The organism is Streptomyces sp. Ag109_G2-15 (assembly GCF_900215565.1).
Lineage (GTDB): Bacteria > Actinomycetota > Actinomycetes > Streptomycetales > Streptomycetaceae > Streptomyces > Streptomyces diastatochromogenes.
This window is the reverse complement of sequence record NZ_OCNI01000001.1, coordinates 6,504,336-7,419,299: the sequence shown is the minus strand read 5'-3', so window position 1 is coordinate 7,419,299 and position 914,964 is coordinate 6,504,336. Positions and strand designations below refer to the sequence as shown.

General features: G+C 71.5%; 779 protein-coding genes and 38 pseudogenes (2 of these 817 running past the window's edge). 397 read left to right on the top strand and 420 right to left on the bottom strand.

Annotated elements, in window-relative coordinates; genetic code table 11:
• Positions 1-1,295, bottom strand: the 5' portion of a protein-coding gene (gene pgm / locus CRP49_RS33435; RefSeq protein ID WP_097256712.1) for a phosphoglucomutase (alpha-D-glucose-1,6-bisphosphate-dependent). 346 nt of this gene lie to the left of the window's left edge; 1,295 of the gene's 1,641 nt are visible here — the first part of the coding sequence; it begins with the start codon at positions 1,293-1,295; its stop codon lies off the left edge, out of view.
• Positions 1,296-1,480: 185 nt separating this feature from the next.
• On the opposite strand from pgm, the gene CRP49_RS33430 reads away from it, so the two are divergent.
• Positions 1,481-2,092, top strand: coding sequence for a DUF4328 domain-containing protein (locus tag CRP49_RS33430; protein WP_097256711.1), 612 nt, complete (start codon positions 1,481-1,483; stop codon positions 2,090-2,092).
• Positions 2,093-2,096: 4 nt separating this feature from the next.
• On the opposite strand, the gene CRP49_RS33425 is transcribed toward CRP49_RS33430, so the two are convergent.
• Positions 2,097-2,936: a chitosanase gene (locus CRP49_RS33425; protein ID WP_097256710.1), complete on the bottom strand. Its 840-nt coding sequence runs from the start codon at positions 2,934-2,936 to the stop codon at positions 2,097-2,099.
• 269 nt (positions 2,937-3,205) lie between these two features.
• Between CRP49_RS33425 and mgrA (CRP49_RS33420) the strand changes: the two genes are divergently transcribed.
• From mgrA (CRP49_RS33420) to sph, 5 genes are all read left to right on the top strand, one after another.
• Positions 3,206-4,249, top strand: a complete 1,044-nt coding sequence (gene mgrA, locus CRP49_RS33420; RefSeq protein ID WP_097256709.1) for an L-glyceraldehyde 3-phosphate reductase — start codon at positions 3,206-3,208, stop codon at positions 4,247-4,249.
• A gap of 122 nt (positions 4,250-4,371) precedes the next feature.
• Positions 4,372-4,554, top strand: a complete 183-nt coding sequence (locus CRP49_RS33415) for a hypothetical protein (RefSeq protein WP_097256708.1) — start codon at positions 4,372-4,374, stop codon at positions 4,552-4,554.
• A gap of 118 nt (positions 4,555-4,672) precedes the next feature.
• Positions 4,673-5,158, top strand: coding sequence for a cation:proton antiporter regulatory subunit (locus tag CRP49_RS33410; RefSeq protein WP_097256707.1), 486 nt, complete (start codon positions 4,673-4,675; stop codon positions 5,156-5,158).
• A gap of 5 nt (positions 5,159-5,163) precedes the next feature.
• Positions 5,164-6,396, top strand: a complete 1,233-nt coding sequence (locus CRP49_RS33405) for a cation:proton antiporter (protein WP_097256706.1) — start codon at positions 5,164-5,166, stop codon at positions 6,394-6,396.
• A 145-nt stretch (positions 6,397-6,541) separates the two neighbouring features.
• Positions 6,542-7,525 carry a sphingomyelin phosphodiesterase gene (gene sph / locus CRP49_RS33400; RefSeq protein WP_097256705.1) on the top strand — a complete coding sequence of 328 codons (984 nt, stop codon included), beginning with the start codon at positions 6,542-6,544 and terminating at the stop codon, positions 7,523-7,525.
• On the opposite strand, the gene CRP49_RS33395 is transcribed toward sph, so the two are convergent.
• The 5 genes from CRP49_RS33395 to CRP49_RS33375 all read right to left on the bottom strand — a co-directional run bounded on the left by CRP49_RS33395 (position 7,498) and on the right by CRP49_RS33375 (position 12,283).
• Positions 7,498-9,135 (bottom strand): MFS transporter, encoded by a 1,638-nt coding sequence (locus tag CRP49_RS33395; protein WP_257033711.1) that lies wholly within the window; start codon positions 9,133-9,135, stop codon positions 7,498-7,500. The two genes, sph and CRP49_RS33395, sit on opposite strands and share 28 nt — an antisense overlap.
• Before the next feature lie 155 nt (positions 9,136-9,290).
• A complete protein-coding gene (locus CRP49_RS33390; RefSeq protein WP_257033570.1) occupies positions 9,291-9,719 on the bottom strand; it encodes a MarR family winged helix-turn-helix transcriptional regulator in 429 nt (142 codons plus the stop codon).
• Positions 9,720-9,814: 95 nt separating this feature from the next.
• On the bottom strand, positions 9,815-10,813 hold the full coding sequence (locus tag CRP49_RS33385; RefSeq protein WP_097256703.1) for an MASE1 domain-containing protein: 999 nt from the start codon (positions 10,811-10,813) through the stop codon (positions 9,815-9,817).
• 59 nt (positions 10,814-10,872) lie between these two features.
• Entirely contained in the window at positions 10,873-11,742 is an 870-nt protein-coding gene (locus tag CRP49_RS33380; protein WP_097256702.1) for a PP2C family protein-serine/threonine phosphatase, read from the bottom strand.
• 103 nt (positions 11,743-11,845) lie between these two features.
• Entirely contained in the window at positions 11,846-12,283 is a 438-nt protein-coding gene (locus CRP49_RS33375) for a DUF998 domain-containing protein (protein WP_143670045.1), read from the bottom strand.
• Positions 12,284-12,489: 206 nt separating this feature from the next.
• Between CRP49_RS33375 and CRP49_RS33370 the strand changes: the two genes are divergently transcribed.
• The 3 genes and pseudogenes from CRP49_RS33370 to CRP49_RS33360 all read left to right on the top strand — a co-directional run bounded on the left by CRP49_RS33370 (position 12,490) and on the right by CRP49_RS33360 (position 15,222).
• Entirely contained in the window at positions 12,490-13,197 is a 708-nt protein-coding gene (locus CRP49_RS33370; RefSeq protein WP_143670044.1) for a hypothetical protein, read from the top strand.
• Between the two features lie 109 nt (positions 13,198-13,306).
• Entirely contained in the window at positions 13,307-13,861 is a 555-nt protein-coding gene (locus tag CRP49_RS33365) for an AAA family ATPase (protein WP_097256699.1), read from the top strand.
• 121 nt (positions 13,862-13,982) lie between these two features.
• A pseudogene (locus tag CRP49_RS33360) lies at positions 13,983-15,222 on the top strand (IS701 family transposase).
• Positions 15,223-15,328: 106 nt separating this feature from the next.
• Here the strand turns inward: CRP49_RS33360 and CRP49_RS33355 are convergent.
• Together CRP49_RS33355 and CRP49_RS33350 are read right to left on the bottom strand one after the other, a co-directional pair.
• Positions 15,329-16,020 (bottom strand): annotated as a pseudogene (locus CRP49_RS33355) (alpha/beta fold hydrolase).
• Between the two features lie 110 nt (positions 16,021-16,130).
• A complete protein-coding gene (locus tag CRP49_RS33350; RefSeq protein WP_097256698.1) occupies positions 16,131-17,339 on the bottom strand; it encodes a hypothetical protein in 1,209 nt (402 codons plus the stop codon).
• A gap of 144 nt (positions 17,340-17,483) precedes the next feature.
• On the opposite strand from CRP49_RS33350, the gene CRP49_RS33345 reads away from it, so the two are divergent.
• Complete coding sequence (locus tag CRP49_RS33345; protein ID WP_097256697.1) at positions 17,484-18,929, top strand: glyceraldehyde-3-phosphate dehydrogenase; 1,446 nt, start codon at positions 17,484-17,486, stop codon at positions 18,927-18,929.
• A 76-nt stretch (positions 18,930-19,005) separates the two neighbouring features.
• On the opposite strand, the gene CRP49_RS33340 is transcribed toward CRP49_RS33345, so the two are convergent.
• From CRP49_RS33340 to CRP49_RS33330, 3 genes are all read right to left on the bottom strand, one after another.
• Complete coding sequence (locus CRP49_RS33340; protein ID WP_097256696.1) at positions 19,006-20,943, bottom strand: collagenase; 1,938 nt, start codon at positions 20,941-20,943, stop codon at positions 19,006-19,008.
• 148 nt (positions 20,944-21,091) lie between these two features.
• Positions 21,092-22,045, bottom strand: a complete 954-nt coding sequence (locus CRP49_RS33335; protein ID WP_097256695.1) for a LysR family transcriptional regulator — start codon at positions 22,043-22,045, stop codon at positions 21,092-21,094.
• Between the two features lie 189 nt (positions 22,046-22,234).
• Positions 22,235-23,122, bottom strand: coding sequence for an NAD(P)-dependent oxidoreductase (locus CRP49_RS33330; protein WP_097256694.1), 888 nt, complete (start codon positions 23,120-23,122; stop codon positions 22,235-22,237).
• 67 nt (positions 23,123-23,189) lie between these two features.
• Here CRP49_RS33330 and CRP49_RS33325 point away from each other — a divergent pair, with 67 nt between their 5' ends.
• The 6 genes from CRP49_RS33325 (at position 23,190) to CRP49_RS33300 (ending at position 29,448) form a co-directional block, all read left to right on the top strand.
• A complete protein-coding gene (locus tag CRP49_RS33325) occupies positions 23,190-23,540 on the top strand; it encodes a helix-turn-helix domain-containing protein (protein ID WP_097256693.1) in 351 nt (116 codons plus the stop codon).
• A 234-nt stretch (positions 23,541-23,774) separates the two neighbouring features.
• The gene (locus CRP49_RS33320) at positions 23,775-25,301 is read left to right on the top strand and encodes an alpha-N-arabinofuranosidase (RefSeq protein WP_097256692.1); all 1,527 of its coding nucleotides are present in this window, start codon (positions 23,775-23,777) and stop codon (positions 25,299-25,301) included.
• A gap of 12 nt (positions 25,302-25,313) precedes the next feature.
• A complete protein-coding gene (locus CRP49_RS33315) occupies positions 25,314-26,606 on the top strand; it encodes a glycoside hydrolase family 27 protein (protein WP_257033569.1) in 1,293 nt (430 codons plus the stop codon).
• Between the two features lie 2 nt (positions 26,607-26,608).
• Complete coding sequence (locus CRP49_RS33310; protein WP_097256691.1) at positions 26,609-27,616, top strand: LacI family DNA-binding transcriptional regulator; 1,008 nt, start codon at positions 26,609-26,611, stop codon at positions 27,614-27,616.
• Between the two features lie 71 nt (positions 27,617-27,687).
• On the top strand, positions 27,688-28,257 hold the full coding sequence (locus CRP49_RS33305; protein ID WP_094222125.1) for a TetR/AcrR family transcriptional regulator: 570 nt from the start codon (positions 27,688-27,690) through the stop codon (positions 28,255-28,257).
• Positions 28,258-28,281: 24 nt separating this feature from the next.
• Positions 28,282-29,448, top strand: coding sequence for a GDSL-type esterase/lipase family protein (locus CRP49_RS33300; protein WP_097257674.1), 1,167 nt, complete (start codon positions 28,282-28,284; stop codon positions 29,446-29,448).
• A 22-nt stretch (positions 29,449-29,470) separates the two neighbouring features.
• On the opposite strand, the gene CRP49_RS33295 is transcribed toward CRP49_RS33300, so the two are convergent.
• The 3 genes from CRP49_RS33295 to CRP49_RS33285 form a co-directional block, all read right to left on the bottom strand.
• Positions 29,471-30,142, bottom strand: a complete 672-nt coding sequence (locus CRP49_RS33295; protein WP_097256690.1) for a class F sortase — start codon at positions 30,140-30,142, stop codon at positions 29,471-29,473.
• 118 nt (positions 30,143-30,260) lie between these two features.
• A complete protein-coding gene (locus CRP49_RS33290) occupies positions 30,261-30,920 on the bottom strand; it encodes a hypothetical protein (RefSeq protein WP_097256689.1) in 660 nt (219 codons plus the stop codon).
• A 212-nt stretch (positions 30,921-31,132) separates the two neighbouring features.
• On the bottom strand, positions 31,133-32,536 hold the full coding sequence (locus CRP49_RS33285) for a glycoside hydrolase family 43 protein (protein WP_097256688.1): 1,404 nt from the start codon (positions 32,534-32,536) through the stop codon (positions 31,133-31,135).
• Positions 32,537-32,767: 231 nt separating this feature from the next.
• Here CRP49_RS33285 and CRP49_RS33280 point away from each other — a divergent pair, with 231 nt between their 5' ends.
• Positions 32,768-33,643 (top strand): hypothetical protein, encoded by an 876-nt coding sequence (locus CRP49_RS33280; RefSeq protein ID WP_097256687.1) that lies wholly within the window; start codon positions 32,768-32,770, stop codon positions 33,641-33,643.
• Between the two features lie 41 nt (positions 33,644-33,684).
• Complete coding sequence (locus tag CRP49_RS33275; protein WP_097256686.1) at positions 33,685-34,173, top strand: hypothetical protein; 489 nt, start codon at positions 33,685-33,687, stop codon at positions 34,171-34,173.
• On the opposite strand, the gene CRP49_RS33270 is transcribed toward CRP49_RS33275, so the two are convergent.
• Both CRP49_RS33270 and CRP49_RS33265 read right to left on the bottom strand, forming a co-directional pair.
• Complete coding sequence (locus tag CRP49_RS33270; RefSeq protein WP_097256685.1) at positions 34,110-35,318, bottom strand: cytochrome P450; 1,209 nt, start codon at positions 35,316-35,318, stop codon at positions 34,110-34,112. The genes CRP49_RS33275 and CRP49_RS33270 overlap by 64 nt on opposite strands.
• Positions 35,315-36,025: a tRNA-dependent cyclodipeptide synthase gene (locus CRP49_RS33265; protein WP_257033568.1), complete on the bottom strand. Its 711-nt coding sequence runs from the start codon at positions 36,023-36,025 to the stop codon at positions 35,315-35,317. Before CRP49_RS33265 ends, CRP49_RS33270 begins: the two co-directional genes overlap by 4 nt.
• Positions 36,026-36,213: 188 nt before the next feature.
• On the opposite strand from CRP49_RS33265, the gene CRP49_RS33260 reads away from it, so the two are divergent.
• The 4 genes from CRP49_RS33260 to CRP49_RS33245 all read left to right on the top strand — a co-directional run bounded on the left by CRP49_RS33260 (position 36,214) and on the right by CRP49_RS33245 (position 39,398).
• Positions 36,214-37,089 carry a fructosamine kinase family protein gene (locus tag CRP49_RS33260; protein ID WP_097256683.1) on the top strand — a complete coding sequence of 292 codons (876 nt, stop codon included), beginning with the start codon at positions 36,214-36,216 and terminating at the stop codon, positions 37,087-37,089.
• 169 nt (positions 37,090-37,258) lie between these two features.
• Complete coding sequence (gene tgmA, locus CRP49_RS33255) at positions 37,259-37,450, top strand: putative ATP-grasp-modified RiPP (protein ID WP_014670659.1); 192 nt, start codon at positions 37,259-37,261, stop codon at positions 37,448-37,450.
• 17 nt (positions 37,451-37,467) lie between these two features.
• On the top strand, positions 37,468-38,451 hold the full coding sequence (gene tgmB / locus CRP49_RS33250; protein WP_097256682.1) for an ATP-grasp ribosomal peptide maturase: 984 nt from the start codon (positions 37,468-37,470) through the stop codon (positions 38,449-38,451).
• A gap of 35 nt (positions 38,452-38,486) precedes the next feature.
• Positions 38,487-39,398: a Gfo/Idh/MocA family protein gene (locus CRP49_RS33245; RefSeq protein WP_097256681.1), complete on the top strand. Its 912-nt coding sequence runs from the start codon at positions 38,487-38,489 to the stop codon at positions 39,396-39,398.
• A gap of 24 nt (positions 39,399-39,422) precedes the next feature.
• On the opposite strand, the gene CRP49_RS33240 is transcribed toward CRP49_RS33245, so the two are convergent.
• Together CRP49_RS33240 and CRP49_RS33235 are read right to left on the bottom strand one after the other, a co-directional pair.
• A complete protein-coding gene (locus CRP49_RS33240; protein ID WP_097256680.1) occupies positions 39,423-39,743 on the bottom strand; it encodes a hypothetical protein in 321 nt (106 codons plus the stop codon).
• A 44-nt stretch (positions 39,744-39,787) separates the two neighbouring features.
• A complete protein-coding gene (locus tag CRP49_RS33235; RefSeq protein ID WP_097256679.1) occupies positions 39,788-40,696 on the bottom strand; it encodes a GNAT family N-acetyltransferase in 909 nt (302 codons plus the stop codon).
• A 247-nt stretch (positions 40,697-40,943) separates the two neighbouring features.
• Here CRP49_RS33235 and CRP49_RS33230 point away from each other — a divergent pair, with 247 nt between their 5' ends.
• A complete protein-coding gene (locus CRP49_RS33230) occupies positions 40,944-42,050 on the top strand; it encodes a PP2C family protein-serine/threonine phosphatase (protein WP_097256678.1) in 1,107 nt (368 codons plus the stop codon).
• Positions 42,051-42,082: 32 nt separating this feature from the next.
• Here CRP49_RS33230 and CRP49_RS33225 read toward each other — a convergent pair whose 3' ends face one another.
• Together CRP49_RS33225 and CRP49_RS33220 are read right to left on the bottom strand one after the other, a co-directional pair.
• Positions 42,083-42,523 (bottom strand): Lrp/AsnC family transcriptional regulator, encoded by a 441-nt coding sequence (locus tag CRP49_RS33225; RefSeq protein WP_097256677.1) that lies wholly within the window; start codon positions 42,521-42,523, stop codon positions 42,083-42,085.
• Between the two features lie 38 nt (positions 42,524-42,561).
• On the bottom strand, positions 42,562-43,911 hold the full coding sequence (locus tag CRP49_RS33220) for a transaminase (protein WP_097256676.1): 1,350 nt from the start codon (positions 43,909-43,911) through the stop codon (positions 42,562-42,564).
• Between the two features lie 279 nt (positions 43,912-44,190).
• Here CRP49_RS33220 and CRP49_RS33215 point away from each other — a divergent pair, with 279 nt between their 5' ends.
• Positions 44,191-44,658 carry a hypothetical protein gene (locus CRP49_RS33215; RefSeq protein ID WP_097256675.1) on the top strand — a complete coding sequence of 156 codons (468 nt, stop codon included), beginning with the start codon at positions 44,191-44,193 and terminating at the stop codon, positions 44,656-44,658.
• Positions 44,659-44,662: 4 nt separating this feature from the next.
• Here CRP49_RS33215 and CRP49_RS33210 read toward each other — a convergent pair whose 3' ends face one another.
• Positions 44,663-44,872 carry a hypothetical protein gene (locus CRP49_RS33210; RefSeq protein WP_257033567.1) on the bottom strand — a complete coding sequence of 70 codons (210 nt, stop codon included), beginning with the start codon at positions 44,870-44,872 and terminating at the stop codon, positions 44,663-44,665.
• 242 nt (positions 44,873-45,114) lie between these two features.
• Between CRP49_RS33210 and CRP49_RS33205 the strand changes: the two genes are divergently transcribed.
• Entirely contained in the window at positions 45,115-46,365 is a 1,251-nt protein-coding gene (locus CRP49_RS33205; protein WP_097256674.1) for a serine hydrolase, read from the top strand.
• Positions 46,366-46,480: 115 nt separating this feature from the next.
• Positions 46,481-47,713, top strand: a complete 1,233-nt coding sequence (locus CRP49_RS33200) for a cytochrome P450 (protein ID WP_097256673.1) — start codon at positions 46,481-46,483, stop codon at positions 47,711-47,713.
• Positions 47,714-47,830: 117 nt separating this feature from the next.
• Here CRP49_RS33200 and CRP49_RS33195 read toward each other — a convergent pair whose 3' ends face one another.
• Positions 47,831-49,369, bottom strand: coding sequence for a helix-turn-helix domain-containing protein (locus tag CRP49_RS33195; protein WP_097256672.1), 1,539 nt, complete (start codon positions 49,367-49,369; stop codon positions 47,831-47,833).
• 158 nt (positions 49,370-49,527) lie between these two features.
• On the opposite strand from CRP49_RS33195, the gene CRP49_RS33190 reads away from it, so the two are divergent.
• From CRP49_RS33190 to CRP49_RS33180, 3 genes are all read left to right on the top strand, one after another.
• A complete protein-coding gene (locus CRP49_RS33190) occupies positions 49,528-50,148 on the top strand; it encodes an L-threonylcarbamoyladenylate synthase (RefSeq protein ID WP_179851828.1) in 621 nt (206 codons plus the stop codon).
• A 111-nt stretch (positions 50,149-50,259) separates the two neighbouring features.
• On the top strand, positions 50,260-51,015 hold the full coding sequence (locus CRP49_RS33185; protein ID WP_097256671.1) for a dienelactone hydrolase family protein: 756 nt from the start codon (positions 50,260-50,262) through the stop codon (positions 51,013-51,015).
• Between the two features lie 162 nt (positions 51,016-51,177).
• Entirely contained in the window at positions 51,178-52,377 is a 1,200-nt protein-coding gene (locus CRP49_RS33180) for a glycoside hydrolase family 64 protein (protein WP_097256670.1), read from the top strand.
• A gap of 48 nt (positions 52,378-52,425) precedes the next feature.
• On the opposite strand, the gene CRP49_RS33175 is transcribed toward CRP49_RS33180, so the two are convergent.
• From CRP49_RS33175 to CRP49_RS33165, 3 genes are all read right to left on the bottom strand, one after another.
• The gene (locus CRP49_RS33175) at positions 52,426-54,819 is read right to left on the bottom strand and encodes a M4 family metallopeptidase (RefSeq protein ID WP_097256669.1); all 2,394 of its coding nucleotides are present in this window, start codon (positions 54,817-54,819) and stop codon (positions 52,426-52,428) included.
• 193 nt (positions 54,820-55,012) lie between these two features.
• Positions 55,013-55,240, bottom strand: coding sequence for an alpha/beta hydrolase family protein (locus tag CRP49_RS33170; protein WP_373560404.1), 228 nt, complete (start codon positions 55,238-55,240; stop codon positions 55,013-55,015).
• Positions 55,241-55,304: 64 nt separating this feature from the next.
• A complete protein-coding gene (locus tag CRP49_RS33165; RefSeq protein WP_107487124.1) occupies positions 55,305-56,132 on the bottom strand; it encodes an NAD(P)/FAD-dependent oxidoreductase in 828 nt (275 codons plus the stop codon).
• Between CRP49_RS33165 and CRP49_RS33160 the strand changes: the two genes are divergently transcribed.
• From CRP49_RS33160 to CRP49_RS33150, 3 genes are all read left to right on the top strand, one after another.
• Positions 56,131-57,189: an NADP-dependent oxidoreductase gene (locus CRP49_RS33160; protein WP_097256666.1), complete on the top strand. Its 1,059-nt coding sequence runs from the start codon at positions 56,131-56,133 to the stop codon at positions 57,187-57,189. The genes CRP49_RS33165 and CRP49_RS33160 overlap by 2 nt on opposite strands.
• Positions 57,190-57,228: 39 nt before the next feature.
• Entirely contained in the window at positions 57,229-57,621 is a 393-nt protein-coding gene (locus CRP49_RS33155; RefSeq protein WP_097256665.1) for a MerR family transcriptional regulator, read from the top strand.
• A 150-nt stretch (positions 57,622-57,771) separates the two neighbouring features.
• The gene (locus CRP49_RS33150; protein WP_097256664.1) at positions 57,772-59,574 is read left to right on the top strand and encodes an alkaline phosphatase family protein; all 1,803 of its coding nucleotides are present in this window, start codon (positions 57,772-57,774) and stop codon (positions 59,572-59,574) included.
• A gap of 89 nt (positions 59,575-59,663) precedes the next feature.
• Here CRP49_RS33150 and CRP49_RS33145 read toward each other — a convergent pair whose 3' ends face one another.
• Positions 59,664-59,957: a hypothetical protein gene (locus tag CRP49_RS33145; protein ID WP_097256663.1), complete on the bottom strand. Its 294-nt coding sequence runs from the start codon at positions 59,955-59,957 to the stop codon at positions 59,664-59,666.
• A gap of 154 nt (positions 59,958-60,111) precedes the next feature.
• Between CRP49_RS33145 and CRP49_RS33140 the strand changes: the two genes are divergently transcribed.
• Together CRP49_RS33140 and CRP49_RS33135 are read left to right on the top strand one after the other, a co-directional pair.
• Complete coding sequence (locus CRP49_RS33140; RefSeq protein WP_097257671.1) at positions 60,112-61,614, top strand: metallophosphoesterase; 1,503 nt, start codon at positions 60,112-60,114, stop codon at positions 61,612-61,614.
• A gap of 67 nt (positions 61,615-61,681) precedes the next feature.
• Positions 61,682-62,710: an LLM class flavin-dependent oxidoreductase gene (locus tag CRP49_RS33135; RefSeq protein WP_097257670.1), complete on the top strand. Its 1,029-nt coding sequence runs from the start codon at positions 61,682-61,684 to the stop codon at positions 62,708-62,710.
• Positions 62,711-62,717: 7 nt separating this feature from the next.
• Here the strand turns inward: CRP49_RS33135 and CRP49_RS33130 are convergent, their stop codons facing one another.
• A complete protein-coding gene (locus tag CRP49_RS33130; RefSeq protein ID WP_097256662.1) occupies positions 62,718-63,692 on the bottom strand; it encodes a TauD/TfdA family dioxygenase in 975 nt (324 codons plus the stop codon).
• A gap of 55 nt (positions 63,693-63,747) precedes the next feature.
• Positions 63,748-65,304 carry a GH32 C-terminal domain-containing protein gene (locus tag CRP49_RS33125; protein ID WP_097256661.1) on the bottom strand — a complete coding sequence of 519 codons (1,557 nt, stop codon included), beginning with the start codon at positions 65,302-65,304 and terminating at the stop codon, positions 63,748-63,750.
• Between the two features lie 150 nt (positions 65,305-65,454).
• On the opposite strand from CRP49_RS33125, the gene CRP49_RS33120 reads away from it, so the two are divergent.
• The 4 genes from CRP49_RS33120 to CRP49_RS33105 are packed head-to-tail and all read left to right on the top strand — an operon-like array spanning position 65,455 to position 70,077.
• Positions 65,455-66,864: an extracellular solute-binding protein gene (locus CRP49_RS33120; protein ID WP_097256660.1), complete on the top strand. Its 1,410-nt coding sequence runs from the start codon at positions 65,455-65,457 to the stop codon at positions 66,862-66,864.
• Positions 66,861-67,811 (top strand): carbohydrate ABC transporter permease, encoded by a 951-nt coding sequence (locus CRP49_RS33115; RefSeq protein ID WP_097256659.1) that lies wholly within the window; start codon positions 66,861-66,863, stop codon positions 67,809-67,811. The genes CRP49_RS33120 and CRP49_RS33115 overlap by 4 nt, the downstream gene beginning before the upstream one ends.
• 14 nt (positions 67,812-67,825) lie before the next feature.
• Complete coding sequence (locus CRP49_RS33110; protein ID WP_097256658.1) at positions 67,826-68,680, top strand: carbohydrate ABC transporter permease; 855 nt, start codon at positions 67,826-67,828, stop codon at positions 68,678-68,680.
• A complete protein-coding gene (locus CRP49_RS33105; RefSeq protein ID WP_097256657.1) occupies positions 68,677-70,077 on the top strand; it encodes a glycoside hydrolase family 32 protein in 1,401 nt (466 codons plus the stop codon). The genes CRP49_RS33110 and CRP49_RS33105 overlap by 4 nt, the downstream gene beginning before the upstream one ends.
• Here CRP49_RS33105 and CRP49_RS33100 read toward each other — a convergent pair.
• Positions 70,040-71,122, bottom strand: a complete 1,083-nt coding sequence (locus CRP49_RS33100) for a LacI family DNA-binding transcriptional regulator (protein ID WP_097256656.1) — start codon at positions 71,120-71,122, stop codon at positions 70,040-70,042. The genes CRP49_RS33105 and CRP49_RS33100 overlap by 38 nt on opposite strands.
• 222 nt (positions 71,123-71,344) lie before the next feature.
• Here CRP49_RS33100 and CRP49_RS33095 point away from each other — a divergent pair, with 222 nt between their 5' ends.
• Positions 71,345-72,073, top strand: a complete 729-nt coding sequence (locus CRP49_RS33095) for a YoaK family protein (protein WP_179851827.1) — start codon at positions 71,345-71,347, stop codon at positions 72,071-72,073.
• 1 nt (position 72,074) lies between these two features.
• Here the strand turns inward: CRP49_RS33095 and CRP49_RS33090 are convergent, their stop codons facing one another.
• Positions 72,075-72,935 (bottom strand): helix-turn-helix domain-containing protein, encoded by an 861-nt coding sequence (locus CRP49_RS33090; RefSeq protein WP_097256654.1) that lies wholly within the window; start codon positions 72,933-72,935, stop codon positions 72,075-72,077.
• Between the two features lie 149 nt (positions 72,936-73,084).
• Here CRP49_RS33090 and CRP49_RS33085 point away from each other — a divergent pair, with 149 nt between their 5' ends.
• Together CRP49_RS33085 and CRP49_RS33080 are read left to right on the top strand one after the other, a co-directional pair.
• The gene (locus CRP49_RS33085) at positions 73,085-73,948 is read left to right on the top strand and encodes an oxidoreductase (RefSeq protein ID WP_097257669.1); all 864 of its coding nucleotides are present in this window, start codon (positions 73,085-73,087) and stop codon (positions 73,946-73,948) included.
• Between the two features lie 55 nt (positions 73,949-74,003).
• Positions 74,004-74,615: a DNA polymerase ligase N-terminal domain-containing protein gene (locus CRP49_RS33080; protein WP_097256653.1), complete on the top strand. Its 612-nt coding sequence runs from the start codon at positions 74,004-74,006 to the stop codon at positions 74,613-74,615.
• 19 nt (positions 74,616-74,634) lie between these two features.
• On the opposite strand, the gene CRP49_RS33075 is transcribed toward CRP49_RS33080, so the two are convergent.
• From CRP49_RS33075 to CRP49_RS33065, 3 genes are read right to left on the bottom strand one after another with little or no spacing between them, the layout of a single operon-like run.
• The gene (locus CRP49_RS33075; RefSeq protein ID WP_097256652.1) at positions 74,635-75,591 is read right to left on the bottom strand and encodes an MFS transporter; all 957 of its coding nucleotides are present in this window, start codon (positions 75,589-75,591) and stop codon (positions 74,635-74,637) included.
• Positions 75,588-76,343 (bottom strand): dienelactone hydrolase family protein, encoded by a 756-nt coding sequence (locus CRP49_RS33070; RefSeq protein ID WP_097256651.1) that lies wholly within the window; start codon positions 76,341-76,343, stop codon positions 75,588-75,590. Before CRP49_RS33070 ends, CRP49_RS33075 begins: the two co-directional genes overlap by 4 nt.
• A gap of 37 nt (positions 76,344-76,380) precedes the next feature.
• Positions 76,381-77,316, bottom strand: coding sequence for a PDR/VanB family oxidoreductase (locus CRP49_RS33065; protein ID WP_097256650.1), 936 nt, complete (start codon positions 77,314-77,316; stop codon positions 76,381-76,383).
• A 179-nt stretch (positions 77,317-77,495) separates the two neighbouring features.
• On the opposite strand from CRP49_RS33065, the gene CRP49_RS33060 reads away from it, so the two are divergent.
• Complete coding sequence (locus CRP49_RS33060; protein ID WP_097256649.1) at positions 77,496-77,930, top strand: cupin domain-containing protein; 435 nt, start codon at positions 77,496-77,498, stop codon at positions 77,928-77,930.
• A 263-nt stretch (positions 77,931-78,193) separates the two neighbouring features.
• On the opposite strand, the pseudogene CRP49_RS33055 reads toward CRP49_RS33060, so the two are convergent.
• The 6 genes and pseudogenes from CRP49_RS33055 to CRP49_RS33030 all read right to left on the bottom strand — a co-directional run.
• Positions 78,194-78,832: pseudogene (locus tag CRP49_RS33055) on the bottom strand (PAS domain-containing protein); the annotation flags it as partial.
• Positions 78,833-78,886: 54 nt separating this feature from the next.
• Positions 78,887-79,354, bottom strand: coding sequence for a peroxiredoxin (locus CRP49_RS33050; protein ID WP_097256647.1), 468 nt, complete (start codon positions 79,352-79,354; stop codon positions 78,887-78,889).
• Positions 79,351-79,731, bottom strand: coding sequence for a hypothetical protein (locus CRP49_RS33045; RefSeq protein WP_097256646.1), 381 nt, complete (start codon positions 79,729-79,731; stop codon positions 79,351-79,353). The genes CRP49_RS33050 and CRP49_RS33045 overlap by 4 nt, the downstream gene beginning before the upstream one ends.
• An 89-nt stretch (positions 79,732-79,820) precedes the next feature.
• Entirely contained in the window at positions 79,821-80,345 is a 525-nt protein-coding gene (locus CRP49_RS33040; protein WP_097256645.1) for a MarR family winged helix-turn-helix transcriptional regulator, read from the bottom strand.
• Between the two features lie 104 nt (positions 80,346-80,449).
• The gene (locus tag CRP49_RS33035) at positions 80,450-81,505 is read right to left on the bottom strand and encodes an Ldh family oxidoreductase (RefSeq protein ID WP_097256644.1); all 1,056 of its coding nucleotides are present in this window, start codon (positions 81,503-81,505) and stop codon (positions 80,450-80,452) included.
• Between the two features lie 20 nt (positions 81,506-81,525).
• A complete protein-coding gene (locus CRP49_RS33030; protein WP_257033566.1) occupies positions 81,526-81,756 on the bottom strand; it encodes a hypothetical protein in 231 nt (76 codons plus the stop codon).
• Between the two features lie 377 nt (positions 81,757-82,133).
• Between CRP49_RS33030 and CRP49_RS33025 the strand changes: the two genes are divergently transcribed.
• The 3 genes from CRP49_RS33025 to CRP49_RS33015 all read left to right on the top strand — a co-directional run bounded on the left by CRP49_RS33025 (position 82,134) and on the right by CRP49_RS33015 (position 84,151).
• A complete protein-coding gene (locus tag CRP49_RS33025) occupies positions 82,134-82,538 on the top strand; it encodes a cupin domain-containing protein (protein WP_097256643.1) in 405 nt (134 codons plus the stop codon).
• Between the two features lie 137 nt (positions 82,539-82,675).
• Positions 82,676-83,197 carry a hypothetical protein gene (locus tag CRP49_RS33020; protein WP_097256642.1) on the top strand — a complete coding sequence of 174 codons (522 nt, stop codon included), beginning with the start codon at positions 82,676-82,678 and terminating at the stop codon, positions 83,195-83,197.
• A 195-nt stretch (positions 83,198-83,392) separates the two neighbouring features.
• Positions 83,393-84,151 (top strand): XRE family transcriptional regulator, encoded by a 759-nt coding sequence (locus CRP49_RS33015; RefSeq protein ID WP_179851826.1) that lies wholly within the window; start codon positions 83,393-83,395, stop codon positions 84,149-84,151.
• A 47-nt stretch (positions 84,152-84,198) separates the two neighbouring features.
• Here CRP49_RS33015 and CRP49_RS33010 read toward each other — a convergent pair whose 3' ends face one another.
• The 7 genes from CRP49_RS33010 to CRP49_RS32980 form a co-directional block, all read right to left on the bottom strand.
• Entirely contained in the window at positions 84,199-85,524 is a 1,326-nt protein-coding gene (locus CRP49_RS33010; protein ID WP_097256640.1) for an aromatic acid/H+ symport family MFS transporter, read from the bottom strand.
• 147 nt (positions 85,525-85,671) lie between these two features.
• A complete protein-coding gene (locus tag CRP49_RS33005) occupies positions 85,672-86,622 on the bottom strand; it encodes a VOC family protein (RefSeq protein ID WP_097256639.1) in 951 nt (316 codons plus the stop codon).
• Positions 86,603-87,718 (bottom strand): 4-oxalomesaconate tautomerase, encoded by a 1,116-nt coding sequence (locus CRP49_RS33000; RefSeq protein ID WP_097256638.1) that lies wholly within the window; start codon positions 87,716-87,718, stop codon positions 86,603-86,605. The genes CRP49_RS33005 and CRP49_RS33000 overlap by 20 nt, the downstream gene beginning before the upstream one ends.
• Entirely contained in the window at positions 87,715-88,425 is a 711-nt protein-coding gene (locus CRP49_RS32995; protein WP_097256637.1) for a 4-carboxy-4-hydroxy-2-oxoadipate aldolase/oxaloacetate decarboxylase, read from the bottom strand. The genes CRP49_RS33000 and CRP49_RS32995 overlap by 4 nt, the downstream gene beginning before the upstream one ends.
• Entirely contained in the window at positions 88,422-89,180 is a 759-nt protein-coding gene (locus CRP49_RS32990; RefSeq protein WP_097256636.1) for a PIG-L deacetylase family protein, read from the bottom strand. Before CRP49_RS32990 ends, CRP49_RS32995 begins: the two co-directional genes overlap by 4 nt.
• A 108-nt stretch (positions 89,181-89,288) precedes the next feature.
• Positions 89,289-89,939, bottom strand: a complete 651-nt coding sequence (locus CRP49_RS32985; protein WP_097256635.1) for a GntR family transcriptional regulator — start codon at positions 89,937-89,939, stop codon at positions 89,289-89,291.
• Between the two features lie 98 nt (positions 89,940-90,037).
• A complete protein-coding gene (locus CRP49_RS32980) occupies positions 90,038-90,904 on the bottom strand; it encodes a LysR family transcriptional regulator (RefSeq protein WP_097256634.1) in 867 nt (288 codons plus the stop codon).
• Positions 90,905-90,972: 68 nt separating this feature from the next.
• On the opposite strand from CRP49_RS32980, the gene CRP49_RS32975 reads away from it, so the two are divergent.
• The gene (locus CRP49_RS32975; protein ID WP_097257668.1) at positions 90,973-91,872 is read left to right on the top strand and encodes a DMT family transporter; all 900 of its coding nucleotides are present in this window, start codon (positions 90,973-90,975) and stop codon (positions 91,870-91,872) included.
• A 99-nt stretch (positions 91,873-91,971) separates the two neighbouring features.
• On the opposite strand, the pseudogene CRP49_RS32970 reads toward CRP49_RS32975, so the two are convergent.
• The 4 genes and pseudogenes from CRP49_RS32970 to CRP49_RS32955 form a co-directional block, all read right to left on the bottom strand.
• Positions 91,972-93,131: pseudogene (locus CRP49_RS32970) on the bottom strand (NAD(P)/FAD-dependent oxidoreductase).
• Complete coding sequence (locus CRP49_RS32965; protein ID WP_097257667.1) at positions 93,128-93,325, bottom strand: ferredoxin; 198 nt, start codon at positions 93,323-93,325, stop codon at positions 93,128-93,130. The pseudogene CRP49_RS32970 and the gene CRP49_RS32965 overlap by 4 nt, the downstream one beginning before the upstream one ends.
• Positions 93,326-93,357: 32 nt before the next feature.
• Positions 93,358-94,560 carry a cytochrome P450 gene (locus tag CRP49_RS32960; RefSeq protein ID WP_097256633.1) on the bottom strand — a complete coding sequence of 401 codons (1,203 nt, stop codon included), beginning with the start codon at positions 94,558-94,560 and terminating at the stop codon, positions 93,358-93,360.
• 148 nt (positions 94,561-94,708) lie between these two features.
• Positions 94,709-95,458 carry a response regulator transcription factor gene (locus CRP49_RS32955; RefSeq protein ID WP_097257666.1) on the bottom strand — a complete coding sequence of 250 codons (750 nt, stop codon included), beginning with the start codon at positions 95,456-95,458 and terminating at the stop codon, positions 94,709-94,711.
• Between the two features lie 289 nt (positions 95,459-95,747).
• Between CRP49_RS32955 and CRP49_RS32950 the strand changes: the two genes are divergently transcribed.
• A complete protein-coding gene (locus tag CRP49_RS32950; RefSeq protein WP_097256632.1) occupies positions 95,748-96,791 on the top strand; it encodes a zinc-binding dehydrogenase in 1,044 nt (347 codons plus the stop codon).
• Between the two features lie 4 nt (positions 96,792-96,795).
• Here the strand turns inward: CRP49_RS32950 and CRP49_RS32945 are convergent, their stop codons facing one another.
• The gene (locus CRP49_RS32945; protein ID WP_097256631.1) at positions 96,796-97,446 is read right to left on the bottom strand and encodes a TetR/AcrR family transcriptional regulator; all 651 of its coding nucleotides are present in this window, start codon (positions 97,444-97,446) and stop codon (positions 96,796-96,798) included.
• 253 nt (positions 97,447-97,699) lie between these two features.
• On the opposite strand from CRP49_RS32945, the gene CRP49_RS32940 reads away from it, so the two are divergent.
• From CRP49_RS32940 to hemC, 6 genes are all read left to right on the top strand, one after another.
• Positions 97,700-99,172: an MFS transporter gene (locus CRP49_RS32940; RefSeq protein ID WP_097256630.1), complete on the top strand. Its 1,473-nt coding sequence runs from the start codon at positions 97,700-97,702 to the stop codon at positions 99,170-99,172.
• A gap of 238 nt (positions 99,173-99,410) precedes the next feature.
• Positions 99,411-100,055 carry a response regulator transcription factor gene (locus CRP49_RS32935; RefSeq protein WP_097256629.1) on the top strand — a complete coding sequence of 215 codons (645 nt, stop codon included), beginning with the start codon at positions 99,411-99,413 and terminating at the stop codon, positions 100,053-100,055.
• A gap of 35 nt (positions 100,056-100,090) precedes the next feature.
• Positions 100,091-100,804, top strand: coding sequence for a response regulator transcription factor (locus tag CRP49_RS32930; protein ID WP_097256628.1), 714 nt, complete (start codon positions 100,091-100,093; stop codon positions 100,802-100,804).
• A 104-nt stretch (positions 100,805-100,908) separates the two neighbouring features.
• On the top strand, positions 100,909-101,862 hold the full coding sequence (locus CRP49_RS32925; protein WP_179851930.1) for an ATP-dependent DNA ligase: 954 nt from the start codon (positions 100,909-100,911) through the stop codon (positions 101,860-101,862).
• Positions 101,863-101,968: 106 nt separating this feature from the next.
• Positions 101,969-102,745, top strand: coding sequence for an NPP1 family protein (locus CRP49_RS32920; protein WP_097256627.1), 777 nt, complete (start codon positions 101,969-101,971; stop codon positions 102,743-102,745).
• Between the two features lie 73 nt (positions 102,746-102,818).
• A complete protein-coding gene (gene hemC / locus CRP49_RS32915) occupies positions 102,819-103,754 on the top strand; it encodes a hydroxymethylbilane synthase (protein WP_097256626.1) in 936 nt (311 codons plus the stop codon).
• Positions 103,755-103,769: 15 nt separating this feature from the next.
• On the opposite strand, the gene CRP49_RS32910 is transcribed toward hemC, so the two are convergent.
• From CRP49_RS32910 to CRP49_RS32895, 4 genes are all read right to left on the bottom strand, one after another.
• Positions 103,770-104,309: a hypothetical protein gene (locus tag CRP49_RS32910; RefSeq protein ID WP_097256625.1), complete on the bottom strand. Its 540-nt coding sequence runs from the start codon at positions 104,307-104,309 to the stop codon at positions 103,770-103,772.
• Between the two features lie 189 nt (positions 104,310-104,498).
• Entirely contained in the window at positions 104,499-105,344 is an 846-nt protein-coding gene (locus CRP49_RS32905; RefSeq protein WP_097256624.1) for an ABC transporter permease, read from the bottom strand.
• Positions 105,304-106,143: an ABC transporter ATP-binding protein gene (locus CRP49_RS32900; protein ID WP_097256623.1), complete on the bottom strand. Its 840-nt coding sequence runs from the start codon at positions 106,141-106,143 to the stop codon at positions 105,304-105,306. Before CRP49_RS32900 ends, CRP49_RS32905 begins: the two co-directional genes overlap by 41 nt.
• Positions 106,140-106,592 (bottom strand): MarR family winged helix-turn-helix transcriptional regulator, encoded by a 453-nt coding sequence (locus CRP49_RS32895; protein WP_097256622.1) that lies wholly within the window; start codon positions 106,590-106,592, stop codon positions 106,140-106,142. The genes CRP49_RS32900 and CRP49_RS32895 overlap by 4 nt, the downstream gene beginning before the upstream one ends.
• Positions 106,593-106,845: 253 nt before the next feature.
• Here CRP49_RS32895 and CRP49_RS32890 point away from each other — a divergent pair, with 253 nt between their 5' ends.
• The gene (locus CRP49_RS32890) at positions 106,846-107,655 is read left to right on the top strand and encodes an RNA polymerase sigma factor SigF (RefSeq protein ID WP_097256621.1); all 810 of its coding nucleotides are present in this window, start codon (positions 106,846-106,848) and stop codon (positions 107,653-107,655) included.
• Positions 107,656-107,659: 4 nt separating this feature from the next.
• Here the strand turns inward: CRP49_RS32890 and CRP49_RS32885 are convergent, their stop codons facing one another.
• Positions 107,660-108,016 (bottom strand): ANTAR domain-containing protein, encoded by a 357-nt coding sequence (locus tag CRP49_RS32885; RefSeq protein ID WP_097256620.1) that lies wholly within the window; start codon positions 108,014-108,016, stop codon positions 107,660-107,662.
• Between the two features lie 127 nt (positions 108,017-108,143).
• Here CRP49_RS32885 and CRP49_RS32880 point away from each other — a divergent pair, with 127 nt between their 5' ends.
• Positions 108,144-108,953: a VOC family protein gene (locus CRP49_RS32880; RefSeq protein WP_167444396.1), complete on the top strand. Its 810-nt coding sequence runs from the start codon at positions 108,144-108,146 to the stop codon at positions 108,951-108,953.
• 182 nt (positions 108,954-109,135) lie between these two features.
• Here the strand turns inward: CRP49_RS32880 and CRP49_RS32875 are convergent, their stop codons facing one another.
• The 3 genes from CRP49_RS32875 to CRP49_RS32865 are packed head-to-tail and all read right to left on the bottom strand — an operon-like array spanning position 109,136 to position 112,114.
• Positions 109,136-109,378, bottom strand: a complete 243-nt coding sequence (locus CRP49_RS32875) for a hypothetical protein (RefSeq protein ID WP_097256619.1) — start codon at positions 109,376-109,378, stop codon at positions 109,136-109,138.
• 58 nt (positions 109,379-109,436) lie between these two features.
• The gene (gene glgX, locus CRP49_RS32870; protein WP_097256618.1) at positions 109,437-111,605 is read right to left on the bottom strand and encodes a glycogen debranching protein GlgX; all 2,169 of its coding nucleotides are present in this window, start codon (positions 111,603-111,605) and stop codon (positions 109,437-109,439) included.
• A complete protein-coding gene (locus tag CRP49_RS32865; protein WP_097256617.1) occupies positions 111,602-112,114 on the bottom strand; it encodes a pep a2 in 513 nt (170 codons plus the stop codon). Before CRP49_RS32865 ends, glgX begins: the two co-directional genes overlap by 4 nt.
• Positions 112,115-112,417: 303 nt before the next feature.
• Here CRP49_RS32865 and CRP49_RS32860 point away from each other — a divergent pair, with 303 nt between their 5' ends.
• From CRP49_RS32860 to CRP49_RS32815, 10 genes are all read left to right on the top strand, one after another.
• Positions 112,418-112,717: a DUF5133 domain-containing protein gene (locus CRP49_RS32860; protein ID WP_097256616.1), complete on the top strand. Its 300-nt coding sequence runs from the start codon at positions 112,418-112,420 to the stop codon at positions 112,715-112,717.
• A 109-nt stretch (positions 112,718-112,826) separates the two neighbouring features.
• Positions 112,827-114,818, top strand: coding sequence for an alpha-1,4-glucan--maltose-1-phosphate maltosyltransferase (locus tag CRP49_RS32855; protein ID WP_097256615.1), 1,992 nt, complete (start codon positions 112,827-112,829; stop codon positions 114,816-114,818).
• A complete protein-coding gene (gene treS, locus CRP49_RS32850; protein WP_097256614.1) occupies positions 114,815-116,533 on the top strand; it encodes a maltose alpha-D-glucosyltransferase in 1,719 nt (572 codons plus the stop codon). Before CRP49_RS32855 ends, treS begins: the two co-directional genes overlap by 4 nt.
• A 31-nt stretch (positions 116,534-116,564) precedes the next feature.
• Complete coding sequence (locus CRP49_RS32845) at positions 116,565-117,929, top strand: maltokinase (protein WP_097256613.1); 1,365 nt, start codon at positions 116,565-116,567, stop codon at positions 117,927-117,929.
• A gap of 4 nt (positions 117,930-117,933) precedes the next feature.
• A complete protein-coding gene (gene glgB / locus CRP49_RS32840; RefSeq protein ID WP_097256612.1) occupies positions 117,934-120,141 on the top strand; it encodes a 1,4-alpha-glucan branching enzyme in 2,208 nt (735 codons plus the stop codon).
• 92 nt (positions 120,142-120,233) lie between these two features.
• Positions 120,234-121,322, top strand: coding sequence for a glutamate--cysteine ligase (locus CRP49_RS32835; RefSeq protein WP_097256611.1), 1,089 nt, complete (start codon positions 120,234-120,236; stop codon positions 121,320-121,322).
• A 190-nt stretch (positions 121,323-121,512) separates the two neighbouring features.
• The gene (locus CRP49_RS32830) at positions 121,513-123,417 is read left to right on the top strand and encodes a long-chain fatty acid--CoA ligase (protein ID WP_097256610.1); all 1,905 of its coding nucleotides are present in this window, start codon (positions 121,513-121,515) and stop codon (positions 123,415-123,417) included.
• Between the two features lie 147 nt (positions 123,418-123,564).
• The gene (locus CRP49_RS32825) at positions 123,565-123,999 is read left to right on the top strand and encodes an ATP-binding protein (RefSeq protein WP_097256609.1); all 435 of its coding nucleotides are present in this window, start codon (positions 123,565-123,567) and stop codon (positions 123,997-123,999) included.
• A gap of 206 nt (positions 124,000-124,205) precedes the next feature.
• Positions 124,206-125,567 (top strand): NAD(P)/FAD-dependent oxidoreductase, encoded by a 1,362-nt coding sequence (locus CRP49_RS32820; RefSeq protein ID WP_097256608.1) that lies wholly within the window; start codon positions 124,206-124,208, stop codon positions 125,565-125,567.
• A 118-nt stretch (positions 125,568-125,685) separates the two neighbouring features.
• Positions 125,686-127,902, top strand: coding sequence for an FUSC family protein (locus tag CRP49_RS32815; protein WP_097256607.1), 2,217 nt, complete (start codon positions 125,686-125,688; stop codon positions 127,900-127,902).
• Positions 127,903-127,911: 9 nt separating this feature from the next.
• Here CRP49_RS32815 and CRP49_RS32810 read toward each other — a convergent pair whose 3' ends face one another.
• Positions 127,912-128,760: a SigB/SigF/SigG family RNA polymerase sigma factor gene (locus tag CRP49_RS32810; protein ID WP_097256606.1), complete on the bottom strand. Its 849-nt coding sequence runs from the start codon at positions 128,758-128,760 to the stop codon at positions 127,912-127,914.
• 432 nt (positions 128,761-129,192) lie between these two features.
• Here CRP49_RS32810 and CRP49_RS32805 point away from each other — a divergent pair, with 432 nt between their 5' ends.
• Positions 129,193-129,651, top strand: coding sequence for a cyclic nucleotide-binding domain-containing protein (locus CRP49_RS32805; protein ID WP_097256605.1), 459 nt, complete (start codon positions 129,193-129,195; stop codon positions 129,649-129,651).
• Positions 129,652-129,729: 78 nt separating this feature from the next.
• Here CRP49_RS32805 and CRP49_RS32800 read toward each other — a convergent pair whose 3' ends face one another.
• Positions 129,730-131,031 carry an MFS transporter gene (locus CRP49_RS32800; protein ID WP_097256604.1) on the bottom strand — a complete coding sequence of 434 codons (1,302 nt, stop codon included), beginning with the start codon at positions 131,029-131,031 and terminating at the stop codon, positions 129,730-129,732.
• Positions 131,032-131,114: 83 nt separating this feature from the next.
• Positions 131,115-131,729 (bottom strand): LysE/ArgO family amino acid transporter, encoded by a 615-nt coding sequence (locus tag CRP49_RS32795; RefSeq protein WP_097256603.1) that lies wholly within the window; start codon positions 131,727-131,729, stop codon positions 131,115-131,117.
• 66 nt (positions 131,730-131,795) lie between these two features.
• Between CRP49_RS32795 and CRP49_RS32790 the strand changes: the two genes are divergently transcribed.
• Positions 131,796-132,680 carry a LysR family transcriptional regulator ArgP gene (locus CRP49_RS32790; protein WP_179851825.1) on the top strand — a complete coding sequence of 295 codons (885 nt, stop codon included), beginning with the start codon at positions 131,796-131,798 and terminating at the stop codon, positions 132,678-132,680.
• A 9-nt stretch (positions 132,681-132,689) separates the two neighbouring features.
• On the opposite strand, the gene CRP49_RS32785 is transcribed toward CRP49_RS32790, so the two are convergent.
• Positions 132,690-133,397 carry a TetR/AcrR family transcriptional regulator gene (locus tag CRP49_RS32785; RefSeq protein WP_097256601.1) on the bottom strand — a complete coding sequence of 236 codons (708 nt, stop codon included), beginning with the start codon at positions 133,395-133,397 and terminating at the stop codon, positions 132,690-132,692.
• A gap of 139 nt (positions 133,398-133,536) precedes the next feature.
• Between CRP49_RS32785 and CRP49_RS32780 the strand changes: the two genes are divergently transcribed.
• Together CRP49_RS32780 and CRP49_RS32775 are read left to right on the top strand one after the other, a co-directional pair.
• Positions 133,537-134,757: a saccharopine dehydrogenase family protein gene (locus tag CRP49_RS32780; protein WP_097256600.1), complete on the top strand. Its 1,221-nt coding sequence runs from the start codon at positions 133,537-133,539 to the stop codon at positions 134,755-134,757.
• Positions 134,758-134,858: 101 nt separating this feature from the next.
• Positions 134,859-135,107, top strand: coding sequence for a WhiB family transcriptional regulator (locus CRP49_RS32775; protein ID WP_097256599.1), 249 nt, complete (start codon positions 134,859-134,861; stop codon positions 135,105-135,107).
• Between the two features lie 124 nt (positions 135,108-135,231).
• Here the strand turns inward: CRP49_RS32775 and CRP49_RS32770 are convergent, their stop codons facing one another.
• The 4 genes from CRP49_RS32770 to CRP49_RS32755 are packed head-to-tail and all read right to left on the bottom strand — an operon-like array spanning position 135,232 to position 140,022.
• Positions 135,232-137,064, bottom strand: coding sequence for a cell wall metabolism sensor histidine kinase WalK (locus tag CRP49_RS32770; RefSeq protein WP_097256598.1), 1,833 nt, complete (start codon positions 137,062-137,064; stop codon positions 135,232-135,234).
• Positions 137,061-137,765, bottom strand: coding sequence for a response regulator transcription factor (locus CRP49_RS32765; RefSeq protein WP_097256597.1), 705 nt, complete (start codon positions 137,763-137,765; stop codon positions 137,061-137,063). The genes CRP49_RS32770 and CRP49_RS32765 overlap by 4 nt, the downstream gene beginning before the upstream one ends.
• A gap of 20 nt (positions 137,766-137,785) precedes the next feature.
• Positions 137,786-138,538 (bottom strand): L,D-transpeptidase family protein, encoded by a 753-nt coding sequence (locus tag CRP49_RS32760; protein WP_097256596.1) that lies wholly within the window; start codon positions 138,536-138,538, stop codon positions 137,786-137,788.
• A 56-nt stretch (positions 138,539-138,594) separates the two neighbouring features.
• Entirely contained in the window at positions 138,595-140,022 is a 1,428-nt protein-coding gene (locus tag CRP49_RS32755) for a M1 family metallopeptidase (protein WP_097256595.1), read from the bottom strand.
• Between the two features lie 164 nt (positions 140,023-140,186).
• Here CRP49_RS32755 and CRP49_RS32750 point away from each other — a divergent pair, with 164 nt between their 5' ends.
• Positions 140,187-140,537, top strand: coding sequence for a DUF488 domain-containing protein (locus CRP49_RS32750; protein ID WP_097256594.1), 351 nt, complete (start codon positions 140,187-140,189; stop codon positions 140,535-140,537).
• A gap of 105 nt (positions 140,538-140,642) precedes the next feature.
• On the opposite strand, the gene CRP49_RS32745 is transcribed toward CRP49_RS32750, so the two are convergent.
• Both CRP49_RS32745 and CRP49_RS32740 read right to left on the bottom strand, forming a co-directional pair.
• A complete protein-coding gene (locus CRP49_RS32745) occupies positions 140,643-142,316 on the bottom strand; it encodes an FAD-binding dehydrogenase (RefSeq protein WP_097256593.1) in 1,674 nt (557 codons plus the stop codon).
• Positions 142,317-142,388: 72 nt separating this feature from the next.
• Entirely contained in the window at positions 142,389-143,015 is a 627-nt protein-coding gene (locus tag CRP49_RS32740; RefSeq protein ID WP_097256592.1) for a TetR/AcrR family transcriptional regulator, read from the bottom strand.
• Between the two features lie 113 nt (positions 143,016-143,128).
• Between CRP49_RS32740 and CRP49_RS32735 the strand changes: the two are divergent.
• Together CRP49_RS32735 and CRP49_RS32730 are read left to right on the top strand one after the other, a co-directional pair.
• Positions 143,129-143,335, top strand: a pseudogene (locus tag CRP49_RS32735) (alpha-ketoglutarate-dependent dioxygenase AlkB); the annotation flags it as partial.
• A 65-nt stretch (positions 143,336-143,400) separates the two neighbouring features.
• The gene (locus tag CRP49_RS32730) at positions 143,401-144,546 is read left to right on the top strand and encodes a site-specific integrase (RefSeq protein WP_257033565.1); all 1,146 of its coding nucleotides are present in this window, start codon (positions 143,401-143,403) and stop codon (positions 144,544-144,546) included.
• Between the two features lie 33 nt (positions 144,547-144,579).
• Here the strand turns inward: CRP49_RS32730 and CRP49_RS32725 are convergent, their stop codons facing one another.
• From CRP49_RS32725 to CRP49_RS32715, 3 genes and pseudogenes are all read right to left on the bottom strand, one after another.
• Entirely contained in the window at positions 144,580-144,786 is a 207-nt protein-coding gene (locus CRP49_RS32725) for a helix-turn-helix domain-containing protein (protein ID WP_097256591.1), read from the bottom strand.
• Positions 144,783-145,310, bottom strand: coding sequence for a WhiB family transcriptional regulator (locus CRP49_RS32720; RefSeq protein ID WP_179851824.1), 528 nt, complete (start codon positions 145,308-145,310; stop codon positions 144,783-144,785). Before CRP49_RS32720 ends, CRP49_RS32725 begins: the two co-directional genes overlap by 4 nt.
• A 286-nt stretch (positions 145,311-145,596) precedes the next feature.
• Positions 145,597-145,944, bottom strand: a pseudogene (locus CRP49_RS32715) (hypothetical protein); the annotation flags it as partial.
• A gap of 514 nt (positions 145,945-146,458) precedes the next feature.
• On the opposite strand from CRP49_RS32715, the gene CRP49_RS32705 reads away from it, so the two are divergent.
• The 3 genes from CRP49_RS32705 to cutA all read left to right on the top strand — a co-directional run bounded on the left by CRP49_RS32705 (position 146,459) and on the right by cutA (position 147,758).
• Positions 146,459-146,971: a topology modulation protein gene (locus tag CRP49_RS32705; protein ID WP_097256588.1), complete on the top strand. Its 513-nt coding sequence runs from the start codon at positions 146,459-146,461 to the stop codon at positions 146,969-146,971.
• 209 nt (positions 146,972-147,180) lie between these two features.
• Complete coding sequence (locus tag CRP49_RS48175; RefSeq protein ID WP_257033564.1) at positions 147,181-147,303, top strand: hypothetical protein; 123 nt, start codon at positions 147,181-147,183, stop codon at positions 147,301-147,303.
• A 119-nt stretch (positions 147,304-147,422) separates the two neighbouring features.
• Positions 147,423-147,758 carry a divalent-cation tolerance protein CutA gene (gene cutA, locus CRP49_RS32700; RefSeq protein ID WP_097256587.1) on the top strand — a complete coding sequence of 112 codons (336 nt, stop codon included), beginning with the start codon at positions 147,423-147,425 and terminating at the stop codon, positions 147,756-147,758.
• Between the two features lie 4 nt (positions 147,759-147,762).
• Here cutA and CRP49_RS32695 read toward each other — a convergent pair whose 3' ends face one another.
• Entirely contained in the window at positions 147,763-149,007 is a 1,245-nt protein-coding gene (locus tag CRP49_RS32695; protein WP_097256586.1) for a helix-turn-helix domain-containing protein, read from the bottom strand.
• A 129-nt stretch (positions 149,008-149,136) separates the two neighbouring features.
• On the opposite strand from CRP49_RS32695, the gene CRP49_RS32690 reads away from it, so the two are divergent.
• From CRP49_RS32690 to CRP49_RS32680, 3 genes are read left to right on the top strand one after another with little or no spacing between them, the layout of a single operon-like run.
• Positions 149,137-149,601 (top strand): ATP-binding protein, encoded by a 465-nt coding sequence (locus CRP49_RS32690; RefSeq protein WP_097256585.1) that lies wholly within the window; start codon positions 149,137-149,139, stop codon positions 149,599-149,601.
• Positions 149,602-149,607: 6 nt separating this feature from the next.
• On the top strand, positions 149,608-150,009 hold the full coding sequence (locus CRP49_RS48170; RefSeq protein ID WP_257033563.1) for a hypothetical protein: 402 nt from the start codon (positions 149,608-149,610) through the stop codon (positions 150,007-150,009).
• 13 nt (positions 150,010-150,022) lie between these two features.
• Complete coding sequence (locus CRP49_RS32680; protein ID WP_143670042.1) at positions 150,023-150,553, top strand: ATP-binding protein; 531 nt, start codon at positions 150,023-150,025, stop codon at positions 150,551-150,553.
• An 826-nt stretch (positions 150,554-151,379) separates the two neighbouring features.
• On the opposite strand, the gene CRP49_RS32675 is transcribed toward CRP49_RS32680, so the two are convergent.
• On the bottom strand, positions 151,380-152,660 hold the full coding sequence (locus CRP49_RS32675; RefSeq protein WP_143670041.1) for a WD40 repeat domain-containing protein: 1,281 nt from the start codon (positions 152,658-152,660) through the stop codon (positions 151,380-151,382).
• A gap of 316 nt (positions 152,661-152,976) precedes the next feature.
• On the opposite strand from CRP49_RS32675, the gene CRP49_RS32670 reads away from it, so the two are divergent.
• A complete protein-coding gene (locus tag CRP49_RS32670) occupies positions 152,977-153,495 on the top strand; it encodes a HEAT repeat domain-containing protein (RefSeq protein WP_097256582.1) in 519 nt (172 codons plus the stop codon).
• A gap of 392 nt (positions 153,496-153,887) precedes the next feature.
• On the opposite strand, the gene CRP49_RS32665 is transcribed toward CRP49_RS32670, so the two are convergent.
• Together CRP49_RS32665 and CRP49_RS32660 are read right to left on the bottom strand one after the other, a co-directional pair.
• The gene (locus CRP49_RS32665; protein WP_097256581.1) at positions 153,888-155,309 is read right to left on the bottom strand and encodes a hypothetical protein; all 1,422 of its coding nucleotides are present in this window, start codon (positions 155,307-155,309) and stop codon (positions 153,888-153,890) included.
• Positions 155,303-155,911, bottom strand: a complete 609-nt coding sequence (locus CRP49_RS32660; protein ID WP_143670040.1) for a hypothetical protein — start codon at positions 155,909-155,911, stop codon at positions 155,303-155,305. The genes CRP49_RS32665 and CRP49_RS32660 overlap by 7 nt, the downstream gene beginning before the upstream one ends.
• A gap of 402 nt (positions 155,912-156,313) precedes the next feature.
• Between CRP49_RS32660 and CRP49_RS32655 the strand changes: the two genes are divergently transcribed.
• From CRP49_RS32655 to CRP49_RS49235, 7 genes and pseudogenes are all read left to right on the top strand, one after another.
• Positions 156,314-156,571 carry an SHOCT domain-containing protein gene (locus tag CRP49_RS32655; protein ID WP_097256579.1) on the top strand — a complete coding sequence of 86 codons (258 nt, stop codon included), beginning with the start codon at positions 156,314-156,316 and terminating at the stop codon, positions 156,569-156,571.
• Entirely contained in the window at positions 156,568-157,197 is a 630-nt protein-coding gene (locus tag CRP49_RS32650; RefSeq protein ID WP_097256578.1) for a hypothetical protein, read from the top strand. The genes CRP49_RS32655 and CRP49_RS32650 overlap by 4 nt, the downstream gene beginning before the upstream one ends.
• Before the next feature lie 150 nt (positions 157,198-157,347).
• Entirely contained in the window at positions 157,348-158,043 is a 696-nt protein-coding gene (locus tag CRP49_RS32645) for a response regulator transcription factor (protein WP_097257662.1), read from the top strand.
• Positions 158,040-159,386 (top strand): HAMP domain-containing sensor histidine kinase, encoded by a 1,347-nt coding sequence (locus tag CRP49_RS32640; protein WP_097256577.1) that lies wholly within the window; start codon positions 158,040-158,042, stop codon positions 159,384-159,386. The genes CRP49_RS32645 and CRP49_RS32640 overlap by 4 nt, the downstream gene beginning before the upstream one ends.
• A gap of 189 nt (positions 159,387-159,575) precedes the next feature.
• A complete protein-coding gene (locus tag CRP49_RS32635; protein ID WP_097256576.1) occupies positions 159,576-159,923 on the top strand; it encodes a hypothetical protein in 348 nt (115 codons plus the stop codon).
• Positions 159,920-160,102, top strand: coding sequence for a hypothetical protein (locus tag CRP49_RS32630; protein WP_097256575.1), 183 nt, complete (start codon positions 159,920-159,922; stop codon positions 160,100-160,102). Before CRP49_RS32635 ends, CRP49_RS32630 begins: the two co-directional genes overlap by 4 nt.
• A pseudogene (locus CRP49_RS49235) lies at positions 160,074-160,232 on the top strand (DNA-binding protein); the annotation flags it as partial. The gene CRP49_RS32630 and the pseudogene CRP49_RS49235, both read left to right, overlap by 29 nt.
• A gap of 231 nt (positions 160,233-160,463) precedes the next feature.
• On the opposite strand, the gene CRP49_RS32620 reads toward CRP49_RS49235, so the two are convergent.
• Positions 160,464-161,141: a CBS domain-containing protein gene (locus CRP49_RS32620; protein WP_179851822.1), complete on the bottom strand. Its 678-nt coding sequence runs from the start codon at positions 161,139-161,141 to the stop codon at positions 160,464-160,466.
• A gap of 197 nt (positions 161,142-161,338) precedes the next feature.
• On the opposite strand from CRP49_RS32620, the gene CRP49_RS32615 reads away from it, so the two are divergent.
• Together CRP49_RS32615 and CRP49_RS32610 are read left to right on the top strand one after the other, a co-directional pair.
• Positions 161,339-162,214, top strand: a complete 876-nt coding sequence (locus CRP49_RS32615; protein WP_097257660.1) for a universal stress protein — start codon at positions 161,339-161,341, stop codon at positions 162,212-162,214.
• Between the two features lie 56 nt (positions 162,215-162,270).
• Positions 162,271-164,673, top strand: coding sequence for a glycoside hydrolase family 65 protein (locus CRP49_RS32610; RefSeq protein WP_097256574.1), 2,403 nt, complete (start codon positions 162,271-162,273; stop codon positions 164,671-164,673).
• A gap of 86 nt (positions 164,674-164,759) precedes the next feature.
• On the opposite strand, the gene CRP49_RS46560 is transcribed toward CRP49_RS32610, so the two are convergent.
• Both CRP49_RS46560 and CRP49_RS32605 read right to left on the bottom strand, forming a co-directional pair.
• Positions 164,760-165,080, bottom strand: a complete 321-nt coding sequence (locus CRP49_RS46560) for a hypothetical protein (RefSeq protein WP_143670039.1) — start codon at positions 165,078-165,080, stop codon at positions 164,760-164,762.
• A gap of 73 nt (positions 165,081-165,153) precedes the next feature.
• On the bottom strand, positions 165,154-165,915 hold the full coding sequence (locus CRP49_RS32605) for a class I SAM-dependent methyltransferase (RefSeq protein ID WP_097256573.1): 762 nt from the start codon (positions 165,913-165,915) through the stop codon (positions 165,154-165,156).
• Positions 165,916-166,137: 222 nt separating this feature from the next.
• Between CRP49_RS32605 and CRP49_RS32600 the strand changes: the two genes are divergently transcribed.
• The 5 genes and pseudogenes from CRP49_RS32600 to CRP49_RS32580 all read left to right on the top strand — a co-directional run bounded on the left by CRP49_RS32600 (position 166,138) and on the right by CRP49_RS32580 (position 172,712).
• Complete coding sequence (locus CRP49_RS32600) at positions 166,138-167,502, top strand: IS701 family transposase (RefSeq protein WP_373560377.1); 1,365 nt, start codon at positions 166,138-166,140, stop codon at positions 167,500-167,502.
• 61 nt (positions 167,503-167,563) lie between these two features.
• Complete coding sequence (locus CRP49_RS32595; RefSeq protein WP_097256572.1) at positions 167,564-169,624, top strand: SpoIIE family protein phosphatase; 2,061 nt, start codon at positions 167,564-167,566, stop codon at positions 169,622-169,624.
• A gap of 554 nt (positions 169,625-170,178) precedes the next feature.
• A pseudogene (locus tag CRP49_RS32590) lies at positions 170,179-170,616 on the top strand (alpha-ketoglutarate-dependent dioxygenase AlkB); the annotation flags it as partial.
• Between the two features lie 82 nt (positions 170,617-170,698).
• Positions 170,699-171,445 (top strand): MBL fold metallo-hydrolase, encoded by a 747-nt coding sequence (locus CRP49_RS32585; protein ID WP_097256571.1) that lies wholly within the window; start codon positions 170,699-170,701, stop codon positions 171,443-171,445.
• 31 nt (positions 171,446-171,476) lie between these two features.
• A complete protein-coding gene (locus CRP49_RS32580) occupies positions 171,477-172,712 on the top strand; it encodes a DUF4032 domain-containing protein (RefSeq protein WP_097256570.1) in 1,236 nt (411 codons plus the stop codon).
• On the opposite strand, the gene CRP49_RS32575 is transcribed toward CRP49_RS32580, so the two are convergent.
• Positions 172,709-173,572: a universal stress protein gene (locus CRP49_RS32575; protein ID WP_097256569.1), complete on the bottom strand. Its 864-nt coding sequence runs from the start codon at positions 173,570-173,572 to the stop codon at positions 172,709-172,711. The two genes, CRP49_RS32580 and CRP49_RS32575, sit on opposite strands and share 4 nt — an antisense overlap.
• A 55-nt stretch (positions 173,573-173,627) precedes the next feature.
• Here CRP49_RS32575 and CRP49_RS32570 point away from each other — a divergent pair, with 55 nt between their 5' ends.
• The 5 genes from CRP49_RS32570 (at position 173,628) to CRP49_RS32550 (ending at position 180,599) form a co-directional block, all read left to right on the top strand.
• Positions 173,628-173,981 carry a VOC family protein gene (locus tag CRP49_RS32570; RefSeq protein ID WP_097256568.1) on the top strand — a complete coding sequence of 118 codons (354 nt, stop codon included), beginning with the start codon at positions 173,628-173,630 and terminating at the stop codon, positions 173,979-173,981.
• A gap of 121 nt (positions 173,982-174,102) precedes the next feature.
• A complete protein-coding gene (locus CRP49_RS32565; RefSeq protein ID WP_097256567.1) occupies positions 174,103-175,779 on the top strand; it encodes an FAD-dependent oxidoreductase in 1,677 nt (558 codons plus the stop codon).
• On the top strand, positions 175,776-177,254 hold the full coding sequence (locus CRP49_RS32560) for an ATP-binding protein (RefSeq protein ID WP_097256566.1): 1,479 nt from the start codon (positions 175,776-175,778) through the stop codon (positions 177,252-177,254). Before CRP49_RS32565 ends, CRP49_RS32560 begins: the two co-directional genes overlap by 4 nt.
• Positions 177,251-177,601 carry a UBP-type zinc finger domain-containing protein gene (locus tag CRP49_RS32555; protein ID WP_097256565.1) on the top strand — a complete coding sequence of 117 codons (351 nt, stop codon included), beginning with the start codon at positions 177,251-177,253 and terminating at the stop codon, positions 177,599-177,601. The genes CRP49_RS32560 and CRP49_RS32555 overlap by 4 nt, the downstream gene beginning before the upstream one ends.
• A gap of 55 nt (positions 177,602-177,656) precedes the next feature.
• Positions 177,657-180,599 carry a helix-turn-helix transcriptional regulator gene (locus CRP49_RS32550; RefSeq protein ID WP_097256564.1) on the top strand — a complete coding sequence of 981 codons (2,943 nt, stop codon included), beginning with the start codon at positions 177,657-177,659 and terminating at the stop codon, positions 180,597-180,599.
• 18 nt (positions 180,600-180,617) lie between these two features.
• On the opposite strand, the gene CRP49_RS32545 is transcribed toward CRP49_RS32550, so the two are convergent.
• From CRP49_RS32545 to CRP49_RS32525, 5 genes are all read right to left on the bottom strand, one after another.
• Complete coding sequence (locus tag CRP49_RS32545) at positions 180,618-181,838, bottom strand: SGNH/GDSL hydrolase family protein (RefSeq protein ID WP_097256563.1); 1,221 nt, start codon at positions 181,836-181,838, stop codon at positions 180,618-180,620.
• The gene (locus tag CRP49_RS32540; protein ID WP_097256562.1) at positions 181,835-184,186 is read right to left on the bottom strand and encodes a glycoside hydrolase N-terminal domain-containing protein; all 2,352 of its coding nucleotides are present in this window, start codon (positions 184,184-184,186) and stop codon (positions 181,835-181,837) included. The genes CRP49_RS32545 and CRP49_RS32540 overlap by 4 nt, the downstream gene beginning before the upstream one ends.
• A gap of 13 nt (positions 184,187-184,199) precedes the next feature.
• A complete protein-coding gene (locus CRP49_RS32535; RefSeq protein ID WP_097256561.1) occupies positions 184,200-186,002 on the bottom strand; it encodes a carbohydrate-binding protein in 1,803 nt (600 codons plus the stop codon).
• A 37-nt stretch (positions 186,003-186,039) separates the two neighbouring features.
• Positions 186,040-187,227, bottom strand: coding sequence for an ROK family transcriptional regulator (locus CRP49_RS32530; protein WP_097256560.1), 1,188 nt, complete (start codon positions 187,225-187,227; stop codon positions 186,040-186,042).
• 151 nt (positions 187,228-187,378) lie between these two features.
• Positions 187,379-189,142 carry a M4 family metallopeptidase gene (locus CRP49_RS32525; RefSeq protein WP_257033561.1) on the bottom strand — a complete coding sequence of 588 codons (1,764 nt, stop codon included), beginning with the start codon at positions 189,140-189,142 and terminating at the stop codon, positions 187,379-187,381.
• Positions 189,143-189,476: 334 nt separating this feature from the next.
• Between CRP49_RS32525 and CRP49_RS32520 the strand changes: the two genes are divergently transcribed.
• The 8 genes from CRP49_RS32520 (at position 189,477) to CRP49_RS32485 (ending at position 198,737) form a co-directional block, all read left to right on the top strand.
• On the top strand, positions 189,477-190,655 hold the full coding sequence (locus CRP49_RS32520; RefSeq protein WP_097256558.1) for a serine hydrolase: 1,179 nt from the start codon (positions 189,477-189,479) through the stop codon (positions 190,653-190,655).
• Positions 190,656-190,786: 131 nt separating this feature from the next.
• Positions 190,787-192,058, top strand: a complete 1,272-nt coding sequence (locus CRP49_RS32515) for a CAP domain-containing protein (RefSeq protein ID WP_097257659.1) — start codon at positions 190,787-190,789, stop codon at positions 192,056-192,058.
• Between the two features lie 56 nt (positions 192,059-192,114).
• Positions 192,115-192,792 carry an AIM24 family protein gene (locus tag CRP49_RS32510; RefSeq protein WP_097256557.1) on the top strand — a complete coding sequence of 226 codons (678 nt, stop codon included), beginning with the start codon at positions 192,115-192,117 and terminating at the stop codon, positions 192,790-192,792.
• Between the two features lie 153 nt (positions 192,793-192,945).
• Positions 192,946-193,986, top strand: a complete 1,041-nt coding sequence (locus CRP49_RS32505) for a tetratricopeptide repeat protein (protein ID WP_097256556.1) — start codon at positions 192,946-192,948, stop codon at positions 193,984-193,986.
• The gene (locus CRP49_RS32500) at positions 193,983-194,999 is read left to right on the top strand and encodes a polyprenyl synthetase family protein (RefSeq protein ID WP_257033560.1); all 1,017 of its coding nucleotides are present in this window, start codon (positions 193,983-193,985) and stop codon (positions 194,997-194,999) included. The genes CRP49_RS32505 and CRP49_RS32500 overlap by 4 nt, the downstream gene beginning before the upstream one ends.
• A 218-nt stretch (positions 195,000-195,217) precedes the next feature.
• Positions 195,218-196,828: a serine/threonine-protein kinase gene (locus tag CRP49_RS32495; RefSeq protein WP_097256555.1), complete on the top strand. Its 1,611-nt coding sequence runs from the start codon at positions 195,218-195,220 to the stop codon at positions 196,826-196,828.
• A 123-nt stretch (positions 196,829-196,951) separates the two neighbouring features.
• Positions 196,952-198,010 carry a hypothetical protein gene (locus CRP49_RS32490; RefSeq protein ID WP_097256554.1) on the top strand — a complete coding sequence of 353 codons (1,059 nt, stop codon included), beginning with the start codon at positions 196,952-196,954 and terminating at the stop codon, positions 198,008-198,010.
• Positions 198,011-198,083: 73 nt separating this feature from the next.
• Positions 198,084-198,737 (top strand): DUF2238 domain-containing protein, encoded by a 654-nt coding sequence (locus CRP49_RS32485; protein WP_179851821.1) that lies wholly within the window; start codon positions 198,084-198,086, stop codon positions 198,735-198,737.
• Here CRP49_RS32485 and CRP49_RS32480 read toward each other — a convergent pair.
• Positions 198,734-199,225 carry a DUF6328 family protein gene (locus CRP49_RS32480; protein WP_097256553.1) on the bottom strand — a complete coding sequence of 164 codons (492 nt, stop codon included), beginning with the start codon at positions 199,223-199,225 and terminating at the stop codon, positions 198,734-198,736. The genes CRP49_RS32485 and CRP49_RS32480 overlap by 4 nt on opposite strands.
• A 53-nt stretch (positions 199,226-199,278) precedes the next feature.
• A complete protein-coding gene (locus CRP49_RS32475) occupies positions 199,279-200,262 on the bottom strand; it encodes an aldo/keto reductase (protein WP_097256552.1) in 984 nt (327 codons plus the stop codon).
• Positions 200,263-200,398: 136 nt separating this feature from the next.
• Here CRP49_RS32475 and CRP49_RS32470 point away from each other — a divergent pair, with 136 nt between their 5' ends.
• Entirely contained in the window at positions 200,399-202,132 is a 1,734-nt protein-coding gene (locus CRP49_RS32470) for a cholesterol oxidase substrate-binding domain-containing protein (RefSeq protein ID WP_097257656.1), read from the top strand.
• Here the strand turns inward: CRP49_RS32470 and CRP49_RS32465 are convergent, their stop codons facing one another.
• Complete coding sequence (locus CRP49_RS32465; RefSeq protein ID WP_097256551.1) at positions 202,133-203,020, bottom strand: SDR family oxidoreductase; 888 nt, start codon at positions 203,018-203,020, stop codon at positions 202,133-202,135.
• 168 nt (positions 203,021-203,188) lie between these two features.
• Here CRP49_RS32465 and CRP49_RS32460 point away from each other — a divergent pair, with 168 nt between their 5' ends.
• A complete protein-coding gene (locus tag CRP49_RS32460) occupies positions 203,189-204,088 on the top strand; it encodes a LysR family transcriptional regulator (protein ID WP_097256550.1) in 900 nt (299 codons plus the stop codon).
• Between the two features lies 1 nt (position 204,089).
• On the opposite strand, the gene CRP49_RS32455 is transcribed toward CRP49_RS32460, so the two are convergent.
• From CRP49_RS32455 to CRP49_RS32440, 4 genes are all read right to left on the bottom strand, one after another.
• Complete coding sequence (locus tag CRP49_RS32455) at positions 204,090-204,695, bottom strand: TetR family transcriptional regulator (protein ID WP_097256549.1); 606 nt, start codon at positions 204,693-204,695, stop codon at positions 204,090-204,092.
• Positions 204,692-206,173, bottom strand: coding sequence for an MFS transporter (locus CRP49_RS32450; protein ID WP_097256548.1), 1,482 nt, complete (start codon positions 206,171-206,173; stop codon positions 204,692-204,694). The genes CRP49_RS32455 and CRP49_RS32450 overlap by 4 nt, the downstream gene beginning before the upstream one ends.
• A 103-nt stretch (positions 206,174-206,276) precedes the next feature.
• Positions 206,277-207,098, bottom strand: coding sequence for a lipase family protein (locus tag CRP49_RS32445; RefSeq protein WP_097256547.1), 822 nt, complete (start codon positions 207,096-207,098; stop codon positions 206,277-206,279).
• A 104-nt stretch (positions 207,099-207,202) separates the two neighbouring features.
• Positions 207,203-208,408 carry an FAD-dependent monooxygenase gene (locus tag CRP49_RS32440; protein ID WP_097256546.1) on the bottom strand — a complete coding sequence of 402 codons (1,206 nt, stop codon included), beginning with the start codon at positions 208,406-208,408 and terminating at the stop codon, positions 207,203-207,205.
• A gap of 345 nt (positions 208,409-208,753) precedes the next feature.
• Here CRP49_RS32440 and CRP49_RS32435 point away from each other — a divergent pair, with 345 nt between their 5' ends.
• Entirely contained in the window at positions 208,754-209,128 is a 375-nt protein-coding gene (locus CRP49_RS32435) for a tyrosinase cofactor (protein ID WP_097256545.1), read from the top strand.
• 34 nt (positions 209,129-209,162) lie between these two features.
• Positions 209,163-209,984 (top strand): tyrosinase family protein, encoded by an 822-nt coding sequence (locus CRP49_RS32430; protein ID WP_097256544.1) that lies wholly within the window; start codon positions 209,163-209,165, stop codon positions 209,982-209,984.
• Here the strand turns inward: CRP49_RS32430 and CRP49_RS32425 are convergent, their stop codons facing one another.
• Positions 209,985-210,677, bottom strand: a complete 693-nt coding sequence (locus CRP49_RS32425) for a ribonuclease H (protein ID WP_097256543.1) — start codon at positions 210,675-210,677, stop codon at positions 209,985-209,987. It abuts the gene before it with no gap.
• A gap of 34 nt (positions 210,678-210,711) precedes the next feature.
• A complete protein-coding gene (locus CRP49_RS32420; protein ID WP_097256542.1) occupies positions 210,712-211,506 on the bottom strand; it encodes a VOC family protein in 795 nt (264 codons plus the stop codon).
• A gap of 138 nt (positions 211,507-211,644) precedes the next feature.
• On the opposite strand from CRP49_RS32420, the gene CRP49_RS32415 reads away from it, so the two are divergent.
• The 5 genes from CRP49_RS32415 (at position 211,645) to CRP49_RS32395 (ending at position 217,357) form a co-directional block, all read left to right on the top strand.
• Positions 211,645-212,682 carry a zinc-binding alcohol dehydrogenase family protein gene (locus tag CRP49_RS32415; protein ID WP_179851820.1) on the top strand — a complete coding sequence of 346 codons (1,038 nt, stop codon included), beginning with the start codon at positions 211,645-211,647 and terminating at the stop codon, positions 212,680-212,682.
• A gap of 243 nt (positions 212,683-212,925) precedes the next feature.
• Positions 212,926-214,368 (top strand): family 2B encapsulin nanocompartment shell protein, encoded by a 1,443-nt coding sequence (locus CRP49_RS32410; protein ID WP_097256541.1) that lies wholly within the window; start codon positions 212,926-212,928, stop codon positions 214,366-214,368.
• Between the two features lie 16 nt (positions 214,369-214,384).
• Entirely contained in the window at positions 214,385-215,437 is a 1,053-nt protein-coding gene (locus tag CRP49_RS32405; protein ID WP_097256540.1) for a family 2 encapsulin nanocompartment cargo protein terpene cyclase, read from the top strand.
• A 49-nt stretch (positions 215,438-215,486) separates the two neighbouring features.
• On the top strand, positions 215,487-216,371 hold the full coding sequence (locus CRP49_RS32400; protein ID WP_097256539.1) for a geranyl diphosphate 2-C-methyltransferase: 885 nt from the start codon (positions 215,487-215,489) through the stop codon (positions 216,369-216,371).
• 95 nt (positions 216,372-216,466) lie between these two features.
• Positions 216,467-217,357 carry an aminoglycoside phosphotransferase family protein gene (locus CRP49_RS32395; protein ID WP_097256538.1) on the top strand — a complete coding sequence of 297 codons (891 nt, stop codon included), beginning with the start codon at positions 216,467-216,469 and terminating at the stop codon, positions 217,355-217,357.
• Positions 217,358-217,381: 24 nt separating this feature from the next.
• Here the strand turns inward: CRP49_RS32395 and CRP49_RS32390 are convergent, their stop codons facing one another.
• Positions 217,382-217,864, bottom strand: coding sequence for a VOC family protein (locus tag CRP49_RS32390; RefSeq protein WP_097256537.1), 483 nt, complete (start codon positions 217,862-217,864; stop codon positions 217,382-217,384).
• A gap of 122 nt (positions 217,865-217,986) precedes the next feature.
• On the opposite strand from CRP49_RS32390, the gene CRP49_RS32385 reads away from it, so the two are divergent.
• A complete protein-coding gene (locus CRP49_RS32385; protein WP_097256536.1) occupies positions 217,987-219,192 on the top strand; it encodes an epoxide hydrolase family protein in 1,206 nt (401 codons plus the stop codon).
• A gap of 24 nt (positions 219,193-219,216) precedes the next feature.
• Here the strand turns inward: CRP49_RS32385 and CRP49_RS32380 are convergent, their stop codons facing one another.
• The 3 genes from CRP49_RS32380 to CRP49_RS32370 all read right to left on the bottom strand — a co-directional run bounded on the left by CRP49_RS32380 (position 219,217) and on the right by CRP49_RS32370 (position 221,645).
• On the bottom strand, positions 219,217-219,627 hold the full coding sequence (locus tag CRP49_RS32380) for a helix-turn-helix domain-containing protein (RefSeq protein ID WP_097256535.1): 411 nt from the start codon (positions 219,625-219,627) through the stop codon (positions 219,217-219,219).
• Positions 219,628-219,636: 9 nt separating this feature from the next.
• Positions 219,637-220,089 (bottom strand): ATP-binding protein, encoded by a 453-nt coding sequence (locus CRP49_RS32375; RefSeq protein WP_094221744.1) that lies wholly within the window; start codon positions 220,087-220,089, stop codon positions 219,637-219,639.
• A 146-nt stretch (positions 220,090-220,235) separates the two neighbouring features.
• Positions 220,236-221,645: a DUF6777 domain-containing protein gene (locus tag CRP49_RS32370; protein WP_373560376.1), complete on the bottom strand. Its 1,410-nt coding sequence runs from the start codon at positions 221,643-221,645 to the stop codon at positions 220,236-220,238.
• 354 nt (positions 221,646-221,999) lie between these two features.
• Here CRP49_RS32370 and CRP49_RS32365 point away from each other — a divergent pair, with 354 nt between their 5' ends.
• Complete coding sequence (locus tag CRP49_RS32365; RefSeq protein WP_097256534.1) at positions 222,000-223,268, top strand: streptophobe family protein; 1,269 nt, start codon at positions 222,000-222,002, stop codon at positions 223,266-223,268.
• 13 nt (positions 223,269-223,281) lie between these two features.
• Here the strand turns inward: CRP49_RS32365 and CRP49_RS32360 are convergent, their stop codons facing one another.
• The 4 genes from CRP49_RS32360 to CRP49_RS32345 form a co-directional block, all read right to left on the bottom strand.
• Positions 223,282-224,277 carry a serine/threonine-protein kinase gene (locus CRP49_RS32360; RefSeq protein WP_097256533.1) on the bottom strand — a complete coding sequence of 332 codons (996 nt, stop codon included), beginning with the start codon at positions 224,275-224,277 and terminating at the stop codon, positions 223,282-223,284.
• Positions 224,277-224,828 carry a hypothetical protein gene (locus CRP49_RS32355; RefSeq protein ID WP_097256532.1) on the bottom strand — a complete coding sequence of 184 codons (552 nt, stop codon included), beginning with the start codon at positions 224,826-224,828 and terminating at the stop codon, positions 224,277-224,279. Before CRP49_RS32355 ends, CRP49_RS32360 begins: the two co-directional genes overlap by 1 nt.
• An 8-nt stretch (positions 224,829-224,836) precedes the next feature.
• A complete protein-coding gene (locus CRP49_RS32350; protein WP_097256531.1) occupies positions 224,837-227,176 on the bottom strand; it encodes an FHA domain-containing protein in 2,340 nt (779 codons plus the stop codon).
• An 85-nt stretch (positions 227,177-227,261) separates the two neighbouring features.
• Positions 227,262-227,672: a hypothetical protein gene (locus tag CRP49_RS32345; protein ID WP_094221793.1), complete on the bottom strand. Its 411-nt coding sequence runs from the start codon at positions 227,670-227,672 to the stop codon at positions 227,262-227,264.
• 317 nt (positions 227,673-227,989) lie between these two features.
• Between CRP49_RS32345 and CRP49_RS32340 the strand changes: the two genes are divergently transcribed.
• The gene (locus tag CRP49_RS32340) at positions 227,990-228,370 is read left to right on the top strand and encodes a nuclear transport factor 2 family protein (RefSeq protein WP_094221750.1); all 381 of its coding nucleotides are present in this window, start codon (positions 227,990-227,992) and stop codon (positions 228,368-228,370) included.
• A 278-nt stretch (positions 228,371-228,648) separates the two neighbouring features.
• On the opposite strand, the gene mgrA (CRP49_RS32335) is transcribed toward CRP49_RS32340, so the two are convergent.
• The gene (gene mgrA / locus CRP49_RS32335) at positions 228,649-229,641 is read right to left on the bottom strand and encodes an L-glyceraldehyde 3-phosphate reductase (RefSeq protein WP_097256530.1); all 993 of its coding nucleotides are present in this window, start codon (positions 229,639-229,641) and stop codon (positions 228,649-228,651) included.
• A 126-nt stretch (positions 229,642-229,767) separates the two neighbouring features.
• Here mgrA (CRP49_RS32335) and CRP49_RS32330 point away from each other — a divergent pair, with 126 nt between their 5' ends.
• Together CRP49_RS32330 and CRP49_RS32325 are read left to right on the top strand one after the other, a co-directional pair.
• Entirely contained in the window at positions 229,768-230,670 is a 903-nt protein-coding gene (locus CRP49_RS32330) for a LysR family transcriptional regulator (RefSeq protein ID WP_097256529.1), read from the top strand.
• A gap of 79 nt (positions 230,671-230,749) precedes the next feature.
• Positions 230,750-231,265, top strand: a complete 516-nt coding sequence (locus CRP49_RS32325; protein ID WP_097256528.1) for a DUF664 domain-containing protein — start codon at positions 230,750-230,752, stop codon at positions 231,263-231,265.
• On the opposite strand, the gene CRP49_RS32320 is transcribed toward CRP49_RS32325, so the two are convergent.
• The 4 genes from CRP49_RS32320 to CRP49_RS32305 all read right to left on the bottom strand — a co-directional run bounded on the left by CRP49_RS32320 (position 231,247) and on the right by CRP49_RS32305 (position 234,191).
• Positions 231,247-232,317, bottom strand: coding sequence for an adenosine deaminase (locus CRP49_RS32320; protein WP_097256527.1), 1,071 nt, complete (start codon positions 232,315-232,317; stop codon positions 231,247-231,249). The two genes, CRP49_RS32325 and CRP49_RS32320, sit on opposite strands and share 19 nt — an antisense overlap.
• 78 nt (positions 232,318-232,395) lie before the next feature.
• A complete protein-coding gene (locus CRP49_RS32315) occupies positions 232,396-232,785 on the bottom strand; it encodes a VOC family protein (protein ID WP_097256526.1) in 390 nt (129 codons plus the stop codon).
• Positions 232,786-232,893: 108 nt separating this feature from the next.
• Entirely contained in the window at positions 232,894-233,823 is a 930-nt protein-coding gene (locus CRP49_RS32310; RefSeq protein ID WP_097256525.1) for a M48 family metalloprotease, read from the bottom strand.
• Positions 233,823-234,191, bottom strand: a complete 369-nt coding sequence (locus tag CRP49_RS32305) for a BlaI/MecI/CopY family transcriptional regulator (protein ID WP_097256524.1) — start codon at positions 234,189-234,191, stop codon at positions 233,823-233,825. Before CRP49_RS32305 ends, CRP49_RS32310 begins: the two co-directional genes overlap by 1 nt.
• A gap of 253 nt (positions 234,192-234,444) precedes the next feature.
• Between CRP49_RS32305 and CRP49_RS32300 the strand changes: the two genes are divergently transcribed.
• Complete coding sequence (locus CRP49_RS32300) at positions 234,445-235,593, top strand: bile acid:sodium symporter (protein ID WP_097256523.1); 1,149 nt, start codon at positions 234,445-234,447, stop codon at positions 235,591-235,593.
• Here CRP49_RS32300 and CRP49_RS32295 read toward each other — a convergent pair.
• From CRP49_RS32295 to CRP49_RS32280, 4 genes are all read right to left on the bottom strand, one after another.
• Positions 235,541-236,452, bottom strand: coding sequence for an aldo/keto reductase (locus CRP49_RS32295; RefSeq protein ID WP_179851819.1), 912 nt, complete (start codon positions 236,450-236,452; stop codon positions 235,541-235,543). The genes CRP49_RS32300 and CRP49_RS32295 overlap by 53 nt on opposite strands.
• Before the next feature lie 37 nt (positions 236,453-236,489).
• Positions 236,490-237,812 (bottom strand): aldehyde dehydrogenase family protein, encoded by a 1,323-nt coding sequence (locus tag CRP49_RS32290; protein ID WP_097256521.1) that lies wholly within the window; start codon positions 237,810-237,812, stop codon positions 236,490-236,492.
• 123 nt (positions 237,813-237,935) lie between these two features.
• A complete protein-coding gene (locus tag CRP49_RS32285) occupies positions 237,936-239,138 on the bottom strand; it encodes an RNA polymerase sigma factor (protein WP_097256520.1) in 1,203 nt (400 codons plus the stop codon).
• The gene (locus CRP49_RS32280) at positions 239,138-239,488 is read right to left on the bottom strand and encodes a YciI family protein (RefSeq protein ID WP_097256519.1); all 351 of its coding nucleotides are present in this window, start codon (positions 239,486-239,488) and stop codon (positions 239,138-239,140) included. Before CRP49_RS32280 ends, CRP49_RS32285 begins: the two co-directional genes overlap by 1 nt.
• 147 nt (positions 239,489-239,635) lie before the next feature.
• Here CRP49_RS32280 and CRP49_RS32275 point away from each other — a divergent pair, with 147 nt between their 5' ends.
• On the top strand, positions 239,636-240,715 hold the full coding sequence (locus CRP49_RS32275; protein WP_097256518.1) for an acyl-CoA dehydrogenase family protein: 1,080 nt from the start codon (positions 239,636-239,638) through the stop codon (positions 240,713-240,715).
• A 106-nt stretch (positions 240,716-240,821) separates the two neighbouring features.
• Here the strand turns inward: CRP49_RS32275 and CRP49_RS32265 are convergent, their stop codons facing one another.
• From CRP49_RS32265 to CRP49_RS49230, 4 genes are all read right to left on the bottom strand, one after another.
• Positions 240,822-241,964 carry an LLM class flavin-dependent oxidoreductase gene (locus tag CRP49_RS32265; RefSeq protein WP_097256517.1) on the bottom strand — a complete coding sequence of 381 codons (1,143 nt, stop codon included), beginning with the start codon at positions 241,962-241,964 and terminating at the stop codon, positions 240,822-240,824.
• Positions 241,965-241,978: 14 nt separating this feature from the next.
• The gene (locus CRP49_RS32260) at positions 241,979-243,163 is read right to left on the bottom strand and encodes an SfnB family sulfur acquisition oxidoreductase (protein WP_097256516.1); all 1,185 of its coding nucleotides are present in this window, start codon (positions 243,161-243,163) and stop codon (positions 241,979-241,981) included.
• A 5-nt stretch (positions 243,164-243,168) separates the two neighbouring features.
• Entirely contained in the window at positions 243,169-243,723 is a 555-nt protein-coding gene (gene ssuE / locus CRP49_RS32255; RefSeq protein WP_094221766.1) for an NADPH-dependent FMN reductase, read from the bottom strand.
• A gap of 318 nt (positions 243,724-244,041) precedes the next feature.
• Positions 244,042-244,119 carry a putative leader peptide gene (locus CRP49_RS49230; protein ID WP_350786652.1) on the bottom strand — a complete coding sequence of 26 codons (78 nt, stop codon included), beginning with the start codon at positions 244,117-244,119 and terminating at the stop codon, positions 244,042-244,044.
• A gap of 143 nt (positions 244,120-244,262) precedes the next feature.
• On the opposite strand from CRP49_RS49230, the gene CRP49_RS32245 reads away from it, so the two are divergent.
• The gene (locus CRP49_RS32245; RefSeq protein ID WP_179851818.1) at positions 244,263-245,168 is read left to right on the top strand and encodes a LysR family transcriptional regulator; all 906 of its coding nucleotides are present in this window, start codon (positions 244,263-244,265) and stop codon (positions 245,166-245,168) included.
• Between the two features lie 141 nt (positions 245,169-245,309).
• Positions 245,310-246,686, top strand: a complete 1,377-nt coding sequence (locus tag CRP49_RS32240) for a deoxyribodipyrimidine photo-lyase (RefSeq protein ID WP_097256514.1) — start codon at positions 245,310-245,312, stop codon at positions 246,684-246,686.
• A gap of 28 nt (positions 246,687-246,714) precedes the next feature.
• Here CRP49_RS32240 and CRP49_RS32235 read toward each other — a convergent pair whose 3' ends face one another.
• On the bottom strand, positions 246,715-247,749 hold the full coding sequence (locus CRP49_RS32235; RefSeq protein WP_097256513.1) for a MerR family transcriptional regulator: 1,035 nt from the start codon (positions 247,747-247,749) through the stop codon (positions 246,715-246,717).
• A 93-nt stretch (positions 247,750-247,842) separates the two neighbouring features.
• Between CRP49_RS32235 and CRP49_RS32230 the strand changes: the two genes are divergently transcribed.
• The gene (locus CRP49_RS32230; protein WP_097256512.1) at positions 247,843-248,451 is read left to right on the top strand and encodes a sigma-70 family RNA polymerase sigma factor; all 609 of its coding nucleotides are present in this window, start codon (positions 247,843-247,845) and stop codon (positions 248,449-248,451) included.
• 191 nt (positions 248,452-248,642) lie between these two features.
• Positions 248,643-249,080 carry an SPW repeat protein gene (locus CRP49_RS32225; protein WP_094221770.1) on the top strand — a complete coding sequence of 146 codons (438 nt, stop codon included), beginning with the start codon at positions 248,643-248,645 and terminating at the stop codon, positions 249,078-249,080.
• Between the two features lie 191 nt (positions 249,081-249,271).
• On the opposite strand, the gene CRP49_RS32220 is transcribed toward CRP49_RS32225, so the two are convergent.
• The 5 genes from CRP49_RS32220 to CRP49_RS32200 all read right to left on the bottom strand — a co-directional run bounded on the left by CRP49_RS32220 (position 249,272) and on the right by CRP49_RS32200 (position 260,086).
• A complete protein-coding gene (locus CRP49_RS32220) occupies positions 249,272-254,491 on the bottom strand; it encodes an SAV_2336 N-terminal domain-related protein (protein ID WP_097256511.1) in 5,220 nt (1,739 codons plus the stop codon).
• Positions 254,484-255,440, bottom strand: coding sequence for a MoxR family ATPase (locus tag CRP49_RS32215; RefSeq protein WP_097256510.1), 957 nt, complete (start codon positions 255,438-255,440; stop codon positions 254,484-254,486). The genes CRP49_RS32220 and CRP49_RS32215 overlap by 8 nt, the downstream gene beginning before the upstream one ends.
• Positions 255,437-257,503, bottom strand: coding sequence for a hypothetical protein (locus tag CRP49_RS32210; RefSeq protein WP_257033559.1), 2,067 nt, complete (start codon positions 257,501-257,503; stop codon positions 255,437-255,439). The genes CRP49_RS32215 and CRP49_RS32210 overlap by 4 nt, the downstream gene beginning before the upstream one ends.
• The gene (locus CRP49_RS32205) at positions 257,500-258,348 is read right to left on the bottom strand and encodes a hypothetical protein (RefSeq protein ID WP_306459757.1); all 849 of its coding nucleotides are present in this window, start codon (positions 258,346-258,348) and stop codon (positions 257,500-257,502) included. The genes CRP49_RS32210 and CRP49_RS32205 overlap by 4 nt, the downstream gene beginning before the upstream one ends.
• 283 nt (positions 258,349-258,631) lie before the next feature.
• Positions 258,632-260,086 carry an APC family permease gene (locus tag CRP49_RS32200; protein ID WP_097256508.1) on the bottom strand — a complete coding sequence of 485 codons (1,455 nt, stop codon included), beginning with the start codon at positions 260,084-260,086 and terminating at the stop codon, positions 258,632-258,634.
• Positions 260,087-260,204: 118 nt separating this feature from the next.
• Between CRP49_RS32200 and CRP49_RS32195 the strand changes: the two are divergent.
• Together CRP49_RS32195 and CRP49_RS32190 are read left to right on the top strand one after the other, a co-directional pair.
• Positions 260,205-261,388: pseudogene (locus CRP49_RS32195) on the top strand (ROK family protein).
• Positions 261,389-261,489: 101 nt separating this feature from the next.
• On the top strand, positions 261,490-264,213 hold the full coding sequence (locus tag CRP49_RS32190) for an exo-beta-D-glucosaminidase (RefSeq protein WP_097256507.1): 2,724 nt from the start codon (positions 261,490-261,492) through the stop codon (positions 264,211-264,213).
• 39 nt (positions 264,214-264,252) lie between these two features.
• Here CRP49_RS32190 and CRP49_RS32185 read toward each other — a convergent pair whose 3' ends face one another.
• Entirely contained in the window at positions 264,253-265,704 is a 1,452-nt protein-coding gene (locus CRP49_RS32185) for a hydrolase (protein ID WP_097256506.1), read from the bottom strand.
• A gap of 216 nt (positions 265,705-265,920) precedes the next feature.
• Here CRP49_RS32185 and CRP49_RS32180 point away from each other — a divergent pair, with 216 nt between their 5' ends.
• Positions 265,921-266,184, top strand: a complete 264-nt coding sequence (locus CRP49_RS32180; RefSeq protein WP_097257653.1) for a GlsB/YeaQ/YmgE family stress response membrane protein — start codon at positions 265,921-265,923, stop codon at positions 266,182-266,184.
• Between the two features lie 21 nt (positions 266,185-266,205).
• Here the strand turns inward: CRP49_RS32180 and CRP49_RS32175 are convergent, their stop codons facing one another.
• Positions 266,206-266,982, bottom strand: a complete 777-nt coding sequence (locus CRP49_RS32175) for a GNAT family N-acetyltransferase (protein WP_097256505.1) — start codon at positions 266,980-266,982, stop codon at positions 266,206-266,208.
• Positions 266,983-267,022: 40 nt separating this feature from the next.
• Complete coding sequence (locus CRP49_RS32170; protein WP_097256504.1) at positions 267,023-267,409, bottom strand: MerR family transcriptional regulator; 387 nt, start codon at positions 267,407-267,409, stop codon at positions 267,023-267,025.
• A gap of 58 nt (positions 267,410-267,467) precedes the next feature.
• Between CRP49_RS32170 and CRP49_RS32165 the strand changes: the two genes are divergently transcribed.
• Both CRP49_RS32165 and CRP49_RS32160 read left to right on the top strand, forming a co-directional pair.
• A complete protein-coding gene (locus CRP49_RS32165; protein WP_097256503.1) occupies positions 267,468-268,757 on the top strand; it encodes an MFS transporter in 1,290 nt (429 codons plus the stop codon).
• Positions 268,741-269,223 (top strand): nucleoside deaminase, encoded by a 483-nt coding sequence (locus tag CRP49_RS32160; RefSeq protein ID WP_097256502.1) that lies wholly within the window; start codon positions 268,741-268,743, stop codon positions 269,221-269,223. Before CRP49_RS32165 ends, CRP49_RS32160 begins: the two co-directional genes overlap by 17 nt.
• Before the next feature lie 43 nt (positions 269,224-269,266).
• On the opposite strand, the gene CRP49_RS32155 is transcribed toward CRP49_RS32160, so the two are convergent.
• Both CRP49_RS32155 and CRP49_RS48890 read right to left on the bottom strand, forming a co-directional pair.
• On the bottom strand, positions 269,267-270,121 hold the full coding sequence (locus CRP49_RS32155; protein ID WP_097256501.1) for a GNAT family N-acetyltransferase: 855 nt from the start codon (positions 270,119-270,121) through the stop codon (positions 269,267-269,269).
• 226 nt (positions 270,122-270,347) lie between these two features.
• Positions 270,348-270,992 carry a chaplin gene (locus CRP49_RS48890; protein ID WP_097256500.1) on the bottom strand — a complete coding sequence of 215 codons (645 nt, stop codon included), beginning with the start codon at positions 270,990-270,992 and terminating at the stop codon, positions 270,348-270,350.
• 309 nt (positions 270,993-271,301) lie between these two features.
• On the opposite strand from CRP49_RS48890, the gene CRP49_RS32145 reads away from it, so the two are divergent.
• Positions 271,302-272,939 (top strand): alpha/beta hydrolase, encoded by a 1,638-nt coding sequence (locus CRP49_RS32145; RefSeq protein ID WP_097256499.1) that lies wholly within the window; start codon positions 271,302-271,304, stop codon positions 272,937-272,939.
• Positions 272,940-273,063: 124 nt separating this feature from the next.
• Positions 273,064-273,588, top strand: a complete 525-nt coding sequence (locus CRP49_RS32140; protein ID WP_097256498.1) for a DUF4232 domain-containing protein — start codon at positions 273,064-273,066, stop codon at positions 273,586-273,588.
• A 52-nt stretch (positions 273,589-273,640) separates the two neighbouring features.
• Here the strand turns inward: CRP49_RS32140 and asnB are convergent, their stop codons facing one another.
• The 7 genes from asnB to CRP49_RS32105 all read right to left on the bottom strand — a co-directional run bounded on the left by asnB (position 273,641) and on the right by CRP49_RS32105 (position 296,024).
• The gene (gene asnB, locus CRP49_RS32135; protein WP_097256497.1) at positions 273,641-275,482 is read right to left on the bottom strand and encodes an asparagine synthase (glutamine-hydrolyzing); all 1,842 of its coding nucleotides are present in this window, start codon (positions 275,480-275,482) and stop codon (positions 273,641-273,643) included.
• Between the two features lie 279 nt (positions 275,483-275,761).
• The gene (locus CRP49_RS32130; protein ID WP_097256496.1) at positions 275,762-276,541 is read right to left on the bottom strand and encodes an alpha/beta fold hydrolase; all 780 of its coding nucleotides are present in this window, start codon (positions 276,539-276,541) and stop codon (positions 275,762-275,764) included.
• Positions 276,542-276,603: 62 nt separating this feature from the next.
• A complete protein-coding gene (locus CRP49_RS32125; RefSeq protein ID WP_097256495.1) occupies positions 276,604-277,743 on the bottom strand; it encodes an alpha/beta hydrolase in 1,140 nt (379 codons plus the stop codon).
• Positions 277,740-279,434: a thioester reductase domain-containing protein gene (locus CRP49_RS32120; protein WP_257033558.1), complete on the bottom strand. Its 1,695-nt coding sequence runs from the start codon at positions 279,432-279,434 to the stop codon at positions 277,740-277,742. The genes CRP49_RS32125 and CRP49_RS32120 overlap by 4 nt, the downstream gene beginning before the upstream one ends.
• A gap of 29 nt (positions 279,435-279,463) precedes the next feature.
• Positions 279,464-280,411 (bottom strand): acyl carrier protein, encoded by a 948-nt coding sequence (locus tag CRP49_RS48150; protein ID WP_257033557.1) that lies wholly within the window; start codon positions 280,409-280,411, stop codon positions 279,464-279,466.
• A gap of 33 nt (positions 280,412-280,444) precedes the next feature.
• Positions 280,445-294,166: a type I polyketide synthase gene (locus tag CRP49_RS32110; RefSeq protein WP_097256494.1), complete on the bottom strand. Its 13,722-nt coding sequence runs from the start codon at positions 294,164-294,166 to the stop codon at positions 280,445-280,447.
• 133 nt (positions 294,167-294,299) lie between these two features.
• Positions 294,300-296,024, bottom strand: a complete 1,725-nt coding sequence (locus tag CRP49_RS32105; RefSeq protein WP_097256493.1) for a fatty acyl-AMP ligase — start codon at positions 296,022-296,024, stop codon at positions 294,300-294,302.
• A gap of 355 nt (positions 296,025-296,379) precedes the next feature.
• On the opposite strand from CRP49_RS32105, the gene CRP49_RS32100 reads away from it, so the two are divergent.
• Together CRP49_RS32100 and CRP49_RS32095 are read left to right on the top strand one after the other, a co-directional pair.
• On the top strand, positions 296,380-297,474 hold the full coding sequence (locus CRP49_RS32100) for a chemotaxis protein (protein WP_097256492.1): 1,095 nt from the start codon (positions 296,380-296,382) through the stop codon (positions 297,472-297,474).
• Positions 297,475-297,570: 96 nt separating this feature from the next.
• On the top strand, positions 297,571-298,596 hold the full coding sequence (locus CRP49_RS32095; protein WP_097256491.1) for a Gfo/Idh/MocA family protein: 1,026 nt from the start codon (positions 297,571-297,573) through the stop codon (positions 298,594-298,596).
• Here CRP49_RS32095 and CRP49_RS32090 read toward each other — a convergent pair.
• Complete coding sequence (locus tag CRP49_RS32090; RefSeq protein WP_097256490.1) at positions 298,586-300,604, bottom strand: phosphocholine-specific phospholipase C; 2,019 nt, start codon at positions 300,602-300,604, stop codon at positions 298,586-298,588. The two genes, CRP49_RS32095 and CRP49_RS32090, sit on opposite strands and share 11 nt — an antisense overlap.
• Before the next feature lie 139 nt (positions 300,605-300,743).
• The gene (locus tag CRP49_RS32085) at positions 300,744-301,157 is read right to left on the bottom strand and encodes an SsgA family sporulation/cell division regulator (protein WP_094219162.1); all 414 of its coding nucleotides are present in this window, start codon (positions 301,155-301,157) and stop codon (positions 300,744-300,746) included.
• A 349-nt stretch (positions 301,158-301,506) separates the two neighbouring features.
• On the opposite strand from CRP49_RS32085, the gene CRP49_RS32080 reads away from it, so the two are divergent.
• Positions 301,507-302,943, top strand: a complete 1,437-nt coding sequence (locus tag CRP49_RS32080; protein ID WP_097256489.1) for a PP2C family protein-serine/threonine phosphatase — start codon at positions 301,507-301,509, stop codon at positions 302,941-302,943.
• 44 nt (positions 302,944-302,987) lie between these two features.
• Here the strand turns inward: CRP49_RS32080 and CRP49_RS32075 are convergent, their stop codons facing one another.
• Positions 302,988-304,481: a hypothetical protein gene (locus CRP49_RS32075; RefSeq protein WP_097256488.1), complete on the bottom strand. Its 1,494-nt coding sequence runs from the start codon at positions 304,479-304,481 to the stop codon at positions 302,988-302,990.
• Positions 304,482-304,788: 307 nt separating this feature from the next.
• Between CRP49_RS32075 and CRP49_RS32070 the strand changes: the two genes are divergently transcribed.
• Both CRP49_RS32070 and CRP49_RS32065 read left to right on the top strand, forming a co-directional pair.
• The gene (locus CRP49_RS32070; RefSeq protein ID WP_097256487.1) at positions 304,789-305,934 is read left to right on the top strand and encodes an aminoglycoside phosphotransferase family protein; all 1,146 of its coding nucleotides are present in this window, start codon (positions 304,789-304,791) and stop codon (positions 305,932-305,934) included.
• Between the two features lie 274 nt (positions 305,935-306,208).
• Positions 306,209-308,179 carry an N-acetylmuramoyl-L-alanine amidase gene (locus tag CRP49_RS32065; RefSeq protein ID WP_097256486.1) on the top strand — a complete coding sequence of 657 codons (1,971 nt, stop codon included), beginning with the start codon at positions 306,209-306,211 and terminating at the stop codon, positions 308,177-308,179.
• Positions 308,180-308,192: 13 nt separating this feature from the next.
• On the opposite strand, the gene CRP49_RS32060 is transcribed toward CRP49_RS32065, so the two are convergent.
• The 7 genes from CRP49_RS32060 to CRP49_RS32030 all read right to left on the bottom strand — a co-directional run bounded on the left by CRP49_RS32060 (position 308,193) and on the right by CRP49_RS32030 (position 314,116).
• The gene (locus CRP49_RS32060) at positions 308,193-308,690 is read right to left on the bottom strand and encodes a hypothetical protein (protein WP_094219167.1); all 498 of its coding nucleotides are present in this window, start codon (positions 308,688-308,690) and stop codon (positions 308,193-308,195) included.
• A 95-nt stretch (positions 308,691-308,785) separates the two neighbouring features.
• Positions 308,786-309,685 carry a universal stress protein gene (locus CRP49_RS32055; RefSeq protein ID WP_097256485.1) on the bottom strand — a complete coding sequence of 300 codons (900 nt, stop codon included), beginning with the start codon at positions 309,683-309,685 and terminating at the stop codon, positions 308,786-308,788.
• A 139-nt stretch (positions 309,686-309,824) separates the two neighbouring features.
• Positions 309,825-310,067, bottom strand: coding sequence for a DUF397 domain-containing protein (locus tag CRP49_RS32050; protein ID WP_097256484.1), 243 nt, complete (start codon positions 310,065-310,067; stop codon positions 309,825-309,827).
• An 82-nt stretch (positions 310,068-310,149) separates the two neighbouring features.
• Entirely contained in the window at positions 310,150-311,316 is a 1,167-nt protein-coding gene (locus CRP49_RS32045; RefSeq protein ID WP_097256483.1) for a thiolase domain-containing protein, read from the bottom strand.
• Positions 311,313-312,362 carry a thiolase domain-containing protein gene (locus tag CRP49_RS32040; protein WP_097256482.1) on the bottom strand — a complete coding sequence of 350 codons (1,050 nt, stop codon included), beginning with the start codon at positions 312,360-312,362 and terminating at the stop codon, positions 311,313-311,315. Before CRP49_RS32040 ends, CRP49_RS32045 begins: the two co-directional genes overlap by 4 nt.
• Positions 312,359-313,300 carry a Zn-ribbon domain-containing OB-fold protein gene (locus CRP49_RS32035; RefSeq protein ID WP_097256481.1) on the bottom strand — a complete coding sequence of 314 codons (942 nt, stop codon included), beginning with the start codon at positions 313,298-313,300 and terminating at the stop codon, positions 312,359-312,361. Before CRP49_RS32035 ends, CRP49_RS32040 begins: the two co-directional genes overlap by 4 nt.
• 15 nt (positions 313,301-313,315) lie before the next feature.
• Positions 313,316-314,116, bottom strand: a complete 801-nt coding sequence (locus CRP49_RS32030; protein WP_097256480.1) for a crotonase/enoyl-CoA hydratase family protein — start codon at positions 314,114-314,116, stop codon at positions 313,316-313,318.
• Positions 314,117-314,303: 187 nt separating this feature from the next.
• Between CRP49_RS32030 and CRP49_RS32025 the strand changes: the two genes are divergently transcribed.
• A complete protein-coding gene (locus CRP49_RS32025) occupies positions 314,304-315,914 on the top strand; it encodes an acyl-CoA synthetase (RefSeq protein ID WP_097256479.1) in 1,611 nt (536 codons plus the stop codon).
• Positions 315,915-316,096: 182 nt separating this feature from the next.
• The gene (locus CRP49_RS32020; RefSeq protein ID WP_257033556.1) at positions 316,097-317,845 is read left to right on the top strand and encodes a sulfatase; all 1,749 of its coding nucleotides are present in this window, start codon (positions 316,097-316,099) and stop codon (positions 317,843-317,845) included.
• Here the strand turns inward: CRP49_RS32020 and CRP49_RS32015 are convergent.
• Entirely contained in the window at positions 317,814-318,686 is an 873-nt protein-coding gene (locus tag CRP49_RS32015) for an alpha/beta fold hydrolase (RefSeq protein ID WP_179851816.1), read from the bottom strand. The two genes, CRP49_RS32020 and CRP49_RS32015, sit on opposite strands and share 32 nt — an antisense overlap.
• Positions 318,687-318,881: 195 nt before the next feature.
• On the opposite strand from CRP49_RS32015, the gene paaK reads away from it, so the two are divergent.
• Entirely contained in the window at positions 318,882-320,177 is a 1,296-nt protein-coding gene (paaK, locus tag CRP49_RS32010) for a phenylacetate--CoA ligase PaaK (RefSeq protein WP_097256476.1), read from the top strand.
• A 130-nt stretch (positions 320,178-320,307) separates the two neighbouring features.
• On the opposite strand, the gene CRP49_RS32005 is transcribed toward paaK, so the two are convergent.
• Positions 320,308-321,549, bottom strand: a complete 1,242-nt coding sequence (locus CRP49_RS32005; protein ID WP_257033555.1) for an MFS transporter — start codon at positions 321,547-321,549, stop codon at positions 320,308-320,310.
• A gap of 80 nt (positions 321,550-321,629) precedes the next feature.
• Between CRP49_RS32005 and CRP49_RS32000 the strand changes: the two genes are divergently transcribed.
• The 4 genes from CRP49_RS32000 to CRP49_RS31980 all read left to right on the top strand — a co-directional run bounded on the left by CRP49_RS32000 (position 321,630) and on the right by CRP49_RS31980 (position 324,639).
• A complete protein-coding gene (locus CRP49_RS32000) occupies positions 321,630-322,193 on the top strand; it encodes an ABATE domain-containing protein (RefSeq protein WP_097256475.1) in 564 nt (187 codons plus the stop codon).
• A 69-nt stretch (positions 322,194-322,262) separates the two neighbouring features.
• Entirely contained in the window at positions 322,263-322,595 is a 333-nt protein-coding gene (locus CRP49_RS31995; protein WP_094219183.1) for a helix-turn-helix transcriptional regulator, read from the top strand.
• A gap of 123 nt (positions 322,596-322,718) precedes the next feature.
• Positions 322,719-323,642 carry a TIGR03620 family F420-dependent LLM class oxidoreductase gene (locus tag CRP49_RS31990; protein WP_097256474.1) on the top strand — a complete coding sequence of 308 codons (924 nt, stop codon included), beginning with the start codon at positions 322,719-322,721 and terminating at the stop codon, positions 323,640-323,642.
• A gap of 46 nt (positions 323,643-323,688) precedes the next feature.
• On the top strand, positions 323,689-324,639 hold the full coding sequence (locus CRP49_RS31980) for a hypothetical protein (protein ID WP_257033554.1): 951 nt from the start codon (positions 323,689-323,691) through the stop codon (positions 324,637-324,639).
• On the opposite strand, the gene CRP49_RS31975 is transcribed toward CRP49_RS31980, so the two are convergent.
• The 3 genes from CRP49_RS31975 to CRP49_RS31965 are packed head-to-tail and all read right to left on the bottom strand — an operon-like array spanning position 324,636 to position 328,834.
• Positions 324,636-326,132 carry an acyl-CoA synthetase gene (locus CRP49_RS31975; protein ID WP_097256473.1) on the bottom strand — a complete coding sequence of 499 codons (1,497 nt, stop codon included), beginning with the start codon at positions 326,130-326,132 and terminating at the stop codon, positions 324,636-324,638. The two genes, CRP49_RS31980 and CRP49_RS31975, sit on opposite strands and share 4 nt — an antisense overlap.
• A gap of 42 nt (positions 326,133-326,174) precedes the next feature.
• Positions 326,175-327,725, bottom strand: a complete 1,551-nt coding sequence (locus tag CRP49_RS31970; RefSeq protein WP_097256472.1) for an acyl-CoA synthetase — start codon at positions 327,723-327,725, stop codon at positions 326,175-326,177.
• Positions 327,722-328,834, bottom strand: a complete 1,113-nt coding sequence (locus CRP49_RS31965) for a nitronate monooxygenase family protein (RefSeq protein ID WP_097256471.1) — start codon at positions 328,832-328,834, stop codon at positions 327,722-327,724. The genes CRP49_RS31970 and CRP49_RS31965 overlap by 4 nt, the downstream gene beginning before the upstream one ends.
• A 154-nt stretch (positions 328,835-328,988) precedes the next feature.
• Here CRP49_RS31965 and CRP49_RS31960 point away from each other — a divergent pair, with 154 nt between their 5' ends.
• On the top strand, positions 328,989-330,755 hold the full coding sequence (locus tag CRP49_RS31960) for a serine hydrolase (RefSeq protein ID WP_097256470.1): 1,767 nt from the start codon (positions 328,989-328,991) through the stop codon (positions 330,753-330,755).
• 146 nt (positions 330,756-330,901) lie between these two features.
• Here the strand turns inward: CRP49_RS31960 and CRP49_RS31955 are convergent, their stop codons facing one another.
• The 3 genes from CRP49_RS31955 to CRP49_RS31945 form a co-directional block, all read right to left on the bottom strand.
• Complete coding sequence (locus CRP49_RS31955; protein WP_097256469.1) at positions 330,902-332,464, bottom strand: NAD(P)/FAD-dependent oxidoreductase; 1,563 nt, start codon at positions 332,462-332,464, stop codon at positions 330,902-330,904.
• 119 nt (positions 332,465-332,583) lie between these two features.
• Positions 332,584-334,791 carry a serine/threonine-protein kinase gene (locus CRP49_RS31950; protein ID WP_097256468.1) on the bottom strand — a complete coding sequence of 736 codons (2,208 nt, stop codon included), beginning with the start codon at positions 334,789-334,791 and terminating at the stop codon, positions 332,584-332,586.
• Between the two features lie 119 nt (positions 334,792-334,910).
• Complete coding sequence (locus CRP49_RS31945; protein ID WP_097256467.1) at positions 334,911-335,759, bottom strand: oxygenase MpaB family protein; 849 nt, start codon at positions 335,757-335,759, stop codon at positions 334,911-334,913.
• 254 nt (positions 335,760-336,013) lie between these two features.
• On the opposite strand from CRP49_RS31945, the gene CRP49_RS31940 reads away from it, so the two are divergent.
• The 8 genes from CRP49_RS31940 to CRP49_RS31905 all read left to right on the top strand — a co-directional run bounded on the left by CRP49_RS31940 (position 336,014) and on the right by CRP49_RS31905 (position 344,246).
• Positions 336,014-337,210, top strand: coding sequence for an exo-beta-N-acetylmuramidase NamZ domain-containing protein (locus CRP49_RS31940; RefSeq protein WP_097256466.1), 1,197 nt, complete (start codon positions 336,014-336,016; stop codon positions 337,208-337,210).
• Positions 337,211-337,318: 108 nt separating this feature from the next.
• The gene (locus CRP49_RS31935; RefSeq protein WP_097256465.1) at positions 337,319-338,308 is read left to right on the top strand and encodes a GNAT family N-acetyltransferase; all 990 of its coding nucleotides are present in this window, start codon (positions 337,319-337,321) and stop codon (positions 338,306-338,308) included.
• Complete coding sequence (locus CRP49_RS31930) at positions 338,305-339,633, top strand: ABC transporter substrate-binding protein (protein ID WP_179851815.1); 1,329 nt, start codon at positions 338,305-338,307, stop codon at positions 339,631-339,633. The genes CRP49_RS31935 and CRP49_RS31930 overlap by 4 nt, the downstream gene beginning before the upstream one ends.
• Positions 339,627-340,586 carry a carbohydrate ABC transporter permease gene (locus CRP49_RS31925; RefSeq protein WP_097256464.1) on the top strand — a complete coding sequence of 320 codons (960 nt, stop codon included), beginning with the start codon at positions 339,627-339,629 and terminating at the stop codon, positions 340,584-340,586. Before CRP49_RS31930 ends, CRP49_RS31925 begins: the two co-directional genes overlap by 7 nt.
• Positions 340,583-341,452, top strand: a complete 870-nt coding sequence (locus tag CRP49_RS31920) for a carbohydrate ABC transporter permease (RefSeq protein WP_097256463.1) — start codon at positions 340,583-340,585, stop codon at positions 341,450-341,452. The genes CRP49_RS31925 and CRP49_RS31920 overlap by 4 nt, the downstream gene beginning before the upstream one ends.
• A 94-nt stretch (positions 341,453-341,546) precedes the next feature.
• Entirely contained in the window at positions 341,547-342,521 is a 975-nt protein-coding gene (locus CRP49_RS31915) for a zinc-dependent alcohol dehydrogenase family protein (protein WP_097256462.1), read from the top strand.
• Between the two features lie 53 nt (positions 342,522-342,574).
• The gene (locus tag CRP49_RS31910; protein WP_097256461.1) at positions 342,575-343,192 is read left to right on the top strand and encodes an NADPH-dependent F420 reductase; all 618 of its coding nucleotides are present in this window, start codon (positions 342,575-342,577) and stop codon (positions 343,190-343,192) included.
• A gap of 46 nt (positions 343,193-343,238) precedes the next feature.
• Complete coding sequence (locus tag CRP49_RS31905; protein WP_097256460.1) at positions 343,239-344,246, top strand: zinc-binding dehydrogenase; 1,008 nt, start codon at positions 343,239-343,241, stop codon at positions 344,244-344,246.
• A gap of 26 nt (positions 344,247-344,272) precedes the next feature.
• On the opposite strand, the gene CRP49_RS31900 is transcribed toward CRP49_RS31905, so the two are convergent.
• Positions 344,273-344,905, bottom strand: a complete 633-nt coding sequence (locus CRP49_RS31900) for a TetR/AcrR family transcriptional regulator (protein WP_097256459.1) — start codon at positions 344,903-344,905, stop codon at positions 344,273-344,275.
• A 116-nt stretch (positions 344,906-345,021) separates the two neighbouring features.
• On the opposite strand from CRP49_RS31900, the gene CRP49_RS31895 reads away from it, so the two are divergent.
• The gene (locus CRP49_RS31895) at positions 345,022-345,960 is read left to right on the top strand and encodes a LysR family transcriptional regulator (protein ID WP_097256458.1); all 939 of its coding nucleotides are present in this window, start codon (positions 345,022-345,024) and stop codon (positions 345,958-345,960) included.
• A 29-nt stretch (positions 345,961-345,989) separates the two neighbouring features.
• Here CRP49_RS31895 and CRP49_RS31890 read toward each other — a convergent pair whose 3' ends face one another.
• The 5 genes from CRP49_RS31890 to CRP49_RS31870 all read right to left on the bottom strand — a co-directional run bounded on the left by CRP49_RS31890 (position 345,990) and on the right by CRP49_RS31870 (position 351,160).
• On the bottom strand, positions 345,990-346,742 hold the full coding sequence (locus CRP49_RS31890; protein ID WP_097256457.1) for an SDR family NAD(P)-dependent oxidoreductase: 753 nt from the start codon (positions 346,740-346,742) through the stop codon (positions 345,990-345,992).
• 180 nt (positions 346,743-346,922) lie between these two features.
• On the bottom strand, positions 346,923-348,146 hold the full coding sequence (locus tag CRP49_RS31885; RefSeq protein WP_097256456.1) for a low temperature requirement protein A: 1,224 nt from the start codon (positions 348,144-348,146) through the stop codon (positions 346,923-346,925).
• The gene (locus CRP49_RS31880) at positions 348,143-349,120 is read right to left on the bottom strand and encodes an SDR family NAD(P)-dependent oxidoreductase (protein WP_097256455.1); all 978 of its coding nucleotides are present in this window, start codon (positions 349,118-349,120) and stop codon (positions 348,143-348,145) included. The genes CRP49_RS31885 and CRP49_RS31880 overlap by 4 nt, the downstream gene beginning before the upstream one ends.
• 77 nt (positions 349,121-349,197) lie before the next feature.
• Positions 349,198-350,085 (bottom strand): MBL fold metallo-hydrolase, encoded by an 888-nt coding sequence (locus CRP49_RS31875; protein WP_097256454.1) that lies wholly within the window; start codon positions 350,083-350,085, stop codon positions 349,198-349,200.
• A gap of 91 nt (positions 350,086-350,176) precedes the next feature.
• Positions 350,177-351,160 carry an aldo/keto reductase gene (locus CRP49_RS31870; RefSeq protein WP_097256453.1) on the bottom strand — a complete coding sequence of 328 codons (984 nt, stop codon included), beginning with the start codon at positions 351,158-351,160 and terminating at the stop codon, positions 350,177-350,179.
• Between the two features lie 101 nt (positions 351,161-351,261).
• Here CRP49_RS31870 and CRP49_RS31865 point away from each other — a divergent pair, with 101 nt between their 5' ends.
• Positions 351,262-351,849: a TetR family transcriptional regulator gene (locus CRP49_RS31865; RefSeq protein WP_097256452.1), complete on the top strand. Its 588-nt coding sequence runs from the start codon at positions 351,262-351,264 to the stop codon at positions 351,847-351,849.
• Between the two features lie 90 nt (positions 351,850-351,939).
• Here the strand turns inward: CRP49_RS31865 and CRP49_RS31860 are convergent, their stop codons facing one another.
• Together CRP49_RS31860 and CRP49_RS31855 are read right to left on the bottom strand one after the other, a co-directional pair.
• Positions 351,940-353,118: an acyl-CoA dehydrogenase family protein gene (locus tag CRP49_RS31860; protein WP_097256451.1), complete on the bottom strand. Its 1,179-nt coding sequence runs from the start codon at positions 353,116-353,118 to the stop codon at positions 351,940-351,942.
• 83 nt (positions 353,119-353,201) lie between these two features.
• On the bottom strand, positions 353,202-353,576 hold the full coding sequence (locus CRP49_RS31855) for a ferredoxin (RefSeq protein WP_097257649.1): 375 nt from the start codon (positions 353,574-353,576) through the stop codon (positions 353,202-353,204).
• 168 nt (positions 353,577-353,744) lie between these two features.
• Here CRP49_RS31855 and CRP49_RS31850 point away from each other — a divergent pair, with 168 nt between their 5' ends.
• On the top strand, positions 353,745-354,110 hold the full coding sequence (locus tag CRP49_RS31850; protein ID WP_257033553.1) for a DUF6479 family protein: 366 nt from the start codon (positions 353,745-353,747) through the stop codon (positions 354,108-354,110).
• 106 nt (positions 354,111-354,216) lie between these two features.
• Here CRP49_RS31850 and CRP49_RS31845 read toward each other — a convergent pair whose 3' ends face one another.
• On the bottom strand, positions 354,217-354,672 hold the full coding sequence (locus tag CRP49_RS31845) for an RpiB/LacA/LacB family sugar-phosphate isomerase (protein WP_097256449.1): 456 nt from the start codon (positions 354,670-354,672) through the stop codon (positions 354,217-354,219).
• A gap of 129 nt (positions 354,673-354,801) precedes the next feature.
• On the opposite strand from CRP49_RS31845, the gene CRP49_RS31840 reads away from it, so the two are divergent.
• Positions 354,802-355,302, top strand: a complete 501-nt coding sequence (locus CRP49_RS31840; protein ID WP_179851814.1) for an aminoacyl-tRNA deacylase — start codon at positions 354,802-354,804, stop codon at positions 355,300-355,302.
• A complete protein-coding gene (locus CRP49_RS31835) occupies positions 355,299-355,730 on the top strand; it encodes a GNAT family N-acetyltransferase (RefSeq protein WP_097256448.1) in 432 nt (143 codons plus the stop codon). Before CRP49_RS31840 ends, CRP49_RS31835 begins: the two co-directional genes overlap by 4 nt.
• Before the next feature lie 13 nt (positions 355,731-355,743).
• On the opposite strand, the gene CRP49_RS31830 is transcribed toward CRP49_RS31835, so the two are convergent.
• Positions 355,744-356,310, bottom strand: a complete 567-nt coding sequence (locus CRP49_RS31830) for a helix-turn-helix domain-containing protein (RefSeq protein WP_097256447.1) — start codon at positions 356,308-356,310, stop codon at positions 355,744-355,746.
• 108 nt (positions 356,311-356,418) lie between these two features.
• Between CRP49_RS31830 and CRP49_RS31825 the strand changes: the two genes are divergently transcribed.
• The 4 genes from CRP49_RS31825 (at position 356,419) to CRP49_RS31810 (ending at position 360,221) form a co-directional block, all read left to right on the top strand.
• Complete coding sequence (locus CRP49_RS31825; protein ID WP_257033552.1) at positions 356,419-357,807, top strand: MFS transporter; 1,389 nt, start codon at positions 356,419-356,421, stop codon at positions 357,805-357,807.
• A gap of 360 nt (positions 357,808-358,167) precedes the next feature.
• Complete coding sequence (gene dhaK / locus CRP49_RS31820) at positions 358,168-359,160, top strand: dihydroxyacetone kinase subunit DhaK (protein ID WP_094219245.1); 993 nt, start codon at positions 358,168-358,170, stop codon at positions 359,158-359,160.
• A 46-nt stretch (positions 359,161-359,206) separates the two neighbouring features.
• On the top strand, positions 359,207-359,818 hold the full coding sequence (dhaL, locus tag CRP49_RS31815; RefSeq protein WP_097256445.1) for a dihydroxyacetone kinase subunit DhaL: 612 nt from the start codon (positions 359,207-359,209) through the stop codon (positions 359,816-359,818).
• Entirely contained in the window at positions 359,811-360,221 is a 411-nt protein-coding gene (locus CRP49_RS31810) for a PTS-dependent dihydroxyacetone kinase phosphotransferase subunit DhaM (protein WP_097256444.1), read from the top strand. Before dhaL ends, CRP49_RS31810 begins: the two co-directional genes overlap by 8 nt.
• A 115-nt stretch (positions 360,222-360,336) precedes the next feature.
• Here the strand turns inward: CRP49_RS31810 and CRP49_RS31805 are convergent, their stop codons facing one another.
• Positions 360,337-361,035: a glycoside hydrolase family 75 protein gene (locus tag CRP49_RS31805; RefSeq protein WP_097256443.1), complete on the bottom strand. Its 699-nt coding sequence runs from the start codon at positions 361,033-361,035 to the stop codon at positions 360,337-360,339.
• 377 nt (positions 361,036-361,412) lie between these two features.
• On the opposite strand from CRP49_RS31805, the gene CRP49_RS31800 reads away from it, so the two are divergent.
• Together CRP49_RS31800 and CRP49_RS31795 are read left to right on the top strand one after the other, a co-directional pair.
• On the top strand, positions 361,413-362,393 hold the full coding sequence (locus CRP49_RS31800; protein WP_097256442.1) for a fibronectin type III domain-containing protein: 981 nt from the start codon (positions 361,413-361,415) through the stop codon (positions 362,391-362,393).
• Positions 362,394-362,572: 179 nt separating this feature from the next.
• Positions 362,573-363,112: a hypothetical protein gene (locus CRP49_RS31795; RefSeq protein WP_097256441.1), complete on the top strand. Its 540-nt coding sequence runs from the start codon at positions 362,573-362,575 to the stop codon at positions 363,110-363,112.
• Between the two features lie 19 nt (positions 363,113-363,131).
• Here CRP49_RS31795 and CRP49_RS31790 read toward each other — a convergent pair whose 3' ends face one another.
• The 4 genes from CRP49_RS31790 to CRP49_RS31775 all read right to left on the bottom strand — a co-directional run bounded on the left by CRP49_RS31790 (position 363,132) and on the right by CRP49_RS31775 (position 367,251).
• On the bottom strand, positions 363,132-363,704 hold the full coding sequence (locus CRP49_RS31790; RefSeq protein WP_097256440.1) for a PadR family transcriptional regulator: 573 nt from the start codon (positions 363,702-363,704) through the stop codon (positions 363,132-363,134).
• A 30-nt stretch (positions 363,705-363,734) separates the two neighbouring features.
• Positions 363,735-365,750 (bottom strand): NADPH-dependent 2,4-dienoyl-CoA reductase, encoded by a 2,016-nt coding sequence (locus tag CRP49_RS31785; RefSeq protein WP_097256439.1) that lies wholly within the window; start codon positions 365,748-365,750, stop codon positions 363,735-363,737.
• A 121-nt stretch (positions 365,751-365,871) separates the two neighbouring features.
• Positions 365,872-366,240 carry a hypothetical protein gene (locus CRP49_RS31780; RefSeq protein ID WP_097256438.1) on the bottom strand — a complete coding sequence of 123 codons (369 nt, stop codon included), beginning with the start codon at positions 366,238-366,240 and terminating at the stop codon, positions 365,872-365,874.
• Between the two features lie 126 nt (positions 366,241-366,366).
• The gene (locus CRP49_RS31775) at positions 366,367-367,251 is read right to left on the bottom strand and encodes a hypothetical protein (protein ID WP_097256437.1); all 885 of its coding nucleotides are present in this window, start codon (positions 367,249-367,251) and stop codon (positions 366,367-366,369) included.
• A gap of 289 nt (positions 367,252-367,540) precedes the next feature.
• Between CRP49_RS31775 and CRP49_RS31770 the strand changes: the two genes are divergently transcribed.
• Positions 367,541-369,604, top strand: coding sequence for a SpoIIE family protein phosphatase (locus CRP49_RS31770; protein ID WP_097256436.1), 2,064 nt, complete (start codon positions 367,541-367,543; stop codon positions 369,602-369,604).
• Between the two features lie 7 nt (positions 369,605-369,611).
• Here the strand turns inward: CRP49_RS31770 and CRP49_RS31765 are convergent, their stop codons facing one another.
• Positions 369,612-370,406, bottom strand: coding sequence for a putative protein N(5)-glutamine methyltransferase (locus tag CRP49_RS31765; protein ID WP_097256435.1), 795 nt, complete (start codon positions 370,404-370,406; stop codon positions 369,612-369,614).
• A 337-nt stretch (positions 370,407-370,743) separates the two neighbouring features.
• Here CRP49_RS31765 and CRP49_RS31760 point away from each other — a divergent pair, with 337 nt between their 5' ends.
• Genes CRP49_RS31760 through CRP49_RS31750 form a run of 3 tightly spaced genes read left to right on the top strand, consistent with a single transcriptional unit; the run spans position 370,744 to position 374,710 of the window.
• A complete protein-coding gene (locus CRP49_RS31760) occupies positions 370,744-372,159 on the top strand; it encodes a hypothetical protein (RefSeq protein ID WP_097256434.1) in 1,416 nt (471 codons plus the stop codon).
• 44 nt (positions 372,160-372,203) lie between these two features.
• On the top strand, positions 372,204-373,457 hold the full coding sequence (locus tag CRP49_RS31755) for a MoxR family ATPase (RefSeq protein ID WP_097256433.1): 1,254 nt from the start codon (positions 372,204-372,206) through the stop codon (positions 373,455-373,457).
• Positions 373,454-374,710 (top strand): VWA-like domain-containing protein, encoded by a 1,257-nt coding sequence (locus tag CRP49_RS31750; protein WP_097256432.1) that lies wholly within the window; start codon positions 373,454-373,456, stop codon positions 374,708-374,710. Before CRP49_RS31755 ends, CRP49_RS31750 begins: the two co-directional genes overlap by 4 nt.
• Positions 374,711-374,774: 64 nt before the next feature.
• Here the strand turns inward: CRP49_RS31750 and CRP49_RS31745 are convergent, their stop codons facing one another.
• Complete coding sequence (locus tag CRP49_RS31745; RefSeq protein ID WP_097256431.1) at positions 374,775-375,842, bottom strand: hypothetical protein; 1,068 nt, start codon at positions 375,840-375,842, stop codon at positions 374,775-374,777.
• Positions 375,843-375,964: 122 nt separating this feature from the next.
• Between CRP49_RS31745 and CRP49_RS31740 the strand changes: the two genes are divergently transcribed.
• A complete protein-coding gene (locus CRP49_RS31740) occupies positions 375,965-376,363 on the top strand; it encodes a MarR family winged helix-turn-helix transcriptional regulator (protein WP_257033709.1) in 399 nt (132 codons plus the stop codon).
• 7 nt (positions 376,364-376,370) lie between these two features.
• Here the strand turns inward: CRP49_RS31740 and CRP49_RS31735 are convergent, their stop codons facing one another.
• Both CRP49_RS31735 and CRP49_RS31730 read right to left on the bottom strand, forming a co-directional pair.
• Entirely contained in the window at positions 376,371-377,132 is a 762-nt protein-coding gene (locus CRP49_RS31735; RefSeq protein ID WP_097256429.1) for a GNAT family N-acetyltransferase, read from the bottom strand.
• Positions 377,129-378,055 (bottom strand): NADP-dependent oxidoreductase, encoded by a 927-nt coding sequence (locus CRP49_RS31730; RefSeq protein WP_097256428.1) that lies wholly within the window; start codon positions 378,053-378,055, stop codon positions 377,129-377,131. The genes CRP49_RS31735 and CRP49_RS31730 overlap by 4 nt, the downstream gene beginning before the upstream one ends.
• A gap of 168 nt (positions 378,056-378,223) precedes the next feature.
• Here CRP49_RS31730 and CRP49_RS31725 point away from each other — a divergent pair, with 168 nt between their 5' ends.
• From CRP49_RS31725 to CRP49_RS31700, 6 genes are all read left to right on the top strand, one after another.
• Positions 378,224-378,829 (top strand): sulfite oxidase-like oxidoreductase, encoded by a 606-nt coding sequence (locus CRP49_RS31725; RefSeq protein WP_097256427.1) that lies wholly within the window; start codon positions 378,224-378,226, stop codon positions 378,827-378,829.
• Positions 378,830-378,836: 7 nt separating this feature from the next.
• Positions 378,837-379,592 carry a ferredoxin reductase gene (locus CRP49_RS31720; RefSeq protein WP_097256426.1) on the top strand — a complete coding sequence of 252 codons (756 nt, stop codon included), beginning with the start codon at positions 378,837-378,839 and terminating at the stop codon, positions 379,590-379,592.
• 256 nt (positions 379,593-379,848) lie between these two features.
• The gene (locus CRP49_RS31715; RefSeq protein ID WP_101924661.1) at positions 379,849-380,433 is read left to right on the top strand and encodes a hypothetical protein; all 585 of its coding nucleotides are present in this window, start codon (positions 379,849-379,851) and stop codon (positions 380,431-380,433) included.
• 236 nt (positions 380,434-380,669) lie between these two features.
• On the top strand, positions 380,670-381,638 hold the full coding sequence (locus tag CRP49_RS31710) for an acetylxylan esterase (protein WP_097256425.1): 969 nt from the start codon (positions 380,670-380,672) through the stop codon (positions 381,636-381,638).
• A 25-nt stretch (positions 381,639-381,663) separates the two neighbouring features.
• Positions 381,664-382,068, top strand: coding sequence for a nuclear transport factor 2 family protein (locus CRP49_RS31705; protein ID WP_097256424.1), 405 nt, complete (start codon positions 381,664-381,666; stop codon positions 382,066-382,068).
• Positions 382,069-382,263: 195 nt separating this feature from the next.
• Positions 382,264-383,019, top strand: a complete 756-nt coding sequence (locus tag CRP49_RS31700) for a GntR family transcriptional regulator (RefSeq protein ID WP_097256423.1) — start codon at positions 382,264-382,266, stop codon at positions 383,017-383,019.
• Here the strand turns inward: CRP49_RS31700 and CRP49_RS31695 are convergent.
• Positions 382,997-383,767: a class I SAM-dependent methyltransferase gene (locus CRP49_RS31695; protein ID WP_097256422.1), complete on the bottom strand. Its 771-nt coding sequence runs from the start codon at positions 383,765-383,767 to the stop codon at positions 382,997-382,999. The genes CRP49_RS31700 and CRP49_RS31695 overlap by 23 nt on opposite strands.
• Before the next feature lie 99 nt (positions 383,768-383,866).
• On the opposite strand from CRP49_RS31695, the gene CRP49_RS31690 reads away from it, so the two are divergent.
• Complete coding sequence (locus CRP49_RS31690) at positions 383,867-384,265, top strand: nuclear transport factor 2 family protein (RefSeq protein ID WP_097256421.1); 399 nt, start codon at positions 383,867-383,869, stop codon at positions 384,263-384,265.
• Positions 384,266-384,290: 25 nt separating this feature from the next.
• On the opposite strand, the gene CRP49_RS31685 is transcribed toward CRP49_RS31690, so the two are convergent.
• Entirely contained in the window at positions 384,291-384,830 is a 540-nt protein-coding gene (locus CRP49_RS31685; RefSeq protein ID WP_257033551.1) for a hypothetical protein, read from the bottom strand.
• Positions 384,831-384,870: 40 nt separating this feature from the next.
• Between CRP49_RS31685 and CRP49_RS31680 the strand changes: the two are divergent.
• A pseudogene (locus CRP49_RS31680) lies at positions 384,871-385,578 on the top strand (SDR family NAD(P)-dependent oxidoreductase).
• 3 nt (positions 385,579-385,581) lie between these two features.
• On the opposite strand, the gene CRP49_RS31675 reads toward CRP49_RS31680, so the two are convergent.
• The 3 genes and pseudogenes from CRP49_RS31675 to CRP49_RS48140 all read right to left on the bottom strand — a co-directional run.
• On the bottom strand, positions 385,582-386,466 hold the full coding sequence (locus CRP49_RS31675) for a hypothetical protein (RefSeq protein ID WP_257033550.1): 885 nt from the start codon (positions 386,464-386,466) through the stop codon (positions 385,582-385,584).
• 167 nt (positions 386,467-386,633) lie between these two features.
• Positions 386,634-387,428, bottom strand: a complete 795-nt coding sequence (locus tag CRP49_RS31670) for an MFS transporter (protein ID WP_257033549.1) — start codon at positions 387,426-387,428, stop codon at positions 386,634-386,636.
• 94 nt (positions 387,429-387,522) lie between these two features.
• Positions 387,523-387,651, bottom strand: a pseudogene (locus tag CRP49_RS48140) (cytochrome P450); the annotation flags it as partial.
• A 316-nt stretch (positions 387,652-387,967) separates the two neighbouring features.
• On the opposite strand from CRP49_RS48140, the gene rho reads away from it, so the two are divergent.
• Positions 387,968-389,116 carry a transcription termination factor Rho gene (gene rho, locus CRP49_RS31660; RefSeq protein ID WP_097256419.1) on the top strand — a complete coding sequence of 383 codons (1,149 nt, stop codon included), beginning with the start codon at positions 387,968-387,970 and terminating at the stop codon, positions 389,114-389,116.
• 99 nt (positions 389,117-389,215) lie between these two features.
• A complete protein-coding gene (locus CRP49_RS31655) occupies positions 389,216-390,382 on the top strand; it encodes a D-alanyl-D-alanine carboxypeptidase family protein (protein WP_257033548.1) in 1,167 nt (388 codons plus the stop codon).
• Between the two features lie 272 nt (positions 390,383-390,654).
• Here CRP49_RS31655 and CRP49_RS48135 read toward each other — a convergent pair.
• The 14 genes and pseudogenes from CRP49_RS48135 to CRP49_RS31585 form a co-directional block, all read right to left on the bottom strand.
• Positions 390,655-391,239: pseudogene (locus tag CRP49_RS48135) on the bottom strand (glycosyltransferase family 87 protein); the annotation flags it as partial.
• Between the two features lie 248 nt (positions 391,240-391,487).
• Positions 391,488-392,882, bottom strand: coding sequence for a polyprenol phosphomannose-dependent alpha 1,6 mannosyltransferase MptB (gene mptB / locus CRP49_RS31645; RefSeq protein ID WP_097256417.1), 1,395 nt, complete (start codon positions 392,880-392,882; stop codon positions 391,488-391,490).
• 192 nt (positions 392,883-393,074) lie between these two features.
• Complete coding sequence (locus tag CRP49_RS31640; RefSeq protein WP_097257647.1) at positions 393,075-394,004, bottom strand: glutaminase; 930 nt, start codon at positions 394,002-394,004, stop codon at positions 393,075-393,077.
• Between the two features lie 59 nt (positions 394,005-394,063).
• Positions 394,064-395,473: an aspartate ammonia-lyase gene (gene aspA, locus CRP49_RS31635; protein ID WP_097256416.1), complete on the bottom strand. Its 1,410-nt coding sequence runs from the start codon at positions 395,471-395,473 to the stop codon at positions 394,064-394,066.
• A 144-nt stretch (positions 395,474-395,617) separates the two neighbouring features.
• On the bottom strand, positions 395,618-396,634 hold the full coding sequence (locus tag CRP49_RS31630) for an asparaginase (RefSeq protein ID WP_097257646.1): 1,017 nt from the start codon (positions 396,632-396,634) through the stop codon (positions 395,618-395,620).
• A 32-nt stretch (positions 396,635-396,666) separates the two neighbouring features.
• Complete coding sequence (locus CRP49_RS31625) at positions 396,667-398,109, bottom strand: amino acid permease (RefSeq protein ID WP_097256415.1); 1,443 nt, start codon at positions 398,107-398,109, stop codon at positions 396,667-396,669.
• Positions 398,106-398,783: a FadR/GntR family transcriptional regulator gene (locus tag CRP49_RS31620; RefSeq protein ID WP_094219276.1), complete on the bottom strand. Its 678-nt coding sequence runs from the start codon at positions 398,781-398,783 to the stop codon at positions 398,106-398,108. Before CRP49_RS31620 ends, CRP49_RS31625 begins: the two co-directional genes overlap by 4 nt.
• A 170-nt stretch (positions 398,784-398,953) precedes the next feature.
• Positions 398,954-399,790 carry an undecaprenyl-diphosphate phosphatase gene (locus CRP49_RS31615; protein ID WP_097256414.1) on the bottom strand — a complete coding sequence of 279 codons (837 nt, stop codon included), beginning with the start codon at positions 399,788-399,790 and terminating at the stop codon, positions 398,954-398,956.
• A gap of 75 nt (positions 399,791-399,865) precedes the next feature.
• Positions 399,866-400,240, bottom strand: a complete 375-nt coding sequence (crcB, locus tag CRP49_RS31610; RefSeq protein WP_097256413.1) for a fluoride efflux transporter CrcB — start codon at positions 400,238-400,240, stop codon at positions 399,866-399,868.
• Positions 400,237-400,617 (bottom strand): DUF190 domain-containing protein, encoded by a 381-nt coding sequence (locus CRP49_RS31605; protein WP_097256412.1) that lies wholly within the window; start codon positions 400,615-400,617, stop codon positions 400,237-400,239. The genes crcB (CRP49_RS31610) and CRP49_RS31605 overlap by 4 nt, the downstream gene beginning before the upstream one ends.
• Entirely contained in the window at positions 400,614-401,075 is a 462-nt protein-coding gene (crcB, locus tag CRP49_RS31600; RefSeq protein WP_097256411.1) for a fluoride efflux transporter CrcB, read from the bottom strand. Before crcB (CRP49_RS31600) ends, CRP49_RS31605 begins: the two co-directional genes overlap by 4 nt.
• Positions 401,076-401,167: 92 nt before the next feature.
• A complete protein-coding gene (locus CRP49_RS31595; protein ID WP_097256410.1) occupies positions 401,168-401,458 on the bottom strand; it encodes a helix-turn-helix domain-containing protein in 291 nt (96 codons plus the stop codon).
• A 183-nt stretch (positions 401,459-401,641) separates the two neighbouring features.
• Complete coding sequence (locus CRP49_RS31590; protein ID WP_097257645.1) at positions 401,642-403,210, bottom strand: arabinogalactan endo-1,4-beta-galactosidase; 1,569 nt, start codon at positions 403,208-403,210, stop codon at positions 401,642-401,644.
• 114 nt (positions 403,211-403,324) lie between these two features.
• Entirely contained in the window at positions 403,325-405,346 is a 2,022-nt protein-coding gene (locus CRP49_RS31585; RefSeq protein WP_097256409.1) for a beta-galactosidase, read from the bottom strand.
• Positions 405,347-405,585: 239 nt separating this feature from the next.
• On the opposite strand from CRP49_RS31585, the gene CRP49_RS31580 reads away from it, so the two are divergent.
• From CRP49_RS31580 to CRP49_RS31565, 4 genes are read left to right on the top strand one after another with little or no spacing between them, the layout of a single operon-like run.
• Entirely contained in the window at positions 405,586-406,902 is a 1,317-nt protein-coding gene (locus CRP49_RS31580) for an ABC transporter substrate-binding protein (RefSeq protein ID WP_097256408.1), read from the top strand.
• A complete protein-coding gene (locus CRP49_RS31575) occupies positions 406,899-407,825 on the top strand; it encodes a carbohydrate ABC transporter permease (protein WP_097256407.1) in 927 nt (308 codons plus the stop codon). Before CRP49_RS31580 ends, CRP49_RS31575 begins: the two co-directional genes overlap by 4 nt.
• Positions 407,822-408,727 (top strand): carbohydrate ABC transporter permease, encoded by a 906-nt coding sequence (locus CRP49_RS31570; RefSeq protein ID WP_097256406.1) that lies wholly within the window; start codon positions 407,822-407,824, stop codon positions 408,725-408,727. The genes CRP49_RS31575 and CRP49_RS31570 overlap by 4 nt, the downstream gene beginning before the upstream one ends.
• Positions 408,724-409,758: a LacI family DNA-binding transcriptional regulator gene (locus CRP49_RS31565; RefSeq protein WP_097256405.1), complete on the top strand. Its 1,035-nt coding sequence runs from the start codon at positions 408,724-408,726 to the stop codon at positions 409,756-409,758. The genes CRP49_RS31570 and CRP49_RS31565 overlap by 4 nt, the downstream gene beginning before the upstream one ends.
• 15 nt (positions 409,759-409,773) lie before the next feature.
• On the opposite strand, the gene CRP49_RS31560 is transcribed toward CRP49_RS31565, so the two are convergent.
• Together CRP49_RS31560 and CRP49_RS31555 are read right to left on the bottom strand one after the other, a co-directional pair.
• A complete protein-coding gene (locus CRP49_RS31560; protein ID WP_097256404.1) occupies positions 409,774-410,457 on the bottom strand; it encodes a response regulator transcription factor in 684 nt (227 codons plus the stop codon).
• Positions 410,454-411,302: a sensor histidine kinase gene (locus tag CRP49_RS31555; protein ID WP_097256403.1), complete on the bottom strand. Its 849-nt coding sequence runs from the start codon at positions 411,300-411,302 to the stop codon at positions 410,454-410,456. Before CRP49_RS31555 ends, CRP49_RS31560 begins: the two co-directional genes overlap by 4 nt.
• Positions 411,303-411,441: 139 nt before the next feature.
• On the opposite strand from CRP49_RS31555, the gene CRP49_RS31550 reads away from it, so the two are divergent.
• The 4 genes from CRP49_RS31550 to CRP49_RS31535 all read left to right on the top strand — a co-directional run bounded on the left by CRP49_RS31550 (position 411,442) and on the right by CRP49_RS31535 (position 415,406).
• Positions 411,442-412,149 carry an ABC transporter ATP-binding protein gene (locus CRP49_RS31550; RefSeq protein ID WP_097256402.1) on the top strand — a complete coding sequence of 236 codons (708 nt, stop codon included), beginning with the start codon at positions 411,442-411,444 and terminating at the stop codon, positions 412,147-412,149.
• Positions 412,146-414,455 carry an FtsX-like permease family protein gene (locus tag CRP49_RS31545; protein WP_097256401.1) on the top strand — a complete coding sequence of 770 codons (2,310 nt, stop codon included), beginning with the start codon at positions 412,146-412,148 and terminating at the stop codon, positions 414,453-414,455. The genes CRP49_RS31550 and CRP49_RS31545 overlap by 4 nt, the downstream gene beginning before the upstream one ends.
• Before the next feature lie 128 nt (positions 414,456-414,583).
• Positions 414,584-414,934 (top strand): VOC family protein, encoded by a 351-nt coding sequence (locus tag CRP49_RS31540; RefSeq protein ID WP_094219291.1) that lies wholly within the window; start codon positions 414,584-414,586, stop codon positions 414,932-414,934.
• Between the two features lie 73 nt (positions 414,935-415,007).
• Positions 415,008-415,406, top strand: coding sequence for a MarR family winged helix-turn-helix transcriptional regulator (locus tag CRP49_RS31535; RefSeq protein ID WP_097256400.1), 399 nt, complete (start codon positions 415,008-415,010; stop codon positions 415,404-415,406).
• A 122-nt stretch (positions 415,407-415,528) separates the two neighbouring features.
• Here the strand turns inward: CRP49_RS31535 and pqqB are convergent, their stop codons facing one another.
• The 5 genes and pseudogenes from pqqB to CRP49_RS31510 form a co-directional block, all read right to left on the bottom strand.
• Entirely contained in the window at positions 415,529-416,425 is an 897-nt protein-coding gene (gene pqqB, locus CRP49_RS31530) for a pyrroloquinoline quinone biosynthesis protein PqqB (protein WP_257033547.1), read from the bottom strand.
• A gap of 59 nt (positions 416,426-416,484) precedes the next feature.
• Positions 416,485-417,597, bottom strand: coding sequence for a hypothetical protein (locus CRP49_RS31525; protein ID WP_097256399.1), 1,113 nt, complete (start codon positions 417,595-417,597; stop codon positions 416,485-416,487).
• Between the two features lie 34 nt (positions 417,598-417,631).
• The gene (locus tag CRP49_RS31520; RefSeq protein WP_097256398.1) at positions 417,632-418,027 is read right to left on the bottom strand and encodes an SseB family protein; all 396 of its coding nucleotides are present in this window, start codon (positions 418,025-418,027) and stop codon (positions 417,632-417,634) included.
• 134 nt (positions 418,028-418,161) lie between these two features.
• The gene (locus tag CRP49_RS31515) at positions 418,162-418,869 is read right to left on the bottom strand and encodes a GntR family transcriptional regulator (RefSeq protein ID WP_097256397.1); all 708 of its coding nucleotides are present in this window, start codon (positions 418,867-418,869) and stop codon (positions 418,162-418,164) included.
• 70 nt (positions 418,870-418,939) lie between these two features.
• Positions 418,940-419,719: pseudogene (locus CRP49_RS31510) on the bottom strand (cytosine permease); the annotation flags it as partial.
• Positions 419,720-419,989: 270 nt separating this feature from the next.
• Here CRP49_RS31510 and CRP49_RS31505 point away from each other — a divergent pair.
• From CRP49_RS31505 to CRP49_RS31495, 3 genes are all read left to right on the top strand, one after another.
• Positions 419,990-421,123 (top strand): ABC transporter substrate-binding protein, encoded by a 1,134-nt coding sequence (locus CRP49_RS31505; protein WP_097256396.1) that lies wholly within the window; start codon positions 419,990-419,992, stop codon positions 421,121-421,123.
• 90 nt (positions 421,124-421,213) lie between these two features.
• Positions 421,214-422,458 (top strand): sensor histidine kinase, encoded by a 1,245-nt coding sequence (locus CRP49_RS31500; RefSeq protein ID WP_257033546.1) that lies wholly within the window; start codon positions 421,214-421,216, stop codon positions 422,456-422,458.
• Positions 422,455-423,111, top strand: coding sequence for a response regulator transcription factor (locus CRP49_RS31495; protein WP_097256395.1), 657 nt, complete (start codon positions 422,455-422,457; stop codon positions 423,109-423,111). Before CRP49_RS31500 ends, CRP49_RS31495 begins: the two co-directional genes overlap by 4 nt.
• Here CRP49_RS31495 and CRP49_RS31490 read toward each other — a convergent pair.
• Together CRP49_RS31490 and CRP49_RS31485 are read right to left on the bottom strand one after the other, a co-directional pair.
• Positions 423,104-424,816: a cytosine permease gene (locus CRP49_RS31490; RefSeq protein ID WP_097256394.1), complete on the bottom strand. Its 1,713-nt coding sequence runs from the start codon at positions 424,814-424,816 to the stop codon at positions 423,104-423,106. The two genes, CRP49_RS31495 and CRP49_RS31490, sit on opposite strands and share 8 nt — an antisense overlap.
• Before the next feature lie 193 nt (positions 424,817-425,009).
• Positions 425,010-426,092 (bottom strand): substrate-binding domain-containing protein, encoded by a 1,083-nt coding sequence (locus CRP49_RS31485; RefSeq protein ID WP_097257642.1) that lies wholly within the window; start codon positions 426,090-426,092, stop codon positions 425,010-425,012.
• A 113-nt stretch (positions 426,093-426,205) separates the two neighbouring features.
• On the opposite strand from CRP49_RS31485, the gene CRP49_RS31480 reads away from it, so the two are divergent.
• Positions 426,206-426,673 carry a MarR family winged helix-turn-helix transcriptional regulator gene (locus CRP49_RS31480; protein ID WP_097256393.1) on the top strand — a complete coding sequence of 156 codons (468 nt, stop codon included), beginning with the start codon at positions 426,206-426,208 and terminating at the stop codon, positions 426,671-426,673.
• A gap of 4 nt (positions 426,674-426,677) precedes the next feature.
• On the opposite strand, the gene CRP49_RS31475 is transcribed toward CRP49_RS31480, so the two are convergent.
• Positions 426,678-427,271: an NADPH-dependent FMN reductase gene (locus CRP49_RS31475; RefSeq protein ID WP_097256392.1), complete on the bottom strand. Its 594-nt coding sequence runs from the start codon at positions 427,269-427,271 to the stop codon at positions 426,678-426,680.
• A gap of 102 nt (positions 427,272-427,373) precedes the next feature.
• Here CRP49_RS31475 and CRP49_RS31470 point away from each other — a divergent pair, with 102 nt between their 5' ends.
• A complete protein-coding gene (locus tag CRP49_RS31470; protein WP_097256391.1) occupies positions 427,374-428,210 on the top strand; it encodes a helix-turn-helix domain-containing protein in 837 nt (278 codons plus the stop codon).
• A gap of 24 nt (positions 428,211-428,234) precedes the next feature.
• Here CRP49_RS31470 and CRP49_RS31465 read toward each other — a convergent pair whose 3' ends face one another.
• Positions 428,235-428,864, bottom strand: coding sequence for an AAA family ATPase (locus CRP49_RS31465; RefSeq protein ID WP_097256390.1), 630 nt, complete (start codon positions 428,862-428,864; stop codon positions 428,235-428,237).
• Positions 428,865-429,048: 184 nt separating this feature from the next.
• Between CRP49_RS31465 and CRP49_RS31460 the strand changes: the two genes are divergently transcribed.
• The 4 genes from CRP49_RS31460 (at position 429,049) to gap (ending at position 433,166) form a co-directional block, all read left to right on the top strand.
• Positions 429,049-430,170, top strand: coding sequence for a chitinase (locus tag CRP49_RS31460; protein ID WP_097256389.1), 1,122 nt, complete (start codon positions 429,049-429,051; stop codon positions 430,168-430,170).
• Positions 430,171-430,195: 25 nt separating this feature from the next.
• Positions 430,196-430,963 carry an NPP1 family protein gene (locus CRP49_RS31455; protein WP_179851811.1) on the top strand — a complete coding sequence of 256 codons (768 nt, stop codon included), beginning with the start codon at positions 430,196-430,198 and terminating at the stop codon, positions 430,961-430,963.
• A gap of 97 nt (positions 430,964-431,060) precedes the next feature.
• On the top strand, positions 431,061-432,017 hold the full coding sequence (locus tag CRP49_RS31450; protein WP_097256388.1) for a GlxA family transcriptional regulator: 957 nt from the start codon (positions 431,061-431,063) through the stop codon (positions 432,015-432,017).
• Positions 432,018-432,167: 150 nt separating this feature from the next.
• Positions 432,168-433,166: a type I glyceraldehyde-3-phosphate dehydrogenase gene (gene gap, locus CRP49_RS31445; RefSeq protein WP_097256387.1), complete on the top strand. Its 999-nt coding sequence runs from the start codon at positions 432,168-432,170 to the stop codon at positions 433,164-433,166.
• Between the two features lie 58 nt (positions 433,167-433,224).
• Here the strand turns inward: gap and CRP49_RS31440 are convergent, their stop codons facing one another.
• Positions 433,225-433,947, bottom strand: a complete 723-nt coding sequence (locus CRP49_RS31440) for an IclR family transcriptional regulator (protein WP_097256386.1) — start codon at positions 433,945-433,947, stop codon at positions 433,225-433,227.
• A 135-nt stretch (positions 433,948-434,082) separates the two neighbouring features.
• Here CRP49_RS31440 and mhpD point away from each other — a divergent pair, with 135 nt between their 5' ends.
• The 3 genes from mhpD to dmpG are packed head-to-tail and all read left to right on the top strand — an operon-like array spanning position 434,083 to position 436,870.
• Complete coding sequence (gene mhpD / locus CRP49_RS31435; RefSeq protein WP_097256385.1) at positions 434,083-434,916, top strand: 2-keto-4-pentenoate hydratase; 834 nt, start codon at positions 434,083-434,085, stop codon at positions 434,914-434,916.
• On the top strand, positions 434,913-435,854 hold the full coding sequence (locus tag CRP49_RS31430; protein WP_097256384.1) for an acetaldehyde dehydrogenase (acetylating): 942 nt from the start codon (positions 434,913-434,915) through the stop codon (positions 435,852-435,854). The genes mhpD and CRP49_RS31430 overlap by 4 nt, the downstream gene beginning before the upstream one ends.
• Positions 435,851-436,870 (top strand): 4-hydroxy-2-oxovalerate aldolase, encoded by a 1,020-nt coding sequence (gene dmpG / locus CRP49_RS31425; RefSeq protein ID WP_097256383.1) that lies wholly within the window; start codon positions 435,851-435,853, stop codon positions 436,868-436,870. Before CRP49_RS31430 ends, dmpG begins: the two co-directional genes overlap by 4 nt.
• A 62-nt stretch (positions 436,871-436,932) precedes the next feature.
• On the opposite strand, the gene CRP49_RS31420 is transcribed toward dmpG, so the two are convergent.
• The 3 genes from CRP49_RS31420 to CRP49_RS31410 form a co-directional block, all read right to left on the bottom strand.
• Positions 436,933-437,979: an amidohydrolase family protein gene (locus tag CRP49_RS31420; RefSeq protein ID WP_097256382.1), complete on the bottom strand. Its 1,047-nt coding sequence runs from the start codon at positions 437,977-437,979 to the stop codon at positions 436,933-436,935.
• Between the two features lie 69 nt (positions 437,980-438,048).
• A complete protein-coding gene (locus tag CRP49_RS31415; protein ID WP_097256381.1) occupies positions 438,049-438,837 on the bottom strand; it encodes a 2-keto-4-pentenoate hydratase in 789 nt (262 codons plus the stop codon).
• On the bottom strand, positions 438,834-439,466 hold the full coding sequence (locus CRP49_RS31410) for a TetR/AcrR family transcriptional regulator (RefSeq protein ID WP_097256380.1): 633 nt from the start codon (positions 439,464-439,466) through the stop codon (positions 438,834-438,836). Before CRP49_RS31410 ends, CRP49_RS31415 begins: the two co-directional genes overlap by 4 nt.
• Before the next feature lie 121 nt (positions 439,467-439,587).
• Here CRP49_RS31410 and CRP49_RS31405 point away from each other — a divergent pair, with 121 nt between their 5' ends.
• The 5 genes from CRP49_RS31405 (at position 439,588) to CRP49_RS31385 (ending at position 444,622) form a co-directional block, all read left to right on the top strand.
• Positions 439,588-441,195 (top strand): bifunctional 3-(3-hydroxy-phenyl)propionate/3-hydroxycinnamic acid hydroxylase, encoded by a 1,608-nt coding sequence (locus CRP49_RS31405; protein ID WP_257033545.1) that lies wholly within the window; start codon positions 439,588-439,590, stop codon positions 441,193-441,195.
• Between the two features lie 8 nt (positions 441,196-441,203).
• Positions 441,204-442,076 carry an alpha/beta fold hydrolase gene (locus CRP49_RS31400; protein ID WP_097256379.1) on the top strand — a complete coding sequence of 291 codons (873 nt, stop codon included), beginning with the start codon at positions 441,204-441,206 and terminating at the stop codon, positions 442,074-442,076.
• On the top strand, positions 442,073-443,077 hold the full coding sequence (locus CRP49_RS31395) for a VOC family protein (protein WP_097256378.1): 1,005 nt from the start codon (positions 442,073-442,075) through the stop codon (positions 443,075-443,077). Before CRP49_RS31400 ends, CRP49_RS31395 begins: the two co-directional genes overlap by 4 nt.
• Before the next feature lie 42 nt (positions 443,078-443,119).
• Positions 443,120-443,884 carry a strictosidine synthase gene (locus CRP49_RS31390; RefSeq protein ID WP_097256377.1) on the top strand — a complete coding sequence of 255 codons (765 nt, stop codon included), beginning with the start codon at positions 443,120-443,122 and terminating at the stop codon, positions 443,882-443,884.
• 87 nt (positions 443,885-443,971) lie between these two features.
• Complete coding sequence (locus CRP49_RS31385) at positions 443,972-444,622, top strand: TetR/AcrR family transcriptional regulator (protein ID WP_097256376.1); 651 nt, start codon at positions 443,972-443,974, stop codon at positions 444,620-444,622.
• Here CRP49_RS31385 and CRP49_RS31380 read toward each other — a convergent pair whose 3' ends face one another.
• Together CRP49_RS31380 and CRP49_RS31375 are read right to left on the bottom strand one after the other, a co-directional pair.
• Entirely contained in the window at positions 444,623-445,399 is a 777-nt protein-coding gene (locus CRP49_RS31380) for a DUF2993 domain-containing protein (RefSeq protein ID WP_257033544.1), read from the bottom strand.
• Between the two features lie 26 nt (positions 445,400-445,425).
• Positions 445,426-446,061, bottom strand: a complete 636-nt coding sequence (locus CRP49_RS31375; protein WP_257033543.1) for a TetR/AcrR family transcriptional regulator — start codon at positions 446,059-446,061, stop codon at positions 445,426-445,428.
• A gap of 209 nt (positions 446,062-446,270) precedes the next feature.
• Between CRP49_RS31375 and CRP49_RS31370 the strand changes: the two genes are divergently transcribed.
• The 8 genes and pseudogenes from CRP49_RS31370 (at position 446,271) to CRP49_RS31335 (ending at position 462,720) form a co-directional block, all read left to right on the top strand.
• Positions 446,271-447,878, top strand: coding sequence for an MFS transporter (locus CRP49_RS31370; RefSeq protein WP_097256375.1), 1,608 nt, complete (start codon positions 446,271-446,273; stop codon positions 447,876-447,878).
• A gap of 332 nt (positions 447,879-448,210) precedes the next feature.
• Complete coding sequence (locus tag CRP49_RS31365) at positions 448,211-450,796, top strand: Pls/PosA family non-ribosomal peptide synthetase (RefSeq protein ID WP_097256374.1); 2,586 nt, start codon at positions 448,211-448,213, stop codon at positions 450,794-450,796.
• A 13-nt stretch (positions 450,797-450,809) separates the two neighbouring features.
• On the top strand, positions 450,810-454,064 hold the full coding sequence (locus tag CRP49_RS31360; protein WP_097256373.1) for a non-ribosomal peptide synthetase: 3,255 nt from the start codon (positions 450,810-450,812) through the stop codon (positions 454,062-454,064).
• Between the two features lie 42 nt (positions 454,065-454,106).
• On the top strand, positions 454,107-455,111 hold the full coding sequence (locus CRP49_RS31355) for a TauD/TfdA family dioxygenase (RefSeq protein WP_097256372.1): 1,005 nt from the start codon (positions 454,107-454,109) through the stop codon (positions 455,109-455,111).
• Positions 455,108-456,177, top strand: a pseudogene (gene sbnB / locus CRP49_RS31350) (2,3-diaminopropionate biosynthesis protein SbnB). The gene CRP49_RS31355 and the pseudogene sbnB overlap by 4 nt, the downstream one beginning before the upstream one ends.
• Before the next feature lie 37 nt (positions 456,178-456,214).
• The gene (gene sbnA / locus CRP49_RS31345; RefSeq protein ID WP_097256371.1) at positions 456,215-457,240 is read left to right on the top strand and encodes a 2,3-diaminopropionate biosynthesis protein SbnA; all 1,026 of its coding nucleotides are present in this window, start codon (positions 456,215-456,217) and stop codon (positions 457,238-457,240) included.
• An 89-nt stretch (positions 457,241-457,329) separates the two neighbouring features.
• Positions 457,330-459,294 carry a protein-arginine deiminase domain-containing protein gene (locus CRP49_RS31340; RefSeq protein ID WP_097256370.1) on the top strand — a complete coding sequence of 655 codons (1,965 nt, stop codon included), beginning with the start codon at positions 457,330-457,332 and terminating at the stop codon, positions 459,292-459,294.
• 39 nt (positions 459,295-459,333) lie between these two features.
• A complete protein-coding gene (locus CRP49_RS31335; RefSeq protein WP_097256369.1) occupies positions 459,334-462,720 on the top strand; it encodes a hypothetical protein in 3,387 nt (1,128 codons plus the stop codon).
• A 25-nt stretch (positions 462,721-462,745) separates the two neighbouring features.
• Here the strand turns inward: CRP49_RS31335 and CRP49_RS31330 are convergent, their stop codons facing one another.
• The 4 genes from CRP49_RS31330 to CRP49_RS31315 form a co-directional block, all read right to left on the bottom strand.
• The gene (locus CRP49_RS31330) at positions 462,746-463,912 is read right to left on the bottom strand and encodes a substrate-binding domain-containing protein (protein ID WP_097256368.1); all 1,167 of its coding nucleotides are present in this window, start codon (positions 463,910-463,912) and stop codon (positions 462,746-462,748) included.
• A 44-nt stretch (positions 463,913-463,956) separates the two neighbouring features.
• Positions 463,957-465,000, bottom strand: a complete 1,044-nt coding sequence (locus tag CRP49_RS31325; RefSeq protein WP_097256367.1) for an ABC transporter permease — start codon at positions 464,998-465,000, stop codon at positions 463,957-463,959.
• Entirely contained in the window at positions 464,997-466,511 is a 1,515-nt protein-coding gene (locus CRP49_RS31320; protein WP_097256366.1) for a sugar ABC transporter ATP-binding protein, read from the bottom strand. The genes CRP49_RS31325 and CRP49_RS31320 overlap by 4 nt, the downstream gene beginning before the upstream one ends.
• A gap of 85 nt (positions 466,512-466,596) precedes the next feature.
• Positions 466,597-469,560 (bottom strand): SpoIIE family protein phosphatase, encoded by a 2,964-nt coding sequence (locus CRP49_RS31315; protein ID WP_097256365.1) that lies wholly within the window; start codon positions 469,558-469,560, stop codon positions 466,597-466,599.
• 369 nt (positions 469,561-469,929) lie between these two features.
• Between CRP49_RS31315 and CRP49_RS31310 the strand changes: the two are divergent.
• The 9 genes and pseudogenes from CRP49_RS31310 to CRP49_RS31270 all read left to right on the top strand — a co-directional run.
• Positions 469,930-470,817: pseudogene (locus CRP49_RS31310) on the top strand (DUF6424 family protein); the annotation flags it as partial.
• A 110-nt stretch (positions 470,818-470,927) separates the two neighbouring features.
• A complete protein-coding gene (locus CRP49_RS31305) occupies positions 470,928-471,434 on the top strand; it encodes an SRPBCC family protein (RefSeq protein ID WP_097257637.1) in 507 nt (168 codons plus the stop codon).
• Positions 471,434-472,492, top strand: coding sequence for an LLM class flavin-dependent oxidoreductase (locus CRP49_RS31300; RefSeq protein WP_097256363.1), 1,059 nt, complete (start codon positions 471,434-471,436; stop codon positions 472,490-472,492). Before CRP49_RS31305 ends, CRP49_RS31300 begins: the two co-directional genes overlap by 1 nt.
• On the top strand, positions 472,489-472,995 hold the full coding sequence (locus CRP49_RS31295; protein WP_097256362.1) for a helix-turn-helix domain-containing protein: 507 nt from the start codon (positions 472,489-472,491) through the stop codon (positions 472,993-472,995). Before CRP49_RS31300 ends, CRP49_RS31295 begins: the two co-directional genes overlap by 4 nt.
• Positions 472,996-473,094: 99 nt before the next feature.
• Complete coding sequence (locus CRP49_RS31290; RefSeq protein WP_218892972.1) at positions 473,095-473,472, top strand: DoxX-like family protein; 378 nt, start codon at positions 473,095-473,097, stop codon at positions 473,470-473,472.
• Positions 473,469-474,392 (top strand): DUF3419 family protein, encoded by a 924-nt coding sequence (locus CRP49_RS31285; RefSeq protein ID WP_097256361.1) that lies wholly within the window; start codon positions 473,469-473,471, stop codon positions 474,390-474,392. Before CRP49_RS31290 ends, CRP49_RS31285 begins: the two co-directional genes overlap by 4 nt.
• 23 nt (positions 474,393-474,415) lie before the next feature.
• On the top strand, positions 474,416-475,153 hold the full coding sequence (locus CRP49_RS31280; protein WP_218892971.1) for a DUF2071 domain-containing protein: 738 nt from the start codon (positions 474,416-474,418) through the stop codon (positions 475,151-475,153).
• Positions 475,150-475,896 carry a class I SAM-dependent methyltransferase gene (locus tag CRP49_RS31275; protein ID WP_218892970.1) on the top strand — a complete coding sequence of 249 codons (747 nt, stop codon included), beginning with the start codon at positions 475,150-475,152 and terminating at the stop codon, positions 475,894-475,896. The genes CRP49_RS31280 and CRP49_RS31275 overlap by 4 nt, the downstream gene beginning before the upstream one ends.
• Entirely contained in the window at positions 475,893-476,318 is a 426-nt protein-coding gene (locus tag CRP49_RS31270; protein ID WP_097256360.1) for a hypothetical protein, read from the top strand. The genes CRP49_RS31275 and CRP49_RS31270 overlap by 4 nt, the downstream gene beginning before the upstream one ends.
• 13 nt (positions 476,319-476,331) lie before the next feature.
• On the opposite strand, the gene CRP49_RS31265 is transcribed toward CRP49_RS31270, so the two are convergent.
• Positions 476,332-477,156, bottom strand: coding sequence for a TetR/AcrR family transcriptional regulator (locus tag CRP49_RS31265; RefSeq protein ID WP_097256359.1), 825 nt, complete (start codon positions 477,154-477,156; stop codon positions 476,332-476,334).
• Positions 477,157-477,396: 240 nt separating this feature from the next.
• Between CRP49_RS31265 and CRP49_RS31260 the strand changes: the two genes are divergently transcribed.
• On the top strand, positions 477,397-479,109 hold the full coding sequence (locus CRP49_RS31260; RefSeq protein ID WP_097256358.1) for an MFS transporter: 1,713 nt from the start codon (positions 477,397-477,399) through the stop codon (positions 479,107-479,109).
• Between the two features lie 193 nt (positions 479,110-479,302).
• Positions 479,303-479,773, top strand: a pseudogene (locus CRP49_RS47005) (hypothetical protein); the annotation flags it as partial.
• A 228-nt stretch (positions 479,774-480,001) separates the two neighbouring features.
• On the opposite strand, the gene CRP49_RS31250 reads toward CRP49_RS47005, so the two are convergent.
• Positions 480,002-480,976 (bottom strand): sulfurtransferase, encoded by a 975-nt coding sequence (locus CRP49_RS31250; RefSeq protein WP_257033542.1) that lies wholly within the window; start codon positions 480,974-480,976, stop codon positions 480,002-480,004.
• Positions 480,977-481,285: 309 nt separating this feature from the next.
• Here CRP49_RS31250 and CRP49_RS31245 point away from each other — a divergent pair, with 309 nt between their 5' ends.
• From CRP49_RS31245 to CRP49_RS31220, 6 genes are all read left to right on the top strand, one after another.
• A complete protein-coding gene (locus CRP49_RS31245) occupies positions 481,286-482,206 on the top strand; it encodes an ABC transporter substrate-binding protein (RefSeq protein ID WP_097256357.1) in 921 nt (306 codons plus the stop codon).
• Between the two features lie 132 nt (positions 482,207-482,338).
• Positions 482,339-483,370, top strand: coding sequence for an ABC transporter substrate-binding protein (locus tag CRP49_RS31240; protein ID WP_097256356.1), 1,032 nt, complete (start codon positions 482,339-482,341; stop codon positions 483,368-483,370).
• The gene (locus CRP49_RS31235) at positions 483,370-484,128 is read left to right on the top strand and encodes an ABC transporter permease (RefSeq protein WP_257033541.1); all 759 of its coding nucleotides are present in this window, start codon (positions 483,370-483,372) and stop codon (positions 484,126-484,128) included. The genes CRP49_RS31240 and CRP49_RS31235 overlap by 1 nt, the downstream gene beginning before the upstream one ends.
• Positions 484,125-484,886, top strand: a complete 762-nt coding sequence (locus CRP49_RS31230; RefSeq protein WP_097256354.1) for an ABC transporter ATP-binding protein — start codon at positions 484,125-484,127, stop codon at positions 484,884-484,886. The genes CRP49_RS31235 and CRP49_RS31230 overlap by 4 nt, the downstream gene beginning before the upstream one ends.
• Positions 484,883-485,950, top strand: a complete 1,068-nt coding sequence (locus CRP49_RS31225; protein ID WP_097256353.1) for a phosphotransferase enzyme family protein — start codon at positions 484,883-484,885, stop codon at positions 485,948-485,950. The genes CRP49_RS31230 and CRP49_RS31225 overlap by 4 nt, the downstream gene beginning before the upstream one ends.
• A gap of 4 nt (positions 485,951-485,954) precedes the next feature.
• Entirely contained in the window at positions 485,955-486,458 is a 504-nt protein-coding gene (locus CRP49_RS31220; RefSeq protein ID WP_097256352.1) for an AAA family ATPase, read from the top strand.
• 13 nt (positions 486,459-486,471) lie between these two features.
• Here CRP49_RS31220 and CRP49_RS48130 read toward each other — a convergent pair whose 3' ends face one another.
• Positions 486,472-486,744, bottom strand: a complete 273-nt coding sequence (locus tag CRP49_RS48130; protein ID WP_107487122.1) for an isocitrate/isopropylmalate family dehydrogenase — start codon at positions 486,742-486,744, stop codon at positions 486,472-486,474.
• Positions 486,745-486,769: 25 nt separating this feature from the next.
• Positions 486,770-487,690, bottom strand: coding sequence for a LysR family transcriptional regulator (locus tag CRP49_RS31210; RefSeq protein WP_097256351.1), 921 nt, complete (start codon positions 487,688-487,690; stop codon positions 486,770-486,772).
• Between the two features lie 179 nt (positions 487,691-487,869).
• Between CRP49_RS31210 and CRP49_RS31205 the strand changes: the two genes are divergently transcribed.
• Entirely contained in the window at positions 487,870-490,161 is a 2,292-nt protein-coding gene (locus CRP49_RS31205) for an FdhF/YdeP family oxidoreductase (protein ID WP_097256350.1), read from the top strand.
• A 14-nt stretch (positions 490,162-490,175) separates the two neighbouring features.
• Here CRP49_RS31205 and CRP49_RS31200 read toward each other — a convergent pair whose 3' ends face one another.
• The 4 genes from CRP49_RS31200 to CRP49_RS31185 all read right to left on the bottom strand — a co-directional run bounded on the left by CRP49_RS31200 (position 490,176) and on the right by CRP49_RS31185 (position 494,724).
• Complete coding sequence (locus CRP49_RS31200; RefSeq protein WP_097256349.1) at positions 490,176-490,469, bottom strand: hypothetical protein; 294 nt, start codon at positions 490,467-490,469, stop codon at positions 490,176-490,178.
• The gene (locus tag CRP49_RS31195; RefSeq protein WP_179851810.1) at positions 490,466-491,476 is read right to left on the bottom strand and encodes an SGNH/GDSL hydrolase family protein; all 1,011 of its coding nucleotides are present in this window, start codon (positions 491,474-491,476) and stop codon (positions 490,466-490,468) included. The genes CRP49_RS31200 and CRP49_RS31195 overlap by 4 nt, the downstream gene beginning before the upstream one ends.
• Before the next feature lie 106 nt (positions 491,477-491,582).
• A complete protein-coding gene (locus CRP49_RS31190) occupies positions 491,583-493,814 on the bottom strand; it encodes an efflux RND transporter permease subunit (protein WP_097256348.1) in 2,232 nt (743 codons plus the stop codon).
• A 211-nt stretch (positions 493,815-494,025) separates the two neighbouring features.
• Complete coding sequence (locus tag CRP49_RS31185; protein WP_097256347.1) at positions 494,026-494,724, bottom strand: TetR/AcrR family transcriptional regulator; 699 nt, start codon at positions 494,722-494,724, stop codon at positions 494,026-494,028.
• A 171-nt stretch (positions 494,725-494,895) separates the two neighbouring features.
• Here CRP49_RS31185 and CRP49_RS31180 point away from each other — a divergent pair, with 171 nt between their 5' ends.
• Positions 494,896-495,579 (top strand): SDR family oxidoreductase, encoded by a 684-nt coding sequence (locus tag CRP49_RS31180; protein ID WP_097256346.1) that lies wholly within the window; start codon positions 494,896-494,898, stop codon positions 495,577-495,579.
• 166 nt (positions 495,580-495,745) lie between these two features.
• Positions 495,746-496,719, top strand: a pseudogene (locus CRP49_RS31175) (IS630 family transposase).
• 95 nt (positions 496,720-496,814) lie between these two features.
• Here the strand turns inward: CRP49_RS31175 and CRP49_RS31170 are convergent.
• Together CRP49_RS31170 and CRP49_RS31165 are read right to left on the bottom strand one after the other, a co-directional pair.
• On the bottom strand, positions 496,815-497,174 hold the full coding sequence (locus CRP49_RS31170) for a nuclear transport factor 2 family protein (RefSeq protein ID WP_097256345.1): 360 nt from the start codon (positions 497,172-497,174) through the stop codon (positions 496,815-496,817).
• A 25-nt stretch (positions 497,175-497,199) separates the two neighbouring features.
• Positions 497,200-497,985: an SDR family oxidoreductase gene (locus CRP49_RS31165; RefSeq protein WP_097256344.1), complete on the bottom strand. Its 786-nt coding sequence runs from the start codon at positions 497,983-497,985 to the stop codon at positions 497,200-497,202.
• Between the two features lie 108 nt (positions 497,986-498,093).
• Between CRP49_RS31165 and CRP49_RS31160 the strand changes: the two genes are divergently transcribed.
• Positions 498,094-498,600, top strand: coding sequence for a helix-turn-helix domain-containing protein (locus CRP49_RS31160; RefSeq protein ID WP_179851809.1), 507 nt, complete (start codon positions 498,094-498,096; stop codon positions 498,598-498,600).
• A gap of 224 nt (positions 498,601-498,824) precedes the next feature.
• Here CRP49_RS31160 and CRP49_RS31155 read toward each other — a convergent pair.
• A pseudogene (locus tag CRP49_RS31155) lies at positions 498,825-499,460 on the bottom strand (helix-turn-helix transcriptional regulator); the annotation flags it as partial.
• Here CRP49_RS31155 and CRP49_RS31150 point away from each other — a divergent pair.
• From CRP49_RS31150 to CRP49_RS31135, 4 genes are all read left to right on the top strand, one after another.
• Positions 499,459-499,761: a hypothetical protein gene (locus CRP49_RS31150; protein WP_097256343.1), complete on the top strand. Its 303-nt coding sequence runs from the start codon at positions 499,459-499,461 to the stop codon at positions 499,759-499,761. The pseudogene CRP49_RS31155 and the gene CRP49_RS31150 sit on opposite strands and share 2 nt — an antisense overlap.
• Positions 499,762-499,815: 54 nt before the next feature.
• On the top strand, positions 499,816-500,277 hold the full coding sequence (locus tag CRP49_RS31145) for a hypothetical protein (RefSeq protein WP_143670038.1): 462 nt from the start codon (positions 499,816-499,818) through the stop codon (positions 500,275-500,277).
• 116 nt (positions 500,278-500,393) lie between these two features.
• The gene (locus tag CRP49_RS31140; RefSeq protein ID WP_097256341.1) at positions 500,394-501,050 is read left to right on the top strand and encodes a DUF3105 domain-containing protein; all 657 of its coding nucleotides are present in this window, start codon (positions 500,394-500,396) and stop codon (positions 501,048-501,050) included.
• Positions 501,047-501,469, top strand: coding sequence for a DUF305 domain-containing protein (locus tag CRP49_RS31135; protein WP_097256340.1), 423 nt, complete (start codon positions 501,047-501,049; stop codon positions 501,467-501,469). Before CRP49_RS31140 ends, CRP49_RS31135 begins: the two co-directional genes overlap by 4 nt.
• Before the next feature lie 49 nt (positions 501,470-501,518).
• Here the strand turns inward: CRP49_RS31135 and CRP49_RS31130 are convergent, their stop codons facing one another.
• The 6 genes from CRP49_RS31130 to CRP49_RS48125 all read right to left on the bottom strand — a co-directional run bounded on the left by CRP49_RS31130 (position 501,519) and on the right by CRP49_RS48125 (position 504,462).
• Positions 501,519-501,713, bottom strand: coding sequence for a hypothetical protein (locus tag CRP49_RS31130; RefSeq protein ID WP_257033540.1), 195 nt, complete (start codon positions 501,711-501,713; stop codon positions 501,519-501,521).
• 92 nt (positions 501,714-501,805) lie between these two features.
• Positions 501,806-503,068 (bottom strand): vanadium-dependent haloperoxidase, encoded by a 1,263-nt coding sequence (locus CRP49_RS31125; protein ID WP_257033539.1) that lies wholly within the window; start codon positions 503,066-503,068, stop codon positions 501,806-501,808.
• A 127-nt stretch (positions 503,069-503,195) separates the two neighbouring features.
• Complete coding sequence (locus CRP49_RS49225) at positions 503,196-503,270, bottom strand: putative leader peptide (protein ID WP_373560403.1); 75 nt, start codon at positions 503,268-503,270, stop codon at positions 503,196-503,198.
• A 96-nt stretch (positions 503,271-503,366) separates the two neighbouring features.
• Positions 503,367-503,570: a DUF427 domain-containing protein gene (locus tag CRP49_RS31120; RefSeq protein ID WP_097256338.1), complete on the bottom strand. Its 204-nt coding sequence runs from the start codon at positions 503,568-503,570 to the stop codon at positions 503,367-503,369.
• A 30-nt stretch (positions 503,571-503,600) separates the two neighbouring features.
• Positions 503,601-504,326, bottom strand: coding sequence for a hypothetical protein (locus CRP49_RS31115; RefSeq protein ID WP_097256337.1), 726 nt, complete (start codon positions 504,324-504,326; stop codon positions 503,601-503,603).
• A 13-nt stretch (positions 504,327-504,339) separates the two neighbouring features.
• Positions 504,340-504,462: a hypothetical protein gene (locus CRP49_RS48125; RefSeq protein WP_257033538.1), complete on the bottom strand. Its 123-nt coding sequence runs from the start codon at positions 504,460-504,462 to the stop codon at positions 504,340-504,342.
• A gap of 84 nt (positions 504,463-504,546) precedes the next feature.
• On the opposite strand from CRP49_RS48125, the gene CRP49_RS31110 reads away from it, so the two are divergent.
• The 5 genes from CRP49_RS31110 to CRP49_RS31090 are packed head-to-tail and all read left to right on the top strand — an operon-like array spanning position 504,547 to position 508,429.
• Positions 504,547-505,482 (top strand): LLM class flavin-dependent oxidoreductase, encoded by a 936-nt coding sequence (locus CRP49_RS31110; RefSeq protein ID WP_097256336.1) that lies wholly within the window; start codon positions 504,547-504,549, stop codon positions 505,480-505,482.
• Positions 505,479-506,009 (top strand): hypothetical protein, encoded by a 531-nt coding sequence (locus CRP49_RS47000; RefSeq protein WP_179851808.1) that lies wholly within the window; start codon positions 505,479-505,481, stop codon positions 506,007-506,009. Before CRP49_RS31110 ends, CRP49_RS47000 begins: the two co-directional genes overlap by 4 nt.
• Complete coding sequence (locus CRP49_RS31100) at positions 505,996-506,847, top strand: hypothetical protein (protein WP_097256335.1); 852 nt, start codon at positions 505,996-505,998, stop codon at positions 506,845-506,847. Before CRP49_RS47000 ends, CRP49_RS31100 begins: the two co-directional genes overlap by 14 nt.
• Positions 506,844-507,722: a RimK family alpha-L-glutamate ligase gene (locus tag CRP49_RS31095; RefSeq protein ID WP_097256334.1), complete on the top strand. Its 879-nt coding sequence runs from the start codon at positions 506,844-506,846 to the stop codon at positions 507,720-507,722. Before CRP49_RS31100 ends, CRP49_RS31095 begins: the two co-directional genes overlap by 4 nt.
• Entirely contained in the window at positions 507,719-508,429 is a 711-nt protein-coding gene (locus tag CRP49_RS31090) for a hypothetical protein (RefSeq protein WP_218892969.1), read from the top strand. The genes CRP49_RS31095 and CRP49_RS31090 overlap by 4 nt, the downstream gene beginning before the upstream one ends.
• Positions 508,430-508,453: 24 nt before the next feature.
• Here CRP49_RS31090 and CRP49_RS31085 read toward each other — a convergent pair whose 3' ends face one another.
• From CRP49_RS31085 to CRP49_RS31040, 9 genes are all read right to left on the bottom strand, one after another.
• Positions 508,454-509,641, bottom strand: coding sequence for a VWA-like domain-containing protein (locus tag CRP49_RS31085; RefSeq protein ID WP_097256333.1), 1,188 nt, complete (start codon positions 509,639-509,641; stop codon positions 508,454-508,456).
• Positions 509,642-509,652: 11 nt separating this feature from the next.
• Positions 509,653-510,864 (bottom strand): AAA family ATPase, encoded by a 1,212-nt coding sequence (locus CRP49_RS31080; protein WP_097256332.1) that lies wholly within the window; start codon positions 510,862-510,864, stop codon positions 509,653-509,655.
• A complete protein-coding gene (locus CRP49_RS31075; RefSeq protein ID WP_097256331.1) occupies positions 510,861-512,654 on the bottom strand; it encodes an ankyrin repeat domain-containing protein in 1,794 nt (597 codons plus the stop codon). Before CRP49_RS31075 ends, CRP49_RS31080 begins: the two co-directional genes overlap by 4 nt.
• Positions 512,651-513,784: a gala protein gene (locus CRP49_RS31070; RefSeq protein WP_097256330.1), complete on the bottom strand. Its 1,134-nt coding sequence runs from the start codon at positions 513,782-513,784 to the stop codon at positions 512,651-512,653. The genes CRP49_RS31075 and CRP49_RS31070 overlap by 4 nt, the downstream gene beginning before the upstream one ends.
• 291 nt (positions 513,785-514,075) lie before the next feature.
• On the bottom strand, positions 514,076-514,678 hold the full coding sequence (locus tag CRP49_RS31060) for a sarcosine oxidase subunit gamma (protein ID WP_097256329.1): 603 nt from the start codon (positions 514,676-514,678) through the stop codon (positions 514,076-514,078).
• Positions 514,671-517,910 carry a sarcosine oxidase subunit alpha family protein gene (locus CRP49_RS31055; RefSeq protein ID WP_097256328.1) on the bottom strand — a complete coding sequence of 1,080 codons (3,240 nt, stop codon included), beginning with the start codon at positions 517,908-517,910 and terminating at the stop codon, positions 514,671-514,673. The genes CRP49_RS31060 and CRP49_RS31055 overlap by 8 nt, the downstream gene beginning before the upstream one ends.
• A 24-nt stretch (positions 517,911-517,934) precedes the next feature.
• The gene (locus CRP49_RS31050; protein ID WP_097256327.1) at positions 517,935-519,167 is read right to left on the bottom strand and encodes a sarcosine oxidase subunit beta family protein; all 1,233 of its coding nucleotides are present in this window, start codon (positions 519,165-519,167) and stop codon (positions 517,935-517,937) included.
• Between the two features lie 31 nt (positions 519,168-519,198).
• Positions 519,199-520,059 (bottom strand): bifunctional methylenetetrahydrofolate dehydrogenase/methenyltetrahydrofolate cyclohydrolase, encoded by an 861-nt coding sequence (locus CRP49_RS31045; protein ID WP_097256326.1) that lies wholly within the window; start codon positions 520,057-520,059, stop codon positions 519,199-519,201.
• Between the two features lie 46 nt (positions 520,060-520,105).
• The gene (locus CRP49_RS31040) at positions 520,106-522,544 is read right to left on the bottom strand and encodes an FAD-dependent oxidoreductase (RefSeq protein ID WP_097256325.1); all 2,439 of its coding nucleotides are present in this window, start codon (positions 522,542-522,544) and stop codon (positions 520,106-520,108) included.
• Between the two features lie 698 nt (positions 522,545-523,242).
• Here CRP49_RS31040 and CRP49_RS48885 point away from each other — a divergent pair.
• Together CRP49_RS48885 and CRP49_RS31035 are read left to right on the top strand one after the other, a co-directional pair.
• Positions 523,243-523,578, top strand: a complete 336-nt coding sequence (locus tag CRP49_RS48885) for a reverse transcriptase N-terminal domain-containing protein (protein ID WP_306459756.1) — start codon at positions 523,243-523,245, stop codon at positions 523,576-523,578.
• Positions 523,530-525,023, top strand: a complete 1,494-nt coding sequence (locus tag CRP49_RS31035) for a reverse transcriptase domain-containing protein (RefSeq protein ID WP_306459783.1) — start codon at positions 523,530-523,532, stop codon at positions 525,021-525,023. Before CRP49_RS48885 ends, CRP49_RS31035 begins: the two co-directional genes overlap by 49 nt.
• A gap of 106 nt (positions 525,024-525,129) precedes the next feature.
• Here the strand turns inward: CRP49_RS31035 and CRP49_RS31030 are convergent, their stop codons facing one another.
• The 5 genes from CRP49_RS31030 to CRP49_RS31010 form a co-directional block, all read right to left on the bottom strand.
• Positions 525,130-525,615, bottom strand: coding sequence for a hypothetical protein (locus CRP49_RS31030; RefSeq protein ID WP_097256324.1), 486 nt, complete (start codon positions 525,613-525,615; stop codon positions 525,130-525,132).
• Positions 525,616-525,883: 268 nt separating this feature from the next.
• On the bottom strand, positions 525,884-526,846 hold the full coding sequence (locus CRP49_RS31025) for an ABC transporter substrate-binding protein (protein ID WP_097256323.1): 963 nt from the start codon (positions 526,844-526,846) through the stop codon (positions 525,884-525,886).
• 13 nt (positions 526,847-526,859) lie between these two features.
• The gene (locus CRP49_RS31020; protein ID WP_097256322.1) at positions 526,860-528,860 is read right to left on the bottom strand and encodes a proline/glycine betaine ABC transporter permease; all 2,001 of its coding nucleotides are present in this window, start codon (positions 528,858-528,860) and stop codon (positions 526,860-526,862) included.
• The gene (locus tag CRP49_RS31015) at positions 528,860-529,945 is read right to left on the bottom strand and encodes a glycine betaine/L-proline ABC transporter ATP-binding protein (protein ID WP_097256321.1); all 1,086 of its coding nucleotides are present in this window, start codon (positions 529,943-529,945) and stop codon (positions 528,860-528,862) included. The genes CRP49_RS31020 and CRP49_RS31015 overlap by 1 nt, the downstream gene beginning before the upstream one ends.
• A 20-nt stretch (positions 529,946-529,965) precedes the next feature.
• Complete coding sequence (locus CRP49_RS31010) at positions 529,966-531,435, bottom strand: aldehyde dehydrogenase family protein (RefSeq protein WP_097256320.1); 1,470 nt, start codon at positions 531,433-531,435, stop codon at positions 529,966-529,968.
• A 217-nt stretch (positions 531,436-531,652) separates the two neighbouring features.
• Here CRP49_RS31010 and purU point away from each other — a divergent pair, with 217 nt between their 5' ends.
• The gene (gene purU / locus CRP49_RS31005) at positions 531,653-532,534 is read left to right on the top strand and encodes a formyltetrahydrofolate deformylase (RefSeq protein WP_097256319.1); all 882 of its coding nucleotides are present in this window, start codon (positions 531,653-531,655) and stop codon (positions 532,532-532,534) included.
• Between the two features lie 172 nt (positions 532,535-532,706).
• On the opposite strand, the pseudogene CRP49_RS31000 reads toward purU, so the two are convergent.
• A pseudogene (locus CRP49_RS31000) lies at positions 532,707-532,889 on the bottom strand (5,10-methylenetetrahydrofolate reductase); the annotation flags it as partial.
• Positions 532,890-532,892: 3 nt separating this feature from the next.
• Positions 532,893-534,563 carry a choline dehydrogenase gene (gene betA, locus CRP49_RS30995; RefSeq protein ID WP_097256318.1) on the bottom strand — a complete coding sequence of 557 codons (1,671 nt, stop codon included), beginning with the start codon at positions 534,561-534,563 and terminating at the stop codon, positions 532,893-532,895.
• A 202-nt stretch (positions 534,564-534,765) separates the two neighbouring features.
• Here betA and CRP49_RS30990 point away from each other — a divergent pair, with 202 nt between their 5' ends.
• Complete coding sequence (locus tag CRP49_RS30990) at positions 534,766-535,512, top strand: IclR family transcriptional regulator (protein WP_097256317.1); 747 nt, start codon at positions 534,766-534,768, stop codon at positions 535,510-535,512.
• Position 535,513: 1 nt separating this feature from the next.
• On the opposite strand, the gene CRP49_RS30985 is transcribed toward CRP49_RS30990, so the two are convergent.
• The 6 genes and pseudogenes from CRP49_RS30985 to CRP49_RS30960 all read right to left on the bottom strand — a co-directional run.
• Positions 535,514-536,644 carry an aromatic ring-hydroxylating dioxygenase subunit alpha gene (locus CRP49_RS30985; RefSeq protein ID WP_097256316.1) on the bottom strand — a complete coding sequence of 377 codons (1,131 nt, stop codon included), beginning with the start codon at positions 536,642-536,644 and terminating at the stop codon, positions 535,514-535,516.
• Positions 536,645-536,774: 130 nt separating this feature from the next.
• Positions 536,775-537,938 carry an NAD(P)/FAD-dependent oxidoreductase gene (locus tag CRP49_RS30980; protein WP_179851807.1) on the bottom strand — a complete coding sequence of 388 codons (1,164 nt, stop codon included), beginning with the start codon at positions 537,936-537,938 and terminating at the stop codon, positions 536,775-536,777.
• On the bottom strand, positions 537,935-538,297 hold the full coding sequence (locus CRP49_RS30975; protein WP_097256315.1) for a bifunctional 3-phenylpropionate/cinnamic acid dioxygenase ferredoxin subunit: 363 nt from the start codon (positions 538,295-538,297) through the stop codon (positions 537,935-537,937). Before CRP49_RS30975 ends, CRP49_RS30980 begins: the two co-directional genes overlap by 4 nt.
• Before the next feature lie 199 nt (positions 538,298-538,496).
• The gene (locus tag CRP49_RS30970; protein WP_097256314.1) at positions 538,497-539,132 is read right to left on the bottom strand and encodes an MBL fold metallo-hydrolase; all 636 of its coding nucleotides are present in this window, start codon (positions 539,130-539,132) and stop codon (positions 538,497-538,499) included.
• Positions 539,129-540,214 carry an S-(hydroxymethyl)mycothiol dehydrogenase gene (locus CRP49_RS30965; RefSeq protein WP_097256313.1) on the bottom strand — a complete coding sequence of 362 codons (1,086 nt, stop codon included), beginning with the start codon at positions 540,212-540,214 and terminating at the stop codon, positions 539,129-539,131. The genes CRP49_RS30970 and CRP49_RS30965 overlap by 4 nt, the downstream gene beginning before the upstream one ends.
• A gap of 112 nt (positions 540,215-540,326) precedes the next feature.
• Positions 540,327-540,625, bottom strand: a pseudogene (locus tag CRP49_RS30960) (alpha/beta hydrolase); the annotation flags it as partial.
• A 180-nt stretch (positions 540,626-540,805) separates the two neighbouring features.
• On the opposite strand from CRP49_RS30960, the gene CRP49_RS30955 reads away from it, so the two are divergent.
• On the top strand, positions 540,806-541,846 hold the full coding sequence (locus tag CRP49_RS30955; RefSeq protein WP_097256312.1) for an alpha/beta fold hydrolase: 1,041 nt from the start codon (positions 540,806-540,808) through the stop codon (positions 541,844-541,846).
• Between the two features lie 40 nt (positions 541,847-541,886).
• On the opposite strand, the gene CRP49_RS30950 is transcribed toward CRP49_RS30955, so the two are convergent.
• The 4 genes from CRP49_RS30950 to CRP49_RS30935 form a co-directional block, all read right to left on the bottom strand.
• Positions 541,887-542,366: a hypothetical protein gene (locus CRP49_RS30950; RefSeq protein WP_097256311.1), complete on the bottom strand. Its 480-nt coding sequence runs from the start codon at positions 542,364-542,366 to the stop codon at positions 541,887-541,889.
• A gap of 56 nt (positions 542,367-542,422) precedes the next feature.
• Positions 542,423-542,971, bottom strand: coding sequence for an ABATE domain-containing protein (locus CRP49_RS30945; RefSeq protein WP_097256310.1), 549 nt, complete (start codon positions 542,969-542,971; stop codon positions 542,423-542,425).
• A gap of 239 nt (positions 542,972-543,210) precedes the next feature.
• Entirely contained in the window at positions 543,211-544,746 is a 1,536-nt protein-coding gene (locus tag CRP49_RS30940) for a patatin-like phospholipase family protein (RefSeq protein ID WP_097256309.1), read from the bottom strand.
• Positions 544,747-544,781: 35 nt separating this feature from the next.
• On the bottom strand, positions 544,782-546,449 hold the full coding sequence (locus tag CRP49_RS30935) for a GMC oxidoreductase (protein WP_097256308.1): 1,668 nt from the start codon (positions 546,447-546,449) through the stop codon (positions 544,782-544,784).
• 348 nt (positions 546,450-546,797) lie between these two features.
• On the opposite strand from CRP49_RS30935, the gene CRP49_RS30930 reads away from it, so the two are divergent.
• From CRP49_RS30930 to CRP49_RS30915, 3 genes and pseudogenes are all read left to right on the top strand, one after another.
• Positions 546,798-547,001, top strand: coding sequence for a cold-shock protein (locus tag CRP49_RS30930; protein WP_031161015.1), 204 nt, complete (start codon positions 546,798-546,800; stop codon positions 546,999-547,001).
• 87 nt (positions 547,002-547,088) lie between these two features.
• Positions 547,089-548,816 (top strand): DEAD/DEAH box helicase, encoded by a 1,728-nt coding sequence (locus CRP49_RS30925; RefSeq protein WP_097256307.1) that lies wholly within the window; start codon positions 547,089-547,091, stop codon positions 548,814-548,816.
• A 521-nt stretch (positions 548,817-549,337) separates the two neighbouring features.
• Positions 549,338-549,541 (top strand): annotated as a pseudogene (locus tag CRP49_RS30915) (NAD(P)-dependent oxidoreductase); the annotation flags it as partial.
• A 195-nt stretch (positions 549,542-549,736) separates the two neighbouring features.
• Here the strand turns inward: CRP49_RS30915 and CRP49_RS30910 are convergent.
• Positions 549,737-550,435, bottom strand: a complete 699-nt coding sequence (locus tag CRP49_RS30910; RefSeq protein ID WP_257033536.1) for an amidohydrolase family protein — start codon at positions 550,433-550,435, stop codon at positions 549,737-549,739.
• 42 nt (positions 550,436-550,477) lie between these two features.
• Here CRP49_RS30910 and CRP49_RS30905 point away from each other — a divergent pair, with 42 nt between their 5' ends.
• The 5 genes from CRP49_RS30905 to CRP49_RS30885 all read left to right on the top strand — a co-directional run bounded on the left by CRP49_RS30905 (position 550,478) and on the right by CRP49_RS30885 (position 555,891).
• Positions 550,478-551,407, top strand: coding sequence for a LysR family transcriptional regulator (locus CRP49_RS30905; RefSeq protein WP_097256306.1), 930 nt, complete (start codon positions 550,478-550,480; stop codon positions 551,405-551,407).
• 138 nt (positions 551,408-551,545) lie between these two features.
• Positions 551,546-552,280 carry a DUF1275 family protein gene (locus tag CRP49_RS30900; protein WP_097256305.1) on the top strand — a complete coding sequence of 245 codons (735 nt, stop codon included), beginning with the start codon at positions 551,546-551,548 and terminating at the stop codon, positions 552,278-552,280.
• Positions 552,277-553,041 carry an MIP/aquaporin family protein gene (locus CRP49_RS30895; RefSeq protein ID WP_257033535.1) on the top strand — a complete coding sequence of 255 codons (765 nt, stop codon included), beginning with the start codon at positions 552,277-552,279 and terminating at the stop codon, positions 553,039-553,041. The genes CRP49_RS30900 and CRP49_RS30895 overlap by 4 nt, the downstream gene beginning before the upstream one ends.
• 355 nt (positions 553,042-553,396) lie before the next feature.
• A complete protein-coding gene (locus tag CRP49_RS48120) occupies positions 553,397-553,822 on the top strand; it encodes a hypothetical protein (protein WP_257033534.1) in 426 nt (141 codons plus the stop codon).
• Positions 553,823-554,088: 266 nt separating this feature from the next.
• The gene (locus tag CRP49_RS30885) at positions 554,089-555,891 is read left to right on the top strand and encodes a S8 family serine peptidase (RefSeq protein WP_097256304.1); all 1,803 of its coding nucleotides are present in this window, start codon (positions 554,089-554,091) and stop codon (positions 555,889-555,891) included.
• Positions 555,892-555,906: 15 nt separating this feature from the next.
• On the opposite strand, the gene CRP49_RS30880 is transcribed toward CRP49_RS30885, so the two are convergent.
• The 6 genes from CRP49_RS30880 to CRP49_RS30855 all read right to left on the bottom strand — a co-directional run bounded on the left by CRP49_RS30880 (position 555,907) and on the right by CRP49_RS30855 (position 565,220).
• Positions 555,907-558,303 (bottom strand): glycoside hydrolase family 65 protein, encoded by a 2,397-nt coding sequence (locus CRP49_RS30880; protein ID WP_097256303.1) that lies wholly within the window; start codon positions 558,301-558,303, stop codon positions 555,907-555,909.
• On the bottom strand, positions 558,300-559,043 hold the full coding sequence (locus CRP49_RS30875; protein ID WP_097256302.1) for an HAD family phosphatase: 744 nt from the start codon (positions 559,041-559,043) through the stop codon (positions 558,300-558,302). The genes CRP49_RS30880 and CRP49_RS30875 overlap by 4 nt, the downstream gene beginning before the upstream one ends.
• 152 nt (positions 559,044-559,195) lie before the next feature.
• Positions 559,196-561,943, bottom strand: a complete 2,748-nt coding sequence (locus tag CRP49_RS30870) for an alkaline phosphatase family protein (RefSeq protein ID WP_097256301.1) — start codon at positions 561,941-561,943, stop codon at positions 559,196-559,198.
• 4 nt (positions 561,944-561,947) lie between these two features.
• Entirely contained in the window at positions 561,948-563,303 is a 1,356-nt protein-coding gene (locus tag CRP49_RS30865) for an ABC transporter permease (protein ID WP_097256300.1), read from the bottom strand.
• Positions 563,300-564,241, bottom strand: coding sequence for an ABC transporter ATP-binding protein (locus tag CRP49_RS30860; protein WP_097256299.1), 942 nt, complete (start codon positions 564,239-564,241; stop codon positions 563,300-563,302). Before CRP49_RS30860 ends, CRP49_RS30865 begins: the two co-directional genes overlap by 4 nt.
• A gap of 211 nt (positions 564,242-564,452) precedes the next feature.
• Entirely contained in the window at positions 564,453-565,220 is a 768-nt protein-coding gene (locus CRP49_RS30855; RefSeq protein WP_097256298.1) for a hypothetical protein, read from the bottom strand.
• Between the two features lie 155 nt (positions 565,221-565,375).
• Here CRP49_RS30855 and CRP49_RS30850 point away from each other — a divergent pair, with 155 nt between their 5' ends.
• Complete coding sequence (locus CRP49_RS30850) at positions 565,376-566,107, top strand: hypothetical protein (protein WP_097256297.1); 732 nt, start codon at positions 565,376-565,378, stop codon at positions 566,105-566,107.
• A 555-nt stretch (positions 566,108-566,662) separates the two neighbouring features.
• Here CRP49_RS30850 and CRP49_RS30845 read toward each other — a convergent pair.
• The 5 genes and pseudogenes from CRP49_RS30845 to glyA all read right to left on the bottom strand — a co-directional run bounded on the left by CRP49_RS30845 (position 566,663) and on the right by glyA (position 572,967).
• The gene (locus CRP49_RS30845) at positions 566,663-567,283 is read right to left on the bottom strand and encodes a sarcosine oxidase subunit gamma (RefSeq protein ID WP_097256296.1); all 621 of its coding nucleotides are present in this window, start codon (positions 567,281-567,283) and stop codon (positions 566,663-566,665) included.
• Positions 567,276-570,157, bottom strand: a pseudogene (locus CRP49_RS30840) (sarcosine oxidase subunit alpha family protein). Before CRP49_RS30840 ends, CRP49_RS30845 begins: the two are co-directional and overlap by 8 nt.
• Positions 570,154-570,435 carry a sarcosine oxidase subunit delta gene (locus CRP49_RS30835; protein WP_097256295.1) on the bottom strand — a complete coding sequence of 94 codons (282 nt, stop codon included), beginning with the start codon at positions 570,433-570,435 and terminating at the stop codon, positions 570,154-570,156. The pseudogene CRP49_RS30840 and the gene CRP49_RS30835 overlap by 4 nt, the downstream one beginning before the upstream one ends.
• A gap of 10 nt (positions 570,436-570,445) precedes the next feature.
• Entirely contained in the window at positions 570,446-571,666 is a 1,221-nt protein-coding gene (locus CRP49_RS30830) for a sarcosine oxidase subunit beta family protein (protein WP_097256294.1), read from the bottom strand.
• Positions 571,663-572,967: a serine hydroxymethyltransferase gene (gene glyA / locus CRP49_RS30825; protein WP_097256293.1), complete on the bottom strand. Its 1,305-nt coding sequence runs from the start codon at positions 572,965-572,967 to the stop codon at positions 571,663-571,665. Before glyA ends, CRP49_RS30830 begins: the two co-directional genes overlap by 4 nt.
• A gap of 96 nt (positions 572,968-573,063) precedes the next feature.
• Here glyA and CRP49_RS30820 point away from each other — a divergent pair, with 96 nt between their 5' ends.
• From CRP49_RS30820 to CRP49_RS30805, 4 genes and pseudogenes are all read left to right on the top strand, one after another.
• Entirely contained in the window at positions 573,064-573,729 is a 666-nt protein-coding gene (locus tag CRP49_RS30820) for a GntR family transcriptional regulator (protein ID WP_097256292.1), read from the top strand.
• 75 nt (positions 573,730-573,804) lie between these two features.
• Positions 573,805-574,116, top strand: a pseudogene (locus tag CRP49_RS30815) (malate synthase A); the annotation flags it as partial.
• 315 nt (positions 574,117-574,431) lie between these two features.
• On the top strand, positions 574,432-575,403 hold the full coding sequence (locus CRP49_RS30810) for a cytochrome c oxidase assembly protein (RefSeq protein ID WP_097256291.1): 972 nt from the start codon (positions 574,432-574,434) through the stop codon (positions 575,401-575,403).
• Positions 575,404-575,530: 127 nt separating this feature from the next.
• Entirely contained in the window at positions 575,531-575,761 is a 231-nt protein-coding gene (locus CRP49_RS30805; protein WP_179851806.1) for a hypothetical protein, read from the top strand.
• A 115-nt stretch (positions 575,762-575,876) separates the two neighbouring features.
• Here CRP49_RS30805 and CRP49_RS30800 read toward each other — a convergent pair whose 3' ends face one another.
• The 8 genes and pseudogenes from CRP49_RS30800 to CRP49_RS30765 all read right to left on the bottom strand — a co-directional run bounded on the left by CRP49_RS30800 (position 575,877) and on the right by CRP49_RS30765 (position 587,650).
• Complete coding sequence (locus tag CRP49_RS30800) at positions 575,877-576,851, bottom strand: antibiotic biosynthesis monooxygenase (RefSeq protein ID WP_097256290.1); 975 nt, start codon at positions 576,849-576,851, stop codon at positions 575,877-575,879.
• Between the two features lie 6 nt (positions 576,852-576,857).
• Positions 576,858-579,575, bottom strand: coding sequence for a molybdopterin-dependent oxidoreductase (locus tag CRP49_RS30795; protein WP_097256289.1), 2,718 nt, complete (start codon positions 579,573-579,575; stop codon positions 576,858-576,860).
• Positions 579,572-580,399 (bottom strand): FAD binding domain-containing protein, encoded by an 828-nt coding sequence (locus CRP49_RS30790; RefSeq protein WP_097256288.1) that lies wholly within the window; start codon positions 580,397-580,399, stop codon positions 579,572-579,574. The genes CRP49_RS30795 and CRP49_RS30790 overlap by 4 nt, the downstream gene beginning before the upstream one ends.
• 181 nt (positions 580,400-580,580) lie before the next feature.
• Positions 580,581-581,978 carry an FAD-binding oxidoreductase gene (locus CRP49_RS30785; RefSeq protein ID WP_179851805.1) on the bottom strand — a complete coding sequence of 466 codons (1,398 nt, stop codon included), beginning with the start codon at positions 581,976-581,978 and terminating at the stop codon, positions 580,581-580,583.
• Positions 581,979-582,294: 316 nt separating this feature from the next.
• Positions 582,295-582,626, bottom strand: a pseudogene (locus CRP49_RS48115) (hypothetical protein); the annotation flags it as partial.
• Complete coding sequence (locus CRP49_RS30775) at positions 582,598-583,044, bottom strand: transposase (protein WP_257033705.1); 447 nt, start codon at positions 583,042-583,044, stop codon at positions 582,598-582,600. The gene CRP49_RS30775 and the pseudogene CRP49_RS48115, both read right to left, overlap by 29 nt.
• A gap of 204 nt (positions 583,045-583,248) precedes the next feature.
• Entirely contained in the window at positions 583,249-584,295 is a 1,047-nt protein-coding gene (locus CRP49_RS30770; RefSeq protein ID WP_097256286.1) for a zinc-binding dehydrogenase, read from the bottom strand.
• A gap of 133 nt (positions 584,296-584,428) precedes the next feature.
• The gene (locus CRP49_RS30765; protein ID WP_097256285.1) at positions 584,429-587,650 is read right to left on the bottom strand and encodes a cytochrome P450; all 3,222 of its coding nucleotides are present in this window, start codon (positions 587,648-587,650) and stop codon (positions 584,429-584,431) included.
• 620 nt (positions 587,651-588,270) lie between these two features.
• On the opposite strand from CRP49_RS30765, the gene CRP49_RS30760 reads away from it, so the two are divergent.
• Together CRP49_RS30760 and CRP49_RS48110 are read left to right on the top strand one after the other, a co-directional pair.
• Positions 588,271-588,927, top strand: coding sequence for a TetR/AcrR family transcriptional regulator (locus tag CRP49_RS30760; protein WP_097256284.1), 657 nt, complete (start codon positions 588,271-588,273; stop codon positions 588,925-588,927).
• Positions 588,928-588,946: 19 nt separating this feature from the next.
• Positions 588,947-589,201: pseudogene (locus CRP49_RS48110) on the top strand (glycoside hydrolase family 15 protein); the annotation flags it as partial.
• A gap of 17 nt (positions 589,202-589,218) precedes the next feature.
• On the opposite strand, the gene CRP49_RS30750 reads toward CRP49_RS48110, so the two are convergent.
• The gene (locus CRP49_RS30750; RefSeq protein WP_257033533.1) at positions 589,219-589,968 is read right to left on the bottom strand and encodes a TetR/AcrR family transcriptional regulator; all 750 of its coding nucleotides are present in this window, start codon (positions 589,966-589,968) and stop codon (positions 589,219-589,221) included.
• Positions 589,969-590,203: 235 nt separating this feature from the next.
• Here CRP49_RS30750 and CRP49_RS30745 point away from each other — a divergent pair, with 235 nt between their 5' ends.
• Positions 590,204-590,920 (top strand): Clp protease N-terminal domain-containing protein, encoded by a 717-nt coding sequence (locus tag CRP49_RS30745; protein ID WP_257033532.1) that lies wholly within the window; start codon positions 590,204-590,206, stop codon positions 590,918-590,920.
• Between the two features lie 89 nt (positions 590,921-591,009).
• Here the strand turns inward: CRP49_RS30745 and CRP49_RS46550 are convergent, their stop codons facing one another.
• The 11 genes and pseudogenes from CRP49_RS46550 to CRP49_RS48105 form a co-directional block, all read right to left on the bottom strand.
• Entirely contained in the window at positions 591,010-591,705 is a 696-nt protein-coding gene (locus tag CRP49_RS46550; RefSeq protein WP_143670036.1) for a hypothetical protein, read from the bottom strand.
• A 110-nt stretch (positions 591,706-591,815) separates the two neighbouring features.
• Entirely contained in the window at positions 591,816-592,238 is a 423-nt protein-coding gene (locus tag CRP49_RS30735) for an SsgA family sporulation/cell division regulator (RefSeq protein ID WP_097256281.1), read from the bottom strand.
• 471 nt (positions 592,239-592,709) lie between these two features.
• Positions 592,710-593,096, bottom strand: coding sequence for a hypothetical protein (locus CRP49_RS30730; RefSeq protein ID WP_097256280.1), 387 nt, complete (start codon positions 593,094-593,096; stop codon positions 592,710-592,712).
• Positions 593,097-593,189: 93 nt separating this feature from the next.
• A complete protein-coding gene (locus CRP49_RS30725) occupies positions 593,190-594,236 on the bottom strand; it encodes a zinc-binding dehydrogenase (protein ID WP_097256279.1) in 1,047 nt (348 codons plus the stop codon).
• A 228-nt stretch (positions 594,237-594,464) separates the two neighbouring features.
• Positions 594,465-595,538: a tetratricopeptide repeat protein gene (locus CRP49_RS30720; protein WP_097256278.1), complete on the bottom strand. Its 1,074-nt coding sequence runs from the start codon at positions 595,536-595,538 to the stop codon at positions 594,465-594,467.
• On the bottom strand, positions 595,535-596,707 hold the full coding sequence (locus tag CRP49_RS30715; RefSeq protein WP_097256277.1) for a DUF4331 family protein: 1,173 nt from the start codon (positions 596,705-596,707) through the stop codon (positions 595,535-595,537). Before CRP49_RS30715 ends, CRP49_RS30720 begins: the two co-directional genes overlap by 4 nt.
• Before the next feature lie 35 nt (positions 596,708-596,742).
• Positions 596,743-598,071, bottom strand: coding sequence for a peroxidase (locus tag CRP49_RS30710; RefSeq protein WP_097256276.1), 1,329 nt, complete (start codon positions 598,069-598,071; stop codon positions 596,743-596,745).
• A gap of 94 nt (positions 598,072-598,165) precedes the next feature.
• Positions 598,166-598,795: a hypothetical protein gene (locus CRP49_RS30705; RefSeq protein ID WP_097256275.1), complete on the bottom strand. Its 630-nt coding sequence runs from the start codon at positions 598,793-598,795 to the stop codon at positions 598,166-598,168.
• A 299-nt stretch (positions 598,796-599,094) separates the two neighbouring features.
• A complete protein-coding gene (locus CRP49_RS30700; RefSeq protein ID WP_097256274.1) occupies positions 599,095-599,682 on the bottom strand; it encodes a TetR/AcrR family transcriptional regulator in 588 nt (195 codons plus the stop codon).
• A gap of 166 nt (positions 599,683-599,848) precedes the next feature.
• Entirely contained in the window at positions 599,849-601,360 is a 1,512-nt protein-coding gene (locus CRP49_RS30695; RefSeq protein ID WP_097256273.1) for an MFS transporter, read from the bottom strand.
• A 115-nt stretch (positions 601,361-601,475) separates the two neighbouring features.
• Positions 601,476-601,685, bottom strand: a pseudogene (locus CRP49_RS48105) (NAD(P)/FAD-dependent oxidoreductase); the annotation flags it as partial.
• Between the two features lie 355 nt (positions 601,686-602,040).
• On the opposite strand from CRP49_RS48105, the gene CRP49_RS30685 reads away from it, so the two are divergent.
• From CRP49_RS30685 to CRP49_RS30640, 10 genes and pseudogenes are all read left to right on the top strand, one after another.
• Positions 602,041-602,739, top strand: coding sequence for a FadR/GntR family transcriptional regulator (locus CRP49_RS30685; RefSeq protein WP_097256272.1), 699 nt, complete (start codon positions 602,041-602,043; stop codon positions 602,737-602,739).
• A gap of 44 nt (positions 602,740-602,783) precedes the next feature.
• Positions 602,784-604,241: a four-carbon acid sugar kinase family protein gene (locus tag CRP49_RS30680; RefSeq protein WP_179851803.1), complete on the top strand. Its 1,458-nt coding sequence runs from the start codon at positions 602,784-602,786 to the stop codon at positions 604,239-604,241.
• Complete coding sequence (locus CRP49_RS30675; protein ID WP_097256271.1) at positions 604,241-605,101, top strand: class II fructose-bisphosphate aldolase; 861 nt, start codon at positions 604,241-604,243, stop codon at positions 605,099-605,101. The genes CRP49_RS30680 and CRP49_RS30675 overlap by 1 nt, the downstream gene beginning before the upstream one ends.
• A 97-nt stretch (positions 605,102-605,198) precedes the next feature.
• Entirely contained in the window at positions 605,199-606,125 is a 927-nt protein-coding gene (locus CRP49_RS30670) for an NAD(P)-dependent oxidoreductase (protein ID WP_097256270.1), read from the top strand.
• Entirely contained in the window at positions 606,122-607,561 is a 1,440-nt protein-coding gene (locus CRP49_RS30665) for an SLC13 family permease (RefSeq protein WP_097256269.1), read from the top strand. The genes CRP49_RS30670 and CRP49_RS30665 overlap by 4 nt, the downstream gene beginning before the upstream one ends.
• A 544-nt stretch (positions 607,562-608,105) precedes the next feature.
• Positions 608,106-609,128, top strand: coding sequence for a LacI family DNA-binding transcriptional regulator (locus tag CRP49_RS30660; protein WP_097256268.1), 1,023 nt, complete (start codon positions 608,106-608,108; stop codon positions 609,126-609,128).
• 241 nt (positions 609,129-609,369) lie between these two features.
• Positions 609,370-610,497 carry a cellulose binding domain-containing protein gene (locus CRP49_RS30655; protein ID WP_097256267.1) on the top strand — a complete coding sequence of 376 codons (1,128 nt, stop codon included), beginning with the start codon at positions 609,370-609,372 and terminating at the stop codon, positions 610,495-610,497.
• A 251-nt stretch (positions 610,498-610,748) separates the two neighbouring features.
• Positions 610,749-610,931, top strand: a pseudogene (locus CRP49_RS30650) (cellulose binding domain-containing protein); the annotation flags it as partial.
• A gap of 103 nt (positions 610,932-611,034) precedes the next feature.
• Positions 611,035-613,260: a glycoside hydrolase family 6 protein gene (locus tag CRP49_RS30645; protein WP_097256266.1), complete on the top strand. Its 2,226-nt coding sequence runs from the start codon at positions 611,035-611,037 to the stop codon at positions 613,258-613,260.
• 789 nt (positions 613,261-614,049) lie between these two features.
• Positions 614,050-614,466 carry a hypothetical protein gene (locus CRP49_RS30640; protein ID WP_097256265.1) on the top strand — a complete coding sequence of 139 codons (417 nt, stop codon included), beginning with the start codon at positions 614,050-614,052 and terminating at the stop codon, positions 614,464-614,466.
• Positions 614,467-614,885: 419 nt separating this feature from the next.
• Here the strand turns inward: CRP49_RS30640 and CRP49_RS30635 are convergent, their stop codons facing one another.
• From CRP49_RS30635 to CRP49_RS30615, 5 genes are all read right to left on the bottom strand, one after another.
• Positions 614,886-615,503, bottom strand: coding sequence for a malonic semialdehyde reductase (locus CRP49_RS30635; protein ID WP_097256264.1), 618 nt, complete (start codon positions 615,501-615,503; stop codon positions 614,886-614,888).
• A 147-nt stretch (positions 615,504-615,650) separates the two neighbouring features.
• The gene (locus tag CRP49_RS30630; protein WP_097256263.1) at positions 615,651-617,669 is read right to left on the bottom strand and encodes an acetoacetate--CoA ligase; all 2,019 of its coding nucleotides are present in this window, start codon (positions 617,667-617,669) and stop codon (positions 615,651-615,653) included.
• Between the two features lie 16 nt (positions 617,670-617,685).
• Positions 617,686-619,284: a bifunctional 3-(3-hydroxy-phenyl)propionate/3-hydroxycinnamic acid hydroxylase gene (locus tag CRP49_RS30625; RefSeq protein WP_097256262.1), complete on the bottom strand. Its 1,599-nt coding sequence runs from the start codon at positions 619,282-619,284 to the stop codon at positions 617,686-617,688.
• Positions 619,281-620,219 carry a fumarylacetoacetate hydrolase family protein gene (locus CRP49_RS30620; RefSeq protein ID WP_097256261.1) on the bottom strand — a complete coding sequence of 313 codons (939 nt, stop codon included), beginning with the start codon at positions 620,217-620,219 and terminating at the stop codon, positions 619,281-619,283. The genes CRP49_RS30625 and CRP49_RS30620 overlap by 4 nt, the downstream gene beginning before the upstream one ends.
• On the bottom strand, positions 620,216-621,361 hold the full coding sequence (locus CRP49_RS30615; protein WP_097256260.1) for a VOC family protein: 1,146 nt from the start codon (positions 621,359-621,361) through the stop codon (positions 620,216-620,218). The genes CRP49_RS30620 and CRP49_RS30615 overlap by 4 nt, the downstream gene beginning before the upstream one ends.
• A gap of 136 nt (positions 621,362-621,497) precedes the next feature.
• Here CRP49_RS30615 and CRP49_RS30610 point away from each other — a divergent pair, with 136 nt between their 5' ends.
• Positions 621,498-622,133: a TetR/AcrR family transcriptional regulator gene (locus tag CRP49_RS30610; protein ID WP_097256259.1), complete on the top strand. Its 636-nt coding sequence runs from the start codon at positions 621,498-621,500 to the stop codon at positions 622,131-622,133.
• A 190-nt stretch (positions 622,134-622,323) separates the two neighbouring features.
• Positions 622,324-624,507 (top strand): SpoIIE family protein phosphatase, encoded by a 2,184-nt coding sequence (locus tag CRP49_RS30605; RefSeq protein WP_257033531.1) that lies wholly within the window; start codon positions 622,324-622,326, stop codon positions 624,505-624,507.
• 333 nt (positions 624,508-624,840) lie between these two features.
• Here CRP49_RS30605 and CRP49_RS30600 read toward each other — a convergent pair whose 3' ends face one another.
• Positions 624,841-625,806, bottom strand: a complete 966-nt coding sequence (locus tag CRP49_RS30600) for an alpha/beta fold hydrolase (protein ID WP_097257623.1) — start codon at positions 625,804-625,806, stop codon at positions 624,841-624,843.
• Between the two features lie 546 nt (positions 625,807-626,352).
• Here CRP49_RS30600 and CRP49_RS30595 point away from each other — a divergent pair.
• The 3 genes and pseudogenes from CRP49_RS30595 to CRP49_RS49220 form a co-directional block, all read left to right on the top strand.
• A complete protein-coding gene (locus CRP49_RS30595) occupies positions 626,353-627,072 on the top strand; it encodes an alpha/beta fold hydrolase (protein ID WP_097256257.1) in 720 nt (239 codons plus the stop codon).
• A gap of 317 nt (positions 627,073-627,389) precedes the next feature.
• Positions 627,390-627,680, top strand: coding sequence for a hypothetical protein (locus tag CRP49_RS30590; protein WP_097256256.1), 291 nt, complete (start codon positions 627,390-627,392; stop codon positions 627,678-627,680).
• Between the two features lie 224 nt (positions 627,681-627,904).
• Positions 627,905-628,033 (top strand): annotated as a pseudogene (locus CRP49_RS49220) (cytochrome P450); the annotation flags it as partial.
• Positions 628,034-628,057: 24 nt separating this feature from the next.
• Here CRP49_RS49220 and CRP49_RS30585 read toward each other — a convergent pair.
• From CRP49_RS30585 to CRP49_RS30565, 5 genes are read right to left on the bottom strand one after another with little or no spacing between them, the layout of a single operon-like run.
• Positions 628,058-629,851: an acyclic terpene utilization AtuA family protein gene (locus CRP49_RS30585; RefSeq protein ID WP_097256255.1), complete on the bottom strand. Its 1,794-nt coding sequence runs from the start codon at positions 629,849-629,851 to the stop codon at positions 628,058-628,060.
• Complete coding sequence (locus CRP49_RS30580) at positions 629,848-630,294, bottom strand: MaoC/PaaZ C-terminal domain-containing protein (RefSeq protein ID WP_097256254.1); 447 nt, start codon at positions 630,292-630,294, stop codon at positions 629,848-629,850. Before CRP49_RS30580 ends, CRP49_RS30585 begins: the two co-directional genes overlap by 4 nt.
• Positions 630,294-630,839, bottom strand: coding sequence for a MaoC family dehydratase N-terminal domain-containing protein (locus CRP49_RS30575; protein ID WP_097256253.1), 546 nt, complete (start codon positions 630,837-630,839; stop codon positions 630,294-630,296). Before CRP49_RS30575 ends, CRP49_RS30580 begins: the two co-directional genes overlap by 1 nt.
• Positions 630,826-632,040: a CaiB/BaiF CoA-transferase family protein gene (locus tag CRP49_RS30570; RefSeq protein WP_097256252.1), complete on the bottom strand. Its 1,215-nt coding sequence runs from the start codon at positions 632,038-632,040 to the stop codon at positions 630,826-630,828. The genes CRP49_RS30575 and CRP49_RS30570 overlap by 14 nt, the downstream gene beginning before the upstream one ends.
• 17 nt (positions 632,041-632,057) lie before the next feature.
• Positions 632,058-632,615 carry a 2,4'-dihydroxyacetophenone dioxygenase family protein gene (locus CRP49_RS30565; RefSeq protein ID WP_097256251.1) on the bottom strand — a complete coding sequence of 186 codons (558 nt, stop codon included), beginning with the start codon at positions 632,613-632,615 and terminating at the stop codon, positions 632,058-632,060.
• Positions 632,616-632,806: 191 nt separating this feature from the next.
• On the opposite strand from CRP49_RS30565, the gene CRP49_RS30560 reads away from it, so the two are divergent.
• Both CRP49_RS30560 and CRP49_RS48095 read left to right on the top strand, forming a co-directional pair.
• Complete coding sequence (locus CRP49_RS30560; RefSeq protein ID WP_097256250.1) at positions 632,807-633,547, top strand: IclR family transcriptional regulator; 741 nt, start codon at positions 632,807-632,809, stop codon at positions 633,545-633,547.
• 69 nt (positions 633,548-633,616) lie between these two features.
• Positions 633,617-633,973 (top strand): annotated as a pseudogene (locus CRP49_RS48095) (IS5/IS1182 family transposase); the annotation flags it as partial.
• 10 nt (positions 633,974-633,983) lie between these two features.
• On the opposite strand, the gene infA reads toward CRP49_RS48095, so the two are convergent.
• The 5 genes from infA to CRP49_RS30530 form a co-directional block, all read right to left on the bottom strand.
• Entirely contained in the window at positions 633,984-634,217 is a 234-nt protein-coding gene (gene infA / locus CRP49_RS30550; RefSeq protein WP_097256249.1) for a translation initiation factor IF-1, read from the bottom strand.
• A gap of 55 nt (positions 634,218-634,272) precedes the next feature.
• On the bottom strand, positions 634,273-635,070 hold the full coding sequence (locus CRP49_RS30545; RefSeq protein ID WP_097256248.1) for a GNAT family N-acetyltransferase: 798 nt from the start codon (positions 635,068-635,070) through the stop codon (positions 634,273-634,275).
• A gap of 339 nt (positions 635,071-635,409) precedes the next feature.
• The gene (locus CRP49_RS30540) at positions 635,410-635,739 is read right to left on the bottom strand and encodes an NIPSNAP family protein (protein WP_097256247.1); all 330 of its coding nucleotides are present in this window, start codon (positions 635,737-635,739) and stop codon (positions 635,410-635,412) included.
• 68 nt (positions 635,740-635,807) lie between these two features.
• Positions 635,808-636,227, bottom strand: a complete 420-nt coding sequence (locus tag CRP49_RS30535; RefSeq protein ID WP_097256246.1) for an SsgA family sporulation/cell division regulator — start codon at positions 636,225-636,227, stop codon at positions 635,808-635,810.
• A 27-nt stretch (positions 636,228-636,254) separates the two neighbouring features.
• Positions 636,255-636,509: a hypothetical protein gene (locus CRP49_RS30530; protein ID WP_097256245.1), complete on the bottom strand. Its 255-nt coding sequence runs from the start codon at positions 636,507-636,509 to the stop codon at positions 636,255-636,257.
• Positions 636,510-637,014: 505 nt separating this feature from the next.
• Between CRP49_RS30530 and CRP49_RS30525 the strand changes: the two genes are divergently transcribed.
• Genes CRP49_RS30525 through CRP49_RS30515 form a run of 3 tightly spaced genes read left to right on the top strand, consistent with a single transcriptional unit; the run spans position 637,015 to position 639,809 of the window.
• On the top strand, positions 637,015-637,224 hold the full coding sequence (locus tag CRP49_RS30525) for a ferredoxin (RefSeq protein ID WP_097256244.1): 210 nt from the start codon (positions 637,015-637,017) through the stop codon (positions 637,222-637,224).
• On the top strand, positions 637,214-638,578 hold the full coding sequence (locus tag CRP49_RS30520) for an NAD(P)/FAD-dependent oxidoreductase (RefSeq protein WP_097256243.1): 1,365 nt from the start codon (positions 637,214-637,216) through the stop codon (positions 638,576-638,578). The genes CRP49_RS30525 and CRP49_RS30520 overlap by 11 nt, the downstream gene beginning before the upstream one ends.
• Positions 638,579-638,609: 31 nt before the next feature.
• Positions 638,610-639,809, top strand: coding sequence for a cytochrome P450 (locus CRP49_RS30515; RefSeq protein ID WP_097256242.1), 1,200 nt, complete (start codon positions 638,610-638,612; stop codon positions 639,807-639,809).
• A gap of 103 nt (positions 639,810-639,912) precedes the next feature.
• On the opposite strand, the gene CRP49_RS30510 is transcribed toward CRP49_RS30515, so the two are convergent.
• A complete protein-coding gene (locus CRP49_RS30510; protein WP_097256241.1) occupies positions 639,913-640,548 on the bottom strand; it encodes a TetR family transcriptional regulator in 636 nt (211 codons plus the stop codon).
• Positions 640,549-640,855: 307 nt separating this feature from the next.
• On the opposite strand from CRP49_RS30510, the gene CRP49_RS30505 reads away from it, so the two are divergent.
• The 3 genes and pseudogenes from CRP49_RS30505 to CRP49_RS30500 all read left to right on the top strand — a co-directional run bounded on the left by CRP49_RS30505 (position 640,856) and on the right by CRP49_RS30500 (position 645,833).
• Positions 640,856-643,318, top strand: coding sequence for a SpoIIE family protein phosphatase (locus CRP49_RS30505; RefSeq protein ID WP_097256240.1), 2,463 nt, complete (start codon positions 640,856-640,858; stop codon positions 643,316-643,318).
• 80 nt (positions 643,319-643,398) lie between these two features.
• A pseudogene (locus CRP49_RS48090) lies at positions 643,399-643,569 on the top strand (hypothetical protein); the annotation flags it as partial.
• Positions 643,570-643,679: 110 nt separating this feature from the next.
• Positions 643,680-645,833, top strand: a complete 2,154-nt coding sequence (locus tag CRP49_RS30500) for a SpoIIE family protein phosphatase (protein ID WP_257033530.1) — start codon at positions 643,680-643,682, stop codon at positions 645,831-645,833.
• 33 nt (positions 645,834-645,866) lie between these two features.
• Here CRP49_RS30500 and CRP49_RS30495 read toward each other — a convergent pair whose 3' ends face one another.
• A complete protein-coding gene (locus CRP49_RS30495; RefSeq protein WP_097256239.1) occupies positions 645,867-646,499 on the bottom strand; it encodes a TetR/AcrR family transcriptional regulator in 633 nt (210 codons plus the stop codon).
• A gap of 202 nt (positions 646,500-646,701) precedes the next feature.
• Between CRP49_RS30495 and CRP49_RS30490 the strand changes: the two are divergent.
• Positions 646,702-646,938, top strand: a pseudogene (locus CRP49_RS30490) (TetR/AcrR family transcriptional regulator); the annotation flags it as partial.
• 169 nt (positions 646,939-647,107) lie between these two features.
• Positions 647,108-648,484 carry an MFS transporter gene (locus CRP49_RS30485; RefSeq protein ID WP_097256238.1) on the top strand — a complete coding sequence of 459 codons (1,377 nt, stop codon included), beginning with the start codon at positions 647,108-647,110 and terminating at the stop codon, positions 648,482-648,484.
• 47 nt (positions 648,485-648,531) lie between these two features.
• Here CRP49_RS30485 and CRP49_RS30480 read toward each other — a convergent pair whose 3' ends face one another.
• From CRP49_RS30480 to lnt, 4 genes are all read right to left on the bottom strand, one after another.
• Positions 648,532-650,484: a GAF domain-containing protein gene (locus CRP49_RS30480; protein WP_179851801.1), complete on the bottom strand. Its 1,953-nt coding sequence runs from the start codon at positions 650,482-650,484 to the stop codon at positions 648,532-648,534.
• Between the two features lie 76 nt (positions 650,485-650,560).
• A complete protein-coding gene (locus tag CRP49_RS30475) occupies positions 650,561-651,361 on the bottom strand; it encodes a 3-hydroxybutyrate dehydrogenase (protein ID WP_097256237.1) in 801 nt (266 codons plus the stop codon).
• 54 nt (positions 651,362-651,415) lie between these two features.
• Entirely contained in the window at positions 651,416-651,895 is a 480-nt protein-coding gene (locus tag CRP49_RS30470; RefSeq protein WP_097256236.1) for an NUDIX domain-containing protein, read from the bottom strand.
• 67 nt (positions 651,896-651,962) lie between these two features.
• The gene (gene lnt / locus CRP49_RS30465; protein WP_097256235.1) at positions 651,963-653,573 is read right to left on the bottom strand and encodes an apolipoprotein N-acyltransferase; all 1,611 of its coding nucleotides are present in this window, start codon (positions 653,571-653,573) and stop codon (positions 651,963-651,965) included.
• Between the two features lie 299 nt (positions 653,574-653,872).
• Between lnt and CRP49_RS30460 the strand changes: the two genes are divergently transcribed.
• A complete protein-coding gene (locus CRP49_RS30460) occupies positions 653,873-654,838 on the top strand; it encodes an O-antigen ligase (protein WP_097256234.1) in 966 nt (321 codons plus the stop codon).
• Positions 654,839-654,940: 102 nt separating this feature from the next.
• Here CRP49_RS30460 and CRP49_RS30455 read toward each other — a convergent pair whose 3' ends face one another.
• Entirely contained in the window at positions 654,941-655,486 is a 546-nt protein-coding gene (locus CRP49_RS30455; RefSeq protein ID WP_097256233.1) for a hypothetical protein, read from the bottom strand.
• 94 nt (positions 655,487-655,580) lie between these two features.
• Positions 655,581-656,375, bottom strand: a complete 795-nt coding sequence (locus CRP49_RS30450; protein ID WP_097256232.1) for a glutamate racemase — start codon at positions 656,373-656,375, stop codon at positions 655,581-655,583.
• A gap of 57 nt (positions 656,376-656,432) precedes the next feature.
• On the opposite strand from CRP49_RS30450, the gene CRP49_RS30445 reads away from it, so the two are divergent.
• Positions 656,433-657,608 carry a glycosyltransferase gene (locus CRP49_RS30445; RefSeq protein ID WP_097256231.1) on the top strand — a complete coding sequence of 392 codons (1,176 nt, stop codon included), beginning with the start codon at positions 656,433-656,435 and terminating at the stop codon, positions 657,606-657,608.
• A 5-nt stretch (positions 657,609-657,613) separates the two neighbouring features.
• On the opposite strand, the gene CRP49_RS30440 is transcribed toward CRP49_RS30445, so the two are convergent.
• The gene (locus CRP49_RS30440; RefSeq protein ID WP_097256230.1) at positions 657,614-658,924 is read right to left on the bottom strand and encodes a TerD family protein; all 1,311 of its coding nucleotides are present in this window, start codon (positions 658,922-658,924) and stop codon (positions 657,614-657,616) included.
• Positions 658,925-659,202: 278 nt separating this feature from the next.
• Here CRP49_RS30440 and CRP49_RS30435 point away from each other — a divergent pair, with 278 nt between their 5' ends.
• The 4 genes from CRP49_RS30435 (at position 659,203) to CRP49_RS30420 (ending at position 663,852) form a co-directional block, all read left to right on the top strand.
• Positions 659,203-659,637, top strand: coding sequence for a DUF6643 family protein (locus tag CRP49_RS30435; protein WP_097256229.1), 435 nt, complete (start codon positions 659,203-659,205; stop codon positions 659,635-659,637).
• Between the two features lie 66 nt (positions 659,638-659,703).
• Complete coding sequence (locus CRP49_RS30430; RefSeq protein WP_097256228.1) at positions 659,704-660,528, top strand: MOSC domain-containing protein; 825 nt, start codon at positions 659,704-659,706, stop codon at positions 660,526-660,528.
• Positions 660,529-660,697: 169 nt separating this feature from the next.
• Positions 660,698-661,303, top strand: coding sequence for a hypothetical protein (locus tag CRP49_RS30425; protein ID WP_097256227.1), 606 nt, complete (start codon positions 660,698-660,700; stop codon positions 661,301-661,303).
• A gap of 110 nt (positions 661,304-661,413) precedes the next feature.
• Positions 661,414-663,852 carry a right-handed parallel beta-helix repeat-containing protein gene (locus CRP49_RS30420; RefSeq protein ID WP_097256226.1) on the top strand — a complete coding sequence of 813 codons (2,439 nt, stop codon included), beginning with the start codon at positions 661,414-661,416 and terminating at the stop codon, positions 663,850-663,852.
• Here the strand turns inward: CRP49_RS30420 and CRP49_RS30415 are convergent.
• Positions 663,849-666,185 carry a hypothetical protein gene (locus tag CRP49_RS30415; RefSeq protein ID WP_373560375.1) on the bottom strand — a complete coding sequence of 779 codons (2,337 nt, stop codon included), beginning with the start codon at positions 666,183-666,185 and terminating at the stop codon, positions 663,849-663,851. The two genes, CRP49_RS30420 and CRP49_RS30415, sit on opposite strands and share 4 nt — an antisense overlap.
• Positions 666,186-666,490: 305 nt before the next feature.
• On the opposite strand from CRP49_RS30415, the gene CRP49_RS30410 reads away from it, so the two are divergent.
• From CRP49_RS30410 to CRP49_RS30400, 3 genes are all read left to right on the top strand, one after another.
• On the top strand, positions 666,491-667,321 hold the full coding sequence (locus tag CRP49_RS30410; RefSeq protein ID WP_094221866.1) for a DeoR/GlpR family DNA-binding transcription regulator: 831 nt from the start codon (positions 666,491-666,493) through the stop codon (positions 667,319-667,321).
• 59 nt (positions 667,322-667,380) lie between these two features.
• A complete protein-coding gene (locus CRP49_RS30405; protein ID WP_097256225.1) occupies positions 667,381-667,845 on the top strand; it encodes an SRPBCC family protein in 465 nt (154 codons plus the stop codon).
• Between the two features lie 142 nt (positions 667,846-667,987).
• A complete protein-coding gene (locus tag CRP49_RS30400) occupies positions 667,988-668,962 on the top strand; it encodes an alpha/beta hydrolase (RefSeq protein WP_257033529.1) in 975 nt (324 codons plus the stop codon).
• A gap of 16 nt (positions 668,963-668,978) precedes the next feature.
• On the opposite strand, the gene CRP49_RS30395 is transcribed toward CRP49_RS30400, so the two are convergent.
• Positions 668,979-670,103, bottom strand: a complete 1,125-nt coding sequence (locus CRP49_RS30395; protein WP_097256224.1) for a PLP-dependent cysteine synthase family protein — start codon at positions 670,101-670,103, stop codon at positions 668,979-668,981.
• 383 nt (positions 670,104-670,486) lie between these two features.
• Between CRP49_RS30395 and CRP49_RS30390 the strand changes: the two genes are divergently transcribed.
• A complete protein-coding gene (locus CRP49_RS30390) occupies positions 670,487-670,810 on the top strand; it encodes a hypothetical protein (RefSeq protein ID WP_094221863.1) in 324 nt (107 codons plus the stop codon).
• A 216-nt stretch (positions 670,811-671,026) separates the two neighbouring features.
• Positions 671,027-671,608, top strand: coding sequence for an ATP-binding protein (locus CRP49_RS30385; protein ID WP_257033528.1), 582 nt, complete (start codon positions 671,027-671,029; stop codon positions 671,606-671,608).
• A 71-nt stretch (positions 671,609-671,679) separates the two neighbouring features.
• Here the strand turns inward: CRP49_RS30385 and CRP49_RS30380 are convergent, their stop codons facing one another.
• The 3 genes from CRP49_RS30380 to CRP49_RS30370 are packed head-to-tail and all read right to left on the bottom strand — an operon-like array spanning position 671,680 to position 675,274.
• Positions 671,680-674,241, bottom strand: coding sequence for an ABC transporter permease (locus tag CRP49_RS30380; RefSeq protein WP_097256222.1), 2,562 nt, complete (start codon positions 674,239-674,241; stop codon positions 671,680-671,682).
• On the bottom strand, positions 674,238-674,987 hold the full coding sequence (locus CRP49_RS30375) for an ABC transporter ATP-binding protein (RefSeq protein ID WP_097256221.1): 750 nt from the start codon (positions 674,985-674,987) through the stop codon (positions 674,238-674,240). The genes CRP49_RS30380 and CRP49_RS30375 overlap by 4 nt, the downstream gene beginning before the upstream one ends.
• Positions 674,984-675,274 carry an SHOCT domain-containing protein gene (locus CRP49_RS30370; RefSeq protein WP_097256220.1) on the bottom strand — a complete coding sequence of 97 codons (291 nt, stop codon included), beginning with the start codon at positions 675,272-675,274 and terminating at the stop codon, positions 674,984-674,986. Before CRP49_RS30370 ends, CRP49_RS30375 begins: the two co-directional genes overlap by 4 nt.
• Positions 675,275-675,455: 181 nt before the next feature.
• On the opposite strand from CRP49_RS30370, the gene CRP49_RS30365 reads away from it, so the two are divergent.
• The 6 genes from CRP49_RS30365 to CRP49_RS30340 all read left to right on the top strand — a co-directional run bounded on the left by CRP49_RS30365 (position 675,456) and on the right by CRP49_RS30340 (position 678,836).
• Positions 675,456-676,019 (top strand): TetR/AcrR family transcriptional regulator, encoded by a 564-nt coding sequence (locus CRP49_RS30365; RefSeq protein WP_244202195.1) that lies wholly within the window; start codon positions 675,456-675,458, stop codon positions 676,017-676,019.
• A 17-nt stretch (positions 676,020-676,036) separates the two neighbouring features.
• A complete protein-coding gene (locus tag CRP49_RS30360; protein ID WP_097256218.1) occupies positions 676,037-676,426 on the top strand; it encodes a cupin domain-containing protein in 390 nt (129 codons plus the stop codon).
• 41 nt (positions 676,427-676,467) lie between these two features.
• Positions 676,468-677,052, top strand: coding sequence for a DUF4865 family protein (locus CRP49_RS30355; RefSeq protein WP_097256217.1), 585 nt, complete (start codon positions 676,468-676,470; stop codon positions 677,050-677,052).
• On the top strand, positions 677,049-677,957 hold the full coding sequence (locus CRP49_RS30350) for a phosphotriesterase (RefSeq protein WP_097257619.1): 909 nt from the start codon (positions 677,049-677,051) through the stop codon (positions 677,955-677,957). The genes CRP49_RS30355 and CRP49_RS30350 overlap by 4 nt, the downstream gene beginning before the upstream one ends.
• A 119-nt stretch (positions 677,958-678,076) precedes the next feature.
• Positions 678,077-678,259: a DUF1272 domain-containing protein gene (locus CRP49_RS30345; RefSeq protein ID WP_097256216.1), complete on the top strand. Its 183-nt coding sequence runs from the start codon at positions 678,077-678,079 to the stop codon at positions 678,257-678,259.
• Between the two features lie 46 nt (positions 678,260-678,305).
• A complete protein-coding gene (locus tag CRP49_RS30340; protein ID WP_097256215.1) occupies positions 678,306-678,836 on the top strand; it encodes an SMI1/KNR4 family protein in 531 nt (176 codons plus the stop codon).
• Between the two features lie 35 nt (positions 678,837-678,871).
• Here CRP49_RS30340 and CRP49_RS30335 read toward each other — a convergent pair whose 3' ends face one another.
• Both CRP49_RS30335 and CRP49_RS30330 read right to left on the bottom strand, forming a co-directional pair.
• On the bottom strand, positions 678,872-680,119 hold the full coding sequence (locus CRP49_RS30335) for an ROK family protein (protein WP_097256214.1): 1,248 nt from the start codon (positions 680,117-680,119) through the stop codon (positions 678,872-678,874).
• A 48-nt stretch (positions 680,120-680,167) separates the two neighbouring features.
• The gene (locus tag CRP49_RS30330; RefSeq protein ID WP_097256213.1) at positions 680,168-680,890 is read right to left on the bottom strand and encodes an alpha-ketoglutarate-dependent dioxygenase AlkB; all 723 of its coding nucleotides are present in this window, start codon (positions 680,888-680,890) and stop codon (positions 680,168-680,170) included.
• 78 nt (positions 680,891-680,968) lie between these two features.
• Between CRP49_RS30330 and CRP49_RS30325 the strand changes: the two genes are divergently transcribed.
• Complete coding sequence (locus tag CRP49_RS30325) at positions 680,969-682,102, top strand: methyltransferase (protein WP_097256212.1); 1,134 nt, start codon at positions 680,969-680,971, stop codon at positions 682,100-682,102.
• Here the strand turns inward: CRP49_RS30325 and CRP49_RS30320 are convergent.
• Both CRP49_RS30320 and CRP49_RS30315 read right to left on the bottom strand, forming a co-directional pair.
• Positions 682,089-682,961, bottom strand: coding sequence for a class II fructose-bisphosphate aldolase (locus tag CRP49_RS30320; RefSeq protein ID WP_097256211.1), 873 nt, complete (start codon positions 682,959-682,961; stop codon positions 682,089-682,091). The genes CRP49_RS30325 and CRP49_RS30320 overlap by 14 nt on opposite strands.
• 26 nt (positions 682,962-682,987) lie before the next feature.
• Positions 682,988-683,869, bottom strand: a complete 882-nt coding sequence (locus CRP49_RS30315; protein ID WP_097256210.1) for an SIS domain-containing protein — start codon at positions 683,867-683,869, stop codon at positions 682,988-682,990.
• 123 nt (positions 683,870-683,992) lie between these two features.
• Here CRP49_RS30315 and CRP49_RS30310 point away from each other — a divergent pair, with 123 nt between their 5' ends.
• Entirely contained in the window at positions 683,993-684,772 is a 780-nt protein-coding gene (locus tag CRP49_RS30310) for a DeoR/GlpR family DNA-binding transcription regulator (RefSeq protein WP_067010898.1), read from the top strand.
• A gap of 17 nt (positions 684,773-684,789) precedes the next feature.
• Here the strand turns inward: CRP49_RS30310 and CRP49_RS30305 are convergent, their stop codons facing one another.
• Positions 684,790-685,185: a luciferase family protein gene (locus CRP49_RS30305; protein WP_179851800.1), complete on the bottom strand. Its 396-nt coding sequence runs from the start codon at positions 685,183-685,185 to the stop codon at positions 684,790-684,792.
• A 183-nt stretch (positions 685,186-685,368) separates the two neighbouring features.
• Positions 685,369-685,788 carry a DUF899 family protein gene (locus CRP49_RS30300; RefSeq protein ID WP_179851799.1) on the bottom strand — a complete coding sequence of 140 codons (420 nt, stop codon included), beginning with the start codon at positions 685,786-685,788 and terminating at the stop codon, positions 685,369-685,371.
• Between the two features lie 309 nt (positions 685,789-686,097).
• Here CRP49_RS30300 and helR point away from each other — a divergent pair, with 309 nt between their 5' ends.
• Positions 686,098-688,251 (top strand): RNA polymerase recycling motor ATPase HelR, encoded by a 2,154-nt coding sequence (helR, locus tag CRP49_RS30295; protein WP_097256208.1) that lies wholly within the window; start codon positions 686,098-686,100, stop codon positions 688,249-688,251.
• Here the strand turns inward: helR and CRP49_RS30290 are convergent.
• Positions 688,241-689,302: a sigma-70 family RNA polymerase sigma factor gene (locus tag CRP49_RS30290; protein ID WP_097256207.1), complete on the bottom strand. Its 1,062-nt coding sequence runs from the start codon at positions 689,300-689,302 to the stop codon at positions 688,241-688,243. The two genes, helR and CRP49_RS30290, sit on opposite strands and share 11 nt — an antisense overlap.
• Positions 689,303-689,663: 361 nt before the next feature.
• Between CRP49_RS30290 and CRP49_RS30285 the strand changes: the two genes are divergently transcribed.
• The 5 genes from CRP49_RS30285 to CRP49_RS30265 all read left to right on the top strand — a co-directional run bounded on the left by CRP49_RS30285 (position 689,664) and on the right by CRP49_RS30265 (position 694,732).
• On the top strand, positions 689,664-690,434 hold the full coding sequence (locus CRP49_RS30285) for a thioredoxin family protein (protein WP_097256206.1): 771 nt from the start codon (positions 689,664-689,666) through the stop codon (positions 690,432-690,434).
• A 58-nt stretch (positions 690,435-690,492) separates the two neighbouring features.
• Positions 690,493-691,179 carry an SDR family NAD(P)-dependent oxidoreductase gene (locus CRP49_RS30280; protein ID WP_097256205.1) on the top strand — a complete coding sequence of 229 codons (687 nt, stop codon included), beginning with the start codon at positions 690,493-690,495 and terminating at the stop codon, positions 691,177-691,179.
• 90 nt (positions 691,180-691,269) lie between these two features.
• Positions 691,270-691,512 (top strand): hypothetical protein, encoded by a 243-nt coding sequence (locus CRP49_RS30275; protein WP_179851798.1) that lies wholly within the window; start codon positions 691,270-691,272, stop codon positions 691,510-691,512.
• 151 nt (positions 691,513-691,663) lie between these two features.
• Positions 691,664-692,200, top strand: a complete 537-nt coding sequence (locus CRP49_RS30270; protein WP_143670035.1) for a hypothetical protein — start codon at positions 691,664-691,666, stop codon at positions 692,198-692,200.
• Positions 692,201-692,215: 15 nt separating this feature from the next.
• The gene (locus CRP49_RS30265; protein ID WP_107487121.1) at positions 692,216-694,732 is read left to right on the top strand and encodes a M48 family metalloprotease; all 2,517 of its coding nucleotides are present in this window, start codon (positions 692,216-692,218) and stop codon (positions 694,730-694,732) included.
• Positions 694,733-694,789: 57 nt separating this feature from the next.
• Here CRP49_RS30265 and CRP49_RS30260 read toward each other — a convergent pair whose 3' ends face one another.
• Entirely contained in the window at positions 694,790-695,836 is a 1,047-nt protein-coding gene (locus CRP49_RS30260; protein WP_097256202.1) for a LacI family DNA-binding transcriptional regulator, read from the bottom strand.
• A 140-nt stretch (positions 695,837-695,976) separates the two neighbouring features.
• Here CRP49_RS30260 and CRP49_RS30255 point away from each other — a divergent pair, with 140 nt between their 5' ends.
• Both CRP49_RS30255 and CRP49_RS30250 read left to right on the top strand, forming a co-directional pair.
• Entirely contained in the window at positions 695,977-696,987 is a 1,011-nt protein-coding gene (locus CRP49_RS30255; RefSeq protein WP_097256201.1) for a sugar ABC transporter substrate-binding protein, read from the top strand.
• Positions 696,988-697,036: 49 nt separating this feature from the next.
• Positions 697,037-697,780: a maleylpyruvate isomerase family mycothiol-dependent enzyme gene (locus tag CRP49_RS30250; protein WP_097256200.1), complete on the top strand. Its 744-nt coding sequence runs from the start codon at positions 697,037-697,039 to the stop codon at positions 697,778-697,780.
• Positions 697,781-697,787: 7 nt separating this feature from the next.
• Here the strand turns inward: CRP49_RS30250 and CRP49_RS30245 are convergent, their stop codons facing one another.
• Entirely contained in the window at positions 697,788-698,186 is a 399-nt protein-coding gene (locus CRP49_RS30245; RefSeq protein ID WP_097256199.1) for a MarR family winged helix-turn-helix transcriptional regulator, read from the bottom strand.
• Between the two features lie 85 nt (positions 698,187-698,271).
• Between CRP49_RS30245 and CRP49_RS30240 the strand changes: the two genes are divergently transcribed.
• Together CRP49_RS30240 and CRP49_RS30235 are read left to right on the top strand one after the other, a co-directional pair.
• The gene (locus CRP49_RS30240) at positions 698,272-699,753 is read left to right on the top strand and encodes an MFS transporter (RefSeq protein WP_097256198.1); all 1,482 of its coding nucleotides are present in this window, start codon (positions 698,272-698,274) and stop codon (positions 699,751-699,753) included.
• Positions 699,754-699,898: 145 nt separating this feature from the next.
• Positions 699,899-700,183: a DUF6332 family protein gene (locus CRP49_RS30235; protein ID WP_097256197.1), complete on the top strand. Its 285-nt coding sequence runs from the start codon at positions 699,899-699,901 to the stop codon at positions 700,181-700,183.
• Here CRP49_RS30235 and CRP49_RS30230 read toward each other — a convergent pair.
• The 3 genes from CRP49_RS30230 to CRP49_RS30220 all read right to left on the bottom strand — a co-directional run bounded on the left by CRP49_RS30230 (position 700,144) and on the right by CRP49_RS30220 (position 702,768).
• Positions 700,144-700,809: a response regulator transcription factor gene (locus CRP49_RS30230; protein ID WP_097256196.1), complete on the bottom strand. Its 666-nt coding sequence runs from the start codon at positions 700,807-700,809 to the stop codon at positions 700,144-700,146. The two genes, CRP49_RS30235 and CRP49_RS30230, sit on opposite strands and share 40 nt — an antisense overlap.
• The gene (locus CRP49_RS30225) at positions 700,806-702,026 is read right to left on the bottom strand and encodes a sensor histidine kinase (RefSeq protein WP_097256195.1); all 1,221 of its coding nucleotides are present in this window, start codon (positions 702,024-702,026) and stop codon (positions 700,806-700,808) included. The genes CRP49_RS30230 and CRP49_RS30225 overlap by 4 nt, the downstream gene beginning before the upstream one ends.
• Before the next feature lie 91 nt (positions 702,027-702,117).
• Complete coding sequence (locus tag CRP49_RS30220; protein WP_097256194.1) at positions 702,118-702,768, bottom strand: TetR/AcrR family transcriptional regulator; 651 nt, start codon at positions 702,766-702,768, stop codon at positions 702,118-702,120.
• A gap of 182 nt (positions 702,769-702,950) precedes the next feature.
• On the opposite strand from CRP49_RS30220, the gene CRP49_RS30215 reads away from it, so the two are divergent.
• Entirely contained in the window at positions 702,951-703,988 is a 1,038-nt protein-coding gene (locus CRP49_RS30215; protein WP_097256193.1) for a medium chain dehydrogenase/reductase family protein, read from the top strand.
• 33 nt (positions 703,989-704,021) lie between these two features.
• On the opposite strand, the gene CRP49_RS30210 is transcribed toward CRP49_RS30215, so the two are convergent.
• Positions 704,022-704,711 (bottom strand): TetR/AcrR family transcriptional regulator, encoded by a 690-nt coding sequence (locus CRP49_RS30210; protein WP_097256192.1) that lies wholly within the window; start codon positions 704,709-704,711, stop codon positions 704,022-704,024.
• Between the two features lie 148 nt (positions 704,712-704,859).
• Here CRP49_RS30210 and CRP49_RS30205 point away from each other — a divergent pair, with 148 nt between their 5' ends.
• Positions 704,860-705,315, top strand: a complete 456-nt coding sequence (locus CRP49_RS30205) for a nitroreductase family deazaflavin-dependent oxidoreductase (protein WP_097256191.1) — start codon at positions 704,860-704,862, stop codon at positions 705,313-705,315.
• Here CRP49_RS30205 and CRP49_RS30200 read toward each other — a convergent pair.
• Positions 705,305-706,552 (bottom strand): geranylgeranyl reductase family protein, encoded by a 1,248-nt coding sequence (locus CRP49_RS30200; protein WP_097256190.1) that lies wholly within the window; start codon positions 706,550-706,552, stop codon positions 705,305-705,307. The two genes, CRP49_RS30205 and CRP49_RS30200, sit on opposite strands and share 11 nt — an antisense overlap.
• Before the next feature lie 131 nt (positions 706,553-706,683).
• Between CRP49_RS30200 and CRP49_RS30195 the strand changes: the two are divergent.
• From CRP49_RS30195 to CRP49_RS30185, 3 genes and pseudogenes are all read left to right on the top strand, one after another.
• Positions 706,684-708,038 (top strand): annotated as a pseudogene (locus tag CRP49_RS30195) (dipeptidase).
• A 62-nt stretch (positions 708,039-708,100) separates the two neighbouring features.
• Entirely contained in the window at positions 708,101-708,817 is a 717-nt protein-coding gene (locus tag CRP49_RS30190; protein ID WP_097256189.1) for an MBL fold metallo-hydrolase, read from the top strand.
• 10 nt (positions 708,818-708,827) lie between these two features.
• Positions 708,828-709,874: a hypothetical protein gene (locus CRP49_RS30185; RefSeq protein WP_097256188.1), complete on the top strand. Its 1,047-nt coding sequence runs from the start codon at positions 708,828-708,830 to the stop codon at positions 709,872-709,874.
• Here CRP49_RS30185 and CRP49_RS30180 read toward each other — a convergent pair.
• From CRP49_RS30180 to CRP49_RS30150, 7 genes and pseudogenes are all read right to left on the bottom strand, one after another.
• Positions 709,847-710,907, bottom strand: a pseudogene (locus CRP49_RS30180) (ABC transporter ATP-binding protein). The gene CRP49_RS30185 and the pseudogene CRP49_RS30180 overlap by 28 nt on opposite strands.
• Complete coding sequence (locus CRP49_RS30175) at positions 710,831-712,003, bottom strand: ABC transporter ATP-binding protein (RefSeq protein ID WP_257033527.1); 1,173 nt, start codon at positions 712,001-712,003, stop codon at positions 710,831-710,833. Before CRP49_RS30175 ends, CRP49_RS30180 begins: the two are co-directional and overlap by 77 nt.
• Positions 712,000-712,908 (bottom strand): ABC transporter permease, encoded by a 909-nt coding sequence (locus tag CRP49_RS30170; protein ID WP_097256187.1) that lies wholly within the window; start codon positions 712,906-712,908, stop codon positions 712,000-712,002. The genes CRP49_RS30175 and CRP49_RS30170 overlap by 4 nt, the downstream gene beginning before the upstream one ends.
• Entirely contained in the window at positions 712,901-713,887 is a 987-nt protein-coding gene (locus CRP49_RS30165) for an ABC transporter permease (protein ID WP_097256186.1), read from the bottom strand. The genes CRP49_RS30170 and CRP49_RS30165 overlap by 8 nt, the downstream gene beginning before the upstream one ends.
• Before the next feature lie 105 nt (positions 713,888-713,992).
• On the bottom strand, positions 713,993-715,810 hold the full coding sequence (locus CRP49_RS30160; protein ID WP_097256185.1) for an ABC transporter family substrate-binding protein: 1,818 nt from the start codon (positions 715,808-715,810) through the stop codon (positions 713,993-713,995).
• Positions 715,811-716,057: 247 nt separating this feature from the next.
• Positions 716,058-717,113: an NUDIX hydrolase gene (locus CRP49_RS30155; protein WP_097256184.1), complete on the bottom strand. Its 1,056-nt coding sequence runs from the start codon at positions 717,111-717,113 to the stop codon at positions 716,058-716,060.
• 144 nt (positions 717,114-717,257) lie between these two features.
• Positions 717,258-717,461, bottom strand: a complete 204-nt coding sequence (locus CRP49_RS30150; protein WP_179851796.1) for a hypothetical protein — start codon at positions 717,459-717,461, stop codon at positions 717,258-717,260.
• A 210-nt stretch (positions 717,462-717,671) separates the two neighbouring features.
• Between CRP49_RS30150 and CRP49_RS30145 the strand changes: the two genes are divergently transcribed.
• Both CRP49_RS30145 and CRP49_RS30140 read left to right on the top strand, forming a co-directional pair.
• Entirely contained in the window at positions 717,672-718,025 is a 354-nt protein-coding gene (locus tag CRP49_RS30145; protein WP_097256183.1) for a hypothetical protein, read from the top strand.
• A 208-nt stretch (positions 718,026-718,233) separates the two neighbouring features.
• Positions 718,234-720,258, top strand: coding sequence for an NPCBM/NEW2 domain-containing protein (locus tag CRP49_RS30140; RefSeq protein WP_179851795.1), 2,025 nt, complete (start codon positions 718,234-718,236; stop codon positions 720,256-720,258).
• A 413-nt stretch (positions 720,259-720,671) separates the two neighbouring features.
• Here CRP49_RS30140 and CRP49_RS30135 read toward each other — a convergent pair whose 3' ends face one another.
• Positions 720,672-721,625, bottom strand: coding sequence for an ROK family protein (locus tag CRP49_RS30135; protein ID WP_094221816.1), 954 nt, complete (start codon positions 721,623-721,625; stop codon positions 720,672-720,674).
• Between the two features lie 211 nt (positions 721,626-721,836).
• Here CRP49_RS30135 and CRP49_RS30130 point away from each other — a divergent pair, with 211 nt between their 5' ends.
• Together CRP49_RS30130 and CRP49_RS30125 are read left to right on the top strand one after the other, a co-directional pair.
• Entirely contained in the window at positions 721,837-722,886 is a 1,050-nt protein-coding gene (locus CRP49_RS30130; RefSeq protein ID WP_097257615.1) for a LacI family DNA-binding transcriptional regulator, read from the top strand.
• Between the two features lie 7 nt (positions 722,887-722,893).
• Positions 722,894-723,688 carry a hypothetical protein gene (locus CRP49_RS30125; RefSeq protein ID WP_097256181.1) on the top strand — a complete coding sequence of 265 codons (795 nt, stop codon included), beginning with the start codon at positions 722,894-722,896 and terminating at the stop codon, positions 723,686-723,688.
• 36 nt (positions 723,689-723,724) lie between these two features.
• Here CRP49_RS30125 and CRP49_RS30120 read toward each other — a convergent pair whose 3' ends face one another.
• Positions 723,725-725,248 (bottom strand): reprolysin-like metallopeptidase, encoded by a 1,524-nt coding sequence (locus tag CRP49_RS30120; protein WP_097256180.1) that lies wholly within the window; start codon positions 725,246-725,248, stop codon positions 723,725-723,727.
• A 232-nt stretch (positions 725,249-725,480) separates the two neighbouring features.
• Positions 725,481-726,779, bottom strand: a complete 1,299-nt coding sequence (locus tag CRP49_RS30115; protein ID WP_097256179.1) for an aldolase/citrate lyase family protein — start codon at positions 726,777-726,779, stop codon at positions 725,481-725,483.
• A 193-nt stretch (positions 726,780-726,972) separates the two neighbouring features.
• On the opposite strand from CRP49_RS30115, the gene CRP49_RS30110 reads away from it, so the two are divergent.
• Positions 726,973-727,881: an endonuclease/exonuclease/phosphatase family protein gene (locus CRP49_RS30110; protein WP_097257614.1), complete on the top strand. Its 909-nt coding sequence runs from the start codon at positions 726,973-726,975 to the stop codon at positions 727,879-727,881.
• A gap of 57 nt (positions 727,882-727,938) precedes the next feature.
• Here the strand turns inward: CRP49_RS30110 and CRP49_RS30105 are convergent, their stop codons facing one another.
• From CRP49_RS30105 to CRP49_RS30090, 5 genes are all read right to left on the bottom strand, one after another.
• Entirely contained in the window at positions 727,939-728,901 is a 963-nt protein-coding gene (locus CRP49_RS30105) for an electron transfer flavoprotein subunit alpha/FixB family protein (RefSeq protein ID WP_097256178.1), read from the bottom strand.
• 52 nt (positions 728,902-728,953) lie between these two features.
• Positions 728,954-729,742 (bottom strand): electron transfer flavoprotein subunit beta/FixA family protein, encoded by a 789-nt coding sequence (locus tag CRP49_RS30100; RefSeq protein ID WP_097256177.1) that lies wholly within the window; start codon positions 729,740-729,742, stop codon positions 728,954-728,956.
• 218 nt (positions 729,743-729,960) lie between these two features.
• Entirely contained in the window at positions 729,961-730,470 is a 510-nt protein-coding gene (locus tag CRP49_RS30095; RefSeq protein ID WP_097256176.1) for a flavin reductase family protein, read from the bottom strand.
• Positions 730,471-730,519: 49 nt separating this feature from the next.
• The gene (locus CRP49_RS49215) at positions 730,520-730,600 is read right to left on the bottom strand and encodes a putative leader peptide (RefSeq protein ID WP_373560402.1); all 81 of its coding nucleotides are present in this window, start codon (positions 730,598-730,600) and stop codon (positions 730,520-730,522) included.
• Positions 730,601-730,683: 83 nt separating this feature from the next.
• The gene (locus tag CRP49_RS30090; RefSeq protein WP_097257613.1) at positions 730,684-731,097 is read right to left on the bottom strand and encodes a thioredoxin family protein; all 414 of its coding nucleotides are present in this window, start codon (positions 731,095-731,097) and stop codon (positions 730,684-730,686) included.
• 75 nt (positions 731,098-731,172) lie between these two features.
• Between CRP49_RS30090 and CRP49_RS30085 the strand changes: the two genes are divergently transcribed.
• Together CRP49_RS30085 and CRP49_RS30080 are read left to right on the top strand one after the other, a co-directional pair.
• A complete protein-coding gene (locus tag CRP49_RS30085) occupies positions 731,173-731,589 on the top strand; it encodes a DUF4395 domain-containing protein (protein WP_097256175.1) in 417 nt (138 codons plus the stop codon).
• Positions 731,590-731,779: 190 nt separating this feature from the next.
• Positions 731,780-732,508 (top strand): lysophospholipid acyltransferase family protein, encoded by a 729-nt coding sequence (locus CRP49_RS30080; RefSeq protein ID WP_097256174.1) that lies wholly within the window; start codon positions 731,780-731,782, stop codon positions 732,506-732,508.
• 46 nt (positions 732,509-732,554) lie between these two features.
• On the opposite strand, the gene CRP49_RS30075 is transcribed toward CRP49_RS30080, so the two are convergent.
• The 5 genes from CRP49_RS30075 to CRP49_RS30055 all read right to left on the bottom strand — a co-directional run bounded on the left by CRP49_RS30075 (position 732,555) and on the right by CRP49_RS30055 (position 737,215).
• Complete coding sequence (locus tag CRP49_RS30075; RefSeq protein ID WP_097256173.1) at positions 732,555-733,265, bottom strand: B3/4 domain-containing protein; 711 nt, start codon at positions 733,263-733,265, stop codon at positions 732,555-732,557.
• Positions 733,266-733,275: 10 nt separating this feature from the next.
• On the bottom strand, positions 733,276-733,869 hold the full coding sequence (locus tag CRP49_RS30070; protein WP_097256172.1) for a transglutaminase family protein: 594 nt from the start codon (positions 733,867-733,869) through the stop codon (positions 733,276-733,278).
• Positions 733,870-733,947: 78 nt separating this feature from the next.
• Entirely contained in the window at positions 733,948-735,018 is a 1,071-nt protein-coding gene (locus CRP49_RS30065) for a low specificity L-threonine aldolase (protein WP_097256171.1), read from the bottom strand.
• Positions 735,015-735,779, bottom strand: coding sequence for an SDR family NAD(P)-dependent oxidoreductase (locus CRP49_RS30060; RefSeq protein ID WP_097256170.1), 765 nt, complete (start codon positions 735,777-735,779; stop codon positions 735,015-735,017). The genes CRP49_RS30065 and CRP49_RS30060 overlap by 4 nt, the downstream gene beginning before the upstream one ends.
• Positions 735,780-735,817: 38 nt before the next feature.
• Complete coding sequence (locus CRP49_RS30055; protein ID WP_097256169.1) at positions 735,818-737,215, bottom strand: DUF6421 family protein; 1,398 nt, start codon at positions 737,213-737,215, stop codon at positions 735,818-735,820.
• A gap of 404 nt (positions 737,216-737,619) precedes the next feature.
• On the opposite strand from CRP49_RS30055, the gene CRP49_RS30050 reads away from it, so the two are divergent.
• Entirely contained in the window at positions 737,620-738,303 is a 684-nt protein-coding gene (locus CRP49_RS30050; protein ID WP_097256168.1) for a glycerophosphodiester phosphodiesterase family protein, read from the top strand.
• 27 nt (positions 738,304-738,330) lie between these two features.
• Here the strand turns inward: CRP49_RS30050 and CRP49_RS30045 are convergent, their stop codons facing one another.
• Positions 738,331-738,870, bottom strand: coding sequence for a GNAT family N-acetyltransferase (locus tag CRP49_RS30045; protein ID WP_097256167.1), 540 nt, complete (start codon positions 738,868-738,870; stop codon positions 738,331-738,333).
• 70 nt (positions 738,871-738,940) lie between these two features.
• Here CRP49_RS30045 and CRP49_RS30040 point away from each other — a divergent pair, with 70 nt between their 5' ends.
• Positions 738,941-739,333, top strand: coding sequence for a VOC family protein (locus CRP49_RS30040; protein ID WP_097256166.1), 393 nt, complete (start codon positions 738,941-738,943; stop codon positions 739,331-739,333).
• A gap of 25 nt (positions 739,334-739,358) precedes the next feature.
• On the opposite strand, the gene CRP49_RS30035 is transcribed toward CRP49_RS30040, so the two are convergent.
• A complete protein-coding gene (locus tag CRP49_RS30035) occupies positions 739,359-740,186 on the bottom strand; it encodes a class I SAM-dependent methyltransferase (protein ID WP_179851927.1) in 828 nt (275 codons plus the stop codon).
• A 164-nt stretch (positions 740,187-740,350) separates the two neighbouring features.
• Here CRP49_RS30035 and CRP49_RS30030 point away from each other — a divergent pair, with 164 nt between their 5' ends.
• The gene (locus CRP49_RS30030; protein WP_097256164.1) at positions 740,351-741,115 is read left to right on the top strand and encodes a VOC family protein; all 765 of its coding nucleotides are present in this window, start codon (positions 740,351-740,353) and stop codon (positions 741,113-741,115) included.
• Positions 741,116-741,153: 38 nt separating this feature from the next.
• On the opposite strand, the gene CRP49_RS30025 is transcribed toward CRP49_RS30030, so the two are convergent.
• From CRP49_RS30025 to CRP49_RS30015, 3 genes and pseudogenes are all read right to left on the bottom strand, one after another.
• Positions 741,154-741,618: a hypothetical protein gene (locus CRP49_RS30025; RefSeq protein ID WP_097256163.1), complete on the bottom strand. Its 465-nt coding sequence runs from the start codon at positions 741,616-741,618 to the stop codon at positions 741,154-741,156.
• Between the two features lie 17 nt (positions 741,619-741,635).
• Positions 741,636-742,139 (bottom strand): annotated as a pseudogene (locus tag CRP49_RS30020) (MarR family winged helix-turn-helix transcriptional regulator); the annotation flags it as partial.
• Between the two features lie 719 nt (positions 742,140-742,858).
• Complete coding sequence (locus CRP49_RS30015) at positions 742,859-744,523, bottom strand: FUSC family protein (RefSeq protein ID WP_097256162.1); 1,665 nt, start codon at positions 744,521-744,523, stop codon at positions 742,859-742,861.
• 177 nt (positions 744,524-744,700) lie between these two features.
• Between CRP49_RS30015 and CRP49_RS30010 the strand changes: the two genes are divergently transcribed.
• From CRP49_RS30010 to CRP49_RS29985, 6 genes are all read left to right on the top strand, one after another.
• Entirely contained in the window at positions 744,701-745,261 is a 561-nt protein-coding gene (locus CRP49_RS30010; protein ID WP_097256161.1) for a DUF5134 domain-containing protein, read from the top strand.
• Positions 745,262-745,345: 84 nt separating this feature from the next.
• Entirely contained in the window at positions 745,346-746,041 is a 696-nt protein-coding gene (locus CRP49_RS30005; protein WP_179851794.1) for a phosphatase PAP2 family protein, read from the top strand.
• A gap of 10 nt (positions 746,042-746,051) precedes the next feature.
• Positions 746,052-746,741, top strand: a complete 690-nt coding sequence (locus CRP49_RS30000; protein ID WP_097256160.1) for an HAD family hydrolase — start codon at positions 746,052-746,054, stop codon at positions 746,739-746,741.
• Positions 746,742-746,893: 152 nt separating this feature from the next.
• Positions 746,894-747,559: a TetR/AcrR family transcriptional regulator gene (locus tag CRP49_RS29995; protein WP_097256159.1), complete on the top strand. Its 666-nt coding sequence runs from the start codon at positions 746,894-746,896 to the stop codon at positions 747,557-747,559.
• Positions 747,560-747,731: 172 nt separating this feature from the next.
• The gene (locus CRP49_RS29990) at positions 747,732-749,075 is read left to right on the top strand and encodes an FAD-dependent oxidoreductase (protein ID WP_097256158.1); all 1,344 of its coding nucleotides are present in this window, start codon (positions 747,732-747,734) and stop codon (positions 749,073-749,075) included.
• Positions 749,076-749,210: 135 nt separating this feature from the next.
• Positions 749,211-750,566, top strand: a complete 1,356-nt coding sequence (locus CRP49_RS29985) for a nucleobase:cation symporter-2 family protein (RefSeq protein WP_097256157.1) — start codon at positions 749,211-749,213, stop codon at positions 750,564-750,566.
• On the opposite strand, the gene CRP49_RS29980 is transcribed toward CRP49_RS29985, so the two are convergent.
• Complete coding sequence (locus CRP49_RS29980; protein ID WP_143670034.1) at positions 750,519-753,380, bottom strand: hypothetical protein; 2,862 nt, start codon at positions 753,378-753,380, stop codon at positions 750,519-750,521. The genes CRP49_RS29985 and CRP49_RS29980 overlap by 48 nt on opposite strands.
• 138 nt (positions 753,381-753,518) lie before the next feature.
• Between CRP49_RS29980 and CRP49_RS29975 the strand changes: the two genes are divergently transcribed.
• Positions 753,519-753,704 (top strand): hypothetical protein, encoded by a 186-nt coding sequence (locus tag CRP49_RS29975; RefSeq protein ID WP_097256155.1) that lies wholly within the window; start codon positions 753,519-753,521, stop codon positions 753,702-753,704.
• Between the two features lie 15 nt (positions 753,705-753,719).
• Positions 753,720-754,130 (top strand): STAS domain-containing protein, encoded by a 411-nt coding sequence (locus CRP49_RS29970; protein WP_373560374.1) that lies wholly within the window; start codon positions 753,720-753,722, stop codon positions 754,128-754,130.
• Between the two features lie 10 nt (positions 754,131-754,140).
• Here the strand turns inward: CRP49_RS29970 and CRP49_RS29965 are convergent, their stop codons facing one another.
• Both CRP49_RS29965 and CRP49_RS29960 read right to left on the bottom strand, forming a co-directional pair.
• Positions 754,141-755,466 (bottom strand): SGNH/GDSL hydrolase family protein, encoded by a 1,326-nt coding sequence (locus CRP49_RS29965; RefSeq protein WP_097256154.1) that lies wholly within the window; start codon positions 755,464-755,466, stop codon positions 754,141-754,143.
• A 23-nt stretch (positions 755,467-755,489) separates the two neighbouring features.
• Complete coding sequence (locus CRP49_RS29960; protein ID WP_101372746.1) at positions 755,490-756,815, bottom strand: PHB depolymerase family esterase; 1,326 nt, start codon at positions 756,813-756,815, stop codon at positions 755,490-755,492.
• A gap of 286 nt (positions 756,816-757,101) precedes the next feature.
• Here CRP49_RS29960 and CRP49_RS29955 point away from each other — a divergent pair, with 286 nt between their 5' ends.
• Together CRP49_RS29955 and CRP49_RS29950 are read left to right on the top strand one after the other, a co-directional pair.
• Entirely contained in the window at positions 757,102-757,962 is an 861-nt protein-coding gene (locus CRP49_RS29955) for a polysaccharide lyase family 1 protein (protein WP_257033526.1), read from the top strand.
• Between the two features lie 32 nt (positions 757,963-757,994).
• On the top strand, positions 757,995-758,798 hold the full coding sequence (locus CRP49_RS29950) for a pectate lyase (protein WP_097256152.1): 804 nt from the start codon (positions 757,995-757,997) through the stop codon (positions 758,796-758,798).
• Between the two features lie 131 nt (positions 758,799-758,929).
• On the opposite strand, the gene CRP49_RS29945 is transcribed toward CRP49_RS29950, so the two are convergent.
• The gene (locus CRP49_RS29945; protein ID WP_097256151.1) at positions 758,930-759,688 is read right to left on the bottom strand and encodes a PaaX family transcriptional regulator C-terminal domain-containing protein; all 759 of its coding nucleotides are present in this window, start codon (positions 759,686-759,688) and stop codon (positions 758,930-758,932) included.
• Positions 759,689-759,759: 71 nt separating this feature from the next.
• On the opposite strand from CRP49_RS29945, the gene CRP49_RS29940 reads away from it, so the two are divergent.
• Complete coding sequence (locus CRP49_RS29940) at positions 759,760-761,421, top strand: DNA alkylation response protein (protein ID WP_097256150.1); 1,662 nt, start codon at positions 759,760-759,762, stop codon at positions 761,419-761,421.
• Between the two features lie 144 nt (positions 761,422-761,565).
• Positions 761,566-763,542, top strand: a complete 1,977-nt coding sequence (locus CRP49_RS29935; protein ID WP_097256149.1) for a HEAT repeat domain-containing protein — start codon at positions 761,566-761,568, stop codon at positions 763,540-763,542.
• Between the two features lie 98 nt (positions 763,543-763,640).
• Here CRP49_RS29935 and CRP49_RS29930 read toward each other — a convergent pair whose 3' ends face one another.
• Complete coding sequence (locus CRP49_RS29930) at positions 763,641-764,225, bottom strand: hypothetical protein (protein ID WP_179851792.1); 585 nt, start codon at positions 764,223-764,225, stop codon at positions 763,641-763,643.
• Positions 764,226-764,497: 272 nt separating this feature from the next.
• Between CRP49_RS29930 and CRP49_RS29925 the strand changes: the two genes are divergently transcribed.
• The 4 genes from CRP49_RS29925 to CRP49_RS29910 all read left to right on the top strand — a co-directional run bounded on the left by CRP49_RS29925 (position 764,498) and on the right by CRP49_RS29910 (position 768,437).
• Positions 764,498-765,583 (top strand): exo-alpha-sialidase, encoded by a 1,086-nt coding sequence (locus tag CRP49_RS29925; protein ID WP_179851791.1) that lies wholly within the window; start codon positions 764,498-764,500, stop codon positions 765,581-765,583.
• Between the two features lie 139 nt (positions 765,584-765,722).
• The gene (locus CRP49_RS29920) at positions 765,723-766,400 is read left to right on the top strand and encodes a uracil-DNA glycosylase (protein WP_097256146.1); all 678 of its coding nucleotides are present in this window, start codon (positions 765,723-765,725) and stop codon (positions 766,398-766,400) included.
• Positions 766,397-767,371: an N-acetylglucosamine kinase gene (locus CRP49_RS29915; RefSeq protein WP_097256145.1), complete on the top strand. Its 975-nt coding sequence runs from the start codon at positions 766,397-766,399 to the stop codon at positions 767,369-767,371. Before CRP49_RS29920 ends, CRP49_RS29915 begins: the two co-directional genes overlap by 4 nt.
• Before the next feature lie 142 nt (positions 767,372-767,513).
• On the top strand, positions 767,514-768,437 hold the full coding sequence (locus CRP49_RS29910) for a sirohydrochlorin chelatase (RefSeq protein WP_097256144.1): 924 nt from the start codon (positions 767,514-767,516) through the stop codon (positions 768,435-768,437).
• Between the two features lie 68 nt (positions 768,438-768,505).
• Here CRP49_RS29910 and CRP49_RS29905 read toward each other — a convergent pair whose 3' ends face one another.
• Both CRP49_RS29905 and CRP49_RS29900 read right to left on the bottom strand, forming a co-directional pair.
• Positions 768,506-769,537, bottom strand: a complete 1,032-nt coding sequence (locus CRP49_RS29905) for a lactonase family protein (RefSeq protein ID WP_097256143.1) — start codon at positions 769,535-769,537, stop codon at positions 768,506-768,508.
• A gap of 699 nt (positions 769,538-770,236) precedes the next feature.
• Positions 770,237-771,727, bottom strand: a complete 1,491-nt coding sequence (locus CRP49_RS29900; protein WP_097256142.1) for an FUSC family protein — start codon at positions 771,725-771,727, stop codon at positions 770,237-770,239.
• A gap of 257 nt (positions 771,728-771,984) precedes the next feature.
• Between CRP49_RS29900 and CRP49_RS29895 the strand changes: the two genes are divergently transcribed.
• From CRP49_RS29895 to CRP49_RS29880, 4 genes and pseudogenes are all read left to right on the top strand, one after another.
• The gene (locus CRP49_RS29895) at positions 771,985-772,461 is read left to right on the top strand and encodes an Lrp/AsnC family transcriptional regulator (RefSeq protein ID WP_179851790.1); all 477 of its coding nucleotides are present in this window, start codon (positions 771,985-771,987) and stop codon (positions 772,459-772,461) included.
• A gap of 20 nt (positions 772,462-772,481) precedes the next feature.
• Complete coding sequence (locus CRP49_RS29890) at positions 772,482-773,177, top strand: HAD family phosphatase (RefSeq protein ID WP_097257609.1); 696 nt, start codon at positions 772,482-772,484, stop codon at positions 773,175-773,177.
• Positions 773,178-773,248: 71 nt separating this feature from the next.
• A pseudogene (locus CRP49_RS29885) lies at positions 773,249-773,620 on the top strand (glycosylase); the annotation flags it as partial.
• Between the two features lie 66 nt (positions 773,621-773,686).
• Entirely contained in the window at positions 773,687-775,189 is a 1,503-nt protein-coding gene (locus CRP49_RS29880; RefSeq protein WP_097256141.1) for an MFS transporter, read from the top strand.
• A gap of 61 nt (positions 775,190-775,250) precedes the next feature.
• Here CRP49_RS29880 and CRP49_RS29875 read toward each other — a convergent pair whose 3' ends face one another.
• Positions 775,251-776,024 (bottom strand): LysR family substrate-binding domain-containing protein, encoded by a 774-nt coding sequence (locus tag CRP49_RS29875; protein ID WP_097256140.1) that lies wholly within the window; start codon positions 776,022-776,024, stop codon positions 775,251-775,253.
• 58 nt (positions 776,025-776,082) lie between these two features.
• Between CRP49_RS29875 and CRP49_RS29870 the strand changes: the two genes are divergently transcribed.
• Positions 776,083-776,484, top strand: a complete 402-nt coding sequence (locus CRP49_RS29870) for a DUF5997 family protein (protein ID WP_097256139.1) — start codon at positions 776,083-776,085, stop codon at positions 776,482-776,484.
• Positions 776,485-776,499: 15 nt separating this feature from the next.
• Here the strand turns inward: CRP49_RS29870 and CRP49_RS29865 are convergent, their stop codons facing one another.
• Genes CRP49_RS29865 through CRP49_RS29770 form a run of 20 tightly spaced genes read right to left on the bottom strand, consistent with a single transcriptional unit; the run spans position 776,500 to position 806,183 of the window.
• Positions 776,500-777,396, bottom strand: coding sequence for a peptidoglycan-binding protein (locus tag CRP49_RS29865; RefSeq protein ID WP_097256138.1), 897 nt, complete (start codon positions 777,394-777,396; stop codon positions 776,500-776,502).
• A complete protein-coding gene (locus CRP49_RS29860; protein ID WP_097256137.1) occupies positions 777,396-778,946 on the bottom strand; it encodes a DUF6519 domain-containing protein in 1,551 nt (516 codons plus the stop codon). The genes CRP49_RS29865 and CRP49_RS29860 overlap by 1 nt, the downstream gene beginning before the upstream one ends.
• A 54-nt stretch (positions 778,947-779,000) precedes the next feature.
• Entirely contained in the window at positions 779,001-781,178 is a 2,178-nt protein-coding gene (locus CRP49_RS29855) for a hypothetical protein (RefSeq protein ID WP_097256136.1), read from the bottom strand.
• The gene (locus CRP49_RS29850) at positions 781,178-784,927 is read right to left on the bottom strand and encodes a putative baseplate assembly protein (protein WP_097256135.1); all 3,750 of its coding nucleotides are present in this window, start codon (positions 784,925-784,927) and stop codon (positions 781,178-781,180) included. Before CRP49_RS29850 ends, CRP49_RS29855 begins: the two co-directional genes overlap by 1 nt.
• On the bottom strand, positions 784,924-788,061 hold the full coding sequence (locus CRP49_RS29845) for a putative baseplate assembly protein (protein WP_097256134.1): 3,138 nt from the start codon (positions 788,059-788,061) through the stop codon (positions 784,924-784,926). Before CRP49_RS29845 ends, CRP49_RS29850 begins: the two co-directional genes overlap by 4 nt.
• Positions 788,058-788,444: a GPW/gp25 family protein gene (locus CRP49_RS29840; protein WP_097256133.1), complete on the bottom strand. Its 387-nt coding sequence runs from the start codon at positions 788,442-788,444 to the stop codon at positions 788,058-788,060. The genes CRP49_RS29845 and CRP49_RS29840 overlap by 4 nt, the downstream gene beginning before the upstream one ends.
• The gene (locus CRP49_RS29835) at positions 788,441-788,776 is read right to left on the bottom strand and encodes a hypothetical protein (RefSeq protein ID WP_097256132.1); all 336 of its coding nucleotides are present in this window, start codon (positions 788,774-788,776) and stop codon (positions 788,441-788,443) included. The genes CRP49_RS29840 and CRP49_RS29835 overlap by 4 nt, the downstream gene beginning before the upstream one ends.
• A 17-nt stretch (positions 788,777-788,793) precedes the next feature.
• Positions 788,794-789,330, bottom strand: a complete 537-nt coding sequence (locus CRP49_RS29830) for a phage baseplate assembly protein V (protein ID WP_097256131.1) — start codon at positions 789,328-789,330, stop codon at positions 788,794-788,796.
• Between the two features lie 33 nt (positions 789,331-789,363).
• Positions 789,364-790,503, bottom strand: a complete 1,140-nt coding sequence (locus tag CRP49_RS29825; protein WP_097256130.1) for a hypothetical protein — start codon at positions 790,501-790,503, stop codon at positions 789,364-789,366.
• Complete coding sequence (locus CRP49_RS29820) at positions 790,496-790,858, bottom strand: hypothetical protein (protein ID WP_097256129.1); 363 nt, start codon at positions 790,856-790,858, stop codon at positions 790,496-790,498. Before CRP49_RS29820 ends, CRP49_RS29825 begins: the two co-directional genes overlap by 8 nt.
• A gap of 10 nt (positions 790,859-790,868) precedes the next feature.
• The gene (locus tag CRP49_RS29815) at positions 790,869-791,555 is read right to left on the bottom strand and encodes a hypothetical protein (protein WP_097256128.1); all 687 of its coding nucleotides are present in this window, start codon (positions 791,553-791,555) and stop codon (positions 790,869-790,871) included.
• The gene (locus CRP49_RS29810; protein WP_097256127.1) at positions 791,552-792,235 is read right to left on the bottom strand and encodes a hypothetical protein; all 684 of its coding nucleotides are present in this window, start codon (positions 792,233-792,235) and stop codon (positions 791,552-791,554) included. The genes CRP49_RS29815 and CRP49_RS29810 overlap by 4 nt, the downstream gene beginning before the upstream one ends.
• A 16-nt stretch (positions 792,236-792,251) precedes the next feature.
• Positions 792,252-798,779 carry a DUF4157 domain-containing protein gene (locus CRP49_RS29805; protein WP_097256126.1) on the bottom strand — a complete coding sequence of 2,176 codons (6,528 nt, stop codon included), beginning with the start codon at positions 798,777-798,779 and terminating at the stop codon, positions 792,252-792,254.
• Positions 798,776-799,060 (bottom strand): hypothetical protein, encoded by a 285-nt coding sequence (locus CRP49_RS29800; RefSeq protein ID WP_097256125.1) that lies wholly within the window; start codon positions 799,058-799,060, stop codon positions 798,776-798,778. The genes CRP49_RS29805 and CRP49_RS29800 overlap by 4 nt, the downstream gene beginning before the upstream one ends.
• A complete protein-coding gene (locus CRP49_RS29795) occupies positions 799,051-801,285 on the bottom strand; it encodes an AAA family ATPase (RefSeq protein WP_257033525.1) in 2,235 nt (744 codons plus the stop codon). The genes CRP49_RS29800 and CRP49_RS29795 overlap by 10 nt, the downstream gene beginning before the upstream one ends.
• A 33-nt stretch (positions 801,286-801,318) precedes the next feature.
• Entirely contained in the window at positions 801,319-802,206 is an 888-nt protein-coding gene (locus CRP49_RS29790) for a DUF4255 domain-containing protein (protein WP_097256124.1), read from the bottom strand.
• Positions 802,207-802,266: 60 nt separating this feature from the next.
• Positions 802,267-803,010, bottom strand: coding sequence for a hypothetical protein (locus CRP49_RS29785; protein WP_097256123.1), 744 nt, complete (start codon positions 803,008-803,010; stop codon positions 802,267-802,269).
• On the bottom strand, positions 803,003-803,731 hold the full coding sequence (locus CRP49_RS29780; RefSeq protein ID WP_097256122.1) for a hypothetical protein: 729 nt from the start codon (positions 803,729-803,731) through the stop codon (positions 803,003-803,005). The genes CRP49_RS29785 and CRP49_RS29780 overlap by 8 nt, the downstream gene beginning before the upstream one ends.
• Before the next feature lie 33 nt (positions 803,732-803,764).
• Positions 803,765-804,289 carry a phage tail protein gene (locus CRP49_RS29775; protein WP_004003113.1) on the bottom strand — a complete coding sequence of 175 codons (525 nt, stop codon included), beginning with the start codon at positions 804,287-804,289 and terminating at the stop codon, positions 803,765-803,767.
• Positions 804,290-804,323: 34 nt separating this feature from the next.
• Positions 804,324-806,183: a phage tail sheath subtilisin-like domain-containing protein gene (locus CRP49_RS29770; protein WP_097256121.1), complete on the bottom strand. Its 1,860-nt coding sequence runs from the start codon at positions 806,181-806,183 to the stop codon at positions 804,324-804,326.
• A gap of 586 nt (positions 806,184-806,769) precedes the next feature.
• On the opposite strand from CRP49_RS29770, the gene CRP49_RS29765 reads away from it, so the two are divergent.
• From CRP49_RS29765 to CRP49_RS29735, 7 genes are all read left to right on the top strand, one after another.
• Entirely contained in the window at positions 806,770-807,624 is an 855-nt protein-coding gene (locus CRP49_RS29765; protein ID WP_097256120.1) for a DUF4132 domain-containing protein, read from the top strand.
• Positions 807,621-812,615, top strand: a complete 4,995-nt coding sequence (locus CRP49_RS29760; protein ID WP_097256119.1) for a hypothetical protein — start codon at positions 807,621-807,623, stop codon at positions 812,613-812,615. The genes CRP49_RS29765 and CRP49_RS29760 overlap by 4 nt, the downstream gene beginning before the upstream one ends.
• A 49-nt stretch (positions 812,616-812,664) precedes the next feature.
• Positions 812,665-813,834, top strand: a complete 1,170-nt coding sequence (locus tag CRP49_RS29755; protein ID WP_097256118.1) for an AAA family ATPase — start codon at positions 812,665-812,667, stop codon at positions 813,832-813,834.
• Positions 813,831-817,415: a DUF5682 family protein gene (locus tag CRP49_RS29750; protein ID WP_373560401.1), complete on the top strand. Its 3,585-nt coding sequence runs from the start codon at positions 813,831-813,833 to the stop codon at positions 817,413-817,415. The genes CRP49_RS29755 and CRP49_RS29750 overlap by 4 nt, the downstream gene beginning before the upstream one ends.
• Positions 817,412-819,154, top strand: coding sequence for an SWIM zinc finger family protein (locus tag CRP49_RS29745; RefSeq protein ID WP_257033524.1), 1,743 nt, complete (start codon positions 817,412-817,414; stop codon positions 819,152-819,154). The genes CRP49_RS29750 and CRP49_RS29745 overlap by 4 nt, the downstream gene beginning before the upstream one ends.
• 206 nt (positions 819,155-819,360) lie before the next feature.
• Complete coding sequence (locus CRP49_RS29740; protein WP_179851788.1) at positions 819,361-820,179, top strand: LuxR C-terminal-related transcriptional regulator; 819 nt, start codon at positions 819,361-819,363, stop codon at positions 820,177-820,179.
• Between the two features lie 159 nt (positions 820,180-820,338).
• Positions 820,339-822,051: a hypothetical protein gene (locus tag CRP49_RS29735; protein WP_257033523.1), complete on the top strand. Its 1,713-nt coding sequence runs from the start codon at positions 820,339-820,341 to the stop codon at positions 822,049-822,051.
• On the opposite strand, the gene CRP49_RS29730 is transcribed toward CRP49_RS29735, so the two are convergent.
• A complete protein-coding gene (locus tag CRP49_RS29730; protein ID WP_097257604.1) occupies positions 822,044-824,461 on the bottom strand; it encodes an NB-ARC domain-containing protein in 2,418 nt (805 codons plus the stop codon). The genes CRP49_RS29735 and CRP49_RS29730 overlap by 8 nt on opposite strands.
• A 200-nt stretch (positions 824,462-824,661) precedes the next feature.
• Between CRP49_RS29730 and CRP49_RS29725 the strand changes: the two genes are divergently transcribed.
• Both CRP49_RS29725 and CRP49_RS29720 read left to right on the top strand, forming a co-directional pair.
• The gene (locus CRP49_RS29725) at positions 824,662-825,849 is read left to right on the top strand and encodes a cytochrome P450 (protein ID WP_097256116.1); all 1,188 of its coding nucleotides are present in this window, start codon (positions 824,662-824,664) and stop codon (positions 825,847-825,849) included.
• 121 nt (positions 825,850-825,970) lie between these two features.
• Positions 825,971-826,186 carry a DUF4177 domain-containing protein gene (locus CRP49_RS29720; protein ID WP_097256115.1) on the top strand — a complete coding sequence of 72 codons (216 nt, stop codon included), beginning with the start codon at positions 825,971-825,973 and terminating at the stop codon, positions 826,184-826,186.
• Positions 826,187-826,323: 137 nt separating this feature from the next.
• Here CRP49_RS29720 and CRP49_RS29715 read toward each other — a convergent pair whose 3' ends face one another.
• The 3 genes from CRP49_RS29715 to CRP49_RS29705 form a co-directional block, all read right to left on the bottom strand.
• A complete protein-coding gene (locus tag CRP49_RS29715) occupies positions 826,324-827,805 on the bottom strand; it encodes a DEAD/DEAH box helicase (protein ID WP_097256114.1) in 1,482 nt (493 codons plus the stop codon).
• Positions 827,806-827,977: 172 nt separating this feature from the next.
• Positions 827,978-828,181 (bottom strand): cold-shock protein, encoded by a 204-nt coding sequence (locus CRP49_RS29710; RefSeq protein ID WP_094222296.1) that lies wholly within the window; start codon positions 828,179-828,181, stop codon positions 827,978-827,980.
• A gap of 331 nt (positions 828,182-828,512) precedes the next feature.
• Positions 828,513-829,085, bottom strand: a complete 573-nt coding sequence (locus CRP49_RS29705; protein ID WP_097256113.1) for a TetR/AcrR family transcriptional regulator — start codon at positions 829,083-829,085, stop codon at positions 828,513-828,515.
• A 121-nt stretch (positions 829,086-829,206) separates the two neighbouring features.
• Between CRP49_RS29705 and CRP49_RS29700 the strand changes: the two genes are divergently transcribed.
• The gene (locus CRP49_RS29700) at positions 829,207-829,647 is read left to right on the top strand and encodes a nuclear transport factor 2 family protein (protein WP_097256112.1); all 441 of its coding nucleotides are present in this window, start codon (positions 829,207-829,209) and stop codon (positions 829,645-829,647) included.
• 74 nt (positions 829,648-829,721) lie between these two features.
• Here the strand turns inward: CRP49_RS29700 and CRP49_RS29695 are convergent, their stop codons facing one another.
• Complete coding sequence (locus CRP49_RS29695; protein WP_097256111.1) at positions 829,722-830,144, bottom strand: secondary thiamine-phosphate synthase enzyme YjbQ; 423 nt, start codon at positions 830,142-830,144, stop codon at positions 829,722-829,724.
• A 122-nt stretch (positions 830,145-830,266) separates the two neighbouring features.
• Between CRP49_RS29695 and CRP49_RS49210 the strand changes: the two genes are divergently transcribed.
• From CRP49_RS49210 to CRP49_RS29675, 5 genes are all read left to right on the top strand, one after another.
• Positions 830,267-830,350, top strand: coding sequence for a putative leader peptide (locus tag CRP49_RS49210; protein WP_313884353.1), 84 nt, complete (start codon positions 830,267-830,269; stop codon positions 830,348-830,350).
• 141 nt (positions 830,351-830,491) lie between these two features.
• On the top strand, positions 830,492-831,394 hold the full coding sequence (locus CRP49_RS29690) for an ABC transporter permease (RefSeq protein ID WP_097256110.1): 903 nt from the start codon (positions 830,492-830,494) through the stop codon (positions 831,392-831,394).
• The gene (locus CRP49_RS29685) at positions 831,367-832,122 is read left to right on the top strand and encodes an ABC transporter ATP-binding protein (protein WP_097256109.1); all 756 of its coding nucleotides are present in this window, start codon (positions 831,367-831,369) and stop codon (positions 832,120-832,122) included. The genes CRP49_RS29690 and CRP49_RS29685 overlap by 28 nt, the downstream gene beginning before the upstream one ends.
• Before the next feature lie 57 nt (positions 832,123-832,179).
• Positions 832,180-833,193, top strand: a complete 1,014-nt coding sequence (locus CRP49_RS29680) for an ABC transporter substrate-binding protein (protein ID WP_179851787.1) — start codon at positions 832,180-832,182, stop codon at positions 833,191-833,193.
• Positions 833,194-833,251: 58 nt separating this feature from the next.
• On the top strand, positions 833,252-834,337 hold the full coding sequence (locus CRP49_RS29675; RefSeq protein WP_097256107.1) for an NAD(P)-binding domain-containing protein: 1,086 nt from the start codon (positions 833,252-833,254) through the stop codon (positions 834,335-834,337).
• Between the two features lie 12 nt (positions 834,338-834,349).
• Here CRP49_RS29675 and mltG read toward each other — a convergent pair whose 3' ends face one another.
• Entirely contained in the window at positions 834,350-835,243 is an 894-nt protein-coding gene (gene mltG / locus CRP49_RS29670) for an endolytic transglycosylase MltG (protein ID WP_097256106.1), read from the bottom strand.
• 68 nt (positions 835,244-835,311) lie between these two features.
• Positions 835,312-837,114, bottom strand: a complete 1,803-nt coding sequence (locus CRP49_RS29665; protein ID WP_097256105.1) for an ABC transporter ATP-binding protein — start codon at positions 837,112-837,114, stop codon at positions 835,312-835,314.
• Between the two features lie 115 nt (positions 837,115-837,229).
• Between CRP49_RS29665 and CRP49_RS29660 the strand changes: the two genes are divergently transcribed.
• A complete protein-coding gene (locus CRP49_RS29660; RefSeq protein WP_097256104.1) occupies positions 837,230-837,679 on the top strand; it encodes a MarR family winged helix-turn-helix transcriptional regulator in 450 nt (149 codons plus the stop codon).
• 59 nt (positions 837,680-837,738) lie between these two features.
• Here the strand turns inward: CRP49_RS29660 and CRP49_RS29655 are convergent, their stop codons facing one another.
• The 3 genes from CRP49_RS29655 to CRP49_RS29645 all read right to left on the bottom strand — a co-directional run bounded on the left by CRP49_RS29655 (position 837,739) and on the right by CRP49_RS29645 (position 841,722).
• Positions 837,739-839,133 carry a cation:dicarboxylate symporter family transporter gene (locus tag CRP49_RS29655; RefSeq protein WP_097256103.1) on the bottom strand — a complete coding sequence of 465 codons (1,395 nt, stop codon included), beginning with the start codon at positions 839,131-839,133 and terminating at the stop codon, positions 837,739-837,741.
• A 170-nt stretch (positions 839,134-839,303) separates the two neighbouring features.
• Positions 839,304-840,929 (bottom strand): peptide-N4-asparagine amidase, encoded by a 1,626-nt coding sequence (locus tag CRP49_RS29650; RefSeq protein WP_257033522.1) that lies wholly within the window; start codon positions 840,927-840,929, stop codon positions 839,304-839,306.
• Positions 840,930-840,987: 58 nt separating this feature from the next.
• The gene (locus CRP49_RS29645) at positions 840,988-841,722 is read right to left on the bottom strand and encodes a L,D-transpeptidase family protein (RefSeq protein ID WP_179851786.1); all 735 of its coding nucleotides are present in this window, start codon (positions 841,720-841,722) and stop codon (positions 840,988-840,990) included.
• Between the two features lie 231 nt (positions 841,723-841,953).
• On the opposite strand from CRP49_RS29645, the gene CRP49_RS29640 reads away from it, so the two are divergent.
• The 4 genes from CRP49_RS29640 (at position 841,954) to CRP49_RS29625 (ending at position 846,686) form a co-directional block, all read left to right on the top strand.
• A complete protein-coding gene (locus CRP49_RS29640; protein WP_097256100.1) occupies positions 841,954-843,780 on the top strand; it encodes an ABC transporter ATP-binding protein in 1,827 nt (608 codons plus the stop codon).
• A complete protein-coding gene (locus tag CRP49_RS29635; RefSeq protein ID WP_097256099.1) occupies positions 843,777-845,558 on the top strand; it encodes an ABC transporter ATP-binding protein in 1,782 nt (593 codons plus the stop codon). The genes CRP49_RS29640 and CRP49_RS29635 overlap by 4 nt, the downstream gene beginning before the upstream one ends.
• 345 nt (positions 845,559-845,903) lie before the next feature.
• Complete coding sequence (locus CRP49_RS29630) at positions 845,904-846,380, top strand: DUF5709 domain-containing protein (protein ID WP_097256098.1); 477 nt, start codon at positions 845,904-845,906, stop codon at positions 846,378-846,380.
• Between the two features lie 42 nt (positions 846,381-846,422).
• Positions 846,423-846,686, top strand: a complete 264-nt coding sequence (locus CRP49_RS29625) for a type B 50S ribosomal protein L31 (protein WP_097256097.1) — start codon at positions 846,423-846,425, stop codon at positions 846,684-846,686.
• Between the two features lie 14 nt (positions 846,687-846,700).
• Here the strand turns inward: CRP49_RS29625 and CRP49_RS29620 are convergent, their stop codons facing one another.
• A complete protein-coding gene (locus CRP49_RS29620) occupies positions 846,701-847,495 on the bottom strand; it encodes a metal-dependent hydrolase (RefSeq protein ID WP_097256096.1) in 795 nt (264 codons plus the stop codon).
• A gap of 145 nt (positions 847,496-847,640) precedes the next feature.
• On the opposite strand from CRP49_RS29620, the gene CRP49_RS29615 reads away from it, so the two are divergent.
• Both CRP49_RS29615 and CRP49_RS29610 read left to right on the top strand, forming a co-directional pair.
• Entirely contained in the window at positions 847,641-850,154 is a 2,514-nt protein-coding gene (locus tag CRP49_RS29615; RefSeq protein ID WP_179851785.1) for an RNA helicase, read from the top strand.
• 19 nt (positions 850,155-850,173) lie between these two features.
• Positions 850,174-851,040, top strand: a complete 867-nt coding sequence (locus tag CRP49_RS29610) for an acyl-CoA thioesterase II (RefSeq protein ID WP_097256095.1) — start codon at positions 850,174-850,176, stop codon at positions 851,038-851,040.
• Between the two features lie 8 nt (positions 851,041-851,048).
• Here CRP49_RS29610 and CRP49_RS29605 read toward each other — a convergent pair whose 3' ends face one another.
• Positions 851,049-851,975, bottom strand: coding sequence for a DUF6397 family protein (locus tag CRP49_RS29605; protein ID WP_097256094.1), 927 nt, complete (start codon positions 851,973-851,975; stop codon positions 851,049-851,051).
• Positions 851,976-852,101: 126 nt separating this feature from the next.
• On the bottom strand, positions 852,102-852,515 hold the full coding sequence (locus tag CRP49_RS29600) for a roadblock/LC7 domain-containing protein (RefSeq protein WP_097256093.1): 414 nt from the start codon (positions 852,513-852,515) through the stop codon (positions 852,102-852,104).
• A 92-nt stretch (positions 852,516-852,607) separates the two neighbouring features.
• On the opposite strand from CRP49_RS29600, the gene CRP49_RS29595 reads away from it, so the two are divergent.
• Positions 852,608-853,036 (top strand): PPOX class F420-dependent oxidoreductase, encoded by a 429-nt coding sequence (locus tag CRP49_RS29595; RefSeq protein WP_097256092.1) that lies wholly within the window; start codon positions 852,608-852,610, stop codon positions 853,034-853,036.
• 3 nt (positions 853,037-853,039) lie between these two features.
• Here CRP49_RS29595 and CRP49_RS29590 read toward each other — a convergent pair whose 3' ends face one another.
• The 5 genes from CRP49_RS29590 to CRP49_RS29570 all read right to left on the bottom strand — a co-directional run bounded on the left by CRP49_RS29590 (position 853,040) and on the right by CRP49_RS29570 (position 858,050).
• A complete protein-coding gene (locus CRP49_RS29590) occupies positions 853,040-853,642 on the bottom strand; it encodes an ATP/GTP-binding protein (protein WP_097257602.1) in 603 nt (200 codons plus the stop codon).
• 197 nt (positions 853,643-853,839) lie between these two features.
• Positions 853,840-854,253 (bottom strand): DUF742 domain-containing protein, encoded by a 414-nt coding sequence (locus tag CRP49_RS29585; protein WP_094222325.1) that lies wholly within the window; start codon positions 854,251-854,253, stop codon positions 853,840-853,842.
• Between the two features lie 18 nt (positions 854,254-854,271).
• On the bottom strand, positions 854,272-854,709 hold the full coding sequence (locus tag CRP49_RS29580) for a roadblock/LC7 domain-containing protein (protein WP_094222326.1): 438 nt from the start codon (positions 854,707-854,709) through the stop codon (positions 854,272-854,274).
• Positions 854,706-857,228, bottom strand: a complete 2,523-nt coding sequence (locus CRP49_RS29575) for a nitrate- and nitrite sensing domain-containing protein (RefSeq protein WP_179851784.1) — start codon at positions 857,226-857,228, stop codon at positions 854,706-854,708. The genes CRP49_RS29580 and CRP49_RS29575 overlap by 4 nt, the downstream gene beginning before the upstream one ends.
• Positions 857,229-857,276: 48 nt before the next feature.
• Entirely contained in the window at positions 857,277-858,050 is a 774-nt protein-coding gene (locus tag CRP49_RS29570; protein WP_097256091.1) for an MHYT domain-containing protein, read from the bottom strand.
• A 143-nt stretch (positions 858,051-858,193) separates the two neighbouring features.
• Between CRP49_RS29570 and CRP49_RS29565 the strand changes: the two genes are divergently transcribed.
• Complete coding sequence (locus tag CRP49_RS29565) at positions 858,194-858,802, top strand: class I SAM-dependent methyltransferase (RefSeq protein WP_179851783.1); 609 nt, start codon at positions 858,194-858,196, stop codon at positions 858,800-858,802.
• Between the two features lie 13 nt (positions 858,803-858,815).
• On the opposite strand, the gene CRP49_RS29560 is transcribed toward CRP49_RS29565, so the two are convergent.
• Positions 858,816-859,571 carry an alpha/beta fold hydrolase gene (locus CRP49_RS29560; protein WP_097256089.1) on the bottom strand — a complete coding sequence of 252 codons (756 nt, stop codon included), beginning with the start codon at positions 859,569-859,571 and terminating at the stop codon, positions 858,816-858,818.
• A 116-nt stretch (positions 859,572-859,687) separates the two neighbouring features.
• On the opposite strand from CRP49_RS29560, the gene CRP49_RS29555 reads away from it, so the two are divergent.
• On the top strand, positions 859,688-860,221 hold the full coding sequence (locus CRP49_RS29555; RefSeq protein WP_094219500.1) for a PadR family transcriptional regulator: 534 nt from the start codon (positions 859,688-859,690) through the stop codon (positions 860,219-860,221).
• On the opposite strand, the gene CRP49_RS29550 is transcribed toward CRP49_RS29555, so the two are convergent.
• Complete coding sequence (locus CRP49_RS29550; RefSeq protein WP_097257600.1) at positions 860,198-861,103, bottom strand: oxygenase MpaB family protein; 906 nt, start codon at positions 861,101-861,103, stop codon at positions 860,198-860,200. The two genes, CRP49_RS29555 and CRP49_RS29550, sit on opposite strands and share 24 nt — an antisense overlap.
• A gap of 98 nt (positions 861,104-861,201) precedes the next feature.
• On the opposite strand from CRP49_RS29550, the gene CRP49_RS29545 reads away from it, so the two are divergent.
• Positions 861,202-861,498 carry a hypothetical protein gene (locus tag CRP49_RS29545; protein WP_097256088.1) on the top strand — a complete coding sequence of 99 codons (297 nt, stop codon included), beginning with the start codon at positions 861,202-861,204 and terminating at the stop codon, positions 861,496-861,498.
• 141 nt (positions 861,499-861,639) lie between these two features.
• A complete protein-coding gene (locus CRP49_RS29540) occupies positions 861,640-862,485 on the top strand; it encodes a hypothetical protein (RefSeq protein ID WP_097256087.1) in 846 nt (281 codons plus the stop codon).
• A 100-nt stretch (positions 862,486-862,585) separates the two neighbouring features.
• Here the strand turns inward: CRP49_RS29540 and CRP49_RS29535 are convergent, their stop codons facing one another.
• Entirely contained in the window at positions 862,586-862,768 is a 183-nt protein-coding gene (locus CRP49_RS29535; protein WP_094219513.1) for a hypothetical protein, read from the bottom strand.
• A gap of 209 nt (positions 862,769-862,977) precedes the next feature.
• Here CRP49_RS29535 and CRP49_RS29530 point away from each other — a divergent pair, with 209 nt between their 5' ends.
• The 3 genes from CRP49_RS29530 to CRP49_RS29520 all read left to right on the top strand — a co-directional run bounded on the left by CRP49_RS29530 (position 862,978) and on the right by CRP49_RS29520 (position 868,583).
• The gene (locus CRP49_RS29530; protein ID WP_097256086.1) at positions 862,978-865,830 is read left to right on the top strand and encodes a DEAD/DEAH box helicase; all 2,853 of its coding nucleotides are present in this window, start codon (positions 862,978-862,980) and stop codon (positions 865,828-865,830) included.
• A complete protein-coding gene (locus tag CRP49_RS29525; RefSeq protein ID WP_097256085.1) occupies positions 865,827-867,110 on the top strand; it encodes an SWF or SNF family helicase in 1,284 nt (427 codons plus the stop codon). Before CRP49_RS29530 ends, CRP49_RS29525 begins: the two co-directional genes overlap by 4 nt.
• A gap of 132 nt (positions 867,111-867,242) precedes the next feature.
• Positions 867,243-868,583, top strand: a complete 1,341-nt coding sequence (locus CRP49_RS29520; protein WP_097256084.1) for an esterase-like activity of phytase family protein — start codon at positions 867,243-867,245, stop codon at positions 868,581-868,583.
• Between the two features lie 9 nt (positions 868,584-868,592).
• Here the strand turns inward: CRP49_RS29520 and CRP49_RS47515 are convergent, their stop codons facing one another.
• Positions 868,593-869,045: a hypothetical protein gene (locus CRP49_RS47515; protein ID WP_257033521.1), complete on the bottom strand. Its 453-nt coding sequence runs from the start codon at positions 869,043-869,045 to the stop codon at positions 868,593-868,595.
• A 198-nt stretch (positions 869,046-869,243) separates the two neighbouring features.
• On the bottom strand, positions 869,244-870,410 hold the full coding sequence (xylA, locus tag CRP49_RS29505) for a xylose isomerase (RefSeq protein WP_097256083.1): 1,167 nt from the start codon (positions 870,408-870,410) through the stop codon (positions 869,244-869,246).
• Positions 870,411-870,605: 195 nt separating this feature from the next.
• Here xylA and xylB point away from each other — a divergent pair, with 195 nt between their 5' ends.
• The 7 genes and pseudogenes from xylB (at position 870,606) to CRP49_RS29470 (ending at position 879,759) form a co-directional block, all read left to right on the top strand.
• Positions 870,606-872,051: a xylulokinase gene (gene xylB / locus CRP49_RS29500; protein ID WP_097256082.1), complete on the top strand. Its 1,446-nt coding sequence runs from the start codon at positions 870,606-870,608 to the stop codon at positions 872,049-872,051.
• A 58-nt stretch (positions 872,052-872,109) separates the two neighbouring features.
• On the top strand, positions 872,110-873,318 hold the full coding sequence (locus CRP49_RS29495) for an ROK family transcriptional regulator (RefSeq protein WP_097256081.1): 1,209 nt from the start codon (positions 872,110-872,112) through the stop codon (positions 873,316-873,318).
• A gap of 243 nt (positions 873,319-873,561) precedes the next feature.
• On the top strand, positions 873,562-875,046 hold the full coding sequence (locus CRP49_RS29490; RefSeq protein ID WP_097256080.1) for an APC family permease: 1,485 nt from the start codon (positions 873,562-873,564) through the stop codon (positions 875,044-875,046).
• A gap of 72 nt (positions 875,047-875,118) precedes the next feature.
• Complete coding sequence (locus CRP49_RS29485) at positions 875,119-876,132, top strand: acetamidase/formamidase family protein (RefSeq protein ID WP_097256079.1); 1,014 nt, start codon at positions 875,119-875,121, stop codon at positions 876,130-876,132.
• A 58-nt stretch (positions 876,133-876,190) separates the two neighbouring features.
• Entirely contained in the window at positions 876,191-876,793 is a 603-nt protein-coding gene (locus tag CRP49_RS29480; protein ID WP_097256078.1) for an N-acetylmuramoyl-L-alanine amidase, read from the top strand.
• Between the two features lie 79 nt (positions 876,794-876,872).
• Positions 876,873-878,179 (top strand): annotated as a pseudogene (locus CRP49_RS29475) (GAF domain-containing protein).
• Between the two features lie 56 nt (positions 878,180-878,235).
• Positions 878,236-879,759, top strand: a complete 1,524-nt coding sequence (locus CRP49_RS29470; RefSeq protein ID WP_097256077.1) for an aldehyde dehydrogenase family protein — start codon at positions 878,236-878,238, stop codon at positions 879,757-879,759.
• Positions 879,760-880,200: 441 nt separating this feature from the next.
• Here CRP49_RS29470 and CRP49_RS29465 read toward each other — a convergent pair whose 3' ends face one another.
• The 5 genes from CRP49_RS29465 to CRP49_RS29445 all read right to left on the bottom strand — a co-directional run bounded on the left by CRP49_RS29465 (position 880,201) and on the right by CRP49_RS29445 (position 898,310).
• Complete coding sequence (locus CRP49_RS29465) at positions 880,201-880,569, bottom strand: hypothetical protein (RefSeq protein ID WP_097257598.1); 369 nt, start codon at positions 880,567-880,569, stop codon at positions 880,201-880,203.
• A 39-nt stretch (positions 880,570-880,608) separates the two neighbouring features.
• Complete coding sequence (locus CRP49_RS29460) at positions 880,609-887,334, bottom strand: RHS repeat-associated core domain-containing protein (RefSeq protein ID WP_143670033.1); 6,726 nt, start codon at positions 887,332-887,334, stop codon at positions 880,609-880,611.
• Positions 887,335-887,819: 485 nt separating this feature from the next.
• On the bottom strand, positions 887,820-888,812 hold the full coding sequence (locus CRP49_RS29455) for a class I SAM-dependent methyltransferase (protein ID WP_097256075.1): 993 nt from the start codon (positions 888,810-888,812) through the stop codon (positions 887,820-887,822).
• A 91-nt stretch (positions 888,813-888,903) separates the two neighbouring features.
• On the bottom strand, positions 888,904-890,868 hold the full coding sequence (locus tag CRP49_RS29450) for an alpha/beta fold hydrolase (RefSeq protein ID WP_097256074.1): 1,965 nt from the start codon (positions 890,866-890,868) through the stop codon (positions 888,904-888,906).
• Positions 890,865-898,310, bottom strand: a complete 7,446-nt coding sequence (locus CRP49_RS29445) for a non-ribosomal peptide synthetase (RefSeq protein WP_097256073.1) — start codon at positions 898,308-898,310, stop codon at positions 890,865-890,867. The genes CRP49_RS29450 and CRP49_RS29445 overlap by 4 nt, the downstream gene beginning before the upstream one ends.
• Positions 898,311-898,700: 390 nt before the next feature.
• On the opposite strand from CRP49_RS29445, the gene CRP49_RS29440 reads away from it, so the two are divergent.
• A complete protein-coding gene (locus tag CRP49_RS29440) occupies positions 898,701-899,693 on the top strand; it encodes a glycoside hydrolase family 5 protein (protein WP_097256072.1) in 993 nt (330 codons plus the stop codon).
• 117 nt (positions 899,694-899,810) lie between these two features.
• Here CRP49_RS29440 and CRP49_RS29435 read toward each other — a convergent pair whose 3' ends face one another.
• The 3 genes from CRP49_RS29435 to CRP49_RS29425 all read right to left on the bottom strand — a co-directional run bounded on the left by CRP49_RS29435 (position 899,811) and on the right by CRP49_RS29425 (position 903,359).
• The gene (locus CRP49_RS29435) at positions 899,811-901,478 is read right to left on the bottom strand and encodes a glycosyltransferase family 2 protein (protein ID WP_097256071.1); all 1,668 of its coding nucleotides are present in this window, start codon (positions 901,476-901,478) and stop codon (positions 899,811-899,813) included.
• Between the two features lie 398 nt (positions 901,479-901,876).
• Positions 901,877-903,100 carry a beta-ketoacyl synthase gene (locus CRP49_RS29430; protein WP_097256070.1) on the bottom strand — a complete coding sequence of 408 codons (1,224 nt, stop codon included), beginning with the start codon at positions 903,098-903,100 and terminating at the stop codon, positions 901,877-901,879.
• The gene (locus CRP49_RS29425) at positions 903,090-903,359 is read right to left on the bottom strand and encodes an acyl carrier protein (RefSeq protein WP_097256069.1); all 270 of its coding nucleotides are present in this window, start codon (positions 903,357-903,359) and stop codon (positions 903,090-903,092) included. Before CRP49_RS29425 ends, CRP49_RS29430 begins: the two co-directional genes overlap by 11 nt.
• Positions 903,360-903,662: 303 nt before the next feature.
• On the opposite strand from CRP49_RS29425, the gene CRP49_RS48085 reads away from it, so the two are divergent.
• Both CRP49_RS48085 and CRP49_RS29420 read left to right on the top strand, forming a co-directional pair.
• Positions 903,663-903,791 (top strand): hypothetical protein, encoded by a 129-nt coding sequence (locus CRP49_RS48085; protein WP_257033520.1) that lies wholly within the window; start codon positions 903,663-903,665, stop codon positions 903,789-903,791.
• A gap of 3 nt (positions 903,792-903,794) precedes the next feature.
• A complete protein-coding gene (locus CRP49_RS29420) occupies positions 903,795-905,174 on the top strand; it encodes a cytochrome P450 (RefSeq protein ID WP_097256068.1) in 1,380 nt (459 codons plus the stop codon).
• A gap of 27 nt (positions 905,175-905,201) precedes the next feature.
• On the opposite strand, the gene CRP49_RS29415 is transcribed toward CRP49_RS29420, so the two are convergent.
• Positions 905,202-906,536, bottom strand: a complete 1,335-nt coding sequence (locus tag CRP49_RS29415; protein WP_097256067.1) for a condensation domain-containing protein — start codon at positions 906,534-906,536, stop codon at positions 905,202-905,204.
• Positions 906,537-906,789: 253 nt separating this feature from the next.
• Between CRP49_RS29415 and CRP49_RS29410 the strand changes: the two genes are divergently transcribed.
• The 3 genes from CRP49_RS29410 to CRP49_RS29400 all read left to right on the top strand — a co-directional run bounded on the left by CRP49_RS29410 (position 906,790) and on the right by CRP49_RS29400 (position 909,684).
• Positions 906,790-908,163: a cytochrome P450 gene (locus tag CRP49_RS29410; RefSeq protein ID WP_097256066.1), complete on the top strand. Its 1,374-nt coding sequence runs from the start codon at positions 906,790-906,792 to the stop codon at positions 908,161-908,163.
• A 67-nt stretch (positions 908,164-908,230) separates the two neighbouring features.
• Positions 908,231-908,872 (top strand): ATP-binding cassette domain-containing protein, encoded by a 642-nt coding sequence (locus tag CRP49_RS29405; protein WP_257033519.1) that lies wholly within the window; start codon positions 908,231-908,233, stop codon positions 908,870-908,872.
• Positions 908,869-909,684, top strand: a complete 816-nt coding sequence (locus CRP49_RS29400) for a hypothetical protein (protein WP_179851782.1) — start codon at positions 908,869-908,871, stop codon at positions 909,682-909,684. Before CRP49_RS29405 ends, CRP49_RS29400 begins: the two co-directional genes overlap by 4 nt.
• Before the next feature lies 1 nt (position 909,685).
• On the opposite strand, the pseudogene CRP49_RS29395 reads toward CRP49_RS29400, so the two are convergent.
• The 5 genes and pseudogenes from CRP49_RS29395 to CRP49_RS29375 all read right to left on the bottom strand — a co-directional run.
• Positions 909,686-909,931: pseudogene (locus CRP49_RS29395) on the bottom strand (amidohydrolase family protein); the annotation flags it as partial.
• A 30-nt stretch (positions 909,932-909,961) separates the two neighbouring features.
• Positions 909,962-911,371 carry an NAD(P)/FAD-dependent oxidoreductase gene (locus tag CRP49_RS29390; RefSeq protein WP_097256065.1) on the bottom strand — a complete coding sequence of 470 codons (1,410 nt, stop codon included), beginning with the start codon at positions 911,369-911,371 and terminating at the stop codon, positions 909,962-909,964.
• A pseudogene (locus CRP49_RS29385) lies at positions 911,364-911,810 on the bottom strand (DUF3556 domain-containing protein); the annotation flags it as partial. The gene CRP49_RS29390 and the pseudogene CRP49_RS29385, both read right to left, overlap by 8 nt.
• Positions 911,811-912,143: 333 nt before the next feature.
• Complete coding sequence (locus CRP49_RS29380) at positions 912,144-914,528, bottom strand: excinuclease ABC subunit UvrA (protein ID WP_097256063.1); 2,385 nt, start codon at positions 914,526-914,528, stop codon at positions 912,144-912,146.
• Positions 914,529-914,748: 220 nt separating this feature from the next.
• Positions 914,749-914,964, bottom strand: partial view of an SDR family NAD(P)-dependent oxidoreductase gene (locus tag CRP49_RS29375; RefSeq protein WP_094221492.1) — the 3' end only. 747 nt of this gene lie beyond the right edge of the window; only the last 216 of its 963 coding nucleotides appear in the window; the start codon falls outside the window, past its right edge — the gene reads right to left on this strand; it ends in the stop codon at positions 914,749-914,751.

Here is a 914,964-nt window from a genome sequence, read left to right as displayed (position 1 = left end):
TCGGACGGCGTCTTGTCCGTGACCGCCGTGATCTCGGAGGCGAGCAGGGCCAGCAGGATGCCGTCCTTGTCCGTCGTCCACACCGAGCCGTCCCGGCGCAGGAAGGAGGCGCCGGCCGACTCCTCGCCGCCGAACCCGAGGGTGCCGCCGGCCAGTCCGTCCACGAACCACTTGAACCCGACCGGCACCTCGACCAGTTGACGGTTCAGGTCGGCGGCGACGCGGTCGATCATCGTGGAGGAGACGAGCGTCTTGCCGATGCCGGTCGCGGCGGGCCACTGCTCGCGGTGCCGGTAGAGGTATGAGATGGCGACCGCGAGGTAGTGGTTGGGGTTCATCAGGCCCGCGTCCGGGGTGACGATGCCGTGCCGGTCGGCGTCGGCGTCGTTGCCGGTGGCGATGCGGAAGCGGTCGCGCTGCTCGATGAGGGAGGCCATCGCGTACGGCGAGGAGCAGTCCATACGGATCTTGCCGTCCCAGTCCAGCGTCATGAACCGCCAGGTGGGGTCGGTGTGCGGGTTGACCACGGTCAGGTCGATGCCGTGCTCCTCGGCGATCCGGCCCCAGTAGGCGACGGAGGCTCCACCGAGCGGGTCGGCGCCGATGCGCACGCCGGCCGCGCGGATCGCGTCGAGGTCGAGGACGCTCGGCAGGTCGCCGACGTAGGCGCCCAGGAAGTCGTACCGCTGGGTCGTGTCGGCCGCGAGGGCGCGCGTGTAGGACAGCCGCTGTACGTCCTTCAGGCCGCCCGCGATGATCTGGTTGGCCCGGTCCTGGATCCAGGAGGTGGCCTCGGAGGCCGCCGGGCCGCCGCTGGGCGGGTTGTACTTGAAGCCGCCGTCGGCGGGTGGGTTGTGCGACGGGGTGACGACCACGCCGTCGGCGAGGCCCGAGGTACGGCCCCGGTTGTACGTGAGGATCGCGTGCGAGACCGCGGGCGTGGGCGTGTAACCGTCCGCGCTGTCGATGAGCACCGTCACGCCGTTGGCCGCGAACACCTCCAGCGCGGTGACCTTCGCGGGCTCGGACAGGGCGTGCGTGTCGGCGCCGAGGAACAGCGGGCCGTCCACGCCCTGTTCCGCGCGGTACTCGCAGATGGCCTGACTGGTGGCGGCGATGTGGTCCTCGTTGAAGGCGGCCGCCAGGGACGAACCCCGGTGCCCCGAGGTGCCGAACGCCACCCGTTGCCCCGGGTCGGCCGGGTCGGGGTGCAGCGCGTAGTACGCCGTGACCAGCCGGGCCACGTCGACAAGGTCCTCGGGACCGGCCGGCCGGCCGGCTCGCTCGTGCGGCATGAGTCCGCTCCTCCGCATCGGTGTGATCGATCGCTGGAGCCCATCTTTCCTCGTCAGGGGCTCGGCGTGCGAGTGCGCCACCGGCGCGGAGGGCGGAGTGGGCCGTCTGCCCTATGATCCGCTTCTCCCACCATCGTTCCGCGTCACGCTGTCGCGTGCCGCCTCCGACAGGCAGGTAACCGCTCGTGACCGGACCCACCGTCAAGGCCCCGTGGCCGCTCGCCCGTTCCGCCCAGGCCGCCGTGGCCGCGGCGGCCCTGGTGGAGGTCTACCGGGGAGTGACCGTGCGGGCGCACCACCTTCATCCCGAGGACACGTCCCTGAGCGCGTCGGGGCGTGCGTCGATGGTGAGCGTGTACGTGATGACGCTCGCGGTCGTGCTGTACCTGGTCTGGTTCACCCGATGCCGGCGCAACGCCCAACTCCTCTCCCCCGAGCCCCTGCCCGGCTCCGCGCCCTGGGCCGTGTTCTCCTGGCTGGTCCCGGTGGTGAACCTCTGGGTGCCGCGCGGGCTGGTCCTCGACATCCACCGGGCGAGCGGCCCCCGTTCGACCGCGGGGCACGACGAGGTCCTGGTGAACGTCTGGTGGGCGGCCTGGATCGGACGCGCGGTGGTCGTCACCCTGGGCACCCAGCTGGGCCGAGGGAGTTCGCTCGCCCTCTTTCTGGTGGCCGAAGCCCTCAACCTGGCGGCGGGCGCCCTGGCGATCGCCGTGATCCAGCGCGTCACGGCGCGGCAGGCCACAGCGCTGGGGGCCGTGCTCCCGGCCCCGGCGGACCTGCCGCGTCTCTCCTAGGCCGTCAGCCGATGTGGTAGCTGTCCCCGTACACCTTCCAGTCCAGCGGGGTGTTCAGGTCGAGGTTGCCCTTGCGCAGGAAGACCCGCTGTTCGGTGTCGACCCTGCTGGTGTCGCTGTGCGCCTCCTCCTGCTTCATGGCCCACACCCGGGCGTCGAGGAAGGCGTTGAGGTACGTCGTCTCGTTGCCGCCCTGCGCCGGCGGCTTGGCGCTGCGCAGAGCCCGCTTGCGGATGTTGCGGAAGCTGGTGGGGTCGTCGCCGTCGCCGTGCATGACGATGGCGTCGTAGTAGGCGAACTGGCCGAGGGCGCGCAGCCCGTCCGTCTTGCCCTGGGCGACCGCGGGGTTGAAGTAGACGCGGTCGCGTTCGTCGTTCTGCGCCTGCTGGAACGCGGAGTCCTGGGCGGCCTTGCGCCAGTCCTTGGGGTAGTTGGGGTCCAGGCCGTCGTGCGAGTCGCTGCCGTTGACCTGGCGCAGGGCAGGCAGGTACTTGGCCAGGACGTTGCCGGGCTTGCGGTCGGTGTAGAGCTGGACGAGGTCGAGCATGTCGCCGGTGCCGGAGCAGAAGCCGATGATGCCGGCGGTGTAGCCACGGCCGTCGCCGATGTCCTCGATGTACTTGTACTGGGCCTTCCAGTCGAGCGAGGAGTTCTCCGCGCTGGAGACCAGCTGCATGGCGATCTCCTTCTTCGCCGGGTCGTCGAGGCCGGGCGCCGCCGCCGGTGCCGCCGCGACGCGCTCGACGCCGAGCAGGGCGCCGGAGGCGACGGCGCCGAGGACGGCGACGACGGTCCGGCGGGAGAGACGGGCGGAGACTGCCGAGTCGCGCTCTGTGTGCTCCACAAGGACTCCAAGTAGGGGTGGGGGGTGGCGAGTTGGTCCGTACCGATACTGGTAGGAAAGTTTCCTATCAAACACGGTGGCGCCCGGTAACCCGCCCCGCGAGAAGTTCGTAGGATCGAACAGTGCGGCCGCACCGCGCCCGATTCAGAAATCGGAACGCTCAATGCCATGCGAGACATCGGTTGGACTTACGAATCATGAAGGCGCAGGGTGGACGAGCCCCTTCGCACACGACGGGCACCCCTACGGCACCACCCGGAGACGACCCGATGAACCACGTCGCGGACCCCGATCGCTACAACGGCACCATGCGCTACCGCCGCACCGGCCGTTCGGGACTGGACCTCCCGCTCCTGTCCCTGGGCTACTGGCACAACTTCGGCGACGACCGCCCCTTCGAGACCCAGCGCGAGATCGCCCTGCGCGCCTTCGACCTCGGGATCACCCACCACGACCTGGCCAACAACTACGGTCCGCCGTACGGCGCGGCCGAGATCAACTTCGGCCGGCTGCTGAAGCAGGACCTCGCGCCGTACCGGGACGAGCTGGTGATCTCCACCAAGGCGGGCTGGGACATGTGGCCGGGCCCCTACGGGCAGGGCGGCGGCTCCCGCAAGTACGTGCTGGCCTCGCTGGACCAGTCCCTGCGCCGCACGGGCCTGGACTACGTGGACATCTTCTACTCCCACCGGCTGGACGCGAGCACCCCACTGGAGGAGACGATGGGCGCGCTCGACACGGCCGTCCGCCAGGGCAAGGCCCTGTACGTCGGCATCTCCTCCTACGACGCCGAGCGCAGCCGGCAGGCGGTCGCCATCCTCCGCGAGCTGGGCACCCCGCTGCTGATCCACCAGCCGTCGTACAGCATGCTCAACCGCTGGATCGAGACCGACGGCCTGCTGGACGCGGCCGAGGAGGAGGGCTTCGGCGTCATCGGGTTCACGGCGCTCGCCCAGGGCCTGCTGACCGGCCGCTACCTCGACGGCGTGCCCGAGGGCTCGCGGGCCGCGGCCGGCACGTCGTTCGACCCGGCGTGGCTGACCGAGGACATGCGGCACCGGCTGCGCTCCCTGAACGACATCGCCGCGCGGCGCGGGCAGACCCTGGCCCAGATGGCCCTGGCCTGGGCGCTGCGGGACGAGCGGGTCACCTCGCTGGTCATCGGCGCCTCCCGCGTCGAGCAGCTGGAGCAGAACGTGACCGCGCTGGAGAACCTCGACTTCAGCGCCGAGGAACTGGCCGAGATCGACAAGTACGCCACCGACGGCGGTGTGGACCTGTGGCGGGACGCGCGCCTGGGGAACCTGGGCTGAGGCACCGCCTTGGGCCGAAACCCTGGCACTGAGTGACACCCGTCACTGACATAAGGGAAAAGTAGGACATAATGGAAGTGATCCGGCCCGCGACCCCGCGATTTCAAGGAGCCGCTTCCCGCATGGCTTACGGAGCCCACCACAGCCCCTTCCCGTCTCCCCACCCCGACCTGGGTCTCGCTCGCGACTGCGCGCAGTGCCTCGGCTGGGGAACCGTCGTCACCCGCGACGGGGATCACGAACTGTGCCGCACCTGCCAGCCCGACCAGGGCGACGGCGAGAGCGGCCTCCGCTCCGCCTCATAGCCCGCCCGGCCGTCGCCCCCCTGCCCAACCGGAGCCCTTCGTTCGGCCGTTCGCCGTCAGGTTAGGCTTCCGGTAATGGTTTCACCAAGAAACCTTCAAGTCCGGCAGGGGGGCAGCCATGGGCGCCGCACGCACGAGTACGACACCGTTGCCGGGCATCGGTGTCCGGTACGACCTCACGACCCGGGAGCGGCGCCGCCTGTCGGTGGTGGCCCACCGCGACGGTTCGAGAACGCTGAGCGCCTACCGCGGTGACGATCCCGATGCCTGCGCGCTGTCCGTCCGGCTCTCCGGCGGGGAGGCGGAGGCGCTGGTCGAGGCGCTGAAGCCGACGCACCACAGCCCGAACCTGCTGTCCACCACCGAACTGGGTCTGGTGGCCGAACGGGTCCAGCTGTCCGCGACGTCCCACTGGAACGGGCGACTGCTCGGCGACACCCGGATGCGCACCGAGACCGGCGTGTCGATCGTGGCCGTGCTGCGGCTCGCCGAGGCGATCCCCTCCCCCGGCCCCGACTTCCGGCTGGCCGGCGGGGACACGCTCATCGTGATCGGCACCCGCGAGGGCGTCGACGCGGCCGCCGGCATACTCGGCCGGGAGTGAGGCGGATGCACTCCTCCGCGGTCTTCCTGATCGAGTTCGGTGCGATCATCCTGGGCCTCGGGCTGCTGGGCCGGCTCGCCGCGCGCCTGAGGTTCTCGCCGATCCCCCTGTATCTGCTGGCCGGTCTGGCCTTCGGCGAGGGCGGGCTGCTGCCGCTCGGCGCCAGCGAGGAGTTCGTGGCGATCGGCGCCGAGATCGGCGTGGTCCTGCTGCTGCTCATGCTGGGCCTGGAGTACACCGCGAGCGACCTGGTCTCGAACCTCAGGACGCAGTACCCGGCCGGTCTCGTCGACGCCGCCCTCAACGCCCTGCCGGGCGCCGCCATGGCTCTGCTGCTCGGCTGGGGCCCGATCGCCGCGGTCGTCCTCGCCGGGATCACCTGGATCTCCTCGTCCGGCGTGATCGCCAAGGTACTCGGCGACCTGGGCCGGATCGGCAACCGGGAGACCCCGGTGATCCTCAGCATCCTCGTGCTGGAGGACCTGTCGATGGCGGTCTACCTGCCGGTGGTCACCGCCCTGCTGGCCGGGACCGGGCTGGCCGCGGGCAGCGTCACGCTCGCCGTCGCCCTCGGTGTCGCGGGCCTGGTCCTGCTGCTGGCGGTGCGCTACGGCCGGCACATCTCCCGCTTCGTCTCCAGCGACGACCCCGAGAAGCTGCTGCTGGTCGTGCTGGGGCTGACCCTGCTGGTGGCCGGTGTGGCCCAGCAACTGCAGGTCTCGGCGGCGGTGGGCGCGTTCCTGGTCGGCATCGCGCTGTCCGGGGAGGTCGCCGAGGGCGCGCACAACCTCCTCGCGCCCCTGCGGGACCTGTTCGCGGCGGTGTTCTTCGTCTTCTTCGGCCTGCACACCGACCCGGCCAGCATTCCGCCGGTGCTGCTGCCCGCGCTCGCCCTGGCCGCCGTCACCACGCTCACCAAGATCGCGACGGGCTACTGGGCGGCGCGCCGGGCGGGGATCTCCGCCAAGGGCCGGTGGCGGGCCGGCGGGACCCTGGTGGCCCGCGGCGAGTTCTCCGTCGTCATCGCCGGCCTCGCCGTCACCTCGGGCATCGACCCCGACCTCGGCCCGCTGGCCACGGCGTACGTCCTCATCCTGGTGGTCCTCGGCCCGCTGACCGCCCGCTACACCGAGCCGGTCGCCCTGCGGCTCACCGGCCGGCGAGGCCGCCGCGAGGCCCCGGCCGCCGGTCCGGCCGAGGACGCGGCACCGCTGGAGGACGCGGTGGGGCGGCCCTGACGCCGAGCAACGGCCGCCTCGCAAGCGGACTCTCCACCTCCTCCGCTGTGTGCCATCTGTTGCCTGCACAGGTGTTACCTATGGGTAATCCCAGGTGATTTGATGTGCGGCGCCACTCAACCCCCTTCACCCACAGGGAGATCCAGTGACGCTCCTCGCACCCCGCCGTGCCCTCGGCGCGGCCGTGCTCGCCCTCGCCCTGCCCGCGGCGGCGCTCGCCGGTTCCACCCCGGCGGCGGCAGCCGGGCAGGCACCGGCGCTGAAGGTCCTGACGTACAACGTCTTCCTCATGAGCAAGAACCTGTACCCGAACTGGGGCCAGGACCACCGGGCCGCGGAGATCCCGAAGACGGCCTTCTTCCGCGGCAACGACGTGGTCGTTCTGGAGGAAGCGTTCGACAACTCCTCCTCCGACGCGCTGAAGAGCGCGGCCGCGGCCGAATACCCGTACCAGACACCGGTGGTGGGCCGCAGCCGCAGCGGCTGGGACGCGACCGGCGGGGCGTACTCGGCCACCACGCCCGAGGACGGCGGGGTCACCGTGCTGAGCAAGTGGCCGATCCTGCACAAGGAGCAGTACGTCTACAAGGACGCGTGCGGCGCGGACTGGTGGTCCAACAAGGGCTTCGCGTACCTCGTCCTGGACGTGAACGGCACCAGGGTGCACGTGGTCGGCACGCACGCGCAGTCCACGGATCCCGGGTGCGGCGCGGGTGAGGCGGCGGCGATGCGCAGCCGGCAGTTCAAGGCCATCGACGCGTTCCTGGACGCCAAGAACATCCCCGCCGACGAGGAGGTGCTGCTCGCGGGCGACCTCAACGTCGACTCGCGCAGTGGCGAGTACGCGTCGATGCTGTCCGACGCCGGCCTCGTCGGAGCCGACGCGCGCACCGGGCACCCGTACTCCTTCGACACGCTGGAGAACTCCATCGCCCACGACCGCTACCCGAACGATCCGCGCGAGGACCTGGACTACGTCCTCGCCCGCGCCGGTCACGCCCGTCCGGCGGGATGGCGCAACGAGGTCGTCAAGGAGCAGTCGGCGCCCTGGACGGTGACCAGCTGGGGGACGTCGTACACGTACACGAACCTCTCGGACCACTACCCCTTGCGGGCGTACGCCGGGTAGGAGCCCTTCGGGGTGTCGTCGCCGGCGGGCTCGTGGCCGCCGCGCAGGGCGGAGGCGAGGGCCGAGACCAGGGCCATGCCGGCGGCGACGGCGAAGACGATGGTCAGGCCGTGGTGGAAGGGGCCGGAGACCAGCTGCGGGAAGAACGTGTGACCGGTCAGGGTGGCGCGCTGGGCTGCCGTCAGGTGGTCCAGGGTGTCGCCGGAACCGAGCAGGTGGCCGATGGGGTTGTTGCCCAGGAAGGTCGCGAAGAGGGTGCTGACCGGGGGCAGCGCGGCCACCTGGTGGGCGGTGCCGGCGGGCACGCCGTTCGCCTGGAGTCCGCTGCCGAGCGTCGACGGCAGGGAGGAGGCCAGCCCGGAGACCATCAGCGAGAAGAAGATCCCGATGGACAGGGCCGTGCCCGAGTTCTGGAAGGTGGAGCGCATCCCTGAGGCCACGCCCCGGTGGCGGGCGGGGACGCTGCCCATCACGGACGAGGTGTTGGGCGCGGAGAACATGCCCTGGCCGAAGCCGTTGAGGAACAGCAGCGTGGCGAACGGCCCGTACGCGAAGTTCACGGGGAGCGCCAGCAGGCCCAGGAAGGAGCCGGCGACCACGATCAGCCCGGCCGTGGAGAACAGGCGGGCGCCGAACCGGTCCGAGAGGTAGCCGGATATCGGGCCGGCTATCAGGAAGCCGAGGGTCAGCGGCAGCATGAAGATGCCTGCCCACAGCGGGGTGTCCTCGAAGTCGTAACCGTGCAACGGCAGCCAGATGCCCTGCAGCCAGATGATGAGCATGAACTGCAGGCCGCCGCGGGCGATCGCGGTCAGCAGGGCGGCCAGGTTGCCCGCGGCGAAGGCCCGCACCCGGAAGAGGGACAGCCGGAACATGGGCTCGGCGACCCGGGTCTCGACCACGCAGAACGCAAGCAGCAGGCCGACACCGCCGATCAGGCCCGCGAGCACCCAGGGGTTGGTCCATCCGGTGGGGTGGCCGCCGTAGGGCTGGATGCCGTAGGTGATCCCGGCGAGGAGGATTCCGGCGCCCGTGGCGAAGGTGACGTTGCCGAGCCAGTCGATGCGGCCGCGTGCGCCGGCCGTGGTCTCGCGCAGGCTGAGGTACGACCAGATCGTGCCGGTCACACTGACCGGGACGCTCACCCAGAACACCGCCCGCCAGTCGACCGCGGCCAGCAGACCGCCGGCGAGCAGGCCGAGGAACTGCCCGGCGAGCGCGGTGATCTGGTTGATCCCGAGGGCCGTGCCGCGCTGCCGGGCCGGGAAGGCGTCGGTGAGGATGGCGGCCGAGTTGGCGGTGAGCATGGAACCGCCGAAGGCCTGCACGATGCGCCACAGGATCAGCCACAGGGCGCCCGCGCCCGCCCGGAACGGGTCGAGGGACAGCGCGACGGAGGCACAGGCGAAGACCAGGAAGCCGAGGTTGTAGATGCGGACCCGGCCGAACATGTCGCCGAGCCGGCCGAGGACGACGACCAGCACGGCCGACACCAGCAGATAGCCGAGGATCATCCACAGCAGATAGCCGATGTTGCCCGCGGCGAGCGGGTCCAGGCCGATCCCGCGGAAGATGGCCGGCAGCGAGATGATCACGATGGAGGCGTCCATCGTGGCGATCAGGACGCCGAGCGTGGTGTTGGACAGGGCGACCCACTTGTAGCCGGGGCCGGGTGGTGTGTCCCGGAGGCGGGCGGAGCGGGCGAGCAGCCGGCCGCGCAGGCCTGCGGCGGACCCGCCGGGCACGCCGCCGGGCGCCTGCCCGCTCACAGCCGTTCCGCCAGTCGGTCGAGGAGCGGCAGCACGGCACGCAGTGCCTCGCGCTCCTGCGGGGTGAACTCGTCCAGGGCGTGGGCGAGCCGGCCCACGGACTCGGAGCGGCGCTCCTCCAGCACGGCCCGGCCCGCGTCGGTGATCGACACGATGGCCCGCCGTCCGTCGGCCGCGTCGGGGGTACGGCTGACCAGTCCGCGCTGTTCGAGTCCGGCGAGGGTGGTGGCCATCGCCTGGGGGCGGACGCGTTCCAGCTCGGCGAGCGAGCCGGGCGAGTCCGGTCCGGCGGTGGCCAGCCGGGACAGCACGGAGACGCCGGAGAGGGTCACGTCCCCCACGGCGTGTGCCTGGCGCAGCCTGCGGACGATCCGGCCCATGGCCAGTCGTAGCGCGGCGGCGAGCGTCGTGTTGTCCACATCCACGATTACTAACAATAGGTTTATCAGTCTGGACTGTTCAACCAAGGATGAGTAATCGGCGAGGGATGAGTCATCGGCGCGAGGCCGGGCTGCGCTGTCTATGCCTTGGGCCATGGCCGGTCGTCGGGGTCCGAGGGCGGGCGGGGCGGCGGGGGCTCGCCCGCGGTGAGGTGTTCCAGGACCTCCACCAGTTCCTGGCAGGCGTTTTCGACGGAGCGGCGGGTGTTGCGCTGCTCGGTGATGACGGCCGACAGCAGCAGCGCGGTCAGGGCCATCGTGCCGTTGAATGCCTGGAGCTTCGCCATGACCTCGATCGGGGTCAGCCCCGCGAAGGCCCCGACGCCGTCCGTCGCGGCGACGGTGGCCAGCACGGACGTGAGCAGGGCGCAGAGCATGCTGCCCACCAGCTCGAAGCGCAGCGCGGCGCAGATGATGACCGGATAGACGAGGTAGAGCAGGCTGATGGTGCTGTAGGCGGCCAGCGGTACGACGAAGCAGACCACGACGGCCAGCGCGGTGGCCTCCTTCCAGCGCGCCATGGGCGGCGGCCAGCGAGCCCTGTGCAGCATCAGCAGCAACGGGGCGACGATGAGGACCCCCATGGCGTCGCCCACCCACCAGGCCAGCCACACGGCCCAGAAGCTGCGCGCGGGCAGCTTGTCCGTGATCAGCAGGAGGCTGACACCGATGGTCGCGCTGATCAGCATGGCGGTCAGCGCGCCGAGGAACACCAGGGCGAGGCCGTCGCGTAACCGGCTGACGTCGGTGCGGAAGCGGGCCCGGCGCAGCAGCAGCACCGCACACACCGGCGCGACGGTGTTGCCGAACAGAAAGCCGAGGAGATCGAGGCTGGGGGGCGCGAGGTACAGGATGGCGAAGAGCGCCCCCAGCGTGATGCCGGGCCAGCAGCCCAGCCCGAAGATCAGCAGGGCGGCGACGGCGACGCCGGTGGGCGGCCAGATGGGGGTGACCACGGAGCCCTCGACGACGAGCCGGCGCAGCAGGCCGAGCCGCGCCGCGCCGTAGTAGCAGGCCGCGACGGCCAGCACCCGGACGGCGTAGCCGCCCGGCCGGCGCAGATCCTCGAAACCCACCACAGCAGCAATCTCACACCGATGGCCCGCGCTCGGCGAGGCGAGAGACGTCCGGTCCCGCTCTATGGCTGAACGCCGGACCCCTGACCGCCCCACCGGTCCGGCGGCCGCACCCCCGGCCCGTCGAGGCCCACGACGAGGACGGCGGCGTCGTCCTCGTGCCCCACGCTCTCCGCACCCTTGATCACGGCTGCGGCCAGCGCGTGTGCCTCCAGTCCCGCGACGGCCGCGATGCCCGCGAGCCGCACCACCTGGTCGAGTCCCTCCTCGATGCTCAGCGACGGGCCCTCCACGACACCGTCGGTGAGCAGGACGAACACCCCGCCCGTGGTGAGCCGGTGCCGGGTCACCAGGTACTCCATCCCGGGCTCGATGCCGAGCGGTGGCCCTCCCTCGTCGTCCACCACGCCGGACTTTCCGTCCGCCGTGGCCCAGACGAAGGGGATGTGCCCGGCCCGCGCGCTCTCCAGTACGCCCGTGACCGGGTCGAGCCGCATGAAGGTGCAGGTGGCGAACAGCTCGCTGCCCAGCGAGAGCAGCAGCTCATTGGTCCGGCCGAGGAGTTCGCCGGGCTCGCTGGTGACGGAGGCGAGGGCGCGCAGCCCGGCCCGGACCTGGCCCATGAAGGCGGCGGCCTCGATGTTGTGGCCCTGTACGTCGCCGATGGACAGCCCGATGCGGCCGTCGGGCATGGTGAAGGCGTCGTACCAGTCGCCGCCGACGTTGAGGCCGTAGGTGGCGGGTGTGTAGCGCACCGCCAGGTGCAGGCCGGGGGCGGTCGGCAGATCCCGGGGCAGCATCCCGCGCTGCAGCGCGATGGCCAGCTCGACCTGGGTGCGCTGCAGCTCCGCGCGCTCGCGTGCCTGGGCGGTGAGCGAACCTAGTCTGGCCAGCAGCTCGTCGCCGTTGTCCGTGGAGCGCTTGCGGGGCATCGATCACTTCCGGCTGGGCGGTGGCCCGACAGGGCAAACGCCTAGATTTTACCTTTATAGGATGATCCTGCCCCAGGGGGATTTCCCGCCCTGATCGGGCTGGTCACCGAGCGCCCCGCACGGCCAGGCCCCGGGCGCCGAGGGCCGCCGCCCACACCGGGAGCGGGAACGCCGCGACCCGTTCCATGCCGCGCATGCCGAGCCCGAGGTAGTGATGGGAGAGGAAGAGCCCGAAGGCGGTGAGTGCCACGCCGCCGGGCAGTACGCTCCCCCACCGCAGGGGACGCGGCACGTCCAGAGCGACTCCCGCCGACAGCAGGCCGAGGGTCACGAACGAGACGTTCATCAGCGTGTGCTGGGGCGAGCAGACGTAACGCGGTTCGGGGTCCGACTGCCGGGCGCAGTGCGCGTTGCCCAGATCACTGATGTTGTTCCGCGCCCAGCTGTACTGGCTCTCCCACGCCGACTCGACGACACCGTGCAGGACGAAGAACTGCGCCACACCCACGACCGACGCCGCACACCCCCACCGATACCGCACCTGTCCACCTCTCCTCAGCTGCCCTCGATCGACTCCGGTGCCCACAGCCGATCACGCGGCAGCTCCCCGGGGCGCTGCGGCAGACCCCTGGAAGGCGGGTGAGGATTTCCCCAGGTGTGCGGCTCAGGCGTACCGGGCCCGGCATCTGACCTTCCGCGACTGGCTCGTTCAGCGCAAACCCTGTTCCACCCGCCCGGTGCATCGCCATGAACACGGAACTGATTGTGGCATCCCTTTCCGGGGTTGTGGCCCTGGTGAGCGCGGCCTACAGTTCCCAGGCGAATAGGAATAACTCCCTCCTCAAAGACGACCTGGAGCGGCAGAAGGCCGAGCGTTCTCGGACGTTGGAGCGGCAGGACGTCATGAGCCGCTTTCGCGATCCGCTACTCTGGGCTGCCTTCGATCTTCAGTCCCGACTGTTCAACATTACCAGCCAAGGTTTTTTGAGGGTGTACTTTGTTCAACCGCATGACCAGCGGTACGCCGTGCGCAGCACCCTGCACGTGCTCGCCGAGTACCTCGCATGGGTTGAGATTCTCAGGCGTCGCATCTATTTCTTTGATCTGGGCAACCAACGCATCGGCAAGGTTCTGAACGACGATGGCTATGCAGACCGAAACTTCCAGTTGTCTCGCAGCAATCAGAGGGCCATTGGAGAACTTGTCATCAAGGATGGCAAAGATGCCGAGTGCTGCATGGGATATGCGGAGTTCTGCTCATACCTGGAATCGGACTCAGAGTTCGCATCCTGGTTCGCGCCGCTTTCCGACAGCATCACCGAACTGGCTTCACTTCAGGGCCGACATCCCCGTTTGGTAGACCTGCAAGTCGCCCTGATGGACTTGATTGACTTCCTTGACCCGCAGCAAGAACGCTTCCCCCAGAAACACCGATTCCGATTGAACCACTACTGAACGGCTAGTACTCCAGCTGTAGATCGTGATCTTGCTGGTGGAACTGTGACCACGAGGAAGGATCGATATCGGATCGCGTACGGCGGTCGCCAACTGGCACGCTGCCTCCATGGATCATGCGGAAGTACTTCTCATCGGAGGGCGGGCCGGGGTCGGCAAGACGACGGTGGGGTGGGAGGTTTCGGCGCTGCTGCGCGTCGCGGCCGTTCCTCACGCGGTCATCGATGGTGACTTCATGGGGCAGGTACACCCGGCGCCGGAGGGGGACCCTGACCGCTCGGAGGTCACCGAGAGCAACCTGAGGGCCGTGTGGGCGAACTTCGCTCAGCGCGGCTACCGCCGCCTGATCTATACGAACACCCTGAGCGTGCTGCCTGAGGCGACGGGCATATTTGAGCGTGTCATGGGGGCCGGGGTGCGGATCGTACGGGTTCTGCTCACCGCCTCCGATGCCACCGCTCGGGAGCGCTTGGTGGGCCGGGAACTCGGCTCGGAGCTGGAGAAGGAACTACAAGGCAGTGTTCGCAAGGCACGTCTCCTGGATGAGAAGGCTCCTGCGGAGACGGTGCGGGTGATGACGGACGGCCGGCTTGTGGTGGACATCGCGCGGGAAGTGGTGGCCGCCACTGGCTGGACCGGGCCCCACTCCGCCTGCAGATCGTGAGCGGGCCGGTCCGGAAGGTGCGGCCACCGTTGATCATCGGTGTGTGAAGACAGAAGATCAGGCGGTGGCCGCGGGTCACAGCATAGATCCTGCCCGCTGGCAGGAGACGTTCGAGGCCCTGATGGGGCGTATCGCGGGACGGTTCGCCCGGGTGGAACCGCGCCGCCGGGCACGCGAGTTCGTACTCGGGCTGCTGTCGGACCTGCCGCGCAAGAACTGCTGGACGATCGCGGAGTGGGCCGGGGAGAAGACCCCGCACGGCATGCAGCACCTGCTGTGCCGGGCGTCCTGGGACGCCAATGCCGTGCGGGACGATGTGCGCGAGTACGTCGTCGAACATCTCCACGACGAGGCCGCGGTGCTGGTCGTGGACGAGACCGGCGACGTGAAGAAGGGCACCCGCACCGTCGGGGTCCAGCGTCAGTACACCGGCACCGCCGGGCGAATCGAGAACTCGCAGGTCGCCGTCTATCTCGTCTATGCGGGCGCCCGCGGATACGCGGCGGTGGACCGGGAGTTGTACGTCCCGCGTTCGTGGACCTGCGACCCGGATCGCTGCCGGGCGGCCGGGCTCGGCGAGGACGCCGTCTTCGCCGCCAAGCCGGAGCTGGCCCGCGTGATGATCGAACGGTTCCTGGATGCCGGGCACTGGGTCGGCTGGGTGACCGGCGACGAGGTCTACGGGGGCAACCCGAAGCTGCGCGCCGCCCTGGAGGAACGCGGCATCGGCTACGTCCTCGCGGTGGCCTGCTCAGCCGAAGTAGCCACCGAAGCGGGAACGTTCCGGGCCGACGCGCTGGCGGCGAAGCTGCCCCGGCACGCCTGGCAGAAGCTGTCGGCCGGGCGCGGCGCGAAGGGCCACCGCTTCTACGACTGGGCCGTCATCGACCTCGCCGGGGCGGCGCCGGGACACCGCCAGCTGCTGATCCGGCGCAACCGCTCCACCAGCGAACTCGCCTACTACCGCTGCCATTCCGTCCAGCCGGTCCCGCTGAGCACCCTGGTCAGGACGGCCGGCTCCAGGTGGCGGGTGGAGGAGACCTTCCAGACCGGGAAGGGCTTGATCGGGCTCGATGAGCACCAAGTCCGCCGCTACCCGTCCTGGATCCGCTGGGTCACCCTCGCGATGCTCGCCCATGCCTTCCTCGCCGTCGTCCGCGCCGACGAACACGCCCGTCGGCCAGGACCGCACGACCTGATTCCACTGACCTGCAACGAGATCCAGCGCCAAATTCCTCGCCTTTGCCGTCCGGCCTCTCCATGACCTCGCTCACCGGCTCGGCTGGTCCGACTGGCGACGCCGTCACCAGGCACGATCACAGACCAGCCACTACCGGCGACAAACCTCATCCCAGCCATGAAGATCACGATCTACAGCTGGAGTACTAGATGCACAGCCAGGTACCACGACGCGTGAGCGACGGACGTGGGATACGACCAAGCGCAGCTCCCCGCAAGAAGCACAGCTCAGTACCATCCGTCCAGCGCCGACATGAATCCCTCGAAGTCGTCCCGGTAGAGGGTGTGCCCGGCCCCCGGGACGGTGCGGACCTCGAAGCCCCGCTGCGCCAGCTCCCCCGCCGCCTCGGGGGACACGAGACGGCTGGAGTCGGCCAGCATGACCAGTGAGGGCACCACCGGGCGGGCCGGGGTGCGGCTGACCGCGTAGGCGTCGGGGAGGGCGTACGCGGTCGCGGGGTCCCAGGCGGCGAGCGTGGCCAACTCGACGTGCACGTCGGCCTCTTCCCACCGTGGGTTGAAGCCCGTGATCATCGCGCGGGGCGCGTCCTTGAAGGACGCGAAGGCGGAGGCGACCGCGTGGGCGTTCTCACCCACCTCCCAGGCCGGGTCGCAGTAGACGGCCCGCTCCGGTGCCAGCCGTTCGACGGCGAGGGCCAGCGCCATGGCACCGAGCGAGTGGCCGATCGCCAACTCCGGGCTCCCGGGCAGGGTTTCCACCAGGTCGTCGGCCCAGATCTCGGCGCCGTACTCCCCCGGCCGCTCGCGCCGTGCCCGCGCAGGTCCACGCCGACAACCCGGTAGCCCTTGTCCGCCAGGGCCGGCGCGACCCGGCGCCAGGTCCGGTGGTCGGACATGATCCCGTGGACCAGGACGGCGACCCGGTCCCCGGTCCCCCACTCACGGGTGTGCAGCTTCATCGACACGCCTCTCTCGTCAGGAGTCCACACGATCCTTTCGTCGCACCGGCCCCTGATCCAGCCGTTTTCGGCCGTGGCGGGCGCTCTTCCCGTGGAAACCGGCCGGTGACTCACAGCGGGGAGTGGGCCACCACCGTCACATAGGCGCCGTACAGCAGGGACACGACGGCCAGGGCGCCACCGACGAACAGGGCCTGGGCCGGTCGGACCCGCCAGGTGCGGGCGAGGGCACGCGCCGGAGGGATCAGCAGGGGGAAGACCGGCAGCAGGAAACGCGGCTTGGACGAGAACGAGCCGGAACCGCCGACCACGAGCAGCACCAGCACCCCCGCGAAGACGATCAGGGCGAGCGGGGCGCGGTCCAGGCAGAGCAGCCCGAAGAGGACGACACTGATCGCGACGATCATCAGGGCGGCCGGGTAGACGAAGCCGCCGCCGTGCAGGAGCAGCGCTCTGACAAAGCGCACGGCACCGGCGCCGAAGTCGAAGCGCGAGGCCCAGGCGCTCTGGATCTTGAAGTAGCCCCCCAGCAGGTCGCCGGTCCGCTGCCCCACCCACAGGACGTAGGCGAGCCAGCCCAGCGGGGCGAGCAGGGCGCCGGCCCACAAGGTCGCGGCCACCCGGCCGCGCTGCCGCAGCACCTCCTGCGCGGCGGCCAGGCCGACGGCCGCCGCCACCGCGAATCCGGTCGGCCGGGACAGGCCCGCCAGCGCGGCCAGCGAACCGGCCCACAGCCAGCGGCCCTTGAGCACGCAGTACAGGGACCAGACGGCCAGCCCGGCGAAGAGGGACTCGGTGTAGGCGATGGTGAGCTCGACGGAGTGCGGCAGGACGGCCCACAGTCCGACCAGGGCGGTGGCGACGGCACGCCCGTACAGGTGGTGGCCGAGGACGTAGACGCCGTACGCGGCCGCGCCGGCGGCGGCCCAGGCGATCAGCAGCCCGGCCTGGCCGGGGGTGAGCGGGAGGACCGTGGTCAGGGCCCGGATGAGCCCGGGGTAGAGCGGGAAGAACGCCCAGTCGGCCTGCACCCCGCCGCTCGGGGTGATCCAGATGAGGTGCCCGTAGCCATGGGTGGCGATGTGCAGGTACCAGCGGGAGTCCCAGGAGTGGGCCAGGCTCCTGACCAGCGGGTGTCCGGTGAGGTGGTTGGCGACGATCACGACGAGGATCCCGGCGGTCCGGACCGCCGCGAACAGTGCGAGGGCCCGCAGGGCGCCTTCGGGGATCCGGTGCCGGGCGACGAGGGGCAGCGCGGGGCGGCGGAAGGGACGGGACGGGACGGCCGGCTCGGGCCGGGGTACGGAGGACGTGCTCACTCTCCGACCTTGGTCACGTCACTGCGGACGTGCAATCCGCGACCCGGCTTTCTTACGGTCTTCCACCCTGATTCAGGACCCCCGTAAAGACCAGAACCGGGTGTTGTTATCATCTGAGCGCTGCCTAGCTCGAAAGATGGATCTGTGACTGTCAACGACGACTCGTTCACCAACTGGAAGAACCGCGAGGAGATCGCGGAGTCGATGATCCCGATCATCGGGAAGCTGCACCGCGAGCGGGACGTGACGGTCCTGCTGCACAGCCGCTCCTTGGTGAACAAGTCGGTGGTCAGCATCCTGAAGACGCACCGCTTCGCCCGGCAGATCGCCGGCGAGGAGCTGTCGGTCACCGAGACCATGCCGTTCCTCCAGGCCCTGACCGCCCTGGACCTCGGACCGTCCCAGATCGACCTCGGGATGCTCGCCGCCACCTACAAGGCCGACGACCGCGGCCTGAGCGTGGCCGAGTTCACCGCCGAGGCCGTCGCCGGTGCCACGGGCGCCAACAAGATCGAGCGCCGCGAGCCCCGCGACGTCGTCCTCTACGGCTTCGGCCGCATCGGCCGGCTCGTCGCCCGCCTCCTGATCGAGAAGTCCGGCTCCGGCAACGGCCTGCGGCTGCGTGCCATCGTCGTGCGCGGCGGCGGAGACCAGGACATCGTCAAGCGCGCGTCGCTGCTGCGCCGGGACTCCATCCACGGCCAGTTCCACGGCACGATCACCGTGGACGAGGACAACAGCACGATCGTCGCCAACGGCAACGCGATCAAGGTGATCTACGCCGACGACCCGGCGTCCGTGGACTACACCGAGTACGGCATCCGGGACGCCATCCTCATCGACAACACCGGCAAGTGGCGCGACCGCGAGGGCCTCTCCAAGCACCTGCGCCCCGGTGTCGACAAGGTCGTGCTGACCGCGCCGGGCAAGGGCGACGTCCCGAACATCGTGCACGGCGTCAACCACGACACGATCAAGCCGGACGAGCAGATCCTGTCCTGCGCCTCCTGCACCACCAACGCGATCGTGCCGCCGCTGAAGGCGATGGACGACGAGTACGGCGTGCTGCGCGGCCACGTGGAGACCGTCCACTCGTTCACCAACGACCAGAACCTGCTGGACAACTACCACAAGGCCGACCGCCGCGGCCGTTCCGCGCCGCTCAACATGGTGATCACCGAGACCGGTGCCGCCTCCGCCGTCGCGAAGGCCCTGCCCGACCTCAAGGCGAAGATCACCGGCAGCTCGATCCGGGTTCCGGTCCCGGACGTCTCGATCGCGATCCTCAACCTGCAGCTGGGCCGCGAGACCACCCGCGAGGACGTCCACGACTACCTGCGGGACGTGTCGCTGACCTCGCCGCTCAAGCGCCAGATCGACTTCACCACGGCGCCGGACGCGGTCTCCAGCGACTTCATCGGCTCGCGCCACGCCTCGATCGTGGACGCCGGTGCGCTCAAGGTGGAGGGCGACAACGCGATCCTCTACCTGTGGTACGACAACGAGTTCGGCTACTCCTGCCAGGTCGTGCGGGTCGTCCAGCACGTCTCGGGCGTCGAGTACCCGACGTACCCGGCGACGGCGGTCTGACGCCGGGGATCCGTGTGACACATGCGGCCGCCGACCGGGGTTCCGGTCGGCGGCCGCTGTGCTCGGGCGCGGACGGTCAGGCCGCTGACGGCCTGGCGCAGGCGCCCGCGGCGCACGCCGTGAGCCACTGGTCGAAGTCGGCGTCGTAGCGGGTGCCGATGCCGTCGTGGTAGACGGCGTATCCGCCGGTGTAGTCACCTGCGCGGAAGCGGGCGAGCATGCGCTGGATGTCGTCGGGGTGCCGCTCGGCCATGTAGCGCACGGCGAGGTAGCCCCACGGGTAGGTGCGGGTCACGTCGCTGTTGGCGTAGGTGTTCTCGAACAGGGTGCTCAGCTTGTACGTGTGCTTGGCGGCCTCCTGGATCGCCTGGTCGTCGGCGAGGCCCCGGTAGCTGTAGGAGACGTACTCGGCAAGGCCCTCGATCCACCACACGTCCGGCACCGAGGTCTGCTGGGTGAAGTCGCCCTTCATGTCGTCGCGGGCGTCGAGGAAGTGCGTGTACTCGTGGTTGAGGTTCCAGATCCGGGCCACGAAGCCGTCGTCGTAGTTCTTCTGGTACATGATCGACGTGACGTGGTTGGCCGGGTCGGACGGGTCGCCGTCCAGGGTCATGCCGCCGTTGTCGGTGCTGATGCCGTAGATCGGGCCGGCGTAGGTCTGGTAGTCGGTCCGGCTGGCGAAGACCACCAGCTGGATGGTGGACACGTACTGGCCCGGTATCGCCCCGTCGGCCTTGACCAGACCGCGGAAGTAGGTGCTCTGGTTCAGCACGCTGGCGCAGGCGGCGTCGAGGTCGGCGGCGGTCAGGGACTGGGCGAGGATGCTGACGTTCGCGTCGCAGTGCCGGGTGACCGGCAGGACGGCCTTGGTGAGCTTCGCCGGCAGGTCGCAGACGTCGTAGTACGCGCAGTCGGCGCTGTCGTAGGAGTTGGCCTGCGTGGCCACGGCGACCCAGAGTCCGGCCGTGGGACCGGTGATCCCCGTCCGGTCCAGCAGGTCCTTGGTCAACGGCCGGACGGTCTCTCGCAGTTGCGGGTGCTCGACGTAACGGGCCAGGTTCATCCCGGCGTTGGAGTCCAGGAAGGCCAGGTCGGTGCCGAGCTGGTCGGTGTTGGCCAGCGCGTAGTCGTACAGGGTGTCGATGATGCGCGGGTCGGCGTCGACCGCCTGCACGTACGCCGGGTTCCAGTTGCCGCGCCACAGGGGTGTGTAGACGTCGTTGACGGCCCTGATCATGCTGTCGATCGCGTCGTACGAGCTGTCGTAGTCGTCCAGCAGCCGCCGGTAGACGTTCAGGTAGCGGCCCTGCTGGTCGGCGCTGTCGGTGAGGATGACCGTCTCGCCGAGGACGTCACCGTTCGCGGCCGTCACGTCCCGGGAGTGGGAGCGGGCGAAGAAGGTGTCCAGGCCGCCCGTGACGGCGGTGGTGAGGCGCGAGGTGTACGACCCCACGTCCCCGGGGTGGTTGAACTGCACGTAGTAGCCGGCGCGCAGGAAGAGGACCAACTGCTGCAGACTGCCGGAGTTGTCGCCCTGGTACTGCCCGGCCGTCCGCGTGAACGCGTTCGCCACGGTCAGCATCTGCGCCTGGCGGAAGACGTCGTGCGCGTCCCTGCCGGTGACCGAGAAGAGGGTGTTCACGCAGTCCGTGGAGGAGGCCTTCACGAGCGAGACGAGGGCGGATCCGGTACGGCCGCCGAAGTCGGCCGGAGTGCAGGAGGCCCCCTTGGCCACACCGCGTGGGGCGGTTTCCATGCTCCGGGTCAACGTCGTTGCGTGGGGCGGGAGTTGGGCGGGGCTGAGGCGCCTCGCCGGGGCCGCGGGGCGTTCGGTGGCACCGGTGGTCGCGCCGGTGGGGGGTGGCACCGGGGTGTGCCTGCCGGGTGTGCGGGCGGCCGTACCGGTATGCGGCTGGGGTGCTGCCAGCGCCGGGGTGGACAGCAGGCCGGCCACGGTGACGCAGACGGCGGCGGCACCGGCCATGCGTCTGGGCAGCGCGAAGCGATAGCGCATCGGGATTCCTCCACGAAGGGATGCGCCTCGGTGGGGTGTTGAGGCGTGTGAGGCACTGTCTCAGCGCGCCACCCGCACAACAATGGCGTGTGACATAGCACATGGCACTACGCGCCCATAACATCGCGGCACGCTGGGGCGGCGACCGCTACGCCCCGGCGATACTCCAGGTGCGCGACGCCCAGGTCCTCAAGTGCGGTGCCTGGGCGACCAGATCGCGGTAGGCGCCGAGGGCCGACTGGAAGAGCGTCTCCACGACGTCGGCGGTGACGGTGTCGGGGCGCCAGGCCAGCACATAACGGCACCACAGCGGCGATCCGGCCAGCGGCTTGACCGTGACGTGCGGGATCGGGCGCAGCGTCGGCTGCACCAGGGACACCCCGAGGCCGTCGGCGATCATGCTCTGCAGCTGGGTCTGGTCCCCGAGGAACTCGTGGACGGCGACCGGGGTGAACCCGGCCGCCGCGCAGGCGTCGTAGAACACGCCGGGCCAGCCGGCGCCGTCGTCCGGGGTCACGAACCAGTCGTCCTCGGCCAGGTCGGCCAGCTGCACCTGGGCGCGCTGACGCAGCCGGTGGCGCGAGGGCAGGGCGACGAATGTCGGCTCGGTGACGATGCCGCGGTGTTGCACGGCGGTCGAGTGCCGCAGCTCCATGCCCGGGTAGTCGGCGGCGATGGCCGCGTCGACCGCGCCCTCCTCCAGCAGCTCGACGATCCGTGAGGAGGCGTAGACGCTGGTCACGGCGAGGGACAGCTCCGGCAGCCGGGTGCGGACGCGGGACACCGTGCCCGAGAGCATGGGCGAGTTGGTCGCGGCCACGCGCAGCGTACGGCGCGGCCGGGCGGAGGCGGGGCGGTGGCCGATGGCGTCGACGCGGGCCAGCACGTCCCGGGCCTGGGCGACCACCTCGGCGCCGTACCGGGTGGGCCGCACTCCGCTGGCGCTCCGTTCGAAGAGCGGCTCGCCCAGGTGGCGCTCGATACGTCTGAGCTGTGTGCTCACGGCGGGCTGCGAGTACCCGAGGTGCGCTGCGGCGCGGCCCACGCTGCCCGCGTCGGCGATCGCGCACAGCACCCGCAGGTGCCGAAGCTCCAGCTCCATCCGTCCACTCCCCGTTTCGTCCCACGACCGGCTCCCGGACATTGTCCGTCTCCCGGGAAACCCATGCTCACGGCATCCGCCGGCCGTGGTCGCGGCCGGCGGACGGAAGCGTTCCATCGCACCGGCGCGCGCACAAGTCGAGGCTCCGGGCCCGTTACGTTCCGCAGGCCGGCCGTCACCCCCGGGGTGTCAGTGCCGGCCGAGCACCTCCGCGACCCGGATGAACCCGTCCGTGCCGTGGCCCAGACCGATGACCCGGCGGGCCATGCCCTCCGCCGCGCGCATCACGCCCGCGTCGATGCCGTGGGCCTCGGAGACCGCGACGACGTGGGTCATGGTCGAGACGGCCGAGGTGATGGGGTTGATCGCCCCGGAGTAGCTGCCGCTGTCGGCGTCCTCGGCGAACTCCGCGAAGAGCGGCGGCAGGATGGCGCCGATGCCCTGGGCGAAGGGTGCCAGTTCCCGGGCGGTGACGCCCTCTGCCCGGGCGATCGCCACGGCGTGTGCGTAGCCCGCCATCGCAGTCCAGAAGATGTCGAGCAGGGCGATGTCGTAGGTGGCGGCGCGCCCGATCTCCTCGCCGAGGTGGGTGTGCGTGCCGCCCAGGGCCTCCAGCACGGGCAGGTGCTCCTGGAAGAGGTCCTGCGGGCCGCTGTGCAGGAACACGGCGTCGGGCGTGCCGATGCTCGGTGCCGGCGTCATGATCGCGCCGTCCAGGTAGCGGATGCCGTGGGCGGCCGCCCAGGCCGCTGTGCCCCGGGCGCGGTCCGGGGTGTCGGCGGTGAGGTTGACGACGGTACGGCCCTTCAGGGCCCGGGCGACCGCGTCCTGGCGCAGGACGGCGTCGGCCGCGTCGTAGTTCACCAGACAGACGACGATCAGATCGCTCGCGGCGACGGCCTCCTCGGCGGTCGCGGCGCCGGCCGCGCCCTGTCCGATCAGTTCGCGGTCCCTGCCCGGCGTGCGGTTCCAGACCGTGGTCCGCAGTCCGGCCTCGAGGAAGGCGCCGGCCAGCGAGCGGCCCATCGGGCCGAGACCGAGCACGGTGACCGTGGGGTGTCCGGATGGAATAGACATGACTCAACTCCCGTATAGGTAAAGGCAAGCAGAAGAACGGACCAGGCAGAGGACCGGAGAGGACCAGATGACGCGCAGCCGTGCCCAGGATCCGAACGTGTGCGGAGTGACCGCCGCGATCGCCGTGATCGACGGCAAGTGGAAGACCTCGCTGCTGTGGCTGCTGGAGTCCGGCCCGCACCGGCCGGGCGAGCTGCGGCGCCGGCTGCCGGGGCTCAGCGAGAAGGTGCTGACTCAGGCGCTGCGCGAGATGGAGTCGGACGGGCTGGTGCACCGGGAGGTGCACGACGTGCTGCCGCCGAAGACGGTGTACGCGCTGACCGGGTTCGGCCGCGACCTGGCCGAGGCCCTGGGCCCCCTGTCCGACTGGGGCCACCGCCGCCTGGATCGGCTCGTCGCGTCCCGGCCGGCCTCCTGACGCACTGCCACCCTCACCTCCCCGCTCCCCCGTCCGGCAGCCCCTGACCTCGGAGAACAGCCTCTCCCGGTGCGTCGGGGCTGCCAAGTACCCACAAAAAAGTGGGTGTTCGCGAGCCACCCTCCGGTCCGCTGCCGGCCTCCGGTTCGCCGCCGGCCTCCGCTCTCTTGACGCGACCGCCCCTGGATGCGAGTTTTTTTATCGATACAAAGGATCTCGGATTGGAGTACCGCCGTGCCCACCGCCACCGCGATCATCAACCTGGACATCGAGGGACCGACGATCAGCCGCCATCTCTACGGCCACTTCGCCGAGCATCTCGGGCGGTGTGTGTACGGCGGCTTCTGGGTCGGCGAGGACTCCCCGGTCCCGAACGAGGGCGGCATCCGGCTCGACGTCGTCGAGGCGTTGCGCGCGCTGAACATCCCCAACCTCCGCTGGCCGGGCGGCTGTTTCGCCGACGAGTACCACTGGCAGGACGGCATCGGCCCGCGTGAGCTGCGGCCCCGGATGGTCAACACGCACTGGGGCAACGTCGAGGAGAACAACCACTTCGGCACCCACGAGTTCATGGCCCTGTGCGAACTGCTGGGCGCGGAGCCGTACATCAGCGGCAACGTGGGCAGCGGAACCGTCCGTGAGATGAGCGAGTGGGTCGAGTACCTGACCCGCGACGGTGACAGCCCGATGGTGCGGCTCAGGAAGGCCAACGGCCGCGAGGAGCCGTGGCGGGTCAGGTTCTGGGGCATCGGCAACGAGACCTGGGGCTGCGGCGGCAACATGCGCGCCGAGTACTCCGCCGACCTGGCCCGCCAGTACGCCACGTACTGCCGTGACCACGGCGACAACAAGCTGTACCGCATCGCCTCGGGCGCCTCCGACGACGACTACAAGTGGACCGAGACGCTGATGCGGCAGATCAGCTGCTTCGGCTGCGAGGCCACCCCGCGCACGTACTTCCAGGGCATCTCCGTCCACTACTACACGCTGGCCGGCCCCTGGGAGGCGAAGGGCAGCGCCACCGCGTTCGACGCCGAGGATCACTACCGCACGATGCTGTCCGCGCGACGCGTGGACCGGATCCTCACCGGCCACTCCACCGTCATGGACGTCTACGACCCCCGGCGCACGGTCGGTCTCGTGCTGGACGAGTGGGGCACCTGGTGGGACGTGGAGCCCGGCACCAACCCCGGCTTCCTGTTCCAGCAGAACACCATGCGGGACGCGCTGGTGGCGAGCACCCACTTCGACGTGTTCCACCGGCACGCGGCGCGCCTGTCCATGGCCAACATCGCCCAGACGGTCAACGTGCTGCAGGCCATGCTCCTCACCGACGGGGACGCGCTGGTGCTGACCCCGACGTACCACGTGTTCGAGATGAACAAGGGCCATCAGGACGCCACTTCGCTCCCGGTTCACCTGCGGACCGGGTCCGCCCGGCGCCGGGTCGGGGACGACGAGCTGGAGACGGTGTCGGCCTCCGCCAGTGTGAAGGACGGCTCGCTGCTGGTCTCGGTGAGCAACCTGGACGCCGAGGAGTCCGCCGAGGTGAGCCTGGACCTGCGCGGCGGCCGCATCGGTGAGCCGTACGCGCGCATCCTGACGGCCGACAAGGTGCAGGCGCACAACACCCCGCAGGCGCCCACGGCCGTGACACCGCGCCCCTTCGAAGACCTGACCGTCACCGACCGGGGACTGTCCCTCACCCTCCCGCCGCACTCGTTCGTCACGGTCCAGGCGCCCGTGACCCTCGCGGACTGAGCGGAGCCGGCCATGGACCGACCGATCCCCGCCCGGCACACGCGCCCCCCGATGGGCTGGAACAGCTGGGACTGCTACGGCACCACGGTCACCGAGGACGAGGTGCTCGCCAACGCCGAGTTCCTGCGGGACCACCTGCTCACGCACGGCTGGGACACCGTGGTGGTGGACATCCAGTGGTACGAGCCGACGGCCCGCGCCCACGGATACAACCCGGACGCCCCGCTGGTCCTCGACGCCCACGGCCGCCAGCTCCCGGCCCCGAACCGGTTCCCGTCCGCCGCCGGCGGGGCCGGTTTCGGCCCGCTCGCCCAGCGGGTGCACGATCTCGGCCTGCGCTTCGGCCTGCACATCATGCGGGGCGTCCCGCGCCGGGCCGTCGCCGCCCGGCTGCCCGTCGCCGGCACCGGCTTCACCGCCGACGAGATCGCCGACACCGGCTCGGTCTGCCCCTGGAACTCCGACAACTACGGCCTGAACCACGACCATCGGGGCGCCCAGGCGTACTACGACTCCCAGGTCGCCCAGTTCGCCCGCTGGGGCGTGGACTTCGTCAAGGCCGACGACATGCTGTTCCCGTACCACGAGCGGGAGATCGCCGCCTACGCCCGGGCGATCGAACGCAGTGGGCGGCCGATCGAGCTGAGCCTCTCCCCCGGCACCGACGTCTCCCTCGCCCGCCTGGACCATCTGCGGGCGAACGCCACCATGTGGCGGGTCTGCGACGACCTGTGGGACCGCTGGGAGGACGTCGAGGCCCAGTTCGCCCGGATGGCCCGGTGGGCTCCCTGGCAGGGCGAAGGCCGCTGGGCGGACGCCGACATGCTGCCCCTGGGCCGGATCGGCATCCGGGCCGAGCGCGGCGAGGACCGGCTGTGCCGCCTGACCCGCCCGGAGCAGATCAGCCTGCTCACCCTGTGGCTGATCTCCCGCTCGCCGCTGATGATGGGCGGCGACCTGCCGACCAGCCCGCCGGAGACCGTCGAACTGCTCACCAACGACGAGGCGTTGGCCGTACTGTGGCACAGCACCGGCAACCGCGAGGTGCTCCGCGAGGGCGACCTCGTCCTGTGGACCGCCGACGACACCGACGGGACCACCCGCTACGCGGCCGTGTTCTCCCTGGCCGACGGCCCCCGCCGGTTGCAGGTGCCGCTGGGCTCGGTCGGCGCGCGCCCCGGGGACCGCGTCCGCGAGGTGTGGACCCGTACCGACACCGCGCACGACGGCCGCCACCTGACCGTCGACCTGCCCGCCCACGGAGCCGCCCTCTATCGTCTTGCGGAGGACACCGGGCGGGAGTGAGCGTGGCGACGATCCAGGACGTGGCGAAGGCGGCCGGGGTGTCGGCGATGACCGTCTCCAACGTCATCAACGACCACCCCCACGTCCGCCCCGCCACCCGGCAGCGCGTCCTGGAGGCGATGGCCCGGCTCGACTACCGCGTCAACGTGGCCGCCCGCAATCTGCGCAAGGGCCGGACCGGAACCATCGGTCTCGCGGTCCCCGAGGTGAACCGCCCGTACTACGGCCGGCTGGCCGCCGCCATCATCACGGCGGCGGACCGGCACGGCCTGCGGGTGAGCATCGAGCAGACCGGCGCCCGGCGGGAGAACGAGCTGGCGGCGCTGTCCCTGTCCCGCAACAGGCTCTACGACGGGCTCATCCTGGCCACCGTCGGCATGGGCCCCGCCGACGTCGACTCCCTCGAGGTCGACCACCCCGTGGTCATCCTGGGCGAGCGGATCTTCGGCGGCCCCGTGGACCACGTCGCGATGCCCAACGTGGCGGCCGCCGCGGCCGCCACCCGGCATCTGATCGAGCGTGGCTGCCGGCGCATCGCCCTCCTGTGCGGGGAACTGCGCGACGAGGTCGACGTGTCGAGCCTGCGCCACGCCGGCTACCGGCAGGCGCTGGAGGCCGCGGGCCTGCCGTTGGATCCGGAGCTGGTGCTGAGCATGCCGTCGCTCACCATGGACGCCGCCGCCCGGCGGGCCCGGGCGCTGGCGGCGGACGGGCCGGCCTTCGACGGCGTGTTCTGTGTGACGGACACCGTGGCGATGGGCGCGCTGCGCGGCCTGGCCGATGCCGGGGTGCGGGTGCCCGGGCAGGTCAAGGTGATCGGCTTCGACAACGTCGACGAGAGCGCGTTCCTCGTTCCCTCGCTGTCCACGGTGGATCCGGACCACGACCTGATGGCCGAGCGGGCGGTCGCCCTGCTGGTCGCGCGGATGGGTCATGAGGGACGTCCGGCGCACCAGGAGGAGTTCGTCAGCCCCTTCTCCCTGGTGATCCGCGAGTCCACGGGATGCTGATCACTCATTTGCCATTTGCCTAAACCCTTTAGGAAGCAGCATAATCGCTTTCGGTAGAAGGGAGGAAGCTCATGGTGCGTGCAGGCCTGTCCACCGAGCGTCTGGTCCGGGCGGGCGCGGAGCTGGCCGACGAGGTCGGCTTCGAGCAGGTGACGGTGTCGGCACTGGCCCGGCGGTTCGACGTCAAGGTCGCGAGCCTCTACTCGCACCTGAAGAACTCCCAGGACCTGAAGACACGGATCGCGCTGCTCGCCCTGGAGGAGCTGGCCGACCGCGCCGCCGACGCGCTCGCCGGCCGGGCCGGCAAGGACGCGCTCAGCGCCTTCGCCGACGTCTACCGCGACTACGCCCGGGAACACCCCGGCCGCTACGAAGCGGCCCGCTTCCGGCTCGACCCGGAGGCCGCCGCCGCGAGCGCCGGTGGCCGGCACGCCCAGATGACCCGGGCGATCCTGCGCGGCTACGACCTGGCCGAGCCCGACCAGACCCATGCGGTCCGACTGCTCGGCAGCGTCTTCCACGGCTACGTCAGCCTGGAGGCGGCCGGCGGATTCAGCCACAGCGCCCCCGACTCGCAGGAGTCCTGGACGCGGATCCTGGACGCCCTCGACTCCCTGCTGCGCAACTGGCCCACCCCCTGACCCCTCGGAACGCAGGCCGACATGATGCACACCACGCCCCTCACCGCCGACCTCATACGCGGCGCCCTCGACCTGGAGCGCACCGAACACGGACTGCTGCCGCACCGGCTTCCGGCCCGGGCCCGGGCCCAGTGCGCCGACCCGCAGCTGCACATGGCCGAGTCCCAGCCGTCGGGCGTACGGCTGGTCTTCCGCACGCGTGCCGGCACCGTCGAACTCGACACGCTGCCGACCAAACGGGTCTACGTCGGCGCCCCGCCACGCCCGGACGGTGTGTACGACCTGCTCGTCGACGGACGCCCGGCCGGCAGCGCGTCCGTCACCGGCGGCAACACCCTGACGATCGACATGGCCGCCGGCACCGCCGAGCAGCGGCCCGGCCCGGTCGGCACCGTGCGCTTCTCCGGCCTGCCCGCCACGGTGAAGGACGTCGAGATCTGGCTGCCGCACAACGAGACCACCGAACTGGTCGCCCTGCGCACCGACGCGCCCGTCGAGCCGGTGCCGGACCGGGGCCGCAGGGTGTGGCTGCACCACGGCAGTTCCATCAGCCACGGCTCCGACGCCGCGAGCCCCACCACCACCTGGCCGGCGCTCGCCGCCTCGCTCGGCGGGGTGGAGCTGATCAACCTCGGCCTGGGCGGCAGCGCCCTCCTCGACCCGTTCACCGCGCGCACGCTGCGCGACACACCGGCCGACCTGATCAGCGTCAAGCTCGGCATCAACCTGGTCAACACGGACCTGATGCGGCTGCGCGCCTTCGGCCCCGCCGTCCACGGCTTCCTCGACACCATCCGCGAGGGCCGGCCCGACACCCCGCTGCTCGTGGTCTCGCCGATCCTGTGCCCCATCCACGAGGACACGCCGGGCCCCTGCGCCCCTGACTTCGGCGCCCTCAGCTCCGGGCTGTTGCGGTTCCGGGCCACCGGCGATCCGTCGGAACGGGCGTACGGCAAGCTCACCCTGGAGGTCATCCGCGACGAGCTGGCCCTGATCGTGCGCCGGCGGGCCACGGAGGACCCGCACCTCTACTACCTCGACGGCCGCGACCTCTACGGGGAGGCCGACAGCGCCGAACTGCCGCTGCCCGACGACCTCCACCCGGACGCCGCCACACACCGCAGGATCGGCGAGCGCTTCGCCGCGCTGGCCTTCGCCCCGGGTGGCCCCTTCGCGGACCGCGCGGTGTGACCCGTACCGGTCCGCCGGGGTGTCACACGAGGTGGGCGAAGACCACCAGGTTGTCGGTGTAGTCCTTCACCGAGTGGTCGTAGTCCCCCGCACAGGTGATCAGCCGGACCTCGGGACGCGCCGTGTCGGCGTACACACGCTTGCTCGGGAAGTCGTCCTTGGCGAAGGTCTCCGTGTCGTCCACGACGAAGTTCGCCTTCCGCCCGTCGGCCCGGTCGACGGAGAACTCGTCGCCGGCCTCCAGCTGGTCGAGGTTGGCGAAGACGGCCGCGGAGGTCACCGTGTCGACGTGTCCGGCGATGATCGACGTGCCCGCCTCGCCGGGCGAGGCGCCCTCGGAGTACCAGCCGACCAGATTGGTGTTGGCCGCAGGCGGGGGCTCCAGCCGGCCGGAAGGGCCGAGGGAGAGGGCGGCGAAGGGGGCGTCCACGGAGATCTTCGGGATGAGGAGCCGGACCGGCACCGAGCGGGGCAGCGACTCGCCCGCCTGCTGGGTGTCGCCCTGGGCGGCGCCGGTCGCGCCGGAGGTACGGGATGCGTCCGGGGTGTTGTTCGCACCGTGATGGCCGCCGAACAGGCTGACCGCGAGGACTGCGATCGCCACGCCCCACAGGGTCAGCCGCCCGCCGAAGCCTGGGTTCGGCTCGTCCGTCTCCGGTTCGGCGGGGGGCGGGGAGGAGGGATCTGCTGCCATCGGACACCACCTCACTAGGGCACGGCAGCACGGGGATCGGGGCTCGGGGCTCGGGGGCGGGCCGCCGGCACGGGGTGCGCCGGCGGCGGCCGCATCCCCTGCGCATGGGGTGGTCCGGTCAGGACGCCGGCCCGTCGGCCTTCTTGCGGCGCAGGGCGTACATGCCGGTGGCGCCTACCGCGAGCACGGCAAGCCCGCCCGCGGTGACACCGGGCGTGGCGAGGGCGCCGCCTCCGGTGTGCATGCCGCCGCGCGGCTTGTCCTGGTCGTCACCGCCGCCCCAGTCGTCCTTGCCGCGCCCGCTGTCCTCGTCTCCCTTATCTCCTTTATCTCCTTTATCTCCCTTGTCGCTGTTGTCACCCTTGTCGCCCTTGCCTCCGTTGCCCTCATCCTTGTCCTTGTAGGACTCGGGGTCGAACCTGCTGTCGTCGCTGTTCGAGCTCCAGTCGTCGTCACCCCGCACCGCGGCGAGGGCACCGCCGCCCGTGTGCATTCCGCCGCGCGGCGAGTCGTGACTGCTGCCCTTGTCGCGATCCGTGCTGTAGTCGTTGTCGTGGCCGCTGTCCGACCCCTTGTCCTGGTCGCGGCCGGAGCCTTTGTCGTGGTCACCGCCGGAATCGCTGTCACGGTCGGAATCGCTGTCGTGGTCCCTGCTGTACGAGGAGTCGTCACGGCCGCCGTCGTCCCCGGCCGGTACGGCGAACGCGGCGCCGGGTGTGGCGAAGGAGAAGGCGGCCGTGGCGGCAGCCGCGGCGAGGAGCATGCGGGCAGAACGCATATCGGGGTCCTTCCGCCGTGGCCGGGCAGCGGATTCGACATCGGCTGAATGAACCCGGCCTCGACATGAACCACCGTCAGTCAGGCGGTTGCCCCGCACCATCCGAGCCGCCCAGCCGTGTCATCGCGCCACCCGTCTGCCCCAGCGACACGCCGGAACACCCCCCGTCCGGGTCAGTCCCCATCACCCGCCGGCACGCCCCCCCGCCGCCGTCAGTAGCCCACGAAGAAGGTGGCGTCCGCCTGGTCCGTGGCCGTGGAGATCGGGTCGATGCGCAGGACGTAGTCCGAATGCCTGATGTAACGGGTGGGGTAGTTGTACGAGCGGAAGGACGTCCAGCCGGCGTCCGCGAGGCCCGCGGTCTTGTAGAAGGTGGCGTCCTGGGCGAACGCGGAGGTTCCGTCGTTCACGTCGAGGCGCAGCTGGTACGCGTAGTGCCGCAGGTAGCGGGTCGGGTAGTTCACCGACTGGAAGGAGACGCCGGCGCTGTCGGCCAGGCCGGGGACGAGTTTCCACTGGGAGTCGGTGTACGGGTCGAAGGGGTAGGCGTCGATACGGCCCACGTAGTCCGAGTGGCGGATGTAGCGGTCGGGGTGGTTGTAGGACTTGATCCGGTTCCAGGCGGGTGCGCCCCACTTGGCCACGAGGTTGGTGTACTCGGTGGTGGTGATGGGCTGGATGGTGCCGTGCTTGGAGTTGACCGGCTGGGTGTAGGTGCGCTGGTCGAGGGCGGACCAGGTGCCCGCGGCCAGGTCGGTGCTCTGCCAGGCGTAGAAGACGCCGTTCGGTGTGTACGTGTCTCCCCACAGCCACCAGGTGGCGGAGGTCTGGGACTTGACGAGGATGGGGGCCTCGGTACCGCCGTGGGCGGCCGGTGTGCTGAAGACCGTGAAGCTCCCGGGGTCCAGCGAGGTGGACTTGGCGCCGACCAGCGCCTGCGCCGAACTGCTCTTGAAGTAGAGATAGTTGACGCCGCCCACGCCCACGGCCAGGTCTCCGTCGATGACGTCGTAGCCGGGATCGAAGAAGACCTGCGGGGCGGAGACGGTCTGGAAGTCGCTGGTGTAGTTCACCATGATCACGTTGTGTCCGCTGGAGTTCACGGACGAGTAGATGATGCCGTACTGGCCGCGGCCCGCGTCCCAGAAGGCCTCCGGCGCCCAGCTGTGGGTGTTCATGTCGTGCAGCTTGAGGCGGCGGTAGTTGGTGAAGGTGCGCAGGTCGGCGGAGTCCCAGACATGGATGTACTGGCTGACGTAGCTCCAGTCGGTGCCCTTGAGGTCGGTGGCGAGGACGACGAAGGCGCCGTTCTGCTTGCGCAGGATGAAGGGGTCGCGCAGCCCGCCGGCACCTTCGGTCGGGGTGACGACGGGGTTGTTCTGGTTGAGCGGCATCCAGCGCAGCGCGTCCGTGCTGACGGCGAGGTGCAGGCCGTAGTCGGTACCGGTGCCGTTCGGTGACTCCGTGAAGTACCCCATGACATAGGCGGAGTCCGCGGCGTGGGCGGGGTGGGCGCCCAGGCCCAGGTCGGTGGCCGCGGCCAGCGGCACGGCCGCGGCCATGCCGAGGAACAGCCGACGTGAGGGCAGGCCCTGGCGGTGGGGGGTTGCGCGCATGTGGTCTCCTGCGATGCTTCAACTGTCGGTATTTCGAACGAAGTTCGGTAAGTCGGTCAGAAAGTAGAGGTGCGGGAGGGGCGCGTCAATGCTTGTGACAGGGATGGGGCTGTGAGGCAGGGGTGCGTCGTACGAGCAACCGGAAGGCGAGCCGTATCCGCTTGTTATGACGGCGGTCATAGCGCAGGCTGGTGCCGACAGTACGGCAGGGCGACGTGGTGGGAGGAAGCAGTGGCGGGCGGGATCGCGCGGAGGATGTGGGAGCGGTACGAGCCGGTGCACGATCTTGTGTACTTCGCGCCCGAGGCGAGGCAGGCTGCGGACCGGCTGGGGATGCGTGGGTTCTGGATGGGGTACTTCGCGCTGCGGGCTGCCCCGCTGGGCGCGGTGTCGCCGTCCGTGGTCACCGGCTCCTTCTACGTCTTCCACCCCTCCCGGGTGGCCCGTGCGCTGCCCGACGCCTGGGTGTACGCGGCTCCGGAGGAGGTGCTGGCGGCCCGGTGGGAGGCGATGGAGGCGGCCATGACCCGGCTGTTCGGGCCGGATGCGGTGGACTCGGCGGAGCTGGCGGAGGCGGCCGATCTCGCGTGGGAGGCGGCGGCCGCGGCGGACATTCCGGGACGGGTACTGGCTGCCGCCAACCAGGCGCTGGAGCGGCCCGAGCGGCCGGCGGTGCGGTTGTGGCAGGCCGTGACGACCCTGCGTGAGCACCGGGGCGACGGGCATGTCGCCGTGCTGGTGGGCCTGGGGCTCGGGCCGGTCGAGGCGATGGTGCTCAAGGCGGCTGCCGGGGAATCGGACGGGCCGTTCCTGCGGGAGACCCGCAAGTGGGAGCCGGAGGACTGGGCGGCAGCCGAGGCGGCCCTGCGGGAGCGCGGCTTCCTCGCCGAGGACGGATCGCTGACCCGCGCGGGCGTCGCCGGGCGCGCGCACATCGAGATGCGGACCGACGAGGCGGCCGAGCGCCCATGGACCGCGCTCGGTACGGAACGCACCGCACGCCTGGCCGAGCTGCTGGAGCCGCTCGCCCACACCGTCGAGCACTCGGGGCTGCTGCCGCCCGGCAATCCGGTGGGGCTGACGCGATCGGAGTCCGCAGGCCGGTGACGGCGGCGTAAGTCGGCGTCCCAGTCCGGGGCGCGGTGGCTGTGGCGTACATCGGCGTCCCCGTCCACGGCGCGGTGACGGTGAGGTACGCCGACATCCCCACCCACGGCGCAGCCACGGCGACGCACACCGACATCCCCGCCCGCGAGCCGGGGACCGTGGCGTACATCGGCGTCCCCGTCCACGGCGCGGTGACGGTGAGGTACGCCGACATCCCCACCCACGGCGCAGCCACGGCGACGCACACCGACATCCCCGCCCGCGAGCCGGGGACCGTGGCGTACATCGGCGTCCCCGTCCACGGCGCGGTGACGGTGAGGTACGCCGACATCCCCACCCACGGCGCAGCCACGGCGACGCACACCGACATCCCCGCCCGCGAGCCGGGGACGGTCGAATACGTCGGCGTCCCCGTCCGGGGTGCCGGACCGGGGACGCCGTACGGGACGTACGGGGAGCCTGTGGGTTACCAGGCCACCGGGAGACGTTCGGGGATTCGCTTCATGAAGCCGGTGCGCCAGACCAACTGACTCGACGGCACGGCGAGCGCGAGGTCCGGCAGGCGGTCGAGCAGGACCTCGAGGGCGATCCGGGCGTGCGCGCGGCCGAGGGCGGTGGCGGGGCAGTAGTGGGCCCCGCTGCCGAAGGACAGGTGGTCGGCGGTGTTGTCGCGGTGGACGTCGAAGCGGTGCGGGTCCGGGAACTTCTCCGGGTCGAGGTTGGCGCCCTCCACCAGGACCAGAACGAGTTCGCCCTGGCGAATGTGCACGTCGCCGAGCCGGACGTCCTCCAGGGCGAGGCGCGGCAGGGCGTCGCCGATGGAGAGGTTCACCCGCAGCAGCTCCTCCACCCCCGGGCCTATCAGGTCGGGGCGCTCCCTGAGGAGGTCCCGGGCTATGGGGTGGGTGAGCAGGTAGACCAGTGCCATGGCGAGGAAGCCCGAGGTCGAGATGGTGCCGGCGCCGAACATGGTGACGCCGACGGTGGCCAGCATCTCGTCGCTCAGGTGGGCGTACTCGGGGTCGTCGCGCAGGGCGGCGAGTTCGCCCATCAGCCCGTGGGTCGCCGGGTCGTCGAGCAGGGCGGCCATCCGGGCGATGTCCCGGTCCCAGTTGATCTTCGCGCCGGTGATCGGGCACGCCGAGTTCATGAAGGCGATGTCGAGGCTGCGCAGGAAGGCCGGGGCCTCGGTCTGCGGGATGCCGAGGATGCGGCAGTGCATGCCCGCCGAGTACGGCTCGCAGAACGCCGCGCGCAGGTCCACCGTCGGCCCTTCGGCCACCATCAGGTCCACCAGGCGGTGGGCCTCCTCGCGCAGCCAGTCCAGCAGGCCGGGGGCCTTGGGGTTGAGCGCCTTCATCACCGCCCGGCGCAGTCCCGCCCCGGTGATGTTGCCCATGTTGTTCACGACCTCGGGCGGGATCGTGAGCGCGTACTGGCGGGGGACGCCGGGCGCGGAGGTGTCCTTGAGGGAGAAGCGGTCGTCCTTCAGGACCTGCTGGCACAGGTCGTAGGAGGAGACCAGCCATGCCTCGTCGCCGGCGATGGTCCGCACGCGCCGTACGGGGGTGGCGGCGCGCAGGTCCTCGACCTCGGCGGGCACGCGAGTGCCGTCCCAGGAGAACGGGAAGTCCAGCAGCGGTGCTTCGGTGCGGATGTCGGGTGCGGTGGTCATGCCGCGACTCCTTCCTGGGCGGCGGGCGTCACGATGGCGTGGCCCTGGTTGCGGGAGGCGCGCAGTCCGGCGCCACGGGAGTACAACAGCTCGGCCATCGGCAGCAGTTGGTGGTAGCAGTTGAGCGAGGAGGGCACTTTGAGGATGGCGGGGGTGTCGAGGAACAGCGGGGCCTCGGCGCACACGTACTCCAGGCACACCTCGCGCTGCCGCTCGCTCGCCTCCTCGCCGCGGCCCGACAGGAAACGGCTCACCAGGGCGTTGCAGACGGCCCGGAAGTCGCCGTCGGAGTGCAGCCGGTGCTGCAGCTGCCGGTGGATCTCCTGGTAGGCGGGGTTGGTGCGGAAGGCCGACATCGGGTGCCAGTCGAGCCGGGTGCCCTCCGGGTCGGCCTCCGTCACCGCGTCGCGGACCTTCGCGCGCACGCCCCGCAGGTTCTTCACCGCCTTGCGGCGGGCCTCGTCGGGTGGATAGCCGGATGCCTCGTACATCTCGGCCACGTACAGGTCGGTGTAGACGAAGTCGACCCTGTCGAAGTGGTCCAGCCCCCAGCGGGCGAGGTCGTGCAGGCGTTGGGCAGAAAAGTAGCTGTTGCCCGGGGACACACCGATCACGGCGTGTGCGCCCTCGCCGAAGATGACTTCGCAGTGGGAGGTGTAGGGCTGAACCTCGAAGACGTCGGCCATCAGCACGGATGCTGTGGTCAAAGGGGAAATCCTCCGCCGCGCGCTAGTCCCTCGAGGGCCCTGTGCCCCTGGTGTGGCGACGCGGCGCCCTCACGCTAGTCGTACGACGTCAACACGGGTAGTTACTGCCTGGGTTTGGCCGAAAACAGTCGTATCAACGGTCGAAGTGCCCTCAGGGGAACCTCATTTGCGGGTCGTACTCTGGGGCCGTGGTCAACGGAGACGAGGATGCAGGGCAGGCGGCGTCCCGCCTCACCGGGCGCCGGGTCACGGCTGCGCGGGCGCCGTCCGGATCGCCCGCCGAGGTGATGCTCGAAGGCGGTACGGCGGTGATGGTCAAGCGTGGCGACGCGCCCGGCGCCGTACGGGCCGAGGTGACCGGGCTGCGCTGGCTCGGCGCTGCGGGTGCGGTCCGGGTGCCGGCGGTGCTCGGCCATGACGAGCGGTGGATGGTCACCGAGCGCGTGCCGACCGGGCAGCCCGACGGCGTGGCGGCGACGCGTTTCGGCCATGCCCTCGCGGCCCTGCACGCCGCCGGGGCGCCGGCGTTCGGCGCGCCGCCGCCGGGCGGGCCCGAAGAGGCGTACATCGGCCTCGCGCCCATGCGCAACGCACCCGGGGGCGACTGGCCCGGCTGGTACGCCGAGCACCGGGTGCTGCCGTACCTGCGCGGTGCGGTCGACGCCGGCAACCTGCGGACCGCGGAGGCGGCCGTGGTCGAGCGGGTCTGCGAGCGGCTCCCGGAACTCGCCGGGCCGGCCGAGCCGCCCGCCCGGCTGCACGGCGACCTGTGGAACGGCAATGTGCTGTGGGGCGCCGACGGGGAGGTCCGGATCATCGACCCGGCCGCGCACGGCGGGCACCGGGAGACCGACCTGGCGATGCTCCAGCTGTTCGGCTGCCCGCATCTGGACCGGGTGCTGGCCGGGTACCAGGAGGCGGCGCCGCTGGCCGACGGCTGGCGGCGGCGCGTCGGCCTGCACCAGCTCTTCCCGCTGCTGGTGCACGTGGTGCTGTTCGGCCGCGGCTACGCCGAACGGACCCTCGCCGCGGCCCGCGGCGCGCTCACGGAACGAACGGAATGAAGGGCACCGCAGGCCCGCGGGCGGAGCGCGCAACTCCCCTCGCCTGCGGCGACGTCCTCCTACCTGACGCCCCGAACGGCCCCGCTCCGGACCCCGGTCACGGAGCGTAAGGAAACCAACCACCCGTTCGATTCGTATAAGGACGTGAAAGCCGAATCAGGGAGAGACCATGCAACCGTTCACGCTCAACTACGCGCGCCCCGCTGTGCAGTTGGACGTCACCGCTCCGTACGCGTACGACTCCGGACTGCAGTTGAACGTCCTCCCGGACGGGCGGATCGCCGCCACCGACCACGCGACTTTGCGAGCACTGGGGACGACGACCTCCACGGCCGGCTCCAAGACGCACTTCGACGACTGAACGCGGGCCGACGGAAGATGACCGTGCTCATCCTGACCAGTGAAGAGGACGTGACGGCGGACATGGTGGTCCTCCGGCTGGGCGAGGCCGGCGTGCCCGTCGTCCGGCTCGATCCCGCCGACCTCACCAACGGCGTGGCGTTGTCGGGCGAGTACGTGCAGGGCGCCTCCCGCGGACACCTGTCCGTGGGCGGGCGCCTGGTGAGCATGAGCGGCCTGCGCTCCATCTGGGTGCGCAGGCCGGGAGACGCGGCCACGCGCGCCGCCCAGCCCTCCGCCTGGCTGACGGAGGAGTCCGCCCAGGCGCTCTACGGCATGCTGCGCTGTACCGGCGCGCGCTGGATGAACCATCCGGACGCGGCCCGGCGGGCCCGCCACAAGCCCTGGCAGCTGCGGCTCGCCCAGCTCAGCGGGCTCGCCGTGCCGGCCACGCTGATCACGACGTTTCCACAGGCGGCCCGGGAGTTCGCCGAGCGCTTCCCGGATCTGGTGGTCAAGCCCGTCTCCGGCGCGCACCCCCAGGAGCCGCCGCGGGCGGTGCCCACCAGCCGGGTCGCGCCGGACGCCGACTTCGCCGCCGTCGCCTTCGGTCCGACCCTGCTGCAGCGGCGGATCCCCAAGCGGGCCGACATCCGGCTCACGGTCGTCGGCGAGCGGCTGCTGGCCGCGCGCAAGCCGGCCGACCCGGACGGCCACCCCGACGACGTCGACGTCCGGTTCGCCCCGTCGGTCTCGCCCTGGCTCCCGGCCCAGGTACCGCCGCGCGTCGCCGAGGCCGTCCAGCGCTACATGAAGGACGCCGAACTCGCGTACGGTGCCTTCGACTTCGCGGAGGACGCGGACGGGATCTGGTGGTTCCTGGAGTGCAACCAGTCGGGCCAGTTCGGCTTCGTCGAGATGGACACCGGCCAGCCGATCGCCGAGGCCATCGCGCGATGGCTGGCCGGGGACGGGGACCAGACGCTGCCGTACGTCGACGGCGACCGGGACACGGCCTCGTGAGACCGTGGCGACCGGTCAGGAGAAAGGAACGCGAGATGCGCATCGGACTGCTGGGAACGGGCCCGTGGGCCCAGGCGGCCTACGCCCCCGCGCTCGCCGGGCACACCGGCCTGGACTTCGCCGGGGTGTGGGGCCGCCGCCCGGAGGCGGCCACCGCGCTGGCGGAGCGGTACGGCGTGCCGGCGTACGACGACGTGGACGCGCTGCTGGCCGACGTGGACGCGGTGGCGGTGGCCCTTCCCCCGTCCGTGCAGGCCGAGTTGGCGGTACGGGCCGCGCGGGCGGGACGGCATCTCCTGCTGGACAAGCCCCTGGCCCTCGGCGTCGCCGAGGCGCGGGCCGTGACCGGGGCCACGGAGCGGGCCGGGGTGGCCTCGGTGGTGTTCTTCACCACACGCTTCCAGAAGGAACCGGAAGCCTGGATCGACGAACAGGCCGCCGCGGCGGGCTGGTTCACGGCGCGGGCGCAGTGGCTGGGGGCGGTGTTCACCAGCGACAGCCCGTTCGCGGCCTCCCCGTGGCGGCGGGAGAAGGGCGCGCTGTGGGACGTGGGACCGCATGCCCTGTCCGTGCTGCTGCCGGTCCTCGGCGACGTACGGCAGGTCCTGGCGGCGGCGTACGGCCCCGCCGACACCGTGCACCTGGTCCTCGACCATGCCGCCGGCGCGTCCAGCACGCTCACGCTGAGCCTGACGGCACCACCCGCGGCGGCCGGCGCCGACCTCGAACTGCGGGGTGAGGCCGGCGTGTCGCTCCTGCCGAGAAGCTCCGAGGGCGCGGTCCCCGCCCTCACCCGCGCCGCGGACGCCCTGCTCACCGCCCACCGCACGGGCCGCCCACACCCCTGCGACGCCGCGTTCGGCCTGCGGGTCACCGAGATCCTCGCGACGGCGGAGGCCAAGCTGACCGGGGAGTCGGTCGACCAGCCCCCGGCCGCCCTGGCCTGATCCTCCAGTCCTCCTCAGTCCTCCTCAGTCCTCCTCGAACGGTTCGTCGCTCCACCGGAACCAGGCCCGGTCCCCCTCGATGTGCAGCAGGAACTCGGAGACCGGGCCGTCCGGGGAGGAGAGCGAGACATGGCGCCGTATCTCGTCGTACGCGGACTCCCACTCGTCCCAGCTCTCCTCGTCCAGCAGGGCCAGCTCACGGGCGAAGAGATCCTGTACGGCGGCGAAGCCGGGGCCGGTGGTGAATCTCCCCGACAGCCAGGGGAAGTCAGCCTCGTCGATCACGATCTCCCCGACGGAGTCCTCCCCGGCGCCCACCCGCCACACCTCGCCGTCGAACCCCATGGCCCCTCCCCCGTTCAGCCGCTGTCGATCACTTCCTCAGCATGTCACCCGGCACTGACAACGGGCTCGGCCCAGAAGTTGAGGCGCTCCCGTACGACGGGGTAGCCGGCCCTGGTGAAGTGTGCGGCCATCGGGAAGTTGCCCTGGTCGGTGGCGCCGGCGATGAACTCGGCGCCGTGTTCGGCGAGGAAGTGGGTGCACTCGGCGAGGAGGTCGTAGGCGTAGCCGTGGCCGCGGTGCTCCGGCAGGACGCCGATGAATCCGATGCACGGCCCGTTCGAGTTGCGGGCCGGGATGTGGATGCCGACCGGTTCGCCCCCGGGCGTGCGGGCGAACTGCCACCACTCGCGCGGCGAAGGGAACCAGTGGAAGATGTCGAGTTCCTCCTGGGCGGCCTGGTCCACTCCGCCCTGCTCGATGGCCCGGCGAGCGTGGGCGTCCAGGGTGACGGAGTGGATGCGGCGCAGGGCGTCGAAGAAGACCGTGTCGTCCGGTTCGGCGGAGAAGACCAGGCGTCCGGGGCGCTCGGGCAGGCCCTGGTCCGGGGTCCAGCGGTACAGGAAGCGTTCCACCAGGGGTTCGTATCCGGCCTTGCGGGCGGCGGCGGTGCGGGTGGTGACGGCGGCGGTCAGACCGGGGAGATCGCGCCAGCCGGCCGGCAGGTCGAGTTCGAGTTCCTCGGTGCGCCAGGGCGCCGTCCGCAGGAGTTCGGCCCCCGCGTCCTCCTCGCCCTCGGCCACGTCGAACCAGTTGATGACGAGCGGCTCGGGGTCCTCGGGCCGGGCCCACCAGGCGGCGCGGGCCACGACCCGGCCGTCGCGCAGGGCGACCCGCTTCCAGTCGTGGCGGTACCAGGTCTGCCGGTGCTTCTCGCGCAGGCGCAGCGGGTCGGGCAGGGTGCCGAAAAGGTGAGCACTGCTCTCGTCGAGCGTGCGGATGACCACATCGGTCATGGATTCCTCCGGGATGCGTGCTGCGTACAGCGGGGACGCGCTCCCGGTCAGACGTGTTACGCCCGAGGAACGGGAAGGCGGGAGCGCTGGATGACTGCGGACTGCATGGCGCTCGCCTCCTTCCGGCCGTCTCGGGCGTGCCGCACACGCTAGAGGGACCGCCGGCCGGGTGTCGACCGCTTTTTCGCGGTGCACCCCCGTTCTTCCGGCGATGCGCCCCGTCCCGGCGACGGCGTAGCGTGGGGATGTGCGATCGGTGCGCGGCTCGTCGTCGCGTCGGAACCGGGAGGAGCGCGGCTGGCTGCGGGGCGCGCCACCGCCGCGATGGGTGCGGGTGCTGCCGGTGGCGCTGCTGGTGACGGTGACCGCGGCCACTTTCATCACCCCCCACGCGGGCGATCTCGGCTTCCTGCTGGGCGCGATCCCACCGCTCGCCGTCCTGTCGTACGGGCCGGTGGCGACCGCCGTCCTGGGCGCCCTGGTCGTCGCGGCGCTGAACATCCCGGCGACGCACCTGAACCGTCCCGGCAACACCGATCTGCTCACCATCGTGTTCGTCGCCCTGCTGAGCGTGTTCCTCTCCCATGTGCGCAGGCTCCGGGACGCCCAGCTGGTCATGGAGCGGGCGATCGGCGAGGCCGTGCAGCAGGCCGTGATGCCGCCGCTGCCGGAGCGCGTCGGGCGAGTGGGGTGCACGGGCTTCTACCGGGCCGCCCAGGACGGGACGCTGGTGGGCGGGGACTTCTTCGACGTGCGGGCGGGGCCGCACGGCGTCCGGGCGGTGATGGGGGACGTACAGGGGCACGGGCTGTCGGCGGTCGCGACGGTGGTGTCGCTGCTGGGCGCGTTCCGGGAGGCGGTGCTGGATCAGCCGGACCTGGAGTCGGTCGCGGCCCGCATGGACCGCAGGCTGGCGGTGGACTCGGGGGACGTGCGGTACAGGGAGCTGTTCGCGACCGCGGTGCTGCTGGAGTTCACACCCGACGCACGGGCGGTGCGGGTGGTCGCCTGCGGTCATCCGGCGCCGGTGCTGCTGCACGGCGGGCGGTCCCACGAGGTGGCCGTCACGGCGGCTCCCCCGCTGGGCCTCGGGCTGGCCGACGCCGATCCCCCCAAGGAGGTCACCGTGCCGCTCGGGCCGGGCGACCGCCTGCTGCTGGCCTCCGACGGCGTCTGGGAGGCCCGGAACGCCTCCGGCACCTTCTATCCGCTGCCCGAGCGGCTGTCCGGCATCGCGGACACCGTCTCCGGCGACCTGGCCGAAGCCGTGTGGGCCGACCTCGGGCTACAGCATTTCGACGTCCGCGACGACGCCACCCTGCTGGTCCTGACCCCCGTGCCGCCGGGCACCTGACCCGGCCCCCCGTGCCTGTACGGACACACGGGTCAGCCCACGTCCCACAGGAACCGGTGGGTGTGGATGCCGAAGTACGGGAAGGACTGGATCTCGCGGACGCCCTCGAGGGGCCGCACCACGTCGTTCACGAAGTCCAGCAGGTCCTTGGGGCCCGGCGCGACCACCTCCGCGAACAGGTCGAACCCGCCGGAGGTGAGCACCGAGTAGACCACCTCGGGGCGCTCGGCGAGGGCGTCGGCCACGATGCGCGGGTCGCCGTCGACGCCGATGCCGAGCAGGGCCATGGCCTGGCCGCCCATGGCCATCGGATCGGTGACGCCGACGACCTGAACGGCCCTGGAGTCCAGCAGGCGCTGCAGGCGCTGGCGGGCCGCCGAGGCGGACAGTCCGACCTTCGGGCCGAGGTCGGCATAGGCGATACGGCCGTCGGTCTGCAGCTCGCGCAGGATGGCCCGGTCGATCTCGTCCACGACTCTCCTTTCATGCGTCCCCGGGTGAACGTGCCGGCTCAGCCGACCAGTTCGGCGAGGGCCGCGGCGAAGACCTCGGTGTGCGTGTCGACGTCCTGCTCGGTGGTGTCGGGGCACATGAGCGCCATGTTGTGGAACGGGGTCAGCAGGATGCCCCGGTTGGCGAGGTAGAGGTGGAGGAAGTCCTCCAGCTCCGGGTCGGCGGCCGCCGCGGACTCGGTGCCCGTGCGGGGCACCGGCGAGGTGAAGCGGTACTCGGTGCGGGCGCCGAGGCGGCTGACGGACCAGGGCAGGTGGTGGGCCTCGATGCCGGCCCGGACGCCCGCCTCGAAGCGCTCGGAGAGCTTCGCCATCCGGGCGAAGGCCTCGTCGGTGAGCACATGCTCCAGGGTGGCCCGGGTCGCGGCGATGGACAGCGCGTTGCCAGCGAGGGTGCCGCCGACGCCGCCCATGTCGACGAGGTCCAGGTCGGCGCGGTCCAGCAGCCGCTCGGCGAGGTCCGCGGAGAGGCCGTAGGCGCCGGCCGGGATGCCGCCGCCGATCGCCTTGCCGATGGTGAGCAGGTCCGGCTCCAGGTCCCAGGCGGCCGTGCAGCCGCCGGGGCCCGCGGAGAAGGTGTGGGTCTCGTCGTTGATGAGCAGGGTGCCGTACCGCCTGGTCAGGTCCCGGACGCCCGCGAGGTAGCCGGGCTCGGGCAGGACGATGCCGATGTTGGTGAGCGCGGGCTCCATCAGGACGGCGGCGACGTCCCCGTGGGCCAGCTCGCGCTCCAGACCGGCGAGATCGTTGAACTCGGCGACCCTGCTGGTCAGGGTGACGTCACAGGGGGCTCCGACGTTTCCGGGGCGGGCGGTGCCCCGGCCGTCCGGGCCGACGACGATCAGCGACTCGTCGACGCTGCCGTGGTAGCAGTAGCTGTTGACCAGGATCTTCGGGCGCCCGGTGACGGCCCGGGCGAGCCGGATCGCCCACCGGTTGGCGTCGGTCGCGGTCAGCGAGAAGCTCCAGCGGGCCAGGCCGAAGCGGCGGGTCAGCTCGGCGCCGACCCACTCGGCGTCCTCCGTGGGCAGCATGGCGGTGGCCCCGCCCAGACCGGCGTACCGGCGGTCGACCGCCTCGGTGACCGCGGCGGGCGAGTGACCGGCCATCGCGCCCGTGTCGCCGAGGCAGAAGTCGATGTACTCGTGCCCGTCCACGTCGGTGATCCGGGCGCCACGCGCCCCGGCCAGATAGCGCGGGAAGGCACCGGCCGTCTTGTTCATCCAGGTCATCGGCACCCGGCCGAAGAGGTGGTCGGCCCGCGCGTAGGCCTCCTGGGAACGCGGGTTACGGCGCTCGGCCTCGGCGCTCTCGCGGGCCAGGAGGGCGTGCAGACGCGTGCGGTCCATGGGGTACCTCGATGCATGCCGGGGACGGAAGGGTCTGAGCGTACGAGCGAAAACGTGATGACATCAAGAGCTGACGCTCGAATCGATTGTCGCCACACTCGAATCAAGCGTCGCCCTGACGCTCGGCCGGCCTGGTGGTGATGCCCCAACTGCCTGACCATTGTCCGATGTTCGAACGCAATGTCTTAAACGCCAGGGTTCGCCACCCCTTCCGCCACGTAGAAATATCTATCAGCATGCATATGCCGGGTTGGGGTGCATGATCACGCGGAGCGGTGGATGACGAACACGATGTGGATGCGGGGCGTGGAGTGGCTCGCCGCGGCGGCGGCCGATCCCCGCGCGTGCAAGTGGCGGTGGGACCACGGCGAGGGCATCGCGCTGCTGGAGGCGGGCCGCTTCTGGGACGTGCTGAGCGTTCCCGAGCGGCTCGGGCTGCTCACCCTGGACCTGCTGTGGCGGCCCGCGCTGCCCGTGCCGGGGCCGACCCTGGTGGACACCGCCGCGGGGCGGGTCGGGTTCTTCCTGCCGCCGGACCCGTCCGGGGGCTGGGTCGGCGCCGGCCTGCGGTACGCGACCAAGGGGTCCTGGGTCGCCGTACCGCCGCCGTACCGGCCCGCCCGCTCCCTGGAGTGGCTGGTCCCGCCGGACGGCACCGGCGCGCTGCACACGCCCGGCGCGCTGGAGGGGGCGCTGCGGGAGGCCAACGGCACGCTGGCGGTTCTCGCGCCGATGTGCGGGCCGTAGCGGATCAGGAGCGTTCGGGCTCGGACCGGATGCGCAACGCCAGCCCGGCAAGGGTGACCCAGTGCACCTCGCGTTCCGCGGGGACGGTGCGTCCCTGGGCCCGCCACTCCGCCACGAGTTGGGCGTAGATCGGCTCTCGGGTCCGGTCCGCCGGGGCCCTGCGGCTGCTTCGATCCCTGCGGTCCGTCCGGTCCGCGCGGTCGATGACGTCCATGCCGGGGCAACGCCCGGGCCGCGTCTGTGGCACGCTCCCGCTCCGCCCGCTCACCGGGTCGGGTGAGCACACCCCTCGAACGAGGCCTTCCGCCCGTCCGACAAGCATCCCGGAGCAGGCGGCTCATGCCGTCGAGGGACGCACCCGGCCGACAGGCGGCGCCAAGTGGGCGCTCCTATGCTGGGGAGGCAGGGCTCCGACGTCTCGCCCACCGCACGTTCTCCCGTGCTTGGAGTCAGCCCATGTCGCATTCTTCCGCATGCCTGCGCAGGGGAGCCGCGGTCGCCGTCGTGGTGGGGACGCTGCTGGTGCCGCTCGGCGGCGCTCCCGCGGGGGCGGCGCCGGCGTCCGTAGCCGCCGCGTTCGCCGCCGACCCGCCCACCCCCTCCCCTTCGGGGACGGAGGTCCGCACGCTCACCCCGGATGTGGCCCGCCAACTCGACGCCGCCGTGCAGAAGGTGATGACCGAGGCGCACGTGCCCGGGGTGACGGTCGGCATCTGGACGCCGCACCAGGGCAGTTACGTCAGCTCGTTCGGTGTCGCCGACAAGAGCAGCGGCCGGCCGATGACTCCGGACCTGTACATGCGGATCGGCAGCGAGACCAAGACCTTCACCGTGACGGCGCTGCTGCAACTGGTGGACCAGGGCAAGGTCGGCCTGGACGATCCGATCGGCAAGTACGTCGACGGGGTGCCGAACGGGGACGAGATCACGCTGCGGCAGCTCGCCGGGATGCGCAGCGGGCTGTTCAACTACTCCCAGGACGACGACTTCTACAAGGCGCTCACGTCCGATCTGCAACGCAGCTTCACGCCCCAGGAGTTGCTCGCCTACTCGTTCAAGCACCCGGTGCTGTTCCAGCCGGGACAGAAGTTCTACTACTCCAACACCAATCTCATCCTGCTCGGCCTGGTCGTCGAGAAGGAGAGCGGGCAGCGCCTCGGCGACTACATCCGTCAGCACGTCACCGAGCCGGCCGGGATGACGAACACCCTCTTCCCGACCGGCGCCGAGTTCCCCTCCCCGCACGCGCAGGGCTACACGAACCAGACGGCCGACGGAAAGATCGCGGACACGGCCGGCTGGAACCCGTCCTGGGGGTGGGCGGCCGGCGCGATGATCTCGAAACAGGAGGACCTGCGGGTGTGGGCGCGCACGGTGGCGACCGGCCAATTCCCGGACGGCAGCCGGATGATCAGCGCGGCCACGCAGAAGCAGCGGCTCATCACCCCGGCGACGCCGATCCCGGGAGCCGGGTACGGGCTGGGCATCTTCAATGTGCAGGGCTGGATCGGCCACAACGGATCGCTTCCGGGCTACGAGTCCCTGACCGTCTATCTCCCTGCGGCACAGGCGACCCTCGTGGTCCTGCTCAACACCGACATCGACCACAACGGCCAGGAACCGAGCACCCTGTTCGGCGAGGCGATCACCAAGATCGTCTCCCCCGACCACGTCTTCAACCTGCCGGCCGAACCCGCGGCCAGGTAAGCGCTCTCACCTGGGACGGTTTCCGGCCAAGTCGAGAATGCGCTGTTCGCCTGTCGGCCGGTGCCGCTGTGTACTGGAGGTGCCTCGCGAGAGCCGACCAGCCAGGAGAGCCGTCGTGACCGTCACCGACCGCATCCCGCTCGACCCGTTCGGCACCGACATCGCCGCGGAGAGCGCCCGGCTGCGCGCCCTCGGCCCGGTCGTGCCCGTGGAACTGCCCGGCGGCATCCCCGCCTGGGCGCCCACCGGGTACGACGTCCTCAAGGAACTGATCCTCGACCCCCTGGTGAGCAAGGACGCGCGCCGGCACTGGCGGCTGTGGCCGGAGACCGCCGAGCGTCCCGCCTGGAGCTGGATCGTGACCTGGGTGGGTGTGGTCAACATGCTGTCCACCTACGGTCCCGACCACACCAGACTGCGCAAGCTGGTGGCGCCGAGCTTCACGCACCGGCGCACCGAGGCGCTGCGCCCGCGGGTGGCGGCCATCACCGCCGAGCTGCTGGACGCGCTGGCGGCCGAGGGCGCCGACGGCCGTGCCGTCGATCTGCGGGCCGGGTTCGCCCATCCGCTGCCCATGCGCCTGATCTGCGAACTGCTTGGTGCGCCCGAGGAGTTGCGCGAGGACGCGGCACGGCTCATCGCCGACATCTTCGACACCTCCGACCCGAGCCCGGAGCACGCGGCGTCCGTGCAGGAGCGGATCGGCACGGTGCTGGGGGCGCTGCTCGCGTACCGGCGCAAGGATCCGGGCGACGATCTCACCACGGAGCTGATCCGGGTCCGGGACGAGGACGGCGACCGGCTCTCCGACGAGGAGCTGCTGCACACGCTGCTGCTGGTGGTCGGCGCCGGGTTCGAGACCACCGTCAATCTCATCGGCAACGCGGTCGTCGCCCTGCTGACGCATCCGGCGCAGCTGGCGGCGGTGCGCTCCGGGGAGGTCGACTGGGAGGGGGTGGTCGAGGAGACGCTGCGGGTGCACCCGTCGGTCGCCGCGCTGCCGCTGAGGTTCGCGGTCGCGGACCTGAAGGTCGGGGGCGTGACGATCCCGGCCGGGGACGCGATCATCACGACGTACGCGGCCGCCGGCCTGGACCCGGCGCGCTACGGGCCGGACGCGGCCGGTTTCGACGCGGCGCGCGGCGCCGACGACCATCTGGCGTTCGGGATCGGCGTGCACCGCTGCATCGGCGCTCCGCTGGCCCGCATGGAGGCGCTGACGGCGCTGCCCGCGCTGTTCGCCCGCTTCCCCGGGCTGCGCCTGGCCGTCGGCCCCGACGAGCTGCGGCAGGTGCCGTCGTTCATCGCCCACGGCTGGCAGGAGGTGCCGGTCCGGCTGGACGGCTGAGACACGTGCGGGGCTCCGACCGGTCCCCCGTTCCGGTCGAGCCCCGCGCCTGCTGAACCTACGCGCGGGGCACGGCGGTGGGTATCGCACCGGTGCCCTTTCCGGACCGGCGAGGACTCACTTGTGCACAGGGGAGTCCGGTTGGCCCTGGTTCGCCCCGCCGACGGCGGGTGTGGCGAGGGCGCCGGTGGCCAGGTGGGCGAGGACGACCTCGTACAGGTCGCTGCCCATCGCCAGCAGCTGGCGTTCCAGGACCGGTTCGGCGGCCCGGACGTGGTCGCGTACGGTCTGGGCGTGCACGCCCAGGTCCCGGGCCGTGCGTTCGGCGTTCGAGTCCGCGGCGATCCAGGCGCGCAGGGTGCCGCGCAGGTCCCGGCCGTCGCCGTCCAGGCGGCCGAGGAGGTCCTGCGCCCAGGCCCGCAGCGCGGCCGAGGCGAGCAGGTCACCAAGCCCGTCGGGAGCCGGCTGCGGGGCCGTGCCGTCGGGGTCGTACGGGCCCTGCACCGCCTCGGTGTTGAGCGCGAGGTGGGCGGCGGCGCGGGTGGTGAGGCGGGAGAAGTCGGTGCCGAGCAGCGCCTCGACGCGGTCCATGCGGGCGCGGACGGTGTTGCGGCTGACGCCGAGGACCTTGGCCGCGTTGACGGCGGTGAACTCCAGGCCCAGCCGGGTCGTGGCGAGCAGTTCGGCGCGGATGTGGTGGGGCAGTGTGTCGAGGGGGCGCAGCACGCCCGCGGACCAGGCGCGCAGGGCGACGGGGTCCATGAGCCGTTCGGGGTGGGTCCGTTCGGCGTAGACGGCCGTCTGGTCCGGGCGGAAGCGGGCGACGGCGAGGGCGCTGATGGCCTGCCCGTAGGCGGTGGCGGTCCGGGCGAGGCGCTGGCGCAGGCTGCCGCCGAGGAAGGTGCCCGGCCGGCCGTCGACGAGGGAGCGCAGCCGGTCCCCCGCCGACGGCTGGGGGCTGACGACGATGACGTGCCCGTCCATCGCGGGGCAGCGCACGACGAGTGCCAAGCCGTCGGTGATGTGCGCGCAGGCGTCGGCGAGTGCGTCCCGCTCGGCGGGGGAGACCTCGACGACGTAGACGCGCGCGGTGTCCTCCTCGAGCAGGCCCGGCCACAGCCCGGCCGCGACCCGGCGGGCGGAGACGGTGTCCTCCACCATCAGCAACTGCAGGATGGCCAGCCGCAGGTCGGCCGTGGCCCGGCGCAGCCGGCGCCCGTCGTCCGTCAGCTTCCTCTCCCTCAGGAGCAGTTCGAGCACGGACGCGGTGCGGTTCACGATGTCGGCGGCGCGCCGGTCGAAGGGTTCGGGGCGGGCCACGGCGAGCACCTCTCCCACCGCCGGGCCCTGTTCGGGGTGGCGTATCCCGACCATGCGGACATGGCGTTCGCCGTCCTCCAGGGCGGCCGCGGAGATCCGGCCCGTGACCACGTCGGCGAGCACACCGCCGTCGAGCGGCAGGCGCTCACCCGCGAGGAGGCCGCCGTGGGCGTCCTGGAGGCAGACCGTCGCCCCGACGGTCCGCCCGAGCCAGGTGACGACCCGGCGGGGGTCGCGGCCGGCGGGACGCAGATGGTCGAGCAGCTGCTCCGCCCACGTGGTGTCGGGGTCCTGCGGCTGCTGGGCGTGGGGGCCCTCGTCGGCTCGGCCGGCCACGTCACCCTTCTCCTCGTCGTCGGTTTGACCTCGGCTTTCGAATCTGGACGTTACCCCAAGAGACGACGGCGCTCAGGTCGGCACCGGACCGCACCGGCATCACGCACGGCACGCCGCCGCTGCGCGCACGGCGCCCGGGGACGGCATAAGCTCGGCGGATGGCGAAGTACTTCGACGTGCACCCCGAGAACCCGCAGCCGCGCAGCATCACCCAGGTCGCCGACGCGGTGCGCTCGGGTGCGCTCATCGCATACCCCACCGACTCCTGCTACGCGCTCGGCTGCCAGTTGGGCAGTCGGGACGGCATCGACCGGATCCGTTCGATCCGCCACCTGGACGACCGGCACCACTTCACGCTGATGTGCCGGGACTTCGCGCAGCTCGGCCAGTTCGTCCGCGTCGACAACGACGTGTTCCGGGCCGTGAAGGCGTCGACTCCCGGCAGCTACACCTTCATCCTGCCGGCCACCCGCGAGGTGCCGCGCATACTGCAGCACCCCAAGAAGAAGACCGTGGGCGTGCGCATCCCCGACCATGTGGTGACCCAGGCCCTGCTGGCCGAGCTGGGCGAGCCGCTGCTGTCCAGCACGCTCCTGCTGCCCGACGAGGAGGAGCCGATGACCCAGGGCTGGGAGATCAAGGACCGGCTCGACCACGCGGTGGACGCGGTGGTCGACTCCGGGGACTGCGGCACCGAGCCGACCACGGTCGTGGACTTCTCCAGCGGCGAGGCGGAGATCGTGCGGCGGGGCGCCGGGGACACCGCTCGGTTCGAGTGAGGGCGGGAGTCCGGTCCCGCGGGTGTGGATCTTGCGTGGCAGCATGGGACGTACACGCAGCACGGAGGGGCTTCCGCCTCCCGCCGCTGACTCCTCAGGAGGCTTCTCAGCATGACCGCCGTACAGGGAACAGCCGTCGACATCCCGACCGAGGACGGCACCGCCGACGCCTACCTCGCCCACCCCGCGGACGGGAACCCCCGTCCGGGCGTCCTGCTCTACCAGGACGCCTACGGCCTGCGGCCGCAGCTGAGGGCGATGGCCGACCGGCTCGCGAGCGCCGGTTACACGGTCCTGGTGCCGAACGTCTTCTACCGGCACGGCCGCACCCCGATCGGAGAGATCCCGGAGTTCATCGACCCCGCGGCCGACCCGACCATCTGGGAGCGGATCGGCCCGGTCATGGCCTCCCTCACCGCCGAGCAGACCAAGCGCGACGCGGACGCCTATCTGGGCTGGCTGGCCGACAGCCCCCTGGTCGCCGACGGCCCGGTCGCGCTCACCGGTTACTGCATGGGCGCCCGCCTGGCCCTGCGCACGGCGGCCACCCACCCCGAGCGGGTGGCCGCGGCGGCCGGCTTCCACGGCGGCCGGCTGGCCACCGACGCGCCGGACAGCCCGCACCGCGGCGCCGAGCACATCACCGCGGAGCTGTACTTCGGCCACGCCGACCAGGACCATTCCATGCCCGAGGAGCAGATCCGGCTCCTGGCGGACACGCTCACCGCCGCCGGCGTACGGAACACCTGGGAGGTCTACCCGGGGGCGCAGCACGGCTACACGCAGGCCGACACCCCCGCCTACAACCGCGAGGCCGACGAGCGGCACTGGGCGGCCCTGCTCGATCTGCTGAAGCGCGCCTTCTGAGGCCGGAGGGCGCCCGCCGTGCGACGGGCGCCCCCGGATCCCGTCCCACTCGATTCCCGTCCAACTCATTGACATGCACGCACCCGACCGCAACCCTGAGAGCGCTCTCAAGCAGGTACGGACCAATGTCCGTACGACCCCGACCCCACACGGAGGTGGAGAGTGCCCCCCAGCATCACGCGCCCCGCGCTGCCCCTGGCGGCCGCAGCGGCCCTCGTCGGCGGCCTGCTCACACTGGTCGCGCCGGACCACGCCGGCGCCGCCGTGCCGGACACCATCCCCCTGAAGATCACCAACAACTCGGGCCGCTCCGACCCGGTGTACGTCTATGACCTCGGCACCCAGCTGTCCTCGGGACAGCAGGGCTGGGCCGACGCCAACGGCACCTTCCACGCCTGGCCCGCAGGCGGCAACCCGCCGACTCCCGCGCCGGACGCGGCTATCGCGGGGCCCGCAGCCGGGCAGTCGAAGACGATCCGGATACCGAAGTTCTCCGGCCGGATCTACTTCTCCTACGGCCAGAAGCTCGACTTCCGGCTGACCACCGGCGGGCTGGTGCAGCCGGCCGTGCAGAACCCGTCCGACCCCAACCGGAACATCCTGTTCAACTGGTCGGAGTACACGCTGAACGACTCCGGGCTGTGGCTCAACAGCACCCAGGTGGACATGTTCTCGGCGCCGTACGCGGTCGGCGTGCAGCGGGCCGACGGCAGTGTGAGCAGCACCGGGCACCTGAAGTCCGGTGGCTGGACCGGGTTCTTCAACGCGCTGCGCGGACAGCCGGGCGGCTGGGCCAACCTGATCCAGACGCGCTCCGACGGCACCGTGCTGCGCGCCCTGTCCCCGCTGTACGGCGTGGAGACCGGGGCCCTGCCGGCGAACGTGATGGACGACTACGTCAACCGGGTGTGGCAGAAGTACGCGACGTCGACCTTGACCGTCACCCCGTTCACCGACCAGCCGAACACCAAGTACTACGGCCGGGTCTCGGGGAACGTCATGAACTTCACCAACTCCTCCGGCGCGGTCGTCACGAGCTTCCAGAAGCCGGACGCATCGAGCATCTTCGGCTGTCACAAGCTGCTCGACGCGCCCAACGACCAGGTGCGCGGCCCCATCTCGCGCACGCTGTGCGCCGGTTTCAACCGCTCCACCCTGCTGGTGAACCCCAACCAGCCGGACACCTCGGCGGCGAACTTCTACCAGGATCCGGTGACCAACCACTACGCGCGCAAGATCCACGCGCAGACGGCCGACGGCAAGGCGTACGCCTTCGCCTTCGACGACGTCGGGAACCAGGAGTCGCTGGTCCATGACGGCGGCCCGCAGCAGGCGTATCTGACGCTGGATCCGCTCTCCTGACATGCCGCGGTCCCGCACCCACGGGGGTGCGGGACCGTGACGGGGGACTCAGCCGGTCGTCAGAGCGGTGTCGTCCACGACGAAGCTGGTCTGGAGCGAGGAGTCCTCGACTCCGTTGAACTTCAGCGTGACCGTCGAGCCCGCCAGCGAGGACAGGTCGAAGGACTTCTGGCTGTAGCCGGAGGCCTTGTTGAGGTTCGAGTAGGTGGCCAGGGTCTTCGAACCCGCGGTCACCGTCAGCTTGTCGTACTGGGTGCTGGTGGTGGTCTCCGCGGTGTCGATGTGCAGGTAGAAGGTCAGGGTCGCCTTGCAGCCCGCGGGGATCGTCACCGACTGGGACAGGGTGTCGGTGTGCGAGGAGCCGTAGCCGTCGAGCCAGGCCTTGTAGGAGCCGCTGTGGGCCGCCTCACCGCTGTCGGTGCCGATGACTCCGCTGGTCGCCGTCCAGCCGGTGCTGCCCGACTCGAAGCCCGGGTTGCTCAGCAGCTGGGTCGAGGAGCAGCCGCCGCCGGTGGGGTTGACCGTCCAGCCGAAGGTCGCGGTGCCGGTGGCGCCGGTGGAGTCGGTCACCGTGACCGTGGTGCTGGAGGAGCCCGCGGTGGTGGGGGTGCCGGAGATCAGGCCGGTCGAGCTGTTGATCGACAGGCCGGCCGGCAGCCCGGAGGCGCTGTAGGTGAGGGCACCGCTGTTGGTGCTGCTCGCCTGGATCTGCAGGCTGACCGCGGTGCCGACGGTGGCGGTCTGGCTGCCCGGGTTGGTGACCGTCACCCCGCTGCTCGGCGGGTTGATGTGGCTGCCGACGTTGATGCCGGCGAAGGCGTTGCCCACCCCGGCGTACTGGGTGGAGTTGGTGCCGTAGAGGGCCGCTGCCGCGTTGAGGGCGGCGGTGCGGGCGGCGGCGTAGTCGGTGCTGGACGTCATGTACGTCGTCAGCGCCTTGTACCAGATCTGCAGGGCCGCGGCCCGGCCGATGCCGGTGACGGCGACGCCGTCGGAGGTCGGGCTGTTGTAGGTGACGCCGTTGATGACCTTGGTGCCGCTGCCCTCGGAGAGCAGGTAGAACATGTGGTTCGCGGGGCCCGAGGAGTAGTGCACGTCCAGGTTGCCGACGCCGGAGTACCAGCTGTCGGCGGATCCGCCGTCCTTGCTCGGCTTGTCCATGTAGCGCAGCGGCGAGCCGTCGCCGTTGATGTCGATCTTCTCGCCGATGAGGTAGTCGCCGACGTCCGAGCTGTTGTTGGCGTAGAACTCCACGCCCGTGCCGAAAATGTCGGAGGTCGCCTCGTTCAGGCCACCGGACTCGTCGCTGTACTCGAGGCCCGCGGTGTTGGAGGTGACGCCGTGGGTCATCTCGTGGCCGGCGACGTCCAGCGAGGTCAGGGCGTGGGTGTTGCCCGAGCCGTCGCCGTAGGTCATGCAGAAGCAGCTGTCGTCCCAGAAGGCGTTGACGTAGCCGCTGCTGTAGTGGACGCGCGAGTAGGCGGCGACGCCGTCGTTCTTGATGCCGCTGCGACCGAAGGTGTTCTTGTAGAAGTCCCAGGTCGTCTGGGCCCCGTAGGCCGCGTCAGCCCCGGCGGTCTGGGTGTTGGAGCCGGACCCGTTTCCCCAGACGTCGTCGGAGTCGGTCATCAGGGTGCCGGTGCCGGAGGTGCCGTTGTTCAGGCTGTAGGTCTTGTGGCCGCCGCGCGTGGTGTCGTACAGCTGGTACGTCGAACCCGACAGCGTGGTGGTGAGGCTGACCGAGCCGCTGTACTGGGTGTTGCCGGTGCCCGTCTTGATCGCCTGGTAGCGGTACAGCTCCTTGCCGGTGGTGGCGTCGGTGATGACGTGGAGCTGGCTGGGCGTGCCGTCGTCCTGGAAGCCGCCGACCACCGTCTCCCAGGCGAGCTTCGGGGTGCCGTGGCCGGCCCAGATCACCTTGCGGGCGCTGTCGGTGGTGGGCTTCTTCGCGTCGAGGGCCTTGGCTGCCTTGAGGGCCTTGGTCTCGGCGGCGGACTTGGTGAAGGTCGCGGTGGTGGAAGTGACCTTGATCTTCTGCTTGTTGTTGAAGGTCGTGCTCACGGTGCCCGCGGCCAGGGAGGCGGGCGGGGTGTGCACGACGAGGTCGCCGCCCAGGACGGGGAGGCCGGCGTAGGTGCGCTCGTAACGCGTGTGCAGCGTGCCGTCGTTGTCCTTGACGACGTCCTTGACGACCAGCTTCTCCTGCGCGCCGAGCCCGAGGGTGCGGGCGGTCGCGGCGGTCTTCTCCTTGGCGCTCTTGATCAGCGCGGAGTGCTGGGCGGGGCTGAGCTTGGCCTCCAGGCCTCCGGTGCGAACGGGGCTGGGGTGGGGGCCTGCGGGCTTGGCGGTCGCCGGAACCGACTGGATGCCGACGGCGAGGAAGGCGGCGGTGGAGACCAGTGCGGCTCCGACCGTGGCCCGTCTGTGGGGAAGACGTCTCACTCGTACTCCTCCTGCTGCGGCCGCCGGGTCGCGGCCGGTGACAGACCGGGCAGACGGGTGTGCTGCCCGGGACGAGCTGAGCTGTGCGGGGACCGTGATCCGTGCACACACCTTGGAGGATCCGTGTGCGGGGGGAGGATTTCAGCTTTGACTCGCACATGTCAGCCACGTCGGGGTCAATCGAGGGTTTTCCCTATACGGACGGGGCAGCCCGGGACACTCCCGCCGGTCTGGCCCCCAAGTGCTCCCGCAGGAAGCGGGCCTGATGGTGCAGCAGGTCGCCGGTGAGGTCGGTGCCGATCGGCTGGTGTCCGGTGCCGGGCAGGAGCAGCACCTCATGCGGGCGGCCCGCCGCGAGCAGCGCCTCGGACAGGAGCGGGGTGTGGGCGGGCCGGACGTTGGTGTCGGCGAGGCCGTGGATCAGCAGCAGGGGGCGGGTGAGCCGGTGCGCCTCGTCGAAATCGCCCAGCCCGGGGTCATGCCCGTCAAGCGCCTTCCGCTCGACCGAAGCCGCGGGCGCCGAGTGTGGCGTAGCGGGCGGACAGGTGGATCATGTCGCGTTCCGCGCCCTCGTGCAGCCACTGCCGGTAGATGCCCGCTGCCCGGCCGGGGTCGAGGGCCCGGGCGGCGGCCGCCGCGGTCAGTGAACCCGCCGTCCAGCCGGACAGCAGGGCCCGCAGTACGCCGTGCGAGGAGGCCGGGTCCAGCAGGACGCCCGCGTCGCCCGTCACGAACCAACCCGGCCCGGCGGGCTCAGGGCACAGCCGCCAGCTGACGTCCGCCGCACGGGCCGGGGCCTCGGACTCCAGCCCGGCGAACTCCCGCGGCGGCCCGTACTTCCGCCCCCGTCGTGGAACGAAGTCCAGCCGCATCCACTGGTACCGCGCGGGCCCCACCCGTGCGGTCCATGTCCAGCCGGTGTCGTCGGCGACGATCGCGGGCGCCGCGTCACGCTGCGCACAGGCCCCGCTCGCGTAGCCGTACCAGATCAGCAGCCGCGGTGAGCACGGCGGCGCGGTCAGGTCGAGGGCGCGGCTCAGCCAGCGGGCCCGCCCGGTCGCGTCGATGACTGTCCGCGTCCGCAGGGGCGGCCATGCCCCGCCCGAGAAGCGGACGCCGGTCACTGCCCCGCCCGCCACCACGGGCTCCAGGGCCCGGCAGCCGAGGCGGACCTCCGCGCCCGCCTGGCGCGCCCGGTCCAGCAGGAGTGCGTCGAGGCGCTGCCGGTCCACCTGGAAGCCGTGCCAGGGGCCGTTGGTCGGCAGGGTCGGGTTGACCTTCACGTAGGGGTCAATGTCTAGCGTCGCCCGCATGACGTCCTTCACCACGAGCGCGTTGCCGCCTGCCTCTTCCCGCCTCCCCCGTACCGGTGTGGAGGTCCGACTCGCCGCACGGCCCGACGGGTTCCCCACCCCCGACCACTTCCGGATCGTCACGACGACCGTCCCCGACCCCGCACCGGGCCAGGTCCTGGTGCGCAACCTGTTCATGTCCCTCGATCCCGGCATGCTTCTGCTGATGTCCGGCGGCTCCCAACTGCCCATGCCCGGCTACGAGGTGGGAGAGGTGATGTACGGGAACGCCGTCGGCGAGGTGGTCGCCTCGGCGGATCCGTCGTTGAGCGAGGGCGACGTGGTGGTGCACCGGCTGGGCTGGCGGGAGTACGCGGTGGCCGGTGCGCAGGGGTTCCGCCGGGTGGACGAGAGGGCCTACCCGAGCCCGTCCATGCACCTGGGCTTCGGGCTGGTCGCCTACGTCGGGCTCATGGAGGCGGCTCGACTGCGGCCCGGGGACACGGTCTTCGTCTCCAGTGCGGCGGGGGCCACCGGGGGCCTCGCCGGGCAGATCGCACGGCTCAAGGGCGCGGCCCGGGTGATCGGCAGCGCGGGATCGCCGGAGAAGGTGGCCCACCTGACCGGCACGCTCGGGTTCGACGCGGCCTTCGACTACCACGACGGTCCCGTACTGGACCGGCTGCGCGCGGCCGCGCCGGACGGCATCGACGTGTACTTCGACAATGTGGGCGGCGAGCAGTTGCGGGCCGCCGTCGAGGTCATGAACGTGCACGGCCGCATCGCGGTGTGCGGGGCGCTCAACCGGCAGCGCACGGGCCGTCCCGACGACGGGCCCGGTGACCTGCTGAGCGTCGCGGGCAAGCGCCTGACGATCCGGGGCTTCACCCTCTTCGACCACCTGGACCGGGCCGCGGAGTTCGGTGAGCAGTTCCGCGGCTGGCTGCGCGAGGGATCCATCGTCTACGACGAGACGGTGGTCGAAGGGCTGGCCGGCGCGCCGCAGGCGCTCCTGGACCTGGTCGGCGGCCGGTACACCGGGAAGACCGTGGTCCGCCTCACCGATGCGGCTGGGTGAACGCCGGTAGCCTGAGCGGGAGTTCGGAGGGGGAGACAGATGCTGATCGGCGAGCTGGCGGCACGGACGGGCACGACGACCCGCGCCCTGCGCTACTACGAGGAGCAGGGCCTGCTGGAGTCCGCCCGGACGTCGGCCGGCTACCGCGTCTACGACCCGGCCGCGGAGACCCGGGTCCACAACGTCCGCGACCTGCTGGCCTCCGGGTTCACCGTCGAGGACGTGAAGTCGTTCGTGCGGTACCTCGACACCGATCTGCCGGAGGTCTTCGCCTACTCGCCGGCGTGCGCCGACAACTATGGCGTGGGCGCACGCCGGGTGGCCGAGCTGGAGGAGAGGATCGCGGCGCTCACGAGGATGCGCGACGCCCTCGTCCATCGAATGCCCTGGCTGGCGGCGCCCGGCGAGGCCGCACAGCAGGGCGCCGCCTGACCGACACCATGCCAACTTGTCTGGTCAAGTTTGGCATCGGTTCTTCCGTTCGACAGCGTGGACCGATACCCATGTCCCGTTCATCGTGCACAGCCGGGCCGTACGGCCCACCCCCTCACGACACCCTCTTGAACGGGACGAGGTACACGCATGCGACTGCGCTGGAGATCCCTCGGCGGGCTGCTGGCCCTCCTCGGCGCACTGATCGTCTGTACTCCCCCGGCCCACGCGGCCGGGAGCAGCGGCAATCTGATCGTCAACGGCGATGCGGAGGCCGGCGGCTACTGCACCGACGACTGGGCCGCGGCCACCACGGTGCCCGGCTGGACCACCGAGGCCGGCGGCCCGGACGTCATGTGCCACACCGCCGGGTCCTTCGGGCTGCCCGGCGACGGCAAGGCCCCCGGCAAGGCCTTCTTCGGGCCCGGCAACTTCGGTGACGGCTCGATGTCACAGACCGTGGACGTCTCCTCGGCGGCCGCCGCCGTCGACGGCGGCGGCGTGAGCTACAACCTCTCCGGCTGGCTCGGCGGCTGGACGACCTACGGCGGTTATGTCGCGGTCGGCCTGCACTTCCACGACGCGAGCGGCCACCCGCTCGGCGCGACGGCCAAGCTGCCGACGGTCTCGGCGTCCGACCGGGGCCTGGCCACCAAGTTCCTGTCCCGCAGCGCCACCGGCCCGGTGCCCGCGGGGACCCGGTCGATCCAGGTCGAGGTGCAGTTCCTGTCGACGTCGCACGAGACCGGCTACCTCGACAACCTCTCCCTCACCCTGAACACCCCGGTCACCTCGCCGGCCCCGCTCGCCCCGCCCGCGTCGCAGGTGCCCGGCTACGACCACGTGTTCATGGTCATGATGGAGAACACCGACTACTCGGCGGTCATGAACGACCCGGCCGACACGCCCTACATGCACAGCCTGATGACCCAGGGCGCGACGCTGACCGACTTCCACGGCGTCTACCACCCGAGCGACGAGAACTACCTCGCCGTCGCCGGCGGCGACACCTACGCCAAGGGCGCCACGTACTGGCCCAACATCAACTCCCCGCAGCGCAACCTGGGCGACACCCTGGAGGACGCCGGGAAGAGCTGGAAGGCCTACGAACAGGGCATGGGCACGCCCTGCAACACCAAGAACAACAACGACAGTTACTACGAGCCCGACGACGCCCCGTTCATCAACTACACCGACATCAGCGGCAACGCGTCGCGCTGCGCCGCCCACCTGTTCGACACCTCGCAGCTGACCACCGACCTGCGGTCGGCCGCGACCACACCGAACTTCTCCTGGATCGCCGCCGACGACTACTACGACGGCGGGGCCTCCGGCAACGGCAACGCCACCAGCCTCAAGACGCAGGACGGCTGGCTGAAGCAGACCCTCGCCCCGGTGCTGTCCTCCCCCGCCTGGACCCAGCAGCGCTCGCTGCTCGTCCTGACCTGGGACGAGAGCAACAGCGAGGCGTACAACCACATCGTCACCACGGTCGTCGGCTCCCAGGGCACCGTCCCGGCCGGGACCAACAGCCCCGTCCACTACGACCACTACGGCATCGCCCGCACCATCGAGGCGGCCCTCGGCCTGCCCGGCCTGACGGCCAACGACACCTACGCGACGCCGCTGAACGCCGCCTTCGCACCGTCCACCGTGACGGCACCGACGCTCACCGGCGACCTGAACGCGGTCGCGAACGGCGGCAACGTCACGTTCCGGTACGCGGTCCCGTCCGCCGCGCAGGTCAGCGCGAAGAACTGGATCGGCATCTACCCGGCCGGGGTCACCCCGGGCCAGAAGTCCGCACTGACCTGGGCCTACACGCCCAACGCCAGCGGCGCGGCCACCTTCTCCACCGGCAAGCTGAGCGGCGCGGGCAAGTACGACGTGTACTACCTCGCCAATGACGGCTACTCGGTGCTGGCCGGACCGTTCTCACTGACCGTGGACTGATCGGATCCACCCTCAGTTCGGCGCGCCGGGCTGAACCCGGGGCAGCGGGTCGAGCCGCACCGAACGCGGGTCGGCCAGGTAGGCGTCGATCAACTCGGCTGCCATGACCTGCTGTTCCCGGGCCTCCACCGGTCTGAGGGTGTCGGCGAGTCGCCGCAGGCGGCCCTGAGGGTCGCCCTGACCGGGGCATGCAGACCGGACGTGTCGAGGACGGTGAGCAGGTGGGTCAGGACGGTCTGGTCGGCCGTGTGCCGCACCCCGTCCCGGCCCGGCACCCGCGCGTCCTCGCGCTCCTCGGCGCTCAGCCAGGGCGTGGCCGGCAGAGCGGCCACGACGTCCCGCACGCCCGGCATGGCCGGGTCGACGGAGTGCTGCCAGGCCACGCGGCCGAGCCGGGCGGGGTTACGAGGTCGAGGAAGTCGGGGGCGGAGGTGTTCTCGCCGGTCATGCGGGCCTCTCGGCCGGTGCGGGTCCGGGACGCATCGTGCCAGGCCCCACCCTGCGCACCGTGATCGGATCGTTGTTACCGTGCACCGCGTGTCTGACTCCTCACGCGATACCGCACAGGGCGCCGGCTGGGGCCCGTCCGAACGCGGCACCTACCAGCAGCTCATGCCCGGCCACGTCGAGAAGCTGTCGTGGCTGAACCCGAAGACCCTGTTGGCCGCCCGCAACGGGGTCCTTTCGTCCTGGTTCGGTGACCCGACGGGCCGTACCCGCAGCCGCCTGGTGGCCCGGCAGGCCGAGGCGGGAACACCCGCCGACAAGGTGGTCCGGCGGGAGGTGCCGGACCGGTTCTCCTTCATGGTCTTCGGCGACACCGGCGAGGGCGACGACTCCCAGTACGCCGTCGTGCCAGGCTTTCTGAAGGTGAGTCAGGACACGGAGTTCGCGGTGATCGCGAGCGACGTCATCTATCCCGTCGGCAGCGCGGACGACTACGGCGTCAAGTTCTTCCGGCCGTACCAGGACTACCCGGCGCCCATCTACGCGATCCCGGGCAACCATGACTGGTACGAGGACCTCGGCGCGTTCATGCGCGTCTTCTGCGCCGACGCCCCGCCGCCCGCCCCCGAGCCCGCGACCCGCCCGCTCGGCCGGGCCTGGTGGCGTGCCCTGCTCTGGCACCGGGCACGCCCGGCGGACGGGCAACACCTCGCCGACGCACGGAAGTTGAGGTCGGCTCCGGGACAACAGGCCGTACAGCCGGGGCCGTACTGGGCGATCGACGCCGGTCCGGTGCGGATCGTCGGCATCGACACCGGGCTGCTGGGCACGATCGACGCCGAACAGGGCGCCTGGCTGCGGGAGGTCTCCCGCGGGCCGAAGCCGAAGATCCTGATCACCGGCTCGCCGCTGTACGTGGACGGCGAGCACCACCCCTGCGCCATCGAGGGCGGCGGCACGGTCGACGACATCGTCCGCGACCCGGCGCACCACTACGTGGCCGCGATCGGCGGCGACATCCACAACTACCAGCGCTACCCGGTCGACGTGGACGGCCGGACGGTCCAGTACGTGGTCGCGGGTGGCGGCGGCGCGTTCATGCACGCCACGCACACCATCCCGCGGGTGTCGGTCGCGGGCGTCACCGAGCGGGCCTTCCGCTGCTATCCGCTGCGCGGCGACTCGCTGGCCTTCTACAGCCGCCTGTACGGCCGCCGCCTGCGCCTGCGCCGCTTCTTCACCCTCACCGATTCCGAGGCGACGGCCGTCGTCGCCGAACGGCTCGGCATCGAGCCGGGCCGGGCGCCCAGCCCGGACACCCGGGTCACCCGACGCACCCGCCTGGTCGCGAGCCTGCTGGGCACCGGCGGCCGCCCCGACCACGCCTCCCGCTTCCGGCTGCCCGTGCGCAAGATCTACACCCAGCTGTTCTCGCCCGCCTCCGACACCTACAGCCCGCCGTTCTTCAAGTGCTTCCTGCGCCTGGACGTCACCCCGGAGGCGGTACGGCTGCGGTGCTTCGCGGCGACGGGCAAGCTCGCCCAGGAACTCGATCCGCCGGTCGAGGACGAGGTCACCATCCCGCTGAACTGATCACACGGTTGTCACACTGGCCTGCCAGAATCGGGGCAGAACCGACGTACGACCGATGGAGGAGCCCGTGCCGTCCACCCCCCGCCCGCTGCGCAAACTGGGCTTCCTCACCATCGGGCTGTTCGACGCGGCCGACCCGGGCCCGGGCCACGAGTCCACGCTGGAGATCATCGAGCTGGGCGAGCGGCTGGGCTTCGACAGCGCCTGGGTCCGCCACCGGCACCTCCAGTACGGCATCTCGTCCCCGGTCGCGGTGCTGGCGGCGGCCTCGCAGCGCACCCGGCGCATCGAGCTGGGCACGGCGGTGATCCCGCTGGGCTGGGAGAACCCGCTGCGCCTCGCCGAGGACCTGGCGACCGTGGACATCCTGTCCGGCGGCCGGCTGAACCCGGGCGTCAGCGCGGGCCCGCCGATGCACTTCGAGCAGGTCAAGGAGGCCCTGTACCCGGACACCGCAGACGCGGAGGACTTTGGCTACGAGCGGGTACGGCGGCTGCTGGACTTCGTCCGCGGCAAGCCGGCCACCGACTTCAGCGGGGTGGAGGGCTTCGAGGTGTTCTCCGATGTCGTCCAGCCGCACTCCCCCGGGCTCGGCCGGCGCCTCTGGTACGGCGGCGGCAGCCTCGGCTCGGCGCGCTGGGCGGGCGAACACGGCATGAACTTCCTGACCAGCAGCGTCGTCAAGGCCGAGGACCCGGACGGGCCGCTGGACTTCGCCGAGATCCAGCTGTCCCACATCCGCGCCTTCCGCGCCCAGCACCCCGACGGGGAGGCGGCCCGCGTCTCCCAGGGCCTGGTGGTGATCCCCACCGACTCCGCGAGCCCCGAGCAGCGGGCCAAGTACGAGGAGTACGCGGCCAAGCGCCTCCCCCGGACGGCCTCCCCGCAGGGCCCGGCGCGGCTGCTCTTCGCCCCGGACCTGGTCGGCACCTCGGACGAACTCGCCGAGCGGCTGCACGCGCACGCCGCGTTCCGCGAGATCGACGAGGTGGCGTTCGCACTGCCGTTCACCTTCGGGCACGAGGACTACGTGCAGATCCTGACCGACCTGGCGACGAAGCTGGGACCGGCCCTGGGGTGGCACCCTGCGGGCTGAGGCTCACTCACCAACGGCCCGGCTCCGTACCGGTGACCGGCTCGGACGGCTTGCCGTCCACGCCCACCGGTACGTCACCGGCGAGCATCACCCGGTGCATGATCCGGGGCGATCCGACGTGGGCGTGGTCGCTCGGGGCCAGGTGGATGGTGGCCCGGTTGTCCCAGAAGGCCACACTGCCCGGCTCCCAGCGGAAGCGGACCGTGTACTCGGGGCGGACCGCCTGTTCCACGAGCATCTCCAGGATCGCCGTGCTCTCCGGACGTGAGAGGCCGACGATCTCCTCCAGGTAGTAGCCGTTGACGAACAGCACCCGTTCCCCCGTCTCCGGGTGCACCCGCACCAGGGGGTGCTCGGAGACGACCTGGTGGTCCAGGAGGTGGCGGACGTACGCGTCGTCGCCTGGCCGGGGCTGGTAGCCCACGCCGAGCCGGTGCTCGGCGCGCAGCCCGTCCACGAAGGCACGGACCGGCGCCGAGAGCCCGGCGTAGGCGGCGGCCAGGTTGGCCCAGGTGGTGTCGCCGCCGTAGGGCGGGACGGTCTCGGCGCGCAGGATGGTCGCGGCCGGCGGGTCGATCCGGGCTCCGTGGTCGCAGTGCCAGCCGCGCAGCAGGGTGTGCCGGCGCCGGTGCAGCCACTCGTCGCGCTCCATGCCGTACCCTCCGGCCAGTTCCAGCCGGTCGGCGGTCGTCTCGATCGCGGGGAAGTCCGGCGGGGAGTGCGGACCGCGGCGCGGCAGCACGACCGGCTCACCGAAGCGGCGGGCGAAGGCGATGTGAGCGGCGTGGTCCAGCTCCTGCCCGCGGAAGAACACCACCTTCCAGCGCAGCACGGCCTGCCGGATCAGGGCCACCACGGCGTCGTCCAGCGGCCCGGCGAGATCGACGCCGGTGATCTCGGCTCCGATGTACCCGGCGACCGGCTTCACCTCCACGCCGTCGACCCGCTCGGTCTGCTCCGCAGTGGCCCTGTGCGTCGTCATGCGCGCTCCGATGCTCGTCGGTACCGGTTCCCCGCAGATCGTGACATCCCGGCCCTCACACGGTGAACTCCCGGACGACCGTGTTCCGGAAGACAGCCGTACCGCCGGCCGTGAACAGCGCCAACCGGTCGTCCACCAGGTACGGGAACACCTCGCTGGAGTGCACGTACCGGCCGTCGTCCACGAACATCTCGACGGACGTGCGGTCCACCAGGATGCGCAACCGCACCCGGCCGGCCGACGGGTCGAAGGGCGTGTGGCTCTCCTGCCGGTTGCCGCTGGTGTCCGGGTTGACGGTGCCGCGCCGGTTGAGGAAGGCGTAGTCGCCCCAGACCCCGGCGTCGATGTGCCGTCCGCCGTCCGGGGAGCGGCGCAACTGGACCCCTGCGCCGGTGAGTTGGGACCAGGTGATCTCCGTGGTCAGCTCGTAGGAGATGCCGGTGTAGTCGAGGAGGCGGGTGCCCTCGACGGTGAGGTCGCCGAGGTGCACCGTGCGGGAGACGTACGAGTCGAGGGCGGCGACCGGCCGGGAGGCGAGGTGGTAGCCGCCGGAGGCGGACTTCTTGAGGGTGATCTCGCGGACGACGGAGTCGGTGCCGTTGAAACCGTCGGCGTCGATGGTGGGGGTGGTGTGGGCGTAGGCCCAGTTGTTGAGCCAGCCGAGGGCGTAGCGCGCGGTGGGGTCCACCGATCCCGCCGTGTCCCGTTTCTCGAAGGTGACCGCCCCGTACCAGTCCCAGCCGTGGTCGAGCCACTGCGGATCGGCCGCGTCGGCCGTGAACGCGCCGCCGTCGAAGGAACCGGTCCAGTACGCGTACGTGTTGGGCTGCCCGGAGCCGGTGCCGTCCGCGCTCACGCCCAGCACCCACTTGCCGGTGCCGTCGTCGGCGGTGATCCGGAAGAGGTCGGGGCATTCAAGGACGCCGATGCCGTCCTTGACGAAACCGCCCGTGTACGTCCAGGACTTGAGGTCCGCCGAGTGATAGAAGCCGATCTTGTTGTGCTCGGCCAGGGCCATCACCCAGCGGTCGTGGTCCTCGTCCCGGATGACCTTGGGGTCGCGGAAGTCGGCACCCACGCCCGGACTCGGCAGCACGGGGTCGGTGCCGTGGTTCGTGAAGGTGCGGCCGCCGTCCGTCGAGTAGTACAGGAACTGCGCCTGGTGGTCGGTGCCGCCGCCGGGTGACATCGTGACGACGGCGAGCACCGCGCCCGCGCCGAAGCCCGCCGTGCCGCCGCTGTCGACCACGGCCGAGCCCGACCACACATCGCCATTGACCGTGGTGTCCTTCGGCACGGCGATGCCCCGGTCGGTGAAGGAGACCAGGTCGGTGCTGGTGGCCAGGCGCCAGGCGGTGCCCACCTCGCCACCGGCGAGGTAGTCGGCGTTGTAGAGGTAGTAGTAGTGGTACTCGCCGTCGATCCAGACCGGGCGCTGCGGGTCGTTCTTCCACTGGTCGGGGACTGTGAAGTGGTAGCCGGCGCGGTAACTGACGCAGGTGCGGGCCGGTTTGGAGTTCGGTCTCGCCTGGGCGGGACCCGTGGGCAGCAGCGCCGCGCCGGCTCCGGCGGCGGATCCGGCGAACAGGGCTCTTCTGGTCAGACCACGCATCACGCATTGCCCCTCTCGTGACGAATCATGAGACCAGGACTGTAGACCTAACTCGTTAAAGGTCAAGCGTTCCCGCGCCTTGACAGGGACGTAACCGGCTTCTCATCATCTGGGGCATCAGACCTTTACTAACACGAGTTAGGCACATGGATGACCGACTCGCTCCTCTCCCGCCGCACGATGCTGCGGTACGGGGCCTACGGCGCGGGGGCCGCCGCGCTGGCCGGTACCGCCGCGAGCTGGGACCGGCTCACCGGGGCCGACATCCCGGGCCGTGACGACGGCTCGCTCGTCGTCGCCACCCTGGGTTCCGCGTTCTCCCCGGACGGGGTCCGCGCCCTCGTCGAGGGCTTCCAGAAGCTGCACCCCGACATCAAGGTCCGGGTCAACGCGGTCCAGGCCGTCGACTGGTCGGACTTCTTCGCGAAGATCCTCACCCAGATCGCGGCGGGCACCGCGCCCGACCTGGTCTATGTGGCCACCGAGGGCGTGCAGTTGTTCGCCCGGCGCCTCGGTGTCCCGCTGGACCGCTGGGTGAAACGGGACGCGGCGGAGCTGAAGGAGTACTTCGCCGACGTCCACCCCTCGCTGGTCGAGTCGATGATGTACGAGGGCAGCCTGTACCAGCTGCCGATCGAGTTCAACGCGGCCGACATGTACCTCAACACGCAGGTGCTGAAGCGGGCGGGCGCCGACTTCCCGGCGGACGACTGGACCCGCGACGACTTCACCGACCTGCTGCGCCGGATGAAGAAGGCCAGCGACTCCCACTTCACGCCCTACTTCTGGACCAACCGGCTGTGGGGCGGTGTGGTGCCCTGGCTGTTCGCCAACGGCACCAACCTGCTGGCCGAGTCCAAGGCGCCCGGCGGCAGCTGGCTGTGGGACTCCTTCTATCCGGCGGCGCAGCGGCAGGGGCGCGGGGGCGGTTTCCGCTGGACGACCCCGCAGGCCACCGCCGACCGGGTGACGGAGGCGTACGACTACCTGGCCCAGCTCATCCAGGAGGACCTGTGCACCCGCCCCGAGGGCGGCAACGGCCAGAACCTGATCGGGGTGTTCTCCACCGGCCGGGTCGGGGTCACGCCCGCCGGCGGCTTCTGGGCCGGCGGTCTGCACCTCGCGGGCATGCGGGACGACGGCTTCGACGTGCAGTACTTCCCCCGCTGGCGCACCCAGCGCCACCAGTTCGGCGCGGCGGGCTACGCGCTGCTGCGCACCTCGAAGAAGCAGGACGCGGCCTGGGAGTTCATCAAGTACTCCGCCCGCCGGGACACCCTGACCCGGCTGTTCACGACGAACCAGACGACCCCGGCGCGCCGTTCGATGCTGACCGACGCCCGCTACCGGGAGACCGGCCCGGCGCACTGGCGGGTCTTCTACGACACCCTCGACAAGTTCCCCGACACCGGGCCCATACCGGCCCCGCCGCAGGTCGCCGAGGTCACGCAGGTGCTGCTCAAGCACACCGGGACTGCCTTGGCGAGCCCGCGCTCGGTGGGGCCCGCGCTGCGCCGCATGCAGGGCGATCTGGAGAAGGCCATGGAGCGTGACGTATGACGAACACCCAGATTCCCACCGTACGGCCACGGGCCGTGACCCCGCCCGCGACGGCGGCCCGGCCCTCGGTGCGGGAGCGGGGGACGCGGCTGCTCGCCGCGCTGTTCCTGGCGCCGACGGTGGTCGGCATCGTGGTCTTCACGGTCGTACCGATCATCGGCTCGGTCGTGCTGAGCCTCTTCCACTGGAACGTGATCGACTCGCCCGATTTCGCCGGAACGGCCAACTACCGTGAGGTGTTCACCGATTCGACCGTGTTGGTCTCGTTCCGCAACACGCTCGTCTTCATGGTCTTCGCGGTCGCCGCGCAACTCCTGATCGCTCTGGTGCTCGCGCTCACCCTGAACGGGCGGATGCCGACCTGGCTGCGCTCGGTGTTCCGTTCGGCGTTCTTCTTCCCGCTGGTGCTGTCGGCCGCGTCCATATCGGTCGTGATGAAGTACCTGTTCAACCAGGACTTCGGCGTGATCAACTGGCTGATCGGGTTGTTCGGGATCGCTCCCGTGCCGTGGCTGACGTCCGAGCACGGCGCGATGGCGACGGTGATCATCGTGTACGTGTGGCAACAGTTCGGTTTCTCGTTCCTGTTGTTCGTGGGCGGGCTGAACAACATCCCGAAGGAAATCCACGAGGCCGCCGCCCTCGACGGCGCGACCGGTCTGCGCAAGCACCTGTCCATCACACTGCCGCTGCTCTCGCCGACGCTGCTGGTGGCCTCGGTGGTCGGCATCATCAACGCGCTCCAGGTCTTCGAGCAGCCGTACGTGCTCACCGACGGCGGTCCCGGCGACTCCACCCGCACCGTGGTGATGGTCATCTACGAGAAGGCCTTCGAGCAGCTGCGCTTCGGCGAGGCGTCCGCGGTGGGCGTGCTGCTGTTCGTGCTGATCATGGCGGTGACCGCCGTCCAGTTCCGGCTCAGCCGGCGTTTCGTCCACTACCAGTGAGCCGGGTGAGTCCCTTGAGCCAAGCAACCCTGTCCCTCAGCCGCGCCCGGTACTCGCTCGGGCCGTGGGCGCGGATCGCCGGACTGACCGTGTGCGCGCTGCTGACCCTCGGCCCGGTCATCTGGACCGTCTCGACCTCGCTGCGCACTCCGGCGGACTCGTTCAATCTGCCGCCGCAGATCGTTCCGACCCATCCGAGCACCGCCGCCTATCACGGGGTGTTCGACCAGATCGACGTCTGGCTGCTCGCGCTCAACTCGACCCTGGTGACCGCTTTGATCGCTGTCGGTCAGATGGTCACCGCGGGTCTTGCGGGTTACGCGTTCGCCCGGCTCGACTTCCGTTTCAAGCGGCCGCTGTTCGGTCTGGTCCTGGCGACCATGATGGTCCCCCTGCAGGTCACGATCGTCCCGGTGTTCCTGGTGCTCAAGTCGATGGGTCTGACCGACACGCTGCTCGGTCTGATCATCCCGGCGTTCCCGACCGCGTTCGGCACCTTCCTGATGCGCCAGTACTTCCTGGGTATGCCGAAGGACCTCGGCGAGGCGGCAATGCTGGACGGCGCCGGGCCCTGGCGGATCTTCCGGTCGGTGTACGCCCCGCTGGCCACTCCGGGCCTGGCGATCGTCGGCGTACTCGCCTTCAACTACCACTGGAACGAGTTCTTCCGCCCGCTGATCCTGGAGACCTCCGGGCAGAACTACACGTTGCCGCTGGGTCTGGTCTCCCTTCAGGGCAACCTCGGCACCGGCTCCATCTCGGTGGTCCTCGCCGGTGTCGTCCTCTCGATGCTCCCCGCCGTCGCCGTGTTCCTCGTCGGCCAGCGCCCTCTTCGCGAGGGCATCACCTCCGCAGGAGTCAACCGTTGAGCGTCGCCGCTCCCGCCCCGGACCCGCACGCCCCGCGCTTCCGGGTCCGCCCGCCCGCCAACTGGATCAACGACCCAAACGGCCCCTTCCGTTGGCGCGGCCACTACCACCTCTTCTACCAGCACAACCCGGCAGCACCGGTCCACGCGAACGTCCACTGGGGCCATGTCTCCAGCGCCGACCTGGTCCACTGGGAGCACCACCCCATCGCCCTCACCCCGACACCCGGCGGCCCGGACGAGGCCGGCTGCTGGTCGGGGTGCGTGGTCGACGACGCGGGCACCCCCACCGCCGTCTACACCGGCGTGGATCACACCCACACCGGTCTCGGCACGATCTGCCTGGCCCGGGCGGCGGACCCGGACGACGACCGGCTCCTGTGCTGGCGGCCGCTGCCCACGCCCGTGGTGGCGGGACCGCCCGCCGGACACGACGTGGTGATGTTCCGCGACCCCTTCGTCTTCCGGCACGCCGGCCGGCGCTGGGCCCTCGTCGGCGCGGGACACGCCGACGGCACCCCGTCCGTCCTGCTCTACGACTGCGACGAGCTGACCGAGTGGCGCTTCGCCGGAGTGCTGCTGGACGGCGATGACCCGGTGGCCGCCGCCGCGTTCGGCGACAAGGCGGTCGGCTGGGAGTGCCCGCAGCTGTACGAGGCACAAGGCGGCGAGCACGTCCTGGTGGTGTCCCTGTGGGACGGGAAGCCCTGCGGTACCGGGTATCTGACGGGCCGTCTGGAGGCTGCGGGAGACGGGGGGTTGCGGCTCGCGGCGCGCTCCGGCGGCAGGCTCGACCACGGCCGGGACTTCTACGCCCCCGCGGTCCTCCAGGAGCCCGGTCGCGCCCTGATGTGGGGCTGGTCGTGGGAGGCACGGGACGATTCGGCCGTGCAGGAGGCGGGTTGGGCCGGTGTGCTCACCGCGCCCAGAGTGGTCGACGTCCACCCGGACGGATCGCTGCGTGTCGCCCCGGCTCCGGAGCTGGAACTCCTGCGCGCCAAGCGGCCGTTCGCGAGCGGGCCGGGCCTGGCGCCGCTTCCGGTGTCGTACGACCTGACGGTGACCGCCCGCGACCGCACGACCGTCACGCTGCTGCGGGCGGCGGACCGTGCGCTCACGATCCTGCTGGATCCGGAGGCGGGCACGGTGGTAGTGGACCGGAGCGGCTGGCCCCGGGAGGGCGCCGAGGGCGCCGCCCCGGCCACGGTGGACGTCCCGCCCGGCCCGTGCCTCACGGTCCGTGTGCTCGTGGACGGTTCGCTCCTCGAACTGTTCGTCGAGGACCGGGCGACGGTGACCGAGCGGGTGTACCGCGGCCCGGAGGACGTCGCCGAGCTGGTGGTCGAGGGGAATGCCGAGGTCAGCGCGTGGGAGCAGGTCCCACCGAGGCGCGGCTGACCACCGGGCAGGCGAGGCGCCGGACGGTGGCGGGCGGGGTGCGGCCGGTGTCGATGGCGTCCAGCATCAGCCGGGCCGCCGTCTCGCCCATCGCGCGGTGCGGCAGTGCGACCGTGGTGAGAGCGGGGGTGAGGTAGGCGGCCATGTGCTCCTGGTCGTCGTAGCCGACCACAGAGAGATCGCCGGGTACGGCGATGCCGAGCCGGGTCGCGGCGTGCAGGACGCCCGCCGCGACCCGGTCGTTGTAGCAGAAGATCCCGGTCGGCCGGCGGTGCGGTTCGGTGCCCTCCAGCAGCCGGGTGGCGCCCTCGTAGCCGCTGGTGATCTCGCCGCCGGTGCGGACGACCCACTCCTTGGGCACGGTGATGCCCTCGGCGCGCAGGGCGTCGCGGAAGCCGCGCAGCCGCTCGACCGAGGCGATGTCGTCCTGCCCGCCGACCAGCGCGATCCGCTGGTGGCCCGCCTCCAGCAGCAGCCGGGCCGCGGTACGGCCGCCGGCCCGCTCGGCGGGGACGACGGACGGCAGTGAGTCGTCCTCCGGAAGGCAGTTGGCCAGCACGGAGTGGGTGCGGTGGAGTCCTTCGGGGACGCGGACCCGGCGCAGGGACATCGCGGCGTAGATGATGCCGTCGACGCGCCGGTCGAGGAGTTCGGCGACCGCGGCGTCCTCCTTGGCGGGGTCGCCGCCGGAGTCGATGGTGAGCACGAGGTGGTCGCTGTCCCAGGCGGTCTCCATGGCGCCGCGCAGCAGCCGGCCGGCGAAGGGGGACGAGGCGATCTCGTCGGTGACCAGTCCGATCACGGCCGTACGGCGGCGGCGCAGGCCGCGGGCGACGGGGTCGGGCCGGTAGCCGAGCTGGGCGGCGGCCTGCCGGATGCGTTCCTGGGTGGCGGGCGACAGGTTTCCCTCGGCGCGGCCGTTGAACACGAAGGAGACGGCGGTGTGCGACACGCCGGCGAGCCGGGCGACGTCCCGTGACGTGGGTCGTCCGCCGCCCCCGGTGTTCCTGTCCGTGCCGCCGCCCATGCCGTCCGCTGTCCTCATCCCCACCCGTCCGGTTGATCACTGCTCACCCTATCCGTGCCGCCGACTGAACGACACGGTCAAGGGGCGAGGCCGGTCGGCTCACCTGCGGATGCGGACCTCGGCGGGCCACCGGAGGATGAACCGCGCGGACTCGAGAGGAGCGGCCATGCGAACGGTGCCCCCGGCCAAGGACCGCCAGAGCGCGGGCGACCGGTGACCGGCGCGCAGGCGCCGGGTGCTGTGCCGGGTGACCAGCCGCGCAGAGAGGTCCGGATCGTCGTCGTCCTGTTCGCGTTGACCGTGACGGCCGCCGCCGTCGACGCGGTCACCTTCCTCGGCCTGGGGCACGCGTTCGCCGCGCTGGCCACCGGCAACGTCCTGCTCCTCGGGTTCGGGGTGGCGAACGCGGGAACGCCGGTCGCGCGGCCCGCCGAGGCCCTGGCCGCGTTCGCGGTCGGGGTCGCCGCCGCCCACACCCTGGTCGTACGGCTGCACCGTCGAGGACGACGCTGGTTCACTCGGGCCCTCGCCGTCGAGACGGCGACGCTCCTGGCCGCCGGACTGGTCGCCGTCGGCACGAGCGGGCGGCAGACGCCCCCCGAGCACGTCATGGCCCTCGTCGTCGTCCTGCTCGCGGCCGCCATGGGGTGGCGCAACCGTGTGATGCTCCAGGCGGGCATCCCTGACATGCCGACGACCGTCCTGCAGATCACCCTGGTCAAGGCGCTCATGGACGCTCTGTCATGGCGCTCGGCCGCTCCGCCCGGCCCGGTGCTGCCACGGGTGCGCCGTCTTGCCACCCTGTGCGGTGTCTTCGTCGGCGCGGTCGCCGGAGCCCTGCTCCTGCGCCTCGGTCCCGGCCCCGCCCTGCTGTGCGTCGCGGGTCTGTCGGCCTTGGTCACGGCCTTCTACTCCAGGGCTCCCCGCCTGCGGCCCCCGGTCGCGACGGAGGCGGGAAGCGACCGGTGAGCTACTGCTCCTCGACATGCTCCTGTGCGATGCCGCGCGGGGGTGCCGTGAGGCTGCCCAGGATGTCGAGGAGTTCGGCGCTGCGGCTGCCGGGCTCGGCGTGGAAGACGACCAGGGTGAGTCCGTCGGTGCCGTCCACGGAGAGTTTGTTCGAGTGCAGTTCCAGGTCGCCGACCTGCGGGTGGCTCAGGTGACTGACGCGGCCGCGCCGGGGCCGTACGTCGTGCCGGGCCCAGAGCGTGCGGAACCGTTCGCTGCGCAGGGACAGGTCGCCGACCAGGTCGCGCAGCCGGGGGTCGTCCGTGTCGGGCCCGGCGTGGGTGCGCAGGGTGGCCACGCCCTCCTCGGTCAGGTCCTCCCAGTCCCGGCGCAGGGCGCGTTCGGCCGGGTCGAGGAAGACGGCCCGCAGCAGGTTGACGCCCGGTGTGTAGTTCGGGGTGAGGGCCGTGGCGAGGGCGTTGGCGGCGAGGCAGTCGGTGTACCGGTTCTGGATGTAGGCGGGGTTGCGGGGCCAGCCGTCGATGAGCTGCAGGAGGCTGGACGGCACCCGCTCCTGGCGCTGCGCCGCCCGGGGGCGGGACGCGGGCCGGTCCTGGGGCAGGCCGAGGAGGTAGGAGGTGGCGTCGGCGTCCAGCCGCAGTACCCGGGCGATGGCTTCCAGGACCTGTGCGGACGGGTTGCGGTCGCGGCCCTGCTCCAGGCGCAGGTAGTAGTCGGAGCTGATGCCGGAGAGCGTCGCGACCTCCTCGCGGCGCAGCCCCGGCACCCGGCGCAGGCCCGAGCCGGGCAGCCCCACGTCCTCGGGCCGTACCTGCGCCCGGCGGGCGCGCAGGAACTCGCCGAGCGCGTTCGTACCGTCCATGACACCACCGTACGGCCGTACCGGTGACGGTGGCTGTCCCTGTCACTCCCAGGAACGTGGGGGCACTGCCGCCCGGGGGATGTTCGGCGCACGGTGGAGACAGGGCACCGGACGTACCGGTGGCCCTCGCACAGCACGAGAGGTACGACATGACTGCACAGCTCGGTGGGACCCTCGCCCCGGCCGACGGCCTGACCCTGACCCGCATGGGCTACGGCGCCATGCAGCTGGCCGGTCCGCATGTGTTCGGCCCGCCGAAGGACCGGGCGCGGGCCGTGGCGGTGCTCCGTGCGGCGGTCGAGGCGGGCATCACCCACATCGACACCGCCGACTTCTACGGTCCCGTGATCGTCAACGAGATCATCAGGGAGGCCCTGCGCCCCTACCCGGACGAGCTGCACATCGTGACCAAGGTCGGTGCGCGGCGTGGAGCCGACGGCAGCTGGGCCGTGTCCCGGCACCCGGAGGATCTGAAGGCGCAGGTGCACGAGAACCTGCGGCACCTGGGGGTGGAGACGCTGGACGTGGTCAATCTGCGGCTCGGCGACATGGACACCCCGAACGAGGACTCGCTCGCCGACCAGTTCGGTGCGCTGGCGGAGCTGCGGCAGCGGGGTCTGATCCGGCACCTGGGGCTCAGCGCCGCGTCCGTCGCGCAGCTGGCGGAGGCGCAGACGATCGCGCCCGTGGTCACCGTGCAGAACCTGTACAACCTGGCCAACCGGCAGGACGACCGGCTGATCGAGCTCACGGCTGCGCAGAACATCGCCTTCGTGCCGTACTTCCCGCTGGGCGGGTTCACGCCGTTGCAGTCCGAGACGCTGTCGAAGGTCGCCGCGGGGCTCGGCGCCGCGCCGCAGCAGGTCGCCCTGGCCTGGCTGCTGCGCCGCTCGCCGAACATCGCGCTCATCCCCGGCACCTCGTCCCCGGAGCACCTGCGCGAGAACATCGCCGCGGCCTCGCTGGTCCTCCCCGAGGACGCGGCCGCCGAGCTGGACGCCATGGCGAGCTGAGCGCCCGTGACGGGGTACCCGGAGCCTTGAGGCGGACGCACGGAAGGAGCCGCACATGGCGACGGAGGACCGGCTGCGTACCTACCGCGGCAAGCGTGACTTCGAGCGGACCCGCGAGCCGTCGGGGAAGGCGGCGGCGTCCGGGGGCGAGGAGCCCAGGTTCGTGGTGCAGATCCACGACGCGCGCCGGATGCACTTCGACTTCCGGCTCCAGGTGGACGACGTCCTGAAGTCCTGGTCCGTCCCCAAGGGCCCCTCCACGGATCCGGGGGACAAGCGGCTGGCCGTGCCCACCGAGGACCATCCGCTGGAGTACGAGGACTTCGAGGGCGTGATCCCGAAGGGCGAGTACGGCGGCGGCACCGTCATCGTCTGGGACCACGGGACGTACGAGCCGCTCAGCCACGACCGCCGGGGCCGTCCGGTGGACTTCGCCGAGTCGCTGGAGGACGGACACGCCACCTTCCGGCTGCACGGAGCCAAGCTGCACGGCGAGTACGCCCTCACCCGCTTCCGCACCGGCCAGGGCGAGGAGGACGCCTGGCTCCTGGTCCGCAAGGGCCCCGCCCGCGCCCAGGCGCACGGCACCCCGGATCCCCGCCGGGCCCGCTCGGTGCGCACGGGACGCACCCTGGCCCAGGTCGCCGCCGACGACGGCCGGGAGTGACCGCGCACGCCGGTGCGCGTCACGCGGTGTCGGGGTCGACCGGGACGGGTCTCCTCCCCGGCACCCCGACAGCCGCCGGTACGCCGAGGAGCAGCACCGCGATCACCAGCACCAGGGTGTCCGCCGCGGCACGGGCGAGGCCGGCCCGCACGGCCTGTGCGGCGGGGTCCTGTGCCTGGGGCAGCAGGTGGGCCGGGTGGCTGTCGGGCAGCCGGATGCGCGCGCCGCCCGCCTGGCTCGTCTCCGCCGTGCCGCGCAGACTCGTGGCGAAGTCGGCTCGGTAGCGGGCGGACAGGCGCTGGGCCGCGGTGTTCGCCGCGTCGGCCACGCGCGCGGCGATGCGGGCCTGGAGCAGGACGCCGACGGCCGCGCTGCCGAGCACCGAGCCCGGTTGGCGCCCGGTGAAGAAGACACCGGAGGCGGCGCCGCGCAGTTCGGCACGGACGGTCCGCATCGCCACGTTGTTCACGGGGACGAGGACGAGGCCCATCCCGAGTCCGGTCAGCAGCAGCCCGGGTAGCAGCTGCCAGGGCGGTGTCCCGGAGCCCGTCCGCAGCGCCACGAGGACGAGCCCCGAGGCCATCCCCGACAGGCCGGCGATCAACAGGTACTTGGCGCTCACCCGGTCCGACAGGCGGCCGGTGAAGGGTGCCATGACGGCCGGGACGAGCGCCATGGGTGCGGTCAGCAGGCCCGCCTGAGTGGGTGTCAGGCCGTGTGCGGACTGCAGTGCGGGCGGGTGGACGGACCGGGTGGGGCAGGCGTGCGCGGCGCGGTACATCAGCCGCACCTCCTCCTCGGTCTCCGGCTGGCGTACGACCCGGGAGATGCCGCCGTACTCGCCGCCGGCGGCGTAGGTGATCATGCCGGGGGCGTACTGGCGGGCGATGTTGCAGTTCAGGCAGCGGTCGTCGACGTACCAGCCCTGCTCGGTGGTGGGCGTCGCGGTGGTCTGCTCGGTCTCTGCGGTGCTCATGACTCCGTGTTCCTGGCGGCGAGGTGGGTGTCGAAGAAGGTCTCGATGCGCTGCCACGCGTCGGCGGCGGATGCGGGGTGCGGTCCCATTCCGGTGACCCGCAGGAGCGGGCGCAGCAGCCTCGGGCCGACTTCGGCGTCGTTGAGGAAGGAGTGGCCGGCGTCCGGGTACTCCTTGACGTCGTGGACGACGCCGAGCCGGTCCAGGGCCGTCTCCAGCCGGGCGGCGGCTCCCCGGAGCATGCGGTCGCGGCCGCCGTAACTGCCCACGACGGGGCAGGCGTCGGCCAGGACGGCGTTCAGGTCCTTGGGGAGCAGGCCGTAGTTGGCGGCGGCCACGTCGAACCGGCCGCGGCCTGCGGTCATCAGGGCGAAGGAGCCGCCCATGCAGAAGCCGATGATGCCCACGGCTCCGGTGCAGTCGGGGTGTCCGGCGAGGTGGTCGCGGGCCGCCTCGATGTCCTGGTAGGCGCGTCCCTTGCCCGATAGTGCGGCTCGCATGGTGGCCACCAGGCAGCGGCGCGCGCCGCCCTGGGTGAACAGGTCCGGCATGAGCGCCAGATAGCCCGCGTCCGCCAGCCGCCGGGCCTGACGGAGCATCACCTCGTCCACGCCGAGGGCCTCGTGGACGACCACGACACCGGGCCAGGGGCCGTCACCGGCGGGGCGGGCGAGATGCCCGGTGAGCTGCCGGGAGCCGCCCAGCCTGCTGCTCGACGGGCTGAGATCCACTACCTCTGCGGGAAGGGGCATCGATTACCTCCGGCGCTTGGACTTCCGATGGGGCGGGTCACAGATCGAGGACGAGTCGGGGAGTGCGGGCGCGGGAGACGCAGATCATCATCGTCTCGCCCGACGCCCGCTCCTCGTCGCCGAGCACGGAGTCGCGGTGGTCGGGCACCCCCTCCAGCACCTCGGTCTCGCACGTGCCGCAGATTCCCTCGGCGCACGACGACAGGGCGGAGACCCCGGCCGCCCGGACTGCCCGCAACACGCTGTCTCCCGGCGCCACTTGAACGGTGACACCGGGCTCCGAGCAGACCACCTCGAAGGGACGGTCCCCGGCCGGCGCCTGCTGCTCCCGCGCCCGGAACCGCTCGACCTGAAGCGTCCCGGCGGGCCAGACCCGGCACCGCCGCTCCACCGCGGCCAGGAGCGGTTCGGGGCCGCAGCAGTGGACCAGGGTGTGGTCGTCGGGCTCGCCGACGAAGGCGTCGAGGTCCAGCAGGCCGTGGCGGTCCTGCGGGCGCACCGCCACCGGGTCGCCGTACGGGGCGAGTTCACCGAGGAAGGCCATCGAGGAGTGGGACCGCCCGCCGTGCAGCAGCCGCCAGTCCGCGCCGGCGGCCGCTGCCGCGGCGACCACCGGCAGGATCGGCGTGATTCCGATGCCACCGGCGACGAAGAGGTAGCGCCGGGCGGGCCGGAGGGCGAAGGTGTTGCGGGGTCCCCGCACCCGCACGCGCGTGTCGACGTGCAGTTTGTCGTGGACGAGGACGGAGCCGCCGCGGCCGTCCACGGTCCGCAGGACACCGATGCGCCACGAGGCACGGTCGGCGGGGTCCCCGCACAGGGAGTAGATGCGGACGAGTCCGTCGTCGAGCAGCAGATCGATGTGGGCGCCCGGCCGCCACTCGGGCAGCGGCCGGTTCTCGGGATGACCGAGCGTCAGTGCCACGACGTCGTCGGCCACTTGGGTTCGTTCCGCGACGACGAGTGAACTCACGTCTTCAGGACGAGGGAGGTTGCTCAAGCTCTGTTCCCGCTTTCACAGGAGACGGAGCGACACCCACGCCGTCGGGAGGAGCGGTTTCCGGAAAACCGGATCACCGGATTCCGTCCCCAACACACCCTCTGTGGGCCTATGTTCGCGTCGGTACCCCTCGCGTCCAAGGAGGCTCCCGCATGCGCACCGCACTCCGCCTGGCCGTCACCGGCGTGCTGACCGCGGCCACCGTCCTGACCTGCGGCACCGCCGGGGCGACCCCGCCGGGGCCCGGGGTGACGGCCCGGATCATCGCCCAGACCACCGTCGGCGGCACCGACTACACCCTGCGGGAGATCACGATCCCGCCCGGCCAGAGCACCGGATGGCACTACCACGACGGTCCGCTGTACGGCTTCGTGAAGCAGGGCACCCTCAGCCACTTCGACTCCACCTGCGCCTCGGACGGCGTGTACCGGAAGGGCTCGACGATCCAGGAGCCGCCCGGCCCGGGCAACGTCCACCTCGGCCGCAACCTGGGCGACACCCCGCTCGTCCTCGATGTGCTCTATGTGCTGCCGCACGGCTCTCCGTTCTCGGAGGACGCCCCGAACCCGGGCTGCCCGTTCCAGTGATCAGGCATCGGGCAGCGGCTGTTCCGCCCAGATCGTCTTGCCGCTGCCCGTCTGCCGGCTGCCCCAGCGCTGGGTGAGCTGGGCGACCCGCAGCAGTCCGCGGCCGCCCTCGTCGTAGACGGCGTACAGGCAGGTGGCGCCGAGTTCGGCGACCTCCTCGCCACTGTCGTCGGAGGCCAGGTGGGAGACCAGGTCGTCGAGGTGGGTGAGGAGTTCGTCCGGGGGAGGGCGAGCCGGCGACGGGCCCAGTACTGCTCGCTGCTGTCGAAGGCCGCCAGGGCGACCGCGGTCGGCTCGCCGGAGGCGTCCCGCAGCGGCCACATCTCGATGCTCCAGGCGTGATCCCGGTTCAGGGCGGGGGCGCTGGTGAAGCTCTCGTAGCGCAGCGGCCGGCCGGTCTCGGCGACCTGGCGCAGATGACGCAGAAACCCCCGGCTGTGCTCGGCGTCCTCCACGGTCTCGGGGTAGAAACGGCCGACCAGCGTCGCCTCCGGTACGCCCATCACATGGCAGGCGGCGGCGTTGACGCGCAGATAGCGCTGCTGGAGGTCGAAGACCGACATGGACGTGGAGGCCTGCTGCAAGGCCTGGGCCGCCAGCTCGGCAGCGGCCGGGACCAGCGGGTCGGCGGTGACCACGTATCCGGTCGGCGCGCCGTCCGGGCCGAGGACCGGGCAGGCGGTCAGGGCCAGCTCGACCCGGCGTCCGTCGCGGTGCCGCAGGACCAGGGTCCCGGCCTGCGCGGCGAGCGTGCAGGAGGGTAAGTCCTCGGCGAGCAGGTCGGTCGCCGGCCGGCCGACGACCTCCTGCGCCGTACGGCCGGTGAGCAGCCGTGCGCCTTCGCTCCACCCTGCCACCCTGCCCTGGGCATCGATGATCGCCGCAGCCGCGACACGCTCCATATGCCCAAGGGTGATGCGATTGTTCCGGGGCATCAAGCGCGACGGCGGCCCGCTTCAGCCCTGGTGGGCGCGGAGTGCGGACAGGGCCCGGTCGGCGTGGGTGTTCATCCGCAGCTCACTGCGGACGATCTCCAGCACCGTGCGGTCCTGGGCGATGACGTAGGTGACCCGCTTGGTGGGTGCGAGCGTGAAGCCCCGCTTGACCCCGAACCGCTCGCGAATCGTTCCGTCTGCGTCGGAGAGCAGCGGCATGCCGAGGGTGTGCTTGCCGGCGAACTCCTGCTGCCGTTCGACGCTGTCGCCACTGATGCCGACCGGGTGGGCGCCGACGGCGGCGAATTCCGCGGCGAGGTCGCGGAAGTGGCAGGCCTCGGCGGTGCAGCCGGGCGTCAGGGCGGCAGGATAGAAGAAGAGCACCACCGGGCCCTCGGTCAGCAGCTCGGTGAGCTTCCGGGTGGTGCCGGTCTCGTCCGGCAGGGCGAAGTCATCGACCTTGTCCCCGACCTCGATACGTTCGCTCACGACTGTCCCTCTCCGTTCTTCGCGACTCCACGGGCCCACAGCACGAGCGGCACCTGAAGGGGCAGCCGGGCCAGGGCCGCGTTCCGCTGCGGCGCGGGCCGGTGCCGCCAGTCGACGGCCATCTTCACGTTGGCGGGGAACACCCCGACGAAGAAGGCGGCGGCCGCCTTGGCGGCCACGGCGCGCGTCCGGGGCGAGGCCACTCCGGCCGCCAGGGCCAGTTCCACGACCCCGCTGCCGTAGGTCCATGCCCGGGGCGAGCCCGGGAGCGCCTTCGGAATCGTGGCGTCGAACTGCCGCGGGGCGGCGAAGTGGGCGACCCCGGCCACGGCCAGCAGGCCGGCCAGCATCAGGGGTGAGCGTTCGGACCGGGGCACGGTTCCTCCTCTGGTGTCCTGCCGCCGGATATTACTTGACGGTAGGCACCGGGACCGCCGCTTCGGGAGGAACGGCCGGGCCGCCGCCGTCATCCCGTCGCCACCGGGGCGTCGGACTCCTGGCCGGACTCGTCTTCGACCGCGTAGGTGAGGAAGTCGTCGACCATACGGTGGAAGAGCGTGGCCAGTTGCCGCAGCTCCTCGGGCTGCCAGTCGGCGAGGGCCAGCTGCATCCCGCGGGCCCCGGCCTCCCGGATCCGCGCGACGGCCTCACGGCCGGCGTCGGTGAGCTGGATCCGCTGGGCCCTGCGGTCGTCGGGGTCGGGGACCCGGGTGACGTACCCCGACCGCTGCAGCTGCTGCACGGTCCGTGTCACATGGGAGGCCTCCACGCCCAGCCGCTGCGCCAGCTCCCCCGGTCTGAGCGGCTCGGAGTCGGCGATCTGCCGCAGCAGCGCCACCGCGGCCCGGTCCAGCGGCACCTCGGCCAGCGCCATCAGCCGCTCGTGCTGGCGGGCACGGGTGGCGAGGTAGGTGATGCGCGTCAGGGCGCGCTCGATATCGATGACCTCGGGAGAGGCGGGCGGGACGTCGGGCAGCGGTTCCGTGGACATACCCACGAGTTTACCATATGGTTGCGTAACTTAAGTAAGTTACCGGGGCGGCCGGAGCCGGCCGCTCCCCCTCCGAACGGCCGGCCGTCTCGGGGCGGCGCAGGTCACAGGGACGGCGGCGTGACCCCCAACCGCTCGGCGCGCTCGGTCAGTTCCCGCCACACCTTCGGCGCCACCGGCACGCCCTTCGCACCCCGCTCCTCGGCCACCGACGCGCTGCGTTCACCGGGGTAGAACACCCCGTCCGCGCCGTCCGCGACCGGCAGGGCCTTGAGGGTGGCCAGGGTGTCGTCCACGGCCGCGACGAAGGCGTCCGGGTCGCCGAAGGCCGCCGGATCGAGGGCGATCAGCAGGGCGTTCTGACGATGCTCACGGCCCTGCGGGTCGTCCGAATGGAAGGCGGAGAAGATCGGGGCGCCGACGAGCACGCTGGTGAGCAGTTCGAAGGCGAGGGACATACCGGATCCCTTGGCACCGCCCAGCGGCAGCGGCATGGCCGCCTGCTCCGGGTCGGTGGTCGGGGTGCCGTCCTGCGTCGCCGCGGCACCGTCGGGCAGCGGGGTGCCGTTCGCCCTCGCCTGGCGGATCTTGCCGAGGGCGATGGTGGCGGTGGCCATGTCGAGCAGCAGCGGGGCGTGCTCACGAGCCGGTACGGCGATGCCGAGCGGGCTGGTGGCGACGGCGGCGCCCTTGACCCCGGTGTAGCCCATGTTGGGCATGCCGGCGACGAAGCCGATACCGACCAGGCCCTGTTCGGCGACCTTCGAGACGTAGTAGCCGATGGCGCCGGTGTGCACGGTGCGCCGTACGCCGACGGAGGCGATGCCGGTCTCCCGGGCGCGCCGTACGGCCTCGTCCGCGGCGGCACCGAGGGCCACCGGGCCAGGGGCGCGGTCGGCATCGAGGACGGCGGCGGCCGGGGTGGGTGACTCTACGGTGATCCGCGGAGCGGCGTTGGCCACGCCCTTGGCGAGCAGATCCAGATAGACGGGGACACGTGCGGTGCCGTGCGAGTCGACGCCCCGCCGCGCGGCCCAGACGAGGACATCGGCGGTGGTACGGGCGTGCTCGGCGCTCAGGCCGCCCTTCTCCAGGAGGGCCGCTGCGAAGGCGCGCAGGTCGTCGTCGGGGACCAGGACCTTCGATGGTGTGGTGGACATGATGGCGGGTGCCTCCTGGGTCAACGGGTGACGAGGACGTCGACGACGGCGGCGGTGCCCTCGGCCACGGCCTTCAGGGCGCGCTCCAGCGCGGGTATGAGCGCGTCCGTGGTGTCGACCGTCTCGGTGTGCATGCCGAACGGCTCGGCGAAGGAAGCCAGTCGGGGAAGCCGGTGCAGGTCGGTGCCGAGCCACTCCCCCGTCTCGGCGGCCGCCCCGTCGGGATAGAACCTGCGATGGTTGAGGTTCATGGACTTGTAGACGCGGTTGTTGCCCGGGGAGGCTGCAGTCGAAGCGGGCGAAGGCGCCGAGGGACTCGGCCCGCTCGCACATCTCGGGGCTGTGCAGCCAGACCCGGAAGGGACCGCGGACGGCACCCCGGCGACCGGCGATCCGGGCGGCCAGCTCCTGCTGGCGCGCAGTCATTTTCTCTTCGCTGAGAACGGGGAGCCTCATCTTCCCGGTACCTGCCTTTTCTTTCCGGCGCGTTACGGGCACGGGTCGTCAGCCGTGCGGTGCCAGGTGAAGGTACAGCCGTGTCCGAAAAGCTCACCCGTCTCGGAATGCAAGGTAAAACTGCACGCCGGAGGCCTCCCGTTCACCGGACGGCGACCTAACGTCGTCCGGCATGACCACCATCATCAAGGCCGCGTCCGTGCCCCTGCTCGACCGTGGCGGGGCCGTCGTGACGACCCCGTTGATCACCACGCCGTCGGCCGGCGGGGAGAACCGGATCACCAGCGGGATGAGCGTGTATCCGGTGGGCTCCGGTGCGCCCCTTCACTCGCACAACTGCGACGAGCACGTGACCGTCCTGGAGGGTGAGGCCGAGGTGTGGGTGGACGGCGAGGTGACGAGGCTGGAGCGGTTCGACACCACCTACATCCCGTCACCCCTCCCCCATCTGTTCCGCAATGTGGGTGACACCCCGCTGCGGATCCTGTGGGTGTACTCCTCGGGGCACGTCACGCGGACGTTCACGGAGACGGGCAGGACGGTGGAACACCTGTCGGCTCAGGACCAGATGGGCTGAGCTGCGGGGTGGCGCCCGTCCCCGGGAACGTCCCCGGCGTCCCACGGGACGCGGGAACGGCATCGTGACGGTCCGTCACGGCAACGCTGGCTGTTGTGATCACGGTTCGTGGTCACGAACGACAGCCGGAGGTTTCCATGATCCGACGGACTCTCAAGAGCGGGGTGCTGGCCATCGTCGCGGTGCTCGCGGTCCTGCCCACGGCGGCCGGGGCCGCCTCGGCGAGCGCGACCACCGCTCCACGCCCGGTGCCCAGCGCCACGGCCCAGCACTCCACGCACCACGCCAAGCACCACCGCCACCACGCCAAGCGCTCCGTCCACCGCGTCCACCACCGTCGGTACCGCACGCGTCACATCCACCACCTCGTCGCTCCGGGAGTGGCGCGGGCGGTCGCGCAGGGCATGTCGTACCGCCGCACCCTGCCCGTCCTCGGCCGCGTCTCCACGCACCGCCTCCGGCTGAACGTCCGCTCCGGCCCGGGCACCAACTACCGGGTGATCGGGCACCGGCACACGCACCGGCTGCTCACGCTCCGCTGCAAGACGTACGGCTCCGGGGTGTACGGCAACCACGTCTGGTACCGGCTCCCGCACCACCGGGGCTACGTCTCCGCCCGCTACGTCCGCACCGGACGCACCGCCGTCCCGTGGTGCTGACGACCACGCACACCCGCACCTCCTGACCGTCGAAGGCCTGCTCGGGAACCCCCTTCTCCCGAACAGGCCTTCGGCGTGCACACGCCTCACCGTCCTCATACCTCATCAGGTGTTGCGGATCCCGATCTCCTGGGCAGCCATTCCGACAACAGGGGCGAAAGCGCCCATAGCGGAATGGGAGTCGAGGGACGCACGATGCGGCATCCCCAAGAACCGACCACGCCGGACAAGCCACTGGTGGTGAGACTGCGCGAACTGAAGGACGGTACGGGACTGAGCCTGGCGGCACTGGCCGCCCGCACCCCGTACAGCAAGTCGGCCTGGCACCGCTATCTGACCGGCACCAAACGGCCCCCGTGGGCCGCGGTGGAGGCACTGAGCCGACTGGCCGGCGCCGATCCCGCAGCCGTGAGGGCCGTGTGGGAGGCGGCCGAGGAGCCGCCCGCGCCGAGTCCGCCGGAGAAGGCGGGCCGGTCCCGCTCGCGATGGCTTCCGCTGTCGGCGCTCGCGCTGCTCGGCACGGCCGCCGCGGTGGCCGCCACGGTCACCGTCTCCGGCCGGCAGGGCTCCCCCGCTCCCACCGCGCAGACCTTCCTGACCGTGCCGCGCTGCCACGCGCGCTCCTGCCAGGGCCAGTTGCCCGACGCGTCGGTGTGCGCCCGGGACGCGCAGACCAAGAGCACGGTCACCGACACCGACTACGACGTCCGGCTGCGCTACTCCCCCGGCTGCGGCACCGCGTGGTCGGAGGTACGGGTGCGCACCCCGATGGCGCGGGAGGTGTCGGTGCGGGCCGGGCAGGACGTGCTGTCGGCGAGCTATCCCGCGAACGAGTCCGCCGAGGACACCAGCCCGATGCTCGCCGTCCGCTCACCCAAGGGCGTGGAGGCCTGCGCCGAGGTGGGCGGGAAGCTGGCGTGCACGGGTCTGGACGTGGAGCCGCCCGGCGAGTGAGGAGACGGCGGTGCCGCACCCGGGATCCGGGCGCGGCACCGTGCCGGTCAATGGGCGGCGATGAGCTGCTGCTCCGCACCGCTGCGCTCCGGGCGCCGGGCCGAGCGCAGGGCCGCGAGGCCGATGAAGACCATCGACGACACACCGGCCAGGGCGAAGGCGGTGAAGCCCCAGTCGCCGTTGCCCGCGGCGAGCAGCTGACCGCCGAGCCAGGGGCCGAAGACGGCGCCGAAGCGGCCCATGCCGGAGGTCCAGCCGACGGCGGTGGCGCGGCCCGCCGGGGTGGAGCGGATGGAGACGGTCGCGTAGATCATCGTCTGGGCGCTGTTGAGGAACACGCCGGTGAGGAAGACGACCAGGAAGGTCACGCCGAGTGGCATGTGGACGCTGAGCAGGAAGACACCGGCGGCGGTGAGCGCGAACCAGAGCGCGGAGATGCGCGGGGCGCCGAAGCGGTCGGCGGCGCGGCCCGCGACCAGCATGCCGACGATGCCGCCGAGGTTGAACAGGACCACGAAGGTCAGCGCGGAGCCGAGGTTGTAGCCCTCGCCGCGCATCAGGGTGGGCAGCCAGGTGGCGACGCCGTAGACGAGGAGGAGTCCGCCGAAGGAGGCCAGCCAGTAGAGCAGGGTCTGCAGCCACTCGCCGCCGCGGAACAGGTCGATCAGGGCGTCCCAGCGGTCGGCGGAGGTCTTCTTGCCGGCCGCGGCGGGCAGCTCGACCACGTAGCGGTCGGCCAGCGCGCGGGCCTCCTCGGTGCGGCCCTTGGCGACCAGGAAGCTCAGCGACTCGGGCATCACCTTGGCGAGCACCGGGACGAAGAGCAACGGGAGCACGCAGACCCAGAACGCGGAGCGCCAGCCGACGGGCTCCACGAGCCACTTGGCCACGTAGGCGGAGAGGATGCCGCCGGCGTGGTGGGCGGTCATCAGCGCGCCGATGGTCAAGGCGCCGCGGCCGCCCCTGGCGTAGTCGGAGACCATGCTGATCGCGGTGGGCAGCAGACCGCCGAGGCCGACACCGGCCAGGGTCCGGCCGAGGCCGAAGACCGTGACACTGTCGGCTATCGCGCACACGCCGGAGGCCAGCGAGAACAGCGTGACGCAGCCGACCATCAGCTTCTTGCGGCCGATCCGGTCGGCGACGGTGCCCGCCGTCAGGGCACCCACCAGCATGCCGAAGGTGGCGTAGCTGCCGAGGTCGCCGGCCCGGTCGGGGGTGAGGCCGAAGGTCTTGGTCGCCAGCAGGTGGGGCAGCACCGAGCCGTAGATGAACATGTCGAGGCCGTCGAACAGGACGGCGAGCCAGCACAGACCGACGACCAGCAGCGCGAGTCTGCTGCCGCGAGCGGAGGGGGCGAGGGAGGAGGACATCTTTGTTTTCCTCTCGTCCAGGAGGCGTTCCCTGGAGGGGATCAGTGAGTGGGGCAGACGCTAAGGACCCACCACGTCAACGTCAACATTTTTGTCAACAATCTCATCGACAATGAGCCGCCGTCGTGGGGACGCGGGCGTCGGCGGTCAGCCCACCGGTGGTGTGCCGTGGGTGTGGAAGGACGCGATGGTCTGCAACCCCCAGGCCTGCCCCTTGGCCCGCTCGGCCTCGGTCCAGGTGATGAGCGGCCAGTCCGGGGCCAGCACGAGCCGGGTGAGCGGGTTGCACAGCTCGACGCGGTTGCCGCCGGGCTCGTAGACGTAGAGGAAGAACGTCTGCTGGATGGCGTGCTTGTGCGGGCCGGTCTCGATGAAGACGCCGGTGTCGATCGCGAGGTCGGCGGCGCGCAGGATGTCCTCGCGGGTGTCCGTCGCGAAGGCGATGTGGTGCAGCCGGCCGGTCGAGCCCGTCCAGTCCTCCGTGTACACGACGTCGTACGACTTGTTCGTGAAGGTCAGCCAGCGGGCCGCGATCCGCCCGGTGTCGAGCCTGATCTGCTCGGTGGGCCGGGCGCCGAGCACGTGTTCCTGGAACTCGGCGCTGGCGAGCACGTCGGCGGCGAGGAAGTTGACGTGGTCGAGCCTGCGCACCCCCACGCCCCGGTTGGGCTTCGCCTGCGGCTGGTTCTTCAGCGCCGGTTTCAGCTCGTCGGGGGCCTGGTAGTGCTCGCTCTCCCAGTACAGGGCGTGTTCGTGTCCGTCCGGGTCGGTCGTGACGTACAGCGCGCCGAGGCCGGGTTCGTCCTCGGCCCACCGTCCCTTGCCTCCTGCCGCCTCGATCGCCCTGATACGGCGGTGGAGGGCCTCCTCTCCGGAGGTGCGCAGCGCGAGCCGGCCGAGGCCGGGCTGGTCCCGGGCGGTGAGGACGAGGCTGTGGTGCTCGTAGTCGTCGAAGGTGCGCAGATAGACGGTGTCCCCGTCCTCCCCGTTGACCGTGAGCCCCAGGTAGTCGGTGAAGAAGGCGACACTGGCGTCCAGGTCCGGGGTGAACAGCTCGACGTGGCCGATATGGGCGATGTCACCGAGCGGCGGAGCCATCGTTGCCTCCAAGGGGTTGTACGGGTGCGGGTGCGGCGGCACGTGGAAAGACGATGCCGTCGATGATCTTTCGGGCCGTGCGGACGACGGCGGTACGACGCGCCGTGGGCGGGGAGGCAGCCGCATCGACGGCCGCCTCGATGTCCAGGAAGCCGGTGGGGTGCTCGATGCGGACACGGTCGCCGCGCTCGGGCGGCCGGGCGATCTCCTCCCCCACCGCGCCGGGCAGCCTGAGCCCGGCCGCCACGCTCGCGGCGCCGAGCACGCCGATGGAGGTGTGGCAGCGGACGGGGATGAAGGTGCGGGTGGTGACCGCGCCGCCGGCGCGGGGCGGGGCCAGCAGCGTGAGCTTGGGGACGGTGGCGGTCTCGACGTCACCGAGCCCCATCAGCCGACCCGCCTCCAGCCGGATCTCGTGGAGGCGGTCGGCGAGCGCCAGGTCCTCCTCCAGGTCCTCGGGTTCCTCGTATCCGGTGACCTTCAGCGCGGTCGCCGGGATGAGCACGGTCGGCATCCCGTTGTCCACGCAGGTCACTTCGGTACCGGCGACGGTGTCGCGGACGCGGCCCGTGGGCAGCAGCGGAGTGCCCGAGGGCGGGAACTCGATCACCACGGGGGCCGCGGTGCCGGGCACGCCCGAGATCTCGGCGTCCCCGGTGTAGTCGACGCGCCCGCCCGGGGTGGGGAAGGTGGCGACGGCCCGCTCCCCCGTGTTGAGCATGCGGATGCGTACGGAGGTCTCGCCGTCGCCGGGGGCCACGAGCCCCCGCTCGACCGCGAACGGGCCGACTCCGGCGAGGATGTTCCCGCAGTTCTGACGGTCACTCACCTCGGCCCGGTCCACGACCACTTGGAGGAAGAGGTAGTCCACGTCGGCGTCGGGGGCGTCGGACGCGGAGACGACAGCCACTTTGCTGGTGAGCGGGTGGGCGCCGCCGAGTCCGTCGATCTGGCGTGGGTCGGGGCTGCCCATGATCCGCAGCAGCAGGTCGTCGCGGGCGGCCGGGTCGGTGGGCAGGTCCCCGGCCAGGAAGTAGGCGCCCTTGGAGGTGCCGCCGCGCATCAGCATGCAGCGCACCTCCATGGGCCCGCTCACGTCCCGGCTCCGTCCCGGACATGGTCCTCGTACGTCGTGTACGTGACGCCCAGTCGGGCGAGCTTGTCTCGCAACCCGTAGCGGTCCAGGCCGAGTTGCCCCTCGACGAAGGCGGCGCGGGAGGCGGCCTCCTTGGCCTCGCGGGCCTCGGACGCCGCGGCGGCCTCGCGGGCCTTCTCGCGCGGCACGACCACGACTCCGTCGTCGTCGGCGAGGATCACGTCACCGGGCCTGATCAGCTGACCGCCGACGGCCACGGGTACGTTGACCGAGCCGCCGGTCGCCTTCACGGTGCCCTGCGCCGAGACGGCCGCCGACCAGGCGGGGAAGCCGAGTTCGCGCAGTTCCTGGGTGTCGCGGATGCCGGCGTCGATGACCAGGCCGCGCACACCCCGCCGCTTCAGCGCGGTGGCGAACAGTTCGCCGAACATGCCGTCGGTGGAGGGCGAGGTGGTGGTGACGACCAGCAGGTCGCCCACGCCGCACTGCTCGACGGCCGCGTGGATCATGAGGTTGTCGCCGGGCCAGGACAGCACGGTGACCGCGGTGCCCGCGACCCGGGTACCCTGCTGGATCGGGCGCAGCCGCGTCGGCAGGAGTCCGGTGCGGCCCATGGCCTCGTGCACGGTGGCCACGCCGTACCCGGCGAGGGACTCGACGTCCTCGGCGTCGGCCTTGGGCGGGTCGGTGACGATCAGGCCGCTCATACCAGCTCCTTGGTGACCTGCGGGTAGGGGCGCATGTAGGCCTCGGCCATGGTCTTGTGGGGCAGGCCGAGGTTGGGGCCCGCGTTGCGCTTGAGCTGGACGCCGCGGCGGACGGCGAGGTCGGTGTAGTAGTCCCACAGGTGCTGCTGGGCGCCGAGGCACTCCATCGCCTTGCGCTTGGTCTCCCACACCTCGGTGATGTCGAGCAGGACTTCGGGCCGGAAGCCGCTCATCTCGGGCTGGTGGGGCTCGAAGTAGAAGACGGGCGGGGCGCCGATGATCTCGCCGGGGCCGGGGTAGCCGATGGCCTGGGCGAGGACCCTGGCCTCCAGAGCCATGCGGTTGGCCGCCGGGTGGTCGCCGTTGTAGGGGTCCTCGACCGGGTGGGTGAGCACGACGTCGGGCTGGGTCTCGCGGAAGACGGCGACGAGCTGGTCGGTCAGTTCGGGGCCGGCGACGAGCGGGTAGTCGCCGGCGTCGAAGAAGCGGACCTCGGCGCCGAGGGTGGCGGCGGCCTGCTCGGCCTCCGCTCGGCGTATCGCCTTGATCTCCTCCAGGCTCTTCCCCTCACGCCACGCCTTGGCGGACTCGCCGCGCTCGCCGAAGGTGAGGCACGCGATGGTGACCTTCTCCCCGCGGGCGGCGGCCAGGGCGATGGCTCCGCCGGCACGCCACACGAAGTCCCCGGCGTGCGCGGTGACGACCAGGGTCGAACGTGGTGGGGTGGGGGGCACGGGCGCGTGGGCGTGCGTCATTGCGGAAATCTCCCTTTTCAGGCTCGGTTCACCGCAGGGGTGTGCCCCTGCGGCTCCCTTGCCTCGATGGACAGGTGCGCGCCCGCCCCGCGTCCCGCGCGCGGCGCGTCAGTCGCTGAGCGCCTCGATCACGCTGGCGAGGTGGGCGCGGACGGCCGCTTCGGCCGCCTGCGGGTCCCTGGCCCTGATCGCTTCGATCATCGCCAGGTGCTCGTTCAGGGATTGCTGGGGACGCCCGGGCCTGAGCGCCAACTGGAAGCGGTGGCGGACCAGTTGGGCGTTCAGCCGCTCCAGCAGCTCGACGGCGGTCTGCTGTCCGGAGATCTCCCGGATCCGGTCGTGGAGTCGGTGGTTGAGTTCGGAGTACGTGACCGGCTCGCCGTCGGCGACGGCCTTCTGCATCGCCGCGCCGAGGTCGGCCAGCCCGGCCAGCTGCTCGTCGCTCGCCGCGACGGCCGCCTTCGCCGCGCACAGTCCTTCCAGGACCATGCGGCACTCCGTGATCGCGACCGCTTCCTCCACGGTCACCACCCGCACCCGCGAGCCGCGGTTGCGGATCCGTTCGACCAGTCCCTGGGCCTCCAGATCGATCAGTGCCGCCCGGATGCTGGCCCGCGTCACACCGAACTGCTCGGCGAGTTCGTTCTCCACCAGCCGCTGGGCCGGTGCCATCTCGCCGTGCAGGATCGCCTGCCGCAGCTGCGCGAGCGCATGCTGTTTGGCCTGCTCTCCGGTGGTCGGACGGGCTTCCTTCGGCATGTGTGCCCTCCCTGAGTGAGTGCCTGTCGAACGTAAATCTAGCCAAACAAGATTGTCAACAATTTTGTTCGCGCTTTCTGCTGTCGCTGTGGCCCGCGTCAACCCGCCCGGTACAGCTCGGTGAGCAGTTCGCGCACGGCCTGGTGGGCGGGGTGCGGGTCGTCACGCCACCAGGCGAGGCGCACGGCGACGGGTTCGGCGTCGCGCACCGGCCGGTAGACGATGCCGGGCCTCGGGTACTGGTTCGCGGTCGACTCGGCGGTCACGCCGATGAAGCGTCCGGCGGCGATGGCCGTGAGCCAGTCGTCCACGTCGTGCGTCTCCTCGACGGCCGGCCGGGCGTCGGGCGGCCACAGCTCGGGGGTGGCCGTGCCGGTGCGGCGGTCGATGAGGAGAGTACGGGCGGTGAGGTCGGCGAGCCGGACCGACCGGCGCCTGGCCAGCGGATCGTCGGCGGCGAGCGCGCACAGGCGCCGCTCCAGACCGACGATGGCGGTGTCGAAGCGCCGGTCGTCCAGCGGCCTGCGAATCACCGCGAGATCGCAGGCGCCCTCGGCCAGCCCCGCGGACGGGGAGTTGACGCGCACCAGGAGCAGGTCGGTGCCGGGGTGCGCGGCGGTCCAGCGCCGCTGGAAGGCCACGGTGTGGCGGCCGAGCGCCGACCAGGCGTAACCGATCCGCACCCGCTCGTGCCCCGAGGTGGCCTCCCGGACCAGCTCGGTCACGTCCGCGAGCACCCGCCGGGCCTGCGCCACCACGCGCAGCCCGGTCGCGGTCGGGGTCACCGCGCGCGAGGTGCGCCTGAGCAGCCGTACGCCCAGGGCCCGTTCGAGGGAGGCGAGGGTGCGGGACACGGCGGCCTGGGAGACGCCGAGGGCGATGGCCGCGTCGGTGAAGGTGCCCTCGTCGACGATGGCCACGAGGCAGCGGAGCTGGCGCAGGTCGATGGTGTCGGCGTCATGCATACGCTCAGCGTATAGATCGGGCCGTGCATGCATTATGTGCAAGCACCCTGGTGGCGGACCATCCGGACATGCCTCAAGCTCTCGAACGCCCTGCCACCGGGACCGCGACCGCCACCCCGTCCGGCTCCGCGCCGCAGGCCCGGCGACTGGCCGGGGTCGCCACCATGTTCGGCAGCGGCCTGTCCAACCAGACGGGTGCGGCCATCGGGGCGCTGGCCTTTCCCGTGCTCGGGCCCCTCGGCGTGGTGGCGATGCGTCAGTACGTCGCCGCGCTGGTCCTGCTGGCCGTCGGCCGGCCACGCCTTCGCTCCTTCACCTGGCGCCAGTGGTGGCCGGTGCTGCTGCTCGCTGCGGTCTTCGGCACGATGAACCTCACCCTGTACACCGCGGTCGACCGGATCGGCCTGGGCCTCGCGGTGACCCTGGAGTTCCTCGGCCCGCTCACCATCGCACTGGCCGCGTCCCGGCGCCGGCTGGACGCGGGGTGCGCGGTGCTGGCGGGGGCCGGGGTCGTGGTCCTGATGCGCCCGCAGCCCTCGACCGACTACGTGGGGATGGGCCTCGGCCTGGTGGCCGCCTGCTGCTGGGCCTCGTACATCCTGCTCAACCGGATCGTCGGCCGCCGCATCCCCGGGGCCCAGGGCGCGTCCGCCGCCGCGACGGTGTCGGCGCTGGCCTTCCTCCCGGCCGGGATCGCCGTCGCCGTACGCCACCCGCCCACGGCCGGGGCCCTGCTGTGCGCCGTCGCCGCCGGGGTGCTCTCCTCGGCCCTGCCGTACCTCGCCGACCTGCTCACCCTGCGAACCGTGCCCGCGCAGACCTTCGGCCTGTTCATGAGCGTCAACCCGGTCCTCGCGGCCGTGGTCGGCTGGATCGTCCTCGGCCAGACCCTCGGCGCACCGGAGTGGGCGGCCATCGGCGCGGTCGTCGCCGCGAACGCGACCAGCATGCTGACGACACGCACCTGACGCCCACCGTGGTACGGGCCGGAGCACCGGGCCGCCCCACAACCACTCGCGGGCCGACACGGGCACGGGCTCGGCCCACCGCCTCGCACCAAGTGCCCGTCAGCCCGCAACCTCCCCCCAGCTCGCCCCCGCCGCGACGGGCTGGCGCCAGTGTCGGATCGTCTTGGGTGGCATTCCGACGGCGAGGGCTCCGGCGAGGTGGTTGCCGGTGCGGTACGCGGCGACGAAGTGACCTTCGGTCAAGTCGCCGCCTACGACGGTGAGTTCGTCGTGTCCGCGCAGATAGCCGTATGCCTGGATCTTCAGGTCGTACTGGTCCGACCAGAAGTACGGCACCGGCGCGAACGGCTTGGCCGCCTCGGGGTTGAGCAGGTTCCGGGCGGCGGCCATGGCCTGCTCCGCCGCGTTGGTACGGTGCTCGATCCGCATCCGTACCCCGAAGTGCGGGTGGTGCCAGCGGCCACGTCTCCCGCCGCGTACACGCCCGGCGCCGCCGCGCAGTACTGGTCGCACACGACCCCGTCGGCGACGGTGAGTCCGCTGCCCGCCAGCCACTCGGTGTTCGGCAGCGAGCCGACTGCGACCAGCACCTCGTCGGCCTCGACTTCCCGGCCGTCGCCGAGCCGCACGCCGTCCTCGGTCACCTCGGTGACGGTGACCCCGGTGCGCAGGTCGACACCCCGCTCCAGGTGCGCCCGGGACAGCACCCGGCCCACCTCCTCGCCGACCGCGTGCGCGAGCGGCACCGGTGCCGGTTCCAGGAGCGTCACCCGCGCGCCCAGCTTCCAGGCCACGGCGGCGGCCTCCGCACCGAGGAACCCGGCCCCGACCACCACCAGCCGCAGCCCCGGCCGGAGCCGGTACCGGAGGGTCAGGGCGTCGGAGAGCGTGCGCAGGACGTGTGCGCCCTCGCCGGGCAGCCGGCGCGGACGCACACCCGTGGCGATGACGAGTCCGTCGTACGGCAGTGCCGAGCCGTCGGCCAGCCGCAGCGTGCGGTCCGCCACGGACAGGCCGGTCGCGGCCACACCCAGCCGCTGGTCGAGGCCGAGTGCGTCCAGGTCGGCGGGCGGGCGCAGCCGCACCCGCTCCGGCGGCCACTCGGCGGCCAGCACCTGCTTGGACAGCGGGGGCCGGTCGTACGGCGGATGCGGCTCGTCGCCGACCAGGGTGAGCGTGCCGTCGTACCCCTCGCGGCGCAGCGTCTCGGCCGCGGCGAGCCCGGCGGCCGAGGCACCGACGACGACGATCCGGTTCACCTTTCCACCAGGCGGATCGCGGCGGCCGGGCAGACCGCGACGGCCTCGCGGACCCCGTCGAGGGAGTCAGCGCCGGGCGTCTCGTCCAGCAGGAAGGCGATGCCGTCCTCGTCCCGCTGGTCGAACACCTCGGGGGCGGCCAGCACGCACTGCCCCGACGCGACACACTTGGGCTCGTCCAGTTCCACACGCATGGTCTTCTCCTCCGTCTTCCAGTGGGGTCCCGTCACCAGGCGACCGGCAGCTCGTGGACGCCGTAGATGAACGCGTCGTGCTTGAACGGCACGTCCTCCAGGGCGCCGGCCGGCCGCAGGGTGGGGATGCGGCGGTAGAGGGTGCCGTAGACGACCTGCAGCTCCATGCGGGCCAGCGGCTGGCCGAGGCACTGGTGGACGCCGAAACCGAAGGCGACGTGCCGGCGGGCGTCGCGGGTGAGGTCGAGGCGGTCGGGATCGGCGAAGACCTCGGGGTCCCGGTTGCCGATCTCGTTCACCATGATCAGGCCCTCGCCGGCCTTGACGACCTGGCCGCCGATCTCGATGTCCTCGGTGACGGCGCGACGCCGGCCGAGGTGGGTGATGTGCAGGTACCGCAGCAGTTCCTCGACGGCTCCGGCGATGAAGCGGGGGTCGTCGGTCTCGCGCAGGAGGGCGAGCTGGTCGGGGTGCTGGAGCAGCGCGAGGGTGCCGAGGGCGATCATGTTGGCCGTGGTCTCGTGACCCGCGATGAGCAGCAGGAGTGCCATCTCCGTCGCCTGCTGGTGGGTCAGTTCCCCGGCGGTGACCCGCCCGGCGATGCCGGAGAGCAGATCCTCCTGGGGCCGGGTGACGCGTTCGCCGATGAGTCCGGCGAGGTAGGCGGCCACCTCGCGGCTCGCCTGTCCGCGCTGCTCGGGGGTGGCGTCCCGGTGGACCATGGTCTTGGTGTGGTCCTGGAAGAAGGCGTGGTCGGCGTAGGGCACACCGAGCAGTTCGCAGATGACCAGGGAGGGGATCGGCAGAGCGAACGCCTCGACGAGATCGGCGGGGTTGGGCCCGGCCAGCAGGTCGTCGATCAGGCCGTCCACGATGCGCTGGACCGCGGGCCGCAGCGCCTCCACGCGTTTGACGGCGAAGGGGGCCGTCACCATCCGGCGCAGCCGGGCGTGTTCGGGGTCGTCCATCATGATGAAGCTGAGCTTGCCCTCACCGGCGCCCGGGCTCGCCTTGGTCGGGTAGCCGGGGCGGTCGGGGTCCGCGCTGACCCTGGGGTCGCCCAGGAGCGCGCGCTGGTCGGCGTGGCGGGTGACGAGCCAGGACTCGCTGCCGTCCCACTGCCGCACCTTGACCAGGGGAGCCTGCTGCTGCAGCTCCCTAAGGGCGGGCGGCGGGTCGAAGGGGCAGCGGGCCGCCCTCGGCATCGGGAAATCGGGGACCAGGGTGTCGGCCATGACGTCTCCTCGGTGGTGGGGGACTCCGGGATGAGCACATGCAAACAGAGGAGGCTGACCACTTCCGGTTCGTTTCCTGACGGAAGCCTGACGTGACGCGGATCACAGGGCGGGCCGGAGCTTCAACTGCCTTCAGATAGAGGGGAATTCAGGTCGCACTGCCGAGCCAGTAGCCGAAGCCCCGGCGCGTGTGGATCAGTGAGGACCCATCCCGGTGCACTTTGCGCCTGACCCGGGAGACAAGTTGCTCGATGGCGTTCTCACCCCGGAACTCGCCCCACACACACCGGCTGATCTGCTCCTTGGAGAGCACCTTGCGGGCGTTGACCAGGAGATGGCGCAGCAACCGGTACTCGGCGGGACTGAGGTCGAGCGCGCGACTCCCCCGGCGCGCCTGACAGGTCATGTCGTCCAGGACCAGGTCCGCATAGTGCAGCGCACCGCCCCGGCGCCCTTCGTCACCGGAGGCGCCGGTGCGCAGTAACACCTGGATCCTGGCGAGGACTTCGGCGATCCGGACCGGCTTGGTGACGCAGTCCCGCTCACCCGCGCCGAGTGCGGGGACGAGCCGGGGCAGCGCGTCGCAGCCGGCGAGCAGGAGCACCGGGGGGCGGTAGGCGACCGCCCCCGTGTGCGCCAGATCCGCCAGCCCCGGCAACTCCGCGTCGACCACCACCAGTTGGTACGGCCGCTCGCCGAGCCGCCGGGCGATGCCGGGCCCGGTGTCCGCCGCGCCGATCCAGTAACCCGCCAGCTCCAGGGTGGTGGCGAGCAGTTCTGCGGTGTCCGGTTCACCGGCGGCGATCAGGAGGTGCGGTCCGCCGCCACCGGCAGCCGTTCCGCTGTCGCGGGCAGATGTTCCGCCACCACGGGCGGATGTCCGGAGGTCTGCGGGCATGATCATGACCCTACTCCCATGCTTGCCTGACTCAAGCAATACCAATGAGCTTGCTTGACTCAAGTAACTCATATGTGCTTGCCTAACTCAAGCAAGCCCATCCGGACAGGGCCCGTTCCGAGCGGAGACGGGCCCAGCGCGCCGTACCCGTGGGGACGGAAACACGGCGCAGTCCCCGGGCCGGACCGGCGGACCCTTCCCCCGGGGCCGGCGCCCGGCCCGGGGACGTCCCCCTCCCCCGCTCACCCCTTGCCCCTTGCCCCTTGACCTCCGGAAAGCGAGTCACCCCATGGCCACCATGAAGTCCGTACAGACCGGCGCCGTCGGGAGGGTCGAGGTGGTGGACGTCGAGCGTCCCGTGCCCGGTCCGAAGGACGTGCTCGTGAAGATCCGCGCGTGCGGCATCTGTGGCACCGACGTCACGTTCCTGCACATGGGAGGCATGCCGGCGCGGGCACACCTGGGCGGCGAGCTGGTGCCGGTCGCCCTGGGCCATGAGCCGGCCGGCGAGATCGTCGAGGTCGGCGCCGAGGTCACGGAGCTGAAGGTCGGCGACCGTGTGGTCGTCAATCCGCAGGACGCGCCCACCGGCATCATCGGCTGCGGCGGCCGGTACGGCGGCATGAGCGAGTACCTGCTCGTGGAGAACGCCACGGTCGGCCGGAGTGTCGCGGTGTTCCCCGACACCGTCCCCTTCGGCGTCGCCTCCCTCAACGAGCCGATGGCGGTCGCCCTGCACTGCGTCAACCGGTCCGGGGCCCGGCCGCAGGAGAAGGTGGTGGTGTTCGGCGCCGGGCCCATCGGGCTCGGGGCCACCATCTGGCTGAAGCTGCGCGGGGTCGAGCACGTGGTGGTGGTCGACGTCCTGCCCGGACGCCTGGAGAAGGCCCTCGCCGTCGGCGCGGACGCCGTGATCAACTCCGCCGAGGAGGATGTCGCCGCCCGGCTGACCGAACTGCACGGGGCGGGTGCCAACGCGCTCGGCCAGCCCCGGCCGGGCACCGACCTCTACATCGACGCCGCCGGTGCCGCCGCCGTCTTCAACACCGTGGTGGCCTCCGCGAAGTGGGGCGCCAGGCTGGTCATGGTGGCCGTACAGAAGAAGGGGTCCGAGATCGACCTCGGGGGCATGCTGCGCAGCGAGCTGACGCTCATCGCCTCCCAGGGCTATCCGACCGAGATCTTCGAGGTCACGCCCCAGCTGATCGAGCACCACGAGCGCTTCGCGCAGCTCATCAGCCACCGGGTCCCGTTCTCCGCGGCCGACCGGGCCTTCGAGCTGGCGCTCACCCCGGGGGCCGCGGAGAAGGTCGTGGTGACCTTCGATGCGTGAGCGGTCAGCGGGCGCGGGTGACCGGCGCCAGCCACAGCCCCACGATCGCGTCGGCGAGCCCCGTGGCGGCCTCGCTCCAGGTGGCACGCGGGGTCGGGGTGCCCTCGGCGAGGGCCCGCTCCCGCTCGGCGCAGGTGTGCAGGATCAGCGCCCGGACCATCTGGCCGCGTTCGGCACGGACCTCGGCGGGCAGCTCGGGCAGGGTGCGGTTCAGGTTGTCGATCGCCTCCCGCAGCGCCGGCGAGGTCAGGGACTCCTCGACCACGATCTCGTGCAGCGCCGGGTCGGTCATCACCTGGGCGCAGAACCGGGCGTACCAGGTGGGGCTGCCGAGGCCGGCCAGGTGCTCGGTCACGGGGCGCACCAGGCAGTCGATCCAGTCGCGTACGTCGGCGGAGCCCTCGGCGGTGGCCAGGGCCCGTTCCCGCAACGCCTCGATGGGTGCGGAGTGCCGGCGTGCCACCGCGCGGACCAGGTCGGCCTTGGTGCCGAAGTGGTAGCCGACCGCAGCGTTGTTGCCCTGGCCCGCGGCTTCGCTGACCTGGCGGTTGGATACGGCGTACACGCCGTGCTCGGCGAACAGCCGCTCCGCCGCGGTCAGGATCGCCTCCCGCGTCGCGCTGACCTGCTCCGCCCGCGCCGTCCTGCGCGCCATGCTCACCACCGCTCCGGGACTGCGCACCGCCCTGGGGCGGCCAGTCCCGCGCACCGCCTCAGGTCCTCGACCGGGGCGGCGAGGTCCAGCCAGGGAAGCCTACGGGGCGCGCCGCGGCCTTGACGGACAGGTCCCGCGTGGGCCGCCTTGTCACGTCGCTCTTTCACGCCGCTAATGTAAGTCAAGCACTTGACTTAAAAGCCGTCCGTTCACCAGTACCCGTTCACCAGTACTACGAAAGGTCCCGTCTCTCATGTCCGACGCCCCCGTCCGGCCCGCCGAGGCCGGCAGATCCGCCCCGTCGCGCTCGAACGCCGTGGTCGCGGTGCTCGCGCTGGCCGGTATCACCGTGTCGCTGATGCAGACCCTGGTGATTCCGATCGTCCCCGAGCTGCCCGTCTATCTGCACGCCTCGGCGTCCAACGCGGCCTGGGCGGTCACGGCGACGCTGCTCGCCGCCGCCGTCGCCACTCCGGTGGCCGGCCGGCTCGGCGACATGTTCGGCAAGCGGCGCCTGCTGCTGGTGAGCCTGGTGCTGCTGGTGGCCGGTTCGGTGGTCTGCGCGCTCAGCGACTCGCTGGTCCCCATGATCGTCGGCCGTAGCCTGCAGGGTCTGGCGGCCGCCGTGGTGCCGCTGGGCATCAGCATCATGCGCGACGAGCTGCCGCCGGAGCGGCTGGCCGGCTCGACCGCGCTGATGAGCGCCTCGCTCGGCGTCGGCGGCGCGCTCGGTCTGCCCGCCGCGGCCTTCATCGCGGACCACTTCGACTGGCACGTGCTGTTCTGGACCTCGGCCACGCTGGGCGTCGTCGCCTTCGCGCTGGTGCTGACCCTGGTGCCGGAGTCCCGTGTGCGCACCGGCGGGCGCTTCGACCTCGTCGGGTCGCTCGGCATGGCGGTCGGGCTGGTCTCGCTGCTGCTCGCCATCTCCAAGGGCGCCGACTGGGGCTGGGGCAGCGGCACCACGCTGGGTCTGTTCGCCCTGGCGGTCGTGGTCCTGCTGGCCTGGGGCTTCTTCGAACTGCGTACGGCACAGCCGCTGGTGGACCTGCGCACCACCGTCCGCCGCCAGGTGCTGTTCACCAACCTGGCCTCCATCGCGTTCGGCTTCTCGATGTTCGCGATGTCCCTGGTCCTGCCGCAGCTTCTCCAGCTGCCCACGCAGACCGGCTACGGCCTGGGCAAGTCCATGATGACCGTGGGGCTGGTGATGGCTCCGCAGGGCCTGGTGATGATGGCGATGGCTCCGGTCTCCGCCCTGATCACCAAGGCGCGGGGCCCGAAGATCACGCTGATGATCGGCGCGGTCATCGTGGCGGCCGGGTACGGCCTCAACATCGTGCTGATGAGCGAGGTCTGGCACCTGATCCTGGTGTCCTGCGTCATCGGCGCGGGCGTGGGCTTCGCCTACGGCGCCATGCCGGCCCTCATCATGGGCGCCGTGCCGGCGTCGGAGACGGCCGCCGCCAACAGCCTCAACACGCTGATGCGCTCCATCGGTACCTCGGTGGCCAGCGCGGTTGCCGGTGTGATCCTCGCGCAGATGACGATCAGCCTGGGCGGCCACGCCCTGCCGTCCGAGAACGGCTTCAAGGCCGTCATGGCGATCGGCGCGGGCGCCGCTGTCCTGGCCTTCGTCCTCGCCTCCTTCCTCCCCCGCCACCGCCCCGCGGGCGCGCCCGAGGCGCCTACGGCCGCGGAGCCCGCGGCCGAGACGGTGGGCTAGGAAGCGCGAGCGTGCTGCCTGCGGAGCGGCGACCGCGACGGCTGCGGCCGGGCCGTCCGGCGGTCGCGAGCGTGCTCCCCGTGGAGCGGCGACCGCGACTGCCGCGACCGGTCCGTCCGGCCGCTGTCACGAAGCGCCGCTCTGCCGGAGCCCGTGTCCGTCACCGGGCCCCCGCCCGGTCCCTACGACCACCCTGACCAGCCAACCCCGTCAGGGGAACGACCAACGTGGAGTTGCCGTGCGTGTGGTGATCGCCGAGGACAACGCGTTGTTGCGTGAGGGGCTGGTGTTGCTGCTCGGCTCGGTCGGGCACGAGGTGGTCGCGGTTGCCGGGAGTGGCCCGGAGATTGTTCCGGCGCTGCTGGCCCACCGCCCGGACATCGCCGTACTGGATGTACGGATGCCACCGCTCTTCCGGGACGAGGGGCTGCGCGCGGCGCTCGACGCGCGGCGGCAGCTGCCCGGGCTGCCGGTGCTGGTGCTGTCGCAGTACGTCGAGGAGTCGTACGCGGCCGAGTTGCTCAGCGGGGGCGCCCGCGGGGTGGGCTACCTGCTCAAGGACCGTGTGGGCCGGGTCGACGAGTTCCTCGACGCGCTGGAGCGGGTCGCGGGCGGCGGCACGTCCCTCGACCCGGAGGTGGTGACGGAGCTGATGACCCGTCGCGCGGGCTCGCCCCTGGACGCTCTGACCCCGCGCGAGCGGGAGGTGCTGCAGTTGATGGCCGAGGGGCACGACAACACCACCATCGCCAGGACCCTCGTCATCACCGAACGCTCGGTCAGCAAGCACATCGGCAACGTCTTTCTGAAGCTGGGGCTGCCGCCCAGCGACAGCGGACACCGCCGGGTACTGGCCGTGCTCGCCTACCTGCAGCACGCGTGAGCGGCGGACCCCCGGAACCGGAGGACGGACCCCATATGACCATCCGTGTGCTGCTCGCCGACGACCAGGCCCTGCTGCGGGCCACCTTCCGGATCCTGATCGACACCTGCGCGGGCATGGAGGTGGTGGCCGAGGCCACGGACGGCACCGAGGCGCTCGCGCTCACCCGCGCGCACCGGCCGGACGTGGTGCTGATGGACATCCGGATGCCCGGCCCGGACGGCCTGGCCGCCACCGCCGCCATCTGCGGCGACCATGACCTGTCCGGCACCCGGGTGCTGATCCTGACCTCCTTCGAGGCCGAAGAGGGCGACGAGGGCGGCCAGGACGACGAGTACGTCGTACAGGCGCTCAGGGCGGGGGCCAGCGGCTTCCTCGGCAAGGACGCCACCGCCGAGGCGCTGCTCGCCGGCATCCGCACGGTGGCCGCCGGCGAGGCCCTGCTCTCCCCCGCGGCCATCCGGACGCTGATCACCCGCCTGCGGGCCGCGCCGGGCACCGACGGCCGTCCTCCCGCGCCCGAGCGGCTGGCCGCGCTCACCGCCCGGGAACGGGAGGTCACGGCGCTGGTGGCACAGGGCCGGTCCAACGAGGAGATCGCGGCGCGGCTGTTCGTGTCCCCGCTGACGGTGCGCACCCATGTCCACCGGGCCAGGACGAAGCTGGCGGCCCGTGACCGCGCCCAACTCGTGGCGCTGGCCTATCAGTCGGGTCTGGTGGCGGCCCGGCCCGAGGCGACCGGCCGCTGAGACGGGCCCGTTCAGGGGAACCGGCGCCGAAAGGCGCGTGAGGGCGCCGTGACCGGTCGACACCTTCAGCCGTGACCGCCGTGACCCTGCCGCTCATCGCACCGATGCTCGCCACCCCCGGCAGGCTGCCGCCCGCCGCCCAGGACGAGCGGTGGGCGTACGAGACCAAGCAGGACGGCCAGCGGGTGATGGTCTACCTGCCCGGCGACGGCGGCGTGCTGCTGCGCGCCCGCTCCGGCGAGGAGATCACCGGCGCCTACCCCGAACTCCGGCCGCTCGGCGGTGCCCTGGGCAGCGCGGCCGCCGTCCTGGACGGCGAGGTGCTGGCCCTGGACGAGCAGGGGCGGGCGGACTTCCAGCTGCTGCAGGGCCGGATGGGCCTCGCCCACTCCCCCGCGCGGGCGGCCCGCCGGGCCGCCCGGGTGCCGGTCCACCTGGTGCTGTTCGACGTGCCCTACCTGGAGCGCCCGCTGCTCAGGCGCCCCTACGCCGAGCGGCGGGCGCGGCTGGAGGAGCTGGGCCTGGCGGGGCCGTACTGGTCGACGCCGGCCGCGGTGACCGGGCACGGCGCCGAGGCCCTGCGAGCGACCCGGGAGCACGGTCTCGAAGGGCTGGTGTGCAAGCGGCTGGACTCGGTGTACGAGCCCGGGGTGCGCTCCCGCGCCTGGATCAAGATCCGCAACATGCGCAGCGAGGACGTGATCGTCGGCGGCTGGCTGCCGGGCAAGGGGCGGCTGACCGGGCTGCCCGGCGCGGTGCTGGTCGGCCAGCGGGCCGGCGGCCGGCTGCGCTACGTGGGCGGGGTGGGCACCGGCTGGAGCGAGGCGGAGCGGACGGAACTGGCGGCGCTGCTGCGGGCCGCCGCCGGCACCGAGTGCCCCTTCGACCCGGTGCCGCGGATCCCGGACGCCCACTGGGTGCTGCCCCGGCTGGTCGGCGAGGTCAGCTACAGCACCCGGACCCGGGCCGGGATGCTCCGCCAGCCGTCCTGGCTGCGGCTGCGCCCCGACCTCACGCCGGAGCAGTCGTCGGCGGACATCCCGGAGGACCGTCCGTAGGTGTTCTGCGGGGCTTCACTCGTGGGACGCGTGTGACCTCTTGGCAGCGCCGCGCCCGGCCGGGATGCTGAACTCCCTTGCCCCCCACCGCTGTTGGAGGTCCCTCGTGTCGTCGTCCACTTCCCGTGTCCGGCGCGGCAGATGGCTCGGCGTGCTCGCCGGCGCCGCCGCACTCGTCGTCGCCTTCCCGGCCGCCGCCTTCGCCGCACCGCCGCTCGCGCTGCCCGCGAACGCCGAGCCCGCCGAGCTGACGTACCAGCCGGCCTTCGACTACGACACCGACGGCTGCTATTCGACGCCCGCGATCGGCCCGGACGGCACCATCAACGGCGGTCTCAAGCCGACGGGTGCCCTCAACGGCAGCTGCCACGACGCCTCCGACCTGGACAACACCAACAGCTACTCGCGCTACAAGTGCAACAACGGCTGGTGCGCCTATCTGTACGGCCTGTACTTCGAGAAGGACCAGGCGCTCCCCGGCAGCAGCATCGGCGGGCACCGGCACGACTGGGAGCACGTGGTGGTGTGGGTGCAGGACGGGCAGGTGCGGTATGTGTCGACGTCCAACCACGGCTCGTTCACCGTGCACCCGGTCTCCGAGGTCCGCTTCGAGGGCGGCCACCCGAAGGTCGTGTACCACAAGGACGGCATCAGCACGCACTGCTTCCGGCTCGCCAACTCGAACGACGAGCCGCCGGAGAACCACAAGCACACCTGGCAGTACCCGCCGCTGGTCGGCTGGAACGGCTACCCTCCGGGCCTGCGCGACAAGCTGAGCGCCTACGACTTCGGCAGCGCCCACTTCGGCCTCAAGGACGCGAGTTTCCCCTCCCACCTGGCCTCGGCCAAGCCGTCCGGAATTCCCTTCGACCCGAACGCCTGACCCACTCCCGAACGTCCGCTTCGGCGTGGGGGACATGACGGGGTATCACGCCCGAGGGTCTATCGTGTCCCCCATGTCCGTCCCGGAACTGATTCGCATCGTGTCCCGCGACTCCCCGATGGCCCTCGCCCAAGTCGAGCGCGTGCGCGCCGAGTTGGGTGCGCTGCATCCAGGGGTGCGCACCGAGGTCGTACCCGTGAAGACCACGGGCGACAAGTGGCTCGGCGACCTGTCCAAGGTCGAGGGCAAGGGGGCGTTCACCAAGGAGGTGGACGCGGCCCTGCTGGCCGGGGAGGCGGACCTGGCGGTGCACTGCGTCAAGGACGTGCCCGCCGACCGGCCGCTGCCCGCCGGCACGGTGTTCGCCGCGTTCCTGAAGCGGGACGACATCCGTGACGCGCTGGTGCACCCGGGCGGGCTCACCCTCGACGAACTCCCGGCCGGCACCCGGATCGGCACCTCCTCGGTGCGCCGCGTCGCCCAGCTGGCCGCCACGCACCCGCACCTGGAGTGCGTGCCGTTCCGCGGGAACGCCAACCGCCGGCTGGAGAAGCTGGCCGCCGGCGAGGCGGACGCACTGCTGCTCGCGGTGTCCGGTCTGGAGCGGATCGGCCGCCAGGACGTGATCAGCGAGGTGCTGTCTCCGGAGGCGATGATGCCGCCGATCGGCGCGGGCATCCTCGCCCTGCAGTGCCGGGAGGGCGACACCGAGCTGATCGACGCGGTCAGCGGGCTCGGCGACCCGGCCACGCACCGGGAGGCCACGGCCGAGCGGATGTTCCTGCATGTGCTGCAGGGACACTGCAACAGCCCGATCGCCGGCTACGCTCACGTGGACCGCGGCGGTGAACTCTCCCTGCGGGCCTGCGTGTTCACCCCGGACGGCAAGACACGGCTGAACGCCCACGAGTGGGCGGGCCGGCTGGACGCGGCCACGCTCGGCACCTCGGTCGCGGTGGCGCTGCTGCGGCAGGGGGCACGGGAGATCATCGACGGCATCCCGCACTGAGGGCACCGACCGGGATCAGGCGGTGCCGGGCTCCGTCTGGTCCTTCACCGTCTGGTCCTTCAGGAAGGCGCTGACCTGGTGGGCCAGGCTGCCCTGCCCGGTGCCCGTGGGGGCGGCCGCCGTGGTCGCCTCCAGGACGCCGATGCCGCCCGCCCACAGCCGGCGGTCGGCCCACTCCTCGTCCACCCGCAGCTGGACCTGTACGTCCACGTGCGTCAGGGCCGCCTCCGGGGCGGCCGCGTAGAGCACGGCGGTGGCGCGGCGCAGCGGATAGACGTCGAAGCCCTCGATGAACTGGGAGTTGCGCCAGTCGATGAACGCGCCCTCCCCGTCCGCGCCGACCCGGACGTCCATCTGACCGTCCTCGAGGTGGATGCCGTAGTGCCGCGCACCGCGGTTCTCGACCGTCACCCGGACACTGAAGTACGTCAGCCCGGCGGCGGCGTCGTCACGTCCGCGCGGCGGCTCGGCCGCCTCCAGGCGGTGGACGCGGACCCGCAGACCGGCATGCTCGTCGTACTCATGCCAGTCCCCGACCACGTTCGGCTCGTACACAGTGCCCCTCTCGACTTCAGAGAGTTGCTGTCTATCTGTGTGCTCAGCGCACTGTCAAATGAGCAGAATGCGCTGTGGCCAGGGGGTTCGCCCGCTTTGATCGGTGATCAAGCGCTGCCCAGGAAGAATCCCGTCACGGGGGTCTCGGGCGGGGTGCGGGTGCGTGCCGCATGTCACTCCCCGGCAAGATCAGCGGGCCAGCCGGCCGAGCAGCGAGGAGGCCGCGGCGATGCCCAGTGCGGCGGCCACCGCCAGGACGCCGAAGTCGGCGCCGAGGTGGGCGGGCGTGCCGAGCAGCAGACCGCGCAGGGCGTCGACCTGGTAGCTGAGCGGGTTGGCCTTGCTGACGGCCTGGAGCCAGCCCGGCATGATCGAGACGGGGTACAGGGCGTTGGAGCCGAAGAACAGCGGCATGGTGATCGCCTGTCCGAAGCCCATCAGGCGGTCCCGGCTGAGGACGATGCCCGCGATGGTCATCGACAGGCAGGAGAAGAACGCGGAGGCGAGGACCACGGCCGCGGCGACGCCGAACAGCTTGAGCGGGTTCCAGGTGAGGGCCACGCCGAGCAGGGCGGCGATGACGATGACGACGACGGCCTGGATCAGCGACTTCACTCCGGCCGCGAACGCCTTGCCGGTGATCAGCGCCGAGCGCGGGGTCGGCGTGACCAGGAGCTTGTTGAGGATGCCCGCGTCCCGCTCCCAGATGATCTGGATGCCGTAGAAGATGGCGATGAACATCGCGGACTGGGCGATGATGCCGGGCGCCAGGTAGTCGACGTAGGGGATGCCGCCGGTGGGTATCGCCCGGATCCGGGTGAAGGTCTGGCCGAAGATCAGCAGCCACAGGGCCGGCTGGACGGCGCGGGTGTACAGCTCGGTGCGGTCGTGGCGCAGTTTCTGCAGTTCGACGGCGCACATCGCGGCGACCCGGGCGGGCAGCACCCGCCAGCCCGCGCGGGGCACGGGCGGGGTCAGCAGCAGGTCCGTGCGGTCAGCCGACTCGGTGCGCGGTACGGCGGGTGCTTCGGACATCGCGGAAACCTCCTCCGGAGTCGAGGCCGCTGCCGGCGACGTCCCGGAAGACGTCCTCCAGCGTGGGCAGGGCGTCCGTGCCCCGGCGTTCGGCGAGTCCGTGACGCAGCTCGGCCGGGGTGCCCAGGGCACGGACGCGGCCGCGGTGCATCAGGCCGACCCGGTCGCAGTACTGGTCGGCCTCGTCCATGTAGTGGGTGGTGACCAGGACGGTCATGCCGGTGGCGGCGCGTACGGCGTTGATGTGCTCCCAGACGCCGGTGCGGGCGATCGGGTCGAGGCCGATGGTGGGCTCGTCCAGGATCAGCAGCCGGGGCGCGCTGACCAGGGCCTGGGCGAGTTCGAGGCGGCGGACCATGCCGCCGGAGTAGGTGCCGGCGAGCCGGTCGGCGGCGTCGGCGAGGCCGACGGCGGCCAGGGCCTGGGCGACGCGCTCGGCACGCTCACGGCGCGGCACGTCGAAGACCCGGGCGAACAGGGCGACGTTCTCCCGTCCGGTGAGCCCGCTGTCGGCGGACAGCTGCTGCGGGACGTAGCCGAGGAGGCGGCGCACCGCCATGCGCTCCTTGGCGGTGTCGTGCCCGAAGACCCGGACCATGCCGGCCGGCACCGGGAGGAGCGTGGTGATGCAGCGGATGGCGGTTGTCTTGCCTGCGCCATTGGGGCCGAGCAGGCCGAACACCTCGCCCTCGCGGACGGCCAGGTCGAGTTCGTCGACCGCCCTGGTGTCCCCGAAGGCATAGGCGAGGCGGGTGCAGGCGACGGCTTCGGCGGGCGGGGCGGGGGTGTCGCTCGTCATGTCTCCTCGGCCTCCTCGTGCAGGGTGACGGCCAGCTTGCGCAGCGCCGGGAGCGCCGCGCGCAGGGCCTCCCGGTCGGCCTCGTCCAGCCGGGCCACATGCCGGCCGACCAGTTCCGCTCGGCGGCGCTGCCAGTCCCCGAGCCGCTTCTCGGCGGCCTCTGTGAGCAGCAGGCGGGCGGCCCGCCGGTCGGCGGGGTCGGTCTCCCGGATCAGGTAGCCGTCCCGGACGAGGTGGTTGACCAGGGTCGACACGGAGTTGCCGGCCAGGTGCAGGGCCCGGGCGGCCTCCGAGATACCGATGCCGGGCCGGCCCTCGACCAGCCGCAGCAGTTCCACCTCGGCGCCGCGCAGCCGTGGCAGGGTCAGCCCGCCGCGCAGCCTGCGCCGGATCAGCCGCTGGATCCGTACGAGCGCGTCGGCCAGCTCCTCCGGGAAATCGGATTCCACTCGGGACACCACTCCTGAAGATTACCTCTGTTACAGAGGTATCGCGCCCAAGAGGCGGTCAAGAGCCGGCCCGGGACTGTCCGGTATCGACCGATTTGTTTGGCACACCCATCAGCGGGAATCCGCACAACAGTGCTTCGGACAGGAGGCACGTCCGTGGGAACCGGCTGCGGCCGGGCGCCCCGGTGTCCCCTGAGCCGAGCGCACTTCCCACGGTGTCCGTGGATCACACCTGCCGAGAGAAGTGCGCGCGATGCCTGTCACCGGCAGCACGAAGCCTCATCCCCATGACGACGCCCCCGACACGGCCGAGTCCTTCGAGCGGCTCGCCCAGCTGCCGGACGGTCCCGAGCGGCGGGATCTCCGGGACGAGCTGGTCCGGCTCTGGCTGCCCATGGCCGAGCGGATCGCCGTACGGTTCCGGGGCCGCGGGGAGTCCCTGGAGGACCTGTACCAGGTGGCCGCCCTCGGCCTGGTGAAGGCCGTCGACCACTACGACCCGGCCCGTGGCCGCGCCTTCGAGGCGTACGCGGTGCCCACCATCACCGGTGAGATCAAGCGCCACTTCCGCGACCACATGTGGACGCTGCATGTGCCGCGCCGGGTGCAGGACCTGCGCAACCGGGTCCGCTCTGCCCTCAAGGAACTGGCACAGACCACGGCCGGCCGGGCACCCAGCGTCGCCGAGATCGCCGCGCACACGAAGCTCAGCGAGGCCGAGGTGCGCACCGGGATGGAGGCCCTGGAGTGCTTCTCCGCCCTGTCCCTGGACGCCGAGGTGTCCGGGACGGAGGGGTACGCGCTCGGTGACTCGCTCGGCGAGGCGGACCCCGGTTTCGACCTCGTGGTCGACCGGGCCGCGGTCAAACCGTGCCTGCAGGCGCTGCCCGAGCGCGAGCGCGTCATCCTCTACCTGCGGTTCTTCGACGGGATGACGCAGAGCCGGATCGCCCAGCAGCTGGGCATCTCGCAGATGCACGTCTCCCGGCTGCTCAGCGCCTGCTTCGAGCGGTTGCGCGAGGAGCTGCTCGCGGAGGCCGAGCACCTCGCGGAGGCCGGCTGAGCCCTCAGTCCTCCACGCCGCCGGGGCTCTCCTCCGTTCCGGCGGGGATGGCCTCGGCGGCCCCGGGTATCTGGACGGGTCCGTGGCGGTCCAGGGCGTCCTCCAGCTCGGCGCGGATCTCGGGCGGGATGTCGCCCCGGCGCCCCCAGATGAGGATCAGCTCCGCGATGTTGCGCAGCTTGATGTTGGCGTGCTGGGAGACGTCCTTCAGCACCTCCCACCCCTGGTCGGGTGTCACCCGGCCGAGGGCGACCATCATCCCGATGGCCTGGTCGATGACGGCGTGGGAGGCCACGGCCTCCTTCAACTGGTCGACTTCGGCCTGCAGCTCGGCGATCCGGTCGGGCTCCCTCTCTCCCATGCCTCCATCGTGCTCACCCGCCTGGCCCGCCGCCACCGGGGTACTCGACAGGCACCGCGCCCGGTTCCGGTTGGACACTGGTGCCAGACCGGTGGGCGCCGGACCCCGAGACCAGGACGCGACTGCCATGAACGACGACACGCCTGCCAGCGGTGGACCGAGGACGAGGGACATCATCTCCACGCACTCCGTCTTCGGTGCTCCGTGCTGGGTGAGCCTGACCAGCCGCGACCTGGAGGCCACCCAGGAGTTCTATTCGGCTCTGCTCGGCTGGCGATGGCGCGGCGCCAAGCTCGGGGAGCACTTCCGGATCGCGCTGGCGGACGGTGTGCCCGTCGCCGGGATCGCCGCGGTCGCGGCGATGTGGCAGATGGCGGTGGCCTGGACCCCTTATTTCGCGGTGCCGGACGCGGACGAGGCCGTGTCCCGGGCCCGGGAGCGCGGCGGTACGGCGGCCGTGGGGCCCCTGTCCTTCCCGCCGGGGCGGGCGGCGCTGCTCGCCGACCGGGACGGGGCCACCTTCGGGATCTGGGAGGGCGAGCTGGTCGGCAACTGGGAGGCCTGGCGGCGGGCGGCCCCGACCTTCATCCGGCTGAAGACCCGCAACGCCTTCGACTCCGCGCTCTTCTACGGCGAGATCCTCGACTGGGCCTCCGGCAAACCGGGCTGCTGCGAGGTCGAGTACGAGGGCGGCGAGGTCGTGCTGCGCAGCCGGGGCGATGTGGTGGCGCGCATCGACTCGGGCGCGGTGGAGTCGGCCCCCGACCCCACCGTACGGCCGCACTGGCAGATCCACTTCGCGGTGGCCGACGTGCCGGGCTGCGCCCGCACCGCGGAGAAGCACGGCGGCAGCGTCCTGAGCGAGGAGGAGGACGAGGCGATCCTGCGCGACCCGGACGGAGCCCAGTTCACGGTCACGTCCCGCCGCTCCCGCTGAGCAGACTCAGCGGGCCTGTCCGACACGCCGGTCCAGGGTCCCGGCTCGCCCCAGATCACCTCGACACCGCGGCGAGGTGCCGAGCAGCGCGGCGACAACGGCCTGCGCCGTTTCGAGTCCCACCTCGGCCGGCACGCGGTCAAGCCGTCCTGGTCACATCCCGCCGCTCACGCCGAGCAGACTCAGCGCGCCGGTCCCACGCGGCCGATCCAGGACGCCGAATCCGGAGACGAGTCCCAGGTCACCTCAACACCGGTGTCGCCGGTGAGATCCCCGAGCAGCGCGGCGACAACGGCCTGCGCCGCTTCAGGCTCCCCGTCGGAAGGCACTCCGTCGAGGCGTCCGCAGAGCAGCCCGCCGTCCGCGGTGTGGATGCTGTGGCGCCAGCCGTCCGGTGTCGCGAGCAGGACGATGCTTTCGGGCACGCCGGGGAGAGGGCTCTGCTTCCTGTGCCGTTTCGCCATACGGCCATCCAACATCACGTCAGCGGCGACGACCGGCGTCGGCCCGTCCCCCGCTGCGCGACGGCCGCGACAGCACGATCAGGCTGCGGGCCTCCACGCGGAGGCGGCTGCCGGGCTTGCGTTCGCGTTCGTCGGGGATGCCGTCCGGGTCGGCGGTGTCGATCAGGGTCGTCCAGCGTTCGCCGTAGGACTCGTCGGGGAGGCGGAAGTCGACGGGCTCCCAGTAGCCGTTCAGGAGCAGCAGGAAGGAGTCGTCGAGCACGCGCCGGCCGTAGGGGTCGCGTTCGGCGATCGCGTCGCCGTTGAGGAACACGCCGACCGAGTGGGCGTCGTCGCGCTGCCAGTCCCGGGCGGTCATCTCGCGGGCATCCGGCCGCAGCCACATCAGGTCGGGCAGCGGCTGCTCGGCGTTGGTCGCGGTCTCGCCGCGGAAGAAGCGGCGCCTGCGCAGCACCGGATGCTCGGCGCGCAGGTTGATGACGTACCGGGTGAAGTCCGTGAGGATGCGCTGCTCGTCCGTCAACTCCCAGTTGATCCAGGAGACTTCGTTGTCCTGGCAGTAGGCGTTGTTGTTGCCGCGCTGGGTGCGGCCCAGTTCGTCGCCGTGGCAGAGCATCGGGATGCCCTGGGAGAGCAGCAGCGTGGCGAGCAGGTTGCGCTGCTGGCGGGCGCGGAGTTCGAGGACGGCCAGGTCGTCGGTGTCGCCCTCGGCGCCGCAGTTCCAGGACCGGTTGGTGCTCTCGCCGTCCCGGTTGCCCTCTCCGTTGGCCTCGTTGTGCTTGTCGTTGTACGAGACCAGGTCGCGCAGGGTGAAACCGTCGTGCGCCGTCACGAAGTTGACGCTCGCGCGCGGGCGGCGCCGGCTGTGCTGGTACAGGTCGGAGGAGCCGGTCAGCCGGGAGGCGAACTCACCGAGCGAGCCGGGTTCCGCCCGCCAGAAGTCCCGTACGGCGTCCCGGTAGCGGCCGTTCCACTCCGACCACAGCGGCGGGAAGTTGCCCACCTGGTAGCCGCCCTCCCCCACGTCCCACGGCTCGGCGATGAGCTTGACGCGGCTGATCACCGGGTCCTGCTGGATCAGGTCGAAGAACGCCGACAGCCGGTCCACCTCGTGGAACTGCCGGGCCAGCGTGGCCGCGAGGTCGAAGCGGAAGCCGTCGACATGCATCTCGGTGACCCAGTACCGCAGCGAGTCCATGATCAGCTGCAGTACGTAGGGGTGCCGCATCAGCAGGCTGTTGCCGGTGCCCGTGGTGTCGTAGTAGTGCCCCCAGTCGCCGTCGACCAGGCGGTAGTAGGAGGCGTTGTCGATGCCCCGGAAGGACAGGGTGGGGCCCATCTCGTTGCCCTCGGCGGTGTGGTTGTAGACCACGTCGAGGATCACTTCGAGGCCGGCCGCGTGCAGGGCCTTCACCATCGCCTTGAACTCGTTGACCTGCTGGCCCCGGCTGCCGAACGCGGCGTAGGCGTGGTGCGGGGCGAAGAAGCCGATGGTGTTGTAGCCCCAGTAGTTGGCGAGGCCCCGGTCCTGCAGGACGCCGTCCTGCACGAACTGGTGGACCGGCATCAGCTCCACCGCGGTGACGCCGAGCGAGGTCAGGTGGTCCAGGACCGCGGGGTGCGCGAGTCCGGCGTAGGTGCCGCGCAGCCGCTCGGGAACCTCCGGGTGGCTGCGGGTCAGGCCCCGCACATGGGCCTCGTAGATGACGGAGTCGGCGTACGCGCGGCGCGGCGGGCGGTCGTCGCCCCAGTCGAAGTACGGGTCGGTGACCACACCCAGCATCGAGTGCCCGGAGCTGTCACCCGGGGAGGGGCCGTCCGCCGCGCGCTCGTAGAGCGAGGCGTGGTTGTCGATCTGCCCGTCCACCGCCCGCGCGTACGGGTCGAGCAGCAGCTTCGCCGGGTTGCACCGGTGGCCGAGGGACGGCTGCCAGGGTCCGTGCACGCGGTAGCCGTACCGCCGGCCCGGACCCACACCGGGCAGATAGGCGTGCCACACGAACCCGTCGACCTCGTTCAGCGGGACCGGGCGCTCGGTACCGGCGTCGTCGACCAGGATCAGCTCGACGCGCTCGGCGACCTCGCTGAACAGGGCGAAGTTGGTGCCCTGCCCGTCGAAGGCGGCACCCAACGGGTAGGGGTGCCCGCTCCAGACGGGCACCCCTTTCCGCGACTTCCGCGCCGTCACCGGGCTCCTTCCAGGGCGCCGTCCATGGCGGTCGCCGGGGCGGCCAGGGCGAGCACCGGGAGTTCGCGGGGCACCTGGAGGCCCTGGCTCAGGCTCGGCGCCGGGGCGGTCGGGACCAGCGGGACCCGCTCGCCGGAGCGGGCGCGCTGCGAGAACCAGATGATCTTGGCGCCGGTGTCCGAGGCACAGCACCCCCAGCCGTCGCTCATGGCGGCGATGTCCGCCAGGCACGCCCGCAGGTCCTGGTCCGGGCGCAGGTCACGGTCGTCGCCGCCGACGGCCGTGATGAGGTGCTGACCGTTCCACCACATCTCGATCGACATGTCCTTGTCCGTGGCATGCTCGTCGATCGCGTGCAGCAGCAGTTCGGCACTGTGGCAGACGGGGGCCACGAGGTTCTCGAGGTCCCAGTAGCGGAGATGGGCGGCCAGGATGCGGCTGACCTGTCCCACCCGTTCCGGGCTGACTTCCACGTCCAGGTGGTAGTAGCAGGGCACTGCGGTCTTCATCGTCGCTTGCTCCTCACCCGCGAAGCTCCCGCTCCCCGTGCCCCGTCCGGGAGGGTTCCCGGACACCGAGCGTGAGCGTCGATCGCTTCTGAGTCATCTCCACAGTGGGGGCACTACGCCATTCGTGCAACACGAGTCTCCCGAACGGCGGATGGTTGAAGATCCAACAGGACGTTGCGTGGTCGTACGTGCACCATGAGTGAAAGCCTCGATCGCCGTAACGGTTCCGTGCCCTCCCCTGCGCGGACACCACCCGACCGTCGGGAACGCGCCCAGTCGAGAGCGTGGAAGGTGAAGAGGGTCATGCTGCTCCCCGCCAAGGCCGAAGTGGCCCGGCAGTTGCGGCGTTACCGGGCGTGGGAGCGCGTGATGCTCGCCAAGCCCCACGACCGCACGGTCCGGGCCACTTTCGAGGACTCGGGCTACACCTTGTGCGTGCTGATGGGAAAGCGCTGCGCCCGGGAGGCGGCGGACGCGGCCGAGCGCTATCTGCGCTCCAGTCTGGCCGGCTATCTGCGCGAGCAGGACGGGCGGCCGCAGTCGGGACGGGCGGCCCGGCGGGCACCGCCACCGGAGCGGCGTTCCACGGCGCCAAGCCCCTGACGTGGCAGCGTACTCGGCGTTCCCCACGGGGCGGCAGCAGCCGAACCGTTTCCTGGATCGCGAAGCCGGGCCCGGTGCCCGGCTTTCGCGCACGGCGGAGGTGAGATCCATGCGCAGGACCCCGGCCATCGGCCGTGTACCGGTACGTGACGTCCGGCCGGCCGTGGAGTGCGGCAGGCGCCCGGCGAAGGCGGTGACCGGGGAGACGTTCCAGGTCACGGCCACCGTGTTCCGCGAGGGGCACGACGCCGTCGGCGCCAACGTCGTCCTGCGCGATCCGTCGGGCCGCCGTGGCCCCTGGACACCGATGCGCGAGCTGTCCCCCGGCAGCGACCTGTGGGGTGCGGAGGTCACCCCGGATGCCGTCGGCCGCTGGACCTTCCGCGTGGAGGCCTGGAGCCATCCGCTGGCGACCTGGCGGCACACCGCCTCCGTCAAACTGCCGGCGGGCATCGACACCGGCCTGGTCCTGGAGGAGGGCGCCGACCTCTACGAGCGTGCGGCGGCCGGAGTGCCCAGGGGACCCGAGCGGGACCTGGTCCTGGCCGCCGCGCGCGCCCTCGGCGACGACACCCTGTCGGTGCACCACCGCCTGAAGGCCGCGTTGTCACCGGAGGTGGAGGCGGTGCTGTCCCGTTATCCGCTGCGGGAGTTGGTCACCGCGTCCGACGCGATGCCGCTGCTGGTCGAGCGGGAGCGGGCGCTGTACGGCTCCTGGTACGAGTTCTTCCCGCGTTCCGAGGGCACGCCCGAGCAGCCGCACGGCACCTTCCGTACCGCCGCCCAGCGGTTGAAGGCGATCGCGGAGATGGGCTTCGACGTCGTCTACCTCCCGCCGATCCACCCGATCGGTACGACGTTCCGCAAGGGCCGCAACAACACCCTCACCGCCGGCCCGGACGACGTCGGGGTGCCGTGGGCGATCGGTTCGCCCGAGGGCGGGCACGACGCCGTCCACCCCGACCTGGGCACCCTGGAGGACTTCGACCATTTCGTCGCCCGCGCGCGGGAGCTGGGCCTGGAGGTGGCCCTGGACTTCGCCCTGCAGTGCTCCCCGGACCACCCCTGGGTGCACAAGCACCCGGAGTGGTTCCACCACCGCCCCGACGGCACGATCGCCTACGCGGAGAACCCGCCGAAGAAGTACCAGGACATCTACCCCATCGCCTTCGACGCCGACCTGGACGGCCTGATCACCGAAACGGTCCGGATCCTGCGGCACTGGACGGGACACGGCGTGCGGATCTTCCGCGTCGACAACCCGCACACCAAACCGGTCGTGTTCTGGGAGCGCGTGATCGGAGAGGTCAACCGCGCCGACCCGGACGTCATCTTCCTGGCGGAGGCGTTCACCCGCCCGGCGATGATGCACGCCCTGGCGCAGGTCGGCTTCCAGCAGTCGTACACGTACTTCACCTGGCGCAACAGCAAGCAGGAACTGACGGAGTACCTGACCGAACTCTCGGGTGAGGCCGCCTCCTACATGCGGCCGAACCTCTTCGCCAACACCCCCGACATCCTGCACGCCTACCTCCAGCACGGCGGCCGGCCCGCCTTCGAGACCCGGGCCGTGCTCGCCGCCACCCTCTCCCCCACCTGGGGCATCTACAGCGGCTACGAACTGTGCGAGAACACCCCGCTGCGCCAGGGCGGCGAGGAGTACCTCGACTCGGAGAAGTACCAGCTCAAACCCCGCGACTGGGCAGCCGCCGCACGCGAGGGCCGCACCCTCGCCCCCCTCATCACCCAGCTCAACGCGATTCGCCGACGCCATCCCGCCCTGCAGCGCCTGCGGAACCTCCGCTTCCATCAGACCAACAACGAGAACGTGCTCGCCTACAGCAAGAGCACGGGCCCGGACACGGTCATCGTGGTCGTCAATCTCGACCCGCACCACACCCAGGAGGCCACGGTCTCGTTGGACATGCCGCGACTCGGCCTGGACTGGAACGCTGCCCTGTCCGTGCACGACGAGCTGACAGGCGAGACCTATCACTGGGGCAGGACCAACTACGTGCGCCTCACGCCCGGCCGGGCACCGGCGCATGTGCTCCACGTCGGGCGATCCACGCCACAGAACGGAGGGCCCTCAGCGTCATGACTGTCAACGACCCCGTGCCGGACACCTTCGAGGACACTCCCGCCAAGGACCGGGACCCGGAGTGGTTCAAACGCGCCGTCTTCTACGAGGTACTCGTCCGCTCCTTCCAGGACAGCGACGGCGACGGCATCGGCGACCTCCAGGGCCTGACCGCAAAGCTCGACTACCTGCAGTGGCTGGGTGTGGACTGCCTCTGGCTGCCGCCGTTCTTCAAGTCACCCCTGCGTGACGGCGGCTACGACGTCTCCGACTACACCGCCGTACTCCCCGAATTCGGTGACCTGGCCGACTTCGTGGAGTTCGTGGACGCCGCCCACCAGCGCGGCATGCGCGTCATCATCGACTTCGTCATGAACCACACCAGCGACCAGCACCCGTGGTTCCAGGAGTCCCGCAAGAACCCCGACGGCCCCTACGGCGACTTCTACATGTGGGCCGACGACGACAAGCGGTACGAGGACGCGCGGATCATCTTCGTCGACACCGAGGTCTCCAACTGGACCTTCGACCCGGTCCGGGGTCAGTACTACTTCCACCGCTTCTTTTCGCACCAGCCGGACCTCAACTACGAGAACCCGGCGGTGCAGGAGGAGATCCTGGCCGCACTGAAGTTCTGGCTGGACCTCGGCATCGACGGCTACCGCCTCGACGCGGTCCCCTATCTCTACGCGGCCGAGGGCACGAACTGCGAGAACCTGCCGGCGACCCACGAGTTCCTGAAGCGGGTGCGCAAGGAGATCGACGCCCAGTACCCCGACACCGTCCTGCTGGCCGAGGCCAACCAGTGGCCCGAGGACGTCGTCGACTACTTCGGCGACTACCAGGCCGGCGGCGACGAATGCCACATGGCCTTCCACTTCCCCGTCATGCCCCGCATCTTCATGGCCGTCCGCCGCGAGTCGCGCTACCCGGTCTCCGAGATCCTCGCCAAGACCCCGGCGATCCCCTCGAACTGCCAATGGGGCATCTTCCTGCGCAACCACGACGAGCTGACCCTCGAAATGGTCACCGACGAGGAACGCGACTACATGTGGGCCGAATACGCGAAAGACCCGCGTATGCGCGCCAACATCGGCATCCGCCGCCGCCTCGCGCCCCTGCTCGACAACGACCGCAACCAGATCGAGCTGTTCACCGCCCTGCTGCTCTCCCTGCCCGGCTCACCGATCCTCTACTACGGCGACGAGATCGGCATGGGCGACAACATCTGGCTCGGCGACCGCGACGCCGTGCGCACCCCCATGCAGTGGACCCCCGACCGCAACGCCGGATTCTCCTCCTCCGACCCCGGACGGCTCTTCCTGCCCACGATCATGGACCCGGTCTACGGCTACCAGGTCACCAACGTCGAGGCCTCCATGTCCTCGCCGTCGTCGCTGCTCCACTGGACCCGCCGCATGATCGAGATCCGCAAGCAGAATCCTGCCTTCGGACTGGGGTCCTACAACGAACTCCAGTCCTCCAACCCCGCCGTCCTCGCCTTCCTCCGCGAGTACGAGGACGACCTGGTGCTCTGCGTCCACAACTTCTCCCGGTTCGCACAGCCCACCGAACTCGATCTGCGGGTCTACGACGGACGGCACCCCGTCGAGCTGATCGGCGGCGTGCGCTTCCCCGCCATCGGTGAACTGCCCTACCTGCTGACCCTCGCGGGCCACGGTTTCTACTGGTTCCGGCTCACCCGAGTCGCATCCCGCATCGGCCGCCGCCGCTGAGCGCCCGGCGCCGAGGAAAGGACGCGTCACCATGCCGAAGACCATCACCCCCCGGCCAAGAGCCGCGGCCGGCACCGACCGGCCCCTGGCCTCGCTGAGCGGGCTGCTGCGCGAATGGCTGCCCCTGCAGCGCTGGTTCGCGGGCAAGGACCGGCCCGTCACCGATCTGTCGCTGCTGTCCATGAGCGAGCTGTTCCCGGGATGTCTGCACCTGCTGGTGCACGCCTCGCACGCGCCGGTGCCCACCCCCGGCGGCACGCCTCCGCCCGGGGACTGCTACCAGCTGTTCCTGGGCGTGCGCGAGCACCTCGCACCGCGGCTGGAGCGGGCCTATGTCGGCCGGGTCGAGGAGGGTGCGTTCGCCGGCCTCGCCGTGTACGACGCCCTGCAGGACCCGCGCTCGGCCCATCTGCTCCTGGAGCGGCTGCGGCAGCCCGGCACGACGGGCCCGCTGCACTTCGAGACGACTCCGGGTGTCCGGTTGCCCGGCGGCCTGCCGCCGCGGCTGCTGGACGCCGAGCAGTCCAACTCGTCGATCGTCTACGGCGACGCGTACATCCTGAAGCTGTTCCGCCGCATCCAGCCGGGCGTCAACCCCGACCTCGAGGTGCCGGGCGCGCTGGCAGCGCAGGGCTGCGCACGGGTGCCGGCGCCGGTCGCCTGGTTCAGCACGACCGCTCCGAACCCGGCCACGCTGGGCGTCCTGCAGCCGTTCCTGCCGGATGCCACCGACGGGTGGACGCTGGCGCTGCGCGCGCTCGGCACGGGCGACGACTTCACCGCCGAGGCCGGGGAGCTGGGCCGGGCCATGGCAGAGGTGCACCTCGCGCTGGCCGAGGCCTTCCCGCCGGCCGGACCGGGCGAGAACGGCCGTACAGCGCAGGCGATGTGCGCGCGGCTGGACGCGGCCACGCACGCCGTGCCCGCGCTGCGACCCTTCGTCCCCGGTCTGCGGGCCGCGTTCGGTGCGCTGGCCACGTGCGACACCGGGCCGCCCGCCCAGCGCATCCACGGTGATCTGCACCTCGGGCAGGTTCTGCGGGCCGGACGCGACTGGTTCGTCATCGACTTCGAGGGCGAGCCGTCCCGGCCGCTGGCCGAGCGGCGGGCCGCGCAGTCCCCGGTGCGGGACGTGGCCGGGATGCTGCGCTCCTTCGACTACGCGGCCCGGCAGCGCCGCCCCTGGCGGCCGGAGTGGGCGCGCCGCTGCCGGGAGGCCTTCTGCGCGGGCTACGCGGCCCGCGCCGGGTGGGATCCACGCAAGAAGCACGCGCTGCTGCGCGCGCACGAGACGGACAGGGCGGTGTACGAGGTGCTGTACGAGGCGAGACACCGTCCGGACTGGTTGCCGGTTCCGATGGCCGCGATCCAGCGGCTCGCTGTGTGGGGAGGCTGAGATCATGGCACTGCGAGACAGCTCACTGCCCGAGTCGTCGGGACCCGCCGCGACCACGGTCGCCCCGCTCGACCAGGGCGAGCGCGACCGCCTGCTCGGCGGCGCGCACCACGACCCGCACGCCCTGCTGGGCGCCCACCCGGTCCCGGGCGGCACACTGTTCCGGGCGCTGCGCCCGAACGCCCGCGCGGTCAGCGTCGTCGTCGACGGGACGCACCACGGGCTGGTGTCGGAGGGCGGCGGTCTGTTCGCCGCCGTGCTGCCCTGCGACGAGATCCCGTCGTACACGCTGCATGTCGCGTACGACGACGGCGAGCAGGAGGTGGCGGATCCCTACCGCTTCCTGCCCGCCCTCGGCGAACTGGACCTGCATCTGATCCGCGAGGGCCGGCACGAGGAGCTGTGGCGGGCGCTCGGCGCCGAGCCCATGACCCATCAGGGAGTGGCGGGCACCCGCTTCACCGTGTGGGCGCCGAACGCCCAAGGGGTGCGGGTCGCGGGCGACTTCACGTACTGGGACGGCACGCAGTACCCGATGCGGTCGCTCGGCGCGTCGGGTGTGTGGGAGCTGTTCCTGCCGGGCGTCGGCGAGGGCGCCCGGTACAAGTTCGAGATCACCTCCCGCCACGGCGGCCGGTTCCTGAAGGCGGACCCGATGGCCCGCCGCACGGAGGTACCGCCCGCGACGGCCTCCGTCGTGGCGGTCTCGCGCTACGAGTGGGGCGACGCGGAGTGGATGGCCCACCGGGGCGACACGCCCGTGCACGAGGCTCCGTTCTCGGTGTACGAGGTCCATCTGCCCTCCTGGCGACCGGGTCTGACGTACCGCCAGCTGGCGGACGAACTGCCCGCGTACGTCAAGGAGATGGGCTTCACCCATGTCGAGCTGATGCCGGTCGCCGGGCATCCCTTCAGTGGCTCCTGGGGCTACCAGGTCACCTCCTACTACGCGCCCACGCCCCGTCTCGGCTCCCCGGACGACTTCAAGTACCTGGTCGACGCGCTGCACCGGGCCGGTCTCGGCGTGATCATGGACTGGGTGCCGGCCCACTTCCCCAAGGACGACTGGGCGCTGGCCCGGTTCGACGGTGACCCGCTGTACGAACCCGGGGACTCCCGGCGGGCCGAGCATCCGGACTGGGGGACGTACGAGTTCGACTTCGGGCGCACCGAGGTGCGCAACTTCCTCGTCGCCAACGCCGTGTACTGGTGCGAGGAGTTCCACATCGACGGGCTACGGGTGGACGCCGTGGCCTCCATGCTGTACCTCGACTACTCGCGGGACTCCGGGCAGTGGACGCCGAATGTCTTCGGCGGCCGGGAGGACCTGGACGCGGTCGCCTTCCTGCAGGAGATGAACGCCACCGTCTACCGGCGCTGCCCGGGCGTGGTGACCATCGCCGAGGAGTCCACCGCCTGGGACGGGGTGACCCGGCCGACGGACAGCGGCGGGCTGGGCTTCGGGCTGAAGTGGAACATGGGCTGGATGCACGACTCGCTCCAGTACATCCAGCACGAGCCGGTGCACCGGAAGTACCACCACAACGAGATGACCTTCTCGATGGTGTACGCCTACACCGAGAACTATGTGCTGCCGATCTCCCACGACGAGGTCGTGCACGGCAAGCAGGCCCTGGTGTCGAAGATGCCGGGCGACTGGTGGCAGCGGCGGGCCGACCACCGTGCCTACCTGGGCTTCATGTGGGCCCACCCCGGCAAGCAACTGCTGTTCATGGGCCAGGAGTTCGCGCAGGGCGCCGAGTGGTCCGAGGCGCACGGCCCCGAGTGGTGGCTGCTGGACGCCGACTACCACTCCGCGGGCGACCACCGGGGCGTACAGGATCTCGTCCGGGACCTGAACACGCTGTACCGGGCCACCCCGGCGCTGTGGCAGCGGGACACGGATCCGGGCGGTTTCCGGTGGGTGCTGTGTGACGCGGCGGACGACAATGTCTTCGCGTTCCTGCGATTCGACACCGAGGGAACACCTCTGCTGGCGGTGTCGAACCTCTCCCCCGTCGTCCGTGGCGACTACCGTCTCTGGGTTCCCGACGAGGTCACCGCCTGGCAGGAGGCTCTGAACACGGACGATGCGCGCTACGGCGGCAGCGGTGTGGGCGTCGGGGCTGCGGGAGCGCTCAAGTCCGAGGACGGGTTCCTCCGGCTCACGCTGCCGCCGCTCGCCACTGTCTGGTTGACGCCCGTGCGCTGAACCCGCAGGTGTCGGCTGCCCGCCGAGAGGGGCAGTCAGGGTCGTACAGACCTACGACTGCTCCTCGTCATACGAACAGAAGGGCGGCCCACGTGCGCACTGTCGGAGTGGAGGAGGAACTCCTTCTGGTCGATCCGGACAGCGGGGAGCCGAAGTCGCTGTCGGCCGCCGTCCTCGCCCGCGCCACCCAGGACGATCCCGGACAGGACGTGTTCCAGAAGGAGCTGTTCGGGCAGATGCTGGAGTTCGCCACGCATCCGCAGGCGGACATGGCGGACCTCGGCGCCGAGATCGTGCGCTGCCGCAAGGAGGCGTCCCGGCTGGCCGGCGAGACCGGCTGCGCGGTCGCCGCGCTCGCCACGCACCCGATGCCGGTCACCCCCTCGCTCACCGTGCACGAGCGCTACCAGTGGATGGCCGGGCAATACGGGATGACCACCCAGGACCAGCTCGTGTGCGGCTGTCATGCACATGTTTCGGTGGAGTCCGACGAGGAGGGCGTCGCCGTCCTCGACCGGATCCGGCCGTGGCTTCCGGTGCTCCTGGCGCTCAGCGCCAACTCGCCGTTCTGGCAGGGCCGGGACACCGACTACGTCAGCTACCGCAGCCGGGTGGTGCGGCGCTGGCCGCAGGCGGGGCCGAACGAGCTGTTCGGCTCGGCCGAGCGGTACCACCGGCTGGTGCGGGACATGGTGGCCAGCGGGGTCGTCCTCGACCGGGGGATGCTGTACTTCGACGCGCGCCTGTCCGCGAGCTACCCGACGGTGGAGATCAGGGTGGCGGACGTGTGTCTGCGCGCGGACACCACCGTACTCATCGCCACGCTGGCCCGTGCCCTGGTGGAGACGGCGGCACGCGAGTGGCGGTCCGGCCGGCCGCCGCTCGACCACAGTGTGAGCCTGCTCCGGCTGGCCGCCTGGCAGGCCGCCCGCTCCGGCCTGGACGAGGACCTGCTCGACCCCGTGTCGTTACGGCCCCGGCCCGCGGCGGAGGTGCTGTACGCGCTGCTGGAGCACACCGGGGACGCGCTCACCGACAGCGGTGACACGGCCGGCGTCGAGGAGGGCGTCGCCACGCTGCTGCGCCGGGGCAACGGAGCCCGCGAGCAGCGGCTGCTCATGGAGCGGACGGGCAGTCTGCGGGACGTCGTCACCGCATGTGTGCGGCACACCCAGGACTGAGGGGCGGTCGATCGGGATCCGGGTTCGGGTGACTCGTGTGCGCAACGTCCCCCCGGACACACCCAGATCATCAGCCGATCACGACTTACCTGTTCCCGGCCCCGAAACCGCTTGCCTGGGCTACATTCGAGCACCGCCGGCAACAGAGCCGACCGGCGGAGTCACCCTCCGTACACCTCGGGAGCAGCGCATGCGCGACGACGCCCTCGCTCCAGCAGCCGTACCGCCGCTGACCGGCGGGCTCGCCGACAGCATCTTCGAGACCGCGGACCGCAGTCCGACCCTGCCCGTCCTGGCGCGGCGTACGGATGCGGCGCCCGGGGTGTGGGAGGAGGTGACGGCGGTCGAACTGCGGGACGACGTGGTCGACCTGGCCAAGGGCCTGATCGCGTCGGGGATCTCCCCGGGCCACCGGGTGGCCCTGATGGCGAGGACCCGTTACGAGTGGACGGTGTTCGCCCACGCGCTGTGGACCGTCGGCGCGGAGGTCGTCCCGATCCACCCGGCGTCCTCACGGGACCAGGTGGAGTGGATCCTGCGGGACGCCGGCTGCGTGGCCGTCGTGGTGGACGACGAGCAGGGCATCATGACGGTCGGCACCGTGTGCGCGGGGCTGCCGCGGCTGAAGCACGTCTGGCAGCTGGACGCGGACGCGTCGGCGCGGCTGGCCGAGCAGGGTGCGGTCATCCCGCTGACCACGGTGGAGTCGCTGCGCCGGATCGTGCTGCCGGACTCGACGGCGACCATCGCCTACACCTCGGGCACCTCCGGCCGTCCGCTCGGCTGCGCACTGAGCCACCGCAGCCTGGCCCACCCGTGCGACGTCCTGCTCGCCGGGTGGGGACACACCGCGGCGCCCCCGGGTGAACAGCCGTCCGTGCTCGCCTTCCTGCCCTTCTCCCATGTGTACGGGCTCATGATCCAGGTGCTGTGCCTGCGCGGCGGGGTCCTGATGGCGCACGAGCCGGAGATGACGGCGGAGGCCCTCGCCTCGGCGCTGCGCACGTTCCGGCCGACGTACCTGTACGGCGTGCCGTCGGTGTTCGAGAAGCTGTACAAGACGTTCCTGAGGACCGCTCAGCAGTCGGGCCGGGGTGCGCTGTTCGAGCGGGCGGCGCAGACCGCGCGGGACTTCGCCGAGGCGGAGGAGCGCCGGCGGCTGGGCGCCGGGCCGGGTCCGGGGTTCGATCTGCGGCTGCAACACGCCCTGTACGAGCGGACGGTGTACCGCCGGCTGCGGGGTGCGCTCGGCGGGCGCGCGGTACGGGGCACCTCGGGCGGCTCGTCGCTCAGCCGCGAACTGTCCCTGTTCTACGAGGGCATCGGGCTGTACATCCACGACGGTTACGGGCTGACGGAGACCAGCGGCGGCATCACCATGCAACCGCTGGGCAGGGAGAAGTCCGGGACCGTGGGCCGGCCGCTGCCGGGCACCGAGGTCCAGGTGGCCGACGACGGGGAGATCCTGGTGCGCGGCCCGTCGGTGTTCCAGGGCTACGTCGGCGACGAGGCGCGGACCCGTGCCGCGCTGTACGGCGGCTGGCTGGCCACCGGGGACATCGGACGGCTGGACTCCGAGGGCTATCTGACGATCACCGGCCGCAAGAAGGACGTGATCATCACGAGCAGCGGCAAGAGCGTGGCGCCGGCCCCGCTGGAGCAGCGGCTGCGTATGCATCCGCTGGTGCACCAGGCGGTGGTCGTCGGCGACGACCGGCCCTGCGTGGGGGCCCTGATCACGCTGGACCCGGAGTTCCTCGCGCACTGGCGGGCGGGCCTGGCCCTGCAGGGCGAGTCACCTGGCCGGGAGGCCCGGGAGGAGAACGCGCTCAGGGAGGAGATCGCGCGGGCCGTCGCGTCGGCCAACAGCGCGGTGTCCCGAGCGGAGTCCATCAGGGTCTACCGGATCCTGCCCGAGCCGTTCGCCCCGGACAACGGGCTGCTGACGCCGTCCTTGAAGCTGCGCCGGGACGCCATAGCGCGGCACTATGCCGCCGAGATCGACGCGATGTACGAGGCCCGCTCCCGCGCGGTACGGCGGCCGGGCCCCGAGGAGACGGCCGACTGGGACGAGTCGGACAACGTCTTCCGCTAGGAGGGTGCCGGTACGGAGCCCGGTGCCGGGCGGACGGGTAACCCGGCCCGGCTGGGGGAACCCGCAGCAGTGGAGTGATCGGCAAAGACGACCGCCCTGGTCGCAAGGGGCCACCGGCCCCGACCGGACGGGGCCGGAGAATGCGAGATGGCGACAGAGCCGCGTGGGGACGACACACCGCCCTCGGAGGACTGGGACGAGCGGGCGTTCTCCTTCCCGGGTGAGCTGCGGAACGTGACGGGGGCACGGCTCGCGGCGGAGGAGTTCCTGTGCGCCCTCGCCCGGGACGCGCCGCCCGGCACGCCCGAGTGCTGGGACGACATCCTGCTGGTCGTCACGGAACTGGCCGCCAACGCCGTCCAGTACGCCCCTGGCCCCTTCGGTCTGCGGATGCGCCGCACCTTCGACGGGGTGCACGTGACGATGCACGACACCAGCACCACCCGGCCGGAGCCGCGGCCCTTCCAGCCGAGTGCGGGCGGCGGCGGGATCGGCTGGCACCTGGTGCACACGCTGTCCAGCCAGGTGAGCGTCGTCGTCGAGGACCACGGCAAGGACATCCACGTGTTCCTGCCCTGGTGAGCCGGGTGATGCTCAGGAGTACGACGTGTATCTGTGCGAGATCGGGTTACTCCGGCCTCAGCAGGGGCATGCTGGTGCCCACGCGTTCGTCTGCCTGCCGCACCCAGCTGGCGGAACGGCTCGGGGCACGGTGGGATCGACGTGGCCGCAGCGGTCCAGGGCATGCGAACGGCGTCGAGTCGGACCGCCTGGAGCCGCAGGAAGGGATGAACACCGTGACACGACCCAGGATCCTGGTGGTTGGCGCAGGCTTCGCCGGAGTCGAGTGCGTCCGCCGCCTGGAGCGGAAACTCACCCCCGACGAGGCCGACGTCACGCTGGTGACGCCGTACGCCTACCAGCTCTACCTCCCCCTGCTGCCCCAGGTCGCCTCCGGAGTGCTGACTCCGCAGTCGATCGCCGTCTCGCTGCGCCGCAGCAAGAAGTACCGCACCCGGATCATCCCGGGCGGCGCGATCGGCGTGGACCTGAAGTCCAAGGTCTGCGTCATCCGCACCATCACCGACGACGTCGTCGACGAGCGGTACGACTACATCGTGCTGGCACCGGGCAGCGTGACCCGCACCTTCGACATCCCGGGGCTCACCGAGCACGCCTTCGGGATGAAGACCCTCGCCGAGGCCGCGTACATCCGCGACCACGTCATCGCGCAGCTGGACCTCGCGGACGCCAGCGACGATCCCGCCGAGCGGGCCGCGCGGCTGCAGTTCGTGGTGGTCGGCGGCGGATACGCGGGCACCGAGACCGCGGCCTGTCTGCAACGGCTCACCCACGCGGCCGTGCAGCGCTATCCGCGCCTCGACCCGAACCTGATCAAGTGGCACCTCATCGACATCGCGCCCAAGCTCATGCCGGAGCTGGGCGACAAGCTGGGCCGCAGTGCGCAGGAGATCCTGCGGCGGCGCGGTATCGACGTCTCGCTGGGTGTGTCGATCGACAAGGCGGGGGCCGAGGAGGTCACCTTCACCGACGGCCGGGTGGTGCCGACCCACACCCTGATCTGGACGGCCGGTGTGGTGGCGAGCCCGCTGATCGCCACGCTCGGCGCGGAGACGGTCCGCGGCCGGCTCGCGGTCACCGCCGAGATGGCCCTGCCCGGTCATGACGGGGTGTTCGCGCTCGGCGACGCGGCCGCCGTGCCCGACAAGGCCAAGAGCGAGGAGAACGCGGTGTGCCCGCCCACCGCGCAGCACGCCATGCGCCAGGGCAGGGTGGTCGCCGACAACGTCATCGCGACCCTGCGCAACGAGCCGCTGCTGCCGTACGTGCACAAGGACCTGGGTCTCGTCGTCGACCTCGGCGGCAAGGACGCCGTGTCCAAGCCGCTCGGTATCGAGCTGCGGGGCGTGCCCGCGCAGGCGGTGGCGCGCGGCTACCACTGGTCGGCGCTGCGCACCAACGTCGCCAAGACCCGCGTCATGACCAACTGGCTGCTGAACGCGGTCGCGGGCGACGATTTCGTCCGCACCGGCTTCCAGTCCCGCAAGGCCGCCCGGCTGAAGGATTTCGAGTTCACGAACGAGTACCTGACACCGGAACAGGTCCGCGCCCAGGTGGAGGGCAAGTAGCAGGTCGGCCGGGGGAAGGTGGGCCGGGCCGACGTGCCATGCTGGGTCGGAGATCAAGTTCCGGCACGGGAGAGAGCGCGGCGGCGTGAGGGCAGCGGTTCGGTCGGGGTGGGCACGGATGTGGGACCGGCTCGCGGCGTCCGATCCCGGGCTGCTGCGGCTCACCGCGGGCCTGCGCACGGTGGCCGCCATCGCGCTCACCCTCGCCGTGCTGACCCTGGTGCGGGTCCCGGTCCCGCACCTCGTCGCGGGCGCCATCGCGGCGATGGCCGCGACCTTCGCCATCCGGGAGAAGCAGCGCTCCCAGCAGGCCGTCACCCTCGCGCTGGGCCTGCCGGTGGCGCTCGCCTCGGTGTCGCTGGGCGCGCTCCTGAACCAGTGGGTCGTCGTGGGCGACGTGTTCTTCGTCGTCCTCATCTTCTGTGCCGTCTACGGCCGCCGGTTCGGCGACCGCGGCACGGCGCTGGGCCTCATAGGCTTCCAGATCTACTTCCTCTCGCTGTTCGTGCACGCGACCACGTCCGCGCTGCCCGGCCTGTACGGCGTGATCGCCGTGGCGTTCGTGTGCAGCGGTGTCGCCCGCTTCGTGCTGCTGCCGCAGACCCCGGCGGGGACCCTCGACCGGCTGCGCCGGGCGTTCCGGGCCCGGCTCGGGCAGCTGGTCGCCGCCCAGATCGAGCTGCTGGACGCCGGTCCCGAGGACGTCGAGAAGGTCCTGGAGCACCTGCGCACCGGCACCGCCCGGCTGCACGAGACGGCGCTGATGATCCAGGGCCGGCTGGCGGACGGCACCGCCGACGAGGCGACGGCACGGCTGCTGCAACGCCGCATCGCCGACGCCGAGATCGCCGCCGAACGGCTCGGTCTGCTGCTGCTCACCTCGCGCAGCGCCGAGCGGACGGACACCCTCACCCTGCATCTGCCCGGCGCACCCCTGCCGTCCGGTGGCGAGCTGCCGGTGCGGGACGAGGCGACGGCGGTGCTGCGCCGGGACCTGGAGGCGTTGCGTCTGCTGGTGCTGCGACCGGTCGGCGAGGCCTCGGGGACGGCGCTGGCGCAGGTCCGCAACCGGCTGCTCGGCTACCGCGAGGAGGAGAACCTGCCCAAGGCGTCGCCGGCCCTGCAGGACGTCTTCCGGGGTCTGGGCGAGGCCGCGCGGGCCGTCCTCGGGCTGCGGATCGCCCTGGACGGGCCGCAGGACGAGTCCGACGACACCCCGGCGACGGCCCGCTCCCGCGAGGAGCTGGACGCCGAGGACGCCGCGATCGAGAGCAGCGAGGAGGACGAGCCCGAGGAGCCGGAGCCGACCGGGCTCGGGCGGCCCACCACCCGGGCCGCCGTGCAGGTGGCGGTCGGTTCGGCGCTCGCCATCGCGGGCGGTGAGCTGCTGTCCAGCCAGCGCTGGTACTGGGCGGTGCTGACCTGCTGGATCGTTTTCCTGAACACCGCGTCCACCGGCGAGATCCTGGTGAAGGGCTACCGGCGGCTGATCGGCACGGTCCTCGGTGTGGTGGCCGGCATCGGGCTCGCGGGACTGGTCGGACACCACACCTGGACGGCGTTCGCCCTCGTGCTCCTGTGCGTCTTCGCGGCGTTCTACACCGCGCCCCTGTCCTACACGCTGATGTCGTTCTTCGTGACGGCGATGCTCGGGCTGCTGTACACGCTGCTGAGCACGTACAGCGTGTCGGTGCTGGTGCTGCGGGTGGAGGAGACGGCGCTGGGCGCGGCCTGCGGGGTGATCGCGGCGGCGGTGGTGCTGCCGATCCACACCGACCGGCGCACCAACGAGCTGCTCGTCGACACCCTCGACAAGCTGGCGGACGTCACGAGGGCCGCCATGGACCAGCTGAGCGGCGCGCCGCCGGCCGACCTGGTGGACCGGGCGCGCGATCTGGACCAGGCGCTGGCCGACCTGCGCGCCGCCACCCAGCCGCTCACCCACCCGATCGCGCCGCAGCGCTCCCGCCGGGACACCGCCCGGTACGTGGTGGCCCTGCTGGAGACCTGCGCCTACCACGCGCGTTCGCTCGCCGCCACGGCCGAGCTGTTGCCGACGCACCCGTCGATCGCGGCGGATCCGCGGCTGCGCGGGGCCGGCCGGCGGATCGTGCACAACATCGAGGCGATCGCCGCGCACGTCGCCGACCCCCGTTCGACGGCCGGGATCGAGACCGGCCCCAGCATCGCGTCGATGCTGGAACCGGGCACCCTGCGCACCCCGCGCTACGGCCGGGTCACCGACCGGGTGCTCCGGCATCTGCAGCGCCTGGACGAGGCGGTGTCGGGTCTGGCCCGGCCGCTGGGCATCACGCGGGAGCGGTCGAGGAAGTGACGGCCGGTGTCACCCGGCGGTCCGGCCGCTCTGGCGCTGTCCCAGCGCCGCGGCGCGTACGCGGGCGCAGCTGCGGCTGATGAGCCGGGAGACGTGCATCTGGGAGATGCCGAGCCGGTCGGCGATGCGGCTCTGCGTCATGTCCTCGAAGAACCGCATGTAGAGGATGGCCCGCTCCCGCTCGGGCAGGCGGCGCAGCCCTTCCTTGGCGGCCTCGCGGTCCACGACGACGTCGTACGAGGAGTCCGTCGCACCCAGCGTGTCGGCCAGGCTGTAACTGGTGTCATCGGTGGACAGTTCGGCGTCCAGCGAGAGGGTGCTGAAGCTCTCCAGCGCCTCCAGGCCCTCGGCGACCTCCTCCTCGGTGAGGCCGGTGTGCGTGGCGAGGTCGGCGGTGGTGGGTTCGGGGGTGCCGGGGTGCTGGGTGAGTTCGCGGCGGGCCACGCGCACCCGGTTGCGCACCTCCTGCACCCGGCGGGGCACCCGCACGGCCCACATCCGGTCCCGGAAGTGCCGTTTGACCTCGCCGGTGATGGTCGGCACGGCGTAGCTCTCGAAGGCTCCCCGGGAGGGGTCGAACCGGTCGATGGCCTTGACCAGGCCGAGCGCGGCCACCTGGCGCAGATCCTCGGGGGACTCCCCGCGGTCGCGGAACCGGCCGGCGATCCGATGGGCCATCGGCAGCCACGCGGCCGCCAGTTCGTCGCGTACGGAGTCCCGCTCGGGGCCGTCGTCCAGTTCCGTGAGCCGGACGAAGTGGGCCGTGGTGTCGGGGGCGTCGTCATGGGTCCGCCGCACGGACGCGACGGAGGCGGTGTCGGTCGTACCAGGACGGCTTGTGGACATGTCGGTCAGCATGCGCATCGCTCCTGAGCGGTGGTGTCAGGGCGCGGACAGAAGACGGAGTGCGCCTGCCCGACCGCCCGGGCGGCAAACGCCGCTTGCCGGAACTGCGGTCGGGTACCCGGACCGCATGACCGATGTCGTGGACGCGGACGAGTTGTTGTGGGCGGAGTGAAACAGGTCACGTGACCCGCTCCCGATTGGGTGAATTCCCAGCAGATGGTTTACCGTTCATCCATAAGTGGTGACGGAGTCGACCGGAACCGTCCTCCCTTACCACCGCATACGGCCCTGGCTGGCTTCCCCCGTCCAGCCAGGGCTTTTTCATGCCTCCACGGCACGGCGCCGGCAGAAACCCGCTTCCTTCGAGGTGCCCCGGACGGCGGCAGCGGCTGAAATGGGCTTGGGGAAACCACCCGAACCGCTGCCGGCGAGGAGTCCCGCGCCATGACCAAAGCGATAAAACTGCTGACCGCCCTGCCGCAGGCCCAGCGCGAGACGCTGATGGAGCTGGCCAAGGAGGTCTCCTTCCCGGAGGACACCCACATCTTCGAGGCGGGCGGCACCGCCGACCGCTTCTGGGTGATCCGCTCCGGCGCGGTCCATCTGGACCAGCAGGTCACCTCCCGGCAGCGGGTCACCGTGGCCACGCTCGGCGCGGGCGACATGCTCGGCTGGTCCTGGCTGTTCCCGCCGTACGAGTGGGACTTCGGCGCGGTGGCCTTCAGCAACGTACGGGCCTACGAGTTCGACGGGCCGTCGGTGCTCGCGCTGTGCGTGGAGGACCCCCTGCTCGGGCTGTCACTGGTGCGCACGGTCGCCGAGGTCCTCGCCCACCGCCTGGAGGCGACCCGCGGCAAGCTGATGGAGCAGTACACGATGCGGCGCCGGAGCGGCCCGCTCTAGGTCTGCCGTCCGGCAGATCATGCGCCGCAGCGGCGGAGTCGCCTGTCGGCGCACAGTCCCGCGCCGCTTGCGGGCGTCTCAGATCCGGTACCGGCGCAGCGCCGGGACCGCTGCGGCGAGCCCCAGCATGACCGCCACCACCAGCGCGCCCCCGCCCGCCACGGCCGCCCGGGGGCCGAAGGCCGAGCCGGCGGTGCCGTGCAGGACGTCGGCCAGGCGTGGACCGCCCGCGACGACCACGGTGAACACCCCCTGCATCCGCCCGCGCATCTCGTCGGTCGCGGCGGAGAGCAGGATGGCCCCGCGGAACACCATGGAGACCATGTCGGCGACCCCCGCCGCGGCGAGGAAGGCCACGGCCAGCCAGAGGTTGCCGCTCAGCCCGAACCCGGCGATGGCCACGCCCCAGCCGACGACCGCGCCGATGACCATCCAGCCGTGCCGCCGCGCCCGCGAGAAGGCGCCGGAGAACAGGCCGCCGAGCACCGCGCCGACCGGGATCCCGGCGAACAGCACACCGAGGGCAAGCCCTTCGCCGTAGGAGGCGTACGTCTGCGCGGCCAGCTGCGGGAACAGGGCCCGGGGCATGCCGAAGACCATGGCGACGATGTCGGCCAGGAACGACAGCAGCAGCACCTTGTGCCCGGCGATGTAGCGGAACCCGGCCGCTATCTCGCGCACCCCGGCCCGGCGGCCCGGCCCCTCGCCCAGCGGCGGCAGCGCGGGCAGCCGGAACACCGCCCACACGGTGACGCACAGGGCCAGCGCGTCGATCAGGTACAGCTCGGGCAGCCCGATGACCGGGATCAGCACACCGGCCAGCAGCGGACCCGCGACAAGGCCGGTCTGCATCACGGTCGAGCCGAGCGCCTGGGCCGCGGGCAGCTCCTCGGCCGGGACCAGACGGGCGACGGAGGCACTGCGGGCCGGGGAGTTGAGCCCGAAGAACGCCTGCTGCGCGGCGAGCAGCACCATCAGTACGACCACGGAGTCCAGCCCGGTGACGGCCTGCGCCCAGAACAGCACCGAGGTCACGGCGATCCCGCTGTTGGTGACCAGCAGCAGCTTGCGCCGGTCCACCGTGTCGGCGACCGCACCGCCCCACAGCGCGAACACCACCATGGGCACCAGACCGGCGAGGCTGGCGTAGCCGACCCAGGCCGAGGAGTGGGTGATGTCGTAGATCTGCTTGGGTACGGCGACGGCGGTCAGCTGGCTGCCGACGGCGGTGACGATGGTCGACGACCACAGCCGCCGGTAGGCCGGGATGCGCAGGGGCCGGGTGTCCATCGCCCAGCGGCGCCAGCCGCGCCGGGGCGGCGCGGCCGTGGCCGTGGTGGCGCTGTCGGGCTCGGTGGTGCTGCTCTCGCTCGTGTCCACGGGTGTCCTGGTTGCTCGTTACATCTTTTCGGTTCGCGAGCCTAACTATTTCAGTAACCCATGTACATGCCGAAAGGATTTACTCAGGATCCGGCCACCAGCGTGGCCCCCAACGCCAGCATGGTCACCGCGACCAGTCCGTCCAGGACCCGCCAGGCGGTGGGCCGGGCGAGGAAGCGACCGAGCAGCCGGGCGCCGAAGCCGAGCGCGGCGAACCAGCACAGGCTCGCGAAAGCGGCGCCGAGCCCGAAGGTCCAGCGCATCGGACCGCGGTCGGCGGCGAGGGAGCCGAGCAGGAACACGGTGTCCAGGTAGACGTGCGGGTTGAGCCAGGTCATGGCCAGGCAGGTCAGGATCGCCCTGCGCCGCGAGCCCGCCGCATCGCCGTCCGCGTGCAGGCCGGTACCGGGCCTGAGGACCCGGCGGGCGGCGAGGGCGCCGTAGCAGAGCAGGAACGCACCGCCGACGAGCCCGACGGCCCGTACCGCACCCGGCCAGGCCACCACGACCGCCCCGACCCCGCCGACGCCGAGGGCTATCAGCAGCGCGTCGGACAGGGCGCAGATGCCGACCACGGCGAGGACGGCGTCGCGGCGCACCCCCTGGCGCAGGACGAAGGCGTTCTGGGCGCCGATGGCGACGATCAGGGAGAGGCCGGTGCCGAATCCGGCGGCCGCGGCGGTCAGTGCGTGGTTCATACCGTCGACGTTAAGCAAACGATCACAGTAGGTACAGCTAAAGATTCTTACGTATCCTTAGCGATTGTGATGGAGGAGCTTCCCCTGGAGCATGTGCGGACGCTGCTCGCCGTGGTGGACGAGGGCACGTTCGACGCGGCGGCCGCGGCCCTGCATGTGACGCCGTCGGCGGTCAGCCAGCGGGTCAAGGCGCTGGAACAGCGCACCGGCCGGGTGCTGCTCCAGCGCACCAAGCCGGTGCGCCCGACGGAGTCCGGCGCGGTGCTGGTCAGGTTCGCCCGGCAGCTGGCCCGGCTGGAGCGGGACGCGCGCGGCGAGCTGGGCCTGAGCGGTGCCGGCGAGCCGACGCGGGTGTCGGTCGCGGTGAACGCGGACTCGCTGGCGACCTGGTTCCTGGGGGCGCTCACCCGGGTGGAGGGGCTCTGCTTCGAGCTGCACCGGGAGGACGAGGCCCACACGGCGGCGCTGCTGCGGGAGGGCCTGGTGATGGCGGCCGTGACCTCCTCGCCCGACCCGGTGCCGGGCTGCTCGGTCCGCACGCTCGGCCGGATGCGCTATCTGGCCGCGGCCGCACCGGAGTTCGCCGAGCGGTACCTGGACGGGCCCGTCCAGGAACTCCTGCCCGAGGCCCCCGTCGTGGTCTTCGACCGCAAGGACGACTTCCAGGACGGCTTCGTACGCCGGCTGGGCGGCACGGCCGCCAGTCCGCTGCGGCACTACGTGCCGTCCTCGGCGGGCTTCGTCGACGCCGTCGTCGCCGGGCTCGGCTGGGGCATGATCCCGGAGCCCGAGGCCCGGCCGCTGCTGGACGCGGGGCGCCTCGTCCCGCTCGCACCGCGGGAGTGGATGGAGGTCACGCTGTACTGGCAGCGGTGGAAACTCGACTCCCCCGCGCTGGCGGCACTGTCCGAGGCGGTGACGGCGACGGCGGCCCGGGCACTGCGGCGGTGACGGTGACGGTCAGGGCACCTGCGTGCCGAGCCGCCCGGCCGCGCTGTCCAGCAGCATCTCCAGGGCGGTCGGGTAGGCGCTGGTGACCATGCGTCGGGCCAGCAGCGGAGCCGCCTCGGCGATACGGGGGTGGGTGGCGCGGGGCAGCCGGGCGTAGGTCGAGTGCCACTTGTCCTCGTCGGCCCGCTGGGAGGCGCTCGGCAGGGCCAGGGACGCGGCGTCGAGGGCGGCGAAGGCCAGCGTCTGGTCGATGAAGGCGTGGTAGACGCGGACCGTCTCCGGCAGGGAGAACCCGGCTCTGCGCAGGACGTCCAGGACCGCCTCGTCGGCGGCCAGTTCCTGGGCGCGCCCGGTGACCCGGTTCGCGGTCAGCAGCGCCGCCTGCGGGTGCGCGACGTACGCGGCGTGGATGCGCAGACCGATCGTCCGCAGGTCCGCCCGCCACTCCCCCACCGGCTGCCAGCCCGCCAGGGCCTGGCCGATGAGCGCGTCCCCGATGGCCAGGGTCAGGTCGTCCATGCCGCGGAAGTACCGGTACAGCGTGCTGGGATCGCAGTCCAGGGCGAGGCCCAGGCGGCGCGCGGTGAGCCCGGTGCTGCCGTGCTCGCGGAGCAGCCGCAGCGCGGTCTCGACGATCAGCGGCTCGGACAGCACGATGCCGCTGCGGGTCGGACGGCGCCGGCGGCGCTTCTCCTCGGGCACCACGGGCTTGGGCACGGCGGATCCTCCCGGTCTCCTTCGTCGACGAGCCTTATGCCAACGCCATTGACCTTACGCCATGCCCCGGCGTTGTATTCCGGCCAAGGCGCGCCTGCCCCGTTCCTCTTACCGTTCGTGTCAGGCAGGGAGTTTCGTCATGCGTGTACTGCTCGTGGGAGCCGGCGGTGTGGGCACCGCCATCACCCGGATCGCGGCCCGCCGCCCGTTCCTCGACCTGCTGGTGGTCGCCGATTACGACGGCGCCCGGGCCGAGGCTGCGGTCGCGGCCCTCGCCGACGCCGGGAGCCGGTTCCGCGCCGAGCGCGTGGACGCCGGCGACGAGACCGCGGTGGCCCGGCTGCTCGCCCGCCACGGCTGCGACGTCCTGCTCAACGCGACCGACCCGCGCTTCGTCATGCCCCTGTTCCGCGCGGCGCGCGCGGCCGGCGCCGGTTACGTCGACATGGCGATGTCCCTGTCCCGGCCACACCCCGAGCGGCCGTACGAGGAGTGCGGGGTCAAGCTGGGCGACGAGCAGTTCGCGCTGGCCGAGGAGTGGGAGAAGGCGGGCGCGCTCGCTCTCGTCGGCATGGGCGTGGAGCCCGGTCTGTCGGACGTGTTCGCCCGGTACGCGGCCGACGAACTCTTCGACACCATCGAGGAGATCGGCATCCGCGACGGCGCCAACCTCACCGTCGACGGCTACGACTTCGCGCCCTCCTTCAGCATCTGGACCACCATCGAGGAGTGTCTGAACCCGCCGGTCGTGTACGAGGCCGGGCGCGGCTGGTTCACCACGCCCCCGTTCAGCGAGCCGGAGGTGTTCGACTTCCCCGAGGGCATCGGGCCCGTGGAGTGCGTGAACGTCGAGCACGAGGAGGTGCTGCTGGTGCCGCGCTGGGTGGGCGCGCGGCGGGTCACCTTCAAGTACGGCCTGGGCGGGGAGTTCATCGAGACGCTGAAGACCCTGCACCGGCTGGGACTCGACCGCACCGAGCCGGTGACCGTCTCCGGCCCGGACGGACCGGTCGCCGTCTCGCCGCGGGACGTGGTCGCCGCGTGCCTGCCCGATCCGGCGACGCTGGGCGAGCGGATGCACGGCAAGACGTGCGCGGGCACGTGGGTGCGCGGCACGAAGGACGGGGCGCCGCGCGAGGTGTACCTGTATCACGTGGTCGACAACCAGTGGTCGATGGCGGAGTACGGCTGTCAGGCCGTGGTGTGGCAGACGGCGGTCAATCCGGTCGTCGCCCTCGAACTCCTCGCCACCGGTGCCTGGTCGGGCACGGGCGTCCTCGGCCCGGAGGCCTTTCCCGCGCGTCCGTTCCTCGACCTGCTGACCGCGTACGGCTCCCCCTGGGGCGTCCGGGAACAGTGAGACTGGCCGGTCTCCGCCGTTTCACCGCGCATCGACAGGTGACCCGAAGGCGAGTACGCATCTTCCAGGGGCAGGTACGACCTCGATCGCAGGTGACGTTGATGGACGACTGGCGAGACCGCGCCGCATGCCGCCGCGAGGAACCCGACCTCTTCTTCCCGATCGGCACCACGGGACCGGCGCTGGTGCAGACACAGCGGGCGAAGGCGGTGTGCGGACGCTGCGGTGTCCGGGAGGAGTGCCTGCGGTGGGCACTGGACACCGGACAGGCCGCGGGTGTCTGGGGCGGCATGACGGAGACGGAACGCCGCGCCCGGGCTCGGCGCATGGGGGCACGGCGCCCGCGCTAGGGCATGTCTGATTCCCGTCGTCCGCCCGGAGGGGCCACGCGGCAGCGATGAGGGTCCCCCGCGCGGGCGTGTTCGAGCGTGCGTGCCAGGCGTCGCAAGGCGGGCGGGAATCGTCGGACAGGCTCTAGGCGTCCACCGGGTCCGGTGCGGCCGGGAGGCGAAGAGTGAAGACAGCGCCGGCGCCGGGCTCGCTCGCCGCCTCCGCCGTGCCGCCGTGGGCGGCGACCAGGTGGCGGACGATCGGCAGGCCGAGGCCGCTGCCGCCGGTGCGGCGGCTGCGGGACTTCTCGGCGCGCCAGAACCGGTCGAAGACATGCGGCAGGTCCTCGGGGGCGATACCCGATCCGGTGTCGGTGACGGTGAGGGCGATCTCCTCGTCGGCCCGGCGGGCGGCCAGGGTGACCGTGCCGTCGGCCGGGGTGTGCCGTAGCGCGTTGGAGACCAGGTTGCCGAGCGCCTGCCGCATGCGCACGGGATCCGCGTCCAGCCAGGCGGTGTCGTCGGCCTCGGTGCGCAGGGCGACCCCGGCCGCGTCGGCGGCCACCCGGTGGGCGGCGGCGACCTGGTCGAGCAGGTCGCCGGCGTGCAGCGGCTCGCGGTGCAGGCGCAGGGTGCCGGCGTCGGCGGCCGCGAGGTCCTGCAGGTCGTCGATGATCCGCTGGAGGACCAGCGACTCCTCGTGCAGGGAGGCCAGCAGGGCCGGGTCGGGGTCGACGACGCCGTCGCGGACGACCTCGAGCCAGCCGCGGATGTTGGTGAGCGGGCTGCGCAGTTCGTGGGCGATGTCGCTGACCATCGCCTTGCGCTGGGCCTCCAGGCGCTCACGGCGCTCGGTCAGGTCGTTGAACGCCTCCGCGAGGATGCCGGTCTCGTCCCGGGTGGTCACCGGCACCCGCACATGCAGTTCGGGCGGCTGCTGCGCGGCCTCGGTGAGCGCGCGCAGGGGTCGTACGAGCCGGACGGCGACGACGGCGGTCACGGCGAAGGTGACGGCGAGGACCAGCCCGGCCGCGCCGACCACCTTGGCCTTGTTGCCCGTGGACATGTCGAAGCGGGAGGGGGTCTGGTCCCCGATGCCGAGGAACAGCTCGGCGACCGGGGCGACATAGGGCTCCAGCTGGGTGCGACGGGCGCTCAGCACACAGCTCTGCGCCGCCTGGGTGGCGGCCTTGCTGTTGCTCACCTTGGGGAACTTGGCCACCAGGTAGCGGCCGCCGAGCGGATCCTTCGCGCTGGGGTCGAAGGTGAGGAACAGCGGTCCGCCGAAGTCCAGGCCCGCCCGTTTCAGGCAGGGGCGGGCCAGGTCCGTGAGGTCGGCCAAGGCCTTCTCCTCCGTCGGCGTGGGGGTGTTCAGCAGGCCGTCCGCGCACTGCTCGGCGGCGTAGGAGGTGTCGGTGCCGTCCGGGCTGCTGAGCACGGGGCGGCCGCTCGGGATCCGGACGACCGTGGTCTCGATGCCGAAACGCTCGTAGCACTGCCTGCGCTTGGCGGCCAGCGCGTCCAGCCGCACCCGCTCCTTGGCCGTGACCCGGTACGGCCCCACCACTCGGGGGTCGATGCCGCTGAGCTGGGTCCCGGTGTCGGTGTAGGTGTCGGTGCGCAGGGGGTCGACGGTGGCGGCGGGCCGGGGCGGCAGCGGAGTGCCGTGCGGCGCGGAGTCGGCGACCAGGGTGCGGTCGGCGTTCGTCAGGGCGATGCGCCGGCCGGTCGTGCGGGCCAGGTCGCGGACCGTGCGCTGCACGCCCGACCAGTCCGGGTGGGCGGCCGCGTAGCCGCTGAGCTGGGCGAGGATGCTGTTGTCGGCGGCGAGGTCCTGGCCCTGCTCCTCCTTCAGCGCCCTGGTGGTGGTGGTCACCGCGAGCCAGGCGGTGGCGGCCACCGAGCAGACGGCGATGAGGGCCGAGACGAACAGCAGGCGGACGAGCAGCCGTTTGCGCAGCGGTATCCGGCGCTTCACGGCCGGCCTCCGGTCAGCTTGTAGCCGACGCCGAACACGGTCACCAGGCGGACCGGCCGCCGGGGGTCGGTCTCGATCTTGCGGCGCAGGTTCATGATGTGCACGTCGACGGCTCGCTCGGTGGAGGCCCGGTCGAAGCCGCGCGTGCACTGCAGCAGCTGCCGCCGGGAGAACACCCGGTCCGGCTCCCCCGCCATGGCCAGCAGGATCTGGAACTCGGCCGGTGTGCACTCCACGGGTTTCCCGTCGCAGCGCACCTCGTGCCGTACCGGGTCGACGCCGATCCCTGCGGCCCGTACGACCGGATCGTCGTCCCGGACGTTCACGCCGCGCCCGCTGCGCCGCAGGACGGTGCGGATCCGGGCCATCAGCTCGCGCGGGCTGTACGGCTTGGTCATGTAGTCGTCGGCGCCGAGTTCCAGCCCGAGCAGCACGTCGTCCTCGGCGGCGCGGGCGGTGAGCATCACCACGGGGATGTCCGGGTCCTCGCCGCCGCGCAGTACCCGGCACACGCCGAAGCCGTCGATCACCGGGAGCATCAGGTCGAGCACGACCAGGTCGGGTCTCAGGCGGCGGGCCGCGTCGAGCGCGGCGGCGCCGTCGTGCACCACGGTGGCGGTGTGCCCCTCGGCCAGCAGGGAGCGGCGGATCAGTTCGGCCTGCTTCTCGTCGTCCTCGGCGACCAGCACATGTGCGCACACGAGTTCGGATCCTAGGCGGCTCAGAGCGCGAGCCAGTCGGCGTACCCCATGACGACCACCGGATGCCGCTTCGGGTCGAGGGTGCGCAGGAGGTCCTTCATGTGGGCCTTGGCGACGCTGACACAGCCGTGGGTGGGGCCGCCGTGGTCGACGTGGAACCAGACTCCGCCGCCCCGGCCCAGGCCCAGGGGGCGGGTCCAGTCCAGGGGCGAGGTTCCGGGCCTGCGGTTGTAGTCGATGGCGACGACGTAGTCGAAGGACCCGGCGAGGGGTTCGCCCTCGAAGCCGGTGCCGGGCGAGACGAATCCCCTGGAGTGGTGGTACGGAAGCCTGCTGCCCGGGTCGGCCAGCAGGCCGCCCGCGTCGCTGAGGGTGTAGACGCCGAGCGGGGAGCGCAGGTCTCCGGCGCTGTGGTGGGCGCTCCAGCCGTGCAGCGCGTTGTGGGCGGGCCACACAGCGCCCGCCTGCCAGCCGGTGGCGGTGCGCTCGTGCAGCACGACCGTGGAGAGCGGGGAGTTCCGGCCGCGTCCGGTGACGACGACGACCTGCCGGGAGCGGTCCGGTATCGCGGCGTGGGTCTTGGGGCCGAGGCCGGCTATCCGCTCGGGAGCCGACTCCACCACGGGCTCAGACGAGGGGGTGGGGGTGGGGGGTGCCGTCGGCGCCGGGCGGGTGGCGGGGATGCGGCGCTCGGTCGCCTCGGCTCCGCCGCCGCAGCCGGTGAGCAGCAGCGGGGAGACGAGGAGAGCTACGGCGGCTCTGCGATCGATCATGTGCCGACCATGGCCGACACATGTTTGGAACCCGTCAGGTTCCAAGAAGGGACCCGTCAGGCCTTGTTCGGCTTGCCCTGCTGGTAGAGCCAGGTGTGGAAGAGACCGTCCAGGTCCTTCCCGGACACCCGCTCGGCGAGCTTCACGAACTGGGCCGTCGTACCGTGCCCGGCCCGGTGCTCGGTCGCCCAGGCGCGCAGGATCGTGAAGAAGTCCTGGTCGCCGACGGCCTGGCGCAGCTCGTGCAGGGCCATGGCGCCACGGGCGTAGACGGGCGTGTCGAAGATGTTCTTGCCGCTGCCCGGGTCGCCGGGCGGGAAGGCCCACAGGTGGTCGCTCGCCGGGCGGGCGTAGAGGGCGTCGAAGCTCTTCTGGGCGCTGTCGCCGCCGTGCTGCTCGCTGTAGAGCCACTCGGCGTAGGTGGCGAAGCCCTCGTTGAGCCAGATGTCCTTCCAGGCCGTCAGCGAGACGGAGTCGCCGAACCACTGGTGTGCGCTCTCGTGGACGAGGGTGCTCACGTCGGGCGCCGAGTCGTACAAGGGCCGGCTCTGGGTCTCCAGGGCGTAGCCGACGTCCGGCGCGTGGTCGACGATGGAGCCGGCCGCGCGGAACGGGTACGGCCCGAACAGCTTGCTCTCCCACTTGAGTACGGAGGGCAGCTTCTTCAGCACGGGCGCGGCCGCGCGCGCCTCCCGGGCGTCCACGGCGTTGTAGACCTGGATGCCGTCCGAAGTGGTGTACTGCTCGACCTTGAACTTGCCGACGGTGGCGGTGGCCAGGTAGGCGGCCATGGGCTCGGCCTGGTGCCAGCGGAACGTGGTGCGGCCGTTCGCGGTGTGCTGCCCGCGCAGGACGCCGTTGGCGACGGCGGTGCGCCCCTTCGGGACCGTGATCGTGAAGTCGTACGACGACTTGTCCTTGGGGTGGTTGTTCCCCGGGAACCAGGTCATCGCGCCCTGCGGCTCGCCCGCGACGAACGCCCCGTCGTCGGTGCGGATCCAGCCGTCCGCGGAGCCGTCCGGGTCGGTGACCGCCTTGGGGGTGCCGTTGTAGGTGACCGTGACGCGGAACTCCTGGTCCTTGCGCAGCGCGTGGCGTGGAGTGACGACGAGTTCCTGGCCGTCGCGGCGGAAGCCGGCGGCAGTGTTGTCGACCTTGACGCCGGTGACCTTCAGGCCCTTGAGGTCCAGGTCGAAGCGGGTCAGCTTCTGGGTGGCGCGGACGGTGAGGACCGCCTTGCCGTCCAGGTGCCGGGAGGTGGTGTCGTAACGGAGCGTCAGGTCGTAGTGCTTGACGTGGTAGCCGCCGTTGCCGCTGAGCGGGAAGTAGGGGTCACCGGCGCCGGACGCGCCGATGGTGCCGGCAGACGCGGGACCCGCGGCGGCGAGCAGTGCCGCCACGGCGACGGGGACGGTGGCGAGGACCGCCTCGCGGCGGAGGCCTGCGCCGCGTCGTGGTGAGGCCTGTCTGTGGGGTGCCGTCATGGGCGCTCCTTAGGGGGTGGCGATGATCATTCGCCCACAGACTAGGGCCGCTGGTGTCCCCGTTTCCCCCTCATTCAGGTCAAGTCACGCCGCGTTGCCGCCCGGTGTCGCGGGGCCGCCGAAGTACGCTCGCGGAACCATCCGCGACCGAGGGGAGCTTGACCGTGAGCGTGCGCGTGCGCCGGATCTACGAGCCGCCGGAGCCCGGCGACGGCCTGCGGGTCCTGGTGGACCGGCTGTGGCCGCGCGGCCTCGCCAAGGAGGCGGCGCAGATCGACGAGTGGCCCAAAGCGCTCACACCGTCGACGGAGCTGCGCCGCTGGTACCACGCGGGCGAGGCCTCGTACGAGGAGTTCCGCCACCGCTACGAGGCGGAACTGGCCGATCCTGAGGCCGCCGAACTCCTGGACGGCCTCAGGAAGTCGGCCGGCAAGGGGCCGGTGACCCTGCTCACGGCGTCCAAGACTCCGGAGCAGAGCCATGCCGCGGTGCTGGCGGCGCTGCTGACGGGGTGAGTTCCGGGCATCGGCTCCATGGGCCCGCCTCCCGGGGCGGACTCGCCGAACCGTCACCCGGGGATGGCTGATCCACACTCAGGTCGTGGCTGATCCCCGTCGCGTTCACCCCGTCTGCTTCGCCGCCGCCCGCCCAGCCGCGCGGCCCGAGAAGAGGCAGCCGCCGAGGAAGGTGCCCTCCAGGGCGTTGTAGCCGTGGACGCCTCCGCCGCCGAAGCCGGCCACCTCGCCGGCCGCGTACAGGCCGCCGACGGGCGTGCCGTCGGGGCCGAGGGCGCGGGAGTCGAGGTCGGTCTGGATGCCGCCGAGGGTCTTGCGGGTGAGGACGTGCAGCCGGACGCCGATGAGGGGGCCCGCGGCCGGGTCGAGGACGCGGTGCGGGGTGGCCACCCGGCCGAGGCGGTCGCCGATGTAGCGGCGGGCGTTGCGGATGCCCTGGACCTGGGAGTCCTTGCTGTAGGGGTTGGCGATCTGCAGGTCGCGGGCCTCGATCTGGCGGCGCACCTCGGCCGCGTCCAGCAGGGGCTTGTCGGTGAGGCCGTTCATCTTCTCGACCAGCTGCTCCAGGGTGTTCGCGGTGACGAAGTCCGCGCCCTTGTCGAGGAAGGCCTGGACGGGTGCCGGGGCTCCCTTGCCGAGCAGTCGGTCCCGCAGCACGGCCTTGCGGTCCTTGGCGGTGATGTCGGGGTTCTGCTCGGAGCCGGAGAGCGCGAACTCCTTCTCGATGATCTTCCGGGTGAGGACGAACCAGGAGTGGTCGTACCCGGCGATGTCCTCGGTGGTGCGCAGGTGCTTGAGGGTGTTGAGGGTGTCGTAGCCGGGCAGGCAGGGGTCGGGCAGGCGGCGGCCCAGGGCGTCGAGCCAGATGGAGGAGGGCCCGGGCAGGATGCGGATGCCGTGGCCGGGCCAGATGGGGTTCCAGTTCTGCAGGCCCTCGGTGTAGTGCCACATGCGGTCCCGGTTGACCAGGCGCACGCCTGCCTCGGCGCTGATGTCGAGCATGCGGCCGTCGACGTAGGCGGGGACGCCGGTGACCATCTCGGCGGGGGGCGTGCCGAGCCGTTCGGGCCAGTAGCGGCGGACGATGTCGTGGTTGGCGCCGATGCCGCCGGTGGTGACGATCACGGCCTGGGCGGTGAGTTCGAAGTCGCCGACGCGCTCGCGGCTGGAGGCCACACCGCGCGGCGAGTCGTCGTCGGCCAGGACCGTGCCGCGCACCCCGCGGGCCGTGCCGTCCTGGAGGACGAGTTCGTCGACCTGGTGGCGGTGGTAGAAGGTGAGCAGCCCGTCGCGGGCGGCCTGCCGGGCGTACCGGACGAAGGGTTCGACCACGCCGGTGCCGGTGCCCCAGGCGATGTGGAAGCGGGGTACGGAGTTGCCGTGCCCGTCGGCGCGCAGGTCGCCGCGCTCGGCCCAGCCGACGGTCGGCAGCAGCGTGATGCCGTGCCCCTCCAGCCAGGACCGCTTCTCGCCGGCCGCGAACTCGACGTAGGCGCGGGCCCAGCGCACCGCCCAGGAGTCCTCGTCCTCAAGGCGGTCGAACTGCGCGCTGCCCCGCCAGTCGTTCCAGGCGAGGTCGAAGGAGTCCTTGATGCCGAGGCGCCGCTGCTCGGGCGAGTCGACGAGGAAGAGCCCGCCGAAGGACCAGAACGCCTGGCCGCCGAGGTTGGCGGCGTTCTCCTGGTCGACCAGGGCGACGCGCCGGCCCCGGCTGGTGAGTTCGTGCGCCGCGACCAGGCCGGCGAGGCCCGCTCCGACGACGATGACGTCCGCGTCCATGGCGTCCGTTCCTTCCTTCCGCTTGCGTCTGCTTCGGTTGCTTCGGTTAGTTCCGGTACTTCCGTCTACGGCTCATACGGGGGTGCCGCTGCCGTCGGTCAGCAGGGCGGTGAGCAGTTGCTTGAGCCAGGTGCGGGCCGCGTCGATGTCCTTGTCCAGCAGCAGCTGGGTGGTGACGCCGTCGTAGGCCGCGACCACCGCGCGGGCGGCGCCCTCGACATCGCCGAGCACGGCGGGCAGTTCGGTGTGGCCGCGGGCCCGGGCGAGCCGGTCGGCGACGGCCTCGCGAAGCCGGGTGCGGTGGTCGAGGAGGGCCTCGGCAACAGCCGGGTCGCGGGCCGCGTGCACCAGGAAGTCGGTCTTCACCAGCAGCCAGTCCACGTCGAGGAGCAGCACCTCGGTGACCCGGTCCACGGAGGCGTGCACGTCGAGGTCCGGCCCGTCCTGGGCGAGGGCGTCGGCCACCTGGGCGGCGATGAGGTCGGCGCGTTCCCGGTAGAGGGCGAAGAACAGCTCGTCCAGGGTGGCGAAGTTGGAGTAGAAGGCGCCCCGGCTGTAGCCGGCGGCCTCGCAGACCTCCTCGATGGAGACGCGGCCGAAGCCCTTGGCGGCGAACACCGCGAAGGCGGCGTCGAGCAGGTTGGCCCGCGTCTGCGCCCGCCGCTTGGTGACCCGCCGGGCCGTGTCCTGCGCCGCCATCTCCGAGACCTCCGTCGACCTCCGTTCGATACAGGAATGTATCCGATACACCGATGTATCGAAAGACTCTCCACCATGGGAACGTATTTTCGATTCAGGGGTACGCTGGAGCCATGTCCACGCATCTGCAGGGCTCCCTGTTCGACCAGACCGACGAGCTGCGGCTCGGCTCCCTCGACGGGCTGCGCCGGACCGAGCTGGGCCGGGGCGCCTGGATCGACGTGCTGCCGGGCTGGCTGAGCGGCGCCGACGCCTTGTTCGAACAGCTGGCGGCCGAGGTCCCGTGGCGGGCGGAGCGCCGCAAGATGTACGACAACGTGGCGTAGTTTGGCGCGGCCGCAGGTCACGGCCATGCTGAGGGCCCCTTGGTCAGCAACCTCCCAGCATGAGTCAGGAGACGTGCACGTTGGCGACCCAGCTCATACGCGGGATGGGCAGCTTCTTCAAGAGCTGCGCCTGCGTTCGGCAGAACCGATGCTCCCACCCGTACGCCATTCGCTACCGCGACGCCACCGGGCGCCAGCGGGAGGAGACGGGCTACGCGACACAGCAGTTGGCACTCGACCGGCTGACCAAGGTGTACGAGGAGAAGCGGAACACTCCGCGCGCCCAAGCCGACCTCAAGCGCGAGATCGGTAAGCAGCGCTTCGGGGACTACGCCGCGACCTGGCTCACCCGGCAACGCCATTACGCGCCCAGTAGTGTCCGCTCAGCCAACCAGGTCCTCAACCGCCAGGTTCTTCCGGTCCTGGAATCACGTCGGATGAACACGTTCACGTCGACCGTGATCGAAGACTTCATCATGTCGATGGAGGAACGTTCCGTCGGACTGGCCGCACAGCAGAACGCGTTCGACACCCTCAAGAAGATCCTCCTCGACGCACGCCGGAGGGGCGGCCTGGCCGCGGACCCCTTCGACGGCGTCGTCCCGCCGGCGTACATCCCCCAGAAGATCACGATTCCAACGCCGGCCGAGATCCACGCCCTCAAGGCAGCCGGGAGCGATGAGCTGCGCATCGTCATCGACCTCATGTCTGGCTGTGGCCTCCGGAACGGAGAAGCGTATGCCGCCAACTTGGAGCGGATGGTGGCCGACGACGTCTACCGCATCACGGAACAAATCGAAGGGCACGCACGACAGCGCGCCCGTCTGAAGCACCGCAAGCCCGGGGAGTTCCGCGAGACGCCCATGCCCTGGACCGTCCGTGAATCCCTCCTCCGGTTCGTGAAAGAACACGGCGCCGACACCAGTGGATACCTCCTGCGAACTCCACGCTCGACACACTGGGGGCACACGACGCTGGCCTCCCAGTGGGGTTCGGCCAAGAAGAAGGCGGGAATCACAAGAAAGCTGACGCCTTACTCCATGCGTCACTTCTTCGCATCCAACTGCCTGGCCAACGGGATACCCATCACCGACGTTGCGGAGTGGATGGGACACAGGGACATCAACGTGACATTCCGGATCTATCGGCACCTCATGCCTGCATCGATCGGGCGCGCCGCAAAGCTCCTGAACGAGGGCTTGTAAGCCGATGGGGGCCGGGAAGATTCCCGGCCCCCATCAGGAAACCTTCTGCTGCCGTGCCCAGTTGTCCAGATCGGCGACTTTGAAGCGGAGCTTTCCACCGAAGTAGTACCGCGGCAGCCCGTAACGCTGAGACTCCCGATACATCCAGCGCCGGCTCAAACCGAGATACGCCGCTGCTTCATCGACCTTCAGATACCGTTGGCCGAGTCCGTCGCCGCGAACCGGCTGATTACCGCTCATGCCGAGGTCTGGGCACCAGCGGCCCGCGTCTCGCCCTGTACTCCAGGGAAATCCCCCGCATCCCTGTGGTGTTCTCGCCGGTACAGCTTCTTCACATGCGCCTCGGAAACCTTGAGGACCTCAGCGACCCGGGGAGTTGGCGTTCCCGACCTTGCCGCGAGCCGGACAAGCTCCTGCCTCTCTAGCCTGGTGAGATGCACGTCCCTTCCGGACAGCGCAACCATGATGCGGTCAGGATCACATCGGAGTTCAAAACGGGTCCTGGCGGTCTTGCGCTCCTCCGCCGTCATACCGCCTCGTACACCGTGTGCATCACCACACTCCAGAGCGGTTTCGAGGCACGTCGCCCTCACCTGACAAGAGAAGCAAATCCTTTTCGCCAGAGCCACGCGCCGATCATCCGCAAGCGCTGCGGGGAAGAAGAGATCAGGATCCCTCACTACCTCAAGGGCCCGGGCGCACGCGGCCCTCTCCTGCCAAGTTTGATCTCCTCGGATCCGGGGCCCTGTCTGCCCTTCGTACATCACTGCTCTTCCTGTTTCAGATGCGTGCACCGACCCTGCGAACCGCGAGCGTTCAACAGGCATACAAAGCATCCGGGCAAGTGCCGATTTTCCAAACCGGCGATCGTCGGCTATATTCCCGCCTCCGCCGACGTCGGCTGGCGCCTGTTGCCAGACTCATGGCCGCGGGTGACCCCAGCCCGTCACAAGGCAAGTCCCACACCCCGAGAGCATCACGTGGGTGTGTCGGTGACTTTGTCTAAGTCCTGGGGGCTCACATGACTTTGCGCCTGCCCCCGAAGTGCGTGATGCCCGCACTGCGGGCAAGGTCGATGAGGCGCAGGGCGGCGTCGAGATTCCTGTTACCCCGGTGCGCGAGTGCCAGCTTCTGCTGACCGACCGACCAGGCCTCCAGTTCGGAGAGGTCCTCGAAGGCAAGAACCGCCGTTTCCATCGCGCTGACTGCGTAGTCCTGATTGCCGTCCTTGCTCAGGGCGGTGCCCACCCACAGACGGCCACGGGCACGGTCACGAGGGGACAGTCGGTCGTTTGCAGCAAAATCTTCGTACTGGCGTGCTGCTGTCTCAAGTTCGCCAACCATCTCGGTATCCACGGCAAGGGAGAGGTACAGCTGAGCGACCCGCCGGGGGATTTCCCGCGGCCAGTGGCTGCATGTTCGGTTCCTCGGCAGGCTCCCCTTCGAAGCAGTCCACGCCGTGTACGGCAGGTCCCTGGCGACCGTGCTCATGCTGCCGGAGCGGTACGCCGCCGTCGGGGAAATGACGCAGCGGATCTTCGAGGCCCTGCTCGCCGGCTGCCTGCCGCTCACCCCTGCCGACATCCTGCGCGCCGACCGCTTCGTGCCCAAGGAACTGATCGTCAGCTCCGGCAGCGAGGCGATCGAGCGACTGACCCCACCTCCAGCGGATCGCCGGCACCCCGCACCACGCGGACCTGATCGCAGCCTGCCTGGACCACCTGGACCCGTTCCGTCTGAGCCGGCAGGTCGACGCGCTGGAAGCGGTTCTGGACACAGCCACCGTCCCCGCCGCAGAGGAGCGGGGAGCGGCGTGACGCAGCTGACCATCCAGGCCACGGCGTCTGGATCATCCGAACGTGTCCGGCTACCGGTCCGACAGGGCACCCGAGCGCCTCTACGCTGGAGCACCATGAAGAAGGTCGCCATCGTCGGCTGCGGAGGCAGCGGCAAGTCCTACCTGGCACGCCAGCTGGGCAGGATCCTCGACGCCCCGGTCACGCACCTGGACGCCACGTTCTACGACGACGCGTGGAACGCGCTGCCCATGGAGAAGTTCGCCGCCCTGCAGCGGGACCTGGTCGCACAGCCGAAGTGGGTAATCGACGGGAACTACAACTCGACCCTGCAGATCCGGCTCGAAGCCTGCGACACAGTGGTCCTGATGGACGTCTCGACCGTGGCCGCGTTGTACGGGATCTTCTCCCGACAGATCCGGCACGGAGCAGGGCACAAGGGCAACGGACTGCACAACCGCATCCACTGGGCCGTGATCAAGTACGTCGCGACGTACCGCCACAAGATGCGCCCGCGCGTCATGGCCAAGATCCAGCAGTTCGCCTCGGACCATGCCGACGTGGTGCTGCTGCCCAACCGGCGACAGACGCGCCGCTGGCTGCGAAATGTAGCCGCCGAGCACCGCTGAGCACTGCGCGCCCTCGAGCGGAGCGTGCGGCATGAGCAGTAAGCGGCTGCCCGGCCTCCCGGTGAGCTTCCTTGAGGGCGACTTCCCCCAGCTCCCGAGCCTGCCAGGTCGTGCGACGTCGTGGTCGCCGCGTTCTGCCTGTACCACTCGCGGCTCCCGTAGACGGTGGTCACGGAGATCGACCGGGCGCTCGCTCCGGCGGGCTGGCCATGCTCGTCACAAAGTGGCCCGACAGCTACTGGGAGATGGACCAGATGGTCACCAACCGGCCCGATGTCTTCGGCTCGGCGCACGACCTGTACTACTGGTTTGACACTCACCCGATCAAGTAGGGCAGTCCTGTGGATCCAGAATCTGCCAGCCGGCCTGAGAGCCGCAGGCCGCATCGCGTTTCAAGAAGCCCTGGGCCAGTGGGTACTGTCGTGATACACCGACCTGAGAGGGCAGTTCTATGGCCAGCGAGATCGTGATTGCACAGACAACCATCGACGATGAGGAGCAGGCGAAGGCACTCGCTCGTGGCGCGGTCGAGAATCGGCTGGCCGCCTGCGCCCACATCGACCAGCCGTTCACCGCGGTCTACCGGTGGAAGAACGCCATTGAGACCGCTCAGGAGTGGCGGATTTCGTACAAGACAACCACCGACCGGCTGCCAGAGCTGGAGGCCTGGGTAGCCAAGCAGCACAGCTACGAGGTTCCGGAATGGATCACCCTTCCCGTGACCGGGGGCTCCGAGGCTTACCTGAAGTGGGTGGTCGAGGAGTCCTCGCCGCAGACCGCCGAGTGACCCCTCACGCTGCGAACTGCTGAAGGTACTGGGCGAGTTCGCGTTCACTGGCCGGGAGCTGCGTGGCGACGGCCTGTGCGCGGGCTCGCCCCATGGTGTTGGGACGGGCCTCGGCGGCGGCAGCGAACTGGCGCGACACGTAGAGGCCCTGGTCGATGTCTCCACCCCGCAACAGCGCAGTCGCCAAGTCGCCCAGCACCACCACGCCCGACTCCGGTAGTTCCCTGCCCAGCCTGTCCACCGCATGCTCCGCGGTTTCGGCCAGTTCCTGTCGCCCGAGTTGCCCGTACACCGACAGTGCCAGGGAGTCCATTCGGTAGGGGGTCACGAAGCGTACCCAGGCCTGCTCGGCGGTGTGATCCGCGAATTCGTACGCGAAGCGGGCGCGATCCAGGGCACGCAGAGCGTTTGTGCCGTCGCCGGCACTCGCAGCCTCTTCCGCGAGCCTGCCGTATATCCAGGCGGCGGCCGCCGCGTTGCCCGGACCTCGCACATCCTTGGCAGCCTGGGTCAAGAGCTCCGCAGCTTTGTCCGGGGTAGCTGACCCGTAGCTTGCATAGGTCAGAGCCAAGGCCCGCAGGGGCGGGTGACCAGCCGCCTTCGCGCACTCCATGGTGACCTCGTAGTAGGCGTGCGCCCGCGGGTGATCCCCCAAGTCCCACGCGACCCATCCGGCCAAGGCAGCGGTTTCTCCCCCGGCGATGGTCAGGGCCCGTTCGTTCTCACCGGCTCGTGGGAGCGCAGCCGTGATCGCATCGAGGTGTGACTCGACCTCCTGCTGCAGCTCCTTTGCGGTCAGGTGGCCCTCACGCACGTGAAGGTCACACGCACGATCGACTAGGGCACCGGCTTCATTCTCGTCAATCTTCCTGTCCCTGCTGAGGGCATGCGCAAGGCGTTCCCACGGCTCGGCAGCGGCGGCTGCACCAACGACGGCACCCCCGAGCAGCGTGCGGCGTTTCATATCGTCCTGGTCCTCCCCTTCGCGCCGGGCGTCCTTCCTACGCCTGGCGCGGGCGGCTGCGGCCTCCCGCTGCAAGTGTTGAGGGGATAAGCCACAGGCCACCGCGATGTACGCAAGCGTGTGATTCGTCGGAATGTTCTCGCCGTGCTCATAGCGGTTGATCTCCCGCCGGGTGATGGTCTCCCGGCCTGAGACCGCGTTGATCGCTGCTGCCTGCTCTTCCTGGGTCCGCCCGGCGTCCTTGCGGAGCCGAAGAAGCAGCTGAGCGAACTCGTCGGTTGCCATGAGTGTGACCTCGTCCTCGGGAGGAAACCAATCATGGACCCAACTTCCCCCGTTGGTTTCCCCCTTGACAGGATTTTCCCCCTCTGATTTCCCCTGGCAGAGGGCTCGGACTCGCGAAACGGTGAGTCCATGACCACGATGCGTAAGGGGCGGTGCACGGCTCGATGCTTCGCGGCGGCTTTCACCCCGACGGAGACCCGCGTCAGCCAGATGCGCGAAATCACCGCAACGCACATGCCGCTGTGGGGTGTGCCGGGCCAACTCGCCACAGACATCGTGCTCGTGGTGTCCGAACTGGTCACCAACGCCATTCAGCACGGCAAGGGAGACGTTGAGCTCCGCGTGCGATACGTCGGCTCTGAAGTGCGGATCGAGGTCACGGACGGCAACCCGACCCCCGCCGAAGTACGCATCCCCGACGCCGACGAGGAATCGGGTCGCGGTCTGCTTCTTGTGGCTGCCCTCTCGCGGAAGTGGGGCGTCAGCGACGGCGGCACGACGACGTGGTGCACCTTCCGTGTCCCCCAAGCCAGCCGTGTCCCCGGCACCACCACACGTCCCAACCACACGACAGCCGACGCCGGGCGGAGGTAGCACGCAATGACCAGCAGAGCGATACAGATCGAACAGCCGAGGGTTCCCGCGGGCACGACCCTCGTGCTGTACGCCTGCCTGCCCGCATCGCTCGGTGCCCAGGCAGACAACACGGTCGACGCGGCACGCCGCTACGCGAAGGAAGCGAACTGCGAAATCGTCGCCGAGTTCGTCGACCGCGCGGATCCCTTGGGGGAGCGTGACGGGTGCCCGGGATGGCACAACGCCCTCGACGCCGTTGAAGCGGGAACTGCAAAAGGCATCGTCACACCGCTGATGGTCATGCTCGGCAGGGGAAAGACCGAACACCTGGCCGCCTGGCAGCAGCGCACCGGCGCCTACCTGCTGACCTCGTCCGCCATCGACTCTCCGAAGGCGAGCGGCCTCCTCACACAGGACGCGGCGTGAGGAGGGACACCCGTTGAACGCCTACCGCCAGCCAGTTGAGGTAGAGCGCCGTGACGATCCAGGAGGGCACGCGATGAAGACTGAGACGGGGCCCGCCAGGGCCGCCGTCCTCCGGCCGGAGGAAACAGGCGACGGCGAGGTGATCGCCTGCAGGTCCACTGAACTTCCTGGCGACCAGAGCGCCGTGTTCGCGGCACGCGTCTGGACTCGGACCACAACCACCGCCCTCTGCTGGAACGGCGACGTTCTTCGAGCCGTGGAGGTCGTCAGCCGACTCGTCGACAACGGGGTACGGCACGGCGTGCCTGCTGACACTCCCCTGGGCAAGCGCCGGCTCTCCCTCTCCGCCGCAATCACGGACGCTGGCGCTCTCATCGTCGAAGTCTCCGACCTCAACCCGGCGTTCCCCGACTTCGACGTGGCCGTGCGAGGAGAAAGGGGACGCGGCCTTTGGCAGGTCGCCCACCGAGGCGCCCAAGTCACCTGGTTCCTGCAAAGCGCAGGCGGCGGCAAGACCGTACGCGCCGTGCTCCAGCCTATGTGAACAGCCGTGGCAGACGGAGCCGCAGTACCACCCTCCGTTTACCGCCCATCACGATTGAGAGAGAAGAACCCTCCCGTGCGCACCGCTACCGAGCCGCGCCTGATCCCCTACATCACTCTCCGAGACGGTGAGGAGAACGCGCCCGACACGTTGGCCATGAACCTCGCCGCTCCCGGCGGGCCTCGGCTGTACTACCGGGACGAGGTACCCAGGGACCGCGACGTCCGCGGTGTGCTGTGGGCCCGCTCCTCGCAAGCGAAAAGGGACCAGCGCGGCATGCCTATGGGCAAGTGGCTTTGTACGCGAGAACGGGAGTCGTTTGTCGATGAGCTCGGGAGGCGCCCTGTTGGCGGCCAGGTCGATGTTCACGAGTTTGGGAGGCACCCGCCGCTGAGCCGATGGGTACATGTACCGGTGTGTGCCCAGACTCCAGTGGCCGCGCATAGTTGAACGCGCCGCCGGCTCGTCACCAGCTACGACCAGACCGGCGGGTGTTTCCTCCGGCACGCCGCGCGGGCGGCGCGTCGTTGGGGAGGGCCTGATCCCGCACACCGCGCCGACCTTTCGGTGTCGGTCCTCCCGTCTCGCCCAGGCCCGCTGGGAGGAGCGGTCCCCGACCTCGTTGACCCCTTGCGACGAGGTCCACGTCCCTCCGGCCTGGCCGGACGCCGGCGCCTTCCTGCGGTCCGCGCCGGACTGGTTCGCCCTGGACCGGACCGCCGGCTAGACCACGACCCTGTACGTGGCCTGTGAGAAGGAACCCTTGCGGGCGCAGTTGACCGGCTGGCTGGTGGACACGGGCGTTCCCGCGCTCGTCGTCCGGGGCTTAGCGGGTCAGCACCGCCAGCTCCCGGCCGAACCCCACCACCAGCCGACCGTCAGACGCCACCGCCACTGCGTTCACCCGTTCGGGGAACACCAATTCCTCGCCCATCTGCTGACCGGAGGTCAGGTCCCACACCCGCACCGTGGCATCACCGCTACCAGTGACCGCGACCGGGCGGCCGTCCACTACCGCCACCGTCGCCACCCAGCCAGCGTGGCGGGTGAGGGGTTCGCCGATCTGCTGGCGGGTGGTCAGGTCCGTCACTCGCAGAGACTGTTGACCGCCGGTGACTGCGACCGGACGCCCCTCCACGACGGCCGTTGCCATCGCCCGTATTACGCCGGCGTGTCCTTTGAGGGGTTCGCCGACCGGCTGGCGTGTGGTCAGGTCCCACACCCGCACCGTCCTGTCCACGCCGCCGGTGACAGCGATCGGCCGGTTCTTCATTATCGCCGTCGCGACCGCCTGCACTGGGCCAGTGTGTCCGGTGAGGGGCTCACCGACCGGCTTGCGCGTGGTCAGGTCCCACACCCGCACCGTCCTGTCGTAGCCGCCGGTGACGGCGATCGGACGGCCGTTGACCAAGGCCGTCGCCACCGCCCACACCCCGCCGTTGTGGCCGGCAAGGGGTTCACCGACCTGTTCGCCGGTGGTCAGGTCCCACACCCGCATCGTCTTCCAGCCGCCGGTGACAGCCAACGAACGGCCGTTCGCCTCCGTCGTCGCCATCGTGCACACCCAGTCGGTGCGGCCGGTGGAGGATTCGCTGTCATGCTGGCCGGTGGCGGGCTCGCCAACCCTCCCGCCGGTGTCCAGGTCCCACACCCGCACCGTCTTGGTGCCGCTGGCTGCGACGGCGACCGGGCGGCCGTCCACCACAGCCGTCGCCACCGCCCGCACCCAGTCGGTGTCTTCGGTCAGGGCCTCCTGCCGAAAGCCGTCGTCCACCGTGCTGCCGGTGGCCCACCCCACTCCCCACCGTGCGGCGGGTTCACCTTCCACTGGTACGGCGGTGATCCGCGCCGACAACTCCCGGTCACCGTACCGGGCCGCGTCCAGCGCCAGCACCTGCCGTCGCACCCCCGCCGTGGCGTCCCGGTGCAGATGAGCCGACGCCTGGTACATCGTCCCCGCCAACTGCGCAGCCGGGCCCGAGGCAGCATCCAGCAGCCCCAGCACTTCCTCTGGGCTGGCATTCACCAGGAACCCCGGACACGCCAACCGCCCATCCACACCTGCAAGCGCAGCTCCGACTCCGTCAACGTTCAGATCATCAGACATGCCTGCATACAACCAGCACCAGCCGACACACCACCCTCCAATTTGATACCCGCACCGCACGATTGCGTAGACAATTACGCAACGTCACTGACGAAGCCCCCAGCAGCCCCAGCGAACAAGACCCGCCCCGGACCCACGCCCCGCCCTCGCCTCACCAATCCGCGCAGGTTCTTATTGAGTACAGGAAATCCCGGCGAGAATGATCTTGCTAGGGTTCACCCAAGACCTGGGGCGTTTCATGTGAACATCGGCCTGGCTGCCGTGACGCGCTCAGGCTCTTCAACGAGAACATCACCGCATGGGAGGTGGTCAGGCGATGACGCCTGAGGAGCAGGATCTGGTCATGGACCTGGCGGTCGGATCGGGTGAGGGGCCGACGCGCACGCTCGACGAGGTGCTCGCCCACTTCGGCGAGTCCGACGGTGAGGCCCTGGCGCTCCGGCTGCTCCGGGACGCCATGGAGCGCCGGGACGCCGGCGACGTCGAGATGGCGTTGATCGTCCAGGACGCCGCCGACGCCTCGGTCGAGAAGTTCCTGGAGCCGTTGATCGAACTGTTCCCTGCCGACTGGCACAGGAAGCACGAGGACATCGTGTCCACGCTGGGCGAGCTCCGCTCGCCCAAGACGGTGCCGACGCTGGTCGAAGCGACTCGCTGGGTTCCCGAGTACCTGGAGTTCGACGAGTGCCAAGCGCTTGCGGTGAAGGCGATCTGGGCGCTCGGCGGCATTCCCGGCGCGGAGGCCCGGGAAGCTCTCAAGAGCTTGCGCGACGCCGAGAACGAGATCATCCGTGAGAACGCGGTGAAGCAGCTCGCACGCCGCGGCGAGCTCTGACCGCGGAGTCGTAGCCGTTCCGACCAAGATCAATCTCGCCAGGACTTCCTGTACCTCAACTACTCACACCCGCAAACCACCCGCCGGGCCGTAGGTGACTCCCAAACTCATCGACATTGATCAAGGGACCGGCCCGCGCGGTGACTCCCGAAGCCGTCGACAAACGACTCCCGTTCTCGTGTACAAAGCCACATGGAACAGCTTCAGGCCCGACACCTTCCCTCCCCCGGTTCGAAGATCGAGAACGTCAGGAGGAGACGAGATTGTTTCCGCGAGGGTCTGCGAGCGAGTGAAGAGGGTGTGAGAAAAGCACTTGGACGCCAGCGTCACCTTTTGCGCCGGCCACAAGACGTGGGCCTGGACCGCAGTGCACGTTCCGAACACGATCTGCCTCAGCTCTCGAAGAGATCCGCCTGCTCCCAGCGAGCTGGGGCCGGCTCACCCGAGTCGAGCAGGTTGTCGAGCAGCCGAGCATCGTCGTCGTCCAGGTCGAGGAACAGATGGAGAGTCGTTCCCAACAGCTCGGCGTACGGGACAAGGGCCCTTGCCCCCGGTGGGCTGGCGGTGCGGCTGACGAAATTGCACCGCAGAGGGATCCTGGTGGGTGTGAGCGCCTGCGCCTCGACTACCCCCTCCTCTTGCCCCAACGCAGCACTGATGCCGTCGAGTTGCGGGTCATGCGTGACGTCCTCGCCCGGAGCGTCGTAGCCGATGCTGCGGTTGGTCATCAGCATCCGGATCGAGGTCAAGGGAATGGCGAACCGTCCGGCTCGGTCCCGTACCTCGGCCAGCAGGGGCGCCTCGTAATCGTCGGGCGTGTCCAGATCCTTCCTACTGGCGGCCAGGAACGCCACGAAGCCGGGGCCGCGCAGACCGAGGTGCCCGTGGTCAACCAGCCAGCGCCACCGCGTCCCAGCGCCCGCAGCCTCCCGCTCGACCACCATGCACACATGCCCCTTCCACACCTGCACTGCACTGCGCATCAATCGCTGAAGGTTGGGCGTGTCCGTGATGTCAGTCCGCAACAACGTCTTGGCATCGACGAGTGGTTGGATACGGCGCCAGAAAGCCTCATCGGTGATCTCGGGAGAGGAGAGCAGCAGACTCAGGGAGGTCTCATCGAGGGACGACTGGTGCGGCACATCGGCCGGGAAATCGGACAGCGAGCGGCCGCTGCCCTGCCACATGGCGGCCATCAACGTAGACATGCGGCGGGACACGTCGGGCACCGTGCGCCGGGATACCTCAGAAAGGGCCAAGCGTGTGGGGTCAGCCCTCCCCTCCCGAGCCGCTTCCACCCCCGAACCGACCGCGTGCAGGAAGCGCTCCACCTGGTGCTCTCCCATGATCCCGCGGCCGCCCTCGACGATCGCGTCGGATGCCAGAGCGGTCGCCGTGCGAGTGGGGGTGCGGGCAGGCAGCGCTCCAAGACCTGAAGGATCGAGCACCAGGGTGTGACGCTCTTCCGCGACGGTCTCCAAGCGAGCCCGTGAAGGTCCCGGGGCGACATGGGCAAGAGGTACGACCAGAGGTTGCTGTTCACGCTCGAAGAGCTGGACGTCCGATGCCAAGAGGGCTGGATCAGAGGATGCCCGGAGGTAGACGCGGCGCTCGGCCCTGCGGGTGCCAGAGGTCCACGTCATCAGGAGGTCGGGAACGTAAGTGTGGTTGAAGAAGTCCGTTCGCACGATCCGGGCGGTGGGATAGACGTCCAGAAGGCGCCTCTGGACTACATCCTTTACTCGTTCGACGGCCTGGCGCGGATCGGGATGGTCGAGGGCACTGCTGATCTCCGGCGCCACCGGCGTCACCATGACGACCTCCCCTGGCTGTTGTAGAAGTTGGCGACAACTCCCCGCCAGTCGTCCAGCGGCACCAACTTCTCCTGCTTCTCCGACATCACGATCAGCCAGAGCCTCTTGGACAAGTCTTCGACGAGCTCGTCCTTGATCGACTCGGCTGCCGCTTGCGGATCTTCAATGCCGAAAACCCGTAGCGACTCCGCAAGTACGGCCTCGCGGATCAGTTCCGGAGCGGTGAGCTGATCCCAGTCATTGGCCCGGAAGGGCGCCCAACTGATCCACATGTAGTGGTCTCCCAGCATGTACTCCTGAGACAACGCCACGTAGCACTTGGCCAGGAAGCTCTTGTACGCGGTGCCCTGGTCGCTCGCGTTTCTCCGCCACTTCACTTCAGCGCAGAACATCTGGCCATCCCACTCACCGCCACGCATCATCCCGCCGAGGTCGTAGGAGAAAGGCATCTCGTTCCCATACGGCCAGCGGAGAGTGAGCTTCCGCGCCCACGCGCCATCGATGTTGGTGTACGACTGCGACACGCGCATGGTGCCCTCGAGCCACCGCTTGACCCGCTGCACCGCCTCGGCGCCCTTCACGTGCTCTTCTTCACCCGGCACGGCGCAAGGGTATCTTTACGTACTAACTGCGATACAGAGTGCGACATTCAGCAAGCAAGGCGGCGCGTACGCGAGCCCCTTGTCGTGCGCAATCTCCAGCCCTGCCCCGGTGCCTGCAGCCACCTCGTCGCGTGCGCTCCGGTGACCTCGTTCATCGGCACGTCCACACCAACACTGAACGGACGATGGCAGCGCTCGACCATGTTGAGGGAGGGGGACTGCGTATGGGCGTCGAGGGGCTCGACCGGGTGCACGCAGGACGAGGAGCCGTGGTGCCGCACCGACGCGCTCGCCGTCCCGTCACCTGACGGTCCTGCGGCGGGGCCGAACGGCCCTGGCACCGGTCGCGTGGCGCACGGACAATGAGAAGCAGGAAGCCTCCTGGGGAGGTGAGCTGCGGTGATGTACTGGGACGGCGGCTGGGTCTGGATGGCCTTCATGCCGCTGCTGTGGATCGTGCTGATCGGGTTCGTGGTGTGGGCGGTGGTCCACCTCACCCGGCGCCCCGCCGATCGCGGCGGAGGCACTGAGCACGGGTGGGCCCCCAGAGAGACGCCGGAAGAGATCCTCGACCGCCGATTCGCCTCCGGCGAGATCGATGCCGACGCCTATAACGAGGCACGCAAGCACCTGGCCGCCCACCGGCCGAGGCCCCGGTGAACCGGCTGCGCGGCCGCTGGCTGCCGCTCACCGTTCTGATCGGCGCCGTGGCCGCACTCATTGCATCAGTCGTGTGGGTGGCGGGCAGCGACTTCGGACGGCCCGGTTCCCGGGCCATGACGGGTGCCCTCTCCCGCGATGGACCGGTCCGCAATCTGGCGGAAGCCGAGGGCGCGGCCGGGCGCTTCGCCGACCGGTGGGACCTGCACGTCGGCGAAGTCATGCAGTTCAGCAACGGCTATTACGCCGAACTTCTCGACCGTGGCGGCAAGGGGGCCACGGAGGTCCTCATCGACCCGGGCTCCGGCACCGTCCACCTGGAGTTCGGCCCGGCGATGATGTGGAACACGTCCTACGGCATGATGCCGGCCCGCCCCCAGAACGACGGTGCCCCCGTTCTTGGGCCGGACCGAGCGGTGCGGATCGCCGACCAGTGGCTGCGCGAGCACCGTCCCGGACTGCACGCCGCTGAGCCTGAAGCCTTCCCTGGGTACTACACCCTGCACACCCTGCGCGACGGCCACATCACGGGGATGCTCTCGGTCAACTCACAGACCGGCGCGGTCTGGTACCACACCTGGCATGGCCGCTTCCTCCAGATGCGAGAGCAGCCTGACAAAACATGAGGCAAGGCAGCACCCTCGCCAAACCGGAAACGCCTGCGAATGCCGTCAGTGCGGATCGAGGACGAACGGCCCCTGCTGTCGGGACGGGCAGAGCCGCAGGCTGGAAGGGACGAGCAGTTGATCGCATCGTCCGGGAGGCGGGTGGCCGGCATGAACACCCAGGCCATGGGCACGGCAGAAGAGACTCGGGTTCTGGTCGTGGAGGACGACCGCGGCATCGCGGAGTCCCTGGTGCGCGGTCTGCGGCAGGCCGGCTACGCGGTCGAGGGTGTCCGGACCGGGCGGGCGGCGCTGTCGGCGCCCAGTCCCGATGTCGTGCTGCTCGATCTGGGGCTGCCCGACATCGACGGTGTCGAGGTGTGCCGGAGGCTACGGGCCCGGTCGGACGCCGCAATCATCGCGGTGACCGCGCGGGGGGAAGAGGCGGACCGGGTGGTGGCCCTGGACGAGGGTGCCGACGACTACCTGGTCAAGCCGTTCGGGCTGGCCGAGCTGCTGGCGCGGATGCGGGCGGTGCTGCGCCGCAGGCGCCCGGCGGAGCCGGAGATCGTGCGGCACGGGCCGCTGGCGCTCGACCTGCGCACCCGGCAGGTCTCGGTCGACGGCCGCGTGGTCGCGCTGACGCCGAAAGAGTTCGGCATCCTGGAGTGCCTGGCCGCCGACCCCGGCCGGGTGGTGAGCCGGCAGCAAATCCTGGAACGGGCCTGGGACGCCCACTGGTACGGCCCCACGAAAGTCCTGGACGTGCACGTCGCGTCGCTGCGCCGGAAACTCGGCCAGCCGGGGCTGATCGAGACGGTCTACGGGCACGGGTTCCGACTCGGGGCGGTCCGGGAGCCGTCGTGACCCGGCGGATCACCTGGACGCTCCTGGTCCTGACTTCCGTGCTCCTGCTGCTGGCGGTGGTACCGCTTGCGGTGTCGCTCACGGCCCGCGAGCGCGTCGCCTTCCGCGACAGCCAGCGGGCCGCCACCCGCGTGATCGCCGCAGCGGCGGAGGAGCACCTCTCCGACCGCAAGCCGGCCACCACCATGCGCCAAGAACTGGATGCCGCCGCCCGGGCAGGGGACTGCGCCGCGGTGTACGACGCCTTCGCACGCCTGGTGGCCAGTACCCCCTGTACCGCGGCTCAGGGCGAGGAGGCAAGCGAACTGGTGAAGCTGGTGCTGGCCGGACACGAACCGGAGCCGCCGGAGAACGAGGGTCGGCTGCTGACCGCGGAGCCAGCCGGTGAGGTCCGCCAACCCTCTGGCGCGGTCGTGCTGGCCCGTTCCGCAGCCTCGCTCGACGCCCGTGTCGCCACGATCTGGGGCTGGTCCGCAGGCATCGGTGCGGCCGGGCTCGCCGCCTCCGTGCTGCTGTCCAGCCGCCTCGCCCGCTGGGTGAGCCGCCCCCTGTCGACCCTCGACGCCGCTGCCCGGCGGCTGGGTGAGGGCGCCCTCGACGAGCGGGCCGAGGTCGGCGGCGGACCGCCGGAGGTACGCCGGCTGGCCGCCACCTTCAACACCATGGCGGCCCGTACGGAGGCCCTGGTGCACGGTCACCGGGCCGTAATCGCCGATGTGTCCCACCAGCTGCGCACTCCGCTGGCGGCGCTGCGGCTTCGGCTCGACGTCCTCGCCGCCGGGGCCGAAGGCGACACCGCTGAGGAGCTGGCAGCCGCACAGGAGGAGATCGCCCGGCTGTCGAGGCTGGTCGACGGGCTGTTGGCAGTCGCGCGGGCCGAACAGGCGACACCCCGGCCGACTGCCGTCCGAGTCGACGAGGTGGTGGCCGAGCGGGTGGCCGCCTGGTCGCCGGTGGGCGAGGAACGCGGTGTACGGCTGACTGCATCCGACGGGGCCGTCCTGACCGCCGCGCTGGGAGCGGGCCACCTGGAGCAGATCCTCGACAACTTGATCGCCAATGCCGTCGAAGCCGTGCCCGAGGGCGGTCGGGTGACACTCGACCTGTTGGCGCTGGGAGGATCGGCTCGGGTGCGCGTGCGAGACGACGGTCCCGGGATGAGTGCCGAGGCGAAGGCGGTCGCGTTCCGCCGGTTCGGCAACCCGGAGGCCAGGGGCACCGGTCTGGGGCTGGCCATCGTCCACCGGCTGGTCACCGCCAACGGCGGTACGGCGGGGCTGGAGGACACCCCGGGCGGCGGGCTGACCGTCGTACTCGACCTGCCGCTGTGGCAGGATCGCTAACTCCCGTGAGTCATCGAGCTGTTGAAGGCGCGCGGGAACGGACAGGCCGGATGGGCGACGCGGGTTGCGCGGCGCCCCGAGATCTTTACCGGTTCTGAAGAAGACGTGAGCGAGTTCCTGAGTGCCCGGGGCACAGCCTGAAGGTGCACGCAGCCGATCCGGGCCGCCGACTATCCAGGAGCCGCTGCCATGACACCCTCGCCCGACGACTTCGACCAGACCTTCTCCCCCGCACATTCCCCGCAACGACGCGATCGCGGCCTGCGCCGTGCCCGCCGACTCACCCGGTGGATCGCAGTCGCCGCCGTGGCCGGTGCGGCGGCCCTCGGCAGCCTCTACACCCACCTGGTACCGGGCAGTTCAGCCGCGCCAGCGCCGACGAGCCCACCCGTGCAGAACCAGGCGGCGTCCGCTCCCACCACCGCGGGAGACGACGACGAGGGTGCGGCTCCTGCTACGCAACCGGCACCGCAGCCCCCGGCGCAGCCGCCCACCGCGACGCAGCAGAAGCCCCACACCACGACGGGGGCGTCATGAGCTCACATACCCCGGCACCGTCCCCCGCCCAGGTCGTCTTTCCCGCCCTTGGCACCACTGCCGTACTCCTCGTGACCGAACCGCGGGCCCTGCCCACGGCGGAAGCGGTCCTGCACGCCGAGCTGGACACCATCGACCTCACGTGCAGCCGCTTCCGGCCGCGCGAGCGTCGTGACTGACCCCGAGGCCGTGCGCAGGCTCGCCCAACACGCCCACACCACGCCGTGGGCGGGCGGTGAACGCGAGATGTGGGTGTCGATCCGGCCCACGAGCCTCACGGGCCGTCGCATAACCCCGGCCGATCAGTAGACGACCAGGGGCCACCGAAGAGACACCCCTCCCCAGGGTGCGCCGACTCGCGAGTGGAGTCTGGTGGGCACATACCGTCCGACGAGCAGGCGCGGCCCTGACCCATGACGCTGCGGCCGCCCCGTCGATGCACAGCGCGCGGCCTCTTCCTATAGGTGGGGGGAGGCCGTCTACTCAGTTCTGGCCTTCGTGGATTCGGCGACCTTCAAGCAAGCGCCGCGCGTGCGCGAGTCACCGCGTGGTCTCGGCTCCGCCGGTGCCGGCATCCTCGCCGCCAAGCCGGGACTCGACGCCCACCACCCCCTCCAAGGCACGAATAAGGCGCTCGGCGACCCAGATGAGCGAAGTGTCTTGAACCGGCCCACGAAGCGTGACGACCCCGTCCTGCACGGACACGTGGATGGCGTGACCGAGCGTGGGGAACAGGTAGGCCACCACAGTGCGACGGACTTCCTCCTCAATGTCATCGTCCGACCGCAGGAAGACTTTCAGCAGGTCGCCACGGCTGACGATGCCCCGCAGCCTGCCCTCGTCATCGACCACGGGCAGCCGTTTGACGTGTTTCACAGCCATGATCCGGGCCGCCTGCGCCAGGGTGACGTCGGAGCGGACTGTCACAGCGGGCCTGCTCATGAGTTCCTCGGCAGTCAGCGCCTCCGCCTTGGCCAGGTCGGACCGGCGACGGATCCGTTCGGGGCGGGTGAGGTCGCGGTCCCGGAACTCCTCTTTGGGCAGCAGGTCCGCCTCGGAAACCACACCGACGACCCGCCCCGCACCCTCCACGACCGGAACGGCGCTGACCTGCCGCTGCTCCATGGCCCGCACGATCTCCTTGAACCGGGCATCGCGCCCGACGGCCACCACGGGCAGGGTCATCACATCGCTCACGATGTGCGGAGCGTCAGGCATGTCCTAAGTCCTTCAGGGGCGAGCCGGAGGAGTCGGTCAGGCCGTATGACTCCAGCATCACCGCGCCCTGGCAGACCGCAATCCGGCCGGAGGCCGCCCGATCCGAGACCCGGTCGGTGTGTCGCGGCGGTACTCGGACGGTGCGACGGTATTCACAGGGGGCTCTCGGCAGCCGGACGAAGAAGGCGGTGGCGGCGATGGAACTCCCGCTGGTCGTGGGCGTCGACGGATCGGACTCCAGCCTGCTCGCGGTCGACTGGGCGGTGGACGAGGCGGCACGGCACGGGCTGCCGCTGCGCCTGGTCCACGCCTCCCTGTGGGAGCGATACGAGGGAGCCCAACCGTCCTTCAGCACCGACCGTCCTGCGGAGCAGGTCATGGCACAGCACATCATCGCTTCCAGCGTGGAACGTGCCCGACTTCGCAATCCCGAGGTGAAGGCTTCGGGCGAGGTACTGCCAGACGATGCCGTATCCGTGTTGCTGCGGGCGGGCCCCGAGGCGTTCGCCCTGGTCACGGGCTCTCGTGGGCGCGGCGAGGTCGCGGGGCTACTGCTGGGGTCGGTCAGCCTTGCGGTGGCGGCTCGTGCCGTGTGCCCGGTCGTCGTGGTCCGAAGCGGGGACTCGATCCGTCAGGGATCCTTCGGCCGGGTCGTGGTGGGAGTCGGGGACCCGACCGGTGGCGCGGGCGCCGTACGGTTCGCCGTCCGCGAAGCCGAGGTGCGTGGCTGCGCCCTGACGGCCGTACGGGCCTGGCGCAACCCGGCCCAAGAGCCCGTGGACCACATGCTGATCGCCGACGACGCCGCCCGGCTGCGCGAGGAGCGGGCCTCGGCCGGCCTCGACGACGCGCTACGCGAGGCCGCACGCGAACACCCTCAGGTCGACATCCAGCGCCGACCGGTCGAAGGCCCCGCCCACCGGGTCCTCCTGAAGGCATCGACCGAAGCCGACCTGATCGTCGTCGGTGCTCAGCGCCAGCACGGTCACTTCGGCCTGCAGCTCGGCAGAGTCGCCCATGCCCTGCTGCACCACTCGAAATGCCCAGTCGCCGTCGTCCCCCAACCGGTCTGAAGGTCACCGCGCGGGCCCAGGCCCAGCGGCCTTCGAAGGAGAGGGACGAGCGGCGGATGTCGGAGTGGACATGGGTGTGGACGGGCTACGACCCCGCAGCCGAACAACTGCGTGAAGCACTCTGCACACTCGGCAACGGCTACTTCGCCACGCGGGGCGCGGTGCCCGAGTGCCGGGCGAGCCTGGTGCACTGCCCGGGAACCTACGCGGCCGGGTGCTACAACCGACTGGAGTCGACCGCGGCAGGGCGGCAGGTGGTGAACGAGGACCTGGTCAACCTCCCGAACTGGCTGGTTCTCCGATTCCGTCGGCGCCGCGCCGAGGGAGAGTGGGGCCCGTGGTTCTCCCCCGACACGCATGCTCTCCTGGACCACCGGCACGCCCTGGATCTGCGCCGCGGCACGCTCACCCGGATGTTCCGCCACCAGGACGACGAAGCAACTGTGCTCGGCGTCGAGCAGACCCGCCTGGTGCATATGGGCGATCCTCACCTGGCCGCGCTGCGGACGGTCTTCACGGCCGAGGACTGGTCGGGAGAGATCGAGATCGAATCCTGCCTTGACGGGGAGGTGATCAACGGCAATGTGCATCGTTACCGCGCCCTGAACCGCAGGCATGTGGCCCATGTGCGCACTGGGGCAGAGGAACCCGGCACGGTATGGCTGAACTGCCGGACCAGCACATCGGACATCGCCGTCGCCCTGGCTGCCCGGACGACGGTCGTCGCCGAAGGGGCGCTGGCCTCATCGGTGCTTCGTCCGGCCCGTCACCGCGCGGTCCACCACCTGGTAGTCCCGATCTCGCCCGGCCGCCCCGTCACCGTGGAGAAGACGGTGGCGCTGCACACCTCAAGGGACACGGCGATCAGCGACCCGCTCGCCGAAGCAGTCGACCGGGTGTCCACAGCGGCGGACTTCCCCGCCCTGTTGGACTCCCATGTCGCCGCGTGGGAACGGCTGTGGCGGCGCACGGACATCCAGGTGCCCGGCGAGGCCGGCCGCATCCTGCGCCTCCATCTCTTCCACGTCCTGCAGACACTCTCACCGCACACCGCGGATCTGGATGTGGGGGTGCCCGCCCGGGGCCTGCACGGCGAGGCATATCGCGGTCATGTCTTCTGGGACGAGCTGTTCGTCCTGCCCTATCTCAACCTGCACTTGCCCGAGGTCTCCCGGGCGCTGCTGAACTACCGCTACCGGCGCCTCCCGCGGGCCTGCCGGGCGGCCGCAGCGACCGGCCGAACTGGGGCGATGTATCCGTGGCAGAGCGGCAGCGACGGTCGTGAGGAGGCCCAGGAGTGGCATCTCAACCCGCACTCGGGGCGCTGGCTGCCGGACCACTCCCGCCTCCAGCACCATGTCGGCTCCGCCATCGCCTACAACGTATGGCAGTACTGCGAAGCCAGCGGGGACACCGAGTTCCTGCACACCAAGGGCGCAGAGATGCTGCTGCAGATCGCCCGCTTCTGGGCGAACCTCGCGGACTTCGACGCCGACACGGGCCGATACCGCATCCGCGGCGTCGTCGGCCCCGACGAATACCATGACGCCTACCCGGGTGCCGCCGAGCCCGGGCTGGACGACAACGCATACACCAACGTCATGGCCGCCTGGGTCCTCACCCGCACCCTGGGCCTCCTGCGGCGCCTTCCGGTCTGGCGCCGACAGGAACTCATCGAACGTGTCCGGCTGGACAGCGACGAACCCCCGAAGTGGGAGGAGATCTCCCGGCAGTTGCAGGTGCCATTCCACCAGGGCATCATCAGCCAGTTCGAGGGCTACGACAGCCTCGTCGAGCTCGACTGGGACGCCTACCGTGCGCGCTACGACACCATCCGGCGACTGGATCGGATCCTTGAGGCCGAGGGCGACACGGTCAACCGCTACAAGGCGTCCAAGCAGGCCGACGTCCTCATGCTCGGCTACCTTTTCTCGCCCTTCGAGCTGCGGGACCTGTTCCGACGTCTCGGCTACGACCTGGACGACGAACTCTGGCGCAGAACCGTCGACTACTACCTCCAGCGCACCAGCCACGGCTCCACACTCAGCCAACTCGTCCACGGCCTCGTCCTCGCCCGAGCCAGACGAGCCGAGGCATGGCAGTACGTCCACGAGGCCCTGAAGGCAGACATCGCCGACATCCAGGGCGGAACGACGGGCGAGGGCATCCATCTCGGGGCTATGGCCGGGACCCTCGACCTGGTCCAACGCGGCCTGACAGGACTGGAGACCCGCGAGGACGCCCTGTGGCTGGACCCCGTGCCTCTCCCAGCGCTCTCCGAGTACGGGTTCTCCCTCCGCTACCGCGGCCACTGGGGTGTCGGCGTACGGCGCCGGAGCGGGCTATTGGAGATCGGTGTGCCCGACTCGGAGGAGACACCGATCCGGGTGGTGCTCGCCGACCGTGCCGTGACCATCGCGCCCGGGGAGACGTGCACGCTCGTACTGCCCGAGAGTTGATCCGCACAGATGGACGTGCCAGGTCCCCTTCCCATCGGACCGCTGGTCACCGGTGGCGGCACAGGACTTCCAGGCGCTGGGTTGCCTCACGGAAGAGCCGGTCGATGTGGTGTCGGCTCGCCCTCAGGAGCAGGTGGACGGGTGCTCTGGAGTCGATGGCGACGGTCCAGGTCTGTCGAGGGTGTCAGGGTCCACTCTTCGAGCAGCGCCAGGACGCCGGGGGCATTTGCTTCCTGGGCGCAGTACGCGAAACGTCTGCCGGGATCCCAGACGATGATCCGTTCGCGAGCGCGGATCACCCGGTACAGGCGGAAGTAGCGCACGCAACCGACAGCACCTTGATGCTCGAAGCCCAGTTCTGCACCCGTACCCAGGAACTGCAGGAGGTCAACGAGCGCCTGCACCAAGCACTAGGCGCCCGTGCGACGCGCGCCGTCGAGGTCGACTCACGCCCATCCTCGGCGCGGGCGCGTCCTGCGTTCAGGCTGCGGCGCGGAAGACGTACGCCGTCATCGGGGCGGTGACCGGCCCTGGGCCCAGACGGGCCGTCATCTCCTCGATGACGGTGGCCCGGACGGCCGGTTCGTCGCCGCGCTCCTCAACGGCCGCGCGCACCGGTGTCCCGGTGAGGTACCCGGTGGCAAGGTCGGCGGTCGACGCGGCCCGGCCCTGAAGCGTCAGCTCCTGCTCGTCCTCGACGGCGAACCCGGCGGCCGCTAGATCAGCGGCCACGACAGCGGGGTCGGCGTAGCCGTGCGGAACCGTCGGGAAGAACCGCGGCGGGTCGACCGGAAAGGCCCGCTCCAGCCCGGCCTGCAACGCGACTTCGAAGGCGTGCGTCCCGAGCGGGCCCCAGGTGTTGAACAGGAACCGGCCGCCCGGGGCCAGCACCCGGCGGACCTCGGTGAATGCCTCGATGCGGTCGGGAAAGAACATCACGCCGAACTGGCAGATCACCAGGTCGAAGCCTCCGTCCGGGAACGGCAGCCGCTGCGCGTCGGCCTGCCGCCACACCGCGCCCGGGGCCCGGGTCGACCCGAAAGCGACCATGGCCTCGTTCAGGTCGGTGGCCGTCACCTCGGCTGAGGGTGCAGCTGCGAGCAGGCCCGCCGTCAACACGCCGGTTCCCGCAGCCAGTTCGAGGATTCGCCGAGGGTGGAGTGCCGCCGCCCGGGTGGTCAGGTCCTCGGCGAACGGCCGGAAGACCACCGGCACGAGGTACTGCTCATAGGCCGCCGGCATGGACTCGGACCACCGCCGGTCGGTATTGATTCCTGTCACCCTCAGGACGGTAGCGCCGTGTCAGGAAACCTCTTCCCCGCCGCGCCGCCATGCACCCTGGAGCTAGCCCCACCTGACGAAGTGGCAGGGTAGACGTTCTCTGACGCGGCAATAGTAGTGCTTGGTCAGGTTCACTCTCCGGTGGAGAGTCTCCTTGATTGCCTGTGCTGTTGAGCGGGTGTGATGGCTGAGGAGCTGGCAGCGGTCCGGTGTGATCTGGAGGACTTCGCTGCGGAGGTGTTCGAGCCGTTCGCGCGGGCGGAGCAGCGCCGGTGGGGCGGGGTGTATCTGCGGGGCCTGCTCCTGGACGGGCGGCGCAAATCGGTGGAGCCGATGTCCGTCCGGCTGGGCGAGGACGGCAACCGGCAGGCCCTGGCCCACTTCATCACCACCAGCCCGTGGGATCCGGCACATGTCCGCGCCCGCCTCGCCTGGAGGATGCAGCAGGTGATCAAGCCGAGCGTGCTGGTCATCGATGACACCGGCTTCCTCAAGGACGGCGATTCGTCCGCGTGCGTGTCGCGGCAGTACATCGGCACCGCCGGCAAGGTCACCAACTGCCAGGCCGGAGTGTGCCTGCATCCGGCGTCCGACGGCGCCTCGGCGGCCGTCGACTGGCGTCTGTTCCTGCCCGAAAGCTGGGATCCCGCTTCGCCGAAGGCCGATCCGGCCAAGGTGGCCCGCCGCAAGCCGTGCGGCATCCCTGTCGAGGTCGGCCATGTCGAGGAGTGGCAGCTGGCCCTGGACATGATCGACGAGACGCGGTCGTGGGGCATCGACATCCCCCTCACCGTCGCCGACGGCGGTCACGGAGACACGGCAGCTTTCCGGCTGGGCCTGGAAGAACGCGGACTCGACTACGTGGTGGGCATCTCCACCACGACCACCGCCCACCCGGAAGAAGCACAGCCGCACACCCCGCCCTACGGCGGCCGTGGTCCCCGGCCCCAGCCCGACTACCCCGAGCCGGCCCGGACCGTGAAGAACCTGGTCATCGCGGCCGGCCGGAAGGCCGCCAGGCCGGTGCAATGGCGGGAAGGCTCCCGGCCCGGCAGCGGCCGCAGCGGGGTGAAACGCATGTACTCACGCTTCGTGGCCCTGCGCATCCCTCCTGCCGGACGCGAGATCCGCAAGAACGCCGACGCCCCCGAACTGCCCGTGCGCTGGCTGCTGGCCGAATGGCCCGCCGACCAGACCGAACCGGTGCAGTTCTGGCTGTCCAGCCTGCCCGCCGACACGGCGCTGGCCACCTTGGTGCGCACCGCGAAACTGCGCTGGCGTATCGAGCACGACTACCGCGAGATGAAACCGGACGTACAGGCCGGCGGCGATGAGGAGGTCGCCGGCCTCCATGGTGACGAGTACCTACGCCGGTCCCCGCGCCTCCGCCGCACGCTCCGGATGGGGCGGGACGGCGACCACATGGTCGAGTTACATCGCATCCCGTTCCAGCACCGGCTCGGCGTTGATGCCGAGACCGGCCCGAGGGTTCACCACCGGAGCCCAGTGACGCATCGCCGCCACGACCTGCCCAGAGGGTCCGGATAAATGCGCCGGTTCATACTTACTAGAGAAGGCGGCGAAATGCCCGGCGGTAAAGAAGACGGCGATGTCGGAACCCCAGGTGGGGGAGCAACGGGCCACGGTCAGGCATGCAGCGGCCTGGTGGGACGTACTGCCGGTCGCTCTGGTCATCTGCGACGGCGATGGTCGGATCCTGCAGTGGGCGATGGCCGCCGAGGCGCTGCTCGGCTACCGGGCCGATGAGGTCCTCAGCCGGTCCGTCACCGACTTTCTGCTCTCCGAGGACCGACGCGCTGTCCCTGCTCTGGGGGAGACGGTCGCCTCTGGGCGCAGCGTGATCGGATCCTTTCTGGTACGGCACAAGAACGGCTCCCTGGTGCCACTCGAGGTGTGGGGGTGCCCGGCAGCCGGAGCGGACGACAGAGGCTGGGGCATGATCTGGCTCGCTGCCGACGCCCGCGCCGCCCAGCGTGCCCGAGGAGCCGACGCCTTGCTGGACGGACTGTTCGCCCGCTCGCCCGTTGGCCTGGCCGTCTTCGACACCGAGCTCCGTTTCGAGCAGGTCAACCCTGCGCTGGAGGCGATGAACGGCGTACCGGCCGCCGCGCATGTCGGTCGGCGGCTGGGGGAGGTCCTGCCCGGGGTCAACACCGAGCAGATGGAAGCGGCGATGCGCCGGGTGCTGGACACCGGCGAGGCGGTGGTGAATTTCCGGCGCATCGGCCGCACTCCGGCCAACCCAGACCAGGACCGGGTCTGGTCCTGCTCCTACTTCCGCCTGGACGACCCGGGCGGCCGCCCACTGGGCGTCAGCGCCTCGATCATCGACATCACCACCGACCAGGACGACGTGGACACCGCACGCGGGCGGGCGCGACTGGATCTGCTCAACGAAGCCGCGCTGCGGGTCGGCACCACCTTGGACGTCACCCGCACGGGGCAAGAGCTCGCCGACCTCGCCGTACCCCGGCTGGCCGACATCGCCACCGTCGACGTACTCGCAGAGGTCACCGAGGCCGCCGACCCTCTGACAGGCCTGTTCGCCGGCGCGGTCATGCGCCGACTCGGCAAGGCCCCGGCCTACGGCATGCCAGCCGCCGATGTCCTCGCCCCCGTAGGCGGTCCCCTGCGCTTCCCAGCCGGCGCCCCCTACGCCCAGGCACTCATCGACCGCCACCCCTACCTCCTGGAACGCTTCGACACCCAGACGCTGGCCCGCGCCGCCCGCCACACCCCCACCCCGGGCCGACTGCACCGCCTGGGCGTGCACTCGATGCTGATGGTCCCCCTCGTCGCCCGCGGCATGGTTCTTGGCATGTCCACCCTGCTGCGCGGCCCAGGCAGCCCCGCCTTCGACACCTCCGACCTCGGCCTCGCTTGCGACCTCGCCGCACGCGCCGCACTGAGCATCGACAACGCCCGGCTCTACCATCGCGAACACGACACGGCACTGATCCTGCAGCGCAGCATGCTCCCCCGCCACCTGCACCCGCCGGACGGCATAGAGGTCGCCCACCGCTACAGGCCGGCCTCCGACGTCAACGAAATCGGCGGCGACTGGTACGACGTCACCACCCTCGCCCCCGGCAAAGCGGCCCTGGTCATCGGCGACGTCATGGGCCACGGCATCACCGCCGCCGCCGTCATGGGCCAGATACGCACCGCCGTACGGACCCTGGCCCATCTCGACTTTCCACCCGACCAGGTGATGCAGCACCTCGAACGCACCATGCAGGAACTCGACGACCCCCTGCTGGCCACCTGCCTGTACGCCGTCTGCGACGCCAGAACCGGCCGCTGCCGACTCGCCCGCGCCGGCCACCCCCCGCCTGTCCTCATCACCCCCGACGGCACCGCGCGCCTGCTCAACCTGCCTCCCGGCGCCCCCCTCGGCATCGGCGACATCCCCTACACCGCCACCGACATCACCTTGGAACCAGGCAGCACCCTCGTACTCTTCACCGACGGCCTGATCGAAACGAGAGGCGGCGACCTCGACCAGCGCCTGACCAAACTCACCGACCTGCTCACCGGCACCACCCACAAGCTGGACCAGCTGTGCGACACCCTGATCAGCCGCCTTGCCCCCACTCCGGCCGAGGACGACATCGCCATCCTTGCCGCCCGCATCAGTCCTCCGACCTGACCGGCAAGCGGCAGGCGAGCCTGCGGCGCCGCATCATCGCTGCCTGCGCCCCGTGCAACCAAGTCAACCTGCCTTCGTCCCACCAGGCAGCAACCGCACCAATCGATTGCGCGAGCAACACCGCCCGGGATACGCCTCACTGGACCTGGTCTGATACACCTCGCCACCGGCCAGACGGCATCGCCGAGCGGCGCAGGCCGAGGCCGTGCCCAACCCGTGCCCGTAAGACCTAAATCTGCTGCACCGCTCGCCTCGGACCCACGCAGGCAACCGCCCGGAGATGCTGCGGGGCCGCCCTACACCTCCGCGCGGTACGTTCGCTGCAGCAAGGTTGATGCTGCTGACAGTAGCGGTCTCGCGGTCTCCATCCGGCCGGTCCAAGCCACCTGACGGCCCCTCACCCAAGTCAGCACGGGGTCAGCAACAGCACCGCCGGCACCCGACACAGAGCGCCACGGAACGCCAAGATCAATAAATTGGCCCTGCCTCCCCTGACCTGCTGAAACGCAGGTCACGAGGCCATCTGCTAGCCTCAGCGGAAGATCCGCTTGAGGTTGTACGACAACGTGGTGGCCGTACCGCGGCTGCTCGCCTTCGACGCGGCCCAGGACCCGCTGCCGCACCCCGTCCTGGACGAGGCCCGCGCGGCCCTGTCCGCGCACTACGCGGCGGAGCTGGGCGAGCCGTTCACCACCGCCGGGCTGTGCTTCTACCGCGACGGACGGGACAGTGTGGCCTGGCACGGCGACCGGATCGGGCGGGGCGCCCGGGAGGACACGATGGTCGCGATCCTCTCCGTCGGCGCGCCCCGGGACCTGCTGCTGCGGCCGGCCGGAGGCGGCGGCACAACGGTCCGGCGGCCGCTCGGGCACGGCGACCTCATCGTGATGGGCGGCTCGTGCCAGCGCACCTGGGAACACTGCGTCCCCAAGACCGCCCGGGCGGCGGGACCGCGCATCAGCATCCAGTTCCGGCCGCACGGCGTGCAGTGACGCGGCCACCCTCTTGCGACGGGCGGTACGGCATCTGGTTGGCTGTCCCCCTCGATCAGTCGCTCAGGGCCTCGGAGAGACCATGCAGGCAGACGTACGCCAAGTCGCCGACGACACCTACCTGGTGCACGGCCACAACACCAACTGGGTGATCCTCAAGGACGGGGACGCCGTCACGCTGGTGGACACCGGGTACCCCGGGGACCGGCAGGGCGTCCTCGAATCCCTCGCCGCGGTGGGCAGCTCACCCGAGGCGGTCGCCGCCGTACTGATCACCCACGCGCACAACGACCACGTCGGCTCCGCCGAGTACCTGCGCGGCACCTACGGCACCCCGGTCTATCTGCACCCGGCGGAAGTCCCGCACGCGCGCCGGGAGTTCCTCCAGCAGGCCACCATCGGCGACGTCGTGCGCAATGCCTGGCGGCCCGGCGTGGTGCCCTGGGCGGTGCATGTGATCCGCGTGGGCGGGACCGCGCACAACCCGGTCACGGCCCCCGAGCCGTTCCCGGCCGAGGGCGCGCTCGACCTGCCGGGCCGGCCCGTCCCCGTGCACACCCCCGGCCACACGGACGGCCACTGCGTCTACCACCTGCCCGACGCCGGGATCGTGATCTCCGGCGACGCGCTGGTCAGCGGCCACGCGACCTCGCGGCTCAAGGGTCCCCAGCTGCTGCACGACTTCTTCCACCACGAGCGCCCCCGGGCCCTGGCCTCGCTGGAGTTGATCGGGGCGCTCGACGGCGACACCCTGCTGCCCGGGCACGGGCCCATCCACCGGGGCTCGGTGCGGGCCGCCGCCGACCAGGCCAGGGAACGCGCCTCCTGAGAACGTCCGGCGGGGCCTTAAGGTTCGTCCCATGGCCTTGCAGATCAGCGCCACGAACCCGGAGCACCCCGCGCTCCTGCTCGAACTCCCCTGGGACATGCCCCTGGAGGAGTGGCCCGAGGAGTACCTCGTGCCGCTCCCCCGGGGCATCTCCCGGCACGTCGTGCGCTACGCGCAAGCCGGCGACGAGGTGATCGCCGTCAAGGAGCTGGCCGAGCGGCCCGCACTGCGCGAGTACGAGCTGCTGCGCGACCTGGACCGGCTGGGCATCCCCGCCGTCGACCCGCTCGCGGTGGTCACCGGCCGCACCGACCGCGCCGGCGCCCCGCTGGAACCGGTGCTGGTGACCCGGCATCTGCGCGGCTCGCAGCCGTACCGCTCGATGTTCGAGACGACCATGCGGCCGGCGACCATGCACCGGCTGATGGACGCCCTCGCGGTGCTGCTGGTGCGGCTGCACCTGGCCGGGTTCGCCTGGGGCGACTGCTCGCTGTCCAACACGCTGTTCCGCCGGGACGCGGGCGCCTACGCCGCGTACCTGGTGGACGCCGAGACGGGCGACCTGCACCCCCGGCTCAGCCCCGGGCAGCGGGAGTACGACCTCGACCTGGCCCGGGTGAACATCAGCGGCGAGCTGCTGGACCTGGAGGCGTCCGGCGCGCTGCACCCGTCCGTCGACCCCGTCGAGTTCGGCCACGAGATCTGCACCCGCTACGGCGGCCTGTGGCAGGAGCTGACCCGCACCTCGGTGTACCCGGCGGGGAAGTACCACTACATAGAGCGCCGGATACGCCGGCTGAACGACCTCGGCTTCGACGTGGCCGAGATGCAGATCGAGCACTCCTCGAACGGCGACACGGTCACCTTCGTGCCCAAGGTCGTCGACGCCGGCCACCACCAGCGCCAGCTGCTGCGGCTGACCGGCCTCGACGCCGAGGAGAACCAGGCCCGGCGGCTGCTGAACGACCTGGAGAGCTGGATGGCCACCCAGGACGACTACGCGCCCGGCGACCCCCTCGCCGCCCGCCCCGAGGTGCTCGCCCACCGCTGGGTGCGGGACGTGTTCCGGCCCACCGTCCGCGCGGTCCCGCTGGAGCTGCGCGGCACCATGGACCCGGCCGAGATCTACCACGAACTGCTCGAACACCGCTGGTACCTGTCCGAGCAGGCGCAGCACGACATAGGCCTCGACACCGCGGTCGAGGACTACATCGCGCACGTCCTGCCGAAGGCCCGCGCGACCCTGGAGCCGACGACCCCCGACTAGTGCGGGACCACGGCCACCGGGCACTCGGCGTGGTGCAGCACGCCGTGGGTGACCGAGCCGATGCGGGCGCCCACCGCCGTGCGGTGCGCCCGGCGGCCGACGACCATCAGCTGGGCCCGGCCGGCCATCGAGAGCAGTACCTGCCCCGCGCTGCCCATCTCGATGTGCTCGGCCACGGGCACCTGCGGGAAGCGCTCGCGCCACGGCCGGAGCGCCTCGGCCAGGGCCTTCCGCTCGTACGGTTCGAGACCGCCGGCGTCGTCCAGGAGCTTCAGCGAACCGGGGCTGTAGGCGAAGACCGGCGGCAGCGTCCAGGCCCGTACGGCCCGGACGGTGGCGCGGCGCGCGGCCGCCGTCTCGAACGCGAACCTCAGCGCGGCCGCGCTGTCCTCCGGAGCGCCGTGCTGGCCGACGACGACGTCCCGGCCGGCCGCCTCCGCCGCCGGCTCGTTCCCGGCGCGCACCAGGACCACGGGCCGGTGCGTCCCGGCTATCACCTGCTGGCCGACGGAGCCCAGCAGGAACCCGACCACCGTGCCGTGCCCGCGCGAGCCGAGCACCAGCATCTCGGCCTCCGCCGCGGCGGCGACCAGCGCCTCGACGGCCCCGCCCTCGACCACGTCGACGTTCACCCGAAGCTCCGGATGGCGCGTGGAAACGGCGCGCACGGCGTCCGCCACCCCGTCCGACACCCAGCCGTGCTGGGTGTCCCGGTCGACCGCGCCCAGGCCCTCGTGGAACCGCCAGGCGTGCACCACGCGCAGCGGCAGCCCCCGGCGTACGGCCTCCCGGCCCGCCCAGTCCAGCGCGGCCAGGCTCTCCTCCGTACCGTCCACCCCTGCCGTGATCGGGCGTGTCATGCGCGGGCCTCCAAGTCCTCGGGCGTCTACGGCCAGTCTTCACTACGCTGCGGGCATGTCCTTGGAATGGGAACAGGTGATCGTCGACGCGGCCGACCCGGTGGCCCTGGGCCGCTGGTGGGCCGAAGCGCTCGGGTGGGTGGTGGTCAACGAGGCCTCCGACGAGTACGAGATCCGGCCGGCGCCGGACCGGCTGCCGGGGCTGCTCTTCGTACCCGTGCCCGAGATGAAGACGATCAAGAACCGGCTGCATCTCGACTTCCGGCCCGACGACCAGGCGGCCGAGGTGGCCCGGCTGCTGTCCCTCGGGGCCCGGCACGCGGACGTCGGGCAGGGCGAGCAGCCGTGGGTGACGCTCGCGGATCCCGAGGGCAACGAGTTCTGCGTGCTGGGCCGGCGCCAAGGCTGAGATCCCGGTCCTCCGCCATCCCGGAGCGAACCCCGGCGATCGAACATACGATGGGCGGGAGCCGGTGCGGTGGCCCCAGCGACACCGCCCCGTGGATCCGATCGCTCGGGGTGGGAGACGCATGGCACAGGGTGCCGACGCAGCACGGACCGTCATTCTGACCGTGGACGACGACCCGGGAGTGTCCCGTGCCGTCGCCCGTGACCTCAGGCGGCGCTACGGCGCGTCGTACCGGATCGTGCGCGCCGAGTCGGGAGAGTCCGCGCTGGAGGCGCTGCGCGAGCTGAAGCTGCGCGGCGACCTGGTGGCCGTGATCCTCGCCGACTACCGGATGCCACAGATGAACGGCATCGACTTCCTGGAGCAGGCCCTGGACGTGTATCCGGGGGCCCGGCGCGTGCTGCTCACGGCGTACGCGGACACCAGCGCGGCGATCGACGCGATCAACGTCGTCGATCTCGATCACTATCTGCTCAAGCCGTGGGATCCGCCGGAGGAGAAGCTCTATCCGGTGCTGGACGACCTGCTGGAGGCGTGGCGGCACAGCGACTACCGGCCCGTGCCCAGCACCAAGGTCGTGGGGCACCGCTGGTCGGCGCGGTCGTCGGACGTGCGCGAGTTCCTGGCCCGCAACCAGGTGCCCTACCGCTGGTACTCGGTGGAGGAGCCGGAGGGGCAGCGGCTGCTGGCCGCGGCCGGGCAGGACGGGCAGCGGCTGCCGCTGGTGATCACCCCGGACGGCACGGTGCTGGTCGAGCCCGAGGCGCCCGAGCTGGCCGCACGGGTGGGTCTGGCGACGACGCCGACGGCGGACTTCTACGACCTCGTCGTGATCGGCGGCGGTCCGGCCGGGCTCGGCGCGGCGGTGTACGGCGCCTCGGAGGGGCTCAGGACCGTGCTCGTGGAGCGGTCGGCGACCGGCGGGCAGGCCGGGCAGAGCTCCCGGATCGAGAACTACCTCGGCTTCCCGGACGGCGTCTCGGGTGCCCAGCTCACCGACCGGGCACGGCGGCAGGCGGCCAAGTTCGGCGCCGAGATCCTGGCCGCGCGCGAGGTGACGGGTCTCGAGGTCAACGGCGCGGCCCGGATCGTACGGTTCGCGGACGGCTCGGCGATCGCGGCGCACAGCGTCATCCTGGCGACGGGCGTGCAGTACCGGCAGCTGGAGGCCCAGGGCTGCACCGATCTGACCGGCTGCGGGGTGTTCTACGGCTCCGCGCTGACCGAGGCGGCCGCCTGCCAGGGGCACGACGTGTACATCGTCGGCGGCGCCAACTCGGCGGGCCAGGCGGCGATGTACCTGTCCAGGTTCGCCAAGTCGGTGACGCTGCTGGTGCGCGGCCCCGACCTGTCGGCGTCGATGTCGTACTACCTGATCCAGCAGATCAACGAGGCCCCGAACATCGAGGTGCGCAGTCACACGGTGGTCGACGCCGCGCACGGTTCGGACCGGCTGGAGCGGCTGACGCTGCGTCATGTGGCGAGCGGTGAGAGCGAACAGGTCGACGCACAGTGGATGTTCGTGTTCATCGGCGCGGCTCCGCTGACCGACTGGCTGGGCGACACCGTGCTGCGCGACGAGCGCGGGTTCATCCTCGCCGGGCCCGATCTGACCCCCGACGGGCGGCCGCCGGTGAGCTGGGAGCTGGACCGGCCGCCGTACCACCTGGAGACCAGCATTCCCGGCGTGTTCGTGGCGGGCGACGCCCGTGCCGAGTCCGCCAAGCGTGTCGCGTCCGCCGTCGGAGAGGGAGCCATGGCCGTCATGCTCGTCCACCGGTATCTGGAGCAGTCATGAGCGGGCAGTTGATGCCGTGCAGTCCCAAGGAGATCGGCTCCCTGTTCCTGTTCGAGAAGCTGACGCCGGAGCAGTTGGGCCGACTGTGCAGCGAGGGCCGGGTGGAGCTGTTCCAGCCCGGCCCGGTGTACGCCGAGGGTGACCCGGCCACCTGCTTCTTCGTGATGATCGAGGGCACGGTCGTGCTGTCCCGCCAGGTCGGCGGCACCGATGTGGAGGTCACCCGCAGCTCGCAGCGCGGGGCGTACGCGGGCGCCATGCAGGCGTACCTGGGCGACCGGGTGCGGCAGGTGTACAACAACTCGATGCGGGTGACGGAGCCGACGCGGTTCTTCGTGCTGCCGGCGGACACCTTCGCGGCCGTCATCAGCGAGTGGTTCCCGATGGCCGTGCACCTGCTGGAGGGGCTGTTCTTCGGTTCGAAGAACACCCAGGCCATGATCGGGCAGCGGGAGCGGCTGCTGGCGCTCGGCTCGCTGTCCGCCGGGCTCACGCACGAGCTGAACAACCCGGCCGCGGCGGCCGTCCGGGCCACGTCGACCCTGCGGGAGCGGGTCGCGAAGATGCGGCAAAAGCTCGCGGTCATCGCCGAAGGCCCGTTCTCCCGGGACGCGTTGGCAGGCCTGATCGAGATCCAGGAGCGCACCGCCGAACGGGTCGCCAAGGCTCCGGCGCTCAGCCCGCTGGAGGCCTCCGACCGGGAGGACGTGCTCACGGAGTGGCTGGAAGACCACGGCCTCGACTACGGCTGGCAGCTGGCGCCGACCTTCGTGCAGGCCGGGCTCGACATCGACTGGCTGGAGCAGGTCGCGGCTGCCGTGGACGAGGAGATCCTGCCCGGGGCGATCGGCTGGCTCAACTACACCATCGAGACCGAGCTGTTGATGAACGAGATCGAGGACTCGACCACCCGTATCTCGCACCTGGTCGACGCGGCCAAGCAGTACTCGCAGCTGGACCGGGCGCCCTACCGGGTGGTGGACGTGCACGAACTCCTCGACAGCACACTGCTGATGCTGTCGGGCAAGATCGGCCCGCACATCCAGGTGGTCAAGGACTACGACCGTACGCTCCCGCAGGTCCCCGGCTATCCGGCGGAGCTGAACCAGGTGTGGACGAACCTCATCGACAACGCGGTGTGCGCCATCAACAGCGCGGGCGGTGACGGCATTCTGACCGTGCGGACGGCGCTGGACCACGAGCGGATGCTGGTGGAGTTCCGGGACACCGGACCGGGCGTCCCGCCGGAGATCAGAAGCCGTATCTTCGATCCGTTCTTCACCACCAAGCCGGTCGGTCAGGGCACCGGGCTCGGCCTGGACATCTCCTGGCGGATCGTCGTGAACAAGCACCACGGCACCCTGCAGGTCGAGTCGGTGCCCGGCGACACCCGGTTCCAGGTGCTGCTGCCGCTGACCGCCGAGACGCCCGACGACGAGGCGTCCGCCCTGACGACCCCCGAGGAGGCAGCATGAGCGGCCAGGCCGCGATCGACCCGAGCGTTCCGCCGAGCGGCACCGGGTGTGTGGAGTGCGACGAGGCCGGCGGCTGGTGGTTCCACCTGCGCCGGTGCGCGACGTGCGGGCACATCGGCTGCTGCGACGACTCCCCCGCCAAGCACGCCACCGGCCACTACCGGGAGACCGGGCATCCGGTGATCCGCAGCTTCGAGCCGGGCGAGGGCTGGTTCTGGAACTACGACACGAACGAACTGTACGAGTCCGGGCCCGAACTCGAGCCTCCGGTCAGTCATCCGGCCGACCAGCCGGCGCCGGGTCCGGCCGGGCGGGTGCCCGCCGACTGGGCCGAGACGCTGCGCTGAACGCCCGCAGGTCAGGCACGCGGTCGTTGTCGGTGCCGCGTGTCAGGATGGGGCCGTGTCACAGACCGCCTTCATCACACCGCCGTTGATCGGCCGGGACGGGGAACTGGCCCGGCTCACGGGCGTACTGGAGCATGCCCGGCGCGGCGCGGCGCGGGCGGTGCTGATCGCCGGGGACGCGGGCGTCGGCAAGACCCGGCTGCTCGACGAGGTCGCCGGGCGGGCGGCGCGGGCCGGGACGACCGTGGTCACCGGGCACTGTGTGGACCTCGGTGACGTCGGTCTGCCGTATCTGCCGTTCACCGAGATCCTCGGCGTGCTCGCCGCCGACGAGCGGTACGCGGCCGTGCTCGCCGCGCACCCCGCGGCGGACCGGCTGCTGGGCGCGGGAGCGGACCCGGCGCGGGACCCAGGCGGGCGGCTCAGGCTCTTCGAGGACGTCGCCGGGCTGCTCGCCGACCTGGCCGCCGCCGCACCGCTGCTGCTTGTCCTGGAGGACCTGCACTGGGCCGACCAGTCCTCCCGCGACCTGCTGCGCTTCCTGCTCAGCCGGGGCGTGTTGCACCGGCCCGGCCCCGGCCGCCGGCTCGCGGTGCTCGCCTCCTACCGCGCCGACGATCTGCACCGCCGTCATCCCCTGCGCCCCCTGCTCGCCGAGCTGGTGCGGCTGCCGGCCGTGGAGCGCCTGGAGCTGCGGCCGCTGCCCGACGCGGAGGTCGCCCGGCTGGTGCGGGCGCTGCCGGAGCGCCCGCTGCCCGAGGCCACCGTGCGCGGCATCGTCGCGCGTGCCGAGGGCAACGCCTTCTACGCGGAGGAGCTGGTCGCGGCGGCCGGTGCGGACGCCGACGGGGTGCCCAGCGCGCTGGCCGACCTGCTGCTGATCCGGGTCGAGCAGCTGTCGGAGACGGCCCAGCAGGTGCTGCGGACGGCCGCGGTGGCCGGTCGCCGGGTCGGGCACGATCTGCTGCGGGAGGCCGCCGGGCTGCCCGAGGACGAGCTGGAGTCGGCGCTGCGCGAGGCCGTGGGACGGCAGCTGCTCGTCCCCCGGGACGGCGACACGTACGCCTTCCGGCACGCCCTGACGCGCGAGGCGGTCTACGCCGATCTGCTGCCCGGCGAGCGGTCCCGGCTGCACGGCGCCTACGCCCGCCTGCTCGCCGCGCGCGGACACACCGCGGAGACCGCGGCCGAGCGCGCCCACCACTACCGCGAGAGCCACGACCTGCCCGAGGCGCTGACCGCGTCCCTGGAGGCGGCCGACCACGCCCAGCGGCTGGGCGCCCCGGCCGAGGAGCTGCGGCACCTGGAGACCGCCCTGGACCTGTGGTCCTCGGTGCCGTCCGAGGCACGGCCCGGCGCCGACGGGATCGACCCGGTCACGCTGACGCTGCGCGCCTCCGCCGCGGCCGCGCACGCCGGGGACTCCCACCGTGCGGTCTCCCTCACCCGGGCCGCGCTCGCCGAGGTCGGCCAGGACGCCGACTCCGCGCTCGCCGCCCGGATCCGCTACACCCTCGCCGGGAACCTGCTCACCGTGGACCGACTGCAGGCCGCCTTCCGGTACAGCAGCGAGGCGCTGGCGCTGATCCCGGCCGAGCCGCCGTCGCGGACCTGGGTGTGGGCGGCGGCCACGCATGTCATGGCGGCCCGTCACCTCGGCGCGGACGAGACGGCCCTGAGCATCGCCCAGCGCGCCCTGGGGGTCGCGGAGGAGCTGGGCATGGCCGACGCCCAGGCCGATCTGCTGGTCTCCCTGGCCAACCTCGAAGGAGGCGGCCGGCGCTCGGCGCAGGGCCAGGAGACGCTGCGGCAGGCCCGGGAGCTGGCACGCTCGGCCGGGCACGGTCCCGTGGAGATGCGGGCGCTGTTCAACCAGGCCATCAGCCGCTTCGAGGCCGGCGACCTCGACGCCTGCCTGCGGCTGCTGGCCGAGGCGCTGGAGCGGGCCCGCCGGGCCGGCCTGCTGTCCTCGCCCTATCCGCTGGGGATGCGGCATCTGCAGCTGCTGGCGATGTACACGCTCGGCCGCTGGGACGAGTGCCTGCGGGTGGCGGCCGACGCCGAGGCGGGGCTGCCCGCCACGGGCGCCTTCGCGGCGGGCCCCGCGCTGTACGTGGCGGTGGCACGCGGGGATCTCGGAGCGGTCGAGCGGGCGCACGCCCTGCTGGACGGCCCGTTCAACTGGATGGGCACGCTGATCGCCGGCATTGTCCTCACCGACGCCGCATCGCTGCGTGGCGACCCGGAGGCGGCCGTGGAGCGGATGCGGGCGACGCTGACGGCGCTCGGCGACGACTCGGGACGGCGGCCCGACGTGGCCGTCCGGCTCGCCGCCCTCTGCCTCGCGGCCGTCGCCGATCGCGCCGCCGAACTGCGCCGGGGCGGGGACGAGCGGGAGCTGCGCCGCTGGACGGACACCGCGGCCGAGCTGCTGGAGCAGGCGCGCGGCTCGGCCGGGCGGGACGAGGAGGGCCGTCCGCAGGGGCCTGAGGGGCAGGCGTGGCTGGCCCGCGCCGAGGCGGAGTGGGCCTCTGCCGTGGCGGGTCCGGATCCGGCGGCCTGGGAGAAGGCGGTCGCCGCGTTCGGGTACGGCGACAGCTACGAGCAGGCCCGGTGCCGGCTGCGCCATGCGCAGGCCCTGATGGCGGCCGGCCGCGGCGCGGAGGCGGTCGAGTGCGCGCGGGAGGCCCGGCGGACGGCGGCCGCGCTCGGGGCCGTACCCCTCCTGGAGCGCGTCGACGAGCTGATACGCGCGGTCCCTTCGCCCGGCGAGGACCGCGTCGCGGCGCTGACCGCGCGGGAGCGGGACGTGCTGCGGCTGCTCGCGCGCGGGCGCAGCAACCGGCAGATCGGTGAGGAGCTGTTCATCACCGGGAAGACGGCCAGCGTGCACGTCTCCAACATCCTGGCCAAGCTGGGCGCCGCGAGCCGTACGGAGGCGGTGGCGGTCGCCTACCGCCAGGGGCTGATCGCACCGGAGCCGACCGGGTCGGGGTGACCCGGTCGGCCCCGGGTGTCAGCGGGTGCAGTCGAGGCGGCCCAGGTCGACGGCGTCGGCCAGGGCCTGCATGCCCTCATCGTTGGGGTGCAGATGGTCGCCGTTGTCGAAGAAGGGCAGGATCCGTTCGCGGACGTAGGGGCTGCGCAGGGTGTGGTCGAAGTCGGTGACCGCGTCGAACTCCCCGCTGGTGAGGATGAACCGGTTGACGTCCTGGCGTACGGCTTCGGCGGCCGGGTCCCATTCGGACCAGCCCTCGAACGGGCCGACGGTCGCGGCCACCACGCACTTCCCGGCCGCGTGCGCCCGCTGGACGATCTCCCGGTATCCGGCGATCAGGTCGGCCGCGGTGACACCGGTGTGGGCCTTGAGGTCGTTCACCCCCTCGAAGAGGAAGACGGTGCGCACACCGGGCAGGGCGAGGACGTCCCGGTCCAGCCGGCGGAGGGCGCTCTGCCCGGCGCCGTCCGCGAGGACCTTGTTGCCGGAGATGCCCTCGTCGGCCACGCCCTTGACGGTCGTCCCGGCCGTGCCGAGGCGCCGGGCCAGGTAGTCGGGCCAGCGCCGGTTGAGGTCGGTGGTGGACTGCCAGCCGTCGGTGATGGAGTCGCCGAGCACCGCGACGGCACCGGTGGCGGCGTTCGACGGGCGTACGGAGACGGCGTCGAGGTACCACCAGGATCCGGTCGTCTCGGCCCAGTTGGCCGCGCCGGCCTCGGCGGTGTGGTCGCCGTGGGTCAGGTACGACGTCTGCATCGCCATCCCGTGGCCGGTGGCCGGGCCCGTCGCGTCCGGGGTGTGCAGGCTGACGACCAGGTTGACGGCGGTGGGGAGCTTTCCGGGCAGCGGGTCACTCCACGCGACGGCGCCGGCCGGGACGGTGACCGTGCGGGCGCCGCCGAAGGTCAGCCGCCGGTTGCTGCCCGGCCGGAGTGCGGCGCCCTGGCGCTGCAGGCCGGCGTAGACGCTGTCCAGGGTCAGCGGGCGGTCGCCGAAGGCGTTGGACAGGCGGATGCGCAGGTCGCCGCCGCCGACGCTGGTGTGCACGACGAGCCGGTATCCGCGGTCGGCGGTGCCCTCCTCCAGCCGGTCGGCACTGGCCGCCCAGGTGACGACTCCGGTGGCCTGGGTGGTGGCCTCGGGCAGCCGGGCGGCGGCCCGGGCGGGTACGGACTGGCAGGCGACGGCCACCAGCAGGACGGCGGCGATCCGGCAGACGCGCCCCAACCGGCCGGTCACCGCGCGAGGTCCTTCAGCGTGACGGACTCACCGGGCTCGAGGCGGACCGTCCGGGACGTGCCTGCGTATCCCACGGAGGTCATGGTGCCGCCGATGCTGCGGATCCGCACCTCGGTGGGTTTCCCGTCCCGCCAGCGCAGGTCGACGACGAAGCCGCCGCGGGCCCCGGCACCGGTGAGCGACCCGGCGGCGGCCCAGGCCTCGGGCAGGGCGGGCAGGAGTTCCAGACGGCCGGGGCGGGAGTACAGCAGCATCTCCACCGCGGCGGCCGGGGTGCCGAAGTTGGCGTCGATCTGGAAGATGCCCCGGCCCTGCTCGACCTGGTAGATGTCGAAGAGGTTGGGAGCGGTGCCGTTGCTGCCGCCGCTGGACGGGCGGAGGTTGTTGACGATCAGCCGGTAGGCCTTGTCGGGGTTCTTCAGCCGGGCCCAGCACAGCGCGCGCCAGGCGTTGGCCCAGCCGAAGCTGTCCATGCCGCGGGCGGTGAGCAGGGCGGTGGCGCCGGCGACGATGTCGGCCGGGGTGGAGCCGTCGGGGCGGATGCGGTCGCCGGGGAAGAGGCCGACGAGCGGGGACAGGTGCCGGTGGGTGGTCTCGCCGAGGTTGTCCGGGGACATCCACTCCTCCAGCCAGCCCGTCTTCGGGCTCACGGCCGGGAGGTGGAGGCGGTCGCGGAGCGCGCCGATGGTGCGGGCGTACTCGGTGTCCCGGCCCAACTCGGCCGCCGCGGTACGGAAGTTGCCGAAGAGCGCCCACACCAGTTCCTGGGCGTAGGTGATGCCCTTGGCGTCGAGCGGGCCCTGCTCCGGGGACCAGTCGCTGTCGGCGATCAGCACCTCCTTCGAGGTGCCCGGCAGGGTGTGGGTGAGCAACCGTGCCTCCCAGAACTCGCAGGCGCCCTTGAGGAGCGGGTAGATCTTCTTCAGGTGGGCGCGCGATGCCGTGAACTCGTAGTGCTCCCACAGGGAGTTGCACAGCCAGGCGTTGCCCGCCGGGTGCCACCACCAGCCTCCTCCACCATAGGGGTTGGTGGAGATGGCCACGGTCCAGCCTGCGTTCTTGCCGCTGGAGTTGCGGTAGCGGTTGCGGGAGTCGTCGAAGAGTCTCCTGGTGAGGTCGGTCCAGGAGGGGAGCTGGGCCACGCAGTAGTCGGTGAACGCGTCGAAGCAGGGGGACAGACCCGCCCGGTCGGCCATCCAGTAGTTCATCTGGATGTTGATGTCGGTGTGGTAGTCGCCCATCCAGTCCGGGTCGTTGCCGTCGAGCCACAGTCCCTGCAGGCCCATGGGGAGGCTGCCCCGGGAGCCGGAGATCATCAGGTAGCGGCCGAACTGCAGGTAGGCGGCCTCGAGTTCGGGGTCCGGTGTGTCGTCCAGGGCGCGGGCCCTGATCCGCTCCCAGGTGTCCAGGGCGCGCTGCTCGGCGGAGGAGGTGCCGAGCCGGATGTCGAACCGTCCGTACAGCGCCTGGTGGTCCGCGACGTGGGTGCGCAGCAGCGCGTCCGCCGGATGGCCGGCGGCGGCGCGGACCTTGGCGCGGGCGAGGGCCTCGGGGTCGAGGGCGGCGTTGCGGTAGTGGGCGGCGGCGTCGGGCGCGTAGTTGGTGCCGCCACTGAGCACCACGGTCAGGTCCTTGCATCCGGAGAAGGTGACGCGGGTGCCGTCGACACGGACGGTGCCGCCGTTGCCGTACGCGGTGACCGCGGCCGCGTACCGCAGTCCGTTGCGGAAGGAGCCGGCGAAGGACGTGGCGCTCGACGTCTTCTCGCCGTGGGTGCCTTCGAGGGTCACGGTGCCGGTGTATCGGCCGCCGCCTTTCTGGGTGAGGTGCAGGACCACCACGTCGTCGGGGCGGCTCGCGAACAGCTGCCTCCGGTACGTCACTCCGGAGCGGACGTACGACGTCGTCACCACGCCCTGGGCGAGGTCGAGGGTGCGGCGGTAGCCGGTGACGGCGCCCAGGTCGTGGTCGGGGATGTCGACGGTGAGCCGGGCGAGCAGGGTGAGCGAGCCGAAGTCGTCGCGGCCGTAGGGGAACTGGCCGTCGGAGTCGAGGGTGTCGTTGAGCCCGCCGGTCCACAGGGTGGCGTCGGTGACGAACAGGACCTCCCGTCCGGGATCGTTGGTGGCGAGCGCGCCGAGCCGGCCGTTGCCGACGGGCAGCCCCTGTTCGATCAGCGAGTGCTCGTCGGCGGGGGCCTGCCACCACAGCTGGTGCCGGGTGTCGGGCGCGGGAGTCGCGGTCGGCCGCTGCGGGACCGCGCTCGCGGTGAAGGAGGGCAGCGAGGCGAGGGCTCCGGTCGCCGCGGCCAGGGCGAGGAAGCCGCGTCTGCTGGGCGGATTCTCCATGAGGGGCTCCGATTTACTGGCGCGGTGACTTGGGGACGTCGATGCGGTCGATGTCCGGTGCGTAGTCCGAACCGCTGTCGAAGGTGAGGGTGTTGGCTCCCGCCTTCAGGGTCACCGGCACGCTCACCGTCTCGACGCTCCGCCAGTCGCCGGTGGAGGGGAACTTGTGCCGGGTGGCGCCGCCCGAGTCGGCGGAGACGTTGACCGAGCGGGCGTCGCCGCTGACGTACGCGACCTTGATCAGGTAGGTGCCGGGCTTGTCGACGACGACGTCGTTGAAGCGGAGCTTGCCGCCGAGGTAGAGGTTGCCGACCTTCTTGCCGCCGGAGCAGGCCGAGCAGTCGGCGACGGAGGCGTTGCCGCTGAGGGTGTTGGCGGCCGACTCGGCCTCGTAGCCGGTGGTGTGCAGGGCGCTGCCGTGCGGGGTGACCGTGAACAGGCGGGAGCCGTGGGCGGGCAGGGCTTCGGTGATCTTGTTCTGGTACGTGCCGAGGTTCTCGTGGTTCCAGAGGTCCCGGACGCCCGCCTTGCCGGTGAAGCCGAGGGACGACCAGTCGGCGGTGACCGCGGAGGGCGAGCCGGCGAGGTTGAACAGGGCCACGGTGTAGCCGCCGTCGGGGTTCTTCGCGGCCCACACCTGCTGCGGGTCGGACGGGGTGACCGGCCGGGCGGCCGGGGCGTCGGCCTGGTCGACGGCGATGACCTCCTTGTTGGTCAGCAGGGAGAGGCCGTAGCCGTCGAGCTTCGTCAGGTCGTCGCCGGTGTAGAGCGGGGACTTGGCGACGGCCCACAGGGTGGCGTAGGTCTGCCGTTCGGCCTTGGTCAGTCCGTCCATGGCGCCGTTGCCGACGTCGAGGGAGTCGAGGTCGTTCCAGCCGCCGGGGCCGGCGTGCCTGGTCCAGCCGGGGGTGTCGTCGAAGCGGTCGTCGACGGAGTTCTCCCAGCTGACGAGGGTGTTGCAGTAGCACTCGACGTCGGTGTCGACGCGCCAGCCGTCGGAGTACTTCTTCCAGTCGGCGGCGTGCCCGATGTCCAGGGACCAGGAGATCTCCAGGTGGATGGGCCGGCCGGTGGCGGCTATCGCCTTCTGCCAGGCGGCCACGTCGGCAACGTTGTCGTAGTTGTCGCCGCTCTTGAAGGAGCCGGGGCCCACGCCGTCGAGCTTGAGGAAGTCGTAGCCCCAGTCGGCGAGCGTCCGGGCCTGGGAGTCGACGTACTTCTGGGTGCAGGGCTTGGCGAAGTCGAGCTTGTAGGCGCTGTCCCAGCCGTTGGTGGTGCGCAGGTCACCGTAGACGATGTCGGCGGTGGTGCAGCCGTCGGCGTGCCAGATCGGCACCTTGCCGTCGCCGTAGGCCTCCTTCTCCAGGCCGACCGGGAGGTAGATGCCGGCCTTGAGGCCCTTGGCGTGGATGTGGTCGGCGACCGGCTTCATGCCGTGCGGGAAGCGGACCGGGTCGGGCTTCTGGCGGGCGTAGGCGTCGAACTCGGGCGCCCAGGTCCTGTCCCGCCACCAGCCCGCGTCGATGTTGACGTAGGTGTAGCCGTACTTCTTCAGCTTGGTGGCGAGTGCGTCGGTCTGCTTCAGGACGTTGGCCTCGGTGAGGTAGCTGTAGTCGCCGTCCGGGTTGAGACCCGGGTACTTGGACGACTGCATGCTCCAACTCGACCAGCCCATATAGGGCTTGGCGGCCAGGGCCGGACGGGCGTCGGCGTGTGCGGCGGCCGGTGCGGTGGTGGCGAGGCCCGCGGTGAGGGCGAGGACGACGGCGGCTCTGAGCCCGCGTGCGGGCAGGACGGAATACGAGGGTGACCACATGGGCCGTACCTCCTGGGTGGGTTCGGGTCGGGGCGGCTCAGCCCTTTCCGCTGCTGGGGGTCGAGGTGATGAAGGACTGGATCGCGGTGGCCGCGGCCCCGCGGGCCCACTCCTCGAAGGGGAGCGGGCGGGTCTGTACGTCGCACTGGGCGGCCGAGCCGAAGGCGGCCGCGGTGAACGCCTCGCGGATCTGCTCGGCGAAGAGGTCGTAGGCGGCCAGGCCCTCGCCGGAGATGATCACGCGTTCGGGTCCGAGCAGGTTGGCCACGGTGGCGATGCCCCGGCCGATGGCCTCCCCGGCCCGCGCGTAGACCTCGCGGGCCCCGGGCACGCCCTCGTGGGCGAGGGCCACCGCCTCGGCGGTGTCGGCGACTTGACGGCCCGTCACCTCGCGGACGCGGGCGACGATGGCGGCGTCCCCGGCGATCGCCTCCACACAGCCGCGGTTGCCGCAGTGGCAGGGCGCTCCTGCCGGGTCGATGACGATGTGGCCGATCTCGCCCGCCACGCCGTGCGCGCCCGCGACCACCTGTCCGTGGACCACGAGTCCGCAGCCGATGCCCGCGCCGACGGTGACCACGGCGAAGTCGCTGAGGCCCGCTCCGGCGCCGAACCACTGCTCGGCGACGGTCAGCGCGCGCACGTCGTTGTCGACGGTGACCGGCAACCCGCTGATCATTCCGGCGAGTTCGCCCAAGGGTACGTCCCGCCACTCCAGGAAGGGCGAGTAGCGCACCACGCCCTCGGCGCGATCGACGTCGCCGGAGACGGCGATGCCGAGCCCGAGGACGGGGGCGCCCGACTCGGCGGCGTGGCCGAGGAGTTCCTGGACGAGGTCCGCGATCGAGGCCAGCACCTTGGAGGTCGCCCGGTCCTGGAGGGGGGCACGCCGGGCGAGGCGGATGCGGCAGCACAGATCGGTCAGTACGGCGATCAGCTCGTCGCCGGTCGCCTTGACGCCGATGAACAGGGCCCGTTCGCCGTTGACCCGGACCAGGTTGGCGGGCCGGCCGAGGGCGGGGCGGGCCTCCTCGTCGGCGCCCTCCACCAGATAGCCGGCCTCCAGCAGGGGGCGGACGGCCTTGGTGACGGCGGCCGGGGACAGCCCCGCGCGGCGGCCCGCCTCCAGGCGGGTCAGCGGGCCGTGGGAGAGGACCGTCGTGAAGACCTGCGAGGCGGCCGGCGTGTGGGCCGGGAACGTCTCGGCGTCGGGGGTCGAGCGCATGGCCGGGAACCTATGGCCATTATTTTCCGCTGTCAATAAAAGAAACAGCGGTTGTTGCGGAGGCAGTTGACGCGCCTGCTCACGGCTCCGGACATGCGGATGCCCCGCGCGAGGCGGGGCATCCGGTGGTGCTGGTGTGTGCTGCCGTGCGTCAGTGACGGACGCCCGACGGCGTGTTGGCGGCGGTGACGTTGACCGCGGCCCACGCCTTGTCCACCGTCTTGTACTCGGTGCTGGTCGCGCCGTACAGGTCCTTGGCCGCCTTCAGCGTCGCGACGCGCGCGTCGTGGAAGTCGGTGGTGGAGACCATGTAGCGGGTCAGCGCACGGTAGAAGATGGCGGTGGCCTTGGTGCGGCCGATGCCCTTCACCGTGGAGCCGTCGTAGGTCGGCGAGTTGTAGTTCACGCCGTTGATCGTCTTCTTGCCGCTGCCCTCCGCGAGGAGGTAGTAGGCGTGCGAGGAGACACCGGAACCGGCGTGCACCTCGGTGTAGTACGTGTCCGGCGACCAGTAGTCGATCGTGCCCTCGAGCTTGTCGAGCGACGGGTGGTCGAGGCGGCGCAGGAACTTCTGGTCCAGGCCCAGCTTCTCGCCGACCAGGTAGTCCGGCGTGTCCTTCGCGTTGTTCGCGTAGAACTCCACGTTGGAGCCGAAGATGTCCGCGAGCGACTCGTTCAGCGAGCCGGGCTCACCGTACTGGTTGCCGTCGGAGTCGACGTAGGTCGGCTCCAGCTTGGCGGTGGCCTCGACCACGCCGTGGGTCAGCTCGTGACCGGTGACGTCGAGGACGACGAGCGGCTTCTTGAACATGGTGCCGTCGCCGTCGCCGTACAGCATGCAGTTGCAGGTCGGGTCCCAGAAGGCGTTGGCGACCTTGTTGCCCCAGTGGACCATCGCGCGGGCGGCCTTGCTGTTGTTGGCGATGCCCTTGCGGTTGAAGGTCTTCTTGTAGAAGTCCAGGGTCTTGGTCACGCCGTACTGGGCGTCGGCGGCCGCGCTGGCACGGCTGGTGGTCTTGTTGTTGCCCCACACGTTGGTGGTGTTGGTGAACTTCGTGCCCGCGCCGAAGCTCTCCGTGTACTTGCCCTTGGCGTCCCGGGTCTCGGTGCCGTACCGGGTCGGGTCCTTGAGCTGGTAGTGGCCGCGCGAGGTCGCCGTGGTGGTCAGACCGACGTTGCCCACGAAGAGGGTCTTGCCGGTGCCGTGCGCGGTCGAGGGGTAGCTCGTCGCGCCGGAGGCGCTCGAGCCGAGCAGACCGGCGGAGGCGTCGGAACCGATGCCGGTGGCCGGGTCGATGGTCTCGCCGCGCTTGCGCAGCGTGTCGACCAGCTTCGGCGACAGGAACTGGTCCGCGTCGGGCGTGTTGCTGCGCACCTTGCCGGTGACGGCGTCGATGACGACCGTGCTGGAGGTGCCCTTGTCGGTGACCGTCACCTGGTAGGCGAGGGCGGAGGAGCCGTCTCGGGCGTCCACCACCAGCTCGGCCTCGCCCGCGTCGCCCTTGGCGACCCGGGCGGCCTTGGCCGCGGCCTGACCCGCGGTCAGCTTCGCCTCAGCGGCGGAGGTCTTGACGGCGTGGCCGGCCGCACGGGTGACGCCCGTGTAGGCCAGCTGCCGGTTCAGGTGGACGACGAGGTCGCCGCCGAGCACCGGCAGTCCGTTGTGGGTGCGGACGAAGCGGACGTGGCGCGCCCCCTCGGGGTCGATCATCACGTCCTGGGCCTGGAGTTCGTCGCCCTGCGAGACACCCGTCGCCGCGGTGTGGGCGAAGGCCGCGGTGCGCGCCGCCTCCACCACCACCGTGGACGTCGAGGCGGCGGACGCGGAGGTCCGCTCCACCCCCGTGGAGGGACCCGCGAAAGCCGTACCGGCCAGGCCCGTGGCAGCCGTCGTCACCGCGACGGCGACCGCCACAGTGCGTATGTGCGGTCTACGCAATCTGATCAAGGTTCCTTCGTTCGAAGTCGGCCGGGATCACCAACCGCCTTGAGACATGGCGCTGTTGGGCGCCACGGAGGCTGGTCGGGCCCCGGGGAGAACCCTTACGTATCGGTCATGCGCACGTAAAGCCGGAATGATCCATTTCGCGGATTTCTATGACAATTCTTTACGAATGCCTTCCGCAGAGTGATCACGATAGGACCAACTGTGTGTCGGCTGTGGAGACGTTGCCCTGATCCCCTAGGTTCCCAGGCCGGAATGTGACCGATGTCGCATCAGAAACCGCATGGATGGGAGTGAGAGCCGGATGGTCTCAGCAAGGGTGGGCAGGGGTGCGGTACTCGGAGCGGTCGCGCTGTCGCTGCTCGCGGTCCCGGCGCGGGCCGCGACCGCGGAGCCGCACGCACCCACGCCGGCGGCGCTCCCGGCGCCCGACACCACCGGCCTCGACGCGGTGCTGCGCTCGGCGGTGGCGCAGGGCGCTCCCGGTGCGCTGGCCCGGATCGACGACGACGGCAGCACGTACCGAGTGAGCCGGGGCGTCGCCGACCGCGGCACGGGGCAGGGCATCAGCACCGACGACCGCTTCCGCATCGGCAGCGTCACCAAGTCCTTCTCGGCCGTGGTCCTGCTGCAGCTGGCCGACGAGCACAAACTGGACCTGGACGCCCCGGTCAACCGCTACCTGCCCAAGCTGCTGCCGGACGACCGCATCACGGTCCGGCACATCCTGAGCCACCGCAGCGGCCTGTACGACTACACCGACGACATGTTCGCCAAGAGCGTGTCCGGCTTCGAGGCGGTACGGAACAAGGTCTACACGTACCAGCAACTGGTCACACTCTCCCTGAAGAAGCCCCGCACCAACGCGCCCGGCGCCGCGTATTCCTACTCCAACACGAACTTCGTCGTCGCGGGCATGCTCATCGAGAAGCTCACCGGTCACTCCGTGAAGACCGAGTACGAGAACCGTATCGTCAACCCGCTGCAGCTGACCGACACTTTCTACGTCCACCCCGACACCAGGATCCCGGGCCGGTACGCGCGCGGGTACCTCACCCCGGACACGGCCGGCGCCCAGCTGGTCGACGCGACCGCGCAGACGGTGTCGTGGGCGCAGAGCGCCGGCGCGATCATCTCCAGCGCGCGGGATCTGAACGTCTTCTACTCGGCGCTGCTGCGGGGGAAGCTGCTGTCCGCTGCGCGGCTCGGGGAGATGGAGCGGTTCAGTCGGGTCAACAGCACGACGTGGTACGGGCTGGGGCTGCGGCGGCGGGATCTGTCGTGCGGGGTGTCTGTTTACGGGCACACGGGGGCGGTGCAGGGGTATTACACGTATGCGTTCGCGTCCAAGGACGGGAAGCGGAGTCTTACGGCTGTGGCCAACACGTCCAACAACGCGAAGGTGCTCAGCGCTCTGGCGGGGGCGTTGGAGTCGGCGTTCTGTGGGAAGCAGGCGAAGTCGGATGTGAAGGACAAGGAGTAGGGGCTTCGTCGTCGGTGCGGGTCGTGGGGGCTGGTCGCGCAGTTCCCCGCGCCCCTTAGGTCGGACATGTGGACGTTCGCTCATGAGTTGCTGGAACTCGGCCGGGCCTGTCTTGCGTTCCTTCTGTTGTGATGAGCGAGCTGGTTCCCGGGGGGAATCTGCCCCTGCCGGATGGTGTATTGCGGCTGCGGGTCGCCGGGCCCTTCGATGTGTCCGCTCTTGTCACGGACCGGGGCGGGAAGGTCGGTGGGGACGGGGACTTCGTGTTCTACAACCAGCCGGACGCGCCCGGTGTGCGGCTGAGCGGGGACAGTCTCGCCGTCGATCCGGTGCGGCTGCGGCCCGGGGCCACCCGGGTCACGGTGGTGGTCAGCGCGGCCGAGCCGGGTACGCCCCTCGGCCGGCTGCCCGCGCCCCGGCTGGACGTCTGCGATGTCTCCGGCCGCGCGGTGGCCCGGTTCACCCCTCCGCGCCCGGGGCCGGAGACCGTCCTGCTGCTCGCCGAGCTGTATCAGCGGGGTGCTGGATGGAAGCTGCGGGCGATCGGGCAAGGGTATGCCGACGGGCTGGCGGGGCTGGCTCGGGACTTCGGGGTGGACGTCGTGGACGACGGGCCGCAGGCGGCGCCCGGTCCGGATTCCGACGGCTTTCTCGGGCTGGTCAACTCCGCCCGGGCGCAGGCCGGTGTGTCTCCCGTGTCGTCCGACGCTCGGCTCGCCTCCGCCGCGCGGGCGCACGCCTCGGCGATGGCGGCCATGGGGCGGCTCTCGGCGGAGGGGCGGGACGGCGTGTCGGTGCACCAGCGGATCACCGCCGCCGGGTACGCGTACGTCACCGTCGGCGAGCATCTCGTGTCCGGGCCGCGTACCCCGGCCGAGTTCGTCGCCTACTGCCTGGAGGCCGGTCAGGCCCGCCGCACCCTGCTCGACCCGGGCTTCGCCCACCTCGGCCTGGCGCACGTCGACGCGGGTGACCGGTACTGGACCGCGCTGTGGGCCAGGCCCCTGACGCCGGGCGAGTTGTCGCGGACGGTCGACGAGGTCGTCGCGCTCACCAACGGCGAGCGGGCGCGGGCCGGGCTGGCTCCCCTGGCGGGGGATCCGCCGCTCGCGCGGGCCGCTCAGGCGCACTGTGCGGACATGGTGGCCCGCGACTTCTACGATCACACCTCCCCCGGCGGTGCCCAGCCCTGGGACCGGGCCGCCGCCGCGGGCTCCCGTCGGCGCACCATCGGCGAGAACATCGCCTGCGGACAGCGCTCCCCGGCCGAGGTGGTGGACGGCTGGATGAACAGTCCGGGTCACCGCGCCAACATCCTCAAGCCGGAGTTCACGCACATCGGGGTCGGCTTCACCGGCGGCGGCCGGGCGGGCACCTACTGGGCCCAGGTGTTCGGTGGCTGACCGGGTACGTTCCGTGATCTTGGCGGAACGGGACCTTCCGGGACACCATGCCCCGCATGAAGGGTGACCTCTTTTCCAGTCAGCACATGGTGCAGCCGGCCGTCGAGCCGGGCATGACCGTCGAGAACGCCAAGTGCATCAAGTACACGGTGAACGGCGAGATGTACGCCCGCCAGGGCGCGATGATCGCCTACCGCGGCGGCCTCCAGTTCGAGCGCAAGGGCCAGGGCGTGGGCGGCATGCTCAAGCGTGCCGTCACGGGTGAGGGCCTGCCCCTGATGGCGGTGCGCGGGCAGGGCGAGGTCTGGTTCGCGCACGAGGCGCAGAACTGTTTCATCGTCGACGTGGAGCCGGGCGACCAGTTCACCGTCAACGGCCGCAACGTCCTGTGTTTCGACGCCTCGTTGTCGTACGAGATCAAGACCGTGAAGGGCTCGGGCATCGCCGGCGGCGGCCTGTTCAACAGCGTGTTCACCGGACAGGGCCGGCTCGGCCTGGTCTGTGAGGGCAATCCGCTGGTCATACCGGTCTCGGCCCAGTACCCGGTGTACGTCGACACGGACGCGGTGGTCGGCTGGACCGCGCATCTGCAGACCTCCCTGCACCGCTCCCAGTCGATCGGCTCGATGCTGCGCGGCGGCTCCGGGGAGGCCGTCCAGCTGATGCTTCAGGGCGAGGGTTTCGTCGTGGTGCGGCCGAGCGAGGCGACCCCGCAGAAGGCGCAGCAGCACTGACGCCTCGTGAAGTGATCTACGCCTCACAGGCAACCCCCTTGGCCGTACCGGCGTCTTGACCGACAACAGACCAAGCCCTGACCCCCGGGGTCAGGGCATCTTTTCGGCGCACTATACACACCATGTATACACATCGTGTATAGAGAGGCAGGCATGTACGGCAAGGCTTTCGCCCCGGAGTACCAGGGCGCCCTCACCACCCTGTCCGTGAACTCTTCGCTGGTCGACGTGTTGAGCGAGGGCACCGAGCGGCTGCGCGAGGCCGAGCGGTCGGGCCGCCCCGACGAGGCGGCCCGCTGCGGGCTCGCCGTCGCCGAGGCGCACCGGCGGCTCGGCCAGGTGCGGGACGCCGACCGGGCTTGGAAGGCGAGTTACCGGTCTGCCCGTGTGGCCGGGGACACGGCCGCGATGGCGTGGGCGCTGTGGAGCGGCGGCACCCTCGCCCGGCAGCGCGGCGCGTTCCCGCTGGCCCGGCGGCTGCTCGGGCTCGCGGCCGAACTCGGCGAGCAGGGCGGCGACATCGTTGTCCGCGGCTACTCGCTGGCGGGCCTCGCGGAGACCGGCCGCATCCAGGGCGACTACGAGGCGGTCGGCCGGCTGCACGAGCAGCTGCTGGCCGAGGCCCGCAGGCGCGGGGAGGCCCGGCACACGGTGTGGGCCCTGGAGGGCATCGCGCAGATGCACCGCAACACCGGGGAGTACGACCAGGCGTACGCGCTCTTCGAGGAGGCGGCGGAGATAGCCGAGCGGGCCGAGGACCGGCGCGGCCACGCCTGGGCGCTGCGCGGGCTCGCCGACATCCTCTCGGTCCGCGACCAGGACACCGAACGGGCGCTGGAGCTGCTGTCGCGGGCGGAGGTCAGCTGCCGGGCGATGAACCTGTCCAGCGCGCTCGCCTACAACCACAAGATGCGCGGCAACGTCTTCTATCGCGCGGGACGGTACGGCGAAGCCCGGGACCTGTACGAGCTGGCCCTGGAGGAGTTCCGGGCGATGAGCGAGCCGCGCGGCGAGGCGCTGGCCCGGCTGGGCCTGGCCAAGTCGCTGGCCCACCTGGGCCACGACCGCGCCGAGACGGCGGCCGAACTCGCGGATCTGGCCCGGGTGCTGGAGCGCAGCGGACTCAGGCACGCACGGGACATGGTGGCCCGGGCGCAGGCGGAGTTCGGCCTGGACGCGGAGGTCGTACGGTGACCCTGTTCCCCTCGGCGGCGCAGGCGCCGCCCTCGGCTCCCGAGATCCTCGACCGCTGCCGGGAGCTGGTGCGCCCCGCGCTGACGGAGGCGGTGGGGCGGCTGCATCCGTGGGTGGCCGAGATGGCCGCGTACTCCTTCGGCTGGTGCGAGGTCGGCGGCGCTCCCGCCGCCGCGCCGGGCGGCAAGGGCGTACGGCAGGCGCTGGCGGTGCTCGGCGCCCGGGCGGCCGGCGCCGACGAGCGGGCCGGGGTGCCGGCGGCGGTCGCGGTGGAGCTGGTGCACGCCTTCTCGCTGCTCCACGACGACATCATGGACGGCGACACCACCCGGCGCCGCCGCCCCGCCGTGTGGAAGGCGTACGGCACAGGTCCCGCGGTCCTCGCCGGGGACGCCCTGTTCGCGCTGGCCGTGGAGACCCTGGCCGCCGCGCCGGGCGGTCCCGCTGCGGTACGCCTGCTCTGCACGGCCCTGGCCGATCTGGTGCGTGGGCAGGCCGACGACCTGCTCTTCGCGGCGCGGCCCTTCGGCGGGCCGGAGCGGGTCACGCCCGAGGAGTACCGGGCGATGGCGGAGCACAAGACGGGCGCGCTGCTGGGCTGCGCCGCGGCGCTCGGGGCCACGCTCGGCGGGGCGCCCGAGCCGGTCGTCGCCGCGCTGGACCGCGCCGGGCGGCATCTGGGCGTCGCCTTCCAGCTGGTGGACGACGTGCTGGGCATCTGGGGCGACCCGGCCGTCACTGGCAAGCCGGTCGGCGGAGATCTGCGCGAGCGCAAGAAGACCTTCCCGGTCCTGGCCGCGCTCGGCTCCCCCGCCGCCCGCCACCTCCCCTCACTGCTGGACCGCCCCGAGGAGGCGGCCACGCTGATCGAGGAGGCGGGTGGCCGTACGGCGGCGCTGACCGAGGCCCGCGCCCACACCGCCGCCGCCCACTCCCTGCTCACCGAAGTCCCACCGGCCACCGCCGACGAACTGCTCCGGCTGCTGGACTTCCTGATGGCCCGCGACCTCTGAAACCGGCACAGCGACGCGGCGCAGCGGCGCACCTGGGCATTTACCGTCGGTTACCCGCAGGTCAATGCCCCGTTGTGCGCCGTTTTCCCAAACTCGCAAGCGCTTTCGAAGAGTTGAATAAAAGGCAGGAACGGGGCCGGAGTTTCGGATTCTTTGAACACACCCCCGCGCACCCCGCGTACCTGTGAGCAAGGACGGGACAGGGGTATCAGCGAGGGATGACCATGACCAAGGCGCAAGTCTCCGCACACGAGTTGGTCGCCGGCCGGTACCGGCTCCTCGAGGTCTTCGCCCGCGAGACGAACCGGCTGTGGTGGTACGCGGAGGACGTGACGGCGAACCAGCCCCGCCTGGTGGCACAGATCGGCCTCCCGGAGACCTGCGACGCGGACACCCTGCGCCGCGCCACGGCCCGGGTCGTCAGGACCTCCGAGATCATGCGGCTCCTGCGCCCCGGCCAGGTCGCCACCGTCGTCGACGCCGTGGTGGAGGCAGGCACCCTGTGGACGGTCACGGAGTGGATCGACGGCACCCCCCTCAGCGAACTCCTCGACCGCGAAGGCCCGTACAACCCCGTGCGCGCGGCGCGGATCGGCCTCGAACTCCTCGACGTGCTCCAGGCCGCGCACGACGAGGGCATCACCCACGGCGAGCTGAGCCCCGGCCAGGTCTTCGTCCGGGACGGGGGCCCGGTCGTGGTCGCCGGGTTCGGGCTGGCGGGCACGACGCTGGCGCCGAGGCTCACGGCACCGTCGTACGCCTCGCCGGAACAGGCCCGCGACGAGCGCATCGGACCGGCGGCCGACCTGTGGGCGCTGGGCGCGATCCTCTACACGACGGTCGAGGGACGGCCGCCGTTCCGCGACCGGGGCCGCCCCGACGCCACCCTGAAGGCCGTGGACCGGCTGCCCCTGCGCACCCCGCTGCGCACCGGCCCGCTCACCCAGGCCGTCCAGGGGCTGCTGCGCAAGAACTCCCGGGAGCGGCTGATCCGGCCGGTGGTCCGCGAGGCGCTGACCCGGGCCCTCGACGAGGACGCCGACGCGGACCGCGACCCCGCGCCCGTGCCCCGGCTGCGCAGCGCCTACGCGGCCGTACGGAACGTGGGCCCGGAACGCGGCAGACGGATGATGGTGGCCGGGACCGCGCTGGCCGTCGTCACGATCGCGGCCGCCGTCCTGGCCGCGACCCACCAGCTGCCCGGCACCTCCACCGCCGCCGAGCCGCCACAGCCCACCGCCACGGCCGCCGCCCCACCGGCCAACCGCCCCGAGAACAACACCCCCAGCCCGAGTGCCACCCCCAGCACCAGCGCCGGCGCCGGCACCAGCCCAAGGCCCAGCAGCTCCCCGTCCCCTTCCCTGCCTGCCGGTTTCCACCGCTACACCGCTGCGGAGGGCTTCTCCGTGGCCCTGCCGGACGGCTGGAAGCGGCTGTCCACCGATCGCGGGGCCGACCACGCCTACCGCATCATCTTCGGCACGGACGCCGACTCCCCGACCCTCGCCGTCACTTACAGCGAGCAGGCCGGCCCGGACCCGGTCGCCGTATGGCGGGACGATGTCGAACCGGTTCTGGAGCGGCTCCCCGGCTACCACCGGGTCGGCACCATCCGGGCCACCACCTACCAGGGACACAGGGCGGCCGACCTGGAGTGGCTGTCCGGGTCCGGCACCGCGCGGGTGCACACCTTCGGTCGCGGCTTCCTGCTCGGCGGCGGACGCAGCTTCTCCCTGCGTTTCACCACACCGGCCGACTCCTGGGACGATGCCACCAGCCGACTCGCGCTCAAGACCTTCCTGCAGACCTTCCGCGAGACCAAGGGCTGACCGGTGCCCCGTGCCGGACAGGCAGGGTCGTCAAAGCATCGCCAATGGGTGGATATAGGCTGTCCAGTCGCACTCGCGCACCGAGTGCGGCCCCGTTGAGTCATGCCTCCAGGAGAGTCATCCGTGACCCTTGCGATCGACCCGTCCGAGACGTCCGCGCCGGCCGCGGTGCCCCTGTCCGACCTCGTGGCGCGGGACGCGCGCGAGTTCGGCGTCTACGCGCGCACCGGCGGCTGGGCGTTCGCGCTGATGGTGGCGCGCAGCGTGCGGCCGGGCGGGCAGGCCGCCGGTGAGACGCCGAAGGTGTCGGCGAAGGAGTTCGCGGAGCTGGCCGGCTGCTCGCCCGAGCGGGTCATGCGCTACTACAAGGCCTGGGACCGCGCGGCCGACGACGGGCTCGTCCCGCACTTCGAGGCGCTCCAGCCGGGCCAGGACGTCGAGCTGCCGGACTCCGACGTGTGGCTGAGCTACTACGTCTCCCGCAACAGCGCCACCTCCGAGCGTGGCACCGCCATCGCCCAGGCGGCCGAGGCCGAGGGCATCCGCCCCACCAAGGCCCTTGAGGTCGCCGAGAACCCCACCGCGCTGCGCGCCGCCATCCTCGCCGACCCCTCCACCGCGCGGGCCGCCCGCTCCGCCCTGCTGGACCGGCTCAAGGAGGACCCGGACCTGCAGGCCGAGCTGGCCCGGGACGTCGTACGCACCGACGACCTGAAGAAGGCCGTCGCCACCGAGAGCCGGGCGGCCGACCGGATCGGCTACGTGCGGCAGATCGCCGAGTCCGGGCAGATCAGGACCCCGGCCGGGCAGACCGTGGACGCGCCCGCCGTCCTGCGCGAAGAGGCCGAGCGGCATCTGTCGCTGATCGACGAGCTGGAGGACGGCGAGGACACCGGCGAGTGGGCCACCGAGGCCTACGACACCATGAGGTCCCTCGTCGCCGAGACGGTCGAGGCCGACCCCGAGCTGCGCGTCCAGGAGCAGCGGACGAAGTTCTACAGCAGTCTGCAGAAGGCGACCCGGGCGTTCGAGGAGCTGACCTTCGACGACGCCCAGGACTTCTACCAGGACGACATGGTCCAGCGCCTGGAGGAACTCCAGCAGGCCATCGGCACCTGTCTGTCCGCGCTGCGCGGAGCCCGCGGGAGCCGGCCCCAGGGGTCCTCAGCCCGGGCTGAGTAGCGGTACTCATGCCCGGCCCCGGCGGCCGCCGCCACGATGGGCTCCTTCCTCTCCTACGGCAAGGAGCCCCGCCATGACCGCAGTGCACCCCGCCCCGCGTACCGTGCCGCGCCGCGTGCCGCCCGCCCTGTTCGCGGGTGTGGTGGCCGTGGGCCTCGCCGTGTCGGCGTGGGACGTGCACGACCGCACGACCTGGTTCCTGGAGACGGTCTGGGCGCTGGTCGGGCTGCCCCTGGTGGTGCTGGTCTGGCGGCGCTTCCCGCTGACCGGGCTGCTGTGCGGGCTGCTGACCGTGCACGCGCTGGTCCTCGCGGTCGGCGGCCACTACACGTACGCGCAGGTGCCGGCGGGCGACTGGGTGCGGGACACCTTCGGCCTGTCCCGCAACCCGTACGACCGGCTCGGGCACCTGATGCAGGGCTTCGTCCCGGCCGTCCTGGTACGCGAGCTGCTCAGCCGTACCTCGCCGCTGCGCGGCAGCCGCTGGCTCGCCCCGCTCACCGTGTGCGCCTGCCTCGCCTTCAGCGCCTGCTTCGAACTGCTGGAGTGGGCGGCCGCCGAGATCGGCGGGCACGGCGCGGACGCCTTCCTCGCCACCCAGGGCGATGTGTGGGACACGCAGTGGGACATGTTCTGCGCCCTGATCGGCGCCGTGCTCTCGCTGCTGCTGCTCAGCAGGGTGCACGACCGTCAGCTGGCCGCCCTGGAGGCCCGTACGGCCGGCTAGTCGTCAGAGCCGGTGTGCCGGTGGCGCGCCCACAGCGGCAGCGCGTACCAGCACACCAGGTACCAGGCGACGACAGCCGCGACCAGCCAGGGCACATAGGCGTCGTGTGTGGCCACCCGGAGGATCAGCAGCAGGGACGAGGTCATGGTGGCGAGCAGCAGGACCAGACCGACGAACGTCATCCGGGCGGCCAGCCGCACCGCCTGCGGCTTGACCCGGCGGCCGGCGACCAGGCGGTGCAGGGAGACCGGCCCGATGAGGGCTCCGGTCGCGCAGGCACCCAGGACGACGGTGACGATGTAGATGACCTGGTCGGCGTCGGGCAGACGGGCGTACTTCGGCTGGAAGACGACGGTCAGCAGGAAGCCGAAGAGGATCTGCACGCCCGTCTGGGCCACCCGGACCTCCTGGATCAGCTCGCCCCACATCCGGTCGGCCCGCTCCTCCTCGCTCTCGTCACGCCCCGTGTGCGGTGGCTCCTGCCTCATGCCGTGCGGGTAACCGTCCGGACGTCAGTGCAAACGGCCGGGCCCGCCCGGTACTACCAGCGCTGCTCCACCTGGTCCTTGATCCGGCGCTCGTACAGGTCGCGGATCGCGGTGAACGTCTCCGCGGGCAGCGGCGGCAGCTTGGCGGCGGCCGCGTTGGCCCGGGCCTGCCCGGGGTTGCGGGCGCCGGGGATGACCGTGGTCACGCCGGGCTGCTCGGCGATCCAGCGCAGGGCCAGCTGGGCCGGGGTGTACCCCTCGGGGGCGAGCGCGGCGAACTCGGCGGCGGCCTCGACGCCGGTCGCGTAGTCGACGCCGGAGAAGGTCTCGCCCTGGTCGAAGGCCTCGCCGTGCCGGTTGTAGGTGCGGTGGTCGTTGGCCGCGAAGACCGTGTCCTTGGTGTACTTGCCGGACAGCAGGCCGGAGGCGAGCGGCACGCGCGCGATGATGCCGACGCCCGCCTCCCGTGCCGCCGGGAGCACCTCGTGCAGGGGCTTCATGCGGAACGGGTTGAGGATGATCTGCACGCTCGCCACGTTCGGCCGGGCGATCGCGGTCAGCGCCTCGGCGCAGGTCTCCACGCTCACCCCGTACGCGGCGATCCGCTCCTCGTCCACCAGGGTGTCGAGGGCGTCGAACACCTCGTCCGAGGAGTAGACGGGGGTGGGCGGGCAGTGCAGCTGCACCAGGTCGAGGCGGTCGACGCCGAGGTTGCGGCGGGACCGGTCGTTCCAGGCGCGGAAGTTGTCCAGGACGTAGTTCTCGGGGATCTGCTCGACCCGGCGGCCCATCTTGGTGGCCACCAGCACGTGCAGATCGGGCCGGCCGCCCAGGAAGGCGGCGATGGTCGACTCGCTGCGTCCGTCGCCGTACACGTCGGCCGTGTCGAAGAAGGTGACCCCCGCCTCGGCCGCCGCCTCCAGGACGGACCGGGCCTCCTTGTCGTCCACGTCGCCCCAGTCGGCGCCCAGCTGCCATGTGCCGAGTCCGACGACGGATGCCCGCTGCCCCGACCTGCCGATTACGCGTTCGTCCATGGCGTCAGTCTGTCATCCGGTCGCGCCTCCTGCGGAACAGCTCGCTCCGGCGGGAACCTGTGGAAGTTTCACCCACATGGGTGATGGGGACTCGACAGAAAGCCGGTTGCTGTAAAGCGGCGCTTAGCGTGTGTCCGTGATCGATCGTTCAGTGAGCAACTTTCCCTCCGAGAGCGGTGGTTCGGCGCCCGTCAGCCGCCGCGGCTTCCTGCGCACCGCCGCCGCGCTGGCCGCCGTACCCGTGCTGGTGGCGGCCGATCCGGCCCGCGCCGCAGCCGAACTCCCGGGGTTTCCGGCCGAGGTGGCGCTCTACCACTCGGCGTACCGCAACTGGGTGGGTGAGATCACCGCGGACGGGCTGTGGGCCTGCGCGCCGACCGGCCCGGAGCAGGTGCTCGCCGTCGTCAACTGGGCCTGGCGCAGCGGATGGCGGGTGCGGGCGCGGGGCTGCTCGCACGGCTGGTCACCGCTGACGATCACCGAGGGCACGACCGCGGACACCCCCGTCCTGCTGGTCGACACGGCGTCTCATCTGACCGGTCTGGCGCTGGAGTCCGGGTCGGCGGTGCGCGCCGGCGCGGGTGTGCCCCTCGAAGCCCTGCTCACCTTCCTGGAGGAGCACGGGCTCGGCCTCACCGCCACGCCCGCACCCGGCGATCTGACGCTCGGCGGCGCCCTGGCGATCGACGCGCACGGCACGGCCGCGCCGGCCGAGGGCGAACGCCCGCCGGCCGGCACGACGTACGGCTCGCTGAGCAACAGGGTGCTGGAGCTGACCGCGGTGGTGTGGGACGAGGGCGCGGGGGCCTATGTGCTGCGGACGTTCCACCGGGCGGAGGCGGACTGTGCCGCCCTGTTGACCCATCTCGGCCGGTCCTTCGTCACGGAGGTGGTGCTGCGGGTCGGCCCGAACAGCGACCTGCGCTGTGTCAGCCGTACCGACATCCCGGCCTCCGAACTGTTCGCGGCCCCCGGCTCCCGCGGGCGCACCCTGGAGACCTTCCTGCGGCGCTCGGGCCGGGTGGAGACGATCTGGTTCGCCTTCACCGAGTTCCCGTGGCTGAAGGAGTGGAGCGTCACGCCGGTCAAGCCGCTCACCTCACGGCACGTCACCTCGCCGTACAACTACCCGTTCTCCGACAGCGCGCCGACCCTCGTGGCCGACCTGGTGGGGCGGATCTTCGCGGAAGCGGCCTGGTATCTGGCGCCGGTGCTCGGCAACGCACAGCTCGACGTGGCCAACCTGGGGCTGGCGGCCACGCTGTCCGCCGATCTGTGGGGGCCGTCGAAGAACACCCTGCTGTACCTCCGGCCCACCACACTGCGGGTGACCGCGAACGGGTACGCGGTCCTCACCACGCGGGCCGGGGTGCAGCGGGTGGTGCACGAGTTCACCAGCCGCTACCGGGAACGGCTCGAGGCGTACGCGGCGCTGGGCCGCTTCCCGGTGAACGGCTCGGTGGAGATCCGGGTGACCGGTCTGGACGACCCCGCCGACACCGGCGTCGCGGGCGCCCGGGCCCCGCTGCTGTCCGCGCTGCGGCCGAGCGCGGCCCGCCCCGAGTGGGACACCGCGGTGTGGCTGGACGTGCTGACCCTGCCGGGGACGCCGTACGCGGAGGCGTTTCTGCGCGAGCTGGAGCGGTTCCTGCTGGACACCTTCGACGGCGGGTACGCCCGCGCGCGCGTGGAGTGGTCCAAGGGCTGGGCCTACACCGAGGACGCCGTCTGGAGCGACGCGGAGGTGCTGGGCACGGCCGTGCCCGGTTCGTTCGACGCGGGGGTGTGGGAGCAGGCGGTCGGGATCCTCGACCGACTGGACCCGCACCGGGTGTTCTCGAACGGCTTCCTCGACCGTCTCCTGCGCTGACTACGCCTGGAAGTAGTGGCCCTCGTCGAGGTCGGCGAGGAGGCCGGGCCCCTGCGGCTCCCAGCCGAGGAGCCTGCGGGTCAGCGCGCTCGACGACGGACAGTCGACGGCGGCGAACCGGCCGAGCCAGCCGAAGTGGTCCTCGGCCTGTTCGGCGGGCACGCCGACGACGGGCACGTCCAGATGCCGGCCGATGACCGCGGCGATGTCCCGGAAGGGCACCCCTTCCTCGTCGGTCGCGTGCAGCCGGGTGCCGGCCGGCGCGGACTCCAGGGCCAGCCGGTACAGGCGGGCCGCGTCCGAACGGTGCACGCCCGTCCAGCGGTTGGCGCCATCGCCGACATAGGCCGACACACCCTTCGCCCGGGCGAACTCGATCAGGCGCGGCACGAAGGCGTGGTCGCCCCGGCCGTGCACGGAGGGGGCGAGCCGGACCAGGCAGGCCCGCACCCTGTACTCGGCCAGCGCGAGCGTGGCCTCCTCGGACGCGGCCCGGTGGCTGCCCGGGGCGGGCCCGTCCTCCTCGGTGACCACACCGTCCGCCCGGGCGATCCCGGTGCCGGAGGTGACCAGGAAGGGCTTGCCGGAGCCGGCCAGGGCGGCGCCGATCGCCTCGATGGCGCGCAGGTCGGTGGCGCCTGCGGCGTAGATGTCGGTGAAGTCGTGGATGAAGGCCAGGTGGATCACGCCGTCGGCCGCGGCCGCGGCGCGGGCCAGGCCCTCGGGGTCGTCCAGACTGCCGCGGTACGCCTCGGCCCCGGCCGACTTCAGCGAGGCCTCCGCCTCGTCCGAGCGGGCGAGGCCGACGACCTCGTGTCCGGCGGCGGCGAGTTCGGGAACGACGGCGGATCCGACGAACCCCGTGGCACCGGTGACGAAAACACGCATGGTTGATCTAGCTCCTCGGATGCTGGGCGGGAATGACTTCATCGTTGGTCCGGGGCCGGGTCCAGGTCCAAAGCCTGTTTCGCATGACGCAATGCAGATCAGGCATCACCACAGCTCAGCACGGCTACGAGCGTCCAGCCGGCGCTCATACGGCAGTACGCTTGAGGCATGACCGACTCGGCCGCCCCCGTGGACCTCGACCTTCGGCTGGTGCGGTACTTCACGGTCGTGGCCGAGCACCGGCACTTCGGCCGCGCCGCGACCGCCCTGCACATCGCCCAGCCGTCCCTGAGCCGTCAAGTCCGGCGTCTGGAGCAGCAGTTGGGTGCCCGGCTGTTCGACCGCACCCCGCGGGGCACCCGGCTCACCGAGGCCGGAGAGGCCTTCCTCCCGCGCGCCAAGGCGCTGTTGCGCGCCGCGGCCCAGGCCGCCGCCGTCGCCCGGGCCGCCGCCGAGCCCAGCCGGATCACCGTCGGCTACACCACCGGCGTCTTCGTCACCCCGGCCGTGCGCGAGCTGCGGCGCGGGTTCCCGGACGCCGACGTGCGGACCGCGCATCTGCGCTGGAACGAGGCGCGGGACGCGCTGCTCGACCACCGCGTGGACGCGCTCGTGGCCCGGCTGCCGTTCGTCACCGAGGGCCTGCGGGTGACGGTCCTCTACGACGAACCACGCGTCCTGGTCGTCCCGCTCGACCACCGGCTGGCGGGCAAGGAGTCGGTCACCGTGGACGACATCGCCGACGAGCCGCTCCCCCGGGTCCCGGACCGGCTCTGGGACGCGTTCTGGCGCATCGACCCCCGGCCCGACGGCAGCCCGGCGCCCGACGGCCCGTACATCGACGACATCGAGGACAAGTTCGAACTCGTCGCCTCCGGGCAGGCGGTGGCGATCGCTGCGGGCGTCCCCGGCATCCACATCCGCCCCGGCCTCGCCTCGATCCCGCTGCACGGCGTCGAACCGAGCCATGTCGCGCTGGCGACCCGCGCGGGCGACAACGGCCGCCTGCTCGCGGCGTTCCGCAGGTGCGCGGAGGCGCTGCTGAACGGCCCCCAGGCGGTCGAGTGACTCAGGTGCCGGGTGTCAGCTGTTCCTGTACGAGGGTCCCGTAGCGGTCGGCGATGGCGTCGAGGTCGGTCTCGCGCAGGTGCGGGCCGCGCGCGATGCCGTACATCACGCCGAGCCCGAGGAGGCCGGCGACGGCGAGTTCGGCGCGCAGGCCGGCGTCGGGGCCGGTGAGCCGGGCGGCGAGGCGTTCGGTCACCTGGGCGCGGAAGTTGGCGCGCAGGATCTCGCCGTGGTCGCCGTGCAGGGGCGCGAAGGCGATGCGCAGCAGCGGGTCGGTGCCGCGCTCGCGCTGGCTCGCCAGCACATGGCGGACCATGTGCCGGCCCAGGTCCGCCAGCGGCGCGTCGAGCAGGTCGTCCGCGTCGGTGTCGAACGACATCACCCGGGCGAAGAGCGCGTCCTTGTTCCCGAAGTACTTCAGGATCAACGGCGCGCTGACACCGGCCCGTTCGGCGACGGCCTTCAACGTGATGTCGGCGTGCGCGTGCCGTGCCAGCAGATAGCGGGCGGCCTTGAGAATGACCGCCTTGGTGGCCTCGGCGTCGCGCCGCGCGGGGCCTTCGGGGGCGGCCGCCCGGGGACCGGATGGAGTGCTCACGCCACTCATGCTCCCTCCAACGCCTCATCGCGAGCGCCCCGGGTGGCAGCTTCGGCGCGCCGGGTGTCGTCGGCCGGGATGGAGAGGGCCGCGGCGCAGGCGGCCAGGGCGATGGTGCCGGCCATGGTGAACGCCAGCAGGTAGCCGTGCAGGGTGGGCAGGGGGACGCCGGCGACGGGGCTGGTGTGGTGGACGAGGACTGCGGTGACGGCGGCGCTGGAGGTGGCCTGGCCGATCGTGCGCATGAGGACGTTGACGCCGTTGGCGGAGGCGGTCTGGGCGGCGGGGACGGCTCGCAGGATGAGGGTCGGGAGTGCGGAGTAGGCGAGGGTGGTGCCGGTGGCCACGACCGTCGCGCCCAGGATGATCATCCACAGGTCGCGGCTGTCGGCGATGCGGACCGCGTAGCCGCACGCGATGACGGCGGCGCCGAGGGCGAGGGTGACGCGCGGGCCGCGCGCGGCGGAGATGCGGGCGGAGAGCGGCGAGAAGAGCAGCATGGTGACGCCGCCGGGGAGCAGGCACAGGCCGGTGGCGACGATCGAGAGGCCGAGGCCGTAACCGGTGGCCTTCGGCGCCTGCACCAGCTGAGCGGTCACGAGCGAGTTGGCGTAGAAGGCGAACCCGGTGAGCAGGGCCGCCACATGGGACAGGCCGACCCGGGGCCGGGTGACCAGGCGCAGGTCGACCAGCGGGCGCTCGGCGCGCAGTTGCTGCCACCACCACAGGGCGAGGACGGCCGCGGCCGCGAGGAACAGTCCGAGGACCCGGGGGCTGCCCCAGCCCCACTGGCCGCCCTGGGAGACGCCCAGCAGGAGGCACACCAGGCCAGCGGCCAGGCCCAGCGCGCCGAGGACGTCGAAGCGGCCGGGCTCACGTACCGGCGACTCCCTGACCGCCCACCAGGTGGCCGCCACACCGAGCGCGCCCAGTGCGCTAGTCAGCCAGAACATGGTGTGCCAGTCGGCGTACTGGACGACCAGCGCGGCGAGCGGCAGGCCGAGGGCGGCCCCGATGCCGACCGTGGAACTCATCAGCGCCACCGCCGAGCCCCTGCGCTCCGGCGGGAGTTCGTCGCGCAGGATGCTGATCGACAGCGGGACGACGGAGGCGGCGGCGCCCTGGAGCGCGCGGGCCGCGATGAGGACGCCGATGTCGGAGGACAGGGCGCACATCACCGAGCCGACGGTCATCAGGGCGAGCGCGCCGGTGAGCACCCGGCGCTTGCCGTACATGTCGCCGGCCCGGCCGAGCACGGGGGTGAGGACCGCCCCGGACAGCAGGGTCGCGGTGACCATCCAGGAGACGGTGGCCGCCGAGGCATGGGTCAGCCGTGGCAGGTCGGGCAGGAGCGGTACGACCACGGTCTGCATGACGGCCATGAGGATGCCGCCCGACGCGAGCACCGGGATGGTGAGGCGGTCCCGCAACCGGGGCGCCGCGGTGGATGTGCCGGGCGGCTGGGGTATCGGGGCGGGGTGGTCCATGGGCGCTCCTGTGAACGTCTCGGACTGATCGGTGAATAAGAATTCACCTTATCGAGTGAATGGCCATTCACCAAAGAATTTCACCCCGCACTCCGTCCGCCCGTCAGGCGAGGTTCTTCTCCAGGGCGCCCAGGTAGTTGCGCATGAAGTGGTCGCGGACACCGTCGGAGGCGGGCGCGAAGGGGTCGCCGGTCAGCCCCTTGACCCGGTCGCCGAAGGCGGACAGCGTCGGCATCGCCTCGTGCACCTTGCCGTGCGAGTCGATGTAGCGCAGCGCCCTGACGTGGGCGAAGGCGGGCTCCGGCGGGAGCTGGGGCACGACGTCGTTGTTGTTGACGAACCGGTACATGCGACCGCCGAAGCCCTTGTTGAACGCCTCGGCCAGCAGCCGGTCGCAGGTGCGGGGCTGGCCGTAGGTGTAGACGCCGTCCGCGGCGAGGTGGGGCTCCTCCAGAAAGAGGCGCGCGCCGGCCAGCATGGCGAGCGCGCCGCCCAGGCTGTGCCCGGTGAAGTAGACGGTCTGGCCGTCGGTGCGCAGCTCCGTGAGGGCGTGGTGGACGTCCGGGTAGACCGACGCCAGGGCCTCGGCGAACCCGTAGTGGACGAAGCCGTTGCCGCCGGGTCCGGGGCACGGCGGGGTGGTGGCGTCGGAGAGCCAGTCCTTGATCTGGGCGGGCTCCGTGCCGCGGAACGCCGTGACGATCATCCGGTCGCCGGCCATCGTGTACGCCTGGGTGTCCTGCAGCGGGAAGGGCGGGGTGAACCGTGTGTGGTGATGCCTGACCTGGCCGAAGCCCCACTGGGCGGCCTGGCGCTCGACGGCGGACTCGTCCTTGTAGGCGAGATCGGCCGCGCGCGCCAGCCAGTACGCGCGCTCGAGGCTGTAGCCGGTCGAGGCATGGTCGAACGAGACGGGTACGGCCATGACGAAGACTCCTTCGGTGGGGGGAAAGCCGCGGTGAAAGATGGGGGAAAGCCGCGGTGGAAGGTGGGGGAAGCCGCGGTGGAGGGTGGAGAGAGCGGAGCGCGCTAGCTCCGGTGCGCCGTCGACCGGGCGTGCAGGGCGCGGGCCGCCCTGGGCCCGAGCCAGCGCTTGAGCCTGCGCAGCACCTCCAGTTGGCCTGCCGCCCTGTCGATGCCGTAGTAGAGCTGCGGCGGCACGTACGGCAGCAGCGGCGAGTGGCGCTGGCCGAGCAGGGCGAACATGCGGTGCGGGGGCAGGTGGATGTAGCGGGGCAGGTTCTCGTACCACTGGGCGCTGTAGCGGGCGGCGCTCTGCGCGGAGAGCAGTTCGGAGCTGCGCTGCCGTTCGTAGGCGGCGAGTGCCGCGGGCAGGGTGGCGTGCTCGCGGAGGGCGGTGGCGAGGCACATGGCGTCCTCGAGGGCGAGGGTGGTGCCGGCGCCGATGGAGTAGTGGGTGGTGTGGGCGGCGTCGCCGAGCAGGACGAGGTTGTCGCGGTGCCAGGTGCGGTTGGTGAGGGTGCGGAAGGCCGGCCAGGGAGCACCGCGGCCGCCGATGAGCGGGTGGCCGTCGAGGATCGAGGCGAAGAGCTTCTCCAGCAGCGCGAGCCCCTCGCCCTCGTCCACCCGGTCCAGGCCGAGGCCGGTGAGGGTCTCCGGGGAGCACTCCATGACGCAGGTGCTGCCCTCGCCGCTGTAGGCGTAGCCGTAGCACCAGATCCAGCCGTGCTCGGTCTCCACGAAGGCGAAGGTGAAGGCGTCGAAGACCTTGGTGGTGCCGAGCCAGAGGTAATGGTTGCGGCCCTCTTCGAGCTGCGTGCCGAAGTGGCCGGCGTGGTGGGTGCGCAGGGCGCTGTGGACGCCGTCGGCCGCCACGACCAGGTCGGCCCCGGGCAGGTCGGCGGCCGTGACCTCGCTCTCGAACTCCAGCCGTACGCCGAGGGAGCGGGCCCGCTCGGCGAGGATCTCCAGGAGGCGGTGGCGCCCGATGCCGTGTCCCTCGTCGCCGGGCTGCCGGGTCACCTGGTCGCGGACGTGGGCCACGCCCTGGTTCCAGCGGACCGAACTCTCCTCGATCGCGCGCGCGGACTCGGGGTCGTGGGTGTGGAGCCGGTCGAGCAGTCCACGCCAGTACGTCACGCCCCAGCCGTAGGTCGAGCCCTCGGGGTCGCGTTCGTGGACGGTGATGTCATGGGCGGGGTTCTGCCGCTTGAGCAGGATGGCGAGGTACAGGCCCGCGGGCCCGCCTCCGACACAGACGACCTTCACGCACACGCCCCTGACGACTACCCATCGTGTTCGAATGGAACCGCAGGGTAGCAGGGCCGCAGGGGTGCGGCCGGACTTCCGAATCGCGTCAGTCTGGCGCGGTGACCCGCGCCACTCGGGCGGGCCGCGGACGAGAAAGATCACCGGAATCCCGGACGTCCCGGCAAGGAATTCCCCGTTCCGCAGCAGAGGGACCCCTCACCACAGCAAGATCATCTTGCTTCAACCTTCTACGACATGTGGCTAATTGTCCGGATCACAGCCAACCGGTTCCGGGCGATTTCTTCCCCTCCGGGACGGCCCGGTAGGCATGCGGAGTCACCACTCGAACTCCCCCACAGGAGGACACGCATGCCCGAAATAACCCGGCGCCGCGCGCTCACCGCAGCGGCCGCGCTGGCCGCCACGGCCTCGGCCGCCACGCTCGTCGCACCCGGCGCCTCGGCCGCCGATCACCAGCACGGCGCACCGGCATCCTTCGACGAGGTCTACAAGGGCCGCCGGATACAGGGCCGTCCGTCGAGCATGGGCGGTCACCACCACGAACACGGCGGCGGCTACTCGGCATTCGTCGACGGGGTGGAGCTGCACGTGATGCGGAACGCCGACGGCAGCTGGATCAGCGTCGTCAGCCACTACGACCCGGTGCCCACGCCGCGCGCCGCCGCCCGTGCCGCGGTGGACGAGCTGCAGGGCGCCCCGCTGCTGCCGTTCCCCGCCAACTGACCGCCCCCGCAAGGACATCCGGAGCACCACGCACATGACCGTACGCAAGAACCAGGCCGCTCTGACCGCCGACGAGAAGCGCCGGTTCGTCAATGCCGTCCTCGAACTCAAGCGCAACGGGCGCTACGACGAGTTCGTCCGCACGCACAACGGCTTCATCATGTCCGACACCGACAGCGGCGAGCGGACCGGCCACCGCTCCCCGTCCTTCCTGCCCTGGCACCGCAGATTCCTGCTCGACTTCGAGCAGGCGCTGCAGGCGGTCGACTCCTCGGTCGCCCTGCCGTACTGGGACTGGAGCACCGACCGCACGGTGCGCGCCTCGCTGTGGGCGCCGGACTTCCTCGGCGGCACCGGGCGCAGCAGCGACGGCCGGGTGATGGACGGCCCGTTCGCCGCGACCGGCGGCAACTGGCCGATCAGCGTGCGCGTGGACGGCCGTACGTTCCTGCGCCGCTCGCTCGGCACGGCCGTGCGCGAGCTGCCGACGCGCGCGGAGGTGGACTCCGTGCTGGCCCTGTCGACCTACGACATGGCGCCCTACAACAGCTCATCCGACGGCTTCCGCAACAACCTTGAGGGCTGGCGCGGGGTCAATCTGCACAACCGGGTCCACGTGTGGGTCGGCGGGCAGATGGCCACCGGGGTCTCCCCCAACGACCCGGTGTTCTGGCTGCACCACGCCTACGTCGACAAGCTGTGGGCCGAGTGGCAGCGCCGGCACCCGGACGCCGGTTATGTGCCGACCGGCGGGACGCCCGACGTCATCGACCTGGACGACACGATGAAGCCGTGGAACGACGTGCGCCCGTCGGACCTGTTGGACCACACGAAGTTCTACACCTTCGACAGCTGATCAGGCCTCGGCGGTACGGCACTCCGGGTGGCCCCAGCCCTGCGCGTTCTTGGCGATGGACTCGCCGGCCGCGTAGCTGCGGCCGCACAGGCAGCGGCCGGGGAACTTCGCCTTGATGGTGCGCAAGGACGCTCCGCCGCCGGTCCGGCGGGGCGCCTTGCGGCGCGGGGCGGCCGCCTTGGGCGTGTCGGGCGACTGCGGCGGCTCCGGGGAGCCGAGGGCGCTGCCGGCCTCTTCCTGGACCGAGGCGGCCTGGCTGGCGGCGCGGTCGGCGAAGTCGTTCAGCGGGTCGCCGTCGACCTGGTGGGCGGGGACGTAGCGGAACTCGACGGAGCGGCCGTCGAGCAGCTCGTCGATGCGGACCACCAGGTCCTGGTTGGCGACCGGCTTGCCGGCGGCCGTCTTCCAGCCGTTGCGCTTCCAGCCGGGCAGCCAGGTGGTGACCGCCTTCATCGCGTACTGGGAGTCCATGCGGATCTCCAGCGGCACGTCCGGGTCGACGGCCGCCAGCAGGCGCTCCAGGGCGGTCAGTTCGGCGACGTTGTTGGTGGCCCGGCCGAGCGGGCCCGCCTCCCAGCGGGCGGGGGTCCGCTCGTCGTCCGAGACCACCCATGCCCATCCGGCCGGTCCGGGGTTTCCCTTCGAAGCCCCGTCGCACGCGGCCACCACACGTTCACGCATGCGGTCGATCATGCCATGGCCGCGCCGGCCACCGTGCCGGGCCCGGTCAGACGTCCTGGAAGCTGGGCCTGTCGCCCTCGGTGGTCGTGGTGTCGATCACGGAGAAGTTCGCGCCCTGCGGATCGCTGAGCGCAGCGAACCGGCCGAAGGGGCTGCCCATGGGCCCGAAGCGCAGAACGCCGCCGAGCTTGGTGGCCCGGGCCACGGCCGCGTCGCAGTCGTCGACGCCGAAGTACACGTTGACGTACGACGGGATCTCGGGCGGGAACTCGTCGGTCATCCGCATCCGGCCCAGGACCGTGTCGTCGCCGATGTTGAAGACCCGGAAGTCGACCCCGTCGTCCTCGAGCTGCTTCGCCGCGTAGGGGAAGACGGCGGTGAGGAACGCGTCCGTCGTCTCCGGATCGCGGGTGAAGACCTCGGCCCAGTTGTAGGCACCGGGCACCGCCGTCGCCTCGAAGCCCTCGTGGACGCCCGCCTGCCACACACCGAACACGGCGCCGCTGGGCTCACGGGCCAGGCACATGGTGCCGAAGTCGCCGACCTGCATCGGCTCCATCAGCACTTCCCCGCCGTTCTCCCGGATCCTGGCCGCGGTGGCGGCGGCGTCCGGCGAGGCGAAGTACAGGCACCACTGCGACTGCCCCTCCTGGCCGGGCATGGGCGGTACGACGGCGGCCACCGCCTTGGCGTTCGCGTAGGCCTGTGTGTAGTGGCCGTACTCCGACGAGGCCTCGCCGAAGGTCCAGCCGAGGACCTCGCCGTAGAAGCTCTTGGCGCCCTCGAGGTCGCTGAACATCGCATCGGCCCAACAGGGCGTTCCTTCAGGTTGCACGGCCATGGTCGCGGGCCCTCTCCGGTGAGCGGATTGTCCGAATCCTCACGCTAGCCATCCCTCCTTCGGCCCGCGCGCCGAACGGAGGCAACCGTCCGACACTGGACGAGAGGGACGGCAGCCTTCGGCGGGACGGGGCGCGGGATGTCGGAGTCGACGGTGACGGCAGGGACGACACGGGCCTGGTCGGTGACCCGGCCCGGGCCGGTGGAGGAGGATCCCCTCCGGTTCGTCGAGCGGCCGGTGCCCGTGCCCGGGGACGACGAGCTGCTGGTCCATGTACGCGTCTGCGGAGTGTGCCGCACCGACCTGCACGTCACCGAGGGGGACCTGCCGGTGCACCGGCCCGGCGTGACCCCCGGGCACGAGGTGGTGGGCGTGGTCGCCGGGTTCGGGGCGGGCGTCGAGGGTTTCACGGTGGGCGACCGGGTGGGCGTGGCCTGGCTGCGGCACACCGACGGCGGGTGCGCGTACTGCCTGCGGGGCGCCGAGAACCTGTGCCCCCGGTCCGAGTACACCGGCTGGGACGCCGACGGCGGCTACGCGGAGTACACGACCGTGCCGGCCGGCTTCGCCTACCGGTTGCCGGGCGCGGTGGACGACGTGGCGCTGGCGCCGCTGCTGTGCGCCGGGATCATCGGCTACCGCGCGCTGCGCCGCGCCTCGCTGCCGCCGGGCGGCCGGCTCGGGCTGTACGGGTTCGGGGGCAGCGCCCACCTGTGCGCGCAGGTGGCCCTCGCCGAGGGCGCCACGGTGCACGTCCTGACCCGCGGCACGGACGCCCGGCGGCTGGCCCTCGAGCTGGGCGCCGCCTCGGCACGGGACGCGTACGACCTGCCGCCGGAGCCCCTGGACAGCGCGATCCTCTTCGCCCCGGTCGGCGACCTGGTCCCGGTCGCGCTGCGGGCGCTCGACCGCGGCGGGGTCCTGTCCGTGGCGGGCATTCACCTGAGCGACGTACCGCCGCTGCGCTACGAGACCGACCTGTTCTACGAGAAGGAACTGCGCAGCGTCACCTCCAACACGCGCGCGGACGGCCGCGAGTTCCTGGAGAAGGCCGCGCTGCACGGGGTCCGCGCGAAGACGCACACCTATCCGCTGTCGCGCGCCCCACAGGCCCTGAAGGACCTCAAGGCCGGCCGCTTCGACGGCGCGGCGGTGCTGGTGAACGACCTCTCCTGAGCCTCTCCCGAGTCCAAACGTACGGCTGTCACCGCGTGCGGGGGCAGGGACCCGGCGCGCGGTCACGCACACCACCCCCCAACGCTCTCAACGGCGGGTTTACACCACACCATGATCAAAAGCGCCCCCTTCGCGCTATACCCGAAGATCACGCGTCCTGTTTGGCTGGTCGGAGCGCACCAGCACCCCGCGCACCATCGACCGATCCGAATCACCCCTGTTCGCCTCTCCGCAGGAGGGAATGTGTCCACTCCGGACATCGCCACCGGTTCCGCAGTCGAGGAGCCCGATCCCGGACCCCTGACCGACGGGCAGCTCACCAGCCTGAGCACGCGGGCGGCCCGAAACCTCGCCACCACGACCAAGTCCGAACCGCAGATGCAGGCCATCACCTCGCGATGGCTGCTGAAGACCCTGCCGTGGGTGGACGTCAAGGGAGGCACGTACCGGGTCAACCGCCGTCTGCAGCTGCGTACCGGTCGCGGGCGCGTGCACTTCGAGCAGAACGGCGCCGACGACATCCGGGTCATCCCCGAGACGCTGACCGAGCTGCCGATCCTGCGCGGCTACCCCCACCTGGACGTGCTGCGGGAGATGGCCACCCGCTTCCAGCCCCGGGAGGTGCGCCCGGGCCAGGTGCTGTTCGAGGCGGGGCAGCCGGTCACGGAGGCGTACCTGGTCGTGCACGGCCGGTTCACCCGGTTCGCGGCCGGCAAGTACGGCGAGGAGGAGATCGTCGGGGTCGTCACCGACGGCGACCAGATGGGCGACGAGGCGGTCGGCCAGTCCGACCCGCTCTGGCTCACCTCGGTGCGGGCGGAGACGGCGGGCGTGGTGCTGGCGCTGCCCTGGGACGTCGTCCAGGAGTTCACCGAGCGGGTGCCGTCCCTCGCAGCCCATCTCCAGGCGTATGTCGAGCAGCAGCGCAAGCCGATGAACCGCAAGGGCGAGGCGGAGGTCCCGGTGCAGGCCGGCCACGTCGGCGAGCAGACGCTTCCCGGCGGCTTCGTGGACTACGAACTCGCGCCCCGCGAATACGAGTTGTCCCTCACCCAGACCGTGCTGCGGGTGCACACCAGGGTCGCCGATCTCTACAACAACCCGATGGACCAGACCCAGCAGCAACTGCGGCTCACGGTGGAGGAGATCCGTGAGCGCCAGGAGTGGGAGCTGGTCAACAACCGGGAGTTCGGGCTGCTGCACAACATCGACTACGGCCAGCGGATCAGCTCCTTCACCGGGCCGCCGACGCCCGACGACATGGACGAGCTGCTCTCCATGCGCCGCAAGACCAAGGTGTTCCTGGCACATCCGAAGGCGATCGCGGCCTTCTTCCGGCAGTGCAACCGGCGCGGGCTGGTGCCCGGCAGCGCGAACATCGACGGCCACGAGATCCCGGCCTGGCGCGGCGTCCCGATCTATCCGTGCAGCAAGATCCCGATCAGCGACGACCACACCAGCAGCATCATCGCGCTGCGCACCGGTGAGGCCGACCAGGGCGTCATCGGCCTCTACCAGACCGGTATCCCGGAGGAGTTCCAGCCGGGCCTGAACGTCCGCTTCATGGGCATCGACACCGCCGCGATCATCAACTACCTGGTCACCGCCTACTACTCGCTGGCCATCCTGGTCCCCGACGCCGCGGGGATCCTGGAGAACGTCCAGCTCGGCCGGACCGCCGACTGACGGCCTGGAGCACGCCATGAGCACACCCACCCACTCCTACGCGCTGCCCGGGCCGCCGAACATCGCCCAGAGCATGCGCAGGCCGCGGCGCACCGGGGTGATCCCCGGACTGCACCACCAACCCGCCGCTCCCGCTGACCCGGAGAAGGCCGCGGAGATCGACCGCCGGCTGGAGACCTGGGCCCGTGAGCTGGATCTGTTTCCCGAGGCCTGGACCGGGGACTTCTCGGACTTCCAGTTCGGCCGGGCCGTCGTACTCCAGCATCCGGGCGGCCTCGACCTGGACCGCCTCACCGCCGCCGGCAAGCTGCTGCTCGCCGAGAACATCGTCGACTCCTGCTACTGCGAGGAGGACGAGGGCCGGGGCGGATCGCGGCGCGGTCTGGGCGGCCCGCTGATCATCGCCCAGTCGGCGCTCGATCCCTTCCACGGGACCCCGGAGCTGGAGGAGGAGTGGCGCGAGGGCATCGGGGCCGACGGTCCGCTGCGCTCGTACCACTTCGCCCTCGCGGACTACGCGTCCTTCGCCACGCCCAGTCAGACCGACCGGTTCGTGCACGACATGGCCCGGCTGCACATGGGCTATCTGGGCGAGGCCGCCTGGATGGAGACCAAGTACGTGCCGCGGGTCTGGGAGTACCTGGTCATGCGGCAGTTCAACAACTTCCGCCCCTGTCTGTCGCTCGTCGACGCGGTGGACGGCTACGAACTGCCCGAACAGGTCTACGCCCGGCCGGAGATCCAGCGGATCACCGCCCTCGCGTGCAACGCCACCACGATCGTCAACGACCTGTACTCCTTCACCAAGGAGCTGGCGAGCGATCCGGACCATCTCAATCTGCCTCAGGTGGTGGCCGCCAACGAGCGGCGCGGGCTGAAGGCGGCCTATCTGAAGTCCGTCGAGATCCACAACCGGATCATGGAGGCCTTCGAGGAGGAGTCCGCCCTCCTGTCCGCCACCTCGCCCCTCGTCGAGCGCTACGCCCAGGGGCTGTCCGCCTGGGTCGCCGGCAACCACGAGTGGCACTCGACCAACACCCGCCGTTACCACCTTCCCGACTACTGGTGATCCCACCAGTTTTCTGAAACACCGTCAGACGCACTTCGAGGAGTCACTGTTGACCACCGCCCCTGTCGCTCGGAAGACCACCACGTCAGCTCCGGTGCCGACCCAGTCCACGTACCAGACCCGCGTCGCGGACTACTGGAACGCCGAGGAGAACCCGGTCAACCTCGAACTCGGAAAGATCGACGACCTGTACCACCACCATTACGGCATCGGGGACGCCGACTGGTCGGTACTCGACGAGCCCGACCCGGGCCTGCGCAAGGAGCGGGTCACCAGCGAGCTGCACCGTCTGGAGCACGCCCAGGCCGAACTGCTGGCCACCCACCTCGGCCCGCTCACCCCCGCCGACCGCGTCTTCGACGCCGGCTGCGGCCGGGGCGGCGGCAGCGTCGTGGCGAACCTGCGCTACGGCTGCCACTCCGACGGTGTCACGATCTCCGCCAAGCAGGCCGACTTCGCCAACGAGATGGCCCGCAAGCGGGGCATCGACGGCAAGGTGCGCTACCACCACCGCAACATGCTCGACACCGGCTTCGAGTCGGGCGCGTACGCCGCGTCGTGGAACAACGAGTCCACCATGTACGTCGAGCTGGACCTGCTGTTCGCCGAACACGCCCGGCTGCTGCGCCGCGGCGGACGGTACGTGGTGATCACCGGCTGCTACAACGACACCTACGGGCAGGCCTCGCGTGAGGTGTCCCTGATCAACGCGCACTACATCTGCGACATCCACCCGAGGTCGGAGTACTTCCGCGCGATGGCCAAGAACCGCCTCGTCCCGGTCCATGTGGAGGACCTCACCGAGGCGACGATCCCGTACTGGGAACTGCGCAAGCAGGCCGACCACCTGGTGACGGGGATCGAGGACGCGTTCCTCACCGCGTACAAGAACGGCAGCTTCCAGTACCTGCTGATCGTGGCCGACCGGGTCTGATCCCTGCGGCCGACGGGCGGGGCGGTGTCCAACGACACCGCCCCGCCTGGTATTTCGTTCGACAGGGAGCGCGCCGGGCCGTTGGATGGGTGCTCATGTGTGCGGTGAAGATGCACGAGGACGAGGTCGAGATCGACGCTGCGCTGGTCCGGAGGATGATCGCCCGGCAGTTCCCCGCCTGGGCGTCGCTCCCGGCACGGCGCCTCGCGTCCTCCGGTACGGAGAACGCGATGTTCCGGCTGGGGACGGAGCTGGTGGTACGACTGCCCCGGCGTCCCAGCGCCGTCGCCGACGTGGCGCACGAGCAGCGCTGGCTTCCCCGCCTGGGGCCGCAGCTGCCGGTGGCCACGCCCGAGCCGGTGGGGCTCGGCGAGCCGGACGAGGACTTCCCGTGGCCCTGGTCGGTGTACCGCTGGCTGGACGGGCGCAATCCGGTCGCGGGTGCCGTCGAGTCGCCGGAGCGGCTGGCCGAGGAGCTGGGGGTGTTCGTGGCGGCCCTGCGCCGGACCGACGTCCAGGACGGGCCGTCCGCCCAGCGGGGCGCCCCGCTCACGACGCGGGACGAGCCGACCCGAGCAGCCCTGGAGCAGCTGACCGGCAGGATCGACACGGACAGGGTGACCTCCCTGTGGGAGCGTGCGCTGCGCGCCCCGGAGCACGGCGGGGCGCCGGCCTGGATGCACGGCGATCTGTCCCCCGGGAACGTGCTGGTCTCCGACGGGCGGCTGAGCGCGGTGATCGACTTCGGCTGTGCCGGGGTCGGCGATCCCGCCGTGGACCTGATCGTGGCCTGGAACCTGCTGCCCGCGAGCGCCCGCGACACCTTCCGCAAGACCGTGGGCGCCGACGACGCCGAGTGGGCGCGCGGGCGGGGCTGGGCGCTGTCGATCTCGCTGATCCAGCTGCCGTACTACTGGCACACCAACCCGGCGCTCGCGGAGAACTCCCGGCATGTGATCGCCGAGATCCTCGCCGAGGCCGGGTAGCGGCCCAGCCCGCCCCGAGGCGGATCACTCGCCCGCGTACGCCTTGTCCAGCTCGGCGATGTCGAGCTTGCCCATGCTCAGCATGGCGCGGCTGGTGCGGGTCGCCTTCTCCGGGTCCGGGTCGCCGATCATGTCGATCAGCCGGTCGGGGACGACCTGCCAGGAGACGCCGTACCTGTCCTTGAGCCAGCCGCAGGGGCCGCCCTCGCCGCCGTTCTCGGTGAGCCGGTTCCAGTAGTAGTCGATCTCCTGCTGGTCGGAGCAGAAGATCTGGAACGAGATCGCCTCGCTGAACCTGAACTGGGGGCCGCCGTTGAGCGCGATGAACTTCTGCCCGTTGGCCGTGAACTCCACGGCCACCACGGAACCGGCCGGTCCGGGACCGGCCTCGGTGTAGCGGCCGACGCGGCCGACGCTGGAGTTCTTGAAGATCGACACGTAGTAGTCGGCGGCCTCTTCGGCCTGGCCGTCGAACCAGAGACACGTGGTGAATCCGTCGGTGGTCATGAGCACCTCCTGGAGCGTGGAACACGGTCATGTGTATCGACCGGTGCGCGCCACGAAACTCATCGGTCGGGCACCGGTCGGCTTCCCGGGCACGGGGCCCAGCGCGCACTAGCATCCGGGGCATGACGTCTGCGTCCGCCGGGACCGTCCGGCCGTTTCGACTGTCGATCCCGCAGAGCGATCTGGACGACCTGTACGACCGCCTCGACCGCACCCGCTGGCCGGCCGAACTGCCCGGGGCGGGCTGGGAGTACGGCGTTCCCGGCGGCTACCTGCGGGATCTGGCCCGGTACTGGCGGCACGAGTACGACTGGCGGGCCGCCGAGGCGCGGCTGAACGAGTGGCCGCAGTTCACCACCACCGTGGACGGGGCGCACATCCACTTCGCCCATGTGCGCTCCCCGGAGCCGGCGGCGACCCCGCTGGTCCTGACCCACGGCTGGCCAGGGTCGATCGTCGAGTTCCTGGACGTCGTCGGGCCGCTCACCGACCCGGTGGCGCACGGCGGCGAGGCCGCCGACGCGTTCCATGTCGTGGTGCCGGGCATCCCGGGCTTCGGTCTCTCCGGGCCGACCACACAGCCCGGCTGGGAGGCCGCCCGGGTCGCCGACGCCTGGGCGGAGCTGATGCGGCGGCTCGGCTACGAGCGCTTCGGCGCGCACGGCGGCGACTGGGGCGCGGCCGTCTCCCGCGAGCTGGGCCGCGCCCATCCCGACCGGGTGACCGGCGTCCACCTCACCCTGCTGCCGGGCGCCCAGGCCGCCGAGGAGCCCGGCGAGGAGGAGCTGAGCCGACTCGGCCCCGAGGAGCGGGAGAACACCCTCGCCTCGTGGCGGCGGTGGGCGGACTGGTCGCGGGAGGGCACCGGCTACGCCGTCCTGCAGTCCACCCGGCCGCACACCCTCGCATACGCGCTGACGGACTCGCCGGTCGGTCAACTCGCCTGGATCGTCGAGAAGTTCCGCGAGTGGACCGACTCCGAGGAGGTGCCGGAGGAGGCCGTCGACCGGGACCGGCTGCTGACGAACGTCATGCTGTACTGGCTGACCGGCACGGCCGGTTCGTCCGCACGCCTCTACTACGAGCGGGCACACGCACGCGGCCGCACCGCCCGGCCCGCCGAGCCGTCCACCGTGCCGACGGCCCTCGCCCTGTTCCCGGCCGAGCTCCAGATCCCGCTGCGCCACAAGGCGGACCGGACCGAGAACATCGTGCGCTGGACGGAGTTCGACCGGGGCGGGCACTTCGCGGCCCTGGAGGAACCGGACCTGCTCGTCGCCGACGTCCGGGCCTTCTTCCGGCAGCTGCGCGAGCAGGGCATCGGCTGAGCCGAGCGGACCGGGGCCCGTGTCTCAGGCCGCCAGGCACAACCCGTTGTACCGCTTGTACGGGTGCTGCGGCACCGCGGCCGTACGGTGGGCCGCGCCGGTGTGCCGGGTCAGCTCGCCCTGCGCGAGCGACAGCAGGTCGCCGAGGCCCAGGCCGAGCGCGTGCGCGGCGGCCGCGAGGACTTCGGAGGAAGCCTCCTTGCGGCCGCGCTCGATCTCGGAGAGATAGGGCAGGGAGATCCGGGCCTCGTCGGCCACGTCCCGGAGCGTGCGCTCCTGCGCCAGCCGCTCACGGCGAAGTACCTCACCGACAAGGTCGCGCCACAGGGGCTCCCTGGGCGCGGGCTCCGGTGCGTCCGTCCGGACCGGCTGCGGACGGACCGGCTCCGGGCGGAGCGGGATCACATGGGCTTCGTTGCTCACCTGGTTGCTCACCCCCTCACCCTAGGACCCGAGTTCCACTCGCGCGCACACGCGCTTCCCGACCGGTACGCGCTCCACGGTCACCCGCGTGGCCAGGGCGTGCACGATCTCCAGACCGTGCCGGCCGACGCGCTCGGGGTTCCTCGGGAACCGGCGGGGCAGGGCCGAGCTGCTGTCGTACACCACCACCGTGACGGCGGTGTCCGTGCCTTCCAGCTCCAGGATGTACGGGCCGCTGCTGTGCCGGTCCGCGTTGGTGACCAGCTCGCTCACGACGAGGAGCAGGTCACCGTCGGTCCGGCTGTCGATGGCGGCGCACCACTCGGTCCTCAGCTGCTGCAGGAACTGGGCCGCGAAAGCACGTGCGTCGGCGATGCATCCGGGTTCGCCGGTGTAGTGCGCCGCCCGTCGCAGCGGCTCCACGGGTACGTCGAAACCAGTCGGTACCACTGCCCCGCCCAGGTATTCGGTCATGCGTGTCTCTCTCGGAAGCCCCATCCGGCCGTTCAGTGTTGCACCACTCCTCGTACCCCGAGCCGCGCCCGGCAGTCCCCCGGTGCGTTCGCCGAACGCGCACAGCGAGCTTCGTCACATCCGCCGGACCGGGGCTGTGGGGCCGCTCACGTCGCCGGAGCGTTCTCGGCCGGGGAGTTCTCGGCGGGAGGCTTCTCTGCCGGAGAGTTCTCGGCGGGAGAGTTCTCGGCCGGCGGCTGCTCCGGAGCGCTGGTCTCCGCGGCACTGGACTTCTCCGCCGACTGTCCGGTCTGCGCGGACTCGCTCTTACTGGACGGAGGCTCCGACACGGAGGACTCCGAGGACGGCGGCCCTGAGGTGGAGCCCTCGGTCGACGGGGACTGCGAGGACGGGGATTCCGAGGACGGGGATTCCGAGGACGGCGACTCCGAGGACGGCGACTCGGACGACGGGGACTCCGACGACGGGGATTCCGAGGACGGGGATTCCGAGGACGGCGACTCGGACGACGGGGACTCCGACGACGGCGACTCGGACGACGGCGACTCGGACGACGGCGACTTCGACGACGGCGACTCCGAGCTGGGCGAGGTCGAGGACGACGACGAGGACGACGAGGACGACGAGGACGACGACGAGGACGACGACGGGGACGACGGGGACTCCGAGAAGAAGAACGAGGAGGACGAGTTGGAGGGGCCGGTCGACGTAGGTGTCGGCCCGATCCAGGGGTAGACGTCCCGCGGCGGCTTGGTCTGCCGGTCTCGGCGGCCGCTGTCGTCGCCACGGTAGCGGTGGAACCAGTCGTCGCGGTGGGAGTCATAGATCACGAAGACGTTGACGATCACCGTGGTGGGCCGCACGACGATGACGTTCGTGGGCTGGTACGACGCCCAGCGGTCGCCGGTCTGCCGGGGCGTGGTGCGCTGGGCGACCGGCGGGGTCAGCGGGTTGCCGCAGGCGCAGCGCCCCCGGGGCACGCCGTGCCCGTCGACCAGGACGGCGGTGCCCGACTGGAGGACGGCCTGGTAGGAGGTGCCGGAGCCGCTGCGGTAGCCGTGGTTGGTGACACGGGTGTCGGCACGCAGCGTCATGGGGGTGAGCGACCGCAGGTAGGTGGGGACGGCGGAGGGCTGGATGCCGGCCTCTGCCGCGTACGCGCGGTTCTTGGCCGGGTCGGCCTGGAGGACCTTGATCTGCTTCTCGACGTCACAGCTGGGGCGGTTCTGGACACCGCTGTAGAGGCCCGGCGCGCCGCCGTCGACCGCGCGTATCTGATTGACGGGTGCGGACGTGGTCGCCTGGGGGCTGGTGCCCGGGGAGGATGTGGTCGCCGGCGCGGAAGTCTTCCCCGGGCCGGAGGTCTTTCCCGGGGCGGTGGTCTTCGGCGATGCGGAAGTCTCCGTAGCCGTCGACTCCATGAAGGGGTCCGGGCCGGTCTTGCTCGCGGCCTGCAGGAAGACCTCGCCGCCCTGCGCGGTGCCACCGCCACCGGGGCGGGTGAGGACCAGCGCCACCACGACCGCTGCGACCACGACACCGGTGAGGGCGGCCACGCGCGGCGCGGACCTCCACCACGGCCGGTGCGGTCCACCGTCCCCTGCGCCGGAGCCGCCGCCGGGTGGTGGTTCGGGCGGTCCGGCGGGGGGCTGGGAGGGTCCCGAGAGCGGGCCGGAGGGCGGTCCGGTCGGGCGGCCGGATGACGGAGGTTCGACGCTCACGAGCACTTCTTCCCGTCGCGATGCGCGGCTCAGATCACGATGCGCGGCTCATGTCCAAGAAAGACCCGTTTGCCATGCATCTGTTGCACAATGATCCCATTGTGTGCTCCTGCCCCAGGTGCCTCGCAAGCCGACGCGGACGGGCCACCCGGCGGGCGGGGTGCCCGGGCGCTGCCTAGCGTGGCAAGGGTGAGTCCTGAGAGCGTCCCCGTGCGGCCCGTCGCCCGCCACGGCTGGGTGCAGGCCGCGGCCGCGGTGCTGACCGGGCTGGCCGTCATGGTCGTACTCGCCGCGCTGGGTCTGTGGGCGGTCGGAGCGGCGGATCTGCCGGACGGCGCGTTCGCCCGGGTGGTGATGGCGACGGTGGTGGCGGCGGTCGGCGGCACGCTCGAACTCTCCGGCAACGCGGGTGCGCTGGCGCAGACCCGGGCCGGCCTCACGGTGATCCCGCTGTCGGTGACCCTCGCCGGTGCCCTGGTGATCGGCGCGGGCTTTCTGCGGCCGCTCCGGCACCGGGCGGTCGCCTCGGCCCGGGAGCTGGCGGGCTGGGCCGCGCGGATCGCGGTGCTGTGGCTGCTGGCGCTGCTCGGTCTCGCCTTCGCCGCCCGGCAGACCTTCGCCGTGGACGTGGGCAACGGCACCCTCAGCGATCTCACCGGCCTGTTCGACGCGGCGCCGAAGGTCGGGTTCACCACGGACGTGCCGCTGACCGTGCTGTTCGGGCTGGTGTGGCTGGCCGGGGTGCTGGTGCTGACCGTGCTGGTCGCGCCCGGCGCGCCGCTGCCGGGGCGGCTGCTGCGCCGGCAGGAGTCGGTGCGCCCGGCCGCGTACGCCATGGTCGTGCTGCTGCTGGTCTACGTCGTCCTGGGCCTCGTCGTCGCGCTGGTGTCGGCGGTGACGCGCGGGCACGTCGCCGAGACGTTCGCGGTGATCATGCTGGGCCTGCCCAACCTGGTCTGGCTCGCCCTCACCCTCGGTCTGGGCGCCACCTGGAACGGCCGGGTCGAGGGTCCGTTCGGTCTGCCCATGCCACATGTGCTGGATCAGATCCTGCGCACTCCCGATGTCTCCACGCTGAACCTGCGCACGCTCACCGCCTACGACACCGGGATGTGGTGGCTGGTGGTCACCGACGTGGTGGTGCTGTCGGCGGTCGCCTTCCTGATGGCGGCGCGTTCCCCGGCCCGGGTCCGGGCCTGGCAGCACGCCCTGCGGCTGGCCGTCGCCCTGGCCCTGACGGTGCTCATGATCTGTCTGCTGTGCCGGGTCTCGGCGCACTACGGCCTGTCCCTGCTCGGCATCGGCGAGCTGGGCGGCGGCCTGTCCGGGGAACTGTTCCTCAGGCCCCGGCTGTGGCAGGCGGTGGGCCTCGGGGCACTGTGGGGCCTGGCCGCCGGTTTCCTGGGGGCGCTGCTGGCCCGGCCGGTGCACCGGCGGGGCAGGGTCGAGACGCCCTAGGAGTCGACACGCCCTAGCGGAAGAACGGCTGAGCCCACTCCGGTGGCTGTGGCGGTTCGGCCTGTGTCCGCAGGTCGGTCTCCGTGTCCGGGTCGCTGTCGCCCTCACCATCGCTGTCGGCGGCGTCGAGGGCGCCGCTCGGGGCCGCGCGCAGGGCGGCGACGAAGTCGCGGCAGGTGTCGTAGCGGGCGTCCGGGCTCTTGGCGAGGGCCCTGGCGAAGACGGCGTCGACGGCCGGGAGGAGGTCGGGGCGGGACTCGCTCGGCGGGGGCGGCTCGTCGTACTGGTGGGCCCACAGCAGGGCCATGTCGTCCTCGCGCACGAAGGGCGGGTGTCCGGCCAGGGTTTCGTAGACGACGCAGGCGAGGCCGTAGACGTCACAGCGGCCGTCGACGGGCCGGCCGGAGATCTGCTCGGGCGCCACGTAGTCGAGGGTGCCGACGAACTGGCCGACGCTGGTGAATCCGGTCAGGGACAGCGACTTCTTGGTCAGCCCGAAGTCGGTGAGGTAGACGTGCTCGGGGTGGTCGCTGTCGGTGCCCCGGGCGACCAGGACGTTGCCGGGCTTCACGTCCCGGTGGACCAGGCCGTGATCGTGGGCGGCGTCCAGCGCCGAGGCCACCTGCGCGGCGATGCGTACGGCGACCTCGAACGGCAACGGGCCGCGCTCGTCGAGGAGATGGCGCAGATCGCTGCCGGCGACGTAGCGCATGGCGATGAAGAGCACGCCGTCCGTCTCGCCGGCCTCGAAGACGGGCACGATGTGCGGGTGGTCGATCGAGGCGGCCACCTGGGACTCGTGGGTGAAACGCTTCCGGAAGGTGTCGTTGCGGGCCAGTTCCGGGGCGAGGAGCTTGAGGGCCACCGTGCGGTCCAGGCGCAGGTCACGGGCCCGGTAGACGACGGCCATGCCGCCGCGGCCGATCTCGCTCTGCACCAGGTAGTTGGCCACCTGGCACCCGATCAGTTGCGAGGGCCGGCGGGAGGACAGGCTCGTCTGGCGCGCCATCAGGGCTCACCCTTGGGGGCCACGTGCCGGGTCGGGGCGTGCCCGGTGTCCTCGTCCGGCGGCGTCCGGTCGGTGGCGTAGGTGTGCAGCCGTCGTCCGTCGCCGTACAGCCACCGTCCCTCGTCGGCGTCGTACACCCACATGGACTCCCCGTCCAGCACGACCCCGATCCGTAGTCCGCGGGTACGGTCCCCGAAGGACTGCCCGTCCAGGCCACCGGCCGCGAGTTCCTCCACCGCGGACCGGTAGTCGGCCAGGGCCTCTTCGGCGCGGGCCAGCAGCGGGCGTGGGTCCGCGGTGCCGGCGGGCGGGCCGTCGCCGGCGGGCGGATCCTTGGGTACGGCGATCAGGTGACGGCCGTCGACCCAGGCGGCCCAGCCGTTGGCGCAGCGGATGTGTCCCCAGTCGCCGAGCCGCTCCACCAGCTCCACGGGCAGCAGCGGGTCGAGGGGCACCGTGGGCCGGGCGGGGTCCGGGGTCTCCCAGGCGGGCATGCCGTTCGGCGGGACGACGTGCGTGGGCCGGAATCCGGGGGGCTGCTGTTTGGTCATGGCACCGCCTACTTCCGCATCACGGCGGGTTCGTGCCGGCGCAGCAGCCGGGCGACCAGGAGGCCGTAGCCGGCGGACAGCACGAGCAGCATGGCGAGGTCCAGCAGCCAGACGCCGGCCGAGTGCCGGAACAGGGGGTCGGCGGTGAGGTCGCCGGGCACGATCCGGGCGAGGTCGACCGTGCCGGCCATGGCGCCCAGCGCCCAGCGGGAGGGCACCAGCCAGGACAGCTGTTCGAGGACGGGTACGCCGTGCAGCGGGAGCAGGGCCCCGCAGAAGACGACCTGGACGATGGCGAGCAGCACCAGCAGCGGCATCGTCACCTCCTCCTTGCGCACCAGCGCGGAGACCAGCAGGCCGAGCATCATCGCGGTGAAGGCCAGCAGGGCGACGGCGAGGGTGATCTCGAGCAGGGGAGGCAGCAGGACGCCGTGGCCGCCGGGGGCGCCCAGGTCGACACCGAGCAGGGCGACCAGGGTGAGGACGACGGCCTGGACGACCGTGATGGTGCCGAGCACCACGACCTTGGACATCAGGTACGCCGATCTGGGCAGGCCGACGGCGCGTTCGCGCCGGTAGACCACGCGTTCCTTGACGAGTTCGCGCACCGCGTTGGCGGCGCCGATGAGCACGCCGCCGACGCACAGGATGAGCAGCGCGTTCATGGCGGTGTCCTGGGTGAGTTTCCCGCCCGCGAGGGCGCGGTCCATGGCGCCCATCACGAACGGCAGGGCGATCATGACGGCGAGGAAGGTGCGGTCGGCGGCGAGGACGGCGGTGTAGCGGCGGACGAGGGTGCCGAGCTGGGCACCCCGGCTGCGGGGGCGGGGCCGGGGTACGGGGGCGACCGGCGTCGAGTCCGGGCGGCGGGGCTGGGTGGTGGCCTCGGTGACGTAGTGCCGGTGGAACGGCGAGTCGCGGTACTCCCCGGCCCAGTCCCGGTCCTGGTCGCGGTCGAAGGCCTCGAAGGCCTCCGGCCACTGCTCGAAGCCGAAGAAGGCGAGGGCGTCGTCGGGCATGCCGTAGTACGCGATCCGGCCGCCGGGGGCGAGCACCAGGAGGCGGTCGCAGACGTCGAGGCTGAGGACGCTGTGTGTGACCACGATGACGGTGCGGCCGTCGTCGGCGAGACCCCGCAGCATGTGCATCACCGACCGGTCCATGCCGGGGTCGAGGCCGGAGGTCGGCTCGTCCAGGAACAGCAGCGACGGCTTGGTCAGCAGTTCCAGGGCCACGCTGACCCGCTTGCGCTGCCCGCCGGAGAGGCTGTGCACGGGCTGCTCGGCGCGCTGTTCGAGGCCGAGTTCCCGGATCACCTCGTCCACCCGGGCGCGCCGTTCCGCCCTCGCCGTGTCCTCGGGGAAGCGCAGCTCGGCGGCGTAGGACAGGGCTGCGCGCACGGTGAGCTGGGGATGCAGGATGTCGTCCTGCGGGACCAGGCCGATGCGCCCGCGCAGCTCGGCGTAGTCGTGGTACAGGTCCCGGCCGTCGTACAGGACGGTGCCGTGGTCCGCGGGCCGCTGGCCGGTCAGGGCGTGCAGCAGCGTGGACTTCCCGGCGCCGCTCGGTCCGACCACCGCGAGCAGGCACTTCTCCCCCACCGGGAAGGAGACGTGGTCGAGCAGGACCTTGCGGCCCTGCTCGACGGCGACCGTGAGGTCCTGTACGTCGAGGGAGATGTCGCCGCTGTCGACGTACTCCTGGAGTTCGTCGCCGACCAGGAAGTACGCGACATGGCCGATGCCGATGATGTCGTCGGGGCCGACCGGGGCGCGGGTGACGGGCCGGCCGTTGAGGTAGGTGCCGTTGTGGCTGCCGAGGTCGACGATCTCGTAGCCGCCGGCCGCCAGGGCGTGCAGTTCGGCGTGGCGGCGGGAGACGGTCAGGTCGTCGACGACGAGGTCGTTGCCTTCGGCGCGGCCGATGCGGATCGGGTGCGTGGGCAGCGGCCGTACGCTGCTCGGGGTGCGGAAGGTGCCGGTCAGCTCGGGATGCGAGATCCCCGAGGGGCGGTCGGCGGCGGGTGCGCGCGGGCCGAGCGGGACGGCTCGGGGGCCGTCGTCGGGGTTGCCGAAGCGGATGACGCTGCCGGGGCGGACGTCCCACTCGCGGATGCGGCGGCCGTCGGCGTAGGTGCCGTTGGTGCTCTGTGCGTCCTTGAGCGTCCAGCCGTCGTGGCCGCAGCTCAGCACGGCATGGTGCCATGAGACCCGGGCGTCGTCGAAGACGATGTCGCTCAACGGATCACGTCCGACGTGGTAGTCGTGGCCAGGCGTCATCACCGTGGAGCCCGTGTCGGTCTCCAGTACGAGTTCGAGCGACGTCGGGGCGACCGGCTGCTCCGCCATGGCCAGAATTCTACCGATTCGCTCACATGTGCGCCCCTGCGGCCGGGAGGATCCCGAGGGTGTTCGGTACCCGACGTGGCACGTGTCAGGCGACAGGTACGACGAGTGCCGGGAGGGTGCGCTGCATGCGCAGCGCGTCGACGGACTCGGCGAGCAGCTCGTACTCGGTGGTGTCGTCGTGGGCGGCGATCCGCACCAGCCGTCCGCCGGCCAACTCGTCCGCGACCAGCTCCTGCTGGACGTCGTCGGCACACCAGGCGCGCAGCAGCGCGGGGACGTCGGCCACCGTGTCCGCGACCGGGACGAGCGCACCCGCAGGGAAGGCGGGGGCCTCCGGGCTCGGGTCGAGCCGCTCGGCGATCCAGGACGCCCGGTCCCGTAACCACCACAGGGCCAGCGCCAGGGTCGGCGCGCGATAGGTGCCGAGCGGTACGCCGACACGCTGTCCGCCGCACATGCCGTACGCGGTGACATGGCACAGGAATTCGTCGTGCACGATCACTCCCCCGAACGCATCGCTGTGGTGCCGGCCGAACCCTCGCTTTCCGCGCGGCTCCTGTGCGGTGAAAGTGCCCCTGATGTTCGAGTATCGCCACTCCCGAAACACTGTCACCATGACTTTCCGGCCAGTCTCTTGGCATATTCACCGCCTGCTCTGGCCGAAAATGCACCGGCCAAAGGGCGCCTCCGTCATTACCCGGGAGGTAATCGACCCACCCACCGCGGCTCGGGCATGGTGGTCACACCGGATCGGCGAAACCCCGGATCCGGTTCCTGACCAGCAGATATGACCTCGATGGAGGCTGATTCGCCATGACCGTGAACACCAACAGTTACGACAGCGCCGTCGCCCGTTACTTCGAGGCCTGGAACGCCACCGAGCCGGAGGCCCTGCAGAAGGCGGTCGCCGCGGCCTGGACCGCGGACGGCAGCTACACCGACCCGCTCGCCGACGTCCGCGGGCACGACCAGATCGCCGCTGTGATCGCCGCGGCCCACGAGCAGTTCCCGGGCTTCGCTTTCCGCCCCCTCGGCGCGGTGGACGGGCACCACGACACCGCGCGGTTCGGCTGGGAGCTGGTGAACGAGGCGGACGGCTCGGCGCCGGTGGCGGGGTTCGACGTGATCACGCTGGACGGCGAGGGCCGGATCCGGCAGGTCCTGGGCTTCCTGGACCGGCTGCCGGGCGCCTGAGGCCGGGGCGCAGACGGGTTTTCCCGCTCGCGGCGGACGACAAGAAGTCCGGCACGGCGGGAAATCCGGCACGGCGGGAAATGCGGCACGGCGGGAAATGCGGACGCGGAATGCACCGCCGTCCTGCGGAAAAGCCTGGAGAAATGCGGCTGGACCCAGGCGGTCCGGCCACGGTCCGCCGCATTCTTCGGCACCCGCGAACCGGTCAGGCTCGAGCGTGCTGCCGTACGCCGTCGACCCAGAGGCGGCGGCCCGCCTCTGGGTGGGCGGCGAGCGGCTTACGGCCTGACGATCGCGTCGATCCGGGCCAGTTCCTCGTCCTCGAAGTCCAGGTTGCGGATCGTGCCGACGCTGTCCTCGATCTGCTGCGGGCTGCTCGCGCCGACCAGGGCGGAGGTCACCCTGCCGCCCCGGAGCACCCAGGCCAGGGCCAGCTGGGCCAGGGTCTGGCCGCGGGACTTGGCGATCTCGTCCAGGGCGCGCAGGCGACCGACCAGGTCCTCGGTGACCGCGTCCGAGTTCAGGAAGGGGCTGTCGCTCGCCGCCCGGGAGCCCTCGGGGATGCCGTCGAGGTAGCGGCCGGTGAGCAGGCCCTGCTCCAGCGGGGAGTACACGATGGAACCGACCTGCAGCTCGTCCAGAGCGTCCAGCAGGCCCTCGTCCTCGGGGCGCCGGTCGAGCATCGAGTAGCGCGGCTGGTGGATGAGGAGTGGGGTGCCGAGTTCGCCGAGGATGCGGGCGGCCTCGCGGGTCTGCTCCGCCGAGTAGTTGGAGACGCCGACGTAGAGCGCCTTGCCCTGCTGGACCGCGGAGTGCAGGGCGCCCATCGTCTCCTCCAGGGGAGTCTCCGGGTCGGGGCGGTGCGAGTAGAAGATGTCGACGTAGTCGAGGCCCATCCGCTTCAGGCTCTGGTCGAGCGAGGAGAGCAGGTACTTGCGCGAGCCCCATTCGCCGTACGGGCCGGGCCACATCAGGTAGCCGGCCTTGGTGGAGATCACCAGCTCGTCGCGGTACGGCGTGAAGTCGGCCGTCAGGGCCTCGCCGAGCGCGGACTCGGCGGCGCCGGGCGGCGGGCCGTAGTTGTTGGCGAGGTCGAAGTGGGTGACACCGAGGTCGAAGGCGCGGCGCAGGATGGCGCGCTGGGTCTCGACGGGCCGGTCGGGCCCGAAGTTGTGCCACAGGCCGAGGGACAGCGCGGGGAGCTTCAGGCCGCTTCGCCCGGTGCGCCGGTAGGGCATGTCGGCGTAACGGTCGGGGTGTCCGGTGTACAACGCGACTCCAGAGGGGTTGGCACAGGTGAGTCCGGTTCCGGGGAACCGGTGCCTACTCTGTCGCGGCCCGCGGGCAGTGGTCCAACAGGAGAATCCGATGGAATTCAGCGGATACGCTTCTGAGTCATGGAACTGCGCCATCTCCAGCACTTCGTCGCGGTCGCCGAGGACCAGCATTTCACCCGCGCCGCCGAACGCCTCATGGTGTCCCAGTCCGGCCTGTCGGCGTCCATCCGGGCGCTGGAGCGGGAGCTGCGGGCGCCGCTGTTCGTGCGCACCACCCGGCGGGTGACGCTCACCGAGGCGGGGCGCGCGCTGCTGGTGGAGGCCGAGCGGATCCTGGCGCAGGTGCGCTCGGCGCACGAGGCGGTGGCGGCGGTGCAGGGCGTGCTGCGCGGCACCCTGGCGCTGGGCACCGAGCAGTGCATCGCCGGGGTGCATGTGGCGCGGCTGCTGGCGGCCTTCCGGCGGCGCCATCCGGACGTGGAGATCCGGCTGCGGCAGGCGGGCTCGGGCGCGCTGGCCGAGGAGGTCACGGCCGGGCGGCTGGACCTGGCCTTCGCCTACCGGACCCAGGCGGACGACGACCAGCTGCGCTCGGTGTCGCTGACCAGCGAGCCGATGACCGTCCTGTGCCATCCCAGCCACCGGCTCGCCTCGGCCGGCGCGGTGCTGACACCGGACGACCTGGCCGGAGAGGTCTTCGTGGACTTCCACCCGGACTGGGGGCCGCGCCGCACCACCGACGCCGCCTTCACGACGGCCGGCGTCCGGCGCACGGTCGCGCTGGAGGTCAATGACGTGCACAGCCTGCTGGACCTGGTGGACGAGAACCTCGGCATCGCCGTCGTACCGCGGCACTTCCGGCACAAGCGGCCCTCGCTGACGGCGCTCCCACTGAAGGGCACGGGCGAGGCGGAGTACGAGACCGTGGCCCTGCTGCCGCCGGAGCGCGCGACGAGCCCCGCGGCCCGCGCCCTGGTCCAGCTGCTGGAAACAGAGGCTCTGACACCTCCCCAGGCCTGCTGATTCGGGACGGGTGCCGCTCGGCTTCCACGGAAGCCGGATTCCGCACGCATGACCGCGCGCGATGCGCCATGGTGGACGCATGCATGCGAAGGACATCCTCATCGACGGCTACGGCCGCATCCAGGAAGAAGTCCATGCCGCCCTCGACGGCCTCGGACCGGACGAGCTGCACTCCCGGCCGGCCCCCGACGCCAACTCCATCGCCTGGCTCGTCTGGCACCTGACCCGGGTGCAGGACGATCACATCGCCGACGCCTTCGACCTGGACCAGGTGTGGCTGTCCCAGGACTGGCAGAAACGCTTCGGCCTCGACCTGCCCCACCACGACACCGGCTACGGGCACACACCCGCGAAGGTCGCGAAGGTGCGGGTCGAGTCGTCCGACCTGCTCACCGGGTACTACGACGCCGTGCACGAGCAGACCCTCGGCGCCCTGCGCGGGCTGGCCGCCAAGGATCTCGAACGGGTTGTGGACGTGCGCTGGGATCCCCCGGTCACCCTGGGCGTGCGCCTGGTGAGCGTCCTGTCCGACGATCTACAGCACATCGGACAGGCCGCCTACCTGCGGGGGCTCGTTCAGAGCGCGGACTTGTAACCCGGCAGGACCACGTCCTCGATGAGGGCGTTGCGCTCGTCGAACGGGATGAACGCGCTCTTGAGGGCGTTCACGGTGACCGTGCGCAGGTCCTCGACGGTCCAGCCGGCCTCCTCGACCAGCAGGGACATCTCCCGGGTCATCGTCGTGCCGGAGACCAGCCGGTTGTCGGTGTTGAGGGTGACCCGGAAACCCAGGTCCTTCAGCGCGGTGATGGGGTGCTCGGCGATCGAGGTGGCGCAGCCCGTCTGGAGGTTGGAGGTCGGGCACATCTCCAGGGCGATCCGGCGGTCGCGCACCCAGCCGGCCAGGCGGCCGAGCTTGCCGTCGACGATGTCCTCGGTGATGCGCACGCCGTGCCCGATGCGCTGGGCGCCGCACACCTGCAGCGCCTGGTGGATGCTGGGCAGGCCGTGCGCCTCACCGGCGTGGATGGTGAACGGCACGCTCTCGCGGCGCAGGTGCTCGAAGGCGGCCAGGTGGTCGGCGGGCGGGAAGCCGTCCTCGGCACCGGCGATGTCGAAGCCGACGACACCGGCGTCGCGGTAGGCGACGGCCAGCTCGGCGGCCTCGCCGACGCGGTCGAACATGCGCATGCCGCAGAGCAGGGTGCCGACGCGGACGGGCGTGCCGGCGGCGGCCGCCTTGGCCATGCCGGCGGCGAGGCCCTCCTGGACGGTCTCCACGACCTCGTTCATCGTCAGCCCGCCCCGGGTGTTCAGCTCGGGCGCGTAGCGCACCTCGGCGTAGACGACGCCGTCGGCGGCCAGGTCGAGGACGTACTCCTCGGCGACGCGCAGCAGGCCCTCGCGGGTCTGCATGACGGCGAGGGTGTGCTCGAAGGTGGCTATGTAGCGGACCAGGTCGCCGGAGTTGGCGGCCTCGAAGTACCAGGCGGCCAGCTCGTCGGGGTCGTTGGTGGGCAGGGTGTGGCCGACCGCGGCCGCCAGTTCGACGACGGTGGCGGGGCGCAGGCCGCCGTCGAGGTGGTCGTGCAGGACGGCCTTGGGCAGGCGGCGGATCACTTCGGCGTCTACGCGCGTAGCAGTCATGGCGGGTCTTTCCTTGAGCAGGTGGTTCGAAGCGGCGGGAGAGGCGTGCGGCGGGAGCAGCGTGCCGCGGGAGGATGTTCAGTCGGCGGGCTGGAGCAGGTCCCAGCGGTTGCCGTAGAGGTCCCGGAAGACGGCGACCGAGCCGTACGGCTCGTGGCGCGGCTCCTCCAGGAAGGTCACGCCGGCGGCCGCCATGCGGGCGTGGTCGCGGGCGAAGTCGTCGGTGTGCAGGAAGAACCCGACCCGTCCGCCGGTCTGGTCCCCGATCCGGGCGCGCTGGTCCTCGCCCTTGGCGCGGGCGAGCAGCAGGCCGGTGCCGTGGCTGTCACCGGGCTCCACGACGACCCAGCGGGAGCCGTCCGGCCGGGGCTCGTCCGCGGCCAGCCGGAATCCGAGGGCCTCGGTGTAGAAGCGGATGGCCTCGTCGTAGTCGTCCACGACGAGGGTGACCAGGGCAACGCGGCGCATCGGAGCCTTCCGGTGAGGGTGGTTAGCGGGTGAGGTTATACGTAAAACGTCGTGGACGCCAGTCACCCCTCGCACGGGTGGTCTCGTCCGGGTCCGAGGATCGGTGGGTCAGGGGTTCTCGTCGCCCTGGGCGACCTCGACCCGGTGGTGGAAGTCGGCCATTCCGGTCACCGAGGCCACGCAGGAGACGGCGGCACAGGCGAGCAGGAGCGCGGCGATGCGCCGACCGGTCCGGTGCGCGGCCCGGGGGGCGGCCAGCAGGGCCTGGACACGCTGCGGGACGGGGCCCGTCGTCGCCGCTGCGGCGAAGTCGGGGCGCTCCGAGCGGGCGGCCTGGCCGGCGAGGGCGGCGCGGGCGATGGCGCGGGCGGTCAGACGCCGGTCGCCGACGGAGGCCGCGGCGGCCTCGTCCGCGGCGCGCTCGGCGGCGAGCCGGATCGTCTCGCGGACCGGGCGCAGGGCGGGATGGCAGTGCGCCGCGAGTTCGGCGGCGGCCAGGAAGTAGTGGTGGCCGCCCTCGTTGTGCGCCCGCTCGTGCGCGAACAGCGCCTCACGCTCGGGGGCGTCGAGGCTGCGCAGCATGGCGGTGGTGACGACGATGCGGTGCGGGCGCCCGGGCAGGGCGTACGCGTCCGGGCGGGGCGAGTCCACCACGCACAGGTCGCCGGCGGCGGGTCCGCGCCCGGCCGCCGAGCGGGCGGCCCGGAAGGCGCGGGTCTGGTGCAGGACCGAGCGGACGAGGGTCCAGCCGCACACGGCGAGGGCGCCGACGGAGGTCGCGGCGGCGGGCAGCACGACGAGGTCCGAGGCGGTGCGCAGCGGGCGGACCAGTTCGCCGAGCGCGGCGAACAGCGGCACCTTGAGCAGGCCGGTCAGCACGAACGCGCCGAGCGCGGCCAGCGAGCTGCCCGCGAGGACGAGCGCACAGACGGTGACCGCCCACAGCGCGACGACCGGGGCGAGCCGGTCCAGGGCCCGCCTGGCCAGTGCCGGGAGGGCGAACGGCAGCAGGAGCGGCAGCAGGAGCAGTACGGTCATCAGGCGTCGGATTCGAGCAGGTCCCGCAGGATGCGTTCGTCGTCGGGGCTGAGCTGGGCGACGAAGCGGGCGAGGACGGTCTCGCGGTCGGTGTCCCGGTCGAGTTCGGTGTGCATCCGGCGGGCGGTGAGGCCCTGGGCGTCCTGGAGCGGGAAGTAGGCGTAGCCGCGGCCCTGGCGGCGCCGCTCGACCATGCCCTTGTCGTGCAGACGGGTGAGGATCGTGGTCACCGTCGTACGTGCGAGGTCCGCGCCGAGGTTCAGCTGGACCTGGCCGGGCGTCTGGGGCGCGCCGGCGGCCCACAGGGCGGCCATGACGCTCGCTTCGAGCTCGCCTGCCGGCCGGCGTTCGTCCTTGGCGTCGGTCATGGGAACGTTCCTCACCCCGTCTTCGTCTACAGTTCGGAAGACCGTCTACACCATTGTAGTCAGCCAGGTGCTGTCCTGGGCCGTGCGCCCGCACGCCCATTATGAGAGGGGCCACCGACCATGTCCGAACGGCTGTGTGCGAACCGTCCGCTGCCCTTCCTCGACGGCTCCTGTCCGCCCGGCGCGGCGCGCGCCTTCGCGATACGCACCTTCCGTCTCCGACCGGACCCGACGACGGAAGAGCCTCTCCGACATGCGCGCCCTGTTTCCTCCCTCCCCGCTCCTGTCCGCGCGCCGCGCCCTCGGCCTGCTGCGGCGCCGTCTGGGCCGGGCCGTGGCCGTGATGTACGCGGCCGCCGCGCTGCTGCCCGACCCGGGACTGTGGCTACGGCACCCCCACTCCCTCGGGTTCGCCGGACTCGCTGAACTGCGCCTCGGCATACCGCAGTTCCTGCTGGCCCTGGTCCTGTTCGGCGCGGGGCTGCAGGTCCCGCTGCGGGAGCTGGGCCTCCTGCTGCGCCGGCCCGCCGCATTGCTCGCCGGGCTGGCCCTGCATGTGCTGGCGCCGCTGCTGATCGTGCCCGGGGTGGCGTTCGCGCTGCGGCAGTCGCCGGACCAGGACGGCGGCAGCGGCATGGTGACGGCGATGATCCTGGTCGTCGCCATGCCGGTGGCGGCCGGGGCGACGGTGTGGACCGCGAAGGGCGACGGGGATCAGCCCACGGCCGTCGGGCTGGTCCTCGCGTCGACGCTGGTCAGCCCGCTGACCGTGCCGCTGACTCTGGCCGCGCTGGGCCCGCTGCTGCACGGCTCCTACGCGGGCCGGCTGGCCACCACCGCCTCGGCGGCCGGGGACTCCTTCGCACTGACCTCGGTGGTCCTGCCCTGCGCTCTCGGCCTGCTGGGCCGGCTCGCGCTGCCCGAAGGCGCCCGCGACCGGCTGCTCGGCGCGGTGGTCCCGGCGGCGCTGCTGGGCTCGCTCCTGCTGACGTATGTGAACGCCAGCGGGGTCCTCGGCCCCTTCCTGCGCCATCCGCGCCCGATCCTGCTCGCGGCCGCGCTGGCCGTCGCCGCCACCGTGTGCGGCCTGTCCTTCACCCTGGGCGGCGTCACCGCGCGCCTGCTGCGCCTGGACGCCCGGGCCGGCGCCTCGGTGACCCTGGCCTGCGGCATGAACAACAGCAGCGCGAGCGCCGTGCTGATCACGACCGCGCTCCCCGACCGCCCCCAGATCCTGCTGCCGGTGCTCGCGTACGGGCTGCTGCAGAAGGTGGCGGCGGGGCGGGTGGTGCGCGGTGCGGAACGCCGGCCGCCCCGGGACCGATGGCCCGAGGGCGGCCGACCGGGCGTCAGACGGCCCGCGCGTGAAGGGCGTTCAGCCGCTCCAGCTCCTCCTGGCTGAGCCGCAGGGCGGCCGCGGCGACGTTCTCCGTCAGGTGGTCCGGGTTGCCGGTGCCGGGGATGGCGAGGACGTGCGGGCCCTGGTGCAGGGTCCAGGCGGTGCGGATCTGCGCGGGGCTCACGCCGTGCGCGCGGGCGACGGCGATCACCTCGTCGTCGTCGCGCGACCCGGCCGCGCCGCGCTCGGCGCCCTCGCCCGCGACGGCGAAGTAGGGCACGAAGGCGATGCCCCGTTCGCCGCACATCCGCAGGAGTTCGTGGGCCTGCGGGTCCGGGACGTCCAGCGCGTACCGGTTCTGCACGGAGACGACGGGGGCGATCTCCAACGCCTCGGTCAGGTGCCGGGGTTGGATCGCCGAGACGCCGAGGTGCCGTACCAGGCCTGCCTCCCGCAGTTCGGCGAGGGCACCGAAGTGTTCGGCGATGGAGTCCTGGCGCATCCGGCGCAGATAGACGAGGTCGAGGTGGTCCCGGCCGAGCTGGCGCAGGTTCTCCTCGACGTGCCCGCGCAGCTGGTCGGGCCGGGCCGAGGAGGTGCCCCACTCACCGGAGTAGTCGCGGAAGGGGCCGACCTTGGTCGCGATGACCAGGTCGTCGGCGTACGGCGCGAGGGCGGTGTTGATGAGTTCGTTGGCGGAGCGCAGGGAGGAGAAGTAGAACGCGGCCGTGTCGATGTGGTTCACACCGAGTTCCACGGCCCTGCGCAGGACGGCGATCGAGCGTGCGCGGTCGCTGACGGTGCCGAGATGGAAGGCAGCGCTGCCCGTCAGCCGCATGGCACCGAAGCCGATGCGGTGGACGGGCAGGTCGCCGAGCCCGAAGGTACCGGAGGCGTCCGCGGTGATCGTTTCAGCAGTCATCGGCGGAGTTTCGCACACCGGCCCCGGAGCCGTCCGTTCAGCCGAGCGGCTTGGACAGCACGGCCTTGCGGTGGCTGAACGTCTCGATCGAGTAGCGCCCGTGGTAGCTGCCCATGCCGCTCTCCCCCACACCGCCGAACGGCAGGTCGGAGACGGTGAGGTGGGCGAGCGGCAGGCCGTAACCGAGGCCGCCGGAGGAGGTCTCGGCGGCGATGCGCCCGCGTGTCCGGTCCGACTCGCTGAAGACGTACAGCGCGAGCGGCTTGTCGCGGTCGTTGATGAAGTCGATCGCCGCGTCCAGGCCGGGCACGGTCACGACCGGCAGGATCGGGCCGAAGATCTCCTCCTGCATCACGGGGGACTTCGGGTCGACGTCCACGAGCACGGTCGGCGCAATGTACTTGTCCGTACGGTCGCTGCCGCCGCCGACCGCCACCCGGCCGGAGTCGAGCAGGGCGGAAAGCCGGTCGAAGTGGCGCTCGTTGACGATCCGGCCGTACTCGGGCGAGGCCTGCGGGTCGGCGCCGAAGAGGGCCTCGACGGCACGGACCAGCGCGCTCTCCAGGGCGGCGGCGGTCTCCGGGTCGGTGAGGACGTAGTCGGGGGCGACGCAGGTCTGGCCGGCGTTCAGGAACTTGCCGCGCGCCAACCGGTCGGCGACCACGTCGAGGTCGGTGCCGCGGTCGACGAACACCGGTGACTTGCCGCCCAGTTCGAGGGCGACCGGGGTGAGGTGCTCGGCGGCGGCGCGCATCACGATGCGGCCGACGGCGCCGTTGCCGGTGTAGAAGATGTGGTCGAAGCGCTCGGCGAGCAGGGCCGTGGTCTCCGGGATGCCGCCCTCGACCACGGCGACGGCGTCCGTGTCGAGGTAGGCGGGGATCAGCTCGGCCAGCGCGGCCGAGGTGGCCGGGGCCAGTTCGCTGGGCTTGGCCACGACCGCGTTGCCGGAGGCCAGTGCGCCGACCATCGGGGCGAGCAGGAGCTGGGCCGGGTAGTTCCAGGGGGCGATGACGAGGACGACGCCGAGCGGGTCGTACTGCGTCCAGGCCGTCGCGTCGCCCCCGAGGTGCGCCGGGACGGGCGCGGACTCCGGGCGCAGCCACTCGTCCAGGTGCTCGAGGGTGTGGTCGATCTCCCGGACGGTGAAGTCGATCTCGGTGCGATAGGCCTCGGTGCTGCTCTTGCCCAGGTCGGTGTGGAGGGCGGCGGCGAGGGCGGCGCCGTTCTCCGTGAGCATCGCGCGCAGGCGCCGGAGCTGGCCGGTGCGCCATTCGACGGGCTTGGTGCGGCCGGTGCGGAAGGTGGCGCGCAGCCGGGCCACGACGTCGGCGGGCTGCTCGGGGGTGGAGTGGTTCACGGATGCCTCGCTGGTGGTGCACGGGCTGGGTCGGCCCGAGCGTAGGGTCTCGAACGGTCAGATGTAAATGCCAACCTTTCAGGTGCCCAAGTAAATTCCACCTGCTGTCGTCGGTGACGAGGGTCACGTCGCCCCCTGGTCCAGCTCCCGTCGGCGCCGCTCCAGGTACGCCCGCTCGGCCTCGCTCGCGGCCAGCTCGACGGCCTTCGCGTACTCCCCCGCGGCCTCGGCGGGCCGGTCGAGGCGGCGCAGCAGGTCGGCGCGGACGGCGTGCAGGACGTGGTAGCCGGCGAGGTCGAGGGAGTCGACCAGGTCCAGGGCCTCGGCCGGGCCCTCGACCTCCGCCACCGCGACCGCCCGGTTCAGCGCGACGACCGGCGACGGGGCGACGGCCGTCAACTGGTCGTACAGGCGCAGGATCTGGCCCCAGTCGGTGGCGGCGGCGATCGGTGCGTCGCTGTGTACGGCGTTGATCGCGGCCTGGATCTGGTACGGCCCCGGCCGGTCGCGGCGCAGACAGCGCCGGACCAGGTCCTGGCCCTCGGCGATCAGACCCCGGTCCCACCGGCCGCGGTCCTGCTCGGGCAGCGGCACCAGGGCGCCGTCCGTGTCCCGCCGGGCCGGTTGGCGCGCCTCGATCAGCAGCATCAGTGCGAGCAGTCCGGTGGCCTCGGGTTCGTCCGGCATCAGCTCGGCGAGCAGCCGGCCGAGCCGTACGGCTTCCGCGCACAGGGCGGGGTCGCCGGTGTAGCCCTCGTTGAAGATCAGGTAGACGACGGCGAGGACTCCGCCGAGCCGGTCGGGCAGGTCGGCGTCGCGGGGCACGCGGTACGGGATGCCCGCGTCGCGGATCTTGGCCTTCGCCCGCACCAGCCGCTGGGCGAGGGTCGGCTCGGGGACCAGGAAGGCGCGGGCGATCTGGGCGGTGCTCAGGCCGCCGAGCAGGCGCAGGGTGAGGGCGACCCGGGACTGCGGGGCGAGTGCGGGGTGGCAGCAGGTGAAGATCAGACGGAGCCGGTCGTCGCGCACGGGGCCCTCCTCGGGCGGTGCGTCGGGCGCGTACAGCAGGGCGGCCTCGGCGTGCCGGGCGTCCCGGGAGGACTCGCGGCGCAGCCGGTCGACGGCCCGGTTGCGGGCGGTGGTGATGATCCAGCCGGCCGGGCTCGGCGGCACGCCGGTCTCCGGCCACTTGCGCACGGCGGTGGTGAAGGCGTCCTGCACCGCCTCCTCGGCGAGGTCGATGTCGCCGAGGAAGCGGACGAGGACGGAGACCGCGCGCCCGTACTCCGCGCGGAAGACGGCCTCGATGTCAGGAGCCTCGACCATCAGTGCTGGTCCACGAACGGCCGTACCTCGATGGGCAGGGTGGTCGCCAGGGCTGCCTTGCGCCCCCACTCCAGGGCCTCGTCCAGGTCGGCGGCCCGGATCAGACAGAGACCGCCCAGGTACTCCTTGCCCTCGGCGAAGGGGCCGTCGGTGATGAGGACGTCGCCGTCCTTGGGACGGAGCATGGTGGCGGTCTCCGGGCCGTGCAGGCCACCGGCGAAGACCCAGGCTCCGGCCGCGCGCAGTTCGTCGTTGAAGGCCTCGACGTTGCGCATGATCTCGGCGAGCGCGTCGGGGGCGGGGGGCTGTCCGCCGGCGGGCTGGACCACGCTGAGCAGGTAGTGCTTCATGATGTCCTCCTGGGCTTCCGCCCGGGCGTCTTCCCGGGTTCGGGGGTGTCTGTCACCTCCTACACGAACGGCCGGAGCCCGGATCGACACCGCGCGCCACGGATCCGGAAGAAAAATTCGCCGGCGATCTTCGGAAGAATCTCCCGCATGACCATCACCGCACATCCGCTCGTCGTCCGCGCCCGGCGGCTCGCCGCCGATCTGCTCGTCCCCGAGGCCGAGCGGGTGGACCAGGAAGGCGTCCCCGCGAGCCACATCGAGGCGGTGAAGGAGTCCGGGCTGCTCGGTGTGGTCGCACCCGTCGCATACGGCGGCTCCGGGGCATCGCCGGCCGTGCTGCGGGAGACCGCGGAGATCCTGGCCGGGGCGTGCTGCTCGACCTGGTTCGTGCAGACGCAGCACCACACGCCGGTGCAGACCCTGGCGAAGAGTGAACTGCCGGTGCGCGAACGCCTGTTGGGTCCGCTCTCGCGCGGCGAGCTGCTGTCCGGGGTGGCGTACGCGCATCTGCGGGCCCATCCGCGCGTGCCGGTGCGGGTCCGGCGGGAGGGCGGCGGCTGGCGGTTCGACGGGTCCGTCCCCTGGTACACCGGATGGGGCCTGAACGACGTCATGCTGCTCGCCGGGGTGACCGAGGCCGACGAGGCCCTGTTCGCCTTCGTCGACGCACGCGACCAGCCGGGCCTGCGGGCCTCGGCGCCGCTGCGCCTCGCGGCGCTCACCGCCGCCCGTACGGTGTCGCTGGAGCTGGACGGCCTGTGGGTGCCCGAGGAGGCGGTGGCCCTGCGGACGCCGTACGCGTCGTGGGCGCCCGCCGACCGGGCCAGGACGCTCAACGCCAACCCGGCGGTCTTCGGTATCGCGGAGGCGGCGCTGTCCCTGCTGGACGAGGAGTCCGCCGGCCCGCTGCATGCCCGCCTCGCCGACATCCGCCGCCGCGCCTACGCCCTGGCCGACCACCCGGCGCCGTTCGAGCGGGCCGCGGAGCGTCTGGCCGTGCGGGCCGAGGCGTACGAGGTCCTGGGTACGGCCACCACGGCGGCGGTGGTGGCTGGCGGCGGCCGCGCGATGTCCCTGACCAGCCGAGCCCAACGACTCGCCCGCGAGGGGCTGTTCCTGCTGGTGCAGGGGCAGACGGCGGAGACGAGGATGGCGCACCTGCGGGCACTGACCGGCACCGGGGGCGGTAGATCGTCCAGCGAGGTGGTCACCGAGCCCGGGGTGTAGCCGCGGAACGCGGCCGCCTGGGCCAGGTGCACCACGCCGTGCAGGCCGAAGCCGTTGTCATGAACCCACAGACGTGAACCCGCAGTCCGCCAGGTCGAGTTGCCGCTCAGCTCGTGAACGGCACCTGGGCCGAGGGTGCCGCCGTGCTCCCGTCGGGATGCCGCCACAGACCCTGTGCGGCGAGCCGGGGCAGTACGCCCTCGCCGAACCAGTACGCCTCCTCCAGGTGCGGGTAGCCGGAGAGGACGAACTCGTCGATGCCGAGGGCGTGGTACTCCTTGATCCGCTCGGCGACCTCGTCGTGGCTGCCGACCAGGGCCGTGCCCGCGCCCCCGCGCACCAGGCCGATGCCGGCCCACAGGTTGGGGTGGATCTCCAGGCCGTCGCGGCTGCCGCCGTGCAGGGCGAGCATGCGCTGCTGGCCCTCGGACTCGCTGCGGCCGAGGCCCGCCTGCACGGACCGTACGGTCTCCGTGTCGAAGCCGTCGAGCAGCCGGTCCGCCTCGGCCCAGGCCTGCTCGGAGGTGTCCCGGGTGATGACGTGCAGCCGGATGCCGAAGCGCAGGGTACGGCCGTGCCGTGCGGCCAGTTTCCTGATCCAGGCGATCTTCTCCGCGACCTGTGCGGGCGGCTCGCCCCAGGTCAGGTAGACGTCGACGTGCCGGGCGGCGATCTCCCCGGCGATGGGCGAGGAGCCGCCGAAGTAGACCTCGGGCACCGGATCGGGCACCCGGCTCAGCCGCGCGTCCTCGACCTGGAGGTGCTCCCCGCTCAGGTCGACGCTCTTGCCCTCCCACAACTCCCGTACGATCTGCAGGAATTCGCCGGTACGACGGTAGCGGTCGTCCTTGTCGAGGAAGTCGCCGTAGGCCCGCTGCTCATGGCTCTCGCCGCCGGTGACCACGTTGAGCAGGAGCCGTCCGCCGGTCTGCCGCTGGAAGGTGGACGCCATCTGCGCGGCGAGCGTCGGCGAGACGAAGCCGGGCCGGAAGGCGACCAGGAACTTCAGCCGCTCGGTGTGCTGGCTGACCATGGCGGTGGTCAGCCACGCGTCCTCGCACCAGGCGCCGGTCGGGGTGAGCGCGCCGACGAAACCCAGGTCCTCGGCGGCCCGCGCGATCTGGCTCAGGTAGGCGACCGTCGGCGGCCGGTCCCGGCCGGAGGCGGTGGCCGGGGTGCCGTGGCCGCCGCCGACGACGTGCCGGCTGTCGCCGTTGGTGGGCAGGAACCAGTGGAAGGTGAGGGACACGTGGGGGTCTCCGATCAGAGCAGGCCGTGTCGGGGCGGCCGGGTTCCGGTCAGCACGTACCGGCCGATGTGCTGGATCTTCCAGCGGGTCGGGTCGTGCAGGGTGTGGGTACGGGCGTCGCGCCAGTAGCGGTGCAGGTTCGGTGAGTTGAGCGCGGAGCGGGTGCCGGACACCTCGAACAGGGCGCCCGCGACGTCCACCGCGGCCTCGGCCGCGCGTACCTTGGCGGCGGCGACCGCGATGGACGCCTCGGCCGCCGTGTCGTCGGTGAGGTGAGGGCGGGCCGCGTCCACCGTGCGGGCGGCCTCGCGCAGCAGCGCCTCGGCCGTCCGCACCTGGAGGGCGAGTTCGCCGAAGCGCTGGACGAGGAGCGGGTCCTCGGCGGCGGTCTCGGCCTCGCTCTCGAACCACGGGCGGCTCTTGGTGCGCACGAACTCCGCGGCCTCGGCGAGTGCGGCCCCGGCGATGCCGGTGTCGATGGCGGCGTGCAGCAACTGGGCGACGGTTCCGTGGAGTTGTGGTTCCTGGAAGGTGAGGTGGTGGGGCAGGACGCGGTCGGCGGGCACGGGTACGGCGTCCAGGCGGACGGTTCCGCTGGCCGTGGTCCGCTGGCCCATGCCGTCCCAGTCGTCGATCACCGTGAGGCCGGGGGCGTCCCGGGGGACGTAGGCGACGTGCAGGTCGTCGTCCTCGGCGCGCGCGAGCACGGGGATCCAGTCGGCGAACAGGGCGCCGGTGGAGTAGTGCTTGACGCCCTCGAGGACGTACGACCCGTCCGGCCGGGGCTCCAGGCGGGTGCGGATGTCCTGGACGTGCCGGGTGCCCGCCTCCGACTGCGCGTTGCCGAACCGGCGGCCGGACAGCAGCTCGGCGAAGAAGAACTTCCGCTGCTCGTCGGTGCCCTGACGGCGGATCACGTTGACGTAGGCGAAGTGGCTCTGCGGGATCTGGGCGAGGCTGCCGTCGGCGGACCCCAGCAGCCGGAAGATCTCCGCGAGGGTCCGCGTGCTCACGTCCGCGCCGCCGTGCTCGGCGGGCACGGTCACGGCGAGCAGCCCGGACGCGGACAGCCGGTCCAGCTCGGCGCGCGGCAGCCGGCGTTCGGCGTCCCGTTCGGCGGCCCCGGCCCGGAACTCCTCGGCCAGGGCCGCGGCGACCACGAGCGCCTCCGCGTCGTCGGCGATGACATGGGCGGTCATGGTGCTCAGCTCGCCGCCGCCAGTACCGGGGTGCGGTCCAGGGCCGCCGAGAACTGGTCCACGATCTGTCCCAGCGCCTCGGCGGTGGCCGGGGCCACGGTGAGCGAGCCGTCCTCCCGTACGGTGATGTCCTTGTCGAGGGTGAACCAGCCCTGGACGATGTGGGCGGCACCCATGGAGTTCAGCACCGGGCGCAGCGCGTAGTCGATGGCGAGGACGTGTGCGGTGGAGCCGCCGGTGGCGAGCGGCAGCACGGTCTTGCCGGTGAGCGCGTACTGCGGCAGCAGGTCGAGGAGCGCCTTGAGGACTCCGGAGTACGACGCCTTGTAGACGGGGGTGCCGACCACGACGCCGTCGGCCCGGGCGAACAGCTCGGTCGCCTCGACGATGGCCGGATGCTGGAAGTCGGCGCCGAGCAGGGCCTCGGCCGGGATCGTGCGGACGTCCAGCGGTATCACCTGGTGTCCCTGGGCGATCAGCCGCTGGTCCAGGTGGCGCAGCAGGCGGCCGGTGCGCGAGGAGGCGGAGGGACTGCCGGAGACGGACAGGACGGTGGCCATGGGGTGCCTCATTCTGGGTGCCGGACGCCCGCACGGGGACGGGCGCGCGAGAGGGAGGGAGTCAGGCGTGGGCGGGGACGGACCCGGGCTCCGGGAGCCCGGCCTCCAGCGGGGGCGTCGAGGGGCTTGGGCTTGAGTGAGAAGTCGCGCAACCGGTAGACGTCAGGGCGCTGCGGGCATGCGGAACTCCTGTTGCGGAATTGCTCGGTGCCTTTCCGGGCACGCCGAATTCAATGCGCGCCGAACGCGGCGGAATTCAGGCGAGAGCGGAAAGGTGGAAGAGCGAAGAATCGCGGCGGATCGGAGAGAGTCGGGCGATCAGGCCGCGGCGCAACAGGAGGCGCTGGAGACGCGCGCGAGGTCGACATGGCGTCGCCGCGTGAGGTCCAGTCGCATCGTCATGTCGTCGATCGTGGCAGCCGCCCGCGAGGGCCGTCAAGGAAAACCCGACCGGTCTCGTATCGCGGACCATTGAATTTCACGAGGGTGTGACAGGAAAACCCTTGAACCCGCTCCGCCCGGCCGCGCATTCTGCGGTGGTGCGGACCGAACAACTGGAATACCTGGCGGCCGTGACCCGGCTCGGCTCACTGCGCCGGGCGGCCGACGAACTGCGCCTGTCCCAGCCGGCGTTGAGCGAGACGGTGCGCAATCTGGAGCGGGAGCTGGGCGTCGACCTGCTGGAGCGCAAGCGGTCGGGCGCGACGATGAGCGCGGCCGGCCGGGAGCTGCTGCCGCACATCGTCAGCGTGCTGGAGGCGGTCGACCGGCTGCGCGCCGCGGCGGGCGAGCAGCACCGCGTCAGCCGGATGGTGCGCGTCGGCACGGTCAACGCGGCGACGGTGCCGCTGCTGATCCCCGTGCTGCGGGAGTTCCGGGCGGCGCACCCCCTCACCCAGGTCGAGGTGGTGGGGGCGCAGCAGCCGGAGATCCGGCGCGGGCTGGTGGAGGGCGGCTTCGACCTGGGTCTGGTCAATCACCTGGACGGCGACGACGTACCCGCCGGCGTGGAGTCCACGCAGCTGCTGAACGGCCGGCCCGTGGTGTGTCTGCGCGCGGACAGCCCGCTCGCCGCGCGGTCCGTGGTGACCGTCGAGGACCTGCTCGGCGTGCCGCTGATCGCGATGCGCGCCGGGTATGTGATGCACCGGTACGTGCACCGGCTGCTGGCCGGCCGCACCCCGGCGTTCTCGTACTCGACGGACGGTGCGGAGATGGGCAAGCTGCTGGTCGCCGAGGGGCTGGGGGTGACGGTTCTGCCGGACTTCAGCGTGGTCGGGGACCCGCTGGAGCGGAGCGGCACGATCGTCCACCGGCCGCTCGCCGACGAGACGACCCGGGTACTGCTGATGCTCCAGCGCCGCCGCGCCGAGTCGGTGCCGCAGGCGGCGCGGGAGCTGCACACGGCGTTCGTACGCCGGGCGCGGGAGCTGTCGGCGCGCTGAGGGCCGCGTACTCCTTCGTGGGCCAGGCCGCCCGGGATCGGCGCGGCCGTGCCGGGCCGGCTCACTCGCGACGCCTGCATCCGCCGGCCGCCCCGCTCCGGAATCTCTCAGTGTCCGCACCCCGCGTCCCGGAGCAGCGCCATGTACGTCTCGATCGTCCTGTTCACCGCCGATCTGCGCCTGCACGACCACCCGCCCCTGCGGGCCGCGCTGGACGGCGCCCGTGAGGTCGTCCCCCTGTTCGTCCACGACCGGGGCGTGACGGACGCGGGGTTCGCGGCGCCCAACCGGCTGGCGTTCCTCGCGGACTGCCTGCGGGATCTGGACGCCGGGCTGCGCGAGCGCGGCGGCCGGCTCGTGCTGCGCTCCGGTGACGTCGTCACGGAGGTGTGCAGGGTGGCGGCGGAGGCCGAGGCCGACGAGGTGCACCTGGCGGCCGACGTCAGCGCCTACGCGCAGGCCCGGGAGCAGCGGCTGCGGCGGGCCCTGGAGGCGGACGGACGGCGGCTGCACGTCCACGACACGGTGACCTGCGCGGTGGCCCCCGGCACGGTGACCCCGGCCGCCTCGGACCACTTCGCCGTGTTCACACCGTACTTCCGCAAGTGGTCGGCGCAGGGGCTGCGGGGCGTCCTCCGCGCGCCCCGCTCGGTCCGGGTACCGGAGGGCATCGCGTCCGAGGGGCTGCCGTCCCGTGCCGCGCTGCCGGGGGTGTCACGGGGGCTGGCCGCGGGCGGGGAGACGGAGGGCCGCGTGCGCCTCGCCGCGTGGCTGCGGACCGGCGTCGCCGCCTACGCGGACCGGCACGACGACCTGGCCGGCGACGCGACCTCTCACCTCTCCCCGCACCTGCACTTCGGCACGCTGTCCCCCGTCGAGCTGGTCCACCGGGCGCGCGGAAGGGGCGGTCCGGGTGCGGAGGCGTTCGTACGGCAGCTCGCGTGGCGCGACTTCCACCGTCAGGTGCTGGCGGCACGGCCCGCCGCGGCCGACGCCGACTACCGTACGCGGCACGACCGTTGGCGGTCACTGGAAACGGCACGGGAGGACGTCGAGGCCTGGCGTGCGGGCCGTACCGGCTATCCGGTGGTCGACGCGGCGATGCGCCAGCTGCGGCACGAGGGCTGGATGCACAACCGCGGCCGGCTGCTGACGGCGAGCTTCCTCACCAAGACGCTGTACGTCGACTGGCGCGTGGGCGCCCGGTACTTCCTGGAGCTGCTGGTCGACGGCGACGTGGCCGACAACCAGCTGAACTGGCAGTGGGTGGCCGGGACGGGCACGGACACCCGCCCCCACCGCGTTCTCGATCCGGTCACCCAGGGCAAGCGGTACGACCCCGACGGTACGTACGTCCGGCGATGGGTGCAGGAACTGAGGGGCGTCGAGGGACGCGCGGTGCACGAGCCGTGGAAACTCCGGGATCCGGAGCGGGCGGTCGCCGGTGCGTATCCGGACCCGATCATCGAACTGGCCGACGGGCTGGCCCGCTTCAAGCGGGCCCGCGGACGCGACTGAGGACGGTCCGCCCGCTCTGCGGGGCGTTCTACCGTTCCCGGCCCGGTTGCCGGCAGGCCACCGCCAGCGCGTCGAGGGCTTGGGGCAGGCTCGTAGGGCGGAGCATGCCGCGACTGGGCCGGCCCGCCCAGCCGGGGCCGCCGAGCAGGACCAGCGGCCGCGACCTGGCTCCCTTCACCCCCCACTCGGTGGCCGCGATGTGCTGCGCCAGCGGCAGGCAGGCGGTGGAGCGGGCCTGCGCCCACAGCACCACGGCGGCCGGGCCCAGGCGCCGTACCGCCGCCGCGAGCGCCTCCGCGGGGACGGCGGCGCCGAACATCCGTGTGGCGATGCCGAGTTGACTCAGTCCGGCGTTGAGCGCCTCCAGGGGCAGGGTGTGCTGTTCGCCGGGCACGCAGGCCAGCAGGACGGGGCCCGCGGCCGTGGGACCGGCGGACGTGACGGGCGGCCGGGTGTGCCGGCGCAGGGTGGTGGAGACGTGCCAGGACAGCAGGTGCTCCACCTCCACATAGCGGTCTCCGGACGTGGCCCACTTGCGGCCCACGGCATGCAGGGTGGGCACCATGACCTCCTGCCAGGCGCGGGTGAGGCCGAACCCGGCCACGGCGGCGGCCAACCGCTCCTCCACGGTCGGCGCGTCCAGCCGTACCGCCGCGCGGGCCAGGCCACGGCACTCCTGGCGCACGTCGCCCGAGGGCGACGCGGCGGCCGTGGTGGAGTGCGCGGGCGCGGGTCCGCCGGTGATCGCCTCGTCCTGGGCGGCGCGGGGCTGGGGCCCACCCGCGGAGGCCTCGTTCCGTGCGGCCCGGGCCGCCTCGGCGGGGGCCAGTCCGGCCGAGGTCAGCCGGCACATCGTCTCCAGCACGGCCACGTCCCGTGGCGACCAGCGCCGGTGCCGGCCCGCCACGCGCTCGGCGGGGCCGATGCCGTAGCGGCGTTCCCAGGAGCGCAGGGTGGTGGGTGAGACCCCGAGCCGGCGGGCGAGGGCGCCCGTGGTCAGACCCGCCTCGGCCGCCCCCCGGTCCGGAGCGGAGGGACCGGCACCGACACGCTTTCCGTCCACACCGCGACTATACGATGCAGAATCAATGCGGGTTGAGGCCGCGGATCCGCGCTCCGAGGATGACGGCACCGTCTCATCCGAGGAGCCGTGATCATGCAGCACCACGCCGAGGAGCGCTGCAGCGACGAGGAGCTGGAACGGAGCCTGCCGACGGGCGACGACGCCTGCCTGGCCGCGATCCACCGACGCTGGTCCGCGCTCGTGTACGGCCTGGCGCGGCGTTCGCTGGGCGATGCCGGGGAAGCGGAGGACGTCGCCCAGCAGGTGTTCCTCGGGGTGTGGCGGGGGCGGCACGGATACCGGCCCGAGCGCGGTCCGCTGGCCGGCTGGATCGTCTGCATCACCCGGCGCAGGATCGCCGACGCCCTGTCCGCGCGGACCCGGCGGGCGTTCCTGATCACGGCCGCGGGCTCGACCCTCGCGCTCACCGGCACCACCGAGCCGGGCCCCGAGGCAGCGCTGGACCGCCTCCTCGTCCGGCACGCACTGGCCCAACTGCCCGCGCCGCAGCGGGAGGTCCTGCGTCTGGCCTTCTACGAGGACCTCACCCAGACCCAGATCGCCGCGCGCACGGGGTGGCCCCTCGGCACCGTGAAGAGCCACGCCCGGCGCGGCCTGGACCGGCTCCGGCACTTGCTCGGGCCGGTCCGGGCCGAAGCCGTCGATGCGGAAACGCTGCGGTTTCCCGGAGATCGCCGCTGAGGCGCCGCTCCCCTCCGTCGGCCCCCGGAGAGAGTCGGCGCTCTTCGGGGGCTCTCCTCCCTGCCGGACCACACGGCCAAAGGGACGCACCGACCTCTACACATAAAGGGCGAATAAGAGGAAACTGGGTACGCGGCGCTTACCGCACACCGCACCTGACGCGGTCAGGTACGTGACGAAGGAGACGAGTCATGGCCAACGTCTCGCACAGGGGTGACATGGCAACCCACCCCGATATCTCCGAAATGCGGGCACGCTACGCCCGCATGCTCGGTGGCCGTGATGTGGCGCTGGTGGACGGGCCGGTATTCCTGCTCGGCCTGTACTGCGCGGCATCTCCGTGGATCCTGCACTACACGACAAGCCAGCCGGCGCTCGCGACCCACAACCTGATCGTGGGCATCGCGATAGGCCTGCTGGCACTGGGGTTCACCACGGCCCCGGAGCGGATGTACGGCCTCAGCTGGGCCATGTGCGCGATGGGTGTCTGGATGATCATCGCGCCGTGGGTCGTGGGCAGCAGCCCGGACACCGGCGTGATCCTCAACAACGTCATTATCGGCGCGCTGGCCTTCGTTCTCGGCCTGATGTGCGCCGGTACGGCGGCGAAGAGCGTCCCCAAGCCATAAGGACAAGACACGAGGAAGGGAGGACCACGTCGAAGGAGTCGAAGGAGTCGAAGGAAGTGAAGGCCACGAAAGGAAGACGAGGCCGGTCCACCCGGGTGGACCGGCCTCAGCATCACCGCACCCTAAGGATTGCCAGGCCTGACGGCTGATTTACCTGCGAATCTCCCGGTCAGCAGGGAAAGGAGCCGCCGTCACTCGGCCGCATTGTCACCAGGGCGCCACGCCCATTCCTCGACGCCGGGTGGCTGCGCATATCCGGGCACCCGGATCCAGGCCCGTAGCACCTGCTCCTTCGTCCTGACGTGCACGGCGCGGAACGCGCTGGTCACGTCCCGGGGCGCGTGGCGGAGGCCGCCGTACACCCCATCGGACACGATCACGGCGAGAGGCGAGCCGACGGCGGACCGCAGAGCGGAGCGCAGCGCCGGGGAGTCCACCAGCCGGTTCGCCGTCACCACGGCGTGCCCTTCCCATCCCTGGGGTGACCGCACGGCGTCGCCGTGGTGCAGGGCGATCCGCAGACGCAAGGGCGTGTTCCAGTCGAGATCGTCGAGTTCGGCGCGCAGTCGCGACACCAGGTCCACGCACAGGGTGGTGTCGTCTGCCTGCCCCGGCAGGAAGACGGCCATGCCGTCACCTCTGTCCCAGGTCTGCGCCGGAGGATCCACGTCGCTGAGCACACGTCGGAAGACGTCGTGCATGCGGATTCGCGCGTCGGCCCGGCTGTAGTCCTTGGCGAAGCCCTCGATGTCCGCGAGCAGGACGAGTCCGCCGTCCTGGTCGCCCCTTGCCTGCAGTTCCTCCACCTGGGCCACCACATCGGCGCCCAGGTCGGTGCGCCACGTCAACGGGCGCAGTACGAAACGGGCCGACCGGTCGGCGGCGCTGTGTGTGTGTAGCCACTCCAGTGCGTGCTCCGCAGCCTCGCGCGCCTCCGAGGGGGTCAGATCGCGGCGATACAGCAAGGCGTTGAGCACGAACTGGGCGCTGTGGTCGCGGCCGTGGGACCGCAGCCAGCGCAGGCCGAGGTCGCGGGCCGCACGTGCTTCCTCGGGTGTGAGGTCGACGCGCTGGAGCAGGGGGCGCAGTACGTACTTCGCCGGGTCGGAGTTGCCGGAGTCGCGGATCCAGCCGATGGCGGCGTCGACGAACCGGGTGCGGGGCCCGGGAGGCAGGTCCTCCCTGCGCAGCGCAGCACTGAGCACGAACTCGCCCGCGGAGGTGGGGCCGTGGCGCTCCCACCACCTCAGCGCCGCGTCGACGGCCAGAGCGACCTGCCGCTGTGACAGATCCTCGCGCAGGAGTACGGGACGCAGGACGTACCGCGCCCACTGTGTGTCCCCCAGGGCGGCGAGCCAGTTCAGGGCGTACACCACGGCCCGGTGGGCAGCGGCGACGCCGAGGTCGTTCCGCTCCAGCAGACGCCCGAGCACGAACTGCGCGCCCGGGGTGTCCCCGTGCTCCGCCAGCCAGTCCAGCGCGACCCGTACGGCGTCCGCCGCGTCGTCGGCGGACAGATCGCCCCGCGCGAGAAGCCCGTTGAGCACGAACTGCGCGCTCTCGGTGCGGTCGTCCGTCCGCAGCCAGTCCAGGGCACGGTCGACGGCCGCACTCGCCTCGGTCTGGGTGAGGTTGGTGCGTTGCAGCAGGCTCCGCAGGGCGCGTGCGGTGTTCTCGATCTGCTCGGTGCGGGCCTCCTCCTCCTGGAAGCCGGCGAACTCCGCATCCGCGCGCGCACTGTCCCGGGCCCGGGCCCGTTGGGCGAGCCCACGGAAGCGTTCGGCACGCCGGTCGTCGCCCTGCGCTTCGGCGGTGCGGGCGATGGCCCCCAGGTCAGGGATCGACGCGTGCGCTGCCAGGGCCTCCCAGAGAGCGTCCGGGGGGACGTCGTTGCGGCGGGCCGCGCGTGCGAACCGCTCGATGTATTCCGAGAGCCGGTAACACGACCAGGCGGCCTTGCCCTGCACGGGTTGCACATGCTTCAGCAGGCTCTCGGCGCCGGGCGGGCCCTGGTTGAGGTAATCCAGGGCGGACGACATCCAGTCGTCGTCAAGGAGATCCCGTTGGCCGTTCGAGAGATAGCCGGGAGCGGCCGCCAGCAGAAGGGCCCGCGGAAGCTCCGGTCCGTGCCCGCAGCGGAGTGCGTCGACCGCGGCCTGTACGAGGGCGAAGGGCGCGGGCGGCGCGGCGACGTACCGCTTGATCTGGGCGTTGCCGCTCGCCAGAAACGGAATCAGCGCGTCGCCAGCCCGCCGCACGGCTTCGGCCAGGTTGGGGTCGGTCGCGGCAGCGGCGCGGAGGCGGGCCAGCTCCGCCGGGCTGAGCTGAGCAGAAACGAGGATGCGCGTGCCGTGGTCGATCAGCTCTCGCGCCTGTTGATGTGGATCGGGCGCATCGGCCGGAGGGACAGACCTGAGAGCGTGCCAGGACTCGTGGCGCAGTGTGCCCAGGATGAGCACCGGCCCGCCTGAGGGATCGCGCAGGCGCGCCAGAAGCTCCTCTGCGACACGATCACCGTGGGCGTTGGTCAGGTCAAGGAGATGGCGCTGGGAGTCGTCCAACCAGATCACGGTGCGCGGTCTGATCGCCCCCGGGGTGCTCAGCCCCGCCTCCAGGTCCTCGCTCGACGAGGGCTGCCACACCCGCCAGTCAGACGGCAGGAAAGACAACGCCTCGAAACACGAACGGCTCTTGCCCGACCCACGGGAGCCGACGAGCATGACCAGCCCGCCGGTTCCGTCGGCGGCCTCCCGCATGGCGGCACGCAACTCCGCGTCATAGTCGCGCTCGACGTACGGCGGCCTCAGCGACAGCAGCGCTGTCTCGTCCTCGGAGTCGACCAGGAATGGGAATACGCCCAGTCTGGTGGGGTCCTGCACGTGAGTGACCGGTACGCCGAGGGGTGCCGGTCCGGACGGTGCCGCGAGCGGGCTGGAGGGTTCACGGCGCTCCTCCTGCAACGCGTTGTACAGCAGCAGCGTGAACAGGCTGTACGACAGCTCACCGCCGTCCTCGATGCCTGCCCGTTGTCTCAGGAAGCTTGTCAGCCAGGCGAAACTCCGTTCGTCGGCGGGCACTTCCCGGCCGGCGAACCAGCGAGCCAGCGTGGTCGGGTCGAGCAGTACCCGGGGGGAGGCCTGCGCCGCGTGCCGAGCGACTTCCTCGTACGACGGAGATCCTGCGCGGGAACGCAGGACCCGCAGGGCGTTCGCGAGGTCCGCCCGGCTCTCCCGCGGACCCCTTCCGCGTCGCGTCTGGACGCGGAGCACGACCGACACCCGTCTGCGCTCGGTCGTCGACTCCGTCACCACCACGCAGTCGCTCAGCGGGTGCAGCCCCTCGGGCTTCTCGGACTGATCGAGGACCACGACGAATTCGACCGGGGACCTGGCCGGAATGCCGGCGTCGGGGTCCGCACGCACATCAGCCGTCACGCTGTCCCACGAGAACGCGCCGGACTTCCTGATCTTGACGATCACGGGGCCACCGCTTGCCTCCCAGAACAGGCCCTCCCCGATAGGCTGCTCCAGCGGCGAGCATCGTTTGAGGACGATGCCACGGCTGATGAAATACCGGGCGAGATCATCGCTCACGTCACCGACGCTGACCCTCCCCGCCTCCGCGCACACCTTGTCGAAATACGTGTCCTCCCTCGGCCAGTAGCCCTGCGGCGCGGGAAGTCTGGCCTTCACGTAGCCGATCAAGTTCGCCAACAGGGCCTCGGCGTCCCGGCGGACGAGATCCTCGGTGCCCGGATCGAGGTGCGCCAGCATCCGCAGCCGTACCAGCGAATGGACGGTGGGCGTCGCCTCCCCCGCACCGGTGTCCCCCGCTTCCGCGTCGACGACGGGATCGCCCGATGGCTCGAGCATGCGCCGCATAGCCCGCACCGCCTTCGCGAACGGACGTACCGCCGCAGGCAGTTCTCTGACCACCGCCGGATCATGGAGCACGGCGCCGATGCCCTGTGGCGCGTACGGGTGGGCGGCGACATGGCGGCTGAAGGCACGCTCGATCTGCCATACGTCATGGGTCGTCAGGTAGCCGCGCAGGTACTCCCGGGCAGCGGTGTGGAACACGAGCACCGGATCGCCGTCGGGTGCGCGCCGCACCGTGAACAGCCCGCTGGTGAGCAGCTCGGCGAGATCGGCGTACCGGGCGTCGGGCACCGCCTGGTCACGCAGCACGTGAAGCAGGGGAAGGGGCAGCTCGGCCAGGCTCGAACCGAGGACGGCGAGGCGGACCGCGGGCGTCGGTGCGGTGTGGACGAAGGCCGCTGCGAGGTGCTCGGGGTCGGTCTGGCGTGCGGGGGCCGTGGCTGTGCGCGTGCGGGGTACGCGGCCGGTGGCGGGGATGAGTACGGCGTCGCAGCCCCGCGGGTCGGCTCGCATGAGGGTGCTCGCCCAGGCTCCCAGAGAGTGGGGAGTGGCCGACACCACGGGGAGCGCGGCCCAGGGGCCGAGCGGGTCTGCTCCGTCCGCGTCCGGCTTCAGTCGCGGCGGCAGGTGGTAGCGGAGCCCGCGGTTGTGGTCGCCGGCCTTGCCTCCGGTGACCCGCACGGCGGGGAGGTTCAGAGCGGAGCGGCGCCACAGGCGCGGGGGCAGCGGATCGAGCAGCGCCACGGGGATCTGCCCGCCCCAGTCCCGCAGCAGCAGCCATGGGCCGGCGGTGTGCCAGCCGCGGGCGGCGCAGTCGGAGACCAGCAGGACGAGCCGCCTCCCCTGGGGTCCGCTGCCGTGGTGGGGCACCCGGTCAGCGGGTACCGGACGGTCGTGGTGGTCACGGACCTGTGGCCGGCCCTCCCGCCACTCCAGGCTCCAGGTGTGGACAGCGCGGAACCCTCCGAGGCGGCGCAGCAGCCCGGTGACCGCTCGTGTGGTCTCCTCCCAGACGCTCATGGACAGCGAGGTGTCCACGAGGACGACCGCCTCGAACCAGGGTTCCGGCGCGGGCCGGAACAGCGGCACGAGCGGGCCACCGCGCGCGTAGTGCTCCACGGTGGCGTCGATGTCGAGCCGGCGGCGACCGCCCCTGCGCCACGGCTGCCGGAACGGCTGGACGGCCCGGCCGACGGCCAGGGCCTCCGGCAGCGGGCTGCCGCGGCCGATCGTCAGGGGGACGCCGCGGACCGTGGTGGTCGCCCCCGGACTGCGGACGGAGACCTGCCGGCTCTCCGCGCCGCGCGGGCCGGGCCGTGCGGCCGACGGCCCGTGCCCCGTGGGGCGAGCCGCCGGATCCGCCTCCGATGCGGGGTGCGATTCCTCGGCGGGCGCGGGGTGCGTCGGCGGTGCGTCCGCGCCGACGGAGCCCGATGCGGCCAGCCACAGCGCGTCGGCGAGGGTGCGTGCGTCCACCTCGGGGGGCAGGGCATCGCCGAGCGCCCGCAGGAGGCGGGTCAGAGCGTCAGGCACGGGAGAGTTCACGCACCAGCAGCGCGTGGAGTTCCTCGTACTGCTCGTTCTGCGGTGCCTGATCGCCGGTGAGCAGGGCCACCGCGTTCAGCAACTGGTCGATGGCGAGGTGCTCGCCCGCCGCGATGCGTTCGGCGAAGTTCACGACGAGGTCCTCACCGGTCTGCGGCACGTCGCCGAGGTGGGCCCGGACGATGTCGTGCAGCAGGTCCGCGGTCAGCGGGGGCATGGTGTAGCGGATGCAGCGCCGCAGGAACGCCGGCGGGAAGTCCCGTTCTCCGTTGCTGGTCAGGAGGATGAAGGGGAACTGGGTGCAGTACACCCGCCCGTGTTTGACGAGATGTTCCTCGTGGCTGTCCCACTGGCGGACCATGACGCGGGGCCGCCGGTAGCGCACGAGTTCGGGGATCTCGAACTCCCCGCGTTCCAGAACCTCCAGCAGGTCGCCGGGGAGATCCAGGTCGCTCTTGTCGATCTCGTCGATGAGCAGTGCACGGGGTCGTTCAGCGGGCAGCAACGCGGTGCCCAGGGGCCCGAGTTGCAGGAAGGGGGCGATGTCGTCGCGGCTGCGGGCACGGCCCGCGCGGCCGCCCCCGTGCTGTGTCATCGCCGCGCGCAGGCTCTGCGCGTGGATCCGGCCCAGGGCGTCGTAGCGGTACAGGGCCTCGGCCAGGGAGCTGCGGGAGGTGATGTGCCAGCGGAGCACCTGCCCGAGGCCCAGTTCGTACGCCACCTGCTCGATCACCGTGGACTTGCCCGAACCCGCGGGACCGGTGACGAGGAGCGGGCGGCGCAGGTGCAGGGCCGCGTTGACGGCGTCGACGAGGCCGGGCGGTGGCTGGTACTGCCGGTGCTGCGCCTTACGGGGAAACTCGCGCCATGGAGGCGGGTCGGCCAGCGGGGTCTTCCGCTGCTCGCCGTCGCCACGGTAGTAGGGCTTCCAGGTCACACTTCCTCCTCAAGGCCGGCCACGACGCGATTCTCGAAGGGTCGGCAGAACTCCAGCCACGCCTCGTCGTGCCATACCGCACGCACCTCGCCGAGGCAGGTCACGCATCCGGCGTGCTCCCGGGCCCACCGATGCCGGTAGGCAGGGGCGAAGCCGTTCGGGAGGCTGTGCCAGTGCTGGTCCACCAGCGCGCGCAGGGTGCCGTCGCCCGCTCGTGCCTCCGGGCGCGGCCACAGGATGATCGGCGCGTAGGGCAGCAGTTCTTCGAGGACGTCCTGCAGTGTCTCGGGATGGTGGTCGATCCCGACCGCGGTGTCGTACCGCCCGGTCATGAGGCTCTGTTCGAGTCCCTGCCGGTCGCCGAGGACGGTCGCGTCGATCCACTCCACGGGGACGGCGCCGCAGGCCGTCATCCGGCGCAGGGCCCTGCGGGCGGCGTCGTTCATCTCCGCGTTCTCCTCGGCCGGATCCATCCGGCCGCTCCAGCGGACGACGACGGTGCTGTTGACGCCCAGGAGGTGGCGGCCGACCTTCGCCTCCTCGGGATGCCATCGGGCCAGGAGGTGGACGGGTGCGGCCACGTCCACGTGGACCAGTTGCTCCGGATCCGGGAGCCGGCCGCGTGCCCAGGCCAGGGCTCTGCCCATCGCCCGGCCCACCCCCGGGCGGTCGGCCGGCTCGCAGCGGAAGCGCTCGTGCACCGGGAGTCTTTCGCCGCTGCCGACGAGCCAGGCATCGACTTCTTCCGGCCAGTCGGTCAGGGCGCCGGCGAGGCTGAGGACGAGGCGCAGTTCTCCCTGCCTGCGGAGCTGGGCGAACTCGGTGAGAGCGTCGTTGAACGCGGTGACCACACCGTGTTCCTGTGCCCACGGCCGTAACCGCGGGATCACGTCGTCCGCTTCGGACAGGTGGGCCAGGGCCGCCAGGAGCCGTGCCGGTGCCTGCCACGGGGGTGTGTGGAGCTTTCTTGCCCGCAGGGCCGCGTACTCGACCAGGTCGCGCAGCAGTTCCGTCCCTTCGGCCTCGTGCGGCAGGCCGGACAGCTGACGCGCTTCCCGCAGCAGGTCGCTGGTGAGGACCTCGGCCAGCACCTTGTTGAGGAGGGTGACCGTCCGCGCGCACTCGAGGAGCGTGCCCACCATCTCGATCACCCGCGCCTGCCACCGGGAATCGGTCGGGCCCTCGATCCTGCCCCGCTGTGCGAACCGGTGCAGGTCGTCGAGTTCGCCGAGCGTCAACCGTTCGGGCAGGCGCACGTTCGCACGCCACAGGGTCACGGCCTCTTCGAGGTCCTGTCGTCCCACCAGCCCCACCACGCCGCCTCCGCCGGGGTTTGCGGAGCGCACATTGCGGGCCAGCCACAGGCCGTCCAGGGCGAAGGGGTCGTTGTCGTACTCGAATCTCCCGACGACCTGTCCGACGATACGGCCGCGCAGTTCCTCGGTGAGTCTCGTGTCGGCGAACACCATGGCTCCGGCCCCGTTCAGCCCCTCGCGCAACACGTCGATCAGGGCGAAGGTGAGGCGCATGCCGCGGGCCGCCTGGTCGGACGCGGACGCGGTGAGCACGGACAGCCTGGTCCGGCCGGCCCGCACCCCGCCGGCGATGCCGCCGGCGTCCGGTGCCGCGCCCGCCGCATGGCAGGTGTCGATGAGGGCGATCACGCCTTCGACGCCCGGCTCGTCCGCGGCGACGGCGAGCAACTGCCGTACGTTCACGGCCGACATGGTGCTCTGGGTCGTGGACTGGGCGACCATGTAGTGGAGGTCGGTCTGCTGGGGCGGGGTGAAACCGTGGCCGAGCAGCGCCACGACCAGCACGGCGCTGTCCGCCTTGGCCCGCCGGACCGCCTCGTACACGGCCTTGCGCACGTCGTCGGGTTCCAGTGTGTCGCTCACCAGGAGCGACCCGTGGTCGCCCGGGCGGGCGGTGCACCCGCCGAGGGCGGGGTCCGTGAGCACCGTGTGCAGGCCCTCGGCCGCCTCCTCCAGGCGCGCCAGGTTTCCCATGTCCGTGCACTGCGCGCCCACCACCAGTACGTGGCGCCGGGGCTCGCCGGTCACTTCCGCAGCGCCTCGACAAGCGGACCGGCGACGGCCGGCTGCCGCAGGTACTTCGTGGCCGTGTGGACCCACAGGCCGTCGGAGTCCACGCGGTCGGTGACCGGGAGGACGCCCGAGGCGTTGGGCAGCATCCAGTTCTGGATGCGGGGCCGTCCGACCACGACGTCGTCGCGGTCCCAGAAGTTCAGCCACCGCTCGACGCGGTGCGGGGTGCGGGGCGGCTGCGGGACCAGGCGCTGGAGCACCGCCGCCGCGGTGGCCAGCGGGGAACCCAGGGTCAGCAGCAGCTTGACCTGGCCCGGGTAGTCGCGCAGCGCCTCGAACGCGACCACGGTGCCGAGGGAATGGCTCACCACGACCAGCGGCCGCTCCGGGTCCGTGCCCCGCAGGACCCGCTCTCGGATCCGGGCGTCCAGGGTCCGTCCGGCGCCGTCGGCCTCGCGCCGGTCCAGGTAGCGCCCGACCTGGGACAGGTGCGACAGCAGCGGCAGGCCGCTCGCCCACTGCGCGCCCTGGCGCAGTCCCGGCAGTTGCAGCACGGTCGTCAGCACCCGGCCCAGGACGCGGAACAACGCTCCGACGCCCTGTGCCTGGTCGTCGAAGCGCGGGAGTTGCGCCCTGGCGTCCTCGATCACGGCGGACGCCCGCCTGTCCCCCTGTTCCGCCGCCTGCCGGCCCAGTTCGTCGAGCAGCGTCTCGACGAACTCCTCCAGGAACTCGGCCTGTTCCTCGTCGAGTTCCCAGGCTTCCGCGGCTTGCGGGCCCTGGGCCTCGGCGTCGGTGAACAGGTCGCTGTAGTTCGCGAAGCGTGCCTCCGCCAGCCAGCCCTGCGTCAGTCCGGACACGGCATCGGAATGCCCTGCCCTGCGTGCTCCTTGGGCCAGGGCTTCGAGCCAGTCACGGCGCTCGTCCTCGCTGCCCCGGAGTTTCCCGATTCCGTGGACGAACACCAGCTGAGGAGTGTCCGAACCGCTCACTCACGCCCCCGAAGTACTGCCCGTGCGGCCCCGCGCCGCTGCACCGACCGCATGTCGCGTCGAGCACCGCCACCTGCGTTGCGATGCTCACGGTGAACCTTAGTCACATCACTCGGCGCGGGGCGGGAAACGGAGAATGTCGCTGGTGCGGTCAGGCTTCCGCCGGCTGACCGTCCGGCACGGGCGCGGGGGCGTACTCCTCGCTGATCTCCCGCTCCCCGAACGGCCACACCTTCTCCAGCCGCGCCCAGACGAAGAAGGCCACGCAGCCGAGGGCGAGCCAGGCCAGGGACCACTCGATGGGGTGGCGGCCGGGGGAGTTCTTGTCGGCGTACCCGTAGATCACGCACCAGCCGGCGAAGGCGACGATGCTGGGCAGCGGGTAGAGCCACATCCGGTACGGGCGGCGCAGGGTCGGCTGCCGCTTGCGCAGGACGGAGAGCGCGACGATCTGGGCCAGCGCCTGGACGATCACCATCACCGTGGTGAGCAGCTGGATCAGCGTCGCGAGGTCGGTGTGCCGGCCGATCAGGAAGCCGACCGCGGTGATCACGCCCATGGTCGCCAGGCCCAGCATCGGGAAGCGGTGCTTCGGGTGCAGCTTCTCGTACGGCCGGAAGAAGACCCGGTCGCGGGCGGCGTCGTAGGGGACGCGGGAGCCGCCGAGCAGGCCGGTGAAGACCGAGGCGAAGGCCGTGATCAGGATGAGGACGGTCACCGTGTCGGCGGCGCCCCTGCCCCAGGTCTTCTCCAGGACCGCCGAGGCGACGGAGGTCGAGGCGATGTCCTTCGGGTCGGTCATGCGCTGCCAGTCGATGACGCCGAGCGTGCCGATCTGCAGGAGCAGGTAGATCGCCATGATGCCGAGGATCGAGAAGAGGATGGAGCGCGGCAGGGTACGGCCGGGGTCCTTGATCTCGGCGCCCATGTAGGCGGTGGTGTTGTAGCCGAGGTAGTCGTAGATGCCGATGGTCAGGCCCGCGGCGAAGCCGAGCCAGAAGTGGTTCGAGGTGAGGTCGAAGGCGTGTGCCGGGTAGGTGAAGGCCCGGTGCGGGCTGAAGCCCGTGGCCGCGGCGACGATCACCAGGAGGACCGAGGCGATCATCACGGTCCACATCACGGCGGTGATGCGGGCGATGTGTTCGATGCCGCGCCAGAGCAGGAGGACGACCAGCGCGATGATGCCGAGGCCGATCAGGTCGCCGGAGGTCCGGCCCAGGTCGGGGGCGAGATAGCCCAGATACTGGACGAAGCCGACCACGCCCGTGGACATGATCAGCGGGATGAAGAGCATCGCCGTCCACACGAACAGGAACGGCATCAGCCGGCCGGTGCGGTACTGGAAGGCCTGACGGAGGTAGACGTAACTGCCGCCGGAGCCGGGCATGGCGGCGCCCAGTTCGGCCCACACCAGCCCGTCGCAGAGCGCCAGCACGGCGCCCGCGACGAATCCGGTGACCGCCTGGGGGCCGCCGAACGCGGCGACCATCAGCGGGATCGTCACGAACGGGCCGATGCCGCACATCTGGCTCATGTTGATGGCCGTGGCCTGGAACAGGCCGACACGGCGGACGAAGCCACCCGAGGGTGGCGGGCTACCGGACATGGGGGCTCCTGACGCGAGGCAGGGAGGGGGTCTGCCGGTGGAGGCTGGATGGCCGATAAAGTTAAGGAGCCTTACTAGGTACGTCAAGCATGCGTCAGGAATGCGTGAGAATGGTGCGATGCCCGCCAGCGACGCCGTAGAGCAGCACGAACAGCCCTGGAGCCGTCGGCGGCTGCGCAGCGCCAACGAGCGGCTGCTGCTCGACCGGCTGCGCCTTCTCGGCGCCGCCTCGCGCGCCCAGCTGGCCCGGGAGACCGGCCTGTCCAAGCCGACGGTCTCCAGCGCGCTCGCCTCGCTGGAGGCGGCCGGACTCGTGCACGAGGTCGGCACCCACGCCCCCGAGCGCGGGCGTGTCGCCGTCCTGTACGCCCCCGACCCGGCCGCCGGTCACGCGCTCGGCGTCGACATAGGCCGCAGTTGGCTGCGCGTCGCGCTGGCCGACCTGGACGGGACGGTGGTCGCCCGGTCGGATGTGCGCAACCCCGCCCGCGGTGCGGACGCCCTCGCCGACCTGGTCGTGGGCACCGCCCGCCAGGTCGTCGCCAACTCCGGGGTGGACCCGGCGGAGGTGGTGCACGGGGTGGTGGGCACGCCCGGGGTCTACGACGAGAAGCAGCGGCGGGTGCGGTACGCGATGCATCTGCCGGGGTGGGGCCGTGCGGGGCTGCTGGACCGGCTGCGCGGGGAGCTGGGCGTACCGCTGGAGGTGCACAACGACGCCAACCTGGCCGCCCTCGGCGAGTACACGTACGGGGTCGGCGCGGGCAGCCGGCTGTTCGCGTACATCCTGATCGGCACCGGTCTCGGCATGGGCGTCGTCAGCGAGGGACGGCTGTTCACGGGGGCGCACGGGCTGGCCGGGGAGATCGGGTTCCTGCCCTGGACCGGCCGGCAGAAGCCGGAGCGGCTGGAGGACGCGGTGTCGGGGTGGCCGTCGTGGAGGCCGCGCGGCACTTCGGGATGCGCGGGCAGCTCACGGCGAAGGCCGTGTTCGACGCGGCCCGGCAGGGCAACTCGGCCGCGGTGCGGGCGGTGGAGCTGGAGGGCGAGCGGATCGCGCACACCGTGGCGGCCGCGGCCGCGGTGCTCGACCCGGACCTCGTGGTGCTCGGCGGCGGGGTGGGCCACAGCGTGGACCTGTTGCTGCGCCCGGTCCGGGAGCATCTGCGCACGCTCACTCCGCTGCGGCCGAAGCTCGCACCCAGCCGACTGGGTGAGGACGCGGTCCTGTTGGGCGCGGTGGCGACGGCGCTGGGCACGGCACGGGAGATGGTGTTCGAGCACAGGACGGCCGCACTCTGACGCATCCGCCGCCGAGGCCACGGTGATTGACACCGCTCACCCCGCGCCCTAGCTTGTGGCAGGTTAGTAAAGTTTCCTAACTTTACGACCTGGAGACCGCCGTGTTCCCTCGCCCCGCCCGCAGACGCCGCCTCGTCACGGCTGCCGTGGCCCTGGGTCTGCTCAGCTCACTGTCCACCAGTGCCTGGGCCGGGTCCCGGGATCCGGCCCCGGCGCACCGGCAGCACGCCCGGGTCACCCAGGTCCCCTCCGCCGCCGGAAGCAGCACCCCGCTGTCCGGCTACGCGATCCAGTCGACAGCCGAGGTCAGCGACTCCGCGCCGGCCGTCTCCTCCCCGGCCTATCCGGCGACCGGCTGGTACCCGGCGGGCCCCCGCTCCACCGTCCTCGCGGCGCTGCTCGCCGACGGCCGCTACGCGGACCCGTTCCACTCCACCAACCTGGAGAAGATCCCCAGGGCCGACTTCCAGGTCCCCTGGTGGTACCGGGCCGACTTCACGGTCGCCGACACCACCGAGCGCACCCACCTCGACTTCAGCGGCGTGATCTCGGCGGCCGACGTCTATGTGAACGGGCATCAGGTGGCCGGGGCCGCCGACGTCGTCGGTGCCTACACCCACCACGAGCTGGACATCACCTCGCTGGTGAAGTCCGGCACGAACACGGTCGCCTTCCGCATCCGGCCCAACGACCCGACCAAGAACCTCACCATGAGCTGGCTCGACTGGCTCCAGCCGCCACCCGACCGGAACATGGGCATCGTCCGTGACGTCCTGGTCCGCCGGGGCGGCCCGGTCGCGCTGCGCGACGCACACGTGGTGACCAAGCTGACCGTGCCGTCGCTGGCCACCGCCGACCTGACCGTCAAGGCGCAGGCCCGCAACGACTCCGGGACGGCGGTCACGGCCGAGATCAGCGGCAGCGTCGGCGGGACGAGCTTCACCAGGTCCGTGCCGCTCGCCGCGCACGAGACGAAGACCGTCACCTTCACCCCCGCCGACGCCCCCGGGCTGCACCTCACCTCCCCGAAGGTGTGGTGGCCGGCCGGCATGGGCGGTCAGCCGCTGTACGACCTGGACCTCACCGCCACCGTGTCCGGCACGGCCTCGGACACCGCCCACGAGCGCTTCGGCATCCGCGATGTGCAGGCGCCCCTGAACTCCGACGGCGCCCGCCAGTACCGGATCAACGGCCGCAGGCTGCTCATCAAGGGCGGCGGCTGGTCCCCGGACGAGTTCCTGCGCTGGGACCCCGCCTACGTCGAGGACCGGCTGCGGTACGCCCTGGACCTCGGGCTGAACACCCTCCGGCTGGAAGGCCACATCGAGCCGGACGAGTTCTTCGACCTCGCCGACCGCTACGGCGTGCTCACACTGCCGGGCTGGGAGTGCTGCTCCAAGTGGGAGGGCCAGGTCAACGGCAAGGAGACCGGCGACAAGTGGACCGACGCCGACTATCCCGTCGCCAAGGCGTCCATGGCCGCCGAGGCCGCCCGGCTGCGCGACCACCCGAGCGTGATCTCCTTCCTGATCGGCAGCGACTTCGCACCCGACGCGACGATCGAGAAGAACTACCTGGACGCTCTCGAGGCCGCCGACTGGCCCACCCCGGTCGTCCCCGCCGCCTCCGACAACTCCTCGCCCCAGCTGGGCAGTTCGGGCCTGAAGATGACGGGACCCTACGACTGGATCCCGCCCGGCTACTGGTACGCCAAGCGCGAGGGCGGGGCCACGGGCTTCAACTCCGAGACCAGCGCGGGCCCCGACATCCCCACGCTCGACACCCTGCGCCGGATGATGACGCCCGCCGAACTCGACACGCTCTGGAAGAACCCGGACGCCAGGCAGTACCACCGCTCACCCTCGCCCACGTTCGGCACGCTCAAGATCTACGACGCCGCCCTCACCGGCCGCTACGGGCCCCCGACGGGCCTCACCGACTACGTGCGCAAGGCGCAGCTGGCCCAGTACGAGAACGTGCGCGCCCAGTACGAGGCCTACGCGCGCAACGCGACGGACGCGAGCAAGCCCGCCACCGGGGTGATCTACTGGATGTTCAACAGCGGCTGGACCTCGCTGCACTGGCAGCTGACGGATCGTTACCTGGACCAGGGCGGCGCCTACTTCGGCGCCAAGAAGGCGAACGAGCCGCTGCACGTCCAGTACTCCTACGACGACCGCTCGGTCGTCGTCGTGAACAACCGGAACGCCTCGGCCGGCGGACTCACCGCGCGGGCCACGCTGTTCAACCCCGACGGCACGCAGAAGTACGACAAGGCCGTGACCGGGCTGACGGTGAACGGCGGTGGCGCGCACGGCACCGCGCTCACCCTGCCCTCGTCGGTGAGCGGGCTGTCGTCCACGTACCTGCTCCGGCTGACCCTGACCGACGCGGACGGCAAGGAGGTGAGCCGGAACGTGTACTGGCTCTCCACCAAGGCCGACACGCTCGACTGGGCGAAGACCGACTGGTACTACACGCCGACGACCGGCTATGCCGACCTGAAGGGGCTCGCCTCGATGGCGCAGGTGCCGGTGTCGGCCACGGCGTCGACGGTGTCGTCCGGCGGTACGTCGACCACGACGGTGACCCTGCGCCACACGGGCAGCGGCAGGACGCCGTCGCTGTTCACGGACGTCCACCTGGTCGACGCCCAGGGGAAGCCGGTGCTGCCGGTGCGGTGGTCGGACAACGAGGTCGGCCTGTGGCCGGGCGAGTCGGTGACGCTGACCGCCACCTACCGGACCGCCGATCTGCACGGTTCGGCGCCGGGGGTGCGGGTCTCCGGCTGGAACACGCCGGAGCGGACGGTACCGGCCGCCTGATGTGACGGAGGTGGGCCCGGCGGCCCACCCCCGCACGGCTCAACTGACGTTGAGCGCGGTGTCGTCCACGACGAACGACGTCTGGTACTTGGAGCCCTCGGTGCCGGTGAACTTGAGGGTGACGGTCTGCCCGGCGTAGCTGGTCAGGTTGAAGCTGCGCTGGGTGTAGCCGGAGGCGGCGTTGAGGTTCGAGTACGTCGCCAGGGTGCCGAGCACGGTGCCGGAGCTGTTGAGGACCTGGACCTTCAGGGTGTCGTAGGCCGTGCTGGTCGTGGTCTCCGCGGTGTCGACGTGGAGATAGAAGCTCAGCGTGGCCGTCGTGCAGGCGGACGGGATGGTCACCGCCTGGGAGAGGGTGTCGGTCGTGGCGGTCCCGGTGCCGTCGAGCCAGGCGTAGTACGAGCCGGAACGGGCGGACTCGCTGCTGGAGTTGGAGATGACGCCGCTGGTGGCGCTCCAGGTGGAGTTGCCGGACTCGAAGCCGTTGTTGCCGAGGAGCTGGGCGGCGGTGCAGGTGCCGGTGCCGCCGCCTCCCCCGCCGCTGGTGCCGGAACCGGCCAGCCAGGCGGTGGCGTTGAGGGCGAGCGCCGCGTTGGTGGCGCCGGAGTCGTTCCAGCCGTCGTACAGGGTGTTGCCGGACTGGCCGGTGCCGTCGTCGATCGGCGAGCTGTCGCCCCAGAAGGCGACGCGGCCGCTGCCGAAGGTGGACGTCAGGAAGAAGGCGCCGGTGTTGCCGGAGTAACCGGTGCGGTAGAGCAGGCCCTTGACGCCGGAGTTGTCGGCGGGCTTGAGCGTGGCGGTCGTGCCGCTGGCGATCAGGCTCTTGGTGACGGTGCCGAAGGAGCCGTGCAGGACCGGGTCGCTGCTGTCGCTGATCGCCGACGGGTAGTCGGAGCTGATGCTCAGCGAGTCGATGGAGAAGCCGAACGGGTCGGTGGAGTCGACGCTGTTGTTCGTCATCAGGTCGTTGAGGATCTCGACCGCGTCCTCGCCGTCGTTGTTGCGGTCGGCGCCGGTGTGGTCGGAGATCATGAACAGGCCGCCGCCGTTCTTCACGAAGTTCATGATCGCCGTCTTCTCGGCGGTCGTGAACAGCGTGTTGGGCTCGGGCAGGACCAGCGTGTCGAAGTTCGACAGGTCGGTGGTCGACGAGCCGCCGTAGCTGAGGCTGGAGCCCGACGGCAGCGTCTTCAGGCTGTAGCTGCCGGTCTTCTGCAGGTCGACGCCCCAGGAGGACAGGGCGCCGGTCCAGTCCGTCTCGGCGGACGGGGAGGAGTCCTGGCCGAGCGGGTCGGGCTGGCTGGTGGAGATGATCCAGTCCGCGTTGCCGGCCGTCTCGGCGTGGGCGTTGTCGAACAGGATCCGGTGCGTGGTGGCCGCGTGGGCGGGGGTGGCGCTGGTACCGACCTGCAGGGCTGCGGACGTGACGAGCAGCCCGAGCCCGGCCAGGGCGGTGGTGAATCTGCGGCGGGATCTCCTCGATCCGAGCATCCGGCGAACCTCCATGAGGGGTGGGGAGAGGCGGTGCGGGCGCCAAGTCTGCGCGCGTAGAACCGGCTTGAGGGTTCTACACGCGTCGATTGATTGAAAGGTACATGGCATGACGACCCGGTGAACAGAAAGTCCCGGCAATAAGCGGAGCGGAGTGCCTCCGGTTGGAGCGGGCACATGACACATCAGCGGGGAACGCGACGAAGAGGGGTGGACATGGAGATTTCAGGCCTCATCAGCGCCATCGTCATCGGGCTCGTCATCGGCGTGCTGGGCCGGCTGGTCGTGCCCGGGCGGCAGCACATCGGCGTCCTGTGGACCATCGTCGTCGGCATCGTGGCGGCGCTGCTGGGCTCGGCGATCGCCGCCGGGTTCGGGGTCGCGGACACCAAGGGGCCGGACTGGATCGAGTGGTTCATCCAGATCGCCCTCGCGGCGGCGGGGATCGCCGCTCTGGACCGGGCCCGGACCCGCCGCTGAGGGAGCACAGTTGAGGGGGCGTCAGCTCCCGTACAGATACGGCGTGGTGGTGCTCAGCGCGTGGAAGCCGAGGCGTTCCAGGATCGGGCGGCTCATGGGTGAGGCGTCGACCTGGAGGTAGCGGTATCCGTGGGCGGCGGCGACGCGGGCACGGTGGGCGACCAGGGCGCGGTAGATGCCCCGGCCCCGCCAGGTCTCGACGGTGCCGCCGCCCCACAGCCCGGCGAAGCGGGTGCCGGGCACCAGCTCCATGCGGGCGGCGCTGACCGGCTCGTCACCGGCGAGCGCGACCACGGCGACGACCGTGCCGGGGTCGGCGGCCAGCCGGGCGAGCAGCCGGTGACGCAACCGGCCGCCGTCGGTGCCGAAGGCCTGCTCATGCACGTCCACGACGAGGTCGACGCCGGCCGGATCGGTGGCCTGGACGAAGCGGATCCCCGCGGGCGGCTCGGCGTCCAGAGCGAGCCGGGCGACCTCGCCGATCAGGAGTGTCTCCTCGGGCTCGGCGCGGAATCCGGCGGCGGTCAGCCGGGAGCCGAGGTCCACCGGCTGGTCGTGGCCGTAGAGCTTCCACTCGAAGTCGCGGCCCAGTCCGGTGAAGTACGCGATCTGTTCGCCGATCGCCCGGTCCGCGGTCCCCGCGTCCAGCGTGGACCACACGACGCCGTTCCAGCCCTGCGCGTCGGTGACCTGGCGGACGACCGGGCCGGTCCGCTCGATCCGGGCTCCGGGCCCGTCGGGGCGTGCGCCCTCACGTATGTCCCGGTCGTACAGGGCGAGCACCGCGGCATGATCCATGCCCTCACTCCAGCATCCGCGCCCCCGACGGACAACGGAATTACCGGACGTCCGGGGCGACACCCTCCGGCCGTACCACGGACAGGTACGCGGTGAGCCGGTCGCGGTTGCGGGCCAGGCAGTCGATGCGGGCCTGGATGCGGTCGATGTGCGCCTGCAGCAGGGCCGCCGTCTGCGGGGTCACGCACTCGGCGGGCGGGTGCAGCTCCTCGGGCCCGGAGAGGTACGGCAGGATCGCGCGGATCATCTCGGTGGTGAGGCCCGAGTCGAGCAGGCCCCGGATCTGCTGGACGTCCGGGACGGCGGACTCGGGGTAGCTGCGGTAGCCGTTGTCGGCGCGGCCGGGATGGAGCAAGCCCTGTTCCTCGTAGTAGCGGAGCAGGCGGGTGGGTACGCCGGTGCGCCGGGACAGTTCGCCGATTCTCATCCCCGCCTCCGAAGCCACGCTTGCCCTCACACTGATGTCAAGGTTCGACCATGGTCGCATGTCCCTGTCTTCCCAGGTCAAGGGCGGTCCGCTGCCGTGGTCGGGGCTGCTGGCCCTGTCCTGTGCCGCCTTCACGGCCGTCCTGACCGAACTCCTGCCGGCGGGTCTGCTGCCCGCGATGGCACCCCGGCTGGGGGTGGCCGAGTCCCGGATCGGCTTCCTCGTCACCGCGTACGCGGCGGCCTCCTTCCTGGCGGCCGTACCGCTCACGACGGCCCTGCGCGGGCTGCCCCGGCGGCCGGTGCTGTGCGGCGCGTTGCTGGGGTTCGCGGTCAGCAACGCGCTCGTCGCGCTGTCGTCGTCGTACCCGCTCACCTTCGCGGCCCGGCTGCTCGCCGGGGCCATGGGCGGCACACTGTGGGCGATGCTCGTCGGCTACGCGGCCCGTATGGTGCCGGCCGCCCGGCGCGGCCGGGCCATCGCGGTGGTGCTCGCCGGGATCACCCTGGCCCTGGCGCTGGGCGTGCCCGCCGGTACGGCGCTGGCGGGTGCGGTGGGCTGGCGGGCGGCCTTCGGCTCGCTGGCCGTCCTCGCCGTACTGCTCGTGGTGTGGGTACGGCTGCGGGTGCCCGGCTTCCCCGGCGAACCCCCGCACGCGCGCGTGCCGCTCGTCCGGGTGGCCGTACGACCGGGGATCCGCCCGGTGCTGTGCGTGACGCTGTGTCTGCTGCTGGGGCACCAGGTGATGTACACGTACGTCGCCCCGTTCGCCGCCCACGCCGGGTACGGCCGTACGGGCGTGCTGTTCACGGTGTTCGGGTTGGCCACGGTGGCCGGGATCTGGCTCACCGGCGTCCTGGTCGACCGGCATCTGCGGCCCACGCTGCTCGCATCCCTGGCCCTGTTCGCCACGGTCCTGCTGGTGCTGGGACTCGGCTCCGGTGCGCACGCGGTGCTGGTCTGCGCCGTCGCCCTGTGGGGCGTGGCCTTCGGCGGGGCGCCGACGCTGATCCAGACCGCGCTGGTCGACGTCTCGGGCCCGGCCGGCGCCGATGTGGCGACCTCGCTGCAGACCACGGTGTACAACGCGGGGATCGCCGCGGGTTCGCTCACGGGCGGGGTGGCGCTGGACGCCCTGGGCGCCGGGGCGCTGCCCTGGACGGCGCTGCCCGCGGCCGTGCTGGCACTGGCCACGGTCACGGCGGGGCGCCGGCACGCCTTTCCGGCCGTACGCCACGGTGCGGCGCCGGACGGGAACCGGGTGGCTGTGTCACCCTCGGTGCCCGTGGCGTGCGGTGCCGGGGATCATGCTGCGAGGAGGTCGGTGTCCCATGGTGAAGGACAGTGAGCTGGGCTATCTGCGACGGTGCGTCGAGCTGGCGCGGGAGGCGCTGGATGCGGGCGACGAGCCCTTCGGCTCGGTGCTCGTGGCGGCGGACGGGACGGTCCTCGCCGAGGACCGCAACCGGGTGGCCTCCGGGGACCGCACCCGGCATCCGGAGTTCGAACTGGCCCGCTGGTCGGCCGCCCACCTCACGCCCGCGGAACGGGCCGCCGCCACCGTCTACACCTCGGGCGAGCACTGCCCGATGTGCGCGGCCGCGCACGCCTGGGTCGGACTCGGCCGCATCGTGTACGTCGTCTCGTCCGAACAACTCGGTTCCTGGCTGGCCGAGTTGGGCGTGCCCGCGGCGCCGGTGCGGGCGCTGCCCGTGCACGAGGTGGCCCCCGATGCGGCTGTCGAGGGACCGGTGCCCGAGCTGGTCGAGGAGGTGCGGGACCTCCACCGCCGCTGCCACGCACGCGGCCGTTGACCGGCGCTTCCGCGCAGACAGCCGTTGACCGGCGCCGGCCTCCTCAGCCGAGTTCGAGCGTGGCGACCCCGAAGATCCGCTCCCGGGCGTGCTCCCGGACCGGCCCGGTGTACATCCGCGCCGTCTCGAACGAGGCGCTGAAACCGGCCTCTTCGGCGAGCGCGACGCCGGCCGCGTTCGGTTCGGGGACGTCGATCGCGACCTCGCGGCCGGTGACGCCGGCGGTGAGCGCGGCGAACAGGGCCCGGGCGTCGTCGGCGGTGTCGGCGAAGAGGGGGCCGATGCGCAGGGTGTCCTGGCCGGGCCGGATCACGCCGTAGCCGGTGAGGCGGTCGCCGTCGTGGCGGACGTACGCGCGGTGGCCGGGGCCGGTGAGCCACTCGGCGAGGAAGCGCGGGCGGTCGGCCGGGGAGCAGGCGCTGTCGTAGGCGGTGACGGCGGGCAGGTCGGCGGGCCCGGCGGGACGGACGCCTTCGGGTGTCCGGCTCTGCGGCGCGGTGCCGGTGAAGCGGATGGTGCGGTAGGCGAGTTCGAAGCCGGACTGGCGGTAGTTGTCCTGCTGGGCGACGACTCCGTCCAGGCCGACGGTGCGGTTTCCGGCGTGGGCCAGGGCGGTCTTCCAGGTGGTGAGGCCGTGGCCGTGGCCGCGCAGGTCCGGGCGGACCAGGTAGCAGCCGAGGAAGGCGTAGTCGGAGCCGTAGTTCACGACGGAGATGGCCGACACCGGCTCACCCTCGATCCGGCCGAGGAAGAACCCGTCCGGGTCCTGGGCGAAGAAGGCCGGACCGTCGGACAGCCCGGGATTCCACCCCTCCGCCGCCGCCCACCCGCTGATCACCGGCCAGTCGGCGAGGGTGGCCTGCGTGACGACGAGGTCCTGGGGGGCCGGAGAGGTCATCGGTGCGCTCCATTCCGTGGGGGTCGGACGTGCTGGACGGCGCGGTCGGCGACCGCGCCCGCAGCATCCTTGCCGATCAACGCGGGCCGCGCCACGCGGGGTTCGGCCGTTGCGGGGTCGAACCGCGCTGCTGCGGGCGGAGTTGGAAACGCGCGCCGAACACGACCCGGGCCCCACGCCGTAGGCCCCACCGGGCCGGCGTCCGGCGGGGCTTATGGCGTGGGGGTCAGCGGTCGCGGCCTGGGCGGAACCGGCGGTACAGGACCGTGCCGGTGAGGAGGAAGACGGCGCTGCCGGCGACCACGGGGGCCGTCAGGTCGGTTCCGGTGTGGGCCAGGGTGGCCACGGGCGGCCGCGCGGCGGAGTGCGGGGTGGGCGGGTGGGTCCTGGTGGGGGCCGGCGGCTTCGGGGGCGGGGTCGGGTGGTCGCCGGGGTTGTTGGTGGAGTGGTTGCCCTGGGCCGGGTTGCCCACGCCGACCACGTCGACGGAGTTGCCGCTGACGTTCACCGGCAGGTGCACGGGGAGCTGGACGCCGTTGCCGGAGAGCACGCCGGGCGAGTCCTTCGTACCGCCCTGCGCCGATGCGCCGCCGGACGTCGACGAGGCGCCGGACGTCGACGAGGCGCCCTTGCCGGCACCGCCGCCGTTCGCGCAGGCGTTGCCCGCCGCGGGGTTGAGCAGCCCCACCACGTTCACGGTGTTGCCGCACACGTTCACCGGGACATGCACCGGGAGCTGGACGGTGTTGCCGGAGATCACTCCGGGCGAGCCGGCCGCCGAGCCGTCGGCGGCGGCGCCGTCGGCCGCGAAGGCGGCGGACACCGGCATCGCCACGGCCATCGCGCCGGAGGCGGCGACGACGGCGATCACCCCGTTTCGGGTAGCCCGTCTCATAGGTTTCCCTGCCTTCCAGACATCGTCGCGGGCACTCACCCGCACCCCAGAAAACGCAGGCGAACCATCCGAGTTATGGCTTATCGGTCTTTCACCCCGTCGAGTGACATGATCCTTCGAACCGCACGCAAAGTAATCGAATGATCATTGATCATGACGGAAGGCGCGAAGGGTAGATCATCGGACACCGTCCCGCTCGCCCGGAGGCGGCCCGCACAGGGCCCGCATATGGTGATCGGGGGCGCCCGCCCCGGTCCGCAGCGGGTGCGCCCTGGGAGGCGATCCATGCTGGTCAAGCTGTCCCCACGGCCCGCCGTGCGGCGCTGCGCGGGCGCCGGAGCCCTCACCCTGGCGCTGCTCGGCTCCGGGCTGCCCACGGCGGCCGCCGCCGACCAGCCGCAGCCGGAGCTGTCCCGCTTCTACCGGCAGAAGGTGTCCTGGGCGGGCTGCGCGGGCCCGGACATGCCCAAGGATCTCCAGTGCGCGAAGGTGACCGTCCCGATCGACTACGCGCACCCGGGCACGGGCACGCTCGACCTGGCGCTGGCCCGCTACCGGGCGACCGGCACGTCACGGGGCTCGGTGCTGCTCAACTTCGGCGGACCCGGCGGCGCGGGTATCCCCGAACTCGCCAGTGGCGGCAAGGAGTTCCTGGAGCTGACCAACGGCTACGACGTGGTCACCTTCGATCCGCGGGGCGTCGGCCGGTCCTCCCCCGTCAGCTGCGGGCAGGGCACGGAGGACGCCTCGGCGGCGATGGGCCTGAACGCCGACATCAGCCATCCCCAGGCCCTGCTCAAGAAGCTGCGGCGGGCCGCCGACCAGTGCGCCAGGCACTCCGGCCCGGTCCTGCGGCACATAGGCACCGTGAACGCCGCCCGGGACCTGGACGTCATCCGTCAGGCCCTCGGCGACAAGAAGCTCAACTACCTGGGCTTCTCCTACGGCACGCGGCTCGGCGCCGTGTACGCGGCAGAGTTCCCGCACAAGGTCGGCCGGATGACCCTGGACGGCGTGGACACCCTGACCGAGCCGCTGTCCGAGCAGGGGCTGGCGGGTGCCGAGGGACAGCAGACCGCGCTGGACGACTTCCTGGACTGGTGTACGACGGACCTCGGGTGTCCGTTCGGGCAGGACCGGCGTGCGGCCGGGGACCAGGTCGTCCAGCTGGTGCGCTCGCTCGACGAGAACCCGGTGCCCACGGACTTCGGCGGCACGTTCTCCGGCCAGGACCTGGTGGGCGCCATCGGGCAGGCCCTGTACAGCAAGGAGTTGTGGCCCACCCTGGAGCGTGCGCTCGTCTCGCTGGTCGAGGACGGCGACACCCGGCGGCTCCTCAGCCTCACCTCCGGCGGCGGTTTCGCCGTGCCAGTCCGGCAGGGCGGCGGGGGGAAGTCCCAGGACGGCGAGCGGCGGGGCAGCGGGCTCGTGGACGCCCAGGACGTCCCCGCGGACAACCTGCCGGCCGCGCTGATGGCGATCAACTGCGCGGATGATCCCGACCGGCCCACCGAAGCGCAGATCACCCGGGACCTGAAGGGTCTGCAGGCCGCCTACGACGAGGCCTCGCCGGTCTTCGGCCGCTTCCGGCTCACCCAGCTGCTGATGTGCTTCGGCCGCCCCAAGGGCACGAAGTTCATCCGCGACCAGGTCAAGAACGTCCACTCGGCCAAGATGCTGCTGGTGGGCACGCGCGGCGACCCGGCGACGCCGTACCGCTGGACCGAGGAGACGGCCCGGCGGCTCGGCCCGTCGGCCGTGGTGCTCGACAACAAGGGCGAGGGACACACCGGCTACTCGTCGTCCACCTGCGTGCACCGCAAGGTCATCGACTTCCTGCTGTACGGCACCCTGCCGCCGAGCGGCAGCTCCTGCCCGGCGGACGAGAACGACTGGAGCTCCACCGCGAAGACCACCCATTGATGACGGAAGCCGCGCAAACGGGTAACAGGCGCGATTCCGGAACAACCTCCCGGCCGGCCCGGACGTCACACTGGGCAGGCGCGCCTCGGCGCCGGACCGTACGTGACCGACAGGGGAACCCGCCATGCGCATCCGCGCCGCCATCGCCGTACCCGCCGTCTCCGCCGCCGCGGCGGCCCTGCTGCTCACCGCACCGCCGAGCCAGGCGGCCGTGGGGCACGCCAAGACCGCCCGCTGCGCGGAGAAGGCGCTGGTCCTCCGGGCGAAGGCCACGCCCGGCGACCCTTCCGTGGTGCGGGTCAGCGTGACCAACCGCGGCGCCCGGGCCTGCGTCGTCGACCGCGTGCCCACGGTCACCTTCGGTGACCTGGACGGGGCCGCGCTGCCGGTGCCGGAGGGCGGCAGCGGCACGTACCGGCTCGGGGCCGGAAAGAGCGCCTACGGAGCCGTACGCACCATCGCCGACCCGGCGGACCCCGAGGCCCGCCGGGTGGACGCGATCACCGTGGCCGCGTCGGCCTCCCAGTGGGGCCGCGCCTTCACGTCTGCGCAGCTCGGCAGCGGGAGCCACGTCCGGGTGTGGGAGCCGGTGACGACGTGGTGGCAGCCGACGGCGACGGCCGCGGACCGCGCGCTGGGCCTCGGCTGAGGGTCCGGCCTCTCAGCCTCGGCCGAGGAGCCGCACGCCCGGTCCTGGGGGCTCAGCTCAAGGTCAGTTCCGGGTTGTAGACGTCCAGCCACTGGGCGAGGTCGAGGGCGCGCTCCAGGCCGCGGCGGCCCACCTGGGTGCTGACGGGGGTGTCGCGATCGGCGGCCTGGCGGACCCGCTCTCGGTCGACCAGGTCGAAGACGGGGTGGGAGGGCCGGGTGAGGAGGTCCTTGACCTGGTCCTGCAGGGCGCGGGCGTAGCGCGGGTCCTGGGTGGACGGGTACGGGCTCTTGACCCGCTCGTACACCGACCGCGGCAGGAGGTCCGCCGTGGCCTCCCTGAGCAGGCTCTTCTCCCGGCCGTCGAAGGACTTCAGCGACCAGGGCGTGTTGTAGACGTACTCGACGAGCCGGTGGTCGCAGAACGGCACCCGGACCTCCAGGCCTACGGCCATGCTCATCCGGTCCTTGCGGTCGAGCAGGGCGCGGACGAAGCGGGTCAGGTGCAGGTGGCAGATCTGCCGCATCCGGTACTCGAAGTCGCTCTCGCCGTCCAGTCGGTGGATGGCGGAGACGGCGGTGCGGTAGCCGTCGGCGATGTACCCCTCCAGGTCCAGGGTCTTGGCCAGGTCGGGGCGCAGGACGTCGGTGTCGTCGCCGAAGTGGCGGCCGAAGTGCACCAGCCAGGGGAAGGTGTCGGCGCGGCGGACGTCCTCGTCGAAGAACTGCAGGTACCCGCCGAAGACCTCGTCGGCGGACTCGCCGGACAGGGCGACCGTGGACTGGTCGCGGATGGCGCGGAAGAGCAGCAGCAGCGAGGTGTCCATGTCGCCGAAGCCGGCCGGCAGGTCGCGGGCGCGGATCACCTTCTCCCGGACGGCCGGGTCGGCGAGAGCCTGGGCGTCGAGGACGATGTCCTGGTGGTCGGTGCGGGCGAGCCGGGCCACGTCGTGCACGAAGGGGGTGTCCGGGGTGCCGCGCAGTTCGTCGGCGACGAAGTTGTCGGCCTGCCCGACGAAGTCGACGGCGAAGCTGCGGACCTTCTCGCCGTGCTCGGCGAGCTGCCGGGCGGCGAGCGCGGTCATGGCGGAGGAGTCGAGGCCGCCGGAGAGCAGGGTGCAGCGCGGGACGTCGGCGACCAGCTGGCGGCGCACGATGTCGTCGAGGAGCGCGCGCACGGTGGCGATGGTGGTGTCACGGTCGTCGGTGTGCGGGCGGGTCTCAAGGCGCCAGTAGACCCGAGTGTGCAGACCCGTGCGGTCGACGGTGACGACGGTGCCGGGTTCGACCTCGTGCATGCCGTCCCAGACGGCGTGTCCCGGCGTCTTGACCAGGGTGAACAGCTCGCGCAGGCCGTCCAGGGCGACCCGGGGCCGGGCGAGCGGGTTGGCGAGGATCGCCTTGGGCTCGGAGCCGAACAGGACGCCGTCCGGGGTCGGGTGGTAGTAGAACGGCTTGATGCCCATGCGGTCGCGGATCATCACCAGCCGGCCGTGACGGCCGTCCCACACGGCGAAGGCGTACATGCCGTTCAGCCGCTCGGCGACGGCGTCGCCCCATTCCAGGTAGCCGTGGAGGACGACCTCGGTGTCGGAGTCGGTCGTGAACTCGTGACCGCGGTCCGTGAGTTCGCGGCGGAGTTCGGTGAAGTTGTACGTCTCCCCGGAGTAGACGAGGGCGACGGCTCCCTCGGGGGTGCGCACGGACATCGGCTGGCGGCCGCCGGGGAGGTCGATGATCGCGAGCCGGCGATGGCCCAGGGCGGCGGGGCCCTCGGCCCAGGTGCCCCGGTCGTCCGGGCCGCGGCAGGCCATCGTCTCGGTCATCGCATGCAATGCGGTGGACTCGGCGGTCAGGTCACGGTCGAAGGAGACCCATCCGGTGATGCCGCACATGCGCTACCTCCTGCCTCCGGCCCGCGGCCGTCCCCGTCGCTCACCTGCGCTTTCCGGGGTGGGCAGAAGGCGGCCGCCGAACCGGTTGTATCGAGCACCTATACGACGAGCCTCCGTCAGGCGCTCGCGACGGTCAACGCGGCCGTAACACGGACGGCCCACACTCCCCCACGGTTTCGGCCGCGTTTTGCCTACGCGAAATCGAAGGACCGCCGTGGCACCGGGCCGACGTGGCAGGAAACCGGCCACGGGCAAAAACTTCACCAAGCGGCTGGTGCGCTAGGCCTTCGCAGTCAGAAACCAGTCAAGCGCCGCGGTGAGTTCGGCCGGCTTCTCCACGGGCAGTTCATGGCCCGCGTCGATGATGCGCACGACCGCGTTCGGGTAGGCCTTCGCCATCCGGAGCATCTGCCGCACGGGCAGCTGGATGTCGTGGTAGCCGTGCACCATCAGGGTGGGCGTGGCGATCTCACCGGCGCGGTCGAGGACGTCGAAGGCCCGCATGGCGCCGTACAGGGTCATGACGACCTCACGCGGGGTGTCGGCGGAGGAGCGGATGTACTCCCGGACCTCCTCGCGCGGGTGGCCCGGGGCGAAGGCCCGCTGGATGTTGGTCGCGATGAACAGCTTGTACGGCACCAGGGTGGAGGCGCCCATGAGCAGGCCCCGGCCGCGGCTGTAGGTCATCCGCCCGATCGAGTTGACCAGCACCATCCGCTCCACCCGCTCGGCGTGGGAGAGGGCGATGGTCTGGGAGATCATCCCGCCCATGGAGTGGCCGACCAGCACGAACCGCTCCACCTCCAGGTGGTCGAGGAGGGCGAGGACGTCCCTCGCCAGCTCCGCGATCGTGCGCACCCCGGCCCCCGTGCTCTCCCCGTGCCCGCGCAGGTCCAGCCGGATCACCCGCCGGCCGGCGGAGAAGTGCGCCAGCTGGTGGTCCCAGCGGTGCCGGTTCGCGGTCCAGCCGTGGACGAACACCACGGGCACGTCGGCGCCGTCACGGGGGCCCTCGTCGTCGTACGTCAGTACGGCGCCGTCGACGTCGAGCTGCGGCATGGGGGCCTCCTGGGTGCGCTGCGGTTACTGCCCGGTACGGTAACCGGCCGCGCCGCCCTCCGTCACCGCCGTTCCCCGAGGAATTCGAGGATGTGACCGAAGACGTCGAGGGCGGCGCCCCGGCCCAGGAAGGTGTCCAGGTGACCGTAGCCCGGGATCTCGGTGTACGAGACGTCCAGCTGCGGCTGCCGGCGGGCCAGCACCTCGTGGCACAGCCGCTGCGAGTCCAGCCACAGCCCGTTCTCGCTGCCCGCGAGCAGCAGCACGGGGGTGTCGATACGGGCGGCCGCGTCCAGGGCGTTCGGCGGCAGCGCCCGGTAGCGGTGGTCGGTGTCGTGCCAGCGGACCACGCTGCGGGCCAGCTCGATCCGGCGCAGGTGGGGCAGGATCCACAGCGGGGCGGGTCCGAGCAGCTCGGCGAGCCGGTCGTGGGTGGTCTCGGCCAGGTTCTCGTGGACGAAGAGCGAGGCGCCGCTGCCCCAGGCCGAGTGGTGCAGGATCTGACAGGTCGGATCCGGGCAGCTCGCCTTGCGGGCGGCGAGTGCGAACAGCGGGGTGTACTTCGACCACAGCCCGACCTTGCGGAAGTCGACCGGGATGTGGTCGATCCTGCTCTTCAGCAACTCCCCCGCCACGGACATCCGCAGCGAGGTACGACCGGCCAACTTCGGCGTCAGGAAGACCCCTTGGGAGACCACGCCAGCCAGACCCGGCACCAGGCCGGCCGTCATGCTCAGCGACAGGGTGAGCGAGCCGATGCAGTGCGCGACCACGAACAGCGGCCGCTCGCCGATACGTTGACGTATATGAGCGACGGCCTCGGGGATGTCGTAGAGCGCCACGTCGTCGTAGGTGTACCGCCGGCCGGTCTCGTTGTACGGCAGCCGGCAGCTGCCCCGCCAGTCCAGCAGCCAGGGCTCGTAGCCGTCGTCGAGGAGGGCGTCGACGAGGTTGCGGGTCTCGGGCAGCAGGAACATGTCGGCGGAGGCGGTGTGCCCGTGCAGGAGCAGCACGGCGGGCCGGCCGGTGTCCCCGGTGTCGACGCGGGTCAGGCCGAGGCGGACGCCGTCGCTCGTGCGGAACGGGACCTCCTCGACGCGGGCCGGGTCGAGGCGGTGGCGCAGGGGGCGGAGGGCCGCGGTGGTGCGGACCCTGCGGAGCGCCGGCCGGGCCGTCCGGGAGGGGGTGGACCTGAAGATCATCGGTGGTGCTCCGTGAGGGTGGGGGTGCGGCGCAGGTCGAGAAGGTCCGCGGCGGCCCGGGCGAAGGGGGCGAGCAGGCCGCGGCCCATCTCCAGGCCGAACCAGGCGAGCCAGGTCAGCTTGGCGGCCCGCTTCTCCTGACCGGACAGGCGCGGGTCCACCTTGATGCCGTCGATCTGGTCGCGGACGTAGGAGTCGGCGGGTACGACGACCTCGCCGAGCAGACTCGCGGCCTCGCCCTCGCGGCCGATCTCCACGGTGAGCGCGCGGGTCTGCCGCCACAGGTCCCGGCGGGCCCGCGCGTACTTGCGGCCCTCCAGCCACCACAGACCGCCGTCCGCGTCGCGCAACCTCAGCCGGTAGCGCAGGAGTTGGTGGCGCAGGCCGTGCTGGAGCGGGATGCCCTCCTCGGGGCGGACCCAGACGTCGCCGCGCTCCACGGTGAGCGGTTCGGGATGGACCGCCGGGCAGGTGACCTCGCCCGTGACGTCGACCCGGCGCTCCTTGACCAGCTGGTACATGCTGGCGATGGACAGGGTGAGCGCCATCGAGCAGGGGGTCTCGGCGGCGGCTCCGACCGGGCCGACGGTGCCCTCGGTCGTCTCGGCGAACCAGAGGTAGGGCTGGTCGTCCTTGTGCGGAAGCCGGGCGAGGCCGTCGTCGGCGAGCTTCTCGAAGGTCTTCAGCTGGGCCTGGGCGTCGTACCGGGCGGCGGGCGGGAGGCCGAGGGCGGCGACCAGGGCGTCGGTGCGTTCGGCGTCGGCGGCGGGGCCCTGCAGGGTGGCCTCGCACAGCTTCAGCGCGGTGGGGCTCTGCAACACCCGGGAGAGGAAGCCGAGTTCGGGCACCGGCTCGGCCTCCAGACGGGCGAGGGCGTCGGTGCGCCACTCGTCCCAGTCCTGCACGCGGACGTGCATGCCGCCCAGGGCCATGTCCCGTACGACGTCGTCCAGGGTGTTGGGCACGCCGGTGAGGTTGTAGTCGAAGCCCCAGGCGTCGGGCTCGCAGATCGCGGCGACGGCGACCCGGCTGACCCAGTCCACCGGGGCCGCGTTGAGGTAGCGGAACGCCGGTACGGTGCGGAAGCGGCCGAAGGCGGAGATCAGGCCGCTGCTGAGGTCCTGCGGGTTGTACGCGCCGGTCCTGGTGTGGCCGCCGATACCGCCGGGGCGCAGTGCGGTGACGACGAGCCCGTGGTCGCGGGCGCGGCGCAGGGCGACCTCGGCGGCCCACTTGGACTGGTCGTAGCCGGAGATGAGCCGGTCGACGTGGGCGAGGGGATCGTCCTCGCCCATGGACGTGATGCCGACCTCGTTGAACACGGCGATGGACGAGATGTGGTGCAGCGGCTTGGGCCGGCCGGTCGCGGCCAGCTCGGCGAGGGTGAGCGCACCGAGGACGTTGCTGCCGCGCAGCGACTGGTAGCCGCGCAGGAAGTCCACGGCGGCCGCCACTCCGACGACGCTGTCGAGTTCGTGCGCGAGGGTGTGCCACTGCTCGTCGGTGAGGCCGAGGCGGGGGCGGCGGATGTCGCCGGGCAGCACGGTGATGCGCCGGCGTATCTCCGAGGACCACGGCAGCTTGTAACTGCGCAGCTGCGCGCCGAGCCGTTCCGTCGCGGCCGCCTCGCCGGCCGCGCGGACCAGGCAGTACACATGCGCGTCGCTGTGCCGCAGCAGGTCGAGCAGCATATGACTGCCGAGGAACCCGGTCGCACCGGTCAGCAGGATCCGGCGCGGCGGCAGGGGCTCGGGTACGTCGGCGAAGGGCAGCCGGTCGGCGAGGGCGAGGTCGGCCAGGATCTGGTCGAGGTCTTCCTGGCGGGCGCGGGAGTGGGGGGTGGTGGGGCGGTAGGGGTGGTGGGTGCGGGGGCTGGGGTGACGGGGAGGGTGTTGGGGGCAGGGGCGGGGGCGGTCAGGGGTGGGGACGTGGCCGCAGAGGGGGCGAGGTCCGTCGGCGAGGCCGGGGGCGCTGTGGTCGGGGAGAAGGCCGAGGCGGCGAAGGGCGTCGGCGCGGCCGAAGACTCCGCGGCCGACGGAGCTGCCGTGGCGGCGAAGGGTGCCGACCCGGCCGGTGATCCCGTGCCCCGGGAGACCGCCGGTGCGGCGAAGGGCACCGGTCCAACCGAGGACGCCGCAACCGAGGAAACCCCCGAGACAACGGAAGACGCAGCCCCGGCCGAGGCCGCCCCAACCGGCGAAGCTGCCCTGGCCGACGAGGCTGTCGATGCGGCGAGGGGCGTCGGCCCGGCCGATGATCCCGTGTCCCGGGACACCCCCGGCGCCTGCCCATCCCCCAGCAGCAGTAGCCACCTCCGGGCCAGACTGACCGGTCGGGCGTCCGCGAACACCTCGTCGAGGTCCACCTCGATGCCCAGCTCGCCCTCCAGTTCGGCGGCCAGCTCCACCGCGTCGACGGAGGTGCCGCCCGCGTCGAAGAAGTCGGCGTCGGGGGCCAGTTGGCCCGAGGGCAGGTGGCGGCCGGCCGCGGCGGCGATGGTGGCCGTCAGGCCCGCCAGGTCGGGCGTCGGGGCCGGGGCGGGCTCGGTGGCCGTCGCCCGTACCTTGGCCAGCAGGTCGGCCACGCCGAGTCCGCCGCCGCCCCGTTCGATCGACTCGGCGATCGCCCGCCGGCCGGCGTGGGCCGGCTCCTCGTTCACGTCACGCATGAGAGCCCTTCGCGTTGTGCACGGTCTTGTTCCTCACTGCTGCTCCCAGGAGCGGAAGGCCCGCAGGTGTTCGGGTGTGGTCACGACGTCCAGCCGTTCGTCGTCCGGGTCGCCGCCGCCGAGCGCGGCGAGCAGCCGGCGGGCGGGGGCGTTGCGCGGGGTGCGCTCCGCGGTGAGCCGGACCTTGGCGCAGCCCAGCTGCTCGGCCCGGTCGGCGAGCCAGGAGAGCAGCCGTTCCTCGACGCCCCGGCCAAGGGCACGGCAGCTCATCAGCCAGGCGAGGACGTCGAGCTGGTCGCCGTCGGCACCGACCGCGAGCAGGGCGATCTGGCCGTAGTCGCCGAACCGGTCCCGTGCCGCCGCCGTCCACACCTCACCCCGTTCGCGCCAGCGGCCGAGGTCGCCGCCGTCGGCGGACCGGGCGCGCAGGGTGAACTGGTTGGTGCGGCGCACGAGTTGCTCGCCGCGCTCGACGTCCGCGTCCGCCAGCTCGCGGATGTCGACCTCAAGGTTCAGCTGGGCGAGGAACTCCTCGAACCCGGCGCCGTCGCGGACGGCGTCCCGCTCGCGTTCCTGTGCGTAGAACCGGGCCCGCAGGGCGTCCTCGGCGGTCGCCGCGGCCGGGACGAGGGGCCACAACCGGCCCAGGAACGGGTCGAGTTCGGCGGTCGGCGGGCAGGTCACGGACAGCACCTGCGGGTGCGCCGAGCGCATCCTGGCGATCTCGGCCGGGTTGTCGTCCAGGAACAGGAAGCTGTCCAGGCCGAGGTTGAGGGTGCGGGCGGCTTCGGCGAGGCGGTCCGGCTTGGGGTTCCAGGCGGCGGAGACCACGCTGAAGTGCTCGGCCTTCAGCAGGCTGTCGGGCCGGTCGAGGACGGCCCGGACCGTGGCCTCGTCGTTGTTGCTGACCAGCGCCAGCAGCGCGCCCGCTTCCCGCCACTGGAGCAGCCTGCGGGCCAGTTGGGCGCGCGGGCCGGTGAGGTCGACCGCCTCGGGGCCGGCCTCGCCCGCCACTCCGCCCCACAGGGTCTCGTCGCCGTCGACGGCGATCACCTTGGGCGCGGGACGCCGTACGGCCCGTACCACCTCGGCCAGGCACAGCGCCACGGCTGCCTGGAAGGCCGGGCTGAAGGGCAGGTGGGCGAGGCGCTCGGTGCGCTCGTCGAAGGGGTCCTCGACGGTGTGCTGCCGGGTCCACTCGTCGGGCCCGAGCACCGCGATGCCGGGCAGTCCGGCCAGGTCGGCGGCGATCCCCCGCTCCCATTCGAGGTGGCGGTCCGTGGGCCGGGCGGTCGGCAGGATGCCGACGACCAGCGGCCTGCGGGTGCGTTCGGCGAGGGACTTCAGCGCGGCCGGGTAGGCGCTGCGCAGTTCGGCGAGGACCGTGTCGTCCACCGGTCCGAACCGCTCCAGGTCGGCGGCCCGCAGCAGGACGACGCCCACCGCGGTGGCCGGGTCGGCGAGGACGCCGGAGGGGTCCTGGAGGGCGGCGAGCACCTGGTGGTACGGAGCTTCGGCGACGGTCGCCCGCTCGTCCTCCAGCGCGGCCTCGCACATCAGGGGCAGGTTTCCGAGCGCGAACGTGGCGGCGAGGGCGAGACGCGGTCCCTCGACCGGTGCCTGCTGAACCGGCCCCTGGCGACCGGCCGTTGCGCTCTCCCCGGCATGCTCGGCCGCGACCCGTACGACCGTGGTCGCGTCCTGTGCGGTCTCCGCGAGCAACCGCAGGAACTCCTCGCCGAGTTGGGTCGCGGTGTCCGCGTCCAGGATGTCGAGGTTGTGGTCGAGGCGGACGGTGCCCGTGTCCGGGGTCATGGTGATCATCAGGTCGAGGTCGGTGTGGCCGACGCCGGCGGGCAGTACCTCGAGGTGGGTCAACCGGCCCGAGAAGCGGACGTAGTTGAAGTACACCTCGACGAGCGGCGCGTTGGCGCGGTGCAGGCCCTGCCGGGCGAGCGTGGCGAGGACGTCGGAGAACATGGCGCCCTTCGCCAGGATCCGCTGCAGCCGCCGGTCGGTGCGGACCAGTACGTCCGCGACCCGTTCCCCCGCCGCCGCCTGGGCGGGGAAGGGCACGGGGACGCCGAAGAAGCCCACCGCGCCGTACGCGTCGGCGTGGACGCGGGTGTCCACGGGCACGGCGAGCGCGAACCGCTCCCGTTCCCGCTTCCTGGCCAAGAGCACGGTGAGGGTGCCGAGGCAGAACGCGGCGGGGGTGACGGCCAGGGCGCTCGCGGCGGCCGAGATCCGTTCCATGAGTCCGTCGGGGACGGTCACGGTGACGCTGCCGGACCGGTAGGAGCGGGTTTCCGGGCGCGGCCGGGCGAGGGTCAGGTCGAGCCGTTCGCTGCCCTGGAAGGCCGCGCGCCAGTCGTCGCCGGGGCCGTCGCCGCCGCCTTGCTGGGCCTCGATCAGGAGGTCGATGTCCCGGTTGGTGACGGTGCCGTCCAGCGGGGTTCCGGAGAGTTCGGCGTCGATCTCCGCGGCCACGAGGAGCAGGGACTGCAGGTCGCTGACCGCGTGATGGGCGCCGAACACCAGGATCTGGCCCCGCGGGCCGCCGTCGGCGAGTTCGAACCGCCACAGCGGCGGGACGGCCAGGTCGAACGGCGGCTCCAGGAGCAACCGCAGCCGCTCGGCGGCGTCGACCTCCGTGGCCTCGGTCCATCGCAGCAGCGGCGTGGGCGGCTCACGGTCCACCCGTAGCTGGCGGCCGCCCTCGGCGCCGGTCACGACGGCCGTGCGCAGGGCCGCGTGCCGGGCGGCGAGCCGGTCCAGGATGCCGGTGAGGGCTTCGCGAGTGGTCGGTGTGGTGAGCCGTACGGCCAGACCGACGCCGTGGGCCGCGTCGGGCATGTCCGGCTGGGCGCTGCGCAGGAGTCGTACGACATCCCGGGTCGCGGGCCGCAGTTCGGTCTCGGGCACCTCCTGCGCGGGTGACTCCTCGGCCCGCTGGGCCGGGGCGGCGCGCTCGGGCAGGGCCTCGCCGAGGGCGCGGGCGAGACCGCGGATGTCGGCGGCGGAGAACACGTCGGCGGCCGGGAGGTCGACGCCCAGGTCGCGGGCGAACGCGTTGCGCAGCCGGACCAGCATCAGCGAGTCCAGGCCCAGCTCCTTCAGGGCCGTGGTGGCGAACACGTCCACCGCGCCGCCGGAGACCTCGCCGACCCGGGCCCGCACATAGGTCTCGAGCCACTCGGTGCGCTCCGGCCCGGTGGCGGCCCCGAACACCTTCTTCACCAGGTCGTCGGTGTCGCCGCCGCCGGCCGGGACGGTCACCAGGTCGGCGAGCAGGGGGCGGCTGCGTGCCGCGTCCGGGTCGAGAGCGAGCAGGTCCCAGTCGAGGGCGATCGGGGCGAGCTGGCGGCGGGCGGTCGTCAGCACCCGTTCGAACAGCTCGCCGCCGTCCTGCGGGGAGAAGGCGACCAGGCCGGAGCGGCTGGTCTCGGCGGCCCGGGTACCGGACTCGGCGACCATGCCGACGCCCGCCCAGGCACCCCAGTCCAGGCTCAGCGCCCGTCGGCCGGTCCGGGAGAGGTGGTGCGCCCAGGCGTCGAGGAAGGCGTTCGCCGCCGAGTACGGGCTCTGCCCGGCCGAGCCCAGCAGGCCGGCCGCCGAGGCGAACAGGACCAGGTTCTCTGCCTCCGGGACCAGTTCGGTGAGCAGGGCGGTGCCGAGCACCTTGGGCGCGAGGACGCGCCGGACGCGCTCCTCGGTGAGGTTCGCGAGGGTGGCGTCGTCCAGGACACCGGCGGCGTGGACCACGGTGGAGACCGGGCCGGCCTCGCGTCGTACGGCGTCCAGGGCCGCGGTGAGTCCGGCCCGGTCGGCGACGTCGGCGCGGGCGAGGTGCACGGTGACGCCCCGCTGTTCGAGGCCCTGGATCCAGGCGGTGGCGGCCGGGTCGGGCGTGCCGCGGCTCAGCAGGGCGAGCCGCCGGGCGCCCCGGCGCACCAGCCGTTCGGCGACGATCCGACCGAGGCCGCCCAGGCCACCGGTGATCAGGTGCACGCCGTCCGGCAGTTCGGGGTGGCCGTCGTCGTCGGGGCGGGTGCGGGCCAGGCGCGGGACGAGGCGGCCGGTGCCGCGCAGCGCGACCATGCGCTCGTCGTCGGCGTGCCACAGCTGGGTCCACAGCTGCTCGGCGCCGCCGTCGGCGGGCAGGTCGACCAGCGTGGTGGCGAGTTCCGGGTGTTCCTGGGCCACGGCGAGTCCGAAGCCCCAGGCGAGGGCCTGCTGCGGGTGCGTCACCATGGTGCTGTCACCGGCGGCCTGGCTGCCGCGCACGACGACGAACAGGCGCGGTGTCCGGCCCGCAGGCCGCTCGCGCTCGGTGAGGGCCCGCACCAGGTGCAGGGTGCTCAGGCAGCAGAGCCGGGCGGCCTCCTCGGCGCTGCGGTCGTCGCGGACCGGCGGGGCGTCGAGCGCGGACAGCTGGACCACCCGCTCGGGTGGCGCGTCCGCGAAGGCCTCGTCCAGGAGCCGGCCCCACTGGTCCGGGTCGGCCGGGTCGAGGACGTAGCGGCCGGGGCCCTCGGCGCCGTACGCGGTGCCCGGGCGTGCGACGACGTGCGGCGTCAAGTCGCCGAGTCGGTCGATGAGTTCGTCGGCGACGCCGGTCTCGTCGGCGAGGATGAGCCAGCCGCCCCCGGCGGGCGGCTCCTGTGCCGCGGGGCAGGGCTGCCAGCGGGTCTCGAAGAGGGCGCCGTCCAGTGGGGAGAGCGCGGCGAGCCGGAACTCGTCGGCCGCCAGGACGAGTTGGTCGTTCTCGTCCCACAGGCGCAGGTCGAGGACGGCGGTGTCGCCGTCCACCGCGCGCAGGTCGCAGCTCACCCAGGCGGGTGCCGTGCGCAGGCCGGTGAAGCGTACGTGCCCGGCGCCGGCGGGCACGAACGCCCTGCCCTGCGGGGCGGCGGCGGGCAGCGCGGCCGCGTGGAAGGCGGCGTCGAGCGTGGCGGGGTGCAGGAGGTGACCGGCGGCAGGCCGGGCGGCCAGGCGGGCCACCGCCGTCGTGCCGCCGTCCCGGTGGCCCTCCGTCAGGCCCCGGAAGGCGGGGCCGTAGTCGATGCCGAGCGCGGCGAGGCCCGCGTAGACGGCGGGCAGGTCGACCCGCTCGGCGCAGCGCTCCCGCAGGGCGGCGAGTTCCCCCGCGTCCACCGACGGCTCCTCGGCGAGGGCGATCCGCCCGGTCACGAGCCGTTCCCACCGACGCTCACCAGCCGGCGCCGACGCGATGGAGAAGTCCCGGAAGCCGTCCTCGGCGGGCCGCAGCACCATCTGCAGCCGTACGGGCCGGTCGGCGTCCAGGCGCAGCGGCTGCACGAACCGGACGTCGGCCAGCTGCACCTCCTCGCCGTCCGAGAGCGTGGTCGCCGCCTCCAGCGCCAGGTCCAGGAAGGCCGCGCCCGGCAGCCACACCTCGCCCGTGACCCGGTGGTCGGTCAGATAGGCGAAGCGGCTGTCGCGCAGGTCGATCTCGCTCTGGAAGAGGTCCCGGCCGGGTTCGTCGCTGGCCTGGACGTGGGTGCCGAGCAGCGGTGAGCCGCCGGTGGAGGTGGCCTGGACGGGCGCGAGCCAGTGGCGTTCGCGGGCGAAGGCGTAGGTGGGCAGGTCGGCGCGGCGGCCGCGCGGGAAGAGGGCCGTCCAGTCGGGCGAGTGTCCGGCCTCGTACAACTCCCCCAGCCTGCCGAGCAGTACGTCGTGCCCGTCCCGGCCCCGCCGCAGCGAGCCGATGCCGGTCGCGTCGATCCCGGCCTCGGCGGCCACGGCCTCGATCGCCGAGGTGAGCGAGGGGTGCGGGCTGAGTTCCACGAAGTAGCGGTATCCGTCGTCCAGCATCCGGCGGATGGTGTCAGCGAAGCGGACCGGCCGGCGCAGGTTGTCGAACCAGTAGGCGGCGTCCAGGCCGTCCCCGGGGACGGGTTCGGCGAGCACCGACGAGTAGAGCGGGGTCGGTGTGCGGGTGCCCCGGATGTCGGCGAAGCGGTCGAGGAGTTCGGCGCGCAGCGGCTCCATGAGTGGGGTGTGCGAGGCGAACGGCGTCGACAGGACGCGCGTGGGGACGCCCCGCTCCTCCAGTTGACGGCGCAGTGCGGTGAGCGCGGCCGCCGCGCCGGACACGGCGGTGGCGCCGGGGCTGTTGACGGCTCCGACGAAGAGCCGGCCGGCGTAGGGCTCCAGCAGCTCCTCGACCTCGGCAAGTGGCAGCTCCACGGCGAGCATGCCGCCCTGCCCGACGAGCGGTACGACCGCGGCGGCCCGCCCGGTGACGGCGGTGACGGCCTCGTCCAGGGTGAGGGCTCCCGCGCTGTACGCGGCGGCGATCTCGCCCAGGCTGTGGCCGACGACGGCGTCCGGGGTGACGCCGAGTTCCCGCCAGGCGGCGGCCAGGGCCGCGTTGACGGCGAACAGCACCGGCTGGAGGTATTCGGTGCGGTCGAGCGGGGAGAACTCCTCCGGCGCCCGCAGCACGTTGAGCACCGACCAGCCGGCCTGTCGCTCGACGGCGGCGTCGATCCGGGTCAGCTCCGCCCGGAAGGCCTCGGACTGGGACAGCAACTCCAGTCCCATGCCGGACCATTGGCCCCCGTGTCCGGCGAACACGAAGGCGACCTTGCCGGTCTGGTCCTCGCGGGGCGCGGACACGGGCTTGCGTCCGCTGCCCAACGCCTTGAGGGAGGAGAGCAGTTCGTCCCGGTCGCCCGCGACGACCGCGGTGCGCCACTCGAAGTGGCTGCGGTGCCGGGCCAGCGTGTGGGCGACGTCCGGGAGAGCGGTGCCGGCGGTGACGTACCGGGCCAGCCGGGCCGCCTGCCCGCGCAGCCCGGCCTCGCTGCGCCCGGAGATCGGGAACAGCAGCTTCCCGTCCGGGAGTTCCGTGTCCTGCCGCGGCCGGGCGGGGGCTTCCTGTTCGTGCCGCGGCCGGGCGGGGGCTTCCTCCACGATGACGTGGGCGTTGGTCCCGCTGATGCCGAAGGCGCTGACCCCGGCCCGCCGCACCCGCTCCCCCGTCGCCGGCCAGGCGACCGGTTCCTGGAGCAGCCGGAGTCCGCTGCCCTCCCACTCGACGTGCCGGCTCGGCGTGCCGGCGTGCAGGGTGCGGGGCAGGGTCTGGTGGCGCAGCGACTGCACGACCTTGATCAGCCCGGCGACGCCCGAAGCGGCCTGCGCATGGCCGATGTTGGACTTGAGCGAACCCAGATGCAGGGGGCGGTCCTGCGGGCGGGAGCCGGCGAAGACCTCGGCCAGGGCGTTGGCCTCGATCGGGTCGCCGAGGGTGGTGCCGGTGCCGTGCGCCTCGATGTGGTCGATGTCGGCGGGTGCCAGCCCGGACAGCTCCAGCGCACGGCGGATCACCTGTTCCTGGGCCGGGCCGTTGGGCGCCGACAGGCCCTGGCTGCGGCCGTCCTGGTTGACTGCCGTACCGCGCAGCACCGCCAGCACCTCGTCGCCGTCCCGCTCGGCGTCGCTCAGCCGCTTGAGGACGAGCATGCCGGCGCCCTCGGCCCAGATCGCACCGTCGGCGTCGTCGGAGAAGGAGCGGCAGCGGCCGGTCGGGGACAGGCCGCGCAGGCGGCTGAACTCCACGAAGGTCTGCGGGGTCACCATCAGCGTCACCCCGCCGGCCAGGGCCAGGTCGCACTCCCCGGCGCGCAGGGCCTGGGCGGCCAGATGCGTCGCCACCAGGGAGGACGAGCAGGCCGTGTCCACGGTCAGGGCCGGGCCGTGCAGGCCGAGCGCATACGCCAGCCGGCCGGAGGCGACGCTGAGCGCCGAGCCGGTGCCGACGTAGCCGTCGAGCTGGTCGAGGCGGGAGCCCGCCAGGTAGTCGCTGCCGAACATGCCGACGTACACACCGGTGGTGCTGCCCGCGAGCCGGGCGGGCACGATTCCGGCGCGTTCCAGCGCCTCCCAGGCCGTCTCCAGCAGCAGCCGCTGCTGGGGGTCCATGGCGGCGGCCTCCTTCGGGGTGATGCCGAAGAAGCCCGCGTCGAAGGACTCGATGTCGTCCAGGAAGCCGCCCTCGCGGGCGTAGGACTTGCCGAGGGCGTCCGGGTCGGGGTCGTACAGCGCCTCCACGTCCCAGCGTCCGGCCGGGAACGGGCCGACCGCGTCCCGGCCTTCGGTGACCAGTCGCCACAGTCCGTCCGGGTCGCTGACTCCGCCGGGCAGCCGGCAGGCCATGGCGACGATGGCGATCGGTTCGTCGCCGACGGGCACGGTCGTACGAGCCCGCTGATCCTTGCGTGACGGGCGCCCCAGCACGGTGGCCAGCAGGTACTCGGCCAGCCGGTCGGCGGTGGGGTGGTCGAAGAGGAGGGTGGCGGGCAGGCGGGTACCGAGCCGGGCGCCGATGCGGTTGCGCAGTTCGACGGCGGTGACGGAGTCCATGCCGAGCTCGCGCAGCGGCTGGTCGGGGCGTACGGACTCGGCCGAGCGCAGGCCGAGGGCGCGGGAGGCCTCGTCCCGGACCAGGGCCAGGACGCGCTCGGCCCGCTCGGGCTCGGGCAGCCGGGCCAGCCGGTCGGCGAGGGCGTCTCCCCCGGTGCCGCGCGGGGCGGGCAGCAGCGAGCGCCACAGGGCGGTGCCGGCCGCGTCCGACGAGCGCAGGCGGGGCAGGTCGAGGGCCCAGGCCACCAGGTGCGGGGCGGTGCGTCGAAGGGCCAGCGCCACGAGGTCGCGGCCCTGGTCCGGGGTGAGCGCCCGGTGGCCGAGCCGGGCCATGCGGTCCAGGTCGGCGTGGGCCGCGGCGAGGCCCTCACCGGCCCAGGCGCCGAAGGAGATCGAGCTGCCGGGCAGGCCCAGGGCCCGCCGGTGGTGGGCGAGTTGGTCGAGGAGGACGTTGGCGGCCGCGTAGTTGCCCTGGCCCGCGTTGCCCACGACACCGGCGGCCGAGGACACCAGCAGGAACAGGTCCAGCGGGGTGTCGGCGGTGAGCCGGTGCAGCAGGAGGGCCCCGTCGACCTTGGGCCGCAGCACCCGCGCCAGCCGCTCGGGCGTCAGCTCGGCGACCACCCCGTCGTCGAGGATCCCTGCGCAGTGCACGACACCGCGCAGGGGCAACTCGTCGCCGGCATGGGAGAGTACGTCGGCGACGGCGGCCGGGTCGGTGACCTCGCACGCGACGACCTCGGCCGCGGCGCCGAGCGCGGCCAGCTCGGCGACCGTCTCGGCCGCGCGGGGATCCTCGGCACCCCTGCGAGCCGTCAACACGAGCCGGGGAACGCCTCGTTCGGCGAACAGCCGGGCGATGTGCCGACCGACGGCACCCAGACCACCCGTGATCAGGACGGTCCCGTCCGTGGGGAGCTGGCCGGCCCCGCGCCGCTCGTCCCGGTCGGGTCGTGCGCGCACCAGCCGGGGGGCGAACAACGTCCCTTCGCGGAGGGCCAGTTCGGGCTCGTCGGCAAGGCCCGCGGCTGCCCTGAGCGCGGACGCGGGATCGCCGTCGTCGAGGTCCAGCAACGTCAGCCCGAGGTCCGGATGCTCGGCACGGGCACTGCGGACCAGCCCCCACAGCACCGACTGGGCGAGCCCGGCCACCGGGTCGCCGTCGGCGGCGGCGATCGCACCACGGGTCACCCACACCGTCCGGGCGGGCGCCTGGTCTGCGGGGAGCGCGATGAGCCGCCGCAGCTCGGCGAGGGCGGCGGCCGCCAACTCATGGGCACCGGACAGTGGTTCGTCGGTGCGCGGCCAGAATCGTACGGCGACATCGGCGCCGGTCTCGCGACGCTCCAGGCCGTGCAGCGCGGCCTCGGCCTGCGGTTCGGCCGCATCGCCGGCCACGGTCCAGGTGAGGTCCGGCGCGGCGGCGGGCGGCTCCTCGGTGACGGCCGTCCAGGCCACCTCGTAGAGGTGCCGGGCGTTCTCCGAGCCGGCGTCGAGGTCGGCCGGATCGGCGGCGCGCAGACGCACGGCCTCCAGGCTCCCGGCGGGCAGGCCGTCGGCGTCCCACAGCGTGACGTCCAGGGTGAGGTCCGAGCCGGCCTGGCTCGTGCGCCGCACCTGCGCGGTCAGGTCGCCCGCGCCGCCGTACGGCAGGACGCAGCGCCCCACGGCGACGGGGAGCAGGGCGCGTCCGTCGGCCGCTCCGAAGGCGGCCGTGACGTGCAGAGCGGCGTCCAGCAGGGCCGGGTGCACCGGGTAGGGGTCGGCCGTGTCGCGGGCGGCGGAGGGCAGGGAGAGACGGGCCAGGAGTTCTCCGTCGCCGGTCGTGACCGCCGACCGTACGCCCTGGAAGGCGGGCCCGTAGCCGAGGCCGAGGTCGGCCAGGCGGTCGTACGTCTGCGCGGTCCAGGCCTCTTCGGCGGTGTCGGGCCACTGCGGGGGGCGGCCCGCGCTGAGCGGGGTGGACTCGGCGGCGGAGGCGGTGGCGTGCAGGGTCCAGCCGGGGGCGTCCTGGCCGCGCGGGCGGCTGTGCACGGTGATCTCGGGTACGGGACCGGCGGTGACGACCTCGACGGAGACCTCGACCGTGCCGGAGCCGGGCAGGACGAGGGGGCTGAGCAGGAGCAGGTCGGTGACGTCGGCCGCGTCGTCCGGGCGGGCCACGGCGAGCGCGGCACGGCACAGCTCCATCAGGGTGGTGCCGGAGACCACGGTGCGGCCGAACACGGTGTGGTCGGGCAGCCAGTCGGCGGTGGCCGGGGACCACTCGTTGCGGAAGGTCCAGCGGGTCTCGTCGGCGGACTGGAGCTGGATGCCGAGGAGCGGATGCGTGGCCTGGTCGAAGAGGGCCGGGCCGCCGGTGGCGGTCTCCGGGTCGATCCAGTGGCGCTGCGCGTCCCAGGCGTAGGTCGGCAGGTCGGCCATCTCGCCGTCGGGGACCAGACGGCGCCAGTCGAGCCGCCGTCCGTGGACGTGGAGTTCGGCGGCGGCCCGGTCCAGACAGGCGGGGCCGTCCTCGTCGCGGCCCAGCGAGCCGACGGTGGTCAGGTCGTGGCCGGTGTCCTCGCCGATGGTGCGCAGCGCGGTGAGCAGGGCCGGGTGGGGGCTCAGCTCCACGAAGTGGCGGTAGCCGTCGGCGAGCATGCGCTCGACGGTGGGCGCGAACCGGACGGTTTCGCGGAGGTTGGTGTACCAGTAGCCGGCCTCCAGCTCCTCGGTGACCGGTTCGGCGGTGACCGTGGAGTACCAGGCGATGTCCGTCGGGTACGTGGTCACGCCGTCGAGTTCGTCGAGGATCCGCTCGCGGACCGGTTCGACCCGGTCGCTGTGGGAGGCGTAGTCGACGTCGAGACGGCGGACGAACACCTGGCGTGCTTCGAGGCGGGCGAGCAGCGCTTCGACTGCTTCGACGGCGCCCGCGACCACGGTCGCCCGGCCGCTGTTGACGGCGGCGACCGAGACGGAACCGTCGAGTTCGGCCCGGACCTCGCCGTGGGGCAGTGCGATCACGGCCATGGTGCCGGTGCCGGACACGCCGGTCAGGGCCTGGCTGCGCAGGGCGACGACGGCGGCCGCGTCGTTGAGGCTGAGCGCGCCCGCGACGCAGGCCGCGGCGACCTCGCCCTGGCTGTGCCCGATGACGGCGTCCGGGCGGATGCCCCGGGCGCGCCAGACGGCGGCCAGCGACACCATCACGGCGAACAGGGCGGGCTGGACGACGTCCACGCGGTCCAGGGACGGGGCGCCGGCGTCGCCGCGCAGCACGGCCGTCACGGACCATTCGGTGAACGGGCGCAGCGCAGCGTCGCAGCGGTCCAGCTCGTCGGCGAACACGGGGTCCCGGTCCAGCAGGTCGCGGGCCATCCCGGCCCACTGGCTGCCCTGTCCGGGGAAGACGAAGGCCAGCTTTCCGGCGGGGGCGGTCCGCTGGGGGCCGGTGGTGTGCTCGGGGGTGGGGTCTCCGTCGGCGAGGGCGCGCAGGGCGTCGAGCAGCTGGGTGCGGTCGGGGGCCCGAACGACCGCCCTGTGGTCGAAGTGGGTCCGGTGCTGGGCGAGGGTCGCGGCGACCGCGGTGAGCGGCAGCTCCGGGTGGGATTCGAGGGCGCCGAGCAGCCGGGCGGCCTGGCCGTGCAGGGCGGGGAGGCTGCGGGCGGAGAGGGGGAAGAGAGTGGGGGTGACGGCCTGCTGTGCGGGGGTGTCGGCGGCGGATTCCGGCGCTTCCCCGGCGACTTCAGGCGCTACCCCAGCGGGTTCCGGAGCTTCCTCCAGGACCACATGGGCGTTCGTGCCGCTGATCCCGAAGGCGCTGACCCCGGCCCGGCGCACCCGGTCCGCGGTGCGCGGCCAGGCCTGTCCGGCGCTCTGCACGTGCAGCCCGCTGCCGGTCCAGTCGATCTGGTCGGTGAGGCGCTCGGCGTGCAGGGAGGCCGGCAGGTGCTCGTGGCCGAGCGCGAGGACGGTCTTGATGATCCCGCCGATGCCCGCGGCCGCCTGGGTGTGGCCGATGTTGGACTTCAGGGAGCCGATGCCGAGGGGGCGGTCGGCCGGGCGGTCGGGGCCGAACACGTCGGCCAGGGCCCGGAGTTCGATGGGGTCGCCGAGCCGGGTGCCGGTGCCATGGGCCTCGACGTGGTCGAGGTCGTGCGGGCTGAGCCCGGCCGCGTCCAGGGCGGCGCGCAGCACCCGTTCCTGGGCCGGGCCGTTGGGGGCGCTGAGGCCCTGGCTGCGGCCGTCCTGGTTGATCGCCGAACCCTTGACGACGGCCAGGATCCGGTCGCCGTCGCGGCGCGCGTCCGCGAGCCGCTTGAGTACGACGAGACCGCAGCCCTCGGCCCATACGACGCCGTCCGCGTCGGCGGAGAACGGGCTGCACCGCCCGGACGGGGACAGCCCGCGCAGCCTGCTGAACTCGACGTGCCCGCGCGGAGTGACCAGCAGCGTGGCCCCGCCGGCCAGGGCGAGATCGCACTCCCCGCTCGCCAGGGCCCGCGCCGCCAGGTGCAGGGCGACCAGCGAGGACGAGCAGGCGGTGTCGACGGTCACCGCCGGCCCCTGCAGGCCGAGGGTGTAGGCGATGCGTCCGGAGGCCACACTGGCCGCCGAGCCGGTGCCGACGTGTCCGTCGAGCTGGGTGAGCGGGGCGGCGGCGAGGTAACCACTGTCGTACAGGCCGAGATAGACGCCGGTGGAGCTGCCGCTCAGGGACTCCGGGAGGATGCCGGCGCGTTCGATCGCCTCCCAGGCGGTCTGCAGGAGCAGCCGCTGCTGGGGGTCCATGGCGGCAGCCTCGCGCGGGGAGATGCCGAAGAAGGCCGCGTCGAAGCGGTCGATGCCGCCGTCGAGGAAACCGCCGCGCAGGGTGTAGGCCTTGCCGGTGGCCTCGGGGTCGGGGTCGTACAGACCGTTCGTGTCCCAACGGCCCGCCGGGACCTCGGAGATGGCGTCCTCACCTGTGGTCAGCAGCCGCCACAGGGCCTCGGGGTCGTCGGCGCCGCCGGGGAAGCGGCAGGCCAGGGAGATGATCGCCACGTCGTCACCGGGACCGGTCCGCTCAACGGCCTTGCCGGGCAACGGCGTTCGGGTCCGCAACGGTGCGAAGACGGCCTGCGCGACGGCGTCGATGGTGGGGTGGTTGAAGACGAGGGACGGTTCCAGGGGGCGGCCGGTCAGCGTGCCGAGTTCGGCGGCCAGGGTGACCAACTGGCGTGATCCGAGGCCGAATTCGGCGAGCGGCCGGTTCGGGTCGACGTCCGCCGGGTCGGTACCGGCGGCCTCGGCGACGGCCGATGCCAGCCAGGCCCGGACGCCCTCGGAGGTCGTCAGGGACGGCTCGGGGGTGTGCTTCGGGGACTCGTTCGCAGGCATCTGGGCAGGTGTCCTCGTGAACTCGGGCTCAGGCTGGATTCCGTACCGGGCGACGGGTGTGCGGTACGGCGAAACAGGCGGCGTACGGCCGCAGGGGCCTCCCGCGCCGACGGGCGCGCGGGAGGCGGGGCTGTCACCCCACAGCGGGTGCGGTCACCACGGAGAGGGTGCCGTCGAGGTACGCCGTCCGGGTGGCGCGGCGCTGGATCTTCCCGCTGGAGGTCTTGGGGATGGTGCCCGGCTGGACCAGGACGACATCGCGCAGGGACAGGCCGTGGGCCTCGCCGACCGCGCTGCGGATCAGGTCGGTGATCTTCTCGGACTCGCCGGCGTCGTCCGGGGCGATCTCGGCGACGAGGACGGGCTGTTCACCCTCGGCTGCGGTGTCCACGGAGAACGCGGCGGTGCAGCCGGGGCGCAGGGCCGGGTGGGACAGTTCGGCGGTCAGCTCCAGGTCCTGCGGGTAGTGGTTGCGGCCGTCGATGACGATGAGGTCCTTCAGGCGGCCGGTGACGAAGAGTTCGCCGCCCCTGAGGAAGCCGAGGTCGCCGGTGCGCAGGAACCGCCCCTCGTGGCCCTGGAGCCCGGCCCGGAAGGTCTCGCGGGTGGCGAGGGCGTTGCGCCAGTAGCCCTTGGCGACACTCGCTCCGCCCACCCAGATCTCGCCGGTCCCGCCCTCGGGCAGCTCCTCCTGCCGCTCGGGATCGACGATCGCCACGGTCACGCCGGGGCCGGGCCGGCCGCAGCCGACGGCGGCCGCGTCGGCCTCGCCGGCGTTCGGGGCGCCGTCGGCGGCGGCGAGCAGCGTCGGCGGGGTGTCCACGGTGCCGCCGGTGACCATCAGGGTGGCCTCGGCCAGGCCGTAGCAGGGGTAGAGGGCCTCGCGGCGGAATCCGGCGGGGCCGAAGGTGTCGGCGAAGCGGCGCAGGGTGGCCGCGCGCACCGGCTCGGCCCCGTTGAAGGCGACCTTCCACGAGCTGAGGTCGAGGCCGTCGAGCAGCTCCGGGCCGGCGTGCTTCAGGCACAGTTCGTAGCCGAAGTTGGGGGCGCCGCTGGTGTGCGGGCGGTAGCGGCTGACGGCGGCGAGCCAGCGGGCCGGCTGCTGGAGGAAGTGCAGGGGCGAGAACAGAGTGGCGGTGGTGCCGAGGTACACCGTGTTCAGGACGGGACCTATGAGCCCCATGTCGTGGTAGACCGGCAGCCAGCTGACGAACATCTCGTGGTCGTGTGCCTCGATCGCCTCGGGCGTGTGGCCCATGCGCTCGGTGATGACCCGCTCGTTGTCCAGCAGGTTCCCGTGGGTGACCACGACACCGCGCGGGGCGGAGGTGGAGCCGGAGGTGTACTGGAGGAACGCGACGGAATCCGCGGTGAGGTCGGGTTCGCGCCAGGCGGCCGCCGCGTCGTCGGGGATGTCCTCGGTGGTGAGGCGGGCGATCCCGTCGAGTTCGGGCAGATGTGCGGCCATGCCGTCGAGCGCGGCGATCACGTCCCGGCCGCCCAGGATGACCTTGGCGTCCGCATCGGCCACCAGGCGCTTCATCCGGGTGAGCGCACGGTGGTTCTGGGAGCGGCCCTGCGGGGGCACGCCCGGTACGGCGACCACGCCGGCCGACAGACAGCCCAGGTAGGCGCAGATGAACTCCAGGCCGGGCGGGTAGAGCAGCATGGCGCGCGATCCGGCCAGTCCACGCTCCTGCAGGTGGGCGGCGATGGCCCGGGAGCGGGTGGCCAGCCGGCCGTAGGTGAGTTCCTGGATCTCTCCGTCGCGGTCACCGGTGACGAGGTGGCGGTATGCGGTGCGCTCCGGATGGTTCGAGGCGTGCGTGGTCAGTAAGTCGACCAGGGAACGTGCCATGGGACGAGTCTCACCTGTCTGAAGAGGTGGGCGCGGGAAAGGTGTTCGACGGCCGGACCGCACGGGCGGTCGCCGGTCGAGTCAACCCGGCGTCCTTGCCGGGTCGTTGGAGTCGGCCCCCCGGCCAGGGAGCCACGGGTCGGACGGCTGCGCGTGTTCCCCCCGCAGCGACTGGCTACCGACGAGTAGCACCTTAGCAAGTCCGTTCGGCCGAGCGGCCGAACAAATGTAAACAGGCCGTATCCAAGGGAGTTGGACCAGCACTCACGCAGCGCATGCGATCTACGACACAGTGCGTTCAGGAGACCTTTATGCCCCGAATGCCGGACACGTGAATCCGCCCTATCGTTCTGTCATGGAGCACGCACTGAGTCCCGCAACCCTCGCCGAACTGCGGCGTCCGCGTCCCTACCCCGCGGTGTCCGTCCTGACGCCGACGCACCGCCGGGAGCCCGAGAACGGCCAGGACCCGGTCCGGCTGCGCAATGTGGTGGCCGAGGCCAGGAAGCGGCTGGAATCCGACCCCGCGGTCACCCGGGAGCGGCGCGCCGACATCGTGGCACAGCTCGACCGAGCACTGGCGGAAGTGGATCTGGCGCACGCCGAGGACGGTCTGGTGATCTTCGCCGCCCCGGGTGAGCACCAGGTCTGGTCGCTGGCCCGCACCGTCCCCGAGCGGGTGGTGTTCTCGGACACCTTCCTCACCCGCAATCTGGTCTCCGCGCAGGCCGCCGAGCGGCCCTTCTGGGTGCTGTCGGTCGCCGCGGACCGTGTCACCCTGTGGAGCGGCGGCCCCGACCGGGTCGTCAAGGACCACTCCGGCGGCTTCCCGCTCGTCCGCGGCCGCGAGAACTTCGACGCGGAGCGCCAGGAGCAGATCGGTGACATCCCGAGCATCTACGTCGACGAGGGCACGCGCCAGTTCCTGCGCGAGGCGGACACCGCCCTGAGCACGGTCCTGCGCGACGAGCCCCGCCCCCTGTACATCACCGGCGAGCAGGCGGCCCTGTCCCTGCTGGTCGACGTCGGCAGCGCCGCGAAGTCCGCCGTGCAGGTCCCGCACGGCGGCCTCGCCCACGCCGGTCCGGAGGCCGTGTGGCAGGCGCTGCGGCCGGTCCTGGAGGAGGAGGCCCGTAAGGACACCACGTCCGTCATGAGGGAACTGACCTCCGCACGCGGGCACAAGGCCTTCGCGGCCGGGGTGGACGAGCTGTGGCAGAACGCCCGGGACGGCCGCGTCCGGCTCCTCGCGGTCGAGGAGAACTACCGCGTGACCGTCCGTGATCAAGGTGACCATCTCATCCCGGCCGAGCCCGGTGACCTGGACTCCCGCGACGACATCGTGGACGAGATCGTCGAGCAGTGTCTGGAGACCGGCGCCGCTGTGCGCTTCGTCCCCGACGGGACGCTGGGCGACGAGAACGGCATCGCGGGGGTGCTGCGGTACTGAGGAACACCCCGGGCGGCCGTGCTCAGGCACTCCCCAGGCAGCGCTCCCCCTGCGGCGTACGCTACGGCGCGATCGTCGGCGAGAGGGAGCGCGCACATGGGTGACCTGCTGGGTGTGGCCGTACTGGGTGCCGGACACATGGGAGCCGACCACATACGACGCCTCGATCAGGTAGTGAGCGGCGCCAGGGTGGCCGCCGTGGCCGACCCCCAGGTCGAGCGCGCGAAGGAGGCGGTGGCCGGCCTGGACGGCGTCGCCGTGCACACGGACCCGGTGGCCGCGCTGGAGGCGCCCGGCGTGGCGGCCGTGCTGATCGCCTCCCCCGGCCCCGCGCACGAGGAGGCGCTGCTCGCGGCCTTCGAGCGCGGCCTGCCCGTGCTGTGCGAGAAGCCCATGGTGCCGGACTCCACAGGTGCGCTGCGGGTGGTGGAGGCCGAGGCGCGGCTCGGCCGCCGGCTGGCCCAGATCGGCTTCATGCGGCGCTACGACGCCGAGTACCGGCGGCTGAAGGCCCTGCTGGACGGGGGAAGCCTGGGCCGTCCGCTGATGCTGCACTGCACCCACCGCAACGTCTCCTCGCCGCCCGACTTCACCAGCACCATGCTGATCAACAGCTCCGTCGCGCACGAGATCGACGCGGCCCGCTGGCTGCTCGGGCAGGAGCTGACGGCGGTCACCGTGCTGCGCCCGGCGTCCTCGGCGGGTGCGCCCGAGGGCCTGATCGATCCGCAGTTCGTGCTCTTCGAGACCGAGCGCGGCGCCCTGGTCGACGTGGAGGTCTTCGTCAACTGCGGCTTCGGCTACCAGGTGCGCTGCGAGGCCGTGTGCGAGGCGGGCAGCGCCCGGATCGGCGACGAGCACACCATGCTGGTCACCCGCCGGGGCAGTGCCGCCGAGGAGGTGGCGCAGGACTACCTGGTCCGCTTCGCCGACGCCTACGACCGCGAGGTGCAGGCCTGGGTCGACGCCACCCGGCGCGGCGAGGTCACCGGCCCGAGCGTCTGGGACGGCTACGCGGCCTCCGTCGTCGCGGAGGCCGGGGTCCGGGCGCTGGAGACCGGCGGCCGGGTGACCGTCGGCCTCGCCCCGCGCCCGGACCTCTACGCCGGGGTCAGCCGCTGACGCTCGGGGCGCCGGTCTCCAGGTGCCCGGTGAACCGGCGCGACCAGGTCGCGTCGGAGTCGACGGTCACCGTGAAGTCGTACCAGCCGTTCTGGTACGCGACGGCGTTGAAGTAGTCCTCCGTCGAGGTTCCCGCGGCGACGGTGTAGGTCCAGGGACCGTCGGTGCGGTAGTGGTTGGAGGTGATGGTGAACTTCACCGACGACGCACCCGAGTTGGCCATCTTGAAGTAGATCGCGAGCTTGCCGGTGCCCGGTTCCACCGCGTAACGGGTGCTCACCTCCGCCGACTTGCCCGCCTTGGTGGCATCGCCCTGGAAGCGGCGCAGGAAGCGGTTGGGGCCGACCATGGTGAGGTCGTACTTGCCGGCGCCGAAGCCCGTGCCGATGTTGAAGTAGTCGGAGGCGGTGCCGCCCGCGTCGACCGTGTACTGGTACGGCGTGGTGTCGCGGTAGGCGTTGGGGTGGAGGGAGAAGTGCGCCGCCCTGGCCGCCGGGCCGCCCTGGTTGGTCATGGTGAACCAGGCGAGGATCTTGCCGGCGGCCCCGAACTCCAGGTGGTCCAGGTATCCGCCCGGCTGGTACGGCAGCGCGCGGGCCGCGCGGGTGCCGGACTCCTGGGCGGGCAGGGCGTTGTTCGTCGGCACGGGGTTGGGCAGCGGGCCGCAGGTGCCTATGCCGATGACGCTCGTCGCGGGCAGCGAGACGGAGCCGTAGACCGGGTTGGCGAAGTCGAAGACACCGGTCAGGTCGCCGCTCACCTTGCGCCGCCAGTCGCTGATGTTGGGGCAGTTGGCGGGCTTGCCGATGGCCGATGTCCAGGTCTCCAGGAACCGCAGCACCGACGTGTGCTCGAAGACCTCGGAGGAGACCCAGCCGCCACGCGTCCAGGGCGAGATGACGATCATCGGGACGCGGAAACCGAAGCCGTACGGCACCCCGTTGAGGAACTCACCCGGGGTTCCGGCGGGCGGGGCCGGGGGCGGGACGTGGTCGAAGTAGCCGTCGTTCTCGTCGTAGTTGAGGAACAGGACGGTGGAGTCGAACACGTCCTGGTCGGCCGCGAGGGCCTGGTAGACGAGGCTGACGAAGTGGGCGCCGTCGCCGGGCGGGGCGTACGGGTGCTCGGAGAAGGCCTGGTTGGGGACGATCCAGGAGACCTGCGGGAGGGTGCCCGCGAGGACGTCGGCCTTGATGGCGGCGGCGATGTCGTCCGGGGTGGAGCCGGTGGCCTTCGGGACGGAGGACATGCCGCGGTCGTAGAGCGGGTCACCCGCCTTGGCATTCGCGAAGTTCTTGAAGTAGGCGCAGCCGTTGTCGCCGTAGTTGTCGGCCGCGTTCTGGTAGACCTTCCAGGTCACCCCGGCGGCCTGCAGCGCCTCGGCGTAGTTCTGCCAGGTCAGCCCCGACTCGTCGCCGCCGTCGTAGCTGGTGGAGTCGACCTTGCCGCTCCACAGGAAGGTACGGTTGGGTCCGGTCGCGCTGAGGGCGGAGCAGAAGTAGGCGTCGCAGATCGTGTAGTTGTCGGCGAGCGCGTAGTGGAACGGGATGTCGGAGCGGTCCAGGTAGCCGAGCGAGCGGACGTTGCCGACACCCGAGACCCAGCTGTCGAGGCGGCCCTTGTTCCACGCGGAGTGCTGCGAGGACCAGGAGTGCGGCAGGTCGCCGCTGCACTGGGCGAGGGTCTCGCCGTCCTTGCCGCCCGCGGCCGGGGTCGCGCTGAGCTTCCACGGGTACTGGCGGCCCGTTCCGTTCGGCTGGTTGAAGACCGGGTAACCGCCGCTCAGGGTGATGCCGCTGCGGTCGTCGAAGCCTCGCACGCCCTTCAGGCGCCCGAAGTAGTGGTCGAAGCTGCGGTTCTCCTGCATGAGGATGACCACGTGCTTCACGTCCTTGATCGTGCCGGTCGCCGTGGCGGCGGCCGCGCTGCGGGTGACGGCGCCGAGCGCCACCCCCGCCGCCACGGATGCGCCGAGCCCCACGAAGCCTCTTCGGCTGATCGGTGTCATTCGCCCCGTCCTCGTCACCGGCGTGCCCCTGCGGCACACCGCGCGCCAGGGTGCCCGCAGTGATCGTCGAGGTCCACAGCCGTGCGGTGAGGCTCGAGTGAATAAAAGTCAAAGTCCGGAAACCGCCCCCGCCGGCGGCTCACACCCCGCCGAACAGGCTGCTCAGACCCCGTTCCACCACCGCCTCCACGTCCTCCTGCCCGGCCGGTACCACCGCGTAGGTGTGCAGCAGGAAGCGGCGCAGTGCCGAGGTGGGGAACTGGAGCAGGGCGAGACCGCACGGGGAATGGAGTTCGAGGACCGTCCGGGTGCGGCCGTACGGCCATATCTGTACGTCCCCGTGTCCGGCCGGGGCGCGCAGGCCCTGGTCCAGCAGGGAGCGCGCGAAGGTCCAGGTGACCTCGTCGCCCGCCAGGGTGGCCTCGGGGGGAAAATCCACGAAGACGGCCAGTGGGTCGTCCGCCGCGTAGCGCAGCAGGGCCGACACCGGGACCTCCCGGTCCTCGGCGGTGATGAGACGGGCATGGGCGGGCTGCTCGACGATGATGTCCATGCCATTAAGGAGTCTTCGGAAGCCCTTCCCAGGACGCCAAATCCGGACAGAGTTGGTGCGGATCGAGCAGTCGGCGGCATCATGGAACATCTGAGCGTCGAACAGACGGCTGAGCACTGCGGCGAAGCCCTACGGTATGGGTCAAGTCCCGTAGGAGGAACTACGACTTGAGCCCACCCGCGCGTACGTCATTCGTACCCTCGGATCAGCCAGGGAAGACTCTGGCATATGCCAGAAGCACCACCGTATCGTGTGTTGCCAAATCCCTTACAGGGCGTCGCGGGCTGTGCCACAGTCGTAACGGTCCCTCCGTCCCCCTTGGCCGTACCATCCCCCTTCGGAGTGCGTCATGCCGTCCCCAGTTTCCGCGGACCGCTCAGCCGCCCAGCCGCCCGGGCGCGGCTCGGTCGAGGCGTTGATAACGCAGGCGCGGCGGCTCAGGGGCGACGTGGACGCCGTACGGCGGGACGCGCAGAACGAAGGTTCGGACCCGGAGGAACGCTGGCAGCGGGCGCTGTACGACCTCGCACTGCACCAACTCGAGGACCTGGACGCCCATTTGGCACAGCTGCGGGACGGTCCGGAGCCCGCCCCCGCCGACGAGCCCGCCGAGACCCTGGTCGTCCGGCCGGCGGTGGCCGTCGGCGCACCGCGCGCCTCGCTGCTCAGCCGTGTCGGCAGCGCGGAGTGGAACCTGCTCACGGACGAGGCGAGCTGGTCCGGGGAGCTGTACCAGATCCTCGGCCTCGACCCGGACGGCCCCGCCCTCACCCTGGACGAACTGCCGTCCCTGGTCGTGGAGGAGGACCGGCCGAAGCTGACCCGGATGGTGACGGACTGCCTGGTCGACGCCAAGCCGATCGACGGCGAGTTCCGTGTCGTACGGCCCGACGCCTCCGTGCGGACCGTGCACATGATGGGCGAGCCCGTGCTCGGCGGCGACGGCAGCACCACCTCGATGTGGGCCGTGCTGCGCGACGTCAGTGAACTGCGCCGCAGCCAGCGGACGGTGCGCGAGACCCGTGACTCGCTGCAGCACCACCAACGGCAGGCGCAGACCGAGCAGCGGCTCGCGGTCGAGCTGCAGGAAGCCGTGCTGCCACCCTGGCGCGGCTCCCTGCGGCTCCCGCACCAGGGACCGCAGACCCTCGACCTCGCCGCCCACTATCTGCCGGCCGCCACGACCGCCCTGATCGGCGGCGACTGGTACGACGCGCTGGAGCTGTCCGACGGCGCGACCCTGCTCAGCGTCGGTGATCTCACCGGGCACGGTGTCGCCGTCACCTCCGGTATGGCGATGCTGCTGGGCGCCGTGCGCGGCATGGCGATGGCCGGCGCTCAGCCCGGCCCCCTCCTGGCCATGCTCAACCAGTTACTCGACGCCACCGTGCAGCCCGCCCTGGGCAGCGCGGTGTGCTGCCAGTACCGGCCCGAGACCCGCACCCTGGTGTGGGCGCAGGCAGGACACCCCGCCCCGCTGCTGTACCGCGACGGGACGGGGCGCATGCTGAACGCACCGGACGGCGTCCTGCTCGGTGCCACCACGGGCGCCACCTACGGGCAGGCCGAAGTGGCCCTGGAGCCCGGCGACCTCCTCCTGCTGCGCACCGACGGACTGGTGTCCGGGCACGGCGGTACCAGCGCCGTGGACCGCCTGCTCGACCTCGCGCCACGCTTCGGCGCGGCGCGTAGCGCGCAGGACTGTGTGCGGACGGTCGTGGAGGAGTTCGGCGGAGCCGAGCGCGAGGACGACGCCTGTGTGCTCGTCGCCAAGGTCACCTCATGAGCCGACCGAGCTGACCCTCTGAGCGAAGAAACAGCGCACAGCCCTTACGCCTGTGCGCTGTTGTCGGCCCTGCCCTTCAGCTTCGGCAGGGCGAGCCTGATCTCCTCCCGCAGTTCGTGGATCTTCGGGTAGCCGGAGTACTCGGCGGTGAGCCGGTACATCTGCCGCAGCCGGTCCCAGGTGCGGCGGGAGGAGTTCGAGCCCATCGACATCAGGGCCAGCCGTGCGTAGCGGTCGGCCTGCTCCGGGTCGTCGGCGATGAAGCAGGCCGAGGCCATGGACAGATGGTCGAAGATCTTCGACCGCTCCCGCCCGTCGACGCGCAGGGCCAGGGCCTTCTCCGCGTAGTACTGGGCGTGCACGGCCGCACCGGGGTCGAACTCCGCGAGGGTGCGGTAGGCGAGGGCCTGCATGCCGTACAGATCCTCGTCCTTGAAGGTCTGCATCCAGTCCGGCGGTTCCAGGTCCTGCCGGTCGGAGACGAAGAGGTCCTCCGCCCGTCCGAGCGTGCGGCGCATCGCCTGGCTCTTGCCCATGGACGCCTGTGCCCAGGCCTCGATGGTGTGGAACATCGCCTTCGTACGCGGCTGCAGACGCTCCCCCGAACCGGACTGGGCGAGCTTCATCAGGTCCAGCGCGTCGTCGGGCCGGCCGAGGTGCACCATCTGCCGGGCCGCCCGGGACAGAGCCTCCCCGGCACGCGGCCGGTCACCGCCTTCGCGTGCGGCGTGGGCGGCGATGACGAAGTACTTCTGGGCCGTGGGCTCCAGGCCGACGTCGTGCGACATCCAGCCCGCGAGAACGGCGAGATTGGCGGCGACGCCCCACAGGCGCCGCTGGAGATGGGGTGGGTGGTGGTAGGCGAGCATGCCGCCCACCTCGTTGAGCTGGCCCACGACCGCCTTGCGCTGGAGCCCGCCGCCACGGGCGGCGTCCCAGGCTCGGAACACCTCGACCGAACGCTCCAGTTCCTCGATCTCCTGCGACCCGATGGGGGCGGCCTCATAGCGGTCGAACCCAGCGGGGTCGGCGTGCAGGGGATCGTCGAGGACAGGGGCGTCGGCCTTCAGGGTGGGGTCGGAGTGGAGCCAGTCGTACATGGCGCTGCTGAGTGTGGATCCCGCGGCGAGCGCGGCACCCGCGCCCACCAAGCCGCGTCGGTTGAGCATGAGGTCCATTCCCGTGAATTCGGTGAGGACCGCGGCGGTCCGTTCGGGCGCCCACGGCACTCCGTCGGGATGTTCCGCATTCCCGTCGCCCTGCCGTCTCCCTGTACGCCCGTGCCGTACCAGACCGAGGTCCTCGATGGTCACGACACGGCCGAGACGCTCGGTGAACAGGGCCGCCAGCACCCGCGGCACGGGATCGCGCGGGATCTCTCCCATGTCGATCCACCGCCGCACCCGGGAGGTGTCCGTCGACAGCTGGGGGTGGCCCATGGCCGCCGCCTGCTTGTTGACCAGCCTCGCGAGTTCGCCCTTGGACCAGCCGGCCAGGCCGAACAGGTCCGAAAGGCGGGTGTTGGGTTGTCCGCTCACGTAAGCCCCCAGGTTCTCGGCTGAGTTGACAGTAGCCCCGTGGAGGTTGCCGGGCGACTATTCGCCACGGTTCGCCAGGGTGCGCCAGATGGTGTGCCACTGGTCATCGGGTGTCAGGTAGGAACGCGCCATCCCGACCCGGTCGCCCTCTCAGTGACGGGTGCATTCCCCAGGGTGCACCCGGGCGACCGGGCCGGGTGGGCGTATGAACTCAAAGCACCCGCATTGCGTATCCACTTCGCACAGGGGTTTTGAGCATGGATGTACAGGCAGGCACCGCAGGCACACGAAGGGATCTGTATCTCCCATGTACGCAGCATCGTCCTCCGTGTCCGCTCCGCCCCGGCCGCTGCGTCCCCGCCCGGCGGGCGGCGGGCCGTTCCTCGACCCGGCGGCGCGGCCGGCGACACCCGTGCTGGGCGCGGGCCGACCGCGGCGCGTCCCGGGACAGCCCGGCTCCCAGCCGCTCAGCGGGAGACTGGACCTGTCCGGTCCCCAGGGTGCGCAGCTGCGCACCGCGATCGCCTCGGTGCACCGGATCTGTCCGGAGTTCGCTCCGGTGCAGGTACTGCGCCGCAGCGGACGCTCGGTCCTTCTGGTCGGGACGACCGGACGCAGCACGGCCGTGGCCAAGTGTCTCCTCGACCAATCGCCCGCCTGGGCGGAGCGGATCCGCCACGAAATAGCCGCATACCGCTCGTTCGTCCGGCACCGCCCGCCAGTGCGCGTGCCGAGACTGATCGCAGCGGATCCGGACAACTGCACGCTGGTGATCGAGCGCATGCCAGGCCGGGTGGCGGCGCTCCAGCGGCATCCGATGGAGGCCCCACCCCGGCCGGACATCCGGGCGGCGCTCGGCGCGATCTGCCGGCTGAACGCCTGGCGGCCCCCGGCGGGCACGTTCGACGCCCCCCTGGACTACGCGGCCCGCATCTCCCGGTACCACGAACTGGGGCTGCTGACCGACCGGGACCTGGGCGACCTGCAGAAGCTGCTGCACGGCATCGCGCACGCGGCGGGCCGCCAGGGGATGGGCCAGTTCTGCCACGGCGACGCCCTGCTCTCGAACATCCTGCTCTCACCGGCCGGTCCAGTGCTGGTGGACTGGGAGCACGCGGGCTGGTACCTGCCGGGGTACGACCTGGCGACGCTCTGGCTGGTGCTCGGGGACGCGCCGGTGGCGAGGCGTCAGATCAGCCAGATCGCCCAGTCGGCGGGCCCGGCCTCCCGGGACGCCTTCCTGGTGAACCTGATGCTCCTGCTGACCAGGGAGATCCGTACGTACGAGACGGCCGTGCAGCGTTCGATGCACGATACGGCCCCGGCGGCACCGGGCACGGCCCACCCGGGTGCTGCGCCGTCCGGCGAGGAACAGCGCCTGCTGCTCAGGCGGCTGCACGACGACTGCCAGCTGGCCCGCCGGGCCGTGCGCGCGGCGGTCGGCACTCGCTGACGGGGACGACGGTTCCGCGGTGCGCCCAGAGCGGCGGCGCACCGCGGACCTTCGTGTGTACGGGCCTGGCCCCCAACGCGGTGGGTGACCACTGGTGTATGCCACTGACGCCCCGCAGGCCCGGCGCGCCATCGCTGCGAAACTCGCCGAACCCCTTCGTGACGTGGGAAATCAGGTGCCTGAGGGCATCATTGACGGATCGTCGGCAAGCCGGTACCACTGATCCAGCTCGGAGCCGCACGCCCCGCCGCCCGCCCGTCACAGGAGGCCGCACTTGCGAGGATCCGCCACCGACCCCACACCCACACCCGGCCACAGACACCTGAGGCGCAGCGTCGGTACGCTCGCCTCGGCCGCCTTACTGCTGCCCCTGCTCGGCGCGGCCCCCGCTCAGAGCGCGACGGACTCCTCGGCCGGCCGGCTCCAGCGCGCCTTCGCCGACGCGGCCGCCGAGTACCACGTGCCGCAGAGCGTCCTGCTGGCCGTCTCCTATCTCCAGTCCCGCTGGGACTCGCACGCCGGGGCGCCCAGTGTCACCGGCGGCTACGGGCCGATGCACCTCACCGACGCCCGCACCGCACTCGCCACCACCGAGCACCTCGCCGAGGGCACCGAGGACGCACGCGGCGACAGCGCCCGCGCCGCCCTGCACCCCGACATCAAGGTGCCCCAGAACTCGGCCCTCCCGGCCCGCCTCAAGACGCTGCCGAAGGCGGCCGAACTGACGGGGCTGCCGGCGGCCGAACTGCGCACCGACCCGGCCGCCAACATCGCGGGGGGCGCCGCCCTGCTCGCCGCCGCGCAGAAGAAGCTGGGCGAGCCGGCGAGCGCGAACCCGGCCGACTGGTACGGCGCGGTGGCCCGCTTCTCCGGCGCCGACGACACGGCGACCGCGGCGGCGTACGCGAACGACGTGTACGACGTGCTGCGGACGGGCGAGAAGCGCACCACGGACGACGGCCAGCGGGTCGCCCTCGCCGCCCGGCCGCACCTCGCCGCCGACACCACCCAGTTGAAGCGGGCGGGGCTGCGCACGATCGCGGCGGACGACGCCGAGTGCCCGAAGTCGGTGTCCTGCGAGTGGATTCCGGCGCCCTACTCCCAGTTCGGGAACGACGACTACGGCAACCACGATCTCGGCGACCGTCCGGACGCGCAGAGCATCAGGTACATCGTCATCCATGACACGGAGGGCACCTGGGACGGGGTGCTGAACCTGGTCCAGGACCCCACCTATGTGTCCTGGAACTACACCATCCGGTCCACCGACGGTCTGATCGCCCAGCACGTCAAGGCGAAGGACGTGGCCTGGCACGCCGGCAACTGGTACATCAACGCGAAGTCGGTCGGCATCGAGCACGAGGGCTTCCTCGCCGCGCCGGACGCCTGGTACACGGAGGCGATGTACCGGTCCTCGGCACGCCTGGTGAAGTACCTGGCCCGGGAGTACGGCATCCCGCTGGACCGGCAGCACATCCTGGGCCACGACAACGTGCCCGGGCCGACCACCTCCACCATCCCCGGTATGCACACGGACCCGGGCCCGTACTGGGACTGGCGGCACTACTTCCAGCTGCTGGGCCATCCCTTCAAGGCCACGGGCGGCAAGCACTCCGGTCTGGTGACGATCCGGCCGGACTACGCCGCCAACCAGCCGGTGTACACGGGCTGCACCACCAAGGGCGAGCCCTGCGCGGCCCACGGCTCGGGCGAGGTCCGGCTGTACTCCGACCACGACGAGAACGCCCCGCTGATCAAGGACATCGGTCTGAAGACGGATCCGACCATTGGGGTGAACGACCTGTCCTCGCGGGTCTCCACCGGCCAGCAGTACGCGGTCGCCGACCGCTGGGGCGACTGGACGGCCATCTGGTACCTCGGGCAGAAGGCCTGGTTCGAGAACCCGGGCAAGCGGCCCACGGCGGTGCCGGCGTCCGGTCTCGTCGTCACCCCGAAGGACGGTCTGACGAGCGTCCCGGTGTACGGGCGCGCGTATCCGGAGAAGGAGGCCTACCCGGCGGGGGTGCCCGCGCAGTCGGTGGTGGCGCTGCCGTACACGCTGCCGGCCGGGCAGAAGTACGTGGTCGGTGACGCGGTGCCGGGCGAGTACTACTACGCGGTCACCTTCACCACCGACTCGCACCGGGTCGTGGTCGGCAAGGACCTGTACTACGAGATCCAGTACGGCCACCGGGTGGCGTTCGTGCGCGCCGCGGACGTCCGTCTGGAGGGCTCCGTGGGCTAGCCGGGGCCGGCCGTCAGCCCTGCTGGAACAGCTCCGCCGGGAGCGGCTTCAGCAGGGCGTACAGGTCGTCGGTGATGGGGCGGTCCCAGGCGGCGATGGTCACGAGGATGCCGTCGCTGCGGTCGAACTGGACGCAGGAGATCCGGCTCTCGGAGAGCTTCAGGCGCCGCACGATCAGCAGATTGTCGCCCTGGAGGACCGGGGTGTCCTCGATGCCGACGACGGTGACCTCCTCGTCGTTCTCCAGCGCCAGCAGCAGCTGGCCCACCTCGAAGGGGATCTCACCCTCGGTGACGTCCCGGGCCGGGGAGCCCTCGGGGAGATTGCCGATGATCATGGCGGGGCCGCGGCCGCCGAAGAGGTCGTAACGCAGGAAGACGCCCTGGCAGGAGCCGTCGGGGGCGGGCAGCAGGCCCGCGCCGAGGTTGCCCGGCCAGTCGCCCGGGTCCATGGCCAGCACGTCGAAGTCGGGTCCGGCGGGAGTGGCGCTGCGGCGGCGGAGGAACGACATGCGGCCATGGTACGTGCACGCGCGTGTTCGGCGACGTGCGGGCGCCCGCACGGGTCCGTCCGTCACGGAGCGTGCCGGTCGTGCCAGGCGTGCCGTCACCCCTCCGGCCCGGGCGGTACGACGGCCACCGGGCTCGCCGCGTGCAGCAGGACCGCCTGGGTGACCGAGCCCATCATGCGGGCGGGGGCGAGCAGGCGTCGTCGGTGGCGGCCGACGATGACCAGGTCGGCGTCCCGGGAGGCGGCGACGAGCTGGCCGGCCGCGTCGCCGGGCAGGGCCGCGACGTCGGCGCGGACCTCGGGGTACCGCTCGTGGTGCGGGGCGAGGAAGCCCTCGGCGAGGAGCCGGGTCTCGGTCTCGACGGCGGTCTGGTCGAGCGGGGGCGGCAGCATCTGGCCCGGCGCGGTCCAGGTCTGCACCGGCCACGGGTACGCGGCGATCACCTCGACGCGGGCCCCGCGCAGGGCGGCCTCGGTGAAGGCGAGGCCGAGGGTGGCGTCGTCGGGGCTGTCGACGTGCAGGCCGACGACCACCCGGGGCCCGGGCTCGGCCGGGCCGCCCCCGTGGACCTCGCGGTCAGGCCGGGGTACGACGACCACCGGGCACTCGGAGTCGCGCGCGGCGGCCAGGCTGTTGGAGCCGAGCAGCAGGCTGGCGAAGCCGCCGCGGCCCCGGGAGCCGAGGACCAACAGCTCGGCGTCCGCGCCGAGTTCGGGCAGCACCGCGCCCGGTACGCCCTCCAGGGCGACGTACTCGACGGCCGGCGCGTCGGCGCGGTCCCGCAGCAGTGCGCGGACCTCGTCGAGCACCGGGTCGCCCTGTGTGTCGGGCGGCCCGGCGACCAGGACGTCGGCCTGGCCCCAGGCGGCGTACTGCCGTACGTGCACCACCCGCAGTGGCACCGTGCGACGGCGGGCGGCGTCCACCGCCCAGTCCAGTGCCCGCAGACTGTCCTCGGAACCGTCCACCGCGGCGATGACCGGCGCACCGCTCATCTTCCCTCACCTCCGGAACGCGACCTTCCCCTTGCCGGGGCCAGCCTCGCTCAGGGGGCGCCCCCGGCAGGGCGCTGTGGATCGCGTGTCCGGAAATCCGCGCCGCACACTCCCCGGTTCGGCTCGCGGCGGGGGTCGCTCAGGTCAGGTCGAACTCGCCTTCGCGTGCCCCGGAGACGAAGGCGCCCCACTCGGCGGGGGTGAAGATCAGGGAAGGGCTTTCCGGGGTGCCGCTGTTGCGCATCGCGATGAATCCCTCGACAAAGGCGATCTGGACATCGCCCAGCCCTCGGCTGCTGGACTGCCACTCGGCCCTGCTGAGGTCCAGCTCCGGCTTGTCCCAGCCCATGAGCGGCTGCTGCTGGGTGGTGGTCTCGGCCACGTCCGTGCTCCTCCCGGTTCGTCGTCCGCGGTCAGCCTAGCGACCGGTTCCTACGGCGGACAGGCCGTGTCAGCAGGACCTTTCAGGAGTCGGGGGGCTCGGATCCCACGAGCCACATGGAGAAGAACTGCGAACCGCCGCCGTAGGCGTGCCCGAGCACCTTCCGGGCGCCGTCCACCTGGTGTTCTCCGGCCTGGCCGCGCACCTGGAGGGCGGCCTCCGCGAAGCGGATCATGCCGGAGGCGCCGATGGGGTTGGTGGAGAGCACACCGCCCGACATGTTGACGGGCAGGTCCCCGTCCAGCTCGGTCACCCCGGACTCGGTGAGCTTCCAGCCTCCGCCCTCCTCGGCGAAGCCCAGGTTCTCCAGCCACATGGGCTCGTACCAGGAGAACGGCACGTACATCTCGACGGCGTCGATGTCCCGGCGCGGGTCGGCGATGCCGGCCTGCCGGTAGACGTCGGCGGCGCAGTCCTTGCCGGCCTGCGGGGAGACGAAGTCCTTGCCCGCGAACAGCGTCGGCTCGCTGCGCATGGCGCCGCCGAGCATCCAGGCGGGCGGCCGGGGGGCGCGGGCGGCTCCGGCGCGGTCGGTGAGGACCATGGCGCAGGCGCCGTCGGAGGACGGGCAGGTCTCCGAGTAGCGGATCGGGTCCCACAGCATGGGCGAGGCCTGGACCTTGTCCAGGGTGATGTCGTGCTCGTGGAGGTGGGCGTAGGGGTTCTTCAGCGCGTTGCGCCGGTCCTTGTAGGCGACGAGGGAGCCGACGGTGTCGGGGGCGCCGCTGCGCCGCATGTAGGCGCGCACGTGCGGGGCGAAGAAGCCGCCCGCTCCCGCGAGCAGGGGCTGCTGGAAGGGGATGGGCAGGGACAGGCCCCACATGGCGTTGGACTCGGACTGTTTTTCGAAGGCGAGGGTGAGCACGGTGCCGTGGACGCGGGCCGCGACCAGGTTGGCGGCGACGAGGGCGGTCGATCCTCCGACCGAGCCGGCGGTGTGCACCCGGAGCATCGGCTTGCCCACGGCACCCAGTGCGTCGGCGAGGTACAGCTCGGGCATCATGACGCCCTCGAAGAAGTCGGGCGCCTTGCCGATGACGACGGCGTCGATGTCGGCCCAGGTCAACTCCGCATCCATGAGGGCCCGTTGGGCGGCCTCCCGGACGAGCCCGGCGATCGACACGTCCCGGCGGGCGGCCACATGCTTGGTCTGGCCGATTCCTACGACGGCCACGGGCTCCTTGCTCATCGTGGATCCCCTTCGAGTACGGCGACCAGGTTCTGCTGCAGGCAGGGGCCGGAGGTGGCGTGGGCGAGGGCCCGGTCGGACTCGCCGCGGTGGATGCGGGCGGCGGCCTCACCGATGCGGATGAGTCCGGCGGCCATGACCGGGTTGGCGGCGAGGGCGCCCCCGGAGGGGTTCACCCGGACGCCGTCGTCCAGCCGGAGCGCCTTGCGCAGCACGACCTCCTGCGCGGTGAACGGCGCGTGCAACTCGGCGGTGTCGACGGGGCGTTCGAAGGCGCCGGCCCGCTCGGCGGCCAGGCGTGTGGAGGGCGAGTCGGTGAGGTCGCGCACGCCCAGGGAGTGCGCCTCGATGCGGTGGTCGATGCCCCGGATCCAGGCGGGCCGTTCGCACAGCTCGCGGGCCCGCTCCCCCGCCGCGAGGATCACGGCCGCGGCGCCGTCGCCGACGGGCGGGCAGTCCCCGGTGCGCAGGGGGCGTACGACGTAGTCGCCCGGCGGGACCGAACCCCTCAGCTGTGCAGGGGAGTTGGTGGTGGCGGATGCTCGGCTCCTGGCCCCGATCGCGGCGAGGGCGGGCTCGTCCGTGTCCCCCGCGTCGATGAGCGCCTGGGCCTGGAGGGCGGCGAGCGCGACCGAGTCCGGCCAGAGGGGGGCCACGTAGTACGGGTCCAACTGGCGAGTGAGGACGTCTCGCACGGAGCCGGGAGAGGACTTGCCGTAGGAGTACACCAGGGCGGTGTCGGCGTCGCCCGTCAGCAGCTTGGTCCATGCCTCGTACAGCGCCCAGGCGCCGTCCATCTCGACGTGCGACTCGGAGATCGGCGGCCAGGCGCCGACGCCGTCGAGGGCGAGGGTGAAGGAGAAGGCGCGGCCGGCGAGGTAGTCGCTGGAGCCGGAGCAGGTGAAGCCGATGTCGGCGGTCTTCAGCCCGGTCCGGGCCAGGACCTGGTGCAGCACCGGCATGAGCATCTCGACCTCGGAGGACTCCTCGGTGGAGCGCCGGTGGTCGGTCTGGGCGAAGGCGACGACCGCGATCTCCCGTGTCACAGCAGCTCCTTGTAGGTGTCGTAGTCGGCGTCGGGTTCGCCGGTCGGGCGGTAGTGGTCGGGGTAGCGCGCTCCCGGCGTCCACACCGGCTCGACCCTCAGGCCCATGCGCACCTCGTCGTAGGGGATGCCGCCGATCCGGGCGTGCAGGGCGAGGTCGGCGCCGTCGAGGGCGATGTGGGCATAGACGTACGGCACTTCGATGTCGAGGTTCTTCGCCTTGATGTTGACGATGCAGAACGTGGTGACCGTGCCGCGGGGACCCACCTCGACCTGTTCCGATGTGGCCACGCCACATGTGGGGCACGCACCCCTCGGCGGGATGTACACCTTGCGGCAGGAGGGGCAGCGCTCGCCGACGGACCGCTGTTGGGAAAGGGCGTGGATGTAGGCGGTCTGGGCGCGGCCCGGCGAGTAGGTGTAGTCGAGGCGGGCGTGGGCGACGATCCCGGTGATCGGGTCCTCGAACTCGCCGGTGCGGCCGCCCGGTCGGTCCGGTACGCCGTCGTACGGCTCGAAGCAGGCGATGTCGGTGATGGCACCGGTGCGTTCCCCGGCCCAGCGGATCCGTACCCGCATGCCGGTGTGCACGGCGTCGGGTCCGGGGGCGTCCAGGGCGTGCAGCAGGGCGGTGTCGGCGCCGTCGAGCCGGACCAGGGCCCAGGCGAAGGCAGTGGCGAGGGGCTGGCCCCGGCGGGGCTCAGGGTTCCACGCCCAGGTGGTGACCGTGCCCGTGGGGGCGACCTCCACCAGATCGCGGATCTCCTCGGCGGTGACGGGGTCGTACTCCACGGGCGGGACGAGGGTGCGGCCGTCGGCGGTCTTCACACCGAGGACGACACGTTCGCGCAGGCCGGTGAGGAAGGCGCTCTGGACCGGGCCGAGGGACCGGGTGAAGGGGAACTCGACCACGAGAGGGGCTTTGAGGACTTCGGGCATCGGGGGCTCCTCGGGTCAGGCTCGCTTGTAGACGGGGGGTCGCTTCTCCGCGAAGGCGCGGGCACCCTCCTTGGCGTCGGCGGTGTCGAAGACCGGCCAGCCACGGGCGAGTTCGGCGGCGAGTCCGTCGGTCTCGGTCAGCTCGGCGCTCTCGTACACCGACGCCTTGACGGCCTCGACGGCGAGCGGTCCGCAGGCGTTGATCTGCTCGGCGATCTCCAGCGCCTTGGCGAGCGCGGTGCCGTCGGGCACGACATGCCCGATCAGCCCGATGGCGGCGGCCTCCGTCGCGCTGTACGGCCGCCCGGTGAGCAGCATCTCCAGGGCGTGGGTGCGCGGGATCTGGCGCTGCAGCCGGACGGTCGAGCCGCCGATCGGGAACAGACCGCGCCGGACCTCGAACAGGCCGAAGGTCGCGGACTCGCCCGCGACCCGGATGTCGGTGCCCTGGAGGATCTCGGTGCCACCGGCCACGCAGTACCCCTCGACGGCGGCGATCACCGGTTTGCGGGGGCGGTGGTGGCGCAGCATGGCCTTCCAGTGCAGGTCGGGATCGACCTTGAGCCGGTCGCGGTAGTGCTGCCCTGCCATGCTGCCCCCGGCCAGCGCCTTGAGGTCCATGCCGGCACAGAAGGCGCCCCCGGCCCCGGTGAGCACGATCGAGCGGATCGCGTCGTCCTCGTCGGCCTCGACCCAGCCGTCGTACAGGCCGACGAGCATCGGGAGCGAGAGCGCGTTCTTGGCGTCGGGCCTGTTGAGCGTGAGCACCAGTGTGGCGCCTTCGCGGTGCACGGTGAGGTGTTCCGTCCCACCCATTGCCCATCTCCCCTCGGTAAGAACGAGAACAGGTTGCAGTAGGAGGGGAGGCACTTCAAGGGAACTTCGCGGGTTTTCTGACAGACAGTCAGATTTCTTCGCGCGGACCCTTCACAGTTGCCGCGCCCTTTGCTCTGATGACCGGCGAACCGGTGGATCGCCAGGCCGTGCGAGGTCAGGAGGAGCGGTGGAGTACAACCTTGCCGATCTGTTCGAGTCGGTCGTCGACGTGGTCCCGGACCGCGAGGCTCTCGTGTACCTCGACCATCCCGGCACCGGCGCGGAACGCCGCCTGACGTACGCGGAGCTGGACGCGGCCGCCAACCGCGTCGCCCACCACCTGATCGACAGCGGGATACGGCCCGGGGAGCACCTGGGCCTCCATCTGTACAACGGCGTCGAGTACCTGCAGACGGTCCTGGCCTGCCTGAAGGCCCGGGTCGTCCCGGTCAATGTCAACTATCGCTATGTCGAGGACGAGTTGGTCTACCTCTACCGGGACGCGGATCTGGTCGCGCTGGTCTTCGACGGGGAGTTCGGCGACCGGGTGGCGGCGGCGCTGCCGCGCGCGCCGAAGCTGCGGCACCTGGTGCGGGTGGGCGCTCCCGCGGAGGTGCCCGGGGCGGTGCCGTTCGCCGAGGCGGAGGCGTCCGGGTCGCCCGGACGGGGCTTTCCCGCCAGGTCGGGAGACGACCAGTTCATCATCTACACCGGCGGCACGACCGGCATGCCCAAGGGGGTGATGTGGCGCCAGGAGGACCTGTTCTTCGCGGGTCTGGGCGGCGGGGCGCCGACGGGTGAGCCGGTGAAGAGCCCGGAGGAGCTGGCCGAGCGGGTCGCCGCGGGCGGGTCGGGAATCACCTTCTTCCCCACTCCCCCGCTGATGCACGGCACGTCCACCCTGACCGCGTTCATCGGCTTCAACTTCGGCCAACGGGTCGTCCTGCACCGCAAGTTCGTGCCGGAGGAGGTACTGCGGACCGTCGAGAAGGAGAAGGTCACCAGCATGTCGCTGGTCGGCGACGCGATGCTCCGGCCGCTGATCGACGCGCTCGGCGGGCCGATGAAGGGTACGGACTGCTCGGCGCTGTTCAGCGTCTCCTCGTCGGGCGCGATCATGTCGGAGACCGTGCGCCGGCAGTTCCGGGAACTGGTGCCGAACGCCCTGCTGCTGAACAACTTCGGCTCCTCCGAGTCCGGCTTCAACGGTACGGCGACCGAGGACTCGGGACCCGAGCGGGGCTTCCGCATCCGGGTCAACTCCCGGACCCAGGTGGTCGATCCGGCGACGCACGAGCCGGTCGCCGTGGGCGAGATCGGCCGGGTCGCGCAGTGCGGCCATGTGCCGCTCGGCTACTACAACGACCCACGCAAAACCGCCGAGACGTTCTTCGAGAAGGACGGGCGGCGCTGGGTGCTGCTCGGGGACATGGCCACGGTGGACGAGGAGGGCGTGGTCACCGTCCTCGGCCGGGGCTCGCAGTGCATCAACACCGGGGGCGAGAAGGTGTACCCGGAGGAGGTCGAGCAAGCCCTCAAGGCCCATCCGGACGTGTACGACGCGCTGGTCGCCGGGGTGCCGGACGCCACCTGGGGCAACCATGTGGCGGCCGTGGTGCAACTGCGCGAGGGAGCCCGGCGCCCCTCGCTGACCGACATCCAGGACCACTGCCGCACCCGGCTGGCCGGCTACAAGGTCCCGCGCCAGCTGGTGATCACGGACTCCATCCAGCGGTCGCCGAGCGGCAAGGCGGACTACCGGTGGGCGCGGGAGGTGGCGGTGGCGGCGGAGCGGTAGCGGGCGGGGTGTCCCACCGCTGCCGTGCGGCCCGGGCCGCGTACTGTGTGCGCCACGGTGGAACGGAGGGTGAGGACGGTGACGGTCGGCCGTACGGGTGATGACGGCGTCCGCCTCCCGCGTCCGGCCCGCCGCAACCGGGACCGGGCCATGCACGGAAGGACCTTCGGGTGTCGCACCTCATGCCTCGTCAGCTGCCGGACCCCGAAACGGAGTCGGACACCGACGGCGCGGGGAGCGGGGAGGACAGCGGGCGGGACTCCTCGGCGGGCCCCCGCCCCGGCTGGTTCGGCCGGCGCCTGCGCCACCCACGGGGCGCGCGGGGCGTGAGCGTGGGGACGTCCGTCCTCGCGGGCGTTCTCGTGGCCGGCGCGCTGCTGTTGCCGAACCGGCTCGACGGGCTCACCTTCACCACGTTCCTGCGCATCCCCGCGGAGGGGATCCTGCTGGCCGGTCTGCTCCTGGCGGTGCCGCCCCGGGGCCGGCGGATCACGGCGGTGGCCGCGGGCCTGCTGCTCGGACTGCTGACCGTCCTCAAGTGCGTCGACATGGGCTTCTACTCGGTGCTGGTCAGGCCGTTCAACCTGGTGATGGACTGGGGTCTGCTGGGCGGCGCGGCGGACTTCCTGCGGGAGTCGTTCGGCCGGACCGGCGAGCTGCTCGCCCTCACCGCCGCCGTGCTCCTCGCCGCCGCGGTCCTCCTCCTCACCACGCTCGCCCTGGTCCGGCTGACCGGTCTGATGGTCCGGCACCGCCAAGCGGCCACCCGGAGCACGCTGGTGCTGGGCACCGCGTGGATCACCTGCGTCACCCTCAACCTGCAGATCGGTGACGCGCCGATCGCCTCCAGAGTCAACACCGTCATCGTGAACAACCGGATCGAGCAGGTGCGCGCGGGGCTCGAGGATGCCCGGGTCTTCCGCGAGGAGACCGCGGTCGACGCCTTCGCCGACACACCGCGCGACCAGCTGCTGACCGGCCTGCGCGGCAAGGACGTGCTGTTCACCTTCATCGAGAGCTACGGCCGTACGGCGATCGAGGACCCGGCGATGGCGCCCCGGATCGGCACGGTCCTGAAGGAGGGCACGGCCTCCCTGAAGGCGGCGGGATTCGAAGCTCGCAGCGGCTGGCTCCGGTCACCGGTGACGGGCGCGGGCAGCTGGCTGTGTCATACGACCTTCCTGTCCGGCCTGTGGGTCAAGAACCAGCAGCGGTACCGGACGGTCACCTCCAGCGACCGGATGACCCTCACCCGGTACTTCCGCGAGACCGGCGCCTGGCGCACGGTCGGGGTCGTTCCGGGTGTGCGGTACGCGTGGCCGGAGGGCAGGTTCTTCGGCCTGGACCACGTCTACGACTCCACGCACCTCGGCTACCACGGCCCCTACTTCAGCTGGACGCCCGTGCCGGACCAGTTCAGCCTGGAGGCCTTCGACCGGCTGGAGTTCGGCAGGAAGGACCGGGGACCGCTGATGGCGGAGATCATCCTCGCCTCCAGCCACAACCCCTGGGCGCCCGTCGCCCACATGCTCGACTGGAAGGACCTCGGCGACGGCTCTGTCTTCCACCGCGTCAAGAAGGAGGGCAAGGACCCGAGGGAGGTCTGGAAGAACCCGGAGAGCGTGCGCACCGAGTACCGGAACGCCATCGAGTACTCACTGCACAGCCTCATCGAGTTCGTGCGGCGCTACGGCGACAGGAACACGGTCCTGGTCTTCCTCGGCGACCACCAGCCGGTGCCGACCGTCACCGCGGGCAGCCCCCGCAAGGACGTGCCCGTCACCATCGTCGCCCACGACCCCAAGGTGCTGGACCGTGTCTCCGGCTGGGGCTGGACTCAGGGCCTGAAGCCGGCGGCGGACGCGCCCATCTGGCCGATGAACAAGTTCCGCGACCGGTTCATGCGGGCGTACGGCCCGCAGAAGGGCTGACCGTGTCCCCGTCGAGGAAGGCGACGGTGCGGCGGACGAAGTGCTCCGGGTCGTCCAGCCACGGGTGGTGTCCGGCGCCGGGCTGGACGGTGAACTCGGCGTTCGGGAAGGCCTCGGCGGTGCGGCGGGCGAGGTCGGGGCGGGGGCCGCCGTCGAGTTGGCCCGCGTAGACCAGGACCGGGGCGGTGAGGGTGGCGAGCGCGGCCCGGGTGACGTCCGGGGTGAAGGCTCCCTCGCCGAAGTACCGGTCGGCCGCCTCGTCGTTGGTCTGCTCGTCCGCGGCCGCGTCATGGGCGCGGGCGGCCTCGTCCCAACGGCCGTAGTAGAACGGCATGAAGACCTCGTCGAAATCTCCCTCCCCCGCCAGCCACGCCTCGAACGCGGGAAACGCCTCCGCGAACCACGGCTCGTCGGCCCGCAACCGGGCCGCGGCCAGCCGGTCCTCGGGCGTCGCCCGCATCCCGAGGGCCGAGGGATTCGGGGTGATCAGCACGAGCCGCCGTATCCGGTGGGGGTAGCGGGCCGCGTAGAGCATCGCGAGGCTGCCTGCCGCCGAGTGAGCGAGCAGATCCATGTGCTCCAGACCCATGTGCTCCCGCCACACCTCCACGTCGTCCACCAACCGGTCACAGCGGTACGTCGCCGGGTCGGCCGGCACCGCGGACTCCCCGGTCCCCCGCAGATCGAGCAGGGCCAGACGGCGGTGCGCGGTGAGCCCGCCCAGGTCACCGAGATAGACGGAGGCCCGCATGGCCCCGCCGGGCAGAACGACGAGGGGCTCGCCCTCACCCCTGAGGTGGTAGGAGAGCTGGGTTCCATCGGCTGCGGTGAAGGTCGGCATGCAAGTGATCATCCAGGTCGGTGCGGCTGGGCCGCAACGGCTTTGCGCGCAGGGCGAGGACGCGGTGCCGCCTCCCGTCGGGAAATTCCGCGCAGACCCCTTGCCTTGAGCCGGATGGGCTGAATTACTGGCCCCGAGAAGATCGACCGAATGATCGGTCGTCCGGAATGTGTGGTGGGCGAGGGAGAAGTCCCGATGGCGGATGCGACGGACCTGCTGGACGCGGGCGAGAAGCTCGGGCCCGAGGAGTTGCGGGCGCTGCAGTTGGAGCGGCTGCGGGCCTCGCTGCGGCACGCCTACGAGCACGTGCCCTTCTACCGGGAGTCCTTCGACAAGGCCGGTGTCCGTCCGGAGGACTGCCGTTCGCTCGCCGACCTGGCGCACTTTCCCTTCACCACCAAGGCCGACCTCCGGGAGCACTACCCGTACGGCATGTTCGCCGTGCCCCGCGAACGGATCCGCCGCCTGCATGCCTCCAGCGGCACCACCGGACTGCCCACGGTGGTCGGCTACACCGAGAACGACCTTTCCATGTGGGCCGACATGGTGGCGCGTTCGATCCGAGCGGCGGGCGGGCGCCCCGGTGACACCGCGCATGTGGCCTACGGCTATGGGCTGTTCACCGGTGGTCTGGGCGCTCACTATGGTGCCGAACGCCTGGGCTGTACGGTCGTCCCCGCGTCCGGCGGTATGACGGCCCGCCAGATCCAGCTGATCCGGGACCTCGAACCCGGCATCATCATGGTCACCCCGTCGTACATGCTCACACTGCTGGACGAGTTCGAGCGGCAGGGGGTGGATCCGCGCGGCACCTCGCTGCGGGTGGGCATCTTCGGCGCCGAGCCCTGGACCGAGCAGATGCGGCGCGAGATCGAGGAGCGGTTCGCGATCGACGCCGTCGACATCTACGGGCTGTCCGAGGTGATCGGTCCGGGGGTGGCCCAGGAGTGCGTCGAGACCAAGGACGGTCTCCATGTGTGGGAGGACCACTTCTATCCGGAGATCGTCGACCCGATCACGGGTGAGGTGCTGCCGGAGGGCGAGCGGGGCGAGCTGGTGTTCACCTCGCTCACCAAGGAGGCCATGCCGATCGTCCGGTACCGGACCCGGGACCTGACCCGGCTGCTGCCCGGCACCGCCCGGGTGTTCCGGCGGATGGAGAAGGTCACCGGGCGCAGCGACGACATGGTGATCCTGCGCGGGGTCAACCTGTTCCCGACCCAGATCGAGGAGATCGTGCTGCGCACCCCCGGCGTGGCCCCGCACTTCCAGCTGCGCCTCACCCGCGAGGGCCGCCTCGACGCGCTCACCGTACGCGCCGAGGCCCGCCCGGGCGCCACACCCGAGGCGCGGGAGGCCGCGGCCCTGTCCATCGCCGCGGCCGTGAAGGACGGCATCGGTGTGTCCGTGGCCGTGGAGATCGTGGAGCCGGAGTCGCTGGAGCGGTCCGTGGGCAAGATCCGCCGGATCGTGGACCTGCGGCCGCGCTAGGGCCTGTCCGGCGGATTCGGCCCCGCGACTCCGGCATGATCCGCCGGACAGGCCCTGGCGGTCACGGCACGGGTCGGCCGGTACGGCGTCGGCGCTCACGCCACAGTCCCGACCGGAACGGCGTCGGCGCTCACGGCACGGTCCTGACCGGTACGGCGTCCGTGGGGGCGGTCGTGTTCTCGGGTGTCTTACGGCCCCGGGTCAGGTGCCGGGCGAGGGCGATCGCCGCCGCCAGCGCCACCAGCCCCGTCACCCCGGGCCAGCCGAGCCGGCCGTAGGCCCGCACCCCGAGCCATGACCCCACGCTGCCGCCGATGAACGTGCAGGTCATGTACGCGGTGTTGATCCGCGCCCGCGCCTCGGGCCGTAGCGCGAAGTTGCGTGACTGGTTGGCGACCTGGCCGCACTGCACCGCCACGTCGAGCAGCAGCATGCCGCCCGCCAGCGCCACCAGCCCCGCCGCACCGCCGCACCCGCCCAGCGCCAGCACGCCCGCCGAGCCGGCGACCCCGAGCAGGCACCACAGGCTCACCGCGTCCGGCCCCCTGCGGTCCACCGCCCGGCCGGCGAGCGGCGTGCTGAACATGCTCGCGGCGCCGACCAGCCCCAGCACGCCCACCGCCTGGGCGCCCATGCCGTACACCGGTCCCGTGACCAGCAGCGTGAGCGCGGTCCAGGCGGCGCTGAAGCCGGCGAAGACGGCGGTCTGGTAGAGGCAGGAGCGGCGCAGATCGGGCTCCTCGCGCAGCAGGCGCACCGGGGCGGCTATCAGTTCGGGGTAGCGCCGGCGGGAGGGTGGTGTGGTGGCCGGGACCACGCGGGAGAGCACCGCCGCCAGGGCGAGGACGACCATGGCCGCGACCAGGTAGGGGGCCCGCCAGCCCAGCCAGGTGCCGAGGGTGCCGCTGAAGGTGCGGGCCAGCAGGATGCCGCCGATGAGACCGCTGCCCACCGTGCCGGTGACGGCCCCGCGCCGCTCGGCGGGGACCAGTCCGGCGGCCATGGGCAGGATGATCTGCGGCACGACGGTGGTGACGCCGGTGACCGCGCTCGCGGCGACGAGAACCGGGAGCGTGGGGGCGGTCCCGGCGGCGAGCAGTCCGAGGGCGGTCAGGGTGAGCAGGGTGACGAGCAGGCGGCGGTGGGGCAGTCGGTCGCCCAGCGGGACGAGCAGGAAGATGCCGCCCGCGTAGCCGAATTGGGCCGCGGTGACCACAAGGGCCGCCGAGCCGGCCGGGACCCCGAGGTCGGCGGCCACCAGGGAGCTGATGGCCTGCGGGAAGTAGATGGTGGAGACGCCGACACCGCAGGCGAGGGCCAGGACGAGGATCACCCAGCGGGGCGGGTTCGGCGGTGCGGGGGACGCGGACACGCAGACACCTCACAGAGGAACCGGTTTAAGTGGTTCACCGAAGGTACCAGTCAAACCGGTTCTCCCGTAGGGTGGTTGGCGTGCCTACGACCCTCCGCTTCCGTCAGGGCTCCGGCCGCCCCTGCCTGGACTTCGTACGGACGCTGCGCCACCGGGGCACGGCCGACGCCGTGGAGGAACTGCCCGACGCCGGGGCTCTGGTCGCCTGGGCACGGCAGTGCGGCCCCTGCCCCGCCGAGACCGGCGACGCCGATGCCGCCCTGGTGGGCACGGCGCAGGAACTGCGCGAGGCGATCCACCATCTGATCGGCGCCGCCCGAGCGGACCGGTCCCCCGGCGCCCGGGCCCGCGAGCTGGTCAACCGGGCCGCCGGGCACGCCGTTCCCGTGCCCAGCCTCGACCCTTCGGGCCGGCTGGAGTGGCAGGCCGACGATCCCGTCCGGGCCACCCTCGCCCTCGTGGCCCGCGACGCCCTGGACCTGATCACCTCCCCGGCCCTCGACCGGGTACGCGACTGCGCCGGCCCCACCTGCGGCGCCCTCTTCCTGGACACCTCACGCCCCGGCACCCGCCGCTGGTGCTCCATGGACACCTGCGGAAACCGCGCGAAGAAGCAGGCGCTCCGCCGCAAGGCCACGGCCTAGACCCCATCGACATCCACCTGCACATCGACGTACCTCGAAATGTCGGCGGCGAACCTATACTCCGGATGCATGACCGACACCGCCCCCTCCCCGGATCCGGAGCTGGTCAGCGCGTTGCGAGCGCTGTCCAATCCGATGCGGCTGCAGATGCTGCAGTGGCTGCGCGAGCCCGAGCGGCACTTCCCGATGGAGGCGGCGATCGCCGATCCGGCCGAGGTGGGTGTGTGCGTGAGCCACATTCAGGCGAAGGCGGGACTGGCCCAGTCCACCGTGTCGGCCTACATGGCCGAACTCCAGCGCGCCGGGCTGGTGCGGGCCACCCGTGTGGGCAAGTGGACCCACTACAAGCGGGACGAGCAGCGCATCGCCCACCTCGTGGCGGAACTGGGCCAGACGCTCTAGCCGGCCGCCCCTGCCCCCCACCCGCGATCTCCCCTTGCGCTTCATATCGAGATTCTGCGATATTTCGATTTAGCGAGTGATCCGATGTGATCCGATGTGATCCGATCCATGAGGGAGCGCACGATGACCGGCGACACACGTCTGGGGCTCGGCACGTTCGGGATCTACACCTTCGACTTCGAGCACCAACCGGCCGCACGGATCCGGGACTCGGTCCAGGAGCTGGAGGAACTGGGCTGGCGAGCGCTGTGGATCCCCGAGGCGCTCGGGCGGGACGCGTTCAGCCACGCCGGCTATCTGCTCTCCTGCGCCGAGCGGCTGAGTGTCGTCAACGGCATCGCCCGGATCTGGTCACGCGAGGCGCAGTGGACGTACGGCGCCGCTGTGCTGCTCGCGGACGCCTACCCGGACCGGCACGTCCTCGGCCTCGGCTTCGGCGGTCAGCCGCGGCCGGGGATCAAGCCGCTCGCCGCCATGTCCGCGTACCTGGACGAGCTGGACGCCCTGGAGACGGCGACGCCCAACCCCCTTCCCAAGGCCCCTGTTCGGCGCCTGCTGGCCGCGTACGGCCCCCGGATGCTGGAGCTGGCCCGCGAGCGTGCCGACGGGGCCCAGACCTACCACGTGAACACGGCCCACACCGCGCAGGCGAGGGAGATCCTCGGCCCGGACGCCTTCCTGGCCGTCGAGCACGCGGTGCTCTTCGAGAGCGACCCCGGCCGGGCCCGGGCACTCGCCCGTGAGCACCTGCACGTTTACCTCAACACCCCTTATAACCTGGCGAAGTTCCGCAGGCTCGGCTACACGGACGACGACTTCTCCGCCGGCGGCAGCGACCGCCTCGTGGACGACCTGGTGTTCTGGGGCGATCCGGACACCGTCGTACGGAAGCTGCGGGGCCACACCGAGGCGGGCGCCGACCATGTGACCGTGCAGGTGATCGGCGTCGAGCCGGGTGGCTCGGCACTGCCGCAGTGGCGGCTGCTCGCCGAGGCCCTGCTGCCCGGCCCCACACCCGGGTCCGGTCGGACGCGTACGGCATCATGACGGAAACGCCCGGGGCCCGGCCCCACGCCAGTGAAGGGTCCGCCCCGTGAGCAACATCCAGCCCCCCGAAGGGTCCGACGGGGGATCGGAGGAGCAGTCCTCCATATCCGACGAGCAGTGGACGGCGTTCCTGCGGGACGCCGCCGAGGGCGATGGCGCCGCCGCGCCGAAGGAGCCGTCGGCGCGGGCCAGGATGGTGGACCGAAGGTTCCGGAACGTACTCAAGGCAGAGCGGAAGGGCCGGAGCCCGAAGGGGCGTGCGTTCCGCGACAGGGCGGGTGCGGTGATCCCGTGGATGGCCGTGACGGCCGTCGTGCTCGTGGGCGCCTACCAGCAGGGCCTGTTGTCGTGGGACAGACCGCCCGCGTCGGGGCCGGCCAAGGCCGTCGCACTGCCGGGAGGCGGGACCTCCGACGGCGACCGGTGCGGAACCAAGGGCTACCACCACTTCCCGCTCCCCGCAGCCGCCTCCTCACCCGCGCCCCAGGCCACCCCACGCCCCGGCCCGCAGCTCGACCTCGGCTCCTACGGTTATTCGCAGTCCGGCCGCGACGCCGGCACCTTCTCCATCGGGCTGCTCTTCGCTCAAGGCCCGAAGGGATCCCTCAAGGTGTCCCGGACCCTGGGCGGGGAGGGAGTCGCGGTGGAGATCGAGGGCCCGGACGGACTGGTCGCCGGCGCACACGGCCTCCCTGTCACCTGGGACTCCCCCGGGAAGACCGGCCGCGAGGACAAGACTCACATCGACCTGACCGGTGGTGGCAGCGGCGAGATCACGCTGCCGACACTGGCCCTGTGCCCCGGCTACGACGGCAACGCGGTGTGGAAGGCCCTCCAGTCGCCGATCGACTCCTCGAACACCATCACCGGGCAGCCGGCCTACACCCTGACCGTGTCCGTCCGCGATCCGGGCATCGGAGAACTGCGGAAGTCGATCGGCGTTCCGGTCGGCGGCAACCTGCTCAGCGCCAACAACCTTGTGCCCGACGGCCCCTAGCCGCTGAACCGGTCCCGCAGCTCCCGCTTGAGGATCTTCCCGCTGGCGTTGCGCGGCAGTTCGTCCACGAACAGCACCCGCTTGGGCGCCTTGAAGGGGGCGATCTTCTCCCTTACGTGGGTGATGAGTTGCTCCTCCGTCACCTCGCCGCGCGGGACGACGATCGCCGTGACGGCCTCGATCCACCGCTCGTCGGGCAGGCCGATCACGGCGGCCTCGGCGACGGACTCGTGGGCGTAGAGGGCGTCCTCGACCTGGTGCGAAGCCACCAGTACGCCACCGGAGTTGATGACGTCCTTCACCCGGTCGACGATGGTGAAATAGCCGTCCGCGTCGCGTACCGCGAGGTCGCCGGAGTGGAACCAGCCGTCCCGGAAGGCCTCGGCGGTCTCCTCGGGCTTGTCCCAGTAGCCCTCGCACAACTGCGGTGAGCGGTAGACGATTTCGCCGGGCGTGCCGTCGGGCACGTCCTCGCCCTTGTCGTCCACGACACGCGCGTCCACGAACAGGACGGTCCGGCCGCAGGAGTCCAGCCGGCCCTCGTGCTCGTCGGGCCCCAGCACCGTGGCCAGGGGACCGATCTCGCTCTGCCCGAAGCAGTTGAAGAACGCCAGTCCTGGCAGGTGTGCACGCAGCCGCTGGAGCACCGGTACGGGCATGATCGACGCGCCGTAGTAGGCCTTGCGCAGGCCGCCGAGGTCGCGGGTGGCGAAGTCGGGCCGGTTGGCGAGGCCGATCCACACCGTGGGCGGTGCGAACAGGCTGTCCACGCGGCCCGCCTCGATCAGGTCGAAGAGGCGGTCACCGTCGGGCGCGTCCAGGATGATGTTGGTCGCGCCGACCGCCAGGTACGGCAGCAGGAACACGTGCATCTGCGCCGAGTGGTAGAGCGGCAGCGCGTGCACAGGCCGGTCGCCGGCGCTCAGGTCGAGGGCGGTGATCGCGCTCAGGTACTCGTGGACCAGGGCCCGGTGGGTCATCATCGCGCCCTTGGGCAGCGCGGTGGTGCCGGAGGTGTAGAGCAACTGCACCAGGTCTTCGGTGCGTGGTTCGGGCCCGTCGTACGGGGGCGCCTCGGCCAGCCGGGCGAGGAAGGAGTCGTCCGCGTTCCGCAGGGGCAACACCCGTACGTTCCTGGGCAGTCGACCGGCGAGGTCCGGGTCGGCGAGCACCAGCGTGCTGCCCGACTGGCCGACGATGTACTCCAGATCGGCGCCGGTCAGGTTCTGGTTGACCGGCACATGGACCAGGCCCGCGCGGGCGCAGGCGAGGAAGGCGATCAGGTAGGCGTCGGAGTTGTGGCCGTAGGTGCCCACCCGGTCGCCGGGGGCGAGCCCCTCGGCGCGGAGGAGGCCCGCCGCACGGGAGACGGCGGCGTCGAGTTCCTCGTACGTCCAGGTGCGTTCGCCGTACTCCAACGCCACCCGAGCCGGAGTGCGTCGGGCGCTGCGCCGCAGCACCCCGTCGACCGTGCTGCCGTGTCCCTGCGTCATGACAGCCGATCCTCGGCCCGGCGCACGTGCAGGTCAAGAACCTCACACCAACCGCGTGCGGCCTTCCCAGTACGGGTCCCTGAGCCGCCGCTTGTACAGCTTGCCGTTGGGGTCGCGGGGCATCTCGGTGATGAAGTCGACGCTCTTGGGCCGCTTGTAGCCGGCGAGCCGCTCCGCGCAGTGGTCGAGGAGGGCCGCGGCGAGGGCCGGGCCCGGCTCATGGCCGGGGGCGGGTTCCACGACGGCCTTGACCTCCTCGCCCCAGTCGTCGTGCGGGATGCCGAAGGCGGCGGCGTCGGCGACGGCCGGGTGGGCGAGCAGCGCGGACTCGATCTCGGCCGGGTAGATGTTGACGCCGCCTGAGATGATCATGTCGATCTTGCGGTCGCGGAGGAAGAGGTAGCCGTCCTCGTCCAGGTAGCCGAGGTCGCCGACGGTGAAGTAGTCGCCGATGCGGTTCTTCCGGGTCTTGGCCTCGTCCTTGTGGTACGAGAACCCGCCGGTGCTCATCTTCATGTAGACGGTGCCCAGCTGGCCGGGTGGGAGCCGGTTGCCGTCATCGTCGAAGACGGCGAGTTCGCTGATGGGCCAGGCCCTGCCGACCGTGCCGGGCTTCTTCAGCCAGTCCTCGGCGGTGGCGAAGGCTCCGCCGCCCTCGCTGGCCGCGTAGTACTCCTCCACACAGGTGCCCCACCAGTCGATCATGGCCCGCTTCACATGGTCCGGGCAGGGCGCGGCGCCGTGGATGGCGTGCCGCATGGACGAGACGTCGTACCGGTCCTTCACCTCGTCCGGGAGCGCCAGGAGGCGGTGGAACTGGGTGGGGACCATATGGGTGTGGGTGCACTGGTGGGTGTCGATGAGGCGGAGCATCTCCTCCGGGGTCCACTTGTCCATCAGCACCAGGCGGTGGCCGATGTGCAGGGACGCGCCCGCGAACTGCAGGACGGCCGTGTGGTAGAGCGGCGAGCAGACGAGGTGGACGTTGTCGTCGAAGGGCCTGATGCCGAAGATGCCGAGGAAGCCGCCGAGGTAGGCCTCCTCGGGGGGCTTGCCGGGCAGCGGGCGGCGGATGCCACGGGGGCGTCCCGTCGTACCGGAGGTGTAGTTCATGACCCAGCCGAGCGTGCGGTCGGCGGGCGCCGACTCGGGCTGTCCGGCGAGGAGTTCGGGGTACGGCCGGAAGCCCTCGACCTCGCCGACCGCGTAGCGGTGGGTGGCGGGCAGGCCGGCCTCGTCGGCGGCGTGGCGGGCCGGTGCGGCGAAGCGCTGGTGGGCGATGAGCACCTTGGCGCCGGAGTCGGCGACGATCCAGGCGATCTCGGGGCCGACCAGGTGGTGGTTGACCGGGACGAGGTAGAACCCGGCCTGGGTGGCGGCCAGGTGGGCGGTGAAGAACTCGACGCCGTTGGGCAGGACGACGGCGAAGGCGTCGCCGCGCCGAAGCCCTGCGGCACGCAGGCCGTGGACGAGCCGGTTGGCGGCGGCGTGCAGGCGTCCGGCGGTCCACTGCTCGCCGTCGGGGGCGATCAGGACCGTGCGGTCGGGGTCCTGGGCGGCCTGGGCCCAGAAACCGGCGGGGGGTGTGCTCACGACTGGCCGCTCCTTCCGGCGATGCGGTTGATGCGGTCGACAGCCTGCTCGAAGCCGCGGGTGAGGTCGTCGAAGACGGCCTGGACGCTGCGCTCGCTGGTCATCCGGCCGACGATCTGTCCCACCGGTGTGCCGAGCAGCGGCTCGACCTCGTACTTCTGGATCCGGGAGACCGCCTCGGCGACCAGCAGGCCCTGCAGAGGCATGGGCAGGGTGCCGGGCCCGGCCGGGTCGTCCCAGGCGTCGGTCCACTCGGTGCGCAGCTGACGTGCGGGCTTCCCGGTCAGGGCGCGGGAGCGGACGGTGTCGCCGGACCCGGCGGCGAGAAGCTTGCGGGTCAGGGCGGGCGAGTGGAGGTCCGCTTCTGTGGTGGTCAGCCATATGGAGCCCAGCCACACACCCTGGGCGCCGAGAGTGAGAGCGGCCGCCACCTGCTGTCCGCTGCCGATGCCCCCTGCGGCCAGCACGGGCAGCGGATCGACCGCCTCCACGACCTCGGGGGTGAGCACCATGGAGGCGATCTCTCCGGTGTGGCCGCCGGCCTCGTAGCCCTGGGCCACGACGATGTCGATACCGGCCTCCTGGTGCTTGCGGGCGTGCCGGGCGCTGCCCGCGAGTGCGGCGACCAGGACGTTCCGGTCGTGGGCGCGGGCGACGACGTCGGCGGGCGGGGAGCCGAGGGCGTTGGCGAGCAGCCTGATCGGGTAGTCGAAGGCGACGTCCAGCTGGGATCGGGCGACCTGCTCCATCCACCCGGTGATGCGCCACCCGGACGCCTCGCCCTCGGCCAGCTCCGGCACCCCGTGCTTGGCGAGGGTGTCCCGCACGAACTGCCGGTGGTCCTCGGGAATCATGGCCTCGACGTCCGCCTCGGTCACGCCCTCGACCTTCTTCGCGGGCATCACCACGTCCAGCCCGTAGGGCCTGCCCTCGACGTGCGCCTCGATCCAGTCGAGGTCCCGTTTGAGGTCGTCGGGGGCGGTGTAGCGGACCGCGCCGAGCACGCCGAAGCCGCCGGCCCGGCTGATGGCCGCGGCGACGGCGGGGAACGGCGTGAAGCCGAAGACGGCGTGCTCGACTCCGAGTTTCCTGCTCAGCTCCGTCTGCATGGGCGCAGGATGCCGCAGTACCCCGGACGACGGAAGAGCTTTTCTGATGCTCCGTCAGATACTGCGGCAGATTTTGCCCCGCCGCACCCTTGTTCACCCCGGGGGACGCGCACGCCTCATTGACACGCCCCGCACCCGACAGGACAGTTTCACGATGACCGATGAGGTGGCCACCAGACTCACCCGCCGTCAACTGGGCACCCTGACCTTGGGCGGTGCCCTCACCCTTGCCGGCTTCCCGGCCGGCCCGGCCCATGCCACATCCGCCTCCGGCCACCGCACCCTGCGGTACGGCTCCCCGGAACAGGCCGGACTCCTGGCCCCGCATCTGCGCCGGCTCGTCACCGAAGCGGAGACGTTTCTCGGCCCCTCCCCCAAGCACCCCTGGTACGCGGGCGCCGTCCTGCTCGCCGGACGCGGGGCAACCGTGGCGCTGCACCAGTCGATCGGCATGGCGGTGCGCTATGCGGGATACGACGACAGGACCGACACCGGGATCGAGTTCCCGGCCGACCAGCAGATCCCGATGTCCGAGGACACCGTCTTCGACCTCGCCTCCGTCTCCAAGCTCTTCACGTCACTGCTCGCCGTGCAGCAGCTGGAGCGCGGGGCGCTGGACCTGGAGGCGACCGTCGCCTCGTACCTCCCGGACTTCGGTCAGGCCGGCAAGCAGGACATCACGATCCGTCAACTCCTCACCCACACCTCGGGTTTCCGCGCCTGGATCCCCCTCTACAACGCGCCGACGTACGAGGAGAAGCTCCACCTCATCTGGAACGAGGCGCCGCTCAACCCGCCCGGCACGGTCTACCTCTACTCGGACCTCAACCTGATCTCCCTCCAGCTCGTCCTGGAGAAGGTCACCGGCCGCACCCTCGACGTCCTGCTGCACGATGAGATCACCGCCCCGCTGGGCCTCGCCCGCACCCGCTACAACCCGCCCGCCTCCTGGAAGCCGAGGATCGCCGCCACCGAGGTCGCCCGCCCGCCCTGGTCGGGGCTGAACCGCGGGCTGGTGTGGGGCGAGGTGCACGACGAGAACGCGTACAGCCTCGGCGGGGTCGCGGGCCACGCGGGGGTGTTCTCCTGCGCCTGGGACCTCGCGGTCCTCGGCCGCACGCTGCTCAACCGCGGCGCCTACGGCCGTACGCGCATCCTGGAGCCGGAGTCGGTGGACCTGATGTTCACGAACCTCAACACCGCCTTCCCCGGCCACGACCACGGTCTCGGCTTCGAGCTGTACCAGCACTGGTACATGGGCGCCATGGCCACCCCGCACACCGCGGGCCACACCGGCTTCACCGGCACCTCGCTCGTGCTGGACCCGACGACCGACTCCTTCCTCGTCGTGCTGGGCAACTCCGTTCATCCGGTGCGCACTTGGCGGTCGGGCTCCGCGCCCCGGGTCGCCGCGGGCACCCATCTGGCCCGTGCCGTACAGGTCCGCCCGGCGCGCGGCCGTACCGCCTGGTTCTCCGGCATGGCGAGCGCCACGACGGCGACGCTCACCCTGCCCGCGATCGACACCTCGCCCGGTGACGCACGGCTGCGCTGCGCCCTGTGGTGGGACACCGAGCCCGCCTCGGACGTCCTCGTCCTGGAGGCCACCACGGACGGGGGCACCGTCTGGCAGCCGGTGCCGTTCACCACCGCGCGCCACGGCGAGGAACCGCAGGAGCACCCGGCGGGCTCGGTGACCGGCTGGTCCGGCCGGGTCTGGCATCGGCTGACCGCCGAGCTGCCGGCCGCCCGGCAGCTCACCGTGCGCTGGCGGTACGGCACGGACCGGCCGTACGTCGGCCGCGGCGCCTACGTGGACGCGTCGCGCGTCGAGGCCGACGGCGAGGTCGTCTTCGACGAGGCGCGGCCGGCCGACGCGGCACGCATCCAGGCGGTGGGGTGGGCGGCCTCGGCCGACTAGAGGCGCCCACAGGGAGGAACGCAGCCAATTTCAAGGTCACGCTCACCTGGCACCGACCCGGGTCGCCGGACGGGGCGGCCGCCGGCACCGCTCCGCAGAGCAGCGGTGCCGACGCCACGACCCCCTGACCGCCGACACTCGACGTGTCAGCCCCGCTCCAGCACCGCCATCGCCGCGTTGTGCCCCGGCACCCCGCTCACCCCTCCCCCGCGTACCGCGCCCGCGCCGCACAGCAGGACGTTGGGATGCCGGGTCTCCACGCCCCAGCGGCCGGTGTCCTCCTGGGCGTACGGCCAGGACAGGGCGCGGTGGAAGATGTTGCCGCCAGGCAGGCGCAGGTCGCGTTCGAGGTCCAGCGGGGTCTTCGCCTCGATGCAGGGGCGGCCGTCGGCGTCCGTGGCCAGACAGTCGGTGAGGGGTTCGGCGAGGTGGGCGTCGAGCTGGGCGAGGGTGGACTTCAGCAGTTCCTCGCGTACGGCGTCGTTGTCCCCGGCGAAGAGCCGGGCGGGGGTGTGCAGGCCGAAGAGGGTCAGGGTCTGGTAGCCGCGCTCGGCGAGGTCGGGGCCGAGGATGGTGGGGTCGGTCAGGGAGTGGCAGTAGATCTCCGAGGGCGGCGCGGCGGGGAGTTCACCGGCGGCGGCCTGGGCGTGGGCGGTGGCCAGTTGCTCGTAGCCCTCGGCGATGTGGAAGGTGCCGGCGAAGGCCTCGCGCGGGTCCACTGACGTGTCGCGGAGCCTCGGGAGCCGCGTGAGCAGCATGTTGACCTTGAGCTGGGCGCCTTCGGCGGGCTCGGGCGCCGGGTCCCCGGTCAGGGCGGCCAGTTCCTGCGGGGAGGCGTTGACCAGCACGTGCCGGGCGGCGGCGACGCCCTCGCCGTCGGCCGTGCGGTAGGTGACCTCGGCGGTGTGGCCGTCGGTGTCGATGCGGACCGCCTCGTGTCCGGTCACGAGCACCGCGCCCGCCTCGCGCGCGGCGGTGGCCAGGGCGTCGGTGAGGGCGCCCATGCCGCCGACGGGCACGTCCCAGGCGCCGGTGCCGCCGCCGATGACGTGGTAGAGGAAGCAGCGGTTCTGGGCCAGTGAGGTGTCGTGGGCGTCGGCGAAAGTACCGATCAGCGCGTCGGTGAGGACGACGCCCCGGACCAGGTCGTCGGTGAAGTTCTCCTCGACGGTGACACCGATCGGTTCCTCGAACAGGGCGCGCCAGGCGGTGTCGTCGTCGATGCGGCGCCGGAGTTCGTCGCGGGTGGGCAGGGGCTCGGTGAGGGTCGGGAAGACGCGCTGGGCGACCTGGGCGGTCATGCCGTAGAAGCGCTGCCAGGCGTCGTACTCGCGCTCGCCGCCGGTCAGCCGGGCGAAGGCCTCCCGGGTGCGCTGTTCCCCGCCGCCGACGAGGAGTCCGGTGGGCCGGCCGCCGCGCTCCACGGGGGTGTACGAGGAGATGGTGCGCCCGCGGACGTGGAAGTCGAGGCCCAGGTCGCGCACGATCTTCTCCGGCAGCAGGCTGACCAGGTAGGAGTAGCGCGACAGACGGGCGTCCACCCCGGCGAACGGGCGGGTGGAGACGGCGGCGCCGCCGGTGTGGCCGAGCCGTTCCAGCAGCAGCACGGAGCGGCCGGCCCGGGCCAGGTAGGCGGCGGCGACCAGGCCGTTGTGGCCGCCGCCGACGATGACGGCGTCGTAGGTCCGGGTTCCCTCGTTGGCAGGCATGGTTCTTCGTAACACGTGATGATCTACGGCGGCCAGAGGCGTGCCGGACGGGTCGGTGCCGGGGGTCGGTGCCGGGGGTCGGTGCCGGGCTCGGTGCCGGGGCCAGTGTCCGCCGGACGTCAGTGTCCGCCGGACGCTCGCTGCCGGCTCAGTACGGCGACCCGCCGGTACAGCTCCACGGCCTCGGCGCCGCGGCCGAGCTGTTCCAGGCAGTGGGCCTCGTCGTTGCGGCTGGCGAGGGTGTCGGGGTGGTCGGGGCCGAGGACGTGCTCGCGGGCCGCGGCGACCCGCCGGTACTCGGTGAGCGCGTCGGTCCAGCGGCCGAGCCAGCCCAGGGCGACGGCGACCTCGCGACGGCTGACCAGGGTGTCCGGGTGGTCGGCGCCGAGGACGCGTTCGCGCAGCGCGCACACGTCGCGGGCCTCGGCGAGAGCCTCCTCCCAGCGGTCGAGGCGGCCGAGGTTGACGCCCAGGCCGTGGCGGGCGCGCAGGGTCTCGGGGTGGGTGGCGCCCTGGACGCGGGTGCGGTCCTCGATCAGGTCGCGGTAGAGGCGCAGGGCGTCCGCGCTGCGGCCGAGCCGGCCGAGGCTGATGCCGGCCTCGTAGCGGGCGGCGAGGGTGTCCGGGTGGTCGGGGCCGAGGGTGCGGGAGCGGGCCTCGGCGACCTCGCGGTAGGTGTGCAGCGCCTCCTCCCAGCGGCCCAACTGGCCGAGTGCGTAGGCGACTTCGTACCGGGTGACCAGGGTGTCGGGGTGCTCGGGCCCGAGCACCCGGGCGCGGGCGGCGGCCACGTCGAGGGCCATGCGGTACGAGTCCTCGAGGCGGCCGAGCCGGCTGAGGTTGAAGGCGAGGTTGTGGCGGCAGCGCAGGGTGTCGGGATGGTCGGGGCCCATGACGCGCATCCGGGCGGCCAGCACCGAGGTGTAGCCCTGGTGGGCCTCGAAGTGGCGGCCCAACCGGCCCAGTACGTAGGCCGTTTCCTGGCGGGCGGCGAGCGTGTCGGGGTGCTCGGGGCCCAGGACGCGCGCCCGGGCCGCGGCGACGTCGGTGTAGGCGCGCAGCGCGTCGGCGGCCCGGCCGGTGCGGCTGAGGGTGAAGGCGGCCTCGTAGCGGCTGGCGAGGGCGTCGGGGTGGTCGGGGCCGAGGAGTGCCGCCCGTTCGGCGGCAACGGCCAGGTGCACGTCGCGTGCCTCGGCCCAGCGGCCGCGCCGGGCCAGGCCGAGGCCTTCGTGGTGGCGTGCGGTGAGGTCGGCGACGGCGTCCGGCGCCGGCCGGGCGAGGAGGGCTGCTCGGACCCCGGCGGTCCAGGCGCCGCTCAGGGCCGCGCCGGGGTCCGGCGGGACACTGCGCAGCCCGGCCCCGACCGCCTTGTGACCGGTGGTCATGCCCCGGGTCCACGACGGCAGACGTGTCTCGGGCGGGGCCGTCTCGCCGGCGCGCGGCCGTGCCGTCACGACCGTCGGTACGTACGGGGGTGTCGTACGCCCGGCGGCCAGGCGGTGGCCCAACTCGCGGGCGTCGTGGGGCCGTTCCTCGGGCTGTTTGGCCAGCAGGTCGAGGACGATCCGTTCGAAGGGGGCGGGCAGTTCGGGGCGGTGGGCGCGGGGCGGGCGCGGCGGGGTGTCGCGGTGGCCGATGAGGATCGCCCAGGCGTCGTCCAGGTCGAACGGCGGTGCCCCGGTGGCGATCTCGTACAGGACGCAGCCCAGTGAGTACAGGTCGCTGCGCTGGTCGACCTCGGTGCCGCCGATCTGTTCCGGGGACATGTAGTGCGGGGTGCCCATGGCGATGCCGGTGCCGGTGAGCCGGGCGGTGAAGCCGATGTCGTGGCCCAGGCGGGCTATGCCGAAGTCGCAGATCTTCACGGTGCCGTCGGTCAGGCGCACGATGTTGGCGGGCTTCAGGTCGCGGTGCACGATGCCCTGCCGGTGGGTGTAGGCGAGGGCGGCGGCGACCTGTTCCGCGATGTCGATCACGTCGTCCAAGGGCAGCGGATGCCCTTTGTTGTCCTCCAGGAGCCGGCTCAGGTCGCGGCCGTCCAGCAACTCCATGACGAGGTAGAGGACGCCGTCGTACTCGCCGAAGTCGTGGACGACGGTCACGCCGCGGTGCGAGAGCGCGGCGGCCACTCTGGCCTCCCGGCGGAACCGCTCCCGCAGGACGCGGGTGAAGGGCGGGTCGTGCTGCGGACCGAGCGGCTTGAGGCACTTCACCGCGACCTGCCGCCCCAGGGACTCGTCGCGGGCCCGCCACACCTCGCCCATCCCGCCCCGCCCGATCAGGTCGAGCAGCCGGTAACGGCCCTGGATCAGCCTGTTCTCCCCCATTGCGCGCCGTCGCCCCCGTCGCTGTCCGCCCGCCCCCTGGGGGACATCGCCACAGTTCCGCGACCGCGTGGAACGCGGCCCGAACCGTGACACACCCCCTGCTCGTCCAGTATGGCGGCCTATCGCCCCAGTTTGTACGGTGCCGGTCGGGCCTCCGGGCCGAGCCTCGCCATGGCCCGCAGGATGTGTTTGGGCGGCAGCTGCCAGCGCAGACGTGCGGGAACGCACCGCAGCAGGGCGCCCGTGACCCGCAGCCGGCGGGTGACGACGGCCGGTCGGGGGGCCGGTCTGCCGTACAACTCGTGGGCGTACGGGGGCAGGGAGGCGTACGCCAGGTGCGCCACGCGCCGCCACAGCACCTCGCGCGCCGGGACCAGGAGGGGATGCGTCGGCGGGCGGAGGAGGAAGTCGTCCACCTCGCGTGCCTCGGGTCCCGCGGCCAGTTCCGGCCGCACCTTCTCGAAGTACGCGGCCATCTCGGCCCGGTCGGCCGGTACGGCGTCCGGGTCGAGGCCCACCAGGCGGGCGCTGACGCGGTGTTCGGCGATGTACCGGTCGGCCTGGGCGTCGGTGAGCGGGTAACCGGAGCGGCGCAGAACGTGCACGTACGAGTCGATCTCCGCGCAGTGCACCCAGAGCAGCAGCTCGGGTTCGTCCACGCCGTACCGCTCCCCCGTGTCCGGATCGCTCGCCCGGAGCATGCTGTGGATCTTCCGTACCCGGGCGCCGGCTCGTTCGGCCGCCTCGCCGATGCCGTAGGTCGTGGTGCCGACGAAGTTGGCGGTGCGCATCAGCCGGCCCCAGGCGTCCCGCCGGAAGTCGGAGTTCTGCATGACTCCGCGCACGGCGCGCGGGTGCAGCGCCTGGAGGTACAGCGCGCGGACGCCGGCGACCCACATCATCGGGTCGCCGTGCATCTGCCAGGTCACCGAGGAGGGGCCGAACAGCCCCGGGTCGGCATCGGTCATGGGGTCACCTCCGCCCTGCGACCACGATGCCACGGCCGCGGGGCGGAGCGATACCGCCGGTTACAGGCTCTCGGACCATCACTGGAACGTCTGCCGAGGTGGCGGTGGACCGGTGCGCCGGGCTGTCGCTGCTGTTCGACGCGGCGGAGACACCGCGCGCGTCGTGACTGCTGGTAAATCCAGCAAATTTCCCGGATATACAAGTAAATTTCCCTCCACCGCTTCGAGATGTCACCGGCAGACGGGGGCAAAGGATGAGCACGGACGGCCGCGTCGCGGTGACGACCGGGATCGCACGGCTGCACGCGTCGCCCGGACTTGCCGGGCCCGGCCGGCTCGGGCTGGTGACCAACCACACCGGCGTCCTCCCCGACCTGCGCCCGGCCGCGCCCGCGCTGCTCGAGGCCGGCGCGCGGCTGGTCGCCCTGTTCGGACCCGAGCACGGGCTGCACGGGACCGCCCAGGCCGGAGAGAGCGAGGGGGCTCAGGCAGACCCCGCCACCGGCCTGCCGGTCCACGACACCTACCGGTGCGGCGGCGAGCGCCTCGACGGGCTGCTGCTCGACAGCGGCGTCGACGCCCTGGTGTACGACCTGCAGGACATCGGGGCCAGGTTCTACACCTATGTGTGGACCATGTTCGACCTGATGGCCTCGGCGGCCCGTACGGGCGTACGGTTCGTGGTCGCCGACCGGCCGAACCCTCTCGGTGGACTCGTCAGCGAGGGCCCGCTGCTCGACCCGGCGTGGGCCAGCTTCGTCGGGCGCGCCCCGATGCCCGTCCGGCATGGCCTCACCTGCGGCGAACTCGCCCGGCGTCTCAACGCCTCGGTCGTTCCCCAAGTGGCGGGCAGAAAAGCCGACTTGACGGTGATCGAAGCGGTCGGCTGGCGGCGCGCCATGGACGCGGAGGCCACCGGCCTGCCGTGGGTCGCGCCCTCGCCGAACGTCCCGACGCCCACCACGGCCACCGTCTACCCCGGCACCTGTCTGTTCGAGGGGACGAATCTCTCGGAGGGCCGTGGGACCACGCAGCCCTTCGAGATCGTCGGGGCCCCCTACATCGACGCGCGGTTCGCGCCCGCGCTCGCCGAACTCGCCCTGCCCGGAGTGCACTTCCGTGATCTGCGGTACGTACCGACCTTCCACAAACACGCCGGACGACCGCTGCGCGGGGTTCAGCTCCACCTCACCGACCGCGAGGCGTTCGCTCCCGTACGGACCGCCGTCGCGATGCTCGCCACGCTACGGCGGCTGTACCCGGACGACTTCGCCTGGCGTACCACGGACGGCGGCGCGGAGGGGACCGGCCACCGTCACTTCATCGACCTGCTGTGGGGGTCCGACCGCCTGCGGCGGGCCGTCGACGCGGGCGACGACCCGCTGCCGCTCTGCGACCCACCGGCACCGCCCGGGCGATGGGCCGGTGACGACGTGCTGCTCTACCCCTGAGACCTCTGAGACCTCCTGCCCGACCGGGCCGAGGCCGTCGGGCAGCTCCGCGCCATGGGCGACGTACGACACCGTCCGCGGCCCGCGTATGGAAGGACAACCCCGTCGATGACCGATCGCACGACGAAATCCCAGGCCGAAAGGGCCGGCATCCGCGGCTTTCGCGCGGGCGACGGCCCGCGGTTGCTGGAGGCGTGGCGCCGGAGTGCGCCGGCCGACCCCATCAGCCCGGACCGCTTCCGCTCCCTGGTGCTGCTCGACGCCAACTTCGATCCGGAGGGGCTCAGGGTCGCCGTCGACGGCGATCGTGTCGTCGGCGCCGCCTACGCGGTGCGCCGTCTGACGCCGATGACCGGCACCGACCTGGAGCCGGAGCAGGGCTGGATCCCGTTCTTCTTCGTCGACCCGGCCGCCCGCGGGCGCGGCCTCGGCCGCCGGCTGCTGACCGAAGCCCTCGACTGGCTGCACTGCCACGGCCGCACCCGGGTGGACTTCTCCTCGTACACCCCGAACTACGTCCTCCCCGGCCTGGACGCCGAGGCGTACCCCGAAGCGGCCGGGCTCCTCGAGTCCCTGGGCTTTCGCACGCTGTACGAGGCGGCGGCGATGGACCGGGGCCTGATCGGCTATCGCATGCCGGAGGAGGTCGCGCGCCGCCTGGACGAACTGACGGCGCAGGGCTACCGGTTCGCCACCCCGTACGACGACGACCTGGTGGACCTGTTCGCGCTCGCCGGGAGCCACTTCGGCCCGGACTGGGCGTGCACGATCCGGCAGTGTCTGGCCGCGGGGACGCCGCTCGACCGGATCGTCGTCGCCCGGGACCCGTCGGGCCGTCTGGTCGGCTGGGCGATGCACGGCACGTTCGATGCGGTGGACGAGCGGTTCGGGCCGTTCGGCGTGCTGGAGGAGATGCGCGGCACCGGACTCGGCAAGGTCCTGCTCCACCTGGTCCTGGAGCGGATGCGGGCACGCCGTGCGCACTCCGCGTGGTTCCTGTGGACCGGCGAGCAGTCCCCGGCGGGCCATCTGTACCGCAAGAACGGTTTCGCCACGACCCGGGTGTTCCGTGTGATGCGCCGCGAGGCCGCCCGATGACACCGGCCCGCCGCACCGCCGGCCTGAGCCGCCGTCACTTCGCGCTCGCGCTCCCCTCGGCGCTGCTCGCCTCCGGATGCGCCGCGCCGCACCAGGGCATCGGGCGGCCCGGGGATCCGATCGTCCTCACCCTGCTCTCCCACTACGCGAGCGGGGAGCTCAAGGAGGCCCTGCAGGGACCGGTCGACGAGTGGAACGCCGCGCACGACCGGGTCAAGGTGCGGACGAAAGCGGTCGAGTTCACGGACCTGCTGACCACGTTCATGGTCCGACAGGCCGCGGGCCAGGGCGCCGACATCGTCCACCCGTACTGCCTGTGGAACGGCCAGCTCGTCCGGGCCGGCGTCCTGCGGCCCGCTCCGTCCGAGCATGCCGAGGAGATCACGCGCGGCTACGGCAAGGCCGCGGTCGGCTCCGCGTCGGTCGGGGGCCAGGTCTACGGCTACCCCACCGAGGTGCAGACGTACGCCCTCTACTACAACAAGCGGCTGCTGCGCGAGGCCGGCGTCGACGGCCCTCCGCGCACCTGGCGGGAGCTGGAGGAGACGGCCTACCGCACCACCAGGCGGGACCAGTACGGCAACACGCTGGTCCAGGGGTTCGGTCTTTCGACCTACGACGACTCCACCACCGTCGGCCAGACCCTCGCCCTGCTCAACGCCGCCGGCGGAACGTTCGTCTCCGCGGACGGCAGGGCCACCGCCATCGACTCGCCGGCCGGCCGGGCCGTGTTCGATCTGGAGCACCGCCTCGTCGTCAAAGGTGCGAGCGTCCCCGGCGTCAACGTCTACCAGGCGTTCCCGTCCGGGCAGGTGGCCATGGTGGTCAGCGCCGGGTGGTGGACCACGAGCCTGAAGACGCTGATGGGCAAGGACTACCGCGATGTCGGCGTCGCGCCCGTGCCCGTCCCCGAGGCGCATGACAAGCGCGCCACGCTCTCCACCGGCTTCATGCTGGGCGTCAACGCAGCGTGTCGGCACCCGCGCGAGGCCTGGGAGTTCCTGCGCTGGCTCAACACCGACAGGGTGGGCGTGAAGGGTGCGACAGCGACCCGGATGAGCGCCTTGCAGGTGTCGGTCGGCTCCCTGACCGGCCGCGCCGACGACATGCGGACGCTCCTGGGCCAGGGCGGCGATCCGAACCTGCACCCGTTCCTGGACGCGCTGGCGTACGCGGTACCGGAACCGAACGTGCCGGGCGCGCAGCAGGCCAAGTCGCTGCTGCGCAAGAACATCGAGGCGTTGTGGACCGGTCAGCAGTCGGTCGACGAGGCCCTGCGCACCACCCGCCGTCAGGTCGATCAGGAGGTGTCGCGCTCATGGTGAACGCCACCCTGGCACCGGAGACGACCGAGCGGGCAGCGCACGACAAACCCGCCGTCGGCATCCGCAGCCGCGATCGGCACCGGCGCCGCCAGGTGGCCGTCGCCTACCTCTTCCTGGCGCCGACGCTGCTGTTCTTCGCGGTCTTCCTGATCCTGCCGCTCGGCTTCGCGCTGCTGCTGTCGATGTCCCGCTGGTCCGGGTTCGCCCTCGGCGACATCGATCCGGTCGGCCTGGACAACTTCACCGGCCTCTTCGCGGACGGATCGACGTTCCTGGCGCCGATCCTCACCAACACGCTGCTGTTCGCCCTGGGCACCGTGGCCCTCGCGCTCGCCGGCTCCGTGCTCGTCGCCACCTGCATCGACAAGCTGCGGTTCCAGGGGCTGTGGCGCACCCTGTACTTCCTGCCGATCGTCACGACCGTCGTCGCCGTCGGCAACGTGTGGAAGTACATGTACGAGCCGGGCGGACTCGTCAACGGTGTCCTCAACGCCCTCGGTCTCGGCTCGGTGGCGTTCCTGGCGGACCCGGACACCGCGCTGCCCTCGGTCGTGGTCGTACAAGCCTGGGCCTCGGTCGGCTCGGCGATCCTCGTCCTGACCGCCGGGCTGAAGTCCGTTCCCGAGTCGTACTACGAGGCCGCCGCGCTCGACGGCGCCGGGCCGGTCACCGTCTTCTTCAGGATCACCCTGCCACTGCTGCGGCCGTCTTTGTTGTTCGTGTGCGTCACCCAGTTCCTCACCGGCCTGCAGTCGTTCGCGCTGATCAGCGTGATGACCAAGGGCGGGCCGGGTGACGCGACCAATGTGGCCGCGCTGGAGATGTACCGGCAGGCCTTCTCGTACGGCGACTGGGGCACCGCGAGCGCCGCAGCCTTCGTGCTGTTCGTGGTGGTCCTCGTGGTCACCCTGGCGCAGTTGTGGTTCTTCCGGCGCAAGGGGGAGGACGCGTGATCCGCCGCCGTTTCCCGTGGTTCTCGTATCTGCTGGTCGTCACCGGCGCCGTGCTCACGGTGGTGCCGTTCCTCGACATGGTGATGACGTCCTTCAAGGGGCCCGGCGAGGCGGGCACGCTGCCGTACCGGTTCCTGCCCGAGGCGTTCGACCTGGCCAACTACCGGGCGGCGATCGACCAGCTCGATCTCCCGGTCCTCTTCCGCAACAGCGTCATCGCCACCGCCGTGATCACCGGATCGGTGCTGCTCACGTCGTCCCTCGCCGGCTACGCGCTCGCCAAACTCCGCTTCCCCGGCCGGGACTTCATCTTCCGCCTCGTGCTGTCGACGATGATGTTCCCGCCGTTCCTCTTCTTCATCCCGCACTTCCTGATCCTGGTGCACTGGCCGCTGGCGGGCGGCAACGACCTGTTCGGGCGCGGCGGGGCGGGCCTGACCGTCAGCATCGTGGCGCTCGCCATGCCGTTCCTCGTCAACGGCTTCGGGATCTTCCTGATGCGCCAGTTCATGGTCGCGATCCCGGACGAGGTCCTGGAGGCCGCGCGCATCGACGGGGCGGGCGAGTTCGCCGTGTGGTGGCGGATCGTCGTCCCGCAGACCACGCCGGTGCTGGTGACGCTCGGGCTGCTGACCTTCGTCGACGCCTGGAACGAGTACATCTGGGCGCTGCTCGTCTCGACCGCTGACCCGGACGTGATGACCCTGCCCGTCGGCATCCAGCTCCTGCAGGACTACGTCGACCCGACCCGCACGATGCCCATCGTCATGGCCGGCCTTGTCCTGAGCATCCTGCCGGTCCTGATCCTCTTCCTGCTGCTGCAGAAGTACTACATCCGGGGGGTCATGCTCAGCGGCCTCAAGTAGCCGTGGGTTGCGGTACCCCTGGTTCAGTTATTTACTAATTGGTACAAAACGGGCGGGAAAGTGCAGTCCAGCTCATCGCAAGGAGTCGAGTCCGATGCTCGCCATTCACCTCACCCGGTTCGGGGAGCCGGAGCAGAGCCTGAAGGTCGTCGACGTTCCCGAGCCTCCGCCTCCTGCCGCCGGGCAGGCACTGATCCAGGTCGAGTACGCCCCGCTCGACCACCACGACCTGCTCCTGGCGCAGGGCATCTATCCGGTCCGCCCCGAGCTGCCCAGCGTCATCGGCAACGAGGGAGCCGGCACGGTGCTGGCCGTCGGACCGGACGTCACCCAGGTCCGCCCCGGCGACACGGTCCTGCTCCCCTTCGGCACCTTCGCCTGGGCCGAACAGGTGCTGGCGGACGCCGCGAAACTGACCGTCGTGGACCAGTCGATCGGCCTCGATCAGGCGGCGATGCTCCGCATCAATCCCACCACCGGCGGGCTACTGGTGGAGTCGCGTGACCTTCCGGCCGGCTCATGGCTGGTGCAGAACGCCGCGAACAGTGGGGTCGGCCGGTCCGTCATCGCCTTCGCCCGAGAGCGCGGGCTTCGCACGATCAACATCGTCCGCCGCGAGGAGGCCGTCGGAGAACTCGAGGAACTCGGCGCCGACCTCGTGCTGGTCGGGTCCCCCACCCTGGCCACGCGCGTGCGCGCGGTCATCGGCGACGATCCGGTGCTGCTGGGGCTGGACGGCGTCAGCGGACACGCCACCTCGCTGCTTCTGGACGTGCTGACCGAGGGCGCCCTCCTCGTGATCTACGGGTACATGAGCGGCAAGCCCTTCACCCCCGACCAGAACGTGCTGACGGCGAAGAACATCACCACGACGGAGTTCTGGATGTACCAGGACGCGTACCTGCCCCGCCATGCGGCTCTGGGTGCGGAGTCGGCGCGGCTGGTCGCGGAGGGAAAGCTCACGTTGCCCTCGGCTCCCGTCTACAAGGCCGACGCCTTCGCCGAGGCCCTCGCGTACCTGCGGAAGAACGGCAAGGTCCTCCTGGACTTCAACCCCCACCGCACTTAGGCGTTATCTGCCGTCCGGTACAAATCGGCTGCACACGATCAGGGAAGATCACCATGAGCACACACCGCACCCTTGGGGTGATCGGCGCCGGAGAGGTGGGACAGGCGATCGCCGACAAGGCCGTCCGTCATGGCCATGAGGTACTCATCGGCAACAGCCGGGGCCCCGAGACGCTCGAAGCCGTCGTGCGCAGGCTGGGACCGAAGGCACGCGCGGTGACGGCCGAGGAGGCGGCGAAGCCGGAACTCGTCTTCCTCTCGGTGCCGTTTCCCGTCGTCCCGCGACTGACGGGCCTCACCACGTGGTCCGGGAAGATCGTCGTGGACACGACGAATCAGTTCGCGACGGCCAACCCCTACCAGGGCCGGTACGACGTCGGTGACCTCACAGGCAGCGAGTGGGTGGCCGGCCACCTTCCCGGCGCCCGGGTCGTGAAGGCTCTGAACACCCTGTTCGCAGCGTTCATCGCCGCGGACCCGCGGCGCGCCGAAGGACGGCTCGTGGCTTTCTACGCGGGCGACGACGCGGAGGCCAAGGCAGCCGTGGCCGGCTTGCTGGACGAGTTCGGATTCGCCGCCCTGGACCTCGGCGGTCTTCGTGCGGGCGGGCGGCTGATGCAACTGGACGGTGCACTCAGCGCCAAGCACCTGTTGCTGCAGGATGTCGGCTGACGCCCCGCCCGCCGAGCCCCACACCCCAGCGCGCCGGAGGAGAATCATGAACCGTCGTGTCGTCCACACCCGTGGCGGGCCCCCCGCCGACGCCCTGACCGTCGTTCAGGAGCCGGAGCCGGCAGCGCCGGAGCGCGGCCAGGTCCTCATCCGCACCACGGCCTTCCCGGTGCACCCTGGTGATCTCCAGGCGGTGGAGGCCTACCCGGGGACAGCCGCGAAACCGCTTCCGGTCGGCGTGGAGGCCACCGGCGTGGTGGAGGCGATCGGCCCGGGAACACGCGTCGCGCCCGGTGTCGCGCTCGGCGGCCGGGTAACGGTCTTCCCCCAGCCGGGGGCGTGGTCCCAGTGGATCGTGGCGGACGCCGACGTGGTCGTGGCCGTACCGGAGGAGCTGTCGGACGAGGTCGCCGCGCAGATGCTGGTGAACCCGCTCACCACCGTGATGCTGCGCCGTGAGGCGGAGGAGCACCAGGCCCTCGGGTACGACGGTGTACTGGTGCAGACCGCCGCGGGCTCATCGGTCGGGCGGCTGCTGACGGGCGTGTCCCACGCGCACAACCTGGCCCTGGTCAACGTCGTCCGCAGCGAACCCGGCGCCGCCGAGCTGCGCAGGCGATTCCCGGCCGTGCCTGTCGTGGCGACAGAGCGTCCGGGCTGGACCGACGAGGTCCGCGCGGCAGCCGATGGCCGCCCTGTGAGCGTCGCCCTCGACCCGATCGGCGGGAAGCTGACGGAGAGCCTTCTCGCTCTGTTGGCGCCGGGCGGGAAGCTGGTCGGTTACGGGCAGATCGCCGAGGAACCGATCTCGGTGCACGCGTCGACGCTGCTGCACAAGTCGCTGACGCTGCGCGGCAGGAACATCGGCCGGTGGCTGTCCGAGGCCTCCGCCGAGCGGCGGGCGTCCGACATCGCCGCCGCGAAGCTGATCGCGCTGGCGCTCAAGGATCAGTTCGACGTGGCCGCCACGTACGGCCTCGACGAGCTGCGCGCCGCCGTCGAGCACGCGGTGCGGCCCGGCAAGGTCGGCACCGTCCTCGTCCGCCCCTGGTAGCGGCGGGCGGCCGGGAACACCGACGATCAGGCCCCGGTCGAGGACGCGGCTCCCGCGGCACGCTCGTCCGTCGCAACGCGCGGAAGGAGCGCCAAGACCTGCTCCGCGGCGCCGCTGACGACCTCCGGAGCGGCTCCCGCCTTGCCCAGGGCCTCAAGCCCCCGCAACACGGCGAGCAGGAGGCCGGCCAGGCTGTCCGCATCCGCGTCGGCGGCCAGCGAACCCTCCGCTTGAGCTCGTACGATGCAGCCCCGCAGCGCGCTGTGCAGCCCGCGGACAACGGCGGCGGTTCGCTCGGCGACGCCCTCGTCGACGGACGACAGTTCCGCCGCGCTCCTGGCCATCATGCAGCCGCGCCGCTCCACGTCCCGGGTGATGCCTTCGGCGACGTCGCGTACATGCCGCTCCAGCAGGGGCAGGGCCGGGCCCGGCCCACCCAGCGCTGTGCGCCAGGCTCCCAGCGCGTCGCTGTCGTAGCTGTCGAGAGCCCGCAGGAACAGGGCGCGTTTGCCTCCGAAGGCCGCGTACAGGCTTCCTCGACCCAGGCCGGTCGCGGCGCTCAGGTCGTCGATGGAGGTGCCGTGGTAACCCACGTCCCAGAACTGGTCGCGGGCAGCCCGCACGGCCTCTTCTTCGTCGAACTGTCGAGGCCGGGCCATGGGGCAACTTTACGCCGCGTACAACGGCGGAGATCGCCCTCGGCGACCGCTCCGACCGCGGATTCGCACCAGCGTCGCGGCGTGACACGTTCCGGACGGCGTGGTGGCATGAGGGCATGGAGTTGCGGGAGCTGCGGGCGTTCGTGGCGGTGGTGGAGGAGGGCGGGCTGTCCGCGGCCGCGCGGCGGCTGCACGTGAGTCAGCCGGCCCTGTCCCAGACGGTCAGCGGCCTTGAGCGGCAGGTGGGGGTGAGGCTGCTGGTGCGCGGCAGCACCGGGGTGCACGCCACCGAGGCGGGGACGGCGCTGCTGGGCGAGGCGCGCGCGGTGCTCGCCCGGCACGATCAGGCCCTGCGGGTGATGGCCGGGTACGCGGGCCCCGGCAGCGGGGCGCTGCGGATCGGCATCCCGCTGGAGCTGCCCGCCGGGCTGCTCGATCCCGCGTTGGCGGAGCTGGCCGTGGCGCATCCGGACACGCGGGTACAGGTCCGGCACCTGTCCACGGCGGAACAGCTGGAAGCGCTGCGAGCCGGTGAGCTGGACGTCGGTCTTCTGCGGGAGCGTCCGTCGGGGCCGGAGTTCGATGCGCTGCTCGTCGTACGGGAGAAGCTGGGTGTGCTGCTGGCGGCGGAGCAGGCCGCCGAGCTGGCCGGTCCCGACGGCATCGCGCTCGACGCGCTCGGTGCCCTGCAGTGGGTCGGGTTCCCGCGCTCCGACAGCCCCGCCTGGTACGACGCACTCACCGCGATCCTGCGCGGCCACGGCCTCGATCTCGGTCCGGAGGCTCCCCAGGGGCAGGCGCTGATCGCGGATGTGAAGCTGGCGGCGGTGGTGTCCGGGCGGACGTTCGCGCTGGCTCCGCCCGGCTGGCAGCAGCTGCTGCCGGACCATGTGACCTGGTCGCCGCTGGTCGGGCATCCGCTGGTGCGACGTACCTGGGCCGTGTGGCCGGCCGACTCGCGCCGCCGTGACCTGGGCCGGTTCATCGCCGCGCTCGACCGGTCGGCCGCCGGTCGACCCCGACCTCGCACCGAGTGGGCGCCGGGCGGGAGATGACCCGGCGCCCCTCCTGCGGGCGGTGTGCGTCAGACGGCTGTACGGCCGCCGTCCACGGGCAGGATCGCGCCCTGCACGAAGCCGGCCGCGTCACTGGCCAGATAGGCGATCGCCTCGGCGATCTCCCGCGCCTCGGCGGGCCGTCCGGCGGGGGCCTGGGCGGCCAGGGCGTCGAGGTCCTCGCCCATGCCGGCCGTTCCCTCCGTACGGGTCGGACCGGGCTCCACGGCGTTGACGCGCACCCCGCGCGGGCCGAACTCGGCGGCCCACGCCTTGGTCAGCAGGTTCAGTGCCGCCTTGCTCGACCCGTACAGCGCCAACCCGGCGATGCCGTACTCGGCGGCTATGGTGCTCACGTTGACGATCGCACCGTGCCCGCGTTCGGCCATCGCCGGGGCGAGTTCGGCCACCAGGTAGAACGGCGCCTTCACGTTCAGGTCGTAGACGGCGTCCACCTCGCTGGGCGTTGTCTGCGCCGTCGGGCCGCCCGGAAAGATGCCCGCGTTGTTGACGAGGATGTCCACCCGGCCCCCGCCCAGCTCACCGGCCTCGCGGGCCAGCCGCCGCGCCGACTGCGCATCCCTCAGGTCGGCTGCCAGAAAGTCCGCCTTGCCGCCGCGCGAGCGGATGGTGGCGACCACCGACCCGCCGCGATCCGCGTCGCGGCCCGTGACCAGCACATGGGCGCCCCGCTCGGCGAACAGCGCCGCCGTCGCGGCTCCGATTCCGCTGGTCGCTCCGGTCAGCAGGGCCACACGCCCGGTCAGATCCACAGAACCCATGAGGACTGTCCTTTGGTATCGGGAAAGTGTGGGCCGACGGAATGCGGATGTGCCGCGTCCTTCGTCCCGTCTCCTCGTCCGTGAGGTGACGGAATTCCCAAGCGCCCGGCCCGTCCTCGGATTCCGAATCGGCCATAGGCGAATCCGATGCCCCCTATAAGGGGCCGAGGTGCTTCGATCTCAGCGTCGGTCGGCGGCGGCGGACTCCTCTTCGTGGGAGAGGCGGTATGCCACGGCGAGCCCCCAGGGGACACCGAGGAGGAGGACGAGGGCGATGCCGAGGGCGAGGGGCGCCGGGCGTACGGCGCCGACGCCCACACACACGGCGGCCACGGCCACGCAGGTGCGGGCCAGTGGCCGGTAGAGGGCGCGTTCCAGGCACCAGACGTACAGGGAGGCCGCGAGCACCATCGTCGTGCAGAGCACGACGGCCGCGCCTCCGGAGAGCACCCAGGCGGTGGCGGCGGGGGTCCGGCCGGCGTGGGAGTGCTCGACGAGACCGACCATCGCGGCGCCCATGGCGGCCACCGCGGCCGTGAGGGGCAGGTGGGTGAGCATCCACTGCACGGTGCTCGCGCGCGTGGGCCTCGGCCGCCGGTGTCCGGCGAAGTCGAAGTACGTCCACCAGGCGCCGAAGCCGACCACGACGGCGACGAGCCCGACGGCGAGGGTGAGCGCGTTGGTCGGTTCGTGGGCCAGCCCGTCCACGACGCCGGTCACGGTTTCGCCGAGCACGATGATGATGAACAGCCCGAAACGTTCGGTGAGCGCGTCGGTCACGGTGAGCGCGGCCGCCTGCACCGGGGTGGCCGTGCCGATCATGACCGCGAACCCCGCCAGGTAGGCGACGGCCAGAAGGCCCCACGTCACGACGCGCGCACCCGCGGGCAGGGCGGCGCTCGCGGCCAGGACGACCGCGCAGAAGGCCGTACCGGTCACGAACATCCTGCTGGGACGGCGGAATTCGGGGCTGTCGCCGCGCGCGGCGAGCCGCCACAGCACCGCCAGCACCGCGAACAGCACCCCGGCGTCCACCGCGAACGCGACTCCGCGGGCACCGCCCGCCTCCGGAATGAACGCGCCCAGCGGGACGAGCACGAGGATCTGCAGCAGGAACATGCTCCGGCCGCGGGCGTCCTCGTACCCGTGCAGCTCGTGGTGGAGGCTGCCGTTGAACCAGGCGATCCACACCAGCGCGAACACCGCGGCGAACTCGCCGAGCCCGTGCCAGGTCAGGTGAGCGGCCAGGTGGTGGGCGGCCTGGGCGACCAGAACGACCACCACCAGGTCGTAGAACAGCTCGAGCGGCCCGACCACCCGCTCGCGCGGCTGCTCGCCATGGGCCCGCGGGGGCTGCCACAGCCGACGACGCAGCCGGGCCCACTGCTCGTGTCGCGAGGTCATGCCGGCAGCGTAGGGCTCCAGCGGACGAGTTCCTCGGACACGGCCCACAGCCGGGCGGCGTTCTCCGGATCCAGGGCGTACGGCGCGACGCCGGCGACGGCATCGGCCCGTTGGCTGACCGGCTCGGCCTGCGCGCAGTCCTCGAAGTAGCGGCCGGTGATGCCCTCCACCATCGGCGAGGCGGCCAGCAGCACCGAGGTCGCGGCGCCCTGCTCGACGTTCTTCGCGGGTGGCAGGGCGAGTCCGGTCGTCTCGATGAAGCCGGCCAGTTGGTCCGGGTCCATGTGCCGGGCCAGGGACGTGTCGCCGACGTTGCCCGGCATGAGGGCGTTGGCGGTGATGCCGTCGTCGGCCCATCGCTCGGCGGCGCCGACGGCGAACAGGATGTTGGCGGTCTTCGACTGCCCGTAGGACGTCCAGGGGTCGTAGGGGCGGAAGCGGTAGTCCAGGTCGTCGAAGACGACCGGGGAGAAGAGGTGGCCGATGGAGCTCACCGAGACCACACGCGCGCCGTTCGCCTCCGCAAGAGCCGGGCGCAGGCCGACGGCGAGCGCGAAGTGCCCGAGGTGGTTGACGGCGAACTGCATTTCCCGGCCGTCGGGGGTGCGGGTGAGTTCCGGAAGGGCCATGACCCCCGCATTGCAGACCAGGATGTGCAACGGGCCCGTCCAGCCGGCCACGAACGTCGCGACGATGGACCGGTCGGCAAGGTCGAGCTGTGCCACCGTCAACTTACCTGAGCCTGATGGCAGTTCGGCCTCGATGTCGGCTGCCACGCGTGCGCCGGCGGTGGTGTTCCGCACGGCCAGGGTGACGTCGGCGCCGGCCGCCGCCAGCGCCCGGGCCGTCTCCACTCCGATTCCGGAACTGGCTCCGGTCACCACGGCCCGGCGGCCGTGCAGGTCCACGCCGTCGATCACCTCGGCGGCGGTGGTGCTCGCCCCGAACGGGGAGGGCGTCTGAGGCACGGACATGAGAGGGGTCTCCTGACTTGACTGACTTGAGTGACTCTTGACTGACTTGAGTGACGTGAGCGGCCTTTCCGGCCGGGTCAGCGGGAGGTCGACGAGCCGTCGACGGGGGTCCACGCGTGTGCGTCTCCCACCGAGGTGACACGACCGAACACGTCGTCCGTGAAGTGCCCGGCCGCGATCACGGTGTCCGGCCGCTTCAGCACACGGTCGCGCACCGCTCGGGCCTGGTCCGGAGCGACGTCGGAGGCGAACACCAGGTCGGGGTCGCCGATCTGAGCCGGGGAGTGCAGGATGTCGCCCACGATGTAGGCCGACTCGGTGCTGCCGCCCGAGGGGTCCCGCACGACGATCGCCAGGTGTCCGGGGGTGTGCCCTGGCGTGGCCTCGACGGTGACGCCGGGCGCGATCGTGTCGCCGCTCCTGACGAACTCGACGACGCCGGCGAGCGGCTTGAGCACTGCCTCGGCGTCGGGTCCGCCCATGGCCGCCGTCCTCGCCGACCAGTACTGCCACTCGTCCTCCGCCATGAGATGGCGTGCCCGGGCGAAGGTGAGGCCGGTGGGAGCGTGCGCGGCGGGCGCGTTCGGGAGCGGCGCGACGTCGCTGGTCCAGCCGACGTGATCGAGGTGCAGATGGGTGTACACGACCGCGTCGATGTCGTCGGCGGACAGGCCTTCCTCGGCGAGGTTCCGGAGCAACGCACCCCCCTTGAGGTGAGCGACGCCGGGTACGTCGACGTCGATCTTCCCCACGGCCAGATCGACGAGAATCCGCTGGTCACCGGCGTGTATCAGAAAGGATCCGAACGACAGGAGGAGCTGCCCGTCCTCGAGGTGGCCGGGGCGCGTCGTCCAGTCCACACCGGGGAACAGGACGTCGGGAGCGTGTGCGCCGAAACCGTCGGGGAGATAGGCGATCGTCGTCGCGCCGATGGTGATCCGGGACCGTTTGGCCGGCTGAGGCATGGGGGCGTCCTTTCGAGACGCTGGGGGTGGGGGGTGTGTGCGGGGCCTCTCCGGCCCCGCGCGGGGATGGGGAGAGGGGCATCGGCGACTCTCAGCCGTCGAGCGTCCCCATGAACTCGGGTGCGTAGCGGTCGCCGGTGACCACGCCGTGCGGGGCGACCGCCTCGATCGCGGCGATGTCCTCGTCGGTGAGGGTCACCTCGGTCGCGGCGACGTTCTCCTCCAGGTAACGGCGGCGCTTGGTGCCCGGGATGGCGATCGCGCCCTGGTGCTGGACCCAGGCGAGCGCCAGCTGGGAAGGCGTGACGTCCTGGGCGGCGGCGATACGGCGGACCTCGCGGACGACGTCGAGGTTGCGGTCGAAGTTCTCGCCCTGGAAGCGGGGGTCGGTACGGCGCCAGTCGTCCTCGGCGAAGTCGTCGGGGCTGGTGATGGCGCCGGACAGGAAGCCGCGCCCCAGCGGGGAGTACGCGACCAGGCCGATCCCGAGTTCCCGCAGGGTGTCGAGCACCCCGTTGTGCTCGATTCCGCGCTCGAAGAGCGAGTACTCGGTCTGGACGGCGGTGAGCGGGTGTACGGCGTGGGCGCGGCGGATCGTCCGTGCGGACGCCTCGCTCACGCCGATGTGGCGGATCTTGCCCTCGGCGACCAGCTCGGCCAGTGCGCCGACGGTCTCCTCGATCGGCACGTCGGGGTCGATGCGGTGCAGGTAGTACAGGTCGACATGGTCGGTGCCCAGGTGCCGCAGCGAGCGTTCCAGGGCCCGGCGTACGTACTCGGGCCGGCCGTTGAGGCCGAGCGCGCGGCCGTCGTCGGTGATCTCGACGCCGGTCTTCGTGGCGAGAACGGCGGCGTCCCGGCGCCCGGCCAGCGCCTTGCCGAGGAGCTGCTCGTTGACGAACGGGCCGTAGCTCTCGGCGGTGTCCAGCAGCGTGACGCCCAGCTCGAGCGCGCGGTCGATGGTGGCCAGCGACTCGGCTTCGTCGGTGGTGCCGTAGAAGGCGCTCATGCCCATGCAGCCGAGCCCCTGTGCTCCGACGGTCAGGCCCTGGCTGCCCAGTGCGCGCTGTTCCATGATGGTTCCCCTATTCCGTAACTAACTGGATAGATACATGACCGTAGACCTGCGGGCCGCCCATGTCAATAACTAGATAGTTACTTGCTAGGGTGGTGGACATGCCACGGGACTCCAGCGCCACCAAAGCCCGGCTGCTCGATGCCGCCTTCAACGAATTCGCCGCCTACGGCATCGCCGGTGCCCGGGTGGACCGGATCGCCGAGGCCGCGGGGGCGAACAAACGGCTGATCTACGCCTACTTCGGCAACAAGGAGCAGTTGTTCGACGAGGTTCTGCGACGGGCCATGGCGGCGGGTGCCGAGGCGGTGCCGTTCGACGTCGACGACCTGCCCGGATACGCGGGCGCGATCTTCGACCACCTCGTCGCCCGGCCGGACCTGATGCGCCTACGCCTATGGAAGCTCCTGGAACGCCCTTCCGCCACCGGACTCGAACCGGACGCCTTCCTGCGCAAGACCGCCGAAGTGGCCGACGGGCAACAGCGTGGCGACCTCGCCCGGGAAATGGGGCCCGCCGACCTCCTGACCATGGTGCTCGCCGCGGCCCAGGCATGGTTCTGGGCCGCGGAAGGCGCCGACGCGGCGGAGAGCGTCCCGTCGTGGTCACGGCAACGGCTGGCGGAGCATCGCGCGGCGGTCGTCGAGGCGGCTCGTCGGATCAGCGAGCCGAAGAGTGGCGGGGAGTAGCAGCCGCATGGGGCTGGACCGTGCGCGATCTCGCCGCAGCCGCCTGCCAGATCGTGTCCATCGTCTGCCGAGGGGCCCTGGTTCAGGCCGTCACCGCCGTACCCGAGGCATCCCCAGCCCGATCCAGGAGATGATCTCGCGCTGGATCTCGTTGTTGCCGCCGCCGAAGGTGAAGATGACCGCCGAGCGGTAGCCGCGTTCCAGTTCGCCGTGCAGGACGGCGCCCGCCGAGCCCTCCTTCAGGGGGCCCGCCGCGGCCACGACCTCCATGAGCCAGGCGTAGGCGTCCCGGCGGGCCTCGGAGCCGTAGACCTTGACGGCGGAGGCGTCCTGCGGAGTGAGGGTGCCCTCCTGGACGGCGGTCACCATCTGCCAGTTGAGGAGCTTCATCGCGTCGAGCCGGGTGTGGGTCCGGGCGAGCAGGCGGCGTACCCAGGGCAGGTCGACCACCCGGCGGCCGTCGGCCAGCTTGGTCTCCATCGCCCAGCGCTGCACGTCGTGCAGGGCGCGGATCGCCATGGTGCCGTGGGCGGCGAGGGTGACGCGCTCATGGTTGAGCTGGTTGGTGATCAGCCGCCAGCCCTGGTTCTCCTCGCCGACCCGGCGCGATACGGGGACGCGGATGTTCTCGTAGTAGCTGGCCGTGGTGTCGTGCGAGGCGAGGGTGTTGATGACGGTGCAGGAGTAGCCGGGGTCCGACGTCGGCACGAGGAGCATGGTGATGCCCTTGTGCGGCGGGGCGTCCGGGTCGGTGCGTACGGCCAGCCACACCCAGTCCGCGGTGTCGCCGTTGGTGGTCCAGATCTTCTGCCCGTCGACGACATATGCCTCGCCGTCCCGTACGGCGCGTGTCCTCAGGGACGCGAGGTCGGTGCCGGCCTCGGGCTCGCTGTAGCCGATGGCGAAGTCGATCTCGCCGGAGAGGATGCGCGGCAGGAAGTACGCCTTCTGCTCCTCGGTGCCGAACTGCATAATGGTCGGGCCGACCGTGTTCAGGGCCATCAGCGGCAGCGGTACGCCGGCCTGCGCGGCCTCGTCGAAGAAGATGAACTGCTCCATCGCGGACATCCCGCGCCCGCCGTACTCCTTGGGCCAGCCCACGCCGAGCCAGCCGTCCGTGCCGAGGCGCCGGATCGTCTCGCGGTAGAACCGCTTCTGCGCGGCCGGATCCGCGTACCGGGCGTAGGCGTGGTCCGGCACCAGCTCGGCGAAGTAGGCGCGCAGTTCGCTGCGCAGTCGCTGCTGCTCGGGCGTGTGGTCGAGGTGCACGGCGCCTCCAGGGTCCCCAAGGGCGGTCCTGACGGCGCACACCGTAGAACGTGTTTCAGAAATAGGGAATGGCGCGCCGGGGCTCAGTTCAGGGACTCCAGGAAGTCCATGCAAGCCTGGGCGCAGGCCCGGCACGCCCCCGTGGCCGATTCGGCACCGGTCTGCCCGGCGAAGGCGTCCGCACAGTCGAGGCAGACCGAGCGGCACCACTCCAGCTGGATCCTGATCCCCTCCTCGTCCTGACGGTCCTGCTCGGTCAGCATCCGGCAGGTGGCGTCGCACACCTCGGCGCACATGATGCCGAGCCGGCGTACGCGGTCCTGGCGTACGGCACCGATCGGGTCCAGGAGGCTCGCACGCACCGCACACACCCTGGCGCACTCCGTACACGCCAGGGCGCACGCGAAACGGTCCTCCAGGAACCTGTAGAGCTGCTGCGGTGAAGTCGGCGGTGTCACACCGGGCGGGTAGCCGGGCGGGAGCATCGCAAACCCCCTTCACCGGAGCAAGCAAACCCCTTCGCCAGGCAAGGTGATGCCGCGATCCGGGGCCGTGTCGCCGTCCGTGGACGTGCGCTCACTCAAGGTGTCCGGTTCGTCCCGTTCCGGGCGGGGTACTCCTGTCCTATGAGTACCGCACAGATGCAGCTGGCCGCGGCGAGCGGCCTGATGAGCCTCGTGCTCTTCCTGGTGGCCCTCGGCCTCCTGACGCTGCTCGCCGGCGGCTTCTGGATGAACTCGCGGGTCAAGTACCGCGAGCCCCCTCGGCCGCGCCCCGAGGAGCAGCCGCACCTGCCACCGGACGGCGCGGTGCACGAGGTCCGGGAGAACAGGGAGTCCCAGGAGGTTCCCCAGATGCCCAAGGGCGGTCGCCCGCTCACCCCGTACGAGCTGACCAACATGGACACCAAGCCGAGCGCGTCGAAGGATCGCCCGCGCTGGAGCAAGGGGTCGAGCGGCTCGTTCGGCGGCGGCGGACTGGGCGCCCACTGAATCCGACCGACCCTGAACACCCGCATCGACCACCGGACACCGAACACCGACACACACGGCAGCGAGCGAACGACCGCCCTGGCCCGCGCCAGGCCGCCGTACGCCTCTAGGAGACCTTCTTGGTGGCGTCGAGGCGGCCGACGCGGGCCACGTTCTGTACGTCCTCCGGGTCCTGGCTCGGCTCGGCCGCGAACCAGGCCTCGAGGATCTCCTTCAGTACCGGTGCGGAGGTGAGCCGCAGGCTGAGCGCCAGGACGTTGGCGTCGTTCCAGCGGCGGGCGCCCTCGGCCGTGCCGGCGTCCGTGCACAGGGCCGCGCGGACGCCCGGCACCTTGTTCGCGGCGATGGAGGCGCCGGTGCCGGTCCAGCAGCACACGACCGCCTGATCGGAGGTGCCCTCGGCGACGTCACGGGCAGCCGCCTCGGAGCAGACCGCCCACTGCGGGTCGGCACCGGACCGCAGCGCGCCGTGCTCACGCACCTCGTGGCCGCGTCGGCGCAGCTCCTCCACGAGGAGGCGGGCGACGGGTTCGTCCATGTCGGAGGAGACGGAGATCCGCATACTCCGGAGCCTAGTTCCTTTCCGACGGCCCCGGTACGCACGGCCGGCGTCCCCGGGTCACCGGCCGACAGCCTGTGTGCTCTGCCCACAGCGGTCAACTTCCCTCTCCGGCAGGCTAGTCTCGGCGAGGTGAGCGATCCCCAATCGGTCGGCCCGCCCGAGGTGCTCGCGGCGCGCGGCGCCTCGTTCCGGCTGCACGAGCATCCCGACGTGGCCGAAGCCCTGGACGTGTGCGCCGCGCTCGGCGTTCCGCTGGAGCGGACGGTCAAGACCCTGGCCTTCGTCACCCCGGAGGACCGACTCGTGCTGGCGGCTCTGCCCGGCCACGCACGGCTGCGGTACGGCGCGCTGGCCCAGGCCGCCGGGATCCGCCGTACCGACCTCTCCCCCGCCGGGGCCGGCCGGCTGGCGCGGGCGGGGATGCGGCCCGGCGGGGTGTGCCCCGTGTCCACGGACGGCGCCGCGGTGGTGGTGTTCGACGAGACGGTGGGCGGACTGGGCCGCGTGCACTGCGGCAGTGGCCGGCCCGACAGCAGCATCGAGATCGACGCGGCGGAGCTGATCGCCGCGGTTCCGACGGCCGCGACGGCGCCGATCGCCGACATCCCGACGACCGCGGGGGCGACATGACCGTCCGGCCCGCCACGCCCGCGGACTCCGCTGCCGTCTGGCGTCTCCTGAACGGTTTCGTGACCAGCTACCGGCCCGATCGGGCGGTCTTCGAGGACGTCACGTTTCCCCAGGTCCTCAAGTCCGCGGCGGAGGGCGGAGCGGAGTTCCTGGTGGCCGAGCGGGACTCGGCCACGGTCGGCTATGTACTCGCGGTGCGGATGCCCACCCTCTTCGCGGGCGGGACCGTACTGGAGCTGCTGGAACTCACCGTGGACGCGGAGCAGCGCAGCGGGGGAATCGGCTCCGCGCTGATCCGGGCCGTGCAGGCGAGGGCCGAAGCGGCGGGTGACGTCGAGGTGACCGTGCCGACCCGCAGGGCGGGCGAGTTCTACCGTCGCCTCGGGTTCGACGAGACGGCGGCCTACTTCAAGTGGTCCCGTAGCTGACCACGCCCCGGAGCTAGGGGCTCGCGCGGACGACGGCCTGGTCGCCTCGGGGGCCGAACAGATGCAGGATCTCCACGCTGCTCGTGTTCGCCGGACCGAACCAGTGCGGCTGTCTGGTGTCGAACTCGGCCGCTTCGCCGGGGTGGAGTGTGCTTTCGTGCTCGCCGAGGATGAGCCGCAGTTCGCCGGCCAGGACGTAGAGCCATTCATAGCCTTCGTGAGTCACCAGCTTCGGCTCGCGGGGAGCAAGTACGTGCTTGAACACCTGCACCCGGCCCGGGTATTGGGTCAGTGGCACGAGGACGCTGCCGTCACCTCTGCGCAAGGGCCTCAGGTGCACCCGGGGGTCACCGGTGGCCGGTGCGGCCACCAGTTCGTCGAGCGCGACGCGGTGTGCCCGCGCGAGCGGGATGAGCAGGTCCAGGGTCGGGCGTCGGCTGCCCGACTCCAGACGGGACAGTGTGCTCACCGAGATCCCGGTCGTTGCTGCCAGCGCCTCCAGCGTGAGTCCCCGGTCCCGGCGCAACGCGCGCAGCCGTGGCCCGATGTCGTCGAGGATCTGCTCCAGTTCTGCGTCCACGTGGCTCAGTGTGCGGTTCTTTGCGGTTCTCGCAAAAGTGCTGGTCGGTGCCTGTGGGACTGACTGAGCCTTGCCGGGCAGTTACTCCCCGGATGTGAGAGGCAATCCGTGACCGCGACGACGATTCACCCTGTTGCGCCCGCTCTGAGCGCACGCAGACGCTGGACGGTGCTGGCCGTCTGCTGCCTGAGCATGTTCCTGGTGGGCCTGGACACCACCATCGTCAACGTGGGCCTGCCCGCCATCGGGCGCGGCCTGGGCGTCGGGACGCGCAGTCTCGAGTGGACCGTTGACGCGTACACCATCGTCCTGGCCGGGCTGCTGATCTCCTCCGGCGCGCTGGCGGACCGGTTCGGACGCCGACGGATGTTCCAGTGCGGATTGGTCGTGTTCGGGGCGGCCTCGCTGGTCTGCGCGATCGCACCTTCGGTCGGCGCGCTGGTCGCGGCCCGCGCCGTTCAGGGCGTCGGCGCCTCGATGCTCAGTCCGGTCGCTCTCGCGATCGTGGTGAACGCGATGCCCGACCCGAGAGAGCGAGCGCAGGCGATCGGTGTCTGGGCGTCCGTTTTCGGGCTCAGCATGGCCGTCGGACCGGTCATCGGCGGCGCTCTGCTCGCGGGGCTCGACTGGCGGGCTCTGTTCTGGATCAACGCCCCGGTCATCGTGGCCGCTCTGGTGCTCAGCGCCGTGTTCGTGCCCGAGTCTCGGGCGCCGCGGGCACAGCGGCTCGACGTGCCCGGTCAGGCCCTGCTGACCGTGGTCATCGGCGTCTGGGTCGGCGTCCTCATCGAAGGGCCGCACATCGGCTGGACGTCGCCCGCAGCGCTTGCCGCCTACGGGTTCGCCGCCATGGCGACGGTCGGATTCGTATGGGTCGAGGCCCGCCGGCAGCAACCGCTGATGGATCTACGGCTCTTCCGCAGCCCCGCGTTCAGCGGTGCGGTCCTGGGTGCCGTGGCGGTCTTCGTCGCTCTGAACGTGACGCTGCTGCTCAACACCCTTTACCTGCAGCACACCCGGGGATTCACGCCACTGGCCGCCGGAGCGGCGACGCTGCCCATGGCCCTCGGCGCCACCGTCTGCGCCCCCTGGTCCGGCCGTCTCGTCGGTCGCGTCGGCCCCCGGCTGCCGCTGACCCTGGCCGGCGGCTTCACCATGGCGGGCGGACTCTGCCTCGTCGGACTCGACGGTCACACCGGCACGCCGCTGCTCCTGCTCGCCTACCTGCTCACCGGTATCGGGTTCGGCTTCGCCAACGCGCCGATCACCAACACCGCGGTCAGTGGGCTGCCTCCCGCCCGAGCCGGCGTGGCCGGAGCGATCACGTCCACCGCACGTCAGGTCGGCGCCGCGCTCGGCATCGCCCTCTCCGGCGGCCTGGTGGCCGACACCACCCCAGCAGGCCTGGCCCACGCGTCCCGCCCGGGCTGGATCCTGGTCGCCGCCTGCGGACTCCTGCTGGTCCTCTTGGCCCGTACGTCACGGTCGAAGGCATAAGGCACGGCCGAAGACATGAAGAAGGTCCACGCACACTCCGTGACCACGGCTGGGGCCGTCGGATCCCGGAGTCGGCTGAGTCGGCTGAGTCAGCGGCGGCCAAACGGGAAGCTGCGGCGCACATGACCTTCGCTGCCACAAGGTCGATACTGATGAGCAAGGCTCCGTGCTCCCGCCCCAAGGCGCCCTCAGGGGGATCCGATGACCTGTCAGCCAAGTCGGTGTTCAGTCGGTATCAGCGCCGCCGCAACCCGGCTGCCGGCCGCCGGGGACCGCCAAGATCGATAACCGGCCGCACCCGGCCTGAACAGGGAAAACACCGGTCAGAGACTCACCTGCTAAGTTTCTTAGGAGATAGGCATGAAGATGCTGATCAACGTCCCGGAGACCGTGGTGGCAGACGGGCTGCGGGGTATGGCGGCCGCGCATCCCGACCTGACCGTGGACGTGGAGAACCGGGTGATCGTCCGCCGGGACGCTCCCGTGGCCGGGCAGGTCGCGCTGATCTCGGGCGGTGGGTCGGGGCACGAGCCGCTGCACGGGGGATTCGTCGGTCCGGGCATGCTCTCGGCGGCCTGTCCCGGAGAGGTGTTCACCTCGCCGGTGCCGGACCAGATGGCGCGGGCGGCGGCCGCCGTTGACAGCGGGGCCGGCGTGCTGTTCATCGTGAAGAACTACACGGGTGACGTGCTCAACTTCGACATGGCGGCCGAACTCGCCGAGGACGAGGGCATCCAGGTCGGCAAGGTGCTGGTCAACGATGACGTGGCGGTCACCGACAGCCTGTACACGGCCGGCCGGCGCGGCACCGGCGCGACCCTGTTCGTGGAGAAGATCGCGGGTGCCGCCGCGGCCGAGGGGCAGCCGCTGGAGCGGGTGGAGGCCGTCGGGCGCCAGGTGAACGAGAACGCCCGCAGCTTCGGTGTCGCGCTGAGCGCCGTCACCACCCCGGCCAAGGGCTCTCCGACCTTCGATCTGCCCTCCGGCGAGCTGGAGTTGGGCATCGGCATCCACGGCGAGCCGGGCCGGGAGCGGCGGGCGATGATGACCTCCGGGGAGATCGCCGACTTCGCGGTGCACGCCATCCTGGAGGACATGCCCCCGCGCAACCCCGTGCTGGTCCTGGTCAACGGCATGGGCGCCACCCCGCTGCTGGAGCTGTACGGCTTCAACGCGGAAGTGCAGCGGGTGCTCGGCGAGCGGGGCGTGACCGTGGCCCGCACCCTCGTCGGCAACTACGTCACCTCCCTCGACATGGCGGGTGCCTCGGTCACGCTGTGCCAGGTCGACGAGGAACTGCTGCGGCTGTGGGACGCGCCGGTGAAGACCCCGGCACTGCGCTGGGGGATGTGATACGGCGGACGAAGCGGTCAACATCCCTACCACGCAAGGAGATCCAGTGCTCGACGCGGATTTCTTCCGCCGTTGGATGACGGCGACCGCCGCATCCGTCGACCGGGAGGCGGAACGGCTCACGGCCCTCGACTCGGCCATCGGGGACGCCGACCACGGCAGCAACATGCAGCGCGGGTTCACGGCCGTCCTGGCCAGCCTGGAGGAGGAGGCGCCGGCCACCCCGGGCGCCGTGCTGGTCCTGGCCGGACGCCGGCTGATCTCGACGGTCGGCGGGGCGGCCGGGCCGTTGTACGGCACCCTGCTGCGCAAGGCCGGCAAGGCGCTCGGGGACGCCGCCGAGGTCAGCGAGAAGCAGCTGGCCGAGGCGCTCAGAGCGGGCGTGGACGGGGTGATGGCGCTGGGCGGTGCCGCACCCGGTGACAAGACCATGATCGACTCCCTGGTCCCGGCCGTGGACGCGCTCGGCGAGGGCTTCGCCGCGGCGCGCTCGGCCGCCGAGCAGGGCGCGGAGGCCACCATCCCGCTGCTGGCCCGCAAGGGCCGGGCCAGCTATCTCGGCGAGCGCAGTATCGGGCACCAGGATCCAGGGGCCACGTCGTCGGCCCTGCTGATCGCCGGACTGGAAGAAGCGGCTTCGGGAGCGTCGGGTGAGTGACGAGAAGCGGGTCGGGATCGTGCTGGTGTCGCACAGCGCGGAAGTCGCTGCGTCCGTGGCCGAGCTGGCGAAGGGTCTGGCGGGCGGGGCCACCGCGGTGCCCGTCGCCGCGGCGGGCGGTACCGAGGGCGGCGGGCTCGGCACCAGCGCCGAGCTGATCTCCGCGGCGGCCGCCTCCGTGGACCGGGGTGTCGGGGTCGCCGTACTCACCGACCTCGGCAGTGCGGTGCTCACCGTGAAAGCGCTGCTGGCCGAGGGCGATGAACTGCCGGACGGGGCGCGGCTGGTGGACGCGCCGTTCGTCGAGGGTGCGGTGGCCGCGGTCGTCACGGCGGCCACGGGAGCGGATCTGGACGCGGTGGAGGCTGCGGCCGCTGAGGCGTACAGCTACCGGAAGGTGTGAGCGCGCGGGTACCAGGGGGCTCCGCCCCCTGGACCCCCGGCCTGTGCCCACTCACCACCCGACTTGGTAGGTGGAAAAGGCGCCCGCCCGGGCTCGGTGGGCCGTGCGGGCGGTCTCACTGCTGGGCCTCCACGAACTCCCGGGCCAGCCGCTCCCCCGTCTCCACCGCCGCCCGGTGGTCCTCGATCGGGGCGACGTTCGAGTCCTTGAAGACGATGTACGTGACGCCGGAGGGGACTCCGCCGTTGCGCGGGTCGGGGTGGATGCCCAGGCCCCGGGCGGTGGCGTAGGAGGCCTCGCCGATGATGTCCCGCGGGCCGGTGTCGCCGACGACCGCGTACCGCACCCGGTCCTGGTAGATCACGGCCGCCACGGCGCCGCCCCGGATGCCCTGCGCGCCGGGATCCCAGATGCCGCTCGGGGCCGGGATCACGATGTAGGGCAGGGACTCGGCGTTCAGGTGGCGGCCGTCGGACTGCTGGTAGGCCGTGGCGGCGGAGAACAGCGGATCGGTACGGCGGTTGCAGCGGGTGGTGGGCCGTCCGTCGCAGTCGACGTCCAGGTCGGCCTTCCAGAACACCGCCTCGCGGGTGCCGCAGACGGGGACGGTCGCGGGGCCACCGCCGTCGGTTCTGTACCGGCCCTTGGACACCTGGGTACAGCTGCGCACCCGTTCGAGCAGGTCGGCGGCGGTCACGGAGCCCTCGCTGTGGGCCGCGTGCTCCTGCCCGGGCGGTACGGCAGCGGCGGGAACTGTCGTCGGGGCGAGCAGGGCGGCGCCGGCCGTGGCCAGCGTCAGCGACTGGACACGCACTCTGAGGGACTCTCTCCTGGAGAACATTCCGGACACCTTGCCCAATCTGGTGCCGGTCGGCGAGCACTACCACTCTGATGGGGCCGGATGGAGCACGCTCCTGACGCCCTGTGAGAAGACAACAGGGGCCGGGGGCCTGAGCCGATGCCGGCCCAGGCCCCCCGGCCACCCGCGTCGGCGCGGGTTCGGCGACGACAGCGTTTCCGCGCCACAGGCATGAACTTCCCTGCCCTCTCGGGGAGTTCAGCCGTAGGGAGTCCTCAGCATACGTAACTCCCGCGCATGGTCACCAACACGGCCCCCTTGCCTCGGCCGCACAGGCCGGGTCATATTGGTCCGGACCTTTGCCGTGATGCCGTCCCCGGGGAGGCAGAGCCGTGCGACGCGTTCCCCTCCGGCCCGTGCCGGCCTGCGCAGCCCTGGTGCTGGTCGCGTCCTGCGGCTGGAGCGGTGCGGCCGACGGCGACGGCGGACGGGCGCCCGGCGCTCCGGCGGGCGTCACCGCCGCGGCCGGGAGCGCCACCAGCGTGCACGTGATGTGGAACGCGGTGCCGGACGGGCGCGGGATCCGCACCTACGAGGTGTATCGCGGCGCCACGAAAGTCACGGAAGTACCGGGCTCGCAGCACATGGTGGACGTCACCAGGCTCAGGCCGTCCACCCTGTATGCGTTCACCGTGCGGGCCCGGGACACGGACGGCCGCCTCGGGCCGCCGAGCCGCGAGGTGCGGGCGAGGACGCCCGCCGTGGTGGCGGCGGACCGCTCGGCCCCGACCCGCCCGCTGCGGCCGACCGGCCGGGCGGTCGGCAGCCGGGCGGTCCAGCTGTCCTGGGCCGCCTCCCGCGACGACAGGGGCGTGGTGTCGTACGACGTCTACCAGGGCGGTGCGAAGATCCACAGCGTCGGCGGCGGCCAGACCGCGACCGTGGTCACCGGGCTGCGCCCCGGCACCCGGTACGTCTTCACCGTGCGGGCGCGGGACGCCGCCGACAACCTCTCGCCCGCGAGCGCACCCGTCCGGATCGGCACGCCGGGCACCGACGACGGACGGGACACCCGGCCGACCGCCTTCACCGCCACGACCCACCGGTCCGCCGGGGCGTACTACATCGACCTCGCCTGGGATCCGCCGCGCGTGGACGGGGTGATCACCGAGTACCAGATCCAGCTCGACGGCACCACGGCGACCTCCCTGGTGTGGGGCGGCGACCCACCACGTGGCCGGGCCCGCTACAGCTTCTACGTCGGGCGGGACGCCGGGGCCGAGCACCGGGTGCGGCTGAGGGCGCGACTGCCGGACGGCACCTGGGGCGGCTTCTCGGCGGAGCGGACGGTGACCACGGGCGCGGGCGGCTGACGGTCGACGGGCCGGCTCCGGCCTGCACCGGTCGCAGGAGTCACGTCACCTGACCGGGTGCGGTCCGCGTGCGGCCGGGTCCGGAGCCGCGTTTGCTGCCCTTGAGGGCAGCACGGACGTTTCCCGACCCTCGGCGGCGCATGGGATGTACCGCCAACCGTGCCGCCGGAGGCCAGCCAATGCGAAACTCCCGACTCCTCTTCCGCTCCGGCCTGACCCTGGCGGCCGCCGCCGCGCTCCCGACCGCACTCGCCGGGCCCTCGGCCGCGGTCTCGGGAATCTCGGTGAGCACCACCGGGTCCACGGTCTCGGTCGTCACCAGCGCATGCGTCCAGAACAACGGCAGTTGGGGCACCGCCTCGCTGCTCAGCAGCGGCCAGGGGAGCTTCTCCCAGGGCCGCCAGGTTGCCCTGTCGGGCACAACCATCAGCCAGTCGGCGGCCTGGTCGGGGGTGAGCCCCGGGACGTACACGGTCGTGGTGGTCTGCTCCAACGGCGTGACCGCCGGCAGCCAGTCCGTGATCGTGTCCGCCGCTTCCGCCCCCACGACCTCGTCGACGTCCGCCGCGGCCCCCTCGCGCGGTGTGATGGGCGGCCTCGGCGGCGCGGCGCGCGACTACCGGACGCTCACCCTCGGCATCGGCGCGACCCTGGTGACCGCCGGCCTGGCCGCCACCGCCTGGTTCCTGCGCCGCCGCTCGAAGCCGTACCGCCTCTGAGACCTCACCGTCAGCGTGATCAGCCGGACGTATCGCCCGTCGGCTCCGGTGCCTCGGCGGGCAGGGCGGTGAACTCCTTCAGGGCCTCGGTCAGCCACTGGGTCCAGAAGGTCTCCAGGTCGATGCCGGCGCGCAGGACCAGGTGGCGCAGGCGGTCCTGTGGGCCGGTCCGGTCCGGCGGGAAGTCGCGCCGCTCGATCTCCTCGTACTCGGCCAACTGCCGCTGGTGCAGCTCCAGATGGCGGCGCAGGTCGGATTCGAGACCCGCGGTGCCGACCACCGCCGCGGCACGCAGCCGCAGCAGCAGGACGTCCCGCTGCGGCTTGGGGTCCTGGGAGGCGGCGGTCCAGCGGGCCAGTTCGGCGCGGCCCGCGGGCAGAACCTCGTAACTCTTCTTCTGCCCGCGGGCCGGCTGCTCGGCCGGCAGGGTACGGATGTGGCCCTCGGCCTCCAGCTTGCCCAGCTCGCGATAGATCTGCTGGTGCGTCGCGGACCAGAAGTAGCCGATCGACTTGTCGAACCGGCGGGTCAGTTCGAGACCCGACGACGGCTTCTCCAGCAGGGCGGTGAGGATGGCGTGCGGGAGTGACATGGGCTCATCCTAGGGACGGGCGTACGGCCCCTACAGGGCCGCCGCCAGTTCGGTGCCCTGCTTGATGGCCCGCTTGGCGTCCAGCTCGGCCGCGACGTCGGCGCCGCCGATCAGGTGGACGCTGCGTCCGGCGGCGACCAGTTCCTCGTACAGGTCGCGGCGCGGCTCCTGGCCGGTGCACAGCACGACGGTGTCGACCTCCAGGACCGTGCTCTCCTCGCCCACGGTGATGTGCAGGCCCGCGTCGTCGATCCGGTCGTAGCGCACGCCCGGGACCATGGTCACGCCGCGGTGCTTCAGCTCGGTGCGGTGGATCCAGCCGGTGGTCTTGCCGAGTCCGGCGCCGACCTTGGTGGTCTTGCGCTGGAGGAGGTGGACCGTGCGGGGCGGGGCGGGCCGGCGCGGTGCGGCGAGGCCGCCCGGTGCCGCGTAGTCCATGTCGACGCCCCAGTTGCGGAAGTACGTCTCCGGGTCCTCGCTCGCCTTGTCGCCGCCGTCGGTGAGGTACTCGGCGACGTCGAAGCCGATGCCGCCGGCGCCGAGGATGGCGACGCGGTCACCGACGGGGGCGCCGTCGCGCAGGACGTCGAGGTAGCCGAGGACGCGGGGGTGGTCGGCGCCGGGGATGTCGGGGGTGCGCGGGGTGACGCCGGTGGCGACGACGACCTCGTCGTAGCCGGCCAGGTCCGCGGTGCCCACCCAGGTGTCGAGGCGTACGTCCACGCCGTGCTCGTCGAGCTGGTGGCGGAAGTAGCGCAGCGTCTCGTCGAACTCCTGCTTGCCGGGGACCTTGCGGGCCACGTTCAGCTGGCCGCCGATCTCGCTCCCGGCGTCGAAGAGCACCACGTCATGGCCGCATTCGGCGGCGCTCACGGCGCAGGCGAGGCCCGCCGGACCGGCGCCGACGACGGCGACGCGCTTCTTCAGCCGGGTCGGGGAGAGCACCAGTTCCGTCTCGTGGCAGGCGCGCGGGTTGACCAGGCAGGAGGTGATCTTGCCGCTGAACGTGTGGTCGAGGCAGGCCTGGTTGCAGCCGATGCAGGTGTTGATGGCCTCGGGCGTGCCGGCCGCGGCCTTGTTGACGAAGTCGGGGTCGGCGAGCATCGGGCGGGCCATGGACACCATGTCCGCACAGCCGTCGGCGAGCAACTCCTCGGCCAGCTCGGGGGTGTTGATGCGGTTGGTGGTCACCAGCGGGAGGGACACCTCACCCATGAGCTTCTTGGTGACCCAGGTGTAGGCGCCGCGCGGGACCGAGGTGGCGATGGTGGGGATGCGCGCCTCGTGCCAGCCGATACCGGTGTTGATGATCGTCGCCCCGGCGGCCTCGACGGCCTTGGCGAGGGTGACGACCTCCTCCAGGGAGGAGCCGCCCGGGACCAGGTCCAGCATGGAGAGCCGGTAGATGATGATGAAGTCCTCGCCGACCGCCTCGCGCACGCGCTGGACGATCTCGACGGGGAAGCGCATCCGGTTCTCGTACGAGCCGCCCCAGCGGTCGGTGCGGTGGTTGGTCTGGGCGGCGATGAACTCGTTGATGAGGTAGCCCTCGGAGCCCATGATCTCGACGCCGTCGTAACCGGCCTGCTTCGCCAGGCGGGCGGCGCGGGCGTAGTCGTCGATGGTGCGCTCGACGTCGGCGTCGGTCAGTTCGCGCGGTACGAAGGGGCTGATCGGGGCCTGCAGCGGGCTCGGGGCGACCAGGTCCTGGTGGTAGGCGTACCGGCCGAAGTGCAGGATCTGCATCGCGATCCGGCCGCCCTCGCGGTGTACGGCCTCGGTGACGGCCTTGTGCTCCTCGGCCTCCGCCTCGGTGGTGAGCTTGGAGCCGCCCTCCCACGGCCGCCCCTCCTCGTTGGGCGCGATGCCGCCGGTGACGATGAGCCCGACTCCGCCACGCGCGCGGGCCGCGTAGAACGCCGCCATCCGCTCGAAGCCGCGCTCGGCCTCCTCCAGACCGACGTGCATGGAGCCCATGAGGACGCGGTTGGGCAGCGTGGTGAATCCCAGGTCGAGCGGGGACATCAGGTGCGGGTAACGGCTCATCGGGCCCTCCGTGCGCGGTGTGGACGCCTCTTTTGTAGAGGACCCCGAACCCATTGTGCAACTAGTTGCATAAACGCACGGAGGTGAACCCGATCACTCTGTGGCTGTGGCTGCCGTTACGTCACCGGCTTTCGAGCAGGACGTGCAGTTCCCGTTCCTGGTCCCCCGAGGCCGAGGAGAGGTTGCGCACCGCGAAGAGCGAGTCCAGCGTCCTGTGGAGCCGGTTGATCGCCCAGTAGCTGCCCTGTGCGTCGGCCTCGACGCCGGCCGAGAGCCGGGCGGGCGGCCGGCAGGCGTGGGCGTCGGTGACCTCGAACGTGCCGAGCCACACCATCGGGCGTGTCTCGTGGAGCTGCTGTGGCACGTCCTCGGCGGACCGGTCGGACTCGAAGCACTCGCACAGCACGTCGAACACGATCCGGGCGTCTTCCTTGCTGCATCCGCTGATCTCGAGGGACACGGCTTCCTCGTGCGATCGCTCACGGGCCATCGTGATCGCTCCTCTCATGGCGATGGCGCGATACCGCGGGCTCCCCGCGCACCGCGCCACCTCCCCAGAAAACCACCACTTTCCGGAAACGCACCACCTGTCGCGGCAGCGACACGGCGGGGGCTCTCAGCCGCGCGAGAACTTGTACGTCTTGCTGTCCGTGAGGATGCAGAACCCCGGCGACATGACGATCACCCGCAGGACGCCGCTCCGGCGGTCGTAGTCGATGCCCTCCGTCTCGAAGGTGCCCGAGCAGGAGCTGCGCAGCGGCAGCTGGCGCAGGGCGGTGACATGGCCGGAGACGTCCGCCGAGCCCGGGGCCGCGGACAGGTCGATCTGGAGCAGCGGCTTGGTCATGCCGAAGAGGGAGCCGTCCGGGTCGTCCGAGGAGCACAGCAGGGTCGTCGGGCCGGAGAAGTCGCAGCCCTGGACGTCGCGGACGGCGTGGTCGAGGTTGACCTTGGAGGCCTGCGGGAGGTTGGCCGAGGGCGACGTGCTCGGGTTGATGCCGGGGGTCGGGAAGACCAGCAGGCGGTTCATGGTGCCCCATTCGCCCGCCAGCATCCACTGGCCGTCCGGCGAGATCGCGTCCCAGGAGTTGTTCAGCGCCTCGCCGGGACTCAGCGTGTGGACGTACTCCGACCAGGCGCCGCCCGGTGCCTGCACGCGGAACATCTTCGAGTTGCCGGAGTCCTGCTGGTAGGGCTCGATGTAGTAGCCGTTGTACGAGGCGTCGGGGTCGCCGACGTGGTTCCAGCCTCTGCTGGAGACGCCGATGGGGATGGTGCCGATGCCGGTGTACCGGTTGGGGCTGTTCGCCGGGACCTCCACCGAGGTCAGACCCTGGCTCTCGGTCAGCGGGTCGGCGCGGTCGGAGCCGGTCTCGGTCCAGTTGTCAGCGGCGGAGGCCGGGGCGGGTGCGGCGAGGGACACCACGGCTGCGGTGGCCAGGGTGACGAGTCCGGCGAGGACTGTGTGACAACGTTGCCGGACGGACGGGGACGCGGGCATGGCCGACTCCTCGAACGGGGGGGGTGGGGCACTCGGTCGGCGCACAGTCTGGCGGGACCCGATGGTCATGTACAGACCAATGGAGCAACATGAGGGTGAACTCTCCCGGCCCCGGGGACTTGCCTGCCGGTCACGGGGGTGATTACTTCGGCGGACGTCCGCCGCCGTGTTGAGAGATGGTGGAGATAGTCGGCGACGGCGTCGGAGAGTCGGGTGTGAGCGCGGTAGAACAAGGGGAGTCGGCACGGGGGACGACGTGCCGTGCGGACGGGCGAAGGCGGTGCGTGGCATGAGTCCAGCCGAGGCTCCGGTGGCCGAGGGCGGCGGGCCGGTACGGCCGAGCGGGCTGCTCGACGTACTGAGCGTGGCGTCGGTGGTGCTGGACGCCGAGGGCCGCATCGTGCTGTGGAGCCCCCAGGCGGAGGAGCTGTTCGGCTATTCGGCGCCGGAGGCGCTGGGGCAGTTCGCCGCCCGGCTGATGGTGAACGACGAGCACATCCAGCTGGTCGGCAAGCTGTTCGCCGATGTGATGCAGACCGGTCAGAGCTGGGCCGGGGCGTTCCCCGTCCGGGTCAAGGACGGCGGCACGCGTCTGGTGGAGTTCCGCAACATGCGCCTGCTGGACGACCAGGGCGACGTGTACGCGCTGGGGCTCGCGGCCGACCGGTCCACGGTGCGCCGCCTGGAACAGGACGTGGCGCTGTCCGAGCGGATGGTGAAACAGTCGCCGATCGGATTCGCCGTGTTCGACACGGACCTGCGGTATGTCTCGATCAACCCGGCCCTGGCGAAGATCAACGGCATCCCCGCCGCGGAGCACGTCGGGCGGACCGTCGGCGAGATGCTGCCGCTGCTGGACGTCGACGCCCTGGAGGGCGCGGCCCGTCGGGTCCTGGAGACCGGGGTGCCTCTCGTGGCCCAGTCCACCATCGGCCGGACCCCGGCCGATCCTGACGAGGACCACGCCTGGTCGGTGTCGCTCTACCGGCTGGAGGACTCAGTGGGCACGGTGCTCGGCGTCGCGGCCTCGGTGGTGGACATCACCGAGGCCTACCGGGGGCGCATCGAGACCGAGACCGCGCGGCGCCGGCTCGCCGTCATCGCCGACGCCTCCGCGCGCATCGGTACGACACTGGAGCTGGAGCGCACCGCGTTCGAACTGGCCGAGGTCGCCGTGCCCGCGCTGGCCGACGTGGCCGCCGTGGACCTGCTGGACGCCGTCGTGGAGGGCCGGCCCAGCACGCTCGGCCCGTCGGAGGACGCGGTGATCCGGGCCCTGGCGCTGCGGGCCGACCAGGAGTCGGAGGCCGTCCGGGCGGCCGACGCGCCCGGCCGGATCGCCCGGTACGGGCCCGACCGGCTGGTCACCGAGTGCGTCCGTTCAGGTGAGGCGGTGCTGGTGCAGCAGGTGAAGGACGAGGACCTGCCGCGCATCGCCCGCTCCCCCGAGGCGGCCGCCCTCCTGGGCCGGGCGGGCCTGCACTCGTATCTCGCCGTGCCGCTGATCGCGCGCGGCGAGGTGCTGGGCGCCCTCGACCTCAAGCGCACCCGCAATCCGGCGCCCTTCGACGCGGACGACGTCCTGCTGGCCCGGGAGCTGGCGGCCCGGGCGGCCGTGCAGATCGACAACGCCCGCTGGTACCAGAACGCCCGCAACACCGCGCTCACCCTGCAGCGCAGCCTGCTGCCCAGCCAGCCGCCGGTGACGACGGGCCTTGAGGTGGCCTCCCGCTATCAGCCGGCGGGTGCCACCAGCGAGGTCGGCGGCGACTGGTTCGACGTCATCCCGCTGGAGGGCGGCCGCACGGCGCTCGTGGTCGGCGACGTGATGGGCAGCGGCATCAACGCCGCCGCCACGATGGGCCGGCTGCGCACCGCGACCACCACACTGGCCGCGCTCGGCCTCGACCCGGCGGTGCTGCTGGAGCACCTGGACAAGACGACCTCGGCCTGGGACCACTCCATCGCCACCTGTGTGTACGCCGTCCACGACCCGCATCTGCGCCAGTGCCGGATCGCCAACGCCGGCCACCTCCCGCCGGCCCGGGTGCGTCCCGGCCACCCGCCGGAGCTGCTCGACCTGCCCACCGGGGTCCCGTTGGGCGTGGGCGGGGTCGAGTTCTCCACCGTGACGGTCGACTTCGAGCCGGGCGACGAGCTGGTCTTCTACACCGACGGGCTGGTCGAGACCCGCTGCCACTCCCTGGACGAACGCCTGGACTTCCTGCTGTCCCTGCTCGACGACCCCGCCCGCCCCCTGGAGGAGACCTGCGACCTGCTCCTGCGGACGCTGCACCACCCCGACAACCACGACGACGTGGCCCTGCTCATCGCCCGGGCACAGGAGCTGTAGTAGGGCGCTACTCCCGTACGCCGATCACCACATGGGCGTACGCCTCGTCCGACACCGCCAGACGGGTCGTCAGACCGGCGCGCGTGAACGCCGCTACGGCCGCCCGCGCCTGGCGTTCGCTGGTCTCGGTCAGGAGGCAGCCGCCGGGCGCCAGCCACCCGGGTGCCCCGGCGGCCACCCGGCGCAGTATGTCGAGGCCGTCCGCGCCGCCGTCGAGGGCGGTCTGCGGCTCGTGGTCGCGGGCCTCCGCCGGGAGGAGCGCCACCTCGGCGCTGGGGACGTAGGGCACATTCGCCGTGAGGATGCCGACGCGGCCCCGCAGGCCGGCGGGCAGGGCGTCGAACAGGTCGCCCACATGGGCCCGGCCGCCGTAGGGAGCGAGGTTGCGGCGGGCGCAGCGCACGGCCGCCGGGTCGATGTCGGCGGCGTGCACCTCGACGGCGCCCAGTGCGGCGGCCAGGGCCGCGCCGAGCGCACCGGAGCCGCAGCACAGGTCGACGACGACCCGTGCGTCCGGGGCCTGGGCCAGGGCCTGGTCGACCAGGAACTCGGTACGGCGGCGGGGGACGAAGACTCCCTCGTCCACGGCGATGCGCAGACCGTGGAACTCGGCCCAGCCGAGGACGTGTTCGAGCGGAAGTCCGGCAGCGCGCCGGTCCACCATCGCGGACAGTTCCTCGGGGGTACGAGCCGTGGCGAGGAGCAACTCCGCCTCGTCCTCGGCGAAGACGCACCCGGCGGCGCGCAGCGCGGAGACGACGGCAGAAGGGGAGAGAGGGGGCAGGGAGGGCAGAGCGGGCATGGACGCCGAGAGCCTTTCGGGAACCGGGAGGCGAAGGGCGCTCTCGCGGTCACCGGTGACGGTGGACCGCACTGTCACAGAAAGCTGTCACAGAAGGCTGTCACAAGGAGAGAGCACCCCGACTGACACTGCGGTAATGGGTCTCACCTCCTCGGCAGCCTGGGGCCGCGTACTGTCTGCGGCCGGACGGCCACCATACCCCAGGGCCCGGATCGGCCGTCCTCCGCGCCGAGTTCGAAACTGCCTGGCGCGGCCGGGTGCGGCCCGTTACGATCGCCGCGATGACCACTCACTCTGCTGTCAGATTGGGGGTCCCGTCCACGCAAGGTGAGTGCTGATGCTCACTCACACCGCGTACGGGGACTCCCGACTCTCCTTGTGGCTGCGCGTGCGCGAGTTCGCCGTGCCGCCGTCCATGATCGAGACCGCGACCGTCCGGCGCCGCGCCGGGGACTGGGCGGGGGCGTGTGCCGCCGCCGGTGTCGACGTCGATCTCGATCTGCGTTCCGTCACCGGAACCCACGGCCGGGACCTCGCGGCCCGGGTCCGCGCCGACCTCCGCCACCTCGCTCCCGACCTGCTGCGCTGGCACATGCCGAGGATCGCGCCCGACGGGCTGCTGCGCCCGGGGCTGACCCTCACGCTGGCCCGGTACGACGGCCTGGGGCGTGCCGGGGACGGTCCGGTGCACCTGGTGGCCCGGACTCCGCCCGCCTGGGCGGACGCCGGTCAGCGGATCGGCCTCGCGCTGTGGGACGGATCCCGCTCGGGCACCGCCCGGCATCCGCATCCGCGCCCCAGCCGGCGGTACCGGCTCGATCTGCACCGACACCTGTGGGATGCGCGCAGGGCCGGTGAGCTGCGGGTGCGGTCCGGGGCCGACCGGCCGGTGACGGACCGGGAACCGCCGGGCCTGGAGCCGCCGGACCTGGTACCGCCGGGATCCGGCTGTGCCATCGGCCGGTGGGCGGCCGAGGCCGCCGTGCTGCTCGGCTCGCCCGGCTCGCTCGGCTCCGGGGACCGGTCCGCGGTCACCTTCGTCGTGCGGCTCGGCGGCCGGCGCCGGCTGGTGCTGGACCTGGCCGGGGACGACGACGGTGCGGCGCCGGCCACCTTGCGGGTCGCGGCGTCGCTGCCCAGGGGCGGCGTGTCCGCGCTGCCCGTCCTGCCCGACGCGGCGACCTGGATCCTGCCGGACCTGGAGCTGCTGCGGGCCGGTCTGCTCGCACCCGACCGCCTGCACCCGCTGGTCGCGTCCGCGCTCGTGCCGGATCACACGCCGTCCGGTCCGCCCCGCCGTCCCGACCCGGCGGGGGCACCACGGTTCGTGGAGTGCCGGGGAGCCCGGCATCGGATCGGCCTGGTCGACGGCGTGCTGGCCCCGCTGGACCACGCTCCGGAGGAGATCCGGCGCGAGGAACTGCTGGTCGCGCTCGGCGGACCGCCGCTCCCCTGCCTGCGGGCCATCGACGAGGCACACCGGCGTCCGGACTGCCTCACGGGTGTCCGCGAACGTCTGGACCACGGCGACACCGCGGGCGCGCTGGCCGTGGTCGAGGGCCTGCTGGGTCCCGACGCGCTGCTGCGCGACGGCTCCCTGCGGGACGAGCTGGAGGCGGCCGCGGCCCGGAGGATCTCGTACGGGCTCTACCGGGCCGGTCTGGTCGGCCCCGGCCGCACCCCTCCCCGTCCGGACCGTCGCACCACCCGGCACCACCGCCGTCACCCCCGCCACGCGACCTTCCTCCGCTGAACCCCCTTCTCTTCCCGCTGACTTCACACCCCAGGTGACCACATATGTGCGCATACGCTTCCTTTGCCATCCCCGACTCTCCCACCCACCCCTCTCAACTCGACGTCGCCGCCGACCTGTTGGCCCTGTTGCGGGACGCGAGCACCGAACCCCGTGCCGACACCCAGCTGGAGGCGCTGACCCTGGCCGTGGCCGCCGACCTCCCCGTGCTGCTGTGGGGGGAGCCGGGCATCGGCAAGACGGCAGCCCTGACCCAGCTCGCGAGCGCCCTGGACCTGCCGCTGACCACCGTGATCGCCAGCGTCCACGAGCCGTCCGACTTCTCGGGACTGCCCGTCGTAGGAGACGACCCCGCGGAACAGGGGGTCCCGATGGCGCCGCCGGACTGGGCGGTACGGCTGGTCCGGGCCGGGCGCGGGCTGCTGTTCCTGGACGAGCTGTCCACCGCGCCGCCCGCTGTCCAGGCGGCCCTGCTCCGGCTGGTGCTGGAGCGGCGGATCGGCGCGCTGCGGCTGCCGCCCGGCGTGCGGATCGTGGCCGCCGCCAATCCGCGGTCCTCGGCCGCCGACGGCTGGGAACTGAGCCCGCCGCTGGCCAACCGGTTCGTGCACCTCCAGTGGACGCACGATCACGACGTCGTCGTACGCGGCCTGGGCGGGACCTGGCCGCGGGCCACCCTGCCCCGGCTCGATGCGGAGAAGCTGCCGGAGGCCGTGGACTTCGCGCGGCGCGCGGTCTGCGGTTTCCTCACCGCGCGCCCGGCGCTGGTGCACCGGCTGCCCAGCGGTGAGGCCCGCCGGGGCGGTGCCTGGCCGTCGCCCCGCAGTTGGGAGATGACCCTGCATCTGATCGCCTTCGCGACCGCCGCCGGCTCCTCCCGCGAGGTGCTGTCCCTGCTGGTCCGGGGCACCGTCGGGGACGGGCCGGGCCTCGAAGTGCTGGCGAGCCTGGACCGGATGGACCTGCCGGACCCCGAGACGCTGCTGGCCGACCCCGCCGGTGCCGTGCTGCCCGAGCGCGGGGATCTGCGGCAGGCCGCGCTGGACGGCGTGGTGGACGCGATCCGCAAGCGGCCGGAACGGGCCCGCTGGGACGCGGCGTGGGCGCTGCTGGTCCGCGCGATGGAGACCGGGGCCCCGGACGTGGTGGTCGTCCCGGCGACCACGCTGGCCTCCCTGCGGCGGGAGGACTGGGACGTACCGGAGGCGATCGAACGGCTCGCCGGCGTGGTCTCCCTGTCCCGGCGCGCCGACGAGGCCGCCCGCCGGTCCGCGGTCGCGACCGGGGCCCGTCGATGACGGCCGACGCACCCGGGGTACTGGACCTCGGCAAGCTCTTCGCCGCCCGGCTGCACGCGGCCCGGGCGCGGCCCTACCTGGCGACGGCCCTGTTCGCGCTGCACCCCGTCGAGTCGCGGCAGGTGCCGACGATGGCCGTCGACCGGCACTGGCGGTGCTACGTCTCCCCGGCCTTCGTGGACCGGACCCCCGTGGAGGATCTCGCCGGGGTGTGGGTGCACGAGGTGGCGCACCTGCTGCGCGACCACCACTCACGCGGTGACCGGGTCGCCCGGGAGCGCGGGCTGCACGGCCCCGGAGAACGGCTGCGGATGAACATCGCGGCGGACCTCGAGATCAACGACGACGTGTACGGCGACGGGCTGGTACGGCCACGAGGAGCCGTCACCCCCAGGCAACTGAAGCTGCCCGAGGGCGAGTTGATGGAGGACTACCTGCGGCTGTTCCGGCTCGGGCCACGGATGCAGGCGCTGGCCTGGCTGGACTGCGGCAGCGGCGCCGACGGCCTGGAACGGGAGTGGGACCTGGGGCCGGACGGCGCCCACGGGCTCAGCGAGCAGCAGCGGGACGCGGTGCGCTTCCGGGTGGCGCAGGGCATCACCGGCGCGCCGGGGGACGCGCCCAAAGGGTGGCAGCGGTGGGCCGAGGAGGCGTTCCATCCGCCGCAGCCCTGGCGGGAGTTGCTGGGTGCGGCGATGCGCTCGGCGGTCACCGGCGCGGGCTCGGGCGACGACTACAGCTACGGCCGTCCGGCGCGGCGCTCGGCCGGGGTGCCCGGCGTGGTCCTGCCGAGTCTGCGGCGCAGGCCGCCTCGGGTGTGCGTGGTCGTCGACACGTCCGGGTCGGTCAGCGACGCCGAACTGGGCAGCGCGCTCCTGGAGGTCGCCGCGATCTCCCGGGCCGTGGGCGGCCGGCGCGACCTGGTCACCGTGGTGTCGTGCGACGCGGCGGCCCAGACCGTGCACCCGCTGTGCCAGGCCGAGGGAATCCCGCTGGTGGGCGGCGGAGGGACGGACCTGCGGTCGGGCTTCGCCCAGGCGCTGCGGGCCCGGCCGGGCCCTGACGTGGTCGTGGTCCTGACGGACGGGCAGACGCCCTGGCCCGAGGCGCGGCCACCGTGCCGGACGGTGGTGGGCCTGTTTCCCCGGCAACGGTCCGGTGGCGGGTCCCGGGACGAGGAGAACCCCGAGTACCGGCCGGACTCGCCGCCCGAGTGGGCGCGGGTGGTGACGATCGGGCCGGCGGGTCGGTGAGCCGCGCGCGGGAGGGGCGCCGTCCGTCACCGGGCGGCGCCCCTTCTCCCCGTGCGTCGGCCGTTCAGACGCCGACCGTCTCCTCGACCTCTTCCTCGGCCTCTTCTTCATCGACCTGCTGCCGGGCCTGCTCCGTGGTCGGTGCGGGCTCGGGAAGAGCGGTCGCCTGCCTGGGCGTCCGGGCCCGCTCGTACGCGGCCGCGATCGCGGTCACCGCGAGGCCGGCGAGCAGCCAGACCACGAGCGTCCACACGTTGCGGGCGAGGCCGTCGTCACCGAAGTACAGGAGGCTGCGGATGCCCTCGACGAAGCCGGCGCCGTTCCAGAAGGCGTGCAGGGTGCCGAAGAAGCCGTTCTGCAGCTCGGGCCGGAACAGGCCGCCGGAGCTGGTGAAGTTGAGCATCACGAACAGCACCATCATGGTCAGCGTGGTCCAGCGCTTGAGGAAGGTGTGCAGGCCGACGCCGATGAAGAGGATGCCCGCCGAGTAGAGCCACGCCATGCCCCACACGCTCGCGAGGCCATGGTGGGCGAGGTGGAACACCGGCCCGGCGAGCAGTGCGCCGATGCCGCTGACCACCGCGGAGACACCGAGCGCGAGCAGCGCCCGTATCCGCATCGGGAGCGTGGCGCCCGCGGCGCCCAGGGCGGCGACCGAGGCGTAGGAGCCGATGCTCAGCGCGATCAGCAGGAAGAACAGGCCCTGGCCTGTGGGGTCGTCGGCGACCGGCGCGGCCACGTCGGTGACCTTCAGCGGGACGCCCTCCTTCGCGGCGACCGGTGTGAAGACCTTCTCGACGGCCGTGGCACCCATGTCGGAGGCGGCGGTGGCCACCAGCAGCTCGGGCGCCTTGGTGCTCGGCACATAGGCGCCGGTGACGTCCCGGGACTTCAGCAGGTCGACGGCGGCGGCGCGGGTGGCGACGGTGCGGACTTCGAGCTTGTCCCCCGCCGTGTCCTTGACGGTCTGGGCGAACACCTTCGCCTGCGGTCCGGCACCGACCACGGCGACGGGCAGGTGGTTCGGCTCCGGGGTCACGAAGGCCCCCATGTACGCGAGCCCCATGCCCAGGCACATCAGCAGCGGGGTGATCAGGTGCGTGAGCACATGGCGGAGCGCTGGTGACCTCATCGGGCACGACCTCCAATAGTTGGCTTATACAACTTTCGCTTCAAGTTGTACTATACAACTAGAACGACGGAGGAGGTATTCCGGTGACAGCGGAGACGGCCATCGAGACCATCCAGCGCGAGATGACGATCTTCGCCCGCCGGGCCCGGGCCTCGGCGGGACGCATGCATCCCGAGCTGTCGCTCGTGTCGTACACCCTCCTCGGCCACCTGGAGGAGAGCGGCGGCTGCCGGGCCACCGACCTGGCCGCGCACTACGCCCTGGACAAGTCCACGGTCAGCCGCCAGGTGGCCGCGCTGGAGCGGGCCGGGCTCATCGAGCGGCGCCTGGACCCGGAGGACCACCGGGTCCAGGTGCTGCATCTGACCGAGGCAGGCCACGAGATCCTCGCGCAGGTCACCCGGAGCCGGCGGGCCGCCTTCCGGGAGCGGCTCACCGGCTGGCCGGAGGAGGACCTGATCCGCTTCGCGGCCTACCTGGAGCGGTACAACGCCAGGCCGTCCGACGCCGACTCGGACTGAGGACCGGTCACGGCACCGGTACGGCGGCCCGGTCCTCCGGCAGATGCTCGGGGACTCGGGCCGCGAGGAACGCCGTCTGGCGGCGGAGCCGGAAGCCGAGGGACTCGTACAGCCGGATGGCGTTGGTGTTCCGGGCGCTGGTGTGCAGGAACGGGGTCTCGCCGCGCTCCCGGATGCCGTGCGCGACCGCGAGGATCAGCCGGGTGGCCAGGCCCTCGCCGCGGAAGGCCGGGTCGGTGCAGACCGCGCTGATCTCGGTCCAGCCCGGCGGGTGCAGCCGCTCCCCCGCCATCGCGATCAGGGCGCCCTCGCGACGGATGCCCAGGTAGGTGCCGAGTTCGATGGTGCGCGGCAGGAAGGGGCCGGGCTCGGTGCGCGCCACGAGATCGAGCATCTCGGGTACGTCGGCCGGGCCGAGGCGGACCGCCTCCGCGTCCGGTGCGGCGGCGAGGCCGTCGTCCACGAACTGCACGCCCTCGACCCGGAAGGTCACCTCCCAGCCGTCCGGCACCTCTCCGCTGTAGCCGGCCAGCGGCACCTCGGTGCCGGGGCCGGCCAGCGCGGCGAGGTCGGCCCAGTCGTCCGCGTCCGGCTCGTCGGACAGGGCCAGCCACGGGGAGACGTCCAGCGGGTAGCGCAGCACGCGGCCGTGCCGCTCGGCGAAGTGGGCGTGCGGGCCGGTCAGGGAGGCGCGGGCGGGGTTGTCGAGGACGTGCGGGGCCGCCGTCGCCTCGTCGGAGCCGACGCCGGCGCTGGTCAGGTCGCTCATGCGGACACCTCGATCACGATCTTGCCTCGGGCGTGCCCGTCCTCGACGGCGCGCAGGGCCTCCTCGGCCCGGTCGAGCGGGAAGGTACGGGTGACGTGCGGGTTCAGGGCCCCGCGCAGGACAAGGTCGGCCACGGCGTCCAGGACGGCGGCGGTGCGGGCGCGGGCGACCCGGGAGCCGCCCAGTTCGGCGACGGTCTCGGGCGGGGCCCCCGCGGTGATCAGCCTGGTCCGGTCGGCGAGCAGGGTGGCCGCCTCGGCGAGCGTCTCCTCGCCCACCAGGTCGTACACCGCGTCGACGCCCTCGGGTACGGCGGCGCGCACGCGCTCGGCGAGACCCGGGCCGCCGGGCACGTGCACGGCGCCCAGCGACTCCACGAAGTCCTTCTTGCTCTCGCTCGCCACGCCCACGACCTGCGCTCCGAAGGCGCGGGCGATCTGGACGGCCGCGCTGCCGACCCCGCCGCCCGCGCCCGTCACCAGCAGGGTCGCGCCCTCGGGCAGATCGAGCTGGCGGACACCGTCGTAGGCGGTGGCGGCGGCGACCGGCAGGGTGGCGGCGTCGGTGAAGGACAGCCCGGCGGGCTTGTGCGCGGCCTGGTCGGCGCGCAGCAGGGCGTACTCGGCGTATCCGCCGTCCACGGTGTTGCCGAACACCGCGTCGCCGACGGCGAACCCGGTCACACCCTCGCCGACCTCCTCGACGACACCGGCGGCCTCGCTGCCGAAGACCGCGGGAAAGACGCGCTCGGCGCTCTCGCCGGGGCGACGGAAGCCGCCCCGCAGTTTCCAGTCGACGGGGTTCACTCCCGCCGCCCGGACGGCGACCAGCAACTGGCCCGGGCCGGGGGCCGGCCGTTCCACGTCGGTCAGCGCCTCTGTCTCCGGGCCGCCGTACCGCGTGAAGACGTACGCCTTGGGCATCGTCTTTCCTCGCTTCCCTCGTGCTGTCACCGGCGCACCGGCCGGTACTCAGCGCCAAGGAGGAGCGCGGGGCGGCTATTCCCGGCCCTGCGCAGAGTTCATACGGCCGCAATGGTCGGGGCACTGACCTGGGACGGAGCACCCGCGCCGACAACGTACGGTTGAACCATGAACGTCACCCGAGGCTTCACGGGTCGCCCGCGCGTCGCCAATCCAGGGCTGCCACCAGGGCAGTACGACGCGGGGGACGACTGGCCCGTCCTGTCCGCCGAGGTCACCCCCGACCTCACGCCCGCCGACTGGTCCTTCCGCATCGACGGACTGGTGGAGCGGCCGCACACCTGGGACTGGGAGCAGGCGCACGCCCTGCCCGGCTCCTCGTACGCGGGTGACATCCACTGTGTGACCAGCTGGTCGAAGTTCGGGGTGCGGTTCGGGGGCGTCTCGCTGGACACGTTCTTCGATGTGGTCCGGCCCCATGGGTCCGCCACCCATGCGCTCGCCTACTCGCACTCGGGCTACACCACGAACCTGCCGCTCGCCGACCTCACCGGCGGGCGCGCCTGGATCGCCTGGGAGTACGACGGCGAGCCGCTCGCGCCCGAGCACGGTGGCCCGGCGCGGCTGCTGGTGCCGCACCTGTACTTCTGGAAGAGCGCCAAGTGGATCGCCGGCATCACGCTCCTCGACCACGACGAGCCGGGTTTCTGGGAGCGCAACGGCTACCACGCGCGGGGCAACCCGTGGGAGGAGCAGCGGTACTCCGGTGACTGAGACGACGGTGACCACGGACTTCACTCCCGCGACCCGCTTCGCCGTGCCCGGCCGCATCGCCGTGAGCAACCGGGCGGCGTCGGTGTGGCAGACGGCCACCCTGACCGAGATCCGGCGCGAGACGCCGCACTCGGCCACGTTCCGGCTCGCGGTGCCGGACTGGGCGGGGCACCTGCCCGGGCAGCACCTGATGCTGCGGCTGACCGCGGAGGACGGCTATGTGGCCCAGCGCCACTACTCGATCGCGTCCGCGCCGGACGACTCCGGCCACATCGAGCTGACCCTGGACCATGTGCCGGACGGTGAGGTCTCCGGCTGGTTCCACACGGTGGCCCGGCCCGGTGACACGGTCGAGGTGCGCGGCCCGCTGAGCGGCTTCTTCGCCTGGCCGGGCGACCGGCCCGCCCTGCTGCTAGGGGCAGGTTCCGGGGTCGTACCGCTGATGTCGATGGTGCGGCACCACCGGGCGCGGGGCCTCGCCGTGCCGCTGCGGATGCTGGTGTCGGCACGCAGCCCCGAGGAGCTGATCTACGCCGGGGAGCTGGGCCGGGAGACGACGGCCGTGTTCACGCGCAGCGCCCCCACGGGCCTGCCGGTGGGTCGTATGGCGGCCGCACATGTGGCGCCGCTCCTGGCCGAGCAGCCTCCGGGTGGGTGGGAGGCCTATGTGTGCGGCTCCAACGGCTTCGCCGAGCACGCCTCCCGCCTGCTGGTCGCGGCGGGCCAGCCGGTCGAGCGCATCCGCATCGAACGCTTCGGCTAGGGATCGAACGCGTCGGTCTGGGCCTGTCCGCCGGACACGCTCCAGGGCGCGCGGGTCCCGTGCGCGGCCGCTCGCGCAGTCCCTGGGGCGCGTGCCGCGTGCCGTGCTCCATGAGGGCTTGAAGTCGCGGTAGGCGGCGTGAGCGAGGTGCGCCGTACGGGGTACGAGACCGGTGTGGACGCTCGTGTGCGGCGGCGGGAGCGGACGACCGGTCACCCGGCTCGTCCGGCCCTCCGGCTCCGGCAGGGAGGTGGACATGCGTACCCAGGTGCGTGGCTGGCGCTGGCGGCGCAATCCGCTGCGGCGCCGCTCGGACGTCATCGAAGCGTGGACCGTGCTGGTCGTCTCCGTCCTGCTGTTCGTCGTCACGCCGCTGGCCGGGGTCGCGGCGGGCCTGCGCGCCCATGAGCAGGCGCGTGCGCTCGCGGTGTCGCAGCGGGCCGAGCGGCATCAGGTGCAGGCGGTGGTGACCGGCGACACCCCAGAGCGGCTGCCCACGGAGCAGGGCGACCGTGATCACCCCTACCGTGCCCAGGTCCGCTGGACCGAGCCGGGCAAGGGGACGCGTACCGCGCCGGCCCGCGTCCCGGCGGGGACCCGGGCCGGTGACCTGGTGATCGTGTGGTTCGACGCCCGGGGCCGCAGTGCCGCCCCGCCGCCGGACGAGTTCGCGGTCTGGCAGCACACGGTCACCGTCGGCGTGTGCGCGACCGGCGGTGCGGCGGCCGTGGTCCTCCTCGGACACGCCCTGGAGCGCCGGATCGCGCTGCGCCACCGGCTGGCCGAGTGGGAGCGGGAATGGGCGCGCACGGGACCGAAGTGGACACAGCCGCGGACCTGACCGGCACCGGCACACGAAGTGGCACTGGCAGGTGACCCGACCACCGGACCCTCGACGGTCACCCCGCTTGGCACCCGCAGCAAGCGATTTTGCCTCTCTGGCCAGCACCTCGACCCCGAGCGCAGGGCGACAAACCCCATCCGTACCGGACACGGCCCTGGCGAGTCATCCGATCACCCACGTACGGTGAGAGCGCGCAGTCTCCGTTCACGCTCCCTCCGCAAAGGCGGTCGCCGATGGCCCTGTTCGACCTCTCGATCGACGAACTCCGTGCGTACCGCAGCGAGTCCGAGGCGCCCGAGGACTTCGACGCCTTCTGGGGCAAGACGCTCCAGGAGGCGCGCGAGCACACCCTGGACGCCCGTTTCGAGCCGGTGGACACCGGGCTGTCCACGGTGCAGGTGTACGACGTGACGTTCGCCGGGTTCGGCGGTCACCCGGTCAAGGGCTGGCTGCGGCTGCCGGCCGGCGCCACCGAACCACTGCCGCTGGTGGTGGAGTTCATCGGCTACGGCGGCGGACGCGGCCTGGCGCACGAGAAGCTGCTGTGGGCGTCGACGGGCCGGGCGCACTTCGTCATGGACACGCGCGGGCAGGGCAGCGCGTGGGGCGGTGGGGGCGGCACGGCGGACCCGGTCGGCGCCGCGCCCGCCTACCCCGGGTTCATGACGCGGGGCATCGACGCTCCCGAGAACTACTACTACCGGCGCGTGTTCACGGACGCCGTGCGCGCGGTGGAGGCCGCCCGTTCGCATCCGCTGACCGACGCGGCGCGGACCGTGGTGATCGGGGAGAGCCAGGGCGGCGGCATCGCCCTCGCCGTCGGCGGGCTGCTGCCCGATCTGGTCGCCGTCGCCCCTGACGTGCCGTTCCTGTGCGACTTCCCGCGCGCGACCAGGCTGACGGAACGTCACCCGTACCGGGAGATAGGCCTGTTCCTCAAGACGCACCGCGGCCGCGCGGCCGACGTGCTGCACACCCTCTCCTACTTCGACGGCGTGCACTTCGCGGCCCGCGGCCGGGCCCCGGCTCTCTTCTCGGCGGCCCTGGAGGACCAGACGTGCCCGCCGTCGACCGTGTTCGCCGCGTTCAACGCCTGGGCGCACGAGGACAAGGCGATCGAGGTGTACGACTTCAACGACCACGAAGGCGGCGGGCCGTTCCAGGAGGAGCGGAAGCTGAGCTGGCTGCGGTCGTACGCCTGAGAGCACGGACAGAAGGAGCGGGGGCATGGACACGCGGGAGGCGGCCGAGCGGTTCGTCCGGGTCTGGGAGCGGGCCTGGGCCGCACATGACGTGGACGCGCTGATCGAGTTGTACGCGGAGGACTGTGTGCACCGGTCGATGCCGTTCCGCGAGCCGCACCGGGGGCGGGACGAGCTGGCCGCGTATCTGCGCTGGTCGTTCGCCGAGGAGCAGGTGACCGACGTACGGTTCTCCGCGCCCCTGGTGGGTCCGGGCGGGATCGCGGTGGCGGAGTTCCGGGTGCTGAGCGAGGAGGGCGGTGCCCCCGCCGCCCTGGCGGGCTGCGTGTTCGTACGGTTCGACGAGGAGGGGCGGGCCGTGGAGACCCGCGACTACTGGCACACGGCCGAGGGTCACCAGGAGCCGGCGGGCCGGCTGTTCTTCCTCTGACACTCGCGATAGTCGCCTGCTCCTCGCCCTTTTCAGCCAGTTGCCGCTCGCCGTGATCCCCGTGGCACCGGGATCACGCGGGTGGGTTTCGGCCTAACCGGCAGGACGCTCTTCCCTTGTGGTTTAGACCAATGCTAGATCTGGTCGCGCAATGAGCCCGCACGGCTACGTCTTGTCACCAACAGGAGGCGCGGCATGGCCCGCACCACCCCGCACGATCCCCCGAACGATCCCCCGCAGACCGACGCCGGGCCGCTGTACTGGCGGATCGCGTCACTGCTGCTCGACGAACTGCACGACGGCACCATTCCGCCCGGCGAGCGGCTGCCCGGCGAGCGGCATCTGGCCCAGCACTTCGGGGTCAGCCGGGAGACCGTCCGGCAGGCGCTCGAGGTGCTGCGCCGCGGCGGTCTGGTCGCCACCGACCGGCGCGGCAGCCATGCCACGCTGCCCGGCCGCCCGGTCGAGGACCCGGTCTCGCTCACCTTCCCGGTCGGCGCCCGCCCCGCCGACCTGGGCGCGGTGGACCGGGCGACGGTGACCTGGGAGGCGCCGCCGCCGGAGCACGCCGAGGCGCTGGGCCTGGCCCCGCACCGGCCGACGCTGATGCACCGCTACCGGTCGGCCACGCCCGACGGCCGGTCACTGCGTACGGCGGTGACGTCGTTCTCGGCCGTGGCACTCGCCGAGGTCGCGGAGCTGGGCCGCTACCGCGACCGGGCCGACGGGGCCACTCCCGCGCAGCTGCGCCGGGCCTACGACTGGATGCGCAAGGCCGGTCTGGCGCTGCACCACCGGGACGCCATCACCCAGGTCGGCGACGCCGCCTCGGTGCGGGTGACCCGGCGGGTGCACGACCAGTACGCGCGCCCGCTGGAGATCACCGACCTGGTGGTGAACGCCGAACAGGACGCGCTGGTCTACGAGTTCACACTGCCGGCGGCGGGGTGACCCCGTCACCCCTGCGCGCCGACACCAGCCGGACGCGGGGGCTGCCGTCGCCGCGCCGCCCGAACTCGGGCAGCGCGTGCAGGTCGACCGTGAACCCCGCGCGCGTCAGCTCCTCCAGTACCTCACCCAGCCGGAAGGCCCGGTAGTACATGACGAACGGCGGCCTCCACAGGGCGTTGCGCACCCGCATCACCGCGTCGAAGCCGAGCAGCATCCAGAAGGCGGGGCTGGACGGGCGGGGCGGGGCGAGGACCGGGAAGGCGAACCGGCCGCCCGGCCGCAGCACCGAGTGGACCTGGGTGAACAGCCCGGGCAGCTCTCGGGGCAGGAAGTGGCCGAACGCCCCGAAACTGACCACCAGGTCGAAGGCGGCGGTGAACGGCAGGGCTCGGGCGTCGGCGCGCACCCAGGCGACGCCCGGCGCCTCGGCCCCCGCCGCAAGCCCGGCGCTCGCGGCCCGGCGCCGGGCGACGTCCAGCATGCCGGCGCTGAAGTCGACGCCGGTGACACTGCGCCGGCACAGCCCGGCCAGGACGTCCAGCCCGGCGCCGGTGCCGCAGCACAGGTCGAGGCCGTCCTCGAACGGGCCGAGCGGGCCCAGCGCCTTCGCCACCGAGTCCAGCACCGCGTCGGGTGTGCGGAAGGGGGTGTGGTCGAACTTCGGGGCCAGCAGGTCGTAGCCGTGCTCGACGGACGACAGCGCCTGTACGGCGAGTTCGCGGAGCGTGGGGCCTTCGGGGCTGAACATCCCGTCAGCCTAGGTGCTCGCGCGGCTGTGGACACGATTACCGCGGCTGGCTACTCTCCTCCGCATCTATTCAGTTAATTGACTATGCGAGGTGATCCGATGCGCGCGTTCCGTGCGGCGGTAGAGGCGGGAGACCTGGACGCCGTCGAGTCACTGCTGGCCGACGACGTCGTCTTCACCAGCCCGGTCGTCTTCAAGCCGTACCCGGGCAAGGCGATCACCGCGGCGATCCTGCGCGGGGTCTTCCAGGTGTTCGAGGACTTCCGGTACGTCCGTGAGATCGGCGCCCCGGACGCCTCCGACCACGCGCTGGTCTTCACGGCGCGGGTGGGCGACCGGCAGCTGACCGGCTGCGACTTCCTGCATGTGAACGAGGACGGGCTGATCGACGACTTCATGGTCATGGTCCGTCCGCTGTCGGGCGCCCAGGCCCTCGCCGAGGCCATGGGCGCACGGTTCGACCAGATCGCGAAGGAGGCGGAGGCGCGGTCCGCCTGAGCGGTGCGGCTCCGCCCCGGATGGTTCAGGCCACCGTCAGCGTGATGGCTCCGGTGCAGGTCGTGCCGGGCGTGATGGCCGTCGTCGCGCCGTCGACGTTCATCGTCACGGACCTGCCGCGCGGGGCCCGTACCGTCGCGTCGGCGGCGAGGGCGAGCCGGGTCAGGTGGGAGGTGCCGGTGACCGTCCACGTCGAGCCGCTGTCCAGCCGTACGATCGCGCCGTTGTTCACGGCGGCCTGCGCGGTGTTGGTCACGATGCCCAGCTCGTAGAAGGTGGACGCGTCGATGCTGCACACCCGGTGCCTGGCCCGCGTCGCCGAGATGACTCCCTCGACGGTGGAGTCCTCGAAGGTGAGGACCATGTTCCTGCCCTTGCGCACGCCGTTGTAGGAGTCGCCCTTCAGCGCGATCGAGCCGAAGGTGGCGGCGCCGTCGGTGGCGTGGACGGCGGTGACGACGAAGCTCGCGTCCTTCACCGGGTCGTCGGCGGGCTCGGTGTAGACGCCGGTGTTCATCATCTTGCCGTTCACGTTGACCGGGCCCGGGTCGTCCAGCTCGATCATCGTCCCATTCCCGTACCCCCTGGAGGAAGCCGTCGGCCGCATGCGCCTTTCGGGCCGTACCGTCGTCGTCACCGGAGCCGCGCAGGGCCAGGGAGCCGCCGAGGCGGAGGCCGCCGCCCGCGAGGGCGCCACGGTCGTCGCGACCGACGTGCTGGACGAGGCCGGCGAGAAGCCGGCCGTGTCCCTGCGCGCCGACGGCTTCGACGTGCGCTACGCCCGCCTGGACGTGTCCTCACCCGCGGACTGGACGGCGCTGGCGGCCTCCCTGGACGTGGTGCACGGCCTGGTGAACAACGCGGGCATCCCGATGCGGGCCCGCCTCGGCGAGGTCGAACTCGCCGACTTCCAGCGGGCGTTCGCGGTGAACACGGCGGTCGCGCTGCTCGGCATCCAGGCGCTGGCCCCGCTCATGCCGGCTGGCTCCTCGATCGTGAACGTCGGCTCGGTCGCGGCCCTGACCGCCCATCACGCGGTCGCCTACCAGCAAGTGGGCGCTGCGGGGCCTGTCCAGGGTGGCGGCCCTGGAGCTGGCCCCGCGCGGCATCCGTACGAACCTCATCCACCCCGGGTACATCGAGACCCCGCTGATGGCGTCCGCGAACCCGGTGTTCGTGCGGGCGCACCTCGCGATGACACCGCACGGCCGCGCGGGCATCCCGATGCGGGCCCTGCGGAGATCACGGTCGACGGCGGGTACGCGGCGCACGGCGGCGTCAAGGCGATCACCAACGCGCTGGACGCGGTGTGAGGGTCAGTCCTTGAGCTGCTCCAGCGTGGACCTGGTGTCCGTCTTCAGCCAGTCGGACACGTCGGTGAGCGCGGGCGGGTTCTTGTCCTGGTCGTACGAGCTGAGGTAGGCGCTGTAGCTCATCGTGTACGTCACCCAGCCGTCGCGTACGGCGAGGGTGGCGTAGCGGGAGCCGCTCGTGGAACCGCTGGTGGTGTCCTGGCTGACCAGGTAGGCCTCGTCGCCGATGCCCTTGACGGGGCTGACGTCGTAACCGGTGTGGCTGTCCCCGTAGTTCTTCCAGGTGGCGGTGAACTCCGGCCCGGGGTCGGTCTTGCGGTGCAGGTCCACCTGCATGGAGAGGTAGGCGTCCGCGTAGCTGGAGCCGGTCTTCTTCAGGCTCAGGCTGCAGTAACTCTCGTCCAGCGCCTTGTCCTTGAGGGAGTTGTGGGTCGCGGAGGAGTCGTTCTCGGGGTACTCGTCCTTGAAGGACGAGTAGTCCGCGCCCGAGCACATGTTGGAGGGCGCCGAGTAGCCGCGCAGGTCCGCGCTGTCGCCCGTGCCGCCGATCAGGAACACCCCGGCCGCCCACGCGGCGGAGGCGATGACCGCCCCCACGGCGAGCCACAGCACGGCCCGCCCGGCACCACCGCCGCCACCGGACGCCGGTGTGGGTACCGGGCCGTACTGGGGCGGCTGCGCGTAAGGGTTCCCCGGCACCCCTGCCTGGGGCGGGGCCGGCTGTCCGACCAGCGTGGGCTGCGCATAGAAGTTCCCCGGCGGGGGAGACTGCGGGTTCGGGTAAGAGTAGGCCGTCGGCTGCGGCGGGACCCCCTGCTGTGGCGCGGGTTGTCCGGGCTGCGGCCCGGGCTGGTCGGCCGGCTGTGGGGGCTGCGGTGGCGTGGACATGTCGTGAAGATAGTGCACAGTGGGCGGTCAAGTCCCCTGACGTCCGGGATCGTTATGGTCTGGGGACATCTGGTGCGAGCCGGTGACACACGGGTACGGACCGGACTCCCGCGTCGCACAGGAGGGCCGGGACCCAGGGGCCCCGGCCGTCTCCCGTCGCCCGCCGGCTAGACGGGCGCCGTCCGCGCCGCGGCGTTCACCGCCGTCCGGGCGGTGTTCCTGCGGACCAGCAGCAGGGTGACCAGCGCGCCGAGCAGCGAGGCGCAGCCGCAGAACATGCCCTTGTCGGCGCCGCTCAGTTTGCCCGCCGGCGCGGAGCAGGCGGCGCTCATCGCGATGGTGCTGATCACGGCGGGCCCGAGAACCTGCCCGAACTCGCGGACCAGGCTGGTGGCACCGCCGGCCATGCCGGTCATCTCGATCGGTACGGCGTTCACGGCGGCCGAGGTCAGCGAGGAGACCACGCAGATGAAGCCGATGCCGAGCAGCAGCACCGGGCCGAGAAAGGCCATGAGGGAGGTGGTGGTGACGGGCAGCGCGGCGATCCAGAACTGGCCGGCGGCCATCGGCGGCAGACCACCCATCAGCAGCCGGCGCGGTTCGACCCGGGTGAGCATCCGGCTGAGCACGGGTGCGAGCAGCAGCGGGATCAACTGGAGGATGACGAACGGCATTCCGGCCCGCAGCGCGCTCAGGTGCATCACGGCGCCGAGCCGGATGGAGACGCAGTACGCCGTACCGATGAACCCGAACATCCCGGTGAGCGCGACCACGGCGGCCGCGGCGAACGACGGGATCCACAGCAGGTCCAGGTTGAACATGGGCGACTCGGCGCGCTTCTCGGCGGGCACGAACCCGATCAGGGCGAGCGCGGCCAGCGTCAGCGCGCCGACGATCGCGGGGCTGCTCCAGCCGCGGTCGCCGACCTCGATGATGCCCCACAGCAGGGCGGTGAGGCCCACGGCGACGGTGATCTGGCCGGGCCAGTCCAGGGCGCGGCCTTCCTCTCAGGAACAGCAGCGAGGCCGCCAACTCCTCGACGTGCGGCCGGAGTTACTCCACCCTGCGGGGTGTGAACGCCCGACTCGCCGGCGACCGCAGCCTGCGGTGGTCGTCCCCGTCGGCGGTGCTCATGCCCTGCACGGTGGCGAAGGGCAGCAGCGGCCATCCCAGCCCGATCCTCCCCCAGGCCCCGCACCCGCGGGAATAGCTCACGCCATCGACGGGTTGAGCAAATCGCAGTGGTACCGCGCCATCGAGTGGTACCGTGCAGTCAGCACTTGTGTACGCCCCTTTGTGGGCGCCGGTGCCAGTTTCTTCTCTCCACGCTGATCCGGCCCTCGTTCTCCGACTCGGGCGCGTCAGCTTCTCAGCACCACCTCGGAGCCCCGGCACCACCGCGGCCGAGGTGTCGTTTCCGCCGCCCGGAGGCACGTACGCCCTCCCCTCTCGCGGCCCTCTCCCTCCTTCCTCATGTCTTCCGTCCGTGAAAGGACCACCCATGACCACCACACTCGAACCCCCTCACGTAGAGCAGCAGGCCCCGGCCGCCCGGCTCGTCACCGGCGTCCTCGACGTCGACGCGCACGGGAAGGGGCAGCTGCGGGCCGTGCACTGCCTGCCCTCCCCCGCCGATCCGCAGGTCCCCGCCGCACTGATCCGCAGGCACGGCCTGCGCAAGGGCGACCTGGTCGAGGGCGTCCGCGGGGCGCAGCGCGCGCTCACCGAGGTCACCCACGTCAACGGGCGCGACCCGGGCGAACTCCGGGGCCGCCGCCACTTCCGGGACCTCACCCCGCTCCACCCCCACGAGCGGATCCGTCTGGAACACCCGGCGGCCGGTCTCGCCGGACGGGTCACCGACCTGTTCGCACCGGTCGGCAAGGGCCAGCGCGGGCTGATCGTGGCCCCGCCCAAGAGCGGCAAGACCGTGCTGCTCCAGCAGATGGCCGCCGCCGTCGCCGGCAACCACCCCGAGTGCCGGCTGATGGTCCTCCTGCTGGACGAGCGTCCCGAGGAGGTCACCGAGATGCGCCGCTCGGTGCGCGGCGAGGTGTACGCCTCCACCTTCGACCGGACGCCCAAGGAGCACATCACCCTCGCGGAGCTGGTCGTCGAGCGGGCCAAGCGGCTCGTCGAGGACGGCGAGGACGTCGTCATCCTGCTGGACTCCCTGACCCGGCTGTGCCGGGCCCACAACAACGCCTCCGCCGCCGGCGGACGCACCCTGAGCGGCGGTGTCGACGCGGGCGCGCTGCTCGGCCCCAAGCGGTTCTTCGGCGCCGCCCGCCAGGCCGAGGAGGGCGGCTCGCTCACCATCCTCGCCACGGTCCTGGTGGACACCGGCTCCCGTGCCGACGGCTACTTCTTCGAGGAGCTGAAGAGCACGGGCAACATGGAGCTGCGGCTCGACCGGGAAGCCGCCGCCCGCCGTCTCTTCCCGGCCGTGGACATCGACCCCACGGGCACCCGCCGCGAGGAACTCCTGCTCACCCCGGCCGAGTTGACGGCCACTCGCGGCCTGCGCCGGGCCCTGCGCTCCCGGGAGGGCGGACCGGCCACCCTGGAGACCCTGCTGGAGCGGATGCGGGACACCCCCGACAACGCCACGTTCCTGCGCCGCGTCCAGCCCACGCTGCCGACGGGCTGAGCGCCGCCGGGTGGTCCGGAGTGCGGCATCCGGGTGCTCCCGTGGACCGTCCGGCCCTGGCAGCGCGCCCGACTTCCCTCCACTTCCTACGTTGATCATATGATCACCGGATTCTCTTGTCGGGCGGTGTCGTCGGCCTGCGCCCTGTGCGTCGCGGGCGTGCTGGCCCTCGCGCCGGCCGCCGCCGCCACCGCACACCGTGCGGGGGATCCCGCACCGCCCGGGCCGCGGGCCGCGGTGCCGAAACCGTCCCTGCTCCACCGCTCCGGCACACAGGTCAGACCGCACCGCGGCGCGCCCGAACTGCCGGACGTCTCCGCGCTGTCCTGGCTGGTCGCCGACGCGGCGAGCGGCGAGGTGCTGGCCGCGGGCGACGCGCACCGCAGGCTGCCGCCCGCCAGCACCCTGAAGACCCTGTTCGCCCTCACCGTGCTGCCGAGACTGCCGGCCACGATGCGGCACACCGTCCGGTACGAGGAGCTGGCGGACGTCGGCGAGGGCAGCAGCCTGGTCGGCGTCGAGGAGGGGCACAGCTACCGGGTGTCCGACCTGTGGCGCGGGGTCTTCCTCAGCTCGGGCAACGACGCCGTGCACGTACTCGCCTCCCTGGGCGGCGGCTGGCGTGCCACGGCCACCCGGATGCAGGCCAAGGCCCGCACCCTCGGCGCCCTGGACACCCATGTCGTCTCCCCCGACGGTTACGACACCCCCGGCCAGGTGTCCTCGGCGTTCGACCTGGCGGTCTTCGGCCGGGAGGGGCTGCGCAACCCCGACTTCGCCCGGTACTGCTCCACCGCCGAGGCCCTGTTCCCCGGCGAAGGAGTTCCGTACGCGATCGAGAACACCAACCGCCTGCTGACCGGTGAGGACGGCGTGGCGCGCTACCCGGGGCTGATCGGCATCAAGAACGGCTACACCAGCAACGCGGGCAACACCCTCGTCGCCGCGGCCCGGCAGGGCGGGCGCACCCTCGTGGTGACGGTGATGAACCCTCAGGAGGGCGGTGGCCTCGCCGTGTACGAGGAGGCCCGCGCCCTGCTCGACTGGGGTTTCGCGGCGGCCGGTCAGGTGGATCCGGTGGGCTCGCTGGACGGGCTGCGCACCGGGTCGAGACCGGCGTCGACCCCGGTCGCGGCGGCCACCTCGCCGGAGCCGGACGACGACTCGGACTGGTCCCCCGCCGCCGTCGCGGGTCTCGCCGGGCTCGGCGCGGGGGCGGTGTGGCTGGGGCTGCGGGCCAAGGGCGGCCGATCCGACCGCGGCTGACCGGTGGGCACGGCGAGCAGCAGGCCCAGCGTGATCCAGGTGTAGATGTTGCTGCCGAGGAAGCCGTCGATGCCGGAGGAGTCGTCGAACCAGAGCCACACCACGCTGGTGCACAGGACCGCGTACAGGGCGCCCGCCGGCCGCGGGTGCCCCGCGCGCGCCAGCACCGCGAAGGACGGCAGCAGCCACACCAGGTGGTGCACCCAGGTGATCGGGCTGACCAGGCAGGCCGCGGCACCGGTGAGGGCGAAGGCCGCCATCCAGTTGCCGGCCGCCACCGCCCGGCTGGCCCGCCACGCCCATCCGCACAGCACCAGCAGGACCACCGCGGCCCACAGCGCGCGGTCCGGCTCGCCGAGCCGGGCCAGGACGCCCTGCAGCGACTGGTTGGAGACGTAGTCGAGGCGGCCGACCCGGCCGGTGTCCCACAGCGCCTCGGTCCAGTAGAAACGGGACGCACGGGGGTCCGCCCAGGCGGCCAGCCCGGTCGCCGCCAGGGCCACGGCCGTGGCCACCCCGGCCGCCCGCCACCGCCGGGCGAGCAGCAGCAGGCCGATGAACAGGGCGGGCGTGAGCTTCACGGCAGCGGCGAGCCCGATCCCGACGCCCGCCCAGCGGCCCCGTCCGGTCGACAGCAGCCAGGAGTCGCCCAGGACCAGGGCCAGCAGGACCAGGTTCACCTGCCCGAAGCTGAAGGTGTCCCGCAGCGGCTCGAACAGCGCGAGCGCACACAGGGCCAGCGACCAGCGGTACCAGCCGTGCCGCCGCCAGCCGGGCCCGGCCAGGATCCGCAGGACCACCGCCAGCGCGGCCAGGTTCACCAGCAGGGAGGCCACGATCGCGGTGTGCCGTCCCATCGTGGCCAGCGGCAGCATGACGAGCGCGGCGAACGGCGGATACGTGAAGCCGTACGTCGTCCCCGGCACCCGGTAGTCGTAGATCCGGCCGCCGTGGTGCACCCAGGTGTGCACCGCGCCGTAGTAGACCCGCAGGTCGAAGAAGTCCCGCAGCAGCGGCACGGTCGCCGTGAACACGCTCACCGCGGCGGCCAGGACCAGCACGAGCAGCGCACGGCCCCGGTCCGTGCGCGGCAGCATCGACCCGGTCATGCCGTATGTCCCGTCACCGGAGCCTGGGCCGCCTGGTGGGCCTGCCACAGGACGACCACGCCGAGCAGCCCGCCCGAGACGGCGAGGACCAGCTGGCCGAGGTCCGCCGGGCCGCCGCTGGGCAGCACGGCGAGGGCCAGGACACCGGCGAGGGCGGCCACCCGGTGCCGTACCGAGGTGCTGGGCGCGGCGGCCGCGATGAGGAACAGGCCCCACAGCACGTACCAGGGGCGGATCGCCGGGCCGAAGACGGCCACCGCGAGCAGGCTCAGGCCGAGGGCGTACACCGGTCGCAGGCGCAGCCGGAGCCATATCAGCACTATGGCTCCGGCGGTGGCCGCGAGGCCGAGCAGATGCCAGACCGGCACGGCGAGCGGGGCCAGGTCGCTGCCGAGGCGGTCGAGCAGGGCTCCGGTGGCGCGGCCCAGCAGGCTGGTGAGCGCCCAGTTGTGCGGCGAGACGGGCGTGTCCAGGGCGCGGATCCAGCCGTATCCCGTGCCGGCCACGGCGGTCGCGGCGACCGTGGTCGCCGCCGCGGCGACCGCCGTCGTCACTGCGGCCCACAGGGGGGTGCGGCGGGTGCGGATCTGCAGGACCACCACCGCGAGCAGGCCCAGCGCGGCGGGCGCCTTGACCAGGGCGGCCAGCGTGACGAGCACCGCCCCGAGGACGGGCCACCGGCCGCGGGCGGCGACCAGGCCGAGCCCCAGCAGCCCGAGCATGAGCGCGTCGTTGTGGGCGCCCGCGACCAGGTGCAGCAGGACCAGCGGGTTGAGGGCGCCCAGCCACAGCGCGGCGGCCGGGTCCGAGCCGCTGTGCCGGGCCAGGCGCGGGAGCGCCGCCGCCATGAGGGCCACGCCGAGCAGGGCGACCAGGCGCATGCCGAGCAGGCCCGCGGGCAGTTCGCCCCGGGTCACGCTGGACAGCGCGGAGGCCAGCCACAGGAAGGCGGGGCCGTACGGGGCGGCCGTGTGCTGCCACACCGGGGCGACCTCGTCGGCCAGCGGCCCGCCGAGCTGGGCGGGGCCCTGGGCGTACACGTCCATGTGGGCGTCGACCATGGCGCCCTGGGCGAGGTAGCTGTAGACGTCCCGGCTGAACAGCGGGGGCGCGAGGAGCAGCGGGGCCGCCCAGACGGCCAGGACCACCAGCAGGGCCCGCTGGGTGGGCGGCTGCGGACCGCGCACCAGGCGGCCGAGGAGCACCCAGGCCGCTATCAGCAGGACGACGCCGAAGTAGACCCCGACCAGCCCGAGCGCGGCCTGCGCGGAGGCCGGGGCGAGGAGGTCCTGAACGGGCAGGGCACCGGCCGTCTCACCGCCCAACGCGAGCATGGCGGTACCGGCCAGGCCCAGCACCTGGCAGCGGCGGAGATCGACGGGGAAAGCCATGGCCAACACTGGTTCAGCGTGTCAACGCGGGGTGGCCGGAAGGAGACGCGAAGCCCTCCGGGGGGCGGCCGGAGTGTGACTGGCGCGTGGTCGGTGACGGTGGTTTCGCACACTGCGGGCCCGTTGTGGCTGGTCGCGCAGTTCCCCGCGCCCCTTGGGCCGGCTGCTCAGCGGTACGCCGAAAAGTCACCCTCAGAACACCGACAGGCCCGTCAGCGTCGTGAACCGGTCCAGGGCCGCCACCCCCGCCACCGAGTTGCCGCGCTCGTCCAGCCCCGGGCTCCACACACACAGCGTGCAGCGGCCCGGGACGACCGCGATGATGCCGCCGCCGACGCCGCTCTTGCCGGGCAGGCCGACGCGGTAGGCGAAGTCGCCGGCCGCGTCGTACGTCCCGCAGGTCAGCATGATCGCGTTGATCTGCTTGGCCTGGCTGCGGGTGAGGAGCCGGGTGCCGTCGGCGCAGATGCCGTGGCGGGCCAGGAAGGTGGTGGCGAGGGCCAGATCCGCGCAGGAGGCGGCGATCGAGCACTGGCGGAAGTACTCGAAGAGCAGGGTCGGCACGGCGTTCTCGATGTTGCCGTACGACTTCATGAAGTGCGCCAGCGCCGCGTTGCGGTCGCCGTGCGCGGTCTCGGAGGCGGCGATCTGCCGGTCGAAGTCCAGGTCCGGGTTGCCGCTCTCGGCGCGCAGGAAGGCGAGCAGGGTGTCGGCCGCGTCTCCGGTACGGGTCTGGAGGCGGTCGGTGACGACGAGCGCGCCCGCGTTGATGAAAGGATTCCGCGGAATGCCGTTCTCGTACTCCAGCTGCACCAGGGAGTTGAACGGGTTGCCGGAGGGCTCGCGGCCCACGTGCTCCCAGAGTTCGTCGCCCTCGCGGGCCAGGTCCAGGGCGAGGGTGAAGACCTTGGTGATGGACTGCGTGGAGAAGGGCTGCCGCCAGTCCCCCACCCCGTACACCGTGCCGTCCAGCTCGGCGACCGCCATGCCGAAACTGCGCGGATCGCGGGCCGCGAGGGCCGGGATGTAGTCGGCGGGACGCCCGCGGCCGGGCGTGCGCGCTATTTCCTCGGCGATGCGCTCCAGGACCGGCAGGAAGGTGAGGGACGACGTCGTTGTCATGATCACTATTGTGCCTCCCGGCCGGTCCAGGTGCGTAGTCGCGGGGACGTCACCGCAGGTCAGGCGGCAGGTGCCCCGCTGCCCGCGACGATCTCGGGGCGCAGCAGGTCGGCCAGCCGCTCGGCCGGCAACAGGCCCTTCTCCAGCACGAGTTCGGCCACGCCCCGGCCGGTGGCGAGGGCCTCCTTGGCGATGTCGGTGGCGGCCGTGTACCCGATGTGCGGGTTGAGCGCGGTGACCAGGCCGATGGAGTTCTCGACCGTCGCGCGCAACACCTCGGTGTTGGCGGTGATGCCGTCCACGCAGCGCTCGGCCAGGGTGAGGCAGGCGCTCTGCAGGTGCGTGATGCTCTCCGACAGGGAGTGCAGGATGATCGGCTCGAAGGCGTTGAGCTGGAGCTGTCCGGCCTCCGCCGCCATGGTGATGGCGACGTCGTTGCCGATCACCTCGAAGGCGACCTGGTTGACGACCTCGGGGATCACCGGGTTGACCTTGCCCGGCATGATCGACGAACCGGCCTGCACGGGCGGCAGGTTGATCTCGCCCAGGCCCGCGCGCGGACCGGAGGAGAGCAGGCGCAGGTCGTTGCAGCTCTTGGAGAGCTTGACCGCGATCCGCTTGAGCACACCGGACATCTGGACGAAGGCGCCGCAGTCCTGGGTGGCCTCGACCAGGTTGGCCGCGGTGACCAGGGGCAGTCCGGTGATGTCGGCGAGGTGCCGGCGGGCGGCCTCGGCGTATCCGGCGGGAGCGTTGAGACCGGTGCCGATGGCCGTGGCGCCCAGGTTGATCTCATGGATCAACTCGACGGCCTCGGCGAGACGGCTGCGGTCCTCGTCCAGCATCACGGCGAACGTCGAGAACTCCTGGCCGAGGGTCATCGGCACCGCGTCCTGCAGCTGGGTGCGCCCCATCTTCAGCACGTCACGGAACTCGACGGCCTTGCGGCCGAAGGCGTCCTGGAGCACGGCCATCGCCTTGAGCAGCCCGCGCACGGCGAAGACGGTCGCGATCTTCACGGCCGTCGGGTAGACGTCGTTCGTCGACTGCCCGAGGTTGACGTCCTCGTTGGGGTGCAGGTACTGGTACTGCCCCTTCGCGTGCCCGAGCAGCTCCAGCGCGCGGTTCGCCACGACCTCGTTGGCGTTCATGTTGGTGGACGTGCCGGCACCGCCCTGGATGACGTCCACGACGAACTGGTCGTGCAGCTTGCCGTCGCGTATCTCCCGGCAGGCGGCGACGATCGCGGCCGCCTTCTCGGGCGCCAGCAGACCCAGCTCCTCGTTGGCGAGGGCCGCGGCCTCCTTGACGGCGGCGAGGGCGTCGATCAGGTGCGGGTAGGCGGAGATCGGAGTGCCGGTGATGGGGAAGTTCTCCGTCGCGCGCAGGGTGTGAACACCCCAGTACGCGTCGGCGGGGACGTCGCGGTCGCCGAGCAGATCGTGTTCGCTTCGGGTGGCGGCGGTCATGAGGTACGGGTCCTCTTTCTGAGGTGCAGAGGTGACAGCGCCCCTGCAAGGGGCGCGGGGCGTTGTGCATGAGCGGCTACCGCCGCGTGGGCGCGATCAACCACAACGGATCCGCAGATCCAAGACGGCCGATCAAGCGGGGCACTACGCGCAGGCAGGAAGCGAAACAGGGTCCAGCGCACGCACAGCCCGCACGCACCCCACCCGCTGCCCACCCCCGAGCAGCGGCTCACCGCCGAACTCGGTCAGCAGCTCGGGGTCGACGCCCGCGCGAGCGAGCGCCGCCGCGGCAACAGGGATCCGCGCCCGGTTCGCCCCGTCGGCGATCTTGACGGCAATGGCACGGCCGTCCGGCAGCGCCGCCACCTGGACGCCCTCGAAGCCGTCCTTGGCGAGCAGACCGGGAACGGCCCCCATCAGCGCGGCCACGTCACGCCCCGCGCCGGAGGCCATCTCGGCGTGCGAGCGCATCGCGTCGGCCACCCGGGCCTCGGGCGTGCCCGGAGCCGCGGTGGTGATGCGGGCGACGGCGCGGGCGAGGCCGTGCAGGGAGACAGAGAACAGCGGCGCGCCGCAGCCGTCCACCGTCACCTGGGCCACCCGCTGCCCGGTCAGGTCCTCGACGATCTCGGCGATGGCCTGCTGGAGCGGGTGCGCCGGGTCCAGGTAGTCGTCCAGGGACCAGCCGTTGAGCTTGGCGGTCCACAGCATCGCCGCGTGCTTGCCGGAGCAGTTCTGGGCGAGGCGGGAGGGCAGCCGGCCCTCGCGGACCCAGGCGTCCCGGACGGCCGGGTCGTACGGCATGTCGGGCACGTTGCGCAGGTCGTCCTCGGCGAGGCCGGCGAGTTCGAGGATCCGCCGGGTGCCGGCGAGGTGGCGCTCCTCGCCGGAGTGGCTCGCGGCGGCCAGCGAGAGCAGGTCGCCGTCGAGCGGCAGCCCGGCCCGCAGCATGGCCACGGCCTGGACGGGCTTGAGGGCCGAGCGCGGGTAGAACGCGGCCTCGATGTCGCCGAGCTGGAACTGGACCTGGCCGTCGGCGCCGAGGACGACGACGGAGCCGTAGTGGATGCCCTCGACGACCCCGCCGCGGATGAGGTGGGCGACGGGGGCGTGGAGGGGTTCGCGGACGAGGGGTGGGTCCGCAGGGGAACTGCTGTACATCACTGCCTGCTTGTCAGGGAGCGCCGCGTGGGTCACGCATCGGCTCCGGTGGTGGACTTGCGCGCTGTACGACCGCGGATGGCGTACCAGCCCGCGACCAGCGCTGCGGCGATCAGCGGCAGGCACAGCACGGTGGTGCGTCCGGCGCCGCCGTCGGCGTACATGAGGACCAGGACGGAGGCGAGGAACGCCAGCGTCACGAGTTCGGTCCAGGGGGAACCCGGCAGCCGGTAGGAGGGCCGGGCCAGTTCGCCCTTCTGGGTCTTCTGCCAGAAGAGCAGGTGACAGAGCATGATCATGCCCCAGGTGGCGAGGATGCCGATCGCCGCGAAGTTCAGGACGATCTCGAAGGCGTCCGCCGGGACCACGTAGTTCAGGCCGACACCGAGGACACAGATACCGCTGGTGAGCAGGATCCCGCCGTACGGGACCTGGCTGCGGCTCATCTTCGCGGTGAACTTCGGGGCCGAGCCGCTCACCGCCATGGAGCGCAGGATGCGGCCGGTCGAGTACAGGCCGGAGTTGAGCGAGGACATGGCCGCGGTGAGCACGACCAGGTTCATCACGTCGCCCGCCGCCGGGACACCGATGTTGGACAGGACGGTCACGAAGGGGCTCTCGCCGGCGGTGTACTTGTTCCAGGGCAGGAGCATCGAGAGCAGGACGACCGAGCCGACGTAGAACAGGCCCACGCGCCACATGATCGAGTTGATCGCCTTCGGCATGATCTTCTCGGGGTTCTCGGTCTCACCGGCGGCGACGCCGACCAGTTCGACGGAGGCGTAGGCGAAGACGACGCCCTGGATGATCAGCAGCATGGGCAGCAGGCCGTTCGGGAAGACGCCGCCGTTGTCGGTGATCAGGGACGGGCCCGGGGTGCCGCCGTCCACGGGGTGCTGGGTGACCAGCAGGAAGATGCCGATGCACATGAAGATCACCAGCGCGCTGACCTTCACGATCGCGAACCAGAACTCCAGTTCGCCGAAGATCTTCACCGAGATCAGGTTCACGGTGAGGACCACGGCCAGGGCTATGAGCGCGATCACCCACTGCGGGATGTCGGAGAACATGCCCCAGTAGTGGGTGTAGGTGGCCACCGCCGTGATGTCGGCGATACCGGTGGTCGCCCAGTTGAGGAAGTACATCCAGCCCGCGGTGTAGGCGCCCTTCTCACCCAGGAACTCCCGGGCGTACGACACGAAGGCGCCGGAGGACGGGCGGTACAGCACGAGTTCGCCGAGCGCGCGCACGACGAGGAAGGCGAAGACGCCGCAGACGGCGTACGCGACGAACAGGGAGGGTCCGGCGTCGGCGAGCCGGCCGCCCGCGCCGAGGAAGAGGCCGGTGCCGATGGCACCGCCGATCGCGATCATGTTGACGTGCCGGTGCTTCAGGCTCTTGCTGTAGCCCGCGTCTCCGGCGTCGACATGGGTGGACGAGGGGCGCGTCTCGTCTTTGAGGTGCTGCTCGCTCACGCCTCGGGTCCGCCTTCCGTGGGGAGGTCCGTGCGCCCGGGGCGCACGATGTCGGTGAGGGTCGTCTCGACGCGGTCGAGGTGATGGCTCATGGCCTCGACGGCGTCGTGCTCGGAACCGTCGATCAGCGCCTCGACGATCGCCCGGTGCTCGCGGTTGGACTGCTCGCGGCGCCCGCCCAGCTCGTTGAGGAAGGCCGACTGACGCGCCAGTGCGTCACGGATCTCCTCGATGACCCGGCGGAACACCGGGTTCTGGGCGGCCTCGGCCACGGCGAGGTGGAAGAGGCTGTCCATCGCGACCCACGCGGTGGTGTCCGTCTCCCGCTCCATGCGGTCCAGGAGATGGGCCATGTGGTCCAGGTTCTCCGGGGTGCGGCGCAGGGCCGCGTACCCGGCGACCGGGATCTCGATGTGGCGGCGCACCTCGAGCAGGTCGCTGGCCGCGTAGTCGCCGAACGTGGGGTCCTCGACGGCGTTCGCGACGACGAAGGTGCCCTTGCCGGTCCGGGAGACCGTCAGGCCCATCGTCTGCAGGGCGCGCAGCGCCTCGCGGAGCACGGGCCGGGACACCTCGAGGGTGCGGCACAGCTCGGCCTCGGAGGGAAGCTTGTCGCCGATGGCGTACTCGCCGCGTTCGATGGCGCCGCGAAGGTGGCCGAGGACGGCTTCCATGGCGCTGACGCGCCGCGGGACCGGGCCACCTGTCTGGCTGTCTGACAGGTTCACGAGAGCGATCCTGCGGGTTGCCGAAGGGAACTGTCAAGGCATCGCGTAAGGAAACATTCACGGGGTGCGGCGCCTGAATGCAGGCATCCGCACCCCGTGGGTGGTGGGAGGATCGTTCAGCTGCTGATCGTGCCGCTGGCGAGCAGGCCGATGAGCCCGACGCCGATGACGATGCGGTAGATCACGAAGGCGTTGAAGGAGTGCTTGGCGACGAACTTCAGCAGCCAGGCGATGGAGGCGTAGGCGACCACGAAGGACACGATCGTGCCGACGGCCAGCGGGGCGGCGCCGACGCCCGCGCCGAGGGCGTCCTTCAGCTCGTAGATACCGGCGCCGGTCAGGGCCGGGATGCCGAGGAAGAAGGAGAGGCGGGTGGCGGCCACGCGGTCCAGGTCGAGGATGAGCGCGGTGGACATGGTGGCGCCGGAGCGGGAGAAGCCGGGGAAGAGCAGGGCGAGGATCTGGGAGCAGCCGACCAGCATCGCGTCCTTGAAGGAGGTGTCGTCCTCACCGCGCTTGTGCCGGCCCATCTGGTCCGCGCACCACATCACGACGGAGCCGCCGATCAGGGAGCCGGCGACCACCCAGAGCGAGGCGAGCGGGCCTTCGATCAGCGGCTTGGCGGCCAGGCCCACCAGGACGATCGGGATGGTCGCGGCGATCACCCACCAGGCGAACTTGTAGTCGTGGTGGTAACGCTCCTCGGGCTTGGTCAGACCCCGGAACCAGGCGGAGACGATCCGCTTGATGTCCTTGAAGAAGTACACGAGCACGGCGGCGATGGCGCCGACCTGGATGACGGCGGAGAACCCGACCACGGACTTGTCGTCGACGGGGATGTTCATGAGCCCCTCGGTGATCTTGAGGTGGCCGGTGGAGGACACGGGGAGGAACTCGGTCACCCCCTCGACTACTCCGAGGACGACGGCCTGACCGACGGAGATGGCGCTCATGGGATCCAGTTCTGAGGATAGTTGGTCGACAGTGCTGTAGACAGTACCGACTGTGTCCGGCGGTACGCCAAGTGCCTAGGCCCAGAGGGCGTCTGCAAGCGAGACACCCGCGAAGGCCGCTGCGAGCCCCGCCGTCACGCTCGCGACGGCGTTGGCGGCAGCGTAGAGCCCCGCGCCCGCCTCGGTCAGCCGCAGGGTCTCGTAGGAGAAGGTCGAGTACGTCGTCAGGGCCCCGCACAGACCGGTGCCGATCAGCAGCTGCAGGTGCGGACCTGCGGCTCCGGCGGACAGGGCGCCGGTGAGCAGGCCCAGGATCAGGCTGCCGGTGACGTTCACCACGAAGGTGCCCCAGGGGAAGAGCGAGTCGTGCCTGGCCTGGACGGCCCGGTCGGTGAGATAGCGCAGGGGTGCGCCGACCATGGCCCCCACGACGACCAGCAGCCAGTTCACAACGACTTCTTACCCTTCGGTCCCGATCCGTCCGGACCTGACGCACGCCCCACGTACCGGATGACCTCGCACTCCTCCAGGGTCACGAGACCTTCGGCGACCAGTTCGTCCAGCTGCGGCAGGAAGGCACGCACCCGCTCCTCGGTGTCCACCACGACGATCGCCACGGGCAGGTCCTCGCTCAGCGACAGCAGCCGGGTGGTGTGGATACGGGAGGAGGCGCCGAACCCCTCGATGCCCCGGAAGACGCTGGCCCCGGCCAGCCCGGCGGCGTGGGCGCGGTGCACGATCTCGGAGTAGAGGGGCTTGTGGTGCCAGGTGTCGTCCTCGCCGATGTAGACGGTCAGCCTGAGGGCCCGGCCGGTGAGTGAGGTCATGGCTGCCTCCGGGTGAGCACCAGGCGGGCGGCGACCGAGGCCAGCCACACCGCCGCGAGCGCCGCGACCAGGGTCGCGGCGAGATAGGCCAGCCCGGTGCGGGGGTGGCCGGCGTCGACCAGTCCGCGGATGTCGACGGCGTAGGTGGAGAACGTGGTGAAGCCACCGAGCACGCCGGTGCCGAAGAAGGGGCGCACGAGGCGGTGGGCGGCCCACACGTCGGTGATCAGCACCATGAACACCCCGATCACGGCGCAGCCGATGACGTTGGTCCAGAAGGTCGCCCAGGGGAAGCCGCCCGGGGGCGTGGGCCAGGCCAGGGTGAACGCGTAGCGGGCCGTCGCACCGAGGGCGCCGCCGACTGCTACTACCGCCACGATGGGCGCCTGGGTGCGCCACTCGGACCGCCGCGCGGGTGCGGGGCGGGCCCGCAGGCTCTCGGTTTCCGGGGCTGTCATGCTCGTACGTCTCCTGTTCGGGCCTGCCCCGATGGGTGATCACGGCCGGGCACCAGGGTACCGCCGTGGCACACGGCCGACGGAGCGCGGTCTCACCAGCCCTTCTCGAACATCCTGGCCACCTCGGCGATGCGGATCTCGTCGCGCCGGTAGTGGGTGCGGCAGCGGATCCGGCGGGTGCGCAGCAGGCCGAGGCGGCTGAGGAGGTCGAGGTGGGCGGCGGCGGTCCGCCGGGGGACGCCGAGCTTGGCGGCCACCGCCCGCGCGGTGACACCGGTCTCGGCGAGGTCGCCGTGGTGGCGCTCTGCCGGGAAGTGGGCCGCCGGATCCTTGAGCCACTCCAGAATGTCCTGCCGCATGCCGCCCGAGGGGTTCCTCATCATCCGTCTCGCCTCCGTCCCGGCCTCCTCGTGCGCTGTGTTCCCACTCTTGCGCAGCCGAAGCCGTCCCGTACGGGACTCCGCCGCCGTTGTCCGGTATCGAACGGCCGTTCCCGCCGGACCCGTTCAGGGAAACGGGAAGGGGCCCGGCCGTCCCCTTACGGCCGGGCCCCCGTCAGGGGTGGTTCAGCGGTGGCTGAACCACGACATGGAGGACAGCGCCTTGTCGTCGAAGCCGAACAGGGCCTGGTTCTCCCAGCCGTTGCCGGAGGTGGCGTCGGTCGGGTCCCAGCCGTTGCCGGTGACCGCGGTCCAGGTCGCCTCCCAGTAGAAGACGCCGAGGCCACGGCCGTTCGGGACGGCCTCCACGATGCTCGCCACGTCGTTCATCCACTTGGTCTGCCCGGCCACGGTCGCCGGGTAGCCGGAGACCAGCTCGCCGGTGGTGTCGATCTGGTTGACCAGCGAGTCGTCGCTGTCCAGCCGGAAGGGGTAGGCCGTCTCGGCGACGAACACCGGCTTGCCGTAGCGGGAGGCCGCGTCGTCCAGAGTGGTCTGGAAGTCGGAGAGCGGGCCGTGCCAGTAGCCGTAGTACGACAGGCCGATCGCGTCGAACTTCACGCCGTTGGCGACCGCGTTGTCGAACCACGACTCCGTTCCGGCCTTGTCACCGCCCTTGGCCAGGTGCAGCGCCACGACCGTGGCCGAGTTGACCGCCTTGACGGCGTCGTAGCCCGAGTTGAGCAACCCCGCGAGCTGAGTCCAGTTGCTCGTCGATCCCTCGTTCCACAGCATGCCGCCGTTGATCTCGTTGCCCACCTGGACCATGTCGGCGGTCGTGCCCTGGGCCTTCAACGCGTTCAACACGTCGTACGTGTGGTTGTACACGTCCGTCTTGAGCTGGCTGTACGAGTGGCCCGCCCAGGCGGCCGGCTTGCTCTGGGCGCCCGGGTCGGCCCAGGTGTCGGAGTAGTGGAAGTCGACCAGCAGCTTCATGCCGGCCGCCTTGACGCGCTTGGCCACGGCCAGGACGTGGGCCTTGTCGTTGAAGCCGTCGGCCGGGTTCACCCAGACCTTCAGACGCGCGTAGTTCATGCCGGCGTTCTTCAGGATGGTGACGGCGTCGCCGGTGGTGCCGGAGCTGGTCTTGTACACCCCGCCCTTGGCCTCGCTCTTGGCGAGGGAGGAGATGTCGGCACCATGGATGGATGTACCGGTGGTGCCGGACGTGAAGGTCAGGTCGTCAACATTGATCCAGTTGCCCGCGTTCGCGTCACTGTTGATGCTGATGGTGCACTGGCTGTTGGTCACATTGATCGGCGTGACGATACGGATCCACCCACTGGACGAGATCGGCAGATCCGTGCGCTGCTCGGCACTCCCGCAGTTCTTGAGCGCTATGTAGGCCGAGTTCTGTCCACCGCTGGAGCGGACCCACGCGGTCAGCGTGTAGTTGCCGTTGGTCAGCCCCGAGAGGTACTGGTACGTCTCCACCTTGTAGGCGGAGGACGAGTAGTGGGTCAGGCGGTAGCTGCCGCTGTGGCCCCCGGCCTCGGTGAAGGAGGCGGAGTTCTGGCCGGCCGCCGAGTACGTCGACCAGCCGGCCGGGGTCGCGGTGCCGGTGCCGTCGGACTCGAAGCCGCCGTTGGTCAGGGTGCTCGCGGCCTGGGCACTCTGGGCGGGCAGGGCGGTGAGAGCGAGCCCGGCCGCGAGCGGCAGCAACAGGGCCCTGATGGTGCGTCTGGGATGGAACATCATCGTCCGTCGTCCCTTCGACGTAACTGGGTTGGGGGTGTCCTCCGGTGGGAGCCGGAGGAGAACCCCTCCGCCCGCGGCTCTCGTGGCACACGCGGACGGAGGGGAGCCTGCTCAGCCGTCGAGTCGTACGACCCGCACGGCCCCCGCCGGGACCGCCAGGCGGCACGCGGCGCGCTCGCCCGTCAGCAGCTCGGTGCCGGGCCTGTCCAGCGGCACCTTGGCGTCGCCGGTGGTGTGGTTGATCGCGAAGAGATAGGTCCCCGACTCACCGCCGCGGCGCACGACCTCGACGTCGCGGGGCAGGTCGGCGCGCGGGGCGATCCGCGCGTCGTCGGCGGCCCAACCGATCAGCGCGTCCAGGCCGTGGGCATCGAGGCGGGTGGAGACGTACCAGGCGGTGCCCTCGCCGAGCCGGTGCCGGGTGACCGCCGGGCGGCCGGCGGCGAGCCCGTCGGCGTACGTCCACACGGTGTCGGCGCCGCGCGGCACCACGAACTCCGTCCACACGTCGCCGGTCAGCTCGGAGCCGTCGGGACCGGTCAGGCGCACCCGCTCGTCCCGCAGCAGGGGCGAGAACTCCTCCACTGTCAGGCCGAGGACGTCGCGCAGCGCGCCCGGGTAGGCGCCCTCGTGCACGGCGTCGTGCTCGTCGACGATGCCGGAGAAGTACGACACCACGAGCGTGCCGCCGTTCTCGACGTACTCCCGGACGTTGTTCCCGGCCGCCTCCGTCATCAGGTACAGAGCCGGTACGACGACAAGGGGATACCTCGACAAGTCGGCTTCCGGGTGCGCGAAGTCGACGGTGAGGTGGCGGTCGTAGAGGGCCTCGTAGAAGGAGTCGGCGCGCTCGCGCGGGTCGTGGTCCTCGCTGGGCCGCCAGGCGAGGTTCTGCGCCCACCAGGACTGCCAGTCCCACAGCATGGCCACGTCGGCCTCGGTGCGGGTGCCCCGGACGGTGCCCAACGAGTCGATGGACGCGCCGAGTTCGACCACCTCGCGCCACACGCGCGTGTCGGTGCCGCCGTGCGGGAGCATCGCCGAGTGGAACTTCTCGGCGCCGCGCCGGGACTGGCGCCACTGGAAGAACATCGCGCCGTCGGAGCCGCGGGCCACATGGGCGAGGGAGTTGCGGGCCATCTGGCCGGGGGCCTTGGCGGGGTTGCGGGGCTGCCAGTTGACGCCCGAGGTGGAGTGTTCGAGCAGCAGCCAGGGGGTGCCGCCGGCCACGGAGCGGGTGATGTCCGCCGCCATGGCGAGGTTGACGTGGGTGCGGCGGCCGTCGGTGATCAAGTAGTGGTCGTTGGTGACGAGGTCGACCTCGCGGCCCCAGGCCCAGTAGTCCATGGAGTCGCACTGGCTGAGCGCGGTCATGAAGTTGGTCGTCACCGGGACGCCCGGCGAGAGGCGGTGCAGGATGTCCCGCTCGGCGCGGAAGTTCTCGCGGATGGTGGCGTCGGCGAACCGCTTGTAGTCCAGCGCCTGGCCCGGGTTGCCGACGGTCGGCGTGGCGCGCGGCGGGTTGATCTGTTCGAAGCCCGAGTAGCGCTGGCCCCAGAAGGCGGTGCCCCAGGCCTCGTTGACGCCCTCGACGGTCCCGTAGGTGTCCGCCAGCCAACGCCGGAAGTGGGCGGCGCAGGAGTCGCAGTAGCAGGCCGAGACGGGGACGCCGTACTCGTTGTGCACGTGCCACAGCGCGAGCCCGGGGTGGTCGCCGTAGCGCTCGGCGAGCTTCGTGGTGATGTTCGCCGCGGCGGCGCGGTAGTCGGCGTTGCTGTGGCAGATCGCGCCGCGCGAGCCGAACTCGTAGCGCACGCCCTCCGCGGTCACCGGCAGCGCCTCGGGGTGCTCCCGGTAGAACCAGGCGGGCGGCACCACGGTGGGCGTGCCGAGGTCGACGCGGATGCCGTTGTCGTGCAGCAGACCGATGACCCGGTCCAGCCAGCCGAAGTCGTACACCCCGGGTGAGGGCTCCAGCAGGGCCCAGGAGAAGATCCCGACGCTGACCATCGTGACGCCGGCCTCGCGCATCAGCCGCACGTCCTCCTGCCAGACGTTTTCCGGCCACTGCTCGGGGTTGTAATCCCCACCGAAGGCGAGCCTGGTGAGGCCCCTGGGGCTGGTCTCCGGCATGGATCTCTCCCGTGAAATCGATCATTTGGGAACGTGCACACACAGGATCGGCGGTGCGAGCCCAACATAACCGCACAGCAACAACCATTGACAAGTGTCCGGGATGTTTCTCTACTGTGAACGCTCACAGAAGCATGGCAGGGGCTCCCGACGGGTGAGCACCCGGGTCATGTGAACGTGCACACATCTGCATGGCAGGTCCCCGCAGCGGGCGGGGACCCAGGTCAGGGGAGAGATCCATGCCGCACACGAAGCGCCGCCGCCTCGTGACATCCGCCGTCGCCGTCGCGCTCGGCGCCACCGCCCTCACCGCCTGCGGCTCCGGGGACGACAGCAAGGCCGAATCCGGCCCGGTTTCACTGACGTACTGGACCTGGACACCCGGCATGGACAAGGTCGTCGACCTGTGGAACAAGGGGCCGGGCAAGACTGACAAGATCACCGTCACGGTGAAGAAGCAGGCGTCCGGCGACACGCTGGTCACCAAGATCCTCACCGCGCACAAGGCGAAGAAGGCGCCCGACCTGGTCCAGGCCGAGTACCAGGCGCTGCCGACGCTGGTCAGCAACGACGCGCTGGCCGACATATCCAAGGAGGTCGGCGACGCGAAGAGCAAGTTCGCCGACGGCGTCTGGCAGCAGACCACGCTGGGCACGGACGCGGTCTACGCGGTGCCGCAGGACATCGGACCGATGATGTTCTACTACCGCGAGGACCTGTTCAAGAAGTACGGCCTGACGGTCCCCACCACCTGGGAGCAGTTCGCCGAGACCGCCCGCGCGCTGAAGAAGAAGGCACCGGACAAGGCCCTGACCACCTTCTCCGCCAACGACTCCGGCCTCTTCGCCGGTCTCGCCCAGCAGGCCGGCGCCAAGTGGTGGACCACCTCCGGCGACAAGTGGAAGGTCGCCATCAACGACGCCGCCACCCAGAAGGTCGCCAAGTTCTGGGGCGGGCTGGTCAAGGAAGGTGTCATCGACAACCAGCCGATGTACCAGCCGGCCTGGAACAAGGCGCTCAACACGGGCAAGGAGATCGCCTGGGTCAGCGCCGTGTGGGCACCGGGCACGCTGACCACGGCCGCGCCGGACACCAAGGGCAAGTGGGCCATGGCCCCGCTCCCCCAGTGGTCCCTCGACCAGGACGTCACCGGCAGCTGGGGCGGCTCCTCCACCGCCGTCACCACCGACTCCCAGCACCAGGCAGCCGCCGCGAAGTTCGCCGCCTGGCTGAACACCGACGGTGACGCCCTGAACGCGCTGGCGAAGGAGGGCGGCATCTACCCGGCCTCCACCTCCGCCCAGCTCAGCGGCGCCTTCTCCAACCCGCCGGCGTACTTCTCCAACCAGCCGGACTTCTACACCAAGGCCGCCGACATCGCGAAGACCACCGCGCCGTCCGCCTGGGGCCCGAACGTGAACGTCGCCTACGCGACCTTCAACGACGCGTTCGGCGCCGCCGCCAAGAGCAAGTCGGACTTCGGCGCCGCCCTGGACAAGATGCAGGACGCCACGGTCACCGACATGAAGAAGCAGGGCTTCGGGGTTTCTCAGTGACCAGCACCACAAGCCGGAGGTCGTACGGGGTCAAGGGGGCCCCGTACGCCTTCCTCCTCCCCGCGACCGCCCTGTTCCTCCTGTTCTTCGCGCTGCCCATCGGCTACGCGGTCTGGCTCAGCTTCCGCAAGGTGCACGTCTCCGGGCTCGGCCTGGGCGCGGGCGCCCGCAAGGAGGTCTGGGCCGGCTTCGGCAACTACACCGATGCCTTCCACGACAGCGAACTGCTCCATGGCGCGCTGCGCGTGCTCGGCTACGGCTGCATCGTCGTCCCGGTGATGCTCGGCCTCGCCCTGCTGTTCGCGCTGATGCTCGACACCGAGAGGGTGCGCCTGGCCCCCTTCACCCGGCTCGCGATCTTCCTGCCGTACGCCATCCCCGGCGTGGTGGCCGCGCTGATGTGGGGCTTCCTGTACCTGCCGGACGTCAGCCCGTTCTACTACGTGCTGGACAAGCTGAACCTGCCGCAGCCGAACCTGCTGGACGGCGGTCCGCTGTACCTCGCCATATCGAACATCGCGGTCTGGGGCGGCACCGGCTTCAACATGATCGTCATCTACACCTCGCTCAGGTCCATCCCGGCCGAGGTGTACGAGGCGGCGAAGCTGGACGGCGCCACCCCGCTGCAGATCGCGCTGAAGATCAAGATCCCGATGGTGGCGCCCTCGCTGGTGCTGACCTTCTTCTTCTCGATCATCGCGACGCTCCAGGTGTTCAACGAGCCGACCACGCTCCGGCCGCTCACCAACTCCCTCAACACGGGCTGGAGTCCGCTGATGAAGGTGTACCAGGACGCCTTCCACCGGGGCGACATCTACTCGGCAGCCGCCGAGGCGACCCTGATCGCGCTGGCCACCCTGGTGCTGTCCTTCGCCTTCCTGCGGGCCGCGAACAGTCGTAACAAGCAGGAGGAAGCACGATGAGTTCTCTTGCCCTCGGCACGGCGGAGCCGGCGGCGGGCACCACGCCCGGTACCGCCCAGCGACCGCCGCTGCGCCGCCGGATCGCGCTGATCCCGACCGTCACGCTGCTGCTCGGCGCGATCTACACCCTGCTGCCGGTGGCCTGGGTGGTGATCGCGTCCACCAAGTCCGGGCACGAGCTGTTCTCCACCTTCACCTTCCTGCCCGGCACCGGTTTCACCGGCAACATCAAGGACCTCAACGCCTACCGCGACGGCATCTACTGGCAGTGGATGGCCAACTCCGCCCTGTACGCCGGTCTCGGCGCCCTGCTGTCGACCGCCGTCTCGGCGTTCAGCGGCTACGCGCTCGCGACCTACCGCTTCCGGGGCCGCGAGACGCTGTTCAACGTCCTGCTCGCGGGCGTCCTGATGCCGCCGGTGATCCTCGCCATCCCGCAGTACCTGCTGATGGCGAAGGCGAACCTCACGGACTCCTATCTGTCCGTGCTGCTGCCGCAGATCCTCTCCCCGTACGGCGTCTACCTGTCGCGGATCTACGCGGCCGCCGCCGTCCCCGCCGACGTGGTGGAGGCCGGGCGGATGGACGGGGCGAGCGAGTGGCGGATCTTCACCCGGATCGCGCTGCCGATGATGATCCCCGGCATGGTCACGGTGTTCCTGTTCCAGTTCGTGGCCGTGTGGAACAACTTCCTGCTGCCGTACATCATGCTCAGCGACGACGAGCGGTTCCCGCTCACCCTGGGTCTGTACACGCTGCTGGAGCAGGGCTCCAACACCCCGGCGCTGTACACGCTGGTGATCACGGGCGCGTTCCTCGCGGTTCTCCCGCTGATCGTGCTGTTCCTGGTCATCCAGCGGTTCTGGAGCCTGGATCTCCTCTCCGGGGCCGTAAAGTCATGACCATGAGCAGCAATTCGGGGGGCCGGCGCAAACCGCCGACGATCCACGACGTGGCGCGCGAGGCAGGGGTCTCACGAGGCACCGTCTCGCGCGTGCTCAACGGCGGGCACTACGTCAGCCCCGCCGCGCAGGAGGCGGTCAACGCCGCCATCCGCAGGACCGGGTACGTCGTGAACCGGCACGCCCGCTCGTTGATCACCGGACGCTCCGACTCGGTCGGCTTCCTGCTGACCGAGCCGCAGGAGCGGTTCTTCGAGGATCCCAACTTCAATGTGCTGCTGAGCGGCTGCACCCAGGCGCTGGCCGCGCACGACATCCCGCTGCTGCTGATGCTGGCGGGGACGAAGGACGAACGGCGGCGCATCACGCGGTACATCACGGCCGGGCACGTCGACGGGGTGCTGCTGGTCTCCAGCCACTCCGGCGATCCGGTCGCGGAGGAGCTGCGGGAGGCGGGCGTGCCGCTGGTCGCCTGCGGCAAGCCGATCGGTCTCGGCTCGAAGGTGAGTTACGTGGCCGCCGACGATCGCGACGGCGCCCGGGACATGGTCCGGCACCTGCTGTCGCTGGGCCGGCGCCGGATCGGTGTGGTCACCGGTCCGCTGGACACCCCGGGTGGTGTGGAGCGGCTCGCCGGGTACAAGGAGGTGCTCGCCGAGGCGGGCGTCGAGGTGGACGAGCGGCTGATCGTCTCCGGCGACTACAGCCGGGCCAGCGGCGAGGCGGGCGCGGAGCGGCTGCTGGCGCAGGCCCCGGACATGGACGCCGTGTTCGTCGCCTCCGACCTGATGGCGCAGGGCGTGCTGGCGGTGCTGCAGCGGGCGGGCAAGCGGGTGCCGGAGGACATCGCCGTCGGCGGTTTCGACGACTCCCCCGCGGCGACCGCCGTCACCCCGGCGCTGACCACCATCCGTCAGCCGTGGGACCGGATCAGCGCCGAGATGGTGCGGGTGCTGCTCGCCCAGATAGGCGGCGAGGACCCGGCCGCGGTGATCCTCCCGACGGAGTTCGTACGCCGCGAGTCGACCTGAGGACGCCCGGGCTGGTCAGCGCAACCCTGCTCTGACCAGCCCCGTCTCATAGGCGAGGACGACCGCCTGGGCCCGGTCGCGCAGCCCCAGCTTGGCGAAGATCCGGGCCACATGGGACTTGACCGTGGCCTCGCTGAGGGTCAGCTCGGCGGCCAGTTCCGTGTTGGACAGGCCGCGCCCCATCAGGGTCAGCACCTCACGCTCGCGGGGTGTGAGGGCGGCCAGGTCGACGGGGACGGACGCGGCCGTCCGCTCGGCCTCGGCCGCGTACCGCTCCACCAGGCGCCGGGTGATCTGCGGCGCCAGCAGGGCGTCGCCGGTGCCGACGAGTCGTACGGCCGCCGCCAGGTGCTCCGGGGTGACGTCCTTCAGCAGGAAGCCGCTGGCCCCGAGCGACAGGGCCGTGTACACGTACCGGTCCAGGTCGAAGGTGGTCAGCATGAGCACCCGGCAGCCGGGGGTCTGCTCCAGGATGCGCCGGGTGGCCTCCAGGCCGTCCATGGTCGGCATCCGGATGTCCATGAGCACGACGTCCGGCAGGAGTTCACGGGCGGCGGCGACCGCCTCGGCACCGTCGGCGGCCTCGCCCACCACCTCGATGCCCCGGGCGGTGAGAATCAGCCGGAAGCCGGTCCGGATGAGCGTCTGGTCGTCGGCGATCAGGACGCGGGGCGCCCGCTCGGGCGCCTGAGCCGTCACGGGCGGTCCAGGGGTATGCGGGCGCGGACGCGGTAGCCGCCGCCGAGTCTGCGCCGGGCGTCCAGGTCACCGCCGTAGACGGCGACCCGCTCGCGCAGGCCGAGCAGACCGCGCCCGGTGCCCGCGCCGTGCGGTTTCGGTGCGGCCGGTGCGGTGCCGGTCAGCACGCTGGGGCCGGTGTTGAGCACCTCGACGCGCAGGGCGTGGTCGGCGTAGCGCACGGTCACGTCCGCCTTGCCGCCGTCGCCGTGCCGGAGCGCATTGGTCAGGGCCTCCTGGATGATGCGGTAGGCGGTCACGTCGACACCCTCTGGCAGCGGGCGCGGCTCGCCCGAGACACGGACCTCGACCGGCAGGCCGGCGAACGATATCCGGTCCACCAGGTGACCGAGCCGGTCGAGGCCGGGCTGCGGGGCGAGGGGCGTGCCGGGGTCGTCGGCGCGGGCCGGGCCCGGGTCGGTGTCCTCGCCGTTCTGCGCGGGCGCCAGCAGCCCCAGCAGGTGTCTGAGGTCGGTCATCGCACCCCGCCCGGCGTCCTCGACGGCGCGCAGGGCGGTCGCGGCCTCGTCGGGCATGGTGCCGAGCACCTCACGGGCGGCGCTCGCCTGGACGACCATGAGGCTGACGTTGTGGCTGACGATGTCGTGCAACTCGCGGGCGATCCGGTCGCGTTCGGCCGCGATCGCGGCCTCGGCGGCACTCTCCCGCTCCCGCTCCAGCAGCCAGCCCCGCTCCCCCACGGCCGCCTGCCACCGGCGCCGGGTGCGCACCAGCGCCACCGTCAGCGCCACGACGGCCGTACACGCCACCGCGAGCGTGGCCGCCACCACGTCGTGTCCCCCCATGGCCTCACTCTCTCAGACGGCACTGACATCCGCATCGACCTGTGGATTCAGCGCCCTGCATCCGTGGGATGAGTCCCGCCGCCGGGTGCCATCCGGGGAGGGATGCCCGGGGCCCGGTGCGCCCTCTAGCGTCCTGTCCATGGTCACTGAGGTGAGAACGGGAGACACCGTCGTACGGCTCGACGGAGTGCGCAAGGAGTACGGCGAGACGGTCGCCCTCGACGGGGTGTCGCTGGAGATCCGGGCCGGGGAGGCGGTCGCGGTGATGGGGCCCTCGGGATGCGGCAAGTCCACGCTGCTCAACATGATCGCCGGTCTCGACCGGCCGTCGGCCGGCACGGTCGTCGTACACGGCGAGAACGTGGGGGAGTTGAGCGAGAAGGGGCTCGCGCTGTACCGGCGGCGCCGGATCGGCATGATCTTCCAGTTCTTCAACCTCATCGACGACCTGTCGGCCCTGGACAACGTGGCCCTGGCCGCCCAGTTGACCGGGACACCGGCCAGGCAGGCCCGGCGGCGGGCACTGGAGCTGTTCGAGGAGCTGGGCATCGCGGACCGCCGCAACGCCTATCCGGCGGTCCTCAGCGGCGGTGAGCGGCAACGGGTCGCCGTGGCACGGGCGTTGATGAACCGTCCCGCGCTGCTGCTGGCCGACGAGCCGACCGGCGCGCTGGACAGCCGGGCCGGGGAGCAGGTGATGGATCTGCTGATCGATCTGAACCAGATCGGGCAGACGCTCGTCATCGTCACGCACGACGAGCGTCTCGCACAGCGTTGTGCGAGCCGGCTGGTGGAGTTGACCGACGGCCGGGTCACCGGGGAGCACACCCTGGAGCCGTCGGTATGAGGGCGGTGTGGAAGGCCGCGCGGGCGGCCGTACGCAGGCGGCGGCTGCAGACGCTGGTGATCTGGCTGGTCACGCTGGTGTCGACGGGGTCGATGGTGGTCGCGCTGGGCCTGGTCGACGCGGCGTCCGCGCCCTTCGACCACGTCTTCGGGAAACAGCGCGGGCCGCATGTCATCGCCGCGTTCGACGCGGCCGAGGTGTCGGACGCCCAACTGGCGCACGCGGCCCGGCAGTCCGGGGTCGAGGCGGTGGCCGGGCCGTTCCGGCAGGCCTCGGTGGACCTTCCGCGCGATGCGGGGGACTTCGGTCTCGGCGGCGAGGTCACGGTGGTGGGGCGTTCCGGTCCCGGTGGCCCGGTGGACCGGGTGAACCTGTGGGCGGGCCGGTGGCCCACCCGGCCCGGGGAGATCGTCCTGAACCGGCAGTCCGACTGGACCGCCGACGACATGGGCAAGAAGTTCCGCGTGCCGTCGGGGCCCACGCTCACGATCGTCGGGTTCGCCTTCGACCTGAGCCACACGGCGGACGCCTGGGTCGACCCGGACCAGATCACCGCCCTGCACCCGACCGGCACCCAGATGCTGTTCCGGTTCCGGGACGCGTCGTCGGAGCGCGCGCTGCGCGCGGGAATGGCCGACGTGACCGAGGACCTGCCGAAGGGCGGCCTCGCCGGATCCGAGACGTATCTGGCACTGAAGCACCGAATCGGCAGCACCGCGCGCGCGTACGCGCCGTACCTGATGGCGTTCGGTGTCCTGGGCATCCTGGTGGCGGTGCTGATCGTCGCCAACGTGGTCGGCGGGGCGGTGGTCTCCGGGTTCCGGCACATCGGCATCCTCAAGGCGCTGGGGTTCACGCCGGGGCAGGTGCTGGGCGTCTACCTCGTGATGATCTCCGTGCCGTCCGTCCTGGGCTGTGCGCTCGGCACACTCGCCGGCAACCTGCTGGCACACCCCTTCTTCCAGTTCGTGTTCACCGGGCCGAACTCGGGGGTGCTGCACGACAGCGTCGGGATCGCGCCCTGGGTGAACGCGCTCGCTCTGCTCGGCATGCCGCTCGTGTGCGTGCTCGCGGCCCTGGGACCCTCGCTGCGGGCGCGCCGGATGCCGGCGTCGCGGGCGATCAGTGCGGGAAGTGCGCCACGTGCCGGACGGGCGCTGGGCATCCAGCGGCGCCTGGCGAGTGCCCGGTTGCCCCGGTCGGTGAGCCTGGGCGTGGGGCTGCCGTTCGCCCGTCCGGCGCGCAGCGCGCTCACGCTGGCCGCCGTGGCCCTCGGCGTGACGACGGTGACGTTCGCGACCGGTCTGGCGGCGACGTTGACCGACTTCGGGAATGCGGGACAGCGTGCGTTCGACGTCACCGTGTACGTCGGCAACTACCGGCACGGCAAGGAGGTGCGGCCGGTGCACAGCGACCGGCAGCTCCAGGCGATGCTGGAGTCGTTGCCGGGAGCGACCCGGGTCACGGCGCGGTCGGACGAGGAGGCGCTCCTCGTCGGCTCCACCCAGGTGGTCATGTGCGAGGGCCGGCGCGGGGACGTGCCCCTGGACAGCGTCCTCATCCGGGGCCGCTGGACGCACCGCACCGGGGAGGTGGTGGCCGGCACGGCGTTCCTGCACCGGACCGGCACGCACGTAGGAGATCACCTGCGGCTGCGCAAGGGCGGCCGCGAGGAGCGGTTGACCATCGTCGGCGAGACCATGCTGGACAACGACCGGCTGGTCGTCGGCGCCTGGCCGACGGTCACGTCCCTGATGCCGGACGTGAAGCCCATCGCCTACCACGTCAGACTCCGCGAGGGCGCCGATCAGCAGGCGTACGCGCGCGCGGTGCGGGCGGCCGACCCGGGTCTGTCCCTCCAGTTGAGCGGTCCGAACAACGTCACCCGCACCATCGTCGGCTCCGCGACCGCGCTCACCCTGATGCTGGCCCTGGTCTCCTCGCTCGGCGTGTTCAACACGGCCGTCCTCAACACCCACGACCGGCGCCGCGACCTCGGCATGCTCAAGTCGATCGGCATGACCCCGCGCCAGGTCACGGTGATGACGGTGACCTCCATGGCGGTGCTCGGCGCGGTGGGCTCCCTGCTCGGGATCCCGCTGGGGATCGTCAGCTACGAGCTGGTGATCCCGCGGATGGCGGCGGGGGTCGACATCACCCTGCCCTCGTACATGACGGACGTCTGGCACACCCCGACATTGGCCGGTCTGGCCCTGGCGGGGCTCGTGATCGCGGTCCTGGGCGCGTTCGTCCCGGCCCGGCGGGCCGCCCGCCTGACCGTCGCGGAGGTGCTGCGCAGCGAGTGACCAGCGGGCCCGGGGAGCCCGCCGCCGCAACCGGTCAGGATCGGAGAAGCGGCGCCGGGCTCCCCCGCCCTAGCGTGAGAGCACCGACGGAAACCCGTCGGCCCACGCACCGCGAAGGAGTGAGTCCCATGACCGCAGGCCTGCAGACGATCATCTACCCCGTCAAGGACAAGGACCGGGCCAAGGCCCTGTTCACCGTCCTGCTGGGCGTCGAGCCGTACGCCGACCAGCCCTACTACGTCGGTTTCAAGGCCGAGGGACAGGATGTCGGCCTCGACCCGAACGGGCACGCTCAGGGCCTGACCGGCCCGGTGCCGTTCTGGCACGTGACCGACCTCCGGGAGCGGCTCGCGGCCCTGCTGGCGGCGGGCGCCGAAGTCGTCCAGGACGTGCGGGACGTCGGCAACGGCAGGCTGATCGCCTCGGTGAAGGACGCCGACGGCAACCTGATCGGACTCCTCCAGGACCCGTCCGCCTGAGGCTCGTACGAGCGCATGCACCCGCACTAGTTGCACACTCAACGATTGGCCGGATCGGTGCTACGGTGCGGGTATGGCAGTCAAGACGGCCGACGCCCGGCTCGAGGAACGGTGGCGGGACATCCTCACCGTGCACGCGCACACGATGTGCGAGATCGACCGCGCCCTGCACCCGCACGGGCTGGGCGCGAGCGACTTCGAGGTGCTGGACATCCTCGCCACCGCGGCGCCCGAGGCGGGCGACCAGTGCCGGGTGCAGAACCTGGTCGGACGGGTCCATCTCAGCCAGAGCGCGCTGTCCCGGCTGATCGGCCGCCTGGAGAAGGAGGGCCTGGTCGAGCGCTCGGTGTGCGCGGAGGACCGGCGCGGGGTGTGGGTCGCCCTCACGGACAAGGGCCGCGCCCTGTACGCCGAGGTACTGCCCCTGCAGCGGGCCGTGCTGGCGCGGATGCTGGCCGAACGGGCCGGCTGAGCGCTCCGCGGGATGTGCCGCGATGTGCCGTCAGCCGTCTGCTGCGCCATCGTGGCTGGTCGCGCAGTTCCCCGCGCCCCTTTGCGACGCTGCAGAACCGCAGCCGACTTCGCCGACCCCGCTCAGAGCGTCAGCTCCGCCCCGTCCGGCAGGATCTCCACCCCCTGCTCGGCCACGCGCGCGCGTGCCCGTGAGGAGGGGTCGAGCAGCGGGTTGGTGTTGTTGAGGTGGGTATAGATGCGGCGCGGGCCTGGGTGGCGGGCCAAGGCCTCCAGTGAGCCGTGCCGGCCCGCGACCGGCAGGTGTCCCATGGCCGCCTGCCCGGCACCGGTCCGGACCGCGGTGCCCATCTCGTCGGCCGCGTAGAAGGTGCCGTCCAGGAGCACGCAGTCGGCCGACGCGCACAGCTCGTCCAGCGCAGGGCTCCAGGCGCCGACGCAGGGCGCGTACACCAGCACTCCCCCGCTGGCCAGGTCCTCGACGCGGTACGCCGTCACCCAGGGGGCGCCGGTCTCGGGCGCCTGTGCCGGTACGTACTTCGGGATCTTGGTGCCCACCGGATGGGCCGTGACGACCAGTCCGCCGGACAGCACGAAGCCGCCGTCGGCCAGGCTGTCGGCCCACTCCCAGGAGGCGTAGCGGTCCAGGGCGGCGCGGGCGGGCGTGAGGACGGCGCGGACCGGCGGGGCCGCGTAGACCTTCAGGCCCGCCGCTCCGCGCAGCTCGGTCAGACCGGTGACGTGGTCCGCCTCCGCGTCGGTGAGCAGTACCCCGCGCAGCGGGGTGTCCCGGGGCCCGGGGCCTGGCCAGAGGGCCGGGGTGGCGGTGAGCTGGGCACGCAGATCGGGTGACGCGTTGAGCAGCCACCAGTCGCGGCCGTTGCCGGTGACGGCCGCGCACTCCTGGGTGCGGGAGGGAAGCGTGCCCTTACGGGCGGCCGCACAGAGCGCGCAGGCGCAGTTCCACTGCGGGAAGCCGCCTCCGGCGGCGGTGCCCAGCAGGACGATCCTCACGATCATCGGCTCCTTCGCATGCACCGGACCTTCCGCTGGGATCTTCCCGCCGGAGGGCGGGGTGACTACTCCGGGACGGGGGGCAGTTCCGGCCGTCCTGCGCCGGGCCTGCGGTCCACCGGGCGCTGCGGCGGGATGGGCCCGCCCGGGAAGTCGCGGGGGCCGGTCCACAGACCCGGCACCGCGTCACAGCGGCGGCACAGCTCGTACGCGACCCCCTCGTAGTTGATCCGCCAGCCCTGGAAGTGCGGCCAGGCCTCCTTCGGGCTGCGTTCCGCACGGAAGCCGGCCGCCCCCAGCATGGCCACCGCCTCGTCGAACTCCTCGAAGGTCAGCCGGATCGGACTGCCCGGCGAGGGATCGGGGTCGAAGGGGATGCGCACCACCCGGGCGATGTCGCGCAGGGCGGTGAACCCGGCGCGCAGCACCAGGCGGGCCTCCGGCGGGGCGAGGCGCGGGTCGAGCGCCAGCTGCAGGGCGGCCGCGTCCATGACGGCGACGAGCCCGACCAGCCAGCTGCGGTGCGGCCGCGGGGAGCGGAAGCTCAGCAGGACCGGGTACGTGGAGTGGCTCTCGCCCATGTCCGAGGCCAGGCGCTCCCAGGCCCGGTACAGCTCGGGCAGCGCGGTCTCGGTGTCGACCAGCCACTGCCGGGCGAGGATCTCCGGTCCCCAGGCGGGCTCGCCGGCCCGCGCCTGGAGCAGGGTGACCTCCAGTTCGCGGCGGTTGTAGGCGGCGTAGAGGGTGGGCAGGTAGGCGATCTGGAGGGCGATCAGAACGGGCCCGGTGGCCGCGGCCATGAAGTCGAGCACGGAGAGTTTCAGCCGGGCGCCGCTCGCGAAGCCGAGCGTGAACAGGCTGGATCCCGCCTCGCGGAAGGCGGTCGTCCAGGACAGCGGGGACGCCGCGTACAGCAGCAGGCCGAAGCCGAGCAGGGCCCCGCCGAGCCAGGTGACGAGCATGCCGATCAGCATCAGCGGGGCGAGCCAGGTCTGGGCGCGGTCGATGGCGTGGTAGCCGCCTCGCGGGGCGGCGAGCCTGAGGAGCCTGCGCAGCAGCCACCACAGGCGGAACACCAGCACGGAGTAGAGGCCTCGGGGCACGACGAGGGTGCGGAGGATGCTGGTCAGGACCAGTACCAGTACGAGTGCGCCTGCTACTCCGGAGATCCATTGCATGGGGGTATTTTGGCGCCCGAAGGCTGGCTGCGGCTCACCTTGCCAGGAGCGTCCGTACCCCATGCGACGTGAGTGTCAGGCCGTGTTTCGAGCTGCCGTCTATCGCGAGGGAGAGGTCTTCGTCGGGCCAGTGGGCCGCCAGTGCGCCGAGCGGTATCAGGTGGTAGCGGGAGACGAAGGGCAGCAGCTCGGCCATCTCGCCTTCCGAGGTGAACACGGGGACGACCGGATCGCCCCCGGCCTGTTCGAGGACGGGGAGGGCGAGCATCGTGTCGGTGCCGTCCCCGTCCACCGCGTCGTCCGGTACGGGGACGAGTACGTCGCTGTGGGCGAGGGTGTCCAGGGCGGCCTGGTCCTCGGCGTTCACGGCCAGCGCGTCCAGTGCCCGCTGGGCCGGCGTCGGGTGGTCGTCGTGTGTGGGTGTTTCCATGGCAGATCCCCAGGTAGCGGCGGTCGTACGGCCACACGCACGGGCAGCCGCCCGGGCGCGCTCCGCTCGCGTACCCAGTGCGGCCCGGGACATGCGTGCGGATTCCGGGGCGGGCGGGTGCCTGTCGTGGCAGGTCAGCCGAAGGCGAGGGTCAGCTGGAAGTGGTCGGGGTCGAGCAGGCTGACGACGTGCTCGACGAAGGAGCCGTCGGCCGCCCGGCTGGTGCGCCGCGTGTCGAGGAACCAGTCGCCCGGTGTCCGCCGCAGCAGCTCCGCCTCGTGGGCGTCGATCCGCCGCCCGGAGATCCGCTGCTCTCCGTGGTCGGGCCGTAGCCCGGCCCGCAGCAGCACCTCGGTGAGCGAGTCCTGGCCGAGCCCCTTGGCGGGCAGCTCCCGGATCACGGACAGGGGTGGCAGGTAGCTGCGTTCGTACGACACCACGGTGCCGTCCGCGACCAGCTCCCGGGTCCGCTCCACACACACGAACGCGTCCTTCTCCAGGCCGAGTTCGTCGGTGAGGCCGCTGTCGTGCGTCTCGCGTACGGCAAGGGTGCGCACGCGGGTCTCGACGCCCTGCAGGGCCAGTGCGCAGGGCCGGCCGAGCCCGTCGTCCAGCGGGCCGCCGTCGAAGAGGACGTAGGAGCCCTTGCCGGTGCGGGTGGTGATCAGCCCCTCCTCGGACAGCTCGGCGAGGGCCGCGCGGACGGTCGTACGGCTGACGCCGAACCGCTGCGCGAGGGCGTGTTCGCCGGGCAGTTGCTCCCCCGCCGGGCGGCGGCCGCTGCGGATCTCCCGGGCGAGGATCCGGCTGATCCGCTGGTGCTTGAGCGGGACGCCGGTCATGGCCGGGCCTCGGCGAGCAGGTCGTCGATGGTGGTGACCCGGATCAGCGGCCGGTAGAGGTCCAGCACCTGGCGCCGAAGGTGGTCCAGCCGATCACGCCCCGGCTGGACGAACTGCGGGGCAGATAGCGGGAGTAGTCGGCGGCGGCGTTGACCCAGCCGAGCCCGAAGCCCGTCATCATGAACACCAGCGCGCCGATGAACTCCTGGGCGGAGCCCGCCGGGATCGCGCTGACCGTGCTCCAGTGGACGTGGTCGGCGACCAGGCCGACGTAGACGACGGTGAGCACGCCCGTGATCACGGTGATCCAGGTCTGCAGGCGCATGATCAGGTCGAAGCCCATGACCCCGCCGACCACGGTCAGCGCGGCCACCACGATGAGGGCGACCACCTTGGTCTCCGTGCCCCCGCCCCAGCCGAGCCGGCTGAAGACGGTGGCGGTGGCCATGGTGGCGAGGGCGGTGAGGACCGTCTCCCAGCCGACGGTGAGCATCCAGGAGATGACGGACGGCAGCCGGTTGCCGCGCACTCCGTAGGCGGCCCGGCTGAGCACCATCGTGGGCGCCGAGCCGCGCTTGCCGGCGACCGCGACGAAGCCGCAGAGCAGGAAGGAGACGACGATGCCGAGCACGCCGGCGGCGAGTGCCTGCCAGAAGGAGATGCCGAAGCCGAGGGCGAAGGCGCCGTAACTGAGGCCGAGGACGGAGACGTTCGCACCGAACCAGGGCCAGAACAGCGTGCGCGGGGTGCCCTTGCGCTCCGCGTCCCCGATCACGTCGAGTCCGTGCGTCTCCAGCTGGATCTGGCGGCCGGTGGATCTGCTGTCGACGGAGTCCTGCGGATGCGTCATCGCCCACCTACCTGCCCCACCTGTCCAGACGTGTCCAGTCGAGGCTAGGTCGGTGCGTCGGGGGGCGCAAGGGAAGTCGCGGGGCGCAGAGGGAGGGTGCGGGCGGACCGGACGGCCGGGTCAACCGTTCGGTTGAACGGGGATTGCACCGCCTGTGGCCCTCTTCCGTCCGTCCGCACGACGCGCGGCCCTCGGGAACCGCGCGAGACTGGACGCCGCCCACGGCGCCGGGGCTCCGCACACTCCCCCCCTGAGAGAGGTCTCGTCAGCATGCCCCGCTTCCCCAGCAGACGCCGTGTCCTCACCACCGGTGCCGGCGCCGCGCTCGGCATCGGTGCCCTCGGCGCCACCACGACCCCGGCCGCGGCCGCCCGTCGGACCGCGGGGGCCGAGGAGGACAGGACACTGGACGAGCTGTACCGGGACGCCCTCGCCGAGGGCGGCAGGCTCGTCATCTACGCCGGCGGCGACACCCCGACCCAGCAGGACGGCACCAAGGCGGCGTTCAAGGAGCGCTTCCCGGGCATCGACCTGACGCTGATCGTCGACTACAGCAAGTACCACGACGTCCGCGTCGACAACCAGCTCGCCACCGGCACCCTCGTCCCCGACGTCGTCCAGTTGCAGACCCTCCAGGACTTCGTCCGCTGGAAGGAGCAGGGCCGCCTGCTGCCGTACCGGCCGGCCGGGTTCTCGAAGCTGTACGACGCCTTCCGCGATCCGCAGGGCGCCTGGGTCGCCGTCGCGGTGATCGCCTTCAGCTTCATGTACGGCCCCACGGCGGTCGGTTCGGACGCGCCGCGCAGCCCGCTCGATCTCGTCGACCCGAAGTGGAAGGGGCGGATCGCCTCCTCGTATCCGCACGACGACGACGCGGTCCTCTTCCTCTACTCCCGCTACGTCCAGCGCTACGGCTGGGACTGGGTGGCCCGGCTCGCCGCGCAGGACGTGCGGTTCGCCCGGGGCAGCAACTCGCCCGGTGACGCGGTGCGCGCCGGGCAGAAGGCGATCGGCGTCGGCGGCTCGGGGTCGCTGACCGCGCCGGCCTCGTCGCCGGTGCGGTTCGTGGTGGCCGACGGGCACCCGTTCATGGCCTGGGGCCAGCGTGCCGCGATCCTCCGGCGGGCCTCACATCCGACGGCCGCGAAGCTGTACCTCAACTGGCAGTTGTCGGTCGAGCGGCAGCAGGCGTCGTTCAACGGCTGGTCGGTGCGCACCGACGTCACTCCCGCGGGGAGCCTGAAGCCCGTCTGGGAGTACCCGGACGCCGATCTCGACGGCTTCCCGCGGTTCATGGCGGACCGGGCCGCGGTCGAGCGCTGGAAACAGACCTTCGCGCTGTACTTCGGCGAGGTGAAGGGCGAGCCGACGCCCGGCTGGCTCGGACTGCACCCGGGGGCGTAACGGGCGGCCGGGCGGCGGTCTTCACATCGGTCATACAGGCTGGGGATAGACTCGGACGCCCTGTTGGATCATTCGTCCAGGGGGTGTGCCGTGTCCGGCCCCGGCCTCGCCCGCGTTCGGCCCGCGGCTCTCTGCGTCCGTGTCGCGCTGCAGCCCGTCGCGCACCTCGTCTTCTTCATCGTCGTCGCGGCCGCACTGGTCCGGCTCTTCCGGATGCCCTCCGCGCTGTGCTGGGACATGGTGACCGTCAGCGCGCTGTTCGCGGGCGTCTATGCGGCCGGTCTCACGCTGTGGGGCCGGCTGGGCGCGGGCGCCCGGCACGTTTGGGTGGCGGCGCTGCTCCTGCTGTGGACCGTGCTGGTCCTCCTCGCCCCGGGCCCGCTGACCGGCGCGTACGTCTGGTGTGCCGTGCCGCTCGCGTGCGCGGCCCTGCGGGCGCTCGGGCACCGCGCGGCCAAGGTGGCGGTGGGCGCCGTCACCGTCGTGCTCGTCGGGCAACTGAGCGGCGGTGCGGGCGGGTTCGACGCGGAGACGGTGCTGGTTCCCGTGGCGGCCGTCTGGGGCACGGTGGCGCTGTACCGGGGGCAGCAGCGGGAGGCGGCGGAACGGCAGCGGCTGGTGGAGGAGTTGCGCGGCACGCGGGACGTGCTGGCGCGCGAGCAGCGCCGGGCGGGAGTGCTGGAGGAACGGGCGCGCATCGCCGGGGATCTGCACGACACGCTCGCCCAGGAGCTGTCCGGCAGCCTGATGCTGCTCCAGGCGGCCGAACGGGACTGGGAGGACCGGCCGGAGGTGGCCCGTACGCGGGTACGCGCGGTGGCCGACGGCCTGGACGCGGGCCTCGCCGAGACCCGCCGGATCATCCGGGACCTCACCCCGCCCACGGTCGCCGAGGCCGGCCTGGAAGCCTCCTTGCGACTGCTGTGCGCCCGCGCGGAACTGGACGGCACCGCGGCGCAGGTGCGATTCCACTCGACCACAGCGCACCACCTTGACCTGGACGAACAGTCCGCCACCACCTTGCTGCGCGTGGCCCGGGGCCTGCTGGCCAACGTCCGCGAACACGCCCGTGCCACCCGCCTCCTGGTGACCCTCCACCACCACCCGGACCGCGTCGAACTGGAGGTCCACGACGACGGCGTCGGCTTCACGGGTACGACGTCCGCACCCCACCGCGGCTACGGCCTGCCGTCGGCACGGGCACGGCTGCGGACGTACGGCGGCGAACTGGACGTCGACAGCACCCCGGGCCGGGGCACGCGCGTCCGGGCCGTGCTGCCGGTCCACGCACGGTCGGGTCCGGCGGCGCCGGTGGCTTCGGCGGCGGTCCGATGACGCCCTCGGCGCCCGCTCCGCTGCGGCTGCTGATCGCCGACGATCATGTGGTCGTCCGGGCCGGGTTGCGGGCCCTGCTGGACGGGGAGCCGGATCTTGAGGTGGTCGGTGAGGCGGGTAGCGGTGACGAGGCTGTTGGGCTGGCGCTTGTGCTGGCGCCGGATGTCGTTCTGATGGATCTGCGGTTCGCGGGGCCGGACGGCGGTCCGGACGGTGTCGAGGCGGTCCGCCGGCTGATCGCCCGGGCGCCCGCCCTGCCCGTGGTGATGCTGACAAGTTACGCGGGCCGCGCCGACGTCGTGCGCGCGCTGGAGGCGGGTGCACGCGGTTACGTCCTCAAGGCGGGCCCGCCCGCTGACCTCTTCCGGGCGGTGCGCAGTGCCGCGGCCGGCGGGATGGGTCTCGCCCCGGAGGTGGTCAGTGATCTCGTCGGCCATGTGGTCAGCCCCGCACCGGAGTTGACGCACCGCGAACGGGAGGTCGTCCGGCTGATGGCCGACGGTCACAGCAACCGCTCCATCGCCGCCTCCCTGTATCTCAGCGAGGCGACCGTCAAGACGCATCTGGTGCGCGTCTACCGGAAGCTCGGCGTCGACAACAGGGCGGCGGCGGTGTCGGAGGCGGTCCGCCGGGGTCTCATCGACCTCAGGTAGGAGACGGTCCGCCGCCCGAGCGCACGGCGGGCATGGCGAGGTCGACCGGCCCCGAACTTCCGGCGCTCTTGCAGGAGTCGTGGCAGTCCTTCTCCAGGCTGCAGCACAGCGAGCAGATCGCGCCCTGGTGGAAGGGGCAGCCCGCCATGTCCGGCCGCTCGAACTCGGTCGTGCACACCGAGCAGGTCAGCGTGGCCCGCGAGGGCAGTCCGTCGGCGCCCAGCAGCGGTTCGTCCAGGTCGTCGACGCGGGCGATGTAGTAGCGCCCCTTCGTGAGCACCGCGAACAACGGCGAGAGCACCATCGCCAGGAACAGCGCGATGAACGGGGAGTACGCCTTGCCGTAGTCGCCGAACGCCTCGAAGTACGCGGCGATCGAGACGGCCGAGGCGATCAGCATCGAGCCGAAGCCGACCGGGTTGAAGTTGTACAGGTGGGCCCGCTTGAACTCGATGTACGACGGGCTGAGCTTCAGCGGCTTGTTGATGACCAGGTCGGCGACGACCGCGCCGATCCAGGCGATGGCCACGTTGGAGTAGAAGCCGAGCACCGTGTTGAGGAAGCCGAAGACGCCACCCTCCATCAGGGCCAGCGCGATGCCGACGTTGAGGAAGATGTAGACCAACCGACCCGGGTGACGGTGGGTCAGGCGGGAGAAGAAGTTCGACCAGGACAGCGAACCGGAGTACGCGTTCGTCGAGTTGATCTTTATCTGGGACAGGATCACGAAGAACGTGGCCAGGCCCAGGGCGACCGGAGCCGCGAAGGTCTTGAAGCCGTGCACGTACTGCTGGATGGGCTCGTTGGCCTTCGACAGGCCCACGCTGCCGGCGATGTAGAAGGCGAGGAAGGCGCCGCCGATCTGCTTGGCCGCGCCGAGAACCACCCAGCCGGGACCGGCACTCAGCACCGCGCCCCACCACTTCTTCGCGTTCTCCGGCGTCTTGTCCGGCATGAAGCGCAGGTAGTCGACCTGCTCACCGATCTGCGCGATCAGCGACAGCGCGACACCCGCGCCCGCCCCGACCCCGAGCATGCTGATGCTCGACCCGGTGGGCGAGTCGCCCGCGAAGTGGGTGAACTCCGAGAACTTGCCCGGCTCCTGGATCGCGATGGACACGAATGGCGCGACCATCAGCACGAGCCAGATCGGCTGGGTCCACACCTGCATCTTGGACAGCGCGGTCATGCCGTAGACGACCAGCGGCAGGATGATGAGCGAGCAGATGATGTACCCGACGGCGAGCGGGATGTGCAGGCCCAGCTCCAGGGCCTGCGCCATGATCGACCCTTCGAGGGCGAAGAAGATGAAGGTGAAGCTGGCGTAGATCACCGAGGTGAGGGTCGAGCCGAGATAGCCGAAGCCCGCACCGCGGGTCAGCAGGTCCATGTCGATGGAGTACTTGGCCGAGTAGTACGAGATCGGGATGCCGGTGAGGAAGATGACCACGGCCGCCGCCAGGATCGCCACCATGGCGCTGGAGAAGCCGTGGGAGATGGCGATGGAGCCGCCGATGGCGAAGTCCGCGAGATAGGCGATACCGCCCAGTGCCGTCGTGGCCACCACGTACGGCGTCCAGCGGCGGAAGGACTTGGGCGCGTAGCGCAGGGAGTAGTCCTCCAGCGTGTCGTTCTGCGTCCAGCCGTTGTAGGTACGGCTGCCGGGTGGGGCTGGTGGTGCCTGGTTGTCGACGATCTCCGTCACGGCTCTTCCCTCTTCCGCGGGGGCAGTTCTTCTGCAGGGGCAGTTCGAGGGAAGGTTGGCGCCGACGTGTTTCCCGTCAGTTTCGAGGCCTTTAAAAGCCTTGATACTTCCTGACGAAAATATTTCTGCCCGGGGTAGTGTCGACGTACGGGCGAGGGACCGGACACGTGAGGGACGGACAGGTGACGGGAGGTCAGAGTTGGGCGACGACGTCGAAGGCGAAGGCGTCCGCCCTGGCCAGGTAGAGCCGCTGCTCAAGGTGGTTGCCGCGCAGCCGCACGGGACCCCGCGGCCCCTCGTAGGCGACCTCGTCGGCCGCCGCACGCATCGCCCGTACGTCCAGCGACCGGGCCCGTCCCGCCAGGGCGGCGAGCAGCCGCAGCCCCTCGAAGCACGACTCGCCGAGGCTGCCTACCACCGGCGCCTCCACCCCGAACCGCCGTGCGTAGCGCCGCCCGAAGTCCAGGCTCTCCGCGGTGGCCAGCGTCTCGAAGAAGCCGGCCGCCGCCCACAGCCCCTCGGTGGCGTCGGCGCCCGCCGCCAGGAGCATGTTCTCGTCCAGGTGGGTACTGAGCCGCTGGCAGCGCCCGTGGAGTCCGTGGGCGGTGAAGGCCCGGCTGAAGCGCACCGCGTCCTCTCCGACCAGCAGCATCAGCACCGCGTCCGCCGCACTCCGCTCGATCCGGCGCAGCACCGGCCCGAACTCCTCGGTACCCAGCGGTACGAAGGCCTCCGCGAGCACCCGGCCTCCGGCGGCGCGGGCACACCGCCGTGCCGCGCGCGCCGTCACCCTGGGCCAGACGTAGTCGTTGCCCACCGTGCACCAGCGCCGCGCACCCGTCGCCTCGGCCAACAGCCGTATGGCGGGCAGCAGTTGAGCGGTGTCGGTCTCCCCCGTCAGGAACACCCCGGGGGTGCGCTCGCCGCCCTCGTACTGCGCGGTGTAGACGTACGGGACGCGGTCGGCGATGCGGGGCGCGAGCGCGCGGCGGACCGCGGAGATGTGCCAGCCCACCACCGCGTCGACCGCGCCCAGCGACACCAGCGCCTCGACCTCGGCGGCCACGTGCCCCGGTGGCGCCCCGCCGTCCACCACGAGGAGCCGGACCTCCCGGCCCAGGATGCCGCCCGCCGCGTTGAGTTCGTCCACCGCCAGCAGCGCCGACGCCTCGCACGACGGCCCGAAGATGCCGGCGGGGCCGCGCAGCGGCACGACGAGGCACACGGTGAGCGTGTCCTGCGCGCTCCCGGTGCGCCACGACGGCCTGGGACCCAGCAAACCGACCTCCACGGGGGCTGGTGGAGGACGCACATCGCCCCCCGGCCCCGGCTCCCTCGCTAAGGCCCGTAATCTGCCCGCACAGTAGACCGACCGGAAGGACACCGGCAATGCCTTCGGAACCGTCGCCGGACCTCGCCCACCTGCTGAGCCATGCCGAGCGGCGGCTGGCCCGCCGGCTGGCCGCCCTGCTCGCCGAGGAGGGCTGTTCCCTGGAGCAGTGGCGCGTGCTGTCCCTGACGGCCGACGGCCGGGGCCACCCGATGACGGAGATCGCCGACCATGCCCTCATGCCGGCACCGAGCCTCACCAAGCTCGTGGACCGTATGGTCGCCGACAACCTCGTCTACCGCCGCCCCGACCCGACCGACCGCCGGCGCGTGCTGCTCCACCTCTCGGCCCGCGGCCGTATCCTCCACGACCGCGCGGCCCACCGGGTCGCCACGGAACAGGCCCGCCTGCTCACCACCATCGACGACGACGGGACCCTCGCCGGCGCCCTGTCCCGGCTCACCACCGTGCTGGACCAAGGTGCCGTAGCACAGAGGAAAATGACGGAAGGTCAGCCTGCGGGCTGAGGCGTCACGCCGGGTAGGGAGCCGCTTCGCGTGCCGTCCGGAGCGCGCCCGCCCACCAGGCCAGCTGGTCGAGCAGGGTCTTGGCGTACCCGGGGGCCTCGGGATCGAGCGGTCGGCCGTCCTGCCAGGCGGTGAAGTAGTTCGGGAAGGCGAGGCCGTCGCGGATCGTCACCGCGTGCAGCTCGGTCAGGACGTTCTCCAGGTGCAGGACCGCGTGCCGGCCGCCCGCCGCGCCGCCGTAGCTGACGAAGGCGACGGGCTTGGCCGTCCACTGGGTGAAGTGCCAGTCGATGGCCGCCTTCAGGGAGGCGGGGTAGCTGTGGTTGTACTCCGGGGTGACCACGAGGAACGCGTCGGCGTCCGCGAGCGCCGAGGTGAGCGGCGCCATCCCGGCCGGACGGGGGTAGTCGTCGCCGGCGTACTTCGGCGACACCGCGGGCAGGGACAGCGGGATGTCGATCTCGGCGAGATCGACGACTTCCACGTCGAAACCCCCGTGCAGGCCTGCCTGTTCGGCGACCCAGGACGCCACGACCGGACCGAAGCGTCCGTCGCGGACGCTGCCGACGATGATCACGAGCTTGTGTGTGTTCTCCATGCCCACCACGATCGGCCCGGCGTCACCACCACAGCCAGACCGTGCTCAGGCTGGCCCCCGCAGGGCCACGCTGAGCGGCGAGGCGCGCCCTATCCTCGAGGCATGGGAACGCCACTGGGGGACTTCGTACGGGCCAAGCGCGACAGCATCCAGCCGGAGTCACTGGGGCTGCCGGACCACGGCCGGCGCAGGTCACCGGGGCTGCGCCGGCTGGATCTGGCCACGCGGGCCGGGATCAGCGTCGAGTACCTGACCCGCATCGAGCAGGGCCGCGACCGCAACCCCTCGGTGGCGGTGGTGAACGCGCTCGCCGACGCCCTCAGCCTCGACCCCGCCGAGCGCACCCACCTGCGTTACCTCGCGAAGATCACCGGCGGCGAGTGCACGGCCCACCCCCGGCCCGCTCCGGCGCGTCGGGAGGTACGGCCGGCGGTCCTGCAGACGCTGCGCCTGCTGGAGCCGGGCATCGCGATGGTGACCAACCGGCTCGGCGACGTCCTTGCCCACACCGGCGCGTTCGAGGCGGTGACGAGCGCGAGCGGGCTGCTCGACGCCGAGGCGCCGAACCTCACCCGGTACGTCTTCACCGACTCCCGCGCCCGGTCGTTCTTCGCCGACTGGGACGACGTCGCGGACGAGCAGGCCTTCGACCTGTGGCTCGGTCCGACCGTCGAGACCTCCGAGTGGCTCACCGCGGAACTCGCGCCCGTCGCGGGCCCCGACTTCACCCGGCGGCTGAACCGGCACGTGGTTCCGGAACGGGGAGTCCTCCGGCTCCGCCACCCCTCCGGGTGCGAACTCCGGCTGCTCCGGGAGACGTTCGAGCTCTCCTCGGACGCCCGGCAACTGGTGGTGTTCCTCCCCGCGGACGAGGCGACGACCCAGGCCGTCGACCAGCTCCGCGAGCGGCCGCACGGCCGGCTTCGGGCCATCTCCTGACGCCCGCCGTGGCTCCGGCGCGCGTCAGGCCGGTGCCACGGCCGGATTCCGCAGGGTCGTGCGGAGCTGTTCGAAGGCGGTGGGCCGCGGTCGGTCCGTCAGGAAGTCGCGGATGCGCAGGGCGCATTCCTCCGGGGAGAGCAGGCTGGTGTCCACGTCGAGGTCGTGGGCCCCGTGCGCGTGCACCTGGTCGAACTGCATGGCGGCCAGGCCGAGTTCCCGGTCACCCCGCTCGCGCTCACGGCGTTCCAGCTCGGGCAGCGGGCAGCGGACCCCGACCAGGACGGTGTCCTCGGGCACGAGCAGATCGAGTAGGTCCAGCAGCCGCCAGCGGCGGCTGAGCGGATGGTCCACGACCAGGTTGTTGCCGCCCGCGGCCATCCCGGCGACGGCCCGGTGGAATCCCTTGGCGGTGCGGTCGATCTCGGCCTGGAGGTCCTCGTCGGCGATGGGCTTGTCGCAGCGCATCGAGTGGAACGCGTCGACGGGCATGTGGAACCAGGTGCCGTCGAGCAGGTCGAGGAGCGCCCCGGCGATGCTGGACTTGCCGGAGCTGGACGTGCCGTTGAGCAGGATGACCGTACCCCCGGCCACGGTGTCGGGGATGCGCGCGTGGTCCGGGTCGGCCGTGACCTGAGCCGCCTCGGTCGCCATGGTGGGCTCCTTCCGTACGCGGGGATCCTGGGCCGGTGTGGCTTCGTGATCATCGCATGCGCTCTTCGAGGCATCGCAAGTGTTTTCCAACTCGGTTCCCTCAGTACTTACTTCACCTCTTGACGGAAGGAGGTCCAGACCTTTAGGTTCCCGGGCGCCCCCACAACCAAGGAGCGCATCCTCCATGCCAACCTCCAGTCGCAGACGGTTCCGCTTCACGATCGGCTTCGTTCTCGCCGCCGTCCTCGCCGCGCTGTTCACCGCCGCTCCCGCCCAGGCCGCCGACGGCGCGATCACCGGACTCGCCGGAAAGTGTGTCGACGTGGCGGGTGCCGGCAGCGCCAACGGCACCGCCGTACAGCTCTACGACTGCAACGGAACCGGCGCCCAGATCTGGTCCAACCCCGGCGACGGAACCCTGCGGGCGCTCGGCAAGTGTCTGGACGTGGTCGACCGCAGCACCGCGGACGGCGCCGCCGTCCAGCTGTGGGACTGTTCCGGCGGCGCCAACCAGCAGTGGCAGGTGACCGCGGCGCACGACATCGTCAACCCGGCCGCCAACAAGTGCCTGGACGTACGGGACAACAACAGCGCCAACGGCACCCGGCTGCAGATCTGGAGCTGCTCCGGCGGGGCGAACCAGAAGTGGAACGCGCCGGCGAGCGGCGGCGGGGGTGGCACCCCGTCCGGATTCGTGGTGAGCGAGGCGCAGTTCAACCAGATGTTCCCGAACCGGAATTCGTTCTACACGTACAGTGGACTGACCGCGGCCCTCAGCGCCTACCCCGGCTTCGCGACCACCGGCAGCGACACCGTGCGGAAGCAGGAGGCGGCCGCCTTCCTCGCCAACGTCAACCACGAGACCGGCGGTCTGGTGTACGTCGTCGAGCAGAACACCGCCAACTACCCCCACTACTGCGACTGGGGCCAGCCGTACGGCTGCCCCGCGGGACAGGCGGCCTACTACGGGCGCGGCCCGATCCAGCTCAGCTGGAACTTCAACTACAAGGCCGCCGGTGACGCGCTCGGCATCGATCTCCTCAACAACCCCTGGCAGGTGGAGAACAACGCCTCCGTCGCCTGGAAGACCGGCCTGTGGTACTGGAACACCCAGTCGGGACCGGGCAGCATGACCCCGCACAACGCGATGGTCAACGGGGCCGGCTTCGGCCAGACCATCCGCAGCATCAACGGCTCCCTCGAGTGCGACGGCAAGAACCCCGCGCAGGTGCAGAGCCGCGTCGACGCCTACCAGCGTTTCACCCAGATCCTCGGGGGCTCCCCGGGCAACAACCTGTACTGCTGAGCGAGTTGCCCGACAAGGAGCCGTCATGCGCAACGTGAAGTCCCTGAGCAAGGTCCTCCTCGGCGCGCTGGGCGCGATGGCGCTCGTCGTCGCCGTCCCGGCGAGCGCCCACGCGAGCGTGCTGCAACTGCTGCCGCAGAACGCCGACGGGCTGGAGCAGACCTTCTCCCCCGCCTACGACTACGACGGCGACGGCTGCTACGCCACGGCCGCCATCGGAGCCGACGGCACCATCAACCCCGGCCTGAAACTCGGCGGCGACGTCAACGGGCACTGCCACGACTACGCCCAACTGGCCAACGCCAACACCTACTCGCGCGAGAAGTGCAACAACGGCTGGTGCGCGGTGATGTACGCCAGCTACTTCGAGAAGGACCAGGCGACGCTCGGCCCGGCGGCCATCGGCCACACCCACGACTGGGAGCACGTCGTGGTGTGGATCAACAACAACGAGGTCCAGTACGTGTCGGTGTCCCAGCACACCAGCTACCAGGTGGCCGCCCGCTCCTCTGTCCGCTTCGACGGCACGCACCCGAAGATCGTCTACCACAAGGACGGAGTGTCCACCCACGACTTCCGCTTCGCCAACACCAACGACGAGCCCCCGGAGAACGTGACCGGCGGCTGGTTCTACCCCCGCCTGGTGGGCTGGAACGGGTACCCCGCGGGCTACCGCGACAAGCTCCTGAGCGCCGACTTCGGCGCCGCCACGATCAAGATCAAGGACGGCGACTTCCAGTACGCCCTGGCGCACTCCATGCCGTCCGGCATCCCCTTCGACCCCAACGCCTGACGGCTCCTTCCCGCTGGGACCTGGTGGTGCGGGACCGATCTCCTGCGCCACCGGGTCGCGCCGTCAGGCCCCTGAGCGTGCGATTACGCTGGTCATCGTGTCTGTCTCCCGCCTGCGTCGCGTCGCCGTTCTCGTGCTCGAGGGGGCGAAGCCGCTCGATGTCGGCATTCCGGCGCAGGTGTTCACGACCCGCGCGAGCATGCCGTACGAGGTGCGGGTGTGCGGTGCGGCGCCCGGTCTCGTGACCGGCGGCGACGGCCTGTCGTACCACGCCGCCCACGGCCTCGACGCGCTCGCGTGGGCCGACATCGTGTTCATCCCCGGCTACCGGTTCCCGGACCGCGAGGACCCGCCGCAGACTGTCGTCGAGGGGCTGATCACGGCCCACGCGCGCGGCGCGCGGCTCGCCGCCATCTCGACGGGCGCCTTCGCGCTCGCCGCCACGGGTCTGCTCGACGGCAAGCGCGCCACGACGCACTGGCACTACGCGCGGGCGCTCGCGGCGAAGCATCCGCTCGTCCGGGTCGACGAGAACGTGCTGTTCGTCGACGAGGGCAGCGTGCTGACGTCGGCCGGGGCCGCCTCCGGGATCGACCTGTGCCTGCACATGCTCCGCGGCGACCTCGGTGTGGCCGCCTCGAACCACGCGGCCCGGCGCCTGGTCGCGGCCCCCTACCGCAGCGGCGGTCAGGCGCAGTACGTGCCGCGCAGCGTGCCCGAGCCGCTCGGCGAGCGGTTCGCGGCCACCCGCGAGTGGGCGCTGCACCGGCTCGCCGAGCCACTCACCCTGGAGGCGCTCGCCCGGCACGCGGCGGTCTCGCCGCGCACCTTCTCCCGGCGCTTCGCCGAGGACACCGGGTACACGCCCATGCAGTGGGTCATGCGCGCCAGGATCGACCTGGCCCGTGAGCTGCTGGAGCGTTCGGAGCGGAGCGTGGAGAAGATCGCCGCCGATGTCGGTCTCGGCACCGGCGCGAATCTGCGGCTGCACTTCCAGCGGATCCTCGGCACCACGCCGAGCGAGTACCGGCGCACCTTCACCAAGGGCGAGTAGCCGAAGGGGCGCCTGGCAAAAGGGGCAAGCAGCCGAAGAGCGAGCAGTCGATCATCACCTGGCGCGATCCTTTCGAACCATGGCGATCGCGCCGCTGTCCCGTTCGGCCGCGTGCCGAGAACCTGGTGGCGAACCGAAGGGACATGACTGATGACTCGCATCGCCATCAACGGATTCGGCCGCATCGGACGCAATGTGCTGCGCGCGCTGCTGGAGCGCGACAGCGATCTCGAGGTCGTCGCCGTCAACGACCTCACGGAGCCCGCCACCCTCGCGCGCCTGCTCGCCTACGACACGACGGCCGGCCGGCTCGGCCGCCCGGTGACCGTCGACGGGGACACCCTCGTCGTCGACGGCCGTCGGATCAAGGTGCTGGCCGAGCGCGACCCGGGGCAGCTGCCGTGGGCCGAACTCGGTGTCGACGTCGCCCTCGAGTCGACCGGCCGCTTCACCTCGGCCAAGGCCGCCCGCGCCCACCTCGACGCGGGCGCGAAGAAGGTGCTCGTCAGCGCGCCGTCGGACGGCGCCGACGTCACGCTCGCGTTCGGTGTCAACACCGACGCGTACGACCCGGCCCTGCACACGATCGTCTCGAACGCCTCCTGCACCACCAACGCGCTCGCCCCGCTGGCCGCGGTGCTCGACGAACTCGCCGGCATCGAGCACGGGTTCATGACCACGGTGCACGCCTACACGCAGGAGCAGAACCTGCAGGACGGTCCGCACCGCGACGCGCGCCGCGCCCGTGCCGCCGCGGTCAACATCGTGCCGACCACGACGGGTGCCGCGAAGGCGATCGGCCTCGTGCTGCCGAACCTGGACGGCAAGCTGTCGGGCGACTCGATCCGCGTGCCGGTTCCGGTCGGCTCGATCGTCGAGCTGAACACGACCGTCTCCCGTGACGTGAGCCGCGACGAGGTGCTGGCGGCGTACCGCGCCGCGGCGGAGGGCCCGCTCGCCGGCGTCCTCGAGTACTCGGACGACCCGCTGGTGTCGGCCGACATCGTGGGCAACCCGGCCTCGTCGATCTTCGACTCGGCCCTCACCCGCGTCGACGGCCGCCACATCAAGGTGGTCGCCTGGTACGACAACGAGTGGGGCTTCTCGAACCGGGTGATCGACACCCTGGAACTGCTCGCCACCCGCTGACCGAGCACCGGGGCGGCCCCATGTCCGGGGCCGCCCCTTTCTGCTCTCGTCCCTGCTCTCATCCGGCCCCCCGCAGCACACGGGACAAGCCCAGCGCGGCCGTGCGCACCGCCGGCGCCAGTTGGGCCGGCCTGAAGCGTGCGCAGGGCACGGCCACCGAGAGGGCGGCCACCGCCGCGTCGCCGGCGAAGACGGGGGCCGCGATGCAGCTGACTCCGAGTGCGGCCTCCTGCTCCTCGTACGCCAGGCCCGAGACCTGGATCTTCTCCAGGGCCGTACGCAGGCGGGCCGGGTCGGTGATCGAGTGCGGGGTGAGGCTCGGCAGCGGGCCGGAGAGGACCTCCTCGGTCAGTGCGGCGCCGGAGAAGGCCAGCAGGGCCTTGCCCACGCCGGTACAGGTCAGCGGGAGGCTGCCGCCGATACGGGAGGGCAGCCGCAGGGCCTCGTGGCCGTGGATGCGTTCGAGGTAGACCACGTCCATGCCCTCACGGACGCCGAGGTGGACGGTCTCGCGGGTGGCCTCGAACAGGTCCTGCAGGAACGGCAGGGCCGTCTCGCGCAGATCGCGTCGGCGCGGCACGAGGGAGCCCAGCTCGAACAGCTTCGCACCGAGCCGGTACTGCGGCCCCGACCGCTCCAGCCAGCCGAGACCGACGAGGTCGGCCGCCAGCCGGTGCACCGTCGGCTTGGGCAGACCGGTCTGCTCCGAAAGTTCCGACAGACGGTACGGTCCGCCGCTCGGAGTGAAGCATTCGAGGATGAGTGCGGCCTTTTCCAGCATGTTGCCCGCTGCACTGTTCCGTGTCATGGAACAAAGTTTGGCCCAGTCGAGGGGTGCTGTCTAAAACGGTGTGCATACCGGGGGACGTAGGTCGTACGTCCGCCCGCTCCCCCACCGCTCCCCTGGAGGCAAACCGTGTCCACCGTGCCCGACCCCGTCCACCCGGACGCGCATCCACCGGCCGTGGTCAAGGCGGCCGATCTGCTGGAGGAGGCCGCCCGGACCCGGGCCGCCTGTCCGCCGGTGCGGACGCTGCTGGACGCCGGCGACCTCGATGCCGCGTACGCCGTGCAGCAGCTGAACGTCCGGCGGGGCCTGGACGCCGGCCGCCGTCTCGTCGGCCGGAAGATCGGTCTGACCTCGCCGGCCGTGCAGCGTCAACTCGGGGTGGACCAGCCCGACTTCGGCGCGCTGTTCGCGGACATGGCCGTACCGGACGGCGACGAGGTGCCCGCGGGGCGGCTGCTCCAGCCCAAGGTGGAGGCCGAGGTCGCCCTCGTGCTCGGCCGCGACCTGCCGCACCCCGCGTGCACGGTCGTCGACGTGCTGCGCGCGGTCGACTTCGCGCTGCCCGCCCTGGAGATCGTCGACAGCCGGGTGCGCGGCTGGGACATCTCCCTGGTCGACACCGTCGCCGACAACGCCTCCTGCGGCCTGTACGTGCTCGGCGGCACCCCCGTACCGCTCACCGGGATCGACCTGCGCACGGTCACGATGACCATGACCCGGGGCGGCACTGCCGTCTCCGCGGGCACCGGCGCCGACTGCCTCGGCAGCCCCCTCAACGCGGCCGTCTGGCTGGCCTCGGCGCTCGCGGAGCGGGGGGACCCGCTGCGGGCCGGCGATCTCGTCCTGACCGGCGCTCTGGGTCCGATGGCTCCGGCCGCGCCCGGCGATGTGTTCGAGGCACGTGTCTCGGGCCTGGGCTCGGTGCGCGTCGGGTTCGCGAAGGAAGGGGACGAGCAGTGAGCGGAAAGACGAAGGTCGCCGTCATCGGCTCCGGCAACATCGGCACCGACCTCATGATCAAGGTCCTGCGGCTGTCGGAGAGCCTGGACATCGTGGCGATGGCCGGGATCGACCCGGACTCCGACGGCCTGGCCCGCGCGCGCCGGCTGAAGGTCGCCACGACCCACGAGGGCGTCGAAGGGCTCGTGGCGCTGGACGAGTTCACCGACGTGGAGATCGTGTTCGACGCGACCTCGGCCGGGGCCCACCGCCACCATGACGAGATACTGCGCCCGTTGGGCCGTACCCTCGTCGACCTCACCCCGGCCGCCCTCGGCCCCTACGTCGTCCCGCCGGTCAACGGCGACGCCCATCTCGACGCCCCGAACGTCAACATGGTCACCTGCGGCGGCCAGGCCACCATCCCGGTCGTCGCCGCGGTGAACGCGGTCACCCGGGTCCACTACGGCGAGATCGTCGCCTCCATCGCCTCCCGCTCCGCCGGCCCCGGCACCCGGGCGAACATCGACGAGTTCACCGAGACCACCTCCTCCGCCGTCGAGCGGGTCGGCGGCGCCGCCCGCGGCAAGGCGATCATCGTCCTCAACCCGGCCGAACCCCCGCTGATCATGCGGGACACCGTGCACTGCCTGGTCTCCGACTGCGCCACCGAGGACGTCACCGCGTCGGTCGAGGAGATGATGGGCCGGGTGCAGGCGTACGTGCCCGGCTACCGGCTCAAGCAGAAGGTGCAGTTCGAGCGCGTGGCGGCCGACGACCCGCTGCGCACCCTCGCCCCCGGGACGGACGACGCCCTCAAGGTCTCCGTCTTCCTCGAGGTCGAGGGCGCCGCCCACTACCTCCCGGCCTACGCCGGAAACCTCGACATCATGACCTCGGCCGCCCTGCGCACCGCGGAACGCATGGCCGCCCGGCACGGCATGGAGGCCGCCAAGTGACCACGCTCTACGTGCAGGACGTGACCCTGCGGGACGGCATGCACGCCGTCCGGCACCGCTACACCGTCGACCAGGCCCGCGCCATCGCCGCCGCCCTGGACGCCGCCGGCGTGGCCGCCGTCGAGATCGCCCACGGGGACGGCCTGGCCGGCTCCAGCATCAACTACGGCGTCGGCGCCCACACCGACTGGGAGTGGATCGAGGCCGTCTGCGACGCCACCCGGCACGCCGTACCCACGACTCTGCTGCTGCCCGGCATCGGCACGGTCCACGACCTGAAGCAGGCGCACTCCCTGGGCATCCGCTCGGTGCGTATCGCCACCCACTGCACCGAGGCCGACATCTCCGCCCAGCACATCGCGGCAGCGCGGGAGTTGGGCATGGACGTCGCCGGGTTCCTGATGATGTCGCACCTGGCCGAACCGGCCGAACTGGCCCGCCAGGCCAAGCTGATGGAGTCGTACGGCGCCCACTGCGTCTACGTCACCGACTCCGGTGGCCGCCTCACCATGGACGGCGTCCGCGACCGCTTCCGCGCCTACCGCGAAGTACTCGACCCGGCCACGGAGTTGGGCATCCACGCCCACCACAACCTCGCCCTCGGCGTGGCCAACACGGTCGTCGCCGTCGAGAGCGGCGCCGTACGCGTCGACGCCTCCCTCGCCGGGCAGGGTGCGGGCGCGGGCAACTGCCCGCTGGAGGCGTTCGTCGCCGTCGCCGACCTGATGGGCTGGGAACACGGCTGCGACCTGTTCCCGCTGATGGACACCGCCGACGATCTCGTACGACCACTGCAGGACCGTGAGGTACGGGTCGACCGGGAGACGCTGAGCCTCGGCTACGCGGGCGTGTACTCCAGCTTCCTGCGCCACGCCGAGACCGCCGCGGCACGGTACGGCCTCGACACCCGCACCATCCTGGTCGAGGTCGGCCGGCGGGGCATGGTCGGCGGCCAGGAGGACATGATCACGGACGTCGCGCTGGACCTGCTGGCCCGCGCGGAGAGCACGTCCTGATCACCGAGCGGTGATGACGGTGAGGGTCCGGTGCGCGGGGGCGTACCGGACCCTCCGTGCTGTCAGCGGGTGCCGGGCTGGACGAGCTTGAAGAACGCGCGGGCGCCGGCCCGCTGGGCGGCCTGGCGCAGCCGTACCGGGGCCGGGCGGGCCGGGGTCGGGGCGGGGGCGCCGGCCAGGCGCGGGAACAGGGCTTCGGCGTTGGTGTGGTTGACGGCCACGAGGGTGGCGGGGTCGACGCCGGAGTCGAGGCCGTTGGCGAAGTACTGGCCGGCGGCGGTGGGGGCGAAGGGCCAGTCGCTGCCGAAGAGGATGTGGCCGGGCCGGGCGAAGGCGAGCAGGGTGGGCAGCGCGGCGGGGCTGGCGGACAGGGCGGTGTCGAAGTAGAAGCGGCGCAGGTCGTCCAGGATGTCCAGGGGGCTGCGGCCGGTGTCGGCGGCGATGGAGACGGCCATGCGGTGGGAGGCGTAGGGCACGAAGCCGCCCGCGTGGCTGAGGATGAAGCGAATGCGGGGGTACCGCCGGACGATGCCGTTGCGTACGAGGAGGTAGGCGGCCCGGGTGGTGTCGAGCAGGAAGTCCGCGGCGAACGGCGGGATGGCGTCCACGGCCGGTGCCGGCAGCTCGGCGGGGTGGACGAAGACGACGGCGCCGCGCTCGTCCAGGGTGCGCCACAGGGTGTCCTGGCCGTCCGTGCCCAGGTAGGTGCCCTGGTTGTTGGCGAGCAGGGTGACCCCGTCGGCACCCAGCTCGTCCAGGGCCCGCCGGGCCTCGGCGGCACTGGCGTCGACGTCGGGCATCGGCAGGGTGGCGAAGTGGCCGAAGCGGCCGGAGTGGTCGGCGGTGAGGGAGGCGCCGTAGTCGTTGAGCCGGCGCGCCAGGTCCGCGGCCTCGCCCGGATCGGTGAGGAAGCCGGTGCCGGGGGTGGAGACGGAGACGATTCCCGTGGCCGTGCCCAGCAGGTCCATCAGTTCCAGCGCGGCTTCGGGGCTCCACTCCGGAAGGACACGGCCGCCCGCCTCGGCGATGCCCGCCTTGGCCAGCAGGTCGCGGTAGAAGGGCGGAATGAGGTGCTGGTGGACGTCGATCCGGCGAGGTGAGGCGGACATGCGGTGACCTCTTGGCTTTCTCGGCGTGCGGATTTCGGGGAGCTTGAGGGTCTGGATTTCAGGGAGGCGTCAGACGAAGGTCACCGACACCGGACCGAGGCCGCTGAAGCGTGCCTCGACCGTGTGGCCCGCGCCGACGAAGGGGGCGGTGGTCATGGCTCCGGGCAGGATCAGCTGCCCGGGCTCCAGGGCCGTGCCGAAGCCGGCGAGCGTGTTGGCCAGCCAGGCGACCGCGGCGGCCGGATGGCCGAGCACCTCGCGGCCGCTGCCCGACGCCAGGCGCTCGCCGTCGAGGAGGAGGTCGACGGTGACGGAGGCGAGGTCGGGTGCCTTGCCGAGGGGTGTCCAGGGGCCGCAGACCAGCCCGCCGGAGCTGGCGTTGTCGGCGACCGTGTCCACCAGGGTGATGTTCCAGTCCAGGATGCGGCTGTCGACGATCTCCAGAGCCGGGGCGACGGCATCGGTGGCGGCCAGTACGTCCGCGCCGGTGACGCCGGGGCCGCGCAGGGGGCGGGAGAGCAGGAAGCAGATCTCCGGTTCGACACGCGGCCGGCAGTAGCGGCCGGCGAAGACCGCCGTACCGTCCCGGCGGACCATGTCGTCGAGCAGATGGCCGAAGTCGGGCTCGGTGACACCGAGGAGCCGCTGCATGGCGGCCGAGGTCAGGCCGACCTTGTGGCCGATGACGGTGGCCCCGTCGGCCTGGCGGCGGGCGATGTTGTCCCGCTGGACGGCATAGGCGTCGGCCGGGTCGAGGCCGGGCAGCAGGGCCGACAGCGGTGCGATCGGGGCCGCGTGGTACTCGGCGTGGCGCAACAGCGCGGCGGCCTCCGCGCGCTGTCGGGCCGTCAGGCTCATCCCCCGCTCCTCGCCGTCATGCGCAGCGCCGCCTCGTGGACGAGGCGTGCGTGCAGTTCGAACATCGCCACGAGGTCGAAGGCGTCACCGGCGATCTCCCGGTGGATGAACAGGCCGTCGGCGCCGGCGACGGCGTAGTCGGCGAGGGTGTGCGCGGCGTCCTCGTCCAGGTCCGGGGCGAGGATCCGGATCACCTCGCCGATCTTCCTGCGGGAGATCTCCCGTACCTGGAGGAACACGGTCCGGCCCCTGGGTTCGACGGGGCGCCGCTCCAGGGCGAGCATCAGGCCGAGGCGCAGGAAGTCCGGGGCGTCGACCAGCGCCTTCGCCACGTTCGCGGCCATGGCGGTGGCCCGCTCCAGTGGCGTACCGGTCTCCTCTCCCGGCAGCACGACGGCCGTGAGCCAGGTCTCGAAGCTCCGCTCGATGACCGCGGCGATCAGGTCGTCCTTGTCCTTGAAGTGCCAGTAGATGGAGCTGGCGGGCAGCCCGCACTTGGCGCTGACCGCCGCGATCGACGTGCCCTCGTAGCCACGCTCGCCGGCGATCTCCACGGCGGCGTCGAGGATCCGCAGCCGTGACTCCACCCCGTTGGCGCGTTTCTTGCGCGTGGTCTGCGGTCTGGTCATCGGTTGCCCTCCTGTCGTTACGGGCCTTGACCGTCTCTGACACCCAGCTTACCGTAGCGACTGTTCCAATTGGAATGGTCGCTACAGCAAGAGCCGACAGGAACGACAGTGAGGTGGCCTGGTGAGCCGGATCGATGCCAGGGACAGAGCCGAGGACAGTGCGCGCAGCCCGTACGACGTCGCGGTGATCGGATACGGACCGACGGGGGTGACCGCGGCCAACCTGCTGGGGGCCATGGGCCTCCGGGTCGTGGTGGTGGAACGCGACGCGGAGGTGTTCTCCCGCGCGCGGGCCATCTCCACCGACGAGGAGGTGCTGCGGATCTGGCAGCGCATCGGGCTGGCCGAACGGCTGAAGCGGGACATGCTGGCCGAGCGCCCCCTGGACTTCGTCGACGCGCACGGCCGGCCGTTCATCCGGGCGCGCCCCATCCCGCGCGGCCACGGCCACCCGCCGCAGATGTTCATCTACCAGCCCGCTCTGGAGCAGGTCCTGCGGGACGGGGTCGACCGGTACCCGAACGTGGAGGTGCTGCTGCGGCACGAGTGCGTGCGGCTGCGCCAGGAGGCGGACGGCGTCGAGCTGACCGTGGTCGGCGCCGACGACTCCGTACGACGGCTGCGCGCGGCCTACGTCATCGCGGCCGACGGCGGCTCCAGCCTCACCCGCGCCCAGCTGAACGTCGGCTACGAGGGGCGGACGTACGAGGACCGCTGGGTGGTCATCGACACCGAGATGCTCAAGCCCTGGCCGGACCACGACAAGCTGCGCTTCCGCTGCGATCCGGCCCGGCCGGCCGTGGACTGCCCCACCCCGCTCGGGCACCACCGCTGGGAGTTCCCGATCCTGCCCGGCGACGACGAGAAGCACCTGACCACCGACGACGCGATCTACGCGATGGTGTCCCGGTACGGGATCGGCCGGGACCAGATCAAGATCCTGCGCGCCACCGTCTACAGCCATCACGTCCGCTTCGCCGCCCGCTTCCGGGTGGGGCGCGTCTTCCTGGCCGGTGACGCGGCCCACGCCATGCCGCCGTGGATCGGGCAGGGCATGGCCGCGGGGGTGCGCGACGTGGCCAACCTGTGCTGGAAGCTCGACGCGGTCCTGCGGGGCGAGCTGCCCGGGATGGCGCTCGACAGCTACGAGGCCGAGCGGAAGCCGCACGTCAAGGAGGTCACCCGGCGGGCGGTGTTCGTCGGGCGGATCATCACCGAACGGCGGCTGCCGGTCACCCGGATCCGGGACACCGCGCTGCGGACCGTCGACCGCGTACCGGGCTTCGGCAACTGGCTGCAGGACTCCCATTGGATACCCGTCGCCCACTACGCCGAGGGCCTGCAGGCCCGGCCGCGCACCAAGGCGTCCGGGCACCAGCTGCCCCAGCCCTGGGTGACCGCCGCCGACGGCAGCCGCGTCCGCCTCGACGACGTGCTCGGCGGCCGGTGGCTGCTCCTGAACGGCGGCCTCCCCGTGCCCCAGCCCGGGTGGAAGCGCCCCGGCGTCCCTTCGCTCACCGTCACGCCGGGCGGGTCGCGCCCGGCCGAGGGCACGGTCGTCGACAGCGACGGCGTGCTGCTGCCCTGGATGGCCGAGCGTCGGGTGACCACCCTCGCCCTGCGCCCCGACGCCTACGTCTACGCCGCGGCACCCGCGGGCGCCCAACTGCCGCCGCCCCCGGCGGGATTCGCCCCCGCTCCGCGCCCGAGCACCTCGATCGCCCAGTGAGGACCAGCATGACCACACACACCCAGCCACCCTCGATGCAGGAGTCGCTGATCGACGTCGCGGGCAAGAAGATCTTCGTGGCGGAGACCGGCGACGGACCGCCCCTCCTGCTGCTGCACGGCGGCGGCCCCGGTGCCTCCGGTGTCTCCAACTACGCCCGGAACATCGCCGCGTTGGCGAAGGAGTACCGGGTCATCGTCCCCGACCTGCCCGGCTACGGCCGCAGCACCAAAGGCATGGACGGCGCCGACCCGTTCGGCTACCTCGCCGACGGCATCCGCGGCCTGATCGACGAACTCGGCCTGGACAAGACCCACTTGGTCGGGAACTCCTACGGCGGCGCCTGCGCCCTGCGCCTCGCGCTGGACACCCCCGACCGGGTCGAGCGCATGGTGCTGATGGGCCCCGGCGGCATCGGCACCACCCGCGCCCTGCCCACCCCGGGCCTCAACAGCCTGCTCAACTACTACTCCGGGGACGGCCCTTCACGGCCGAAGCTGGAGAAGTTCATCCGCACCTACCTCGTCTTCAACGCCGCCGACGTGCCGGACAGCGTCATCGACGCCCGCTACCGGGACAGCATCGACCCTGAGGTCGTCGCGGCCCCGCCACTGCGCCGCCCGTCCGGCCCGGACGCCCTGCGCACCCTGTGGAAGATGGACTTCACCCGCGACGACCGCCTGTCCAGGCTGCCCGTGCCCACCCTGGTGCTGTGGGGCGCGGCGGACAAGGTCAACCGGCCGAGCGGCGGCCGGATGCTGGCCGAGCGGCTGCCCAACTGCGATCTGTACGTGGCCGCCAACACGGGCCACTGGGTGCAGTTCGAGCGCGCTGAGCTGTTCAACCGGCTGTGCGCCGACTTCCTGGCGGGCCGCCGATGAACACCGCCTCCGTCTTCGGCGCCGTCCACCTCGGCTACATCGTCATCGAGACCAACCGCTTCGCCGACTGGCGCCGCTTCGGCACCGACGCCATCGGCATGCACCGTGACGACCTCGACACCGGATGCGTGCGCTTCCGCCTGGACGACCAGGAGTGCCGCTTCCTGCTGCGGCGCGGCCCCGCCGAGGACGTCGTGGCGACCGGCTGGCACATCGACGACCACAGCAGCTTCGAGCGGATCGAGGCGCGCATCCGTGCCCACGGTGTCCCCGTTCTCGAAGGCACCGAAGAAGAGGCGGAGTTGCGCGGCGTGGAACGCCTGCTGCGCTTCCCCGGCCCCAAGGGCATCACCCAGGAGATCTACACCACCGCGCTGAAGTCGGCGCAGCCCCTGCGGATGCTCGCGTCCGGGTTCGTCACCGGCGACGCGGGCATGGGCCACGTCGCCATCACCTCAGCCAGACCCGCCCTGATGCGCGGCTACTTCAACACGGTCTTCGAGGCCCGCCTCACCGACTACATCGACGAGACCATCAGCGGCGTCAAGCTCAAGATCCGGTTCCTGCGCGTCAACGAACGCCACCACTCGATCGCGATCGCCGCCGTCCGCGGCCTGCCCATCGACCCGGTCCGCACGCGCGTACAGCATCTCAACATCCAGGCCGCGTCCCTCGACGACCTGGCGCAGAGCTACCGGCGCGTGCACGAACTCGGCTTCGACATGGCCCTGTCCGTGGGTCAGCACACCAACGACAAGGAGCTGTCGTACTACGCCCGCACGCCCTCGGGCTTCGAGTGGGAGGTCGGCTGGAACCCGATCGTCATCGACGAGAGCACCTGGCAGCCCTCCACCCACCAGGGCATCAGCATCTGGGGCCACACGCCCGTCGGCCGGACGATCATCGACAAACTCGACCAGTTCCGGCTCGGCGCCCGCTCCCTGGGCCGCCCGGAGATCGCCGTCCCGGCGCTCAGCGGTGCCGGCATCCCCGACGACTGACAGCCGGCAACGGGCAGAGAACACGCGACCGATGGAGCACGCATGACCCCCGAGCCGACCATGTCCGGGATCTTCCCGGTCTGGCTCCGCGAGGACCTGACGAGGGCAGCCGCTCTCCAGTACTGGAAAGAGCCGCACGCGCGGATCGTGTCGCAGCTGCCGGGCCTCGTCGAATACCGCCAGCACCACTTCTCGCCCACGGATCACGGCTACTGGCCGTCGTCCCCCACGGTGGGCACCGCCGTTCCCGCGACCTGGCGCTGCGACGGTATCGCCGAAGCCCGCATGACCGGCGTGGCCGCCGTCCTCACCGCCCCCGTCCACATGCGGGAGGTCTATCTCGACGAACAGAACGTCTTCGCCCGGGTGCTCGGCAACCTCACCGGCCCCCGGGGAGGCCGCTGGTGGACCGACGGCCATGACCCGGGCGTCGGCCACCGCACGGTGCTGCTGCTGCGCCGGCGTCGCGGAGTGAGCCGCCGCGCGTTCCACCGGTACGTCCACCACCGCATCGGTCCCGCGCTCCATCAGGCCGGTGCAGGCGATCTGCGCACGTACGCCTTCCTGCGCTGGTCCCCGCTCGCGCACCCCACACCCGGCGTCTCGCACGACAACCCGCCGTTCCGGCGCTACCACGGATGCGTCGTGCTCGGAACCGCCGACCGCGCGGCCGTGGACGACATCCTGGCGTCCACGGCCGTCGCCGGCCTGGTCGCCGACCAGCACACGGTCATGACGGCCGTCCACGCCTTCGCCGTCGAGCACACCGAGCCGGTCATCGGCAGGGATCCACGGCTCGGTACCTGACCTGCCCGTCCCGACCGGGCAGGTGCTTTCGGCCATGGCAGGATGAGTCGCCGTAAGTGCACCGCTGTCAGTCCGTGAGGTTGTGTCGTGGCATCGAAGCCCGTGGTCCGCGCCCCGATCCGGAGCAACGCCCGGTCCAACCGGGCCCGGATCCTGGCCACCGCCCGGCAGGAACTGGGCCGGAACCCCGATGCCACCCTGGAGGAGATCGCCCGGGCCGCGGGCGTGGTGCGCCGTACGGTGTTCGGGCACTTCCCCGGGCGCGCGGCCCTGGTCGAGGCGCTCGCCGAGGAGGCCGCCGAGGCCCTGCAGGCCGCCGTCGCACGGCAGCCCGGCGCGGCGGAGCCGCCCGAGCGCGCGCTGGCCCGCTTCGTCCTCGCGATCTGGCCCGTGGGCGACCGCTACCGCCTGCTGCTGGCGCTGGCCCGTCAGGACCTGGGCATGGAGCGGGTGTCCGAGGTGCTGTCCCCGGCCCGCGAGGAGGCCGCGGTCATCCTGGAGCACGGACAGCGGCAGGGCGTCTTCCACGACCACCTGCCGCCGGCCGTGCTGAACGCCGGCCTGGAGGCCCTGACCCTGTCCCTGCTGGAGAGCGTCAACGCGGGGGCGTGGGAGGACGACGGCACCCGGTCGGCTGTCGCCACGCTGGTCGCGGCGGGCGTACCGGAGCGGCAGGCGGTCGACGTGGTCGAGGCGGTCGCCGCGGAGGTACGCGACGAGGGCTCCGACGAGGGTTAGTCACGCTTGCGAGGCGTCCGGTCGGAAGGTGACCGTGCGACCGGTGAAGCGCGCGGCGACACCGCTCGCCGTCGGCGTGAGAGACCGCAGGTGGAGGCCCTCGGGGATGTTCCGCAGCGGGATCGGGGCCGCGAAGATCCTGTCGAGCAGGGCCTTCGCCGGGCCGGGCAGGACTCCCTCGGCGACACGGAAGTCCGTGAACGCGATGCGGTTGCCTGAGACCGCCGAGACGGCCGTGCTCACGGTGGCCTGACCGCCCAGGGGGAGGGCGACGGTCGCCCGGACCCGGCCCGGCTCGGAGTCCGGGGAGAGTCGCAGGCCGAGCGCGTCGGACAGGTCCTCGTACGAGAGGAACGCGGTCGCCTCCACGGCGCGCGCATGGGCCTCGTCGGCGTCGCCGGAGGTCTTCAGGTCGTCGATGCCGAGGGTGAGTCGGGTGATCGGCAGGGGCCGCGTCGAGCCGTGCGCGGGGATGTCGTGGGCGGTGATGTCCACGTGCCGCAGGGTGCCGGAGGCCAGCTGGGTGAGTACCGGGAAGCCGCTGACGTGCACCGAGGGGCGGTTCGGGGTGTCCATGCCGTCCTGGAACGCCCTGGCCGTACGACTCTCCACGCGGCCCGCGACGAACCGGTCGGCCGTGACGCCGGTCAGGACCAGTGCCGCCAGGGACGCGGTGGCGACGATCACGATCCTGCGGCGGCGCCCGGGGGGCGGGGGGCTGATGTACACGGAGCCGTCGCCATAGGCGGGTTGGGTGTCGTACGAGGACTGGGACACGGGTTTCCTCCAGGGGATGAGGGCGCTCAGGCGCCGATGGGCTCGGGCTGACGGAGCCGGTCGACGTGCGCTGCGGCGAGGTCACGGTCGACTCCCACGGCGATGAGGGCGGCGGCCGCGGTGTGCGTGCCGTCGTCGGACCACGTGCCGTTGTTGACGCAGTCGAGCAGCGCCAGGACGTAGGCCTCCAGGGCGCGGCTGAGCGCGGTCTCCGGAACGTCGGTGTGAAAGACGCCCTGCCGCTGACCCGCGGCGATGATCGCGGTCGCGGTGGCGCGGGCGGGGCCGAGGACGCAGTCCACGTGTTCGGGGGCCAGGTCCTGGGGGGCGAGGCGCAGCAGCATGCGGTAGCGGTCGCCGATCGGCCAGAGCGTCAGCACGAAGCGCGCCAGGGCGGTGACCGCGTCCGGTATCGGGAGCGCGATCCCGTTGAGCGCGTCCCGCAGCGCCTTCGCCGCGTCCTCGACGAGCCCCTCGACGAGCGCGGACCGGCCGCCGAAGTGCCCGTAGACGGTACGCCGGGCCACGCCGGCGGCCTCGGCGATGTCGCCCAGGCTGCTCTCGGGGTCCCGCCCCAGCTGCTGTCGGGCCGCTTCCAGGATGCGGGTTCTCGTGGTGAGCGTCCGGCGTCGGTGGCCGGACAGGTCGGGTCGGTCGATCACGTCGGGACCTCCGGTCGGCGGGGGGCATCGCCCTATTGCACATCGTTGGGCAAGTAATACTTGCACATGGACGAGCAACAAACTAGTCTGCACATCGTTGGGCAATTAACTGCCCCACAGTGCCCACAGTGCCCGGGGTCGCACCCCGCACCCCGCACCGCTTCTGCCACCCCACCCCGAGGCTGCCGCTTCACCCCTAGGAGTTTGTGATGCCGCTCTTCGCCCAGACACCGGTCGAGAAGATGACCGGGCCCTATCCCCGGCGCTGGTTCGCGCTGGTCGTGCTGTGCCTGAGTCTGCTGATCGTGGTCATGGCCAACACGTCCCTGATCGTGGCCGCCCCCGACATGACCAAGGACCTGCAGCTCAGCAGCAGCGACCTGCAGTGGGTCATCGACGGCTACACCGTCCCCTACGCCGCGCTGATGCTCGTACTCGGCTCGATCGGCGACAAGTACAGCCGCCGGGGCGCCCTCGTCACGGGCCTGCTGATCTTCGCGGGCGGCTCGGTGATGGGCAGCCAGGTCGACCAGACCGACCTGGTCATCTCCGCCCGAGCGATCATGGGCGTCGGCGCGGCCGTGGTCATGCCGGCCACGCTCTCCCTGCTGGTGGCGATCTTCCCGAAGCGGGAGCGGGCCCGCGCCATCACCGCCTGGACGGCCACCTCGGGCCTCGCCATCGCCGTCGGCCCGCTGGTCGCCGGATGGCTGCTGCGGGACCACGCGTGGGGCTCGACCTTCCTGATCAACGTGCCGATCGCCGTCGTCGCCGTCGTCGGCGCGCTCGTGCTGGTGCCGCCGTCGAAGGCGGCGGGCATGGGCGGGATCGACTACGTGGGCGGTCTGCTGTCGATGGTCTCCGTCGGCTCCCTGGTGTACGCCATCATCGAGGGCCCGCACTTCGGCTGGGGCACCGGTCCCGTCACCGCGGCCGTGGTCGCCGGTCTGGGCTTCGTGGCCTTCACCGTGTGGGAGCTGAAGCACCCGAGCCCGATGCTGGACGTCCGCAAGTTCCGGCTGCGTCCCTTCAGCGGCTCGATGATCGCGGTTCTGTTCTTCTTCTTCGGCGCCTTCGGATCGATCTACTACTCCACGCAGTTCCTGCAGTTCGTCCTCGGTTACGACGCGCTGGAGACCGGTGTGCGCCTGCTGCCGCTGGCCGGTGCGGTCTTCGTCGGCGCCGCGGTGACCGGCCGGCTGACCCCGAAGCTCGGAGTGAAGGCCATGGTCGTGCCCGGCATGGTCATCGGCACCGTGGCCGTGTTCCTGCTCACCCGGATCGACCAGGGCTCGGCGTACACCGACTTCCTGCCCTCGCTGCTGCTGCTCGGCTTCGCAATCGGGCTGAGCGTCTCCCCCGCCACCGACACGATCATGGGCTCCTTCCCCGAGTCCGAACTGGGTGTCGGCGGCGGCGCCAACGACACCTCCCTGGAGCTGGGCGGCTCCCTCGGCATCGCCATCCTGGGCTCGCTGCTGGGCACCGCCTACAAGGACAAGCTGGGCGACCTGGTCGGCGGCCATCTCCCGGCCGCCGCGCTGGACAGCGCCAAGGAGTCCGTGGGGGCCGGCCTCGCGGTCGCCGGCCAGGTCGCGAAGAGCCCGTCCGGCGGCCCTCAGCAGGCCCAGGCCCTGGTGGACGCGGTGCACGAGTCCTTCGCCCACGGTGTCGCCCAGACCAGCCTCGTCGGCGGGATCATCATGACCGCCGGCGCCATGATCGTCCTGGCCGTCCTGCCCGGCCGTAAATCCGGCGCCGAGCACCGCCAGGAGAAGGCCGTGGAGGCCGAGAAGGAGCGCGCGGACGTCGCCTGACGCTTCACCCTCAGACGGACCGTGTCCTGAGCGGCACACGGTCCGGGACGGTGCCGGGAGGGGACGCCCGGCACCGTCCCTTTTTCCGCGTCTTTTCCGCGTCCGGAAGTCGGCGCCGGCAGCTTGTCCGGCCCTTCGGGAACGGCCTCCATTCGGGTGATCCGTAATGCGCCCCCGTGCTGCGGGGAGCCAGGGAACACGGGGCCATCGGGCATTCCGCGCTCGAACGGTGGTCGATTCGAAGTGGCAACCTCACGGTGGCCGACCGAAACTGAACCCGGCGGTTCGTGATCAGCAAGCACCCGCCCGATCCAGACGTTCCGGGAGATCGCATGGTGGAGCAGTCCTCAGAGGTCCATATATCCGGGCCGGACGAAGCAGTCGCCGCCAGGCAGAGCGGTTCCGGCCCGACGAGGACAGATACCGAGAAAAGGCTCGCGGGAATACTGGCCGACGTCTCGTGCGTCGAACAGGTTCCGCTCGACAGCCACTTCTTCACCGATCTCGGTGCCAATTCCTTGGTGATGGCCCAGTTCTGTGCGCGGGTCAGGAAAATACCGGATCTGCCGTCGGCGTCCATGAAGGACATCTACCGGCACCCCACGATCCGGAGCCTGACCGCGGCTCTCGCGGAAGCCACTCCCGCTCCCGCCGCTTCATCGCAACCGACGCCACCGCCGGCACAGCCGACAACGACGGCGACGCGCAGACCGAACCATGTGCTCTGCGGGGCGTTCCAGCTGCTGATTTTCCTGGGATACTCCCTGGTCGCCGGCTTTGTCACCGCCCGGGGCTACGAGTGGATTGCCGCCGGCTCGGGCCTGGTCCACATCTATCTGCGGTCCCTGTTCTTCGGGGGCATCGGGTTCGTGGCCCTGTGCATGTTCCCGGTCTTCGCCAAATGGATCCTCATAGGCCGCTGGAAACAGACGGAAATCCCTGTCTGGAGTCTCGCCTATCTGCGCTTCTGGTTCGTGAAGGTGCTGCTCCACGGCAATCCGATGATTCTCTTCGCCGGCAATCCGCTGTACGTGCTCTACCTTCGGGCACTCGGCGCGCGCATCGGCAAGGGAGTCACGATCCTCTCCCACTCCGTCCCGGTCTGCACCGACCTGCTCACGATCGGCGACGGTGCGGTGATCCGCAAGGAGTCGTTCTTCCTCGGCTACCGGGCCCACGCCGGTCGTATCCAGACCGGCCGGGTCACACTCGGCCGGGACGTGTTCATCGGGGAGAAGACCGTCCTCGACATCGACACGTCGATGGGCGACGGAGCCCAACTGGGGCACTCGTCCGCCCTGTACCGCGGCCAGGCGGTCCCGGACGGCGAGCACTGGCACGGGACCCCGGCCCTGCCCACGGAGATCGACTACATCAGGGTCGCGCCGGCGAAGTGCGGCACTTTGCGCCGGACCTGGTTCGGCCTCGTCAGCCTGCTCCAGCTGTTCTTCCTGTACATACCGCTGGCCGTCGGCGGGCTGTACATGCTGTTCAACGCGATCCCGGCGATCGGCAAGCGACTCGGCCCGGACACGACCTCACTCACGTGGGCGGAACTGATCTCCGACTCGCTGTCCCTGTCCCTCGCCCTGTTCCTCGGCTTCCTGGTCCTGGGCCTCGCCGCCCTGTTCACCGTTCCGCGTCTGGTGAGTCTGGCCGTCAAGCCCGACCGGGTCTATCCGCTCTACGGATTCCAGTACGCGCTGCACCAGGCAACGTCGCGCATGACGAACATCAAGTTCTTCAAGTGGCTCTTCGGTGACAGCTCCTACATCGTGTACTACCTTCACGCCCTCGGATACGACCTGTCCCGCGTCGAGCAGACCGGGTCGAACTTCGGTACCGAGGTGCAGCACGAGACCCCGTATCTGGTCTCCGTCGGCAGCGGCACGATGGTGGCCGACGGGCTCTCCATCGTGAACGCGGACTTCTCCAGTACGTCGTTCCGGGTGTCCCGGGCATCGATCGGACCGCACAACTTCCTCGGGAACAACATCGCCTATCCCACGGGCGGCAGGACAGGTGACAACTGCCTGCTCGCGACGAAGGTGATGATTCCCCTCGACGGTGAGGTCCGCGAAGGCGTAGGGCTCCTCGGCTCGCCCTGCTTCGAGATTCCCCGGTCGGTGGAGCGCGACTCACGGTTCGACGACCTCAGGACCGGAGAGACGTTCCATGGCCGTCTCGCCGCGAAGAACCGCTACAACCTCCGCTCGATGGTCCTCCATCTGTTCGTGAGATGGCTGCACACCTTTGTGCTCACGGCATTCGGGCTCGCGTCCGTCGACCTCTACGGCGTGCTCGGCCACGTGGTGATCGCCACCTATCTGGCACTCACGCTCGGGTTCTCCACCCTCTACTACGTCCTGCTGGAGCGCTGCATCACCAGGTTCCGTGCGCTGCGCCCCCAGTTGTGCTCCATTTACGACCCCTACTTCTGGTGGCACGAGCGCCTGTGGAAGGTGCCGGACCAGTACCTCAACATCTTCAACGGAACCCCGTTCAAGAGCCTGGTCTGGCGGCTGCTGGGCGTACGCATCGGCAGCAGGGTGTTGGACGACGGCTGCTACCTGACGGAGCGGTCCCTCACCACCATCGGCGACGACTGCACCCTCAACGCCGGGAGCAAGATCCAGTGCCACTCGCAGGAGGACGGCACCTTCAAGTCCGACGGCACCACGCTCGGCGCCGGCTGCACGCTGGGCGTCGGCGCCCATGTGCACTACGGCGTGACGATGGGCGACGGCGCCGTGCTGGCACCCGACTCCTTCCTCATGAAGGGCGAGGAGGTCCCCGCACGCGCACGGTGGGGCGGCAATCCCGCCGTGGACATGCCCGATGCCGCCGAACAGCTCAGCGGCAGCGACCGGACGACATCACCCTCTTCGGCCGACGCCTCTGCGGCGACCCTGAGTTGAGGAAGGCCATTCGATGGAAACCCACCTGGAAGCGGACCGGGAGTTCTGGAGCCGCGTGCTGACCGCCGGCGGTACCACCACGGTGCCACGCTGGGTTCGGGAGCCGGTTCCCGGAGCGGCCGAGCACGAGGTGTCGGTGCCGGACGACGTGGCGGACGCGGCCCGTGGGCTGGTGCGGCAGCTGGGCGTACCGGTCAGCGCGCTGCTGCTGGCCGCGCACGCCAAGGTGCTGGCCGCGCTGTCCGGCGAGCAGGACGTGGTGACGGGGTACGCCGCCGGGGTGCGGGGCGAGCCGCTGCCCTGCCGGCTGACGGTTCCCCCCGGGGCCTGGCGCGCACTGGTGGCGGCCGCTCAGCACGCCGAGGCGGAGCTGTTGGCGCACCGGGAGTTCCCGGTGGACGACCTGCGCCGGGAGCTGGAGGTGGCACAGCCGTCGTACGAGGTCGTGTTCGGTCCCCGGGGCGGGGCCGAGAACACGGTGGCCGACGACGGTGTCCTGCACGTGCACTGGTCCGACCGGGACGGGCGGCTGAGGCTGCGGCTCCGGTACCGTACCGACGTCCTGGACGCCACGAGTGCGGCCCGGATCGGCGGCTATCACCTGACGGCGCTGCGGCTGATGACGGCCGACGTGGACGCCGAGCACGCACGGCAGAGTCTGCTGTCCGCCGACGAAGTGCAGGAACAGCTGGAAGGGCTGGCCGGGCCCCGCCGGGTGCTGCCCGACGCGCGGGCGCACGAACTGTTCGAGCAGCGGGTACGGGCGCATCCGGAAGCGGTGGCGGCCGTGTACGGCGAGCAGCAGTGGACGTACGGAGAACTCAACGCGCGCGCGAACCGGTTGGCGCGGGCGCTGCTGGCGCGGGGGCTGGGCCGGGAAGACGTGGTGGCCGTGGTCACCGAACGCCATCTCGACTGGATGGCCGCGACCTTGGCGGTGTTCAAGGCGGGCGGCGCCTACCTGCCGATCGAGCCGCACTTTCCCGCCGACCGTGTCGCGGCGACGCTGTCGCGCGCGGGGTGCCGGCTGGTCCTGACCGAGTCCGGCAGCGCCCACACGCTCGACCAGGCCCTGGCCACCCTGCCCGGGGTCGAGAAGCTGCTGATCGAGGGGGCGTACGCGGAAGGGCACGCCGACGGTGACGTCGGAGTGCGGGTCGACGCCGGCCAGCTGGCCTACATCTACTTCACGTCCGGCTCCACCGGCGAGCCGAAGGGGGCGATGTGCGAGCACGCGGGCATGCTCAACCATCTCCACGCCAAGATCGACGACTTGGGGATCGGCGAGGGCAGTGTGGTGGCGCAGACCGCCCCGCAGTGCTTCGACATCTCGCTGTGGCAGCTGGTGTCCTCGCTGCTGGTGGGCGGGCGGACGCTGCTGGTCGGCCAGGACGTGATCGTGGACGTGGAGCGGTTCGTGGACACGCTGGTCCGCGGCCGGGCCGGTGTGGCGCAGGTCGTGCCCTCCTATCTGGAGGTCGTGGTCTCGTATCTGGAGCGGCACCCGCGCGCGTTGCCGGACCTGCGCTGTGTGTCGGTGACCGGTGAGGCGCTGAAACGGGAGCTGGTCCAGCGGTGGTTCGCGATCCAGCCGGGGATCAGGCTGGTCAACGCCTATGGACTGACCGAGACTTCGGACGACACCAATCACGAGGTCATGGACGCGGTCCCGGAGCGCGTTCTGCTGGGGCGTGCGGTCAACAACGTGCACGTCCATGTCGTGGACGAGCATCTGTCGTTGGTGCCGCTGGGCGCCCCGGGGCTGATCGCCTTCTCCGGTGTCTGCGTGGGCCGTGGGTACGTCAACGATCCCGAGCGGACCCGTGAGGCCTATCGCGAGGACCCGTTCCGTCCCGGTGAGCGGCTCTACCTCGGGGGTGACTGGGGGCGCTGGCACCCGGGCGGCAAGCTGGAGTTCCTCGGCCGCCGGGACAACCAGGTCAAGATCCGCGGCTTCCGTATCGAGATCGGCGAGATCGAGAACGCCCTGCTGCGGGTGGCCGGGGTGCGGGACGGTGCGGTGGTCGTCGCCGAGCGGGCCGGCCGGAGCAAGCATCTGATCGCCTTCTACACGGGCCGGCGCCTGGACGCGGACCGGCTGCGCGAGGCGCTGGGTGCGGTACTGCCCGGCTACATGATCCCCTCGGCCTTCCACTGGCAGGCCGGCCTGCCGCTGACCGCAAACGGCAAGATCGACCGGAAGGCGCTCACCGCCCTGGCCACGCAGCCGGAACCCTCCGTGGCCGGCGCGGACGAGAGCGTCCCGCTCACCCCGACCGAGCGGAGGCTGGCGGCCGCCTGGGCGGATCTGCTGGGCGTCCCCGAGCACCGGATCGGCCGCGAGGACCACTTCTTCGACGCCGGGGGCACCTCCCTGACGGCGGTCAAACTCACCATCGCGCTGGACCGCGCGGTGTCCCTCAAGGACATCACCCGGCACCCGGTACTCGCCGACCTGGCCGCCCTCCTCGACGGCACGCCCCGGCCCCACCCGGAGCTGCTCCAGCCGCTGTCGGCAGCGGGCGGTGCGCCTCGGTGCGCGCTGGTGTGCTTCCCCTACGCGGGCGGCAACGCGGTCAACTACCAGCCGATGGCGAGCGCGTTGGCGGGCCACGGCATGGCGGTCCTCGCGGTGGACCTGCCCGGTCACGACCTGGCGTCCCACCCCGAGCCGTTCGCGTCGATCGCGCAGGTGGCGGAGCGGGTCGCCGCCGAGATCACCGCGCGCGGCCTGGCCCGGGTCGTGCTCTGGGGCCACTCGTCGGGCACCGCACCGGCGTTGGAGACGGCCAGGAGACTCCAGGAGCAGGGTGTGGAGGTACCGCGCGTGTTCCTCGGCGCGCAGTTGCTCGGCACCGCCGCCGACCGGCACGCCGCCGTCGGCGAACTGACGAGCCGGAGCAACGCGGAGATCGCCGCGCGGCTGACCTCGGACAGCGGCTACACGGAACTCGCGGAACTGAACGCTCAGCACGCCGAGCACATCGGTGCCGCCTACCGGCACGACTGTGTGTCCGCGCACCGCTATTTCTGCGCCGCGCTGGACGGGCCGCCGCCGGTGAAGCTGTCCGCGCCGGTCTCGGTGGTCGTCGCCGCCGACGATCCGCACACGGCCGGCCACGCCCACCACTACCGGGACTGGCTGCTCCTGGCCGAGCACGTGGACCTGCACGAGCTGGCCGACGGCGGCCACTACTTCACGCGCACCCGTCCGGCCGAGGCAGCACGGGCCGTCCTGGGTGTCGTGGCGCCGCTGGCCTCCAACTGAGCCGCGCAGCGCCTCAAGACGGGCAACCGAAGGGAAACCGAGATGTCGTCCTCACCCCTGGCAGCACCTCTCGACGTGGAGCTGCGGCCGGACAGACCCGCGATCCTGCACGTCGATTCCCCCGGTGACGCGGCGAGTTGGGCGGCCGAGCACCGCGAGTCGCTGCGTGCGCAGGTCACCGAGCACGGGGCGCTCCTCGTCCGCGGCCTGGCACTGCGGGACGCGTCCCGGACCGGTGCCGTCTTCGCCGCGCTCGCCGGCGCACTCATGCCGGAGCGGGAGGCCTTCGCCCCCCGTGAGGCGTACGGCCCGGGGCTGTACTCCTCCACGACCTGGCCGGCCAACCAGCCGATGTGCATGCACCACGAGTTGAGCTACCGGCTGGAGGTTCCCGGCCTGATGCTGTTCGCGTGTCTGACCGCGCCCGACGAGGGCGGGGCGACCGCGGTGGCCGACGCGGAACAGGTGCTCCAGGCACTGCCCACCAAGCTGACGGAACGGTTCGAGCAGGAGGGCTGGCTGCTGACCCGCTCCTACAACGACGAGATCGGGGCCTCCCTGACGGAGTCGTTCGGCACCGAGGACCACACCGAGATCGAGCACTACTGCCGCGCCCACGCCATCGACTTCGCCTGGCAGCCCGACGGCTCCCTGCGCACCGAGCAGCGCCGCAGCGCGATCGTGCGGCACCCGCTCACCGGCAGGCGCTGCTGGTTCAACCAGATCGCCTTCCTCAACGAGTGGACGCTGGCCCCGGAGGTGCGCGAGTACCTGGTGGACGTCTACGGGGCGGACGGGCTGCCGTTCAACACCCGCTACGGAGACGGCACGCCGATCGGCGAGGACGTCGTCCAGCTGCTCAACACCACCTACGAAGAGCACACCCGACGCGAGCCCTGGCAGGCCGGTGACCTGATGCTCGTCGACAACCTGCGCACCGCGCACAGCAGAGAGCCCTTCACCGGAGAGCGGCAGGTACTGGTCGGCATGGCCGAGCCCCGCCGCCTGGCCGACTGCTGGCCGACCTCGGAGGCGAGCGAGCGATGACCCAACTGCTGTCCAGCGCCACCCAGCGGACCCTCACTCACGGGGTCGCGGTGCCGACGTTCGCGGTGATCACCGGTACGCAGGTGCAACAGGCGCTCAGCGGGCACGAGAAGCAGATCGTGGAGCTGGTCGAGGCCACCTACCGGCTGCACGGCGCCGGCGACTCGGTCAACCCGCCCTCCTACTTCCTGCGCTTCCCCGACCGCCCCACCGCGCGGATCATCGCGCTGCCCGCCTCCATCGGCGGGTCGGTGCATGTGGACGGGCTGAAGTGGATCTCCAGCTTTCCAGAGAACGTGAGTGCCGGGCTGCCCCGGGCCTCCGCCGTCCTCATCCTCAACGACCACGACACGGGCTACCCGTTCGCCTGTCTCGAAAGCTCCATCATCAGCGCGACCCGCACCGCGGCGTCCGCCGCGCTGGCCGCCGACTGGCTCAGCCGCAACCGGACGCGCCCCACCCGGGTCGGCTTCTTCGGGACCGGGCTGATCGCCCGCTACATCCACACCTTCCTGGCCGGCACCGACTGGACGTTCGACACGATCGGCGTGCACGACCTGTCCGCCGAGAGCACCACCGGATTCTGCGGCTACCTGCGGGAGGCCGGCACCACCGCCGAGGTCGTCGTCCACGACAGCGCCGAGGACCTCATCCGCTCCAGCGACCTGGTGGTCTTCGCCACCATCGCCGGCGAGCCGCACGTCACCTCCCCGGCCTGGTTCGACCACAACCCGCTGGTCCTGCACATCTCCCTGCGCGACCTCTCCCCCGAGGTCCTGCTCGCCTCCGCGAACTTCGTGGACGACGTCGAGCACTGCCTGAAGGCCGACACGTCCCCCACCTGGTCGAACAGCGCACCGGCAACCGCGACTTCCTGAACGGCACGCTCAACGACGTGATGCTCGGACGGGCCGCCCCGCCGCAAGACCGCCCAGTGATCTTCTCCCCCTTCGGACTCGGCGTGCTCGATCTCGCCGTCGGCAAGTACGTCTACGACGAAGCAGCAGGCGCGGGCAACCTCCGCCTCATCGACGACTTCTTCCACGACCTGCGCCGGTACGGCTGAGGCCGTTGCCCTCAGCCCTGGCACCAGGAGGACCACCGTGCCCGTAATTTCCGCTCCTCATGACTTCAACGAAGGCAGTCTCTTCGTCGACCTCGGGTCGATCTTCGGATGCCCCCTCTACCTGAAGTGCGAGGGCTTCAACTTCGCCGGCTCGATCAAGTTGAAGGCCGCGAACGAGATGGTGGAGAGCGCCGAGCGCGACGGAATCCTGACGCCGGATTCCATCCTCGTCGAGTCGTCCTCCGGGAACCTGGGCGTGGCGCTCAGCATGATCGCCGCGAGCAAGGGCTACCGGTTCCTGTGTGTGACGGACTCCCGTTGCAACCTGTCGACCCGACTGCTGATGGAGGCGCTCGGCAGCCAGGTGCACGTCGTGGCCGACCTGGACGCGAACGGCGGCTTCCTGGGCACCCGGATCGAGTACGTCCGCGCGCTGGTCGCGTCCGACAACCGGTACGTGTGGCTCAGCCAGTACACCAACGCGGGCAACTGGCGGGCGCACTACCGTACGACCGCACCGGAGATCGCCAGTCACTTCCCGCGCCTGGACGTGCTGTTCGTCGGGGCGGGCACCGCCGGGACCCTGATGGGCTGCGCGCGCTACTTCCGGCAGTGGCACCGGCCGGTGCGGATCGTCGCCATCGACAGCGTCGGTTCGGTGGCCTTCGGCGGCAAACCTGGCCGCCGGATGATCCCCGGCCTGGGCATGAGCATGGTTCCCCCGCTGCTCGACGAGTCCTTCGTGGACGAGGTGATCCCGGTGGAGGAGGCCGACACCATCCGTACCTGTCACCGCATGGCCAGACGCGGCTTCCTGTTCGGCGGCTCCACGGGGACGGTGGTCAGCGGCGCGACGGACTGGCTGTCCCGGCACAACACACACGGCCTCACCGCGGTGGCCATCGCACCCGACCTCGGCGAGCGCTACCTCGACACCATCTACCAGACCAACTGGCTGCAGGACCTCTACGGCGACCACATACTCGACGACGAGCAGATGATCGCCCTGCCCCGCAAGACCAAGCCCACCTCCGAGACCCCGGACCACCGAACGGGACCGTGACGGCGGATCCCGGTCGCACCTCACAGTGAACGCACAGCTCGTGTTCCTCCTCTTGCACAGCGACACCCCCCAAAGGAGAGGAACACGCTGTGCGTTCACGTGCACGCATACGCCTGCACCCTGCCGGACCCGTCCTCCTCGCCCTCGCCGCCGCCGGAACCGTACTGGCGGCACCGAGCGCCACCGCTTCCCCGCCGGAGCCGTCGTCCCGCGCCGACCTGCGCGCGGACGTGAACCGTGACGGGCAGGTGGACATCAGCGGCACCACCGACGAGACGGGCGAGGACTCCTGGTCCGTCGGACGCGGAGCGGTCTATCTGCCCAACCTCGACGACGACACCAAGCGGTGCCCGGTCACCGGCCCCGGCGGCAGACGGCTGTCCGACGCCGAGCTGGCCGCCTGCAACGACGGCGCCGACAAGAAGGTCAACGGCGCCGCGGACGCCGCCGACCTCGCCCGGGTCCGCTCCGTCCCGATGCCGGATCTCGCGGCGGACGCCAGGGGCAGCCTGAAGATCACCACGGGAGCCGAGCACACCCACGTCTTCCTGAAGCGTTCCGGCACCTGGGTCCTGGTCACGCCCCGGACCCGGCTGAGCGCGGCCGAGCTGCGCTCCGGCGTGGAGTTCGGCGTCGAGGCCACCGACGTGATCCGGGACAGCGCGGAGTGGGACGGCCGTGCGGTGATCCGGCTGACCGTGAGGTCCGCCGGCGGGGCCACCTCGGACTCGGTCACCCTGCGGGTCGCACCGCTTCTGACGCAGCATCACCTGCAGGACACCCAGCAGGTGATGGTCACCAAGGTCCGGGGCGGGGGCGCGTACGGGCGCCTGCAGCGGAGGTTCGTCAAGGACCTGGGGAAGGAGGTGACGAAGGCCGGCATCACCAAGCCGCTGGTCACGTTCGACAAGTACGGGGACCCCTGGGCCCAGGACTTCGTGGAGCCGGCCTACGTCAGCATGACGGGTCCGGGCGGCCACCGGCAGGTGATGCGGGTGCTGCTGCGCTCCGCCCAGCTGGACCGGGAGGCGGGCCGGGAGCTGTTCGAGAAGGTGCGCGGCCGGAACATCGGCGTCGTCCAGGTCACCGACCGGGCCCGCCCGGACGACTGGTCGCTCAACTCCATGGGCAACCTGGAGACCATCCCGCCCTACGCGCACGGCGGGCGCTCGTTCCCGGCCGGACGCATCATCATGGGCCGGCGCAAGGACAGCGGGGCGCGCCCGTCGAAGGCGATGCGCACGCTGCTCAGGTCACAGGGCCTGCAGGACCCGCTGCTGCTCGACACCTCCTGGCTGGGCGTCGGCCACGTCGACGAGTTCGTGCAGTTCCTGCCGGCCGACACCCCGCGAGGCTGGCGAATCGGCATCGCCGACCCGAAGTCCGGGCTGGGGCTGCTGCGCGACGCGCAGCGCGACGGCCACGGCAGGACGAAGATGTTCTCCGTCCCGGGCCTGAACGGCGAACCGGCGCCCAAGGAGACCATCGACCAGGCGCTCGCCTCCCGGCACCTGGTGGCCGACAACGAGATGGCTGCGCGTCGCATCGCGGCCAACCTGGAGATCCTGAAGCGGGAGACGGGCATCACCGACGACGAGGTCGTCCGGGTACCCGCCCTGTACACGCGCGAGTCGGAGGCGCAGAACGGCCGCGGACGGCCCGTTCCCGTCCCCCGCCTGACGCGCCTGGGCGCCGGCTCCGCCCTCGCGGGCGCGCTCCGGGATCACGGCCAGCAGAAGTGGCTCGCCGGGAAGGGGCCCGATGCGCGTGCGGCGGCTCCCGCGACGGTGACGACCAGCGCGTACGTCCCCGGAGCGGTCAACGGTGTGCTCCTCGGCCGCGACCGCTATCTGGCCCCGCGTCAGTGGGGACCCGTCATCGGCGGCAAGGACATCTTCACGGAGGCGGTCACCGCCACGTACCGGCAGGCCGGCCTGAAGGTGTCGTACATCGACGACTACTACACGTACCACCTGGGCATGGGCGAGGTGCACTGCGGCACCAACACCCTGCGCGACGCGTCGGCCGCGTGGTGGCAGCTCCCGCAGAAATAATCGATCGCACGAGCGAATCGGCCGGGGCACAATCCACGGATGCGCATCACCGCGGACCACCTGCTCTCCGCGCTCGAACCACTGCCGTTCCCTGCCCGCCTGTCCCTGACCGCGAGAACCGCGCACGGGCTGGCGGGCAGCGAGCAACTCGCCCCGCTGCTCGCCGACCTGGACGCACGCGGGCCGTACGAGCGGCGGCTCGCGGCGCTGGCCGCCTTCGCCGCACAGGACGCCGGCTTCCTCGCCGCGCGGCTGGCCGACCCCGACCCGGTCGTCGCCGGATACGCGCTGCGGGCCGCCCGCGTCCTGCCCGTGCCGGACGAGGCGGTGGAGGCGGCGTACGACGACGCACCGGCCGCCCTGCGGCACCGGTTGGCCCGTCTGCTCGCCTCCGGGGGCCGTACCGCGCTCGCCGAGCGGCTGGTCGTACGACGGCGGGCGGAGTGGGGCGACGCCGAAGCCGCGCGGCTGCTGCCGGCCTGTTCGACCCCCTTCGTGGCGGAGCACCTGCCCGCGCTCGCGCACGCCGTCGGCGGCTGGACGAAGCTCGCGCGCCGCCATCCCGGTCCCGTCCTGGACCACGCGGAGGCCTCCCTGGCCGAACGCACCCGCGGAAAGCAGCGGGAGGAGTGGTGGCGGCTGCACGCCGCGACGGTCGCCGTGCTCGCGCCGCTGCGCCCCGAGCGGGTGCTGACCCTGCTGGAGCGGTACGGACCCCACAGCCTGCCGCCCGTGCTGAACGGTGGGCTCGGCCCACTGGCCACCACCGACGCCGAGCGGGTGGTGCGCTGGATCACCTCCCCCGACCGCCGCGAACAGCGCTACGAGCCCATGCCGCGGCCGGGGGTGCTCCGCAGGCTGGTACGGGCCGAGCCCGCGTCGCTGCCCGCCCTGGGCCGGCACTGGCTGCACCGCGACGACCACTTCGCCGCGCTGCTGAAGGCCATGGCCCCCGGCCGGCGGCCGGCGTTCCTCGACGCGGTGACCGCCGACGGGGTGCGCAGGGAGCCGGCTCTGGCCGTACTCGACCTGCTGCCCCGCGAACGCCGCTGGGCGGAGGTGCGGCGGGCGGCGGCCGAGGCCACCGGCGAAAACTGGTGGGCGGACGATCTGGACACCCTCGGCCACGGCCCGTTCGAGGAGGCACGCTCCGTGCTCGCCGCGATCCGCCGGCCCGACGCCGCCGACCGGGCCGTCGCCTGGCCCCTGTTGGTGGCGGCCGCCGCCCGGGACGGCGGCCGCGACACGGTCACCGAGGTGCTGACCGAGGCGGGGCGCCTGCGCAACGACCATGATCCGGTGCGCGCCGCGGCACTGCGCGCACTCGCCGCGGTGCATCCGCGGCTGTTCGGCTCCGACGACGCCGCGCTGCTGGACCGGATCGCCGTCGACGCCCTGGAAGCCCGCGACTGTTCGATCGACACCCGGACCGCGGTCCGCACCCTCGCCGCGCGCGTCCTGGCCGAGTACGCCACGGACGGGGCATCGGCGCTGCGACCCTGGGCGCTGCGCACCCTGGAGCGGATCACCGCCCGGGCCGGTGCACCCGACTTCGGCCCGCTGCACCGGATCCTGCGCCGCGGCCAGGAGCACCAGGTGTTCGCGGCGCTGCGCCCCTGGCTCGAAGCCGCGGCCGGGCGCGCCGACTTTCGGCTGCTGCTGGGCCTGGCCGACGCCCTGGGGCCACGCGCCCGGCTGATCCCGGAACTGCAGGACATGCTGGCCACAGCCCTGGAACGCGGCGACGACGACACCTTCGAGGCGGCCGCGGCCCAGTGGCTCGCCGCACCGGCCACCCGCGACGAACGGGTCGCCGAGATCGTCGCGCGCGAAGCGTCGGCGGTCGTCCTCCCGTCCGTACGGCGCGTGCTGGCCCGGCGGCGCACGGACCTGCTGGACGTGCTGCTCGCCGACGCTCCGCCGTACGGCCGTTTCCTGGTGCCCGGCGCCGGGCGCCCGCTGCCGAACCTCGGCGACAGCGACCGCTGGCTGCCCCGCCAGCAGCAGGCCGCGGCACGGCTCGCCGGACAGGCGGCCGCGGACGCCTCCCTTCCGCTCGACGACCGGGCCGCCGCGATCCGGGCCGCCGCACCGGTCCCGGAGCTGGGACGCGCCCTCGCGATGCGGTTCAAGGACGACGGTGAGACGGTCGTCGCCGAGGCCGCGCTCGCCGCGCTGCCCTGGACCGACCGGCCGCACCAGGCCCTGCCGGTGCTGCTGGAGCAGGCGGGCGGAGACCGGGCGAGGGTCGCGGTGTACGCGGCGGAACGCGCCGCCCGCTTCACCGCCCCGTCCGAACTCGCCCTGCAACTCGGCCCGTTGCTGACCGGTGAGCGGTCCGCGAAGGTGACCTCCCGCAAGGAGGCCGTACGGCTCGCCGCCCGCTTCCTGCCTCCGGAGCAGGCCGTGACCTTGCTGGCTCGCGCCTTCCACGCCCCCGACCGCCACCCGGACGTGCGGTCCGCCGTCGTCCGCGCGCTGCCGCCGCTGCTCGGCATGCCCGAGGCCTGGGACCTCCTGCGGGACGCCGCACACGACGACGCACCCGCCGTGCTGGAGGCTCTCCTGCACGTCACCCCCTGGGAGCTGGGCGAGGCACACCGCGCCCCGTACGCCGCCCTGGTCGACGCGGCGTACGACGCCTGCCTGGCGTCGGCCGACGGCTTCGCGGGCTACGGCGCACTGCAGGCCGTGGGCGTGTGGACCCGTTTCGCCCCCCGGCTGGCCGACCGGCTCTCCCGTACGGTCTGCGATCTCGGCAGCCGTACGCACTGGCAGTACGCGGCGTGGGTGCTGTGCGGCCTGGCCGTCTCCGACCTCCCGCATCCCGTCGGTGGTGCGGCACCGGGCAGCATGTTCCACGGTGCGGTGGCCGGGTTGATGGCCGCCCTGCACGAACCCGAGGGCGGCTGCGACGCGTTGGAGCACCGGGACCTGCCCGCCCTGCAGCGGCTGCGGACCCTGGTGTCACTGGGGTCCCACGAGTCCGTGCCGCCCGAGCTGCTCGCGGCGCTTGTCGGGCAGCTGGCGCCGGAACCGCTGCTGACGGCCGAACGCGCGGAGCTGCTGGGCCGGATGGTCGACCGCGCCTCGGAGCCGGCCGCGCTCCTCGGACGCCTGCAGGACCTGGCGGACGCCCTGGAGGGCGCCGGAGTGACCGTCGCGGCGCAGACCGCCGTCCGGTTGCGGGCTTCCTGGATACGCCCCGCGCCGTCGCAGGACACCGGGGCCGTTCTGGCGGCGGCCGACCGGCTGGCCCGGGACCGCGGCGCCGCCACCGGCCTCCTGGCCCTCGCGCTGGTCACCGCGACGGGCGGCAGCCTCGGCTGGCCGGAGGAGTGGCGGTCCCTGCTGCGCCTGCTCCGCAGGCACGCGCAGCCCGATGTACGCCACGAGGCGTACCGGACGGTGACGGAGTCGGAGTGACGGCCCCGTCGGGCGGGGGCACCGGCTACCGGCCCCAGATCCTTCGGTAGGCGTCCCGGTAGCCCGGTGGGTCCCAGGTCGTGGTGGCGTCGCTGTTGGCGGCCGTGGCCAGGTGGACGGGGGCGACATAGCCACTGGCGGGCCGGCCGGAGTAGGCGCGGTTGAACTCGTCGATGATCTGCCAGCCCTGGAGGGTCAGCGGCTCGGGAACCGTGGCCGCCTGGTACTGCCGGGTCTCGATGCGCTGGAAGGCGGACGGGTCGCCGTCACCGGCACCGATGTTGTAGGGCGGGCAGGAGCCCTTCCGGCCGGCGGCGCGGAACGCCGGGGCGGCATCGGCGAAGTACAGGTCGTTGATGGCGACGGAGTGGGTCCACCTGTTCCGGTAGCGGGAGAGGAGGGACGAGACCTCCCGCGGGGTACGGCTGCTCGCGTCCGAGATGGGGATGTTCTCGTACGCGAGCAAGTGCACGCTCGGACAGGTGGCGAGTTCCTTGCGGATCAGCTCGGACTTGTCCTTGGCGAACGGGATCGAGGCGTCGGTGATGAGCACGACCCCGGCGCGGCCGTCGGAGTCCACGATGATCCACTGTCCGCTGATGGCGGCCACGTCCTCGACTCGGGTCGTGACGTTGGTGAAGAGCGGGGGCCGCCGGCTGGGGCCGGGGGCGGCGAGCGCGTGCCAGCCGACGAGCGGGATGTGCTGCGCGTCGGCCTGGGCCACCTGCTGGGAGGTCGAGTTGGGGTCGAAGCCTCCGATGACGATGCCCGAGGGCTTGAGGGTCACGGCCTGGCTCATGGCCGCCTGAATGCCGGCGGGGGTGCCTCCGCCGTCGATCACCCGGACGTTCCAGCCGATGACGCGCGCGGCCTCCCGTACGCCCTTGGCGGCGCCCGCGACTCCGGGATTGGTCATGGTCTGGGCGACGAAGACGACGTTCTTGCCGGACACCGCCCGGGGGCCGGTCGTCGGTCCGCCCCAGGGCATGTCCGTCTTCTCCGCCGTTTCGACGGTGGCCCGGGCCTTGGCGTGGACCGCGGGGCAGCCGGCCGGGCCGGTGGTGGAGCCTCCCTGGACGTCCGAGGAGCCGTGGTCGCAGCCGGCAAGGGTGGCTGCCGCCGCTGTCAGCAGGGCTGAGGCGGTGTAGCGGGCCCTGCCGAGGCCGCGGCCGGCCTTGCGGGTGCCGTACACGGGAACTCCTCTCAGGTGGAGGCGAGCGGGAGGACGCGACGCGATCACGGGGGTGGGGGCGGCGCGGAGGGCAGGTCGCGGGCGGCGGTGCCGGCGCGCATGCGGCGGCGAGCGGAGTAGCCCGCGAGGCCGACGGCGAGGAGCAGCGTGCCGCCGTAGAACAGCGGGGTCGTCCAGAAGTCGCCGCCCAGCTGGGCGATGCCGGTGAGACCGACGGCCAGGACGGTGACGGCGACGAGCGTGCCCAGGGGGTTGGCGCGGCCGGGTCTGACGGCGGTGGAGCCGAGCAGGGCGCCGGCGAAGGCGGGCAGCAGGTAGTCCAGGCCGACGCTCGGGTTGCCGACCTGCAGCTGCGCCGCGAGCAGCACCCCGGCGAAGCCGGTGATCAGCCCCGATGCGGTAAAGGCGTAGACGGTGTACTTGCGGGTCGGGATGCCGAGCAGGTCGGCGGCGCGCGGATTGGATCCGACGACGTACAGACTGCGGCCGAGCGGCAGCCGCTCCAGGACCAGCCAGAGGACGGCGACGAGGGCCAGCACGTAGAAGGCGGGAACGGGCAGGCCGAGGAACGTGGAGTCGTAGACGTCGGTGAACCCCGTGGGGAGTCCTGCGGGGCCGGGGACGATGCGGGCGCCGCCGGTGACCCATCCGGTCACGGCGTACAGCATGCTGCCGGTTCCGAGGGTGGCGATGAAGGAGTCGATCTGCCCGAACTCGACGATGACGCCGTTGAGGACGCCCACGACGGCCGCTCCGACGAGGACCGCGAGGCAGGCGAGCGGCCACGGCCAGTGTCCTTCGACGATCAGCTGCAGCACCATGACGTGCGCGAGACCGAGGCCGTAGCCGATGGAGAGGTCGAACGCCCGGGTCACGATGGGGACCATGGCGGCGAGCGCGAGGATGGCCGGGATCGACTGGGTGGCCAGGATCGCGTTGATGGTCTCCCGGGTGGGGAAGGTGCCGGGGAGGGCGAGGGAGAAGACCAGGAAGAGCAGGGCCGTCAGGGCCAGCAGGCCGTAGGCGGCGACGAGGTGGCCGCCCGGTCGGGGCCGGCGCGGTCTGGGCGGGGAGGGCGAGGCGGTCACGAGGTGGTCGTGGTTCCGGAGCCGGGCAGGGCGGAGGCGGCCCGGGTGAGCCCGGAGACCGTCAGGTCCGCACCGCTCAGCTCGGCCGTCAGGGATCCGCGGACGAAGACCAGGGCGCTTCTGCACACATGGGTGACCTCCTCGAAGTCGGTGGAGATGAGCAGGGCCCCGAGGCCGGCGGCCAGGGCCTGGTCGAGCAGGCGGTGGACCGTGGTCCGGGCACCGATGTCCACGCTCGCCGTCGGCTCCTCCAGGATCAGCAGCCGCAGGCCCGCGCCCAGCCACCGGCCGATCATGACCTTCTGCTGGTTGCCGCCCGACAGGGTGGCGATGGGCGCCTCGCTGTCGCGGGGACGCACCGAGAAACGGTCGATCAGGACGGTGGCGACGGCGCGTTCCAGGCGGGGGCTGATCCAGCTCAGCGCCGGCCGGCCGGCCGCGCGGGGGTTGGCCAGGAGGTTCTCCCGTACCGTCAGTTCGGCGGCACAGCCCTCCCCTTGCCGGTCGGCGGACACGAGGCCGACACCGAGGCCCACGGCGTCCACGACGCTGCGGGGGTGGTAGGGCCGGCCGCCCAGCAGCACCCGCCCGTCGAGCAGGGGCCGGGCGCCGGCCAGGGCTCGGCCCAGGTCCAGGTGTCCGGCGCCCGTCAGCCCGACCAGGCCCAGGACTTCGCCGGCCGCGAGTTCCAGACTGACCGGTCCCACGCCCAGGGCGCGTACCCGGTCGAGGGTCAGGACCGCCGGGCCCTCGGCACGGACTCTGGCGGGGTGGAAGTCGGCCGGTTCCGCACCGACGATGTCGCGCACCAGGCGGGCGGGGCTGTGTCCCGCCACTGGGCCGTGGCTGACGAGACGGCCGTCGCGCAGGACGGCGAAGGTGTCGGCCACCTCGTACACCTCGTCGAGGCGGTGGGTGACGTAGAGGACGCCGTGTCCCCTCTCGCGCAGGGCGTGCAGGACGCCGAAGAGCCGGGCGCAGTCCACCGCGGGGAGACGGGCGGTCGGCTCGTCGAGGACGATGAGCTTCGCCCGGGCCGCGAGGGCTCGGGCGATGGCGACCAACGAGCGGTCGGCGGGGGCCAGTTGGGCGACGGTCGCCTCCGGGTCGAGATGTGCCGCGACGATCCGCAGGGCGTCGGTGCAGCGCTCCCGGGTGCGCCGCCATGAGATCAGTCCGGCGCGGCGGGGGTATCCGGTGCTCAGCGCGATGTTCTCGGCGACCGTCATCCACTCCACCAGACCGAGGTCCTGGTGGATGAAGGACATGCTGCGGGACGCCTCCCGGGTGCCGAGCGGGTGCCCGGCCACGGTGATCTGTCCCGCGTCGGCGTGATGGACGCCCGCGAGCACCTTGATGAGGGTGGACTTTCCGGCGCCGTTGGGGCCGAGGAGGGCGAGGACACTGCCGGCCTGGACGTCGAGGTCGACCCCGGCCAGCGCGACGGTTCCGCCGAAGCGCTTGCCGAGCCCGCGGACACGGACCAGGGGTGGAGCGTCGTGCACGGACATCTCCGGAGGTTCGACCTGGTTGGTTCAGCCCATGTAGGTAAGGGATATTAACGGGCAAGTTACAGAATTTCGGGTCAGCGGGCCGTCAGGCCGTCTCCAGCGCGCATTCGGCCCAGATGACCTTGCCCTGGGTGGTGTAGCGCGCGCCCCAGCTCTGCGACAGCTGCGCCACGAGGAACAGACCACGGCCTCCCTCGTCGGTACTGGCCGCCCGGCGCAGGTGCGGGGCGGTGTTGCTGGTGTCGGAGACCTCGCAGATCAGGTTGTGTGCGTGCAGCAGCCGTACCCGGATGGGCCCGGCGCCGTGGCGGACGGCATTGGTGACCAGCTCGCTGAGGATCAGTTCGGCGGCGAACGCGGTCTCGTCGAGTCCCCAGTCGGCCAGCTGCCGTACGGCGTCCGCGCGGACCTCGCCGACCAGGGCCGGGTCGGCGGCCAGGTCCCAGGTGGCGATCCGGTTCCGGTCCACGGCGTGGGTACGGGCGACCAGCAGGGCGATGTCGTCGTAGGGGTGGTCGGGCGCCACGAGGTCCAGCACGGTCTGACAGGTCTCGTCGGGTGTGTGCTCGGGGTGCGCCAGGGCGCCGCTCAGGTGCTCCAGCACCTCGTCGACATCGCGGTTCCGGTCCTCGATGAGTCCGTCGGTGTACAGGATCAGCTGGCTGTCCTCCGGCAGGTGAATCTCGGCCATCTCGAAGGGCAGGCCGCCCAGGCCGAGCGGGGGTCCGGCGGGCAGGTCGGGGAAGGAGACGGTGCCGTCGGGGCGGACGAGCGCGGGCGGGGGGTGGCCGGCGCGGGCCATCGCGCACTGCTGGGTGGTCGGGTCGTAGACGGCGTACAGACAGGTCGCTCCGATGATGCCGAAGTCCTCGGCCTCGGGGTCCTCCCGGTCGAGGCGCCCCACGACATTGTCGAGATGGGTGAGGACCTCGTCCGGGGGGAAGTCGAGTTCGGCGAAGCTGCGTGCGGCGGTGCGCAGGCGCCCCATGGTGGCGGCGGAGAGCATGCCGTGGCCCACGACGTCACCGACGAAGAGGCCGACGCGCGTACCGGAGAGGGGGATGACGTCGTACCAGTCGCCGCCCACGTCGGATTCGGCGGGCAGGTAGCGGTGGGCGACCTCGACGGCGTCCAGGTCGGGCAGACCGTGCGGGAGCAGGCTGCGCTGCAGGGCCAGGACCATGGCGCGTTCGTGGGTGTAGCGCCGGGCGTTGTCCATGGACAGGGCGGCGCGCCCGGCCAGCTCCTGGGCCAGCGAGCGGTCGTCGTCCCCGAAGGGGGCGGGGTCCTGCGAGCGGTAGAAGCTGGCGACGCCCAGGACGACGCCGCGGGCGACCAGCGGGACGGTGATGAGGGAGTGGACGGCGGTCAGCAGCTGTTCGCTCAGTTCGGGCTCGTGGGCGAGCCAGCCCGCGGCGACCTTCAGGTCCGGCTCCAGCACCGCCCGCCCGCTGACCAGGCACCGCAGCTGCGGTGTGGTCGGGCCGAAGTCGGGCTTCTTGCCGACCGGACTGAAGGGAAGGTCCTCGCGGATACCGCGGACCACCACACGCCGCAGGTCACCGAGGGGGTCGTCGGACTCCTCGCCGCGCAGCACGGCCTCGGGCAGGTCGATCGTGACGAAGTCGGCCAGTCGCGGGATCGCCGTCTCGGCGAGTTCCTCGGCCGTGCGGCGCACGTCCAGGGTCGTGCCGATGCTGGCGCTGGCCTCGGACAGCAGCTCCAGACGGCGGCGCGCGGCCAGGGCGTACTCCCCGACGGACGGCTCCCCCACCATGACGAGCCCGCTCGCCAGCGGCTGGGAGTCGGAGGGAAGGTCGGGCGTCCCGGCGGGGGCGTCGGGGACCGCGAGGGTGACGGAGGATGTGGGGGCGGCGGGGGACGTGGGAGCCGCAGGGGCGCCGGGAGACGTGGGGGCCGCAAGGCCGGTCCGCTCACCGATCGCGCCGCCCTCGACCGGCGCGGCTCCGGCGTGGCGACCGGGCATCGGGCCGGTGGAGAGACGGTCGGGCACCAGGAGGACCGGACGGTCTCCGTACGGCCGGACGAGGGACAGGGCGGCGAGCTGCGCGCTGCCTGCGGTCTCGTCTGCCGGGCTCGGGAAGGCGCCGGCCGGCCGGAATGCGGGGCCCGTGAGGACGGCTTCGATGGCGATGCCCTCCACCCCGGAGGCGCTCGTCGTCGGCCGGCTCACGAGCGTGACCCGCCGGCCGTCGGACAGGTTCACGTCCACCGCGGCCCGCTGGGCGCCGGAGATCAGCTCGGTGGCCCGGTCCAGGAGGACGGCGCGGTCGGCGGGGTGCAGCTCGGGGGCCAGTTCGTCGACGCCGATGCGGTGGTGCGGCCCCGCGGCGGCATCGGCGCGGGCGTCCAGGTACGACCGCAGCAGCGCCCGCTCCCGCACGGTGCTCTGCCCCAGCAGCCGCCGTTCGACGGCCTCGGCCGCCTTGCGGATCAGCGTGTCGAGCGCCGGATCCTCGGCGGCGCGTGGATAGCCGAAGCACAGGACGCCTTCGATGCGCCCGCTGAGCGGGTCGCGGACGGGAAGCGCACGGCAGGCGTTGCCCTGGGCGCGCTCGGCGAAGTGCTCGGCGCCGTAGACCCTGATGAGTTGACGTTCCGCCAGCGCGAGACCGATGCCGTTGGTTCCGGCGTACCGCTCGGCGAACACGAATCCCGGGACGCGCTGGATCGCGGGGAGGGTTCTGGCGAAGGACGCGTCGCCGAAGCGGCGCAGGAGGACGGTCCCGGTCGCGTCGGCGACGGAGATGTTCATCCGGCTGCCCGCGAACGTGTACTGCAACCGGTCGAGCACCGGAGCGGCCGCGCGGACGAGCCTGCTCTCGGGATCGAAGTCGCCTCGGAAGGGAAGGTCGGCCTGGTCCGGCGAGAGACCCAGGGAGCGGGAGCGCTGCCAGGAACCCAGAATCGGCGACCGTACGCCTCCCTCGACCGCTTCCCCCTGCAGGAACCGTTCACGGGTACGGGCGGGCCCTGCCCCGCCGGTCGCACGCCCCACGGGCGTCGGTTCCCCGCCGGACCGCACCACGCTTCGCCTCGCTCGCACTCGGATCAGTTGGAATTCACCTAAACCCGGCATTGACGAGGATACGGTCATTACGGGCGCGAGTCATGGCGTGCCGGGTCGATCACACTCGGTGACCGGACGGGTCCCGTCCGTCAACGGATGCCGCGGCCGGTGCCCTGGCCGACGAGAGCGGTGGCCCCGGAGACAGCCGAGGTCGGGCACGGGAGCTCTCGGCGGGTGTTCGTTGACGTCAAAAGTACGCCCCAGTAAGCCGGTTCGTGCGACTCGGCGCCTCCGCCCGGGTCGCGGCCGACCCGTTCGCGGCGCACGATGGACTCAGGGGAACTCCGCCCCGCGAGCCGGTGACCAGGCCGTGGGGCCGGCCGAGGAACAGCCATGACCCACACCGAGCTTCAGCCTGGCGGCATCGAATCGGAGAACCATCCCTGGAAGATCCGCCTCGTCAAACATCCGAAGCGGTTTGAATCGTCACACTTCGTCGCCGCCAAGAAGACGGCCCACGCGATCCTGCACGCCATGGACGACCAGGACCTGCCCTATGGGCCGAGGCCCGTCGATCCGGGGGCGGGGCCGAACCGTCCCGAGCACTGGGAGATGCACCACGGCGGCAGCCTCTGGGTCAAAGGACCCAACCGGTGGCTGATGTACCGCGCCCGGGTCGGCATCGAGTGGAGCATGCAGTTCTGCGCCGACCCCGAGAAGGTCGACCGGCTCCGGCAGGAGGCCGCCGAGCTGATCGACGCCTTCCCGCTCACCCTGCCCGCCCTGGCGGAACTGGGCTACGAGCGCGCCGAGCAACTGCTGCGCACGCCCATCAAGGACGCCGACGGGGTCGAGGCCTGGACCGACTCCCTGTTCAACTCCTGCGTGCCGCTGAGCCACGCGAACCACCAGGGGATCCTTCCCAAGGTGCCTGGTGAGCACCACTATCCCTGGCCCGTGAAGGGCGCCGACTTCGTCCGGTTCGACGACTTCCAGCTCTGGGTGACCCTGCCGGACGGCACCCATGGCGCCGTCGCCCCGGTGGACCGCCGCGGCTCCGGCGACGGACACGTCCGCCTGGCTTTCGTCCCCGAGGGAAGTGAAGCCGCCGCGACGATCGCGGAGGCGCAGGAACGCGGACTGATGGCCGTCCTGCCGGCGAACAGCGACGTGGCCATGCAGGCCTTCGCCCAGCAGATCACGCCCGGCCGGCACACCGCCGCCGGTCCCCTGTCCGCAGCCGCGGCACGGCACGGCGGCCGTACGTCCCACTAGCGCACAGGCCGCACTCGATCGTTCCGCGCAAACACCTTGACTAGCTAAGTCTTATTACGCAACCCTCCTCTCAGGAGTCGATGACGGACGACGAGGAGGCCGGTCTCACGATGGAGTGGACGGGCGCGCGGTACGCGGACAAACCGACGGTCGAGGTGGCGACCTGGATCAACGCCCCGCTGGAGCGGGTGTGGACCCTGGTCTCGGATGTGAGCCTGATGCCGGCCATGAGCGAGGAGCTGCAGTCGGTCACGTGGCTCGACGGGGCCACCGAACCCGCTGTCGGAGCCCGGTTCGTGGGGCGAAGCAGGCACGAGGCGTACGGAGAGTGGGAGACCACCTCACACGTCATCGAGTACGAACCGCCGCGGGTGTTCGCCTGGGCGGTGCAGGACCCCGCTCACCCCAGCGCCGTCTGGCGCTACCGGTTCGCGCCCAAGGACGGCGGGACCGAACTCTCCCAGTGGATGCAGATGGGCCCCGGGCGTTCGGGCCTGTCCTTCGCGATCGACGCCATGCCGGAGAAGGAACAGAAGATCGTGTTCGTACGCATGCGTGAGTTCGAACGCAACATCACCATCACCTTGGAACACATCAAGAAGCTGGCGGAGGCCTGATGCGGACCGCGACGACGATCGAGGCGGCGGGCGGGGGGTCCTGGTCGGAGCAGGCGGACTTCGTGGTCGAGGCCGAGAAGCTGGGGCTCGACATCTGCTGGGTCGCCGAGGCGTGGGGCTCCGACGCCCCCTCCGCCCTGGGCTTCTACGCGGCCCGCACGGACCGCATGCTGCTCGGCTCGGCGGTCATGCAGGTCGGCACGCGCACCCCGGTGGCACTGGCCCAGACGGCCATCACGTTGTCCAACCTCTCCGGCGGGCGCTTCGTACTGGGCCTGGGCCCCTCCGGCCCGCAGGTGATGGAAGGGCTGCACGGGGTGCCCTTCGCCCGGCCGCTGGCCCGTGTCCGCGAGACCGTGGAGATCGTGCGCCAGGCGATGGAGGGCGCCAAAATCTCCTACTCCGGAAGCGAGTTCCGGATCCCCCTGCCGGGCGGGGACGCCAGGCCCATGCGGCTCTCCCTGCGCGCCGAGCACCGGATCCCGGTCTACCTGGCCGCCCTGTCGCCCGCGATGCTCCGGCTGACGGGGCAGGTCGCGGACGGCTGGCTCGGCACGAGCTTCGTACCGGAGGGCGCGGCGGAGGCCTACTTCGCCCCTCTCGACGAAGGCCTGGCCCGCAGCGGGCGCAGCCGCGCCGACGTGGATGTCTGCCAGGGCGCCGAGGTGTCGTTCGCGCCGGACGAGGAGGCACTGAGCGCCATGGTCGCCGGCCGCAAGAAGGAACTGGCCTTCAGCCTGGGCGGGATGGGCTCGGCCTCGACCAACTTCTACAACCAGGCGTACAGCCGCCAGGGCTGGGCGGAGGTGGCCGCGGACGTACGCGAGCGGTGGCAGGCGGGTGACCGGGACGGCGCGGTGCGTCTGGTCACCGACGAGATGGTGCTCGCCACCACACTGATCGGCACCGAGGACATGGTGCGGCAGCGGCTGCGGGTGTGGCGCGACGCCGGTGTGGACACCGTCCGTCTCTACCCGGCCGGTGACACCCTGGACGCTCGGCTTGCCACGCTGGGCCGGGCGATCGAGCTGGTCCGCGAAGTCGGAGGCGCCCCGTGAGCCCGGCGCGCCCGTCCTTCGCGAACTGGCCGTGCTCCGTGGCCCGCACGGTGGACATCATCGGTGACGCCTGGACCTCCCTGGTCCTGCGGGAGGCGTTCTACGGCAGTCGCCGGTTCGACGAGTTCCAGCAGCAACTGGGCATCGCCCGCAACACGCTGACCGACCGGCTGCGCCGCCTCGTCGACGAGGGACTCATGGAGAAGCGGCTCTACGAGAGCGAGCCGCCGCGCCACGAGTACCACCTGACCGAGAAGGGACACGACTTCTTCCCGGTCCTCGCCGCCATCACCCGCTGGGGCGACCGGTGGCTCGCGGGTGAGGAGGGCGCACCCGTCACCCTCCATCACGATGTGTGCGACCACGACGCCCACGCCGAGGTGGTCTGCTCCGCGTGCGGCGAGCGGATGCGCTCCGAGGACACGTCCATCCGACTGGGTCCCGGCTATCCGGAGCGCCTCAAGGAACGGCCCGACATCCAGCGCCGTTTCGCTCGGTCCTGAGGGCGGGTTCGGCTGCACGTGCGACAGCGATCCGACCGCAAGTCCCTGGTGAGGGGGGGTGGAGAAGGCGCGCGGTAGGGCAGCAGGCATGATCACCACGTGACCAAGACATGGCGGGGCTGGGCGGCGCGGTGGGCGATCGCCCTGGTGTGGTTCTACGAGGGGTTCTGGTGCAAGATCTGGCCGGGGCGGGCTGATCAGCGGGCGATCGTGGGCGACGTACCGTTCCTGCCGGGATGGGCGGTGACGGGGGCGCTCCTCGGGATCGGCCTGGCGGAGGTCGCGATCGGCGTGTGGGTGCTGAGCGGGCGGCGGGCGCGGGCGGCCGCGATCGTGCAGACCGTGCTGGTGGTGGGGTTCAACCTGGGCGGTCTGCTCTTCGGCGCCGACCAGATCGACGAGCCGGGGCGGCTGGTGACGCAGGACCTGGCCTTCCTGGCGCTGATCTGGATGGTGACGTGGGCGGTGGACGAGTGACCGGGACACCGTGGGCGCGCGGTCGGCTGCTCGGCGGATTCGGCGGCCCGGGCCTGCTCTTCGGGCGGATGTACGAGGACTGGGGTGTCGAGCTGTCGGTCCTCCCGCCGCCGGGCGCCCGGGTGCTGTGTATCGCCTCGGCGGGTGACACGGCGGCAGCCCTGGCTGCGGCGGGGTACGAGGTGACGGCCGTGGACGTCAATCCGGTGCAGCTCACGTACGCGCGCGAGCGGCTGGCCGGTGCCGCGACCCGGGAGGGAACGGCCGAGGCGGTCATGCGCCTGGGCCGGGGCACCGCGGCCCGGCTGCTGCCCGCCTGGCGACAGTCGGAGCTGCACGACTTCCTGGCGCTCGACGATCCGGTGGAGCAGATCCGCCGCTGGCGGGAGGAGTTGGACACTCCGGGTCTGCGCCGGTTGATGCGGGTCGCACTGCGGCCCGGCGGAGCCCTGGCGGTGGCCCTGCGCCCGTCGTTCGCCGGAGTCGTCCCCCCGCGTTTCGACGAGGTGCTGCGCCGACGCCTCGAACGGACCGTGGGCAGGCATCCCAACGCGCACAATCCGTGGCTGTGGCGGCTGTTGGCCGGGGTCGAGCCGCCGGGCACCCCTCCGCCCCGGGCTCCGGGCGTCCGGCTGGTCCACGACGACGTGGTGCACGCGTTGGAGCAGGCGCCGTGCGGTGCCTATGAGGCGGTGACGCTCTCCAACGTACTGGACGGGCCCGGCCCCGACTTCGCCCGTCGGCTGCGGGCCGCCGTGCGCCACGCGGTGCGGCCGGGCGGAGTGGTGGTGCTGCGCAGCGCCCGGGAGCCGGGCCCGGGCGGACCGGGCTGGGCGGCGGAGGACCGCTCGGCGTTGTGGGGTGTGGTGCGTGTGGTGCGGCTCGGGGGCGATGCCGGGGATCGGAGGATCGACCCGTGAGGTATCTGCTGCAGCGTCATCCCGTGGCCATCCGCACGCGCTTCGCGCACTCGCTGGTGTTGACGTACGCACTGCCGGCCGAGGTACTGCGCCCGCTGGTGCCACCGGGTCTGGAGCTGGACACATACGGGGAGTACGGGTTCGTGGCGGCCGCGCTGGTCGACACCCGCGCCCTGCGACCGGCGCTCCTGCCCGCCCGTCTCGGGGCGGACTACCTGCTCACCGGATACCGCGTCTTCACCCGTTTCCGCACCCCGGGCGGCCGCGTCATGCGCGGACTGCGCATCCTGCGCAGCGACACCGACAGCAGGCTGATGGTGCTCGGCGGCAACCTGATGACCCGCTACAACTACCGGCTGGCCCGGATCAGCAGCCAAGTCGAGGCCGACACACTGGAGTTCAGGGTGGACAGCGCCGACGGCCGGGCAGATCTGCACGTGCGTGCCGATCTCGGCAGCGTCCCGGCGCCGCTGCCCCCCGGCAGCCCCTTCGCGGACGCGCGCGCCGCCCGGCGCTTCGCGGGCCCGCTGCCGTACACCTTCGAGTACGAACCGCAGACCCGGTCGATGATCGTGATCAAGGCGTTCCGCACCCACTGGGACCCGCAGCCGGTCTCGGTGGACGTGCGCCGTCTGACCTTCTTCGACCACGTCCCGTTCGCCGGTACGCGGCCGATCCTCGCCAACGCCTTCCACGTCGCCGACCTGGAGTACGGCTGGGAACGAGGCCTGCGCCGGACCGAAGCCGGGGGTGAGCGATGATCCGCCGCTCCGGCGTCCGGGACGTGATCGCCTACAACTGGCCGCGGTACACGGCCGGTCTGGCCGCCGCGGGGGCCTCGGCCGCACTCGCCGACCGGCTGCCACGACGACTGCGCACCATGGCCCGGGCCGGCTCCGCCGCCGCGTTCGGCCTGCTCGCTTCCGCCACGCTCGCCAGCTGGCTCGTCTACGACCGTTCGGAGCTGTACGACTACGAGTGGCTGGACGCGCTGCTAGCGCAGGCGCCCTCCACGCATGTGGTGGTGGGCACCGGTCTCGACGAGGCGAGTGTCCCGCTGGCCGCCCGCTGGCCGGCCTCCCGGCAGATCACCGTCGACCTCTACGACCCGGCCGTGATGACCGAGGGCTCGGTGCGCCGCGCCCGGCGCAGGGTGCCCCCGCCGCCGCACGCCGTGCCCGGCCGGCCGGACGCGCTGCCGGTGCGCCCGGGCCTGGCGGATGCCGTCTTCCTGATATTCGCCGCCCACGAGCTGCGGCGGGCGCGGGACAGGGAGCGGCTGTTCGTCGAGTGCGCTCGGGCGCTGCGCCCGGGCGGACGCCTGGTCCTGGTCGAACACCTGCGGGACGGCGCGAACACGGCCGTCTTCGGACCGGGTGTCTGGCATTTCCTCCCCCGGGGAGAGTGGCTGCGGCTGGCCGCGCACGCCGGGCTGCGCCCGGCGGCCGAGCGCCGCATCGCGGGCCTGGTCACGGCGTTCGCCTTCACCAAGGGGTGCGAGTGACCCAACTGCTCACGCTCACCTCGCAGTTGCGCCTGGTCGGTCTGGCCCTCGTCGGCATGGGGCTGCTGCACGTGGTCCTGCCGCGCGTCCTGGACTGGCCGGGCGACCTCGGCGGCAGCAGCCTGCTCACCCGTCAGGTCTCCTACGCGCACCTGTTCTTCATCGGCCTCACCTGCGTCCTGCTCGGCGCGCTGCCGCTGGCCTTCGCCGGTGAACTGCTGAGCGGCGCACCGCTGCCGACGGCCCTGCTGTGCGGACAGACGGTGTTCTGGGGCCTGCGCTGGGCCATGGAGTTCGCCTACTTCTCACCGCGGCTGTGGCGGGGGCACCGGCTGCGGACGGCGGGCCACATCGCGCTCTCCGTGCTGTGGACGTGGGTGACCGCGGTGTTCGTACTGGCGACGGTGCGAGCGGTGGGCTGAAGGGGGTTGCGGATCAGGCGGTGTCCGGAGCCCGGCCGGCGTCCTGACCCGCGTCCGGATCCGCGCCTGCCGGCGGGTCCGGCAGGTAGCTGGCCAGGCCGCGCAGGATGATCTCCAGTCCGATGTCGAACCTCTCGTCGGAGGAGTCCGACACCATCAGCCCGGCCAGGGCGCGCAGGTGGGGAAAGTCCGCTGCGGGCAGGGACGCGAAGTAGTTCTGCATCTCGTCGGCCATCTCGCGCCAGTCGGGGCGGGCCAGGGAGGAGCCGTCACCGCCGGACCGGCCGGCCCGGTCCTGCCACATGCCCTCCTCCAGGGCGAACCCGTCGATGTAGGTGGAGATGAGGTCACCGGCCTCCGCCGCGATGCGGTCGGGCAGCCCGGCGGTACGGAAGATCGCGAGCAACGCCTCGACGTGCGGCAGCAGTTCGGCGGTGAAGGGGACGTGGGCCATGGAGATCCTGGCCATGTCCCGGTGGGACAGCAGTCGCTGCCGCCCGGAGCGGGCGTAGTCCCGCACCTGCTCCTGCCACCGTTCCGGGTCGGGTTCGGGCATGGTGAAGCCGTCGAAGAGCCGTGTGTACATCAGCTCCAGGAGGTCGTCCTTGGAGCTGACGTGGGCGTAGAGGGCGGAGACCGTGACCCCCAGTTCGGCCGCCACCTGACGCATCGACAGCCCGTCCAGCCCCTGGCGGTCCAGCACGGTGAAGGCGGCCTCGACGACCCGTTCGCGCGACAGCGGTGCGCGCGCGGGGGCGACGCGGGGGCGAGCGGGGCGCTCGCGCTCCCAGGGGGAGGGCGGAGGGGTTGCGGAGGTGCCGGTGGCCGCGTCGCTCATGGGCACAGTCTAGGCGCCGGGAGAACAGTGTTCACCTTCGACGAGCAGCACTCACCCATCCGAACGCGATATATCTTGTCCGTCGCCGAGGTTTGCGCTATATCTTAATGAACACCGTTCTTCGAGAGAGCACTGTTCTGCTAAGGTGAACAGTGTTCTCCGGTGCGTCAGCCCACATCCATCCGTCCCACCGCGCCCGCGGATCGTCGCTGCGGCGCGGCCCTTTCACTAGGAGTTCCGATGTCCACCACCGGTGTCGCGTCCACCGAGACGCCCACCGACTCTCCAGCGCCCTACCGGTGGCGCTGGGCTGCGCTCTTCGTGATCCTCGCGGCCGAGGTGATGGATCTCCTCGACGCCGTGGTCACGAACATCGCCGGCCCCTCCATGCGGGCCGACCTCGGCGGCGGCGCCTCCACTCTGCAGTGGCTCGCCGCCGCGTACACGCTCTCGATGGCCGTCGGGCTCGTCACCGGAGGAAGGCTCGGGGACATTCACGGGCGCCGCCGGATGTTCCTGGTGGGGGCCGCCGGCTTCACCCTGGGTTCACTGCTGTGCGCGGTGTCCGTGTCGCCCGAGATGCTGATCGCCGCACGCGCCGTGCAGGGACTGTTCGGCGCGGTGATGCTGCCTCAGGGCCTCGGCATGATCAAGGAGATGTTCCCGCCGAAGGAGTCGCAGAAGGCCTTCGGCATGTTCGGCCCGGTCATGGGACTGTCCGCGGTGTGCGGGCCGATCCTGGCGGGCTGGCTCGTGGACGCCGACTACTTCGGCACCGGCTGGCGGATGATCTTCCTGATCAACCTGCCGCTGGGTGCCGCGGCCTTCCTCGGCGCGCTGCGCTACCTGCCGAGGGGCCGGTCCGGCAGCAGGCCGCGCCTGGACATCCCCGGCATGCTGCTGGTCTCGCTGGCCGCGCTGCTCATCATCTTCCCGCTGGTCCAGGGCCGTGAGTACGACTGGCCCGTGTGGACGTTCGTGATGATGGGCGCCTCGGTGGTCGTCTTCGTCGCCTTCGCCGTGTACGAGTCACGGCGCAACAAGGCCGGCCTGGACCCGCTGGTCGTCCCCAGCCTCTTCCGCAAGCGCGGATTCAGCGGCGGCATGGCCCTCGGGCTGGTCTTCTTCTCGACCATGCAGGGCTTCATGCTGGTCTTCAACCTCTACACGCAGATCGGCCTCGGCTACTCGCCGCTCAAGGCGGGGCTGGTGATGGTGCCCTGGTCAGGCGGCATGATCGTCGGCTTCGGGGTCGCTCAGGGTGTCGCCCGGTTCGGACGGGCCGTCCTGCAGGCGGGCGCGCTGGTCATGGCGCTCGGCGTGTTCGGTGTGTGGCTGACCCTCGACATGGTCGGCGGCGGCGTCGGCCCCTGGCAGCTCCTGCCGTCCCTGCTCGTCACCGGCATCGGGATGGGCCTGCTCATGGCGCCGTTCTTCGACATCGTGCTCGCCAGTGTCGAGCAGCACGAGACGGGCTCGGCGTCCGGCACGATGACCGCGATGCAGCAGCTCGGCGGCGCTTTCGGCGTGGCCATCCTCGGCACCGTGTTCTTCGGTCTGCTGGGCGGCGGGATCGCCACCGCCGTCGACCACCACTCGGACGGCCTGCGGGGGCAGTTGGCCGCCGCGCACGTGGCGCCCGCCGCTCGGGAGCGCGTCGTGACGGACCTGCGTACGTGCGCCTCGGACCGCGCCGTCGCCAAGGACCCTGCCGCGACCCCGGCGTCCTGCGCGCGTCTGGGGAAGGACACCCGGTCCGCCGTGACCTCACCTCAGGCGGCCGCCCGGATACCCGCCGCGCTCGAGTCCACCGCGTCGTCGGCCTTCCGGAGCGGTTTCGGCTCCGTCATGAAGACGGTGCTGTGGATCGTCGACGGCATGCTCGCCCTGACCTTCCTGCTCGCGTTCCTCCTGCCGCGCCACGCGCGCCCCGAGGAGTCGGCGGGGCACTGAGCACCGGCCGCGCCGGCCTCGGGAACGGACGGCCGCCAGGCACCCTCCTCAGGGGTGCCCGGCGGCCGTCCCGTTTCCGGGGCCGGCAAGGCAGGCGGAGCCCGCCTTGCCCCTGACGTGCACTTCAGGGATTAGCGTGCGGCATCCGGTACGGCCGCGCCGCCGCCGTGCCCGTACCGGCTCCTGTATTCCTGAGCAGTTGGCCGCCGCCGCGCCGGACGGCATCGACGTCCTGCTGGACACGGTCGGCGGGGAGCAGCTCACAGCGGCCGTCCGCGCGGCGCGCCGCGGCGCGCAGTTCGCGCTGGTCGGGGCGCTCTCCGGGCAACTGTCACCGGAGCCGGATCGCGACGGCGCCCGCTCGCCGGCGGAGATCGACACCTTCCGGATCATCACGCTGGGCGTCACGCTGCGCGGCTTCAGCGGCACGGACTTCCCCGACGTGGCGGAAGAGTGGAACAAACGCTTCGGCGACTGGTTGCGTTCCGGCGAGATCGTCTTTCCGCATGTGCGGAATGCGCACCATGGCCGACCGGATCCAGCTGCTCGTCGACGAACCGCGTCGGTCGTGTTCCGGCAGCCCGGACAGCCCCGGCGCCGTGGTCGTGCACCGCAGACTGGCGGTACTCGACGCCGAGATCGACCGCCTGACCCGACTGCGTAGCCGCCTGGCGCGGCGCACGTCCGGCGCGGAGTGAGCGCGCCGGGCATCGTGCACGGCGTATGTGGTCGTCGTACGTGGTCGTCGTATGCCGTCGTCGTACGTGGTCGTCGTACGTGGTCGTCGTCTGCGCGGTCGCGGTCGCCAAGACCCAGCGGCCGTCGGCGCGTTCACGGTTCACCGAGCCCCCGCAGCCAGTACGCCGACCGCGCCGACCGCAGCCCCGGCACGTCAGCCGCCCAGCTCCAGCGGCAGCGCCGGATCCTTGGACCACTCCTCCAACGAGCCGTCGTAGACGGCGATGTCGTCCCGGCCGAGCACGGTGAGGGCCAGCGCCGTGGCCGCGGCCGAGATGCCGCCGCCGCAGTAGAGGACGACCGGCGAGTCGGCGGTGTCGAGGACCTGGCCGACTCGGGCGGCGAGGTCGGGGCCGGGCAGCACACGCCCGGCGGAGTCCAGCAGTTCGCGGCCCGGAAGGCTGTGGCTGCCGGGGATGTGGCCGCGGCGGGTGTAGCGGGTGGGGACGCTGCCGTCGAAGCCGCCGGTCGGCAGGGCGCACACCAGGGTGCCGGGGCGTTCGCCTCGGCTGATGGCGGCCACTTCCTCGATGCCCGCCCACAGTTCGGGCCGTGGTAGTGGGGTGACGGGCGGTACGGCCGGCGCCCCGCCGGTGTCGGTGCCCGAGGCGAGCCCGTGCCCGGCGGCCTGCCATGCGTCCAGGCCACCGTCGAGCACGGCCGCCGGCACGGAGATCGCGCGCAGCATCCACCACAGGCGGGCCGCCCAGATGCCGCCGCCGCTGTCGTAGGCGACGACCGCATGCCCCTCCCCCACGCCCAGGCGGGCGAGCCCGGCGGCCAGCGCGTCGGGGGACGGCACGGCGAAGTGGTACGGCGCCTCGTGGTCCGAGAGGTCCCCGGTCAGGTCGGCGTGCCGGGAGCCGGGGATGTGCCGCTCGGTCCAGCCCGCACGTCCGCTCGTGCACCGGTACTCGCCGTCATACCGGGGCGAGGGCAGCAGTGCGGTGGCGTCGAGGACGACCAGGCGGGGGTCGTCGAGGTGGGCGGCGAGCCAGGTGTCGTCGACCAGGGGGCCGGGCAGCAGGGAGGTCATGGCGGCCGATGGTACGCCCGCGAGCTGGGCGTCTTGCTCCTCGGGCAGTGCCATCCCATATCTCGGACTGCGCTTGCACAGCGTGCAGGTCATGCCGTTATCGTTTCGGCCATCTACGCGGGAGCCCCTCCCCGGCTGGGCTGAGAGGGCGTCTGGGATCCGCTCGTCGAGCGCGGTCCCCATGGGGACGCCGACCGCACACCTCGCGCCATGGGCGCCCCGCGTAGGAGTTCACGTGTCCGCAGCAGCAGTCGAGTCGATGCCTCCGGTGGCCGACGCCCCGACGGCACCCTCCTGTTGTTGTCGCACGTGGTGTCGCCGGTCCCGCTGACCGCACTCCTCCCCCTCTTTCCTTCCCCTCAGGTTCACCACGCGCGCGCGTGCCGTCCTCGGAGTACCTCCATGCCGCACATCCGGGTCATGCTCGACTATTTCCACCCTTGGCCGAATTCCGCCGGTTTCTACGTCGCCCGTGGCCGCGGCTGGTTCGCGGAGGCCGGCCTGGACGTCGAGCTGGTGGTGCAGGACCCGGGGCGCGGTGACACGCTGGAGTACCTGGCCCGGGGCGAGGTGGACTTCGGGATCTTCCCGCCGAACCGGCTGCTGGCCCGCCGCGCCGCGCACGGCGAGCCGCTCATCGCGGTGGCGGCCGTCAACCACCGTGGCCTGGAGGCCATCCAGACGACGACCTCGACCGGCATCACCCGCCCCCGCGACCTGGCGGGCCGCCGTATCGCCTACAACCCGACCCCGCGCGGCCGCGCCATGGTCCGCCATCTGGTGGCGGCGGACGGCGGTGACCCGGACGCCGTGATCACCCTCGACGCCGGCACCCGCGAGCTGACCGTGGACGACATCGCGGCCGGCGAGGCCGACGCCACCTTCGGCAACTACTGGGCCTGGGACGCCCTGCGCGGCGACCTGCCCGAACGGCAGCGTCTGACCTGGCCGGTGGACGAGATCGGCGCGCCCCGCTACCACAGCTACCTGCTCGGCACGACCGAGGACCTTCTCGCCCAACAGCCCTCGGCCGTACGGGACTTCCTCGCCGTCACGGCGCGTGGCTACAGGGCCGCGGCCGAGGAGCCGGAGCGCACCCTGGAGTCACTGGAGCGTGTCATCCCCTACTTCCCGCGCCCGCTCATCGCCCGCTCCCTCTCCCTGATCGCCCCCACCTGGACCGACCAGCACGGCCGTTGGGGCGTCATCGACGACGGCCGTATGGGCCCGTACGCGCACTGGCTGGCGGAGAACGGGGCCATCGCGCACGACCGTGACTGGGACAGGTCGTTCACCAACGGGCTGCTGGACGTGGCCGCGTGAGATTCCTGTCCTGCCAGGCGAGGGCGCTGACCCGGCGCCTCGCCGTCGACTTCAAGCGGGTGGACAGCGCGCTGTGTCGGCCGTGACCGCTCCGACACCGTGCAACTCCCCTCCGTACGAAGGAAATCCGTCATGCACCGCCGCACCACCCTGTCCGCCATAGCCGCGGCCGCTCTGCTCGCCGTCACCGGCTGCTCCGGCGCCGACTCCTCGGCCCACGCGAAGGACGGCACCACCACCGTCACGCTCGCCCTGGACTGGACCCCCAACACCAACCACACCGGCATCTACGTCGCCCAGGCCAAGGGCTGGTTCAGGGACGCCGGAATCGACCTGAAGATCCTGCCGTACGGGTCGACTGCCCCGGAGACCCTGATCGCGGGCCACAAGGCCGACTTCGGCATCTCCTACCAGGAGGGCATCACCACGGCACGCGCCGCCGGCCAGGACATCACCTCCGTCTACGCGGTGACGCAGAAGACGAACGTGACGATCGCCGTACGCGCCAACCGTGGTGACGTCACCTCCCCCAAGGACCTCGACGGCAAGACGTACGCCGGTTTCGGCGCCCCGTACGAGAAGCCGCTGCTGCGGAAGGTGATCCAGAACGCGGGCGGCAAGGGTGACTTCAGGCAGGTCACCCTCAACACCTCGGCGTACGCGGCCCTTTATGCGGGAAAGGCGGACTTCGCGATGCCGATGCCGACCTGGGAGGGCCTGGAGGCGAAGCTGAGCGGCAAGCCGCTCAAGGACTTCCAGCTGTCGGAGTACGGCTTCCCCGCGATCTACTCCACGCTGATCGCGTCCTCCGACCAGTTCCTGAAGAGGAACCCCGCGGTGGCGAGGAAGTTCCTGGCGGCGGTGGACAAGGGCTACCACTACGCGGCCGCGAACCCGGACCAGGCCGCCGACCTGCTCATCGACGCGAACAAGAGCGTGCTGACCAACACCGGGCTGGTGAAGGAGAGCGAGCGGCTGCTGGCCAAGGAGTACTACAAGGGTGCGGACGGCACGATCGGCACGCAGAGCGCCGCGCGGTGGAAGGCCTTCGCCGACTTCGAGTACGGGGCGGGGCTGCTGGTCGACGCGAACGGCAAGAAGCTGACGAAGGCCCCGGACACCTCGTCCTTCTTCACCAACGCCTACCTCCCGGACGCCAAGTGATGCCGCTGCTGCGGTCGTTGTGGCCGCCCCTGATCGTCCTCGCCGTCGTGGTCGGCGGCTGGCAACTGTACGTGACGACGGCCGGCGTCGACCCGGCGACGCTGCCGAGCCCGGCCCGTGTCGTCGAGCAGGGCTGGGCCAATCGCCGGGACCTGTGGGACCAGACGCTGCCCACCCTCCAGGAGACCCTGCTCGGCTTCGCGCTCTCCTTCGCGGCCGCCTGGCTGGTCGCCGTCCTGCTCGACTTCTCGGCGGCGGCCCGCCGCGGCCTGTACCCGCTGCTGGTCGCCTCGCAGACGATCCCGATCGTGGCCGTGGCACCGCTGCTGATCATCTGGTTCGGCTTCGGTCTGCTGCCGAAGATGCTGGTGGTGACGCTGACGACGTTCTTCCCGCTGGCGGCGAACCTGGCCGCCGGCTTCGCCGCGACCGACCGCGAGGCGATGCGCCTGCTGCGCTCGCTCGGTGCCGGCCGTTGGCGGTCCTTTCGCCTGGTCCGCGTGCCGAGCGCGATGCCGTACTTCTTCGCCGGACTGCGGGTGAGCATCACCTACGCCGTCGTCGGCGCCGTCTTCGCCGAGTACGCGGGCGCCGAGGCGGGCCTCGGGATCTACATGCAGGCGCAGAAGAGCGCGTTCCGAACGGACCTGGTGTTCGCGGCAGTCGGGGTGACGGCCGCGCTGAGCATCGCGCTGTTCGGCGCCACGTATCTGCTGCAGCGGCTGGTGCTGCCGTGGGAGCGGAAGGCCGGGAAATGAGCAGTCTGCACATCGAGGGTGTCGGAAAGTCCTTCGGTTCGCTGGAGGTGCTGCGGGACCTCGAACTCTCCGTCGAGCCCGGCGAGTTCGCCGCCGTGATCGGCCCGAGTGGCAGCGGCAAGAGCACCCTGTTCAATCTTGTCTCCGGGCTCGACCGCCCGACGTCGGGCCGGGTGCTGGTGGAGGGCGAACCGGCCGGGGTGGCGTCCGGCAAGGTCGCCTACATGCCGCAGAAGGACCTGCTGTTCCCCTGGCGGACGGTGCTGGACAACACCGCGCTGGGCCTTCAGGCGCAGGGCGTGAGGAAGAAGGAGGCCCGGGCACGCGCCGACGCCCTCTTCGCCGACTTCGGCCTCGACGGCTTCCAGAAGGCCTATCCCGCCCAGCTCAGCGGCGGAATGCGGCAGCGGGCGGCACTGCTGCGCACGGTGGTGCTGGAGCGGCCGGTCCTGCTGCTCGACGAGCCGTTCGGCGCGCTCGACTCGCTGACCAGGACCGACATGCAACTGTGGCTGGCCGGCATGTGGCAGCGCCATCGCTGGACGGTCGTACTGGTCACCCACGACATCCGCGAGGCGGTCCTGCTCGCCGACACCGTGCACGTCCTGTCCCCCCGCCCCGCCACCGTGGTCGACCGCGTCGAGGTACCCCTCCCCCGCCCGCGCGGCTCCGCTGACTTCGGCACCCCGGAGTTCGCGGCGACGGAGCAGCGCATTCTGGACGCCCTGCGCGGCACGGCCCCGGTGAAGGCGTCATGAGCGTCCACCTCGCCCACGGCCTGGGTACCGATCCCGCCCCGCCGGACTGGCCGCCGCTCACGGACGCCGAGGTGACCGGTGTCGTGGGTCCGGCGCGCGTGGTGTGGCGCAGCCCGCGCCCCCTGTCGGCGGCGGCCGTCGTCGAGCGGGACGGGCGCCGGCTCTTCGTGAAACGCCACCACGTCGGCGTCCGCACGCCCGAAGGGGTCGCGGAGGAGCACGGGTTCGTGCGCCATCTGCGGCGCCACGGTGCCCCGGTGGTGGAGGTGCTGGACCTGGTGGCGCGCGACGAGTGGACGTACGAGGTGCACTCGGCGGGGGTGGGCCAGGACCTGTACCGGGACGCGCTGTCCTGGTCCCCGTTCCTGTCGCCGGCCCACGCACACGCGGCCGGCCGGGCACTCGCCCGGCTGCACCTCGCGGCGGAGGGCTTCGACGCACCGCGCCGGGCTCCGCAGCCGCTGGTGGCCTCCTTCACGGTGTTCGCCTCGCAGGACCCGTTCGAGGAGCTGGAGCGGTACGTGGCCGAACGCCCTGCCCTGGCGAAGGGGCTCGCGGACCTCCCCTGGAGGGAGGACACGCAGCGCGTCCTGCTCCCCCTCCACGAACGACTGGCTCCCCACCTCGGTGCCCTGCCCCCGCTGTGGACCCACAACGACTGGCACGCCTCGAACCTGCTGTGGGGCGCCGACGGTGAGGTCTCCACGGTCCTGGACTTCGGCATGAGCGACCGCACCACCGCCGTCCACGACCTGGCCACGGCGATCGAACGCAACGCGGTGCAGTGGCTGCAGCCCGGCTTCCCGGTGTGCGAGGAGGACGCGGTCGCCCTCGTCGACGGCTACGCGTCCGTACGCCCGCTCTCCGCGGCCGAGTCGGCGGCGCTCCCCGCCCTGCTGCCTCTGGTACACGCGGAGTTCGCGCTGTCCGAACTGGGCTACTTCTCCGGCGTGACCCGCTCGGCGGAGAACACCCGCCTGGCGTACGAGTATTACGTGGGCCACGCGGAGTGGTTCGCCGGGGAGGCCGGCGGGCGCCTCCTGCGGCGGCTGACGGCAGGATGATCCCGTGCTCATCGTCATGGGCGGACTGCCCGCCACCGGCAAGACCACGCTCGCCCGCCTCCTGGCGGCCCGGATCGGCGCGGTCCACCTGCGGGTGGACACCATCGAGCAGGCCATCGTCCGCTCCGGGCTGGCCCGCCACCCGGTCGGCGCCGCGGGCTACGTCGTCGGATACGCCCTGGCCGAGGAACACCTGCGGCAGGGTCTGACCGTGATCGCGGAGTCGGTCAACCCGCTGGGCGTGACGCGTGACGCCTGGAGTTCCACGGCCGTCGGGGCGGGCGTGCCTTGCCTTGAAGTGGAGGTGGTGTGCTCGGATCCGGCCGAGCACCGGCGCCGCGTCACCTCGCGGTCGGTCGACATTCCGGATCTGCCGCTGCCGGACTGGCGGCAGGTCGTCGACCGGGAGTACGAGCCGTGGCACCGCGAGCACATCGTCATCGACACCGCGGGACTGAGCCCGCATCAGTCACTGACCGAGCTGCTCCGCCACCTCGGGTCGGGCTGATCTCCCGGTTCGGTCAGGAATTCAGCGCCTCGCTGAGGGCCTTGGGGACGTCCTCGGTGGAGGCGGTGCCGCCGACGTCCCGGGTGAGGATGCCGGCCGCGGTCGTGGCTTCGATCGCCCGGTGGAGGCGGGCCGCCTCGTCGGGCAGGCCGAAGTGCTCCAGCATCAGGGCGGCGCTGAGGACGGCCCGGAAGATCACCTGGAGGATGTCGCCCTCGACGAACGGGCCGAAGAAGCTGTTCGGCGTCGCCGAGGCGGAACACGTTCTGTTCTGCTCCCGGGGCATCGGGCACCACAGAGCCGGGCCCGCACTACGAACGCCCTGGAACCTGCTCCAACGTGGCGGCTATGTCCGCCCGGCCCGCGATTTCGGCGAGCGCCTGGCCCATCACGGAGATCGGCTCACGACGCGGGATCAGCAGTCCGATGCGTTCCGTGCGGACCGGGTTCACCAAGGGGACCGCCTGCATGCCGACCGGCACGCCGAACACGTGCAGCCAGGCGTGCGGTACGACGCTCGCCCACCGACCCGTCCTGACATGCGCGAACAAGGACGCGATGGAGTCGGTCTCCACCCGCGGCCGGGCAGGGGCGCCCACTTCCCCGAAGACGGCGTCCAGTACCCGGCGCCCCTGCATCATCGGGTGCAGCAGGCACAGGGGCCGGGTGGCCGCCTCCGCCCAGGACACCTCGGCCAACTGCCTGCCGTCGGCCGGCGCCTTGGTCAGCAGCACGTACCGCTCCCGGTAGAGGGCGATAAACCTGAGACGGCGGGCGACGGCGGGGCTGTAGTAGGTGACGGCCGCATCAAGCTCGTACGCCTGCAGCTTCTCGACGATGTCCGCGGCCTGGAGATCGGCCATCACCTGCACGGTGGCCAGCGGATTCTCCGTGCAGAACGGTTCGGTGAGCAGGGACACCGCGGTCGAGGCCGTCGGCACAGAGCCGATCCGCAGACGGCCGCTCAGCCCGCCCCGCAGCGCCCGTACCTCCTGCTTCATCGCATCGCGGTCCGCGAGGATGCGCTGCGCCCACACCACGATCCGCTCGCCCTCCGGCGTGAGCCCCTCGAACCTGCGGCCACGCCGCACCAGCGGCACATCCAGTTCCTCCTCCAGCTTCCGGATGGCCTCGGAGAGCGCGGGCTGGGAGACGTAGCACTCCTGGGCCGCCCGGGCGAAGTGACGCACGCGCGCGAGAGCGACCAGGTACTCGAGTTGGCGAAGTAGCACGCCACTGGTCTACATCCTGCCGGCCCGGCCACCAACCAGGCACGTCGTCACAGGACCGCTGATAAGCGCCGCCTATCACGTGATCGCAGACGCGTCTTTGACCGTGATCACCCGACGGAGCAGAGTGCCGGAGGGCAGGGCACGGGCCTGCGCGGTGAACGAGAGGGCGGGGCGGTTCAATGGTCGGCATCGAGGAACCGGGCGAGGAGAACCTGTCCGTCACGGCTCCCAAGACCTGGGCGACCGGAGCGCCGGCCGTGGCCCACGCCCTGCAGTACGCCCTGGGACAGACATCGGTACGGCGTACGGCCCTGACGCTGCTGAACATCAACCAGGCGAAGGGCTTCGACTGCCCGGGCTGCGCCTGGCCGGAGCCCGGGCCGGGGCAGCGCCACCGCAACGAGTACTGCGAGAACGGCGCCAAGCACATCAGCGACGAGGCCACCTCGCGACGGGTCACCGCCGACTTCTTCAGGCAGCACTCGATCGCCGAACTCGGCCGGGCGTCGGACCACTGGCTCAACCAGCAGGGACGACTGACCGAGCCCATGGTCAAGCGCCCTGGCGCGGACCACTACGAGCCGATCGGCTGGGACGAGGCCCTCGGCCTGATCGCGGACGAGCTGCGCGCCCTGGACAGCCCCGACGAGGCCCTTTTCTACACCTCGGGCCGACTGGCCAACGAGCCGGCGTTCCTGCTCCAGCTCTTCGCGCGCGCCTTCGGCACCAACAACCTGCCGGACTGCTCCAACATGTGCCACGAGTCCAGCGGTTCGGCCCTGAACGAGACCCTGGGGATCGGCAAGGGCAGCGTCAGCCTCGACGACATCTACGACGCCGACCTGATCTTCGTCGTAGGACAGAATCCCGGCACCAACCACCCCCGGATGCTCTCGGCCCTGGAGGAGACCAAGCGCCGGGGCGGCCGGGTCGTCGCCGTGAACCCGCTGCCCGAGGCCGGGCTGCTGCGCTTCAAGCACCCGCAGAAGGCACGCGGCGTCATCGGGCGGGGCACGGCCATCGCGGACCAGTTCCTGCAGATCCGCCCCGGCGGCGACCTCGCCCTGTTCCAGGCGCTCAACCTGCTGCTGCTCCAGGCCGAGAACGAGCGGCCGGGGACCGTCCTGGACCACGGGTTCATCGCCGCGCACACCACCGGATTCGACGAGTTCGCCGAGCACGCACACAAGACCGACTGGGCCGACGTCCTGGAGGCCACCGGGCTGAGCCGCGAGGAGATCGAAGAGGTCCACGCGCGCGTGCTCGACAGCCGCAGGATCATCGTGTGCTGGGCGATGGGACTGACCCAGCACAAGCACGGCGTGCCCACCATCCGCGAGGTCGTCAACTTCCTGCTTCTGCGCGGCAACATCGGCCGCCCGGGGGCAGGGGTGTGCCCGGTGCGCGGGCACAGCAACGTCCAGGGCGACCGCACCATGGGCATCTGGGAGCGCATGCCCCAGTCGTTCCTCGACGCGCTGGAGCGGGAGTTCGCCTTCACTCCGCCCACGAAGCACGGCCTGGACTCCGTCGACTCCATCCGAGCCATGCTGGACGGCCGCGCGAAGGTCTTCCTAGGAGTCGCGGGCAACTTCGTACGGGCCACCCCCGACAGCGACGCCACCGAACGCGCCCTGCGCAACTGCCGGTTGACCGCGCACATCTCGACCAAGCTCAATCGCTCGCACACCGTCTGCGGCCGGACCGCGCTGATCCTGCCGACGCTGGGCCGCAGCGACCGTGACGTCCAGGCGAGCGGTGAGCAGTTCATGACGGTCGAGGACTCGATGAGCGAGGTGCACGCCACCCGCGGCCGGCTCGGCCCCGCCTCCGACCAGTTGCTCGCCGAGGTGTCCATCATCAGCCGACTGGCCCGCCTCGTCCTCGGTGAGCAACCAGCCCTTCCCTGGGAGGAGTTCGAGGCCGACTACGACTCCATCCGCGACCGGATCGCCCGTGTCGTGCCCGGCTTCGACGACTTCAACACCCGGGTACGGCGCCCCGGCGGCTTCCGCCTGCCCAACCCGGTCAACCAGCAGAAGTTCAACACCCCCAGCGGCAAAGCCGTCTTCACCCGCAACGACTTCACGATGCTCCGCGCCCCCAAGGGACACCTCATCCTGCAGACCATGCGCTCGCACGACCAGTGGAACACCATCCCCTACGCCATGGACGACCGCTACCGGGGCATCAAGGGCGCCCGCCGGGTCGTCCTCGTCAACCCCGCCGATCTGGCGGAGCTGGGGCTGGCCGACCGCGATGTGGTCGATCTGTTCAGCATCTGGCGCGATGGCGTGGAGCGCAGGGCCGACGGATTCCGCGTGATCGCCTACCCGACGCCACCAGGGTCCGCGGCCGCGTACTACCCGGAGACCAATGTCCTGGTGCCGCTGGACAGCGTCGCCGACATCAGCAACACGCCGACGTCCAAGGGAGTCGTGATCAGGTTGGTCCAGCATGTCAGTACGTGATGTCCGTACTGACGTCAGTACTTGATCACGACGTTGAGCGCGTTGTGGGTGTCACCGGCGGTGGTGATGGCTTCGACGATCCGGTCCTGAGGGAATTCGTGGGTGATGACGGACTCGATGTCGAAGGCCTTGCTTTCCATGATGTCCATCACGGTGCGGACGTCGTCGGGGACGGGGTTGGCGTGGACGCCGACGACGACCATGCGGTTGTGGATCTTGCCGAGATCCTGGTAGGTGCTGATGAGGGCGTCGACGCCGGTGGCCTCGATGTAGATGTCCACGTCGGCGGTGTAGACACCAGCCTTCATTTTCCTTGCTTTCCTTGCCTGGTGTTTGATTCAGACGACGTCCGCACCGCGCGCAGGACGGCGTCGGCCATACCGCGCTCGCCGCGCTCGTTCGGGTGGACGGCGGCCGCCGGGCTGTTCGGGATCAGGGGTTCGATCCAGCGGGTGTCCTTAGCCGAGCAGGCGCCGCGGCCCTCGGAGGGCGTGCAGGTGTCGACGTAACTCATGCCTGCCTCTTCGGCGCGCTGCCGCAGCATCGCGTTGAGCTGCTGCTCCTTCTCCCGGAGGTAGTCGATGTCGCCCGGCGCGAGGGACATCTCGTCACCGCACTCCGCGCTCCCGGCCGGCAGGATCGCCGGGTACCCGACGACGTACACCCGGGCCTCGGGGGCGCGGTGCCTGACTTCGGTCAGCGTGCGGGCGAGGCGGTGGCCCGCCTGCTGGATCCTCTGCCGCACATCGTCGGTGCCCCCGGTGACGTAGTGCCGCTTGCAAGGCGCGTCTGCCGGCTTGTTGGTGTCGCCGCCGAGGGCTTTCCCGTACGTGTCGCCGCCGAGGGCCTTGTACAGCAGCCCCGCGCCGACGCATCGCTCGATCATCGAGCCGAATCCGATGTCGTTGCCACCGATGCCGATGGTGACCAGCCGGATGTCGGTGTCCAGCGCCGCGAGCTGGGGCGGATTGGTGCCGTCGCGGGTGGGCTGGCGGGTGGTGAGGTCGGCGAGGGTGGCGCCGGTGCAACTGACGTCGCGGAAGTCCGACCCCTTGAGCCCCAAGTCCTGTGCCACCAGCGCCGGGTAGTTCCGGTCGGAGCGGGCGCAGCCGGCCGGGTCCCCCGTCTGGTCAGGGATCATCGGGCCGGCGGTGTAGGAGTCGCCCAGTGCCACGTACGGCCCCTTGCTCGGGGCGGCCGGGGCGGTCGTGTCGGCCGGGTCGCTGTCGTCGTACCGTGCGACGCCGACCGAGACGGCCAGGACGCCGCAGGCGAGCAGGAGTCCTGCCGCCAGAGTCCGCGGGTGAGTCGTCATCGAGATGTCCTGTCCTCATCGAGGTGTCTGTCTCCCAGGGCGAGCGGCGCGGGGGGCCGGGGAGAGCGGGAGGGGCCGCCTGCTCGAGACGGCCCCTCCCGAGGGCTCAACGGGCTGCGGCGGGCTCCGCGGAGTGCGGCTCGCCGGCCGCCGCCGAAGCCGTCGGGGCAGGCACCGTGCGGCTCAGCTTCTCGCCCTCGACATCGATGTTCGGCAGCAGCCGGGCCAGCCAACGGGGCAGGTACCAGGCCTTGTGGCCGAGCAGGGAGAGGATGGCCGGCACGATCGCCATACGGACGACGAAGGCGTCGAAGAGCACCGCGATGGCGAGCCCGAAGCCGATCATCTTGATCATCGACACATCGGCCCCGACGAAGCCGGAGAACACCGCCGTCATGATCAGTGCGGCGGCCACGACGACCCGGGCGCTGTGCCGGAACCCGGAGATGATCGCCTGCTTGGGCGCGTCGCCGTGGACGTACGCCTCCCGCATGCGCGAGACCAGGAACACCTCGTAGTCCATCGCAAGGCCGAAGACGATGCCCACCAGGAAGATCGGCATCATGCTCATGATCGGCCCGGTGGACTCCACGCCCAGCAGGTCCGCACCGTGCCCCTGCTGGAACACCGCGACGACCGCGCCGAGCGCCGCGAGAACCGAGAGCAGGAAGCCGAAGGCGGCCTTGAGCGGCACGAGCAGGGACCGGAAGACCAGCAGCAGGAGCACGATCGCCAGGCCGACCACCACGGCGAGGTACGGGATCAGCGAGGCCTGCACCTTGTCCGCGACGTCGATGTCGAGCGCGGTCTTGCCGGTGACCTCGAAGGACACTCCCGCGTCCTGCTCGATGTTGGGCCGTTCGTCCCGGATGGTCTTGACCAGGTCCTTGGTCTTCTCGTCGGTGGGGCTGGTGGACGGGGTGGCGGAGAACACGGCGGTGTTCCCGGCCGGGTTGAAGCGGGCCGGCGTGACAGAGACAACTCCCTTGGTGGCCGCGATGTCCTTCGAGATCGCGGCCACGGCCGCCTTCGGGTCATCGGATCCCTTCGCGTCGACGACGATGGTCAAAGGCCCGTTGAAGCCGGGGCCGAAGCCTTCGGCGAGGGCGTCGTAGGCGCGTCGCTCGGTGGTGGACGTGGGCTTGGCCTCGTCGCCCGGCATGCCGAGCTGAAGGTCCATCACCGGGGTGGCGACCGCGCCGAGGCCCACCACGCCGAGCACAAGCACGGGCAGCGGAAGGCGCACGACGACCTTGGCCCAGCGAGAGCCGCCGTTCTCGGTCTTCCTCTGCTTCCTGCGATGGCGCTCGGAGTTCCGGCGGGCGCCACGCGACAGCACCGCGTTCGGCCAGAAGCCCAGGATCGCCGGGACCAGGGTCAGACAGACCAGGACGGAGACGAGGACCGCGCCGGCGGCGGCCAGGCCCATCTTGGTGAGCACCGGGATGCCCACCACGCTGAGACCGGCGAGAGCGATGACGACCGTGAGCCCGGCGAAGACGACCGCGGAGCCCGCCGTGCCGGCGGCGAGACCCGCGGCCTCCCGCGGCGCGTGGCCCTTGTCTCGCTCCTCCCGGTAGCGGGAGACGACGAACAGGGCGTAGTCGATGCCGCAGGCCAGGCCCAGCATCGTGGCCAGTGTGCCGGAGTTCTCCGACAGGCCGAAGGTCGCGGACAGCGCCATGATCCCGGTCATGCTGGCGGCCACACCGATGATCGCGGCCAGCAGCGGCAGACCGGCGGCGGCCAGCGAGCCGAAGGTGATCAGCAGGACGACGGCGGCTACGGCGACGCCGATGACCTCGGCCGGTCCACCGGCCGCCGGCCGAGTCGCCAGCGCGTCGCCGCCGACCTCGACGGTCAGACCGGCGTCACGGGCCTGGTCGATGGCTCGTTCGAGATGGTGCTTGCTCACGTCGGTGAGGTCGTCGGCCTTCGCCTTGAAGGAGACGGTCGCGTACGCGGTCGAGCCGTCCTTGCTGACCGCCTTGGCCTGGAACGGGTCGACCGCGTTGGCCACCTGTGAGCCGTCGGCGGCTTCGTCGACGAGCTTCTCGATCGCGGCCCGGTTGTCGGCCGCGGTGACCTTCTCGCCGCTGGGGGCGATGAACACGATCCGTGCGCTCGCCGCGCCGGCCGTGGTCCCCGGGAAGCGCTTCTCCATCAGGTCGAACGCCTTCTGGGACTCGATCCCGGGCATCGTGAAGCCCTCATCGGCAGCTGCGGGCGCCTTGGATGCCGCGAACCCTACGGCGCCCAGCACCGCCACCCACAGCAGGGCGACGAACCATCGCCATCGGAAGGCCGTACGGCCCAAGTGATAGAGGACAGTTGCCATGGCGGGGAAGCCTCCACATCAGCGGTTCAGAAAGGTCGGCAGGACCCGGAACCGCCTCTGTGTGGGGATGTCCGCCCTGGTCAGGGCGGGGGTCGGGGAGGCGTCCGTTTCCGCATCTCACCCTTTCGCGAGCCGCTCGGTGCCACGAGGGAGCGCTCTCCCGAATGCATGGTGTAGGCCGCTACACCATGGGATCGGTGTCGGCCCGAGGTCAGCCGCTCTTGTCCGGCTGAGCTGCGGTGGTGCCCGCCGGGCTGGCGCGGAGCATGGCCTTGTAGAGGGCGTCGTGCTCGGGCGAGGGGGGCAGGGGGCCGCGGGCCGGGGCCTCGAAGGACTGGATCAGCAGGGCGACGACGCGTCGCCAGGCGTCGGGAGCGGCGTCGCCGGTGGCGTTGACGACGCCGGCGTTCGCCATGTGGATCAGTACCAGATCCGAGGGGTCGAAGTCCTCGCGCAGACGGCCTGCGGCCTTGGCGCGGTTGATGAGCCGCACCATGGCCTCGTACGCCTCGTCGCGGCGCTTTTCCAGGGCCTTGGCGGTGGGGAAGGTCATGGTCAGCACGTCGGCGAAGCCGTAGTCGGCGGCCTGCATCGCGCAGACGGTCTCGATGTAGGCGGTGAAACCGTGCCAGGGGTCGGGGTCGTCGAGGGCGACGGCGACCGCGTCGGCGTAGGCGTCCATGCGGTCGGAGAAGACGGCGGCGACCAGGTCCTCCTTCGTGGGGAAGTGACGGAAGAGGGTGGCGATCCCCACGCCGGTCTCACGGGCCACGGAGGCCATGGAGGCGTTCAGGCCGTCCCGTCCGAACACCGTGCGCGCGGCGGCGATGATCCTCCCTCGGTTGCGCTCGGCGTCACTGCGCAGAGGCTGGGTGGCGGTGTCGTCGGGGTGCTGGGCGCCGGGGCTCATACCGGCCAGTCTAACAACCGGAATGCCCTATCCATTTCTCGTGCTACGGTGGCTGCATCGATCCGGATAGGCCTATCCGGATCGCGAATCGGATAGGCCTATCCACATCTCCTGGTCTCCACATCTCCTCGTCTCCTCGTCTCCTCGACGACGTTCCTCGAAAGGATCGCTGTGACCAGCATCGCCATCGTCGGAGCCGGCCCCCAGCTGGGCCTGGCCATCGCCCGCACCTTCGGTTCCCACGGCTTCGACGTCGCCCTGATCTCCCGTAACCGCGACAAGCTCGACGGTCTTGTCGGCAACCTCACCGCCGAGGGCATCACCGCCGCCGCGTTCCCCGCGGACGTGCTCGACCGTGACGCGCTCACTCAGGCGCTCAAGGACGCCGCCGCACAGTTCGGCGGGATCGACGTCCTGGAGTACTCCCCGGTGGGGACGTTCGGCGTCACCGCGCTGACCGCTCCGGCCACCACCGACCCGTCCCATGTGGAGTTCGAGATGAACTTCCAGCTGTACGGGGCCATCGCCGCCACGAAGGCGGTGCTGCCCGCGATGCGTGAGGCCGGTGCGGGCACCCTGCTCTACACCACCGGCGCCGGCTCGATCTGGCCCGACCCGCGGGTCGCCAACGTCAACGCCGCCGCGGCGGCCCTGCGCAACTGGGCGATGAACCTGCACAAGGAGCTGGCCGACGCCGACACCGGCGTCCAGGCCGCCCACGTCGGCATCGACGTGTCGATCGGCACCGCCGTCATCCCCGGCCTGCCGACGGCCCGGCCCGAGCAGATCTCACCCCTCCACTGGGAGCTGCACACCACCAAGCGCGACCAGGCCGAACTCGTCTTCAAGCTCTGAGATCACGCAGAAGGGGGCGTTCCGTCCGGTCACTGACCCAACGGTGTGGGCAGCGCCCCGTCGGTCGCTGCCCAGCCGGCTAGTGCTGTGACCACATAGGTTCGCCGGTTTGGTGATCGTGACGGTTGGATGTGCGGTGACGTTCGATCCGACCGCTGGAGGTGCAGTGGCCGAGCCTGTCCGTGTGCGCAGACTGACCGACCAGGAGGGGCAGAAACTGCAGCAGACCGGTTCAACGAGATCGGCCTGGCCTGCTTGGACCCTCGGTGGGCGGGAGTCCGTCCCCGCCTGCTCAGTCGTGACGACGAGGACTTCGTCGTCCGGACGGCCACCACCCGCCCCACCAAGCTCGGCCGGCCTTTCACCCGCTGGTCGCTGCGCAAGCTCGTCGCCTACCTGCGGAAGGTCCACGGCCGAGTGATCCGCCTCGGCCGTGAGGCATTACGCGGCCTGCTCGCCCGCCGCGGTGTCACCTTCCAGCGCACCAAGACGTGGAAGGAATCCCCCGACCCGGACCGCGAGGCGAAGCTGGACCGGATCGAGGACGTCCTTGGCCGCTTCCCGGACCGGGTGTTCACCTTCGATGAGTTCGGCCCGCTCGGGATCCGGCCCACTGCCGGCTCGGGCTGGGCCGAGCGGAAACACCCTGACCGGCTGCCCGCCACCTACCACCGCACGCACGGCGTGCGCTATTTCCACGGCTGCTACTCGGTCGGCGACGGCACCCTATGGGGCGTCAACCGCCGCAGGAAGGGCGCCACCAATGCGCTGGCCGCGCTGAAGTCGATCCGTGCCGCCCGACCCGACGGTGCCCCGATCTACGTGATCCTGGACAAACTGTCCGCCCACAAAGGCACTGGCATCAGCTGCTGGGCGAAGAAGCACAAGGTCGAGCTGTGCTTCACCCCGACCTACGCCTCCTGGGCGAACCCGATCGAGGCCCACTTCGGACCGCTGCGGCAGTTCACCATCGCCAACTCCAATCACCCCAACCACACCGTGCAGACCCGGGCCCTGCACGCCTACCTCCGGTGGCGCAACGCCAACGCTCGCCACCGCGACGTCCTGGCCGCCGAACGCAAGGAACGCGCCCGCATCCGCAGCGAGAAAGGCATCCGCTGGGGCGGACGGCCCCTGTGATTGGCGGCCTGACCTGGCAGGAAGGTGAGTCGCCGAGATTGCGGGGCGAGCGGGGCTTCTCGCCCGAGGCGGCAACGGGTGGCGCCGGCAGGGACTCAGGGTTCGATGACGAGGCGTTCGATGAGGCCGTCGCGGAGTGTGAACTGGTAGCGCAGATCGATGGTCCCGCCGGGGAAGTCGCCCTCGAGGTGGTGGGTGGCGATGTAGTGGGTTGCGTCGGTCTGCTGGGCACCGGTGAGGTGGATGGTGTAGGTGAATTCGGTGGCCGATCGGTCGAGCCACCTCCCGATCGCCTGGGTGCCCTCGTAGGTGTTGCCGTCGTCGATCACTGTGGCTTCGCGGGTGAACGCCGTGATTGCGGTGGCGGTGTCGTGGGCGCGGTGTGCTGTCAGGTAGCGGGTGATCACCTCGGGCAGGGTGTCCGGGGTGCTGGTTCGGGGCTGGTTGTCGTGCATGACGTTCCTTGGGGTGGTGGCGGGTTCAGACGGTGGGGGTGGTGCCGCCGTCGATGACGTGTTCGGCGCCGACGATGGCCGAGGCGCGGTCGGAGACGAGGAAGGCGACGAGCTCGGCCACTTCCTCGGGCCGGTTGGGACGGCCCAGCGGGATGCCGCCCAGGGAGTCCATGAGCCGGCCCAGCGCCGCCTCCCGGGTGATGTCTGCGTCGTGGGCGATCCGGGCGACGAGGTTGTCGGCGGCCGAGGTCTGCACGAAACCGGGCGAGACGGTGTTGACGCGGACGCCGTGCGGGGCGACCTCGTTGGCCAGGCCCTTGCTGTAGGTGGTCAGGGCGGCCTTGGCGGCTGCGTAGGCCAGGGTTCCGTTCCACAGCGGCATGCGGCGCTGGATCGAGGTGACATGGACGATCACGCCCTTACCCGTGGCGATCATGTGCGGCAGGAGCGCGCGGTCCAGGCGGACGGCGGCCAGCAGGTTCGTGTTCAGCTCCCTGGCCCAGTCGTCCTCGCCGAGCGCGGCGAACCCTCCGGCCGGCGCCTCGGACCCGCCGAGGGTGTTGACCAGGATGTCGACGCCTCCCACGCGGGCGTCCACCTCGGCGGCCACGTGGGCTGCGCCCTGGGCGGTGGACAGGTCGGCGGCGATGAACGCCTTCTCCTCGACGTCGTCGGGGCGGCTGCGGGCCGTGACCAGCACGGTCGCGCCGGCCTGGGCGATACGTCGGGCGATGGCGGCTCCGGTGCCCTTGGTACCGCCGGTGACCAGAGCGCGTCGGCCTTCGAGGGATTCGCTGATGGGTGTGGTCACGGTGTGCTCCGTTCCCGGGTGCGGGCGCAGAAGGCACCACTCCCGTCATTACTGCTAAAATAGAAGCTACTAACTTCGACTTTAGCAGTAACCGAGGGGATGGCCACCATGGCAAGCCGGATCAGGCTGGAGGACCGGGAGTGCCCACTGTCCACGACGGTGGAACACGTAGGCGAGTGGTGGACGCTGCTGATCCTCCACGACGCTTTCGACGGCTACACGCGCTTCGACCAGTTCCAGGAGAGTCTGGGCATCTCCTCCAGCATGCTCACCACCCGGCTGAAAGCCCTCGTCGCCGACGGACTGCTGGAGCGCCGGCTCTACCAGACCAACCCCGTACGCCACGAGTACGTCCTCACCGAACTCGGGCGCTCCCTGCGGCCGGTGATCGTCGCCCTGGCCGCGTGGGGCAACTCCCGCCTCACACCGGCCGAACGCAGCATGATCCTCATCGACACGCACAGCGGCGAGGAAGTCGAGCCCGTCGTCGTCGACGCCAAGACCGGCCGCCGGCTCGACGACAGCGACACCTACGTCTTCACCGCGGGTCCCGCAGCCAGCGACGCCATGCGCCACCGATATGCGACACGACCGAACACCCCCGCGGCGTCGTAGGGCTGCTCCGAACCAGCACCGAACAGCCTTGAGCAGGGCCGGGACACACCCTCCTACCTCATCGACCAGGCAACACCGGATCGCCGTCAATATCACGCATGCCAATCATCCCGAGCCGTTGATAACCAGATCAAGCGAGGCGAGGGGCAACGTCGGTCGTCTTCTCAAGAATCGCCATCATGGGCTGCGCCCCCGGATCCCATCCGAGCCGGAGGGAGTCATCAGCGCGACCCAACCCGGTGAACCTTCCCGGTCACAGCACTAGCGGTTTGATTGCGGCCGGCCTCGGTGCGCAGCAGGGCGACGGTGTTGTTCATCGACTCCTCCCAGTGGCGGCCGAAGAACTCGCGGCCGTGGGGGTCGAGGAACTTGAACCGGGCGATGTTCACGGGTGGCTTCTTCCCGTCGGAGAACAGGGGCGCGTACAGCGCGTAACCGAGCCGGTGGGCGGGCAGAAAGTCCAGGCGGCCGTTGCGGACGAACGCGGGCGCGTCGGTCATGGAGTCGAGGATCCGCTGCACACTCGGCGGGACCTGTGTCTGCTGCTGGGCGGCACGGCGCCGCTTGGGGGGTGTGGAGTTGGCGACGCGGGCCAGGTCCTGCAGGTGGTCGCGTTCGGCCTCGTCGAGCTGCAGGACCCGGGCGAGGGAGTCCAGCACCGCCTCGGAGACACCGGTGAGGTTGCCGCGCTCCAGGCGGACGTAGTAATCGACGCTCATTCCGGCGAGCATGGCGACTTCCTCGCGACGCAGGCCGGGGACGCGGCGGTTGCCGCCGTAGGCGGGAAGGCCGGCCTGCCGGGGGGTGATCCTCGCCCGGCGCGAGGCCAGGCAGGTCCCCCACTTCACCCTGCACGAGATGGTCACGAGCAACACCGCGCAGGGCCTCGGCGACCTCAGGCAACTCCCTGTCACCGGCGAGGAGTTCCTCGCCGCCGAGCCCTACGGCAGCGGCACGGCCCCGGTCACCACCCGCCTGTCCGACGAGAACGGCCAACGCCGCCTCGCCCTGGCCTACCCGGCCGAGCACACCCAGCTCGGCCTCACCCTCGACGGGACCGGCCGCATCCTCCACGAGACCCTGACCGCCCCCAACCACCTGGTCACCCGTACCTTCGTCTACCCGGAGCCGGAAGAAGACGGGCATGGGCACGAGCACTGACGAACGAAAGCCCGGCCGAAAGAACGTTCACAGGCACCGCTTAACATCACAGTGATGAGCAGCAGGACGGAGCACAGACCCCGCGGCGTGTGGCTGACCACGCAGACCGCGGCGCTGTGTCCTGCCCTGGCCGTGCTGCTCATGGCTCTGGTGCTCTGCCTCGGCTATGCGCCCCATGCCCCCAGGAACGTGGCCACCGCGCCCGTGACCGCCATGTCGACCGTCCAGACCTCGTCACACGGCCCGGCCGAGCACCGTGCGGTGACCGTGACAGCCGTGGCCGAACGCCACACGGCGACCGTGACGAAATCCGGCGGGTGCCCCTCCGGTGACATGTGCTGCGCTCAGGACTCGCACGGGGTCCGCGCAGTGCTCCCCGCGGCAGCACACCTCCTGCCAGCGGTCCTGCGCCGCGTCCCGAGTCTCCCGGGCCCGGCCACCGTCGCCTGCGCCCTCGGGCTCACGCCGACGCGCGGCGCTCCCGATCTCCATGTGCTCCAGGTGCAGCGGACGTAGACGAACGCCACCGTGCCGATCGCTCGCGCGGGTCGGTCCACCGGCATCCGTCCGTCCACCCCTGCACCCACCGCCGCCCTACGACGTCACGCGGCGGGGACGAGGAACACACAGTCATGAGCAAGACCAGCAAGAAGCAGGCCGCCGCCGATCGCAAGGCGCGTATCGAGGCGATGCGCCGCGCCGAGAAGGCCCGCGAGCGTCGCAACCGCATTCTCACCATCACGATCAGCACGGTCATCGTCGTCGGGTTGGCCGGCTGGGGCGTGTACGCCATCAACAGCGCCAACGAGAAGCAGGAGCAGAAGTCCGCCGCGGCCAAGAAGCCGATATCCGGCGAGAAGACCTGGGACGCGAAGAAGCTCGGCCGCACCCATGTGGCCGGCACCGTCAAGTACCCGATGAACCCGCCCGTCGGCGGCAATCACAACCAGGCGTGGATGACCTGCAACGGCAACGTCTACACCAAGGCCATCCCCAACGAGAACGCCGTCCACTCCCTCGAACACGGCGCGGTCTGGGTCACGTACAACGGCAAGGCGACGAAGGCGGACATCCAGACCCTCGCCGACAGGGTCGCCAAGACGCCGTACACGCTGATGAGCCCGGACAAGACCCAGTCCGGCGCGATCACGCTGTCGGCCTGGGGCCACCAGCTCAGCGTGAACACGGCCGCCGACCCGCGAGTCGAGAAGTTCCTCACCAAGTACGTCCAGGGGCCGCAGACCCCCGAGCCGGGCGCCGCCTGCACGAACGGGCTCACCGCGTCATGACGGACTCCACCAACGCACAGGGCCGCAAGCCCGCATTCGGTCGGTGGCTGATCGCCGCCGCAGCGGCCCTGGTCGTGCTCGTCCTCGCTCTGTCGTTCCTGGCCGTGAACAGCCATCGGAACGACACGGCGATCGACGTCCCCACGGCCGACTCGGCCGACGCGGGTTTCACCCGCGACATGGCCACCAACACCGAACTCGCCCGACTCGGCACACTCAACGGCAGACAGGCGGAGATCCTCTACCTCCAGCTCATGTACTACCACCACATGGGCGGCGTCGACATGGCGCGCGCCTGCGCCCGCCAGTGCACGGTCCCCCAGGAACGGAAGCTGGCCCAGGGCATGGTCGACGCCCAGCAATCGGAGATGGAGCTGATGGCCGGCCTGCTCAAGGAGCGTGGTTCCGCACCAAGGTAGCCGGCTGCACGACCCCGACGGTCCGCGGCTGCACCGACTCCGCGGACCGTCACATCAGGGCCAGGAGCCCGATCTCCGGTGCGAGCGCTGCGGGCTGGCCGAGAGACCGGAAGTCGGCCTCCACCGCCGCCAGGTCGAGGACGCCGGCGCGCACGGCCCGGTACCGGACGACCGACCACAGGAAGACGTCGAGGTTGTCGTACTGCGTGTCGGCCTCAATGACCTGCTCTTCGTGGAACCACACCGCGACCCGACACCGACGTCTTTCCCGCTGATCCCCATGTCCGCGCTCCTGCGTCGAACCGGGTGAGCGGGAGTCACGGGTGTCGGCGTCGCTCACCGCGTGCCGAGCAGGCGGGCGGCATGGCGCAGCGTGTGTGCCGCGACCTGCTTGCCGAGGGCGAGGCCGGCTTCGTCGGCTGAGCGGGTGTGGATGCCGGAGTACACGCGGGCGTCCACGTTGTCCTGGGAGAGCCGGCTCCAGGCCGTGTAGGTGCGGGTCACTCCGGGAGCGGTGGGGCTGGTCAGCTCGAACGGCGCGGTGCGAGGGCCGGTGAGCGCCGTCAGGATCGTTTCCGCCGCGCCGGCGTAGGTGTTGTGGCCGCTGGGGTAGTCGGGGTGGGCCGGTGTGGTGTGCAGCGGCGTCCACCCGGGGTCGGGGTCGATCGCGCCCGTGCGGATGGCGGTGACCGGGCGCCAGCGCAGGTAGGCGTACTTGCTGTCGGAGGTGGCGATCTGGGTGTCCACCAGGGCGATGTGGAACAGGGCGACCAGCCTCGCCTGTCCGGCGGTGGAGTGCGGTGTCCGGGCCAGGGCGACCCGCAGCGGCTCGGTGTACAGGGTCAGGGAGGAGCCGTACCAGAAGGTGGCGGTCTCGGTCTGCCGCTGGGTGCGTACGGTGCTGTTCGCGGCCCCGTACGCGCGGACCTCGGCCAGGTCGGCGCGGTAGCGCGCGGAGCCCAGGGCGGGTGGTGCGGGCAGCCGGTACTGGTCCGAGGCGTCCAGCAGGAAGGGCCTTGCGGTCCGGTTGCCGTACTGCGCGGCCGGGGCGTAGTCGGGCGGGGTCGGCTGCCACACACCGGGAGCCGCCGGCGGCACGGTGAACGGCGCGTTCACCGAGGCCGGGTCAAGGCCGTCGCCCTCGCGCGAGGCGAGGATCAGCCGTGCCTGGCGCGCACCGGCCGCCACGCCCCTCGACTTGGCCGGTCCGTCCGGAAAGCGGTCCAGCGTCGTGCGCAACGCGGCGTCCAGTTCCTGGGTGCGGGACGGGACGAGGGTCACCAGGGAGTCGTGCACGGCGGACGCCAGGGCCGCGTCCTGGAACGCGCTCCGGTCGACGCCGGGCGGCACCTCGCGGCCGGCTCGGGCGGCCGCGAGCCAACTGATGGCCCAGGTCCGGCTGTTGGTGATCTGCGTGGCGGCGCCGGACGCCGCGATGGTCGCGGCCGTGGTGTCGTACCAGTCGAGCGCCACGGACAGGTGCGGCCGCCGTTCGCCCGCCACGGCGGCCGTGGCGGGCGGGACGGTGACGGAGGCGGCCAGCAGGGCGGCCGAGCCCAGCGTCCTCAGGGCGGAACGGCGGGTTCTGAGCGGGTTCACGGATACTCCTTCACGGATCTGCGGGTGCGTGCTGTGGCCGGGCTCGCCGAGCCGCACCCACGCGAAGGAGACCGCCATGACGGACGGTCGGGTCGGCGCGTGGGCAGCTGCGGCGTGCGGTGAGGCGTCAGCGACAGAGCGCGCCGGCGACACGCAACAGATCGACGGCGCGCCGCCGGGTGAACCGCAGAGAGATCCGCATGCCGGGGACGCTATCCATGCCCCAACTCTCAGTCAACAGCGACCCTTTGGCCGTCCTGCATCGCAACGACGGCTTCGCGTCCCTGCCATGCGCCCGTTACGAGAGCGTCCTGCTGAAGTGGGTGACAGGGCGCTCCAGGCGTTCGCCGTCGACGGTGATGCCCACCTCCTCGTGGGAGAAGGCGAGGAGTCCCTTGATCGGGCCGACCGCGGGCAGCGGATCCGGGTAGCTCCAGACGAGGCCGGGGTGCCGGCTGTCGACGACCGTGACGTTGCCACTGACCCTCTCCCACAGTGACACGGGTTCGAAGCCGGAGCCGTCCGGGGAAGCTCACCAGTAGAGGACCCAGCCGTCGGCATCGCGGATCCCGTGCCCTTGCAGGGTGATGCGCCGATCGTCGGGATACCGTTCGGGAACCGCTGCTATGCGATGCAGGACGGGCGTGAGCTGTACGGCCATCCTGCCGACCCGATATTCGTGCCGCCGGGCCGGCCTGGTCCTGTCGATCGTCTCGAAGGTCTGACCGAGGCGCTCCAGCCGGAGTATGTCCGCCTCGGTGATGTCCCAGACGTCCAGGGCTCCACCGCGGCGCGGTAGGGCGAGGGGCAGTGTGAACGAAACCGCCTGCTCGACCGGATCGATCGGGAAGGGCCAGCGCAGCGCCCGGTATTGAAGGTCGAAGTGCTGACTCGGCCTGGGGGCGATGGCGATGCCCTCTCCCTCGAAGACGTGGAAACCGGGCAGCGCCACCCTCTCGTCGTACCGGGTCGGTGTCCTCAGCAGGTCGGCGAGCACCTCGCCGACCCGGTCGAGGAGATCGCCGAAGTGCTCACGCATCATGCGGTTGTGCCGATCGAGCCGGCCGAAGTACGTCTCCTCCGGATCCTCCGAGGCCAGGACGTCGAGGTAGGTCGCCAGGCCGAAGGTGGAGCAGCCGACGCCCCGGGGCAGCCAGTACGGTCGCAGCGCCTCCAGCCGGTCGCTGATCTCGGCGCACCCCTGCTCGTCCACGACGTCGACATCGACCACGAGCGATTCCACCGGCAGCGGATCCATGCGTCTCCTTGGGTCAGTAGGTGCCGTCCGGGAGCGCCGCGAAGGCCTCGGCGCTCCCGAGGGCCAGTACGACTGTCCCCGTGATGCCCGCGATGCCCGCGATGTGTCGAGGGAACTGCGGGGCAAATATGCCCAACTCCCCCTGAGTCTACCCATTGTGACGCCCCGTCGCCCCGATGTAGCCTCCCTGCGGGGTCCGGGTTCGCCACCGGGGGGGACTATGAAGGTCGGCCTGGTTCTGCCTCTCGCCGAGTATCCGTGGCGACAGCCGTCCTACGGGGAGGTCAGGGCACTCGCCCTCCAGGCCGAGGACTCCGGCTTTGACTCGGTCTGGGTCTTCGACCACCTGCTGTTCCGCGACGCCGAGGGGCCGAGCGAGGGTGTCTGGGAGTCCTGGACAGTGCTGTCGGCCCTGGCCGAGGCAACTGATCGGGTCGAACTCGGCACGCTCGTGCTGTGCACCGCCTTCCGCAACCCGGCGGTGCTGGCCAAGATGGCCGTCACCCTCGACGAGGTCAGCCGCGGTCGACTCGTCCTCGGCCTCGGATGTGGATGGCACGCCCCGGAGTTCGAGGCTTTCGGTGTCTCTTTCGATCACCGGGTCGACCGCTTCGAGGAGGCGCTGCAGATCATCCTCGCGCTGCTGCGGACCGGCCGTGCCGACTTCTCCGGCCGCCATCACTGGCTGCGCGACGGCGAGTTGCGTCCCCGCGGTCCGCGCCCCGGTGGTCCACCCGTCCTGGTGGGGGCACTCGGGCCGCGGATGACCGCTCTCGCCACCCGGTACGCCGACCTGTGGAACGCCTGCTGGTTCGGCTCCCCGTCAGGAGCCGAGGAGACCCTGGCCCGGGTCGGGGAGACCTGCCTGCGGGAAGGACGCGATCCGGCGACGCTGGGCATCACGCTCGGCGTCAACGTCAGGGTGGCGGACGGCACTCCGCTCACCCCTGACGGCACGGCACCACCGGAGACCGACGTCCTCACCGGCTCACCGCAGGACGTTGCGCGGGGCCTCCTGACCTATGCGTCACTCGGCGTGGACCACCTGATCCTGAACCTCAATCCGCATCACAGGGACGCCCAACGGCAACTGGCCGCAGCGCTGCGGCTGTACCGCGCGGCGTCCCGTCCGTCGACAGGAGCTGTGCACACATGACATGGACCATCGACGAGTCACGGGTGCGGCCGTTCCTCACGGCCGCCGAGCGGCACGATGTCCCGGCGCTGCTGTGGAATGCCCCGCAGCCGGGCCGGTCCTTCTCCGGGCAGGAGGACACCGAGGTGCCCGACGCGGGCCGCCCGCCGCAGGCCCGGAAGCGCTTCAAGGACTACAAGGACGGCAAGGACCACAAGGACGGAAAGGACGGGAAGGAGGTGAAGGAAATGAAGGAGATGAAGGATGTCAAGGACACGAAGGACGGGAAAGACAGGAAGGACACCAAAGACAACAAGGACACGAAGGATTTCAAGGACGGCAAGGACAGCTTCGACGGTGCGATGGCCCCGCCAGGTCCGGCCGCCGTCGTACGGCAGCCGCAGGAGCCGCCGACCGTCGGCTCGGGCGGGATGCAACGCTTCGCGGCAGCCGCCGAGTTGCCCGGCGACGGACCGGAGGAGGCCGCCGCGGCGCTGCGGGCCTCGCGCATCAACCGCCTGCTGAGGAGGCGCGGTGTCGTCATCTGAGGCACCCGGCGGCGATCTCTCCGGACTCGTCGTCGTCGCCGATCCCGAGGATCCGGTGGCGATCGAGGTACGGGACTTCGTACGGGACAGCGGCCGCGAGGCGACGATCCTCGACGTGTTCGACGCCGCTCAGCTGTTCACCGTCACCGTCGACGGCCCCACCGCCGTGGTCGAGCCCGTGCTGCCGATGTTCCTCCGGCTACCCGGCCCGCCGCTGCGGCGGATCAGCTTCGACGCGGAGTTCCAGCTCAGCGAGTGCCTGGCGCACCTGTGGGCCGTCGCCGCCCTGACCCCCGCGCCCGTGATCAACCGCCCGGAGCCCGGCGGCCTGGGCACCGGCGTGTCCGCGTCCGCCGCACTCACCGCACTGCGAGCAGGCCTGCCCTGCGGTTCACCGGAGATCTTCTCCTCCCGGCCCTACGGGCCGCCCGGCGAACCCGCGGACGGCCAGGGGACCCAGTGGTGGGTCCAGGATCTCGACGCCTGGACCACGCGCCCCTGGCCCGAACTCTCGGGCGCTCTCGCCCCCTCGGCAGACAGCTCCGGCCCCTACCGGGCGAGATGGTCGGACCCCGAACCCCTCTTCGAGAGTGTGGTCGTCCTCGGCGACCGGGCCTGGCGCAGCAGTCCTGTCGATCTGGACCACCTCGGCCTGGAGGGGCGCAGCACGGAGATCGTCGCCCGGCTCGGACTCCAACTCTCCGCCGTGGTCTGGCGGTTGTCGCCCGACCTCACCCAGGCATGGCCGGTCGTGGTGGAGCCGTTCCCCGACGTGGAGCAACTGCGCATGGTGTGGCTCGGGCTCGGACCCCAACTCGTAAAGGTGCTGTTCCCATGATCTACGCGGTCGGCCTCGCCTCCGAGAGCACCTTCGCGCACTTCACCGCCTCGGCCGAGGCCTGTGGCGTCCCGGTCCGGGCCATCGATCTGCGGCAGGCCGTCGAGGCGGGCGACTGGCGCCTGGTCGTGGGCGGCGACCGCTCGGCCAGGCTCGGCGACCATGATCTCGACCCGGAGGCGTCCTACTACTGCCGGATCGCCGATCTCGCGGCCCTTCAGCAGGACCGTGAGTCGGCACAGCGCTGGCGCTGGCTCACGACGGCGCTCATGGCCTGGCTGGACCACATCCCCGGCCTGGTGGTCAACCGGCCCTCGATCCGGTCCGACAACGGGTCCAAGCCGCTCCACGAACTGTCGTTGTCCCAGGCCGGGTTCCGGGTGCCCGCGAGCATCACCAGTTCGTCGCCGCAGCGTCTACGGGCCTTCGCCGAGGCCGGGCCGACCCTGGTCAAGGCGGTCTCCGGCGTACGGGCCACCAGCAGGCTCGTGGGCGCGGCCGACCTGGCCGGGTTCGAACCCGGCCAGGGCCCGGTGCACCTCCAGCGGTACGTCGCGGGCCGGGACGTCCGCGCCCATGTCGTCGGCGACCGGGTGCACGCCGAGGAGATCGTCTCCGGTGCGGTGGACTACCGGACCGACCGGGACGCGGAGTTCGCCCCTTGCGAACTGCCCGGACCGCTTGCCGAGCGGATGGTCCGGCACACCGCCGACCTGGGCATGTCCTTCGCGGGCTGGGACTTCAAGGTCGTCGGTGACGACACCTACTGGTGCCTGGAGGTCAACCCGATGCCCGCGTACGACTGGTACGACCGGCGGCTCGGCGGAGCCATCAGCGCGTCGCTCCTCGAACTGCTGCAGGGGGTGCACCCTTGATCGACTCGCTGACCGTGCTCACCGGACCGGGCAGTGCCGCACTCCGCGACGCCGTGCACGGTCTGCGCCGGCACTGGACCCCTCGCGGCCCGGAACCGGCCGCCTTCTTCACCCTGGGCGCACCGAGCTACCTCGACCTCGCACCGGACCCGGAGTCCGGCGTCTACCAGAAGCGGGCCGACGTCTCACGGCCCCTGCTCGAGAACTCCTTCGACTGGCTGTACGCGCGCCTTGCGGCTGTCCTCGGCGAGCATCTCGGCGCCCCTGTCCACTACCCCGAGCACCTGGCGCTGCCCGGCTTCCATGTCTGGCTGTCCGCCGCGGTGTTCACCAAGCCGACCGCACCCATGCACTTCGATCTGCAGTACCGGGCCTTCTCCTGGCCCCCCGGCACGGACCTGAAGCGGCAGATCTCCTTCACCCTGCCGGTCCGGCTGCCCGCGGCAGGCGGCGGTCTGAACCTCTGGGACGTGAGTCATGAGCAGTTCCGGCATGCGCTGGAGAAGGGCTGGATCGAGTCCGCGGCCGATCTAAAGCGCTTCCACGCCCTGCGGTACATCCCTTACACGGTCGGCCGCATGGTGATCCACTCCGGCCACACGCTGCACCAGGTCGCCCCCAGCACCCGCGTCGAGCCCGACGACGAACGGCTCACCCTCCAGGGGCACGGGGTGTGGTGCGACGGCCGGTGGCTGCTGTACTGGTGACAAGAGTGCACCGGGCTCCCGGCGTCACGCGGGAATACGTACCGTCTCCACCCAGCTCGGGGGCTGTGGTGCGGCGGAGCCGATCAGAGCCGCGACGATGCGGCAGGGTGGGTTCTCGTCGGGCCAGGGCGTGAATCCATCGGTGAGGACGACGACGATGCTCGGGCGGTCCGGTGTCGCGAGCGCTGCCGCGATACCGACGCGCATGTCCGTGCCGCCACCGCCGCCCAGGGTGATCTGCTCGGTGGCCGCGACCCGGGACACGGCCTGCACGTCGGCGTCGCACGCGAGGACGGTCACGCGATTACCCCCTACGCCCACCTCGCGCAGGACGCCCGTCACCTCCGCGAGGGCGGCGGCCAGTTCGGCGTCCCCCATCGAACCGGAGGTGTCGATGACGACGGCCACCCGCGGCAGCGGGCGGCGCAGGCTCGGCAGGACGACGCCGCGCAGCGCCGGGGTGCGGCGCGAGGGGCGGCGGTAGGTGTAGTCGACGGCTCCGGCGGCCCATGCGGCGGCTTCCCGGACCGCGCCGGACAGCGCCCGCCGCCAGTCCACCGTGGGTTCCAGGACCTCCTCGGCCCAGCGCTGCCAGCCCGCGGGCAGGGTGCCACGGGTGCGTTGATGGGCGCGCATCGCCTCGGCGGTCTGCCGCCGCAGGGCCTGCGCCTCGACGTCGCCGAGCCGTGCGGGGCCGGCGGACTCGGGGAGTTCCCAGGGCGAGGGCCGGCCGTGGGCGCCCGATCCGCAGTCCGGCGCCCGCACCTGTGGCGGCAGCTGATCGACGTACACCTCGAACAACTGGCCCTCAGGGAGGCCGAAGAGGCGGGGTTCCATGCGCCCCTCGGGCAGGCGCAGGCCGTCGGCGAGCAGGTCGTCGTTGATCTCGCAGTCCTGCGCGACGTTGACGCGGTGCCAGTCGCGCTGGGCGGCGGCGGGGAGCCGGTCCGCCCGGCCGTGGTGGTCGCGCAGCAGGTGTGCCGCCTCGTGCACCCAGACGCCCGCGAGCTCGGGCACCGGCGTCGCGTCGACGAAGGCGGGCGACACATAGCAGCGCCAGTGCCGGTCCACCCCCATCGTCGGAACCTCTGTGCTCGGCACGACGGTCAGGGCGTACAACGCCGACGCCAGATACGGCCGGTCGCTCGCCGCCCGGTAGCGGGCGGCGAGCAGTTTGGTCATGTCCAGGGTGCGGCGGGAGCCTTCCGTCATCCCCGCCCGCCTCACCGGCCGGCGCCGGGCAGCGCCCCGGACATCTGCAGCAGGTCCAGGAAGCCGTCGATGCCGGGCGGTACGGGCCAGTCGAGGTGCCGCATCGACGCGAGGTCGGTGGCGGCCCGGGCGGCCACGTCCGGTACGCCCGCGTCCACGGCCTTCGCCAGCACCGCCCAGCCGGCCTCCCACCGGGGCCGGGTGAGGTCGCTCTGGATGGCGGCGACCACCGCGATGAGGAACGCCAGCTGCCGGTCGCCGCGGTCGGGCAGGGCGAAGGCGTCGGGGTCGGCGAGGACACGGTCGGGGTCGGGCAGATCGAGGTGTTCGAGGTAGGACAGCAGCTCGATGCCCGCACCGTCCCCGACAGCCCCGGTGAGCGCGGCGGCCAGCGCCTCGCGTCCGACACCGGCCGCGTACCCGGTGGCGAGCAGCTTGAGTGCCATCTCCCAGGTGCGAGGGGACGGCCAGGAGCGGCCCCGGCTCTCGGCGTCGCCGGGGATGTGGTGGACCAGGCCGGGCCGGGCCGTCAGGAAGCCGGAGATCGCGCCACGGGCCCGCGCGACCGCGCCGGGCACCTTGGCGGCAGCGACGACGGGCACGGTCACCTCCGGCCAGGTGCCGGCCATGCCGCGGGCGACGGTCCGGGGGTCGTGGGTCCATTCGAGGTGGACGAACCGATTGGCGAGCGGCGGGCTGAGATGCCAGCCGTCCGCCGCGCTGGACGGCGGGTTGGCGGCGGCGACAATACGTACCGCCTCCGGCAGGACCAGGCTGCCGACCCGTCGTTCGAGCACCACCCTCAGCAGCGCCGCCTGCACGGCCGGTGGTGCGGAGGACAGTTCGTCGAAGAAGAGCAGGCCCTGTCCGGCCCGGGCGAGACGGACCGCCCAGTCGGGCGGGGCCATCGGCACACCGGTCACGGCCGGGTCGTCTCCGACGATGGGCAGTCCGGCGAAGTCGGAGGGCTCGTGCACGCTGGCGATGACCGTCTCCAGCGGCAGGCCGAGCCCGGCGGCGAGTTGCTCCAGGGCGGCCGACTTGCCGATTCCCGGCTCCCCCCACAGCAGCACGGGCTGATTGGCCGTCACGGCGAGGGCGAGCGCCTCCAGCTGCGGGTTCGCGGCGGGCTCGGTCCGTCGGGCGCGGAGCCTGCGGTTGAGATCGTCCGCGGCCGCCAGTGGGCCGGACGGCGCGGTGGGGGCGGTACGGTCGGTGCTCAAGAGGCAGGTTCTTCCTCGTCGTTGGGATCGTCCGCGTAGTACTCGTCCTGCTCGTCCATCCATTCGTCCCACCACTCGGCGCCGACGCCCGGATGCTCCTCCTCCACACGTTCCCGCAGGAAGGCCAGGTCGGGCCGCTTGTAGCGACGGACGAGCTGGGCGAGCGACAACTCGGACTGGTCGATCACGTCGAGCCGGGCCCCGGCAGCGACGAGCGCCTCCACCAGCGCCTTCGAACCGAGGTCGTTGACCGCCACGAACAGCGGCGTGCGCTCCCGCCGGTCGCGGGCCTCGAGGTCCAGTCCCTCCGCCAGCAGCCGCGGCAGCAGTGTCTCGTGGTCGAGGAGGTTCAGTACGTGCAGCAAGCTGCGGCCGCCGGCGTCCCGCACGCGGGGATCGACACCCGCGTCCAGGAGCTCCAGCACGCCGGGGGTGTCACCGTGTTGGGCGCGCAGGAACAGTTCGTGTCGTCGCGCGCGCAGCGCCTTCGGCAGGCGGCCTTCTCCGGAGGTCCACGTCTGCTCCACGGCGAAGCATCCGGCGACGGCACCGCCGAAGGCGCGCAGGGCGCGTTCGCGTTGTTGTTCCTCGTCGCTGTGCGGCATGTGCAGCAGGCCGCCGGGCCGGAAGGCCACCTCGTGCCATTCGCCCCGGCATCTGACCCGCACGGGCGCGGGAGCCGTCGGCCCCGGCGGGCCGACCGGGCCTTGCGGGACCTGAAGGGCGGGGAACAGCGCCTCGCGGACGAGCGGATGCAGATGCTCCGCCGCGACGCCTCCGACGCGCATCAGGTCGAGGTCGGGGAGCCGGCGCCACAGGGCCTCGGCGAGGATGGGCTCGCCCTTGACGTCGTCCCGGTCGACGGCTCGCACCAGCAGCCCGCCGGCGTCCGTGGGCTCCAGCAGGAGGTAGGTCCGCCAGTGGGCGGCGATGAGGAAGCGATCGCCGACGCCCTCGGCCGTCTGCCGGCGGACTTCCGGCTCCAGGCGGGTGTGGTTGAGCGCGATCCCGCCGAGGAGCCGCTCCGGGTCCGCCTGGTACCAGCCCGACTTCTGCGGGGGTGTCAGGTCCAGCTCGATGCCGGCGGCGGCGAAGGCGGCCTGTGTCTCGCCCTTCTGGTGCAGCAGCGTGGCCCACTCGGCCCGCGCCGCCGGGTCTCCGTCGCCGGGTTCGGCCGTCGGCAGTTCGTCCGTGCCGCGCGGGGTGGCGTCGGCGTGCAGGAACGGTGGCCTGTCCGTGCCGCCGCCGCACCGTTCGCGCAGCTCGGCGGCGTGCCGTACGTCCCACAGGTGCCGCGCGGACCGCCAGTCCTCGGTGTTCGGCCCGAAGACGCCTGCGGCCTGCTCGTCCGTGACCGTACTGAACCGCAGGGCGATCCGCTGCGGTCCGTCGATCATCGCCGGAGTGGTGAGGTGCAGGTACGGCGTGGTCCGGCGGCCCTCGTCCGGTGCCTTGGGGCGGTAGCGCGCGAGGACGACCGTCCTGTCGGTGGCGAGCGTGGTCCGTCCGCCGAGCACGCGCGGCAGGTGCCAGCGCAGCAGGTCGGGGGCGAAGTGGCGGAGGTCGTCCTCGAGGGCCGCGGCGACGTCGTCGCCGCAGTGGTCGGCGACCTCGGACAGGTCGAAGGTGACGTCAACGTTCGCCGCCGCGCAGGCACCCTGCCAGTCACCGGCCAGCCGGCACTCGGTCGCGCGCTCGATCATCCAGCGGGGCACCGCGTACCGGCGGATCCGGCGCCGGCTTGCCGCCTCGTCCGGGGGAAGGCAACGGAGTTCGCCACGAGAGCTCAACGGTAGACACTCCCTATCGCGCGCAGGTCGGGATGCGCCCCGCCGACGGGCCGCAGACGCTGCGTGAAGGACCGCTTCACCTTGCGGGGCAGGCCGGGCCCCAGACCGACGTACTCCAGGGACGAGTTCTCGGGCACCGCCGCCAGCAGTGTCTTCGCGCCCCGGCCGGTCAGGCCGGTGTGGCACAACTCCAGTCGGCGCAGCGGGCTGCCCGGCAGGGCGGCGGCCAGCGCGTGGGCGCCTTCGTCGCCGGACGTGTTGGCGGGGGCGCCGAGGCTGCGTTCCGACGGCGGCCGGCCCAGGTCGAGTGCCTCGATCCCGCCGAGGGAGTCGGCGAGGGCCCGGGCACCGACGGGGCCGATCCCGTTGCCGCCCAGGCCGAGGCGCACCGGCCGTGCGGGGTCGGCCGCGGCGGCGAGGATCGCGGCGCCTTCGTCTCCGAGGTGGTTGGCGGGGAGGTACAGCTCGCGCACACCCGCCTCACGGATCAGCGCCGCCAGCAGCGGTGCCGCTTCGGCGGTCAGGCCGTTGCCGCCGAGGAAGAGGCGTTCCACCGGGCTGGCCCGGCCGGTGAGGGCGTCGAACAGGGCCCGCAGACCGTCGGTGGTCAGACCGGTGTTGACCAGGTCGAGGGTGCGCAGCGTGGTGTTGCGGCGGAGCATCGCGGCGAGCACGCGGACGCCTTCGTCGCCCACCGGATTGCGCTTGAGCCACAGGGCGCGGACGGCGCCGTCCGCCGCCAGCGCGTCGGCGAGCGCGGTGACGCCCGCTGGGCCGATGCGGTTGCAGCCGAGGTAGAGCGTGTGCAGACCGTGGCCGTTGACCAGCGCGTCGGCGACCGCGCGGGCTCCCTCGTTCCCGATGGCGTTGGTGCCGAGCAGGACATGCGCGGCGTGCGGCGAGGCGGCGGCAACGGGCATCAGCCGGGCGGCGCCGACCGCTCCGAGGCCCTGCTTGCACAGGTCGACACGCCCGTCCGCGCGCACCGTGCCGAGCGGGAACGTCTCGTCGCCCTCGACCGGCTGCGCAGACCGCAGTCGGGCGAGCAACGGCTCCAGAGCGGCGGGATCGCTGATCGGGATGTCCGGGTGCTCGATCGCGGGGCAGCGTACGGGTGTCGGCTGCGTCATCACCACTCCACCGGTCCATCGCCGGTGCCCGGCTCGCCGAGGGCGGCATCGCCCTCCGCCCGCCCAGGACGAACCGACGCCAATCGACTTTCCTCCACGACAAGGGCGGCAAGACTGGTCGGATTCGAACCGACGTCCTCCAGCTTGATGCTTGGGCGCGACGACCTCTGCGCTACAGCCTTGCCGTGGAGATCATAGCGGCTTTCGCCTTTGTGTTCGGACCCAGTTGGACTCGACCGGACGACGAAGGCTGCCGGCATGGCGCGATGGGCTGCCTGGGCCGAGCCTCGTTCAGATGTACTCCGTCGCCGCGTCGAGCAACCAGTCCGCCAGATAGCCGGCGAAGGAGGAGCGGACCAGGACCCAGAACCCGGCCCGGGGCACGTCCCGGGCGACCAGCACGATCTGTGTGCGGCCCAGTGTCGTCTGGGCGCAGCGTCCGGCGCCGAACGCCCGCGGATGCAGGTCCAGTGGGCAGCCGTGGGCCAGCAGGTCGCGGGCTCGGGGGCCCGTGACGAGGAGCGTGGTGCGCTGGGCGGAGACGTCGGTGACGGAGACGGGCTCGTCCCCGGCGGCCTCCCGGATCCGGCTCTCCAGGTCCCGCCCGCCACCCGGTGGGCACACCAGCAGCCATTCGTCCGGACCGAGCCACAGGGCGGTCAGCTCCCCCGCGCGCACGGCGGTGTTCGGCTGGAGGGGCAGGGGGAGGTCCAGCGCGAGCCCGACGGCTTCCGCCGCCGCTCCCTTGGCGTCGAGGCGCACGTTGATCTGGGTCAGGAAGGGGAGTTCGGCCAGCCGGATCGCGCCCGCGGACGTACGTGTCGCGGCGGCCAGGCGATCCGCGACGTGCGACAGGGGGCTGCGGAGCGGGACGGTCAGAGCGGTGTCAGCCATCGCGGCGGGCTCCCTCGGGGTCGTAGAGGACAGGGCTTGCGACGGTCACCGGGACCAGGTGGTCGCCCACGGGGGCGTACAGGCGCTCCCCGATCCGCTCCCGGCCGCCCTTGATCAGGGCGAGCGCGAACGTCCGGCCGAGGGCCGCGCTGCGATAGCTGGAGGTGACGTGGCCGAGCATCGGGACGGGCGGGGCGGGCAGCACACTGTCGGCGACCAGGTGGGTGCCCTCCGGGAGGAAGGTGCCCGGGTCCTCGGGAAGGAGGCCGACCAGGTGCTTGCGGTCGGGGCGGGCGGTGTCGGCACGGGCGTGGGAGCGCTTGCCGATGAAGTCGGGCTTCTTCTTCGACACCACCCAGCTCATGCCGAGGTCCTGAGGCGTGACGGTGCCGTCGGTGTCCTGGCCGATGATCGGGTAGCCCTTCTCCGCACGCAGGACGTGCATGGTCTCCGTGCCGTACGGGGTGATGCCGTACGGGGCGCCGGCCTCGTACACGGCCTCCCAGAGGGCGCGAGCCGCCCAGGGGGACACGTTGATCTCGTAGGCGAGTTCGCCGGAGAAGCTGATCCGGCACACCCGGGCCTCGATGCCCGCGACGGTCGTCTCGCGCCATGCCATGAACGGGAAGTCGTCGTTGGACACGGCCAGTCGGGGGGCGAGTGCGCCGAGGACCTCGCGGGACCGGGGGCCGACCAGAGCGACGGTGGCCCACTGCTCGGTCACGGACGTGCAGTGGACCCGAAGGTCGGGCCACTCCGTCTGCAGCCACTCCTCCATCCAGTCCAGTACGGCGGCGGCGTTGCCCGTCGTCGTGGTGACCAGGTAGCGGTCCTGGGCGAGGCGGATGACGGTGCCGTCGTCGAAGACCATGCCGTCCGGGCGGCACATGACGCCGTAGCGGATCATGCCGACCTTCAGGGTGCTCATCATGTTGGTGTAGAGCCGGTCGAGGAGGACGGCGGCGTCCGGGCCCTGTACGTCGATCTTGCCGAGGGTGGAGGCGTCCATGAGGGCCACGCTCTCGCGGGCCGCCCGGCACTCGCGCAGCACGGCGGCCTCCATGTCCTCGCCGTCCTGCGGGTAGTACCAGGGGCGCTTCCACTGGCCGACGTTCTCGAACAGGGCGCCGTGCGCGACGTGCCACGCGTGCAGGGCGGTCGTCCGGACGGGGTCGTGCAGTGCGCCTCGGTCGCGGCCCGCGAGCGTGGCGAAGGAGACCGGCGTGCAGGGCGGCCGGAACGTGGTCGTGCCGAGCGCCGAGATGTCCACCCCGAGCAGTTCGGCGACGACGCCACTGGCCAGGACCCCGGAGGTCTTGCCCTGGTCGTTGGCGGTGCCGGCCGTGGTGTAGCGCTTGGTGTGCTCGACCGAGCGCATACCGGCGCCGGTCGCCCGGGCCAGGTCGTCGACGGTGACGTCGCGTTGGAGGTCGACGAAACGGGGGGCGTCCGAGGCGCCGGGGACGACGTACACGTGCATGGGAGGCGTCTGCCGCGGCTGTGCGGCCACCGCCGGAAGGCGGGGCGCTGCGGCGGTGTAGCCCTCGGCCTCGACCGCCCGGGCACCGGCGGCCGCGCCCTGGGCCAGAGTCGCGGCCAGGTCGAGGGCGCCGCGCGCGCTGCCCACGACCTCGACCGCCTGGCGGCAGGTGTCGGGCACGAAGGAACCCAGCGCTGCGTCGTGGCGCAGTTTTCCGCCCGCCTGGCTGAACAGGTGCGCCACCGGGTTCCAGCCGCCGGAGACCAGCAGCAGGTCGGCGGCGAACTCCCGCTGCCCGATGGCCTCTCCGTACGGAGCGACGGTCACCGTGGTGAGCCGCGTGTCGCCCTGCGTGCCCGTGACGGCGTGACCGGACAGCACCTCGATGCCCGCGGCACGGGCGCGGTCCGCCCACTGCCCCGGTTCGGGGCGGGTGTCGACGATCGCCGTGACGTCCACGCCGGCCGCGGCGAGGTCCAGCGCTGCCGCGTAGGCACTGTCGTTGGTGGTGAACACGACGGCGTGCCGGCCGGGCAGGACGCCGTGCCGGTTGACGTACGCGCGGGCCGAGGCGGCCAGCATCACTCCGGGGCGGTCGTTGTCCGCGAAGGCCAGCGAGCGCTCGTGAGCGCCCGTGGCGAGGACGACGCGACGTGCGCGGATGCGCCAGACACGTTCGCGGGAGACCTTCTCGGGGGCCTCGGCGCCGAGGTGATTCGTACGGCGCTCGACGGCGAGGAGGTGGTTGTCGTCGTAGTACCCGAAGACGGTGGTGCGGCGCAGCACGCGTACCTCGGGGGCGGCGTCGAGCTGCTCACCCGACTCGTCCACCCAGTCCAGGAGTTCGCCGGTGCCGAGGAGGCTGCCGCCGAGTTCCGGCCGGTCGTCGGCCAGGATGACTCGGGCGCCGCTCCTCGCGGCGGCGGCCGCCGCCGCCAGGCCGGCCGGGCCCGCGCCGACGACCAGCAGGTCGCAGTGGGCGTGTACGGCGTCGTAGCGGGCGGGGTCCGGTTCGGTGGCGAGGCGGCCCTGACCGGGGAGGCTGCTCGCCACCAGGCCGTCGTAGAGCTCGACGGTGGTCGCGGGGAGCATGGGCTCCGGGAAGGGGGCCTCGATCTGGACGACCGCGTTGGGCTCTTCCACGCCGGCCGAGAAGATGCCGCGCGGGCGGCCGAGCTTGATGCTTGTCGCTGCCGCGATGACGCCATTGGCCAGGAGGGCCGACGCGAGGGTGTCGCCGCGGAAACCCTGGTATTCGGTGCCGTCGAAGGTGAAGGTCAGGGGCGCGTTTCGGTCGACTCGGCCACCGGTGGACAGGCGGTAAGGCTGGTTGGTGTCCCGTGCCGGGGGCTCCGCCCCCAGACCCCCGATCGGCCCCGCAAGGGCCTCGTCCTCGTCCTCGAACTCCCCCAGAGGGGGTACCCCCAGACGGGCTGGTGACGCCGGACGCGGCTGAGCAGGCACCGCACGACGCTCGAGAGTCTCCGGACGTTCCTCCCCCGCCCGGTACACCGCCAGAAGCTCGTTCGTCGACGTGTCCCGCACCGCGTTGAACCACCGACGGCAGCCCGCCGCATGGCTCCAGCGCTCGGCGAACGGGCCCTTCGGGTTGGCGCGGAAGAACAGGTACCGGGCCCACTCCTCGTCGGTGAGGGCCGCCGGGGCCTGCGGATACGGCACGTGTGCCTGGCCGCCGTAGTGGAACTCGGCCTCGTCGCGGGGCCCGCACCACGGGCAGGGAATGAGCAGCATGTCGTTCGGCTCCCTTGAGGATCCCTAGTGGGCCACCGCGGCCGCGCCGTGCTCGTCGACGAGCGCGCCGGTGGTGAAACGGTCGAGCGAGAAGGGGGCGTTGAGGGCGTGCGGGGTGTCGTGGGCGATGGTGTGGGCGTAGACCCAGCCGACGCCCGGGGTGGCCTTGAAGCCACCCGTGCCCCAGCCGCAGTTGAGGTAGAGGTTGTCGACGGGAGTGAGCCCGATGATCGGCGAGGCGTCGGGGCTGACGTCCACGATGCCGCCCCAGGTGCGCAGTACGTGGGCGCGGGCGAAGACCGGGAACAGCTCCAGGGCCGCGGACATCTGCTCTTCGATGATGTGGAAGGCGCCGCGCTGGGTGTAGGAGTTGTACGCGTCGATGCCCGCGCCCATCACCAGCTCGCCCTTGTGCGCCTGGCTGACGTACACATGGACCGCGTTGGACATGACGACCGTCGGGTGCACCGGCTCCAGCAGCTCCGACACGAGTGCCTGCAACGGATGGCTCTGGAGGGGGAGTTCGATGCCCGCCATGGCGGCGAGGACCGAGGTGTGGCCCGCCGAGCAGAGCGCCACCTTGCCCGCGGCGATCGGGCCCCGGGTGGTCCGCACTCCGACCACCCGGCCGCCGACCACGTCCAGGCCCGTGACCTCGCAGTTCTGGATGATGTCGATTCCGGCGGCGTCGGCGGAGCGGGCCAGGCCCCAGGCGACGTGGTCGTGCTTGGCGATGCCGGCGCGCGGCTGGTAGGTGGCGCCGAGGACCGGGTAGCGGACGTCCGGTGAGACGTTGACGATCGGGCAGACCTCTTTGACCTGCTCGGCGTCGAGCCATTCGGCGTCCACTCCGTTGAGGCGGTTGGCCTCGACGCGACGCACGCTGTCGCGGACGTCCTGCAGGCTGTGGGCGAGGTTGAGCACGCCTCGCTGGGAGAAGAGGATCGGATAGTCGAGTTCCTCCGCGAGTCCCTCCCACAGCTTGAGGGCGTGCTCGTAGATGTCGGCGCTCTCGTCCCACAGGTAGTTGGAGCGGATGATCGTGGTGTTGCGGGCCATGTTGCCGCCCGCCAGCCAGCCCTTCTCCAGCACGGCGACATTGGTGATGCCGTGGTTCTTCGCCAGGTAGTGGGCGGTGGCGAGGCCGTGTCCGCCCCCGCCGACGATCACCACGTCGTACGACCGCTTCGGCTCCGGCGTGCGCCACAACCAGTCGGGGTGCTCCGGGAGTTCGGCTCCGGGGGTGCGGGGGCTCATCGGACGGCTCCGTCCTCTGGGAGGGACAGGTTCATACTGCGCTCGCGTTCCTCTCGGCGGCCTCGACGACGTTGGCGAGCAGCATCGCCCTCGTCATGGGGCCCACGCCTCCGGGCATCGGCGCGAGCCACCCGGCGACCGTCGCGGCCTCTGGGTGCACGTCACCGACCAGACCTCCGTCGGTGCGGGTGATGCCGACGTCCAGGACCGCCGCGCCGGGGCGCAGCATGTCCTTGGTGATCAGTCCGGGCGAGCCGGCGGCCGCGATGACGACGTCCGCCTCGCGTACGTGCCAGGCCAGACCCTTGGTGCCGGTGTGGCACAGGGTGACGGTGGCGTTCTCGGAGCGGCGGGTCAGCAGCAGTCCGATGGGACGGCCGACCGTGATGCCGCGGCCGACCACGCACACCCGTGCTCCGGCGAGGGGAACGTCGTACCGCCGCAGCAGTTCGACGATGCCCCGCGGTGTGCACGGCAGCGGGGCCTCGACGCCGAGGACGAGCCGGCCGAGGTTGACGGGGTGCAGTCCGTCGGCGTCCTTGGCCGGGTCCATGCGTGCCAGTACGGCGTTGGTGTCCAGGTGGCGCGGGAGCGGGAGCTGGACGATGTAGCCGGTGCAGGCCGGGTCGGCGTTGAGTTCGTCGATGACGTCCTCGACCTGGCTCTGCGAGGCGTCGGCGGGCAGGTCCCGGCGGATGGAGGCGATCCCGACCTGAGCACAGTCGCGGTGTTTGCCGGCGACGTAGGCATGGCTGCCGGGGTCGTCGCCGACCAGGACGGTACCGAGGCCGGGCGGGCGACCGCCGGTGGCGGTCGACTTGGCGACGCGCTCGGCGAGTTCACGGCGGATGTCGGCGGCGGTCGCCTTACCGTCAAGCAGCTGTGCGGTCACCGACGGCACTCCTTCCCAGAGGGCAACTGCAGGTCTTTGCCATGGCTCAACCACGAAGACGGGACATGGTCGGGTCGAACAGCGGCTCCTCGGCCACGACCGCCTCGATCCGCTGGTCGAAGTAACCGATCTGCACACTGGTTCCAGGGACACTCAGCTCCGTCGGCAGCCACGCGTAAGCGATCCCCTTGCCGATCGTGTAGCCGTAGGCCGCGCTGGTCACGTACCCCACCGCCCGCTCACCGTCGTACACCGGCTCCTTGCCCATGACGACCGACTGCGGGTCGGCGATGGTGAGGCACGTCAGCCTGCGCCGTACGTCGGCCTTGCGGCGCTCCAACGCGGCCTTGCCGATGAAGTCGTCCTTGTCGAGCTTGACGGCGAAGCCGACGCCGGCCTCGTAGGGGTCGTGCTCGTAGGTCATGTCGGTGCCGAAGGAGCGGTAGCCCTTCTCCAGGCGGAGGCTGTTGAAGGCACCCCGGCCCGCGATGACGCCGCCGAGGGGCTCGGCCGCCTGCCACAGGGTGTCCCACAGCTTCAGCCCCTGGTCGGCGGTGGTGTAGAGCTCCCAGCCGAGTTCACCGACGTACGACAGCCGCATCGCGGTGACGGGCACCGAGCCGATGTAGGCGCGCTTGGCGCGGAAGTACTTCAGGCCGTCGCCCGAGAAGTCCGCGTCGGTGAGGGGCTGGAGGACCTTGCGGGCCAGCGGGCCCCACAGGCCGATGCAGCAGGTGCCGGGGGTGATGTCGCGTACCTGGACCGTGCCGTCGGCGGGGAGGTGGCGGCTGAACCAGTCGAGGTCCAGGTTGCCGTTGGCGCCGACCTGGAAGAGGTCGCGGGCGAGGCGGGCGACGGTGACGTCGCTGCGGATGCCGCCGTCGTGGTCGAGGAGCAGGGTGTACGTCACCGAGCCGACCGATTTGGCGACCTTGCCGGTGCACAGGCGCTCCAGGAAGGCGGCGGCACCGGGGCCGCTGACCTCGAGGCGCTTGAGGGCCGTCATGTCGTACATCGCGACGGTCTCGCGGGTGGCCTGCGCCTCGGCGCCGACGATGGGCGACCAGTACTGCGCGGCCCAGTCGCCCGGGGTGGGGATGGTGCGGCCTTCGACCAGGCCCGCGTTGGCCTCGTACCACTGCGGGCGCTCCCAGCCGTTCGCCTCCAGGAAGAAGGCGCCCAGCTCCTGCTGGCGGGCGTGGAAGGGGCTGGTGCGGATCGGGCGCGGAGTCCCGGACGGCTGGAGGGGGTGGAGGATGTCGTAGACCTCGACGAAGTTCTGGCAGTCGCGGGCCAGGACGTACTCCGGGGACAGCTGGTGCGGCTCGAAGCGGTTGACGTCGCACTCGTGCAGGTCGAAGGACGAGCAGTGGCCGTCGACCAGCCACTCGGCCACGGCTCGGCCCACGCCGGCGGAGTGGGTGACCCAGACGGCCTCGGCGACCCAGAAGCCCTTGACGTCCGGGGACTCGCCAAGGAGCGGGAAGTTGTCGGTGGTGAAGGAGAAGAGGCCGTTGATGCCCTCCTCGACCTTCGCCTCCTTGGTGGAGGGGAGGAGGGACTGGGTCTCCGTCCAGGCGGGTTCGAAGTCCTCCTCGGTGAACTTCAGGACCGAGGGCATGGTCTCGGCCTCGTCGAAGGAGAGGATCTCGTCCGCGGTGATGGGCATCGGGCGGTGGCCGTAGTAGCCGATGCCGATGCCGTCGAAGCGGTCGCGGTAGTAGAGGTCGGCGTCCTGGTGGCGCAGGATCGGTCGGACCGCCTCCTCCGTCTGGCCCGCGAGCGCCGGGACCGGGCCGGTCCAGGCGAGCTGGTGGGCGAGCGGGGTCAGCGGGAGGTTCATGCCGACCATGCGGGCGATCTTCGGGCCCCAGATGCCGGCACAGCACACCACGATGTCGGCGGGGATCTCGCCCTGGTCGGTGAGGACGCCGGTGACGCGGCCGTCGGCCTGCTGGACGTCGAGTACTTCATGGCGGGCGAGGAAGCGGACGCCGCGCTCGGTGGCCCGGCGGATCTGCGCCTCGACGGCGAGGACGGCCTTGGCGAGGCCGTCGGTGGGTACCAGGAGGCCGCCGAGGACCTTGTCGCGGTTGACCAGCGGGTGCTGCTCGACGCACTCGTCGGGGCTCAGCAGCCGGCCCTCGATGCCCCAGGCGGTGATCCAGCCGTGCCGGCGGCGCAGTTCCGTGAGGCGCTCGGGGGTGGTCGCCACTTCGAGGCCGCCGACCTGCAGGAAGCAGGGCTTGCCGTCGACGTCGAGGGAGCAGAACTTCTCGACGGTGTAGCGGGCCAGCTCGGTCATGGTCTTGGAGGAGTTGGTCTGGAAGACCAGGCCGGGAGCGTGCGACGAGGATCCCCCGGTGGCGGGGAGGGGACCCTGGTCGACCACGGTCACTTCGGTCCAGCCTCGCGCGGAGATCTCGTCCGCGAGTGCCGCTCCCACGACGCCCGCTCCGATGATCACCACTCGGGGTCCCGCCATCGCCGCACCTCCGAAATTCAAAACCGTCGAGTTGCTTTCTGCGCAACGTGCTTCAGGTTGCGCAACTCAATGTGCCCGCCTCGGGGAGGGGTGTCAAGAGCTCAGCACGCAGGGACGTTTAGCTCGATCGTGTGATGGTCGGCTTACGGGCTTGCGGCACTGGGCGGCGAACGAGTTAGCGTGGCAGCGCGATCTGGGACCCGCTGGTAATGGCGGGGTGCGAAGCTCGGGGGAGAAGCCCAAGGGCTCCCGTTCCATCCGGGGGTCACAGGCAAGGGGAAGACCGGACGGGTGAAGCCCACTGAACCCTCAACGATGCTCCGTGATGGCAAGCCTCGCAGATGGGAAACATGAGCGGGGTGCAGGGCTGGCCGCTGAGAAGCGGCGGGTGCCGGTCGAAGACTCCGAGTCGGCCGGGAGGACACCACCGCCGCGGGGTAATGAGGGCGCCCACCCCGGTCGCATCTCACGCGTGCGGAACGCGACAACCCCGTTGGGGTCCAGACCTGCTGGTCTGGTCAGCCGACCGTAAGGAAGGCCCAACTCCCCAGCGGGTGCAGGACGGTCCAAGAAGCCAACGCCGGCCGCCGAAAGGCAGCAGGAAACCGGGACAGCACCGGCACCCGAGTCCCGCATAACTGGCCGGATACGGGCGGATGCCCGACCCGAAAGGGTGCTGACGTGGGCCGGGTGAGCCTGTGAGGAACGCTGTTGAACAGGAACCAGAACCGAAGGGCAAGTTGGACACCGTGACGGTCATACCCGCTGCCGCCTCGGCCGCGACCAGCACCGGCCCGGTGAACGGACCGGAGGACACTTCGCTCGACTGGGATGCCATCGACTGGCAGGTCCAGGAGGAGTCAGTACGGCGACTGCGGCAGAGAATCTTCACGGCATCGCAGGCAGGGGACCTCAAAAGGGTCCGCAACTTGCAGAAACTGATGCTCCGCTCTCTGTCCAGCACGCTGGTCAGCGTGCGACGGAGATCAACACAGGACGCAAGACGGCCGGGATCGACGGTCAGGTCGTCCTGACCGCCTCGGGCAAAGCGGAACTGGCCCTTCGGGTTCAGCACCGGATCAGCCCGGACAGAGCCCGGCCCGTCAAGCGGGTGTATATCCCCAAGCCAGGCGGCAGGAGACGCCCGCTCGGCATTCCCGTGATCCTGGACCGGGTCGAGCTAGCCCGCGTCTCCCAGGCACTGGAACCGGAGTGGGAAGCGCGGTTCGAGCCGAAGTCGTACTGCTTCCGGCCCGGCCGCAGCTGTCAGGACGCCATCGCGGCGATCTACTGGACGGCCAAGGGCAGCAAGACCCGCCGCCGGTGGGTACTGGACGCGGATCTGGCAGCGGCGTTCGACCGAATCGACCACGACCACCTGCTTCAGCAGCTCGGCACATTCCCCGCGCGGGAACGGATCGGGCAGTGGCTGCGAGCAGGTGTGGTCGAGGAAGGCCGGTTCACGCCAACCGAGGAGGGAACTCCTCAAGGCGGCGTGATCAGCCCTGTGCTCCTGAACATCGCCCTGCATGGGATGGAGACGGCTGCGGGAGTCCAGTACCGGCAGACCGGACGCCGTGCCGGTGACACCATGCCGGACTCCCCGCTGCTGGTGAGATACGCCGACGATCTCGTCGCCCTGTGCCATTCACGGGAACAGGCCGAACAGGTCAAGGCCCGGCTTGCCGAGTGGCTGAGGCCGAGGGGACTGGTCTTCAACGAGGACAAAACGCGCGTCGTCCACCTCGAAGAAGGCTGCGACTTTCTCGGCTTCACCATCCGCCGCTATCACGGCAAGCTGCTGATCAAGCCCAGCCGTGAGGCCGTCAGACGGATCCGGAACAGGCTGCGCGCCGAGGTGCGGTCCCTGCACGGGGCCAACGCTGCCGCGGTGCTGCAACGACTCAACCCGATCATCCGGGGCAGGTCGGCCTCCTACCGGAGCGTGGTCGCCAGCGAGGTCTTCACCGCGCTGGACGACTACATGTGGAAGCTCACCTACAAGTGGGCGACCCGCGCGCACCCGAACAAGCCCCGGCACTGGGTCACCACCCGGTACTACGGCACGTTCAACAAGTCCCGGCAGGACCAGTGGGTGTTCGGTGACCGCGACAGCGGCGCCTACCTGCTGAAATACGCCTGGACGAAGATCGTCCGACACCAGATGGTCCACGGCTCGGCCTTCCCGGACGACCCTGCCCTGGCGACCTACTGGGCCGAACGGCGCCGCACCAGCCCACCACCGCCGATCAACCGTGCCACCCTGCGCCTGCTCCAGGCGCAGAACGGGCAGTTTCTGATCTGCCGGGGACCGCTGCTGCACGCCGACGCTCCGCCGTCCAGCCCCACCGAGTGGGAACAATGGCTGCGAGGCACCCGACAGGCGGTCACCACCAGGAAGATCACCTATCGCGGGATCGAAACGTCGGACGGGGTGCAACTCCGTCTCATCCACTCGTCCTGCACTGCACGCCTGTGAGCCTCTCGGGCTTGCTTGAGCCGAGCTGCGGGGAAAGCCCGCACGGCCGGTTCTGAGGGGGACCGCCGCAGCAATACGGCGGTCCTACCCGACTGGCCGGGTACAACTAGCCGACGCAGTGTTCGCCCTTCCAGGGCCAGTTGAAGCTTCCAGGCTTGACCAGGGCGACGTTCCAGTAGGGAAGAGCCGCGCAAGAGTCGATCCACAGCTGGGTCGCCGGGAATCTCCCGGCGGTCTTGCTGTTGAACAGAAGTGGCCCACCGGAGTACTTATAAATCTTGACGTTGTGGTCGGACGCGAGCGTGATGTAGGCGCTGGGCTGAGCCGACGTCACGTGATTCGGTCCGAACTCATCCTTTAGAACACCTTTGTAGTAGATGAGCGCGTTGGCATACTTGCCCATGCAAAGCTTTGCGACAGCCCCGCGCTGCCCCTTAGTGGACACGATGCACTTCCCGACGGTCAGCTTCTGACCGAGGTTCAAGTGGTACTGCCCAGCTGCAGCGTCAGCCTGAGTGGCTGGAGTGAAGATGGATGTCCCAAGCAGAATCCCGGCAATCAGAACGCTCCGCGCATATTTGCGAATCCCCATGTCTCCCCGTTTCCGAATGAATTTGGGTTTGGTCGTAACCGTGTGTCATTCCGGACGAGATCTTACCGGGGAGATGCCTTCACCCCGGACCTCGGAAATCATTTTTGCCGCAGCTTGACCATTTTGCCGGCGGCCACGCTCCAGGTGAGGATTTCATGTTGGAATTCGGGAGGAATCGCGGGCGAAATAGGTTGTTCTCCGGCAGTTCACGCAACACACCCACGGAGCCTTGGCCGGAGAACAACCACATCAGCGGCGGACGCCGGCGCTACTTGATCCAGGCGTCGACCTTGTCCTTGTTGGCCTCGACCCACTTCTTGGCCGCGGCGTCGTCGGTCATCTTGTCCTGGGCGATGTACTTGGCGACCTCGTTCTGGTCGTCGTTCGTCCAGTTGAAGTTCTTCACCAGGTTGTAGGCGGGGCTGCCCGACTTGGCGAACTTCGCGCTGACGACCTTGTTGAGGTTGTAGACGGGATAGTCGCAGGCGACCTTCGCCGCATCGGCGTCACAGTCCGTCGTGTACGTGGGCAGGCTGACCTTCTTGAGCGGCACCTCGGACAGGAACCACTGCGGCTCGTAGAAGTAGCCGATCACCCACTGCTTGTTCTTCTCGGCGGTGCGGAAGGCCTGGATGAGCGCCGTCTCGCTGCCCGCGTACACCACCTTGAAGTCCAGCTTCAGGTTCGTCACCAGCGCCTCGTCGTGGGTGACGTACGACGGGTCGCCGTCGAGGAGTTGGCCCTTGCCGCCCGACTCGGACGTCTTGAACTTCGACGCGTACTTGTTGAGGTTCTTGTAGTCGAGGATGTCGGGGTGCGCCTTGGCCAGCCACGGCGGCACGTACCAGCCGATGAGGCCCTTGTTGCCGGTCTGGCCGGCGTCCACGGCGGTCTTCTGCTGGGTGATGTACTTCTTCACCAGGTCGGGGTGGCCCCAGTTCTCCAGGACGGCGTCGACCTCGCCGGAGCCGAAGCCCTGCCAGGCGATCTCTTCCTTGAGGTTCTTCTTGTTGACCGTACAGCCGAGGTTGTGCTGGGCGACGTACGCGACGACCGCCGCGTCCGCCTCGTAGCCCACCCACGGGTTGACGGCCAGGTTGAAGGTGCCGCACTTGCCCGAGCTTCCCGAGCCCGCGGAGGAGCTGTCTCCGACCTTCGCCCCGCCGCACGCGGTGAGGGTGAGGCCGAGGACGGCCAGGCCGGCCGCGCCGGCTCGCCAGTGTCTTGCCATGGTGTCGTGCTCCTTAAGCGGTGGCGCGGCGCGCCGCGGCCTGAGTGATCCGGTCGAACATGACTCCGAGAAGGACGATGGCCAGACCCGCGGCAAGCCCCTTCCCGTACAGCTCCCCCCGTGAGAATCCGGCCACGACGTCGTAGCCGAGGGCGCCCGCACCTACCAGGCCGCCCACAACAACCATCGACAGCACGTAGATCAGGCCCTGGTTGGTCGCAAGCGTCAGGGCACTGCGTGACATCGGCAGTTGAACCTTGGTGATGATCTGCCAGGTGTTGCACCCGGCGGAGGTGGCCGCCTCCACGGTGGTCTCGGGCACGGCCCGGATCCCGTCCGCGATGATCTTCATGGCGACGGGGGCCCCGTAGACGATCGCGGCGACGATGGCCGTGAAGCGCGTGGGGCCGAACAGCGCGAGGAACGGCACGAGGTAGACGAAGGGCGGCATGACCTGGGCCGCGTCGAGGGTGGGCCTGATCAGCCGGTCCACCATCATGCTGCGGCCCATCCACACCCCGAAGACGATGCCGAGCACCATCACCAGCACTGTCGCGACGAGCGTCGAGGCGAGTGTGGTCATGGCGTCCGACCACAGACCGGTGCCGACCAGCAGGCCCACGCACACGGCCGTGGTGAGCCCGGACCTCCAACCGCCGAGCACCACGGCGAGTGCGACCAGGACCGCGCCGACGAGCCACCACGGGGAGTCGGTGACCAGCGTCTGGAACGGGTTGAGCAGGCCGTTGGTGATGACGTCACGGATGCCGTTGGTCACACCGGAGAGATTGTCCTGCGCCCAGTTGGTCGCGGTGTCGGCGGCGCTGGCGATGTGGCTGCCGATGGTGCCGTCGCCGGGGAAGTCGGCCGCCCAGAGGTAGGTGTGCGAGAGGTAGATCAGGACCGCGGTGACAGCGGCGCCGGCGCCCAGCAGCGGGCGGCGCCACTTCAGGAGGCGGTTGCCCGAGCGTCGCGCGTTCTCCTCGCGTGCGGCGGCCGCGGTCGTGACCCGGTCCAGCACGATCGCCATGACCACGATGGCGAGGCCCGCGTTGAAGGCCGTGCCGACGTCGAGCGACTGCAGTGCCTGGAGGACGTTCACGCCGAGGCCCGGCGCGTTGATCAGGGCCGCGATGGTCACCATGGCCAGGGCGGCCATGATGGTCTGGTTGACGCCCATCACCACGGTCCGCTTGGACATCGGCAGCAGAACCTTCAGCAACGACTGGCGGCGTGTGGCGCCGAGGGAGTCGGCCGCCTCGACCGTCGTCTTCGACACGTTGCGGATGGCGTGCGCGGTGATGCGGATCGTCGGCGGGGCCGCGTAGATCACGGTGGCGATGGTGGCGGACGCGCCGCCGATGAGGAAGAACAGGGTCAGCGGCGCCAGGTAGACGAAGGTCGGCATCGTCTGCATGAAGTCCAGGAAGGGCGTCATGATCCGGTTGAACCGGTCCGAAAGACCGGCCCACACCCCGAGCGGGATCGCGAACAGCAGGGCCACGAACACCGCGCACAGGATGAGCGCCAGGGTGTCCATGCTCTCCTGCCACAGCCCCTGCAGCCCGAAGAAGGTGAAGCCCGCCACGGCCAGCAGGGCGACCCGCCAGTTGCCCACGGCCCAGGAGACGTAGCCGGCGAGGCCGACGACGCCGAGCCAGCCGATCTCCGGCACCGGGCGGGCCCCGGACGGCTGGGAGATCAGGTGCTGGACGAAGGTCACCAGGTTGTCGATGACCAGCCGGATCTCGTTGAAGAAGTAGAGGAAGAGCGGGTTGGAGTTGCGGTTGGCGCCGATGGAGTCGTTGAAGTCGTTGATCCACCGGTGCAGGTCGGTCAGATCGGCCACCGCCAGGGACAGGGTCTGCTTGCCGCGCAGGACGGCGAACAGCACCAGCCAGACGACGAGGATCGCGCCGATCACCACGGGCCGGCTGACCTTGCGCGCACTCTTGGCGGGCGCGGCCGGTTCCGCTGCCTCTGTTTTCTCGGGTTTCTCGATGGCGACGGTCATCACGCGCCGCCTTCCTGCCCGGCGACCACCGCGAGGATCTCCTCGTCGCCGACGATGCCGAGCAGCTTGCCGTCCTCGACGACCTTGACCGGCTTGTCGGCCGCGAGCACCGCCCGGGTGGCCTCCTTCACCACGACGTCCGGGCCCAGCTCGGGACCGTCCAGTTCGTCGCCGTCCTCCGGGGCCCGCATGATCCACCGCAGGGTGAGGACGTCGCCGCGCGGCACGTCCTTCACGAACTCGCGTACGTAGTCGTCGGCGGGGGCGCCCACCAGCTCGTCGCCGGTGCCGCACTGGACCATCTTGCCGTCGCGCATGATCAGGATGCGGTCGCCCAACTTGAGCGCCTCGGAGAGGTCGTGGGTGATGAACACCATCGTCTTGCCGACCTCGTGGTGCAGCCGGATGACCTCGTTCTGCATGTCGCGGCGGATCAGCGGGTCGAGCGCCGAGAACGGCTCGTCGAAGAAGAGCACGTCCGGGTCGCCGGCCAGGGCCCGGGCGAGGCCGACGCGCTGTTGCATACCGCCGGAGAGCTGGTCGGGGTAGGAGTTCTCGTAGCCCGCGAGGCCGACCAGCTCGACGACCTCCTGGGCCCGCCTGGTGCGTTCGGCCCTGCCCATGCCCCGGATCTCCAGACCGAACGCCACGTTGTCCACGACGCGGCGGTGGGGCAGCAGACCGAAGTGCTGGAAGACCATGGAGAACTTGCGGCGCCGCAGATCGCGCAGGCGCTTGTCGTCCGCCTCGCGGATGTCCTGGCCCTCGAAGACGACCTCACCGGCGGTGGGTTCGATCAGCCGGGTGAGACATCGCACCAGCGTGGACTTGCCCGAGCCGGACAGGCCCATGACGACGAAGACCTCGCCGGGCGAGACGTCGAAGTTGACGTCGCGTACGGCGGCGGTGCATCCGGTGCGGTCCATGAGCTCGCGGCGGGTGAGCCCGCACAGCTCCTCGGAGCCCGGTACCTGGTCGGCCTTCGGCCCGAACACCTTCCACAGCCTGCGCACGGATATGACCGGGGTGGAGCCCGAGTCCTGGGGCGTGCCGCGCCGCTGCGACACCTCGGTCTGTGTGGTCACGTTCGACCTCTTTTCGGCGTTCAGCCGCGGAACCAGTGCTGCGGCCGGGGTTGGATGTTCTGCCAGATGTGCTTGGGCTCTCGGTACTCGTTCAGGCCGGTCGGTCCCAGCTCCCGGCCCACGCCCGAATGCCCGAACCCACCCCATTCCGCTTGCGGCACATAGGGGTGGTAGTCGTTGATCCACACGGTGCCGTGGCGCAGCCGCCGGGCAACCCGCTGGGCCTTGCCGGCGTCCTGCGTCCAGACGGCTCCGGCGAGTCCGTACTCGGTGTCGTTGGCGATGCGTACGGCGTCGTCCTCGTCGGTGAAGCGCTCGACGGTGAGCACGGGCCCGAAGGACTCCTCGTGCACCACACGCATGTCCTGCCGGCACTCGTCGAGCACGGTGGGCGGGTAGTAGTGGCCGTTCGCCAGCGCGGGGTCGTCGGGCCGTGCGCCACCGCAGCGCAGTACGGCGCCCTCGGCGAGGCCGGCCGCGACATACGCCTCGACCTTCTCCCGGTGCTGCGCGGAGATCAGCGCTCCGGTCTCGGCCTCGGGGTCGAAGGGGCCGCCGAGGCGGATCTGCCGGGCACGGCGGACGACCTCGTCGACGAAGGCGTCGTGCAGGGAGTCCTCGACGATCAGCCGCGCACCGGCCGAGCAGACCTGGCCCGAGTGCAGGAAGACGGCCGTGAGGGCGAAGTCGACGGCCGCCTCGAAGTCGGCGTCGGCGAAGACGACGTTGGGGTTCTTGCCGCCGAGTTCCAGCGCCACCTTCTTCACGCTGGAGGCCGCGGCGGCCATGATGCGCTTTCCGGTCTCCAGGCCCCCGGTGAAGGAGACCATGTCGACGGCGGGGTCTTCGGAGAGCGGTGCGCCCACCTCTGGCCCGCTGCCCAGGACGAGATTGGCGGCGCCGGCCGGGAGCCCGGCCTCCTCGAGCGCCCTCATCAGCAGGATCGAGGTGGAGGGGGTGAGTTCACTGGGCTTGAGGACGATCGTGTTGCCCGCCAGGAGGGCGGGTGCCACCTTCCAGGACGCCTGGAGCAGCGGATAGTTCCACGGGGTGATCAGCCCGCACACGCCGACCGGCTCGTACACGACGCGGCTGACGGCGTCGTCGCGGCCGGTGTCGATCACGCGGCCGGCGTCGGTGCCCCCGATGCCGCCGTAGTATCGGAAGCAGGCGACGACGTCGGCGATGTCGTACTCGCTCTCCACCAGCCGTTTTCCGGTGTCCAGGGATTCGGCGCGGGCGAATTCCTTGGCGTCGCGCTCGATGAGGTCGGCGGTGCGCAGCAACAGTGCGCCGCGCTCCCGCTCCGGGGTGCGCGGCCAGGGCCCCTCGTCGAAGGCACGGCGGGCTGCGGCGATCGCCGCCTCCGCGTCGGGGCGTGTTCCCTCCGACACGGTCGCCGCGAGCGCGCCGTCGGCGGGACAGCGGATGTCCCGGTGCCCATCGGCCACCGGATCCCGCCATTCTCCATCCACATACAGGTCTGCCACGCGCCGAGCCTTTCAATTGAAGTTCGTTGCGCATCGTGCACCCGATTGCTTGTGGTGGAACACCCTGGCGAATGTCCAGACAGACGTCAAGAGGTTGGCAGATGACGATTTCGCCTTGTGATCACTTAACCGGCCACCCTTGACCGCAGGCGGCACCGAGCCGACCATGTTGCGTATCGCTCACCATGTTGTGCAATACGCACCAGCGGAGGCTGACGTGTCCCCTCAGTTCACTCGACCGCAACCTGGCCGTGAGTTCGTCCTGACCCTCTCCTGTCCCGACAGAGCCGGACTGGTCCACGCCGTGAGCGGCTTTCTCGTCAGGAACTCCGGCAACATCCTGGAGAGCCAGCAGTTCGACGACCGACTCCAGGACCGCTTCTTCATGCGGGTCCACTTCGATGTTTCCGATCCGAGCACGGAACTGGAACATCTGCGTGACCGGTTCGGCCCCGTAGCCCAGGCCTACGGCATCTCCTGGACCCTGCGGGACGCCTCGACCCCGACCCGGACGCTGATCATGGTGTCCAGGTTCGGCCACTGCCTCAACGACCTGCTCTTCCGCCGGCACACCGGCTCCCTCAACATCGAGATCCCCGCGATCGTCTCCAACCACCGGGACTTCGAGGGACTCGCGGAGAGCTACGGCATCCCCTTCCACCACATCCCGGTGACCAAGGAGACCAAGACCGAGGCCGAGGCACGGCTGCTGGAACTGGTGCACGACCTGGACATCGACCTGGTGGTGCTGGCCCGCTACATGCAGATCCTCTCCGACGACCTGTGCAAGCAGCTGGAGGGCCGGGCCATCAACATCCACCACTCCTTCCTGCCCAGCTTCAAGGGCGCACGCCCGTACGAGCAGGCCTACGACCGCGGAGTGAAGCTCGTCGGCGCGACGGCGCACTACGTGACGCCGGACCTGGACGAGGGCCAGATCATCGACCAGGACGTGGTCAGGGTGGACCACTCGCTCGACCCCGGGGAGCTGGTCACGGTCGGGCGGGACGTGGAGGCACAGGTGCTCGCGCACGCCGTGAAGTGGCACAGCGAGAGCCGCGTGATGATCGACGGCAACCGCACGGTGGTCTTCCGCTGAGCGTGACGTGATCGAGGGGCGGGCTGGAGCTCCAGCCCGCCCCTCCGTTGTATACGGGTATTCAGCCACCGAGTCGGTCCAGCAGCCGCGCTCGGCGCCCCAACCGTGACCCCCAGTTCAACCCGGTTCGTGCCAACCCCGCCCAGTTCGCTCAGCCTGCGCAGCACCAGCAGCCGTGCGCCGCGAGCCGGGTGGCGAGACCGAGGGGCGGCTCCAGGCCCTTGACCGGCGACGCCGTCACGGTGACGACGACGTCGCGCGGGGCATGGGCGAGGACCTTGTCCTCGGTCGCCTTCGCGGGCAGCACCTCGTACCGGACACTGCCCAGCAGCGCCCTCAAGCCGGCGGTGGCCAAGGTCTACCCGACCTGCTTCTGGGCGTCACGGAGGCGGTAGTACGCGGCCTTCGACGGCGCCGCCGGCTCGTTGCCCAGGATCAGATCGGCGGCCTTCTCGGCGATCATCATCACCGGTGCGTAGATGTTGCCGTTGGTGACGTAGGGCATGACGGAGGCATCCACCACGCGCAGCCCCTCCAGCCCGTGCACACGCATGCTGGCGGGGTCGACGACGGACATCTCGTCGGTGCCCATCTTGCAGGTGCAGGACGGGTGCAGGGCGGTCTCGCCCTCCTTGGCGACCCAGGCGAGGATCTCCTCGTCGCTCTCCACCCGCGGCCCCGGCGAGACCTCGCCGCCGTTGTACGGGGCGAGCGCGGGCTGGTTGAGGAGCTTGCGGGCCACGCGGATCGCCTCGACCCACTCGCGGCGGTCCTGCTCGGTGGAGAGGTAGTTGAAGCGCAGCGCAGGGTGTTCCCGCGGGTCCTTGCTCTTGATCTTCACCGAGCCGATGGCGTCCGAGTACATGGGCCCCACATGCACCTGGTAACCGTGGCCACCGGCGGGCGAGGAGCCGTCGTAGCGGACCGCGACCGGGAGGAAGTGGAACATCAGGTTGGGGTAGTCCACGTCCTCGTTGCTGCGGGCGAACCCGCCGGCCTCGAAGTGGTTCGTGGCTGCCGGGCCCTTCCGGAAGAGCCACTGCAGCCCGATGAAGGGGGCACGCCACTTCGCCATGTACGGCTGCATGGAGACCGGCTGCTTGCAGGCGTACTGGACGTAGACCTCCAGGTGGTCCTGCATGTTCTCGCCGACGCCGGGGAGGTCGTGGACGACGTCGATGCCGAGGGCGCTCAGTTCGTCGGCGTTGCCGACGCCGGAGAGCTGCAGGAGCTGCGGGGAGTTGATCGCGCCGCCGCAGAGGATGACTTCCTTGGCGCGGACCTGCTGGAGGGCGCCCTTGCCGCGCTGGTACTCGACGCCGACGGCCTTCTTGCCCTCGAAGAGCACGCGGGTCACGAGCGAGCGGGTCCTGATGGTGAGGTTGGGCCGCTTCCTGACCGGCTTGAGGTATGCCTTGGAGGCCGACAGGCGGCGGCCGCGGTGGACGTTGCGGTCGAACTTGGCGAAGCCTTCCTGCCGGTAGCCGTTGACGTCGTCCGTGGGCGCGTAGCCGGCTTCCTGGGTGGCCTTGAGGAAGGCACCGAAGAGCGGGTTGGTCGCCGGGCCGCGTTCGAGGACGAGGGGGCCGTCATGGCCGCGGAACTCGTCGTCCGGGTCGGCCGCGAGACAGTTCTCCATCCGGCGGAAGTACGGCAGACAGTGCGCGTAGTCCCAGGTCTCCATGCCGGGGTCGGCCGCCCAGCGCTCGTAGTCCATGGGGTTGCCACGCTGGAAGATCATGCCGTTGATGCTGCTGGAGCCGCCGAGCACCTTGCCGCGCGCGTGGTAGATGCGCCGGCCGCCCATGTGGGGCTCGGGCTCGGACTCGTACTTCCAGTCGTAGAACCTGCTGCCGATCGGGTAGGTCAGCGCCGCGGGCATGTGGATGAAGACATCCCACGGGTAGTCGGACCGGCCGGCCTCCAGGACGAGGACCCGGTTGGCCGGGTCCGCGGAGAGCCTGTTCGCCAGTGCGCTGCCGGCCGAACCTCCACCGACGATGACGAAGTCGTATTGCAGGGGAGCCATGGTGCCTCGTCTCGCTCGCGCCGTAGATACGCGAGGCATGCTAAACCCAGTAGCGCTATGCGCACCAGGTTGCGAACAACGCAACTTCCGAGGTCTTCGTTTCGGTTCCGTTACTTGCGAGGGCGTTGTTTACTACGCGTATAGTTTCGCTGTGAGCAACTACAGCAGCGAGTCTGAAACGTCCACGTCACAGGCCGGCGGAGTGCAGTCGGTCGACCGCGCCATCAGTGTCCTGGAGATCCTCGCCCAGCGCGGCGAAGCCGGCGTCAGCGAGGTGGCGGGCGAGATCGACGTCCATAAATCCACCGCGTTCCGCCTGCTCGGCGCCCTGGAGGCGCGCGGCCTGGTGGAGCAGGCGGGCGAGCGCGGCAAGTACCGCCTCGGCTTCGGCATCGTACGCCTGGCCGGTGCGGTCACGGGACGCCTCGACATCACACAGCAGGGCCGCACGGTCTGCGAGCGTCTCGCCGAGGAGATCGGCGAGACCGTCAACATCGCCGTCATGCAGGAGCACTACGCGATCAACCTCTACCAGGTGCGCGGCCCGGGAGCCATCGCCGCGCACAACTGGGTCGGGGAGCTGACCCCGCTGCACGCCACCTCCAGCGGCAAGATCCTGCTGGCCCACCTGCCCGCCCAGGAGCGCGCCACGCTGCTGTCCGAGGCCGGCCTGAAGAAGGTCACGCCGCGCACCATCACCGCGAGGACGAAGCTGGAGAAGAACCTCGCCGAGGCTCTGGAGCGCGGCTACGCCTGGACCCTGGAGGAGTTGGAGATCGGTCTCCACGCGATGGCGGCTCCCATCCGCAACCGGGACGGCGAGGTCATCGCGGCGCTGAGCGCCTCCGGGCCCTCGTACCGGTTCACCGAGGAGCGGCTGCACGAGCTCTCCCCGGTGCTGCTCAAGGGCGCCGAGGAGATCAGCCACCGCATGGGCTATCTGGGCTGAGTCACCCCTGGGGCGTTCCCAGGCGCTCGTTCACCCAGTCGTGGAAGGCACCGATGTGGTGCTCGCTGGGCACCAGCACGCCACCCTTGGCGTACATCCGGGAGCTCATGCCGGGCTGTGTGCGCTCGCAGGCGTCGAAGTCCTGCAGATTGACCCGGTGGAAGAGTTCCACGGACCGGCTGACGTCCTTGCCGCTCTCGACGACGTGCGGGAGGTAGAGCCAGTCGCACTCGACGATCGTGCGGTCCACGGCCACCGGATACATGCGATGGAAGATCACGTGGTCGGGGACGAGGTTGATGAAGACCTGCGGCTTGACGGTGATCGCGTAGTAGCGGCGGTCCTGGCCCTCGGCGACCCCAGGGATACGGTCCAGGCCCTCGGAACCGTCGACGGTGAAGCCCTGCACCTCCTCGCCGAACTCGGCGCCATGGCCGACGTAGTACTGGGCGGCGTAGCCGTCCGCGAACTCCGGGAGCACCTCGGTGAGTTCGGGGTGGATCGTGGCGCAGTGGTAGCACTCCATGAAGTTCTCGATGATGAGCTTCCAGTTCGCCTTGACGTCGTAGACGATCCGTTTGCCTACGGAGAGGTTGTCGACGTCGTAGTGCTCGATCGACTCGACGTCGCCCAGCCGCTCGACGACCGCGCCGATGACGTCCTCCTCGAAGGAGGGCGGGTTCTCCGCCAGGCAGACCCAGACATAGCCGAGCCATTCGCGCACGGCCACACTCACCAGGCCGTACTCGGTGCGGCCGACGTCGGGCATCTTGGTGAGGTTGGGCGCCGCGACGAGCTTGCCGTTCAGGTCGTACGTCCAGGCGTGATACGGGCATTGGAAGGCCCGCTTCACCTCTCCGGTCTCCTCCGTGCAGAGCTTGGCTCCGCGGTGCCGGCAGACGTTGAAGTAGGCGCGGATCGAGTTGTCGCGGGCCCGGGTGACGAGAATGCTCTCGCGGCCCACGTCGACGGTGCGGAAGGCGCCGGGCTTCGCCAGTTCGGAGGCGCGCGCGACGCAGAACCACATGGTCTCGAATATGCGCTCCTGCTCCTGGGCGAAGATCCCCGGATCCGTGTAGGAGGAGCCGGGGAGGGTGGCGATCAGGCTGTCCGGCAGGCTGGTCGAGGTCACGGTGCACTCCTCGGGAGACGTCGTGGAGAGATCATTCACGCGCCGGGAAGAACGACTCCGGACGGCGTTGTGTATGGAGCAACACTGCGTGCCATGAGCAACCGCAGCATGGGATGCCTCAGGGGCGGTGTCAAGAGGTCGCAGCGGCGAGCTGCTTGCGCCAGCGGGTGAACAGCCGCGGCTGGTTCATCCCGAGCACGGCGACCGGATCCCCGGCACGCCGGTAGACGGCCAGGACGTCGCGGTCGTCCGCGGCGCCCGCCTCGATGGTCACACTGTCGGCGCCGGCCGCGTGACCGGCGAACTGGATCTTCACGCCGTACTGGTCGGACCAGAAGTACGGCGGCCGGGGCACACCCGGTTCCACGGCGCCCCCCGCCAGCAGCGTGGCGACCGCGGCGTCGGGGCGCTCCCGCGCACCGGTCCAGTGCTCGACGCGCCGGTGTGCGCCGGCGCGCGGGTCGTACCAGTTGGCGCAGTCGCCGACCGCGACCACTCCGGCCAGGCTGGTCCGGCCGTCCGCGCCGCACTTCACGCCGTTGTCGAGCAGGACGCCGGAACCCTCCAGCCACTCGACGCACGGGCGTGCACCCACCCCGACCACGACGATGTCGGCGGGGATGCTGCGACCGTCCTCGAGCAGAACGGCCTCGACCCGGGTCTCCCCGCTCAGCCCCTTGACGCCCACGCCGCACAACAGCCGTACGCCATGGTCCGCGTGGAGGGCGGAGACGATGGTGCCCATGGTCTCGCCGAGCGGTCCGGCGAGCGGTGTCGGGGCCACCTCCACGACGGTCACGTCGAGCCCGAGGGCGTACGCGGTGGAGGCGACCTCGGCCCCGATGAAGCCGCCGCCGATCACCACCAGCCGTCCGCCGCGGGCCAGTTCGTCCCGCAGGCCGCGGGCGTCGTCCAGAGTGCGCAGGGTGTGCACTCCGGCCAGGCCCTCGGAGCCGGGGAGGGTGCGCGCCGCGGCACCGGTCGCGATGACGACGCCGTCCGCCCGCACCTCCCGCCCGTCGGCGAGCCGGACGGCACGGCCCGTGCGGTCGAGTCCGACGGCACGGGTACCGAGCAGCCACTCCGCCCCCAGGTCCTCGCCGTCCGTCTCCAGCGCGAGTTCCGTCTCACCGAGGGTGCCGGCCAGGAACTCCTTGGACAGCGGGGGCCTGTCGTACGGGCGGTGGAGTTCGTCGCCGATGACGACCAGCCGCCCGTCGTAGCCCTGCTTGCGCAGCGAGCGCGCCGCCGAGAGGCCGGCGAGCGAGGCGCCGACCACGGCGACGGTCCTCACGCGGGACCTCCGGCGAGCCGGGACGCGACGCAGGGCGGCAGGTTGGGCGCGTCCGTGGACAGCCGGACGTGGATCATGCCGTCCTCGACGACGACCTCGTGCGTCCGGACCGGGAGCTTGGCCGGCGGGGCGTCGACGGCACCGGTCCTCAGGTCGAACTTGGAGGCATGCAGCGGGCATTCCACCTCGCAGCCCTCCAGCCAGCCGTCGGCGAGCGAGGCGTCCTGGTGGGTGCAGGTGTCGTCGATGGCGAAGAGTTCGCCATCGTCGGTGTGGAACACCGAGACCGGCGGATCGACGTCGAGCCGGTGGGCCTCGCCTCGCGGGAGATCCGCAAGAAGGCACGCGGGAATCATCATGACACCTCGGTGCGTATAGCGAAACGGATTGCGGTAAGCGCAACATCAGTCTGGGGTCGCCCCGAACCCTTGTCAAGGCGTTCAGAGGCCTGGTTGACCCCTGCCGATCGTTGCTCACCATGCAACTCAGAGCGCGATGAGCAACACTTTCAGGGCAGGGATCGACACCGGAATCGGTGTCTTCGAGCAGGTCAGGCGGTCAGTGACCGCGTGCGATCCATTCCCGCAGATGCGGGGCCTCGGCGCCAACGGTGGTCGGGTCCCCGTGACCGGTGTGCACCACGGTGTCGCCGGGCAGGGTCAACAGCCGTTCCCGGATCGACTCGATGATGGTCGGAAAGTGACTGTACGACCGTCCCGTGGCCCCCGGTCCGCCCGCGAACAGCGTGTCACCGCTGAAGAGCGCCGTCAGCTTCGGCGCGTACAGGCAGACCGCACCCGGGGCATGGCCGGGAGTGTGCAGCACGGTCAGCTCGACCCCCGCCACGGCCAGGATCTGACCGTCGGCCAGTTCGGCGTCCGGCGCCCGGTCGGGGTGGGTCTGCTTCCACAGCGGCAGGTCGTCCGGGTGGAGGAGAACCGGGGCGCCGAGGCGCTCTGCGAGTTCGGGCGCGGCATCGATGTGGTCGTTGTGGGCGTGGGTGCACACGATGGCCCGCAGGGCCCGGCCACCGACGGCCTCGGCGATGACGTCGGCGTCATGGGCGGCGTCGACGACGATCACCTCTCGGTCGTCGCCGATGATCCACACGTTGTTGTCGACGTCCCACGTGCCGCCGTCCAGCGAGAAGGTCCCCGAGGTGACGAGACGTTCGATACGGGCTCCGGCCGTCACAGGACCACCACCGAGCGCAGGACATCGCCGCTGTGCATCCGCTCGAAGGCCTTCTCGACCTCGTCGAGGGCGATGGTCTCGGTCACGAAGGCATCCAGGTCCAGACGGCCCTGCTGATACAGGTCGATGAGCATCGGGAAGTCCCTGCTCGGCAGGCAGTCGCCGTACCAGGAGGACTTCAGCGCGCCACCGCGGCCGAAGACGTCCAGCAGCGGCAGCTCCAGCTTCATCTCCGGCGTCGGCACCCCGACGAGGACGACCGTGCCGGCGAGGTCGCGGGCGTAGAACGCCTGCTGGTACGTCTCCGGGCGACCGACCGCCTCGATGACGACATCGGCACCGAAACCGCCGGTCAGCTCGCGGATCGCCTCGACCGGGTCGGTGTTCTTCGAGTTGACGGTGTGGGTCGCGCCCAGCTTCCTGGCGGTGTCCAGCTTGTGGTCGTCGATGTCCACCGCGATGATCTTCGCCGCGCCCGCCAGGTTCGACCCGACGACCGCCGCGTCCCCGACGCCGCCGCAGCCGATGACGGCGACCGTGTCGCCACGGCCGACGTTCCCGGTGTTGATGGCCGCGCCGATGCCTGCCATCACCCCGCACCCCAGCAGCCCGGCGGCGGCCGCCGACGCGGCCGGGTCGACCTTCGTGCACTGCCCCGCCGCGACGAGGGTCTTCTCCGCGAAGGCGCCGATGCCCAGCGCTGGCGACAGCTCGGTGCCGTCCGTCAGGGTCATCTTCTGCTTCGCGTTGTGGGTGTTGAAGCAGTACCACGGCCGTCCGCGCAGACAGGCCCGGCACTGCCCGCACACCGCACGCCAGTTGAGGATGACGAAGTCTCCGGGGGCGACATCGGTGACCCCCTCCCCCACCGACTCCACCACACCCGCGGCCTCGTGGCCCAGCAGGAAGGGGAAGTCGTCGTTGATGCCGCCCTCGCGATAGTGCAGATCGGTGTGGCAGACCCCGCAGGCCTGGATCTTCACCAGCGCCTCACCCGGGCCCGGGTCCGGCACGATGATCGTTTCCAGGCTGACGGGGGCGCCCTTGCCCCTCGCGACGACGGCACGGACCTGGTGCGTCATAGCCACTCCTCGGCTGGTACCAGACTTGTCAGACGTTGCTCATTACGGCACGCATCTCATGTGCCGCAACACAGCATCGTGGAGCGCCGACTGGGGGTCAAGGAGCTCGACGGGCGACTTCGATGGTGTGGGCGTGGGCGCGCCGGGCCGTGAAGCGTTGCACGGAGGCGGGGATGTTGAGGTCCTGGGCGATGGGCCGCTGGGTGGCGGCCATGAGGGGGCCTGGTTCGCGGGAACGTCGGCGGCGAACTGGTGACGGAACTTGTCCTGCTTGATGCAGAGGTCGGTTCCGTTGGTGCCGTCGGCATCGGTACAGGGAACGGGGTTCGCGACGTAGACCAGCGCCTTGATCTGGGGGCCGTTGGCGGCGGCCTGGCTGATGGCAGAGCCACCGTAGGAGTGGCCGAACAGGTTCGAGGTAACCACTCTGACAGGTGACGCATGTGATCGCAAGGCTCATCACCAGTCCAATCGGTTACACCATTCGACACGTAACCCCTTTGACTAGTGACGAGCGCTGTGCCAGTGTCGCCCTGCACGCAAACTCGCGGCAGCTGTGCGGCACTTGCCCCAACCCACGGGAGGCTTCACATGATCAACAGGCGTACCTTCACCAAGGCGATGGGGCTGGGCACGGGAGCGGCCGCCGTCCCTCTGACCGGTCTGCAGGGCGTTTCGAGCGCCGCCCCGGCCTCCTCGGCCACTCCGGGTACTCCGGCCACTCACACCTCCTTCCCCTCGCTGAAGCAGGTCAAGGCCGGTCTGCTGAATGTCGGTTACGCCGAGCTGGGCCCCGCTCATGGCCCGGTGGTCATCTGCCTGCACGGCTGGCCCTACGACATCCACAGCTACGTCGATGTCGCTCCCCTGCTCGCGGCCGAGGGCTACCGCGTGATCGTCCCCTATCTCCGCGGTCACGGCACGACGCGGTTCCTGTCCCCCCGCACCTTCCGCAACGGGCAGCAGTCGGCGATCGCCCTGGACATCATCGCGCTGATGGACGCTCTCCACATCCACAAGGCGGTGATCGCCGGCTTCGACTGGGGCTCGCGGACCGGCGACATCCTCGCGGCCCTGTGGCCCGAGCGCGTCAAGGCCCTGGTCTCGGTGAGCGGCTACCTCGTCACCGAACGCAAGGCCCAGCTCGAACCGCTCGCGGCGGCCGCGGAGCACACCTGGTGGTACCAGTTCTACTTCGCCACCGAACGCGGCAAGAAGGCGATGGAGGACCACGACCACCGCCTCCAGCTGACCCGGCTCGTCTGGGACCTCGTCTCCCCGACCTGGAACTTCGACGACGCCACCTTCATGCGCACCGCGGCCGCCTTCGACAACCCCGACTACGCCGCGGTCGTCATCCACAACTACCGCTGGCGGCTCAGCGTGGCCGACGGCGAACGCCGCTACGACCGCTACGAGGAGAAGCTAGCCACGGCACCGTCCATCGCGGTGCCGACCATCACCCTCGACCCCGAGAAGGACCCCTTCACACTGCCCGGTGACGGTTCCATGTACCGCGACAAGTTCACCGGCGAGTACGAGCACCGGACGCTGACCGGCATCGGCCACAACCTGCCGCAGGAGGCGCCGACGGCGTTCGCCCAGGCCGTCGTCGACGCGGACCGCCTCTGACGGAACCCGTATGTGACGGGGGCCTGACTGCTCGCAGAGGTCAGCTTGTCGCGCGCCCCGCGAGGGTGTACGACACCGAGCGCTCCCGCTTGTGGCGCCGGATCCGTCCCTTCGCGACGAGTGATTCGAGGGTGTTGCGCACGACCTGCGGGGTGGGCGAACGGTCCGGGTGCCGCTCCATCAGCTCGTCGCGCAGGGCCTTGGCCGACCGCGGCTCACCGTGGGTACCGAGCAGCTCGATCAGGGCATCTCCGAGCAGAGGCGGCCGCGACTTCTCCGTCGCGCCGGCCTTCACCCGGGCGGTGACGGGTCGACGCTCCTCCTGCTCGGGCAGGGGAGAAGGATTGGCCTCCTCGTACCGTTCGGCCAGCGTCAGGATGTCCATCAGGAGGGCTTCCTCCTGCTCCAACATCTTGATCTTCTCAGCCAGTTCCCGCTGCCTGCGGCGGTTCTCCGCCAGATCCGACACGGCTTGCTCGACGTACCGCGCTCGGAGCGAGGCGGCTGATCGGCTGGTCACAACCGTTCACTCCCCAGTCAGTGCCGGATGACGCTGCGCATCGTACCTACGCGACATCAGCTCTTCGCGCTGTGCTGGCGTGCCCGGTAGGAGGCGGCCTTGACCCTGTTGCCGCACGTTCGCATGGCGCACCACTCCCGTCGGTGGCCTCGTGAGCGATCGAGGTAGACCTGGGTGCACTCGGGACGGGCACACTCGCGCAACAGCGCAGCCTCGTCACCCCCGATGATCTCGACGACCTCACGGGCGAGGGCGGCGAGTCCCTGGACGGCCGTGCCGGTACGGGTCGCACCGTCGGGACCGAGCCGCACAGTCACGGGGAGACCCGCCGCCTGCAGGTTCACCTCGGCGACCGCCTCGACGGGCAGGGGCCGCCGCTCGATCCGGGCCGCGACCAGGGAGTAGATCGCCTCCCGCAGGTCCAGGGCGATGGCGAGGTCGGCCTCGCTCGCCCCAGGCGCGAGATCGACCATCCCGGACTCCAGGAACCAGTCGTCGAGCAGCTCAGGGGAGGCGAGCTTCTCCATCGGCTCGGCGTTGCGTCGCGCGCGCAGCGTGCCGACGAAGTCCAGAGGAAGCGTCCCGCAGGGAAAAGCGTGATTCACGTAACCATACTGACCAGTGACTCACGGATATGCAACATCCTGCCCGTGACAACCCTTCGGCAAGTCACCTGCTTGACCAGTTACGACAGGCCGATCCGGGCGACCTCAGGGCCGGGAGAACTGCGGCAGGGTCAGACGGCAGGCCGGTGACGGCGGGCAGCACCGGCCGCATCTCGCGGGAGCGGACCTCGGTCCGCGGCGCGCACGTCCGTATCAGCCCTACCTCCTCGCGCAGCCCGTCAGATCGGGGACCAGGCGAGGACACCTTGGAGGTACACGTCCCAGAGCCGGCCGGCGAAGAACTGGCCGAACCTGCCCAGCGCGGCCAGCCGCCCGCGGGCCGAGTCCGAACTCGCCCGGAAGCTCGCCAGCTCACGGACGAAGTCGGGCACCCGAAGCCGTACGACCCCGGTGGCCACCACCTCGGCGTCCTTCTCCTCGTCGGCCTGCACATGGCCGCGCAGGATGCGGGTGTACAGCGTCGTGGTGTCGGCCCACAGCCCGCGGCCGGAGTCCTCGTCCACGGTCTTGCATCCGCTGAGCGTGAGCGGGTGTCCGGCCCGGTCGGAGAAGAACAGGCGGTACCGCATGCGCAGATGCTCCGGGTCGCCCTCCTCCACGAAGAGGTTGAGACTGCCCGACTCCACCTCGCGCCGGCCGCCCAGCGCCTCGCAGTGGATCTGCCCCGTGACCGTCGCCCGGTGCTCGGGGCAGACGATGAAACGGTCGAGCCCGTCGATGCGGATGGTCAGACGCACCGACAGATCCTCCCCGTCCGGCAGGCCGCCGGGTACGGCACGCGTGCCGGGCGCTGCGGAACCGAAGGCGATCGCACCGGCCATCCGTTCGCTGAACCGTAGCCTGCTGCCGTCGGCGGACGGGCACGGCAGTGGAGCGGACAGCGGTATCCCCTCGTCCGCGCACCAGCTTCGGGCCTTGTGCACCCCGAGTTCCACGGCCTGCCGGAAGCGGTCCCGGCTGAAGTTGATCAGGTAGTTGAGCGGGACCTCGCACTGCAGCATCCTGACGGTGATCAGGCGGTCGAATTCGCCCCGGCCGCCCGCGCGAATAGCGGCGTTGCTGGCGTCGATCCGCCGCTGCCACTCCTGCAAGCGGCTGTTGGCCGCCGTCTCGATGATCTGGAAGTAGTCCGCGACGAAGCCGTTGTGCCAGCGACGGCGCTGACTGACCGTCCAGATGATCCACAGCTCGTCGCAGCCCCGGCGGATCGCCTCACCGATGTTCGCGTCGGTGACATAGACGGGGTCGATGTAGGTCCTGCCGTCGATGACGGCCGCGGGGAACCACATCGGCAGCGATACGGCCGCGGCGAGCCGGTCCTCGTCCATCTGATCGGCGGTCAGCGCCTCCAGCTCGTTGCGGGAGAAGTCGTAGAGGTTGAAGGTGGCGATCCGGTCGGTCGCCCGGATCTTGCCCCAGTCGAGTCCCCAGTCGCGGAAGACGTTCCGCCGGTAGCCGTCGAGCGTGAACAGCGAAGCGCCGTAGGGCCCCTTGAGGTACTGGGGCCAGTTCGGAGTGACCCCCTTCAAGGGGCGGATGTCCCGCCAGTTGTCGGCGATCTGACGCCCCGTCATGCCCTGGCAGTACATCGCCAGGTTGAACGTACCGCCGCTCGCGCCGTCCGCGTGATCGAACCGCAGGCCCGCCTCGTCGAGCCAGACCTGGAGCACGCCCGCCTGGAAGGCGACCTTGACCCCGCCACCGGCGAGCATCAACGCCCGGTTGGTGTCATTGGTGCCATGGCCGTCCGTCATGAGTCAGTCACCACCCTGGAAAGGCCGCTTCCGCTCTAGGAGTCGTCGACGATGTGGTCGGCTGCGCGGTCCGCGAGCGCAGCGATCGTGAGCGAGGGGTTGGAACCCACCGGGCCAGGCATGATCGACCCGTCGGCGATCGACAGGCCCTCACAGCCGTACACCTGCCCGTAGGAATTGACCACGCCCTCCTCTCGGTTGCGGCCCATCGGAGCCCCACCGAGAGGGTGGACGGTGATCAGCCGGTTGAGGTACGAGAGGGGATCGGGGGCGTACCGTCCGCCCAGCGTCCCGGACAACTCGCGCATGGTGCGGTTCATCCGGTCGAAATAGGCTGCGGAGGCAGCTGTGTCCCAGTGCAGGTCCAGGTATCCGTCCCGCAGCCGCATCTTTCCGTTCGGCACGTCCCGCCCCATGCCGAGCAGCGGCAGCGACGTCGCGGTGAGCATTCCCTTGCTCAGGGCGCCGGAGAGCTCACGGCCGACCCCGCTCTTGGGACTCCTGGTCAGATGGGACCAGCCTCTGTGCAGCAGGAAGCGCAGGACACGGTTCGACATGGTGAGAACGTTCTGCTCCACCAGCCAGTTGAGGAAGTCCGGGTAACCCGCGTCCTCGATGAAGAAACCGCGCCCGGTCCCGCCGTCGAGCAGGTCCGGCATGCGCATCGCGCTGGTGATGACCGGCCCGAAACTGGGGTCCATCAGGCGAGGTGCTCCGGAACCACCGTGCCCGTCCCGGGCCTTGAAGACGAATCCCAGGAAGTCGCCGTTGCCCGAGAAGTGGGTGCCGAGCGTGGGGCTGATGTCCGGGAAGGCACTTCGGTTACGCAACAGCAGGTAAGGAGTGCCTAGCGCCCCGGCCGCGAGGATCAGTCGGTGTGCCCCCACCACGTGCCGTTCGGGGGAGCCTCGTGCCCCCTCCGGCCGGTCCAGCCGTCGATCGAGATACGAGATCGTGAATCCGTCGCCGGTGCGCTCGAAGGACTGAACCTCACAGCCGGTGCGGAGTTCGGCACCCTGTTGCTCGGCAGTGCTCAGGTAGGTGAGGTCCAGGGTGTTCTTGCTGCCGAAATTGCACCCGATGTCGCACTCGCCGACGAGCCGGCAGGTGTAGCGCGGCACTTCGTGCAAGTTCTTCTCCCCGTCGACGATGGGCACCCCGGGCACCGGTTTCTGCCCCGGGTTGCCGAAGGTCACGGCCAGCGGGGGCCGCTGCCATTCCAGGCCCAGGGCGTGTGCCGCCTCCCGCATTGCCGCGGTCTTCGGTGTGCTGCGGTAGGGCTCGTGTTCGGTGGGGTAGACCTGCACGCCCATGGCGGTCTCGACGCGCTCGTAGTGCGGAACGAGCTCGTCGTAGCTGATCGGCCAGTACTCGCCGTTCGCGGCACAGGAGTCGTCCTGCGGGAACCAGCTCCGAGGCTTGCGCAGCAGGACGTTGGCGTAGATCAGCGAACCTCCTCCGAGACCGCTGCAGACCACGGCATCGAGGTCCGAGAAGCTCCACACGTCGAACATGCCGTACAGCCCGTGGTCCGGAGCCCAGAAGTTCGCCGCGGTGGCGTGCGGCCCGCGCGGAAACCCGCCCGGCGGGTACGCCTTGCCGCGTTCCAGCACGCAGACGCGCATTCCTGCTTCCGCCAGCCGAGAAGCCGTGACCGAGCCGCCGAAACCTGACCCGATCACAACCGCATCGAAGAAGTCCATGCCGGTTGCCTCCGAGAAGCACAAGCCCCTGCACAGGACAGGCAAACGTTCATGTAGTCCCATTGTGACGCGGGCACTCACCACACGCATGCCGAGGCAGGATCGGCCGGGCCTGCTCCTCGGTCAAGTCCTCGGCGCCGGAGGGATCGTCAGTGCCACGGTCATGCCGCACGTCATCTGTCTCACTCCCGCGTGACGATCACCGATGGAGCTGTGCTAGGGTTTCCGAGTTGCAGTTGTGGTACCCATGAACCTATGTGCGCCTGACGGGAATGTTTCTCCTTCAGGCGCATTATTTGTGTTTCCGGCATCTCCGGATGGGGCCTCTGCCTACAGAAGGAGAAGGTCATGGCACAGGGAACCGTGAAGTGGTTCAACGCCGAAAAGGGTTTCGGCTTCATCGCGCAGGACGGCGGCGGCCCCGACGTCTTCGCTCACTACTCGAACATCGCGACCCAGGGCTTCCGTGAGCTGCAGGAGGGCCAGCGGGTCTCCTTCGACGTCACGCAGGGCCAGAAGGGCCCGCAGGCGGAGAACATCGTCCCCGCCTGATCGCCGGACGCGTATCCGCTCACCGGGGTCCGCACCGTCATGGTGTGGACCCCGGTTTGTGCTGTTTTCAGGAAGGCAGATCACCGCATGTCCCGCAGGCCCCAGAAGCCGAACCGGCGCGCCTCGTCACCCCAGCCGTCCGCGTCGTCACCGCGTGAGTTCCGGCTGCCGGAAAACACGACACCCGCACTTCCCGCCGTCGAGGACTTCGCCGGTCTGGACATGCCCGCGGCGCTGCTGAAGACCCTCACGGCGCAAGGCGTGACCACTCCCTTCCCCATCCAGGCCGCCACCCTGCCCAACTCGCTGGCCGGCCGTGACCTGCTGGGACGGGGACGCACCGGCTCCGGCAAGACCCTCGCGTTCGGGTTGGCGCTGCTGGCCCGCACGGCCGGACTGCGTGCGGAGCCCAAGGCCCCCCTCGCCCTCGTGCTGGTGCCCACCCGTGAACTCGCGCAGCAGGTGACGGACGCGCTGACCCCCTACGCGACCGCGGTGAACCTCCGGCTGGCCACCGTGGTCGGCGGGCTGTCCATCACCAAGCAGGCCGGTACGCTCCGGCGCGGCGCCGAGGTGGTCGTGGCGACACCGGGCAGGCTCAACGATCTCGTGGAGCGCGGGGACTGCGTGCTCGACCAGGTACGCATCACGGTGCTGGACGAAGCCGACCAGATGACCGACATGGGCTTCCTGCCGCAGATCACCAAGCTGATCCAGCACGTACGGCCCGACGGACAGCGCATGCTCTTCTCGGCCACCCTCGACCGCAACATCGACCGCCTGGTGCAGCGGTTCCTGACCGACCCCGTGGTGCACTCCGTGGACCCGTCCGCGGGAGCGGTGACCACCATGGAGCACCACGTGCTCCACATCCAGGACGAGACCGACAAGAAGGCCGTCACCACGCGCATCGCGGCCCGTGACGGCCGGGTCATCCTCTTCCTCGACACCAAGAGGTCCGCCGACCGGCTCGCCAAGCGGCTCCTGGCCGTCGGTGTCCGCGCCGCGGCACTGCATGGAGGCCGCTCCCAGCCGCAGCGCAACCGCACCCTGGAACAGTTCAAGAACGGCCAGGTCACCGCCCTGGTGGCGACGAACGTCGCGGCCCGGGGCATACACATCGACGACCTCGACCTCGTCGTGAACGTCGATCCCCCGACCGACCACAAGGACTACCTCCACCGGGGCGGCCGCACGGCCCGCGCCGGCGGCTCCGGCAGCGTGGTCACGCTGGTCCTGCCCGACCAGAAACGGGACGTCACCCGGCTCATGTCGGACGCGGGCGTCCGCCCCCGGACGGCCCGCATCACGTCGAGCGACGCGGAACTGACCACCATCACCGGCGCCCGCGAGCCTTCCGGTGTGGCCGTCACCATCGAGGTCCCCCAGCCGGCGACACCGACGGCGTCCGGCCCGGACCGGGAGACCGGCACCAAGCCCGGCAGGCGCTCCGGCCGCCGCCGAAACGGCGGCGGGGCCAAAGCGGCGACAGGTGCGGCCCCCCGTACGGGGAGCCGGGGCTCCGACCGCCGGGCCGCGGCCGGGACGACAGCGTCTGACGGCACCTCCGCGACCGGCGGGCGCGGTTCTGCCCGCCGGGCCGGATCCGGCGGGGCCACGGGCGGTGCCGTCGGCGCGGGCGGCCGCAGTGCCGACCGACAGTCCGCGGCCGGTGCGGCGACCCGCGCTGCCTCCGGCAAGGTTGCCCGCGGATCCGGCCGACGGACGGCGGCCGGCGGAGCCACGGGTGGCGCTGCCGGGACCGGCGGCCGCGGTTCCGACCGCCGAGGCGGCCGCCGCGCCTCCACCACGTGACACCCTGCCGCTGAATGCCGCGGGACGGGGTCTGACCACAGTGACGGGGCGGGCTGGCACATGCGCGAGATCCGCCCCTGTCACGGTGGCCGGAGTCGGGAGAATCTGCAGGTCAGGTGCAATTTTCGGCCCCGGCACCGAGCTGTTGGGGGCACCCGGCCGCCCGGGGCGAGTGCTCAGCCGCTGACGAGCGGGAAGCCGCGCAGGACCTGCTGGACATGGAGGACGTCGCGGGGGAAGAACTCGGCGACCGTGGTGGCCACGACGTCGGCCGCGCCCTGGAGGTCGCGGGCGATCCGGTTGACCTCGGCACCGGTGAGAGGTCGTCCTCGTAGCGGGCGGCAAGCGAGGTGAACGGGGCGACGCTGACGGTGCAGGTGCCGCCGAAGGTGATGATGCGGGCCGGGTCCTGCTCCGTGATGATCTTCAGGGCGTCGCCCTGTCCTCGTCGTCGAAGTGCAGCACGCCGATCTCGTCCCACTCCACGCGCTTGCCGGTGGCCGGGGCGCCGGCGAACGTGCCGGATCGCCGGCGCCGGACTCGACGTGTTCGAGACCGAGCCGCTCCCGGCCGACGATCCGCTGCGCTCCCTGCCGAACGTCCTGGCCACACCGCACCTCGGCTACGTGACCGAGGTGAACCACCGCACCTACTACGGCGAAGCGGTGGAGGACATCGCCGCGTTCGTCGCCGGGGAACCCATCCGTCTGCTGCACGCCGACTGATCCCCTTCAGCGCCTTCGGCCACGTTCTTGCCCGAGCCACGCTGGTGCCGCTGGCCGCCACCAAGTAGCCCCTCTTCCCCTCGTGGACAGGACACCGTTCCAGGCCCGGGAACACCGGCCGGAGTGAGCGAGGACGTGCGGCAGCACGGTGCCCGTCGGGCCACCGTGCTGCCGGATCACGAGGGTGAGCGCCCGTCAGAAGCAGCCGTCCAGCGGATCGATCGCACCGCCGGGCCGCGGTACGTGGTCGAAGTCGCCGCGCCGCTCGCGCCAGGCGCGCTGCGCCTCGGAGCCGGCGGCGGCCTCGACGAAGGCACGGGCCTGCCGCAGGCCTGTCCGCTCGTCGCGCACGAAGCCCCCGAAGCGGGCGACCGGGCTCCGGGCCGGGCTGATCTCCGGCAGCGGAGCCGCGATGTTCTCGTAGTCCCCGGCCGCGTACACGACCTTGCCGCCGGCCACCGTCAGCAGGGCCTCGACGCGGTCGATGTCCTCGTCGGCCACGGAGAAGTAGTCGGCGGACAGCACGGCCAGGTCGCCGTACTTGCCCTCCGTGATCGTGCCCTTGACGTCGGCCTCGCCGGTCAGCTCGGCGCCCGCCCTGGTGTACATCTCCAGCGCGGTGGCCCGGTCGACGCGGTTCTCGGCCGGGTACAGGGGGGTGTCGCCGATCGTGCGGCCGGTGACCAGCCAGGACAGCGACAGCCAGGGGTTGTGGCTGGAGACGCGGGTGGCGTCCGTGCCGGCGGCGACCAGCAGGCTCGTCTCCCGCATGGCGCGGACCGTCGCTGATGGCCACGGCGGACGCGGCCGGGCGCTCCTTGAGGCGGAAGCGGAGACGGGTCGTCGCGCGACGCCTCGACGCCAGGTCTGCCACAATGGATCGGTCCAACACATGAGTCTGCTCGAATCAATCGGCACAGGAGATTGGAGGCCGGGATGGACCTGCGCCACCTGAAGTACTTCCTCGCCGTCGCCGAGACACGCAACTTCACGCAGGCCGCCGCCAACTGCTATGTCGCCCAATCGGCGTTGAGCCAGCAGATCGCCCGCCTGGAGAAGGACGTGGGCGCCCAGCTGTTCAGCCGCACCAGCCGCTCCGTACGGCTGACGGCCGCCGGTGAACTGCTCGAACCCCTGGCGCGACGCATCCTCGCCGACGTCGACAACGCCCAGGCCGCCCTCGACGCCCTCTCCGGGCTGCGGCGCGGGCGGCTGCGCCTGGGGCTCGTCCAGACGCGCGCCTCCCTGGTCGATCTCGTCGAGGTGATGGCCGACTACCACGCCCGCCACCCCGGCATCGACTTCCACGTGACCAACGCGCCCAGCTCCGAGATGGCCGCGGCGGTCCTCGCCGGGGACCTCGACATCGCCGTCGTCGGCCTCGCTCCGCGGCAGATCCCCGACGGGCTCGACCACTGCGTCCTCGCCAACGACCCGCTCATCCTGATCGTGCCCGCCGACCACAGCCTGGCCGGCCGCGACGTGATCGACCTCGCCGACCTACCGGACAGCCACCAGCTCATCCAGTTCACCAAGGGCACCGGGCTGCGCCGCCAGGTCGAGGCCGCCTTCGCCCGCGCCGGAGTGGAGCCCGGCCAGCACTTCCAGGTCGGCCAGATCTACGACATGATCCGGCTGGCCGCACGGGGCATCGGCGTGACGGTCGTACCGCGCTCCTCCGTCTTCGGTGCCGGCTCCCTCCTGGGCCCGAACCCCGACAGCACCCTGCCGTACGGCGCCCACGCGCTCCGCCTGGCGGATGAGGCGGCGGTACACACCATCTGCGCGGTGCACGACAGCAAGCGGCTGGCGCCGGCCGCCGCCGCCTTCCTGGAAGTGATCGGACGGCACGCCGTCAAGCACTGATCTGTACGGCCGATCGCTGCCCCCGTATCCACATGTTGGACGGAACGCTCCCTTCGGCCGGAGGCTGGAGGGCGGTTCCCGGAAGCCACGCACTCCCGGGAACCGCCCTGTCCCCTCCCTGCGATTCGGAGCACTGCCATGCCTGCCGCGCTACGGGACGCCTGGGCCACGCTCGTCCCCGACATGAGGGACCGCCACGGCCCACTCCCCCCGCTCATGCTCACGCTGACCGTGGTGACCGGCCTCGTGGACGCCTTCAGCTACCTGGTCCTGGGCCACGTCTTCGTCGCCAACATGACCGGCAATGTCGTCTTCTCCGGCTTCGCGATCGCCGGCGCGGCCGGCTTCTCCCTGGCCGCCTCGCTCGCGGCGCTCGCCGCGTTCGCCGTGGGCGCCCTGCTCGGCGGCCGCCTGGCCCACGGGGCCCGCGCCCACCGCGGCCGGGTGCTGCACCTTGCCCTGACGCTGGAGACCGCCCTGGTCCTAGCGGCATACGTCGTCGCCGAGGCCACCGCCACCCCTTACGCGGGCACCGTGCGGTACGCCCTGATCGTGCTCCTCGGCCTGGCCATGGGCGTTCAGAACGCCGCCGCGCGCGCACTGGCCGTACCCGATCTGACCACGACCGTACTGACGCTCACCATCACCGGAGTCGCCGCCGACAGCCGCGCCGCGGGTGGAAAGGGCGGCAAGGCGGGCCGCCGCTCACTCTCGGCGGCGGCGATGTTCACGGGTGGCCTCGCCGGGGCGGTCGCCGTCCTGCACGGCGGCCCGGCCCTGCCCCTGCTGTTCGCCACACTGCTCCTGGTAGCGGCCACGGTCAGCGCGTTCGCGCTGACCCGCTCCGACGCCACCTGGACGCAACCCCTGTGACCACGGATACCGTCCAGGCCGCCCCGGGCACCCGACGGCCCGCCTGTCAGCGCACCCTCCACTCCGCCCTCCTCGAACTCGCCCTGACCGCGCTCATGATGTTCGTCGTGGTCACCACGGTCCGCTGGCTGATGGGCACGCTCGACCCCACCGCACACGGCTGGTGGCACACCCCCGAAGGCAGACTGCTCGCCGTTGCGCCCATCTCCGGCTACACCGTCACCGCCGTCATGCTCTCCCCCTGGGGCAGGGTGACCGGCGGTCACGTGAACCCGGCCATCACCCTGGCGATGTGGCGCTACGGCCGCACGCCGGGCCGCGACGCGGCCCCCTTCATCGCCGGACAACTGACCGGCTCAGTCCTGGGCGTCGCGGCCGGCCGACTGGTGTGGGGACCACTGATCTCCGCTCCGGCCATGGACTACGCCGTCATCCGGCCCGCCCCCGGCTGGTCCTGGGCCGCCGTCGCCGCGATCGAGGCCGCCACGATGTTCGTCATCGTCGCCGTCGCCGGAATCGGCATCTCCAGCGCCCGACTCGGCCCCTTCACCCCCTGGGCCGTCGGCACCATGATCGCCACCCAGATCATCACCTTCGGCACCCTCTCCGGCGGAATCGCCAACCCCGCCCGCGAGTTCGGCCCCGCGCTGCTCTCAGGCGACCTCTCGCTCCTGCCCGCGTATCTACTCGCCCCTCCCGTCGGAGCGTTGACGGCAACCGTCGCGATCGGGCGCATCGGCACACGCCGCCCAAACCCGTGACGACCCCCATCCCCTGACGCCCATGACTCGCCCGGCTGTGTGACCGGCACAAGTTCGAGCTCCCGCGAATGCTGCGCCCCGCCGTCGGAGAAGGAAACGGGAAACAGCATCGATCGCCTTGTCCAACGGCGTCTGGAGGCCGGACTGAGTCTTACGGCCTTGTCCGAGCCGTGCATTACAGCAAGGCGCACTTGAGCAAAGTCGAGCGAGGTATCAAGGCACCCAGCCGTGACCTCGTTCGGCTGTGCGACGCCGCCCTCGGTGCCAACGGAGCGCTGATCGCCCTGGCCACCCAAGCCGCTCCAGACGCACCTGCCGACCAGCGCCGGGCCAAGTCGACGAGGAGGACTGGATCATGCAGCTGTCACCGGACGGCCCGGACCGGCCCGGCCTCCCCGGTCTCTGGTGCCGGCATGCTGGAAGCCGTTGCTGGCGCTCGGCTCCCGGTACGCCGAGTACGTCGGCTGGCTGGTGCAGGACCGGGGACGAACGTGCGGCACTGTGGTGGACGCAGCGCGCGGTCGATCTGGCAGCGGCCGACGATGACCATGCGCTGGCCGGCTATGCGCTGGTCCGTAGGGCTTTGGTCACGTTGCCCAGCGACGAGCCGAGCTTCTTGTTGACCTCGTTGCAGCGGCTCGCGGCTATCTCCGCGCCGCGTCATGCGACCGTGCACAACGACATCAACGGCGGCATTCAGCACGGTCCCGTCATCCAATCAGGCCGAATCACCGGGCTCACCTTCCACGTCCACCAACCCCCAGCCCCCAACCAGGGCTGAGGACGGGCTCAACACCCTCCAACCGCCCGGCATCAAGGGTGGATCACCGGTCAGATCGAGGGTTTTCCCTGTACCCCTTTGACCGTCGCTTTGCCTATCGTTCCTGCACAGCTGACCCACAGGTAACCCCGGACGGGTCTGCAGGCACCCGCGCACGGTCGGCCATCTGCGCCGCTTTTCGGTTTCACACCCCCTCCGCTTCGACGCCGAAGCGCCTCCCCACCGCCGCTCCGGCCTGCCCGGAGTCGGTCGCGAAAGGCATACCCTTGCGTACAGTTCCCGCCACGGGACGGAAGCTGATATCCGTCGCCGCGGCCTCCGCGGCCCTGCTCACCGCCGCCACGGCCACCGTCGCCGTCGCTCAGGACGGCACCACCGGTGCGGCCGCGGTCCCTGCCGCCCAGACCGAGGCCGCCCCCGGTACCCCGGCCGAACGTCTCATCGTCGGTTACAAGTCGGGCGCCTCCGAGGCCACTTCCAACAAGGCCGCCGAGGCCGACGCCGTCGCCAAGGGCAAGGAGACCGGCGAGGACGTCGACTTCCAGCGCCGCCTCGGCACCGGCGCCGCCCTCGTCGACCTCGGCGACAGCGCCACCACGGCCGACGTCGCTGACGTCGTCGCCGAGTACCGGGCCGACCCGCAGGTCGCCTACGTCGTAGCGGACCGGCTCAACAAGCCGATGGCCACGCCGAACGACACCGAGTACGGCAAGCAGTGGGACCTGTTCGAGGACACCGCCGGTATGCGCGTGCCGGGCGCCTGGGACCTGTCCACCGGGTCCGGCGTCACCGTCGCCGTCATCGACACCGGGTACGTGGCGCACTCCGACCTGGCCGCGAACATCGTCGGTGGCTACGACTTCATCTCCGACACCGCTGTCTCCGTCGACGGCGACGGCCGCGACAGCAACCCGGCCGACCCGGGCGACTGGTACGCCGCGGGCGATTGTGGCACGGGCGTCCCGGCCAGCAACTCCTCCTGGCACGGCACGCACGTCGCCGGGACCATCGCAGCCGCCACCAACAACAGCAAGGGCGTTGCCGGTATCGCATACGGTGCGAAGGTCTCCCCGCTGCGCGTGCTGGGCAAGTGCGGCGGCTACGACTCCGACATCATCGACGCCATCACCTGGGCGTCCGGGGGCACCGTCTCCGGTGTGCCCGCCAACGCCAACGTCGCCAAGGTCATCAACATGAGCCTCGGCGGCGACGGCGCCTGCACCTCGGCCACCCAGAGCGCCATCAACGCGGCCGTGAGCCGGGGCACGACGGTCGTGGTGGCCGCGGGCAACGAGAACGACAACGTCGCGAACCACTCCCCGGGCAACTGCAACAACGTCATCTCGGTCGCCGCGACCAACCGCTCCGGCGCCAAGGCGTCCTACTCCAACTACGGCTCCCTCGTGGACATCTCGGCGCCCGGCGGCCAGACCAGCACCGGCACTGCGAACGGCATCCTGTCCACGCTCAACTCCGGCACCAAGACCCCGTCGACCGAGTCGTACACCTACTACCAGGGCACCAGCATGGCCACCCCGCACATCGCGGGCCTCGTCGCGCTGATGAAGTCGGCCAACTCCGCGCTGACCCCGGCCCAGATCGAGTCGGCGATCAAGACCAACGCCCGTCCGCTTCCGGGCAGTTGCTCGGGTGGCTGCGGCGCGGGCCTGGCCGACGCGACCAAGGCGGTGCAGGCGGTGAGCGGTTCCGGCGGCACGGGTGGCACCACCTTCACCAGTACCTCGGCCATCGCCGTCCCCGACGCGGGCTCGGCGATCGAGTCCCCCATCGGCGTCAGCGGGCTGACGGGCAACGCCCCCTCGACCCTGAAGGTGGCGGTCGACGTCACGCACACCTACCGAGGTGACCTGGTCATCGACCTGGTCGCACCGGACGGTTCGGCCTACCGACTGAAGTCCTCCAGCAGCTCGGACTCCGCCGACGACGTCAGGACCACGTACACGGTGGACGCCTCCAGCGAGACCGCGAACGGCACCTGGAAGCTGCGGGTGCAGGACATGTACGCGCAGGACACGGGCACGCTCAACAGCTGGGCGCTGACCTTCTGAAGGCCGTAGTGGTGACTAGTCCTGGGTCTCCGCCTGCTGCTCCTCCCCGGTGAGCAGGCCCACCGGACGGCGGCCCGGTGGCTGCTGTGGCTCGGGGCGGACGGGCGCGGGGGGCATCGGCCGGTCCGCCGGGGCGTCGGTGGTCACGGTGATCGGTTCCCCGTGATGGAGCACGACCAGCGGTTCACCTTCCACCAGCCGGTACCGCGCACGGGACGGGCCGATGTCCACCTTCAGCCGGCGTCCGCGTACCAGCACGGTGAACGCCACCCTGGACAGCGCTTCCGGCAGGCGCGGTGCGAACGACAGCAGGTCCGGCTTTCCGTCCTCGCCGATGTACCGGCGCATGCCGCCGAAACCCGCGACCAGGGCGATCCACGTCCCGGCGAGGGAGGCGATGTGCAGCCCGTCACGGGTGTTGTGCTCCAGATCGTCCAGGTCCATCAGCGCCGCCTCGGCGAGGTAGGCGTACGCCAGCCGCAGGTGCCCGGTCTCGGCGGCGAGCACCGCCTGGCAGCACGCGGACAGGGAGGAGTCGCGGACGGTGAGCGCGTCGTAGTAGGCGAAGTTGCGCGCCTTCTCCTCGTCGGAGAAGAGGTGCGGGCACTCGATCATCGCCAGCACCACATCGGCCTGCTTCACCACCTGCTTGCGATACAGGTCGAAGTAGGGGTAGTGCAGCAGCAGTGGGTAGTTCTCCGGTGGGGTCGCCTCGAAGTCCCAGCGCTGGAAACTCGTGAACCCGGCCGACTGTTCGTGCACGCCGAGAGACTCGTTGTACGGCACCGCCATGCGAGCCGCGGCGTCCCGCCACACCGCGGTCTCCTCGTCGTCGACACCGAGTTCGGCGGCGCGGTCGGGATGACGCGCGGCCACAGCCGCCGCGGCCAGCAGGTTCTGCCGGGCCAGCAGGTTGGTGTACAGGTTGTCGCGGGCGATGGCGCTGTACTCGTCGGGTCCGGTGACCCCGTCGATGTGGAAGACGCCTTCCGCGTCGTGGTGTCCGAGAGAGCGCCACAGCCGAGCGGTGTCCACGAGGAGGTCGAGCCCCTCTCGGCGTTCGAAGTCCTCGTCCCCGGTCACCATGACGTACCGCATGGCGGCCATGGCGATGTCGCCGTTGATGTGGAAGGCGGCCGTGCCGGCCGGCCAGTAGGCGGAACTCTCGGCACCGGCGATGGTCCGCCAGGGGAACGCCGCTCCCGACAGGCCCAGCTGGTCCGCGCGTTCCCGGGCCGTCGGCAGCATCCGGTGCCGCCATCTCAGTGCCGACGCGACGGTCTCCGGCGCGGTGAACGTCAGGACCGGCAGCACATAGGACTCGGTGTCCCAGAAGGAGTGCCCGTCGTACCCGGTTCCGGTCAGGCCTTTCGCGGGAATGGCCTGGTTCTCGCCGCGGGCCGCGGCCTGGAGCACGTGGAAGAGGGCGAACCGCACCGCCTGCTGGATCTGCGCGTCGCCCTCGACCTCGACGTCCGCGCCGGCCCAGAAGTGGTCCAGGTACGCCCGTTGCGCGGCGACCAGGCCGTCCCAGCCCGTGCTGACCGCGGCCGCCACCGCGCCGTCCACCTGATCGTGCACGGCCGGTAGCGAGCGCTGCCCCGACCAGCCGTAGGCCACGAACTTGACCAGCCGCAGCGGCTGCCCGGGCACCAGGTCCGCGGTCACCGTCAGACGGCTGACATCGGGCTCGCTCTGCGCCGTCCAGCGAGTGCTCTCGGGCCCCTCGACGAGATGGTCGGCCGCCGCTGCCACCCGCAGTGCGCTGCCGGTGGTGGCATGCACGAGGCGCAGGCGGGTGTCCTGTGCGAAGTGCTCCTCGGCGTTCAGGGGGGACTCGATCGCCGCGGCGACGCGCGGGTCGCCCTCGAGGCGGGGCAGTTGTTCGTTGGCCACCAGCTCGGACTGCACGGCCACCGTGGTCGGTCCGTCGATCGGCTCGACCTCGTACACGATCGCGGCCACCGCCCGTTGGGCGAAGGACACGAGCCGCTGTGAGGTGATCCGGACCGTGCGACCGCCGGGCGATGTCCACCGCGCGGTGCGGCTGAGCACACCGGACTGGAAGTCCAGAACCCGTTCGTGCGCCAGCAGCTGACCGTAGCGCAGGTCGCACGGGTGGTCGTCGACCAGCAGCCGGATGACCTTGCCGTCGGTGATATTGATCATCGTCTGGCCGGACTCGGGATATCCGTAGCCCGCTTCCGCATAGGGCAGCGGATGCCGCTCGTGGACGCCGTTGAGGTAGGCGCCGGGCAGTCCGTGGGGCTCTCCCTCGTCGAGGTTGCCGCGCCACCCGATGTGCCCGTTGGACAGCGCGAACACCGATTCGCTCTGGGCGAGCACGTCCAGGTTCAGCTCGGTCTCGCGCAGGCACCACGGCTCGACCGTGAAGCTGGGATGGGTGATCACCGCGACTCCAGGAGTTCGGCCAGGTCACGGACCACGATGTCCGCCCCGTGCTTCCGGAGCTGATCCGTCTGGCCCACCCTGTCGACGCCCACGACCACGCCGAACCGTCCCGCTCGCCCGGCCTCGACTCCGGCCAGGGCGTCTTCGAACACCGCTGCCTCGTCCGGATCCGTGCCGAGCCTGCGGGCCGCCTCCAGGTAGGTGTCCGGGGCGGGCTTGCCGCGCAGCCGGCGCTCGTGCGCCACCACTCCGTCGATCCGTTCGTCGAACAGGTCCTCGATGCCGGCCGCTGCCAGGACGTCACGGCAGTTCGCGCTGGACGACACCACCGCGCACCGCAGGCCGGCCTCCCGTGCCGCGTGCACGAAGCGGACCGAGCCCTCGTAGGGTTCCACCCCGTCCTCGCGGATCCGCCGCAGCACCAGGTTGTTCTTGCGGTTGCCCAGTCCGTTCACCGTCTCCGCCTCCGGCGGGTCGTCCGGCGTTCCCTCGGGCAGGTGCACCCCACGTGCGGCCAGGAACGTGCGTACGCCGTCCTCGCGGGGCCGCCCGTCCACATACTCGTCGTAGTCGTCCACCGCGTCGAAGGGCACGAACTCGGTCCCCTCACGTGTCGCGCGCTCGCGGAGATAGGCGTCGAACATCTCCTTCCAGGCGGCCGCGTGCACCTTCGCCGTCTGGGTGAGGACACCGTCGAGGTCGAACAGACAGGAACGGACATGAGCAGGAAGCCCCAGCATGTCGCCGAGGCTAGGAGGCGCCTGCGGCCGCTCGCGTAAGGCCACCGTCCGGCACGCCGGAAGGCACCCGCTCGGTCGAGGGTCGAGCGGCGGCCGGGGCCCCTGGCCGGCGGTGACGCCCGGCCAGGGGCCCGTGAGGAGATCAGCCCGCGTCAGCCGTCGGACTCCGACGAGGGGATGTAGGCGCCCGGCACGTCGTTCGGAGCGTAGATCCTGCTCTCACCGGGGTACGGCTTGGCCCAGTTGTGCGTCTGGTACCACGTGAGGTGGTTCATCTGCGCGGGGTTGGCGTAGTCGGGCACGGCGTGGGGCCCGGTCAGTCGCTGCTTGGACTTCCAGTCCTCCCACTTCGCCGCGAGTTGCCGCATGTCCGCCGGCACCTTCGACGACGGCACGGCCGCCGCCTTGGGGTCCTGCGGCGCGGGGGTGTCCACACCGCAGGAAGGCGGGGTCTTCAGACCATCGGTCAGCGAGGTCCGGTTGGGCAGCGCCGTGAACGGCGTGTCGTCCGGCTTCCTGGTGAACGCCCCGGCCATCGGGCTGGCCGCGCTGTCCTTCTGGTTCATCGGGTGGATCCCGAGGATCTGCTCGATGGTGCGGATCATCGTGATCTGCGAGTAGTAGTGGCTGTCTACGGTGCCGTGCTGGGCCCAGGGGCTGATGATCTGGATCGGGGCACGGTGGCCGTCGACGTGGTCGAGGCCGGCCTGGGAGTCGTCCTCGACGACGAAGATCGCCGAGTCCTTCCAGTACTTGCTGTGCGAGATCTCGTCGACCATCCTGCCGACCGCGAGGTCGTTGTCCGCGACCTGAGCCGCCGGGCTCGCCGGACCACCGGTGTGGTCGTTGGAGAGCCAGAACATGTTCAGGTTCGCCGGACCGTTCTTCTCGAAGTCCTGCTTCCAGATCTCGTACTTGTAGATGTCCGGGACACTGGTGTCGAACATCGGGAAGCCCGGCACCGACACGTCGTTGAGCGACGGGATCGCCGAGCCCGTCTGTATGGGGTAGGCAGTGTTCTGCCCGGTCGCGGCCATGTTCTTGGCGTCGCAGTACAGGTTCTGCCAGGACGCGTCGGACGGCTTGCTCTCGATCGACTGGAACTCGCCGAAGTCCCGCACGGTCTTGCCCGCCGCCTGCGCACCGGTCCAGAGAAAGCCGGACTTCTGGTGGCCGAGAGCGTCGTTCTCGGTGTCGTAGCTGCGCGCGTACTCACCGGCCGAGGACTCGGTGTACTCCGGGTCGTCGGCCTGCATCAGCCAGTTGTGGCCCTCGGCGGAGTTGGTGCCGATGTCGTAGGTGTTGTCGTACAGCCCGAACTGGTTGGCCAGCGCGTGCTGGTTCGGTGTCACGTTCTCGCCGAACTGCGTCACCGAGGGGTCGCCGTCGCCCTTCGCGATGTCGCCGAAGACCTGGTCGTAGGTCCGGTTCTCCTTGACGATCAGGAAGACGTGCTTGATCGTCGAGGGGTCGCCGAGCCGATGCGGGACCGGGACCGGCCTGGCGTAGCTCCTGCCCCTGGCCAGCTTGACCGAGCCGGGGGTCCAGCCGTTCTGCTGGAAGACCTTGGCCGTCTGGGACCTGATGACGCTGTCGTCGGGCAGCGTGAACCGCTGCACGCTCGACGTGGTGTCGTGGGTGCCGTGCCCGGCGCTGGTGGTGGGGCGGCGGGCGTCGATGCCACGGGTGTTGGAGACCAGCACCTGCTTGCCGACGGTGGTGATCTCCGCGGGGAAGTAGTCCGTCGGGAGCAGGCCGACGTAACCGACCGGCTCCTGCGGGCTCTTGTACCGGTAGACGGCGACCGCGTTGGCGCGGCCGAGCGTCACGAGCAGACGGCCGTCGTCGGTGAGCGTCACCCCGTTGGGCTCGTAGCCCACCGATGCCTCCGGCCACGGCCGGGTGTCGATGGTCTGCACGACCTTGTCCTTGTCGGTGTCGATGACCGACACGTCGTTGGTGGCGGTGTTGGTGACGAACAGCGCCTTCCCCTTGGCGTACAGGGCCGTCGGGTGCAGACCGACGTCGATGCTGGACGGGGCGGCCTCCGGGTTCGCCAGGTCGATGACGCTGACCGTGCCGGTGGTGGTGGCACCGGTCTTCGGATTGGCCGGGACCTGAGTGCCGTACGAGTTCATGGTGGTGTCGCCGGGCTGCGCCGGACGACCGCCCTCGTTGCTGACGTAGAGCTTGTCGCCGACCTGGACCATGTCGCGCGGGGCGTTGCCCACGGCCCAGCTCTGCTTGACGGCGCCGGTCGCCGCGTCGATGGCGACCACCCGGTTCTGGCCGTTGACCGCGGAGTAGACGGTGGAGCCGTCGGACGAGAAGACCGCCTCGCCGACCAGGGCGTGCTTGGCCCCGTCCGCCGGGATCTTGATCGACACCGGGTTGGTGACCGTGCCGTCCGGGTTCACCGTGAACCTGGTGTAGCCGTCGGTCTGGCCCAGCCACAGCTGCTTGCCGTCGGGCGAGTAGGTGGGGCCTTCCTGTCCCACGCTGTTGCTGCCGATGCGCGGGACCGACGACGCGGCGGTGCCGACGACCTGCTGCACCTTCCAGTTCTGCACGTCGACAATGGCCAGTGCGCTGCCGCCGTCGGTGACCGAGGCCGCGAGGTGGGTGCCGTCCGGGCTGACGGAGGACGACATGATCTTGCCGTTGTTGATGACGAGGCGGTCGCCGTACGGGGCGATGTACTGGTCGCTGGAGATGACCTGGCCCTGGTCGGTGGTCTCACCGACCTGATCGGTGCCGAACTGGCGTGTCTGGGCGTAACCGATGCCGGCGGTGACGGCGAGGACGACCGCAGTGGCGGCTGCCGTGAGGGTGCTCCGGCGGCCCATTCGTCTACCGAGGAAGTCCGTCCCGACACTCCGCCGGTGGCGTGTTACCTGCATGGAGTCACTCCTTCGAGGTGCGGAGAAGTTCGACGTTGCCGTCGAACTGCCAAAGTGGGTTCGGTGCATCGCCGGTCGGGGTCCGGACCAGGAAGTAGCCGTTGACTTCCTTCGGTCCGTCGCCGTCGGCCATGAACCGCCCGTCCGGGGTGACGTCGAGTTGGTAGATGGCCGTGCCTGCGGCCTCGACGCCGGGGAGATGCCAGGAGACGACGCAGCGCCAGTCGTTGCCCGGTCCCTCGGCGGCGACCCTGATGCTGCCCTTGTCGCACGTCGCCGTGGCCTTCAGCTGTGCTTCGGTGACCTCGGGGCGGTTGAGCTGCTTCGTCTGCATGCGATAGAGGTGGGCGAACGCCGTGGCGAGCGAGCGCTGCACTTCGTCCTGTTCGATGCCGGAGCCCGTGGCCCCGGTCGTCGCGGCGACGAACGCGACGGTCACGCCGACCACCCCGGCCAGCGGCAGGGCTCCGGCGGTGACCGCGCGGCGCCCCGAGCCGTCGTAGCCGGTGTTGGTGAAGTCGCGCCGCACGAAGAGCGCGTAGGCCAGCACTGTCGCGATCACCGTCCACACCAGGCTGACCACGATGCCGATGAGGAGCGGGCGGAGCTGTGCCGGGCTGGTGAACAGGCCGTTCCAGGCGATGAAGGCGTAGCTGGGCAGGGCGAGTCGTACGGCGGCGGGGAGCGGCAGCATCTGGGCGAGTTGCATGCCGAGCGCGACGACCGCGGGCAGCAGCAGTCCCATCGGGGAACGCCCCAGGGTGACGGACCCGAGCAGTCCGATCGCGGCCAGAGCCAGCGTCGGGGCGAGTACGCAGACCCAGGCGAGCAGGACCTTCCCTGCCGCGTCCCCCGGCGTCAGGAGGTGGCCGTCGAGGCCGACCAGTGGCTGGTTTCCGACCGCCAGGAGACCACCGACCACACTGGAACCGGCCAGCCCCGCCACGAGCAGCAGGAGGACGGTGAGACTGGCCAGTGCCTTCGCCGCGAAGATCCGCCTGGCCGACCGGACCACCACGAGCAGGTGTCGCCAGGTGCCGAGCCGGTCCTCGGCGGCGAACACGTCGCCGGCGACCACCGAGGTCAGCAACGGGAGTGCCCAGGTGCCCGCGAAGCCGAGCGTCACCAGCGGTCCGGCCCATCCCGTGGCGTGCATCCAGCGGCCGAAGAGGGTGTCGACAGGCAGCGTGCTCTGCCGGCTCACAGCGGCGACGAAGAGCCCCGGTGCGATCCAGCAGGCGAGGACCAGCAGGCGGATCCGCCACTGCGAGACCAGCTTGACCAGCTCGAAGCGGTAGGCGCGCGGAACCGAGACCGGGCGGGCAGTGGCAACGATGTCCTCGGCGACGGTCGCGGTCATCGGCCGGTCTCCTTCGGCTCGGTGAGGGCGAGGAACGCGGCTTCGAGCGGCGACACCACGGGGGCCAGCTCGCGCAGGGCGATGCCCGCGTGGACGAGTTGCACCACGAGTTCGTCCAGGGCGGGCACCAGCGCGCGCACGACGAGCGCCTCGGCGTCGTGCCGTGCCCCGGCGTCGTCGACGATCCGGATGCCGGCTGCGTCGCCGGCCAGCCGCCGGGCGGTCTGCGGGTCGGAGGTGAGCAGCCGGTAGTCGAGTTCACGGTTCTCGGCGGCCAGCTTGCTCAGCGGGCCGGAGAAGACGACCCGTCCGGTGGCGAGGATGGTGACTTCGGAGCACAGTGCCTGGAGGTCGTCCATGCGGTGGCTGGAGAGCACGACGCTGGTTCCGGCCGCCGTGAGCCGGGTGAGGACACCGTGTACGTGCTTCTTTCCGGCCGGGTCGAGGCCGTTGGCAGGCTCGTCCAGCACGAGCAGCCGGGGCTTGGTGATCAGGGCTGCGGCGAGCCCGAGCCGCTGACGCATGCCGAGGGAGAAGCCGCGGGTCTGGTCGTCGGCGACATCGGTGAGCCCGACCTGGTCGAGCACGTCGTCGACCCCCGCCGTCCTCGCGTCACGGCCGCGGAGGGCAACCAGCGCGGTGAGGTTCTGCCTGGCGGTGAGCGAGGGGTAGAGACCGGGCCCGTCCACGAAGCCGGCGACACCGTCGGGAGCGGTGAGCGCGCGCTGGACCGGCGTACCCAGGATCTCGAGGCGGCCGCTGTCGGCGACGGCCAAGCCCAGCAGGAGTCCGAGCAATGTTGTTTTGCCGGCGCCGTTCGGTCCGACCAAGCCGTGGATCTGCCCCTGCGCCACATCCAGATCGACACCGTCGAGCGCGACGACGTCACCGAAGCACTTGGTGATGCCGCGAGCCCGGACTGCGAGGCGTGTGTCCATGAGTCCCTTCTTTCGAAGCCTTCAGGGACCTTAGGGACGGCACACAACGCAGGCACGGACAGCCGGTTGAACGTCCATGGAACGGATCGTCAAGGCGTCGACAAGTCCGGGTGCACAAAACAGCCAGCATCGAGGCAGAGTTGGGCACTTTTGGGAGGCACCGAGTCAGCCATGGCCGTCCAGGGCAGCGCATCGAACTGTACGGCCGCGCTCACCCGGAGGCCGGGGCGCCGTCGGCCGCGTCGGTGGAGCGCAGCAGGCGCAGGAACGCCTTCACGCCCGCGATGATTTCCTGGTTGTCGGTGAGGCGGTTCACCGTGGACTCGAACTCCCGGCCCAGCGCGACGATCCTGCGGTCCGACTCCTCGGTCCGCTCGTACGTGCTCACGGCCAGCGCGTCCACGGTGCGGCGCAGTTCGGCGAGGGCTCGGTACTGTTCCTCCGCCTTCTCCTCCAGGACACGCGTGCCGGCTTCGGCGCGGTTCAGCCGGGCGTGCACTTCGACGACGTCGTCCCGCGGATACGTGACGTCCTTGAGGAGTGTGCCCAGGCGCCGCCGGAGCTGGCCGAAGTAGGCGCCGGCCGGCCGGAAGAAGGTGCTCAGCAGGAAGAACGCGGCGAACCAGTACCCCGTGAACTCGCCCGTCGCCCAGGTGACCGCGAAGACGACCGCCGCCGTCAGGACGTGCCCCGCGACCGCCGCCCGGAGCATCGTGCGGGCGATGCGCGCGGCCTCGGCGTCCCGGGCCCGGGAGACCTCCAGCCCCTTCTCCCGACTCACCGCGATCTCGGCGAGCACCGCGTGCGCGCGGAAGTACAGGTTCCAGGGCAGTGTGAGCAGGAGCAGCAGCCACAGAAGGCTCAGTACGCCCGCCCCGACGGCGAACACCACCGCGGGCGGTGCCCCCGCCACGTAGGCGAGGACCAGTGCCGTGGCCGCCGCGACGACGGCCACCACCGCCCCCAGAAATCTGACCATGCCCCCGCCTCCCGTTCGTACATCGGCACGGCCCATCGTCCCCGGCTCGGTGCGGTTGGGCATGAGTAGGTGTACTCAGTCGAGCGTGCGATAAAGGAAGTGCGGGTGTTCGAGCGGGTGAGGTACGTTCCTGCCTGTTCGAAGGGGGACCCGAAGTGGCGAAGCTGAACCAGATCATCGCTGTCGAGAAGGGTGTCAAGAGCAAGTCGCTCCAGGACATCACCGCGGCGCACCACAAGGTGCAGAAGCCGGCACTGCTGGCAGGTATCTCGCGTACGTACCAGCCGAAGGACGAGGAGGGCGAGCAACTGCCGCCCGAGTCCACGCGGGTACAGGTGCAGGCCGAGGACGTGCTGCGGGAGATGTCCGCGTCGCTCACCCGGCTCTTCGACGTGACCGCCACCAAGGACTGGGCGAACTGCGCGGCCCGCGCGGACGTCACGGTCGACGGCCGGACGATCGTGACCGACGTCCCGGTCAGCTATCTCCTGTTCCTGGAGAAGCAGCTCACCGACCTGCACACGTTCGTCAGGAAGCTTCCCACCCTCGACGCCGCCGAGTCCTGGTCGCACGACCCGTCGACGGACTGGTGGAAGACGGACCCGGTGCGCACCATCCGTACCAAGAAGGTCCCGCGCAACCACGTCAAGGCGGAGGCGACCGACAAGCACCCGGCGCAGGTCGAGGTGTACTACGAGGACGTGCCCATCGGGTACTGGACGACCGTGAAGTTCTCCGGAGCGCTCCCGGCGCGGCGGGTGAACGAGCTGGTGGAGCGGGTCGAGAAGCTCCAGCAGGCGGTGAAGTTCGCCCGCGAGGAGGCCAACGGCGCCGAGGTCACCGACCAGCGGGTCGGCGAGGCGGTGTTCGGCTACCTGCTCGGCTGACGCCGACCACGGGTAGCATCCATGATCGCCCCCGCGTGCGAGCGCGGGGGTGCGCGACAGGCGCGGGCCGGATTGAGGACCGGTGCGCGCGATGAGCGCAAGCTGACACTGAAGTTCAGCCTGAAGAAGCGGTGACAGTGAAGGTTCGAGTCCTTCCCCCGGCACAGCGCCCGCAACGGGCCGGGGTAGCCCAACATGGCAGAGGCAGCCGCGGTCAATCTCAGACTCTCGCTCCAGTCTCAGCATCGCCGCCGATCGCCGGATCGACCGGGGCCGGACGAACGCCGTCGGATGCGAGTTCGACTCTCGCCTGCACCTCTCACACGGTGCGGTAGTTCAAAGGAAGAACACGACGGCATGATGACTGATCCGTCCTCTTAAACGCCGCCGGCGTGCGCAATTGGGTGGCATCCCCAGGGGCCCGGGAGCTGGATACGACTCCCGGGCTCCGCCACATCCGGCCCCATGATCAGCACGCGGCGCCGGGTGCTGACCGGCCTGACGAAGCGTCGGGCCGCATGCCGACCGAGTACAGATCGAACGCGCTCAACGCCATCAGGGGACCTCCGGGCCGCGGTACTCGCTCATCGCGTCGATGAGCCAGCGGGCCAGGTAGTCGGCGAACGAGGATCGTGGGAAGAGCCGGTACGTCGGCGCGCCGTCGACCTGCCAGAGCAGCACCGCTACAGGGCCCACCGTGGTCGACACCGCCTGACCGGGACCGAAGGCCCGAGGATGCAGGTCCAGCGGGCAGCCCTTCTCCAGCACCTGCCGGGCGGCCGGGCCGCTCAGCTCCAGCGTGGTGCGGTTCGCCGAGACGTCGACAACCGAGCCCGGGTCTCCTCCGAGGGCCTCCTTCAACTCGGTGGCCACTGCGGTCCCCTCGGCCTGGGACAGCACGAGCCACTCGTCAGGGCCGAGCCAGACGACCGTGTGGGGGCCGGACGCGGTGGTGTGGCCGCACTGCCGCGGGAGCGGCGCCTCCAGGGTCTTCTCGATGCGGTCGGCCGCTTCGGAGGCAGGGTCGACGCGCAGGTTCACCATGGTGATGAACGGCCACTCGGTCAGCGTGACACCGCGGGCGCCCGTGACCGTGGCGGCGCGCATCCGCTCTTCCAGATGTGCCAGAGGGCTGCGGCGCAGGCTCACCGGCCCGGCCTCGGTCGGCTCAGCCATCTCGCTTGGTCCCTTCGGGGTCGTAGAGGACGAAGTCGGCCACCTCGACGGGCACCAGTTCCTCACCCACCGGGGCGAGGAGGGTCTCGCCGATCCTCGCCCGCCCGTCGGTGAGGAGGGCGAGGGCGAAGGGGCGGCCGAGGGCCGGGCTGTGGTAGCTGGAGGTGACGTGCCCGAGCATCGGCACCGGCCCGGCCTCGGGGTGAGGGGCACGTCCGGCGCGACGAGCTGGGTACCCTCGGGCAGCCGGGTCCTGCGGTCGGCGGGTAGCAGGCCGACCAGCTGCTTGCGGTCGGTGCGGGAGGTGTCGGGGCGGGCGTAGGACCGCTTGCCGACGAAGTCCTTCTGCTTCGAGACCACCCAGGACATGCCCGCGTCCTGCGGGGTGACGGTGCCGTCGGTGTCCTGGCCGACGATGATGTAGCCCTTCTCTGCGCGCAGGACGTGCATGGTCTCGGTGCCGTACGGGGTGATGCCGTACGGCCGTCCCGCCTCGTGCACCTGCTCCCAGACGGCCGGGCCGTACCACGCGGAGACGTTGATCTCGTAGGCGAGTTCGCCGGAGAAGGAGATCCGGCAGATACGGGCAGGGATGCCGGAGGCCAGGGTGGTCTCGCGGAAGGCCATGAAGGGGAACGCTTCGGCGGACAGGTCTACGTCGGGTGCGAGTTGGGCGACGACCTGGCGCGACTTCGGGCCGACGACAGCGATCGTCGACCACTGCTCGGTCACCGAGGTGCAGTGGACGTCGAGTTCGGGCCACTCGGTCTGCAGCCACTCCTCCAGCCAGTCCAGGACCGCGGCGGCGCCGCCGGTCGTGGTGGTCATGAAGTAGCGGTTGTCGTCGAGGCGCAGCGTCACGCCGTCGTCGAAGATCATCCCGTCGGGCTTGCACATCACGCCGTAGCGGGCCATGCCGGGCTTGAGCTTCTTGAAGGCGTTCGTGTAGACGCGGTTGAGGAACTCGCCCGCGTCCGCGCCCCAGATCTCGATCTTGCCGAGGGTGGAGGCGTCCATGAACGCCACGCCCTCGCGGGCCGCCCGGCACTCGCGGGCCACGGCCGTGTCCATGTCCTCACCTGGCTGGGGGTAGTACCAGGGACGCTTCCACTGCCCGACGTCCTCGAACTCCGCGCCGTGGGCGATGTGCCGGCCGTGGATCGAGGTGGTGCGTTCGGGATCGAACAGCTCGCCGCGCTCACGCCCGGCCAGGGCGGCGAAAGCCACCGGTGTGTAGGGCGCCCGGTAGGCCGTGGTGCCGATCTCTCCGGGCGACGCACCGGCGCCGAGGGCCTCGGCGATCACCCCGATGGCGTTGACGCCGGACGTCTTGCCCTGGTCGTTCGCCGTGCCGAGCGAGGTGTAGCGCTTGACGTGCTCGACGCCGCGCATGCCGGCGCCGGTGGACCGCCAGACGTCGGCGACGGTGACGTCGCGCTGCAGGTCGACGAAGTGGGTGTCCCAGCTGCCGGGTTCGCCGTCGGGGGCGGCCACCAGCCACAGGGCGCGCACATCAGGACGTACCTCCTTGTACGAAGCCGTGGGCACCGGCACCGGGAACCCGGCGTCCGTCGCGGCGCGCGCACCGGCCCGCGCCCCCTCGGCCAGACAGCCGTCGAGGTCGTACGTCCCGCGGGCCGCACCCACGACCTGCTGGTCCCGTACGGTGCCGTCGGGGACGAAGGCGACCAGGTCCTCGTCCCAGCGCAGCCGGCCCTGGCGCTGGCTGTGCAGGTGCACCACCGGGCTCCAGCCGCCCGAGACGGCGAGCAGATCGCAGTCGAACGACTCCGGTTCACCGGTGAGTCGGCCGTTCTCGTCGAGGGCCTGGACGGTGACTCCGGCGAGCCGCCCCTCGCCCGCGGTGCCGACCACCGCACTTCCCGTAAGCACCCGCACCCCGGTCGCCGCGGCGACGTCGGCTGCCCGGCGGGACGGCTCGGGGCGCGCGTCCACGACGGCGGCGATGTCGATCCCGGCGGCGTGGAGATCGGCGACCGTGTCATAGGCGCTGTCGTTGGTCGTGCTCACCACGGCCCGCGAGCCCGGGGCCACGGCGTACCGGTTGAGGTACGAGCGCACGGCCGCGGCGAGCATCACCCCGGGTCGGTCGTTGCCGGCGAAGACCAGCGGACGCTCGTGCGCGCCGGTCGCCAGGACCACCTGGCGGGCCCGGATGTGCCACAGCCGTTGGCGCGAGACGCCTTCGGGGGCGTCGGTTCCGAGGTGGTCGGTGCGCCGCTGGAGGGCCAGCACGTAGTTGTCGTCGTACGACCCGAAAGCCGTGGTGCGCTGCAGGACCACGACCTCGGGGGCGGCGTCGAGTGCCGCGCGGACCTCGGCGACCCATTCCAGGGCACTCTGCCCGCCGAACCTCTCGGCACGCCCGGAGAGCAGCGAACCGCCGGGCTCGGGCTGGTCGTCGACGAGGATCACGCGGGCGCCGGAGCCGGCGGCAGCGGCGGCGGCCGCCAGCCCGGCCGGTCCGGCGCCGACGACCAGGACGTCGGTGTGTACGTACTTCTTGTCGTAGACGGCGGGGTCGGGGGTCGGGTCGAGCCGGCCCATCCCGGACAGCGTGGTGGCGGACAGGCCGTCGTACAGCTCCACGGCCGTGGCCGGGAGCATGCCCTCCGCGCACGAACCGTCCAGCTGCACCAGGGCGTTGGGTTCCTCGACACCCGCGGCGACGATCCCGCGCGGGCGGCCGCGGTAGAGCGACGGGGCGACCTCGACGAGCCCGTTCGCCAGCATGGCCGAGGCGACGGTGTCGCCGGGGTGCCCGGTCAACTCCCGTCCGTCGACGGTGAACCCAAGCACGGTGCCGCGGTCGATACGGCCACCCTGCTGGAGCCGGAACTGCTGGTCGGTCATCGGTTCCCTCCGGGGCGGGGCTCGTCGAGCCGGTAGGAGGCCAGTACCTCGTGGGTGGCGGTGTCGCGCAGGACGTTGAACCAGCGGCGACAGCCGGTGCTGTGCATCCACCGCTCGGCGAAGGGACCCTTGGGGTTGTCGCGGTAGAAGACGTACTCGGCCCACTGCTCGTCGGTGAGGTTCGCGGGGTTCTCGGGGTAGGGGACGTGGGCCTGTCCCCCGTAGTGGTACTCGGTCTCGTCACGGGGACCGCACCAGGGGCAGCTGATCAGCAGCACGGTGTCCTCCTCAGTGGGCCACGGCCGCGGCGCCGTGCTCGTCGATCAACGCGCCCGTCGTGAAGCGTTCGAGGGCGAAGGGCGCGTTCAGCGGATGCGGTTCGCCCGTGGCGATCGTGTGGGCGAAGGTCCAGCCGGCGGCGGGGGTGGCCTTGAACCCGCCGGTGCCCCAGCCGCAGTTGACGTAGAGGTTCTCCACGGGGGTGGTGCCGATGATCGGGGAGGCGTCCGGAGTGACGTCGACGATGCCGCCCCAGGTCCGCAGCACGTGCGCGCGGGCGAAGACGGGGAACAGCTCGACGGCGGCGGCCATCTGACGCTCGATCACATGGAAGGAGCCGCGCTGCCCGTAGCCGTTGTACGAGTCGACGCCGGCGCCCATCACCAACTCGCCCTTGTGGGCCTGGGAGACGTAGACGTGCACGTGGTTCGACATGACAACCGTCGGGTGCACCGGCTCGTGCAGCTCGGAGACCAGCGCCTGCAGGGGGTGGGACTGCACCGGCAGGCGGACGCCGGCCCGCTCGGCCAGCACGCTGCTGTGTCCGGCGGCCGCGAGGCCGACCCGGCCGGCGTGGATACGCCCGCGGTTGGTCTCGACGCCCACGACCCGGTCGCCGTCCTTGAGGAAGCCGGTGACCTCGCACCCCTGGATCAGGTCCACGCCCATCTCGTCGGCCCGCCGGGCCAGCGCCCAGGCGACGTGGTCGTGCTTGGCGATGCCGGCCCGGGGCTGGAAGGTGCCGCCGAGGACCGGATACCGGGTGCGGGACGAGACGTTGAGAATGGGGCAGACCTTGGCGACCTCGTCCGGTTCGAGCCACTGGGCGTCGACTCCGTTGAGGCGGTTGGCGTTGACGCGGCGCACGCCCTCGCGGACGTCCTGCAGGGTGTGCGCCAGATTGAGGACGCCGCGCTGGCTGAACAGGAAGTCGTAGTCCAGCTCCTCCGGGAGCCGCTCCCAGAGCTTGAGCGCGTGCTCGTAGATCGCCGCGCTCTCGTCCCACAGGTAGTTCGAGCGGATGATCGTGGTGTTGCGTGCCATGTTGCCGCCGGCCAGCCAGCCCTTTTCGAGGACGGCGACGTTGGTGATGCCGTGGTTCTTGGCGAGGTAGTAGGCGGTCGCCAGGCCGTGGCCTCCCGCACCGACGATGACGACGTCGTACGAGGAGCGCGGCTCGGGGTTGCGCCACAGGAAGTCCGGATGCTCCGGCAGCGGCGTGGCGGTCATGCCGCGGCTCCGTTCAGGTGGGGATAGAGGGGGAAGGCGGCGGCCAGCTTCTCGACCCGACCGCGCAGTTCGTCATCAGGCCGTTCGCCCTTCAGGGCCTCGGCGATGATGTCGGCGACCTCTCGGAACTCCGCCGCGCCGAAGCCCCGGGTGGCCAGGGCCGGCGTTCCGATCCGCAGCCCCGAGGAGACCATCGGCGGGCGGGGGTCGAACGGCACCGCGTTGCGGTTGACGGTGATGCCGACGCTGTGCAGCCGGTCCTCGGCCTGCCGCCCGTCCAGCGCGGAGTTCCGCAGGTCGACGAGGACCAGGTGGACTTCGGTGCCGCCGGTCAGCACCGTGATCCCGGCCTCGGCCACGTCGTCGGCCAGCAGCCGTCCGGCGAGGATGCGGGCGCCGTCCAGGGTGCGCTGCTGACGCTGCTTGAACTCCTCGCTCGCCGCCACCTTGAAGGCCACCGCCTTCGCTGCGATGACGTGCTCCAGCGGGCCGCCCTGCTGTCCCGGGAAGACCGCGGAGTTGATCTTCTTGGCCAGGTCGGCGCGGCTGAGGATCACGCCGCCGCGCGGGCCGCCGAGGGTCTTGTGCGTGGTGGTCGTGACGACGTCGGCGTACGGCACCGGGTTCGGGTGCAGGCCCGCGGCCACCAGCCCGGCGAAGTGCGCCATGTCCACCATCAGATACGCGCCCACCGCGTCGGCGATCCGCCGGAACGCGGCGAAGTCCAGCCGCCGGGGGTAGGCCGACCAGCCCGCGACGATCATCTTCGGCCGGTGCGCGAGGGCGAGCTGCTCGACCTCGTCCATGTCGATGCGCATGTCGGACTCGCGTACGTGGTACGGCACGACGTTGTACAGCTTGCCGGAGTAGTTGATGCGCATGCCGTGGGTCAGGTGACCGCCGTGCGCCAGGTCGAGGCCGAGGATCGTGTCGCCGGGCTGGAGCAGCGCGAACATCGCGGCCGCGTTGGCCTGGGCGCCCGAGTGCGGCTGCACGTTCGCGGCCTCGGCGCCGAAGAGTTCCTTCACCCGGGCGATGGCCAACTGCTCGATGACGTCGACGTGTTCGCAGCCGCCGTAGTAGCGGCGGCCCGGGTAGCCCTCGGCGTACTTGTTGGTCAGTACCGAGCCCTGGGCCTCCATGACCGCGGCCGGGGCGAAGTTCTCCGAGGCGATCATCTCGAGGGTGGACTGCTGACGGTGCAGCTCGGCGTCCACCGCGGCGGCGACATCCGGGTCGAGCTCGCTGAGCGGGCGGAAGAGGGGGGAGGTGGCCTGGGTGATCGGCGGGTTCGTTGCCATCTGTGCACCATCCTGAGAGCCAACTAATGGACAACTGATATATCAGCCTCGACGCTAAAGTATGGGAGCGCGCAGGACAGGTCAAGGGGGCTTCTCATGCAGCACGTGGCGACCGGGCCCAGGGACGGGGATCTGTCCCTCGCCGAGCATGCCTACCGGGCCATCCGCGACCGGCTCGTCATGCTCGAGATCCGTCCGGGCGCGCCGATCAACGAGGAGCAGCTGGCGCAGTCCCTCGGCGTCGGACGGACGCCGGTGCGCGAGGCGCTCAAGCGGCTCCAGTACGAGCGCCTCATCACGACGTACCCCCGGCGCGGCACCTTCGCCACCGACGTCAACATCACCGACCTGGCCCACATCTCCGAGGTGCGCCAGGAGCTGGAGCCGCTGGCCGCCGCCCAGGCGGCGCGGCGCGCCACCGCCACGGACCGGGTGACCCTGAAGGCCCTGCTGCGGGAGCTGGCGAGCGCGAACTCCGGTCGGCACGACGCCACCGAGCTCATGCACCTGGACCTTCAGGTCCACCGCGCCATCTACGCCGCCACGCACAACCCGTACCTGGAAGACACCCTCGTCCGCCACGACAACCTGGCCACCCGCATCTGGTGCCTGTTCGTCGACCGTCTGTCCGACATGGCCGGCCACGTCGAAGAGCACGGACCGTTGATCGAGGCGATCGTGGCCGGTGAACCCGACAAGGCGGCACAGCTCGCCCGCAGCCATGTCGAAGGCTTCGAACGGGCCATTCGCGACGCCATCTGAGAACGGTCTCCGCGTCAGTGCGCGGCGCTCCGCGGATCCCCCGGGCGCAGGCGGGGCCTGCCCGCCAAGGTGGTCCACTACTTCGCCGCATGGCTGTGCGGACAGGGCGCCCTGGCCCTCCACGGGCTGATGGAGGACGCGGCCACCGCCGAGATCGCGAGCGTGCAGATCTGGCAGTGGCTGCGGCACCGGGTCATCGACCGCGAGACGGTGCCACGACTGCTCGACGAGGAGACCGGGGCGCTCGGCGCCGAGTATCCGTGGGCACCGGTCGAGGAAGTGCGGGCGCTGTTCCAACGTACAGCGATGTCCGGCGAGCTTCCCCTGTTCTTCACGCCGGACGCCTACTCCCGGCACCTCGTGCGGCATGCGGAGCCGACGTCATGAGCGGGCGCATCCAGCAGGCCGGGGTGGTTGGCGGCGGCCAGATGGGCGCGGCAATTGGTCGTCGATCGTGACCTCGCCGCCAGCGCCGAGTCGCTGTACGACGAGTTCCGGGAACCCCTCTACGCCCCTCCCCCGCTGCTCCATGCCGGACGCGAGGTGGGGGTGCCGCGACACACCGCTTGGTAGGAGCTCGGTAGGAGGCCGGTAGGAGAACGAGGCGCGGCCCCAGTGACAGTCCGACCGCCACGTCCTGTGCGGCGTAGAGTGCCTCGGCAAGTCCGACCTGATGCCCGTTATGTCGCGAAGGAGATCGCCATGGGGAGTCCGCCGGAACTGACCACCGGACGGCTGTTCTCCTCATGGCAGTTGGACGTGCCCGCGCTGCTGCTCGTCGCCCTGCTGGGCACCCTGTACGGCTGGGGCGTGCTGCGGCTCAGCCGCCGGGGTGGATCCTGGCCCCCGGTCCGCATCGCAGCCTTCACGCTGCTGGGGCTGGGCACGCTGGTCGTGGCCACGATGTCCGCACTGGCCGTGTACGACCATGTGCTGTTCTGGCCGGCCGCGGTGCAGAACATCCTCCTCGACCTGGTCGCACCGCTGGGCCTGGCGCTCGGCGATCCGCTGGGGCTGGCGCTCCGGGCCCTGCACGAGCGCGGCGCAGGGCGCGTGCGACGGGCGATGACCGGGCGGGTCGTACGGCTCCTCACCTTCCCGCTGATCAGTACCGCGCTGGTGCTGGCGACCGAGCTGACGGTGTACTTCACGCCGTACTTCGAGACCGCTCTCCGCGTCGGCTGGCTGCACGAGTTGATGTATCTGCACCTCCTGTTGGCCGGGTGTCTGTTCGTGGTGCCGGTGCTCACCCGCGAGGAAGCCCTGCCGGCGTGGTGCACGCATCCAGTGCGGGCGGCGCTGGTGTTCCTCGACGGGGTCATCGACGCGGTGCCCGGCATCGTCGTCATGACCCACGGCACGCTGATCGCCGGGGCCTGGTATCTGCGCCATGCCCCGTCCTGGGCGCCGGACGTGCAGCGCGACCAGCAGCTCGGCGGGGGCGCGATGATCAGCATCGCGGAGCTGGTGGCACTCCCCTTCCTGCTGGCGATCCTCGCGCAGTGGGCACGCACCGAGCGGGCCGAGACCGTCGCACTGGACCGCCGTCTGGAGGCGGAGCTGGTCCCGGCGGCACCCGTGGCGGGAGGTGCCGGGGAGGAGGCGGACCGGGTGCGTCCGTGGTGGGAGACGGAGAACAGTGCGGTCGCCCAGCGCATCCGGCAGCAGCGCTGAGCCACGTGGGCCGCTCTTACCGAAGGTGACCGGCGCGGTCCGTGACGGTAGCCGCAGCGGGCGTACGCTGTGCGCGGTGTGATTGAGGCACCTCGTTCGGTGAGGCGTCTTCACGGACACAGGCTCCTTGCCGAGTCGTTCCGTCCAGCTCCTTATCGGTACCCAGGTCCTCCAGGGCCTGATCAGCCCGATCGTTCTGGTCTACCTGCTCGTCCTCACCAACCGTCGCTCCCTGCTCGGCGCGGCGGCCAACGGCCCGCGCTACCGCGTCGCCGCCACCACCGTGGTCGTCGGCGTCGCGGGAATGTCCACCATCCTGCTCGTCCAAACCCTTCTGGGCTGGTTCGGTCTCGGCTGATCCCGCCGGCGCCTCGCCCTCGGACCCGAACCCGCCCCCTGACGCTGAGTTCACGCCTGAGATGGCAACACGCCCTGGCGTCCACCGCAAAGGCGACCGACCAGGCCGTCGCCGGTCAGGGCAGTGTCCACAACCGGACCGTGACGAGGTAGAAGACGACAGCCCAGAAGGCCATCGCCACCGCGACGACACCGAGGCCACGGAGGTTGGTTCTCGCCGCCGGTTCATCCGGCGGTGGCCGCAGCCATCGCCCGAGCAGCGGGTTCACGTAGTAGGGCATGGTCAGGAAGCTCATGATGAGACTCGACAGCAGGTTGCCCACGAGCAGGCCGATCCAGAGCGGCATGTGCAGCGGGGACAGAGCGAGCGTCAGCAGTACGACAGTCGGGTACAGGCCGACCCAGATGGCGAGGGAGGTCCTGGTCTCGGAGGGCGGCGGCGGTGCTTCCTTGCCGTTGCCCTCGAAGGCGAACCAGCTGCCGAACGAGTTGTCGATCGTGTGCAGTTTGAAGTCGCTGAACTTCTCGCCCTCGGCCAGGATCTCCTGCCGCTCGGGCGACGTCAGCCAGGCGTCGAGGTGCTCGGCGGTGTCGTAGCGGTACAGCGTGGTCCATTCCTCCTGGAGCCCCTCGACGGGGCGGAAGAGCTCGGTCCCGCGAAATCCTTCGAACTTGCTCTCCTCCTGGACCATGCGGTGCTGCCAGTGGAGGAAGTCGTCGACCTGGTTCGGGTGGACGCGGTGGGTGACCACCACGGTGACCAGCGGATCCAGTGACTGGGTGCCGCTGCTGACCACCTGCTGGGTCGCCGGACCGTCGAAGTACTTGGCGCCGACGTCGAGATACGTCTGCCTGGTCCCGCTGTTGATCCACGCCTGCAGATGCGCCACCGAGTCGAACCGGTACACGACGACCCAGTCGGGTTGCAGCGACGTCGGCGGGGAGATCTCGGCGCCCAGGAAACCCGGATAGTAGGCGGCCGCGGCGTTGAGATCCTCCTGCCACGACTCGAATTCCCGCTCCATCCCGGGCAGCACCTTCTGGCCGATGATCGCCGTCGCCGCGGCGGCGATGTTCCTTTCGGTGTTCATGGTGGCTCAACCTGCCGACACCGACTGCTCCGCAGGGAGCCGGCCGTAAATGCGTTCCGGAGTCAGCGGCAGCGCACGGTAGCGGACGCCCGTGGCGTCATGCACCGCGTTCGCGAGCGCGGGGGCGACCGGGTTGATACAGCACTCCGCCATCCCCTTCGCCCGCATGGGCCCCACCGAATCCGCCGAGTCCACCAGGAGGACCTCGGTACGGGGGATGTCGGCGTAGGTGGGGATGCGGTAGTTCCGGAAGTTCGGGTTGACCATGACGCCGTTGTCGTCGACGTGATGGTTCTCGGTCAGCGCGAAGCCGATTCCCTGGGCGACACCGCCCTCCACCTGTCCCCGGACCTGCGCCGGGTTGATGATCACCCCGGCGTCCGCCGCATGCACGCTGTACAGGATCCGTATCTCACCCGTCACGCGGTGCACGGCGACCCGGAACCCCTGCGTGTTGGAGGTCACGCTCCGGGGCGAGCCGTACGCCTTGCGTGCGGCGGTGAAACGGATCCCACGCGTCCGGGCCAGCGCGACAAGTTCGGCCAGCGACACCCGCCGGTCCCCGCAGACGACACCGTCGTCGTCCATCACGCACATCACGACATGCACGCCCGTGTGCGCCGCGGCGAAGTGCAGGATGCGGTCGCGCACGGCGTTGGCCGCCCGCAGGACCGCGTTGCCCGCCACGAAGAGGCCCGCGCTCGCGAAGGCACCGGTGTCGAATCCCGTGCGGTCGGTGTCGGACTGCACCAGACGGATCCGCGACGGCGTCGTGCCCAGCTGGTTGGCCGCGATCTGGACATGGGCCGTGGAAGTTCCCTCCCCGAACTCGGCGGTTCCGACAGCCAGTTCGTAGATGAGATCGTCGCCCAGCGTGACCCAGGCCTCGGAAAGGTGTTCCGTCGGGGGCGCGGTCTCGTGCAGCGAACTCGCCACGCCGGCACCGACGAGCCACGCGGGGCCCGGGGGCGACTGGTCGGCCGTACGGGCCAGAGCCTCGCCCACCAGGTCGATGCACTTGGCGAGTCCGTCCTCGGTGAAGATCACGTCGTCGGGGCCGTCGTGCAGGGCGACCAGGGGCTCACCCGGCCGCACGATGTTGCGTCGGCGCAGTTCCAGCGGGTCGAGGTGAAGGGCGCGGGCCAGCTCGTCCATCGCCGACTCCACGGCGAACGCCGGCTGCGTCATCCCGTAACCCCGCAGCGCCCCGCTCGGCACGGTGTTCGTGTAGACGGAGTACGCGTCGTACTTCTTGTTGGGGCAGCGGTAGATCATGACGGCGGCTCCGCCCGCGTACACCGTTTCGCCGCCGTGGTTGCCGTAGGCGCCCGTGTTCGACACGTTGCGTACCTGGAAGGCGGTGAGCGTTCCGTCGGCCTTCGCGCCGAGCTTGACCGTCAGGGTCATCGGATGCCTCGGCGAGGCCGTGGTGAACTCCTCCTCACGGGTGAACTCGAGACAGGTGGGCCGCCCGGTGTCCAGGGTGGCGAGCGCGACCAGGTCCTCCGCGATCACCTCCTGCTTGCCGCCGAATCCGCCGCCGACGCGCTTGCAGAACACCCTCACCTGGTCCGGGCGCAGCGCGAACAGGTACTCCAGTTTGACCTTCGCGATCGACGGTGACTGCGAACCGGTACGGACGTTCAGCCGGCCGTCCTCCATCCACGCGATCGAACCGTGGGTCTCCAGATGCGCGTGCTGCACCCGCGGTGAGAAGTACGTGCCTTCGTGGATCACGTCGGCCGCGGCGAATCCCGCGTCGACGTCGCCGATGTGCGAGTGGAGTTCGAGCAGGATGTTGTGGACGGGGTCGCGGACGAACGGATCGTCGGAGCCGTGCAGCTGGGGTGCGCCGTCGGCCATCGCCTCATCGGGGTCGAACACCGCCGGCAGCACCTCGTACTCGACCGCGAGACGCCGGCAGCCCTCCTCGGCCGCCGCGACCGTGTCGGCCAGGACCGCGGCGACGCGCTGGCCGGCGAAGCGGACCGTGTCGTCGAGGATGTAGGTGTCGTCCGGGTCGACCAGGTGGTCGGTGTGGATCGCCGTGGTGAAGCGCCTGCGGGGCACGTCATCCCAGGTGTAGACCCGGTGCACGCCGGGCAGCGCGAGGGCGGCGCTCTTGTCGATCGAGAGGATCCGGGCGTGCGCGTGAGGGGAGTGCAGCACCTTGAGGTGCAGCATGCCGTCGATATGCGTGTCCATGGTGAACTCGGCGTGACCCGTCACCACGTCGTGGCCCGCGGGCGCGCCGACGCTCGTCCCGACGGCCTTGCCCGGTGCTGCCGTCTCCACCGCGCTGACGCCCTTCACGGCGTCCTCGATCGCCCGGTATCCGGTGCAGCGGCAGAGGTTGCCCTTCAACGCCCGTGGCAGATCCGCCTTCTGGGCCTCGGTGAAGGTCGCCGACGTCATGATCATCCCTGCGGTGCAGAATCCGCACTGGAACCCCGGCGCTTCCTCGAACCGCCGCTGCGCGGGATGCAGGGCGCCGGGCTTTCCAAGGCCCTCGATCGTGGTCACCTCACGGCCGTCCGCGCGGAACGCGGGGGTGATGCAGCTGTGTACCGGTGCACCGTCCAGCCACACCGTGCAGGCGCCGCAGTCGCCGGCATCGCATCCCTTCTTGACGCCGAAGTGGCCGAGTTCGCGCAGGAAGGTGCGCAGGCACTGGCCGGGGGCCGGCTCCCGGTCGAATTTCCTGCCGTTGACGATGTAGCTCATGCCAGGTCCCCAGCGTTAAGTTCGCGGCAGATCTCTTCGGCGAAGTGCCGTGTCAGATGCCGACGGTGGTCAGGGGTCCCGTTGGGGTCGGCGAACCAGACGTCGGCCGGCACGGCGTCGATGCTCTGCCGCAGGGTTCGAACATCGGGCAGGGAGTCGAAGGCGATGCGGACCGGCCGCGTGGTGCCGGCGGTGACGGTGAGCAACAGGTCACTCGCCCCCAGCCGTTGCGTGCCGACGAGGAACACCGTCGAACGGCCGAGCCGGGTCAGCGTGAAGCGACGGTGCGCGGTGCGTTTGCGCAGCGCGTGCTCCGGAATGGTGATGCGCCGAAGGAGTTCCCCGGGCGCGAGAACGTTGCGGTGGTCGCCCGTGACGAAATCGAGGGCGTCGACGAAGCGCACCGAGCCATCGGGCGCCCATAGTTCGTACTGCGCCTCCAGCGCGACCGTCAACGTGATCATCGGGCCGGCGGGCAGGGACATGCAGATGTTTCCGCCGACGGTCGCCGCGTTCCAGACCTTGAACGAGGACAGGAATGCCTCACAGCTTTCCCGGAAGAGAATTCCGGCGGTCCAGCCCTCCGGCCACGGGGAGGCGTACAGGTCGCGAATGGTGCATGTGGCGCTGATCTCCAGGCCCTTGTCCGTCAGAACAAGGGGCTCCCAACGCAACGCCGTCAGGTCGATCAGCCGTCGCAGGTCCGGCTGCTCCGTGGAATAGAGCCATGTTCCACCCGCGAGCCAGGCGTCGCCCTCGTGCCAGTCCGTGCCTGGCCGCTCGGACGGTCGCCGGATTACCTCGGTGATGGTGTTGAGGTCCATGAAAACCGACCCCTGGCGCTGTTGGAGTTGATCTCCCGCCTTGTTACAGCTTATCGCAGCATGCGGATGAGGGCCTGGCCGAGAACAGCTGAAAGTAGCCGACGCACCCCGGACAGTCACCCTCTTCCGCCCTGGATGGTTCGCCCGGCCTAAGCTGCCTCCAGGTGGACCGGCGGACCGCTCACGAAGTGGCGGGTGGGATGTTTTGGTTGGCCCGGAAGAAGTTGTCGGGGTCGTAAGTGTGCTTGATCGCGGCGAGCCGGTCGTAGTGGTCGCGGTACGTACCCCGGACCCGGTCGGTGCTCTCCTCCTCGCCAAGGAAGTTGATGTACGCGCCGCCCATGGAGTAGGGGTGCAGGTCGCTCCAGTAGTCGACGCACCACTGGCGGATCAGGCCGGCGTTGGCGGGCTCGGGGTCGATGCCCGCGATGACGCCGGACCACGTGGCATGCCGGTAGGCCCAGGCCGTGTCGCCGGCGTCGAAACGGCGGGTGGCCCCGTCGACCGGGTACAGGTGCATCGTGGACAGGCCGGTGGGGAGGTTCTGGCCGTACTGCTCGTGTACGGCGATGGCGTCGTCGGGGATGGCGTCGAAGAAGTCGCCGCGCCAGTACCACTGCAGCCCCTTCGGCAGCAGCCCGTCGAACATGCGCTGCAGATCGGGGTAGGGCATGGGGGTGGTGAAGTGGAATGCCGGCGGCCCAGGCGTGTTCACGACGGTCAGCGTCTTCTCCAGGCGGTCCCCTTCCAGGTCGCCTGTGTAGCACCACACCACGCCGCACACCTTCCGCCCGTGGATCGGCTCGGGGAAGGGCGGCGCGGGCGGTACCGTCAGCAGGGCGAAGAATCCAGTGAGCTCCTGGGGCGCAGCGGGCAGGAACTCCCGGTACCACTGGAGCACTTCGCGGGTGCGGTCGACGGGCCAGACAGTCAGCGCGACGCCGACGGTGTCCACGGGGTGCAACCGGAACGTGAACGATGTGACCACGCCGAAGTTGCCGCCGCCGCCCCGCAGAGCCCACAACAGGTCCGGGTGGTCGTTCTCCGACGCGGTGACGCAACTGCCGTCGGCGAGGACCACGTCGGCGGACAGCAGGTTGTCGATGGTCAGGCCGTACCTGCGGGTCAGATGCCCGTGCCCGCCGCCGAGTGTGAGACCGCCGACTCCCGTGGTCGACACGATCCCGGCCGGAGTGGCCAGGCCGAAGGTGTGGGTCGCGTGGTCGAGGTCGCCCAACTGGCTTCCGCCGCCCACCCGCGCGGTCCTCGTCTCCTGGTCGACGTCCACCCAGCGCATCGGCGTCAGGTCAAGCGTCAGCGCGTCATCGACCAGACACAGCCCGGGACCGCTGTGTCCGCCGCCGCGCACCGCCAGCTCCACTCCGGCGTCCTGGGCGAAGGAGAGCACGGTCCGTACGTCCGCCACGTCGACGCACCCGGCAATCGCGGCGGGACGCCGGTCGATCATGGCGTTGTAGATGCCGCGGGCCTCGTCGTAGCCGGGGTCTCCCGGAGCGAGGACGGGTCCCCGCAGCGCCTCACGCAGACTCTCGAGAGCCGGTCCGTTGATACCGCCCATGGTTGAACACCCCTTTTCACGCGCGCGGCACGCAGACGGGCGCGAGCGCGACGTCCGAGCGGGCTGCGGGGCGTGAAACGCGGATCCGTATGCGCCTGTGACGAAGACCGGCAGGGTGAACACCCCACCGGCAATATTGTCCGCCTGCCCGCCATGTCCCGCACGTTGATCGTCAGGGCCCGAACGGCGCCGCACAGCTGCGTCCGGCACGCTGGCAGGCCACCAGGAGCCGCAGTTGCTGCTGCGGCTGCAGGACCAGGCTTCGTGATCCGTCCCGGGTGTCCCTCACAGGGTTGTCTTTCTGCGTCTTGGTTCATCACCGTCTCCCGCCGAATTGCCAGTCGTGGACCTCGATATGGTCGTAGTGGTCCGGGGCAAGGGTGCAGCGTGCGGTGTCTGAGTCTGGCGCCCGGACCAGCACCGCAGTGCCCAGCCAAGTGGCGCCGTCGTCGGAGAGCAGCGGCCCGTAGGCGATCAGATCGTCGCGGTCGGGGGGCACGGTGGGGCCGGCAGTCTGTCCGGGTCCACGCCGGCCTGGTAGCCGGGCTCGTCGAAGGCAAATGCGCGGGCGGCGGGCGGATCTGGTAGGTCGACTATGTGCACGCTGCCGGTGGGCGTGTCACCGTCGTCGGCGAGGGTCGGGCAGCGGAACCGGGGCCCAGGCGTATTCACGCAGGCCATGGGGGCCGACGCCGGCGGAGCGGATCTCCCAGGCATGTTCCGACAGGATCGCCGAGACGGTGCGGGCGTTCTGCCCGCGCGGCCCGCATCGATGCTTGCAGGAGATCGCCGGCACGTAGCTCAGGCGCTGCTCGGCCAGCCAGTCGCGCAGGACGGGGTCTTGGCCGTAGACCTCGTCGCCGGTCGCCCAGCGAAACGGCACCTTCGCCGCAACCGCCCGCTCCAGCATCGCGCGGGCCAGCGCAGGCTTGGTGCGGAAGGTGACGTCGCCGCCGATCCTGGCGTCCGCCCGGCGGGCCGGATCCTCAATCCAGGAGGTGGGCAGGTACAACTCCCGGTCGAGCAACGCCCGCCCCTTTGCGGAGGCGTAGGCGCCAGCGTCCAGCCGTTCCAGGGAGTCGCGTTTGCCTGTACGGAAGCGTCCTCAAAGGTACGACCGCACGGTTCTCCGGGCTGCTCGGGCACCTGGTAGGCGAGGCAGGTACGACAGCCGTGGGCGCCGGTGCTCCCTCAAGCACCGGCGCCCACTCACCCCTGCCCGAGGTGGTCTTGATGAACTTTTGGTTCAGCTACGGGTTCTGTTCAGGTGTCAGGGGACGAGGATGAGGCGGATCGGGTCGCCGATCTTGTTCTCCAGCCGGTTGACCGCGTCGGCGGCCTCGGCGAGCGGGATGTGGTCGGTGATGGAGGGGGCCAGGTCGAGACGGCCGACCTCGGCGAGCCGGACCAGCTCGGTGACGGACTCGGGGGTGCCGCCGTAGTGGCCGCGCACCTGCTTGCCCAGGTAGTTGAAGGTCAGGCCCTCGGTGATGGTGAGCGGCCTGGGGCTGATACCGACCAGGATCAGGATTCCGTTCAGGCCGAGCACGGACGCGGCCTGCTCACGGACCGCCGGCACTCCGGCGCAGTCGAAGGCGAAGTCCAGGCCCCGTCCGCCGGTGGCCGCGCGGACCTGGTCGGCGAAGTCGGGCGCGGCCGGGTCCAGGGCGAAATCCGCACCGAAGGCCAGGGCACGCTCGCGGGCGCCGGGCAGCGGGTCGACGGCGATGATCGGCGCGGCGCCGGCCAGGCGGGCCACGCGGACGTTGTGGGCGCCCACACCGCCCACACCCCAGATGCCGACGGACTGTGCGGGACGGACGCCCGCGGTGGCGACGACGGCGGCGTAGGGGGTGGAGACCGCGTCGGGGATGATCGCTGCCTGGTCGAAGGGGAGATTGTCGGGGATGGGGATGAGGGTGTCCTCGCGGGCGAGGGTGTACTGGGCCCAGCCGCCGTCGTAGTCGATGCCGGCGGTGAGCATCTGGGTGCAGGGGCGGCGGCGCACGCAGCCGGCGCACCGGCCGCAGGTCTTGCCGGCCTCCAGGGTGACGCGGGTGCCGACGGACAGTCCGCGCTTGAGGTCGGGGCCGAGGGTGTGGATCACACCGGAGACCTCGTGGCCGACGGTGACCGTGTCGGAGGTGGCGAACAGCGGGACGAGGGATCCGTCGATCAGGTGCACGTCCGAGAGGCAGACACCGGCGGCCTTCACCTCGACAAGTACCTCGCCCGGGCCCGGGACGGGGACGGGGACCTCCTCCACGACGAACTTCTTGCTGTCCAGGTGGAAGCGTCCGGCGAGCATGGTGTCCATGAAGATCTGCTTTCTGTGAGTGGCACGTCGCAGTCGGCCGGGCCGGCGGGTGCCGTGGGATACCTCGGAAGTGGGGGTTGGTGGCCGGGAGGCGTGCAGGGCAGCGGTCCGCACGCCTCCCGGCGTCTGGGGGTCAGGCGAAGACGTCCTGCTGGTAGCGCTCGTCCGCTTCCAGCTGGGCCAGCCACTGCTGGGCGGCCGCGTCGTCGCTTCCGGTCTTCTGACGGTGGATGGCGGCGAGTGCCTCGCGGACGGCGGGTGCCATGCGGCGGCCGTCACCGCAGACGTAGATGTACGCGCCGTCCTGGATGGCCTGCCACACCGTGTCGGCGGCATGGGCGATGGCGTTCTGCACGAACCGGGCCGGGTGTCCGGTCACCGCGGAGAAGGCGGTGTGCACCTGGGCGATCCCGGACAGCTCCCACATCTCCATCTCGCCCCGGTAGAAGTAGTCGTGCTCGGGGTGGCGGCAGCCGACGAAGACCTGGGACAGGCCGACCTTCGTGCCGTTCTCGTACTGCCAGGCCCGCTCCTCCAGGAAGCCTCGCAGCGGCGCGATGCCGGTACCGGGACCGATGAGGACCAACGGCGTGGCCGGGTCGGCCGGCGGGGCGAACGTCGGGGACGGCACGCGGACGTAGCCGTAGAAGACGTCGCCGGGCTCAAGGCCTGCGATGTAGGAGGAGCAGGTGCCGCGGTACTGGCCGTCGCCGGACAGGGCCGGGCCTTCCAGCAGGCCGACGGTCAGCCGCACGTGGCGCGGGTTGGCCAGCGGGGAGGAGGAGATGGAGTAGAACCGCGGACGGATCGGGCCCATCATCTCCAGGAACACCGCCAGCGGCAGCTCGACCGCCGGGAAGCGCTCCAGCAGGTTGAGCACCGAGACCCGCTTGCCCAGGATCTCCTTCTGGTAGCGCTCCTCGGCTTCGGCGGTGTCGGCCGTGTAGGCCTGCAGCTGCGGCCGGGTCCACGGGCACTCGGTGTGCTCGGCCAGCGTCTGGATCTGGGAGCGGGTGGCCACGTCCTGTAGTTCCAGGAACTCGGTGAACAGCAGACCTGCCGTGACGGGGGCGCCCACCGGGAGGTGCGTGCGGCCGCCGGCGGGCTGGTCCAGTCGCAGGACCTGGTCGCGGTCGACGCCCAGCCGCGCCAGCGCGCGGTCGACGAGCTGAGGCTCGTTCTTGGCGAAGACGGCCAGGTGGTTGCCGGTGTCGTAGGTGACACCGTCCGGCAGTTCGATGGTGATGGACTTCGCGGCCGGGCGCGGCGGCTCGATGCTGAAGTCCCACAGCCCGGTCGCGTCGTTGACCAGCTCCTCGTTGGCGACCACGGTGAGCGGGTACGCCTGCTCGGAGACGATGGCGGGGCGCACGTCGGCCTCGGTGAGCAGCTGCACCTGGTAGCGCGGCCCGGTGGTGGCGGAGGTGTCGGCGGCGTACTCCTCGGCCAGGGTCGTCCACAGGGTGTCCATCCAGCGGGTGGCCATGCCGTCGAAGTCCCCGGCGGCATCCGCGATGCCCCGCTCGACGATCGGGGTGGCGCCGGCGGCCAGCAGGCCTTCCTCGATCCGCTTGGGGAAGGCCTGGTAGGTGGCCACCCACTGAGTGTTGCCGGCGCCCAGCAGCGCGAACCGCACGTTGGACAGTGAGCCCTCCGGGAGTCCGGCGGCGAGCAGGTCGTCGAAACGCTGCGCGTTGTCCGGGGCCTTGCCGTTGTAGCTGGAGGCAACGACGACGACCAGGCCCTCGGTGGGCAGGTTGTCACCCAGCTCGTCCAGGCCGACCAAGGTGGTGCCGAACCCGGAGCGCTCGCCACGGTCGGCGATCGTGCGCGCCAGGTCCTCGCAGGAGCCCAGGCTGGAGCCGTAGGCGACGGTCAGGTTCACACCCACACCGCTGACCGCGGCCTGTGCCCGCGTGTCATCGGTCCGCAGGTCCACGGCACCGAAGACGGTGCGCTCGTGCTCCTGGCGGGTCCGTACGACCAGCTGGAAGTCGCCGGGCTTACGGGTCAGGGCCTCCCGCACGTCCATCTTGTAGTCGCTGGTGTCGGAGAACTTGAACTTCTGCAGCACCAGCGCGAGGGCCAGGCGGGCTTCGGTGAGCGCGAACTGGCGGCCGATACAGGCACGCACGCCGTTACCGAACGGCTTGTAGGCGTGCGGGTGGTGGTTGACCCGGTTCTCCGGCAGCCACCGGTTGATGTCGAACTCCTCCGGCCGCTCCCACGCCTTGGGGTGGGTGTGCAACGGGCCCTCGAGGATGTTGACCCTTGTTCCCTTCTTCAGCTGGTAGCGGCCGCCGATGACGGTGTCCTCCAGCGGGGCCTTGCCGATCAGCGGGATGGGAGCCCACAGGCGCAGGGTCTCCTCCAGAATCCGCGGGATCACATCCATCTGCATGATCGTGTCGTAGTCCGGGACCGTGTCCCCGGGCATCAGCCGGTCCACCTCGGCGTAGGCCTGGGCCAGGATGTGCGGGTTGCGCATCAGCGAGTACGTGGCGAACGACAGCAGACCACTGGTGGTCTCGTGGCCGGCGATCAGGAACGTCACCACCTGGTCGCGGACGTTGTCGTCGGGCAGCGGCTTGCCGGTCTCCGGGTCGGTGGCGTCCAGCATCAGACCCAGCAGATCTTCCTCACCGCTGCCCTTGCCCTCGCGCCGCTCCTTGATCACGCTCTCGACGAGGTCACGCATCAGCTGGATGTTCTGGCGGTACTTCTTCTCGTCCGCCTTGCGCAGCTTGGTCATCATCGGCAGCTCCTGCGAGCGCCGCAGCGACTCCACCAGCGCCGCCAGCAGCCCGTTGAGGAAGGGGTGCAGTTCCTCCTTGGCGAAGGAGTCGAACCGGTAGCCGAACCCCGACAGGGCGATGGTGTCCAGGGTGAGACGGGTGTAGTCGTCGGTGATGTTGACCGGCCGGCCCTCCTTGCCCTCCCACTTGCCCACCAGGTTCTGGGCGATCTCCAGCATCTGCCCGTAGTAGCCCTTCATCGCCCGCTGGCTGAAGGCCGGGAGGAGGATCCGGTGCGCCATGCCCCATTCCTCCTCGTGCTGGTGGGCCGTGAACAGGCCGGCTCCCGCGTAGTCCCGGACATGGGCCAGCGGCGTCTTCTCGACCTGCTTGAAGAACCGCGTCTCGTCGCAGACTTCGGCCACCAGGTCCGGGTCGGAGACGAAGACCTGCTCGATCCCCGCGATGTCCATGCCGTAGATGCCCTCGGGGAACCGCTTGGACAGCTCGCCGAAGTACTCCACCGGGTTGGTGCTGGGAATCTGCGGTGTGTGGCCGAGGAGGGGGACCCCGCGCGGGGACCGGATGGGCCGCAGGTCGGTCTCGGGCTGTGTGGTCATGGCTGGCTCCTTCAAGGGGAAAGACGGGCAAGGGCGCCATTCGGTGTGGCGGGGCGGCGCCGGTATGGCAGCGCCCCGGTTTCCATACGCTGTATGCCTTCAGTGGTACCATACGACGTATGGAAACTCAATCGACAGACCCGGGGTCGAGGAACAGGAGTGTTCGGCCCATCAGGGGAAGGCCCCTCGCCAGCCGGGCAGCTTGACCGGGCTCCTCCTGATGGATGCGACCCTTGGAGAGCACCTACGATCCGCGACGGCGATTGCGGCGACATCCCGGTGAGCGGCCAATCTCCCCTCCCCGCCAGCAGGCATCGCAGGTCGGGCCGCCCCCATGCGTGTTGGCGGCCGACGGCAGGGCTGAAGAAGCAGGCGTCTCTACGTCTCTACGCCGCGCTCGATCGGTCGGGCATCAGTCCACAGGAGCAGGCAAGGCGGGTTCGCAGGATCTCCTGGGCCGGGCATACCTGCGATCCGCTGCCGCAGGCGTGTACGGGGGAATGCCGAGACAGCCGCTGCTCGCGCGTCAAGCCGCACTCCTCGAGCTCAGCTTCCGGCCGCGCCTTTTCCTGGCCACGGCACGCTTTGTCGACGTCGCCGACGCTGGTACCATACACTGTATGGCGACTGCACGGAAGCCCCCTCGGGGCACGAGAAAGAGGGACGTACCGCTCACCAAGGACGGCATCTACGCCATGGCGTTGCAGCTCATCGACGCCGACGGCGTCGATGCGCTCACCATGCGCAAACTCGCGACCGCGCTCGATGCAAACCCGATGTCGCTCTACCACCACGTGCCGAACAAGGACGCCGTGCTGCGCGGCGTGGCCCACCGGGTCGGTTCGCAGTTCCGCGCGGGGGAACTGGAGGACGTCCCCTGGCAGGATCGGCTGCGTGAACTGGCCCGGGACTTCCGCGAACTGTCGCACCGTCACCCGAAACTGATGGGGTATTCCTTCACGCGCCCCGACTACGTGCAGCCGGAGGACCCCTTCTGGCAGGCACTGATCGACATCCTGGCCGCCGCGAAACTACCCGAGGAGGAGATTCCGCGCGTCGCCGCGACCCTGGTCGGCGTGTTCACGGGTCTGCTGCTCGGCGAACTGAACGGGGCACTGCAGCGGTGGGCCACCCTGCCACCGGCGCCGTCGGGCCCCGACGGGGAAGACGCGCCCCCGCCCTCCAAGGACGTGATCGACACAATGTTCAACTCCGCGCTGGACGCAGCGGTCGCCGGAGTGGAGAACCGTGTCGCAGGAGTCCGCGAGGGGGCGTGACGGTAAAGGGATCGGCTCCGTGGGGGCGGGACCACAGGGGAGGCAGGAGCCATGGAGAGGCTGCTGGGATGTCCGGAGCGCCGAGCACGGCCTGATCGGGGATCTGCGGACAGCGGCCCTGGTGGGTACCGACGGGACCATCCCCGGCACCAACGTACTGATCACCCGGTTCTTCACCGAGGACGGGCTCGGGGAGATCCAGGACTTCATGCCCGTGACGCACGCCGGGGAGTCCGACCGTCAGCGGCTGATCCGGAGGATGGCGTGCGAGCGTGTCTGGGCCTGTGACCCTCACTGCTCTTTCGGGTCGAAACCGGCCGCCATGTCCGGGACGGGATTTTCCTGGGACTCTCCTTCGCAGCGTGCGGCCGGCGGGCGGAGTTGACGGGGGATGCGTGCGGAGGGGCGCGGGGAGTTCTGCGGGGGCTGGCCGTCGCGACTGGCGTGATCGACTGTGAGCCGGCTTTCCAGGCCGCTGATGATCGTGTCCAGCACCAGGCGGAACATCCGGTCCTCGCCAGAGTCCTCGTTCGTCGGCCCGTCCTCGCCGGAGGCGGGGGTGGTGGGCTGGAGGCTCGACCACCGGTGGAGTGCGCCGTTGAGCTCGGCGATCATCACGCCGCTGACGACGGCACACACGAGCGCGGCGAGCTGCGGGATCTCCGACTGCGGCACCCCTGCGGCATCCAGTACGGCGGTGAGCGCGACCCAGAAGGGATCTTCGGCCTGGATGAAGTCCGGCTGGCTGAACGAGTAGGCCATGAAGTTGGGATGCCGGTGTGCCAGCGTCCGGAAATCCGTGGCAAGCAGGCGCATGCGCTCCTGCCAGGGAGCGTCCTCCAGCGTCACAGTGCGGAACCGGGTACCGACCATTCTCGCCACGCCACGCAGCAACGCTTCCTTGTTCGGCACGTGGTGGTACAGCGACATTGGGTTCGCGTCCAGTACGGCGGCGAGTTTGCGCATCGTGAGCGCCTCGACCCCGTCGGCGTCGATGAGCCGCAGGGCGGAGATGCAGATCCCTGCCTCGGTCAGAGGCACATCCCTCTTCCGAGTACCTCTAGGGGCACGCTTCGCTCTTTCCATACGGTGTATGATATCAAGCCGTACGGCGTACGGAAATGTGACGTACAAAGCAGAGCAGCCGGTGCGGCTGCCAACGTTTCGGGCAGGCGGGCCGACTGACGGAGACGATCGCCCACTCCCCCTTCCCGCCCGAGGCGGTTCTTCATGCCCGGCCTGCCGAACATCTGAGTTCTCAAGGGGTACTTACCTCATGGCTCTTCCGGATCTGGACGATCTCATTGCGGAAGTCGACCGCAGATGCAGCACCGCGCACCGCCCCGATGGACAAGAAGAGTCCGACTGGCCAGCCCTCCTCGTGGCCGCCACCCAAGTCGCGGGGGAACTACAGGGGCTGGCAGACGCCCTGGTCGAGGAGTACGTCGAGCGCTGCCGGAGGCACGGCTCCTCATGGACGGACATCGGCGCGGCCCTGGGCGTGACCCGACAGGCAGCCCAGCAACGATTCCAAGTCCCGCACAAGCGCTACGGCCCCGAGACCATGACCGACGACCTCCAGCAGGCGATGGTCCACGTCAAGCATGCGGCGGTACAGCACCGCAACAACTACATCGGCACCGAGCATCTGCTCTGGGGACTGACCGCGCAGGACAACAGCGCCACCCGGCTCCTGCAGGCCGCCGGTGTCTCACCGGAGACGGTCCACCGGTCGGTCGGAACCCAGCTGAGCCTGGGTGCCTCCCAGGCAGTAGAGCGAATCGCATGGACGCCCTATTCACGCAAGGCCATCGCCATTGCACAGGCCCGATCCGAGCACAACGGATCCGACCACATCGACTGCGACGACCTGCTCATCGGACTTACGCAGGTCGGCCGCGGAGTCGCCGCCAACGTCCTGACCGAGGCCGGATTCGACCCGGCCACCCTCGACTGCACGGCTGCGACAACCCACTCATCACAGCATGGGTGACCACAAAACCGCCCATGAGCAGCTCCTACCGCAGGGGCCTGGCGCCGACACGTACGTCCGGACCGAGCTGCTCGGGATCGTGTTCACGCCTACAGCTCCGTTCCGGCGTTGCCCTCGTCGTCCGAAGAGTGCCGCTGTGTGGTGTCACCCTGGGCCGGGGTGTCCTCCTCCTGTTCGTCCAGCAGTTCCAGGAGGGCGGCGTCGGCCTTCTGCTGGTCCTCCTTCGTCAGTTCAAGAGGTGCGTTGCTGTAGACGCTGTACTGGTTGGGATCGATGATGTTGGCGGCCCTCAAGGTGAACGTCAGAACCGGGCGCCACCCCTTGCGGTGACCCATTCGCGCTCGAAGCTGGACCTTGTAGTTACGGGGCTCCGCAACGAATCCCGAAAACGGCGCCTCGAACTCGATGAAGAGTTGTCGCGCCTCTCTGCCGGCCACGGCGAATCCGGCCGGCAACTTCAGCTCCTCGCCCGGCCCGGGTTCGAGACGAGACGGTGAGGACCTCCACAGGAGCGGCAGATGAGAGGCGGGCTCATCAGGAAAGGTGAGCATGAGATCCTGCACGACTATCGGCTTGGCCCCGGTGTTGTGCAGAACAAGCGGAAGCCGCAGGCAAGCTCGGGAGGGGTGGACAATCGCCGCAAAGGAATGAGGCTCCCACGACTCCAGGTGCCCCTGCCTGGCGTTGATCCACCAGAAGGAGGCGACCGTGAAGCACAACGCGCAGACCGAGACAATGGCGCCACCAGAAAACGGTGAGGACGCAATCTGATCAGCAGCTGCCATCAGTGGAAGCACAGATTCAGTGTGTCAGCACTGGTATGGGCACGCGAACAGGACTCGGTGTCGAGGGGGCATGAGTGCCCTGGCCTCTCGATGCGCAGCCGCTGAGCCCCTCACCCTCCAGCGAGGAAGTGCGCCAGCAGAGCGTCCAGGTCGAAGTGCCGGAGCTCGGCACCCCTGGGCACCACCGCCTCTGTTTCCTGCAGGAACGCCTTGATTTCCTGAGCCGGAGCTTTGAGCAAGGCCGTACCAGCCGGCGGACTGAGAAGGATGTACACGTCGCCGAGGTCATGCTCGTCGGCGGGCCATACGCGTATGTCGCCCTCACCGGCGGGACCCTTCAGGCCATCGGCCAGAAGATCTCGCCCAATGATCCAGTCCACCGTCTCATCGCTTCCGGCAACGGTGAATGCGGCGCGGAGGGCATAAGGATCACTGGGTTCGTACCGCAGGCTCATGGTCATCGACAAGGACATCTCTTGCGATACCACAAGCTCCACAGATAGCCCCCAGATCACGGTTTTCAACGACTTCATTGGTCTTACTCCTGTGCCTCGAGGCATACGGGGAGGGCCTTCAGGGGGCATCCGCCGGAATCAGATCCCCGCCATGACGCCAGCCATGGCGGCTGTGCTCACGGATTTCTCCTCCGAGCACTGATGCAGTTCACGGGGCGTTGTTCGAAATGCAACGGCGTAGGCCGTCCTCAAATAACACCCCGGGGGTTCCATGCGCCGCATGGAACCCCCTCGCTCAGTGAACCATACGCCGTACGGAAAGTCGACGGAAGCGTTACCGGCATGGGAGAAACGCCTCTCCCTCGTGATCACGGCGACGCGGCGGCAAGACCCGGGGCCGTATGACGTGGTCGACGGAAGCCGAGATCCGGCTCGTGAGCGATCACTCGCAAAGCTCGGACAGCGGGAGCGCGCGCCCACCCGTGGCTGGTCAGGCGCTCCGGATCGCGGTCACGGCGGGCTGGGCCATGCCCGGAGGCCCTCTGGGCGTCAGCCCGCCGTCAGTTCCGTCAGCGGCAGTGTGTGCTGGGTGCGGACCACTCTGGCACCGAGGTAGCGGATGTTGTGAGCCGTGGTGAAGACGCCCGTGGGAACGTGCTGGGTCACCGCAAGGCCCAGGGTGCGTAGCTGGGCCGCTTTGTCGGGGTTGCTGGACAGCAGGTCCAGCTCCGTGATGCCGAGGGCGCGCAGCATCTGCGCGGCGGCCACGTGTTCCTGCCCGTCGGCGAGGTGGTGAAAGGTGGCGAGGTCGGCGGTCACCGTATAGCCGTCGCCGAAGCGGAGCGGGACCGTCACGCGGCTGCGCACCGTGGCTGCCGACAGGCCTGTCGGATTCCTGCTGTCGCTGGATGCGGTGGCGTTGCGTGAGTCGCGCATGTCGGTGTGCTTCTCCGGGGCGGCGGTTGCGGGTGCTGGTCGCGTTATGGGCCGACTCCGCCTCCGGGCGGCCCATCGCGCTCGGCCGACTCGTCAGGGAACGAGGATGAGGCGGATCGGATCGCCGATCTTGTTCTCCAGGCGGTGGATCGCCTTGGGGGCGTCGGCCAGGGAGATGTGGTCGGTGATGGACGGGGCCAGGTCGAGACGGCCGCTGCCGGCCAACCGGATCAGCTCGTAGACGTGATCGAACGAGGATCCGTAGTGTCCGAACACCTTCTTGTTCTTCAGGTTGAAGGTCATCTTCTCCGAGATCTTCAGCGGCTCGGTGGTGATACCCACCAGGACGAGCGCACCGTGGTTACCGAGGAGAGGCGACGCCTGCTCCCGGACCCGGGGAACGCCCGCGAAGTCGAAGGCGTAGTCCAGGCCCAGGCCGTCTGTGGCCCGCAGCACGGCTTCGACGAAACCGGGGTCGGACGGGTCGAGCGCGATATCGGCGCCGAACGCGAGGGCTCGCGCACGCGCATTGGGCAGCGGGTCGACGGCGATGATCGGCGTGGCACCCATCATGCGGGCCAGCCGGACGGCATGGGCGCCCACCCCGCCGACTCCCCAGATGCCCACGGCCTGGGCGGAACGCACCTGCACAGTGTCGACCAGGGCCGCGTACGAGGTGGAAACGGCGTCCGGGATGATCGCCGCCTGGTCGAAGGGAAGTGTGTCGGGGAGGGGGACGACGGTGTCCTCACGGGCGATCGTGTACTGGGACCAGCCACCGTCGTAGTCGACGCCGCGGCCGCGGAACGATACGCACGTGCCGCCGCTGACACAGCGGGCGCACTCGCCGCAGGGCTGTCCCGCCTGCAGGGCGACCCGGGTGCCGACGGCCAGGTTGCGCTTGAGGCCGGGTCCTAGGGAATGGATGACACCGGAGATCTCGTGCCCGAGAGTGAGCACGTTGGAGTTCAGGTGCAGCGGCGTGATGCTTCCGTCGATGAGGTGGAGGTCGGAGAGGCACACGCCCGCCGCCTTCACTTCGATCAGTACTTCACCCGGCCCGGGTACGGGGACCGGGATCTCCTCCATGACGAACTTCTTCGTGTCCAGGTGGACGCGTCCTGCCAGCATGGTGTCCATCGTTTTGGGCCTTCTCGGGTAGTGGTTGCTGATGTGGAGTGCTGCGGCGGTCCGTGGGACCACAGGGGGTGGGGGGCGCGGCGCTGCGAGGGGTCGAGGGGGTCTCAGCCGGTAAGAGGCCGAGTCACGTTTGTCCCTGCGGGCTGGTGCGGGGTCGGCCGAACGGCATGCCGGTCCGTCCGGCCGACCCCGTCGGTGCCCCATATCGCCGGCATCGCCGCTCGGCGGCTACGGAGCAGTCTGTGCAACCCGGTTCTGCGCGAGGACAGCGCGCTGGAACAGGGCATGGGCTCGGGCTGTCTGGCGGAATGCGAGGTTCTGCAGCGCCAGTTGGAGCCCCCGCTCGGCATCGGCCCCCACGGTGAGCCAGAAGTCGGCCGCGTGGTCGGCGTAGGCCTCCGGGTGACGCAGCACCAGTTCGTCGTAACCAGCTGCCGCGCGCCCGCGCCACTGGTTCGCCTCCTGGAACCTGCCGCATGCGTGCAACGCGGCCGCGAGGTGGCCGGCGTACTCGGGGTCATCGCTGGCCCAGGTGAGGGGACGCAGGAGAGCGACGGCGCCGTGCGGGTCTCCGCGCAGCAGGTCGACCTCGGCCAGGTGGCCCAGTGCCGGCGCGTAGTCGGGCACCCGGCGCCGGGCTGCCTCGTAGCACGAGCGGGCCGCATCGAGATCACCCTCCCGGTGCCACATCACACCGCGCCGGAAGTCCAGCTGAGCGAGCGGAAACGGCGAGGTCCCCTGATAGTGGCGCCGCGCCTCGCCGAACAGCCGCTCCGCCTCGGTGACCTCTCCGCGCTCGGCCTGGAGTACGGCGAGCGCGCCGAGTGTCGTGAAGTCGCTCTGCCGCTCCGCCGCTTTGCGGATCAGGGCCATGGCATCCGCGTAGCAGCCGAGGGCCTGCAGGACGACGGCTCGTTCCGCGTCGAGTGTGGCCTCGTCCGCGCCGCTCCGGCCCGCCGCGCCGAGGTCGGCGACGGCCTCGGCGAAGCGGTGCAGGGTCGCCCGCGTCCTGGCGCGGGCAAGCAGGGCCGTGCCGTCCTCGGGCGCGATATGCACGAGCCGTTCGGCGAGTTCTGCGGCCCGCTCGTAGTCGGCGACGCGGCCGAGGATGTGGCCTCGGAGGTTGAGGAGGTCGATCAGGGCCGCCCCTTGCGCCACCGCCAACGGAGCCCCCGGCGTCTCCCCGGTATCCGCACGACTCAGCCGTACCGCCAGGCCGTCGATCTGCCCGTGCAGATTCGTCACGGCGATGGTGCCGTTCGTCGTGACCGGCTCCCACTCCTGGGGAGACGCCCCGGTCATGCCGCTTCCTCGCGGGGAGGCATCTGCGCGGCCAGGCGGGCACCCAGGTCCGGCGGGGTCGGGTTGGGAGCGTTCAGGTAGGGGAAGGTGTCGGTGGCCGGCCGAGTGGGCTGGTCGACACCGTCACTGATGCGCTCCCCGTCGACGCCGCCCACCAGCAGCGTGTAGAGGGTGTCCACGATGTCGTCGTTGAGCGACCGGCCACCGCAGGTCGTGTGCGGGCGGCCGGCGAGCAGGGCGGTCTCGATCTCGAAACAGCCGTCCTCGGAGAAGGGCTTGGACAGGTCGACGACGAGGAAGTCCGCCAGCAGCAGTTCGGTCAGCGGGTGAGCACCCTGCTCGTCCAGCGGCCAGGCGGTCCTGCCGTCCAGGCCGTCGTAGAAGGCCAGGTTGGCGTTGAGCCGTGCGCGGTAGGTGCCCGCATAGTCGGGCCGCACGCTGAAGGCGTCCTCCTCGTTGAAGAGGTCGCGGATCTCCAGATCGCTGTTGACGGTGTCGAACTTCTTGGGCGACATGATCACGTTCTTGATCTCCGGCCGGCCCATGCGCTCCAGCCGGACCGGGCGTCCACCACCGGAAGTCAGGGTCTCGCCGACTACCGCCACCAGCGAGCCGGCGGCCGGGCCGAGCACCGCGGCGTCGATTTCGAGCACGATGCTCAGCGCGTTCAGGCCCTCCAGAACGTTGCTGGCATCAGACCTGAAGGCCAGCTTCCCCGTCGCCTCGGTGACCATCACGCCCACGAAGTCGATGAAGAACGGGTCGAGCCGCGACCCGGCGAAGATCTTCAGTCCCTCGGCCTCGGCGGGCACCTCGTTGCCGACCTGGAAGGAGACCTTCCGGCCGCCGGGCGCCTGGCACGTGCCCGCCTGCACCAGGGTGTCCGTGCCGCCGACCTTCTGGGGGGCGTCGAAGGTGAAGTCGAAGACGTACTCGTCCTCGCCGACATTGAACGCCGCAGCGGCGCCCTCGCTCACGGACGTGATGGGCCGGACGCGGAAACGGTGGGTGATCACGTCGGAGAACAGGGCCGTAGGGGCCGAGGCCGGAAGCACGTTGAGGACGAGCACCAGGTTCCCCGGCCGCTCCGGGCTCGGGAAGGCGTACACGTCGCAGATGTCGGACGCAGGGTCCGCGATGGCACGCGGCCCGGAGAAGTGGTCAGCCATGAGGAAGCTCCTTGTCGTGTCGCTTGCAGGAAACGTCAGGTGTCGAGGTCGGCGATCCAGCGCAGCGCCCGCAGGCCGGGCATGAAGCAGTACTCGCCACCCCGGTTGACTACGAACGGCGGCAGTCCCTTGAAGCGGCGGCGGATCGGTTGGCGCGGGACGGTGAACCCGCCGTCGTCGTTCGTGCCGATCAGCGGGTCCTTTTCCGCGGGCGCCCCGATGAACTTGCCGTCGTTCACCCACTGCCGCTGGACGAACTCGAACTGCCGGTCCAGGTGCGCTCCGACAAAGGCGAACATGATGCCGCGGTCGGCGCCGTCGTCCTCCAGCACTCCCTTGGGAAGCGGCGGACCATAGGTCGTACCGCGCCGGATCATGCGGTGCAGACGCACCTCGCCGGTGACGACCGCGTCCCGCGGGTTCATCCGCCGGGCGTGGGCGCCCACGGGGCACTTGAGGCCCTCCGGGTCGTCGCCATACATGAACGCGTTGTTGCGCTTGGGATCGGCACCGAGTTCCGGATCGTCCTCGTCCGGCGTCAGCGCCAGCGGGGCGCCGCTGGGCCAGCGGCCGACGAACTTGGCTGCCAGCAGCTCCTCGTCGCCGGGGTCTTTGGCGCGGTCGCGGAGGTACAGACGGAAGTCGGCCACTCGCGTGTGCAGCTTACGGAAGGCCACGTACGTTCCGTTGCGCCCGAGCACCTCGGGCTGCGGAACGGGTGTGATGCCGTGGGTCTCGTTCTTGTATCCCGTGATGAACTCGCCTGCCCTGAGCGGCTCTTCGTAGGGATTGGTGCCGGGGATGCCTGTGCCCTCGATCGCCGGCTGACCGATGCCGTCCCGGAAACCGAACGGTTCCTTCTCGTCCGGTCCGACGTGCACGTCCTGCTGCCAGATGGCAACGACGCCGGGCAGATCGCGGTGGGCGTCACGGACCAGAAGGAGGACCGTCTCCAGGCGTGCGGTGTCCGGAGCGAGTCCGGCCAGGATGAGGTGCACATCCTTCGCACCGAGCGGGCCCTCCCAGTTCTCCGGCGCGCTTTCCCCGACGTCCCCGATGTACTCCGCCCGCGCCGCCATGCCCTCCCGGAACTCCTCCGGGAAGGTGGCCAGCGACTCCTCGGGCACCCCCAAGGCCTTCAGGCCCTGGAAGCTGAGTGCCACCGCGAGCGAGACCCGACGCTCGGGGTCGAACGCGGCGACCGAGTCGAGGGCGGGGGTGAGCCGCCGCAGCAGCTCGCGCCCCTGCCGCCGGTCGTCGATGCGCAGGGCGAGGTAGAAGCCCGCGTAGGGGATCGGTCGTGGTTGGAGAGCGGCCGCCTGGATGTCGTCGAGCTCCAGGGCGCTGCCCTTCTCGATGCTCATGATGCCTTCCAGATTCCAGAACTGTCTTGCGTGAACGGAGTCGTCACGCGTGGAGGGGGGCGGGGTTGCCGCCCCCTCTCGGGTGTGTGGTGGATCAGCTGGCGGCCTGGGCGAGCAGCGGCTTGAGGGCCGGGTGCTGGAGGGCCTCCTCGGCGGCGGGGTCGTCCAGGACCTCCTGGAAGGCGGCGTTGATCCGCTCGGCCTTGGTGATCTCCGACATCGTCAGGGAGCTGACCGGGTTCCAGTAGGCGGTGGCCTTCTGCTGCCCGTCCTGCAGGATCCACCTCATACCGGCCATGTTCGCGAGGATGTGCTCCTCGAAGCCCTCGCGCGTCTTGTCGCCCGTGAGCGACTCAAGGCCGCCGGACCTCTCGATCCACGGGCCGATCTTGGTGTCCCACTCCTCGGTGTGCTGCATCCAGTCCACGAAGTGCTCGAAGCCGACGGTCAGGAACGCGTCGTCGATGTAGGGCTCCCACTCGGTCTCGAAGGTGGTGGCCCACAGCAGCTCCGTGCCGTTGTTGAAGATCACGTGGCGGGTGTCACGCAGACCGGTCTTGATGGTGGCGGCCATGGGGGCCTGCTTCAGGGCCTCGACCATCCGCTGGCAGGCCGCCGCGCACTCCTGCTCGCGTCCCGGCTTGATGTGGAAGTACGTGGCCATCTCGGAAACGACACCGTCGGTGGCGCCCTTGCCCGCCTTCTTCGTGATCGTAGCGGTCATGGTTTCCTCCAAAGAGACTTTGTGCGCGAATGCGTTGACAATGGCGATATCTGCGGACAGTCGCGGGTTGAGCGGTTTCGCGACCTCCTCATGTGAGACAGATTGACTCATAGTCCACCTATGAGTCAACTTGTCTCACAGTGACCCGCGTCACACCGGTTCAGTTCAAACGGGCGCAGGATCAGGTCGGTGGCACCCACCCCGGACTGTGAGACTGCCACCCTGATCGACCCCGGCCCAACGGCGGACATCCAGCCACGCCGGGGATTAAATGACGCTAGGACCAGCCCCGCAGAACGCTAGGACCAGCCCCGCAGAGCGGCGTCCACGACGGCGTCCACGGTGTCACGCCCCAGACGGTTTCCGGCGAGAAAGCGCTCGAAGAACAGGGGCCCCGCAGTAGCCATGGCAAAGGCCTCGGGGGTGACGTCGGACCTGAGCTGGCCGCGCTCCACGGCCGCGGCAACAGCGGGACGCAGGGCATCGGCGATCTGGTTCAGCAGCGACTCCCGGAGGCGGCGCATGCCTTCGTCATGCCGTGAGCCGCCGAGGATCGCGGCAAGGACGGCACCGGCCTGCTCGTCGTCCCACCGCTCGGCAAGCACGCCCAGGCGGTGAACGAGCTCCGCTCGCGGATCGTCGCCCGAAGCAGCCCGAAGCTCCTCAGGCATCGGAGGCAGAGGTGGCATACCGGCTTCCAGCGCGGCCAGGCGGAGGTCGAGAAGGCCGGGCCAGTGCCGATAGACGGTGGCTCTGCCAACGCCGGCGCGGGTGGCAACCGCTTGATGCGTCACGGCCTCCAGCCCGCCCTCCGTGAGCAACGCGGTGGCCGCCGAGACCATCGCGTCACGGCTGCGCAACAGACGCGGATCGGTTCTGTCTTGCACCTCTCCGTTCCCTTCTGTGAGACAGTACGGCTTACAGCTTACTATGGGACATTCTGTCTCAGAGGTGGGAACTGGGCAGCCGCAGAGAACCTGCAGGACTACCCGGTGCTGCCCCGCCAAAGGTACCCGGACACTTCCCCCCTTTATCGCTCGTGCACGGCAGCGGTCACATGTGAACGACAGGCGCGGCGTTCTCGTCCTGCCGCGGCACGCCGCGGCGGTAGAGCAGGGCGGTCACGCCCAGGCCGATGACGAAGATGGCCGCCGACCACCAATAGGCGGTGGAGTAACCCTCGAGGCCGGCCCGGGCCAGGACACCGGGGTCCTTGGGGTTGCGGCCGGAGAGGAAGTCGGTGACGGCTTCGGAGGCCATCGTGCTGAGCAGGGCGACGCCGATGGACCCGCCGACCTGCTGGACGGTGTTGACGGCGGCGGACGCGGCTCCGGCGTCGGCCGCGGCCACGCCGGAGGTGGCCAGGCTCATCGCGGGCGCGATGACCGCGCCCAGCCCGATGCCGACGAGCACCAGCTGTGGCACTACCTGCGTCACGTATCCGCTGTTCAGGTCCAGCGCGGTCATCGAGACCAGGCCGGCGGCCGCAATGGCCATGCCCAGCGGTACCACCGGCTTGGGGCCTATGCGCGGCACCAGGACGTTGGCGGCCACGGCGGAGGCGGACGACGATGCCACGATCATGGGCAGGAAGGCGAAGCCGGTCTTCAGGGCGCTGTAACCGAGGCTCTGCTGCAGGTAGTAGGTCAGGAACAGGAACACGCCGAACATGCCCGCGCCGCTGACGAAGAGGGCGGCGAAGGAGGCACCGCGGTTACGGTCCAGCAGGACCCGCAGGGGCAGCAGCGGATATGCCGCCCTGCTCTGCCGCCAGACGAAGAGGGCCACCAGTACGGCGCCGGCCGCCAGCATGCCCCAGGTCGCCACCGAACCCCAGCCGTGCGTCTCGGCGTTCGAGAAACCGTAGACCAGGCAGAACAGGCCGGCGGAGACCAGCAGAGTGCCGGGGACGTCGAGCTTCGAGGACGTGTTGCGCGGGGTGCGGTGCAGCAGGGCTGCGCCACCGACGAACGCCACCACCGCGAAGACCACGTTGACGTACATGGTCCAGCGCCAGTCCAGGTACTCGGTCAGCACCCCGCCGAGGATCAGGCCGATGGCTCCACCCGCACCGGCGACCGAGCCCGCGACGGTGAAGGCCTTCGATCGCTCGCGCGGATCGGTGAAGGTGGTCATCAGGAGCGACAGCGCGGACGGGGCCAGCAGGGCAGCGAACAGGCCCTGGATCCCGCGTGCGGTGACGAGCAGGCCGAAACTGTTCGCCGCGCCTCCCAGCATGGAAGCGGCCGCGAAGCCGGCCAGACCCACCAGGAAGGTCACCTTCCGCCCGACCAGGTCCGCGACCCGGCCGCCGAGCAGCAGCAGGCTGCCGAAGGCCAGCGCGTAGGCGGTGACCACCCACTGCCGGTCGGCGTCCGAGAAGCCCAGGTCGCGCTGGGCGGACGGCAGAGCGATGTTCACGATGGTGCCGTCGAGGACTCCCATCAGTTGGGCGAGGGAAATGACCATCAGAATCCACCAGCGGCGATGGTGTGACGGGTCGACAGGCACATTCTCAGGTGCGGTCTCAGCGCCGCTTGTGGCGGCGATGGCGTTCTGTGTCATGGGGACAGCGCTCCAGGCAGCGGACGGGCGTACGGCGGAAAGAGACAGGGACAAAAACGGGCGGAGAGATCAGGTACGGCTGTGGGACGGCGTGGCCGCCTCGGTGAAGTCGGCGAACACCGGGGTCGCGTACGGCGTGCTGCGCGTCAGTGGGCATCACGCGCCCTCTTCGGAGGCCAGGTCGGGAACCTGGGCGTCGTCGCCCGCGACCCACACGTGGTCGAGGCTCCTGACCTGAAGGGTGCAGGGTGTCGACGTGGCCACGCGGGCCGAGCGGCAGGCCGAAGTGCGCCAAGGCGGGGTTGGAGCGGACGCCGGCTGTCCAGCCGACTCCGACAAGCAGACCCGATCCCCTCCCAGGAGGGCCTTCCGGCCGGACGACGTCGGCGCGGATGTTTCATACGCTGTACGGTATCACCTGTTCCATACGTTGTACGGAACACCGACGTCGCGGAGGGGGCGTGGGGTGTCACCCCCTCCGATGTGAAGGGTGGGCCAGCTGGCGGCCTGGGCGAGCAGCGGCTTGGGGCCGGGTGCCTGAGGGCTTCCTCGGCGGGGTCGTCCAGGACCTCCTGGAAGGCGGCGTTGATATTGACGCGCCCCCCTCTCGCTGTCATTGTTTCCGGCAGGTAGACATCTGATGTCTGACGTCTGATGTCATAGAACGTGAGGTGCTCACCATGTCGCTCTCAGACGACCTCGCGGAGCAGCTGCTCACCGCGATCATCGACGGCCGGTACCCGCCGGACTCCGCCCTCCCGCCGGAGGGCGAGCTCTCGGAGCAGGGCGGGATCAGCCGGCTGACCGCGCGCGAGGCGGTCAAGCAACTCCGCGCGCAGAACGTCGTCCGGGTGGTGCGCGGCCGAGGCACCTACGTCAACCCGCCGGACCGGTGGACGGCCCTGGAGCCGGTGGTGCGCGCGGCCTCGCGCGCGTCCAGCGGTGCCCTGTCCGAGCGGCTGATCGAGGCGCGCCGCCTCATCGAGAACGGCGCCTGCGAGCTGGCCGCTTCCCGCCGTACCGAGGAAGACCTGGACGCGTTGCGGCAGCATCTGGACGTCATGCGCGAGGCCGCCGAGGCCGGTGACACCGAGCAGTTCGTGCAGGCCGACATCGACTTCCACGACACAGTGATGCGGGCGACGGGCAACCTGTTCGTCCCGCTGCTGTTCGAGCCGTTCGGTCCGCTGCTCGTCGAGGGCCGCCGGGAGACCTCGGCCGTCCCGGAGATCCGTGACAACGCCATCGCGCACCACGTGGCAGTGCTGGCCGCACTGGAATCGGGAAGCCCCGAAGCGGCGCGTACCGCAATGGACGCCCATATGTACCAGACCGCGGACGACTTGCGCGCCCACGTCATCAAGCGGGACCGCGACTGATGTCCCACCTTCCCCCATCTCCCCGCTCAGCCCAGGAATACGTCATGCCCCTTTCCCGCTCCGCCCCCACTCGGCCCGGCACGCCGGTGCCCGAACACGAAGTGCTGGACGGCCTGCCCCCGGTCCGCGAGGTGACCGCCGACGAGGTGGCCGCGCGTATCTCCTCACTGCCCCGTCTGGTCGTCCTCGACGACGATCCGACCGGCACCCAGACCGTCGCCGACGTCCCGGTGCTGACCTCCTGGACGGTGGACGACCTGCGCTGGGCGCTGCGCCAGGACAGCTCCGCCTTCTTCGTGCTCACCAACACCCGCAGTCTGTCGCCGGAGGACGCCGCCGTCCGCAACCGCGAGGTGGTGCACGCCCTTCAGGAAGCGTCGCAGGCCGAAAGCACGGGTTACGTGCTGGCCAGTCGCGGCGACTCGACCCTGCGCGGCCACTTCCCGCTGGAGACCGACGTCCTCGCGGAGGAGCTCACCGAGCTGGGCATCGGCGCCCCGGACGGGGTCGTGCTGGTCCCCGCCTACATCGAGGCGGGCCGGCTGACCGTCGGCTCGCGCCACTGGATGCGCACCACGGACGGGCTACTGCCGGTCGGCGAGAGCGAGTTCGCCCGCGACGCCACCTTCGGCTACCGCAGCTCCTCGCTGCCCGAGTGGGTCGAGGAGAAGACGGACGGTCGTGTGCCCGCGGACGAGGTGCTGCGCATCACGCTCGACGACCTGCGGGGCGGTGGCCCGGCGCACACGGCGCGGATGCTCGCCTCGCTGTGCGACGGGCGTACCGCCGTGGTCGACGCGGTCTGCGACGACGACCTGCGGGTGCTGGCCCTGGCTCTCGCCGAGGCGGAGGAGAAGGGATCGCGGCTGCTGTACCGGGTGGGGCCGTCCTTCGTCCGGGCCCGCGCGGGCCAGTCCGGTCGGCCACCCCTGACGCCGGCGGAACTGCACCGACTGCGCGGGGACGCCCCGCACGGACTCATCGCCGTCGGTTCCCATGTGTCGCTGACGACACGGCAGTTGGACCGGCTGCGGGAACGCGGCGGGATCACCGAGTTCGAGCTCGATGTCGCCCTCCTGCTCGACGAGGAGCAGCGCGACGCCCACATCACCGAGGTCGCAGCGGCCGCCGCCTCGGCACTCGAGTCCTCCGACGCGGTGATCCGTACCTCGCGCACGCTGGTGACGGGTGCCGACAAGGATGACAGCCTGGCGATCTCGCGCCAGGTCTCGGCGGCGCTCGTAGAGGCGGTACGCCGGGTCAACGACGTCCGCCGACCCGCATTCGTCATCGCCAAGGGCGGTATCACCTCCAGCGACACCGCCACCCATGGTCTGCGGATCCGCCGCGCCTGGGCACGGGGCACGCTCCTGCCCGGCATCGTCTCGCTGTGGGAGCCGGTGGACGGCCCCGCCGCCGGTATCCCCTACATCGTCTTCGCCGGGAACGTCGGCGACGACGACGCCCTCGCCGACACACTCGACCTGCTCAGGAGCGCATGATGCTGCTGCACGGAACCGACGCCCTCAAGCGGGCCGCGACGGAGGGGCGGGCGCTGCCCGGATTCGTCGCGTACAACCTGGAAACGGTCCAGGGCATCACGGCCGCCGCCGAGGCCGCCGGACGGCCCGTGCTGATCCAGGCAGGCTCGAGTCCCTTCAAACACGCCGGGCGACAGGCGCTGATGCGGCTGGCGCTGGACGCCGCCGAGAACTCCGCCGCCCACCTGGGCGTACATCTCGACCACAGCCGGGACCTGGAGGAGATCACGGCCTGCCTCCGGGCCGGCTACACCTCCGTCATGGTCGACGGCTCTCACCTTCCCTTCGCGGAGAACATCGCCCTGACCCGCGAGGCGGTACGCCGCGCCCGCGACCACGGCGCCTGGGTGGAGGCCGAACTCGGGGCCCTCGCGGGCGACGAGGACGTCTCCACGAACGCCGTCGCCCGGACCGCGGCGATGACCGACCCCGCACAGGCGGCCGAGTTCGTGGCCGCGACGGGCGTGGACGCACTTGCCGTCGCGGTCGGCAACGTCCACGGCTTCACCAAGGAGCCGGTACGCCTCGACCTGGAGCGCCTGGCCGCGATCCACGAGGCCGTACCGGTGCCGCTGGTCCTGCACGGCGCCAGTGGCCTGCCCGTCGAACAGCTCCACGGCGCCCTCGCCCGTGGTGTCGCCAAGGTCAACGTCAACGCCGAACTGCGGCGCGCCTTCCTGGAAGCCGTCCGCACGACCCTCCCGGGCGCCCTGCCCGGCTCCGACGTGGTCTCCGTGTGGGCGGCGGGCCGCGATGCGGTGACCGCCGCAGCGCTGGAGGTCATCGCGCGCCTGACGCCCCCTGACGGCCTGGGCTCCTGACACCGCTTGCCGTCCCCCGCGGCCCCTCACTCATCCGTCGCGGCCCTTCCCCAGCCGCGACGCACCTCCCCTCTCTTTTCTCCCCTGGAGGACAAAGATGTCTCCCCACCCCCGTCCCCACACAGCCGTGATAGGCCTCGGCGCCATGGGTATGCCCATGGCCCGGCGACTGACCGGCGGACTTCCCGTCACCGTTTACGACATCGCGGCCGACCGCAGGGCTTCACTCGCTGCGGAAGGGGCTCGCGACGCGGCGTCCCCGGCCGAGGCCGCCCGCGAGGCCGACGTCGTCGTCCTCGCCGTCCGGGACCAGGCCCAGGTCGAGGGCGCGCTGTTCGGCGAACACGGCGCGGTGGAAACGCTCCGCCCGGACTCGGTGGTGGTGCTGACCAGCACCGTCGGCCCCGAGGCGGCGCGCGCCACCGCCCGACGGCTCGCCGAGCGCGGTGTGCTGACCGTGGACGCGCCGGTCAGTGGCGGCCCGGTGCGGGCCGGCGAGGGCGACCTGCTGATCGTCGTCGGCGCGGAGGACGTCGCGCTGAAGGCGGCGCAGCCGGTGCTCGATCTGCTCGCCTCCACGCTGACGGTCGTCGGACCGCGGCCCGGCGACGGGCAGGCCCTCAAGGCGGTCAACCAGCTGCTGGCGGGCGTGCACATCGCCGCCGCGGCCGAGGCGATCGCGCTCGCCCGCGGGCTCGGGCTCGACCCGGCCACGGTGGTGGAGAGCCTCAAGCACGGCGCCGCGGGCTCCTTCATGTTCGCCGACCGCGGGCCGCGCATGGTCCAGGCGTACGAGGACGGCCCCGAGCCCGAGGTCAAGTCGCGACTCGACATCTTCGTCAAGGACATGGGCATCGTGACCGGTATCGCGAAGGATGCCCATGTGCCGGTGCCGCTCGCTGCCGCCGCCGGGCAGCTGTACCTGCTCGGGGAAGGCGCCGGGCTCGGCGCCCACGACGACTCCTCTGTCGTCACCGTGCTCTCCCCGAAGGCGCCGGGCGGTGCGGAGGGAGCGGGACGATGAGCAACAGCAGCCTTCTGATCATTGCGGTCGCCGGAGTCGCGGCCCTGCTCCTGCTCATCCTGAAGGGCAAAGTACAGCCCTTCGTGGCCCTCATGGTCGTCAGCATCGGCGTCGCGCTCGCCGCGGGCGTGCACGCCGGCGACCTGGTGAAGACCATCGAGGACGGCATGGGCTCCACGCTCGGGCACATCGCCACCATCATCGCCCTCGGCGCGATGGTCGGCCGGATCATCGAACTCTCCGGCGGCGCCCACGCGTTCGCGCACGCGCTCATCGAGAAGTTCGGCACCCGCCGCACCGCGCTCGCGCTGACCGTCGCCGGCTTCATCCTGGGCATCCCGGTGTTCTTCGAGGTCGGCCTGATCATCCTGATGCCGATCGCGCACGGCGTCGCCCGTGCCGCCCGCAAGCCGCTACTGGTCTACGCGCTGCCGATGGGCTCCGCAATGCTCACCGTGCACGCCTTCCTGCCGCCGCACCCCGGCCCGGTCGCGGCCATCGAGGCGATCGGTGCCAGTCAGGGGCTGGTCCTGCTGATGGGCATCCCGATCACGGCGGTGGTGGCCCTGCTCGGCTACCTGCTCTCCCGCCGCCTCACGCGCCGCGAGTACCCGATGGACCCGGCGGTGTACGCCGAGGTGTACGGCGACCCGGGCACCGCCGAGGACACGCGCGCCCCGGCGGAGACGACCGGGAGCGTGGCGCCGGAGGGCCACGGCACCGCGGTCCTGACCAAACCGGCTGTGTCGGGTACCGACGTGCGCCCGCCGTCCTTCGGCATGGTGCTGACGCTGATCGTCCTGCCGATCCTGCTGATCCTCCTCGGCACCATCGGCCAGAACACCCTCGCCGCGGACTCGGTCCTGCGGTCCGTGCTCACCGTGGTCGGGGCCCCGATGGTGGCGCTGCTGATCGACCTCGGTCTGTGCGCCTACTTCCTCGGGGCCCGGCGTGGTTGGGACCGGGCACGCATCGCCGAGGTGATGGGGTCGGCGTTGCCGCCCGTCGCGGCGGTGATCCTGGTGGCGGGCGCGGGCGGTGTCTTCGGGAAGGTGCTGGTCGCCAGCGGCATCGGCAACGCGGTCGCCGACGTCCTGGAGCGCACCGGACTGCCCGTCCTGCTGCTGGCGTTCCTGACGTCCCTTGCACTGCGCGCCGCCCAGGGTTCGGCGACCGTCGCGCTCATCACCACCGCGGGCATTCTCACGCGACTGCTGGACCGAGCAGACCTGTCGTCGAGTCACCTGTCGCTGGTGGCGCTGGCGATGGGTGCGGGCGCCCTCGCGCTCTCGCACGTCAATGACGCCGGGTACTGGATGTTCACCAGGCTCGCCGGCCTCGACGTCGCCACCGGCCTGCGAACCTGGACGGTCCAGACGACCGCCATGGGCCTCATGGGCTTCGCCCTCACCGCAGCGCTGTGGCCACTGGTGTGACCTTCCACTGCGCGGATCGGTGAACGTGGGGGGCCAGGGCGAGGCGCTGTTCTGGATCGGCACTTTCCACCAGGTCGTCCGCGACGACACAGAGCCCTCTTTGCCCGCCTTCAAACGCTCCCTCGACCCTGGCTACCCGGGCCAGCGACCGGCTGACCATGCCCTGTGCGCTTCGAGGACCGCATTCGGTGACGGCGGCGATTCACGCGAAGTACCGGTCGCCGTTCGGCGGGGTCAGGTCCCAGAGCGCTCACCGCCGGGATGGCGTTCGGCCCACGGGGCTGGCCGGCGCGGTGATGTCGAGGTCGCCGTAAGGACCGACAGCGCAACGGGTTCCGAAGACCCGGCCGGCGTCCCCTTGGAGGCGGACGTGGCAGTGGGAGTGGTAGTGGAAGTGGTGTGCCCGCGCCGACCTCCCGTGAGGGGCGCCCGCCGGGGCCGGAGCAGATAGTCCAGATGCCGAGCGGCGTGTCCACGGCGCTGCAGAAGCTGGGTGCTCGGTTCCTTCGGGCCGTAAGATCGGTGATCTCGTGGGGAGGTGGTTATGGGCAGGCGACGCCCTGGCGCGCCGACGCTGGAGGAGGTGGCCGCCCACGCCGGGGTGGGACGGGGCACGGTCTCCCGCGTCATCAACAACGCGGCCGGGGTGAAGGAGTCGACGCGCCGGACTGTGCAGCAAGCCATCGAGGAACTGGGCTACGTACCCAATCTCGCCGCCCGGTCCCTGGCCGGGCAGCGGGCCGACGCCGTCGCCCTCGTCTTGACGGAGCCGGACTGGAGGCAGTTCGCGGAGCCGTTCTTCTCCGAGATCGTCCGCTCGCTCGGGGACGCGCTGGCAGGCACCGGGATGCAACTGCTGCTGACCTTGGTCCGCTCGGACGCCGAGCGGCAGCGCTTCCTCGAGTACGCGCGTGGCGGCCGGGTCGACGGAGCCCTGCTTGTATCCGTGCACGCCGGCGATCAACTGCCGGACATGCTCGTCGAGGCCGGGTTGCCGACCGTACTGCTGGGACGCCGTTCGGGCGACGAATACGTCAGCTACGTCGACGCGGACAACGTCGGCGGTGCCCGCAGCGCCGTCTCCCACCTGCTGAAGCGGGGCCGCAGAGCGATCGCCACCATCACCGGGCCACTCGATATGCACGTCGCCCAGTGCCGACTGCGCGGCTACCAGGAGGCCCTGGCGATGGCGGGTCTCAGGGGCGAGCCGTCCTGGGTCGCCGAGAGCGACTTCACGGAAGAGAGCGGGCGCCGCGCCATGGCCGAGCTCATCGAACGGCATCCGGAGATCGACGGCGTCATCGCCGCGTCGGACACCACGGCGGCGGGGGCTCTTCAGGCGCTGCGCGCGGCGGGACGGCGGGTGCCCGAGGACGTCGCCGTGATCGGTTTCGACGACTTTCCGCTGGCTCAGCAGACCGAGCCGCGACTGACCACGGTTCGTCAGCCGCTGGAGGAGATCGGGCGGGCCATGGTCCGGCTGCTCCTCGAGGAGCTGGAGGAGCCTGCCATGGCCTGGCGCCACGTCATCCTCCGTACGGAGCTGGTGGTGCGCGAGTCAGCCTGACCGCCATCGGCGAACACAGCACTTTTGGGAGCGCTCCCAAGCGGGGCCGTGGTGCTGGCGCATCACGCACTTCTCTGACCTGCGGCTTAAAAAACGCTTCGGCAGGTTCACGCCGACAGCCTTGTCAGGAACATGAAGCCCCCCTAGTGTCCCTGCCGAAACCGAGGGAATGGGAGCGCTCCCATCTCATGTTGTGGGAGCGCTCCCGCACCTACTCCCCACCCCTTCGGAGAGGATCCGCATGCGACCGTCACCGCCCCATGCGCGTAGCGCGCGTGGCCTGTTCGGCGTCCTGCTCACCTCGCTCGTCTCGCTGGCCGCATTGCTGACCACCGCCCCGGTGGCGCAGGCCGACACCGCCATCTGCGAACCGTTCGGGTCGACGACGATCCAGGGCCGCTACGTCGTCCAGAACAACCGCTGGGGCACCAGCGAGGCCCAGTGCATCACCGCCACCGACTCGGGATTCAGGATCACCCAGGCCGACGGCTCGGTACCCACGAACGGCGCCCCGAAGTCCTACCCGTCCGTCTACAACGGCTGCCACTACACCAGTTGCTCGCCCGGCACGAGCCTTCCGGCCCAGCTCAGTACCGTCTCCAGCGCGCCGACCGGCATCTCCTACAGCTATGTCAGCAACGCGATGTACGACGCCGCGTACGACATCTGGCTCGACCCCACGCCCCGCACCGACGGCGTCAACCGGACCGAGATCATGGTCTGGTTCAACAAGGTCGGACCCGTTCAGCCCGTGGGCTCGCAGGTCGGCACGGCCACCGTGGCCGGGCGCCAGTGGCAGGTGTGGTCCGGCAACAACGGCTCCAACGACGTGCTGTCCTTCGTCGCACCGTCGGCGATCACCAGCTGGAACTTCGACGTCATGGACTTCGCCCGGCAGGCCGTCTCCCGCGGGCTGGCGCAGAACAGCTGGTACCTGACCAGCGTTCAGGCGGGCTTCGAGCCCTGGCAGGACGGCGCCGGCCTCGCCGTGACCTCGTTCTCCTCCATGGTCAACACCGGCGGCGGCAACCCTGGTGACCCCGGCAGCCCCACGGCCTGCAAGGTGGCCTACGCGACGAGTGTCTGGCAGGGCGGCTTCACCGCCGACGTCACCGTCACCAACACCAGTTCCTCCCCCGTCAACGGCTGGAAGCTGGCGTTCACCCTGCCCGCCGGACAGCAGATCACCAGCAGCTGGAACGCCGGCGTGTCCCCGTCATCGGGAGCGGTCACGGTAAGCAGCCTCGCGTACAACGCGCAGATCGCGCCCGGCGGCCGGGTGTCCTTCGGCTTCCAGGGCAGCTACTCCGGCACCTTCGCCGCGCCCGCCGGCTTCAGCCTGAACGGCGCCGCCTGCACCACCGCCTGACACATCCGCTCACTCCGGGACCCGCCCGCGTTCCGTGCCGTCGAGCGGGCGGGCCCCGGCCCTCGCTCGGCGCCGCCCGCTCCCGGCCCCTCCCGGAGAGGCCCACCCGCATGCGCTCCTGACCGCCCGCCGCGCCCCGGCGACGGCCGCCCTGGCCCTGTGCGCCACCGCTCTGCCCCTCATCGGGCCGGCCGCCGCCGTCCCGGAGCCCGCCGCCACCTCGTCCGCCGCCGACCTCCCGGTCGGTCGACTGGGATCCGGCCGGCTCCGCCCTCACCAGCCTGTGGAACGGTTCTCTGGCCACCGCGCAGGACCGAGCCACCGTCCGCAACGCCGCCTTGAACGGCTCCCTGCTCCCCGGTGCCACCACCTCTTTCGGCCTCAGCGCGAACGGCACCGCGGGCACACCCGCCCTGCACTGCACAGGCAGCTGACCGCACGTCGGCCCCGTGCCCCACGAACCACACCTCGCAGCTCCACCCCACACAACCTCGTACCACCCGCAGATCGCCCGCAGATCACCCACGAGGAGGGCACATGACACACCGAACCGGCCGAGCACCGGAACACGGGCCGAGACCGGGCCGCCGACGGCGCCGGACGACCTCGGTCGCCGCGGCGCTCGCCACCCTGGCACTAAGCCTGGCAGGGCAGCTCGCCGGGCACCCGGCAGCAGCCGCCGAAGCCCACGCCGACAACCCGTTCGCCGGAGCGAGCTTCTACGTCAACCCCGACTACACCGACCTCGTCGGCACCTCGGCGGCGCAGACCTCGGACGCCACGCTCAAGGCCAGGATGCAGAAGGTGGGGACCTATCCCACCGCGGTGTGGCTCGATCGCATCGCAGCCATCACGGGCGGTGCCGCCAACGCCGGACGCAAGAGCCTCGCCGACCACCTCGATCTGGCCCTGGCCCAGAAGAAGCCCGGGCAGCCGATCACCGCGACGTTCGTGGTCTACGACCTACCCGGCCGGGACTGCGCGGCGCTCGCCTCCAACGGCGAACTCCCGCTGACTCAAGCGGGATTGGACCGCTACAAGAGCGAGTACGTCGACGCCATCGCGAACGTGCTCAAGAACCCGAAGTACCAGGACATCCGCATCACGACGGTCATCGAGCCGGACGGCCTGCCCAACCTCGTGACCAACAGCGCCGACCCGGAGTGCGCCCAGGCCAAGAGCAGCGGCATCTATGTCAAGGGCATCCAGTACGCCCTCGACAAGCTGCACGCCATCCCCAACGTCTACACGTACCTGGACTTCGCGCACTCCGGCTGGCTCGGCTGGGACAACAACCTGTCCCAGACCGTGCAGCTCTACACAGACGTCGCCAAGGGCACCGCGGCCGGATTCTCCAGCGTCGACGGGCTGATCAGCAACGTCGCCAACTACACGCCGCTCGAAGAGCCGTTCCTGACCGATCCCGACAAGACCGTCGGCGGGAACATGGCCAAGTCCGGCAAGTTCTACGAGTGGAACCCCAACTTCGACGAGTCGGACTTCACCGGGAACGTCCACCGGGCGCTCGTCGCGGCCGGCTGGCCCGCGTCCACGGGCATGGTGATCGACACCTCCCGCAACGGGTGGGGCGGCACCGGACGTCCCACCGCGGAAAGCACCAGCACCACCCTCGACACCTACGTCAACGAATCCCGCGTCGACCGACGGGCACACCGGGGACTGTGGTGCAACGTCAGCGGCGCCGGACTCGGGCTACCACCGCAGGCCGCGCCCTCCGGCTACCCCGACTCCCACCTCGACGCGTTCCTGTGGATCAAGCCGCCGGGCGAGTCGGACGGTGCCAGCTCCGACATCCCCAACGACGAGGGCAAGCGCATGGACCCCATGTGCGACCCGACGTACACGGCGCCCAACGCGGGCGGCAACAAGACTGGTGCGCTGCCGAACGCCCCCCTGGCGGGCCACTGGTTCCCCGAGCAGTTCGCGATGCTGGTGAGGAACGCCTACCCGGCCGTGGACACGGACGGTGGCGGCACCCCGGGCGGTGACACCACCGCGCCGACCGTGCCGACCGGCCTGAAGGCCGCCGCGAAGACCGCGTCCAGCGTCTCCCTGTCCTGGACGGCGTCCACCGACGACACGGGCGTGAGCGGGTACGACGTCTACCGCGACGGCACGAAGGTCACGGCCGCGCCGGTGGCCGGCACCGCGTTCACGGACACGGGGCTCAGCGCGGGCACCGCGTACAACTACACCGTCCGTGCCCGTGACGCCGCCGGGAACGTCTCGGCGCCTTCCGCCGCGCTGAGCGTCACCACCGACACGTCCGGCGGCACGCCGGACCCCTCGGGCGGCCTCAAGGTCCTCTACAAGAACAATGACTCCTCGGCCACCGACAACGCCATCCGGCCAGGCCTTCAGATCGTCAACACCGGCAGCGGCTCCCTCGACCTGTCCAAGGTCACGGCCCGCTACTACTTCACCCGGGACGGCGGCTCGCCCACCGTACACGCCTGGTGCGACTACGCCGCCGTCGGCTGCTCCAACGTCAGCCTGAAGGTCGTACCCCTGACCACGCCCGTGCCGGGAGCCGACGCCTACCTCGAAGTCGGCTTCACCGGCGGCACCCTGACCGTCGGCCGGAACACCGGCGACCTGCAACTGCGGATGAGCAAGTCCGACTGGTCGAACTTCGACGAGGTCGGCGACTACAGCCGCAGCACCTCCACGACGTACACCGACGCCGCAGCGATCCCCGCGTACCTCGGTACTACGCCCGCCTGGGGAGCCCCGCCCGCCTGACCCACCCGCGCCGGGCACCTGCCGGCGCAGCCCGAAACGTCCTCGCCCGCCCGGCGGGCAGCCACGCGGCGTCCAGTCCATCACGCTGTGCATCAGCGTGCCGAGGCTGTAGGGACTGAGGGCATCCGGCCCGGCGAGGTGAAATCGAGCAGTCGCACCGGATCGACCAGCTCCTCAGCCGACCGCAGCTCGGCCATCGGCCATCAGCGCGTTTCAGGGCCATGCGGAGCCAACGGACGCCGACAGCAAACAGGAACGGGGCCCAGGTCCGCGACCTGGGCCCTGCTTGCCGCAAACGGCTCGTCAGCGAAACTTCCGCGAGACGGTCCCGCACCCGTACCGGCAGACTGCCGCGCGGGAACTCGGCCCGGGCCACCAGCGCGGCCCACTCCGGGATCTTCGGCAACCCCTCCGGCTGCATCGAAGCCCGCTCACCCCAGCCCCCGGAATTGCGCAGCAGAGTCTCGGTCCGCCGCAAGCGACGTCTTGGCCGCTCAGCAGGCGGGCGCGCCCAGGCCGCGACCAGATCCGGTGAGCTGCACCTCAGCGCTGCGGACCCTTGCATTCGACATTTTCGGACATTCTCTGATATCACTGTACTTCCATACAGCGTATGGAAAGCAGCGGAGAGCCGCCGGATCGGCGGCCTCCATTTCGACTGATGGTCGCCGGCTGTGCCCTCACGAGGGGTGAACTCGCCGATACGGCTTCGACACAGATGGGGCGCACCGCATCACCTGCACAGCAATCGCTGGGTTTGCGGACGACGCCAATACGAAGGAGATAACCATGAGGAAGCTCACGAAGCGCATTTCTCTCGCTGCCGCCTCCGCCGCGGTCGCGGGTGGCGCCGTTCTCGGCGCCGGGGGCACCGCATCGGCCGCGGTTCCCGAGTCTGCGCACGTGCAGCGCCCGGCCGTCAGCATCAAGGCCGACGACCACCGCGGAGACCGCGCTGTCGCCTACCGGCACAACTCCGAGGACCACCGCCGAGACGGAGACCGCGCCCGCCAGCACAGCGACCACTACACCGACTCGGACCGGTACGACCGCCGCGGTCACTTCTACTACTGGGATGACGAGGACTGCAGCTGGAAGCACGACAGGAGCCACCGCTACGACTGGGACCGGAACGACCGCGACTGGGACGGGTACAACCACGACTCGAACCGGTCCGACAACGACCGAGGTCGCGACAACCAGTGAGACAGGCGCCGTCGGCACGGGTGGGCTCAGACCGTGCACGTCGCCGTGACAACCGCTGGCGGTAGGAAGGTGGACGCTGATCTCGGGATCAGCGACTCCTGACCGCACCCGGGAGGCAGGCAGGAGGGGCTCAACGGCACCCTCCTGCCTGCACCTGTCGGCATTCCATACGGAGGTGAGAACGGCTGCTGCGTGGCGGGAGCCGCGCACCTTGATCACGTTCTTTCAGAAGCGAGGGAAGACCGCGCATGACAGCCGCGCCCACGGCACCCGGCGGCCTCCGCTCCCGATGGCGACACATATCCGGCTCGATGAGCCGTGCCGAGTGGGGCCGCGCAGCCGGGATGGGCGCCGGTACTCAGAAGAGCACCGGCGCCCAGGGCATGGCGCCTCTCACCTACCACGCGACGGCATTGCCCTCAGGCATAGGCGACGGCGTCCTCGACGGGCACGCGGGGCAGCCGCGGGAACCACGGGTCGGCACCGGGGTGACCGATGTTGACCACCAGTTGCGAGCGCCAGCTGGTACCGGCGAAGAACTCCCCGTCGACGCCGGCCTTGTCGAAGCCCGCCATGGGACCGGCCGCGAGCCCCGCCGCGCGGACGGCGAGCAGGAAGACCCCGGTCTGCAGTGCCGAGTTGTAGGCCGCGATGCTCTCGCGCGTGTCGATCTGGTCGGCGAACGCCGCTCGCAGCATGTCGCCGCGGGCCGGGAAGACTGTCGGCATCTGCTCGTGGAAGTCGACGTCGTACGCCAGGATCGCCACGGCCGGCGCACTGAACGTCTTGGCCCTGTTGCCCTCGTCGAGATGCCGGACGAGTCGCTCCTTGCCCTCGCGGGTGCGCACGAAGAGCACACGCAGAGGCTGCCCGTTGGCGGCGCTCGGCGACCAGCGGGCGAGCTCCCAGATCATGGCGAGTTCGTCGTCGGAAACGGCCACCTCGGCGAAGGCGTTCGCGGTGCGGGCCTCGGTGAACAGCACCTTTCGTCCGGCGTCGTCGAGGACATCGAGGACCTGCGATTCGCGGTCGGTCATGCTCATCTTTTCTCTCTTACTTCGGTTGTGTGTGGTGCCGGGGCGGGGTGACCGCCCCGGCACCACCCCGTGGGGACGGGGTTTGCGGAGCCGGGCGGGGCACAAGGACCCGGTGCTGTCACGTGGGCCTGTGTTCCCCTGGCCGACTCATGTGTGGTGTGCTGACCGCTTGTTCCGCTCCGCGCCCAGGCGGGCGAAGTAGGCGATCAGGTCGGGGTTGTCGACCGCCGCGGGGTTCAGGACCTGCTCGGCGGGGGCACCCTGGAGCAGGCGCTTGACGGGAACCTCGAGCTTCTTGCCGGTCTTCGTGTGCGGGAGCGCCGGTACGGCGAGGATCTCGTCGGGGACGTGGCGGGGTGAGGCGCCGGCGCGGATCGTGTCGCGGATCCGGTCGCGCAGGGAGTCGTCCAGACCGACCCCGTCGGCGAGGACCACGAAGAGCGGCATCCAGTAGCCGCCGTCGGGTTCCTCCGCGCCGACGACGAGGGCCTCGGTGATCTCGGGGAGGCGTTCGACGGCATCATGGATGTCGGCACTGCCCAGGCGCACGCCGTTGCGGTTGAGGGTGGCGTCGGAGCGGCCGTGGACGATCACCGAGCCGTGCGAGGTGAGCGTGATCCAGTCGCCGTGCCGCCACACACCGGGGTAGGCGCCGAAGTAGGCGTCGCGGTAGCGGCTGCCGTCGGGGTCGTCCCAGAAGTGCAGCGGCATGGACGGCATGGGGCGGGTGACGACCAGTTCGCCGACCTGGTCGAGGACGGGGGTGCCCGTCGCGTCGTAGGCGGCCAGCGCCACGCCCAGGTTGGGGGCGGACAGCTCCCCCGCCCAGACGGGGGTCGTGGAGGCGCTGCCGGCGAAGCCGGAGACGACGTCCGTGCCCCCGCTGGTGGAGGCCAGCTGGACATCGGCGCCCACATGGTCACGGACCCAGGGGTACGCGGAGGCGGGCAGAGCGGACCCGGTGCAGCCGACGACGCGGATGGCCGACAGGTCGTGCGCGGAGGGTTCGATGCCCAGCTTGGCCATGGCCAGCAGGTACTGGGGGCTGGTGCCGAAGACGGTGACCTTGTGGCGGGCCGCCAGTTCCCACAGGACGTCCGGGTGGGCGTGCGGCGCGGGGCTGCCGTCATAGGTACAGGTGGTGGCGCCGGTCAGCAGGGTGGAGACGACCAGGTTCCACATCATCCAGTGGGTGGTGGTGTACCACAGCAGGCGGTCCCCGGTGCCCAGGTCGGTGTGCAGGCCGAGCATCTTGAGGTGTTCGAGCAGAACCCCGCCGTGCCCGTGGACGATGCCCTTGGGCAGGCCGGTGGTGCCGGAGGAGAAGACGACCCACAGAGGGTGGTCGAAGGGCACCGGGGCGATGTTGAGGTACTCGACGCGGGTGGCCGCGTCCTCCCAGGCAACCGTCAGCCCCGAGCCCCCGCCCTCGGGCCAGGCAAGGCCCACGTGGTCCACGAGCACCGTGGCCTTCAGCGTGGGCAGGGCGCGGACCAGTTCGAGCGAGGCGGTCCGGCGGTCGTGTGTGGTGCCGTTGAAGAGGTAGCCGTCCGCGGTGATGAGCACCGTGGGTTCGAGCTGGGCGAAGCGGTCGGCGGCGGCCTTGGGTGCATAGTCCTGGCCGCACACCGACCACACCGCGCCCAGGCTGGCGGCGGCGAGGAAGGCGATGACGGCGTGCGGGGTGTTGGGCAGGTAGCCCACCACCCGGTCGCCCTGTCCGACTCCCAGGTCGCGCAGGGTGGCGGCGACGGAGGCGACCCGGGCGCGCAGCTCCCGGCCCGTGATCTCGTAGCCGGCTCCGGTCTCGTCCAGGGCAGTGATCGCGGGAGCGTCCGGCTGCAGGTTGCGCAGCGCATGGTGGGCGTAGTTGAGGGTGGCGCCGGGGAACCAGCGGGCGCCGGGCATGGTCTCCTCGGCCAGCACCCGCTCGTACGAAGTCGTCGCGTCGACGTCGAAGTACTCCCACACCGCGGCCCAGAACCCTTCGAGGTCGGTGACGGACCACTGGTACAGGGCTCGGTAGTCCGTGGGGTCCTGGATCCCTTCGGCGCCCCGGTGCCGGGCCGCCCATCGGGCGAAGTCGGCGATGCGGCTGTGCGCGGCCGACTTCGGGTCGGGGGTGAAGAAGGGTTCCGGATACGGCGCAAGAGGCGGTGTGGTCATGGTGTGGTGCTCCTCGTCAGGCGGGCCGGACGTCGGCGGTACGGCGGGCCGTGTGCAGCAGGGGTGCCCAGGCGACGGTGTCCGTGAAGTCGCCGGTGCCGGCCTGGACGGTGTCCAGTACGACGCGGTCGGGGCGCAGCAGGACGGCGTCGGCACGGCCGCGTGTCAGCCAGCCGGCCAGGGTGCCGTCGTCGCCCAGGTCATCGACGTGGATCGTCGAGGCGCCCAGTGCCGTGGCCACGGCCGTCATCTGCGCCGTGGGCGGCACGGCGGTCAGGACGGCGAAGGAGTCCCCGAGGACGTCGTCGAGGCGCACGCGTGTGCCGTCGTGCCGTACCCAGGGCTGCGGGCAGAAGGTGCCGGGCAGCACGCGGCCGGTGAGCCTGGGGCGGCGCCGTACTAGTGGACCGGCGGACAGGGCGGGGCTGAGGTCACGGCTCACCGCCGCGGTCACACCGGGGATGCGACAGGCCGTGCCCACGACGGCCCGGCGGAACGCCGCACCGCGGTCCTGTCCGCCGGTCATGGCCCAGCCGACGGCGACCGCCACGCGGATCACATGGCGGGCGTGCGGCTTGCGCTCGCGTTCGTAGGTGTCCAGCAGTCCCTCGTGTGCGCCCTGTTGGAGCACCCGGGCGAGCTTCCAGGTGAGGTTGTGCGCGTCGCGCAGGCCCGCGCACAGACCCTGCCCGACGAAGGGCGGGGTGAGGTGGGCGGCGTCGCCCAGCAGGAAGACACGCCCCCTGCGCCACCGGTCGGCGAGACGGGCCCGGAAGGTGTACTGCGCCTGCCGCATCACCTCGAAGTCGCCGCCCGGCGAGGCGTCGGACGGCAGATCCACCCAGGGGGCGACCAGCTCGCGCAGGCGCTCCCATCCGTCCGGGCCGTCCAGGTGCTGATCGTCGGCCAGCCGGAACTCCCAGCGGTAGCGGTCCTCGCCGACGCGCATGAAGGTGGCCGGCTGCCTGGGGCAGCAGATCTGCTCAGCGCCTTCCCAAGTGCGCACCGGGAGGCTGGTGCGCACGTCGATGACCCTCCAGCTCTCCTCGAAGTGCAGGTCCTCCCAAACGGCGCCGATGGCGTCACGGGTGAGGCTTCCCGCACCGTCGCAGCCGAGGACGGCATCGGCCCACAGGTGCTCCTTCTCGCTTCCGCCCTCACGGCGGAAGGTCACCCGCACCGGAGCAGCCCCGTCGGCGTCCTGGGTGACGGACACGACCTCCACCCCGCTCCACAGCTCGCACTCCGGGCGGCGTGCCAGGGCGTCGCGCAGCAGGCGTTCCAGCTCGGGCTGGTCGAACATGCTGGTCTGCGGGAAGCCGTGGTGTCCGTGCAGGGATCGCGGGAACTCGGTGATCATGCGACGCCGGGCGTCCAGGAGCCGCAGCCCTGGCGCTGGGCGGGCGAGGGCGGCGAATTCCTCGTGGACCCCGACGCTCTGCAGGATCCGGCGGATCTCGTCGTCCACGACCACGGCGCGCGGCAGCGGGTAGACGTCCCGGTGGCGTTCGAGGAGCAGGCTGCGCACTCCGTGCCGGGCGAGCAGCAGGGCGGCCGTGACCCCGACGGGTCCCGCACCGATGATCACCACCGGTCTCTGGGATGCGGCCTTCATGGCGCGTCCGTAACGGGGGTCCGCTGCTCGCCGAGCTCGATCCGCCCGTCCGGGGTGGAGATCGTGGCGGTGATGAGGTCACCGTTGTGCAGGTAGAGGGGGTTCTTGGCCTGGCCCTTGAAAAACGCCTTCCACTTCAGTGCGGGCGGCAGCAGGGCACTGATCTTCGCGACCGGCGCGGGCGGGGCCTTCAGGGCAGTGCCGCCGGGCGTGCCGGTCAGCAGCAGGTCGCCCGGGTCGAGGGTCTGGAAGCGGGCGAGCAGTGTGAGCGCCTGTGCGGGCCGCACGATCATGTCGGCCAGCGTGCGGTCCTGGCGCGACACTCCGTTGACCGACAGCCGCAGCCGCAGGTTCAGCAGATGGGCGAAGTCCTCGGGCTCCAGCAGGGCCAGGTACGGTCCCGTCGGTGTGAAGGTTGGATAGGACTTGCTCTCGTAGAACTGGGTCTTGGTCAGCTGGACGTCGCGAGCGCTGACGTCGTTGGTCAGGACAAGGCCGGCGACGTAGCGCGGCAGGTCCTGCTCCTCGACGACGCTGCCCACGGGCAGGGTCGCGCCCATGACGAGGCCGAGTTCCACCTCGTAGTCGAGGAACTTCACGTGCGCGGGGCGGATGATCGCGTCGTGCGGGCCGCTCACCGAGCCGGACGCCTTGCGGAAGAAGGTGGGCGGGATGTCGCCGGTGAAGCCCGAATCCTTGGCGTGGCTGCGGTAGTTGACCATCTGGGCGACCACCCGGCACGGGGTGGTGACCGGAGGCAGCGCCACCAGGTCGATGACGGGCGTGCCGCTCTCGGCGGAGGCGGCGGCTTCGCGGACCGCGTCGCGGTCGGCGAGCAGTTCGGCGGTGGTCACGGCCTTGGTGTCGATGCGGACGGCGCGCTCGTCCCGGACGACCCACCAGCCGTCAGGGGTGCGCAGAACGTTGGTGCTCATGAGCTCATCGCTTTCATCAGGCCCAGCAGGCGTGCGGGGTCGAGTTCGTTGTCGTCGCGCAGGGCCGCCATGACCTCGCGCAACTTGGCGGGCGACGGGTTGGCGCCCAGGAAGTCGCGGGTGACCGGCGGGCCCCACTGGGCCAGGCCGCTCGCCGACATCGGTGCCCAGCCGGGCTCCAGGTCGCAGGAGAACAGGTCGCCGTCGGCGAAGTGCTCCAGCATGAAGTGGTCGGGGTCGCGCCAGTAGTCGAACAGCTGGCTGCCCTGGATGTGCCGGCCGATGCCCCAGCTGCGCTGGTAGCCGCGCTCGGCCAGGTACTCCCCGCCGGCGGCGATCGCATCGAGGTCGGTGACCTGGTAGGCCGAGTGGACGTAGCCGGTCCCGGGCCCCAGGTGCAGGGCCAGCGTGTGGTGATCGACGGCCACGCTCCCCTGGTCGCACCGGATGAACGCCATCGTCGGCCCGCGCCCGCGCTGCCCGTCCAGGAACAGGAAGTCGGACACGATCATCCCGAGGGTGTCCAGGTACCAGTCCAGGGTGCGGGCGAACACCCGCGTCTCCAGCACCACATGGCCCAACCGCTGGATACGGGACGGCTCACGGGGCGGACGCTGGGTGGCGTTCGTACGACGATGATCGGTACCGAAGTTGAGGATCAGCGGCTCCTGCTCGGGCAGCGCAGGCAGCTGCTCGGCGCAGTGCACGACCCGGACCGGCAGGCCCGAGGGATCGAGCAGGGCGACCGACTGCCCACCGCCCGGTACGCCGATGTCCCGGACGGTACCGCCGGTGGCGCGGGCCAGCCGGTCCAGGTCGGCCCGCTCGGCCGCACGGAACGCCGGCCCGATGAACCGGGACGCACGCCCACGCCGGATCACCATGCAGGGTGAGCCCTCGAAGGTCCCGCGCAGCCACAGCTCCTCCTCGGTGCGGGCGGCGATCGCGAACCCGAAGTCACGCGCGAAGACCTCGGCCCTGTCCAGGTCCGGCTTCTCGAACTCGAGCCAGGCCAGATCCGCCACCTTGATCACGGGGTTCCGGGAACGTCCGGGGTGCTCTCCTCGCAGGGCGCCCAGCTCACTGTGGAGGTCTTGGTGGGGCGTCTGGGGAGTGGCCCTGTTGACGGGGGTGTGGGACATGGTGTCCTCCAAGCAACACTGCTGAATGAGGAAATCATCAACATTGCTGTTACCCATCGTCAATAGGGTGGACCCAAATAATTGATGATCTCATCACTGATGGCAGACTCATCGCTACGGTTGTTACAATCGCCGTATGCCGACGTCAGCCCCGCCCAGGAACCGCTTCGAGAGGCGCCGTGCCGAGACCCGTCAGGCGCTGGTCCGTGCGGCCCGGCAGATCCTCGCCGAGACCGGGGACACCAGCGCCAGCATCCAGGCCATCGCGGAGCGCGCGGACGTCGGTTTCGGCTCCTTCTACAACCACTTCGAGTCCAAGTCCGAGCTGTTCGACGCCGCGGTGACAGACGCCCTGGAGGAGTTCGGGCAGGTCATCGACGAGCGCGTACATGGCATCGACGACCCGGCCGAGCTCGTCGCCGCCGGCTTCCGGCTCACCGCACGCATGGCCGACTCCCACCCCGAACTCATGCGGATCCTGCGTGACCGCGGTCTTACCTACATCCACTCCGCCCGCGGACTCGCCCCGCGAGCCCTGCGCGACCTGGAGAACGGCATCGCATCGGGCCGCTTCACCTGCCGCAACGCGACCACGGCCCTGTCCGCCTTGGGCGGCACCCTGATGTCCCTCGTGGCGCTGCGGCTGGCCCGCCCCGACCTCGACGGCGACGAGGCCGCCTCGGACCTGGCCGAGATGGTCCTGCGCATGCTCGGCGTCCCGCCGGAGGACGCCCACCAGGTGACCCGGCGGCCGCTGCCCGACGTCAGTTGACCGGAGCACCGGCTGCCCCAGGCCCCGTGGACACCGGAACGCCGTGGGCGCCAACCGTCCGTCGGCGGCCGCGCGGACCCTCGTCCTCGACCACGACAGCCCGTGAGACCGGGCTTCGCCCGGACACCGCGCAGCCAGATGCGTCGAGATGAGGCTTCGCAGTCCACCAGCACGGCGTAACGTCGTCAGTGTGGACTTCACCGCGGACAGTCTTCTGTCCCGTGCCGCGCATGAACTCAGCCCGCGAGCGGACGATCTGATCCACGACATAGAGCAATGCCTGCGGCGCGAGGTCCCCGAGCTGTGGGACGAACCCGACATCGCGCAGATGACGAGGGAGAACGTCGCCGAGCACGTCATCGCCCTACTTTTCGGCATCGAGCACGGCATCGAGCCAAGGCGGATCAATCCGCCCGCCGCCGACGCAGAGCGCGCGCGTCGGCTGGCTCAGCGCGGGAAGCCGGTCACAGCGATGCTGCGCGCCTTCCGGCTCGCGCAGAGCCGTATCCTCGACCGGCTGCTCGAAGAGCTGTCCCGGCTCACCAGCGATGCCGAGCCGATCAACGCGGCGGCACGCAAGCTGATCGCATCGGCGACCGAGTACACGGACCGCATATCGGAGACGGGCGTCCTGGCCTTCCAGGAGGAGCGGGATCGCCGGGTGCAGTGGCGGCTGTCGGTGGTCAACGAGGCGAGCGTACGCGTCGGAACGACCCTGGACATCGCCCGCACCGCCCAGGAGTTGGCGGATCTGGCCATCGAGCACTTCGCCGACGCCGCCACCGTCGACCTCTTCGACACGTCTTCCGGAGACGAGCCTCCCGCGAAGGGCGCACTCGTGGTCCGCCGGGTCGGCCAGCGGTCGGTGACGGACGATTACCCTGAGCCGACCTCCCCGGAAGCGATCTACGGGGAATCTGTTCCGCCGCAACAGCTCCACAGGTATCCGGACGGATCACCACCGGCTCGCGTCCTGGTCACCGGCCGGCCCTCGCGGCACCACCTCGGCCCGTCCGCATCCATGCTGCTGGTACCGCTGTGCGCCCGTGGCACCACCCTGGGCCTCGCTCAGTTCTTCCGTCACCACAAGCCCGACGCGTACGGGGACGAGGACCTGCTCCTCGCCCAGGAGATCGCGGCCAGGGCGGCGGTGGCCATCGACAACGCCCGCAGATACACGCACGCGCGCGCCACCGCACTCACCCTCCAGCGCAGCCTGCTCCCGCGCAGTACACCCGCGCAGTCCGCCGTGGAGGTCGCCTGCCGCTACCTGCCTGCTGCCGCCCAGCTCGGCGTGGGCGGCGACTGGTACGACGTCATCCCGCTGTCCGGCGCCCGGGTCGCACTCGTGGTGGGCGACGTGGTCGGCCACGGCATCCACGCCGCCGCCACCATGGGCCGGCTGCGGACCGCCGTGCGCACCCTCGCCGACATCGACCTGCCGCCCGACGAACTCCTCACCCACCTGGACGACGTCGTCATCCGCCTGTCCGCCGAAGTCTCTTCCGAAGTCTCTTCCCAAGCGGACACCGAATCCGCGGGGTACATCGGGGCCACCTGCCTGTACGCCGTATACGATCCCATCGCCGGCTGCTGCACCCTCGCCCGAGCGGGCCACGTACTGCCAGCCGTCGTGACCCGGGACGGAACCGTCGACATCCTCGAGTTGCCCGCCGGTCCGCCACTCGGTCTGGGCGGCCTGCCGTTCGAGGCGGCGGAGATCGACCTGCCCGAGGGCAGCCTCATCGCCCTCTACACCGACGGCCTGATCGAGGCCCTCGACCACGACATCGAGACGGGCCTCACCCGACTGTGCCACGCCCTCGCGCAGTCCTCCGCCTCCCTGGAGACGACCTGCGACACCGTCCTCGAAGCGCTGCTGCCCGCGGACCGACCGCACGACGACGTGGCACTCCTCCTGGCCCGCACCCACGCCCTCGGGGACCGTCAGGTCGCCACCTGGAACGTGGATGCCAACCCGGCCGAGGTCGCCCGCGCCAGAGCGAGCGTCTCCCAGCAACTGACCGCCTGGGGACTGGAGGAACTCGACTTCACCACCGAACTGGTCGTCAGCGAACTGGTCACCAACGCCATCCGCTACGGACGGCCTCCCATCCAGCTGCGTCTCATCCACGATCGCACCCTCATGTGCGAGGTCGCGGATGCCGGGAGCACGACTCCGCACCTGCGCCGGGCCCGTGTCTTCGACGAGGGCGGGCGAGGTCTGTTCCTCGTCGCCCAACTCGCCGAGCACTGGGGAACGCGCCATGCCCGAAATGGCAAGACGGTCTGGGCGGAGTGCGCCCTGGCCGCGCCGGAGCTCCTCTCCGACGCGGCGGCGCTGGACGTGGAGGGTATTCCTGGGGTCGTATGAGCACCATCTCGCCCGGCCCGCCGAGACGATCACGAGGCTTCTCGACGCCTGCTCCAGGGCGTCCCCGCCGAGCAGGTCCTGAACTCTTCGGCGGTCGACAACCCCGACCTCGTCGGTTACTTCGCCGGCCTGGGAGCCGACCGGCGACGGCAGCGCGGCGGCACTCCGTCCGCGGACGACGCGGCGAGGAGCAACGTGTGACGTCCTCGAGATGCCAGCTGTATCGCAGACCACGATCAGGGCTCTGACGGCGCCCGCACCACTGTGGGCGCCCGTCGCTCCCGCGGACAGCTGCCAAAAGACGTGCCCACTTCGACCGCAGCCGACTGACCGTCAGCTGTTCAGGGCGCCGAGGAATTCCAGGAGCGCCGCATTCACCTCGGCGGGGCGTTCCTCGGCGATCCAGTGGCCGCAGCCGGGCAGGATGTGCGCCGGTCCGATGGTCGGGTGGAGTGTGGGTAGGGCGGGGATGAGTTGGTCCATCCCCGGGAACCCGTAGACCAGGTCCCGATCGCCGGTGAGGTAGCGGCCGGGCATCTGGTACTGCGCGCCGTCCCATGGGGCGGTCAGCTGCCAATTGCGGTCGAAGTTGCGGTACCAGTTGAGGGCGCTGGTGAACCCGGCTTCGGTGAACTCCGTCGCGAGTGTGTCGATGTCGGCCTCGGTGAGCCAGGCGGGAAGTTCCTCGGGGTCCTCGAAGAGGTCCAGGAATCCCTTACCTGGTGGGACGAGCGGCTCGACCGGCGGGTCGCTGTGTGGGTTGTCGCCGCAGAGGCCGTACATCACGCGACGGATGGTGGCGTGCGGGTCCTTCGCGAGCTCGGCGTCCGCGACGCCGGGGGTCTGGAAGTAGTTCCAGTAGAACTGGCCCCCGAACAGCTCGCGCATCGCCTGCAGCGGAGGAACCGGACCGCGCTGCCGCGGCGGGACGCTGAGGCCCACGACCCCCCGGACGACGTCGGGCCGCATCAGCGCGGTGGACCAGGCGACCATGCCGCCCAGGTCGTGGCCGACGACCACGGCCTGCTGTGCGCCGAGTTCGCGGATCAGGCCGATGACGTCGCCGACGAGGTGCAGGATGGTGTATTCCTCAACCGCGGCGGGCCGGTCGCTGCGGGCGTAACCGCGCTGGTCAACGGCGACGACGTGGTATCCGGCCCCGGCCAGGGGCGTGAACTGGTGACGCCAGTTGTACCAGCATTCGGGAAAGCCGTGGAGCAGGAGAACCAGGGGTCCTTCACCCTCCTCCGCGATGTGCAGCCGACGCCCTCCAACCGTGACGGTGCGGTGCTCGACCATGGTCACACACCCCTTCCAGGCGCGTTCGTTCGTAACTCACGCTACTCGCGGGTCACACCGACAGCCGAGTGATCGCCCACCGCGGTCGCGGGACCGTTGCTCAGTTTGACGCGCACCGCCACGCCGGCAGGCATCGCATTCCCACGATCAGGCTGTGACCCGGCCGGCAGCGGAAGGGCCTGCGCCACCGCCGGCAGGTGCCCTGTTTGCCGGTGCTCTCGGTGCCCAAGCGGTTCTACGGGGGGGCTCGCGGGGCCACCGATTCATGGCACACCACCGAAAGGTGCGTCTGCCCTTCTCCTCCCCACCACATCCACCGGCCGCAGGCTGTGGTGGACAGGCGGGTCGCCGGTGGTCGTCCCTTGTTCAGCGGTCTGACGATGCCTCCGGAGCGGCGGCACCCCTCGGCAATGCGTTCACCATGCGTTCACGGCATGGGGACGGAACATTCCGGCCCCAAGGCCCCCATTCGCACTTCGGGACCAAAGGACGTAATAATGATAAAAACCTCATGTATGAGGCTTTTGACCCACGAGGAGTTCGTCCATGCCTGCAGTTCTGATCCACGGCGTCCCCGACACCCACCGTGTGTGGGACGGTGTGCGCCGGCACCTGAGCCGAAGTGACGTCGAGGCCTGGGACCTGCCCGGCTTCGGCGCGCCGCGGCCGCAAGACTTCGGCTCCACCAAAGAGGAGTACGTCGATCGGCTCATCGATCGGCTGGAGCAAGTCGGCGAGCCGGTGGACCTGGTCGGCCATGACTGGGGCTGCATTCTCACCGCACGCGTCGCTTCGATACGGCCGGACCTGGTTCGTACGTGGGCCGGCAGTAGCGCTCCGGTCAGTGCTCAGTACGACTGGCATCCGCTTGCCAAGATCTGGCAGGATCCGGTCGAGGGAGACCGGTTCATGAACGAGCTTGACCCAGCGTCCTTCGCCAAGGACCTGAGCAAACTCGATGTCCCGGCGGACGTGGCCGAGGAAATGGTCCGTCGCGTGGACGGGTCGATGAGGGACAGCATCCTCAAGCTGTACCGCTCCGCCGTGACCGTGGGCGCGGATTGGGAACCGGAACTGGCGAACGTGTGCGCGCCGTCCCTGGTCCTCTGGGGGACGCTCGACCCGGCCTGTCCGATCGCGTTCGCCGATGAACTCGGCGAAGCTGTGCGAGCGTCCAGGATCCTCAAGCTCGACTGCAGCCACTGGACGTTGATCCAGAAGCCGGCTGAGGTCGCCGCAGCCCTTGAGGCGCACTGGAATGCCTGAGGAGCTGTTGTCTTTCGTGCCGAGCGCGTCTTCTCCGATGGGGCATGGGCTCGGTGATTCCGTGGGAGTGGTGGCCTGTCGTGTCATCGATCCCGTGGTGGCCGCGGATGTGGTTGACCGTCGGACCGCCGGAACAGCACGAACTCGCCGCGCGCCGTCGAGTCGAGGGGACGCGACCGAACGGGAATGACAGGCGTGGCCGATCGCCCACAGGCGGGTCGATGCGGTGCCGGCTCCAGGGCCGGCATTGACCGGACGAACAACAAGGGGCCCGGCGTCCTGCTCCCTCGGCGGGACGGCCCACCCGCTACGCCCCGGTGGATCCGCGCATCGGCCTGGCCGCCCTGATCCGCGCCCGCCGTCTGGAACTGGAGCTCGCGGCGGCCGCGCGGGACGCCTACGGCGCCGAGTTCAACGAGCGCAAGCTGAGCTCCGATCCGAGCCGACTGGTCGAGATCGTCGAAGGTCCGACCGCGATCACTGCCTGGCTGACCGAGCTGATGGCTGACGCCGAGCACGAGGTTCTGTGCTTCGACACCCCGCCCTATCTCACGGCTGACGCGAGTGCGTTGCAGTTCGAGGAGGACCTGCTGGCCCGTGGCGTGTGAACCCGGGCGATCTACTCGAGCCAGGTGCTGGCCATCCCGGAGCGCGCGGAACTGCTCCAGCACCTCGTGCTCCTCGGGGAACAAGCCCGGGTGCTGCCCCATGTGCCGCTGAAGCTGCTGGTCTTCGACCGCCGCGATGCCCTAGTTCCGCTCACCGCCGGCGCGGACGTCGACGGCGATGATCGGCGCGGCGCCGGCCAGGCGGGCAACGACGAAGGCACCTTCTTGAAGCCTACGCCACGCTCGGCGCGCTGGTCTCCCACCTCGGCACGGCACACCTGGTTGAGGACCCGCCCCCCTACCGGCAGAATGCCATGCTCCGCGGGCCGCGCCACCTGCCCGTCCACTTGTGAGGCCTGTCGTGGGTCATGGCGTCGTCAGGATCCCACCAGCGATCGCGGCACCTTGATGCTGCGTGAGCGCAGCCATTCGCCGAGTGCTTTGGCCTGCGAGTCCAGGCGCAGTGTCGAGGTGGCGCCGGTCCCGAGCAGTCCTCGGACGAGGAAGTTGACCGCGCCCAGGTTGGGGAGTTCGTGGCGCGAGATCTCCAGTGCGCGTGTTTCGGGCAGAAGGCGTCGCAGTTCGTCGATGGTGAGGGTGGACCTGAGCCAGTCCCACGCCGCACGGTCGCGTACCCAGACGCCGAGATTCGCGTCGCCGCCCTTGTCGCCGGAGCGGGCGTGCACGATCTCACCGAGTGGGGCGAAGACGAGTTCGTCTGCCCTCGGCGCAGGCACCGTCGGCGCGAGCGCCGCGGCCTGCGGCCTTGCCTCGCCGCCGGCGCCGTCCGGGTTGCCAGGGGCGATGATCTCGGTCGTGCCGTCGTAGTGGTGGACCGCGTGCTGGAGCATCCGCTGGTCGAGCAGTGCGGGCCAGTAGACACCGAATGCGGACCCCGGTTGCGGTGGACCGAGGGAGTACAGCCCGGGGTAGCTGGACAGGGCCAGCTCGACCACGCGCGACGAGAAGGCGCGCCCGGCGGCCTGCTGCGTCCCCTGCACGGTGATCCTGAGCAGCTCGGTTCCCGCGTTCTGGGTGTCAGGATCGGGCTGAGCCTGCCCGATGCGCTCGACGGCGACCGCGTCGAGCCCGCGGGCGGCCTCGGCGTAGCGGTGGACGAATCGCTCCACGAGGGCGGCCTTCGCGTCGAGGTCCGTGCCGGTCAGCGCGAGGATCGCGCTGTTCGTCCAGCCTCCCACCCCTGTGATCGCGACCTTGGTCGTGCTGGCCGGAACCGAGCCTCGCACCCCGCTGATCCGGACGCGGTCCTCTCCGACGTCTGTCAGCGTCGCGGTGTCCAGGTGGGCGGTCACGTCGGGGTTGAGATACGCGGGTTCACCGATCTCGTAGAGCAGTTGGGCGGTGACCGTGTCCTGGGTGACCACGCCGCCGGTGCCCGGGTTCTTTGTGATCACCGAGGAGCCGTCGGCGGCGATCTCGGCGATCGGGAACCCCGGCTCCACAAGGTCGGGGACGGAACAAAACCCGGAGAAGTTGCCTCCGGTCGCCTGAGGTCCGCACTCGATGACGTGGCCGGCGGCGACCGCGCCGGCGAGGGCGTCGTGGTCGTCAGGTGTCCAGTCCCACCACCAGGCGGCGGGACCGACGACCAGGGAGGCGTCGGTCACGCGGCCCGTGACGACGACGTCGGCACCTTCGTGGAGGGCGCGGGTGATGCCGAAGCCGCCGAGGTAGGCGTTGGCTGTCAGCGGCTGGTGCGGCCAGTCCGACAGCGGCTGACCACTCGTCAGGTGCGGCAGGCAATGGCCCGCCTGCCGCAGACCGTCGAGGCTGCCGAAGACGTCGTCGCCTTCGATGTGGGAGACGCGCAGGTCGTGACCGTGGCGTGCGATCAGTTCGCGGGTCGCGGTGGCCAGCCCGGCGGGGTTGAGCCCCCCGGCGTTGACGACGAGCCTGATCCTGTTGGCGACGAGGTGCTCGAGCGCCGCGTCCAGGTGCTGCAGGAAGGTGGTCGCAAAGCCCTTCGTGCCGTCCTTGGCGCGCGCCTTGCCGAGGATCAGCATCGTGACCTCGGCGAGGTAGTCACCGGTGAGGACGTCGATGCCGCCCGCTCGGGCCATATCGGCCATGGCCGAGGCGCGGTCGCCGTAGAAGCCGGAGCAGTTCCCGACGCGGAGGGGGCGCCGGCCCCGTTCTGATGGCGACGTCATGCCAAATCTTCCGGTGCAGAGGAGCGAAGACCGCCGGCGTTCTCTCCCTCGGCCCTGCTGACCCGTACCGTCCCTTCGAACCCCACCTCGCCGGAGGGGTGTTCCTCGGCGAGCTCAAGGGTCATGCTGTCGCCCTCGATGTGGGTCACCCGCGCGGTGTAGGCCAGGTCGGCGGGTGCACAGACGGGCTTGCGCAGGCGGTAGGCGACCTTCGTCACGCGCCACTTGGGGCCGAGAGCCTCGGTGACACAGCGCAGGGCAAGCGCCGCCCGCAGGTGGGAGTGCACCACGAGACCGCCGTGGCCCTCCTCGCGTGCGTAGGACTCGTCGAAGTGGATGCGGTGGGGATTCCAGGTGACCGCGCTGTAGCGGAACAGCTGAAAGGTCGTGACCGTGTGCTTGAGCCGTGGGAGTGTGTCCCCGACCTGATGGTTGATGGACACTACGACTCCTGCAAGGGGTTGCGCAGTACGACGGTGCGCCGGTTGCGGTTGAGGACGGCACCCTGGGCTGACGTGAACGTGTGGAGGGTGGTGACGAACACACAGGTGCCGGCGCGGGTCCGTTTGGGAGTGACCGCCTCAAGGGTGGTTTCGAGCACCACCTCCATCCCCGCGGTCAAGGGACTGACCAGCTCCATTTCTTCGCCGGCGCCCATGACGCGCAGCCCGAGGTCGCCACCACCGAGGGGTGTGTCACCGCCGAGGGGTGTCCCGTCGGGCTGGAGTCGGCTCTCGGGGGTGCCGATGCCCCACTCCACGATCGCGGCGAGCATGTTCGGCGGCACCACGACATCCGCATGCCCGGCCGAACGTGCGGCCGCGGCATCGTAGTGGACCGGGTCCGCGGCGCCGATGGTCAGTGCGTAGCGGCCGATGCTCACCGCGTCCAGCGTGCCGAGGCTCCGGCGCGAGAGGACGGCTCCGGTCCGCGGCCGGGTCTGGGCGTAGTACTCCGCCAGCGGAGTACCGGGTTCAGGTGTGAACATGCCTGGGATCCTCACCATTGATCTGGGTGCCGGATTCGCCGGCCGCATCCGCGTGGCCGGCAAGCTCCGCGAGAACCTCCCGCGTCGACTCGCCCAGCGGCGGGGCGGTCCGCAGCGGGCCCACCGGCGAGTCGCTGAGCCTCAGAGGGCATCCCGCAACCGGCACCCGGCCTCTGGCGGGGTGCTCGACGTACTGGATCATGCCGCGCTGGATCAGGTGCTCGTCAGAGTCGACCTCGCGGATCGACTTGACCGGCGCGCAGGGCACACCGGCGGCCTGCAGGTCCCGTACCAACTCGGCACGCGTCCGGGTCCTGGTGTGGGCAGAGACCTGCTCGTCGACCGCGTCGATGTGGGCGACCCGGTCCTTCCGCGTGCGGAACCTGGGGTCGTCGATCAGCTCGGGCCGGCCCAGTGCGGTTGCCACGCCGCGCCAGTGCCGCTCGGCGATGCAGATGATCGCCAGCCATCCGTCGCTCGCCTCGTAGATGTTGTACGGCGCAATCGCCATGCCCGTATGCCGGTTCCCGGTGCGCTCGGGGAGTTCTTGGCCGGGGTTGTTGTGCAGGCCGCCCAGGCTGGATGCCAGCATCGGGTAGACGGTGTCGTGCATCGAGACCTCGACGATCTGCCCCCGTCCCGTGCGCTCGCGCTGGAACAGTGCCGCGCTGATCGCCCCGAACAGGTGGATGCCGCCGGAGAAGTCCACGAACGCGGCGCCGGCCTTGGTCGGCGGCCCGTCGGCCTCCCCAGTGGCCGAAGCGCTGCCGGACATCGCCTGAACGGTGATGTCCATGGCCGACATGTGCGCGTACGGGCCCGTGGACCCGTAGCCCTTGCCGGAGGCCACGACCAGACGCGGGTTGTGTTCGAGGAGCCGCGACGGGCTGACCCGGAGGCGCTCCATCGTGCCCGGCGCGTAGTTCTCGATGAGCACGTCGGCGGTCTCGGCCAGGTCGAGCAGCGCCTGGCGACCGGCGTCGGTCTTCAGGTCGAGCACCACACTCCGCTTGTGGGAGTTGAGCATCACGAACTCGTGGGACTCGATCGGCTCGTGCGAGCGGAAGCGCAGTGGCTCACCGCCGGGTGGCTCGACCTTGATGACGTCGGCGCCCAGTTGTGCGAGCAGGAGCCCGCAGTAGGGGCCGTTGTAGATCTGGCCCAGTTCCAGGACCCGGATGCCGTCGAACGCCGGTCGCATGGCTGCTCCCCTGCCGATCAGGACTTGATCACGCCGGCGGCGCCGCCGTGGATGTAGCCGACCGGTCCGGTGCCCTGCGCCGCAGCCGCGGTCTCGGTCAGGTGCTGGAGGGTCACCGCGTCCATGACCGAGTGGAAGGAGCCGTCCTCGTTGAAGCTGACCTGCGCACCCTCGATCCAGGCCAGGGCAACGGTGTCCTCGGTGTTGTCCTCGGGGGTGTAGAAGGTGTGCACCGAGCCGCCGGGCTCGTACAGGTAGGAGCCCGCCGTCTGCGGCTGGTCGGGGTACTCGTGGTACAGCCAGCGGCCCTGGATCGTCCACACCTGAGCCGTACCGGTGTGGTAGTGGATCGGCAGCTCGACACCGGGCGCCAAGGTGGACAGGAAAACCCACTCGCCGCGCTCGGGGTCCAGGCGCAGCGTCTGGACGTGAATGCCGGGGCCGACAAGATCCTTGAACAGCGGAATCTGGTCGATGTTGACGGTCAGAAGCTCACCCTGCGGCAGAGAGACGAGCGGCAGCGGCGCGCGGCCACCGTACGTGCTGATCACCGTGGGAGACGCTGGTGCGGTCATGTTCGGGCCTTTCGGTGTGAGTGCCGATCTTCCGGACATGCGACGTGCGAGGCGGTACGGGGATGGGGCGTACGTATTTACGTATGCATCACCGGATTTCCGTACGCCAGGGACGCTACGGTGACCCACGCCTCCGTGACAAGACCCGTGCACAGAGTTATGTCGGACGGGGCGGTGCTAGCATCAGCCGCATGCCCGTCCGCCCCCATCGCACGGTCGACCGAGTGATCGGGATCCTCGAAGCCGTGGCCCTGAGCCCGCGGGGAGTGACGCTGGCGGAGCTGGCAGCCGCCCTGGACGCCGCGAAGAGCTCCGTGCAGGAGCTGACCAACGGACTTCTCGCCCGCGGCTACCTCATCGAGGACGACCGCCGGTTCCACCTCGGACCAGGGCCCTTCATTCTCGCCGCTCGTGCGAACAAGCTGGCCGCGTTGTCTCTCGACCACCAGTTCCTGGCCGAGTTGAGCAAGGTCCTGCGCTGCACCGTCCTCGTCGGGGTGCGCGTCGGCGACGCCCTCGTCTACGCCGACCATGCCGGGCAGGAGTCACCCAGCCTGACCTTCGTCGCGCGCACCCACGCCCGTCGCCCCCTCTTCACGACCGCTGCCGGCAAGGCTCTGCTCGCCGGCGTCCCCGACGAGGAGATGTACCGGCTCCTGGAACTGGCCGGTGCGGAACAGGCAGGAGAAGTCCGGCAGTTCCTCGCCGAACTCCCCGAGATCCGCTCCCGCCGACTCGCCTTCAACCGTGGAGTAACGTTCAAGGACGCCTTTGCCGTGGCTACGCCCCTGTTGGCATCCGACGGCAGTCCGATAGCGGCGATCAGCGCAGCTGTCGACCCCGCAGAAGCGGATCGTCTCGACGACCTCGGCGAGGAGCTCAAGAAGGCAGTCGCCGTCCTCGGCCCCCGGTACGGGCTCAACCACGCCTGATCGCCCGCGCCGGCGAGCCGACCGACTGTCGCCCTCCGGCGATGTCCAGCCGTCGCTGCAGTCGTCGGCATACCCGTGCTGCCACCATGGCTGGCTGACCGCTGTGGGACCAATTCGCGGCGCTGCTGCCCGAGCGTCCTACGGTCGATCCGTCCCATCCGCTGGGCTGCCCCCGGCCTGGCAGCCGCGACCGGATCATCTTCGGCAAACTGCTGCAGCTCCTACGGTCCGGCTGCTCCTACCAGGCGATCGCCGACATGACATGCTCGGCGACCAGATCGCCGTCGCCCGCTGCTGGCCCCGACCCTGGACGTGCTGGACGCTCTCGGGTCGATTCCTGACGACATCACCGTCCACCTCGACGCCGGCTACGACTCGGACGAGACCCGCACCGAACTCGCTGCCCGCAACCTGCGCGGCCGCATCGTGATCGCGCTCAGGTCCGGTACCGGTAGAGGATCCGCCCTCGGGTGAGGTCGTAGGGGCTCAGCTCCACGAGCACCCGGTCGTACGGAAGGATCCTGATGTGGTTCTTCCGGATCTTCCCGCTGATGTGCGCGAGCACCTTGTGCCCGTTCTGCAGCTCCACCGTGAAGGTGGCGTTGCGCAGGCATTCGATGACGGTCCCCTCCATTTCGAGACCGCCCGAAGTTTTCGGCAAATCACTCATTCCTAGAGTCGATGACTGTGAAAAACGTGGGGACGCGCTGAGATGTGGCGGCGCCTCAAAGGCGCACCAGCTCCAGATTTCCGGCCGTGCACCGGGCGCCGGCGCCCTCGAAGAGCGCTACGGCCGCGGCATTGGATTCGTCCACCTCGGCCCATGCCGATTCGGCCCCGGAGCGGTGCAGCGCACCCAGCGTGTGGGCCAGCAACGCCCGCGCGATGCCCCGGCGCTGCGCATCAGCGAGGACCGCGATCAGCCCGATCCGCGGCCTTCGGGGGACCGGCGCCACCCGGATCAGCCCCACGTACCGGCCGGACAGTTCCGCGACCGCGTACTTCGACGGGTCCACGATCGTGACCCCAGCAGGGCGGGGCAACACCTCGGCCGGCATCGTCTGCCAGCCGACCGTGGCCGCGACCTCGTCGCGAATCGCCCGGTCCAGCGCGCGCAGCAGGTCCTCCTGCGCCTCGCCGGCGGGCACGATCGTGACAGCCGACGGCGGTCGCACCGCGTCGAGCCCGGTGACCAGCGGGTCGGTGGGCACGGCGTACTCCCGCTCACGGCGCCCTGTCGTGAACCCTGCCCGCTCCCAACCGGCCCTGCCCTCGCGGTCGGTCTCGGCGACCACCACGTACAGCGGTGTCGGCAGGTCCGCCACCATGGCAGCGGCGAGCCGGTCGAAGACCGCGCCCTGCCACGCATCGATGCTGACGAACATCCGCCCGTCGGGCCTGCACGCAGCGTCGCCGCGCCCGACCTCCCGGTCGTCTTCGACGGCGAGCCACTGCGTCTCCGCGACCCGTGTGATCGTCACCGGGCGCTCCCCCGTGCCCGAAGAGAAATGCGATGTGTTCATAGTGATGGCCTTTCAAGAGTGCCTTGTCGGTCGAGGCACTCCCGAGGACACCTACGTCACTCGCGCACCGTGCGGGAAAGGGGGAGCACCCACTTGAGAACAGCGTTCACGGGTCTCACCTCCTAGCGGCCTGTCACGGTGTTGCGCACGCTACCAAGCGGGCGGCATCCCGCCCAAACCATTTTCCGCGGACGCCCCACTCAGCCGACCGAGCTGCGGACGCGGCAGCGGCCGAAGCCTGACGCACGGTGTTGCCGGTACGCGTTCACTCCACTGACGCGCACTCAACCGGACCTTCGGCAAGATGGTCGCCGCAGCCATCGAGCGGCTCGGTACCTGTCACCGCAAGGGTGAGTCGGCGGTGGGCGTCAGCACGGACTCGGCGACGCCGACGATCTGGCTGATGTCGAAGCCCTCCATGTCCGCACGGAATTCGGGGCTGGACAGGTACGCCTCCAGCCGTTCCTGAACGTCGTCGGCGTCCCGGTAGGAAACGAGGGCGTACAGTTGGGGCGCCTCACTCCCGGGAGCCGCGGGCACCGTCCAGACGCCGTGCGTGGCGATCCTGTGCTTGGCCATACCGGGAATGTGCTTGGCCCAGATCTTCTCGTAGGCGACGAGCGCCTCAGGGCTGCGCAGCGTGTAGACGCGAAGCTGGTACTGGGACATGAACTCTTTCCTTCTCTTCTGCGGCCGGGAAAAAGATCCCCGTCCGCCCGGCGGCTGGGAGGCTTCTCTCAGCCTTTTGCAAACAGGTTCGCCAGTTCGAGGTCCCAGTCGATGTGTCCGGACTCGGTACCCCGTGGCACCAGCGCCTCCGTGTTCTCCAGGAAGGTCCTGACGTCCTGCACGGGAACCTCGAGCAAGGCGGTGCCCGCGGGAGACCCGAGGGCGATGTACATCCCTTGGTCACCACGGCTGACGGCCGACCAGATCCGGATGTCCCCACAGCCTGCAGAACCCCTCAGGCCATCGGCCAGAAGATCACGCCCCAGCACCCATTCGGTCGGCTCGTCAGCGTCGGTGAAAAAGTCGGCACGAACGACATAGGGATCAGCGGGCTCGTACCGCAGGTTCATACACATGGACAGCGAGTAGGTGCGCGAGATGACAAGCTGCACGGCCACCTCCTGCATGACGGTCTTCAAAGACTCCATCGACTCTCACTCCTGCCTGGGCGGCGGTCAGCGACCGCTGATCTCATCCTGGCCGTCGCGGTGCCAGCCATGGATCTCGTCCCAGGAGTAGCCCAGTTCCAGGAGATAGCCGACACCGTGGTCCCAGCGGTAGTCGCCGGCGTTGACGCTGCCGGCCGGGCGCTGGCCGTGCACGGAAGCAGAAGTCGCGGCCGAAGCGGCGCCCCCAGCACCGAGAACGGCGACACCCGCGATCGCCACGGACGAAGCGGTGACGGCAACGCGCCTCGTGAGCTTCTTCATGATCTTTCCCTTCCCGACCGTGCGATCTGCACCATCGGCTGCATGCAGGCGATGTGCGGCGCCTGGCGCGGTCCGAGCAAACCCTTCCATACGGCGTACGGAAGTACCCTCACAGGATTACCATACAATGTATGGAACTGTCGAGGCGGCGAACACGGCCCACTCGGCCGGAGGGGCACGAACAGCTCGACGTCCTCACGCAGACCGTCGGCCGCCTGGACGAAGTCAGCCTGGCGTTACAGAAAATGCTCGCCTGCATCGACCATCTCGGGCTCTCCACCGAGGAGATCAGCCTCATCGGCAAGCAACTGGACAGCTTTCGGGAGCGTTCACCCACCTTTCCCTCGTCGGCGCGACCTTCGGACACGACCACGTCCTGGGCTGAGCCCTCGCCCCTGAGGGACGAGCTGCCCAGGATTTCCGTCTCCGGCGCCGTGGCATGCGGGCGCCCAGGTCCGGCCCCATGCTGGAAGCAAGGAGGGAGACAACGGAGGGAGTGGTGGGTATGCAGACCGTTGTGGATCTCACGCGCTGCCAGGGCTATGCGCAGTGCGTCTTCCTCGCGCCGCAGGTGTTCCAGCTGCACGGGGAGGAGGGGTTGCTGTACGCCACAGCCGTCCCCGACGACCAGGTCGAGCGTGTGCGCCAGGCCGCGGCGGCATGCCCGGTCCAGGCCATCCTCCTCGGCGAGGAGGTGAGCGCCGGTGCCCGGTGACCTCAAGGACGGCCGTATCGTCATCGTCGGCGCGTCGCTGGCGGGGCTCAGGGCCGCAGAGACGCTGCGCGAGGAAGGCTTCACCGGCTCACTGACCGTGATCGGGGACGAGCCCCATCCGCCCTACGACCGGCCGCCGCTGTCCAAGCAGGTGCTGCTCGGCCAGGCGACGGCGGACACCACCGGGCTGCCGATGCGCCACGACCCGAACGCCGATTGGCGGCTGGGCGTGCGCGCCACCGGCGTGGACCTGCTCGCGAAACAGGTGTTGCTGGAGGGCGGCGAGTCACTGCCGTACGACCGGCTGCTGATCACCACCGGGACCCGCGCGCGGCCCTGGCCCAACCCGGAGGAAGCCGCCCTGGACGGGGTGTTCACCCTGCGCACCCGCGAGGACGCCGGCGGACTGGCCCAGCGGCTGGCCGCCGGGCCGGAGCGCGTGCTGGTGATCGGCGCCGGCTTTACGGGCTCGGAGATCGCCTCGGCCTGCCGGGAACAGGGACTTGAGGTCACGGTCGCCGAACGCGGCCCCGCACCCCTGGTGGGCGCGCTCGGTGGCACCCTGTCGAAGCTCGCGGCCGTCATGCAGCGCAACCACGGCGTGGACCTGCGCACCGGGGTGACGGTCACCGCCCTCAACGGCAACGGCAGCTTCACCGGTGCGGAGCTGTCCGACGGCAGCCGCATCGACGCCGACGTCTGCGTCGTGGCTCTGGGGGCGGTACGCAACGTCGAATGGCTGGCGGAGTCCGGGCTGGCGGCGGGCCCGCGCGGGATCGCCTGCGACGCCGGATGCCGAGCCTTCAACATGTACGGCATCGTCACCGACGACGTCTTCGTGGCCGGCGACGTCTCCCGCTTCCCCCACCCGCTGTTCGGGTACCAGATGCTCTCCCTGGAACACTGGGGAAACGCGGTCGAGCAGGCCGAGGTCGCGGCCCACAACATGGTCAATCCGGGGCCCCTGCAGCGCCCGCACCTGGCCGTCCCCTCGTTCTGGTCGACCCAGTTCGGGCTCAACATCAAATCGGTGGGCGTGCCCACCTACTCCGACCACGTGGTCATCGCCCAGGGCTCCCTGGAGGCGCGCCGTCTGGCGATGGTCTACGGCTACCAGGGGCGGGTCACCGCCGCGGTCACCGTCGACATGGCCAAGTCGCTCGACTACTACCGGCATCTGATCGAGACGGCTGCTCCGTTCCCGCCCCCGCCCGGCGCCCAGGACCGTGCGATCGCGGCCGACGTCGCGATTCCGTCCGACGTGCCGGATCCGAAGGGGCTGTCGCACGGCCCCACCGTGGCGCTCACCGGTTACCTGCCGGATCGCCGGCTGACGCTGGTGCAGCCCGGCTGACCCACGTCCCGCCCCACCACGAGGAGCCACCATGGCCTCCGACACCCTGCTGGCCCGGATCACCGACTACGCCAACCGCCCCGACCCCTACCCGCTGTACGCCGAACTCCGCGAGGCGGGGCCCGCGGTGCGGCAGGCGGACGGCAGCTACCTGATCGGCACGTACCACGAGATCGTCGCGCTGCTGCACGACCCCCGGATGAGTGCCGATCCGCGCTCGCGCACCGCTCCCGCTCCGTACGAGGTGACACGACAACCGTCGTTCCTGCGGCTCGACGACCCCGAGCACCACCGGCTGCGCAACTCGGCCATGCGGCCGTTCGGCCCGCCGCACAGTCCGGGCCGGGTCGACTCCATGCGCGGCGAGATCGTCCAGCTGACCAAGGAACTGGCGGAAGTGTTCCAGGAGGGCAGGCAGATCGACGTCGTCGACGACTTCGCCTACCCACTGCCCGTGACCGTGATCTGCCGCCTGCTCGGCATCCCGCACAAGGACGAGCAGCTCTTCCAGGGCTGGACCGACACCCTCGTCGCGTCCGCCGACATCGGGCCCGAAGGTGACACCGCCGAACGGGACCAGGCGGCCGGCCAGGCGGAGCAGGAGATGGGCCAGTACCTGGTCCAACTCGCCGAACAGCGCCGCGGTCGGCCCACCGGCGACATGCTCTCCGACCTCGTCAACGAACCGGACCCGGCCGTACGGCTCAGCGAGGAGGACCTGGCGGTGAACACCATCCTGCTGTTCATCGCCGGACACGAGACCACGGTCAATCTGATCGCCAACGGCGTCCTCACCCTGTTGCGCCGGCCCGACCAGCTGGACCGTCTGCGCGAAGACCCCGGCCTGCTGCCGCGAGCGGTGGAGGAACTGCTGCGCTACGAGCCCCCGGTCCACATGCGCGAGCGGGTTCCCCTCGTCGACATCGACATCGCCGGCACCACGATCCCCGGCGGCACGTCCGTCATCCTGGCGCTGGCCTCGGGCAGCCGCGACCCCATGCGGTTCAGCGAACCCGACCGGTTCGACCCCACCCGCCCGGACAACCAGCACGTCGGCTTCGGCAGCGGTATCCACCTGTGCTTCGGCGCGCCACTCGCCCGTATCGAAGCCGAGGCCGCGCTCGGCGCGCTGATCCCCCACCTCGGCACGGCCCGCCTGGTCCAGGACCCGCCCCCCTACCGCCAGAACGCCATGCTCCGCGGACCCCGCCACCTGCCCATCCAACTCTGAGGCTGCGGGGCTGCGACAGCAGGCGAGGGAGACCAGCCTTACGCAGGCTGCGGGAACCGGTGCGCAGTCGGCGCCAGTCGGCCGGTGCGCGACAGGATCCTCTTCACGCTGCAGCGGGAAGGGGCCGCCGGGCGAGGTCACGAGCCTCATCCGGGGAGAGGCCGAGCATATGCAGGATCATCTCGGCCATGGTGCCTGCGGCCTGGTCGCTGTCGGCCCCGGGCTGGTTGCACCACAGCTCCAGGAGCGCCAGCAGGCTGCCGTTCAACACGGTCAGGGCGATCACCGGGTCGACCACGGTGAACCGGCCTGCGGCCATGCCCTCCTCCACGTCGCGCTTCGCCCGCGGAGCCAGCCCGTCACCAGCACATATCCGACCCAGCTCGCTGCGGAACAGGATCTGCATGATCTCCGGGTATGACTCGGCCATGCGCGCGCTGAGCCGCACACCTCCAGCGAGGCGCTCGGCGGGATCATCGACGCCGCGCAGGCGTTCATCGACGGCTTGGGCGTACTCCTCGAGTGCATCGGCCACGGCCGCGTCGAACAGGTCCGGCTTGCCCGTGAAGTGGTTGTAGAAGGAGCCGAGGCCCACGTCCGCGCGCTCCGCGATGGCATGGATGCTGGCGCTGGCGCCACCGGACTCGGCCAGGATCTGCCGCGCGGCGCGGACGAGTGCCTGACGGGTCTCGGCGCGACGGCGTTCGAATCGGTTCCTGCGTGGGGCTGGCATCGGCATGCTCCATGAATAAGAGCAGCAGTTCTGATCAATTCATCATTGCATTGCCCGCCCCAACTGTCCACCTCTGGCCCACCAGCCCCGACTCCGCGATGGCGCGACGTGACAGTACGCGGTCACTTGTGGGCATTTCATCAGTTACGGGGGACTTGACGATGAAGCGGTCGTATCTGACTATTTCATCAGAAGTGGACAAAGTCGTCCAAGGTTGGCAGACGTCGTGCCGGCTTCCACCACGGCCGCAGATCGGGCCGACGCCGCACACGCCGACGCTGCCTCACACCCACGCACCGATGGGAAGAACCGGATGACGAACACCGACCGCACACCACTCGCCGAGCCGGTGAGCCCCCGAGAGATACCCGACGCGGCAATAGCGATGCTCGATGGGGAGGGGACCGTCGTGGGGTGGACGCACGCCGCCGAGCAGCTTGTCGGGTACTCGGCCGGGGAAGTGGTGGGCCGGTCCGCCGCACACGTGCTGCCGCCCGCCGAACACGCCCCGAGGGCTTCGGCGTTCGCCGAGCAGTGCCGCGCCCAGGGGGGCTGGTCCGGCACCGTGACGGTCCGCCACCGCGACGGCCACACCATCAGAATGACGCTGCGGATCTCACTGCTGTGGGGGCAGGACGCCGGCACCCGGTGGCTGGTGTCCGTGACCGACATAGGCACCCTGTCCTCGGGGGCGTCCAACGGAGCTGTGCGGGAGTCGCTCCTGGCCCACGCACCGATCGGCATCGCCGTCTATGACCCGCAGCTGCGCTGTACCTGGGTCAACGACGTCATGGAGCGCCACGACGGCACTCCTCCTGAGCGACGGTTCGGACGCCGCCTGCGGGACTCACTGCCCGCCGTCGAGGCCGAAGCGCTCGAGGTGGTGATGCGGCAGGTGCTGGACAGTGGCACCACCATGGTCCACGAGTACCGGGCGTGGTCGTCGACGGACCGGCGCCGGGAGCACGCGTTCTCGGCCTCGTTCTTCTGCCTCCAGGACGCGGACGGCACGGCACTGGCAGTGTGCTCCATGAACGTGGACGTCACGGGCAACCGGCGGGCACGCGAGCGCCTTGCCATCCTCAGCGAAGCCAGCACGCGCGTCGGCAGCACCCTCGAGGTCATGCGGACCGGGCAGGAACTGGCCGACCTTGCCGTGCCCCTGCTGGCCGACCACGCAGTCGTCGACCTGATGGAGTCGGTTCCGTTCGGCGTGGATCCCTCGGCGGGGACCGGCAAGGCGAACGGCCGCCCGCCTGTGCTGCGCCGTGCCGGTGTGGCCTCCATCGACCCAGGTGTCCTCAAGTTGCCGTGGGTGCGCCAAGAGGTGATCCGCCCCTTCCCGACCTCGCTGTTCGCCACCGTCCTGCACACGGGCAGGTCTTACCTGGAATCGGTGCTGGACACCTATTCAGGCCCCTGGGTCAGTCACGACCCTGTGCGGACGCAGAAGCTCCGTGACAGCGGCATCCACTCTTTGATGGTCGTACCCATCCGTGCGCGGCGCTGTGTGCTGGGACTGGCGGTGTTCGGCCGCTCCGAGGAGCCGACGCCGTTCCAGGAGGACGACCTCCTGCTCGCCGAGGAGCTCGTCACCCGGGCCGCGCTCAGCCTGGACAACGCTCTCCAGTACGCTCGCCAACGCACCGCGGCCCTCACGCTCCAACGCGACCTGCTCCCCCACCATGTGGGAGGCGGCGCGGCCCTCGACGTGGCCTCGCGCTATGTGCCGGCTGACATGGACCACGGCGTGGGGGGCGACTGGTTCGACGTGATCAAGCTGTCTGGCGCCCGGGTGGCCCTCGTCGTCGGAGATGTGGTCGGACACGGCATCAACGCCGCGGCGACGATGGGCCGATTGCGCACCGCCGTCCGCACGCTCGCGAACATGGAATTGCCTCCCCACGAACTGCTGGCGCACCTCGATGACACGGTCAAGCGCCTGAGCGAGGAAGATGCCGAAGCTCCGGACCAGCTCCCCCCGGCGGTGGGCGCCACCTGTCTGTATGCCGTCTACGACCCGGTCACCCGGCGGTGCTCGATGGCGCGGGCCGGGCATCCCCCGCCCGCGATCATCGACCCGCAGGGCCGTGCCACTTTCCCCGACATGCCCGCCGGGGCCCCGCTCGGCCTCGGCCTCGGTCTGGTTCCCTTCGAGTCCGTGGAACTGGAACTGCCCGAGGGAACTCTGCTCGCGCTCTACACCGACGGTCTGGTCGAGTCCCGCGACGACGACATCGACGTGGGCCTCGATCGCCTGGGCACCGCCCTGGCAGCGACCGGTTCGTCCCTGGAAGACCTGTGCTCTCAGGTGATCGAGACCTTGCCGACTCAGGCCCCGGCCGACGATGTCACCTTGCTCCTTGCGCGGACTCGCGGACTCGAACCGGCCCAGGTCGCCTCCTGGGAACTGCCGAACGAGCCGGCCGCTGTCCGCATCGCCCGGCAGGCAGCCGCCCGTCAGCTCGGCGAATGGGGGCTTGATCACCTGGTGACCACCGAGGAGCTGATCGTCAGTGAACTGGTCACCAACGCCATCCGCTACGGCGGCGGGCCGATCCGCCTACGGCTCATCCATCACCAGTTCTTGACTTGCGAAGTCTCCGACAGCAACCCCAGCCACCCACGCCCCCTTCATCCCCACGTCATCGACGAGAACGGCCGCGGTCTTTCCCTCGTCGCTCAGTTGTCCCACAGGTGGGGCTCCCGCTCCGCAACGGACGGCAAGGTCGTCTGGGCCGAACAAGACCTGCCCTCCAAAGCCCTTGCGGCGTGACGCGCGACCGACGGCCGCCACAGCATGCCCATCTCGAGCCGCAGGCTCTCGCAAAGCAAGCCACAGAAGGAAGCCACAGGATGGACATAGAGCATGTCAAGAACGCCTACCCGGCTGGCGCCTCCCAAGGATCGACGGGCGTCTGCGGTTCCGGTCCCAGCGGCAGGTCGCACTCCTGCGACGGTCCGGCAGCCGCTGTGCTCGACAATCGAGGCGTGGTGGTGCGGTGGACCGGGGCAGCAGAGGAGCTGACGGGGTTCCGCGCCGAGGAGGTCTGTGGGCGCCCCGTGCAGGAACTGGTGGCCGGCCTCCCGGACGACCTGCGCGACGCGGACATACCGGCGTCCGGCCGGGTACGGCTGTGGCACCAGTGCGGCGACACCATCGATGTCACCTTCCGGACCACCAAGGTGGGGGCTCCGGCTCGGCGGAGGTCCTCGTCCTGGCGGCCCCTACCCACCACGTCGCCGGCCACGAGCAGGGCGCGGCGCTGCTGCGTGCACTGTCCGCACAGAACCGGATCACCATCGTCGTGTACGACACGGATCTCACCACTGTGCAGACGAACGCCGCGCCGGACACTTTCGACGGCCGTCCGGTACAGCCCGGCGCGCGGCTGAGCGACGTGCTGGACACCAAGGACGCCGAGAACCTCGAGGCGCTGCTGCGCCAGGTGATCGAGACGGGTGCCCCAGTGGTCCGCAGAGACCAGCACGTGAGCTGTCGGAACGGTTCGGCGCGGCAGCACGCGCTGTCGCTGTCCGCCTTCCGTCTGGAGGACGCGAGAGGACGCCCCACGGGGGTCGCAGCCCTGTACTTCGACAACGCCGACCAGATGCGCGCCCGCCGTCATCTGGATCTCGCCCGCGAGGTGGCCGAGCGAGTAGGAAAATCCCTGGATGTCGTGCGCACCGCACAGGACCTTGCGGACGTTCTCGCACCTTCGTTCGGGGATCTCGCCGCAGTCGACCTTGCGCACTCCGTTCTCGACGGGGAAGAACCCTCGAAACAGCTGAACGGTGGAAACATGGGCAACGCGGCCCTTGCACCGGCCACCGCGGTGTGGCCGGCCGGCATCAAGCGCGGCCAGCCCATCCCGCCCTTTACCGACCACCCCCTGCTGCGCAGTTTCCGACACGGCGAGCCGGTCGTCTTCGGCCTTGACGACTTCATCGCCATGGTCAGAGACCCGCAGCTGGTCGAGTATCTCGCCCCGAAGGGCGCCCATTCGGTGATGGTCGCACCGTTGCATGCCCGCGGGCTCACGCTCGGCGCCATATCGGCCTGGCGCTGCGGTCGATCCGACCCCTTCACCGAGGACGAGGCGGATCTCATGAAGCAGATCGCCTCACGGGGTGCGCTCGCCATCGACAACGCCCGCCGGTACACGCGCGAGCACAGGGCGGCCGTGGCGCTGCAGCAGCGCCTCCTTCCGCCTGCCACGACCGACACTCCGGCAGCCGAGACCGCCGGTGTCTACCTGCCCGCAGGCGGGGGAGCGGGCAGCAGCGGCGACTGGTACGACGCCATTGCTCTGCCCTCTCTCCGGGTGGCCCTCGTCGCCGGAGACGTGGTCGGCCACGGCATGCCCGCAAGCGCCACCATGGGCCGCCTGCGCGCGGCCATCCAGACGCTCGCGGACCTGGAACTCGAACCGGACGAGCTGCTCACCCGGATCGCGGACCTGGTCCAGCGCCTCGCGGCCGAAGCCCCGTCCGGCGACCGCGACATCGTCGGCGGCACCTGCCTGTACGCGGTCTACGACCCGGTCACCAGGCGCTGCACCATGGCCAGTGCCGGCCACCCACCCCCCGTCCTGGTCCGGCCCGACGGGACCGCCGAAGCAGTCGGGATCTCCCCGGGGCCACCACTCGCCCTCAGCGGCATGCCGTACGAGACCACCGTGATCGACGTCGAGCCGGGCAGTGTCCTCGCTCTCTACACCGACGGCCTGGTCGAACGGGGCGATCGCGACACCGGCCAAGGCCTGCGGCGGCTGACGGAAGCCCTGGCCGCGTACTGCCGTCCGGGTCGTGCCCTGGACGAAACCGGCCGGGCTCTCCTCGCCGACCTGGCAGACCGGGCGCCGCGCGACGACGCGACCCTGCTGCTGGCCCGCACCCGCGCCATCCCGACGGCGGACACCGCTCACTGGGAGATCCCGGCCGATCCGGCCGCCGTCTCCGAGGCCCGAGAGTGGATAACCCGCCGACTCACCATGTGGGGCCTGGACGACCTCATCTTCACCACCGAACTCATCGTCAGCGAACTGGTGACCAACGCCATCCGCTACGGTCGTCCGCCGATGGACCTCCGTCTCATTCGCCACCACGTCCTGGTGTGCGAGGTCACCGACTCGAGCAGCACCCAACCCCGCCTGCGGCGTGCCCGCACGACCGACGAGGGAGGACGCGGCCTGTTCCTCGTCGCTCAACTCGGCGGACGATGGGGCTGTCGCCATGGCCAGAACCGCAAGACGATCTGGTCCGAGCAGGCCATCCAGGATTCCCCCTGAAGCTACGGCTCACCGAGGTGGGACGCGGCAGAGTCACCCACAGCTCTTCACGGAAGAGACGTCCACGACCACGTCACTCGCACGTTTCTCCGGCAGCCCGGCAGCGATCAGGGTGGCGACGACGATAGGGACGACATCATCATCCAGTACCCCGTCATTGACGCTCTCCAGCAAGGCGACCATCAACGCTTCCAGTCCGGCGCTGAGCGCCACGGGCGGCAGGTGGGAATGGAAAACTCCCTCCCGCTGTCCCCTCGCCAAAATGTCCGTCGCCGCGTCTCGGACCGGGGCCAGGATCCCCGTTACGCGTTCGGCTCCCAAGTGCCTGCGAGCCAGTGCCAGGAGCATCCGGTACCGGTCTCCCACAGGCCACATCGCAAGGAACAGCCGCGCCAGGGCCCGTTCAGCCGGCTCATCCAGCCCCACGGCGTCTTCCGCCGCCTCCCGCAGCGCTGCGGACGCCTCGTCGGCGAGCGCCGCCAGCAGAGCGTCACGCCCGGGAAAATGCCCGAAGAGCGTGCGCCGCACGACACCGGCGGCTCGCGCGAGCTCCTCCATCGTGATGTCCGGGTTCCGACCGAGCTCCTGGCGGGCCGTGTCCAGGATGCGCGCCCGGTTGGATCGTGCATTGCGGCGCTGAGGCGCGCGGGCCACGGGTTTGCTCACGACAACCTCGGTACATCTGTATGGCAGGGTGGCGGCGCAGAGGCCAATCGGTACGTCCGATTTTGGCAGAAGCGGCAATCGCCTGCTCTGTCGGCGGACTGTGCTCGGTTCAGTTCCCGATCCTGTTCTCGCTCACCGGACCACCTCGCTGTCGTCCCTGTCTCACGACCCGCACCTTGATGTAGCGTTCACTCTAATTGGAATGATCGCTATGGCAGGGTTAGCACTGGAGTCGCGGCAGCGCATCCTCGACGCCGCTGCGGAGATCGCTGGTGAGCGCGGATACGAGGGCACGAGCATCGCGGCAGTCAGCGCCAAGTGCGGCCTTCCCGCGAGCTCGATCTACTGGCACTTCGAGAACAAGGACAACTTGATCGCCGCGGTCATCGAGCGCAGCTTCGAGACCTGGCTGGCGGAGGTCGAACTGCCGGACGAAGGCGCCCCGCAACGGAGCGTAGTCAGCACCAACCAGCACGGAACCATCATGGTGGTCGCACGCATAGCCGCCTCCCCAACTATGTTGTCCCGCCACATGTCCGCCTGACCTGCACGTTCCTACGGTGTGCCGACACGTACCCGTCCCCACCGCACACGAGGAAGTGGCGCACATGGCCTCCGCAGCAACCGCTCCCCCACCCCCCGCCAACCTCCCCCGCATCGTCGCCGCCAGCCTCATCGGCACCACCATCGAGTGGTACGACTTCTTCCTGTACGGCTCCGCCGCCGCGCTGGTGTTCAACAAGTTGTTCTTTCCGGACTCCGATCCGCTTGTCGGGACGCTGTTGTCGTTTCTGACGTATGCCGTCGGCTTCGCGGCCCGCCCGCTGGGGGCGCTCGTGTTCGGGCACTACGGTGACCGGCTGGGGCGCAAGAAGTTGCTGGTGCTGAGCCTGCTGCTGATGGGCGGGGCGACCTTCGCCATCGGGCTGCTGCCGACGCACGCGACCGTCGGCGCCGCCGCGCCCGTGCTGCTGACCGCGCTGCGTCTGGTGCAGGGGTTCGCGCTCGGTGGCGAGTGGGGTGGCGCCGTGCTGCTGGTGTCCGAGCACGGGGACGCGCGGCGGCGTGGATTCTGGGCCGCGTGGCCGCAGACGGGGGCGCCCGCCGGGCAGTTGCTGGCGACAGGTGTGCTGTCGCTGCTCACCGCCGTGCTCTCGGACGACGCCTTCGGCACCTGGGGCTGGCGGATCCCGTTCCTGCTCTCCGGTGTGCTGGTGATCGTCGGCTTGTGGATTCGTCTCTCCGTCGATGAATCACCCGTCTTCAAGGAGGCGTTGGAGCGGGCCGAGTCGCGGCGGACCGGCGAGGCCGAGAAGCTGCCGATCGTCTCCGTGCTGCGGCACCACTGGCGGGACGTGCTCGTCGCCATGGGCGCCCGCATGGCGGAGAACATCAGCTACTACGTCATCACCGCCTTCATCCTCGTGTACGCCACCACGTCCGCCGGCGTCTCCAAGCAGACCGCGCTGAACGCCGTACTCATCGGCTCCGCCGTGCACTTCGCCGTGATCCCGGCCTGGGGCGCGCTCTCCGACCGGGTCGGGCGACGGCCCGTGTACCTGCTGGGCGCGGCCGGCGTGGGTCTGTGGATGTTCCCGTTCTTCTCGCTTGTCGACACCGGCTCGTTCGGGTACCTGGTGCTCGCCGTGACCGTCGGACTGGTGCTGCACGGTGCCATGTACGCGCCCCAAGCGGCGTTCTTCGCCGAGATGTTCGCCACCCGGATGCGGTACTCCGGTGCCTCCATCGGTGCCCAGTTCGCCTCGGTGGCGGCCGGTGCGCCCGCCCCGCTCATCGCCACCGCGCTGCTCTCCGACTACGGCAGCTCCACCCCGATCGCCCTGTACGTGATCGCGGCCGCCGTGCTGACGCTGATCGCCGTGGGCGTGGCCCGGGAGACACGGCACCGGAATCTCGCCCAGGTGGAGGCCGGGGACGGCGATCAGGCCGCCGTGAGTTCGGCGGCCGAGGCGCGGTCTGTCTGACCCGCGCGACGGCGCGAGCCGAGGACCGGCCCCCCTGCGGGGGCCGGTCAGTGCCGTCTCGGTGCCGCCAACCGGTGCAGGCGCAGGGCCAGTTGGATCTCCAGGGCGCGGGCGGGGCTCTGCCAGTCCTCGCCCAGGAGGCGGCCGACGCGCTCCAGCCGTTGGGCGACCGTGTTCACGTGCACGTGGAGTGCGTCCTTGGTGCGGGCCGGGCTCAGCCCGCAGGCGAAGTACTCGTCCAGGGTGCGCAGCAACTCCGTGCCGCGGCGCTCGTCGTAGGCCACGACCGGCCCGATCGTGCGGTCGACGAAGCCGCCGATGTCCCGTTCGCCCGCGAGGAGCAGGCCGAGGAAGCCGAAGTCCTCGGCCGCCGCGCCGTCTCCGTCACGGCCGAGGAGGTGCAGCGAGTCCAGGCACCGGCGGCCCTCGGCGTAGGCGGCGGCAACGGTGTCGGGGTGGGCAGCGAGGTCGGTGACGGGGGCGGAGGCGCCGACCGTGACGGGCTGGTGGACGGCCGTGCCGAGGTGGCGGGCGGTGCGCCGGGCCAGGTCCGTGGCGGTGTCACCGGTGGCGAGCGGGAGCAGCAGGACCGTGCCGCCGTCGCGGGCGGCGGCCAGACCCTGCCGGGTGGCGGCGAGGTGGGAGGCGGCGGACCACAGGCGTCGGCGGGCGGCTGCCTCCTCGTCGGCGTCGGCCGCCGGGCCGTCGAGGCGGGTCGCGAGGACGACGTGGGTGGCGTCCAGGTCGGCGTGCAGCCGGGCGGCGCGATCGCGCAGCAGGCGCGGGTCCCGGTCGCGGGCGTCCAGCAGGTCGTCCAGCAGCTCGCCCCGCACACGCTGTTCGGCCTCGGCGGCGGAGCGGCGGGCCAGCAGGAGCAGCGAGGTGACCATCGCCGCGCGTTCCAGGGTGCGCTGGTCGACCGGGTCCAGGCCGGGGTGGCCGCGCAGCACCAGCGCGCCGAGGAGTTCTCCGCCGGCGGTCACCGCGGCGATCCAGTCGCTGTCGTGCCGTACGGCGTGCCCCTCGGCGCGGGATGCCTCCAGTGGCTCGGCCGGTGCCGTACCGGCCTCGGTGAACTCGACTGTTCCGTCGAGTACTTGGGAGACGGCCGCGGCCACGTCGTGGACTCCGCCGCCGCGCAGCACGAGTTCGGCAAGTCGGTCGTGCACCTCGGAGGCGCGCTCGATGACGGCGCTGCGGTCCCGGATGATCTCGTTGGCCTGCTCCAGTCCGGCCAGGGCCGAGCGGGTCTCGGTGAGCAGGTTGGCGGTGTCGATGGCGGCCGCGGCGAGCGCGGCGAAGGAGCCGAGCAGGGCGATCTGCTCGCGTTCGAAGACGCGGGCCCGCCGGTCCGCGGCGAAGAGGACGCCGATGACGTGCGGGCCGAGCATCAGCGGCACGCCGAGGATGGCGACCAGGCCCTCGTCGCGGACACCGGCGTCGATGGAGAGGGTGTGCTGGAAGCGGTCGTCCTGGAAGTAGTCGTCGGTGACGTACGGCCGCGCGGTCTGGGCGACCAGTCCACCGAGCCCTTCGCCCATGCCGAGGCGCAGTTGCTGGAAGCGGGCGGAGACCGAGCCCTCCGTCACGCGCATGTAGGTGTCGCCGCGTGCCGGGTCGTTGAGGCTGAGGTAGGCGATGTCCGTGCCGAGCAGGGAGCGGGCGCGCTGCACGATCGCCTGGAGGACGGCGTCCAGGTCCCGGAGGCCGGCCAGGTCGTGGGCGGTCTCGAAGAGCGCCGACAGTTCCGCCTCGCGCCGCCGGCGCCCTTCCAGTTCCGAACGCACGCGCAGGGCGAGGAGCTTGGCGCGCTCCAGCGCGGCGATCCGGTCGGCCGGCCCTCCCTCGGCGCGGGCGAGCAGCACCGGCTGCTCGTACGCCTCCACCGGGGCGTCGCGGGCCAGCAGCTTGAGGTACGGGGCCTCCGCGCCGGCGTCGGGCACCCCGGTGGCGCCCTCGGTGGTGGGGCGCTCGGCCGGCTGGACGTGATCGCGAGACATGGTCACAGGATTCCGCATCGGCCGCCCGGCCCGTCGGGCCTGTGGAAAACTCTCCGGCCGGGCGCTGCCGGCCCGCTCAGTGGGCCGTCCATCCGCCGTCCATCACCAGGGAGGTACCGGTGACGAAGGACGCCTGCGGGCCGCACAGGTAGGCCACGGCCTCGGCGACCTCCTCCGGTTCGATGAGCCGCTGGACGGCGCTGTCCTTGAGCAGGATGTCGGACAGGACGCGCTCTTCGGGGATGCCGTGTGCCCGGGCCTGGTCGGCGATCTGCTTCTCGACCAGTGGGGTGCGCACATAGGCCGGGTTCACACAGTTCGAGGTCACACCGTGGGGCGCGCCCTCCAGGGCGGCCGTCTTGGAGAGGCCTTCGAGGCCGTGTTTGGCGGCCACATAGGCGGCCTTGAAGGCCGAGGCGCGCAGTCCGTGGACGGAGGACACGTTGACGATCCGGCCCCAGCCCTGCGCGTACATGTGCGGCAGGGCGCCGCGGATGAGCCGGAACGGCGCCTCCAGCATCACGGTCAGCACCGTGTGGAAGACGTCGGGCGGGAACTGCTCGATGGGGCGCACCAGCTGCAGCCCGGCGTTGTTGACCAGGACGTCGGTGCCGGCGGCGGCGTGTTCGGCGGCGTCCAGGTCGGTGAGGTCCAGGACGTGCGGTTCGACGGTGCCCGCCAGGTCCCGGGCCCGGTCGGCCAGTGCGTCCAGGCCCGACGCGTCCCGGTCGACGGCTCTCACCTTGGCCCCGGCGGCCGCCAGCCGCAACGCGCAGGCGCCGCCGATGCCGCCTGCGGCGCCGGTGACGAGGGCGGTACGGCCGCCGAGGTCGAGCGAGGGTGCGTGGGGGCCGGGCAGGGGGGTGGGCTGGGTCATGTGCCGACCCTAAGCAGCGCCCCTGCCGGACCACATGTGGTCACACCCCATACTTCATTCAAAACTCGTGGTGTCGAACCATGTGGGTTCATCGGACAGGGCCTGCTTGATCCGGATCAGCTGGTGTTCGTCCATCGTCGGCAGCGCGTCCACCTCGAACCAGCCGACGGCCAGCGACTCGTCGTCGTTGACCCGTGCCGCGCCGCCGACGGCCCGGCAGCGGAAGGTGATGTCCATGAACTGACAGACGTCGCCGTTGCCGTACGTGATCCGCTCCCCGGACTTCACCATGACGACGCGTTCGGCGACGCACCGTACGGCTGACTCCTCGTACACCTCGCGCACGATGGCGGCGGCCGGCTGCTCACCGGGCTCCGGGATGCCGGAGAGCAGTGCCCACCGGTGGTTGTCCGCGCGCTGCCCCAGCAGGATCCTGCCCTGGTCGTCGAAGACGACGGCGCTCACCCCGGGGAGCCAGAGCAGTTGGTGGCCCGCCGAGGCCCTGATGGTGCGGATGAAGTCAGGAGTAGCCATGGAACCGACCCTAACGGGCCGGTTCCCTCACTCCACTGGATTCCCCCGGCGTACGGCGGGCGTACGGCTACGCGTCACCCGTGCGCCGGGCCCGTATCCCGGACCCGATCGCCCAGCCGAGCCCGCCCGCGGCGACCAGCACCAGGGCGATCTCCGGCAGGATGCCCAGCTTGGTCGCGGGCGTCTCGGAGGTGCGCAGCGGGACCTTCTGGACGAGGTAGGCGGGCACGAACATGCCGGTCTTCTGGGTGATCTTCCCGTCCGGCATGATGATCGCGCTGACGCCGCTGGTCACGGGCACGGTCACGGTCCGGCTGTGCTCGACGGCTCGGATGCGGGACATGGCGAGCTGCTGGTAGGTCATCTCGCTGCGGTCGAAGGTGGCGTTGTTGCTGGGCACGGAGATCATCTCCGCGCCGTGCGTGACGGTGTCCCGCACGGCCCAGTCGAAGGCCGCCTCGTAGCAGGTGGCGAGGCCGACCTTGGCGCCGTCGATGTCGAACACACCCGGCTTGCTGCCCCGGCTGAAGTCCTGGCGGACCATGCTGGTCCAGTTCTTGTTGATCGCGCCGACGAGGCCGCGCAGCGGGAGGTACTCGCCGAACGGCTGCACCTGCCGCTTGTCGTAGGTCTGCGTCGGTCCCTTGACCGGGTCCCACAGAATCTGCTCGTTGAGCAGCTTGCCGTCCCTCTCGACGACCCCTCCGACCGAGATCGGCACCCCCACGGCCTTGGCGGCCTCGTCGATGACGGCGGCCGCGTCCGAGTTGGTGAAGGGGTCGATGTCGGAGGAGTTCTCCGGCCACAGCACGTAGTCGGGCTTGGCGACCTTGCCCGCCTTGATGTCGGCCGCGAGCTTGAGGGTCTCGCGCGCGTGGTAGTCGAGGACGGCCCGCCGCTGGGCGCTGAACTCCAGGCCCGCGCGCGGCACGTTGCCCTGGATGACCGCGACGGTCGCGGTGCCGTCCTCGGCCTTGTCGCTCACCAGCGGCTGGGCGGCGACCGCTCCCGCCACCGGTACGGCGACGCTCAGCAGCGCGGCGGCCGCGGCCCCACGGCGGAGGGTCTGGGTGCGGCGCCGCTCGGCGATCAGGCGCCCCACCTCGTACAGGCCGAATCCGCACAGGACGACAGCGAAGCCGAGCACCGGGGTGCCGCCCACCGCGGCGAGCGGCAGGAAGACGCCGTCCGCCTGGCCGAAGGCGATCTTGCCCCAGGGGAAGCCCCGGAAGGGCATGCGCGCGCGTACCGCTTCGCCGGCGATCCAGACGGCGGCAGCCCACACCGGCCAGGCGGGCAGCTTGGACACCGCGGCGACTCCGACGCCGACGAGGGCGACGAAGACCGCCTCGATGGCGACCAACGCGAGCCAGGGGCCGGGGCCGACCTCCACGCCGGTCCACACCAGCAGCGGCAGGAGGAAGCCGAGTCCGAAGAGGTAGCCGAGGCCGAGCGCCGCCTTCCAGGTGCGGCCGCGCACTACCCAGGCGAAGCCGGCGAAGGCGGGCAGGGCCAGCCACCACAGGGGGCGCGGCGGGAAGCTGACGTAGAGCAGCACTCCGCAGAGTGCGGAGGCGGCGGCCGGGACCAGGCGCAGCAGCCGGCGGCCGCGCGCGCTCGGCGCGGGGGGCGACTCGAGCCGGCCGGACTGGTCCACGGAAGTTGCGGTGACGGTCACCCGGGGAGTGTACGGCGGTTGACGTTGCGCCCGACAGCACGGGCTGAACGAGCGGTGCCCCTCACCTGCACCGTGGCGGAATCACGACGTTCCTGCGCCGCTCGTGCCCAAATCGGTCATCAGCCGTTACGGTGTGCCCGAGCCTCAGCGGTGCGGCCGGTCCCGGTGCGTGCGGCCGGGGCCTGCCACAGGTCGGGGGACCGGGGTGCGAGGGGCGACGGGTGGGGTCGACGGGGACGAGGTCCGCGACCGGTGCGGACGCTTTCAGGGGTAGACGAAACGTTTCTGACGGGGCGGGCATGATCCTGCTGGGGTCGTGCGCCGCCTGGTCACTGATCACGGCGGCGGCCCACGACGGGCGGCCCGAGGGGGTGCTGCTCGCGGTACTCGCCGTGGTCGCCGGTTACGCCGCGGGCCGGATCTCCGGGGCGCTGCTTCCGGTGGCCGCGCCCTGCGCCGGCGCGGCGGCCGGACTCGCGCTGGCCGTGCTGCTGCCCGACCTCTCCCCCGGTCCCCTGTACGCCGCCCCGCTCGGGCACGCCGGGGCCACCGCCGCCCTGCTGGCGCTGGCCACCGGCGCGGCGTGCTGCGCCGCCTGGGCCGCGCGCGGGCCCGCGTCGCGGCTCGGGCTGCGGCTGCTCGCCGTCGGAATCGTGCTGACCGGGGCCGCCGTGGGCTCGGCCGTCGGCTGCGCGGCCAGTGCCGCCGTACTGCTCTGCTCGCTCGCCGCGGGCTCCATGCCCCGCCGAGGCGTCGGAATCGCGGGGCTCGCGCTCGCGGCGGCCCTGGTGGCGGGCACGATCTGGGCGATCGCCGCCGACGCCCTGCCCGGCGGCCTGGCCGAGGCGCTGAAGAGCCGGTTCACCCCGCACCGGGTGCAGCTGTGGCAGGACGCGCTGCGGCTGGCCCGCCGGGACACGGGCCTGGGCGTCGGCCCCGGCCGCTTCGGCGAGCTGAGCGACACCGCGCCACAGGCCGTGCTGCCCGACGGCAGACCGCACTCGGCCCTGCTCCAGCAGGCGGCCGAACAGGGCCTGGTCGGGGTGCTCTTGCTGGCTGCCGGGTTCGGCTGGGCCCTGTACGTCCTGTGGCGCACCCCGCGCTCCACACCGGTCGCCCTCACCGCGGGAGCGGCCCTGACCGCTCTGGCCGCCATCGCCTCCGTCGGCAACGCGCTGAGCTTCACCACGGTGACCGCGGGCGCGGGGCTCCTGGCGGGATGGGCTACGGCTCGGCCGTGGGCCGGCGAGTACCCGGCGCCGTAGGAAGGCGTTCCGGCGCGTTCTCGGCGTGCCCGAACGAGCCTGCTGTCTCGGTGTGCCCGAGTGAGCCCGCCTTCTCGGTGTGCCCGAACGAGCCTGCCGGTATCAGCGCGCGGTGCCGGGTGTGATCGTCCGCAGCCGGTCCCTGATGGCCCGCACCGCCGCTTCCGCGTTGTCCACGGTGATCGTGAAGGTGTGGCCGTCCCACAGGCGCAGCACGATGCCCTCGCCCCGGCGGACGACGACCGCGGTGCCCTTCTCGGGGCGCCAGCGGTAGCCCCAGCCGCCCCAGTGGCGCGGGGTGACATGGGCGGTGAAGTCGGCCCCGGCGACCTCGGAGAGCGGGATGCGGCGGCGCGGCACGCCCATGTGGCCGCAGCGCACCTCTACGCACTCCTTGTCGAGCCTGAGGTCCACGTGCACGAAGGCGAGCGTGCCGAAGAGGACGAGCAGACCGGCGGCGATGCAGCCCACGACGGACATCACCAGCGGGGCGACGCCGGAGGTCCAGGCCGAGTCCACGGCCAGCACGATGCCGAGCGCCATACAAGCCGCGCCGCCCAGCGCCAGCAGCCACTGCACCCGGTTGGTGGCACGCCCCGTCCAGACGTCGGGGTGCGAGGCGTCCTCGGCGTCGCGGTGCTTCCTCATGTTTATGAGGTTACTCAGGTTTCGCTCCGCGGGTACCGGCTCGCGGAGGGTGACCGCGCCGGGCGGCCCACCCCGTGGAAGCGGCCGCCCCAGGTCACCGCCGGTCGGCGAGCGGGCCGGCGGCCGGCAGCAGCCGTCCTTCGGCATAGTGCAGCGCGGCCGCGGGCAGCGCGCCCTCGCGGCCGCTCAGCAGCACCGTCAGCGTGCCCTCGGCCGGGGCCTCGGGGGCGGGCTGCTCGCCGAGTCGGCGCAGGGCCTGGGCGGCCACGGCGCCGGCGGAGCCGTGCAGCACGAGCGGTGCGGCACCGGGGCGCTGGACGGCGGCGCGGATACGTTCCGCCACCAGCTCGTAATGGGTGCAGCCCAGGACGACGGTCGTTACATCCTGTGGGGTCAGCGCGGCCGCGGCGGCGACCGCCGCGTCGATGGCCGCCTCGTCCGCGTGTTCCACGGCCTCGGCGAGCCCCCAGCAGGGCACCTCGGTGACCTTGACCCCGTCGGCGAAGTCCTCGATGAGACCGCGCTGGTAGGGGCTGCCGGTGGTGGCGGGCGTGGCCCAGATGGCGACGGGGCCGCCGCCGGCGGCGGCCGGCTTGATCGCCGGGACCGTGCCGATCACCGGGATGCCGGGCTCCAGGCGGTCGCGCAGGGCGGGCAGGGCGTGCACGGTGGCCGTGTTGCAGCCGACGATCAGGGCCTCTGGCCGGCGGGCCGCGGCGGCCTCGGCGACGGCCAGGGCACGCCGGGTGAGGTCCTCGGACGTGCGCGGCCCCCAGGGCATGCCGTCGGGGTCGAGGGAGAGGACGAGATCCGCGTCGGGGCGCAGGCGCCGTACCGCGGCGGTGGCCGCCAGCAGGCCGATTCCGGAGTCCATGAGCGCGATCTTCACCCGGCCACGATAGACGATGCGACCTTGCGAGCCGGTCCGGTGGGGCAGACTGCGCCCGTGAGCGCGATCGTGTGGACCGCCGTCGTATCCCTCGCCGCCTGGTGCTGGCTGTTGCTGTGCCAGGGCTTCTTCTGGCGCACGGACGTCCGGCTGCCCCCGCGTCGGGAACCTGCCGCATGGCCGTCGGTCTGTGTGGTCGTGCCGGCCCGTGACGAGGCCGGCGTGCTGCCCGCGAGCCTGCCGTCGCTGCTCGCGCAGGACTATCCGGGGCGGGCGGAGGTCTTCCTCGTGGACGACGGGAGCACGGACGGCACCGGGGAGCTGGCCCGAGAGCTGTCGCGGCGGCACGGCGGGCTGCCGCTCACGGTGGACTCCCCCGGCGAGCCGCCCGCGGGCTGGACGGGCAAGCTGTGGGCGGTGCGGCACGGCATCGGCCTCGCACGCGCGCGTGACCCCGAATATCTGCTCCTGACGGACGCGGACATCGCGCACGCTCCGGACAGCCTGCGCGAACTGGTGGCGGCGGCCCGCACGGGAGGGTTCGACGTGGTGTCGCAGATGGCGCGGCTGCGGGTGGAGAGCCTGTGGGAACGGCTCGTCGTCCCGGCGTTCGTCTACTTCTTCGCGCAGCTGTATCCGTTCCGGTGGATCGGCCTGCGGGGGTCTCGGACGGCGGCGGCCGCCGGCGGCTGTGTCCTGCTGCGCGCGGACATGGCCGAGAAGGCACGGATCCCGGACGCCATCCGGCATGCCGTCATCGACGACGTAGCCCTCGCGCGCGCGGTGAAGGGCAGTGGTGGTCACGTCTGGCTCGGGCTGGCCGACCGGGTGGACAGCGTGCGTCCCTATCCGCGGCTGCACGACCTGTGGGGGATGGTCTCGCGCAGCGCGTACGCCCAGCTGCGGCACAACCCGCTGCTGCTGCTCGGCACGGTCGCCGGGCTCGCCCTGGTGTACCTGGTGCCGCCCGCGGCCGTGGTGTCGGGCGCGGTCACGGGCAGTACGGCGACGGCGGTCGTGGGCGCGGCGGCGTGGGCGGTGATGACGGGAACGTACGTGCCGATGCTCCGTTACTACCGGCAGCCGCTGTGGCTCGCACCGCTGCTGCCGTTCACCGCGTTCCTCTATCTGCTCATGACGGTCGACTCCGCCGTGCAGCACTACCGGGGGCGCGGGGCGGCCTGGAAGGGCCGCACGTACGCGCGTCCGGACGCCGTGCCCGACGAGAGCTGACCCGGCTACTTGCGTCCGGGTGTCCAGTTCATGCCCCACCCGTAGGCGCGGTCTATGGTCCGCTGCGGGCTCACCCCGCGCTCCGGTACCAGGTAGCGCGCCTCGCGCTGGACGACGAGGTCGCCGCCGGTGTTGGTGATCAGGGCGAGTGCGCACACCGTGGAGGGGACCGTGCACTCGTCCAGCGAGAAGTCGATCGGGGCGCCGTGCTGGGGCTGGAGGGTGACGCTGGCGTGCAGGTCGGCGAAGGAGGCCGCGCCTTCGTAGATGGTGACGAAGACCAGGATGCGCCGGAAGTCCTGTTTGTGGTCGAGGTTGACGGTGAGGTTCTCCCCGCTCGCCACGGCGCCCGTACGGTCGTCGCCGTCGAGGTGGATGTACGGCGGCCGGTGCAGGGACCCGAAGGCGTTGCCGAGTGCCTGTACGACACCCTTGCGGCCGTCGGCGAGTTCGTACAGGGCGCACAGGTCGAGGTCGAGGTCCCCCTGGCCGGCGCCCCATCGGCCGCCCCAGCCCGGGAACTGCTTGCGCACCTGCCAGTTGAGGTTGACCCGCATGGCACCGGAGGTGCCGCCCTGCTTGGCCAGGGAGACGGACGGGGCCGCCTTGGTGAGCGTGACCTTGGAGAGGCGGACCGGTGCGGCCGGAGGGGTTGCCGGGGGCGGCGGCAGAGGGACGGGAGGGGTGGTCGGCGGCGGCAGGGTCGCCGCAGGCGGGACCGGTGGCGCGGCAGGGGATGCCGGAGGCGGTGCGGCGGGCGTGCGAGGCGGCGCGCTGTGCTGCGGTTCGTCGACGGTGATGCCGAAGTCCGTTGCCAGACCTTCGAGTCCGCTGCTGTAGCCCTGGCCGACGGCGCGGAACTTCCAGCCGCCCTGGCGGCGGTAGAACTCGCCGAGCACGAAGGCCGTCTCCACGGTCGCGCCGGGGTTGTCGAAGCGGACGACCGCGCCGCCGGCGGCATCGGTCACTTCGATGTAGAGGTCCGGGACCTGCCCGAACGTCCCGCCGTCCGCGGAGGCCGCGAGGACCACCCGTTCGATCCCGCTCTCCACGCGCGCGAGGTCCACGAAAAGGGTGTCGGTGACGCGACCCGCTGCGGTCCGCTTGCCCTCGTGACGGACCGCGCCGGAGGGGTGCGCGGGCTGGTTGTAGAAGACGAAGTCCCCGTCGGAACGGACCTTTCCGGCCGCGAGGAGCAGCGCCGAGGCGTCCGCGTCGGGCACGCCGGGTCCGGAGCGCCAGCCCAATTCGACGCGCAGGGCCGCGGTCGGCACCGGCGCATTCGATCCTTTCGGCATTGACATGTCCGCCCCCATCGCGTGTCGGCGTCCCGGACGTGCCCGGGCTCCCGGGATCATCCCTACCCGCCCAACCTATTCCCGGGGACAGCGAACTCCCATGAGCAGCACAGGAAGATCGCCGGTCAACCGCCGGTAACCCGACAGGAACTCGGCATTTACACGATCCAAACCTTGCACGGCGTCCATTTTTGCCAAGTTCGCTCGGATTGGGGATCCCGAGTCACTGCCGACACGGAAAACAACCCTCTTATCGGTCTCCCCAACCAGCACATCGTGGGCTTAACTTATGTGCCATGACCTCCCCCCGCTCCACCTATGGCGGCGGCTACTACTCCGCCTCCTTCCCGGACACCCCGATCTACGACTCGCTCGTGGCCGAGCGGGGCACCCCGCAGATCGCCCCGATCCGGGTCCCCGCCGCGTACGACACGGGCAGCAGCCTGCCCGCGCTGCCGTCGGCACTGCCCGCCCTCCCGGCGGCCCCGTCCCACCAGGTCCCCGCCTACGGCTATCCGCAGGTCCAGCCCGCCCCGCTGCAGCAGGCGCCCACGGCGTACATCCCGCAGCAGGCGAGCGCGCCGCGCGGCTATCCCGGCCCGCAGGCCCCGCAGCAGCCGCGTCCGATGGCGGCCGGCACGGGGTACGAGGCGATGCGCCCCGCCGCGCCGCGCCCCGCACCGGCTCCTTACCAGGACCCGTACAACAACCAGCAGTACCGCGGCTACTGACCGGCCGGCACCGCAGCTGCTGACCGGCGCGCCCCGGCTGTCGGTGCCACCTGGCACGATGGCGTCATGGGGAACGCCGAACTGCAGTCGATCCACGTCCATCCGGTCAAGGCGTTCCGGGGTGTCACACCCCGGGAAGCCGTGGTGGAGCCCTGGGGCCTGGCCGGAGACCGCCGCTGGGCCCTGATCGACGACGGGGGAAAGGTCGTCACACAGCGCGAGCAGCCGCGTCTCGCGCTGGCCGCCGCCGAGCCTCTGCCCGGCGGCGGCGTTCTTCTGTCCGCGCCCGGTCAGGAGCCGCTCACGGTCGCCGCCCCGGAGCCGACGGCGACGGTGCCGACGCACGTCTTCGGCACGAAGGTGGAAGCGGTTCCGGCCTCCGACGCGGCTCACGACTGGTGTTCCGGCTATCTGGGCGCCTATGTCCGTCTTGTCCACATGGACGATCCGGCCACCCGCCGTCCCGTCGACCCCGAGTACGCGCTGCCGGGCGAGACGGTGAGCTTCGCCGACGGCTACCCCCTGCTCGTCACCACCGTCGCCTCTCTCGACGCCCTGAACTCCCTCATAGCCCAGGGCGACGACGCCGCCGAGGGCCCGCTGCCCATGAACCGTTTCCGGCCCAACGTGGTCGTCGCGGGCACCGAGCCCTGGGCCGAGGACCACTGGACGCGGATCGCCGTCGGCGAGGTGGTCTTCCGGGTCGCCAAGGCCTCCGGGCGCTGCGTCGTGACCACGACCGACCAGGACACCGCCGTACGCGGCCGTGAGCCCCTGCGCACCCTCGCGCGGCACCGCAGGCTCGGCACCCGGCTGCTCTTCGGCCAGAACCTGGTGGCCCTCACGCCCGGCACGATCCGGGTCGGGGACCCGGTGCGGGTGCTGTCGTAGCGAAACGGCTCGGCGGGCGGGGAACCCAGGGGCGGGGCCCGGTCGTTGAGACGACGTGAGAATTGCGTGAGAGGCCCGGGGCCAGGAGTGATCTCGCTCTCTCTTGGCCCGGGCCGGGGGGTGAGCGGCTCCGCCGGGGGTTATCACGGAGCGGAATGGGGGTGGGGACGTGCGAGCAATCCGCGGCCTGTGGCGCTGGCGGCGCAATCCGCTGCGCCGCGCGACCGATCTGGCCGAGGCCTGGGCGGCCCTCGTGGCGCTGGTGCTGGTCACCGTGGCCGCGCCCGTGATCGGCTGCCTGGTCGGCGCGGCCGCCCAGGACACCCTGCAGCGCTCGGTGCGGGAGCAGCAGCACACCCGCCACCTCGTCACGGCCACGGTGGTCCGCGGGCTGGGCAGCGCCCCGGTGGAGACCGACCCCGACACCAGCGCCGCGCACGAAACCCGCAGCCGCGTCGTCGCCGACTGGACGGCACCGGACGGCACCCGGCAGCACGGACCCGCCCTGACGAACCTCAAGTCCCCGCACGCGGGCGACCACTTCAGGCTCTGGACGGATCCGCACGGCCGAATAACGACCCGCCCGCTGGACTCCCCCACGGCGACGACGCACGCGGTGCTCGCCGGATTCGGCGCGGCCCTGCTGACCGCGGGCCTGGTCGAGAGCGGCCGGCGCCTGATCGTCTGGCGCATGGTCCGCCGCCGGTACGCGCGTTGGGACCAGGCCTGGGACCGGGCGGGCCCGGACTGGGGCAAGGCGGGCACCGGCAGCTGACGGCCTTCCGTCTCTGGTCAACCCACCACCCGCGCGCACGCTACGGTGGACCGGCCGACTCGCTTCGGCATCAAAACCCGCGTACTACGAGGTGGGGGCACAGCAACGCCATGGCACAGGGCACGGTCCAGGTGACGCACACCGGTACATCGCGGTGGCGGCGCCGCACGGGTGAGTACGCTTCGCTCGCCGCAGCCCTGGAGGCCGCAGCCGACGGTGACGTCCTCACCATCGCCCCCGGCACCTACCGGGAGAACCTCGTCGTCCAGCGGTCGGTGACCCTGCGCGGGCCGGAGGGATCGCCGGGCTCGGTGCGGATCGCGCCCGTGGACGGGGTGCCGCTGACCGTGCGGGCCTCCGCGGTGGTGCAGGACCTGCACGTGGAGGGTCAGGACGCGGCGGCGCCCGCCCTGTTGGTGGAGGAGGGCACGCCCGAGCTGATGGACGTGCGGATCGTCACCCGGTCCGCGGCGGGCATCGAGGTGCGGGGCGGGGCGCGTCCGACCGTACGGCGCTGCACCGTGGACAACCCGGCCGGCATCGGCATCGCCGTCCTCGACGGCGGCGGCGGGGTGTTCGAGGAGTGCGAGGTCGTCGCGGCCGGGCAGGCGGGCGTGGCGGTCCGCGGCGGCGGCCATCCCCGCCTGGAGCGGTGCCGGGTGCACCACGCCTCCGGCACTGGGCTGACCGCCACCGGCGAGAACTCCGCGCTGGAGGCGGTCGGTTGCGAGGTGTACGAGGTCCGGGGCTCCGGGGTGCAGGTCACCCAGCGGGCCACGGCGCACCTGACCGACTGCGATGTGCACCGCACCACGGCCGACGGTGTCACGCTCGACACGGACGCGGTGCTCACGCTCGCGGACTGCCGGATCCACGACATCCCGGAGAACGCGGTCGATCTGCGCTCCCGTTCGGTGCTCACGCTGACCCGCACGACGGTCCGTCAGTTCGGGCGCAACGGTCTGTCGGTGTGGGACCCGGGCACCCGGGTGGACGCCAACCAGTGCGAGATCTTCGACAGCACCGGCGACTATCCGGCGGTGTGGGTGAGCGACGGCGCCACCGCGGTGCTCGAGTCCTGCCGGGTGCACGACGTGCCGGACGCGCTGTTCGTGCTGGACCGCGGCTCGCGCGCGGACGTCGTGGACAGCGATCTGTCCCAGGTGCGCAACACGGCCGTGTCGGTGAGCGACGGCGCGACCGCGCAGCTCGACGACTGCCGGATCCGGGAGGCGGCCACCGGCGCCTGGTTCCGCGACCACGGCAGCGGCGGCACGCTCAACAACTGCACTCTGGACGGCACCCAGACCGGTGTGATCGTCACCAAGGGCGCCGACCCGACCATCGAGCGGTGCACGGTCGACTCCCCGGCCGAGGCGGGATTCTATGTGTCCGCGGGCGGCCGGGGCAGCTTCCTGAACTGCCGGGTCAGCGGCAGCGGCGGCTACGGCTTCCATGTGCTCGACGGCTGCCGTACGACGCTGAGGAAGTGCCGTACGGAGCGCTGTGCGCGCGGCGGTTACGAGTTCGCCGACGCGGGGCCGGACGCGGGGGCCGGGACGGGCCCGGTCGTGGAGGACTGCACCAGCGACGAGAGCGGCAGCCTGAGGCCACCGCCGGCCCACGAGGCGGCCGTACAGACCTCCTCCCCCTCGCCCGGACTGCTCGGCGCGATCCCCGGGCAGCGCACCACGGAGCAGGAGCCGCTGGTCGCCGCGGCCGAGCCGGATCAGCCGGCCCGGACGTCGAAGGCCGTGCTCGGTGAGCTGGACGCGCTGGTGGGCCTGGAGAGCGTCAAGCGTGAGGTGCGGGCGCTGACCGACATGATCGAGGTGGGCCGGCGCCGGCAGCAGGCGGGTCTGAAGGCGGCCTCGGTCAAGCGGCACCTGGTCTTCACCGGCTCCCCCGGTACGGGCAAGACGACGGTCGCCCGGCTGTACGGCGAGATCCTCGCCTCCCTCGGGGTGCTGGAGAAGGGCCATCTGGTCGAGGTGTCCCGGGTCGACCTGGTCGGCGAGCACATCGGCTCCACCGCGATCCGCACCCAGGAGGCCTTCGAACGGGCACGCGGCGGTGTGCTGTTCATCGACGAGGCCTACGCGCTGTCCCCGGAGGACGCCGGGCGGGACTTCGGCAAGGAGGCCATCGACACGCTGGTGAAGCTGATGGAGGACCACCGGGACGCGGTGGTGGTGATCGTCGCCGGCTACACGGCCGAGATGGAGCGCTTCCTCTCCGTCAACCCCGGTGTGGCCTCCCGCTTCTCACGGACCATCACCTTCCATGACTACGGCCCCGAGGAGCTGCTGCGGATCGTGGAGCAGCAGGCCGACGAGCACGAGTACCGGCTGGCGCCCGGTGCTTCGGAGGCCCTGCTGAAGTACTTCACGGCGATCCCGAAGGGCCCCGCGTTCGGCAACGGCCGTACGGCGCGCCAGACCTTCGAGGCGATGGTGGAACGGCATGCGAGCCGCGTCGCGCAGCTGGCGGACCCCAGCACCGACGACCTCACCCTGCTGTACGCGGAGGACCTGCCGGAGCTGCCCTAAGAGCCCGGCGCCCCCGGTACCGGGCGCTGCCCCGGGAGGTCCGGGTGCAGGCGGGCCAGCAGGCGGGCTCTCTCCCGCGCGAAGGCCGGGTCCGCCTGGTAGTCGGAGTGGCCGAGGATCGGGGCCGGGAGCGGGTGCCGGGGAGTGCGGCCGTAGGCGAGCGGGTCCCTCAGGGGCTCGTGGTCGACCTCCGGGCCGCAGTCGCCGGGGAGGCGGACCGGGCCGCCGATGGGGTCGGTGCGGCGGTAGAGGTTGCGCCAGCAGGCCACGTCGGCGTGCAGGGCGGCCAGGGCCGGTGGGCCGAAGTGCGCCGGGAACCAGCGGCCGTACAGGCGCTCCAGCGGGGAGCCGTAGGTGAGCAGGGCGACCCGCTTGCGTACGGACGGGGTCAGCTGCCAGGCCGCGGCCGCGGCCAGGACGCTGCCCTGGGAGTGACCGGAGAGGACCAGGCGGCCGCCGGTGTGCCGGGTCCAGGTCGCCATCCGCCAGGTCAGGTCCGGCACCGCGCGCTCGGCGTAGCAGGGCGGGGCGAAGGGATGGGCGGCGCGCGGCCAGAAGGTTCCGACATCCCAGAGGATGCCGATGGTGCGCCGGGCGGAGGCGTCCCGGTAGGCGCGCCGGGCCCAGGTGACGAACAGCAGGAAGCCCACGCCGACCAGCCAGGAGCCGAGCGTCTGCGAGGTCTCGGCCACGGCCTGGACGAGGTCGTAGGTCCGCCGGGCCGCGCCTTCCGGGGGCTGTCCGGTGGCCAGGGCGCCGGCCAGTGCGGCGGCGCCGAGCAGCAGGGTGGTGGCGGCCAGTACGGCGACGACCAGCGGTGCTCGGTCGGTGAGGCCGGCCATGGCGCGGGCCTGGGCGATGGCGCGGGTGCGGGACGGGTCCTCGGGCTCGCCGGGGTGCTCGTCGCGTACGCGGTCGCGTTCGGCGCGGGCGAGCCGTGCGGTGCGCAGGGCCAGGTGGGCGGCGACGGCGAGCAGCACCGCGAGGATCGGCGGGATCGCGGACGCCTGCCAGGTCAGCAGTACCGGGGGCCCGTCGAGCAGGGCCCGGGTGCCGTCCAGCCAGTCGGCGACCCGCTGCGCCACGCCGCCGGACATCACACCGCCGAGCGCGCAGGCGAGCAGTGCGACCGCCGGCCCGCCGAGGCCGCGCATCCCGGCGTGCCGGTCCGGGTGCCGGCGGTACAGGTCGTGGGCGACGACGGCGAGGACGACGACGAGCAGGCCCTGGGCCAGCATGAGGCCGCCGAAGGCCGGGTCCCCGGGCAACCTCCCGGCGGACCGCCAGCCGGGGCGGGACCAGCCGGCGTACAGCACGGTGAGCAGGAGCAGGCCGAGGGCGCCGAGCGGCAGGCGGCGTACGAGGTGGCGGTCGAGCTGCTGGTCGAGGCGGTTCTCGCTGCGGCCCCGGCGGCAGACCACGCCCACCACGGCGGCCGCGCAGCCGAGCAGCGCCGCGGCGAGGATCCAGCTGAGGGCGTCCAGGGCCGCGGGGCCGCCGGAGCGGTGGTCGAAGCGGGCCGCGGGTGTGACGACCGCGGCGGCGACGGTGAGCAGGCCCGCCGCGGTGTGGGCCGCGCGCAGCCGGGCCACCAGGCGCCGGCCGTACCAGAAGCCGGGCCGGGCGAGGGCGCTGCCGTCGGTCTCCGGCTCGGGGTCGCGGGACATCGGCCGGTGGGACTCGTACGCGCTCCAGGTGCGGTGCGAGAGGTACCAGAGCAGGGCGGTGAGCGCGGCCGGGACCGACGCGGCCAGGGCGAGCCGGCGTCCGGGCAGGCTCCACCACCCGTCATCGGTGGCGGCCGGTGAGAGGAAGCCCAGCCAGGAGTGGCGGTGGGCGCAGGCGGCGACGCCCGCGCACTGCCAGGCGACCAGGTCGAGGGCGACCTCGCAGGCCGCGGCCACCAGCAGCACCGTGAGGGTGAGGGCGGCCAGGCGCACGAGGAGGCCGTAGAACCGCACGGTGCGTCCGCGACCGTCGGCGGCGGGGCGCATCCAGTGGGCGAGGTTGACCACCATGAAGGGCAGTAAGAGGAGCCATAAGGCGCGGCTGCCGTCGCCTGAGGTGAGGTTGCACCAGACGTACGCCTCCTGCACCGGCTCGCTGTGCGGCCCTTGCCCGGCCGGGGCGTCCACGGTGTGATCGGCGCGCCGGAAGACCGCGGCGGTGTCGTCGCCGGTGATCCGGACGGTGCGCGGGTCGTCGAGCATCTTCTCCGGGGTGGTGCCGCCGACACCGTGCACCAGGAGTTCCAGCTCGGGCTCCGCCTCTGTGGCCTGCGCGGCGGAGCGGTCCGTCTCCCGCGCGGCGATGCGTTCCTGTGCACGTTCCACTGTTCTCGCACTTCCCCCGTGATGCGCCTCAAGGCATGTGTTCGTGCGCGCATCAGGATCTCCGTTTCGCGGGGCGACGTACACCTCTCGTCACGGAATCTCCCCGATCCGTGTGACGACGGGTGGGAGACGTGATGCCTGGATGTGCCCGCATGACATGAGCGCGTCGTAACAGGTAGTGGCACAACCGGTACCCTCCCGTGAAAGGATGGGACCGCCGCACACCGAAGACGGATGGAATGTCCAGGTCGGAGTGGGTGCGGCGGGCGTGTCGGACGGATTGCGGCGAAAGGACCGGAGCGTACGTGAGTGAGAATCAGAACCTCCTCGCCGAGCAGCGCCGCGCCCTGATCGTGGACGAGGTCCGGCGCCGGGGAGGCGTGCGGGTCAACGAACTGACCCGCAAGCTCGGCGTGTCGGACATGACCGTCCGCCGCGACCTCGATGCGCTGGCCCGCCAGGGCGTGCTGGAGAAGGTGCACGGCGGCGCGGTCCCGGTGGTCGAGGCGAGCACCCATGAGCCGGGCTTCGAGGCCAAGTCGGGTCTGGAGCTGACCGCCAAGGAGGACATCGCGCGTGCCGCCGCCCGGCTGGTCACCCCTGGTACGGCGATCGCCCTGTCCGGCGGTACGACGACCTACGCGCTCGCGCAGCACCTGCTGGAGGTGCCCGATCTGACCGTGGTGACGAACTCGGTGCGGGTCGCGGACGTCTTCCACTCGGCGCAGCGCACCTCGGGGCAGCGCCAGGGCGCGGCCACGGTGGTGCTGACCGGCGGGGTGCGCACCCCGTCCGATTCACTGGTGGGCCCGGTGGCCGACCAGGCGATCACCGCCCTCCACTTCGACCTGCTCTTCCTCGGGGTGCACGGGATATCGGTCGAGGCGGGCCTGTCCACGCCGAACCTCGCGGAGGCCGAGACCAACCGGCGGCTGGTGCAGTCGGCGCGCCGGGTCGTGGTGGTGGCCGACCACACCAAGTGGGGCACGGTGGGCCTCAGTTCGTTCGCCGCGCTGGAGCAGGTGGACACGCTGGTCACCGACGCGGGCCTGCCCACCGAGGCGCGGGCGGAGATCTCCGAGCATCTGCGGCGGCTGGTGGTGGCGGGCGAACCGGAAGAGGACGAGGACATCTGACAGAGCGTCAGCTAAGCTGCCCGGCGCAACGCCCCACCTTCACGAGGGAGTTCGTCGCCATGGCTCACCGTCTGCGCCCGATGGAGATCGACTTCGTCGAGACCGCCCCCGTACGGCTCGTGTTCACCCGGGACATCGCGGCCGCCCCCGACGCGGTCTTCCACGCGCTCGCCGAGGACGTGCCCGGCTGGCCGGAGTGGTTCTCGGCGGTGTCCTCGGCCCGCCCGACCGAGGGCGGGCGCGAGGTACGGCTCCGGGGCGGCACCCGTTTCCAGGAGTCGGTGCTGGTGGCGAAGGCGCCCGAGGTGTACGCCTACCGCGTCGACGTGACCAACACCCCGGGGGCCCGTGCCTGGATCGAGGAGTGGCGGCTCACCCCGGCCGACACCGGGACCCGGATCCGGATGGCCTTCGCCCTGGACGGCACGGCCGCGTTCCGCCTCGTGTGCCGCCTGGCCCGCCCCGGGGTGGGCACGGCGTTCCGGAACGCCGTGACGGCACTGGACCGGCGGCTGGGCGGATAGCGCGCGGCTGCGGACCTCGCGATCAGCACGGAGAGTGACCGGTTCGCCGCGCCCGGGCCGGCAGTCCACGGATGCGCCCCAAGCGGGCCGCACCCATGCTGGAGAGGGCCATGCAATCCGGACGAACGCGAGGAATTCCGTCATGACTGCCCAGCCCGCCATCGGCGCCGTCGTTCTGGAGCCCGCCTCCCAGGAACTGGCCGATGCCACCTCCCAGCCGCCGTTCCTGTACGAGATCGGCGTGGAGAAGGCCCGCAGGCTCCTCGACGACATCCAGGCGCAACCGATCGAGAAGCTCCCCGTCGACGAGGAGTGGGTCACCGTGCCCTTCGACGTCGACGGCGTGCGGGCCCGGATCGTACGGCCGCCGAGGGTGGCAGAGCCGCTGCCGGTGGTGCTGTACATGCACGGGGGCGGCTGGATCCTCGGCAACGCGGACACCCACGACCGGCTGGTGCGCGAACTCGCGGTCGGAGCCCGGGCCGCCGTCGTCTTCGTCGAGTACACACGCTCGCCCGAGGCCCAGTACCCGGTGGCCCTGGAGCAGGGTTACGCGACCGCCCAGTGGATCGTCCACCACGGCGCCCCGCGCGGGCTCGACGCCTCCCGGCTGGCGGTGGCGGGCGACTCGGTGGGCGGGAACATGACCGCGGCCCTGACTCTGCTGGCCAAGGAGCGCGGCGATTTCCGCTTCGTCCACCAGTCGCTCTACTACCCCGTCACGGACGCCGGGATGGACACGCCCTCCTACCGGCAGTTCGCCCAGGGCTACTTCCTCACCGCCAGGTCGATGGAGTGGTTCTGGGACGCCTATCTGCCGGAGGCCTCCCAGCGCTCGGCGATCACCGTCTCACCGCTGCGGGCGAGCCTGGAGCAGCTGGCCGGGCTCCCGCCGGCGTACGTGGTCGTCGACGAGGCCGACGTACTCCGCGACGAGGGCGAGGCCTACGCGGCCAGGCTCCGGGCCGCCGGTGTGCCGGTCACGACGGTCCGCTACGACGGGATCACGCACGACTTCATGATGCTGAACCCGCTCAGCGGCACGCAGGCCGCCCGTACGGCCGTGGCCCAGGCCGTCGCGGTGCTGCGCAAGGCCCTCGGCACCGCGGAGTGGTAGGACGCGAAGGACCGGCTCAGTCCGGCCACACGCCCGTGGCCAGCAGGGACTCGATCGCCGCCGTGTACGGGGCGATGTCCAGGCCCTGTTCCTCGAGCCAGGTGTCCGAGTAGTACTTGTCGAGGTAGCGGTCCCCCGGGTCGCACAGCAGGGTGACCACGCTGCCGGTGCGCCCCTCGGTCACCATCTCGGAGACGATCTTCAGCGCGCTCCACAGGCCCGTGCCCGTCGAACCGCCCGCCTTGCGGCCGATGGCCCGCTCCAGGGCGCGTACGGCGGCCACGCTGGCCGCGTCCGGGACCTTCATCATCCGGTCGATGGCGCCGGGCACGAAGCTCGGCTCCATGCGCGGCCGGCCGATGCCCTCGATGCGGGAGCCGCAGTCGCAGGTGACGTGCGGATCACCGGTCGTCCAGCCCTCGAAGAAACAGGAGTTGTCCGGGTCGGCGACGCAGATGCGGGTGTCGTACTGCATGTAGTGGACGTAGCGCGCGAGGGTCGCCGAGGTGCCGCCGGTGCCGGCCGTGGCCACGATCCAGGCCGGCTCCGGGAACCGCTCCAACTCCAGCTGACGGAAGATGGATTCGGCGATGTTGTTGTTGCCGCGCCAGTCGGTGGCCCGCTCGGCGTAGGTGAACTGGTCCATGTAGTGGCCGCCGGTCTCCACCGCGAGGCGGGCGGACTCCTCGTACATCTTCCGGGAGTCGTCCACGAAGTGGCACTGTCCGCCGTGGAACTCGATCAGGCGGCACTTCTCGGCGCTCGTCGTGCGCGGCATGACCGCGATGAAGGGCACGCCGATCAGCTTGGCGAAGTAGGCCTCGGAGACGGCCGTCGAGCCGCTGGACGCCTCGATCACCGGGCGACCCGGGCGGATCCAGCCATTGCACAGACCGTAGAGGAACAGCGAGCGGGCCAGCCGGTGCTTCAGGCTGCCGGTGGGGTGCGTCGACTCGTCCTTCAGGTAAAGGTCGATGCCCCACCGCTCGGGCAGCGGGAACTTGAGCAGGTGCGTGTCGGCCGAGCGCTGGTTGTCGGCCTGGACCTTGCGGACGGCATCTTTCAGCCAGTCACGGTAGGCGGCGTCGCTGCGGTCGACGTCGAGGGTGGCGCCGGTCCGGGTCTGTGGGGTGGTGCTCACGGCGGGGCTCCTTAGGCTGGGCACCGACCGCGCCTCGCGCAGCCGGCACCTCGATCATAAGCACCTTCCGCACCGCTTCCCACCTGCATAAACGCATCTTTGAGCCACCCAAAGACAGGCTGGGGCACGCCCCAGCGCGGCCCCCGGGGGCGCATTGGCGCGAGTGCTCCGGCCCCCCGTCGCAGGCGCCCCGTGCGTACTGGTGCTCCAGGCCGCATCGGGGCAGACTGCACCGGACGGGACGATCGTCCCGAACACGGGCGCACACTGGATCACGAACAGGGGCGCACTGGACCAGCAGAGCCGGTACGACCGGACACGGGCCGGATCCGGACCCACGCGGGCCGGGGTCCGGCGAGCGACGCGCAAGGGGGCGGCGAAGGATGGCGGAGCCGGAGTTCACGGCCACGGGCGTGCGGATAGGCAAGCGGATGCGTTCGCTCACCCGGGCCGGAAAGGTCCGGATCAGCGACGGCAGGGTGGAGTTGCTCAACAGCTACGGCAGCGAGATCGACAGCGCACCCGTGCAGGCGGTGCGCGCCTCCAAGCCGTGGTTCGCCCCGGAGGACCGGGCGCTGGCGGACCTCAACGGCAACCGGTACCTGCTGACGCTGGGCGAGCAGGACCCCGCTCCGGGTGAGCCGGGGCCACCGGCGGCGCGGCGGTTCATCGAAGCGGTGCGCAGGGCGGCTGGGCGCGGCGGCTGAGCCGGGCCTGACCTGGGTCTGGTCGCGGCGAGTTGCGGGAGTGCACGCGCTGCGTCACGCTGGTCTCACGTCACTCTGGGTTTACCGGCGATAACGCTGCGAACCAGCCCGCCGGCCACGACAGCAGGCGGACGTTTGGACGCAAGCACCCTGCTGGATCCGTTGTTCTCCGTGTTCCTCCGGTTCCTCCGGACCTCACATCGGGGAGTCGCAGCCGTGATCAGTCACCCAAGCAGGCACTGCACGGTGGAGCTCCAAGCCCTGCCGTCGCGGATCGGCCAGGTCCGCAGAATCGTATCTGCACAGTTGCGCTACTGGCATATGGACCCGTTGATAGACCGGGCCGCGCTCGGTGTGACCGAGCTGCTCAGCAACGTCCACCGGCATGCCCGGCCCGACAAGTCGTGCACCGTCGAGCTGGAACTGCTGGTCGACCGGCTCACGGTCTCCGTGCGCGATCACGATCCGCGCCTTCCGGTGGTGGCCGACACGACGGACGCCTCTCCCCTGGCCACCTGTGGGCGGGGGCTGGCGATGGTGGCCGCGATGAGCGAGAGCTGGGGCGCACGCCCGGACGGCGACGACGGCAAGGTCGTGTGGTTCACGCTGCCCGCGGCGCCGTCCACGGCCCAGCGACAGCCGGCCCGCTCGCCCCGTCCCGTGGCCGAGCCGCAGCCGGTGCCCCGGCTCACCGAGGTGCAGCCGGCACCGGCCCCGGTCGCCGCTGCTCCGACCCCCGTGGTGGCCCACGCCTCGGCCGCGGCACCCGCTCCCGCCCGGTCGGCTGTCCCCGGCTGACCGGGCGGTGAGTCGATCACCTGCCGCGGCGGCTACCGCCGCACTTCCGAAGGGCGGCGCCGCACGGCGTCTCACTCGGTGGCGATCGCGCGCAGTACGTCCAGGCGGGCCGCTCGACGGGCCGGGCGCAGGCCCGCGAGGGCACCTGCCGCCAGGCCGACCAGGACGACCACGGCGAGTCGGGCGGGTGGGAGTGCGAAGGCGAACGCGGTGTCGCTCGCGCCGTCGGAGGCCTTGACCAGGACCCAGCCCAGGAAGCTGCCGAGCGCGAGTCCGCCGGCCGTGCCGAATGCGGCGACGAGGACCGACTCCCAGCGGACCATGGCCCGCAGCTGGGCCCGGGTCTGGCCGACGGCCCGCAGCAGGCCCAGTTCCCTGGTGCGTTCGTGGAGCGCGAGGGTCAGTGTGTTGGCGATGCCCAGCAGGGCGATGACCACCGCGAGGGCGAGCAGGGCGTAGACGAGGGTGAGCATCATGTCGATCCCGCCGGCCGAGGACTGCGCGTACTCCTCCCGGGTCTGCACCTCGGGGTTGCCGTACCGGGCGGCCGCCTTCCGCACGGCAGCCTTGCCCGCGTCGGCGCTCACGCCGTGCTCGAAGGTGACGGCGATCAGCGTGTCGGCGTCCTGGGTGCGGTGCGGCGCCCAGGCGGCGCGGGTGATGACGTAGTCGCCGGCGAGTTCGGACTGGCCGTAGACGGCACGGACGGTGAAGTTCTGTGTCCTGCCGTCGGTGAAGGTGAGCCGGGCCGTGTCGCCGGTGTGCAGACCTTGGCGGTCGGCCTCCGCACGGGTCAGCGCGATGCCGTCGGTGCCGAGGTCGCGCAGGGATCCGGTGACCGTGCCGAGGTCGAAGGTGCGGGCGAGTGCGGCCGGGTCGGTCACGGTCAACGCCCGCCCCTTGCCGTCCACTTCGGCGACCCCGCGGCCGAGTCCCACCGCGGTGTCCACCTCGGGCAGCCGCTGCAGGGCCGGGGCGAGCCGGGGGCTGAGCCCGCTGCCGCCCGCGCCGAACGAGGGCGTGCTGACGGCGACGTCGCCCGCGAAGGACCGGGACACCGTCCGGTCCATGGTGGCCTTCAGCGAGGCGCCGAACACGGTGAACAGCGACACGACGGCCACGCCGATCATCAACGCGCTCGCGGTGGCGGCCGTCCGCTTCGGGGTGCGCAGTGCGTTGCGCCGGGCGAGGGCGCCGGTGACACCGCGGACCCGGTCCAGGGGTGCGCCGAGGAGTCGTACGGCCGTGGTGGCGGCGACGGGGCCCAGCACCACGAAGGAGACCAGGGCCAGCAGCGCGCCGAGGCCGGCCAGCCACACGGACGGTGAGACGAGAACGCCGGTGAGGGCCGCCGCGAGAGCCGCCGCGGCGAGGACTGTTCCGGCGACCGCGCGGAAACGGGACGCGCCGGAGGAGTCGACGGCCGTCTCGCGCAGCGCGGCCAGCGGGGCGGTGCGGCCGGCCCGTACGGCGGGCAGCAGCGCGGAGCCCAGGCAGACCACGATGCCCACGGCGAGCGGCAGGGCCATCGACAGCGTCTTGATCACCAGGTCGCCGTCGGGGAAGGGGAATCCGATCGCCGGGAACAGCGCCTGGAGCCCGGCGGCGATGCCGATGCCGCCCGCGAGCCCGGCACCCGAGGCCGTGACGGCGACGCCGCAGGCCTCGGCCAGAGCGGCCGCGGACACCTGGCGGCGGGAGGCGCCGAGGGCGCGCAACAGGGCGTTCTCGCGGGTGCGTTGGGCGACGACGATCGCGAAGGTGTTGTGGATGGAGAACGTGGCGACGAGCAGCGCGACGCCGGAGAAGACGAGCAGGAAGGTCGTGAAGAGGGTCAGGAACTGGCTGGAGATCATGTCGTTGTTCTCCTGCGCCGACTGCTGGCCGGTGATGGCCTCGACCCCCTTGGGCAGCACGGGAGTCAGCCGCCGGACCAGTTCCCGCTGGCTCACCCCGGGGCCGGCCCGCACCTGGATGCTCGCCGCCCGGCCGGGCCGCGCGGTGAGGTACTTCTCGGCGTCGGCCTGGGTCATGCCGGTGAAGGTCACCTGGGCCATGCCGTCCTGGCCGCCGAAGGTCGCGAGGCCGACGATGGTCACCCTGACCGGGTCCGGGGTGCGCAGGGTGGTGGTGTCACCGATCTTCAGGCCGCCCTTCTTCGCGGCTCCCCGGTTGACCACGACCTCGCCGGACCGCGCGGGGAGGCGCCCCTCGGCGAGCTGGTACGGGTTGAGCTTCGGGTCGGTGATCCAGTTGCCGGCGAGGGTCGGCGGGCCCTGACCGCCGACGGGCTTTCCGTCGGTGCCGACGAGTTGACCTGCGCCCTGGATGTTCGGGGCGGCGGCCGCCACCCCTGGGACGCGCTCGACGGTCCGCACCAGCGAGGTGCCGACGGGCCGTCGTACGCCCTGGGCCTCGCCGGGTGTGGTGATGGCGTCGGCGCCGCGTACGACGGCGTCCGTGCCGCTGGTGGCCTCGCCGAACATGGAGCCGAAGCTCGCGCGCAGCGTGTCGCCCATGACCAGGGTGCCGGCCAGGAAGGCGACGCCGAGGAACACGGCGAGGAACGTGCCGGCGAAGCGCCGCCGGTGTGCGCGCAGCGAGGTGAGGCTGAGCCGGAGCGATGCGTTCATGACCGCACCTCGAAGGCCTTCATGCGGTCCAGGACCTTGTCGGCGGTCGGGGACGCCATGCGGTCGACCAGCCGCCCGTCGGCGAGGAAGAGGACCTCGTCGGCGTGGGCGGCGGCCACCGGGTCATGGGTGACCATGACGACCGTGCGGTCCATCTGCCGTACGGCGCGGCCCAGGAGGGCGAGGACCTCGCCGCCGGAGCGGGAGTCGAGGTTGCCGGTCGGCTCGTCGGCGAAGACCACGTCCGGGCGGCCCGCGAACGCCCGCGCCACGGCGACGCGTTGCTGCTGTCCGCCGGACAGCTCGGAGGGCCGGTGGTGCAGCCGGTCGCCGAGCCCGACGACGTCCACGAGCGCGTCGATCCATTCCCGGTCGCCCCGCCGTCCGGCGAGGTCCAGGGGCAGGGTGATGTTCTCCGCGACGGTCAGCGTCGGCACCAGGTTGAACGCCTGGAAGACGAAGCCGACCCGGTCGCGGCGCAGCAGGGTGAGACGGCGGTCGTCCAGCGCGCCCAGCTCGGTGTCACCAATGTAGGCGGCCCCCGAGGTGAGCGTGTCGAGGCCGGCCGCGCAGTGCATCAGGGTGGACTTGCCGGAGCCCGAGGGGCCCATGATCGCGGTGAAGCGGCCGGCGGGGAAGCCGACGTCCACGCCGTCCAGGGCGCGTACGGCGGTGTCGCCACGGCCGTACTCCTTCACCGCGCCCACGACGCGGGCCGCCGTGCGCAGCTCGGTCGTCGTGGTCATGCCGCACCACCCTTGCCGAGGCGGCCGAACTGCTCCTCCAGGACGGAGAGGCGGCGCCAGTACTCGTCCTCGTCGATCTCGCCGGAGGCGAAGCGGCGGCCGAGGACCGCGAGCGGCGAGTCGCCCGCCGGGCGTGCGCCGTCCATGGGCCGCCAAAGACCGCCGCGGCCGCGCCAGACGGTGCGGCGCAGGAAGGTGACGGCGCCGATCACGACGACCGCCCAGATCAGCGGGAAGAACAGGATCCACGGGCCGGGTCCGCCGTCCCAGTTCGCCAGGGTCTGCATGTCGGTTCAACTCCCTTGTCGGCAGGGTCTTCGGGTGATGCCACGAGAGTCCCTCCGGCAGGGGGTGCGGGTCGTCGTGCGGCCGGCGGCAGTACGCGTACCCCTGCGGGAGTACGACGAGGGAACGCGGCTGCTCCCTGGGGACTGGCGGATTGTAACTACTAGTATGTACAGTCCTCTCATGAGCACCTCGGAGCGACTGATCGAGTCCACCCGCGAGCTGCTGTGGGAGCGCGGCTACGTGGGCACGAGCCCCAAGGCGATCCTGGAGCGCGCGGGAGCCGGCCAGGGCAGCATGTACCACCACTTCAAGGGCAAGCCGGACCTGGCGCTGGCGGCGATCCGGCGGACCGCCGAGGAGCTGCGGGCGACCGCCGAGGGCGTGCTCGACGGGCCGGGCACACCGTACGAGCGCATCGAGGCGTATCTGCTGCGCGAGCGCGATGTGCTGCGCGGCTGTCCGATCGGCCGGCTGACCATGGATCCGGACGTGATCGCGAGCGACGAGCTGCGCGCGCCGGTGGACGAGACGATCGCGTGGATCCGCGCGCGGATCGCCGGGATCGTCGAAGAGGGCAAGCGGCAGGGGCAGTTCGCGCCAGGCCTGGACGGCGAGGAGATCGGCGCGGCCGTCCTCGCGACCGTGCAGGGCGGTTACGTCCTCGCGCGTGCCTCCGGCTCCCCCGCCGCGTTCGACGCCGGCGTCCGTGGCCTGCTCTCCCTGCTCGCACCCCGAACTCCCTGACTGGAGAACCGATTTCCGTGCACATCACCAGACGGCGTCCCGACAGCGTGCAGGGTCCGGCGGAGAACTTCACCGGCTCGGTGTGGCTGGACGAGATAGCCGCACCCGCCGCCCCGTCCCGGCTGCGCCTGTTCAACGTTCACTTCGCGCCCGGCGCGCACACCGCCTGGCACCGGCATCCGCACGGCCAGGTGCTGCACGTCCTGGAGGGCGAGGGGCTGGTGCAGCGCAAGGGCGGTGACGTGGAGGAGATCCGTGCGGGCGACACGGTGTGGATCGAGCCGGGCGAGTGGCACTGGCACGGTGCCGCGCCGCGCACCTTCATGACCCACCTGGCGGTCGTGGAGGCCGCGGCGGACGGCACGACGACCGAGTGGCACGAGCACGTGACCGAGTACCCCGCCTGAGACACGTGACCAACTCCCCCACCTGAGAAGGGAATCGCGACATGCACGCCATGCAGTACGAGTTCACCCTCCCCGCGGACTACGACATGGGCGTCATCCGCTCCCGCGTCGCCCGCGTCGCGCATCTCCTGGACGACTGGGACGGCCTCGGCATCAAGACATACGTGCTGCGCGAACGCGGGGTGCACGGCTCGCCGGTGAACCAGTACGGGCCGTTCTACCTCTGGAACACCATGGAGGGCATGAACAGCTTCCTCTGGGGAGGCGCCTTCCAGGGACCTGTCGACGACTTCGGGCGGCCCGCGATACGTCAGTGGACAGGCCTGGCCTTCGAGGAGGGCGCCGCCGCCGGCTCCTCCGCCGCGTATGCCGTGCGGCGGCGCCGACCGGTGCCGGACGGCGTGGAGTTGGCCGCGTTCATGGCGGACGCGGCGAGCGAGACCGGGCGGCTGGCCGCGGAGAACGGGGCGGTGCTGGCTGCGGCCGCGGTCGACACGCGCGCGTGGGAGGTGGTCCACTTCTCTCTCTGGGCGCACGACACGCCCAAGGCCGAGGGCGACGTGTTCGAGGTGCTGCACCTGTCGGCGCCCGGGCGGGGTGACCTGCCGCGCGGGCGGCAGTGGTGAGCACGGTCCGTACGGTCCTCGGTGACATCCGCCCCGAGGAGTTGGGCGCGTGCGACACGCACGACCATCTCTTCCTGCGCAGCCCGCAGTTGCCGGGCCAGGAGCTGGACGACGTGCCCGCCGCACGGGCCGAACTGGCGGCGTTCCGGTCGGCGGGTGGAGGGGCGGTCGTGCAGTGGACGCCGTACGGCATGGGCCGGCGGACGACGGACCTGCCGGGGCTGTCCCGGACCACGGGGGTGCACCTGGTCTGTGCGACGGGGCTGCACCAAGCGGCGCACTACGCCCCGGAGTTGCTCGACGGGCTGCGCGGCGGACTGTCCGAGCTGTTCGTCACCGAGCTGACGGAGGGCATCGGCACCTCGGGGGTCCGGGCCGGGCTGATCAAGGTGGCGGGCGGCTTCCACGCCCTGGACGCGCACGCCCGCTGGACGATGGCCGCGGCGGCCGAGGCCCACCGCGCCACCGGTGCGCCGATCGCCGTCCACCTGGAGCTGGGGACCGGCGCACTGGACGTACTCGACCTGCTGTGCGGCGAGTTGGGTGTGCCGGGGCACCGGGTGATCCTCGGGCACCTCAACCGCTCCCCCGACCCGGTGGTGCAGCGCGAGGCCGCCGCCTCGGGGTGCTGGCTGGCCTTCGACGGGCCGTCCCGCGCCCACCACGGCACCGACTGGCGGATGCCGGAGGCGGTCCGGGCCCTTGCGGAGGCCGGGTACGGGGACCGGCTGCTGCTCGGCGGGGACACGGTGGTCGCCGGGGCCCGGTCGGTGGACGGCGGGCCCGGGATGCCGTACCTGCTGCGCCGGGTGCGGCCGCGGTTGGCGGAGGCGGTGGGGGCGGGCCTGGTGGACCGGATTCTCATGGAGCATCCGGGGCGGGCGTTCGCGGTCGACTGGAAGTGACCGGCCGGTGGCCCGATCGTGTGGACCTTTGTCCCTCGGGACGGTTTCGGCGTCAGCGGCGGTCCGGAGGATGGGAGTCGGTACACCGCCGACCGGCTGCCCGAGGAAGTGAGACTGCCATGGCCCTGGAGATGCGCGACCGCTGCGAGCGCTGTGAGACCGCCGAGCTGCCCGCGGACGGTCCGGCGCGTATCTGCTCGTACGAGTGCACGTTCTGTGTGGCGTGCGGTGAGGCGATGGGGCAGATCTGTCCGAACTGCGGTGGGGATCTGGTCGCCCGGCCCCGGCGTGTGGCGTCGTAGGTCCGGGCCCCGTTCCGTTGTCAGTGCCGCTGGCTAACCTGCGCGTATGACCTCGACCGATGATGACCGCCGTTTTCCCGTCGCGCTCGCCGCGGCCCTTGCCCAGCCGTTCGAGTACGACGACGGGGACGGGGTCGACTTCGAGCCCTTCGACGCGTTCGTCTCCGCCGAGGAGACGACCGACTGGTTCCGGTCGTGGACCGGCAACAAGGAGGTGAGCGGCGATGCCTTCCGGGTGTTCGGCATGGACGGCACCGGAGGGTACGCGGCGTTCTGGCTGGTCCGCCCGGGCCGGGAACTCGCCGACCAGCCGGTCGTCTTCCTCGGCTCCGAGGGCGAGACCGGCGTCGTCGCGCGTGACCTGTCCGACCTCCTGTGGATCCTGGCCGACGGCGTCGGCCCCTTGGAGGCGATCGACGCCTACGACACGGGCATCGACTCCCGCCCGAACGTCGAACTGACCGCGGTGGCCGAGCGGTTCGCGCCCGAACGCAGGCAACCGGCCGCGACGCTGGTAGGGCTCGCCCGCGAGGAGTTCGGCGGCTTCGAGGAGGAGATGGCCCGGCTCTGCCGGTGAACCGGTGGCGCGGTCGGAGGCAGCGCGGGCGTCCCCTAGGCGACCCCGACCAGCGCCCCCAGGGGATCGTCCAGTACCGGCTGCCACGCCAACTCCGCCGCGCCGACCAGGCTGTTGTGGTCCAGGGTGCAGGGCAGGATGGGGACGCCGCCGCTCTGGCCCCACAGGCTGCGGTCGGCGACGACCGCGCGCAGGCGTTCGGGGTCGGCGTCGAGGAGGGTGCGGTGCAGGCCGCCGAGAATGATGCGGTCGGGGTTGAGGATGTTGACCAGGCCGGCGAGGCCCAGGCCGAGGCGGTCGATCAGGGCCTCGGCGGCGGTGCGGACGGCCGGGTCGGCGTACTGGGTGCGGAGCAGGTCGTTGGCCTGCTGGAGCAGGGAGACCTCGGGGCCCGGCTCGCGGCCCGCCTCGATGAGAAGGGCCAGCGGGTCCGCCTCGACGTCCAGGCAGCCCCGGCTGCCGCAGTGGCAGGGGCGGCCCTCCGGGTTGACGGTGAGGTGGCCGACCTCCAGGGCCAGGCCCGAACTGCCCGTGTGGAGGCGGCCGTCGAGGACCAGGGCCCCGCCGACGCCCCGGTGTCCGGTGGCCACGCACAGCAGGTCCCGCGCGCCCCGGCCCGCACCGTGCCGGTGTTCGGCGAGCGCGGCGAGGTTGACGTCGTTGCCCGCGAAGGCGGGGCCGGTGATGCCCGCGGCGCGGACGCACTCGGCGAAGATCCGGCGGACCGGTGCCCCCACCGGCCAGGCCAGGTGGAGGGGGTTGAGGGCCAGGCCGTCGGGTTCGGCGACGGCGGAGGGGACGGCCAGTCCGGCGCCGACGCAGCGGCGGCCCGTCGTAAGGAGGAGTTCGGCGCCGGCCTCCACCACGGAGCCCAGCACCTTCGCCGGGTCGGCGTCGACGGTCTCGCAGCCGGGCGCGGTCGCCACGATCCGCCCGCCGAGGCCGACCAGCGCGGCCCGGAACCCGTCGGCATGGACCTGCGCGGCCAGCGCGACCGGGCCGTCCTCGGCGACCTCCAGCCGGTGCGAGGGGCGCCCCTGGGAGCCGGCCGCCGCGCCCGGCCGGGCGTCGACCCGGATCAGCCCGAGCGCCTCCAGCTCGGCTGCCACCGCCCCGGCCGTCGCCCGGGTGACCCCGAGTTCGGCGGTGAGCACGGCCCGGGTCGGCGCCCGCCCCGTGTGCACGAGCTCCAGCGCGGGTCCGAGCGCACCGCGCCCCCGGTCCAGCCGCGCCCTCGAGGTGGTCCCTTCCCCCGCCTTCCGGGGGTCCGCCGTGCCGCTCATGAGGGTGAGTCTCCCATGATCCGCAGCTGTCGTGGCCGGTCCCACGATCTACAGCCCGCTCACCCTCAGGGTGATGTTCAGCCGCCCGGCGAGACCCAGCTCCGGCGGCCCCGTACCGGGGTGCACGCGGGGCACGCCGTGGTGGGCGAGCCGGGAGGGCCCGCCGAAGACGAACAGGTCGCCGCTGCGCAGTTCCACGTCGGTGTACGGCTTCGTGCGGGTCTCCGTGTTGCCGAAGCGGAAGACGCAGGTGTCGCCGAGGCTCAGCGACACCACCGGCGCGTCCGACTTCTCGTCGGCGTCGCGGTGCATGCCCATGCGAGCCTCGCCGTCGTAGAAGTTGATCAGCGCGATGTCGTACGGGTCCGCCGGTACCGCTTCCGGGCCGAGCGCGTCGGCCACGGCGGCGCGGGCCAGCTCGCCGAGCCAGGCCGGGAAGGGCTTCACGGGGGCGCCGTCGCCGTCGACGACCGTGCGGGCGTAGGCGTACGGGTACCAGTGCCGGCCAGGGCACTCGGGATTCTCCCGTACGGCTCGACCGCAGTTCGGGCACCGGCGTACGGGACCCCAGTGCCAGCCCAGGCAGACCTGCCGGGCGGTCATCGTGCCGCCGCCGGGCGTGTGGACCGTGCGCAGCCCGGCAGGGGGGCGTGCCCAGTCCCGGCAGGCGGCCAGGAGCGCGCGCTGCCGCTCGGCGGGCAGCCAGTGCGGGACGTGCACGGCGCCCGGTGCGACCTCGGCCCGCTCCCGCGGAAACAACTCCACGTCCATGCGCTCCATCCTGCCCGAGCGCCGTCCGACCGGGCCTGAGCTGCGGCTCGGCTAGCCTGGGGGGCGATGAACGACCGTATGACGACTCCGTGGGGCGAGTTCGAGCTGTCCCGCTTCCCCGAGGATCCCCGCGACCCGCTGCGTGCCTGGGACGCCTCCGACGCGTACCTGCTGCGGCACCTGGCCGAGGAGGGGGTGCCGCTCACGGGCGCGGTCGTGGTGGTCGGCGACCGCTGGGGCGCCCTCGCGACGGCGCTCGCACGGCACCGGCCGACGCAGATCACCGACTCCTTCCTGAGCCAGGAGGCGACCCGGGCGAACCTGGCGCGGGCCGGCGTCGAGCCCGGTGCCGTGGGCCTGCTCACCACCCAGGACCCGCCGCCGGAGCGGGTGGACGTGCTGCTGGTGCGCGTGCCGAAGAGCCTGGCGCTGCTGGAGGACCAGCTGCTGCGGCTCGCTCCCGCCGTGCACGCGGACACCGTGGTCGTCGGCACCGGGATGGTGAAGGAGATCCACACCTCCACGCTGCAGCTGTTCGAGCGGATCCTCGGGCCGACCCGGACCTCGCTGGCCCGGCAGAAGGCCCGGCTGATCTTCTGCACCCCGGACCCGGCCCTGGAGCGGCCCGCGAACCCGTGGCCGTACGGCTACGACCTGCCGGAGGACATCGGTACGGTCTCCGGGCGCACGGTCGTCAACCACGCGGGCGTCTTCTGTGCCGACCGGCTGGACATCGGCACCCGGTTCTTCCTCCAGCACCTGCCGCACACGGGCGGCGGGCGCGTGGTGGACCTCGGCTGCGGCAACGGCGTCGTCGGTACGGCGGTGGCGCTGGCCGATCCGCAGGCCGAAGTGCTGTTCGTGGACGAGTCGTTCCAGGCCGTGGCCTCGGCGGAGGCGACGTACAAGGCCAACGGGGTGCCCGGGCACGCCGAGTTCCGGGTCGGGGACGGGCTGGCCGGGGTGGCGCCCGGCAGTGTGGACCTCGTCCTGAACAACCCGCCGTTCCACGCCCACCAGGCGACGACCGACGCGACGGCGTGGCGGATGTTCACCGGGGCGAAGCGTGCGCTGCGCCCCGGCGGCGAGCTGTGGGTGATCGGCAACCGGCACCTGGGGTACCACGTCAAGCTGAAGCGGCTGTTCGGGAACAGCCGGCTGGTCGCGAGCGACCCGAAGTTCGTGGTGCTGAAAGCCGTCAAGCGGGGCTAGCACCGGGCTCTCGGCCCAGGACGCCGATGATGCGCGCGACCTCCCGGGCCATCGCCTCCCGGCCCACGCTGAGGTACTTGCGTGAGTCGACGGCCTCCGGGTGGGCGGCGAGGAAGTCCCGGATGGCGCTGGTCATGGCCGCATTCAGGGCGGTGCCGACGTTGACCTTGGCGATGCCGCCCGCGACGGCGGCGACCAGGCCGTCGTCCGGCACGCCGGAGGACCCGTGCAGGACCAGCGGGACAGTCAGCGCGGCGGACAGCCGCTTGAGCAGTCCGTGGTCGAGGGCGGCGGAGCGGGTGGTCATGGCGTGCACGCTGCCGATGGCCACGGCGAGGGCGTCGACCTCGGCGCGGGCGACGAAGTCGCGCGCCTGGTCGGGATCGGTACGGGCGCCGGGTGCGTGAGGGTCCAGCGCGGGCCGGCCGTCCTTGCCGCCGACCTGCCCCAACTCCGCCTCGATCCACAGCCCTTGGGCGTGCGCCCAGTCGGCGGCGGCCCGGGTCGCGGCCAGGTTCTCGGCGTAGGGCAGGCGGGCGGCGTCGTACATCACCGAGCTGAACCCGGCGCCGTGCGCCTGGCGCAGCAGGTCGTCGCTCTGCACATGGTCGAGGTGCAACGCGACGGGTACGTCGGCGCGTTCGGCGGCGGCGACGGCCGCGCGGGCGATCGGCAGGAGCCGTCCGTAGCGGAACTTGACGGCGTTCTCGCTGACCTGGAGGACCACGGGTGCGCCGGTGGACTCGGCGCCGGCGATGACGGCCTCGACGTGTTCCAGGGTGATGATGTTGAAGGCGGCGACGGCGGAGCGGGCTTCGGCGGCGCGGCTGATCAGCTCGCCGGTGGTCGCGAGGGGCACGGCTTGGCTCCCTTCCGGGGTGCGGGTCAGTCGGCGAGGATCACCGAGCGGGTGAGGTGGCGCGGCCGGTCGGGATCGAGGCCGCGGTGGGCGGCGACGGCGACCGCGAGGCGCTGGACGCGGACGAGTTCGGCGAGCGGGTCGAGCGTGCCCTCGACCCACCGGGCGCCCGTGGTGCGCACCTGCTCGGCGAGGCCTGCGGGCGCTTCGCCGAGCATCCAGGTCGCGGTGCCCTCGGTGGTGACGCTGATCGGCCCGTGCCGGTACTCCATCGCCGGGTAGGCCTCGGTCCAGGACAGCGAGGCCTCCCGCATCTTCAGGCCGGCCTCGCTCGCGAGACCGACGCTCCAGCCGCGGCCCAGGAAGCTGAACTGGGTGCAGTCCACGAGCCCTTCGGGCAGGGGAGACGCGAGGGCCGTGCGGGCGTCGGCGACGACGGCGTCGGTGTGCAGGCCGAGGTGGGTACGCAGGAGGGTGAGTGCGGTGGTCGCGAACCGGGTCTGGACGACGGAGCGCTCGTCGGCGAAGTCCAGCACGACCAGGTCGTCGGCGGCGGTCATCACGGGAGTGGCGGGGTCGGCGGTGAGGGCCGTCGTCCGCGTGGTCCCCCTCAACTGCCCGAGCAGGTCCAGCACTTCGGTGGTGGTGCCGGAGCGGGTGAGGGCGACGACCCGGTCGTACGACCGCCCGCGCGGGAACTCGGAGGCGGCGAACGCGTCCGTCTCCCCCTGCCCCGCGGCCTCCCGCAGCGCGGCCACCGCCTGCGCCATGAAGTACGACGTCCCGCACCCGACGATCGCGACCCGCTCCCCCGCACCCGGCAGCGCGTCGCCGTGCCGCCCCGCCTCCTCGGCCGCCCGTATCCAGCACTCGGGCTGACTGTTCAGCTCGTCCTCGACATGGCTCATGCCACACCCTCCCCTTGCTGATTGTTCCTGCAAGATATAGCGAGCTTTCGAGCACAATCAAGCATTCGAGCGCAGGGAGGGGTGCGCTAGGGTCGCCGGAGAGACGGAGAACGGAGGCTGCGGATGTCCCGGGACGCCCGCTGGAAGGCGCTGCTGGAACTGCTCGTCGAGCGCGGCCGGCTGGAGGTCGAGGAGGCCGCGGCCGAGCTTGAGGTGTCGGCGGCGACGATCCGCCGGGACTTCGACCAGCTCGCCGAGCAGCAGATGCTGGTGCGCACCCGGGGCGGGGCCGTGGTGCACGGGGTGTCGTACGAACTGCCCCTGCGCTACAAGACGGCCCGCCGCGCCTCCGAGAAGCAGCGGATCGCCAAGGCGGTCGCGGATCTCGTGGCGCCGGGCGAGGCGGTCGGGCTGACCGGCGGCACGACCACCACGGAGGTGGCCCGCGCCCTGGCGGTGCGCGGCGACCTCGGCACCGGCTCGCCGGCGCTCACCATCGTCACGAACGCCCTCAACATCGCCAACGAGCTCGCGGTACGCCCGCAGTTCAAGATCGTGGTGACCGGCGGGGTCGCGCGCCCGCAGTCGTACGAACTCATCGGTCCGCTCGCGGACGGCGTGCTCGGCCAGATCACGCTCGACGTGGCCGTCCTCGGCGTGGTCGCGTTCGACGTCACGCACGGCGCGGCGGCGCACGACGAGGCGGAGGCGGCGATCAACCGGCTGCTGTGCGAGCGCGCCGAGCGGGTGGTCGTGGCCGCCGACTCCAGCAAGCTCGGCCAGCGCGCGTTCGCCCGTATCTGCGCGGCGGAGCTGGTGGACACGCTCGTCACCGACACGGCGGTGGGGCAGGACACCGTGCGCCGCTTCGAGGAGGCGGGTATCCGGGTCCTCGCGGTGTGACGCTCCGGCGCGGGGCGTCAGAAGCCGCTGCGGTCGGCCTTCACGAACCCCGCGCCGCGCTGGTCGTTGCAGCCGGCCACCGCCCGGTCGGCCGGGTCCGGCCCGGCCTGCTGGGCCTGGAGCGCCACGCTCGCGAGGGTCAGCAACAGGTCGACGTCGCTCGCGGCGTCGAGCCTGAGGGTCACCCACTGCGAGCCCGGCACGATCCGGATGGCGCCCGTGTGCTTCAGGTCCTTGGCGAACCGGCGGATGGCCCGGTCGGTCAGCCGCAGATCGACATCGCGGTCGGAGTGGAAGTGGGCGATCTCGCCCTGGGCCGAACGTACGGCCTGCCCCAGGCCGCAGCTCGGGACGGCCTGTCTCAGGTCCGGCCAGGTCGCCAGTTGCGCGAGCGCGCGCGAGGCCAACGTCATGAGGCCATCATGGCCTGCTCACCCGCCCGCAACCAGCTCGTGAGCAAGCATTAACCGACCTGTAGCCATGACCGTTCCGGACGCCGCCGGGTGCGTCCGCGTCGCGAACAGGGGCCGTCGGACGCCTGGTTGACCCCATCGGGCTTCACCGGGATCCGGAAATCATCGCTGGTCAGAGGTGCTTCAGGCGCACACTCCGTCTATCGGATTCCCTATGACGAACAGCCTCACGTGTGACAAACCCGCGCGCCTGTTCTCATTCTTCGGAGCCTCCTGCCGTCCGAGCGCGGTCATGCCGAGATAGTTCCAGGTGCTCCCCATCGCCTCGTCACCGCGGTTGTTGATGAAATAGGTGCGGAACACCCGGTCGCTGTCGCGGGCATTCAGATGAGCCAGGTTGCCGACATGGTCGGCCACCATGGAGCAGCCGCGGCAGGCATGGTCGGGCCAGCCGAAGACGCCGGGCTCCACCGCCAGCCACGGCATGCGCCGACGCTTGGCGGCCAGTGCGTCACGGGCGTGGGTCAGCTGCTTCTCTTCCACGAGCAGTTGCCGGCGCGCGGCCTCCCACTCCTCCGACGAGACGATCGGGGGTGTCTTCATGGTGGCGTTCACCTTGCAGGGGGTGACCCGGGCGCTGCTGCGGGCCCCGTACCTCCAGGGTCGAACGCCACCGACCCGCTCGCATCTTCGGCAGAGTGAAGGCGCGGGGTGAGGGCTTTTCGCGATGAAGAATTCTCGCGACGAAGGCGAAGAGGCGTACCCACTCCTCGCCACTCTCAACGTATAGCGCACAGGGGGGCTTGCGGCAAGGCCCCGGTCGTAGCGCACAATCACTGGCCGAGGCCAGAACCTGCGGAAATCGGAGATTCACGAACTGTGCATTCTTTTGTCGAAATCGGAGCTGGTGCCATGAACCCCCTGACCACCAGCGCGTTCGACCTTCCCGACCATCTCGCCCCCAAGGCCGACCCGATGCTGATCGCCGGCGACGAGCAGCACTTCGCGGCCATCGCGGAGAGCCTCGAGCAGACGATCGCCGAACTGTCCGACCGGCTCGACGACTTGCGCAAGGCGCCCGGCGGCCTGGGCCGCGAGGCGATGGAGCGGGACACGGAGATCCACCGGCTGACCGGTCGCCTGCGCACCTTGCGCCGCTACGGCCTGGACCTGTGCCTCGGACACATCGTCGGCGCGGACGAGACCGAGCCCGTGTACATCGGACGACTCGGCCTCACCGACAGCGCGGGTCGACGGCTGCTGATCGACTGGCGCTCCCCCGCGGCCGAGCCGTTCTTCGCGGCGACCCACGCCAACCCGATGGGTCTGGCGAGCCGCCGCAGGTATCGGTGGACCCGCGGCCGGATCAGCGACTACTGGGACGAGGTGTTCGCCGCCGACGGCCTGGAGGGACACGCCGCGCTCGACGACCAGTCCGCCTTCATCGCCAGCCTGGGCAGCACCCGCTCGCCCCGGATGCGGGACGTGCTCGCCACCATCCAGGCCGACCAGGACGCCATCATCCGGGCGGGCTCCCGCGGGGCTCTCGTCGTCGACGGCGGTCCGGGTACGGGCAAGACCGTGGTTGCTCTGCACCGCTCCGCGCACCTCCTCTATTCCGACCCCCGCCTCGGTCACCGTCGGGGCGGCGTACTGTTCGTCGGTCCGCACGAGCCCTACCTGGCCTACGTCGCCGACGTCCTGCCCAGCCTCGGAGAGGAGGGCGTGCAGACCTGCACCCTGCGGGACCTGGTCGCCGAGGGAGCCGGAGCGGCGGTCGAGGCCGATCCGGACGTGGCCGTGCTGAAGTCGTCCGCGGACATGGTGAAGGCGATCGAGAAGGCCGTCAGGTTCTACGAGGAGCCGCCCACCAAGGGGCTGACGGTCACGACCGACTGGGGCGAGGTCCGGCTGAGCGCCGACGACTGGGCCGAGGCGTTCCAGGCTCCGGAGCCGGGCACCGCGCACAACGAGGGTCGGGACCAGGTCTTCGAGGAGCTGGTCGCGATCCTGCTGGACAAGCTCGACAGGGAGGACGTCACCCCCGACCAGCTCCGCGCGGCGCTGCGGCGTGACGAGGAGCTGGTCACCACTCTCCAGCGGGCCTGGCCGCTGCTCGAAGCGGCCGACCTCGTCGGGGACCTGTGGTCGGTCCCCGCCTACCTGCGCATGTGCGCGCCCTGGCTCGGCCGCGACGACGTACGCAAGCTGCAGCGCAAGGACGACCCGCAGGCCTGGACGGTGTCCGACCTGCCGCTCCTGGACGCCGCACGGCAGCGGCTCGGGGACCCGGAGGCGGCGCGGCGCAAGCGTCGGCAGGAAGCCGCGCTCGCCGCCCAGCGTGAGCGCATGGCCCAGGTCGTCGACAATCTGATCGCGGCCGATCACGACGGCGAAGGCCTCATGACGCAGCTGCGCCGAGCGGACTTCCAGCGCAATCTGGTCGACGAGTCCGAGCTGCCCACGCTCGACCCGGACCTGCTCGCGGGACCGTTCGCGCACATCGTCGTGGACGAGGCCCAGGAACTGACCGACGCTGAGTGGCAGATGCTGCTGCTGCGCTGCCCGTCCCGGAGCTTCACCGTCGTCGGGGACCGCGCCCAGGCCAGGCACGGGTTCACCGAGTCCTGGCGGGAACGGCTCGAAAGGGTCGGTTTCGACCGGATCGACGTGGCCTCCCTGAGCATCAACTACCGGACGCCGGAAGAGGTCATGGCCGAGGCCGAGCCGGTCATCCGGGCCGCGCTCCCGGACGCCAACGTGCCGACCTCCATCCGCGCGACCGGCGTCCCCGTGGTCCATGGATCCGTCGCGGAGCTGGACTCGGTCCTCGACGCGTGGCTCGCCGCGCATGCCGACGGGATCGCCTGCGTGATCGGCGATCCCACGTTCCGGGCGGCGTCGCCCCGCGTGCGGTCGCTGACCCCGGAGCTGTCGAAGGGGCTCGAGTTCGACCTGGTCGTCCTCGTCGACCCGGAGGAGTTCGGCACGGGCATCGAAGGAGCGGTCGACCGCTATGTCGCGATGACCCGGGCGACCCAGCAACTCGTCGTCCTCACGAGCTGACGTCGGCCGAGGGACACGGCGACCTGAACCACACGCTCTGGTCGCGGAGCGTTCTGGGCAGCCCGAACAGCGGGAAGAGGCTGTTGTCGCCGAAGCGGGTGATGGCGGAGATCCGGTCGCCCTCCAGGGTGAGCACCACCAGTCCGTAGGCGTGCGCGATCGGGCTGTGGGGGTCGCGGAGGTAGGAGCCGAACGCGGGCTGGCCGTTCGCGCGCGCGGGTACGAGACGGAGCGCCTGACCGCCCCACCAGGGGAGGGTCCGGTAGAACCGGGAGATCGCCGCGTGTCCCTGGTACTCCAGGGGCTCGGGCGGCATCGTCAGCCACGCGTCCTCGGTCAGCAACGCGACGAGCCCGTCGACGTCGGAGTTCTCCAGTGCGTCCACGAACCGCCCCGCGAGCCGGCGTTCACGGGGTGAGCGGGGCAGTGGCGCCCGGTCGCGGTCGCGTGCGGGCCTTTGGTCGTCGAGGGTCGTACGCGCCCGCTGCAGGGCGCTGTTCACCGAGACTCCGCTGCTGTCGAGCAGGTCGGCCACCTCGGCCGTACGGAAGCCGAGCACGTCGCGCAGCACCAGTACCGCCCGCTGCCGGGGCGGCAGGCGCTGGAGTCCGGCCACGAAGGACAGCGCCAGTGCCTCCCTCGTCTCGTAGCGGGCCTCCGGTCCCGGGGCGGTGTCCGGCAGGTCCTCCAGCAGGGCGTCCGGGTAGGGCTCGAACCAGGCCGGTTCGGAGCGGCGCGTGGGCTCGGGCACGTCGCGCGGGGGGCGGGCCGGCTGGCGCGGCTGCGGTCGGCGGCCCGTGTCGCGCAGCGCGTTCAGGCAGCGGTTGGTCGCGATGCGGTACAGCCAGGCCCGTACGGAGGCCCGCCCCTGGAATCCCCCGAGCCCGCGCCAGGCGGCCAGAAGGGTCTCCTGGACCGTGTCCTCCGCGTCCTGCACGGAGCCGAGGATCCGGTAGCAGTGCAGCTGGAGCTCGCGCCGGTAGGGCTCGGTGAGCCGGCGGAACGCCTCCCCGTCACCCGCCCGGGCACGGTCCAGGGTCGATTCGGTCACCACGGCATCCTCGCCTCGCCTCTGCTCGCCTCTTCCGTTCGTCCTCCAGGTAAGGACACCGTCCGGGCCGAAAAGTCATCGGTGAGTTCTCCGGGGCGGCCGTGTCTCAACAAACGACCGGGTTTCCACACGCATGCCGATGAGGAACGGAGATCGCCGCCATGACGAACATCGCGGGTGGTGCAGCCCTGATCACCGGAGGTAGTCGCGACATCGGCCGGGAGACCGCTGCGCGAGCCATCTTCGACGGGGCGGAGAAGGATGAAGGTGCGGCCGGCGAGGCTCTCGGGGGCGGAACATGCCCAGTCGCGCCCTCCTGCGTTCGCTGCCCGACCCCACCGATGTGAGAGCGAGAGAGACCATGACCGACCACAAGACCGGAACACATGAGGAGTGGCTCGCCGCCCGGCTGGACCTGCTCGCGGCCGAGAAGGCCCTGACGCGTCAGAGCGACGAAGTGGCGCGGCAGCGGCAGGAGCTGCCCTGGGTCCGCGTCGAGAAGGAGTACCGCTTCGAGACCGACAAGGGCACGGCGTCGCTGGAGGACCTCTTCGACGGACGCTCGCAACTCCTCGTCTACCACTTCATGTTCGGCCCCGACTACAAGGCGGGGTGCCCGTCCTGCTCGGCCATCGCGGACGGCTTCGACGGCTCCGTCGTCCACCTCGCGCATCACGACGTCACGCTCTGCGTGGTGTCACGAGCCCCGCTCGCGAAACTGCGGGCGTACAAGGAGCGGATGGGCTGGAGCTTCCCCTGGGCGTCGTCGTACGGCAGTGACTTCAACCACGACTTCGGAGTGGCGCACACCGAGGAGGAGTGGCGGTCGGGAGCCGTCACCTACAACTACCGCGAGAACCGGGACTTCCGCCTGCCGCCCGGCGAACAGGGCACCCGGCTGGCCGAGTTCGCGTCGACCGTGGGCACGGACTGGGACACCTACCGGCGCGAGGGACCGGGCATGAGCGCGTTCGCGCGCGAGGACGGCGTCGTGTACCACACCTACTCGACGTACGAGCGCGGCCTCGACGGCCTCTGGGCCATGTACCAGTGGCTCGACCGCGCACCGCTGGGCCGCAACGAGACCGGCCTGTGGTGGCGCCGCCACGACGAGTACGACAACGACGAGTAGGACGCCCCGGGATCCGCGCGGGGACATCCGAGGCTTCACCCGATCACGAAGGAACGTCATGACCATCCGCAACGCCCTTGTCATCGGTGCCTGCGGCGACGTCGGCCGTGCCACCACCGACGCCCTCACCGCCGCCGGAGCCCGCGTCCTGGCCGCCGGCCACGAGCGGGACGCCACGGATCCCGCGCAGGTCGCCGCGCTCCTCGCCGAGGCCGACCCGGACCTCGTCGTGGTCGCCGCGGGTACGCGCCCGCGGATGGCGCCGGTCGACGAACAGAGCTGGGAGTCGTTCTCGGCGCCGTGGAACGTCGACATGAAGATCGCCTTCGAGGTCGGCCGTGCCGCCCTGGTACGCCCGCTGCGTGCGAACTCGACCGTGGTGATCGTGTCGAGCGGCGCCGCGCTCGGCGGCTCGCCGCTGTCGGGCGGCTACGCGGGCGCCAAGCGGATGCAGATGTTCCTGGCCGACTACCTGCAGTCCGCCGCCGACGCCCGCAGACTCGGGATCCGGTTCGTCGCCCTGGTCCCGCGCCAGCTGCTGGCCGGCACCCCGATCGGCGAGGCCGCGGCCGCCGCGTACGGCGCCGGGACCGGCCAGTCGGCCGAGGCCTACCTGAAGGAGCGCTTCCCGGTACCACTCGGCCCCGCCGGGGTCGCCCGCGCCATCGTGTCGATCGCCGCCGACGAGGAACACCGCCACAGGACGCTGCTGGCCGTGACGGGCAAGGGACTTGAGGCGATCTGATCCCTGTGCCGCAAGGGGATTTGTTGCGAACGCAAACAAATGCCGAGCGTCCAGCGCGAACACTGCGCACGGCGCGCTTACTATCCGGTCATGGCAGACATCCCGGACGAATTGATCAGGCTGGAACGTTCCGCCGAAGAGGAGCGGGCCAGGCTGGCCGGCCTGACCGGCGACGAGTACGACGAGCAGTGGCGCCGCTGGCGTACGGCGTCGGAGGCCGTGCAGGCGGCGATCACCGCGCACGCCGAGGCGACCGAGGCCAGCCGGTACGAGGTGGAGCAGGCGGTGAAGTGCGCGGTGCGGCACGCACAGGAGGATCCGGCTGTCGAGTAGCCGGCACCGTCCTGGTGCGCTCCCCCATGTGCGCCGTGCGCCCCACAGCGCAGCCGTGCGCCCAGAGAGGCAAGGCGATCTGTTTCGGTCAGCGGCACGGGCCTTGATAATGACGAGACGTCATGGGTGGGTCACGGACGGGGGAGGAACTGTGGCACGCAGACGGGCACTCGACGCACCCCATCGAGAACTGATCACGGAAATCGCCAGGGATGTGATCAAGGAATTAGCCCCGGAAGAAGTGCCGATGTTCTCGGCGGTCAGCCAGGCATACTTCGCCGATCCTCGACGGGCGACGTCCGGAAAGGGGTCCCGGAGGTCGCCGCTCGGGTTCGGATCCGAAGCGGTCGAACTCATCCTGACGCCGGTCGTCCTGGCCGCCACGGCCAAAGCCGTCGAATGCCTGGCGGAAATCCGCTTCCAGCACATCACGAGGGAAGGCACCGTCTCAGCCCTGCGACGGATCTTCCGTGTCGGACAGCGCTCGCAGGGCGCACCCGTACCGGATGACGCTGCCGAGAGCGCATCCTCCGGAACCGCCGCCATCGAATTGCGGCAGGAGGACATCGAACCGCTCAGGCACGTGGTGGAAACGACCCTCCACGACTGTGGGGTCGCTCCGGAGAGCTCCCGTCTGATTGCGGACGCGATCATAGGCCGGTGCCGCGCTCCACGGCCGACCAGCTAGCGCCGCGGCGCCGCCATGAGCACGAACAGAGAAGCATTCACCGGGCGGCGTGCCGGACAGCGGGCGTCACCCGGTCTTCCCGGCGGCACGACCAGCCGGTTCGTCCTTCTGATCGCGGCCGTGGGTGCGGGTGGGCTGTATGTGTTCCTTCAGGCCTACTTCCTCGTCCCGCAGAACGCGGACTATTTCTTCGGCACCTTCAGCCGGTGCTTCCAGGACCCCCGGATCTCGCTCCCGGATCAGACCAACCAGGGCTACGAGGAGTCACGGCGCCTGTTGTCGGCCTGTGAGCAGCCCGCCTTCGTCGACCAGGCGCAGTGGATCGGCATCGGGTTCCTGCTGCTGTGCGCCGTGTCGTCGGCTTGTTACCTCTCGCACCCCTGGTGGGTGACCCGCAGCAGGTGCGAGAGATTTCCGGCACTGCCGAGCCTGCGCTCGCGGACGCTGTCGCGGTTTCCCTCGAAGGACAAGCCGGAAGAGCGGGAGATGGCGGAGTACCTCGCCGATCTGTGCCGCGCGGTCGGCGTGCAACCCGAGCCCGTCTGGCTGCTGGACGCTTGGGCAGCTTCGAAGAACGGGCTCACCTTCGGCCTGCCCTGGCGACGGTGCGTCATCGTCGATGACGGTCTGGCGAAGTGTTTCCACGCCGATCGCGACCTGTTCCGCGCCGTGATGGTGCACGAGCTGGCGCACCTGCGCAATCGCGACGTGGACAAGACCTATCTGGCCTTTGGCATCGGGTGGGCCTTCCTGATCGTCGCGGTGATGCCCTTCGGAGCGCTGGCTCTGCACAGCGCGTGGTCCGGCGGGCCACCGGTGCTCCCTTCAGGCGCCCTGCAGTACCTCGTGGACGCGCCGCATGCCCTGGGACTGGCAGCCGCCCTCACCCTGCTCGTCCGTCTGGTGCGGAACTCGGTCCTGCGGGCCCGCGAGTTGCACGCCGACGCCACGGCTGCGGCGCAGGTCGGGTACGAGGGGGCAGCGGCGATCCCCCGGGGGCTACCGGACCGGCCCACCTCGGGCCAAGGCTCCGCACGCGCCGCCTTCGCCCGGCTCACCCGCCGGCTGGGATACTGGCCGACACCCGAGACGCGGCAGCGCGTGCTGCGCGAACCGGCCCTGCTCACCCGCCCGACCGTGTGGGAGATGCTGGCTGCCGGAGTCGTGGCAGGCGTCTTCACAGCCAGCGCCGATGACCTGGTGGACACTCTGTTCCGGCTGCTCCTGGGCAAACTCAACACCCTCGCGGGCAACCTGACGGTCGGCTGCGCCATCGGCGCCGGACTCGCGGGAGTGCTCGCCGCGGCCGTGTGGCGCACCGTCGCGGCGTCCGACCTGGAACCCCGGTCCCCCAGGGCCGCCTGGCCGGCGCTTCCCACCGGACTCGTCGGGGGGTACCTCGCCGGAGCCAGCCTGCCTCTGATCACGGACGGAACCGAGCTGCCCGCCACCACGATCGAGGTCCAGGGCTTCGCATGGCTGCCGAGGACGGGACCGGTTCTGCTGGCCGGGGCCCTGTGCGTCACGGTCTGGCTCATCTCCGCGGCGCGCGGCCTGCTTCCCCGGGCCCGGGGTCGGAGAGCCCTGTACGCGGTGGTGGCCACGTCCGTCGTCTCCTTCGCCCCGTGGTTCGCCGTCTGGTACTCCCTCCGGCGAGTCGACGCGAGCAACGCATTCCAGCCCGTCCTGGGGGACGCCCCGGACATCGGCTCCTCGATCGGCTGGTACACGGTGCTCGGCCGCTGGACGGGCTTCACGTGGACGCCGCTCACTGTGCAGGGACAGCTCCCGTCCGCCCTGGTGGGCCTGATGCTGCTCTGGCTCGTGCCGCTCGGCTTCCTCCTGTCCTCGGGCAGGGTGAGCGGCACCGATGCGGAGGCCCGGCCACAGATCGGGACGGCTCTGCTCGTGGGCCTGGCCGGAGGGATCTCCGTGGTCGCCGCGGGCACGGCTCTGCCGTTCCTCGCGCGCACCGCACTGCCGCCCGCCGTCCTGCACTATTCCGGAACGCAGCAGGACACGGGGTTCCCGGCCGTCTACTGGCACACCTACATCGCCCTCGCATGCGTCGCCCAGGGTGCCGTGGCCATGGTGCTCTCCGCCACTGTCCGAAGGCACCGGCCCGCACTGGTCCTGGCCGCCGTATCGCTGACCGCGCCGGCGGCGGCTCTCGGCCGCGCGCCGGCCTTCGCGGTGGTCGGCTGTACCCGCCTCTTCGGCGCATCCGCCCGCCACTGTTCCGTCCCGTTCGACCCCGAGGTGCTCGCCGGGGACCTGCGGATCATCACCCTGCGCGGGCTGCTGGCCGTAATTCCCGCAGCCCTGCTGGGAGCCGCCGCAGGAGCGCTCGCCCGGAGCCGGATACCCGCACTGCGCGACACGCGCCCAGCGGGCGAGTACCGGAAACCTGCCCGGACCCATGTCTGGGCCCTGGCTACGGCCCTCGTCGTCCTCGTCGCAGCCGACGTCGCTTCCGTGGCTCTCGCACTCCCCGCAGACCAGTACGCCTGGGAGATCTGGCTCAGAGGCTGACACCTCACGGCCGCAACCGACTGGCCTCCCGCAGGCCGGCCACGGCAGCCGACCCCGTCAGACCGCCTGTCCCGTACTCCCCCTGACCACGAGGCGCGGTGCCAGGACGACCTCGCGCGGCTCCTCGCGTCCCTCGTCGAGCCGCTCCACGGCCGCCCGGACCGCGTGCCGCGCCTGGTCCTCCGCGCTCTGGCTGACCGTCGTGAGATCGACGAGGCTCAGCCGGGAGAGCGCGTCGTCGTCGTAGCCGGCGACCGAGACCCGGCCGGGGACGGCCACCCCCGCACGGGACAGGGCGGCGAGGACGCCGATGGCGCACTGGTCGTTGAACGCCACGACGGCGGTGGGCAGTTCGCCCTCGTCGAGCAGGTGCCGGGCCGCGCGTCCCCCGGACCGCTCGGTGTTGTCGCCGGACAGGATCCGGATGTGCTCGGCGAGGCCGTGCCGGCGCATGGCGTCCCGGTAGCCGCGGCGCCGGTCGGTGGCGATGACGCCCTTGCCGCCGTCGACGTGGGCGATCGAGCGGTGCCCGAGCGCGACCAGATGGTCGACGACCTGGCCGACCCCGTCGTCGTCCGCGGTCCGTACGACGTCGAGCTGCGCGCCGGGGATACGGCGGCCCACGGCGACCACGGGCGCCTTGCGGTGCAGGGCGGCGAGCGTGTCGGCGGGGGCGACCGGGCCGAGCAGGATGAGCGCCTCGCTGCGGAAGGCGAGCAGGGTCTCGACGGCGGTGTGCTCGTCGCGGGTGCGGGTCTGGGTGCTCAACACCAGGTCGTAGCCGAACTCCTCGGCCGCCGTGTGCAGGTGCTCGACGAGTTCGGCGTGGAAGGGGCTGTGGACGTCGACCATGACACCGAGCAGCCGGCTGCGTCTGCTGGCCAGCAGGCTGGCCGTGCGGTCGGGCTGGTACCCGAGGTCGGCGGCGGCCTTCAGGACGCGCTGCCGGGTGCGCTCGCTCGGGCCGGGCACCCCGCGCAGGACCAGGGACACCGAGGCGGTGGACAGGCCCACCCGCGCCGCCACGTCCTCCAGCCGGGGGCGGGAACCTGCGTCGGCCACTGATCCTCCTGCCGGATTCTCCTGCTGCGACACCCTTGACATGTCGGCGAAACCGGTCCGATAGTACCAGCACTTAAAGCGTTTTAAAAGGTTCTGTTGCCCGGACAAAGAACCCGGTGGAACGCTGACAAAGACCCCAGTGGAACGCCGATGACGACGAAGCACAGCGAGGTGCACGCGCCATGAACCACCGTCTCCCCCGCAGCATCACCCCCGTCCTCGCCACGGCCACGGCGGCGACCCTGGTCCTCGTCGGCTGTTCCAGCAGCTCCGGCGGCAAGAAGGCCGAGGAGGCGGGCAACCGGGCGTCGGCCGGGAGGGCCACGACCCCCCGGATGACGATCGCGATGGTCACCCACGCGCCCGCCGGTGACACCTTCTGGGACACCATCCGCAAGGGCGCCGAGGCCGCCGCGGCCAAGGACAACGTGAAGCTGATCTACGCGAACAGCGAAACGGCCGCCACCCAGGCCACCCTCGTGCAGAACGCGATCGACCAGAAGGTCGACGGCATCGCCGTGACCCTCGCCAAGCCCGACGCGATGAAGGCCGTGGTCGCCAAGGCCGAACGGGCCGGCATCCCGGTCGTCGGCTTCAACGCCGGACTGGCCGACTGGAAGAAGCAGGGGCTGCTGGAATTCTTCGGGCAGGACGAGTCCGTCTCCGGCCAGGCGCTCGGCACGAAGCTGAACGGGACCGGCGCGAAGCACGCCGTGTGCGTCATCCAGGCCCAGGGGGACGTCAACCTGGAGGACCGCTGCAAGGGCGTGAAGATGACGTTCAACGGCACGACGGACACGCTCTACGTCAACGGCACCGACATGCCGTCGGTGAGGTCCACGATCACCGCCAAGCTGAAGCAGGACAGCTCGATCGACTACGTCGTCACGCTCGGCGCCCCCTACGCGCTGACGGCCGTGCAGTCGGTGTCGGAGGCGGGCAGCAAGGCGAAGGTCGCGACCTTCGATCTCAACAAGGAGTTGGTCAACGCGGTCAAGAACGGCAGCATCCAGTTCGCCGTCGACCAGCAGCCGTACCTCCAGGGCTACTTGGCGGTCGACTCGCTGTGGCTCTACAAGACCAACGCCAACTACAGCGGAGGCGGTGAGGAGCCGGTGCTGACCGGTCCGGCCTTCGTCGACAAGTCCAACGTCGACACCATCGCCCGGTTCGCCGCCCAGGGAACCCGCTGAGCCGGGATCGGGCGCCTTCGAGCCCGCTCCATCCGGCACACTCGGCCCCATGGAGACTGCCGAATTCCTCGAGATCCTGGACCGGGAGGGCCGGCTGCTGGCCGCGGCGGCCGAGCGGGCGGGTACCGACGCCAAGGTGCCGACCTGCCCGGAGTGGCAGGTCAGGGACCTGCTGCGGCACACGGGCGCGGTGCACCGGTGGGCCACGGCGTTCGTCTCCGACGGGCACACCGCGCCGCGTCCCTTCGCCGACGGCCCGGATCTGGACGGCGCCGAGCTGGTGGCCTGGTACCGGGACAGCCACCGCCTGCTGGTCGAGACCCTGGCCGCCGCGCCGGCCGACCTGGAGTGCTGGACCTTCCACCCGGCCCCCTGCCCGTCACCGCTGACGTTCTGGACCCGGCGGCAGGCGCACGAGACGGCCGTCCACCGTTACGACGCCGAGGCCGCGCGGGGCGGTACGGCATCGCCGGTCGCGACGGAGTTCGCGGCCGACGGCATCGACGAGCTGCTGCGCGGCTTCCACGCCCGGTCCCGCAGCCGGGTCCGCACCGAGCGCCCGCGCACGCTTCGGGTGCGGGCGGTGGACGCGGGTGCGGACGCGGTGTGGACCGTACGGCTGTCGGCGGAGCCGCCTGTCACCTCGCGGGACGGATCCGGGGAGGCGGAAGCCGAACTGGCGGGCCCTGCCGACCAGTTGTACCTGGCACTGTGGAATCGGACGCCGGTGCCGAGTGTGACGGGTGATCCCTCTCTCGCGACGCTGTGGCGGGAGCGGTCCGGGATCGCCTGACGCCCCGTCAGCCTTCCTCGGTCAGCATCCGGGCCAGCACCGCGCGCTGCATCGGCCGTACCTCGCCGTGCAGTGCGCGCCCCTTGTCCGTGAGCACCACGCGCACCCCGCGCCGGTCCTCCGGACACATGGCCCGCTCGACGAGGCCGTCCTTCTCCAGGCGGCCGATCAGCCGGGACAGCGCGCTCTGGCTCAGATGGACCCGCTCCGCGATCTCCTGGACGCGGCAGGCGCCACCGCCGCCGGATCCCGCACACTCGGCGAGCAGGTCGAGGACCTCGAAGTCGCTGGCGCACAGGCCGTGTCCATGCAGGGTCCGGTCCAGCTCGCACTGGGTGCGGGCATGCAGCGCGAGCATGTCCCGCCACTGCTCCACAAGCGCCTGCTCAGGCCTGTTCGCTGCCATGAGCGCACCGTAGCAGAGAAACGAGATTATTGCATCGTAATTAAATGCATTTGCATTCGATGCATGCGCATGTAGTGTCGTCGGCATGACCTCTCCGCTCACCACCCCCTCCTCCGAGGGACGCTGGACTCCCCGGCTGTGGGGCACCCTGCTGGTGCTGTGCGCCGCGATGTTCCTGGACGCGCTCGACGTGTCGATGGTCGGCGTCGCGCTGCCGTCCATCGGCTCGGATCTCCATCTGTCCACGTCGACGCTGCAATGGATCGTCAGCGGCTACATCCTGGGATACGGCGGGCTGCTCCTCCTCGGCGGCCGCACCGCCGATCTGCTCGGCCGGCGCCAGGTGTTCCTGGTGGCCCTCGGCGTCTTCGCGCTCGCCTCGCTGCTCGGCGGGCTCGTGGACTCGGGCCCGCTGCTGATCGCCAGCCGCTTCATCAAGGGCCTGAGCGCGGCCTTCACGGCCCCGGCGGGCCTGTCGATCATCACCACGACGTTCCCGGAGGGCCCGCTGCGCAACCGCGCGCTCTCCATCTACACCACCTGCGCCGCCACCGGCTTCTCTATGGGTCTGGTCCTCTCCGGCCTGCTCACCGAGGCCAGTTGGCGTTTCACCATGCTGCTGCCCGCGCCCATCGCGCTGATCGCCCTCGCCGCCGGCCTCAAGCTGCTGCCGCGCAGCGCACGCGAGAAGAACCACGCCGGCTACGACATCCCGGGCGCCGTCATCGGCACCGCGTCGATGCTGCTGCTGGTCTTCACGGTCGTCCAGGCACCCGAGGCGGGCTGGGCCTCCGCCCGCACGCTGCTGTCCTTCCTGGCCGTCGCGGTCCTGCTGACCGCGTTCGTCCTGGTCGAGCGACGCTCACCGAGCCCGCTCGTCCGGCTCGGGGTGCTGCGCTCGGGCAGCCAGGTCCGCGCCCAGCTCGGCGCGGTGGCCTTCTTCGGCTCCTACGTCGGCTTCCAGTTCCTGACGACGCTGTACATGCAGTCCCTGCTCGGCTGGTCCGCGCTGCACACGGCGCTAGCCTTCCTGCCGGCGGGCGCACTGGTGGCGGTGTCGTCGACGAAGGTCGGCGCCATCGTCGACCGGTTCGGCACCCAGCGGCTGATCGCGGCCGGCTTCGCGCTGATGGCCGTCGGGTACGCGCTGTTCCTCCAGGTCGACCTGGACCCGGTGTACGCGGCCGTCATCCTGCCGTCGATGCTGCTGATCGGCGCGGCCTGCGCGCTGGTCTTCCCCTCGCTCAACATCCAGGCCACCAACGGCGTGGAGGACCACGAGCAGGGCATGGTCTCCGGGCTGCTCAACACCTCGGTGCAGGTGGGCGGCGCGATCTTCCTGGCCGTCGTGACGGCCGTGGTGACCGCGGCCGCGCCGGCCGACGTCACCCCGCAGGCCGTCCTCGACAGCTACCGGCCGGGTTTCATGGTCGTCACGGGCATCGCCGTGGTCGGCCTGCTGATCACCCTCACCGGGCTGCGCGGCCGTGGCACCCAGCCGTCGCTCGTGGTCACCGGATCCACCGTGAAGGAGGCGGAAGCGGAGCGCGTGGCGGTCCGCGACTAGGCGCTCCGCTCGGAGTGCCGCGATGGGCGGTCGGATGTCTGCCGCGCCGTCGTGGCTGGTCGCGCAGTTCCCCGCGCCCCTTCGGGGCCCGTGCGCCCGGCGGGGCCGGTTGCTCCGCCGGGCGCCCGTCTGTGAGGCTGCGGGAATGTACGCATACGGGGGACGCCGCACCAACGCCCAACGGGACGCGGCGACGATCGAGATCGGCTACGCACTGGTCAGCGCCGCCTTCGCGGCAGCGGTGCTGTTCGGCGCTCTGGCAGGGCCCGCGCTGGTCTTCGACCTGCCGCATCTGCTGTCCAAGACCCTGCTGCGGCTCGGCATTGGGGTCGCACCAGTGGTCTTCGTGGCCCGCGTGGTGAGTGTGCTGGTCCGCTTCCGGCGGGCCGCTCAGCCGAGCCAGCCGGGCCGTACCAGTCCCGACTCGTAGGCGAGGACGACGAGTTGGGCGCGGTCCCGGGCGCCCAGCTTGACCATCGTGCGGCTCACATGGGTCTTGGCCGTGAGCGGGCTGACCACCAGGCGGCGGGCGATCTCCTCGTTGGACAGGCCGATGCCGACCAGCGCCATCACCTCCCGCTCCCGCTCGGTGAGCCGGGCGAGCGTGCCAGCCGCCGCGGGCGCCTTGGAGCGGGCCGCGAACTCGGCGATGAGCCGGCGGGTGACACCCGGGGACAGCAGCGCGTCGCCCTCGACCACCGCCCTCACGGCGCGCACGAGTTCGTCCGGCTCGGTGTCCTTCACCAGGAATCCGGAGGCGCCCGAACGGATCGCCTCGAAGACGTACTCGTCGAGTTCGAAGGTGGTGAGCATGACCACCTTCACGTCCTTCAGCTCCGTGTCCCCGGTGATGCGGCGGGTCGCGGCCAAGCCGTCCAGCCGGGGCATGCGGATGTCCATCAGGACGACGTCGGGCCGCAGTTCGCGCACCCGGCGCAGGGTCTCCTCGCCGTCGGCCGCCTCCCCGGCCACCTCGATGTCCGGCTGTGCGTCGAGCAGCGCCTTGAAACCGGCCCGCACGAGCGACTGGTCGTCGGCGAGCAGTACCCGGATCACTGGTCCTCCCTGGTGTGCAAGGGCAGTACGGCGAGCACCCGGAAGCCGCCGTCGGGGCGCGGGCCCGCCTCGATCGTGCCACCCAGCGCGGCCGCCCGCTCCCGCATGCCGGCCAGCCCGTTCCCGCTGCCGCCGGCGTCGGCTCCGGTCGCGGGCCCGTCGTCGTCGATCCGCAGCCGGAGTTCGCCGCCGCCCTGTTCGAACCGCACGCGCGCGTGCCTCGAACCGGAGTGCCGTACGACGTTGGTCAGGGCCTCCTGCACGATGCGGAAGGCCGCGAGGTCGGCGCCGGGCGGCAGATGCGGAGCCTCGCCCTGGACGCCGACGGTCAGTCCGGCGGCCGCCGCCTGTTCGACCAGTTCCGGCAGCCGGTCCAGACCGGGCGCGGGGGCGCGCGGTGCGGCGCCCGGTGCGCGCAGGGTGTCGAGGACCTGGCGCACCTCACCGAGGGCCTCCTTGCTGGCGGCCTTGATGGTGGTGAGCGCGGCGCGCGCCTGTTCGGGGTCGCTGTCCAGCAGCGCGAGGCCCATGCCCGCCTGGACGTTGATGACGGAGATGCTGTGCGCGAGGACGTCGTGCAGCTCGCGGGCGATCCGCAGCCGCTCCTCGTCGGCTCGCCGCTTGGCGGCCTGGGCGCGGTCCGCGCGCTCCCGCGCCCACTGCTCGCGCCGTACCCGGCCGAGTTCGGAGAGCGCGACGATGGTCAGCACCCAGGTGGCGACGACGATCTCCTGCCCCACGCTCGCCGCGGTGTCGCCCCGGGGCGGCAGCCAGCGGTAGAGCCAGAGCGCGACCAGGGCGTGCCCGGCCCACAGCAGGCCGACGGCGGCCCAGGCGGCCCGCCGGTGACCGGCGACGACGGCGCTGAAGCAGCTGACCGCGACGGTCAGGAAGACCGGCCCGTAGGCGTAGCCCGCGCTCAGGTAGACCAGGGCCGCCGTCGCCGTACCGAAGGCGACGGCCACCGGATGGCGGTGCCGCCACAGCAGCAGGAGCGAGGCGACGAGCAGCAGCACGCGCGCGTAGCCGTCGAGCTGTACTCGGTGGGGCTGCGAGTGTGCGGCGAAGTTGGAGCCGACGAGGACGAACGCGGTGATCAGCGCGGTGGAGCGCCAGGGCAGGCGGGCGGGGTGCGGCTCCGGTCCGTCGGGGCGGTTCCCCCACGGGGGCCCGTACCGCCACCAGTGCGAGGGACCGCCTCCGCGCTGCTCTTCCATGCCCGCCACGCTAGACGCCGACGGGCCGCGCGGACGTCAGCCGGGCGAGGTGATCACGGGTACTCTCCGGGGAGTACGACCGCTCGTGCGCTCAGCGCCCGCCGGTGAGCGCCTCCACCTCGGCGGTGAACAGCAGCTCGGGGTCGAAGCCCATGCCCGTGAAGTGGCCGGCGAGTTCCAGGGAGAGGACCCCGTGCAGACGGGTCCAGACGGCCAGGGCACGGCGCAGGACGGACGGCGGGGCGGGGTGGTCACCGGCCCAGTGGTGGTGGTCGGCGAGGTGGGTTTCGAGCGCGTCGGGTGAGGCGGTCCCCGCTCCCTCGGCCGCGCACACGTCGAGCAGGGCCGCCATGATCTCCCGGGCGATGGCGGTGGTGTCGTCCGGCGCCTGGTAGCCAGGGACGGGCGTGCCGTAGACGAGGAAGTAGCGCTGGGGGTCCTCCAGCGCCCAGCGGCGCAGCGCCCGGGCCAGGCCGGGCAGCCCCGAGCCCGCGTCGGCCGCGGCGCGGAAGGTGTCCGCCAGGCTGCGGTAGGCGTCCCGGACCAGCTCGGTGATCAGGTCGTCCCGGCCGCCGAAGTACCGGTAGAGCGCCGGGCCGCTCATGCCCAGCTCCTTGGCGATGGCGTTGAGGGACAGCCCCGAGGCCCCGGCGGTGGCGATCTGCTCCCAGGCCCGCGCCTTGATCTCCGCCCGCACCTGGCTGCGGTACCGCTCCCGTGGACTTGCCGCGCCTGCCGCCATCGCCTTCACCCTCCTCGCCGCCAGGGTTTCAACCTATCACTGGCAAGAGAGGTCGTAACAGCAGCCGCGAACGAGAACTTGACACCGAAGATAGCGGGGGTCATTTTGGTTATAGCTTCTAACTCAAGCGAAGTGCTCTAGCCCAACGGCTTTGGCACCCCTTCCCCGATCCGGAGGTCGTCATGGAAAGCAAGGAACTCGTCGAGGTCGTCCTGCCGGGCACGGTCGAGCCCGAGGAGCTGCAGCTCCGGCACCGGGACATCCCGCTGCCGGGCGCCGGGCAGATCGTGGTGCGGGTGGAGGCCACCGGGGTGTCCTTCGCGGAGCAGCAGATGCGCCGGGGCCGCTACTACGACCAGCCGCCGTTCCCGTTCGTGCCCGGCTACGACCTGGTCGGCACGGTTCTCACGGCCGGTACCGGCGTCGCGCCGGGTCTCGTCGGCAAGCGGGTGGCGGCGCTGGTCAAGGTGGGCGGCTGGGCCAGTCATGTGGTGCTCGACGCGGCCGACGCGGTGGAGGTGCCGGCCGGGATCGGCGCTGCGGAGGCGGAGACGCTGGTGGTCAACGGGATCACCGCGTGGCAGATGCTGCACCGCCAGGCCCGGGTGCGCAACGGCGGGACGGTCCTCGTCCACGGCGCGAACGGCGGTGTCGGCACGGTCCTGGTCCAGCTCGCGCGTGCGGCGGGCCTGAAGGTGATCGGCACGGCGTCCGCACGCCACCACGAGGGCCTGCGCGACCTCGGCGTCACCCCCGTCGACTACCGCACCGAGAACGTCCCGGCCCGGGTCCGGGAGCTGGCCCCCGGCGGAGTCGACGCGGTCTTCGACCACCTCGGCGGGCGCAGCGTGACCGACTCCTGGCGGCTGCTCGCCCCCGGCGGGACCCTCGTCGCCTACGGCAGCGCCACCACCCGGGACGACACGGGCTCCAAGCAGTGGCCCGTCCTGAAGATCCTCGGCCGGGTGTGGTGGTGGAACGCGCTGCCGAACGGCCGCCACGCCTACTTCTTCAACGTGTGGGCGGGTCGCGCCCTGAACAAGGACCGCTTCCGGACCCGGCTGCGGGCCGACCTCACCCAGGTCTTCCACGCCCTGGAGCGCGGCGAGGTCACCGCGCGGATCGCCGCCCGGCTGCCGCTCACCGAGGTCGCGCAGGCGATGCGGCTGGCGGAGTCCGGCACGGTGACCGGGAAGGTCGTCCTGATTCCCGAGGCGTAGGTGAGTCCGGGAGCCGGGCCCGGCCTCCGGGCGTCAGGGGCGCAGGCCCACGCCGTGGGCGAGTCGGGCGGCCGCGTGCCGGAAGAAGGTCTCCCGGTCCTCCACCACCCGGTGGAACTGCCCGAACAGCTCGAACCCGACCAGCCCGAACAGCTCGGCCCAGGCCGCCACCATCGCCACGGCCGCCTCGGGAGGCAGGTCGGGTACGAGGTCCGCCGCCATGCGCTCGGCCTCGGGGCGCAGCTCGGAGGGGAGGGGGAGGTCGGCCAGGCCGGGGCCCTGGTGGGCGTCGCGGACGATGCCGATGAGAAGCAGGCCTACGCGGGAGGCGGCCGGGACGGTGGTCTCGGGGGCGGCGTAGCCGGGGACGGGCGATCCGTAGATGAGGGCGTACTCGTGCGGGTGGGCGAGGGCCCAGGCGCGCACCGCCTCGCACACGGCCGTCCAGCGCCGCACATGGTCCGCGTCGGCGGCCGCGGCGTGGGCCGCCTCCGCCGCCTCGCCGAGGGAGTCGTAGGCGTCGATGATCAGTGCGGTCAGCAGCTCGTCACGGCTGGGGAAGTAGCGGTAGAGCGCCGAGGAGACCATGCCCAGCTCTCGGGCCACGGCCCGCAGCGAGAGCTTGGCCGCGCCCTCCGCCGCGAGCTGTCTGCGCGCCTCGTCCTTGATGGCGGCGGTGACTTCGATCCTGGCCCGCGCGCGGGCGCCCTGTGCGGTGCTCATGCCAGCAGTGTGCCACGCAGCAGAGCAGTGCACACGAACAAGAGCGCCGGACACAAACAAGAGCAGCGCTCTTGCACTGGCGTGCCCGTCTCCCCCACACTGGAGTCAAGCGAGAGCACCGCTCTCCCAACTGTGGGGGTCAGTCACCATGTCGTCGTCTTCGCCGTACTACTTCAAGGGCAGCCCGATGACCGTGCGCGTGAACGGGATCGTCGGCTGGCTCGCCCGGCACGGGCTCAGCATCGCGGGCTCCGCCGAGCTGTCCGTGCGCGGCCGCAAGAGCGGCGCGATGCAGCGCGTCCCGGTCAACCCGCACACCTATGAGGGCGGGCAGTACCTGGTCTCGGCGCGCGGCCACTCCCAGTGGGTGCGCAACATGCGGGCCGCCGCCGGCGGGGAGCTGCGGGTGGGCCGGAAGGTGCGCGCGTTCACCGCGGTGGAGCTTCCCGACGAGGAGAAGCTCCCGATCCTGCGCACCTACCTGGAGAAGTGGGGCTGGGAGGTCAAGGACTACTTCGCGGGCGTCACGGCCAAGTCCTCCGACGAGGAGATCCTCGCGATCGCCCCCGACCACCCGGTCTTCCGGATCACCGTCACGAAGTGACGGCGTCCTCCGCGGGCGCCGCCGCGGCCTGCCCCCGGTCCAGCGCGGTCAGGGCGCGCTGGGCGATCGGGTGGGACCGGACCAGCTCCCCCAGGGACGTCGAGCCCTGCGTGATCTCCCGGAACGCCCGCCAGGCGGGCCGGAAACCGGTGAGGGCCGCGTGGAAGACGCCGGGCCGGCGCTCGAACGCGGCCAGCATGCGCTTGCCGACGCTCATCTCCACGCCGAGCCCCGCCTTGATCGCGAACGCGTAGTTCAGCGCCTGGCGACGGGTGTCGACGGCGTCGTGCGCCTCGGCGATCCGGACCGCCCACTCCCCCGCCAGCCGGCCCGAGCGCAGGGCGAAGGAGATGCCCTCGCGGGTCCACGGCTCCAGCAGCCCCGCCGCGTCACCGCAGACCAGCACCCGGCCGCGGGAGAGCGGCGAGTCGTCGGCGCGGCAGCGGGTCAAGTGCCCGGAGGAGATGCTCGGTTCGAAGCCGGACAGGCCCAGCCGGGCGACGAAGTCCTCCAAGTACCGCTTGGTGGCGGCGCCTTCGCCGCGCGCCGAGATCACGCCGACCGTCAGGGTGTCGCCCTTCGGGAAGACCCAGCCGTAACTGCCCGGCATGGGGCCCCAGTCGATGAGCACCCGCCCCTTCCAGTCCTCGGCGACCGTCTCCGGGACCGGGATCTCCGCCTCCAGGCCGAGGTCGACCTGGTCCAGCTTCACCCCGACGTGCGCCCCTATCCGGCTGGCGCTGCCGTCGGCGCCGACGACCGCGCGGGCCAGGACCGTCTCCCCGCCCTGGAGCACCACGGCGACCGTGCGCCGGTCCGGCACCGCCGAGCCGTGCTGCTCGACGCGCTGCACCGTGACGCCCGTACGCAGTTCGGCGCCCGCCTTCTGGGCGTGCTCGACGAGCTGCTGGTCGAACTCGGGCCGGTTGATCAGCCCGAACAGCATCTGCTTGGAGCGGCGGGTGCGGGTGAAGCGCCCGTTGTTCGAGAACGTCACCGCGTGCACCCGGTCCTGGAAGGGCAGGTCGAAGCCGGGCGGCAGCGCGTCGCGCGAGGGGCCGATGATGCCGCCGCCGCACGTCTTGTAACGCGGCAGCTCGGCTTTCTCCAGCAACAGCACGCGCCGCCCCGCGACCGCCGCCGCGTAGGCGGCCGAGGCCCCCGCGGGTCCCGCGCCCACCACGACGACGTCCCACACCCGCTGCACGTCGTCCGCCGAAGAGTTCTCGCCGCTCACGATGGTCTACTGCTCCGATCAAGCCGTTGCCGCACCTGTCCCCCGCATCCTACGGCGACCGTCGTCGCAGGCCACTGTGGGAGGATCGGTCTACCCAGCCGTACAACGTCGCACCCACGAGGAGCGTGCCCATGTCGTCGAATCCGGTCGCCGAGACCGTCGCCTCGCTGCTGCCCCGGGCGAAGGCGGAGCTGACCGAACTGGTCGCCTTCAAGTCGGTGGCGGACTTCGCGCAGTTCCCGAAGAGCGAGAGCGAGGGCGCCGCGAACTGGATCGCCGACGCGCTGCGCGCCGAGGACTTCGTGGACGTGGCCGTCCTCGACACCCCCGACGGCACACAGTCGGTGTACGGCTACCTGCCGGGCCCCGAGGGTGCCAAAACGGTTCTGCTCTATGCGCACTACGATGTCCAGCCGCCGCTGGACGAGGCCGGCTGGTCCACCCCGCCGTTCGAGCTGACCGAGCGGGACGGCCGCTGGTACGGCCGCGGGACCGCCGACTGCAAGGGCGGTGCGATCATGCACCTGCTCGCGCTGCGCGCCCTGAAGGCGAACGGCGGCGTCCCCGTCCACGTGAAGGTGATCGTCGAGGGCTCCGAGGAGCAGGGCACGGGCGGCCTGGAGCGGTACGCCGAGCAGCACCCCGAGCTGCTGAAGGCGGACGCGATCGTCATCGGCGACGCGGGCAACTTCCGCGTGGGCCTGCCGACGGTGACCACCACCCTGCGCGGCATGACGCTGGTCCGGGTCCGGATCGACACCCTCGCCGGCAACCTGCACTCGGGCCAGTTCGGCGGCGCCGCCCCCGACGCGCTGGGCGCGCTGATCCGCGTCCTGGACTCCCTGCGCGCCGAGGACGGCTCGACCACCGTCGACGGCCTCGACGCCACGGCGGAGTGGGACGGTCTGGAATACACCGAGGAGCAGTTCCGCAAGGACGCCAAGGTGCTGGACGGGGTCGGTCTGATCGGTGACGGCTCGGTGGCCGACCGCATCTGGGCCCGCCCGGCCGTCACCGTCCTCGGTATCGACTGCCCGCCCGTGGTGGGCGCCACCCCGTCGGTCCAGTCCAGCGCCCGCGCCCTGGTCGGCCTGCGGGTGCCGCCGGGCGTGGACGCGGCCGAGGCCACCAAGCTGCTGCGCGCACACCTGGAGACGCGCACCCCGTGGGGCGCCCAGGTGAGCACCGAGCAGATCGGCCAGGGCCAGGCGTTCCGCGCCGACACCTCCAGCCCGGCCTACCGCGCGATGGCCGACGCGATGGCGGTCGCCTACCCGGGCGAGACCATGCAGTACGCCGGCCAGGGCGGCACCATCCCGCTGTGCAACACCCTCGCCGGCCTCTACCCCGAGGCGGAGATCCTGCTGATCGGCCTGAGCGAGCCGGAGGCCCAGATCCACTCGGTCAACGAGAGCGTGTCCCCGAGGAGCTGGAGCGGCTGTCGATCGCCGAGGCGCTGTTCCTGAGCAACTACGCGGCAGGCTGAACCGTTCTGCCGACGGCAGAGCGCCCTCGCTCACGGGCGGGGGCGCTGCCTACCGTCGGCGCATGGACGTCATCGAACTGCTCCCCCGCCTCCACCTCCTGCGCTTCCCCGTCGGCCAGGCCTACCTCTGGCACGACGGTGCGGAGTCGACGCTGATCGACGCGGGGACGATCGGCGCGGGCCGCACGATCGCCGACGCGATCACCGCCCTGGGCCGCGCCCCCGGGGACGTACGACGGATCGTGCTGACCCACTTCCACGAGGACCACGCGGGCGGAGCGGGCGAGTTCGCCGCGCTCAGCGGTGCCGAGGTACTGGCCCATCACCTGGACGCGCCGTTCGTCCGGGGTGAACGCCCGGGCCCGCCCCCGCGGTTCGAGGACTGGGAGCTGCCGATCCACGCGGAGGTGTCCCGGCACCTTCCCGAGGGCGAGCCGGTGCACCCGCGGAGCGTCACGCCGGTGTCCGACGGTGATGTGCTCGACTTCGGCGGTGGTGCGCGGGTGGTCCATGTACCGGGGCACACGGACGGCAGCATCGCGCTGTTCCTGCCCGACGAGGGCGTGCTGTTCACGGGTGACGCGGTGGCGGCCTCGCCGGTCGACGGGGCGGTGATGCCGGGGGCGTTCAACCTCGACCGGCTGCAACTCATGGAATCCTTCCACCGGTTGGCGGCGCTCGACGCGGACGTGGCCTGCTTTGGACACGGTGACCCGGTGGTGGGCCAGGCTTCGGCCGCACTTCGGAAAGCGGCGGACAGCCAGCCGGCCACCGGCTGATCCTGGGGGCATGACCTCCCCCGAGCGGCTCGCCGCCCACACCCGCATCGCGCGTTCCCTCGCCCCGCTGGACGACCGGGCGCTGGCCGAGCGGGTGGCGGCGGGCGAGCCGCTCGGCACGGGCATCGGCGGCAGAGCCGTACGCCTCCTGGTCGATGACCGGCCGGTGTTCGTCAAGCGGGTGCCGCTGACCGACCTGGAGCGGCTGCCCGGGAACGAGCGCTCGACGGCGAACCTGTTCGGACTGCCGCCGTACTTCCACTACGGCATCGGCAGCCCGGGATACACCGCGTGGCGGGAGCTGGCCGCGCACACGCTGACCACGGAGGGCGTGCTGGCCGGAGGGTTCCCGGGCTTTCCGCTGCTGCACAACTGGCGGGTGCTGCCCGACGAGCCCCAGCCCCTCCCGGACGAACTCGCCGACGTGGAGCGGGCCGTGGCCTACTGGGGCACGGGCGCACGGAAGCGACTGGAGGCCCTGCGGACGGCCTCCGCGAGCCTGACCCTGTTCCTGGAGTACGTCCCGCACACCCTGCACGACTGGCTGGACGCCGAACTGCGCACGGACCGCGCCGACGCGGCGTGCACCCGGGTGGCCAAGGGCCTGACGGAGCTGACGGACGCACTGGAAGGGCACCGACTCCTGCACTTCGACGCCCACTTCCGCAACATCCTGACCGACGGCCGCACGCTGTACCTCACCGACTTCGGCCTCTCGCTCGGCTCCATGTTCCAACTGGACGGCGAGGAGCAGGAGTTCCTCGCCCGGCACCGGCACTACGACCGCGTCTACACCGCCTACCACCTGGTGATCTGGCTCGTCACCGCGCTGTACGGGTACGGCCGCGAGGAGCGCGAGGAGTTCATCCGGGCCCTGGCCGCCGGCGCCCGGCCCGAGGGCGTCCCCCGGTCCGCCGCCGGGCTGCTGACCCGGTACGCGCCCGTCGCCGCCACCATGGGCGACTTCAGCCGGCTGCTCGTGCGGGAGAGCCGGCTGACCCCCTACCCGCACGAGGACCTGCGCCGCGCCTACAACAACTCAATGCTCTCGGCGTAGTGGCAGGCCACCGGGTTCCCGCCACCCCGGTCGGCGAGGGCCGGCACCTCCTCCACACAGGCCGTCCGCTCGCTCTCGGTGAGCTGGGCGGCGAACTTGGGGCAGCGGGTGCGGAAGCGGCAGCCGCTGGGCGGGCGGACCGGGCTCGGTACGTCCCCCTGCACGGTGATCCGTTTCCGGGCGCGTTCCTTGCGCGGGTCGGGCAGCGGGATCGCGGAGACCAGGGCCTGGGTGTAGGGGTGCGCGGGGCGGGCGAACAGCTGCCGGGCCGGGGCGATCTCCACCAGGCGGCCCAGGTACATGACCGCGACCCGGCCGGCGACGTGCCGCATCACCGACAGGTCGTGCGCCACGAACAGGAAGGACAGCCCCAGTTCGCTCTGCAGGTCCATCAGCAGATTGAGCACGCCGGCCTGGATCGACACGTCGAGCGCCGAGACGGGCTCGTCCAGCACGATCACCCGGGGCGCAACGCCAGGGCCCGGGCGATGCCGATGCGCTGGCGCTGGCCGCCGGAGAACTCGTGCGCGAAGCGGTTGCCGTGCTCGGGGTTGAGCCCGACCAGCCGCAGCAGCTCGCGCACCTCGTCGGTGCCCTGGGTGCCGTACCGGCCGTGGATCCGCAGGGGTTCGGCGATGATCTCGTGGACGGAGATCCGGGGGTCCAGGGAGGCGTACGGGTCCTGGAAGACGATCTGCAGGTCCCGGCGCAGCGGCCGCATCCGGCGTCGGCTCAGCTCGGTCAGTTCGCGTCCGCCGTACCGCACGCTGCCGGAGGTGGCGCGCTCCAGGTTGAGGACCGTACGGGCGAGGGTGGTCTTGCCGGATCCGGACTCCCCGACCAGGCCCAGGGTCTCGTTCTCGTGCAGGTCGAAGGAGACCCCGCACACCGCGTGCACATCGCCGACGCGGCGGCGGACGACTCCCCGGGACATGACGGGGAAGTGCTTGACGAGGTCACGGACCTGGAGGACGGGTTCCCCGGTGCCGCCGTGGCCCGGCAGCGGCGGAAGGAGTGCGGCGGGCGCGGTCATGCGGGGTCCTCCTCGGTGCTCGGGGCGGTGTCGGCGAAGCGGGCCAGCGCTTCCGCATCGGCGCCGACCGCGTCGAAGACCTGGTCCGCTCCGGCGCCCACCAGCTCGGCGGCGAAGTGGCAGGCGCTGAGGTGGCCGACGGGTCCCGCCTGGTGCAACGGCGGCTCGCTGCTGTCGCACACCTCCCGGCGCAGCGGGCAGCGCGGGGCGAAGGGGCAGCCCGGGGCAGGTTCAGCAGGGAGGGCGGGGAGCCGGTGATGGGGGTCAGCCGCTCCTCCTCGCGGTCGAGGCGGGGCAGGGAGCCGAGCAGGCCGAGGGTGTAGGGCATGCGCGGGGCGTAGAAGATGTCCTCGACCGAGCCGGTCTCCACGATCCGTCCGGCGTACATGACGGCGACCCGGTCGGTGTGGCCGGCGACCACCCCCAGATCGTGTGTGATCAGGACGAGGGCCGCGCCGGTCTCGGCGCGGGCGGTCTCCAGCGCGTCGAGGATCTGGGCCTGCACGGTGACGTCGAGTGCGGTCGTCGGCTCGTCGGCGATGATCACGTCCGGGTCGTTGGCCATGGCGATGGCGATGACGACGCGCTGGCGCATCCCGCCGGACATCTCGTGCGGATAGGCGTCGACACGCCGCTCGGGACTCGGGATGCCCACCGTGCCGAGCAGTTCGACGGCCCGCTCGCGGGCTGCCCGCTTCGTCATGTCCGGGTGGTGCCGCTGCAGGGTCTCGGCGATCTGGTAGCCGACCGGATAGACCGGGTTGAGCGAGGTCATCGGGTCCTGGAAGACCATCGCGATGCCGCGGCCCCGTACGTCCGACAGCTGGTTGTCGCTCAGCCCGAGCAGTTCGGTCCCCTCGAACCGCACCGAGCCGCGCACCCGCGCCGAGCGGGGCAGCAGCCCCATCACGGCGAGGGCGGTCACCGACTTGCCCGAACCGGACTCGCCGACGATGCCGAGGGACTCGCCCCGCTCCAGCCGGTAGCCGACGCCGCGTACGGCCCGTACGATCCCGTCCTCGGTCGGGAACTCCACGCTCAGGCCGGTCACGTCGAGGACCGCGCCGGACTCTTCTCCTGGGTCGATGACCGTCACTGTCGCACCCTTTGCTGCCGGGGGTCGAAGGCGTCGCGCAGCCCGTCGCCGATGAAGTTGATGGTCAGGGCGATGGCGATGATGAACGCGCCGGGGATGTAGAAGAGCCAGGGCCGGGTGTCCACGGCGGTCTGCGCCTGGGCGACCAGCAGGCCGAGGGAGGTGTCGGGCGGCTGGACACCGAAGCCCAGGAAGGACAGGGCGGTCTCGGTGAGGATGCCGGTGGCGACCAGGACCGTGGCGTTGACGATGATCGGGCCGAGGGCGTTCGGCAGCAGATGCCGGAAGATGATCCGCACGTCCGAGGCGCCGAGGGCCCGGGCCGCCTCCACGAACTCCTTCTCCCGCAGCGACAGTACGGTCGAGCGCACGACCCGCGCGACATACGCCCAGGTCAGCCCCGCGATGACCACCGCGATCCAGTACCAGGAGCCGCCACTGCGGGAGGAGATCACCAGGGCGATGGCGAACAGCGGCAGGGTCAGCACCAGGTCCGCGACGCGCATCATCACCGCGTCGACGAAGCCCCGGTAGAAGCCCGCGACGGCGCCCCAGACCGCGCCGACCAGGGTGGAGCCGAGGGCGATCAGGATGGCGATCTTCAGCGAGGTCTGGGTGCCGCGCATGATCTGCGCGTAGGCGTCGTAACCGGAGGCGTCGGTGCCGAACGGGTGCTTCCAGGACGGGGGTTGGGAGTTGTCGGGCGTGTACTTGCGGTACGAGTAGTGCCACAGGTGCGGGCCGACGAACGCCCACAGCACGATCAGCAGGAAGACGGCGAGGCTGATCATGGCGGCCCGGTGGCGCAGGAAGCGGCGCAGCACGAGCTGGGTCTGGGTGCGCTGCCGTACGGTGAACTCGCCGGCCACTCGCGGTCGCTGGGTGCCCGCCTCGGTGTCAGTCATAGCGGATCCTCGGGTCGAGTACGGCGTAGAGGAGGTCGGCGACGAGGTTGAAGCCGATGACGACGACGGCGGAGAGCAGCAGCCAGGCCATGGTCCGGTAGACGTCGAGCGTGGTGGCCGCCTGGACGAGCATCTCCCCCATGCCGTGCCACTGGAAGATCGTCTCGGTGATCACGGCCCCGCCCAGGATGATGGCGATGTCGAGCGCGGTGACCGTGGCGAGCGGGATCAGGGCGGTGCGCAGGGCGTGCCGGGTCATCACCCGGGCCCGGCGCAGGCCCTTGGCGCGGGCGAGCCGTACGTAGTCGCTGTCGAGCACCTCGAGCATGGAGGCGCGGGTGTAGCGGGTCCAGGAGGCGAAGGAGACCAGGGCGAGGGTGATGGTGGGCAGGACGAGATGACCGATGCGGTCGGTGAACTCGTTCCAGCCGGTGTCGACGTCGAGGTACGGCGACTTCTCGCCGATGGTGCCGAGGAACTGGCTGCCGGTCTGCTCGTTGATCCAGATCCCGGCCTGCTTGAGCAGCACGGCGAACCAGAAGACCGGCATGGCGAGGAACAGGAAGCCGAAGAAGGTGATGGTGTAGTCGGCGGCGCTGTACTGGCGCAGCGCGCTGAACACCCCGAAGAGCACGGCCAGGACCAGGGCGATCAGCATGGCGGCGGCGACCAGGGTGACGGTGACCCGGAAGCGGGTGAACAGGTCGTGCCCGATGTCCAGGTTGGTCTGCACGGACGGACCCCAGTCGCCGTGCAGCACTCCGGTGATCCAGTTCCAGTAGCGCTCCACGACCGGCTGGTCTGCGTGGATGTGCCGGGCGAAGGCGGTGACGGCGGCATTGCTGGGGGCGGGCTGCCGTGAGGTGGCGAAGTTGGCGACCGGATCACCGGAGTTGACGACGACCAGGAACACGATGAACGTCGAGACGATCAGGACGGGTATGGAGACCAGGATGCGGCGCACGGTGTAGGCGAGCATGCGGTTCTTCCCTCGGGAGGACGGGCCCGGTTCTCGGGAGTGCGGGCCCCGGTCCCGGCCCCGGGGTGACCGGGGCCGGAACACGACGGTGGCTGCGGGCGGGGGTTACTTCTTCAGGCCCCACTCGCCGGTGTTGTACGCCGGGCCCACGTTCGTCGAGTTGTTGCGCATGTTCACGAACCGTGTCTGCGCGGCGAGGAAGGTCGGCTTCTGGTACAGCGGGAGCACATAGGCGGCGTCCACCATGATCTTGTCCGCCTGGTTGAGGAGGGCGGCGGACTTGGTCTGGTCGGTCTCGCCGACGGCCTGGTCGATCAGCTGGTCGACCTGCTTGTCGCTGTAGCCGCCGTAGTTGCCGCCGCCCCCGGTCATCCAGGTCTGCTGCGCGTTGGCGCTCGGGAAGGGCGAGGCGACCCAGGCGAAGACGATGATGTCGTACTGGTGCCCGGCCAGCACGGTACCGAGGTCGGCGGCGCCGATCGGCTTGATGGTGACCTTGACGCCGAGGTTCCCGAGGTCGCTCTGCAGGATCTGGCACTCGCTCTGCCGGATCTGGTTGCCGGTGGTGTAGCGGCAGTTGAAGGGTCCGACCGCCTTGCCGTCCGGGGTCTTGAGCGCGGTCCCCACCCCGGTGAACTTCGCGTCGGTGAGGAGCTTCTTCGCCTTGGCGAGGTCACCGGAGCCCTGCCCGGTGGGCGTGACGAGGTCCTGGTAACCGGCCTGTCCCGGAACGAAGTTGTGGTTGCCGAGCTGCTTGACCGCCGGGTCGAACTGGCCGACGGTCTTGGCGACGATGTCCTTGATGCTGATCGCGGTGAACATCGCCTGCCGCAGCGCGGTGTACTTGCCGAGCACCGGGTTGTGCAGGTTGAGGTCGAAGTGCTCCCAGGTCAGCCCGTTACCGATGGTGTAGGTGACGCCGGGGATGTCCTTGACCTGGTTGACGAGGTCGACCTCGGGCTGCGGGTAGATGCCCTGCACCTCGTTGTTGCGCAGCGCGATCGGTTCCTGGGTGGCGTCCGTGATGACCTTGAAGATCAGCCGTTGCAGCGACGCCTTCTTCGCGCCCCACCACTTGGGGTCCGGGACATAGGTGGCGTGGTCGTTGTCGACCCACTCCTGCATCTTGTACGGGCCCGCCGTCGCGTACTTGGTGGGCGGGGTCTTCTGGAAGTACTGCCAGCCCTGGGTCAGCTGGGCGGCCGTCATATGGGCGGCGTCGCCCGCCTTGGCGCCGGAGAGCTTCTCGGCGACGTGGGCCGGGTAGAGGGGGTAACCCGCGCCGAAGAGCTGCTTCCAGTCGGAGAAAGGTTTGTTCATCACGACGGTGACGGTTTTGCCGCCGTCGGAGCCGGTGACGGACTTGATGCGGTCGTATCCGGCGGTCGACTGCGGCAGACAGCCCTTGGTCTGGGTGGAGTCGCTCGCGGGCGGCGGCGGGCAGTCCTTGCCGTCGTTGGTGCGCCAGTAGTAGACGAAGTCGTCGGCGGTGATGGGTGTGCCGTCGTTCCACGCGGCCTTCGGGTTGATCTTGTAGACGAGGGTCTGGGGGCTCGCGCTCGTCTGGGTCGCCGAGGTCACCAGGTCGGTGTTGACGGCGACGGTGAAGTCCGGGTGGGGCACGAAGACCTGGGGCAGGACCACCTCCAGGGCCTCGCCGTTCTCGAAGGTGTTGCCGTTGGTGTCCTGGACGTTCCACTGCTGGATGTTCTTCTCCAGCACATAGGTGAACGTTCCGCCGGCCTTGGTGGTGCCGGAGTTGCAGGTGTTCGCCTTGCCCTGGGTGGAGCAGGACGCGAGACCGGCCGAACCGCCCTGGTGCGGCGTACCGCTCCCGCCGTTGCTGCTGCAGGCGGCGAGGATCAGGGTGAGCCCGGCGGCCAGGGTGAGTCCCCTGGCGAGGGCCGAGGATTGCGCGCGCATGTCCCTCCTCCGGCCGGGAGTTGCCCGGCCTTTTCACAGCGGCCGGCGGCCGCGAGGAAACTGAGCTGCGCAATGACGTTAGAACGCTTGTGTACCTTCTTCAGGTTCCTGTTCATACCGGGACGGCGACAATTCACCCTCGCTTTCCCCTCGGAACCTCCCAGTTCGCGCAAAGAGGCGAGATCACGACCCAGAGACGCCAAAATCCCCGCCAACATCACGGATGCGGCGGGGATCTGAGGGTTTGTCAGGCGGCCTGTCCGGCGACCGGCACGCCGGCCTCCAGATAGAGCGCGGCGCCGCGCTCGCGGGCCCGCAGCGCCCAGCGCAGCCGCTCGTAGCGGACCGGCGGCAGCATGTCGGCGGCCTCATGTTCGGTCGCGAAGCGCCAGGCGCGCAGTTCCGGCCCCGGCAGCAGCACCCGGGCCGCCTCGGCGGAGTCCAGGCGGCCGCCGTCGAAGAGGAGGCGCAGCCCGCCGTAGCCGGGGGGCGCGGGCCGCTCCCAGTCCACGACGAGCAGCCGGGGCACCTCCCGCAGCCGTATCCCGATCTCCTCGGCGACCTCGCGCATCCCGGCGCGGGCGGGAGCCTCACCGCGCTCGACGACCCCGCCGGGGAACTCCCAGCCGGGCTTGTAGGTCGGGTCCACGAGCAGCACCCGGTCCTGCTCGTCGAAGAGGAGCACCCCGGCGGCGAGGGTCTCGGCGGTGGGTTCGGGGGTCTGCACGATGTCACAGGGGCCCACGGCGCCGCTGCCGACGGCGTCGGCGATGCGCACGGCGGTCTCGTACGGGGTGAGGGCGCTGGTGTCCACGAGGTGGGCGTCGGCGGTGAGCCAGGAGGCGAGGGCGGCCCGGTAGGGCTCGATGTGGTCGTACGCCCACTGACGCTGCCGTATCTCGCCGTCGGGCAGGTCCGGCGGGACCTCCCGCCCGGCTATGCGCTCGCGCAGGATCGTTTCCGCCGGGGCGAGGAGCAGATGCCGTACGGGGATCCGGCGGGCGGCGAGACCGCCGAAGATCTCGTCGCGGTACTCCTGGCGCAGCAGGGTCATGGGGACCACCAGGGTCCCGCCCAGCTCGGCGAGCATCGCGGCCGCCGTGTCGATCACGAGCCGGCGCCAGATCGGCAGGTCCTGGAAGTCGCCGACCTCGGCGAGGCGCTTGGGCGGCAGCAGGTGCGAGAGCGCTCCCCCGATGACCTCGGGGTCGAAGAGCGCGCTGTTCGGGATCAGTTCGATCAGTTCCCGTGCGGTGGTGGTCTTCCCCGCACCGAACGCGCCGTTGATCCAGACGACGGTCACGGACTCCCCCTCTTCTGTTGGCCCCCTGTGGCTTGCCCGCTCCACCCTGCCACGGAAACCACATCCAGTTGAGGGCGCGCACACGCGCGTGCCGGTGTCCCGCACGTCGGGGACACCGGCACGGGACCCGGGGACCGGGCCGGGCTACTCCTGCCCCTGCGCGTGGTCGGCCACGGCGAAGCTGTCCCGGCTGACGAGGTGGTCGACGTGGTCGAGGGTGCCGGAGACGTTGAGGTCACCGAGCGGCCCCTTGTCCGCGGCGTGCGAGGCGGCGTGCGACGGGGTGACGGCGGCCACGACGAATCCGGTGGCGAGGGTGGCGATGGCGAGCATGCTGCGCTTCTTCATGCCCTGGATCAACTGCGGAACCGCCCGGGGGTCACGCGGATCACGGCGATTGCGCTCCGCGGATCGACGGTGCTCCGGCGCGGCGATGAAGATCTGCAGCGTCGCAGAGCGCGGCCGCAACGAAACCCCGTGGCCGCGGTGATCGCGGCGCCGGTATCGTCAAGCTCCCGGCCTGCCGGAAGCCGGCGGACCACGACCAGGAGAACGGCCATGACCAGCCCCCGCCCGACGACCACCCTCTGGCGCCCGACCGGCCCCAAGGAGCTGGAGCTGGTACGGGAGTTGGACTGGAGGGCGTGGCCGCCGCGGCTGCCCGAGCAGCCGATCTTCTATCCGGTGCTCAACGAGGACTACGCGATCAGGATCGCCCGGGACTGGAACGTCAAGCACGACGGCGCCGGGTTCGTGACGCGCTTCGAGGTCGACGCGGAGTTCATCGGCCGCTATCCCGTCCAGCGGGCCGGCGGCGAGACGATCCTGGAGCTGTGGGTGCCGGCCGAGGAGCTGGACGAGTTCAACGGCCACATCGTCGGCCGGATCGAGGTCGTGCACGAGTTCCGGTGAGGCCCCGAGAGGCCGGACGAACCAACAGAACCGAACGCCCGGCCTCTCCGCCGTCCCCGAAACGCCCTGCCGTCAAGGGGAATGACGGAGTATCGAACAACCCTGACGCACCTCTTCCAACACAGTCCGACACGTCCTACCGTAAGCGCGCACCGGTGACACGTACATGCCGTCATTCGACCTCGCGCGAGCCGGAGGAACGTCAACGATGCGTCACCCTCACACCCGCACCACCCGCCGAAGAGTGGCCGGAGCGCTCACCGCAGGGCTGCTGTGCACGGCGGGCCTGGCCGCCCCCGCCGTCGCGGCCCCCGCCCGGCACCCCGTGGCCGCGCCCTCCCTGGCCGACGGCCTCGCCCTCACCCCGCCCATGGGCTTCAACAACTGGAACTCGACGCACTGCCGCGCCGACTTCAACGAGGCCATGGTCAAGGGGATCGCGGACCTCTTCGTGGACAAGGGCCTCAAGGACGCCGGATACCAGTACGTGAACCTCGACGACTGCTGGGCCCTGCCCGACCGGGACGCGAACGGCAAGCTGGTGCCGGACCCGGCCCGCTTCCCGAACGGCATCAAGGCCGTCGCCGACTACGTCCACGCCAAGGGCCTCAAGCTCGGCATCTACACCAGCGCCGGCATCAAGACCTGCAACAGCGCGGGCTTCCCGGGTGCGCTCGGCCACGAGTACAGCGACGCGCAGCAGTTCGCCGACTGGGGCGTCGACTACCTCAAGTACGACAACTGCAACAACCTCGGCGTCGACGCCAAGCTGCGCTACCGGACCATGCGCGACGCGCTCAGGGCGACCGGCCGGCCCATCGTCTACAGCATCTGCGAGTGGGGCGAGAACAAGCCCTGGGAGTGGGCGGGGGACCTCGGCCACCTGTGGCGGACCACCGGTGACATCAGCGACAGCTGGGGTTCGATGCTGTCGATCCTCAAGCAGAACCTGCCGCTCGCGCCGTACGCCGGGCCCGGCCACTGGAACGACCCCGACATGCTGGAGGTCGGCAACGGCGGGATGACGGACACCGAGTACCGCTCCCACTTCTCCCTCTGGTCCGTCATGGCCGCGCCCCTGCTCATCGGCACCGACCTGCGCACGGCCTCGCAGGCGACCTTCGACATCCTGGACAACAAGGAGGTCATCGCCGTCGACCAGGACCCGCTGGGCAAGCAGGGCACCGTCGTGTCCTCCACGGGCGGGCGCTGGGTCGTCGCCAAGGAGATGAAGGACGGCAGCCGCGCGGTCGCCCTGTTCAACGAGTCCGGGACCGCCCAGCGGATCGCCACGACCGCGAGCGCCGTCGGCCTGCCCGACGCCCCCGCCTACACCCTGCGCGACCTGTGGCAGCACCGCAGCTACAACACCGCGGGCACCCTCGCGGCCACGGTCCCGGCCCACGGCACGGTCCTGCTGCGGGTCTCGGCCGACCCGGACTGGGCCACCCACCCGCCGGCCGCGGAACTCGGCCTGGACGGGAGCCCGTTCGTGGAGGCGGGCACCCCGGCGGCTTTGACCACCAACTTCACCGATCTGGGCCGGACGCCCGCGCGCCGGGTGTCCGTGTCGCTGACCGGCCCCGCCGGATGGACCGTACGCGCGACCTCGGCGACCACCGCGACCGTCCTCACCACCGGCAGGTCCCTGCGCACCGGCTGGACGGTGAACGCCCCGGCGGGGACGCCGACGGGGTCGTACGGCCTTGTCCTCAAGGCGAGTTACCGCTCACCCACCGGGGAGAGCGTCACCAGCACCCTCCCGCTGACCGCGACCGTCGTACTGCCGCCGCCCACCGGGACGTCGTACCTCAGCGATCTGCCCTGGCTGTCGGCGACCAGCGGCTGGGGTCCGGTCGAGCGCGACACCAGCAACGGGGAGAGTGCCGCGGGCGACGGTCACCCCATCACCCTGGGCGGTGTGGTGTACGCCAAGGGGCTCGGCGTCCACGCGGAGAGCGAGGTCTCCTTCTACACCGGCAAGGCGTGCGGGAAGGTCACCGCGGACGTCGGCGTGGACGACGAGAAGGGCACGAAGGGCACCGTCGCCTTCGAGGTCTGGGCGGACGGCACCAAGGTCGCCTCGACCGGTGTGCTGACCAACGCGCAGCCCGCCCAGCCGCTCACCGCCGACGTCACCGGCGCCCAGGTGGTCCGCCTCGTCGTCACCGACGGCGGCGACGGAATCGACTCGGACCACGCGGACTGGGCGGACGCACGGCTCAGCTGCTGACCCCGGCTCAGAACGCGGACGCCGGGCTCGGTTGCCGACCGTGGCTCCGAGAACGGACGCCGGGCTCAGCCCCCTGCCGCGGTCGCGTCCGGCCTACGGGCCAGCGCGGCCGCGGCGGCGCCGACGAGCCCGCAACCGTGCCCATCCGCGCGGACGTGCCCCTCAGCGGCCGAACCGCCCTCAAACCCCCGCCGCAGTCGCATCCGGCCTACGGAGCAAACGCAACCGCGACGACACCGACCAGACCCGCAACCACACCCACCCGCACAGACGCGCCCCCTTGCCGCCGAACCGACCTCAGACCCCCGCCACACTCCCATCCAGCCCACGAGCCAACACAGCCGCAGCGACACCGACCAGACCCGCAACCACACCCACCCGCACAGACGTGCCCCTCAGCCGCCGAACCGCCCTCAAACCCCCGCCGCAGTCGCATCCGGCCTACGAGCCAGCGCGGCCGCCGCGGCGCCTACCAGGCCCGCGTCCGTGCCCATCTGTGCGGGCGTGACCGTCAGACGCTGGACGAAGGAGAGGGTCGCGTAGTCGGTGAGGGCCTTGCGCAGGGGCGTGAAGAGGATGTCGCCGGCCTTGCCGACGCCCCCGCCGATCACCGCGATGTCGATCTCCACCAGGGTCGCGGTGGCCGCGATCCCGGCGGCCAGGGCCTGCGCGGCCCGCTCGAAGGAGGCCACGGCGACCGGGTCGCCCTCCCGGGCGGCGGCCGCCACCGCCGCGGCCGAGGTGTCGCCGTCCGGGCCCGGTCGCCAGCCCTGCTCCAGGGCGCGGCGGGCGATGTTGGGGCCGCTGGCGATGCGCTCGACGCAGCCGCGCGAGCCGCACGGGCACGGGTCGCCGTCGAGGTCGACGCTGATGTGCCCGATGTGCCCGGCGTTGCCGGTCGGGCCGGGATGCAGCTGCCCGCCGAGGACCAGGCCGCCGCCGACCCCCGTCGAGACCACCATGCACAGGGCGTTGTCGTGGCCGCGCGCGGCGCCCTGCCAGTGCTCGGCCGCGGTGATCGCCACCCCGTCGCCGATCAGCTCGACCGGCAGGCCCCCGGTGGCCGCGCGCACCCGCTCGACCAGCGGGAAGTCACGCCAGCCCGGCACGTTCACGGGGCTGACGGTGCCCGCGGAGGCGTCCACCGGGCCCGCACTGCCGATGCCTATCGAGCCGGCGCGTCCCCACAGGGGCGAGTCGGCGAGGTCACCGAGCACCCCCTCGACGGCCCGCATGACCGTTTCGCCGTCCTGGTGGGCGGGCGTAGCACGCTGTGCGCGTGCCTGGATCCGTCCGTGACCGTCCACCAGCGCGCCGGCGATCTTGGTGCCGCCGATGTCCAGGGCCGCCACGAGGTCGGTGTGCATCAGAGTCAGATCTCCCCGTTGAACCTTGAGAACCAGAAAGAGGCAGGCCGGTCCAGCGGTGGGGGCGCAGGCCGGAGACAGCGTTGGACAGTCTCTCGCGCATCTGACAACGTTGTCCAGGCTCTATGCTCGACGCCACATCCTCATACAAACGACGGATCTGCGCACCACCCCCGTGGACAACCCGGACGACAGGACAGGACGCCGCATCGTGCCCGAGACCACCCGCCCCGCCGACCGCCTCTCCGGGACGCGTTACGGCAACCGTCCCACGATGAAGGACGTGGCCGCGCGCGCCGGGGTCGGCCTGAAGACGGTGTCCCGCGTGGTCAACGGCGAGCCCGGCGTCACCCCGGACACCGAGCGCCGCGTCCAGGAGGCGATCGACGCGCTCGGCTTCCGCCGCAACGACAGCGCGCGCGTCCTGCGCAAAGGCCGTACGGCCAGCATCGGCCTGGTCCTGGAGGACCTCGCGGACCCGTTCTACGGCCCGCTGAGCCGAGCGGTCGAGGAGGTGGCCCGGGCCCACGGCGCCCTGCTGATCAACGGCTCCAGCGCCGAGGACCCGGAGCGGGAGCAGGAGCTGGCGCTCGCGCTGTGCGCCCGGCGGGTGGACGGTCTGGTGGTGATCCCGGCCGGTGACGACCACCGGTACCTGGAGCCGGAGATCAGGGCGGGCGTGGCCACCGTGTTCGTGGACCGCCCCGCCGGGAAGATCGACGCCGACGTCGTGCTGTCCGACAACTACGGCGGCGCCCGCGACGGCGTCGCCCACCTGATCGCGCACGGCCACCGCCGGATCGGGTTCATCGGCGACATGCCCCGCATCCACACCGCGGCCGAGCGGCTGCGCGGCTACCGGGCCGCCATGGAGGACGCGGGGATACCGGTCGAGGAGCGGTGGATGTCGCTCGGGGCGACCGATCCGGTGCGGGTGCGCCGGGCGGCCGAGGAGATGCTCGCGGGCCCCTCCCCCGTCACCGCGATCTTCGCGGGCAACAACCGGGTGACGGTCACCGTGATCCGGGTCCTCGCCGAGCAGTCCCGTCCGGTCGCCCTCGTCGGCTTCGACGACATCGAGCTGGCCGATCTGCTCCAGCCGGGCGTCACCGTCGTCGCCCAGGACGCGGCCGCCCTCGGCCGGACCGCCGCCGAGCGCCTCTTCCGCCAGCTGGACGGCACCCTCGTCCAGCCGGAGCGCATCGAGCTGCCGACCCGTCTGATCACCCGCGGCTCCGGCGAGCTGCCGCCCGCCGGGTGAGCGGCCCGTGACCGGCCGCACCCTGGAGGAACTGGGCCTCGCCGAGGCACCCCGCGACCATCCGCTGCTCTATCCGGGCGCCTGGCCCGCCGGCTCCGGGCTGCTGCACGGTGACCACATGCTGGCGCTGGACCGCCTGGTGTACGACGACCGGGCGCCGGTCCTCGCGGTCGGCTCCAACGCCTGCCCCGGCCAACTGCGCCACAAATTACGGGAGTTCGGGATCGACTCACCCATCCCGATGGTGCGGGCGCGGGTGACCGGACTCGACGTGGGCGTCTCCGCGCACGTCAGCCGTCTGGGCTATGTCTCCGCCTCCCCGGTCAGGTCCCCTCGCGCGTTACGCGAGTTGTTCGTCATCTGGCTGGACCCGGGGCAACTGGCCGTGATCGACGCGAGCGAGGGCGTACCGCTGCCCGACGGCAACTTCCGCCGGGCCTGGCTGCCCGCACCGGACGTACGCATCGAGCCGGCGGACGGTCAGGTCCTGCCCGGGGCGTACGCGTACGTCAACCGGCACGGGGTCCTGCACAACGGTGCCGGTGCGCCGCGCCGGCATCCCGGCCAGCACGCCCTGCTGACCGAACTCCTCGGGGAATCGGCCCCGTTGCGGGAGCTGTTCGGTGCCACCCCGGAGGAGTTCTGCGCCCGGGCCCGTCCGGACGCCGCGCTGTGCGCGCGGGGCACCCGGCTGTTCGCGGAGCACGCGTGGGTGACGGAGTCGGGGCTGGAGCCGTACGCGCGGCCGTCGGGTCCGGGGCCGTCGGCCGTGTTCGGTACGGCCGACGGCTGCTCGGGGTGATGTCCGCCGGTCAGGAGTGACGGAGCGCGCGTGGGCTCACGGGGCCCGGTCGAAGAGCGCGACGACGCTGCGGTTCTTGTCCATGGTGATCTGGTAATTGGTTGTGGTGTCGCTCTGCTTCACGCCGTCGACCTCCCAGCCCGCGAACACGAAGCCGGCCGCCGGGTGGGCGGTGAGGGTCACCTGCGTGCCGGGGTCGTAGGGACCGAACTCACTGACCGTGATGCTCCCGCCGCCTGACGGGGAGACGGACATCGTGAGGGTGTGCCGGTTGGTCACCTTCGTGGCGCGGTAGTCGGACACGAGCGGGGTGGCGAGCTGGGCGATGGCGGCGTTGTTGTTCTTCGCGTCGCCGAGGATCTTGCCGTCGGCCGTCTTGTTGACGGTGTTGGAGTACTGGTTGATGACCTTGCAGGTGGGCCGGCAGGGCGTGCTGTAGGCCATCAGCGTGTGGAACTTGTTGTCGGACGTGATCCAGCCGAAGTTGGTGTCGTCCGGGCCCGGCGGCGTCTCCCCGTTGTTCGCGACGGTCTTCCGGTCGTGCCGCATGCCCAGGTTGTGGCCGATCTCGTGGCCCAGGTTGTCCCAGTCCATCACCGACAGGACGCTCGTGACGGAGTAGGCGCTCTCACTGGTCCTCGAGCTCACGGGAATCGGCAGATCGGCCGAGCCGGAGCTGTTCTCGGCGGGGATGGAGGCGAGCAGGGCCACCAGGTCGGCGCCGTAGAGATCCCGGTTCAGGTGGGCCGTGGAGCCGAGTGTCAGGTCGGCGCGCTTGTTGATCTTGTTCAGCAAGGTGCTCGCGTCCTGGTCGGCCCCGCCGAAAGGTGACGTCTGGTACGAGTGGACGACGTGCACGCTGGCCGGCACATGGCTGGTGGCGAAAGCCTTGTTGAGCTGGCTCACTCCGTAGCGGATCCGGGCCTGGACCTCCGGCACCCCGCCGAGCTCGGTGACGGCCGCGGGGGTGTAGGGGATGAGGAGGTCGATCGCGACCGGGTTGTTGTTGTCGGCCTTGGGCGTCTTCTCCGGGTGCCCGGGACGGCCGGCTCGCGGCAGGGTCACGGTGTCGCCGGGCTTTCCGCTGGGGGGCAGCTTCAGCGTGTCGATCTCTGTCAGGCGGTACTTGCCCGGCTGCTTGGGCAGGGGGGTGAACAGGTAGTCCTTGGTGCCGATCTCGATGACGCCGTCGAGGGTGGTGTGGCCGCCGCCGCGCGTGCAGGCTCCGATGATGGACAGGGACACCGTGTTCTCGGGCTTCTTCGGGTCGTACCCGTCCCAGTAGACGGTGCCGTTCGCGTCCTTGTGGTAGTAGTCGCGCATCGCGGTGAAGCCTCGGGTACCGGGGAAGAGCCGGAACGTACGGGTCTCCGGCACGCCTTCCTTCTGCGTACGGCACAGGGACGCGAACTCCTTGGCGTTGGCGCGCAGTACGGCGGTGCGCACCACCCAGGGCTCGTGGCCGTACCCGCCGTCCGCGGGCGGCGCGGCCTTGGCCAGGGGAAGGGGGGCGAGAAGAGCGGTCGCCGCGGTACAGGCGACCAGCAGGGAACGACGCATGGGGGACGTCAGCCTTTCTGTGGGGGAACGTGCCCCATGATCAGCGTCTGTTCGCGTCGTGCCGTCGAGCGCGGGGGCGCGGGAGGGATGTCGCCCGGAGGTTCATCCGGTCAGCCGCCTGCGGACCCGACCGGGGTCGCGCGCCGCCGGGGGTCGCCGCCCGGACGCACAGCCGCCCCCGTCGCCCTTCTCGGCGGGCACCGGGGGCGGCTCGTCCGGTCGCGGGACGCCGCTACTTGGCCGAGGCCGTCAGGTCGCCGCGCCGGGGCGCCGCGAAGCCCTCCAGGTCGGCCCGGGTCAGGCCGGTGAGGCGGGCGACCTCGGCGATGTCGAGGGCGCCGCAGTCCAGGCCGCGCAGCAGGTAGCCGCTGAGGGCCTTGGCGGTGGCGGGCTCGTCCATGACGTCGCCGCCCGCACGGTTGGCGTAGCGCGCCAGCCGGCCCGCCGCCTGCTCGAAGCCCTCGCGGTAGAAGGCGAAGACGGCTGCGTAGCGGGTCGGGATGTGGCCGGGGTGCATGTCCCAGCCCTGGTAGTAGGCGCGGGCCAGCGCCCGCCGCGTCAGGCCGTAGTGCAGGCGCCAGGCGTCGTGGACCTTCGCGGTGGGACCGACGGGCAGGACGTTGGTGGAGCCGTCCGAGACGCGTACGCCGGTGCCCGCGGCGGCGACCTGCATGATCGCCTTGGCGTGGTCGGCGGCGGGGTGGTCGCTGGCCTGGTAGGCGGCGGAGACGCCGAGGCAGGCGCTGTAGTCGAAGGTGCCGTAGTGCAGGCCGGTGGCGCGGCCCTCGGCGGCCTGGATCATGCGGGCGACGGTCGCGGTGCCGTCGGTGGCCAGGATGGACTGGCTGGTCTCGATCTGGATCTCGAAGCCGAGACGCCCGGCCTCCAGGCCGTGCGCCTTCTCGAAGGCCTCCAGGAGGCGGACGAAGGCCGTGACCTGCTCGGCGTACGTCACCTTCGGCAGCGTCAGCATCAGGCCCTCGGGCAGGCCGCCCGACTCCATCAGGCCGGTGAGGAAGACGTCGAGGGTGCGGATGCCCCGGTCACGTACCGCGGCCTCCATGCACTTCATGCGGATGCCCATGTACGGGGCCGCCGTGCCGTTCTTGTAGGCCTCGGCGATCAGCCGGGCGGCGCGGGCGGCCGTCGCGTCCTCCTCGGCGTCGGGGCGGGGGCCGTAGCCGTCCTCGAAGTCGACGCGCAGGTCTTCGATCGGCTCGCGCTCCAGCTTGGCGCGGACGCGGGAGTAGACGGGCTCGGCGAGGTCGTCGGACAGGCCAAGGACGGCCGCGAAGGAGGCCGCGTCCGGAGCGTGCTCGTCGAGGGCGGCGAGGGCCTGGTCGCCCCAGGAGCGGATGGTGTCGGCGGCGAAGGCGTCACCGGGCACGTACACGGTGTGGACGGGCTGCCGGGTGCCGGGGTCTCCGGGGTAGCGGCGCTCCAGTTCCGCGTCGACCGGCGCGAGGGAGGCGCTGATCTCCTCGCTGACGGCGCCCGCGAGGCTCGTCGCCACCTTCTCCTGCTGACCCATCCCACACCCTCCATATTTCCGCTCTACGGAATCAACAATCCGTAGAATGAAGTTATCCGGGGACTTCGAGCTGGTCAACACCATGTCCACGCGCCGCCACTCCGACACCTCGCCGAGTTCACGCCCCTCTCACGCCGCGATGTCACACTTCTCCTCGCACGACTCGCCCGGCCGTTCCATCGAAGGAGCCTCCGTGCCGAACCGCAGCCGAGTCACGCGCCGCCTGGGCCTCAAGGCCGCACTGGCCACAGCCGCCGTCACCGCTCCCCTGTCCAGTACAGCACTGCCCGCCCCGTCCGCCTCGGCCGAGGAACACCGGGCCCGCCCGCTGGGGATCATGTCCCTCAACCTGCGCTTCGCGAGCACCGCCGAGCCCAACAGCTGGGCCGTCCGCAGACCGGTGATGCGCGCACTGCTGCACCGCGCACACCCCCATGTCATGGGCACCCAGGAAGGCCTCTACCAGCAGTTGCGCGACATCGACTCCGACCTCGGACCGCACTACCGCTGGATCGGGACCGGCCGGCAGGGCGGCAGCCGCGGCGAGTTCTCGGCGATCTTCTACGACACCCGGCGTCTGTCCCCGGCCGAGCACTACACCTTCTGGCTCTCCGGCACCCCGGAAGTGATCGGCTCGAACACCTGGCGAGCCGCTTTCCCCCGCGTCGTCACCTGGGTCCGCTTCCAGGACCTGGACGACGGCGGACGGGAGTTCTACCTCCTGAACACCCACTTCGACCACGCGCGCCAGTCCGCGCGCGAGCACAGCGCCGCCCTCATGGCGGAGCGCATCGCCGGCCTCGACCGTTCGCTGCCGGTCGTGGTGACCGGCGACTTCAACGTCGCCGCGCACAGGAACCGGGTCTACGACACGATGCTCGGCGCCGGTCTCGTCGACACCTGGGACGCCGCCGCCGAGCGCAGCGCGCCGTACGGCACGTTCCACGGCTACAAGCCGCTCGTCCCGAACGGCGACCGCATCGACTGGATCCTGGCCACGCCGGGGGTCACGACCCGGCGGGCGGCGATCGACACCTTCTCCAGCGACGGCCAGTTCCCGAGCGACCACCTGCCCGTGCAGGCCTGGGTCGCCCTGGGATGAGCAGAGGCCCCCGTGACCGGCGCGCGGTCACGGGGGCCTCGTACAGCCTGGCGGCGATCAGCCCTTGCGGGTCTTGATCTCCTCGGTGAGCTGCGGGACGACGTCGAAGAGGTCGCCGACGACGCCGTAGTCGACCAGGTCGAAGATCGGGGCCTCGGGGTCCTTGTTGACGGCCACGATCGTCTTCGAGGTCTGCATACCGGCGCGGTGCTGGATGGCGCCGGAGATGCCGTTGGCGATGTACAGCTGCGGGGAGACCGACTTACCGGTCTGGCCGACCTGGTTGGTGTGCGGGTACCAGCCGGCGTCCACCGCGGCACGGGAGGCACCGACGGCCGCACCGAGCTGGTCGGCGAGGGCCTCGATGATCGAGAAGTTCTCCGCGCCGTTGACACCGCGGCCACCGGAGACCACGATCGCGGCCTCGGTCAGCTCCGGGCGGCCCGTCGACTCACGCGGCGTGCGGGCGGTGACCTTGGTGCCGGTGGCCTGGTCCGAGAAGGACACGGCCAGGGCCTCGACGCCACCCGCGGCCGGGGCGGCCTCGACGGCGGCCGAGTTCGGCTTGACCGTGATGACCGGGGTGCCCTTGATGACGCGGGACTTGGTGGTGAAGGACGCGGCGAACACCGACTGGGTGGCCACCGGGCCCTCGTCGCCGGCCTCGAGGTCGACGGCGTCGGTGATGATGCCGGAGCCGATGCGCAGCGCCAGGCGGGCGGCGATCTCCTTGCCCTCGGCGGAGGACGGGACCAGCACGGCGGCCGGGGAGACGGCCTCGTAGGCGGCCTGCAGGGCGTCCACCTTCGGGACGACCAGGTAGTCGGCGTACTCGGCGGCCTCGTGGGTGAGGACCTTCACCGCGCCGTGCTCGGCGAGCGCGGCGGCGGTGTCGGCGGCGCCGTTGCCCAGCGCGACGGCGACGGGCTCGCCGATGCGGCGGGCCAGGGTCAGCAGCTCCAGGGTGGGCTTGCGGACGGCACCGTCCACGTGGTCGACGTAGACGAGGACTTCAGCCATGGGATTGCTCTCCTGCGTAACGAAGTTGAGGGGCGGTCAGCGGGTGCGAGCCTTAGATGAACTTCTGGCTCGCGAGGAACTCAGCGAGCTGCTTGCCGCCCTCGCCCTCGTCCTTGACGATCGTGCCGGCCGTGCGGGCCGGACGCTCGGCCGCGGTCTCGACCTTGGTCCAGGCGCCGTCGAGGCCGACCTCCTCGGCGTCGATGTCCAGGTCGGACAGGTCCCAGGACTCCACCGGCTTCTTCTTGGCCGCCATGATGCCCTTGAAGGACGGGTAACGCGCCTCGCCCGACTGGTCGGTGACGGAGACGACGGCCGGGAGGGAGGCCTCCAGCTGCTCGCTGGCGGCGTCGCCGTCACGGCGGCCCTTGACCGTGCCGTCCTCGACCGAGACCTCGGAGAGCAGGGTGACCTGCGGGACGCCCAGACGCTCGGCCACGAGGGCCGGGACGATACCGCCGGTGCCGTCGGTGGACGCCATGCCGGAGACGACCAGGTCGAAGCCGGCCTTCTCGATCGCCTTGGCCAGCACCAGCGAGGTGCCGATGGCGTCGGTGCCGTGCAGGTCGTCGTCCTCGACGTGAATGGCCTTGTCGGCGCCCATCGACAGCGCCTTGCGCAGCGCGTCCTTTGCGTCCTCCGGGCCCACCGTCAGAACGGTGACCTCGACGTCGTCGTCCGAGTTCTCGGAGATCTGCAGCGCCTGCTCGACCGCGTACTCGTCGAGCTCGGAGAGCAGACCGTCCACGTCGTCGCGGTCGACGGTCAGGTCATCGGCGAAGTGCCGGTCGCCAGTGGCGTCGGGCACGTACTTCACAGTGACAACGATCCTCAAGCTCACGCCGGCTCTCCTACTGCATCGTCATTTCCGGGCTGCCTCTTGCAGGCAGCATAGGCGCCTCAAGCGGCCGATCCCGGTCGGGGCGTCCGCGCGCTCCGACCGAAATATTACTCGTCAGTACACCCAGTTCCTGCCCGCTAAGCAAGCGCTTTGAACTGTGACCTTCGCAACGCAGCGTAACCGGAACTCGACGGCTTCGCAGGGCGGGAGGGGCGTGATCAATCCCGCAGGCCGTTGAAGCGGCCCTGGTGGTAGAGAAGGGGACGCCCCGCGCCCGCGGAGTCGCCGAGGACCACCTCGGCGAGCACGATGCGGTGATCACCGGCCGGGACGCGGCCGACGATCCGGCAGACGAGCCACGCCAATACGTCGTCCAGGACGGGTACGCCGTTCGGGCCCTCCCGCCAGGCCGTGGGCGCGCCGAAACGGTCGGCGCCGCTGCGGGCGAAGGTGGCGGCCAGGTCGCTCTGGTGCTCGCCGAGTATGTGGATGCCGATGTGCTCGGTCTCGGCGACGGCGGGCCAGCTGGAGGCGCCCGTGCCGATACCGAAGGAGACCAGCGGGGGTTCGGCGGACACGGAGGTGAGGGAGGTGGCGGTGAAGCCGACCGGACCCGAGGCACCGCGCGCGGTGATCACCGCGACACCGGCGGCGTGCCGGCGGAAGGTGGAGCGCAGCAGGTCGGGCGAGGCGAGCTGGAAGGTGCCGAGGTCGGGCGAGGCCGTCATGGAGTTGTCCTTCTGCGAGGGGTGACGAGCGGGGCCGGTGCTGTTTCGGTCAACAGCGCGGACAACACGCGCTCGACGTACGGACCAGGTCGACGTGGACCCGCCCGAAGAGAAGGAGTTCGGTCGGCATAGGGTCAGGCTGACGATAGGTGGCGTGCGCAGTCAAGTTCGTTTCGGGATCTGGGAGATGCCTCACCGTGCGCCCGAGGGGCCTCACACCGCCTCCCCCAGGGCGGCGATCACGTCGGCCTTGCGCGGCTGTCCGGTGGCGCGCCGCACCACCCGGCCGTCCGCGTCGAGGACCAGCACGGTGGGCGTCTTGAGGATCTCCAGTTCGCGTACGAGGTCCAGGTGGGCCTCGGCGTCGATCTCGACATGGGTGACGCCGGGGACCAGTTCGGCTACCTCGCCGAGGACGCGCCGGGTGGCCCGGCAGGGTGCGCAGAAGGCGCTGGAGAACTGTACGAGCGTGGCCCGCTCACCGAGTTCGCCGCCCAGCTCGGCCGCTCCGAGCCGCCTGCCGTCGTCCCGCCCGCGCACCCGTACTCTCCCGCTCCGCCGCTTGTGCAGCACTCCGTAGGCGCTCGCCACGGCGAGCACCGCCACGCACACCACCAGTCCGGTCATCTTCTGCACCAGCATTCATGAGACTGCAAAGATTCCCGCCTCCCGATGGAGTTTCCGTTGCGGAATGCTTGATTCATGGAGATCGATGCGAGGGGGCCCCGCTTCGCGGCGGCCGTGACGACCGTCGTGCTTGCGGTGGCGCTGATCACGCAGAGCGCTTGGGTGCTGGGCTGGCAGACGCTGGCGTTCGCGCTCGGCGCGGCGGGCGGGGTGAGCCGGTCGCCGTACGGCCGGCTGTTCAGGACGCTGGTGCGGCCGCGGCTCGGGCCGCCGACGGAGTTCGAGGCGCCGGAACCGCCGCGGTTCGCGCAGTCCGTGGGCCTGTTGTTCGCCGGGCTCGGACTCGTCGGGTTCACGCTGGGTCCGGCCTGGCTGGGGCTCGCGGCGACCGGGGCCGCGCTCGCCGCCGCCTTCCTCAATGCGGCGTTCGGGTACTGCCTGGGGTGCGAGATGTTCCTGCTCCTGAAGAGGGTCACGGTACGCGCGGAGTAAAGGGGGCTTAAAGACCGAGGTAGGGACTAGGCCGACGTGACGAGGATCTCGCCGCCGCGGGGCACCAGGACTGGCTACCCGTCCGTTCTTCGGGCACGATCTGCGAGACGCCGTAAACCTACGGCTGCGTAACTTTCCCGCCGGGAGCCCCCCCCTTTCCCGAGCAGAGCAGAAAGGGCCCACCCCGCCCATGGCAGAGCTGGTCTACCGTCCCGTCGTCGGTCTCGCCAAGACGCTGTTCAAGGCCTGGGACCTGAAGATCGACTGCCAGGGGTCGGAGAACATCCCGCGCTCGGGCGGTGCCGTCCTGGTGAGCAATCACATCAGCTACCTGGACTTCATCTTCAACGGCCTGGCGGCCCTGCCGCAGAAGCGTCTGGTGCGCTTCATGGCGAAGGAGTCCGTCTTCCGGCACAAGGTGTCCGGGCCGCTGATGCGCGGGATGAAGCACATCCCGGTGGACCGCAAGCAGGGCGAGGCGGCCTTCGCGCACGCGCTGGACTCGCTGAAGTCCGGTGAGGTCATCGGGGTGTTCCCGGAGGCCACCATCTCGCAGTCCTTCACCCTGAAGAGCTTCAAGTCGGGCGCGGCCCGCCTCGCCCAGGAGGCGGGCGTCCCGCTCGTCCCGATGGCGGTGTGGGGCACGCAGCGACTGTGGACCAAGGGGCACCCGCGCAACTTCCGGCGCAGCCACACCCCGATCACCATCCGGGTCGGCGAGCCGGTCGAGGCCCCGCGCGACCAGTACGCGGGGGCCATCACCCGCCGCCTGCGCGAGCGCGTCCAGGAAATGCTGGACGCCGCCCAGCGCGCCTACCCCGCCCGCCCGAAGGGCACGGAGGACTCCTGGTGGCTTCCGACCCACCTCGGGGGTACGGCACCCACGGTCGAGCAGCTGCGGGCGGCCGAGGCGCGCTGACGCCCGCACCGGGCGAACGGCCGCCGCCCGCTTCGACTCCACGTCGTCAGGCGGAGGCCCCGGCCGTGGCCGGAGCGTGCACCTCGATACGGGCGCCGGGGCTGAACTTCTCCAGCAGCTCGGCGAGTTCGGCACCCGCCGCCTCCGCCTCCGGGACCGGCATCGGGGCGAGGGTCTCCAGCAGGAAGATGCCGGACACCGTCTCCTCGGTGAGGCGGGTGCGCGGGCCCTGGCGCCAGTTCCAGCGACGGCAGGTCACGCCGGCCTCGTCGCGCCACACGACCTCGCCCGCGTCGGGGTGTTCGACGACCTCCTCGCCGCCCGCGACCGTCACGAAGTCCTCCTCGCCCGTGGCGCGCACGAGCCGCATCCCGCCCTGGATGCGGTCGATGTCCTCGCCGCCGACCGGGATCAGGTGGGCGACGCTGATGGCGTTGTAGAGGTCCACGAGCAGGTTGATCCGGGGCAGGCCGCCGTCGGCGAGGGCCCGCTTGGCCAGCGCCTCGGCCGAGTTGCGGGTGCGCGACGGCTTGGAGCCGAAGGCGGTGTACATCTCGCGCCAGGCGACCATGTGCGGGTCCTCGTGCGGCGCTCGTCCCTCCAGGCGGGCGGCCAGCCGTCGGGCCGCGTCGTCCAGCAGCGCCGAACTCGCTTCGGTGCTGGGCCCGTTGACGAGGTCGTACGCCTCGATCACGACGTGGGTGAAGCCGGGCGCGAGGGCGCGGACCTCGTCGGACACGGTGAGAGTGAGCGTCATCTGCCTCGCCTCAGAGAGTGCTGGGGAGCGTCTTCCACAGGGCCGACCGGTCCGGGGCCGCTTTCAACGCACTGAGGACGGCCGGGTGCGGTTCAGCATACAGGGCTGGATAGTCCACCTCATTGGACGCCGGATCGGGGATCCAGGGCAGCCGCTCGCCCTCCAGGGAGAACTGGGCGTCCACGCCGGGCTTGTTGCCGCGCGGGTCCTGCCGGTGCCATGCCCCGTGGAAGCGTACGGCGACCAGGCCGTGCACGGCGTGGCCGCTGCCGTCGTCGTGCAGCAGCCGTTGGTAGCACAGGGCCGTGGGGATGTCCTCGGCCCGCAGCAGGGCCGCCAGGGCGTGTGACTTGGCGTAGCAGATGCCCGTGCGCTGCTCCAGCACGTCCGAGGCACGCCAGGTGACACGCGGGTCGTCGACGTCGGCGGAGTGCGGGATGGTGTCACGGACGAATTCATATGCGGCTCGCGCATAGGCATACGAGTCGGCGACCCCGTCGGCCAGTCGGGCGGCCGTCTCCCGCACCACGGGATGGTGATGGTCGATGACCTCGTCGGCGGCCAGGTAAGCGGACAGGTCGGCGGTGTTCTGGATCAGCCCCATGGCCCCAGAGCATAGGAATGCGATCACCCGACAGTCAATGACTTTTCAGGTGACCGCATACCTATGCATATTCGGAGGCTACCGCGCCATCTCCTCCTTGAGCGCCGCAACGAACGTGTCGACGTCCTCCTCCGTGGTGTCGAAGGAGCACATCCAGCGCACGACTCCGGCTGTCTCGTCCCAGAAGTAGAACCGGAACCGCTTCTGCAGGCGCACGCTCACGTCGTGCGGGAGCCTGGCGAACACGCCGTTGGCCTGCACCGGGTAGAGGATCTCCACGCCGTGCACCGCGCGCACACCCTCGGCCAGCCGCTGGGCCATCTCGTTGCCGTGCCGGGCGTTGCGCAGCCACAGGTCCTTGGCGAGCAGCGCCTCCAGCTGCACCGACACGAAGCGCATCTTGGAGGCGAGCTGCATGGACATCTTGCGCAGATGCTTCATGCGGCCGACGGCGTCCTGGTTGAGGACCACGACCGCCTCGCCGAACAGGGCGCCGTTCTTCGTCCCGCCGAGCGAGAGGATGTCGACGCCGACCGCGTTGGTGAACGTCCGCATGGGCACGTTCAGGGACGCGGCCGCGTTGGCTATCCGGGAACCGTCCAGGTGCACCTTCATGCCGTGCGCGTGGGCGTGCTCGCAGATCGCCCGGATCTCCTCGGGCGTGTAGAGCGTGCCCAGCTCCGTGCTCTGGGTGATCGACACGACCTGGGGCATCGCCCGGTGCTCGTCCTCCCAGCCCCACGCCTGCCGGTCGATCAGCTCGGGCGTGAGCTTGCCGTCGGGCGTGGGCACGGTGAGCAGCTTCAGGCCGCCCATGCGCTCGGGGGCGCCGCCCTCGTCGACGTTGATGTGCGCGCTCTCGGCGCAGATCACCGCGCCCCAGCGGTCGGTGACCGCCTGGAGCGCGACGACGTTCGCGCCGGTGCCGTTGAAGACCGGGAAGGCCTCCGCGCCGGCCCCGAAGTGGCTGCGGATGATCCGCTGGAGGTTCTCGGTGTAGTCGTCCTCGCCGTACGCCACCTGATGGCCGCCGTTGGCCAGGGCCAGGGCGGCCATCACCTCCGGATGCGCCCCGGCGTAGTTGTCACTGGCGAAACCGCGGACCTGCGGGTCGTGGTGGCGACGCGCGTCGGTCCTGGGAGGGTTCACGGCTTCTCGGTCAGCCACAGACGGTTTCCGTTCACTTCGGCGGCGGACTTGCTCCAGACGCCCTCGATGGCCTCGGCCAGGTCCTTGACGTCCGTGAAGCCCGCGAACTTCGCGTTGGGGCGTTCGGCGCGCATCGCGTCGTGCACCAGGGCCTTCACCACCAGGATCGTAGCCGCGGAGGTGGGACCCTCGGCGCCCTCGGAGATCCCCGCCTTGTGGAAGTAGTCGGCCATGGCCAGCGTCCACGCCTCGGCCGCGGCCTTGGCGGCGGAGTACGCGGCGTTGCCCGCGGTCGGCTTGCTCGCGCCGGCCGCGCTGATCAGGACGTACCGACCGCGGTCGCTGCGCTGCAGCGCCTCGTGGAAGGCGAGGGAGGTGTGCTGCACGGTCTTGACGAGCAGCAGCTCCAGGAAGTCCCAGTCGTCCAGGCTGGTCTTGGCGAAGGTCTCGCTGCCGCGCCAGCCGCCGACCAGGTGCACCAGGCCGTCCACGCGCCCGAAGTCCTTCTCGATGTGGGTGGCCCAGTCCCGGGTGGACTGCAGGTCGAGCAGGTCCACCGTGTCGCCGGTGACGGTGGCGCCACCGGAGGCGTACCGGGCCGCGTCCACGGCCTCCGACAGACGCTGCGGGTCGTTGTCCGCCCCGACGACGGTCGCACCGGCCTCGGCCAGCCGCAGCAGCGTCGCGCGCCCGGCGGGTCCGCCCGCACCGGCCACCGCGATCACCGCGCCACTGAGCGCCCCGTTCGCGCCGTTCCCCATGGTTTTCCCCTCTGAAGCAGTGTTCTGGACGCGGCCGCTCACGCGGCGAGCCGCTCGGCGCTGTCGGCCGTGATGCCCTTGGTGGAGGCGATCACGTTCTTCAGCTTCTTGGACAGTGCCTCAAAGAACATGCTCAGCGGAAACTCGTCCGGAAGCACGTCGTCCACGAGCTTGCGCGGCGGCTGGGTCAGGTCCAGGGCGTCGGGACCCTTGGCCCACTTGGAGCCGGGGTGCGGGGCGAGGTAGGTGGAGACCAGCTCGTAGCCCGCGAACCAGTGCACGAGCTTGGGGCGGTCGATGCCGTCCCGGTACAGCTTCTCGATCTCGGCGCACAGCTGGTTGGTGACCTGCGGGGCGCGCTCCCAGTCGATGGTGAGCTTGTTGTCGGTCCAGCGGATGACGTCGTGCTTGTGCAGGTAGGCGAAGAGCAGCTGGCCGCCGACGCCGTCGTAGTTGCGCACCCGGTCACCGGTGAGCGGGAAGCGGAACATGCGGTCGAAGAGCACCGCGTACTGCACGTCACGGGCCTGCGGGACGCCGTCCGCCTGGAGCTTCACGGCCTCCTTGAAGGCGGTGAGGTCACAGCGCAGCTCCTCCAGGCCGTACATCCAGAACGGCTGGCGCTGCTTGATCATGAACGGGTCGAACGGCAGGTCGCCGTGGCTGTGGGTGCGGTCGTGGACCATGTCCCACAGCACGAAGGCCTCTTCGCAGCGCTTCTGGTCGTGGACCATCGCGGCGATGTCCTCGGGCAGCTCGAGGCCCAGGATGTCGACGGCCGCGTCGGTGACCCGGCGGAAGCGGGCGGCCTCGCGGTCGCAGAAGATGCCACCCCAGGAGAATCGTTCCGGCGCCTCGCGCACGGCGATGGTCTCCGGGAAGAGGACGGCGGAGTTGGTGTCGTAGCCGGCCGTGAAGTCCTCGAACTTGATGCCGCAGAAGAGCGGGTTGTCGTAGCGGGTGCGCTCCAGCTCGGCCAGCCAGTCCGGCCACACCATGCGCAGTACGACCGCCTCGAGGTTGCGGTCCGGGTTGCCGTTCTGCGTGTACATCGGGAAGACGACCAGGTGCTGCAGGCCGTCCGCGCGGCCCGCCGCGGGCTGGAACTCCAGCAGGGAGTCGAGGAAGTCCGGCACCTGGAAGCCGCCCTCGGCCCAGCGCCGCAGGTCCTTCACGAGGGCCTCGTGGTAAGCGGCGTCGTGCGGAAGCAGCGGGGAGAGCTGCTCGACCCCCTCGACGACACGGCCCACGGCCGCCTCGGCCTCGGCCCGCTGCGGGGCACCCTCGGCGTCGAAGTCGATCGATCCGTCCTGCGACTGCCATGGCCGGATCTGCTCCACGGCATCCTTGAGCTCGGGCCAGGCCGGGTGCTCAACGACCCTGGTCAGCGAAGGAACCTGTCCTTCGATACCCGCCTGCACAAGAATTTCCGTCATATCCCATCCTCCACGGGAGAACCTCGCGTATGGACACCGTATGCATACCCCGTTTCTCCCAGCAAGAGGCAGCTCGGGAAATTATTCTGCCTAGCCGCATGGTCACCGACATTTTTCCTGTCAGAGACCGTGACGACGGTCACTTTCGCCGCGAGGACGGGGGGTGTACGGCTACGGAGGGACCGATCGGATCCAGCCGGTCAATATCGTGGGGACTCGCCCACCCCCGGGTGACCCGGCAGGCGCATACGAGCCAGGCGCCGCATACGTCGCGCCCCGATCCGCCGCGCAGGTGCGGGTCCATCCCGGGAGCAGGCCATTAGGCTGCGGCCTTGCCGCGCGGACGACGACGTCCCGTCGGGTTCGCCGGCGCCGAGCCGCCGTCGACGGAAGCGAGTTGAACCTTGAACTTCCTTACCATCGGTCACCGCGGGGTCATGGGTGTCGAGCCCGAGAACACCCTCCGTTCCTTCGTCGCCGCGCAGGAGGCCGGCCTCGACCTGATCGAACTCGATCTCCATCTGAGCAAGGACGGCGCCCTGGTCGTCATGCACGACGCAGAGGTGGACCGCACGACCGACGGCACCGGCCCGATCGCCGAGAAGACCCTCGCGGAGCTGCGCGCCCTGGACGCGGGCCGCGGGGAGCGGGTGCCGGTCTTCGAGGAGGTCCTGGACGCGGTGAAGACGCCCCTGCAGGCGGAGATCAAGGATGTGGCGGCGGCCAGGGCGCTCGCCGAGGTCATGCACCGGCGGGACCTGGTCTCCCGGGTGGAGGTGTCCTCGTTCCACGACGAGGCGATCGCCGAGATCGCCCGGCTGGTGCCGGGCGTGCGCACGGCGCTGATCGCGAGCCGCTACGGCACCGACGTGGTGGAGCGCGCCACCGCGGTGGGTGCCAGGGCGGTCTGTCTCAACATCCGCCGGCTGACCCTGGAGGTCACCGAACACGCGCGTGCGGCCGAGCTGAGCATCATCGGCTGGGTGGTCAACACACAGGACCACCTGCGGCTCGCCCGCGCGCTCCAGCTGGACGGCGCGACGACCGACTACCCGGAGATCAAGCGCACGGGCCGCTTCACCGCCTGACCCGGCGCCCGGTCTCCCGGACGCACGTCACACCAGCGGCTTGACCAGCAGCTCGAACTGCAGGTCGTCGCGCTGCGGGATGCCGAAGCGCTCGTCGCCGTACGGGAAGGGCGTCATCTCTCCCGTACGGCGGTAGCCGCGCCGCTCGTACCAGGCGATCAGGTCGTCACGGACCGAGATCACGGTCATGTGCATCTCGGTGACGCCCCAGGTCTCCTGGGCCAGCCGCTCCGCCTGGGCGATGACGACCTTGCCGAGGCCCGCGCCCTGCAGCGTGGGGCTGACCGCGAACATGCCGAAGTAGGCGTGCCGGCCGCGGTGTTCGAGCTGGCAGCAGGCGACGATCCGGCCGTCCTGCTCGACGGTCAGCAGCCGGCTGTCCGGCGACTTGATGACCTGGAGCACGCCCTCCGGGTCGGTCCGCTGTCCCTCCAGGATGTCCGCCTCGGTGGTCCACCCGGCGCGGCTGGCGTCACCCCGGTACGCCGACTCGATCAGCCCGACCAGCGCGTCGACATCGGCGTCGGTGGCGTCGCGGAACGTCGGTCCGGTGGCGGTGGTGTCCATGGGGCGGTCTCCGATCTCGGGCGCGGCTGAGCCAGGGATGAGGGTAACCCTGCCACTAGAGTCCGGATGCATGGTGCACGTACTGAGCAGCCGGACCCTGCTCCGCCCCACCGACCCCGAACGCTCCCGCGCCTTCTACGGCGAGCAGTTGGGCCTGGCCGTCTACCGCGAGTTCGGCACGGGCCCGGAGCGCGGGACCGTCTACTTCCTCGGCGGCGGCTTCCTGGAGGTCTCCGGCCGCGCGCAGACCCCGCCGTCGCCGGCGGTCCAGCTGTGGCTGCAGGTCGAGGACGTGACCGCCGCGCACGAGGAGCTGCTGAGCAAGGGCGTCGAGATCGTACGGCCGCCGGTGCAGGAACCGTGGGGCCTGGTCGAGATGTGGATCACCGACCCGGACGGCACGCGGATCGTGCTGGTGGAGGTGCCGGCGGAGCATCCGCTGCGGTACCGGCCGGGGATCTAGACCGACCTGGTGCCCGCCGTGAGCACTAGACCGCCCTGCTGCCCGCCGTGAGCAGGTGGCCGCTGATGCCGAGCAGGGACGGCTGCGACTCGGTCTGCCGGAGTGCTCGCAGGACCAGATCCCGGCGGGCCGGGTCGTCGAGCCAGTCGGAGACGTCGCCCATCAGCCAGGCGGCGCCTTCCAGGCCGTACTGCCCGTGCGGTGTCAGGCCGGCGTCCGAGAACTCGGCCGGGACGTCGGCGGGCTCGTGGAAGTAGGCCGTCGTGAACAGGGACTTCGACCCGCGTGTCGGTCGCATCACGCCGTCGCCTCCCGCCGCCTCGATCTGCGGCCGCCGCTCGGCGTCGAAGTACCGCCCCGTGCTCAGGTTGTCGTGCAGGGCCGCGTACCGGTTGATCGTGGCGGCCACCACGAGTCCTCCGGGCCGCACCACCCGGCGGGCCTCGGCGAGTGCCCGTACCCGGTCCTCCCGATCGAGCAGGTGGTAGAGGGGTCCGAGGAGCAGGGCCACGTCCACGGACGCGTCCGGCGCCGCCAGGGCCCGGGCGTCGCCGACGCGCGCGGTCACGCCGGGCAGACGGGCCGCGCGTTCGACGTGCAGGGGCACCGGGTCCACGAGTTCCACCGCGTGGCCGTCGGCGGCGAGCCACTGCGCGTGGACGCCGCTGCCGCCTCCCACGTCCAGGATCCGCGCCGGAGCGGGCGGCAGGAGGCGGCGCAGGACGTCCTGGGTGCGCCAGAACTCCAGGCGTCCGACGCCCGAGCGCAGCCGGCCGTCCTCCCCGTCCCGCTCGTAGTACTCCGCGATCTCCTCGGCGAGTGCGGGAGCCCCGGCTTCCGCTCCGTGATCCATCTCCATCCCGGCAGCCTCGCCTCTCGTACCGGGATCGGACAAGCGATTTCGAGGGGGAGCGTGGTCTCCGGATGGCCGGTGCCCGCGGCCGGGGCTAGCGTGCGAGAGGGGGCCTCCTCGGTCTCCTCTCACACAGCGGGCCCGAGCGACCGGAAGGAGCTGTCATGAAGTTCGACAAGCCGGTGATCGGCGGCCCCTGCTGGACCGAGTTGGGGACGAGCGACCTGGAGGGGGCCAAGGGGTTCTACACGGAACTGTTCGGCTGGCGGCCGGAGACGGATCCGCGGCAGGAGGCGGGCGGGTACACGGTGGCGCACCTGGGAGACGCGGCGGTCGCCGCACTCACCCCGCTGTACCAGGAGTCCCAACCGGTCGCCTGGAACGTGTCGTTCGCGGTGACGGACGCGGACGACGCGGCACGGCGCGTGGAGGAGGCCGGCGGGACGGTGATCCTCGGCCCGATGGACGTCTTCGACGTCGGCCGGTTCGCGGTGGCCCTCGACCCGACCGGTGCGGCGTTCCAGCTGTGGCAGGCGCGGACCTTCCCGGGCGCCGGTCTGTTCAACTCGCCCGGCACGCTCGGCTGGGTGGAACTGGCGACCCGGGACACCGACCGGGCCCGGGACTTCTACACCACGGTGTTCGGCTGGAGCGTCAACGCCTCGCAGTGGTACACGCAGTGGGGCATCGGCGGGGAGGACTTCGGCGGGATGGCCGACATGGGCGACCGGTTCCCGCCCGAGGTGCCGCCGCACTGGCTGCCGTACTTCGCGGTGGACGACGTGGACGCGACGGCCGAGGTCGCCCAGCAGGCGGGCGGTGCCGTCGTCATGCCACCCACGTCCGTCCCGGACGGCCCCCGCATCGCGGTACTGCGGGACCCGCAGGGAGCGGCGTTCGGCGTGCACAAGGCCGGCGAGGAGGGCTGAGCGGCCGGCTGTGCGCTCGGCCCGGTCGAGACGCCGAGTCACTCCTCGTCGACGTGCCGGAGCACCGCGTCGTCGGGGATCCAGGGGAACCGGATGCCCGGGAACCTCGCCGGCCAGGGGCCGTACGGGTCGAAGGCGAACACCGCGTAGGCGGTTCCCTGGGTGCCGGGGACGCGGATCTCACCGGTTCCGGCGCTTGGGCGCAGGTGCCCGGGCCGGGGCACGTACCAGGGGTGGGAGTCCGGCAGGGGTGTGGCGCAGAGGTCGCATGCGTGCAGGCCCAGCATGGCGTTGGCTTCCTGGGCGCCGAGGACGGCCAGGAGCCTGTCCGTGAAGTCCTGGGGCGCCGGGCCGCTGGACCAGGAGCGGCCCGCTCCCAGCCATCCGACGTTGAGTCGGGCGTAGGCCGGCTGAAGGCTGACGAAGCACATGCCGTCGGTGACATCGCTGAACCGGTCGCCCTCGTCCCAGTAGGCGTAGGGGCTCAGGTCCTCGTAGAACATGGGTCAGAACCTGTCTTTCATGCCCGCAGCGCACCCATCCGCCCCTCCAGCCCGCTGAGCAGGTCCGCGAGCAGGGCGGCCAGTTCGCCCTGGCCCTCGGGGGCGAGGACGGACAACACGGCGGTCTCGTAGGAGAGTTGGTCGGGGAGGATGCCGTCCACCAGGTCGCGGCCGGCGTCGGTGAGGCGGAGGTGGGCGACCCGGCGGTCACGGGTGTCGCCGCGTCGCTCGACCAGGCCGCGTTCGGTGAGGTGCTTCAGCCGCTTGGTGACGGCGGCCCCGGAGGAGAAGGTCTCCCGGGCCAGGTCCCCCGGGGTCAGCTCGTGGCCGGTGCGGCGCAGCGCGCCGAGCAGGTCGAACTCCGGTCGGCTGAGCCCGGCCCGGCGCAGCGGGGCGTCCTCGGCCTGCTGGAGGAGGGCGGCACAGCGGTTGATCCGGCCGATGACCTCCATGGGGCCGGTGTCCAGCCCGGGGTGCACGGCGCGCCACTGCTGGACGACAGCGGCGACGGTGTCACCCCCTGCTGAGCCGGTCTCGGGAGCACTGGGGTCAGGCCGGGCCTCGCTGTCGCTTCCCGGCCGCCGGTCCTCCGGGGCCTCTCCGGCACTTGGTCGCGCCTCAGCGCTACTGCCCTCGGCCCCCTGCGGCCCGTCCGCCTCGTCGGCCCCGGCGTTCGACTGCCCCTCGACAGCACCGCCCCGAGCCCCGTGCCGCTCACCCGCGTCGTCGGACCCAGCCGTCGACCGCCCCTCGACGGAGCCACCCCCGGTCCCGTGCCTCACACCCGCCTCGTCGCCCCCAGCCGTCGACCGCCCCTCGACCACACCGCCCCCAGCCACATGCCACTCCCCCGCCTTGTCGCCCCCGGCCGTCGACCGCCCCTCGACCGAGCCACCCCCGGCCCCGTGCCGCACACCCGCCTCGCCGCCCCCAGCCGTCGACCGCCCCTCGACCACACCGCCCCCAGCCACATGCCACTCCCCCGCCTTGTCGCCCCCGGCCGTCGACCGCCCCTCGACCGAGCCACCCCGCCCCTCCGGCCGCCCGCCAGCCCGGCCACCCTCGGAGGTCGATCGCCGCTCAGCCGTAGGCTGTCCGCTCGTCGCAGCACCCCCGGCCCCCGCTTGCCCGCCGCGCACAGCATCCTCGGCCCCCGTCTGCCGACCGCCCGCAGCGTCCCCGCCGCCCGCCTGCCCCACGCCCGCTGCGTCCCCGGCCGGTGGTCGTCCGTTCGTCGGCGTCATTGCCGTGCGTCCTCCGTTGTCCTGCCCGTGTCGTGGTTCAGGGGTGCGCGCCCCTGGTGTCGTGCCGTCGCGGCGAGCGTACGGTGTCCGGACTGTTCGGCGAGCACGACCCGCTCCGTGGGCAGGGCGCGCTGCCACCACTCGCCGGAGGCGGCGTCGGCCGTGGCGCGCAGGTCGACCAGTGCGGCGGCGAGGGTGCGGCGGGTGGTCTCCAGGGCTCGGGGTTCGGGGTGCGGCTCGGCGAGCAGGCGGGCGGTGTGTTCGCGGGCGTGTTCGACCGTGGTCAGCGCGTGCTCGATGCGGTCGCCGGCGCGCCGGTTGGTGACGGCCACGGCCGCGACAAAGCCGACCAGTGCGCCCACGAGGGTGTCCGCGATGCGCTCGGTGATGAGCCGGCCGGGGTCCTGGCTGCGGGCGAACTCGGTGATGAGCAGGGCCATCGGCGTGACGCACACACTGCCGAGCCAGTAGTTGCGGCTCATCAGCGCCTCGGCGCCGAAGTTGAAGGCGAGGCAGAGCAGCACCAGGGCCGCCGGGTGGAGATGGGCGAGCGGGGTGACCGCGGCGAAGACGAGGACGCCGACGAGGTTTCCGACGACGCGCTGGATGCTCCGGCTCCAGGTGAGGGTGACGTTGGCCTGGTAGAGGGAGGCGGCGGTGACCAGCGCCCAGTAGGGCCGGCCGACACCGAGGGCGAGGGAGGCGTATCCGGCGAGGGCGCAGCCGATCGCGGTGCGGGCGGCGAGGGGCGCGAGCGGGGCGAGCCGGTGCCGCAACGGGCGGCGCGGGAAGGCGAGTTCGGCGTCCAAGCCGAGCAGTTCGCCGGTCGGGTCGTGGGGGGTCTCGATCCCGGAGACCGGGCCGGTTCCGCGCAGTTCCCGGGCCCAGGCGCGCAGCCGTTCGGGGTCGGTGTCGGCGGGGGCGGCCAGGGCGACCTCGGCGCGGATCAGGAGCCGTTCGAGGGTGCGCCGGGTGCGGTCGGGGCGGGTGCCCGCGGCCGGCAGGGACTGCCAGGCCGCGTGGATGGCGGCGGCACTCGCGGCGCGGGCCCGGGCGTGGCCCTCGGCCGTACCGTGCGTGGCTGCGTACCCGGCGGCCGCGTTCAGGGCCTGGGCGGTGGCGCGGCGCTCGGGGCCGTGCGGGCGCAGCAGCCCGGGTGCCATGCCGACCAGCCAGGCCCAGGCGCCGGCCGCGAGGGCCAGCCCGACATGGCCGGGGACCTGGCCGAGGCTCTGCGGTGCGAACAGGGAGGCGGAGCTGATGAAGGTGAGGACCACATTGCCGGGCGGACCGATGCGGGTGGCGTCGCACACCGCCTTCTGTACGGCCGCCAGGAGGGCGCCGACGGTGACCAGCACGACGGCGTCGGTGGTGAGCGAAGCCGCGAGCAGGGCGACGGCGAGGCCGCCGACCATGCCGAGCACCACCCAGGCCAGGGCCCGGGCCCGGGCGGCGTAGGGCCGGTTGTGGCCGTAGAGCGCGCACAGGGATCCCGCCATCGTGTACATGGCGAGGTCGAGACGGCCGAGCGCCAGCAGGGTCAGGTTGGGTGGGGCGACCGCGGCGACCGCGCTCAGCGCGGGCTTGAACCAGATGTCGGAGGGCCGCCCGAGGCGGAGCACGCCGGCGAGGGGAAGACGATGACGGGTCGCACTGCTCATATCATCAATTTAGCATGTGTTTTACTCGTAAAAGATTTGGATCAGGTGTCGATGGCCTCCTGCCTCACCTGCTGTGCTCCGGCGAATGCTCCCCGTGTACACCCTTGCGCTCGTATGCGCCCCGCGTGTCGTGGGCATCGCATCCCTCGACCGACCGTCGAGCGTGGAGGTGTGCGCGTGCACGGACCGGTGTCGGCCGCCTGGCTGCTGGTCGCGCTGTGCGCGGCGACCGGCGCCTACTGCCTGCTGCGGATGCGCAGCGCCGTCGAGGAGCAGCGCCGCGCCGCGGGCGGCGAGGCGCTCATGGGGTTCGGCATGGCCGCGATGGCCGTGCCCGCCGCGGTGTTCACCCCTCCGGGCTGGGCCTGGCCGCTGTACGCGGCCGTGTTCGGCGCGGCGGCGCTGCGCGCCCTGTGGGCCGCGCGCGGCGGCCCGCACCATCTGCACCATGTGGTGGGGACGGCGGCGATGGTCTACGTGTCCCTCGTCATGGCGGCCTCCCCCACCTCACCCGCCGCCCACCACCACCCCCACATCGGCGCCGGAGTGCCGCTGGTGACGGGCGCGCTCCTGCTCTACTTCACCGGTTATGTGCTGCTGTCCGGCGCCCGGCTGGTGCCCGCCGCCGCGACGGCGGGCACGACGGGGGCGGTGCGCTGGGGCGACCGTCCGGAACTGGCAAGGGCGTGCAGGCTGTCGATGGGGATCGGGATGGTCGCGATGCTGCTGACGATGTGAACCCCCGGGCCTCCGGGGGAGGCCGGCGGAACGGAAGGGTCCGGGCAGTGGCCCCCGGCCCGTCCCGTCGACGAAGATCGCCGCATGCCCCACCAGCCCGCAGACCCTTCGCCCCGCCCGTCGGCCCACCGCACCGCGGCCGTCGTGGCCGTCGCGCTCGCCGGCTGTGGCGGGCTGCTGCTGGTGCTCGTCGCCATCCGGTGGCATCCGCTGCTCGGCCTGGACGGCGACGTCTCGCGCACCACGCACCGCTGGGCGGTCCGCGAGCACGGTCTCACGCATGCCTTCCGCATCCTGACGGACTGGGTCTGGGACCCGCTGACCATGCGTCTGGTGTGCGCGGCCGCGGCCGGCTGGCTGGTGTGGCGCCGCGCGGCCTGGTGGACGGCGCTGTGGCTGGCCGTCACGGTCGCCCTGGGCACCATCGTGCAGCAGTCGGTGAAGGCCGCCGTCGACCGGCCCCGCCCGATCTGGCCGGATCCCGTCGACAGCGCGCACTACGCGGCGTTCCCCTCCGGGCACGCCATGACGGCCACCGTGGTCTGCGGACTCCTGCTGTGGCTGCTGCACCGCTTCCGCGCGGGCCGCGCCCTGTGGCGTACGGCCGTGTCCGTGGCCGTCGCCTCGGTGGCCGGCGTGGGCCTGACCCGGGTGTGGCTGGGCGTCCACTGGCCTTCGGACGTCGTGGGCGGCTGGCTGTTCGGGGCGCTTGTGGTGGCGGTGGCCGTGACGGTGTACGAGTGGCCGCGGGGCGGCCGGGCGCGGTCACCGCGCGGGTAGAGTCCGGCGCATGGCTGCCGTGCTCTTCGATTTCTCGGGAACCCTGTTCCGCATCGAGTCCACCGAATCCTGGCTTCGGGCCGGGCTGAAGGAGACCGGCCTGACACTGGCCGAGCCCGAACTCGCCGACACCGCGAAGGCCTTGGAGGCGGCCGGTGCGCTGCCGGGCGGGGCGGACCCCGTCGAGGTGCCGGCGGACCTCGCCGGTGTGTGGGCGGTGCGGGACGAGAGCGCCCAACTGCACCGGGCCGCCTACACCGGACTGTCGCGCCGTGTGCCGCTGCCCGGCCCAGGCCTGCACGACGCGCTGTACGAGCGGCACAAGTCCCCCGCCGCCTGGTCGCCGTACCCGGACACCGCCGAGGTGCTGCGCACGCTGCGCGAGCGCGGGGTCGGCGTCGGCGTGGTCAGCAACATCGGCTGGGACCTGCGCCCGGTCTTCCGTGAGCACGGTCTCGACGCCTGCGTGGACGCGTATGTGCTGTCGTACGAACACGGCGTGCAGAAGCCGGACCCGCGGCTCTTCGAGGCCGCCTGCGCGGCACTGGACGTCGATCCGCGGCAGGTGCTGATGGTCGGTGACAGCAGGGTGGCGGACGGCGGTGCCGCCGCGCTGGGCTGCCGGGTGCACTTCGTGGACCATCTGCCGGTGGCACAGCGGCCCGACGCACTGCTGCCGGTGCTGGACCTGGTGGCCTGAGGGTACGAACGCCGGACTCGACGCGCCGCCCGTCTGAGACGATCCCCCGTGTCGCCCCAGACGGACGGCAGCCCGGAACAGGCTCCCGCGCACAGCGGTACCACTGCGCTGAGTATAGTTGGCTGGCAGCCAGTCAACGCAGGAGTTACAGGATGTCCCCGCGCAGCGCCTCGGTCAATGAAGAGTTGCGCCGTCGTTCCAGGGAGCGGCTGCTACAGGCAGCGGTGGAGCTGGTCGACGAGCACGGGTTCGAGGCCACCACGCTGGCCGACATCGCGGACCGGGCGGGTTCGGCGCGTGGTCTGGTCTCGTACTACTTCCCCGGCAAGCGCCAGTTGGTGCAGTCCGCAGTCCACCGGCTGATGCACCGCACGCTGGAGGAGGCGCTGGAGCGGGAGCCGCACACCGAGGACGGCCGGGAGCGGCTGGCCCGGGCCATCGACGCGATTCTGGGCCTCACCCGCGACCGGCCGGTGCTCATGCGGCAGCACATGGCGGGGCTGCTCCAGGCCGAGGGTTTCGTGCCGTGCCCGGAGCAGCGGCGCCTGGCGGAGCTGTTGAGCGACACCGTCGCCCGGTACGGCTCCCAGGACGTGACGGCCGACTATCCCCTGCTGCGGGCCCTGCTGATGGGCGCGGTGTACGCGGCGCTGGTGCCGGGTGCACCGATGCCCGTGCCGGCGTTGCGGGCCGAGCTGTTCCAGCGGTACGGGCTCGACTGGGAGCAGGGCATGCCGCCGGGCAGCGACATGGACACCGGGTCGGATCAGGGGCAGGACCTGTCGCGGTTCTTCGCGACCGAGGAGCGGTCCGAGTAACGGACCCTCGGTCCACGCGTCGCTCGACTCTCCTTTCCGCGTGCACACACGCAAGGTAACCACATGATCACAATTCGTTGAGGTCACCCTGCCGGCCTCTGCCGTTGCGGGCCCGGCGGTGCCATGCTGGAGCCGTCCGCACACCCTCCTCCTTCGGGCAAGGAGTACCGCCGTGCTGCGTGTCGCCGTCGTCGGATCCGGGCCGAGCGGGTGTTACACCGCCCAGACCCTGGTCCAGCTGGATCCCGAGGTGCGGGTGGACGTGCTGGACCGGCTGCCGTGCCCCTACGGGCTGGTGCGCTACGGCGTCGCCCCGGACCACGAGAAGATCAAGTCCCTGCAGGGCAACCTGCGCACGGTGCTGGAGCACGACCGGGTGCGGTTCCTCGGCGGGGTCCGGGTGGGCGGATCCGGCGGGCTGTCCGTGGCACGGCTGCGGAGCCTGTACCACGCGGTCGTGTACTGCGTGGGCGCCGCCACCGACCGCCACCTCGGGATTCCCGGCGAGGAGTTGCCGGGCAGCTGGTCGGCGACCGAGTTCGTGTCCTGGTACAGCGCGCATCCGGACGCGGCCGACGCCGGGTTCGTGCGCGGGGTCCGGTCCGCGGTGGTCATCGGCGTGGGCAACGTGGCCGTGGACGTCACGCGGATGCTGGTGCGGGGCGCCGGTGAGCTGCGCCCGACGGACATGCCGCAGGCGGCCCTGGACACGCTGGCGGCGAGCGGGGTGGGCGAGGTCCACATGGTCGGCCGGCGCGGCCCCTCACAGGCCCGTTTCACCACCAAGGAGCTGCGCGAGCTGGGCGGCCTGCCGGACACCGAAGTCAGCCTCGATCCGGACGAGTTGGCGCTCGACCCGGCGTATGCGGACCCCTCCGCGCTGCCCGCCGTGCAGCGCCGCAACGTGGAGGCGCTGCGCGGCTGGGCGGCGGCCCCGCCCCGGCAGACGGCCCGGCGGATACGGCTGCGGTTCTTCCTGCGGCCCGTGGAACTGCTCGCGGACGACGGCGGCCGGGTGGGCGCCGTGCGCTTCGAGCGGACGGCACCGGACGGGCGCGGCGGCGTCACGGGCACGGGCCGGTACGAGGACGTCGCGGCCCAGTTGGTGCTGCGCTCGGTCGGCTATCGCGGGGTGCCGCTGGAGGGGCTGCCGTTCGATGCGGCGACCGGCACCGTGCCGCACGCGGAGGGCCGCGTCCTGCGCGACGGCGTCGCCTCCCCGGGCGAGTACGTCGCCGGCTGGATCAAGCGCGGCCCGACCGGTGTCATCGGCACCAACCGGCCGTGCGCCAAGGAGACGGCGACCTCCCTGCTCGCGGACGCGGCCGCGCTCGTGCGCCGGGAGGTGCCGGAGAACCCGCTGGAGGCGCTGCGCGCGGCGGGTGTCGAACCGGTGCCGTGGGCGGGGTGGCAGGCGATCGAGCGCGCCGAGGCCGCGCTGGGCGCACGGCTCGGCCGGAGCGTGGTCAAGCTGGCCGACTGGGACGCGCTGCTGGGGGCTGCGCGGTCGGCCTAGTCCCGGTCGGAGTCGGCGGCTCCCAGGTGGGCATGACACACACCGGCAACACCCTCGACATCAACAAACTGTTCAAGGACCTTACGGTCTCGTGCTGTTCGGATGTCACTCCCCACCCGCCGCTCTGGAGTCCCCATGGCCACGACCGCAGAAGTGCACCCCGTCGACGAGATACCACCGGTGGGCCGGCTGGCGGCCTTCGGGCTGCAGCATGTGCTCGCGATGTACGCGGGCGCCGTCGCGGTGCCGCTGATCGTGGGCGGTGCGATGAAGCTGTCGCCCGCCGACCTGGCGTATCTGATCACCGCCGATCTGCTGGTGTGCGGCATCGCCACGCTGATCCAGTGCGTCGGGTTCTGGCGGTTCGGGGTCCGGCTGCCGATCATGCAGGGCTGCACGTTCGCGGCCGTGTCGCCGATGGTGCTCATCGGGACGACGGGCGGCGGACTGCCCGCGATCTACGGCTCGGTCATCGTCGCGGGGCTCGCGATCGTGCTGCTCGCACCGGTCTTCGGTCGGCTGCTGCGCTTCTTCCCGCCGCTGGTCACCGGCACGGTGATCCTGATCATCGGGGTCTCGCTGCTGCCGGTCGCGGGCAACTGGGCCGCGGGCGGTGTCGGTGCGAAGGACTTCGGGGAGCCGAAGAACCTGGCGCTCGCGGCCTTCGTGCTGGCGGTCGTGCTCGGCGTGCAGCGGTTCGCGCCGGTCTTCCTCAGCCGGATCGCCGTACTGATCGGCATCGCGGTGGGTCTGGCGGTCGCCGTGCCGTTCGGGTTCACGGACTTCGGCGGGGTCGGGGACGCGGACTGGGTGGGGATCAGCACGCCGTTCCACTTCGGGGCTCCGACGTTCAAGGCGTCCGCGATCGTGTCCATGCTGGTGGTGGCCCTGGTGACGATGACGGAGACGACCGGTGACCTGATCGCGGTCGGCGAGATGACCGGCCGCCGGGTCGAGCCGCGCTCGCTGGCCGACGGGCTGCGCGCGGACGGCCTGTCGACCGTCCTCGGCGGGGTGTTCAACACCTTCCCGTACACGGCGTACGCCCAGAACGTGGGCCTGGTCGGGATGACCCGGGTGCGCAGCCGCTGGGTGGTCGCGGCGGCCGGCGGCCTCCTCGTCCTGCTCGGTCTGCTGCCCAAGCTGGGCGCGGTGGTCGCGGCGATCCCCGCGCCGGTGCTCGGCGGGGCGGGCCTGGTGATGTTCGGGACGGTCGCGGCGAGCGGGCTGCGGACGCTGGCCCGCGTCGACTTCAAGGGCAACAACAACCTGACGGTGGTGGCCGTTTCGGTGGCGGTCGGCATGCTGCCGGTGGGCGTGCCCACGGTGTACGCGAAGTTCCCGGACTGGTTCCAGACGGTGATGAACAGCGGGATCAGCGCGGGGTGTCTGACGGCCATCGCACTGAACCTGCTGTTCAACCATCTGCCGGGGAAGGCCGGTTCAGCCGCCGTCGCCGAGGCGGACGGCCTGTCCGTCGCCGGACAGTGACTCGGCGAAGCCGCCCGCCGCATCCAGCCCGAACCGTCCGTGAAGTGGCGGCGGGTCGCCGCCGGTGACGCGCAACAGGCCCTCCCAGGCCTCGGAGTCGCCGGCGTCGACGCCCGTGCGGTAGCACCGCTCCGCGCGCCGCCGGTCACCGGCCTCTTCGTGCAGGCGGCCCAGCGCGGTCCACGCGGCCGTGTCGCCCGCGCCGGTCGCCGCGCGGTAGGCCACCTCGGCGCCCGGCCCGTCGCCGCGGTCCTCCCTGACCTGCCCCAGAGCGGACCAGACTCCGGAGCCGCCCGCGGCGACGGCCGCCCCGGCGGCACGCAGGGAGCCCTCCCGGTCGCCCGCACGCTCCCGGATCCGGGCGAGCGTGGCCCAGGTGTCCGCGGAACCGTGCTCGGCGGCCTCCTCGGCGGCGCGTTCGGCTCCTTCGGTGTCGCCGGTCCGCTCCCGGATCCGGGCGAGCGCGGTCCACGCCTCGGTGTCCCCGGCCCGGGCGGCCCGGGCCGCCGCGAGGTCGGCCGACGCGCTCCGGCCCGCTTCCTCCCGTACCCGGGCCAGGGTCCACCAGGCCTCGGCGTGGCCGGACCGCGCGGCCCGTACGGCGGCCTCCTCGGCGCCCTCGATGTCCCCGCTCTCCTCCCTGAGCAGCGCCAGATGGGCGAGCGCGCCGGTCGACCCGGCCGCGGCGGCCAGCCGGCAGGCGTGCTCGGCCGCGGCGGTCTCGCCCCGCTGCCGGTGGTACCGCATCAGTGCGCTCCACCCCTCCGCGTTCCCGAGTTCGGCAGCCCGCGTGGCCGCGGCTTCCGCGCCTTTCCGGTCCCCGGCCCGCCACCGGAGGTGCACCAGGGAGGACCAGGCCGTGGGGACACCCGCGTCGGCGGCCTCCAGATAGGCGGTCTCGGCTTCGGCGTCGCGTCCCGTCCTGTCGTACCACCGCGCTCTGCCCATCCAGCCCCAGGGGTCCCCGGCCGCCACCGCACGGGTGTACGCCGCGAGCGCGCCGGCCTCGTCGCCCGTCCGCTCACGCCGCCGGGCCAGCGCCAGCCACGGCCGGGTATGCCCCTGCTCCGCCGCGGCCACGGCGGCTTCCTCGGCGCCCGCCCGGTCACCGACGTACTCGCGCAGCCGGGCGAGGAAGTCCCACGCCGAGGGCTCGCCCGCCAACGCTGCCCGTTCATGGGCCCGCAGTGCTCCGGCGCCGTCGTCATGGCCCTCGCGCACCCCGGCCAGCACGGCCCAGGCCCACCCGCTGTCCGCGGCCACCGACTCCGCCGCCGCCCGGTCGCCGGCCTCCTCCCACAGCAGCGCCAGCGCGGGCCGTGCGTCGGCTCCCCGGTCGAGGGCACGCCGGTAGAGCCGTAGCGCGTGTCCGTGGCGGCAGCGCGCACGCGCCTCCCCGCCCATGGCGTACAGGTCGTCCGGGGTACGGCAGTGGGCCTCGGCCGCCTCCCACAGTTCGGCGGGCGGGGCGAGGTGGGCGCGGGCGCGGCGCACGCTCTGGTCGAGGTAGTCGGCGGGGTGGTAGCCGTCGGCGGCGCCCACGCCGGGTGCGACCCGGTCGGGGACCAGGGCGGGCAGCCGTCCGCCGTCGGCGGAGCTGAGCGCGTGGACGGCGGCCGCGAACCACTCGCTGTCCCCGGTGACGCGGGCCGTGGACGGGAGATAGCCGACGACGGCCGCCGCGAGCAGTTCGGGCGACAGCGCGGCCGCGTGGCCGAGGCGCCGCGCGTCGACGGCCGCCGTGACGATCGCGTGCTCGATCTCGGAGAAGGCGTTGCCCGGTCCCATCTCGTACCGCCGTACCAGCTCCGGACCACCGGTCAACTGCTGGATGACCCGCGCCGGTTCACCGGCCGCCGCCAGCGCCGCCCGCAGCCGCGGGTCGTGCGCGGCCGCCTTCCTGGCCCGGCCCAGGCTGCCGCCGAGGTGGTCCGGGACGAGGATCTCGGCGTGGTGGGCGCGCAGCAGGGCACGGGCGTGGAAGTGGTCGTCGCCGCCCGGGGCCGCGATACGGCGCGCGTACTCGGGCCACATGCTGCCGAGGACGGCGAGTGGGGCCGTCCGGCCGAGGAGGCCGGCCAGGGACTCGGCCACGTCCTCGCCGGCGGGTCCGGTCAGGTAGCGCTGTGTCTCGTTCAGCCAGATCACCGATCCGGCGTCCACCGCGTCGCCCGCGATCCAGTCGAGGAGTTCGCGCGGACCGGACGGGAACAGGACGGGCCAGTCCGGCAGTTCGATGCGCACGGCCTCGAAGGCCGACCGGGTCTTGCCGGTCGACGACTGGCCGACGAGCACGGCCAGTACCGCCTCGCCGCCCCTGGCACACCGCAGGCGCTCGCGCACCGTCTCGTCGTGGGTCCGCTCGATGTACGGGGTGAGCCGGTCGAAGCCGGCGCCGTCCACGTCCACCGCGTGGTGCACGCCGAGCCGGGCGGCGCCCCACGCCTCGGCGGTGCGCGGGGGCGGCCCGGGGCGCTCCTTCGCCTCGATCCACAACTCCCGTATCCGTACGACCGTTTCGGCCGGGTCGCGGTCCATGAGGCGGGCCAGCACCGCGGCGACCGACTCGGCGTCGTGCAGGCCGGGGAGTTTCGCACCGGTGAGGAGCCGCCCCACGGTGTCCCGGCTCGGGGCGCCGGGCAGGGAGTCGTCGAGGGCGGCCGTGTCCGCGATCCGCTCCAGGCTGGGCGTGCCGGCGGACAGGTACAGGCGGTACAGATACCGCTTGAACTCCCGCAACGCTCCCGGCGGCAGCCGCGGCGGCGCCACCGGGCGGGGTTTGCGTCCTGCGCCGCCGCTCTCGTCGCTACTCATCGCCCCGTTCCCCGTCCGGGCGGTGTCCCGGGGGCCTCTCGTCGCCACCGGTCGTCGACCGCTCACAGGCAGCCATCCTCTGATCAACGACGGCGCCCCGTCCAGTCGGCGCCGCGATTCCCGCTCGTGGAGGCTCCGTTGATCCCCTTTCCCGTTCCGTCGGCCGCCCTGCGCGCCCTGCTGGTGCTGCCCCTGCTGCTGGCCACACTCGCCTGTCTGCCGGCGCTCGTCGTGCTGCCGTTCCTCCGGAACGGAGGCGCACGGACCGAGCGAATCGTGCGCCAGCTCATCGCCTGGACACGTACGTTGGTCATGTCGCTGTGAGACAGGGAGTAGCCCGTGGAACCGATCGTCGACGGCCGCCTGAGCATCGTGTACGAGCACGTCTCCGCCTCGGTCACCGTGGTGACGCTTGCGGGCGAATTGGATGTGTACACATGCGTGACCCTGCGGGAGGTCCTGGTCGGCCTGATCAACGACGGGCGCTTCCTGCTGGCCATCGACATGCGGGAGGTCGACTTCATCGAAAGCCCCGGAAGCGGGGTCCTCGTCGGCGCTCTCAAGCGTCTGCGCGCGCACGGCGGCCACTTGGCCCTGAGCGGAACCCAGGGGCAGGTCCGGAAGCACTTCCGCATCACGCGGCTGGACAGGATCTTCCCGATCCACCCGACGGCCCTGGAGGCGGAGGAGTCCCTGTCCGGACCGGCCCTGGACCACAGCACCGCCAGGACCGCCGCCCCGGCCGGCTGAGCCGCTCACCTCACCGCCGGAACAACCTCTCGGGAACCGTCCCCGCCAGCACCCCGTACCCCTTCGGGTTGAGATGCAGCCCGTCCCCGACCTGCAGGTCGGGCAGCAGTCGGCTCGGCTGGGCCGGGTCCCTTACCGCCCGGTCGAAGTCGATCACCGCGTCGAAGTGGCCGGGGGTGCGGATCCAGGTGTTCACGCGCTGCCGGGACGCCTCCCGCTCCCCCGCCGGGTCGTCGTAGGGGGTGTTGCCCCCGAACGGCGTCAGGGTCGCGCCGTAGACGCGGATGCCCTGGGCGTGGGCGCGGACCACGATCTGCCGGTACCCGGCGATCAGGTCGTCGGTGACGGCGCGCTGGGCCTCGGGGGTGGCGGCGGCGGTGCCGATGTCGTTCACGCCCTCGAAGAGGATCAGCCAGGAGACCCCGCTGCGGGACAGGACGTCACGGTCGAGGCGGGCCAGGACGTTGGGGCCGAGCCCGTCGTTGAGGACGCGGTTGCCGCCGGCGGCCTGGTTGAGGACGGCGATGTCCGAGGTGGCGGCGCGGGTCCGGAGCCGGTCGAAGAGCTGGTCCGGCCAGCGGTCGTTGCCGTTGGTGGTGGACCCGCGGCCGTCGGTGAGCGAGTCGCCCACGACGGCCACCGCCTCGGTGGCGCCGGGCGAGAGCACCTCGACGTCGCTGAGCAGATACCAGTGGTTGACCGGGGTCGCGTCCGGGAGGTCGTCGTCCCGGGTGTGGTCGCCGTGCAGCAGGTACGAGGTGGTGCGCGAGCCGGGGTGCGAGGTGAGCGCCAGCGACGGCTGGCCCTCGGCGGTGTACGCCGTCACGGTCAGGTCGGATCCGGCGCGCAGGTCGAAGTCGAGCGGGTCCGAGACCAGTTGGGCACCGACGGGGACGGTGGCCGCGTCCCGCCCGGCGAAGGTGACCCGTCGCAGGCTGTCCGGCTCGATCGCGCTGACGCCGGCCTGTCCGCCGCTCGGCAGCGCCACGGTCACGGCGGTCAGCGGCAGCGGGGTGTCGCCGTAGGCGTTGGAGAACCGCAGCCGGATGCGGTGGCCGCCGGTGGTGACGCGGACGGTCTGCCGCAGTGTGGTGTCGGTCAGCACCGACTTGTCACCGGTGAAGGGCGCGGGCGGCAGGTTCGCCGGCTCGGTCAGCTGGGGCATCCCGGTCCAGGTGTTCACCCAGTGCCGGCCCGCGGCCGAAGTGGCCATGGGCCGGGCCGAGTCGGACCTGTCCAGCAGTGCCGTGAGCGCCGAGGACGTCACGACCAGGGTGAGCACGAGGACACAGGTGGTGAGCAGGGTGGCGATCGGGGCTCTGCTGGGTGGCTTCACGGGCGCCCTTCTCTGTGGTTGCGTCAACTGACCGTGCATTCCGTACCGTTGAGCGTGTAGGCGGTGGGTGCCGCACTGTTGCCGGTGTGGGTGGCCTGGTAGCCGATACCGACGCTCGCGTTCGGCGCGAGCGTGCCGTTGTACGAGACGTCGGCCGCCGTCACCGCACCGGAGGACGGGCTGTACGAAGCGTTCCAGCCACTGGTGATCGTCTGGCCGGCCGGCAGGGTGAAGCCCAGTTTCCAGCCGCTGATCGTCGTCGTGCCGGTGTTGGTGATGGTGACGGAGGCGGTCAGGCCGGTGTTCCAGGCGTTGGTGGTGACCGTCACCTTGCAGGCGCCGGCGGGAGGTTGGGGCGCGGGGCCGTCGCCGCCGAGACCGAAGAAGGCGAGGGCGCGGGAGGCCATGCCGTAGGAGTAGAGGTTGTGCCCCACGCCCTGGAGGCTGATCGCCTCGACGGGTGCCTGGTCACCGGTGCCGCCGTAGCGGGTGCGGGTCCAGCCGGACTGGGGTGAGTCGGTGGCGGCGGGGGTCTGGCCGACGCCGAGCACGTCGGTCCACTGTTTGGTCTCCTCGCCGAAGTTGGGGTACCGCAGCGTGTCGTCGGCGGTGCCGTGCCACAGCTGCATGCGCGGCCGGGGGCCGGTGTATCCGGGGTAGGCGGCGCGCACCAGGTCGCCCCACTCCCGCGGGGTGTGGGTGACGGTGCCGCCGGAGCAGGCGCTGTTCCACTCGGAGCCGTCGGTGGTGGCGAAGCAGCCGAAGGGCACGCCGGAGAAGGCGGCGCCCGCGGCGAACACGTCGGGGTAGTCGCCGAGCAGGACGTTCGTCATCATCGCGCCGGAGGAGATGCCGGTGACGAAGATCCGGCCGGTGTCGGCCGCGTAGGTGCGGGTCACCCAGTCGACCATGGACCTGATGCCGACCGGGTCGCTGCCGCCGCCGCGGCGCAGCGCCTGCGGCGAGGAGACGTCGAAGCACTTGCTGGCGCGGGTCACCGACGGGTACACGACGACGAACCCGTACTGGTCGGCCAGGGAGGCCCACTCCGTGCCGGAGTACATCGCCGGCCCCGAGCCCGTGCAGTAGTGGGCGGCCACCACGACCGCCGGATGCGCGGTGACGCCGCTCGGGACGTACACGTACATCTGCAGGTTGCTGGGGTTGTCGCCGAAGCCGGTGACCTCGGTGAGGGTGGCCGTGGGGACGGCCTCGGTGCGGGCGGCGGCCGGGGGTGCGGCCAGGGTCAGTGCCGCGAGCAGGGGCAGCAGCGCACCGAGGAGTGCGAGCAGCGCCGAACGCAGCGGTGTTCTCTGGCGGTTGGGGGTGTCGCCGGCTGTGGGGGGCACGTCGTTCGTCCCTTCTGATCGCGGCTCGTGCGGCGTCGTGCGGGGGAACTTCCGGCATCGTGGCATGGACATGCGCTCTATGGAAGCGCTCCCACACACTTGCCCACGGACCGAAAACAGCCGTGCGCGAGGCGTTGACTAGAAAGCGCTTGCCCCCTACGGTCCGTTCATCAGCGTGACCGAGAGGTTCGGGAATCAACCTCGACCAGTCACTACACCCCCACAGGCGTTCCAGATGGCGTACGTCGTTCACGTACACAACCCCCACTGGAAGGGACGCACCCGCATGCGAACACAACGACTCATCGGGCCGGCTGCCGCCGGCGGCAGCGCCACGGCGGTGACCGTCTCCACCCTGGACGCCTTCAAGGCGGCCGTGGGCGGCGGTTCGGTGAAGGTGGTGAAGGTCAACGGCCTGATCTCGCTGAGCGGTCAGGTCGACATCGGCTCCAACACCACGGTTCTGGGTGTCGGTTCGTCCTCCGGCTTCACCGGCGGCGGACTGCGCCTGAAGAAGGTCACCAACGTCGTCATCCGCAACCTGAACATCAGCAAGGCCGTCAAGACCGACGCGATCACCGTGCAGGGCTCGACGAAGGTGTGGATCGACCACAACTCCCTGTCCTCGGACCGCGATCACGGCAAGGACTACTACGACGGCCTGGTCGACATCACGCACGCGTCCGACTACGTGACCGTCTCCTGGAACACCTTCAAGGACCACTACAAGGGCTCGCTCGTCGGCCACAGCGACAACAACGCGAGCGAGGACACCGGGCATCTGCGGGTGACGTACCACCACAACTGGTTCGACAACGTCAACTCCCGCATCCCGAGCCTGCGTTTCGGCACCGGGCACTTCTACGACAACTACGTCGTCGGCGCCGAGACCGCCGTGCACTCGCGGATGGGCGCGCAGATGCTGGTCGAGAACAACGTCTTCCGCGACACCCAGGTCGCCGTCACCACCAGCCGGGACAGCGACGTGGACGGCTACGCCAACCTGCGCGGCAACGACCTCGGCGGAGCCGCGACCGAGGCCTCGCGCACCGGCACCTTCACCAGCCCGCCCTACGGCTACACCGCCGAGCCCGCGTCCACCGTCGTGACCTCGGTGACGGCCGGCGCGGGCGCCGGACGGATCTGACCACCCCCCACTCGGAGGAAGGCATTCGGGACATGACCTCACGAGCACCCTCGCGCACCGGATCCGTGCGCGCCCTGCTGGGCGGACTCGCCGCCCTCACCCTCTCGGTTGGCATGATCATGACCGATGGAGCCACCGCGAACGCCGCGACCTGGCCCACGGCCAACGGCAGTCAGGCGGTCACCGCCACCATCCCGGTCTCCGGCACCAAGGACTACGGGATGAAGCGCCTCTACGGCTCCGGGGACCTCGGCACCGGCGGCCAGAACGAGGACCAGGATCCGCTCCTCGAACTCGCCCCCGGCGCGGTCCTGAAGAACGTCATCATCGGCGCCCCGGCCGCCGACGGCATCCACTGCCTCGGCAGCTGCACACTGCAGAACGTCTGGTGGGAGGACGTCGGCGAGGACGCGGCCACCTTCCTCGGCTCCTCGTCCTCCAACGTCTACACCGTCAGCGGCGGCGGGGCGAAGGAGGCCAGCGACAAGGTGTTCCAGTTCAACGGCGCCGGAACGCTGAACGTCTCCACCTTCGCGGTGCAGAACTTCGGCACCTTCGCCCGCTCGTGCGGCAACTGCAAGACGCAGTACAAGCGCACGATCAACCTCAACTCCATCGAGGCGACCTACAAGGGCAACAAGCTCGTCGGCATCAACACCAACTACGGCGACAGCGCGACCCTGAAGAACATCACCATCGTCGGCGACTCCAGCAAGAAGATCGTTCCGTGCCAGAAGTACATCGGCAACAACACCGGCAAGGAACCGACCACCAACGGCTCGGGTCCTGACGGGACTTACTGCAAGTACGCGTCGTCGGACATCACCTACAAGTAGGCACCCGGGGGTCGTCGTCCGGTGCGGACGGCGACCCTCAGGCCCTGTGTGCCAGGGCGGTCACGCCTTGGGGGTGGCGTACGCCTCCGTCGCCAGCCGCGCCCGCAGGGCCGACCTTGCCGAGATCGCGCTCAGCGATCCCCGCGCAGCCCCACCGACGCGGCCAGTTCCTCCTGGTAGCCCGCGTAGGCCGCACGAAGGGCCTCCCCCGGCCAGTCCGGTGGCAGGAGTGCGGGCGGGAGGACGGGGTCGGTGAGCAGGTGTCGTACGGCCGCGGCGAAGGCGGTGAGGCGGTCGGCCGGGTGGTGGGCGTCGGCAGCGTGGGCCAGCAGGGTGCGCGCTGTGGCGGCCCAGGCGTCCAGCGGCCACAGGCGGGCCATCAGGTCGTGCGGGGAGTCGTCGGGGCGGGCTGCGTACGACTGGGCCACGCGCGCGAGGTCGCCGGGCAGGGGCCTGTCGAGGTTGGCCGGGCGCAGCCAAACGCCCTCGCGGAGTTCGGCCAGGCGCAGGTCGGCCAACCGCGCGCGCAGGTCGGCCCGTTCGGCGGGGCCGCGGCCGGTCGCCGTGATCACCACCATCTCCCAGTCGCCGCCCCACGCGCGCGTGCGGGGACGCAGCGCCTCGTCCTGGCGGCGCTGACGGGCCAGCAGCCGGCCGCTGAGCCGGTACCCGGCGTCCGTGCGGCGCAGGTCCCCGGCGGCCACCATCCGGCTCAGCGCGGCCCGCAGCGTGGAGCCGCCGACGCCGAAGGGCTCCACCAGCCGGACCAGGTCCTTCACCGGCAGCTCGGGCGGGTGCGCGCCCAGCAGCAGGCTCAGCACCACCGACCGCGCGGACAGCGGCCGCAGGCCGGCGGCCTCACCCGCCTCCGCTGACACGTTCATGCGCATGGGCACGTACTGTACGTGCGCCTCCTTGTTGCATCATTGCTACAACCGTAAGAAGAGTGCAACATGGTCGTATGGTCTCGATTCCCGCGCAGTCGCCGCAGCAGTACGCCACCCACGACGTCACCAACCAGGCCCCGCCCCTGGCCCCGTACGACGCCTCCGACGACCGGGCCCTGCTGGAGGGGCTGCGCCGGGAGGGTGCCGAGTGGGCCGAGGACGGCATCCGGCGGCTCGGGCTCCGCGCGGGCGGCGAGGAGGCCCAGGAGTGGGGCGAGCAGGCGAACCGGCACGAGCCGGAGCTGCGCACCCACGACCGCTACGGCCACCGGATCGACGAGGTCGAGTTCCACCCCAGCTGGCACCGGCTGATGCGGACCGCGGTCGCCGAGGGCCTGGCCGGCGCGCCGTGGGCGGACGACCGGCCCGGCGCCCATGTGGCCCGCACCGCGGGCGGACTGGTGTGGGGGCACACGGAGGCCGGACACGGCTGTCCGACGTCGATGACGTACGCCGCCGTCCCCGCGCTGCGCGCCCAGCCCGACCTCGCCAAGGTCTACGAACCGCTGCTCACCAGCCGCGCGTACGACCCCGAGCTGCGCGTCCCCACCGAGAAGCCCGGGCTGCTCGCCGGGATGGGCATGACCGAGAAGCAGGGCGGCTCGGACGTCCGGACCAACACCACCCTGGCCACGCCCACGGACGAGCCGGGCGTGTACACGCTGCGGGGCCACAAGTGGTTCACGTCGGCGCCGATGTGCGACGTGTTCCTGGTGCTGGCCCAGGCGCCCGGCGGCCTGTCCTGCTTCCTGGTGCCCCGGATCCTGCCGGACGGCAGTCGCAACACCTTCCGCATCCAGCGGCTCAAGGACAAGCTCGGCAACCGGTCCAACGCCTCCTCCGAGCCGGAGTTCGACCGGACGGTGGCCTGGCTGGTCGGGCCGGAGGGGCGGGGTGTGAAGACCATCATCGAGATGGTCAACTGCACCCGCCTGGACTGCGTCATGTCCTCGGCGACCCTGATGCGCAAGACGCTCGTCGAGGCGGGCCACCACGCGCGCCACCGCGGCGCGTTCGGGGCCCGGCTGTTCGACCAGCCGCTGATGCGCAACGTCCTGGCCGACCTGGCGCTGGAGTCGGAGGCGGCGACGACGCTCACCCTGCGGCTCGCCGGTGCGGCGGACCGGGCGGTGCGCGGGGACGCCGGGGAGCGCCCCTTCCGGCGGATCGCCACCGCCGTCGGCAAGTACTGGGTCACCAAGCGGGGCCCGGCGTTCACCGCGGAGGCCCTGGAGTGCCTGGGCGGCAACGGGTACGTCGAGGAGTCCGGCATGCCCCGCCACTACCGGGAGGCCCCGCTGCTGTCGATCTGGGAGGGCTCGGGGAACGTCAACGCGCTCGACGTGCTGCGCGCCCTGGGTCGGGAACCGGACACGGCCGAGGCCCTGTTCGCCGAACTCGCCCTCGCGCGCGGGGCGGACGCACGGCTGGACACGGCCGTGGCAGGGCTGAAGGACCAGTTGGCCGAAACCGACCAGGTGGGCGCGCGCCGGATGGTCGAGCGGATGGCCCTGGCGCTCCAGGCATCGCTGCTGGTCCGGCACGCCCCGCACGCCGTCGCGGACGCCTTCTGCGCGACCCGGCTGGGCGGTGACTGGGGGCACGCGTTCGGCACGCTGCCCGCCGGAACCGACCTGGACGCGATCCTGGAGCGGGCCCTGCCCGACCGCGACTGAGCCCCTCCCCGGGCGACCTGGGCGGATCCCGCCGGTGGCCGGTGACAGCCGACGGATCGCACACAGTCAGCGCGCGACTCCGCTTCGTTGTCAGTGCCGTGGTGCAGACTCGCGATCAGGGGGCACTCGCCTGGGGAGGACAACGTGTTCACGGGGATCGACGAGGTCGACTGGGCCTCGCTGCACCACGCGTACGGCAGCGCGGAGGACGTGCCCGGATGGTTACGGGGACTGGCCTCCGCGGACGCCGCCGAGCGGCAGACCGCGCTCGACGGCATGTACGGCACGGTGTATCACGAGGGGAACGTGTACGACTCGACGCTGGCCTGCGTTCCCTTCCTGTGCTCGCTGGCGGGCCGCGAGGCGGTGCCGGACCGGGGCTGCATCGTCGAACTGCTGGTCAGCATCGGTGCGGAGAGCGGGGACGCACGCGCGCGTGAGGCGGTGCGGGCGGACTCCGAGGTGTTCGTGTCCCTCCTCGGGGATCCGGACCCAGGGGTGCGCCGGGCGGCGGCCGGAGCCGTCGTACGGTTCCTGGACGGCCCGGCTCGCGCCCTGGACCTGTTACGGCAGCGGATCCCGGTCGAGCGGGACGACCGGGTCCTGCTCGCGCTCACGGAGGCCCTCGGCCTGTTGGTACGCCGGCACCCCGAGTACTCCGCCGCCGCGCTGGACCTCCTGACCGCGCAGAGCGCCCCGCCCCACGACCCCGGGCTGCGGCTGGCCGCGCTCGGCCAGCTCGCCCTGGGCGCCCCGGACCTGCTCCCGGCCGACCTGGTGCCGACGGCCGTCCGGCTGCTGCGGGACAGGTCGGCGCGCCGCGCCCGGGTACCGGAGCCATCCGGGAACGACACCCTCGTGGGCCGGATACGGCGGCTGCGCCCCTCGGACGAGGAGGGTGCCCAGCTGCTGCGCACCCTGCACACCGCGCTCGGCGGCCGGACCGGTGACCGGATCGCCCTGCTCACCGGGCAGTTGACCAGCCCGGACCCGATGGACCGGTGCAATGCCGTGTGCATGTCGGCGGCGCTGTTCCGCGGCTGGCGCGCCGACTGTGCCGGGCCCGTGGCCCTGATCGGCGCCCAACTGGACACGGAGCAGGACCGGTTGCGGGACGCGGCGGTCTCGGTCCTGGCGGAGCTGTTCGGCCTGGCCGCGCCCGCCGCGGACGACCTCCACGCCCTGGTGACCGCCCGGCCCGACCTGTGGACGCACCGCTGGGAGCGCGGCTCGCCCGCCCTCGGCGGCCCGCTCAAGGCCCTGGCCCGGACCGGCGACCGACGGGCGGTCCCGGTTCTGGCCCAGGTACTGGCGGGCCCGGTCGTGCCCGGTGGCCTGGGGCACGAGATCGCACACCTGGGCCCGGCCGCGGTCCCCCTCGCTCCCGCGCTGCGGCACCATCTGGCCCGTGTCCCCCTGGACTCCCCCGCCGCCGACGCACTGGCCACTCCTCTCCTGGCCGCGCTCAGAGCGGTGGGCGACCGGCATGCGGTGCCTGAGGTGCTGCGCCTCCTGTCCGGGGCGCCTGACGGCCTCGGGGCACGGGAGAGACTCGTCGGACCGGCCATCGAGACGCTGGACGCCCTCGGGGCCGCCGCGCAGGCGGCACCGGTCCTCCGGGAGCTGCTGCACACCCGGCACGCGGCCGCCGCGGCGGGCGCCCTGTGGTCGGCGGGCGACGGGCTCTCCGTCGTACTGCCCGTCCTGCTACGGGAGTTGACGCAGGGCGAGCCGGGGAGCCGCCGGCTCGCCGCCCGGCAGCTGGGCAGGCTGGGTCCGGCCGCCCGCGCGGCCCTGCCGGAGCTGCGGCGGGCGGCCCGTTCGGGGCAGGCGCGGGAGCGGACATCGGCCGCGTGCGCGCTGTGGCACATCGGCCGGGACCCGGAACCCGTGCTGCCGGTGTTCCGGGCCGCCTGGTCGGAGAGCCCCCGCACCCGCGGCCCGATCGCCCGGTGCCTCACCGCGATGGGCCCGGCGGCCGCACCGCTACGGGACCTGGTGACGACCGAACTGACCGCCCCACGGCGTCACACGGCCCGCGAGGGCGGCTACGGCAGCCATGACATCGCCGTGGACGAGGCGCTGCTCAGGACGTGCGGGGAGGTGCTGTCGGGGCTGTAGGCGCGGCGCGCGCCGGGTGGCCAGGGCCTGTCCGAGCCTGTCTGGCACGCGTCGCGGGGCAGGCGGGAACGGTAACTGTCAGACAGACCCCAGGGCGGTCATCCGGTCATCCGGCCCCACTGCGGCCCCAGTCGGGCCCACTCCGCGTCCCAGTGGTTCATGCGGCGGCGCTCCAGACGGCCGCGTAGCACGAGGCCGCCGATGAAGGGGACGGCGGCGGCGCTCGCTCCCACCAGGCCGCCTATCAAGGTGGCCCGGAAGGTGGCTTCGGAGGCGGTGGTGGGGCGGGTGACCAGGTGCCCCTGCGGGTCGGTCCACACGGTGACCGGGGTCCCGGCCTTGCTGCCCGGCGCGACCCGGGCCTGGCCGGTGTGGGCCGAGCCGTCGGCGACGGTCCAGCGGACCTCGGCCCAGACCCGCTCGCCGCCGCCCGCGGAGGTGGCGCTGCCCGGAGCCTTGGCGACGACACGGGCGACGGCGGGATGCCAGGCGGCGCGCTCCCGGGCCAGTCCGTGCTCCACCGAACGGGCCGCCGTGAGCCCGGCCAGCACCCCGACCAGTACGGTCAGCAGCCAGGCGGCGAGCACCACCCAGGCCTCCACCACGTCGGCCCGGCGCCTGAGCGGATTGCGCCGCCAGCGCCACAGCCACACCTTGGGACCACGGAACGCCTTCAAAGGCATCCTCCTCACGAGCGCACCGACAGGCCGGACCGACCTCCCATACGGGCAGGGCCGCCCCGTTGCTCACGACGAGCCGTCACCCCGACGGTCGCACGAGACACCCCCTTCGCGCAGGCGCATGCCGCAACGCACCTTGCCGATCTCTACGACAGGCCGACGGCACCGCCTTGACCTGCGACGACGCTGCCGCCGGGGCCGACTGTCAGTGGCGGGGTGCAGACTGGCCGGTATCTGACGACTACCTGGACAAAGACGTCCTGGAGGTGATCGGCATGACCGAGGTCCTGCTCGCCGTGGGCACCCGCAAAGGCCTCTTCATCGGGCGGCGGCGCGGTGGCGCCTGGGAGTTCGACGACAGTCCCTACTTCAACGCCCAGGCCGTCTACTCGGTCGCCATCGACACCCGCGGCGGCACCCCGCGGCTGCTCGCGGGCGGCGACAGCGCGCACTGGGGCCCGTCGGTGTTCCACTCCGACGACCTCGGCCGCACCTGGACCGAACCGGCCCGGCCCGCAGTCAAGTTCCCCAAGGACACCGGGGCTTCGCTGGAGCGGGTCTGGCAGCTGCACCCGGCCACCGCCGAGGAGGACGTGGTGTACGCGGGCACGGAACCGGCCGCGTTGTACCGCTCCGAGGACCGCGGGGAGAGCTTCGAGCTGGTTCGTCCCCTGTGGGAGCACCCGACCCGCTCCCAGTGGGTGCCGGGCGGCGGCGGTGAGGGCCTGCACACGGTGCTCACCGACGCGCGCGACCCGCGGGCGGTGACCGTCGCCGTCTCCACCGCCGGGGTGTTCCGGACCACGGACGGCGGGGCGAGCTGGGCGCCCTCCAACTCCGGTGTCTCCGCGGTGTTCCTGCCGGATCCGAACCCGGAGTTCGGCCAGTGCGTGCACAAGATCGCCAAGGACGCGGTCGGCCCGGACCGGCTGTATCTGCAGAACCACTGGGGCGTGTACCGCAGCGACGACGCGGGCGCGCAGTGGACCGACATCGGCGCGGGCCTGCCGTCGACGTTCGGCTTCGCGGTGGCCGCCCATCCGCACCGCGGCGACACCGCGTACGTCTTCCCGATCAACGCCGACGCCGACCGGGTGCCCGCCGACCACCGCTGCCGGGTCTTCCGCACGGCCGACGCGGGCAAGAGCTGGGAGCCGCTGTCGAAGGGGCTGCCGGCGGAGGACCACTACGGCACCGTGCTGCGCGACGCGCTCTGCACGGACGACGCGGACCCGGCCGGGGTCTACTTCGGCAACCGCAACGGCGAGGTGTTCGCCTCGGCCGACGACGGCGACAGCTGGCGGCAGCTGGCCTCCCATCTGCCGGACGTGCTGTGTGTGCGGGCCGCGGTGATCGACTGATGCGAAGGCCTGGCACGGAGGCCCACGGGAAGGGAGGTGAGGGCGGCATCGGTCATCCGAGTCGACGGTCCGGTCATCCTCGGTCGGCCTCCGGTCGCGGCTTGATCGCCGACCGGTGTACGGCAGTAGGGTGACGCCCGTGGCACCACGACCCTTGCATGAAATCGTCGAACCGGGCTGGGCGAAGGCCCTGGAACCCGTGGCCGGACGGATCGCCGCGATGGGCGACTTCCTGCGCACGGAGATCGCCGCGGGACGCACCTATCTCCCGGCCGGGCCGAACGTCCTGCGCGCCTTCCAGCAGCCCTTCGACGAGGTACGCGTCCTGATCGTCGGTCAGGACCCGTACCCGACCCCGGGGCACGCGGTCGGCCTGTCGTTCTCGGTCGCACCCGAGGTACGTCCGCTGCCGCCGAGCCTGATCAACATCTTCCGCGAGCTGAACGCCGACCTGGGGCTGCCCCAGCCGTCCACCGGCGACCTCACCCCGTGGACGCAGCAGGGCGTGCTGCTGCTCAACCGGGCGCTCACCACGGCACCGCGCAGCCCGGCCGCCCACCGCGGCAAGGGCTGGGAGGAGGTCACCGAGCAGGCGATCCGGGCGCTGGCCGGGCGCGGCAAGCCGCTGGTGTCCGTCCTGTGGGGACGTGACGCCCGTAACCTGCGTCCGCTGCTGGGCAGTCTTCCGGCCGTGGAGTCCGCGCATCCCTCGCCCATGTCGGCCGACCGCGGCTTCTTCGGCTCGCGTCCGTTCAGCCGGGCCAACGACCTGCTGATCCAGCAGGGCGGACAGCCGGTGGACTGGCGTCTGCCGTGACCGACCCCGGTTACCTGGCGGTGGACTCCGGGGGCTCCGGTCTCCGGGTCGCCGTCGGGGTTCCGGGACAGGCCCCCTCGGCACAGAGGGAGTCGGGCGAGCCGGTCCGTACCGGTGCGCGGGGGATCGATCCCGCCCACCTGATGGCGCAACTCGTACCCCTCGCCCGCGCGTTGACGGCCGAGGCCGGAGTGGGCGAACTGGGCACGGCCGTCGTCGGCGCCGCCGGGTTCGCATCCCTGGGCGACGCCCTGCGCGCCGAACTGCCGGACGCGCTCGCCCGGGAGCTGGGCGTACGACAGGTGGCGCTGGCCGCCGACGCCGTGACGGCCTACGTGGGCGCTCTCGGGCCGCGTCCGGGTGCCGTGGTCGCCGCGGGCACCGGCCTGATCGCGATCGGCACCGACCTGACCTGCTGGCGGCGGGCGGACGGCTGGGGCCATCTGCTGGGCGACTGCGGCAGCGGGGCGTGGATCGGGCGGGCCGGTCTGGAGGCGGCGCTGCGCGCCCACGACGGCCGGGACGGCGGCTCCGCCCCGCTGCTGGCGTGCGCCGAGAAGCAGTTCGGCCCGGTGCGGGGACTGCCCGGCCTGCTCTACCCGCGTACCGACCGCCCCGCGCTGCTGGCCTCCTTCGCACCCGGGGTGGCCGCCTGCGCCCCGCACGACCCGGTCGCCGCCGGCATCCTGCGTGCGGCGGCCCGGAACATGGCCGAGTCCGCCGCGGCGGTGTGCCCGGCCTCCGGTGCGCCCGAAGTGGCCTTCACCGGCGGCCTCTTCAAGATGGGGGACCCGCTGCTCGTACCCCTGCGCCAGGAGTTGGCCGCGCGGCTGCCGCACGCCCGGCAGGTGCCGGCCGAGGGCGATCCGTTGCACGGGTGCGTACGGATCGCGACCGAGCTGGCGGCCGGGCGGCTCACCCTGCCGGGTGAACAGTCCATGCTCTACGTGGTCCCAACAAAAGGGGATTGATCCCTTTCGTGGCGCATCTGTCCGGCAAGTGCCCGGAACACGTGCCTAAGGGACGTAACTCATCAGACAAAACAGGACGGAAACCGCTCACCTGCACCCTCCCCGAACAGGGGAGCCCAGGAAGCCAGTAACATGCGGCGCCATGAGCTCCCCCACTGGACCCGCGTCCGGCCTGCCAGTACGAATGCCGCGACCCCGCCAGCCCGGACGGCACCGCCGACCGGAACCGCAGGTGGCTCCCGAGGGCGCGCCCGCGCTCGTCCTCGCGGTGCCCGGTGCGCCCAGCGCCGTCTCGCGCAGCCTCGCCGAGGAGGTCGTGAGCATCGCCCGCTCCGAGCTGCCCGGCCTGGATGCCCGGATCGGGTACCTGGACGGGGACGACGCCGAGTTCCCGAGTCTGCGGGCCGTGCTCGCGCACGCCGCCGAGGAGCGCACCGCCCGCTACGAGCAGGCCGTCGCCGCCGGTCTCGAGGTCAAGGAGCCCGACGGGCCGGTCGCGGTCGTCGTCCCGCTGCTGGCCGGTCCGGACAGCGCGCTGCTGCGCCAGGTCCGCCAGGCCGTGATGGACAGCCGGGTCGCTGCCGAACTGACCGATGTCCTCGGCCCGCACCCGCTGCTCGCCGAGGCGCTGCACGTGCGCCTGTCCGAGGCCGGTCTGGCCCGCGCCGACCGTGCCCGGCTGTTCACCGTGGCCACCGCCGCGGACGGCATCATCCTGGCCTCCGTGGGCGGCGAGGAGGCCGTGCAGGCGGCCGGGATCACCGGCATGCTGCTCGCCGCGCGCCTGGCCGTGCCGGTGATGGCCGCGGCCCTGGACCAGGAGGGTTCGATCACCTCCGTCGCCGAGCAGCTGCGTTCGTCCGGCTCGCAGCAGCTGGCCCTCGCGCCGTACCTGATCGGCCCGGAGATCGACGCGGCGCTGCTGGCGGCGGCCGCCGAGGAGGCGGGCTGCGCCACGGCGGAGGCGCTCGGCGCCTACCCGGCGATCGGCAAGCTCGCCCTCGCCAAGTACACGACCGCGCTGGGCATCGCCCCGCCGCAGCCGCAGGGCACACCGGTCCGCTGACGCCGGACCCGGCACCCGTACGACGCAGGGCCCGCTCCAGTGACTGGAGCGGGCCCTGCGTCGTACTGCTACTCGAAGACGATGCAGGAGGCCGCGGCGACCTCGACGGAGCCGTCGTAGCGGGGCAGCCCCGTCCGCTCGTCGATGGCGAACCAGGTCACGTCTCCGGAGCGTTCGTTGGCCGCGTAGAGGAAGCCGTCGTGCTCGGCCAGCGCGCGCGGCCAGTGTCCGCCGCACGGCACCGTGCCGATCAGGCGGAGTCCGTCCGCCTGTACGGCGAGCACGGACAGGACGTCCTCACCGCGGGTCGCGGTCCACACGAAGCGGCCGTCGGGCGAGACGACGATGCCCGAGGCGTAGGCGTCGCCGGCCGGGGCGCCCGGCAGGACCGGGACCTCGATGAGCGGCTTCAGGGAGCCGGCGTCGGCGTCCCAGAGGCAGACCGTGACGGTGGGGGTGAGTTCGTTGACGACATACGCGTGCTCGCCGTCCGGGTGGAAGGCCAGGTGGCGGGGGCCCGAACCGGGGCGCAACGCGATCTCGCGATGCAGGGCGGGGGTGCCGCCGTCCAGGGTGCACACCCGGACCGAGTCCGTGCCGAGGTCGACGCTGACCGCCCAGCGGCCGCTGGGGTCCGGCTGCACCTGATGGGCGTGCGGGCCGCGCTGACGCCGGTCGTGCGGGCCGGAGCCGGTGTGCTGGAGCACTCCCGAGGGCGCGGGGGCCAGGCTGCCGTCCGAGCGCACCGGTACGGCCGTGACGCCGCCGGAGCCGTAGTTGGCGGTCAGGACGTGCCCGGCGTACACGCTGAGGTGCGTGGGTCCGCTCCCGTCGACCGGCACGGGCGGCCCGGCGGGCTCCGGCTTGTCACGGCCGACGCGGAACGCGGCGACGGCGCCCTCGGCGGTCTCGCTGACCGCGTAGAGCATGGTCCCGTCCGGCGAGAGGGCCAGGTAGGAGGGGTCGGGCAGGGTGCCGAGGCGGCCGGTGAGGGTCAGCGCGCCGCCGCCCGGGCGCACGTCAGCCGTGACCAGCCCGGGCCCGCCCGCCGCCGTGAACGACCCGATGAACGCCCTGCGCCGCCTGCCGCCCTCTGCCACCGCTGTCCCCTCTCGGTCCGAGCCAGTGCCGACGGTAGCAGTCGATCGCTCTAGGTCTAGACCAAAAGGGTGACGGGGGTGTTTCGCCGACGGCGCTCAGGCCCTCGGCAGCACCGATCCCGACGGGGCCCACAGGGGCTCGACCAGGCCTGCAAGGCCACGTTCCAGGCCATGCAGGTGGGTCGGAGGCGGGCTGGGCCGACCGGGGGACTCGCTCGGAGCCGCCGACGGCGAGCACCACGACCGGGCTCGGTCCAGCCGAAGGGCGACGTCGAGGCGGGCAGCGCTCCCGCCCTCACCAACGGCGACCCCGACGCGGCCCGCAGGAGCACGACCAGGTCGACGAAAACGCACCCCCAAGCCGAAAGGGCGGACCAGGCCGGGCTTGGCCGGCCGGTGGACTCGCTCGGAGCCGCCGGCGGCGAGCACCACGACCGGGCTCGGTCCAGCCGAAGGGCGACGTCGAGGCGGGCAGCGCTCCCGCCCTCACCAACGCGAGCCAGACCGCACTGAGCCAGCCGATGGAGGCGCTCAGAACTGCCAACGGTGAGCCCCTCGACCGGCTCGGCCCAGCCGAACGACGACACCGAGGCGGCGGCGCTCAGGCTCCCGCCAGCGGCTCACCCACGACGACGAAAACGCACCCAAGCCGAAAAGGCGAGCCCGGCCGGGCTCAGCCCAGCCAAACGACGGCGGCGCTCAGGCCCCCACCAACGGCGACCCCGACGGAGCCCTCAGGGGCTCGGCCAGGTCGGCGAGGGCGCGTTCGAGGCTGTGCAGGTGGGCCAGGGCGGGTTCGGCCGGGGTTTCGGCGGGGCGGTGGACTCGGTCGGAACCGCCGGCGGTGAGTGCCTCGACCGCGGCCTCCACGCGCCAGCAGGCGGCGGCCAGGCGGGCGTCGTGGGAGGCCTCGGGGTCGGCGGCGACGGCGACCAGGCCACGGATCTCGCGGGCGCAGTCGTCCAGGAGGGCGAGGACACGGCGGGCGCGGCGCTTGCGGCCGAGCATCGGGTTCAGCGGGTGCACCAGCGGGGCGACCGAGAGCCGGACCCGGCCGAGCAGCTGCTCCAGTTCGGCCACGCGCGGCGCCGGGTCGGCCGTGGCCGAGCCCGCGAGGCGCGCGGCGGCCTCGGCGGTGCAGACGTGGACGCAGCGCAGGGCGCGCTGGATCCAGGCGTCGGTGGTGGCGTGGGTGGTGACGGGCAGCACGAAGAGCACGGCGAGCACCGCGCCCAGGGCGCCGACGGCGGTCTCGGCGAGGCGCAGGGTGAGCAGAGCCGGACTGAGGACGCCGAGCAGGCCGTAGAGCAGCTCCGCGAGCAGGGTCACCCAGAGCATCATCCAGGTGTAGGACACGGCGGCCGTGTAGAAGATGCCGAAGACGGCGACCGCGATGAGGACCGCGGTGGGGACGGGTGCGCCGTGCACGGGGGCGGCGACGAGCAGGCCGAGGGCGATGCCGATCACGGTGCCGAGGACCCGCCGGAAGCCGCGGACCAGCGTCTCGCCGCGCGAGGCGGTGTTGACGAAGACCCACCAGGTGGCGCCCACCGCCCAGTACCAGCGCTGCCCGGACACCAGCTGCCCCACCACCAGCGCGAACCCGGCGCCGGCGACCGCCTGGACCGCCTGCCGGGTGGTCACACGGGCCAGCCCGGAGCCGACGGCCGGTGCGGGTACGGCGGCCGGGGGCAGCCGGCGCTCGTAGCACCACAGGCCGAAGCGCACCGCGGCCGCGCTGAGCACGGACAGCAGGACGGCCGCGTACAGCTCGGGCAGCTGTCCGGGCGTGGCGTGCAGGAACTGGGCCACGAAGAAGGTCATGAAGGCGAACACGCCGAGGCTGTGCCCGCGCGGGCCCCAGCGGCGGGCGTACACGCCCGCGCCGACGACGGCGAGGAAGGTCAGGTCCCGGGCGACCGGGTGGTCGTGCAGTTCGGCGGCCGCCGCGAGCACCGGCACGCCGACGACGGGCAGCAGCGCGGTGGTGACCGCCTGCCCGCGCACGGTGGCGTCGGTGACCGTGAACAGGGCGAGCAGCGCGGCCAGACCGCCGGTGACCGCACCGGGGAGGGAGTGCCCCGCCAGCCCGCACACCACGACCGCCAGCCCGATGCCGAGGACGGCCCGCGCGGCGAAACGCAACCGCGTCCGCCCCGGGTCCGGAGCCACGAACACCCTCTTCAGCACTAAAGCCCTCCCCTTGGAACACCTGGAACACCGGAAACACCTGGAACACCGGCACACAAAAGGCGCCGCGGGGATCCGCAGCGCCATCGACATGCCCATGAGAGCATCACAAGGGTCGATGGCTCAAGTGTCGGCTGAATCACTGAGCCATTGGACCAGAGTCGGCCGCGCATGACCGTCCGGCTGAATACCAACGGACCAGGTCGGGCGGCACATCCGCACAGCAGCCTGCTGAGCCATTGGTACAGTCGTACATCATGACCGTGGACGCACTCGACACCCGCATCCTGCGACTCCTGCTGGAGCAGCCGCGTACCAGCGTGCGCGAGTACGCCCGCATCCTCGGCGTAGCCCGTGGCACGCTCCAGGCCCGCCTGGACCGCATGGAACGGGACGGCGTGATCACCGGTACGGGCCCCTCGCTCTCCCCCGCCGCCCTCGGCCACCCGGTCCTGGCGTTCGTACACATCGAGGTCACCCAGGGCCACCTGGACGACGTCGGGGACGCACTGGCCGCCGTACCGGAGATCGTCGAGGCGTTCTCGATCACGGGCGGCGGGGATCTGCTGGCCCGGGTGGTGGGGCGGGACAACGCCCATCTTGAGGACGTGATCCAGAAGCTGATCAGCCTGCCGGGCGTGGTGCGCACCCGCACCGAGGTGGCCCTGCGCGAGCGCGTGCCGTACCGGCTGCTCCCCCTGGTGGAGTCGGTCGGCCGGGCGGCCCGCGCCTGACGCTTGGCATGCTGGACCGCATGAGCAAGTTCGGCACCCTTGCGGTCATCTTCGATCTCGACGGAACGCTGGTGGACAGCGAACCGAACTACTACGAGGCGAGCCGGCAGACCCTGGCCGAGCACGGCGTCCCCGGCTTCACCTGGGCGGAGCACGAGGACTACGTCGGGATCAGCACCCTGGAGACGGCCGTGATCCTGCGGGAGCGCTACGGCCTGCACGCCACGGTGGACGAGCTGCTCGACGCGACGAACCGGCGCTATCTGGAGCTGGCCCGGACCCACACCCGCGCCTATCCCGAGATGCGGAAGTTCGTGGAGCTGCTGGCGGCCGAGGCCGTGCCGATGGCGGTGGCCTCCGGCTCCTCCCCCGAGGCCCTCGATGCGATCCTCGCCGGGACCGGTCTGGACGCCTTCCTGCACACCGTGGTCTCGGCCGACGAGGTGGCCCACGGCAAGCCCGCCCCCGACGTCTTCCTGGAGGCGGCCCGGCGGCTCGGTGCGGACCCGGCCGACTGCGTGGTCCTGGAGGACGCGGCACCGGGTGCGGCCGCCGCGCACGCGGCCGGGATGCGCTGCATCGCCGTCCCGTACGTGGCCGCCCAGGCCGACTCCCCCGAGTTCACCACGGCCGCACTGCTGCTGCGGGGCGGTCAGGCGGAGTTCACTGCACAGTCGGCGTACACCTGGCTGCTGGATTCGGCCACCTCCGGCTGAGCAACTGCCTTACTCGTCAGTACCGTTGACTCTCCTCCGCCCATTCCCTATCTCCTGGGCGAGAGGCGTTCACGCAGTCGCGGACCTGGCGGCCCGGCGACACGGTCCGGGTGAGCGTGCCGTTCCGGCTGCGGGTGGAGAAGGCCCTCGACGACCCGTCCCTGCAGGCCCTGTTCTACGGCCCGGTCAACCTCGTGGCCCGCAGCTCTCCCTGGTCCCGGTCTCCGGTTCCCCCTTGCACTACACCCTGCGCGCATCCCGCTCGGTCCGATGGCACCACGCTCCTCGACGAGATCTGGGCGGGGGCGCCTTTCCGGCGCAAGGGCGCGCTGGTCGCCCGCGTGCGGGACGTCGTGGCGGCGTGGGTGGCGCAAGGGCTGCTCGGGCAGGAGGAGGGTGCGACCGTGGTGCGTACCGCGGAGCAGGCGTCGTACCAGGCCTGACGGCTCCGACGCGCGCGGAAGTGCTCCTTCCGTGCGTTGGGCGGGGTGGCTGCTTAGCGTGACCCCATGACCACAGTCCAGGCCCGGCCCGCCCCCGACGACCGGCGGTGGAAGGCGCTCGGGGTCTGTCTGACGGCGGGCTTCATCTCGCTGCTCGACACCTCGATCGTGAACGTGGCACTGCCCTCGATGGAGCACGGGCTCGGCGCCTCCGAGGCCGCCCAGTCCTGGGTGGTGTCCGGGTACGCCCTCACCTTCGGGCTCGTGCTCGTCCCGGCGGGCCGGCTGGGCGACATGCGCGGGCGGCGCCAGGCCTTTCTGTTCGGGCTCGCCGTGTTCACGCTGGCCTCGGCGGCGTGCGGGCTCGCGCCCAGCGCCTCCTGGCTGGTGTTGTTCCGGCTGATCCAGGGCACGGCGGCGGGCGTGGTCGCGCCGCAGACCTCGGGGCTGATCCAGCAGATGTTCCAGGGCGCCGAGCGGGCCAAGGCCTTCGGCCTGCTCGGCAGCGTCATCGGGGTCTCGACGGCGGTGGGCCCGCTGGCGGGCGGTCTGCTGATCAACGCCGTCGGCACCGACGACGGCTGGCGCTGGGTGTTCTTCGTCAACCTGCCCATCGGGATCGCCGCGTTCGCCGCGGGACTGCGGCTGCTGCCCCGTTTCCCCGCCTCGGCGGACAAGCGGGAGGAGTTCGACCTGTTCGGGGTGCTGCTCCTCGGCTCGGGCGTGCTCGCGCTCATGCTGCCCCTGGTGCAGGAGCAGCAGTGGACCGGGCGGCTGAAGTGGGCGCTGATGCCGGTGGCCGCGCTGCTGCTGGCCGCGTTCTGGGCGTGGGAGCGGAGCGAGGGACGGCGCGGGCGGGCGCCCCTGGTCGACCTGAACCTGTTCTCGCTGCGGTCCTTCACGCTCGGCGCGCTGATCAGCCTGATCTACTTCGCGGGCTTCACCACGGTCTTCTTCGTCTACACGCTGTTCCTGCAGAACACGGTCGGATACAGCGCGCTGACGGCCGGGCTCTCGGTCCTGCCCTTCGCGGCCGCCTCGGCGATCGGCGCGGCCCTCGGCGGCCGGCTGGTGGTGCGCCACGGCCGCAAACTCGTCGTCATCGGTCTGAGCGGGGTGGCGGCCGGGCTGCTCGGGGTGGTCGTGGCGGTGCAGCTGGTGCCCGGGCAGAACGTGGGCTGGGCCTCGGCGCTGCCGCTGCTCATCGGGGGGATCGGCTCCGGCCTGGCGGTCTCCCCGAACACCACCCTGACCCTCACCCGCGTCCCGGTACACCGTGCCGGCGCGGCCGGCGGGGTGCTGCAGACCGGCCAGCGCGTCGGCTCGGCCGCCGGGATCGCCGTGGTCGGTGCGGTGTACTTCGCGCACCTGGCCAACCACGGGCGCTCCGTCACCGCGATTCAGCTCGGGCTGCTCACCGCCGTGGGGATCATCATGGTCGCGCTGGTACTGGCGGTGGCGGATCTGCGGGAGCGGCAGGTGCACCCCGAGCCGGAGAGGGCCGGGGAGACGGTCCGGCGGGATTCCGGGGAGGACGGGGCCGGGGAGCCTGTCCGACGCGGAGCCTGAGCGGTGGCGATGTCCGGCGCGGTCAGCGAGGGTCACGACCTCCGGCACGGTTCGTGAAAGGTCACGACCTCCGCCGCGGCTTGCCCCTCTTGGCCGGCTTGGCGCCCCCGGAGCCCGCGCGGCCCCGTGCGCTACGGCTCGCGGGCTTGCCGCCCGTCGACTTCGCGGCCGTCGGCTTCTGCCGGGCGGCCCCCCGCTTCTGCTCCCCCTCGGCCTGCGCCGTCGTACGGCCCCGCGTGCTGTTCACCGTGCGCCCGCGGACGATGCCGATGAAGTCCTCCACCAGGTCCGTGGTGGCCTCCTCCGGCCAGGACAGGGCGATGCTGGACTGGGGGGCGTCGACGACCGGGCGGTAGGTGACGTCCTTGCGGTGGTACAGGCGGGCCAGGGACTGCGGCACGATCAGGAGGCCCACCCCCGCAGCCACCAGCTCGATCGCGTCCGGTGTCGTCGCGGGGCGCTCGAAGGCCGGCTCGCCGGGCGGGCTGTCCCAGTCGAAGACGTCGTCCAGGGGGTGGAAGAGCACCTCCTCGGCGAGGTCGGCCAGGGTCACCTCCTCCGCCGCCGTGATCAGGTGGTCCTTGGGCACGACGACCACCGTGGTCTCGGTGTAGAGCGGGATCGCGCTGAAGAACGTACGGTCGACCGGCAGCCGTACGAGCCCCGCGTCGGCCTCGCCCGCCCGCAGCACGTCCGCCGCCTCGGTGCTGGGCACCTGGACGAGGGCGAGCGGGATGTCGGGCAGGCGCTCGTTCCAGATCCGCACCCACTTGGCGGGCGTCGCCCCGGGGACGTACGCGAGCCGGAACGACGGTGTTTCCTCCGAGCCTGTCACCAGGCCAGGTTACCGGCCGTGGTCGGCCGCCCGGCACGCGGCCGATACCCTTGACCTCATGAGTTCGCAGCAGAGCACCCAGACGATGAAGCCCGCGACCGCGGCGAAGAAGCTGGGTGTGTACCTCCCCGCCACCCCCGCCGAGTTCCAGGAGGGTGTGGTCTCGCGCGCCGAGCTGAACGAGCTGCAGGCCAATCCGCCCGAGTGGCTGCGCGTGCTGCGAGAGAACGGCCCCCACCCGCGTCCGGTGGTCGCCGCGAAGCTCGGCGTGTCCATCGCCGGTCTGGCGCGCGCCGGGGTCACCGAGGCGCTGACCACCGAGCAGATCGAGGCGCTCAAGCAGGAGCAGCCCGAGTGGCTGGAGAAGGAGCGAGCCACCCAGGCGGAGGTCCGCAAGGAATCGGTGCGGATCAAGAAGCTGCACAAGGAGAAGCAGGAGAAGGGCGCCGAGCGGCGCTGACGCCCTTCCGCCGGCTCAGCCGTCCGACGGCACCTTCAGCCTGTCCCAGCTGGCCTTGCCCGGGATGCCGTCCGCGTCCTTGCCCTTGAAGCCGAGCTTGTGCTGCCAGGCGGCGTAGGACCTGCGGTCGGCCTCGGTCCACTCGGGGCTCGGCCCCTCCTCGTAGTGCCCGCAGCCCTCGGCGACCAGCCGGCGGCCCATGGCCGTGATGACGGGCGACTTCTGCCCGATGTGGAAGAAGCCGCTGCCCGGGAACGGCGCGTACTTCGGCTTGGGCACGGGCTTGGGGTCCGGCTCCCCCGGGTCGTTCCCGCCGCCCTTTCCGGCCAGCCGGTCGGCTATCCGCTTGCGCATCCCGTCCATGGTGAAGCCGCGCGGGTCCTGCTTGCCCGGCTGCCACTCCTTGTGCCCGATGACGGAGCGCTCCGACCAGCCGTGGTGCCGGCAGATGGCGGCGGAGACCTTCTCGATGGCCTCCTTCTGCGCCTCGGGCCAGGGGTCCTTGCCGTCGCCCAGGTTGATGCACTCGAAGCCGTAGAAGTGCCGGTTGCCGTCGACGTTCGCCTGGTTGTCGTGCGGCAGCCTGGTCTCGTTGATCACCGCCTGCAGGACGTCGCTGTCGCCGAGTCCGGCGTGGTTGGCGCGGCCGTTGCCGACGAGGTGGACATGGCCCTGCTTGTCGATCACGCCGTGACACAGGGGGCCGGGCAGGCCGGAGTAGCCGTCGTAGCAGATGTTCACGGAGTTCTCGGTGCCCGAGGTGACGGTGTGGTGGATCATCACGCCGTTCACCGGGCCCCAGGGGCCCTTGGTGTTGCGGTTGTGGTGGCGCCAGTCGCGCACCTCGTGGACCGTCAGGCCCTCGGCGCGCAGGACCTCCAGCAGCTTCGAGCCGGTCATCGGCTGAGCCATCAGTCGTCTCCTTCCACGGCGGCCTCCGCCGCCGCTGTGGTCTGCGAGCGCCCGCCGGACGGGTCGGCCTCGGCGGCCTGCTCCTGGCGCGCGGCCAGGGCCTCGGCGTCCAGGGCCGCCTGGTCGGCGGCGGGGATGTCCGCGCCGAGCGGGCCGAAGGCGTACCGCAGGTCGACGGTGCTGCCCTCGCCCTGCACCAGGGCCAGCGGCGCGAAGTGCCGGGCGATCCCGGCCGGTGCCTGGAGCAGGGGGCGGCGCGCCTGGTCGGCCGGCCACTCGACGCTGCCGGTGGCCGTGCGGGCGGGGATCAGCCAGTGGTCGCCGGTGCGGTAGCCGCCGCCCTTGGCGAAGTACACCTCGACGCCGTCCTCCAGGGGCAGCCACTCCCCCTCGGTGACGGGGACGGCGCCGCCCTTCAGCCCCGTCGTACGGCCCTTCTGCCGGGGGCCCTCGTGGTGGTCCCAGCGGCGCAGGAACGGGTGCAGGTGCGGCAGCCGTCCGACGCGCGGGTCCGGCTCGGCGGAGAGGCGGACGCGGCGGCCGGGCAGGTCCAGTTCCTCGACCCGCAGCAGCGGCAGGGGTTCGAGGCGGGAGGCGTAGGCCGTGTCGGTGAACTCGACGTGGTCGCCGACGTCCAGGTCGAGCTTGTCGTCGAGGCCGAGGGTCGCCAACTGCACCCAGGTGCCGTCCAGTTCGTCGACCGGAAAGACGACGGAGCCGTTCTCCCTGGACCACTTGAAGGTGGCTTCCTTCGCCTCGCCGCCCGCGTGGATCTCCACCCGGTACAGCTGGTTCTCCGGGCCCCGGTAGCGGGCGTCGGGCCGGACCAGGCAGGGGTCCTCGTCGGCGTGCTCGGGCCGCTCGCTGCGGGCGGCGAGCCGGGCGGAGGGCGCCGCCTGGGCCTTCGCCCACTTCTCGAACGCGTCGCGGACGGTCTTCCGGGACGGTTCGGAGTCCTCGATGTCGAGCTCGGACAGGGTCAGCGGCAGCACCTGCCAGACGACCTTGGAGCGGACGGCGGTGTCGGGCAGCGCGGCACCGAGGGCGACCTCGCGCAGCGCCGGGTCCTCGGCCGCCGATACCGCCCGCTCCCACACCCTCAGGTAGACGACGAAGGGCGACTGGGCGGGTGAGGGCAGCCGGTCGCCGAGCCGCTCCGGGTCACGGAAGGCGTCGGGCTGGCTCCAGTAGTCCCAGAAGGCGTCCGTCTGAGGCGGCGGGTGCTCCTCGCCGTCCTCGTCCGGTACGGGCGTGCCCGGCTGCGGTCGGTCCGCGTCGCACAGGATGCCGTCGACGTAGTAGCGGCCGCCGGAGATGCGCAGGGTGTCGATGTCGAGCTTGCCGCCCACGTACTGGATGAAGAAGCCGGCGGAGCCGCTCGGCCCGCCGTGCCGGCCGATCAGGTCGGCGGCGAGGGTGCGGGTCTGGTGGAGCTGGATGGCGGCCTGTTCGTTGAGGTCCGCGTCGAGCTGGACGCGGCCCTGCTGGGCGACGACCGCGGAGTAGTGCCGCTCCGGGCGGAAGGTGGAGCGGGAGAGATCAGCGTGCATGAAGGGGGTCCCCCTGGTTCGGAAAACTGCGGGTGGGTCGTACGGCGGCACTGCTCACGTCACGAAGAAGATCCCGGCGTCCGCGCCCGCGGGCGAGTACTCGGCGAGCCGCGCCCTGAGGCCGTCCTCCCGCTGGGGCCGGTACAGGTCGTGGAAGGCGCCGAGTTCGGCGCCGTCGTCCGCGCCGCGCCGGATCTCCTCGGCACACCGGTCCGCCAACTGCCCGTACCAGGGCGTCCCGTAGCGCTCGGAGGCGAACAACGGCCGTACGCGCCCGGCCTGTTCGGGGCCGACGAGATCGGGCTGGCAGCGATGGCGGCGCGGGGTGCGTGAGCCGGGCGGGACGTAGCAGTACCGCAGGCAGCCGATGCCGCGCCGGGCCACGTGGAGCCGGCCGGTGAAGACCGAGTTCTCGGCGATCTCCACCGCGTGCGTGTGCACCTCGCCGATGACGGTCGTGCGGTGCAGGTGCAGGACGGCGTGGGCGTGGCGGCAGTCCGGGGCGGAGAGGGCCTCGCGGTCGGGGCCGGTGGCGTCCAGGACGCTGTCGCGCAGATGGATGTCGAGGGGGTCCTCCGCGACCTCGTCGCCGATGACCTCGATGGTGCCGAGGATGCTGTGCTCGATCTGGAGACAGGCGGTGGTGCGTTCCAGGACGATGCTGGGCTCCTCGGGCGAGTGCGGCTCGCACTCGGGCTCCAGCGACCAGCCGGGTACGAGGGTCGAGTGCCGGACGACGACCGCGCCCATCGGGCCGGTGACGTTGATGCCGCGGCCGGCGACGAGGAGTCCGTCGAGGACGAGCCGCGGGCGCTCGTGCGGGGCGCAGTCGTCGTTCACGGCACGGATGTTGAGGGCGTCGGGGCGGTTGCTGTACCAGTCCAGCAGCCGGATCACCGGCCGGGTGCCCTCGGCGGCCCGCAGTTCGAGGCGGTCGCCGGGGTCGAGGTCGAAGTCCAGCTGCTCCTGGTAGGCGCCGCTGTGGGTGATCTCGATGATGCCGGTGCGCTCCGGGCTGCCCTCGTCCTGCCAGGCCCGGTAGGCATCCATGATCCGCTGGTACGGCTGGCCCGGACCGACCCGGTAGAACTCGGCCTCGGGGCGCGGCTCACGGTCGGGGCGCTCGTACTCGCCGCCGCCCATGTCGGCGCCGAACGCGTAGTGGTAGTCGACCCACACGCCCTGCCGGGGCGCGGAGCGCGAGCCGAACGCGATCCGCCCCAGCTCCGGGTCTACGGCGACCTGCCCGCGCTTCGGCCGGTAGCGCCAGTCGGACAGGTCGGCGACGACGATGTCGGCGGGCGGTACGGGCCGGTCCTCGCCGTCACGCCGGATCACGAGGCTCTTGCCGGGGCCGTAGTAGTCGGCGAGCCGGTCGTGCAGCAGACGGCGGGTGATGAACGCCGGGACGTTGTCGACGGCGGCGATGTGCGCGGGCGAGGGCTCCGGGACCGGCTTGGTGACCAGGGGGGTGTCGTTGCCCAGGATGGAGAAGGTGTACAGGTTGCGGGCGCGGTCGATGCAGTAGGCCGGGGACGAGGTCAGGGAGTACGGCTTCAGCCGCCAGACGAAGAGCCCGACTCCGGCGGGAGTCCAACCACCCTGCCTTCTCGGGGAGTTGGCCCGTCGTACGTCGACCGTCCGGGCCGTCTGTTCGAAGGGACCGCCCGCGAGGGCGAGCGCGCTGCCGTCCCGCAGGTCGAGCAGGCGTCCGCGGTCCCCGCGCCGCCCGGTGCCGTAGAGCTTGACCGGCTGGGTGTGGGCCACCAGCCGGGACAGCTCGACGGCGCGGGCGGGCCAGTCGGCGACCTGCTCGGACAGCTCCTCCAGGAGGTGGAGGGTGCCCTTGCGGCGCCGGTTGGCGACCGTGGCCGCCACGTCACGGCGGGGCGCGATGGCCTCGGCGAGCGCGTCCCGGCCGCCGCCGTGCAGGCCGGTGGTGAGGACCCGCTCGTAACCCGGCAGGGTGCGGTAGCCGACCAGGTCGCCGAGGTACGGCAGCACCCAGGGCGCCGCGGTCTCCACGAACAGGTCCTCGTAGCCCTGCTGGACGCCGTCGCGGACCCGGTCGAGCTGCTCGGCGATCACCGCGAGCAGGGCCCGCAGCGGTTCGCCCTCCTCGGCGTCGCGCAGCCGGTGCCAGCGGGGCAGCAGCTCGGCGAGCCCGTCGGGCTCCCGGGGTGACTCCGGGGCCGGCGTCTCCAACTCGACATCCGTCGGCTTCGCGGCCATCACTTGACCTCCGTCAGTATCAGGGTGTCCGCGGCCCGGGCCGACAGCATGGTGAGCTGCGCCGGCCGGATGCCGCGGAAGACGAACACCGTCCGGCCCTTGTCCAGGCGCCGGGTGTCGGTGATGTCGGGGTTGAGGCGCAGGAGTTCGGCGAGGGGGATGCCGTAGCGGGCGCAGACGGACGACAGGGTCTCGCCGTGCCCGTCGCGGACCGTGTGGGTCCGTTCCTCGTACGACGCCGGGTGCGCGGGGACGGACGCCCTCGGTGTGCCGGGGCCCGCGAGCAGCGCGGTGAGCTGTTCCGGGGTGGCGGAAGCGGGGACGCCCGTGAAGACATCGACGTCCACGTAGTCGACGCCGGGCACGGAGTGCGCGGTGGCGAGGACCTCGGAGAGGCGGGCCGGCCGGGCCAACTCCCGTCCCTCGTAGCCGAGTCGGAGCAGAAGTGCCTGGCGCAGCCTGGGCTCGACGTTCTCCCAGGCGTGGTCCGGGGCGAGCTTCACCTTGGCGGCGATCAGCAGCAGGACGAGTTCGCGCGCGTCCACCCGGACCGGCAGGTTCGGGTCGCCGTACTCGGTCAGCGCCCCGCGCAGGGGACGCAGGTTGTCCTCGGTGAGCGGCACGTCGTCGGTGCCGGCGACCGTCACGTGGAGCACGCGCCGCCGTCCGTCGAAGAGTTCGCGGGCCGCCGCCCGGCCGATTCCGGCGCGGGAGCGGGCGAAGTCCTCGTAGTCGGGCTCGGAGACCAGCCGGTCCAGGGCGGAGACGGCGAGCGGGATCGTACGGCGGGTGAGGCCGGGGCCGTCCGCGTCCGCGCCGCCGGTCGCCGGGCGCGGGTTGGTGACCGCGGTGACGCCGAGGGGGCGGGTGAGCGGCTGGGTGATCCGGTCGGCGGGGACGTTGGCGGCCTTGCCGGTACCGAAGCGGTACCGGGCGCGGACGTTCTCGTGGCCGGTGGGCAGGCGGGCGCCGTGGACTCCGTCGCCGAAGGTGACGGTCGTACGGCCGTCGGAGGCGGTGCCGGTGATGTACACGCGCTCGGTCGGGCCGCGTCCGGCGAGGCTGTCGACCTCGTGCCAGAGCACGCCGTCCACGCGGATGTCCAGGACCGGCGTGGCGCCGAGGGGGTTGTCGGCGGCCAGCCAGGTCAGCGGGGACTGCCAGAGGGCGAAGGTCTGGTTGACGCGGTCGGAGTCACCGCTGCCGATGGCCTCCTCGCGGCTCTCGCCGTGGGTGGCCTCGACGACGTTGCCGAGGACGCGGACGCTCGCCCGGTGGTAGCGGTGGACCAGGTCGGTGGTGAGGGTGAGCCGGGTGTGGACGTGGTCGCCGGGGAGCTGCGGGTCGACGGCCGGGTCGGCGGCGGCGATGGTGACCACCTCGGTGGCGGTCACGCCGATCGTGCCCGGGACGTCGGTGCGCTCGCCGCTCACGATGAGCGTGCGACCGGGGCGCAACCCGTCGTACAGCTCGGCGAGTTCGATCTCGTTGCCGTGCACGTCCTCGCCGAGCGGCTCGTCGGCCGGGCGCAGCGACTCGCCCGCCGCGTGCACGGTGGTGTCGCGGATGTGCGAGAGCAGGACGTCGAACTCGTCCAGCCACGGGCCCGCGAGGGTGAGTTCGGTGCCGCGGCCGGTGATGCCGTAGTTGGAGTACGCCGCCGTACGGGCCGCCACGACCTGGGTGGTGACGAAGGCGTACTTGGCGTCGCCGGGTACGGCCGTGCCCTTCGTGGGGCGCTGGATCGCCACCCAGCTGCCGACGGTGATGCCGTCGTGCACGCTGTCCAGTTGCAGGACACGGCGGTTGAGGGGCTCCGGCTTGCTGGCGATGGCGATCTCGACGTTGGGCTCGGTGCTGCCCACCGTGTACCTGACGCTCACCTCGTACTCGCCGTGGGTGATCTGCTTGTTCTCGCCCGGCCGCAGGGAGATCCCCTGGGCCGTGCCGTTGTGGATGCCGATGTGCACCTGGCCGTCGTCGTCCGGGCGGGACACGAACAGACTGCGCTCGGGCAGGCCCGAGTGGAGGCGGGCGGTGACGCCCGGTTCCTCGGCGGTGGCCGGACGGCGGCTGAGCCAGCTCAGCTCGCGGTCCTGGGGGGCGCGGGTCGACAGGTCGACCTGGCCCGGGCCCAGCGTGAAGGTGACGGGCTGGGCGACGGGCAGGTTCTCCGCACGCTGGGCGCTGCTGCTGCCCTCGACGTACTGGAACTCCGCCCGGACCGGGACCTTGCCCGCAGGGTCGTACACCACGCGCATGCTGGCCAGCACCGCGCCCGTCAGCGGCCAGTCGGCGGTGCGGATGACGCGGCCGCGCTCGTCCTGGACGGGCTTGAGCGGGGCGGTGGCACCGAAGGGGGCCGCCGTGACCCGCATCGCGAGCAGCTCGCGCAAGAGCCGCACGGTGCCGGGTGCGGCCGCGGTGCGCCAGGCCGGGTAGAGGCTGCCGAGGCCGGGGTTGAGCGCGGAGAGGAGACGGGCGGTGTCGGAGCCGGGGCGGCGGCCGCGGGTCCCCTGGCGGGGGGCGGGGGCGGCGGTGCGCAGGGCGGGGAGGAGGGTGCTCAGGGCTTGGAGGGCGGCTTGGCGGGGATCGAGGAGGGCGGGGGCGTCCTTATCGGCGACGGTCTCCGTCGGTTGCGCGGGCTGCGCGGGAGCCAACTCCAGTGCCCGCTCGGCCAGTTCCGCCAGTACCGCCTCCAGCTGCTCGAACCACGCCGCCACGTCCTCGTACGGCTCGGCCAGCACCTCGGCCTCGCGCAGGCGGGCGACGGGCTCGCCGAGGCGGGCGGCGAGGCGCTCCGGGGTCTTGATGCCGTCCAGGTCCGTGCGCAGAGGGGCGAGCACCTGGTCGTCGAAGTCCTCGATCAGGCGGCTGACCGGGCGCGGGTTGAGCACCTCGGGCGTCGGCGGCTCGTCCCCCGGGTCGCCGGGGGCGGCCGGCTCCGCGGTCCAGCGCCGTACCTCGTCCACCAGCTCCTTGAGCGTGGGCGGGGCCGACTTGGGCAGCGAGATCGCGGTGACCTCGTCCTCGCGGTCGATCCGGACGCCCGCCACGGGCAGCAACTTCCGTTCGCCGCCCGCCTGTTCACCGAAGACGAAGAGGAGCTGGTCGCCGGTCTGGAGGGAGTTCGCGGTGCCCTCCACGAACAGTTCGGAGCGGCGGTCGAGGTCCTCGGGCGTGACGAGGGAGGGGCGGCGGCGCCGTACCTTCAGCTCGTTCCAGTCCCAGCGGGCGGTGAGGTCCCGGGCGGTCTCGAAGGTCAGCGACTGCTCGTCGGCGGAGGCGGGCACGCTGTGGCTGCGCGCCCCGCGCGGGACGAGTGCCGGCAGGGCCTCCGCGCGCGGGTCGCGTTCGAGGGTGTACGCCAGATGGGTGCCGGCCGCCACACCGGGGCGCGGCCGGTGCCCGACGAGCCGACCGAGCAGCACCAGGGAGCGGTGTTCGTTGGCGGTACGGATGTAGGCCTCGTCGGCGATCCGCTCGGAGTGGAAGGTGAGCAGGTCACCGAGGACGGCGGTGGCGTCGAGCAGGCCGACGGCGGGATCGTCCGGGGTACGGACGGTCAGCCCGGCCAGGGCCGGGTAGGCGGGCGAGGCCAGCCGGTCGAGGAGGGCGGCGAGGAAGGAACCGTACTCGCCGACCCGGTAGTCGAGCGCGGTGCGGCCGGGCGGGTTGTGCAGGGGGGCGGGGGCGAGGCGCTCGTCATGGCCGCCGCACGCGCCCCCGCAGGAGCAGGCCTGGCTCATCGGGCGCCTCCCAGGGATATCGCCAGCCGGCCCTGTTCGGGCCGGTCCGGGTCGTTGTCGCAGGTGGCGATCTCCAGCGGGCCGAGCCGCAGCACGCCGTCCTCCTTCTCTCCTCGGTCCTGTTCGAACAGCCGCCGCAGCCGGGTGACCTCGACGCTCTCCACCCCGGGCACGGCCGCCGCGACGGCGACCAGACGGCTGAGCCGGACCGGCTCGCCGAAGGTCAGCGCGTCGGGGTGGAAGAAGCCGAGCCGCCCGCCGGGGAGGCGCCCGCTGCCCAGCACGCGGTACAGCTCCGCCAGGATCTGCCCGTGCTGATGGCCGGGCAGGGCGCACACGGTGAGCGCGATGTCGAGCGGCACCAGCCGGGCGGGGCCGACCACCAGGTCGTGTCCGATGCGCCGGTACGCCTCCAGGGCCTGGGTCACCGAGGCGAGCAACTCCGCGTCCGGGGCTGCGCTGCCGTACGCGTCGATCGCGACGTGCGCCTCCTGGACGCTGCCGGTCCAGCGGATCTCGGCGGCCGCCCGCTGCACTCCCGGCAGGGCGGAGGCGAGGGCCGCGTAGTCCTCGGCGGTGACCGCGCGCAGCCGGGTGCGGCGCAGGTCGAGCGGCGCCAACTGGCGTACCTGTTCCAGGGGTTCGGGCTCGGTTCCGCCGGTGGCGGGCAGCGGGTTGCGGACCGTGGCGGCCGGTGCCGCGCCGCCCGCCTCGACGACGAGGTGGTTGATGGCCTCAGCTCCGACGTTGCCCGCCAGGCCGCCGCCCAGCCGGTAGCGCACCGCCAGACGTGCTCCGGGCGTCGGCTCGGCACCGTGCCGTCCGTCGCCGAAGCGCAGGGCGAGGCGCCCGTCGTCCTCCGGCTCGCCGACGAAGTGCCGGTCGCGGGCGGCGCTGTCGAGCAGGTCGCGGCGCGGCTCCCAGGTCGCGTCACCGTCGTGGAGTCGTACGGCGGGCAGGGCGCGCCGTGGGTCCTGGGCGAGGGCGGCGGTCGCCGGGCCACGCAGGACCGGCTCCTCCGGGTGGAGTCCGGCCGCGTACGCCGGGCCCCAACTGTGCGCGATCTCCCAGGCGATGTGCCCGTCGAGGACCGTGCCGGCGCGGGCCCGCGCGGTGAGGATGTCGACGCGGCGCAACTTGGCGTCGAGCAACTCGTCGGTACGGTGGAGCAGTTCGCGCAGGGCGCGGACCGGGTGGCGGCGCAGGTCCAGCCGCTCCAGCACCTTCAGGCCGTAGATCAGGGCGAGTTCGGTGATCTCCTCCTCGCCGAGCCCGTCGCGGTCGCGGGCGCTGCGCCACAGGTCGACGAGCCGCTGGCGGACCCGGCCGGGGATGGCGGCGATCCGCTCGGCCTGCCCGGCGGCGACCGTGCCCGGGTCGGGGAACGGCACGGCCTGGGTGACCGGCGCCCGGCCGAGGACGGGGCGGAAGCGGGGGCGGATGCCCGGGTAGACGGACTGTGCGAGGAGCGTCCGCAGGGCGGCGGCCTGCGCGTACGCCGTGCCCGGCACGACACGCTCGTGCCGCTGTCCGGCGCGCTCCAGGCCGAGCCCGGCGCGTACGGTGGCCCGCTCGCCCACGACCTCGAACAGCTCGCGGATGTCGTCGGGGGTGAGTTCCCGGCCGCTCTCCGCCTTGTCCGTGAGGGAGTCGATGAGCCGTGCGGGTGCGTTGCCCTCGGTGCGGTCGTGGCAGCCGAATGCGAGCGAAGCGAGATGGGGGTACCCCCGGCCGGAGGCTGGGGGAGGGTCGCAGGGCGCCACGACGGCTGGTACCGGCGGCACGGTGACCGGCTCGTGGAGTCCGGAGCGGCCGTGGTCGACCAGGACGGCGTTGCCGCGGGCGAGGGTGACGTCCTCGACGGGCAGGCAGTCGCGTCCGCCGCGGGTGGCGAGGCAGAGCGGGAAACGCAGGGCGTCCTCGGCGGCCCAGGTGACCTCCAGGACGGGCTGGTCCTCGATGCGGTCCAGGCCCGGGGTGACGGAGGTCAGGCGTACGGCCTGGCGGTGGGCGGGGTCGGCGTCGCCGGGGGTGCCGGTGCGCGGGCCCTTGACCTCCTCCAGGATCAGTACGTCGCCCGGTTTCAGGTCCAGCCGGCGTTCCCGGCAGGTCTCGGGGTCCGCCCACTCGTCGCGCAGGGTGGCCGCGGTGGCTCCCCGGGGCAGGGCGCACACCTCGCCGTCCCAGGTCCACAGGCGGATCGCGTTGTGCGCGACCCGCAGTCGCAGCGGGTCGGCGGTGACGACCGGTTCGAAGACCTCCACCGAGCCGCGCTCGTCCAGGTCGCCGAGGTCGTTCTCGTCGATGACGGTGCCGGGTTCGGGGCGGTCGTGCGGGTCGAGGGTGCGGACGTCGACGGAGGCGAAGCGGTAGGTGCCGGGCGCCAGGGTGTGGTCGGCGGCGGTCTCGACGGTCACGTAGGTGCGGGCGTTGGAGCCGTCGTGCATCGCGTAGTCGATGAGCCGGACGTGCCGGCGCACCGAGACCCGGCGGCGCGCGGTGTCCAGGTAGGCCTCGGTGGCGACCGCGTCCTGGTGGTAGCTGATCTGGTCGCCGGTGTGGGCGAGCAGTTCCACGAGGGTCGTGCCCAGATCGGCGGGGTTGCGCTCCACCCAGTCGGGGGTGGTCAGCGCGAGCCGGTCGAGCAGCAGCTTGCGGATGGTGTCGTAGTCACGGGCCGTGTAGTCGACGACCGGGGCGGCCGGGAAGGCCGGGGACTCCTCGGTCTCGTCCGTGCAGTCGAAGGGGGTGGGGCAGTCGGGCCGGAAGGCGAAGGACGCGCTGTGGTAGCGCTGGTCGAAGCCGCGGTACGGCACGGTGCCGGGGCGGCCGTAGGGGTCGGCCTCCACCAGGGACAGCCGGTAGCGGGAGGTGTCGCCGGCCCGGTCGAGGGTGACGTAGAGCCGGTCGTCCAGCTCCGGGTCCTCCTCGCGTTCGACGCTGACGTCGACGGCGGTGATGCCGGTGATGCGCCGGCCGCCGTCGATGCGGACGTTCTCGGGGCCGAGGCCGTGCGGGGCCTTGCCGAGGAAGGTGACGGTGAGCAGCAGTCCGTCGTCGCTCACCTCGACGGCGTCGACCCCGTTGAGCTGCGCGGCCCGTACCTTGGCCCGCCGGGTGGTTCCCGCGCTCATGCCGCCCTCCCCTCGAAGACGTCCTCGCGGACCGCTCCGGTGGCGCGTACGGCGTACGACAGATGCACGCGTACGACGTCGTCGCCGCTCTCGATGTCGAGGGCCACGACCTCGACCAGGTCGCCGAGCCAGCGCTGCAGCGCGGCCTGGACGGAGAGTTCGAGGGTGCTGACCAGTTCGGGGCTGCTCGGGGCGAAGACCAGGTCGAGCAGTCCGCAGCCGAAGTCGGGGCGCATCACACGCTCGCCGGGGCTGGTGAACAGCAGCTGTTCGATCAGGTCGTGGACGTGCTCGGCGGGGCGGGCGTGCGCGGTGCGTCCCCGGCGGTCGGTGCGGAAGGGGAACGCGATGTCGGTGCGGGTGCGTGGGCTCGTCGGCCTCATCGGACGGTGACCTTTCGCTGCGCGGCCTGGACGACGGGCGGTCCCTGCGGGACGAGGGCCGCGCTGAAGCACTGGGCGGCGGAGGTGTCGAGCAGCACGGGCGCGCCGTCGACGGTGACGCCGGTGGTGTCGGCGGTCCAGCGGACCGCGACGCACGGCGAGCGCACCCCGTCGAGCGTGTGCGGGCAGCCGGTGACGACGTACGTGTGGGCGGCCGTGGCGACGGCGGCGCCGGCGATCCGTACGCCGCCGGAGGATGTGGTGGCGGGCGTGGCGCGGCCGCCGTGCGGGCAGCCGATCACGGTGCCCGCGTCCAGCAGACTTCCGGACAACTTCTTTCCCCCGTTGTCTATCGCTTGGAGAGGACGGTCAACTGGCCCTCGTTGATGGTCACTTCGCGTCCGCGCAGGACGACCTCGGCGCCCGCGCCGGTGGCGATGACCACGGCTTCCTTGGTGATGCGGATGTAGGCGCCGCCCTGGGCTTGGAGGAGGATCCCCTGCTCGGCACCGGCCGTGTCGTTGAGCACGATCTTGTGCGCCTGCGGGGTCTGCACGACGACGGGCTTGTTCGCCGCGTTGGCCTGCAGCTCGCGGCGCGCGTCGGGCGGCAGTTCGCCGGCGTCGCCGTACCAGCACCCGGTCCACACGGGGAAGCTGGGATCCCCCTGCTCGAACTCCACCCACACGCCCGCGCCGGGCGGCGGCACCACGAACTGGCCCGACTCCGGCCCGGTGAACGGCAGGCAGGGCAGCGCCCAGGTGGACGGCTCGTCGCCGAGGACGTCCGGGACCTCGGCCTTGATCCGGCCGATGTGCAGCGGATCGTTGTTGTCCACGACCCGGCCGCGGAACTTGCCGAGGTAGCGATTGCTGGGTGCCGCCATGGTGGGGGTGCTCCTGTTGGTGGGTCGATGGTCCTACGGCCGGACGCGGTCGCTGCGCGCTTCCAGCCCCTCCCGGGAGAGGGTGAAGTTCTGCTGGAACGAGCCCGGGCGCAGGTTGTGGGTGACGGACTTGACGAAGTAGTCGCCGTCGTACGCCCGTCCGGCGCCGCGCACGCCGACGAGCCGGCGTGGCTGGAGGAGGTAGCCGTGCCGGTTGACGTCGAGCGAGCCGGAGCCCGAGACGACGTCGGCGGAGACCGCGGCCCGGGCGAGGAGTTCGGCCTCGGCCTGCTCGCGCTGCTGCTTGGCGGTGCCGGAGAGCGTCCTGCGCTTGAGGGCGGGGGTGGGCCGCCTGCCGAGGGGCGGGCGCAGGGGGCTGATCGGCGGCTGGGGCAGCAGGGTGGCCTGGCGGGTGCCGGGATCCTGCCAGCGGGCCTGCGGTTCCTCGCGTGCCGTGCCGTCGTACGCGAACGTCAGCTGGTCCACGGTGGTGTTGGCGTCCATGTTGACGTTGAGGGCGTGCTGCCGCAGGCCGAGCCGGACCTCCGGACCCCAACGGGCGGACGACTGGCCGGGGTTGGGACCGGGTTCCAGATAGAAGGTGTAGCCGTTGGCTTTCGCGAGGTCGGTGACGTACTGGAGGTCCGTCCCCGTCTGGTAGTGGACGCGGAGGTCCTGGTGCGGGGGCTGGGACACCTTCTCCGTGTAGACGTCCGGCCGGATGCCGTAGTCCGAGTAGCGGCGCAGGATGGCGAGGACGCGCTCGGACGGGGGCAGGTTGGGATAGCCGGCGGTGCGCTCCTCCAGGTCCATGAGCAGCGTCAGGTCCTCGCCGGTGACGGTGAGGGTGGAGTGGCCGGGGATGTTGCTGGCGCCGACCTCCTGCCGGACGATCAGCCCGTCGAACAGCACTTCTGGGGTGCCGCGGACGCTGACCGTGAGGATGACGCGCGTCTTCGGATCGAAGAACCCCTCCGGCAGCAGGCGCTGGTTGATCAGCCCGTGCTTGGTGAGGTCGAAGGCGAACTGGAAACCGCTGCGCTCCCCCGCGGTCGCGGTGATCTGGGCGGACAGCAGCGCCTCGGCGACCTCGGCCGGAACCGGACGGGCCAGGGTGGGCCCCATGAGGAGCTGGATGTGGACGGGGCCCTGCCCCACGGGCTGTTCAGACACGCCGCTCTCCGCGCGGGAACCCGCCGGCCAGCGGAATGCCGATGACGCGCCCCGCCTCGTCCGTCAACTCCCGTGGATCGAGCACCGGGTTGACGTCGGCGATCCGCCACCACTGTCCCGGGTCGCCGAGGAAGCGCTGCCCGAGCAGATCGGGACGCTCGCCGGCACCGACCGTGTGCGGCTCGGTCTCCTCGTCGAGCGGGGGCAGCAACCGCCGCTTGGCGTACCGGACTTCGGTGCCGTCGGCCTGCCGGTGCACGCCGATCTCGGCGTCGTGGTAACGGCTGGTGCGCGGGTAGGGATGCGCCCCGGGTATGGAGTCCAGGGCGCTCTCGTAAGGCTCGGTCTCGGCCATGTCGTTCTCCTCATCCCCTTCCGGTCACGAGGCCGGCGCCGCCGAGCCCGAGGGCGCCCAGGCCGCCGCCCCGTGCGGCGGCCGCGAGCCGTTCCTTCTGCGCCAGGTGCGCCATGTACAGGTCGGCGCCGCGATGCCCGGCGGGCAGGTCACTGACGGTCAGGATCTTCATCCCGATGCTGAGCGAGGCCCGGATCGGGTTCAGGTTCACGTCGAACGCGGACTCGTTGACGGAGAGTTCGCTGAGCCGGACGGGCATGACCCGCTTGCTCCCCCAGGTGAACAGCGTCAACGGCATCTCGATCGGGCTGATCTCGATGCTCCCCTTCTGCGTCAGCTTGCTCGCGGCCCGCAGCTGCGCGGTGGTCGGCTGCACCAGCATCTCCAGGGTGGCGAGCTGCGGGTGGATCCCGTCGGGCGCGGCGATCTCCAGCTGGTCGGTGGCGTCGATCTCGGCGGTGAACTTCCAGGTCTCCTGGGCCGGGCCCTTGAGACGGAGGGCTTCGTTCCTGTCCCCGCTACCGGTGCCACCGCCTCCGGCGTCTCCGCCGTCGCCGGCACTCTGCGGCGCGATGCTGCGCTCGAGGGTGTCGGGGTTGAACTGGAGGACGATGATGCGCTGTGGGGTGCCGGTGTCGGGGTCCACCACGACTATGCCGGAGCGGATGGGTTTGGGGATGTCGGCGTAGCGGGTCACAGGCGGGCCTCCAGGCGGCTGATCAGAGGGGCGTAGTCGTACTGCGGGAATGCGCTCGAAAAGAGGGAGAAGGATTCCGTCAGGTTTTCGGCGACTTCCCGGAATTCGGGCTGCCCCAGTTCGGTGGAGGCGAAGAGGTACTGCCACCCGAAGGCGCCCTTGGTGACCAGCACAGTGTCCAGATACTTTTCGTAGGTCAGGTCCAGGCGCTCGAGCCGGGACCTGGTCAAGTCGTGGTACCAGATCTCGGGCTCCGGGCTCTGCGAGGACACCCGCAGCCCGGTCGCCCGCCCGGTACCCGCGTAGGGCTCCTGGTCCATGACCTTCAGGCTTGCCAGGACCCTTCGCGCCTCGGGGCCGAGTGCGGCGTCCTCGAGCGGCGGATGCCAACGGGTGAGGCAGGTGACGACGTTCGTGATGCAGAACTCGCCGCTGACATAGGGCCCGTCGACCGAGTTCCACGAGAGGTGTACTTCCTCGGCGGGAAAGTAGTACTCCGACAGCCGGTCGGCCACGAGCGGTTCGACATGCTCCAGAAGCACCGCACGCGCCTCGGCCGGCCCGGCGGGCAGGCGGAGCGACTCGTCGAGGGGTCGGGTCTCCGTCTCGATCGAGTCAAGCGCGCTCAGTTCCCGCACCGCGTGGGCACTGCGCCCGGCGAAATCACTCTCGTGTGCCATCCTGTTCACCCCTCCCTCACCTGAAAGAAGCCCAGTCGATCTTTCCGGCGTCGTCCAGCTTCTTGAGATTCACGATCGACCGCCACAGGTCTCGCCGTGTGTCGGGACGCATCCGCGGACGGGTGGCGAGCACCGTTTTGCCGATGTCAGGGATTCCTCGGTAGACGGGGCGAGGCCCGGTCGACTTTCCGTCCGCATCTTTTCCCGCAATATACCTGGCGGCAGTGATCGATATTTCACCCGCCGCGACGTAAATGCTCTCTTCACCCGCCTGGTTGATGGAGAGCTTGTTCTGCTCGTCCTTGCCGGGCAGCGGAATGTTGTTCCACCGGACCGTCTTCTTCGCCGGCAGCGGAAGCCAGGAACTGCGCTTCTCACGCTTCTCTCCCTCGATGGGCCGATAAGGGCCGTAACTCGACTCCATCGCCCGGGGGAAGCCTTCCGGATATCCGTCCGGGGACGGAGTGGGCCCGGCCGGGTGGAACTGGACTCGGGACGAGAACCAGACCATCTCCGTATCGTTCGGAACCGCGTCGAAGGCAGGTCGTTCGACCACGTTCTTGAAGTCGCCGTTCATGACGTTCCTGGCGGGTACGAGATTGTTGTCGGTGGCCATGCCGCCGAGCGCTTCCGGAAGCAAGTGCATGCGTACCCAGGCCGTGTTGTTCGAGAGTCGCTTGTCTCTCACGTACTGCCAACCGTTCGGATGGTTGCCCCGCTCTGCCTGGCTTGCGATCTGTCCGGTGTTCTTGACGTGGCGGCTCAAGAACTTGGCCGTGATCTGGCTTGCCTGTGCCTGGTGGAACACCGGAAGTTCGGGCTTCGGCAGGCCGTCCTCCTCGACCTTGTCGAGCTGGATCCTGCGGTTGACCCGCTCTCCGACGATCACCCGGGCCGATGGATTCAGCCGGGCTGTCGTCGTGACGTCCGGGTTCCCGGCGGCGTCGAGCGCCGTCAGGCGGTACCAGAGGCGTTGCACCTCCAGAAGTTCCCGGAAGTTCGCCTCCCACATTCCGTCGCCCTTGAGTTTGTCCTTCAGCAGGCGGCGAATCCTGGCGACGATCTTGGCCAGCCGCTCCTCCTTCGACTCCTTGGAGTTCTCCTCCTGCTTGCGCCTGTCCTTCTCCCGCCTCGGCTTGGGCCTGCCCGGTCCGCTCTTCTCGTGGTGGGGCTTGGACCTGCCGGGGCCCTTCTCGCCCGGCTTGGACCGGGGCCGCTCCTGGCCGTCCTTGTCCGGCTTCCGCTTCGGCTTGTCCGGACCGTCCTTGTCGGGCTTCGCCTTGGGCCTTCCAGGGGCGTCCTTGTCGTCCTTCGGCCTGGACTTCCCCGGGGCGTCCTTGTCGTCCGTCCGCCTCGGCGAGGTCTCCTTTCCGTCGCCCTTGGGCTTGCCAGGGGCCTCCTCCCTGGGCCTGCCCGGCGCGTCCTCCTTGGGCCTGCCCGGGGTGCCGCCCTCCGGGTCCTTGGGCTTGGTCGTGCTCGGTGTCTCCTTGGTGTCCTTCGGCTTGCCCGGAGCCTTGTCGTCGGTGTGCTTCGGCCTCGTTTCCGGTTCGGGCTTCGGCTTGGGCCGGGGCGCCGGCTCCGGCTTGGGCCGGGGGGGCGGTGTGGGCCGGGTGTCCGGCTTGCCGCCCTGGGGCGTGGTGCCGGGCTCGTTCGTCTTCGGCCGGGCCGGCGCACCCGTGTTCTCGGTCGCGGGCCGCGCGTCCTTGGGCCTGCCCTGGCCCGCGCTCGTGTCCTTGGGACGCGTCGTCGGACGCTCGGCCGGGGCCTGCTCCGTGGGGCGCTTTCCGTGCGGGGCGCCCGCGTCGGCGGCCCCGGCCGAGGGCCTCCCCGCGCCCCGTCCTTCCTTGCCGAACCCGCCCAGCTTCGCCGCCACCCCCTTCAGACGCTTGCCCACCTTCGCGACGTACTTGCCGATGCCGTCCAGCAGGGCCTGGTAGGCCAGTTCCAGGAGGGCGACGATGCCTGCCGCGACCGCCTTGGCGAACAGGATGCCCGCGCCGCCCTGGCGGACCGCGCGGAGCCAGGCGAGGACCGCGCCCATGGCGCTCAGGATCTGGCCCAGGGCGCCGATCGCCGTGCGGATCGCGTCGATGACGGCCATCACCCAGCCCGCGCCCGGGATCAGCTTCGCGATGACCTTGGTGATCACGATCTCGCCGATGATGAACGGGAGCTGGGGCACCACGGCGTCCCAGGTCTCCTTCACGATCCGCTCGAGCGAGAAACCGCCCTTGATCAGCTTGTCGATGATGGCCTTGGGTACGCCGATGATCTCCTCGATCTTCGACTGGAACCACTGCTTGACGGCGGACTGGACCTCGCGGAACAGGTGGTTCTTCGCGCCGTCCACCGCGGAGTTCTTCGCGCCGCTCAGCCAGCCGCCGGGGTCGTCCAGGAAGTCGATCGCGATCATCATGAACTCGCCGAGCGCGCCCAGGAGTTTGGAGGCGTAGTCAAGGATCGTCTTGACCGCGTCGATCACGGACTTGATGACGTCCATGAGCATCTTCTTGAGGATGTTCAGGATGTCGCTGAGCATCTTGGCCAGGGCGTTGAGCAGGTCCGCGACGATCCGCTTCAGCCGTGCCGCGAGCCTGGTGACGAACGCGATCGCCGCCGCGATCAGATTGGTGATGAACTTCCGGATGCGGGCAGCCAGTTCGATGACGGCCCGGACCATCGCCTTGGCGAACTCGATCAGGTCGTTGATCAGGTTCTTGACGGTGTCGACGATGAACTTCCGGGCCTCGTTGATCCAGCGTTCGACGGTCTCCTTGAAGTTCTTGATGAAGCCGACGACCGCGTCACGCGCCTCCCGGATGATCCGGACGATCGCGTTCTTGATCTCGATGACCTTCTCTTTGATCCAGTCGAAGGCCTTCGTGAGCCAGTTACCGGAGTCCTTGGCCGCACCGTCCGTCTTTTTCTTGGCGTCCGTCTCGGCCTGGTCGCCCTTGTCCTTGATCTGCTTGTCGCTGTCGGTCTTCTGCTTCGAGACGTCGTCGTCGGTCTTCTTCTCGCGGTCCTCGACGTCCTTGCGCAGCTTCTCCGACCGCTCGGTCTTCTTGCCGCCGAGCTTCTGGAGCTCCTGGTCCTGTTCCTTGCGCCAGTCGGTGCGCTGTGCCGTGACCTCGTCGAGGGCCTTCGTCCGCTGACCCGTCTGTTCCTGCGTGTTCTTACCGATCTCGCCGTCGACCTGCTGCTTGTGCTTCTGCTGCGAGTCGCGGAAGTCCTTGTCCTTGGTCCGACGGCTGTCGGACATGCCCTTCTGGCCCTGGCTGAACGCCGCCTGGAACTCGGGCCCGCGGTCGTGCTCCGCCACCGCGGACGCCGCGTCCGGGGGCACCGCGCCGGTGGACGCCTTGCCGGGCGCGGCGGCCTTGGCGCCGTCAGCGCCGGGCACCTTGCCCTTCAGCTGCTCCTGGGGGGCGTCGGGGTAGACCTGGTCCTCGCCCATCCCACGGCCGGAGTCGTCCCGTGCCGTGTCGACAGTCTCCTGACCCTTCGCGTCGACGGCGGAACCCTGTTCACCGGCCGTCTGCTCCGCGGCACCCTGCATCTGCACGCCGGGCGCGTTGCCCGCCTGGGCCTGCTTGAGGGCTTCGTCCTTGGTAGGCAGCCCGGCGAACTTGGCCGCCAGCTCCTGCTTGTCGACCTTGAAGCCGAGCTTCTCGGCGAGCCAGCCGATGCCGAAGCCGAGCGCCATCTTGAAGGTCTGCCAGCCGCTCGGCTCCTCGGCCTTCTCCGCCTCGATCTGGCCTTCGGGCTGCTTCGCCCCCGTGACCTCGGCGTTCTCCTGCTCGGGTGCCTCGGACTTCTGCGCCGGGTCCTGTGAGTACTGGGCGGGTGAGTCGGTCTTCGGCTTGCCCTCCAGGGTCTGCGGCGCGCCCGCGGGACGCTGCATCGAGGGCGGCGCGGCGGCGAGTTGCTTGTGCTCGTCGCCGACGCTGCGGTCGACCGAGCCGCTGACCCCGCCCATCGCCTCCAGCGCCTGATGGGGCTTCAACCGGGCAGCCGTGCTCAGCCCTGCCTCGGGCGAGACCTGGGAGAGGTTCGGGGCCGGTCCCGAGTCCTTCTTCCCCTTCCCCTTGCCGGCCGGCTTGCTGGCGACGCCGCCGCCCGAGGAGCCGGAGGCGGCGGGTGCCGTCTTCGGGACCACGGTCCTGGGTGCCCGTTCTGCCGTCGGCGACGCGGGCTCGGCGTCGGCCGCCCTGTGCGTGGACGCGGGCGCCTCGGGCGCGGGGGCGGTCGCCCGTGTCGGAGCGGGCTGCGGGGCCGTGCTCTGCTCGCTCGGAGAGCGGTCGGCCTCGGTCGATGCCCCGCTCTGCGAGCCGCTGGTGGAGCTGCCGGGGTGGTCCGCGTTGGATCCGCCGGTGATGTGGGAGTCGCGGGCTGCCGAGGGCGACTTGGCGTCGTCGGTGCGCTCGGTTCCGGCAGCCGTGGCCGCAGGGGCCTGCTGCTGGTTCTTCGGCGCGGGCGCAGCGGCCGTACCGCCCACCGCCTGTGGCGAACTCTTCTCCTGACCCGCTGCCGCCCTGTCCCCCGCGGCCGGAGTCCCCTTCTCCTGCTTGGCCGCGGTCTCCTTCGCGGCCCCACTCTCCTCGGACCTCCCGCCGTCCTGAGCACCGGGCGCCTGCTGCACCGTGGTCTGTGCCGTGACCGGACCGGCCTTCGGATCGTCGCCGCGCTTGGGGTCCCTGGACGCGGCGCCTGTGTCCTGCGGAGTCGTGATCGTCCGGTCCGCACCGAGATCGGCGAGCAGGGTGTCACCCGGTCCGCCCTCCGTCTCGCGGGACGCAGAGGACTCGGCAGCCGTTTCCTCGACCGTGTCGTCCTCGGACTCCGCCTCCGCTTCGGCCGCCGCGTCCTCGGCGTCCTCGGCATCGCGCTCGGCCTGCACCCGGTCGGCCTTGGTCAACGGGGGTGCGGGGAAATCGGGAAGCGACTCGCTGCCTGACGCGGCGTCCTGACTCGCGTCCGCCGTCGGAACCCCGGACAGGTCGGGGTCCTGCTCCGGCAGGAAGTCCTCCGGCTGGAGCTTGGTGTCCCAGGCGCTCGCCTCGCCGCCTCCGACCTCCACTTCCGAGGTGCTGTCGGACTCGGCCGCATCCTCGTCCGCCGACTCCTCGGGGCCGTCGAGATCCTGGTTGCGTACCCCGTCCAGCCTGCTCGACGGAGCGGGCAGCTCGGTGTCCCGGCCCACCGTGGGCGTAGCGGTCGGCTGTTCCGGGCCGCGCTTGTCCTCCTTGCTCACCTGCTTGCCGGTGACGAACTGCTCCGCGGCGCCGGGGCGGTTCCGGGCGGCGGACTCCTCCGCGCCGGCCGTCGGGGCGCCCTGCTGGTCGCCCGTCTCCTTGGCGCCCTCGTCCTTCTGCTGCCCCTGGTCGGCTGCCTGGGCCTGCGTCTTGTCGTCGGCCTGCACGCCCTGACCGCCCTGCGCGATGGACCCGCCTGCCGGTGCCGTGGCCGCCGGCTCCCGCTGCCCGGCTCCGGAGGACGACCGGGCTCCGCTGCCGCCCGCCTCGGAGCGCGGCTGCCGCCGCTGCTCCTCGCGGGTGCCGCCGTTCGGCGGAGTGCTTCCGGGCGCGCCCTCGTGGTCGGTCCGGTCCTTCTCCGGACCGGGCGCGGTCTCCGGCTTGTCCTGCCGGGCCCGATCCTCCGCGGCGTCGCGCCGGGTGCTGTCCCGCTCGGCCTGGATCTCCTCGGCCGCGTCGGGCTCGATCTCGGGCGCGTCGTGCGCGTCGCGCTCCACCCGGTCCTCGGCGAAGTCGTCGTACGCGTCGATCTCGTCGACGAGGTCCAGCACCCGGTCCTGTTCGGAGCCGAGCAGCCGGTTCTCCAGCCGGTCGAGGACCTGGTCGAGCAACTCCTCGGGCAGTCCGGCCAGTTGCTTGCGGGTGCGCTTGGACAGGTCTTCCGGGTCGCCGCGCAGCGACCGTACGACCGAGTTGGCGAGCCGGTCGACGAGGGTCGCCGGATCGATCGCCTCCGTGCGTCTGCGGTCCGCGTCCAGGGTGGCGTACCGCAGCCAACCGGGCGTCGCCTGCCGCTCCTTCACCTCCGGGGCGGACTGCTCCCGCTCCGGCCGTACGAGGCTCTGCGCGGCCGCCTCCGCCTCCCGCTCGATCGCCTGCTGCGGCAGACTCACCGCCCCCGGCTCGCGCCCGGCCCGCAGCGCACCGAGGCCGTGCGGGTTCTGCACGGTGTGCAGCAGCTCATGGGCGAGGAGGCGGCGGCCCTCGTCGGTGCCCGGCTTGAAGGCGCCCTCGCGGAAGAGGATGTCCTGGCCGACGGCGACGGCGTCCGCGCCGAGGAGTTGCGTGAGCTGTGCGGCGTCGCGGCCGGTGTGCAGGCGTACCCGGCTCAGGTCGTGGCCGAGCTGCTCCTCCAGCTCGCGTCGTACGCCGGGGTCGAGGGGCTGTCCGGCGCCGCTGACGATGTTCTTCGGCTCGGGGGCGCGGGACTTGGCGGCCCGCTCCTTGCGCTTGCGCCGGCGCTGTTCGGCACTCTGCTCCGCGTTGTCCTGCTGTGCCTGGGAACTCACGGCGTCACCTCCCCGTGGCCGCTGAGCCCCTCGTGCACCGCGCGGGCCAGCTCCTGGCCGAGCCGGCGTGCGGAGAGCCCGGCGGGCAGGGGGGCGAGGCCGGTCAGCGCGTCGACGGTCAGGGCGCCGTGCGCGGCGAGGGGTACGCCGTGCAGCCGTACCAGCCGGGTCAGTTCGCGTTCGAAGGCGGCCGAGACGCGGGCCGGGTCCGCCCGGAAGCCGTCCAGGACGAGTTCGCCGATCTCCACGCGGATCGCCGCGGGCCGTCTGTTCACACCCATCCGCGGACCTCCGTCGGGGTCAGCGAGCGCTCCAGCTTGAGGTACTCGGTACGGGCGGCCGCGAGCATGTGCCGCATCTGCAGCCGGTCGCCCTCCTCGGCGGCGAGGAACGCCCCGGACAGCGCGATGTTGCGGATCGAGCCGCCGGCGACGGTGAGCCGGGCGAGGAGGGCGGGGTCGATGTCCTTGACGGGGGCCTGCGGTGGCAGCACGCGGCGCCAGATCTCGGCGCGTTCGTTCTCGGCCGGGAAGGGGAAGTCGACCACGAAGCGGATGCGGCGCAGGAAGGCCGTGTCGAGGGCCTGCTTCATGTTGGTGGTGAGGATGGCGAGGCCGCGGTAGGCCTCCATCCGCATGAGCAGATAGCTGACCTCGAGGTTGGCGTACCGGTCGTGGCTGTCCTTGACCTCGCTGCGCTTGCCGAAGAGGGCGTCGGCCTCGTCGAACAGCAGCAGTGCGCCGCCGCGTTCGGCGGCGTCGAAGACCCGGCGGAGGTTCTTCTCGGTCTCGCCGATGTACTTGCTGACCACCTGGGAGAGGTCGACGACGAACAGGTCCAGGCCCAGCTCCTTGGCCATGACTTCGGCAGCGAGCGTCTTGCCGGTGCCGGAGCCGCCCGCGAACAGGGCGGTGACGCCGAGGCCTCGGCGCAGGGTCGCGGCGAAGCCCCACTCCTGGTGGACGGTCGACCGCTGCCGCACGTGCGCGACGATCTCCCGCAGCACGGCCGTCTGCCGCTCGTGCAGCACGAGGTCGTCCCAGCCGGCCCTGGGCTCGATCCGGCGGCCGAGTTCGTCCATGCCGATGCGGGCCTCGTCCAGACCGGCCAGCCAGGCGAGTTCGGCGGCGTCCAGCTCGTCCTCGTGGGGCAGCCGGCGGCGCACGGCGGCAGCGGCGGATCGTACGACGTGCGGCGGCAGCTGGAACTGCGCGACCAGGGACCGGAGTTCGCCCTCTTCCAGATCGGCGACCTGCTCGAACGCATCTGCCCAGAGCGCGAGTTGCTCGCCGTCGTCCAGGCGAGGGACGGGCACCCGCAGGCCGTGCGGGCGCTCGGTGCGCAGCGGGTCCTCGCTGGACACCACGACGGGTACGGCGGCCCCGGCCAGGAACGCCTCGGTCGCCGCCCGCTGGTCGCGGTCCAGTTCGCCGGCCTCCACCAGCAGCGCGGCCGGCAGCAGGATCGCCTCCCGCTGCCACAGCCGGGCCAGCCGGTCGCGTTCGACGGGGTCGGCCGGCACGTCCTCGGCGCTCATGGCGTACAGCCCGAGCCCGCAGCGAGCGGCAGCGGCCGCGGCGATGTCGGCCCGGCTGCGCAGGTCCCCGCCGGTCACCTCGACCAGAAGCGGTGCGTCGGGGCTGCGGCCGTCCTCCGTCCAGCCCTCGGCGAGCCGGCTCGCGGCCAGGTCGTACGACGGCGGGAGCGCCTCCGGTGCCGGGGTGCGGCGGAGCCTGCCGTGCAGCCGGGCGTCCAGGTAGGGCGAGCCCAGCAGGAAGTGCAGGATGCGCTCGTCCAGCCGGAGCCGGGAGACGGTCAGCCGGGTCTCGTCCTCCAGCTCGACGATCCGCCAGCGCCTGAGCGGGGCCACGGGGGTGAGCGCGCTCCAGTGCGGCCCGTCGAGGGCGGCCAGCGCGAGCGAGAAGGTGGGGTACGCCCGCTGCGGGTCTCCGGCGGCCGCCGCACACCGGGCGGCGGTCGTGGGGTCCAGTTCGTCGGCGGCGGTGAGCAGGACGAGGTCGCGTTCGAAGGGGGTCAGGCCGAAGCAGCTGACGAGGGCGTCGAGGGCTGCGGTGACCAGGGCGGCGGGTACGACGGCGGTCTCGCCTTCGTCGCTGTTCCCTGGCCCGGCGGCAGCACCTGCGGCGTCGCCGTACCGCGCCTCGTCGGCGGGGGCCGCGTGGGCATCGGCTCGGGCCGGGTGGGCATCGGCTCGGGCCGCGTGTGCGTCGGTGCGGGCCGCATGTGCGTCGGTGCGGGCACCGTGCCCGTCGGCTCGCGCCCCATGCCCATCGCCTCGGGCACCATGCCCGTCACCTCGCGCCCCATGCCCATCGCCTCGGGCACCGTTCGCGTCACCTCGGGCACCGTGCCCATCGCCTCGGGCCCCGTCCCCGTCAACGCGGGCACCGTGCGCGTCGACGCAAGCGAGGACGCGCCGGATCTCCGCGGTCAGCGTCGTGCCGCCGTCGGCCGCCGTCGCCGTGCCCGGCTCGTACGTGCCCATGTCCTCACCTGCCCCCGTAGGTCCCACGTCGTCTCAGTTCTCCGCGCCGCCGTCGTCGCCGTCCGCCGTCCGCCTTCCGGAGCCGGAGTCCGTCTCCTCGGCGGGCCGTGCACCCCTCGGCGTCCGCTTCGCGGTCCGCGCCGGCTGCGCCGCTTTCCGCGTACGGGCGGGTGCCTTGGCCGCGGTCTTGGCGACGGCTTTGGTGGTCTTCTTCGGGGCGGGCTCGTCGGGTGCCTCGGCTTCCCCGTCGGAGCCGTTCACTGACGGTTCATCAGATCGTGGCTCAGCCCCCGGAGGGACCGGCGCTCCCGGTGCCCCGAACGGCAGCACCCGTACCTCGGGCCGTTCGACCGGCTTCGCCGGTACCGGGGTCTCGCGGCCGTCGATGAGGACGAGGGACGCCTGGTAGACCACCGACAACGCGTACGGGGTCTGGTAGAGCATCCCCCACAGCTTCGACGTCTCGTCGACGTCCATGACCGTCGGCGTGAACCGCACCCGCTGGACCGCCTCCGCGAGGTTGCTGTCCGCCAAGTAAGGCTTCTCACCGGCGAGTTCGATGACGTCCTTGGGCAGGACGGGTATCTCGTGCAGGGTGCGCACCACCGAACCGATGAGCCGCTGCCCGACCAGTTCGGTCTCGTCGCCGTACGCGGTGATGAGGTACTGCAGGTCGAGTGCGGCGGCGGCGCGGCGCACCAGTTTGCCGTCGGGCGCGCGGGTGGGCAGGTCGTTGTTGCGCTGCGAGGTGTTGGGGGTGACCTGGTAGAGGAAGACGGAGATGGTGGGGTCCGTCGGTGGCTCGGTGGGCGGCTTGCGCGGCTCCACCTTGACGGCCATGTCGATCTCCGGCTGCAGGTGGGACTCGATCAGCAGGGCCAGGGCCTGGCTGACATGGGCGAGGGCGAGTGCGTTGCTCATGGCGTCAGTTCCCCGGTTCCTCTCGTGTTGCCTCTCCCGCCGCTTCCATTGCGGTGCGGCTCACTCGCGCCCCCGTGCCAGGTAGTCCGCCAGGCTGAGGGCCGCCCCGGGCCGCTCCGCCGACCGTGCCGGCTGCCGTGGCCCGTTCCCCGACGGCGACGGCCCGGCCGTCACCTCCAGCCGGCCGATCTGCACCTGCACCACCTGTTCGGGCGCCTTCCCCGGCCGGCGTGCGGCGGCCTGCCGTACGGCCTCGCGGGCCGCCGTCGTGTCCGCTGCGCTGGGCCGCGGTGCCGCGGAGACGGCGGTGGGGGGAGCGGCGCCCGTACCCGGGGGGATGGGCACGGGCGCCGCGGCGCGGTTCGCGTCCTGTTCCGGGCCTCCCCGCCCGGAGGTGCGCGGACCGGTCCGGGGCACCGCGAGCGGCCCGGGCGCCAGGGGCGCGGCGGGGCGCAGCAGCGGTGCTTCGGGCAGGGCGGTCGGTGCGGGGCGCGGTGCCGGTTCGGCGGGCGCCCGTTCCGTGTGTACGACGGTCCGCTCCCGTTCCGTGTGGAGCCGGGTCTCGGCGGCGGGCCGTGGCGCGTCCCGGTCCGGTACGGGTGAGGGCGTGGCGGTGGGCCACAGCACGGAGTCCGTGGCGTCCGGGTCCGGGGTGCGGGCCCGTACCGCCTCGACGCGTTCGAACGGCCCGGGCAGCCGCGGCCGTACCCGGACGGTGTCCGGCGCCGGGGCGGTGTGCCGGGCGATCAGCCGGTCGAGGAAGTCGGGCTCCGCCTCGGGCGCCCGGGAGGAGGAGTCAGACATCCGCACACAGCTCCAGGTAGTAGCGGCGCCGCAGCGGGCTGAGCGCCAGGATCTCCGGCTCGCTCCAGCCGTAGGCGGTGGCGAGCAGATGGACGTCGAGGAGCAGGTCCCTGGCCCAGGCGTCGAGTTCGGTCCACAGGTAGGAGGCGATGTCGAGTTCGGCCCGGGTGGCCGCACCGCACTCGGGGCAGCCGATGCCGAGCGTGACGTCGGCGCCCGGGTCGGCGGCCTCGACGGCCTCGGCGATCCGCCGCTGCACCGGCGCCGGAAGGGCGTCGGCGGTCCTGGGCGTTCCGTCGAGCACCGCCGAGACCAGGCAGCGGGCGAGCAGCGCGGCACGTGGGTCCGCGGTGCGGGCCGCGGTCGTCAGGTCGGCGGCGGCGGGCAGCCGGAACGTGATGTCCCAGCCGCCCTCCGTCAGCCGTACGACCGTGTCCTCGGGGCCGCCGAGGGACCGGGCGACCTCCCCGGCGTCCAGCTCGAACTCCATGTCCGCGCCGCACGCCCGGCACTCCAGCCGCACCTGCATCCGCTCCCCGAACAGGGCGCGGCGCAGGGCGAACAGATCGGACTCGCGCACACCGACCGGCAGCGTCGGCAGCGCCGCGGCGTCGAGGTCCGGGCGCGCCGTGCGGTGCAGCAGCAGAGCGCGTCCGGTGGCCGTCTCGGCGAGCCCCGCCTCCCAGGTGGCCAGCAGCCCGGCCGCCCCGGTGATCGCCATGTGTTCCCCCCGGCTTTCTCACCTCACTTCACGTCAGGCCGGGTTGAGGAAGGAGGGCTCCTCGGGCTCGGGCACCTCGTAGTCCCGCTCCCAGCCCTCGCACTCGAGCTTCAGCGACTGGATGGCCACCGCGTTGGCGTTGGCGTCCAGTTCGCCGAGGACCTGGTACTCGCTGGGCCAGGTCCGGTAGAGCTTGTGCGAGACGGCGACCTGACCGGCCTCGTTGAGGACCTGGATGACGATGTCCTTGCGGAAGTCGGCGAGGGACACCTCGGAGCCGAGGCCCGCGCCGACCTGCCAGACCTTGTTGGCCCAGCGGTCGAACTCGGGGTCGTGGGTGACCCCCCGCTCCAGGGTGATGCCCTCGAACTCGGAGCGGCCCGGCGACTTGCGCGGGGAGGACGGGTCGCCGCCGTGGCGGTGCTTGACGACCTCGGTGGTGCGCTTCAGCGGGCTGATCTTGCTGATGCCGGCGACCGTACGACCGTCCCACAGGACCAGGAACTTGAAGTTCTTGTAGGGGTCGAAACGATGGGCGTTGACGGTGAACTCTGCCATCGGATTCCTTCAGCTCTCCAAGATTTCCGTGGGCCTACAGCTCGAACTGCCCGGACGTCTGCTGGATTTTGACGATCACGAACTCCGCCGGGCGCACCGGTGCGATGCCGACCAGGACGTTCACGATGCCGTTCGCGATGTCCTCGTCGGTGGTGGTGTCGCTGTCGCACTTGACGAAGTAGGCCTCGCGCGGGGTGCCGCCCTTGAAGGCGCCCTGCCTAAAGAGCGTGTGCAGGTACGAGGAGGCGGCGAGCCGGATCTGCTGCCACAGGTTCTCGTCGTTGGGCTCGAACACCACCCACTGCAGGCCGCGCTGGAGGCTCTCCTCGACGTGCAGGGCGAGCCGCCGTACGGGCACGTACTTCCACTCGCTGTCGAGCGCGTCGGCGCCCTCCAGGGTGCGGGCGCCCCAGACCGTCGGGCCGGTCAGCGGGAAGCTGCGCAGGCAGTTGACGCCGAGCGGGTTGAGCAGTCCGGTCTCGCGGTCGGTGAGGTTGACGGTGAGCGAGTGGACGCCCGCGAGCCGTGCCTCGGTGCCGGCCGGTGCCTTCCAGACGCCGCGCTCGGAGTCGGTGCGCGCGATGACGCCCGCGATCGCGCCGGAGGGCGGGAAGGAGCGCAGCCGCCCGGTGAGCGGGTCGGTGAGCTGGAGGTGCGGGAAGTACAGGGCCGCGTGGTTACCGCGTACGGCGTCGAAGGCGGCGACGCCGGCCCGCGCGCTGTCCACGCTGACCCAGGTGCCGGGCGCGTCGACGAGCAGGAAGATCCGCCGCTCCTGGCACAGGCGCTGGGCCGCCGAGACGACCGTGATCGCGTCCTCGGTCTTCTCGTACGCCGCCAGCTCGGGCAGGACGAGCAGGTTGACGTCGGCCACGCCGCGCAGCGCCTGGATGCCGGTCTTGTCGGCCTCGGAGCCGATGAGGTCGCGCGGTCCGGGTGCCTCGCCGTCCTCGCCGCCCGCCAGCGGGAAGACCGGCGGGTTGACGGAGGCCTCCAGGCCGAGGTCGTTGGCGCACTCACCGAGGAAGCGGACGACGTCCTCGGGGTCGGCGGAGCCGGCGACCACCTGGACGCGGCGGCCGAAGGCGGTCACCTCGGCGCCCGCGAAGGCGTGCCTGCCCGGGGCGTCGGGCAACGCGCGCAGCTTGCGTTCGAGCAGCAGCGCCAGCTCGGCCACGCTGGAGGGGGCTTCACCGTCGCAGTCCGGGTCGTAGAGCGTGAACTCGCGCTCCACGTCGCCGATCTTGACGGTGAGGCCGACGGCCAGGTCGGGCAGCTCGTGACCGAACGGCTTGGAGACGGTGCCGGACGGGTCCGGGCGGCCCTCGCCGAGCACCTCGACGCGGATCAGCCGGGAGCCGGCGTTGATCACGGTCTGTGCGTAGCGGCCGCTGGACGGGTCCATGGACAGGCCGGTGAAGCTCTCGCGGGCCTCGCCCCGGGCGTCGTAGACCCGCAGGTTGAAGGTTTCGTCGGGGCAGGGCGTGTCCTGGTCGACGGCGACGCGCAGGCCGTTGCCCCAGACGCCGGGCTCCTTGGCGTGCACCTCCAGGACCGGGCTGTCGCTGTGGCCCTCGGTGGACTTGAGGGTGACGCAGGCGGCCTTGCCACTGCCGGCCTTGGTGACGCGGACGACGACGGCGACGGTGCCGCCGTTGCCGAAGAACTGGTGGACCGCGTAGCCGACCGCGCTGCGCGCGCTCAGGCCGCCGAAGCGGCGCTCGAACTCCGCGAAGCTGGTGACGCGTACCGGCTCGTTGAGCGGACCCCGCCGGGTGTGACCCACGAAAGCGGTCACCGACGTGGTCAGGGTCGAGATGGTGCGGGTGCTGCTGGGAAGCTCTTCGACGTAGACGCCGGGATACGTCGGCTTGGCGGCGCTCACCGCGCTCATCGGCTTTCCCCCTCCTGTCCCTGGTCTTTCGGGCACCGGACGAAGGCACCAAGAGGGTGACAGCGGAGGGACATGTTCCGGATCGGTGGCACACGACACCGCGCAACTGGACGACGGCGGCCGAGCGCACACCGCATCAGTTCCCCCGTCGACGCCCGGACGGTCGGTGTCCGGGTCAAGCAGTGCGCTTGCGACTCCTGATGCTCAAGTGCTCAACCCACCTTGTTGCGTCGCGAGTTGACCCAACAAGGCGCCTTCCGGCCACGCAAAGAAAAGGTTTCGTGAAGGTCAACTCGCGGGCTTCACACATCGTGCCCGCGCGCCCCCGACAGGTGGTGCACAGCTTCCCCACAGGGGGTGTCGGGTCGGCGAGCGAAACCTGCCCGGGGCGGCCGTAACCACCGGGGAGACGGCACACCGAGCAGGTGGCGCACGGAACCGGGGTCCCCGGGTCCTCCTCGACTCGTACACAATCCACGGTGGCTGGTTCCGTCGGGGTGCGTGTCTGCCGGGCGCCGGACGGCGTTGTCAGTGGCTGCCCCTAGAGTTCCCCGCACTTGATCACTGCGCATGCGGGGAGGCATGTATGGGGTGGGTTGCTGCGGGCGACTACGAGGTCGCCCTCGACGGCGGGAAGGTGGTGTGCCGCAACGCGGCCGGGCGACGGCTGAAGTCCGTGCCCGCCAAGCTCGGTGACGATCCGGCGGTCATGGGTCTCAGGCAGCTCGCCGAGTGGCTGGAGCGGCACGAGCGGCAGTGCCTGGCCGATGTGGAGCGGTGGATGGTCCGCTCGCTGCCGGTGCCGCTCGCCGTCGTCGCCCGGGTGTGGCCGGACCCCGCCTGGCAGGCCGCCCTGCGCGACCTCGTCGTCACCGGCGACGACGGACAGGTCGCCGGCTTCCTGCGGGACGCCGACCCCGAGCGCGGCCTGGGCCTCGTCGACCTGGACGGCGACACCGTCCGGGTCTCCCCCGACCTCGTCCGCATCCCGCACCCGGTCCTCCTGGACGACCTGGAGGAACTGCGGGAGTTCGCCGTCGAGCTGGGCGTCGAGCAGCGCGCCCAGCAGCTCTTCCGCGAGGTCTGGCACCGCCCGGCCGGCCTGGACGCCGAGGGCACCCAGGTGGAGGAGTACGCGGGCGGCTCGTACAAGGAACTGCGCTTCCTGCACGGCAGGGCCGGCCAGCTCGGCTACCGGGTGCGCGGCGGACACGCCGTGTGCTCCGTCCTGGAGGACGGCCGCGGCATCGAGGCCCGCGTCTGGGTCGGCGACTACGACGGCTGGGAGGAGACCGAGACCGGGTCGCTGGTGTGGGCCGACCCCGCCGGGCGCGTGCTGAAGCTCGGTCAGGTGGGGCCGGTCGCCTGGTCGGAGGGCATGCGCATGGCGGCCGCGCTGTACGCCGGGCGGGACATCCAGGACGAGGAGCAGGCGGCATGAACACGTACGACGAGACCACCACGGCCGCGCTGCTGGACGCCGGCGCCGTACTGCCCCCGGGCAGCACCGCGCGCGAGGACGCCGACGGCCTCACCGTCCGCACCTACACGCACCCCGCCCTGGACGACCGGCAGGTGGTCCGCCTGGTGCCGGGCACCCTGGGCGAGGCCGAGGACCTGGCGCTGGAGTTCCTGGGCCTGGCCCGCGAGCCGGAGACGCCCGAGGTCGGGCAGGTACGCAAGCAGACGCTGGGCTTCCCGGCCTGGGCCCTGGTGAACGACCCGGCGAACGGGCACCACGCGCTCGCGCTGGTCAAGGACGTCGAGCGGCTCGCCCGGCAGGCCAAGTCCCGTCCGGGCAACGCCAAGGAGGGCTTCGAGGCGCTCGGCGAACGGCTCGGCCGGGCCGTGCCGCACTTCCTGCCGACCTTCTACGAGCAGGCAGCGCGGGTCTTCCTGCAGCACGAGAACACCACGTACGCGGCCGCCTTCTTCGGCAAGGCGCGTGAGGCCGAGCGGGTGCACGCGCTCACCGTGGACGAGGAGCGGCAGCGGGCGGTGTTCCTGGAGTTCGCCTTCGCCGGAGCGCTGACCGTCAAGGCCCTCAAGGAGCATGTGAAGGACCTCGCCCGGCGCCTCGACCCGTCCGCCGCGTGGGCGCAGTTCCGGCAGCTGACGGTCGAGCGCTGCGCGGCCGGCATGCCGCCGTACGCCTCGCTGCCGCAGGACGCGCGGGGGCTGATCAAGGCGGCCGGTCTGAACCGGGTCACCGAGGAGTGCGCCCTGGTCGCCGACCTGATCGCCTCGCCCGCCGCTGTCCGGGCGCCCGCGTCCTTCTGGAACTCCTACCGCTCGACCCTCGCGGTCCTCACCGAAGAACGGCCGGAGGTGCGGGCGCGGCTGCTGGAGATCATGCCGGCCGGGCTCGGCCGGGAGGTCGAGGACGACGAGTTCTGGCTGACGCTGCTCGCCGAGTGCGGGGCCGAGCGACTGCTGACCGAGGAGGCGGCGGCCGAGGAGCACGACGTCGATCCCGCGGACTGGCTGAGCCGCTGGGCCGCCTTCCGCAAGCACGGCGGATCCTTCTCCCGCCGCTCGCCGGCCACGCTGGCGCTCGTCGAGCGGATGGCCGCGCGGCTGCGCGCCGCCGGGCGGCCCGTGGACCTGTTCACCGGCCGCTGGCACGCGGGTGCCGACCTCGACCTGCTGGACCTGTGCGCGGCCGAGGGCATCCCGCTCTCGGTGCCCGGCCCTGACGTGAACGTGTATCTGCCGCTCTCCGACTGGCTGAAGGACACCCGGAGCGGTCGCCGGGACCTGGTGGCCGTGGGCGCCGACCCGCGCTTCCGACGCCTGCTGCACACGGCCCTCGGCACGGACAGCTCGGGCCGGCTGGACTCCGACCTGCTGAAGGCCGTCGCCGCCCACCCGGTCCTGGCCGGCGTGCTGCGGGAGTGGCTCGGCGAGGCCGCCGACGACTTCACCCGTGCGGTGGGCCTGCCGGGTGCGCGTGCCGCACTCGACCGGCTTCGGCCCTTCCGGACGGTCGCCGCCGAGGCCAACCCGGACGCCGTCACCCGTATCGCCGAGCACGAAGTCGCCGCGCTGCTGGGCCGCACCCTGCGCGCCGGCATCCTGGACGAGCTGGGCTGGCCGGCCCTGGAGGAGGCGCTGACGCTGCTCGACGGCGAGACCAGGAAGGGCGAGGACAACACCCTGACGGTCCAGGAGGCCTGGCCGGCGCTGATCCTGGTCCGCCGGCACAGGGTGATCGTCGTGGGCCCGGAGAAGATCGTCCTCGACCACGAGCTGCGCCTGCCCCAGGAGCTGGAGCGCTGGCAGCGCCCCCAGTTCCGGTACGTGGACGGGGAGTTGCTGGCGATGTGGCGCCAGGGCAGCAAGCAGTACGGCTACTGGTCGGCCCGCCCCGCCGAGGTGTTCGAACTCGGCGGCGAGCAACTGCCCTCCTACTGGTCCGGCAACAACGTCGGCACGCCCTCGATCCCGTTGCCCGGCGGTGGCCGCGCCACCGGCGGCCGCACACTGCACCCCGGTGACACCGTGCTGCCGCCCACCCGTACCGTGATCGGCGACGGAACCACGTACTGGCGCCAGGGCAGGCAGGGCCGGGAGACGGTGTGGCTGGAGTACGACCCGGCCACCGGCGCACACGGCCGCGCGTCCCTGCCCGCACTGCTGCGCTCGGGTGTCCGCGAGGACGCCTCACTGCTGCACGACTTCTGCGAGGTGCTGCCGCTGCAACCGGGGCTGGAGAACAGCCCGTTCGGCACCGACGGCACGGTCCTCGGTCGCTGGGTGCGCACGGAGGGCGACGGAACCGAGGCCCACAAGGTCGCCGGTACGCCGGACGGGCGCACCGTGTCGATGCCGGCCGGCTTCCCCGGTCGGTCGAGCGCGGCCCCGCTCGGCGCACTGCGGCTGCCCGGCGGCGCCGAACCGGTCGTCGCGCAGATGTACCAGCACATCGGTCTGTTCGCGGCCGCCGACACCTCCCCGGACGGCGAGCTGGGCCGGATACCCACCGGCGAGCGCGGCAGCGAGTTCGCCGCCGGCACCCGGCTCGTGCCCCCGGTCTCCTTCTGGCACGCCCTGCGCCCCCGCGACGAGCAGGCCTCGGCAGCGCTGCGCGCCCTGACCGACGCGCAGGCGGGCGAGGTGCTGGACATCACGGCGAAGGCGCTGCTCGGACGGCAGGAAGCGCTGGCCCGCGCCGGCACGGACGAGGCCGCCAAGGCCGCCGTACCGCCCGCGGACGAGGTCGCCCTCGGTGCCGTGGCCCTCGCCCTGCCGGACGTCACCGACGGACGGCTGCTCATCGGTGTCACCGCCCTGGTGCGCGCGACCCTGCGCGTCGCCGAGTCGGCCACCGTGCTCGCGACTCCTCCCGAGGAGCGGACGCACAAGGCACGCAGCGGCAGCGAGGAGATGTTCGCCGACTACAACCCCCCGAACGGCGACGACCGCACCCTGCACGACGCCCTGTCCGGTGTCGTCGGCCTGCACGGCTGGTGGTACCAGGAGCGGCGGAGCGCGCTGCGCCAGGTCCGGGCGGTGAACCACGTGCTGTCCGGCAAGCCCGCCGAGGGCAGGCAACTGCGCGGCCTGGAGCGGCTCGACGCCCTCGGCGACGGCTGGCGCAGCGACGAGCGCACCATCCCCGGGATCGGCATGGTGTGGCCGCCCGTGCTGGGCGTCCTGCGGGCGCTCACCGTACGGGCCACCTCGCCCGCACTGTCCGACGCCCAACGGGAGTCGCTGCTCCTGCTGTTCGAGGCGGTCGCCGAAGGACCGCTCGCCGCGGCCGAGGGGGTCCTTCGCGGGGTCGTACTGACCGAGCCGCACGAGAAGCAGGAGCGCACCGGCCAGGTGCTGCGCCGCGACGGCCGTACCGTCGTGATCCTCGGCTGCCAGAGCATCGACAGCGAGCGGGACCGCGTCAACTGGCTGGCTATGGACCACGATCCGTCCGGCGCGTTCGGCGCGATCGGCCACTTCACGCTGGAGAGCGAGGTCCGGCATGCCCCGACGATCTCCGCCGAGGACCTCGCCACCGTCGCCCGCCTGATCCGGGACAAGGGCGCCGCCCCCTGGCGGCCCGAGGCCACCGAGGCGCTGGTGGCGGCGACCGGCGGCGGGCTGGGGCCGCTCCAGGCCACCGTGCTGCTGGCCGGTCTGCCGCAGTCGCCGAGTGCGGAGGCACTTGCCCTGCTCGGGCTCAAGCCCAAGCAGAGCCAGTTCGGCCACGCCAGGGTGAACGCCCTGAAGTCCGAGGAGCGGACGGCCCTCCTGGGCGCCCTGCTGCCCTCGGACCCCGCCGACCTGTGGTCCACCGGACCGGACACGGAGGCCGCCGGCCGGGTCTGGGCCGAGCGCCTCGGCTCGCTCGTCCGCGTGCCGGAGGAACTCGCCGCCGACCTGGCCGGCACGGGCGCCGGATACGCCGAGGAGGTGCTCAACCCGTCCCGCACCCCGTGGCTGGCCCGCACCACGGTCCAGCGGCCCGACAAGGACGGCAACCTCGTCTGGGCGGACCCGAGCGCGATCCCCGGCCGGAACGATCTGACGGCCGCCGTGAACGCCCTGGCCGCGCTGGCCTACGTCCTGCCGTACGGCCACCCGCTGCGCGCGTCCCTGCCCGAGGGGCTCGCCGCCCTGCGCCGCCGGATGGCCGATCCGGAGCTGCTGCTCGACCTCGACGTCGAGTGGACGGAGAAGGGCGGCTCGACCGCCGTCGAACTGCGCAAGGCCTACGGCCTCCCGGCGACCGGGGGCGCGGACGCGCACGGCAGCACGCGGGTCGGCGAGGCGATCGTGCTGCGCCCCTGGTACCAGGACACGGAGACGGTCCTGATCCGCCCGGCCGCGCTCAGCGGCCCCGACGACGCCGTGTTCGGGCTGCTGGAAGGCCTGCTCGGCGACGCGCGTGGGAACGGACTGCGGACGCTGCGCACGCTCCTCGGCGATGAGCTGACCCGGGCGGTCGAGGCCGGCGTCGGCACCGAAGGCCCCTCGGGGTACGCCCAGGACCCGGCCGTCAGCGCGCCCGCGCTCGTCGCCGAGGTCGCCGCTGCGCACGGTCTGGGCGAGGACGCGGCCACGCTCTACCTCCTGCTGCTGGCGCTGCCCGACCCCACGGACCGCAACTGCGCCCGCTGGACCGGCTGGAAGCCCGCCCGTATGAAGAAGGCCCGTGCGGAGCTGGCCGCGACGGACCTGGTCGTGGAGGCCAAGCGGCAGCGGGCCGGGCGGAGCCTGTTCCTGCCCTGCGGCTGGCGCGAGCTGAAGGCGCCCGCGCTGCCGGTGGAGATCTGGAAGGAGGGCCTGTACCCGGTCCTCGACCACCGGCGGGCCCTGCCCCTGCTGCCGGTGCCGGAGCTGTTCGCCCGCGCCTGGGACCGGGTCCGCGCCGGGGACGCCCCGGCGTACGAGGAGCTGACCACGCGGGCGACGCGCAGGGGGCGGCGCCGATGATCCTCTCCTCACCGACCACCACTCGTACCACCCCGAAGGGCACCTGCCGATGACCACCGTCCTCGTTCCCGACGCGACCCGTCAGATCGTCCCGCCCGAGGACCGGTACGCCACCGAACTGGCCTTCCTCGCCGCGTACGACGCCGGTCCGCGCCCGCCCGCCTGGCGGCTCACCCCCCGGGCCGTCGTCACCTTCGTCATGGGCAGCGGCGGACAGGCACTGCGCCTGCCCGAGGACGCCGAGGTGCCGGACGGGGTGCCGCGGCGCCTGGTGGTGGAGGGCAAGTTCGTCGGCGACCGGGCGCTGGTGGAGCGGTGTGTCGTCACGCTCGCCGGTGAGCGGGGCCTGCTGCTCGTCGGCGAGCCCGGCACCGCCAAGTCCATGCTGTCCGAGCTGCTGTCGGCAGCCGTGTGCGGGACCAGCGGCCTGGTGGTGCAGGGCACGGCGGGGACGACCGAGGACCAGCTCAAGTACGGCTGGAACTACGCCCTGTTGCTCGCGCAGGGGCCCAGCCGGCAGGCGCTGGTGCCGTCGCCGGTGCTCACCGCGATGTCCCGGGGTGCGATCGCCCGGGTCGAGGAGGTCACCCGCTGTCTGCCCGAAGTGCAGGACTCCCTGGTGTCGCTGCTGTCGGAGCGGCGCATCGCCGTACCCGAACTGGCGGGCAGCGAGGACGCGTTGGCGCACGCGGCGCCCGGGTTCAACCTCATCGCCACCGCCAACCTGCGGGACAAGGGCGTCTCGGAGATGTCCGCCGCGCTCAAGCGCCGCTTCAACTTCGAGACCGTGGGCCCCATCGGGGACCTCGACGCCGAGACCGCGCTGGTGCGCAGCCAGGCCAGGGCGTCGGTGGAGCGGGCCGGGGCGCCCTTCCAGGTCGACGACGCCGTACTGGAGGCGCTGGTCACCGCGTTCCGGGACCTGCGGGAGGGGCGGTCGGCGGAGGGCTGGGAGGTGGAGCGGCCCTCCACCGTGATGAGCACCGCGGAGGCCGTGTCCGTCGCCGGCGCGCTGGGCCTGGCCGCGGCGTACTTCCCCGGTGACCGCGACGTGCTCGACCTGCTCCCGGGCCATCTCCTCGGTGTCGTGCGCAAGGACGACCCGGCCGACGCGGCCCGGCTGCGCGGCTACTGGGACGGTCCCGTCCGGCGCCGTGCCGAGCAGGGCTCCGCCACCTGGCGGACCCTGTGGGACCTGCGCACGGTCCTGGAGGGCTGACGGCCGTGCCCCATCCTTCGCCCGAGGCCGCAGTCCTGGCCCTCACCGACCCGGCGGCGCCGTACCTCATCGGTGTACGGCACCACGCGCCGTCCCTGGCATCGGCCGTACCGGCGCTGCTGGACGCGGCGAAGCCGGACGTCCTGCTCGTCGAACTCCCCGCCGAACTGCAGGACTGGCTGCCATGGCTCGCCCATGAGGAGACCCGCGCACCGGTCGCCCTCGCCGCCGCGCCCGGCGACGGGGGCGGGGGTCCGGCCTTCTACCCCTTCGCCGACTTCTCACCGGAACTGGTGGCGGTGCGGTGGGCGGCACGGCACGGCGTACCGGTCGTCGCCTGCGACCTGCCGCTCGCCGACCGGGCGTGGGGTGGGGAGGGCCGCGCGGAGACTGACGGCCCTGGAAACCCGGCAGCGGAGGGTTCCGTCGCCGGGCTGGCCGGCGCCCTCCGCTCCCGTCTCACCGGCCGCCCCGGTGACGATCTCTGGGACCGGCTGGTCGAGGCCACCGCCCCGGGTTCCTCACCGGAGGCCCTGCGACGGGCCGCGCTGCTCACGGGGTGGGCGCTGCGCGAGGACGCGGCCGGCTCGGGTGGGGTGCCGGAGCTGGATCTTCGGCGGGAGCGGTGGATGCGGTCGTGTCTTGCCGGGGCCACCGCGAACGGGGAGCGTGCCGCCGTGGTGGTGGGTGCGTTCCACGCGCCGGCGCTGCTGGCACCGGCCGAGAACACGCCCTCGCCCGTGGCCGACAGAGCCACCCCAACCTGGACCACCTCCCTCATCCCCTACACCTACGCCCTCCTCGACGAGCGCTCCGGCTATCCCGCCGGTATCCGCGACCCCGAGTGGCAGCACAGGGTGCTCGAGGCCGCCGGTGATCCGGCCGCGCTGGAGGACGTGCTGACCGGGGCGGCCGTGCGGGTGTGTGCCGAACTGCGGGCGCTCGGCCATCCCTCCGGGCCCGCCGACGCCCGGGAGATCGTGCGGCTCGCCGGTGATCTGGCCCGGCTGCGAGGGCTGCCCGCCGCGGGCCGGGTCGAGTTGGTGGAGGCCGTGCAGACGGTGCTCGCACAGGGCGAGCCCTACGGGAGAGGGCGGGCCGTCGCCCGGGCGATGGAGAAGGTGCTCGTCGGCACGCGCGCCGGGCGTCCGGCGCCGGACGCGCCGCACAGCGGGCTCGCTCCGGCGGTCGAGGCGGAGCTGGCCGCGCTGGGACTGCCCGGTCCGGCGGACTCCGGCCCCGGCTCCGCCCGCGATCTGCGCCTCGACCCGCTCCGCTCCGACCTGGACCGCGGCCGCGAACTCCTGCTGCGCCGCCTGACGGTGTGCGCGGTGCCGTACGCCGAGCCCAAGGAGGTCACCGGCGCGGGCGGCACCGAGGCGCTGACGTCCCGCTGGGAGGTGCGCTGGACGCCCGCGACGGCGGCCATGCTCACCGCGGCGGGCGTCCGTGGCGTCACTCCGGCCCAGGCCGCCGAGGGTCTGCTCCGGGAACGGCGGCGCACGGAACAGGACGAGGGCGGGCCCACCGCGGCGCAGGCCCTGCGCGGCCTGGAGCAGGCGGCGGAGTGCGGACTGCCGGACCTGGCGGACGAACGGCTCGACGACACGGCCGAGGTGCTGCCGAACTCCGGCACTCTGCCCGAACTCCTCGCGGGTCTTGCCCTGTTGGACCGGGTGCGCACCGGTCATATCGCCGGACTGCCGGCCGACGGGGACCGTACGGCACGAGCCGCGGCCGTGGCCGAGTTGCTCACCGCCGCCGCCGTGCGCCAGGTCGACGGCCTCACCGGCTCCGAGGACCCCGCCGACGCCCACGCCCTGCTGGAACTCGCCCACCGGGCCGACCTGTTGGGCGGCATCCGGCTCACCGACGCGCTGGCCCGGCTGGCCGCCGACGGTACCCCGCTGATGCGCGGCGCCGCGGGTGCCGTTCGCGTGCTGCTCGGGCACGAGGAGCCGCGCGGCTTCGGTGACCGGGTGGCGTCCTGGGTGGACGGCGCCCGCGACCTCGAGACCCGGTCCGCGCTGACCGCGCGGCTCACGGGACTCCTGACCGCCGCGGGCCAGTTGCTGGAGTCCGCGGCGCCCGCGCTGGAACCGCTGCTGGGCCGGGTCTCGGAGCTGTCCGACCGGGACTTCCTGGACCGGCTGCCCGCGCTGCGGGGCGGTTTCGACACGCTCAGTCCTGCCGCCCGCGACCGGCTCCTGTCCGCCGTCGAGGAGCGCCTGGACGAGCGCCACCTGGCCGACACGGGCGCCGTCGACCCCGTCGCGCTGGCCGCCTGGACCCGCGCCGACCTCGCGGCCCGAGAGGCCCTCGGCACCTGGGGGCTGCTTCCGCCGCCCCGGCAGCCGGAGGCCGTGCGGGCGGCGGCCGGCGGACCGGCCGACCCGACCTCCAGCCAGGCCGCAGCCGACGGAGCGGCCGACACCGCCTCCGGCGCAGGCCATCGGCTCGCATCGGCTGACCACCGGCTCGCGCCGACCGACCGCTGGCGCCTCCTGCTGGGCCGCCGTACGGACCGACTGCCCAGCTCCGCCCGCCCATTGGCGACCGCACTGGACGAGCTGTACGGCAGCGGACGCGGGGAGGGCAGCCGGGGCGACCTCACCGGTGCGGGGCGCGGCGGCGGCCGGGAGGCGTCGTATCCGGGGGTGCGGGAGTGGTCCGAGGAGCTGGCGGCGCTCTTCGGGCCGGGCATCCGGGAGGAGGTGCTGGCGGCCGCCGCCGCGACGGGCCGGCCGGACGTGTTCGCGGAACTCGACCCCGACTCCGTACGCCCCTCGGTCGATCTGCTCCGCTCGGTGCTCCGGCACGCGGGCGGGCTGCCGGAGGCCCGGCTGGCCGCGCTGCGTCCGCTCGTCCGGCGCCTGGTCGACGCGCTGACCCGGCAGTTGGCCACGCGGCTGCGCCCGGCGCTGCACGGCACCGCACTGCCGCGCCCCAGCCGCCGTCCGGGCGGTGGACTCGACCTGCCGCGCACGCTGCGGGCCAACCTGGCGACCGCGCGCCGTACTCCGGACGGCACGGTCCAGGTGATCCCCGAGCGTCCCGTCTTCCGCACCCGGGCCCGCAAGGCCGCCGACTGGCGGCTGGTCCTCGTCACCGACGTGTCGGGGTCCATGGAGGCGTCCACGATCTGGGCGGCGCTCACGGCCTCCGTGCTGGCCGGCGTGCCCACCCTGTCCACGCACTTCCTGGCCTTCTCCACCGAGGTCATCGACCTGACCGACCATGTCGAGGACCCGCTGTCGCTGCTGCTGGAGGTCAGCGTGGGCGGCGGCACCCACATCGCGGCCGGGCTGCGGCACGCTCGCGAACTGGTGACCGTGCCCTCACGGACCCTCGTCGTGGTCGTCAGCGACTTCGAGGAGGGCTACCCCCTCGGCGGGCTGCTCGCCGAGGTCCGCGCCCTGGTCGGCTCCGGCTGCCATGTCCTCGGGTGCGCGAGCCTGGACGACGCCGGGCGTCCCCGGTACTCGACCGGGGTCGCGAGCCAACTGGTCGCGGCGGGGATGCCGGTGGCCGCCCTCAGTCCGCTCGAACTCGCCCGCTGGGTAGGGGAGAAGATCGCATGAGCCAGGATCTCGAGAGCGAGCAGCGTGTGAGCGCGGCTCTGCCTCCGGTCGCCCCGTCGGTGACCGCCGAACTCGTCGCGGCGCTATCGCCCCGGCTGCGCAAGCGGCTCGACGCGGGCACAGCCAAACTGGCGGACCGCCCGGCCGTCCGCGACGGCGACACCGTGCGGATCGCCGTCGACGACAGTACCGACGTCGAACTCCACGCCCCCGGCGGCACGGTGACCAGCGCCGAGGCCATCCGCTGCGGCTGCCTGCTGGCCCCGGACTGCCTCCACCGCGCCGCGGCGGCCTCGGCGGCACCCATTGCGGAACCGATCGCGGCAGCCGACTCCGGTGCGGTGGAGACCGGTTCACAGGAAGCGGTGAACACGACGGAGCCCGAGCGGGCCACACCTCAGCAGTGCGCCGCCGCCCGTGCCGTCCACGCCGCCGCGACCGCCGTACTCGAAGCGGGTACGGACGGTTCCGGGGCGGTGCTCCAGGCGGAGCTGCTGCGCGCCGCGCACACGGCACGCCTCGCGGGTCTCCCCAGGGCCGCCGCCACGGCCGTCTCCGTGGTCACCGCGCTGCGCGCCGCCCGCTCCGCCGACCCTGCCTACCGCCTGGCCGACCTCGTCACCGCGCTCCGCGACGCCCTGTCGGCGGCCCACCGCATCCCGCACGCCGAGGGCCCGGAACTGACCGAGCTGCGCGGCACGGTCCGGCAGCCGTACCGCCCGGACGGCTCGCTGCGGCTGTACGGCCTCTTCTCCGAGCCGGTGCTCACGGCGAGCGGGTACGCGGGCGCCGTCACCTGGACCGCCGACGCCGAGGGCCGCCTGTTCCAGGTGTCGGACGTGGCACCGGGCGGCGCCGGGCGGGCGACGGGCGCGGCCGACCGGGCCGTACGCGTCGGTGACACGGCGCTGACGCACCGGGAACTGTCCCGGGCAGGGCTCGCGGTGTCGGGGGCGACGGTCTCTCCGACGGGTCGGCTCGGCGCGGGCGCGGGGGTACGGGCGGTGCGCGCGTCCGGTGCCGACTGGCGCGAGGAGCCCCTGGACCGGCTCTGGGCGGTGCCGGTCGCCGACCAGGTGTCCCGTGCCCTGAGCGGTGGCCACGACCTGCTCTTCCTGGAGGTCACCCTCACGGGCACGGTCCGGGAGGCGGCGGGCGACTGCCTGCTCGCCGACTGCGGGGGCGTCCCGCTGCGGCTGACCGCGGCGCACGACCACCCGGCGCTCCCCCACCGCGACAACCTCCGCCTGCTGGCCGCCGCCCGGGGCAGCCGGCTCCGGGTCGTGGCCCGGCTCGTCCCGGCCCCGCACCCCAGGGCCCAGCTGCTGGCGACCGAGCATCCCACCCTCCCCGGCACCCGCGTCGACGCCGGCCTGGACCGGCTGCTCCACGCCGACCTGCCCGCCTCCCCGGCGCCCCCGGCCGCCACGCCCACGCCCGACGAGGCACCCGTGCACCTGCTGCGCCGGCGCGTGCACCAGGCGGCCTCGGGCGGCCGGCTCGTGCTGTCCTTCCCCGGGAACACGGCGGCCGACGTCCGGCGGCTGAGCCGCCACGGTCTGGCGACGGCGGGAGACCTCGTGGACGAACTCCACGCGGCCGCGGCGGAGCGCTCCCGCGATGTCTTCGGCCGGCTGCTCCCGGCGGACACCGACCGGTTCGCCCGGGCCTGGCTGGCCGCGGCCCGCTACACCGACGAGGTCGACCGCGCGCTGTGCGCGGCGGCCTGGGGTGCCTGAGGCAGGCGTACGGCGAGGGGGTGGCGGCCGCGCCGGGTGGACCGCCGTTCCCCCGCACCGGCGGCCCACCCGGCGGGCGTCCGAGCAGTTCGCTGCCGCCGGGTTGAAGTCTGCGGCAGCAGGGGACGGCAGGGGTATGCGTACAAGTACGTACGCGGCGCCGGGCGGGAGGACGGCGAGCGGGAGACTCAAGCGGAGAGAAACACGTGGTACACGGGCTGAACAAGGCCTACGAACGCCTGGTGGCGGTCGCCGTGGCGGCGCTCCACGAACGGGAGCCGGGGCGTCTGTGGCCGCTGCTCGGCACCGCGCTCACGGACCTGTGCGGCGGCGAGGCGGTGGTCCACAAACTGGACGACTGGAGCGAGAACGAGGGCACCGTCGGGGTGGCCCCCGACGCCGCCGCGACGGAACTTGGCCGGCTCCGGGACGCGGACCTGGGGCTGCTGCGCGCGGGCTACCCCCTCGCCGACCACTACACGGCCCGGGCCGACCGGACCCCGGTCACGGCGTACCGGGCGGTGGGCCGCGACTGGCCGCGCAGCCCGACGGCCCGTCTGCTCGGTGACGTCCTCGACGTCGACCACGTGCTCGGCGTACCGCTCCCCGGAAGCAGCGCCCCGATCACCGGCTGCCTCGTCTACCGCTCCGGTACGGACTTCACCGACGACCACCTCACGATGGCCGAGCGCGCGCAGCCGTTGCTGGCCGGCGTGGAGCGGCAGCGGCAGCTGCTGGAGGAGTGGCGGCGGTCGCCGGCCCCGGCCGGAGCGCCGGACGAGCGGGCGGCGGACTGTGCGCTGACGCCCCGCGAGACGACCGTGCTGCTCCTGCTCGCCGACGCGCTGACGGCGGACGCCATCGGCCGCCGGCTCGGCATCTCGGCCCGCACGGTGCACAAGCACGTGGAGAACATCTACCGCAAGCTGGGCACCCGCGACCGGGTCGGCACGGTGCTGCGCGCTCAGCGGCTCGGTCTGGTCCCGTCCCCCGGCGCCCAGGAGCTCTGTGCCGGTCCTCCCTGATTGGTTACCGTGGAGCGGTCCGCCAGGAGCGAGCAGACCTGAAGGGTTGTCAGCCAACTTGTCATCTGATACGGCGACCGTCCCGCGAGCCGCGAGCCGCGAGCCGCGAGCCGCGAGCCGCGAGCCGCTGGTCCGGTGCGGGAGCCGGGGGGTGCGGACGTGGTGTCCGGTAGCCCCTTCCTGCGGGTTCCGGTAGGCGTCGACGCCCATCGCTGGCGCACCTTCCCCGCCGAGCGGACCCTGGTCGTCGCCGCACGCACCGTCACCTCCACGGTGCGCGTCCTCGAATCGCTCCCCGCCCTGCTGCGCGACGACCCCCGGGTGAGCGTCGTCTTCGCCCACGACCCCACCTCCGCGTTCGCCGCAGGGGTGCTCGACCTCCTGCACACGTCCGGCTGCCGGGTCATGCCCTGGGAGCAGCTGGCCCACGTCAGGGCCGACCTCGTGCTCACGGCGAGCGAGAACGTGGACCTACCGGAGGGCGACTGCCCGGTCCTGGTGCTGCCCCACGGTGTGGGCTTCCAGAAGCGGGTCCCGGACGCGCGCGGACCGCACGACCGGCTGTCCGGCCTCGTACCGGACGCGCTCCTGGAGTCCGGCCGGGCCTGGCTCGCCGTCTCGCACCCCGACCAGGAGCGGCAACTCCTCGCCGCCCACCCGAAGACCGCGGGCCGCACCCTCCTGCTGGGCGACCCCTGCTTCGACGAGCTGCTGGCCGGCCGGCGGCGCAGGCACGCGTACCGGGAGGCCCTCGGTGTCGCGGAGGGTCAGCGGCTCGTGGTGGTCAGCTCCACCTGGGGGACCACCTCTCTCCTTGGCCGCCACCCCGACCTGCCGGTCCGCCTCCTCGGCGGGCTCCCGCACGACGAGTACCGGGTCGCCGCCGTCGTCCACCCCAACGTCTGGTCGGCCCACGGCGCCTGGCGGATCAGAGCCCTGCAGTCCTCGGCGCTGGACGCGGGGCTGATCCTGCTGCCACCCGTCCACGCCTGGCGCTCCGCCCTGGTCGCCGCGGACGTCGTCATCGGCGACCACGGATCGGTGACGCTGTACGGTGCCGCGCTCGGAACTCCGGTGCTGCTCGGGGCGTTCGGCGCCGACGCGGTGCCGGGAACCGCCGTCCACGACCTGGCCGCGGCCGCCCCGCGACTCGACCCGGACGCGGAGCTGAGAGCGCAGGTCGAGAGCACCGTACGAGAGCACACCCCCGAGCGCTACGCCGAAGTGGCACGCCGGGCCTTCGCCGATCCGGGGAGCGCCCTCGCACGGCTCCGCGCGGCCGTCTACGAGTTGCTGAAGCTGCCGGAGCCCGTGTCCGCGCCCCCGCCGGACCTGTTGCTGCCCGCTCCGGAACCGGCCGCCCGGCCCGTCACCTCGTCGCTGGTCGTCGCCGAGGTGAGCGAGGAGGGGCACGGTCCGGTCGTCACCGTACGGCGGTTCCCGGCGGCGGCGTATGCGCACGCGCAGGGGGATCCGGATGCCGGGGACACCGCGCACCTCGCCTGCTCGGACGGTGAACGGGACCGCCGGCTGCTGGAGAGCGCCTCCGTAGTCGAGCGGACCTGCCCGGCCGACAGCGCGGCCGAGGCCCTGCGCTGGATCCGTGCCACGGCCGCGGAACTTCCCGGCAGCCTGCTGGCCGCCTGTGCGGTGCGCGGCGGCGGCCATCTGGTGGGGCTGCGCGACGGCCGTGTGGTGGAGGTGTCCGTGACCGGTGCCCCGATCGCGCCCGGGCTCGCCGCGGCCGTCGTCTACGCGTGCCTGCGCCAGGACCGTTCGCCGGCCGAGGCGTTGCTGACGCTGCGGGTCGGTGAGGTGCGGGACGAGGACGTGGTGCTGCGGCTGCGGCCCGCGCCTCCTGTGGTCAGCTGAGGTCCCGTAGCCGTCGGCGCACCTCCTCCGCGCCCGGGTTGCCGCTCGCCTCGTAGATCTCGATCACCCGGGTCAGCCAGGTGCGCACGCTCTCCTGGTGGCGGCCGGTCCGCTCGGCGATGTCGAGGAGCGCGAGCAGGGCCTCGGCTTCGTAGTGGGTCGCGTTCTGTTCCCGCAGGGTGCCGGCGGCGGTGCGCAGCGCGTCGACCGCTTCCTCGGTGTGGCCGAGGTGGTCCTGGGCGAGGCCGATGGCCAGGTGGACGCGGGCCGCCATGCGGTGGTCGGGTTCGGGGAGGTCCAGCAGGTCCTGCCGGGCCTCGGTGAGCGTGGCCAGGGCCGTCGCGTGGTCCCCGCGGGCGTCCAGCGCGCAGCCGAGGAAGAAGGCGGCCAGGGCTTCGCCACGCCGGTCCCCGGCGCGCCGGTTGAGGTCGAGGGAGTAGCGGTACGTCTCCACCGCGCGGGGCGGGTCGAAGTGGTCCAGGTAGCGGCCGAGGAACTCCTGGACGGACGCGCGCAGGAGCAGACGGTCGGTCGACTCGGCGAGTGCGACCGAGCGCTCCAGCTCGGTGCGGGCGCGGTCGTACTCGCCCAGGTCCGTCAACGGGCGGGAGAGCAGGCTGCGCAGGCGGGCCTCGCCCGCCACGGCCTCGGCCGCGCGCTCGCCCGGGGTGGCCGGGGCCGCGGCGAGTGCGCCGGCGGCCTCGGCGCCCAGTTGCAGGGACTCCTTCCAGGCGCCCAGGTACCGGTGGTGGAGGAACAGGGCCGTGAACGCCTCGGCCAGCGGCCAGGCGACCGCGTGCAGACCATGGCGTACGGCGGCCCGCAGGACGGCCAGGATCGCGGCGCACTCGGCGTCGAGCCAGGTCAGCGGGGCGGGGCCGGCGGCGGCGGAGAAGGGATCGGAGGCGCCCGCCAGGTGCCCGGACAGGTCGGCGATCCGCAGCCGGTCCCTGCGCAGGGCGCGGTCGGCGAGAGCGACGAGGACGAGGTAGTGGGTGGCCACCCGTTCGAGCAGCGCGGTCTCCTCGGTGGCCGACTCCTCCTCGACCGCGCGCTCACGGGCGTACAGGCGGACGAGGTCGTGCATGCGGTAGCGGCCGTCGCGTTCGGTCTCCAGCAGGCTCGCGGCCGCGAGTTCGCGCAGCAGCCGCCTGGCCGTGCGGGTGTCGACGCCGGCCGCCGCGGCGGCGACCCCGGTGTCGAAGAGGCCGGCCGGTACCCAGCCGAGGAGGCGGAACATGCGGGCCGGTCCGGGCGGCAACAGCCGGTAGGAGGGCCCGAGGACGGCGGACACCGAGTAGGTGCTGCCGGGCAGGGACATGCCGTCCAGCCGGTCGGCCTCGCCCTCCAGTTCGTCGGCGAGGTCGGCCGGGGTCAGGGAGTCGTCGGTGAGCAGCCGGGTCGCCACGATGCGCAGGGCGACGGGCAGGCCGCCGCAGAGGTCGACGAGGCGTCCGGCCGCCGCCGGGTCGGCCGCCACGGTCTCCCGTCCGCAGTGGTCGGCCAGCAGGGTCAGGCCGCTCTCCTTGTCGAGGGGCTTCAGCGCGATGAGTTCGGCTCCGTCGACCGCCACCAGCTCGGTGAGCCTGCTGTGGCTGGTGACGACGACCGTGCTGCCGGGCCCGCTGGGGATCAGGGGCCGTACCTGGGCGGGCAGGGTGACGTTGTCGATGAGGACGAGGATGCGCCGGTCGCGCGAGTGGGAGACGTACTGCCGGGTCAGGTCGGCGAGCGTGGCCGGTACGTGCTCGTCGCTGCGCAGGAGCGCCTTGAGGATGGCGGCGAGGGCCTGGGAGACGTCGGCGCCCATGGCGGCACCGACGGCGGACTCGTCGCGCAGGGCGGCGTAGTCGACGTAGAACAGGCCGTCCGGGAACCGGTCCCGCTCCTTGTCGGCCCAGCGGCAGGCGAAGGCGGTCTTGCCCACTCCGGGCAGCCCGGCCAGCACGGCGAGGTTGACCCGGCCCGGCTCGTCGCACAGGGCGTCCATCCGGTCGAGTTCGGCGACCCGGTTGCTGAACGTGCCGGTCAGGGCCGGAATGTGGTCGGGAGGCGCGTCGCCGGCGGCCGGTCGCGCGTCGAAGGTGATGTCGTACGACGTTCCCGGCATGAGTTCGGACAGGAGGCGCCGCAGCTCCTCGGCCGCCTCGGGGTCGCTCCGCAGGATGTCGAGCAGGCGCCGTTCCCATGCGGCGGCGACCCGGTTCGCCGCCCGCTCCTCCTCGCCCCGCTCCCGGGCCACGTCCAACTCCGCGCGGGAGGAGTCCAGTTCGTCGTCCGCACCGCGTCCCGAGCGGCGGCGGGTCACCCACCGGGCTAAGTCCTTCGTCTTCACCCAGGAGTCCGCGACCAGGAGCCCGATCAGGGCCGTGGCCCCCTGCGCGGCGAGCGTCCCCAACTCGGCGTCCACCAAGCCCCCTTCACGTCGTCCACCAGCACCGGGACAGGCGCAGCCCACGGTAGAAGGATCTCCGCCGGATTCCCAGTCGGCCGCAGGGCGAGTCGCCCACGGTGGGGGACCGGCTCAACGCACCGCCGGAGACGCATAGGCTCTGAGTGGGCTCCGGGACGGAGACCGGAATTCCAGGAACAGGAACAAGGGCAGCTTCTATGGTGACAGCGCGCCGGTTTCCGCTCGGCTCCGCGACCACGCTCACGGAGCTGGAGGACGACCCCCACCCCCGGCTGGCCCTGCTGCGCGCCCGCGAACCGGTCTCGTGGCTCCCCGTGCTGGGCGGCTGGCTGGTGACCCGGCGTGATCTCGCCCTGCGCGTCATGCGCGACGCGGCGACCTTCACAGTGGACGACCCCCGCTTCTCGACCGCCCAGGTGGTCGGTCCGAGCATGCTCTCCCTGGAGGGCGCCGAACACAAGCGGCACCGCGCCCCCTTCACCGACCCGTTCCGCACGCAAGATGTGCACGACCGGTTCACCGGGTTCGTGGAACAGGAAGCCGCCCGGCTCGTGGACGGCATCCGGCCGCGTGGCAGCGCCGAACTGCGCCGGGAGGTGGCCGGGCCGCTGGCCGTCGCCGTCGTCGCCGAGTCGCTGGGCCTGGTCGACGCGGACACCGAGGCGGTGCTCTCCTGGTACGACGCCATCGTGAGCGCGGTCTCGGACATCACCGCCGGGCGGTCGGCGAACCCCGCCGGGGCGGCGGCGTTCGACCAGCTGCGCGGAAGCGTCGAGGCGACGGTCGCGGCAGGAAGCCACGCTTCGCTGCTGGTCGCGGCGGCCGAGAGCGGGCGCCTGAAACTGCCGGAGGTGGTCGCCAACGCCGCCGTGCTGATGTTCGGCGGTATCGAGACCACCGAGGGCATGATCGCCAACGCCGTACTGCACCTGCTGGCACACCCTGGTCAACTCGCCCTCGTACGTGCCGATCCGGACCTGGTCGACGCGGCGATCGAGGAATCGCTCCGCCTGGAACCCGCAGCGGCGGTCGTGGACCGCTACGCCACCGCCGACGTGACGATCGGCGGGGCCGACGTGCGGCGCGGTGATCTGGTGGTCGTCTCGCTCGCCGGCGCGAACCGCGACCCCGAGATCTTCCAGGACCCCGACAGTTTCGATCTGCGACGGGACAACTCCCGCCTCCAGTTGGCCTTCGCGCACGGCCCGCACTTCTGTCTGGGCGCCCACCTCGCCCGCCTGGAAACCCGCGCCTGCCTCCTCGCACTCCTCGACCGCCTCCCCGGCCTGCGGCTCGACCCCGCCTCGTCCACCGCGCCCAGAGGCCTGGTCTTCCGCAAGCCCCCGGCTCTGCGCGTCCGCTGGGACGTGCCGACGCGGCGCTGACGCGTGGACCTACCGGCCCTGGGCCGTACGCACCCGCCACCCCGCCGTGTACGGCAACGCCGAACGGTGATTGGCTGTCCCCGGTTCCGTCAGCCAGTCCATCCACGGGAAGGTCCCAGCCATGAGCAACCCCTCCGCACTCGAGTACAAGGTCGTCACCTTCCGCGAGTCACTGATCGGAGACGCACTGGACAGCGACAAGCTGGAGAAGGTTCTGAACAAGCACGCCGAGGACGGCTGGACCCTCAAGGCGATCACGTCCGCCGATGTCAAGGGCCGTATAGGGCCCGGTGCGGTCGAGGGTCTGCTCCTCACTCTGGAGCGTCCGCGCCGCTGACCGCCTCAGGTCCTGCACGGCAGGGGTCCCCTGCGGATGCCGGCCTCGGCGAGCGCGTCGGAGGCTGGGCCATCGGCTTCGTGGTGACGGGCGCCGACGGTCAGGGCCCGCGGTTGTCCAAGGGCACCGGTGCCGACCTATGCGCCACGACGGACCCGGGCGGCCTTGCGGGCCTCGGCGATCTGGCGGGCCTCGGCGGACCGGCGGGACTCGCCGCCGCCGGCCCGCCCCGGGCGGGTGCCCAGACCACGGAAGGGGGCACCGCCGCGCTTCGGGCGCTCCGCGATCGTCCCGCTGCCGCTGACGGGGACACCGGAGGGAGCCTGGGCGCCGGTGATGCGGCTCAGCTCGGCCTCGCCGGAGCGGACCTGCGTGATCTGCGGCCTGATGCCCGCGTCGGACATGAGACGGGCCATGTCCCGGCGCTGGCTGGGGAGGACGAGCGTGACGACGCTGCCGGACTCGCCGGCGCGGGCAGTACGGCCACCGCGGTGCAGGTAGTCCTTGTGGTCGTTGGGCGGGTCGACGTTGACGACGAGATCGAGGTCGTCGACGTGGATGCCCCGAGCCGCGACGTTGGTGGCCACCAGCGTCGTGACGTCACCGGTCTTGAACTGTGCCAGGGTGCGGGTGCGCTGGGGCTGCGACTTGCCGCCGTGCAGGGCCGCGGCCTTGACGCCGCTGCTCAGCAGGTGCTTGGTGAACTGGTCGACAGCGTGCTTGGTGTCCAGGAACATGATCACGCGTCCGTCACGGGCAGCGATCTCGGTGGCGGTGGCGAACTTGTCGGCGCCGTGCACCTGCAGCACGTGATGCTCCATCGTGGTGACGGCGCCCGCCGACGGGTCGACCGAATGGACCACCGGGTCATGGAGGTATCGACGGACCAGGAGGTCGATGTTGCGGTCCAGCGTGGCCGAGAACAGCATGCGCTGACCGTCGGGACGCACCTGGTCCAGCAGTTCGGTGACCTGCGGCATGAAACCCATGTCCGCCATCTGGTCGGCTTCGTCCAGGACGGTGATGTTCACTCGGTCCAGGCGGCAGTCCTTGCGCTCGACGAGATCCGCGAGGCGGCCGGGAGTCGCGACGACCACCTCGGCCCCGGCACGCAGTGCGCCGGCCTGCCTGCCGATCGACATGCCGCCGACCACAGTGGCCAGCCGCAGCTTCAGCAACCGGGCGTACGGTGCGAGCGCGTCGGTGACCTGCTGGGCCAGCTCGCGCGTGGGGACGAGGATCAGGGCCAGCGGCTTCCGCGACTCGGCACGCTGCCCGGCCGTGCGCACGAGGAGCGCCAGACCGAAGGCGAGCGTCTTGCCCGATCCGGTGCGCCCGCGGCCCAGGACGTCGCGTCCTGCGAGGGAGTTCGGCAACGTGGCGGCCTGGATCGGGAACGGCTCGTCCAGGCCGAGACTGGTGAGCATCTTCAACAACTCGACCGGCATGTCCAGTTCACCGAAGGTCGCCACCGCGGGGAGGGCCGGAGTGACGGTGACCGGCAGCGCGAACTCCCCCTGTGGTGCGGAGGGCCGGCGCCCGGTGTCGCCTGAACGGGCGGCGGGGCGCTCCTGACCCCGTGGCCGGAAACGGTCGTTCGTGCGAGCTGAACGGCTCATGGAGAACCTTCCTCGACAGGGCACGCATCGAGGAATTCCCGACAGGGATGAGTCGGATGAATTGCAAGAACGAGCCGAATGTAAGACTAAAAGAATTCCACCGGAATGCAAAAAACAGCAAGCTGAGGCCCCGCCGCAAGGCGGGACCTCAGCCAACTCATACGCTTCGACGTCAGGCGGGAGTGATGTTCTCCGCCTGCGGGCCCTTCTGGCCCTGCACGACGTCGAAGCTCACCTTCTGACCTTCCTGGAGCTCGCGGAAGCCCTGGGTGGCGATGTTCGAGTAGTGGGCGAAGACGTCCGGGCCGCCACCGTCCTGCTCGATGAAGCCGAAGCCCTTTTCCGCGTTGAACCACTTGACGGTGCCAGTAGCCATGTCATATCTCCTTGGGGGCAGTGCCCGCGGGCCCACACCGTGCGAGCCCCTGCGTTGCCACAATGAACCCCGTCCGGATAAGCACCGGAGATACAGAAATGCCCGACGATATACGATCGCCCGGGCACTTGAAGTTTCGGGAACCACAACTGCAACTATTAACAAGTTTAGCACGGGACACACATCCGCACTACTTTCACTCGCGGCCACGACCCTTCCGTCACCCGCGGAAAGTCAATCGCGCTCTCGGCCCGGATAACCCCGAGTCGTTTCCGCCCGCTCTGCAAGCTCGGCAGGGGCCACCTGTTCCACGCAGCCCCCGGTGACGGGTTCAGCGCGGCCGCAGCCCGTCGAAGACCACCTCGAAGATCCGCTGCCGGGCCGCCGGGTCAGCTCCGAGGTACTCCATCGTCGCACTGGTGCCGACCAGCAGGGCGATCAGCTCCGGCAGGCCCAACTCCGAGCGGACCGCCCCGGCCTGTTGCGCCCCGGCCAGGAGCTCGGCCAGCTGCGCCTGGATCACCTTGCTGGACTCCTGCAGGGCCGCGTGCGCGTCCACCCCGGCAGCGGCGAGCGCCTGGGCGAACTCGTTCTTGCCCTCGGACTGGTCGATCACCAGGCGGAAGCAGCCGAAGAAGGCCTCGGCGGGCTCGGACTCGGCGGCCAGCTGCGCGGTCTGGGCGGCGATCGCCTCCAGCCTGCGCACCATCACCGCCTCCAGCAGCGCCTCCTTGGTCGGGAAGTGCCGGAAGAGCGTGCCGACCCCGACCCCGGCGGCCCGGGCGATCTCCTCGGTCGGCACGCCGACGCCACGGGTGGTGAACACCTTCGTGGCGACATCCAGCAGCTTGGCCCGGTTACGGGCCGCGTCCGCCCGCAGCGGGCGTTCCTGAGCGCCGCTCATCCCTGCCACCCTTCCCCGCCGACGGCAGAGCCACTCTGGACAACCGGAGTCGCCAGTCCGTATCGTTTGAAATCGGAGTCGCTAGTCCGATTCTAGCTACGGATCCGGCCGGGGGTTGATCATGTCTGAAACGCTGTCACCGCGCGAGGTCTTCCGGAAGCTGCTCAAGGGCATCACCGAGGGGCGGTTCTCGGAGCTGGCCGAGCTCTACGCCGAGGACGCCGTGGTGGAGACCGTGTTCGAGCCGGTCGGGCCGCGCCGGTTCGAGGGGCGGGCCGTACTGAAGGAGCGGTTCGCGGAGGTCTCCATGAGTTCGCCCGTGGAGCTGACCTCGACGAATGTGGTGATCCGGGAGACCGACGACCCGGAGGTGATCGTCGCCGAATGGACCTACCAGGTGCACCACCGGGTGACCGAACGGAACTTCGAGGTCGCCAACATCCAGGTGCTGCGGGTCCGCGACGGCCTGATCGTCAGCAGCAGGGATTTCCACGACCACCTGGCCCTCGTCGTGGCCGGCGGCAACCTTCCGCAGCTGGTGGCGGCGCTGGGTGGCAAGTAGCGCGAGTGCGGGGCTGCGGGCCGGGACTCCTCAGGGTGCGGCCGGAATGCGACGCCACAGTTCCGCCACCTGCATCAGCCAAGGAAACTCAGCCGCACCTGACGGTTCGGATTGTCCCTGTTCGTGTCCACGAGGCACACTGACTGCCAAGTGCCCAGCTCCAGTTGCCCGCCGATGACCGGAAGGGTCGCGTGCGGCGGGACGATCGCGGGCAGGACATGGTCACGCCCATGACCCGCGCTGCCGTGCCGGTGCTGCCAGCGGTCGTCGGCGGGGAGCAGCGTGTGCAGGGCGGCCAGGAGGTCGTCGTCGCTGCCGGCGCCCGTCTCGATCACGGCGATGCCGGCAGTCGCGTGGGGCACAAAGATGTTGAGCAGCCCGTCGCGGCCGCCCGCGGCCTCGCGCAGGAACTCCTCGCAGTCGGCGGTCAGGTCGACGACCCGCTCCCGGGAACCGGTGGCGACGTTCAGCATCCGAGTGGTGAAGGCATCTGACATGCCCCCATCCTGACCCATCCGCCGGGTTTCACACGTCGTGGCGCGACCGTTCCCTGATACGACGGGTCCACAGGGCGAGACACCGTTGACCATGGAGCGCCCGGCTGGCTACGTTCGGCCGCATGTTGCGTTCAGCCCTGCTCACCACGCGCGGTCACATCGACCTGCTGCGGGTGGCCTCCGCCGCGTGTCGCCGCGGCCGCTGACGCCCTTTTCCTCCCCCTCCTTCCCCACTTCGGCGCGGCCTGCCGCCGTACCCGCACGTCACCCGTGATCCGCCCTTGAGGCGGGCGTGACGCGGCGGTACCGGGCCCATCCCCCCGCCCTCCCTCCGCCGTGGAGCATCCATGAGCATCAGCCATGCCCCACCCAGCTCACCTGAACCCGACATTTCCGGCATATCCAAGTCCGTCGAGACCGGACCGGGTCAGCCCGAGCACTCCGCCCCGGACCTTCAGCCCCTCGTCCCCGCCTCCACCCGCCGAACCCGCGTCCCCCGCTGGCTGCGTCGCACAGCCGGTCCGCTCCTGCTGCTGGCCATCTGGCAACTCCTCAGCGGCACAGGAGTGTTGGCCTCCGACGTCCTCGCCTCGCCGGGCCGGATCGCCCAGGTCGGCTGGGATCTGGTCGCCGACGGTTCGCTGCCCTCGGCCATGGGCACCTCGCTGCAGCGGGTCGCGGCCGGGCTGCTGTTCGGCACCGTGATCGGCACCGGACTGGCCCTGGTCTCGGGGCTGTTCAGGATCGGCGAGGACCTGGTGGACGCCCCGGTCCAGATGCTGCGGACGGTGCCGTTCGTCGGTCTCATCCCGCTGTTCATCATCTGGTTCGGCATCGGCGAGGCCCCGAAGATCGCCATCATCACGCTCGGCGTGACCTTCCCGCTCTACCTCAACGTGTACGCCGGCATCCGCGGTGTCGATGCCCAACTCATCGAGGCCGGTGAATCGTTGGGACTGTCCCGCTGGGGCCTGGTACGCCATGTGGTGCTCCCGGGCGCGCTGCCCGGCGCGCTCACCGGGCTGCGCTACTCGCTCGGCATCGCCTGGCTGGCCCTGGTCTTCGCCGAGCAGGTCAACGCGGATGCCGGCATCGGCTTCCTGATGGTGCAGGCGCGGGACTTCCTGCGCACCGACGTGATCGTGGTCTGCCTGATCGTCTACGCCTTCCTCGGCCTGCTCGCCGACTTCATCGTCCGCTCCCTCGAAAGGCTGCTGCTGCAATGGCGACCGACGTTCACCGGCCGGTGACTCCCACGGCGAACCGTTCCGCCAGGGCTGTGCACGTCGAGGGGCTGACCCGCTCCTTCGACGGCCGTGCCGTCATCGACGACCTCCGACTCGACATCGCGCCGGGCGAGTTCGTCGCCCTGCTCGGCCGCAGTGGCTGCGGCAAGTCCACGCTGTTGCGCATTCTCGCCGGCCTCGACCGGGACATCGAGGGGACCGCCCTCGTCTCCCGCCGCCGGGCCGTCGCCTTCCAGGCGCCCCGGCTGATGCCCTGGAAGAAGGTGTGGCGCAACGTGCTGCTCGGCCTACCCGGCAGGCCCGAACGCGCCGTGGCCGAACGGGCGTTGGACGAGGTCGGCCTCGGCCATCGCATCGACGCCTGGCCGAAGACCCTCTCCGGTGGCGAGGCACAGCGCGCCTCCCTCGCCCGCGCCCTGGTGCGCGAGCCCGATCTGCTGCTGCTCGACGAGCCGTTCGGCGCCCTCGACGCGCTCACCCGGATCAAGGCGCAACGGCTGGTCGGCGAGTTGTGGCAGCGCCGCGGCTGCGCCGTGCTGCTGGTCACGCACGACGTCGAGGAGGCCGTACTGCTCGCCGACCGCGTTCTGGTGATGGACAGCGGCCGCATCGCCCACGAAGAGCGCATCGGCCTCGACCGGCCGCGCGACATCGCCGACCCCCGGTTCGCCGAACTCCGCGCCCGCCTGCTGGAGCGGCTCGGCGTCGACACGGCCTCCGAAGCCGCCTGAACCCGGACTCCCCCTCCCCTCCTCCCGACAACTCCCCTGCACATGAACGGAACCGCCATGCGACGACGCCTCGTCCCCGCCGCACTGCTCCTCCCCTTCGCGCTGCTGCTCACCGCCTGCGGCGGGAACTCGTCCGCAGGCACGGGCACCGACACCGACGGCAAGGGTTCCGTCACGCTCGACGTCGGTGACCAGAAGGGCGGTTCGGAGGCCATCCTGAGGGCCGCCGGTGAGCTGAAGAACCTCAACTACAAGATCAAGTGGTCGACGTTCACCTCCGGCCCGCCGCTGCTGGAGGCCGTCAATGCCAAGGCCGTCGACATCGGCGGTGTCGGCAACACCCCGCCCGTCTTCGCGGCCGGCGCCGGCTCGAAGATCTCGGTGGTGGCCGCCTGGCACGGCACGTCCAAGGGCGACGCCATCCTCGTGCCGAACGGCTCGAAGCTGACCGGGCCCGCTCAGCTCAAGGGCAGGTCGATCGCGGTGGCACAGGGCTCCTCCGCGCACTACCAGCTGGTCGCCTCCCTCAAGGCGGCCGGGCTCGCCCTGAGCGACGTCAAGGTCAAGTACCTGCAGCCGGCCGACGCGCTCGCCGCATTCACCTCCGGCAAGGTCGACGCATGGGCGGTCTGGGACCCGTACACCTCCCAGATCCTGGGCGCCAAGCAGGGCAGGGTGCTCACCACCGGTGACGGCATCACCAACGGGCTCAGCTTCCAGGTGGCCGCGCCCTCCACGCTGCAGGACCCGAAGAAGGTCGCCGCCGTCAAGGACTACCTGGCACGGCTGCGGCGCGCGCAGACCTGGGTGTACGACCACCAGGAGGAGTGGGCCAAGGTGTGGGCGAAGGAGACCGGGCTGCCCTACGAGGTGGCGCTGGCCTCGGTGAAGCGCACCAACTCCACACGGGTCCCGGTCGCCGTCGACAAGCCGCTCGTCGCCTCCGAGCAGCAGATCGCCGACACCTTCACCGAGCTGAAGCTCATCCCGAAGAAGGTGGACTTCGGCGACTTCGTGGACACACGGTTCAACGGCGACCTGCCGCCGTCGACGACGCCGGCCAAGAGCTGAGGGGAGGCGCCGACCGGCACTCGGGAAGATCCACGACCGCCTCGCTGTTAGTAGAGCCGTGAACGATATGCGCGAGGTCGAGGTAGTCGTCATAGGCGCTGGACAGGCTGGTCTGTCCAGCGCCTATCACCTGCGGCGCACCGGCTTCGAGCCGGACCGCGACTTCGTGGTCCTGGACCGCTCCCCCGGCCCGGGCGGCGCCTGGCAGTTCCGGTGGCCGTCGCTGACGTACGGCAAGGTGCACGGGATGCACTCGCTGCCCGGCATGGAGCTGACGGACGCCGATCCGGCCCGGCCTTCGGCGGAGGTGATCCGCGCGTACTTCGACCGGTACGAGCGCACCTTCGACCTGCGGGTACGGCGCCCCGTCGACGTCCGCGCCGTGCGCGAGGGGGACGGCGGGCGGCTGCTCGTGGAGACCTCGGACGGCAACTGGTCCACGCGGGCGCTCATCAACGCGACCGGCACCTGGGACCGGCCGTTCTGGCCGCGCTACCCCGGCCAGGAGACCTTCCGCGGACGGCAGTTGCACACCGCGCAGTACGCCGGGCCCGAGGAGTTCGCCGGGAAGCGGGTCGTGGTCGTCGGCGGCGGGGCGTCCGGCACCCAGCACCTGCTGGAGCTGGCCCCGTACGCGGCCGCCACCACCTGGGTCACCCGGCGCCCCCCGGTCTTCCGCGAGGGTCCGTTCGACCAGGAGGCGGGCCGATCGGCGGTGGCCCTGGTGGAGGAGCGGGTACGACAGGGTCTGCCGCCGAGGAGTGTGGTCTCCGTCACCGGGCTTCCGCTCAACGACACGATCCGGCAGGGCCTGGCCGACGGGGTCCTGGACCGGCAGCCGATGTTCGACCGGATCACCCCCGACGGGGTGGAGTGGAACGACGGTCGGCATGTGTCCGCCGACGTCATCCTCTGGGCCACCGGCTTCCGGGCCGCACTCGATCACCTCACCCCGCTGCGGCTGCGCGAACCGGGCGGCGGCATCCGGGTCGAGGGGACCCGCGCGGTCACCGATCCGCGCATCCACCTCGTCGGCTACGGGCCCTCGGCCAGCACCATCGGCGCCAACCGGGCCGGACGCGCGGCCGCACGGGACATCAGGCGGCTGCTGGCCGACGAGCGGGGCGAGCCGGTCGCCGCGTGACGCGCCGCCGGCTCAGCGGGGCGGCTGTGTGACCGGGAGCTGCTGCGGGCTCCCGCTGGGCTGCTGGGGCTGTCCCGATGCCGGGTGCGCGGCGTTGAACGCGGCCACGTTGCGCAGGTGCTCGGAGTAGTCGGCGGTGAAGCGGGTGTCGCCCGGCCTGATCGTGACGAAGTACAGCCAGTCGCCGGGCGGCGGGTTGATCGCGGCACGCATCGCGTCCTCGCCGGGGTTGTCGATCGGCGTGGGCGGCAGCCCCATGCGCTGGTAGGAGTTGTACGGGCTCTCCATGCGGGTGTCGTCCATGCTGGTGTGCACGGTGTTGCGGTTCAGCGCGTAGTTGATGGTGGAGTCCATCTGCAGCGGCATGCCCCGCTGCAACCGGTTGAAGATGACCCGGGCCACCCGCCCCATGTCGGCCTTGGTGGCGGCCTCGGCCTGGACGATGCTGGCGATGGTGACGGCCTGGTAGACCCTCACCGCGTTGTGCTGCGCCCCGGCCGCGACCGGCGCGCCGTTGAACTTCTTGTTGGCGGTGTCGACCATGAACCGCAGCAGCGACTCGGGGGTGGCACCCTTCTCGACGGGATAGGTCGCCGGGAAGAGATAGCCCTCGGGGTTGCCCTGGGACTCGCTCGGCAACGCCAGGCCGGCCTTGCCGAGGGACTTACGGGTGCTGCCCAGAGGCAGCTTGAGGGCGCGGTCGACGGCGTCGTAGATCTGGTTCGCGCGCCAGCCCTCCGGGATGACCAGCATGGGGGGCTTCGCCTCCTCGTGAGCGCCCTCCCGAGTCAGCAGCGGCACCGCCACGGCGGCGGTGCCGGCCAGGGCGGCGCCGGTCACGACGAGGAGGAGCTTGCCCCGGCGCGTCAGTCGCATCGTGCTCCGTCGCGGAGTGTTCATCTGCATATGGGCACGTTAATACGTATATCGCTTCAAAGCCGACATATCGTCAGCTTGTCGGCTACGGTTGCGCGTCAGCCCGTCGGCTCCAGCTGGGCGTCCCGGCGCACCAGGGCCGCATAGCGCCCGTCCAGCTCCAGCAGTTCCTCGTGCGTGCCCCGTTCGGCGACCTGGCCGGAGTCCAGGACGACGATCTGGTCGGCACCGCGGACAGTGGACAGGCGGTGGGCGATGGTGAGGGTCGTCCGGTCGGCCGACAGGGCGTCGATGGCGTCCTGCACCGCGGCTTCGGTGCGGTTGTCCAGGGCGCTGGTGGCCTCGTCGAGGATGAGGACCGGAGGGTCGCGCAGGATGGTGCGGGCTATCGCCAGGCGCTGCTTCTCGCCGCCGGAGAAGCGGTGTCCGCGTTCGCCGACGACCGTGTCGTAGCCGTCGGGCAGCGCGGCTATGTGGTCGTGGATCTGGGCGGCCCGGGCCGCCGCGTGCAGCTCCTCGTCGGTGGCGTCCGGCTTGGCGAAGCGGAGGTTGTCGGCGACCGAGGCATGGAAGAGGTACGTCTCCTGCGAGACGACGCCGACCGCGCGGGCGAGGGTGTCGAAGTCGAGGTCGCGCACGTCGACGCCGTCGATGGTGACGCGGCCGCCGGTGACGTCGTAGAGCCGGGGCACCAGGTAGCCGAGGGTGGACTTGCCGGCGCCGGTCGGGCCGACCACCGCCAGACTGCCGCCGGCCGGGACGGTGATGTCGATGCCGTCGAGGACGGGCCCGCCCTTGCCGTCGTAGCGGAACTCGACCTCCTCGAAGCGAACCTCGCCCTTGATCGTGTCGAGGTGGACCGGCTGCTCGCGTTCGGTGATGTCGATGGGCAGGTCCAGGTACTCGAAGATGCGCTGGAAGAGCGCGAGGGAGGTCTGGATCTGGACGCCGGTCGCCAGCAGGCTCACGGCCGGGCGGAACAGGCCCTGCTGGAGCGAGACGAAGGCGACGATGGTGCCGAGCGAGACCTGCGGGCCGCCGAGCTGGAGGGCGAGGCCCGCGGTCCAGTAGATGACGGCGGGCATCGCGGCCATGACTATGGTGATCACGGCCATGCGCCAGCGCCCGGCCATGTTCGACTTCACCTCCAGGTCGACCAGTTGCTCGGACTCCTCGGCGAAGGACGAGGTCAGCGAGTCGGAGCGGCCCATCGTGCGGCCGAGCAGGATGCCGCTGACGGAGAGCGACTCGGTGACCGTGGCGGCCATCGCGGCCATCTGCTTCTGGCGCTGGGTGGTGATCTTCTTGCGTTCGTTGCCGACCCGGCGGCTGATCCACACGAACACCGGCAGCAGGAGGAGGGAGACGACTGTCAGGCGCCAGTCGAGGGCGATCATCGCGACGATCGTGGCGACCACGCTGGTGGCGTTGGAGACGAGGGAGGTGGCAGTGGAGGTGACGGTGGCCTGCATGCCACCGATGTCGTTGGCGATGCGGGACTGCACCTCGCCGGTGCGGGTGCGGGTGAAGAAGGCGAGCGACATGCGCTGCAGGCGGCCGTAGACGGCGGTGCGCAGGTCGTGCATGACGCGCTGGCCGACGGTGGTCGAGATCAGCGTCTGAAGCACGCCGAAGACGCTGGAGAGGACGGCGCTGAGGATCATGCCGAGCGCGAGCAGGCTCAGCAGGCCGGTGCGGCCGTCGGGGATCGCGACGTCGAGGGTCTCCTTCAGGAGGAACGGTGTGGCCACCGAGACCAGCGAGGAGGCGCCGACCAGAAGGCCGACGATCGCGAGCCGCCCGCGGTAGGGGCGGAAGAGTTTCAGGATGCGGCGCACCTGCCGGGGCTGTTCTTTCGCGTCGGCAGGCGGGGTCCAGGACGGTTCACGGTCGGGGTGCATGGGCTCCTACGGAGGTGAACGGGCGCCGGCACAGGGTGCGGGCGACGATGGCTGACGGATCGTAGCTCATTGTTACCTATACTCACAATGAGCGGCATCCTGATATTGTTCCCGCATGACCACCCCAGATCCCGAGGGCCTGCTCGCTGAGCAGTTGCTGCGGCTCACCCGCCGGGTGCACCGCATCCAGAAACGCCACCTGGAGCGGCGCGACCTGGGCGTCACCCCGGCCCAGTCCCGGCTGCTGCGCACCCTCGCGCACTACGGCTCGCCCCCGCGCATGGCCGACCTCGCCGAGCGCCTGGAGGTGGTGCCGCGGGCGGTGACGACGCTGGTCGACGGGCTGGAGGCGAACGGCAATGTGCGACGGGTCCCGGACCCGACGAACCGGCGCGTGACCCGCATCGAGCTGACGGACGAGGGCCGGGAGACCCTGCGGGAGCTGCGCGGCGCCCGCCGGTCGGCCGCCGAGGAGATCCTCGCGCCGCTGACAGAGAAGGAACGCCAGGTGCTGGGCGTCCTGCTGGACACCCTGATCGACGGAGAGGTGGCCAAGCGCTGCTGAACGGCGGCGGCCCCCGCTCCACGAGACGGAGCGGGGGCCGCGTGCGCTGCGGATACGGGTCAGCCGGCCTCGGGGGCAGGCTCCTTGACGGACGGCACCGGCACGGCGGCGTCCTGCACCGGCGCGGCGGCGCCGGCCTCCGGCGCCTGCTCCGGTACGAACGCGATCTCGCCGTCCAGCACCTTCTTCGCCCGTACGGTGTCCAGCGCGCCCTCCCAGCGCGACACCGCGAATACGGCGACGCAGTTGCCCAGCAGGTTCGTGGTGACCCGCATCGAGTCCATGATCCGGTCGACGCCGAGCAGCAGGGCGACCGCCCCGGCCGGGATCACGCCGAGCGAACTCGCGGTCGCGGACAGCGCGAGGAAGGCCGAACCGGGCACGCCCGCCATGCCCTTGCTGGTCAGCATGAGGACGAGGACGACCGTGATCTGCTGGCCGAGGCTGAGGTCGACGCCCACGGCCTGCGCGATGAACAGGGTGCCGATCGAGAGGTAGATCGAGGCGCCGTCGAGGTTGAAGGAGTAGCCCGTGGGCAGCACCAGCCCCACGGCGTCGTCCCGGCAGCCCGCCTGGCGCAGCTTCTGCATCATGCGCGGCATCACGGTCTCGCTGGAGGCGGTGCCGAGCGCGAGCAGCAACTCCTCGCGGGTGTAGCGCACGAACTTCCACAGACTCAGCCCGCTGACCAGCCGCAGCGCGACGGCGAGCAGCACGAGGAACAGGGCCGCGACGGCGTAGCACAGGACGATGAGCTTGCCGTAGGTCTTGATGACGCCCAGGCCGTACTGCCCCACCAGGTGGACCATCGCGCCGAACACGGCCAGCGGAGCCAGCCGCATGACGAAGCCGACGACCGCGAAGACGACCTCCTGCGCCTGCTCGATCGCGGGCAGGATCTTCGGCACCTTGGTGTGGCCGAGGTGGAGCAGGGCGGCACCCACCAGGCAGGCCAGCACCAGGACCTGGAGCAGCGCGTTGTCCGCGAAGGCGCCGACGAAACTGTTGGGCAGCGCGTTGAGCACGAACTCGCTGGTGGACGGCAGCGATCCGCCCTGGGTCTGCTGGTCGAGCGCCGAGGCGTCGAGCTTCGCCGGATCGACGTGCATGCCGGAACCGGGGCCGACCACGTTGGCTGCGACCAGGCCGAACAGCAGCGCCACCGTGGAGGCGACCTCGAACCAGATCAGGGCCTTGAGCCCGATCCGGCCGAACGCCTTCAGGTCACCGGCCTTGGCGATGCCGACGACGACCACGCAGAACACCAGCGGCGAGATCACCGCCTTGATCAGGCGCACGAAACCGTCGCCGAGCGGCTGGAAAGCCGTGGCCGAGTCCGGCCACAGCTTTCCGACGACGATGCCGAGCACGAGCGCGCAGGCGACCTGCGCGAAGAGGGAGGTTCGCAGTATGCGTGCGACGCGTCGCGGCAGCGACGGTACGGACTGCGGCACGGGCACTCCTAGAGGGGGACGTCGACTCGCAGAAGCCCGAACGGGACTTCTGCGATACGGAAAGCGGCTTCCGTGTCGATCACTCTGGAGGGGCCGTTGATCACACCCGAGACACCCGTGTGACAGCCGTGTAAATCACGCCGCGAGTACCGCACTCCACACGGCAGGCCTCAGCAGCGGCTGCGATCCTCCGTCAACACCCCTTGAACCGTGGTCAGTGAACGGTCGTAGCACCCGTCCGAGCCGGAGAGGCGGTAGCGCTCGCTCGACGTGCCGACCGCATGCCGCTGGTCGCGTGGGACGTTGATCGTGTACGTCGCGTCGCCGCTGTAGGTGTCGTCGAACCGCGACCACGCGGCGCGCCGGCCGCCCTGCCGCTCCACGGCCGTCGCCCGGTCGCCGAGGGTCAGCACGGTACGCAGCCGGTCGTCCGCGCCGAGGGTCGTGGCGCCGTTCATGGTGTACGTCCGGCGCGTGTGCGTCGTTCGCGCGGGTCCCTGCCCGTGCACGCTCACCGTCTCGTCGTCCGTCCAGGTCGCGTCCAGCCCGTCCGTGTTCTCACCGTCGGTCCAGCGGTGCGCGGAGGTGTTCGCGAGCGCGCGGGTGACGGTGGTGGTCACGCGGCCGTGCGAGGTGTTCAGGTACCCGGAGACGGTGAGCCGGTGCCCGGCCTCGGTGTCGACGCGGTTCTCCGCACCGGGCGTGTAGGTCGAGGAGTTGGCGATGTCGCTCGCCCGGTCGGCGGTGAGGGCGCCGGTGACGTGGGCGCGATGGGCGTCCTGCCAGACCAGGACGTTCACGGGGGCGCTCCAGCCGGACTGCCCCGCGGGCACGCCCACGACGGAGACCTCGACGCGGTGCGGGCGGCCGTCGTTCAGGAGTCCGGCGAAGGGCGTCAGGTCGTACTCGACCGGCCTGACGTCGAAGGCGCCCGGGCCCGGGATGACGTACCAGAGGAAGGGGTTGGACCAGCCACCGGTCCACACGTTCGGGAACGGCGCGGCGATTCCGGCGAGTTGCCCGTCGACCTTGATCTGCACCTCGCGGTACGGCCCGTGGTCGGCCTTGCAGGAGTACGACGCCGGGTCGGCCACTGTCAGGTACCAGAACTCCTCGCAGCCGCCGCCGGATCCGGTGGCGTACACCTCGGCGACGATGCGCTCGCTGTTGCGCGGGGTGGTGAGGGTCGTGCCGTCGGGCGTGTCGGCGAGGGTGAGGACGCGGTCGGGCGCGGGTGTCTCGGCGTGGCCCGTGTAGAAGGTGAGCGTCACCTTGACGTCGATGACGCCGGTGTAGGTGTCGTCCACGACGTTTCCGATGAGCATCTCGACGTCCTGCGGGCCGCGGAAGGTGTCGCTGTAACGGGTGACGTCCTTCTCCACGTGCCACTCGATGCCGTCCGGTGACGGCTCGGGCGTCGAGGTGCGCAGGATCTCGACCCCGCCGACGTGCAGATAGCCGAGGCGGTCGTACTGACGTCCCTTCACCTTGCCGTCGAGGCGCAGCACGACCTTGCTCCAGCGGTCGCCACAGCCCTTCGGCGGTGTGTACGCGCCCCGGTAGGGGGTGAAGTCACGGAACTGGGCCTCGGCCAGGGTGACCTGGCAGGACGTGGTGTGCGGACGGTCGACGGGCGGGGCGGCGGTCACCGGGTCGTGCCAGTCCGTGCCGAACTCGGCCGGAACGTCGGTGGCGGCCCGGGGCGCGGCTTGAGCGGCCGTGACCCCGGTGCCGAAGAACGTGCCCGCCAGGAGGGTCGCCCCGGCGAGCATGGACATGACTATCCGTCTTCTCATGGCCCGTGTTCTACGGCGAGTCGGGGCCGCCCCGCAATGAGGCGTCCCGTCATCCGTACTAGCTCACCAGGTCCGCCCTGTCTCCCATCACCACCACAGGATGCCGATCCGGGTCGAGGCTGCGCAGCAGGTACGCCATGGCCGGCTTGGACACGCTGACGCAGCCCGACGTACCGCTGCCGTGGTCCATGTGCAGCCAGATGCTCCCGCCCTTCTCCTCACCCTCGGGGCGCGTCGGGTTGTTCGGCGGGGTGCCCTTGACGCGGTTGTAGTCGATGGCGATGACGTAGTCGAAGTCGTGCCAGTGCGACTTGGCCCACCAGCGCGGGGCGGCGAAGGCAGGATCCTGCGTGTACGGCAGTTCGGCGCCCGGATCCTTGAGCACGCCGCCCGCGTCGGTGAGGGTGAACACGCCGACGGGGCTGCGCCGGTCGCCGGAGTGGTGGTCGGTGGTCCAGCCCTTCTTGCCATTGTGCGCCGGCCAGCTGCGGACCCGCTGCCATGCCGCGCCCTGCTTGGCGTAGAGCACGACCGTGGAGTCAGCCGAGTCCTTGCCGTCGCCGTAAACGGCCACCACCTGCCCGGAGTCGGCCGGAATCCGCCGCTGCAGGCGGGCACCGACGCCCGGGATGTGGCGCGGGTCACGGCTGCCCGCGCTGGACTTCCCTGCCTGGCCACCGGGTTCAGGGTTGCTGTGGGCACGTCCCTTCGCGCCACACCCGGACAGAGCCGCCAGAAGGGTTCCGCAAGCCGCCACCGCTATCGCCACACGCCGTACACCGTCGATCCGCACGCGACCATGGTCGCATCTCCCGCAGGCCGATTGTGCGATCTTCGGAATCCACCGAACCGGACCACAGGCTCCCGGACAAGCGTCACTCCGAGCGACGGGCATCTGGCCGGAACCCGGCGGACCGTGCTGGCCGTCGGGGAAAACCGGTTGAAATTCACCACTCTGCGACGCGACCCTTTCACGGTTTGTTGCCGCCCTCCCACCCTCCCTGACACGAGCCACTGGGACGTCATGCAGATTCAAGACCTTCCGTATTCCGACCCGGGTGTACCTGACGCACGTTCGGGTCCTCGCCTCCTGTGGTGGCTCTGGCGCAACCAGAGGGGCGGCCAGCTCAAGTCGCTCGCCTGGGGCCTGCTGCACTTCGTCGCCGTCTCCGCCCTGCCCTTCTGCGTCGGTCTCGCCGTCCAGGCCGTCATCGACCACTCCGGCACCCGGCTCGCCCTGACGGGTGGTCTGATGCTGCTCTGCGGTACGGGCATCGCCGTCGGCGACACCTTCCTGCACCGGACCGCCGTCACCAACTGGATCACCGCCGCCGCCCGGGTCCAGCAGTTGCTGGCCCGCAAGGCGGCCCAGCTGGGTTCCGCGCTGACCCGGCGGGTCGCGGCCGGCGAGGTGGTGGCCGTCTCCACCGGCGACGTGGAGAAGATCGGCTGGTTCGTCGAGGCCGTCTCCCGCTTCACCGCCGCCGCACTGACGGTCGTCGTGGTCTGTGTGGGCCTGGTCGTCTACCAGCCCGCCCTGGGTGTGGTCGTCGCCGTGGGCCTGCCGGTCGTCGCTCTCGCCGTGCTGCCGCTGCTGCCCCGGGCCACCCGTCGCGCCGACGTCCAGCGCGAGAAGGCGGGCCGGGCCACCGAACTGGCCTCGGACACGGTCGCCGGGCTGCGCGTCCTGCGCGGGATCGGCGGCGAGGAGCTGTTCCTCGACCGCTACCGCCGCGCCTCGCAGGAGGTACGGCACGCCGCCGTGCGCAGCGCCCGGATGTGGTCGCTGATCACCGCGATCCAGGTGCTGCTCCCCGGACTGCTGCTGATCGCGGTCGTCTGGCACGGCGTCCACCTGGCCCGCCAGGGCCGGATCACGATCGGCGAACTCGTCACCGTCTACAGCGCGGTCATGGTCGTCAACTACCCGCTGCGGCACTTCGAGGAGATCGCCATGGCGTACTCCTTCTCGCGGCCCTCGGCCAAACGGGCCGCGCGCGTGCTGTCACTTGAGCGGTCCACGGACGCCGACGGCTCCCGCGCGGCCGCGGTGCCGGGCGGCGACCTGTACGACCCGGCCACCGGTCTGCTCGCGGCCGACGGACGGTTCACCGCGGTGGTGTGCGGCGACCCGGACGCGGCCGGCCGGCTCGCGGAGCGGCTGGGCGGCCACCCCGCCGAGCCGGGCCCCTCGGTGCTGCTCGGCGGGGTGGCGCTCGACGATCTCCCGCTCGACACCGCCCGCACCGCCGTCCTCGTCCAGGACAAGGACCCGGTGCTGCTGTCCGGTTCACTGCGCGAACTGCTCGACGTGCCCGCCTCCGGTGCCGTACGCGCCGCGGACGCGCTGGCGGCCGCGCAGTGCGAGGACGTCCTGGACGCGCTGGTCCAGGGGTCGCTGGATGCCGCCGACCCGATGGACGCCCGCATCACCGAGCGCGGCCGCTCCCTGTCCGGCGGCCAGCGCCAGCGGCTCGCCCTGGCCCGGTCCCTGATCACCGACCCCGAGGTGCTGGTGCTGGACGAGCCGACCTCCGCGGTCGACTCGCACACCGAGGCCCGGATCGCGGACGGGCTGCGACGGCTGCGCTCCGGCCGGACGACGGTGGTGTTCACCTCCTCGCCGCTGCTGCTGGACCGCGCGGACCGGGTCGCCCTCGTCCACCAGGACGAGGTGGTGGCGGTCGGCGTGCACCGCGAACTGATCGACACCGACCCGCGGTACCGGGCCGTGGTCACGCGGGAGACCGACGAGGAGCTGGCCGCGGCCGACGCGGATACGGCCGTGGCCGAGGGGGGCGCCCTCCTGGGTGCCTTCGAAAAGCTGGAAGAGATCGAGGAGAGCGCATGATCGGCGTTGCGCCACCGACGTACGACCCGGCGGCCCCGACGACCGCCACCACCCTGCCCGTCGGCGCGACCGCGACCGTGCGCGCCTACGTGACCGAGCTGTTCCGCCGGCACCGCCGGGCCTTCCTGCTCCTCATCGCCGTCAACACCGTGGCCGTGGTCGCCTCCATGGTGGGCCCGTACCTGCTCGGCGGCCTCGTCGAGCGCGTGTCGGACCGGGCACGGGAACTTCATCTGGGCCTGACCGCGGGGCTGTTCGTGTTCGCCCTTGTCGTGCAGGCCCTGTTCGTCCGGCAGGTGCGGCTGCGCGGAGCGGTGCTCGGCGAGCGGATGCTGGCCGACCTGCGCGAGGACTTCCTCGTCCGCTCGGTGGGCCTGCCGCCGGGTGTGCTGGAGCGGGCGGGCACGGGTGACCTGCTCTCCCGCATCACCACCGACATCGACCGCCTCGCCAACGCCATGCGGGAGGCCGTACCTCAGCTGGCGATCGGTGTCGTGTGGGCCCTGCTGCTGCTCGGCGGGCTCGTCGTGACGGCCCCGCCGCTGGCGGCCGCCGTGCTGCTCGCCGCACCGGTGCTGGTGGCGGGGTGCCGCTGGTACTTCAAACGGGCGCCCTCCGGCTACCGCTCCGAGGCCGCCGGGTACGCCGCCGTCGCCACCGCGCTCGCCGAGACCGTGGACGCGGGCCACACCATCGAGGCGCACCGCCTGGGCGACCGGCGCATCGCCCTGTCGGAGCGGCGGATCAAGGAGTGGACCGCCTGGGAGCGGTACACGCTCTGGCTGCGGTCCGTGCTCTTCCCGGTGATCAACGCCGTCCACGTGATCGTGCTCGGGTCGGTCCTCATGGTCGGCGGCGCGTTCGTGCTGCGGGGCTGGATCGGGGTCGGCCAGCTGACGACGGGCGCCCTGATCGCGCAGATGCTCGTCGACCCGGTGAACCTGATCCTGCGCTGGTACGACGAGGTGCAGGTGGCCCAGGTGTCGCTCGCCCGTCTGGTCGGCGTCCGGGACATCGAGCCGGACGCCGGGGACGCCTCGCTGGCCCCCGGCGGACGGGACGTGCACGCCGACCAGGTGCACTTCGGCTACCGCGAGGGCGTCGACGTGCTGCGCAAGGTCTCCCTGCAGGTCGCCCCGGGCACCCGGCTGGCGCTGGTCGGCCCCTCCGGCGCGGGCAAGTCCACTCTGGGCAGGCTGCTCGCCGGCATCTACGCGCCCCGGGACGGCCGCATCACCCTCGGTGGTGCGGAGCTGTCCCGGATGCCGGCCGAACGCGTCCGCTCGCACGTCGCTCTCGTCAACCAGGAGCACCACGTCTTCGTCGGCTCCCTGCGCGACAACCTCCTGCTGGCCCGCACCGGCGCCACCGACGCCGAGCTGTGGGCGGCACTGGGCGCGGTCGACGCGGACGGCTGGGCGCGGGCGCTGGACGACGGGCTGGACACCGAGGTCGGCTCCGGCGGACTGGCGCTGACCCCGGCGCAGGCCCAGCAGATCGCGCTGGCCCGGCTGGTGCTGGCCGACCCGCACACGCTGGTCCTGGACGAGGCGACCTCGCTGCTCGACCCGCGCGCGGCCCGTCACCTCGAACGCTCCCTGGCCCGTGTCCTCGACGGCCGCACGGTGGTCGCCATCGCCCACCGCCTGCACACCGCCCACGACGCCGATGTGATCGCCGTCGTGGAGAACGGTCGTATCAGCGAGCTGGGCAGCCACGAGGAGCTGGTAGCGGCGGACGGGGCGTACGCGGCGCTGTGGCGGTCGTGGCACGGCTGAGTGGGCGCGGGCAGGGGCTGGGGTTCGCTTCGCCGCACACGTGCCGACACGGTCGGTGATCGCGTACGCGGTGACACGGACAGTGATCGCAGGGGCCGGTCGGGGGTGGCTGGGTGACCCCGGGCAGGAGCAGCGAGGCGGGGCCTGGCCGGGGTGCGCAACCGCAGGCCAGGCCCCGTGCCGTTGCGCAGTGCCGAACTGGGGTGGAAGGCTGGATAGCGGCACCGGCTCGGGGAACGGCTGGGACCCCTTCGGTTCCTGCCGTGTGAAACCCGTGCCGAGCGTGCCGGCGGCGCCCTGCCCCTCGCCGGGGCACGAGGCCGTCCTCACCACCTGGAGGTACCCGTGGACAGCGCCGACGGATGGGGGGACGACGTCTACCAGCCCGATGCCTCCGATGCCTCGGAGGTCCGGGAGGACTCGGGCGTGCTCGACGTCGAGGACACACTGGACTTCGACGGCGTCGACGACCCGCTGGACCGTGGCTGGTCCCCTCCGGAGCGGCCGTGGGCGGTCCAGCACACCGGGGTGACGGCGAGCGAACGTCTCTCCGGGGAAACGCTGGACCAGCGGCTCGCCGAGGAGCTGCCGGACAACGTCGCGCCTGACGGCGACGGCATCGGGGACTGCGAGGCCGACGGCGAACTGCTCGACAACGAGGTCGGCGGGCGCCGCTCCGGCCGGCTGGTCGCCCCCGATGAAGGCGCCCACGAGGACGAGGAGAGCGCCCTCATCGCCACCGACGTAGGCATCGACGGAGCCGCCGCATCCGCCGAGGAGGCCGCGATGCACATCGTCGACGAGGACTCCCTCTCCGGCTGACCAGGACGCCCCCTGCCCTACCGCCCCGCGCGAGGAGCCGCCATGCAGCAGGACAAGCACCCCGAGTACCACCCGGTGGTCTTCCGCGACCGCGCCGCCGGCTACGCGTTCCTCACCCGGTCCACGGCGAGCAGCGAGCAGACCATCGAGTGGGACGACGGCGAGACCTACCCGGTGATCGACGTGGAGATCTCCTCCGAGAGCCACCCCTTCTACACGGGCAAGGCCCGCACCGTGGACACCGAGGGCCGCGTCGCCCGCTTCGAGCGCCGGTACGGCGGGACGGAGCCGGGCGAGGGGAGCTGACCGGGCCGGGAACGTCAGATCACGTTGAGGGCCGCGGCGCAGCCCACTCCCCCGAGCAGCATGAACGCGGGCATCAGCACCTTCAGCTCGACCCAGCTGCCCGCCCGGAACCGCATCGCCTTCGGCGGCCCGATCGGGTACCAGCGCTTGCGGCCCAACGGAATCGGCCACAGGATCGGGCAGCCGGAGACCGTCAGCGCGTCCCCGATGTCGTGCACCAGCGCGCCCAGCACGATCGGCAGCCCCAGCCACAGGTACTCCTGCCCCGGCGCCGTGAACAGCCAGTCGGAGCCGTTGCCCGGCTTGTCCAGGATCCCCGCGAGGATCCAGGCGCTCGTCGCCGCGAGCAGCCAGACCAGGACATCGCTGCTGGAGCCCCGGGCCGCCCGCCACAGCAGACCTTCGATCGCCAGCACCATGTGCACGAAGAGGATCGCCAGGACCGCCCAACGGCCACCGGCGATCGCCGCCGCGGAGCTGCCGGCGCCGATGAGGACCGCCCACAGCCAGGTGTGCGTGAGCGTGCGGTGGCCGCCCGAGCGCCGCGCGTCGCCCTTCTTCCTGGTCGACTTGTAGACGGCGTACGACAGCTTGTCCACGATCTCGCAGAGCCATCGCGAGACCGGTCCGAAGGCCCGCGAGATGGTGGCCGCCTTGTGGTCGAGGTCCGGGGCGAGCGCCGCACCGGCGCAGATCAGCGCGCCGACGAGCAGGACCGGCCAGGGCATCGGGTGCCCGGCCGCGGCGGCCGCGGCTCCGACGCCGAGCCAGGCCGCGGCCCCCGACAGTGAGTGTGCTGGTCCCATCATGGCCGCTTCCCGCCCCATTCCTCGTGTGCCGCTGTCCAGTTGACCCGGTGCACTGACGCGCCGTCGGCGACACAGCGTAGCGGCCGTGATCTTCGCATCCGCAGCCGATTCCCCTCTCGAGGAGAAGGCCAGGCAAGATGGGTGCGTGACCCTCATCGATCAGCTGCCGCCGACCGCCGACCCCGACGCCCTGTACGAAGCCTTCGAGTCGTGGGCGCAGGAGCGCGGTCTCACGCTCTACCCCCACCAGGAGGAGGCGCTGATCGAGGCGGTCTCCGGGGCGAACGTGATCGTCTCGACGCCCACCGGCTCCGGCAAGAGCATGATCGCCGCGGGCGCGCACTTCGCCGCGCTGGCCCGGGACGAGGTCACCTTCTACACGGCACCGATCAAGGCGCTGGTGTCGGAGAAGTTCTTCGAGCTGTGCAAGCTCTTCGGCACCGAGAACGTCGGCATGCTCACCGGCGACGCCTCCGTCAACGCCGACGCGCCCGTGATCTGCTGCACCGCCGAGGTACTGGCGTCGATCGCGCTGCGCGACGGCAAGCACGCGGACGTCGGCCAGGTCGTGATGGACGAGTTCCACTTCTACGCGGAGGGCGACCGCGGCTGGGCCTGGCAGATCCCGCTGCTGGAACTCCCTCAGGCGCAGTTCATCCTGATGTCGGCCACTTTGGGTGATGTGTCCTTCTTCGAGAAGGACCTCACCCGCCGCACCGGCCGCCCCACCGCGGTGGTCCGCTCGGCCACCCGCCCCGTGCCCCTCTCCTACGAGTACCAGCTCACCCCGCTCACCGAGACGCTCACCGACCTGCTGGAGAGCAAGCAGGCCCCCGTGTACATCGTGCACTTCACCCAGGCGCAGGCCGTGGAGCGGGCGCAGGCGCTGATGAGCATCAACATGTGCTCGCGCGAGGAGAAGGACCAGATCGCCGAGCTGATCGGCAACTTCCGCTTCACCACCAAGTTCGGCCGCAACCTCTCCCGTTACGTGCGCCACGGCATCGGCGTCCACCACGCCGGCATGCTGCCCAAGTACCGGCGCCTGGTGGAGAAGCTCGCCCAGGCCGGTCTGCTCAAGGTCATCTGCGGCACGGACACGCTCGGCGTGGGCGTCAACGTGCCCATCCGGACGGTGCTGTTCACCGCGCTGACCAAGTACGACGGCAGCCGGGTGCGCACCCTGCGCGCTCGTGAGTTCCACCAGATCGCGGGCCGGGCCGGCCGGGCCGGTTTCGACACGGCGGGACTCGTCGTGGCGCAGGCGCCCGAGCACGTCATCGAGAACGAGAAGGCCCTCGCCAAGGCCGGCGACGACCCGAAGAAGCGCCGCAAGGTGGTGCGCAAGAAGGCACCGGAGGGCTTCGTCGGGTGGACGGAGAACACCTTCGAGAAGCTGATCGCGTCCGAACCCGAGCCGCTCACCTCGCGGTTCCGGGTGACCCACACGATGCTGCTGTCGGTGATCGCCCGCCCCGGCAACGCCTTCGAGGCGATGCGTCACCTCCTGGAGGACAACCACGAGCCGCGCAGGCAGCAGTTGCGGCACATCCGGCGCGCGATCGCGATCTACCGCTCGCTGCTGGACGGCGGCATCGTGGAGAAGCTCGACAAGCCGGACGCCGAGGGCCGCATCGTCCGGCTCACGGTCGACCTCCAGCAGGACTTCGCCCTCAACCAGCCGCTGTCCACGTTCGCGCTCGCCTCCTTCGAACTGCTCGACCCCGATTCGCCGTCGTACGCCCTCGACATGGTGTCCGTGGTCGAGTCCACGCTGGACGACCCTCGGCAGATCCTCGTCGCCCAGCAGAACAAGGCGCGCGGCGAGGCCGTGGCCGCGATGAAGGCCGACGGCGTCGAGTACGAGGAGCGCATGGAGCGCCTCCAGGACATCTCTTACCCGAAGCCGCTGGAAGAGCTGCTCTTCCACGCGTACAACACCTACCGCAAGAGTCACCCGTGGGTCGGCGACCACCCGCTGTCGCCCAAGTCCGTCATCCGGGACATGTACGAACGGGCGATGTCCTTCACGGAACTGGTGTCCTTCTACGAACTGGCCCGCACCGAGGGCATCGTGCTGCGCTACCTCGCCAGCGCCTACAAGACCCTCGACCACACCATCCCGGACGACCTGAAGTCCGAGGACCTGCAGGACCTGATCGAGTGGCTCGGCGAGATGGTGCGCCAGGTGGACTCCAGCCTGCTGGACGAGTGGGAGCAGCTGGCCAACCCGGAGGAGATGACCGCCGAGCAGGCCCAGGAGAAGGCCGACGAGGTCAAGCCGGTCACCACGAACGCGCGTGCCTTCCGGGTACTCGTCCGCAACGCCATGTTCCGCCGCGTGGAGCTGGCCGCCCTCGACCAGGTGGGGGAACTGGGCGAGATGGACGCCGAGGCCGGCTGGGACGCCGAGGCGTGGGGCGAGGCGATGGACAAGTACTGGGACGAGTACGAGGACCTCGGCACCGGCCCCGACGCCCGCGGCCCCAAGCTGCTGGTCATCAAGGAGGAGCCGGAGAACGGCCTCTGGCGCGTCCGCCAGATCTTCGACGACCCGAACGGCGACCACGACTGGGGCATCAGCGCGGAGATCGATCTGACGGCCTCCGACGCCGAGGGCCGTGCGGTCGTGCGCGTCACCGATGTCGGCCAGCTCTGAGCACAGGAGAATCCCACCGATGACGAACCCGGCCGAGAGACTGGTCGACCTGCTCGACCTGGAGCAGATCGAGGTCAACATCTTCCGTGGCCGAAGCCCGCAGGAGTCCCTGCAGCGGGTCTTCGGCGGCCAGGTGGCGGGCCAGGCACTGGTCGCCGCCGGGCGCACCACGGACGGCGAACGCCCGGTGCACTCGCTGCACGCGTACTTCCTGCGCCCGGGCCGGCCGGGCGTGCCCATCGTGTACCAGGTGGAGCGGGTCCGCGACGGGCGGTCGTTCACGACACGCCGGGTCACGGCCGTGCAGCAGGGCCGCACGATCTTCAATCTGACCGCCTCCTTTCACAAGCCTGAGGAAGGACCGTTCGAGCACCAGCTGCCGCCGGCCCGTGACGTGCCGGACCCGGAGTCCCTGCCGACGGTGACCGAGGAGATCCGCAAGCATCTGGGCGCCCTGCCGGAGCAGCTGGAGCGGATGGCGCGCCGCCAGCCCTTCGACATCCGTTACGTCGACCGGCTGCGCTGGCACGCCGAGGAGATCGAGGGGGGCGAGCCGCGCAGCGCCGTGTGGATGCGTGCGGTCGGTCCGCTCGGTGACGACCCGCTGGTGCACACGTGCGCGCTGACCTACGCCAGCGACATGACCCTCCTGGACGCGGTCCGCATCCCGGTCGAACCGCTGTGGGCCGCGCGGAACTTCGACATGGCCTCGCTGGACCACGCCATGTGGTTCCACCGGCCGTTCCGCGCGGACGAGTGGTTCCTGTACGACCAGGAGTCCCCGATCGCCACAGGCGGGCGCGGTCTGGCCCGCGGGCGCATCTACGACCTGCAGGGGCGGCTGCTCGTCTCGGTCGTCCAGGAGGGTCTGTTCCGGGCCCTGTAGCGCGGGGTTCAGACCCCGGCGGGCCGGGGGTTTCTGCGGCGGAGCCATGCCCGCAGTCCGCGGGTCGGTCGCGGTGCCTCCGGTCGGTAGACGTGGTCCCGGGGCACGGCCGACGGGATCGGCCGTGGCGTGGGCGCGGTGTGCCGTGGGGCCGGGCGCGGAGCCGGTGAGTGGGCGCGCGCCTGCTCCACCGTGTGCGCCAGGGCACTGCGCAGCCAGCCGATCTCGTCCGGGTCCTGTGCCGTCATCAGCTGCTCGGCACATTGCGCGGACGGTGATCCCGGCGCTCCGTGGTCGGGCGGAGCGGGCCGGAAGCGGTTCAGGTGGGCACGCTCATAGGGGTCCCTGACCACGTCCGCGACGTCGACGGGCGGAAGGAAGGCGGCCACGACCCCGGCGTGCGCCCATGGGTCTTCGGACTGCCTCGTCAGGAATCCGAGTTGCCGTCCCCGCCAGTTACGGGCCCGAAGGTCGACCCCGGCCGCCAGTTGACCCCTGAAGCTCTCCGGCGTACGGCCCTTGAGCAGGTGTGCGTTCTCGGCGCCGGTCGTGAACTGCCGTAGTTCCTCTGCCAGATAGAGCCAGACCACGGCTCGATAGCGGTTCAGGTAGAAACGCACCGGCACCAGCAGACCCAGACGGGCGAGCCGAGTGAACCTGCCCGCGGGGATCTCCATGAGCGCGGCGCCCTCCGCCGTACCCACGACGTGCACGCGCTCACGGAGAGTGCCGGGAAAGCCGTCCTGGGCGCGCAGCCGGTCGATCTCGGCCCGTTCGACCCGGCGACCCCCGCCTCCCCCCTCGTCGGGCACGGTCCGGATACGGCCGAGATGGACGGCGAGGTCGAACTCGCGGCGCCTGAGCCCCAGTTCACGAGCTGCGCGGCCCGGCGTGCAGGTGACGGTGCGGGCGGGGACGTAAATGCTTCCCGACATGGTCGTACTCCCCCGTGGAGTCGATGGCTCACGCCCTGTGCGTTCGCCGTGCACACACCGTAGCCGGTTCGGCGCACATCGTGGCGAGCCTGTGGATAACTCCACCGTGCAAGGCAAAGACGCAGGTCAGAGATCTGCCAGCGGAGCGCGATCGGGTTGCCGGGCATCCACGCCGAGGTGTTCGCCGACCCGGTTCACGAGCAGGGTCATCTCATAGGCGATCTGGCCGATGTCGGCCTGCGCGCCGCTGAGCACACAGAGGCAGCTGCCGGTGCCGGCGGCGGTCACGAACAGCACGGCGTCGTCGTACTCGATCATCGTCTGACGCACCCGGCCCGCACCGAAGTGGCGCCCCGACCCCTTCGCAAGGCTGTGCAGCCCGGACGCGACCGCGGCCAGATGCTCGGCGTCCTCGCGGCGAAGGCCGGTGCTCGCACCCGTGACCAGTCCGTCGTTGGACAGGACCAGCGCGTGCCGCACATGGTCCACCCGCCCGGTCAGATCGTCCAGGAGCCAGCCGAGTCCCTGGTTCTGCGCCATGTTCCGTCTCCCCGTGTGACGTCTCCCCCTGGCTGGAGGAACTGTCCGCCAGCCTTCCCCACGACCGGCCTGCGGGCAAGCAGGATGGGCGTATGGCACAGAAGATGACCGATGAGGAATGGCGGGCGTTCGTCTCGGACGGCACCCGAACCGGCAAGCTGTCCACCGTCAGCGCCGATGGGAGCCCGCATGTGGCCCCGATCTGGTTCCTGCTGGACGGGGACGACCTGGTCTTCAACACAGGTAGGGAAACCGTGAAAGGGCGCAATCTCGCCCGTGACGGACGGATCGCCCTGTGCGTGGACGACGACCGGCCGCCGTTCCACTTCGCGGTGCTGCACGGGCGCGCCCGGCTGTCGGAGGAGCTGGACGAGGTGCGTCATTGGGCCACCCACATCGCCGCCCGGTACATGGGCGAGGAGCGCGCGGAAGAGTACGGGGCCCGCAACGGCGTCCCCGGCGAGCTGCTGGTCCGGGTAGCCGTGGAAAAGGTGGTGGCGATCAAGGATCTGGCCGCCTGAGGCTCAGCCCACCGAGTCGAGGAGCCGGGCGGTGTGCATCCGCCCGGCGTACTCGACGAGGCGGATCAGCACCTCTTTGCCGGAGTCCCGGTCGCGCGCGTCGCACAGCACCACGGGTGTGCCCCGGTCCAGGTCGAGAGCCCGGGAGACGTCGTGGGCGCCGTAGTTGCGCGCTCCGGCGAAGCAGTTGACGGCCACCACGAACGGGATGCGCCGGTGCTCGAAGTAGTCGACCGCCGGGAAGCAGTCCTCCAGGCGGCGGGTGTCGGCGAGGACCACGGCACCGAGGGCGCCCTGCGCCAGTTCGTCCCACAGGAACCAGAAGCGGTCCTGCCCGGGTGTGCCGAAGAGGTACAGGGAGAGGCCGGAGCGGATAGTGATGCGCCCGAAGTCCATGGCGACGGTCGTGGTGACCTTCTGGTCCACGCAGTCGGTGTCGTCCACCAACTGGCCGGCTTCGCTGAGCAGTTCCTCGGTGCGCAGCGGGCGGATCTCGCTGACGGCCCCGACGAGGGTCGTCTTGCCGACACCGAAGCCGCCGGCGACCAGTATCTTCAGCGCCAGGGCGGACATGTCGCCGGCGGCGTCGGAGTGCTCGGAGACCATGATCACTTCTCTCGGGAGGGCCGGCTGCGGTCGGTGTCGGGGTGCTCGGGAAGGGAAGTCAGCATCATGACAACTCCGGCATCCCTCCGGGGGATGGGACCGGAATACGCTTGATGTGACCGTTTCGCGCCCGGTCGGTTCCGGAACGCGCACGGAACGGGATGCCGCGAGGCGCCCGTCGGATTCTGAACGTTCATCTACAGCGCCCGCAGCCCCTCGATGACCTCACGGAGGATGCGTTCGTCCGGCAGGTGGGCCGGGGGTACCGGGCGGCTGATGGTGACGCAGCCCAGCTCCAGGAGGTCGCCGAGGAGCACCCTGACCACGCCCACCGGGAGGTCCGCGTCGGCCGCGAGTTCGGCGACGGACTGTGTCTCGATGCGGCACAGGTCGACCAGGGCGCGGTGTTCGGGGCCGAGCGCGGTGTCGTCGTCCACCGCCGGTGCGGCGGGGGCGAGGGTGACGAGGGCGATCAGGTCGAATCGCACTCCGGTGGGGCCGGGCTGGGTGCGTCCGCCGGTCATGGCGTAGGGGCGGACCAGGGGCCCGGCCTCGCCGTCGTACCACTGGCTGCCCTGCTCGCGCGGGCCGTCGGTCGGCTTCTCGGTCATGCGTGGCGCCCTTCCGGCTCATCCGGCGGCGGGCGGCTGGGCGCCGACGCGGGGCGCTGTGTAGAGGTGCTCGCCCACGCGCTTGACCAGTCGTGCCATCTCGTAGGCGACCAGGCCGATGTCGGCGGTGACGGCGGTGAGCACGGCGAGGCAGGAGCCTTCGCCGGCGGCGGCCACGAAGAGGAAGGCGTCGTCCATCTCCACCATGGTCTGGCGTACGCCGCCCGCTCCGAAGTGCCGTCCCGCGCCCTTGGCGAGGCTGTTGAAGCCGGAGGCCACGGCGGCGAGATGCTCGGCGTCCTCCCGCGCGAGGCCGGTGGAGGCGCCGACGGCCAGGCCGTCGTTGGACAGCACGACGGCGTGCCGTACCTCGCTCACCCGCATCACCAGGTCGTCCAGCAGCCAGTCGAGTTCGCCGGATCGCTGGGCGGCACTCATGTTCGGGTCCTGGATCATGCCGGGTCTCCTTCAGTGCTGTCACTGCCCGTTTCGGGCTCCGGGGCGGCGCCGCGGCCGGGTTGTCTGCCGCCGCCGCGGGTCCAGCCGTCGCGATAGGCCGCCATGCGGTCCCGTACGAGTTCGGGGGTGCGCCGGTCGTCGCCGCGCGGATCGGGTTCCGGCACCGGTTCTTCGGGGCGCTGATGGCGGAGTTGGGGCGCGAGGCTCGCCTGGCGCACGCGGCGTGGAAGGTCGTCGGAGGTCTCGGAGTCGTTCGGTGGGCGGTGCAGCCTCAAGGCGGTGACTCCGGGGGGCGGGGGTTCGTGCGTGGGGGGCGAGGGGGGCGGAGCGGTGACCGCGAGGGCGGGTCGGCCGGTCGGTGCGGTCACCGCGGAGGGGGGCCGGGGCGGGTCGGGCACGGGCGCGTACGCGCGTGGCTGCTCCGGCCGTGCTGGTGTCTCTTCGTGGGCGGGGCGTTCGGCGGTGCGGGAGTGCAGCAGGGCGGTGGGCACCAGGACGACCGCGGTGGTGCCTCCGTAGGGGGAGGTGCGCAGGTGCACCTTGATGCCGTGCCGGGAGGCCAGCCTGCTGACCACGAACAGTCCGAGGCGGTCACTGTCGAACAGGTCCAGGGCCTCGGACTGCTCGATCCGCCGGTTGGCCTCCGCGAGGGTGTCGTCGCCCATGCCGAGGCCGCGGTCCTCGACTTCGAGGGCGTAGCCGTTGCCGACAGGTTCACCAGTGACGCGCACGCGCGTGTGGGGCGGCGAGAACTGGGCGGCGTTCTCGACGAGTTCGGCGAGCAGGTGGGTGACGTCGGCGACCGCCGCGCCGATGACGGACGCCTCGGGGAGCTGACGAACCTCCACGCGCGCGTAGTCCTCGATCTCGGAGACGGCCGCGCGTACGACGTTCGTGAGGGACACCGGCATGCGCCAGGCACGGCCGGGGGCGGCTCCGGAGAGAATGATCAGGCTCTCGGCGTGGCGCCGCATCCGGGTGGTGAGGTGGTCGAGACGGAAGAGGTCGCTCAGCTCGTCGGGGTCGTCGGAGCGCCGCTCCATGCTGTCCAGGAGGCTGAGCTGGCGGTGGACCAGCACCTGGCTGCGGCGGGCCAGGTTGACGAAGACTCCGGAGATGCCGCTGGCGAGTTCGGCGCGCTCCACAGCTGCGTGCAGGGCGGCGCGGTGCACGGTGGTCAGGGCCTCGGCGACCTGGCCGGTCTCGTCCTCGGCGGGCGGTCCGGCGGGCGCTTCGGCCTGGATGTCGATCTCCTCGCCGGTGCGCAGTTTCCGCATCGCTGCGGGGAGTTTGCGGCGGGCGATCTCCAGGGCGTCGTTGCGCAGGCTCACCAGCTCGACCACGAGGGCGCGTCCGATGCGGACGGAGATGACGAGCGAGGCGGCGACGGCAGCGAGGCCGAAGACCACCGCGGCGCCCGCGGGGCTCAGAAAGCCGCGTGTGAACGGGTCGGCGCGGCCCGCGACGGCTCGGCCGGTGTCCGTCGCGATGGTCCGCATGGCGTCCTGCACGCGCGCGTGGGCGGTGTTCCAGGCGGTCGCCGGTGCGGTGTCCACCGCCTTGGCGCCGGTGCCGGCGGCGAGGATCTTGTCCTCGGTGGCGGTGAGGCCGGTATAGGCGCTGCTGCCGGCCAGGTCGCGCCAGGCGGCGCGCTGGGTGACGGGCAGGTCGTTCACGGCCGCCTCGGTGAGGGTGCGGCGCGTGGCGACGGCCGCGCCGAACAGCCGCAGCCGTTCGCCCTGCAGGCTCGCGGCCGGGCGCGCGCTGCCGAGGATCGCGTCCTCCTGGGCCAGCGCCTCGGCGGCGCGGGAGAATTCGAGCAGCACGCGCGCGTCGGTGCCGACGTCGGCCTGCTGGATGCCGGTGAGGGCGCCGTCCACCGTGAAGGCCGTACCGATGGAGTTCGTGTACCGCGCGTACACCTCGCTCCAGTCCGCCTTGTGGTCCAGTACGGCGCTCCGCAGCGCGTCCAGGTGCTCGGCGCCGGTGACGAAGTCCTCGAGGCGTCCGCCGACTCCGGCGGGCAGTTCCTGGCTGTCGGCGACGGTGTTGCCGTGGCCGAGCCGCAGCCGGGCCACCGCGCGGTCGGTACGGGCGGCGAGGCCTTCGAGGTCGTCGCCGCGTCCTGCGCCCGGGTCGGCGGCATAGCGCACGGCCGCGGCCCGCTCGGTCTGCAGCGCGGTGACGGCTGCGGCCACCGGGGCGCGCAGTTCGGCGTCGACCCGCTGGGACTGACGCAGCCGGGCGACGTCCTGGACGGTGCTGACGGTGGCGTACGCCCACAGGGCGAGCAGGGAGATCACGGGCACCATCAGCAGGCAGACCACCTTGGCACGCACCGTGCGGGGGCGCATGTGCCAACGGCCCGCGCGCGGGGACGCGTTCTCCGGGAGCGTGTCGAGGGTCCTGCCCGCGTCCTCGTCGGCCGGTGGTCCGGCGTGTGCTCGGCGGCCGCGGGGCGGGGGTGGGGACTGCGCCGGGGTGCCGGCTATGGGGGTGCTACGGGGTGGGCGCATGGCCTCCTCGCTCGGGACGTGGGTCGGGGCTCCGGGGCCGGGCTCCCGCTAGCGGGCGGCGCTCTGGACGGGCCGCTGGGCCGAGGCGGACGCCTCGCGCTCGTCGGCCGTGGGCGAGAGGGCGACGAAGGCCGAGGTGAGGAACAGATAGGACCCGAGGCCGACGGCGAGGGGGAAGATGAACTGCATCGCCGTGGCCCCGGGCAGGACCTCTCCGGAGGGGGTGACGCGCACACTCACCGCGAACATCCCGGTGTAGTGCATGCTGCTGACGGCCGCCCCCATGACGAGGGAGGCGAGGGTGACCGCCAGGGGCGACTTGATGTTGAGCCCCGCCCACAGGGCCGCGGTCGCCGCCACGACGGCGATCAGGACCGAGAGTCCGACGAGGACGGGGTCGTAGTGCACGTGACCGTGCAGCCGTACCGCCGCCATGCCCAGGTAGTGCATGCTCGCGACGCCCAGCCCGGTGGTGAGCCCCCCGAGGAGGAGGGCCCGATTGCGGTCCCGGCTGTACCCGACGGCGAAGACGCCGGCACAGACGACGACCATGGCGACGACGAGACTCAGGATGGTCAGCGGCACGTCGTACCGGATGTCGGTGCCGCTGACGCGGAAGCCGAGCATGGCCACGAAGTGCATGGTCCAGATGCCCGTCCCGATCGCGGAGGCGGCGGTGACGAGCCAGTTGCGGCGCGAGCGGCCGGTGGTGGCGAGCGCGCGCACGGTGCAGCGCAGTCCCAGTGCGGCCCCTATGCAGGCCATCACGTACGACAGCGCGGGGGTCAGCCAGCCGAAGGCGGCGTGGTCCAGGTGTCCCATGGCCCCGGGACGCTAGCCGGGGCAGGGGCGCACGAAGGGGGCGCATTTCGAAAGGTGTTGGAATATGACACAGACAGGCGATGGAACGATCGCGTCCAGCTCGAACATGCGCGCAGGAACGTCCCCCGTGTCGGTGAGGGATCATGCGGAGCATGAGCGACGACCACACACACGTACAGGAGTTCTTCACCGCGCGCGCGGCCGACTGGGACAGCAGGTTCCCCGACGACGGCCCCGCCTACGCGGCCGCCGTCGCGAACCTGGGCCTGCGCCCGGGCGACCGCGTGCTCGACGCGGGCTGCGGCACCGGACGCGCCCTTACGCCCTTGCGTGCCGCCGTGGGGCCCTCCGGGGTGGTGGCCGGGATCGACCTGACCCCGGCGATGCTCCAGGCCGCCGCACGGGCCGGGCGGGGCCGGGCGGGGCGACTGCTGCTCGCGGACGTCGCCGCCCTGCCGCTGCGATCGGCTTCCATGGACGCCGTGTTCGCGGCGGGCCTGATCGCGCACCTGCCCAAGCCCTCCGAGAACCTGCGGGAACTGGTCCGCGTGGTGCGACCGGGCGGCATGCTGGCGCTGTTCCATCCCATCGGCCGGGCGGCCCTGGCGGCGCGTCAGGGGCGGCAGATCACGCCCGACGACCTGCGGGCCGAGGCCAATCTCGGTCCTCTCCTGGCCCGCGCGGGATGGCGCATGACGTCGTACGTCGACGAGGATGCCCGTTTCCTCGCCATGGCGGTGCGCGAGGGCTGACTGTCGGGGCGGATCAGATCCGCCCCGCCACGGTTGCCACGAAGGCGTCGGGGTGGTCGAACATGACGTTGCGCCCGGCGCCGGGCACCGTCACCACGCGGACCCCGGCGGCTTCCAGGCTCTCCCTGCCCGGGAGTTCGCCGCTGTGCTCGCCCTGAAGGTAGACACGGTCGATCGTCAGGCCTTCCAGAATCGTGCGCATCACGGGGTCCGAACCGCGCCGGAGACCGACGGCACTGCGGTGCAGCGCGCGCGGATCGGCCAGCCGCATCGTGGCGCCCCACAGCGGTCCCACGGCCTCGAGCACGCGCGCGTACTGCTCTTCGACGAACTCGTCCTCCCCGTAGGCGGCGATGCCGCTGCTCGCTGCCGTCTGCGGCGGGAAGGCATCCAGATTGGCCTCCGTGAGGACCAGCCGGGAGACGAGGTCGGGCCGCCGGTGAGCGAGCACGATGGCGACGGCGCCGCCCATACTGTGCGCGATCAACTCGGCTCCGGTGACGCCGGCCTGGTCCAGTGCGGCCGCCACGGCGTCGGCGTTCTCCTCCAGCGTGTAGCCGAAGTGCACGGGCCGGTCGCTGATGCCGTGGCCGGGCAGGTCCACGAACAGGCTGCGCCTGCCCGCGAGTTCGGGACGAGCCGCGATGTGCGCGTGGTACACGGCGGAAACCGATCCGAGGCCGTGCAGGTACACGCGCGCGGGCTCCTCACCGGGCACCTCCGTCCACCGGATCCGGCTCCCCTTGCTGTCGAATTCGGCCTGCTTCACGGTGCCCCTCCCTGATGTCTGCGATGACGCGCACCGAAGATACCTCGGTTTCGAGGTATAGCGGTAGTGAAATATCGAGGCTTCGCTGTACCGCGGGTCTACGAGAGAATGCGGGCATGCTGGAACTCGCCATCCTCGGTTTCCTGTACGACGCCCCGCTGCACGGCTACGTCCTGCGCCGGCACATCGCCGCTCTCACTGGCCATGTGCGGCCCGTCGCCGAGAGCACGCTGTACCCGGCGATCAAGCGGCTGGAGAAGGCGGGCCTGCTGGCGCGGGCCACCGAGCCCGGCGCCGTGGCCGCGCCGCGTCACGTGCTGACGCTCACCGAGGAGGGCAGGCAGGAGCTGCGGCGCCGCCTCGCCGACCCCGGGCAGCGCGAGATCACGGACGAGAACCACTGGTTCACGCTGCTCGCGTTCCTGCGCCACCTGGACGACCCGGCGGCCCAGGCCGCCGTGCTACGGCGCCGGCTGGCCTTCCTCGAGGAACCGGCGAGCTTCTTCTACGACGGCGACCGGCCGTTGGCCGCCGAGGAACTGGACGACCCGTTCCGGCGCGGGGTACTCAAAATCGCGCGTGCCACGAGCCGCGCCGAACTCGCCTGGCTGCGCGACACCCTCGCCTCACTCGAGGCCGTCGGCCGCTGAGGCGTCCAGGTGCCGTACCGGACAGCCGCCCATCCCCGGGACCGGGCGGGTGCCCAGGTCGGCCGGCCGGTAGCCGTTCGGATAGCCCTTGATCTCCCAGTTCTGCCGTGCGAAATGTGCTGTGCGGCGCGGCGGCAGCAGCCGGACCAGCCGGCCGCGTGTCCGGACCGCGCGGCGCACGAGCGCGGAAGCGGCCGGGTTCGGCGGCTCGTAGCGGAAGGCACGCAGCAGCGGCTCGTCGAGGAGGGCGAGCGTGGCCGTCCGCAGCAGCGGTGCCAGCGGGCGCGGATACCAGGACGCCATCAGTTCGAGGGTGGCGTCGGAGACCCGTCGACCCTGCTCGTCCCAGCCGAAGTGCGCCACTTCGTAGGCGTTGAGGAGCGCTTCGAACTCCTCGTAGGTCTCGGGGATGCCGGGGATGCCCATGTGCCGGCCGAGGGTGCGGTAGTACTCGGTGGTGGCCACGATCTCGTGCCGGGACAGGCGACGCCAGCCGTAGGTGTCGATCCAGCGCCTGGGCACCACCACGAAGGTGGAGAGCACATAGCGCATGTCGTCGTCGCTGATGTCGTAGCTGCGGTGCATCTGGTTGATGCGGCGGATCGCGGTGCGGCCCTCGTCGGCGGTGAAGCCGTGCTCCACGACGGCGTCGAGGAGGAGCACGGTGTCGTCGTACCGCTTCTGTGTGCGCTCGGTCAGCTCCGCCGTCCGTGCCAGCAGCCGCCCGATGCTCGGCACGGCGTAGGTGCGGTACAGGGCCAGCTCCAGAGCACGTGTGTAGTCCCAGGGGAATTCGAACGCCACGCTGAGCCGGTATATTTCGAGAGCGTCCGCCACCGGATCCATCCGACGGATCTGCTCGAGCCGCTCGAAGCGCTTCACCACGCCGTCCCCCTTCTGCCGCCGAAGCTCCAACTCTACGTTGAACAGGATCAGATGAACGATCAGCGACGACCCCGTTCAGGGGGAAGGTGGGGCACGTGTTCGACGTGATACGCAAGTACGCCGCCAGATTCCGTACCTCCTCGCGCGCGGAGGCGACGGACACTCGGGACCGGCGTGCGCACAACTTGTTCGAAGCGGCGGCCGTCTATGTGGCGGCCTGCGCGGAGGACGATCAGGACCGGATCGACGAGGCGGCGGCATGGGTGTCTCCGGAGGCGCTGTCGTTCGGGGTGAGCGAGCTGGCGTGCCGGGCCGTGATCGCGCTCGCCCGGGAGCGCGACGAGTCACCCGGGGCGGTGGCCCGCCACCTCCTCGGGCTGCCGGCAGCCTGAGAAACGCACCCCGCCGACGGCGGTCGTTTCGCCCCCGTCCGGGTGGAAACCTGCAGCTCCGCGTGGTGTGCGGAGTCGTGACAAGCGGCTTCCGCTCGCACTAGGGTGCGCGCCGATGGACGAAACACTGGGGAGGCAGGGATGGCCGGGACGGACAATGAGGCCGTCGCCGCCGCGGACGAGGCGCTGTACGTGCTCACGGCGGTGCTGCTGACGCCGGCGCAGTTTCCGAGCGTGCTGGGCGACGACTACCCGGAGGCCTGCACGGCGCTGGACCTGGCGCCGCGGGCCGACGGGTACGGCCTGGTGCTCGGGCAGGATGGCGACGGGGCCCGCTGGACGGTCGTCATCGACGACGTCTCGCTGGTCGCCGTGGCGATCGCGTCCTGGGACTGCGGCATGGAGTACGAACTGTCGCCGGACGAGCGCACGGTCGTGACGGCCCTGCCGGGCTGGCCGCTGGCGGTCGCCGTCGCAGCACCCGGTGTGCCCGCGCCGCACGACCCCGGCCCCGAGGTGGTGGAGGGGCCCGCCCTGACTCCGCCGGACACCAGTTCCTGGGGGCCGGCCCAGCGGCGCCTGGGCGCCGACGAGATCGCGCTGCAGTGGGCGGCCTGGCGGGAGCAGATCGGCGACGACCACCTCCCTTCGCCCGGTGACCAGACAGAGACGGCGAAGGCCTCGGCGGACGATGAGCCGGAGAGCGCGCCGAAGGGCGGCCACCAGGGCATCCGGCGGGTGCTGGCGGAGGCGCGGGCCTACATAGACTCGCCGCCGCCGCTGGGCCGGGTGCGCTCGTCGTTCGCCCCGGGCAACGCTCGTACGCTGCGCGCCGACGGCCCCGGATGGTCGATGGTGGCCCGCACCGACGACATCGCGTTCGTCCTGCTCGACGATGAGCCCGGGGAGGTCCTGCCGGTGGGCCGGGGTCCCGAACTGCCCGGTCTTCTGGAGGCGCTCGACAATATGGCCGTGCGGCCCAGCTGACCCCGTGGGGGCCGCGTCCGCCGAGGAGGCGCGGTCCCCGACGGTCCGTGGCGCACCCGCGGCCGCCCCGGCGATCGGACCTGGTCCGGTCGCCGGCCTCTCAGCGACCGAGCTCCTTGCGTCCGACCCGGCGGAGCCTGCGCCGCTGCGAGGGGTCCAGCGCCAGGTAGGCGGCGGTCGGGACCCCCACCACGATGAGGAACGCCACCCACCACGGCAGCCATATCAGCAGGATGAGACCGACCGCCACACCCCCTGCGGCGATCTTCGCGTTCTTGGACATGAGCGTCGCCTCCTTCGCGGCCACTGCCGCTCTCTGCTCTGAAAACGGCCCCGCGCTCCCGGCGGTTCCGAAGCTCGACCCTGAGACATCCCTGAGACGCGCCCCTTAGTGGTCCAGGTCACAGCGTAAGCCTTCGAGGTGGGTTCGCCGCGTGCTGTACTGTCGGCCCCTCCGAGCAAGTAGTCAAATTTGAGGAGTGCGGCGGAACCGTGCAGAGGACTCCCACGGCACCATCCACCGACCTGTCCGAACTGGCCCGTTGCTGCGCGGTGTTCGTCCCGTCCGACCCCGCCCGTGCCGGCCTGATCGCCTTCTGGCGACCGGACGGCGAGGCTCTCCCCGACGTCGCCCAGGGGTCCGTCTCGGAGCTGGACCTGGTGGTGCCCGCGCCGGGCCGGACCGTCGAGCGGGTACGGATGCCCGCCCTGCTGCTGCCGGTGCGCACCGCCCTGCCGGTACTCACGCGTACGCGTGCGGGGTCGGGGATCCATCGGGCCACCGCGTTCTGGGGCACGGCCGGCTTGCTGGCTCTGCACTTCCTGGCGCGCGGCCTGCTCCTGCCGGGCCTCTCCTCCGGCGATCACGACACCTGGCGGGTGGGGCCCCTGTCCGCCGGCGATGCGGAGCTGGTCCGCGAACTCGCCGCGGCCATGCCTCCGGAGGCACACGCCGTGCCGCTCGCCGCCGACGGGCGCCCTCGGCTGCCCGACCCCGAGCGGCTGCTGCGCGCCTTCCTGGACGCGGTCGCCGACACACTCCCCCGCTCCCCCGCCGCACCGCTCGTGACGGGCGGTGCGGTGTACGCGGCACCGGAGCCGCAGCATCTTCCGGGGCTGCGCGCGTGGGCCGACGACATCGCCGCCGGCCACGACGCGGGCGTGCGCCTGTCGCTGCGCGTGGAGGCGCACGGTCTGCAGGACGCCGTGTGTGAGGACGACATCCCCGTGCGGTTCCGCGCGGTGCTCCAAGTGCACGGCGTGAGCGGGGCGGCGGACGTCGCGGACGCCGCCGATCTGTGGGCCGGCGCGGGACCCGCGCGCGACGCGTTCGGCCCCCGCGCGCGGGCGGACACGCTGCTGGCGCTGCGCCGGGCGGCCGGGGCGTGGCCGCCGCTGGCGCCTCTGCTCTCCGCCGCCGTGCCCGACGTGGTGGACCTTGCCGACGACGAGATCGCCGAACTCCTTGGCGAGGGCGCCCGGGTGCTGGCCGCCGTGGGAGTCGACGTGCACTGGCCGAAGGAGCTGTCGCGGGAACTGACCGCGCACGCGGCCGTCGGCCCGCGGGACGGGGAGGGTTCGGGGCTGCCGTCGTTCCTCTCGGCCGACGCCCTGCTCACGTTCCGCTGGTGGTTCGCGCTGGGCGGGCGCGAACTGTCGCGCGACGAACTGGACCGGCTCGCCGAGGCCAAGCGCCCCCTCGTGCGGCTGCGCGACCGATGGGTGCTGGTCGACCCGCGGGAGGCGGACCGCGCCCGTACCCGGCAGGACCGCTCCATCGCGCCGGTCGAGGCGCTGGCCGCCGCTCTGACGGGCTCGGCCGAGGTCGACGGCCACCGGGTCGAGGTACGGCCCACGGGATGGCTGGCGCAGCTGCGGGAGCGGCTCGCGGATCCGGAGGCCGGGCAGCCGGTCGACCCGCCCCCGGCCCTTGCCGCCACCCTGCGGGACTACCAGCTGCGGGGCCTCGGCTGGCTGGCCCGGACGACAGCTCTCGGGCTGGGCTGCTGTCTGGCCGACGACATGGGCCTCGGCAAGACGGTCACCCTGATCGCTCTGCACCTGCACCGGCAGACGGACGCCTCGTCGGCCGGTCCCACGCTCGTGGTCTGCCCGGCGTCCCTGCTCGGCAACTGGCAGCGCGAGATCGAGCGGTTCGCACCCGGTGTCCCGGTGCGCCGATTCCACGGGCCCGGCCGCGGTCTCGGCTCCTTGGGGGACGGGGAGTTCGTCCTCACGACCTACGGCACCATGCGCCTGGACGCCGAGCGGCTCGCCGAGGTGCCCTGGGGCATGGTCGTCGCCGACGAGGCGCAGCACGTGAAGAACCCGTATGCGGCGACCCCGCGTGCGCTGCGGTCCATCGGCGCACGCGCGCGCGTGGCGCTCACGGGCACACCGGTGGAGAACAACCTCACGGAACTGTGGGCGATCCTCGACTGGACCACACCAGGACTGCTCGGCCGCCTCGGCACCTTCCGCACGCGGTATGCGCAGCCGGTCGAGGGTGGCCGGGATCCCGCCGCCGCTGAACGGCTCGCGCGGCTCGTACGGCCGTTCCTGCTGCGGCGCCGGAAGTCCGACCCCGGAATCGCGCCGGAACTGCCACCGAAGACCGAGACCGATCACCCGGTGGCACTGACGCAGGAACAGGCAGGCCTGTACGAGGCGCTGGTCCGCGAGACCCTCGAGCGGATCGCGGACGCCGACGCCATGGCCCGTCGGGGCCTGATCGTGAAGCTGCTGACCGGGCTGAAGCAGATCTGCAACCACCCGGCGCAGTTCCTCAAGGAGGACGAACCGAGGCTCACGGGACGCTCGGGGAAGCTGGAACTGCTGGACGAACTTCTCGACACCATCCTCGCGGAGGGCTCGGGTGTCCTGGTCTTCACGCAGTACGTGCGGATGGCCCGCCTGCTCGAAAGGCACCTGACGGCCCGTGGGGTGCCCTCGCAGCTCCTGCACGGTGGCACCCCCGTCGCCGAGCGGGAGGCACTGGTGCGCCGCTTCCAGGCGGGCGAGGTGCCGGTGTTCCTGCTCTCGCTGAAGGCCGCGGGAACGGGCCTGAACCTCACGCGGGCCGAGCATGTCGTGCACTACGACCGCTGGTGGAACCCGGCGGTCGAGGCGCAGGCCACCGACCGCGCGTACCGCATCGGGCAGACCCGCCCGGTGCAGGTGCACCGGCTGATCGCCGAGGGGACCGTCGAGGACCGCATCGCGGAGATGCTCGGGCGCAAGCGGGAACTGGCGGACGCTGTGCTCGGCGCGGGCGAGGCGGCACTGACGGAGCTGACGGACGCGGAACTGGCCGCACTGGTGGAACTGCGCGGGGAGGCACGATGAACCACTACGCCGATCACACCGATGAGCCCGACCGTGGCCTGGAGCGCACGTTCGCCGCGCTGCCGTCCGCGCGCGGACGCGGGTTCGCTCAGACCTGGTGGGGCCGCGCCTGGCTGGGGGCGCTGGAGGAAGCGGCGCTGGATTCCGCGGCTGTGAAGGCGGGGCGCCGACTCGCGCGCGGGGGCGGCGTCGGCGCGGTGACGGTACGGCCGGGCCGGGTCACCGCCGTTGTCCGTGATCCGAGAGGCGCGGCGCACCGGGCCGACGTCCTGGTACCGGAACTGTCCGAAGAGCAGTGGGCCGGTTTTCTGGACCTGGCCGTGGAGCAGGCGGGACACCTGGCCGCGCTCCTCGACGGGGAACTTCCCTCGCATCTGATCGAGGACGCGGCGGTCAGGGGGATCGAACTCCTGCCGGGCCTGGGCGATCTGGAACCCGAGTGCGACTGTGACGCATGGGACCACTGTGGGCACACCGCTGCCCTGTGCCATCAGGTGGCGCGTCTGCTGGACGAGGATCCGTTCGTGCTGCTGCTCATGAGGGGCCGGGCGCAGAGCGCGTTCCTGGACGAGCTGCATCTGCGAAGCGCCGCCTCCCCGGACGAGTCCGCCGCGGCCGAGGGCGTGGACGCGGCTGAGGCCTGGGCGGCCGCGGACATCCTGCCTCCACTGCCCGCTCTGCCCGGTCTCCCGGAGATCCCTGGCGAACCGCCGTCCTTCGACGCCGAGACGGCTCCGGTGCCCGGGATCGACCCCGTGGCGCTGCGGTATCTGGCGGTGCGGACGGCCGTCGAGGCCCACCGCATGCTCAGGAAGAGCCTCGGTGGGGAGCCTGAAACGGAGTTGACGGCCGCTCAGGACGCCGTGCGGCTCGCCGGCGGAGCGGCGCCCGGTGCCGTCGGCGACCGGCTCGCCGAAGGGTCGGGGCGAGGCCGCGAGGGGCTGGCGACGGCCGTTCGTGCCTGGCGCGTCGGAGGTGCGGCGGCCCTGGCCGTGCTCGACGAGGAGTGGCAGGTGGAGGACGTGGCGCTCGCACGCGCGCGTGCGGCCCTGGAGGCGGCCTGGGAGGAGGACGAGCGGCCGTCGTTCCGGCCGGTCGGCAACCGCTGGACCGTCGCGGCGGAAGGGGTTCAGCTGCGCCTCGGCCGGGAGGGCCGCTGGTGGCCCTACCGCGAGGAAGGCGGGCGCTGGGTTCCGGCGGGCGGCGCGGACCGGGATCCGGCGACGGCACTGGCCACGGCGCGGCTCGGCCCGGAGGACGAGTCATGCGCGGGCACTTGACGGACTGCCAGTTCGCTGAGTGAGGGCGAACCCGACGAGCGGTGGACGCCGCTTGTTCACCCCGGGGTCGTGCGGTGTTCCTCCTGGGGCCCAAATGTGGCCGCAGTCAACGAACTTGCCCCAGGAGGCCCGATGTCCCCGCACGCCACCGGCCGGCGCCGTGTCCACCGTTCCGTCGCCACGGGCCTCCCCCTGGCCCTGGCAGCCACCCTCGTGGCCGCGGGCACGGCCGCGGCTGCGCCGTCCGGGGACGCCCGTATCATCCGCACGGCGACCCTCGGGGAGGTCCCGCTCGGCGCGTTCAGCAACGCGCTGCTGCCCGGCGGCGTGGACGACGACCACGGAGTGGATCTCGGGGGCATAGGCAGCGACATCTACCCGGCGGCCCGCAAGGGCGAGTACTGGACCGTGACCGACCGCGGCCCCAACGGTCAGATCAAGGTGGACGGCAAGAAGCGTCGGACCTTCCCGGTGCCGGGATTCGACCCCGCGATCGTGAAGATCCGGGTCTCCGGGGACGAGATCGAGGTGATCGACGCGATCCCGATCACCACGTCCTCGGGGAAGGCCGTCACCGGGCTGCCCAACCAGAAGAGCCGCGACGAGGCGCCGTACACGTACGACGCCACCACGCCTCTGTCGTTCAACCCGAACGGTCTGGACACCGAGGGCATCGTGCGGGCCGGGGACGGGACGTTCTGGCTCGTGGACGAGTACGGCCCCTCGCTCGTCCACGTCTCCGCGCGCGGGCAGGTGCTCACTCGCTACGTGCCCAAGGGGCTGAACCTCACCGGCACCGACTACCCGGTGGTGGAAGCGCTGCCGTCCGTCCTGCTGCACCGGAAGATCAACCGCGGCTTCGAGGGGCTGGCGCAGCTTCCCTGCGGCGACCTGGTGATGGCCCTGCAGAGCCCGCTCTCGCTGCCCGACACGGCCGCCGGTGAGGCCTCGCGCACGACCCGTCTGCTGCGCTTCTCACCGCGGAAGCAGGCCGTCACCGCGGAGTACGCCTACCGCTTCGACCCGGTGAACGTCGTCGACCCGAGCGAGGACGACACCTCCGAGCTGAAGATCTCCTCGGTCGTGGCCGTCGGCGCTGACCGTCTGCTGGTGGAGGAGCGCACCGACAAGGCGGCCCGACTGCAGCTGGTCCGGCTGGGGCAGAAGGCCGACATCCTCGGCGGCCCCTGGGACGACGACACGACGTCTCCGTCGCTGGAGCAGCTGGACGACCCGGCCGCGGCAGGCGTGCCGGTGCTGAGCAAGCGGCTCGTCGTCGACCTGGGCAAGGTGAGCGGTGTGCCGGGGAAGATCGAGGGCATCGCGCGCGTGGACCACGACACGCTCGCCCTCATCAACGACAACGACTTCGGGATGACCGACGGAGCCGGCGCCTTCGACGCCCAGGGCCGCCTCGTCGACAGCGGGATCAAGACGACCCTGACGTACGTCCGGCTGCCCGAAGGCCTGTGAGAGGCCCTGTCAGGGCAGCTCGTCGGAGAGAGAGGGCAGGATCGACTCCAGGTCGCTCGGCAGTGTGCTCGGGAAACCTGAGGGCAGCTCGGTCGGCAGCCGCGAAGGCAGCCGGCTGGGCAGCTCGGTGGGAAGACTGAAGGAGGGCCGGGGAGAGCGGCTCGTGCTCGTGCCACTCTCCTTCGGCGCCTTCTCGTTCCCCGTGCCGTGCTTCCCGGAGGCCATCAGCACCACGGCGAGAACGGCAGCGGCGGTCACGAGGACGGCCAGGACGGCGAACAACGGGCCGCGCTTGCGTCGCGCAGGCTCCGGAGTCCATGACCGGTCCGGCTCGCCCGGAGGGGGCGGGCCGTAGCCGCCCTGCGGCGGTCCGAATCCGCCGGGCGGAGGCGGGGTGGCACCCGGCGGTCCGGGCGGCACAGGAGGTACGGGCGGCAGGGACATACCGTCCAGAGTCGCCACCACCCGGCCATGAGACCACCCGCGCGCGGAAGCTGATACCGGCTCATGCCACGGACCGCACGATTCCGCCGCATCCCACGCGGAGGGCGGTCAGCCCCCACCGGAGCCCGAAGCACAGCCCCACCGCAGCCCCCGAAGACGGCGAGCACGCGCGCGGGCGGGCCGCTCGGAAACGGCCCTCCACGCGCGCGTGCGCACTCAGCCCCGTGCGCCCAGCAGGTGGTCCATCGCCAGCTGGTCGAGCCGTTCGAAGGCCATACCGCGCGCGGCGGCCGCCTCCACGTCGTAGTCCTCGAAGGCCGTACGGTCGGCGAGCAGCGCCTGCAGGCCGTCCGCCGCGGTCGGCTGGGCCAGCTGGTCCAGGCGGGAGGCACGCAGCGCGTCCTGGACCTCCGGATCGGCGCGGAAGGCGGCCGCACGCTCCTTCAGGATGAGGTAGTTGCGCATACAGCCGGCCGCCGACGCCCACACGCCGTCGAGGTCCTCGGTCCGCGGCGGCTTGAAGTCGAAGTGGCGGGGCCCGTCGTAACCGGCGCTCTCCAGTAGGTCGACGAGCCAGAAGGCGGCGCGCAGGTCTCCGGCGCCGAACCGCAGGTCCTGGTCGTACTTGATGCCGGACTGCCCGTTGAGGTCGATGTGGAAGAGCTTGCCGGCCCACAGGGCCTGCGCGATGCCGTGCGGGAAGTTGAGCCCGGCCATCTGCTCGTGACCCACCTCGGGGTTGACGCCGTACAGCTCGGGGCGCTCCAGGCGCTCGATGAAGGCCAGCGCGTGACCGACGGTGGGCAGCAGGATGTCGCCGCGCGGCTCGTTCGGCTTGGGCTCGATGGCGAAGCGGATGTCGTAGCCCTGGGAGGTGACGTACTCGCCGAGGAGGTCGAACGCCTCCTTCATCCGGTCGAGGGCCGCGCGCACGTCCTTGGCGGCACCGGACTCGGCACCCTCGCGGCCGCCCCAGGCGACGTACGTCTTCGCGCCCAGCTCGACGGCGAGATCGATGTTCCGGATCGTCTTGCGCAGCGCGTAGCGGCGGACGTCGCGGTCGTTGGCGGTGAACGCGCCGTCCTTGAAGACGGGGTGCGTGAACAGGTTCGTGGTGGCCATCGGGACGGTCATGCCGGTGGCGTCCAGGGCCTGGCGGAAGCGCTTGATGTGCGACTCGCGCTCGGTGTCGGTGGCCCCGAAGGGGATCAGGTCGTCGTCGTGGAAGGTCACTCCGTGGGCGCCTAGATCGGCCAGGCGCTGCACCGTTTCGACCGGGTCGAGGGCGCGGCGGGTGGCGTCGCCGAACGGGTCCCGTCCCTGCCAGCCGACGGTCCACAGGCCGAAGGTGAACCTGTCCTCGGGGGTGGGCTGGTAGCTCATGCCGCGACTCCTTGCTGCGTACGACTATTTCGTCATGGCCGTTTACAAATTAGTATGCGAACGCACCTCTGGGAAGAGACAAGGTGTTGTCTTCGACCACAAGGTGTCGTCGCCAGACGTCGTCGCCAGAGGTCGTTGACAGAAGTCTTGCCAGTTCACAGCACATCCCGCGCAGCCGCGGAAGAGGAGAACCCGATGTCAGCAGCCGAGGGTCCGCTCGTCGTCGGCGTGGACACATCCACCCAGTCCACGAAGGCGCTGGTCGTCGACGCGGCCACCGGTGAGGTCGTGGCGAGCGGCCAGGCGCCGCACACCGTGTCCTCCGGTGCGGGCCGGGAGAGTGATCCGCGTCAGTGGTGGGACGCCCTGTGCGAGGCGCTGCGCCAGTGCGGTGAGCCCGCGCACGAGGCGGCCGCGGTGTCCATCGGCGGCCAGCAGCACGGCCTGGTCACCCTGGACGAGCGGGGCGAACCGGTACGCCCGGCGTTGCTCTGGAACGACGTCCGCTCGGCGCCGCAGGCCCGCCGGCTCGTCGAGGAGCTGGGCGGCCCGAAGGGCTGGGCGGAGCGCACCGGCAGCGTGCCCGGAGCGTCGTTCACGGTCACGAAGTGGGCATGGCTGGCCGAGCACGAGCCGGAGGCGGTCCGCGCCACCAGGGCGGTGAGGCTGCCCCACGACTACCTCACCGAGCGCCTGACCGGTCAGGGCACCACGGACCGCGGCGACGCCTCCGGCACGGGTTGGTGGGCGTCCGGGACGGAGGCCTACGACGAGGAGACGCTGGCCCACGTGGGGCTCGACCCGGCGCTGCTGCCCCGGGTGGTGCGGCCGGGCGAGGTGGCCGGCACCGTGCGCGAGCACCACGACCTGCCGTTCTCCAAGGGCACGCTGGTGGCGCCGGGCACCGGTGACAACGCGGCCGCGGCGCTGGGCCTCGGCCTGCGGCCGGGCATGCCGGTGCTGAGCCTCGGTACGTCGGGCACCGTGTACGCCGTCTCCAAGCACCGTCCCACCGATCCGACGGGCACGGTGGCGGGCTTCGCGGACGCGCACGGAGACTGGCTGCCGCTGGCCTGCACCCTGAACTGCACGCTCGCCGTGGACCGCGTCGCGGCCCTGCTGGGCCTGGACCGAGAGGCCGTCGAGCCCGGCACCTCCGTCACCCTGCTGCCGTACCTGGACGGCGAGCGCACTCCGAACCTGCCGAACGCCTCCGGCCTGCTGCACGGGCTGCGGCACGACACCACCCCGGGTCAGCTGCTGCAGGCGGCCTACGACGGTGCGGTGCACGCGCTGCTGGGCGCGCTCGACCTGGTCCTGGACCAGGACGCGGACCGCACCACCCCGCTGCTGCTGATCGGCGGCGGAGCCCGGGGGACAGCCTGGCAGCAGACGGTACGGCGGCTGTCGGGTCGGCCGGTCCAGGTCCCGGAGGCCAGGGAGCTGGTCGCCCTCGGGGCAGCGGCGCAGGCCGCGGGCCTGCTGACCGGCGAGGACCCGGGCGCGGTGGCCCGCCGCTGGAACACGGCCGCGGGCCCGGTACTGGACGCCGTGGAGCGGGACGAGGCGACGCTGGCCCGGATCAGCGGGGTACTCTCCGACGCGGCCCCGCTGCTGGAGCGGGGGCCGGAATCCCGCTGAGCCCAGCCGCCGCAGTTCGAGCTGAGCCCGGCGGCAGACACCGAGGATTGACCAGGGCATGACCGCACCGCTGCACGAGGGCCGCCCGCCCGGTACCGGACGTTCGCTGCCGGACACCCAGCAGGGCATGCGCCGGCGCAACCTCGCCCGGGTGATGCACGCCGTCAGCGCGGAAGGCCCGCTGTCGCGGGCCGCGGTCGCCTCGCACATCGGCCTCACGCGGGCGGCCGTGTCGACCCTCGTGGACGAGCTGATCCGCTGGGGGCTGCTGGAGGAACTGGGTCCGGAACGGCCCGGCCGGGTGGGCCGCCCCGGATCCGCGCTCGCGGTGAGCGGACACGGTCCCGCCGGCATCGGGGCCGAAATCGGCGTCGATCACCTCGCGGTCTGCGCGGTCGACCTGCGCGGCGCGGTCCGCGCCCGGGCCGTGCGGCACGCTGCGAACCGGGGCCGCGCCCCGGGGCCGGTGATCGAGGAACTGACGGCGCTGGTCCGCCGGGTCGTGGCCGAGGCGGAACGGGAGGGGCTGTGGCCCGCCGGTCTCGCGGTCGCCGTGCCGGGACTGGTGGCCCGGGACGGCCGGACGGTCGTACGCGCCCCGAACCTCAACTGGAACGACACGGACCTCGGCCCCCTGCTGCCCGGCCGCCTGCCCCTGACCGTGGACAACGAGGCCAACTTCGGTGCCCTGGCGGAGCTGTGGCTCGGTGCCGGCACCCCGCGCGACTTCCTGCATGTGTCGGCCGAGATCGGCATCGGCGCCGCGGTCGTCGTGGACGGGCAACTGCTGCGCGGCACACGGGGTTTCGCGGGCGAGCTGGGTCATGTGCCGGTCCGCCCGGACGGTCCCGCCTGCCCGTGCGGCGGGCGTGGGTGCCTGGAGCAGTACGCCGGGGAGGAGGCGGTGCTGCGCGCGGCCGGTCTGCAGCCGCAGGAGGACATGGTCGGCCTGCTCGCGGGACGGGCCGAGGAGGGCGACGAGGCCGTACGGCGGGCTCTGCGGGACGCCGGTACGGCGCTCGGCATCGCCCTGACCGGAGCGGTCAATCTGCTCGATCCCGAGACGGTCGTCCTCGGCGGGGCCCTGGCCGGCCTCTCCCCCTGGCTGCTGCCGTCGCTGGAGGCCGAGTTGACGGGCCGTACGGCGGGACCGGCCTGCCCGGTGTGGGTGTCCGGACTGGGCTCCGAGGGCCCGCTGCTGGGCGCCGCCCACTCGGTCGTCCGGGCCGTCCTCGACGATCCGGCAGCGGTGGCCGAGCGGCCCTGACGGCTCGCTGCGGTGGGCTCGAACGGCCTGGTGACGGCCTGGTCTCACTCGATCGGGTGGCCGAGTTGTCCACAGTTCGCCGGTTGTCCACGGATCCGCGGCGCGCCCTTCTGCCCAACTCGCCCGCGCCGTACCGTGATTCACGCGAGGCGCAGCCGCCCGGCCTGCCCGGCGACGCACTCGCACGACGAAGGGACGCACACACGTCGGGTGACAGTCGGCTGACACATATCGGGGGGACACATGCACGGGGAGACGACCGGGACGCTGCGGCGGGACGCCATCGGGCTGCGCGAGGTCCTGTTCCAGAGCATCACGGCGATGGCACCGGCCGCCGCGGTGGCCGCATCGATCCCCGCGGGCGCCGCCTTCGCCGGCGGCAGCCTGCCGCTGGCCGTGCTGATCGCCCTGGTGGCCTGCCTGTTCACCGCGTCCTGCGTGGCCGAGCTGGCACGGGAGCTGCCCGCGGCCGGTTCGGTGGCCACCTACGCGGCACGCGGGCTCCACCCGGCCATCGGCTTCCTCGTCGGCTGGGGTTACGTGTTCGTGGAGACGCTGGTCCCGCCGTTGCTCCTGCTGCAGCTCGGCTTCACCACGGCGGGCACGCTGCACGAGGAGTGGTCCTCGTATCCCGCGGACCTGTGGTGGCCGTGGTCGCTGGCGGGCGCCGCCGTGATCGCCGGCGCCGGATACCTCGGCGTCCGCGCCTCGGCCCGCTTCGGCACCGTCCTCGGGATCTTCGAAATCCTCGTCTTCCTGGTGTTCGCGGTCTGGCTCATCGGCAAGGCGGGCGGCGCCAACACCCTGTCGGTCTTCGGCACGTCACACACCGCGGAAGGGTACGGCGGGGTCAGCGGAGTCTTCGCCGGGTCGGTGTACACGGTCCTCGCGTTCGCAGGGTTCGAGGCCGCGGCGCCGCTCGCCGAGGAGACGCGCGACCCCCGCCGGACCATGCACCGCGCGGTCCTCGGAGCGGCCCTGGGCATCGGTCTGTTCTACGTGGTCACGACGTACGCGATGGCCGTCTACTTCGGCCCGGACCGCCTCGCGAGGTTCGGTGCGTCGGGAGCCGCCTCCTGGGAGGGCGTGGCCCGGGCCTCGTTCGGCCTGTTCTGGGTGCTGGTGTTCCTCGCGGTGGTCAACTCGACGATCGCCAACGCCAACGCGTGCGCCAACGTCTCGACCCGTACGGCCTTCGCGCTGGCCCGTATCCGGGTCCTGCCCCGCCTGCTCGCCACGCTCCATCCCCGGCATCGCTCCCCCGTGGTGGGCATCGCGGTGCAGACCGTCGTCGCGGTCGGCGCCGTCCTGGGGCTCGGTCTCGCCTACGACCCGGTGACCGCGTTCCTGCTCCTGGCCACGGTGATCGTCACGGTCGTCGTCGGCGTCTACATCGTCGTGAACCTCGCCTGCGCGGGCTACTTCCTGCGAGGCGGCCGGGAGGGGCTCAAGCCGGTACGGCATCTGCTCTTCCCGCTGCTGGGCATCGCCGCGTTCGTCCCGGCACTGCTGACGGCCGCCGGGATCCCGGTGTTCGACTTCGTGACCGAACTCTCGGCGCCGGTCTCGTACGCGGGTCCGGTGGTCGGCGTCTGGATGGCGGCCGGCGTGGTGGTGCTGCTCGTGCTGATACGGCGTCACCCGGAGCGCATAGCCGACACCGCACGGGTGCACGTCGAGGAACCCGGCACGCCAGGCCCCCGGCAGGACGGAACAGTGCCTCACTGACCGCCCCACCAGGAGGCTGACGGGGACCGATCCTCCTCTCATGACCACCTCGCAGAAAGGACCGACGCCGCGATGACCGACCCCCGCATCCTGACCGTGCACCCGGAACCGGACGAGTACGCCTGGACGTTCGGCGGTGCTCCCCCGGTCGCCCGGATCGAACCCGGAACGGTGCTCGACCTCTACACCGAGGACTGTTTCGCCGGCCGGGTGCGGTCCGAGAAGGACCTCGTCTCCGAGGTCTGCGAGTTTCCCTTCCTCAACCCGCAGACCGGCCCCTTCCACATCGAGGGTGCCGAGCCCGGCGACACCGTGGCCGTGCACTTCGTGTCCGTCGAACCGGCCCGGGACTGGGCCGCGTCCACCACGGTCCCCCTCTTCGGCGCGCTCACCTCCACGCACACCACGGCCACACTGCAGCCGCCGCTGCCGGAGCGGGTCTGGATCTGGCAGCTCGACCGCACCCGGCGCACCGCCCTCTTCCGCGCGCAGGACAGTGACCTCGAGCTGGAACTGCCCCTCGACCCGATGCACGGCACGGTGGGTGTGGCCCCCGCCAACCTGGAGGTGCGCTCGGCCCTGGTCCCGGACGCGCACGGCGGGAACATGGACACGCCCGAAATGCGGGCCGGCGTCACCTGCTATCTGGGCGTCAATGTCGAGGGCGCCCTGCTCAGCCTCGGTGACGGGCACGCGCGGCAGGGCGAGGGCGAGACCTGCGGGGTCGCCGTGGAGTGCGCGATGAACACCGTGGTGATCGTCGACCTCCTCAAGGACATCGCCACTCCGTGGCCCCGGCTGGAATCGGACACGCATCTCATCTCGACCGGCTCGGCGCGCCCGCTGGAGGACGCCTTCCGGATATCGCAGCTTGACCTGGTGCAGTGGCTGGTCCGCGACTACGGGTTCAGTGAGCTGGACGCGTATCAGTTCGCAACCCAGGCGGTCGAATCGCCGTTGGCCAACGTGTGCGACACCAACTACACGTGCGTGGCCAAGCTCCGCAAGGAGTGGCTGCCCGCGCGGGACACCTACCGCGGCATGCACGCGCGGCTGCGGGAGACGGCGCAGGCGCTCGGCCGCTGACGCCGCATCAGTCGCGCAGGCTTGTGCCCCCACACCCGCTCGTGAAAGGCAGCCGACGATGGACACGAACCGGCCCGGACCGCAGCTCAGCAGGCGACGGATCCTGAAGGGCGCGGCTCTCGCCGCCGTCCCCTACACGCTGCTCCCCGACGCCCGCGCGGGTGCGCGGGGAGCCGTCGACTACCCCGCGGCCGAGTGGCAGCCGGCGACCACCGGCAACTACACCTCGTCCGACCGCCCCGAGGACTACACCATCGACCGCGTGATCATCCATGTCACGCAGGAGACGTACCCGGACACGCTGGCCGTCTTCCAGAACCCGCAGAAGAAAGTCTCCGCGCACTATCTGGTCCGCTCGGCGGACGGGCACGTCGCCCAGTGCGTGCACGAGGCCGACATCGCCTGGCACGCGGGCAACTGGGACTACAACACCCGCAGCATCGGCATCGAGCACGAGGGCTGGGTGGACCGGCCCGCCTACTTCACCGACGCCCTCTACGAGCAGTCCGCGCAGCTGACGGCGGCCATCTGCGCCAAGTACGACATCCCCAGGGACCGGGAGCACATCATCGGCCACTACCAGGTGCCGGGCACCGACCACACCGATCCGGGACCGTACTGGGACTGGGTCCGCTACCTCAGACTGGTCAATTTCGCCTAGCCGGACGTCGAACCGGTTGTCCGCGCGAACACGGCGCGTGACGATGGTCCCAGCCGTTTCACCGTCCGGGGAGGGCGAGTTGACCGATCCGTGGGTGGCCCTGGAGCCGGGGGCCGACCCCGCCGAGCGAGTCCGGGTGCTGCGCCGGGCGCACGAGACGTTCACCACGGCGGGCACGGTGTCGCGCCCGGTGCGCGAGGTGGTGGCCGAGTCGTGGCGGCGCAGCGCGCGAGCCGGTGTGGGGCCGGACGGCACCGCGAGCGTGGAGCTGACCGACGGCGACCTCGGCGCCTATCGGGCCGAGCACCCGCTGGCCCGGGTGATGCCGCTGTTCCGGGAGCTGATGGGCACGTTCGCCGCCGACGGCGAGCATCTGCTCGCGGTGTGCGACGCGCACGGCAGGCTGCTGTGGGTCGAGGGGCATCCGGCGACCCGGCGGCTGGCGGACCGGATGAACTTCGTGCCCGGGGCACGCTGGTCGGAGACGGCGGTCGGCACCAACGCGCCGGGTACCGCGGTCGCCCTGGACCGGCCGGTGCAGGTGTTCGCGGCGGAGCACTTCATACGGCGGGTGCAGCCGTGGACCTGTGCGGCCGCGCCGGTGCACGATCCGCACACCGGCCGGGTCCTCGGCGCCGTGGACATCACCGGTGGCGACGGGCTGGCGCATCCGCACAGTCTGGGCTTCGTGCAGGCGGTGGCGCGGGCCGCCGAGTCCCAGCTCGCGCTGCTCACCTCACCCCGGCGCGGCGAGGACTCCGCCCTGCTGAGTGTGCTGGGCCGTGACGAGGCCGAACTGCGGCTGGACGGCCACCGGATCAGGCTCAGCCGACGGCACAGCGAGATCCTGGTCCTGCTCGCCCGCCATCCCGAGGGGCTGACCGGCGACGAACTGCTGTGCGGGCTGTACGCGGACGAGTCGGTGACCCCGGTGACGCTGCGCGCCGAACTGGCCCGGCTGAGACGGCTGGTGGGTACGGGACTGCTCGCGTCACGGCCTTACCGGCTCACGGCGGCGATCGAGTCCGACGCCACCGTGGTGGAGCGGCGGCTGGAGGCGGGGGCGCTCACGTCCGCGGTGGAGGCGTACGCGGGCCCGCTGCTGCCGGGTTCGCAGGCACCGGCGGTGGTGCGGCTCCGGCGCCTCCTCGCCGACGGTCTGCGGGCGGCCCTGATCTCCCACGGCGACCCCGATCTGCTCGCGGACTGGGCGCGTGCGCCCTGGGGGAGGACGACCTGGAGGTGTGGCGGGCCCTCGCGGCGGTGCGGCCGTCGGCGCCGGTGCGGGCGCGGCTCTCGGCGCTGGAGGCCGAGCTGGCCGTACCGACTCACCGGACACCGGCGCCGACCGGCGGCGCAACGTACTTGCAACGTCCGCCCGTCTAGCCTCGCGCCGCGAGCTGCCCAACGGCGGGCAGCGCTTCACCGGGAGGCAGACCAGCATGACCCGTTACGCGGCGCCCGGCACCGAGGGCGCGATCGTCTCCTACCAGGCGCGCTACGACCACTTCATCGGCGGAGCATACGTACCGCCGTTGCGCGGGCAGTACTTCGAGAATCCGTCGCCGGTCAACGGACAGCCGTTCACCGAGATCGCGCGCGGTACCGCGGAGGACGTGGAGCGGGCGCTGGACGCGGCGCACGAGGCCGCGCCCGGATGGGGTCGTACCTCGGTGACGGAGCGCTCCGACATCCTGCTGAAGATCGCCGACCGCATGGAGGCCCACCTCGAACCCCTCGCGGTGGCCGAGAGCTGGGAGAACGGCAAGCCGGTGCGCGAGACGCTGGCGGCCGACATCCCGCTCGCCATCGACCACTTCCGCTACTTCGCGGGCGCCATCCGCGCGCAGGAGGGCTCGCTCAGCGAGATCGACGACGACACGGTGGCGTACCACTTCCACGAGCCGCTCGGCGTGGTCGCGCAGATCATCCCGTGGAACTTCCCGATCCTGATGGCCGCCTGGAAGCTCGCGCCGGCGATCGCCGCGGGCAACGCGGTCGTCCTCAAGCCCGCCGAGCAGACCCCGGCGTCCATCCACTACTGGATGAGCCTGGTGGCCGACCTGCTGCCGCCGGGCGTGGTCAACATCGTCAACGGCTTCGGTGTGGAGGCGGGCAAGCCGCTGGCCTCCAGCCCGCGGGTGGCCAAGGTGGCGTTCACCGGAGAGACCACGACCGGGCGGCTGATCATGCAGTACGCCTCGGAGAACATCAAGCCGGTCACGCTGGAACTCGGCGGCAAGTCCCCGAACATCTTCTTCGACGACGTGTGGGCCCACGACGACGACTTCCGGGACAAGGCGCTCGAAGGCTTCACCATGTTCGCGCTCAACCAGGGCGAGGTGTGCACCTGCCCCTCCCGGGCGATCGTCCAGCGCGGCAACTACGCGGAGTTCCTCGAGGCGGCCGTGGCCCGCACCCGGCAGATCAAGCCGGGGCACCCCCTCGACACCGACACGATGATCGGCGCCCAGGCCTCCAACGACCAGCTGGAGAAGATCCTCTCCTACCTGGACATCGGCCGGCAGGAGGGAGCCAAGGTCCTCACCGGCGGCGAACGCGTGGAGTACGACGGCGAGCTGAAGGGCGGCTACTACGTCCAGCCGACCATCTTCGAGGGCGACAACCGCATGCGGATCTTCCAGGAGGAGATCTTCGGGCCGGTCGTCTCGGTGGCCTCGTTCGACGACTTCGACGACGCCATCAAGATCGCGAACGACACGCTGTACGGCCTCGGCGCGGGCGTGTGGACCCGGGACATCAACACCGCGTACCGCGCGGGCCGCGCGATCCAGGCGGGCCGGGTCTGGACGAACTGCTACCACGCCTACCCCGCGCACGCGGCGTTCGGCGGCTACAAGCAGTCCGGGATCGGCCGCGAGACGCACAAGATGATGCTGGAGCACTACCAGCAGACGAAGAACATCCTTTGTTCTTACAGCCCTCAGAAACTTGGCTTCTTCTAGAGCCTGAAGTCGGGTTGCCTGGAGGCATCGTTGCGCTCCAGGCAACCCGACACGATAGATACCTGCTGTGATCAGCGCGGAAGGACATCACCCCACGAGCCGCCCACTCACGAGCGCAGCGACCCGCGTCACGGCACTCGAACCGCTGGAACCCTACCCAGGCGGCCAAACACCGTGGCGGTGGCGCCGCACCACATGCGGTCGCGAAACCAGCCCCACGTTCGAGCCGCTGGAGCCGTACCCCGGCTTGGTGCAGTAGCCGAAGAGGATCTGGCTTCCTATGTGTTCGCACAACACGCGGACGAGTACCAGAAGGCCCCAGCCGCTCGCCGGCAGACGGCCCCCGGCCGGGTAGGGCTCTGACTGCGCGGCGGACGCGACCCGGGATACGGTTCGCGCTGCCGCGTCGTACCCCGGCTCACTCCGCTCGGCCACAACGCCCTACTCGTCGAGGAACTGATACACCTCGCTCGCGGCCTGGATCACCACGGTGCCGTCGCGGACCTGCCACTCGCTCATGCCGTCGACGTCGTGGCTGACGAAGAACAGACCCCTGATCAGGTCTTCGTCCTCATCGGAGGCCGGAATCCGCGCCACGCGCCGCAGTCGCTCCAGGAACCAGTCGACTGACTGGGCGCGCATCTCGGCCCCGAAGAAAACCCAGTTCGCGAAGTTGTACTGCCTCGGGGGAAAGGCCCAGCCACCGCTGTACGTCCGGTCGGGGTCGTCCTGTTCGACGACCTCTCTGACCTGGGCGAGCTGCCGGTCATCGCACTCCAGCCAACCCCTGATCCTGACGAGGACACCCACGACGATCAGCCCCTGACCTTGCACACACGAGCCCCCGACTCACTGATCGGCCAGCGGACCGATGTCGATGACCGCCTGCATGCCATATCTCGAATCATACCGTCTGATCGCATTCATAACATCCCTGGAAGGCTCGCTGTCGAACTGGAAGTACGGCGTTCTGCCCGAGGCCGCAGCCGTTTCGTACATTCGTTTTGCCGAATTTCGGAAACCGCTACCGATCTTGAGATTCCCGGGTTTCGCGGATGCGACATACTCGTCACTGACCGCATCGAATTCGACATCCTTGAGGTTCAGGAACTCGACCTGGGCCCGACCGCCGAGTTTGTTCGCCAGCAATTCTGCGTTCGCATCGAAAGCCTTGGTCGAGTTGACGAGCATGCCCAGTCCGCCGTTCCCCGACAGCAGCCCCGGCTCCGGCGCGGCCCTCGCCGGAGCCGCCTCCTCCCCTGCGGCGCCGGCCCCGGCCAGGAGCAGCGGCAGCATGTCGCAGAGCGTGCCCGCCGCGCAGGGGTTCTCGGGGATGTCATCGACATCCGCCCAGGTGTGGTAGAAGTGCGAGAGTTCCAGGCATCCGCCCTGGGTCATGTCCTGGCTGCACCTCCCGCGGAAGTAGAGCTCGACATTGACCGCATAGGTGTACAGCGGGTTGTAGTCCCCCTGGTTCGCCATCTGCGCCACGCTCGGGTATTTCTGCTGGAACATCTGGACGGTTTTCAGGGGCGGGACCGGAACAGGGGCGGGACCGGCCCCCTGGCATCCGTCGCAGTAATGGCCGCCGGTGCTGTTACCGGAGCAGGAGTGCGTGTCGCAGTAGTGGCTGGAACCCTTGTAATTGCTGGATTCCGGGTCGTTCTCCGAGTGGTAGTCGCCGTACGTGCCGTTGCTGCCGGAGCAGTAGCTGGACGGATAGCAGGATTCGAGGCCGGTGGGGTCGCTGCCGGTGACGGGGTTGTCGGCGGCGTAGGTGTATCCGCCGAGTTCCTGAGGGCTGGCGGCTTCGAAGACGGGGTCGAGACTGATGAAGCTGCCGAGCGTCGGGTCGTACTTGCGGGCGCCGACGTCGGTGTAGCCGGTGGAGGTGTCCTGGGGCTTGCCCAGGTAGGAGTGTGTGGGGTCGGGCCAGGTGGTGGTGTTGGCGCTGGAACGGGGCTGGCCGTAGGGGGTGTACTGCTGACGGGCGACCTGCTGGGTGGTGGTGTCCATCGCCAGGGAAGCGGTGCCGTGCGGGTCGTTGAAGAGATACTTCGTGCCCCCGCCCGCGAGGCTGGAGTGGACCGCCACAGGGGCACCCGAGCCGCCGTGGCTGTAGGTGCGGACGGCGCCGAGCAGGGTGTTGGGGGTGACGCTGGTGTTGACGATGATCTCGGTGTCGCCGGCGAACAGGGTGGTCTGGCCGGGGTCGCGGCGGATGAGCTGGGTGCCGTCGGCGTCGTAGAGGTACTTGGTGGTGGTGGGGCTGGCGCCTCCCGTGTCCACCTGGGCGAGGTGGTTCTCGTCGTCCCAGGTCAACGTCTGGCCGGGGCCGCTGGTGGGGGTGCGGGTGTGGAGGTTGCCGATCTCGTCGTAGCCGAACCTGGTCGGGTTGGTGCCTCCCGTGGTGGCGGTGAGGGTGTGCGGCTGGGCGCCGGTGCTGGTGCAGCCGGTGGTGCAGCCGTCGGCGTAGGTCGTGGTGACGGTGGTGCCGGTGCTGCCGATGGCGTGGTCGACGCTCTGCTTGCGGTCGCCGACCGCGTCGTAGCTGAAGGACTGCCAGTACGAGCCGGCCGTGGTGGACAGGGTGCTGCTCGTCGGCGGGTTGGCCGCGCAGTTGTCCTTGGCGGTCCAGGCGTCGGTCAGCCGGTCGAGCGTGTCGTAGGAGTAGCACTGCTGGTCGGTGACGGTGTTGCCGGTTTCCGACTGCTGGTCGGTGGTGGAGGTCGGGTTGCCGGCGGCGTCGTAGGTGTACTTGGTGTCGTCCACCGTCGGACCGGGGGCCTGGGTCCGCTCCACGAGACGCTCGGTCGGTCGGCGGGTCTGGTCGTCGTAGCTGTAGGTCGCCCAGGCGGGGTTCGTCGACGGGCCGAACGTGACCCGGGAGAGCTCACCGTAGTTGGTGTACACGGTCGCGCCGACGTAGGTGCCGATGCTGCTGGCGGTGGTCGTCGGCTTGCCCAGTGCGTTCCGGCCGTAGGTGATGGTCTCGCTGTTCAGGCCCTGGGTGCGCGGGTCGGTCTGTGTCTTCAGCAGCTGGTCGTTGGTGGTGTACGTGTAGCTCGTGGTGTACGTCGACGGCAGCGGGGCCTCGGACGCAGGCAGCGTGATCTTGGTGCCGGTCGGTTTGCCGAGGGTGGTGTAGCCGGTGGTGGCCACCGTGTACCCGTCGGTCGTGCCCTGGACGTAGCGGGTGGAGGAGGTCGGCCGGCCGATGCGCAGGGTGTCGTAGGTCCAGGACGCGAACTGGAAGTTGGACTTGGACTTGTCGGTGCCGGTGAGCTTGCGGCCCAACAGGTCGTAGGTGTAATCGAGTTCGACCTTCTTGGCATCCGTGGTGGAGGTCAGGTTGCCCGCATCGTCGTATCCGTAGCTGCTTCCGCCCGCGTCCGGGTCGGTCTGGGACTTCTTGTGGCCGAGGAGGTCGTAGTCGAACGTCCATACCGACTTGTCGGGGCCCGTGACCTGATGCTGCTGTCCTGCGGCGGTGTAGCCATAGGTGGTGGCCGAGGTGGTACCACCCGTGGTGGCGAAGCCAGTGGCCGCGGTACCGGAAACGGTGGGCGCGACGGTGTACTGGTCGAGCTCGGTGGTCTGACCGCGCGCGTTGACGACCGTGGTGGTGGCGACCCCGCCCTTGGGCGGCAGGACGGTGGTCTTGTCCCCGGTGTAGGCGGTGGTCGTCGTCCAGGCCTTGACCCCGTCGTGTTCCTCGGTGACCAGGTCGGCCCGGCCCTGTCCGTCGTAGTCGGTGACGGTGGTGTTGGGGATGGAGACCTGGGAGACCGAGATCAGGCTGTTGCCGGGGCTGCCGGCCACGTTGTAGGCGTTGTTGGTGGCGACCGTCCAGCCGTGCGAGTCGGATTCGGTGTCGGAGACCGTGGTAGTGGAGTTCTCCGCGGTCGCCTGTACCTGCAGCGGGCGCAGCATCGCGTCGTACAGCGTTGTGCTGGTCTCGTAACCACCGCTGTCCAGCAATGCGTTGGTGGAGACGACCGAGGGAGCCGACTGCGACAGGGCGTAGGTGTAGGTCGTGTTCGCCGGTGCGCTGTTGGCCTTGCTCTCGTTGGGCAGCCATACACCGGTGATGCGGCCGAGCGCGTCATAGGTGAGCGAGGTGAGCAGGCCGGCCGCGTCCGTCTTGGATGTGGGCAGGCCCCGAGCCGGGTCCAGTGTGCTGCTTGCGAGCTGGCAGTCCTTGGACGACACGGTCACCGTGGAGCAGTCCGTGCCGGGTGTGACCTGGGTGATGGTCGTGCTGCTCGTGGGGAGCGCGCCGGTGGTGGGGGTGTAGGAGGTGTAGACGGTCTGGGCGAGGCTCTTGCCGTCGGGGGAGACCGAGTGGGGAGTACGGGTGGCCTTGGTGGTGCGGCCGTAGGAGTCGTAGGTGGTGACGGCCTGGTCCAAGAACTTGGTGGCGGTGGCGCCGCTGGCTGCGGACGCCTGCTGGTCCAGCGTGGCGTCGCCGATCTCGGGGAGTGCCGGATTCTGCTGGCCGTCGCCGTCGTAGGCGAAGGCGTTGTGGTCGTAGGAAGTACGGACGTCGGAGAGCAGGGTGCCGCTCGGGGTGGCGCCGGCGCTGGAGCAGTCCTGGGACGTGGAGATGACCTCTGCGGGCAGCACCAGGGTGCTCGGGCTGCCGGTGAGGTAGCGGGTGTAGGTGCACTTGGAGACGTTGGCGCTGTCGGTGGGCTCGCCCCGGTCGTCGACCTGGACCGGCATGCCGGTGGTCGACTTGCCCAGCGTCCGGTTGTAGAAGGTGTCGGTCTCGGTCTTGCGCCAGCCGTACGACACCGCTTCGCGGGTCAGTGTCTTGGCGGGGCGGACCATCAGGGCCGTCAGGTCCGGCAGACCGCTGCGGTTGCGGCTGGCCGTGGGTCCGATGATCGTGGGCACGTTGACGACGGCCTTGGCCAGACTGCCGCCGGAGGCGGAGTAGGTGTCGGTCTCGAAGGCCTGGCCGGCCAGCGCGTCGTCGTCCGCGACCGAGGTCGCGCCGTCCTGGCTGGTCAGATCCGGCACCGAACGGGTCTTGCCGCCGGGCAGGGTGTCGCCGTTCATGCCCAGGAAGTAGTACGTCTTCGTGAGCGTCTTCTGGTCGTGCACCTTGGTGCCGTCGGTGTAGTGGAACACGTTCGGGTCACCGGTGGTGACGTCCACCTCCGGGTAGCCGCGGAACTGGCCCCAGGTGCGGTTCTTGGCCTTGACGACCTCGTTGTCGTCGTAGTGCCAGCCGGGGTTGCCCTTGTAGGCGTAGTCGGTCTCCAGCTCCGGCTGGGTGCCGTCCTGGTAGGAGTTGTGCGGGTCGGTGGTGACGACCGAGGTGACCTTGTACTTGTAGAACCAGTCCAACCAGGGCGCCGGCTGCCCGTCGGGGGTCCAGTACACGGGGAAGCAGGACAGGGTGTTGGTGGAGGCGAAGGTCTTGGCCGCCGCGTCGGTGGGGTCGTTCGGGTCGCTGGCCGGGGCGCTGGAGCAGTTCGGCCGGTCGTAGGTGACCGTCGTCTGCGCGCCGGTCTCGCTGGTGACCGTCTGGATCCGGTCGTGGTACATCAGCGGCATCTGCGGGATCGTCCCGACCCGGTTGGGAAGCTGCAGCGGCGGGTCGAAACTCACCGCCGGAGTCGACGTGCCGCCCGACGCGCCGCCCAGGGTGTCCAGGCCCGTGTGCTGGACGGAGTCCAGCCACAGGGTGGGGGCGTGGTCGCCGCCGTCGGGGAAGGACTGGGTGAAGGTGTACTTGTCGACCTGCTTGGTGGTCCCGCCGGTCTGGATCTGGGTGGTGATCGAGGTCAGGCGCTTGCGCGACCAGAAACTCGGGCCGTGGTTGGTGCAGTTCGTCGAGCCCGATGTGCAGTTCAGGTCCACCGGTACGTCCGGCCAGTACGCGGCGTTGGCGGGGGTGAACTGACTGTCGGCGCAGGTATTGCCGGCCGGGGTACCCGGGATGCAGCGCTCGGCGGTGTCGAAGAGGATCTGCTCCGGGGCGGTGCCGGAGTAGACCGTCGAGGACGTCATGCCGTAGTCGATCCGGGACAGGGCGCCGCCGCGCGTGTAGGCGACGGCGGTGTCCTTCGTGTCCGCGCCGTAGTAGCCGGTCTCCGGGCTGTAGTACCAGGCGGTGGCGTTCCCGTGCGAGTCCACCACGTAGTCCAGGTTGAACCGGTAGCCCAGCGTGCAGGCCGTGTCGGCGAAGGTCGTGCTGTCCGGACACGCCGACACCCCGCTGTGCGCGTGGTAGACGGGCTGGGTCCACGCTGACTTGGTCTCGTCCTTGCCGCTGGACCAGCCCGGCAGCCGGTTCAGGCCGAAGAAGTACTGCACCCCGGCCTCGGTGACCTTGAAGTACTCCTTGTTGTCGGTGCCGTTCGTGGCACCGGTCAGGTCCTCGATCTTGGTGGTGGAGTCGTCGCCGGCGGGGCGGAAGGTCTTGGTGGCGTCGTCGTAGACGATGTCGGTGGACTTGCCGTTGAGCGAGAGGGTGAGGATCTGTCCCGCCCAGCACTGGTCGCCGTCGTTGTCCGGGGCTCCGGAGGAGGAGTCGTCCTTGCAGGACTTGTAGGTGCGCTCGATGTAGTTCTCGGTGGAGCTCCAGCCGTCTCCCAGCCAGGAGGACTGGTTGTTGGTGCCCTCGGTGCGCGCGTCCTGGGTGGAGGAGTTGTAGGAAAGACCGACGTTCGGTGCCGCGCCGCCGATCGCCGGGGGCACCGAAATGGGGTAGCTGTAGGTGAACGCGCCCGTGTTCCCCGAGGTCGACCAGGAGCCGCCCGGTGACAGGCTGGTCGCCGAGTAGTCGCCGGAGGAGCCCGACGTGCCGGAGGTCGCCGCCATGACCACCATGGCGCCGGACGATGCCGTGGCCGAGCGGGCGAAAAGTCCGGCTCCCGGACCGGCGGGTTCTGCCGCGGGCACGGAGACCTGCGCGGACAGCGGCGTTCCTGGTGCGGTCCGCACCGCGGTCTGGGCCTGGCACTTGGCCAGCTTCGGCGTGGTCAGCGCGCACGCGGGCAGCTGGACCAGGTGCAAGCGCGCGGCGAAGTCACCGCCGAAGGCGTAGCGGAACGAGGAGTCGTCCACCCGCAGTGAGACCTTCCCGCTGCCGGGGCCAGTGCGCCGCAGGGTGAAGAGCAGGCCGTGGACGCCGGCGGCGCGTGCGGTCTTCTGCTCCAGCACGGTCACCCGCACGCGCTGTGATCCGGTGACGGCGGTCGCCTGCGGCCGCACGCCCGCGCCGGCACCCAGCAGGACGGGCGTCCTTCCGGCCCGTACCTGGGTGGCCTCGGCGGTCAGCCGCGTGGCGGCGGCCGCGACGGGCAGGGTGACCACCGCGCTGCTCGGTGCGGGCAACGTGGCGTGCGCCGTGGGGTCGAAGTGCTTGAAAGCCTTGTGCGGGGAGACCTGCTTGGGCTTCTCAAGGGTGAAGGGGATCCGCTTGTCGTGGGGCACGGCGGGAGCCGACACCTGGTGGTGCGTGGTGGTGGCCGCCGCGGCCACGCCCGTGGGCAGCAGCCCCGCGATCAGAGCGCCGACCGCAGCCAGTGTCGTACGACGAAACCCCGTTCTTCGCACCATGGTGTGCGTTCCCCTCCCAAAACCATGGACACCCAACTCGTCCTGGAATCAGGCGGATTGAGGGTGCGTAAAAGGGGAGACAGCGCAGATCCAATCCCCCGTGGAACCTTCACGCTAGGGCCTGTGATCGACACAGCATGCAAAGGATCTCCACACGAAGAGCAAAGGAATCGCCCAGCCGGGCACTCAAGTTGACCTGGATCCGTCAAAACGGGCTGTGCGCGAGCACCCAGCGGTCAAGCCGTGGTGGACCCCCGCGACGGTCGACGCTGAGAATGCCTTCACCGTGCTGGAGCTGCACGCCGCCCACCTGGCGCGCACCATCGATCTGCGTGCCGCACCCGACCTCGGCCCGACAGAGGAACAGCCGCGCGTCCACCTCGACGCCGAGTGGCGCCTGGAGAGGACGTCGCCCCCTCCAGGCACCCCTGATCCCACACCGTTGGATCCGGATTCCGGGCCGTCGGCCCCGCACCCGCTGTGGTTCAGTGCTTCTTCGCGATGAACAGCCGGCCCGTGGGGAACCGGTGCGGCAGGCACCGGACGTCCGAGAAGCCCGCCGACAGCAGCTTGTCGGTCCACTCCTGCTCGTTGAGCAGCCGCCGACGCATGAACTGCTGGTGGTAATACGTCACGATCGCGCTGAACCGGCGCTCCCTCGGGTCGGGCACGTACGGCACCGCCTCCGTGAGCGCCATCATGCCGCCCGGCCGCAACGCGTCCCGGCAATTGGCCAGGGTCCGGTCGGCGATGTCCTCCTCCTCGGGCATCATGTCGTGGAAGACGAACCCGGCGTGCACCACGTCGGCGTCCTTCACCGGCGTCGGGTCGGAGGCCACCGACTGGATCGACCGCTCGTACACGGTGATCCGGTCGGCCACCCCCGCTCGCTCGGCCGCCAGCTGCGCCTCCCGGCACGCCTCGGCGTCCAGGTCGAGCGCCACGGCCGTGGTGTCCTTCAGGGTCAGCATGATCTCGATGAGCAGCCGGGCGGTGCCCGCGCCGAGGTCGACCACATGCGAGGGACGGGCGTCGAGGATGGTCTGCAGCGCCACGGGATAGAAGCCGAACGAACCCATCCACTGCGAACTCACGGCGACCTGCCGGCCGTCGCGGCTGTGCCGCTTGCCGGCGGCCACGTTGTCGGTGAGGAACTCGACCGCGTTCTCCACGAAGGGCCGGTTCGCGTTGAGCGCCCAGGACAGGTACCCGGACTCGTACAGGATCTGGTCGAAGTCCGACGCCACCTGGTACGTCCCGTCCGACTCGACCACCAGCGCCGCCGAGGCCAGAGCCTCCAGGTAGTTGGCCACGCTCTGCCTCGGCAGCCCGGTGGCCGACACCAGCTGCTCGACGTCGACCCGCTGGCCCTTGTCGATGTGCGGCAGCACCCCGATCCGGTCGCCGATCTCCAGCAGCGCGGCCGCTCCCGCCGCGTCCGCTGCGGTCTCGCGGGCCGGGTTCTGGTTGGCTGTCATCCAGGGGTTCCTTTCAGTATTTTCTCGATCACTGTCGGAATTTCTCGAACAGATCGACCAGCGACTTTCGGAGTTGCCGCCTGCAGGTCGGTCACGGATGCCGCGTCTCCCGGAGCATGCGGTTGACGACACGGCTGATCTCGGCCGCGTTGCGCGGCCAGTACATCTCGTTGTGGGCGCAGGCGATGTCGAAGCGCTGGACGTGACCGTCGACGTACTCGTGCCACAGCACGTCCATTTCCGCGTCCAGATGGCGTTTGTCGTGGGTCTCCGGATCGAGGAGCGCGTTGAAGAAGACGACATCGCCGCGGTACCGGGGCGAGGTGTAGCGCCGCATCTGCTCCAGGTGCTCGATGAAGATCTCCGAAGCGGTGCCGACCAGGAACTCGTACTCCTCCATTCCCTTGAGGTGGCCCATGTAGTTGACGAGGAACATCCGCACCATGTCCTCGTCGAGGAGTTCGAGGTCGGCGAAGTGGCTGGCGGGCGCCGAGTCCAGCAGCGCGAGCAGGGCGACCTCCTCGCCGCGGCGCTGCAGCTCCGCGGCCATCGCGTGGGCCAGGGTGCCGCCGAAGGACCAGCCGAGCAGGTAGTACGGTCCGTTCGGCTGGACGTCCCGCACCTGCCGCACATAGTCCTCGACCATGTCCTCGATGGAGGTCGCCCGGGGCGTGACCCCGTCGAAGCCGCGCGCCTGGATGCCGTAGAGCGGCCAGGACGGGTCGATGTGCCGCCCGAAGCTCAGGTAGGGCCAGCTCAGGCCGCCACCGGGGTGCAGCCACCACAGCGGGGGCCTGTCCCCCTCGGTGCGGATCGGCAGGAGGGCGGCGAACGGGTCCTCGAAGCCCACCTGTGCGTCCGCGGACAGCTGCGCCGCCAGTTCGGCCACCGTGGGGTACTGGAACACCGTCCGGATCGGGACCTCCATGCCCAGCTTCTCGTGGATCTGCCAGACCAGGCGGGTCAGCCGCAGCGAGTGGCCGCCGCAGGCGAAGAAGTCGTCGTCGATCCCGATCCGGTCCAGGCCCAGCACCTCGGCGAACAACCCGGCCAGCGCCTCCTCGCGCGGTGTGCGCGGGGCGCGGTACTCACCGCCGGTCGGGTCGGGGTCGGGCAGTGCGGCGCGGTCCACCTTCCCGTTCTTGGTGAGCGGCAGCCGGTCGAGGAGCATGATCTCGCTCGGCACCATGAACGCCGGCAGTTCGCGGGTCAGTTCCTCGCGCAGTCGCGACGGCAGCCGGGACGCACGGCCGGAGACCGCGGGCGTGTTGACGAGCCGCCCGGACGGCGTCGGTGCGGGCCGGTACACGCCGTCGCAGACAGGGGCGTCGACGTCGGGCAGCAGCACCGCCTCGAAGTGCTCCGCCGACTCCGGCGACCAGGTGCAGTACACCGCGAGCCCCTGTGCGGTGCCCCAGGCCTCCAGCTCGGCCGGGTCCAGCGCGCCCCGGTCGTCGATCGGACCGCCCCACTCGCCGGCCTCGGTGACCAGCCTGGCGTTCGGTACCCGGGTGAGGCGGACCCGGCCGTGCCGCGCGAGCGCGGTCGCCACGTCGGACAGCTGGTGGACGTCGCTACCCCAGGCCGCCACGGGCAGGTCCGCGAGGTCCAGGGCCCGGTTCGGGCCCTTGTGCAGTACGACCTCGTAGCGGTGACGGGTCAGCTCGTTGTGGTGGCTGCCCTGCTTGAGGCGGATGTCGGTGGCGACCACGTCCGGATGCGTGTCGGCCCACTGCGTGAAGTAGTCCGGATCGATGACCAGTTCCTTCTCGTCCACCAGCGCGCGGGACACCGCGGCCTGCACGGCGGCGGCCCGGTCGTCCGGGTGCCGCGAGCGGTGGACCGCCGCGGTGAACGCCTTCTGGGTGCGGTGGTTGCGGATGTCACCGACGACGATCCGCCCGCCCGGGGCCAGCCTGGCCAGCGCGATGTCGAGCACCCTGGCGAGGTAGTCGGCGTCCGGGAAGTACGACACGATCGAGTTGAGGATCACCGTGTCGAAGTGCGCGAGGGGAAGGTCGCCCGCCTCGTCGGCGGGCCCGCAGCGCAGGGTCACCTTGTCCGACAGTCGCCGGTCGGCGCCGACCTGGGCCCGCAGCCGCTCGATGACGGGGCGGAGAAGTCGGTGCCCCAGTACTCCGTCACCTCCGGCGCGAGCGGTCCCAGCAGCAGGCCCGAACCGACGCCGATCTCCAGCACCCGCCGCGGGCGCAGCGCGCGCACCCGCCCCACCATGGCGTCCCGCCACGCCCGCATCTCGGGCAACGGGATGGCCTGACCGGTGTAGGAGCTGTTCCACCCGGTGAAGTCGTCGCCGACTCCGCCCAGGTCCACCTCGGTCTCGCCGTACACGGAGTCGTAGATCTCGCGCCACTCCCCGACCTGCTGGTCGGCCTCGTCGTCGGACGACCCCGTCGCATCGGGCACCACGTAGGCGACGAGGTGCCGTTCGCCGAGCCGGTCCTCGCGGCCGACCACGACCGCCTGTGCCACGCCCTCGCGCCTGCGCAGCGCCGTCTCGACCTCACCCGGCTCCACCCGGAAACCCTGGATCTTGATCTGGTCGTCCACCCGGCCGACGTATTCCAGATGCCCGGCGGAACTCCAGCGCACCAGGTCGCCGGTGCGGTACATGCGCGCCCCGGGCGACCCGAACGGGTCGGCGACGAACCGCCCACCGGTCAGGCCCGGGCGGCCCGCGTACCCACGAGCCACGCCGGCGCCCCCGATGTACAGCTCCCCGACCACGCCGGGCGGCACGGGCTGGAGCCGCTCGTCCAGGACATGCAGGACGGTGCCCTGCATGGGGCCACCGATCGGCACCGGGTCGGCGCAGTCGTCGACCGAGGTCATCCGGTACCTGGCGGCGAACGCCGTGGTCTCCGTCGGCCCGTACCCGTTCACCACGGTGAGACCGGGGCAGGCACCGAGCACCTGGCGGACGGCGGAGGGCGGCATGACCTCACCGCCCGCCCACACCTCGGCCACTCCGGCAAAACACTCCGGGTGCTGCTCGACCATCACGGCGAACAGGCCCGTGGTCAGGCACACGTCGGTCACTTCGCGCTCCGCGATCACGGCGGCCAGCACCGCGGTGTCCAGCTGACCGGCGGCCGCCACCACAGCGGTGCCGCCGTTGAGCAGCGGCACCCACAGCTCGTAGGTGGCCGCGTCGAACGTGTGCGCCGAGTGGATCAGGACGCGACGGTACGTCCCGTCGGCCCAGCAGGCGTCGAGCGCGAGGTCGACCACGTTCCGGTGGGTCACCTCGACACCCTTGGGCTGGCCCGTGGAGCCGGAGGTGTACATCACGTACGCGGTGCTGTGCTCCCCGACAGCGATTTCGGGTGCCGAGTCCGGGTGAGCGGTGAGGTCCTCGCCCACGAGGGTGTCGTCCACTACGACGGCGGGGGTGAGGTCGGCGAGCATGAACTCGATGCGCTCGGGCGGATAGGTGGGGTCGACCGGCACGTAGGCGGCGCCCGTCTTCAGCACCCCGAGGATCGCCGCGACCAGCAGGGGCGAGCGGTCCAGCAGGAGCGCCACGCGGCTGTGCGGCTGTGCGCCCTTCGCTCGGAGGTGGTGGGCGATGCGGTTGGACCAGCGGTCCAGTTCGGCGTAGGTCCAGCTTTGTGCGCCGTCCGCGGAGACCAGAGCGGTCGCGTCCGGGTCGACGGCTGCCGCGGCGGCGAACCGCTGGTGAACGGTGCCGGCCTCGAACCCGGCGTCCCGCCCCTGGCCGCCCCACCGGGTGAGCGTCGCGCGCTCACCGCCCGCAAGGATGTCCACCGACCCGATGGGCGTGTCCGGGGCGGCCACCACCTGCCGCAGGAAGTGCATCCAGCGGTCCAGCATCGTGGTGATCGTCCCGGCGTCGAAGAGCTCGGTCGCGTACTCCGCGAACCCCTCGATCCGGGACCGTGCGCCGGCGTCGTCCTGTTCGCCGAGGTTGATGGACAGGTCGAAGTGCGCGACACCCGGGCTGAACAGCTCCTCGGTCACGCTCAGGCCCGGCAGGGTGAACTCCGCTGCCGCGTTGTTCTGCAGCACCAGGAGCACCTGGAAGAGCGAGTGGTGCGCGGTCGAGCGCACCGGGTTCAGCACCTCGACCAGGTGCTCGAAGGGAATGTCCTGGTGGTCGTACGCGGCGAGGCTCATCTCCCGCACCCGGCCGACGAGTTCGGCGAAACCCGGGTCACCTGAGGTGTCCGCGCGCAGCACCCAGGTGTTGACGAAGAAGCCGACCAGTCCGTTGAGTGCCTCGTCGGTACGGCCCGCGATCGGCGAACCGATCGGCACGTCCGCGCCCACACCCAGTCTGGTGAACAACGCCGCGAGCCCGGCTTGCAGCACCATCGACACAGTGGCGCCGGTCTCCCGGGCCAACCGCCGGATGCCCTCGGTCAGTTCCTCGTCGAGTTCGATCGGAACCAGGTCGCCCTCGAAGGACGCCACCGCGGGTCGTGACCGGTCGGCCGGCAGCTCGATGGCTTCCGGCAGGCCGGCCAGGTGGGTGGTCCAGTAGTCCAGTTGACGCCGGTACAGGCTGTCCGGGGTGTCGCTGTCCCCCAGCAGGTCCCTTTGCCACAGGGTGTAGTCCGCGTACTGCACCGGCAGCGGTTCCCACTCCGGCTGCCGGCCGTCACGGCGGGCCTCGTAGGCGGTGATGAGGTCCTGCGCCAACGGGCGGGCGGACCAGCCGTCGGACGCGATGTGGTGCGCGCCGATCAGGAACACCGACTCGCTCGCGCTGAGCCGGAACAACCACGCGCGGATCGGGATCTCGGCCGCCAGGTCGAACGGCAGACGCGCCGCTTCCCGCAGGGTGTCGGGGAGTTCGGCCTCGGTGACCTCGCGTTCCTCCCAGGGCACCTGGATCGCGGTCGGCGGGAGGACCTGCTGGTAGGGCTGCCCGGCGTCCTCGCCGAAGACGGTGCGCAGAGACTCGTGCCGCACCACGACGTCACGCAGGGCCCCGCGCAGTGCGGCCGCGTCGAGGTCACCGCGCATCCGCAGGGCCAGGGAGACGTTGTACGTCGCCGACGGCCCCTCGAACCGGTGGATGAACCACAGCCGCTGCTGGGCGAAGGAGACCGGAAGCCGCTCCGGCCTGACCTGGGGGACCAAGGGCGGCCGACCGGTGCTCGCGGTCGTCAGATGTGCCGCCAGCTCGGCGACCGTGGGCGCCTGGAAGACGACCCGGATCGGGATCTCCACGCCGTGCTCGGCTCGGATACGGCTGACCAGCTTGGTCGCCAGCAGCGAGTGGCCGCCGATGGTGAAGAAGTTGTCGTCCACGCCGACCCGGTCGAGTCCGAGCACCGCGGCGAACAGCGCGCACAGCGACTCCTCCTCCGGTGTCGACGGAGCGCGGCCGCTGCTGCCCGCCGAGTAGTCCGGCACGGGCAGCGCGCGCCGGTCCGGTTTGCCGTTGTCCGTCAGCGGCACGCTGCCGATCGGCACGATCGCGGACGGCACCATGTACTCGGGCAGGGTCTCGCGGAGGTGCGCGCGCAGGGTGGGCAGCAGCGCGGTGATGCCGCTCGCGACCGCGGGATTGTTGACCGGCGCCCGGTCCCCTTGCCCTGGCACGTACGACCCGGTCAGGATCCGGCCGGCCACCGGGCCGTCCCGGAAGACGAGCACGTCCACCTGGTCGACCGCGTGCGCCGAGAGCGTCACGAGCGCTTCCCATCCGTGCCGCTCGGCCCACGTGCGGATCGCGGGCGGGTCCAGCGGCGGGACCGTCGGCGCGCCGGAGTCCTCCTGGCCCAACTCGCGTGCCGCCGCGGCTTCTTCGGTCAGGCGCGCGTTCGGGACGCCGGTGATGCGTACGACTGCTTCGTCGTGGTCGGTGAGGCGATCGAGGTCTCCGTCCCACACCAAGGAGGAAACGGCCGCCAAGGACAACACGTCACCCGACTTGTGCAGCACGACCTCGTAGCGGTGCCGGGTCAGCTCGTTGTGGGCGCCGCCCTCCTTGACCCGCACGTCGACGGCAGCTCCCCCGGCACGGTCGGCCCAGCGCAGGAACCACTCCGGGTCGACCACCAGTTCCTTCTCCAGCAGCACGGCCTGCTCCACCGCGCCGGCCAGCACGGCCGGTGTGGCATCCGGGTGCTTGGCCCGCTGGACGCCCGTCTGCAGGACCCGCAGGGACGCCGCCCGCCGGATGTCGCCGAGGACGATCCGGCCACCCGGCGCGAGCAGTTCCCAGGCTCCGTTCAGGACCTGCTCCAGGTACCGCTCGTTCGGGAAGTACTGCACGACCGAGTTCAGCACCACCGTGTCGAACCCATCACGCGGAAGGTCGGACAGATCGTCGGCCGCCTGGCACCGCAGCTCGACCCGCTCCGCCAGGCCCGCCTCCGCCACCTGCTGCCGCAGCCGCTCGATCACCTGCGCCGAGAAGTCCGTGGCCCAGTACTCCTCGACCTGGCCCGCGATATGTGCGAGCAAGAGACCTGAGCCGACACCGAGTTCAAGGACCCGCTTCGGTGACCAGCACAGCACGCGGTCCACCGCCGCATCCCGCCAGGCACGCATCTCCTCCAGCGGGATCGGCTCACCGGTGAAGGCGCTGTTCCAGCCGGTGAAGTCCTCGCCGAACTCCTTGTCGGCGCCGCTGGAATACGCCTGGTCGTAGACCTCCTGCCACTCCCCGACCTGCTCGTCCGCCCCGCCCGCGCTGTCCAGTGCGCCGGGGTCCGCGACGACGTACGCGACCAGGCGCAGGTCGCCCGGCTGATCCTCCCGCGCGGTGACGATGGCCTGGCGGACAGCCGGATGGCGGGCCAGGGCGTGCTCGATCTCGCCGGGTTCGATGCGGAATCCACGCAGCTTGACCTGGTTGTCGGCGCGGCCGAGGAAGCAGATGTTCCCGTCCGGGAAGAAGCTGGCCCGGTCACCGGTCCGGTAGAGCCGGTCACCCTCCCGCTCGCTGAACGGATCGCGGACGAAGCGCTCCGCCGTCAGATCCGGCCGGTTGACATAGCCGACGCACAGGCAGTCCCCACCGATGTACAGATCGCCCTCGACACCGACCGGACACGGCTCCATGTCCTCGTCGAGGACGTAATAGCGCGCGTTGTCGATGGGACGGCCGTAAGGAATGCTGCGCCAGTCCGGGTCGATCTCGCGCACGCGGAAGTAGTTGGACCACACCGTCGCCTCGGTGGCCCCACCAAGGCTGATGATCTCCGCGCTCCGGAACACCTTGCGAATCTCGTCCGGCAGCGACAACGGCGTGTAGTCACCGGAGAGGAACACCAGGCGGAGGTCGTCGGTTCCCTCCCACTCGTCCTTCTGGGACAGCAGGGGAGGAAGCTGGTTGAGGGTGGTGGGCACCGAGTCCCAGAAGGTGATCGGCTCGGTGAGCAGAACGTCGAGCAGCAGCTCGGGATCGCGCTGCTCGGCCTCGTCGGCGACGTACAGACCGCCGCCGCAACCCAGCAGACCGAAGATGTCGAAGACGGAGAGGTCGAAGCCGAGCGAGGTGACACACAGGGCCACGTCGTCGGGGCCGAAGTCGAACGTGCGATAACACCAGTTGAGCAGGTTGTGCACCGGGCGATGGGTCACCACCACGCCCTTGGGCTTACCCGTGCTGCCGGAGGTGAAGACGACATACGCGGTGTTGTCCGGCCCGGCGACCGGCTCAGGATCGGGAAGCGCCGCCTGCGCCGCCTCGGCCCCGTCCACCTCGACGAGCTGGACGCCCTCAGGGAGAGCCAGGGGTTCGGTTTCCGAGGTGGACAACACGAGGTGTGCCCCGGTGTCGGCGAGCATGCCGGCGACGCGGTCGGCCGGCAGCGACGGTTCCAGGGGCAGGTAGGCGCCGCCGGCCTTGAGCACGCCGAACACCGCGGCGACCATGATCGGGCCGCGGCGGATGCCGATGCCGACCACGGTCTCCGGGCCGACTCCGCGCTCCTTGAGGTCCCAGGCGATCCGGTTCGCCCGCTGGTTCAGCTCGCCGTAGGTCATGGTCCCGCCGGCCCAGCGGATCGCGATCGCGTCCGGCCGTAGTCTCGCCTGCTCCTCGAAGAGGAGATGGAGCGGGCCCGGGCAGGGGAAGTCGCGGGCCGTGTCGTTCCACTCGACGAGGATCTTGTGGCGCTCATCCGCGTCGAGCGGGCGGCCCGCGGCGTCCGGCAGTGCTGCCTCAGTCCCGACGGCCGGCACGTCGACGGCGCCGACGGTGATCCCGGGGTCGGCGACCACCTGCTCCACCACGCGCACGAACCGCGCCGCGATCTCCTCCACCGTCGAGCGGTCGAAGAGGTCGGTGGCGTACTCGATCTCCCCCATCACCGAACCGTCGGACTCGTCCGGCGCCAGGTTGAAGAACAGGTCGAACTTGGCGGTGCCGGTCGGGATGGGCTCCATCGACACCGTCACACCCGGCATGTCCAGTTCCGGCGGCTCGTTGTTCTGCCACGCGAGCACCACCTGGAACAGCGGATGGTGCGCGGCCGACCGCTCCGGCCGCAGCAACTCGAGCAGTCTTTCGAACGGGACGTCCTGGTTCTCGTACGCCGCGAGCGCCTTCTGCCGGACCTGTCCCAGCACCCGCTCGAACGAGGAGTCGGAGGACAGCCGGACCCGCAGCACCCAGGAGTTGACGAAGAACCCCACCAGATCGTTCAGTGCCTCGTCGGTGCGCCCCGCGATCGGCGAGCCGACCGTCACGTCATCACCGCTGCCCATCCGGTGCAGCAACACGGTCAGCGCGGCCTGGAACACCATCGACACCGTCGCACCGTGCGCGCGGGCCATCGCCTCGACCCGCGTCCGCGTCTCGGTCGAGAGGCCGATCTCCACCGATCCGCCCCGGTGGCTCGCCACCTCGGGCCGGGGACGGTCCAGCGGCAGCGGCAACGGCTTCGACACGCCGGCGAGTTCCTCGCGCCAGTACGCCGCCTGGACCGACAGGAGGCTTTCCGGGTCTGTCAGGTCCCCCAGTTCCTCCCGCTGCCACACCGCGTAGTCCGCGTACTGCACCGGCAGTTCCGTCCACTCCGGCGCACGACCGGCCACCCGCGCGCGGTACGCGACGGACACGTCCCGCGCCAGCGGCGCCAAGGACGCACCGTCACCGGCGATGTGATGGATCACCAGCACCAGCAGGAACTCTTCGTCACCGCTCTGGACGAGGCTTCCGCGCAGCGGTACGTCGGCCGACAGGTCGAACCAGCCGCTCGTGACCGAGGAGATCACACCGGGCACCCGGTCAGGAGCCACCCGCCCCCAGTCCTTCCAGGGCAGCTCGACCTCGACCGGGTCGAGGATGCGCTGGAACGGCTCGCCGTCCACTTCGCCGAAGACCGTGCGCAGGACCTCGTGGCGTGCCATCACGTCCTGGAACGCCGTACGTAACGCGGCCGCGTCCGGCGTTCCGTGGAACCGCAGGAGCAGCGGGATGTTGTACGTCGAGGACGGGCCCTCGAAGCGGGTGATGAACCAGATGCGACGCTGCGCGTACGACAGGGGAATCATTTCCTCGTTCACCTTTCGATCACTCTGCGCAACTGCTTTCGAGAGGCCGGCAGCGCCTGCCCGCCCAGCGCGAGGAAACCGTCATCAGATCAACGGGGCACTCATCGCACCCACGTTAGGGCGGCTCGGGGAATTGGCCACCGAGGTGAAAGAAGTTGGTCAGAGATCGCACTTCGGAAGGCCGGACGGCCTGACCAGAGCTGTGCACCCGGTGACCGGGCTTCCGTGCCCCGTGGGAGTGAAATTCTCTGCCCCTCGGACGAAGCGCGCTGGTGCTGCCTCAGTTACCACGTCTATTTCGTCGAGTGTGCTGTGCAGAACTGTCCCTAGGAAACCGGAGGCCGAGTGCGCGCACTACCTTCCCGAAACCGTTGGGTCCCCCGGAGCGCCATGGCTCTGGCGGCGGCCCTCGGTCTGCTGTCCGCGACCGCGGCGCACGGAGCGGAGAACCGGCCGGCCGCCAAGCCCAGGACTCCGGTCCAGGCGTACGGCAAGGTCCACGTCTGCGGCACGCACCTGTGCTCCGCATCGGGCAAGCCGGTCCAGCTGCGCGGTATGAGTTCGCACGGTACGCAGTGGTTCGCCCACTGTCTGAGCGACCGCGCCCTGGACGTGCTGGCGCACGACTGGAAGGCGAGCGTCCTGCGTGTCGCGACGTACGCGCGCCAGGGCGGGTACGAGTCGGATCCCAAGAAGTTCACCGCCCTGGTGGACCGGTTGATCGAGCGGGCGAGCGCCCGTGGCATGTACGTCATCGTCGACTGGCACATGCTCAACCCGGGAGATCCGTACCAGGACCTCGAGAACGCGAAGAAGTTCTTCAAGGACATCGCGCGGCGGCACAAGAACGCGCCCAATGTGATCTACGAACTCGCCAACGAGCCCCACAGTGTGAACTGGCCGACCATCAAGAGCTACGCGGAAAAGCTCATTCCGGTGATCCGCTCCCAGGACCCCGACAGCGTGATCCTCGTCCCGACGCCCGGCTGGTCCACCTTCAGCGCGTCCGAGGGTTCCGACGAGCGGACGGTCGTCAACGATCCCGTTGCCGCGAAGAACATCATGTACACCTTTCACTTCTACGCGCGAGTAGCGGCGCAGGGGTACATGGAAATCCTGGACCGTGCCTCGTCCAAGCTCCCGGTTTTCGTCACCGAGTGGGGAATCGCGTCGTGGTCGGGCTACGGCAGCGACCACGCCATGGCGCAGAAGTGGGTCGACCTGATGGCGAAGAAGAAGATCGGCTGGACGAACTGGAGCTACTCCGACCACGACCGGGAACACGCGGTCTTCAAGGACGGCACCTGTCGTGCCGGCGCCTTCTCCCGCTCCGACGCCCTCACGTCGAACGGCGCCTGGATCCGGAAACGGATCAGAGGCTGAGGTCGCCGTACCCGCCGGGAAGACCCGGGAGACCCAGAAGACGCCGAGAGGTCCTCAGAGCCCAGATCCGGGCTCTGAGGACCTCGTCGTGGTGCACGCTCCCCCGAGGTGCTCGTTTCACGCTCCCCCGAGATTCTCCGCGGGCTCCATCAGCTTCCTCGGCGCGATGACGGGAACCCGCGCCTTGCTCGTGGCACGCGGCTGGACGAGGACGCGGCCCACGATCACGGCGTAGAACAGGCCGGAGGCCAGCACCATGAAGAAGTCCGGCGGGTACAGGGTGACGGTTCGCCAGATCGCGCCGCACACCCACAGGAGAGCCGTACCGCCGTTCCAGCCCCAGACACCGATCCAGAACCGTCGGTTCGTGCTCCGGCCCGCGGCCGCCGAGCCGGTCGGCCGCCAGGACTGGCGCCTGCCGCGCACGATGTCCCAGATGGCGAACAGGTGCGCCCAGCCGTACAGCAGGCGCACGGCCCATGCCTCGAGCCGGTAGCGGCACCGGTGCCACCAAGGGAAGATCAGCACCGTGTAGATGACGCTGGGAAGGACCAGCACCGTGTTCACGGCCTTGAGCTTGTCGGGCATGGCCACCAGCAGCACGATCGGGATCAGCGGCGCCACGAAGGTGAAGAGTGCCGTGTGGAGGTAGTAGAAGAAGCCGGACACGTAGCAGAGCCGGGTGGTGAGCCGGAGCTTCGTGTCCCAGAACTTCTTGCTTCCCAGCAGGCTCATGGATCCGGCGCACCAGCGGTACTGCTGGTGGTAGAACGCGCTCACGTTGTCCGGGCAGTTGCCGGTGGCGAGCGGGATCGGCACATAGCGCAGGGCCCAGCCGAGGCGACGCAGGTCGAAGCCCGTGTGCACGTCCTCCGAGTGCTCGATCAGGGTGGTGCCGCCGTTGGCCTCCAGCGCTGTGCGCCGGTACACGGCGCAGCTCCCCACACAGATGGCGCCGCCATGACGCTGACGGGACATCTGGACCGCCCGGTAGAACAACTCCTGGACGGAACCCGCACCGCGCTCGATCCACGTCTGCCGGTCGAGCACGCGGAAGTACTGGGGTGACTGGACGATGCCGAGTTCCGGGTCCTGCTCCATGTAGGGCAGCAGCTCCTCCAGGAGGTCCGCCCGGGGAGCGAAGTCGGCGTCGAGGATGAGGATGTACTCCTCGTCGGAGATCCCCAGCCCGTAGTGCAGGTTGCCGGCCTTCTTGAACCAGCCCCGGTTGGGCCGGCTCCCGTAGACGAAGCCGAACCTCTCGGCCATGGCGGCGAGTTCCGGGTTCGCGGAGTCGTCGAGCACGTACGGGGTGGCCTTGCCGGGGTAACGGTCGGCGAGCCGGCGCACATGCGTCCAGGTGTTCTCCAGGACGTCGACGGGCTCGCCGCACACGGGCAGGAAGACCGCGACCGTCGGGTATGCCTTCGGCCGCCAGTCCTGGACCAGTCGGCGGTGGTCCTTCAGATCGAAGTCGGCGGTGAAGGCGTTCACCCGCATCGAGGTGACGTAGTAGAGGACGGTGAAGCCCAGGCACGGCAGCAGGACGATCAGCCACGGCGAGGAGTGGAGCAGTCTGAACTGGCTGTAGACGAGACAGCTCATGCTGATGACGGAGGCGGTCGTGAGCACCCAGAGGTGACGCCTGACGTAGGAGTACTTCTCCTTGTCGTTCGGGGGTTCGGGGAGTACGGGGTTGCCGGTCTGCCCGGACCGAGGAGCTGTCTGCCGGGCGACCGTCGGCGGGGTCTCGGTCGCGATGACCTCATGTGAATCGAGGCTCATCCGATTGTCCTTGAAATCTTGGTCACCTCCATCCTGTAGCCAGCCCGGGCGCGAGCCTTGCGCTCGGATGGGCCGATTGCTGCACGGATCGCTCGAAGGGAGGATGCGGCGATGCGACGCACCCGCCGAAGAGCCGGCAAGGCTGTCCGCTCGTGCGCGTCGGAGCGCTTCTCAGCAGGCCCTTTGCGTTCCCCCTCAGCAGTCGAGAGAGCGGGCGGTGACCGCCGGCGCCGGCTCGACGACGCCCGTCCGTGCGCCGGGACAGCACCGATCGGGCTACTCGCGGGCGGTCCGCCGCTGGGTCGCGCTGCGAACCTGGCCGGATGCTGCTACGCGGCCGACACCTCAGAGCGGGTTTCCGAGCCCCGGTGCTGAGGAGCCTGGAGGAACCCTTCTGGTCAGTCGGCCGTGAACAACAGGACGGCGTTCTGGCCGCCGAAACCGAACGAGCAGCTGAGGCCCGTGTTCCCGGCCACCGGGCGCGGTCGGCCGGCGACGACGTCCAGCTTGTGGTCGCCGTCCTGGCCCTCGAAGTTCGCCACCGGCGGCACCGTCCGACCGCGCAGGGCGAGGACCGTGTACGCCGCCTGGATCGCACCCGCCGCCCCCAGGGCGTGGCCGATCACGCCCTTGGCGGCCGTCACGGGGGGCGGGTCCGCTCCGAAGACCCGGGTGAGAGCCGCGGCCTCGGCCGCGTCGTTCAGCGGTGTGGAGGTGCCGTGCGCCTGGACGAGACTCACCTCTCCCGGATCGCATGCCCCGTCCTCCAGCGCGGCGCGCATGACCCGTTCCGCTCCGCGCCCGTCCGGGTGCGGAGCCACCGGATGGTGTGCGTCCGCCCCGGCGCCGTAGCCACGCAGCACGGCCTGGACCGGTGCCCCGCGGGCGCCGGCGTGGGAGAGGCGTTCCAGGACGAGGACGGCGGCGCCCTCCCCGAGGACGAAGCCGTCCCGTGCCGCGTCGAACGGACGGCTGGCCAGCTGCGGGTGTTCACGTCGCCGTGACAGCGCCCGCATCCGTGTGAAGCAGGTGGCCGTCATACGGGAGCGCGCGGACTCGCTGCCGCCGGCCAGCACGATGTCACATGTCCCGGACCGCAGCAGGTCCCGCGCGACCCCGATCGCGGTCGCGCCCGAGGCACAGGCGCTGGACGTGGTGAAGTTCGGCCCTCGGGCGCCCAGGTCGATCGCGACCTCGCCCGCGGCCATGCTCGGCACACTGCGCGGCAGCGCGAGCGGCGACACCCGCTCGGGCCGGTCCGCGCCGAGATGGCAGAACTCGGTGACGTACGTACTGAGGCTGTTGGACCCGACGCCGAGCACGACTCCGACCCGCTCCGCCGGCCAGGTGCCGGTGTCCAGTGCGGCGTCGGCGACGGCTCGTCGTGCGGCGGCCAGGGCGAACTGGATGAACCGGTCCACGCGCCGGGCGAGCGACCGGCCGAGTTCGGCCGCGGCGTCGAATCCGGTCACCTGGCAGGAGAAGTCGACGGGCAGTCCGGCGAGTTCGGGGTCGGGGGCGGCCAGTGAGCGGCCCCGGCACAAGGCCGCCCAGTTCGCCTCCGCCGTGTGCCCCGCCGGAGTCACCAGGCCCAGCCCGGTGACCGCGATCTCAGGCCGCATGCTCGAACGCCCGGGCCGCGTCACCGAGCGTGGAGGCCGGGAACAGGTCCAGCTCGCCCTCGGCAAGGACGATGCCGAACTCCTGCTCCGCCGCCACGACCAGTTCCATCAACGACAGCGAGTCCATCCCGAGGCTCTCGAACGTCGTCGCGGCGGTCAGCTGCTCCGGCGCCACCTCGACATCGAAGTGACCGGTCAGCAGGGCGACGAGCCGCTCGGGCAGCGCCCGTTCCGTATCCGGTTCCGCTGCGTGTGTCATGCCGTGATCTCCCCATTCCGACGAATGACGTGATCTTCGCAGCAGTAACGGCTGTGGCATGGCGCGCCCGGGTGGCGGGGCCGGTCCCGAAGGTCACGCCCCGCACCCCGCCGGACGTCCGGCGGGGTCACGAACTACGGGGTCGCGAAGGGGCATCGGCGTATTCGGACGCAAGATCACCGTGGGGCGCCCGGGGCCTCCCGCGTGCGCTCGCTCGTTGGAGTGGACCCTCCGGGGCGGAATTGTCGTACGCAATCCTGCTAACGCACCATCCTGGGGAGTCCAGCGAAGGAGCAGCCGAACGTGACACGAACCGGAGCGGTGTTCACCACCCCGTGGCCCCTGCGGATCAACCCGCATCTGGATCAGGCACGCGAGAACGCGCCCGTGTGGACTGTCGATCGCACCGTCCAGCAGAGCGCGGGGAGCTGAGCGATGACGACGACAGACCTCCCCGCGTCCCTCGTTCCCGCCCCGCGCGCACCCGGTGGCCTGCCCGGCGTGGGCCACCTGCGGCAGTTGCTCGTCGACCCCACCCGATTTCTGACCCGTCTGCCGTCCTACGGCGATCTTGTGGAGATCCGGCTCGGTCCCCGCCCCACCTACGTGGTCTGCAGTCCCGAACTGGTCCGCGAGATCCTGGTGAGCCGCCACCGCGACTTCGACAAGGGCGGCCCCTTCTTCGACAACATCTCGGTGTTCTTCGGAGACGGCCTGGCGACCTGCCCCAACGCCAAGCACACCCGGCTGCGCCGGCTGACCCAGCCGGCCTTCCACCCGAGCAAGCTGCCGGGGTACGCGGAGCTGGCGGGCCGCGAGATCACGGCTGTCACCCGGGAGTGGCGCGAGGGACAGGTCCTGGACGTGCGTCGGCTGATGCAGGAACTCGCGATGCGGATCACCGTGTCGACGATGCTGGCATCCTGGTTCGACGGCACCGGTGCGGACGCCGACACGGTCCGCCGCACGCTGGGTGACGTGGACGTCCTGGTCAGTGGCGCGTTCCTGCGCATGGTCGCGCCCGGCATCACGCGCCTGCCGCTGCCGGCCAACCGGCGCTACACACAGGCCCGGGACTCCTTGTACGCGCACATCGACGCCACCGTCGCCGCCTACCGCCGCGCCGGCACCGACCAGGGCGACCTGCTGTCCATGTTCCTGGCCGAGGACGGCGACGGAAACGCGCTGTCGGACACGGAAGTACGCGAGCAGGTGATGACCATGTTCATCGCCGGTATCAGTACGACCGCCGCCATGCTCGCCTGGACCTTGTACTACCTCTCGTTGGACGACGACCTCGACGCGGCCGTCGCGGCCGAGGCACAGAAGGTCTGCGGCGGCGGCCCCGCCCGGCACGAGCACCTTCCGCAGCTGCCGAACCTGATGGCCGTGGTGACCGAGGCCTTCCGGATCAGGCCCTCCGCCTGGCTGTTCAGCAGGACCTCCGTCACGGACACGTCCTTGGGCCGGTACCGCGTGCCGGACGGTGCCGACATCCTGATCAGCCCGTACATCATTCACCACCGGCCCGATCTCTTCCCCGACCCCGACCGGTTCGACCCGGGGCGCTGGAGCGGTGACGGACGCAGCTGGGCCAAGGCCGAGCGGGCGATGGCGATGGTGCCCTTCGGGACCGGGTTCCGTAAGTGCGTCGGACACGACTTCACCGTCATGAACGTCATGCTGTCCCTGGCGTCCGTCCTGGCCGACTGGAAGCTCACCCCCGCCACGTCCCGCCCGGTCACCCTCATCGGGCGCAGCATCATCGAACCCCGCAACCTCGACCTGCGCCTGCACCGCCGCCAGGTGCCGTAGCGGGGACTGCGCCGCTGTCCGCCGCGGCTACTCGCGCAGCGCGCGGTGGACAGCCCCCTCGATGGCGTCGGCCAGGTCGTCGGCCTGCCGCGCGGTGAACCAGTCCGCGGCCATGACCAGGGTGATATCGAGGCCCGCAGTGTCGTCCTGGCTGCCGGTGAGAAAGACCGAGGGCAGGGGGCCGGGGGGAAGGGCGCACCCCTCGATGGGGCCGGACCTCAGGTCCGGGGGAAGCAGGAGCGGCGGGGTCTTCGTCATCAGGTTGCTGACCAGGACACTGATCGGAGCGTGCGCCACTTCGTCCATCAGCTCGGCGGTCGCGGCGATGGCCTTCTGCACCGTGTTGTTCAGGACCGCTTCGCGCAGTTGCTCCAGTACGCGGCGTCCGATGCCGGCCGGAGGGCAGTCGGGCCCCACCTCGACCACGGCCTGCGAGGCGGTGGCGGCCAGCACCATCTCGTGCGGGGGCATGGGCGGCCTGAGCCGCCGCCGGAGATCCAGCGTGGACAGGCACGTCATGGGGACGGTTTCGTCCGGGCAGGGCGTCTGCGAGTGGACCGCGCGCAGTGCGATGCCGCAGGCCAGCGCGTGCAGACTCATGCGTGCCGCCTTGGCCGCGCGCGTCAGTTGATCGACGGACTCGGCGGACAGCCGTACCTGCCGCCTGTGGACGCCGGCCTGCGCTCCCGTGCCGCGGCCGGCCGCGAGGGCGGGGATGCACGCGGGGACGAGATCCCCGATCTTCGCCGAGCGGTCCCTCAGGAAGTCGTTCAGCTCCTCGGCGGAGAAGCGTGCGCGCAAGTGTTCCTCGACGGGGCGGGGCAACCCGGCGGTACGGGGCGGCAGCACAGGCGTACGGCCGGCGACGCGTGCGCTGTAGCTGCGCCACAGGGTGTGCAGCAGCGTCAGCGCACTGACACCGTCGCTGATGGCGTGGTGAACCGACAGGGCCAACCGGTTGCGGTCCGCCGCCTCCTCGGTCACGACGACCCTGAACAGCGGCGTGTCCGGCGCGTAGGGCGCCCCGACCCGGTCGATGCCGTCGGCCACGACGAGACGCGGCCCAGGCACCGACGGGTCCAGCCGCAGGACGTGGCCCTGATCCACGGCCACGATCCGCGCGGACAGTACGGGGTGCAGGACGAGCAGGTCCCCGACCGCGGCCGCCAGCGCATCGAGGTCGAGTCGGCCGTGCAGCCGCTGACTGAAATGGATGGGCGTCCCGAACGAGGCGAAGGCCCCCTCACTGGCCGCGAGGGGGCGTTCCTCCATTGCCGTGGCGTCGGTCAAGTCGATCTCCTCGCAGAGGCCGCGGGCCGGGGCCCCGGTGACCACCGAGGCCGACACGGTCGCCCGCGCCATGATGGTCGTGCGCTGTCGGCGATCACCGCAACACGGGCTGCCGATCACCGCAACAGGGCTGCTCTCGGTTCACTCCGTCGGGGTCTTCGCACGTCAACGGTGCCGAGCGCGCTTCAGCCGAACGACTCAAAGGGCCCACCCGGAAGGTGCCACAGCGCACCGAACGGATCCGGTCCGGCCCCGCGTTGGTTAGACACGTTCCCGGGCAGCGGCCGCTGTTCCCCCAGCGTGTGCGGAAGGAACCCATTCCCCCATGAGCAGGACACGATCCGACTTCCGATTCGCGCAGGCTCCGGGCGCGTTGCCGGGACTGGGGCACGCACTGCGCATCTGGAGAACGCCGCTGTCCTTCCTCTGTTCCCTGCCGTCCCAGGGGGATCTCGTACGCCTCCGGCTCGGGCGGCAGCCCCTGTACGCGGTCTGCCACCCGGAGTTGGCCGACCAGGTACTACGGGACTCCCACACGTTCCCCAAAGGTGGCCCGGGCTACGCCCAGATGCGCACGCTCCTCGGCGACGGGATCGTCACGTGCCCGAACGCCAAGCACAAGCGGACACGTCGGCTGCTCCAGCCGCCGTTCCAGCGCACTCGCGTCGCCGATTACATCCCCACCATGGTCGAGACGGCCGACGCGGTGACCGGTGCCTGGCGGTCCGGCGTCCCGTTCGACGTGATGCGGGAGATGACGGCCGTGGCGGCGACGATCGGCGTACGCACGATGTTCGCCGCGGAGATCACGGAGCACTACCGCGACGAGGCCCATGCCTGCATCGAGGAGATCATCGGCGGGATCCACCGCGAGGTGCTCACCTCCGCGCTCGGAGTGCGGTGGCTGTTCCCCCACCACGCCCGCCGGTTCCGTCGGGTGCTGACCCGGTACGAGCAGGTCATCGACGAAGTGATCCTCGCCTACCGCCGCTCCGGTGCGGAGCACGCGGACATCCTGTCCATGCTCCTGGCGGCCCGTGACGACGCCGGGGAGCCGATGAGCGACCGCGAGGTGCGTGACAACGTCATCAACATGTTCACCGCGGCGACAGCGGCGGGCCGTGCCAGCGCGATGGTGTGGGCCCTGCACCTGCTCGACCGCCACCCGGACATCGCCCGCCGCGTCCAGCACGAGATCGACTCCGTCCTGGGAGGCGATCCGCCGGACGATTCGTCGCTACGACGCCTGGAACTCACCCGTCATGTCGTGCTGGAGACGCTGCGGTTGTATCCGCATGGCTGGCTCATCCTCCGCCGCGTCGCCGCGCCCGTCGAACTGGCCGGGCAGATCCTGCCGCCCGGGGCCGGCCTGGTCGTCAGCCCGTACCAACTGCACCGCCGGCCGAGTCACTTTCCCGAACCCGAGCGATTCGACCCCGACCGGTGGGCCACCGAAACCCCCGGCCTGCGCGAGGCGTACATCCCGTTCGGCAACGGCTCCCGCAAGTGCCTCGGAGAGGCTTTCGCGCTCACCGAGATCGTCGTCGTCCTCGCTCGGGTGCTCCAGAACTGGACCCTGCGCGGGCAAACCGCCTCCTCGGGCCCCGTGGTCCCCCGCGTCAACGCGCTGCTGGAAGCCCCGCCCCTGGTGATGACGCCGCGGCCGCGCACCTCCCGCGTGACGGCGGAATGCGTGTGAACAGGCCCGCACAGACCCGCTCGCCCGGCGGCGAGGACGCGCGGACGTACAGCGAAGAGAGGAACTCGTGACCGTCTCTCCCTCCACGGCCACCGGCACCGCCCTCAGCGCGCGGGACATTCACAAGGCATTCGGCAAACGCGTCGTACTGGCCGGCGTCGACCTCACCGTCCATTCCGGGCAGACCGTCGGCGTCGTCGGGGAGAACGGCGCCGGCAAGACCACCCTCCTGCGCATCCTCTGCGGTGACCTGCGCCCGGACAGGGGCACCGTCACGGTCGACGGCACGCTCAGCCACTGCCCCCAACACCCCGTTCTCAACAACGCCCTTACGCCGTTCCAGCACCTTCGCCTGTTCCAGGAAGCCTTCCGTCTCCCCCACCTCGACCGTGCCCACGAGCTGATCGACCGGCTCGCCTTCGCCGACCATCTGCACGTTCCCGTCAAAGTCCTCAGCGGCGGCACACGGCAGAAGCTCAGCCTCGTCCTCGCCCTCATGCACGATCCCGACGTGGTGCTGCTCGACGAGCCCTATCAAGGGTTCGACTGGCAGACCTACCTGGCCTTCTGGGACCTCGCCGCCGCCCGCCGCGCGGCCGGGCGCACCACCGTCGTCATCTCCCACCTCGCCTACGACATCGACCGTCTGGACGCCGTCATCCAGCTCGGTCACGAAGCGACCGTCATGACCGAGGGAGCCAGCCGGTGAGGGCCTACCGCATCGCGGCCCGCTACCACCTGGCCGAACTCGCCAAGAACACACTCGCCGCGCTCCTGCTGGCCGTCCTCATCCCGGTGTGGATCCTCGCCGCGCCACAGGTCTTCGCGGCCGCCTCGCTGACCTTCCGGCTGCGCGCGACCGGCCGGACGCTCACCGCCTCGACGGACCACGTGGGCATGATCCACGGTTGTCTCGGCGTGGTGATGCTCCTGATGGCCTTCCTCACCTTCAGCGCCGCCCGTCAGGCCGGCCCCTTCGACCGACGGCTCACCGCGGCCGGTTACCCGCGCACCCCGCTCCTGCTGGCCAAGGCGACCTCGCTGCTCTCGGCAGCCGCGCTCGTCGCCCTGTACACCACGGTATGGACGCTGGCCGTATGGTCGCCCCGCCACCCGGGCTTCCTGTGGCTCGGGCTGTTCACCGCGTGCCTGGTCTATGGCGCGCTCGGACTCGTCCTCGCGCTCTTCCTGCCCGGTGAACTCGAGGGCATGGTCGTCATCTTCGTCAGCAGCAACCTCGACCTGCTGCCACAAAGCCCCCTGGTCAACCCCGATCCGCATGGGTTCCTGGGCTCCTTGCTGCCGATGTACGGCTCCATGCAGACCTGCCTCGCCGCCGGTCTTGCCCCCACGACCCCGCTCCGGCCCGTAGCCGCAAGCCTCACCTGGACAGCGGCCCTCACCCTCGTCGCTCTCCTCGCCTTCTGGATCCGCACCCGCGAGCGGCAGTTCAGTGACGCACCCGGGGCTCGGAAACACGCACTCAGCGCTCGTGCACCACGTCCCCGTCGAACACGGTGAGGTCCTGCCAGGCCGCGTTGACCGTGTAGGCGCGCAGCGCTTCGGCCAGGGACACGCGCTGCTCGGGGCCGCTCGGCCGGCCGCCGGCCTTCGACTCGCGCAGCATCATCGACGCGACGCCCTGCCGCCAGTCGGGCTCCGTGATCGGCGCGTCGGAGCCGGCGCACACCCGCACGCCCGCCTCGACGGCAGAGCGCAAGGGCCACTGGTACGCCGACCGCTCCGGGCCCACGACCTCGTCCATGAGGACGGCCGACGAGCACGACGGGGTCGTCGGTCACAGCGCTGCCAGCGCGGCCCGGGCGGCGTGGTGGCCGCACATCCCGTGCGCCCCGGGGCCCGGCGGGGTCGCCGCCGAGCAGAGGTAGTGGCCGGGGAGCCCGGTGGTGTAGGGGTCGAGGCCGAGGCGGGGGCCGAACACGAGCTGGGGGATGTTCTTGGCCCCGGTGAGGATGTCACCGCCGACGTAGTTCGGGTTGTGGGCGGGGAAGGCGGAGGTGGGGCGTGTGGTCATGCCGATCACGCGGTCCCGGAACCCGGGGGCGAACCGCTCGATCTGAGCGATGATCGCCTCGGTGGCGTCGCCGTCGTAGCCGTGCGGCACATGCGCGTAGGTCCAGACCGGGTGCACGTCGCCGACGGAGCGCTGCGGGTCGGCCAGGTACTGCTGGCCCACCAGGACGAACGGCCGCTCGGGCATCCGTCCGGCGCCGATCTCCCGTTCCGTGTGGGCGACTTCGGCGAACGTGCCGCCGACGTGGACCGTGCCCGCGCGGCGCGCCGGCCGGGCGGACCAGGGCACACCACCCTCGACCGCGAAGTCCACCTTGAAGGCGCCCGGCCCGTGCCGGAACCGCCGGTAGGCGCGGGCGACTCGTGGGGGCAGCCGGTCGCCGAGGATGTCGGCCACCGCCCCGGGCGCGAGGTCGAACATGGTCACGTCCGCGGGCGGAAGGTCCGCGGCCGACCTGACCCGCACCCCCGTCTCGATCTTGCCGCCGAGATCGGCGAGCAGGGCCGCGAGGGCGTCGGTGATGGCCCGGGAGCCGCCCGCCGCGACCGCCCAGCCGTGCCGGTGTCCGGCGGTCAGGATCCCGAGGCCGATGCTGGAGCTGAGCGGGTGGTGCAGCGGCTGGAAGGCGTGGGCCGCCACTCCGCCGAACAGGGCGCGGGCCTCCTCCGTGGCGAACGCGCGCGCCAGTGCCGTGGCGGGGAGCAGGGCCGGGATCCCGAACCGGGCGAGCCGGACCGGGTGCCGCGGAACCCGGAGCAGCGGACCCATGACGTCCTCCGCCAGCGTGTCGAACGCGGCGGCGGGTCCGCCGAACAGCCGTCGCCACCGCGCCCCGTCCCGGCCCAGCTCGGCGGCGGTGTCGGTGACGGAGCGGTACAGGACACCGGCTGTTCCGCCGTCGAGCGGATGCGCGCAGTCGATGTCCGGCAGCCGCCACCGGAGGCCGTACCGGCCCAGGTCCAGCTCCCGCAGGAACGGCGACCCGACCGCCATCGGGTGCACCGCGGAGCAGTGGTCGTGCAGCAGTCCGGGCACGATGGCCTCGCCGCTGCGGGTGCCGCCGCCGATCTCGTCGGCGGCCTCCAGGACGGTGACCCGCAGCCCGTGCCGGGCGAGGGTGACGGCGGCGGCCAGCCCGTTCGGGCCGGCCCCCACCACGACCGCCTCACTCATGAGCCGCCGCCCGGATCGGGACCGCCGAGGTGCAGTGGTGGCGGACGGGGATGGCCGGCTCGTCCGCGTCCAGCCAGGACTGGCGGGCCACCATGTCGGCGACGGTCACACAGGCCTCCTCGATCGGCCCGGTGGCCGCGTCGACGATGCGGTAGTGCTGGCACTGCCGCTGCATCGGCTGGGACTCGAGAACGATCACACGCAGCTCGCCGGGTTCGTAGTGGCAGCGCTCCTGGACCGCGCGGAGCAGCTGCTCGTTGTGCAGATGGCCGTCACCGAAGTTCCACCCGAGGACGGCGCCGGCCACGGTCTCTCCGTCGCGGACATCGTAGGCGTCCACGTCGTCGAGGGCACGGGGCAGCAGGCCGTTGAGGGCGCGTCCGTGGCTGTGCAGGGACCTCCAGGCCAGCGCCTTGTGCAGCATGAGTTCGGCGGTGTCGCGGTTGTAGAGCTACTCGGCCTCGCCGTCCCGTCGACGCGCGCGAGGAACTGGGAGTTGTTCAGCGCCGACGTGTCGTCGGCGATACAGGGGCCGTCCGGGAAACGCTCGGCCCGGACATCCGGCAGCTCGGAAAAATGCACGACGGCTCCTTCGGCTCGCTCCCCTCACCGCTGAGGGGGGAGGGACCAACAGGAGGACCATAGGAACGGGCCGCGAACCAGGCCCATGGGCGCGTGTCACGACGTTGCGTGCGGCGGTCGTGCGCGGCGCACAAGACACTTTTGTACGCCGCGCACAGCACCATCGCCAGGGCGCCGGGGCGCGTTTCGGTCAGGCGCCGACGTAGGCCGCGAGGTGTTCGCCGGTGAGGGTGGAACGGGCGGCGACGAGGTCGGCCGGGGTGCCCTCGAAGACGATGCGGCCGCCGTCGTGGCCGGCGCCGGGGCCGAGGTCGACGATCCAGTCGGCGTGGGCCATGACGGCCTGGTGGTGCTCGATGACGATGACCGACTTGCCGGAGTCGACGAGCCGGTCGAGCAGGCCGAGCAGCTGCTCGACGTCGGCGAGGTGGAGGCCGGTGGTGGGCTCGTCGAGGACGTAGACGCCGCCCTTCTCCGCCATGTGGGTGGCCAGTTTGAGGCGTTGCCGCTCGCCGCCGGAGAGGGTCGTCAGCGGCTGGCCGAGGGTGAGGTAGCCGAGGCCGACGTCGGCGAGCCGGCCGAGGACGCGGTGCGCGGCCGGGGTGCGGGCCTCGCCGGCCGCGAAGAACTCCTCGGCCTCGGTCACCGACATCGCCAGTACCTGGCTGATGTCCCGGCCGCCGAGGTGGTGGTCGAGCACCGAGGCGTCGAACCGCCTGCCCTCGCACTCCTCGCAGGTGGTGGCGATGCCGGCCATGATCGCCAGGTCGGTGTAGATGACGCCGGCGCCCTTGCAGGTGGGGCAGGCGCCCTCGGAGTTGGGGCTGAACAGGGCCGGCTTGACGCCGTTGGCCTTCGCGAACGCCTTGCGGATCGGGTCGAGCAGTCCGGTGTACGTCGCCGGGTTGCTGCGGCGCGAGCCGCGGATCGCGCCCTGGTCGACCGAGACCACACCCTCGCCGGCGGGGATCGACCCGTGCACGAGCGAACTCTTGCCGGAGCCGGCGACACCGGTGACAACGGTCAGCACCCCGAGCGGGATGTCGACGTCGACGCCCTGCAGGTTGTTCGTCCGTGCGCCGCGGATCTGCAGCGTGCCGGTGGGCCTGCGCACCGTGTCCTTGACGGCGGCCCGGTCGTCGAAGTGGCGGCCGGTGAGGGTGCCGCCGGCCCGCAGCCCCTCGACGGTGCCCTCGAAGCAGACGGTGCCGCCCGCCTGACCCGCGCCGGGGCCGAGGTCGACGACGTGGTCGGCGATCGCGATCACCTCGGGCTTGTGCTCCACGACGAGCACCGTGTTGCCCTTGTCCCGCAGGCTCAGTAGCAGGTCGTTCATCCGCTGGATGTCATGGGGGTGCAGGCCGGTCGTGGGCTCGTCGAAGACGTACGTGACGTCGGTGAGCGAGGAGCCGAGGTGGCGGATCATCTTGACGCGCTGTGCCTCGCCGCCCGACAGCGTGCCCGACGGCCGGTCCAGCGAGAGGTAGCCGAGGCCGATCCCCACGAACGAGTCGAGGGTCTCCCCCAGCGCCGTCAGCAGCGGCTTGACCGACGGTTCGTCGAGACCGCGGACCCATGCGGCCAGGTCGCTGATCTGCATCGCGCAGGCGTCGGCGATGCTGATCCCCTCGATCTTCGAGGACCGGGCCGCCTCGCTGAGCCGGGTGCCGTCGCAGTCGGGGCAGACGGTGAACGTCATCGCCCGCTCGACGAACGCCCGGATGTGCGGCTGCAGCGCGTCGACGTCCTTGGACAGCATCGACTTCTGGATCTTGGGGATCAGCCCCTCGTACGTCAGGTTGATGCCCTCGACCTTGATCTTGGTCGGCTCCTTGTGGAGGAGGTCGTGCAGCTCCTTCTTGGTGAACCTGCGGATCGGTTTGTCCGGGTCGAAGAAGCCGCAGCCCTTGAAGATACGGCCGTACCAGCCGTCCATGCTGTAGCCGGGGATGGTGAGCGCGCCCTCGTTGAGCGACTTGCCGTCGTCGTACAGCTGGGTCAGGTCGATGTCGGTGACCGTGCCCCGGCCCTCGCAGCGCGGGCACATGCCGCCGGTGATGCTGAAGCTGCGCCGCTCCTTGACGGCCTTGCCGCCGCGCTCGACCGTGACCGCACCCGCGCCGCTGATCGAGGGGATGTTGAAGGAGTACGCCCGGGACGAACCGATGTGCGGCCGGCCGAGCCGGCTGAAGAGGATGCGCAGCATCGCGTTGGCGTCGGTGGCGGTGCCGACCGTGGAGCGGGGGTCGGAGCCCATCCGCTGCTGATCGACGATGATCGCGGTCGTCAGTCCTTCCAGCACGTCGACGTCGGGGCGGGCCAGCGTGGGCATGAAGCCCTGTACGAAGGTGCTGTAGGTCTCGTTGATCAGCCGCTGCGACTCGGCGGCGATCGTGTCGAACACCAGGGAGCTCTTGCCCGAGCCGGAGACACCGGTGAACACCGTCAGCCGGCGCTTGGGGATCTCGACGGTGATGTCCTTGAGGTTGTTCTCACGCGCGCCGTGCACACGGATCAGTTCGTGGCTGTCGGCAGCATGCGGCGCGGCCGCCTGCGTGTCCGTCCTCTTGGCCATGCTTCTCGTCTCTCCTCGGTCGGGGCGGCTTCGAGCCTAACGTCCGATTTTCCTCCCTCGGACGGTGCCCGTGGCGGTCACGCTAGCCGCGGCCGGCCGACCGGCGCTTCTCCATTCCTGACCGGTCCGGTGACGACCTCGAAGCGGGCCTAGGCGACCGCGCTGCCGGAGACGGCCGGGCCGGTCAGCCCGGCCGTCTGGCCTGCCATCCCCGTCCGGTCTACTCCGCGAACGCGTCGACGCCCGTCAGCTCCGCCGACAGCGCCCACAGGCGGGCCGCCTGTTCCGGGTCCGTCGCCCAGGCCTTCACGCCGAGGCGCTCGTCGCCCTCGGGGGCCGGCTCGGCGATCTCGCAGTCGTCGAGGTAGACACCGCCGAGGCCCTCCAGCTGGGGCGAGGTCGCCGCCCACACCTGGGTGGCCGCGCCCTGCTGCGG

What these genes read in the sequence shown, in the direction of transcription:
- mgrA (WP_097256709.1), top strand. Translation starts at nt 3,206, where the DNA reads ATGAACCACGTCGCGGACCCCGATCGCTACAACGGCACCATGCGCTAC.
- CRP49_RS33415 (WP_097256708.1), top strand. Translation starts at nt 4,372, where the DNA reads ATGGCTTACGGAGCCCACCACAGCCCCTTCCCGTCTCCCCACCCCGAC.
- CRP49_RS33410 (WP_097256707.1), top strand. Translation starts at nt 4,673, where the DNA reads ATGGGCGCCGCACGCACGAGTACGACACCGTTGCCGGGCATCGGTGTC.
- CRP49_RS33405 (WP_097256706.1), top strand. Translation starts at nt 5,164, where the DNA reads ATGCACTCCTCCGCGGTCTTCCTGATCGAGTTCGGTGCGATCATCCTG.
- CRP49_RS33395 (WP_257033711.1), bottom strand. Translation starts at nt 9,135, where the DNA reads ATGGACGCCTCCATCGTGATCATCTCGCTGCCGGCCATCTTCCGCGGG.
- CRP49_RS33380 (WP_097256702.1), bottom strand. Translation starts at nt 11,742, where the DNA reads ATGCCCCGCAAGCGCTCCACGGACAACGGCGACGAGCTGCTGGCCAGA.
- CRP49_RS33370 (WP_143670044.1), top strand. Translation starts at nt 12,490, where the DNA reads ATGAACACGGAACTGATTGTGGCATCCCTTTCCGGGGTTGTGGCCCTG.
- CRP49_RS33365 (WP_097256699.1), top strand. Translation starts at nt 13,307, where the DNA reads ATGGATCATGCGGAAGTACTTCTCATCGGAGGGCGGGCCGGGGTCGGC.
- CRP49_RS33340 (WP_097256696.1), bottom strand. Translation starts at nt 20,943, where the DNA reads ATGCGCTATCGCTTCGCGCTGCCCAGACGCATGGCCGGTGCCGCCGCC.
- CRP49_RS33335 (WP_097256695.1), bottom strand. Translation starts at nt 22,045, where the DNA reads ATGGAGCTGGAGCTTCGGCACCTGCGGGTGCTGTGCGCGATCGCCGAC.
- CRP49_RS33330 (WP_097256694.1), bottom strand. Translation starts at nt 23,122, where the DNA reads ATGTCTATTCCATCCGGACACCCCACGGTCACCGTGCTCGGTCTCGGC.
- CRP49_RS33325 (WP_097256693.1), top strand. Translation starts at nt 23,190, where the DNA reads ATGACGCGCAGCCGTGCCCAGGATCCGAACGTGTGCGGAGTGACCGCC.
- CRP49_RS33315 (WP_257033569.1), top strand. Translation starts at nt 25,314, where the DNA reads ATGGACCGACCGATCCCCGCCCGGCACACGCGCCCCCCGATGGGCTGG.
- CRP49_RS33305 (WP_094222125.1), top strand. Translation starts at nt 27,688, where the DNA reads ATGGTGCGTGCAGGCCTGTCCACCGAGCGTCTGGTCCGGGCGGGCGCG.
- CRP49_RS33300 (WP_097257674.1), top strand. Translation starts at nt 28,282, where the DNA reads ATGCACACCACGCCCCTCACCGCCGACCTCATACGCGGCGCCCTCGAC.
- CRP49_RS33295 (WP_097256690.1), bottom strand. Translation starts at nt 30,142, where the DNA reads ATGGCAGCAGATCCCTCCTCCCCGCCCCCCGCCGAACCGGAGACGGAC.
- CRP49_RS33290 (WP_097256689.1), bottom strand. Translation starts at nt 30,920, where the DNA reads ATGCGTTCTGCCCGCATGCTCCTCGCCGCGGCTGCCGCCACGGCCGCC.
- CRP49_RS33285 (WP_097256688.1), bottom strand. Translation starts at nt 32,536, where the DNA reads ATGCGCGCAACCCCCCACCGCCAGGGCCTGCCCTCACGTCGGCTGTTC.
- CRP49_RS33270 (WP_097256685.1), bottom strand. Translation starts at nt 35,318, where the DNA reads ATGACCACCGCACCCGACATCCGCACCGAAGCACCGCTGCTGGACTTC.
- tgmA (WP_014670659.1), top strand. Translation starts at nt 37,259, where the DNA reads ATGCAACCGTTCACGCTCAACTACGCGCGCCCCGCTGTGCAGTTGGAC.
- tgmB (WP_097256682.1), top strand. Translation starts at nt 37,468, where the DNA reads ATGACCGTGCTCATCCTGACCAGTGAAGAGGACGTGACGGCGGACATG.
- CRP49_RS33245 (WP_097256681.1), top strand. Translation starts at nt 38,487, where the DNA reads ATGCGCATCGGACTGCTGGGAACGGGCCCGTGGGCCCAGGCGGCCTAC.
- CRP49_RS33240 (WP_097256680.1), bottom strand. Translation starts at nt 39,743, where the DNA reads ATGGGGTTCGACGGCGAGGTGTGGCGGGTGGGCGCCGGGGAGGACTCC.
- CRP49_RS33235 (WP_097256679.1), bottom strand. Translation starts at nt 40,696, where the DNA reads ATGACCGATGTGGTCATCCGCACGCTCGACGAGAGCAGTGCTCACCTT.
- CRP49_RS33220 (WP_097256676.1), bottom strand. Translation starts at nt 43,911, where the DNA reads ATGGACCGCACGCGTCTGCACGCCCTCCTGGCCCGCGAGAGCGCCGAG.
- CRP49_RS33215 (WP_097256675.1), top strand. Translation starts at nt 44,191, where the DNA reads ATGACGAACACGATGTGGATGCGGGGCGTGGAGTGGCTCGCCGCGGCG.
- CRP49_RS33210 (WP_257033567.1), bottom strand. Translation starts at nt 44,872, where the DNA reads ATGGACGTCATCGACCGCGCGGACCGGACGGACCGCAGGGATCGAAGC.
- CRP49_RS33205 (WP_097256674.1), top strand. Translation starts at nt 45,115, where the DNA reads ATGTCGCATTCTTCCGCATGCCTGCGCAGGGGAGCCGCGGTCGCCGTC.
- CRP49_RS33190 (WP_179851828.1), top strand. Translation starts at nt 49,528, where the DNA reads ATGGCGAAGTACTTCGACGTGCACCCCGAGAACCCGCAGCCGCGCAGC.
- CRP49_RS33185 (WP_097256671.1), top strand. Translation starts at nt 50,260, where the DNA reads ATGACCGCCGTACAGGGAACAGCCGTCGACATCCCGACCGAGGACGGC.
- CRP49_RS33160 (WP_097256666.1), top strand. Translation starts at nt 56,131, where the DNA reads ATGACGTCCTTCACCACGAGCGCGTTGCCGCCTGCCTCTTCCCGCCTC.
- CRP49_RS33165 (WP_107487124.1), bottom strand. Translation starts at nt 56,132, where the DNA reads ATGCGGGCGACGCTAGACATTGACCCCTACGTGAAGGTCAACCCGACC.
- CRP49_RS33155 (WP_097256665.1), top strand. Translation starts at nt 57,229, where the DNA reads ATGCTGATCGGCGAGCTGGCGGCACGGACGGGCACGACGACCCGCGCC.
- CRP49_RS33150 (WP_097256664.1), top strand. Translation starts at nt 57,772, where the DNA reads ATGCGACTGCGCTGGAGATCCCTCGGCGGGCTGCTGGCCCTCCTCGGC.
- CRP49_RS33130 (WP_097256662.1), bottom strand. Translation starts at nt 63,692, where the DNA reads ATGACGACGCACAGGGCCACTGCGGAGCAGACCGAGCGGGTCGACGGC.
- CRP49_RS33125 (WP_097256661.1), bottom strand. Translation starts at nt 65,304, where the DNA reads ATGCGTGGTCTGACCAGAAGAGCCCTGTTCGCCGGATCCGCCGCCGGA.
- CRP49_RS33120 (WP_097256660.1), top strand. Translation starts at nt 65,455, where the DNA reads ATGACCGACTCGCTCCTCTCCCGCCGCACGATGCTGCGGTACGGGGCC.
- CRP49_RS33115 (WP_097256659.1), top strand. Translation starts at nt 66,861, where the DNA reads ATGACGAACACCCAGATTCCCACCGTACGGCCACGGGCCGTGACCCCG.
- CRP49_RS33100 (WP_097256656.1), bottom strand. Translation starts at nt 71,122, where the DNA reads ATGAGGACAGCGGACGGCATGGGCGGCGGCACGGACAGGAACACCGGG.
- CRP49_RS33090 (WP_097256654.1), bottom strand. Translation starts at nt 72,935, where the DNA reads ATGGACGGTACGAACGCGCTCGGCGAGTTCCTGCGCGCCCGCCGGGCG.
- CRP49_RS33085 (WP_097257669.1), top strand. Translation starts at nt 73,085, where the DNA reads ATGACTGCACAGCTCGGTGGGACCCTCGCCCCGGCCGACGGCCTGACC.
- CRP49_RS33080 (WP_097256653.1), top strand. Translation starts at nt 74,004, where the DNA reads ATGGCGACGGAGGACCGGCTGCGTACCTACCGCGGCAAGCGTGACTTC.
- CRP49_RS33075 (WP_097256652.1), bottom strand. Translation starts at nt 75,591, where the DNA reads ATGAGCACCGCAGAGACCGAGCAGACCACCGCGACGCCCACCACCGAG.
- CRP49_RS33070 (WP_097256651.1), bottom strand. Translation starts at nt 76,343, where the DNA reads ATGCCCCTTCCCGCAGAGGTAGTGGATCTCAGCCCGTCGAGCAGCAGG.
- CRP49_RS33060 (WP_097256649.1), top strand. Translation starts at nt 77,496, where the DNA reads ATGCGCACCGCACTCCGCCTGGCCGTCACCGGCGTGCTGACCGCGGCC.
- CRP49_RS33040 (WP_097256645.1), bottom strand. Translation starts at nt 80,345, where the DNA reads ATGTCCACGGAACCGCTGCCCGACGTCCCGCCCGCCTCTCCCGAGGTC.
- CRP49_RS33035 (WP_097256644.1), bottom strand. Translation starts at nt 81,505, where the DNA reads ATGTCCACCACACCATCGAAGGTCCTGGTCCCCGACGACGACCTGCGC.
- CRP49_RS33030 (WP_257033566.1), bottom strand. Translation starts at nt 81,756, where the DNA reads ATGAACCTCAACCATCGCAGGTTCTATCCCGACGGGGCGGCCGCCGAG.
- CRP49_RS33025 (WP_097256643.1), top strand. Translation starts at nt 82,134, where the DNA reads ATGACCACCATCATCAAGGCCGCGTCCGTGCCCCTGCTCGACCGTGGC.
- CRP49_RS33020 (WP_097256642.1), top strand. Translation starts at nt 82,676, where the DNA reads ATGATCCGACGGACTCTCAAGAGCGGGGTGCTGGCCATCGTCGCGGTG.
- CRP49_RS33015 (WP_179851826.1), top strand. Translation starts at nt 83,393, where the DNA reads ATGCGGCATCCCCAAGAACCGACCACGCCGGACAAGCCACTGGTGGTG.
- CRP49_RS33010 (WP_097256640.1), bottom strand. Translation starts at nt 85,524, where the DNA reads ATGTCCTCCTCCCTCGCCCCCTCCGCTCGCGGCAGCAGACTCGCGCTG.
- CRP49_RS33005 (WP_097256639.1), bottom strand. Translation starts at nt 86,622, where the DNA reads ATGGCTCCGCCGCTCGGTGACATCGCCCATATCGGCCACGTCGAGCTG.
- CRP49_RS32995 (WP_097256637.1), bottom strand. Translation starts at nt 88,425, where the DNA reads ATGAGCGGCCTGATCGTCACCGACCCGCCCAAGGCCGACGCCGAGGAC.
- CRP49_RS32990 (WP_097256636.1), bottom strand. Translation starts at nt 89,180, where the DNA reads ATGACGCACGCCCACGCGCCCGTGCCCCCCACCCCACCACGTTCGACC.
- CRP49_RS32985 (WP_097256635.1), bottom strand. Translation starts at nt 89,939, where the DNA reads ATGCCGAAGGAAGCCCGTCCGACCACCGGAGAGCAGGCCAAACAGCAT.
- CRP49_RS32980 (WP_097256634.1), bottom strand. Translation starts at nt 90,904, where the DNA reads ATGCATGACGCCGACACCATCGACCTGCGCCAGCTCCGCTGCCTCGTG.
- CRP49_RS32975 (WP_097257668.1), top strand. Translation starts at nt 90,973, where the DNA reads ATGCCTCAAGCTCTCGAACGCCCTGCCACCGGGACCGCGACCGCCACC.
- CRP49_RS32965 (WP_097257667.1), bottom strand. Translation starts at nt 93,325, where the DNA reads ATGCGTGTGGAACTGGACGAGCCCAAGTGTGTCGCGTCGGGGCAGTGC.
- CRP49_RS32960 (WP_097256633.1), bottom strand. Translation starts at nt 94,560, where the DNA reads ATGGCCGACACCCTGGTCCCCGATTTCCCGATGCCGAGGGCGGCCCGC.
- CRP49_RS32955 (WP_097257666.1), bottom strand. Translation starts at nt 95,458, where the DNA reads ATGCCCGCAGACCTCCGGACATCCGCCCGTGGTGGCGGAACATCTGCC.
- CRP49_RS32950 (WP_097256632.1), top strand. Translation starts at nt 95,748, where the DNA reads ATGGCCACCATGAAGTCCGTACAGACCGGCGCCGTCGGGAGGGTCGAG.
- CRP49_RS32945 (WP_097256631.1), bottom strand. Translation starts at nt 97,446, where the DNA reads ATGGCGCGCAGGACGGCGCGGGCGGAGCAGGTCAGCGCGACGCGGGAG.
- CRP49_RS32940 (WP_097256630.1), top strand. Translation starts at nt 97,700, where the DNA reads ATGTCCGACGCCCCCGTCCGGCCCGCCGAGGCCGGCAGATCCGCCCCG.
- CRP49_RS32930 (WP_097256628.1), top strand. Translation starts at nt 100,091, where the DNA reads ATGACCATCCGTGTGCTGCTCGCCGACGACCAGGCCCTGCTGCGGGCC.
- CRP49_RS32925 (WP_179851930.1), top strand. Translation starts at nt 100,909, where the DNA reads ATGCTCGCCACCCCCGGCAGGCTGCCGCCCGCCGCCCAGGACGAGCGG.
- hemC (WP_097256626.1), top strand. Translation starts at nt 102,819, where the DNA reads ATGTCCGTCCCGGAACTGATTCGCATCGTGTCCCGCGACTCCCCGATG.
- CRP49_RS32905 (WP_097256624.1), bottom strand. Translation starts at nt 105,344, where the DNA reads ATGTCCGAAGCACCCGCCGTACCGCGCACCGAGTCGGCTGACCGCACG.
- CRP49_RS32900 (WP_097256623.1), bottom strand. Translation starts at nt 106,143, where the DNA reads ATGACGAGCGACACCCCCGCCCCGCCCGCCGAAGCCGTCGCCTGCACC.
- CRP49_RS32890 (WP_097256621.1), top strand. Translation starts at nt 106,846, where the DNA reads ATGCCTGTCACCGGCAGCACGAAGCCTCATCCCCATGACGACGCCCCC.
- CRP49_RS32885 (WP_097256620.1), bottom strand. Translation starts at nt 108,016, where the DNA reads ATGGGAGAGAGGGAGCCCGACCGGATCGCCGAGCTGCAGGCCGAAGTC.
- CRP49_RS32880 (WP_167444396.1), top strand. Translation starts at nt 108,144, where the DNA reads ATGAACGACGACACGCCTGCCAGCGGTGGACCGAGGACGAGGGACATC.
- CRP49_RS32865 (WP_097256617.1), bottom strand. Translation starts at nt 112,114, where the DNA reads ATGAAGACCGCAGTGCCCTGCTACTACCACCTGGACGTGGAAGTCAGC.
- CRP49_RS32860 (WP_097256616.1), top strand. Translation starts at nt 112,418, where the DNA reads ATGCTGCTCCCCGCCAAGGCCGAAGTGGCCCGGCAGTTGCGGCGTTAC.
- CRP49_RS32855 (WP_097256615.1), top strand. Translation starts at nt 112,827, where the DNA reads ATGCGCAGGACCCCGGCCATCGGCCGTGTACCGGTACGTGACGTCCGG.
- treS (WP_097256614.1), top strand. Translation starts at nt 114,815, where the DNA reads ATGACTGTCAACGACCCCGTGCCGGACACCTTCGAGGACACTCCCGCC.
- CRP49_RS32845 (WP_097256613.1), top strand. Translation starts at nt 116,565, where the DNA reads ATGCCGAAGACCATCACCCCCCGGCCAAGAGCCGCGGCCGGCACCGAC.
- glgB (WP_097256612.1), top strand. Translation starts at nt 117,934, where the DNA reads ATGGCACTGCGAGACAGCTCACTGCCCGAGTCGTCGGGACCCGCCGCG.
- CRP49_RS32830 (WP_097256610.1), top strand. Translation starts at nt 121,513, where the DNA reads ATGCGCGACGACGCCCTCGCTCCAGCAGCCGTACCGCCGCTGACCGGC.
- CRP49_RS32825 (WP_097256609.1), top strand. Translation starts at nt 123,565, where the DNA reads ATGGCGACAGAGCCGCGTGGGGACGACACACCGCCCTCGGAGGACTGG.
- CRP49_RS32820 (WP_097256608.1), top strand. Translation starts at nt 124,206, where the DNA reads ATGAACACCGTGACACGACCCAGGATCCTGGTGGTTGGCGCAGGCTTC.
- CRP49_RS32815 (WP_097256607.1), top strand. Translation starts at nt 125,686, where the DNA reads ATGTGGGACCGGCTCGCGGCGTCCGATCCCGGGCTGCTGCGGCTCACC.
- CRP49_RS32810 (WP_097256606.1), bottom strand. Translation starts at nt 128,760, where the DNA reads ATGCTGACCGACATGTCCACAAGCCGTCCTGGTACGACCGACACCGCC.
- CRP49_RS32805 (WP_097256605.1), top strand. Translation starts at nt 129,193, where the DNA reads ATGACCAAAGCGATAAAACTGCTGACCGCCCTGCCGCAGGCCCAGCGC.
- CRP49_RS32795 (WP_097256603.1), bottom strand. Translation starts at nt 131,729, where the DNA reads ATGAACCACGCACTGACCGCCGCGGCCGCCGGATTCGGCACCGGCCTC.
- CRP49_RS32780 (WP_097256600.1), top strand. Translation starts at nt 133,537, where the DNA reads ATGCGTGTACTGCTCGTGGGAGCCGGCGGTGTGGGCACCGCCATCACC.
- CRP49_RS32775 (WP_097256599.1), top strand. Translation starts at nt 134,859, where the DNA reads ATGGACGACTGGCGAGACCGCGCCGCATGCCGCCGCGAGGAACCCGAC.
- CRP49_RS32760 (WP_097256596.1), bottom strand. Translation starts at nt 138,538, where the DNA reads ATGATCGATCGCAGAGCCGCCGTAGCTCTCCTCGTCTCCCCGCTGCTG.
- CRP49_RS32755 (WP_097256595.1), bottom strand. Translation starts at nt 140,022, where the DNA reads ATGACGGCACCCCACAGACAGGCCTCACCACGACGCGGCGCAGGCCTC.
- CRP49_RS32745 (WP_097256593.1), bottom strand. Translation starts at nt 142,316, where the DNA reads ATGGACGCGGACGTCATCGTCGTCGGAGCGGGCCTCGCCGGCCTGGTC.
- CRP49_RS32740 (WP_097256592.1), bottom strand. Translation starts at nt 143,015, where the DNA reads ATGGCGGCGCAGGACACGGCCCGGCGGGTCACCAAGCGGCGGGCGCAG.
- CRP49_RS32730 (WP_257033565.1), top strand. Translation starts at nt 143,401, where the DNA reads ATGAGTCAGGAGACGTGCACGTTGGCGACCCAGCTCATACGCGGGATG.
- CRP49_RS32725 (WP_097256591.1), bottom strand. Translation starts at nt 144,786, where the DNA reads ATGAGCGGTAATCAGCCGGTTCGCGGCGACGGACTCGGCCAACGGTAT.
- CRP49_RS32720 (WP_179851824.1), bottom strand. Translation starts at nt 145,310, where the DNA reads ATGTACGAAGGGCAGACAGGGCCCCGGATCCGAGGAGATCAAACTTGG.
- CRP49_RS32705 (WP_097256588.1), top strand. Translation starts at nt 146,459, where the DNA reads ATGAAGAAGGTCGCCATCGTCGGCTGCGGAGGCAGCGGCAAGTCCTAC.
- CRP49_RS48175 (WP_257033564.1), top strand. Translation starts at nt 147,181, where the DNA reads ATGCTCGTCACAAAGTGGCCCGACAGCTACTGGGAGATGGACCAGATG.
- cutA (WP_097256587.1), top strand. Translation starts at nt 147,423, where the DNA reads ATGGCCAGCGAGATCGTGATTGCACAGACAACCATCGACGATGAGGAG.
- CRP49_RS32695 (WP_097256586.1), bottom strand. Translation starts at nt 149,007, where the DNA reads ATGGCAACCGACGAGTTCGCTCAGCTGCTTCTTCGGCTCCGCAAGGAC.
- CRP49_RS32690 (WP_097256585.1), top strand. Translation starts at nt 149,137, where the DNA reads ATGACCACGATGCGTAAGGGGCGGTGCACGGCTCGATGCTTCGCGGCG.
- CRP49_RS48170 (WP_257033563.1), top strand. Translation starts at nt 149,608, where the DNA reads ATGACCAGCAGAGCGATACAGATCGAACAGCCGAGGGTTCCCGCGGGC.
- CRP49_RS32675 (WP_143670041.1), bottom strand. Translation starts at nt 152,660, where the DNA reads ATGTCTGATGATCTGAACGTTGACGGAGTCGGAGCTGCGCTTGCAGGT.
- CRP49_RS32670 (WP_097256582.1), top strand. Translation starts at nt 152,977, where the DNA reads ATGACGCCTGAGGAGCAGGATCTGGTCATGGACCTGGCGGTCGGATCG.
- CRP49_RS32665 (WP_097256581.1), bottom strand. Translation starts at nt 155,309, where the DNA reads ATGGTGACGCCGGTGGCGCCGGAGATCAGCAGTGCCCTCGACCATCCC.
- CRP49_RS32655 (WP_097256579.1), top strand. Translation starts at nt 156,314, where the DNA reads ATGTACTGGGACGGCGGCTGGGTCTGGATGGCCTTCATGCCGCTGCTG.
- CRP49_RS32645 (WP_097257662.1), top strand. Translation starts at nt 157,348, where the DNA reads ATGAACACCCAGGCCATGGGCACGGCAGAAGAGACTCGGGTTCTGGTC.
- CRP49_RS32635 (WP_097256576.1), top strand. Translation starts at nt 159,576, where the DNA reads ATGACACCCTCGCCCGACGACTTCGACCAGACCTTCTCCCCCGCACAT.
- CRP49_RS32630 (WP_097256575.1), top strand. Translation starts at nt 159,920, where the DNA reads ATGAGCTCACATACCCCGGCACCGTCCCCCGCCCAGGTCGTCTTTCCC.
- CRP49_RS32620 (WP_179851822.1), bottom strand. Translation starts at nt 161,141, where the DNA reads ATGCCTGACGCTCCGCACATCGTGAGCGATGTGATGACCCTGCCCGTG.
- CRP49_RS32615 (WP_097257660.1), top strand. Translation starts at nt 161,339, where the DNA reads ATGGAACTCCCGCTGGTCGTGGGCGTCGACGGATCGGACTCCAGCCTG.
- CRP49_RS32610 (WP_097256574.1), top strand. Translation starts at nt 162,271, where the DNA reads ATGTCGGAGTGGACATGGGTGTGGACGGGCTACGACCCCGCAGCCGAA.
- CRP49_RS32605 (WP_097256573.1), bottom strand. Translation starts at nt 165,915, where the DNA reads ATGCCGGCGGCCTATGAGCAGTACCTCGTGCCGGTGGTCTTCCGGCCG.
- CRP49_RS32600 (WP_373560377.1), top strand. Translation starts at nt 166,138, where the DNA reads ATGGCTGAGGAGCTGGCAGCGGTCCGGTGTGATCTGGAGGACTTCGCT.
- CRP49_RS32595 (WP_097256572.1), top strand. Translation starts at nt 167,564, where the DNA reads ATGTCGGAACCCCAGGTGGGGGAGCAACGGGCCACGGTCAGGCATGCA.
- CRP49_RS32585 (WP_097256571.1), top strand. Translation starts at nt 170,699, where the DNA reads ATGCAGGCAGACGTACGCCAAGTCGCCGACGACACCTACCTGGTGCAC.
- CRP49_RS32580 (WP_097256570.1), top strand. Translation starts at nt 171,477, where the DNA reads ATGGCCTTGCAGATCAGCGCCACGAACCCGGAGCACCCCGCGCTCCTG.
- CRP49_RS32575 (WP_097256569.1), bottom strand. Translation starts at nt 173,572, where the DNA reads ATGACACGCCCGATCACGGCAGGGGTGGACGGTACGGAGGAGAGCCTG.
- CRP49_RS32570 (WP_097256568.1), top strand. Translation starts at nt 173,628, where the DNA reads ATGTCCTTGGAATGGGAACAGGTGATCGTCGACGCGGCCGACCCGGTG.
- CRP49_RS32565 (WP_097256567.1), top strand. Translation starts at nt 174,103, where the DNA reads ATGGCACAGGGTGCCGACGCAGCACGGACCGTCATTCTGACCGTGGAC.
- CRP49_RS32560 (WP_097256566.1), top strand. Translation starts at nt 175,776, where the DNA reads ATGAGCGGGCAGTTGATGCCGTGCAGTCCCAAGGAGATCGGCTCCCTG.
- CRP49_RS32555 (WP_097256565.1), top strand. Translation starts at nt 177,251, where the DNA reads ATGAGCGGCCAGGCCGCGATCGACCCGAGCGTTCCGCCGAGCGGCACC.
- CRP49_RS32540 (WP_097256562.1), bottom strand. Translation starts at nt 184,186, where the DNA reads ATGGAGAATCCGCCCAGCAGACGCGGCTTCCTCGCCCTGGCCGCGGCG.
- CRP49_RS32535 (WP_097256561.1), bottom strand. Translation starts at nt 186,002, where the DNA reads ATGTGGTCACCCTCGTATTCCGTCCTGCCCGCACGCGGGCTCAGAGCC.
- CRP49_RS32530 (WP_097256560.1), bottom strand. Translation starts at nt 187,227, where the DNA reads ATGCGCTCGACCCCCGACGCCGAGACGTTCCCGGCCCACACGCCGGCC.
- CRP49_RS32520 (WP_097256558.1), top strand. Translation starts at nt 189,477, where the DNA reads ATGGTCTCAGCAAGGGTGGGCAGGGGTGCGGTACTCGGAGCGGTCGCG.
- CRP49_RS32515 (WP_097257659.1), top strand. Translation starts at nt 190,787, where the DNA reads ATGAGCGAGCTGGTTCCCGGGGGGAATCTGCCCCTGCCGGATGGTGTA.
- CRP49_RS32510 (WP_097256557.1), top strand. Translation starts at nt 192,115, where the DNA reads ATGAAGGGTGACCTCTTTTCCAGTCAGCACATGGTGCAGCCGGCCGTC.
- CRP49_RS32505 (WP_097256556.1), top strand. Translation starts at nt 192,946, where the DNA reads ATGTACGGCAAGGCTTTCGCCCCGGAGTACCAGGGCGCCCTCACCACC.
- CRP49_RS32495 (WP_097256555.1), top strand. Translation starts at nt 195,218, where the DNA reads ATGACCATGACCAAGGCGCAAGTCTCCGCACACGAGTTGGTCGCCGGC.
- CRP49_RS32485 (WP_179851821.1), top strand. Translation starts at nt 198,084, where the DNA reads ATGACCGCAGTGCACCCCGCCCCGCGTACCGTGCCGCGCCGCGTGCCG.
- CRP49_RS32480 (WP_097256553.1), bottom strand. Translation starts at nt 199,225, where the DNA reads ATGAGGCAGGAGCCACCGCACACGGGGCGTGACGAGAGCGAGGAGGAG.
- CRP49_RS32475 (WP_097256552.1), bottom strand. Translation starts at nt 200,262, where the DNA reads ATGGACGAACGCGTAATCGGCAGGTCGGGGCAGCGGGCATCCGTCGTC.
- CRP49_RS32465 (WP_097256551.1), bottom strand. Translation starts at nt 203,020, where the DNA reads ATGCGTGTTTTCGTCACCGGTGCCACGGGGTTCGTCGGATCCGCCGTC.
- CRP49_RS32460 (WP_097256550.1), top strand. Translation starts at nt 203,189, where the DNA reads ATGACCGACTCGGCCGCCCCCGTGGACCTCGACCTTCGGCTGGTGCGG.
- CRP49_RS32455 (WP_097256549.1), bottom strand. Translation starts at nt 204,695, where the DNA reads ATGAGTGGCGTGAGCACTCCATCCGGTCCCCGGGCGGCCGCCCCCGAA.
- CRP49_RS32450 (WP_097256548.1), bottom strand. Translation starts at nt 206,173, where the DNA reads ATGGACCACCCCGCCCCGATACCCCAGCCGCCCGGCACATCCACCGCG.
- CRP49_RS32445 (WP_097256547.1), bottom strand. Translation starts at nt 207,098, where the DNA reads ATGGCCGTACCCGTCTCGTTCGACCATGCCTCGACCGGCTACAGCCTC.
- CRP49_RS32435 (WP_097256545.1), top strand. Translation starts at nt 208,754, where the DNA reads ATGCCCGAAATAACCCGGCGCCGCGCGCTCACCGCAGCGGCCGCGCTG.
- CRP49_RS32430 (WP_097256544.1), top strand. Translation starts at nt 209,163, where the DNA reads ATGACCGTACGCAAGAACCAGGCCGCTCTGACCGCCGACGAGAAGCGC.
- CRP49_RS32425 (WP_097256543.1), bottom strand. Translation starts at nt 210,677, where the DNA reads ATGATCGACCGCATGCGTGAACGTGTGGTGGCCGCGTGCGACGGGGCT.
- CRP49_RS32420 (WP_097256542.1), bottom strand. Translation starts at nt 211,506, where the DNA reads ATGGCCGTGCAACCTGAAGGAACGCCCTGTTGGGCCGATGCGATGTTC.
- CRP49_RS32415 (WP_179851820.1), top strand. Translation starts at nt 211,645, where the DNA reads ATGTCGGAGTCGACGGTGACGGCAGGGACGACACGGGCCTGGTCGGTG.
- CRP49_RS32405 (WP_097256540.1), top strand. Translation starts at nt 214,385, where the DNA reads ATGAGCACACCCACCCACTCCTACGCGCTGCCCGGGCCGCCGAACATC.
- CRP49_RS32395 (WP_097256538.1), top strand. Translation starts at nt 216,467, where the DNA reads ATGTGTGCGGTGAAGATGCACGAGGACGAGGTCGAGATCGACGCTGCG.
- CRP49_RS32390 (WP_097256537.1), bottom strand. Translation starts at nt 217,864, where the DNA reads ATGACCACCGACGGATTCACCACGTGTCTCTGGTTCGACGGCCAGGCC.
- CRP49_RS32385 (WP_097256536.1), top strand. Translation starts at nt 217,987, where the DNA reads ATGACGTCTGCGTCCGCCGGGACCGTCCGGCCGTTTCGACTGTCGATC.
- CRP49_RS32375 (WP_094221744.1), bottom strand. Translation starts at nt 220,089, where the DNA reads ATGACCGAATACCTGGGCGGGGCAGTGGTACCGACTGGTTTCGACGTA.
- CRP49_RS32360 (WP_097256533.1), bottom strand. Translation starts at nt 224,277, where the DNA reads ATGGCGCGCCAGACGAGCCTGTCCTCCCGCCGGCCCTCGCAACTGATC.
- CRP49_RS32355 (WP_097256532.1), bottom strand. Translation starts at nt 224,828, where the DNA reads ATGACCAAACAGCAGCCCCCCGGATTCCGGCCCACGCACGTCGTCCCG.
- CRP49_RS32350 (WP_097256531.1), bottom strand. Translation starts at nt 227,176, where the DNA reads ATGGCGGAGCAGCCGGTCGCCCCGACGTCGCTCGAACTCGTACTGGAG.
- CRP49_RS32340 (WP_094221750.1), top strand. Translation starts at nt 227,990, where the DNA reads ATGACCGTGAACACCAACAGTTACGACAGCGCCGTCGCCCGTTACTTC.
- CRP49_RS32330 (WP_097256529.1), top strand. Translation starts at nt 229,768, where the DNA reads ATGGAACTGCGCCATCTCCAGCACTTCGTCGCGGTCGCCGAGGACCAG.
- CRP49_RS32325 (WP_097256528.1), top strand. Translation starts at nt 230,750, where the DNA reads ATGCATGCGAAGGACATCCTCATCGACGGCTACGGCCGCATCCAGGAA.
- CRP49_RS32320 (WP_097256527.1), bottom strand. Translation starts at nt 232,317, where the DNA reads ATGACTGCTACGCGCGTAGACGCCGAAGTGATCCGCCGCCTGCCCAAG.
- CRP49_RS32315 (WP_097256526.1), bottom strand. Translation starts at nt 232,785, where the DNA reads ATGCGCCGCGTTGCCCTGGTCACCCTCGTCGTGGACGACTACGACGAG.
- CRP49_RS32310 (WP_097256525.1), bottom strand. Translation starts at nt 233,823, where the DNA reads ATGACCGTACTGCTCCTGCTGCCGCTCCTGCTGCCGTTCGCCCTCCCG.
- CRP49_RS32305 (WP_097256524.1), bottom strand. Translation starts at nt 234,191, where the DNA reads ATGACCGACGCCAAGGACGAACGCCGGCCGGCAGGCGAGCTCGAAGCG.
- CRP49_RS32300 (WP_097256523.1), top strand. Translation starts at nt 234,445, where the DNA reads ATGCGCGCCCTGTTTCCTCCCTCCCCGCTCCTGTCCGCGCGCCGCGCC.
- CRP49_RS32295 (WP_179851819.1), bottom strand. Translation starts at nt 236,452, where the DNA reads ATGACTGCTGAAACGATCACCGCGGACGCCTCCGGTACCTTCGGGCTC.
- CRP49_RS32285 (WP_097256520.1), bottom strand. Translation starts at nt 239,138, where the DNA reads ATGGTCGAGGCTCCTGACATCGAGGCCGTCTTCCGCGCGGAGTACGGG.
- CRP49_RS32280 (WP_097256519.1), bottom strand. Translation starts at nt 239,488, where the DNA reads ATGAAGCACTACCTGCTCAGCGTGGTCCAGCCCGCCGGCGGACAGCCC.
- CRP49_RS32275 (WP_097256518.1), top strand. Translation starts at nt 239,636, where the DNA reads ATGACCATCACCGCACATCCGCTCGTCGTCCGCGCCCGGCGGCTCGCC.
- CRP49_RS32260 (WP_097256516.1), bottom strand. Translation starts at nt 243,163, where the DNA reads ATGACCGCCCATGTCATCGCCGACGACGCGGAGGCGCTCGTGGTCGCC.
- ssuE (WP_094221766.1), bottom strand. Translation starts at nt 243,723, where the DNA reads ATGGCCACCGTCCTGTCCGTCTCCGGCAGTCCCTCCGCCTCCTCGCGC.
- CRP49_RS49230 (WP_350786652.1), bottom strand. Translation starts at nt 244,119, where the DNA reads ATGCGACTGGACCTCACGCGGCGACGCCATGTCGACCTCGCGCGCGTC.
- CRP49_RS32240 (WP_097256514.1), top strand. Translation starts at nt 245,310, where the DNA reads ATGTACGTCTCGATCGTCCTGTTCACCGCCGATCTGCGCCTGCACGAC.
- CRP49_RS32230 (WP_097256512.1), top strand. Translation starts at nt 247,843, where the DNA reads ATGCAGCACCACGCCGAGGAGCGCTGCAGCGACGAGGAGCTGGAACGG.
- CRP49_RS32225 (WP_094221770.1), top strand. Translation starts at nt 248,643, where the DNA reads ATGGCCAACGTCTCGCACAGGGGTGACATGGCAACCCACCCCGATATC.
- CRP49_RS32200 (WP_097256508.1), bottom strand. Translation starts at nt 260,086, where the DNA reads ATGTCCGGTAGCCCGCCACCCTCGGGTGGCTTCGTCCGCCGTGTCGGC.
- CRP49_RS32185 (WP_097256506.1), bottom strand. Translation starts at nt 265,704, where the DNA reads ATGCTCGGATCGAGGAGATCCCGCCGCAGATTCACCACCGCCCTGGCC.
- CRP49_RS32180 (WP_097257653.1), top strand. Translation starts at nt 265,921, where the DNA reads ATGGAGATTTCAGGCCTCATCAGCGCCATCGTCATCGGGCTCGTCATC.
- CRP49_RS32175 (WP_097256505.1), bottom strand. Translation starts at nt 266,982, where the DNA reads ATGGATCATGCCGCGGTGCTCGCCCTGTACGACCGGGACATACGTGAG.
- CRP49_RS32170 (WP_097256504.1), bottom strand. Translation starts at nt 267,409, where the DNA reads ATGAGAATCGGCGAACTGTCCCGGCGCACCGGCGTACCCACCCGCCTG.
- CRP49_RS32165 (WP_097256503.1), top strand. Translation starts at nt 267,468, where the DNA reads ATGTCCCTGTCTTCCCAGGTCAAGGGCGGTCCGCTGCCGTGGTCGGGG.
- CRP49_RS32160 (WP_097256502.1), top strand. Translation starts at nt 268,741, where the DNA reads ATGGTGAAGGACAGTGAGCTGGGCTATCTGCGACGGTGCGTCGAGCTG.
- CRP49_RS32155 (WP_097256501.1), bottom strand. Translation starts at nt 270,121, where the DNA reads ATGACCTCTCCGGCCCCCCAGGACCTCGTCGTCACGCAGGCCACCCTC.
- CRP49_RS32145 (WP_097256499.1), top strand. Translation starts at nt 271,302, where the DNA reads ATGCTGGTCAAGCTGTCCCCACGGCCCGCCGTGCGGCGCTGCGCGGGC.
- CRP49_RS32140 (WP_097256498.1), top strand. Translation starts at nt 273,064, where the DNA reads ATGCGCATCCGCGCCGCCATCGCCGTACCCGCCGTCTCCGCCGCCGCG.
- asnB (WP_097256497.1), bottom strand. Translation starts at nt 275,482, where the DNA reads ATGTGCGGCATCACCGGATGGGTCTCCTTCGACCGTGACCTGACCGCC.
- CRP49_RS32130 (WP_097256496.1), bottom strand. Translation starts at nt 276,541, where the DNA reads ATGCCGCAGCTCGACGTCGACGGCGCCGTACTGACGTACGACGACGAG.
- CRP49_RS32125 (WP_097256495.1), bottom strand. Translation starts at nt 277,743, where the DNA reads ATGATCTTCAGGTCCACCCCCTCCCGGACGGCCCGGCCGGCGCTCCGC.
- CRP49_RS32120 (WP_257033558.1), bottom strand. Translation starts at nt 279,434, where the DNA reads ATGCTGCTCGACCTGCTGCGGCACAGCGACGCGCATGTGTACTGCCTG.
- CRP49_RS48150 (WP_257033557.1), bottom strand. Translation starts at nt 280,411, where the DNA reads ATGCGTGACGTGAACGAGGAGCCGGCCCACGCCGGCCGGCGGGCGATC.
- CRP49_RS32110 (WP_097256494.1), bottom strand. Translation starts at nt 294,166, where the DNA reads ATGCCTGCGAACGAGTCCCCGAAGCACACCCCCGAGCCGTCCCTGACG.
- CRP49_RS32105 (WP_097256493.1), bottom strand. Translation starts at nt 296,024, where the DNA reads ATGGCACGTTCCCTGGTCGACTTACTGACCACGCACGCCTCGAACCAT.
- CRP49_RS32100 (WP_097256492.1), top strand. Translation starts at nt 296,380, where the DNA reads ATGGAGCACGCACTGAGTCCCGCAACCCTCGCCGAACTGCGGCGTCCG.
- CRP49_RS32095 (WP_097256491.1), top strand. Translation starts at nt 297,571, where the DNA reads ATGGGTGACCTGCTGGGTGTGGCCGTACTGGGTGCCGGACACATGGGA.
- CRP49_RS32090 (WP_097256490.1), bottom strand. Translation starts at nt 300,604, where the DNA reads ATGACACCGATCAGCCGAAGAGGCTTCGTGGGGCTCGGCGCATCCGTG.
- CRP49_RS32085 (WP_094219162.1), bottom strand. Translation starts at nt 301,157, where the DNA reads ATGGACATCATCGTCGAGCAGCCCGCCCATGCCCGTCTCATCACCGCC.
- CRP49_RS32080 (WP_097256489.1), top strand. Translation starts at nt 301,507, where the DNA reads ATGCCGTCCCCAGTTTCCGCGGACCGCTCAGCCGCCCAGCCGCCCGGG.
- CRP49_RS32070 (WP_097256487.1), top strand. Translation starts at nt 304,789, where the DNA reads ATGTACGCAGCATCGTCCTCCGTGTCCGCTCCGCCCCGGCCGCTGCGT.
- CRP49_RS32060 (WP_094219167.1), bottom strand. Translation starts at nt 308,690, where the DNA reads ATGTCGTTCCTCCGCCGCCGCAGCGCCACTCCCGCCGGACCCGACTTC.
- CRP49_RS32055 (WP_097256485.1), bottom strand. Translation starts at nt 309,685, where the DNA reads ATGAGCGGTGCGCCGGTCATCGCCGCGGTGGACGGTTCCGAGGACAGT.
- CRP49_RS32045 (WP_097256483.1), bottom strand. Translation starts at nt 311,316, where the DNA reads ATGAGCAAGGAGCCCGTGGCCGTCGTAGGAATCGGCCAGACCAAGCAT.
- CRP49_RS32035 (WP_097256481.1), bottom strand. Translation starts at nt 313,300, where the DNA reads ATGCCCGAAGTCCTCAAAGCCCCTCTCGTGGTCGAGTTCCCCTTCACC.
- CRP49_RS32030 (WP_097256480.1), bottom strand. Translation starts at nt 314,116, where the DNA reads ATGGGTGGGACGGAACACCTCACCGTGCACCGCGAAGGCGCCACACTG.
- CRP49_RS32020 (WP_257033556.1), top strand. Translation starts at nt 316,097, where the DNA reads ATGCCTCGTCAGCTGCCGGACCCCGAAACGGAGTCGGACACCGACGGC.
- CRP49_RS32015 (WP_179851816.1), bottom strand. Translation starts at nt 318,686, where the DNA reads ATGCCGACCTTCACCGCAGCCGATGGAACCCAGCTCTCCTACCACCTC.
- paaK (WP_097256476.1), top strand. Translation starts at nt 318,882, where the DNA reads ATGGCGGATGCGACGGACCTGCTGGACGCGGGCGAGAAGCTCGGGCCC.
- CRP49_RS31995 (WP_094219183.1), top strand. Translation starts at nt 322,263, where the DNA reads ATGACCGACACCGCCCCCTCCCCGGATCCGGAGCTGGTCAGCGCGTTG.
- CRP49_RS31990 (WP_097256474.1), top strand. Translation starts at nt 322,719, where the DNA reads ATGACCGGCGACACACGTCTGGGGCTCGGCACGTTCGGGATCTACACC.
- CRP49_RS31975 (WP_097256473.1), bottom strand. Translation starts at nt 326,132, where the DNA reads ATGACGCAGGGACACGGCAGCACGGTCGACGGGGTGCTGCGGCGCAGC.
- CRP49_RS31965 (WP_097256471.1), bottom strand. Translation starts at nt 328,834, where the DNA reads ATGCAGACGGAGCTGAGCAGGAAACTCGGAGTCGAGCACGCCGTCTTC.
- CRP49_RS31960 (WP_097256470.1), top strand. Translation starts at nt 328,989, where the DNA reads ATGACCGATGAGGTGGCCACCAGACTCACCCGCCGTCAACTGGGCACC.
- CRP49_RS31955 (WP_097256469.1), bottom strand. Translation starts at nt 332,464, where the DNA reads ATGCCTGCCAACGAGGGAACCCGGACCTACGACGCCGTCATCGTCGGC.
- CRP49_RS31950 (WP_097256468.1), bottom strand. Translation starts at nt 334,791, where the DNA reads ATGGGGGAGAACAGGCTGATCCAGGGCCGTTACCGGCTGCTCGACCTG.
- CRP49_RS31945 (WP_097256467.1), bottom strand. Translation starts at nt 335,759, where the DNA reads ATGACCGATGCCGACCCGGGGCTGTTCGGCCCCTCCTCGGTGACCTGG.
- CRP49_RS31940 (WP_097256466.1), top strand. Translation starts at nt 336,014, where the DNA reads ATGAGCACGGACGGCCGCGTCGCGGTGACGACCGGGATCGCACGGCTG.
- CRP49_RS31935 (WP_097256465.1), top strand. Translation starts at nt 337,319, where the DNA reads ATGACCGATCGCACGACGAAATCCCAGGCCGAAAGGGCCGGCATCCGC.
- CRP49_RS31930 (WP_179851815.1), top strand. Translation starts at nt 338,305, where the DNA reads ATGACACCGGCCCGCCGCACCGCCGGCCTGAGCCGCCGTCACTTCGCG.
- CRP49_RS31925 (WP_097256464.1), top strand. Translation starts at nt 339,627, where the DNA reads ATGGTGAACGCCACCCTGGCACCGGAGACGACCGAGCGGGCAGCGCAC.
- CRP49_RS31915 (WP_097256462.1), top strand. Translation starts at nt 341,547, where the DNA reads ATGCTCGCCATTCACCTCACCCGGTTCGGGGAGCCGGAGCAGAGCCTG.
- CRP49_RS31910 (WP_097256461.1), top strand. Translation starts at nt 342,575, where the DNA reads ATGAGCACACACCGCACCCTTGGGGTGATCGGCGCCGGAGAGGTGGGA.
- CRP49_RS31905 (WP_097256460.1), top strand. Translation starts at nt 343,239, where the DNA reads ATGAACCGTCGTGTCGTCCACACCCGTGGCGGGCCCCCCGCCGACGCC.
- CRP49_RS31900 (WP_097256459.1), bottom strand. Translation starts at nt 344,905, where the DNA reads ATGGCCCGGCCTCGACAGTTCGACGAAGAAGAGGCCGTGCGGGCTGCC.
- CRP49_RS31895 (WP_097256458.1), top strand. Translation starts at nt 345,022, where the DNA reads ATGGAGTTGCGGGAGCTGCGGGCGTTCGTGGCGGTGGTGGAGGAGGGC.
- CRP49_RS31890 (WP_097256457.1), bottom strand. Translation starts at nt 346,742, where the DNA reads ATGGGTTCTGTGGATCTGACCGGGCGTGTGGCCCTGCTGACCGGAGCG.
- CRP49_RS31885 (WP_097256456.1), bottom strand. Translation starts at nt 348,146, where the DNA reads ATGACCTCGCGACACGAGCAGTGGGCCCGGCTGCGTCGTCGGCTGTGG.
- CRP49_RS31880 (WP_097256455.1), bottom strand. Translation starts at nt 349,120, where the DNA reads ATGTCCGTGCCTCAGACGCCCTCCCCGTTCGGGGCGAGCACCACCGCC.
- CRP49_RS31875 (WP_097256454.1), bottom strand. Translation starts at nt 350,085, where the DNA reads ATGCCTCAGCCGGCCAAACGGTCCCGGATCACCATCGGCGCGACGACG.
- CRP49_RS31870 (WP_097256453.1), bottom strand. Translation starts at nt 351,160, where the DNA reads ATGGAACAGCGCGCACTGGGCAGCCAGGGCCTGACCGTCGGAGCACAG.
- CRP49_RS31865 (WP_097256452.1), top strand. Translation starts at nt 351,262, where the DNA reads ATGCCACGGGACTCCAGCGCCACCAAAGCCCGGCTGCTCGATGCCGCC.
- CRP49_RS31850 (WP_257033553.1), top strand. Translation starts at nt 353,745, where the DNA reads ATGAGTACCGCACAGATGCAGCTGGCCGCGGCGAGCGGCCTGATGAGC.
- CRP49_RS31845 (WP_097256449.1), bottom strand. Translation starts at nt 354,672, where the DNA reads ATGCGGATCTCCGTCTCCTCCGACATGGACGAACCCGTCGCCCGCCTC.
- CRP49_RS31835 (WP_097256448.1), top strand. Translation starts at nt 355,299, where the DNA reads ATGACCGTCCGGCCCGCCACGCCCGCGGACTCCGCTGCCGTCTGGCGT.
- dhaK (WP_094219245.1), top strand. Translation starts at nt 358,168, where the DNA reads ATGAAGATGCTGATCAACGTCCCGGAGACCGTGGTGGCAGACGGGCTG.
- CRP49_RS31795 (WP_097256441.1), top strand. Translation starts at nt 362,573, where the DNA reads ATGCGAAACTCCCGACTCCTCTTCCGCTCCGGCCTGACCCTGGCGGCC.
- CRP49_RS31790 (WP_097256440.1), bottom strand. Translation starts at nt 363,704, where the DNA reads ATGTCACTCCCGCACGCCATCCTCACCGCCCTGCTGGAGAAGCCGTCG.
- CRP49_RS31785 (WP_097256439.1), bottom strand. Translation starts at nt 365,750, where the DNA reads ATGAGCCGTTACCCGCACCTGATGTCCCCGCTCGACCTGGGATTCACC.
- CRP49_RS31780 (WP_097256438.1), bottom strand. Translation starts at nt 366,240, where the DNA reads ATGGCCCGTGAGCGATCGCACGAGGAAGCCGTGTCCCTCGAGATCAGC.
- CRP49_RS31775 (WP_097256437.1), bottom strand. Translation starts at nt 367,251, where the DNA reads ATGCCCGCGTCCCCGTCCGTCCGGCAACGTTGTCACACAGTCCTCGCC.
- CRP49_RS31770 (WP_097256436.1), top strand. Translation starts at nt 367,541, where the DNA reads ATGAGTCCAGCCGAGGCTCCGGTGGCCGAGGGCGGCGGGCCGGTACGG.
- CRP49_RS31765 (WP_097256435.1), bottom strand. Translation starts at nt 370,406, where the DNA reads ATGCCCGCTCTGCCCTCCCTGCCCCCTCTCTCCCCTTCTGCCGTCGTC.
- CRP49_RS31760 (WP_097256434.1), top strand. Translation starts at nt 370,744, where the DNA reads ATGCTCACTCACACCGCGTACGGGGACTCCCGACTCTCCTTGTGGCTG.
- CRP49_RS31755 (WP_097256433.1), top strand. Translation starts at nt 372,204, where the DNA reads ATGTGCGCATACGCTTCCTTTGCCATCCCCGACTCTCCCACCCACCCC.
- CRP49_RS31750 (WP_097256432.1), top strand. Translation starts at nt 373,454, where the DNA reads ATGACGGCCGACGCACCCGGGGTACTGGACCTCGGCAAGCTCTTCGCC.
- CRP49_RS31745 (WP_097256431.1), bottom strand. Translation starts at nt 375,842, where the DNA reads ATGAGGTCACCAGCGCTCCGCCATGTGCTCACGCACCTGATCACCCCG.
- CRP49_RS31740 (WP_257033709.1), top strand. Translation starts at nt 375,965, where the DNA reads ATGACGATCTTCGCCCGCCGGGCCCGGGCCTCGGCGGGACGCATGCAT.
- CRP49_RS31735 (WP_097256429.1), bottom strand. Translation starts at nt 377,132, where the DNA reads ATGAGCGACCTGACCAGCGCCGGCGTCGGCTCCGACGAGGCGACGGCG.
- CRP49_RS31730 (WP_097256428.1), bottom strand. Translation starts at nt 378,055, where the DNA reads ATGCCCAAGGCGTACGTCTTCACGCGGTACGGCGGCCCGGAGACAGAG.
- CRP49_RS31725 (WP_097256427.1), top strand. Translation starts at nt 378,224, where the DNA reads ATGAACGTCACCCGAGGCTTCACGGGTCGCCCGCGCGTCGCCAATCCA.
- CRP49_RS31715 (WP_101924661.1), top strand. Translation starts at nt 379,849, where the DNA reads ATGCGTACCCAGGTGCGTGGCTGGCGCTGGCGGCGCAATCCGCTGCGG.
- CRP49_RS31710 (WP_097256425.1), top strand. Translation starts at nt 380,670, where the DNA reads ATGGCCCTGTTCGACCTCTCGATCGACGAACTCCGTGCGTACCGCAGC.
- CRP49_RS31705 (WP_097256424.1), top strand. Translation starts at nt 381,664, where the DNA reads ATGGACACGCGGGAGGCGGCCGAGCGGTTCGTCCGGGTCTGGGAGCGG.
- CRP49_RS31700 (WP_097256423.1), top strand. Translation starts at nt 382,264, where the DNA reads ATGGCCCGCACCACCCCGCACGATCCCCCGAACGATCCCCCGCAGACC.
- CRP49_RS31695 (WP_097256422.1), bottom strand. Translation starts at nt 383,767, where the DNA reads ATGTTCAGCCCCGAAGGCCCCACGCTCCGCGAACTCGCCGTACAGGCG.
- CRP49_RS31690 (WP_097256421.1), top strand. Translation starts at nt 383,867, where the DNA reads ATGCGCGCGTTCCGTGCGGCGGTAGAGGCGGGAGACCTGGACGCCGTC.
- CRP49_RS31685 (WP_257033551.1), bottom strand. Translation starts at nt 384,830, where the DNA reads ATGATCGAGCTGGACGACCCGGGCCCGGTCAACGTGAACGGCAAGATG.
- CRP49_RS31675 (WP_257033550.1), bottom strand. Translation starts at nt 386,466, where the DNA reads ATGTCCACGCCACCGCAGCCCCCACAGCCGGCCGACCAGCCCGGGCCG.
- rho (WP_097256419.1), top strand. Translation starts at nt 387,968, where the DNA reads ATGACCACCACACTCGAACCCCCTCACGTAGAGCAGCAGGCCCCGGCC.
- CRP49_RS31655 (WP_257033548.1), top strand. Translation starts at nt 389,216, where the DNA reads ATGATCACCGGATTCTCTTGTCGGGCGGTGTCGTCGGCCTGCGCCCTG.
- mptB (WP_097256417.1), bottom strand. Translation starts at nt 392,882, where the DNA reads ATGGCTTTCCCCGTCGATCTCCGCCGCTGCCAGGTGCTGGGCCTGGCC.
- CRP49_RS31640 (WP_097257647.1), bottom strand. Translation starts at nt 394,004, where the DNA reads ATGACAACGACGTCGTCCCTCACCTTCCTGCCGGTCCTGGAGCGCATC.
- aspA (WP_097256416.1), bottom strand. Translation starts at nt 395,473, where the DNA reads ATGACCGCCGCCACCCGAAGCGAACACGATCTGCTCGGCGACCGCGAC.
- CRP49_RS31630 (WP_097257646.1), bottom strand. Translation starts at nt 396,634, where the DNA reads ATGTACAGCAGTTCCCCTGCGGACCCACCCCTCGTCCGCGAACCCCTC.
- CRP49_RS31620 (WP_094219276.1), bottom strand. Translation starts at nt 398,783, where the DNA reads ATGGAAGCCGTCCTCGGCCACCTTCGCGGCGCCATCGAACGCGGCGAG.
- CRP49_RS31615 (WP_097256414.1), bottom strand. Translation starts at nt 399,790, where the DNA reads ATGAGCGCCATCTCCGTCGGTCAGGCCGTCGTCCTCGGAGTAGTCGAG.
- CRP49_RS31605 (WP_097256412.1), bottom strand. Translation starts at nt 400,617, where the DNA reads ATGACCTCACTCACCGGCCGGGCCCTCAGGCTGACCGTCTACATCGGC.
- crcB (WP_097256411.1), bottom strand. Translation starts at nt 401,075, where the DNA reads ATGACAGCCCCGGAAACCGAGAGCCTGCGGGCCCGCCCCGCACCCGCG.
- CRP49_RS31595 (WP_097256410.1), bottom strand. Translation starts at nt 401,458, where the DNA reads ATGATGAGGAACCCCTCGGGCGGCATGCGGCAGGACATTCTGGAGTGG.
- CRP49_RS31590 (WP_097257645.1), bottom strand. Translation starts at nt 403,210, where the DNA reads ATGTTCCATCCCAGACGCACCATCAGGGCCCTGTTGCTGCCGCTCGCG.
- CRP49_RS31585 (WP_097256409.1), bottom strand. Translation starts at nt 405,346, where the DNA reads ATGCCGGAGACCAGCCCCAGGGGCCTCACCAGGCTCGCCTTCGGTGGG.
- CRP49_RS31580 (WP_097256408.1), top strand. Translation starts at nt 405,586, where the DNA reads ATGCCGCACACGAAGCGCCGCCGCCTCGTGACATCCGCCGTCGCCGTC.
- CRP49_RS31570 (WP_097256406.1), top strand. Translation starts at nt 407,822, where the DNA reads ATGAGTTCTCTTGCCCTCGGCACGGCGGAGCCGGCGGCGGGCACCACG.
- CRP49_RS31565 (WP_097256405.1), top strand. Translation starts at nt 408,724, where the DNA reads ATGACCATGAGCAGCAATTCGGGGGGCCGGCGCAAACCGCCGACGATC.
- CRP49_RS31555 (WP_097256403.1), bottom strand. Translation starts at nt 411,302, where the DNA reads ATGGGGGGACACGACGTGGTGGCGGCCACGCTCGCGGTGGCGTGTACG.
- CRP49_RS31550 (WP_097256402.1), top strand. Translation starts at nt 411,442, where the DNA reads ATGGTCACTGAGGTGAGAACGGGAGACACCGTCGTACGGCTCGACGGA.
- CRP49_RS31545 (WP_097256401.1), top strand. Translation starts at nt 412,146, where the DNA reads ATGAGGGCGGTGTGGAAGGCCGCGCGGGCGGCCGTACGCAGGCGGCGG.
- CRP49_RS31540 (WP_094219291.1), top strand. Translation starts at nt 414,584, where the DNA reads ATGACCGCAGGCCTGCAGACGATCATCTACCCCGTCAAGGACAAGGAC.
- CRP49_RS31535 (WP_097256400.1), top strand. Translation starts at nt 415,008, where the DNA reads ATGGCAGTCAAGACGGCCGACGCCCGGCTCGAGGAACGGTGGCGGGAC.
- pqqB (WP_257033547.1), bottom strand. Translation starts at nt 416,425, where the DNA reads ATGATCGTGAGGATCGTCCTGCTGGGCACCGCCGCCGGAGGCGGCTTC.
- CRP49_RS31525 (WP_097256399.1), bottom strand. Translation starts at nt 417,597, where the DNA reads ATGCAATGGATCTCCGGAGTAGCAGGCGCACTCGTACTGGTACTGGTC.
- CRP49_RS31520 (WP_097256398.1), bottom strand. Translation starts at nt 418,027, where the DNA reads ATGGAAACACCCACACACGACGACCACCCGACGCCGGCCCAGCGGGCA.
- CRP49_RS31515 (WP_097256397.1), bottom strand. Translation starts at nt 418,869, where the DNA reads ATGACCGGCGTCCCGCTCAAGCACCAGCGGATCAGCCGGATCCTCGCC.
- CRP49_RS31505 (WP_097256396.1), top strand. Translation starts at nt 419,990, where the DNA reads ATGCCCCGCTTCCCCAGCAGACGCCGTGTCCTCACCACCGGTGCCGGC.
- CRP49_RS31495 (WP_097256395.1), top strand. Translation starts at nt 422,455, where the DNA reads ATGACGCCCTCGGCGCCCGCTCCGCTGCGGCTGCTGATCGCCGACGAT.
- CRP49_RS31480 (WP_097256393.1), top strand. Translation starts at nt 426,206, where the DNA reads ATGCCTTCGGAACCGTCGCCGGACCTCGCCCACCTGCTGAGCCATGCC.
- CRP49_RS31475 (WP_097256392.1), bottom strand. Translation starts at nt 427,271, where the DNA reads ATGGAGAACACACACAAGCTCGTGATCATCGTCGGCAGCGTCCGCGAC.
- CRP49_RS31470 (WP_097256391.1), top strand. Translation starts at nt 427,374, where the DNA reads ATGGGAACGCCACTGGGGGACTTCGTACGGGCCAAGCGCGACAGCATC.
- CRP49_RS31465 (WP_097256390.1), bottom strand. Translation starts at nt 428,864, where the DNA reads ATGGCGACCGAGGCGGCTCAGGTCACGGCCGACCCGGACCACGCGCGC.
- CRP49_RS31460 (WP_097256389.1), top strand. Translation starts at nt 429,049, where the DNA reads ATGCCAACCTCCAGTCGCAGACGGTTCCGCTTCACGATCGGCTTCGTT.
- CRP49_RS31455 (WP_179851811.1), top strand. Translation starts at nt 430,196, where the DNA reads ATGCGCAACGTGAAGTCCCTGAGCAAGGTCCTCCTCGGCGCGCTGGGC.
- gap (WP_097256387.1), top strand. Translation starts at nt 432,168, where the DNA reads ATGACTCGCATCGCCATCAACGGATTCGGCCGCATCGGACGCAATGTG.
- CRP49_RS31440 (WP_097256386.1), bottom strand. Translation starts at nt 433,947, where the DNA reads ATGCTGGAAAAGGCCGCACTCATCCTCGAATGCTTCACTCCGAGCGGC.
- CRP49_RS31420 (WP_097256382.1), bottom strand. Translation starts at nt 437,979, where the DNA reads ATGTCCGCCTCACCTCGCCGGATCGACGTCCACCAGCACCTCATTCCG.
- CRP49_RS31415 (WP_097256381.1), bottom strand. Translation starts at nt 438,837, where the DNA reads ATGAGCCTGACGGCCCGACAGCGCGCGGAGGCCGCCGCGCTGTTGCGC.
- CRP49_RS31410 (WP_097256380.1), bottom strand. Translation starts at nt 439,466, where the DNA reads ATGACCAGACCGCAGACCACGCGCAAGAAACGCGCCAACGGGGTGGAG.
- CRP49_RS31400 (WP_097256379.1), top strand. Translation starts at nt 441,204, where the DNA reads ATGACCACACACACCCAGCCACCCTCGATGCAGGAGTCGCTGATCGAC.
- CRP49_RS31395 (WP_097256378.1), top strand. Translation starts at nt 442,073, where the DNA reads ATGAACACCGCCTCCGTCTTCGGCGCCGTCCACCTCGGCTACATCGTC.
- CRP49_RS31390 (WP_097256377.1), top strand. Translation starts at nt 443,120, where the DNA reads ATGACCCCCGAGCCGACCATGTCCGGGATCTTCCCGGTCTGGCTCCGC.
- CRP49_RS31370 (WP_097256375.1), top strand. Translation starts at nt 446,271, where the DNA reads ATGCCGCTCTTCGCCCAGACACCGGTCGAGAAGATGACCGGGCCCTAT.
- CRP49_RS31365 (WP_097256374.1), top strand. Translation starts at nt 448,211, where the DNA reads ATGGTGGAGCAGTCCTCAGAGGTCCATATATCCGGGCCGGACGAAGCA.
- CRP49_RS31360 (WP_097256373.1), top strand. Translation starts at nt 450,810, where the DNA reads ATGGAAACCCACCTGGAAGCGGACCGGGAGTTCTGGAGCCGCGTGCTG.
- CRP49_RS31355 (WP_097256372.1), top strand. Translation starts at nt 454,107, where the DNA reads ATGTCGTCCTCACCCCTGGCAGCACCTCTCGACGTGGAGCTGCGGCCG.
- CRP49_RS31335 (WP_097256369.1), top strand. Translation starts at nt 459,334, where the DNA reads ATGCGCATCACCGCGGACCACCTGCTCTCCGCGCTCGAACCACTGCCG.
- CRP49_RS31320 (WP_097256366.1), bottom strand. Translation starts at nt 466,511, where the DNA reads ATGTCCGTGCACGACGCTCCACCCCTGGTCCGTGTCCGCGGGCTCGGC.
- CRP49_RS31305 (WP_097257637.1), top strand. Translation starts at nt 470,928, where the DNA reads ATGGAGTGGACGGGCGCGCGGTACGCGGACAAACCGACGGTCGAGGTG.
- CRP49_RS31300 (WP_097256363.1), top strand. Translation starts at nt 471,434, where the DNA reads ATGCGGACCGCGACGACGATCGAGGCGGCGGGCGGGGGGTCCTGGTCG.
- CRP49_RS31275 (WP_218892970.1), top strand. Translation starts at nt 475,150, where the DNA reads ATGATCCGCCGCTCCGGCGTCCGGGACGTGATCGCCTACAACTGGCCG.
- CRP49_RS31265 (WP_097256359.1), bottom strand. Translation starts at nt 477,156, where the DNA reads ATGAGCGACGCGGCCACCGGCACCTCCGCAACCCCTCCGCCCTCCCCC.
- CRP49_RS31260 (WP_097256358.1), top strand. Translation starts at nt 477,397, where the DNA reads ATGTCCACCACCGGTGTCGCGTCCACCGAGACGCCCACCGACTCTCCA.
- CRP49_RS31250 (WP_257033542.1), bottom strand. Translation starts at nt 480,976, where the DNA reads ATGACCTGCACGCTGTGCAAGCGCAGTCCGAGATATGGGATGGCACTG.
- CRP49_RS31245 (WP_097256357.1), top strand. Translation starts at nt 481,286, where the DNA reads ATGCCGCACATCCGGGTCATGCTCGACTATTTCCACCCTTGGCCGAAT.
- CRP49_RS31240 (WP_097256356.1), top strand. Translation starts at nt 482,339, where the DNA reads ATGCACCGCCGCACCACCCTGTCCGCCATAGCCGCGGCCGCTCTGCTC.
- CRP49_RS31235 (WP_257033541.1), top strand. Translation starts at nt 483,370, where the DNA reads ATGCCGCTGCTGCGGTCGTTGTGGCCGCCCCTGATCGTCCTCGCCGTC.
- CRP49_RS31230 (WP_097256354.1), top strand. Translation starts at nt 484,125, where the DNA reads ATGAGCAGTCTGCACATCGAGGGTGTCGGAAAGTCCTTCGGTTCGCTG.
- CRP49_RS31225 (WP_097256353.1), top strand. Translation starts at nt 484,883, where the DNA reads ATGAGCGTCCACCTCGCCCACGGCCTGGGTACCGATCCCGCCCCGCCG.
- CRP49_RS48130 (WP_107487122.1), bottom strand. Translation starts at nt 486,744, where the DNA reads ATGCCCCGGGAGCAGAACAGAACGTGTTCCGCCTCGGCGACGCCGAAC.
- CRP49_RS31205 (WP_097256350.1), top strand. Translation starts at nt 487,870, where the DNA reads ATGGTCGGCATCGAGGAACCGGGCGAGGAGAACCTGTCCGTCACGGCT.
- CRP49_RS31200 (WP_097256349.1), bottom strand. Translation starts at nt 490,469, where the DNA reads ATGAAGGCTGGTGTCTACACCGCCGACGTGGACATCTACATCGAGGCC.
- CRP49_RS31195 (WP_179851810.1), bottom strand. Translation starts at nt 491,476, where the DNA reads ATGACGACTCACCCGCGGACTCTGGCGGCAGGACTCCTGCTCGCCTGC.
- CRP49_RS31190 (WP_097256348.1), bottom strand. Translation starts at nt 493,814, where the DNA reads ATGGCAACTGTCCTCTATCACTTGGGCCGTACGGCCTTCCGATGGCGA.
- CRP49_RS31185 (WP_097256347.1), bottom strand. Translation starts at nt 494,724, where the DNA reads ATGAGCCCCGGCGCCCAGCACCCCGACGACACCGCCACCCAGCCTCTG.
- CRP49_RS31170 (WP_097256345.1), bottom strand. Translation starts at nt 497,174, where the DNA reads ATGCACGACAACCAGCCCCGAACCAGCACCCCGGACACCCTGCCCGAG.
- CRP49_RS31160 (WP_179851809.1), top strand. Translation starts at nt 498,094, where the DNA reads ATGGCAAGCCGGATCAGGCTGGAGGACCGGGAGTGCCCACTGTCCACG.
- CRP49_RS31150 (WP_097256343.1), top strand. Translation starts at nt 499,459, where the DNA reads ATGGTCACGAGCAACACCGCGCAGGGCCTCGGCGACCTCAGGCAACTC.
- CRP49_RS31145 (WP_143670038.1), top strand. Translation starts at nt 499,816, where the DNA reads ATGAGCAGCAGGACGGAGCACAGACCCCGCGGCGTGTGGCTGACCACG.
- CRP49_RS31140 (WP_097256341.1), top strand. Translation starts at nt 500,394, where the DNA reads ATGAGCAAGACCAGCAAGAAGCAGGCCGCCGCCGATCGCAAGGCGCGT.
- CRP49_RS31135 (WP_097256340.1), top strand. Translation starts at nt 501,047, where the DNA reads ATGACGGACTCCACCAACGCACAGGGCCGCAAGCCCGCATTCGGTCGG.
- CRP49_RS31115 (WP_097256337.1), bottom strand. Translation starts at nt 504,326, where the DNA reads ATGGATCCGCTGCCGGTGGAATCGCTCGTGGTCGATGTCGACGTCGTG.
- CRP49_RS31110 (WP_097256336.1), top strand. Translation starts at nt 504,547, where the DNA reads ATGAAGGTCGGCCTGGTTCTGCCTCTCGCCGAGTATCCGTGGCGACAG.
- CRP49_RS47000 (WP_179851808.1), top strand. Translation starts at nt 505,479, where the DNA reads ATGACATGGACCATCGACGAGTCACGGGTGCGGCCGTTCCTCACGGCC.
- CRP49_RS31095 (WP_097256334.1), top strand. Translation starts at nt 506,844, where the DNA reads ATGATCTACGCGGTCGGCCTCGCCTCCGAGAGCACCTTCGCGCACTTC.
- CRP49_RS31085 (WP_097256333.1), bottom strand. Translation starts at nt 509,641, where the DNA reads ATGACGGAAGGCTCCCGCCGCACCCTGGACATGACCAAACTGCTCGCC.
- CRP49_RS31070 (WP_097256330.1), bottom strand. Translation starts at nt 513,784, where the DNA reads ATGACGCAGCCGACACCCGTACGCTGCCCCGCGATCGAGCACCCGGAC.
- CRP49_RS31060 (WP_097256329.1), bottom strand. Translation starts at nt 514,678, where the DNA reads ATGGCTGACACCGCTCTGACCGTCCCGCTCCGCAGCCCCCTGTCGCAC.
- CRP49_RS31055 (WP_097256328.1), bottom strand. Translation starts at nt 517,910, where the DNA reads ATGCTGCTCATTCCCTGCCCGTGGTGCGGGCCCCGCGACGAGGCCGAG.
- CRP49_RS31050 (WP_097256327.1), bottom strand. Translation starts at nt 519,167, where the DNA reads ATGAGCCCCCGCACCCCCGGAGCCGAACTCCCGGAGCACCCCGACTGG.
- CRP49_RS31040 (WP_097256325.1), bottom strand. Translation starts at nt 522,544, where the DNA reads ATGGCGGGACCCCGAGTGGTGATCATCGGAGCGGGCGTCGTGGGAGCG.
- CRP49_RS31030 (WP_097256324.1), bottom strand. Translation starts at nt 525,615, where the DNA reads ATGGGGATTCGCAAATATGCGCGGAGCGTTCTGATTGCCGGGATTCTG.
- CRP49_RS31025 (WP_097256323.1), bottom strand. Translation starts at nt 526,846, where the DNA reads ATGGCAAGACACTGGCGAGCCGGCGCGGCCGGCCTGGCCGTCCTCGGC.
- CRP49_RS31020 (WP_097256322.1), bottom strand. Translation starts at nt 528,860, where the DNA reads ATGACCGTCGCCATCGAGAAACCCGAGAAAACAGAGGCAGCGGAACCG.
- betA (WP_097256318.1), bottom strand. Translation starts at nt 534,563, where the DNA reads ATGGCTCCCCTGCAATACGACTTCGTCATCGTCGGTGGAGGTTCGGCC.
- CRP49_RS30975 (WP_097256315.1), bottom strand. Translation starts at nt 538,297, where the DNA reads ATGATGATTCCCGCGTGCCTTCTTGCGGATCTCCCGCGAGGCGAGGCC.
- CRP49_RS30965 (WP_097256313.1), bottom strand. Translation starts at nt 540,214, where the DNA reads ATGACGCACCAGGTCCGTGCCGTCGTCGCGAGGGGCAAGGGCGCCCCC.
- CRP49_RS30955 (WP_097256312.1), top strand. Translation starts at nt 540,806, where the DNA reads ATGATCAACAGGCGTACCTTCACCAAGGCGATGGGGCTGGGCACGGGA.
- CRP49_RS30940 (WP_097256309.1), bottom strand. Translation starts at nt 544,746, where the DNA reads ATGACGGACGGCCATGGCACCAATGACACCAACCGGGCGTTGATGCTC.
- CRP49_RS30935 (WP_097256308.1), bottom strand. Translation starts at nt 546,449, where the DNA reads ATGGACTTCTTCGATGCGGTTGTGATCGGGTCAGGTTTCGGCGGCTCG.
- CRP49_RS30930 (WP_031161015.1), top strand. Translation starts at nt 546,798, where the DNA reads ATGGCACAGGGAACCGTGAAGTGGTTCAACGCCGAAAAGGGTTTCGGC.
- CRP49_RS30925 (WP_097256307.1), top strand. Translation starts at nt 547,089, where the DNA reads ATGTCCCGCAGGCCCCAGAAGCCGAACCGGCGCGCCTCGTCACCCCAG.
- CRP49_RS30910 (WP_257033536.1), bottom strand. Translation starts at nt 550,435, where the DNA reads ATGTGTTGGACCGATCCATTGTGGCAGACCTGGCGTCGAGGCGTCGCG.
- CRP49_RS30905 (WP_097256306.1), top strand. Translation starts at nt 550,478, where the DNA reads ATGGACCTGCGCCACCTGAAGTACTTCCTCGCCGTCGCCGAGACACGC.
- CRP49_RS30900 (WP_097256305.1), top strand. Translation starts at nt 551,546, where the DNA reads ATGCCTGCCGCGCTACGGGACGCCTGGGCCACGCTCGTCCCCGACATG.
- CRP49_RS48120 (WP_257033534.1), top strand. Translation starts at nt 553,397, where the DNA reads ATGCAGCTGTCACCGGACGGCCCGGACCGGCCCGGCCTCCCCGGTCTC.
- CRP49_RS30875 (WP_097256302.1), bottom strand. Translation starts at nt 559,043, where the DNA reads ATGCTGGGGCTTCCTGCTCATGTCCGTTCCTGTCTGTTCGACCTCGAC.
- CRP49_RS30870 (WP_097256301.1), bottom strand. Translation starts at nt 561,943, where the DNA reads ATGCAGGTAACACGCCACCGGCGGAGTGTCGGGACGGACTTCCTCGGT.
- CRP49_RS30865 (WP_097256300.1), bottom strand. Translation starts at nt 563,303, where the DNA reads ATGACCGCGACCGTCGCCGAGGACATCGTTGCCACTGCCCGCCCGGTC.
- CRP49_RS30860 (WP_097256299.1), bottom strand. Translation starts at nt 564,241, where the DNA reads ATGGACACACGCCTCGCAGTCCGGGCTCGCGGCATCACCAAGTGCTTC.
- CRP49_RS30855 (WP_097256298.1), bottom strand. Translation starts at nt 565,220, where the DNA reads ATGGTCAGATTTCTGGGGGCGGTGGTGGCCGTCGTCGCGGCGGCCACG.
- CRP49_RS30845 (WP_097256296.1), bottom strand. Translation starts at nt 567,283, where the DNA reads ATGGCTGAGCCGACCGAGGCCGGGCCGGTGAGCCTGCGCCGCAGCCCT.
- CRP49_RS30830 (WP_097256294.1), bottom strand. Translation starts at nt 571,666, where the DNA reads ATGACCGCCACGCCGCTGCCGGAGCATCCGGACTTCCTGTGGCGCAAC.
- glyA (WP_097256293.1), bottom strand. Translation starts at nt 572,967, where the DNA reads ATGGCAACGAACCCGCCGATCACCCAGGCCACCTCCCCCCTCTTCCGC.
- CRP49_RS30820 (WP_097256292.1), top strand. Translation starts at nt 573,064, where the DNA reads ATGCAGCACGTGGCGACCGGGCCCAGGGACGGGGATCTGTCCCTCGCC.
- CRP49_RS30810 (WP_097256291.1), top strand. Translation starts at nt 574,432, where the DNA reads ATGGGGAGTCCGCCGGAACTGACCACCGGACGGCTGTTCTCCTCATGG.
- CRP49_RS30800 (WP_097256290.1), bottom strand. Translation starts at nt 576,851, where the DNA reads ATGAACACCGAAAGGAACATCGCCGCCGCGGCGACGGCGATCATCGGC.
- CRP49_RS30795 (WP_097256289.1), bottom strand. Translation starts at nt 579,575, where the DNA reads ATGAGCTACATCGTCAACGGCAGGAAATTCGACCGGGAGCCGGCCCCC.
- CRP49_RS30790 (WP_097256288.1), bottom strand. Translation starts at nt 580,399, where the DNA reads ATGGACCTCAACACCATCACCGAGGTAATCCGGCGACCGTCCGAGCGG.
- CRP49_RS30785 (WP_179851805.1), bottom strand. Translation starts at nt 581,978, where the DNA reads ATGGGCGGTATCAACGGACCGGCTCTCGAGAGTCTGCGTGAGGCGCTG.
- CRP49_RS30770 (WP_097256286.1), bottom strand. Translation starts at nt 584,295, where the DNA reads ATGGACACCATGCTCGCCGGACGCTTCCACCTGGACAGCAAGAAGTTC.
- CRP49_RS30765 (WP_097256285.1), bottom strand. Translation starts at nt 587,650, where the DNA reads ATGACCACACAGCCCGAGACCGACCTGCGGCCCATCCGGTCCCCGCGC.
- CRP49_RS30760 (WP_097256284.1), top strand. Translation starts at nt 588,271, where the DNA reads ATGGCGACTGCACGGAAGCCCCCTCGGGGCACGAGAAAGAGGGACGTA.
- CRP49_RS30745 (WP_257033532.1), top strand. Translation starts at nt 590,204, where the DNA reads ATGGCTCTTCCGGATCTGGACGATCTCATTGCGGAAGTCGACCGCAGA.
- CRP49_RS46550 (WP_143670036.1), bottom strand. Translation starts at nt 591,705, where the DNA reads ATGGCAGCTGCTGATCAGATTGCGTCCTCACCGTTTTCTGGTGGCGCC.
- CRP49_RS30735 (WP_097256281.1), bottom strand. Translation starts at nt 592,238, where the DNA reads ATGAAGTCGTTGAAAACCGTGATCTGGGGGCTATCTGTGGAGCTTGTG.
- CRP49_RS30730 (WP_097256280.1), bottom strand. Translation starts at nt 593,096, where the DNA reads ATGCGCGACTCACGCAACGCCACCGCATCCAGCGACAGCAGGAATCCG.
- CRP49_RS30725 (WP_097256279.1), bottom strand. Translation starts at nt 594,236, where the DNA reads ATGGACACCATGCTGGCAGGACGCGTCCACCTGGACACGAAGAAGTTC.
- CRP49_RS30720 (WP_097256278.1), bottom strand. Translation starts at nt 595,538, where the DNA reads ATGACCGGGGCGTCTCCCCAGGAGTGGGAGCCGGTCACGACGAACGGC.
- CRP49_RS30715 (WP_097256277.1), bottom strand. Translation starts at nt 596,707, where the DNA reads ATGGCTGACCACTTCTCCGGGCCGCGTGCCATCGCGGACCCTGCGTCC.
- CRP49_RS30710 (WP_097256276.1), bottom strand. Translation starts at nt 598,071, where the DNA reads ATGAGCATCGAGAAGGGCAGCGCCCTGGAGCTCGACGACATCCAGGCG.
- CRP49_RS30705 (WP_097256275.1), bottom strand. Translation starts at nt 598,795, where the DNA reads ATGACCGCTACGATCACGAAGAAGGCGGGCAAGGGCGCCACCGACGGT.
- CRP49_RS30695 (WP_097256273.1), bottom strand. Translation starts at nt 601,360, where the DNA reads ATGACACAGAACGCCATCGCCGCCACAAGCGGCGCTGAGACCGCACCT.
- CRP49_RS30685 (WP_097256272.1), top strand. Translation starts at nt 602,041, where the DNA reads ATGTCGCTCTCAGACGACCTCGCGGAGCAGCTGCTCACCGCGATCATC.
- CRP49_RS30680 (WP_179851803.1), top strand. Translation starts at nt 602,784, where the DNA reads ATGCCCCTTTCCCGCTCCGCCCCCACTCGGCCCGGCACGCCGGTGCCC.
- CRP49_RS30675 (WP_097256271.1), top strand. Translation starts at nt 604,241, where the DNA reads ATGCTGCTGCACGGAACCGACGCCCTCAAGCGGGCCGCGACGGAGGGG.
- CRP49_RS30670 (WP_097256270.1), top strand. Translation starts at nt 605,199, where the DNA reads ATGTCTCCCCACCCCCGTCCCCACACAGCCGTGATAGGCCTCGGCGCC.
- CRP49_RS30665 (WP_097256269.1), top strand. Translation starts at nt 606,122, where the DNA reads ATGAGCAACAGCAGCCTTCTGATCATTGCGGTCGCCGGAGTCGCGGCC.
- CRP49_RS30660 (WP_097256268.1), top strand. Translation starts at nt 608,106, where the DNA reads ATGGGCAGGCGACGCCCTGGCGCGCCGACGCTGGAGGAGGTGGCCGCC.
- CRP49_RS30655 (WP_097256267.1), top strand. Translation starts at nt 609,370, where the DNA reads ATGCGACCGTCACCGCCCCATGCGCGTAGCGCGCGTGGCCTGTTCGGC.
- CRP49_RS30645 (WP_097256266.1), top strand. Translation starts at nt 611,035, where the DNA reads ATGACACACCGAACCGGCCGAGCACCGGAACACGGGCCGAGACCGGGC.
- CRP49_RS30640 (WP_097256265.1), top strand. Translation starts at nt 614,050, where the DNA reads ATGAGGAAGCTCACGAAGCGCATTTCTCTCGCTGCCGCCTCCGCCGCG.
- CRP49_RS30635 (WP_097256264.1), bottom strand. Translation starts at nt 615,503, where the DNA reads ATGACCGACCGCGAATCGCAGGTCCTCGATGTCCTCGACGACGCCGGA.
- CRP49_RS30630 (WP_097256263.1), bottom strand. Translation starts at nt 617,669, where the DNA reads ATGACCACACCGCCTCTTGCGCCGTATCCGGAACCCTTCTTCACCCCC.
- CRP49_RS30625 (WP_097256262.1), bottom strand. Translation starts at nt 619,284, where the DNA reads ATGAAGGCCGCATCCCAGAGACCGGTGGTGATCATCGGTGCGGGACCC.
- CRP49_RS30620 (WP_097256261.1), bottom strand. Translation starts at nt 620,219, where the DNA reads ATGAGCACCAACGTTCTGCGCACCCCTGACGGCTGGTGGGTCGTCCGG.
- CRP49_RS30615 (WP_097256260.1), bottom strand. Translation starts at nt 621,361, where the DNA reads ATGTCCCACACCCCCGTCAACAGGGCCACTCCCCAGACGCCCCACCAA.
- CRP49_RS30610 (WP_097256259.1), top strand. Translation starts at nt 621,498, where the DNA reads ATGCCGACGTCAGCCCCGCCCAGGAACCGCTTCGAGAGGCGCCGTGCC.
- CRP49_RS30600 (WP_097257623.1), bottom strand. Translation starts at nt 625,806, where the DNA reads ATGGTCGAGCACCGCACCGTCACGGTTGGAGGGCGTCGGCTGCACATC.
- CRP49_RS30595 (WP_097256257.1), top strand. Translation starts at nt 626,353, where the DNA reads ATGCCTGCAGTTCTGATCCACGGCGTCCCCGACACCCACCGTGTGTGG.
- CRP49_RS30585 (WP_097256255.1), bottom strand. Translation starts at nt 629,851, where the DNA reads ATGACGTCGCCATCAGAACGGGGCCGGCGCCCCCTCCGCGTCGGGAAC.
- CRP49_RS30575 (WP_097256253.1), bottom strand. Translation starts at nt 630,839, where the DNA reads ATGTTCACACCTGAACCCGGTACTCCGCTGGCGGAGTACTACGCCCAG.
- CRP49_RS30570 (WP_097256252.1), bottom strand. Translation starts at nt 632,040, where the DNA reads ATGCGACCGGCGTTCGACGGCATCCGGGTCCTGGAACTGGGCCAGATC.
- CRP49_RS30565 (WP_097256251.1), bottom strand. Translation starts at nt 632,615, where the DNA reads ATGACCGCACCAGCGTCTCCCACGGTGATCAGCACGTACGGTGGCCGC.
- CRP49_RS30560 (WP_097256250.1), top strand. Translation starts at nt 632,807, where the DNA reads ATGCCCGTCCGCCCCCATCGCACGGTCGACCGAGTGATCGGGATCCTC.
- infA (WP_097256249.1), bottom strand. Translation starts at nt 634,217, where the DNA reads ATGAGTGATTTGCCGAAAACTTCGGGCGGTCTCGAAATGGAGGGGACC.
- CRP49_RS30545 (WP_097256248.1), bottom strand. Translation starts at nt 635,070, where the DNA reads ATGAACACATCGCATTTCTCTTCGGGCACGGGGGAGCGCCCGGTGACG.
- CRP49_RS30540 (WP_097256247.1), bottom strand. Translation starts at nt 635,739, where the DNA reads ATGTCCCAGTACCAGCTTCGCGTCTACACGCTGCGCAGCCCTGAGGCG.
- CRP49_RS30535 (WP_097256246.1), bottom strand. Translation starts at nt 636,227, where the DNA reads ATGGAGTCTTTGAAGACCGTCATGCAGGAGGTGGCCGTGCAGCTTGTC.
- CRP49_RS30530 (WP_097256245.1), bottom strand. Translation starts at nt 636,509, where the DNA reads ATGAAGAAGCTCACGAGGCGCGTTGCCGTCACCGCTTCGTCCGTGGCG.
- CRP49_RS30525 (WP_097256244.1), top strand. Translation starts at nt 637,015, where the DNA reads ATGCAGACCGTTGTGGATCTCACGCGCTGCCAGGGCTATGCGCAGTGC.
- CRP49_RS30515 (WP_097256242.1), top strand. Translation starts at nt 638,610, where the DNA reads ATGGCCTCCGACACCCTGCTGGCCCGGATCACCGACTACGCCAACCGC.
- CRP49_RS30510 (WP_097256241.1), bottom strand. Translation starts at nt 640,548, where the DNA reads ATGCCGATGCCAGCCCCACGCAGGAACCGATTCGAACGCCGTCGCGCC.
- CRP49_RS30505 (WP_097256240.1), top strand. Translation starts at nt 640,856, where the DNA reads ATGACGAACACCGACCGCACACCACTCGCCGAGCCGGTGAGCCCCCGA.
- CRP49_RS30485 (WP_097256238.1), top strand. Translation starts at nt 647,108, where the DNA reads ATGGCCTCCGCAGCAACCGCTCCCCCACCCCCCGCCAACCTCCCCCGC.
- CRP49_RS30480 (WP_179851801.1), bottom strand. Translation starts at nt 650,484, where the DNA reads ATGTCTCGCGATCACGTCCAGCCGGCCGAGCGCCCCACCACCGAGGGC.
- CRP49_RS30475 (WP_097256237.1), bottom strand. Translation starts at nt 651,361, where the DNA reads ATGACCCAGCCCACCCCCCTGCCCGGCCCCCACGCACCCTCGCTCGAC.
- CRP49_RS30470 (WP_097256236.1), bottom strand. Translation starts at nt 651,895, where the DNA reads ATGGCTACTCCTGACTTCATCCGCACCATCAGGGCCTCGGCGGGCCAC.
- CRP49_RS30460 (WP_097256234.1), top strand. Translation starts at nt 653,873, where the DNA reads ATGATCCTGCTGGGGTCGTGCGCCGCCTGGTCACTGATCACGGCGGCG.
- CRP49_RS30455 (WP_097256233.1), bottom strand. Translation starts at nt 655,486, where the DNA reads ATGAGGAAGCACCGCGACGCCGAGGACGCCTCGCACCCCGACGTCTGG.
- CRP49_RS30440 (WP_097256230.1), bottom strand. Translation starts at nt 658,924, where the DNA reads ATGGGGGCGGACATGTCAATGCCGAAAGGATCGAATGCGCCGGTGCCG.
- CRP49_RS30435 (WP_097256229.1), top strand. Translation starts at nt 659,203, where the DNA reads ATGACCTCCCCCCGCTCCACCTATGGCGGCGGCTACTACTCCGCCTCC.
- CRP49_RS30430 (WP_097256228.1), top strand. Translation starts at nt 659,704, where the DNA reads ATGGGGAACGCCGAACTGCAGTCGATCCACGTCCATCCGGTCAAGGCG.
- CRP49_RS30420 (WP_097256226.1), top strand. Translation starts at nt 661,414, where the DNA reads ATGGCACAGGGCACGGTCCAGGTGACGCACACCGGTACATCGCGGTGG.
- CRP49_RS30405 (WP_097256225.1), top strand. Translation starts at nt 667,381, where the DNA reads ATGGCTCACCGTCTGCGCCCGATGGAGATCGACTTCGTCGAGACCGCC.
- CRP49_RS30400 (WP_257033529.1), top strand. Translation starts at nt 667,988, where the DNA reads ATGACTGCCCAGCCCGCCATCGGCGCCGTCGTTCTGGAGCCCGCCTCC.
- CRP49_RS30390 (WP_094221863.1), top strand. Translation starts at nt 670,487, where the DNA reads ATGGCGGAGCCGGAGTTCACGGCCACGGGCGTGCGGATAGGCAAGCGG.
- CRP49_RS30380 (WP_097256222.1), bottom strand. Translation starts at nt 674,241, where the DNA reads ATGAACGCATCGCTCCGGCTCAGCCTCACCTCGCTGCGCGCACACCGG.
- CRP49_RS30375 (WP_097256221.1), bottom strand. Translation starts at nt 674,987, where the DNA reads ATGACCACGACGACCGAGCTGCGCACGGCGGCCCGCGTCGTGGGCGCG.
- CRP49_RS30370 (WP_097256220.1), bottom strand. Translation starts at nt 675,274, where the DNA reads ATGCAGACCCTGGCGAACTGGGACGGCGGACCCGGCCCGTGGATCCTG.
- CRP49_RS30365 (WP_244202195.1), top strand. Translation starts at nt 675,456, where the DNA reads ATGAGCACCTCGGAGCGACTGATCGAGTCCACCCGCGAGCTGCTGTGG.
- CRP49_RS30355 (WP_097256217.1), top strand. Translation starts at nt 676,468, where the DNA reads ATGCACGCCATGCAGTACGAGTTCACCCTCCCCGCGGACTACGACATG.
- CRP49_RS30345 (WP_097256216.1), top strand. Translation starts at nt 678,077, where the DNA reads ATGGCCCTGGAGATGCGCGACCGCTGCGAGCGCTGTGAGACCGCCGAG.
- CRP49_RS30340 (WP_097256215.1), top strand. Translation starts at nt 678,306, where the DNA reads ATGACCTCGACCGATGATGACCGCCGTTTTCCCGTCGCGCTCGCCGCG.
- CRP49_RS30335 (WP_097256214.1), bottom strand. Translation starts at nt 680,119, where the DNA reads ATGAGCGGCACGGCGGACCCCCGGAAGGCGGGGGAAGGGACCACCTCG.
- CRP49_RS30330 (WP_097256213.1), bottom strand. Translation starts at nt 680,890, where the DNA reads ATGGACGTGGAGTTGTTTCCGCGGGAGCGGGCCGAGGTCGCACCGGGC.
- CRP49_RS30325 (WP_097256212.1), top strand. Translation starts at nt 680,969, where the DNA reads ATGACGACTCCGTGGGGCGAGTTCGAGCTGTCCCGCTTCCCCGAGGAT.
- CRP49_RS30315 (WP_097256210.1), bottom strand. Translation starts at nt 683,869, where the DNA reads ATGAGCCATGTCGAGGACGAGCTGAACAGTCAGCCCGAGTGCTGGATA.
- CRP49_RS30310 (WP_067010898.1), top strand. Translation starts at nt 683,993, where the DNA reads ATGTCCCGGGACGCCCGCTGGAAGGCGCTGCTGGAACTGCTCGTCGAG.
- CRP49_RS30305 (WP_179851800.1), bottom strand. Translation starts at nt 685,185, where the DNA reads ATGACGTTGGCCTCGCGCGCGCTCGCGCAACTGGCGACCTGGCCGGAC.
- CRP49_RS30300 (WP_179851799.1), bottom strand. Translation starts at nt 685,788, where the DNA reads ATGAAGACACCCCCGATCGTCTCGTCGGAGGAGTGGGAGGCCGCGCGC.
- helR (WP_097256208.1), top strand. Translation starts at nt 686,098, where the DNA reads ATGAACCCCCTGACCACCAGCGCGTTCGACCTTCCCGACCATCTCGCC.
- CRP49_RS30285 (WP_097256206.1), top strand. Translation starts at nt 689,664, where the DNA reads ATGACCGACCACAAGACCGGAACACATGAGGAGTGGCTCGCCGCCCGG.
- CRP49_RS30280 (WP_097256205.1), top strand. Translation starts at nt 690,493, where the DNA reads ATGACCATCCGCAACGCCCTTGTCATCGGTGCCTGCGGCGACGTCGGC.
- CRP49_RS30275 (WP_179851798.1), top strand. Translation starts at nt 691,270, where the DNA reads ATGGCAGACATCCCGGACGAATTGATCAGGCTGGAACGTTCCGCCGAA.
- CRP49_RS30265 (WP_107487121.1), top strand. Translation starts at nt 692,216, where the DNA reads ATGAGCACGAACAGAGAAGCATTCACCGGGCGGCGTGCCGGACAGCGG.
- CRP49_RS30260 (WP_097256202.1), bottom strand. Translation starts at nt 695,836, where the DNA reads ATGTCAAGGGTGTCGCAGCAGGAGAATCCGGCAGGAGGATCAGTGGCC.
- CRP49_RS30255 (WP_097256201.1), top strand. Translation starts at nt 695,977, where the DNA reads ATGAACCACCGTCTCCCCCGCAGCATCACCCCCGTCCTCGCCACGGCC.
- CRP49_RS30250 (WP_097256200.1), top strand. Translation starts at nt 697,037, where the DNA reads ATGGAGACTGCCGAATTCCTCGAGATCCTGGACCGGGAGGGCCGGCTG.
- CRP49_RS30245 (WP_097256199.1), bottom strand. Translation starts at nt 698,186, where the DNA reads ATGGCAGCGAACAGGCCTGAGCAGGCGCTTGTGGAGCAGTGGCGGGAC.
- CRP49_RS30240 (WP_097256198.1), top strand. Translation starts at nt 698,272, where the DNA reads ATGACCTCTCCGCTCACCACCCCCTCCTCCGAGGGACGCTGGACTCCC.
- CRP49_RS30235 (WP_097256197.1), top strand. Translation starts at nt 699,899, where the DNA reads ATGTACGCATACGGGGGACGCCGCACCAACGCCCAACGGGACGCGGCG.
- CRP49_RS30225 (WP_097256195.1), bottom strand. Translation starts at nt 702,026, where the DNA reads ATGGAAGAGCAGCGCGGAGGCGGTCCCTCGCACTGGTGGCGGTACGGG.
- CRP49_RS30220 (WP_097256194.1), bottom strand. Translation starts at nt 702,768, where the DNA reads ATGGCGGCAGGCGCGGCAAGTCCACGGGAGCGGTACCGCAGCCAGGTG.
- CRP49_RS30215 (WP_097256193.1), top strand. Translation starts at nt 702,951, where the DNA reads ATGGAAAGCAAGGAACTCGTCGAGGTCGTCCTGCCGGGCACGGTCGAG.
- CRP49_RS30210 (WP_097256192.1), bottom strand. Translation starts at nt 704,711, where the DNA reads ATGAGCACCGCACAGGGCGCCCGCGCGCGGGCCAGGATCGAAGTCACC.
- CRP49_RS30205 (WP_097256191.1), top strand. Translation starts at nt 704,860, where the DNA reads ATGTCGTCGTCTTCGCCGTACTACTTCAAGGGCAGCCCGATGACCGTG.
- CRP49_RS30190 (WP_097256189.1), top strand. Translation starts at nt 708,101, where the DNA reads ATGGACGTCATCGAACTGCTCCCCCGCCTCCACCTCCTGCGCTTCCCC.
- CRP49_RS30185 (WP_097256188.1), top strand. Translation starts at nt 708,828, where the DNA reads ATGACCTCCCCCGAGCGGCTCGCCGCCCACACCCGCATCGCGCGTTCC.
- CRP49_RS30170 (WP_097256187.1), bottom strand. Translation starts at nt 712,908, where the DNA reads ATGACTGACACCGAGGCGGGCACCCAGCGACCGCGAGTGGCCGGCGAG.
- CRP49_RS30165 (WP_097256186.1), bottom strand. Translation starts at nt 713,887, where the DNA reads ATGCTCGCCTACACCGTGCGCCGCATCCTGGTCTCCATACCCGTCCTG.
- CRP49_RS30160 (WP_097256185.1), bottom strand. Translation starts at nt 715,810, where the DNA reads ATGCGCGCGCAATCCTCGGCCCTCGCCAGGGGACTCACCCTGGCCGCC.
- CRP49_RS30150 (WP_179851796.1), bottom strand. Translation starts at nt 717,461, where the DNA reads ATGAAGAAGCGCAGCATGCTCGCCATCGCCACCCTCGCCACCGGATTC.
- CRP49_RS30145 (WP_097256183.1), top strand. Translation starts at nt 717,672, where the DNA reads ATGACCAGCCCCCGCCCGACGACCACCCTCTGGCGCCCGACCGGCCCC.
- CRP49_RS30140 (WP_179851795.1), top strand. Translation starts at nt 718,234, where the DNA reads ATGCGTCACCCTCACACCCGCACCACCCGCCGAAGAGTGGCCGGAGCG.
- CRP49_RS30135 (WP_094221816.1), bottom strand. Translation starts at nt 721,625, where the DNA reads ATGCACACCGACCTCGTGGCGGCCCTGGACATCGGCGGCACCAAGATC.
- CRP49_RS30120 (WP_097256180.1), bottom strand. Translation starts at nt 725,248, where the DNA reads ATGCGTCGTTCCCTGCTGGTCGCCTGTACCGCGGCGACCGCTCTTCTC.
- CRP49_RS30115 (WP_097256179.1), bottom strand. Translation starts at nt 726,779, where the DNA reads ATGGGTCAGCAGGAGAAGGTGGCGACGAGCCTCGCGGGCGCCGTCAGC.
- CRP49_RS30105 (WP_097256178.1), bottom strand. Translation starts at nt 728,901, where the DNA reads ATGGCTGAAGTCCTCGTCTACGTCGACCACGTGGACGGTGCCGTCCGC.
- CRP49_RS30095 (WP_097256176.1), bottom strand. Translation starts at nt 730,470, where the DNA reads ATGACGGCCTCGCCCGACCTCGGCACCTTCCAGCTCGCCTCGCCCGAC.
- CRP49_RS49215 (WP_373560402.1), bottom strand. Translation starts at nt 730,600, where the DNA reads ATGCCGACCGAACTCCTTCTCTTCGGGCGGGTCCACGTCGACCTGGTC.
- CRP49_RS30090 (WP_097257613.1), bottom strand. Translation starts at nt 731,097, where the DNA reads ATGACCGGACTGGTGGTGTGCGTGGCGGTGCTCGCCGTGGCGAGCGCC.
- CRP49_RS30085 (WP_097256175.1), top strand. Translation starts at nt 731,173, where the DNA reads ATGGAGATCGATGCGAGGGGGCCCCGCTTCGCGGCGGCCGTGACGACC.
- CRP49_RS30080 (WP_097256174.1), top strand. Translation starts at nt 731,780, where the DNA reads ATGGCAGAGCTGGTCTACCGTCCCGTCGTCGGTCTCGCCAAGACGCTG.
- CRP49_RS30075 (WP_097256173.1), bottom strand. Translation starts at nt 733,265, where the DNA reads ATGACGCTCACTCTCACCGTGTCCGACGAGGTCCGCGCCCTCGCGCCC.
- CRP49_RS30070 (WP_097256172.1), bottom strand. Translation starts at nt 733,869, where the DNA reads ATGGGGCTGATCCAGAACACCGCCGACCTGTCCGCTTACCTGGCCGCC.
- CRP49_RS30060 (WP_097256170.1), bottom strand. Translation starts at nt 735,779, where the DNA reads ATGGGGAACGGCGCGAACGGGGCGCTCAGTGGCGCGGTGATCGCGGTG.
- CRP49_RS30055 (WP_097256169.1), bottom strand. Translation starts at nt 737,215, where the DNA reads ATGACGGAAATTCTTGTGCAGGCGGGTATCGAAGGACAGGTTCCTTCG.
- CRP49_RS30045 (WP_097256167.1), bottom strand. Translation starts at nt 738,870, where the DNA reads ATGGACACCACCGCCACCGGACCGACGTTCCGCGACGCCACCGACGCC.
- CRP49_RS30040 (WP_097256166.1), top strand. Translation starts at nt 738,941, where the DNA reads ATGGTGCACGTACTGAGCAGCCGGACCCTGCTCCGCCCCACCGACCCC.
- CRP49_RS30035 (WP_179851927.1), bottom strand. Translation starts at nt 740,186, where the DNA reads ATGGATCACGGAGCGGAAGCCGGGGCTCCCGCACTCGCCGAGGAGATC.
- CRP49_RS30030 (WP_097256164.1), top strand. Translation starts at nt 740,351, where the DNA reads ATGAAGTTCGACAAGCCGGTGATCGGCGGCCCCTGCTGGACCGAGTTG.
- CRP49_RS30025 (WP_097256163.1), bottom strand. Translation starts at nt 741,618, where the DNA reads ATGTTCTACGAGGACCTGAGCCCCTACGCCTACTGGGACGAGGGCGAC.
- CRP49_RS30015 (WP_097256162.1), bottom strand. Translation starts at nt 744,523, where the DNA reads ATGAGCAGTGCGACCCGTCATCGTCTTCCCCTCGCCGGCGTGCTCCGC.
- CRP49_RS30005 (WP_179851794.1), top strand. Translation starts at nt 745,346, where the DNA reads ATGCCCCACCAGCCCGCAGACCCTTCGCCCCGCCCGTCGGCCCACCGC.
- CRP49_RS30000 (WP_097256160.1), top strand. Translation starts at nt 746,052, where the DNA reads ATGGCTGCCGTGCTCTTCGATTTCTCGGGAACCCTGTTCCGCATCGAG.
- CRP49_RS29995 (WP_097256159.1), top strand. Translation starts at nt 746,894, where the DNA reads ATGTCCCCGCGCAGCGCCTCGGTCAATGAAGAGTTGCGCCGTCGTTCC.
- CRP49_RS29985 (WP_097256157.1), top strand. Translation starts at nt 749,211, where the DNA reads ATGGCCACGACCGCAGAAGTGCACCCCGTCGACGAGATACCACCGGTG.
- CRP49_RS29980 (WP_143670034.1), bottom strand. Translation starts at nt 753,380, where the DNA reads ATGAGTAGCGACGAGAGCGGCGGCGCAGGACGCAAACCCCGCCCGGTG.
- CRP49_RS29955 (WP_257033526.1), top strand. Translation starts at nt 757,102, where the DNA reads ATGCGAACACAACGACTCATCGGGCCGGCTGCCGCCGGCGGCAGCGCC.
- CRP49_RS29950 (WP_097256152.1), top strand. Translation starts at nt 757,995, where the DNA reads ATGACCTCACGAGCACCCTCGCGCACCGGATCCGTGCGCGCCCTGCTG.
- CRP49_RS29945 (WP_097256151.1), bottom strand. Translation starts at nt 759,688, where the DNA reads ATGCGCATGAACGTGTCAGCGGAGGCGGGTGAGGCCGCCGGCCTGCGG.
- CRP49_RS29940 (WP_097256150.1), top strand. Translation starts at nt 759,760, where the DNA reads ATGGTCTCGATTCCCGCGCAGTCGCCGCAGCAGTACGCCACCCACGAC.
- CRP49_RS29930 (WP_179851792.1), bottom strand. Translation starts at nt 764,225, where the DNA reads ATGCCTTTGAAGGCGTTCCGTGGTCCCAAGGTGTGGCTGTGGCGCTGG.
- CRP49_RS29925 (WP_179851791.1), top strand. Translation starts at nt 764,498, where the DNA reads ATGACCGAGGTCCTGCTCGCCGTGGGCACCCGCAAAGGCCTCTTCATC.
- CRP49_RS29910 (WP_097256144.1), top strand. Translation starts at nt 767,514, where the DNA reads ATGAGCTCCCCCACTGGACCCGCGTCCGGCCTGCCAGTACGAATGCCG.
- CRP49_RS29895 (WP_179851790.1), top strand. Translation starts at nt 771,985, where the DNA reads ATGACCGTGGACGCACTCGACACCCGCATCCTGCGACTCCTGCTGGAG.
- CRP49_RS29890 (WP_097257609.1), top strand. Translation starts at nt 772,482, where the DNA reads ATGAGCAAGTTCGGCACCCTTGCGGTCATCTTCGATCTCGACGGAACG.
- CRP49_RS29880 (WP_097256141.1), top strand. Translation starts at nt 773,687, where the DNA reads ATGACCACAGTCCAGGCCCGGCCCGCCCCCGACGACCGGCGGTGGAAG.
- CRP49_RS29870 (WP_097256139.1), top strand. Translation starts at nt 776,083, where the DNA reads ATGAGTTCGCAGCAGAGCACCCAGACGATGAAGCCCGCGACCGCGGCG.
- CRP49_RS29865 (WP_097256138.1), bottom strand. Translation starts at nt 777,396, where the DNA reads ATGGCTCAGCCGATGACCGGCTCGAAGCTGCTGGAGGTCCTGCGCGCC.
- CRP49_RS29860 (WP_097256137.1), bottom strand. Translation starts at nt 778,946, where the DNA reads ATGCACGCTGATCTCTCCCGCTCCACCTTCCGCCCGGAGCGGCACTAC.
- CRP49_RS29855 (WP_097256136.1), bottom strand. Translation starts at nt 781,178, where the DNA reads ATGGCCGCGAAGCCGACGGATGTCGAGTTGGAGACGCCGGCCCCGGAG.
- CRP49_RS29850 (WP_097256135.1), bottom strand. Translation starts at nt 784,927, where the DNA reads ATGAGCCAGGCCTGCTCCTGCGGGGGCGCGTGCGGCGGCCATGACGAG.
- CRP49_RS29845 (WP_097256134.1), bottom strand. Translation starts at nt 788,061, where the DNA reads ATGAGCGCGGGAACCACCCGGCGGGCCAAGGTACGGGCCGCGCAGCTC.
- CRP49_RS29840 (WP_097256133.1), bottom strand. Translation starts at nt 788,444, where the DNA reads ATGAGGCCGACGAGCCCACGCACCCGCACCGACATCGCGTTCCCCTTC.
- CRP49_RS29830 (WP_097256131.1), bottom strand. Translation starts at nt 789,330, where the DNA reads ATGGCGGCACCCAGCAATCGCTACCTCGGCAAGTTCCGCGGCCGGGTC.
- CRP49_RS29820 (WP_097256129.1), bottom strand. Translation starts at nt 790,858, where the DNA reads ATGGCCGAGACCGAGCCTTACGAGAGCGCCCTGGACTCCATACCCGGG.
- CRP49_RS29810 (WP_097256127.1), bottom strand. Translation starts at nt 792,235, where the DNA reads ATGGCACACGAGAGTGATTTCGCCGGGCGCAGTGCCCACGCGGTGCGG.
- CRP49_RS29800 (WP_097256125.1), bottom strand. Translation starts at nt 799,060, where the DNA reads ATGGGTGTGAACAGACGGCCCGCGGCGATCCGCGTGGAGATCGGCGAA.
- CRP49_RS29795 (WP_257033525.1), bottom strand. Translation starts at nt 801,285, where the DNA reads ATGGGCACGTACGAGCCGGGCACGGCGACGGCGGCCGACGGCGGCACG.
- CRP49_RS29790 (WP_097256124.1), bottom strand. Translation starts at nt 802,206, where the DNA reads ATGAGCAACGCACTCGCCCTCGCCCATGTCAGCCAGGCCCTGGCCCTG.
- CRP49_RS29785 (WP_097256123.1), bottom strand. Translation starts at nt 803,010, where the DNA reads ATGTCTGACTCCTCCTCCCGGGCGCCCGAGGCGGAGCCCGACTTCCTC.
- CRP49_RS29780 (WP_097256122.1), bottom strand. Translation starts at nt 803,731, where the DNA reads ATGGCGATCACCGGGGCGGCCGGGCTGCTGGCCACCTGGGAGGCGGGG.
- CRP49_RS29775 (WP_004003113.1), bottom strand. Translation starts at nt 804,289, where the DNA reads ATGGCAGAGTTCACCGTCAACGCCCATCGTTTCGACCCCTACAAGAAC.
- CRP49_RS29770 (WP_097256121.1), bottom strand. Translation starts at nt 806,183, where the DNA reads ATGAGCGCGGTGAGCGCCGCCAAGCCGACGTATCCCGGCGTCTACGTC.
- CRP49_RS29765 (WP_097256120.1), top strand. Translation starts at nt 806,770, where the DNA reads ATGGGGTGGGTTGCTGCGGGCGACTACGAGGTCGCCCTCGACGGCGGG.
- CRP49_RS29760 (WP_097256119.1), top strand. Translation starts at nt 807,621, where the DNA reads ATGAACACGTACGACGAGACCACCACGGCCGCGCTGCTGGACGCCGGC.
- CRP49_RS29755 (WP_097256118.1), top strand. Translation starts at nt 812,665, where the DNA reads ATGACCACCGTCCTCGTTCCCGACGCGACCCGTCAGATCGTCCCGCCC.
- CRP49_RS29745 (WP_257033524.1), top strand. Translation starts at nt 817,412, where the DNA reads ATGAGCCAGGATCTCGAGAGCGAGCAGCGTGTGAGCGCGGCTCTGCCT.
- CRP49_RS29725 (WP_097256116.1), top strand. Translation starts at nt 824,662, where the DNA reads ATGGTGACAGCGCGCCGGTTTCCGCTCGGCTCCGCGACCACGCTCACG.
- CRP49_RS29720 (WP_097256115.1), top strand. Translation starts at nt 825,971, where the DNA reads ATGAGCAACCCCTCCGCACTCGAGTACAAGGTCGTCACCTTCCGCGAG.
- CRP49_RS29715 (WP_097256114.1), bottom strand. Translation starts at nt 827,805, where the DNA reads ATGAGCCGTTCAGCTCGCACGAACGACCGTTTCCGGCCACGGGGTCAG.
- CRP49_RS29710 (WP_094222296.1), bottom strand. Translation starts at nt 828,181, where the DNA reads ATGGCTACTGGCACCGTCAAGTGGTTCAACGCGGAAAAGGGCTTCGGC.
- CRP49_RS29705 (WP_097256113.1), bottom strand. Translation starts at nt 829,085, where the DNA reads ATGAGCGGCGCTCAGGAACGCCCGCTGCGGGCGGACGCGGCCCGTAAC.
- CRP49_RS29700 (WP_097256112.1), top strand. Translation starts at nt 829,207, where the DNA reads ATGTCTGAAACGCTGTCACCGCGCGAGGTCTTCCGGAAGCTGCTCAAG.
- CRP49_RS29695 (WP_097256111.1), bottom strand. Translation starts at nt 830,144, where the DNA reads ATGTCAGATGCCTTCACCACTCGGATGCTGAACGTCGCCACCGGTTCC.
- CRP49_RS49210 (WP_313884353.1), top strand. Translation starts at nt 830,267, where the DNA reads ATGTTGCGTTCAGCCCTGCTCACCACGCGCGGTCACATCGACCTGCTG.
- CRP49_RS29690 (WP_097256110.1), top strand. Translation starts at nt 830,492, where the DNA reads ATGAGCATCAGCCATGCCCCACCCAGCTCACCTGAACCCGACATTTCC.
- CRP49_RS29685 (WP_097256109.1), top strand. Translation starts at nt 831,367, where the DNA reads ATGGCGACCGACGTTCACCGGCCGGTGACTCCCACGGCGAACCGTTCC.
- CRP49_RS29680 (WP_179851787.1), top strand. Translation starts at nt 832,180, where the DNA reads ATGCGACGACGCCTCGTCCCCGCCGCACTGCTCCTCCCCTTCGCGCTG.
- mltG (WP_097256106.1), bottom strand. Translation starts at nt 835,243, where the DNA reads ATGCAGATGAACACTCCGCGACGGAGCACGATGCGACTGACGCGCCGG.
- CRP49_RS29665 (WP_097256105.1), bottom strand. Translation starts at nt 837,114, where the DNA reads ATGCACCCCGACCGTGAACCGTCCTGGACCCCGCCTGCCGACGCGAAA.
- CRP49_RS29660 (WP_097256104.1), top strand. Translation starts at nt 837,230, where the DNA reads ATGACCACCCCAGATCCCGAGGGCCTGCTCGCTGAGCAGTTGCTGCGG.
- CRP49_RS29650 (WP_257033522.1), bottom strand. Translation starts at nt 840,929, where the DNA reads ATGAGAAGACGGATAGTCATGTCCATGCTCGCCGGGGCGACCCTCCTG.
- CRP49_RS29640 (WP_097256100.1), top strand. Translation starts at nt 841,954, where the DNA reads ATGCAGATTCAAGACCTTCCGTATTCCGACCCGGGTGTACCTGACGCA.
- CRP49_RS29635 (WP_097256099.1), top strand. Translation starts at nt 843,777, where the DNA reads ATGATCGGCGTTGCGCCACCGACGTACGACCCGGCGGCCCCGACGACC.
- CRP49_RS29625 (WP_097256097.1), top strand. Translation starts at nt 846,423, where the DNA reads ATGCAGCAGGACAAGCACCCCGAGTACCACCCGGTGGTCTTCCGCGAC.
- CRP49_RS29620 (WP_097256096.1), bottom strand. Translation starts at nt 847,495, where the DNA reads ATGATGGGACCAGCACACTCACTGTCGGGGGCCGCGGCCTGGCTCGGC.
- CRP49_RS29610 (WP_097256095.1), top strand. Translation starts at nt 850,174, where the DNA reads ATGACGAACCCGGCCGAGAGACTGGTCGACCTGCTCGACCTGGAGCAG.
- CRP49_RS29605 (WP_097256094.1), bottom strand. Translation starts at nt 851,975, where the DNA reads ATGTCGGGAAGCATTTACGTCCCCGCCCGCACCGTCACCTGCACGCCG.
- CRP49_RS29600 (WP_097256093.1), bottom strand. Translation starts at nt 852,515, where the DNA reads ATGGCGCAGAACCAGGGACTCGGCTGGCTCCTGGACGATCTGACCGGG.
- CRP49_RS29595 (WP_097256092.1), top strand. Translation starts at nt 852,608, where the DNA reads ATGGCACAGAAGATGACCGATGAGGAATGGCGGGCGTTCGTCTCGGAC.
- CRP49_RS29590 (WP_097257602.1), bottom strand. Translation starts at nt 853,642, where the DNA reads ATGGTCTCCGAGCACTCCGACGCCGCCGGCGACATGTCCGCCCTGGCG.
- CRP49_RS29585 (WP_094222325.1), bottom strand. Translation starts at nt 854,253, where the DNA reads ATGACCGAGAAGCCGACCGACGGCCCGCGCGAGCAGGGCAGCCAGTGG.
- CRP49_RS29580 (WP_094222326.1), bottom strand. Translation starts at nt 854,709, where the DNA reads ATGATCCAGGACCCGAACATGAGTGCCGCCCAGCGATCCGGCGAACTC.
- CRP49_RS29575 (WP_179851784.1), bottom strand. Translation starts at nt 857,228, where the DNA reads ATGCGCCCACCCCGTAGCACCCCCATAGCCGGCACCCCGGCGCAGTCC.
- CRP49_RS29570 (WP_097256091.1), bottom strand. Translation starts at nt 858,050, where the DNA reads ATGGGACACCTGGACCACGCCGCCTTCGGCTGGCTGACCCCCGCGCTG.
- CRP49_RS29565 (WP_179851783.1), top strand. Translation starts at nt 858,194, where the DNA reads ATGCGGAGCATGAGCGACGACCACACACACGTACAGGAGTTCTTCACC.
- CRP49_RS29555 (WP_094219500.1), top strand. Translation starts at nt 859,688, where the DNA reads ATGCTGGAACTCGCCATCCTCGGTTTCCTGTACGACGCCCCGCTGCAC.
- CRP49_RS29540 (WP_097256087.1), top strand. Translation starts at nt 861,640, where the DNA reads ATGGCCGGGACGGACAATGAGGCCGTCGCCGCCGCGGACGAGGCGCTG.
- CRP49_RS29535 (WP_094219513.1), bottom strand. Translation starts at nt 862,768, where the DNA reads ATGTCCAAGAACGCGAAGATCGCCGCAGGGGGTGTGGCGGTCGGTCTC.
- CRP49_RS29525 (WP_097256085.1), top strand. Translation starts at nt 865,827, where the DNA reads ATGAACCACTACGCCGATCACACCGATGAGCCCGACCGTGGCCTGGAG.
- CRP49_RS29520 (WP_097256084.1), top strand. Translation starts at nt 867,243, where the DNA reads ATGTCCCCGCACGCCACCGGCCGGCGCCGTGTCCACCGTTCCGTCGCC.
- xylA (WP_097256083.1), bottom strand. Translation starts at nt 870,410, where the DNA reads ATGAGCTACCAGCCCACCCCCGAGGACAGGTTCACCTTCGGCCTGTGG.
- xylB (WP_097256082.1), top strand. Translation starts at nt 870,606, where the DNA reads ATGTCAGCAGCCGAGGGTCCGCTCGTCGTCGGCGTGGACACATCCACC.
- CRP49_RS29495 (WP_097256081.1), top strand. Translation starts at nt 872,110, where the DNA reads ATGACCGCACCGCTGCACGAGGGCCGCCCGCCCGGTACCGGACGTTCG.
- CRP49_RS29490 (WP_097256080.1), top strand. Translation starts at nt 873,562, where the DNA reads ATGCACGGGGAGACGACCGGGACGCTGCGGCGGGACGCCATCGGGCTG.
- CRP49_RS29485 (WP_097256079.1), top strand. Translation starts at nt 875,119, where the DNA reads ATGACCGACCCCCGCATCCTGACCGTGCACCCGGAACCGGACGAGTAC.
- CRP49_RS29480 (WP_097256078.1), top strand. Translation starts at nt 876,191, where the DNA reads ATGGACACGAACCGGCCCGGACCGCAGCTCAGCAGGCGACGGATCCTG.
- CRP49_RS29470 (WP_097256077.1), top strand. Translation starts at nt 878,236, where the DNA reads ATGACCCGTTACGCGGCGCCCGGCACCGAGGGCGCGATCGTCTCCTAC.
- CRP49_RS29460 (WP_143670033.1), bottom strand. Translation starts at nt 887,334, where the DNA reads ATGGTGCGAAGAACGGGGTTTCGTCGTACGACACTGGCTGCGGTCGGC.
- CRP49_RS29455 (WP_097256075.1), bottom strand. Translation starts at nt 888,812, where the DNA reads ATGACAGCCAACCAGAACCCGGCCCGCGAGACCGCAGCGGACGCGGCG.
- CRP49_RS29445 (WP_097256073.1), bottom strand. Translation starts at nt 898,310, where the DNA reads ATGATTCCCCTGTCGTACGCGCAGCGTCGCATCTGGTTCATCACCCGC.
- CRP49_RS29440 (WP_097256072.1), top strand. Translation starts at nt 898,701, where the DNA reads ATGGCTCTGGCGGCGGCCCTCGGTCTGCTGTCCGCGACCGCGGCGCAC.
- CRP49_RS29435 (WP_097256071.1), bottom strand. Translation starts at nt 901,478, where the DNA reads ATGAGCCTCGATTCACATGAGGTCATCGCGACCGAGACCCCGCCGACG.
- CRP49_RS29430 (WP_097256070.1), bottom strand. Translation starts at nt 903,100, where the DNA reads ATGCGGCCTGAGATCGCGGTCACCGGGCTGGGCCTGGTGACTCCGGCG.
- CRP49_RS29425 (WP_097256069.1), bottom strand. Translation starts at nt 903,359, where the DNA reads ATGACACACGCAGCGGAACCGGATACGGAACGGGCGCTGCCCGAGCGG.
- CRP49_RS29420 (WP_097256068.1), top strand. Translation starts at nt 903,795, where the DNA reads ATGACGACGACAGACCTCCCCGCGTCCCTCGTTCCCGCCCCGCGCGCA.
- CRP49_RS29415 (WP_097256067.1), bottom strand. Translation starts at nt 906,536, where the DNA reads ATGGCGCGGGCGACCGTGTCGGCCTCGGTGGTCACCGGGGCCCCGGCC.
- CRP49_RS29410 (WP_097256066.1), top strand. Translation starts at nt 906,790, where the DNA reads ATGAGCAGGACACGATCCGACTTCCGATTCGCGCAGGCTCCGGGCGCG.
- CRP49_RS29390 (WP_097256065.1), bottom strand. Translation starts at nt 911,371, where the DNA reads ATGAGTGAGGCGGTCGTGGTGGGGGCCGGCCCGAACGGGCTGGCCGCC.
- CRP49_RS29380 (WP_097256063.1), bottom strand. Translation starts at nt 914,528, where the DNA reads ATGGCCAAGAGGACGGACACGCAGGCGGCCGCGCCGCATGCTGCCGAC.